General features: G+C 37.0%; 806 protein-coding genes, 8 tRNA genes, 2 other RNA genes and 44 pseudogenes (2 of these 860 cut by a window edge). 437 read left to right on the top strand and 423 right to left on the bottom strand.

Annotated features, from left to right (window positions below):
• On the bottom strand, positions 1-912 hold the 5' portion of the coding sequence (locus tag JO40_RS03405) for a M23 family metallopeptidase (RefSeq protein ID WP_044977983.1). The gene continues 120 nt to the left of window position 1, outside the view; only the first 912 of its 1,032 coding nucleotides appear in the window; it begins with the start codon at positions 910-912; its stop codon lies off the left edge, out of view.
• A 244-nt stretch (positions 913-1,156) separates the two neighbouring features.
• Here JO40_RS03405 and pheS point away from each other — a divergent pair, with 244 nt between their 5' ends.
• Positions 1,157-2,704, top strand: a complete 1,548-nt coding sequence (gene pheS, locus JO40_RS03410) for a phenylalanine--tRNA ligase subunit alpha (RefSeq protein ID WP_044977985.1) — start codon at positions 1,157-1,159, stop codon at positions 2,702-2,704.
• Positions 2,705-2,784: 80 nt separating this feature from the next.
• Here pheS and JO40_RS03415 read toward each other — a convergent pair whose 3' ends face one another.
• Positions 2,785-3,090 carry a hypothetical protein gene (locus tag JO40_RS03415; RefSeq protein WP_044977987.1) on the bottom strand — a complete coding sequence of 102 codons (306 nt, stop codon included), beginning with the start codon at positions 3,088-3,090 and terminating at the stop codon, positions 2,785-2,787.
• A gap of 270 nt (positions 3,091-3,360) precedes the next feature.
• Between JO40_RS03415 and JO40_RS03420 the strand changes: the two genes are divergently transcribed.
• From JO40_RS03420 to JO40_RS03455, 8 genes are all read left to right on the top strand, one after another.
• A complete protein-coding gene (locus JO40_RS03420) occupies positions 3,361-4,986 on the top strand; it encodes an alpha-glucosidase (protein WP_044977989.1) in 1,626 nt (541 codons plus the stop codon).
• A gap of 70 nt (positions 4,987-5,056) precedes the next feature.
• Positions 5,057-6,064, top strand: coding sequence for a lipoprotein TP_1001-related protein (locus tag JO40_RS03425; protein WP_044977993.1), 1,008 nt, complete (start codon positions 5,057-5,059; stop codon positions 6,062-6,064).
• A gap of 188 nt (positions 6,065-6,252) precedes the next feature.
• Entirely contained in the window at positions 6,253-7,494 is a 1,242-nt protein-coding gene (locus tag JO40_RS03430; RefSeq protein WP_044977995.1) for a DUF3798 domain-containing protein, read from the top strand.
• Between the two features lie 120 nt (positions 7,495-7,614).
• A complete protein-coding gene (locus JO40_RS03435; protein WP_044977998.1) occupies positions 7,615-9,195 on the top strand; it encodes a sugar ABC transporter ATP-binding protein in 1,581 nt (526 codons plus the stop codon).
• A 1-nt stretch (position 9,196) separates the two neighbouring features.
• Positions 9,197-10,237, top strand: coding sequence for an ABC transporter permease subunit (locus JO40_RS03440; protein ID WP_044978000.1), 1,041 nt, complete (start codon positions 9,197-9,199; stop codon positions 10,235-10,237).
• Between the two features lie 6 nt (positions 10,238-10,243).
• On the top strand, positions 10,244-11,380 hold the full coding sequence (locus JO40_RS03445) for an ABC transporter permease subunit (RefSeq protein WP_044978002.1): 1,137 nt from the start codon (positions 10,244-10,246) through the stop codon (positions 11,378-11,380).
• On the top strand, positions 11,377-11,781 hold the full coding sequence (locus tag JO40_RS03450) for a DUF6672 family protein (protein WP_044978004.1): 405 nt from the start codon (positions 11,377-11,379) through the stop codon (positions 11,779-11,781). The genes JO40_RS03445 and JO40_RS03450 overlap by 4 nt, the downstream gene beginning before the upstream one ends.
• A gap of 147 nt (positions 11,782-11,928) precedes the next feature.
• Positions 11,929-13,548 (top strand): ATP-binding protein, encoded by a 1,620-nt coding sequence (locus JO40_RS03455; protein WP_044978006.1) that lies wholly within the window; start codon positions 11,929-11,931, stop codon positions 13,546-13,548.
• A 122-nt stretch (positions 13,549-13,670) separates the two neighbouring features.
• On the opposite strand, the gene gltA is transcribed toward JO40_RS03455, so the two are convergent.
• Positions 13,671-15,182 carry an NADPH-dependent glutamate synthase gene (gltA, locus tag JO40_RS03460; RefSeq protein ID WP_044978007.1) on the bottom strand — a complete coding sequence of 504 codons (1,512 nt, stop codon included), beginning with the start codon at positions 15,180-15,182 and terminating at the stop codon, positions 13,671-13,673.
• Positions 15,183-15,196: 14 nt separating this feature from the next.
• Positions 15,197-16,033, bottom strand: a complete 837-nt coding sequence (locus tag JO40_RS03465; RefSeq protein ID WP_044978009.1) for a sulfide/dihydroorotate dehydrogenase-like FAD/NAD-binding protein — start codon at positions 16,031-16,033, stop codon at positions 15,197-15,199.
• Positions 16,034-16,278: 245 nt separating this feature from the next.
• Here JO40_RS03465 and JO40_RS03470 point away from each other — a divergent pair, with 245 nt between their 5' ends.
• Positions 16,279-17,532 (top strand): HD domain-containing phosphohydrolase, encoded by a 1,254-nt coding sequence (locus JO40_RS03470; protein ID WP_044978010.1) that lies wholly within the window; start codon positions 16,279-16,281, stop codon positions 17,530-17,532.
• Between the two features lie 5 nt (positions 17,533-17,537).
• Here JO40_RS03470 and JO40_RS03475 read toward each other — a convergent pair whose 3' ends face one another.
• The 4 genes from JO40_RS03475 to ileS are packed head-to-tail and all read right to left on the bottom strand — an operon-like array spanning position 17,538 to position 22,297.
• A complete protein-coding gene (locus tag JO40_RS03475) occupies positions 17,538-17,897 on the bottom strand; it encodes a zinc ribbon domain-containing protein (protein WP_044978012.1) in 360 nt (119 codons plus the stop codon).
• 6 nt (positions 17,898-17,903) lie between these two features.
• Positions 17,904-18,149 carry an FmdB family zinc ribbon protein gene (locus JO40_RS03480; RefSeq protein ID WP_044978014.1) on the bottom strand — a complete coding sequence of 82 codons (246 nt, stop codon included), beginning with the start codon at positions 18,147-18,149 and terminating at the stop codon, positions 17,904-17,906.
• 16 nt (positions 18,150-18,165) lie between these two features.
• Complete coding sequence (locus JO40_RS03485; protein WP_245608986.1) at positions 18,166-19,011, bottom strand: hypothetical protein; 846 nt, start codon at positions 19,009-19,011, stop codon at positions 18,166-18,168.
• Complete coding sequence (ileS, locus tag JO40_RS03490; RefSeq protein WP_044978019.1) at positions 18,995-22,297, bottom strand: isoleucine--tRNA ligase; 3,303 nt, start codon at positions 22,295-22,297, stop codon at positions 18,995-18,997. Before ileS ends, JO40_RS03485 begins: the two co-directional genes overlap by 17 nt.
• Positions 22,298-22,496: 199 nt before the next feature.
• Here ileS and JO40_RS03495 point away from each other — a divergent pair, with 199 nt between their 5' ends.
• The gene (locus tag JO40_RS03495; RefSeq protein ID WP_044978021.1) at positions 22,497-23,072 is read left to right on the top strand and encodes a glucosaminidase domain-containing protein; all 576 of its coding nucleotides are present in this window, start codon (positions 22,497-22,499) and stop codon (positions 23,070-23,072) included.
• A gap of 421 nt (positions 23,073-23,493) precedes the next feature.
• On the opposite strand, the gene JO40_RS13845 is transcribed toward JO40_RS03495, so the two are convergent.
• The 5 genes and pseudogenes from JO40_RS13845 to JO40_RS03510 all read right to left on the bottom strand — a co-directional run bounded on the left by JO40_RS13845 (position 23,494) and on the right by JO40_RS03510 (position 25,129).
• Complete coding sequence (locus JO40_RS13845) at positions 23,494-23,637, bottom strand: hypothetical protein (protein ID WP_158506566.1); 144 nt, start codon at positions 23,635-23,637, stop codon at positions 23,494-23,496.
• 189 nt (positions 23,638-23,826) lie between these two features.
• On the bottom strand, positions 23,827-23,994 hold the full coding sequence (locus JO40_RS15305) for a hypothetical protein (RefSeq protein WP_420832878.1): 168 nt from the start codon (positions 23,992-23,994) through the stop codon (positions 23,827-23,829).
• Positions 23,995-23,999: 5 nt separating this feature from the next.
• Positions 24,000-24,182 (bottom strand): annotated as a pseudogene (locus JO40_RS15415) (ABC transporter ATP-binding protein); the annotation flags it as partial.
• Positions 24,118-24,423: a hypothetical protein gene (locus tag JO40_RS03505; protein WP_044978023.1), complete on the bottom strand. Its 306-nt coding sequence runs from the start codon at positions 24,421-24,423 to the stop codon at positions 24,118-24,120. The gene JO40_RS03505 and the pseudogene JO40_RS15415, both read right to left, overlap by 65 nt.
• Positions 24,424-24,556: 133 nt before the next feature.
• Positions 24,557-25,129: a TetR/AcrR family transcriptional regulator gene (locus tag JO40_RS03510; RefSeq protein ID WP_044978024.1), complete on the bottom strand. Its 573-nt coding sequence runs from the start codon at positions 25,127-25,129 to the stop codon at positions 24,557-24,559.
• A 345-nt stretch (positions 25,130-25,474) separates the two neighbouring features.
• On the opposite strand from JO40_RS03510, the gene JO40_RS03515 reads away from it, so the two are divergent.
• The 5 genes from JO40_RS03515 to JO40_RS03535 all read left to right on the top strand — a co-directional run bounded on the left by JO40_RS03515 (position 25,475) and on the right by JO40_RS03535 (position 31,618).
• Positions 25,475-27,754, top strand: a complete 2,280-nt coding sequence (locus JO40_RS03515) for an AAA family ATPase (RefSeq protein WP_044978026.1) — start codon at positions 25,475-25,477, stop codon at positions 27,752-27,754.
• A 289-nt stretch (positions 27,755-28,043) separates the two neighbouring features.
• On the top strand, positions 28,044-28,646 hold the full coding sequence (locus JO40_RS03520) for a PD-(D/E)XK nuclease family protein (protein WP_158506567.1): 603 nt from the start codon (positions 28,044-28,046) through the stop codon (positions 28,644-28,646).
• Between the two features lie 50 nt (positions 28,647-28,696).
• On the top strand, positions 28,697-29,224 hold the full coding sequence (locus JO40_RS03525; protein ID WP_044978028.1) for a hypothetical protein: 528 nt from the start codon (positions 28,697-28,699) through the stop codon (positions 29,222-29,224).
• Between the two features lie 167 nt (positions 29,225-29,391).
• Positions 29,392-30,246, top strand: a complete 855-nt coding sequence (locus JO40_RS03530; protein WP_245608987.1) for a helix-turn-helix transcriptional regulator — start codon at positions 29,392-29,394, stop codon at positions 30,244-30,246.
• 325 nt (positions 30,247-30,571) lie between these two features.
• Positions 30,572-31,618 (top strand): Fic family protein, encoded by a 1,047-nt coding sequence (locus tag JO40_RS03535; RefSeq protein WP_276324848.1) that lies wholly within the window; start codon positions 30,572-30,574, stop codon positions 31,616-31,618.
• 148 nt (positions 31,619-31,766) lie between these two features.
• On the opposite strand, the gene JO40_RS03540 is transcribed toward JO40_RS03535, so the two are convergent.
• From JO40_RS03540 to JO40_RS03555, 4 genes are read right to left on the bottom strand one after another with little or no spacing between them, the layout of a single operon-like run.
• A complete protein-coding gene (locus tag JO40_RS03540; protein WP_044978031.1) occupies positions 31,767-32,369 on the bottom strand; it encodes an MptD family putative ECF transporter S component in 603 nt (200 codons plus the stop codon).
• Between the two features lie 10 nt (positions 32,370-32,379).
• A complete protein-coding gene (locus tag JO40_RS03545) occupies positions 32,380-33,090 on the bottom strand; it encodes an energy-coupling factor transporter transmembrane component T family protein (protein ID WP_002692196.1) in 711 nt (236 codons plus the stop codon).
• Between the two features lies 1 nt (position 33,091).
• Positions 33,092-34,567 (bottom strand): ABC transporter ATP-binding protein, encoded by a 1,476-nt coding sequence (locus JO40_RS03550; protein ID WP_044978034.1) that lies wholly within the window; start codon positions 34,565-34,567, stop codon positions 33,092-33,094.
• Positions 34,555-36,279, bottom strand: a complete 1,725-nt coding sequence (locus tag JO40_RS03555; RefSeq protein ID WP_044978037.1) for an ABC transporter ATP-binding protein — start codon at positions 36,277-36,279, stop codon at positions 34,555-34,557. Before JO40_RS03555 ends, JO40_RS03550 begins: the two co-directional genes overlap by 13 nt.
• A gap of 684 nt (positions 36,280-36,963) precedes the next feature.
• Here JO40_RS03555 and JO40_RS03565 point away from each other — a divergent pair.
• The 4 genes from JO40_RS03565 to JO40_RS03580 are packed head-to-tail and all read left to right on the top strand — an operon-like array spanning position 36,964 to position 41,421.
• Positions 36,964-37,380: a very short patch repair endonuclease gene (locus JO40_RS03565; RefSeq protein ID WP_044978040.1), complete on the top strand. Its 417-nt coding sequence runs from the start codon at positions 36,964-36,966 to the stop codon at positions 37,378-37,380.
• The gene (locus tag JO40_RS03570) at positions 37,381-38,511 is read left to right on the top strand and encodes a DNA cytosine methyltransferase (RefSeq protein ID WP_044978042.1); all 1,131 of its coding nucleotides are present in this window, start codon (positions 37,381-37,383) and stop codon (positions 38,509-38,511) included.
• On the top strand, positions 38,496-39,485 hold the full coding sequence (locus JO40_RS03575) for a restriction endonuclease PLD domain-containing protein (protein ID WP_044978044.1): 990 nt from the start codon (positions 38,496-38,498) through the stop codon (positions 39,483-39,485). Before JO40_RS03570 ends, JO40_RS03575 begins: the two co-directional genes overlap by 16 nt.
• 55 nt (positions 39,486-39,540) lie before the next feature.
• Positions 39,541-41,421 (top strand): Z1 domain-containing protein, encoded by a 1,881-nt coding sequence (locus tag JO40_RS03580; protein WP_044978045.1) that lies wholly within the window; start codon positions 39,541-39,543, stop codon positions 41,419-41,421.
• 137 nt (positions 41,422-41,558) lie between these two features.
• Here JO40_RS03580 and JO40_RS13850 read toward each other — a convergent pair whose 3' ends face one another.
• On the bottom strand, positions 41,559-41,717 hold the full coding sequence (locus tag JO40_RS13850; protein ID WP_158506568.1) for a hypothetical protein: 159 nt from the start codon (positions 41,715-41,717) through the stop codon (positions 41,559-41,561).
• A gap of 191 nt (positions 41,718-41,908) precedes the next feature.
• On the opposite strand from JO40_RS13850, the gene JO40_RS03585 reads away from it, so the two are divergent.
• Positions 41,909-42,364 carry a helix-turn-helix domain-containing protein gene (locus JO40_RS03585; RefSeq protein WP_044978047.1) on the top strand — a complete coding sequence of 152 codons (456 nt, stop codon included), beginning with the start codon at positions 41,909-41,911 and terminating at the stop codon, positions 42,362-42,364.
• A 27-nt stretch (positions 42,365-42,391) separates the two neighbouring features.
• Here the strand turns inward: JO40_RS03585 and JO40_RS03590 are convergent, their stop codons facing one another.
• Entirely contained in the window at positions 42,392-44,110 is a 1,719-nt protein-coding gene (locus JO40_RS03590; RefSeq protein WP_044978048.1) for an ABC transporter ATP-binding protein, read from the bottom strand.
• A 270-nt stretch (positions 44,111-44,380) separates the two neighbouring features.
• Entirely contained in the window at positions 44,381-44,950 is a 570-nt protein-coding gene (locus JO40_RS03595) for a TetR/AcrR family transcriptional regulator (RefSeq protein WP_044978050.1), read from the bottom strand.
• 330 nt (positions 44,951-45,280) lie between these two features.
• Here JO40_RS03595 and JO40_RS03600 point away from each other — a divergent pair, with 330 nt between their 5' ends.
• Positions 45,281-45,649, top strand: coding sequence for a DUF488 domain-containing protein (locus tag JO40_RS03600; RefSeq protein WP_002666419.1), 369 nt, complete (start codon positions 45,281-45,283; stop codon positions 45,647-45,649).
• Positions 45,650-45,751: 102 nt separating this feature from the next.
• Complete coding sequence (locus tag JO40_RS03605) at positions 45,752-46,315, top strand: flavin reductase family protein (protein WP_044978052.1); 564 nt, start codon at positions 45,752-45,754, stop codon at positions 46,313-46,315.
• Positions 46,316-46,425: 110 nt separating this feature from the next.
• On the opposite strand, the gene JO40_RS03610 is transcribed toward JO40_RS03605, so the two are convergent.
• From JO40_RS03610 to fliQ, 5 genes and pseudogenes are all read right to left on the bottom strand, one after another.
• A complete protein-coding gene (locus JO40_RS03610) occupies positions 46,426-47,805 on the bottom strand; it encodes a tryptophanase (RefSeq protein ID WP_044978054.1) in 1,380 nt (459 codons plus the stop codon).
• A gap of 98 nt (positions 47,806-47,903) precedes the next feature.
• Positions 47,904-50,000 (bottom strand): flagellar biosynthesis protein FlhA, encoded by a 2,097-nt coding sequence (flhA, locus tag JO40_RS03615; RefSeq protein WP_044978056.1) that lies wholly within the window; start codon positions 49,998-50,000, stop codon positions 47,904-47,906.
• Positions 50,001-51,180 (bottom strand): annotated as a pseudogene (flhB, locus tag JO40_RS03620) (flagellar biosynthesis protein FlhB).
• Complete coding sequence (gene fliR / locus JO40_RS03625; RefSeq protein WP_044978058.1) at positions 51,177-51,971, bottom strand: flagellar biosynthetic protein FliR; 795 nt, start codon at positions 51,969-51,971, stop codon at positions 51,177-51,179. Before fliR ends, flhB begins: the two are co-directional and overlap by 4 nt.
• A gap of 25 nt (positions 51,972-51,996) precedes the next feature.
• On the bottom strand, positions 51,997-52,266 hold the full coding sequence (gene fliQ / locus JO40_RS03630) for a flagellar biosynthesis protein FliQ (protein WP_044978059.1): 270 nt from the start codon (positions 52,264-52,266) through the stop codon (positions 51,997-51,999).
• Between the two features lie 131 nt (positions 52,267-52,397).
• Between fliQ and JO40_RS03635 the strand changes: the two genes are divergently transcribed.
• The 7 genes and pseudogenes from JO40_RS03635 to JO40_RS03660 all read left to right on the top strand — a co-directional run bounded on the left by JO40_RS03635 (position 52,398) and on the right by JO40_RS03660 (position 58,409).
• Entirely contained in the window at positions 52,398-53,549 is a 1,152-nt protein-coding gene (locus JO40_RS03635; protein ID WP_044979687.1) for an iron-containing alcohol dehydrogenase, read from the top strand.
• A gap of 8 nt (positions 53,550-53,557) precedes the next feature.
• A complete protein-coding gene (locus JO40_RS03640) occupies positions 53,558-54,346 on the top strand; it encodes a TrmH family RNA methyltransferase (RefSeq protein WP_044978060.1) in 789 nt (262 codons plus the stop codon).
• A 95-nt stretch (positions 54,347-54,441) separates the two neighbouring features.
• Positions 54,442-54,594 (top strand): hypothetical protein, encoded by a 153-nt coding sequence (locus JO40_RS13855; protein ID WP_010696575.1) that lies wholly within the window; start codon positions 54,442-54,444, stop codon positions 54,592-54,594.
• 86 nt (positions 54,595-54,680) lie between these two features.
• Positions 54,681-55,564, top strand: a pseudogene (locus JO40_RS03645) (Rpn family recombination-promoting nuclease/putative transposase).
• Positions 55,565-55,805: 241 nt separating this feature from the next.
• Positions 55,806-56,447, top strand: a complete 642-nt coding sequence (locus JO40_RS03650; protein ID WP_044978062.1) for a hypothetical protein — start codon at positions 55,806-55,808, stop codon at positions 56,445-56,447.
• Positions 56,448-56,471: 24 nt separating this feature from the next.
• Positions 56,472-57,713 carry an imidazolonepropionase gene (hutI, locus tag JO40_RS03655; protein WP_044978063.1) on the top strand — a complete coding sequence of 414 codons (1,242 nt, stop codon included), beginning with the start codon at positions 56,472-56,474 and terminating at the stop codon, positions 57,711-57,713.
• A gap of 54 nt (positions 57,714-57,767) precedes the next feature.
• Entirely contained in the window at positions 57,768-58,409 is a 642-nt protein-coding gene (locus JO40_RS03660) for a cyclodeaminase/cyclohydrolase family protein (RefSeq protein ID WP_044978065.1), read from the top strand.
• A 69-nt stretch (positions 58,410-58,478) separates the two neighbouring features.
• Here the strand turns inward: JO40_RS03660 and JO40_RS03665 are convergent, their stop codons facing one another.
• From JO40_RS03665 to JO40_RS03680, 4 genes are all read right to left on the bottom strand, one after another.
• Complete coding sequence (locus tag JO40_RS03665) at positions 58,479-59,528, bottom strand: threonine aldolase family protein (RefSeq protein WP_044978068.1); 1,050 nt, start codon at positions 59,526-59,528, stop codon at positions 58,479-58,481.
• A gap of 18 nt (positions 59,529-59,546) precedes the next feature.
• A complete protein-coding gene (locus JO40_RS03670; RefSeq protein WP_044978069.1) occupies positions 59,547-61,166 on the bottom strand; it encodes an ATP-binding protein in 1,620 nt (539 codons plus the stop codon).
• 143 nt (positions 61,167-61,309) lie between these two features.
• Positions 61,310-63,010, bottom strand: a complete 1,701-nt coding sequence (msp, locus tag JO40_RS03675; RefSeq protein ID WP_044978071.1) for a major outer sheath protein Msp — start codon at positions 63,008-63,010, stop codon at positions 61,310-61,312.
• 459 nt (positions 63,011-63,469) lie between these two features.
• The gene (locus tag JO40_RS03680) at positions 63,470-64,453 is read right to left on the bottom strand and encodes an Rpn family recombination-promoting nuclease/putative transposase (RefSeq protein WP_044978072.1); all 984 of its coding nucleotides are present in this window, start codon (positions 64,451-64,453) and stop codon (positions 63,470-63,472) included.
• A 395-nt stretch (positions 64,454-64,848) separates the two neighbouring features.
• On the opposite strand from JO40_RS03680, the gene JO40_RS03685 reads away from it, so the two are divergent.
• On the top strand, positions 64,849-67,239 hold the full coding sequence (locus JO40_RS03685; RefSeq protein ID WP_044978074.1) for an adenylate/guanylate cyclase domain-containing protein: 2,391 nt from the start codon (positions 64,849-64,851) through the stop codon (positions 67,237-67,239).
• Positions 67,240-67,270: 31 nt separating this feature from the next.
• Positions 67,271-68,191, top strand: coding sequence for a selenium metabolism-associated LysR family transcriptional regulator (locus tag JO40_RS03690; RefSeq protein ID WP_044978076.1), 921 nt, complete (start codon positions 67,271-67,273; stop codon positions 68,189-68,191).
• A gap of 66 nt (positions 68,192-68,257) precedes the next feature.
• On the opposite strand, the gene JO40_RS03695 is transcribed toward JO40_RS03690, so the two are convergent.
• The 6 genes from JO40_RS03695 to JO40_RS03720 are packed head-to-tail and all read right to left on the bottom strand — an operon-like array spanning position 68,258 to position 75,041.
• On the bottom strand, positions 68,258-69,649 hold the full coding sequence (locus tag JO40_RS03695; RefSeq protein ID WP_044978078.1) for a M14 family zinc carboxypeptidase: 1,392 nt from the start codon (positions 69,647-69,649) through the stop codon (positions 68,258-68,260).
• 17 nt (positions 69,650-69,666) lie between these two features.
• Positions 69,667-71,250 (bottom strand): ABC transporter substrate-binding protein, encoded by a 1,584-nt coding sequence (locus JO40_RS03700; protein WP_044978080.1) that lies wholly within the window; start codon positions 71,248-71,250, stop codon positions 69,667-69,669.
• 18 nt (positions 71,251-71,268) lie between these two features.
• A complete protein-coding gene (locus JO40_RS03705; protein WP_245608988.1) occupies positions 71,269-72,297 on the bottom strand; it encodes an oligopeptide/dipeptide ABC transporter ATP-binding protein in 1,029 nt (342 codons plus the stop codon).
• Positions 72,242-73,210 carry an ABC transporter ATP-binding protein gene (locus tag JO40_RS03710; RefSeq protein WP_044978082.1) on the bottom strand — a complete coding sequence of 323 codons (969 nt, stop codon included), beginning with the start codon at positions 73,208-73,210 and terminating at the stop codon, positions 72,242-72,244. The genes JO40_RS03705 and JO40_RS03710 overlap by 56 nt, the downstream gene beginning before the upstream one ends.
• Positions 73,211-73,212: 2 nt before the next feature.
• On the bottom strand, positions 73,213-74,067 hold the full coding sequence (locus JO40_RS03715; protein WP_002676751.1) for an ABC transporter permease: 855 nt from the start codon (positions 74,065-74,067) through the stop codon (positions 73,213-73,215).
• An 11-nt stretch (positions 74,068-74,078) separates the two neighbouring features.
• Positions 74,079-75,041 carry an ABC transporter permease gene (locus tag JO40_RS03720; RefSeq protein ID WP_044978084.1) on the bottom strand — a complete coding sequence of 321 codons (963 nt, stop codon included), beginning with the start codon at positions 75,039-75,041 and terminating at the stop codon, positions 74,079-74,081.
• A 200-nt stretch (positions 75,042-75,241) separates the two neighbouring features.
• Between JO40_RS03720 and JO40_RS03725 the strand changes: the two genes are divergently transcribed.
• From JO40_RS03725 to JO40_RS03745, 5 genes are all read left to right on the top strand, one after another.
• Positions 75,242-75,889: a TetR/AcrR family transcriptional regulator gene (locus tag JO40_RS03725; protein WP_044978085.1), complete on the top strand. Its 648-nt coding sequence runs from the start codon at positions 75,242-75,244 to the stop codon at positions 75,887-75,889.
• A gap of 140 nt (positions 75,890-76,029) precedes the next feature.
• On the top strand, positions 76,030-77,085 hold the full coding sequence (locus JO40_RS03730; RefSeq protein WP_044978086.1) for an NAD(P)-dependent alcohol dehydrogenase: 1,056 nt from the start codon (positions 76,030-76,032) through the stop codon (positions 77,083-77,085).
• A gap of 101 nt (positions 77,086-77,186) precedes the next feature.
• Positions 77,187-78,089: a CobW family GTP-binding protein gene (locus JO40_RS03735; protein WP_044978088.1), complete on the top strand. Its 903-nt coding sequence runs from the start codon at positions 77,187-77,189 to the stop codon at positions 78,087-78,089.
• 236 nt (positions 78,090-78,325) lie between these two features.
• A complete protein-coding gene (locus tag JO40_RS03740; protein ID WP_044978090.1) occupies positions 78,326-79,498 on the top strand; it encodes a double-cubane-cluster-containing anaerobic reductase in 1,173 nt (390 codons plus the stop codon).
• Positions 79,495-79,743: a putative Se/S carrier protein gene (locus JO40_RS03745; protein WP_044978091.1), complete on the top strand. Its 249-nt coding sequence runs from the start codon at positions 79,495-79,497 to the stop codon at positions 79,741-79,743. The genes JO40_RS03740 and JO40_RS03745 overlap by 4 nt, the downstream gene beginning before the upstream one ends.
• Before the next feature lie 82 nt (positions 79,744-79,825).
• On the opposite strand, the gene JO40_RS03750 is transcribed toward JO40_RS03745, so the two are convergent.
• The 5 genes from JO40_RS03750 to JO40_RS15020 are packed head-to-tail and all read right to left on the bottom strand — an operon-like array spanning position 79,826 to position 82,901.
• Positions 79,826-80,086, bottom strand: a complete 261-nt coding sequence (locus JO40_RS03750) for a putative Se/S carrier protein (RefSeq protein WP_044978093.1) — start codon at positions 80,084-80,086, stop codon at positions 79,826-79,828.
• Entirely contained in the window at positions 80,083-81,357 is a 1,275-nt protein-coding gene (locus tag JO40_RS03755) for a double-cubane-cluster-containing anaerobic reductase (protein WP_002666126.1), read from the bottom strand. The genes JO40_RS03750 and JO40_RS03755 overlap by 4 nt, the downstream gene beginning before the upstream one ends.
• Position 81,358: 1 nt before the next feature.
• Complete coding sequence (locus JO40_RS03760; RefSeq protein ID WP_044978095.1) at positions 81,359-82,156, bottom strand: hypothetical protein; 798 nt, start codon at positions 82,154-82,156, stop codon at positions 81,359-81,361.
• Entirely contained in the window at positions 82,153-82,749 is a 597-nt protein-coding gene (locus JO40_RS03765; protein ID WP_245608989.1) for an acyl-CoA dehydratase activase, read from the bottom strand. The genes JO40_RS03760 and JO40_RS03765 overlap by 4 nt, the downstream gene beginning before the upstream one ends.
• 17 nt (positions 82,750-82,766) lie before the next feature.
• Positions 82,767-82,901 (bottom strand): hypothetical protein, encoded by a 135-nt coding sequence (locus JO40_RS15020; protein WP_276324849.1) that lies wholly within the window; start codon positions 82,899-82,901, stop codon positions 82,767-82,769.
• 147 nt (positions 82,902-83,048) lie between these two features.
• Between JO40_RS15020 and JO40_RS03770 the strand changes: the two genes are divergently transcribed.
• The 5 genes and pseudogenes from JO40_RS03770 (at position 83,049) to JO40_RS03790 (ending at position 88,719) form a co-directional block, all read left to right on the top strand.
• Positions 83,049-84,065, top strand: a complete 1,017-nt coding sequence (locus tag JO40_RS03770; RefSeq protein WP_044978096.1) for an ABC transporter substrate-binding protein — start codon at positions 83,049-83,051, stop codon at positions 84,063-84,065.
• A 184-nt stretch (positions 84,066-84,249) separates the two neighbouring features.
• Positions 84,250-85,149, top strand: coding sequence for a glutamate formimidoyltransferase (gene ftcD, locus JO40_RS03775; protein WP_044978098.1), 900 nt, complete (start codon positions 84,250-84,252; stop codon positions 85,147-85,149).
• 253 nt (positions 85,150-85,402) lie between these two features.
• Complete coding sequence (locus JO40_RS03780) at positions 85,403-86,413, top strand: thiamine ABC transporter substrate-binding protein (RefSeq protein ID WP_044978099.1); 1,011 nt, start codon at positions 85,403-85,405, stop codon at positions 86,411-86,413.
• Positions 86,397-88,072, top strand: a pseudogene (locus JO40_RS03785) (ABC transporter permease). The gene JO40_RS03780 and the pseudogene JO40_RS03785 overlap by 17 nt, the downstream one beginning before the upstream one ends.
• A gap of 14 nt (positions 88,073-88,086) precedes the next feature.
• Positions 88,087-88,719 (top strand): ABC transporter ATP-binding protein, encoded by a 633-nt coding sequence (locus JO40_RS03790; protein ID WP_044978101.1) that lies wholly within the window; start codon positions 88,087-88,089, stop codon positions 88,717-88,719.
• A 238-nt stretch (positions 88,720-88,957) separates the two neighbouring features.
• Here JO40_RS03790 and JO40_RS03795 read toward each other — a convergent pair whose 3' ends face one another.
• The gene (locus tag JO40_RS03795; RefSeq protein WP_044979688.1) at positions 88,958-90,016 is read right to left on the bottom strand and encodes a Fic family protein; all 1,059 of its coding nucleotides are present in this window, start codon (positions 90,014-90,016) and stop codon (positions 88,958-88,960) included.
• 113 nt (positions 90,017-90,129) lie between these two features.
• Positions 90,130-91,332 carry a M20 metallopeptidase family protein gene (locus JO40_RS03800; RefSeq protein ID WP_044978103.1) on the bottom strand — a complete coding sequence of 401 codons (1,203 nt, stop codon included), beginning with the start codon at positions 91,330-91,332 and terminating at the stop codon, positions 90,130-90,132.
• Between the two features lie 157 nt (positions 91,333-91,489).
• Between JO40_RS03800 and JO40_RS03805 the strand changes: the two genes are divergently transcribed.
• From JO40_RS03805 to JO40_RS03815, 3 genes are read left to right on the top strand one after another with little or no spacing between them, the layout of a single operon-like run.
• Positions 91,490-92,581 carry a sensor histidine kinase gene (locus JO40_RS03805; RefSeq protein ID WP_044978105.1) on the top strand — a complete coding sequence of 364 codons (1,092 nt, stop codon included), beginning with the start codon at positions 91,490-91,492 and terminating at the stop codon, positions 92,579-92,581.
• A gap of 1 nt (position 92,582) precedes the next feature.
• Entirely contained in the window at positions 92,583-93,188 is a 606-nt protein-coding gene (locus tag JO40_RS03810) for a response regulator transcription factor (RefSeq protein WP_044978107.1), read from the top strand.
• Positions 93,189-93,199: 11 nt separating this feature from the next.
• A complete protein-coding gene (locus JO40_RS03815; RefSeq protein WP_044978109.1) occupies positions 93,200-94,531 on the top strand; it encodes a YhjD/YihY/BrkB family envelope integrity protein in 1,332 nt (443 codons plus the stop codon).
• Positions 94,532-94,543: 12 nt separating this feature from the next.
• On the opposite strand, the gene JO40_RS03820 is transcribed toward JO40_RS03815, so the two are convergent.
• The 4 genes from JO40_RS03820 to JO40_RS03835 form a co-directional block, all read right to left on the bottom strand.
• Entirely contained in the window at positions 94,544-96,241 is a 1,698-nt protein-coding gene (locus tag JO40_RS03820; protein ID WP_044978110.1) for an FAD-dependent oxidoreductase, read from the bottom strand.
• Positions 96,242-96,263: 22 nt separating this feature from the next.
• Positions 96,264-98,306 carry a 7TM diverse intracellular signaling domain-containing protein gene (locus JO40_RS03825; RefSeq protein ID WP_044978111.1) on the bottom strand — a complete coding sequence of 681 codons (2,043 nt, stop codon included), beginning with the start codon at positions 98,304-98,306 and terminating at the stop codon, positions 96,264-96,266.
• 25 nt (positions 98,307-98,331) lie between these two features.
• Entirely contained in the window at positions 98,332-100,209 is a 1,878-nt protein-coding gene (locus JO40_RS03830) for an adenylate/guanylate cyclase domain-containing protein (protein ID WP_044978113.1), read from the bottom strand.
• 105 nt (positions 100,210-100,314) lie between these two features.
• The gene (locus tag JO40_RS03835; protein WP_245608993.1) at positions 100,315-100,755 is read right to left on the bottom strand and encodes a hypothetical protein; all 441 of its coding nucleotides are present in this window, start codon (positions 100,753-100,755) and stop codon (positions 100,315-100,317) included.
• 59 nt (positions 100,756-100,814) lie between these two features.
• Between JO40_RS03835 and JO40_RS13860 the strand changes: the two genes are divergently transcribed.
• Positions 100,815-100,955 (top strand): hypothetical protein, encoded by a 141-nt coding sequence (locus JO40_RS13860; RefSeq protein WP_158506569.1) that lies wholly within the window; start codon positions 100,815-100,817, stop codon positions 100,953-100,955.
• Here the strand turns inward: JO40_RS13860 and JO40_RS03840 are convergent.
• Positions 100,922-101,209: a TRL domain-containing protein gene (locus JO40_RS03840; RefSeq protein ID WP_044978114.1), complete on the bottom strand. Its 288-nt coding sequence runs from the start codon at positions 101,207-101,209 to the stop codon at positions 100,922-100,924. The two genes, JO40_RS13860 and JO40_RS03840, sit on opposite strands and share 34 nt — an antisense overlap.
• A 160-nt stretch (positions 101,210-101,369) precedes the next feature.
• Here JO40_RS03840 and JO40_RS15160 point away from each other — a divergent pair, with 160 nt between their 5' ends.
• Positions 101,370-103,142, top strand: a complete 1,773-nt coding sequence (locus JO40_RS15160) for a KHG/KDPG aldolase/sugar kinase fusion protein (RefSeq protein ID WP_084224511.1) — start codon at positions 101,370-101,372, stop codon at positions 103,140-103,142.
• 305 nt (positions 103,143-103,447) lie between these two features.
• On the opposite strand, the gene JO40_RS03855 is transcribed toward JO40_RS15160, so the two are convergent.
• Positions 103,448-103,939: a hypothetical protein gene (locus tag JO40_RS03855; RefSeq protein WP_044978117.1), complete on the bottom strand. Its 492-nt coding sequence runs from the start codon at positions 103,937-103,939 to the stop codon at positions 103,448-103,450.
• A 279-nt stretch (positions 103,940-104,218) separates the two neighbouring features.
• Positions 104,219-104,833, bottom strand: a complete 615-nt coding sequence (locus JO40_RS03860; RefSeq protein ID WP_044978119.1) for a hypothetical protein — start codon at positions 104,831-104,833, stop codon at positions 104,219-104,221.
• Between the two features lie 366 nt (positions 104,834-105,199).
• Here JO40_RS03860 and JO40_RS03865 point away from each other — a divergent pair, with 366 nt between their 5' ends.
• The 3 genes from JO40_RS03865 (at position 105,200) to JO40_RS03875 (ending at position 109,619) form a co-directional block, all read left to right on the top strand.
• Positions 105,200-105,871 (top strand): hypothetical protein, encoded by a 672-nt coding sequence (locus JO40_RS03865; RefSeq protein WP_044978120.1) that lies wholly within the window; start codon positions 105,200-105,202, stop codon positions 105,869-105,871.
• Positions 105,872-105,901: 30 nt separating this feature from the next.
• On the top strand, positions 105,902-106,444 hold the full coding sequence (locus JO40_RS03870; RefSeq protein ID WP_044978122.1) for a glutathione peroxidase: 543 nt from the start codon (positions 105,902-105,904) through the stop codon (positions 106,442-106,444).
• Positions 106,445-106,577: 133 nt separating this feature from the next.
• The gene (locus JO40_RS03875) at positions 106,578-109,619 is read left to right on the top strand and encodes a TOTE conflict system archaeo-eukaryotic primase domain-containing protein (protein WP_049992336.1); all 3,042 of its coding nucleotides are present in this window, start codon (positions 106,578-106,580) and stop codon (positions 109,617-109,619) included.
• A gap of 56 nt (positions 109,620-109,675) precedes the next feature.
• Here the strand turns inward: JO40_RS03875 and JO40_RS03880 are convergent, their stop codons facing one another.
• The 5 genes from JO40_RS03880 to JO40_RS03900 form a co-directional block, all read right to left on the bottom strand.
• On the bottom strand, positions 109,676-110,584 hold the full coding sequence (locus tag JO40_RS03880; protein ID WP_049992337.1) for a hypothetical protein: 909 nt from the start codon (positions 110,582-110,584) through the stop codon (positions 109,676-109,678).
• A 226-nt stretch (positions 110,585-110,810) separates the two neighbouring features.
• Positions 110,811-111,599 (bottom strand): hypothetical protein, encoded by a 789-nt coding sequence (locus JO40_RS03885; RefSeq protein ID WP_044978126.1) that lies wholly within the window; start codon positions 111,597-111,599, stop codon positions 110,811-110,813.
• 94 nt (positions 111,600-111,693) lie between these two features.
• On the bottom strand, positions 111,694-111,993 hold the full coding sequence (locus tag JO40_RS03890; RefSeq protein ID WP_044978128.1) for a HigA family addiction module antitoxin: 300 nt from the start codon (positions 111,991-111,993) through the stop codon (positions 111,694-111,696).
• Between the two features lie 13 nt (positions 111,994-112,006).
• Positions 112,007-112,288 carry a type II toxin-antitoxin system RelE/ParE family toxin gene (locus JO40_RS03895; protein ID WP_044978129.1) on the bottom strand — a complete coding sequence of 94 codons (282 nt, stop codon included), beginning with the start codon at positions 112,286-112,288 and terminating at the stop codon, positions 112,007-112,009.
• A gap of 87 nt (positions 112,289-112,375) precedes the next feature.
• The gene (locus tag JO40_RS03900; protein ID WP_201771191.1) at positions 112,376-112,687 is read right to left on the bottom strand and encodes a hypothetical protein; all 312 of its coding nucleotides are present in this window, start codon (positions 112,685-112,687) and stop codon (positions 112,376-112,378) included.
• Between the two features lie 310 nt (positions 112,688-112,997).
• Here JO40_RS03900 and murJ point away from each other — a divergent pair, with 310 nt between their 5' ends.
• Positions 112,998-114,596, top strand: coding sequence for a murein biosynthesis integral membrane protein MurJ (gene murJ / locus JO40_RS03905; RefSeq protein ID WP_044978131.1), 1,599 nt, complete (start codon positions 112,998-113,000; stop codon positions 114,594-114,596).
• Between the two features lies 1 nt (position 114,597).
• A complete protein-coding gene (locus JO40_RS03910; protein ID WP_044978133.1) occupies positions 114,598-117,135 on the top strand; it encodes a ribonucleoside-diphosphate reductase subunit alpha in 2,538 nt (845 codons plus the stop codon).
• A gap of 6 nt (positions 117,136-117,141) precedes the next feature.
• Here the strand turns inward: JO40_RS03910 and JO40_RS03915 are convergent, their stop codons facing one another.
• Positions 117,142-118,029, bottom strand: a complete 888-nt coding sequence (locus JO40_RS03915; protein ID WP_044978134.1) for a fructose bisphosphate aldolase — start codon at positions 118,027-118,029, stop codon at positions 117,142-117,144.
• Positions 118,030-118,337: 308 nt separating this feature from the next.
• On the opposite strand from JO40_RS03915, the gene JO40_RS14175 reads away from it, so the two are divergent.
• The 5 genes and pseudogenes from JO40_RS14175 (at position 118,338) to JO40_RS03930 (ending at position 123,436) form a co-directional block, all read left to right on the top strand.
• Complete coding sequence (locus JO40_RS14175; RefSeq protein ID WP_201771192.1) at positions 118,338-118,478, top strand: type II toxin-antitoxin system RelE/ParE family toxin; 141 nt, start codon at positions 118,338-118,340, stop codon at positions 118,476-118,478.
• The gene (locus JO40_RS15025) at positions 118,475-118,606 is read left to right on the top strand and encodes a hypothetical protein (protein WP_276324850.1); all 132 of its coding nucleotides are present in this window, start codon (positions 118,475-118,477) and stop codon (positions 118,604-118,606) included. Before JO40_RS14175 ends, JO40_RS15025 begins: the two co-directional genes overlap by 4 nt.
• A gap of 11 nt (positions 118,607-118,617) precedes the next feature.
• Complete coding sequence (locus JO40_RS15030; protein WP_276324851.1) at positions 118,618-118,749, top strand: hypothetical protein; 132 nt, start codon at positions 118,618-118,620, stop codon at positions 118,747-118,749.
• A 406-nt stretch (positions 118,750-119,155) separates the two neighbouring features.
• A complete protein-coding gene (locus JO40_RS03925) occupies positions 119,156-121,687 on the top strand; it encodes a hypothetical protein (RefSeq protein WP_044978138.1) in 2,532 nt (843 codons plus the stop codon).
• A 193-nt stretch (positions 121,688-121,880) separates the two neighbouring features.
• Positions 121,881-123,436 (top strand): annotated as a pseudogene (locus tag JO40_RS03930) (hypothetical protein).
• A 182-nt stretch (positions 123,437-123,618) separates the two neighbouring features.
• Here JO40_RS03930 and ychF read toward each other — a convergent pair.
• Both ychF and sppA read right to left on the bottom strand, forming a co-directional pair.
• Positions 123,619-124,725, bottom strand: coding sequence for a redox-regulated ATPase YchF (gene ychF / locus JO40_RS03940; protein WP_044978141.1), 1,107 nt, complete (start codon positions 124,723-124,725; stop codon positions 123,619-123,621).
• A 24-nt stretch (positions 124,726-124,749) separates the two neighbouring features.
• Positions 124,750-126,579: a signal peptide peptidase SppA gene (gene sppA / locus JO40_RS03945; protein ID WP_044978142.1), complete on the bottom strand. Its 1,830-nt coding sequence runs from the start codon at positions 126,577-126,579 to the stop codon at positions 124,750-124,752.
• A 412-nt stretch (positions 126,580-126,991) separates the two neighbouring features.
• On the opposite strand from sppA, the gene JO40_RS03950 reads away from it, so the two are divergent.
• The 6 genes from JO40_RS03950 (at position 126,992) to JO40_RS03975 (ending at position 133,697) form a co-directional block, all read left to right on the top strand.
• Positions 126,992-128,071: a uroporphyrinogen decarboxylase family protein gene (locus JO40_RS03950; RefSeq protein ID WP_144242237.1), complete on the top strand. Its 1,080-nt coding sequence runs from the start codon at positions 126,992-126,994 to the stop codon at positions 128,069-128,071.
• A complete protein-coding gene (locus JO40_RS03955; protein ID WP_044978144.1) occupies positions 128,061-128,897 on the top strand; it encodes a uroporphyrinogen decarboxylase family protein in 837 nt (278 codons plus the stop codon). Before JO40_RS03950 ends, JO40_RS03955 begins: the two co-directional genes overlap by 11 nt.
• Positions 128,890-129,912, top strand: coding sequence for a methylcobamide--CoM methyltransferase (locus JO40_RS03960; RefSeq protein WP_044978146.1), 1,023 nt, complete (start codon positions 128,890-128,892; stop codon positions 129,910-129,912). Before JO40_RS03955 ends, JO40_RS03960 begins: the two co-directional genes overlap by 8 nt.
• The gene (locus JO40_RS03965; RefSeq protein WP_044978148.1) at positions 129,884-131,653 is read left to right on the top strand and encodes an ASKHA domain-containing protein; all 1,770 of its coding nucleotides are present in this window, start codon (positions 129,884-129,886) and stop codon (positions 131,651-131,653) included. Before JO40_RS03960 ends, JO40_RS03965 begins: the two co-directional genes overlap by 29 nt.
• 9 nt (positions 131,654-131,662) lie before the next feature.
• Entirely contained in the window at positions 131,663-132,307 is a 645-nt protein-coding gene (locus JO40_RS03970; RefSeq protein ID WP_044978150.1) for a corrinoid protein, read from the top strand.
• A 133-nt stretch (positions 132,308-132,440) separates the two neighbouring features.
• A complete protein-coding gene (locus tag JO40_RS03975; protein WP_044978151.1) occupies positions 132,441-133,697 on the top strand; it encodes a ribose-phosphate pyrophosphokinase in 1,257 nt (418 codons plus the stop codon).
• 114 nt (positions 133,698-133,811) lie between these two features.
• Here JO40_RS03975 and JO40_RS03980 read toward each other — a convergent pair whose 3' ends face one another.
• Together JO40_RS03980 and JO40_RS03985 are read right to left on the bottom strand one after the other, a co-directional pair.
• Complete coding sequence (locus JO40_RS03980) at positions 133,812-135,719, bottom strand: ABC transporter ATP-binding protein (protein WP_044978153.1); 1,908 nt, start codon at positions 135,717-135,719, stop codon at positions 133,812-133,814.
• Complete coding sequence (locus JO40_RS03985; RefSeq protein WP_044978155.1) at positions 135,716-137,461, bottom strand: ABC transporter ATP-binding protein; 1,746 nt, start codon at positions 137,459-137,461, stop codon at positions 135,716-135,718. The genes JO40_RS03980 and JO40_RS03985 overlap by 4 nt, the downstream gene beginning before the upstream one ends.
• Positions 137,462-137,847: 386 nt before the next feature.
• Between JO40_RS03985 and JO40_RS03990 the strand changes: the two genes are divergently transcribed.
• From JO40_RS03990 to JO40_RS04010, 5 genes and pseudogenes are all read left to right on the top strand, one after another.
• Complete coding sequence (locus JO40_RS03990) at positions 137,848-139,947, top strand: methyl-accepting chemotaxis protein (protein ID WP_044978157.1); 2,100 nt, start codon at positions 137,848-137,850, stop codon at positions 139,945-139,947.
• Positions 139,948-140,266: 319 nt separating this feature from the next.
• Positions 140,267-141,076, top strand: a complete 810-nt coding sequence (locus JO40_RS03995) for an MBL fold metallo-hydrolase (RefSeq protein ID WP_044978159.1) — start codon at positions 140,267-140,269, stop codon at positions 141,074-141,076.
• Positions 141,077-141,369: 293 nt separating this feature from the next.
• Complete coding sequence (gene nagB, locus JO40_RS04000) at positions 141,370-142,164, top strand: glucosamine-6-phosphate deaminase (protein WP_044978161.1); 795 nt, start codon at positions 141,370-141,372, stop codon at positions 142,162-142,164.
• Positions 142,164-143,252: pseudogene (locus JO40_RS04005) on the top strand (AI-2E family transporter); the annotation flags it as partial. The gene nagB and the pseudogene JO40_RS04005, both read left to right, overlap by 1 nt.
• Before the next feature lie 97 nt (positions 143,253-143,349).
• Positions 143,350-144,405 (top strand): ribonucleotide-diphosphate reductase subunit beta, encoded by a 1,056-nt coding sequence (locus JO40_RS04010; protein WP_044978162.1) that lies wholly within the window; start codon positions 143,350-143,352, stop codon positions 144,403-144,405.
• 164 nt (positions 144,406-144,569) lie between these two features.
• Here the strand turns inward: JO40_RS04010 and JO40_RS04015 are convergent, their stop codons facing one another.
• The 5 genes and pseudogenes from JO40_RS04015 to JO40_RS04035 form a co-directional block, all read right to left on the bottom strand.
• Positions 144,570-145,925 (bottom strand): MATE family efflux transporter, encoded by a 1,356-nt coding sequence (locus JO40_RS04015; RefSeq protein ID WP_044978164.1) that lies wholly within the window; start codon positions 145,923-145,925, stop codon positions 144,570-144,572.
• 95 nt (positions 145,926-146,020) lie between these two features.
• A pseudogene (locus tag JO40_RS04020) lies at positions 146,021-146,672 on the bottom strand (TetR/AcrR family transcriptional regulator).
• A 190-nt stretch (positions 146,673-146,862) separates the two neighbouring features.
• Positions 146,863-148,236, bottom strand: coding sequence for a sodium/glutamate symporter (locus JO40_RS04025; protein WP_044978166.1), 1,374 nt, complete (start codon positions 148,234-148,236; stop codon positions 146,863-146,865).
• Between the two features lie 106 nt (positions 148,237-148,342).
• Positions 148,343-150,499, bottom strand: a complete 2,157-nt coding sequence (locus JO40_RS04030; RefSeq protein ID WP_044978168.1) for a methyl-accepting chemotaxis protein — start codon at positions 150,497-150,499, stop codon at positions 148,343-148,345.
• Between the two features lie 153 nt (positions 150,500-150,652).
• Positions 150,653-152,827 (bottom strand): methyl-accepting chemotaxis protein, encoded by a 2,175-nt coding sequence (locus JO40_RS04035; protein ID WP_044978169.1) that lies wholly within the window; start codon positions 152,825-152,827, stop codon positions 150,653-150,655.
• Positions 152,828-152,974: 147 nt separating this feature from the next.
• On the opposite strand from JO40_RS04035, the gene deoD reads away from it, so the two are divergent.
• Positions 152,975-153,676 carry a purine-nucleoside phosphorylase gene (gene deoD / locus JO40_RS04040; RefSeq protein WP_044978170.1) on the top strand — a complete coding sequence of 234 codons (702 nt, stop codon included), beginning with the start codon at positions 152,975-152,977 and terminating at the stop codon, positions 153,674-153,676.
• A 13-nt stretch (positions 153,677-153,689) separates the two neighbouring features.
• Here the strand turns inward: deoD and JO40_RS04045 are convergent, their stop codons facing one another.
• The 7 genes from JO40_RS04045 to JO40_RS14045 all read right to left on the bottom strand — a co-directional run bounded on the left by JO40_RS04045 (position 153,690) and on the right by JO40_RS14045 (position 160,184).
• The gene (locus tag JO40_RS04045) at positions 153,690-153,917 is read right to left on the bottom strand and encodes a NifU family protein (protein WP_044978171.1); all 228 of its coding nucleotides are present in this window, start codon (positions 153,915-153,917) and stop codon (positions 153,690-153,692) included.
• A 92-nt stretch (positions 153,918-154,009) separates the two neighbouring features.
• On the bottom strand, positions 154,010-154,387 hold the full coding sequence (locus JO40_RS04050) for a type II toxin-antitoxin system VapC family toxin (RefSeq protein ID WP_044978172.1): 378 nt from the start codon (positions 154,385-154,387) through the stop codon (positions 154,010-154,012).
• A complete protein-coding gene (locus JO40_RS04055; protein ID WP_010694353.1) occupies positions 154,387-154,596 on the bottom strand; it encodes a DUF2281 domain-containing protein in 210 nt (69 codons plus the stop codon). The genes JO40_RS04050 and JO40_RS04055 overlap by 1 nt, the downstream gene beginning before the upstream one ends.
• 65 nt (positions 154,597-154,661) lie before the next feature.
• Positions 154,662-155,981 carry a hypothetical protein gene (locus JO40_RS04060; RefSeq protein ID WP_245608997.1) on the bottom strand — a complete coding sequence of 440 codons (1,320 nt, stop codon included), beginning with the start codon at positions 155,979-155,981 and terminating at the stop codon, positions 154,662-154,664.
• A 116-nt stretch (positions 155,982-156,097) separates the two neighbouring features.
• Positions 156,098-156,871, bottom strand: coding sequence for an outer membrane lipoprotein-sorting protein (locus JO40_RS04065; RefSeq protein WP_044978174.1), 774 nt, complete (start codon positions 156,869-156,871; stop codon positions 156,098-156,100).
• Positions 156,872-156,874: 3 nt separating this feature from the next.
• Positions 156,875-159,577: an efflux RND transporter permease subunit gene (locus JO40_RS04070; RefSeq protein WP_044978175.1), complete on the bottom strand. Its 2,703-nt coding sequence runs from the start codon at positions 159,575-159,577 to the stop codon at positions 156,875-156,877.
• A gap of 220 nt (positions 159,578-159,797) precedes the next feature.
• Entirely contained in the window at positions 159,798-160,184 is a 387-nt protein-coding gene (locus tag JO40_RS14045) for a hypothetical protein (protein WP_044978176.1), read from the bottom strand.
• A 133-nt stretch (positions 160,185-160,317) separates the two neighbouring features.
• Here JO40_RS14045 and JO40_RS04080 point away from each other — a divergent pair, with 133 nt between their 5' ends.
• Positions 160,318-160,656: a helix-turn-helix domain-containing protein gene (locus JO40_RS04080; protein WP_044978177.1), complete on the top strand. Its 339-nt coding sequence runs from the start codon at positions 160,318-160,320 to the stop codon at positions 160,654-160,656.
• Between the two features lie 223 nt (positions 160,657-160,879).
• The gene (locus JO40_RS04085; RefSeq protein WP_044978178.1) at positions 160,880-163,279 is read left to right on the top strand and encodes an EAL domain-containing protein; all 2,400 of its coding nucleotides are present in this window, start codon (positions 160,880-160,882) and stop codon (positions 163,277-163,279) included.
• Positions 163,280-163,287: 8 nt separating this feature from the next.
• On the opposite strand, the gene JO40_RS04090 is transcribed toward JO40_RS04085, so the two are convergent.
• The gene (locus tag JO40_RS04090; RefSeq protein WP_044978179.1) at positions 163,288-164,895 is read right to left on the bottom strand and encodes a bifunctional aspartate carbamoyltransferase catalytic subunit/aspartate carbamoyltransferase regulatory subunit; all 1,608 of its coding nucleotides are present in this window, start codon (positions 164,893-164,895) and stop codon (positions 163,288-163,290) included.
• A 321-nt stretch (positions 164,896-165,216) separates the two neighbouring features.
• Here JO40_RS04090 and JO40_RS04095 point away from each other — a divergent pair, with 321 nt between their 5' ends.
• The 4 genes from JO40_RS04095 to grdD all read left to right on the top strand — a co-directional run bounded on the left by JO40_RS04095 (position 165,217) and on the right by grdD (position 169,817).
• The gene (locus JO40_RS04095) at positions 165,217-166,590 is read left to right on the top strand and encodes an L-cystine transporter (protein ID WP_044978180.1); all 1,374 of its coding nucleotides are present in this window, start codon (positions 165,217-165,219) and stop codon (positions 166,588-166,590) included.
• A gap of 11 nt (positions 166,591-166,601) precedes the next feature.
• On the top strand, positions 166,602-166,889 hold the full coding sequence (locus JO40_RS04100) for a CC/Se motif family (seleno)protein (protein WP_338065263.1): 288 nt from the start codon (positions 166,602-166,604) through the stop codon (positions 166,887-166,889).
• A 222-nt stretch (positions 166,890-167,111) separates the two neighbouring features.
• Positions 167,112-168,650 carry a glycine/sarcosine/betaine reductase complex component C subunit beta gene (gene grdC / locus JO40_RS04105; protein WP_044978182.1) on the top strand — a complete coding sequence of 513 codons (1,539 nt, stop codon included), beginning with the start codon at positions 167,112-167,114 and terminating at the stop codon, positions 168,648-168,650.
• Between the two features lie 12 nt (positions 168,651-168,662).
• The gene (gene grdD / locus JO40_RS04110) at positions 168,663-169,817 is read left to right on the top strand and encodes a glycine/sarcosine/betaine reductase complex component C subunit alpha (RefSeq protein WP_002673026.1); all 1,155 of its coding nucleotides are present in this window, start codon (positions 168,663-168,665) and stop codon (positions 169,815-169,817) included.
• Positions 169,818-169,897: 80 nt separating this feature from the next.
• Here grdD and trxA (JO40_RS14445) read toward each other — a convergent pair whose 3' ends face one another.
• The 5 genes from trxA (JO40_RS14445) to JO40_RS04135 form a co-directional block, all read right to left on the bottom strand.
• The gene (trxA, locus tag JO40_RS14445; RefSeq protein WP_144242322.1) at positions 169,898-170,221 is read right to left on the bottom strand and encodes a thioredoxin; all 324 of its coding nucleotides are present in this window, start codon (positions 170,219-170,221) and stop codon (positions 169,898-169,900) included.
• A 147-nt stretch (positions 170,222-170,368) separates the two neighbouring features.
• Positions 170,369-171,454 carry an ABC transporter ATP-binding protein gene (locus JO40_RS04120; protein ID WP_044978183.1) on the bottom strand — a complete coding sequence of 362 codons (1,086 nt, stop codon included), beginning with the start codon at positions 171,452-171,454 and terminating at the stop codon, positions 170,369-170,371.
• A gap of 42 nt (positions 171,455-171,496) precedes the next feature.
• Complete coding sequence (locus tag JO40_RS04125; protein ID WP_044978184.1) at positions 171,497-172,381, bottom strand: sugar ABC transporter permease; 885 nt, start codon at positions 172,379-172,381, stop codon at positions 171,497-171,499.
• 16 nt (positions 172,382-172,397) lie between these two features.
• On the bottom strand, positions 172,398-174,431 hold the full coding sequence (locus JO40_RS04130) for an ABC transporter permease subunit (RefSeq protein ID WP_044978185.1): 2,034 nt from the start codon (positions 174,429-174,431) through the stop codon (positions 172,398-172,400).
• 99 nt (positions 174,432-174,530) lie between these two features.
• Positions 174,531-175,841, bottom strand: coding sequence for a sugar ABC transporter substrate-binding protein (locus JO40_RS04135; RefSeq protein WP_044978186.1), 1,311 nt, complete (start codon positions 175,839-175,841; stop codon positions 174,531-174,533).
• Positions 175,842-175,978: 137 nt separating this feature from the next.
• Here JO40_RS04135 and rny point away from each other — a divergent pair, with 137 nt between their 5' ends.
• Complete coding sequence (rny, locus tag JO40_RS04140) at positions 175,979-177,508, top strand: ribonuclease Y (protein ID WP_044978187.1); 1,530 nt, start codon at positions 175,979-175,981, stop codon at positions 177,506-177,508.
• Positions 177,509-177,558: 50 nt separating this feature from the next.
• On the opposite strand, the pseudogene JO40_RS15310 reads toward rny, so the two are convergent.
• Together JO40_RS15310 and JO40_RS04150 are read right to left on the bottom strand one after the other, a co-directional pair.
• Positions 177,559-180,659 (bottom strand): annotated as a pseudogene (locus JO40_RS15310) (AAA family ATPase).
• 21 nt (positions 180,660-180,680) lie between these two features.
• The gene (locus JO40_RS04150; protein WP_044978188.1) at positions 180,681-181,832 is read right to left on the bottom strand and encodes an exonuclease SbcCD subunit D; all 1,152 of its coding nucleotides are present in this window, start codon (positions 181,830-181,832) and stop codon (positions 180,681-180,683) included.
• A 45-nt stretch (positions 181,833-181,877) separates the two neighbouring features.
• Here JO40_RS04150 and JO40_RS04155 point away from each other — a divergent pair, with 45 nt between their 5' ends.
• From JO40_RS04155 to JO40_RS04185, 7 genes are all read left to right on the top strand, one after another.
• Complete coding sequence (locus JO40_RS04155) at positions 181,878-183,491, top strand: methyl-accepting chemotaxis protein (RefSeq protein WP_044978191.1); 1,614 nt, start codon at positions 181,878-181,880, stop codon at positions 183,489-183,491.
• Positions 183,492-183,566: 75 nt separating this feature from the next.
• A complete protein-coding gene (locus JO40_RS04160; protein WP_044978194.1) occupies positions 183,567-183,926 on the top strand; it encodes a GntR family transcriptional regulator in 360 nt (119 codons plus the stop codon).
• Between the two features lie 17 nt (positions 183,927-183,943).
• Positions 183,944-184,645 carry an ABC transporter ATP-binding protein gene (locus JO40_RS04165; RefSeq protein WP_044978196.1) on the top strand — a complete coding sequence of 234 codons (702 nt, stop codon included), beginning with the start codon at positions 183,944-183,946 and terminating at the stop codon, positions 184,643-184,645.
• 1 nt (position 184,646) lies between these two features.
• On the top strand, positions 184,647-185,468 hold the full coding sequence (locus JO40_RS04170) for a hypothetical protein (RefSeq protein ID WP_044978197.1): 822 nt from the start codon (positions 184,647-184,649) through the stop codon (positions 185,466-185,468).
• 149 nt (positions 185,469-185,617) lie between these two features.
• Positions 185,618-187,237 carry an ATP-binding protein gene (locus JO40_RS04175; protein WP_044978200.1) on the top strand — a complete coding sequence of 540 codons (1,620 nt, stop codon included), beginning with the start codon at positions 185,618-185,620 and terminating at the stop codon, positions 187,235-187,237.
• A gap of 67 nt (positions 187,238-187,304) precedes the next feature.
• The gene (locus tag JO40_RS04180) at positions 187,305-187,889 is read left to right on the top strand and encodes a DUF3793 family protein (protein WP_044978201.1); all 585 of its coding nucleotides are present in this window, start codon (positions 187,305-187,307) and stop codon (positions 187,887-187,889) included.
• A gap of 35 nt (positions 187,890-187,924) precedes the next feature.
• The gene (locus tag JO40_RS04185; RefSeq protein WP_044978203.1) at positions 187,925-188,362 is read left to right on the top strand and encodes a flavodoxin; all 438 of its coding nucleotides are present in this window, start codon (positions 187,925-187,927) and stop codon (positions 188,360-188,362) included.
• A gap of 103 nt (positions 188,363-188,465) precedes the next feature.
• On the opposite strand, the gene JO40_RS04190 is transcribed toward JO40_RS04185, so the two are convergent.
• The gene (locus JO40_RS04190; RefSeq protein ID WP_044978205.1) at positions 188,466-197,465 is read right to left on the bottom strand and encodes a FlgD immunoglobulin-like domain containing protein; all 9,000 of its coding nucleotides are present in this window, start codon (positions 197,463-197,465) and stop codon (positions 188,466-188,468) included.
• Positions 197,466-197,566: 101 nt separating this feature from the next.
• The gene (locus JO40_RS04195) at positions 197,567-197,794 is read right to left on the bottom strand and encodes a hypothetical protein (RefSeq protein ID WP_044978206.1); all 228 of its coding nucleotides are present in this window, start codon (positions 197,792-197,794) and stop codon (positions 197,567-197,569) included.
• 116 nt (positions 197,795-197,910) lie between these two features.
• On the opposite strand from JO40_RS04195, the gene JO40_RS04200 reads away from it, so the two are divergent.
• Entirely contained in the window at positions 197,911-199,341 is a 1,431-nt protein-coding gene (locus JO40_RS04200) for a cysteinylglycinase (protein ID WP_044978208.1), read from the top strand.
• Positions 199,342-199,405: 64 nt separating this feature from the next.
• Here the strand turns inward: JO40_RS04200 and JO40_RS04205 are convergent, their stop codons facing one another.
• Positions 199,406-199,921 carry an O-acetyl-ADP-ribose deacetylase gene (locus JO40_RS04205; RefSeq protein WP_044978210.1) on the bottom strand — a complete coding sequence of 172 codons (516 nt, stop codon included), beginning with the start codon at positions 199,919-199,921 and terminating at the stop codon, positions 199,406-199,408.
• A gap of 279 nt (positions 199,922-200,200) precedes the next feature.
• Here JO40_RS04205 and dnaN point away from each other — a divergent pair, with 279 nt between their 5' ends.
• The 16 genes from dnaN to JO40_RS04285 all read left to right on the top strand — a co-directional run bounded on the left by dnaN (position 200,201) and on the right by JO40_RS04285 (position 209,853).
• Positions 200,201-201,304: a DNA polymerase III subunit beta gene (gene dnaN, locus JO40_RS04210; RefSeq protein ID WP_044978212.1), complete on the top strand. Its 1,104-nt coding sequence runs from the start codon at positions 200,201-200,203 to the stop codon at positions 201,302-201,304.
• A gap of 8 nt (positions 201,305-201,312) precedes the next feature.
• Positions 201,313-202,395 (top strand): DNA replication/repair protein RecF, encoded by a 1,083-nt coding sequence (recF, locus tag JO40_RS04215; RefSeq protein ID WP_044978214.1) that lies wholly within the window; start codon positions 201,313-201,315, stop codon positions 202,393-202,395.
• 384 nt (positions 202,396-202,779) lie between these two features.
• On the top strand, positions 202,780-203,352 hold the full coding sequence (locus tag JO40_RS12840) for a hypothetical protein (protein WP_049992339.1): 573 nt from the start codon (positions 202,780-202,782) through the stop codon (positions 203,350-203,352).
• Between the two features lie 113 nt (positions 203,353-203,465).
• Positions 203,466-204,098 (top strand): DUF5343 domain-containing protein, encoded by a 633-nt coding sequence (locus tag JO40_RS04225; RefSeq protein WP_049992340.1) that lies wholly within the window; start codon positions 203,466-203,468, stop codon positions 204,096-204,098.
• A 3-nt stretch (positions 204,099-204,101) separates the two neighbouring features.
• Positions 204,102-204,671: a Swt1 family HEPN domain-containing protein gene (locus JO40_RS04230; protein WP_044978216.1), complete on the top strand. Its 570-nt coding sequence runs from the start codon at positions 204,102-204,104 to the stop codon at positions 204,669-204,671.
• Positions 204,672-204,863: 192 nt separating this feature from the next.
• Positions 204,864-205,238 (top strand): hypothetical protein, encoded by a 375-nt coding sequence (locus tag JO40_RS04235; RefSeq protein WP_044978218.1) that lies wholly within the window; start codon positions 204,864-204,866, stop codon positions 205,236-205,238.
• 166 nt (positions 205,239-205,404) lie between these two features.
• Positions 205,405-205,659, top strand: coding sequence for a hypothetical protein (locus JO40_RS04240; protein ID WP_044978220.1), 255 nt, complete (start codon positions 205,405-205,407; stop codon positions 205,657-205,659).
• Positions 205,660-206,310: 651 nt separating this feature from the next.
• The gene (locus tag JO40_RS04245; RefSeq protein WP_044978223.1) at positions 206,311-206,598 is read left to right on the top strand and encodes a type II toxin-antitoxin system RelB/DinJ family antitoxin; all 288 of its coding nucleotides are present in this window, start codon (positions 206,311-206,313) and stop codon (positions 206,596-206,598) included.
• On the top strand, positions 206,595-206,756 hold the full coding sequence (locus JO40_RS04250) for a putative toxin-antitoxin system toxin component, PIN family (protein ID WP_245609001.1): 162 nt from the start codon (positions 206,595-206,597) through the stop codon (positions 206,754-206,756). The genes JO40_RS04245 and JO40_RS04250 overlap by 4 nt, the downstream gene beginning before the upstream one ends.
• A 291-nt stretch (positions 206,757-207,047) precedes the next feature.
• The gene (locus tag JO40_RS04255; protein ID WP_044978226.1) at positions 207,048-207,263 is read left to right on the top strand and encodes a hypothetical protein; all 216 of its coding nucleotides are present in this window, start codon (positions 207,048-207,050) and stop codon (positions 207,261-207,263) included.
• Positions 207,263-207,634, top strand: a complete 372-nt coding sequence (locus tag JO40_RS04260; protein ID WP_044978228.1) for a type II toxin-antitoxin system VapC family toxin — start codon at positions 207,263-207,265, stop codon at positions 207,632-207,634. The genes JO40_RS04255 and JO40_RS04260 overlap by 1 nt, the downstream gene beginning before the upstream one ends.
• Positions 207,635-207,684: 50 nt before the next feature.
• Positions 207,685-207,945 (top strand): type II toxin-antitoxin system RelB/DinJ family antitoxin, encoded by a 261-nt coding sequence (locus tag JO40_RS04265; RefSeq protein ID WP_044978230.1) that lies wholly within the window; start codon positions 207,685-207,687, stop codon positions 207,943-207,945.
• Positions 207,946-208,638 carry a hypothetical protein gene (locus JO40_RS04270; RefSeq protein WP_245609002.1) on the top strand — a complete coding sequence of 231 codons (693 nt, stop codon included), beginning with the start codon at positions 207,946-207,948 and terminating at the stop codon, positions 208,636-208,638. It abuts the gene before it with no gap.
• A gap of 40 nt (positions 208,639-208,678) precedes the next feature.
• Positions 208,679-208,924: a hypothetical protein gene (locus JO40_RS04275; protein WP_044978234.1), complete on the top strand. Its 246-nt coding sequence runs from the start codon at positions 208,679-208,681 to the stop codon at positions 208,922-208,924.
• On the top strand, positions 208,921-209,319 hold the full coding sequence (locus tag JO40_RS04280; protein ID WP_044978236.1) for a type II toxin-antitoxin system VapC family toxin: 399 nt from the start codon (positions 208,921-208,923) through the stop codon (positions 209,317-209,319). The genes JO40_RS04275 and JO40_RS04280 overlap by 4 nt, the downstream gene beginning before the upstream one ends.
• Before the next feature lie 42 nt (positions 209,320-209,361).
• Positions 209,362-209,853 carry a DciA family protein gene (locus JO40_RS04285; protein ID WP_044978239.1) on the top strand — a complete coding sequence of 164 codons (492 nt, stop codon included), beginning with the start codon at positions 209,362-209,364 and terminating at the stop codon, positions 209,851-209,853.
• Positions 209,854-210,091: 238 nt separating this feature from the next.
• Here the strand turns inward: JO40_RS04285 and JO40_RS04290 are convergent, their stop codons facing one another.
• Genes JO40_RS04290 through JO40_RS14460 form a run of 3 tightly spaced genes read right to left on the bottom strand, consistent with a single transcriptional unit; the run spans position 210,092 to position 211,845 of the window.
• Entirely contained in the window at positions 210,092-210,610 is a 519-nt protein-coding gene (locus tag JO40_RS04290; protein ID WP_044979697.1) for a methylated-DNA--[protein]-cysteine S-methyltransferase, read from the bottom strand.
• Positions 210,611-210,617: 7 nt separating this feature from the next.
• Positions 210,618-211,652: a class I SAM-dependent methyltransferase gene (locus JO40_RS04295; RefSeq protein WP_245609003.1), complete on the bottom strand. Its 1,035-nt coding sequence runs from the start codon at positions 211,650-211,652 to the stop codon at positions 210,618-210,620.
• A 37-nt stretch (positions 211,653-211,689) separates the two neighbouring features.
• Complete coding sequence (locus tag JO40_RS14460) at positions 211,690-211,845, bottom strand: hypothetical protein (protein WP_245609004.1); 156 nt, start codon at positions 211,843-211,845, stop codon at positions 211,690-211,692.
• Between the two features lie 216 nt (positions 211,846-212,061).
• Between JO40_RS14460 and JO40_RS04300 the strand changes: the two genes are divergently transcribed.
• From JO40_RS04300 to ssrA, 11 genes are all read left to right on the top strand, one after another.
• A tRNA-Ser gene (locus JO40_RS04300) sits at positions 212,062-212,146 on the top strand.
• Between the two features lie 71 nt (positions 212,147-212,217).
• Positions 212,218-212,304 (top strand) — tRNA-Ser (locus JO40_RS13800).
• A gap of 10 nt (positions 212,305-212,314) precedes the next feature.
• Positions 212,315-212,388, top strand: a tRNA-Arg gene (locus JO40_RS04305).
• 51 nt (positions 212,389-212,439) lie between these two features.
• Positions 212,440-212,524, top strand: a tRNA-Ser gene (locus JO40_RS13805).
• A 47-nt stretch (positions 212,525-212,571) separates the two neighbouring features.
• Positions 212,572-212,658, top strand: a tRNA-Ser gene (locus tag JO40_RS04310).
• An RNA gene (gene ffs / locus JO40_RS13075) (signal recognition particle sRNA small type) lies at positions 212,659-212,757 on the top strand. It begins immediately after the preceding tRNA gene.
• A gap of 49 nt (positions 212,758-212,806) precedes the next feature.
• Positions 212,807-213,757, top strand: coding sequence for a cyclic di-GMP binding protein (locus JO40_RS04315; RefSeq protein WP_044978241.1), 951 nt, complete (start codon positions 212,807-212,809; stop codon positions 213,755-213,757).
• On the top strand, positions 213,754-214,887 hold the full coding sequence (locus tag JO40_RS04320; protein ID WP_044978243.1) for a tetratricopeptide repeat protein: 1,134 nt from the start codon (positions 213,754-213,756) through the stop codon (positions 214,885-214,887). Before JO40_RS04315 ends, JO40_RS04320 begins: the two co-directional genes overlap by 4 nt.
• Positions 214,888-214,984: 97 nt before the next feature.
• Positions 214,985-215,962, top strand: coding sequence for an ABC transporter substrate-binding protein (locus tag JO40_RS04325; RefSeq protein WP_044978245.1), 978 nt, complete (start codon positions 214,985-214,987; stop codon positions 215,960-215,962).
• Positions 215,934-216,665 (top strand): ABC transporter permease, encoded by a 732-nt coding sequence (locus JO40_RS04330; protein ID WP_044978247.1) that lies wholly within the window; start codon positions 215,934-215,936, stop codon positions 216,663-216,665. Before JO40_RS04325 ends, JO40_RS04330 begins: the two co-directional genes overlap by 29 nt.
• A 71-nt stretch (positions 216,666-216,736) precedes the next feature.
• Positions 216,737-217,087: a transfer-messenger RNA gene (gene ssrA / locus JO40_RS13080) on the top strand.
• A gap of 5 nt (positions 217,088-217,092) precedes the next feature.
• Here the strand turns inward: ssrA and cobO are convergent.
• The gene (cobO, locus tag JO40_RS04335) at positions 217,093-217,608 is read right to left on the bottom strand and encodes a cob(I)yrinic acid a,c-diamide adenosyltransferase (RefSeq protein ID WP_002666509.1); all 516 of its coding nucleotides are present in this window, start codon (positions 217,606-217,608) and stop codon (positions 217,093-217,095) included.
• Between the two features lie 69 nt (positions 217,609-217,677).
• The gene (locus JO40_RS04340) at positions 217,678-218,964 is read right to left on the bottom strand and encodes an ArsB/NhaD family transporter (RefSeq protein WP_044978249.1); all 1,287 of its coding nucleotides are present in this window, start codon (positions 218,962-218,964) and stop codon (positions 217,678-217,680) included.
• Positions 218,965-219,165: 201 nt separating this feature from the next.
• Between JO40_RS04340 and JO40_RS04345 the strand changes: the two genes are divergently transcribed.
• The 9 genes from JO40_RS04345 to JO40_RS04385 all read left to right on the top strand — a co-directional run bounded on the left by JO40_RS04345 (position 219,166) and on the right by JO40_RS04385 (position 231,250).
• Positions 219,166-222,750 carry a DEAD/DEAH box helicase gene (locus JO40_RS04345; protein WP_044978251.1) on the top strand — a complete coding sequence of 1,195 codons (3,585 nt, stop codon included), beginning with the start codon at positions 219,166-219,168 and terminating at the stop codon, positions 222,748-222,750.
• 54 nt (positions 222,751-222,804) lie between these two features.
• Complete coding sequence (locus JO40_RS04350) at positions 222,805-224,424, top strand: ATP-binding protein (protein ID WP_044978254.1); 1,620 nt, start codon at positions 222,805-222,807, stop codon at positions 224,422-224,424.
• Between the two features lie 59 nt (positions 224,425-224,483).
• Entirely contained in the window at positions 224,484-225,626 is a 1,143-nt protein-coding gene (locus tag JO40_RS04355; RefSeq protein WP_044978255.1) for a vWA domain-containing protein, read from the top strand.
• 108 nt (positions 225,627-225,734) lie between these two features.
• Positions 225,735-227,753, top strand: a complete 2,019-nt coding sequence (locus JO40_RS04360) for a helicase (protein WP_044978256.1) — start codon at positions 225,735-225,737, stop codon at positions 227,751-227,753.
• 29 nt (positions 227,754-227,782) lie between these two features.
• Positions 227,783-228,547, top strand: coding sequence for an alpha/beta hydrolase family protein (locus JO40_RS04365; RefSeq protein ID WP_044978257.1), 765 nt, complete (start codon positions 227,783-227,785; stop codon positions 228,545-228,547).
• 13 nt (positions 228,548-228,560) lie between these two features.
• Positions 228,561-228,974: a RhuM family protein gene (rhuM, locus tag JO40_RS04370; RefSeq protein ID WP_044978259.1), complete on the top strand. Its 414-nt coding sequence runs from the start codon at positions 228,561-228,563 to the stop codon at positions 228,972-228,974.
• Positions 228,964-229,524 (top strand): protein adenylyltransferase Fic, encoded by a 561-nt coding sequence (gene fic, locus JO40_RS04375; protein ID WP_044978262.1) that lies wholly within the window; start codon positions 228,964-228,966, stop codon positions 229,522-229,524. The genes rhuM and fic overlap by 11 nt, the downstream gene beginning before the upstream one ends.
• Positions 229,525-229,554: 30 nt before the next feature.
• The gene (locus JO40_RS04380; RefSeq protein ID WP_044978264.1) at positions 229,555-230,442 is read left to right on the top strand and encodes a DMT family transporter; all 888 of its coding nucleotides are present in this window, start codon (positions 229,555-229,557) and stop codon (positions 230,440-230,442) included.
• Between the two features lie 19 nt (positions 230,443-230,461).
• On the top strand, positions 230,462-231,250 hold the full coding sequence (locus tag JO40_RS04385; protein ID WP_044978266.1) for a sulfite exporter TauE/SafE family protein: 789 nt from the start codon (positions 230,462-230,464) through the stop codon (positions 231,248-231,250).
• A gap of 1 nt (position 231,251) precedes the next feature.
• Here the strand turns inward: JO40_RS04385 and JO40_RS04390 are convergent, their stop codons facing one another.
• Together JO40_RS04390 and JO40_RS04395 are read right to left on the bottom strand one after the other, a co-directional pair.
• The gene (locus JO40_RS04390) at positions 231,252-232,151 is read right to left on the bottom strand and encodes an adenosine deaminase (protein WP_044978268.1); all 900 of its coding nucleotides are present in this window, start codon (positions 232,149-232,151) and stop codon (positions 231,252-231,254) included.
• 107 nt (positions 232,152-232,258) lie between these two features.
• Positions 232,259-233,026, bottom strand: coding sequence for an alpha/beta hydrolase (locus tag JO40_RS04395; RefSeq protein WP_044978270.1), 768 nt, complete (start codon positions 233,024-233,026; stop codon positions 232,259-232,261).
• A gap of 145 nt (positions 233,027-233,171) precedes the next feature.
• On the opposite strand from JO40_RS04395, the gene JO40_RS04400 reads away from it, so the two are divergent.
• From JO40_RS04400 to JO40_RS04435, 8 genes are all read left to right on the top strand, one after another.
• Positions 233,172-234,497 carry a hypothetical protein gene (locus JO40_RS04400; RefSeq protein ID WP_044978272.1) on the top strand — a complete coding sequence of 442 codons (1,326 nt, stop codon included), beginning with the start codon at positions 233,172-233,174 and terminating at the stop codon, positions 234,495-234,497.
• A 129-nt stretch (positions 234,498-234,626) separates the two neighbouring features.
• Positions 234,627-236,435: an ABC transporter permease gene (locus tag JO40_RS04405; protein ID WP_044978274.1), complete on the top strand. Its 1,809-nt coding sequence runs from the start codon at positions 234,627-234,629 to the stop codon at positions 236,433-236,435.
• Positions 236,435-238,084: an ABC transporter ATP-binding protein gene (locus JO40_RS04410; protein WP_044978276.1), complete on the top strand. Its 1,650-nt coding sequence runs from the start codon at positions 236,435-236,437 to the stop codon at positions 238,082-238,084. Before JO40_RS04405 ends, JO40_RS04410 begins: the two co-directional genes overlap by 1 nt.
• Before the next feature lie 56 nt (positions 238,085-238,140).
• Positions 238,141-240,237, top strand: a complete 2,097-nt coding sequence (locus JO40_RS04415; RefSeq protein WP_044978278.1) for a methyl-accepting chemotaxis protein — start codon at positions 238,141-238,143, stop codon at positions 240,235-240,237.
• Between the two features lie 72 nt (positions 240,238-240,309).
• Positions 240,310-240,984, top strand: coding sequence for a DUF969 domain-containing protein (locus tag JO40_RS04420; RefSeq protein WP_044978280.1), 675 nt, complete (start codon positions 240,310-240,312; stop codon positions 240,982-240,984).
• Complete coding sequence (locus tag JO40_RS04425) at positions 240,977-241,975, top strand: DUF979 domain-containing protein (RefSeq protein WP_044978282.1); 999 nt, start codon at positions 240,977-240,979, stop codon at positions 241,973-241,975. Before JO40_RS04420 ends, JO40_RS04425 begins: the two co-directional genes overlap by 8 nt.
• Positions 241,976-242,072: 97 nt before the next feature.
• Complete coding sequence (gene pcp, locus JO40_RS04430) at positions 242,073-242,726, top strand: pyroglutamyl-peptidase I (protein ID WP_044978285.1); 654 nt, start codon at positions 242,073-242,075, stop codon at positions 242,724-242,726.
• Between the two features lie 46 nt (positions 242,727-242,772).
• Positions 242,773-244,392 carry an ATP-binding protein gene (locus tag JO40_RS04435; protein WP_044978287.1) on the top strand — a complete coding sequence of 540 codons (1,620 nt, stop codon included), beginning with the start codon at positions 242,773-242,775 and terminating at the stop codon, positions 244,390-244,392.
• Positions 244,393-244,411: 19 nt separating this feature from the next.
• On the opposite strand, the gene JO40_RS04440 is transcribed toward JO40_RS04435, so the two are convergent.
• The 3 genes and pseudogenes from JO40_RS04440 to uppP all read right to left on the bottom strand — a co-directional run bounded on the left by JO40_RS04440 (position 244,412) and on the right by uppP (position 249,155).
• Positions 244,412-245,848 (bottom strand): nicotinate phosphoribosyltransferase, encoded by a 1,437-nt coding sequence (locus tag JO40_RS04440; protein WP_044978289.1) that lies wholly within the window; start codon positions 245,846-245,848, stop codon positions 244,412-244,414.
• A gap of 26 nt (positions 245,849-245,874) precedes the next feature.
• A pseudogene (locus tag JO40_RS04445) lies at positions 245,875-248,321 on the bottom strand (DNA translocase FtsK).
• Positions 248,322-248,346: 25 nt separating this feature from the next.
• A pseudogene (uppP, locus tag JO40_RS04450) lies at positions 248,347-249,155 on the bottom strand (undecaprenyl-diphosphatase UppP).
• Positions 249,156-249,333: 178 nt separating this feature from the next.
• On the opposite strand from uppP, the gene JO40_RS04455 reads away from it, so the two are divergent.
• Both JO40_RS04455 and fusA (JO40_RS04460) read left to right on the top strand, forming a co-directional pair.
• Entirely contained in the window at positions 249,334-250,233 is a 900-nt protein-coding gene (locus tag JO40_RS04455; RefSeq protein WP_044978291.1) for a hypothetical protein, read from the top strand.
• Between the two features lie 95 nt (positions 250,234-250,328).
• A complete protein-coding gene (fusA, locus tag JO40_RS04460) occupies positions 250,329-252,380 on the top strand; it encodes an elongation factor G (RefSeq protein ID WP_044978293.1) in 2,052 nt (683 codons plus the stop codon).
• Between the two features lie 3 nt (positions 252,381-252,383).
• Here fusA (JO40_RS04460) and rlmJ read toward each other — a convergent pair whose 3' ends face one another.
• The 4 genes from rlmJ to gyrA are packed head-to-tail and all read right to left on the bottom strand — an operon-like array spanning position 252,384 to position 257,903.
• Positions 252,384-253,250, bottom strand: coding sequence for a 23S rRNA (adenine(2030)-N(6))-methyltransferase RlmJ (rlmJ, locus tag JO40_RS04465; RefSeq protein ID WP_044978295.1), 867 nt, complete (start codon positions 253,248-253,250; stop codon positions 252,384-252,386).
• A gap of 3 nt (positions 253,251-253,253) precedes the next feature.
• Positions 253,254-254,657: an MATE family efflux transporter gene (locus JO40_RS04470; RefSeq protein ID WP_044978298.1), complete on the bottom strand. Its 1,404-nt coding sequence runs from the start codon at positions 254,655-254,657 to the stop codon at positions 253,254-253,256.
• 51 nt (positions 254,658-254,708) lie between these two features.
• On the bottom strand, positions 254,709-255,446 hold the full coding sequence (locus tag JO40_RS04475; protein ID WP_044979699.1) for a potassium channel family protein: 738 nt from the start codon (positions 255,444-255,446) through the stop codon (positions 254,709-254,711).
• A gap of 9 nt (positions 255,447-255,455) precedes the next feature.
• A complete protein-coding gene (gene gyrA, locus JO40_RS04480) occupies positions 255,456-257,903 on the bottom strand; it encodes a DNA topoisomerase (ATP-hydrolyzing) subunit A (RefSeq protein ID WP_044978300.1) in 2,448 nt (815 codons plus the stop codon).
• A gap of 160 nt (positions 257,904-258,063) precedes the next feature.
• On the opposite strand from gyrA, the gene JO40_RS04485 reads away from it, so the two are divergent.
• Positions 258,064-258,732 carry an HlyC/CorC family transporter associated domain-containing protein gene (locus JO40_RS04485; protein WP_044979700.1) on the top strand — a complete coding sequence of 223 codons (669 nt, stop codon included), beginning with the start codon at positions 258,064-258,066 and terminating at the stop codon, positions 258,730-258,732.
• Between the two features lie 65 nt (positions 258,733-258,797).
• Here the strand turns inward: JO40_RS04485 and JO40_RS04490 are convergent, their stop codons facing one another.
• Positions 258,798-259,535: an amidase domain-containing protein gene (locus JO40_RS04490; RefSeq protein ID WP_144242241.1), complete on the bottom strand. Its 738-nt coding sequence runs from the start codon at positions 259,533-259,535 to the stop codon at positions 258,798-258,800.
• 373 nt (positions 259,536-259,908) lie between these two features.
• Positions 259,909-260,433, bottom strand: coding sequence for a hypothetical protein (locus JO40_RS04495; RefSeq protein WP_044978302.1), 525 nt, complete (start codon positions 260,431-260,433; stop codon positions 259,909-259,911).
• Between the two features lie 179 nt (positions 260,434-260,612).
• On the opposite strand from JO40_RS04495, the gene pdxS reads away from it, so the two are divergent.
• Positions 260,613-261,461 carry a pyridoxal 5'-phosphate synthase lyase subunit PdxS gene (gene pdxS, locus JO40_RS04500; RefSeq protein WP_144242242.1) on the top strand — a complete coding sequence of 283 codons (849 nt, stop codon included), beginning with the start codon at positions 260,613-260,615 and terminating at the stop codon, positions 261,459-261,461.
• A gap of 78 nt (positions 261,462-261,539) precedes the next feature.
• Here pdxS and JO40_RS04505 read toward each other — a convergent pair whose 3' ends face one another.
• Together JO40_RS04505 and JO40_RS14465 are read right to left on the bottom strand one after the other, a co-directional pair.
• Positions 261,540-262,535, bottom strand: a complete 996-nt coding sequence (locus tag JO40_RS04505) for a galactokinase (protein WP_245609007.1) — start codon at positions 262,533-262,535, stop codon at positions 261,540-261,542.
• 16 nt (positions 262,536-262,551) lie between these two features.
• Positions 262,552-262,779 (bottom strand): galactokinase family protein, encoded by a 228-nt coding sequence (locus tag JO40_RS14465; protein ID WP_245609008.1) that lies wholly within the window; start codon positions 262,777-262,779, stop codon positions 262,552-262,554.
• A gap of 85 nt (positions 262,780-262,864) precedes the next feature.
• Between JO40_RS14465 and JO40_RS04510 the strand changes: the two genes are divergently transcribed.
• The 3 genes from JO40_RS04510 to JO40_RS15165 are packed head-to-tail and all read left to right on the top strand — an operon-like array spanning position 262,865 to position 264,036.
• Entirely contained in the window at positions 262,865-263,572 is a 708-nt protein-coding gene (locus JO40_RS04510; RefSeq protein ID WP_044979701.1) for a tRNA 2-thiocytidine biosynthesis TtcA family protein, read from the top strand.
• Positions 263,573-263,620: 48 nt separating this feature from the next.
• Positions 263,621-263,842 carry a DUF1902 domain-containing protein gene (locus JO40_RS04515; protein ID WP_044978304.1) on the top strand — a complete coding sequence of 74 codons (222 nt, stop codon included), beginning with the start codon at positions 263,621-263,623 and terminating at the stop codon, positions 263,840-263,842.
• The gene (locus tag JO40_RS15165; protein WP_084224513.1) at positions 263,842-264,036 is read left to right on the top strand and encodes a type II toxin-antitoxin system HicA family toxin; all 195 of its coding nucleotides are present in this window, start codon (positions 263,842-263,844) and stop codon (positions 264,034-264,036) included. Before JO40_RS04515 ends, JO40_RS15165 begins: the two co-directional genes overlap by 1 nt.
• Before the next feature lie 13 nt (positions 264,037-264,049).
• Here the strand turns inward: JO40_RS15165 and arcA are convergent, their stop codons facing one another.
• The 3 genes from arcA to JO40_RS04530 all read right to left on the bottom strand — a co-directional run bounded on the left by arcA (position 264,050) and on the right by JO40_RS04530 (position 268,049).
• The gene (arcA, locus tag JO40_RS04520; protein WP_044978305.1) at positions 264,050-265,282 is read right to left on the bottom strand and encodes an arginine deiminase; all 1,233 of its coding nucleotides are present in this window, start codon (positions 265,280-265,282) and stop codon (positions 264,050-264,052) included.
• Between the two features lie 122 nt (positions 265,283-265,404).
• Positions 265,405-266,241, bottom strand: coding sequence for a 16S rRNA (uracil(1498)-N(3))-methyltransferase (locus JO40_RS04525; RefSeq protein ID WP_044978306.1), 837 nt, complete (start codon positions 266,239-266,241; stop codon positions 265,405-265,407).
• Between the two features lie 20 nt (positions 266,242-266,261).
• Complete coding sequence (locus JO40_RS04530; protein WP_044978307.1) at positions 266,262-268,049, bottom strand: DNA repair helicase XPB; 1,788 nt, start codon at positions 268,047-268,049, stop codon at positions 266,262-266,264.
• Positions 268,050-268,242: 193 nt separating this feature from the next.
• On the opposite strand from JO40_RS04530, the pseudogene thyX reads away from it, so the two are divergent.
• From thyX to JO40_RS04550, 4 genes and pseudogenes are all read left to right on the top strand, one after another.
• Positions 268,243-269,080 (top strand): annotated as a pseudogene (thyX, locus tag JO40_RS04535) (FAD-dependent thymidylate synthase).
• Between the two features lie 18 nt (positions 269,081-269,098).
• On the top strand, positions 269,099-270,823 hold the full coding sequence (locus JO40_RS04540) for a TrkH family potassium uptake protein (protein WP_044978308.1): 1,725 nt from the start codon (positions 269,099-269,101) through the stop codon (positions 270,821-270,823).
• 11 nt (positions 270,824-270,834) lie between these two features.
• Positions 270,835-271,527 carry a potassium channel family protein gene (locus JO40_RS04545; protein ID WP_044978309.1) on the top strand — a complete coding sequence of 231 codons (693 nt, stop codon included), beginning with the start codon at positions 270,835-270,837 and terminating at the stop codon, positions 271,525-271,527.
• Positions 271,528-271,537: 10 nt separating this feature from the next.
• A complete protein-coding gene (locus JO40_RS04550) occupies positions 271,538-272,290 on the top strand; it encodes a hypothetical protein (protein ID WP_044978310.1) in 753 nt (250 codons plus the stop codon).
• An 80-nt stretch (positions 272,291-272,370) separates the two neighbouring features.
• Here JO40_RS04550 and vapC read toward each other — a convergent pair whose 3' ends face one another.
• Entirely contained in the window at positions 272,371-272,766 is a 396-nt protein-coding gene (vapC, locus tag JO40_RS04555; RefSeq protein WP_044978311.1) for a type II toxin-antitoxin system tRNA(fMet)-specific endonuclease VapC, read from the bottom strand.
• The gene (vapB, locus tag JO40_RS04560; protein WP_044978312.1) at positions 272,766-272,996 is read right to left on the bottom strand and encodes a type II toxin-antitoxin system antitoxin VapB; all 231 of its coding nucleotides are present in this window, start codon (positions 272,994-272,996) and stop codon (positions 272,766-272,768) included. The genes vapC and vapB overlap by 1 nt, the downstream gene beginning before the upstream one ends.
• Positions 272,997-273,194: 198 nt before the next feature.
• On the opposite strand from vapB, the gene JO40_RS04565 reads away from it, so the two are divergent.
• Both JO40_RS04565 and JO40_RS04570 read left to right on the top strand, forming a co-directional pair.
• Entirely contained in the window at positions 273,195-274,967 is a 1,773-nt protein-coding gene (locus tag JO40_RS04565) for an ABC transporter ATP-binding protein (protein WP_044978313.1), read from the top strand.
• Positions 274,968-275,025: 58 nt separating this feature from the next.
• Entirely contained in the window at positions 275,026-276,024 is a 999-nt protein-coding gene (locus JO40_RS04570; RefSeq protein ID WP_044978314.1) for an AAA family ATPase, read from the top strand.
• Here JO40_RS04570 and JO40_RS04575 read toward each other — a convergent pair.
• From JO40_RS04575 to recQ, 5 genes are read right to left on the bottom strand one after another with little or no spacing between them, the layout of a single operon-like run.
• Positions 275,987-277,285, bottom strand: a complete 1,299-nt coding sequence (locus tag JO40_RS04575; RefSeq protein WP_044978315.1) for a hemolysin family protein — start codon at positions 277,283-277,285, stop codon at positions 275,987-275,989. The two genes, JO40_RS04570 and JO40_RS04575, sit on opposite strands and share 38 nt — an antisense overlap.
• Entirely contained in the window at positions 277,282-278,601 is a 1,320-nt protein-coding gene (locus JO40_RS04580; RefSeq protein WP_044978316.1) for a hemolysin family protein, read from the bottom strand. Before JO40_RS04580 ends, JO40_RS04575 begins: the two co-directional genes overlap by 4 nt.
• Positions 278,602-278,610: 9 nt before the next feature.
• Positions 278,611-279,255, bottom strand: coding sequence for a P-II family nitrogen regulator (locus JO40_RS04585; RefSeq protein WP_044978317.1), 645 nt, complete (start codon positions 279,253-279,255; stop codon positions 278,611-278,613).
• Positions 279,252-280,733, bottom strand: coding sequence for a DUF1538 domain-containing protein (locus JO40_RS04590; protein ID WP_044978318.1), 1,482 nt, complete (start codon positions 280,731-280,733; stop codon positions 279,252-279,254). The genes JO40_RS04585 and JO40_RS04590 overlap by 4 nt, the downstream gene beginning before the upstream one ends.
• A gap of 23 nt (positions 280,734-280,756) precedes the next feature.
• Complete coding sequence (gene recQ, locus JO40_RS04595) at positions 280,757-282,631, bottom strand: DNA helicase RecQ (protein ID WP_044978319.1); 1,875 nt, start codon at positions 282,629-282,631, stop codon at positions 280,757-280,759.
• A gap of 314 nt (positions 282,632-282,945) precedes the next feature.
• Between recQ and cas9 the strand changes: the two genes are divergently transcribed.
• Genes cas9 through csn2 form a run of 4 tightly spaced genes read left to right on the top strand, consistent with a single transcriptional unit; the run spans position 282,946 to position 288,983 of the window.
• A complete protein-coding gene (gene cas9 / locus JO40_RS04600; protein WP_044978320.1) occupies positions 282,946-287,133 on the top strand; it encodes a type II CRISPR RNA-guided endonuclease Cas9 in 4,188 nt (1,395 codons plus the stop codon).
• Complete coding sequence (gene cas1 / locus JO40_RS04605; RefSeq protein WP_044978321.1) at positions 287,130-288,002, top strand: type II CRISPR-associated endonuclease Cas1; 873 nt, start codon at positions 287,130-287,132, stop codon at positions 288,000-288,002. The genes cas9 and cas1 overlap by 4 nt, the downstream gene beginning before the upstream one ends.
• A 4-nt stretch (positions 288,003-288,006) precedes the next feature.
• Positions 288,007-288,312 (top strand): CRISPR-associated endonuclease Cas2, encoded by a 306-nt coding sequence (gene cas2, locus JO40_RS04610; protein WP_044978322.1) that lies wholly within the window; start codon positions 288,007-288,009, stop codon positions 288,310-288,312.
• The gene (gene csn2, locus JO40_RS04615; protein ID WP_044978323.1) at positions 288,309-288,983 is read left to right on the top strand and encodes a type II-A CRISPR-associated protein Csn2; all 675 of its coding nucleotides are present in this window, start codon (positions 288,309-288,311) and stop codon (positions 288,981-288,983) included. The genes cas2 and csn2 overlap by 4 nt, the downstream gene beginning before the upstream one ends.
• Before the next feature lie 534 nt (positions 288,984-289,517).
• Here the strand turns inward: csn2 and JO40_RS04620 are convergent.
• The 6 genes from JO40_RS04620 to JO40_RS13090 form a co-directional block, all read right to left on the bottom strand.
• Positions 289,518-289,958, bottom strand: coding sequence for a helix-turn-helix domain-containing protein (locus JO40_RS04620; RefSeq protein ID WP_044978324.1), 441 nt, complete (start codon positions 289,956-289,958; stop codon positions 289,518-289,520).
• A gap of 69 nt (positions 289,959-290,027) precedes the next feature.
• Positions 290,028-291,584, bottom strand: coding sequence for an ATP-binding cassette domain-containing protein (locus tag JO40_RS04625; RefSeq protein WP_044978325.1), 1,557 nt, complete (start codon positions 291,582-291,584; stop codon positions 290,028-290,030).
• A 220-nt stretch (positions 291,585-291,804) separates the two neighbouring features.
• Positions 291,805-292,803 (bottom strand): AlwI family type II restriction endonuclease, encoded by a 999-nt coding sequence (locus tag JO40_RS04630; protein WP_338065265.1) that lies wholly within the window; start codon positions 292,801-292,803, stop codon positions 291,805-291,807.
• A gap of 175 nt (positions 292,804-292,978) precedes the next feature.
• Entirely contained in the window at positions 292,979-293,116 is a 138-nt protein-coding gene (locus tag JO40_RS14470) for a hypothetical protein (protein WP_245609009.1), read from the bottom strand.
• Between the two features lie 18 nt (positions 293,117-293,134).
• The gene (locus tag JO40_RS04635; RefSeq protein WP_044978326.1) at positions 293,135-293,863 is read right to left on the bottom strand and encodes a hypothetical protein; all 729 of its coding nucleotides are present in this window, start codon (positions 293,861-293,863) and stop codon (positions 293,135-293,137) included.
• A 25-nt stretch (positions 293,864-293,888) separates the two neighbouring features.
• Entirely contained in the window at positions 293,889-294,059 is a 171-nt protein-coding gene (locus JO40_RS13090) for a DNA adenine methylase (RefSeq protein WP_245609010.1), read from the bottom strand.
• A gap of 166 nt (positions 294,060-294,225) precedes the next feature.
• Here JO40_RS13090 and murD point away from each other — a divergent pair, with 166 nt between their 5' ends.
• From murD to JO40_RS04655, 4 genes are all read left to right on the top strand, one after another.
• Positions 294,226-295,674, top strand: coding sequence for a UDP-N-acetylmuramoyl-L-alanine--D-glutamate ligase (gene murD, locus JO40_RS04640; protein ID WP_044978327.1), 1,449 nt, complete (start codon positions 294,226-294,228; stop codon positions 295,672-295,674).
• A gap of 68 nt (positions 295,675-295,742) precedes the next feature.
• Positions 295,743-295,985: a hypothetical protein gene (locus JO40_RS04645; RefSeq protein ID WP_044978328.1), complete on the top strand. Its 243-nt coding sequence runs from the start codon at positions 295,743-295,745 to the stop codon at positions 295,983-295,985.
• Positions 295,982-296,380 (top strand): type II toxin-antitoxin system VapC family toxin, encoded by a 399-nt coding sequence (locus tag JO40_RS04650; RefSeq protein WP_044978329.1) that lies wholly within the window; start codon positions 295,982-295,984, stop codon positions 296,378-296,380. Before JO40_RS04645 ends, JO40_RS04650 begins: the two co-directional genes overlap by 4 nt.
• A gap of 12 nt (positions 296,381-296,392) precedes the next feature.
• Positions 296,393-297,439 (top strand): alpha/beta hydrolase family protein, encoded by a 1,047-nt coding sequence (locus JO40_RS04655; RefSeq protein ID WP_044978330.1) that lies wholly within the window; start codon positions 296,393-296,395, stop codon positions 297,437-297,439.
• On the opposite strand, the gene JO40_RS04660 is transcribed toward JO40_RS04655, so the two are convergent.
• From JO40_RS04660 to JO40_RS04680, 5 genes are read right to left on the bottom strand one after another with little or no spacing between them, the layout of a single operon-like run.
• On the bottom strand, positions 297,436-298,980 hold the full coding sequence (locus tag JO40_RS04660; RefSeq protein WP_044978331.1) for an ATP-binding cassette domain-containing protein: 1,545 nt from the start codon (positions 298,978-298,980) through the stop codon (positions 297,436-297,438). The genes JO40_RS04655 and JO40_RS04660 overlap by 4 nt on opposite strands.
• Positions 298,955-300,523, bottom strand: coding sequence for an ATP-binding cassette domain-containing protein (locus tag JO40_RS04665; protein ID WP_044978332.1), 1,569 nt, complete (start codon positions 300,521-300,523; stop codon positions 298,955-298,957). Before JO40_RS04665 ends, JO40_RS04660 begins: the two co-directional genes overlap by 26 nt.
• Positions 300,498-301,793, bottom strand: coding sequence for a glycosyltransferase family 4 protein (locus tag JO40_RS04670; protein WP_044978333.1), 1,296 nt, complete (start codon positions 301,791-301,793; stop codon positions 300,498-300,500). The genes JO40_RS04665 and JO40_RS04670 overlap by 26 nt, the downstream gene beginning before the upstream one ends.
• Positions 301,790-302,749, bottom strand: coding sequence for an ABC transporter ATP-binding protein (locus JO40_RS04675; RefSeq protein WP_044978334.1), 960 nt, complete (start codon positions 302,747-302,749; stop codon positions 301,790-301,792). Before JO40_RS04675 ends, JO40_RS04670 begins: the two co-directional genes overlap by 4 nt.
• Positions 302,750-302,771: 22 nt before the next feature.
• Positions 302,772-304,391 (bottom strand): ABC transporter permease, encoded by a 1,620-nt coding sequence (locus JO40_RS04680; protein ID WP_044978335.1) that lies wholly within the window; start codon positions 304,389-304,391, stop codon positions 302,772-302,774.
• Between the two features lie 293 nt (positions 304,392-304,684).
• Between JO40_RS04680 and JO40_RS15420 the strand changes: the two are divergent.
• Positions 304,685-304,810: pseudogene (locus tag JO40_RS15420) on the top strand (GIY-YIG nuclease family protein); the annotation flags it as partial.
• 26 nt (positions 304,811-304,836) lie between these two features.
• Here JO40_RS15420 and JO40_RS04685 read toward each other — a convergent pair.
• The 4 genes from JO40_RS04685 to murB form a co-directional block, all read right to left on the bottom strand.
• Positions 304,837-305,988 (bottom strand): GGDEF domain-containing protein, encoded by a 1,152-nt coding sequence (locus JO40_RS04685; RefSeq protein WP_044978336.1) that lies wholly within the window; start codon positions 305,986-305,988, stop codon positions 304,837-304,839.
• A gap of 55 nt (positions 305,989-306,043) precedes the next feature.
• Positions 306,044-307,378 carry a H2O-forming NADH oxidase gene (gene nox, locus JO40_RS04690; RefSeq protein WP_044978337.1) on the bottom strand — a complete coding sequence of 445 codons (1,335 nt, stop codon included), beginning with the start codon at positions 307,376-307,378 and terminating at the stop codon, positions 306,044-306,046.
• A gap of 189 nt (positions 307,379-307,567) precedes the next feature.
• The gene (locus JO40_RS14050) at positions 307,568-307,711 is read right to left on the bottom strand and encodes a hypothetical protein (RefSeq protein WP_170225382.1); all 144 of its coding nucleotides are present in this window, start codon (positions 307,709-307,711) and stop codon (positions 307,568-307,570) included.
• A 172-nt stretch (positions 307,712-307,883) separates the two neighbouring features.
• Positions 307,884-308,855 carry a UDP-N-acetylmuramate dehydrogenase gene (gene murB, locus JO40_RS04695; protein WP_044978338.1) on the bottom strand — a complete coding sequence of 324 codons (972 nt, stop codon included), beginning with the start codon at positions 308,853-308,855 and terminating at the stop codon, positions 307,884-307,886.
• Positions 308,856-308,906: 51 nt separating this feature from the next.
• Here murB and JO40_RS04700 point away from each other — a divergent pair, with 51 nt between their 5' ends.
• Genes JO40_RS04700 through JO40_RS04715 form a run of 4 tightly spaced genes read left to right on the top strand, consistent with a single transcriptional unit; the run spans position 308,907 to position 313,286 of the window.
• A complete protein-coding gene (locus tag JO40_RS04700; RefSeq protein ID WP_044978339.1) occupies positions 308,907-310,385 on the top strand; it encodes a cysteine--tRNA ligase in 1,479 nt (492 codons plus the stop codon).
• Between the two features lie 43 nt (positions 310,386-310,428).
• On the top strand, positions 310,429-310,971 hold the full coding sequence (locus tag JO40_RS04705) for an RNA polymerase sigma factor (RefSeq protein ID WP_044978340.1): 543 nt from the start codon (positions 310,429-310,431) through the stop codon (positions 310,969-310,971).
• Positions 310,955-311,617 carry an anti-sigma factor family protein gene (locus JO40_RS04710; protein ID WP_044978341.1) on the top strand — a complete coding sequence of 221 codons (663 nt, stop codon included), beginning with the start codon at positions 310,955-310,957 and terminating at the stop codon, positions 311,615-311,617. Before JO40_RS04705 ends, JO40_RS04710 begins: the two co-directional genes overlap by 17 nt.
• Positions 311,607-313,286 (top strand): transglutaminase domain-containing protein, encoded by a 1,680-nt coding sequence (locus JO40_RS04715; RefSeq protein ID WP_044978342.1) that lies wholly within the window; start codon positions 311,607-311,609, stop codon positions 313,284-313,286. Before JO40_RS04710 ends, JO40_RS04715 begins: the two co-directional genes overlap by 11 nt.
• 26 nt (positions 313,287-313,312) lie before the next feature.
• On the opposite strand, the gene JO40_RS04720 is transcribed toward JO40_RS04715, so the two are convergent.
• Together JO40_RS04720 and trkA are read right to left on the bottom strand one after the other, a co-directional pair.
• Positions 313,313-314,755, bottom strand: coding sequence for a TrkH family potassium uptake protein (locus tag JO40_RS04720; RefSeq protein ID WP_044978343.1), 1,443 nt, complete (start codon positions 314,753-314,755; stop codon positions 313,313-313,315).
• A gap of 7 nt (positions 314,756-314,762) precedes the next feature.
• A complete protein-coding gene (gene trkA / locus JO40_RS04725) occupies positions 314,763-316,163 on the bottom strand; it encodes a Trk system potassium transporter TrkA (protein WP_044978344.1) in 1,401 nt (466 codons plus the stop codon).
• A gap of 102 nt (positions 316,164-316,265) precedes the next feature.
• On the opposite strand from trkA, the gene JO40_RS04730 reads away from it, so the two are divergent.
• From JO40_RS04730 to JO40_RS04760, 7 genes and pseudogenes are all read left to right on the top strand, one after another.
• A complete protein-coding gene (locus JO40_RS04730) occupies positions 316,266-319,103 on the top strand; it encodes a PD-(D/E)XK nuclease family protein (protein WP_044979702.1) in 2,838 nt (945 codons plus the stop codon).
• A 24-nt stretch (positions 319,104-319,127) separates the two neighbouring features.
• Positions 319,128-322,546: pseudogene (locus JO40_RS14480) on the top strand (UvrD-helicase domain-containing protein).
• 581 nt (positions 322,547-323,127) lie between these two features.
• Positions 323,128-323,250: a hypothetical protein gene (locus JO40_RS15035; protein WP_276324855.1), complete on the top strand. Its 123-nt coding sequence runs from the start codon at positions 323,128-323,130 to the stop codon at positions 323,248-323,250.
• Positions 323,251-323,397: 147 nt separating this feature from the next.
• Positions 323,398-323,646 carry a hypothetical protein gene (locus JO40_RS04745; protein WP_044978346.1) on the top strand — a complete coding sequence of 83 codons (249 nt, stop codon included), beginning with the start codon at positions 323,398-323,400 and terminating at the stop codon, positions 323,644-323,646.
• A 146-nt stretch (positions 323,647-323,792) separates the two neighbouring features.
• A complete protein-coding gene (locus tag JO40_RS04750; RefSeq protein ID WP_245609011.1) occupies positions 323,793-325,310 on the top strand; it encodes a radical SAM protein in 1,518 nt (505 codons plus the stop codon).
• Positions 325,307-326,023, top strand: coding sequence for an amidohydrolase family protein (locus JO40_RS04755; protein WP_044978347.1), 717 nt, complete (start codon positions 325,307-325,309; stop codon positions 326,021-326,023). The genes JO40_RS04750 and JO40_RS04755 overlap by 4 nt, the downstream gene beginning before the upstream one ends.
• Positions 326,024-326,025: 2 nt before the next feature.
• The gene (locus JO40_RS04760) at positions 326,026-328,803 is read left to right on the top strand and encodes a leucine-rich repeat domain-containing protein (protein ID WP_044978348.1); all 2,778 of its coding nucleotides are present in this window, start codon (positions 326,026-326,028) and stop codon (positions 328,801-328,803) included.
• 51 nt (positions 328,804-328,854) lie between these two features.
• Here the strand turns inward: JO40_RS04760 and JO40_RS04765 are convergent, their stop codons facing one another.
• Complete coding sequence (locus JO40_RS04765) at positions 328,855-329,064, bottom strand: PD-(D/E)XK nuclease domain-containing protein (protein WP_044978349.1); 210 nt, start codon at positions 329,062-329,064, stop codon at positions 328,855-328,857.
• Between the two features lies 1 nt (position 329,065).
• On the opposite strand from JO40_RS04765, the pseudogene JO40_RS04770 reads away from it, so the two are divergent.
• The 3 genes and pseudogenes from JO40_RS04770 to JO40_RS04780 all read left to right on the top strand — a co-directional run.
• Positions 329,066-329,524, top strand: a pseudogene (locus tag JO40_RS04770) (PD-(D/E)XK nuclease family protein); the annotation flags it as partial.
• 132 nt (positions 329,525-329,656) lie between these two features.
• Positions 329,657-330,418 (top strand): hypothetical protein, encoded by a 762-nt coding sequence (locus JO40_RS04775; protein ID WP_044978351.1) that lies wholly within the window; start codon positions 329,657-329,659, stop codon positions 330,416-330,418.
• Between the two features lie 86 nt (positions 330,419-330,504).
• Positions 330,505-331,272, top strand: a complete 768-nt coding sequence (locus JO40_RS04780; protein WP_044978352.1) for a TrmH family RNA methyltransferase — start codon at positions 330,505-330,507, stop codon at positions 331,270-331,272.
• Here JO40_RS04780 and JO40_RS04785 read toward each other — a convergent pair.
• From JO40_RS04785 to JO40_RS04795, 3 genes are all read right to left on the bottom strand, one after another.
• A complete protein-coding gene (locus JO40_RS04785; protein ID WP_044978353.1) occupies positions 331,244-331,771 on the bottom strand; it encodes a TDE2712 family protein in 528 nt (175 codons plus the stop codon). The two genes, JO40_RS04780 and JO40_RS04785, sit on opposite strands and share 29 nt — an antisense overlap.
• A 139-nt stretch (positions 331,772-331,910) precedes the next feature.
• A complete protein-coding gene (locus tag JO40_RS04790; protein WP_044978354.1) occupies positions 331,911-332,822 on the bottom strand; it encodes a PD-(D/E)XK nuclease family transposase in 912 nt (303 codons plus the stop codon).
• A 111-nt stretch (positions 332,823-332,933) separates the two neighbouring features.
• On the bottom strand, positions 332,934-334,313 hold the full coding sequence (locus tag JO40_RS04795) for an MATE family efflux transporter (protein ID WP_044978355.1): 1,380 nt from the start codon (positions 334,311-334,313) through the stop codon (positions 332,934-332,936).
• A gap of 235 nt (positions 334,314-334,548) precedes the next feature.
• On the opposite strand from JO40_RS04795, the gene JO40_RS04800 reads away from it, so the two are divergent.
• The 3 genes from JO40_RS04800 (at position 334,549) to JO40_RS04810 (ending at position 347,592) form a co-directional block, all read left to right on the top strand.
• Positions 334,549-339,219, top strand: coding sequence for an Ig-like domain-containing protein (locus tag JO40_RS04800; protein ID WP_044978356.1), 4,671 nt, complete (start codon positions 334,549-334,551; stop codon positions 339,217-339,219).
• Between the two features lie 21 nt (positions 339,220-339,240).
• Positions 339,241-345,678 carry a hypothetical protein gene (locus JO40_RS04805; protein WP_044978357.1) on the top strand — a complete coding sequence of 2,146 codons (6,438 nt, stop codon included), beginning with the start codon at positions 339,241-339,243 and terminating at the stop codon, positions 345,676-345,678.
• Between the two features lie 777 nt (positions 345,679-346,455).
• Entirely contained in the window at positions 346,456-347,592 is a 1,137-nt protein-coding gene (locus tag JO40_RS04810; RefSeq protein WP_044978358.1) for a sigma 54-interacting transcriptional regulator, read from the top strand.
• Here the strand turns inward: JO40_RS04810 and JO40_RS14485 are convergent.
• The 7 genes from JO40_RS14485 to tmk all read right to left on the bottom strand — a co-directional run bounded on the left by JO40_RS14485 (position 347,589) and on the right by tmk (position 352,653).
• Complete coding sequence (locus tag JO40_RS14485) at positions 347,589-348,131, bottom strand: hypothetical protein (RefSeq protein WP_245609012.1); 543 nt, start codon at positions 348,129-348,131, stop codon at positions 347,589-347,591. The genes JO40_RS04810 and JO40_RS14485 overlap by 4 nt on opposite strands.
• 95 nt (positions 348,132-348,226) lie before the next feature.
• The gene (locus JO40_RS14490; RefSeq protein WP_245609013.1) at positions 348,227-348,688 is read right to left on the bottom strand and encodes a tetratricopeptide repeat protein; all 462 of its coding nucleotides are present in this window, start codon (positions 348,686-348,688) and stop codon (positions 348,227-348,229) included.
• Positions 348,689-348,691: 3 nt separating this feature from the next.
• Complete coding sequence (locus JO40_RS04820) at positions 348,692-349,756, bottom strand: hypothetical protein (RefSeq protein ID WP_044978359.1); 1,065 nt, start codon at positions 349,754-349,756, stop codon at positions 348,692-348,694.
• Complete coding sequence (locus JO40_RS04825; RefSeq protein ID WP_144242243.1) at positions 349,753-350,643, bottom strand: tetratricopeptide repeat protein; 891 nt, start codon at positions 350,641-350,643, stop codon at positions 349,753-349,755. Before JO40_RS04825 ends, JO40_RS04820 begins: the two co-directional genes overlap by 4 nt.
• Before the next feature lie 67 nt (positions 350,644-350,710).
• Entirely contained in the window at positions 350,711-351,340 is a 630-nt protein-coding gene (gene rpe / locus JO40_RS04830) for a ribulose-phosphate 3-epimerase (RefSeq protein WP_044979704.1), read from the bottom strand.
• Between the two features lie 53 nt (positions 351,341-351,393).
• Entirely contained in the window at positions 351,394-352,008 is a 615-nt protein-coding gene (locus JO40_RS04835; RefSeq protein ID WP_044978361.1) for a hypothetical protein, read from the bottom strand.
• A 3-nt stretch (positions 352,009-352,011) separates the two neighbouring features.
• Positions 352,012-352,653 (bottom strand): dTMP kinase, encoded by a 642-nt coding sequence (gene tmk, locus JO40_RS04840; RefSeq protein WP_084224558.1) that lies wholly within the window; start codon positions 352,651-352,653, stop codon positions 352,012-352,014.
• A gap of 31 nt (positions 352,654-352,684) precedes the next feature.
• Between tmk and JO40_RS04845 the strand changes: the two genes are divergently transcribed.
• The 15 genes from JO40_RS04845 to JO40_RS04910 all read left to right on the top strand — a co-directional run bounded on the left by JO40_RS04845 (position 352,685) and on the right by JO40_RS04910 (position 375,124).
• Positions 352,685-357,208, top strand: coding sequence for a translocation/assembly module TamB domain-containing protein (locus tag JO40_RS04845; RefSeq protein ID WP_044978362.1), 4,524 nt, complete (start codon positions 352,685-352,687; stop codon positions 357,206-357,208).
• 14 nt (positions 357,209-357,222) lie between these two features.
• A complete protein-coding gene (gene bamA, locus JO40_RS04850) occupies positions 357,223-359,673 on the top strand; it encodes an outer membrane protein assembly factor BamA (protein ID WP_044979706.1) in 2,451 nt (816 codons plus the stop codon).
• Between the two features lie 11 nt (positions 359,674-359,684).
• Positions 359,685-360,212, top strand: a complete 528-nt coding sequence (locus JO40_RS04855) for an OmpH/Skp family outer membrane protein (protein ID WP_044978363.1) — start codon at positions 359,685-359,687, stop codon at positions 360,210-360,212.
• 13 nt (positions 360,213-360,225) lie between these two features.
• Positions 360,226-362,934 carry a DNA mismatch repair protein MutS gene (mutS, locus tag JO40_RS04860; protein ID WP_044979707.1) on the top strand — a complete coding sequence of 903 codons (2,709 nt, stop codon included), beginning with the start codon at positions 360,226-360,228 and terminating at the stop codon, positions 362,932-362,934.
• 75 nt (positions 362,935-363,009) lie between these two features.
• Positions 363,010-364,692, top strand: coding sequence for an IdeS/Mac family cysteine endopeptidase (locus JO40_RS04865; RefSeq protein ID WP_049992341.1), 1,683 nt, complete (start codon positions 363,010-363,012; stop codon positions 364,690-364,692).
• Positions 364,693-364,763: 71 nt separating this feature from the next.
• A complete protein-coding gene (locus JO40_RS04870) occupies positions 364,764-365,555 on the top strand; it encodes an ABC transporter ATP-binding protein (protein WP_044978364.1) in 792 nt (263 codons plus the stop codon).
• 153 nt (positions 365,556-365,708) lie between these two features.
• Entirely contained in the window at positions 365,709-366,509 is an 801-nt protein-coding gene (locus JO40_RS04875) for an ABC transporter permease (protein ID WP_010693502.1), read from the top strand.
• An 18-nt stretch (positions 366,510-366,527) separates the two neighbouring features.
• On the top strand, positions 366,528-367,313 hold the full coding sequence (locus JO40_RS04880; RefSeq protein WP_044978365.1) for an ABC transporter permease: 786 nt from the start codon (positions 366,528-366,530) through the stop codon (positions 367,311-367,313).
• A gap of 191 nt (positions 367,314-367,504) precedes the next feature.
• Entirely contained in the window at positions 367,505-369,625 is a 2,121-nt protein-coding gene (locus tag JO40_RS04885) for a methyl-accepting chemotaxis protein (RefSeq protein WP_044978366.1), read from the top strand.
• 36 nt (positions 369,626-369,661) lie between these two features.
• Positions 369,662-370,435 carry a hypothetical protein gene (locus tag JO40_RS04890; RefSeq protein WP_044978367.1) on the top strand — a complete coding sequence of 258 codons (774 nt, stop codon included), beginning with the start codon at positions 369,662-369,664 and terminating at the stop codon, positions 370,433-370,435.
• Between the two features lie 92 nt (positions 370,436-370,527).
• Positions 370,528-371,040 (top strand): cysteine peptidase family C39 domain-containing protein, encoded by a 513-nt coding sequence (locus tag JO40_RS14495; protein WP_049992342.1) that lies wholly within the window; start codon positions 370,528-370,530, stop codon positions 371,038-371,040.
• 56 nt (positions 371,041-371,096) lie between these two features.
• Complete coding sequence (locus JO40_RS13095; RefSeq protein ID WP_338065266.1) at positions 371,097-372,602, top strand: peptidase domain-containing ABC transporter; 1,506 nt, start codon at positions 371,097-371,099, stop codon at positions 372,600-372,602.
• Positions 372,577-373,713 carry an HlyD family secretion protein gene (locus JO40_RS04900; protein ID WP_044978368.1) on the top strand — a complete coding sequence of 379 codons (1,137 nt, stop codon included), beginning with the start codon at positions 372,577-372,579 and terminating at the stop codon, positions 373,711-373,713. The genes JO40_RS13095 and JO40_RS04900 overlap by 26 nt, the downstream gene beginning before the upstream one ends.
• Before the next feature lie 3 nt (positions 373,714-373,716).
• On the top strand, positions 373,717-374,319 hold the full coding sequence (locus JO40_RS04905; protein WP_044978369.1) for a TolC family protein: 603 nt from the start codon (positions 373,717-373,719) through the stop codon (positions 374,317-374,319).
• Positions 374,320-374,344: 25 nt separating this feature from the next.
• Complete coding sequence (locus JO40_RS04910) at positions 374,345-375,124, top strand: TolC family protein (RefSeq protein ID WP_044978370.1); 780 nt, start codon at positions 374,345-374,347, stop codon at positions 375,122-375,124.
• Positions 375,125-375,175: 51 nt separating this feature from the next.
• Here the strand turns inward: JO40_RS04910 and JO40_RS04915 are convergent, their stop codons facing one another.
• Together JO40_RS04915 and JO40_RS04920 are read right to left on the bottom strand one after the other, a co-directional pair.
• The gene (locus JO40_RS04915) at positions 375,176-375,976 is read right to left on the bottom strand and encodes a putative ABC transporter permease (protein ID WP_044978371.1); all 801 of its coding nucleotides are present in this window, start codon (positions 375,974-375,976) and stop codon (positions 375,176-375,178) included.
• Positions 375,976-377,397 carry an alpha-L-fucosidase gene (locus tag JO40_RS04920; RefSeq protein ID WP_144242327.1) on the bottom strand — a complete coding sequence of 474 codons (1,422 nt, stop codon included), beginning with the start codon at positions 377,395-377,397 and terminating at the stop codon, positions 375,976-375,978. Before JO40_RS04920 ends, JO40_RS04915 begins: the two co-directional genes overlap by 1 nt.
• A gap of 93 nt (positions 377,398-377,490) precedes the next feature.
• Between JO40_RS04920 and JO40_RS04925 the strand changes: the two genes are divergently transcribed.
• Together JO40_RS04925 and hcp are read left to right on the top strand one after the other, a co-directional pair.
• Positions 377,491-379,104 carry an ATP-binding protein gene (locus JO40_RS04925; RefSeq protein WP_044979709.1) on the top strand — a complete coding sequence of 538 codons (1,614 nt, stop codon included), beginning with the start codon at positions 377,491-377,493 and terminating at the stop codon, positions 379,102-379,104.
• A 242-nt stretch (positions 379,105-379,346) separates the two neighbouring features.
• Entirely contained in the window at positions 379,347-380,978 is a 1,632-nt protein-coding gene (gene hcp, locus JO40_RS04930) for a hydroxylamine reductase (protein WP_044978373.1), read from the top strand.
• 44 nt (positions 380,979-381,022) lie between these two features.
• Here hcp and JO40_RS04935 read toward each other — a convergent pair whose 3' ends face one another.
• Positions 381,023-381,673, bottom strand: a complete 651-nt coding sequence (locus tag JO40_RS04935; RefSeq protein ID WP_044978374.1) for a Crp/Fnr family transcriptional regulator — start codon at positions 381,671-381,673, stop codon at positions 381,023-381,025.
• A gap of 55 nt (positions 381,674-381,728) precedes the next feature.
• Between JO40_RS04935 and JO40_RS04940 the strand changes: the two genes are divergently transcribed.
• A complete protein-coding gene (locus tag JO40_RS04940) occupies positions 381,729-383,036 on the top strand; it encodes an ABC transporter substrate-binding protein (RefSeq protein WP_044979710.1) in 1,308 nt (435 codons plus the stop codon).
• A gap of 52 nt (positions 383,037-383,088) precedes the next feature.
• Here the strand turns inward: JO40_RS04940 and JO40_RS04945 are convergent, their stop codons facing one another.
• Entirely contained in the window at positions 383,089-384,156 is a 1,068-nt protein-coding gene (locus JO40_RS04945; RefSeq protein WP_245609015.1) for a biotin--[acetyl-CoA-carboxylase] ligase, read from the bottom strand.
• 104 nt (positions 384,157-384,260) lie between these two features.
• On the opposite strand from JO40_RS04945, the gene JO40_RS04950 reads away from it, so the two are divergent.
• From JO40_RS04950 to JO40_RS04980, 7 genes are all read left to right on the top strand, one after another.
• On the top strand, positions 384,261-385,913 hold the full coding sequence (locus tag JO40_RS04950; RefSeq protein WP_044978376.1) for an AMP-binding protein: 1,653 nt from the start codon (positions 384,261-384,263) through the stop codon (positions 385,911-385,913).
• A gap of 159 nt (positions 385,914-386,072) precedes the next feature.
• The gene (gene fabF / locus JO40_RS04955) at positions 386,073-387,308 is read left to right on the top strand and encodes a beta-ketoacyl-ACP synthase II (RefSeq protein WP_044978377.1); all 1,236 of its coding nucleotides are present in this window, start codon (positions 386,073-386,075) and stop codon (positions 387,306-387,308) included.
• A 237-nt stretch (positions 387,309-387,545) separates the two neighbouring features.
• A complete protein-coding gene (locus JO40_RS04960) occupies positions 387,546-387,794 on the top strand; it encodes an AbrB/MazE/SpoVT family DNA-binding domain-containing protein (protein ID WP_002666876.1) in 249 nt (82 codons plus the stop codon).
• Positions 387,791-388,201 carry a putative toxin-antitoxin system toxin component, PIN family gene (locus JO40_RS04965; RefSeq protein WP_010694433.1) on the top strand — a complete coding sequence of 137 codons (411 nt, stop codon included), beginning with the start codon at positions 387,791-387,793 and terminating at the stop codon, positions 388,199-388,201. The genes JO40_RS04960 and JO40_RS04965 overlap by 4 nt, the downstream gene beginning before the upstream one ends.
• Before the next feature lie 173 nt (positions 388,202-388,374).
• Positions 388,375-389,154: an endonuclease/exonuclease/phosphatase family protein gene (locus tag JO40_RS04970; RefSeq protein ID WP_044978378.1), complete on the top strand. Its 780-nt coding sequence runs from the start codon at positions 388,375-388,377 to the stop codon at positions 389,152-389,154.
• Between the two features lie 117 nt (positions 389,155-389,271).
• Complete coding sequence (locus tag JO40_RS12855; RefSeq protein ID WP_049992344.1) at positions 389,272-391,164, top strand: McrB family protein; 1,893 nt, start codon at positions 389,272-389,274, stop codon at positions 391,162-391,164.
• A 5-nt stretch (positions 391,165-391,169) separates the two neighbouring features.
• The gene (locus JO40_RS04980; protein ID WP_049992345.1) at positions 391,170-392,522 is read left to right on the top strand and encodes an McrC family protein; all 1,353 of its coding nucleotides are present in this window, start codon (positions 391,170-391,172) and stop codon (positions 392,520-392,522) included.
• A 233-nt stretch (positions 392,523-392,755) separates the two neighbouring features.
• Here the strand turns inward: JO40_RS04980 and JO40_RS04985 are convergent, their stop codons facing one another.
• The gene (locus JO40_RS04985; RefSeq protein WP_044978379.1) at positions 392,756-394,726 is read right to left on the bottom strand and encodes an alpha/beta hydrolase family protein; all 1,971 of its coding nucleotides are present in this window, start codon (positions 394,724-394,726) and stop codon (positions 392,756-392,758) included.
• 70 nt (positions 394,727-394,796) lie between these two features.
• On the bottom strand, positions 394,797-396,953 hold the full coding sequence (gene glgX / locus JO40_RS04990; RefSeq protein ID WP_044978380.1) for a glycogen debranching protein GlgX: 2,157 nt from the start codon (positions 396,951-396,953) through the stop codon (positions 394,797-394,799).
• 63 nt (positions 396,954-397,016) lie between these two features.
• On the opposite strand from glgX, the gene JO40_RS04995 reads away from it, so the two are divergent.
• A complete protein-coding gene (locus JO40_RS04995) occupies positions 397,017-398,321 on the top strand; it encodes a cyclic nucleotide-binding domain-containing protein (protein WP_044978381.1) in 1,305 nt (434 codons plus the stop codon).
• Positions 398,322-398,346: 25 nt separating this feature from the next.
• Here JO40_RS04995 and JO40_RS05000 read toward each other — a convergent pair whose 3' ends face one another.
• Genes JO40_RS05000 through JO40_RS05010 form a run of 3 tightly spaced genes read right to left on the bottom strand, consistent with a single transcriptional unit; the run spans position 398,347 to position 401,257 of the window.
• The gene (locus JO40_RS05000) at positions 398,347-399,489 is read right to left on the bottom strand and encodes a cysteine desulfurase family protein (protein ID WP_044978382.1); all 1,143 of its coding nucleotides are present in this window, start codon (positions 399,487-399,489) and stop codon (positions 398,347-398,349) included.
• Positions 399,486-400,517, bottom strand: coding sequence for a 3-dehydroquinate synthase (locus tag JO40_RS05005; protein ID WP_044978383.1), 1,032 nt, complete (start codon positions 400,515-400,517; stop codon positions 399,486-399,488). The genes JO40_RS05000 and JO40_RS05005 overlap by 4 nt, the downstream gene beginning before the upstream one ends.
• Positions 400,518-400,534: 17 nt before the next feature.
• Positions 400,535-401,257: a 5'-methylthioadenosine/adenosylhomocysteine nucleosidase gene (locus JO40_RS05010; RefSeq protein ID WP_044978384.1), complete on the bottom strand. Its 723-nt coding sequence runs from the start codon at positions 401,255-401,257 to the stop codon at positions 400,535-400,537.
• 169 nt (positions 401,258-401,426) lie between these two features.
• Between JO40_RS05010 and JO40_RS05015 the strand changes: the two genes are divergently transcribed.
• Positions 401,427-402,416: an asparaginase gene (locus JO40_RS05015; protein WP_044978385.1), complete on the top strand. Its 990-nt coding sequence runs from the start codon at positions 401,427-401,429 to the stop codon at positions 402,414-402,416.
• On the opposite strand, the gene JO40_RS05020 is transcribed toward JO40_RS05015, so the two are convergent.
• Positions 402,413-404,008 (bottom strand): ABC transporter transmembrane domain-containing protein, encoded by a 1,596-nt coding sequence (locus JO40_RS05020; RefSeq protein ID WP_044978386.1) that lies wholly within the window; start codon positions 404,006-404,008, stop codon positions 402,413-402,415. The genes JO40_RS05015 and JO40_RS05020 overlap by 4 nt on opposite strands.
• A 2-nt stretch (positions 404,009-404,010) precedes the next feature.
• Entirely contained in the window at positions 404,011-404,421 is a 411-nt protein-coding gene (locus JO40_RS05025) for a hypothetical protein (protein ID WP_044979713.1), read from the bottom strand.
• Between the two features lie 61 nt (positions 404,422-404,482).
• Between JO40_RS05025 and rsmI the strand changes: the two genes are divergently transcribed.
• Positions 404,483-405,154 (top strand): 16S rRNA (cytidine(1402)-2'-O)-methyltransferase, encoded by a 672-nt coding sequence (gene rsmI / locus JO40_RS05030; RefSeq protein WP_044978387.1) that lies wholly within the window; start codon positions 404,483-404,485, stop codon positions 405,152-405,154.
• Positions 405,155-405,224: 70 nt separating this feature from the next.
• Entirely contained in the window at positions 405,225-405,506 is a 282-nt protein-coding gene (locus JO40_RS05035) for a flagellar biosynthesis anti-sigma factor FlgM (protein WP_044978388.1), read from the top strand.
• A gap of 130 nt (positions 405,507-405,636) precedes the next feature.
• Here JO40_RS05035 and JO40_RS05040 read toward each other — a convergent pair whose 3' ends face one another.
• The gene (locus JO40_RS05040; protein WP_044978389.1) at positions 405,637-406,659 is read right to left on the bottom strand and encodes a hypothetical protein; all 1,023 of its coding nucleotides are present in this window, start codon (positions 406,657-406,659) and stop codon (positions 405,637-405,639) included.
• A gap of 125 nt (positions 406,660-406,784) precedes the next feature.
• Here JO40_RS05040 and gltX point away from each other — a divergent pair, with 125 nt between their 5' ends.
• Entirely contained in the window at positions 406,785-408,305 is a 1,521-nt protein-coding gene (gltX, locus tag JO40_RS05045) for a glutamate--tRNA ligase (RefSeq protein ID WP_044978390.1), read from the top strand.
• Between the two features lie 72 nt (positions 408,306-408,377).
• Here gltX and JO40_RS05050 read toward each other — a convergent pair whose 3' ends face one another.
• Complete coding sequence (locus JO40_RS05050) at positions 408,378-410,171, bottom strand: leucine-rich repeat domain-containing protein (protein ID WP_044978391.1); 1,794 nt, start codon at positions 410,169-410,171, stop codon at positions 408,378-408,380.
• A gap of 181 nt (positions 410,172-410,352) precedes the next feature.
• Here JO40_RS05050 and JO40_RS05055 point away from each other — a divergent pair, with 181 nt between their 5' ends.
• Together JO40_RS05055 and JO40_RS05060 are read left to right on the top strand one after the other, a co-directional pair.
• Positions 410,353-411,525 (top strand): glycerate kinase family protein, encoded by a 1,173-nt coding sequence (locus JO40_RS05055; protein WP_044978392.1) that lies wholly within the window; start codon positions 410,353-410,355, stop codon positions 411,523-411,525.
• Positions 411,526-411,628: 103 nt separating this feature from the next.
• The gene (locus tag JO40_RS05060) at positions 411,629-414,259 is read left to right on the top strand and encodes a heavy metal translocating P-type ATPase (RefSeq protein ID WP_044978393.1); all 2,631 of its coding nucleotides are present in this window, start codon (positions 411,629-411,631) and stop codon (positions 414,257-414,259) included.
• Between the two features lie 86 nt (positions 414,260-414,345).
• On the opposite strand, the gene JO40_RS05065 is transcribed toward JO40_RS05060, so the two are convergent.
• The gene (locus JO40_RS05065) at positions 414,346-415,167 is read right to left on the bottom strand and encodes a cytidylate kinase family protein (RefSeq protein WP_044978394.1); all 822 of its coding nucleotides are present in this window, start codon (positions 415,165-415,167) and stop codon (positions 414,346-414,348) included.
• 82 nt (positions 415,168-415,249) lie between these two features.
• On the opposite strand from JO40_RS05065, the gene JO40_RS05070 reads away from it, so the two are divergent.
• The 3 genes from JO40_RS05070 to JO40_RS05080 all read left to right on the top strand — a co-directional run bounded on the left by JO40_RS05070 (position 415,250) and on the right by JO40_RS05080 (position 417,115).
• A complete protein-coding gene (locus JO40_RS05070) occupies positions 415,250-415,816 on the top strand; it encodes an NUDIX hydrolase (RefSeq protein WP_044978395.1) in 567 nt (188 codons plus the stop codon).
• 197 nt (positions 415,817-416,013) lie between these two features.
• Positions 416,014-416,451 carry a Dps family protein gene (locus JO40_RS05075; protein ID WP_044978396.1) on the top strand — a complete coding sequence of 146 codons (438 nt, stop codon included), beginning with the start codon at positions 416,014-416,016 and terminating at the stop codon, positions 416,449-416,451.
• Between the two features lie 16 nt (positions 416,452-416,467).
• Complete coding sequence (locus JO40_RS05080; RefSeq protein WP_044978397.1) at positions 416,468-417,115, top strand: peroxiredoxin; 648 nt, start codon at positions 416,468-416,470, stop codon at positions 417,113-417,115.
• Between the two features lie 102 nt (positions 417,116-417,217).
• Here the strand turns inward: JO40_RS05080 and folD are convergent, their stop codons facing one another.
• Positions 417,218-418,099, bottom strand: a complete 882-nt coding sequence (gene folD / locus JO40_RS05085) for a bifunctional methylenetetrahydrofolate dehydrogenase/methenyltetrahydrofolate cyclohydrolase FolD (RefSeq protein ID WP_044978398.1) — start codon at positions 418,097-418,099, stop codon at positions 417,218-417,220.
• Positions 418,100-418,306: 207 nt separating this feature from the next.
• Here folD and JO40_RS05090 point away from each other — a divergent pair, with 207 nt between their 5' ends.
• From JO40_RS05090 to JO40_RS05100, 3 genes and pseudogenes are all read left to right on the top strand, one after another.
• The gene (locus JO40_RS05090) at positions 418,307-418,921 is read left to right on the top strand and encodes a TP0733 family outer membrane beta-barrel protein (RefSeq protein ID WP_044978399.1); all 615 of its coding nucleotides are present in this window, start codon (positions 418,307-418,309) and stop codon (positions 418,919-418,921) included.
• Positions 418,922-418,939: 18 nt separating this feature from the next.
• Positions 418,940-419,962 (top strand): hypothetical protein, encoded by a 1,023-nt coding sequence (locus JO40_RS05095; protein ID WP_044978400.1) that lies wholly within the window; start codon positions 418,940-418,942, stop codon positions 419,960-419,962.
• Positions 419,907-421,277: pseudogene (locus JO40_RS05100) on the top strand (AAA family ATPase); the annotation flags it as partial. The gene JO40_RS05095 and the pseudogene JO40_RS05100, both read left to right, overlap by 56 nt.
• 64 nt (positions 421,278-421,341) lie before the next feature.
• Here JO40_RS05100 and JO40_RS05105 read toward each other — a convergent pair.
• From JO40_RS05105 to JO40_RS05115, 3 genes and pseudogenes are all read right to left on the bottom strand, one after another.
• A complete protein-coding gene (locus tag JO40_RS05105) occupies positions 421,342-422,370 on the bottom strand; it encodes a M42 family metallopeptidase (RefSeq protein ID WP_044978402.1) in 1,029 nt (342 codons plus the stop codon).
• An 87-nt stretch (positions 422,371-422,457) separates the two neighbouring features.
• The gene (locus tag JO40_RS05110) at positions 422,458-422,988 is read right to left on the bottom strand and encodes a LysM peptidoglycan-binding domain-containing protein (protein ID WP_044978403.1); all 531 of its coding nucleotides are present in this window, start codon (positions 422,986-422,988) and stop codon (positions 422,458-422,460) included.
• Between the two features lie 124 nt (positions 422,989-423,112).
• A pseudogene (locus tag JO40_RS05115) lies at positions 423,113-424,778 on the bottom strand (formate--tetrahydrofolate ligase).
• A 289-nt stretch (positions 424,779-425,067) separates the two neighbouring features.
• On the opposite strand from JO40_RS05115, the gene JO40_RS05120 reads away from it, so the two are divergent.
• The 3 genes from JO40_RS05120 to JO40_RS05130 are packed head-to-tail and all read left to right on the top strand — an operon-like array spanning position 425,068 to position 428,062.
• A complete protein-coding gene (locus JO40_RS05120; RefSeq protein ID WP_044978404.1) occupies positions 425,068-426,420 on the top strand; it encodes a glycine--tRNA ligase in 1,353 nt (450 codons plus the stop codon).
• A 15-nt stretch (positions 426,421-426,435) separates the two neighbouring features.
• Complete coding sequence (locus tag JO40_RS05125; protein WP_044978405.1) at positions 426,436-427,437, top strand: CDP-alcohol phosphatidyltransferase family protein; 1,002 nt, start codon at positions 426,436-426,438, stop codon at positions 427,435-427,437.
• A 55-nt stretch (positions 427,438-427,492) separates the two neighbouring features.
• Complete coding sequence (locus JO40_RS05130; RefSeq protein ID WP_044978406.1) at positions 427,493-428,062, top strand: hypothetical protein; 570 nt, start codon at positions 427,493-427,495, stop codon at positions 428,060-428,062.
• Positions 428,063-428,094: 32 nt separating this feature from the next.
• Here JO40_RS05130 and JO40_RS05135 read toward each other — a convergent pair whose 3' ends face one another.
• The 3 genes from JO40_RS05135 to JO40_RS05145 are packed head-to-tail and all read right to left on the bottom strand — an operon-like array spanning position 428,095 to position 431,144.
• Complete coding sequence (locus JO40_RS05135) at positions 428,095-428,994, bottom strand: GNAT family N-acetyltransferase (RefSeq protein ID WP_044978407.1); 900 nt, start codon at positions 428,992-428,994, stop codon at positions 428,095-428,097.
• A gap of 10 nt (positions 428,995-429,004) precedes the next feature.
• On the bottom strand, positions 429,005-430,741 hold the full coding sequence (locus JO40_RS05140; protein ID WP_245609017.1) for a glycoside hydrolase family 3 protein: 1,737 nt from the start codon (positions 430,739-430,741) through the stop codon (positions 429,005-429,007).
• Positions 430,686-431,144, bottom strand: a complete 459-nt coding sequence (locus JO40_RS05145; RefSeq protein ID WP_044978408.1) for a hypothetical protein — start codon at positions 431,142-431,144, stop codon at positions 430,686-430,688. Before JO40_RS05145 ends, JO40_RS05140 begins: the two co-directional genes overlap by 56 nt.
• Positions 431,145-431,226: 82 nt before the next feature.
• On the opposite strand from JO40_RS05145, the gene JO40_RS05150 reads away from it, so the two are divergent.
• A tRNA-Cys gene (locus JO40_RS05150) sits at positions 431,227-431,298 on the top strand.
• Between the two features lie 95 nt (positions 431,299-431,393).
• Here the strand turns inward: JO40_RS05150 and JO40_RS05155 are convergent.
• From JO40_RS05155 to JO40_RS05170, 4 genes are all read right to left on the bottom strand, one after another.
• Entirely contained in the window at positions 431,394-432,584 is a 1,191-nt protein-coding gene (locus JO40_RS05155; RefSeq protein ID WP_044978409.1) for a TraB/GumN family protein, read from the bottom strand.
• Positions 432,571-433,554 carry a DHH family phosphoesterase gene (locus JO40_RS05160; protein WP_044978410.1) on the bottom strand — a complete coding sequence of 328 codons (984 nt, stop codon included), beginning with the start codon at positions 433,552-433,554 and terminating at the stop codon, positions 432,571-432,573. Before JO40_RS05160 ends, JO40_RS05155 begins: the two co-directional genes overlap by 14 nt.
• Positions 433,555-433,620: 66 nt before the next feature.
• Positions 433,621-435,459, bottom strand: coding sequence for an ABC transporter ATP-binding protein (locus JO40_RS05165; protein ID WP_044978411.1), 1,839 nt, complete (start codon positions 435,457-435,459; stop codon positions 433,621-433,623).
• Between the two features lies 1 nt (position 435,460).
• Positions 435,461-437,263, bottom strand: coding sequence for an ABC transporter ATP-binding protein (locus JO40_RS05170; protein ID WP_049992346.1), 1,803 nt, complete (start codon positions 437,261-437,263; stop codon positions 435,461-435,463).
• Between the two features lie 416 nt (positions 437,264-437,679).
• Between JO40_RS05170 and JO40_RS05180 the strand changes: the two genes are divergently transcribed.
• Complete coding sequence (locus tag JO40_RS05180) at positions 437,680-438,444, top strand: Rpn family recombination-promoting nuclease/putative transposase (protein WP_044978413.1); 765 nt, start codon at positions 437,680-437,682, stop codon at positions 438,442-438,444.
• A 74-nt stretch (positions 438,445-438,518) separates the two neighbouring features.
• On the opposite strand, the gene JO40_RS05185 is transcribed toward JO40_RS05180, so the two are convergent.
• The 4 genes and pseudogenes from JO40_RS05185 to JO40_RS05200 all read right to left on the bottom strand — a co-directional run bounded on the left by JO40_RS05185 (position 438,519) and on the right by JO40_RS05200 (position 441,598).
• Positions 438,519-439,280, bottom strand: a complete 762-nt coding sequence (locus JO40_RS05185; RefSeq protein ID WP_044978414.1) for a class I SAM-dependent methyltransferase — start codon at positions 439,278-439,280, stop codon at positions 438,519-438,521.
• A gap of 100 nt (positions 439,281-439,380) precedes the next feature.
• Positions 439,381-440,127 (bottom strand): histidine kinase AtcS, encoded by a 747-nt coding sequence (atcS, locus tag JO40_RS05190; RefSeq protein ID WP_044978415.1) that lies wholly within the window; start codon positions 440,125-440,127, stop codon positions 439,381-439,383.
• Positions 440,127-440,847 (bottom strand): annotated as a pseudogene (gene atcR / locus JO40_RS15170) (response regulator transcription factor AtcR). The gene atcS and the pseudogene atcR overlap by 1 nt, the downstream one beginning before the upstream one ends.
• A gap of 16 nt (positions 440,848-440,863) precedes the next feature.
• Positions 440,864-441,598 (bottom strand): hypothetical protein, encoded by a 735-nt coding sequence (locus JO40_RS05200; protein WP_044978416.1) that lies wholly within the window; start codon positions 441,596-441,598, stop codon positions 440,864-440,866.
• A 283-nt stretch (positions 441,599-441,881) separates the two neighbouring features.
• Here JO40_RS05200 and JO40_RS05205 point away from each other — a divergent pair, with 283 nt between their 5' ends.
• From JO40_RS05205 to JO40_RS05245, 10 genes and pseudogenes are all read left to right on the top strand, one after another.
• Positions 441,882-442,853, top strand: a complete 972-nt coding sequence (locus JO40_RS05205; RefSeq protein WP_044978417.1) for a hypothetical protein — start codon at positions 441,882-441,884, stop codon at positions 442,851-442,853.
• A 231-nt stretch (positions 442,854-443,084) separates the two neighbouring features.
• Complete coding sequence (locus JO40_RS05210; RefSeq protein ID WP_044978418.1) at positions 443,085-443,513, top strand: hypothetical protein; 429 nt, start codon at positions 443,085-443,087, stop codon at positions 443,511-443,513.
• Positions 443,514-443,529: 16 nt separating this feature from the next.
• Entirely contained in the window at positions 443,530-443,772 is a 243-nt protein-coding gene (locus JO40_RS05215) for a hypothetical protein (protein ID WP_044978419.1), read from the top strand.
• Between the two features lie 29 nt (positions 443,773-443,801).
• Positions 443,802-443,957 (top strand): annotated as a pseudogene (locus JO40_RS15175) (death domain-containing protein); the annotation flags it as partial.
• A gap of 144 nt (positions 443,958-444,101) precedes the next feature.
• Positions 444,102-444,533: a YdbC family protein gene (locus tag JO40_RS13870; protein ID WP_158506571.1), complete on the top strand. Its 432-nt coding sequence runs from the start codon at positions 444,102-444,104 to the stop codon at positions 444,531-444,533.
• Between the two features lie 109 nt (positions 444,534-444,642).
• Complete coding sequence (locus JO40_RS05230; RefSeq protein WP_245609020.1) at positions 444,643-445,011, top strand: hypothetical protein; 369 nt, start codon at positions 444,643-444,645, stop codon at positions 445,009-445,011.
• 2 nt (positions 445,012-445,013) lie between these two features.
• Entirely contained in the window at positions 445,014-445,334 is a 321-nt protein-coding gene (locus JO40_RS05235; RefSeq protein ID WP_044978421.1) for a TfoX/Sxy family protein, read from the top strand.
• Between the two features lie 180 nt (positions 445,335-445,514).
• Positions 445,515-445,820, top strand: a complete 306-nt coding sequence (locus JO40_RS14510) for a flavodoxin family protein (protein WP_245609021.1) — start codon at positions 445,515-445,517, stop codon at positions 445,818-445,820.
• Complete coding sequence (locus JO40_RS05240) at positions 445,793-446,398, top strand: 4Fe-4S dicluster domain-containing protein (protein WP_245609022.1); 606 nt, start codon at positions 445,793-445,795, stop codon at positions 446,396-446,398. The genes JO40_RS14510 and JO40_RS05240 overlap by 28 nt, the downstream gene beginning before the upstream one ends.
• 170 nt (positions 446,399-446,568) lie before the next feature.
• Positions 446,569-447,018, top strand: a complete 450-nt coding sequence (locus tag JO40_RS05245; protein WP_044978422.1) for a flavodoxin family protein — start codon at positions 446,569-446,571, stop codon at positions 447,016-447,018.
• 84 nt (positions 447,019-447,102) lie between these two features.
• Here JO40_RS05245 and JO40_RS05250 read toward each other — a convergent pair whose 3' ends face one another.
• From JO40_RS05250 to JO40_RS05320, 16 genes and pseudogenes are all read right to left on the bottom strand, one after another.
• Entirely contained in the window at positions 447,103-448,524 is a 1,422-nt protein-coding gene (locus JO40_RS05250; RefSeq protein ID WP_044978423.1) for an ABC transporter ATP-binding protein, read from the bottom strand.
• Complete coding sequence (locus JO40_RS05255) at positions 448,524-449,222, bottom strand: energy-coupling factor transporter transmembrane component T family protein (protein ID WP_044978424.1); 699 nt, start codon at positions 449,220-449,222, stop codon at positions 448,524-448,526. The genes JO40_RS05250 and JO40_RS05255 overlap by 1 nt, the downstream gene beginning before the upstream one ends.
• A gap of 55 nt (positions 449,223-449,277) precedes the next feature.
• Positions 449,278-449,880 (bottom strand): MptD family putative ECF transporter S component, encoded by a 603-nt coding sequence (locus JO40_RS05260; RefSeq protein ID WP_044978425.1) that lies wholly within the window; start codon positions 449,878-449,880, stop codon positions 449,278-449,280.
• Positions 449,881-449,889: 9 nt separating this feature from the next.
• On the bottom strand, positions 449,890-450,654 hold the full coding sequence (locus JO40_RS05265) for a class I SAM-dependent methyltransferase (protein WP_044978426.1): 765 nt from the start codon (positions 450,652-450,654) through the stop codon (positions 449,890-449,892).
• A 191-nt stretch (positions 450,655-450,845) separates the two neighbouring features.
• Positions 450,846-451,514: a hypothetical protein gene (locus JO40_RS05270; protein ID WP_044978427.1), complete on the bottom strand. Its 669-nt coding sequence runs from the start codon at positions 451,512-451,514 to the stop codon at positions 450,846-450,848.
• Positions 451,515-451,640: 126 nt separating this feature from the next.
• On the bottom strand, positions 451,641-452,282 hold the full coding sequence (locus JO40_RS05275; RefSeq protein WP_044978428.1) for a transglycosylase domain-containing protein: 642 nt from the start codon (positions 452,280-452,282) through the stop codon (positions 451,641-451,643).
• A gap of 92 nt (positions 452,283-452,374) precedes the next feature.
• Complete coding sequence (locus JO40_RS05280) at positions 452,375-452,929, bottom strand: GNAT family N-acetyltransferase (protein WP_044978429.1); 555 nt, start codon at positions 452,927-452,929, stop codon at positions 452,375-452,377.
• Positions 452,930-452,996: 67 nt separating this feature from the next.
• Complete coding sequence (locus tag JO40_RS05285; protein ID WP_044978430.1) at positions 452,997-453,287, bottom strand: BrnA antitoxin family protein; 291 nt, start codon at positions 453,285-453,287, stop codon at positions 452,997-452,999.
• Positions 453,232-453,507 carry a BrnT family toxin gene (locus tag JO40_RS13105; RefSeq protein ID WP_002666393.1) on the bottom strand — a complete coding sequence of 92 codons (276 nt, stop codon included), beginning with the start codon at positions 453,505-453,507 and terminating at the stop codon, positions 453,232-453,234. Before JO40_RS13105 ends, JO40_RS05285 begins: the two co-directional genes overlap by 56 nt.
• A 261-nt stretch (positions 453,508-453,768) precedes the next feature.
• Complete coding sequence (locus JO40_RS05290) at positions 453,769-454,182, bottom strand: PIN domain-containing protein (RefSeq protein ID WP_044978431.1); 414 nt, start codon at positions 454,180-454,182, stop codon at positions 453,769-453,771.
• A complete protein-coding gene (locus JO40_RS05295; protein ID WP_044978432.1) occupies positions 454,179-454,433 on the bottom strand; it encodes a DUF6364 family protein in 255 nt (84 codons plus the stop codon). Before JO40_RS05295 ends, JO40_RS05290 begins: the two co-directional genes overlap by 4 nt.
• A 340-nt stretch (positions 454,434-454,773) precedes the next feature.
• The gene (locus JO40_RS05300) at positions 454,774-455,388 is read right to left on the bottom strand and encodes an HAD family hydrolase (protein ID WP_044978433.1); all 615 of its coding nucleotides are present in this window, start codon (positions 455,386-455,388) and stop codon (positions 454,774-454,776) included.
• Positions 455,389-455,544: 156 nt separating this feature from the next.
• Complete coding sequence (locus JO40_RS05305; protein ID WP_044978434.1) at positions 455,545-456,417, bottom strand: HEPN domain-containing protein; 873 nt, start codon at positions 456,415-456,417, stop codon at positions 455,545-455,547.
• Between the two features lie 266 nt (positions 456,418-456,683).
• Complete coding sequence (locus JO40_RS05310; RefSeq protein WP_044978435.1) at positions 456,684-457,277, bottom strand: L-2-amino-thiazoline-4-carboxylic acid hydrolase; 594 nt, start codon at positions 457,275-457,277, stop codon at positions 456,684-456,686.
• Positions 457,274-459,086 (bottom strand): annotated as a pseudogene (locus tag JO40_RS15180) (ABC transporter ATP-binding protein). The gene JO40_RS05310 and the pseudogene JO40_RS15180 overlap by 4 nt, the downstream one beginning before the upstream one ends.
• On the bottom strand, positions 459,083-460,918 hold the full coding sequence (locus JO40_RS05320; protein ID WP_044978436.1) for an ABC transporter ATP-binding protein: 1,836 nt from the start codon (positions 460,916-460,918) through the stop codon (positions 459,083-459,085). Before JO40_RS05320 ends, JO40_RS15180 begins: the two are co-directional and overlap by 4 nt.
• Positions 460,919-461,179: 261 nt before the next feature.
• Here JO40_RS05320 and JO40_RS05325 point away from each other — a divergent pair, with 261 nt between their 5' ends.
• Positions 461,180-461,845: a CPBP family intramembrane glutamic endopeptidase gene (locus JO40_RS05325; protein ID WP_044979718.1), complete on the top strand. Its 666-nt coding sequence runs from the start codon at positions 461,180-461,182 to the stop codon at positions 461,843-461,845.
• Positions 461,846-461,899: 54 nt separating this feature from the next.
• Here JO40_RS05325 and JO40_RS05330 read toward each other — a convergent pair whose 3' ends face one another.
• The 3 genes from JO40_RS05330 to JO40_RS05340 all read right to left on the bottom strand — a co-directional run bounded on the left by JO40_RS05330 (position 461,900) and on the right by JO40_RS05340 (position 463,917).
• On the bottom strand, positions 461,900-462,526 hold the full coding sequence (locus JO40_RS05330) for an HD domain-containing protein (RefSeq protein ID WP_044978437.1): 627 nt from the start codon (positions 462,524-462,526) through the stop codon (positions 461,900-461,902).
• Positions 462,527-462,641: 115 nt separating this feature from the next.
• The gene (locus JO40_RS05335) at positions 462,642-463,346 is read right to left on the bottom strand and encodes a DUF4405 domain-containing protein (protein ID WP_245609024.1); all 705 of its coding nucleotides are present in this window, start codon (positions 463,344-463,346) and stop codon (positions 462,642-462,644) included.
• A gap of 43 nt (positions 463,347-463,389) precedes the next feature.
• Positions 463,390-463,917, bottom strand: a complete 528-nt coding sequence (locus tag JO40_RS05340) for a flavodoxin (protein WP_044978439.1) — start codon at positions 463,915-463,917, stop codon at positions 463,390-463,392.
• Positions 463,918-464,065: 148 nt separating this feature from the next.
• On the opposite strand from JO40_RS05340, the gene JO40_RS05345 reads away from it, so the two are divergent.
• Entirely contained in the window at positions 464,066-464,701 is a 636-nt protein-coding gene (locus tag JO40_RS05345) for a TetR/AcrR family transcriptional regulator (protein ID WP_044978440.1), read from the top strand.
• Between the two features lie 32 nt (positions 464,702-464,733).
• Here the strand turns inward: JO40_RS05345 and JO40_RS13875 are convergent, their stop codons facing one another.
• The 3 genes from JO40_RS13875 to JO40_RS05355 all read right to left on the bottom strand — a co-directional run bounded on the left by JO40_RS13875 (position 464,734) and on the right by JO40_RS05355 (position 465,672).
• Positions 464,734-464,877, bottom strand: coding sequence for a hypothetical protein (locus JO40_RS13875; protein WP_158506572.1), 144 nt, complete (start codon positions 464,875-464,877; stop codon positions 464,734-464,736).
• A gap of 54 nt (positions 464,878-464,931) precedes the next feature.
• Positions 464,932-465,366: an aminoglycoside 6'-N-acetyltransferase gene (gene aac(6'), locus JO40_RS05350; RefSeq protein ID WP_044978441.1), complete on the bottom strand. Its 435-nt coding sequence runs from the start codon at positions 465,364-465,366 to the stop codon at positions 464,932-464,934.
• Positions 465,367-465,438: 72 nt separating this feature from the next.
• Positions 465,439-465,672: a hypothetical protein gene (locus tag JO40_RS05355; RefSeq protein ID WP_044978442.1), complete on the bottom strand. Its 234-nt coding sequence runs from the start codon at positions 465,670-465,672 to the stop codon at positions 465,439-465,441.
• A gap of 37 nt (positions 465,673-465,709) precedes the next feature.
• Here JO40_RS05355 and JO40_RS13505 point away from each other — a divergent pair, with 37 nt between their 5' ends.
• Complete coding sequence (locus JO40_RS13505; protein WP_245609025.1) at positions 465,710-465,988, top strand: hypothetical protein; 279 nt, start codon at positions 465,710-465,712, stop codon at positions 465,986-465,988.
• Positions 465,989-466,134: 146 nt separating this feature from the next.
• On the opposite strand, the gene JO40_RS05365 is transcribed toward JO40_RS13505, so the two are convergent.
• The 8 genes from JO40_RS05365 to JO40_RS05400 all read right to left on the bottom strand — a co-directional run bounded on the left by JO40_RS05365 (position 466,135) and on the right by JO40_RS05400 (position 472,059).
• Positions 466,135-466,482, bottom strand: a complete 348-nt coding sequence (locus tag JO40_RS05365) for a hypothetical protein (RefSeq protein WP_044978443.1) — start codon at positions 466,480-466,482, stop codon at positions 466,135-466,137.
• Between the two features lie 133 nt (positions 466,483-466,615).
• The gene (locus JO40_RS05370; protein WP_044978444.1) at positions 466,616-467,380 is read right to left on the bottom strand and encodes a CPBP family intramembrane glutamic endopeptidase; all 765 of its coding nucleotides are present in this window, start codon (positions 467,378-467,380) and stop codon (positions 466,616-466,618) included.
• Positions 467,381-467,405: 25 nt separating this feature from the next.
• Positions 467,406-468,023 (bottom strand): DNA alkylation repair protein, encoded by a 618-nt coding sequence (locus JO40_RS05375; RefSeq protein WP_044978445.1) that lies wholly within the window; start codon positions 468,021-468,023, stop codon positions 467,406-467,408.
• Positions 468,024-468,245: 222 nt separating this feature from the next.
• Positions 468,246-468,503, bottom strand: coding sequence for a type II toxin-antitoxin system RelB/DinJ family antitoxin (locus JO40_RS05380; protein ID WP_044978446.1), 258 nt, complete (start codon positions 468,501-468,503; stop codon positions 468,246-468,248).
• A 145-nt stretch (positions 468,504-468,648) separates the two neighbouring features.
• Positions 468,649-470,130: an ABC transporter ATP-binding protein gene (locus JO40_RS05385; RefSeq protein WP_044978447.1), complete on the bottom strand. Its 1,482-nt coding sequence runs from the start codon at positions 470,128-470,130 to the stop codon at positions 468,649-468,651.
• Positions 470,127-470,831, bottom strand: a complete 705-nt coding sequence (locus JO40_RS05390) for an energy-coupling factor transporter transmembrane component T family protein (RefSeq protein ID WP_044978448.1) — start codon at positions 470,829-470,831, stop codon at positions 470,127-470,129. Before JO40_RS05390 ends, JO40_RS05385 begins: the two co-directional genes overlap by 4 nt.
• The gene (locus tag JO40_RS05395) at positions 470,832-471,434 is read right to left on the bottom strand and encodes an MptD family putative ECF transporter S component (RefSeq protein ID WP_044978449.1); all 603 of its coding nucleotides are present in this window, start codon (positions 471,432-471,434) and stop codon (positions 470,832-470,834) included.
• Positions 471,435-471,441: 7 nt separating this feature from the next.
• Positions 471,442-472,059, bottom strand: a complete 618-nt coding sequence (locus tag JO40_RS05400; protein ID WP_044978450.1) for a TetR/AcrR family transcriptional regulator — start codon at positions 472,057-472,059, stop codon at positions 471,442-471,444.
• Positions 472,060-472,265: 206 nt separating this feature from the next.
• Here JO40_RS05400 and JO40_RS05405 point away from each other — a divergent pair, with 206 nt between their 5' ends.
• The 11 genes from JO40_RS05405 to JO40_RS05455 all read left to right on the top strand — a co-directional run bounded on the left by JO40_RS05405 (position 472,266) and on the right by JO40_RS05455 (position 480,933).
• Positions 472,266-472,529 carry a hypothetical protein gene (locus JO40_RS05405; RefSeq protein ID WP_044978451.1) on the top strand — a complete coding sequence of 88 codons (264 nt, stop codon included), beginning with the start codon at positions 472,266-472,268 and terminating at the stop codon, positions 472,527-472,529.
• The gene (locus tag JO40_RS05410; protein ID WP_044978452.1) at positions 472,511-472,867 is read left to right on the top strand and encodes a hypothetical protein; all 357 of its coding nucleotides are present in this window, start codon (positions 472,511-472,513) and stop codon (positions 472,865-472,867) included. The genes JO40_RS05405 and JO40_RS05410 overlap by 19 nt, the downstream gene beginning before the upstream one ends.
• Positions 472,868-473,109: 242 nt before the next feature.
• Positions 473,110-473,592 (top strand): pyridoxamine 5'-phosphate oxidase family protein, encoded by a 483-nt coding sequence (locus JO40_RS05415; RefSeq protein WP_044978453.1) that lies wholly within the window; start codon positions 473,110-473,112, stop codon positions 473,590-473,592.
• A 28-nt stretch (positions 473,593-473,620) separates the two neighbouring features.
• The gene (locus JO40_RS05420) at positions 473,621-474,400 is read left to right on the top strand and encodes a protein-ADP-ribose hydrolase (RefSeq protein ID WP_044978454.1); all 780 of its coding nucleotides are present in this window, start codon (positions 473,621-473,623) and stop codon (positions 474,398-474,400) included.
• Positions 474,401-474,418: 18 nt separating this feature from the next.
• Positions 474,419-475,297, top strand: a complete 879-nt coding sequence (locus JO40_RS05425) for an SIR2 family NAD-dependent protein deacylase (RefSeq protein ID WP_044978455.1) — start codon at positions 474,419-474,421, stop codon at positions 475,295-475,297.
• Positions 475,294-475,713: an Rrf2 family transcriptional regulator gene (locus JO40_RS05430; RefSeq protein ID WP_044978456.1), complete on the top strand. Its 420-nt coding sequence runs from the start codon at positions 475,294-475,296 to the stop codon at positions 475,711-475,713. The genes JO40_RS05425 and JO40_RS05430 overlap by 4 nt, the downstream gene beginning before the upstream one ends.
• Positions 475,714-475,810: 97 nt before the next feature.
• On the top strand, positions 475,811-477,472 hold the full coding sequence (locus tag JO40_RS05435; protein WP_245609027.1) for a hypothetical protein: 1,662 nt from the start codon (positions 475,811-475,813) through the stop codon (positions 477,470-477,472).
• A complete protein-coding gene (dgcA, locus tag JO40_RS05440; RefSeq protein WP_044978458.1) occupies positions 477,453-478,568 on the top strand; it encodes a diguanylate cyclase DgcA in 1,116 nt (371 codons plus the stop codon). The genes JO40_RS05435 and dgcA overlap by 20 nt, the downstream gene beginning before the upstream one ends.
• Positions 478,569-478,588: 20 nt before the next feature.
• Positions 478,589-479,215: a rhomboid family intramembrane serine protease gene (locus JO40_RS05445; RefSeq protein ID WP_044978459.1), complete on the top strand. Its 627-nt coding sequence runs from the start codon at positions 478,589-478,591 to the stop codon at positions 479,213-479,215.
• A gap of 20 nt (positions 479,216-479,235) precedes the next feature.
• On the top strand, positions 479,236-479,916 hold the full coding sequence (locus tag JO40_RS05450; RefSeq protein ID WP_044979719.1) for a hypothetical protein: 681 nt from the start codon (positions 479,236-479,238) through the stop codon (positions 479,914-479,916).
• A 3-nt stretch (positions 479,917-479,919) separates the two neighbouring features.
• A complete protein-coding gene (locus JO40_RS05455; RefSeq protein WP_044978460.1) occupies positions 479,920-480,933 on the top strand; it encodes a tRNA-dihydrouridine synthase family protein in 1,014 nt (337 codons plus the stop codon).
• Between the two features lie 47 nt (positions 480,934-480,980).
• Here the strand turns inward: JO40_RS05455 and JO40_RS05460 are convergent, their stop codons facing one another.
• Together JO40_RS05460 and JO40_RS15185 are read right to left on the bottom strand one after the other, a co-directional pair.
• A complete protein-coding gene (locus JO40_RS05460) occupies positions 480,981-482,546 on the bottom strand; it encodes an LTA synthase family protein (RefSeq protein WP_044978461.1) in 1,566 nt (521 codons plus the stop codon).
• 31 nt (positions 482,547-482,577) lie between these two features.
• Positions 482,578-483,776 (bottom strand): annotated as a pseudogene (locus tag JO40_RS15185) (coenzyme F420-0:L-glutamate ligase).
• 144 nt (positions 483,777-483,920) lie between these two features.
• Here JO40_RS15185 and JO40_RS05470 point away from each other — a divergent pair.
• Positions 483,921-484,820 carry a DUF4349 domain-containing protein gene (locus JO40_RS05470; protein WP_044978462.1) on the top strand — a complete coding sequence of 300 codons (900 nt, stop codon included), beginning with the start codon at positions 483,921-483,923 and terminating at the stop codon, positions 484,818-484,820.
• On the opposite strand, the pseudogene JO40_RS05475 reads toward JO40_RS05470, so the two are convergent.
• The 8 genes and pseudogenes from JO40_RS05475 to JO40_RS05510 all read right to left on the bottom strand — a co-directional run bounded on the left by JO40_RS05475 (position 484,817) and on the right by JO40_RS05510 (position 492,613).
• A pseudogene (locus JO40_RS05475) lies at positions 484,817-485,438 on the bottom strand (hypothetical protein). The gene JO40_RS05470 and the pseudogene JO40_RS05475 overlap by 4 nt on opposite strands.
• A complete protein-coding gene (locus JO40_RS05480; RefSeq protein ID WP_044978463.1) occupies positions 485,435-485,773 on the bottom strand; it encodes a hypothetical protein in 339 nt (112 codons plus the stop codon). Before JO40_RS05480 ends, JO40_RS05475 begins: the two are co-directional and overlap by 4 nt.
• A pseudogene (locus JO40_RS15190) lies at positions 485,754-487,725 on the bottom strand (FapA family protein). Before JO40_RS15190 ends, JO40_RS05480 begins: the two are co-directional and overlap by 20 nt.
• 9 nt (positions 487,726-487,734) lie before the next feature.
• Positions 487,735-488,523 carry an RNA polymerase sigma factor WhiG gene (gene whiG / locus JO40_RS05490; protein ID WP_044978464.1) on the bottom strand — a complete coding sequence of 263 codons (789 nt, stop codon included), beginning with the start codon at positions 488,521-488,523 and terminating at the stop codon, positions 487,735-487,737.
• A gap of 33 nt (positions 488,524-488,556) precedes the next feature.
• Positions 488,557-489,234, bottom strand: a complete 678-nt coding sequence (locus JO40_RS05495) for a hypothetical protein (RefSeq protein WP_044978465.1) — start codon at positions 489,232-489,234, stop codon at positions 488,557-488,559.
• Positions 489,235-489,270: 36 nt separating this feature from the next.
• Positions 489,271-490,161, bottom strand: coding sequence for a MinD/ParA family protein (locus JO40_RS05500; protein ID WP_044978466.1), 891 nt, complete (start codon positions 490,159-490,161; stop codon positions 489,271-489,273).
• A gap of 1 nt (position 490,162) precedes the next feature.
• On the bottom strand, positions 490,163-491,512 hold the full coding sequence (flhF, locus tag JO40_RS05505) for a flagellar biosynthesis GTPase FlhF (protein ID WP_049992347.1): 1,350 nt from the start codon (positions 491,510-491,512) through the stop codon (positions 490,163-490,165).
• Positions 491,513-491,533: 21 nt separating this feature from the next.
• Positions 491,534-492,613, bottom strand: a complete 1,080-nt coding sequence (locus tag JO40_RS05510) for a pyridoxal phosphate-dependent aminotransferase (RefSeq protein WP_044978468.1) — start codon at positions 492,611-492,613, stop codon at positions 491,534-491,536.
• A gap of 208 nt (positions 492,614-492,821) precedes the next feature.
• On the opposite strand from JO40_RS05510, the gene JO40_RS12860 reads away from it, so the two are divergent.
• Entirely contained in the window at positions 492,822-493,451 is a 630-nt protein-coding gene (locus tag JO40_RS12860; RefSeq protein WP_049992348.1) for a TetR/AcrR family transcriptional regulator, read from the top strand.
• Positions 493,452-493,553: 102 nt separating this feature from the next.
• On the opposite strand, the gene JO40_RS05520 is transcribed toward JO40_RS12860, so the two are convergent.
• Positions 493,554-493,883: a nuclear transport factor 2 family protein gene (locus tag JO40_RS05520; protein WP_044978469.1), complete on the bottom strand. Its 330-nt coding sequence runs from the start codon at positions 493,881-493,883 to the stop codon at positions 493,554-493,556.
• A gap of 250 nt (positions 493,884-494,133) precedes the next feature.
• On the opposite strand from JO40_RS05520, the gene JO40_RS05525 reads away from it, so the two are divergent.
• Positions 494,134-495,204: a DUF2871 domain-containing protein gene (locus tag JO40_RS05525; RefSeq protein WP_044978470.1), complete on the top strand. Its 1,071-nt coding sequence runs from the start codon at positions 494,134-494,136 to the stop codon at positions 495,202-495,204.
• Positions 495,205-495,293: 89 nt separating this feature from the next.
• On the opposite strand, the pseudogene JO40_RS05530 reads toward JO40_RS05525, so the two are convergent.
• A pseudogene (locus JO40_RS05530) lies at positions 495,294-495,761 on the bottom strand (PD-(D/E)XK nuclease family transposase); the annotation flags it as partial.
• Between the two features lie 292 nt (positions 495,762-496,053).
• Here JO40_RS05530 and JO40_RS05535 point away from each other — a divergent pair.
• The 11 genes from JO40_RS05535 to fliP are packed head-to-tail and all read left to right on the top strand — an operon-like array spanning position 496,054 to position 505,425.
• The gene (locus JO40_RS05535) at positions 496,054-497,427 is read left to right on the top strand and encodes a flagellar hook-length control protein FliK (protein WP_044978471.1); all 1,374 of its coding nucleotides are present in this window, start codon (positions 496,054-496,056) and stop codon (positions 497,425-497,427) included.
• A gap of 11 nt (positions 497,428-497,438) precedes the next feature.
• Entirely contained in the window at positions 497,439-497,948 is a 510-nt protein-coding gene (gene flgD / locus JO40_RS05540) for a flagellar hook assembly protein FlgD (RefSeq protein WP_044978472.1), read from the top strand.
• A gap of 12 nt (positions 497,949-497,960) precedes the next feature.
• Positions 497,961-499,352, top strand: coding sequence for a flagellar hook protein FlgE (gene flgE / locus JO40_RS05545; RefSeq protein WP_044978473.1), 1,392 nt, complete (start codon positions 497,961-497,963; stop codon positions 499,350-499,352).
• 25 nt (positions 499,353-499,377) lie between these two features.
• Positions 499,378-499,575 (top strand): flagellar FlbD family protein, encoded by a 198-nt coding sequence (locus tag JO40_RS05550; RefSeq protein WP_044978474.1) that lies wholly within the window; start codon positions 499,378-499,380, stop codon positions 499,573-499,575.
• Positions 499,576-499,596: 21 nt separating this feature from the next.
• Positions 499,597-500,376, top strand: coding sequence for a motility protein A (locus tag JO40_RS05555; RefSeq protein ID WP_044978475.1), 780 nt, complete (start codon positions 499,597-499,599; stop codon positions 500,374-500,376).
• 1 nt (position 500,377) lies between these two features.
• On the top strand, positions 500,378-501,097 hold the full coding sequence (motB, locus tag JO40_RS05560; RefSeq protein ID WP_044978476.1) for a flagellar motor protein MotB: 720 nt from the start codon (positions 500,378-500,380) through the stop codon (positions 501,095-501,097).
• Between the two features lie 42 nt (positions 501,098-501,139).
• Complete coding sequence (locus JO40_RS05565; protein WP_044978477.1) at positions 501,140-501,685, top strand: flagellar basal body-associated FliL family protein; 546 nt, start codon at positions 501,140-501,142, stop codon at positions 501,683-501,685.
• A gap of 14 nt (positions 501,686-501,699) precedes the next feature.
• Positions 501,700-502,734 carry a flagellar motor switch protein FliM gene (gene fliM / locus JO40_RS05570; protein WP_044978478.1) on the top strand — a complete coding sequence of 345 codons (1,035 nt, stop codon included), beginning with the start codon at positions 501,700-501,702 and terminating at the stop codon, positions 502,732-502,734.
• On the top strand, positions 502,727-503,929 hold the full coding sequence (fliN, locus tag JO40_RS05575; RefSeq protein ID WP_044978479.1) for a flagellar motor switch protein FliN: 1,203 nt from the start codon (positions 502,727-502,729) through the stop codon (positions 503,927-503,929). Before fliM ends, fliN begins: the two co-directional genes overlap by 8 nt.
• Before the next feature lie 25 nt (positions 503,930-503,954).
• Positions 503,955-504,614: a flagellar biosynthetic protein FliO gene (gene fliO, locus JO40_RS05580; RefSeq protein ID WP_044978480.1), complete on the top strand. Its 660-nt coding sequence runs from the start codon at positions 503,955-503,957 to the stop codon at positions 504,612-504,614.
• A gap of 31 nt (positions 504,615-504,645) precedes the next feature.
• Positions 504,646-505,425 carry a flagellar type III secretion system pore protein FliP gene (gene fliP / locus JO40_RS05585; RefSeq protein ID WP_044978481.1) on the top strand — a complete coding sequence of 260 codons (780 nt, stop codon included), beginning with the start codon at positions 504,646-504,648 and terminating at the stop codon, positions 505,423-505,425.
• 57 nt (positions 505,426-505,482) lie between these two features.
• Here fliP and JO40_RS05590 read toward each other — a convergent pair whose 3' ends face one another.
• The 7 genes from JO40_RS05590 to JO40_RS05615 all read right to left on the bottom strand — a co-directional run bounded on the left by JO40_RS05590 (position 505,483) and on the right by JO40_RS05615 (position 508,148).
• Positions 505,483-505,893: a type II toxin-antitoxin system VapC family toxin gene (locus JO40_RS05590; RefSeq protein ID WP_044978482.1), complete on the bottom strand. Its 411-nt coding sequence runs from the start codon at positions 505,891-505,893 to the stop codon at positions 505,483-505,485.
• Positions 505,859-506,113 carry a hypothetical protein gene (locus JO40_RS05595; RefSeq protein ID WP_044978483.1) on the bottom strand — a complete coding sequence of 85 codons (255 nt, stop codon included), beginning with the start codon at positions 506,111-506,113 and terminating at the stop codon, positions 505,859-505,861. The genes JO40_RS05590 and JO40_RS05595 overlap by 35 nt, the downstream gene beginning before the upstream one ends.
• A 161-nt stretch (positions 506,114-506,274) precedes the next feature.
• Entirely contained in the window at positions 506,275-506,442 is a 168-nt protein-coding gene (locus JO40_RS13880) for a hypothetical protein (RefSeq protein WP_158506573.1), read from the bottom strand.
• Positions 506,443-506,456: 14 nt separating this feature from the next.
• Positions 506,457-506,948 (bottom strand): hypothetical protein, encoded by a 492-nt coding sequence (locus JO40_RS05600; protein WP_044978484.1) that lies wholly within the window; start codon positions 506,946-506,948, stop codon positions 506,457-506,459.
• A gap of 26 nt (positions 506,949-506,974) precedes the next feature.
• Positions 506,975-507,553 carry a tetratricopeptide repeat protein gene (locus tag JO40_RS05605; RefSeq protein ID WP_044978485.1) on the bottom strand — a complete coding sequence of 193 codons (579 nt, stop codon included), beginning with the start codon at positions 507,551-507,553 and terminating at the stop codon, positions 506,975-506,977.
• A gap of 93 nt (positions 507,554-507,646) precedes the next feature.
• Positions 507,647-507,862, bottom strand: coding sequence for a BrnA antitoxin family protein (locus JO40_RS05610; protein WP_010693108.1), 216 nt, complete (start codon positions 507,860-507,862; stop codon positions 507,647-507,649).
• Positions 507,846-508,148 carry a BrnT family toxin gene (locus JO40_RS05615; RefSeq protein ID WP_010693105.1) on the bottom strand — a complete coding sequence of 101 codons (303 nt, stop codon included), beginning with the start codon at positions 508,146-508,148 and terminating at the stop codon, positions 507,846-507,848. Before JO40_RS05615 ends, JO40_RS05610 begins: the two co-directional genes overlap by 17 nt.
• Positions 508,149-508,351: 203 nt before the next feature.
• On the opposite strand from JO40_RS05615, the pseudogene JO40_RS05620 reads away from it, so the two are divergent.
• The 3 genes and pseudogenes from JO40_RS05620 (at position 508,352) to JO40_RS05630 (ending at position 512,305) form a co-directional block, all read left to right on the top strand.
• Positions 508,352-509,976, top strand: a pseudogene (locus tag JO40_RS05620) (peptide ABC transporter substrate-binding protein).
• Between the two features lie 126 nt (positions 509,977-510,102).
• Positions 510,103-511,122 (top strand): ornithine cyclodeaminase, encoded by a 1,020-nt coding sequence (locus tag JO40_RS05625; protein WP_044978486.1) that lies wholly within the window; start codon positions 510,103-510,105, stop codon positions 511,120-511,122.
• 115 nt (positions 511,123-511,237) lie between these two features.
• Positions 511,238-512,305, top strand: a complete 1,068-nt coding sequence (locus JO40_RS05630; protein ID WP_044978487.1) for a peptidoglycan DD-metalloendopeptidase family protein — start codon at positions 511,238-511,240, stop codon at positions 512,303-512,305.
• Between the two features lie 120 nt (positions 512,306-512,425).
• On the opposite strand, the gene JO40_RS05635 is transcribed toward JO40_RS05630, so the two are convergent.
• The 8 genes and pseudogenes from JO40_RS05635 to JO40_RS05670 form a co-directional block, all read right to left on the bottom strand.
• The gene (locus JO40_RS05635; RefSeq protein WP_044978488.1) at positions 512,426-512,698 is read right to left on the bottom strand and encodes a glutaredoxin domain-containing protein; all 273 of its coding nucleotides are present in this window, start codon (positions 512,696-512,698) and stop codon (positions 512,426-512,428) included.
• Between the two features lie 3 nt (positions 512,699-512,701).
• Positions 512,702-514,415, bottom strand: a pseudogene (locus tag JO40_RS15195) (hypothetical protein).
• A 44-nt stretch (positions 514,416-514,459) separates the two neighbouring features.
• Positions 514,460-514,532, bottom strand: a tRNA-Ala gene (locus tag JO40_RS05645).
• Between the two features lie 72 nt (positions 514,533-514,604).
• Positions 514,605-515,777 (bottom strand): GTPase HflX, encoded by a 1,173-nt coding sequence (hflX, locus tag JO40_RS05650; protein WP_044978489.1) that lies wholly within the window; start codon positions 515,775-515,777, stop codon positions 514,605-514,607.
• A 53-nt stretch (positions 515,778-515,830) separates the two neighbouring features.
• On the bottom strand, positions 515,831-516,289 hold the full coding sequence (locus tag JO40_RS05655) for a GNAT family N-acetyltransferase (RefSeq protein ID WP_044978490.1): 459 nt from the start codon (positions 516,287-516,289) through the stop codon (positions 515,831-515,833).
• 90 nt (positions 516,290-516,379) lie between these two features.
• Positions 516,380-518,110 carry a M3 family oligoendopeptidase gene (locus JO40_RS05660; RefSeq protein ID WP_044978491.1) on the bottom strand — a complete coding sequence of 577 codons (1,731 nt, stop codon included), beginning with the start codon at positions 518,108-518,110 and terminating at the stop codon, positions 516,380-516,382.
• 51 nt (positions 518,111-518,161) lie between these two features.
• Positions 518,162-519,166, bottom strand: a complete 1,005-nt coding sequence (gene dusB / locus JO40_RS05665) for a tRNA dihydrouridine synthase DusB (protein WP_044978492.1) — start codon at positions 519,164-519,166, stop codon at positions 518,162-518,164.
• Positions 519,167-519,169: 3 nt separating this feature from the next.
• On the bottom strand, positions 519,170-519,943 hold the full coding sequence (locus JO40_RS05670) for a TatD family hydrolase (RefSeq protein WP_044978493.1): 774 nt from the start codon (positions 519,941-519,943) through the stop codon (positions 519,170-519,172).
• Between the two features lie 178 nt (positions 519,944-520,121).
• On the opposite strand from JO40_RS05670, the gene JO40_RS05675 reads away from it, so the two are divergent.
• From JO40_RS05675 to JO40_RS05685, 3 genes are all read left to right on the top strand, one after another.
• Positions 520,122-520,823 (top strand): lysoplasmalogenase, encoded by a 702-nt coding sequence (locus JO40_RS05675; RefSeq protein WP_044978494.1) that lies wholly within the window; start codon positions 520,122-520,124, stop codon positions 520,821-520,823.
• Between the two features lie 341 nt (positions 520,824-521,164).
• Positions 521,165-522,133 (top strand): GGDEF domain-containing protein, encoded by a 969-nt coding sequence (locus JO40_RS05680; protein WP_044978495.1) that lies wholly within the window; start codon positions 521,165-521,167, stop codon positions 522,131-522,133.
• Complete coding sequence (locus tag JO40_RS05685; protein ID WP_044978496.1) at positions 522,126-523,094, top strand: GGDEF domain-containing protein; 969 nt, start codon at positions 522,126-522,128, stop codon at positions 523,092-523,094. The genes JO40_RS05680 and JO40_RS05685 overlap by 8 nt, the downstream gene beginning before the upstream one ends.
• A gap of 195 nt (positions 523,095-523,289) precedes the next feature.
• Here JO40_RS05685 and JO40_RS05690 read toward each other — a convergent pair whose 3' ends face one another.
• Genes JO40_RS05690 through gyrB form a run of 4 tightly spaced genes read right to left on the bottom strand, consistent with a single transcriptional unit; the run spans position 523,290 to position 527,843 of the window.
• The gene (locus JO40_RS05690; protein WP_044978497.1) at positions 523,290-524,462 is read right to left on the bottom strand and encodes an RNA-binding domain-containing protein; all 1,173 of its coding nucleotides are present in this window, start codon (positions 524,460-524,462) and stop codon (positions 523,290-523,292) included.
• A gap of 22 nt (positions 524,463-524,484) precedes the next feature.
• A complete protein-coding gene (locus JO40_RS05695) occupies positions 524,485-525,159 on the bottom strand; it encodes a hypothetical protein (RefSeq protein ID WP_044978498.1) in 675 nt (224 codons plus the stop codon).
• A 26-nt stretch (positions 525,160-525,185) separates the two neighbouring features.
• Positions 525,186-525,905, bottom strand: coding sequence for a DUF5058 family protein (locus tag JO40_RS05700; RefSeq protein WP_044978499.1), 720 nt, complete (start codon positions 525,903-525,905; stop codon positions 525,186-525,188).
• 21 nt (positions 525,906-525,926) lie between these two features.
• Entirely contained in the window at positions 525,927-527,843 is a 1,917-nt protein-coding gene (gene gyrB, locus JO40_RS05705; RefSeq protein WP_044978500.1) for a DNA topoisomerase (ATP-hydrolyzing) subunit B, read from the bottom strand.
• A gap of 108 nt (positions 527,844-527,951) precedes the next feature.
• Here gyrB and dnaA point away from each other — a divergent pair, with 108 nt between their 5' ends.
• From dnaA to JO40_RS05750, 9 genes are all read left to right on the top strand, one after another.
• Positions 527,952-529,358 carry a chromosomal replication initiator protein DnaA gene (dnaA, locus tag JO40_RS05710; protein ID WP_044978501.1) on the top strand — a complete coding sequence of 469 codons (1,407 nt, stop codon included), beginning with the start codon at positions 527,952-527,954 and terminating at the stop codon, positions 529,356-529,358.
• A 148-nt stretch (positions 529,359-529,506) separates the two neighbouring features.
• Positions 529,507-531,498, top strand: coding sequence for an ATP-dependent zinc metalloprotease FtsH (ftsH, locus tag JO40_RS05715; protein WP_044978502.1), 1,992 nt, complete (start codon positions 529,507-529,509; stop codon positions 531,496-531,498).
• Between the two features lie 15 nt (positions 531,499-531,513).
• Positions 531,514-531,960 (top strand): GNAT family N-acetyltransferase, encoded by a 447-nt coding sequence (locus JO40_RS05720; RefSeq protein ID WP_044978503.1) that lies wholly within the window; start codon positions 531,514-531,516, stop codon positions 531,958-531,960.
• A 153-nt stretch (positions 531,961-532,113) separates the two neighbouring features.
• Positions 532,114-532,332, top strand: coding sequence for a DUF6110 family protein (locus JO40_RS05725; RefSeq protein ID WP_044978504.1), 219 nt, complete (start codon positions 532,114-532,116; stop codon positions 532,330-532,332).
• Positions 532,333-532,351: 19 nt separating this feature from the next.
• Positions 532,352-534,442, top strand: a complete 2,091-nt coding sequence (locus JO40_RS05730) for a heavy metal translocating P-type ATPase (RefSeq protein WP_044978505.1) — start codon at positions 532,352-532,354, stop codon at positions 534,440-534,442.
• Positions 534,443-534,463: 21 nt separating this feature from the next.
• The gene (locus tag JO40_RS05735; protein ID WP_044978506.1) at positions 534,464-534,778 is read left to right on the top strand and encodes a hypothetical protein; all 315 of its coding nucleotides are present in this window, start codon (positions 534,464-534,466) and stop codon (positions 534,776-534,778) included.
• Between the two features lie 380 nt (positions 534,779-535,158).
• Entirely contained in the window at positions 535,159-536,145 is a 987-nt protein-coding gene (locus JO40_RS14560; RefSeq protein ID WP_245609033.1) for an ATP-dependent nuclease, read from the top strand.
• Between the two features lie 142 nt (positions 536,146-536,287).
• On the top strand, positions 536,288-536,848 hold the full coding sequence (locus JO40_RS14565) for a hypothetical protein (RefSeq protein ID WP_245609034.1): 561 nt from the start codon (positions 536,288-536,290) through the stop codon (positions 536,846-536,848).
• A gap of 20 nt (positions 536,849-536,868) precedes the next feature.
• Positions 536,869-538,317, top strand: coding sequence for an SUMF1/EgtB/PvdO family nonheme iron enzyme (locus tag JO40_RS05750; RefSeq protein WP_044978508.1), 1,449 nt, complete (start codon positions 536,869-536,871; stop codon positions 538,315-538,317).
• Between the two features lie 267 nt (positions 538,318-538,584).
• Here JO40_RS05750 and JO40_RS05755 read toward each other — a convergent pair whose 3' ends face one another.
• The 3 genes from JO40_RS05755 to JO40_RS05765 all read right to left on the bottom strand — a co-directional run bounded on the left by JO40_RS05755 (position 538,585) and on the right by JO40_RS05765 (position 541,271).
• Complete coding sequence (locus tag JO40_RS05755) at positions 538,585-539,292, bottom strand: Rpn family recombination-promoting nuclease/putative transposase (RefSeq protein WP_044978509.1); 708 nt, start codon at positions 539,290-539,292, stop codon at positions 538,585-538,587.
• A gap of 216 nt (positions 539,293-539,508) precedes the next feature.
• Positions 539,509-540,564: an ATP-binding cassette domain-containing protein gene (locus JO40_RS05760; RefSeq protein WP_044978510.1), complete on the bottom strand. Its 1,056-nt coding sequence runs from the start codon at positions 540,562-540,564 to the stop codon at positions 539,509-539,511.
• Positions 540,561-541,271 (bottom strand): GTP-binding protein, encoded by a 711-nt coding sequence (locus JO40_RS05765; RefSeq protein ID WP_044978511.1) that lies wholly within the window; start codon positions 541,269-541,271, stop codon positions 540,561-540,563. Before JO40_RS05765 ends, JO40_RS05760 begins: the two co-directional genes overlap by 4 nt.
• Positions 541,272-541,488: 217 nt before the next feature.
• Here JO40_RS05765 and JO40_RS05770 point away from each other — a divergent pair, with 217 nt between their 5' ends.
• The 3 genes from JO40_RS05770 to JO40_RS05780 are packed head-to-tail and all read left to right on the top strand — an operon-like array spanning position 541,489 to position 545,464.
• Positions 541,489-542,601, top strand: coding sequence for a DNA adenine methylase (locus JO40_RS05770; protein WP_044978513.1), 1,113 nt, complete (start codon positions 541,489-541,491; stop codon positions 542,599-542,601).
• 15 nt (positions 542,602-542,616) lie between these two features.
• Positions 542,617-544,929: an MFS transporter gene (locus tag JO40_RS05775; protein ID WP_044978515.1), complete on the top strand. Its 2,313-nt coding sequence runs from the start codon at positions 542,617-542,619 to the stop codon at positions 544,927-544,929.
• A gap of 19 nt (positions 544,930-544,948) precedes the next feature.
• Entirely contained in the window at positions 544,949-545,464 is a 516-nt protein-coding gene (locus JO40_RS05780; RefSeq protein WP_044978516.1) for a nitroreductase family protein, read from the top strand.
• Between the two features lie 15 nt (positions 545,465-545,479).
• Here JO40_RS05780 and msrB read toward each other — a convergent pair whose 3' ends face one another.
• From msrB to JO40_RS05795, 3 genes are read right to left on the bottom strand one after another with little or no spacing between them, the layout of a single operon-like run.
• Positions 545,480-546,544 (bottom strand): peptide-methionine (R)-S-oxide reductase MsrB, encoded by a 1,065-nt coding sequence (msrB, locus tag JO40_RS05785; RefSeq protein ID WP_044978517.1) that lies wholly within the window; start codon positions 546,542-546,544, stop codon positions 545,480-545,482.
• 12 nt (positions 546,545-546,556) lie between these two features.
• Entirely contained in the window at positions 546,557-547,009 is a 453-nt protein-coding gene (locus JO40_RS05790; protein WP_044978518.1) for a threonine/serine exporter family protein, read from the bottom strand.
• Positions 547,009-547,779: a threonine/serine exporter family protein gene (locus JO40_RS05795; protein ID WP_044978519.1), complete on the bottom strand. Its 771-nt coding sequence runs from the start codon at positions 547,777-547,779 to the stop codon at positions 547,009-547,011. The genes JO40_RS05790 and JO40_RS05795 overlap by 1 nt, the downstream gene beginning before the upstream one ends.
• A 148-nt stretch (positions 547,780-547,927) precedes the next feature.
• On the opposite strand from JO40_RS05795, the gene loaP reads away from it, so the two are divergent.
• The 10 genes and pseudogenes from loaP (at position 547,928) to JO40_RS05845 (ending at position 557,917) form a co-directional block, all read left to right on the top strand.
• Positions 547,928-548,470, top strand: a complete 543-nt coding sequence (gene loaP / locus JO40_RS05800; protein ID WP_044978520.1) for an antiterminator LoaP — start codon at positions 547,928-547,930, stop codon at positions 548,468-548,470.
• The gene (locus JO40_RS05805; protein WP_044978521.1) at positions 548,454-549,941 is read left to right on the top strand and encodes a polysaccharide biosynthesis protein; all 1,488 of its coding nucleotides are present in this window, start codon (positions 548,454-548,456) and stop codon (positions 549,939-549,941) included. Before loaP ends, JO40_RS05805 begins: the two co-directional genes overlap by 17 nt.
• Positions 549,942-549,948: 7 nt before the next feature.
• Positions 549,949-551,294 (top strand): annotated as a pseudogene (locus tag JO40_RS05810) (S41 family peptidase).
• 373 nt (positions 551,295-551,667) lie between these two features.
• Positions 551,668-551,892, top strand: coding sequence for a hypothetical protein (locus tag JO40_RS05815; RefSeq protein WP_044978523.1), 225 nt, complete (start codon positions 551,668-551,670; stop codon positions 551,890-551,892).
• Positions 551,893-551,982: 90 nt separating this feature from the next.
• Positions 551,983-552,819: a CPBP family intramembrane glutamic endopeptidase gene (locus tag JO40_RS05820; protein ID WP_044978524.1), complete on the top strand. Its 837-nt coding sequence runs from the start codon at positions 551,983-551,985 to the stop codon at positions 552,817-552,819.
• 31 nt (positions 552,820-552,850) lie between these two features.
• Positions 552,851-553,273, top strand: coding sequence for a hypothetical protein (locus JO40_RS05825; RefSeq protein WP_245609035.1), 423 nt, complete (start codon positions 552,851-552,853; stop codon positions 553,271-553,273).
• A gap of 57 nt (positions 553,274-553,330) precedes the next feature.
• On the top strand, positions 553,331-554,506 hold the full coding sequence (locus JO40_RS05830) for a DegT/DnrJ/EryC1/StrS family aminotransferase (RefSeq protein ID WP_044978525.1): 1,176 nt from the start codon (positions 553,331-553,333) through the stop codon (positions 554,504-554,506).
• Positions 554,507-554,509: 3 nt separating this feature from the next.
• Positions 554,510-556,597, top strand: a complete 2,088-nt coding sequence (locus JO40_RS05835; RefSeq protein WP_044978526.1) for a xanthine dehydrogenase family protein molybdopterin-binding subunit — start codon at positions 554,510-554,512, stop codon at positions 556,595-556,597.
• Positions 556,587-557,066: a (2Fe-2S)-binding protein gene (locus JO40_RS05840; protein ID WP_044978527.1), complete on the top strand. Its 480-nt coding sequence runs from the start codon at positions 556,587-556,589 to the stop codon at positions 557,064-557,066. Before JO40_RS05835 ends, JO40_RS05840 begins: the two co-directional genes overlap by 11 nt.
• Positions 557,067-557,071: 5 nt before the next feature.
• A complete protein-coding gene (locus JO40_RS05845) occupies positions 557,072-557,917 on the top strand; it encodes an FAD binding domain-containing protein (protein ID WP_044978528.1) in 846 nt (281 codons plus the stop codon).
• 3 nt (positions 557,918-557,920) lie between these two features.
• On the opposite strand, the gene holA is transcribed toward JO40_RS05845, so the two are convergent.
• The 9 genes and pseudogenes from holA to JO40_RS13115 form a co-directional block, all read right to left on the bottom strand.
• On the bottom strand, positions 557,921-558,934 hold the full coding sequence (gene holA / locus JO40_RS05850; protein ID WP_044978529.1) for a DNA polymerase III subunit delta: 1,014 nt from the start codon (positions 558,932-558,934) through the stop codon (positions 557,921-557,923).
• A gap of 103 nt (positions 558,935-559,037) precedes the next feature.
• Positions 559,038-560,425, bottom strand: a pseudogene (locus tag JO40_RS05855) (hypothetical protein).
• A gap of 106 nt (positions 560,426-560,531) precedes the next feature.
• Positions 560,532-561,188: a hypothetical protein gene (locus JO40_RS05860; protein ID WP_044978530.1), complete on the bottom strand. Its 657-nt coding sequence runs from the start codon at positions 561,186-561,188 to the stop codon at positions 560,532-560,534.
• Between the two features lie 60 nt (positions 561,189-561,248).
• Positions 561,249-561,983, bottom strand: a complete 735-nt coding sequence (locus JO40_RS14570) for a DUF6175 family protein (RefSeq protein WP_245609036.1) — start codon at positions 561,981-561,983, stop codon at positions 561,249-561,251.
• Between the two features lie 22 nt (positions 561,984-562,005).
• Positions 562,006-562,551 (bottom strand): hypothetical protein, encoded by a 546-nt coding sequence (locus JO40_RS14575; RefSeq protein WP_245609037.1) that lies wholly within the window; start codon positions 562,549-562,551, stop codon positions 562,006-562,008.
• 38 nt (positions 562,552-562,589) lie between these two features.
• Entirely contained in the window at positions 562,590-563,912 is a 1,323-nt protein-coding gene (locus tag JO40_RS05870; RefSeq protein WP_044978531.1) for a hypothetical protein, read from the bottom strand.
• A gap of 445 nt (positions 563,913-564,357) precedes the next feature.
• Positions 564,358-564,570 (bottom strand): hypothetical protein, encoded by a 213-nt coding sequence (locus tag JO40_RS05875; protein WP_044978532.1) that lies wholly within the window; start codon positions 564,568-564,570, stop codon positions 564,358-564,360.
• Between the two features lie 76 nt (positions 564,571-564,646).
• Positions 564,647-564,889, bottom strand: coding sequence for a hypothetical protein (locus tag JO40_RS05880; RefSeq protein ID WP_044978533.1), 243 nt, complete (start codon positions 564,887-564,889; stop codon positions 564,647-564,649).
• A 36-nt stretch (positions 564,890-564,925) separates the two neighbouring features.
• The gene (locus JO40_RS13115) at positions 564,926-565,582 is read right to left on the bottom strand and encodes a hypothetical protein (RefSeq protein ID WP_245609038.1); all 657 of its coding nucleotides are present in this window, start codon (positions 565,580-565,582) and stop codon (positions 564,926-564,928) included.
• Between the two features lie 351 nt (positions 565,583-565,933).
• Here JO40_RS13115 and JO40_RS05890 point away from each other — a divergent pair, with 351 nt between their 5' ends.
• The 12 genes from JO40_RS05890 (at position 565,934) to JO40_RS05950 (ending at position 579,920) form a co-directional block, all read left to right on the top strand.
• The gene (locus JO40_RS05890) at positions 565,934-567,418 is read left to right on the top strand and encodes an aldehyde dehydrogenase family protein (protein WP_044978534.1); all 1,485 of its coding nucleotides are present in this window, start codon (positions 565,934-565,936) and stop codon (positions 567,416-567,418) included.
• Positions 567,419-567,442: 24 nt separating this feature from the next.
• Entirely contained in the window at positions 567,443-568,042 is a 600-nt protein-coding gene (locus tag JO40_RS05895) for a helix-turn-helix domain-containing protein (RefSeq protein WP_044978535.1), read from the top strand.
• Between the two features lie 22 nt (positions 568,043-568,064).
• Entirely contained in the window at positions 568,065-569,396 is a 1,332-nt protein-coding gene (locus JO40_RS05900) for a glycine/betaine/sarcosine/D-proline family reductase selenoprotein B (protein WP_144242249.1), read from the top strand.
• 2 nt (positions 569,397-569,398) lie between these two features.
• The gene (locus JO40_RS05910; RefSeq protein ID WP_044978538.1) at positions 569,399-570,718 is read left to right on the top strand and encodes a glycine/sarcosine/betaine reductase component B subunit; all 1,320 of its coding nucleotides are present in this window, start codon (positions 569,399-569,401) and stop codon (positions 570,716-570,718) included.
• Between the two features lie 47 nt (positions 570,719-570,765).
• Positions 570,766-571,548, top strand: coding sequence for a class I fructose-bisphosphate aldolase (locus JO40_RS05915; protein WP_044978539.1), 783 nt, complete (start codon positions 570,766-570,768; stop codon positions 571,546-571,548).
• 11 nt (positions 571,549-571,559) lie between these two features.
• Positions 571,560-572,606 (top strand): zinc-dependent alcohol dehydrogenase, encoded by a 1,047-nt coding sequence (locus JO40_RS05920; RefSeq protein ID WP_044978540.1) that lies wholly within the window; start codon positions 571,560-571,562, stop codon positions 572,604-572,606.
• Positions 572,607-572,631: 25 nt separating this feature from the next.
• Positions 572,632-573,975, top strand: coding sequence for an APC family permease (locus JO40_RS05925; protein WP_044978541.1), 1,344 nt, complete (start codon positions 572,632-572,634; stop codon positions 573,973-573,975).
• A gap of 73 nt (positions 573,976-574,048) precedes the next feature.
• The gene (locus JO40_RS05930; RefSeq protein ID WP_044978542.1) at positions 574,049-574,948 is read left to right on the top strand and encodes a riboflavin kinase; all 900 of its coding nucleotides are present in this window, start codon (positions 574,049-574,051) and stop codon (positions 574,946-574,948) included.
• 69 nt (positions 574,949-575,017) lie between these two features.
• A complete protein-coding gene (gene ptsP / locus JO40_RS05935) occupies positions 575,018-576,802 on the top strand; it encodes a phosphoenolpyruvate--protein phosphotransferase (protein WP_044978543.1) in 1,785 nt (594 codons plus the stop codon).
• Complete coding sequence (der, locus tag JO40_RS05940) at positions 576,789-578,219, top strand: ribosome biogenesis GTPase Der (RefSeq protein ID WP_044978544.1); 1,431 nt, start codon at positions 576,789-576,791, stop codon at positions 578,217-578,219. The genes ptsP and der overlap by 14 nt, the downstream gene beginning before the upstream one ends.
• 2 nt (positions 578,220-578,221) lie before the next feature.
• A complete protein-coding gene (locus tag JO40_RS05945; protein ID WP_044978545.1) occupies positions 578,222-578,548 on the top strand; it encodes a MerR family transcriptional regulator in 327 nt (108 codons plus the stop codon).
• Entirely contained in the window at positions 578,532-579,920 is a 1,389-nt protein-coding gene (locus JO40_RS05950; RefSeq protein ID WP_044978546.1) for a small ribosomal subunit Rsm22 family protein, read from the top strand. Before JO40_RS05945 ends, JO40_RS05950 begins: the two co-directional genes overlap by 17 nt.
• On the opposite strand, the gene JO40_RS05955 is transcribed toward JO40_RS05950, so the two are convergent.
• From JO40_RS05955 to JO40_RS05980, 6 genes are all read right to left on the bottom strand, one after another.
• A complete protein-coding gene (locus tag JO40_RS05955) occupies positions 579,921-582,059 on the bottom strand; it encodes a methyl-accepting chemotaxis protein (protein ID WP_044978547.1) in 2,139 nt (712 codons plus the stop codon).
• Positions 582,060-582,099: 40 nt separating this feature from the next.
• A complete protein-coding gene (locus JO40_RS05960) occupies positions 582,100-584,358 on the bottom strand; it encodes a peptidase U32 family protein (RefSeq protein WP_044978548.1) in 2,259 nt (752 codons plus the stop codon).
• A 113-nt stretch (positions 584,359-584,471) separates the two neighbouring features.
• Positions 584,472-586,217 (bottom strand): ABC transporter ATP-binding protein, encoded by a 1,746-nt coding sequence (locus tag JO40_RS05965; protein WP_044978549.1) that lies wholly within the window; start codon positions 586,215-586,217, stop codon positions 584,472-584,474.
• A gap of 66 nt (positions 586,218-586,283) precedes the next feature.
• Positions 586,284-587,111 (bottom strand): sigma-70 family RNA polymerase sigma factor, encoded by an 828-nt coding sequence (locus tag JO40_RS05970; RefSeq protein WP_044978550.1) that lies wholly within the window; start codon positions 587,109-587,111, stop codon positions 586,284-586,286.
• Between the two features lie 195 nt (positions 587,112-587,306).
• On the bottom strand, positions 587,307-588,323 hold the full coding sequence (locus JO40_RS05975) for a KamA family radical SAM protein (protein ID WP_044978551.1): 1,017 nt from the start codon (positions 588,321-588,323) through the stop codon (positions 587,307-587,309).
• Between the two features lie 17 nt (positions 588,324-588,340).
• Entirely contained in the window at positions 588,341-589,576 is a 1,236-nt protein-coding gene (locus tag JO40_RS05980) for a M20 family metallo-hydrolase (RefSeq protein WP_044978552.1), read from the bottom strand.
• 158 nt (positions 589,577-589,734) lie between these two features.
• Between JO40_RS05980 and JO40_RS05985 the strand changes: the two genes are divergently transcribed.
• The 4 genes from JO40_RS05985 to JO40_RS06000 are packed head-to-tail and all read left to right on the top strand — an operon-like array spanning position 589,735 to position 593,425.
• A complete protein-coding gene (locus JO40_RS05985; RefSeq protein ID WP_044978553.1) occupies positions 589,735-590,982 on the top strand; it encodes a Crp/Fnr family transcriptional regulator in 1,248 nt (415 codons plus the stop codon).
• 14 nt (positions 590,983-590,996) lie between these two features.
• On the top strand, positions 590,997-591,590 hold the full coding sequence (locus JO40_RS05990; protein WP_044978554.1) for a hypothetical protein: 594 nt from the start codon (positions 590,997-590,999) through the stop codon (positions 591,588-591,590).
• Entirely contained in the window at positions 591,580-592,092 is a 513-nt protein-coding gene (locus tag JO40_RS05995; protein ID WP_044978555.1) for a DUF192 domain-containing protein, read from the top strand. The genes JO40_RS05990 and JO40_RS05995 overlap by 11 nt, the downstream gene beginning before the upstream one ends.
• Before the next feature lie 16 nt (positions 592,093-592,108).
• The gene (locus tag JO40_RS06000; RefSeq protein WP_044978556.1) at positions 592,109-593,425 is read left to right on the top strand and encodes an ATP-dependent 6-phosphofructokinase; all 1,317 of its coding nucleotides are present in this window, start codon (positions 592,109-592,111) and stop codon (positions 593,423-593,425) included.
• Positions 593,426-593,497: 72 nt separating this feature from the next.
• On the opposite strand, the gene JO40_RS06005 is transcribed toward JO40_RS06000, so the two are convergent.
• Entirely contained in the window at positions 593,498-594,985 is a 1,488-nt protein-coding gene (locus tag JO40_RS06005; RefSeq protein ID WP_084224560.1) for a DUF5312 family protein, read from the bottom strand.
• Positions 594,986-595,165: 180 nt separating this feature from the next.
• Positions 595,166-595,657 (bottom strand): PTS sugar transporter subunit IIA, encoded by a 492-nt coding sequence (locus JO40_RS06010; RefSeq protein WP_044978558.1) that lies wholly within the window; start codon positions 595,655-595,657, stop codon positions 595,166-595,168.
• 158 nt (positions 595,658-595,815) lie between these two features.
• On the opposite strand from JO40_RS06010, the gene JO40_RS14580 reads away from it, so the two are divergent.
• The 5 genes from JO40_RS14580 (at position 595,816) to JO40_RS15315 (ending at position 598,205) form a co-directional block, all read left to right on the top strand.
• Positions 595,816-596,061, top strand: coding sequence for a hypothetical protein (locus tag JO40_RS14580; RefSeq protein WP_245609039.1), 246 nt, complete (start codon positions 595,816-595,818; stop codon positions 596,059-596,061).
• Positions 596,062-596,098: 37 nt separating this feature from the next.
• Entirely contained in the window at positions 596,099-596,860 is a 762-nt protein-coding gene (locus JO40_RS06015) for a Fic family protein (protein ID WP_245609040.1), read from the top strand.
• A 113-nt stretch (positions 596,861-596,973) separates the two neighbouring features.
• Positions 596,974-597,201, top strand: coding sequence for an OadG family protein (locus JO40_RS06020; RefSeq protein WP_044978559.1), 228 nt, complete (start codon positions 596,974-596,976; stop codon positions 597,199-597,201).
• A 177-nt stretch (positions 597,202-597,378) separates the two neighbouring features.
• Positions 597,379-597,810: a hypothetical protein gene (locus tag JO40_RS14180; protein ID WP_201771193.1), complete on the top strand. Its 432-nt coding sequence runs from the start codon at positions 597,379-597,381 to the stop codon at positions 597,808-597,810.
• Positions 597,811-597,896: 86 nt separating this feature from the next.
• Positions 597,897-598,205 (top strand): 4Fe-4S binding protein, encoded by a 309-nt coding sequence (locus JO40_RS15315; RefSeq protein ID WP_201771194.1) that lies wholly within the window; start codon positions 597,897-597,899, stop codon positions 598,203-598,205.
• Here the strand turns inward: JO40_RS15315 and miaA are convergent.
• Entirely contained in the window at positions 598,177-599,172 is a 996-nt protein-coding gene (gene miaA / locus JO40_RS06030; RefSeq protein ID WP_044978560.1) for a tRNA (adenosine(37)-N6)-dimethylallyltransferase MiaA, read from the bottom strand. The genes JO40_RS15315 and miaA overlap by 29 nt on opposite strands.
• 22 nt (positions 599,173-599,194) lie before the next feature.
• Positions 599,195-599,401 (bottom strand): DNA-directed RNA polymerase subunit omega, encoded by a 207-nt coding sequence (locus tag JO40_RS06035; RefSeq protein ID WP_044978561.1) that lies wholly within the window; start codon positions 599,399-599,401, stop codon positions 599,195-599,197.
• A 150-nt stretch (positions 599,402-599,551) separates the two neighbouring features.
• Here JO40_RS06035 and JO40_RS06040 point away from each other — a divergent pair, with 150 nt between their 5' ends.
• The 8 genes from JO40_RS06040 (at position 599,552) to JO40_RS06075 (ending at position 608,767) form a co-directional block, all read left to right on the top strand.
• A complete protein-coding gene (locus tag JO40_RS06040) occupies positions 599,552-600,028 on the top strand; it encodes a hypothetical protein (protein WP_044978562.1) in 477 nt (158 codons plus the stop codon).
• Positions 600,028-600,888 carry a M48 family metalloprotease gene (locus JO40_RS06045; RefSeq protein WP_044978563.1) on the top strand — a complete coding sequence of 287 codons (861 nt, stop codon included), beginning with the start codon at positions 600,028-600,030 and terminating at the stop codon, positions 600,886-600,888. Before JO40_RS06040 ends, JO40_RS06045 begins: the two co-directional genes overlap by 1 nt.
• A gap of 22 nt (positions 600,889-600,910) precedes the next feature.
• On the top strand, positions 600,911-603,010 hold the full coding sequence (locus JO40_RS06050; protein WP_044978564.1) for a CHASE2 domain-containing protein: 2,100 nt from the start codon (positions 600,911-600,913) through the stop codon (positions 603,008-603,010).
• Positions 603,011-603,228: 218 nt separating this feature from the next.
• A complete protein-coding gene (locus tag JO40_RS06055) occupies positions 603,229-604,440 on the top strand; it encodes a hypothetical protein (RefSeq protein ID WP_044978565.1) in 1,212 nt (403 codons plus the stop codon).
• Positions 604,440-605,789 carry a clustered-type lipoprotein gene (locus JO40_RS06060; protein ID WP_044978566.1) on the top strand — a complete coding sequence of 450 codons (1,350 nt, stop codon included), beginning with the start codon at positions 604,440-604,442 and terminating at the stop codon, positions 605,787-605,789. Before JO40_RS06055 ends, JO40_RS06060 begins: the two co-directional genes overlap by 1 nt.
• Complete coding sequence (locus JO40_RS06065; protein WP_044978567.1) at positions 605,755-606,021, top strand: hypothetical protein; 267 nt, start codon at positions 605,755-605,757, stop codon at positions 606,019-606,021. The genes JO40_RS06060 and JO40_RS06065 overlap by 35 nt, the downstream gene beginning before the upstream one ends.
• A gap of 162 nt (positions 606,022-606,183) precedes the next feature.
• Positions 606,184-607,407, top strand: coding sequence for a hypothetical protein (locus JO40_RS06070; RefSeq protein WP_044978568.1), 1,224 nt, complete (start codon positions 606,184-606,186; stop codon positions 607,405-607,407).
• A gap of 103 nt (positions 607,408-607,510) precedes the next feature.
• The gene (locus JO40_RS06075; RefSeq protein WP_044978569.1) at positions 607,511-608,767 is read left to right on the top strand and encodes a clustered-type lipoprotein; all 1,257 of its coding nucleotides are present in this window, start codon (positions 607,511-607,513) and stop codon (positions 608,765-608,767) included.
• Positions 608,768-608,777: 10 nt separating this feature from the next.
• On the opposite strand, the pseudogene JO40_RS14585 reads toward JO40_RS06075, so the two are convergent.
• From JO40_RS14585 to JO40_RS06140, 15 genes and pseudogenes are all read right to left on the bottom strand, one after another.
• Positions 608,778-609,052: pseudogene (locus JO40_RS14585) on the bottom strand (tetratricopeptide repeat protein); the annotation flags it as partial.
• Positions 609,053-609,392: 340 nt separating this feature from the next.
• On the bottom strand, positions 609,393-609,776 hold the full coding sequence (locus JO40_RS06085) for a hypothetical protein (RefSeq protein WP_044978570.1): 384 nt from the start codon (positions 609,774-609,776) through the stop codon (positions 609,393-609,395).
• 10 nt (positions 609,777-609,786) lie between these two features.
• Entirely contained in the window at positions 609,787-610,413 is a 627-nt protein-coding gene (locus JO40_RS06090) for a hypothetical protein (protein WP_044978571.1), read from the bottom strand.
• Between the two features lie 59 nt (positions 610,414-610,472).
• Positions 610,473-610,673: a hypothetical protein gene (locus JO40_RS13520; protein ID WP_144242251.1), complete on the bottom strand. Its 201-nt coding sequence runs from the start codon at positions 610,671-610,673 to the stop codon at positions 610,473-610,475.
• A gap of 122 nt (positions 610,674-610,795) precedes the next feature.
• Positions 610,796-611,794: a tetratricopeptide repeat protein gene (locus tag JO40_RS06100; protein ID WP_044978573.1), complete on the bottom strand. Its 999-nt coding sequence runs from the start codon at positions 611,792-611,794 to the stop codon at positions 610,796-610,798.
• Between the two features lie 15 nt (positions 611,795-611,809).
• Positions 611,810-612,820 (bottom strand): tetratricopeptide repeat protein, encoded by a 1,011-nt coding sequence (locus JO40_RS06105; RefSeq protein ID WP_044978574.1) that lies wholly within the window; start codon positions 612,818-612,820, stop codon positions 611,810-611,812.
• A gap of 14 nt (positions 612,821-612,834) precedes the next feature.
• Complete coding sequence (locus JO40_RS14590; RefSeq protein ID WP_245609043.1) at positions 612,835-613,044, bottom strand: hypothetical protein; 210 nt, start codon at positions 613,042-613,044, stop codon at positions 612,835-612,837.
• The gene (locus JO40_RS06110; protein ID WP_245609044.1) at positions 613,014-614,039 is read right to left on the bottom strand and encodes a LysM peptidoglycan-binding domain-containing protein; all 1,026 of its coding nucleotides are present in this window, start codon (positions 614,037-614,039) and stop codon (positions 613,014-613,016) included. The genes JO40_RS14590 and JO40_RS06110 overlap by 31 nt, the downstream gene beginning before the upstream one ends.
• Positions 614,040-614,107: 68 nt before the next feature.
• Positions 614,108-615,106, bottom strand: coding sequence for a tetratricopeptide repeat protein (locus JO40_RS06115; protein WP_044978575.1), 999 nt, complete (start codon positions 615,104-615,106; stop codon positions 614,108-614,110).
• 15 nt (positions 615,107-615,121) lie between these two features.
• The gene (locus JO40_RS15320) at positions 615,122-615,403 is read right to left on the bottom strand and encodes a tetratricopeptide repeat protein (protein WP_420864566.1); all 282 of its coding nucleotides are present in this window, start codon (positions 615,401-615,403) and stop codon (positions 615,122-615,124) included.
• Positions 615,404-615,430: 27 nt separating this feature from the next.
• A pseudogene (locus JO40_RS14595) lies at positions 615,431-616,639 on the bottom strand (tetratricopeptide repeat protein); the annotation flags it as partial.
• Positions 616,640-616,654: 15 nt separating this feature from the next.
• Positions 616,655-617,665: a tetratricopeptide repeat protein gene (locus JO40_RS06130; RefSeq protein WP_044978576.1), complete on the bottom strand. Its 1,011-nt coding sequence runs from the start codon at positions 617,663-617,665 to the stop codon at positions 616,655-616,657.
• Positions 617,666-617,679: 14 nt separating this feature from the next.
• The gene (locus tag JO40_RS14600) at positions 617,680-618,045 is read right to left on the bottom strand and encodes a hypothetical protein (protein WP_245609045.1); all 366 of its coding nucleotides are present in this window, start codon (positions 618,043-618,045) and stop codon (positions 617,680-617,682) included.
• Between the two features lie 227 nt (positions 618,046-618,272).
• Positions 618,273-618,887, bottom strand: coding sequence for a LysM peptidoglycan-binding domain-containing protein (locus tag JO40_RS14605; RefSeq protein WP_245609046.1), 615 nt, complete (start codon positions 618,885-618,887; stop codon positions 618,273-618,275).
• A gap of 62 nt (positions 618,888-618,949) precedes the next feature.
• Positions 618,950-619,954 (bottom strand): tetratricopeptide repeat protein, encoded by a 1,005-nt coding sequence (locus tag JO40_RS06140; protein WP_044978577.1) that lies wholly within the window; start codon positions 619,952-619,954, stop codon positions 618,950-618,952.
• Between the two features lie 189 nt (positions 619,955-620,143).
• On the opposite strand from JO40_RS06140, the gene rbr reads away from it, so the two are divergent.
• Positions 620,144-620,719 (top strand): rubrerythrin, encoded by a 576-nt coding sequence (rbr, locus tag JO40_RS06145; RefSeq protein ID WP_002672707.1) that lies wholly within the window; start codon positions 620,144-620,146, stop codon positions 620,717-620,719.
• 23 nt (positions 620,720-620,742) lie between these two features.
• On the opposite strand, the gene JO40_RS06150 is transcribed toward rbr, so the two are convergent.
• The 5 genes from JO40_RS06150 to JO40_RS14610 all read right to left on the bottom strand — a co-directional run bounded on the left by JO40_RS06150 (position 620,743) and on the right by JO40_RS14610 (position 627,086).
• Positions 620,743-622,446 carry a RecQ family ATP-dependent DNA helicase gene (locus JO40_RS06150; protein WP_044978578.1) on the bottom strand — a complete coding sequence of 568 codons (1,704 nt, stop codon included), beginning with the start codon at positions 622,444-622,446 and terminating at the stop codon, positions 620,743-620,745.
• Positions 622,447-622,732: 286 nt separating this feature from the next.
• Complete coding sequence (gene recO, locus JO40_RS06155) at positions 622,733-623,548, bottom strand: DNA repair protein RecO (protein ID WP_044978579.1); 816 nt, start codon at positions 623,546-623,548, stop codon at positions 622,733-622,735.
• A 2-nt stretch (positions 623,549-623,550) separates the two neighbouring features.
• Positions 623,551-625,044: a HEAT repeat domain-containing protein gene (locus JO40_RS06160; protein WP_044978580.1), complete on the bottom strand. Its 1,494-nt coding sequence runs from the start codon at positions 625,042-625,044 to the stop codon at positions 623,551-623,553.
• Positions 625,045-625,111: 67 nt separating this feature from the next.
• The gene (gene tgt, locus JO40_RS06165) at positions 625,112-626,233 is read right to left on the bottom strand and encodes a tRNA guanosine(34) transglycosylase Tgt (protein ID WP_044978581.1); all 1,122 of its coding nucleotides are present in this window, start codon (positions 626,231-626,233) and stop codon (positions 625,112-625,114) included.
• Between the two features lie 373 nt (positions 626,234-626,606).
• Positions 626,607-627,086: a hypothetical protein gene (locus JO40_RS14610; RefSeq protein ID WP_245609047.1), complete on the bottom strand. Its 480-nt coding sequence runs from the start codon at positions 627,084-627,086 to the stop codon at positions 626,607-626,609.
• A gap of 317 nt (positions 627,087-627,403) precedes the next feature.
• Here JO40_RS14610 and JO40_RS06175 point away from each other — a divergent pair, with 317 nt between their 5' ends.
• Complete coding sequence (locus JO40_RS06175; RefSeq protein WP_044978582.1) at positions 627,404-627,685, top strand: helix-turn-helix domain-containing protein; 282 nt, start codon at positions 627,404-627,406, stop codon at positions 627,683-627,685.
• A gap of 31 nt (positions 627,686-627,716) precedes the next feature.
• Here JO40_RS06175 and JO40_RS06180 read toward each other — a convergent pair whose 3' ends face one another.
• Together JO40_RS06180 and JO40_RS06185 are read right to left on the bottom strand one after the other, a co-directional pair.
• The gene (locus JO40_RS06180) at positions 627,717-627,989 is read right to left on the bottom strand and encodes a type II toxin-antitoxin system RelE family toxin (RefSeq protein ID WP_044978583.1); all 273 of its coding nucleotides are present in this window, start codon (positions 627,987-627,989) and stop codon (positions 627,717-627,719) included.
• Positions 627,982-628,215 (bottom strand): hypothetical protein, encoded by a 234-nt coding sequence (locus JO40_RS06185; protein WP_002692434.1) that lies wholly within the window; start codon positions 628,213-628,215, stop codon positions 627,982-627,984. Before JO40_RS06185 ends, JO40_RS06180 begins: the two co-directional genes overlap by 8 nt.
• 182 nt (positions 628,216-628,397) lie before the next feature.
• Here JO40_RS06185 and JO40_RS06190 point away from each other — a divergent pair, with 182 nt between their 5' ends.
• The 5 genes and pseudogenes from JO40_RS06190 (at position 628,398) to deoC (ending at position 635,352) form a co-directional block, all read left to right on the top strand.
• Entirely contained in the window at positions 628,398-629,351 is a 954-nt protein-coding gene (locus JO40_RS06190; protein WP_245609048.1) for a hypothetical protein, read from the top strand.
• Between the two features lie 75 nt (positions 629,352-629,426).
• Positions 629,427-630,153, top strand: a pseudogene (locus JO40_RS15200) (gamma-glutamyl-gamma-aminobutyrate hydrolase family protein).
• A gap of 62 nt (positions 630,154-630,215) precedes the next feature.
• Positions 630,216-631,763 (top strand): fibronectin type III domain-containing protein, encoded by a 1,548-nt coding sequence (locus tag JO40_RS06200; protein WP_044978584.1) that lies wholly within the window; start codon positions 630,216-630,218, stop codon positions 631,761-631,763.
• A complete protein-coding gene (locus tag JO40_RS06205; RefSeq protein ID WP_044978585.1) occupies positions 631,753-634,632 on the top strand; it encodes a tetratricopeptide repeat protein in 2,880 nt (959 codons plus the stop codon). The genes JO40_RS06200 and JO40_RS06205 overlap by 11 nt, the downstream gene beginning before the upstream one ends.
• A 69-nt stretch (positions 634,633-634,701) precedes the next feature.
• Positions 634,702-635,352, top strand: a complete 651-nt coding sequence (gene deoC, locus JO40_RS06210; protein ID WP_044978586.1) for a deoxyribose-phosphate aldolase — start codon at positions 634,702-634,704, stop codon at positions 635,350-635,352.
• 54 nt (positions 635,353-635,406) lie between these two features.
• Here the strand turns inward: deoC and JO40_RS06215 are convergent, their stop codons facing one another.
• Positions 635,407-635,889, bottom strand: coding sequence for a ferritin (locus JO40_RS06215; protein WP_044978587.1), 483 nt, complete (start codon positions 635,887-635,889; stop codon positions 635,407-635,409).
• A 256-nt stretch (positions 635,890-636,145) separates the two neighbouring features.
• Between JO40_RS06215 and JO40_RS06220 the strand changes: the two genes are divergently transcribed.
• From JO40_RS06220 to JO40_RS06230, 4 genes and pseudogenes are all read left to right on the top strand, one after another.
• Positions 636,146-637,051, top strand: a complete 906-nt coding sequence (locus JO40_RS06220) for an ATP-binding cassette domain-containing protein (protein ID WP_044978588.1) — start codon at positions 636,146-636,148, stop codon at positions 637,049-637,051.
• Positions 637,035-637,574, top strand: a pseudogene (locus JO40_RS06225) (ABC-2 family transporter protein); the annotation flags it as partial. The gene JO40_RS06220 and the pseudogene JO40_RS06225, both read left to right, overlap by 17 nt.
• A 70-nt stretch (positions 637,575-637,644) precedes the next feature.
• Positions 637,645-637,812 carry a hypothetical protein gene (locus JO40_RS15325; RefSeq protein WP_084224520.1) on the top strand — a complete coding sequence of 56 codons (168 nt, stop codon included), beginning with the start codon at positions 637,645-637,647 and terminating at the stop codon, positions 637,810-637,812.
• Positions 637,796-638,575, top strand: coding sequence for an ABC-2 family transporter protein (locus tag JO40_RS06230; protein WP_044978591.1), 780 nt, complete (start codon positions 637,796-637,798; stop codon positions 638,573-638,575). The genes JO40_RS15325 and JO40_RS06230 overlap by 17 nt, the downstream gene beginning before the upstream one ends.
• A gap of 41 nt (positions 638,576-638,616) precedes the next feature.
• Here JO40_RS06230 and JO40_RS06235 read toward each other — a convergent pair whose 3' ends face one another.
• A complete protein-coding gene (locus JO40_RS06235) occupies positions 638,617-640,050 on the bottom strand; it encodes a M20 family peptidase (RefSeq protein WP_044978592.1) in 1,434 nt (477 codons plus the stop codon).
• A gap of 139 nt (positions 640,051-640,189) precedes the next feature.
• Between JO40_RS06235 and mgtE the strand changes: the two genes are divergently transcribed.
• A complete protein-coding gene (gene mgtE, locus JO40_RS06240; RefSeq protein WP_044978593.1) occupies positions 640,190-641,548 on the top strand; it encodes a magnesium transporter in 1,359 nt (452 codons plus the stop codon).
• 5 nt (positions 641,549-641,553) lie between these two features.
• Positions 641,554-642,180 carry a diacylglycerol/polyprenol kinase family protein gene (locus JO40_RS06245; protein WP_044979728.1) on the top strand — a complete coding sequence of 209 codons (627 nt, stop codon included), beginning with the start codon at positions 641,554-641,556 and terminating at the stop codon, positions 642,178-642,180.
• A gap of 23 nt (positions 642,181-642,203) precedes the next feature.
• On the opposite strand, the gene JO40_RS06250 is transcribed toward JO40_RS06245, so the two are convergent.
• On the bottom strand, positions 642,204-642,860 hold the full coding sequence (locus tag JO40_RS06250; RefSeq protein ID WP_044978594.1) for an HAD family hydrolase: 657 nt from the start codon (positions 642,858-642,860) through the stop codon (positions 642,204-642,206).
• A 170-nt stretch (positions 642,861-643,030) separates the two neighbouring features.
• On the opposite strand from JO40_RS06250, the gene trxB reads away from it, so the two are divergent.
• The 3 genes from trxB (at position 643,031) to grdA (ending at position 644,922) form a co-directional block, all read left to right on the top strand.
• Entirely contained in the window at positions 643,031-643,984 is a 954-nt protein-coding gene (gene trxB / locus JO40_RS06255) for a thioredoxin-disulfide reductase (protein ID WP_044978595.1), read from the top strand.
• A gap of 19 nt (positions 643,985-644,003) precedes the next feature.
• Positions 644,004-644,321 carry a thioredoxin TrxA gene (gene trxA / locus JO40_RS06260; RefSeq protein ID WP_044978596.1) on the top strand — a complete coding sequence of 106 codons (318 nt, stop codon included), beginning with the start codon at positions 644,004-644,006 and terminating at the stop codon, positions 644,319-644,321.
• 127 nt (positions 644,322-644,448) lie between these two features.
• A complete protein-coding gene (gene grdA / locus JO40_RS06270; protein WP_084224521.1) occupies positions 644,449-644,922 on the top strand; it encodes a glycine/sarcosine/betaine reductase complex selenoprotein A in 474 nt (157 codons plus the stop codon).
• Positions 644,923-645,043: 121 nt separating this feature from the next.
• Here the strand turns inward: grdA and JO40_RS06275 are convergent, their stop codons facing one another.
• From JO40_RS06275 to JO40_RS06300, 7 genes are all read right to left on the bottom strand, one after another.
• Positions 645,044-646,231: an ABC transporter ATP-binding protein gene (locus JO40_RS06275; protein WP_044978598.1), complete on the bottom strand. Its 1,188-nt coding sequence runs from the start codon at positions 646,229-646,231 to the stop codon at positions 645,044-645,046.
• Positions 646,218-647,249, bottom strand: coding sequence for a FecCD family ABC transporter permease (locus JO40_RS06280; RefSeq protein WP_044978599.1), 1,032 nt, complete (start codon positions 647,247-647,249; stop codon positions 646,218-646,220). Before JO40_RS06280 ends, JO40_RS06275 begins: the two co-directional genes overlap by 14 nt.
• A 3-nt stretch (positions 647,250-647,252) precedes the next feature.
• Positions 647,253-648,413, bottom strand: a complete 1,161-nt coding sequence (locus JO40_RS06285) for an ABC transporter substrate-binding protein (protein ID WP_044979729.1) — start codon at positions 648,411-648,413, stop codon at positions 647,253-647,255.
• Between the two features lie 181 nt (positions 648,414-648,594).
• Positions 648,595-650,262 (bottom strand): cobaltochelatase subunit CobN, encoded by a 1,668-nt coding sequence (locus JO40_RS14615; RefSeq protein WP_245609049.1) that lies wholly within the window; start codon positions 650,260-650,262, stop codon positions 648,595-648,597.
• Positions 650,201-652,327, bottom strand: a complete 2,127-nt coding sequence (locus tag JO40_RS14620; RefSeq protein ID WP_245609050.1) for a cobaltochelatase subunit CobN — start codon at positions 652,325-652,327, stop codon at positions 650,201-650,203. The genes JO40_RS14615 and JO40_RS14620 overlap by 62 nt, the downstream gene beginning before the upstream one ends.
• Complete coding sequence (locus JO40_RS06295; protein WP_044978600.1) at positions 652,324-654,243, bottom strand: magnesium chelatase subunit D family protein; 1,920 nt, start codon at positions 654,241-654,243, stop codon at positions 652,324-652,326. Before JO40_RS06295 ends, JO40_RS14620 begins: the two co-directional genes overlap by 4 nt.
• Positions 654,230-655,159 (bottom strand): magnesium chelatase ATPase subunit I, encoded by a 930-nt coding sequence (locus tag JO40_RS06300; RefSeq protein WP_044978601.1) that lies wholly within the window; start codon positions 655,157-655,159, stop codon positions 654,230-654,232. Before JO40_RS06300 ends, JO40_RS06295 begins: the two co-directional genes overlap by 14 nt.
• Positions 655,160-655,213: 54 nt before the next feature.
• Between JO40_RS06300 and JO40_RS15330 the strand changes: the two genes are divergently transcribed.
• Entirely contained in the window at positions 655,214-655,366 is a 153-nt protein-coding gene (locus tag JO40_RS15330; protein WP_420857539.1) for a restriction endonuclease subunit S, read from the top strand.
• 128 nt (positions 655,367-655,494) lie between these two features.
• On the opposite strand, the gene JO40_RS06305 is transcribed toward JO40_RS15330, so the two are convergent.
• From JO40_RS06305 to JO40_RS06315, 4 genes are all read right to left on the bottom strand, one after another.
• Positions 655,495-655,776, bottom strand: coding sequence for a helix-turn-helix domain-containing protein (locus tag JO40_RS06305; protein WP_044978602.1), 282 nt, complete (start codon positions 655,774-655,776; stop codon positions 655,495-655,497).
• On the bottom strand, positions 655,769-655,876 hold the full coding sequence (locus JO40_RS14625; RefSeq protein WP_245609066.1) for a type II toxin-antitoxin system RelE/ParE family toxin: 108 nt from the start codon (positions 655,874-655,876) through the stop codon (positions 655,769-655,771). The genes JO40_RS06305 and JO40_RS14625 overlap by 8 nt, the downstream gene beginning before the upstream one ends.
• A 66-nt stretch (positions 655,877-655,942) precedes the next feature.
• Entirely contained in the window at positions 655,943-656,128 is a 186-nt protein-coding gene (locus JO40_RS14630) for a hypothetical protein (RefSeq protein ID WP_245608768.1), read from the bottom strand.
• A gap of 118 nt (positions 656,129-656,246) precedes the next feature.
• Positions 656,247-656,894 (bottom strand): restriction endonuclease subunit S, encoded by a 648-nt coding sequence (locus tag JO40_RS06315; protein ID WP_049992350.1) that lies wholly within the window; start codon positions 656,892-656,894, stop codon positions 656,247-656,249.
• A 152-nt stretch (positions 656,895-657,046) separates the two neighbouring features.
• Here JO40_RS06315 and JO40_RS06320 point away from each other — a divergent pair, with 152 nt between their 5' ends.
• Positions 657,047-658,231, top strand: a complete 1,185-nt coding sequence (locus JO40_RS06320; RefSeq protein WP_044978603.1) for an HAD family hydrolase — start codon at positions 657,047-657,049, stop codon at positions 658,229-658,231.
• A 10-nt stretch (positions 658,232-658,241) separates the two neighbouring features.
• Positions 658,242-661,412 (top strand): type I restriction endonuclease subunit R, encoded by a 3,171-nt coding sequence (locus JO40_RS06325; RefSeq protein ID WP_044978604.1) that lies wholly within the window; start codon positions 658,242-658,244, stop codon positions 661,410-661,412.
• Here the strand turns inward: JO40_RS06325 and JO40_RS13895 are convergent.
• Entirely contained in the window at positions 661,403-661,573 is a 171-nt protein-coding gene (locus tag JO40_RS13895) for a hypothetical protein (RefSeq protein WP_158506575.1), read from the bottom strand. The genes JO40_RS06325 and JO40_RS13895 overlap by 10 nt on opposite strands.
• Positions 661,574-661,616: 43 nt before the next feature.
• On the bottom strand, positions 661,617-663,092 hold the full coding sequence (locus tag JO40_RS06330; protein ID WP_044978605.1) for a Na+/H+ antiporter NhaC family protein: 1,476 nt from the start codon (positions 663,090-663,092) through the stop codon (positions 661,617-661,619).
• A 144-nt stretch (positions 663,093-663,236) separates the two neighbouring features.
• On the opposite strand from JO40_RS06330, the gene pgsA reads away from it, so the two are divergent.
• Both pgsA and JO40_RS06340 read left to right on the top strand, forming a co-directional pair.
• Positions 663,237-663,830 carry a CDP-diacylglycerol--glycerol-3-phosphate 3-phosphatidyltransferase gene (gene pgsA, locus JO40_RS06335; RefSeq protein WP_044978606.1) on the top strand — a complete coding sequence of 198 codons (594 nt, stop codon included), beginning with the start codon at positions 663,237-663,239 and terminating at the stop codon, positions 663,828-663,830.
• A complete protein-coding gene (locus JO40_RS06340) occupies positions 663,823-664,053 on the top strand; it encodes a YdbC family protein (protein WP_044978607.1) in 231 nt (76 codons plus the stop codon). Before pgsA ends, JO40_RS06340 begins: the two co-directional genes overlap by 8 nt.
• A gap of 14 nt (positions 664,054-664,067) precedes the next feature.
• On the opposite strand, the gene rnhA is transcribed toward JO40_RS06340, so the two are convergent.
• From rnhA to thiI, 3 genes and pseudogenes are all read right to left on the bottom strand, one after another.
• Positions 664,068-664,547, bottom strand: a complete 480-nt coding sequence (gene rnhA / locus JO40_RS14195; RefSeq protein WP_044979732.1) for a ribonuclease HI — start codon at positions 664,545-664,547, stop codon at positions 664,068-664,070.
• A gap of 45 nt (positions 664,548-664,592) precedes the next feature.
• A pseudogene (locus tag JO40_RS06350) lies at positions 664,593-665,645 on the bottom strand (3-deoxy-7-phosphoheptulonate synthase); the annotation flags it as partial.
• Between the two features lie 2 nt (positions 665,646-665,647).
• Positions 665,648-666,808, bottom strand: coding sequence for a tRNA uracil 4-sulfurtransferase ThiI (thiI, locus tag JO40_RS06355; protein WP_044978608.1), 1,161 nt, complete (start codon positions 666,806-666,808; stop codon positions 665,648-665,650).
• 113 nt (positions 666,809-666,921) lie between these two features.
• Here thiI and JO40_RS06360 point away from each other — a divergent pair, with 113 nt between their 5' ends.
• The 3 genes from JO40_RS06360 to JO40_RS06370 are packed head-to-tail and all read left to right on the top strand — an operon-like array spanning position 666,922 to position 672,216.
• Positions 666,922-667,815, top strand: coding sequence for a hypothetical protein (locus JO40_RS06360; protein ID WP_044978609.1), 894 nt, complete (start codon positions 666,922-666,924; stop codon positions 667,813-667,815).
• A gap of 8 nt (positions 667,816-667,823) precedes the next feature.
• Positions 667,824-671,282: an immunoglobulin domain-containing protein gene (locus JO40_RS06365; protein WP_044978610.1), complete on the top strand. Its 3,459-nt coding sequence runs from the start codon at positions 667,824-667,826 to the stop codon at positions 671,280-671,282.
• A 58-nt stretch (positions 671,283-671,340) separates the two neighbouring features.
• Positions 671,341-672,216: a hypothetical protein gene (locus tag JO40_RS06370; RefSeq protein ID WP_044978611.1), complete on the top strand. Its 876-nt coding sequence runs from the start codon at positions 671,341-671,343 to the stop codon at positions 672,214-672,216.
• Here the strand turns inward: JO40_RS06370 and JO40_RS13140 are convergent.
• From JO40_RS13140 to JO40_RS06390, 5 genes are all read right to left on the bottom strand, one after another.
• Positions 672,182-672,343, bottom strand: coding sequence for a type II toxin-antitoxin system PemK/MazF family toxin (locus JO40_RS13140; RefSeq protein ID WP_084224523.1), 162 nt, complete (start codon positions 672,341-672,343; stop codon positions 672,182-672,184). The two genes, JO40_RS06370 and JO40_RS13140, sit on opposite strands and share 35 nt — an antisense overlap.
• Positions 672,330-672,524 (bottom strand): hypothetical protein, encoded by a 195-nt coding sequence (locus JO40_RS06375; RefSeq protein ID WP_044978612.1) that lies wholly within the window; start codon positions 672,522-672,524, stop codon positions 672,330-672,332. Before JO40_RS06375 ends, JO40_RS13140 begins: the two co-directional genes overlap by 14 nt.
• 84 nt (positions 672,525-672,608) lie before the next feature.
• Positions 672,609-673,427: a metal ABC transporter permease gene (locus tag JO40_RS06380; protein ID WP_044978613.1), complete on the bottom strand. Its 819-nt coding sequence runs from the start codon at positions 673,425-673,427 to the stop codon at positions 672,609-672,611.
• A gap of 1 nt (position 673,428) precedes the next feature.
• Positions 673,429-674,112 carry a metal ABC transporter ATP-binding protein gene (locus JO40_RS06385; RefSeq protein WP_044978614.1) on the bottom strand — a complete coding sequence of 228 codons (684 nt, stop codon included), beginning with the start codon at positions 674,110-674,112 and terminating at the stop codon, positions 673,429-673,431.
• A gap of 50 nt (positions 674,113-674,162) precedes the next feature.
• The gene (locus JO40_RS06390) at positions 674,163-675,011 is read right to left on the bottom strand and encodes an Rpn family recombination-promoting nuclease/putative transposase (protein WP_044978615.1); all 849 of its coding nucleotides are present in this window, start codon (positions 675,009-675,011) and stop codon (positions 674,163-674,165) included.
• A 157-nt stretch (positions 675,012-675,168) separates the two neighbouring features.
• On the opposite strand from JO40_RS06390, the gene JO40_RS06395 reads away from it, so the two are divergent.
• From JO40_RS06395 to JO40_RS06405, 3 genes are all read left to right on the top strand, one after another.
• On the top strand, positions 675,169-676,953 hold the full coding sequence (locus JO40_RS06395) for an ABC transporter ATP-binding protein/permease (RefSeq protein WP_044978616.1): 1,785 nt from the start codon (positions 675,169-675,171) through the stop codon (positions 676,951-676,953).
• Complete coding sequence (locus tag JO40_RS06400) at positions 676,950-678,608, top strand: ABC transporter ATP-binding protein (RefSeq protein WP_044978617.1); 1,659 nt, start codon at positions 676,950-676,952, stop codon at positions 678,606-678,608. Before JO40_RS06395 ends, JO40_RS06400 begins: the two co-directional genes overlap by 4 nt.
• 103 nt (positions 678,609-678,711) lie before the next feature.
• Positions 678,712-680,190, top strand: coding sequence for a hypothetical protein (locus JO40_RS06405; RefSeq protein ID WP_044978618.1), 1,479 nt, complete (start codon positions 678,712-678,714; stop codon positions 680,188-680,190).
• Positions 680,191-680,247: 57 nt separating this feature from the next.
• Here JO40_RS06405 and JO40_RS06410 read toward each other — a convergent pair whose 3' ends face one another.
• A complete protein-coding gene (locus JO40_RS06410; RefSeq protein WP_044978619.1) occupies positions 680,248-681,870 on the bottom strand; it encodes a hypothetical protein in 1,623 nt (540 codons plus the stop codon).
• Positions 681,871-682,031: 161 nt separating this feature from the next.
• Here JO40_RS06410 and JO40_RS06415 point away from each other — a divergent pair, with 161 nt between their 5' ends.
• Both JO40_RS06415 and JO40_RS06420 read left to right on the top strand, forming a co-directional pair.
• Positions 682,032-682,274 (top strand): DUF6364 family protein, encoded by a 243-nt coding sequence (locus tag JO40_RS06415; RefSeq protein ID WP_044978620.1) that lies wholly within the window; start codon positions 682,032-682,034, stop codon positions 682,272-682,274.
• Positions 682,255-682,674 carry a PIN domain-containing protein gene (locus JO40_RS06420; RefSeq protein WP_044978621.1) on the top strand — a complete coding sequence of 140 codons (420 nt, stop codon included), beginning with the start codon at positions 682,255-682,257 and terminating at the stop codon, positions 682,672-682,674. The genes JO40_RS06415 and JO40_RS06420 overlap by 20 nt, the downstream gene beginning before the upstream one ends.
• Here JO40_RS06420 and JO40_RS06425 read toward each other — a convergent pair.
• The 18 genes and pseudogenes from JO40_RS06425 to JO40_RS06505 all read right to left on the bottom strand — a co-directional run bounded on the left by JO40_RS06425 (position 682,663) and on the right by JO40_RS06505 (position 697,146).
• A complete protein-coding gene (locus JO40_RS06425) occupies positions 682,663-683,619 on the bottom strand; it encodes a hypothetical protein (RefSeq protein WP_044978622.1) in 957 nt (318 codons plus the stop codon). The two genes, JO40_RS06420 and JO40_RS06425, sit on opposite strands and share 12 nt — an antisense overlap.
• Positions 683,620-683,657: 38 nt before the next feature.
• Positions 683,658-684,017: a 50S ribosomal protein L19 gene (gene rplS, locus JO40_RS06430; protein WP_044978623.1), complete on the bottom strand. Its 360-nt coding sequence runs from the start codon at positions 684,015-684,017 to the stop codon at positions 683,658-683,660.
• Positions 684,010-684,741, bottom strand: coding sequence for a tRNA (guanosine(37)-N1)-methyltransferase TrmD (gene trmD, locus JO40_RS06435; RefSeq protein ID WP_044978624.1), 732 nt, complete (start codon positions 684,739-684,741; stop codon positions 684,010-684,012). The genes rplS and trmD overlap by 8 nt, the downstream gene beginning before the upstream one ends.
• Entirely contained in the window at positions 684,738-685,277 is a 540-nt protein-coding gene (rimM, locus tag JO40_RS06440) for a ribosome maturation factor RimM (RefSeq protein ID WP_010698859.1), read from the bottom strand. Before rimM ends, trmD begins: the two co-directional genes overlap by 4 nt.
• Positions 685,278-685,279: 2 nt before the next feature.
• Positions 685,280-685,513 (bottom strand): KH domain-containing protein, encoded by a 234-nt coding sequence (locus JO40_RS06445; RefSeq protein WP_002670215.1) that lies wholly within the window; start codon positions 685,511-685,513, stop codon positions 685,280-685,282.
• 36 nt (positions 685,514-685,549) lie between these two features.
• Positions 685,550-685,795, bottom strand: a complete 246-nt coding sequence (gene rpsP / locus JO40_RS06450) for a 30S ribosomal protein S16 (RefSeq protein WP_002670213.1) — start codon at positions 685,793-685,795, stop codon at positions 685,550-685,552.
• A gap of 134 nt (positions 685,796-685,929) precedes the next feature.
• A complete protein-coding gene (gene cobT / locus JO40_RS06455; RefSeq protein ID WP_044978625.1) occupies positions 685,930-687,000 on the bottom strand; it encodes a nicotinate-nucleotide--dimethylbenzimidazole phosphoribosyltransferase in 1,071 nt (356 codons plus the stop codon).
• Positions 686,997-687,284, bottom strand: coding sequence for a PIN domain-containing protein (locus JO40_RS14635; protein WP_338065267.1), 288 nt, complete (start codon positions 687,282-687,284; stop codon positions 686,997-686,999). Before JO40_RS14635 ends, cobT begins: the two co-directional genes overlap by 4 nt.
• Positions 687,250-687,420 (bottom strand): PIN domain-containing protein, encoded by a 171-nt coding sequence (locus tag JO40_RS14640; protein WP_245608770.1) that lies wholly within the window; start codon positions 687,418-687,420, stop codon positions 687,250-687,252. Before JO40_RS14640 ends, JO40_RS14635 begins: the two co-directional genes overlap by 35 nt.
• A complete protein-coding gene (locus tag JO40_RS06465) occupies positions 687,417-687,614 on the bottom strand; it encodes a type II toxin-antitoxin system VapB family antitoxin (protein WP_044978626.1) in 198 nt (65 codons plus the stop codon). The genes JO40_RS14640 and JO40_RS06465 overlap by 4 nt, the downstream gene beginning before the upstream one ends.
• Before the next feature lie 62 nt (positions 687,615-687,676).
• Positions 687,677-689,548, bottom strand: coding sequence for an ABC transporter ATP-binding protein/permease (locus JO40_RS06470; RefSeq protein WP_044978627.1), 1,872 nt, complete (start codon positions 689,546-689,548; stop codon positions 687,677-687,679).
• Positions 689,549-689,562: 14 nt separating this feature from the next.
• Entirely contained in the window at positions 689,563-691,665 is a 2,103-nt protein-coding gene (locus tag JO40_RS06475; protein WP_044978628.1) for an ATP-binding cassette domain-containing protein, read from the bottom strand.
• 61 nt (positions 691,666-691,726) lie between these two features.
• Positions 691,727-692,431 carry a pseudouridine synthase gene (locus JO40_RS06480; RefSeq protein WP_044978629.1) on the bottom strand — a complete coding sequence of 235 codons (705 nt, stop codon included), beginning with the start codon at positions 692,429-692,431 and terminating at the stop codon, positions 691,727-691,729.
• Between the two features lie 33 nt (positions 692,432-692,464).
• Positions 692,465-693,015: pseudogene (scpB, locus tag JO40_RS06485) on the bottom strand (SMC-Scp complex subunit ScpB).
• Entirely contained in the window at positions 692,999-693,775 is a 777-nt protein-coding gene (locus tag JO40_RS06490; protein WP_044978630.1) for a segregation and condensation protein A, read from the bottom strand. Before JO40_RS06490 ends, scpB begins: the two are co-directional and overlap by 17 nt.
• 57 nt (positions 693,776-693,832) lie before the next feature.
• On the bottom strand, positions 693,833-695,077 hold the full coding sequence (recA, locus tag JO40_RS06495) for a recombinase RecA (RefSeq protein ID WP_044978631.1): 1,245 nt from the start codon (positions 695,075-695,077) through the stop codon (positions 693,833-693,835).
• A gap of 90 nt (positions 695,078-695,167) precedes the next feature.
• Positions 695,168-696,112 carry a hypothetical protein gene (locus JO40_RS06500; protein ID WP_044978632.1) on the bottom strand — a complete coding sequence of 315 codons (945 nt, stop codon included), beginning with the start codon at positions 696,110-696,112 and terminating at the stop codon, positions 695,168-695,170.
• A 26-nt stretch (positions 696,113-696,138) separates the two neighbouring features.
• Positions 696,139-697,146 carry an NADH:flavin oxidoreductase gene (locus tag JO40_RS06505; RefSeq protein ID WP_044978633.1) on the bottom strand — a complete coding sequence of 336 codons (1,008 nt, stop codon included), beginning with the start codon at positions 697,144-697,146 and terminating at the stop codon, positions 696,139-696,141.
• 162 nt (positions 697,147-697,308) lie between these two features.
• Between JO40_RS06505 and JO40_RS06510 the strand changes: the two genes are divergently transcribed.
• Complete coding sequence (locus JO40_RS06510; protein WP_044978634.1) at positions 697,309-698,544, top strand: cation:proton antiporter; 1,236 nt, start codon at positions 697,309-697,311, stop codon at positions 698,542-698,544.
• A gap of 242 nt (positions 698,545-698,786) precedes the next feature.
• Here the strand turns inward: JO40_RS06510 and JO40_RS13145 are convergent.
• The 8 genes and pseudogenes from JO40_RS13145 to JO40_RS06550 all read right to left on the bottom strand — a co-directional run bounded on the left by JO40_RS13145 (position 698,787) and on the right by JO40_RS06550 (position 705,923).
• A pseudogene (locus tag JO40_RS13145) lies at positions 698,787-699,599 on the bottom strand (Rpn family recombination-promoting nuclease/putative transposase).
• A gap of 205 nt (positions 699,600-699,804) precedes the next feature.
• Positions 699,805-699,909, bottom strand: coding sequence for a toprim domain-containing protein (locus tag JO40_RS15205; RefSeq protein ID WP_338065250.1), 105 nt, complete (start codon positions 699,907-699,909; stop codon positions 699,805-699,807).
• On the bottom strand, positions 699,896-701,782 hold the full coding sequence (locus JO40_RS06525; RefSeq protein ID WP_245608771.1) for a hypothetical protein: 1,887 nt from the start codon (positions 701,780-701,782) through the stop codon (positions 699,896-699,898). Before JO40_RS06525 ends, JO40_RS15205 begins: the two co-directional genes overlap by 14 nt.
• Positions 701,775-702,710: a hypothetical protein gene (locus tag JO40_RS06530; RefSeq protein WP_044978637.1), complete on the bottom strand. Its 936-nt coding sequence runs from the start codon at positions 702,708-702,710 to the stop codon at positions 701,775-701,777. The genes JO40_RS06525 and JO40_RS06530 overlap by 8 nt, the downstream gene beginning before the upstream one ends.
• 94 nt (positions 702,711-702,804) lie before the next feature.
• Entirely contained in the window at positions 702,805-703,200 is a 396-nt protein-coding gene (locus JO40_RS06535) for a PUR family DNA/RNA-binding protein (protein WP_044978638.1), read from the bottom strand.
• A 29-nt stretch (positions 703,201-703,229) separates the two neighbouring features.
• Positions 703,230-705,080 carry a phosphoglucomutase gene (locus tag JO40_RS06540; protein WP_044978639.1) on the bottom strand — a complete coding sequence of 617 codons (1,851 nt, stop codon included), beginning with the start codon at positions 705,078-705,080 and terminating at the stop codon, positions 703,230-703,232.
• A gap of 39 nt (positions 705,081-705,119) precedes the next feature.
• Entirely contained in the window at positions 705,120-705,803 is a 684-nt protein-coding gene (locus JO40_RS06545; protein WP_044978640.1) for an MgtC/SapB family protein, read from the bottom strand.
• 38 nt (positions 705,804-705,841) lie between these two features.
• Positions 705,842-705,923: transfer RNA gene (locus JO40_RS06550), tRNA-Leu, on the bottom strand.
• Between the two features lie 168 nt (positions 705,924-706,091).
• On the opposite strand from JO40_RS06550, the gene JO40_RS06555 reads away from it, so the two are divergent.
• Positions 706,092-706,661: a 2'-5' RNA ligase family protein gene (locus JO40_RS06555; RefSeq protein ID WP_044978641.1), complete on the top strand. Its 570-nt coding sequence runs from the start codon at positions 706,092-706,094 to the stop codon at positions 706,659-706,661.
• A gap of 386 nt (positions 706,662-707,047) precedes the next feature.
• Here JO40_RS06555 and JO40_RS06560 read toward each other — a convergent pair whose 3' ends face one another.
• The 4 genes from JO40_RS06560 to JO40_RS06575 all read right to left on the bottom strand — a co-directional run bounded on the left by JO40_RS06560 (position 707,048) and on the right by JO40_RS06575 (position 715,382).
• Positions 707,048-710,122, bottom strand: a complete 3,075-nt coding sequence (locus JO40_RS06560) for an Eco57I restriction-modification methylase domain-containing protein (RefSeq protein WP_044978642.1) — start codon at positions 710,120-710,122, stop codon at positions 707,048-707,050.
• Between the two features lie 143 nt (positions 710,123-710,265).
• Positions 710,266-711,099: a YitT family protein gene (locus JO40_RS06565; RefSeq protein WP_420864567.1), complete on the bottom strand. Its 834-nt coding sequence runs from the start codon at positions 711,097-711,099 to the stop codon at positions 710,266-710,268.
• A 92-nt stretch (positions 711,100-711,191) separates the two neighbouring features.
• Positions 711,192-712,541, bottom strand: a complete 1,350-nt coding sequence (locus JO40_RS06570; protein ID WP_044978644.1) for an MATE family efflux transporter — start codon at positions 712,539-712,541, stop codon at positions 711,192-711,194.
• Between the two features lie 30 nt (positions 712,542-712,571).
• Complete coding sequence (locus JO40_RS06575) at positions 712,572-715,382, bottom strand: CHASE2 domain-containing protein (protein ID WP_044978645.1); 2,811 nt, start codon at positions 715,380-715,382, stop codon at positions 712,572-712,574.
• A 187-nt stretch (positions 715,383-715,569) separates the two neighbouring features.
• Here JO40_RS06575 and JO40_RS06580 point away from each other — a divergent pair, with 187 nt between their 5' ends.
• The 4 genes from JO40_RS06580 to JO40_RS06595 all read left to right on the top strand — a co-directional run bounded on the left by JO40_RS06580 (position 715,570) and on the right by JO40_RS06595 (position 719,802).
• On the top strand, positions 715,570-716,763 hold the full coding sequence (locus JO40_RS06580) for an acetate/propionate family kinase (protein WP_044978646.1): 1,194 nt from the start codon (positions 715,570-715,572) through the stop codon (positions 716,761-716,763).
• A gap of 61 nt (positions 716,764-716,824) precedes the next feature.
• Entirely contained in the window at positions 716,825-718,573 is a 1,749-nt protein-coding gene (locus JO40_RS06585; RefSeq protein ID WP_044978647.1) for a S1C family serine protease, read from the top strand.
• 16 nt (positions 718,574-718,589) lie between these two features.
• Positions 718,590-719,207 (top strand): hypothetical protein, encoded by a 618-nt coding sequence (locus JO40_RS06590; protein ID WP_044978648.1) that lies wholly within the window; start codon positions 718,590-718,592, stop codon positions 719,205-719,207.
• Positions 719,197-719,802 carry a hypothetical protein gene (locus JO40_RS06595; protein ID WP_044978649.1) on the top strand — a complete coding sequence of 202 codons (606 nt, stop codon included), beginning with the start codon at positions 719,197-719,199 and terminating at the stop codon, positions 719,800-719,802. The genes JO40_RS06590 and JO40_RS06595 overlap by 11 nt, the downstream gene beginning before the upstream one ends.
• A gap of 130 nt (positions 719,803-719,932) precedes the next feature.
• Here JO40_RS06595 and JO40_RS06600 read toward each other — a convergent pair whose 3' ends face one another.
• A complete protein-coding gene (locus JO40_RS06600; protein WP_002670325.1) occupies positions 719,933-720,199 on the bottom strand; it encodes a co-chaperone GroES in 267 nt (88 codons plus the stop codon).
• Between the two features lie 339 nt (positions 720,200-720,538).
• Here JO40_RS06600 and JO40_RS06605 point away from each other — a divergent pair, with 339 nt between their 5' ends.
• A complete protein-coding gene (locus JO40_RS06605) occupies positions 720,539-721,399 on the top strand; it encodes a sigma-70 family RNA polymerase sigma factor (protein WP_044978650.1) in 861 nt (286 codons plus the stop codon).
• A gap of 88 nt (positions 721,400-721,487) precedes the next feature.
• Here the strand turns inward: JO40_RS06605 and JO40_RS06610 are convergent, their stop codons facing one another.
• Positions 721,488-722,678 carry a THUMP domain-containing class I SAM-dependent RNA methyltransferase gene (locus JO40_RS06610; RefSeq protein ID WP_044978651.1) on the bottom strand — a complete coding sequence of 397 codons (1,191 nt, stop codon included), beginning with the start codon at positions 722,676-722,678 and terminating at the stop codon, positions 721,488-721,490.
• Positions 722,679-722,759: 81 nt separating this feature from the next.
• On the opposite strand from JO40_RS06610, the gene JO40_RS06615 reads away from it, so the two are divergent.
• Entirely contained in the window at positions 722,760-723,695 is a 936-nt protein-coding gene (locus JO40_RS06615; protein ID WP_044978652.1) for a TraB/GumN family protein, read from the top strand.
• Between the two features lies 1 nt (position 723,696).
• A complete protein-coding gene (locus JO40_RS06620; RefSeq protein WP_044978653.1) occupies positions 723,697-724,113 on the top strand; it encodes a hypothetical protein in 417 nt (138 codons plus the stop codon).
• A gap of 24 nt (positions 724,114-724,137) precedes the next feature.
• Here the strand turns inward: JO40_RS06620 and JO40_RS06625 are convergent, their stop codons facing one another.
• Positions 724,138-724,617: a C40 family peptidase gene (locus JO40_RS06625; RefSeq protein WP_044978654.1), complete on the bottom strand. Its 480-nt coding sequence runs from the start codon at positions 724,615-724,617 to the stop codon at positions 724,138-724,140.
• Positions 724,618-724,696: 79 nt separating this feature from the next.
• Between JO40_RS06625 and JO40_RS06630 the strand changes: the two genes are divergently transcribed.
• Positions 724,697-726,424, top strand: coding sequence for an AMP-dependent synthetase/ligase (locus tag JO40_RS06630; protein ID WP_044978655.1), 1,728 nt, complete (start codon positions 724,697-724,699; stop codon positions 726,422-726,424).
• 80 nt (positions 726,425-726,504) lie between these two features.
• Here JO40_RS06630 and JO40_RS06635 read toward each other — a convergent pair whose 3' ends face one another.
• On the bottom strand, positions 726,505-726,936 hold the full coding sequence (locus JO40_RS06635) for a hypothetical protein (RefSeq protein ID WP_044978656.1): 432 nt from the start codon (positions 726,934-726,936) through the stop codon (positions 726,505-726,507).
• A gap of 12 nt (positions 726,937-726,948) precedes the next feature.
• The gene (gene fusA / locus JO40_RS06640) at positions 726,949-729,027 is read right to left on the bottom strand and encodes an elongation factor G (RefSeq protein WP_044978657.1); all 2,079 of its coding nucleotides are present in this window, start codon (positions 729,025-729,027) and stop codon (positions 726,949-726,951) included.
• A 237-nt stretch (positions 729,028-729,264) separates the two neighbouring features.
• On the opposite strand from fusA (JO40_RS06640), the gene JO40_RS06645 reads away from it, so the two are divergent.
• Complete coding sequence (locus JO40_RS06645) at positions 729,265-729,867, top strand: MptD family putative ECF transporter S component (protein WP_044978658.1); 603 nt, start codon at positions 729,265-729,267, stop codon at positions 729,865-729,867.
• A complete protein-coding gene (locus tag JO40_RS06650; RefSeq protein ID WP_044978659.1) occupies positions 729,868-730,599 on the top strand; it encodes an energy-coupling factor transporter transmembrane component T in 732 nt (243 codons plus the stop codon).
• A 67-nt stretch (positions 730,600-730,666) separates the two neighbouring features.
• On the opposite strand, the gene JO40_RS06655 is transcribed toward JO40_RS06650, so the two are convergent.
• From JO40_RS06655 to JO40_RS06665, 3 genes are all read right to left on the bottom strand, one after another.
• Complete coding sequence (locus JO40_RS06655; protein WP_044978660.1) at positions 730,667-731,776, bottom strand: C45 family autoproteolytic acyltransferase/hydrolase; 1,110 nt, start codon at positions 731,774-731,776, stop codon at positions 730,667-730,669.
• A gap of 454 nt (positions 731,777-732,230) precedes the next feature.
• Positions 732,231-732,647, bottom strand: coding sequence for an EamA family transporter (locus JO40_RS06660; protein ID WP_044978661.1), 417 nt, complete (start codon positions 732,645-732,647; stop codon positions 732,231-732,233).
• A 21-nt stretch (positions 732,648-732,668) separates the two neighbouring features.
• Positions 732,669-733,169 carry a GNAT family N-acetyltransferase gene (locus tag JO40_RS06665; protein ID WP_044978662.1) on the bottom strand — a complete coding sequence of 167 codons (501 nt, stop codon included), beginning with the start codon at positions 733,167-733,169 and terminating at the stop codon, positions 732,669-732,671.
• A 311-nt stretch (positions 733,170-733,480) separates the two neighbouring features.
• On the opposite strand from JO40_RS06665, the gene JO40_RS06670 reads away from it, so the two are divergent.
• Entirely contained in the window at positions 733,481-734,044 is a 564-nt protein-coding gene (locus JO40_RS06670; protein WP_044978663.1) for a flavin reductase family protein, read from the top strand.
• A gap of 127 nt (positions 734,045-734,171) precedes the next feature.
• Here the strand turns inward: JO40_RS06670 and JO40_RS06675 are convergent, their stop codons facing one another.
• On the bottom strand, positions 734,172-734,639 hold the full coding sequence (locus tag JO40_RS06675) for a GNAT family N-acetyltransferase (protein WP_044978664.1): 468 nt from the start codon (positions 734,637-734,639) through the stop codon (positions 734,172-734,174).
• A 260-nt stretch (positions 734,640-734,899) separates the two neighbouring features.
• On the opposite strand from JO40_RS06675, the gene JO40_RS06680 reads away from it, so the two are divergent.
• Genes JO40_RS06680 through JO40_RS13150 form a run of 4 tightly spaced genes read left to right on the top strand, consistent with a single transcriptional unit; the run spans position 734,900 to position 741,536 of the window.
• Complete coding sequence (locus tag JO40_RS06680) at positions 734,900-737,704, top strand: type I restriction endonuclease subunit R (RefSeq protein ID WP_044978665.1); 2,805 nt, start codon at positions 734,900-734,902, stop codon at positions 737,702-737,704.
• Between the two features lie 2 nt (positions 737,705-737,706).
• On the top strand, positions 737,707-739,149 hold the full coding sequence (locus JO40_RS06685) for a type I restriction-modification system subunit M (RefSeq protein WP_044978666.1): 1,443 nt from the start codon (positions 737,707-737,709) through the stop codon (positions 739,147-739,149).
• Positions 739,146-739,961, top strand: coding sequence for a Fic family protein (locus JO40_RS06690; protein ID WP_044978667.1), 816 nt, complete (start codon positions 739,146-739,148; stop codon positions 739,959-739,961). The genes JO40_RS06685 and JO40_RS06690 overlap by 4 nt, the downstream gene beginning before the upstream one ends.
• A 27-nt stretch (positions 739,962-739,988) precedes the next feature.
• Complete coding sequence (locus JO40_RS13150; protein WP_044978668.1) at positions 739,989-741,536, top strand: restriction endonuclease subunit S; 1,548 nt, start codon at positions 739,989-739,991, stop codon at positions 741,534-741,536.
• A 271-nt stretch (positions 741,537-741,807) separates the two neighbouring features.
• Here the strand turns inward: JO40_RS13150 and JO40_RS06700 are convergent, their stop codons facing one another.
• Positions 741,808-742,617 (bottom strand): tyrosine-type recombinase/integrase, encoded by an 810-nt coding sequence (locus JO40_RS06700; RefSeq protein ID WP_044978669.1) that lies wholly within the window; start codon positions 742,615-742,617, stop codon positions 741,808-741,810.
• 60 nt (positions 742,618-742,677) lie between these two features.
• Here JO40_RS06700 and JO40_RS06705 point away from each other — a divergent pair, with 60 nt between their 5' ends.
• On the top strand, positions 742,678-743,277 hold the full coding sequence (locus JO40_RS06705) for a restriction endonuclease subunit S (protein ID WP_044978670.1): 600 nt from the start codon (positions 742,678-742,680) through the stop codon (positions 743,275-743,277).
• On the opposite strand, the gene JO40_RS15425 is transcribed toward JO40_RS06705, so the two are convergent.
• The 4 genes and pseudogenes from JO40_RS15425 to JO40_RS06720 form a co-directional block, all read right to left on the bottom strand.
• Entirely contained in the window at positions 743,248-743,925 is a 678-nt protein-coding gene (locus JO40_RS15425; RefSeq protein WP_478122638.1) for a restriction endonuclease subunit S, read from the bottom strand. The genes JO40_RS06705 and JO40_RS15425 overlap by 30 nt on opposite strands.
• Positions 743,911-744,615, bottom strand: a pseudogene (locus JO40_RS15430) (restriction endonuclease subunit S); the annotation flags it as partial. The pseudogene JO40_RS15430 and the gene JO40_RS15425, both read right to left, overlap by 15 nt.
• Positions 744,616-744,819: 204 nt before the next feature.
• On the bottom strand, positions 744,820-745,290 hold the full coding sequence (locus JO40_RS06715) for a cyclophilin-like fold protein (RefSeq protein ID WP_170225366.1): 471 nt from the start codon (positions 745,288-745,290) through the stop codon (positions 744,820-744,822).
• A gap of 3 nt (positions 745,291-745,293) precedes the next feature.
• Entirely contained in the window at positions 745,294-746,460 is a 1,167-nt protein-coding gene (locus JO40_RS06720; RefSeq protein WP_044978671.1) for an iron-containing alcohol dehydrogenase, read from the bottom strand.
• Positions 746,461-746,831: 371 nt separating this feature from the next.
• On the opposite strand from JO40_RS06720, the gene JO40_RS06725 reads away from it, so the two are divergent.
• Positions 746,832-747,341: a ClbS/DfsB family four-helix bundle protein gene (locus tag JO40_RS06725; protein ID WP_044978672.1), complete on the top strand. Its 510-nt coding sequence runs from the start codon at positions 746,832-746,834 to the stop codon at positions 747,339-747,341.
• A gap of 40 nt (positions 747,342-747,381) precedes the next feature.
• Positions 747,382-748,257 carry an SPL family radical SAM protein gene (locus JO40_RS06730; RefSeq protein WP_044978673.1) on the top strand — a complete coding sequence of 292 codons (876 nt, stop codon included), beginning with the start codon at positions 747,382-747,384 and terminating at the stop codon, positions 748,255-748,257.
• A gap of 236 nt (positions 748,258-748,493) precedes the next feature.
• On the opposite strand, the gene JO40_RS06735 is transcribed toward JO40_RS06730, so the two are convergent.
• Both JO40_RS06735 and JO40_RS06740 read right to left on the bottom strand, forming a co-directional pair.
• The gene (locus tag JO40_RS06735; RefSeq protein WP_044978674.1) at positions 748,494-749,348 is read right to left on the bottom strand and encodes an alpha/beta hydrolase family protein; all 855 of its coding nucleotides are present in this window, start codon (positions 749,346-749,348) and stop codon (positions 748,494-748,496) included.
• 32 nt (positions 749,349-749,380) lie between these two features.
• Positions 749,381-749,596 (bottom strand): hypothetical protein, encoded by a 216-nt coding sequence (locus JO40_RS06740; protein ID WP_044978675.1) that lies wholly within the window; start codon positions 749,594-749,596, stop codon positions 749,381-749,383.
• 308 nt (positions 749,597-749,904) lie between these two features.
• On the opposite strand from JO40_RS06740, the gene JO40_RS06750 reads away from it, so the two are divergent.
• From JO40_RS06750 to JO40_RS06760, 3 genes are read left to right on the top strand one after another with little or no spacing between them, the layout of a single operon-like run.
• On the top strand, positions 749,905-750,684 hold the full coding sequence (locus JO40_RS06750; RefSeq protein WP_201771176.1) for a PhzF family phenazine biosynthesis protein: 780 nt from the start codon (positions 749,905-749,907) through the stop codon (positions 750,682-750,684).
• Positions 750,685-750,737: 53 nt separating this feature from the next.
• Entirely contained in the window at positions 750,738-751,373 is a 636-nt protein-coding gene (locus tag JO40_RS06755; RefSeq protein ID WP_002666240.1) for a flavodoxin family protein, read from the top strand.
• Positions 751,374-751,392: 19 nt separating this feature from the next.
• Positions 751,393-751,749, top strand: coding sequence for a cyclophilin-like fold protein (locus JO40_RS06760; protein WP_002687309.1), 357 nt, complete (start codon positions 751,393-751,395; stop codon positions 751,747-751,749).
• 76 nt (positions 751,750-751,825) lie between these two features.
• Here the strand turns inward: JO40_RS06760 and JO40_RS06765 are convergent, their stop codons facing one another.
• On the bottom strand, positions 751,826-752,692 hold the full coding sequence (locus JO40_RS06765) for a LysR family transcriptional regulator (protein WP_044978677.1): 867 nt from the start codon (positions 752,690-752,692) through the stop codon (positions 751,826-751,828).
• Between the two features lie 115 nt (positions 752,693-752,807).
• Between JO40_RS06765 and JO40_RS06770 the strand changes: the two genes are divergently transcribed.
• The 8 genes from JO40_RS06770 to JO40_RS13160 all read left to right on the top strand — a co-directional run bounded on the left by JO40_RS06770 (position 752,808) and on the right by JO40_RS13160 (position 758,968).
• Positions 752,808-753,665, top strand: a complete 858-nt coding sequence (locus JO40_RS06770) for an aldo/keto reductase (protein WP_044978678.1) — start codon at positions 752,808-752,810, stop codon at positions 753,663-753,665.
• 19 nt (positions 753,666-753,684) lie between these two features.
• Positions 753,685-754,788: an alpha/beta hydrolase gene (locus JO40_RS06775; protein WP_044978679.1), complete on the top strand. Its 1,104-nt coding sequence runs from the start codon at positions 753,685-753,687 to the stop codon at positions 754,786-754,788.
• 195 nt (positions 754,789-754,983) lie between these two features.
• Complete coding sequence (locus JO40_RS06780) at positions 754,984-755,598, top strand: flavodoxin (RefSeq protein ID WP_044978680.1); 615 nt, start codon at positions 754,984-754,986, stop codon at positions 755,596-755,598.
• Positions 755,599-755,690: 92 nt separating this feature from the next.
• Entirely contained in the window at positions 755,691-756,398 is a 708-nt protein-coding gene (locus tag JO40_RS06785; protein ID WP_245608773.1) for a prolyl oligopeptidase family serine peptidase, read from the top strand.
• 62 nt (positions 756,399-756,460) lie between these two features.
• Positions 756,461-757,048, top strand: coding sequence for a flavodoxin (locus JO40_RS06790; protein WP_044978682.1), 588 nt, complete (start codon positions 756,461-756,463; stop codon positions 757,046-757,048).
• A gap of 18 nt (positions 757,049-757,066) precedes the next feature.
• Entirely contained in the window at positions 757,067-758,023 is a 957-nt protein-coding gene (locus tag JO40_RS06795; RefSeq protein WP_173402611.1) for an alpha/beta hydrolase, read from the top strand.
• A 9-nt stretch (positions 758,024-758,032) separates the two neighbouring features.
• Positions 758,033-758,179, top strand: coding sequence for a hypothetical protein (locus JO40_RS14650; protein WP_245608774.1), 147 nt, complete (start codon positions 758,033-758,035; stop codon positions 758,177-758,179).
• A 12-nt stretch (positions 758,180-758,191) separates the two neighbouring features.
• A complete protein-coding gene (locus tag JO40_RS13160; RefSeq protein WP_245608775.1) occupies positions 758,192-758,968 on the top strand; it encodes an alpha/beta hydrolase in 777 nt (258 codons plus the stop codon).
• A gap of 176 nt (positions 758,969-759,144) precedes the next feature.
• Here JO40_RS13160 and JO40_RS06810 read toward each other — a convergent pair whose 3' ends face one another.
• Positions 759,145-759,711, bottom strand: a complete 567-nt coding sequence (locus JO40_RS06810) for a hypothetical protein (RefSeq protein WP_044978683.1) — start codon at positions 759,709-759,711, stop codon at positions 759,145-759,147.
• 152 nt (positions 759,712-759,863) lie between these two features.
• Positions 759,864-760,187, bottom strand: coding sequence for a helix-turn-helix domain-containing protein (locus JO40_RS06815; protein WP_044978684.1), 324 nt, complete (start codon positions 760,185-760,187; stop codon positions 759,864-759,866).
• A gap of 152 nt (positions 760,188-760,339) precedes the next feature.
• Between JO40_RS06815 and JO40_RS06820 the strand changes: the two genes are divergently transcribed.
• Both JO40_RS06820 and JO40_RS06825 read left to right on the top strand, forming a co-directional pair.
• Positions 760,340-762,175, top strand: a complete 1,836-nt coding sequence (locus JO40_RS06820; protein WP_044978685.1) for a site-specific DNA-methyltransferase — start codon at positions 760,340-760,342, stop codon at positions 762,173-762,175.
• Positions 762,175-764,967, top strand: a complete 2,793-nt coding sequence (locus JO40_RS06825; protein WP_044978686.1) for a DEAD/DEAH box helicase family protein — start codon at positions 762,175-762,177, stop codon at positions 764,965-764,967. Before JO40_RS06820 ends, JO40_RS06825 begins: the two co-directional genes overlap by 1 nt.
• A 208-nt stretch (positions 764,968-765,175) precedes the next feature.
• On the opposite strand, the gene JO40_RS06830 is transcribed toward JO40_RS06825, so the two are convergent.
• Positions 765,176-765,718: an NAD(P)H-dependent oxidoreductase gene (locus JO40_RS06830; RefSeq protein ID WP_044978687.1), complete on the bottom strand. Its 543-nt coding sequence runs from the start codon at positions 765,716-765,718 to the stop codon at positions 765,176-765,178.
• A gap of 79 nt (positions 765,719-765,797) precedes the next feature.
• On the opposite strand from JO40_RS06830, the gene JO40_RS06835 reads away from it, so the two are divergent.
• The gene (locus JO40_RS06835) at positions 765,798-766,784 is read left to right on the top strand and encodes a ketopantoate reductase family protein (protein ID WP_245608776.1); all 987 of its coding nucleotides are present in this window, start codon (positions 765,798-765,800) and stop codon (positions 766,782-766,784) included.
• Positions 766,785-766,805: 21 nt separating this feature from the next.
• Here JO40_RS06835 and JO40_RS06840 read toward each other — a convergent pair whose 3' ends face one another.
• A complete protein-coding gene (locus JO40_RS06840) occupies positions 766,806-767,759 on the bottom strand; it encodes a hypothetical protein (protein ID WP_044978688.1) in 954 nt (317 codons plus the stop codon).
• A gap of 26 nt (positions 767,760-767,785) precedes the next feature.
• Positions 767,786-768,238 (bottom strand): RpiB/LacA/LacB family sugar-phosphate isomerase, encoded by a 453-nt coding sequence (locus tag JO40_RS06845; RefSeq protein ID WP_002676697.1) that lies wholly within the window; start codon positions 768,236-768,238, stop codon positions 767,786-767,788.
• Positions 768,239-768,495: 257 nt separating this feature from the next.
• Between JO40_RS06845 and JO40_RS06850 the strand changes: the two genes are divergently transcribed.
• Positions 768,496-769,443, top strand: coding sequence for an L-lactate dehydrogenase (locus tag JO40_RS06850; RefSeq protein ID WP_044978689.1), 948 nt, complete (start codon positions 768,496-768,498; stop codon positions 769,441-769,443).
• A 93-nt stretch (positions 769,444-769,536) separates the two neighbouring features.
• On the opposite strand, the gene JO40_RS06855 is transcribed toward JO40_RS06850, so the two are convergent.
• Genes JO40_RS06855 through JO40_RS06865 form a run of 3 tightly spaced genes read right to left on the bottom strand, consistent with a single transcriptional unit; the run spans position 769,537 to position 773,998 of the window.
• Complete coding sequence (locus JO40_RS06855) at positions 769,537-770,898, bottom strand: MATE family efflux transporter (RefSeq protein ID WP_044978690.1); 1,362 nt, start codon at positions 770,896-770,898, stop codon at positions 769,537-769,539.
• Between the two features lies 1 nt (position 770,899).
• Positions 770,900-773,383, bottom strand: a complete 2,484-nt coding sequence (locus JO40_RS06860; RefSeq protein WP_044978691.1) for a PEP/pyruvate-binding domain-containing protein — start codon at positions 773,381-773,383, stop codon at positions 770,900-770,902.
• Positions 773,384-773,401: 18 nt separating this feature from the next.
• Entirely contained in the window at positions 773,402-773,998 is a 597-nt protein-coding gene (locus JO40_RS06865; RefSeq protein WP_044978692.1) for a TetR/AcrR family transcriptional regulator, read from the bottom strand.
• Positions 773,999-774,176: 178 nt separating this feature from the next.
• Between JO40_RS06865 and JO40_RS06870 the strand changes: the two genes are divergently transcribed.
• The 6 genes from JO40_RS06870 (at position 774,177) to JO40_RS06895 (ending at position 781,396) form a co-directional block, all read left to right on the top strand.
• Positions 774,177-774,845 carry a LolA family protein gene (locus JO40_RS06870; protein WP_044978693.1) on the top strand — a complete coding sequence of 223 codons (669 nt, stop codon included), beginning with the start codon at positions 774,177-774,179 and terminating at the stop codon, positions 774,843-774,845.
• 15 nt (positions 774,846-774,860) lie between these two features.
• A complete protein-coding gene (locus JO40_RS06875) occupies positions 774,861-775,979 on the top strand; it encodes a helix-turn-helix domain-containing protein (protein ID WP_044978694.1) in 1,119 nt (372 codons plus the stop codon).
• A 26-nt stretch (positions 775,980-776,005) separates the two neighbouring features.
• Positions 776,006-777,439 carry a MiaB/RimO family radical SAM methylthiotransferase gene (locus JO40_RS06880; RefSeq protein ID WP_144242339.1) on the top strand — a complete coding sequence of 478 codons (1,434 nt, stop codon included), beginning with the start codon at positions 776,006-776,008 and terminating at the stop codon, positions 777,437-777,439.
• 163 nt (positions 777,440-777,602) lie between these two features.
• On the top strand, positions 777,603-779,828 hold the full coding sequence (locus tag JO40_RS06885; protein ID WP_044978696.1) for a hypothetical protein: 2,226 nt from the start codon (positions 777,603-777,605) through the stop codon (positions 779,826-779,828).
• A gap of 7 nt (positions 779,829-779,835) precedes the next feature.
• A complete protein-coding gene (locus tag JO40_RS06890) occupies positions 779,836-780,999 on the top strand; it encodes a M15 family metallopeptidase (RefSeq protein ID WP_044978697.1) in 1,164 nt (387 codons plus the stop codon).
• A complete protein-coding gene (locus tag JO40_RS06895; RefSeq protein WP_044978698.1) occupies positions 780,992-781,396 on the top strand; it encodes a Holliday junction resolvase-like protein in 405 nt (134 codons plus the stop codon). Before JO40_RS06890 ends, JO40_RS06895 begins: the two co-directional genes overlap by 8 nt.
• A gap of 205 nt (positions 781,397-781,601) precedes the next feature.
• On the opposite strand, the gene JO40_RS06900 is transcribed toward JO40_RS06895, so the two are convergent.
• Genes JO40_RS06900 through JO40_RS06915 form a run of 4 tightly spaced genes read right to left on the bottom strand, consistent with a single transcriptional unit; the run spans position 781,602 to position 784,925 of the window.
• Positions 781,602-782,714: an FAD:protein FMN transferase gene (locus JO40_RS06900; RefSeq protein ID WP_044978699.1), complete on the bottom strand. Its 1,113-nt coding sequence runs from the start codon at positions 782,712-782,714 to the stop codon at positions 781,602-781,604.
• A gap of 13 nt (positions 782,715-782,727) precedes the next feature.
• Positions 782,728-783,249 (bottom strand): signal peptidase II, encoded by a 522-nt coding sequence (lspA, locus tag JO40_RS06905; RefSeq protein WP_044978700.1) that lies wholly within the window; start codon positions 783,247-783,249, stop codon positions 782,728-782,730.
• Between the two features lie 11 nt (positions 783,250-783,260).
• Entirely contained in the window at positions 783,261-783,920 is a 660-nt protein-coding gene (locus JO40_RS06910; RefSeq protein ID WP_044978701.1) for a Crp/Fnr family transcriptional regulator, read from the bottom strand.
• Between the two features lie 3 nt (positions 783,921-783,923).
• Positions 783,924-784,925 (bottom strand): cyclic nucleotide-binding domain-containing protein, encoded by a 1,002-nt coding sequence (locus JO40_RS06915; RefSeq protein ID WP_044978702.1) that lies wholly within the window; start codon positions 784,923-784,925, stop codon positions 783,924-783,926.
• A gap of 97 nt (positions 784,926-785,022) precedes the next feature.
• On the opposite strand from JO40_RS06915, the gene JO40_RS06920 reads away from it, so the two are divergent.
• The 5 genes from JO40_RS06920 (at position 785,023) to JO40_RS06940 (ending at position 789,375) form a co-directional block, all read left to right on the top strand.
• Entirely contained in the window at positions 785,023-785,898 is an 876-nt protein-coding gene (locus JO40_RS06920) for a PHP domain-containing protein (RefSeq protein ID WP_044978703.1), read from the top strand.
• Between the two features lie 10 nt (positions 785,899-785,908).
• Complete coding sequence (locus tag JO40_RS06925) at positions 785,909-787,168, top strand: class I SAM-dependent RNA methyltransferase (protein ID WP_044978704.1); 1,260 nt, start codon at positions 785,909-785,911, stop codon at positions 787,166-787,168.
• A 112-nt stretch (positions 787,169-787,280) separates the two neighbouring features.
• On the top strand, positions 787,281-787,871 hold the full coding sequence (yedF, locus tag JO40_RS06930) for a sulfurtransferase-like selenium metabolism protein YedF (RefSeq protein ID WP_044978705.1): 591 nt from the start codon (positions 787,281-787,283) through the stop codon (positions 787,869-787,871).
• A 42-nt stretch (positions 787,872-787,913) separates the two neighbouring features.
• Positions 787,914-788,237 carry a putative Se/S carrier protein gene (locus tag JO40_RS06935; RefSeq protein WP_044978706.1) on the top strand — a complete coding sequence of 108 codons (324 nt, stop codon included), beginning with the start codon at positions 787,914-787,916 and terminating at the stop codon, positions 788,235-788,237.
• Positions 788,224-789,375: an aminotransferase class V-fold PLP-dependent enzyme gene (locus JO40_RS06940; RefSeq protein WP_044979741.1), complete on the top strand. Its 1,152-nt coding sequence runs from the start codon at positions 788,224-788,226 to the stop codon at positions 789,373-789,375. The genes JO40_RS06935 and JO40_RS06940 overlap by 14 nt, the downstream gene beginning before the upstream one ends.
• Positions 789,376-789,449: 74 nt before the next feature.
• Here JO40_RS06940 and secF read toward each other — a convergent pair whose 3' ends face one another.
• Genes secF through yajC form a run of 3 tightly spaced genes read right to left on the bottom strand, consistent with a single transcriptional unit; the run spans position 789,450 to position 792,919 of the window.
• Entirely contained in the window at positions 789,450-790,691 is a 1,242-nt protein-coding gene (secF, locus tag JO40_RS06945) for a protein translocase subunit SecF (RefSeq protein ID WP_044978707.1), read from the bottom strand.
• Positions 790,675-792,456 (bottom strand): protein translocase subunit SecD, encoded by a 1,782-nt coding sequence (gene secD / locus JO40_RS06950; protein WP_044978708.1) that lies wholly within the window; start codon positions 792,454-792,456, stop codon positions 790,675-790,677. The genes secF and secD overlap by 17 nt, the downstream gene beginning before the upstream one ends.
• Positions 792,457-792,505: 49 nt before the next feature.
• Entirely contained in the window at positions 792,506-792,919 is a 414-nt protein-coding gene (gene yajC, locus JO40_RS06955) for a preprotein translocase subunit YajC (protein ID WP_044978709.1), read from the bottom strand.
• Between the two features lie 245 nt (positions 792,920-793,164).
• On the opposite strand from yajC, the gene JO40_RS06960 reads away from it, so the two are divergent.
• On the top strand, positions 793,165-793,560 hold the full coding sequence (locus tag JO40_RS06960; RefSeq protein WP_044978710.1) for a single-stranded DNA-binding protein: 396 nt from the start codon (positions 793,165-793,167) through the stop codon (positions 793,558-793,560).
• Between the two features lie 94 nt (positions 793,561-793,654).
• On the opposite strand, the gene JO40_RS06965 is transcribed toward JO40_RS06960, so the two are convergent.
• Positions 793,655-794,455 (bottom strand): SDR family NAD(P)-dependent oxidoreductase, encoded by an 801-nt coding sequence (locus tag JO40_RS06965; RefSeq protein WP_044978711.1) that lies wholly within the window; start codon positions 794,453-794,455, stop codon positions 793,655-793,657.
• Between the two features lie 186 nt (positions 794,456-794,641).
• Here JO40_RS06965 and JO40_RS06970 point away from each other — a divergent pair, with 186 nt between their 5' ends.
• From JO40_RS06970 to mnmA, 5 genes are read left to right on the top strand one after another with little or no spacing between them, the layout of a single operon-like run.
• Entirely contained in the window at positions 794,642-795,592 is a 951-nt protein-coding gene (locus tag JO40_RS06970) for a phosphoribosylaminoimidazolesuccinocarboxamide synthase (protein WP_044978712.1), read from the top strand.
• On the top strand, positions 795,589-796,065 hold the full coding sequence (purE, locus tag JO40_RS06975) for a phosphoribosylaminoimidazole carboxylase (RefSeq protein ID WP_044978713.1): 477 nt from the start codon (positions 795,589-795,591) through the stop codon (positions 796,063-796,065). The genes JO40_RS06970 and purE overlap by 4 nt, the downstream gene beginning before the upstream one ends.
• A 59-nt stretch (positions 796,066-796,124) precedes the next feature.
• A complete protein-coding gene (locus JO40_RS06980; RefSeq protein ID WP_044978714.1) occupies positions 796,125-797,630 on the top strand; it encodes a hypothetical protein in 1,506 nt (501 codons plus the stop codon).
• Positions 797,631-797,642: 12 nt separating this feature from the next.
• Positions 797,643-798,845 (top strand): S-methyl-5-thioribose kinase, encoded by a 1,203-nt coding sequence (mtnK, locus tag JO40_RS06985; RefSeq protein WP_044978715.1) that lies wholly within the window; start codon positions 797,643-797,645, stop codon positions 798,843-798,845.
• Positions 798,846-798,850: 5 nt separating this feature from the next.
• Positions 798,851-799,948: a tRNA 2-thiouridine(34) synthase MnmA gene (gene mnmA / locus JO40_RS06990; protein WP_044978716.1), complete on the top strand. Its 1,098-nt coding sequence runs from the start codon at positions 798,851-798,853 to the stop codon at positions 799,946-799,948.
• Between the two features lie 61 nt (positions 799,949-800,009).
• Here mnmA and JO40_RS06995 read toward each other — a convergent pair whose 3' ends face one another.
• Positions 800,010-801,467: a S41 family peptidase gene (locus JO40_RS06995; protein WP_044979742.1), complete on the bottom strand. Its 1,458-nt coding sequence runs from the start codon at positions 801,465-801,467 to the stop codon at positions 800,010-800,012.
• 230 nt (positions 801,468-801,697) lie between these two features.
• Here JO40_RS06995 and thiD point away from each other — a divergent pair, with 230 nt between their 5' ends.
• The 5 genes and pseudogenes from thiD to JO40_RS07020 all read left to right on the top strand — a co-directional run bounded on the left by thiD (position 801,698) and on the right by JO40_RS07020 (position 806,015).
• Positions 801,698-802,507 carry a bifunctional hydroxymethylpyrimidine kinase/phosphomethylpyrimidine kinase gene (thiD, locus tag JO40_RS07000; protein ID WP_044978717.1) on the top strand — a complete coding sequence of 270 codons (810 nt, stop codon included), beginning with the start codon at positions 801,698-801,700 and terminating at the stop codon, positions 802,505-802,507.
• A 200-nt stretch (positions 802,508-802,707) separates the two neighbouring features.
• A complete protein-coding gene (locus JO40_RS13970; protein WP_044978718.1) occupies positions 802,708-802,914 on the top strand; it encodes a hypothetical protein in 207 nt (68 codons plus the stop codon).
• Positions 802,874-803,806, top strand: coding sequence for an ABC transporter ATP-binding protein (locus JO40_RS07010; protein WP_044978719.1), 933 nt, complete (start codon positions 802,874-802,876; stop codon positions 803,804-803,806). Before JO40_RS13970 ends, JO40_RS07010 begins: the two co-directional genes overlap by 41 nt.
• Positions 803,806-804,862 (top strand): annotated as a pseudogene (locus tag JO40_RS07015) (ABC transporter permease). Before JO40_RS07010 ends, JO40_RS07015 begins: the two are co-directional and overlap by 1 nt.
• Positions 804,849-806,015: an ABC transporter permease gene (locus tag JO40_RS07020; protein WP_044978720.1), complete on the top strand. Its 1,167-nt coding sequence runs from the start codon at positions 804,849-804,851 to the stop codon at positions 806,013-806,015. The pseudogene JO40_RS07015 and the gene JO40_RS07020 overlap by 14 nt, the downstream one beginning before the upstream one ends.
• A 66-nt stretch (positions 806,016-806,081) precedes the next feature.
• Here the strand turns inward: JO40_RS07020 and JO40_RS15050 are convergent, their stop codons facing one another.
• From JO40_RS15050 to selA, 9 genes are all read right to left on the bottom strand, one after another.
• Positions 806,082-806,363, bottom strand: coding sequence for a CC/Se motif family (seleno)protein (locus JO40_RS15050; RefSeq protein WP_264175370.1), 282 nt, complete (start codon positions 806,361-806,363; stop codon positions 806,082-806,084).
• Between the two features lie 141 nt (positions 806,364-806,504).
• Positions 806,505-807,584 carry a hypothetical protein gene (locus tag JO40_RS07025; RefSeq protein WP_044979743.1) on the bottom strand — a complete coding sequence of 360 codons (1,080 nt, stop codon included), beginning with the start codon at positions 807,582-807,584 and terminating at the stop codon, positions 806,505-806,507.
• Between the two features lie 97 nt (positions 807,585-807,681).
• On the bottom strand, positions 807,682-809,709 hold the full coding sequence (locus tag JO40_RS07030; RefSeq protein WP_044978721.1) for a urocanate hydratase: 2,028 nt from the start codon (positions 809,707-809,709) through the stop codon (positions 807,682-807,684).
• A 589-nt stretch (positions 809,710-810,298) separates the two neighbouring features.
• On the bottom strand, positions 810,299-811,711 hold the full coding sequence (locus JO40_RS07035; RefSeq protein WP_044978722.1) for a radical SAM/SPASM domain-containing protein: 1,413 nt from the start codon (positions 811,709-811,711) through the stop codon (positions 810,299-810,301).
• Between the two features lie 153 nt (positions 811,712-811,864).
• Positions 811,865-812,188 (bottom strand): hypothetical protein, encoded by a 324-nt coding sequence (locus tag JO40_RS07040; protein ID WP_245608781.1) that lies wholly within the window; start codon positions 812,186-812,188, stop codon positions 811,865-811,867.
• Positions 812,189-812,265: 77 nt separating this feature from the next.
• Entirely contained in the window at positions 812,266-812,808 is a 543-nt protein-coding gene (locus JO40_RS07045; RefSeq protein WP_044978724.1) for a histidine phosphatase family protein, read from the bottom strand.
• Positions 812,809-812,947: 139 nt separating this feature from the next.
• Positions 812,948-814,927 (bottom strand): excinuclease ABC subunit UvrC, encoded by a 1,980-nt coding sequence (gene uvrC / locus JO40_RS07050; protein ID WP_044979744.1) that lies wholly within the window; start codon positions 814,925-814,927, stop codon positions 812,948-812,950.
• Positions 814,928-814,957: 30 nt separating this feature from the next.
• A complete protein-coding gene (locus JO40_RS07055; protein ID WP_044978725.1) occupies positions 814,958-816,586 on the bottom strand; it encodes an ATP-binding protein in 1,629 nt (542 codons plus the stop codon).
• Between the two features lie 18 nt (positions 816,587-816,604).
• On the bottom strand, positions 816,605-817,951 hold the full coding sequence (gene selA / locus JO40_RS07060) for an L-seryl-tRNA(Sec) selenium transferase (RefSeq protein ID WP_044978726.1): 1,347 nt from the start codon (positions 817,949-817,951) through the stop codon (positions 816,605-816,607).
• A 137-nt stretch (positions 817,952-818,088) separates the two neighbouring features.
• On the opposite strand from selA, the gene JO40_RS07065 reads away from it, so the two are divergent.
• The 8 genes and pseudogenes from JO40_RS07065 to JO40_RS07100 all read left to right on the top strand — a co-directional run bounded on the left by JO40_RS07065 (position 818,089) and on the right by JO40_RS07100 (position 827,878).
• The gene (locus JO40_RS07065; RefSeq protein ID WP_044979745.1) at positions 818,089-818,673 is read left to right on the top strand and encodes a flavin reductase family protein; all 585 of its coding nucleotides are present in this window, start codon (positions 818,089-818,091) and stop codon (positions 818,671-818,673) included.
• Between the two features lie 2 nt (positions 818,674-818,675).
• Positions 818,676-820,094: a hypothetical protein gene (locus JO40_RS07070; RefSeq protein ID WP_044978727.1), complete on the top strand. Its 1,419-nt coding sequence runs from the start codon at positions 818,676-818,678 to the stop codon at positions 820,092-820,094.
• Positions 820,087-821,055 carry an efflux RND transporter periplasmic adaptor subunit gene (locus tag JO40_RS07075; protein ID WP_044978728.1) on the top strand — a complete coding sequence of 323 codons (969 nt, stop codon included), beginning with the start codon at positions 820,087-820,089 and terminating at the stop codon, positions 821,053-821,055. The genes JO40_RS07070 and JO40_RS07075 overlap by 8 nt, the downstream gene beginning before the upstream one ends.
• Before the next feature lie 7 nt (positions 821,056-821,062).
• Complete coding sequence (locus JO40_RS07080; RefSeq protein ID WP_044978729.1) at positions 821,063-822,295, top strand: ABC transporter permease; 1,233 nt, start codon at positions 821,063-821,065, stop codon at positions 822,293-822,295.
• 14 nt (positions 822,296-822,309) lie between these two features.
• On the top strand, positions 822,310-823,362 hold the full coding sequence (locus JO40_RS07085) for an EF-P lysine aminoacylase GenX (protein WP_044978730.1): 1,053 nt from the start codon (positions 822,310-822,312) through the stop codon (positions 823,360-823,362).
• 220 nt (positions 823,363-823,582) lie between these two features.
• Positions 823,583-824,477 (top strand): annotated as a pseudogene (locus JO40_RS07090) (Rpn family recombination-promoting nuclease/putative transposase).
• 196 nt (positions 824,478-824,673) lie between these two features.
• The gene (locus JO40_RS07095; protein ID WP_044978731.1) at positions 824,674-825,750 is read left to right on the top strand and encodes a LysM peptidoglycan-binding domain-containing protein; all 1,077 of its coding nucleotides are present in this window, start codon (positions 824,674-824,676) and stop codon (positions 825,748-825,750) included.
• A 49-nt stretch (positions 825,751-825,799) separates the two neighbouring features.
• Positions 825,800-827,878: a flagellar assembly lytic transglycosylase gene (locus JO40_RS07100; RefSeq protein WP_044978732.1), complete on the top strand. Its 2,079-nt coding sequence runs from the start codon at positions 825,800-825,802 to the stop codon at positions 827,876-827,878.
• Positions 827,879-827,892: 14 nt separating this feature from the next.
• Here the strand turns inward: JO40_RS07100 and JO40_RS07105 are convergent, their stop codons facing one another.
• Complete coding sequence (locus JO40_RS07105) at positions 827,893-829,374, bottom strand: HDOD domain-containing protein (protein ID WP_044978733.1); 1,482 nt, start codon at positions 829,372-829,374, stop codon at positions 827,893-827,895.
• Between the two features lie 315 nt (positions 829,375-829,689).
• Positions 829,690-830,442, bottom strand: a complete 753-nt coding sequence (locus JO40_RS07110) for an SIR2 family NAD-dependent protein deacylase (protein WP_044979746.1) — start codon at positions 830,440-830,442, stop codon at positions 829,690-829,692.
• A gap of 167 nt (positions 830,443-830,609) precedes the next feature.
• Here JO40_RS07110 and JO40_RS07115 point away from each other — a divergent pair, with 167 nt between their 5' ends.
• A complete protein-coding gene (locus JO40_RS07115; protein WP_044978734.1) occupies positions 830,610-831,296 on the top strand; it encodes a PrsW family glutamic-type intramembrane protease in 687 nt (228 codons plus the stop codon).
• A 12-nt stretch (positions 831,297-831,308) separates the two neighbouring features.
• Here JO40_RS07115 and truA read toward each other — a convergent pair whose 3' ends face one another.
• Positions 831,309-832,115: a tRNA pseudouridine(38-40) synthase TruA gene (gene truA, locus JO40_RS07120; RefSeq protein ID WP_044978735.1), complete on the bottom strand. Its 807-nt coding sequence runs from the start codon at positions 832,113-832,115 to the stop codon at positions 831,309-831,311.
• A complete protein-coding gene (locus tag JO40_RS07125; protein WP_044978736.1) occupies positions 832,115-832,990 on the bottom strand; it encodes a DUF2225 domain-containing protein in 876 nt (291 codons plus the stop codon). Before JO40_RS07125 ends, truA begins: the two co-directional genes overlap by 1 nt.
• Before the next feature lie 239 nt (positions 832,991-833,229).
• On the opposite strand from JO40_RS07125, the gene JO40_RS07130 reads away from it, so the two are divergent.
• The 3 genes from JO40_RS07130 (at position 833,230) to JO40_RS07140 (ending at position 837,000) form a co-directional block, all read left to right on the top strand.
• A complete protein-coding gene (locus JO40_RS07130) occupies positions 833,230-834,243 on the top strand; it encodes a hypothetical protein (RefSeq protein ID WP_044978737.1) in 1,014 nt (337 codons plus the stop codon).
• On the top strand, positions 834,173-834,772 hold the full coding sequence (rdgB, locus tag JO40_RS07135; protein ID WP_044978738.1) for an RdgB/HAM1 family non-canonical purine NTP pyrophosphatase: 600 nt from the start codon (positions 834,173-834,175) through the stop codon (positions 834,770-834,772). Before JO40_RS07130 ends, rdgB begins: the two co-directional genes overlap by 71 nt.
• Before the next feature lie 128 nt (positions 834,773-834,900).
• The gene (locus tag JO40_RS07140; RefSeq protein WP_044978739.1) at positions 834,901-837,000 is read left to right on the top strand and encodes a methyl-accepting chemotaxis protein; all 2,100 of its coding nucleotides are present in this window, start codon (positions 834,901-834,903) and stop codon (positions 836,998-837,000) included.
• Positions 837,001-837,056: 56 nt separating this feature from the next.
• Here JO40_RS07140 and JO40_RS07145 read toward each other — a convergent pair whose 3' ends face one another.
• From JO40_RS07145 to JO40_RS07185, 7 genes and pseudogenes are all read right to left on the bottom strand, one after another.
• On the bottom strand, positions 837,057-837,890 hold the full coding sequence (locus JO40_RS07145) for a RipA family octameric membrane protein (RefSeq protein ID WP_044978740.1): 834 nt from the start codon (positions 837,888-837,890) through the stop codon (positions 837,057-837,059).
• Entirely contained in the window at positions 837,883-838,389 is a 507-nt protein-coding gene (locus JO40_RS07150) for a hypothetical protein (protein WP_044978741.1), read from the bottom strand. Before JO40_RS07150 ends, JO40_RS07145 begins: the two co-directional genes overlap by 8 nt.
• Before the next feature lie 209 nt (positions 838,390-838,598).
• Positions 838,599-839,915: a leucine-rich repeat domain-containing protein gene (locus JO40_RS12875; protein WP_049992351.1), complete on the bottom strand. Its 1,317-nt coding sequence runs from the start codon at positions 839,913-839,915 to the stop codon at positions 838,599-838,601.
• Between the two features lie 204 nt (positions 839,916-840,119).
• Positions 840,120-840,830, bottom strand: a complete 711-nt coding sequence (locus JO40_RS07160; protein WP_044978742.1) for a DNA-binding domain-containing protein — start codon at positions 840,828-840,830, stop codon at positions 840,120-840,122.
• Between the two features lie 834 nt (positions 840,831-841,664).
• Positions 841,665-841,898 (bottom strand): annotated as a pseudogene (locus JO40_RS07175) (hypothetical protein); the annotation flags it as partial.
• Positions 841,899-842,051: 153 nt separating this feature from the next.
• Complete coding sequence (locus JO40_RS07180) at positions 842,052-842,930, bottom strand: Rpn family recombination-promoting nuclease/putative transposase (RefSeq protein ID WP_044978746.1); 879 nt, start codon at positions 842,928-842,930, stop codon at positions 842,052-842,054.
• Positions 842,931-843,109: 179 nt separating this feature from the next.
• Positions 843,110-844,036, bottom strand: coding sequence for an Rpn family recombination-promoting nuclease/putative transposase (locus JO40_RS07185; protein WP_044978747.1), 927 nt, complete (start codon positions 844,034-844,036; stop codon positions 843,110-843,112).
• Between the two features lie 492 nt (positions 844,037-844,528).
• On the opposite strand from JO40_RS07185, the gene JO40_RS07190 reads away from it, so the two are divergent.
• The 4 genes and pseudogenes from JO40_RS07190 to JO40_RS07205 all read left to right on the top strand — a co-directional run bounded on the left by JO40_RS07190 (position 844,529) and on the right by JO40_RS07205 (position 849,320).
• On the top strand, positions 844,529-846,319 hold the full coding sequence (locus JO40_RS07190) for an ABC transporter ATP-binding protein (protein ID WP_044979748.1): 1,791 nt from the start codon (positions 844,529-844,531) through the stop codon (positions 846,317-846,319).
• Between the two features lie 50 nt (positions 846,320-846,369).
• Positions 846,370-847,310: pseudogene (locus tag JO40_RS15210) on the top strand (alpha/beta hydrolase fold domain-containing protein).
• Positions 847,311-847,312: 2 nt separating this feature from the next.
• Positions 847,313-848,557 (top strand): peptidase U32 family protein, encoded by a 1,245-nt coding sequence (locus JO40_RS07200; RefSeq protein ID WP_044978748.1) that lies wholly within the window; start codon positions 847,313-847,315, stop codon positions 848,555-848,557.
• 22 nt (positions 848,558-848,579) lie between these two features.
• Positions 848,580-849,320 (top strand): copper homeostasis protein CutC, encoded by a 741-nt coding sequence (locus JO40_RS07205; protein ID WP_044978749.1) that lies wholly within the window; start codon positions 848,580-848,582, stop codon positions 849,318-849,320.
• A gap of 77 nt (positions 849,321-849,397) precedes the next feature.
• Here the strand turns inward: JO40_RS07205 and JO40_RS07210 are convergent, their stop codons facing one another.
• Positions 849,398-850,162, bottom strand: coding sequence for an Rpn family recombination-promoting nuclease/putative transposase (locus JO40_RS07210; protein WP_044978750.1), 765 nt, complete (start codon positions 850,160-850,162; stop codon positions 849,398-849,400).
• A 265-nt stretch (positions 850,163-850,427) separates the two neighbouring features.
• Between JO40_RS07210 and JO40_RS07215 the strand changes: the two genes are divergently transcribed.
• The 7 genes from JO40_RS07215 to JO40_RS07240 all read left to right on the top strand — a co-directional run bounded on the left by JO40_RS07215 (position 850,428) and on the right by JO40_RS07240 (position 857,213).
• Positions 850,428-851,306 (top strand): Rpn family recombination-promoting nuclease/putative transposase, encoded by an 879-nt coding sequence (locus JO40_RS07215; RefSeq protein WP_044978751.1) that lies wholly within the window; start codon positions 850,428-850,430, stop codon positions 851,304-851,306.
• Positions 851,307-851,534: 228 nt separating this feature from the next.
• Positions 851,535-852,539, top strand: coding sequence for a hypothetical protein (locus JO40_RS14660; protein WP_245608786.1), 1,005 nt, complete (start codon positions 851,535-851,537; stop codon positions 852,537-852,539).
• A 5-nt stretch (positions 852,540-852,544) separates the two neighbouring features.
• On the top strand, positions 852,545-853,972 hold the full coding sequence (locus JO40_RS14665) for a hypothetical protein (protein WP_245608787.1): 1,428 nt from the start codon (positions 852,545-852,547) through the stop codon (positions 853,970-853,972).
• Positions 853,973-854,130: 158 nt separating this feature from the next.
• The gene (locus JO40_RS07225) at positions 854,131-854,991 is read left to right on the top strand and encodes a hypothetical protein (RefSeq protein WP_044978752.1); all 861 of its coding nucleotides are present in this window, start codon (positions 854,131-854,133) and stop codon (positions 854,989-854,991) included.
• Positions 854,988-856,202 (top strand): formylglycine-generating enzyme family protein, encoded by a 1,215-nt coding sequence (locus JO40_RS07230; RefSeq protein WP_044978753.1) that lies wholly within the window; start codon positions 854,988-854,990, stop codon positions 856,200-856,202. The genes JO40_RS07225 and JO40_RS07230 overlap by 4 nt, the downstream gene beginning before the upstream one ends.
• Before the next feature lie 506 nt (positions 856,203-856,708).
• Entirely contained in the window at positions 856,709-856,990 is a 282-nt protein-coding gene (locus JO40_RS07235) for a BrnT family toxin (RefSeq protein WP_044978754.1), read from the top strand.
• Complete coding sequence (locus tag JO40_RS07240) at positions 856,959-857,213, top strand: hypothetical protein (RefSeq protein ID WP_044979749.1); 255 nt, start codon at positions 856,959-856,961, stop codon at positions 857,211-857,213. The genes JO40_RS07235 and JO40_RS07240 overlap by 32 nt, the downstream gene beginning before the upstream one ends.
• A 247-nt stretch (positions 857,214-857,460) precedes the next feature.
• Here the strand turns inward: JO40_RS07240 and JO40_RS07245 are convergent, their stop codons facing one another.
• On the bottom strand, positions 857,461-858,225 hold the full coding sequence (locus tag JO40_RS07245; protein ID WP_044978755.1) for an Rpn family recombination-promoting nuclease/putative transposase: 765 nt from the start codon (positions 858,223-858,225) through the stop codon (positions 857,461-857,463).
• Between the two features lie 284 nt (positions 858,226-858,509).
• On the opposite strand from JO40_RS07245, the pseudogene JO40_RS13170 reads away from it, so the two are divergent.
• Both JO40_RS13170 and JO40_RS07250 read left to right on the top strand, forming a co-directional pair.
• A pseudogene (locus JO40_RS13170) lies at positions 858,510-858,620 on the top strand (PD-(D/E)XK nuclease family transposase); the annotation flags it as partial.
• A 246-nt stretch (positions 858,621-858,866) separates the two neighbouring features.
• The gene (locus JO40_RS07250; RefSeq protein ID WP_420864558.1) at positions 858,867-859,175 is read left to right on the top strand and encodes a PD-(D/E)XK nuclease family transposase; all 309 of its coding nucleotides are present in this window, start codon (positions 858,867-858,869) and stop codon (positions 859,173-859,175) included.
• Positions 859,176-859,190: 15 nt separating this feature from the next.
• Here the strand turns inward: JO40_RS07250 and JO40_RS07255 are convergent, their stop codons facing one another.
• The gene (locus JO40_RS07255) at positions 859,191-860,411 is read right to left on the bottom strand and encodes an exo-beta-N-acetylmuramidase NamZ family protein (protein WP_044978756.1); all 1,221 of its coding nucleotides are present in this window, start codon (positions 860,409-860,411) and stop codon (positions 859,191-859,193) included.
• Positions 860,408-862,386 (bottom strand): annotated as a pseudogene (pbp4b, locus tag JO40_RS15215) (penicillin binding protein PBP4B). Before pbp4b ends, JO40_RS07255 begins: the two are co-directional and overlap by 4 nt.
• A 97-nt stretch (positions 862,387-862,483) precedes the next feature.
• Between pbp4b and JO40_RS07265 the strand changes: the two are divergent.
• The gene (locus tag JO40_RS07265) at positions 862,484-863,032 is read left to right on the top strand and encodes a hypothetical protein (RefSeq protein ID WP_044978757.1); all 549 of its coding nucleotides are present in this window, start codon (positions 862,484-862,486) and stop codon (positions 863,030-863,032) included.
• Between the two features lie 9 nt (positions 863,033-863,041).
• Here the strand turns inward: JO40_RS07265 and JO40_RS07270 are convergent, their stop codons facing one another.
• Together JO40_RS07270 and JO40_RS07275 are read right to left on the bottom strand one after the other, a co-directional pair.
• The gene (locus JO40_RS07270) at positions 863,042-863,881 is read right to left on the bottom strand and encodes a substrate-binding periplasmic protein (RefSeq protein ID WP_044978758.1); all 840 of its coding nucleotides are present in this window, start codon (positions 863,879-863,881) and stop codon (positions 863,042-863,044) included.
• A 12-nt stretch (positions 863,882-863,893) separates the two neighbouring features.
• A complete protein-coding gene (locus JO40_RS07275) occupies positions 863,894-864,727 on the bottom strand; it encodes a substrate-binding periplasmic protein (protein WP_044978759.1) in 834 nt (277 codons plus the stop codon).
• A 110-nt stretch (positions 864,728-864,837) separates the two neighbouring features.
• Here JO40_RS07275 and JO40_RS07280 point away from each other — a divergent pair, with 110 nt between their 5' ends.
• Together JO40_RS07280 and ffh are read left to right on the top strand one after the other, a co-directional pair.
• Positions 864,838-865,911 carry an NAD(P)H-dependent glycerol-3-phosphate dehydrogenase gene (locus JO40_RS07280; protein ID WP_044978760.1) on the top strand — a complete coding sequence of 358 codons (1,074 nt, stop codon included), beginning with the start codon at positions 864,838-864,840 and terminating at the stop codon, positions 865,909-865,911.
• A 1-nt stretch (position 865,912) separates the two neighbouring features.
• Positions 865,913-867,244, top strand: coding sequence for a signal recognition particle protein (gene ffh, locus JO40_RS07285; RefSeq protein ID WP_044978761.1), 1,332 nt, complete (start codon positions 865,913-865,915; stop codon positions 867,242-867,244).
• Positions 867,245-867,325: 81 nt separating this feature from the next.
• Here ffh and JO40_RS07290 read toward each other — a convergent pair whose 3' ends face one another.
• Positions 867,326-867,685, bottom strand: a complete 360-nt coding sequence (locus JO40_RS07290) for a TraR/DksA family transcriptional regulator (protein ID WP_044978762.1) — start codon at positions 867,683-867,685, stop codon at positions 867,326-867,328.
• Between the two features lie 107 nt (positions 867,686-867,792).
• Between JO40_RS07290 and infA the strand changes: the two genes are divergently transcribed.
• Positions 867,793-868,011 (top strand): translation initiation factor IF-1, encoded by a 219-nt coding sequence (gene infA, locus JO40_RS07295; RefSeq protein WP_044978763.1) that lies wholly within the window; start codon positions 867,793-867,795, stop codon positions 868,009-868,011.
• A 52-nt stretch (positions 868,012-868,063) separates the two neighbouring features.
• Here infA and JO40_RS07300 read toward each other — a convergent pair whose 3' ends face one another.
• From JO40_RS07300 to JO40_RS07310, 3 genes are read right to left on the bottom strand one after another with little or no spacing between them, the layout of a single operon-like run.
• The gene (locus tag JO40_RS07300) at positions 868,064-868,576 is read right to left on the bottom strand and encodes a DnaJ domain-containing protein (RefSeq protein ID WP_044978764.1); all 513 of its coding nucleotides are present in this window, start codon (positions 868,574-868,576) and stop codon (positions 868,064-868,066) included.
• Positions 868,576-869,271, bottom strand: a complete 696-nt coding sequence (gene pyrH, locus JO40_RS07305) for a UMP kinase (protein WP_044978765.1) — start codon at positions 869,269-869,271, stop codon at positions 868,576-868,578. The genes JO40_RS07300 and pyrH overlap by 1 nt, the downstream gene beginning before the upstream one ends.
• A 32-nt stretch (positions 869,272-869,303) precedes the next feature.
• Complete coding sequence (locus JO40_RS07310) at positions 869,304-870,038, bottom strand: RNA methyltransferase (protein ID WP_044978766.1); 735 nt, start codon at positions 870,036-870,038, stop codon at positions 869,304-869,306.
• A 280-nt stretch (positions 870,039-870,318) separates the two neighbouring features.
• Here JO40_RS07310 and JO40_RS07315 point away from each other — a divergent pair, with 280 nt between their 5' ends.
• On the top strand, positions 870,319-870,870 hold the full coding sequence (locus JO40_RS07315) for an STAS domain-containing protein (RefSeq protein ID WP_044978767.1): 552 nt from the start codon (positions 870,319-870,321) through the stop codon (positions 870,868-870,870).
• 154 nt (positions 870,871-871,024) lie between these two features.
• On the opposite strand, the gene JO40_RS07320 is transcribed toward JO40_RS07315, so the two are convergent.
• Positions 871,025-871,942 (bottom strand): GerMN domain-containing protein, encoded by a 918-nt coding sequence (locus JO40_RS07320; RefSeq protein ID WP_044978768.1) that lies wholly within the window; start codon positions 871,940-871,942, stop codon positions 871,025-871,027.
• Between the two features lie 95 nt (positions 871,943-872,037).
• Between JO40_RS07320 and JO40_RS07325 the strand changes: the two genes are divergently transcribed.
• The 6 genes from JO40_RS07325 (at position 872,038) to JO40_RS07350 (ending at position 882,026) form a co-directional block, all read left to right on the top strand.
• Positions 872,038-874,473 (top strand): bifunctional cytidylate kinase/30S ribosomal protein S1, encoded by a 2,436-nt coding sequence (locus JO40_RS07325; protein WP_044978769.1) that lies wholly within the window; start codon positions 872,038-872,040, stop codon positions 874,471-874,473.
• An 11-nt stretch (positions 874,474-874,484) separates the two neighbouring features.
• Entirely contained in the window at positions 874,485-876,002 is a 1,518-nt protein-coding gene (locus tag JO40_RS07330; protein WP_044978770.1) for a sigma-54-dependent Fis family transcriptional regulator, read from the top strand.
• Position 876,003: 1 nt separating this feature from the next.
• Positions 876,004-876,732: a tetratricopeptide repeat protein gene (locus tag JO40_RS07335; RefSeq protein WP_044978771.1), complete on the top strand. Its 729-nt coding sequence runs from the start codon at positions 876,004-876,006 to the stop codon at positions 876,730-876,732.
• Positions 876,733-876,793: 61 nt separating this feature from the next.
• A complete protein-coding gene (locus JO40_RS07340) occupies positions 876,794-877,462 on the top strand; it encodes a hypothetical protein (protein ID WP_044978772.1) in 669 nt (222 codons plus the stop codon).
• A 62-nt stretch (positions 877,463-877,524) separates the two neighbouring features.
• Positions 877,525-879,000 (top strand): extracellular solute-binding protein, encoded by a 1,476-nt coding sequence (locus tag JO40_RS07345; protein WP_044978773.1) that lies wholly within the window; start codon positions 877,525-877,527, stop codon positions 878,998-879,000.
• Positions 879,001-879,011: 11 nt separating this feature from the next.
• On the top strand, positions 879,012-882,026 hold the full coding sequence (locus JO40_RS07350) for an EAL domain-containing protein (protein ID WP_044978774.1): 3,015 nt from the start codon (positions 879,012-879,014) through the stop codon (positions 882,024-882,026).
• Position 882,027: 1 nt separating this feature from the next.
• On the opposite strand, the gene rlmN is transcribed toward JO40_RS07350, so the two are convergent.
• From rlmN to JO40_RS07380, 6 genes are all read right to left on the bottom strand, one after another.
• Complete coding sequence (gene rlmN / locus JO40_RS07355) at positions 882,028-883,065, bottom strand: dual-specificity RNA methyltransferase RlmN (protein WP_044978775.1); 1,038 nt, start codon at positions 883,063-883,065, stop codon at positions 882,028-882,030.
• Positions 883,055-884,266: a tetratricopeptide repeat protein gene (locus tag JO40_RS07360; RefSeq protein ID WP_084224525.1), complete on the bottom strand. Its 1,212-nt coding sequence runs from the start codon at positions 884,264-884,266 to the stop codon at positions 883,055-883,057. Before JO40_RS07360 ends, rlmN begins: the two co-directional genes overlap by 11 nt.
• A gap of 79 nt (positions 884,267-884,345) precedes the next feature.
• Complete coding sequence (locus tag JO40_RS07365) at positions 884,346-884,648, bottom strand: hypothetical protein (protein ID WP_044978776.1); 303 nt, start codon at positions 884,646-884,648, stop codon at positions 884,346-884,348.
• Positions 884,649-884,874: 226 nt separating this feature from the next.
• Positions 884,875-885,162, bottom strand: a complete 288-nt coding sequence (locus JO40_RS07370) for a hypothetical protein (protein ID WP_044978777.1) — start codon at positions 885,160-885,162, stop codon at positions 884,875-884,877.
• Between the two features lie 111 nt (positions 885,163-885,273).
• Complete coding sequence (locus tag JO40_RS07375) at positions 885,274-886,386, bottom strand: DUF8086 family protein (RefSeq protein WP_245608789.1); 1,113 nt, start codon at positions 886,384-886,386, stop codon at positions 885,274-885,276.
• Positions 886,379-886,756 carry a RidA family protein gene (locus tag JO40_RS07380; protein ID WP_044978778.1) on the bottom strand — a complete coding sequence of 126 codons (378 nt, stop codon included), beginning with the start codon at positions 886,754-886,756 and terminating at the stop codon, positions 886,379-886,381. Before JO40_RS07380 ends, JO40_RS07375 begins: the two co-directional genes overlap by 8 nt.
• A 270-nt stretch (positions 886,757-887,026) precedes the next feature.
• Here JO40_RS07380 and JO40_RS07385 point away from each other — a divergent pair, with 270 nt between their 5' ends.
• Entirely contained in the window at positions 887,027-888,172 is a 1,146-nt protein-coding gene (locus JO40_RS07385) for a CD0519/CD1768 family membrane protein (protein ID WP_044978779.1), read from the top strand.
• Positions 888,173-888,176: 4 nt separating this feature from the next.
• Positions 888,177-889,040, top strand: a complete 864-nt coding sequence (locus tag JO40_RS07390; RefSeq protein WP_044978780.1) for a cobyric acid synthase — start codon at positions 888,177-888,179, stop codon at positions 889,038-889,040.
• A 39-nt stretch (positions 889,041-889,079) separates the two neighbouring features.
• On the opposite strand, the gene JO40_RS07395 is transcribed toward JO40_RS07390, so the two are convergent.
• From JO40_RS07395 to JO40_RS15335, 3 genes and pseudogenes are all read right to left on the bottom strand, one after another.
• Positions 889,080-893,489: a right-handed parallel beta-helix repeat-containing protein gene (locus JO40_RS07395; RefSeq protein ID WP_044978781.1), complete on the bottom strand. Its 4,410-nt coding sequence runs from the start codon at positions 893,487-893,489 to the stop codon at positions 889,080-889,082.
• An 18-nt stretch (positions 893,490-893,507) separates the two neighbouring features.
• The gene (locus tag JO40_RS07400; RefSeq protein WP_044978782.1) at positions 893,508-894,734 is read right to left on the bottom strand and encodes a hypothetical protein; all 1,227 of its coding nucleotides are present in this window, start codon (positions 894,732-894,734) and stop codon (positions 893,508-893,510) included.
• A gap of 118 nt (positions 894,735-894,852) precedes the next feature.
• Positions 894,853-895,504, bottom strand: a pseudogene (locus JO40_RS15335) (response regulator).
• Positions 895,505-895,680: 176 nt separating this feature from the next.
• On the opposite strand from JO40_RS15335, the gene JO40_RS07410 reads away from it, so the two are divergent.
• The 4 genes from JO40_RS07410 (at position 895,681) to JO40_RS07425 (ending at position 900,306) form a co-directional block, all read left to right on the top strand.
• On the top strand, positions 895,681-896,619 hold the full coding sequence (locus tag JO40_RS07410; protein ID WP_044978783.1) for an ABC transporter ATP-binding protein: 939 nt from the start codon (positions 895,681-895,683) through the stop codon (positions 896,617-896,619).
• A 26-nt stretch (positions 896,620-896,645) separates the two neighbouring features.
• On the top strand, positions 896,646-897,785 hold the full coding sequence (locus tag JO40_RS07415; RefSeq protein WP_044978784.1) for an ABC transporter permease: 1,140 nt from the start codon (positions 896,646-896,648) through the stop codon (positions 897,783-897,785).
• Between the two features lie 122 nt (positions 897,786-897,907).
• Positions 897,908-899,071, top strand: a complete 1,164-nt coding sequence (locus JO40_RS07420; protein ID WP_044978785.1) for an ABC transporter permease — start codon at positions 897,908-897,910, stop codon at positions 899,069-899,071.
• A gap of 86 nt (positions 899,072-899,157) precedes the next feature.
• Entirely contained in the window at positions 899,158-900,306 is a 1,149-nt protein-coding gene (locus tag JO40_RS07425; protein WP_044978786.1) for a sensor histidine kinase, read from the top strand.
• A gap of 64 nt (positions 900,307-900,370) precedes the next feature.
• Here JO40_RS07425 and clpB read toward each other — a convergent pair whose 3' ends face one another.
• The 7 genes and pseudogenes from clpB to JO40_RS07455 all read right to left on the bottom strand — a co-directional run bounded on the left by clpB (position 900,371) and on the right by JO40_RS07455 (position 906,657).
• The gene (gene clpB, locus JO40_RS07430; RefSeq protein WP_044978787.1) at positions 900,371-902,977 is read right to left on the bottom strand and encodes an ATP-dependent chaperone ClpB; all 2,607 of its coding nucleotides are present in this window, start codon (positions 902,975-902,977) and stop codon (positions 900,371-900,373) included.
• A 98-nt stretch (positions 902,978-903,075) separates the two neighbouring features.
• A pseudogene (locus JO40_RS15220) lies at positions 903,076-903,168 on the bottom strand (SanA/YdcF family protein); the annotation flags it as partial.
• Positions 903,169-903,503: 335 nt separating this feature from the next.
• Positions 903,504-903,851, bottom strand: a complete 348-nt coding sequence (locus JO40_RS07435; protein ID WP_002674291.1) for a hypothetical protein — start codon at positions 903,849-903,851, stop codon at positions 903,504-903,506.
• Positions 903,848-904,210 carry a type II toxin-antitoxin system RelE/ParE family toxin gene (locus tag JO40_RS07440; protein WP_044978788.1) on the bottom strand — a complete coding sequence of 121 codons (363 nt, stop codon included), beginning with the start codon at positions 904,208-904,210 and terminating at the stop codon, positions 903,848-903,850. The genes JO40_RS07435 and JO40_RS07440 overlap by 4 nt, the downstream gene beginning before the upstream one ends.
• On the bottom strand, positions 904,210-904,446 hold the full coding sequence (locus JO40_RS07445; RefSeq protein WP_044978789.1) for a hypothetical protein: 237 nt from the start codon (positions 904,444-904,446) through the stop codon (positions 904,210-904,212). Before JO40_RS07445 ends, JO40_RS07440 begins: the two co-directional genes overlap by 1 nt.
• Before the next feature lie 198 nt (positions 904,447-904,644).
• A complete protein-coding gene (locus JO40_RS07450; protein WP_044978790.1) occupies positions 904,645-905,325 on the bottom strand; it encodes a SanA/YdcF family protein in 681 nt (226 codons plus the stop codon).
• A 57-nt stretch (positions 905,326-905,382) separates the two neighbouring features.
• On the bottom strand, positions 905,383-906,657 hold the full coding sequence (locus JO40_RS07455) for a S41 family peptidase (RefSeq protein WP_084224526.1): 1,275 nt from the start codon (positions 906,655-906,657) through the stop codon (positions 905,383-905,385).
• A 245-nt stretch (positions 906,658-906,902) separates the two neighbouring features.
• On the opposite strand from JO40_RS07455, the gene efp reads away from it, so the two are divergent.
• On the top strand, positions 906,903-907,466 hold the full coding sequence (gene efp / locus JO40_RS07460; protein ID WP_044978791.1) for an elongation factor P: 564 nt from the start codon (positions 906,903-906,905) through the stop codon (positions 907,464-907,466).
• 66 nt (positions 907,467-907,532) lie between these two features.
• Here efp and JO40_RS07465 read toward each other — a convergent pair whose 3' ends face one another.
• Positions 907,533-907,745, bottom strand: a complete 213-nt coding sequence (locus JO40_RS07465) for a hypothetical protein (protein ID WP_044978792.1) — start codon at positions 907,743-907,745, stop codon at positions 907,533-907,535.
• A 56-nt stretch (positions 907,746-907,801) separates the two neighbouring features.
• On the opposite strand from JO40_RS07465, the gene JO40_RS07470 reads away from it, so the two are divergent.
• Positions 907,802-908,632: a TatD family hydrolase gene (locus JO40_RS07470; protein WP_049992352.1), complete on the top strand. Its 831-nt coding sequence runs from the start codon at positions 907,802-907,804 to the stop codon at positions 908,630-908,632.
• A 32-nt stretch (positions 908,633-908,664) separates the two neighbouring features.
• Positions 908,665-909,462, top strand: a complete 798-nt coding sequence (locus JO40_RS07475; protein WP_044978794.1) for a TIGR00282 family metallophosphoesterase — start codon at positions 908,665-908,667, stop codon at positions 909,460-909,462.
• A 23-nt stretch (positions 909,463-909,485) separates the two neighbouring features.
• Here the strand turns inward: JO40_RS07475 and JO40_RS07480 are convergent, their stop codons facing one another.
• The 11 genes and pseudogenes from JO40_RS07480 to JO40_RS07525 all read right to left on the bottom strand — a co-directional run bounded on the left by JO40_RS07480 (position 909,486) and on the right by JO40_RS07525 (position 921,120).
• The gene (locus JO40_RS07480) at positions 909,486-911,741 is read right to left on the bottom strand and encodes a hypothetical protein (protein ID WP_245608793.1); all 2,256 of its coding nucleotides are present in this window, start codon (positions 911,739-911,741) and stop codon (positions 909,486-909,488) included.
• A gap of 77 nt (positions 911,742-911,818) precedes the next feature.
• On the bottom strand, positions 911,819-912,913 hold the full coding sequence (locus tag JO40_RS14690; protein WP_245608794.1) for a hypothetical protein: 1,095 nt from the start codon (positions 912,911-912,913) through the stop codon (positions 911,819-911,821).
• On the bottom strand, positions 912,913-914,097 hold the full coding sequence (gene dinB / locus JO40_RS07485; protein ID WP_044978795.1) for a DNA polymerase IV: 1,185 nt from the start codon (positions 914,095-914,097) through the stop codon (positions 912,913-912,915). The genes JO40_RS14690 and dinB overlap by 1 nt, the downstream gene beginning before the upstream one ends.
• Before the next feature lies 1 nt (position 914,098).
• On the bottom strand, positions 914,099-916,048 hold the full coding sequence (locus tag JO40_RS07490; RefSeq protein ID WP_044978796.1) for a membrane protein: 1,950 nt from the start codon (positions 916,046-916,048) through the stop codon (positions 914,099-914,101).
• A gap of 11 nt (positions 916,049-916,059) precedes the next feature.
• Positions 916,060-916,473 carry a J domain-containing protein gene (locus JO40_RS07495; RefSeq protein WP_044978797.1) on the bottom strand — a complete coding sequence of 138 codons (414 nt, stop codon included), beginning with the start codon at positions 916,471-916,473 and terminating at the stop codon, positions 916,060-916,062.
• Positions 916,474-916,476: 3 nt separating this feature from the next.
• Positions 916,477-917,615: pseudogene (locus JO40_RS07500) on the bottom strand (N-acetylneuraminate synthase family protein).
• 79 nt (positions 917,616-917,694) lie between these two features.
• On the bottom strand, positions 917,695-918,045 hold the full coding sequence (locus JO40_RS07505; RefSeq protein ID WP_044978798.1) for a NusG domain II-containing protein: 351 nt from the start codon (positions 918,043-918,045) through the stop codon (positions 917,695-917,697).
• Positions 918,029-918,940 carry a patatin-like phospholipase family protein gene (locus tag JO40_RS07510; protein WP_044978799.1) on the bottom strand — a complete coding sequence of 304 codons (912 nt, stop codon included), beginning with the start codon at positions 918,938-918,940 and terminating at the stop codon, positions 918,029-918,031. The genes JO40_RS07505 and JO40_RS07510 overlap by 17 nt, the downstream gene beginning before the upstream one ends.
• A gap of 44 nt (positions 918,941-918,984) precedes the next feature.
• Positions 918,985-919,710 carry a glycerophosphodiester phosphodiesterase gene (locus JO40_RS07515; RefSeq protein ID WP_044978800.1) on the bottom strand — a complete coding sequence of 242 codons (726 nt, stop codon included), beginning with the start codon at positions 919,708-919,710 and terminating at the stop codon, positions 918,985-918,987.
• Between the two features lies 1 nt (position 919,711).
• Positions 919,712-920,506 carry a TPM domain-containing protein gene (locus JO40_RS07520; RefSeq protein ID WP_044978801.1) on the bottom strand — a complete coding sequence of 265 codons (795 nt, stop codon included), beginning with the start codon at positions 920,504-920,506 and terminating at the stop codon, positions 919,712-919,714.
• A 5-nt stretch (positions 920,507-920,511) separates the two neighbouring features.
• Positions 920,512-921,120: a LemA family protein gene (locus tag JO40_RS07525; RefSeq protein WP_044978802.1), complete on the bottom strand. Its 609-nt coding sequence runs from the start codon at positions 921,118-921,120 to the stop codon at positions 920,512-920,514.
• 253 nt (positions 921,121-921,373) lie between these two features.
• Here JO40_RS07525 and argS point away from each other — a divergent pair, with 253 nt between their 5' ends.
• Positions 921,374-922,746: the 5' portion of an arginine--tRNA ligase gene (argS, locus tag JO40_RS07530; RefSeq protein WP_044978803.1), read on the top strand. The gene runs 400 nt beyond the window's last position; the window shows 1,373 of its 1,773 coding nt (coding positions 1-1,373); the start codon lies at positions 921,374-921,376; its stop codon lies beyond the right edge, outside the window.

Below are 922,746 nucleotides of genomic sequence, written 5' to 3' on the forward strand. Positions count from 1 at the left end.
ACCTATTACTTGACCTTTTTGTACATGCTGCCCTCTTGTAACTCTAAATGAGCTTAGGTGAGCATACCTCGTAAAAAAACCATGCTTATGTTTGATAATAATGTAGTTGCCCCAGCCCGAATCCGTTTCTACTGTAATAACTTGGCCGTCAGCTGTAGCCATAATGGGATCGCCGGAACGGCCTGTTGCAAGGTCTATACCCGTATGAATATACCATTGGCCGGTAAAAGGGTGCCGGTTTTGGCCGAATGCCATCGTGATATGTCCGATACCCCCTTTGATGGGCCAAAGACTGGGAATATCTGAAAATAGGGCTGTTTGAGTGTCCATGAGCTTTGCCATTTCCTGTACAGGCTGAATGGTATCCTGTAAGTAGGCTGAGAATTTTTTTAGCTCATTTACTTCCCTGGCAGTTCCTTGAGCTTGCTCTTGTACGTTAAACAAGAGTGAAAGATCGCTTGAATCATCATTTTCCGCTCCTGTTTCCATAATAGACTGTAAGCCCAATGATGCTAACGTAGAAGAAAGAGTGGATTGAAAATTTTTTGCATTTTTTAAAAAATCATTTGTTTCATTTTTTAAAACATTAAGGCTCGCTTGAGTTTTGCGTGTTTCTTCTTTTAGGTTTGCCAGCTTTTTGGCTGAAGCTATGGATTCGGCTGTAAACCAAAAAAATGAAGCTAAAATACCTAAAAGCAGTACGGATACAAAAATAATCGAAAATATACTTGCCTGAAAATTTACGACCCTTTTTTGAGAGTGCGGAACAACCATTATGGTAAGTTTTTTGCGTCCGCCGTTAATGAACTTCATTACACCCTTAGATACGGCCGCACAGAAAGCTCTAAAAAGCTCATTAAAATACCGTACTAAGTTATTTTCTGCCGTTTTATATGTTCGTGTTTTTGACACTTTAAACCCCTCTTTTGACTATACCATATTAAATAATAACTAAATTAAAATTTCAAAATTATCGGTACTGCCTATATCTTATCGGCGTTTTTAGCTGAATTATTTAGTACACAGCCGACATCCTATTATATAATAAGTAATATTTTTTGTAAAGTCCTAAAATTTATATAAGCTAAATTGTGTACAAAGACTTAAAAATATGGTATAATCCTTTATATTTTATACAAGAAACCTCGGAGTAAATATGGATATAAAAAATATTATAAAAAATCTTCATCCTCTTGAAATTAAGGTGTTAAAAAAATTTAAAAAAGATGAAGACCTTGATACAAAAGCATTGGAGCTGCAATTAGATTATAAAGAAGGACATGCAAATCAGGTGTTTTCATGGCTTAAGATGAAAGAACTTGTTAAAGAAAAAAGCAGAAAAACAAAGATTTTTTTTGAACTTACCGAACTGGGAAAAGATTTTGCGGAAAATGGAATGCCTGAACAACGAATTCTTTCTCTTTTAAAAGAAAAAGGTAAATTACGCCTTCCTGAAATTGCCGAAGCCCTCAATCTTCCCAATAAGGATGTAGGCTCAGCCTTCGGAACCCTTTCAAAAGAAGGGGCCGTTAAAATGGATGAAGAAAAAAGAGCATCTTTCGTTGCAGAGCCTTCTTCCGGCCGCTTAGAATTGCTAAAAAGCTTATTAAAAAAAGGAAAAGAGGCGGCCGATCATCTTCTTTCGGAAGAAAATTTAAATGCCGAAGAATTAAAAATAATAACTACCATTGCAAAAAAACGCGGAGCGGCCGACAGCCCGTATAAAATAGTAGAAAGAGACTCAGTTGTTTACTCTTTTACGGATGAGGTAGAAGCCCTTCAAAGAGAACTTGAAGCGGAGGGTATTACGGGCGACGAAACAGGACAGCTTACTGCCGAGAGCTTAAAAACCGGAAGCTGGAAAAATCAAACATTTAGAAGTTATAATATAAATCTCCCTCCTGCCCGTATAATTTCGGGAAGAACTAACCCCTATTGCGATTTTTTGGAGGGTGTAAAGGATAAACTCGTAGGCTTAGGCTTTGAAGAATTTGACGGCCCGCTCGTAGAAACAGATTTTTGGAATTCGGACGCCCTTTTTATGCCCCAATTCCACGCAGCCCGCGATATTCATGACGTTTACTACATAAAAAATCCTACTCACGCAAAGAGCATTGAAGAACCCTTTTTATCCCGCGTTGCCGAAGTCCACGAGACAGGCGGAAACACAGGAAGCCGAGGCTGGAATTATTCCTTTGACAGAAACTTTACAAAGCGCCTCTTACTCAGAAGCCAAGGAACGGTTCTTTCTGCCCATCAGCTGGCAAAGGCTAAAATACCCGGCAAATATTTCGGCATAGCCCGATGTTTCCGGTATGATAAGGTAGATGCTACCCACTTATCGGACTTTTACCAAACCGAAGGCATTGTTTTAGGCAATGAGGTCAATTTAAAAACCCTTTTAGGAATCCTCAAAATGTTCGCCGTTGAAATAGCCGGTGCTGACGAGGTTAAATATGTCGGCGGTTACTTTCCATTCACCGAACCTTCGATTGAAGTGCATATAAAACATCCCGTTTTAGGCTGGTTCGAGCTTGGCGGCTCAGGCATCCTTCGCCCCGAAGTATCGAGAACAATGGGAGTTGATGTCCCCGTATTGGCTTGGGGGATAGGCATTGACCGAATGGCCCTTATGGCCCTTGGCTTAAACGATTTGAGAGAGCTGTTCAGCTCGGATATTGAGGGAGTCAGGCTCAGAAAGTAAAAAAAAGCCCCATCGGAGGGCGGAATCTTCCGATGGGGATAAAACTTTACCTGATTAAAAAACTGGCCTTACAGTTAAGTTTACTTTTTCTTTGGTATAAAACGTTTTCTTAATTCAGCTGCTTTAGTATATCGTGCAATAGATGTGCCGGGTTTTTTATCCACAATTTGATAATCTAATGCAAGGGCTTCAGTATTAATTTCTGCAAGCATGTCTATAACAGCTCCTGCAGGTATCTGTCTAGTTTTTAATTCATTCTCAAGCGCGTTTATAAACTTTTCATAATGTGCTTTTTGTGCAGTATTCATTTTGAAAGTACAAGAAGTAAATAACAAAGCAGACACTGCCAACAAAAGTACAACTGTAAAAAATTTTTTATTTTTCATAAATACCTCCCAATAATGCGATGTTTTGTACCCTATGTACAAAACTCGTCAGATAAACAGTGAGGCTGAATTTCTGCCGAACTGTTTATCATAACTCCTTATAAAAACTTTTTGCAAGTGTTTATAAGGCCATACTATACTACAATATACATACTGTCAAGAGCCCGCATATTCTCTATATCTTTTTAAAATATATATCCCTTAAATATAGACAAATAATAAAAAACAATTAGAATATAAGTTAGATAAAATTCATTTAGGAGAAAATGTATGGAATGGTGGAATAAAAGGGTTTTTTATCAGATATATCCCAGAAGCTTTTGTGATGCAAACAATGACGGGATGGGGGATATTCAGGGTATTATCTCAAAATTGCCTTATTTAAAGGAACTGGGTATAGGGGCAATTTGGCTTTCTCCCGTAACCGCATCCTCCGATTATGATAACGGCTATGATGTTTCCGATTATTGCGATATCAACCCCAAATTCGGCACAATGGATGACTTTAAGTCTCTATTAAAAGAAGCGGATAAACTGGATATAAAAATTGTGATGGACTTGGTTATAAACCATACAAGCGATCAGCATAGGTGGTTTATCGAATCTAAAAATCCCGAATCTCCCTACCATAATTATTATGTTTGGAAAGAGCCTAGGCTTGTAAAGGGTAAAAAGCTGCCTCCCAATAATTGGGACAGCCTTTTTTTAGGTTCTGCATGGAAGTATTGTGAAGAAAACGGCCTCTATTATCTTCACCTTTTTACCGAAAATCAGCCGGATCTAAACTATAACAATCCCGCGGTTACTGAAGAAGTAAAAAAGATATTGAAGTTTTGGCTGGATATGGGTGTTGCCGGCTTCCGCTGCGATGTTATAAACTGTATTTATAAAACTTCTTACGAAGATGCAAAAAAAAGAAGGATTAAAACAGGCAAGGAGTTTTATCTTTCACAAAAGGGCTGCCACGATATTTTAAAAGAATTGAATAGAGATGTTTTAAAACCGTATAATGCCTTTACTGTGGGAGAAACTATGGATGTTTCTTTAGAAGAAGCCAAAGATTTTATTCAAGACGAATTGACTCTTGTGTTTCCTTTTGAACATCACACGGGGGTAGACTGCTGGTTTCAAATTCCGGTTTTAAAACGGAAATATAAACCTTTCCGGATGATTAAAATTTTAAAAAAATGGCAGACTAAAATGCCTTGGACTCCCCTCTTTTTTGAAAATCACGATCAGGCACGTTCGGTTTCAAGGTTTGGAGATGAAGGAAAATACTATAAAGAAAGCGTCAAAATGCTCGCAACAGTTCTTCTAACCCAAAAAGGAACACCCTTTATTTATCAAGGCGAGGAAATCGGGCTTACCAATACCGATTTTAAGAGCATGGATGAAATTGACGATATAGCCACAAAGAATATTTATGGCACTCTCCGCCGTCTTAAATTCGGTAAAAAACGGGCTTTTAAAATGACTATGAACTACGCCCGGGATCATGCGAGAACTCCCATGCCATGGGATGATTCCGAAAATGGAGGCTTTTGTACCGTAAAGCCTTGGCTGCGTTTGAACGAAAGGTATAAAGAGATAAATGTAAAAAAGAACCTATCCGAGCCTGATTCTTGCTTTAATTATTACAAAAGGCTTATAGCCTTAAGAAATAAGGAAGAAGCCTTGCAAACAGGCGATATAGAATTTGTCGATTTAGGAAAAGATATCTTTGCATATTACCGCAAAAAAGACGATAAAACTTTTTTTATTCTTTCTAATATGTCAGGCAAGGCACAGAAAATAAAAGAAGAGGTTAGAGGTCTCCCGATTCTATTTAATTATAGAAACTTTAATCCTCAACAGAAGATTTTACGTCCCTTTGAGTCTGTAATTACAAGAATTTAAAAAGAATTAAAAAAAATTAAAATTTTACTATAAAAATTAAAAAACCATATAAATAGGTAGGAGGTCTTTTATGAAAAAAAGATTTTTTTTACCTATTTTGTTGGTTTTGAGTTTATTTGCTTCTTGCAGCGGAATGATTGAACAGCCCGGATTTGTTTCAATTTTTTCAGGCCATGATGGGAGTATTATTCTCAAAAATATTGCACAGTCCCAAAATAACGAAATAACCCTTGGATTTGAAGGTCTTGTAAAAAATATACAAGTCTATGCCTTACGTGAAAACACAACCGAAGAAATAGCTTGTACTGTTCAAGAACTTAATACGGAAGAAAATACTACAATTAAAGCGGCAGCTTCAGCAAATGACGAAATTTCTATCTTTAAAATTACACCTCTTTCCTCTTTTGGAATAGGTGAGGCTTTTAAGATTTGCGGAAAGGTAAAGGCCGGCTTAAATGAAGTTCTTGATTTTGAGCTTCCTTTTAAGGGCTCAAACAATAATCCGGCCGAGCTCTCATTTTCTTCCCTAAAGGTAGGTTCTGCATCTAAACCCGGTTTTATAAAATTCAGCGTAAAAAAGAGCGGAAACTTATTTGGAATAAATCTTGTAAATGCGGGGAACTCAAAAGAGCCTGACTATGTTTTTCCTGCTTTTGAGGTTAAAGAAGGAAATACAATCGTGTTCTATTGGTTTTTGCCTCTTGACGGTTCGGAACCTGAGGATGGAGTTTTAGTTTCCGCAGCGGATTGTGATGCCCTCGTCCAGGGAGAAAAGGCTTTTTGTTTTTGGGGTAAATTGCAAAAGTTTCAGCCGAAAAAGACAAATGCTATTATTATCAAGACAGGTCAAGACGGCACCTTACAGGATGCAGTCTTGTTTAGGAATCCTAATGATGAAACTTGGGGAAAAGAAGAAGTTGAACAAGCGGCTTTGGAAGCTGCCGAAGCCGGACTATGGAATCCTGACGGGGATATTTTAAATGCCGTACAAGTCAAGATGACGCCGACAAAGCTGATTAAACGAATTTCACAGGAAACAATAAATCATGATGCAGGAGACTGGGTTTTGCCAAAATAAATTTAAAAAAAAATTACAAAAAATTTACAAGAAAACTTGACGGTTGAATACATGTGTGGTACACTTTTAGTCTGTAGTTTATTAGTGCCTGTCTTGACCTTAAGATACTTTCTTAATTAAGCAATAGATACACAAAAAACTGCAAAGTTTTAAACTTTTATAGTTTTCTTAAAAATGGAGGTTCATTTATGAAAAAGAAAACGTTGGCACTCGGTGTCTTATTGACTGCCTTATTTGTTTTTGTTGCCGGTTGTAACAAAGATACCGAAAATCAAGGAACTGCAAAAGCAGACAAAAAGGGTCCGGCATATCATATTGGAATTATGACCGGAACAGTATCTCAATCCGAAGACGATTTGCGCGGTGCTGAAGAGCTTATCCGGCTTTACGGTTCTGTAAAAGACGGCGGAATGATTCAGCACATAACCTATCCTGATGATTTTATGTCTCAACAGGAGACAACAATCTCTCAGATTGTAGCTCTTTCGGATGATCCTAAAATGAAAGCTATCATTGTAAATCAGGCAATACCCGGAACAGCAGAGGCTTTTAAGCGCGTAAAAGAAAAGAGACCCGATATTCTTTGCTTCGCAGGCGAAGCGCATGAAGACCCGCTTGTAATTGACGCCGCCGCCGATATGGTTGGATCTCAAGACTTTATTTCGAGAGGATATACAATCGCCTGGGCTGCAAAACAAATAGGAGCAAAACATTTTGTACATATTTCTTTCCCCAGACACATGTCATATCAGACCTTAGGTCTACGCCGTCAACTTCTTGAAATTGCTTGTAAAGATTTAGGCATGGAGTTCCATTTTGAAACTGCTCCTGATCCCACAAGCGATGTCGGAACAGCCGGTGCTCAACAATTCATTCTTGAAAAAGTTCCTCAGTGGATTGAAAAATACGGAAAAGAAACCTGTTTTTTCTGTACAAATGATGCTCATACGGAACCATTGTTAAAGCAGCTTTTTGCTTACGGCGGTATGTTTATTGAAGCAGACCTGCCTTCTCCTTTAATGGGCTATCCCGGCGCTTTAGGTATTGATTTATCGGCAGAGCAGGGAGACTTCCAGAAAATATTGAAAAAAGTTGAAGACACTGTTATTGAAAAAGGCGGAAAAGGAAGATTTGGAACTTGGGCCTATTCTTTAGGTTTTACCGTTTCTGCAGGTTTGGGCGAATATGCCAGACGTGTTATTGACGGAGAGGCTCAATTACATAATATGAAGGATTTGTCGGAAGCATTTAATAAATTTACACCGGGAGCAAAATGGAAGAGTACTTCTTATGTTGATGCAAGCACAGGCGTACGATCAAAAAATCATGCTTTGATGTTTATGGATACATATGTTTTCGGCCAAGGTTATCTGCCGTCTACGGCACAGGAAATTCCGGATAAATATTATACCACAAAATTCTCCAACTAAATTGAGAACGAATTGTCGGCTAATTTATTTTAAAGGATTATTTAATTTTCCTTAAACTCGTAACTTAATAGGGGCGGATTAGCTTCGCCCCTTACTTTTTGATTTTAGGACAGAACTGTTATGAATGACAATAAAGATTTTTTGACATTGGAAAATATCACAAAAGATTTTTCCGGAACACAGGTTCTGCAAGGTGTGAATTTCTCGTTAAAAAGAGGGGAAATAATCGGTTTGGTAGGAGAAAACGGGGCCGGTAAAACAACTCTGATGAGCATCTTGTTTGGAATGCCTGTTATTAATGATACAGGAGGATATGGCGGCCGCATTTTGATTGAAGGAAAGGAAGTCAAATTTAAGTCACCTTTTGATGCTTTGGATGCAGGGATCGGAATGGTTCACCAAGAATTTTCATTAATTCCGGGTTTTTCTGCAACGGAAAATATCATGCTTAATAGGGAATTACAGACACCCTCTATTCTTTCGGATTTATTTACTTCCCGATTAAGCTTGCTTAAAAGAAAAGAAATGAATGAAAGAGCTCAAGCCGTTTTAAACGAGCTTGGCGTTTCTATAGATGCACGCACACTAATTTCGGAAATGCCTGTAGGCCATAAGCAATTTACCGAAATTGCACGCGAAATAGACCGAGATAATGTAAAACTTTTGGTTTTAGACGAACCTACAGCCGTTTTAACCGAATCCGAGGCGGATATTCTTTTAGCGGCAGTAAAAAAACTTGCAGATAAAGGAATTGCCGTAATTTTTATTTCGCATAGATTGCAGGAAGTTATAGATACTTGCGATAGGGTTGTAATATTAAGAGACGGAAAAACGATTCAAGATAAGAAAACAAGCGAGATTACAATTCCTGAAATTGCAGCAGGTATGGTAGGCCGTGAAATTTCCAATACGGAAAAAAAAGACAAGAAAAAAAAGATTGGGCCCGTAGTCTTTGATGTAAAACACCTTTGGGTTGATATGCCGGGAGAGCTTGTCCGAAATGTTAACTTTTCGGTTAAAGAAGGCGAAATTTTCGGTATCGGAGGTCTTGCAGGTCAAGGAAAGGTCGGTATTCCAAACGGAATTATGGGTATCTTTCCGGCCGGAGGAACCGTAACCTTTAAAGGAAAGGAGCTTACTCTAAATAATACTAAGCAAGCCTTACAGGATGGTTTAGCTTTTGTTTCTGAAGACAGACGGGGTGTAGGTCTTCTTCTTGATGAAAGCCTTGAGTGGAATATCGCTTTTACGGCTATTCAATCTAAGAGAGAATATCTAAAAAGCTATCTAGGCGGGCTTCTTAAAATAAGAGATGAAAAAGCTATGAAGGAGCTTTCGAATAAGTACATAGATATGCTTCAAATACGGTGTACCGGAAGTCAGCAAAAAGCCAGAGAACTTTCGGGCGGAAACCAGCAAAAAATATGTTTGGCTAAGGCTTTTTGTCTTAATCCTGAAATTCTTTTTGTAGCAGAACCCACGCGAGGTATTGATGTAGGTGCAAAGGCCCTTGTTTTGGATGCTTTGAGAAAAATAAATGAGGAACTTGGTACCACAATTATTATGATTTCAAGTGAGTTGGAAGAGCTGCGCTCTATCTGCGACAGGATCGCAATTGTTTTCCACGGAGAGATTTCAGGAATTTTGCCGCCGGAAGAACAGCCGGCTGAATTTGCTTTATATATGGCGGGGATAAAATAGTATGGAAAAATTTAAAAAAATACTTGCGGATTTCGGTATACCGAGAATAATTATTCTATTATTTCTTCTCAGCCTTTTTATAATTGCCCCCTTTGTTAAGGTAAGCATTGGCGCTTCTCTTTCGGATGTTGCAAACCGTTTCGGGATGAATGCCTTGATGGTTTTGGCTATGGTTCCAATGATTCAAACAGGCTGCGGTTTAAACTTCGGCCTTTCATTAGGAGTTTTGGGCGGGCTTTTAGGTTCTACTTTAGCAATGCAGTTCGGGCTTGTCGGTATTGTAGGCTTTTTTACTGCCGTGCTTTTAACAATTATTTTTTCCGGAATAATAGGCTTAGGTTATAGTCAGGTATTGAATAGGGTCAAGGGAGAAGAGATGACAATAGCTATGTATATAGGTTTTGCATCGGTTACCTTTATGGCTATTTTGTGGATAGTGCTTCCTTATTCAAACCCGAGCATGGTTTGGGCTTATTCGGGACAGGGCTTGCGTACTACAATAACTCTTGAAGGATATTGGGTCAATATTTTAAATAATTTTTTAGCTATTAAAATAGGATCCTTCAAATTCCCCACCGGTGTAATATTATTCTGTGCAGTATGTATGCTCTTAATGAAGCTTTTTATGAAAACGCGCACTGGTACGGCATTGACGGCTGTCGGTTCAAATCCGGATTTTGCAAGAGCAAGCGGAGTAAGCATAAACAGGGCACGAACTATAAGCATAATTCTTTCTACAATATGCGGCGGAATAGGAATCTTATTGTACCAACAAAGTTTCGGGTTTATTCAGCTTTATAAGGCCCCGCTTTTTATGGCCTTTCCCGCAGTAGCCGCTATTCTTATAGGCGGAGCTTCGGTAAATAAGGCTTCAATTTTAAATGTCGTCATAGGTACGATTCTTTTTCAGGGAATTTTATCGATGACGCCTTCAGTTATAAACAGTATTTTGCAGACCGATATGTCCGAGGTTATCCGAATTGTGCTTTCAAACGGTATGATTTTATATGCTCTGACAAGAAAAACACAAAAGACGAGGTAATTGATTATGAATAAAATAACGGAAACATTGAATAGAAAATTAAAGAAATTTTCGGTACTCGATTTTTTGGCTGATAATCTTGTTTCGCTTCTTTTCTTATTGATTTCTTTTGTGGCTATTCCCGTATCGGGACTTTCGGCCCATCATATTATCGGTGAGATTTTAACTCGAATAGGAAGAAACTCCTTTTTGGTCTTTTCCCTTATTTTGCCTATCATGGCGGGTATGGGTATAAACTTCGGTATGGTCTTAGGAGCCATGGCAGGACAAATAGGCTTAATCTTTGCAATGGACTGGGGTATCGGCGGTATTTACGGCTTGGTTTTTGCAGCCTTGATAGGGATGCCTCTTTCAGTACTGCTCGGTTGGGTTGCCGGCTCAATATTAAACAAAGCAAGAGGCCGTGAGATGGTAACAAGTTATATCTTGGGATTTTTCTTTAACGGTGTATATCAGTTCTTTGTTTTGTACCTCATGGGTTCTATTATACCGATGCACAATAAAGCTATAAAACTTTCGCGAGGTTTCGGCGTGCGCAATACTCTTGAGCTTGCTCCTGTAAGGCAAGTATTGGACACGACTTTCTCATTCAATATAGCGGGGTTACGTATACCTGTTTTGTCCTATCTCATTATTATTGCTCTTTGTTTATTTATCGTATGGTTTAGAAAAACAAAGCTGGGACAAGATATGAGGGCAATCGGTCAAAATCAATCGGTTTCAAATTCGGCCGGTATTGCGGTTGAGCATACAAGGATTATTTCGATTATAATTTCTACTGTATTGGCTTGTATAGGGCAGATTATATTCTTGCAGAATATGGGAAATATGAGTACATACAACGCACACGATCAGACAGGTTTCTTTGCTGCAGCTGCCATCTTGGTCGGAGGCGCTTCTGTCAGCAGGGTAAGCATAAAAAACGTCTTTATAGGCGTTGTTCTTCTTCACTTCTTGTACATTGTTACCCCTATGGCAGGTCAACAGCTTCTTGGTTCTGCAATGATAGGAGAGTATTTTAGAGACTTTGCCGGTTATGCGGCAATAGCCCTTTCATTGGTGCTCTATGCTGCAAGAAATCAACGAAACGCAGAGAAAAAGCGTTCCGAATTGCGTTTGCAAGCTGAAGGAGGAAAAAAATGAGAATACAATCGAAAAAAACAGTCCTGGCAATAAGAATCATTTTGCCTATTCTTTATATTTTGCTGCTTATACTTATGTTTACTATGGGCAGAACTCATGCTGTCTTATTTGAAAATAAAAAAGCTGAAGACGGCAGCTTTAAGGCTTTCGATGTAATTGAGGTCAGCTTTAACGGACAAGAACCTTCGGAACTTTTTAAGGGTGAGAGGGATCAAATCCTTTTGAGGGGCCAAAAGCACAAGGTCGTTATAAAATTTGCTGACGGCCGTGATGATTTTATTGGGGAATTTAGGATACCTCTTTTTCAGGATACGGTATTGCTGTCCCTTCCGGCCTTGGTAGAAAATTTGCCTTCGGCGGTAACTCCCTTTGAGTTATATACCGAACCTACAAAAGAATAGGGCTTTAAATTATTTTACATCAAATCAACCGCCTTGTAAAACAATTAAGTTTTTCGAGGCGGTTTTTGTTATATATGAAATATTGATAACTAAATATGTAGAACATTCCCCTCTTTTTATGCTATAATTATCGCTAGGAGGCTTAATATGGACTTTGATTTATCACGAAAAATACCTATCGGAATCCAAAGTTTTGAAAAGATGAGGAATGATAAATATTTATATATAGATAAAACTAAATATGTGTATAACCTTGTACGCACTTCCTCTCCATACTTTTTAAGCCGCCCGCGCAGGTTCGGCAAAAGCCTTTTTCTTTCGACGCTCAAGGCCTACTTTTTAGGCCAAAAGGAGCTTTTTAAGGGTTTATATATTGAAAAAGCTGAAGAAAAAAGAGCCGAAATAGAAAAAACAGAGGCTTGGGTAGAATATCCTGTTTTTTACTTGGATTTTAATGTGGGACAGTATGAATTGAAAGAAGCCTTAGCTGAAAGTTTAGACTATTTTTTAAAAAAGCAAGAAAAAATATATGGACTAACAAATGAAGGAGATTCTTTTGGGAAACGTTTTCAGTCACTTATAGAAGCGGCCTACAATAAGACCGGCAAGCAAGCCGTCATCCTTGTAGACGAATATGATAAGCCCCTGTTACAGACTATGGGAGTAAACGAAGCACTAAACGAAGAATACCGGAACACCCTCAAGGCCTTTTATTCGGTGATAAAAACTTGCGACCAATATATCCGATTTGCCTTTTTGACCGGTGTAACAAAGTTCAGTAAGGTAAGTATCTTCAGCGATTTAAATAATTTGCAAGATATAAGCATGCTGAATGACTATGCCGAAGTCTGCGGTCTAACTCAAGACGAGATAGAAAATACTTTTAAGCCTGAAATAGAAAGGTTAGCAGGTAACATCAAGAATAGCTATGATAAAATGATTGAAGAGCTAAAAAAGAGGTATGACGGATATAAGTTCAGTGTTTTAGGGGAATCCGTTTATAATCCTTTTAGTATCTTAAGCACACTTAATGCGGGAGAATTAAAAAACTATTGGTTTGCTACAGGAACACCGACCTTTTTAGTAAATTACTTAAAAGATGCTCATTATAATGTACCTAACTTAGACGGTAATGTAGAATTAAATGAAGCAGGTATAGAACTATATAGAGCAGATGCAAAAAATCCTTTGCCGATACTTTTTCAATCGGGATATTTAACGATAAAAGAATACATAGAAGAAGGTAATCTATATAGGTTAGGTTTTCCTAATGATGAGGTGAGGTATGGTTTTTTAGAAAATCTTTTGCCGGCCTATTGTTCACTTAGACCTGATGAGACAGGAGTTTCGATATGGGAGTTTGTAGAAGATGTAAGGGCGGGAAAGGTAGATGAGTTTATGGAAAGGATGCAGGCGATAATAGCGGGAGTGCCTTATGATAACTTACCTAAGGATAAGCTTAAACTTAGGGAGCAAAACTATCAGACTGCCGTTTATTTAATCTTTAAGTTAATGGGACAATTTGTGCAGACTGAAATATACTGTTTAAAAGGCAGGGCTGACTGTATAGTGCAAACAAAAGATTCAATATATATCTTTGAGTTTAAACTTATGAGTGCAGGCAGTGCCGAAGACGCGATAGCTCAAATAAAAGAGAAGGGCTATGCAGATCAATTTAAGACTATGGGTAAAAAGATAATCCTTATAGGTTCGAGCTTTGATGAAGAGGAGCGGACTATCGGAGATTGGAAGACGGAAGAGCTTTAAACTATTAAAAAACTGCAATGTAATATGGAAAATTTATAGAAAAGTCGTAGAACCAAAAAAAGCTGCCCAAGCGTATTGATTCTTGGGCAGCTTTTTAAATTATCGGTTTAAAGTAAAAAAACTTATTTTGCCTTTAGGTACTCATTTATTGCAGCAGCGGCTTTTCGTCCTTCACCCATTGCAAGGATGACTGTTGCAGCACCTAAAACGATGTCTCCTCCTGCCCAAACGCCCTCAATTGAGGTTTTTTGGCTTTCATCGACAACGATATTTCCCTTCTTAGTAACTTCCAAGCCATGACTTGTTTGAGCCATAAGGGGATTGGAGTCATTTCCGAGGGCAACGATTACGGCATCTACTTTTATTTGGTGTTCGGTACCGGGTTTTGCCACAGGCTTTCTTCTGCCGGAATCATCGGGTTCGCCTAATTCATAGTCTAAGACTTCTATTGCACAAACTTTGCCTTCTTCATTTCCTATTATTTTTGTCGGATTTTGAAGAAAGCAGAATTCTACGCCTTCTTCTTCGGCATGGGCGACTTCTTCGATTCGGGCGGGCATTTCAGCACGGGTTCGGCGGTAAATACAGTAGACTTTTTTACAGCCGAGTCTATAGCCCATCCTGGCAGCGTCCATAGCTACGTTTCCGCCTCCGATTACGGCCAAAGTTTCAGCCTGATAAAGAGGAGTATCGGAGTGTACCGCATCATAGGCCTTCATAAGATTGGCCCTTGTCAAATACTCGTTCGCACTAAAAACACCGATTAGGTTCTCACCTTCAATTCCCATAAATTTAGGAAGACCTGCACCCGTTCCGATAAAGGCGGCATCATATCCGTCTTCTTTTAAGAGCTGCTCGAGGGTTTCAGTTCTTCCTACCAAGAAATTAGTTTTAAACTCTACTCCCATCTTTTCAAGGTTTTCGACTTCTTTTGCAACAATTTCTTTAGGCAAACGGAATTCGGGAATACCGTAAACCATAACGCCGCCTGTTTTATGGAAAGCTTCAAAGACGGTTACCGAATGTCCTTCCCTGCGGACATCAGCTGCAACGGTCAAACCTGCGGGTCCTGAACCGATGATGGCAACTTTTTTTCCGGTTTCTGGGGCAACAGGAGGAACGGTAATCTTATTATTGTTTCTTTCCCAGTCTGCAACAAAGCGTTCAAGACGGCCGATGGCAACGGCCTGTTCGGGGGATTTGAGCATCTTACCTACTGTACAAAAGGCTTGGCACTGTTTTTCTTGAGGACAAACGCGTCCGCAAATTGCGGGTAAGAGGTTTGTTGTTTTTATGATGTCAACCGCCTTTTTATAGTCGCCTTTTTGAATTTCAGCAATAAATTCCGGAATCGGTACGCCTACGGGACAGCCTTTAACGCAGGGCTTGTTTTTGCAGTTTAAGCATCTTTCTGCCTCAATGCGGGCCTGCTCATCGGTGTAGCCCATAGCAACCTCATTCATCAAAGAAGCCCTTTTGTGAGGATCGAGGGTAGGCATTTCTTGAATCGGAATCTGTGTTCTTTCCTTTGGGGTTAAGGTTTTACCCTTTAAATCGGCCCAAAGCTGTTTAGCTCGAGCTGAAAGCTCTTCATGGCTTATGTGTTCATTACATTCTTTATTTGTATTTTCCATATTTTTCCCGCTCCTTAATTAAAAATACCGGACTTGCACTTATGCCTATCCTGATCTTCGCGTCCGCGGAAGGCCTTCATTCTCATCATCATATTATCGAAATCGACCTTGTGGGCATCGAATTCCGGCCCATCAACGCAGACAAATTTTATCTGATTGTCTACGGTTACACGGCAGCCTCCGCACATTCCCGTACCGTCAATCATAATCGTATTAAGCGAAACCGTTGTTTTTATTCCGAAGGGACGGGTAGTTTCTGCGCAGAATTTCATCATTATGGGCGGGCCTATTGCAAAAACTTCATCGGGAGGAGTTTGACTTTCACAGAGCTCTTTTAAGGGCACCGTTACAAGGGCTTTTCTTCCGTAAGAACCGTCGTCAGTGGTGATAATGAGCTCATCGGCAATAGCCTTCATTTCATCTTCAAAAACAATTAAGTCTTTATTTCTAGCACCAATAATAACTATAAGCTTGTTTCCTGCTTTTTTAAAGGCTTGCGCTATCGGGTACATGGGAGCGACACCAATACCTCCGCAGACACAGGCTACAGTCCCGCATTTTGTTATGTGGGAGGGGCGCCCAAGAGGGCCTAAAATCGCAGCGATGGAATCACCTACGTTTTTATTGCAAAGTTTGATGGTTGTGGCCCCTACAGCCTGAATAACGAGGGCAACCCAGCCTTCTTCGGCATTTGCATCGGCAATCGTGAGTGGGACTCTTTCGCCGAAGTTGGTATCTATTTGAACGATTACAAACTGACCCGGATGCCTGTTTTTTGCAATTTCCGGTGCTTCAACGCGCAAATAAAAAACCTCAGGCGAATATTGCCGTTTTTCAAGTATTTTGTGCATAATCATACTCCTCAAGGTTTATATTCTATAAAAAAATAATGATTTAAGATATTAAGACACATCTTCAAATCAACAATAACCTTAACGGGTTATTGTATCAAAATTTACAAAATCTTGCAACAGGCTTTTATTTTTTGTATTTTTTTTAATCTTTTTTCTGTCTGTTGAATTTAACATACATTAAAAAAATATCTCTAAAAAAATATAGACTTTTTTTTAGAATATAATATAATATAACGTTGGATATGATAGAAAAAAATAAATATAAAGAGTTGTCAAGGGAGCAAATCCTCATCAAGATACTTGAAACGGAATCTTTGATACACAGTGTTCAAGACGTTGATGTTCTTTTAGAGCAAATACTTACCGAAGCTAGGAGTGTTGTAAATGCCGATGCCGGTTCAATATATATAGTTGAAGGAGATAGACTTGCCATAAGATATGCTCAGAATAGCACACTGCAAAAAAAACTTCCGGCGGGTAAAAAACTTCCCTACACTTTTTTTGATTTTCCTATAGACAATCATACAATAGCAGGATATGCTGCAAATACAAAAAAACTTATAAATATCCCCGATGTTTACAATATTGACCCTGAAAAGCCTTTTAAGTTCGGAAAAGCTACGGATGAAAAAACAGGCTATAAGACGATTTCGAATTTAACTATCCCAATTCTTTCAATGTCGGGAATGATCTTGGGTGTACTTCAAGTTTTAAATGCTCTTGATAATAACGGTAAACCGGAAGCCTTTTCTCATGATGATGAAATTTATCTCAGTCATTTTGCTTCAAATGCGGGGATAGCTCTTGAACATGCTTTTGTAACGCGGGCAATGGTTATGCGTATGATCAAAACGGCTGAATTACGCGATCCTAGAGAAACAGGAATGCATGTAAATAGAGTTGCAAACTATTCGGTTGAAATTTATGACAGATGGGCATTTAATAACGGCATCCCTATGTCTGAGCAAACAAAATACCGTGACTCGCTAAAAATTGCATCAATGCTTCATGATATTGGAAAAGTTGCAATTTCGGATATGATTTTAAAAAAAGCCGGAAAATTAACCGATGAAGAATTTGCTATTATGAAAACCCATACATGGCTGGGCGCTCGTTTATTCATTGGGAACGATTCGCCTCTCGATAAACTTTCAATGGAAATAGCTTTGCGTCATCACGAAAACTGGGATGGGACAGGTTATCCCGGCCACATTGATATAGAAACGGGGAAAGCCCTAAAAACGGATAAAAAAACAGGCTATACTAAAGGACTTAAGGGAGAAGAAATTCCTCTTGGAGCAAGAATTGTTGCAATGGCGGATGTCTACGATGCGCTTTCCTCAAAGCGTTCCTACAAAGACTCATGGACCGAAGAAGACATTCTGGAAGAATTAAAAAAAATGAGCGGAAAGAAATTCGATCCGGAAATAGCAAAAGCCTTTTTTGAAGTGCTTGACAGAATCCAAGCAATTAAAGCCCATCTTGCAGATGAGTAGTTTTTTTAAGTCTTAAAATAAAATATATAGATAATCAATAAACCCAAAGAGCCTATGACAAGACTGTAAACCCACCAAGGAAGAGGATCATCATATCTATTGGATTTATATTTTGCGCGGTATTCTTTTAGTTTATTCCTATGATATTTTTTTGTGTTCTTATTAGAGTCGGAGCTTACAGCAAAACCGCAAGAGGGGCATCCGTTTATAAATTCATCCGTATGCCCCATATAATTACAAGAAGGGCATCTTACCGAAGCAAAAAAACGCCCGCAATGGGGACATACCTTTGTGTTCCGTTTTACCTCTTGCCCGCAGTTTTCACAAAAAAACTTAGGCGAATGCCCTTTTTGTACCTTGCCCATAAAATCCTAGTGCTTACATGTTGAGCATGAAGATGAAGAACAACCTGAACAGCCGCCTGAAGCAGCTTTTGGAGCAGAAGAATCATTTATATAAAAACCGGAGCCCCTAAAATTAATTCCTAAGCCCCCGGAAATAACTCGTCTTACAGGTTTACCGCACTCAGGGCATACAGATATAGGCTCGTCACTCATTCTTTGAAAAACCTCAAAATCATGGCCGCAAGAATCGCAGACATACTCATAAGTTGGCATCTTTTTCCTCCAATAATCAATAATTATATAAAGACTTTATTATTTCAATAATCTTGGATTCGGTAACGGGTCTATTTTCTATAATCAGCTTATTCTCTTCAAGTCTTACATCAGCCTTAAGCTGATTTTTAAAAAATAATTTTAATAAAGAAGCCGTCATCATATTTTTTGTTTCGATACTTAAATCGTACAGATATTCATTTTCAACTTCCGAATTCTTTTTTAAGTACATTTCTATTATGCCGACAGGGAGTCCAAGCTGAACCCCTATTATCTGTCCTAAAAAAAAGTCTCCGTTTTTTACAAATATTCCTATATCTTGCGAGCCGGAATTGACAAGGGCATCAAAGCGTTGAGAGAAGACAGCTTCCTCAGGTTTAGCCAATTTTTCTAAGAAGGTTTCCATATTAAGCCTATTATCGGGGCCCATAACCAGACAGGCTATTTGAGGTGAAGGAATAGAAACATCAACATAAGAAGATTTATAATATTTATATCTTTCCTTTGTCTTTTTAGGCTCCCAACCGTTTTTTTTCTTAAAAATACTGTCAGTCATTCCGTAAGGATATTTTCCTACGGCACAAATCCTAATTTCGGTAAGCCTTTCTTTTACAAATACACTGGAATATACGGCTGTAGTCCGGCTCAAGGCCTGTTTCATGGAGTCTCCTCCGACAGAAGTCAAAATAGGTTCCGCTATTTTTTTATTCTTCTCGATAGGCATATAAATATACATATCTGCACCATCGCCTATCATCCCGAAAGGTCTTACAACCCCCGGAAGAGGCGGAGCGGTTTTACATGAAGCAAGAACCAAAATAAAAGTGAGTGCAGTAAGGGTATTTCTAATTATTTTTTTCAATTCCAATCTCCCATTCATAATCACCGGCTTCAACAAGGCTTGTTTTAATGGAACCTAACTTTGCCAATTCTCCTGTTTTAAGCCAAGAAGATTGCACGCTCAAAGTTTCATCGCAAACATAGTCCTTAAAAAGCTCAAAGGCTTTTTCCAACTCTTTATTATCGGCATTTTTGGGAGAGGATGAAATATACAGTTTAATCCTATCTATGACATCAAGCCCGCATTCCTTACGCAGGGTCTGAATACCTCTTACCAAGTCCCTTATATAACCTTCCATCAAAAGTTCTTCCGTAAGCTCGGTATTAAGGCCTACGGTTAGGGTTCCTTCATTTACTATTTTTAAGGAAGCCTTTTCGAGCCTGTTTATTACAATCTTATCGGCAGTTATTTCGACGGTTTTTCCGTCAATATCGATACTTAAAGTTGCACCCTCCATTATGTTTTGAATTTCATTTGAATTCATCTGCTCAATGACGGCGGCGGCCTTTTTCATAAGGGGTCCTAATTCTTTTCCAAGCACCTTAAAATTAGCTTTAGCAGAGTATTCTACAAGTTCATCCTCTTTTTCATGGAAGATAACCTCTTTAACATTGAGTTCCTCGATTATACTTTCTTCCATTTCCAGAAGAACTCTTTTTTCTTCAGAATTGAGGGTTACTATTTCGACGGCCTTTAAGGGCTGCCTTATTTTTAAGTTAAACTGATAACGCAGAGACCTTCCCATTGAAATGGCCTTTTGAACAGTCTTCATCTTAAATTCCAGCTCACTGTTTCTTATCTTTTCGTTGTACTCGGGATAGTCTGCAAGATGGATAGAAAGAGCATCACTTTCGGTACGTAAATTCTGCCAAATGCTTTCGGTAATAAACGGCACTACCGGAGCCGCAACAAGGGAAAATTTCTTTAAGGCACGGTAGAGGGTTTCGTAGGCCTGAGCCTTGTCTCCGTCATTTTCGCTTTTCCAAAAGCGGCGGCGGGAACGGCGGATATACCAGTTATTTAAAAGGTCAATATATTCTACCATCGGCGGAATAGCTTGAGCAAGGTCATACTTGTCTAGGGCATCAGTTACATCGGCAACAAGTTTTTCGGTTACCGATAATATCCACAAGTCTAAGGGATTATTTAATTTAGCTAAGAATTCTTCTACCCCCTCATCCTTTCCGTCAACCTTTGCATTATGAGGAGGTTTTACTCCGTCGATATTGGCATAGGTTATATAGAAACTGTAACTGTTCCAAAAAGGAATTAAAATTCCCTTAAGAACATCCCGCACTCCTTCATCCGAATATTTTAAGTCATCAGCCTTTACAACATTTGAATTCATTAAAAAAAGACGAAGAGCATCGGCCCCGAATTGTTTTATAACTTCGTTGGGGTCGGTGTAGTTGCGTAAGGATTTTGACATCTTCTTTCCGTCTTCTGCAAGCACAAGTCCGTTTACGATACAGTTTTTAAAAGCCGGCTTATCAAAAAGAGCTGCCGATAAAATCGTTAAAGTATAAAACCATCCTCTGGTCTGATCCAAACCTTCTGAAATAAAATCTGCGGGAAAGTTTTTTTCAAAAAGCTCTTTGTTTTCAAAGGGATAGTGCTGTTGGGCATATGGCATTGAACCCGACTCAAACCAGCAGTCCAGAACCTCAGGCACACGCTTCATTGTTCCGCCGCATTTTTTACAAGGAATACTTATCTTATCGACAAAGTGCTTGTGCATATCTTCGGGAAACACTCCCGAGAGCTCCTTTAATTCCGCTCTGCTTCCTACGCAAATTGTTTCACCGCAATCGGGACATTTCCAAATAGGAATAGGATTTCCCCAATAACGGTTTCGGCTGATAGCCCAGTCACGGGCGCCTTCAAGCCATTTTCCGAATCGGCCTGTTTTTATATGGTCGGGTTGCCAATTTATTTTGGAGTTAGCATTAAGTAGCTTATCCTTTATCTTTGTAACCGAAACAAACCAGCTTGCAACAGCCCTGTATATCAAGGGGCTTGAACACCTCCAGCAATGAGGATAGGAGTGCAAAATCTGGGCACGCTTAAAAAGTTTACCTTCATTTTTCAGCCTTTCCATAATTTGCTTGTCTGCATCCTTTACAAAAAGGCCTTGGTAATCAGGTACTTCTTGGGTAAATTTACATTCCGCATCTACGGGACAAACTGTCGGTACTCCGGTATCCGCAAAGATGCGGTTATCGTCTTCACCGAATCCGGGAGCCGTGTGAACAATTCCCGTTCCGTCCTCGGTTGTAACAAAGTCCCCTATCAAAATTCTAAAGGCACCCTGCCCTGCTTCAGCGTTTTTTCCGTCTTCATCAGCAGCAAGGTTTTTAAAATAAGGAAATAGGGGCTCATACCGTAAGCCTTCAAGTTCTGCACCCTTCTTTGTCCAAATCAGCTTATACTCTTTTGCTTCTTCTTTTCCCGTTTTTGCAAAATAAGCGTCAAGCCTGGGAACGGCCATAATATAGCGGGCTCCGTCATATTCTATCAAAGCATAATCAATATCTGCACCAACAGCAAGTCCAAGGTTACTCGGCAGTGTCCAAGGCGTTGTAGTCCATGCCAAAAGATAGGTATCGGAAGGAAGGGCATTTTTTTCCTCAAAGGCTTTAGCTGCCGGAGAGTTTTTTACAGGCGGAAGAGCCTTAAAACGAATCGTTATTGCAGGGTCATGAACATCCTTGTAGCCGCCTAAGTTAAGCTCATGGTTTGAAAGCACTGTGGAGCATCTCGGGCAATAAGGAAGAATATAGTAGCCCTCATACAAAAGGCCTTTTTCCCAAAGACTTTTCATAATCCACCAAATGGATTCCATAAAGTTAGGTTCCATGGTCTTATAATCGTTTTCAAAATCAACCCAGCGGCCTAAGCGGGTAATCGTCTCTTTCCACTCTTTTACATAACGCAAAACGCTGGCACGGCAGGCCTCGTTAAATTTATCTATACCGTATTTTTCTATGTCGGTCTTTGAGTTGAGCCCCAATTCTTTTTCGATTAAATTTTCAACCGGAAGACCATGACAGTCCCACCCGAAGCGGCGTTCAACCCTAAACCCCTTCATTGTTTTATATCTGGGAATAATATCCTTAATTGTTCCGGGCACAAAATGTCCGAAGTGAGGCAGCCCTGTAGCAAAGGGCGGGCCGTCAAAAAAAATATAATTATCGCGTCCATCACGGAATGAAACGGATTTTTTAAACACATCGTTTTTTTCCCAAAATTTTAAAACATCTTCTTCTTGTTTTGCAAAATCAACCTTAGGATCTACAGGTTTATACATTAGAAAACTCCAAAATACAAAAATTACAGTCGATGATTATACTATTTTTTTTTAAATTATACAACTGCTTGCATTTTCGCATTTTTCGCATTTTCGTATCACATTTTCGTTTATTTATCATAGTATTTTCAGCACAGCCCTGAGTTTTAAAAAAAATTAAAGTATTCAAGTCAGATTTATTTTCTCCGAAACTTTAATTATGAAAAGAAGGATTTTTTATATTTTTATTTTTTGTTTATCTTTTTTGTTTTTTTCATGTTTGAGCTTTTTTGTAAGACCGCCCCATTTTATAGAAAGTGCAGGCAGGTGTTCGGCAGAAGAATTAACCGCTTTTTTTATAAGTCAAAATCCTAAAAGAGATAGGGCAAAGGTAAAACGATTAGCACGGTTTTATATAGAAGAATGTGAGGCCGAAGGAATAAATTCTGATATTGCTTTTTCTCAAATGTGCTTAGAAACAGGTTTTTTGAATTTTGGAGGTCTGGTAAGTGAAGATATGAATAATTTTTGCGGACTAGGTTCAATCGGGGCAGGGAAAAAAGGAGAAAGTTTTCCAACTGAGAAGATAGGAGTTCTTGCTCATGTTCAACATCTAAAAGCCTATGCTACATCTAAACCCCTTTTAAGGCCTCCAACCGATCCCCGCTACAAATACGTTAATCCTAAGGGAAAAGCTCCCACGATCTATGAGCTTGCCGGAACTTGGGCTGCAGATCCGAATTACGGCAAAAAACTTGAAAGCATCTTAATAAGATTGTATAAATCGGTTTATTAGCCGGACAGGAAAGTTACTGCGAACCCTCCTATAATTGAAAGACCGCCCCCGATTCCGTTTGCCGTTTTAAAGAAAACTCGCCGTACTTTTTCCCGTACATGCCTGCCCGCTTTCATTCTCTCAAAACTGTATGTTCAATATATCTTTAAGTGTGAGCAATTCTTCAGAATTGCTCACACTTAAAGCCTTATATATGCGATGTTTTGCGCTTGTCGCAAAGCTCGTTGTTGAAGCGAGCGGCGCCACCTGTGCCGGGAACTTGGGCACCGGCACAAGGTTGGGAAACTATCTCTTTTATTTTATCCGCGATATACGCTTTGCCTTGCGAAAAACAAAAATACAGCAGCAGTGTAGAGTGGTAAGCCTGAGCCGTCGGATATAATACCTTCGGATCAGTGTTTTCTTTAATGTAAAGTACTTTTCATACGCCGTAGATGCTTTCACCGCTGCCCGAACCGCTTCCGCCCGCACTGTTAGGGCAGACGTTAAACAGTAGTGTGACGAGCAGTGCAAAAGCCGCTCCCAAAAAGGCAAAGGCCTTATGTCTTGAATAACTTGGTTTCATCTGAAAACATCCTTAAAAAGTTTCTCTCAATTGTTAATTTGTAATGGGAATTACATTAACCATTGATTACTGCACTTTTTAAAGCTGTTCGATTTCTTCAACGGAAAGCCCTATTTCTTCGGCTATTACGGATGTACAGTCTTTGACGGTCGACAAACACTGAGTCTTTGTATTTTTTGTTTGAAGTACTCATATTTCGATAAGGCCGCCCTTTCGGAAGACGAGAATTTGATCCGCTTGTTGAATAGTCTTTAGATGTGCGATAACCAGTACCGTTCTGTTTTTTGAAAGCTCCGTAATTGCTTCTTGTATAAGTGCTTCGTTTACGGGATCGACATTGCTAGTCATCTTATCCAAAATCAAATCGCCGACACATAATACATGTAGTGAGTTTCCATAGCCGCAAAAGGTTTATAAAATTCTTTTGAAACAACCGCAACAATCATAAAGTTGAACACATCAATGTTTCCACTTAATGCCTCAAGGCCTGAATACAGCAAAAGCACAAAATACCCCGCATCGATTAAAAACGAAAAAACCGAAAGCCCTGTCATGCGCCGTCTTTACGGCAAGGTAGTTAAACAAAGCCTTTAAAATAAAAGAAGCCGGAATACCCGAAATGATCATTTTAAAATTCAGAGGCGTAATTTCTTTTGAAAATAATGCGCTTATTAAGACCACCAATAAAACCTGCGGTATTAAGTCAAACACTATCTTAAGTGCAAGCAGCAAATTGGACAAAAAGTTTTTACCCGTCGCCGTTTTCTTTAATTCTTTTTCAGTCATACCTACCTCTAACCTATTTCTAAAATTGAATAATATTGAATTTTAATTCAATATTAAATTAAATATTATCTATAACTAACTTTTAAGGTTAGTTGTTACCGTTTTTTATCCTCATAAAATGAGGGCAGCTAACTTACAGCGATTCAACTCCGTTAAAATAGCACTTATTAAGAGCAAAGAGCATGTGTTCGGCCCATTTTTCATTTTTATAGTGCCGTGCAATTTCCATAAGCCCTTCAACATAATTATTGGCTAAGATATGGGCAAGCATTGGATCGTGGTTTGTTTTTGAATATCGTTTTAACCCATCTTTTATATGCCGTTCCAACCGCTTAACCCAAATGTCTTTTGCATCTTCATGTTTTGTTCCCGAACTTTTGTCTATCAAAATGATGAGTTTTATTTTGTCTTTTAACAGCTCGGGAAGCTGAGATGCCCCTCCTTGATTAAATCTTTCATAGGGACTTCCGGCTTCCATCTTTTCCTCATCTTCCATTATTTTAATTACCCGATTAAGAATACCGCCGACCGTTTCGTCAAATAAGGCCGCCTTATCCTTAAAGTATGTGTAAATAAGCGCAACGGGAACATCAGCCTCTTCCGCAACATCGGTAAGTTTGGCAGACCTATAGTCTTTTTCATAAAAGACCTTTACCGCCGCAGAGAGGATTTTATTTTTTACTTCTTCTTTTAATACCTGAGCCATAGTCTTCTTTATTCCATCTTAAAATTGAATTATGATTTAATAATAAACAGCTATTCAATATTTGTCAAGAGAGGTAAACAAATTTTATTTATTTTACGGATATGCCTTTTAAAAAGTATTAACATAAAATATAAAAAACTTTTGTAAGCGGCTATTGTTTGGACTGTTTTAATCATGCTGATGTCTGCACTCTATCCTTCGGTTCCATGGAGGCTTTAGGTCTGAAAAATTATACCCTATGCAAAAGTATTACTATATCATCAAATGATAGAGGATGTATTGTATAATCCATATAGTCAGTGATGAGATTAAAAAAATGCATTATTCGTAAAACAGGGGGCTACGATGAGAATAAGATATTATATTGAGAATCTTGAAAGTGATGAATGTTATGCAATAATAGGGTATTTTTATAATATATGTAAAAATCTTGACAGTTTTAGGGGATGTTCAAAGTTTTTTTGTTTATTCAATGCCTTGGTAGAAAGGTTTGAACTTGAAAATAGAACTTTAGAAGTGATACGAGCTGTAATTCAAAAAAGTATACAAGAAAAACAGCTGACTTTATTTAATCCGAGGGAAAATTACCTGCACCCATTTGATTGTAGAAACGAACTTGAACAAAATTTTGAAGAAGATTTGATGATAGGTAAAAAGTTTGGAAAATTTGATACCGATACGGTTTTACATATTAATTTATGCCGATGTATTTTTGCGAAAAAGGAAAACTTTGCAAAAATTATTGCCTTAACATTTTTTTATAAAGAAACCGCGCCAGTCGATTTATGTATACTTGAAAAAACAATTAATAATATAAAAATGCCTTCTCATATTTCACAAGCAATTAACAATGTAAAACCGATAAATGTTTTAATTGAGGCACTCAAACTTTCTGAGGAAGAAGCAAAACTGCTTTTATTGGCGTATAGGACAGGTGCTGTTTATGAATTATGTGAAATGGTCGCTTGCAGACTCTCGAGTGATTATACGGATATATATGCAAAATTTCTTGATACTTCCTGTTTAAAAATAAAAGCTCTCCTTCGTTCCGATAAAAAGCTTGTTTCTTTCGGATTAATGAATGATAACGCAGAAGTACCGGACGATTGTAACGAATGTATTTTCTCCGGAACGCTTGCTCCGTTTTTCTCTAATATTTTAAAGGAAGAAAACACGGAAAAAGCTTTTGATATAGATACTTACTCTATAAAAAAAGAATATTCTAATTTGGCCTTACAATTTTTAAAAAGTGATTGTGCTTCAAACATTCTTTTATACGGAAATCCCGGATCAGGGAAAACGGAATTTGCAAAAACTCTTGCTGCACAGAGCAGATTAAAATTATTTATATTTAAAAATGAAATGGAAAATAATAATGATAATGAAAAAGAAAATACTTTATACCGTTTAAATTGTTTACTTTCAATTCAAAAAAGTGATTCTATTATTGTTGTCGATGAAGCCGAGAATATTCTACAGAGTAAATCATCTTTTTTTGGAATGCAGTTTACGAGTCCTAAAAAAGGTATTGTAAATAAGATGCTTGAAAACAGTGTTAATAAGGTTATTTGGATTTTAAATTATACTGCCGGGCTTGATGATTCAACCTTGAGGCGTTTTACATATTCAATTAAATTCGGCGAAATGCCTAAAACTATGCTGCAATCTATTGCATATTCAAAGTTAAAAAATATTAATGTCAAAGGAAAATTATTGAATGAGCTTGTCGGTCTATGCGGTTCATATAGAGTAACGGGAGCATCAATTACAAATATGCTAAAAACAGTAAACAGCGGTGTAAATGAAAATGAAGAAAAAATAATTCTTGATGTAAAAAATATGCTTGAAGCAAATTCGGAGCTGTTATACGGTGTATCCAATGTTCGAAAAAAACTTCAAGACAGTTATGAGCTTGAAGCTTTAAACACATCTATTGCTCCGAACGAGATTGTTGAAATGGTAAAAAATGCCGTTGAGTATTCCAGAAATACGGAAATTAAAACAGGTATCCGTATGCTTTTTTACGGTTTAAGCGGAACGGGTAAAATGGAATTTGCCCGCTACATTGCGGAGATCTTGGATAAAAAACTTATCTTAAAAAAAGCTTCCGATGTTTTAGTAAAATATGTCGGCGAAAGCGAACGGCACATTAAAGAAGCGTTTGAAGAAGCTTCAACTGAGGATGCAATCCTTTTATTTGATGAAGCCGATTCTTTTTTTGCGAACCGTCTTGGCGCAAATCACAGCTGGGAGCGTACAATGGTAAATGAGTTTTTAATGCAAATGGATGATTTTAACGGTTTATTGATTTGTACGACAAATATCAAAGAACTTATGGATCCTGCAATGCAAAGGCGTTTTCATGTTATGACTGAATTTAAGGCTCTCAATGAAAACGGAATAAAAACACTTCTTACAAAATATTTTGCTTCCTTTAATTTTTCGCAAGAAGATATTACAGCATTACAGAATTATAATTCGGTTACTCTGGGAGATTTTAATTCTCTCTACGGAAGAATCCGATTTATGTCCAAAGAAAATATCAGCAGCGAATACATTATCACGGAATTATTAAATATGCAAAAAGAAAAAAATTGCAGTAGAAAAATCGGGTTTGGGGAGTAAGGGGAAAGATTTATGGAGTTTTTGCTGGAAAAATATTTAAAAGTTTTATTTAAACAGCATGCTTGAATTTTATTATAAATTCTTTATAATATTAGAAAAGGATATATTATTATGAATAATGAAATAGCTATTATTTAATACTATATTAGACCTTTACGAGTTAAATTAAAAGTAAAGCTCGTTTATATGAAATAAGATTTTGTAATCTTATATAACCAAGTGCAAATTGAATTATTATACTATGAATTATTGTCAGATATTGATCTTATGTAAGAAACTTTCACAAATATTGAACATAGAAAGAAGTAGATTGCCATATGATATAAATATTATTTCTGAACTACATGCTGATGAAACTGCTCATTCTAGAATTTTACGTATGTTTTTTGAATATAAAAAAGATAATAATTATCCAATATTTAAATCATTTATTGCTTTTATTAATTCAACATTCAAAACTAAAATATTAGAAAAAATAGAATCTCCAATTTTCACAAATGAGTATGATAGAATTGATCTTTTAATAGAAGAGTTTCCTAAATATGCAATAATTATCGAAAATAAAATTTATGAAGCGCGAGATCAAGAGAAACAAATAGAAAGATATATCGACAAATGTATCAAACATCATGGGATATCGAAAGATAATATTTATTTATTTTATTTAACACGCGATGGAAGAAAAGAGGCTTCTGATCTGAGTTTTACAAATATTGCAAAGAAAAACCTTAATTATGAAGATGAAATTAATTCTGGTAGATTTTATAATATTAACTATATGAACCATATATTACCTTGGTTAGTTAATAAGGTTTATCCTAATTGTCCAGTATATGAAAAGAAATTAATATCATCTCTAGAACAATATATTAATTTTTTAAAAAAATATTAAATATTAGTGGTGAAGACTTAACTATCAGGAGAAAAGCTAGGACAATAATTATGAAAGAATTAAAAAAATTAAATATTAACGACTTAAGTAGTATTGGCAAAATCTATCACGATTTACAAATTCTACAAGATAATATTCGACCTATTATTAAAAACAAAATTGAAAAAATTGCAAAAGAAAAAATAATTATTCCACTTGAAAAAAAATTAGAAGGCGGTAAAATACACAAATATGAATTTGATATAGAAAATATACATATACAAATAAGTTTACCAAATTGGCATAGATGTTGTTTTAGAATTAATACAGAAACACCAATGATCTATGGTGTTAGCTACTATGATGATGCTATAGATAGCATAGATAAAAAAACAAAGCATTATGTATTTAATACAATGTCAAAATTAGCATTTAAGCAAAGTGATTGGTGGCCATGTTATAAGAGTGTGCAAAAAAAATATCAAGATATAAATTTCACTTTTTGGGAAAATATAGAAAATGGCTCGTGTGATATATCAGGATACTTTATAGATTGTTACACCGAGGTAATAGAAAAACTAAAAAATATAAAAATGTAGCAGTAAATTCTGATTTTCTATATTTTTATATACTTTAAAAAATTGAAATAGTTCTGAAATTAATAAAAATACTGTATTTTAAATTAGTATATAATACAAATTTATTGCATAATATAAAAATTATTTCTATCTACTCCAAACCTATTTTTTCTGTTATAATTGTAAATATGAAAGAAACAAAACCCAATCATCAAATGCTTGAAAGGCTTATTTATATTCACAAAAGAATTAAGGCCGGAAAATATCCAAACTGTACTTTTTTGAGTAAAAAACTTGAATGTAGTATTCCGACAATAAACAGGGATATAGAATTTTTGCGTGATAGGTTTTTAGCTCCTATAGAATATGACTCGGCAAAAAAAGGATATTATTATACTCAAGAATATAATATGCCTCTTAACAGTATTTCGGCAAAAAACTTAATAGCTCTTTCGTCTGCAAAAATTCTTTTATCTAATTATAAGGGAACTCCTATTTATGATGATCTATGCAATGTTATTAATTTAATGACCTTTTCCGAGATAAGGGGAAATACGGATTTTATTGACAGGATTGCCGTGCCTCCAGCTTCGCCCATAATAATTGATGAAACAATTTGGAATACTATTTATTCTGCTATGAAAAATAATTCGATTATAGAATTTGATTATAACGGGAGACATAATACCGAAACAACTCATCGCCGTGTACGCCCGTATCAGATTTTATTGGATGATGGATTATGTTTTTTATTCGGATTTTGCGAACTGCGAAATGCGGAACGCCTGTTTTGTCTTTCACGAATTAAAAATCTTATCATCACTGATGACAATTTTACGCTGCCTCAAGATTATGAATTTTCATCCCGATGCGGAGGAGGTAAATTTGGAATTTTTATTTCAACTGCTATTCGAAAATATAAGATTCGTTTTTACGGTCCGGCTCGTCAATATGTAAAAGACAAAATCTGGGCTGATGATCAAAAAATAACCGACTATGACGAAGAAGGCTGCACCGAAATTATTTTTTCTTCTGCAAGATGATGTCATTATGGAATGGGTTTTGGCTCAAGGAGCAAATGTACTACCGATTGAGCCTAAAGTTTTTGCAGCCGACTGGAAAAATCAAATAAAACAGATGGCTGAACGAGCTGATATATTATAAATATCGAATTTTAAGTAAAAAAAACACTTGATTATTTTACTTATAACTGATATGATTATTTTAAGTAAAATTCTCTTTACTTAAAAGGTTAAAAATAATGAAATTAAAAACAAACAGAGCAGGAAAATTAAAAAAACACAAACCGATTACGAATGTTTTATTCCGCATAATTTAAAGGATATAAAACTCAATATAGATGATGAAATGAATTTTTTGGTAAATAAGGCTCATCTGCTTCTAGGAAGATTGGACGGTATGGCTATTACCATACCTGATATAGACCTTTTTGTATCTATGTATGTACAAAAAGAAGCAGTTATCAGCTCGCAAATTGAAGGAACACAAGCATCGCTGATTGATGTTTTGCAAAAAGATAGAAATAACGAGAAAATAAAAGAAACAGAAGAAATAGTCAATTATATAAAAGCCGCAAATTATGCATTCCAAAGATTGACGGAATTACCTTTATGTATGAGGTTAATCAAAGAAACACATGCTGTTCTTTTAGCGAATGTGCGTGATGATGAAAAAGCGCCGGGAGAGTTTAGAAAATCACAAAATTGGATTGGACCTGCCGGATGTATGTTAAATAATGCAAGTTTTGTTCCTCCTGCTCCTGACGAGATGAATGATGCACTGAATGATTTAGAAAAATACATGTATGAGGATGGTTTAATTTCTGCCCTAATAAAAATTGCATTAATCCATTATCAATTTGAAACCATCCATCCGTTTTTAGATGGCAATGGTAGAATGGGACGATTGCTCATCATATTATTTTTAAAAAAAGAAAAACTGATAGAATATCCTGTTTTATATTTGAGTTATTTTTTTAAGCAAAATAGAAATATATATTATGAACTCCTAAATAATGTCCGTACAAAAGGAGAATTTGAAACATGGATTAAATTTTTTATGCAAGGAATATGCGAAGTATCTGAAAATGCAATTGTCTCAATTCAAAAAATTATAAAATTAAAAAAAGACGATACGGAAAAAATTCGTACCATACAAAAAGGAAATGTTTCAAATCTTCTGTCAGTGTATGAGTATGCACTAAAACATCCGTTTTTAAAAACAGAAGATGTTAGACACTTATTGAGTTTAAGTAAACCGACTGTAAATAAACTATTGGAAACTTTAACGGAACTTAAAATTTTAGAACTGGTTGAAGATAAGCAGAGGTATAAACAGTATGTATATAGACAATATGTTGATATTCTCTCTGAAGGAACAATAGATTATTTTTGAAAAATACCGATTAGTCTATAAGACTAATTTTTGAATTTATTATGCAAAAAGACTTAGCACGACTGATTGTTATACACTCTTTTCTTTTAACGAAAAAAAATCTAAGAAGTATTTATAGGGGAAAATTTTAATTTTTGTTTCCTATCTCCTATACCATCCCCGCTTTTTCAAAATGCTTTTTTAATATCCACATAGAAAGCCACGCTCCCGCGAAACTTGTTATAACCGTCAATGCAATCATAGAACCGTACATCTGCCATGAGCCTACAACGTGCAAATACTGTTGTAAAGCTTCATCCGTTAAATGTAAAATCTCCTTTCTTTGCACAAAGTATTCTCCATGCGAAAGATACATAGGCAGGGTGAACAAGGCTGTCTGCAATGTGGAGCCCAGCACATAGGACAGAATAATTGCTTTTTTATCTTTGTACTTCATCGTTGACGCAAGAGTCTCCGCAATGAACCAGCCGATAATTGAAAGGCCGACGCCTATTCCGTTTGCTGCCATAAATCCCGGTAAAACGATAATTATCCCCATAATAAAAAAGACGCCCGTTTTTCTTACCTTTGATACCGCCAGCATAAATGCTATCGATACAAAAAACAGCGTAATCGGGATATTGGCTATCGTGCCGAAAAGCGTTAATGCAGCGAGTGCTCCCGTAATAAAGAAAATTAATAGTGCAACCGCAGCGAAGATTCCGATAAAAATAAAATCCCGTGCATTCAATTTGTTTGTCTTTGTTTCCATGACATTCTCCTTAAAAAATATTACTAAACTGTAAGTACGATACCGCACCCACAGCAATAGCCGTATATAATCCATATACAAAATCCGTTTTCGTAAATTTGAGCGGATAGATATTTGTTCTGTTTTTATAATTTTCAATTCCTCTCAGCAAAACCGATGTGGAAAGTTCCTCAGCTATGCGAAGACTTCTAAATAAAATCGGAACAATTATAAGTTCTAAAGAACGAATGGGATGAATTAAAAACCGTAAGCCCGAAATAGAAATTCCTCTTATTTTTAAACTGTCTTTTAAACAGCCGTAATCTTCTTTTAAGGACGGGAGATACCTAAATACAACGATTAAGGGAATTGCTATTATGTTTGGAAATTTCATCGTCTGCATAGCCGATATAATAGAGGGCATGGAAGTTTTCTTTTTCAAGAATATAATCATCATAACCGCAATAACGAATTTTTGAATAAAATAACTTAAAGATACAATCATGAGAGCAATTGTCGAATTCGGAATATAATGAATATAAAACATCGACACGGCAATGATACTATACATTCCGCTATATAAAACGGATTCACGATAAGCGCGTACATCCCATAAATAGAAATTACAAATAATAAGTAAAACATGTGAGGGGAGAGGCTTATTGACGGCAAGACCGAACGAGATAAAAATAAATACAATGCCGAGTACCGTTCTCGGGTCCGCTTTTCTTTTTGTATTCACTTCACATTTCCTCCTTTTTACTTAAAAGCTCCCAGAGCATTTTCTTGGTATCATTATTTAAATTGAAATCAGCGTGAACCATTCCGCTTTTTAAATAAATAATTCTGTTGCAGACAGACAGTAAAAATTCATAATCATGCGATATTACAAATATAAGCCTATCTGCATTTGCCGCAGTGAGAATACTTTTAGAAACTAAATCCATAGAATGTTTATCCAAGCCGCTTGTCGGTTCATCCAAAAAAAGTATCTTACAGTTATTGCAAAAAGCCGCTGCAATGGTGAGCCGTTGCTTTTGACCTCTTGAGAGAGCAAGAGGATGCCGTTCCTTTAAATCAAGAATTTCAAAATCCGATAAAACGGTTTCTTTTTCCGTGCCGCTCAAACCGCCGCCTTTTTTTCCTATATCCAATTCATCCTCTACGGTGTTACCGAAAAGTTGAAAGTCTGAGTCCTGCATGACAAAATACAAACGCCCCGCTCTTTTCTTATAGCTACGCTTTTCTCCTTTAATCAAAACGTTTCCGCTTTTTTCTTTTAATAAGCCTGTACACAATTTAGCAAGAGTTGTTTTACCCGCTCCATTTTCACCGATAATGCCGATAACTTCTTTTTCATAAGCTCTTATCGATATGTCTTTAAGCACATCGGTTTTTTCCTGTTTTGAATGTGAATATGAAATATTTTTTATTTCAAACAATGGGGTGGTTTTATCGATAATACTTTTAGAATGAACCGTATCGAGATTTTCCAAATATATGGGTCGAATATTTTTATTGTTTTTTTGCAGCTCAAAAAATTCATCTTTTGAGTATTCGCCCGTAATTCTTCCTTTATCCATAACGAGCATACGGCTGCATAAGGCCGAAAGATAAAATAATCGATGCTCCAAAACGATAATGGTTTTTCCTTCTTCTTTTAAGCTCCGTAATATGTTTTCCAAATCAAAGATGGAATGAATATCCAGATTAGCTGTAGGCTCATCGAACAAAAAAATGTCAGGCGACATCGCATAGCATGACGCGATAGCCAGTTTTTGTTTTTCACCGCTTGAAAGTTTAAAGATACTCTTCTCTTTTAGATGATTTATTCCAAGCAGTTTCAAACTGTTGTCTACCCTTTTCAGTATTTCTTCCCTGTTCAAAAGCATATTGCTGCAGCCGAATGCCGCTTCACTAAAAGGATCGGTCATAAAAAACTGACTTCGCGGGTCTTGGAATACACAGCCTACCATGCAGCCTATTTGTGAAAGCTCCATAGTGCGTATATCTTTTCCGTTTAGATGAGCTTCGCCCGTTAATACTCCGTCATAGAAATGCGAGATAAGGCCGTTGATAACAGAGCCGAGTGTACTCTTCCCGCTTCCGCTTTTTCCGGTAATGACAACAAATTCTCCTTTTTTTATTTCGAGGTTTATATTGTCGAGAATGAGAAGACCTGTCCTTGTTTTATACGAAATATCTTTTAGCGAGAGCACATTCCGCTCCCGTATTGTGCTTTCCAAAGCCGAGCATAGTAAGCGTCCTTTTCCAAAAGTTCATCGTGTTTTCCTTTTTCGATAAGACAGCCTTTTTGAAACACAAGGATTTGATCTGCCTTTTGAATAGTCCTTAAATGATGAGCGATCACTATGACCGTTCTGTTTTTTGCAAGTTCTGTAATGGCATCCTGTATTAAAGACTCGTTTACGGGATCGACATTACTGGTCATCTCGTCGAGGATTAAAATCGGAGCATCTTTTAAAAAGGCGCGTGCAATGGAAATCCGCTGTCTTTGTCCGCCGGATAAGAGACCTCCGTTTTCGCCTATATCCGTTTCATAGCCTTTCGGCAAGCTCATAATAAAATCGTGAATCTTTGCCTTTTTTGCAGCTTCGATGATTTCTTCTTTTGTTGCTTCTTTTTTTCCTACCCGGATATTTTCTTCAATGGTGTTATCAAATAACTGAACATTTTGCATAACAATGCTGATGCGATCTAAAAGTTCATCGTAGGGAATATCCCGAATATCGGTACCGCCGAGCGTAACACTTCCGCCTTGCACATCGTAAAACCGCAACAGCAAATTCGTAACCGTCGTCTTACCGCTTCCCGATTCTCCTACAAGCGCAGTCATCGTTTTTTCCGGAACGGAAAAAGTTACTCCATTCATTTTGAACTCATCTTGTTCATAAGAAAATGCTACATCTTTAAAAACAATATCGTTTTCTGCAGGAGTAACTCCGTCCGTTTTATCGGCTATTACCTCGGCATGAAGAATTTTTCCCAAGCGGTGATAGCTGTCTACGGCAGACACATAATACATATAGTGTGTTTCCATCGCTGCAAAAGGTTTATAAAATTCTTTTGAAATGACTGCAATAATCATAAAGCTGAGCACATCAATGCTTCCACATAACGCGGCAAGACCTGAATAAATGAAAAGAACAAAATACCCTGCATCGATTAAAAACGAAAAAACCGAAAGCTGTCTTGCCTTAAAACGGGAAGCAGCCTTACTTGTTTCTCCGAATTTTTTTGTCTTTTCAAAAAGTTCATTATCCAGACTTTTATTATGCGAAAAACTTTTGAGCACCGGAATACCGCGTACATATTCAACAAATAAACTCACCATATCGGCAAGGGCGGAATTATTGTTATGTTCCGTTTTTTGTGCTCCTTTAATTGTGTAAAAAAGATAGGCAAGCGAAAGCGGAATCGACGCGGCCATAACAAGGGCTGCTTTAAGGTTGATAAAGCAAAGACCTATAAATACCGCAAGAGCAATGAGAAAATCACCGAACATCCGCGGCCACATATGACCGACTACCATGGACATATTGTCCACATCTTTATGAAGAATTGTATTTAATTCTCCCAGCCGTTCATTCGTATAAAAGCCCAAACTAAACAGCTTTAATTTTACAATCATCCGCTCCCGTATTTGCTGCACCACATCAAAGCCGGCTCCGTGCTTTTTTAAGTCGGCAATCATATTGCAAAGCCCCTTAAAAATGACCAAGCCTATCAGCATTGCAAAAGCCCCGTAGAGTCCCTGCACATCAGTCCCGGCAGCAATCTTAAACAAAATCGAAAACACCGTAAGTAACATCCCCACGGAGCTCAATCCGTACAAGGTAAAAAACAGAGAAGAAATACATACATCGATTTTTCCCCTCTTACTCAAAAATGCAAATAATTCTTTATACATACATTCTCCTTTGGGGAGGAAAGACAACCCGACAGAACAGGTTTGCCTTGAAGCTGCGCTGGCAGAACTTTCCTCCCCAAACCCCTCCTATCTTTTCCGTCTGCCAAAGGCTTCGCCAGCCTTTGGAAACCGGCATCATCAGCAAAGTGGTGGAATTATATTTTTACAAGCCGATTATCCTATGCTTGTAGTTTGCATAATGCATACGCCGCTCCTAAGCGATGTTTCGATGAAAAATATACATCCGTGTACATTTTTCATCTTCGAGTATTTTTGCTTACGCAAAAACTCGATAGAGCTTTAATCACCGCTATCCGTGACAGAAGTACGAAACTCGACGTTGAAACACCGAGCACTTATGTAAAATGTTTCAACATTTCTCCAATTCCTAATTATGAGTCTCAATACCGAATAGATATTCAGTATTATCAGTATAACTGTAATGCGGAGTTTGTGCAAGGTATTAGATGAAAATATCAATGTTTAATTGTAACTATTCAGCACCTGTGCCGAAAAACGGCTATTTTCAGCTTTTTTAATAAAATCAAGCGCTATATGTAACGTATATGGAATATTTAACGCTATATATAGTGGAACTGAATAGTTATGTTTAATTTTTACTGAAAAGTACTATTGACCTGATGAAAAAAAAATCATTATATGTTATAATGCCGTATTGGTATTATGGATCACTTAACAGCTGAAAAACGTTCATGGAATATGGGTAGAATACGGTCTGAAAATACTAAACCGGAAATACTTTTCCGTAGGGCAATACATAAAAAAGGCTACCGGTATAGACTTTATGCTAAAAACTTACCGGGAAAACCTGATATTGTACTTAAAAAATACAAAACGGTTATTTTTATAAACGGTTGTTTCTGGCATAAACACGAAAATTGTAAGCGGGGAAATAAACCCAAAAGCCGTAATGAATATTGGGATGAAAAATTAGAGAAAAATGTTTTGCGTGATAAAAAAAATTATGCAGAATTGAAAGAGCAAGGCTGGAATGTTCTAGTTATTTGGGAATGTGAAATAAAGGATATAAGTAAGGCGGTTTTAAAATTTGAAATATTTTTAGAAGAATTGGAGAATTGAATGGTTAAAAATGATAAAACTGTAAATGTAATCTCTCTTTTTTCGGGCTGCGGAGGTCTAGATTACGGTTTCCATAAAGAGGGATATAAAACAGTTTGGGCAAATGACATTAATAAATGGGCAGCAGCGACTTTTAGAAAAAACTTCGGCAATGTAATTACAGAAAAAAATATAGAAGAAATAGACCCTGCACATGATAAATCCATTCCTGAATGCGATTTAATTTTAGGAGGGTTCCCTTGCCAGGATTTTTCGATTATATGGAAGCAGCCGGGATTAGACGGTGATAGAGGAAATTTATACAAGAACTATTTGCGTTTTATAGCTGCAAAAAGACCTAAGGCATTTGTTGCCGAAAATGTCAAAGGGCTGCTTACAGCAAACAGGGGAAAAGCAATTAAACAAATGGTGGAAGACTTCAGCAATATTTCGCCCGGATATATGGTTAAAATACAATTATATAATTTTGCCGAATATGGAGTACCTCAGTTCCGTGAACGGGTAATCATTGTGGGGATACGGCTGGATCAAGAATTTAATTTTATACATCCTGGACCTACTCATGGTCCCCGTGGCCAAAAACCGTATATTACAGCAGGACAAGCACTGGAAGGTGTTGAAAATGTTAAATACAATAATGAGCACATGAATATTGCTGAAAAGACTAGAAAATTACTTAATCTTATACCGGAAGGCGGAAATTTCACGGATGTTCCGGAAGATAATCCTTTATATGTAAAGGGCATGATAAGTCATGTATACCGGAGGATAAATAGAAATGAGCCGGCAAAAACGATTATAGCTGCCGGAGGAGGCGGTACTTGGGGGTATCACTACCCTGAACCGCGCCCTCTTACAAATAGAGAACGGGCAAGATTACAGTCGTTTGATGACAACTTTATTTTTGAAGGTTCTGTTACGGAAGTAAGAAGGCAAATTGGAAATGCTGTTCCGCCTCAAGGAGTCCGGCTGCTTGCAAAAACGCTATATCCATTATTTACAGAAAAATACATTAGGACTGATATAAAAGAAGTAGGTCAAATTTTAAAAAGCCTAACAATTAAGGAGCAGCTTGAATTTGATGAAAATTGCCGTAATAGAGGAAAAGATAAAAAATGCTCGAACTTTTAAATTCAAACTATCAGCCGATAAAAACACCATGCAAAAAATTTGAAGATACATTTTATACATTATTAGAAAAATCCAGCAGATTAAAAGCTGCAAGCGGATATATTTCTGAAGATGCTATAGCTGACTTATTGGCATTATATAAATCAGGTTTTAAATTAGAGCTTACTCTAATTGTAGGAATGCATCTATTTGAAGGTTTTTCATACGGGCAATATGAGGCTTTGTGCAGCCTTGCCGATATCCTTCAAGAAAAACAATTAGGAAATATTTATTTAGCAGCAGCTGTAAAATATCATGGAAAAGTATACTTATTTAGAAACTCCGAAGGAAAAGAAACTTCTATTCTGGGATCAAGTAATTTAACAAAAATATGTGCTGCAGAGCATATTTATGATACTGATATAGTTACTGATGATGAAAATATAAATTTTCAAATTAATAGTTTTCTTGATATGCTTCAAGAAAAAAATTGTCAACCGATAGATAAAATTGATAAAAATCGAATCAAAATACTTCCTCCGTCTGACTTATTTGAGAACTATTTACTGGTAGAAAAAGTATCATCTAATGAATTAGCTGATATACAAAGCCGGAAAATCGGTATAACATTTCAAATTGAAATAAAACCGGAAGAAAAAAGTCACTTAAACTGTTACTTTGGGAAAGGGCGAAAAAATTTTTCTAACGGTTCTATTCTTCCGCGCCCATGGTATGAAGCAGAAATTATTGTTTCAAGTAAAATTACAAAGCTTGCCGGCTATCCTAAAAAAGGACAAAGTTTTTATGTAATAACTGATGACGGATATAAATTTAAATGCAGCACTATGGGGGACTATTCAAAAAATTTTAGGAGTACTGATGATTTACGCATTTTAGGCAGATGGCTTAAAGGCCGGATGGAAAATAGTAAAGCACTGAATATTGGAGAAAAAGTGACGGAAAATACACTAAAAAATATGGAAGGAATAATATAACCTTAACAAAAACAGCAATCCCTGATTTATGGTATCTTGATTTCGGAGTACACTAATGAAATTTCTTGAACATTATATTAATTCGATAAAATATGAAGAAACAAAACAAACAATCCTTAATGTAACTGGTGAAATATTTGAAAAACATTTAGCAGATTATAATTATCAAAGCAATGTCAACGGTTTATTATTAGGAGAAGTACAAAGCGGTAAAACAGGACAAATGTTTGGAGTTGTTGCAGCTGCTGCCGATAGAGATTTTAAAATTTTTATTGTGCTTACTACTGATAATAAAAGACTTCAAGAACAAACTTTTAAACGGGCCTTGGATGTATTTTCTGAATTTTGTATATGCGGTGAAAATGATGAACTACGTTTTAAAATGAATAAAATGCGTAAACCAGTTATTATTGTACTCAAAAAAAATACTTCGATTTTAAAAAAGTGGCGTAATATTATAATAAACAGTAAATTCCTTGATGGGCGTTCTTTATTCATCATTGATGATGAAGCAGATGCAGCAAGTTTAAATACAAAAATAAATAAAAATGAAGTCAGTACAATTAATAGAAATATTGCTGATATTAGAAATACAGCTGTATCATGCATTTATTTACAAGTTACAGCAACTCCGCAAGCAGTACTTCTTCAAACAGACGGCTCAGAATTTAAGCCCGAATTTATAATTTACTTCCCTCCCGGAAAAGCATATTTAGGAGGAGATTTTTTCTTTTCAAAACCCGAATCATATTGTATCAGATATGTAAATGACGAAGAAATAAAAGATATAAAAAAAGTTGATACTGAAATATCAGAAGGCCTGGCATCTGCCGTATTAAATTTTCTTATAGTATGTGCTCATATTAAATTATCAAGAACCGGAGACGCTTGTAATTTTTTAATTCATCCTAGTGTGCGGATACATGAACATCAAATTATAGCTGAAAAAATAGGAGAATTTCTAAATGATTTGCTTCAAAATACTGATGATACCGAGCTTAAAAAGAATTTTGAAGATGAATGGAAAAATCTGTATACAACAAAGCCGGAAATAAAAAAATTCCCTGAAATATACGTCTGCATAAAAGATTTATTATTTAATACAGAAATAGATATTATAACGCTAAATTCAAAATCAGATGCAGAAAGAACATTTGATACAGGTTTTAATATCGTTGTAGGAGGAAATACTCTTGGAAGGGGTGTTACTTTTCCAAATTTACAAACAGTATATTATTCAAGAACGGCAAAAGTACCGCAAGCTGATACTTTTTGGCAGCATTGCCGTATGTTCGGTTATGACAGAGACCGTGCTTTAATACGCTTATTTATGCCTCCGTTTATTCATAAATTATTTCAAGAGCTGAATAACTCTCAAGCAGTGTTAATAAAACATCTTACAGAACATGGTTTAGAGAATAATCAGCTTATGTATATTGACGGAATACGTCCTACGCGTAAGAATGTCATAAAATCATCATGCCTGCGTTTAATAACAGGCGGAGTAAATTATTTTTCTGCATTTCCTATTAATTCTGATTTGGATAAATTAGATAATCTTCTATCTGCTTATACTGAGAAATCGGTTATAGATGTTCCGCTTCATTTTATTGAACAACTCTTAAGTAATATATCAAGTGAAGATAACAATGACTGGAATTCAATAAATTTTATTAATGCAATCCGTATGATTTCAAAATCAGAAAATAATAACGGACGAGGTAAGTTATTAGTAAGACGGGATCGCAATATTTCTAAAGGTACAGGTACTATGCTTTCTCCAGATGATAGGAACACTGTTTCAGATTACAGCAATGATGTATTTTTGGTTATGTATAGACTTACAGGAGAAGCTAGGCAAGGTTGGTCTGGAAAACCATTTTGGATGCCGAATATAAGGTTGCCTGACGGTTTTGTGTTTTATAAAATGGAGTAGAATTATATTACCACGTAACAAAGATACCAGTACATCCGGCAAAGCTGAACCGGTATCTTTATTGTGCTTAAAGCTGTTTATCTAGGAACTAACCCGCACATACAACTGCTGCATAGTAACAGGTTTAGAATCATTTTCTAACTTTTTTTGTTTCCACTATCACGAAATGAAAGGTATAAACCTCCACCTACAACACAAGCCCCTGCAGCAAACCAAAAAATGATTACTCCAAGTTTATGCAAATATTCATCAGGTTGAGTTGCTAAATCGCCTAAGGAGTTAAAAACTTCCTTCATAATTTTCTCCTTTATGTCCCGCTGAATGGCAGCCTATAAAAATATGGGACATTATATTTTCATAGACTATTGACATTTCCATTTATGGAAACTATAATATAAATATATACCGAAAATAAAATTATGTCAATACCTAATTTGAATATTTTATCAAATCATATTTCCGTATTCGGTATTACAGGATATAATTTATGGATACAATTAATTATTTAGAAGTTTATCACCGTATTAGCATATTAGCAAAAGAGAAAGGTATAAACTTAAGTGATTTAAAGGAAATAGGCATAAATCCTCAAATATTTACCCGGATGAAAGCAGAACCGCCATCGATTCCGAGTGCTGATAAAATATACCAGATAGCACATTATTTTAACACTTCTGTAGAATATTTATTGACGGGGAAAGGATGTACCAATGAAGAACTAACACCTGAGGAGTATAGCCTACTTATTAATTATAGAAAATTATCATCATTAGATATTGAAACCGCAAAAGCTATACGGAAAACGGTACAGCAGCTTGCTGAAAATCCTAAAAAAGATGCTGCTAATTCAGCTGCGGGTATAGGGGCTGGTTTTGCGCTGGCTGGGATAGGGGCAGCTATAGGTATTATAGCTGCTTTGCTTTCTGCAAATAAAGATAAATAGTTTTTTCTATAAAATTAATTCTTAATTTTACCCCACTCGCCAGTTGTCTACTTTGTTTTGGGCTTCGACCATTTCTTTATAAAAGGTGCATCGCGAAATCAATTCTTCATGTGTGCCGGAATCTAGTATGCGGCCTTTATCCATAACGATTATTTTGTCCGCGTTTTGTACGGTGTTCAGATGATGCGCAATCGTGATAACCGTTTTGTTTTTTCTTAACTCTTCGATCGCCTCGTTTATAAGTTTTTCGTTTTCGCTGTCTACGGCAGCCATCGCTTCATCTAAAATAAGAATTGGGGCATTTTTAAGAATCATCCGGGCAATGGATATTCTTTGCTTTTCTCCTCCCGAAAGTTTTACCCCCATCTCTCCCACCCTTGTGTTGTAGCCGTGAGGCAGGGCGGAAATAAAATCATGACATCGTGCTTTTTGAGCGGCTTCTATCACTTCCGCTTCGGAAGCGCCCGCCTTACCGATCGCGATATTTTCAAAGATGCTCATATTAAAAAGAATTACTTCCTGCTGAACACTTCCGATAAGAGCGGAAATGCTGTCCGTATCATAGCGTGAAATATCTTTACCCGAAATTGTGAGCACACCTGAATCAACATCCCAAAAACCCATGATAAGATTCGCAAGCGTGCTTTTACCGCAACCGCTCGGCCCGACAAGCGCATTTAAAGTGGTTTCTTTACATTGTACAGTAATATCTTTTAACGCAAAGCCGTCTTTTTCATACTTAAAATGTACGTTCTTACATTCTATATCTCCCATTTTCAGTTTTTCGCTGACCTTTTCTTTTGCAAGAGGCGCACAGAGAATCACCGCTATGCTTTTGAGCTTTTCAGTAAACACGATGGAAAAGTGATGGAGCGTTGCGGTTTTACTTATTGCCGACACAAATACCGAAGATAAGATAACGGACAATATAAACTGAGCGGTAGAAATATTGTTATGTAAGAGCAGTATACTTCCTAACATCATAACCGATACCGCACCGGCTTCCATAAAAATATCGATAAGCACCATCGGACCCGTAACGGCACCCATACTTTTTTTTACATCTTGCACATAAGAGCGTGCAGAATCCAAAGTCCTGCCGCTAAAACACTCTTCTTTTGCAAAGGCCTTTATGACGGCAATATTTTTTACGTACTCCATCATGTCTTCCCTCATCTGCATTTCTCTTTCAAAATATATTTGAAATTTTTTTTGCATGGTCTTTGCAGATAATTGTTGTACAAGGAACATAAGCGGTACCCCTGCAATCATTATTAATGCGAGCCGGTAATCTATAAAAAGCATTGCAATAAAAACCAGAACAGGAAGAAGGGTTGCCGCCATAATTTCCGGAAGACCGTGCGCCAGATATATTTCAATCTGCTCTACATCGTGTTCAACAATGCTTGTAAGCTCGCCGGTAGTATGCTTTTTAAAAAATCCTAAATTCAATTTTTTCAGGTGTTCAATTATGGTAAGCCGTAATTCCGTCAATGTACTAAAAGCCCTGTCATGAGCTGTCTTTACGGCAAGATAGTTACAACACGCCTTCAGCATAAACGAGATGAAAATGCCTACGGCAATCATTTTAAAATATTCCCTTTCCGCTTTTCCCGAAAATAAGCTGCTTATCACCAGTACCAATAAAACCTGCGGTAGTAAGTCAAACACTATTTTAAATGCAAGCAGCATATTGGGCAAAAAGGTTTTACCCGTCACCTGTTTTTTCAATTCCTTTTCAGTCATATCTACTCCTCTCTACATCTATAATGCGCATGTATATTCGTTTATCTTTAAAACTGAATAATATTGAATATTTATTCAATATTGACAGATAAAATGAGGAGCGGTTGAACGCTCCTAAAATCAACATACCCTGACGTAAGCTTTGGGGCACAGTGCTCAACGTTTCGCACTGTGTGTTCTATAAGGTGGTTGCAGTCGGCTTTAATACCCTTTGTTACGACGTAAGCGTCGGGGTATTAAACCCTCTGCACGAATAAATTCTCTTCTATACTAAAGTGATTCCACGCCGTTAAAATAACACTTATTAAGAACAAAGAGCATATCTTCTGCCCATTTTTCATTTTTATAGTGCCGTACAATTTCCATAAGTCCCTCAACATAATTATTTGCCAAAATATGAGCAAGCATGGGATCGTGCTTGGTTTTTGAATATCTCTTTAAACCGTCTTTTATATGCTGTTCCAATCGTTTAACCCACATATCTTTTGCATTCTCATGTTTCGTTCCCGAGCTCTTGTCGATCAAAATGATGAGTTTAATTCTGTTTTTTAACAGTTTGGGAAGTTGAGATGCTCCGCCCCGATTAAATCTTTCATAGGGACTTCCGGCCTCCATCTTTTCCTCATCTTCCATCATCTTAATGATGTTATCTAACACACCTGCGACTACTTCATCAAATAAGCCTTCTTTGTTTTTGAAGTAGGTATAAATAAGCGCAACAGGAATATCAGCCTGTTCTGCAATATTCGTCAGCTTTGCGCTTCTATAATCTTGTTCATAAAATACTTTTTCCGCAGCTGTCAGAATTCTATCCTTGACTTCTTCTTTTAATACCTGCATACCGCCCGCACGCTCAAAACGTTCTCCTTTCTATTCTATCAATACTGAATTATAATTTAATAATAAATCTTTATTCAATATTTGTCAATAGAGGTAAACAAATTTTATTTATTTTACCTCTATGCCTCTTAAAAATATTAACATAAAAGATAAAAAACGTTTAATTAAGAATCAGGGCTTCTTTCATTTCATCTTGCCCCAAGATTGCCGTAAAAGGATAGTTTTTCATAGTGATTTGAGTATAGCATTTTTGGACCGGGATATCTAGGGGTAGAGTCCTTGCAGCTATGAAAGAACAGCCGTATAATAAGTATCAATAAAGGGGAAATTATGGGAAAATTGTTGTGGAAGCGGGTGTACGATCTGCCGGAAAAAGGCGACGGGTTTAGGATTTTGGCGGATAGGCTGTGGCCGCGCGGAATTTCGAAAGAAAAGGCCTGCATCAGCGAATGGGCAAAGGAAATTACACCTTCGTCGGGTTTGCGGCAAGCTTATCACCGCGGCGAAATCGATTACAAAACTTTTTCGGAGCTGTACGCAAAAGAGTTGGTGCAAAATCCATGCACAAAAGATTTTACGGATAAAATCAAGGCCGAATTAAAAAATAGAAATGTTACAGTTTTGTATGCGAATAAAGATGTTGAACAAAGCCATATTCCCGTTTTGCAAAGGTTTATCGAAAAAGCTCTGAACGGCTGAAAGCAGTACTGTTGTAATCTTAGGTGATACAATTAAATCTTGCGCAAATCAGACTTGTTTTTTCTGTTAATTTGAATATAATTATGTATAGAAGAGGTTTCTATGAGAAAAAAATTAAATATTACCGAAGGAATTTTTCCTATGCCCGTATTAATGGTTGCTACCTATAACGATGATGGAAGCATAAATGTTATGAACGCTGCATGGGGAACTATGCAAGAACGTTCCATTATAGCTCTTAATTTGACCGAAACACATAAGACAGTAAAAAATATCAAGGCGAGAGGCGCTTTTACCGTTAGTATTGCTGATGCTGCTCATGTACTTGAAGCCGACTACTTTGGTGTTGCATCCGGTAATAAGGTTCCTAATAAGCTGGAGAAGACCGGTCTTACCGCAAGCAAGGCGGAAACCGTTGACGCTCCTGTTATAAACGAATTTCCGATTTGTCTGGAATGTGAATTTATTGAGTATCAAGATAATAAATATGGTTGCGGTGTTATAGGAAAGGTTGTCAATGTAACTGCTGACGAAAGTATTATGCCTAATGGAAAGCTTGATATGTCGTTAGTAAATGCCATAGCCTTCGATCCATATACACACGGATATTACAAAGTATCAGAGCGTGTCGGTGAAGCCTTTAAAGACGGTTTAAAGCTTAAATAATGAACCGGTGTTTAATAATATCCTTTCTGAATAAACAACAGAACCCCTTTAAAAAAACACCGATTAGCCCACAAGACTAATCGGTATGGTTGACTTTTTAAAGCATCCGGTTATTTTATAGGTTCCAAATGAGCTTGGAAGTGTCTAAGAATCGGGGGTTCCCAGATAATTTTGTAGCCCTTAACCTGAGAGGCTCTTTCTTTAATTTTGATTAAAGCTCCTGCAATAACATCTAAGTGAGATTGGGTGTATACTCTTCTCGGAATTGCAAGACGGGCAAATTCGAATTCGGATTTGATTTGTTCTCCGGTTTCGGGATCGTTTCCTAGCATAAAGGAGCCGATGTCGCATGTTCGGATTCCGGCTTCTTTATACAACTCTACGCAAAGAGTGTGGCCGGGGAATTGATAATACGGAATGTGCGGGAACATGGCGTTTGCATCAACATAAACGCCGTGACCGCCTGCCGGGTTTTGAATAGCAACACCTGCATCAAGGAGCTGAGAGGCTAGGTATTCCATAGAAGCATTTCGGTATCTTAAATATTCTTCATCAATACCTTCATACAGACCGATAGCTAAGGCTTCAAGGTCTCGTCCTGCAAGGCCTCCGTAGGTAATAAAACCTTCAAAAGAAATACAGTTACCCTTAATCATTTGGTAAATTTCTTGATTGTTTTTAATACCGATCAAACCGCCCATATTAACGATAGCATCTTTTTTTGCACTCATCGTAAAAGTGTCGGCATAGCTGAACATTTCACGGATAATCTCTTTAATAGGCTTGTTCTTAAATTCTTCTTCTCTTTGTTTTACAAAGTAGGCATTTTCTGCAAATCGTGCTGCATCAATATTGAACAAAATGCCGTATTTTTTTGCAACTTTAGCAACATCACGGATATTCTGAATTGAAACGGCTTGTCCTCCGGCTGAATTGTTTGTAATAGTCATTACAATCATACCGACTTTTTCTTTTCCATGTTCGTTAATAAGCTGCTCCAGCTTTTCGACATCCATATTTCCCTTAAAAGGTGCATATTCCGCAGGTTTTTTTGCTTCCTTACATACACAGTCAAGAGGTCTTCCTCCGGCTAAGGTTACGTGAGCTCTAGTTGTGTCAAAGAACATATTTGAAATTGCAACTTGGCCTTTTTTGAGAAGCAAGGGGAATAAAACCTTTTCTGCAGCTCGACCCTGATGAACGGGCTGGATAAATTCATATCCGAAGATATCCTGTCCTGCTTCAACCAATTTAAAATAGCTTTTTCCTCCGGCATAGGCCTCATCTCCGACCATGACGCCGCTCCACTGCTTATCGCTCATTGCGTTAGTTCCGCTGTCGGTCAATAAGTCAATATAGACATCTTCGCCGCGTAAGTTGAACATATTGTATTTTGCTTTTTCAAGATATTTAATACGGTCCTCACGCGTTGTCATTTTGATGGGCTCAACCATTTTAATTCTAAACGGTTCCGGTACATACTTTTTCATTAAAAAGCCTCCTATAGTTATTATGACGCTTAGTTTAACACGCCTTTTTTGTACTGTCAAGGGTCTTAAAATACCGTGTCAAAATACCTCTACTCTTTTTATTCAGACTCAGGTGTAATGGTTCCCATACCTATAACTGAAATATCCTTTGGAATTTCAGGAACTGATAATACCGGAACCATGGGCATTTCGTATTCTAAAAGGCGTTTTATGAGAAGGCGGCCTTCTTCAGGAACCAGAATAACGGCTATCCCTACAAATTGAGAATTAAAGTTGTTGTATGCCGTTTGAACAGCCCTAAGCCATGCTTTCTTAGCTTCAGTGTCGATTGCCGGTTGAGGCCCTGTAATGGTATCTATACGGCTTGCTAAAACCGTTTGAAAAAATGCCGAATCTACCATAAAGGCTCTTAAGGCATTATCATCGCCTAAATATTGCTGAACAATTTGCCGCCCAAGTCTTTGCCTGACTTTTTCTGCAATCAGATACATATCGCCGGTAATACGTCTATAGTCTGAAATTGTTTCAAGAATTGCAGGAGTATTTCGTATTGAAACATTTTCTCTGAGAAGGCATTTAAGAACTGTTTGTAAATCGCCTAATGTGAGTTTATCGTTTGATTGAATTTCCTCAACAACAATCGGGTTTAATTTTTTTGCTGAATCCAAGATGTTGCTTACCATCTGCCTTGAAAGAATATCATCCGCATGTGTTTTGATTACCTGTGTTAAATGAGTTGCTATTATGGAAGGCGGGTCTATAACAGTGTAGCCTGCTCTTTCGGCTGCTGCCCGATTTGATTCCGAAATCCAAATAGCAGGGAGGCCGAAGGCCGGATCCAAAGTGGGTTCGCCCGGAATTTCGTCTTGTACATTTCCGGGATTTACCGCCAAATATGCGCCCATCCTTATTTTTGATCTTGCAACCTCTACACCCTGTATTGTAATACAGTACTCATCAGGCGGAAGATTCATAGCATCCATAATTCTGATAATCGGCATTACAAGTCCCGTTTCAAGGGCTATTTCTTTTCTTATGCGTTTAATTCGAGACATAAGTTCAGAACCTTTTTTTTCGTCTACCAAAGGTATAAGACCGTATCCGAATTGTAATGATAGATCGTCTAATGGGCTTACGGCCTTAGTATCATCCGTTTCAGTCTTGGCTGCTTGTTCCGATGCGGCTTGGGCGTCTTTAGCTGCCTGTTCTTTTTGCGCTCTTGTTACCTTTGTTGTCTGTAAGCGCCAGCCTAAAAAGGCGAGGCTTAGTGCAATGAGTATTAAGATTATTGACGGAAAGCCGGGTAAAACTGCCATGACCGTCAAAGTGATAGCTGCTACATAGTATATGGTTGAATTTCGGGAAAATTGATCCGTAATGTCTTTTCCAAAAGAACCTGTCGAAGCTGAGCGTGTTACTACAAGGCCTGTTGCAACCGATATAAAAAGAGAGGGAAGCTGGGCTAAAAGTCCGTCACCTATGGTAAACCTTGTGTACATCTGCATAGCTTTAGTAAATTCTTCTTCTCTAAATACTATACCTACAATTAAGCCGGCTACAATATTTAAAACCGTTATAAAGATTCCTATTTTTACATTTCCTGAAACGAATTTACTCGCGCCGTCCATCGCCCCGTAAAAGTCTGTAGACCTTTGTAATTCTTCTTTTTTCTTTCGGGCTTCGGCTTCAGTAATAACACCTGCATTGTATTCCGCTTCTATTGACATGCTTCTGGTATTATTAAAGTCTAAGGCAAAACGGGCTGCAACCTCGGCAATTCTTGTAGCACCCTTTGTAATTACAAAGGCTTGAACGGCAATCAAGATGATAAAGATTACAAAGCCTATCACCAAACCTTGATTTCCCGCCGAGCCGATAACAAATTGACTAAAAGCCGCTATCATTTTTCCGTCAAATTTTTCTCCGTATGTCAAAATAAGCCTTGTGGAAGCAACGTTTAAAGCTAGACCGAATATGGTGGAGACTAAAAGCAATGAAGGAAAAACCGTAAACTCCGTAGGTTTATCTATAAATAAGACTATGAGCAGTATTATCAAGCTGAATATAAGATTCAACGCCATAAAAAAGTCCAAAAGAGCTGTAGGCAGAGGAAGAATAATAACAAATATTACCATGATAGTTCCTATAGCTACAAAGACATTCGGTACTTCCTTAAAAATTCTGTTTTCGGCCATTTATCTAGTTACCTCCATTCTTCTTTTGAGTGCTTGTTTATCTTTCATCGAGTAAATTTTTAAGAATATAATTGAAAGCGATTGATAGTACTCGCTTGGAATTATCTGTCCTAAATCTACGTTAGCATAAAGGGCACGAGCCAATGGAACATTTTCTATAGTAGGAATGTTGTTTTCTCTTGCAATCCTTTTTATATTTTGAGCAACCGCATCGACGCCCTTTGATATAACCATTGGGGCAGGCATAACGCCTTGTTTCCATTGAAGAGCGACAGCATAGTGGGTCGGGTTTGTAATAACGACATCGGCATCCGGAACATTTTTGATTCCCGTCTTTTGCAAAATTGCCTGCATCTGCCTGCTTATTTGAGCCTTTATCATCGGGTCTCCTTCCAATTCTTTGTACTCATCGGTTATTTCAGTTTTTGACATTTTTAAGGATTCTGAAAATTGACGTCTTTGAAAAAAGTAATCGGGAATACTTAACAGAACCAGAGCGATAGAGGCATAAACTAATATTTGAGCCGCCGTTTTTGCTATAAAGATTATTGAGTTAGTAAAATCTGATTGAAGAAGAGCTATCATCTTTGTAATATTGTTTTTTATAACCAGGTATCCTATAAAACCTATAATAACAACCTTAAAAAGCGATTTGGCCAAATTAAAAAGCCCTTCGGCAGAAAATATAGCTCTTTTAAAAAAACCTCGCAAAATTGGGAGTAACTCTTTTGAAATCAGGTTTAATAGGCTTTGTAGAAAACAAAAAGCCTCTATTTTGTATAATGTTTCCCAAAACTCCCGAAATTAAAGCTACAGCCGTTATCGGAAAAACCGTTTTAAAAAAATATGTAAGAAAAATCCAGAACCAAGCTCCGTTTATAACTTCCTCTGTTGTGCAGCGTTCAAAAAAGAAAGAGATTACCTGCATAAGAGATTTAAATATATAGGGACCCATTATTATAAGTGTAATTACGGGAAGCAGCACAACCATTGCCGCATTTAAGTCTTGACTTTTTGCAACTCTTCCTTCTTCCCTGGCCTTGCGTATTTTATATTCTGTCGGTTCTTCGGTTCTGCCTTCATCTTCGGCAGCGAACCACTGCAAGCCTATCTTCTTATTGAGGACAAGCTCTTCTTGCGAAAAATATCTTAGGTAAAGGAGGGATTTTTCGGATATCATTTAGTACTCCTCAAACTGTCTAAAAGCCGCCAAAAATCCGACAAACCTTCTTCAAGCATAATTTCAAAAGTGTTTATAAAAAAAGGCAGAGCAATGGCCAAAATAAAAAATGCGGTTAGAATAGTAATGGGAAAACCTTCCGATAGCAGATTCATCTGAGGGGCTGCCTTTGTTAAAAGCCCCATTGTTATGTGAATTAAAATAAGAGTTCCCATAACCGGTAAGGCAATTATCATTGCATTAAAAAAAAGTTTCCCGACTGCGTTTAAAAGATAGCTTACAAGTTCTTCCTGCTTTTCTAAAAACATAAAACAGTTGACATGCTCTATCCCCTTCATTATACCGCCTAAAAAAAGGCGTTGAAAACCCTTTATGCGTAAAAAAATAAGCACGGCAATAAAGTTAAAATATTGACCAATGAGGGGATTTTCAACTTGAGCGAGGGCATCAAAAACCCCTGAAGCACCGAAGCCCATCTGAAACGAAAAGAACTGTCCTGCCGTACTGAATGTAGAAAACAAAATGCTTATAAAAAAACCTGTTAAAACACCTATAAGGCCTTCACCCAAGAGTAAAAGAAGATATTCAAGGCTAAATGCATTTAAATTTATAAAGTTGGGATAGGCATAGGGAGTTACCATAAATGCAGTTAAGCCCGCAAGAGCAACTTTTGCAATTCTTGAAACATTGCGCATTGACATTAGGGGGGATGTCATTAGCATTGCAAAAATCCTGACTGCTGCGAGTAAAAAAATAGGTTCTTTGTTTAGGATAAAATCGAAAGGCTGCATTTATTTTTTTAAAAGCCCCTTTAGTTTATCTTACCAGTTGAGGAATTAAATTCATTAAAGAAACAAAATATTCTCTTAACACCGTAATCATCCAACTTGCCAAAAGGGCCAACATTCCTAAAATAGTTAAAATTTTAGGGACGAAGGTAAGCGTCTGTTCTTGTATAGAAGTAGTCGCCTGAAAGATTGCAACGATTAATCCGACTAAAAGAGCTGCAATTAAGATAGGTGCAGAAAGCATCAGTATGATACCTATACCTTCACGCATTAAAGTAACTATAGTACCTGTAGTCATAGTCCCCTCCATAATGACCTAGGATTTTCTATAATTATAAACAAAAGAGATATATTTTTCAAGGCAGCAATTAAAATTCAAGTTAAAAAAATATATGCCGAAAATTTACCTTGTAGAGGAATTTGAAAAAAATGGCAGATTTTGTTTTTAAGATTTCACCAAAGGTTATTTTAGGAAACTACTCGCTTGCCCGCATCGGAGAAGAAGCTGTAAAATTCGGGAATCATTTTATGTTTATTGCAGACCCTTTTTTTGAAGACATGGGCTTGGTAGATAAAATCAAAAAATCTCTTGAAGAAAAGCATATATCTCTTTTTGTGTTTAACGGCTTTGAAAAAACGGCTGATTCTGAAGTCGTAGAAAGAGCACTTTCATTAGCAAGAGGAGCACATATAAGGGGAGTAATCGCCTGCGGAGATATGACTGCATGTGCTTTAGGCAGGGCTATTGCAGCTCTTTATAATGAGGATAAACCTGTTTACCGATATATTGAAGGCGAGCCTATCACAGCCGGAGCATTACCGTTTATTCAAATTCCCACAACTTGCTGTGACCCTTTTTTATTTGGGAATTCCAGTTTCATTATAGATTCCAGAAATAGAACCGTAAATATGCTAAAAATAAATGAAGATTTATGCAATCTTGTAATTTTCGATTCAAATACATACACAGGCCTTGCACCCAATGCAATGACTTCAATGATTTTTGCAGGCCTATGTTCTACATTTGAAGCCTATGTTTCGACAAGAGGAAGCTTTTTTTCTGAAACAATTCTCGGCAAGGCAGTCGAAATATTTTTAATTTCTCTTGATCCTCAACATGAAAAACTTGTCGGAATGCCTAGAGAGGAATTTATTGCTCAAGCTGCTTGCCTTTCAGCCATAGGAATTGCAGCTTCTGCCCCGGGCCTTGGAACTGCGATAGCTCTTGCTGCAGGCGGGCGATACAGAATATCCAGCCCGCTTATCTCGGCTATTTTACTTCCTCATGTAGTTAACGATGCTATTTCTTCAAGCCTTTCAAAAACCGTATCTGTAGCAAGAATGCTTGGTGAAACAATGCTTGAAGGCGGAGATGCGGCAGAGGTTTCAAAAAGAGGAATTGAAGAAATTCGCAGGCGGCTTGCTGAGGCTAACTTGCCCGTCCGCTTAAAAGATATAGATTTAACTATCGAGTCGCTTGTACCTGTTGCAGAAGATGCTGCCCGTCTGAGTTTTATGAACTATAACCCAAGACCGCTTGCAAATCACGATATTTTTGAAATTATAAAACAAGCCTTTTAAAATTAAAAATGCCGGAAATATTTAAACTGTACAATCTGCCCCAAAAACAAAGATGCCGCAAAATATTGCGCATTTTGGAATCAGCTGAACATGCCTTTGTTCAAAACAAAGCTGACGAATTTTTGGATGTCTTTTATCTGCGTTCCATCTTAAAAATTGTTTCAGATGATTTGGATTCCGTTTCTTCTTTAAAAATTCAAAATTGGATTGAAAACCCGCAAGAAAAAGAGAAAAGAAAGATTATCAATTTTGTAAGGTATGCTCTGTATAAAAAACTTGAAATAGCACCTTCGGAGTGGGACTTGATTTTACCTAATTCTACTGCCGATGAAATTGCAAATTTCAGACGGACTTTTTTTGAAGGGGTTTATGTCTATGCCGAAGATATCCGCACACCATTCAACATAGGTTCAATTTTTAGAACGGCAGAATCTTTTGGGGTAGAAAAAATTTTTTTGTCTCATGACTGTGTTTCTCCTGAAAATCCTAAGGCAAAAAGAACGGCTATGGGCTGTACCGGCTATCTGCCATGGGAAAGAGCCGGCCTTGATGGTCTTCCCGAGCTCCCTTTGATTGTACTTGAAACGGGAGGAACGGATATTTCAAAGTTTGAGTTTCCTAAAAAAGGAATTGTCGTTATCGGTTCGGAAGAATTGGGAGTAAGCCCCGAAGCTATAAAAAAAGCTGAAGATAGAATCATCACCATTCCCATGTATGGAATAAAGGCCTCGATAAATGTAAGCGTTGCCTTCGGTATCTGTATGCAAAAATGGTGTGAGGCCCTTACAACCGGTTAAATTAAAATAAGCCGCAAAGACCACCAAGGTAAATTAAAGAATATCTTACAAAATTGCGGTAAGTGTGCTATAATACAACAAGTGAGGAAACAGTTATGAGTACTTCAAACAGAAAATACAAAGACTCTGTGTTTGTCGACCGTCAAAGACTGTACATCCGTGTACAGTCTTTGACTTCGAGTTTTGAGCAAAGCTCAAAACATCGTAATGCCGGAACCCCCGCCATCCGTGGCGGTTATATAGTATGAGCACTTTTGCAAATAGGCGGAGCAGATGCAAGGAGTTAGGCAAAAAAGTACCGCAGGCGTATCGGGTATACGTCGAAGACACTTTTTTGCCGTGCGACACAGCAGATGCCCGCATATTTGCAAAAGAAAATTTCTTGTCGCTTTATAACGCCTTGCATGGTACAAATCTTCCGCTTTCATCTCCGGTCGAAAATATAAGACTTGAAAACGTTATGTACATGAACATAATCAACGACGTTTCCTGCCTTGTAGACGGTAAAATCATTGTGCTCGCTGAACACCAATCTACGATAAACGAAAATATGCCGTTACGCTTTTTAGAATACATTGCAAGGCTCTATGAAAAACTGCAAGCACCGACAGACAAGTATTTAAGAAAGCTGTCAAAAATACCTACACCTGAGTTTTACGTTTTTTCTATAATGGTATTGATGACTATCCTGAAACTACGGTTCTAAAACTTTCGGATGCATTTATAACAAAGCCCGAACACGCTCCGCTGGAACTGACGGTACAAGTGCTCAATATCAACACGGACAAAGCAAACAAAGTTTTAACAGCCTGCAAACCGCTTGAAGAGTACAGCCTCTTTGTAGAAGAGGTGAGAAAGCAAACACAACTCGACAGCGAAAAAGGCTTTACCAATGCGGTAAAGATATGTATAGAAAAAGGCATCTTGAAAGAATACTTACAGCGAAAATCACGGGAGGTAATAAATATGTTAGTGGCAGAATATGATTATGATACCGATATAGCCGTACAACGAGCTGAAGAAAGACAAATAGCTTTTGCCGAAGGCATCGAGCAAGGAATTGAAAGAGGCATTGAACAGGGGATTGAACAAGGGTTTTCCGATGGAGCTTACCGAACAAAACTTGAAACGGCAAAGCTTATGCGCATGCATAATTACCCCATTGCCGAAATTTGTACAATGACCGGTCTTACCAAAGAAGAGGTGGAAAGCGTTTGAGCCCGAATCTCTCCGCTATATTACTGAGAGCTCTTTTGAAAATAGGCGGGATAAGTACAAGGAGTTTAGCAAAAGCGAAGCGGAGGCATACTTGCTGTACGTTGAGCATTTTTCAATAGCGGCATGGATGCCGCTGGTTCCATTAGAAGCGACGCCGTAATTGCCCGCCTATTTTCAAAAGCCCTATTGAAAAATATCCTTCTTAATGCTATCTTAATCTCTACCGATTGCGGAGGTAAAAATGAAAAAAATTAAAACCGTCCTTTTTATGACAGTCCTTGTGTTTACTTTTACAGGATGTGAACTTTTGGATTCTTTGGCTCGAGAAAGCGAAATCATTAAGCAGATAAAAGATGAAGATTTAAGGGGCTACACGGTAACATGGCTGATTTTTGCGGATGACAGTGATGCCTTAAAATCTGCCGCCTATAAAAAAGCGGCCGGCTATTATAAAAAACTATCTGAAAGTACCGGTTTAAAAGATAAATTGCAAATTATAGTTGTTTCCGACGGTATAGAAAAAGCAATTCGCGAAAAGGTAAAAGAAGCCGGTTTTGATGCGGATTGTTTCCCGCTAAAATGGAACGGTAATGTAAAAAATAAATATAATCCTAACGATAAAAAGAATTATTCCGTTTTTTTTGATAAAAAAGGAAGAGCTCTTTTTAGTATGACGGAAGATTGGAAATTCGAAAATTACAGCGGACTTTCGGATTATGCCCTTGAAGCGGCAGGCTTAAATAATATAAACGAATTAAAAAATCCGCTGACTTTTTTTAATACCTTAAATAAAATACAGGAAGACGATATTTTTAAATTTATAAACAATGCAGTAAATTTAAATCTAAAAGATATTTTAAGATCTTTTATAAACCAAAACTAATTTTATCTTAATGGAGGACTCAAGATGACTTTATTTATAAGCGACAGTATTTTTTCTTCTACCGAAAAAAAAGGAGAAGACTTTGATAAGGCTTTTGCCGGTTATATAGTTGTAGAAGACGGTCTCATTCAAAAGGTATGTAAGGGAGAAGCTCCCGAAAGTTTAAAAAACCAAGCCGACAAAATAATAGATGTACGGGGAAAAACTATTACGGCAGGACTTGTAGATGCTCACACCCACTTAGTGCACGGCGGCTCCCGCGAACACGAACTTGCAATGAAACTTGCAGGAAAGACTTATCTTGAAATTCACGCAAGCGGGGGCGGTATATTCAGCACCGTAAGGGCAACCAGAGCAGCATCAAAAGAAGAGTTGACTCAAAAAGCATGGAAAAGCCTTGACCGTATGCTTATTCACGGCACAACCACAGCCGAATCAAAGAGCGGCTACGGACTCGACATGGAAACCGAAATTAAATGTCTTGAGATAAATTCTTATCTGGATAAAAATCATCCTATCGATATTGTTTCGACCTATATGGGAGCCCATGCAACCCCGCCCGAATTTAAGGACAACAAAGAGGGCTATATCAAGTTTATGACAGAAGAGGTTATGCCCGAAGTTAAAAGACGCGGCTTAGCGGAATTCTCCGATGCCTTTTGTGAAGACAAAATTTTTTCGGTAGAAGAAACCGAAAGAATAATGAAGGCGGCAGCAGGCATGGGTTTCAAATTAAAGCTTCATGCTGATGAGATTATTCCCTTAAAGGGAGCCGAACTTGCAGCAAAGATGAAGGCGCATTCAGCCGAGCATTTGATGGCCATATCCGATGAGGGCATTACGGCTCTTGCAAAATCGGGAACGGTTGCCGTTCTTCTTCCTGCAACTTCTTTCTTTTTGATGTCACCCATTTATGCTCCCGCAAAAAAGATGATTGAAGAAGGCGTAAGGGTTGCCCTTGCAACCGATTATAATCCCGGAAGCAGCCCGACTGAAAACTTACAAATGTCTATGTGGGCAGCCTGTTACAAGATGAAACTTTTGCCTGCACAAATTTTACGGGGGGTTACCATCAATGCGGCTTATGCGATAGATCGTGAAAAAACGATAGGCAGTATAGAAGAGGGAAAACAAGCTGACCTTGTAATCTTTGATGCACCCAACATAGATTACCTTGTTTATCACTTCGGCCTAAATTCCGCCGAACAAGTCTGGAAAAAGGGAAGGCTTGTTGCCGAAAATAGCCGGATAGTTTACAATAACTAACTATGATGTTTAAATTGAACAAACAAAAACAACTTGAAAAATAGGAGATATTTTATGGAATTAGTAAAGATGACGGTAAATGCTTTTGTTGACGAAACCGCCAGTGATTCACCTGCTCCCGGAGGAGGCTCCGTTTCTGCATTGGCAGGTTCTTTAGCCTCTGCGCTTGGGCAGATGGTTATACGCCTCACGACAGGGAAAAAAGCCTTCGCCTCTCTTGACGAAAAAACTCAAGAAGAATTTAAGGCTCAGCTTCCGAAATTAGAAAAGGCGCAAAAACGGCTGGTTGAAATCATTGACGAAGACACTCAGGCCTTTAATGCTTTTATGGAAGCCTTAAAGCTGCCCAAGGACACCGATGAGCAAAAGGCAAAGCGCAGCAAGGCTATGTCCGATGCTACTGTTGTAGCCATGCAGGTACCGCTTGAAACAGCTAAGACCTGTTTAGAGATACTACGCTTTTTACCCATTGTTGCCCTTCATGGAAACAAAAACGCCGCTTCGGATGCGGGCGTTGCCGCCCTTAATGCCCGATCCGGCTTGGAAGGAGCTATCTTAAATGTTAAGATAAATCTAGGCGGTATCGATGATGCGCCCCTCTGCGAAAAGACAAGAGCTGAATGTAATAAGATGCTTGAAGAAGGCGAAAAGCTAAAGACCGAAATTTTAAAAACAATCTATTCAAAGATTGAATAGGTTCGGCAAAACATAGCTTTAACCGGAATAAAAAAGCTCTTTCCTTTTTGGTAAAGAGCTTTTTTTGTTTTAATTAGTTTGTGAAGATATTTCGTCCAAGAATTCAAACAGTTTTTTTACGGCTTCCTCTTTTGTCGCCCACGAGGTACAAAAGCGCACTGCCGTTTGGTTTTCCGAAACCTTTGTCCAAAATTCGCATTTAAATTTTTTTTCTATTTTAGCTAAAAGGCTGTTTTCGATTATGGGAAAACTTTGATTTGTTTCACTTTCTATCAAAAAAGAAAAACCTCTATCGGAAAAACCTTTACGGATCATCTTAGCCGTTTTGTTCATCATTTTTCCTATTTCAAAATAAAGGTTATCCGTAAAAAGCGTTTTAAACTGAAGGCCTAAGAGTCTGCCCTTCGCAAAGAGCCCTCCCTTTTGCTTTTGGATGTATCTAAAGTCTTTTTGCATTTCAGGATTGTTGATGATAAGAGCCTCTCCGAAAAGAGCCCCCATTTTTGTTCCGCCTATATAAAAGGCATCCGTGTACCTTGCCATGTCTGCAAGGCTTAAATCGTTATTGTCGGCGGTGAGGGCTGTTCCCAGGCGGGCACCGTCAACATAGAGAGGTACGGAATATTTTTGAGCGGTCAGCTTTAAATCCTGTAATTCTTTTTTTGAATAAATGGTGCCGAGCTCGGTAGGATTGGAAATATAAATCATTCCGGGCTGAACCATGTGTTCGGCCGTGGGATCATCATAATGAGCCCTTATAAGAGCCTCAGCTTGCCCTGCCGTTATTTTTCCATTTAGCGTTTCAATGGTAAGAACCTTGTGTCCGCAAGCCTCTATTGCACCCGATTCGTGTACGTTTATATGCCCCGTATCTGCGGCTATTACTCCTTGATGAGGCCTTAGTGTAGAAGCTATCAAAGTTAAGTTGGTCTGTGTTCCGCCTGAAAAAAAATAAACCTTACTCTGAGGTGCATCCAATTCTTTTAAAATGAGGCCTGCCGCTTCTTCACAATATTTGTCGCAGCCGTAACCGGCAGTTTGCTCTTCATTTGTTTCCATTAGTTTTTGAAGAATTTTCGGATGACAACCCTCGCTATAATCATTTATAAAAAAATACATATCTTTTCTCCTTATTGTTTAAAGCTCTTCCGTCTTCCAATCTCCGATAGTCCGCTCCTCTTCATCAAAACTCGAACCTATAAGGATTATCTTTTTACCCATAGTCTTAAATTGATCTGCATAGCCCTTCTCTTTTATTTGAGCTATCGCGTCTTCGGCACTTCCTGCACTCATAAGCTTAAATTCAAAGATATATATTGAATCTTTTGTTTGCACTATACAGTCAGCCCTTCCCTTTAAACAGTATATTTCAGTCTGCACAAATTGTCCCATTAACTTAAAGATTAAGTAAACGGCAGTCTGATAGTTTTGCTCCCTAAGTTTAAGTTTATCCTTAGGTAAGTTATCATAAGGTACCCCCGCTATTATCGCCTGCATCCTTTCCATAAACTCATCTACCTTTCCCGCCCTTACATCTTCTACAAACTCCCATATCGAAACTCCTGTCTCATCAGGTCTAAGTGAACAATAGGCCGGCAAAAGATTTTCTAAAAAACCATACCTCACCTCATCATTAGGAAAACCTAACCTATATAGATTACCTTCTTCTATGTATTCTTTTATCGTTAAATATCCCGATTGAAAAAGTATCGGCAAAGGATTTTTTGCATCTGCTCTATATAGTTCTATACCTGCTTCATTTAATTCTACATTACCGTCTAAGTTAGGTACATTATAATGAGCATCTTTTAAGTAATTTACTAAAAAAGTCGGTGTGCCCGTGGCAAACCAATAGTTTTTTAATTCTCCTGAGTCGAGGGTGCTTAAGATACTAAAAGGATTATAGACGGATTCCCCTAAAACACTGAACTTATATCCGTCATACCTCTTTTTTAGCTCTTCAATCATTTTATCATAGCTATTCTTGGTGTTACCTGCTAACCTTTCTATTTCAGGCTTAAAAGTATTTTCTATCTCGTCTTGAGTTAGACCGCAGACTTCGGCATAGTCATTCAGCATACTTATATCTTTTAAGTTGTTTAAATCGCTGAAGATGCTTACCTTACTGAACTTTGTTACACCGGTTAAAAAGGCAAAGCGGATATATTGGTCGCAAGTTTTTATCACCGAATAAAAGGCCTTGAGGGTGTTCCGGTATTCTTCGTTTAGTGCTTCATTTACTCCCATAGTCTGTAACAGGGGCTTATCATATTCGTCTACAAGAATAACTACCTGCTTACCGGTCTTTTGGTATAAGGCTAAAATTACGGTTTTAAACCTATCTTCAATGTCTCCTGAAGTCTTTGTAAGATTATAAAGCCTTTCCCAATCATTTAAGTGTAAATTGATAATTGTAAAAAGAGCCTCTTGGTCCTTATAATATTTTGTATTAAAATCCATGTAAAGGACAGGATATTCTACCCAAGCATCCGTCTTTTCTATTTCGGCTCTTTTTTCTTCAGCTTTTTCAATATATAAACCCTTAAAAAGCTCCTTTTGGCCTAAAAAGTAGGCTTTGAGTGTCGAAAGAAAGAGGCTTTTGCCGAACCTGCGGGGACGGCTTAAAAAGTATGGGGAAGAAGTACGTACAAGATTATACACATATTTGGTTTTATCTACATACAAATACCTATCATTCCTCATCTTTTCAAAACTTTGTATACCTATGGGAATTTTTCGTGATAAATCAAAGTCCATTTTAAAGCTCCTCATGCATATTATAGCATAGATAGGCATTTGTTTAAAGGGTTTAAAAGTAACAAAATATGAACCGTTTAGTTTTTAAAATAGAACACAAAAAACCCGCCTTACGGCGGGTTTTAAACTATACTAGGTATAGATTAGTAAGTAAGTTTAAGACTTAATACAAAGGTACCATTGTGGCTCTTGTTATTAATAGGAGTTCCAATCATGTAGTCACCGCCATTAAAACCGGCTTCATATTTATTCTCGTTAAGCTTACCATGTTCCCAACTAGCTTTAACTTCAACTTTTTCGATGGGTTGGAATTTTACACCGATCTCATAAGCCATACCTAAATAGAGCTTATCAATCACTTTGTCAGGATCAGAGGCATAAGTATCGGCATGCTGTGCAAAATGATTGGTTTCTGCATAGAACTCGGCATAAGGCTGTACCCACATAACATCAGTCATACTGTACTTATATGAAGCACCTAAATTAAAGCCCATGGGTAATTGAGCATACTTACTTCTTAAAGCTAATTCCAAAAGGTCCGCATAGGTGGTTGTGGCTGTGGTTAGACCTGGAATAATGGGTATCGTTGCAGTAGGTCCTGCATTAAGAAGTCCTGCAAGGGCTTGTCTAAGACTTTTGTCCATATCCTGAGTACTTCGTTTTGCTAAAAGGTCATAAGCGTTTACTGTAGCATGGAAAGCCAAGCCCGGTACTAAGTTAGTATCTCCTTCAGCTTCGGATACAAAGGCCAAGTGTGCGGCCATATTAATACCATGATTCTTAAACTTTGTGGGGTCATCACCGGCGATATTATAGCCTTGGTATTTAGTACCTGTTCCGGCAAAATACAATGCGGCGTCTACCCATTTATAACCTACACTTAAACCTGCATCCCAACCGAGAGTCTCTTTAGTTTTGCCTTCATCTGTATAGGTTACACCTGTAACTCCGTCAAAACCGAGTTTAACCGTCAACTTTTCGATGGGTTCGGATGTAAATGCAACACCGAAGTTTACCATACCGGATTCCCCTTTTTCACCGCCTACGTTAGTAGGGGTAATACCAGTGTTGTAACCATAATCATCAGGGTTATTTAAAGTTGCTTTATTGGAAAGTCTTCCGAGAGTAGCATTTACAGTTGCTTCTACACCGAGGTACTTTTCAACAGGCTGCATAGAAAAATCTAAACCGAATGCATATTTACTGTCTTTTTCGCGTCGTTTATTACCGCTAGTTCCATCCCAAGGTTTAGTACCATCTGAGCCGTCTTGCTTCCAGCTTCCGTTTGATGCAAGTTTAAGAGCGACATCCAAGTTCATAAGACCTGCATTTTTATAGCCGATTTTTGTTCCAAAGCCGGTAAAGGCAGGATTGAACCATCCGTTTAAGTCATCAGTATTAGGATCCCAGTTTATAGGATTCCATCCTAATGCCTTATCAGCCTCAAAACTAGGTTGGCCATAAACGGTCATATAGGCACCATAGAAATGTAAGGCAGCTTTTACAGATGCAGCACCGCCAGTGGCTGTCCAGCCTGTTGCTACCGGAGTAGCCTTGAAAGAAACATCTGCGTAAACATCAGCCTCTTTGTTAGCACTTCCGCCTGCAAAAGATTGTCGCTTGAAGAAAGGAAGCCTAATCTGAAAATTGTTAGAGTTATAAAAACCATGTGTAGCAACGGCATGATTGTCAGCACCGCCTTTGGTATAATCGGTTTCAGAACCGGCGCCAAAGTCAATACCCCAACTTAATGTGGCACTACCTCTTACTTCAGGCTCTACCTGGGCAAAAGCAACTCCGCCCACGAGTACCAAAATCATCAAAATTGACAGAATTTTTTTCATAAAAAATTCCTCCTTGTTATTCGTTTATGACAATTATACAATAGTCAAACATAATTTGTCAAGTCAAAAAACAAAAAAGTTACATAAAAACCGCTTTTTTTATAAATTCTTCCCGATTTTTTTAAATTTTACGGCCTATTAAGAACAAAAACCGCGGCTTCAAATACTTTCCATCTCTTCTTTGGTAAGACCGGCGGCTTTAGCGATAATATCAATTGAAACACCAAGCTGTTTTAAATTGCCTGCATCCTCTAAGGCTTTTCGGTACGAACCCAAAGTGTATTACCATTATCATAATAACATTAAGCGCTTTTCACTTAAAAGTTCCTTATGAAACTGCTTGTCCGGAAGCTTTAAGCCAACGATGCTTTCAGCAGGAATATCCGGTATACATTCCAATAAATCCTGAAGAACGCCCTTGTTTTCCTCTACTCCGCTTCTTTGCAAAAAAATCGGGTATTATAGAGCTTGTATCTCTTCAACGGAAAGACCCGATATTGTACAAATATCATTAATCGGATAATTCATATCTTTCATCAATTTTGCCGTTTCAAGAGCTTTTTTGTATGAGCCGTTGAAAAAACCTTGTTCAATGCCTCTTTCAATTCCTTGTTCAATCCCCTGTTCAATGCCTTGCTCAATTCCTTCGGCAAAAGCTATTTGTCTTTCTTCAGCTCGTTGTACGGCTATATCGGTATCATAATCATATTCTGCCACTAACATATTTATTACCTCCCGTGATTTTCTCATTAAATATTCTCTTAAGATTCCTTTTTCTATGCATATCTTTACCGCATTGGTAAAGCCGTTTTCGCTGTCAAGTTGGGTTTGTTTTCTTACCTCTTCCACAAAGAGACTGTATTCTTCAAGCGGCTTGCAGGCTGTTAAAACTTTGTTTGCTTTGTCCGTGTTGATATTGAGCACTTGTACCGTCAATTCAAGCGGAGCGTGTTCGGACTTTGTTATAAATGCATCCGAAAGTTTTAGAACTGTAGTTTCAGGATAGTCTTCCTTGCCATTATAAAAAACATAAAATTCAGGTGTAGGTATTTTTGACAGCTTTCTTAAATATCTGTCTGTCGGTGCTTGCAGTTTTTCATAGAGCCTTGCAATGTATTCTAAAAAGCGTAACGGCATATTTTCGTTTATCGTAGATTGGTGTTCTGCGAGCACAATTATTTTACCGTCTACAAGGCAGGAAACGTCGTTTATTATGTTCATGTACATAACATTTTCAAGTCTTATATTTTCGACCGGAGATGAAAGCGGAAGATTTGTACCATGCAAGGCGTTATAAAGCGACAAGAAATTTTCTTTTGCAAATATGCGGGCATCTGCTGTGTCGCACGGCAAAAAAGTGTCCTCGACGTATACCCGATACGCCTGCGGTACTTTTTTGCCTAACTCCTTGCATCTGCTCCGCCTATTTGCAAAAGTGCTCATACTATATAACCGCCACGGATGGCGGGGGTTCCGGCATTACGATGTTTTGAGCTTTGCTCAAAACTCGAAGTCAAAGACTGTACACGGATGTACAGTCTTTGACGGTCGACAAACACAGAGTCTTTGTATTTTCCTGTTTGAAGTACTCACATTAGCCTCCTAACTATTTATATTATAGCATAGATTAGCCTATTTTTGAAGAGTACGGTCTTTTCTCGTTTATAATTATTGTATGAAGAGTTTGCAGATGGAATTTCGGCGAAAGGAGGGGGCATATGGGTATAACCAACGAAGTTTCAAGTTGAAGCACCTTTCTCCCAAAAAGGGCGGCCTCCCCTAAATCACCTCTAAATCATTGTATTGACAAAAAACTTTTAGTATGTAAACTATTATCTATGACAAAATATTTAAATGACTGCCTCAAACAGATAAAAAAAATCTATATTCATCCTAATACGTTAAAAATAGCGTCTATTATAATTATTACTTTGCTTATGCTTTTTCCATTTAGCATGAGTAAAATGGATTTGTTTAATACCTCACAAAGGGCGATAAACCTTTACCCGCTGACGGTATTGTTTTCGGGCTTTACACATAAGGGAGTAAACTTCTTTTATGTAAGCAGCTTTTTATTATTTTCATTGCCGATAGCATTTGCAATCGTGTTTATATCTATTTTTCAAAAGAAAATACCGTCAAAAGTCGTTTATTTTTCGGCTTTAATACCTATAAGTTTTTATCTTGCAGCCTCAATTTCGGGGATGAATCTATTTGCAAACACGCCCAGATGGTTTTATTCGCTTAGTCCTTTGACATATTTTGCATTCTTTATTGCCATAATCTTTCACGCTTTTTTGATTGCACACGGCATAATTTCCATAAAACGGCAAAACGAATCATATATGGAATATAAAAGACTGCTGCAAGAAAAGGAAGAACAGGAAAAAATTTTAAAAAAGAAGATAGATGATAAATTAAAAAAACAAAAAGAAAAATCCCAAAAAAACATAGCCGAGCCCATTCAGGAAGACTCCTTGTTTTTAAACAAAGTATTAAAACAATCCATAAATAATTTCAAAAACAGACAAAAAAAATCTCACATAAAAATCAAGATAACAATAGTTATTATTTTTACCATATTGGTAATTCTTTCGACATTTATCTACACGGATTTACGAAACTATAATATGCTCCTGACTCAAAATGTAAATACAACAGGTAAAAATCAGGCTGAGCAGGTTGCGGCCATATACAGTTTTTCGGACGGCCTTCACGCTAAAATCAATGCCTTCCTTGAAGGAATAAAAAAAACGAACTCCTCTTCTCCTTTTCCTTTCCAAAGGGTTGATATAATAACTACGAGCAATAAACAGCCTGTTTTTCTTGAAGAAATAGATGAATCGACCGAGCTGCCGGTATTTGATGTTTTTTCTTATACTACAGCTGCCGGTCAAGTAAGGTTTATACCCGATGAAGAAAAAAGTATAAGTCCTGAGAATGCAGCCATTTACATAAAACATTGCAAAAACGAGTCCACCGTTAGTACCCCTATTTACAATGAGGCAAAAGGAACCTGCCTTTATATCTATCCTGTAACCTTTGCCCGTAAGGATGGCCAGAGACTTGTAGGCTTTTCCGTTGTTACATACCTTAAAGAAATCTTAGACCGGCCTTATTTTCAGGCAAAGGTCTTTGTGTTTTCCATTTCGGCAGTATTTTTCTATGCTTCTATCTTAATTGTTCTTTTTTTAGCGGATTTTATTGCAAATCCGGTCATATTTTTATGCGGAAATATACGAAAAACGGCGAATATTTTAAGCGGAATGATTTCGAGTAATAGGGCAATCGAAGCAGATCGGCTCATTTTTGAAGAAAATATCAAAACCCATGACGAAATAAAAACGCTTTCAATAGAGCTAAAAAATATCATCTCGCTTATCCGAGGAATTTTACCTTATGTGTCTTTTCATACTATCCAAAATGCAGAAAAAAACATTTCGAATAAAAGCTCCTCCAGAGATTTATGTTTTTTGTTTACCGACATAAGAGGCTTTACAAGCATGTGTGAAAATATGCAGCCTAGAGAGGTTATTTCCATATTAAACCGGTATCTTAGCATCGAAACAAAAATCATTTTTGAAAACGGCGGAGATGTGGATAAATATGTCGGCGATGAAATTATGGCTTTTTTCTCAGGGCCTAAAAAAGAAATCAATGCATGTAATGCCGCTATGGAAATTCGTAAGGCTATGAGGCGGGAGCAAAAAGCAGCAGCACAAGAGGGCACAGCAGCAATTTCAATCGGTATCGGTATAAATTCGGGGCCTGTAGTATTCGGGCCTGTAGGTTCAAAAACAAGAAAAGATTTTACATCTATAGGGGATACCGTAAACCTTGCAGCCCGCCTTGAAGGAGCCAACAAAGAATACGGTTCAAAGTCGATTATTTCCGAAGCGGTGTATCAAAATTTAAGCGATGATTTTATTTGCAGGGAGCTTGATTTTATCGCCGTCAAGGGAAAAACAGAGGCCGTCCGTATTTATGAAATCCTTCAGCCGACCGAAAAACTTACAACAGAAAAACTTTACGATATAAAACAATTATTTGAAGCGGGACTGTCCTATTATCGAAAAAGAAAATGGAAGCAGGCTGAAAAGTATTTTTCAGAATGTTCAGAAAAATATAACGATGCGCCCTCCAAGGTCTTTTTAAGAAGAGTTGCCCATTATCAAGTTTCTCCGCCGAAACCGCGATGGAGCGGAGTCTTTGTAATGAACGTAAAATAAATTCGAAAGATTAAAATTGAAGGAGCTTTTTATGGAATTTAAACAGCTTGAAATATTTATCAAACTTGTAGAAAATTTAAGTTTCTCGACTACGGCAAGCGAGTTAAACATATCTCAACCTACTGTAAGTCTTACCTTAAAACAGTTGGAGGAGGAACTTGACACTCCTCTTTTTTTGCGTTCGACGCGGGAATTAAAACTAACTGCGGCTGGGCAAAAACTGTATGATGAAGCAAAAAAAATTTTAGCCGATAGGGATAAGCTGATAGAAAAATTTATATATCCTGAAAGGAAGGTTATAACTATAGGAGCTTCAACCATTCCTGCGGGCTATCTTCTGCCTTCAATAATAAAAGAATTTAAAAAAAAGCATCCGGATATTTATATAAAGATTGAAGAAAAAAACAGCCTTGAAACAATCAAAAAAGTTTCTGCAAATACCGTCGATATCGGCATTGTGGGTATGCAGGTCGAAGATGAAAACTGTGAGTTTCTTCCCATTTATAAAGATGAATTTGTGTTTATCAGTGCAAATAATTCCTATTACCAAAAGCTAAAAAAATCCAATCCCAGCTTTAAACGTATTGCCCAAGAACCCTTTATTATGAGAGAAACAGGTTCCGCCGTTAAACAAAATATGGAGCTGATTTTAAAATCACAAAAGATAGATTTAAATTCTATAAATATAAGTGCTTCGATAAACGACACGGAAGTACTAAAACAATTAACGGCAGAAGGCCTAGGAACATCTTTTATATCGAAGATAGCCGTTGCAGACATGGTAAAGCATAAAGAACTTATAGCTTTTGAGCTCGATGACATTCCGCATCAATACCGCGACATCTATCTTGTATGGAACAAAAAAATAAATTACGCAAGCCACATCAAAGACTTTTTAAACTGTATGGAATGTTTTAAAATAAAAAAAGAGAGTGAAGAAAAAACTATCTGACGATGAAAGGGCTGCCTAAAAGCAATAACAAAGCAGCTTTTGGACAGTCCTCTCAAATATTTTTACCTATACGTTTTTTAAATATTCAGCAACGAGCAAGCCGCATTCCAATTGTATGGATACAAGCTTTTTGATGGGAACAACACTGTATTTAATATTGGCTTCCAATTCGTCGCTTAATACATGGAGTTTCTTTTCCGCCGCGCTAAATTCATTGGATAAAGCTTTTTCTTTTTCTTTATCTTCCTCTCTGTTCTTTTTCATTTTAAAAAGTTCAGTTTCATTGGCTCTTGTTAAAAGACCGAAGGACAGCATTTTGTAAAATTTTTTAATCCATTCATTATCAAATTTTTCTGCAACCGTAGCATTCTTTTTACTGTAATTCTCATCTTCGTAAGTCATCTTAACGGCAGCATCATAATCATCCTGTCTTCCTGTAAAAGCATCCAAGGCAAGTAAAAACGGATTATTTTTTGCCATATACTTTCTTGTCTTTTTTAAAGAATCTAAAATGAACGCTTCGCTTTCCCTGTTTTCTTCTAAAGATTTTCTCACTATCTCACCTCGGTTTTCTCCGCTGTCCGATAGGTCAATAATCTTTTCGCTATAAAAATACGGAAGTTCAGTCAGCATTGTAAAAGACTTATACTTTTCCCCGGCATAGTCTGCGCTGCATGTTCCGACCCCGATTGCTTTTGGAATATCTTTTACACCGTATTTTTCCAAGTAGTCGTAATTATCACGAATGCCGAGTTCTTTATAAATTGCTGGAGCAAAGGTTTGGCAGTAGGGGGCTTCAGGTTCTCCCAAATTTAGCGGTACATTTTGTTTTTTTGCCGCTTCTTTTAAGTCTGCATATACTTTCGGAATGTCACGTGATAAATACCAGTATACCCCTCCAAATCCTGCATTATGAAGCGAATAAATGAATCGTGGTTTAATTTTATCGATTAGATGCATCATTGCAACAGTTTCAGGAATAGAATCGGTAAATTTTAATTCCTTGTACTCTATCGGGAATGTCCAATCCACTTGCTGATGTCCGGCAGGCCTAAAAAAATTTCTTGCGTAGTTATAAAGTGTAAACGGACCCTTAAACCAGCCCTCGTTCAGTCTGGTTCCGTCGGAATCCCAAGCTTTTACAATATACCACGTGTAATCCAGTTCATCGCGCAATTTTTTATTTTCAGCCAATTCTTTTGTAAAATAATCCAACATCATAGTGCCGATGGGTTCATTCGGATGAGGAAGTCCGAAAACAAGAGCATTTTGCTTTCCTTTTCCTATTTTTAAACCTATGATCTTATCACCGTCTCTGGTCGTCCCGAATTCAAATTCCTCAACTATATCGGGATATTTTTTTGCAAGGGCCTTACTTGCCGAATTCATTTCATCGACGGTCATAAACTCTTTATAATCGGGAACCCGGTTAATAACATCTTCAAATATTTTATTCACTTTATTACCCTTCCCTATTATTTCACTTTTTCAGTAAATGTATATTCTTGCCAACCCCATTTTCCTGTTCCGTCTATAGGTAAATTTTTAAAATTCACTGAATTTGCATCGTAGGATGCAAACCCTACTATGGGAATAAAAGGTAAATCTTCGGCTAAAATTTTTTGGGCTTCTTTATAAATTGCAGCTCGTTCTTCTTTATCACCTACAGTCAAGCCTTTTTTACATAGCTCATCAAACTTTATATTGGAATACCCGCTCCAATTGTTTGATTCATCAGTACCATATCTGGAATAAAGAGCTGCCGGATCAGGCCCCATAAAGCCGCCTTGTAGTTCTAGTATAAAATCTCTATTTGCCCCTACTTTATCCGACCATGCATTATATTCAGATACGTTTACCTTTAATTCAATACCGGCTTTTGCAAGTGTTGCCTGCATTAATTTTGCAGCATCGGGATATCCTCCACCCTCAAAAACTTCTATTTGCAAACCGCGTACAAAAAATCCGTCTTTATCGGCCTTGTATCCGGCATCCTGTAAAATTTTTCTTGCGGCATCAATGTTAAATTGAGGAGATACATTTTCCGTATTGCTTACCCATTTTATAAATTGAGGATACATAGCATATTCAGGCTTTTGTACTCCGTCGAAAATTTTATCGGAAATTTCTTTTTTATTTATTGCACTTGCAATCGCCCTTCTTAAATTTACATCCTTAACTTTTTCATTCCGCATATTAAAGATAATTCTCATCGGCGACGGATATTCATTGAATACCAGTCTAAGCTGAGGATTTGCTAAAAGTTCTCTATTATTTGCTGCCGGTACATTTTCCAATACATCTATTTCTCCGTTTACGAGTGCTTGTACTGCTGTAGCACTATCGGGAATTATTGTAAAAATTACATTGTCTATTTTCGGGGCTCCCATAAAATAGTTTTTATTTGCTTCAAGTGTAACCGATTCCCCTTGTTTAAATTTTAAGAGTTTAAAGGGCCCCGAACCTATCGGCTTTTCTTTGGCTGCAATATTATCTTCCCATTCCTGTCCGTTATCAAAAATATGCTTCGGGAGAACAAATGACGCATACCAACCGAGATTTGCCACAAGCGATACATCAGGGACTTTTAATTTAAACACAACCGTCTTACTGTCTTTTACAACTATTTCGTCAATAATTTGAAGCCGTGAATATAACAAGTACGTATTTTTCTTTGCAATATAATCAAATGTGTATTTTACATCATCGGCCGTTACAGGTTTTCCGTCATGCCATTCAGCCGTGTGAAGATAAAACGTTATCTCTTTTCCGTCGGGTGAAATATCCCACGATTCGGCCAAATCGGGTATAATATTTTTTGATGCGTCCAATTTGACCAACCGATTGAATATATTTTGGAAAATCGGATACCCATTGTCATCGGGCAAGCTGTCCGGATTCCAACTCATCGGATCGCCGCCTGCTCCTACAATGAGGGTAGTTTTTTCCGTTGTTTTTCCACCGGTTCCCATTTCTGCCTCATCCTTACTGCATGAAATTACCAATACAGTAACCGTCAAGACCGCTGCCATAAGCAGCATTGCAATTCTTTTTTTCATTTTCTTCTCTCCTATTGTTTATAATTTATGACAAGCAGCAATGTGCCCTTCATACAATTTTTTAGTATCCGGATAAGAACCGAAACATTCATCCGTCGCCATAAAACACCTCGGTGCAAAATAACACATATCTTTCGGGTCAATCGGAGTTGGCGGCTCTCCTTGTATAAAAATTTTTTCGGTTTTTTCCGTAGGGTCGGATGAACCGCAGTTTGATATTAAAACTTTTGTATACGGATGTTTGGGATTTTTGATTATATCATCAGCATCTCCATATTCTACAATTCGCCCTAAGTACATAACAGCAATTTTATCCGAAATATACCGAGTTAAACTTATATCATGGCTGATAAAGACAATAGTTGCATGATATTGCTTTTTTAAATTAAGAAGCATATTTATAATATCTGCCCTAACCGATACATCCAGCATTGAAACGGGTTCATCGGCAATTATAAATTGCGGTTTTAATAGCATTGCGCGTATAATCGAAATTCTTTGTAATTGGCCGCCCGATAATTGATGTGGATACCGTTTTAAAAAATCGGCAGCAGGATGTAAGCCTCCGTTTTCCAATTCCGTTATGAGAATCTTTTTTCTTTCAGCATCATTTTCTGCAATATTGTGTATTTTTAACGGACGCAATAATATTTCTTCTATGGTATTTTTCGGTGTAAAGGAATCATACGGGTTTTGAAATATAATTTGCACTAATCTTCTAAAACCTTTAGAGTCGCTTTTCATTATCTGTTTTGTTGAAAGTCCGTCTATATATACATCACCGTCCGTCGGTTCTTCCAACCGGCTTAATATTCTTCCTAATGTAGATTTTCCGCAGCCGCTTTCGCCGATTAAACCCAAAATTTCACCTTGCTTTAATTCCAAGTTGATATTATCAAGGGCTTTAACAAATGAACGGCTCTTTGTAAATAATGATTTTCCTTTTTTACCGGATAAAATTTTTTTATATTTTGAATACTGATAAATTCTTTCATTTTGCCGCCTCCTTGTAAAGATGACAATACACATCCCCGTCTTTAAATTCACTTTTCTGAGGTTTATGGGATTTGCATATATCCATTGCATTCTTACAACGCGGAGCAAAAATGCATCCTTTGTATTGCTGCGATAAATCGGGAATAAAGCCTTCTATAGATTTAAGCGGTTTTTTTTCTCCGTACAAGGAGGGAAAGGATTCTATAAGCGCTTTGGTATAAGGATGTTTAGGATTTTTTAAAACGGTTTCCGTAGCTCCTATTTCCATTAATTCTCCTGCATACATAATTCCTACTTTATTACATGATTGCGAAACAACACTTATATCATGAGTAATCATAATACGAGTCATATTCATTTCGGCTTCAAGCTTAACTATTTCATCCAATATTTGTCCCTGTGTAACCGTGTCCAGAGCCGTCGTAGCTTCATCTAAAATTAAGAGTTTAGGCGAAAACAATAGACTGATTGCAATCGATATGCGCTGCAGCATTCCGCCGCTTAGCTCATGAGGATATAAATTATAAACACGGCTGGAAAGATTAACCAGTGAAAATAAATACAAGGCCCTCTCTTTAATTTTCTGGGACGGAGCGTCTGGATAATGAACACGGTAAATATCTTCTATTTGTACGCTGATTCTATGTACAGGACTTAATGCATTCATTGATTTTTGAAACACGACAGAGATTTCTTTCCATCGCAGTTCGTTATATTGCCTGTCGGTTAATTCCAATAAATTTTTTTTATCGAATTCGACGCGTCCTGTAATAGCTGTACTGCGGGCGGGTAATAACTTTAAAAGCCCCATAGCTAATGTAGACTTGCCGGAACCGGATTCACCTACAATTCCCAGCGAGTCTCCTTGATTCAGCATAAACGAAATATCTTTTACCGCATACACGCTTTTATGTTTGTTTCTATATGTGATGTTTATTTTTTCTACATTTAAAACGGTTCCCATGTTTACCTGCCTCCGCTTGATATGTTTTTCGGGTTTAGGATGTGATTTAATCCGTCACCTAAAAGATAAAATGTAGTTACCGTTACTACGATCCCTATCCCTGCAAATGTCGATATCCACCATGCGGTTGTGATATACGGCTTTCCCTGATATATCATTTGTCCCCACGAGATAATATTCGGATCTCCCAATCCTAAAAAAGAAAGCCCCGCTTCCGTTAAAATAGCATTGGACATTCCTACCGTAGTATTTGCAATCACTGGAAAAATGCCGTTAGGAATAATATATTTAAATAGAATTTGTCTGTTGTTTTCTCCGAGAGCTTTTGCCGACTTAACATATGTGCGTTCCCGTATTGAAAGGGCTTGAGCCCGCATTAGTTTTGCATTACTCGGCCATGTTGTTATTCCGATAACTACCATGACGTTATAAATGCTGCTCCCAAAAAGAGCTATAATCAATAGAATCAAAAAGAAAGTGGGGAGCATCATAAAAATATTTATACATTCGGATATTATTTGATCTACCTTGCCTCCAAAAAATCCTGCTATCCCTCCGATTATTACACCTAATATCCCCGATATTAAGGCTGAAATGATAGCAACTTTTAATGATGTCGCTGTGCCGTAAATAATCATACTAAAAACGTCTTGCCCCATATGGTTGGTTCCTAAAATGTGTCCGTTTTTTCCTAAGCCGGATAGAATATCATTCCCGTATTCATAGGGATTAAAATTTGCAATTTGAGGAGCAAACGATATTATTATCAGCAATATTAAAAGGCAGATAAGTCCCAGCCTCATTTGCTTGTCGGAATAAGCAGCTTTACAAAGTTCCCGTATTTTTTCGATTTTCATAATTCATCCCCTTAGTACCTGATTCTGGGATCTACTATTGCATACACAATATCTACAACCATCATCATAACGGCAATTGCAATGCTCATAATGAGATAAATACCCATTAAAACGGGATAATCTCTTTGATTAATGGCATTTAATACAAGCCTTCCCGTTCCCGGCCATGCAAAAACAATTTCAATAAGAGCTACACCTGTAATTAAATATGCCAACGATATGCCGAAAACGGTAATTGTAGGTAAAATTGCATTTTTAAAAATATATTTTCTAAAAATCTTTTTTTCATTCATACCCGCAGCTCTTAATGTCATAATAAAATCTTCATTTGTTACCTGTAGAACCGAAGACTTCGCAATTCGGAAATACAACGGAAGCTCTATCAAGACTAAAGTTGTTATAGGTAAAATTAAGTGGATAATCACATCTTTTACATATTTAATTCCGGAATAATCTGCTCTGGGATCGGTCATTCCGAATGTCGGCAGCCATTTTAATTTTGTAGAAAATAAAATAATCAGCATTAATGCCAGCCAAAAAGACGGTAAAGCGTTTAGAACATAGTTTATACCCGATAAGCTTACATCAATAAATCCGCCTTCTTTCCGGGCAGCTACTATTCCCATAGCAGTACCAAGAAAAAGCGATATAACAGCTGCGGTAAATACAAGAAGAATTGTTGGCCCTATTTTATCTAAAATCATTTTTGAAACGGGTTTATTGTATATAATTGAAATTCCTAAATCTCCTGTTGACATATTTTTTAAGTATCTGAAATATTGCTCATATAGGGGCTTGTTTAAGCCGTATTTTTCTTCAAGAGCTTTAGTTTGTTCAATATTATCGGTTTCTTTTCCCATCATAGTCTTAATGGGATTGCCGGGAGCAATATTGATAATGATAAAATTAATTGTAAAAACAACAATAATCGTAATAAAAGCGGAAAAACTTCTTTTTAAAATATAATTTTTCATTAAGCCCCCTGCTCATAAAAAAATCTTAAAACAATCAAATTCCTATAATGTATAGTGAACACGTTCACTTTAAGTAAAGTATATCACGGTTTTAAATACCTGTCAACAAAAAATTTTAAAAATATTGCTTTTTTTTCTAAATTATTATACAATGTTAGCTAGGTGAAACGAATATAAAATTATTGGAGAAATTCAAAAAAATGCCTAAATACACCTTTTTAAAATTACCCGATGAACGAAAAAATAAATTTCGCAAAATTATATATAATATGTTTATAAAAAAAGATTATGAATCTATTTCGATAAGGAATTTGGTAAAAGAAATGGATATATCAATAGGAAGTTTTTATAAATATTTTGATGATAAAGCGGAAATGTACCTATTCTTCTTCTCTGAAATAGAAAAAAAAATTTTTGAAGAGGAAAAAAGGCGGAATGCTTCTTTTTTTTATCCGACAGAACCGCTTGATTTGAATGAAATTTTGACACAGGAAGAAATAGACTTCAGTTCTTCCTGGCTTAAGGTACCCGAAGACGTATTGTATAAATTTTATTTTAGAGGGCATGCAAAGCAGCTTTACCGTTCGGTACTTGATGAACTTTCAGAAATGCAGCAAAAGGCTCAGCTTAATCCGCATATTACTGCAAATATAGCATACCATATAATAATTACCTCAATGTTCAGTTTTATGCTATACATACGAGAAAATAAAATCACAGATAAAAAAGACTTCTTTAGTAGAAAAACAACCTATTATCAAACGGTAATTTTACCGGGTATATTATCTGAAAAATACTACAAACAAAAATATTCTAAAGATGCAATAAAAAACGAGATTATTTTATAAGAAGCAATGTTTTAAAATTTTATATTTTGGTTACTTTATTATCGATAAAAAAATATAAATATATTGACAAAAATAAAATTTTATTATATCTTTATTTATAGATAATAAATTATCTATAAATATTTTAATAGGAGGCCTCTATGAAAGGTTTTGCAATGATTAAGATGGGGGAAACCGGATGGATTGAAAAAGAAACTCCTGTCTGCGGCCCTCTTGATGCAATTTGTAAGCCCCTTGCACTTGCTCCGTGTACTTCTGACGTACACACCGTTTGGGAGGGAGCTATAGGTGAGCGGCATAACATGATTTTAGGGCATGAGGGCTGCGGGGAGATTGTTGAAGTTGGATCCCTCGTAAAAGACTTTAAACCCGGCGACAAGGTCCTTGTTCCTGCCATTACTCCCGATTGGAATTCGTTGGAAGCACAAAACGGATATTCAATGCACTCCGGAGGGATGCTTGCGGGTTGGAAGTTTTCAAATTTCAAAGACGGCGTATTCGGCGAGTATTTTCATGTAAATGATGCCGACGGCAATCTTGCCATCATCCCTGACGGAGTTAAAATTGAGCATGCCCCGATGCTCTCAGATATGGTACCTACAGGCTTTCACGGAGCCGAATTGGCTGATATACAATACGGAGATTCCGTACTTATTATCGGCATAGGCCCAGTAGGACTTATGTCTGTTGCCGGTGCCGCTTTGAGAGGAGCATCCCGCATCTATGCAGTAGGCACACGCCCTGCTTGCATCGAAGCTGCAAAATTTTATGGTGCAACTGATATTATCAGCTACAAAAACGGACCCATTGATACACAAATCAATGATCTCACACACGGCAAAGGAGTGGATAAAGTAATAATTGCCGGAGGTACCGTTGATACGTTTGCAGAAGCCGTAAAAGCCCTTAAACCCGGCGGCAAGATAGGAAATGTAAATTATCTTGGTTCCGGTGTATCCATTAAAATTCCCCGTGTTGAATGGGGTGTCGGTATGGGACACAAGCAAATTAACGGAGGTTTGATGCCCGGAGGAAGGCTGCGCATGGAAAAACTGAGCAGCCTTGTATCGGTTGGTAAACTCGACCTTTCAAAGCTCATCACACATAAATTCCAAGGCTTTGAAAATGTTGAAAAAGCTCTTTACCTTATGAAAGATAAACCGGCAGATCTTATAAAACCTGTAGTTATTATCTAAAACAATTCTTGAATTTTTATTAAAAGGCTGCCAAGCAAAAGGCGGGCAGCCTTTTTTAACACAAAATAAATGAGATGCTTAAAAAATGGGAATAAAATTATATGAAAATTTTAGTTATATCAGGTTTTCTAGGAGCAGGTAAAACAACTTTTATTCAAAAACTCGCGGAAAAATCAAAAAAAAATTTTGCCGTAATGGAAAATGAGTACGGCATAACGGGAATCGACGGAAATATTTTAAAACAAGATAGATTAAAAGTTTGGGAATTAACTGAGGGCTGTATTTGTTGCTCTCTGCAATCGGATTTTGCTTCTTCAATTTTAACTATTGCAAATACTACAGACCTCGACTATTTGGTAGTTGAACCCACAGGAGTCGGACTTTTAAGTGCAGTAATACATAATATTTCTAAAATAGAATATGAACGTATACGGCTTTTGGAACCTATAACCATTGTGGATGTTCATTGTGTTGACAATTATTTAAGAGAATTCGGAGACTTATATACAGACCAAATTAAAAACGCTCCGCATATCATTCTTTCGAAGACGGAAAACACTTCAGGAAACGAGCTCAATCGTATTATTACAATTTTAAAAGAATTAAACCCTAAAGCTCAAATTACTTCTGAACCTTATAATGCTCAAAAACCGGAGTGGTGGAAAAAATTCTTTGAAAACTTATACAATAAAAATAAAGCAGCTCAGCCGCTTATACCCGTTAATAAGCACGGCTTGGAAAACGTAGGATTCACCGGTATTAAAATAAATAGTGTAAACGAATTATTGGAATTACTTGTTGCCCTTATGCAAGGTTTTTTGGGAACGGTTTACAGGGTAAAAGGTTATGTATCTATAGGCGGACAATGGACTAAATTTGATGTGGTCAACAAACAATATAATGTTAGCCTTTGTAATAAGATGCCCGAATCCAAGGTTATAGTCATAGGCCGTAATTTAGAAAAAAATCGACTCAAAGCAGCTTTTAATGTAAAAGTAAAATAGATCTATTGACTATTTTGCAATATCATATTTAATAGATTAGAATGCAAAAAAGCAAAGTTATACGATAAAGACAAAAAATGTTAAATGCAGCCTCTAAAAAATGAAGTTTTTTAGAGGTGTTCTGCTATTTTTCCCAACTACATATTTTCTCACCTACTTGTAATTTTTTTAATAAATACTAACATATTATAATAAATATAGAGTAATTAAATCTAAACTATTTTTGGAGAATGATTATGAACAATCTGCCTAAAGGATTTGACAGCTTGGCTGAAGCTCAACAGAAAAAATTTTTAGCTTTAAAAAATTTAAAAGATGCAGGCGGCAAGGTTATCGGTCTTTACTGCTCTTATGTGCCTACCGAACTTGTATATGCAGCAGGAGCCGTTCCCGTTTCTTTATGTGCAACAAGTGAAAAACCCATAAGTGCAGCCGAGAGAGATTTACCTAAAAACCTCTGTCCTCTTATAAAGGCTTCTTACGGACATGCCATAACCGACACTTGTCCGTTTTTTTATTTTTCGGACTTTATTGTGGGAGAAACCACCTGTGACGGCAAAAAAAAGATGTTCGAACTTTTAAACGATATAAAGCCCACCCATGTAATGCATCTGCCTCAAAATAACCTTGATCCCAAGGCTTATCCTTTTTGGGCCGATGAGGTAAAAAAGCTAAAGGAAAGAATCGAAGAATTTTATAACATAACAATAACCGAAGACGATTTAAGGCAGGCTATAAAGGACTGCAATCAGGAAAGAAGAAATCTTGTAAATTTCTTTGAACTTTCAGCCCTAGACCCTTCTCCGGTATCAGGCTTAGAACAGTTTAATGTAAAAGAAGCCTTCGGTTTTCAATACGATATACAGAAAAAAAATGAAGAAATAGTTAAACGTACAAAAGAATTAAAAGAGTATTGGGAGAAGAATTTAAAAGGTACAAGGGATGAGCGTCCGCGAATCTTAGTGACAGGCTGTCCCCTAGGCGGGGTAAAAGAGAAAATATTAGCAAAGATTGAAGAACTCGGGGCTGTTATAGTAGGCTATGACAGCTGCTCAGGTCTGCGCACTCACATGGAATTTGTAGATGAAGATCCTGCAAGAGACCCAATTGAAGCTATTGCCGAAAAATATCTTAAAACAAACTGCTCCGTTATGAGCCCTAACCCCGGAAGACTTAAAGATTTGGACTATCTTATAGATCACTATAAGGCCGATGCGGTAATCGAATGCACCTTGGTTGCCTGCCACACCTTCAACCTTGAAGCTCATACAATCGGAAAACACATTATGCAAAAGGGCCTTCCCTATATTCACATAGAGTCGGATTATTCCCAAGAAGATGCAGGACAATTTGCAACAAGGCTTGAAGCCTTTTTGGAAGTTGTTTCAGAAAGGAAAAAATTAAAATGAATTATATAATTACCTTTGCAACTACAACAGCTGCTATTCAATGCGACTCAATTATAAAGACAAACCCTATAAATGCAAGGCTTATTCCCATACCGGGGTTTTTAAAAGCCGGCTGCGGTTTTGCATGTCTTTTTCAAAATGTACAAAAAGAAAAAGTTGAAAGCTGGATAGGCAAAAATAATATCAGCTATGAGGAACTGCTTGAAGTGAGATACGAAAATGGACTTATAAGTACCATCTCATAAAAAAGAAAGAGCCGGGCATCTTGTAAAATCCAACAAAATTTTTTACAAGATACCCTTATCTTTTATGGCGTTTTCTAAAGAATCAGCAAAATTTATTTCTTTCGGGATTAAAACTTTTTTCACTTTCCCAAAATTTACTTATTTTAATGCCTTCTTCTTCAATTATCTCCTTAATTTTATCCGTATCGGAAAAATCATAATAGAGAATACTTACTCCGCAGCAAGCATCGGCTTCTCTGGGAGTAGGTGCCATTGTACACTTTACTCCTTCTTGTTTTATAAGACCGTAAAGCTTAAGAGCTGTTTTTGAATCGGGCAAAAAAACATAATAATTTTTCATCATCTTAACATTTCTATAAAAGCACCGATACGGGTTTTTAGCTGCTCTGCATCTTCATCGGTATAATCCGTTTCAATGCCTAAGCAGGGAATATTATGTTCGCGTAAAACCTTTTCGACAAAATATCCTTCCGTATCATAGATATTACAGAATTTTAGATTTAAATCGATAACGCCGTCTGCCTTATATTCTTTTGCAAGCCGGATAATATCATCGATTCTTTCTTTATTTGGGGTAAAACAAGCACAGTTTATATGTCCCAAATACCTTTTTGTTAAGTTATTAACCATTTCATCAATTGTTGTTCCCGTTTCATCAACCAAAGCCTCACAGTATCTTATTCCGGTACACATCTCTTCACAAACAACAGCTCCTCCCGTAGTTTCGATTATGTGATGAATTTTCCAGTTTGGAATTGAAAGCGGAGTTCCCGTCAAAAGAATTCTCTTTGTTCCTTTTTTAAAGACAGAAACATTTTCTTTTTTTCGATTGTCAAGTTCATCACAAAGCTTGTTTACCATTGTTACAAAACGGGTAGGGTCATCGTAAAAGGCAATCTGATGAATCAATAAAACATCTTTACCGGAAATAGGAATGTTTTCCAGCTTTCTAAAATTATTCAATCTTTGCAAGGCCTTTCTTTTGTTGTTTACAATTTCGATTGCCTTTTTTAAAGATTCGGGTGTAACGGTGTTTCCTGTAAGTTCCTCAAGTTTTTTGATGTAGCCCTTAATTTCGCAAGCCCATTTTTCAAAATCCTGAGGCCTTTTCATCTGAGGAATATCCATGATGTGCATAGGAGCATCTTCCGCTAAGATTTCCCAAGCTTTCTTTTTTCCGTCACAGGTTGTTTCACCGACAAAGAGATCGCATATTCTAAAGAAAGGACAGGTCTTTCCAAAGCGGGCTCCAAGCGAAGCTTTAATTAGGGGACAAGTTGCCGTAGGTAAAAATTTTTCACCATCAGGAACCCAAAATTGTGAACCGCTGCAAAGGCCCGTTGCAATGGCTCCTGCCGCAATTACTACCTCATCAGGAACATGAATACAAAAGGAACCTACAACCTTTCCTCCTTCCTTTTGAAAATCCACAAGTTCTTGCGGACGAATACCGTGAATGTCTGCTACAACCATGTTGAAAAAATCCATTCCCTCAGGTCTGTTTTCTTGAGCCAAGTAGACATCTCCAAATGCGCCGGGCAAAGCCTCGCATAACAAGTCGTGGGTTTTAACATCCATACCCAGATCTTCCCACATTTTTCTGTAATCTGCCATTTTAATCCTCCTGGTACATTACGTTCATATTATATTTATACGGACAATATTTATATCCGTAATCCGCATTATTCCAGCCTCGGCAAAGGCGTATAACTCTATTTTTTTTCGGATTAATATAAGCTTCTTTTTTTACCTCCTTTAAAATTGTTTTATATGAACCCCTCGGACAGAGGGCAAAAATTTTTTTAACCGTATTTTTTTTCGATTTAAATTTTATTGTTTTGCAAATATCATCAAAATATTTTTTTCTTCTTTCAAGGTCTAAAATATAAGGCGTATAATAACGCAGTAAAAAAGCTTCTTCAGCACTGAGGTCCGAATACTCATCTATTTTTTTTAAAACAGTTTCAATGTAATTTAAAATTTCTTTTGCTTTTCGGTATTTTAAATCATTAAATTTTTTTCCGTAAACTTCCTGTATGTTTTTTTCCAATTCGGATTTGCCTTTATATAAAATAACCTTTTTATCGGTGTTTTCTTTTAGCTTATTAAAAAAATGGGTACAGGTATTTTCTATTAAATACATGCTGCACGAAAAAAGAATGGGACACTTATCTGTTTTTAAGTAAATTACGGAACTTCTTATAACATCGCATATATTTTCCATATCACCGAATTTAAAAATTGCAGAATCGGTTCCTTCGCAAGGTACGGGCAATAGGCCATAAGCATAGAGGATATCGAGAGGTAAATCCTCTCCGAAGATTCCTATAACATTTGCTGAGGATAAATAATTTTCGGCAGCTTCGACGTATGCCTCACGTCTAAGATTCTCCAAAAACGAAATATCTATCATGATAATATACAGGCTCCTATTGCTCCGGCAAAAGCCCCCAAGTCATCGGATAAAACGGGAGCTTCAAGTTTTTTTGCGATTTCTTCTATTATATAAGTATTTGCACTAAAGCCGCCTGTTAAAAAATATAGATCGGAGCGAGGCTTTCTGTTTGCTAATGAAACTACTTTTGAAACTATTTGGTTGATAACTCCCCTTGCAATATCTTCGCGGGGAGTTCCCTTTCCCATGAGGGAGGTTACTTCAGATTCGGCAAAGACGGTACAGACGGAAGAAAGGTTTAAGTCCTTTCCTCTCACTGCGTACTCGCTTATTTCCTGTAAGCTCAAGCCCAGCCTGTTTGCCATTAATTCCAAAAATTTACCCGTACCTGCCGAACACTTATCGTTCATGATAAAGTCAATTACAAGTCCGTCCTTTACAACAATGACTTTTGTATCCTGTCCTCCGATATCGATTACGGTTACATCTTTTTTTGCCAAAAAGTGAGCACCCTTTCCATGACAGGAAATTTCGGTTAAGGTTTTGTCGGCAAAGGGAACGCTCACTCTTCCATAACCTGTGGCGGTTATTTTAAAGTCCTTATTTTGCAAGGTCTCTTTTATCCAGTCTAAGACAGCTTCTCCCGTTTCCTTGCTGTTCCATCCGCTGGGTATACGATTTTTATAAAGAATGTTTTTTTATTTTCATCCATTATAACGGTTTTGGTTGCCGTTGAACCGATATCTATTCCTATGTAGTGCATACTCCTCTCCGTGTATTGCCTATAATGTTTCATAAAGAATAAAAAGTCAATAGATATATTATGAATTTTATAAATTTATTAAAAATTATATTGACTCTTTTGTCCTTTCAGTGTATCTTGGCTGTAAGTATTTTTATGGAGGACAAAATGAAAAAGATTATTTTTTCTGCATTATTTTTATTGATTGCAAGTACCTTTGTATTTGCAGCCGGTTCTTCCGAAAAAGAATCAAAGGATCTTTCAGGAAAAACATTAAATGTGGTTGCAACAAGCGCTTATAAAGAGCTCTTTGACGCATTTACGGCAAAGACAAATGTAAAAGTTGAATTTCTTTCGATGTCGAGCGGAGAAGTTTTGGCAAGAACAAGAGCCGAGGGCAAACCTATTTACGATGTCTGGTTCGGAGGCGGAATTGATGCCTTTATGTCAGCAAAGGAAGAGGGCTTTTTAGAAAACTATGTTTCTCCCAACTCAAAGGATATTCCTGTCCAATATAAGGACTCTGACGGAGCTTGGATTGCAAAAGGAATTACCGTTGTCGGTTTTATCGGAAACAAGGATGTCTTGGCCGAGAAAAAACTTCCCATGCCAAAAACATGGGCAGAGCTGGCCGACCCTAAATACAAGGGAGAAGTTATTATGAGCGACCCTGCAATTTCGGGTACAAACTACGGAGCGGTAAAAGGCTTACTCGATCTTTTCGGCGAAGAAAAAGGCTGGGCTTATTGGGAAAAAATAAACGCAAATATTCCTTTTTTGGGAAAGAGAGGAAAGGATCCGCAAGAAAAAACAGCTCAGGGTGAATTTGCAGTTGGCATTATTCCTGCAGATGAAAAAGCTTTTAAACTTGCAGACGATAAAAACCTAATTGTAGTATATCCCGAAGACGGAATCCCATGGGTACCGGAAGGAACTGCAATCTTTAAATCATGTCCGAATCTTGATGCGGCAAAGGCTTTTATCGATTTTATGCTTACAAAAGAGGGTCAAGAAATTATTGCAAGACATGACGGAAAAGATGCCGCCCAACTTGTAAAACCGGGTGTTAAGGGACTTTCATTAGGCTTGCCGAAAGATAAGCTTATAAAGGAAGATTTAAGCAGCTTCGGAAAAGACAGGCAAAGAATCTTAGATAAATTTGCTTCATTAAGGCCGAAAATGTAAATGTCATATTTAAGGTATCCTTAAATAAAAACAAAGAGGCACTGATTGATTTACGTAAACTTTGAATAAGTCAATCAGTGCTTAATTTTTGTATTATAAACCATTAATAAATCATTTTTATCTTGCCTAAGATTTTTTTTTATGTTACACTTGCACGAAGAGTTCAATGTCTTAGGAGTTTGTTATGATGAACAAAATAATTGAATGTGTTCCTAACTTTAGTAACGGCCGCGATCCTGAAGTTTTGGAAAAGATTATAGCCCCTTTTCGCGGAAAAAAAAATGTAAAACTGCTTGATTATGAATCAGACAAGGATCATAACCGTTCCGTTGTAACCGTAATAGGTGAACCCGAAGAGCTTAAAAAAACCGTAGTGGAAGCTATCGGAATAGCCGCAAGTCTTATCGACCTACGCAAACACGAAGGGGCTCACCCCAGAATGGGTGCGACCGATGTTGTCCCATTTATTCCGATTAAAAATTCCACAATGGAAGAATGTATCGAATTATCTAAGGAGGTAGGAAGGCTCATCTGGGAGAAGCACAAGATTCCCGTATTCTTATACGAAAAATCGGCATCTGCTCCTGCACGTGAAAACCTTTCCAATATCAGAAAAGGCCAGTTTGAAGGAATGTCCGAAAAGGTAAAGCAGCCTGAATGGAAGCCCGACTTCGGCGGAACCGAGATTCATCCTTCTGCAGGTGTTACAGCAGTCGGCTGCCGAATGCCCCTTGTTGCTTTTAACGTAAACTTGGCTACAAGCGATCTTTCGATTGCGGACAAAATTGCTAAAAAAGTTAGGTACATAGGCGGAGGCTTACGCTTTGTAAAAGCAATGGGCGTAGATCTTACAGAGCGAGGGATCGTTCAAGTTTCAATGAACATGACCGACTACACAAAAACGTCTCTTTACCAATCCTATGAAATGGTAAAGATGGAAGCAAAACGCTATGGCGTAAATGTCGTAGGCACCGAAATTGTCGGCCTTACCCCGATGGCCGCCTTAATGGATGTTGCTTCTTATTATCTCCAAATCGAAAACTTCGAATTCAGTCAAATCATTGAGGCAAGATTATTAGAATAGGTTTGATATAATGACTTAAAAACAAATTATCGGATAAAACCGATAATTTGTTTTTTAACTTTGTTGCCTTATTTATTTCTACGTGCATTTTTTATTTTTTGATATATTTGTTTACATGCTATTGAATTCTTTTTTTCCTTATGTTAAACTCACTTCTGCCGGGGTGCTTTTACAAGCTGAGAACATACCCGCAAAGGGCTGTCCGCACGGATGCCCTATTACCTGATCCGGATAATACCGGCGGAGGGAGCTTATGAAAAATCATTTACGCTCTATTTTAATTTTCTCTTTTTTAATTATCGGTTGTGCCGCTCTTTTTGCAGGCGGTGCAAAAGAATCTGACGGAACAAAGGTCGTAGTTTACACAACAAAATCCTTCGCTGCCGACTACGGGCCGGGTCCGAAAATTGCCGAGCTCTTTAAGGCAAAAACGGGCAAGGAAGTTGAATACGTTATCTGCAAAGAAGGCGTTTTAAACAGGGCCATACTTGAAGGCAAGGCTTCTACAGCGGATGTCCTCATAGGTATAGATAACCACCTTATCGAAAAGGCACGCAAGGCAAAAGTTTTAAAAGCCTACAAACCTACGGCCGCGGACAAGATAGATTCAGGTGTTCTTATTGCCGATGACTGGCTTTTGACTCCATTTGACTACGGTTATTTTGCCTTTATGTTCGATACAAAGGCCAAAATCAAAAAGCCCTCATCTTTAAAGGAACTAACCGATTCGGTTTATGCAAAAAAGATTGTTATTTTGGATCCGAGTTCCAGTACAACAGGACTGGGTTTAGTCTCGTGGACAAAGGCCGTTTTTGGCGATAAGTATCTTGACTTTTGGAAAGCCCTCAAGCCGAATGTCTTTGCCATGGCTCCCAAGTGGAGTACGGGCTACGGATATTTTACAGCCGGAGAAGCTCCCATAGCCATCTCTTACACAAGCAGCCTAGCATCCCATGTTCTATATGCCAAAACAAACCGATTTCAACCACTGATTTTTGAAGAAGGACATATTATTCAAATTGAAGGTATGGGTATTGCCGCCAATGCAGCTCATACTAAAGGCGCAAAGGAATTTATAGATTTTATGCTGACAGAAGAAGCTCAAAGCCTTCTTCCCGAAACTCAGTTTATGTATCCAGTTATCAAGGGGCTTGCCCTTCCTGCTTCTTATAAGGATGTTCCCAAACCTGCAAAAGTTTTGCGTATTCCTTCAGAAGATCAAACCGAATCGGTAAATGCCGTAATCAATGTTTTACAAAAATAAACGGCAAGGCCGAGAAACTCGACATGACCGACTTTCTCGGCCGAGCAGCCTATCAAAGGTAGGCTGCCTTGTTTTACCGCTCGGCGGCCTTATCTTTTTTCTTGTTCTGCTTTCTTTTTTTCTTCCGCTGATTTTAAGCTTTGTTCCCTTATTTTCTTCACGCTTTGACTTTTCGCATATTACGGGAGTAAAAAGCTCTTTTGCTTTTTCGCAAGTTTTTAGGATTGCAGCCTTTACGGTTTCTCAGGCCTTTTTTTCCGCAGCTCTTGCCTGTGCGGTAGGCTTTGCTGCCGCTTATTTTTGTGCAAGAAAAAACTTTCGGGGTAGAAAATTTTTAATGGCTCTGTCGAGTGTCCCCCTCTGTGTACCTGCAATAATTGTTGCCCTTTCCTTTATAATATTTTTCGGGAATAACGGAATCCTCAATTCTTTTTTTAAGAGCTTATTAAACCAAGAAGAACCGCCTATCAATTTTATTTTTTCGATGGCGGGAGTAATTATAATCCACGGCTTTTATAACTTTCCCCTTGCGATGAAAACAATTTCTCAAGTTTGGGAACGCTTAAGCGAAGATGAACCTAATGCAGCTATCCTTTTAGGGGCAAGTAAATTTAGAATCTTTAAAACCATAACCTTTCCGGCTCTTTTAAATTCGATAGCCGTTTCCTTTTTGTTGATTTTCCTTTTTTGCTTTTTTAGTTTTATAATAATCCTGCTTTTTGGAGGCCTTGCCCTTACCACCTTAGAGGTAGAACTTTACAAGGCAGCCCGCACAAAATTGGATATGAACCTTGCCGCAAAGATAGCCCTCACCGAAATATCTGCGGCCTTAATTTTAATCCTCATCTATTCTAACCTGCAAAAAAAGATGAGAGTACAAAACGAAAACCTAAAGGGAATAAGGGAGCGCACCTCAATAAAAGGCTTTGGACAAAAAACTTTTTTTAGCTTTACGATTTTTATAATTATTCTTTTTTTAATAGCGCCCTTATTTTCTATCTTTTTACATTCTACATATAATGTAAATTATACTTCTATCTTTAACAAATTCTTTTATTTTAAGGCATGGAAAAATATTTTTTATCCCGAACTTTTTGGACGGCTCTTTGGACAAGCATTAAAATCGGCATTCTTACAGCCCTTGTAAGCCTCATAGCTTCTTTGTTCTTTGCATACATTACCGTCTTTTATAACCGGAGAAAAATATATGCGGTTCCCTATCTGCCCTTGGCAGTTTCCTCTGTAATGCTGGGCTTCGGCTGGCTATTATTAAGGCCTAACGGAACGGAACTCATTTTAATCTTTGCACAAAGCTCCCTTGCATGGCCCTTTGCGTGGACTCAAATACAGACCTCGCTTTTACGCATTCCTCAAAATATTATCAATGCGGCAGTCTTGCTTTCACCGGATAAAAAAACGGCCTTTTTTAAGGTGATAGTACCTCTATGCAAGAAGGGCATCTTTTCCGCCTTGGCCTTTGTCTTTGCCATAAGTGCGGGAGATGCTTCCTTACCAATAGTTTTAAACATACCGCGTTTTAATAACCTTGCCCTGCTGATCTTCGATTATGCTTCTTCATACCGCTTTGTAGAATCTTCTGCAGTTGCAGTCGTCTTAAGCCTTATAACCGGCTTTGTTTTCTTTTTACAGGAAAAATAAATTTGGAGAACCTCATGGAAAAAGAAAAACCGTTTTTACAGCTTAAAAACATAAAAAAACATTTTACAGAAAAAGACATTTCCATTTCTTTTGAATTAAAAAAGGGAAAAGCCTTGGCTCTTCTCGGCCCCTCAGGCTGCGGCAAAACAACGGTTTTAAAAATAATCGCAGGACTCATTTCCCCCGATTCGGGAGAACTTATCTTGGACGGAAAAAATATCAATCACACTCCTCCAGGCAAACGCGGAATCGGAATGGTCTTTCAGGATTATGCCCTTTTCCCTCATCTCAATGTTGAAGAAAATATTTTCTACGGCTTGGTCTCCCAAGGCATGTCTAAAAAGGAAGCCCGAAAGGCCATTGCCCCCCTCGTCGAGCTCTTTCATTTGGAGGCCTTACAAAAACGCAAAACCGACCTTCTTTCGGGCGGAGAAAAACAAAGGGTTTCTCTTGCACGGAGCCTTGCAGTAAAGCCATCTCTCATCCTCTTTGATGAACCTCTCTCGGCCCTGGATGCAGACCTACGCCTGCACTTGCGCAAAGAATTAAGAGTCAAGCAGGAGAGCTTGGGCTACACAGCCGTTTACGTTACCCACGACAAAGACGAGGCTGCAGCCCTTGCCGATGAGGTACTCTACATGGGCTAGAAGCTAGGCTCCGTATTCAAGTAAAAAATCTATTATGTTTTTGTGGATAATTCCATCTTGACTAAAATCTGTGGAATTTTTTGTCGATTTTAAGCACCTTTTTTCCCGCAGTATCGTAGCGGGGCACCTGAATTTGAACCTGTCAGATAAATATCACAGTCCAAATCAACCCGCAGACCATCTCGATTATAATCGATAAAATAAGATATTTTTATTATAATTTCGACTATAATCGAAATTATAGGATAGGTTTATTTCTTATATATTTTGAAAATCGGCCGCTGCCGATAATTTTGATTAATCCTTCCCGTAACATAGTGCCTAAGGCTGCCTCAACAGTTGTAGGGCTAATATCGGGATGAATTTTGCATATTTCCGATTTTGAAATTGGGGTAAGACTATTTAGAACACAGGCTTCAACTCTGGCCGTTTTTGTAATTTTTTTTCCGTGAAGAACGGCAAACCTCTTATCAAGTTCTTTATAACATCGGTAAAGGGTGGACAAAAAGTTTTCGATAAAGGGGATATAGTCATTTTTATTTTCATGCCAATAATATGAAGATTTTTTTAGAGAATCATAATAGTAGGATTTATAATTATTTATCTGCTCCTCAAAAGAAACATATTTACCTGTATCATATCCGTTTTTATATAACAAAAGTAAGGATAATAGCCTTGACATTCTTCCGTTTCCATCCTTAAAAGGGTGAATGCATAAAAAATCAAGAATGACACATGGTATCAATAATAACTGATTAATACCGCTGTCATCCCGTGCAGAAAGATAAGCAAGCTCCAATTGTTCCATTGCCATAGGTGTTTCTTCAGCAGATATAGGCTGAAATCTGATTTTCCTATTGCCCTCTGCATCTACTTCAATTATAGAATTATTAGAAGTTTTAAACCGGCAGCCGTATTCATATCCTGCCGAAGACATTAAAATTTTATGAATATCCAAAATATCTTTAACCGTAAAATCAATATTTTCATAGGCTGAATGAATAGCGGCAAGAGAATCTCGATAACCTGCAATTTCAGCCTCATCATGATTAAGAGGAGCACTGTTTTGATTTACAATAGCATTTATTCTTTCATCGCTTGTAACAATACCTTCGATTGCATTTGAGCTTTTGATAGATTGAATTCTTGCAACTGCTTCAAGTTCCGTAAAAACTTTTACATAATCTTGTTTTCTGTGTTTTGCCTCATTTTTAAGCTCTGCAATTCCTGAAGAAATATTCAAAAGCCCAGCCGGAAGCAAAGCATTTTTTAAAAAAGAATAATCGAATTTTCTCATAAGCCGCCTTTCTGCATAAAAATTATACATTTTTATGCAGATAAGTCAAGTGTTTCTGCATAAAAATCATCAATTTATATGCAGATAGACAAAAAAGTGTAATCGTATATTCTTCATTTTAGATTTTCAAAATCTAAATATTTTAAAACGGCGGCCAGTACAGCCGAGGTTCCTTTATAAAATAAACTTTCATATACATCAAACTTATCCGAGTGATGAGGATAAATTTGTCCGCCGCCATGAATAACGGGATTGGATAAAACAAAAAAAGTACCGGGAGCTTTTTGCAAAAAATATGCCATATCTTCACCGGCCATTGTAGGTACCGTAATTTCGTGGATAACATCTTCTCCCAAAATTTCTTTTGTACTTTCAATAAAAAATTCCGTAAAACCTTTATCATTTATTAAAACAGGATATCTAAAATCATAAACCGTTTTTGCTTCTGCCCTGTAAGATTTTGAAATACCTGAAGCAAGTTCTTCAATTCTTTTTGCAATGAAGCTGCGCTCGCTTTCATCCGTAGCACGTACCGTTCCTTCAATAAAAACCTCATCGGGGATTATATTGAAAGCGGTACCTCCATGTATTTGTCCTACAGTAATCAAGGCATGAGAAGTAGGCGGAAGCTCACGGCTTATTATTTTTTGCAAGCCCGAAACTATTTCACAAGCTATAGGAACAGGATCCGCCGAAAGATGGGGATAAGCTCCATGAGCTCCACGTCCCTTTATGATTATCTTGAATTTATCAGCTGCAGCAAAAAAAGGCCCCTTACATGCACCAATCTTTCCTTTTTCAACGCCCGGATAAATATAACCTTCATGAAGACCTATTACGGCATCAACCTTCGGATTCTCCATACAGCCTTCTTCAATCATAGGAAGGGCTCCTCCGGGATATTCTTCTCCCGGCTGGAAGAGAATTTTAACAGAGCCTTTAAATTCCGATGACAGTTCTTTGAGCACCATACAAGCTCCGAGAGCCATCGCCGTATGCCCGTCATGGCCGCAAGCATGCATACAGCCCTCATGCTTTGATGAAAAACTTAGGCCCGTATTTTCTTTTATCGGCAAGGCATCCATATCAGCCCTGATTGCTATACATTTACCCTTTTCTTTACCCTCAATGAGGGCAACAATAGCATTACCGTCAACAAGTTTATAATATGGTATTTGCAGTTCATCAAGCTGCTTACAAACATAACTAACAGTTTTAGGCAGGGATAATTCCAGCTCCGGAATCTGATGCAAATCCCGTCTAATTTGAATAATCTTAGCTTCTTTTTGTTTAACCAAGCCAATTATATCATACATATAACTTAAAACTCCTTAATGTAAATTCTATTTTACAATTATTGCACAGTATTTTGCAAGTGTCAACACAGTATCTTTTTCTTTATTGATTTTTTTAATTTTTTCCTTTATACTCAATGAGTGGAGGATCTTGTAGTTGAGATAGCCCTATGATTATATGCTTTTATTTTTAGAAAATTTTTTGATAACCTTTTTTTCTTCTCTTTTTGTACTTGTAAAAACAGGCTCATTTACCGCTATACCTTATTTTATGATCTTTTTTTCTTTAGGCCTTTGGTCTGGGATGATAAGCAATAATTATATAAAACCTTTAATTTTTATAACATTTATAATAGCTATAGCAAGCCTTGATAAAAATCTTGCTTTTTTTTCTCCTAGTTTTATAATTATGAATTTAGAAAACAGTAAACCCTCGAATGATTCTCAAAAAAATTATTTTTTATTTTTTAAATGTGTTCCCATTTTATGTCTTTTTTTTAATTTTGATCTTATTTTTTTTCTGTTTGCTTTGATTATATTTTTTTATTCAGGCGTTAAAGAAAACTATTTACTTAAAACATTGGAAGTAACCGGACTAAAAGACAAACTTGCCGAAAACATAATTAATTCGGAAAAGAGAGAGAGAATTTTAAAGAATGATGTTTTAAAAAATGCCGAAATTTTAATTTTGGCCGAAAGAAACAGAATTTCAGGGAGTCTTCATAACTCTATCGGACATACATTGAGTGCAGGTATTTTACAGGTAAATGCACTAAAATATATTTCCAATCAGGAAGAAGTAAAGAAAAGCCTAAATATTTTACAAAGTTCTTTAGAAAAAGGTATGACCGAAATAAGAGAATGTCTTCATAATATGCACAATGATTCTTTTAATTTACAAACAGGCTTAGAAGAACTTGCTGAAAACACAAAAAAGCCTAAAATAGAATTAACATATAAAGTAGACTCCATATCCTATGAGCTAAAATACGATATTTTTTCGATAGTAAAAGAGAGCCTTTCAAACACTATCAAACATAGCGGGGCAAGCGAATTGAATATCAGCATACTGGAACATATCGGCTTTTACTCTCTTATAATAAAAGATAACGGGCGAGGTTTTTCAGAAAAACAAATAAAAAATCTAAATTATGGTATAGGATTAAAAGTCATAGCAGACCTTGTAGAAAAACATAGAGGTATAATTAATTTTTATTCTAAAAACGGATTTAAAACCCATATCATATTTCCAAAAACAAAGGATAAATAAAATGAAAATAATAATAGTTGATGATGACTGCCTTGTAGTTTCTTCTTTAAAAACAATATTAACAGCAAACGGATTCGATATTATTGCAACCGGTTCCACAGGATGCGAAGCTGTTTCTCTTTTTAATGAATACAAACCGGATATTCTTTTAATGGATATAAGAATGGAAAATATGACCGGTATAGAAGCTAGCGAAAAAATCTTAGCTGAGCATAGCGATGCAAAAATACTATTGCTTACAACTTTTAACGATGAAGAATATATTACAAAAGCCATTAACTTCGGGTGTAAAGGTTATATATTAAAACAAAACATCAGCTCTCTTGTTCCTGCACTTAAGGCCGTCGACACCGGAAGCATTGTTTTCGATTCGGAGATAATATCAAAACTGCCTCAAACAAAACCGACACGCTCTCAATTTTTAGGAGACTTAAATGATAGGGAAACGGATGTCTTAGAATTGGTTGCTGACGGACTTAATAATAAGGAAATAGCAAGCCGCCTTAGTTTAAGCGAAGGAACAGTCCGTAATTATGTTTCTTCAATACTCGAAAAATTGAATTTAAGAGACAGAACACAATTAGTAGTATATTATTATACAAAATAGGAGGACATTGATTGAAAAGAGAAAAAAGCAATAGTCAAAAATTTTTAGCTTGGTATACAAGAGTTATTCAAGAACAAAAAAAAGGTCTCTATGATTTTAATCAAAAAATATATATCACAATTGTAAGTTTTGTAAATAATGACCTTTTAACTACGGCGGCAGCAGGAGCATATAATTTTTTAATGTCCGCTCTTCCTGTTTTTATTTTAACATTAACTATTTTACTCCGTGTACTAAAACAAAGCCCGCAGCAAATAAAAGAAGCCCTAAGAGCGCTTTCAATTTTTCAAAACACGATTAATCTTGACAGATTTTTTTATTTTTTATTGAACGTAAATAGCTTTTCTTTTTTTGAATTTATTGTTTTGATTTTTGTTTTATGGATGGCCAGACGGTTTTTTGCAACAATTCAGCATTCAATCAGAAAAGTATACCGTAAGAAAATAAAAATCACGCCGTTAAAAACCAGCCTAATAGTTATTTTAGGTGAAATAATTGTTGTCATCTTTCTTGTTTTTCTATTTATATTTTTAATAACGGGCTCTGCGGTATTTAGAAGTGATTTTGCTCAACCTGTTTTTTCAACTAGTCTATTCAGTCTTTTAAGGAACCTGTTTAAATTTATTCCCGTCATTTTTATGCAATTGTTTGTGTGTTTGGTATATTATTTGATGCCGCCTATAAAACCGTCTTTTAAAACAGCTTTGCTTTCATCTGCAGCCTGCACACTATCTTATTATTTTGTAAAAATATTTTTTAGTTTTTTTAGATCTACAGCTAAATTTACATTAGTATACGGTCTTTTTACGAATGTAATACTTGTCTTAATTCAAGTATGGTTTTTCTTTTTCTTTTTTGTATTTTTTGCACAGTTTATGTACGTAAACCAATTTTTTAATAGTTTTATAATCTCGCAGCTGTACAGACTCCCGAAAGAAGATGCGCCCGGTTTTTTCAATCAGCTTTTAAGACATCTTTTTATTAGTCCGCCAAAAGAATACGGAAAACAAACTATAGAAATAAAAGCAGGAGAAACTATTTTTAATTATGAAGATGAATCAAGTGAGATTTACTACATAATAGAAGGAACCGTAAGCGTTACAAGATTAAACAAAATTTTACATTTCGGAAAAGGAGATTTATTTGGAGAATTTGCCTGTCTTTTAAACGGAAGAAGAACGGGTACGGCTATTGCTGTAACCGACTGCCGTTTGGCCGTTGTGCCCGAAAATGTTTTTTTAGAAGCAATTTCAGTGGATGGAAATCTTTCAAGACAGGCTTTAAAAATGTTGGCCGAATCATTAATAAACCACCCCCCCGAAACCCTGCATCGGGGCTGTTGATTTAACCATTTCCTATCTAAAATTATATTTAGTAACTATCGGCTTTCGCTTTTGAGTAACATCATTAAAGTATTCATAAACACTTATACCTAAAAACGAACCCATGATATTTACTATGTTCTTATATCCTTTACCTTTTAGAGCACAAAGTGCATTATAGCTTCTCTGACCTGAACGGCAATGTACATACACCGGCTTATCTTTCGGAATCTCGTTCATTCTTTCACGTAATTGACTCAAAGGAATATTTACGGCATTTATAATATGGCCTGCTTCAAATTCCTTAGGCTCACGGACATCAACTATAAAAGCATTGTTTTCTACAAGTTCTCGAACCATAGTTACGGGAATTTGTTTATATACACCGTTTAAAATATTTAAACCTACAAGAGCTGCATGATTAACAATATCCTTTGCAGTTCCGAACATCGGTGAATAGCAAAGCTCTAACTCTTTTAAGTCTTCCAAGGTTCCGCCCAACATAATAAATGAAGCTATAACATCTATACGCTTATCGACATTTCCTTTTCCTATTGCTTGAGCTCCCAAAATTTTACCGGAAGGCTTAGCAAAAATCAGTTTAAAGAAAAGGGGATGTACATTCGGCATTATACTTACCTTATCACCTGGGATAACATAGACGAAGTCATAGTTAATGCCTTGAGCCTGACAATCTTTTTCATTAAGGCCTGTGCATGCAGCATTATAATCAAAACATTGGATAACCGAAGAGCCGATGACTCCCGTATTTCTATGAGGAATACCGTACATATCATCTGCTGCTGCTCTGGCCTGCCTCTGTGCAGGGCCTGCAAGAGTAAGCCTTGTCTTTTTGTTTGTTATAAAATGGCTGACTTCAATAGCATCCCCTACTGCATAAATACCATCTACACTTGTACGGTAATTATGATCTACTAAAATTGCTCCCGTATCTCCAAGTTTTACGCCTGCACTTTGGGCTAAAGTAACTTCAGGGCGGACTCCCAAAGATAAAACAACAGCCCCTGCCTCAATTTTTTTACCGCTCTCAAGGACAATAAAACCGTCTCCTATTTCTTTTATCCCGTCACCCAAAATTAAGTTTACTCCCTTATCGTACAATTCTTTATGAAGAATCTGAGCCATATCATAATCGAATGGGGCCATAACTTGAGGAAGTTTTTCTATAAGGAAAACATTTTTACCGGCAAGTTTAAAGTTTTCGGCAACCTCAATTCCAATAAACCCTGCACCTATAACCGCAATATCTTTTACATTATTAGCATTAACATAATCATCAAGTTTTGTAATATCTACAACATTTCTCACTGTGAAGACATGAGGCTTATCGTATCCTGCTATTGAGCGCGGAACAACAGGAGCCGCTCCCGGAGACAGAACTAAAACATCATAAGTTTCATCAAACTCTTTACCGGTATTTAAGTCTTTTACCTTAACAATCTTTTTTGACGAATCAACTGCCAATACCTCGTGCGAAGTCTTTGCAATAATATTATATTGCTTTTTAAACTTTTCAGGAGTCATCAAAACAAGATTTTCACTTTCGGGAACAATTCTACTTAAAAAAAACGGCAAAGCACAGTTTGAAAATGATACATTGGGACCTTTTTCAAACATAATAACTTCAGCATTTTCATCCAAGCGTCTAACTCTTGCAGCAACGGAAGCACCGCCTGCAACACCTCCTACAATCACAACCTTCTTTGCCATAAATTACTCCTTAAAATAAAATTTATCTTACATTTATTTTTTCAAATACTTTTTTATAATACAAAGCAACACAATCATTTGGAAATATTTCCAAAACCTTATCAAAATATTTACTTGCAGCATTAACACCTTCAGTTGATAATAAATTTAAAGCCTTCTTCATATATTCTTGCGTGCTAAACTTTAAATTTTTAATTGAATCATCGTCATCATCATATACTTCATATAAAAAGCCATCTTTGTTTAACGTATTTTTAATTTTCTGTATAGGCCTAATATAATGTTCGGGAATATTTTTCAGCGATTCATATATTTTATCGGATATAATAATACATGAACAATATTTTTTTGTAGATTCTTGTAAAACTTCTGCAACATGATAAGAATTGGAAATAATAATACTGTCCATACGTGCTGAATTTCCTATAGTGCCTAAAAGAATATCGCCCATGTCAATACCTATACCTATTCTTAGAGGAGAAGAATTAGGAACCGAAATGCTATTCCTTGTAAGAGCCTTTTGTATAGCTACTGCACAAGAAAGAGCTGAATCAGCCCCGTCAGGAAATAAAGCAAAAAAACCGTCCCCTAAATACTTAGTTATAACTCCGTTATATGTCCTTACAATCGGAGCAACCAATGCGAAATATTCATTCAATAATTCAAAAACCTGATTCGGTTTTAATTTTTCTGAAGTATGAGTAAATGAGCGGATATCTATAGATAGAATAGGCATTGTAAGCTCTACATTATCTCCTAACTTAACATCGGTTATTGATTTTTTATGTAAAAACTCTACAATTTGATCCGGCACAAAACGAATAAGAGACTTATTTATAAGACTCATTTCAACACCCAAATCTTCTATTTTTTTTATTGAAGCGACATAATCATCCAAGACTTTTACAGACAAAATAATAACGGCAAAAACCGTTCCTATCTGAAGCATAAATTCCCCGGAGGTAATTCCCAGCGAAACCATTAAATCGTAAACACCGAATAAAAATAATACGGATGTTGCCGTAAATACCCATCCTGAAAATTCTTTCTTTTTCTTTAACCCGACAATTGCAACAACAATAATATAGACTACACAAAATACTGCAAAAACTTGATAGTAAATCAGTAAAAATACCGACACTTCAGGCGGAAGCACAACGGTAGATATTGCATATAAAATAGATACCGACAATATAACTATGTAAGGAATTTTATACCTCAATTTTAAAGCCTTGCTTAAAAAAACGGTAAACAAAATAATAGGTAGAGGAACGGTAATATACCTCATAATAAAATTAAATAACCATGGGGTATTAGGAAACAAAATAATAAAAATATGGGGATAAAAGAAAATTCCCCGCACAGCCAATACCATGGCTGTCAATGCAAACCAGATAACAAAAGATGCCTGTTTATGGAAAAAAGAAAGGATAAAGAAAAACAAAGCAACCGAAAAAGTTATAGCAAATATACTACCGTAAAAAATCAGGTCGCCTCTAAACATTATTCCAATTTGAGATGCCTCGCCTAAAATAATCGGACCTGAAATATATCCCCTATTATTAAAAAAATTGGAAACATTAATAATTATATTTGATGTTCCGTCTTTTAAGGGCCTAAATGCTATTTGGGAAGACCGTGTGCCGGGAGTTTCAGTTTCATTATTTATACCCGGCTGCCCCTGAGTATCAAGGTCTATTCCGTTTACCGCTATACTACAGCTTCCAAAAACTTGAGGAACTTGAATTGCATAAATTACATTAGGGTCTAAACCTGAAAGTTCCAATCCATACGAACCATATCCATAATTGCGGCCAAGTTCCTTGCCGGAAAAATTACCGGGAACCTTAGAATAAAATTCTTTAGAGCCGTTCTTCAAAGAATAAAAGTGATTCGGCGTATAATGGAAATCACCTTTTAAAGAAAAAAGAACAGCCTCTGATAAAGGCCGAGACGGAATATTAACCTTACCTTTTTTTACTTCCAAATCTATAATTTTTTGCTCATAAATAGGTGTAAGCAAATTAGTTAAATAGAGAAGAATAAATAAAAACAAAAAAGGTATAGACCCAAAAAATAATCTTTTTTTTCTATCGGCATACTCTTTTTACCTCATAGATTTTAAGCGGCTCATCCTTTCCTCTAAATCTTACCAAACCGTTATATTTAAATACAACTTCATCGTTTAATAAATCAGACATATTCTTTTTAACAGCCTCGCTTATAAAAATATCTACTTCTTTTTTTAAAGCATAAAAATGGAGACGGGATGCAACATTAACAACATCGGATATAACGGTACCGTCCATCCTTTGTTCCTCTCCTATAGTTCCAAGCATGAGCCTTCCATAATGGATTCCTACGGCAAGATTTATTTTAGGAAGCAGGTTTATCTGTCTATCCAAATTTTCACAATGAACAATATCCTTAATCTCAAGCATACATTTTATGACATCATCTGCCGATCCATAAAAAAGAACCATTAAACCTTCAGGTAAATATTTATCAATAAATCCGTTATGGGTCTGAATAATGGGATTAATACTTGCCAAAGTATCATTATAAATGTTAAGTAAGCTCAATCTTTCATTTTCCGTTTTTAAGCCCGTATAAACACTTAAATGAATAAAAGCTATATACATATCTTTTAAAACATTATCGCCCAGTTTAATATCTACATGTTTTTTGCTTAAAAATTTCATAAATTCATTAGGAACAAATTTTGCCAGGGCCTTATTTGTAGCCTCGATCTGTTCCGTAATTCTTATAACTTTATCGGCACTTTCTCTAAAAGTACGCAAAATAACAATGGCCATAGGAATCAATAAAACTAAAACTCCTACATGAGACAGAAAAAAACCTTGGATAACCCTATTTGCAATCAAAATATCCCTTACACTTAAAATTAGAAAAATTGAAAAACCTATCAAAAAAAGGATAGCCGATGTATCTTTGCGTAAAGCAGCTTTTATAACAATTATTATATTATAAGCGGCAAACAATAAAACATAGATTTGAGCCGGCTGTAGCAGCTCAGCCGAAACTCTAATAGGAGCAAAAATATTTACAATAATATATAATATTGCAGGAATGCAAAGTATAGCCCAATACTTGCTTTTAGTTTTACTAAACAAGTTATGTACAAACAATGAAGTAAACACAAGACCAAGAGAAAGCGTAGTATAGCCTATTTTAAAAAGAAGCTCGCCATTGATACTCGGCATTATGATAGTGAGTAAAAATTCATCATAACAGCATATCCTTAAACAAAAATTTGCCGACAATAAACCGAAGTAAAGAGAATGTTTTTCTTTAGGATAAAAAATAAACAAAGAGATAAAAAAAGCGGCTGCCAGCAAAAGAATACCGGCCAATATGGTAAGAGTTAAAATGCTTGCATTTTTTTTATCTAAAAGGGTAGAAAAAAAACCGAACTCTATAGGCTTTAAAAATCCTGCCTTATTGTCATTAAAATTGGAAACATGAAATACTAATATTACCTCCTCCTTTCCTAAGGTCGGAAGAGGGATAAAAGCGGCATCCCAATCAAAGGTTTCTTGCTTATAGGAAGAGCCGGCAATACCGCTTCTATAAATTTCCTTACCGTCAAGATAAGCAATACAAGCGGAAGAAATTGTTGCTGTTTTTATTGCATATACGCCGTTCGAAGAAAGATTTTTTATTTTTAACGCATAAGTCCCGTATCCGTAAACGGAAAGCCTATCTTCATACCTATGCCAAGACTTATTTATGTTTTCAAACCGGCTATAGCCCGAAAAATCTTCTAAAGGATTTACAAACTTATTTGGAATAAAAATCCAATCTCCTTCAAGAACCTGTATATCTCCTACGGCGATATTTTCAGCATCAAAAACACCCTTTATAACCGATTGTGATACAAAATTATAAGATTCCGTACATGAAGCTAAAAAAAAGGCACAGATAAAAACTAGAAAAAACTTTTTCACACACTTAACTCCACAAGCGAGGATCTTGTATACAAGAAACATATACGCAATAAAGAATTGCTTCGCAGTATGATACTCTAATACGGAATATTGTCAATAGGGGGATTATTTATAAAAAGCTTCTTCAATGCGGCTGATTAAATCTTTTGAGGCTGCAAATTCCATTTCGGTATTATTATCAAGCTCCACTTTTAATACAGCTTTCCCTTTATGAAGATTCTGCAACACATCTTTAACTTTTTCTTTTTTTATTATTGTAGAAACCCGTATATATCCTAAAGAAAGATTTCTATCGAGAGTATTAAGATCAAAAAGTTCTACAAGCTCTTTAGAATCTAAAATAAAATATGCTTTTAAAATAAAAGCATCGGCTTTAGTATGTAAGGTAAAATTAAAATAGGCATCCGAGACATATTCTCTTTGTCTCATTTGATAAGTAAAGTCGGCCATCACATGGCCGGCCATCATATGGCGAGCCATATGATGGCTTGAAATATCTTTTTCATTTTTTAATACCATTTTCCCCGGACGAATATAGTACTTCATATTACCGGATTCCATATACGCCGTTATAACCTTTTCCTTACCTGATGGAGCGGTCACACATGAAGAAAACAAAAATAAAAATGATATTAAAACAAAAAAGACTTTTTCATACAATTAAAAAACAGCCCCGCTATAAACATAGCAAGGCTGTCAAGGCTATGATAGCTTATTCCCCTGTAACAACCGTAGTTACAACATAATAGGGAATAGCAGGGCTGGCAGGATAGTCAATTCTAATATCAACAGTTCCTACTTTTGTAATACCGCCATTTTTTGCAGCCTGAGCAATTCCGCCTTCACCCTTTATAGGGAAAATAGCAAAGAAAGCCTGAGAAGCTTCACCTGTTTTTCGTCCTACAACACCTGAAGCACCGGCAACAGGCTTTACTGTTGAACATGATACAATTAAAAAAGCAGCAAATACAACAAACAAAACTAAAGCAATCTTTTTCATAATGAGCCTCCGAATTTGATATAGTTTTATTATAATAGTTTTGTTAACTCTGTCAAGATTTATATCGTTTTTATTTTTTTAATGACAAATCGCAAAAGATATGCTAAAATACTTCGGTATAGATTCTTAAATACAAAACAAATTTAGTAAGAGGCTTTTTATGAACAAAATTTTTAAACAAATAGAAAAAATAGGCATTGTACCGGTCATCGTTTTAGAAAATGAAAAAGATGCCGTTCCTTTGGGAAATGCCCTATCTGCCGCCGGCCTTCTCTGTGCCGAAATCACATTTAGAACGGAAGCAGCCGAAAAAGCTATTCAAGTTTTTTCAAAAAAATTCCCCGATTTTCTTGTAGGAGCCGGAACGGTTTTATCCCCGGAACAAGCCGATAAAGCTATCGCTGCCGGGGCCAAGTTTATCGTCAGCCCGGGATTAAACCCTAAGGTCGTCGAGCACTGCGTTAAATCAGGATATCCGATAATTCCGGGAGTTTCCACAGCAGGAGAAATCGAACAGGCTATGAGCTTCGGCCTTGAAGTAGTCAAATTTTTTCCGGCTGAGGCTGTCGGGGGAGTAAAATTTATAAAAGCCCTTTCCGCACCCTATCCGAATATAAAATTTATGCCTACAGGCGGAATAAATGCCCAAAATATTGCAGAATATGCAGCCTTTTCAAAGGTCATTGCCTGCGGCGGAAGCTGGATGGTTTCAAAAGAACTTATATCTTCAAAAGATTTTAAAAAAATAGAAGAAGAGTCTATTATTGCTTTAAAAGTTGTAAAAGATGCCCGTAATCCTAAAAAAAATACAAGCGCTTTAACTGCATTTCCATACCAAAAAACTTCAACAGAAAAAAAAGACTCAACATCAGACGAAAAACCTTTAGAAGGCAGCATTGAAACAAGTCAAGTGCCCAAAGTTATAACAATGGGCGAAATAATGCTCCGTCTTTCCCCCACAGGTTTTAACCGCTTTGTTCAAGCCGATGCTCTGGAATTGGTTTTCGGCGGAGCGGAGGCAAACGTCGCTGTTTCCTTAGCCAACTTCGGAATGCGGTCATCATACATAACAAAACTACCTGCCCATGAGATAGGCCAAGCAGCCGTAAATTCTTTGCGCCGGTACGGAGTAGATGTTTCAGGCATAATTCGCGGAGGAAAACGCATAGGTATCTATTTTTTAGAAAAAGGAGCCTCCCAACGAGCCTCCAAGGTAATATATGATAGGGCGAACTCAGCCATTGCCGAAGCCTCACCGAGTGACTTTAACTGGAAAGAAATTTTTAAAGGAGCCTCATGGTTCCATTTTACCGGAATTACACCGGCTTTAAGCAAAAATGCCGCCGAAATTTGCCTTGAGGCCTGCAAAACGGCAAGGTCAATGGGCATAACTGTTTCATGCGACCTTAACTACCGCAAAAAACTATGGACTCCCGCAGAAGCAAAAGAAACCATGAGCCGTATCTGCGAGTTCGTCGATATCTGCATTTCAAATGAAGAAGATGCAGAGCAAGTTTTCGGCATTACCTCAAAAAATACGGTTGTAAGCTCGGGCAAACTGAATGAAAAGGGCTATAAAGAGGTTGCTGCAAAGTTATGCAAAAAATTCGGTTTTCAAAAAGTAGGAATAACCCTCCGTGAATCCACCTCAGCCAGCGAAAACAACTGGTCAGCCATGCTTTATACAAAAGGCAAGGCCTATTTCAGCAAAAAATACACAATGCAGGTCGTTGATCGGCTGGGAGGCGGAGACAGTTTTGCTGCAGCCTTAATATGTGCAGAATTAAAAGGCTTTAAACCTCAAAAACAAATCGACTTTGCTTCAGCCGCTTCCTGTCTAAAACACTCCGTAAACGGCGACTTTAACCAAGTTTCTTTTGATGAAGTTTTATACCTTGCAGAAGGCGATGCCTCAGGAAGGGTTCAAAGGTAAGATTTCTTTTGCATTGGAAATAAGCATATTAAAGCGTTCTTCCTCCTTTATTATTTTTACACAATAATCATTATATGAACCTGTTTGTTCTATAGGTATTATAAATGGAAATTCAGTCAAATAGTTATCTGTATCTATGATTTTGTATTTCTTTGGTTCTGCTATACTTTGAGTAGGATAAATCAGAATCCCATGCTTAGAAGAGAATCTCAACATATACATTATTGTTTTATAGTAAATAGCGGCTGCACGCTCTTCGCCATATGAATAGTTTTTACTTAATGGAATATATTTAGCATCAGCAACTATTTTGTTATCCTTAATGCTTCATTCGGATTTTTGCCATCATTAAGCCCTATATCTGAAATTACAAATTCTTCCGAGTCGATATAATCGGGGGTATCTAACCAATATCTATATTCCGTTAGACCCAAAGAAATTATTTTTGTCTTTGTGTCATTCCATTTTGCATATACATTATGGCCTGTTCCTTTCCAGTTCAAATAGCAACTTTTTGATGAATAATCTTTTGTTTTAGGATGTATTTGCACACTTATACAAATATTACCATAATCATATTTTTCCCAGCCGGCAATCTGTTTTTGAATGCTGTCATTACCATATCCTTGTCCGGTTTTTTTAAAACCGGCGCTTTTTACAAATGGCTCAATATATTTCTTATAACCATAAGTATCTAGCGTATCACTTTCAGTATGCCGTATTTTACTCTGAAGATATTCCAGATGTGCAACAAAGTATTCCAAAAGATATTTGAAATTTTGATATTTATCTGCCATTTCCTTCCCTCAAAATCATCCTACCGGAGTTCTGTGTGTAGAACATTTATTCAACTTTTCCCGAATAATAAACTAAAAAATCATATTTTTCAAGTTATTAACCTGATAATTTTGCATATTAAAACAGCGTAAAACGTACTCCTTAAAAATGTGTTAATCTATGTTATAATACAACAAGTGAAGATAAAATCCCTTTAATATTAGATAATCTTAAAGTGCGTACATCTTTGAAAACCAGAAAATATCTTGCGACCATTTCGTAAAGATTTGAGCTTGCATTTACTCCAAGGCATTGTTCTTGGCTGAACCTTGTATGAGTATAATAGTCCCTTTTGTTTCATATTTCTTTTTTACATATTCATAACTATTGGGTAAATATAATGTTATTGTTGTAGAATACCCGTGTTCAATTAAAATTAAAAAATCATAATTGTATTGAGCAGCAAAAAATATAGGAGATAAAAATTCATCTTTAGGTGTAAATATATCATAATTTTTATAAGATATACTATAGCTATTATCATCATTTTTTATTAAATATTTATTAATAAAATCATCAAGACTCATATTTTTATCGGCTATATCTGTAGATAACTTGCTGATATTTTTATCAACTTTATAATCAAAAAAATATCTTTTAGTACCTATTACCTCATATTTCATCTTTGTTTCATATAAAAAATAATAACCATCATAACAATAAACAATAATCACAGGAATAGTTGCATTATCTTTTTTAGAAATATTTTCCAAAAAATAGTTTTCAATTGTTATTCTATCAATGTTCTTTTCAAGGCGTTTTTCAGTATCTTCTTCTGCAAAACAAAAAATAGATAATAACAATAAACAAGTTATAATAAATATTTTATTATTAATGCGTAAGTTTTTCATCATACAAAATCTTCTTTCATCTGTTTGGAACAGTCCGAAAAATAGGTATTCTGAAAGTTTTTAATTTCATTGAGCGTCATAGTTTTCATAATATTCTATTCCTCTTTTTCGATACGTTTTTCATCAAGAAAAACAGGCAAGACTTCTTCAAACGCAATACCCATGCTTGCGTTTGTTTTTATTTTTGTCCTACTCAAATATCATCTCTTGTTCCTATTACAATTATACCACATTTTGTCATTTATTTGAATGGAGAGGTATTAAATTCTGGGAATTTGTTGTATAATAATTTTTACTAAGATGTATTTTAATAATAAAGAAAATATCTCTACATAACGTTGCAATGCCACAGAGAGCGAGGTTCATACATTGCGAATTATAGATAAAAACAAAGATTATTATGATTATTTGGCCCATCAGGCAGATAGTGATGACGGTGTAACATTTGATAGACGAGGTTCTATTCCTCTCAGGAATGAAGATTTTTTTAATATCTTGAGTGAACATGTCAAAAATCATAAATATTACCGCCAATATTGGCGGTTCTGGAAAGAAGAACCGGCAGAATACAATAAGTTTTTCGCAATTCGTGCCGGAATTAAGTTATTCTTAATTGGCCTTAAATTAGAAATTGATGAAACTGATTTTCGTAATTGTATTTTAAAATCTTATAAAATGGAACTTATAAAAACTTTTGAAGATTTTGATTATAGAGGGAAAATTTTGGATATAGTTTCTGTTGAGAATATAGATTCTCTTGTTACTGCGATAAATAAAAAAAAACTTGAAAATGTCAAACTTTCAGAACTGGTTATTAGAAATATCGGATTACCGGATGGCTTTTATATTTTAAAGAATATCGGCATCCCTTCTATTATTCCTCCTGAACAAATTTACTATAGCATGGAAACTTATTTATTTTCACTTAAAAATGATAAGAACTGTGAATCAAAGGATTTAACGGATTCTGAAAAGATAGTTAATCATGGCTTTGACAAAAAAACATCTTTTAGAAATAGTAGCACAAAGAATGTATTTTAGTTATAATCAAAGTCTAATGGAGGTAAGAAAGTGACAATATACGATTATTCGGTACAGGATGCGCAAGGGCGAAATATCCCGCTAAAAGACTATAAAGGGAAGGTTTTGTTGATTGTAAATACGGCAACAAAATGCGGTTTTACGCCGCACTACAAAGAGCTTGAACAAATGTACGAAAAATATCATGAGCAGGGCTTGGAAATAATCGATGTGCCGTGCAATCAATTCGGGGAGCAAGCACCGGGTACTAACGAACAAATCAGCGAGTTTTGCTCGCTCAATTACAACACGAAATTTCCTCAAATGAAAAAATCGGATGTAAACGGCACAAACGAATTACCGCTGTATACGTATTTAAAAGCTCAAAAAAAATTTGAAAGTTTCGGTGAAGGTAAAACGGCACAAATGATGGACAATTTCCTTGCAAAAATCGATCCCGATTATAAAAACAATTCCGACATTAAATGGAACTTTACCAAATTCATTGCAGCGCGTGACGGCAGCATCGCCGCCCGATTTGAGCCGACGGCTCCCATGACCGAAATTGAAGCGTGTATTGCAAAACTGATATAAAATGCAGCTTTATAATAATCCACTTGATTTTTGGGATTATTATAAAGAGAATAAACTACTCAAAGAAACAATAAAACGGAATATGAACAGATATTCTATGGAGGTATTGACCGATATATAATTTGTACAAAATATGCCCGACATATCACCCTTAGTTTTATCATATTTAAAAACGCTTTCTCATGAAGAACTTATCGCATTAATCCATTCTTTTGCAAATGCCCATGAAGATATTCGGTTTACCCTTGAAGAAAAAGCCGCCGTTGAAACGGCAAAAAACGAAGACGAGGCTGCCGCAGACAAGCAGCAAATGCCTCAAACGGTGCCTGCGATAAAAGCTCAGAATATATCCGCACAATCACCACTTAGAATACCGGCAGTGGACACATCCACGACATCATCGAATGCTCTTGTTAATAGGAACAGTACGCCTCAGGAAAAAATCGATTTGTATACCTCTCTCTTTGTAGGACGGAAAGATGTCTTTGCGCTGCGCTGGTATAATGCAACGTCGAATAAAAGCGGTTATTCGCCTGTATGCGAAAACAAGTGGAAAATTGGGAAATGCGATATGAAAAAATATTCGTGCGCCGACTGTCCTTTTAAACTGCCTGTTCCGCTGTCAGATCGATATATTTTTAACCACTTGGCAGGAAAAGATTCCGCCTGCCGCGATGTGGTCGGTTTATATCCGCTTATGGAAGGAGATGTTTGCCGATTCCTCGCATTCGACTTCGACTCGCATACGGGAAGTTCCGATGCGTGGAAAAAAGATGCGACGGCCGTACGTAAAATCTGTGCGGCGTTTTCCGTTCCCGTTTCGGTTGAAATATCGCGTTCGGGAAAAGGCGCTCACCTTTGGATTTTTTTCAGCGAAGCTGTTGCCGCAAAACGGGCACGCAATTTCGGGAGATTGATTTTGCAGGCTGCGATGAATGAGAGGCATTCGTTATCATTTGAATCATTCGACCGTATGTTTCCCAATCAGGATGCGATACCGAAAGACGGTTACGGCAATTTAATCGCTCTACCGCTGCAGGGGCAAGCAGTAAAAAATAAGTGCTCGGTTTTTGTGGATGAAGATTTTATTCCGTTTGGCGATCAATGGGAGTATTTAAGTTCGGTCAAAACATTGTCCGAAAAAGCCGTACAAACATGCTGCAGCGAAATTGCAAAGGCCGTACCGGAGTTTTTGCCGAATGATTTTGATGAAAGCGGAAATGATAAGGCAAACGATATTGTTAAAGCCAAAACGGCATATAAAATTTCCAGAATACTGACGGATACTCCATCATCGAAAAATCCGCAGCTTACGCAAAAAGATTTTTCTTCGGCTGTGCACATTACGTTTTCCAACCAAATCGAAATTGAAAAAAACGGAATATCGGAACGGGCTCTGGGATTTTTCAGGCGAACATCGGTTTTCTTAAATCCTGAGTATTTTAAAAATCTTCACATGCGCCTCCCGCTGTATAATATTCCGCGTTATATCGACTGTTCCGATGAAACCGAAAACACTTTGCTTTTGCCTCGCGGCAATCTCGGTCAAATCGAAAAATTATTAAAAGATTGCAATGCGCCCTATGAAATAACGGATGCACGGGAAGCGGGTATGTGCATTGAAGTCGCTTTTACTGCGGAACTGTATGCGGAACAAAAGGCGGCTTTGCAAGCTATGCTCGAATCGGATATCGGCATTTTATCTGCGGGAACGGGCTTTGGAAAAACGATAACTGCCGCAGCCCTCATTGCGGAACGGAAAACGAATACGATAATCCTCGTGCAGACGCACACGCTTTTGGAACAGTGGAAAAAGGCTATCAAACGGTTTTTAAATTACGAAGCGGGAACGATCGCTGCGGGAAAAGATACGTCGACGGGCATTATCGACATCGCAATCATTAAGTCGCTCACTGAAAAAAATTCGGATGCGGTAAAACCGCGGCGGCATACATACGGTATGCTTATTGTCGACGAATGTCATCACGTTTCGGCATTCGGAACGGAAAACCTAGTAAAGAGTTTCCGCTCAAAATATGTATACGGACTGACTGCAACGCCTGTCCGGCGTGACGGCCGGCAAAAGATTATCTTTATGCAGTGCGGGCCTATTCTTTATGCGACGACTGCGAAACAGATGAACAGCGTGCAAAACTTTGAACATTATTTTATTCCGCGTTTTACGAACTTTCATATCGCTGCGGAAAATGCAGAGCATTCGAAATCTTCAATTCAAAATTATTATTCCGAAATGATAAAAGCGGAATCACGGAATTTATTAATCGTTTCAGATGTACAAACCGCCGTCAAAGCAGGACGAACGCCGCTTGTTCTTTCCGATAGGATAGAACATTTAAAATTGCTAAAAGAAAATCTAAAAGATGCAGCTGCCAATGTCATCGTGATTACAGGAAAAGGAACGCAAAAACAAAAAAAAGAACAGTTGGAAATACTCAACAAAGTTCCTGCCTCTGAATCGCTTATAGTGCTCGCGACAGGCAAGTATGCCGGAGAAGGCTTTGACAATCCGCGGCTTGATACACTTATGCTTGCAATGCCGTTTAGCTGGAAGGGTACGCTTGCACAATATTGCGGCCGCCTGCACAGAAATTTCGCAGGAAAAGAAGAAGTGTTGATTTTCGACTATGTCGATTTTCGTCTTCCGGTTTTCGACAGGATGTACCGGAATCGGCTTAAAGGCTATAAGCAACTCGGTTATACAATAAAGCCGGTTTTCGATTCAGGGAAGAAAGAAGAAGTACCATCAAAGCTATATTCCGCCAACGACTACACAACCGATTTTATTCAAGACTGCATGGACGCAAAAAAATCGGCTATTATTTATTCACCGTACCTTTCCAAAACGGAAGTGCAAAAATTTTTACCCCTCGTACCTAAAATTATTTCAAACGGGTGCAAAATTTTTATTATGACAAAGCTGCATGAAGATGAAGGACGGCGAAAAAAGCAACAGCAGTATATTAATATGCTCGAAACGGCGGGAGCTGCGGTTTCGGCGAAAGAGAATATTACACAAAGGTTAGCTATTTTTGATGAAAAAATTTTATGGTACGGCAGTATCAACTTTCTAGGATATTCGGAAGAGGAAGATTGCAGTATCCGTATCTGCAATTCGGAAATCGCGTCAGCTGTAGAAGCGGAAATTATAAAATGAGCCGACATATCCCGACTCAAGAATATCGGGGTTCTTGATTTATGCTCAACAGGTTTTTACCCCATAGCTCCTACTATATATGGAATGGCTTCCGTATCATCTAATTCAACACTTTCAAAGTTCATATAATAATTATATGAACGCCCGTCTTTAAGCTGAATGAAAATGATATGGTTCGCAAAGCCGCTGTCGGGATCATACTTGTATGTTGCTTTCTTTATATCCTGTAAACTTAAGGGCGTAATATACTCTCCTGAATCTTCAGCTTCGCCGCCGATAAGTTCACAGACAAACTGCTCCGTTTCCCCTTGAAGAATATTCATACATTGTTCCTTGATATACTGAGGCAGAATATATTGCATACAAGCGTCAACATCATGAGTATTTAAGGCAGCGGTAAAGCCTCGTGCCAAAGAATGATAATCGTTCTTCTTTTTCGGATAATCGGTAAGGCAGACAAATTTTTCATTTTGCCATTTAAAAATCATACAATCCTGATTTTCGAGTATGACCGTAATCGCAGTTCCGCTGCGAGGCGGGAAAAAATACATATACTGACCAAGAATTTCCCAAGAAGAGCCTCCGATTTTTTTCCATAAATCCCGAATGCCGAAGTTTTCCGTTTTGGAAACTTTGCCGTTGCTGTAAAGATAAAAAGCCGGAAATAAGTCTGAATTCACTAAAATCAGTTTTCCTTTACCGCCTTTCAGATTCCAGTAACACATTTCCCAGTAGTAGATATCTCCTACGGCTTTAAAACTCACGTAGCGGTTTTCCTCATCGTATACTTCAATAAGCGGATCGAAACCATCGCTTCGCTTTATTTCGTTAAACTTAGCCGGAAATGCGCTATCGGGCAAGCGCATCAGCAGGTCTCTCAGCGTTCCTGCTTTTTCGGCAAAAACACCTGAAGTACCTACAGTCAAAATAGCAATGACCATAATTAATATAATTTTTCTTTTCATAGAACCTCCCATTTATCGGCTATTTTATACCTGTTATATTCGGATAATATAATATGAGCCCTTTATCGTCAAGTAACTCAGGATTGCTTTATAACTACTAATGTTATAGGCCGGTTCCGCACAAGTCTTCCCGCAAGCGGTTAGCTTCTCAACTCAACATTGTTTAAACTGCCACACGCTTTACCGTGTTGTCGGCTTTGAAAAAGGGTGTTAGGTGATATTCATTTTATGGATGAATCATATCCATATTTCCAAATCCAAAAATTAGCTCGTTTTCTTTTATAACACAACATAAATCAAATTTTGTTATAAAACGAAATGATATTTCACTATTCTTAAATATCTTCCAATCAGAACTTTTCTTATAAATTTTTTTATATTGATTATATTCTTCATTTGAAATTTTTATTATATAGTAATAAGGTAATTGCTCAATATTAGTTGGAATCCCATTTGAATATTGTTTTTCAATAATCTCAATAGATTTATCTTTAATTTGAATATCCGTTTCATGAGTAAAAAGCCATTTTATGAAATTTATATCTTTACAATCAGCAATATTCAATGTGTCCTGTAAATAATATCTACTATAAAAATCCGAATAACTATAACAATCATAGATGATTTGTAATTCATTTAAAATATCACATCTATAGAATTTTTTAGACTCAGATTCATACATCCAATAATTATTTTGAATTTCATATTTTTTCCCTGTCAGTAAATACTCAACTTTATATTCACCATCTATAATACAAGCTTTTTCAACATTATTTATAGAAATAAGCTTTGCCTTTTTAATTTTTCTATCCATCGATATTAAAGCATTACAGAGATCCTTATTTAAAATCGCTGACTCATCATGAGATTTCGGAATCCATCCTTTATATAGGAGAGTACTATTAGAATTATTTTCCAATAAAATTAAAACATTCATCTCTCGTTCATCATCAGCAAAGATATTTTGCAATAAAAGTAGTAATATACACAAAATACATATTCTTTTGTTTTTCATGTTCTTCTCTGAATTTCTGCACGAAAGGCAGTCCGCCTAACATTCGCTTAACCTGCTTTGCGGCTTGTCTGCAATGTCTGATTTGAAGCGGGTGTTAGGCTATCTGTTTACAATGCGGAATTTTCTCTAAATCATTTACGAGCTTTAGCTCTGCTTCTCTCAAATCCAATTCATTTTGCATATTCAGCCAGAACTTAGAAGTTGTTCCAAAGTATTTAGAAAGCCTCAATGACATTTCAACCGTTATTTTTCTTTTTCCATGAACTAAATCCAAAATTGAACTGGAAGAAACACCTAAATCTTTTGAAAGTCTATATGGAGTAATATTTAAAGGCTCGAGAAACTCTTCTAGTAAAATTTCACCAACTGTCGGTAATTCAAATCTTTTATCCATAACACGCCTCCGTTTAGTGGTAATCCACAATCTGTACTTCATAAGCTTCACTGTTTAGAAACTTAAACTGTATTCTCCATTGACTATTTATTCTTATGGAACAATAGTCCTTTAAATCCCCAAGAAGATGTTCAAATCTATTTCCTGGAGGAATTCTCAGATCATCTTCTTTTTCCGCTGAATTAATTATCAATAATTTAGCAAAGGCTCTCTTATGTATTTCAGGCGGAAGCTTAGGTGATTTATTGCCTTTCCAGATTTTTTCCGTTTCTGAATCTGCAAATGATTTAATCATAGTTATATTATCTGTTATTAAGATATATCTGTCAAGTAGCTATATTTAATAGATTTTTTGTTGTGTTTTGAATCATATTTAAATTAGTTATTTATTTTCAGAATAAAAATTACTGTGAAAAATAACTTTCTTACCAATTTTTTCAGCAAATGCTATTTCACGTTTTACTTGTTCTCCGATATATCCATTCAGATTAACCACATAAATAGCATCTGAAATTTGTATTTTTCTATAATGGGCTTCATTAAGCTTTTTTATTTCTTCATCACTTAATTTTATTTCTTCTTCATTGTAAACACACTGTAATACACTCATATGGTGTGTCTTCTCTAATAAAAGAGCTATTTTTTTCATCTCATTTGCAAATCTCATGCTTCCACAAATCGTTACTACTTCCAAACTTTTTACCTCCCATATTACCACGCCTGCGGCGTGTGAGCCTAACACCCCTCTTCTCCCCTTCCTCATAATATCATAAAAACCGGTACTTTCTATACACTATCACTACGGCAAGCACAAACGATAAGAATCGGCGGCAGGCTGCAATGGGTAAATGACGGTTTTTCCGTATAGGGTAGGCAGAAGGTATAAAAAATGCATCTTTTATTCATTGCCAATATAGTAAAAAAGCTCAGCTTTGTCAATGAATATTTTATTGTTCAAAAGCTCTTGCATTATAAACCTTAAGCCTGTATAATCCTTAATTGTTATGGGCAAGGTTAAAAATAAATCTCTCGTAAAAAGCGGGTCAAAACTTTCTCTTTTAGTTTTAGGGTCAAGAATTTTAGGTCTTGTCCGCCAGATGACTATGTCTCATTTTTTAGGGACTGGTCCCTTGGCCGATGCCTTTACCACGGCCTTTATGCTTCCCAACCTTTTTAGAAGGCTCTTTGCCGAAAACAGCATAACAGTTGCCTTTATTCCGACCTTTAATGCCTATCTGCAAAAGCACAAAGATTCGCAAGAATCCGCAGAAACAAAAAAAGAAATAAACGAATTTTTAAATTCTATTTTTACTCTTGTAAGTTTTTCTACTGCCATTGTAGTTATATTGGGCATTCTGTTTTCTCCGCTGATAATAAAGCTTTTTTTTAAGAATATTGCAGATTATGATTCTACAGTTTTTTTAACGCGGATAATGTTTCCGTATTTATTTTTAATTTCGGTTGCAGCCTTTTTTCAAGGTATTTTAAACGGAGTAAAGATTTTTACCCCTTCGGGCTTTACGCCTATTTTGTTCAACATAGCCGTCATTACTTCTACCTATGTTTTTGCAAAACCTTTTGGAGACCCCGCCGCAGCAATGGCATACGGTGTTGTTGTAGGAGGTATTATACAGGCAATCTTTCAGCTGCCCTTTGTTTTAAAGACGGGCTTTAGTCTTAAGCTCACAAACCTTAAAAAAACTTTTTCAAACCCCGGAACAAAAAAAGTCCTTGCCCTTATCGGGCCGACTATAATCGGCATGGCCACCTATCAGATAAACGATCTTGTTTCTACCTCGCTTGCAACTTCGGCAGGTCTTGGAATAGCTTCAAGTTTACAATATTCTTTACGCTTACAAGAACTTTTATTAGGTATCTTTGCCGTTTCTGTAGGCACCGTAATTCTCCCCGAAATGTCGGCCTTGGCTCTGCGTAAAGATTGGAGAGCCTTCCAAACCGTACTATTGCAAGCCATAAAGGTAATCTCTCTCATTACAATACCCGCTACCTTTTTCTTTCTTTTGTCTGGAGAAAATTTAATCATCCTCATTTATAAGAGCAACAAATTCGATTCAGCTTCGGTAAAATTAACATTGGGAATTTTTAGGCTTCACATAATAGGGCTTTTTGCAATCGCTGCAAACAGGATTATAGCTCCTGCCTTTTATGCCCAAAGCGATTCAAAGTCACCTACAATCGCAGGAATAATCTGCTTTGCAGTTAATATCCTCCTAGCCTTAATTTTAGTAGGCCCCATGGGTGGAAACGGCATTGCTCTCGCTTTGACAATAGCATCATTTATAAACACGGCCATACTCTTAATGTTTTTAAAAAAGAACAAGGCCATTGATGTAAAAGAACTCATCTTTCCGGCTCTTTTATTTATTGCAAAAATATTCGCTTTTTCGGTTGCAGCATCAATTCCTATTTATTTTTTAAAGGATAAAATTTATTCTCCATTTGCTTCATTCGGAAAATTTATCGGACAAGGAGTTCCGCTTTTTATTTCTTTTATTATTTTTGCAGGAATTGGAGCAGGCCTTTTACTTATAACTAAGGATCGAACAGCAAACATAATTTTAAAACGCTTAAAGGAAAAATAAAATGCAAATCATAAAACGAAACGGCGAAACTAAAAATTACGAGCCGGAAAAAATTGAAGGAGCTATCCGCTCCGCCTTTAAAAGTGTGGAAAACTCTCCGCACAAAGATTTAGATACAATAATTCCGCCTATGGTAAAGGAAATAGAAGAAGATATCTTGGAGCTTACCAAAAATGGAAGTCTTGTTCATGTCGAAACAATTCAAGACTTGGTAGAAAAAACTTTAATAGAAAACAACTACTATGCGGAAGTAAAAAACTTTATACTCTACCGTGTCGGCCGCACAAAGAGGCGGGATTCCCGTCAAATGATAAGCCGCTTTTTTTCCACAATAGAAATTCAGCCGATTCTTACCGAGATTCAAAACGACTTTACTTCGGACGAGTACAGCCTAAACTTGCTTGCACATAAATTCCTTTCTTTTAGAAAAGAAAATATGAGCGAGACCGAATCCCTAGCTATGCTTATTAAGGCCTCCGTCGAACTTACCGCTCAAGATGCCCCGGACTGGGAATTTATTGCGGCACGCCTTTTAATGCTTCAATTTAAATTAAAACTAAAAACCGAGCTTGAAAAAAGGCAGATTCATTCTTTTTATGAAAAAATCAAATACCTTGAAAACGAAGGTCTTTACGGAACATATATTTGCGAGGCCTATAGCCGAGATGAGCTGGAAGAGGCGGCTTCATTTATAAACGAAGAAAGAAATAAGCTTTTTACCTATAGCGCCCTCGACCTTCTTTTACGCCGCTATGTTATTCGCACTCATTCAAACACCGTTCTTGAATCGCCTCAGGAAATGTTTTTAGGTATTGCCCTTCACCTGGCAATGAAAGAAAAATCAAACAGGCTTGAATGGGTAAGGCGTTTTTACGATATGACAAGCAGCTTAAAAGTTACGATGGCGACCCCCACCCTTTCAAATGCCCGAAAGCCTTACCATCAGCTTTCTTCCTGTTTTATAGACACGGTCCCCGATTCTCTTGACGGCATTTACCGCAGCATAGATAACTTTGCCAAGGTTTCAAAATTCGGAGGAGGTATGGGGCTCTACTTTGGGAAGGTCAGAGCCGTAGGCTCGCCCATCCGCGGGTTTATGGGAGCGGCAGGCGGAATTATCCGCTGGATAAAACTTGCAAACGATACGGCTGTTGCCGTTGACCAGCTTGGAGTAAGGCAGGGCTCGGTCGCCGTCTACCTCGATGTCTGGCACAAGGACATCCCCGAATTTTTACAGCTCCGCACCAATAACGGAGATGACAGAATGAAGGCCCACGATGTTTTTCCGGCAGTCTGCTATCCAGATCTTTTTTGGAAAACTGTCCGCGATGATATAAATTCTTCTTGGCACCTGATGTGTCCCCATGAAATTTTAAAAATCAAAGGCTATGCCCTCGAAGATTTTTACGGAGAAGAATGGGAAAAAAGGTATAAAGACTGCGTTGCCGATTCCCGCATCAACAAAAGAGAAATTCCTATAAAAGACTTGGTTCGCTTAATCTTAAAATCGGCCGTTGAAACGGGTACCCCCTTTGCTTTTAACCGCGACCATGCAAACAAAACAAATCCTAATCCCCACAGGGGAATGATTTACTGCTCAAACCTATGCACAGAAATTTCTCAAAATATGAGCGAGATAAAACATAAAAACATTGAAATAAAAACTGAAGACGGAGATACTGTTGTTATAACAACTACTATCCCCGGAGACTTTGTAGTATGTAATTTAGCCTCCATTGTTCTCGGAAACATAAATGTAAATGACGAAAAAGAAATTGACGAAACCGTTTCTTCGGCAGTGCGCGCTCTGGACAATGTTATAGACTTAAATTTTTATCCAGTACCCTATGCACAAATTACCAATAGCCGATACAGGTCAATCGGCTTGGGAGCTTCGGGCTATCATCATGCTCTCGCAAAAAACGGCATTGCATGGGAAAGCGAAGAGCACCTTAACTTTGCAGATAAGGTTTTTGAAAGAATAAATTATGCCGCAATCAAAGCCTCTTCCCAAATTGCAAAAGAAAAAGGAAGCTATGCCTATTTTGAAGGAAGCGATTGGCAAACAGGAGAATATTTTAAAAAACGGAATTATGTTGATGAAAAGTGGAAAGCTCTCGCAGAGGAAGTAAAATCAAACGGAATGAGGAATGCCTATCTTTTGGCAGTCGCTCCCACAAGCTCAACCTCGATTATCGCAGGCACAACTGCCGGAGTAGACCCGATTATGAATAAATATTTTTTAGAAGAGAAAAAAGGTTCTCTAATGCCTAGAGTTGCCCCCTCTCTTTCACCGGAAACCTATTGGCTTTATAAAAACGCCCACCACATCGAACAAGACTGGAGTATAAGAGCTGCGGGCTTACGGCAACGCCATATTGACCAAGCTCAATCCGTAAACCTTTACATTACAAACGAATTTACCTTCAGCAAGGTGCTTTCGCTCTATGTAAAGGCTTGGGAAGAAGGCCTTAAGTCAATCTATTATGTGCGAAGCCGCTCCCTCGAAGTCGAGGAATGTGAAAGCTGCAGCTCTTAATAAGAACTATGTTATTGAAGCTTCGTAAACGCCCTTGATTGTTTTTTCCAAGGTTGCATTAAACTCGGCATCACTCTGCTTGGCAGAAAGACCTTCGGCAAGAGCTCTGGAAAAACTTGCAATCATGCCCCTGTTTTTTGCCAAGAGCTTGTTTGCCTCATCTCTGGAATAACCGCCTGATAGGGCTACGACTCTAACTACTTGAGGATGTTTTGTAAATTCCTCATAAAGGTTTTCTTTTGTAGGAATTGAGAGTTTAAACATTACAAGCAAATCTTTCGGCAAGGTCTTAAGGTGTTCTTCCAATTCTTTTTTCAGGAGTTCTTCGCACTTGACCTTGTCGGGTGATTTAATATCTACTTCAGGTTCAATAATAGGAACAAGACCGGCCTTTGCAATTTGAATACCCAATTCAAACTGCTGATCTACAACTGCCTTTATTCCTTTAGGATTTGCTTCTTTTATAACGGAGCGCATCTTTGTTCCAAAAATGTGCTTTTCTACGGCATGCTTTAACATAGCGTCCAAATTAGGTATCGGCTTCATAAGCTGAACACCGTCCTTTAAGTCGGCAAGCCCCTTATCGACCTTTAAAAAGGGTAATATCTTCTTTTTTTCCCATAAGAAGTCGGCTGTGGGCATACCTTCAATTTCCCTTTCCATTGTTTGCTCAAATAAAATTGCACCCAAAATATTATTGGAATTAAAGGCTTTTCCCGTGATTATTCTTGTACGCATAGCATGAACAAGATCAAACATTTCTTTTTCATTGGAATATGCCGTTTCGGGAACTCCGTAAGCAGCCAAAGCCTTAGGCGTACTTCCTCCGCTCTGATCCAATGCCGCAATAAAACCCTTGTCGTTTTTCATCCTTTCAAGTTTTACTTTATCCATAATTCACCTCTCTAAAAATATTTACCGCAAGTGCCCCTGCGTACTTTCTTAATTATAACATATAAACTTTACTTCACTCAAGGGCTTAGCGGAGCTTAATAGTTATACAATTTAATGTTAGAATATGTTTCCCTCATCTCTTTGAAAATTTATTTTGAATGCCGAGTATTGACACCTTGTACATTATAATGTACTATTAAATATGGAACGAACAGAAGCATTAGAGGTGATATTTTTTGAAACCGCTAATAATAGACAACCTGTAAGAGATTTTATTTTATCATTAGATCAAAATGATAGAAAAATAGTTGGTTCGGATATTTTTTACTATTGAAGACTCTTCTTTAGTTTTGCTTCATGGATTTATAAAAAAGACACAAAAAACACCGCTCAAAGAATTAACGATAGCTATTTCTCGATTGAGGGAATTTAAGGAGATGAATAAATGAAAGAGAAAGGACAATCATTTAGTGAATTTATGGTCGAACAAGGGTTATATGAAGAAGCTCAAGAATTAGCAGCAAAAAAAATTCTTATATACCAATTAGAAGCTGAAATGAAAAAATCAAAAATATAAGCAAAAATGAAATGGCAAAACGATTAAATACCTCCCGCAGTGCTGTAAATAATATTCTTGATACGGCATATAACTCATCAATAGGCTCATTAGAAAAAATGGCTTATGCATTAGGTAAACGGATATCGATAACATTGCAATAACACATAGCGATATTTTAAAAAAATAAACATTTACAAATTTATGTAAATATTGACAAACCTCATTTTTTATTCTAATATGTCCCCATGTGTAACTTCTTACAAACTTGCTTTAAGTTTAATTTTTCTCAAAAAGGAATTTTAATACAGAAATTTATCTCTAAACAGACAAATCAAGTTACCCCCCCCCCGAAAAAATTTAATAAATTAAAAAATATTTTAATAAATATATTTTCTCTTTATTGTTTTAATTTTACTTTAAATTTATTTACCCCGCAAAATAGACTTTATAATCGAAAGAGTTTTAGGCTGACAAGCGTTCTTCTTGAGGAAAGGCTTGTGCGGAACCGGCTTATAACATTTAATCGGTTTAAAATAAATAAAATACCAAATAAACAAGGAGAATAAAATGCTTTATATTATTTGTACTATAATTGCATTAGCAATTATAATTTGGCTTGTAAAGATACTTGGAAGATTTATTGCTATGATTTTTAAAGGTATTTTTTACTTATTTTATGGAATACTTTATTGTGTTATTGCTGGCCCTGCAATTGTATGCACAAAAATTTTCTATGTAATAACAAAAATATTTTTTTTACAAGGATTTATATATTATTTACTTGCTTTGGGAAGTATTCCATCATTAATTTATTTATTAGGCTTTCATATTCCATATTCAAAAAAAGAAAAATTTATTGATGAAAAGAATTTTTTTAAAAATAATCGAAAGGAAAGAAATAATGTAATAGCTATGTCATTTTTTCTTAGTTTAGAATCTTATTTATTGTTTTATATTCACTTTAAAATAATGGAACTGTATTCTATATTTATTATATCAGGGCTTAGTTTTACAATAATATCATTTATATATATTATTATTAAATGTAATGAATGGAAAAACAAAAATAAGAATTTTTATGAAAGCTGTATTGAATGGAAAAAATGGACATTAAGTAAAAGTGATATTATTTTTGACATGCAAATAGAAGAACAGCTCATATCGATGACAGATGATATTTCTAATGCAGATAAAAATAAAAACATATTTACAATTTATGAAATGCCTTATGGGCGTACAACTGCTTTTATTTCGTATTTTAATAAAAATCTTGATGATGAAGAACCAATATATTTTTCTCCAACTATGAGTTCGGATGAAAATGAGTTAAGAGAATATGGAACATTGATTACAACAAAAGGTATATATATTTCAGTTCAAAATCAAGATGATATTGAAATACCTTTTATGGGATTATGGAGTACAGATATAAGCGAAGATAAATGCTTTTTTAATTATGGAATAGTAGATGATGAGTATAAAGTTGTAGAAGTTGACTCAGACGATTCTACGATAAATATTAAAGAAATATGTGATTTTACTCAAAGTATTAACACTATTTCATTATCTATGTTACATGACAATATAAAAAATGGTATTGATGAGGCTTTTGATTCTTATGAAAATACAATTGCAGAAATTACTGAATCAGAGAGAAAATTTAATGATGAGCAAAAGCTTTCTTCTATTTCAAAAAGTAGTGAGCTAGGTGGTATTGGAGCCGGACTCGAACAAAATGCACATATATATAATGACGAAGTAAAATATTTGATGAATGGGGCAAGAGGTGGTGGATATGCTGCAGAATATGGAAACAATGCTATTGATAGAATTACTGGAAATAATGTAAAAAATATGGCTCAAGATTTAGAAAATGGTCGTCAAAAATTACATGGTGCAGATAGGAATGTAAATGGAATAAACATACAGACAAAATATTACAAAAGTGCTCCTGAATCAATCGGTGCTGCATTTGAACATAAACAAGCTATATATTTGAACGAAGATGGAACAATGATGCAAATAGAAGTTCCTCGAGATCAATATAATCAAGCTATTCAAGAAATGCAAAAGCGCATAAGGAATGGACAAGTACCAAATGAGACAAATCCGGATAATGCCAAAAATTATGTGAGGAAGGGGCATTTTACATATTTTCAAGCAAATAATATTGCCCTTGCCGGAAGTATTGAGGGTATCACAGTGGATATTGCTCAAGGAGTTGTATGCTCATTACCGGGAGCTGGTATTACAGCAGCACTTACATTTGCAACTGCTGTATGGAATGGGGATGATATCAAGGAAGCTGCAAAAAGAAGTACTTTATCCGGACTTAAAGTAATGGGAAAATGTGCTGCAATTTATACCATAACCATGCAGCTTTCAAGAGATAAAATCATAAATATTTTTGCGCCTAAAGTTTTGGTTGGAGAAAATGGTAAAAAAGTTGTTAAAAGTTTTGCAAGTATTAATAATCCAATCTTTGCTGCTGCTGAAAAGGCTGCCGGAAAAATAAGTACATCTTCTGTAGCTCAATCAAAAATTGGAAAATCATTAAATCTTGACAAAATAAATGGCAGACAGTTAATTGGAGGTACGGTAACCGCTGCTATTGTTTATGGACCGGATGTGTGTAAGGCCTTTCAAGGAAAAATATCCGGTAAGCAACTTATCAAAAATTCAACAGTCAATACGGCGGGATTAATAGGAGCCGCATTGGGAACGGCTATTCCAATTCCAATTGTAGGTTCTATGATAGGCGGTGCGATAGGAAGTTTTGTCGCAAAGAAAGTAATGGATAATTTTATTGAAGATGATGCAGTTATGATGTTTAGAATAATGAGAGAGGAATTTCTTGATATTGTAATGCTTTACTCCTTTAATAAAGAAGAATTTGATAAAATTTTAAGTATGACCATTGGTAATTCAAATATGTCAAGTATCTTACAAAAAATGTACCAATCAGAAACACCAAAAGAATTTGCAGATGCTTTGATTACAGCACAAGTGCAAGAAATACTTGCTGAACGACCTAGAATTACAAGTTCAATGTTAGAAGAAGGGGTTACATTGATGCTTGAAGATAAATCTGTTGCCTAACATACTAATGGGATTCTATCATAAAAGCGGCTCAAAGTGTATCTACTCGGTATTTTTTGAGCAGCTTTTCTTTTTGGCTAGAACATTAATATTTCGTACACTATTAATGTACGATTAAATATTTCCTGCAGTGCTGCAAAAACTACTCCCTCATCTCTTTGAAAATTTATCTTAAATAGTATATAATGCAGTTATGAATCAAGATAGGGTTAAAGAAATTTTGCTTGAGACGGCGGATACGGAGCTTGAGTTTTCAGTTGTTTTTACGGGAAAAAGCAGCAAAAAGGTAAACGGGCTTTATAAGCCGGATACTCACGAAATTATTCTTCATAATAAGAATTTTGCAAATGATAATGAGCTTATTTACACGGCCGTGCATGAATATACTCATCACAAGCAGTGTGAAAAAGAGGGCGGTTTTTATTCAACACGGGTACACAGCCCCAAGTTTTGGACTCTCTTTCACAGCCTTTTGGCTGAGGCCGAAAAAAAAGGTTTTTATAAAATTACTCTTGAGGAATCGCCCGAGCTTTTGGAATTAACCGATGAAATCAGACAAGTTATAATGGTAGAAGACGGCCGCCTTATGAAAGAACTCGGCCGCCTGCTTGGAAAGGCCCGGCCTCTTTGCAAAAAAGCCGGCGTAAGATATGAGGATTATGTCGATAGGGTGCTCTGCCTCCCGAGGGCATCCGCAACTGCTATCGAAAAAATCAGTGCCTACAATGTAAACCCTGCCATCGGGTATGAGGCGATGAAGTTTGTGGCCAATATAGGCAATGCGGAAAAAAGGGCTGAGGCAGAAGAAATGTTTTTAAATAAGACAAGCCCTGCAACAGTCCGGGGCACGATTTCTAAAAAGAAAGAAGAAGATCCGCGGCGCACCTTGGAAAAAGAAAAACGGCGTTTGGAAAAAACCATTTTAAGCCTTCAGGCTCGGCTTGAAACCGTCGAAAGCAGGCTTGCCAATATGCCGATAAGTCCCTTTATAATCGCAGTGATTTTTTCTATATTTATGTCCCTGCCTATGATTGGACAAAACTCTAATCCGATTCCTATTCCGTCCGTGCCTCCTATCCCCGGTATGCCGGAAATCCCTAAACCGAATACAATAAACCCTGTAATACCTCAAGCTCCGGCTGCCCCGGAATTTTTAAAAACCACCAATCAGCCTAAGACTGAAAAAACCGTAGCAAGAAAAAAAATAAGCCCTGCCGAAATGATAGAGCGCTTAAACTCAAGCCAAGGCGGAGCTTTTGCAAAACGGCTGATGAGTACCCTCATCGAAAATGACGATCAGGGCTTTGATGTTCTAAACAAAATTATCGAGGAACTTTCAAAGGATAATTTACAAGGATTTCTTATTCAAACCGTAGAATCCAAAAATAAAAAAACGTTTTAATAAAGAATTTTAATTTTAACGGAAAAAATATGCTGGAAGAATTCGGCTCCTTTGCCTTGTCCGGCATAACGGCCGATAAAAGTTTTTTTATGGCAGCAGAATCAAAGGCTGCAGCAGCAGGCCAAATAAACGGAGAGCGGTTGTATATTTTTGCAAAACGGAACATAGCCGGAACCTACAAGCTCTTTGTAGAAATAGACCAAGACACAAAAAATCATAGCTCATTATTTTTTAAGTTTTTTAAAAACTCTCCCTTTGATGCGAAGCTGGATCAAAATATTTTATTTTCTCAAACAAAGACGGAAAAATTCGATTTGGATGCGGTTTTTGATTTATCCACAGAGTAAGGGGAGCTATAAAAACATAAACTTTTTAAAAATAAGATGGAGCAAAAATAAAAAAGAAGACTCACTCAAAAGGAGGATAATGAGCGAGTCTAGTGAAAAACAGTGTGTATCGTTTGTGTGTTGCCAAAGTATACTTGAAAAGGAAAAAAATGTCAAGCATTTTTTCCCAAAATATCTAAAAATTAAACATTAAATTTAAAGAACATAACATCACCGTCATTTACTATATAGGCCTTTCCTTCTTGGCGGTAACGTCCTGCCTCTTTTATCTTTTGTTCGGAACCGTATTTTATAAAGTCATCAAAGCTGTAGACTTCCGCTTTTATAAACCCTTTTTCAAAGTCGGTGTGGATTACTCCGGCCGCCTTTGGGGCCGTATCCCCTGCATGGATTGTCCATGCCCGGCACTCATCTTCTCCGGCCGTAAAGAAAGTTCTGAGCCCGATTAAGTGATAAGCTGCCTTTGCAAGCTGTGAAAGGCCGGATTCTTTTAGGCCTGCTTCCGCTAAAAAACTTAGGCGTTCTTCTTCACTTTCAAGGTCGGCTAATTCGGCTTCAAACTTTCCGCAAATTACAACGGTATCGGCACCCTCCGATTCTGCAATTTTTTTAACTGCCGCTATATAGGGATTGTTATCTTGAGCACCTGTTTCATCCACATTACAGACATACATTTGAGGCTTCATTGTAATTAGGTGAGTATCGTAGATTGCAGCTTTTTCATCATCGGTCAAGTCGGCAAGACGGGCTCCTTTTCCTTCCTGCAAAAGAGGGCGGATTTTTTCGATAGCACGCATTACAACGGCGGCTTCCTTTTGAGCTTCCTTGCCCATTCGGCTCGCCTTTTCGGCACGCTCCGCCCTTTTATCCAAACTTGCAAGGTCGGCAAGAGCGAGCTCGATATTTATCGTTTCAATATCGGAAGCCGGATCTATTTTTCCTGAAACATGGACAATATCATCATTATCAAAACAGCGCACAACGTGGGCAATAACGCCTACTTCTCTAATGTGGGACAAAAACTGATTACCTAAACCCTCGCCCTTTGAGGCCCCCTTTACAAGGCCCGCAATATCCACAAATTCTACGGTTGCAGGAATTACCTTTTTTGGGTTAAAATGTTCAGCCAGCTTTTTTAAACGGGCATCGGGTAAACTCACAATTCCCACATTGGGGTTTATTGTACAAAACGGATAATTAGCAACCTCAGCAGGCGCGCTTGTGAGGGCCGAAAATATAGTCGATTTTCCTACATTGGGTAAACCAACAATTCCGCAATTTATAGCCATATCTCTTCCTCCATTACTGAAAGTTTAGTTTTCCCAAATAAGGTATTCGGGGCTGTAAACATAGATGCCTTTTTTTGACTTTAAATTTAAAAAATCCGTGAAGGCCTTGATGTCTGCAAAATTCATTTGTGAAAGCGTAGAGGCATTAATATCTTCTAAAATACTTTTTACTAAGGCCTCAGTTAAAGGCAGGGGCTTTTTTATTTCCTTTACGGAATATTGTCCGCTGATGTTTACAAGATCTGCAGCATATTTTACGGCATCGTCTAAAGAACCTAAAGCATCAACCAATTTTAAATTTAAGGCCTGCTCACCGGAATAGACACGGCCGCCGGCTAATTCTTCAACGGTTTTTTCGGGAAGATTTCTTCCCCTTGCTACGGTTTCGATAAAGGTTTTATATATGTGCATAACTTCAAGCTGTCTTATTTCTTTTTCTTCAATGGAAGGGTCTTCTAAAATATCATATGAAGGCTTTTGTCCCGAATAAACCAAATCGCTTGTTATGCCTAGGTATTTTTTTACGGCTTCTTTAAAAGAAGGAGCAGTAGCTAATACACCGATTGAACCTGTAATTGTGTAAGGACTTGCAAAAATATAATCTGCAGAAGATGAAATCCAATAAGCTCCGGAGGCGGCAACGGAGCCCATTGAAACTACAACAGGTAAACCTGCGGCCTTAGCTCTGTCTATAGTCCTCCTGATTTCTTCCGACGCAAAGACCTCTCCACCGCCTGAATTTACTCTTAAAACGATGGCCTTTACAGTCGGGTCATCTTGGGCAATATCAAAAAGTTCCGCAATCTTATAGCTTACAGCGGCCTCCTCTATAGGGCTTGAGCTGGAGGACGTAATTGATCCGTTTAGATGAATAACTCCTATCGAATTTTGAGACGGCATCTCTGCAAAATTTGCATTATATGAAGTATAATCTATTGTGTTTACATTTACTAAAAATGTTTTACTATCGGCAAAGCCTATGTTTGCAGCGAACTCATCTACTGAAGCAATATCGGTAACAAAGCCTTCTTCTAAAGCAGCTCTTGCTCCGTTTCCTTCATATTTTTTTATAAAAGAATTATTGTTTTCGGCGAATTCCCTAATTTTTTCAGGCGATATATTTCTATTTGCTGCAATGTCCGAAGTGTATTTATTCCATAAATCATCGAACATAGATTTTAAATTGCTTCTTACATTTTGAGAAAGGCTATCCCGCGAATAAGTTTCTGCCATACCCTTGTAAGTTCCGGCCTGTATTACATTCCACTTGATGCCGAATTTTTCTTCCAAGCCTTTAAAAAATACCGGACGGGAGGCGAAGCCCGCAAAGGAGATTTCTCCCAGAGGATCGATTCCTATACGGTCTGCATAGGAAGCTAAAAAATAAGAAGGAATGGAATAACCCACAGCATAGGCATATATCTTCTTACCGGAATTTTTAAACAGATTTAAAGCCATTCCTAATTCGCTTAAATGCCCCGATGAAAGACCTCCTAATTCCGAAAAGTCCAAATAAAGGCTCGTGATACGCCTATCGGAGGCCGCATTTTTTATTGCCTTTACAAGATCAGAAACCAGTACTGCCGATTTTTTCCCGAGTGATGGAATACCGGCCGAAAAAATATCCGCTTCCTTTTCTGTAAGAATCCCTGAAGGATTTATCATAAGTACGGCTTCATTCGGTACGCGCTCTACTGTTTTTGTATTAGAGGGTATGGATCCCATAACCCCTAAAAAGGAAAAAAAGAAAAAGAAAAAAATGATGTTTATTATTATCAAGCGTAAAATATTTATCCCGCGAAAAAGTGCCGTAAAACAACCCGTCCGCTTTTTTTGTTCTTGGTTTTCCTGCATATTTGTCTCCTAAAATACAATTTAAGGCATCATCATAGCAAAAAAGCCTTTTTTTTTCAACTAAGTATATTTTAAGTATAATATTTTAAGCAGATTATAATGTGAACTTAAATACATCTCTTCGGGCGGTTATTGACACTAAAATAAATTTTAGGTATAGTATTTTCATCATATCCGCTCAAGGAGGTTATTTATGAAAAACTATTCATATAAATTCTCTGTATGACCTCAAGCTGATTTTACGGCAAGTGTTGCCTAAAGTTGGTAAATCTGATTTAAAACACTTAAAATTTATATCAAAGAATTCCCCTGTTTATAACTATGAAGTCTTACGCACTTGAGTTTTAATAGCCGTGAATTTGTAAAAAAGACTACAAAATATTTATTCTTTTGCAAAAAGGAGCCTTATTTTATGTACAAAGAATTTAAAGATGAAATGACGCCGAAAGAAAGGATGGAGGCTTTTGCTTCCCATAAGCCGATTGATAGGCTGCCGGTTGTGCCGGATATGGGGGTTACGATGGCAGGCTTTACCGGCCATACGACTAATGATTATTATACCAGCTCCGATGTAATGGCGGAAACGGAAGTCGCTTTGTTTAAGCGTTTCAGACATGAAGGTGTAGGTATTTCCACAACGCTTCGCGGAATGGCGGAAGCGATGGGTTCCGTATTAAATTATCCATACGATAATATAACCAATTTAAAAGAACCGGTAGTAAAAACAGAAGAAGACATAGATAAACTGAAACCGGTTAATCCGAATAAAGACGGTAAACTCCCTATTCTTTTGGAGGCGCTCTGTAAAATACGCGATAAAATCGGAGACGTTGCCGATATAGGGGCATCAATGACCGCTCCGTTTACGGTTGCTGCTTCCGTACTTGGCACTGAAGTGCTTTTACGCTGGATCATCAAAAAACCCGAAGCCCTGCACCATCTTATGAAAATTATTACAGCAAATAACCGTGAATATATAAAGGCCTTAGGTAAATTAGGATTCGGTACGGGATTTTGCGACCCCGTTTCTTCTTCCAGCATTTTAAAATTAGAACAGTATAGAGAATTTTCTCTTCCGTATTTTAAAGAAAATGTTCAAGACGTAATAAAATATTGCGGTTCACATCCTACCGTACATATCTGCGGTAAATCCCGCGAATTGTGGGAAGATGTAATGAAAACAGGCATCGGAAATTTTTCGATTGATAATTGCGAAGACCTTGAAGAAGCAAAAGCGGTTATGGGACACAAAGTAATGATTACCGGAAACGTTCCGCCGGTTGATGTTATGTATTTGGGGAACGAAGAAGACATACGCAAATCGGTTAGAGATTGTGTAAAAAAATGCTGGGATAATACATGCGGATATATTCTTTCAACCGGCTGTCAAATTCCGAAGGGAACCAAAATTGAAAACATAGATGCCTTTATGAAGTGGGGGCGTTATTACGCTCATATGCCGATAGATAAGAACAGGTTTGATGAAGATTAGAAATTATATTTGCAACTATAAAGACGGCAAAACAAACGATCCTCTCGAAGATAAAATTGATGTGTCAACAATTTTTTCTGATGTGAATTCTTATAAAAAGGCGGCCGAATATTTATCAAAAAACAATCCCTTTGTTTTTTTCCCCATTACAAATACGCTTGAAGCCGAATTGCAAGGTGCTTTGATAAATGAAAACAGCCTCATACGGGTAAAAAATCCTATTATAACGGATGTCGAAGAATTATTTTCTTTAAAAGAATTCGACTATACCGTTCCTCATTATAAAATAATGACGGAGTGTTTTGACTCTGAATACGATAAACCTCTCGCATATGAGATGACCGGTTTTTACACGTTTTTATCATTTATCATTCCCGCTGAAAAAATATTCAGAGCCTTTAGAAAAAATCCCGAAACTGAAAAAGCTCTTGCAGACCTTTTTTTAAAAAATTATTTTTCTTTTATAAAAGCATTAAATTGCTTTAATATAAGACTTATTTCCCTTGCAGACCCGGCCGCCTCCGTTGATATTATAGGCCCGGCTGCTTTGGAAAGAACAATCAATAATTTTTACGCGCCCTTACTCGATTATATTTTATGTAATACAAAGTTTTCAATTTACCTTTGTCCGAAATTAAGTTTAGCAATGGAGGACTTAGGTTTTTTAAAGGGACAAACGATAGAGATAGGCAAAAAAAATGTTCAAGATGCAATTAAGGATTTGGCGGCCGAAAAAAAAATATTTGGAAATATATGTATCAATTTAAAGACCGAAATAAACAGAATAAAACTTTTTGGGTTTATAAAAGGAGAAACGGATGAATAAAAAAGAGCGACTTCTTGCTATTTTAAACGGAAATAAAACAGATCGGCCGCCCGTCATTTGTCCCGGCGGTATGATGAATCCTTGTGTTACGGAATTAATTAAAAAATATAATATCGATTTTAAAAAAGCCAACTCCGACGGAAAAACTATGGCGGCTCTTTCAAAACTGGTTGTCGAAGAAAATCTTTTTGAAAACTATGCCGTTCCATTTTGTATGAGCATAGAAGCCGAAGCTATGGGAGCCGAATGCGACATCGGTTCGGATACCTGCGAACCTCATATAAAAGCATATGCTGCCGATGGAATGGAGTTGACAAATTTTCACAAAATAAATTTTACTGAAGGAAGACCTAAGGCTGTATTGGAAGCCGTTTCTATTTTAAAAAACGACAACATTCCCGTAATAGGAAATGTTCCAGGGCCTTTTTCCGTAGGAACAAGCATCGTAGATCCTTTAAAAGTTTATCCGGCATTAAAAAAAGATAAAGAGACCGCTCATACCTTTTTTGATTTTATCAGCTCAGAAGTAGGACATTTTGCTCTTGAGCAGACAAGACGGGGTGCCGACCTGATTACTATTTCGGATCCGAGCGGTACGGGAGAAATATTGGGACCGAAGTATTTTGAAGAATATATGGTAACCTATATGAATAAAATGATTTCGATAATTAGAACCGATAAAAATATTCCGGTTATTGTTCATATATGCGGTCAAATGAAAAAAGTATTCGGCCTTTTAGCTAAAATAAATGCCGACGCTTTTTCTTTCGATGCAATCGTTTCGTTAAAAGAAGCAAAAGAAAAAATACAAAAACCTGTAATGGGAAACATAAGCACATATGCGCTGGAACATTCACGTCCTGAAGTTATAAAACAAATGGCTGTAAACAGGGTAAAGAAAAACATAGATATAATAGCTCCTGCTTGCGGGCTAGGTATGAATTCAAAACTTGAAAACATAAAAAATATTTTAATAGGTGTGGAAAATGCCGAAAGCAGTGATTCAAATAAATAATTTAAAAAAAGAAACCGATTACAGTTTAGGCGAAACTCTTTTGGAAATAATAAAGCACGAAAATATTTTTATCGATGCTCCATGCGGAGGCAAAGGAAAATGCGGTAAATGTAAAGTAAAATTTACGGGTGAAAACATTCCCCTTCTGCCGGAAGAAAAAGAATTAAATTTAAATTCATATCGTCTTGCCTGTATGATAAAACCTTCAAAAGACATTATCATTGAAGTTCCGCAGGAAGAAAAAGCGGAAGGTTTTTTAATAAGTGAAACACAGTTCGACAAAAGAACGGAAGCGGCAATAAAAACGGTAACAAAAACAATAAAAGCTCCCGAAACACATGAAAATAAAAGCTGGCTTAATAAATACGAGGATGCCTTCGGCAAAATTAATTTTGAAATCTTAAAATCCTTAAAAACGGTAAGCGGTAATTATACCGGTGTGTACTTAGATAAAAACTTAATTGCGATATTGGATGGCGATAAAAATAAAAAGTATGCAATTGCAGCCGATATAGGAACAACTACGGTTGCAATGGTTTTAATCGATGTGGAAAATATGACGGTTTCTGCAAAACGTTCATTTATAAATCCGCAAATAGAATTCGGATCCGATGTTTTAACCCGCATCAGCGCAGCCCTTGAATCTGAACATAATCTTTTTAAAATGCAAGACCTCATTATAGCTGCGATAAAAAAAGCATCTTTTGAAATGATTGACGAACTGCAGATAAATCCCGATTTTATTTATGAAATAGTTTTTTCGGCAAATTCGGTTATGAATCATATTCTTTTAGGAATAAATCCTCATGTTTTAGGAACGGCACCATATAAAAATGTTTTTGATAAAATGCTTAATTTTAAATCTTCCGAAATCGGTTTACATATAGGAGCACATACTCATGCTCTTATTATACCTTCGGTTTCATCGTACATCGGAGCGGACATTGTTTCGGGAATAAATTTTATTGAAATGGAAAAACTTAAAACAAACACTCTTTTTATAGATATCGGAACAAATACCGAGCTTGTACTAAAACACGGCTCTTCTTTTTTTGCGACATCCTGTGCAGCAGGACCCGCTCTTGAGGGTATGAATATTACCTTCGGATCCCGCGCACAAAGCGGAGCCGTCGAAGACGTTAATTTTGATTTAATTTCGGGGAACATAAATTTAAAAGTAATAGGAAACACAGAACCCAAAACTATTTGCGGTTCGGGCATTCTTGCTTTAATACGCGAAAGTTTAAAGGCGAAACTTATCGATAAAAAAGGACGGCTGATTTCGTTGTCCTCTCTTGATGTGTCCGATGTGCGGAAAAAATTTTTATCGGATATAAATGGCGAAACGGTAATAAGGCTTTTTGATAAACTATATGTTTCAAAAAAAGATATACGCAACATCCAGCTTTCCAAAACGGCAATTCTTTCAGGTATCAATATTTTACTGGATAAATTTAATTTAACCGCCTCACAACTGGATGAAATAATTATTGCAGGGCAATTCGGTAATCATCTTACTGAAGACATGCTGATAAATACCGGCTTTCTTCCCCTAATAGCAAAAGAGAAATTTTCTTATATGAAAAATACATCTTTAGACGGAGCGATAAGCGCGGTTTTAAATATAAACAAAAGAAATAACTTAATGAAGCTAAAAAATAAAATATTGTTTAGTGATTTAAGTTTAGATTCTAAGTATCAAAAATTTTTTATGGAAAGTTCTTACTTTCCCGATTTATAAGGAGCCGGTATGGAAAAAATCGAGTATTTACAAAAACTTTCGGATTATGTATTCGAATATGAAGATGAAAAAATTGCACAAGTTGCAAAGGATTATCTTAACGAAGGCTATCCCGCCCTCGATGCAATTATGGATGGACTTGTAGATGGAATGAAGCGTGCAGGTGATATGTTTCAAAAAGACGAATATTTTGTTACCGATATTTTGCTTTGTTCCGATGCAATGGAAAATGCGCTTGAGGTTTTGCGGCCATGCTTGGAAAAGAAGGATATGAGTTCCGGCCATAAAATCGTTATGGGTGTAATCGAGGGAGACACTCATGATATCGGAAAAAATCTTGTAAAAACGATGCTTCAAACAGAGGGGTTTGAAGTTATCGATTTGGGAAGAGATGTTCCGGTCAATGATTTTGTAGATACGGCCGTCAAAGAAAATGCCGAGATAATTGCAATGTCTACTTTAATGACGACTACAATGCCCAATATGCGCCGTGTAATCGAAAAATTAGAAAACGAAAATATGCGCAGCAAGTTTAAAATAATGATTGGCGGCGGCCCGATTTCTCAAAACTTTGCAGACAAAATAAAAGCTGACGGATATTCCAAGGATGCCGTCGAAGCGGTAAAACTTGCAAAACGATTGGTTAATATTTAGCAGCTCCATTGGATAATTGAACAAAGTATGAACTTTGGAAGATATTAATATAAATTTCTTCCCCTATTGTAATTTTCTTTAACAAGTGATAAAGTGAATTAAGTGAAGTTTTTACATTCTTTTTGGAGGCAAAATGAATTATCTTGAATCGAATAACCTCGCAATTATTGCTTGTCCGGGGGGTGAAGAGTTTGCAGATTTAACGATTAAGAATTTGAAGCATATCTATGCCCGTAAGTTATATCAGCAAAGCGAAAAGTTAGCAAAGAGGTACAATACCTCCGGTGAAGATATGATTCAAAAGTTTAACTTTTATAACGATTTGTTTTCAAGCAGGATGTCTGTAAACAAGGATACAAATAAAATCCATGTACCCAAATTCAAGGTGGATGCCCGTTTTACATATTTTATGAACGGCGAGTTTAAAACAGAGCTCTTAGAGACAGTCCGAGGAAAAGATGTTTATATTTTTCAGGATGTTGAAAACAAGCAGGAAATTACCATAAATGAAGGCAAAAACAAGGAAATCTTTTCAGTAAACGATCATCTTATGTCCCTCATCGTAACAATTGATGCCGTCCGCCACGCAGGGGCAGGGAGAATATCTTTAGTTCTTCCGGTTTATCCTTACAGCCGTCAGCATAAAAAGAAAGGAAGAGAGGGCTTAACTGCCAGCTTACTTGGGCATATTTATGAAGACCTAGATGTAGAGCAGGTTATTACCCTTGATATTCACTCCCGCGAAATTGAAAACTCATTCCATTCTGCACGCTTACAAAATCTTCATGCAAGTTATCAGATTATTAGGGAGCTTACAAGAATACTCGATTTAAGTGCCGACTCTAAAGAAGAATTCGTAGTTGTTTCTCCCGATTCAGGAGCTGTTGACCGGAATAAATTCTATTCTTCAGGCTTGCAAAAGCCTCTTGCCATGATTTATAAGGAGAGAGATTATTCCATAGTTACCCAAAATGCAAAGCAATCAAATATCATAAGCATAAAACTTTTAGGAGATGTTGAAGGAAAAAATGCCTTCCTCGCTGATGATATGTTGGGCACGGGCGGGACTCTTTTAAAAGCTATGGAGTTTTTGAAGAGCAAGGGGGCAAAAAAGGTTATAGCCGCCGTAAGTCTTCCCTTTTTTACAGGAGACGCCATTCAGCAATTCGATGAAGCCTATTCCAAGGGGCTTTTTTATAGGGTCATAGGAACAAATGCCGTCTATCATACCGAGCTAAAGCAAAAAGAGTGGTATATTGAAACCGACGTATCGGGGCTATTTGCTCAGGTTATTACCCGTCTGCACGAAAACCTTTCCCTTTCGAGCCTTCTCGATAATAGAGATATTATCGAAAAATTACTCAAAAACGCTGCAATGCCTAAAAAATAGAAAAAACAATTATGTGTTCTATCTGATACGGTATTTGTATCTTGATTGGTAAGAGCATTATATCTGCCTTTTATCCTTTCCAATCAAGATATTTCACAGTATATTTTCAAAAAATCATTCGAGCTCAAAAGCTCCGGTGTAAAGCCTGTAATACACTCCCTTTTTGGCGATGAGGCTTTCGTGGGTGCCGCGCTCGATAATTTCACCGTGATCCAAGACCATGATAACGTCGGAATTCATAACGGTGGAAAGGCGGTGGGCGATGACGAATACGGTTCTGCCTTCCATTAGCCTGTCCATGCCTTTTTGGATGAGAGCTTCGGTTCTGGTGTCGATGGAAGATGTCGCTTCGTCCATAATCATGACGGGAGGGTCTGAGACTGCAGCACGGGCAATGGACAAAAGCTGCCGCTGTCCCTGCGAAAGAGAATTTTTATTTCCTTCAATTACGGTGTCATACCCGTGGGGCAGCATTGTAATAAAGTTATGCGCATTGGCGAGTTTTGCCGCTTCAATACATTGTTCATCGGTTGCGTCCAAGTTGCCGAAGCGGATATTTTCCATGATGGTGCCGGTAAATAAATTCACCTCTTGCAACACGATGCCGAGCGAACGCCGCAGGTCTTCTTTCTTGATATGGGTAATCGGTATACCGTCATAAGTAATCGTGCCTTTATTTATATCATAAAAGCGGTTAATCAAATTGGTAATCGTCGTCTTGCCGGCACCTGTCGCCCCGACAAACGCAACCTTCTGTCCGCGCTCTGCGAAAAGGTTTATGTCCTTTAAGACTTTTTTATCGGGGATGTAGCCGAAATCGACATGTTCAAAAATCACCTTTCCGGTTAGCCGAGTCAGCGCAACACTGCCGTCTTCGCTTGTTTCCTTCCATGCCCAAAGGCCTGTGTGCTCCGCAGCTTCGGTCAGTGTACCTGATTCTTCACGTGCATTCACGAGGGTAACCGTACCGGCATCTTTTTCCGGTTCTTCATCCATCAATGCAAAAATCCTCGAGGCACCTGCAACGGCATTGATTACCGAGTTAAGCTGATTGGATAGCTGGGAAATCGGATTTGTAAAGCTCCGCGACAGCGTTAAAAACGAAGCGATGGTTCCAAGCGTCAGCGTATTGATACCGGCGATAGTCGGGTTTGGTATTTTTGCAATTGCAAACCATGCTCCGAGAAGCGCAACAATCACATACTGAAAATACCCCAGCGCATTCATAAAAGGCATGATGATATTCGCATAGGCGTTTGCCTTGGCCGCACTTTCTTGCCATGCGGCATTCTTTTCGCAGAACTCCGCTTTTACCACCTCTTCCCGGCAGAACACCTTAATTACCTTCTGCCCGTTCATCATCTCTTCAACATAGCCGTTCAGCTGCCCAAGCGTGTCCTGCTGCCGGACAAAATAGAAACCGCTCTTTTTGGCGACAAACTTAATCACTTTTAAAATAGAAAAGATGGAAGCGACCACAATGACGGTGAGGTACACGCTCTGATACAGCATTGCAAAGAACACGGTAATAATCGTGCACACGGAAGAAACCAGCTGAGGCATCGACTGAGTAATCATTTGCCTGAGAGTGTCGGTATCGTTGGTGTAACGGCTCATAATATCGCCGTGAGTATGCGTGTCAAAATACCGTAGAGGGAAGCGCTGCATCTTAGAGAACATTTCATCGCGGATACGCTTTAGCGTCCTCTGTGCAACATTGATCATCAGACGGTTATAAATCCACGAACAAAGAACACCGGTTCCGTACACCGCACCCATAAAAATGAGCACGCGTAAAAGCCCTGTAAACACCGGTGTGCTTTGCGCAAGGAGAGGCGTAATATACCGATCAATCAATACTTGCAGGAATAGTGATGATGCAGCGGTTGCTCCCGCACTGATAAGAATACAGACCGTAACAACCGCAAGGACGGTTTTATATTGTCTAAGATAGGAAAGAAGCCGTTTGACGGTAGGCATAGAAAGCTTCATTTCATGTTTTGTTGTGTGAGCTGGTTTCATTCTTCATGTCCTTTTTGTTGAGTTTCAAAAACTTCTTTATAGATGGCACTCGTCTGAAGCAGTTCGTCATGAGTGCCTACCGCAGTAATCGAGCCGTTATCGAATACAAGGATTTTATCCGCATGCTGTACGGAAGAAATACGTTGTGCAATGATAATCTTTGTGGTCTCCGGCAGGAACTCCTTAAATGATTTTTGAATCAGTGCGTCCGTTTTGGTGTCCACAGCACTGGTTGAATCATCGAGGATTAAAATCTTAGGCTTTTTTAAAAGCGCCCGCGCAATACAGAGCCTCTGTTTTTGTCCGCCTGAAACGTTTGTTCCGCCCTGCTCGATACGGGCGTTATAGCCATCCGGCATTGCTTCAACAAATTCGGCGGCGCAGGCAAGGCGGCAGGCTTCGGCTATTTCCGCATCGCTTGCATTTTCGTTACCCCATCTCAAATTACTCTTTACCGTGCCGGAAAACAATTCGTTTTTCTGCAAGACCATCGCCACAGCATCCCGCAATGTTTTTACATCATAATCTTTTACATTCACGCCGCCTACACTGACCGAACCGGAGGTAACATCATACAAACGCGGAATGAGCTGCACAAAGGAGGTTTTGGAAGAACCTGTGCCGCCGATAATCCCTACCGCTTCTCCCGAAGCAATCGAAATGTTGGCATTGTTGATTACCTTTTTATCCGCATCGGCACTATACATAAAGTCCGCATTGGTAAAGCGGATATCTCCGCTTTTTACTTCCGTTATGGGATGTTCCGGGTTTTGAATAGTAGAGCGTTCGTTTAAAATTTCGGCAATACGTTCCGCAGAGGAGCGGGAGATGGTAATCATCACAAAGACCATCGAGAACATCATCAAGCTCATCATAATCTGTGTTGCATAGGAAAAAAGCGCCATAAGCGATCCTGTGGTTAGCCCGACCGCCGCATTATTTCCGCTTGCAACAATCGATCTTGCTCCGAACCACGAAATCAAAATCATACAGGTATAAATAGAAAACTGAGCAAGCGGCATCATCAGCGTGATATACCGCTCCCCTTTTGAAAAGCCGCGGTAAATCGATTCCGAAATTTTTTCAAACTTGGCAATTTCGTACTGCTGCCGGTTAAAAGATTTTACTACCCTTACGCCGCGCACGTTTTCTTGCACCACATTGTTTAGCTTATCATAGGTCTTAAACACCGTCTTAAAGATGGGATGCACTTTGCGTATAATAAAAAAAATACCGAGCCCCAAAAATGGAATCATGCAGAGGAATATCATGGAAATTTTAGTACTGATTCTAAACGAGGCGATCATCGCAAAAATCATCATACCGGGAGCGCGCACAGCGAGCTTTACCAGCATCTGATAGGAATTGAGTACGTTTGTTACATCGGTGGTAAGCCGAGTTATGATAGAAGAAGTCGAAAATTTATCGATATTTGAAAAAGAAAATGTCTGCACGTTAGCGTACATATCCTGCCGCAAATTTGCTGCAAACCCCGCCGAAGCCTTAGCTGCCGTAACCGACGAAAACACCCCCGTCAGTAATTGAATAAGCGCAAAGATTAAAAGAGCTACCCCGTACTTAAACACGGTTCCCATTGCACCGGCTTCAATCCCAAAATCTATCAGATATGCCATAGTGGACGGGATGATTATTTCAAACACCACCTCCGTGATTGTCAGGAGCACTGCGATAACGGATGTCCGTTTATATTCCCGAAGGCTTTTTGATAAAGTTTTAAGCATAAATATTAATCCTTCAATATAGTTTGAATTTAAAGCAGTACCGATAAAAATGTGATTTGTTTAAACGGATTTTGCATTTAATTTTTCTTGTATATATAGCTTCATATTATATTAATTTTTATTGTGAAAAGCAATTGGTTTGTTTAAATTGCTGAGAAAACTTAAATAATCATCGTGCCACATAAAACATAAAACAGTTCTTGACAGCTCCGACTTTTTAGCCTATAATACTCGACTATATTACAACAGAGTGAAACCTTTAAAAAAAATTTAAACTTTTCCTCAAATCTTCTAGGAGAATAATGTATAGCCCCTAATTTTTTGGAAATATGTTGTATTCTTAATGTACTACTCTGAAATTAAATAAACTGTAAGGAGTTTTTACTATGAGTAAAACAAAACGTTTTTCTTTGTTCAGCAAATTTATGGCCATATTCGGACTGCTTATTTTGATAATCAGTATTATATTAAGTTTTTTTTCGATACGTATCGCACGTAAAGCAGTAATCGAAAAAGTCGAAACCCATCTCATCGACAAGGCGGCGGACACAGCAGAAATTGTTGACGGGCGTATTTCAATATTTTTTCAAGTTCTTGAGGATATAGCGCAGGAACCCATTTTAAAAGATCCTGCAGTATCGTATCAGGAAAAAACAAAATATTTGGAAAAAGCAGTTTCTTCTAACGAAAAAATCGAACAGCTTAATCTATACGGACTTTCCGGAGTGCGTACTACTAACGATGGAAAGATAGTAGATGTGCATGATAGGGAGTGGTTTAAATCCGCTTCTGCAGGTAATAAATTTATTTCGGAGCCGCTTCTTTCCAGATCTTTGAATAAATTTACAATTATACTCGCATTACCGTTATATGACAACAATCATAATATGCTTGGCGTATTAAATTGTGTTGTAGATGCAAAGCATCTTTCAAATCTTATTTCTGACATTGTTGTCGGTAAAACAGGTTATTGCTTTATTATCGGTTCGACGGGCACCATCGTTGCACTACAAGATTTTGACAAAGTAACAAATATGGTGAATATATTGAAAATGTCGGAAACCGACAAGAGCCTTGAATCTCTGGCCTCATTTGAAAAGACTGCACTCGAAAACAATACCTCATCGGTAGGTTTTTATGAATACGAAGGTGTAAGTAAAATTGCTTCTTATGCTACGATGAAAACTACCAATTGGAAGGTTATCATAAATGCACCTGTAAACGAATTTATGAAAACAGTCGATTCTTTGCGTCTTTCACTTATGGGTCTGACTGCAATTATTTTAGTTGGGGCGTTTATCCTTATATATTTTGATACCCGTTACATAATAAAACCGATCAAAAAAGTAGTCAACGCTCTGAAGAATATTGCGCATGGCGAAGGAGACCTAACGGTCAGACTTCCGATAAACGGCAACGATGAAATTACCGACCTGTCGGAATATTTTAATCAGACTATTTCCAAAATCGGCTCATCGATTAAGACCGTAGGAGCAAGCAGTGAAGAAATGACAAGCATAGGCAGCGAGCTTGCATCTAATATGACCGAAACCGCCAGTGCCGTGCACCAAATAAGTGCGAATATCGACGGAGTAAAACAGCAGGCACTTACTCAGGCTGCAAGCGTTACCGAAACGGCGGCTACGATTGAAGAAATTATCCGCACTATAAAACAGCTTAACGGCAGTATCGAAAATCAGGCAGCCAGCGTAGCCGAATCCTCTTCGGCTATCGAGCAAATGGTTGGGAACATAGCTTCTATCACTCAAACCCTCGGCAAAACCGATGATGTCATAAAAACTCTCGCCTCCGCTACCGCCGACGGTAAGGATACGATAGTTAATTCAAACTCCGTTACCCAAAAAATAGCCGAAGAATCAGGCAGTCTTTTGGAAGCCTCAAGCGTTATCCAGCACATTGCAAGTCAGACGAATCTTTTAGCAATGAATGCCGCAATCGAAGCCGCCCACGCAGGCGAGGCGGGTAAGGGCTTTGCCGTTGTTGCCGACGAAATCCGTAAGCTCGCCGAGGAATCCAGCACACAAGGTAAAACCATAACTTCTACCCTCAAAGTATTGTCGGGCGAAATCGAAGCTCTTTCAACTTCTTCAAAAACGGCAGAAGAAAGGTTCAATACCATCTTTGCTCTTTCGGAGCAGGTAAAAACTATGAGCCAAAACCTAACTAACGCTATGCGTGAACAGGAGAACGGAAGCAAGGAAGTACTCACTGCAATCCGCGATATCAATATGGTAACAAACCAAGTAAATGACGGTTCCGCCGAGATGCTGCGAGGCGGTGAGAATGTAGCTCAAGAAATGCAAAAGCTCGATGAGCTTACCCGTGTCATTACCGACAGCATGAACGAAATGGCGATCGGGGCGAGACAAATCAATAATGCCGTTCAGGAAGTAAATGAAATAAGTCAAAAAAACAAGCACAGCATTGAGAATTTGGCAAATGAAGTAAAAAAGTTTAAGGTTTAATGATTTCTTCTGCGGAGAGCCCTGATATTTTGCAAATATCACCTATCGGATAATTCAACCTCTTCATGCGTCTATTTCAAATGATTTTAATAATATGTATTCCCTTGCAGTTTTTATTATGCATTTACAGGAAGTAAAGGAGATTAGTCAAAAAATAAGCCTTACGGGAAGGTAGATCGTCTAAAAAAGCTGTCTCAAGATACTGTCAGACACATGTCAAAACACTTGACAGCTTATAAAATGAGTACTAAAATAATAAGTAGGAACTAAAAACTTCAGTTTTTAGAAATGTCCAAATATTAATATAGGGGGTGTTTTTATGAGTTTGATGGATTATTTTGCAATTCATGTTGTTCCGAAAGTGTACAGAGGAAAAGGAGCCTTCCATCCTTCGGAAACAGGAAAATTGACGGAGACGGTAAGCTGCGTAAGAGAATACGACGTTAATATCTTTTTTATCCGCAAGGGCAGCACACTGATCGCAATAGATTCCGGATACAAAAATCATCCTGCTCTCTTACCTGGATGTAAAAAAATCGGAATCGATCCTAAAGCGGTTCAGGCACTGTTTCTTACTCATGCGGATCCGGATCATGCAGGAGGCTTGGATATTCGTTGTGAAAATTGCTTTACCAACGCTGAAATTTATCTCGGCGAAATTGAAGAAAATTATCTGACAAATACCGTATATCGTAAAAAGATCGGCCCGTTCGGATTAAAAAATTCCGTAAAAGTAAAAGATAATTATCACCTTCTTAAAGACGGCCAAACCGTTTCTATCGGTGATTTGACGATTCAACCGTTTTTAGTCCCTGGCCATACACTCGGACACTTAATGTATTTAATCGACAATGAAATGCTTTTTACGGGAGACTCCATTGCACTGAATGAAGACGGAGGATGGTGTTTTTTTGATCTGTTCAACTACAACAGTGAAATGAATATTGAATCTTTGAAAGCATTAAAGGAAAAACTGGATTTAAATAGAATTAAGTATGTATTTACTTCCCATAACGGATTTACTGATAACGTGAAGGCTGTTTTTGCTCATGTCGATGTTATTCCGAAATGGAATGAAAAAGGATTTATATTTGATAAAACAGCCCCTTATGATTGTTTTGCCGAGTAGCAATTTTTTCATAATGCGGCCTCTTGACATTTATTCAAAAATTAATTATATTACTTTTACACACAGAAGATACACACTATTATTCTATTCACAAGCAGCCCTTTCTCCTCCTTTTCGGGCTGCTTTCTTTTTATAAGCTTAAAAATGTATAAACTTTGTATCTGCAAAACTCTAGTTAAATTTCCGGATTACTTTTATGTTCTTGTCCTGAAAATCAATCATCATTTATTTACTAATTTTAAGTTTTTTTGTATTATATGTTCCTTAGGTTATTAAGCTAAGAGGGAGACTCTATGAGACTTATCATAAAAAACAACTATGAAGATTGTTCAAAATGGACTGCCGATTATATCTGCAATAAAATTATCGAATTTAATCCTACAAAAGAAAAGCCTTTTGTTCTTGGGCTTCCGACAGGCTCCACACCGCTGGGTGTTTATAAAGAGCTTATAAAAAAGAATAAAGAAGGCATTTTATCTTTTAAGCACGTAGTTACTTTTAACATGGATGAATATGTAGGTTTGGAACCCTCCCATCCTCAAAGCTATCATTATTTTATGATGGATAATTTTTTTAATCACATCGATATTGCCCCTAAAAACATTCATATCTTGGACGGGATGACTAAGGATAAGAAAAAGGAATGTGAAGACTATGAAAAGGCAATCCGCTCTTACGGAAAAATTCATTTATTTTTAGGCGGAATAGGAGCAGACGGGCATATTGCCTTTAATGAGCCGTACTCTTCATTAGCTTCCCGTACAAGGGAAAAAACTTTAACACGGGATACCATCATAATGAATTCCCGATTCTTTGGCGGGAATGAAGACCTTGTTCCAAAAACGGCTTTGACTGTCGGTATCGGTACAATTATGGATGCTGAAGAAGTTTTAATAATGGCAACCGGACATGCTAAGGCTGAGGCCGTTCATCAGGCAGTTGAGGGCGGGGTAAGTCACGTTTGGACTGTCAGCACTTTACAACTTCATCCGAAATCCATTATAATCTGCGACGATGCTGCAACAGACGAACTTAAAGTAAAAACCGTAAAATACTTTTTGGATATCGAAAAGGAAAACAGAAACTAATGTATCAAGAAAACAAACACAGGCTTCACACTATTTCATTCTTTGTATTACTTGCAGGAATGTTGATTCTTGTGGGTAAGTTATTTTTACCATACGCAAGCGTTTTATTATGGTCGGCGGTAATTTATATTTTGGTAAGGCCGTTATATAATAAGATACTATCTAGGATGAATAAAGAAAAAAAAACTTTCCCGATAAAGAAAAGATTGCTTGCAGGCAGTTTTGCAATAATAACGGTTCTTGTTGTTGCCGGTGTTTTGTTTTTTGTTGTGATAAAAATATTCGGGCAGGGAAAAATACTTGTTCAAAGTATTCAAACCTTTTTAGAAAATATTAACAATGCAGATTCAGGCTTTTCAAAAAACGATATAGCAGAAATGGTAAACCGCTTATCGATGGGGACGATAGATATTTCCAACCTTGATTTACAAAAAGAAGTTTTAAACATTTTATCTTCTTCTTCGGATAAAATATTAAGGTATGCAACAAGTCTTGTAAAAAATGCAGGTTCGTTTTTTTTGTCCCTTATTTTTTTTGCCTTTGCTCTTTACTTTTTTTATATAGATGGGGCTTATCTTTTTAGCTTGCTAAAACATGCTATCCCGATAGAGAATGAAACATCAAGCAAACTGTTTTCTAAAATAGGCGAAATTACAACAAATCTTTTTAAGGGTCTCTTTCTGGTTTCGTTTTATCAATGCCTTGCATCTTTTGTAGTTTATCTTATATTCGGTGTTCAAAGTGCACTATTGCTTGCAATTCTAACCTTTTTTAGCTCATTTTTACCCCTTGTCGGCTGCGGTTTAATTTGGTTTCCTGTAGGAATAGGGCTATGCTTTACAGCAGGTTTTGTAAAAGGTATTATTTTTTTGGTGGTTGCAGGTTCGATAATCAGTTTTATGGATAACTTTTTACGTCCTTTCTTTTTAAAGGACAGAATAAAAATACATCCTCTTTTAATCTTTTTTTCAATGTTGGGAGGCGTCAGTATGTTTTCATTTGACGGTATCATTTTAGGACCGATGATTGTAATCTTATTCTTTACCGTTTTAGATATGGCTTTGGATATAGAAGAAAAAAAAGACAACATTTTAAGCGGAAATGTACCGCAGGAAAATAAAATTGAACAACATATCGGCAAATCTAATTTTGAAAATAATGTTATAAAAGGAGTAGATAAAAATTATGATAACTGAAAAAACCGTTTTGCCCCAAAAGGCTTTGTTTAATGAAAAAGGAGATATAGAAACTCACAAGCGTAAAATGATTGGAGGAAATACTACCAACCTAAACGATTTTAACAATATGAAGTATTCATGGGCAAGCGATTGGTATCGGCAGGCTATGAATAATTTTTGGATACCGGAAGAAATTAACATGACTACCGATGTTCAAGATTACCGAAAATTATCTGTACCGGAGAAAACAGCCTACGATAAAATACTTTCATTTTTAATTTTTTTGGACAGTATTCAGACTGCAAACCTTCCGAATGTCGGCCAATATGTAACAGCCAACGAAGTAAACTTGTGCCTTACTATTCAAGCCTTTCAAGAAGCGGTTCATTCACAAAGTTACAGTTACATGCTCGATACAATTTGTTCTCCCGAAGAACGCACTGAAATTTTATATCAATGGAAAGACGATGAACATCTTTTACGCAGAAATAAATTTATCGGTGATTTATACAATGAATTTCAAACCGACAAAAGCGCTCTTGCTTTTTTAAAAGTATGCGTTGCAAACTATATTTTGGAAGGTATTTATTTTTATTCCGGTTTTATGTTCTTTTATAATTTGGGAAGGAACAATAAGATGCCCGGTTCTGTTCAGGAAATACGTTATATCAATCGGGATGAAAATACACATCTTTGGCTTTTCCGCTCGGTGATACAGGAACTTCAAAAAGAAGAGCCTCAATTATTTACTCCGCAAAGCGTGGAACTTTTTAGAGGAATGATAAAGGAAGGCTGTGAACAAGAAATAGCTTGGGGAAATTATGTTATAGGAAACGATATTCCCGGGCTTAACAGTCAAATGGTTACCGACTATATTCAATACTTGGGGAATCTCAGATGTGAAAATCTCGGCTTTGCACCTATTTATGACGGGCACAGGGAAGAACCTCAATCTATGAGCTGGGTCAGCCAGTATAGCAATGCGAACCTGATTAAGACGGACTTTTTTGAAGCTAAGTCGACAGCCTATGCAAAGTCTTCTGCGATGGTGGATGACTTATAAAATTGTGTGAAGTTTTTACGCTTATCTTATCAATTTATATTTTTAAATCGGGTGTAGACGGTAAAATTGAAACTTTTTCCCCTGATGTTATGCAATGCAAAAAGGTAAATTTAACAAGACAGACGGAATGACAGCTGCCTTGTTAAATAAGAAAGTATAATAAACTATGCATTCAATGGTTTATCTTTAGTACTTAGATCTTTTTTAAAAAGTTTAATCACTATAAGTGCAGATAAAACCATAACTAGTGTATCTACTATCGGACTTGAAATCCAAATCCCACGTGTTCCAAAAAATACGGGAAGAATCAATACGGCCGGAATATAAAGCAAGAATTGACGAGAAATTACCAGCATACCTGCGTACTTTGCTTTACCTAGAGCTTGGAAAAGGGTTAAATTGATAATCATAATCGCCGACAATGGGAACAAAGAAATAGCAAGCATTGTATTCGTTCTTCCTAAAGATATAAGTTCCTTATTTTCCAAGAAGAGACCTAAAACCCTTTCAGGCATTATTAAAAATACCAGCCAAAATATCAGTGATAAAAACAATCCGAAGCCGTAAAAAAGAAACGTACCTTTTTTTACTCTGTCAAATTTTCCTGCTCCGAAATTGGTTCCTGCAAAGGGTTGATAGCCCTGACTTATTCCCCAAAGAGGAATAAATGACAACATTAGATATCTAAAAAAAGCACCCATCAAGATTACCTGATCTTCTCCGCCATATTTTTTTAGTGTAGAATACATTACCGCCTGCTGCAAAAGTGCAAAAACTTGCATAAGCATTGCAGAAAAACCGATTGAAAGAGTTTCTTTTACGATACTTTTTTGAAGCTTAAAATATTTGAATTTAACATTTTTGCTAAAGAAAGCAAAGTAACAGAAATTACATATTGCAAGAACTACTTGAGATATGACTGTTGCTATAGCGGCACCCTCAAGTCCTTTTTTTAAAACAATTACAAAGACCGCATCCAAAATAATATTTAATACGGCACTTATTCCCATCAAAAGCATTGCAATACCCATTCGGCCTTCTCCTCTCATAACCATGTTTGCAGCCTGACCGAAATTTACGAATATTGATCCGAGGTATACAATTCTTAAATAGCTCACTCCTAAACGGAGCATTTCGCCTTCGGCTCCTATAAGATATAAAAGTTGAGGCGCAAAAATTAATCCTATTGTCATAGTTACCAATGAAAAAAGCAGAGTTAGCAAAAGGACGTTTCCCATAATAGAATCAACGGTTTCTTGGTCACTCCGCCCTACAGCCCTCGAAAGAACGGAAGCGGAACCTATACCTACTAAAACGGCAATGCCGTTATTTATCAGTGTAAATGTATAGGCTACACTGATTGCTCCTAAAGCTAAGCTGCTTACATATCTTCCTACAAATATTGCATCCACAAAGCTGTATAAACTGATTACAAACATTCCGATAATGCCCGGAATACTGAGTTCGAGCATCAGCTTGAACATATTATCTGATATTAGATGCTCTCTCTTATCTGTCATATAAACCTCCATAACTGACGATACCGTCAGTTAGATTATATAAAAAGAGAAAATAAAGTCAAGATAGGGTAACTAATTTTGACTGAAGTTTTTATTTAGCTGATAATAAAACTCTTTTTTATAAAAGAGTAAATAAGGCCGTGTATGTCTTTCTTTCCTTTATCAAAAACGGTTTTGTCTTCAAAAAGTTCATACATTATAAGGATTCCGTTAAAGAGGCGGGAGTAGAGTCTTTCCGCTTTGTTTGTTTTATACTTTATTTTTTTACCGGCAAAAGCTCCTTCTTTAAACAAGTGCTCCAAATTTTCTCTTATAAACTTATGAGCCTGAGCCTCAAGCTCCAAAAAAAAGAGCTTCATATTCTTTGTCATATAGAATTTCTGCAAGGAACATTAGATAAAGCCGTTTTTCGGGGACATCATCAAATAGTTTTGCTTCTAAAGCTTGGGTCACAATTTCATAAGGGTCGTCAATTTTTTTTGCAGAACTAAAAATTTCTTCGTTCCGTTTGTAGCGGAAATAGTTTCCTGCCTGCATTATAGCAAACATTATAGCCTTTGTGTTTTTAAAGTACTGATATACCCCTCCTTTTGAAAGGCTTGTGGAGGCAACTATATCTTCCATAGTAGTATTATGGAAGCCTTTTTTTAAAAACACTTTCTTTGCCGCTTCCATTATCTCATGCGAGCGCTCTTCTTTTGTTTTCCGTTTAAATTTAGCCATATCTATATTATAAGGAAACAACAAAAAAAATGAAGAGGCTGTTATAAATGGACATCTTTAAAAAACTTACCGGGTTTGTTTCGATTCTTTAGAATAACAATTATTTACTGAAAATAATGGCTTGGGGCCGGTCTTCTGTTTATAACAAAAGACCGAGCCGCCGGCATAATTTAAAACGCTTTAAGAAATATTAAGGTTGTAAAAACGCCGTAAACTAATCGACCAAGCCTATGGTAATACCAATTATCATTATATTGAAAAAGTCAATAAATAAGGAACCTACTATAGGGACAACGAAAAAGGCTATTTTTGAATAACCGTATTTTTCGCATATAGAACCCATATTAGCCATGGCATTGGGAGTTGCGGCAAAGCCGAAACCGATATGTCCCGCAGTAATTACCGCAGCATCATAATCTCCGCCCATAACCTTAAAAGTGACAAAGCGGGTGTATAAATACAACAATACTATTTGTGCACTTAAAATAATCAAAAGCGGGATAGCCAAACTTACCAGCTGCCAAAGTTTTAACGAAACAAGAGCTAAAGCCAAAAACATATTCAAAGAAATATTTCCGAGTGCATCAATTTCGTCCATATTTATCTTGAATTTTTTTGACGTATCTGCAATGTTTCGTATAACGGCAGCACAAATCATCGCCCCTATGTAAATGGGGAATTTAAATTTGGGCGATATTGAATTAAGATAATTGGTAACAAAGAGACCAAAACCTGAAGCCAGAACTAAAAACATAAAAGCCAGTAATAATTTTTCACTGCTAAGATGCTTTTCAGAACTGGTTGTCGAGTTATCTACTTCACCTTTTGCCGAGGCTTCATGAATAACTTCTTCCTGAACCGTTACGACTTCTTGACCCTCTTCCCTGCCCTTTGTGGGATTAAAGAAGAGCCGCTTTATAAAGCTCGGATGAACCGCTTCTACTTTCTTAACAACTTTTGTTGTTTTTATTATGTTTCCCGATTCATCAATTCTTACGCTTTCATCGGCATTTGAAGGCTGTAAGCCGTATTTTTTTATCAGACGGTTTCCGACGGGACCGCCTAAGATGGAGCTTATCAAAGAGCCGAAGGTGGGAACGGCTACTGCGAGGGATAAGGCTCCCAGAGTGTTTTCCGGATCAACAATAGGAGCAAAGGAGGCTGCTGTACCGAACCCCCCTGTAAAGGATGTTGAACCCAGCATGACGGCGAGCATCGGACTAAAGTTTATAAGCCTTGCGGCTCCTTGAGCTACAACGTTTTGCAAAATAGCAAAAACGATAGCTACAGCCAAAAAGACAAAAACTTTTTTCCCGCCGTCTCTTAAAATCGAAAACCCTGCATTATAGCCCACAGAGGTAAAAAACATTACCATCCAATAGGTTTGCAGGGTTGTGTCAAATTCGAAGTCGAGTACTTTTGCTGTGTGAAGTGCTAACGAAATCAGCGCAAACAAAAAGCCGCCCACTATCGGGGCAGGTATACAATACTTTTGAAAAAACTCAAACTTCGCCTTAATGAATCGTCCAACCAGCAACCAAGCGATTGCAAAGCCGAGCGACTGGTACATATTCATATGAATTACCATAACTCTCTCCTTTTGCGTGCGTCTAACGCAATTCGGGATGCAAGAGTGAGTATAGGCCTTTTATATGAATATGTCAATCCGTCGGTATAAAATCTTTATCTTTTTATCATACCTTAAACTTGCCGACCTCCGCAGCCAAATTTTCAATACTGGTCTTGTTCTTTTGGGTTATACTATTTACTTCCTGAACCGCATTGTTTATTTGAACGGCACCTGCTGCCATTTCGTTCATGCTGTCGGTTATCATACGGGTCAAATTATCAAGTTTCAGCATTTCTTCGGCGACGCCTTCACCGCCTTTCAGCATCTCTTCAGAACCCGCTTTCACTTCTACGGTTACCGTATTGATATTTTTAATTGCTCCGAGTACTTCCTTGCTGCCGTTTTCCTGTTTACGCATCGCTTCGGTAAGACGGTCACTCATCGATTTTACCTGTTCGGACAAATTAAAAATCGTGCTGAATTTGTCTTCGACGGTTTTAGAAGAAACCGAAAGAGATTCTATTTCGCCCGATAGGGTTTTAAGCGTAGAAGTTATCGTTTTTCCTTGAGTAGCCGAATCTTCGGCGAGTTTTCTGATTTCATCGGCGACGACGGCGAACCCTTTGCCTGCTTCGCCTGCGTGGGCTGCTTCAATAGCGGCATTCATCGCAAGCAAATTGGTTTGGCTTGCAATATGCTGAATAACGCTTGAGGCTTCCATAAGCGAACCCGATTCTTCTGCGATTTTCTGTGTTACGCTGTTTGATGTTACAATTGTTTCTTTTCCGTCTTCCGTTGCCGATGCAAGGTTTTTAACAACATCATAGGTTTTTTCTAGTGTTTGAGTAATGGAGGCGATGTTTGCAACCATCTCTTCGATTGAAGCCGAAGACTGGGCAACACTCGCTGCCTGATTTTCGATGCTGTTATTCAACTGTTTTATAGTGCGTACGATTTGTTCAATTGTGGCTGCTGTTTCCGTTACGCTTGCAGCCTGCGTAAGGGTTTGGCTCTTAACGCCTTCAATATTGGCGCTGATTTCGTTTATTGCGCTTGCCGTTTGAGTCATATTGGAGGCAAGCTCTTCTCCTATGGCTTCCATCGAGACCGAATTTTCTCTGACGGTTTTTATTGCGGTTCCTATTTTTTCAATAGTTTGATTAAAGTATTCGGACAAATCCGTGATTTCGTCATTTCCCGTAACGGGGAGGCGTACCGTTAAGTCTCCTTCTCCATGTGCAATATCTTTTAATGCCGTAACCGTTTTTTGAATAGGTGAGAGCATGTAGCGGGCAGTAATATATATAACTGCAAGGGTAATTGACAAGACGATGACACCTAAGATTCTTATATAGGTTCTTAAGTCGTCTACTGTTTTTGTGAATTCCCTAACCGGTGCTTTAATAACAACCGTCCAGCCGGTAATTTTTATTGTTGCGTACGAAGCAATATTTGAAATGCCGTCATAATCATAGTAGCCGACCTCGCTTTTATCGGTATCAAAGGCATGCTGTAAAAAGGCCGACAAGGAAGCAAGATTAGCATCTTTCTTACTTTCTTCAATCATATTTCGCTGTTTGGTTACCGCATCAAAATTTTTATGTGCTATGACAATTCCTGTTAGGCCTAGTATGTAACATTCGCCTGTTTTTCCGACGACAATATCGTCGATTTCATCGGAAAGGAGACGCGCCGGAACCGCCGCATTTAGGACACCGATTATTGAGTTATTGTCATCGTAAATCGGAACTGCAAAAAGGATTTGCATATTATTTGTTATGTGTGAAATAGTCGGTTCTGTAATAAAGTTTTTACCCTGTGCAGCTGCTTTAAACCATTCTCTGTCTCTTACGGACGTACTCATACCATTTGCATCATAACGGTTGCCTTGCATATCACAGACACCGAAGTAGTCTATCTTTTTGTTGCGTTCGGCTTCTTTTACAAGAAGCTCTGCTTTTTCGGTTAAAGTCATTGAATTGTCGCGTAAAAACGGCATACGGGCTAAGCCTTCTACAAATTGAACAACGGAAGTTACCCTTCCGTCAATGACTTCAGCGATGTCGGTTGCTTTATCTGTTAGATGCGCTTCCACTTTTTCAAGTACCGCTTTACGTGCAATACCCACCGTAAGCATGGCTGCAATTACAAGTGCAATCGTAATTAAAAGCCCAAAAATTAAAACCATTTTTTTGCGCAGCGAAAACCGCTTTTTAGTTGTTTTCGCAATCTGATGTTTCTCATTGTTTTTTTCAGAGAAAATTCCGTCATTCTTTGTCATTTTAAGACTCCTTATGAATTAGGCAGGCCTTGAAGAATGTTTAGTTTTTCGAGGTATGTCTTAAATTTAGTTGCGGCGTTTGTTAGATTTACATTTCAGTTTTTTTAATATAATTATTTTAACAAATTTAGTCTACAGTTTTTTTAATTATTCTTATACTTTAAATTTGGAAACCTCATTGGAAAGATTTTCGATACTTGCCTTATTTTTTTGTGTAATATCGCTTACTTCTGCAACGGCGGCGGTAATTTGATCGGCTCCTGAAGCTATTTCGTTCATACTATCGGTTGTTTCGAGTGTTATCTCGGCGAGTTTTTGCATTTCCTGTTCTATTTGAGTGCAGCCTTCAAGCATTTCAGCTGAGGCTGAGTCAATTTCGCTTGTTACACCGTTTATTCTCTTAATAGCATCAAGTACCTGCCTCCCGTTTTCTTCCTGTTCGCTCATTACTTCCAAAATAGAATCTTCTTTTTCGGAGATTTGACTGACCAAATTGTAAACATCGATAAAGGTCTTTTCCGCTTGAGAACCGGCCTCTGTAATGTTGCGGATAATTTCCGTCGTCTCTTTTATAACCGCAGCAATTTGCTTTCCTTGCAAATTAGAGCCTTCTGCAAGTTTTCTAATCTCGCCGGCGACAACTGCAAAACCCTTACCGGATTCGCCTGCATGGGCTGCCTCTATTGCGGCATTCATTGCCAAAAGGTTGGTTTGACTCGCAATATTTTGAATGATTTGGCTGGCTTCAAGAAGAGATGCCGATTTTTCGGCGATTTGCTTTACAATCTCATTTGCAGTTCTTGCCCCGTCTTTACCTACCTTGGTTTGTCCGTAGACTGTTTTGATAAGCTCGTTATTTTCATTAAGCGTTTTAGCTATTTTAACGGTATTTTCTGCCATGTGCGTAATGACTGCAGAAGATTCGTTGATACTTTCGGCCTGCATTTCGATACTTGAAACGAGCCTGCTAAGCCACCCATTGATTTGCTCCACCGTTGCAACGGTTTCGGTAACGCCGGCAGCCTGAGACATAGCTTTTTCTTTTACGCCTTTAACATTTCCGCCTATCTGTTTAATTGCGGCTGCCGTTTCTTCCATACTGCTTGACAGCTGTGACCCGATTGCGTTCATTTTATCGGCTTCTTCTTTTAAAATGCATATCATAGCATGACTGTGCTCAATTGCGGTATTAAGGTTTATCATAATGCGTCCGATTTCATTATTCTTTTTTACCGCTAATCTGTCGGTAAGGTCGCCTGCTGCAATTTTGCTAAAAACGGTTTCGAGCCTTTTAAAATAGCGTTTAAGAGCACCTGCAAAAATAAAGGCCAGTGTAAAATACAGGACAAACATAAAAAGACCGATAAGAATCATATTTTTTAAAAGGGTATAAAAAAGTGAAAGTATTTCGTTTTGTTCGATTAAAAGAGCAACTTTCCAATCAAGCTCGGGAAGTGAAAATACTGAAACCTTCCACCTATTTCCGTCAAGCATAATAAAAGCCGAACCCTCTTTCATTTTGTCTAGTTCGGTAAAGGCGGAAATACCGGTTTCTTTTAATGTTTTTAGATTGTAGTCTGCATGTTTAGGGTCGGCTAAAGTCATACCGTTGTTTTGTATGAGCATACAATAGCCCGACTTGCCGATATGAGTTCCGCTTATAAACGAAGTTAAATCCGAAAGGTTTATGTCGATTCCTATAACTCCGATAAATTCGCCCGAATAATTTTTTACACTTTGCACAATTGTAAAAGTGAGGTTCCCGTCCGGCGACATATATGCCTCGGTTATTACGGGCTTTCCATTAGCAGCCGCTGCACTTTTATACCAATCCCGTTCACGAGGGTCAAAACCTTTCGGAATTTTTTCATGCTGTATTCCTACAAATCCGCCCCATTTAGTACCTAGATATACTTCGTTAAAGTTCGCATAACTTGCTTTTGCTCGGTTAAATTCTGAAACAATATCTTGTTCCGCTTTTCCGCTATGAGACATATCATTTGTCTGCGAGCTATAATTGTAAATACTTTCATCGGCATTTTTAACTGCAGGAGTTTCCGTAAGCATGGAAGCTGCATTTTTTCCGTTCAGTATAAAAAGATTTATGGACTTTTCAATATTGAAAAACTGCTGCCCTGTAAATTCATCGAATTGGGTAATGTTCTTTTTATATAGTTGAAAGCCCACAACCGCAGAAATAACGGCTACGATTGAAATGATTGTTATCGTAATTGCCCGTAAAAGCCGTGCCGTAATGGATGTTGCTCTTTTTCTCATAATGCCGTCATTATTTTTTGAAGGTGCGCTCAATGTAAGTTTTTCTTTCATTTTGTTAAATCCCTTTTATAAATTATATGGAATATAGCGCCAATTATATATATTTTTTTATTTTTCTGCAAGGCCTCGCATTTACTGAACGTTATCTTGCACTTTAGTTTTGAATAGGGTATACTTATCGTGTTATTGGAGGTAAAGATGAGTGTTCATATAGCTGCAAAGCAAGGAGAAATTGCCGATAAGATTCTTTTACCCGGGGATCCTTTGAGGGCGGAATTTGTTGCAAATAATTTTTTGGAAAATCCGCAATGTTATAACAAGGTTAGGGGTATGTTGGGCTTTACGGGAACCTACAAGGGCGTAAAGGTTTCAGTTCAGGGAACGGGAATGGGTCAGCCTTCTTTTTCGATCTATGCAAATGAACTGTTTAATGAGTACGGTGTACAAAGGGCTATCCGTATCGGAACAGCCGGAGCCCTGCAAAAGGATATAGGCTTGAGGGATGTAGTTTTAGCTATGGCAGCCTCTACCGATTCGGGGATTAACACACACCGTTTTAAGGGCTGTCATTATGCTCCTACTGCCGATTGGAGCTTGCTAAAAAATGCCTATGACCATGCCGAAAAAATGGGAATAAAACCTTTAGTAGGTTCGATTGCCAGCTCCGATGTCTTTTATGATGATCTTGAAACATGGAGAATGTGGGCTGATTATGGAGTTTTAGCGGTAGAGATGGAGGCGGCCGAACTTTATACCCTCGCTGCAAAATATAAGCGCCAAGCCCTTGCCGTGCTTACCATTTCGGATAACGTCGTTACACATGAGCAGACAAGTGCCGAAGAGCGTCAAACTACTTTTAAAACCATGATGGAAATTGCTTTAGAGGCAATAATAGCTTAGCCGCTCTAAAATTTTAAACTGCGACTACCTCGCTGACCTCGGGGAACATGTCCTTAAGCTGTTCTTCAACCCCCATTTTAAGGGTATAAATAGCCATAGGACATGACCCGCAGGCTCCTTTTAGCTTAACATAAACTTTTCCGGCTTCATCAACTGAATCAAGCTCTATATCTCCGCCGTCGGCCTGTAAATAGGGCCTAATCGAGGCTATACCTTTTTCAATTTCTTCTTTAACCAACATAATGACCTCCTATTATCTTATTAAATACTTCACAAAATATACAAAAAATAATATGATAAAGCAAGGCGGAGCAAGCTATTAAATATTTTTAGTTACCAAAGAGTTTTTACACTATATTTAGGAATGATTGTATCTTTTGTAATAATTACCAAATTTTCAATTATTGCCTGAGCAATGATCAAGCGATCAAAAGGATCATTATGAATATTTGCCAGCTTTATTATTTTATCAAAGTATTTGGGTTGAATTTGTAATATTAATATATCCTTCTCATGGCATAATTCAGCGATTTTTTCTATAGAGTATTCAAATTCAAGTTTACCTATACTTTTTTTTATTGCTATTTCCCATAATGAGACAATACTGACATAAACTTTATTTTCTGTAGTAATTATCTCTAAAGCTTTTTTTGATAGTTGTGGAGAAGCTCTTAAAAACCATAGCAACGTATGTGTATCCAGCAGGTACATCAAACATAGTCCTTAAAACATTCCGGAGTTTTATCAAAATCTTCCGCCATATAGAATTTACCTTCAAGGCCTCCGGGGTTTCTTCGTATATTTTTTTGATTTTTTGCGGCTGTATTTTGATATAAAAGGAAATTTACATAATCATAAACAGACTGTTGCTGCTCTAAAGTTAAGTTATTTATCTTTTTTTCCAAAGCGATATATGGCATACTTTCCTCCTCATAAAATCATTTTAACATATTTCCGGATAAAATACTATAACTTATAAAATTTTCTAAAACTCATAGCCGATGCTCATTTTTATAAAATGATTGTTTTGGTATCGGCCTAATTTACCGCTTTTTTTGCCGCCGAAGAAGCCGAGGCCTAGATCAAAGTCGATTGTGCCTATAAGCCACGAAAGTTCGGGGTTTATCATAAAGTCTGCATCTTCTATTCCTACAAGAGCGTTGAGCTTCCATTCAAGGGAACCTCGTACTAAGGTTTGAGAGATGGAGAAAAGGAGGCGGGTATCTGTAATAGGGCTGCCTTTTTCCGTATCTAGGCTAAGATGACCCTGATCGATTCCGCCATTAAAAAGCCTAATTGTTTCGGCAGCTTGAAGTCTCAAATTTATATTTTTAGGAAGAGCGTATAAAAGGCCTAAATTCCATGCAAGATTAGGATTATAAATATCGGGATTATTTCCTTTTAAGTCCCCGCTTATGTTTGCGGCAAATTCGGCTTGTATTGTAAACTGCCCGAACATTGCTTCATAATCAGCACCGATTTGATGATAGCGATTGTATGTAAGCTCTGCCTTATCGAAGACTTGTGTAAATTCCGCTTCGGTGGGGGCGGAAGGTTTATAGTCCGATTTAAAATTAGGCTCATGTAAAAAGCCGGTAAAATACTGAAAACCTAGGTCGTGTTTGCCGCCGGCACTAAGGGTATAACGTACTCCCCCTTGTGCATAATTAAAAGTGTTTGTCTCCGCAGAAGAGGGCAAACCTTGTATAATGTTTGCAAAGGTATCTTTTTTCCATCTGCCGCCTAGAGCAAATTCATCGGCTTCAAAAACCGGAAGATATACAAGCTCAAGCTTCATTTCTTTGGGCAGATAAGCCGAAAGAAAGAAAACCGGAGAGGCTTTTTTAATTTTTTCGGGATAGAATTCGTAGGGTTTGCTGAAGTCTTTCGGATTTACAACATCTAAAACACTAAAAAAGCCCGCCCTTCCCCAGTTTATTTTTTTGATTCCTCCGCCTAAGACTACAGGGCCTGCAAGGGCCTGTACATAGGCCTCTCCAATCCATGCAGGAAAAAGCGGCTTAGGAAATAATTCCGCTGTTTCTCCCATTCCGGCTGCGATAGTTTTAGCGTTTAAGTTTACCGAGGCATAGGCTTCGGCAAGAGGAGACTTTGCTTCTAAATGAAGACTGCCCCAAATAGGGAACGGAGGTTTATGGTTTTCAGGCTTTTTAAAGGCATCAAAATAAATTTCCGTACCCGCATAAAAAGCACCCCCGAAATCTACACTGAATACGCCTGATTCGGTCCCGCCTTCTTCATCATCAAAGCCGAAATCTCCTAAATCATCATCTGAAAAAATCAATGCGTTTAAAGAAAGGATAAAAATTAACGTAAAAAAAACTTTTTCATTTTGTAAAATACCTTATAGGAAACCTTAACTCAATTTGAGTTTAAGGGCTCCCTTAATTTATAAATAATTTATTTTTTGCCGGTTTCCAAATATTTTTGTGTAAAAACATAATCGGGTATTTTCATGCCGTATTCTATTTTTTTTATGGTGATAACGGTGGATGTATTTGTCTTAACCGTCGAAAGTTTTGTTTTATGAGCCGTCATTATCCCGCTTACTTCCTTATAATCGTAAAGCTCAAGAATTTTTACAAGCTGAGAACCTTGATAAAATTCGGCCTTGAGTAAAAGATTTTTATCCTTTGTGATTCGCATTACGGTTTTAGAATATGTGTAATTTTTATCCTTGGGCGTAGATTCTATTAGATAGACAGGGTTTCCCTCATATTCTTCTTCACCTAAGATTTTAAAATTATCGAGCTTTGTGTCCCTTTCCATAAACGAAATATCGTTATTTGAAAAGTCTGAACCCATAAAAGGCTCATCGGCGCTTCCTTGGGCCGATATCTTTTGTACCTTTTTTGTTTGAGCTAAATACATCCTTTGATCCGTTGAGCCGTCGGCATTTTCAATCATTAAAAACCTTGAGCCCTTATAAGACGGAGGATTCTTTATTTCAACAAGCATCCTTTGTAAACCGTTTTTGTCCAAAGAAGAGTATTGAATAATATCCAAGGTAGAAATGGTCTTTCCGCCTGACTGCATATCCAAGCTGGAGGCAGTCCCCATTGAAGATGCAGTATTTTTTGTCTTTGTTTTAGCTGCAATTTCTTCGGCATTTTGCGAAAAAATAAAGCCGCAAAGCCCAAAAATAAAAATTAAACTTAGAGTAATTTTTTTCATATCTTATACCTCTGTACCTTTTTCTTCATTAAAAGGATGTTCGTTTTTGACTTCCTTTATATCTACAGGTAAAAGTTTTCTTATAAACTTTGGTTTCATTAAATTTAATAAAACCGGAAGAATAGTCAAGCTGCCGAGGGAGCTTGTCAGCATTATAAGGGCAATTAAAAAGCCCAGCTCTGAAAGCATATTAAATTTTGAAAGCATTAAAACCGCAAAACCTGCACCTACCGATACAGCGTTAAATAAAATAGCCTTTCCCGAACCTAAAAAGGTCAGATATAAAAATTGACCGCTGCCCTTTGTTTTAAGAAAGCATTTATGATATGCAGCCAAAAGGTGAATTGTATAATCAACTCCTATTCCTATTGCAAAACTTGCAACCATTGCAGTTCCTATGTTGAGCTTTATACCAAATCTGCCCATTATTCCGAAGTTAATCAAGATGGAGAGGGTGAGCGGAATAATTCCAAAAAGGCCTGCAATGGCTGACCTATAATATATTGAAAGAATTAAAAAGACTATAAATAAGGAAACTCCTACGGAAATAAGCTGGGATTCTACTACGAGTTTGTTCAAGGTCTTTTCGACCAATACAAAACCGCCTGTTTCAGCTGTTACATCTTTGGGAAATTTAAGGCGTACAAATTCGTTAATTTCTTCCAGAACCTTGTCTGTATCCTTCTGTCCGACGGTTCGGAGTTGGATATTTACTTTTAGTGTTTTAGGGTTTGTATTATTATCTAAAAACCCTTCGGTATTTTTTCCTAAGAGGAGCAGGTAGTTGCCCATTAAAGCCGATAAGTCTTCTTGGGTTTCTTTTCCGTATTTTTTAGGATCGGAAGGAATCTCATAGTATGCAAGTCCCTTATAATTAATCTTTTTTCCGAATTCATAAACCAGCTTTTCTGCGGAAAGATTCTTTTTTGTTCTTTCTTCCGCCGCTTCATTCAGTATAGCCATAATTTCTTCTTGACTATATTGTTTTTTCTTTGTGCGGATATCTTCTATATGTTGATTATTATCTGCCTCTTCCGTTTCAAATGTCCCGAAGTCTCCAAAGCTGCCTGAATCTTCCGCTTCAACTATATCATCATATTGTATTTCTTTAGAGATTCCTTCAGGGGACTCATCGGCATTATAAACCTGATTTAAACGCTTAATTAGGGGAACAATGGAAGTTACTTTACCGACATCATCAACTTCTTCTTCTAAAAAAATAGAAAGATTGTCAATGGCTTTTAAAATATCGGGGCGTATGACACTTGAACCGTCTTGGGTCTTTATGACCATTTCAAGCACTTTTGAGCCTCCGAAGTGTTTACGCATAAAAGTATCGGATTGAATGACTGCGACATCTTTATCAAAGTATTCCATTAAAACATTATCGATAACAAGTTTTTTTAATCCTAATACTGAAAAAATTACTATCAGCCCGACAAAAAGAATAACGGAGCGGGAATGTTCTGCAATGATTACAAAGGTACTTGCGATGCCGCGATCCAAACGGCTGGTATTATTTTTTTTATCTGCCCATCGCATTGACGGTTTTTTAGGCCCTCTTAGTATCAATATGCTGGGAATTAAAGTTATGGATATTAAAAATGCTGCTGCAACGCCGAAGCTCGAAAAGATACCGAATTCGAAGATGGGGACGACAGAGGTAAAACAAAAGGAAACAAAGCCTGCAAAGGTCGTAAGAGCAGCTAAAAAAACCGGCCTTATAACCTCGCTTAAGGCTTTGATAACCTGTTCTTTATGTTCTTCCTTTGAGATGGAATCATCTTGTACGACCTCGTCATAATAGTGGTTTATGACATGGATGCCGTAGGCCGAACCGACTGCAATTAAAATAATAGGTAAAATTGTAGAAAGAATCGACAAGGGCACATTAAAAAGAGCCATTGCTCCCAAAGCCCATATTACGGAGCATATAACCGTCAAAAGGGGTAAAAATACACCGGTAAACCTTCTAAAAGAAAGAAATAAGACGCCTAAAACAACAATGATAACCAGAGGAACTAAAAAGCTTAAGTCATGGGCTGTTGCTTCATTTACTATCTCGTTAAAAATAGGAGTTCCAGTCAGGTAAATTTTAGAATCGGGAAAATTCCAAGAGTCTGTCAGTTTTATAATTTTACGGCAAACAGCAATAGTTTCGGGAGAGCCGCTTTCTTCATTGGTTATATTAAGAAAAACAAGGATTTGAGTTGCATGTAAATCTTCAGAAACAAGGCTCCTTTCATACATGTCCCAACTGCGAAGCTTATGTTTAACGGCCTTAATTTCTTCTTCCGTACCTGAAAAATCCGGAGGAATAATGGGTTCACTTACAATTCCTTCTTCACCTATGTCTATATGGGTTGTGTTCGTTATTAAAACCGTGTTTTTTACTAAATCAAGCCCTTTTAGTTTTTCATCCAGTTTTCTTATTTCATCTATGAATTCTTTATCTATGATGGTAGAAAAGCGGCGTTCAATACCTATTAGTATAGGTACATCTTCTCCAAAAATGTCTGCAATTTTTTTTGCACTGATTCTGGATGGATCATTTTTAGGGATAAAGCGGAAATTATTGTTATCAAAATCGAGCCTTATTATTTGTAGAGCAAAAAACAAGGTTATTGCAAGAATCGTTATAAGCATTGTTATGGGATGTTTATAAAAATTTTTTACGGAAAATATGTGCTTTGTTTCTTTTTTCATAAAGTTTCTCTTTCAAATGGGCTCCGCCAATTATATAGTTGCCTTATCTTTTTGTCAAGCAAAAATAAAGAACCCTTTTTTGAACAATCATGAAGTTCTGTTGTAAAAGCGAATTTTAAGTGTCGAGTTTTCGGCATACTGCGACTGGGTAATCGGTAATTATTTGCCCTAAAAAAATAAAAATATTCTCTGATTGCCTTGCGGTATACGGCAAAATATGCTATACTCTATAGCGATGATAGAGAAGCGCATCGAGAAAAACAGTATGCTTTTTAATAAAAAAACGCAAAAAATTTTTACAAAGCTCTTGACACAATACTGCATAGCGGGTAAAATTCGCAGCCTCGCAGCCTCGCAGCCTCGCAGCCTCGCAGCCTCGCAGCCTCGCAGCCTCGCAGCCTCGCAGCCTCGCAGCCTCGCAGCCTCGCAGCCTCGCAGCCTCGCAGCCTCGCAGCCTCGCAGCCTCGCAGCCTCGCAGCCTCGCAGCCTCGCAGCCTCGCAGCCTCGCAGCCTCGCAGCCTCGCAGCCTCGCAGCCTCGCAGCCTCGCAGCCTCGCAGCCTCGCAGCTGGAATACCTGTGTCCAAATAAATTTACACCAAAAAGCACGTATTTTTTCTCAATCTATAACACGCCTAAGGGCATTGTGCCTTTGTTCATTTTTTTGTAATAAAAACAAACCACAACGTACTCAAGGGGGAAATGAATAACTGAAGATTGGTAATTCGAGGTATTATTAGCTATGAGTTATGATTATTCATCTGTTCTAGCAAAGAATATAAAACGTATACGGAACAAACTGGAAATGTCTCAAATGGAATTAGCCCTGCAAGCAGATGTATCTATTGCCTTTATCAATGCAATCGAAAATAAACAAAAATGGGTTTCTGCTTCAACTTTATCAAAAATAACCGATGCTCTAAAGACTTCCCCTTACGAACTTTTCCTTACGGATGATGTTAATGAAGAAAACCTAAATATACTAGTCGGCCGCCATAATGAGCTTATAACGGATTTAAATAAATTATTAAAAAAATACAATCCGGAATATCATAATAAAAAGGATACGTCTTTAACCTAGGCAAAGGCAATTTTACTTTATTAAAGATAATTAAGATAAATGAGTAACTTTTATTTCGAAATTTAGTTATACTTAAGCAAAATAGAGAGACATATTTAGTTTAAGTCAGGTATTACAACAAAATATTGTTTTGGCATTTAATTTGCACTGTCAAATTTTGATAAAAGAAATTTACACATAAATTTAAAAGGCCTTTTAAGGAGGATATTTAGAGGTATATTATATGAGATTAAAACAGAAAATTATTCTCTTAAATGCATTAGTATTTAGTGCTCTAATAGTTATTGCAGTATTCCTTAATTTTTTTTACTCAGCAAACTTTTTTTCAACAAATCTCAACGATAAAAATAAATTAAAGGTCAAACTTATAGCAAAAGAAATAGATGAATGGCTTGTTAAAAAAACAGCCGTAATTGAACAAGTTATAGATACTTTTGTTCATATGGATATTACAGATTATGAAAACTGTACTGATTTTTTAGTAAATTTAAACATGCTTGATCCCGGAATCGATTATGCGGTATTCTATGAAAATGGGACATTTGCAAACGGCCAACACTGGGTACCTCCAGCCTCTTATGAACCTAGGGAGAGGCCTTGGTACCTTGAAGCAAAAAATGAAAAAAACCTTATCATAACCAATCCCTATCACAGCATAAGTTCACGGGAAGACTCAATAGTTGTTTCAATTATGAAGCAGTTTATTACAAAAAGCGGCTCTGAAGGTTTATTTTTTGGAGAAATAAGAATAGACGAATTATTACCCCTTATAGAAAGAGTTAAATATAAGGAAAACGGCTATGCTTTTTTAATAGGTAAAAAAAATCGTATACTATCCCATCCAAATGAAAAGTATCAATTTGGTCTTGATAATTTTACAGAACTTTACAATATTGAAGGCGGAGAAATCTTTATAGAGCACATAGCTAAATTAAAACTGGATGAAAACTATAACGAATTCTTGCCCGCAATAAAAGACTATGACGGAATTGAAAGATTTTTTTACTTTGCTCAATCGGAGATTTCCGGTTGGACAATTGGATTTACAGTGCCTGCATCCGATTTTTATAGCCCTATAAATGGTCTAAAATTTAGATCAATATTATTTGCATGTACTTTTATTATTTTTGTAAGTATTTTATCGCTCGTAATTGCAAAAAAAATAGCATCTCCTCTCGAAACTATTACAAACCGCTTAGAAAAGGCAGCAAAAAACACCGAGCTTATCAAATTTGATTTTTTGGGTAAACAATACCGTGAAATTGCAAGAATTGCGATGAGTTTTAATTCCGTAGTAAAAAATGCAAAATCGCGCTTAAATAAAGACATAAATTTCAACCTAAATTCTCTCACAATGGCTCAAAGAATAGATAAAATAATTCTTGAAATGGATGACAGCGAAGAAGTATGGTTTTTATATTTGGATATAGATAAATTTAAAACCATAAATCAACTTTGGGGATATTACGCCGGTAATGCCCTAATAAAACACATATCTTCTTTGATTTTAGATTATATAAAATCGGAAGGTATGCCTGAAGACTCTGTTATGCATGTTATCGGTGATGAATTTACACTTTTTTATTATGGAAATGAAGAACAAGTATGTAATTTTGCCCAAGACCTCATAAATAAAATAAATAATGAACATTTTGTGTGGAACGAAGAAATCTTAACTATTTCCATAAGTGTAGGCATTGCTGCTATTAATAAAATACCCCATAGCTCTCAAGACGTAATTTCAAATGCGTATGATGCTTGTTCAGTAGCCTTTAGGAGAGGAGGAAACAGGTATGAGATAGTGTCCTTTTCAGGAGGTTCCGGTTTTTCGAGGGGAAATATTTCATTTTGGCTAAATACGATCCAAAAAGCCCTTAAAGAAGATAAATTTGTTTTATATGCACAGGCAATTATGCCTTTAAATAATATTTTTAACAATACCAAATATGAAATTTTGATAAGGCTTAAAATTGATGATGATCACGTTATTATGCCCGATGTTTTTATTCCGATAGCAGAAAGATACAACCTTATATACGAAATAGATAAATGGGTCATAAGACATTCCTTTGCCTTTTTTGCAGATGCTATCAAAAAAGGGTTTTTAGAAGATAATGTAGTATTATCAATTAATATTTCGGCTGACTCGTTTTTTTCCAATGACCTTATAGAATTCATAGCTCGAACCCGTAGAGATTTCAATGTTCCGGCTCATAATTTTTGTTTTGAAATAACGGAAAGCTGTGCAGTACGCAACTTAGAAGCGACATCACAATTTGTTGCCGAATTAAGAAAACTGGGCTTTGCTTTTTCATTGGATGATTTCGGAAAAGGATTTTCATCATTCCCGTATTTAAAAACTCTTCCGATAGATTATGTAAAAATCGACGGTTCTTTTATAAAGTCCATTGATAAAGACTATGTAGATTTTTCGATGGTTAAGACCATGCGGGATATGTGCCACCATTTAGGCCTTTACACAATAGGGGAATATGCAGAAAACGAAAAGATAGTTTCAATTTTAAAAGATATAGGAGTCGATTACGGACAAGGCTATGCCTTCCAAAAACCGGTTCCTATTGAAGAAGCTATAAAGTTTCAAAACAATAGGAACGGAATATAGAGGAAGGGCTAGTTCTTTTTTTCTCCCCAGATCTCTTTAAAGGTGTGAATTGTTCCGCAATATTGGCAGGCATATCTGTTATCAACAGTGCGGTAAAAAATTGCGGGCGCACCTTCGGATTGAGCGGGATGTGAAATGCAGGCCTCATTTTTACAAATCAGATCTTCAAAGTTGTAAATTCGAGGCGGAAGGTGAGTCCGGTATTTTGCTTGAATTTTTCCGTCTTTTATAAGATTAAGGGTACAGCTTGAAGCAACAGCCGAAAGCCGCTTTAAATCAGCTCTTGAGAATTTATATTCGCCCGGCCTGAAAATAATACCCTTAAAGGTTCCCTTATCCTTTGTAGAAGTTGAGACCCATTCACCGCCCTTACCTTCTTCGAGCCCCATAACATTGATAATTTTGGACATGTGATGCCTTATTACTGACGGTTTATCTCCTCTGCAAATATGATCAATGACTATTCCATTTTGTATTGGGCGTACACCTTCTGAAAAGGTTTCAACCTTACTTTCTTTAGAATTACTGATAGGGACTTCAACTATGTAATCTTCATCTTCAATCGATGAGCTTTGCTTGACTTCAGGCCCCTTATAATCATCGCCTATTTTTCCTGCTATCATCGAAAGGAGAACCATTCTTACGTACATTCCGTTTATAGATTGCCTTTCCCAGCCATTAAAAGAGGTTGCATCTAAAAAAGTAGGAATCGTCGGATGAACCCGATGTCTAGGCAGAGGATGATAAAAGCGGGTATTTTCATGAAGCTTTTCGATAAATTCTTTTCGGAAAGTTATGGAACGGCGCAGTTCATCCTGTTTTTTTAAAATTTGTTCTCCCATTCTTTCAAGCTGTGGACGGGTAAAGTACCAGATAAGAGCTAGATCGGATTGCTCCAGATACTCCTCTATTGAGGAAAATTCTCTTACGGTAAATCCGTTTTCTCTCATTCTAACCTTATAGTATTCAGGCATTGCAAGCTCAGGGGGTGCTATCAAGTCCACTTTTACTGAATTAAAAATTTTTAACCCATCGGCTTTTGAATGAACTGTCCGGCCGTGATATAGGTCGCCTACTAAGGCAATGTGGATTTTATCAAAAGACCAGCCATTATCTTCTATAAACGTGAATTCATCAAGAAGCTCTTGAGTAGGATGTTCATGCCTACCGTCTCCGGCATTTATAAAAGCAGGCTTTCGCTTTAAGTTATTTCTTTGATAAAAAGCCTGAGCTTCGTTTTCAAGCCAGCGGCATACTCCCTCTACCTTGCTGCGGACAATGAATATGCTGTTTTGATAACCGGCAAGGGTATTAAACGTATCTGCATAGCTTTCTCCCTTATTAAAAGAAGAAGATTCTGCGGCTAAATCACTTAATTTTACTTGATGAAATTTTGCTGCATTTCTAAATGACTCTTTTGTACGGGTACTGGGCTCAAGAAAAACCTCATAGATACCGAAGTCTTTGTCGTTAATTCTAAATTCATCCATAACCTTTTGGTCATCTTCTTGAATAGCTTTTTTTAACCGCCTTGTTTTTTCAAAAAGATACTTTCTTTCATCGATTGATAAATCATCAATTACAGTCAATGACCGTCCCATAAATTTGTTTGCCATTTTAAACTCCTGTTAAAACAAAAATGCAAAAAAAAACATCGGCAAAACCGATGTTATCAAAATAAAAGAGGTGTACAAAACTTGCAGCTTATGTTAATTCCGGAATAAATCATCTTGGCACCTCCATAAAAATGCGGACTAAATCGTACACATTAAAAGAACTCTATCAAAAAATAAAAAAATTGTCAATAGAACGAATTTTAATTAAGAATTATTTTGGTTGACAATTTTTTTAACCATCTTTTTAGACGTCTAGTAAAAGGTTTTATATTATGATAGAATAGCCGGCGATCATAAAATACAAGTATTTAGGAGTTTTTTATGGACATAATCTGTATAGTAGGCATTGTAGCTGCGGCATTATTACTCATGTATGGAATTAAATACATGAAAAAACTGAATATGAGTTTTAATGTACGTGTAGTTACAGCCCTTGTTGTAGGTATCATCTTTGGTGCAATATTGCAGCTTACTATTAAAGATACAGCTCTGATAAAAAAAGCAATGAGCTGGATTACTTTAGTAGGAAGCGGTTATGTACGATTACTTAGGATGATTGTTTACCCTCTAATTATTGTGAGCATTACAAAATCAATTGCTACACAAAAGCAAAACATTGGAAAGGCAGCAGGAAGAATTTTAGCTGTTCTTATTATAACTGTTGCAATAGCAGCACTCGTAGGAGCTCTTACAACTTCTGCATTCGGCTTATCGGCAGAAAATCTTACAGCCGGTGAAAGTGAAATTGCAAGAGGAAAGGCTATGGAAGGCAGACTTCAGGATTTTGAGGCAAAACCGATTCAACAGCAAATTCTTGAAATTATACCGACAAATCCCTTTTCCGCATTTTCAGGTCAAGGTTCAAATGCTACCTTGGCTACGGTTTTCTTCTCTGCAATGCTTGGATTTGCAGTCTTATTCTTAAAAAGAAGTAATCCCGATAGTGCAGACGTATTTATTAAATGGCTTAATTCGTGCTCCGATGTAGTTATGAGACTTGTCCGAATGGTTCTCCGCATTACGCCTTACGGAGTTCTGGCTCTTATGATTAATATCACTTCAACTTCAAATTTCTCCGAAATCTTAAGACTTATCGGATTTATCGGAGCAAGTTATGTTGCAATTATCATAATGTTTATTGTACATGGATTGTACTTGCTTACTGCAGGATTAAATCCTATAACTTTCTTTAAAAAAAGCGTTTCAAACCTTATGTTTGCATTTACATCAAGGTCTTCGGCAGGAACTCTTCCTCTTACCGTTTCAAACCAAGTAAACAATTTAGGTGTTCCCGAAGGTATTGCTAACCTTGCAGGAAGTTTGGGTACAAGTATCGGACAAAACGGCTGTGCAGGAATTTATCCGGCGATGTTGGCTGTTATGATTGCTCCCACGTTAGGAATCAATCCATTGGCACCGGTCTTCCTTGTAAAACTTATCATAATTACGGCATTGGGCAGCTTTGGAATCGTTGGTGTAGGAGGCGGAGCAACATTTGCCGCAATCATAGTCCTATCTTCAATGGGCCTTCCCATAACTCTTGCAGGTCTTCTTGTTGCTATTGAGCCCCTCATCGATATGGGCCGAACAGCCTTAAACGTAAGCGATTCTCTTCTTTCAGGTGTAATTGCAGCAAAAAGAACAGGCGAACTGGATGAGTCAATTTATAACAGAAAAGAAATTATTATTGAATAAGGAGCAATTATATGACAATAAATATTGATGACAAAGTTTTGGATTATTTAAAAAAAATCAATTCTAAGGCAATAACTATTGACCTTATAGGATGTGCTTCCTGAGGTGTGGGAGAACCCCAACCGGTCGTGTCACCGGTAGAACCTAAAAAAGATAGGGAAGAGTTTAAATTGATAAAGTCGGGAGATATTGATGTTTATGTAAAAAGTAAAATCAATGCATCAAACGATACTCTTTTTGTTAAATACAAGAAAGTATTATTTTCCGAAAAACTAATTGTCGAAGGTATAGTCTTTTAAATAACCTTATTAAATTATAACTACTAGCGGCAGATAGTTTTTTGAAGCATCTGCCGCTTTTTATTTATCAAAAAAGCTCTTTTAAATTTAATCTCTTAGTATTTTTATAAAGTTCCATAAATAAAACCCTTGAATAATAAATGAATTTAATATAGAATACGTTAGGCCATCGTTATTAATTGGCAAATTATTTTAATTTTATATAAATTTTTTGGAGGCATTATGGCAAAAGTCGCTATAAAAGGAGCAAGCTACATCTTAGTTCATGCTCCCGATCTTCTTTTTCACAACGGTTCAACTCAAACAGGCACAAGGCTTGCAAACCCTGAGGATGAATATTTAAAGGCAATACCCTCTCACTTACGCAGCTTTGAAGAGGCAGTAAACTATCCGCCTAACCAAGTTTATATCGGAAACATGACTCCCGAAGACTTGGAAAAAATCCCCGAACCTTGGTACAAGGATGCAAAAAAGGCCGAAAGAAGGGGCAAATTCGGCGAAATTATGACTCAGGCCGAATTCTATATTTTGATGAAACATGCCGACGTTTTTGAACTTGTTTACTTCACAAAAGAATTCACAGCTCAAGCCGCAAAACTCATCGAAAACCATCCGATAATGAAAACCCAAGACATCAAACTCGGTGAAGGCCATGACATGGCAGAAATCCAAAAAATGGTTGATGCCCACACAGCAGAAGGTCTTTACGAACAGGGAAAACTCATCGGCTGTGTAAAACAGGCTCACGATACTGACGAAAACTTGAGTGCCCACACCATGCTTGAAAACATAGCAACAAAGGCTTCCGGTATTCTTTCTGCATGGCACATGGGAAAACTCGAAGGCATCGATATGAAAGATGTTGAATACATCATCGAATGTTCTGAAGAAGCCGCAGGCGATATTAACCAGAGAGGCGGCGGAAACATTGCAAAGGCAGTCGGAGAAAAATCGGGCTGTGTAAATGCAACCGGCTCAGACGTTCGAGGCTTCTGTGCAGCTCCCGTTCACGCAATTATCCATGGAGCAGCCCTTGTAGCAGCCGGTATCTTTAAAAACGTAATGGTCGTTTCGGGAGGCTCGGTACCCAAGCTCGGTATGAACGGAAAAGACCATGTAAAAAAAGACCTTCCCCTCTTTGAAGATATGATCGGAGGCTTTGCCGTTATGCTCAGTGCAGACGACGGAGTCAACCCCGTTATCAATACCGAAGTTGTAGGAAAGCACGTAATTTCTTCCGGTTCCGCCCCTCAGGCCGTTATGAGCGTATTGGTTTACGATCCTCTTAATGCCGCCGGTTTAAAGATGACCGACATCGAAAAATACTCGGCAGAGCTTCAAAACCACGAAATCACCGCTCCTGCAGGTGCCGGTAACGTACCCGAAGCAAACGTAAAGATGATTGCCGCTTTAAGCGTTATGAAAGGCCAGCTTGAAAAAACTCAAATTGCCGAATTCGTAAAAAAACACGGAGTTGTCGGCTTTGCGCCCACTCAGGGACATATCCCTTCAGGTGTTCCCTTTATCGGACATGCACGCCGCGATATGATGGCAGGAAAACTCAAAAATACAATGATAATCGGAAAGGGAAGTTTATTCCTCGGCCGTCTTACAAACCTATTCGACGGCTTAAGCTTCTTAATTGAAGCCAATGACGGAAAAGGCTCCGCATCTGCCGGTCAGGACACAGCCGGAATAAAGAAGATTGTTGCCGAAGCAATGAGAAATGTAGCTGAAAATATTCTCAAATCCCAAAACTAAGGAGATAAGAATATGGCAGATAAAAAACAAATTGCTGATTTATTTTTAGGACTTGCCGAAGGGCTTGAGGGCGGCTCCTTTGCCGGCCGATTCCCCGTCGGTTTAACAATTCCGGGAAGCGAGCACGGCGAAGCGGAACTTGTTTATGCCGCAGAGCTTGCCGCAAAAAGAAATCCCGATCTGGATGTAATCCTCATCGGAGGACCGGAAGCAAAAGGCTTAAAACATTTCCCCGCAGCAACTCTCGAAGATGCTCATAAAGAAATGGAACGCCTTTTTAAAGAAGGAACAATTAAGGCTTGTGTAACCATGCACTATAACTTCCCCTTGGGCGTAAGCACCGTAGGAAAGGTTGTAACTCCCGGAAAGGGCCGCGAGATGATTCTTGCCACCACCACGGGAACAACCGATGCAAACCGCTACAAGGCCATGCTTTTAAATGCTATCGGCGGTATTGCCGTTGCCAAGGCTTCCGGAATAGCCGAACCCACCGTAGGTCTTTTAAACATTGACGGTATCGCCGTTATTGAAAAGGCTCTAAACAAAATGAAGGAAAAGGGCTACAAGGTAAACTACACCGAATCGAACCGTGCAGACGGAGGTGTCCGCATGAGAGGAAACGACCTTTTGCAGGGAACTCCCGATGTAATGGTTTGCGATACCCTCACGGGAAACTTGCTGATTAAGCTCTTTTCTTCCTTTGTAACGGGCGGAAGCTATGAAGGCTCAGGATTCGGTTACGGACCCTGTATCGGTTCGGGCTATGATGATGTTGTCGGAATTATTTCGAGGGCATCGGGAGCTCCGGCCATAGCCAATGCCTTAAAATTCGTCGCCGACTGTGCAAAGAACAATGTTCACGGCATCTATGCAGAAGAACTTAAGGCCGCTAAAAAGGCGGGCTTGGATGAGCTTTTGGAAGATATGCCCGGAGCAAAGCCCGTTGCAGCAGCCGCTGCCGAAGAAGTAAAGGCTCCGCCTAAGAAAACCGTTGATGCCGGTATTCCCGGAATCGATGTTATCGAAATCGAAGATGCCTGCAAGGCTCTTTGGAAGGAAGGCATCTATGCCGAAACGGGAATGGGTTGTACCGGCCCCGTAATCATGGTAAGCGAAGAAGACTTACCTAAGGCAAGGGATGTACTCCACAAGGCCGACTATATTTAAAAATATCCGGTTTAAAGAAACTCTTTAAACCGATTAAAAACAAAAAAGGCGGGGGCTTTTAAAGCTTCCCGCCTTTTCTTTTAGATATGCTTTGAAACAAAGTTTACAAGGCTCTTTTTATCCATATAACCTGTGTGTCTATCCACCTCTTTTCCGTCTTTTAAAACGATGAGGGTAGGAATTGACATAAACTTAAATTTTACTGCCAATTCACGTGCATTATCCACATTAGACTGTGCAATCACAGCCTTGTCGCCGAGTTCCGCCTCGGCAGCCTGCAGCTCAGGACTGAGCTGTACGCACCCCGGTCACCACGGTGCCCAAAAATCAATTAAAACGGGCTTGGCGGTCTTTAAGGTTTCATCAAAATTAGCATTTGTAATATCCAATACTGCCATAATCATCTCCTTATAATTTAGATTAGAAAAATTCATTTTTCCCGATTAGTTACAATATACAACATTCTAAAATATAGGGCAAGACGGAAAAGCGATTTATTTTAAGGTATAAAATATCTATGTAAATATAAAGGTCTCCTGTAAAAACTCCGTTTAATTTATTCTTTCGGTAGTTTCTCCGTCAAAAAAATGCAAAGCATCTAAATCAAATGTAAAGTCATGAATTTCATCCACAGCATATTTAAAATATCCTGGTTCGCTCATAATACAGTCGGTACCGTCGTCCAACTTTGTATATAAAAGCTGTTCTTTGCCGAGTACTTCAATTACATCTATTTTTGCATGGAAGGAATTCTTTTCATTTTCTCCTGCAATAAACCGTTCGGAGCGTATACCAAGGTATACTTTTTTGCCCTCATAAGCAGCAAGAACTTTTGCGTCAGCTTCTTTCGGGAATACTTCGATGACACCCGAAGCGGTTATAAAACGCCCATGTTCAATTTTGCCTTCAAAAATATTCATTGTGGGAGAGCCGATAAATTCGGCGGTAAAAATATTGGCAGGCTTATTGTAAAATTCTTCGGGTTTGCCCACTTGCTGAATCTTTCCTTTATTTAATAACACTATTTTTGTAGCCATTGTCATGGCTTCTGTTTGGTCATGCGTTACATAAATTGAGGTAGTGCCAAGTTGTTTATGCAGCCGAACCAATTCAACTCGCATGTGTTCGCGCAGCTTTGCGTCAAGATTTGAAAGCGGTTCATCCATTAAAAAAACGCCCGGACGTCTTACCATAGCGCGTCCTAAAGCTACCCGCTGCCTTTGTCCGCCCGAAATATCCGATGGCTTTGCATAAAGATTGTCGCTTATTTGTAAAATCTTTGCTGCCTCTAAAACCCGCTCATGGATAACTTCTTTTCTTTCTTTTTTCATTTTTAATGAAAAAGCCATATTATCATACACCGTCATGTGCGGATACAAGGCATAAGACTGAAAAACCATTGCAATATCCCTATCTTTCGGAGCAACTTTATTTACAATCTTTTCTCCGAAAATAAGTTCTCCCTCCGTTATCGAATTCAGCCCCGCTATCATTCTCAATAATGTAGATTTTCCGCAGCCTGAAGGACCTAAAATCACACAGAATTCTTTATCATCAATTTCCAAATTGATATGTCTAATCGTAAAATTTTCTCTTCCTTCATATTTTTTGCCGATATCCTTTAAACTAACTTTCATACTATCTCCCCTTCATGTAATGTATAATTAATTATCATGTTTCTATCCTTTTACCGAACCGGAACTTAGCCCTGAAACCAGTTGATTTTGCAAACTGATAAACAAGATTATGATCGGTATTGCCGTTAATAAGCCGCCCGCCGCAAATGCCGGTGCGTTCATAGTTCTTGCGTCGTTTATAAGTGTAAATAAGCCTACGGTAAGCGTATAATCTTTTGAATTAGTAAGTAAAACTTTCGGTAACATGTAATCCATAAAAGGCCCGATAAACGACCAAAGAGCAATAATGGCAAGCATCGGACGCGCAATCGGCATAATGATCAGCCGATAAACCCCCATATTTGAGCATCCGTCTATTTTTGCAGCGTCATCAAGCTCCCGCGAAATTGAATCTATATAACCTTTTAGTATAAATGTGTTTCCTACGATTCCTCCTCCCGAATAAATTAAAACAAGCATTGCCTTTTTTGAAAAAAACGGAATTGCCGTAGAAATAATCGAATGGAGGGTATAAAACGCGGTAAGTCCCGCAAAAACCGGTATAATTTGGATAAGCATAATTCCCATAAGAATAGTTTTTTTGCCCGTAAATTTATACCGTGAATACGCATAACCGGTAAATGACACGATTAAAAGTGTCAGTAAGGCGGTTGCAATAGCTACAATAAGCGTATTTTTTACCCACATAAAAAAATAGGTCTCGGTAAAAAGATATTCAAAGTGCTTAAGCGAAAAACTGAACACCGATTGAAGTGAAATATTTTTCCCTTGATTTCCGTTAAACGCCGATACAACAATAATAGCCAGAGGCAAAATAATAAATAAAGCCCAGACGATCATAATCAGATAGGAAAGGGCAAGAAAAATTCTACCTCCGGTATTGAGAGGCTGCTTATCCGACAAATAAAGTTCATTTTGTTTTTTCATCTTTATTCTCCTTGTCTTAATCTTCTTTAAAAGCTTTTGTTCTTCTAAAATTCAAAAATGCAAATACCATAAGAACCAGCGAAATTCCTATCGTAATTGCAGCCCCTATCGCTTGATATTGATTTTCGATAGTTAATTTATAAATATAAGAAATCAATATATCCGAACTTCCTGCCAAATTTCCATATTTTGTCGGATTAAAAGGCCCGCCCAAATTAAAAAGATATATAATCGAAAAGTTATTAAAATTAAAGGTATACTGCATTATTAAAAGCGGAGCGGTTTGATAAAGCACTAAAGGCACGGTAATTTTCATAGTACGCTGAAAACCGGTTGCACCGTCTATTTCGGCAGCTTCATATAAATCTTTTGGAATGCCCTGCAAAACGCCCGTAGAAAGTAAAAAGATATATGCGGAACCGAGCCAGCTCTGTAAAAGAATAAGTGCTGTGCGGGTAAGATGCGGATTATTTTTAATATCAATCGAAAGCCCAAACAGTTTTTCAAGCAATTCTGAAATAGGACCGCCGCGCGAAGCCATTATCGAAAAAAACATAATCGTTATAAACGCAGGCACCGCCCACGGTAAAATATAAATTGTTCTAAAAACTGATTTTCCTTTTATTCTTTCTTGATTGACAATAAGACTTAAAACAAAGCCTATAACAATCGAAAGCGTGGAGGCTCCCACTGTCCAAATAAGAGTCCATCCCAAAATAAGATAAAACGCTTTACCTGCAACGCCGTGTCCCGTTATCAGCGTTTTATAGTTTTGCAAACCTATCCATGAAAATTTATTTTGATGTACCGGATCCATATTTGTAAACGAAATAAAAACCGTCGTCAAAATCGGAACTATTACGATAAATACAATAACAATTAAAGCCGGAGCTGACACCAAATAAGGAAAGCCCTCCCGTTCAATGCTCCGTTTGCTTTCAAACCAAGTTTTCCGTCTTATGCCTTTTAAGGCATTTACTTCAACCTTCCGAACATCTTTAAAAGAAACAATATACAGCAAGACCGAAAAAAGAATTAAAATTAGAGCTATAATGCCTTCAATCATAAAAATAATTGATTTATCTATTTTTGTTCCGCCTTCGGCAAGTCCGATAAGCCCTGAAATTCCGGAACCTTGATAATTCGTATAGCCTAAAATATAGGGGAATGCAATGAGATAAATAAAAATTGAAAATAAAAAGAAAATACCGGCTTTTACATATTGTTTATTTAATAACTGTCCGAGACCGGGTAAAAAACAAGTAAAAACGGAAATTAAAGGAAACCGTTCCAATTCGATAGGCGTTTTTCTTCTTACATCGGCAATATCCGATTCTAAAACATTCAGTTTTGTTTTTATATCCATTTTAAGCCGATATGTAATATTTTTAATTTCTTCTTGTAAACTCACTTTGGGGTCGGTAAAAGATGCGGCAAGAACATCTTCTTTATATGCAGCTCTTTTGATTTTGCATTCGGTTTTATAGGCCTTTTTTGAAATGGATTTGGATGTATATTTTTCCGATAGTGTTTTCAGTTCGGTTTTTAATTTTTCTTTACGCTCTGCAACGGTCAGCTCAATTGTTTTTTGAATAATTGTTCTTTCATCTTCATCAATGTCTACTAGTTTTTCTTTTGCTGTCTGGAGTTTCTTTTGAAGCAATGCTTTATGGGCAAGGATATCCGGTATATATCGTATTTCAAGTTCTGCAATTTTTGCTTCCAAAAAAGCGTCATAAGAAAGTTCCGCAAAATCTTTATAAAATTCTTTTTTTCGCTCCGCTTTAAAAAGCCGTAGATTTAAATAATCGGTTGCAGCATCTTCTCTATGCGAAGCCGAATATTGTTTTGTTTTCCGTCTTAATGTTTTTAAAAACTCTTTCCGTTTTACCTTAAAATCTTCAAGTTTAATATTGTATTCGTGTGAAGACTTTGCAGCTTTAAGTTCTTTGCGTTTTGCAGAATCGGCTTCCGCCAATTCTAACAGATATAGGTTTTTCCTAGGGTGAATATTACCTATACCGTCCGACAAAGTTTTTGAATAAGTCATTTTCACCTCCGGTTTTAAAGCTGCCGGACAATACTATGTCGGCAGCTTTTAGGATATTAGGAAACCTCTAAAATCTGACAGAAATTTTAGAGCTTACCATTACATTTTAAAGTTTGCCATCATTGCATCGAAAGAAGCCTTTAATTCTTTATATGCTTCCTCGGCATTTTTAGGATTAACACTGTTCCATGAAAGAACGGCATTTCTCCATGTATCCCAAACCTTTCCCCATTCCTTAAATAAAGGACGGGCAGGGGAAATTTTATAAGATTCTATTACTGCCCTAATAACAGCCTTTTCTGTATCTGAAAGATTTGAAGCGGTATATGTTTCGGCAGGAACATTTTCCAAAATCTTACCGGTCGCTTTAAAAAAGTCTACGGCATATTTCGGGTTTACGATTTCTTTTATCATCGCTTCGGCAAGTGCATATTTTTCTGCATCTTTTTCGATACGGGAATTAATAGCAAGTCCCCAGCCGCCTTTCCAATGTAAAATCGGTTTACCGTTTAATGTAATATGGCTTATAGGATAAATTACAAGATTTCCTTTTGTCTGTTCCAAAATACTTCCCGTATCCCACGGTCCGCCCAAACGGATAACGCCCTTATTTCCATTACTGAATTCTTTATCAATATAACCCCAACCGGCATCTGCATCAAAAAGCGGAGTTTTGTTTTCATAATTGAGCTTCCAATAATTGTATATAGTTTCAATTGCAGCTCTTTTTTCTGCCGGTAAATCTTTAAATTCCATAACCATATCGGAAAAAAGTTCCGTTCCGTTTTTCTTTCCTAAGAATTCGATTGCAGCCGAATTTGCAGGAGCAACTCCGTACCATGCATCAAAAAGAGGCAATAAAACGGTTGCAGGATCTTTTTGATTTGCAAGTTCGAAGGGTTTGGTATAATCGGAACCTTGTGCTTTTGCATTTGCTGTATTTACAAAGGTAATGAGTGTTTCTATATTAAGGGGGAAAGCAAGATATTCGTTACCGATTTTTAAGTTTCCGCCAAGTCCTAAATCAAAATTCGACCAGCCGCCCAATTCGGAAGAAATTTTTTTGGAATCGATGGAAGCTAAAGCTTCATTCTCCGCAAGTCCGTAAAGTCTATCGGCAGGAATTGCAAATAAATCTGCTACATCCTTATTTGAAGCATCTGTGGCATCAAGCCTATCCAAATGGTCGAAAGCTCCTACTTCAATAAGTCTAATTTCCGTATTCGGATGAGTTTCTTCAACCCTTTTTACTGCTTCTTTGTAATATGGCATCCAGCCTTGTTCTGCTTGTACGGTTAATACTACTTTTTGCTTTTCGGTTTTACCTCCGCAAGAAACGGTGAACGATAAAGCAAAAAACAAACCGATAAAAAATAAACCGGCTACAAATACATTTTTTTTATGTTTCATAAAACTCTCCTTATAATAAAAAGTATATCATAAAATTTACGCTTAAACAAGAATAAATTTCAAAATTTTCATTGACTTTTTTTTCGATTGCTTGTATTATGAGACTGGACAGTAGTCATTTTTTAAGGAGCATACCGATGAATTGGATTTTGTATGTCATCCTTCCTGCTGTCTGTGTAATTCTTGGATGGACGATTCGCTGGCTTTATGCCAGATTTCAACTATCTGCTTCTGAACAACGTGCAGAACGGATTTTACAGGAGGCAATTAAAGATGCCGAGGCTCAAAAGAAGGAATTCTTTCTTGAAGCAAAAGAGCAGCTGATTCGGGAACAAAAACAGCAGGAACGGGAAAATAGGGAACGCCGGAGTGATCTCCAGCGCTTCGAACGCAGGTTGACACAAAAAGAGGAAATCCTCGATAAACGTGTCGAAACTGTTGAAAAACAAGAAAAAGAGCTTGTCAAGAGGGAAGCCGCACTTGATGAGCGGACGGAATTTTTAAGCGGTGAAGAAGAAAGATACAGGGAAGAATTGGAAAAAATTTCCGGTTTGACCCAGCAGCAGGCAAAAGATTTGATTATCCGCGATTTGGAAACTGAAGCAAAGCATGATGCAGTTACTATTATAAATAAGATAGAACAAGAAGCTCAGTTGACGGCAGAAAAAAAAGCGAGGGATATTCTAATTACTACGATTCAACGTCTTGCAACGGAAACGGCCAGCGACATTACTGTCTCAACGGTCAGCTTGCCCAGCGATGAGATGAAAGGAAGGATTATCGGCCGCGAGGGACGCAATATCCGAGCCTTGGAAACTCTTACCGGTGTGGACATAATTATCGATGATACCCCTGAGGCTGTTGTAGTATCTTGTTTTGACCCTGTGCGCAAAGAAATTGCAAGGGTTGCTTTAGAAAGATTAATTCTTGACGGCCGAATTCATCCGGCACGTATTGAAGAAATCGTTCAAAAGGTAACCAGAGAAATTTCGCAAAAGGTTTATGAAGAAGGAGAAAAGGTTCTATTTGACCTAGGCATCCATAACATGAACCAAGAAGGCGTAAGGGCATTGGGAAGGCTTTATTTTAGAACAAGCTATGGACAAAATGTGCTTCAGCATTCTAAAGAAGTAGCCATAATCGCGGGAATGATTGCAAGCGAAATCGGTGCAAACGTCGAAATAGCAAAGCGAGGCGCCTTGCTGCATGATGTCGGAAAGGGTGCAGAAACCGATTCCGATAAAAACCATGCCGAAATAGGAATGGAACTTGCAAAGAAGATCAATGAAGATCCGAGGGTTGTAAATGCCGTAGGCGCTCATCATAATGATATAGAACCTACTTGCATTGAATCGGTAATTGTACAGATTGCAGATGCGATTTCAGCCGCCCGTCCGGGCGCAAGACGAGAAACTATGGATAACTATGTTAAGCGTCTTGAAAACCTTGAGCAGCTGGCTGAAGGTTTTAGCGGAGTTGAAAAGGCCTATGCAATCCAAGCCGGAAGGGAATTGAGGGTTGTTATCAACAACGAAAAGATTTCCGATGCCGATACCAAGATTTTGGCCCGGGACATTGCAAAAAAAATCGAAAACGATTTGCAGTACCCCGGAAGAATCCGCGTAACCCTTATACGCGAAACACGTATCGTAGAATACGCCCGCTAAAAAATCACTTAAAAAAGCCCTCCCTTTTGAGGGCTTTTTTTATTATCCAACTATGACTTATAGTTTTGATATTTTACCGCTGAACCGTTGGCGGTTTTTTCTATTTCGATTTTTTGGGGGATTCTGGTTTTTAGCTCGCTTACATGGGAAATTATACCCACCATGCGGTTACCTCTTACCTCGTCGAGGATACTAATGGCATTTTCAAGGCTTGCTTCATCGAGGCTGCCGAAGCCCTCATCAATAAACATTGAATCCAATCTTATACCTCCGCTTCTTGTTTGAATGGAGTCGGCAAGGCCGAGGGCAAGGCTTATGGAAACCATAAAGGTTTCTCCTCCCGAAAGGCTGGCTGTAGGGCGGACGCCTCCTGTGTAGGCATCATAAATTTCCATATCCAGTCCTGAAAGGTTATTGCCCGAAAGCTCCTTGCTCAACTTTAATACATAGCGGCCGCCGCTCATGCGTTCAAGACGAGTGTTGGCATAGATTATTATTTCACGTAAAAAGGCCGAGAGCATCCAAATATCGAATTTCAGCTTATACTTATTGCTTCCGTTTAAACTTAAAGAAAGCTCGGTTATAAGCCGAGCTTCTTCGGCCCTTTGTTTTAGTTCGCTTAAAAGGTTCTGCCTTCTTTCAAAAAGGTCTTTAAGTTTGTCGAGGCCGCTTTTTACTTCAGTAAGGCGGTCTTGTTCTTCATCAAGATTTTTTTGCAAGACTATAATTTCGTCCTCAATTTTTTCGGGCTGAATAAAAGTTTTTCCCTCAATATCTTTTTCAAGTCCGGCAGCGGAATGTTCCAAGGTAATTTTTTCTTCTTTGAATTTTGTTATGGTTTCTTCAAAATCGGCGATTTTTTCGTCAGATAAAATAGAATCTAAAAGCTCTTTTAAGGATGAAAATCCTTTACGCTCAAAAGAATCTTTTAAATTTTCTTCTTCTTCCAATAAAGATTTTTCCCACTTGGCCAACTGATCCTGCCTTTGAATAAGGCCAGCCTTTATGCTTGTATGCCTGTCATTGCTTTCCTTGAGCCTCTCCTCATAACCGCTTATTTTGCGGTCTGAGGTAAAAATCATTTCATTGCAGCTTTCGATTGTGTCATCTATATTTTCCTTTTGGATATCGGAAGGAATAAACTTAAAGGCATCGTCATATTGTTTTTTCTTTTCATGAAGGATTGTGTTTAACTCGCTTTCTTTTATTTTTATATTTGTAAGGGCATCCGTTAGACTCTCCTTTTGATTTTGAATGGAAGAAAGCTTTTGCTCCAAATTTATTTTAGACGTGTTTGCCGTTTGAGCTTCTTTAAAAAGCAAGGAATCTTTTTCAGCATCCTTTCCGGCTTGCGGAAGAAGATCTTCTATTGCTTTTTCGGACGGCATCTCTTTAAAAATAAAGGGGTAGTTTTTAAATTCTTCATTTAGATTAAAAAAGGAGCGGTCAAGCTCTGCCAGCTGCTCCTTGTACTTGTCGGCATCTTTATTGCGGGCTGTGAGGCTGTTGCTGAGGTTTTCTCTATCATGATTAAACTTTTCTATGCTGCGTTCGCACTTTTGTATTTTTTCGTCCAGCGAAAAAATACTTCCGGTATTTTCAACGGCTGGGGCAGGATGATGGACTGAGCCGCAGACAGGGCATGGCTCTCCTTCTTTTAAGTGAACGGCAAGGGCAGAGGCTTTTTGGTTTATTTCCAAATCTTTTTTTCTTTTTTGAGTTTTTCAAAAAGTTCTTTTTCTATTTCGATGTCCTTTAAGATTAACTGTAAATCGTTGTAGTTTTTCTCGGCAGCCGCCTTATGGGTTGTATAGAGCGTTGCCGCCTTTTCTTTTTTTGAAGAGATTTCAAAAGCTATCTTTAGGTAAGAAAGCTTTTGCTTTGAAGTTTCAGCCCTCTCTTTTCTGTTATCGAGCTCGCTGATTATTTTAAGATATTCCGAAACTTTATCTTTAAGTTCTTGAATATTTTTTTCGGTTTGAGCAAGTTTTTCGGTGTTTTCTTTTTTTTGTAAAGAAAGGCCTTTTTTTTCGTATGACTTTTCTTCAATTTCTTTGTGTATTTCGGCAGCCCTTTTGAGGCGGTCAAGACTTTGCTTTAAAAAGGTATTGTTTTCTTTTTCGGCTGAGATTTCTTTTTCTTGTGCTTTAAGACCTTCCAAAACTTGGGTTACGGCATTTAAGTCTTTTATCTTTTTTTCGATATCGGTTTTATATTCGGCAATATTGTTTTTCAGTTTGCTTACGGAATCTGCAAGACCTGCAAGGGAAGATGCCCTGCGGGCTTTTTCGACCGCTTCTTCCATCAGTTCCGTTTCTTCTTTATGAGCGTTAAGATTTTCGAGCCTTGTTTTTATTGTTATAAGTTCTTCTTTTTTTTCTTTGAGAACCTTTGCCTGTTCTTTTTCGGAAATTTTTTCCTCTATTTTTTTTGATATTTTGTTATAATTTTTTTTGATAAGTTCAATCTCTTTTTCAAAACCTTCTTTTTTTAAAAGATAGGAATCGGCATCGAATTCTTTGCCGAGGGCTTCAAGAGAGTCTTCAATATTTTTTATCTTATAGGATTCGGCTTTTTCTCTTTCTTTTAAGTTTTCCATGATTTTGCTGTAGCGTGAAATCGGAAAAAGCTCTTCAAGGGTTTCTTTTTTTTGGCTTGAGTTTTCACGTAAAAAGGCGGCGAATTCTCCTTGAGGGAGGAGCACAATGCGGGCAAATTCTTTTTCGTTTAGGTTTATGATATTCAATATTTTTTTATCCGTATCCCGCTTATTTGTAGAACTTAAATCTTTCCAAGTTAGGCCGTCCCATTCGGCGAGAGCAGATTCTTCAGGCGTTTCGTTTTTCTTTCCCGGGCGTAAAAAGGGGAGGCGTCTAAAAATCTTGTATTTGGAATTTCCCATTTTAAAGATGAGCTCTACTTCGGCCGTTTCCGTATCGGGGGCAAACTGACTGCGGAGGCTGCGGGTAATTTGGGAGCGGCAGCCCAAAGGTTTTGAATAAAAGGCATAAGAAATTGCATCGAAGATGGTGGTTTTTCCGGCTCCTGTTTTTCCGCATACCAAAAAAATGGAATCCATCCGGCTAAAGTCTATTGTGTGTGTTCCGCGAAAAGGGCCTATGTTGGTCAATTTTAAAATTTCAGGTTTCATTATTCCTCCAGCAATGTCTTCTTATGTAAACTGCTCTTTGCAAAGGCTTTTGAAAAGCTCCTGTTTTTTTGCGGAGGGCTCTTCATCTATGGCCTTTTCAAAAAGCATAAAGTTTTCAAAGATGACATCTTCGTCTTCAATGTTCTTTTTTAATATATGAATTTGCTCCTCCTCTTTTAATTCGGCTGCAACGGCCTCTTGATGCAGGTTTAAAAGATAGGGAAACTTTTGCTGTAAGAGGCTCATAGGGCTTTGAATTAGGGTAGAACCTGTAAGCTTTATTTCTAAAAAATCGTCCTTGTAGGCATCGAATTTATCCGTATTAAAAAAATCAAAAAAACTTCCCTCTAAACGGCTCATTTTACGCAATGGAATAATCGGAATTTTTTCTACCCGAACAGGAAACCCTTGAGTTTTGCAGTCTATGTCGACGGATAGAACAACCTTTTCTGTTGAACATTCATCGAATGCGTATGTGAGGGGTGCACCGGAATAGTACATTCTGCCGGTAATTTTTTGCATTTTGTGTAAGTGCCCTATAGCCGTATAGGTAAAAAAATCGAAGAGAGCGGGCGAAACATATTCTGCAGTGCCTAAAAAAGACCTTTCAGATGAGGAACTTTCTCCGTTTAGGGTAAAAAGATGAGCAACCAAAACCGACGGAATCGAAGGATCCACAGCTTCTTTTAAACGGCGGGAGGCTTCTTGGGCCATTTCTGATTGAGATGTCAATTTTAATTCCGAATTTTCTTTGGAAAATGAGCTTAAATGCAAAAAAGGCATCAAAAAAAATTGAACTTTTTCTCCATTTTGTGCTATAATGATGGGCGAGCATAATTTGCCGATGTCTGCAGCAATGTGGATATTACCGGAACTTAAAATTTTAGAGCCGAAGGCTAATCTTTCGGCAGAGTCATGGTTTCCGGGTATGATAAACACGGTCGTATCGGGACAATCCTGATGGACGGCAGATAAAAATGAATCGAAGAGAGCTACATATTCTGCAGGAGGAATAGAACGGTCGTAGATATCTCCCGCAATAATAAGGGCTGCATAATCATCTTTTAAAAGAATTTTATGAATATCATCGAGCATTTTTTTTTGCCTTTCATATTGCGATGTTTCGTACAAGTTTTTACCTAAATGCAAATCGGCTGTATGCAAAATTTTCATACATCTAGTGTATGGGTATTTAAGGATTATGTAAAGGACATTGGAATGAAAAATTACATAAAAATCATTTTTTCTTTATGCGGTATTGCTTTGGCCTTAGGTATCGGCGGGGCGGCTTTTTTTATTGCTGCAAAGCCTTCGTCCGATTTTCAGCTTAAGACGGATTATCTGCTTGAGTACAGGTTTTATCTTGTAAGTTTAAAGGCGGATATGTACAGGACTGCAAGCAAGGATGGGGAATTTTCGGTTCAAAATCTTAAAGCAAGGATAAAAGAAACTATTAATTCTTTTGAAAATTTAAAAAAACTTTCAGCTGCCGACAAAAACGATTCCGGCTTAAACTTTGCATATAATGATTATGAGAACTCAAATAATAAGCTGTTTAAAAGTATAGAGGCTTGGAGGCAGGAGTTTGAGCTTACGGGAGATTCTTCAGCAAAAACTTTTTTGCCTGTGCTAAAAGAATTCGATTCCGTACAAAACAGTTTTGAAAGGCTTAAAGATGAATACAAGGACGGATTTATAAAGCAGGAAAAAAGATCGAAAACTCTTGCCGTCTTATTGATTGTTTTAGCCTGGGTTATAGGCGTGTTTTTAACATGGCTTCTTTCTTCGATTATATATAAAATTTATATAGAAAGAGAAAGGGCAAAAAAAGCAAAACTTAGACTTCATGCAGGGCCTAAAACCGAAGTGCATGAGGTACAAAGGCCTTCTTTTGATAGAACTGAAGACAAAACATTGTCTGCACAAAGTTCCGCTTCGGTAAATACAGCTTCAGCAAGCTATGCTGCGCTAAATACCACGTTGCCGAACACTTCTTCGTTAAGCAACGCAACGGCCGAGATATCTGAGAAAAGCACCCGGCAGCCGGTTATTGTGCAGGGCTATTATTCCAAATCAGCTCCCGTCCGCATAGAAGAATCGTCTGTTTCGATAGAAAGAGGACTTTCTATCGAAAACTCTCCCGTTTATCTCAAGCTTCAAAACGATTATAAAGAATTAAAAGAAGTGTCCGATGAGTTAAATGCGGCTTATAATGAACTGCAAGAAAAACACAAGGAGCTGGGTTCATCATATAAAGAACTGCAAGAATCTTTAAAACAAGACGATGAAAAAAAAGCTGAGAAGTGCGAAACGGTAAAATCATTTTTAACCGATATACAGATGGAAGCTGCCGAAGCCCAAGAAGATGCTCAGGCGGCACAAGAACTTGTAGAGACTTTTCAGGGCGGGCATAAACTTTTTAAATCCACCTACGAAAAAATCGTCCATATAAATCAGAGCATTGCGGATATACAGGAAATGGCGGAGGTTATAGCCGGTATTGCAGAGCAGACAAAGATGCTTAGTATGAATGCCGCTATCGAAGCGGCCCATGCAGGAGATGCCGGAAAGGGTTTTGCCGTTGTAGCTGAAGAGTTGGGACGTTTGGCGGCAGCCTCAGTTGAAAGCTCTGCCGGAATAGGAAAAACGGTAATCGAGGTGGTAAAAAATATTTCGTTCATGGCAAAGAGCAGCGAAGATCTGGATAAGGCCTTTAACGATATAAATACAAAAACAAATAAGGTCTATACAACAGTTGTAAATTTTTCGGATAGAATGGTACAAACTTTCCAAAAAACGGACAACGTTTTACGAGGGCTTGACACAATTTAGCAATAATAGTATTATAGACAGATAGTAGAGTGTTTTAAATTACTCAAATTCATTGTGTTGTGGAGGTTCTTTTTTGTGAAAGTTATATACGATCAAAATCGTCCAATATATTTACAAATAGTTGAAAAAATAAAATGTAAAATTGTCTATGGAGAGCTTAAACCGGGTGATAAAATTCCTTCAATGAGCGATATGTCCGCCGAGATGGATGTAAACCCGAATACTATGTTCAGGGTCTATAAGCAGCTTGAAAGCGAAGGCATAACGGAATCAAAGCGGGGACTAGGCAGTTTTGTTGTAAATGAGGCTGATTTGGTAAAAAAATTGACGGAAGAGATGGCAGATCAGATTATCTTGCCGGCTATCGAAGGCCTGAGGAATCTAAAATTTTCTAATGAGCAAATAATGGCGTCTATAAAGGCAAAAATAGAATAATTTTTTTGGAGAAAAAAATGAGTATAATACTTGAAACGGAGCACTTAAAAAAAACATACTTGGGAAAAAAGACAGCTCTTTATGATGTCAGTCTCAAGGTAGAAAGCGGAAGAATCTACGGTCTTTTGGGGCCTAACGGTTCGGGAAAAACAACCTTTTTAAAAATAATTGCAGGACTTATAAAACCCACTGCCGGCAATTTTAAGGTATGCGGAAAAGAATTCGGTATGGATACAAAAAAGATGGTAGCCTTTTTGCCGGATAAAAATGTCGTATATCCTTGGATGACTTCGGAAGATGCTATTAATTTCTATGCAGATTTTTTTGAAGATTTTGATAAAAACAAGGCCTTGGAGATGCTGAAATTTATGAAGCTGGAGCCCAAGCAAACCGTAAAAACTATGTCGAAAGGTATGATCGAAAAACTTAATTTAAGCCTTACCTTTTCGAGAGCTTCAAAGCTTTATATTTTGGATGAACCTTTGGGAGGCACCGACCCTGTAGCCAGAGAGCAGATTATTAAAACTATAATCAAAACATGGACTGAAGAAAGTGCAATCCTAATTACAACTCATCTGGTTTCGGATATAGAGCATGTATTTAACGATGTAGCCTTTTTAAAAGAAGGCGAGATTGTTTTGGAAAGCGATGCGGAAGATTTGCGTACTACAAGAGGTAAATCTATTTATCAAATCTATCTTGATGTTTTTGGAGCATAAAATGGGAAGAATTTTTAAATATGAAATAAGGCGAAGGCTGAATACTATTTTGATTTTAAGCGGAACTATGATTGTATTGTCGATCGGCTCAATAATCCTCTTAAGTATCTTTAAAACGCCTTTCAGTGCAATGGGAACGACGGGAAACCTTTGGCTGGGCTTAACTTTTTTTGCCCTTGCCTTTATACCCCTCGTAATGTTTTTTACATGCAGCAACGGGCACATAGATGAGCTTTTGTACAAGGACACCAACTACCTTATGCTTACCATCCCTATAAGAAGCGAAGCTATACTGGGAGGCCGAATTATAGCAGGTTTTGTGGAATATTTAATATACTCTTTGGTTGCATGTATATTTTTTCTGATAATAGGAGCCCAGCAAGCTGTCTTTTATGAAGCAGCCGGTCAAAGTTTTATATCGGTTTTGAGAGGTGTATTCTATCAGATATTTGTACAAAATTTTCTTCCCTTTCTTTACGGTGTCTTATTATTGGTCTCATCATTTTTACTTGTAGGAACGGCTTTTATGTTTGTTAAGGCTTTAACCCGTTCTTTTATAAGAAAAAAGATGGCAGCTCAAATCATTGCAATCATTCTTTTTATTTTAATTTTTGAACGAATCATAGCCTTAGGTACTTATTTAAGTACAAGGTGGGATCTTGTGCAGTACATAGATTTAAGACTTATGTCTTCCCAATATTATAACTTTGTAAACATCCAGCCGCTGCCGGTTCATTTGGTTACAATAATTATGACCATGCTTATTTCAGCCGGTTTTTTTGCGGCTACAAGTTGGTTATTCGATAAAAAGGTTGAGCTATAACTTAACTGATGCACATTAACCGATACACAACCGCCAAGGCGGCAATTTTTTGAAAATAGCGTGACATCTCTACTGAGCTGTTACGCTATTTTCTTTTAACATTGAATAAACCCTTATCTTATGTTATAATAATGTTGAGGAGGGTAAAAATGGATTTCGATTTATCAAGAAAGATACCTATAGGTATACAAAGTTTTGAAAAGATGAGGAATGATAGGTATTTGTATGTAGATAAAACCAAATACGTGTATAATCTTGTACGTACTTCTTCTCCATACTTTTTAAGCCGTCCTCGCAGGTTCGGTAAAAGCCTCTTTCTTTCGACGCTCAAAGCCTACTTTTTAGGCCAAAAGGAGCTTTTTAGGGGTTTATATATTGAAAAAGCTGAAGAAAAAAGAGCCGAAATAGAAAAAAATGAAGCTTGGATGGAATATCCTGTCTTTTACTTGGATTTTAACATAGGCAGGTATGATGAACCTCATTCTTTAAAAAATCATTTAAACCTTGCCTTAAGTCAATTTGAAGAAATATATGGTTCTCATAAACAAGAAAAAGAAGCCGCTCAACGTTTTGCAGGTATAATTCAGAGGGCTTATCAAAAAACGGGCAAGCAAGCCGTCATTCTTGTAGACGAGTACGATAAGCCTCTTTTACAGACTATGGGAGTAAATGAAGCACTAAACGAAGAATACCGGAACACCCTGAAGGCCTTTTATTCGGTGATAAAAACATGCGACCAATATATCCGCTTTGCCTTTTTAACGGGTGTAACAAAGTTCAGTAAGGTAAGTATCTTCAGCGATTTAAACAACTTAAAAGATATAAGTATGCTGAATGACTATGCCGAAGTCTGCGGTCTAACTCAAGGCGAGATAGAAAATACTTTTAAGCCTGAAATAGAAAGGTTAGCAGGTAACACCAAGAATAGCTATGATAAAATGATTGAAGAGCTAAAAAAGAGGTATGACGGATATAAGTTCAGTGTTTTAGGGGAATCCGTCTATAATCCTTTTAGTATCTTAAGTACCCTAGATTCAGGAGAATTAAAAAACTATTGGTTTGCCACTGGAACACCGACCTTTTTAATAAATTACTTAAAAGATGCTCATTACAATATACCTAACTTAGACGGTAATGTAGAACTTGATGAGTCGATGCTTAATGAGTATAGGGCAGATACAAAAAACCCAATACCGATACTTTTTCAATCGGGATATTTAACAATAAAAGAATACATAGAAGAAGTTAATATGTATAGGCTTGGTTTTCCTAATGATGAGGTACGCTACGGGTTTTTAAAAAATCTTTTGCCGGCCTATTGTTCACTTAGACCTGATGAGACAGGAGTTTCAATATGGGAGTTTGTAGAAGATGTAAGAGCTGGAAAGGTAGATGAGTTTATGGAAAGGATGCAGGCGATAATAGCGGGCGTACCTTATGATAACTTACCCAAAGATAAACTTAAACTTAGGGAACAAAATTATCAGGCTGCCGTTTACTTAATCTTTAAGTTAATGGGGCAATTTGTGCAAACTGAAATATACTGTTTAAAGGGCAGGGCTGACTGTATAGTGCAAACAAAGGATTCTATCTACATCTTTGAGTTTAAACTAATGAGTGCAGGCAGTGCCGAAGATGCGATAGCTCAGATAAAAGAGAAGGGTTATGCGGATCAATTTAAGACTATGGGTAAAAAGATAATCCTTATAGGTTCGAGCTTTGATGAAGAGGAGCGGACTATCGGAGATTGGAAGACGGAAGAGCTTTAAACAATAATTAATAAATATTTAGTAAGTAACAGTTGACTTTATTTGAAATCTGTGCTTAAATAGACTCATGTTGAATATTGCTAACATCGAGTACAATTTAGTTTATTCTTGCGCGCCTTGTTTGGCAGGCCTTAAGCCCTCAAATTTGATTTCCGTATCAGCAGAAGATTTTAAGCAATTTTTTTTGCTTGATAAGGATTTGCTTGAATCTAAGGGCTTTTATCTAAAAGTTTTGTGTGCTTGTGAACGGGGCGCACAGATTCTTTTGTATAAAAAGGAAGCTCTGGAAGCTTTAATTAGGGATGAAAGAGTACAAAAAGCTCTTTTAATGTTCGGTTATGAGCTTAAGATGAGTTTGGAAGATATGTTGAATCTTTTAGCATCCAGAATGCACAGCTCACAGATGGACAGGCATTGTAAAAGATGCTGTTCTTTTCCGCATGAAATAGGGCTTTTTTTAGGCTATCCCGTATACGATGTTTTGGAATATTATAGACGAAAAGGTGAAGGCTGCATTTTTTCGGGCTATTGGAAGGTTTATTCCGATGCCGAAAAAGCAACTGAAATTTTTGATCGATATAATGAATGCAAAAAGCATTTTGCTTTGCAGATAGAAAAGGGCTTAAGGCTTTACGATTTGTTAAGCGCTTAACTCTCGATTATTTTTTTAACCATAGGAGGTTTTTTATGGCAAAAATTGCTGTTATTTATTGGAGCGGGACGGGAAATACTCAGTCGATGGCTGAATCCGTTCTTGAAGGTTTAAAGGCCGGCGGAGCAGACGCTTCTCTTTTTACCGTTTCGGAATTCGGATCAAAAAGCATTGATGATTATGACAAGATTGCATTCGGATGCCCCGCTATGGGTTCCGAAGAGCTTGAGCCGGATGAATTTGAACCCTTCTTTGCTTCTATTGAAGGAAAACTGTCCGGCAAAAAAATTGCCTTGTTCGGTTCATATGAATGGGCCGGTGAAGGTTCAGGCGGCGAATGGATGAGGAACTGGGAAGCAAGGTCTAAGGATAAGGGAGCCGACTTATTTGAAGAAGGCTTGATTATCTACGATGCACCCACTGCCGCCGGAAAAGACAAATGCAAAGAATTCGGCGAGAGATTTGCAAAATAAATTCAGATAAATCCTGTTTGTTTTTATAATTAAAAAAGTTTAAAAATTGATTTTTTAGGGCTTAGAAAACGGCAGTCTAAACTGCCGTTCTTTAGGCCTTTTTTTATTTAATAATCAGAATTTTTCTCACTTCATCTATATCGGGGCCGGCAATTCTGACAAAATACATACCGCTTGCAACCGGATTGCCGCCATTGTTTCTTCCGTCCCATAGATAAAAGTGGTCACCTGCATTGTGGTGAGAACGGGTTAAAGTGCGTACTATGTTGCCGTCCAAGGTCATAATCTGAATTGTAAGCATACCGGATTTTTTTAGGTGTGCAGCTATTGTGGCAGACTGCCCCTTGTGAGGATTTACAACATTGTCAAAGATTGACACGCCGCCCTTTTGCATTCGTACTCCTACAATTTTAAAATTCCAGACATCGAAGGAAAGGATATCGTTTGGATTTCGGAGTCTTGCACAGGGAAGCCAATTATTATAGACATACATAAACTGCCCCACCTTTCCTTCTTTTAAGGAAGGATCAGTTGATGGGATGATGGAGGTTATAAGGTTACCATTCAATGTAGGAGAATAATTTGTTGTGCCTGCCTGAGGATTTGCAAAAGAGCCGGGTGGTGATGGTATAGTATCGGGATGCCAAAATTTATGCTCCGCAGAGTTTTTTGAGAAAAAATGCAAGATAACATTGGAAGAAGAAGGTGCTTTTTCGGCGAGTACTCTAACATCAAGTGTAGGTAAGGCCGGGTCATTATCACCGGCATTAAAGTTACGTAAAACTATCGAGTTAGAAGCCGTCAAAGGTTTTACCATGTCGATTCCGATATCAGAGATGTGGGCTTTGTGTTTAAGTGTACCGAAATAATTTAAAGATACCTGATAGGTGGATTTAAGAATATCATCAGGATTAAATTTTTGAGTTCCGTCAAGTTGAATCTTCCATAAAGAATGTCCGGAAGGTATATATGAACTTGGTTCCTTGTGGACTGTTTGCAGATTAGATGTATAAGTTGTTACGCCGTCTGTAATTTGTAAGGAATGGTTTAAAGCTTTTAAACTATCAAATTCTTCTGTAGATAAGCTGTTGTCGTCAAACAAAAGATAGATATGGTTATCGTTGGGTTTTGCAAAGGAATTTACTATACGCAAGTTCGGCTTTACAAATATCCAGCCGTTTTTACTAATTGTTGAGCCGCTATCATCTTTACTGTCTTTTACGACATAGTATTTACCTGTAGGTTGAATCCTTACTTTGCCGGTATATATCATTAGAAAATTTCCTTTTGCAGTACCTGAAGTTAAACCATGGCTGTTGCTTAGATGAATTTCGGCACTATTAGAGCCGTTAATTGTTAATGGCTCTCCGTTTGCTCCGGAGAGAATTAAATCTCCGGTTACAGAAATTTTGCCACTTATGTTAAGAGTTTTTGAGGTAGTACTTGTTGTACACTCAAGGTTGCTGAATTTTGTATTGCTTGCAGTGCCGGTCCCTGTAATCGTTACGGTATTGCCGGTCGGATTAAGAGTTACCGTATTGGTTGCACCGGCGGTAAAGGTTCCGTTATTGGTAAACGATACTCCTTTAAAAGTTATTGTATTACCCGTACCGGTATTGAAGGTTCCATTGTTTAAGAAGGTTCCTTTTACCTCAATCTCAGAGCCGAGTTTTACCTTTGCTCCGGGATCGATTGTAAGATTGAATATGTTTTTATCGCCTGCACCGGTAAACTTAAGCTCCTGCTCGGGTATTCCCGTGCTGTTAAAGGTAAGAGTGCCGCCTGTTTGATTAAATTTACCTGCGGTTAGGTTGCCTTTAAGTTTTATATCTCCAGCTGTGGGCTTCCATAAATAACCATTATCAACTTTGATATTACCGTTTGACGTAACATTCCCCGAAGAGTCCCAATTTTTTTTTGCTTCAATGTTATTCGCTGTAATGGTGGAGCCTTTAGAGTCCCAAGCTCCCGTAACGGTAATATTATTTTCGGCCTGAGTTATAACTCCGTCTGCAGAAGTCCATTTAGCTGCCTCTATGTTTGTGCTGGCTGTTATAGTACCGCTGGTTGAGTTCCAGTCTCCTAGTACCTTAATTTTATTTGCTGTAATATTGTCTTTTGTAGTTATTGTTGAACCTTCGAGAGTAACATCTTTCCCTGTAGCATTTATTACTCCATTGTAAGTTTGAGTTGCATTACCGCTATTGATGGTAACATTGGAGCCTTCAACGGAGAGCTCTCCATTTACTTTTAAATTACTGTTTTCTGTTTCGCAGGTTCCTATATTATTTAAAATCAATTTATTATAACCGTCGGTACCTCCGCCCCATAACTTGATTGTTGTCGGTGCACTGTAATATTCAACCGTAGAATTTTGGGTTATTGTCATTCTGTTTAAAGGATTAGAATGTTCAAACCAGGTTTTTTGATCATCTGTACCTTTGAGTCTGAGGGTGCCTTTAGCGGTAAGTTCTGCGGTTGCAGTTTTTGCTGTATTTGAGTATATAAGTTTATCGGCTAGATCGAGGGTTGCGGTGCCTACAACTTCTACTTTTTTCGCATAATAATCTCCACTTCCCAATATGGGGTGGTTACCGGCTGCGACTGCACGCACTGTTGCAAATTGAGTTGGTTTAGGGGCATGAGAAGTTCTGGGTCTCCAGTTATTTGGATTATTCCAGTTATTATCGTTAGCCTCACCTGTCCATCTTAATTCATATACATTTGTGAAAATCCAGTTTTCAGGTTTACCGGCTATTATAGAATTAATGTTTCCGGTAGGCTTACTTTCGTCAGTGGTACAGGTATACGTAGAAGAAGTCAGAGATTTTATCGGAAGATTTTCAGCAACACCAAGCCACTTACATTCATAGCCTGAGGCGGTTCCCTGATTTGACTCTACATAAATTTCGGCATCATTATCTGTTCCCGATATATTAAGCAAGTTATTTATGTTCGATCCTTGCAAGGTTAAATTACCGTGTACGGAAATCTTTTTGTTAAATTGGATTTGCTTTCCGCCCGCATTAATACAGACGAGGTGGTGGAAGTCGGTGTTGTTTTGTGTACCTATAGCCCCTGCTGCCGTATTGCCTGTAATCTTGTGGTTGACATCATTCGTCAGAGTTACCGTATATCCGGGAGCTGTTGTTGCGTCAAAGGTTCCGTTGTTGGTAAAATTACCCTGAATCGTAATATCCGAGGCGAGTTTTACGCTTGCATTGGTATTTATTACAAGACTCTTTATTTTTGAATCGGATGAATTTGTGGAAAGCTGCCGGTTTCCCGTACCGTTAAAGATAAGATCTCCCTCAGTTTGAACAAATTTTGCGGCGTCCAAATTACCGGTAAGAGTTATTGTTCCTTTTTTGGATGTCCAGCTTCCTCCTAATAAAACAGTAACCGTTTGCGCGTTAACAGTCGAGTTACTTGTCCAATCTCCGTTTACAGTGATGTTTGCAGCGGTAACCGCCGTCAAGTTGGCGGGAGTGTCTTTCATTGTTTTTAGAGAAGCTGTTTTAAAACTGAGATTGATTCCTGTTGCAGTAATACTGCCCTTGTAATGTTGCGCTCCGGTTCCCGTATCTATTTCAAATATTGTAGGCGGTGTAGTATGAGTAACTTTAAATGTACCTTCAACGGTAAGAGGGGCTCCTCCCGTTACTAATTTATCCCTATTTTGGACTTGCAATTTATAATAAGTTCCGCCCCAGATATTGGCTGTTGAATTATCATAGTATACAACAGTTGAAGTGTTTTGAAGAGTAATTTTATCGGCAGGAGAGGCGGCTGCAAACCAATTTGTTTGGTCAGCCGTACCTTTTAGCTTTAGCATTCCATGAACGGTAAGCGGACTTCGTCCAGAGTTATCACTTATAACAAATCCGGCTATGTTCAAACTTGCGTTACTCTGCACGGTAACGGTGTTTGCTTCCGCATTAGTGCTAAGCAGGGGATAGTGGTGAGCGGATTCCGTTTTTTGCGGAATGGTTACATCCGTATTTTTTCCCGGAATCGCAAGAGCCGGCTCCCAGTTTCTTCTATTGTTCCAATTACTGTCAACAGAGCCTTTCCAAGTTAAAGTTCCATTATAATTCGTAAAAATCCAGTTTTCGGGTTTACCGGCTTGTATATCGGTATCCGAACCATCAGGCAGACTGTCTTCTGCCGTATAGGTACCGCCTGTAATTGGTATATTGGTTCTGACTTTGAGATATTGACCATGTGCTGAATTGGCTGTGGTAAGTGCAATGCTAGAGTTGGTTGAGATGCCCTCGATAGTGAGCTTATCCGTACTTGTTCCTGTAAGGGTTAAATTCCCCAATACCGATATTTTTTTGTCTATAGTAAGCGTTTTCCCGCCTGCACCTGTAAGACTTAGATTGCGGAATGTTGTATTGCTTGCAGTGCCGGTGCCTGTAATCGTTACGGTGCCACCTGGCGGAGGGTTAAGGGTTACGGTTGTGCCGGAGTCGGCAGTAAATTTTCCCAAATTTCCATTTTTTTCCGTATAGTAAATTTTTTCGGTAACGGTAATATCTCTTTTTAAAGCTAAATGTGCATCGCCCAGTATCTCTATTTCGGAAAAAGTCATCGTTCCGGAACTTCCTGTGCCTTTGGTTATTTCTAAACCATGGTTTCCACCACGGAAGGTTACTTTGTTGGCTCCGGCAGTAAAGGTTCCGTTACTTGTAAAAGTACCGCCTACGGTTATAGGTTTATTAAGGGTTAAAGAACCTGTACTCGGAATGGTTATATCGGTAAAGTTTATATTGTGATTAATTGAATTAGTATTTGCAGTACCGCTGAACACAAAGTTTGAAAAATGAGGAATAAAAATTCCGTCCTGTCCGTTTACAAAGGAGTTTTTAATATCTATTTGAACGAATTTATTATGCTCATTATTATTAATACCGGAAAGAACTACTTTAAGGGTTGCACTATCTGCAATTTTAAGGATGTGGAACTTATTTTCAGGCATAGGGGAAGGGCTCGCCTGGGTTCGTGTTATTTTAGCATTGGTACCTGTAAAGGTTACCGTTTTGCTATTTGTTTGTGCATCAAAGATACCGTCGTTTGTTAAGGTGCCGCTTATTTCGAGACTATCATTATTAAGCGTTACGGTTTTGCCGCTTTCTATGTTAAGATTTGCAAAAGATACGCCATTGCCGCTTATTGTTGAAGCGGCGGACACGGGGGCTGATCCTTTGACAAAGCTTACGGTTTTGCTGTTGACGGTAAAGCCTCCGCTGTTGCTAAAATCTTTCTTAATTTTTATATCCTGATTCAGGGTTAACGAAGCGGAAGATGCTATTTCAATATCGTAAAATTCGGTAACCTGCCCCGGATTTACAGATCCTATCGATGCTGCTCCGGTAAAGCTAACTTTTTTATCATTATGAGTAAAGGTACCCTTGTTTAAGAAGGTTCCTTTTACCTCAATCTCCGAGCCGAGTTTTACCTTTGCTCCGGTATCGATTGTAAGATGATTGATCTTTTTATCGCCTGCACCGGTAACCTTAAGCTCCTGCTCAGGCGTTCCCGTACCGTTAAAAGTGAGAGTTCCGGCTGTTTGATTAAATTGAACGGCGATAAGGTTTCCTTTAAGAGTTACGTTTCCAGCGGCTGTCCAGTCATTTGCTGTAATGGAACCGTTTGCGGTAATATTATCTAAAGAAGTCCATTTTCGTTGTGTATTAATAATATTTGCTTGAATCTTTTCCGATGAAGTCCACTCCCCTCCTGTGTTGGAAATTACGTTGATATTTCCATATCCATAAATATCTTTTTTTGTTTCTATTTTACCGTTTCCTGAAAAGTCGACTGTATTTCCATTAGTCATAAGGAATGATTCAAAAACCGTACCGCCTGCATTAGTAGAACTAAAGGTTGTTGATTTATTCAGGGTTACCATTTTCGTATAGGACTGCGAATCTGCATTAATGATAAAACTGCCTGTGGTATCAACGGTAAAATATTCATTTACTTTCAGATCTCCCGTTGTAAAGCTTGTTTTCCCTCCGCTTACTTTCAGGTTTTGATAGGGGCCGGCCCAAATGTCCGATGCGGCAGGAGAGGCACCGTAATACTCAACGGTTGAACTGTCACTAAAAGAAATTATTGCGTTTTCAAACCATTCTTTCTGTCCTTTCGGGTCGGATGCAGACGATGTTCCCGTCATTTTGAGAGTGCCGTTGTTTGTAAGCGGTGTAAAATCGTTAGATCCCGTTCCTTTTTTTATAATTTGCCCGCCTAAGTCAAGTTCCGCTCCCGAATTCACCGTAACGGATTTAGCCTGTGCACCGGCTGCTGTAAGTTTGGGATAGTGAGCAGCTGCCTCTTTTTGAGGAATTGTTACATCAGAGTTTACTCCGGGTATTCCGCATGGCTGCCAGTTTTGCCATCCATTCCAGTTACTCGAATGAGTTCCCTTCCAAGTCATAGGTCCGGCATAGCCACTAAAAATCCAGTTTTTAGGATTACCATCGGAAATAAGAAAACCGGAAACTTCGTGAGCCTTGCTTTCCGTTACGGTATAAGTTTTACCGCCGCTTTCCGGAATCATCGGTACATTTGTGTGTACTTTAAGCCATTTACCATTACCCGTTTGATCTGCAGAAAGCTCAATACCGGGACTATTGGTACCGCCTGCTATGGTAAGCAGTTGTGCATCGGCGGCCCCCGATCCTTGCAAGGTTAAGTTCCCGTTGACGCTAATCTTTCCGTTTATCGTGAGCGTTTTCCCACCCGCACCTGTAAGACTCAAGTGATGAAACTTTGTATTGCTTGCAGTGCCGGTGCCCGTAATCGTTACAGTATTGCCGGACGGGGCAAGGGTTACGGTATTGGTACCCGGAGTAAAGGTGCCGCCATTTGTGAAATTACCGCCGAAGGTTATGTTTTTACCGTTTGCATTAAACGTTGCTCCGCTGCTATTTATAAAGGCTCCGCCGACTGTTATATCTTTATTAAGGGTTACACTCTTACCGCTTGCTACGCTCAAGTTGTTAAAGCTTATCGCACCTGTTCCGCTTAATGTCGAGGTTCCGTTAAAGGTTACGGTATTGGTACCCGGAGTAAAGGTGCCGCCATTTGTGAAATTACCGCCGAAGGTTATGTTTTTACCGTTTGCATTAAACGTTGCTCCGCTGCTATTTATAAAGGCTCCGCCGACTGCTATATCTTTATTAAGGGTTACGCTCTTACTGCTTGCAACGGTCAGGTTGTAAAAGCTTATCGTACCTGTTCCGTCTATAGTTGAAGAACCGTTAAAGATGAAGGTTCCTGTCGCTTGAGCGAAAGAAGCAGAAGCAACGGTAAAGTCTTTGTTTACGGTTATAGACAAAGCTCTAAGATTTTGTCTTGTACCGCTTACTTTCAGATTTTCGTATGGGCCTGCCCAGACGTTTGCATTGGAAGGGGGGGCATCGTAATATTCAACAGTGGATGTGTTTCCGAGTGTTATGTTATCGTTATTTCCCGCACTAAACCAGCTCAACTGATCTCCGCTTCCCGTCATTTTAATAGTACCATTATTGGTAAGCTTTGCTGTAGGGGGGCCTTTTTTTATAGTATAATGAGTCAAGTCAAGTTCCGCTCCCGAATTCACCGTAACGGATTCGGCAGATACGTTCGCTGTAAGTTTGGGATAACGGCTTGTTGTCTGAATGGTAACGGGTGTATGGATACCGGGGATTCCATTTGGAGACCAGTTTGCGTAATCGTTCCAGTTTTGTGTTGAATTTCCTCCTGTCCACGTCATATTAATAAGGCAATCTTCAAATATCCAATTAGCAGACGGGGTTCCTTGAGGTTTGCTCTGGACTACAGTATATGTTCCTCCGGCTATTGGAATACCGGCTTCTACCGTTAAATATTTTCCTTTGGGAGGGGTGCCTGTTATAGGCGTGGGAGGAGTGTAAAAGTTAATCTCTCCGGCACTTTCCGGAGATACCGTAAGAGGATCTTTACTTGGAGGAGAAGCAGTACCTCCTTCTAGTTCAAGACCTTTTTCCGCTACTGAGATTTTGTTTTTTATTTTAAGCGTTTTATTTCCGCCGTTTATCAGCTTAAGTTTATAAAATTTAGTGTCGGTCGCATTGCCGGTGCCTGTAATTGTTACGGTATTGCCGGAGGGTATAAGTTTAACCGTAGATGTTTTTGGTTCAAAGGTTCCGTCAGTATTATCAAATTCTTCTGTAACAGTTATTTCTGTACCGCTTCCTGCATTAAAGGTTCCCTTATATATATTTTTAAAAACTTTAATTTTTATTTTTTTGCCATCCGCAAGTGTTACCTTGTTGTAAGGCGGCGGCGCAGGCAATTCTCTTTTATCTATTGCCAACGTTGAAAATTCCGTTTCGGTTGCGGTGCCTGTAATTTTGGATCCGAATCCGACAAAGGTTACCGCTTTGCTGTTGTGAGTAAAACTTCCGTTATTTGTAAACGTCCCTGCAACTTTAATATTGCTCCCAAGTTGTAACCCTGCACTGCCCGCTATCGTCAGGTTCCAAAACGTTGGTTCCGAATTAACAGGAGCAGTTATTGTTGAAGTCAAATTGGTAAAAGTAACGGTTGTATAATCGTTTGCATAAAAACCGCCGTTTTTTGTAAATGTGCCGGCAATCTTAATATTTTTTTCAAGTTTTAACTTTGCAGGGTTTGCAGCTACCGTCAGATTCCCAAACAGCGGTTCCGAACCGCCTGTACCTGTTATTTTGGAGCTGCTGCCGTTAAAGGTTACAGTGGTGTTAGGCCCTGCACTAAATGTTCCTCCGTTATGTGTGAAATTGCCGGAAAGGGTTAGGCTTGTGTTTCCTGTTATGTTAAGAGAACCTGAATTAATTTTAAGTGAATTTAAATTTATAGGTATGAAAGTGTTAAGGGCAGGCGCGTGTCCGTTAGAAGTTATAATCGCAGTATCGGAAGAAGTAGAGGGATATCCCGGATGGCCGGGAGGAAGCGTTCCCGAAAGTGTCCAGTTGCTTGAAGCATTCCAGGCTGAGCTATTGCTTCCGTTCCATGTAAAATCTGCAGCAAATCCCGCCGCCATCACAAAAAGAGTATATATCAGTGTAAATATAATTTTCTGTATTTTCTTCATAACACTATAATTATACATCTTTTTTTGTGAAAAATCCAGTCGGATATGGAGAAATTTGAGAAAGATATGGTGTTTAGTCAAAGAGAGGGTTCTACCCCTGATTATAGAGCTTCGATTTCTTCCCTGCTTAAGCCTGTACCTTCGGCTATTTTAGTAATATCAACTCCGAGTTTTTTAAATGCTGCCGCAGTTTCAAGCTTGGTTTGGTAAGAGCCTTGTTCAACTCCTCGTTCAATTCCTCGTTCAATCCCTTCAGCAAAGGCTATTTCACGCTCTTCTGCACGCTGTACAGCTATATCGGTTTCATAATCATATTCGGCTAGTAACATATTTAATACCTCTCTTTTGCAAATATGCGAGCATCTATCTTGCCGTTAATCGATAAAATATGTATACTCTCATTGTAAAGTAACAGTAACTTTAAACTAATATTTTTGGAGGAATTATGAAATTTAATATTGCAAAACAAGGCGGTATAGTTGCTCAGTTGGTTTTTGAGGACAAAATAGATGGCAGCTATCTTAATTATTTAAAAGAAAAAGAATTATTTTCCGGAAAGGCAGAAGAGGTTTATTATAATCTTGATGCCGATCTTAAAGCCAGAATTTTTATAGGGCTCGGCAAAGAAGAAAAAATTGATTTGGAGGTTTTACGGAAATCTTTTTTTAAGGCAGCGTCCGAACTTTTAAAGAACAAGATTACAGAGGTTGAACTCAATATTCCCAAACTTAATAACTTATGCACTTACAAAACAGCATCGGCTATTGCTGAGGGAATGCTTCATGCGACCTATCAATATGACAAATTCAAGAGCGACCGCAAAGAATTAACCGAAATTACGGTCAATTATAATCCTGAAAAAGGAAAGGAAGAAAGAGCTCAAAAAGGCGTCAATGAAGCCGTTAAACTTATGGAAGCGGTTTTTTTAACAAGGGACTTAGTAAACCAGCCGGCAAATATTATCTATCCTGAAACCTTAGCTCAAATTGCTAAGGAAAAACTGGAAGCAAAGGGAGTAAAGGTTACCGTTCACGGTAAAAAAGAAATCGAAGCTCTAAAAATGGAGGCATTCCTTAGCGTAGCCAGAGCGAGCACTAAGGAACCTAAACTAATTGTTATGGAATACTACAATAACCCTGACTCCGATGAAAAAATAGCTCTTGTAGGTAAGGGTTTAACCTATGACAGCGGCGGATACGCTATTAAACCTGCAACAAGCATGGTTACCATGTTTACGGATATGGGAGGCTCGGGTACGGTTATAGGTGCTATGCATGCACTGGCTGACCTAAAAGCTAAGGTAAATGTAGTAGCTGTTGTTGCTTCCTGCGAAAATATGATTTCAGGCGACGGCTACAGAAACGGAGATATTATCGGCTCAATGAGCGGTAAGACTATCGAAATTATCAATACCGATGCTGAGGGAAGACTTACCTTAGCCGATGCCGTTTATTATGCTACCAAGAATTTGGGAGCTACTAAGCTGATTGACCTTGCAACCCTGACAGGAGCCTGTGTATCTGCTTTTGGAGAACAGGTAAGCGGAGCGGTTACAAACAATGACGAATTTTTTGCAGATCTTGTAAAAGCAAATGAAAGAGCCGGCGAAATTGTATGGAAAATGCCCACAATAGATTATTATAAAAAAATGAATGAATCAAAAGTGGCCGATTTAAAGAACAGCGGAGGAAAATTCGGCGGAATGATGACAGCCGGCCTCTTTGTAGGTTCCTTCCTTGCAAAAGAAGATATCCCGTGGATACATCTCGATATTGCAGGAACCGCCTATATCACGGAAAATTTCGGCTATTTAAAAGAAAAAGCTACAGGAACCCTCGTAAAAAGCCTTTACTATATGTTAAGTAAAGAAGCTTAATTAAAGTCAACTTATGCTGTAGGAAAGTATATAACTTTTCTACAGCTATTATTTTACTAATAAATTATATCAATCTCTTATAAATCTCCTCATTTTCCTTTCCGAAGCAGACTATAAAAACTTTCATACAATCCTTATGTTCTTTTAAAAACGCGGAAATCTCGTTTAAGGCTATTTTTGCAGCCTCTTCTTTAGGATAACCGTAAACTCCGGTACTTATACAAGGAAAAGCTATGGACTTACAGCCGTATTCAAAAGCTAAATTTAAACAAGACTTATAAGAATTTGCTAAAAGTTCAGCTTCTCCGCTTTTTCCGTCCTCATAAATAGGTCCAGGCGTATGAATTACATATTTCGAAGGAAGTTTATAGCCTTCCGTTATCTTGGCTTCTCCTGTCTTACAGCCCTTTAATTTTCTACATTCTTTTAACAATTCGGGACCCGCAGCAGCATGAATAGCCCCGTCAACTCCGCTTCCGCCTAAAAGAGTGGTATTTGCAGCGTTCACGATAGCATCTACTTTTAATTTTGTAATATCGGCATTCATTATTTCTATGGGTAAAGTACTTGTATTTTCCATAGTTATAAATTATAACATAAAAAATCAAAATAAAACAATATATTTTGAGTGTATAACCTCTGTATTTTTTTTAGAATATATGTTAATATACAATTAAGTTTTGTGGATAACTTTTTTATTGCTGTACAATCAGTAATAAGCTGTTTATAGTTTTACGGACTTATAAATCTTTTAATTCCATATCCAATATAGAATTAAATAACTTATCAACAAATTCACAGGGCTTACTACTATAACTACTAATTATTATAAAAGATATAATAAACAAGGGAGAAGAAAATGAAAATAAGTTTTGACAGAGACACTCTTTTAAAGGAAATATCCATCGCTCAGGAAATTATAGCTACAAAAACAGCTCTAACAATCCTTTCAAACGTATTGTTATCGGTTAAAGACGGCAGTCTTACAATAAAGGCCACCGATATAAAAGTCAGCTTTGAAACAAAAATACCCGTAAACATAATTGAAGAGGGCTCAACAACGGTTTTTTGCGATAAATTTGCCGGTATTCTTTCAGCACTGCCTTCAGGTGAAGTAGAAATAGAACAAAAAGATCAAAAACTTACAATAAAATCAGTAGTGAAAAAGGCAAAATTCCAACTTAAAACAATACCTGAAAACGATTTTCCTGCCTTTACGGAACCTACAAATGTAAACTTCTTTAATATTCCTACAAAAGAATTTAAAGAAATGATTCATCAAACTATTTTTTCCGTTTCAGATGATGAAACACGCTATTTTATGAACGGTGTTTATATAGAAAACAAAGAAGACACCTTATATTTTGTTGCAACTGACGGAAGACGCCTTGCTCATATTAAGAAAAATTTCGGAATACCTATCCCCGAATTTAAAGGAGTAATTGTTCCTCCTAAAATTTTAAATATCATCAACAAAAGAGCATCTGACGAAGGAAACATAGAAGTAGGAATAGGTGAAAAAAACATATTCTTTAATTTTAATTCTTATAAATTCTCATCCGTTTTAATAGACGGTCAATTCCCTAACTATGAAAGAGTAATTCCTCAAAATCAAAACCTTTCTTTTGAAGTTTCAAGAACCGAATTTATCGAAGCCTTAAAACGAGTTTCTCTTTTAGTAGAATTAAAGACAAGAAGAATATTTTTAAACATTCTTCCCGGTTCTCTTATTATTTCTTCTCAGGAAAATGAAATAGGAAGTGCACGAGAAGAAATTCCTTGTAAATATGACGGTCAAGAGGTTATGCTGGCCTTAAACTATGTTTACATAGAAGACCCTTTAAAGACTATAACTTCAGACAGAATAAAGGTGGAATTTACCGAAGCCATGAAGGCTATAACCTTAAAACCGGAACCTGAAGAAGACTTTTTCCATATAATAATGCCTATGCAGACGGAGTAAGGTTATAAGTGCCCTTTCTTTCCGCCTCTTTCTATAATTTTAGAAATCTGGAAAATGCCACAGTAGATATTTCTTCTCCTGAAGTTTTTTTAGTAGGAAAAAACGGACAGGGGAAGACTAATTTTTTAGAAGCCCTCTATGTTTCTTCTTATGGAACTTCCTTTAGAACCAGATCTTTAGCTCAGATATGCACAAGGGATGAAAAAGAATTCAGTGTAAGATCTCTTTATAAAGAAACCGATAAAATAAGCCATACCATTTCTATAATAATTCAAGATAAAAAAAAAGATATTCAAAAGAATTTTAAAAAAATTAAAAATTCAAAGGAGTTGATAAGCACTATTCCGTGTATTTTGTTTCATGGGGACGATATAGAATTTGCCGTCGGAACTCCTTCAAGGAAGAGATTTTTTATAGATCAATCGGTTTCACTGTGCAATTCCGGCTTTATAGAAGACTTAGTAAAATATTCAAAGGCATTAAAATCAAGAAATATAATATTGGAACAAAAAAAGGCTTCTCTTTTAGATTCTATAGATGAAATTTTTTCTTCCCTTGCTTTTTTAATCACAAATGAGAGAAAGAATATTGTAGAAGAGTATTCAAAGTATTTTTCTTCAATGTATGAGGAAATAAGCGGAGTTTCAGGCGTAGAAATGGTTTACCGCCCCTCGATTAAGGTAGAAACTGAAAAAGATTTGCTTATCTTGCTTGCAGAAAAACGCCAAAATGATTTAATCGATAGAACAAGTTCTATAGGTCCCCACCGCGACCGTATTCATTTTATAAAAGATAAAAAGCCATTTACCGAAAGAGCCTCAAACGGTCAAAGGAGGCTTATCTCCCTTGTTTTAAGAATGATTCAAGCTAAAATCTATTCCAAAAAAACCGGCCGAAAACCCATTTTTTTGATGGACGATATTCTTTTAGAACTCGACCCCGAAAAACGCCAAAAATTCATGGAACTTCTCCCCTCCTATGAACAACTCTTTTGCACCTTCCTCCCCGGCGAACCCTATAAAAACTACCAAAAAGAAAATACTAAAATATTTTTTGTTGAAGACGGAAGGTTTAGTGTGGAGAGGGAATAAAATTCTTTTGATAAAATTTAATAAAGATAGGCCTAATCTGCCGACCGTTTATTTATTCGATTTGTTATTATGGTAGAAAGATTTAATTTTTTATTTTGCAGCAGTTTAGGTTGCAAAGTATCGGCTTTTATGATATTATGAGGAAGGGTCAAAAGGATGTTAGCTTGACGCACTATCGTGCGCTTTTTTATAAAATATAATTTATATCAATTGTTTATATGATGTTAGTAAACAAGGTTATTCCAGAACAAAATATATCGACAATAATTATTGGGTGTTCCTGAAATAGATGTTGATATATATTGGATTAAATATTAATTTAAGAATAATGTTAGGAAAAACTTAAGCTAATGTTAGAATGATGGCTTCGGTGTAGGAGTACAAATGCCAGAAAAATATGCACACATATTAATTGCAAAAAAATATCTTTATGGAATGGAATTGAATTTGTTAGATATTTCTGATTTTTTTCTTGGTTCAATTTATCCTGATTTATTCAATATTACTAATAAAGATGTTTTCTACACAAGTCATTTTATAAAAGAAGGTAAGGGATTCCAGTTATCATTATTGAATGAATTTTGTATTAATAATTATTCAAAATTTTCTAAGTATTTTTTTGAAGGAGTAAGGCTGCATATATTCTCAGACTTATATGTAAAGAAAACAATCGATGAATACTATTCATTTTTTAAGGATACAATTAATTATTCTGATTCTGATTTAGTGGATCAATTAATAAGATACAATAAATCACAGATAATATCTGAATTAAAAATATTAAAAGAAAATAAAGTCTACTTAAATGATTTACAAGAAAATTTTGATAATATATTTATTGCTGATGAAACAAATAATAAATCATTTTTAAATGTAGATGAGGAAAAATATAATAATTATTTAGAAAAAATGATTTCTGAGTATAAAATAAAGCAATTTGAAGAATTTGATGTTTAAGCTAACACCCGCTTCAACGCTGACAACAAGGACAAGCCTTGTTGCAGGTTAAGCGGATGTTATATGTTCCTTACGGATGAAATGATAAGTAGATATTATTATGGAGGGAATTTATGAGTTTACCTGATAGTTATACCCAAAAGCCAAGTGCAATTTCTGAATATTTTGAATCATTCAAAGCCGCACAAGCTCCAGAAAGGGTATCTTATAAGTTTTTGGAGAATCTAGGTTTTACTTCAACAAACGACAGAATGATTATTGGTGTATTAAAAGAGCTTGGTTTCATTGATACAGATGGGAAACCAACACAGCGGTATTATAAGTTTCTCGATAAAAATGAATCGAGTAAAATTATTGCAGAAGGTATTCGAGATGCATATTCTGATTTATTTGCTGTAAACCTTAGAGCTAATGAACTTTCCATTGAAGACGTGAAAAATAAATTACGTTCTTTATATGCAGGTAAAAAAACTGATCAAGTAATAGGTCGTATAGCGACAACTTTTAATTCTTTGTGTGAACTTGGTGATTTTTCTATTGAAACAGTGCCAAAACAGGAGTGTAAGGTAGATAATACAACTGAAACCTCTAATATTCGAACGGAAAGACCTTTACCAAATACTCAAGAAAAAAAAGAAATAGCACTTGGATCCTTGCAATATCATATAAATATCATTCTTCCGGCTACAAAAGATCAAGCAGTATATGATGCTATTTTTAAAAGCTTAAAAGAACATTTAGGTTAAAATATGGATAAGCTTTATTCATTTGTGTATAAAGGAATATTAGCAGAAGAAAGTCTTAAGAAAGCAAATCCAAAGACTGTAGTTGATATTGAAGAGTTTGATGAATTGAAAATTAAAAAATCTTTATCTTTTGATATGCTTGACCAAGAATTCCTTCAACAATCAATCAAAACGAGTATTATTTATCAAGCTATCCATACTTTTGAGAATATGATTCGGAAAATGGTTGTAAAAGCTATGGATGAAAAATATCATTTGGATTGGTGGAAGCATGTTAGTGAAAGTATTCAAAAAAAAGTCTCTGCACGAAAAGAAGAAGAAAGGAAAATAAAATGGCACGCATCGAGAGGTTCATCTGAAATATTTTATTGTGATTTTGGTGACTTGTCAGCAATAATTTGTTCTAATTGGGAATTATTTGAAGAATTATTAAGAAATCAAGAATGGGTAAAACAATTACTTTTAGCATTAGAAAAATCTCGTAATGTCATTATGCATGGTGGAAATTTAGCTCAAGAAGATATTGAAAGGATTGGTGTAAATATTAGAGATTGGTTGAGACAAACAGGTTGAGTAAGACATATAACACCCGCTTCAACCTGACATTGCGGACGAGCCGCAAATGCAGGTTAAGCGAATGTTATGTGGACGCCCCTCAGGGGCGCATGGTGAAAACAAAGAAAAATTCGCCGCAAAAAAGTAATCAAAAAAATGAATTGAACTTTATAGCAAGGACGAAGAAACATTTTACAATAGGTATGTTTAATGAAAAAAAGTATCATATTATTAAGTATATTTATATTTTCACTCTTGGTTTTATATGCAAAAAGGACTCCGCCTCCAGAAGTTCCATCGATAATTCATAATGGATACGAGTATATTGCAAATTATTCAGATGGAATTTTTAAGGGAACCGGTCAGATGATTATTAAATCTATTAAAGACTCAAAAATAAAGAAAACAATATCAATTTATTCAATCTGGTATAATCCGTTTTTAGAAAAAGATGTTCAATGGATTTTTATTAAAGAAACAGAATTGGTTGATAATGATATGATTCGTATTTATAATGAAAATGATGAAATTTTTGATTTGGAATTAATTAACTATAAAGTTAAGAAAATAAAGAAAATCACCTAACACCCGCTTCAACCTGACATTGCGGACGAGCCGCAAATGCAGGTCAAGCGGTAGTTAGATTGACCTGCCTTGTGGCAGGCGAGTAGGGAACCAATCGAAACAGACTTTCGACCGAAAAATAAAATAATTGCAATGAAAAAGGACATTGCGAAAGGATGGTCGAAAGATGAAACAAAAGAGATTAGTTTCAGTGATTGGTGCATTAGTTTTAATAACTAGTGCAGTAGCGTTAATTAGCGGTTGTCAACAGGCGAACGGTAATCAGAATAATACTATCAGTGATTGGAAGCCTGTTTCAAACAAGAGTGATTTAGTGGGAACATGGAAGGCAGACTTTTCAATGTCAGGAGTTGTAGGCTCAAAAATGCTTTTTGTTGCTTCTGATTTTTCGGGTTATTTACAACACGAGGAGGATTATTGAAGCGCAGATGCATCATATGCAGCTTCTGTAGCTGGTGCTGTATCAGAGCTGGAAGATATAGGATTTGATGTTGAACATGATTCCGCGAACAAGACAATCAGTGCAAGACTGAATTTTACACCTGAAGTTTTGGAAGGAATGCTTTCATTTATAAAACTAAATTCATCAAAAACGAAGATGAAATTTACTGCTGGTGAAAATTCAGTAGAATATACAAAGCAATAAGAATCGATTAACCGATACTGATGAATCGCCCCCTAAAATTGTATAAATAGTTCAATTTTAGGGAGTATCAAAAGACAAAAAATAAGATTAATGATAAAATAGTTGCCTTGTATGATGAGGTTATCTAAGAAATAATTGCTAAGAAAATAGTGATGAAGTAAAGAAACATAAAACATAGGATTTATTGTATGAATTTTGAGGGTTGGTATTTTATTATTCTGTATGTACTATACTAAAAATCTAACACGCAGTTCAAGACTGACAAAACCCGCTCTGAAGAGCAGCCGGCTAGACGCCGGTACGTTTTGCAGCTTAACTGCATGTTAGACGGATTGCCCAGTGGACAACTTTTTCCTTTTACCATTTGATTATATTAAAAAATAATGCTATAATAATACTGAAGTATGCATAGATATGGAGGTTTATATGGCAAATACAGCATTAGTACAGCTAAAAGTCGATTCCGAAATTAAAGAAGATGTTTCAAGAATATATGAAAATTTAGGGTTAGATTTACCGACTGCAATAAGAATTTTTTTCAAGAAAAGTATTGCTGTGGGAGGATTACCGTTTGAATTACGAGAAGAAAATACCAGATGGAAAATATATGATCAAGTTCGAAAAAGTATTCAAGACAATAATGTTCCGGAAATGTCGCTTGAAGAAATAAATGCAGAAATTGCTGAAACTAGAAAACAGGTATTCGGCAAATGAAAAAATATGTTGTTATTGATACAAATATTTTGGTTTCTGCATTGATAACACGAAATGAAAATGCTCCAACTGTAAAAATATTAAAACATCTTTCTCAAAATAAAATAGTACAGGTATATTCTTCGGATATAGTAAAAGAGTACTATGCATTTTTATAAATTAAAGCTTAAAACCCAAATCAACAGTTTAGATTCTTAAAATAAAAGTATATTTTATTATAATGATTAATTGAGTAAGAAAAATAAATTTTTATCAAAGGATCTTAAAACTTGGTAAGGAAAATCAACACCCCCGACGCAGAGCATCGGGGTATTAAGCCCTCAGCACGAATAAAACTCACCTATAGTAAAATCATTAAGTTATATGAAATTATGTGTTGGTTTTAATGAGTGGGAGATGATTTTGTTTATAAAATATTGTATACTATGCGAAATGGATGGGAGGTGCCTATGTCGGAATTAGTTTTTAAGCAACTTTCAGCACAAGTTGATATGCTTTCTTATGCTGAGAGAATCAAATTACTTGATAAAATAGTACGTACTTTACATACACCTGTGAAAACTCATAAAAGAGAATTCTCAGATTTTAATGCGGCTTTTGGTTTATGGAAAGACAGGTCTCTTTCTGCTGAGGAAATAAGAAGCAAGGCTTGGAGGCGTTCTTAATGATTTATCTTTGTGATACGTGCGTTCTTATAGACTACCTTCGTGGAAAAACCGAAGTTCAGCAAAAACTTGAGCAAGACAAAGGACTAGGTTTGGGAATGTCTTCAATAACTTATATGGAGTTAATGGTTGGTGCTTTGAACAAGCGGGAGGTAGGCATTATAAAAAAAGCTTTTTCGGATTTTGAAATTGTAGAAATTTCTGAATTGATTTCTGTAAAAGCCAGAAGTCTGATTGAAAAGTATACTAAAAGTCATGGTCTTTTGATTCCGGATGCTTTGATTGGTGCTACTGCATTAGAATTTGGATTGCCGTTGTATACTACGAATATCAAAGACTTTCAGTTTATTTCTGATTTGGTTTTGGTGTAGATTAAGATATAGTTTTGTATAGAAAAAACGTCTAACACCCGCCGCCAGTTATGACTACAATATCTGCAAAAATTGCTAATGATGATAAAAACTTATTTGAAAAAATTTGTAATTCTATGGGCCTAAATGTATCGGCTGCAATAAATGTCTTTGTAAAGGCCACAATAAGAGAAAATGGTATGCCCTTTACTATGAAGGCTTCTGAAGATCCTTATATTTATTCCGAATCAAATATGAAATTTTTAAAAGAAAGTATTTCTCAAATTGAAAGCGGGAAAGGCCGGATTCACGAGTTAAAGGATAATCTGTAAATGCGGTACACATTATCAGCAGTAATTTATAAGAGAGAACTAATGCAAAAAACCTTTTTAGACCTAAAAACAAAAATTGATAACCTCTTAAAAGAAACATCACATAAAAAAATAGTTCTTATCCTACAAGATATAATGTACACTCTTTTATCAGGTTATGTATTTAAAATAAAGGGAAATAAGGGTTTTGTTACAATTGATCCCATCGAAATAGAAGCCTATTTTTTTAAAGAAGCTTGTTTTGAAGATAATTGTGTGCATCGCAATGAAAAGCAAAAAAATAATTTCGGGAAGCTCTATCTGCATAAAATTAAAAACAATCACTTAAAAGGCGGAACAAGAAAGGGTATGGACCTTTGTCTTTCCGGCAGTGAAAGCTATACCCTCGCCTTCTTAATAAGAAGTGCCTATGTAAACAGTATGGAAAACAGAATTTGCGGTCCATCTTTGTTGACTGATGAGGTCTTTGAAGAGCTCGGATTCGATTATAAAAAAGACTATTATAAACTTGAATCCCAAACTGTGCTTGTCAAAGAAAAAAAGCCGGAAGCCGAATTTTATCTAAGCACAAGAATAAATGTAAATTCAAAGATGCAGAGCTCTCTTTTAAGAATGGTGCGGATCAAAGATAATTATTTTACAGGTCTAAAAGGAATTAACAAACTTAAAAGCCGCCCTTTCTCCATTGATTAATCATACAAAATGATGTATATTGTATGCAAGGAGGTGCGATATGCCGTTATTGCAAGTAAGAGAATGTCCTGAAGATATTTATAGAAAAATTACTTATGCCGCAAAAAATGAAAATAGAACTATTGCACAGCAAATCATTGTTTTACTTGAAAAAGCCTTGGGGCAAGAAGAATCAAATATTTTGCGTCGGAAAAATATTCTAAAGAAAATTCAAAGCCGCGATATTTCTAATAAAATAAAAGCTGTAAATCCTGTCGAACTTATCAGAGAGGATAGAGACCGGTGATTATAGTTCTTGATGTAAGTGCTGCAATAGAAATACTTTTTCAAAGGGAAAAAAGCGGTTTATTTTCTGAGATTTATTCCAAGTCTGATTGGGTTATAGCTCCTGATTTATTTGTTGCCGAGATCACAAATGTTTTATGGAAGTATTATAGAGCTGGGCTTATAACACATGAAAATTGTATTCAATATGTACAAGAGGGGCTTGATATGGTGGATGATTTCATTGATGCAAGTACATTGTGGAAAGAATCTTTATCGGAAGGAATTAAAAATAATCATTCAATTTATGATATGTACTATTTGGTTTTAACTAGAAGAAATGACGCTACATTAATTACTAATGATACTGCCTTAGCCGAGATTTGTAAAAAGATGAATATAAAAATTTGTAATTGAGATTTTATTGTATTAAGTTAAAATCTTTATGAGTAAAAAAATATGAAACTTTTTAAAACATCAAAAGAAATAGTAGATAATTTTTCTCAAAAGTTTAATGAAATGGCGGAAATTTCCTCAAATCTGAATAGCGAACAGGCTCTATCTGTTTTTGAAGGATGGGAAAAAGTCATAGGCGATAAAAAATTAGCCGCATATTGCGAGCTTTATGATATAAAAAATGAAACGGCAATGATAAAAACCAGTCATACCGGCTGGAGCCAACAGCTTTTAATGAGAAAGAACAAAATCATATATAATTTTAAAAAATTTTATCCGGCATTAGATATAAAAAATATTTCGGTTTTTGTTGAACCTGATTTTCAGCTTCAGTCAAAAATAATTACTCCGGATGAAGTTGAATTGAAAAAAAAATATTCTGTTGAAGAACAAGATAAAAAAGCATCGGAGTTAGATTTACCTAAGACTCTTCCTCCTGAATTAGCAAAAGCATTAAAATCACTAAAAAAAGCTGTCTTAACAAAAAATAAGTAGATGACAACATATTCACAGTTATTCAAATTTAATGAACAAGTTATCCACAAGCAAAAGTGGAGTATTTTATAAAATCTTTTTATATCGATATCTTTTTTTTGAAAAAGTAAGGAAAAAAGGTGATAAAACTCTAAAAAGTCCACCAAAAAGGCTATTTTAGGCTTATTTTTGCTTATCTTCCAATTTAAAATGTTTCACGTGAAACATTGTTTTTATGCTTAATTTTAGCCTGAGTTTATCACAAGTTATCCACAAGCGGAATTAATTCGATTTGGCATTCTTTTTGCTCAAGGTTTAAAAGAAATCTTTTACGATCCAAACCCGCAGAAAAACCGCCTAATTTTCCTCCGGTACAGATGACTCTATGGCATGGAATTATAATCGGGATAGGATTTTTTCCGTTAGCGTTTCCTACGGCTCGGTAAGATTTGGGATTGTTTATATTTACTGCTATTTGTTTATAGGATAGAGTTTTTCCATATGGAATTTTACAAAGCTCTTTCCATACGGTCTTTTGGAATTCCGTACCTTCGGGGGAAAGCTGTACCGTAAATTGTTTTAAATTTCTTTCAAAATATTTTTTTAATTCTTCTTTGGCCTGTTTGCATATCTGTAAGGCTTTTGTAAAATTATCTTGAGTTCTTTCAAGCTTATTTGTAATGGAATCTTTTGTGCCGAATCTTAATTCTTTTATACCGGAATTATCTGCAATAATTATTATTTTTCCTATCGGGCTGTCAAATTTTTCGTATACCATAAATACCTCATTTTTCATTTAAAAGTTTTTCCAAACAGGGTTTAATTAAAAAAGCTTGTTTTATTTCTTTAAATTCTTGCTTGGCTTTTTCAATAAGTATAGTTTTGCTTTTTGATTTATCATCAAGTTTTACGGCTTTGGTTAAGATGTTTTTAGGAGTATGTTCCGTTTCGATAAATTCTTCAACGCTTACCTTATATCCGCAGGTTTCAAGCAGTTTTCCTCTAACCGTATCTGTAAGAAGGGACGTGAATTTTTCGGTAATAATGCCGTAATCAAGCATAGGCGAAAAAGATTTTATAATGTTGCTCTTATTTTTACGAATTTGAGTATTAAACTCGTGCTGGCAGCATGGAACAGCAAATATTATTTTTGCATCGCTTTTGACTGCCTTGGCTATAGCCAAATCCGTTGCCGTATTGCAGGCGTGGAGACTTATAACCATATCGGGCGGTGTATCAAACTTAAATCGGCCTATATCTCCGACTTCAAAGATAAGATTTTTAAAACCGCATTCTTGTCTTAATTTATTACAAAAATCTATTACATCTTCTTTTAGATCCAAGCCGCATATCTTAACGGGTAATTTTTCAATTTCGGTTAAGTAATAATAAAGAGCAAAACTTAAATAGGCCTTTCCGCAGCCGAAGTCTGCAATATGCAATTCTTTTTTTTCTTTTAAAATATCTTTTAGTTCGGGCAAAACGGATTTTATAAATTCCAGATATTTATTTATCTGCCGAAATTTATGATATTTACTTTGAATAATCTTACCTTCATCGGTAAAGAAATTAAGTTTTTTTAAAAAGATAGGCATTTCAGAAGTGTTTAGAATATATTCTTTTTGCTTATTATGCTCAAGATTTTCAATTGAAGATACATGTTCTTTATTTAGGGGGCTTTTTTTTATTGCCTTTGTTTTAAAATGAATATCTCCTTTATTATTTTGCAAAAAAATAAGTTGGCTGTTTAAAGAGGCAAATTCTGCAATCTTAAATTCAAAAAAAAGGTCTTCGAGTTTTTCTTGTAAACTTTGAGGCAAAAGATTTTTATGAAAAACTTTTGTGCCGTCAAAGCATTCAAGTTGATATTGTTCTTGATTTTTTTAAAAGAATTTTTCGCAATTTTATTTTTTGAATCGAGGAATCCTTTTTTACCGGTTTTGAGAAAAAACCTGAAATAAGACCATGTTCAATACAAATTGCGGCAGCTTGTTCTTTTGATACTATATTCATAAAATACTCCGGCATTATCTTATCATAAAGTCCTATCTGATACAAGAATGTAAAAATGTTTCACGTGAAACATTTTTACATTCTAATTATATAGGTAAGTATAAATCTAAAATAATGATACTGTGAAAAGAAGGACTATCTAAAAAAGAGTGATGCGGGTGTCATAAACCTATTGACAAAAAACCGTTTTTTAGGGTAATATGAACCCTGCATTTTGGAGCGATGGCCGAGCGGTTGAAGGCGGCGGTCTTGAAAACCGTTGTGCTGAGAGGTACCGGGGGTTCGAATCCCTCTCGCTCCGTGAAAATTTATGATTGTATAAATTCGATTGTAAATTTTTATATCTTGACCTGTTGGTCATGTATGAACTCTGGAGTGGTGCGAGAGCGGTCGAATCGGGCTCCCTGCTAAGGAGTTGTACCCTTACGGGTACCGGGGGTTCGAATCCCCCCTACTCCGAATAATTTTTGAGGCTATAGCTCAGCTGGATAGAGCGTCAGATTGCGGATCTGAAGGTCGGCAGTTCGAACCCGCCTAGCCTCGTTAATAGCCGGCGGAAAAGATATTTGTATTTTCAACCGGCTTTTTTATTTTGGAGAGATGCGAGAGCGGTCGAATCGGGCGGTCTCGAAAACCGTTGTACCGCAAGGTACCGGGGGTTCGAATCCCCCTCTCTCCGTTTTATGACGGAGAAAAGATTTAACTGTAAACGCATTCCTTAATTTTGGAGAGATGTCCGAGTGGTCGAAGGTACACGATTGGAAGTCGTGTGTGCCAGAGATGGTACCGAGGGTTCGAATCCCTCTCTCTCCGTCCCGGGACCTATGCAAAAAAGGTTTTTCGAACCCCGTCAGATCCGGAAGGAAGCAGCGGTAGATTAATTCTTTTTGTGCCGTAGTGTTCCCGGGTTTTTTATTTTAGCCTTATTGACCTTTTGGCCAATAACTATTATCATATATTCATGGCCTTTGCAGTAAGTCAGCAGTTAAACAGATATTACAATTTATACAAAGATATAGATGTAACTTTCTCAAAAGAAGTCGTTTCTACTCTTAATTTTGACCCTAAGCAGGTTTTTGTACGCTGTTCCGGCGGACAATGGCCATGCATTATTAATTCGGCTTCTATGACAAAGGCAAAAATAATTTGCGGTAAAAAAAGCGGTTTTATAGATAAGTTGAGGAGCGGAATAACATCCGTAAATATAAGATTTGCTTTTTTTGATACGGAAGGAAAAGAATCCCTGTCTTTTTTTGTTGCCGCTAAGTTGGTCGGCATCTCTTCTTATGAAACAGGGAGCCATGAACTTGTCTTAATAACCTTTGAATATACTCAAAGAGCTCCGGATGATTTAATAGAAAAATTAGGCATCTTACTTGAAGCTAATATCAATTCACAAAAACGCCAAAATGAGAGGGTTGCTATTACTCCGGAGATAAGCAGGAGAATAGGTCTTGTGGAAAAAGGAACGGTTGTGTATGTAGATGCTATTCCCAGACGCTGTATTATTCGGGATCTCTCTTTTTCAGGGGCAAAAATCCTTCTTGTAGGTGTTGCTAACTTTTTAATGAATAAGGAAGTAACTCTCCGCTTTGCGTTTGATGACCCGCGTTCCGTATTCGGTATAAAGGGACGGATAGTAAGAACCGAACCGGTAGAAGGAAGAAAGGATTTAGTTGCTCTTGCAGTCAATTATTATCCGCAAAATATTCCGATGATGTATAAGATGTATCTGAACAAACATTTTTCTGTTGTTCGTAAATCTCATTCCGACGGTTTTGGGGATGACTTTTTAGAAGATGTTGCTCCTGCTTCATCTGTTCCGCCTATTTCTCCGCCTGCAAGTAACAATGCGGCTCCCTTAGAACCGCCTCATGAAGACGTTGTACCGGAACATCCTTTAGAAAAATGAATAATCCTATTGATTCGCTTTTGTATGTACAAATATCGGCTGAACAAGCCGGTAAAATTTTTGAAGGTCTTGAACCTTTGATTCCTCTTCCTATCGGATTACCGGAGCCTGATCAAAAAGAAAATTTCAACATTGAAGATATTAAATCCGAAATGATTCTTGCCGGAATGTTAACAGTTTTTGCTTATGATAGGGAAAATCCTAATATCGAATATTACCGAAAAATATTCAATTTACTCCGCCCCGATATCCGCAAAGAAATGACTCAGGCTGCAATAATCAAAATTAAAAATAATGATTTTGATATGGCTGAAGAGATTTTACTTTCTCTTGAAGGTTTAAATCCGGATGACGGTATAACCAAATTAAACCTTGCTCTTTTGATGGAAGAGCGTTCTCAATTTTATGAGATGAGAGAACTTTTTGAAGATGCTTTGAACTTTAATAAAAGAGCCGAAGAGCTTTATTCAGAGCTTATACTTTTTGAGCCTCCATTGCCGGGCGTTTTTTTTAATGCTGCATATTTTTTTATAAAGCAGAAAAATTATATAAAAGCCAAATCCCTTTTAAAAACGTATTTGGAAATAGAAAATGATTCTTCAGAAACAGCCGAATTCCGAAAAGCTAAGGCTTCCGAGTTGCTTCAAACTATTTCGGAACAAGCTCTTGACGATGAGCTTTTCCAAAAAGCCTATGAATATATTGATTTAGGTGAAGAAGAAAAAGCCGCAGAAAGTATAAAGCTTTTTTTGAGAAAAAATCCTAAGGTTTGGAATGCGTGGTTTTTGCTGGGCTGGGCTTTAAGACGGATGAGCCGATGGGACGATGCCCGATCTTCTTTTTTAAAAGCTATTGAATTATTGGAACATTCAAAAATTTCCGATAAAACACCTCTTTCCGATGTCTATAATGAGCTTGCAATTTGTTCTATGGAGTTAAAACTTTTTGATGAAGCTGAAAAATATCTTATAAATGCTTTGAGTTTAGATTCCGAGAACATAAAAATTATTTCCAATCTCGGCACCCTTGCCCTAAAACAGGGAAAACAAGAAGAAGCCGAAGCCTTTTTTAGAACCGTTTTAGAAATAAACCCTGACGATAAAATAGCTTTAAGTGTTTTGGGTAAATAGGCAGGTTTAATTTATGTTAAGCTAAGTTAATCTCTTGACTTAAAAAGATTATTTATAGTATTCTTATCGGGCCGGAAAATCGGTATTGGAGGAAAGTGTGAAAAAAATATATTCGAGTTTCTTTTTCTTATTTGTTGGTCTTAGCTTACTATTTGCAGGCGGAACCAAGGAAAAATCCGCAAATGACAGCTTTAAAGTTAAGGTTGTATTACCCGCAGGAGCTCCTGCTGCAGCTCTTTCAAAACTTGTGTATGAAAAAACACAGTTTGATAATTCTGAAACGGAATATGAAGTTGTTTCAGGTCCGGAGCTTTTACAAGCGAGGATTTTATCCGGGGAGGCCGATATTGCAGCCGTGCCTACCAATCTTGCATCGGTTTTATATTCCAAACAGAAAAATATAAAATTGTTGGCTCCCATTGTTTGGGGAAATCTTTATTTTATAAGTTCGGAGCCTGTTTCTTCGATAGCGGACTTAAAGGGCAAAACTATTTATTCTTTTGGAAGAAATAATACCCCCGATTTGACAGCCCGCGAAGTGCTTAAGAAGAACGGTATTGATCCTGATAAGGATGTGAGTTTTGAGTATTTAAGTGCTGCCGGGGATATTCCCTCTGCTTTTATAAGCGGGAAAGCGAAGTATGCCCTTGCTGCAGAACCTTCTCTCAGCATGATTATGACAAAAAGGCCCAATACTAAGATTGTTGTTGATATTCAGGAAGAATGGAAAAAAGCTTTTGAAGGAGCATCTTATCCTCAAGCTTCTTTAATTGTAAACGCCGAATTTTTACAAAAATATCCCGAATATGTAAGTGCTTTTTTAGATAAGGCTAAAGAGTCTTCCGAATGGGTAAAGGAAAATCCTCAAAAGGCTGCCGAGTACGCTTCCAAAATTGCTGCATTGCCTCCGCCGCCCATTTTATCCAAGGCTATTCCTAAGCTGAACATAGTTTTTGTTGAGGCCGGAAAAGCAAGACCTGCTGTAGAAGCTTATTTGAAGGTTTTGGCTGAAGCCGATCCTAAATTTATAGGCGGAAGTTTGCCTGATGATGCTTTCTACTATAAAGCAAAATAAGTTTAAAATAGGCGGGGCTTTTTTTTGCCTTATCCTTTGGGAAATATTTGCCCAAGGCTTAAAAGCTCCGCTTATTATTCCCCCTATAAAAGAAATATTATCAGCTCTTTTTGTTATTATAAAAACTCCGGAAACTTATGTTTTTATTTTAAGCAGTCTTATCAGGATTTTTATAACATTGGCTATAGATTCCTTTATTGCCTTTCTTTTAGGTATAGCTTCCGGTTTAAATAAAAATGTTGAAGATTTTTTATCGGCTCCCGAAAATATTTTAAAATCCAGCCCTACAATATCCGTTTTGCTTTTAGCCTTAATTTGGTTTAAATCGAATATGACTCCCATCTTTGTAACAAGCTTGATTGTTCTTCCTCTTCTGTATAGAAATATTGTAGACGGAGTAAAAAACATAGATAAAGGTCTGATAGAAATGTCTTACGATTTTAATGTCCCTTTCGGTAGAAGATTAAAAAGTTTATACCTTCCCTGCATAAGACCTTTTTTAAAAAACGGGTACATTTTAAGTACTGGCTTTGCCGTAAAGGTTGTTATAATGGCCGAGGTCTTGAGTCAGCCGAAATACGGCATAGGCTCTGCTTTTCAAACGGCTAAGATTCAGATTGAAACCGCCTCTATCTTTGCATGGACGGGAATAGCCGTCTTACTTGCCTCCCTCTTACAAAAGGGAGTAAAAAAAATTTTATAGTATAATTTTTCGATTTTAGTTTTCTGTATTCTTGACTTTTTAATATAAATATAGTAATTTATTCACAGCTTGGGGATGTTCCGGTTTCGACCGGAAAGACGGAGGCTTAAGCTGCAGGCGGAGTGCCGATCTCCTGATTCGGCAAACACTATAACTGCCGAAAATAACGACAGTTTCGATTACGCCTTAGCTGCATAATCGCGGAATCTGCTTTGCACTGCTCCGAGCGGGGCATGATTCCGACGCCAATCGGGGCTTGCTTTTTAGCGGTGTGTAAACGCTAAAGGGGACTTTTTTTACACTAAGGATTCGACGCTTTCGGTGCTGCTACCGGATCCCGACAACTACCTCGCACCGATAAGCCTGTAGACGCTTCTGATTCCCTTTTCGGGACGGGGGTTCAATTCCCCCCATCTCCATCAGCTTTTTAAGATTCTATACCCCGCCTTGCCTGTACACCGTCATTAAAATAGTGTTTTATCATCTTCATTTCGGTTACAAGGTCGGCCGCTTCAATTATTTTTTTATTTGCGTAACGGCCGGTTAGGACGAGTTCTACGGATTCAGGCTTGTTTTTGATAATATGCAGGATGCGTTCAATATCAAAAAGGCCGTATAAAAGGGCAACATTGACTTCTTCCATAATTACAACATCGTACTCGCCCGACATAATTATCTTTTCAATCTTATCCAAGCCTTCATTTGCTCTTTGAATATCCTTTTCCGTAGGATCATTATGAACAAAGTGGGCTTCTCCATATTGTTCTATTGTAAGATTGGGCAGGTACTCGGGAGCTTTTAGCTCGCTGTAATTCATTCCCTTTAAGAATTGGCCTATATAAACCTTGTATCCGGCACAAACGGCTCTAAGAGCAAGCCCAAAGGCCGCTGTCGTTTTTCCTTTACCGTCTCCGGTATAAACTTGAACATAACCTTTTTTCATATTTCCCTCCAGAAAAATTAAGCAAATTCGCTATATCTTTATTATACCGGTTTTTTGTTAAAGATACAATTACACGCCATAACAAAGCCAAATAAGAATATAACCTATTATAACCGCAATAAGGGTGTAAGGAACGCTCATCTTCATAAATTCACTGTTTTTTACCTGATAGCCTTCATTCCTTAAAATACCGAGAGAGGTAATATTTGCAGAAGCTCCGATGGGCGTGATGTTTCCGCCAAGCGTTGCACCTGAAAGAAGTCCGAAAAACAAAATAGGTGAAGCTATATTAAGCCCTTCTGAAAGTATTTGTATGATAGGAATCATTGCAGCAACATATGGAATATTATCTACAAATGCCGAAATTAAAACCGAACCCCAAACTATTATTGTATAAATTAAAAATACATTTGAGCCGAGGGTTAAAAACCAGTCTGCTATAGCCTGTATAACTCCTGCCCTTGTAACTGCTGCAATAACCGTAAAAAGCCCCATCAGTAAAAAGAGGGTTTCAAAACTGAGTTCTTTTTTTACAACCTTTAAAATATCTAGCTTTTTTGTTCTTATGATGTTGTAAAGAATTCCTACAATCATAAGGCCTGTACAAATTAGCCCGTTTATTGTTTGAGGTTTTTTGTCTTCCGGTAAAAATGAGGCGCCTATCATAAGTATTACCATTACAATAAGTAAGATTGACGGAAAGTAATCGGTGACTTTGGTAAGTTCAACCTTGTCCGGTTTTTCATTTGCTTTGCGAAAAATAAAATAGATAATCCCTGTAGCTGCAACTGCTGAGATTTCAACAGTAAAGAAAAGAGAGGGTTTTCCCAAGTACCAGAAAAAGTCGAAAAAGCTCATATTCAAATGACTTCCCAAAAGAATTGAGGTTGTGTCGCCCACCAAGGTAGCCGCTCCTTGAAGGTTGGCTGAAATCGAAATAGCAATTATGGATTTAACCGGCGACATGTTGAGCTTTTTTGATAAGACAACTGCAATGGGTGCCAGCATTAGAACTGTGGCAACATTATCCATAAAGGCCGAAATAAAACCGGCAAAGAGGGATAGGCATACTATAATCCATTTTACATCGGGTACATTGTTTATAATCTTATCTGCAATGCGTTGGGGCATTTTAGATTCGGTAAAGAGGGCGACCAAGCCCATTGTTCCAGCTATCATTAAAATAACATTCCAGTCAATGGCAAAAAAGACTTCATTATAAGGCAATATTCCTAAAATTATGAAAATTAGGGCTGATGAACAGGCAACTATAGGTCTGTGGTTTGTCAGGGCAATCATTAAAACATAGGTCAGTCCGAATAAAACGGCCGCTAAAATGAGAGGATCTATAACCATGGTAATCTCCTAAAACGTAAATTTTTACACTAAATGAGAAAATTTGTCAACATATGGATGATTGTTTTAATGGCAACTGAAGGAACAAAAGGAGATAATGATTTCGGTCCGGATCCGAAAGCTGGAGAATAAGACTTCTTTCTAAAACAGGATTTATAAAACGAATTGTAAATCCTGTTTTTTTCTGCTATACTCCTCAGTATGGCACGGCAAAGTTACGGGACGACACCTTGGGGTGCATGGTTTTTGGAGATGCTAAAAGCCTACGATGATTCAGGCAGATTATCTAGGGGGAAAACTTACGCAAACACAGGTAAGGTAAATTCTCTTGTGATAAGCGGGCAAACGGCGGGGGCAAAAGTTAAGGGAAACTATTCTCCTTGGTACCATGTGTATTTTAAGTTTCCGCCTCTTTCAAAAACAAATGAAATCGCAATCCGCTCAATCTTAGAAAAACATCCGATTGAACTTGCGGGCCTTAGAGCGGGAATTATGAGCCCGGCCCTCATCGAAGCCTTAAAGAAAAAAAAGGTAAGGCTCATTCCTGCCCGCTGGAATTTAATCGAAAGGGACTGCACCTGCCCCGATTCGGGAGACCCTTGCAAGCACATGGCGGCCGTTCTTTTTTTACTTGCCAAAGAAATAGACCATGACCCGCGCCTCTTGTTTAAACTTGCGGGCTTTGACATTGATTCTATAAATGTACCGGAAACCGAAGTCTTCGAGAAAGGTGGAATACAAAAACTTGGGCTCCTCCAAGAGCAGCCCGTTCCGTTGAGTCTTCGTAAAAATGAAACCTTAAATGAAGCAGCAGACTTATCTTCAGACTCATCAGTCAATGGGGCCGCTCATAATTCTTGTGAATTACAGAGCCCTTTAAAGTTTTCCCTTGGAGAATCCTATCTTCCGCTGATAACAAATATTCTTCCTCCTGAACCAAATTTTACATCAAGCGATTTTATAATAAAGCTGACGGAATTTTATCACAAGGCTGTTTTAAATTACGGGCTTAATTTTTACCGGCAAGAAAAGCAAAACGAAAAACAGGAGGAAAAATCGGTAAACCCTTTTTTGTTTGCAAGGGTAAAAATAAACATCGACAATATCCGAAAACAAAAAAGAACCTTTCCCCTTGAACCTAAAAGCCCTTTAACGGTAAGTATAAAACTAGGCGAAACCAGCGAAATAAATCAAACTCTTTTACAAGCTCAAAGTTTTTATAAAACAAGAAGCAGCTTAAATGAGATGAGCCCTTCGGTTAAAATTCTTTTTTCTCTCTTTGCCCTTGCAGGAAAACTGATTCAAAGTTCAGCCTTTATACCAGCCGTCTTTACCGAAAACAAAAGACTTTTTATCTTCTGGAAAAGCCTTTCGGCATCTTCGGAAATAAAGGCCGACATTCTTAAATTTGCAGCCTCCCTAACAAAGGAGTTTTTTGTTCCGGTTGAAAAATGGGGAAGGCTCTATTGTGCAGAACTTTTACTTACAGCCCTTTTAACCGAATATGCTGTATCCTTAAAATTTTTCCCCGACAAGTCCTATACTAAAGACAAAGAAATAGATAACCTCTTTTTTTTAAACGAAGAAATCGATATAAGTATTCCCGGCAAGCGGAATTTGGATACGGTAATCTATTCTTGGCTTTCGGTTTTAAATTACAGTAATTGCGGATATGAATACCGTTTAACTTTGGATGCCTTAAAAGACGACGAATTCTTTTTGCTTTCCGCCCTTGTCCGTAAGGCTAAAGAAAAGCAAATAGAGGCAGGTGATGACTCCTTTGCTCTTGAAGCAGAGGCACCCTTTGCCGAATTAAATATTGCGGCAAAGAGGAGTAAAAACCCCGACGATATTTTGCGGTTTCCTGCAACCCTTTCAGCCTACTTACCGGCTCTTTCGATTCTTGCAATTAAAAAAAATGTGATGCTTTCGCGGGAAGAAACGGGGCTTTTTTTACAAAAGTCGGCAAAGCTTTTACAGCGTTTCGGCATCGACATAGTTTTACCCAAAAGCCTAAAAAACATTTTGATTCCCAAACCTGTCATAAGCGTAAAATCCGTAAAGGGAGCAGGAAACGTCGTTTCTTTTTTAAACCTTGATGATGTTCTTTCCTATGACAGGGCATTGATGCTCGGAGACACTGTAATTGATATAGACGAATTTAAAAAGCTCTTTTTAAATAAATCCGGTTTGGTAAAATTTAACGATCAATTCCTTTTGCTTGATCCCGAAGAAGTTGCTAAGATGTTAAAGGCTTTTGAAAAACCCGCAGATACAAAGGAAGCCTTACAAGCGGTTCTTTCGGGAAATGCAGTATGTTCCAAAACTGCCTCAGAAATTATCGACTGTATTTTTAGACAAGAAGATGTTCCCGTTCCTAAAAACCTAAATGCGGAATTAAGGCCTTATCAAGAAAAGGGTTACCGTTGGCTTTATGCAAACATCAAAAGCGGATTCGGCTGTCTTTTAGCCGACGATATGGGTTTGGGAAAAACCGTGCAGATTATAAGTCTAATGCTTGCCTTTAAAAATTCAAAAGAGGCAGAAGAACCTTTTTTGGTTATAGCCCCTGCAAGCCTTCTTTCAAACTGGGAACACGAAATAGCAAAATTCGCTCCTTCTCTTAAAACCGCCGTTTATCATGGGGCAGGGCGTAAGTTCAATACCGAAGCAGATGTAATAATAAGCACATATCAAACTATGCAAAAAGATATAGAAAAATTAAAGGACAAAAAAGTTTTTTGCATTATTTTAGATGAAGCTCAGGCTATAAAAAATTCCGGAACAAAAAAGGCTCATGCAGTAAAGGCAATTCAGGCAAGGGGAAGGATTGCTCTTACCGGAACCCCCGTCGAAAACAATCTTGAAGATATACGTTCCATATTCGATTTTTTTCTTCCCGGCTATTTAGGCACAGCCGACGAGTTTAGAAAAAAATGGCGTATTCCGATTGAGCTTCATAATTCGGAAACCGAAGCGGATGATCTAAAAAAAATTACTTCACCCTTTTTGCTCCGCCGTCTAAAGACCGATCCCAAGGTTATCTCGGATTTGCCGGATAAGATAATTACAAATCAATATTGCAATCTGACACCTGAGCAGTTGGCAATTTATGAAAACCTTGTAGAAACGGAATTGCACAAGGTAATGGGAGCCGAAACTAAGATTGAGAGGCAGGCCTATGTTCTAAAACTTTTAACGGCCTTAAAACAGGTATGCAATCATCCGAGAGCCTATGACAAGGAAACTCCTGTCGAAATGAAATACTCAGGCAAGGCCGCTGTACTCATCGAGCTTTTAAACGAAATAATTTCTTCGGGAGAAAAGGCAATTATTTTCAGCCAATATGTAGGCACCCTCGACATTTTAAAAAACATCATTCAAAAAGAATTGGGAACCGAACCTCTTTTACTTCACGGTCAAATGCCCGCCTCAAAAAGAAAAAAGGCTGTAGATGTTTTTCAAACGGATCCCGCTTACCGCATCTTTTTAATTTCGCTTAAAGCAGGAGGTACGGGACTTAACTTGACGGCAGCTAATAGGGTAATCCATTTTGACCTTTGGTATAATCCCTCAGTTGAAGATCAGGCTACGGACAGGGCCTTTAGAATAGGACAGACAAAAAACGTCTTTGTTCACCGCCTTATTTGCTCCGGTACCTTTGAAGAAAAAATTGATGAGATGATTCAAAAAAAACGGGAAATAAGCGGTATGAGCATTTCTGCAGGTGAAACGTGGATTTCAAAATTGACCAATGAAGAGTTGGCAGGTCTTTTTAAGAGTTAATCTAAACATTGATAAACCTCTTTTTTTATGATATAATTTTTTAGGAGGTTTAAAATGGATTTTGATTTATCAAGAAAAATACCGATAGGGATACAAAGTTTTGAAGATTTACGCAGAAAAAATTTTTTATATGTAGATAAAACTCTATATGCCTTTAAGCTGGCCGCCTTAGGTAAGGTATACTTTTTAAGCCGTCCTCGCAGGTTCGGTAAAAGCCTCTTTCTTTCGACGCTCAAAGCCTACTTTTTAGGCCAAAAGGAGCTTTTTAGGGGTTTATATATTGAAAAAGCTGAAGAAAAAAGAGCCGAAATAGAAAAGACGGATGCTTGGATGGAATATCCTGTCTTTTACTTGGATTTTAACATAGGCAGATATGATGAACCTCATTCTTTAAAAAATCATTTAAACCTTGCCTTAAGTCAATTTGAAGAAATATATGGTTCTCATAAACAAGAAAAAGAACCCGCTCAACGCTTTGCAGGTATAATTCAGAGGGCTTATCAAAAAACGGGCAAGCAAGCCGTCATCCTTGTAGACGAATATGATAAGCCCCTGTTACAGACTATGGGAGTAAACGAAGCACTAAACGAAGAATACCGTAACACCCTCAAGGCCTTTTATTCGGTGATAAAAACTTGCGACCAATATATCCGATTTGCCTTTTTGACCGGTGTAACAAAGTTCAGTAAGGTAAGCATCTTCAGCGATTTAAATAATCTGCAAGATATAAGTATGCTGAATGACTATGCCGAAGTCTGCGGTCTAACTCAAAGCGAGATAGAAAACACCTTTAAGCCTGAAATAGAAAGGTTAGCAGGTAACACCAAGAATAGCTATGATAAAATGATTGAAGAGCTAAAAAAGAGGTATGACGGATATAAGTTCAGTGTTTTAGGGGAATCCGTCTATAATCCTTTTAGTATCTTAAGCACACTTAATGCGGGAGAATTAAAAAACTATTGGTTTGCCACGGGAACACCGACTTTTTTAGTAAATTACTTAAAAGATGCTCATTATAATGTACCTAACTTAGACGGTAATGTAGAATTAAATGAAGCAGGTATAGAACTATATAGAGCAGATGCAAAAAATCCTTTGCCGATACTTTTTCAATCGGGATATTTAACGATAAAAGAATACATAGAAGAAGGTAATCTATATAGGTTAGGTTTTCCTAATGATGAGGTGAGGTATGGTTTTTTAGAAAATCTTTTGCCGGCCTATTGTTCACTTAGGCCTGATGAGACAGGGGTTTCGATATGGGAGTTTGTAGAAGATGTAAGGGCGGGAAAGGTAGATGAGTTTATGGAGAGGATGCAGGCGATAATAGCTGGGGTACCTTATGATAACTTACCTAAGGATAAGCTTAAACTTAGGGAGCAAAACTATCAGACTGCCGTTTACTTAATCTTTAAATTAATGGGACAATTTGTGCAGACTGAAATATACTGTTTAAAGGGCAGGGCTGACTGTATAGTGCAAACAAAGGATTCTATCTACATCTTTGAGTTTAAGTTAATGAGTGCAGGCAGTGCCGAAGATGCGATAGCTCAAATAAAAGAGAAGGGCTATGCGGATCAATTTAAGACTATGGGTAAAAAGATAATCCTTATAGGTTCGAGCTTTGATGAAGAGGAGCGGACTATCGGAGATTGGAGAAAGGAAGAGCTTTAAGATATTTTTGCATAAATATTTCTATTTACAAAATAATAATTTTATCCGATAATTAATATATGAAAAAAAGTAAGTTTTTATTGATTATTATTACCGGCCTTCTTTCTATTTTCCTTGAAGCTGAAGACTTAAGCCTTTCAAGAGAAGATTTGCTTGTTATACAAAACCCTAAGGGCGGCTACCATTTATATATAAAAGCCAAACCAGATATAAAAAGTGTCCTTTTAACCGAGACGACAAAGGATCCCGATTTAAAACTTGATAACTATGCCTACCGTGATCCTAATTATAATGAAATAAATGGAGATGAAAAAAGACTTTTAAACGGTGAATTTCTGCTGCCCGAAAAAAAACTTTATAGCCTTATAGATTCTACCCCCGAAAAAAATACGCCTCTGGGGGAGGCCTATCATATTTGGATTCCCTATATAGTTTTATACGGATATGATTGGTCTCGAAGCGGTGAAGTCGAAGTAAAAGACGGAACCTTTTTTAATATACGTACTTTTTCAAAGCCTTATGGAGATTATACGGGAAATTTTCAGGATAATCCTTTTACCTTGAGGGTAACCCAAAAACCTATTGAAAAAGATCCGCCTCCGGATATTTCTTACAGTGATGAGGCCGTCAAAACTTTTACGGACTTAGCCGATACAACCGAAGGAGAAATGATCTATGCAAAGGGGCCTGAGGATATTCTTCCAACAATAAAACAAATTTTAAAAAAGGGAGAAAAGAATCACCTTGATTTACTCTTTGCTTTGGATTCCACTGAAAGCATGAAGGATGATATTGAAGAAGTGCGTAAAAATATCAGCTCAATGCTTGCCGAGATTCTCCCCCAATATCAAACTTATAGAATAGCTTTGGTTTTATACAAGGATTACCGTGAAGACTTTTTAGTGCGGGAAGCCTGTGTTTTTACCGATAACTTAAAAAAATTTGAAAAGGCCCTATACGGGTTTAGAGTTTTCGGAGGAAGGGATATTCCTGAAGCCGTATATGAGGGTATCTTCTTAGGACTTCGCCAGTCATGGCGTGCTTTAGATGCAGATGTGGATAAAAAACTTATTCTTATAGGAGATGCTCCTCCCCACCCCAGACCTCGAGGCAAGGTAACAAAAGAAGATGTTGATAAACTTGCTGCAGATAAGGGAGTAAAGATTTATCCTATAATATTGCCGCATACTTTGTCATATTAAGAGATTTATGCGTAAGCCCTGGATTTAGCCTTCTCCTACTTTTATTTTTTCATCTTATGTGATAAAATACTCTTTCGCTAAAAAGTTTTAGATAAGAGGAGGTAAAAGATGGATCCCAAAGATGTTGCCGAATGGCGTGAAAATTTTGTAAAATTGCCCGACAATCTTTTTTTTGATTTAATACAGTTGTATTTGGGAAAAATTAAAACCCCCTTTAATAAGCAAAGACTTGCAGAGCAACTTAGTGCTTTTCTACAAAAACCGGCAATACAAGAAAGAATTGCAGAAAGTTTAGATTCTTGCGATATATTGATTTTAAAAGCCGTGAACGAAATTCCCAATCCCACGCAGGCAATGCTGTCTGTATTTTTTTCAAAAAAAATATCGTATTCCGAATTGTCCGGAAAACTTTTAAATGCGGAAGAACGTCTTCTCTTGTATCGAGTTCAAAAAAATAACGGAGATAAAGCATACAAAATTAATCCTATTTTAAAAAAAATTATAGAGCCCTTTTTATCAAAGAATCTTTTTTTTATGCCGGAAAAAATAGGGCAGGTAAAATCGAAAGAAATAAATATAAACGATACGGCTCTTGCCGGCCTTTATTCCTTTTGTGTTCACAACGAAGCCGTTTTAAAAAATAACGGTTCTTTTAAAAAAAAATACGAAGATTTAATCAAAGAAATTTTTCCTTGGCTTTCGGAAAAAACAAAGTACGTTTATTCTATTTTTTCGGCATGCGAATCTTTAGGATTTATTTTTAGAACCGAAAACGGATTTGCAGTTCAAAAATCAAAGTGGGAGGCCTTTTCGCAATTAAGCAAACTTGAACGTTTGGTATATTTTACGGCAGCGTCCTTATTCAAAATGAGGAAAGAAAATTTACAAAAACTTGTTATAACTCTTTTTGAATTTTTAAATGGTTTTTATCCCGATGCATATTATGAAGAAGAAGATGTAGAACAATTTTTTCTTCTTTTATACATGCAAAATTTTTCTTCGGCAGTACAAAATGAAATTGGAAACGAGAATATTTTACATACAAACTTTATTGAAACCGCAGAACTGTTCGGAATTTTATGCAGAGAGAAAAATTTGGTTTACTTGAATCCCGAATTATTTAAAAATGCGGAAGAACCTCAAAAGCCTCTTTTAATTGACCCGTCATTTGAAGTTACGGTCTTACCCGATAGTAATCTAAAAAATCTTCTGCCTGCAGCGGAGTGTATGGAGCCTGTTTTAATTCAAACGACAGGAAAATTCGAAATCACAAAAAAAGCTTGTTCCAAAATTTTTCAGTCGGAATTAACTTCTGAAAATATATATAAAATCTTATCGGATGCAGCAGGGCATGAGATACCTCAAAATATAAGAGTTTCAATAAATGAGTGGTATAAAAATTTTACTTCATTGGAATTATACAGCGGTTTTGCCGTTTGTGTAAAAAAGGAAAAGGAGAAGTTTTTTGAACTTGATACTCCTTTAAAAAAACTTGTCCGTAAAAAAATAGCGGAGGGAGTTTATCTTTTAAATGTTCAAGATTTAAAAGATTTTGAGCAGGCCGTTTATAAAAGCGGTTTGGAATTTATCTTTTATAAAAATAAGCCTCTTCAATCTCCTTCCGTAAGAAATTTTCAAAGCTTGAATTTATTTTCTCAAAAAGAAAAAGATTATACAAAAAAACTTGATTGGATAAAGCAGCAAAAAGAAAGGAAAAATAAATACTCAAAAACTTTATTACAATTAAATGCGGTACTAAACGATTTGGAATTAACAAAGGAAGATGTTAAGGCTATAAGCAGCCGCATAAACCGTAAAGCTATAATTACTGAGGAGCAGCTTAAAGAAGGTGTTTTTAAATTTACAAAAAAAGAAGCTTCCGGTCTTGATTTTTTAGGAAAACAAAAAATAGCAGAGCAGGCAATCTTAGGAAAACACCTCCTTGAAATAGAGATAAACACTGAAAAAGGAACGGAAAAGATAAGCGGAGTTCCTGAAGAAATTTTAAAACAAGAAAAAGATGCAGTTCTTATCCTTACATGTGAAAATCTTAAGGACAAGTTAAAAATTTCCGTTGCTCATATTTCAAAAATAAAGTTGATTCAAGATTCTATTTTTTCGGAATAAGGGGATGACAGGATAAAAGGGGCAAATCTATGGGTAAATACAAAAATCAAAACATAATCGAAGAGCGTGTAGAAATTGAGGGTATACCTTGCTTGCGTTTTTATCCTTCGGAAACAAGCAGCTTTGTTCGGCCTTTTCCTACCGTATTTTATTATCACGGCTGGTCTTCAGAAAAAAATAAGCAAAAGCTGATGGGCTATGTTTTTTCTACTTTGGGTTATCAGGTAATCTTACCCGATGCAGTCCATCATGGCGAAAGAAATAAGTTTGAAGACTATGATGAAGCTTTAAACGAATTTTTTTTGCCTACAATTATGCAAAATCTTGCCGAGTTTTCTACACTAAAAGATTATGCCGTTAAAAATTGTAATGCCGATAAAAACAAGATTGCCGTTTTAGGGCATTCTATGGGCGGCTTTACTACGGCAGGAATCTTTACCCATAATCCAAGCGTAAAAACTGCGGTCGTTTTTAACGGTGCCTGCGATTGGCAAAATGCAATCCTTCAAATCGAAAAAGAATATGATGAAGCCCATATCGAATTTGATGAGGCAACAAAAAAAGCCGACCCCGCACAAAACATCGGCAAGCTCCTAAACCGTCCTCTTTTCTTACTACACGGAATAAAGGACTCCCTAGTTTCTTATAAAATCCAAAAACAATTTTACGATTCAACCCTTCCGCTTTATAAAAACAAGGATCTTTTAAGACTTATGAGTGTCGAAAGAATGAATCATTATATAAGTATTCAAATGCTTGATGAGACCATTCTATGGTTGAACAAAAATCTATGAGGAGGGTTGAGCTATGAATGAACTAAAAGAACTTTCGTTTTTAATGTACACCTCAAAAGAGGAAAATGTATCGGTTAATGTTGTTGTAAAAGATGAAACCATTTGGCTTACCCAAAAAGCCATGGCTGAACTTTTTGGTGTGGGAATTCCAGCCATATCCAAACATTTAAAAAATATCTTTGATGAGGGAGAGCTGGACAGTTTTTCAACTATTTCCATTTTGGAAATAGTTGAAAAAGAAGGGAATCGGAATATAAAACGAGATACTGAATTTTTCAATTTAGATGCAATCATCTCGGTCGGCTACCGTGTAAATTCACAAAAAGCCGAATCGGAATATGATATATTCAATAAAACACAAAAAATAGAATCGGACTTTGATCGGGAGTTAAAAAAACTTACAAAGGAGATGAGCCATGAAAGATGAAGAAAAATTGACAAAGATGCGGGCTCTCGAACTCTGGGATAAAAATTTAATTGACAATATTGAAGTTGGAACCTTTAAGGGCTTGCAGGAAATACATAGGTATCTGTTTCAAGATATTTTTGATTTTGCGGGAGAAATTAGAAAGGTAAATATTTCAAAGGGGAATTTCCGCTTTGCTCCGATTTTATTTTTGGCTGAAAACCTTAAAATAATCGATAAGATGAAGTCGGAAACCTTTGACGAAATTGTGGATAAATATGTAGAAATGAATGTAGCTCATCCTTTTAGAGAAGGTAATGGAAGAAGTATGAGGATATGGCTGGATGCTTTTTTAAAACACCGTCTGGGACGCTGTGTTGATTGGGCAAAAATCGATAAGTTTTCTTATTTAAGTGCGATGGAGCGCTCTCCGATAAACAGTCTGGAAATTAAGGTTTTATTGGAATCTGCTCTGATCGATGATATTCAAAATAGGGAAATTTATATGAGGGGTATACAGGCGTCTTATGAATATGAAGGTATGAGCAGGTATGATATTGGGGATATGTAAGATTATAAAAATTATTTAGGAGTTAAAAAAATGAAATTAACATCTAAACAAAAAGGTATTATGTTTTTAATTCTGTCGGCGCTTTGCTTTGCATCAATGAATTTGTCGGCAAAGCTCGCCGGTAGTTTGCCCTCAATGCAAAAGGCTTTTTTTAGAAATCTAATAGCGGCTGTTGTATCCTTTACCGTGCTTATAAATTCAAAGGAAAAATTTCATTTGAATAAAAAAAACCTGCCCTTCTTTTTTATGAGGGCAATTTTCGGCACTATGGGAATTGTCGGAAACTTTTATGCGATAGAGCACATGCTTCTTGCGGACGCTTCTATTCTTGCAAAACTGGCACCTTTTTTTGCCATTCTGTTTTCTTTTTTATTTTTAAAGGAAAAAATAAAGCTGTATCAAATCCTTGCGGTAATCACGGCTTTTTCGGCAAGTCTTCTTATAATAAAACCGGCCTTTGCAGATACAGGCCATGTGATTGCAGCTCTTATAGGGGCTTTTGGAGGAATGATGGCAGGAGCTGCCTATACTTGCGTCCGCTGTCTTTCTCTTAAAGGTGAAAAGGGGCCTCTTATCGTATTTTTCTTTTCATTTTTTTCGATTTTAATGCTGTTTCCTGTCTTTATTATTTTTTATCATCCGATGAGCCTTTATCAAATCATTATGCTCTTAATTGCTGGTCTTTTTGGGACAGGTGGTCAGTTTTGTGTAACCGCAGCTTATGCCCATGCTCCGGCAGGTTCGATCTCAGTCTATGATTATACACAAATAGTTTTTTCTGCAATTTTCGGATTTGCTTTTTTAGGAGAACTTCCCGATCGGTGGAGCCTTTTGGGGTTTGCAATAATTTTTGCAGTAGCCCTTTTTATGTTTTTGCATCGCGAGGATAAGACAGAAACACATGTAAATCTAAATTAATTATGAAGGAGAATAATTTATGTATGTATCTTTACAGGCAATGATATTTTTATGTTTTTGTGTCTTTCTTGCAGGTTTTGTAGATTCTGCGGCAGGAGGGGGCGGTTTAATTTCTCTTCCGGCTTATTTTTTTGTAGGACTTCCGACTCATACGGCCATAGGATGCAATAAGTTTTCAGCTGCGTTCGGTACAACTTTTTCAACCCTCCGGTTTTTTAAAAATGGAGCCCTTGAGTGGCGTATAGCCTTAGTTTCTGCCTTATTTTCTTTTATTTCTTCCTATCTAGGCATGAAAATTGCCTTGAGAATAGATCAAGTTTTTTTAAAAAAAGCTATGATTTTAATGCTTCCGGCAATAGCTTTGATTCTTTTGATAAAACGGAATTTCGGCAATGAAAACAAATCAAAAGAAATTCCTAAAAAAAAAGCTTTTGCTTTGGCTGCCTTTATAGGTGCTTGTGTAGGTTTTTATGACGGGCTTATAGGGCCGGGAACGGGTACCATTGCAATTATTGCCTATTCTGCGTGGATGAAGTATGACCTAAAAACGGCATCGGGGAATGCTAAACTTTTAAACCTTGCTTCAAACTATGCTTCGCTGACAGCCGTTCTTCTGAATAATAAGGTTATTTTTTCGATTGCTATTCCTGCTGCAGTTTGCGGTATTATCGGAAATTACTTAGGTGCGGGATTTGCTTTAAAGAAAGGTGCTGCATTTATCAGGCCTCTTATGATTGCGGTTATAATTTTATTGTTTGCAAAATTATTCTACGATGTATTCGGCGAAATGGTATTAGGATTATTTTAAATTATCTAACGGCCATCAGCATATCGGCCTCTTTTTCGGTTATTACATTTTCTTTAACAAGGTCATAAAATTGCTCGCTGTTTGTCTTTCCGAAAAAGAGAATATCATCGGTTCCTATGCTTATAGGAACCCCTGCATCCAACATTTTACGCAATGGATGGGATTTTAGGTTTTTGACGGCACCTAACATCACATTGCTTTGGGGACAAACATTGCATCTTATCTTTCTGTCGGCTAAAAACTGTAAGACCTTATCGTTTTGAGCCGCTCCTATTCCATGCTGAACCTCGTCTAAAGCAAACATTTCAACAAAATACTTTACCGAAGCCGCATCCGAGAATTCTCCGACGTGAGCTTTTTTCTTTAAACCGTATTTTTCGGCCAATCTAAATATATACACGCACTGTTCAATACCTTCGGAAACTTCAGGGCCGTAAAGGTCTATATTTTTAAAAACTTTTGATGACATCATGGGTTCTACCCATTGTTTTAAAAAACTTTGATCTATAGTCTTTGATATTCCTAATTCGGGGATTATTTTGATTTTATTTTTATATTTTTTTACAATCTTTTCTACAGCCGATAAAAAGGCCTCTAAGTCTTCATTAAATTGTTTTATAAAGCCTATGTCGACGGATCCTTCAATATGCACAACATTGTCTTCAACTGCACTTTTTATGGACATTTCGATGAGGTCTATAACGTTTTGTGCTGTAGTACATGCAGGACGGGTATATTGTCCTATTATTTCATGCATCTCATCAAGACCGTTCATCTTTCGAGGAAAATTGGGAATTTCAAAACCTGCCCATTTTTTATAGTCTGAATAATTCATACTCAAATTCAGATGATTATGAGTATCAGATTTGGGCTGCTTTTTATAGTAATCAAAGTCTCTCATTAATACTTCCTTGTATCCGTTAGTATAAGTATATCACTCTTTTTTAAAAAAATCATATAAAATATACAATATTCCTAAAATATTATCGGTAATTTATGTTAAAAAGTTTAATCCTTCAAAAATTCTATAATTCTTTTTGCTACAAGTTCCTTTTCAACATCATTTGTAACTACATGGCTGCTTTTTTCGAGTATAAGATACTCATTTTGAGTTCTTAAATTCTTATCTATGAGGTTTTTTACTCTAAATGGGACTAAATTGTCTGCTTTTGATAAAATTGTAAGAGTTTGGGATTTAATAAAAATCATATTTTTTATAGCTAATTTTTGAAGTTTATACAGGTCTGCCGTTTTTTCTAAATATTCTACGCCGTTATAGTCTGCCATCGCCCTTCCATACTCGGGGTCTGTTTCATAAGTTTTTTTGACGGTCGATATCTTTTTGACAAAAAATTTTAAAAAAGGAGTGAGTTTTATCCGGTTATCTGTTGCAATAAAAGCCGGAGCGCATAAGAATATTTTTTCAGGATTAAAGCGGGCTGCTATCAGAGAGGTTAATATTCCCCCCATTGAAAGACCTCCGACAAATACTCTTTCATACATTGCACAAATATCTATATATTCATCGCATACCTTCCTAAGCCAATCTTTCCAGCTCGAGCTTAAAAGATCGTCTTTATTTGTACCATGCCCCGGAAGTCTTGGTATGTAGACATTGTAGCCGGCTTCATTTAGCTGCCGTCCCAGCCAAATCATCTCACGCGGAGAGCCCGTGTAGCCGTGAATAAGTAAAATAGCCGGAGCGGTTTTTAGCCCTTTTAAAAAAAACGGCTTTGTCGTATCTGAAAGTTTTATAGGGTAATTGTCAAAAAACACGCTAAATCTCCTTTAAATTTAAGAATATTATATATCTTTTTTTGTAAATAAACTAGGTATCGCATATTAAATTTTTTAATTATCAAAGCGGCTATTGTGTATTTAAAGAATCTATAATATAATAATGGGAATAGGGAGATTTTATATGAAAAAAATTATTTCAGTATTATCAATTGCCGTATTATTGATTGCAATATCAAGCTGCGGCGGCAAATCGGAAAAGAACAATGCTGTTCTTAAAGTAATAAAGGAAGCCGAAGGTATGACCCTTGATCAGCTTTTCGAAAAGGCTTATCAAGAATCAAACGGAAAGGTTCTAAAAGGTTTGGGTAACTCAAGCCGAGGTAAGACTGCGGGAGAGACCTTTGTTGAGGCAATGAAGGCAAAATATCCCGACTATACCGGAAAAATAGATTGGTCTCAGCCTAAGAACAATACTATTTTTGATCAGCTTACAAACGATAATAAAAACGTTAATCCCGAATTTTCTATGACTCTTATTCAGGATGGAGCACAGATTAAGGCTAAGATGATTGATACGGGCATCTTACATAATTTTGTTCCTAAAGAGTGGAAGGAATCTGCGGGTACAGATATGAAAGAAAACGGAAATCCCTTGGCCTTGCAAACTTTGAGCAAAGTTTTTATGTACAATAATGTCGAAGCTTCAAACAAGTTTTTAAATGTCTGGGATTTTATAAAAGAAGGTCAAAGTCCGCTGTTTATGGGCTTGGAATCCGAACCTATCGGAAAAAACTTTTTGCTCATGCTTACTCATGAAAAGTATTCAAAGGTTGTAAAAGCCGCTTATGATGCTTTGCCTGAAGCCGATAAATCTTATTTTAAGCCTATTGTAGACGGCTTGGAAAAAACGGCTAAAGAGCTCGGCTTAAACGAAAACGGAAAATATGCCCTCGCATGGATCAAACTATTTGTTTCTCAGTTTAACATGAAAACCGATGACGGCCCCATCAGCGTAGACTTGGTAAAAAAATCTTCTAAAGATCAAACAGGTTTATTGGTTTATTCCAAATTACGTTCTATAAAGGAAACAGACGAATCTTCTGTAAACAATATTACCGTTGCTGCTTATCAGGACGGATATATCGGCTTCGGAGGCTATGCATATAAGCACTATTTGCAGGTTCTAAACAATGCTCCTCTCCCTTGGACGGCATGTGCCTTTATCGCTTACATGGTAACTACAAAGGAAGGTTTCCATCCTTGGGGAAAGGATATGGGCGGATACAGCTCCAATCCTGCTATCAATCAAGATCACAGCATGGACGGATATGTTGATGAAGAGGTAAACGGCGAAACAAAAAAAATAAATAAATTCCCCGCTAAAAACGATAGAGGCTATGACTGGTGGACAGGTGAAGGAAAAGGCGGCTTAATTGTCGAAGAGCCCGTATACTGTGCAAGTGTAACCTTTACCGTAGGTGAATGGATCAGCTCCTTACGAAACTAAAAGATTATTAAAAAATTAATCTGAATTTATTAAGCCTCTAAAAACTATGTCAGGTTTTTAGAGGCTTTATTTTTAGAAGAATATTGCGTAAAAGCTAGAGTTATAGTATAATTGTAAGGAAGTTAATGTGTGGAGGAGATTTTGGCTAAGACAATTCCGGTTTTTTTAAATCAAAGTAAGGATTTTTTTAGAAAACCTCAAAACCTGATATTGCTTATATTCGGTGTTGTGCTCTCTGTTACGACTATAGCTCCGATAGTAACTATTCTTTTGGACACGGTTACGGTTCATCCCGGTACCATAGATGCTATGCATGGGCCTGACGGTTTTACCGTTTTTAATTGGAAAGATATTTTTACCGGCTCTCTTTCGTCGAGGAATTTTTGGAGTCCGCTTACAAACACTCTGCTGCTTGCGATATTCAGCTGTATAGGGGCCATCTTAATAGGCGGTGTTTTTGCATATTTGATTACACGCACAAATATAAAATGCAAAAAATATCTTAATGTCGTTTTTATTTTTCCGTATATAATGCCTCAGTGGACATTGGCTCTTACTTGGATGAACTTATTTAAGAGTACTGCTGTTACGGGAGGCTCTAACGGAATTCTTGCAGACCTTTTCAGAATTACAATGCCTGCATGGTGGGCTGAAGGCCTATTCCCAGCAATTGTTGTTCTATCCTTGCACTATGCAGCCTTTGCATATATTTTAATAGGCGGCATATTTAAAAATATGGATTCCAATTTGGAAGAAGCTGCCTTGATTTTAAATACCTCAAAATCAAAGATTTTCCGCAAAGTAACCCTTCCATTATTAAGACCTGCCATCCTATCGACCATCTTGCTCGTTTTCGGCAGCGCTATGGGTAGCTATCCGGTTCCACACTATTTAAAACTGACAACCCTTTCCACCAAATATATAGACTTAAAGGTTGTAAGAACGGGGCAGGCCAGTATTATCGGCGTAGTGATGATGCTCTTCGGAATTTTAATTCTGATTACAAACAGGCTCAGCATGAAATCCCGAAAAAATTATACGACAATTACCGGAAAAAGCGGACAGGTAAGCAAGGTAAATGTAGGAAAAATCGGACAATATTTAATTCCTGCAATTTTAATTATCTTTACCTTATTTACCGGAATATATCCCGTTATTTCCTTTGCCTTTGAAACCTTTTTGCCCAACCCCGGAGACTACAGCTTTTTTAGGACGGGTAATTTTGCAAACCTAACCTTAAAATGGTGGACTCATCACTCGGCAGAAGATGTCGGTATGTACGGACAATTCGGTATCTTATATAACCGTGCCTTTTGGATGAGTTTTAAAGGAACTATGATTGTTGCCTTTTTCTGCGCCTTTCTTGCAGGAACGATAGGGCTTTTGATAGGTTATTCGGTAAGCAAGCACAGAAGAAACAAGTTTGCAAATTACGTAAACGACATAGCTTTTTTGCCCTACCTTTTGCCTTCGCTTGCAGTAGGTATAGCCTTTTTTATCTTCGGGTCTATGCTGGGAATCTATGATACATTTTTACTTTTAATAATAGTCGGAACAATTAAGTATATTCCTTTTTCGTCGAGAAGCTCTCTTAACTCGATGCTTCAAATCAGCAATGAAATAGAAGAGTCGGCCTTGATACAGGATACGCCCTGGCATAAGCGTATGACAAGGATAATAATTCCCATTCAAAAGACGGCAATTTTAAGCGGTTATCTTTTGCCCTTTATAACCTGCGTTCGGGAATTAACCTTATTTATGCTCTTGTGCAGTCAATCCAAGATAAGCACAACCATGCTTGACTATTATGACGAAATGGGCTTATACGCCTTTTCGAGTGCAATCAACTTAATTTTAATTATATTTATTTTGGCCGTAAATTTCGGATTAAACAAGCTTACAAAGGCCGGAATCGATACGGGTGTAGGAGGTCAATAATGCCTGAGATAATTTTACAAAACCTTACCAAAAGATGGGGAAAATTTTACGGAACGGATAATTTAAATTTAACCATAGAAAATAATTCGTTTATAACCCTGCTGGGGCCTTCAGGCTGCGGCAAAACGACAACGCTTAGAATGATTGCCGGCCTTGAAACTCCGACAAGCGGAAAGATAATCATCGACGGGGAAACGGTTTTTGACAGCGAGCAAGGTATAAATATTCCTGCAAACAAAAGGAAGGTCGGCTTTTTGTTTCAAAACTATGCTCTTTGGCCGAATATGACCGTTTATGAAAACATAAGTTTCGGCTTAAAAAACATCAAAGAGCTCATGCCTCTCTGCGATTTTGAAATTAAAAGAATAGATGACTTAAAAAAGATTTTAAATGAATGTGGAAAAGCTGTGGAAATTATTATCGACTCACAGACTAAGGATAAGAAAAAAGGTAATAGACTTGATGAAAAAACAGCCTTGATAAAGTTAATAGACAACTTTATTATTTCGGAATATACGGCAAAAACGATTTTGTCTTACGGGCTTGAAAAAACTGAAAATCGTGAAGAAAAAGTAAAGGCAATAATTTCCGGTTTGGATGAAAAGAGGGCATCTCTTTTAGAGAAGCACAAGAAAAACGGGTTTTCGGTAAATGATAACTACGAACTTGTAGATGAAAAAGGTGAAGTTATAAAAAAAATACGCAAGCTCGAAAACGAAGAAATAGACTTAATAGTCCGCCGTGTTTCCCGCATCGTAAAAATCGGAATGTTTATGGATCGGTATCCCAATGAGCTTTCAGGCGGACAGCAGCAAAGGGTTGCTATTGCTCGAACCTTAGCTCCCGGGCCCAAGGTGCTTTTTATGGATGAGCCCCTTTCAAACCTTGACGCAAAACTCCGGCTTGAAATGCGGAGCGAATTGCAGCGCCTCCATTTGGATACAAAATCGACATTTATCTATGTTACCCATGATCAGCTGGAGGCTATGACTCTGGCAACAAAGATATGCTTGATGGATAACGGTCTTTTGCAGCAATATGATGCTCCCTTGGATATCTATGAAAAACCGGTAAACTTATTTACCGCAGACTTTATAGGAAATCCTTCGATAAATTTTATAGAAGCTGCGGGCGAAACTTCTGCAGACGGAGATTTTAATTTAAGCTGTTTAGAAGGCTTGAAATTTAAGTTTAAACCCGCTCAGAAAATCGATTATAAAGAATGGCTTTTGAAAACAGAGGCTGAAATTAAAAAACAAAGAGAAGAAGAAGCCGAACGCACAAAAAATGCAGAAAAGGAAAATAAGATTTTGCCTTTTAAGTATCACATCGCAAAGGCCGATGAAGCGGAGTTTGATTTAAATTCGCCGGTACCGACTGAAAAAGATTTTATCATCGGAGTCCGACCTGAGTTTATCAAAATACACGAAAACGGAAAACTGACAGGTTCTATATACAGCTCGATGCCCACAGGTATGGAAACTACCGTCAAAATTAAAGTGGGAAACTTCCTTTTAACGGGTGTTGTGTTTTTAAATATAACATATAAGATAGGCGAAAAAATAAAATTCGATATTGAAGGCGATAGAATTATGCTCTTTTCAAGCCTTAATCAAAGATTGATTTCTTTAGGGTACTTGGAAAAATAATATCTACATCATGTCTTGGATTGAGACCCATCAATCTAAAAAAGGAGATTATATAAATGAAAAAACGTTTTTCAATCCGCTACAAACTGATCATAGTCTTCGGACTATTGATAGCCATCGCTTCTTCGATGGTAGGTTTTCTTGCAACCCGCAGAGCCCGCAAAGCAGTAACCGAAAAGGTCGAAACGCACTTAATCGACAAGGCGAACGATGTTACCGAAATTCTTGACGGGCGAATCACCGCCTTATGGCAATTTCTTGAAGGTATTGCGCGCATGCCGTTCTTACGCGATATGGAAATGCCGTACATCGAAAAGATGAAAAAGCTAGCCGAAGAAGCACAAGTCAACAAAACAATACGCGCCTTATACATAACGGATGAAAAAGGCATTATTCAATTTTTGGACGGTACAACTCCTTCTTGTGCACATGAGCAATGGTTTATCGACGGAATGCAGGGTAAACGATTTTGCGGCGAGCCCTATATTGATGAGCGGACGGGCAACTCTTTTGTTGCCGACATTGCAGTGCCCGTATATGACGATAACAAAAAAATTATCGGCGTACTCATTGCCGACATGGATGCCTTTTGGTATTCCGATCAAATAGATGACATAGTTGTCGGCAAAACCGGTAATTGTTATATAATGGGCGACACCAGCAACATTGTCGCAGATAAAGATATAGAGCTCGTTAGAAATCAAGTGAGCATTATCGAGAAGGCAAAAACGGATAAAGAGCTTGCTTCATGCGCCGATTTTTTGGAATATGTTTGGGACACCGATGAAAGCGAGGTCGGCTACTACACATACCAAGGAGTATCTTACATAGCCTCTTTTGCCACCATGAAAACTACCGATTGGTCTGTTATTATTCGTGCACCGGTAAATGAGTTTATGGGAGAGATCAATGCTTTGCGTATTTCTGTGTTCGTTATCGGAATAGTGATTATATCTACTGCGCTGGTCATAGTCTTCTTTGTAGCCCTTGCATTGATTAAACCCATAGCGGCTGCCGTTAATGCACTCAAAAACATCGCTCAGGGTGAAGGAGATTTAACGGTGCGTCTTCCCGTACACGGCAATGACGAGATAACCGACCTCTCCGAATATTTTAATCAAACTATTTCAAAGATAGGCTCATCGATTAAGCAAGTAGGTCTTAACAGTGTCGATATGGAAAACATCGGTAATGAGCTTGCGAGCAATATGACCGAAACTGCCAGCGCCGTACACGAGATAAGTGCCAACATCAACGGTGTAAAGCAGCAGGCTCTTACCCAAGCTGCAAGTGTTACCGAAACGGCTGCAACCATTGAGGAAATTGTCCGTACAATTAAACAACTAAACGGAAGTATTGAAAATCAGGCTGCCAGTGTCGCCGAATCTTCTGCTTCAATCGAACAGATGGTTGCGAATATTGCATCCATTACGCAGACACTAGGTAAAACCGATGATGTTATAAAAACGCTTGCCTCCGCTACCGCCGATGGTAAAGAGACAATTTCAGGAGCAAACAACGTTACGCAGAAAATAACGGAAGAGTCGGGAAGTCTATTGGAAGCCTCAAGCGTTATCCAGCACATTGCAAGCCAAACCAACCTATTGGCAATGAACGCTGCCATTGAAGCTGCTCATGCAGGAGAAGCAGGCAAAGGTTTTGCTGTTGTAGCCGATGAAATCAGAAAGCTCGCAGAAGAATCTTCCGCACAGGGCAAAACAATAACTGCAACGCTTAAAGCGCTGTCAGGCGAAATAGAAGCTCTTTCCGCTTCTTCAAAAACCGTAGAGGAAAAATTTAATGCTATTTTCAATCTGGCCGAGCAAGTTAAATCGATGAGTGACAGCCTTACCGAAGCTATGCATGAGCAAGAGAACGGAAGTAAGGAAGTGCTGTCTGCGATTAAGGGCATTAACACTGTAACGGTAGAAGTTCAGGCCGGCTCTGAAGAAATGCTGAAAGGAGGGGAAAGCGTTGCCGAGGAGATGCAAAAACTGGATGGTCTGACCCGCGTTATAACTGACAGCATGAATGAGATGGCCTCCGGTGCGGTACAGATTAGCAATGCAGTACAGGAAGTAAATGAGATAAGCCAAAAGAATAAGGCCAGCATTCAAAACCTTACGGAAGAAGTTGGAAAATTTAAAGTGTAATTATTTATAAATAGACAAACTTTTATTTTTTGGTAAAATACGCCGTATATAAACCAATAAAAGGAGTTGAATATGAACTATTTGGTTTTAATAGGCGTTGCAATTATTATTGTCGGTTTTATTTTAAAACTCGATGTAGTTGCAGTCGTTTTGATTTCAGGTCTTGTAACAGGCTTGATTGCAAAGATGGGATTTGTTGAAGTCCTTAATGCAATAGGTACAGGTTTTGTAAACAACCGTTACATGAGCTTGTTTTTTATTTCTTTTCCTGTAATCGCTATTATGGAGCGTTACGGATTAAAGGAAAGAGCAGCAGAATTCATTAAAAAGATTAAGGGAGCAAGTGCCGGTATGGTTATTTGGCTCTACATTCTTATAAGAACAATTGCTTCGGCATTTTCGATCAGATTGGGCGGTCATGTTCAGTTTATCAGACCATTAATCCTCCCTATGGCTGAAGGAGCTGCTCAAAAACATGTAAAGCTTACCGAAGACGACATCGAAAAAATTAAGGGGCTGGCAGGAGCTTCCGAAAACTATGGAAACTTTTTCGGTCAAAATATTTTTCCCGTTGCATCAGGAGTTCTTTTAATTACAGGAACTTTAAAAGAACAGGGCTTGGATATAAGCAATATCGATGTTGCTAAATATTCAATCTTGGCAGGTGTTGCAATGGTTCTTATAGCCTTAGTTCAGTGCTGGCTCTTTGAAAAATCACTTAGAAAAGGAGAAAAGGCAGATGTTTAGTTTTATTCAAAATAATACAATGGTTATAGATGAAATCGTTTACGGCCTTTGCGGTCTTGTTTCAATTATTACGGCCGTAATCTCCTTAAAAGATAAAAAGAACCCTATCGGAACATTCTTGTTCTGGGGAATCTTAGGTCTTTTGTTTATGTTCGGTAAAGTTATCGTTCTTAATGTACCTTACGGAGGAGCCATTATCGGAGGCTTACTCATTGTTTTGGGCGGTTTTACTCTTACAAAACAAGTAAAAGTTGCGGATATTAAGTCGGCAACAAAAGAGGAAATTACTGAAAATTCAAAAAAAGTAGGCAACAAGATTTTTATCCCTGCCGTTTTAATCGGTGTTGTTGCGATGTTATTGGCACAAATGAAGAGCTTTAAAATTTCGCTTGGAACAAATGCTGCCGGAAAAGAAATAATCTTCGGTTTTTCTACTGCACAAGTTGTAGGCCTTGCTTCGATAATTGCCCTTATTTTTGCAATAATTTTAACCAAACCTAAGATGAAAGATACTATCAACGATACTTCAAAGATGCTCATGCAGGTAGGTTCTTCAAGTCTGCTTCCTCAGCTCCTCGGCGTTTTGGGTGCAATCTTTGCAACAGCCGGAATAGGTAAGATAATCGGTCACTTTGCAAGCGGTATTGTTCCTCAGGGAGTTCCCGTTCTTGGCGTTATCGCTTATTGTCTTGGAATGGTAATCTTTACGATGATTATGGGAAATGCTTTTGCCGCCTTTACCGTTATCACAATAGGCGTTGGTGCCCCCTTTGTAATTGCTCAGGGCGGAAATCCTGCAGTTGTCGGAGCCTTAGGTATGACTTGCGGATACTGCGGTACTCTTTTAACACCTATGGCTGCAAACTTTAACATTGTTCCTGCAGCAATTTTGGAAACCGAAAACAAATATAGTTTAATTAAGGCTCAAGCTTTTATGTCTTTTGCTTTGATTATTGTTCACATTATTTTAATGTTGATCCTTGCTTTTTAATTAGGAGATGTGATAAACAGCTCGGCAGGAATTCTGCCTCGCTGTTTATCTTCGAGTTTTGTGCAAAGCACAAAACATCGCATTATTGGAGAAATAAATGAAAATCTTAGTTACCGGTTTTGATCCTTTCGGCGGCGAAAAGATTAATCCGGCCCTTGAAACGATTAAACTTCTTCCCAATGAAATTTTGGGAGCAAAAATTATCAAGCTGGAAATTCCGACAGTTATCGGAAAATCCGTAGCAAAGATAAAAGAAATGATCGAAAAAGAAAACCCTGATGTGGTTTTAAGTATCGGTCAAGCCGGAAACCGTGCAGATATTTCGGTTGAAAGAATCGGTATAAATATTGATGACTGCCGAATTCCAGATAATGAAGGTAATCAGCCCATTGATGAACCTGTCGTAAAAGACGGGCCTGCCGCCTACTTTGTTACTCTGCCCATCAAGGCCATTGTCGAAAAGGTAAAAGCCGGTAAAATACCTGCTTCAATATCGAATACGGCAGGAACATTTATCTGCAACCATGTCTGTTACGGCGTAGCTCATATTGCCGCGGCAAGAACAGCTCAGGGCAAACCGATGAAAAGCGGTTTTATTCATATTCCGTTTTTGCCCGAACAGGTTATCGGAAAACCCGCCTTAACGCCTTCGATGAGTTTGGAGATGATTGTAAAAGGAATTGAGCTTGCAATCGAGGCTATTGTCGAAAATAATTCCGACATAAAAGTTTCGGGCGGTAAAATTTGCTAAAATACATTTTTTAAGAATTTATCTTAAATTTTGGGGAGGGCTTAAAATGGATATTGATTTATCACGAAAGATACCGATAGGTATTCAAAGTTTTGAAGATTTACGCAGAAAAAACTTTTTATATGTAGATAAAACTCTATATGCTTTTAAGCTGGCTAACTTAGGCAAGGTATACTTTTTAAGCCGTCCCCGCCGGTTTGGCAAAAGCCTTTTTCTCTCGACTCTCAAGGCCTACTTTTTAGGCCAAAAAGAACTGTTTAAGGGTTTGTACATCGAAAAAGCCGAAGAAAAGCGAGCCGAAATCGAAAAAAACGAAGCTTGGGTTGAATACCCCGTTTTGTATATGGATTTTAACATAGGCAGGTATGATGAACCTCAGTCTTTAAAAAGTCATTTAAATATCGCCCTAAGTCAATTTGAAGAAATCTATGGAGCACGTGAGCCGGAAGAAGAACCTGCTCAACGCTTTGCAGGTATAGTACAGCGTGCTTATGAAAAAACCGGCCGTCAAGTGGTTATTCTAGTTGATGAATATGATAAGCCCCTTTTGCAGACGATGGGCGTAAATGAAGCCTTAAACGAAGAGTACCGCAATACCCTTAAGGCCTTTTATTCGGTAACTAAAACCTGCGATCAATATATCCGCTTTGCTTTTTTAACCGGCGTAACGAAGTTTAGTAAGGTAAGTATATTCAGCGACTTAAACAATCTGCAAGATATAAGTATGCTGAATGACTATGCCGAAATATGCGGACTAACTCAAATCGAGATAGAAAAAACCTTTAAGCCTGAAATAGAAAAGTTAGCTGATAACACCAAAAACAGCTATGATAAAATGCTTGAAGAGCTAAAACAGCGTTATGACGGTTATAAGTTCAGTGTTTTAGGTAAATCGGTATATAACCCCTTTAGCATATTAAATACTTTCAACTCCGGTGAATTAAAAAATTATTGGTTTGCAACAGGCACACCGACCTTCTTGGTAAATTATCTAAAAGATGCATATTACAATATTCCCGATTTAGACGGAAAGGTAGAGCTTGATGAGTCCATGCTGACTGAATATAGGGCCGATGTACAAAACCCCATACCTATACTTTTTCAATCGGGCTATTTAACGATAAAAGAATACATTGAAGAAGTTAACATGTACCGCTTGGGCTTTCCGAATGATGAAGTGCGGTACGGCTTTTTAAAAAATCTATTCCCGTCATATTCTTCACTTAGACCTGATGAAACGGGAGTTTCAATATGGAAGTTTGTAGAGGATATAAGAGCCGGGAATGTAGATGAATTTATGGAAAGGATGCAGGCGATAATAGCGGGCGTGCCTTATGATAACCTTCCAAAAGATAAACTTAAATTGAGGGAGCAAAACTACCAGACTGCCGTTTACCTAATCTTTAAGTTGATGGGGCAATTCGTAGAAACTGAAATACACTGTGCAAAGGGCAGGGCTGACTGTATAGTGCATACTAAAGATTCAATATACATCTTTGAGTTTAAGCTGATGAGTGCAGGAAGTGCCGATGATGCAATAGCCCAAATAAAAGAGAAGGGCTATGCCGCTCAATTTAAGGCAGAGGGCAAAAAGATAATCCTGATAGGTTCAAGCTTTGATGAAGAAGAAAGAACTATCGGCGAGTGGAAGTGCGAGAATTTGTAAAATAAGTTTCAGCTTCACCTTAGTTTTTAAAAACCGGTTTATTTTTTATCAGCTGCTGTTTTAAATCCCTCATTTTTTCGCTTAAAGAAACCTTGTATATGTGAGGGTTTAAAAGACGTTTTGAAGTGTAATCCAAACTGTCGAGCTGCTTTTCGGCATAGGCTTTGATTTCTTTTAGACTGGGAGCCTTGCCGACAGCCTTGCCGTTTTCAATACGCTTTTCTAAAAGAGCTTCAACTCTTTCAGGTGTAAATGTAAAATTCTGATAATCGTTTGCAGGATGATAAAAAGTTTGTTCCACACCCTCTTCAATTTTTTCGTCTTCAAGGGTTAACACATCTGCCTTAAAGGTTCCATCGGAATTGTATAGGCGCCAAACCTGCTTACATGCAGGGTTAGTCATCTTTGCAGGATTATCCGAAAATTTCATAACAGGAGTCCATTCCGTTTCTCCTAAGCTCTTGCGTGCTGCCATTTTGTATACGCCTGTAAGGGAGGCCTCATTTCCGCCCGTAACCATGTGGGTACCTACTCCCCAAGAATCTATAGGTGCATTGTTTTGAACAAGGGACTCTACAATTTCTTCCGTCAGTTCGTTTGAAACGGAAATCTTTGCCGTAGGACAACCGGCTTCATCAAGCCGCTTACGCACATCCTTACTCAAATAATAAATATCGCCCGAATCGAGGCGGACACCGAAGTTTTTTCCCTTTTCTTGCAAACGCTTTCCTACCTTGATGGCATTTACAATACCTGATCGGAGTGTATCATAAGTATCTATTAAAAATATTGAATTGTCGGGATACATATCGGCATAGGCCTGAAAAGCGTCCTCTTCGTTTTTAAAAGACATTATCCATGAGTGGGCCATTGTTCCGAGGGCGGGTATGCCGAGTTCTTTGGCAGCAAGGGAATTGCTTGTGCCGAAAGCTCCGCCTATGTAGGCTGCCCGTGTTGCACTCATAGCACCGTCATTTCCTTGGGCTCGGCGGAGGCCGAATTCCATTATAGCTCCCTTTTTTGAGGCCAGCCAAATTCGGGCTGTTTTGGTTGCTATAAGGGTTTGGAAATTTATCGTGTTTAAAATAAGGCCTTCCAAAAGCATGGCTTCAACTATGTCGGCTTCAATACGGATTAAGGGCTCATTCGGGAAAACGACACTGCCTTCTTTCATTGCCCAAATATTGCCTGAGAATTTAAAATCGGCAATATATTCTAAAAAATCTTTTTCGAATATTCCGAGAGACTTAAGCCAGTCAATATCGCTTTTTTCAAAGTGAAAATTTCGGATAGTTTCTAAAAGGGGTTCAAGTCCTGCAAAAACGGAATAACCGCCATTAAATGGGTTGGTTCTAAAAAACATGTCAAAAACGGTTTTTGTATTGTTTCCTTTTTTCCAAAAACCTTGAGCCATTGTCAATTCATAAAAGTCTGAAAATAAAGCGTTATCAATCATAAATTTTACCTCATATAATTATTTTTTTAAGAATGCGTAATTACTTCCCTCGGTTTTGAGCCGTTCGCAGGGCCGACTACTCCGCGTTCTTCCATTTCTTCCACGATGCGGGCAGCTCGGTTATAGCCTATTTTAAGCCGCCTTTGAATGTAAGAGGCTGAGGCTTTTCCTTCTGCCAAAACAATCTCTAAAGCTTCATCATAGAGCGGATCGCTTTCATCTCCGAAGAGGGTGCCTTGCGAATATTCTTCCTCATCTACAAATATTTCGTCATCTATATAATCGGGTTCTCCGAAGGTTTTTACACATTCTACGACCTGCTCTACCTCATCATCTGAAACAAAGGTGCCTTGGATTCGGGCGGGGAAGGGTTTGGTTGTACTTACGTAGAGCATGTCTCCCTTTCCTAAAAGCTTTTCGGCACCGATGTTATCGAGGATAATTTGGCTGTCTACACGGGAGGCGACCATAAAGGCTATCCTGCTCGGAATGTTTGCCTTAATTAAACCTGTAATTACATTGGTCGAAGGTCTCTGTGTTGCAAGTACTAAGTGAATACCTACGGCACGGCTCATAGCACAAAGCCTCGAAACTGTAGCTTCAAGTTCCTTTCCTGTAGTAGACATAAGGTCGGCGAATTCGTCAATTATTATTACGATGTAGGGCAATGGTTCGGCTGCAATCTTTTCTCGTTTTATTTTTTTATTGTAGCTTTTAATATCGCGAACGCTCATGGAGTCAAGCATCGCATAGCGCCTTTCCATTTCGCAGATACAGTACTGCAAGCCTTGAAGGGCCCTTTTGGGTTCTGTAATAACGGGAGTCAATAAATGGCCGATGCCGTTATAAAGTTTAAGCTCTACTATCTTTGGGTCAACCAAGAGGAGCTTTACCTCTTCGGGGCTCTTATTATAAAGAATTGAAAGAATAATAGAGTTTACACAAACGGATTTGCCTGAACCGGTAGCTCCGGCAATCAAAAGGTGGGGAGTCTGACAAAGGTCTAAGGTTTGAGGCTCTCCCGTTACATCTTTTCCAAGAACTATAGGTATGCCCATTTTTTCGGTTTCGGGAATTTGAGTTTCGATTAGTTCTCTAAAACCGACTATTGCCCTTGATTCGTTAGGAACTTCAATACCGACAGCTTGTTTTCCCGGAATGGGGGCGACAATTCGGACGCTTTGAGCTGCAAGGCGGAGGGCAATATTATCTTGAAGAGCCGTAATTTTACCCAGTTTTATTCCCGGAGGAGGCAAGACTTCAAACATGGTAACTACAGGCCCTTTTCTAATACCTGTAATTTCGATACTGATATTGAATTCTTCAAAGGTATTTTTTAAGGCTATTGCTGCTTTTCGGGTCGAATCATCTACTATCCAGTATTCGTTTCCCGGGTATTTTGTTAATAGGTCATAAGGAATGTGGTAGCCTTTTTTTTGTCCGTTGAACCTGCCTTAGGCTCCAGAGGCTGAGCGGCACTTATTTCTATATCGTCTGAACTTTCTTCTTCAACATTTTCAGGTTCTTCATCATCGGTTTCATCTTCCGGCAGGGTAATTTCTTGGGCCGTGTCATCATCATTATCATCGCCGTTTTTTTCTTCTGAGGAAGATAGAAGTTCTTTATCATTTTCTCCATCTTCTTCTATTGAATGGAGTTCTTCCAAGTCTTGTTCAATGTTTATATCTTCTATTACGACAAGAGATTCTATTATACCTTTTTTGGGCTCGTGAGCAAGAGATTGTCCTATGTCTACTTCTATATCGGCCCCTACATTTTCGAGTGCGGGCATTTCTTCTTTAAATTCTTTAACACTATTATTTAGTTGAGATTTTATAAACTGATTATGTGTAAGGGCTGCTTCCGATAAATTTCGTTTGTTTATATCCGGCTCCGCCTTTGTATTTGATTTTACCAAAAACTCGGTTTTAAAAGATTCGTTTTTTTCTTCAAAAATAGGAGCGGCTTCTAACAAATGATAACTGTCGCCTATAATGTCCTCTATTTCTTCTTCTTGATGCGGAAGGCTTTTTTTTGAATTAAATTTTTCACTTAACATAAGAGTAAAAAATACTTCCACTAAGAGTAAAAGGCCTGTTGCAAGAGTTACGGCAATTTTTGTGAATTCTTGGACCGTATTATTTGCAATTTTAGGAAGTAAAAAATAGATTAAGTGTTCACCTAATACGCATGTTAAAAAATATACAGGCATAAATGATAACAACAGCTTTGAATATAGAGTCCAGCCGGGGATAATCAATAAAATTGCAGAATAAAGAAGAATAATCGGTATGAGTAAGGAAGAGAATTTATATGTAGAAAAAAGAGCTGTTCCTAGCATTTCAAAAGGAAACATATAGCTGTTAAAGCCGAACATAGGTAACAGCACTGCAAGGGCTATGTATATTGAGCATATAAAAATGAGAATTCCCAAAATGATGGATATTATTCTAAATTTTGATTCTTCTATCAAACGTCAACTCCGAAATTGTAAAAAATTATCCGGCAAACCCCCAAAAATAAATACTAAGACCGATCCCCAGCGGAATTAAATAGAAAGCAAAATACATTAATTTTCCTTTTTTATAAGTTTAAGTAAAAACCGGAGAGAAAAATAACCTACAACAAAGGCGCTTATCATTCCGGCTATTAGGCTTATGGGGCTTATACCTGCAAGAAGATTATCGGCAGATTTAAGTTCAAGTATAAATGCTGCAAGAATTGCCGGTATTGATAGTAAAAAAGAGAATTCTCCGGCTTTTTCCCTGTCAAGACCTGCAAAAAGAGAGGCTGAAATGGTGCTCCCCGATCGCGATATACCGGGTATAACTCCTATTCCTTGGGCAAGCCCTGTTAATGCTGCCGTAAGGAGATTTAGGTGTTGTACCGGTTTGTTGTGTTTTATCTTAGACGATGCGATTAAAAGAAACCCTGTTATGATAAAGCAAAGGGGGATAATACGGATGTCGATATTTTTTACCCAATCCTTTAATAAAAGGCCTATTACGCCTGTTACTGCGGTTGCAAGTATAATGGCAGCAATCATCATAAGATTTTCTTTATCTTCGGGTTTTGACTTTCTTATTATAAAGCGGCCTAAAGTGCAAAAAAGGGCGGCGATTTTTTTTGCAAAAACTGTACAAACCGCTGCAAGGGTAGCTACATGTAAGAGTATGTCAAAGAGGATAGGAAGGTCTTTTTGATTAAAAAAGTATTCTAAAACGGCTAAATGGCCGGAACTTGAAACAGGTAGAAATTCGGCTAAGCCTTGAACCGCCCCTAAAATAATAGCTTGAAAAATAGACATAAAAATTCTCCAATAAAGTTTTTACAAACGGCAGAAACCGATATGGGACTATATCATAAAAAAAAGAAAAATTCCAGCCGGAAAATATAGACGATTTATTGAAAATTTAATGTGTTATCTTGTTCTTTATTTTATTTTTTGATAGAATAAATGCCCGTAAAACATTTGGAGATATTAAATGACAGATAATATAAGTAAAATACTTAGCGGTTTCTTTTTTAAGGATGTAAACGGTATTTGGACAGGAAGTATAGGCAGGAATAAATTTCTTGTTAGACAAGATAAATTAACCGATCAAGAGCTTGTTCTTAAAACCTCTTGTGCAGTGAGAGGATCAAAGGGCGATTTGTTCGGCTTTTTAGATGAGCAAAAACAAAAAGGAAAGATAAAAAATTTTAATATGGATGAAAATTTATTATCTTTGACCTATGCTTGCGGTGATAACGATTCCGAGTTTGAATTTTTCTTAAAGAATCTTTCAGATATTTTAACCAAATTAGAATCGCAAGATGTTTGCTTTTCATGTAATAAAATAAGAGAAACAAATACTTATAAAATTAAGGACGTTCCAACTCTTTTATGCTCCGAATGTGTAGAAAATTTTAAAACTAAGATGGAAAAAGTAAACAATGAACCGAATAATTATTTAACCGGAGCTTTATGCTGCATCATCGGGGCATTAGCCGGTTCCGTGGCTTGGATTTTAATAGGATATTTCGGTTTTTATGCATCCATTGCTGGATATTTTATAGCCTACTCTGCATTTTACGGTTATAATTTTGGAAAAGGAAAGGCAACCAAGACAGGAGTTATAATAAATATCTTTGCTATAGTTTTCGCCTTGCTTTTTGCCGAATACATAGGCTTATTTTTAGCCGTCAAAAAAGAGGTCAGCTTAGATTTTTTATCTTTTGTAAAATTATCTCCGGTATTTTTTTTCGATTCGGACTTTATAAAATCTATTCTTCCCAGTCTAGGTCTCGGCTTTTTGTTTGCCGGCTTAGGCTCTTATAGAATCATAAAAGATATGTTTAAAAAGGCAAATGAACTTTCAGATATCTCTATAGAAAGAATTTAATAGCTTCAAAAAACTATATACTTGTCTCCCGATTGTTTTTTTTTGATTTTTTTGCTATTATTTTTGCTTAAAATAAGATTTTGGAGAATGTGAAAATGCTTGATAAGATGCGGAACATAGGAATAATGGCTCATATAGATGCGGGAAAAACCACCACGACCGAGCGTATTTTGTTTTATACGGGAAAAATTCATAAGATAGGCGAAATAGATGACGGTCAAGCAACCATGGACTGGATGGCACAAGAACAGGACAGGGGAATTACTATCCAAAGTGCCGCCACCACTACTTATTGGAAAAACTTTCAGATAAATATAATCGACACTCCCGGGCACGTAGACTTTACGGCCGAGGTAGAACGCTCCTTGCGTGTCTTGGACGGGGCCGTTGCAGTTCTCTGTGCAGTCGGAGGAGTTCAGCCCCAGACCGAAACCGTTTGGCATCAGGCTGACCGTTACAAGGTTCCCCGTATATGCTTTGTAAACAAGATGGACAGAATCGGAGCCGACTTTTTTGCAGTTTTAAAAGACGTGCACGAAAAATTCGGAGTTGAAACCCTGCCTGTTCAAATTCCTATTGGAGCAAGCGACAGCTTTGAAGGAGTTATCGATCTTATTGCAATGAAGGAAATTTACTGGGAAGCCGAGACAGAGGGCGAAAAATATGAGTATACCGCAATAGCCCAAGACCGCCTTGCCTTGGCGGAAGAATGGCGCGAAAAAATGCTCGACGTTATTTCTTCAGCCTCGGACGAAATCACCGAGCTCATCCTTGAAGGAAAAGAAGTTCCCGAAGAGCTTATCAAAAAAGAAATAAGAAAGGCGGTTTTAAATCAAAGCTATATTCCTTTTTTGTGCGGTTCTGCACGAAAGAATATCGGAGTTCAGCCTTTAATCGATGCAGTCGTCGACTTTTTGCCCGCCCCAGATGAGGTTCTGCCGGCGGAGGCCTTTAATCCAAAAAAGGAAGAAAAACTCTCGGTTCCTTGCAAGGTAGAAGGGGCTCCCCTAGGCCTCGTATTTAAAATTCAATACGATAAGGATGCAGGAAGCCTTTGCTATGTCCGAATGTACTCGGGTAAAATCAAATCCGGCGATCAAGTTTTTAATACGGGAAAAAAGAAAAGAGAGCGCGTAAACAGAATTTTGCGGATGCATTCAAATAAGTCGGAACAAATGGATTCCGTTCAAGCCGGAGACATCGCCGTTTTTATCGGTTTAAAAATTTCTCAGACAGGAGATACCCTAGGTTCAGAGGGTCAGCCTCTCTTGCTTGAATCCATGCACTTTCCCGAACCCGTTATTTCCGTTTCGGTAGAACCGAAGAGCTTATCTGAAAGCGACCGTTTAAAAGAGGTCTTGGAAATTCTTTCAAAGGAAGATCCGACCTTTACCAGCCGCGAAGACAGCGAAACCGGACAGCTTATAATTTCAGGCATGGGAGAGCTACACATAGATGTTCTAACCCGCCGAATGTTAGATGATTTTAAGGTAGAAGCCAGAGTCGGAAACCCTCAGGTTACTTACAGGGAATCTATCACTACCGAAAAAACTCAAACCGAAAAATACAGCAGACAGCTTGGCGGAAAAGACAATGAGGCCGAACTCACCCTTACTGTCCGCCCCCTTGAGCGAGGAAGCGGAAACCGCTTTGTTTCAAAAGTCAAGACCTTTCAAAAATCAGGTTCGGGCGGAACCAATTCTCTCCCCGAAGAGCTTTTAGAAGCCGTTAAGCGTTCTATTGAAGGCTGCTTTAGCTCAGGCATCAAGGCCGGCTATCCTTGTACCGACATCGAGGTAGAACTTGTTTCGGTAAAATATAACGAACTTACGGCAACCCCCTTTGCCTACGAAGCCGCCGCCGCAAAGTGCTTTGATGACGCTTGCAGTGCAGCAGAGCCCGTACTCTTGGAACCGGTAATGGCTGTGGATATTATGAGCCCCAAAGAATTCGTCGGAGATGCCATGAGTCAGATTACCCAAAGGGGAGGCTTAATCTCAAGTATGGATTCAAAGGCAAGTACCGACATTGTACACGCTCAGGCTCCAATGGCAAAAATGTTCGGCTTTTCAACCGACCTCCGTTCGGCCACACAGGGAAGAGCTTCCTTTACAATGAGCTTCAGCCATTTTGAGGTTAAACGGTAGAAATTAGAAAACGTCTTCGGGTTTAAATGTTTCACTAATATCAGCCCGCACTGTCTCAATATACCCGCATATTTCTTTCAGTTTTTCTTCCAAACCCCATGGCGGATTTGTGATTAAAATACCTGAACCTTGCAAGCCGTACTCACTTTCAGCATCTATCTTATTTGAAAAATGCTTGATCTCAAAATTTAGTATCTTGTTGTTTGCTGCTTTGCTTATCCGGCTTTTTAAATTTGCGCGCTCTTCAATTTTGTGATTCAATATAGGGTACCAAATTATAAAGATGCCTATGGGCCATTTTTTACAGACTTTTTCTACAGACTCTGCAATTTCTGTATAATCGGAATCGACTTCATAGCTGGGATCAAATAGGGCAAAGCCGCGGATAGGAAGAGGCGGAGTAAGAGCCCTGACAGCCTCATAGCAATCCCTTTTGTGCACATGAACATTTTCTACACGCTTATAAAGCTCTTTTAATTTTTCAGCTTCAGCAGAATGTAAATCGCATAAAATTAAATTGGATTCTTTTTGTAAAAATGAACGGATGATTTCGGGAGAACCGGCATAAGAGGAATTTTCATCATAGTTTTTTAGGCAAAAATCCAAATAAGCCTTGAAGTCTTCAGGTATCGGAAGAGGAAGTTTTTCTTTTTTATATAAATCTAAAATACGGATTATTCCTTCTTCCGCTTCGCCGGTTTTTAAGCTCCACTCGCTTAAAAGATTATAGAAAGCGCCCCCGGCATTTAAATCAAAGGCCGTAAAAGGCTTTTGCTTTTGGGTGAAGAGGTTTAAAAAAGAAAAGAGAACCGAGTGCTTAAAAACATCGGCCTGATTTCCCGCATGAAAACCGTGTCGATAGCTCAGCAAATTTTAAACCCTCTTATTACACCAAGCCCCTTTGCGGTAGTGATATAGAATAACCATAAATTCGGCTGCCTCCGAAAAAATATAAGAGGTCCAAACGGCAAATAAGGGAAGGTGTAAAATATTTACAACCAAAAATAAAAACGGGATTTGTACAAACCATCGAGAACCCAAGGTAGAGTAAAGAATGGGTCTTGTATGACCTGAACCTGAAAAGACCACGGCGAGCCCCAATCCCATAGATAAAATTATAAAGGACGGATAAAATATACGCAGCATTAAACTTCCCTGCAAAAGCATCGACGGATCATTTGGGAAGAAAAACCGCAAAAAAGTTTGAGGCGTTCCCATAATTATGACTGCAAAAATTCCTACTACAGAGGCTGACATAAAAGCGTTTATCTTAGAAGTAAGTTTTGCTTCCTTAACATTATCTCGGCCAAGGCTTTGACCTACCAGAGTTGCGCCTCCCATATTGAAACCGAAAATAGGCATAAAGGCAAACTGTGAAAGCTTTCCGCCGACACCTGCAAGAGCGACTGCATCGGCACCGTATACCGTTACGAATTTCATAATCGTTACTTGAGCAAAGCTGCGGACAAGTGAGTTAATACCTGAAGGAAGACCTATGAGTAAAAGGTCAGTATCTATTTTTTTGTCAAGTCTAAAAAGTCCTCTAAAGCTGATTTTTATCTTACGCCTTCCGCTTAAAAGAATTAAAAATCCGTATAAGAAACTTACAGTTCGGGCTGTTACCGTTGCAAGGGCTGCACCAAAAACACCCATACCTAAGCCCGGAATACTTATTCCGGGAATTATATCGAACATAAAAACAGGATCTAAAACCAAGTTTATAATGGTGGATATTATCATAATGTGCAAGGGTGTTTTTGCATCTCCGGTACATCTAAAAATCGTATTTACCGAATACGAAGAAAACATTACAGGAATAAAAAAGATTCTAAGCCATCCATACTCTAAAGCGGAATTTAAAACTTCTTGATCCGGAAGAAAAAACCATAAAATAGGTTTTAAAAAAATAGCTAAAAGAAGTCCCGACATTATTGCAAGGACAACCTTAAAGCTGATAGTCTGTTCGGCAATACGCTGAGTCTTTTCCATATCGCCTCGGCCGTAGTTTTGAGAAATCATCGACACGGAACTGGCCCCTGCGACTTCATTCAAAATAGTAAAAAGCATATATATGGAAGAAAAGAGGGTAACACCCGAAAGAGCTGTCTTAGATATCTGACCTACCCAAACCATATCGACAATATCATAAAAGTTTTGCAAGCCTGCTGAAATCATTGTAGGATAAGCCAACTTCCATAAATTTTTTGATATTTTTTTAGGTTTTAATTGCAGATCGGTTTCATCACAAACACACTTTGAACAGGATAGATTCTCCATAATAGCATACTCTCCTTTAGGCTTTTAAATCGGCAATCTCCCAATTATCAATTATACTTTTTTTGAAGAAAAAAGATTTTTAAAGATTGACGGTTTTATCTCTCCATCTTTTTTTAAATTATTTTTTAGGCTTATCTTTCCGCCGGAAAAATTATAGATGTGTTCTTCAGAGGCAACAACTAAAAGAACATCATCTTCTTCAAATTTATACTCGGGATCATCCATAAAGATAAAATCTTCGCTTTCCTTTTTTCGGCGTGCTATAATGTTTACGCTCATGTCCTTTCTTATGTTGGATTCGGCAAGGCTTTTTCCGACATATCTTGTTTCTATCTCGACTTCGGCAAGGGCAAGGTTTTTTGAAATAGGCATAAATTTAAGAAGGAGGTCGGCGGCTAAAATAGGGGTTGTTCTTTTTGCTGCTTCACTGTCGGGATAAATTACTCGAGTAGCCCCTACGGTTTTTAAAAGCCTTCCATGTTCGTCTGATTGGGCACGCACAACAATGTTTGCAATGCCTAGATTTTTTAATATTGTCGTGCTGATTACTGAAAGCTCCACCTTGCGGCCGAAATCTACGATTACTGTATCCACCTTGGAGGGAAGAATTTTGCGTACTGAAAGCTCGCTTATTTCTTCAAGTACAACTGAAGAAGAGGCCTTAGATTTATACATTTCGATAAGGTCTTTATTTTGTTCGATGATGATGACTTCGGCCCCTATTTTTATAAGTTCATCCAGCATTCTTACTCCGAAGGTGCCCAAGCCCATAATTGCAAATTTTTTCATATACTTCACCTACTCTTCATCGCGGGCAACAACATCAAGGCCTATAAGCATATCGGGACTTTCAATATCCAATATTCTTACTCCCTGTGCAGACCTTCCCATAGTACCGACAGAATCTACGCTGATGCGGATAGTCTTGCCTTGACCCGTTATGCAGACAACCTCATCGTCATCAAATACGGTAAGAAGGCCGACAACCTCTCCCGTTTTTTCCGAAAGGGTATAGATACGCTGTCCGCCGGTTCCTCTTCCGTGAGCTGAAAATTCGGAAAAGTCCACGCGCTTGCCGTAGCCGTTTTCGGTCATAACAAGCATTTTTTGATTTTCCGTCACTCGGAGTGCGCCCGTAAGTTCGTCCTCGGAAGAAAGCTTTATTCCGGTAACACCGCGGGAAGAACGCCCTTGAGAGCGGATGTCTTCCTCGCTTGTGCGGAGGGCCTGACCTCGGCGGGTAATCAGCATGATTTCGTCCTTGCCGCCTGTAAGAATTGCACTTACCAGCTTATCGCCCTCATCGAGTTTTATCGCGATGATTCCGCGGGTTTTTGCATTTGCAAAATTATCGGTTGTTACTTTTTTTACGACACCGCCTGCTGTTGCCATCAAAAGATAGGTCTTATCGTCAAATTCTTTTAAAGAAACAACGGCCGTAATTTCTTCATCGGAAGAAACGGAAAGAAGGGATTTTATGTGAGAGCCGCGGCTTGTTCTGCTTGCTTCCTGTATTTCATGCACCTTTAACCAGTAAGCCTTTCCCGCATTTGTGATAAACATAATATAGTCATGGGTTGAGGCCGTAAAAATCTGATCCAAAAAGTCATCTTCAGCAAGGTTTGCGGAATTGGAACCCTTGCCGCCTCTATTTTGGCTCTTATAGGCTGTGGCAGGAATACGCTTAATATATCCGAGGTGAGAAATTAAAATAACCATCTCTTCTTTTTTGATAAGGTCTTCGATATTGAGCTCTTCAACCTCATCGGCTACTATATCGGTCTTGCGTTCATCTCCGAACTTTTCGGCTATCTCGTTAGTTTCTTCCTTTATTAAGGCTAAAATCTTTTCGGGATGGGCAAGGAGGTCTTTTAAGTGAGCGATTAGAACCTGCAATTCCTGTAACTCTTTTCTGAGGTCTTCAATTTCCAAGCCGGTTAAACGCTTTAGCTGCATATCGACTATGGCCTGGGCTTGAACATCATCAAAGCCGAACCTTTCCATCAAGCCGTTTTTTGCCGTTTGCGGATCGCGGGATGCCCTTATTATTTTGATAACTTCATCTATGTTGTCGATGGCGACGATGAGGGCTTCCAAGATATGAGCTCTTTCTTCCGCCTTACGCAAATCGAATTTTGTTCTGCGGGTAACGACATCAACCCTGTGCTCGACAAAGTATTTTACAAGAAGTTTTAAGTTGAGGGTTTCAGGTCTTCCGTTTACAAGAGCAAGGTTTATAACTCCAAAAGAAGATTGAAGGGCTGTCTTTGCAAAAAGCTGGTTTAAAACAACCTTTGTAATAGCCCCTCTCTTTAGCTCTATAACAATACGCAATCCCGTTCTATCCGAAGTTTCATCGTTTACGTTTGCAATTCCGTCTATAATTTTTTCGCGGGCCAGTTCTCCGATGCGGGATACAAGGGTGGTCGTGTTTACCTGATAGGGTACTTCGGTAAAGACTATAGTTTCTTTTCCTTTTTTATCGACCTCGATTGTAAATTTACCGCGCACCAATATTTTTCCGCGGCCTGTCTTAAAGGCTTGTTTTATTCCCTTTCGTCCGTAGATAACTCCGCCTGTCGGGAAGTCGGGGCCCTTCATATATTTACAAAGCTCGTCTATTTCGATTTCGGGATTGTCTATGTAGGCTGAAACCGCATCGGCTATTTCGCGTAAGTTATGGGGCGGCATGTTGGTTGCCATACCGACAGCAATTCCGCTTGAACCGTTTGCAAGCAAGAAGGGGAATTTAGCCGGAAGAACAGTCGGCTCTTTTGTAGAATCGTCAAAGTTCGGAATAAAATCGACTGTTTCTTTTTTTATGTCCTCGACCATGGTTTCGGCTATTTTGGCCATCTTAGCTTCCGTATATCGGTAAGCTGCGGGCGGGTCGCCTCCTATGGTTCCGAAGTTTCCTTGGGGATAAATAACCGGATAGCGGAGAGAAAAGTCCTGTCCAAGGCGGACGAGAGCATCATATACCGAAGCGTCGCCATGGGGGTGATAACTTCCCAGTACATCACCTACAATCTTAGCACACTTTCGGGTGGGGCCTGAGTTACGTAAGCCTTTTTCTTCCATAGAATAAAGGATTCGTCTATGAACGGGCTTTAGGCCATCCCTTACATCGGGCAGGGCTCGGCTTACTATAACTGACATTGAATAATCTATGTAGGCTCTTTTTACTTCATTTTCAATAGGAATCGGAATTACGGCTCCGCCTTCATTAGTTTCTATCTCTTCCACGCATTATACTCCTAAATTCGGGCTATTCTAGCATAAAAAAAGGGCTTGGTCAAGGAATGGAGAAATTGTATTAACAACAAGCGAAATGCGAAACGTTGACAAAAAAAAATCTTTTAGGTATACTTTTATCGGAATTAAGGAAAAACAAGAGAGAGTCATTATGCAAAAATTTAAAACTTTTTTTCATCAACAAAATCTAAGGCGGAGTGCGGCAAGGTTGGCAGGGCGAATAGAAATTGTGCTATCCTTTGCAATGCTTATTGGAATTTTAATTCTTTCTATCGAAATTTTCTTTGACATAAAAGAAATGGCTTTTGCATTTATTTATAGTAAAAAAATTCCTTCATTCTCAGAATTCCTTTCATTAATATTTTCTCTTGTAATCGGTCTTGAATTTGTAAACATGCTTATAAAGCATACGCCGGGAAGTGCTCTTGAAGTTGTGCTCTATACTATTGCACGAAAAATTATCGCCGATCACGGCAGTATGCTTGATGCTCTATTGGGTGTTGTTGCTATAGCAATTTTGTTTGCCGTAAAAAAATACCTAAACGAAGGCGGAGAGTACGGCGCAGGAAACGAATGTGATTATATCGTAAACGGCGGCACCAGTATTCACGAGATTAATCATAGGCTGGATTCTGATTTTGATGAAGCATACGGAAACACCGTCGCAGGTTATTTGTTTAACTATCTTAAACAGCAGGGCCGTTCACCCCATCTCGGTTTGGAAGTCGACATAGGAGAATATAAATTCATAATCCATGAAATGGATAATGACTTAATAAGATACATTAAAATTCTTCCTATCAACGAACACAAGGATTAAGCTTTTAATTAAGATTCGGCTATTTATGAGAGCGTATATCCGTCAAAAGAAGTAAAGCTTTCGAGTTAATTATTCGGGGTTAAATAAATAGCTTCAGAATTGTTTAGGTGAGGGAAAGAAACCGTTTTGCGGTCATTTGTATGGCCGTTAAATAATATTGTAATGCTGTCATTGGATGTGATAAAAACGACATGAGATTCTTTTGTAAGACAGATAAAACCTCCCTCACATGCGGCAGAGTAATTTGTTGTATAAAATATATTTTTTTGTTGCATATAGTCGGTTACTCCGCTATTTTCGTATCTTGGGCTTCCTGTCCTGATCCAAATTAAACTTTCAGGATACCAAGCCGCTGTTGTAGAAACACCTCCGGCATGTATGCACTGAGAAACATAGTTTGCACAATCATTTTCGTAGGTTTTGTACTTTGGGTTCCAAACAGACATATCACTAGACATATTTAAGGGATTAGATGTGTATTTATTTGCATAGCTGACGGCCGCCGCATTATTGTAATTAATTTTTTTTGAGTCTGTATTGACGTGATATTTTATAAAATCAAACCCGTTTTGCATAATCTCATCGGGTTCAGGCGGTTTTAATGAAAAAGCGTCTATTTTTGTATGATATGTTGCTATTTCAATTTTTATATTTTCAAAACTATCTTTTTCGGTAAATGTTATCTTAAAAATATTGTTTTCAAGTTGCTTTTTACCTATATATTTTTTTAATTCCGTAGTTTTCTTGTTGTATTGATTCAAAGCTTTTTTATTATCTTTAAAATATTCAACAGCATTTTTCATTCCGGCAACAAAGGGAAGCTGATAAACCGAATTAAATTTTAATTTTTTTTCTATTACAACAAAATAAAATTTTTCATTTGGGCCATAATCTTCATCATCAGGTATATAATCATAGACTGAAACATCCAGAATATCATAATATTCCGAGTATAAACTTTCAGCATATTTTTTAAAAAAGAGCTCCTCTTTTGTGTCTTCTTTTTTCGGCTTTGCTTTTACCGTTACATCTTGCTGACTTTCACTTTCTTTAGCTTCTTTAAATTCTTTAATTATCGGATATAGTTTTAAAATTGCAATTATCCAAAGGATAATTATAAAAAGAACAAAAAAAGTTTAGCCTTATTTATTTTTTTTCCCATGATATAAAAGTAAATTATTCTTCCTCTTTTTTATCGAGAATTTGAAATGTCCGCATTGAGGCATCGAGCATTTCCATAATTTCCGGCTCTGCATCATGGGACAAGGTAGCAGCACAGATATAAAGAAGATTGTTGTGCTTAAACAAATAAAAATAATGTTTTGCAATGCCTTTCCCTTCAGGCAATTCTATAATTATTTTTTGGGATTCCAAATTATAATTATTTTCAAATTTTTCTTGCGTTATTACTGTATAAGCGGAGGCAGAGTCATCGGGCCCTTTTTGACCGGAGAAATACTCACTGACTACTTCCTCCATTGAACCGGAAACTTCTTCGGAAACAAAAATCATATTTTGATTATAACCGTTTAAAGAATCACCGCATATTATCTTATACTTCAGCCCGGGATAAGTCATTGTTTCCCAGCCGTCGGGTATTTCAAATGTAAAATCTTTAAAATCATCAATATAATAATCTTGGGATGATAGATAAGGCAAAAATATAAAAACAAGAAAGAACATAGATAAAAATCTTTTCATAAACCGGCTCCTAGGATAAAAACTATACAAAAGATAGAAAAAAATGTCAAGGTTTATTTTTAGCCATTGAAATAACACGGTTAAAAAACACAGCCGAGTTTTAAAATGATACCCTACTTTAATTTATGCTTGCTTTGTGATATAATCCAGACCTGTTTTAAACATTTATGGAGGTTTTTGTGGATATTTTAGATAAGCTGAGGGGCGGTGTCATTATGGACGTAACCAACCCCGAACAGGCAAAGATTGCAGAAAATGCAGGAGCTGTTGCAGTCATGGCCCTCGAAAGGATCCCTGCCGATATAAGGGCAGCCGGAGGGGTCTCAAGAATGAGCGATCCTAAGATGATTAAAGAAATCATGAAGGCTGTAAAAATTCCTGTTATGGCAAAGGTAAGAATCGGTCACTTTGTAGAGGCTTCAATTTTGGAAGCTATCGGTATCGATTTTATTGATGAGTCCGAAGTTCTGTCTCCGGCAGACGAAGTTTATCATGTCGATAAAACCAAATTCAAGGTACCCTTTGTCTGCGGTGCCCGCAATTTGGGGGAAGCCTTACGAAGAATTCAAGAAGGCGCCAAGATGATCCGTACAAAGGGTGAGGCCGGAACAGGAGATGTTATTCAGGCCGTAAAACACATGCGCCAAATTCAAAGCGAAATGCGCCAACTTACAACCCTGCGTGAAGATGAACTATACGTTGCTGCAAAGAATTTTCAAGTTCCATACTCTTTGGTAGAATATGTGCATAAACACGGAAAGCTCCCCGTTCCGAATTTTTCGGCAGGAGGAGTTGCAACCCCCGCAGATGCAGCCTTGATGGTTCACCTCGGTGCTGACGGCGTTTTTGTCGGAAGCGGTATCTTTAAATCGGGTGATCCGGCAAAAAGAGCGGCTGCCATCGTTAAAGCCGTAAAGAATTACGATAAGCCTGCAATCTTAGCAGAAGTTTCAGAAGACCTTGGCCCTGCCATGGTCGGAATCAATGAAGAAGAAATAAAGGTTATAATGAGCGAAAGAGGAATTTAAACCGCTTTACTCAATGCCTAAGCAAAGAGAGGTGTTTTAAAGAGTTTACCTTAAAATTAAAGCACCTCTTTTTACCTTTTATAAGATGCGGACTCCTGCGGAACTTTTAAATTCAAAGAATTTGGGGCTGTCCCCCGTCTTTTCAAAATACCTTTTATGAACCTCAAGATAAAATTCCTCAAAAAAATCTTTTTTTACCAAGGCCAGAATATAGCAGCCTTCGGTGTTTCCGATTAGCTTTGCTCCGCTGCACCCTCTTTGAATAATGGCGGTTTCAAAAAGAATATTTTGTTCGGTGCTCATAAGCTCAAAATCATCCCTCATCGAAATATGGGATTCACAAAGAAGTTTCCCCAGAATATCCATGTCTTCATTCTCTAAAGCTATTACAGCCTTAGCCGTTCTTGCATTTTCGGTAGTACAATGTTTTACCCGCCTAAGAATTGTCTTATCCAAAAAGCTGGGCTGATAGTAAGTATAATCGGCCTCCGTTATTTCGCACAAGTGATCCAAGTCTAATTTGTTTTGTAAAATGCGCAAACCCTCTTCACATTCCATATAGCGGACATTGGAAGACGCTCTATACGTTTCCTTATTTGAATGAGTTCCGATTATTATGATTCCATATTCTCCTAAATTTAAAGGCAGGTTTAAAACAGAAAAATCATTAGAATCAAAAAGACAAATTTCATCCTTTTTTGCCTTAAAACAGGCCATCTGATTGGATAAGCCCCGTTTTGTGTTTAAGATTTTATGTTCGGCCTCAAGACACAGAGAGGCTATAGTTTTAAATTCTTCTTTAAGTTTAAATAGAGATAAAATTCCTGTACAAAAACCCGCTTCAAAGGCCGGCAATGAGGTTTGCCCTGTTTTAAGGCGTATTTCATCGAAAACCAGTATATCAAAACCGCTTACAGGATTTTCAAAATGCTTATTAATTTTTTGTGCCGTTAAAAGAATAATATTGAATATGGAACTTATAGAAATTTCTTGCCGGCTGTCCGGTTTTTGATTTTTGCCGTCTTGTTCTGTTATAAGGCCTTCAATTTTTTTATTTATGACTAAATCCGTCAAAGAAATTTTATCCGTATTATTTTTTTAATAAAAAATAAATAGACTTATCAAAGCATAAATTTAAAACATTGCCGCCGTTATAATCCAATTCCTCCCCCATGAGAATCAAACTAAGAGGAGAGGCTATTAAAATTCCATCTTCCGGTGAAGCACCATAAACCTCATCAAAAAGTTTTTTAAGTTCAAGTTTTAATTCACCTTCGCCCATGTTTTCCAAATTCTTTATATCCGCATTAAAATTCATACAACACCTCTAATCTTTATCGGCAATAAAGCTATTAAAACAAAAGCCATTGTCTTTTTTAAAAAAAAATATTATTCTCATACCTATGGCAAATCCAAAACTTTTTAGAACAATCGACAGGGCTGTTTTTGATTATAATATGATAGAAGAGGGCGACCGTGTTCTGCTTGCTGCCTCAGGCGGAAAGGACTCTACAGCCCTAGCCGAGTATTTTTCGATGCGCTTAAAACGCCCCTCGCCTAGATTTGAAGTTCATGCTATGCACATAGCAACCGATGTAGCCCCTCCCCTTTCTCCGGATTTGATAAAAATGTTTGAAAACTGGAATATTCCGCTCACAATAAAAACCGTTTCGGTTTTGGGAAGATTAAAACCTAATGAAAAGATGAATTGCTGGTGGTGTTCAACTCAAAGGCGCACCGAACTGAATAAATTTGCTATGGAGAAAGGTTTTAATAAAATAGCCTTGGGGCATCACTTGGACGATATTTTGGAAACCCTTTTGATGAATTCCTTAGAAAAGGGCATTTTATCTACAATGCCGCCTGTATTAAAATTCGAAAAATATCCGGTTACAATGATAAGGCCGCTTTGTCTTGCGGATTTATCTATGATTATCCGCCATGCGGAACAAGCCGGTTATATCTGTTCTACCTGTACTTGCTACTTTCAAGAAAACTCCGCCCGCAAAACAGCCCGTTCAAGGCTCGGCCGGCTGACTGGCGGTTCTTACAAGCTAAAACTGAACCTCTTTAATTCCCTAAAGAATATCTTACCGGAATATCTGCCGTGAGAAAGTTTATACTTGTAAAAATATCTCGCCTATGATAAACTTATAATCATGGAATATGTCATTAAAATAAACTGGGACAATGAAGCCGGGGTATGGATAGCAACAAGCGATGATGTGAGAGGCCTTGTTCTTGAAAGCGGTTCTATTGATGCCCTCATGGAAAGAGTACGATACGCCGTGCCTGAGCTGCTCCAAGAGAATAATCAGCTTCCTCACAGTCAAACCACATTGCACTTTTGTGCCGAAAAATCCGAATTAATGTACGCATAATGGCACAGTATGAAAAAATTGTGAGAGAAATATTGCACAAAAACGGGTGTACTTTTGTAAGGCACGGCAAGGGTGATCATGACATTTGGTATAGTCCAATAAGCGCTTGCCGTTTTACCGTTGATTCAAAAATAAAATCACGTCATACCGCTAATGCTATCATGAAGCAAAGCGGTATAGATCATAAGTTCTAACCTTTATGTAAAGTTACCTTATATCTTCCCTCAATAAGGGCATACTCATACAGCGGGGGCCGCCGCGGCCGCGGGAAAGTTCGCCGCAGGGCATTTCGAGAACTTTTAATCCCTTCTTGTTTAAAATTTCGTTTGTAACATCGTTTCGTTCATAGACGACTATTGTTCCTGGACTTATGCAAAGGGTATTGGAACCGTCATTCCACTGTTCACGCTCGGCTGCTATCTTGTCTCCTCCGGCGCATTGGATGAGCTCAACCTTTCCGGCTCCCGTATATTTTTCAAGAACCTTTTCCAAGGTAGAGTCAATCTGCTTTACATTAAGCTCTCCTTTTTTTGCTCCTCTGGTAATTTCAAAAACTCTTAGAGGTCCTAAAATTCCGGGATGGATAGTAAATTTGTCAAAGTCTATCTGAGTAAAAACCGTATCCAAGTGCATAAAAGCCCTGATTGCCGGAATCTGAAAAGCCAAAATCGTTTTTATGGGGGAATCCGAGTCATAAAAGATATTGTTTGCTATAGAATCTATAGCATTGGCCGATGTTCTCTGTGAAAGGCCTATCGCCAAAACATCTTTACCGATATTTAAAATGTCTCCACCTTCAATATTGGGAGCATCATATCGGTTATAGAATCTATTTACCTTTCCGGCATATTCAGGGTGATGGTCAAAGATGTACTCACCGTAAATAGTTTCACGGCATCTTGTTACCGAATACATTTTATTTAAGCTTACTCCGTTTCCTATACATGCAAAGGGATCGCGGGTGAAGTATAGGTTTGGCATTGGATTTATAAGCATAGAACCTGAATCCAAAACATAGTGCGAAAGTGAATGAGTGTTCTTTAAAGGTATTTCTTTTACGTTTACTCCTTCCATTGTTTTTAAGATAAGTTCTTTCGGTTCCTTGATTGCATTAAGAAAATCATAGATCATTTTTTGATGATATTCGGAATATACATCAGCCTCGTTAATATATTGTTTTATAAATTTTTCACGGATTTCTGCACTTTGAGATATAGCCTCTGCCGCTAAGTCTTCAAGATAAACGACATCAACTCCATTTTTAGATAGAATATCGGCAAAAGCATCGTGTTCTTTTTGGGCAACCTTCAAAAACGGAATATCATCGAACAAGAGCTCATCAAGTTTATCAGGTGTAAGGTTTAAAAGTTCCTTTCCGGGGCGGTGCAGGAGCACCTTATTTAATTTACCTATTTCGCTTGTAACATTTATGACAGCCATGCAATTCTCCTAAAGTTTAATAATATTGTGGATTGTACAGGATAAAGACAAAGAATTCAATAGGGAAAATTCTTTAAAATCCGGCATGCATCGGAACTTGTTTTATTGGTTGAAATTAAAATCTATTCCCAAAAGCCGTTATTTGCAAGGAGGACGGACAGAGCAGAAGTAAGGGCGGTTTCGGTTCGTAAAATGCGCTTTCCCATAGAGTAAGGAATAAAGCCGGCTGAAAAAAAGGCTTCCCTCTCGTTTTGGGTCCAACCCCTCTCACTTCCAATTGCTATAATCAGTTCTTCTCCTTTTTTCATTCTAAATGAAGAAAGGGGTTGGTGTTCTCCTATGTCGAGGAGAATCTTACCGCCTTTGAACGAGGCTGTCTTTAAATTTTTTAAGGCTTCTTTTACCGAGCTGCAAAAAGAAAATTCAGGCAGCAGGGTTTGGCCGGCTTGAGAGATACCGTCTAAGAGATATTTTTTTATTTCTTCGGAGCTTGAAAGGTTTGACTTTAAATAGGAACGCTCCCCCAATTCCGTACCGCATAGTACAATTTCGGCAAAGCCTAAACTCGCAGCGTCCCTAAGGATTCGCCTCAACTGAATGGGGCGGGGAAAGCCCTGAATTATTTTTATGGGCGGAAGAGGCAGAGGGTTACTCTCAATTTTATCGTCATCTATGTTATCTAAGTTTTTATCGGGTTCATTCGGACAAAAAGAAAAAACGATTTTTTCTTCGGAAAGGTGAAGAATAAGAGCCTCGCCTATTTTTCCGTTTATGATTCCGGCCTTAAAAATATCTCCTTCTTTTAAGTGCAAAATCTTTTTTATGTGAAGATAGCGTTCATCATTTTTATAAAAGAAAAAGCCGTTGTTTATGCTTTTATCGTTTTTGTAAAAAACACAGCCGCCGTTTATACAATCGGGATTTACACAATCGTCATCTGAAAACAAAATAATGTTCATTTATTTTCCTTAAATTGAGATTAGCTTTCTTCGCAAACATCCAATTCGGCTTCGGTAAGAATCGAGTAGTCATAACCCTGCTCGGCTAAAAACTTTTGACGCTTTTCGGCAAAGCCTTCTTCTATGGTTTGGCGGGTTACAATGCTGTAAAAATGGGAATCACATTCTTTGGGCCTCAAGATTCGTCCCAAACGCTGAGCCTCTTCTTGCCGGCTTCCGAAAACGCCCGAAACCTGAATAGCTACTGAAGCATCGGGTAAATCAATCGCAAAGTTTGCAACTTTAGAAACCACCAAAACATTTATCTCTCCCTTTCTAAATGCATCATACAAAAGTTCCCGCTCGGCATTTGTATTTTTTCCTGTGATTATAGGGGCATTTATTTCTTTTGCAATTGCTTCAAGTTGGGACAAGTACTGTCCGATTATAAGTATTTGATTATCCTTGTGCTTAGACAAAAGTTTTTTTACTATTTCGAGTTTTGCAGGGTTTTCGCTTGCAATACGGTGCTTTTCGCGCGTGGTACCTACAGCGTATTCTATCTCTTTTGCTGGAGCAATATTTACCCTGATTTCGGTACAATAAGCTTTTGCTATCCAGCCCTTCTGTTCAAGGTCCTTCCAGGGCACATCAAACCTCTTAGGCCCTACAAGACTGAACACATCACCCTCACAGCCGTCCTCTCTCACAAGGGTCGCAGTAAGCCCGAGTCTTCTTATAACTTGAAGCTCTGCCGTAATTCTAAAAACCGGAGCCGGTAAAAGGTGAACCTCATCATAGATGATAAGACCCCATGCCCTTTCTCTAAAAATCTTAAAATGGGGGAAAGCCGCTTCGGTGTTGGGCCTCCAAGTGAGCACCTGATAGGTCGCTATCGTAACAGGCCTTATCTCTTTTACCTCGCCCGTGTATAAGCCTATGTCCTCATCTCTTATATTTGTCTTATCCAAAAGCTCCCGTCGCCACTGATAAACGGCAGCTACATTGGGGGTTAGAATAAGGGTGCTTGTTTTAAGAAGGCTCATCGTAAGCATTCCGACTATGGTTTTTCCCGAACCGCAGGGCAGAACAATTGTGCCGAAGCCTGTTCCTGCCGACTTATCGCCGACAAAGGAAGAGGCGGCATCCCGCTGATAGTCCCTGATTTCAAATTCGGCACCGCTTGAAGTTTTTTCTTTTAGAGAAATATCCAAAGGTTCTCCATCACGGAGAGGTACCTCATCCTGTACAGGCCAACCCTGTTTTAAAAGAGCCTGCTTTACCGTTCCCCTGTTTAAAAGGGAAATCAAAAAGGAGTTTTCCTCATCGGTATCTTCTATTAAATATTTTGAAAGAATCTTGCTGCTTTTTAGTTCTTTAAAGATAAGAGAGTTTTCAGGCTTAAGGCGCAAAAATTCCGCTCCGGGAGTTTCGAGATTTATTTCGTCCGCTTGATTTTTTTCGGTTTCTTCGATAACATTAACTTTCCCCTCAAGTCCGTTTTTTTCTTCTTGAGACTTTTCGATAGGGAGGAGCTTTATTTTGCCGTAGCGTTCCATCGTCTCTTTCATCCAAACCAAGATAGAGTCGGGAACCTTAAACCGGGAAAAGCCTGTAAGGGTCTTCATAATAGAATCGGCTGAAAGCCCGACACCTGCCGCATTCCAAAGCGAGAGGGGGGTCAACCTATAAGTGTGGAGATGCTCAGGCGACTTTTCAAGCTCAGCAAAGGGGATAAGGGCAAAGCGGGCTTCGTTAGCTTCAGGATCGTGAATATCCAAAAGAATGGAGCGGTCTCCTTGAATTATAAGCGGTTTAGATTCTTGCATAGCCTGATATTATACAATTTTATTGGGGAGAATTCAAGGGAAGAAAAAAACAGGAGATGTGCAAATACAAAGTATTTATTGAATATTGGAAGTAAGCTATGAGACAAAAACAAATTATAGAACCTGTTGGGATATAATAAAGTAAAAGACTTAATCTCTAGTAAATTTTAAAAATTTATGCTACCATTGCCCCATGGCACATTGTATAGCTCCGGAAGCGGAAAAAATTTTAGATAAAGAATTTAAGGTTCTTGATAAGGGTTTTATCAGGTTGGTAGACTACATGGGAACTGATGCCCGCATAGTACAGTCAGCCCGTGTTTCTTATGGAGACGGCACTAAAACGGTACGGGAAGATGCTGCTTTAATAGACTACCTTTTACGGAACAAGCACACCTCGCCTTTTGAGCAAGTGGTTTTTACCTTTCATGTTAAGCTGCCCATTTTTGTTGCCCGCCAATGGATCAGGCATAGGACTGCCCGCTTAAACGAAATTTCGGGACGGTATTCTATATTAAAGCCCGAGTTTTATATACCCGCCGGAAACGATATCGCTTTGCAAAGCAGCGACAATAAGCAGGGCAGAATGAATGAGGCGGTTCCTCAAGACCTTCAAAATGAAGTTATAAATTCTTTACAAAAACAACAAGAAGAAATTTATGCAGGCTACTCTAAATTGCTTGATAAAAATATTGCGAGAGAGCTTGCCAGAATAAACCTACCCCTTTCCACTTATACCGAATGGTATTGGCAAATAGACTTGCATAATCTTTTTCATTTTTTTGCGGCTGCGCATGGATGCTCATGCACAAAAAGAAATTAGAGACTATGCCGAAGTGATGTTCGAGATTTGTAAAACCGTAACCCCTCTTGCCTGTGCTTCTTTTGAGCGGTATGAAAAAAACGGCGTAAACTTTTCGGCAGAAGAACTTGAAGCTATTCGTAATTTAATAGCCGGAAAAGACAGCGGCTTAAAAGGAAAAGAGCTTGAACGGTTTAACGAAAAAATTAAAAGCGGAAGACAGGTATAAAACGCAAGGAACAGCAAAATGAGAAAACGAGATTATTTTGTCGTTACGGCTTTCGCTTTAAGCCTTATACTTTTATTTTTACAGCAATTTTATCCCGAAAATACACCCGGAATTATTATCCATACAATAGACATTATTATTCTTATCGCTGTTCTTGCAGAAACTTTTTTTGCCGTCAAGCAGGAAAAGTATATACGAAAATACTTTCAAAATAATCTTCCAAACTTTTTAGTAACAGTAATATTTGCATCGGTATTTATTATCTTTAAAATACAAATAGGTTTTAAAAATATTTCTGAAGAGCTAAGTATTGTTTTTGATATTTTTAAAAATATCTTTTTGTTTGGAAAAATAATTAGATTGATAAGCAAAAGAGCCGGATTAACTGCAAAAATCATTTCAAACCCTGCCCGTACTTTGATTATTTCTTTTTTTATGGTGATAATTATAGGCAGCTTTTTACTTATGCTTCCTGCCGTATCTGCAACAGGCGAACCCTTAAATTTTTTAACTGCACTTTTTACATCCGCTTCTGCCGTATGCGTTACGGGCTTAAGTGTTATAGATGTGTCATCTGAGTTTACCATAGTAGGAAAATTTATTTTGATTGTTTTAATTCAAGTCGGAGGACTAGGCATAATGGTTTTCTCATTTTTCGGAATGCTTGCCTTTCGAAAAAAAATGACGGTCAGTGAAAAACTCACAATCTCTTATATGGTCAGCGAAGACGATATGTCAAATCTTTTTAAAACATTGCGTATAATTGTTTTTTCTACATTTTTTATAGAAGCCCTAAGTGCTGTATTTTTATTTATAGGATTTTCACGCATTTTCGGTTTCAATCTTAAAGCTCTGGGCTTTGCAATCTTTCATGCGATATCCGCATTTTGTAATGCAGGTTTCGCTCTTTTTTCAAACAACTTGGAATCTTTTACTTCCGATATTATTATTACTCTAACAATAGGCTTTACCATAATTTTAGGCGGAATAAGTTTTGCGGTTATTTATGATGTTTTAGCTAAGGTCAGGACAGATATAAAAAATAAATTTTTGAAGAAAAAAAAGATTGATTATTTAATTTCGGTAAATACAAAAATGATTTTAAGCCTTACCGTTTTTATTCTTTTTATTTCTTTTTCTCTTTTTTATTTACTTGAACACCGCAATACAATGAAAGAACTTTCTTTGGGAAGTCAATACCTTGCAAGTTTTTTTCAGGCGATAACATTGCGTACTGCGGGATTTTCAACGGTTTCCTTTGTTAATTTAACAAATGCGACCTTGCTTTTTATGATATTTATAATGTTTATGGGAGGAGCCGCAGGAAGTACGGCCGGAGGAATAAAGTTGAACACGATTGCAGTGGTCTTTGCTTTTTTTAAATCTTTTTTAAAAAATCAAAAAACCGTTGTAATCAAAAATATTTCGGTACCTGAAGAGCAGGTAAAAAAAGCTTTTTTAATTTTCGGTTTCGGACTTGCAGCAATTTCGGTTGGAATTTTTTTATTAACAATTACTGAAAGCCTTCCTTTTTTAGCATTATTGTTTGAAACCGTTTCGGCTTTTGCAACCGTAGGACTTTCTACAGGAATAACGGCTGCTCTTTCACCTGCCGGAAAAATCGTAATAATAATTTTGATGTTTATCGGAAGAGTCGGCCCTTTAACTTTTTTAACTGCGGCCGGTAAAAAACAAAAAAATGATGATATAGAATATCCCTATGGAAATATAGCTATAGGATAATGGGAGGATATATGGAAACAACTAAAAACTTTGCAGTCATAGGTTTGGGAGAATTCGGTTCAAGAATTTGTGAGGTCCTCGTAGAAGGAGGTGCTTCGATTGTAGCCTTTGACCATGATATTCAAGCCGTCGAAAGAATAAAAAAAATTGTTCCGGCAGCAATGCTTGTAGAAACTACAAATGAAGAAGCCCTTTTAAAAGCACCTTTAGATGATGTAGAGGTTGCTATAGTTGCTATCGGCAATAACATAGAAGCAAGTGTTTTAACTACTACTCTTTTAAAACAAAGAGACATTCCCTATGTTTTATCCCGTGCCGTTTCGCCTCTCCATGCAACCGTTCTAAGAAGGGTCGGAGCGAATGAAGTTTTAAACATTGAAATATCTGCTGCAACAAGAATTGCGAGACGGCTTATTTCTCCAGATGTAATGGATTCAATTGCCGTTACAAAAGATTTTTCAATAAGGGAAATTATTGTTCCGAAATTTTTTATTGGAAAAACTGTCGGAGCCCTTGCCTTAAAAGAAAAGTTCAATATAAATTTGATTGCCCTTGTCAGAATGGACTTGGATATAGATTCGGTGGGAAATCCTGTCAAGCAAGAGACTATGCATTATCCTGAAGATGAGCTTGAGTTGAGAGAGGGAGATAAACTTTTTTTGATAGGTTCAAATATAAAGCTCGAAGAATTTAGAAATATGTAGCGGAGTAAATATGATTTTTATTGAAAAAAAACTATTGTTTATAAGTTTAATCATATCATTCATTTTTATGATTACAATTTCCTTTTGGGCATACGGTGTAGGTATGAAAATTCCTCTTAAAGGAGATTCCGAACTTGTTTTATTTTTGGGATTTATATTTTCAGGCTTGCAAATAATTATGATTATCAATATCATGATAGGTGCAATAAAAAAGAAAAAAGATTTTTTAGCTTTAATGAAAACTATAAAAGCCGGAGGAATTTTATCCGAAAAGAAAATTGCAAAATTAGGCACTGTAGGATTTTTTTTACAAGATGCTCTTAGTACATCCAATACAATAACGGCTCAAAAGAGTTTAAAAATTGCAAGTCTTAACGGCTTAGTTAAAAGCTTAATTGATATGATAGATATCCCTGTAGCAGTTGTCAACCTCAATGGAGAAATAGTAGAAGTTTCCCAAAAAATTAAGACCGAAATAGATTATAACAAAGATTTAAATATTGCAGATATTATTCCGCAAATAGATATTAGGGAAGCTTTTAAAGAAGCTTCCCTAAGTCATCTTCCCGTAAAACAAGGAGATAATATTTTAATACCCGTTTTTTCAACGATAGGAGATATAGCATATTTTTTAGTTGACATATCTAAGCATGGGGCTTTAACTAAATTTATAAATAATTTTATACCTCCCAAAAAGAAAGATGCCGGAAAACAAACAAAAAAAGGATTTTTTAAAATTTTAGGAAGCCCTAAAAAAGTTTAAATTTACAACTTATAAATCCCGTCTAATTTTACCGACGGCAAAACTCAATCATTTAATTTGTAGGAATAAACGAGTAAAAATTATTTCCAATCTTCTATGGTTAAGTTTTTTATACGGCAGAATTCTTTTGTATTGTCGGTAACAAGAATTAGATTTTTCGCTAGTGCCTGTGCCGCTATCAACATATCATAGGCTCCTATAATTTTCCCTTCATTTTTTAGGCTGGTCCTTATTTTTCCAAATTCCTCGGCATCTCTATCATCAAAATTTAAAATAGAAAAAGGTGTTAAAAATTTTATTAATGCTATTCTATTTCTTTCTATATATTTACTATTGTATACGCCGAACTGTAACTCTGCCACAGTAATACTTGAAATGTAAATTCCCAAGTGTTTCTTCTCTTTAATTTTGTGAAGTACATTAGGACTTTTTTTATTTTTAAGAAATATACAGATATTTGTATCCAATAGGTACATTATAAACCTTTCCGATTCTGTAATTCAGGCTGGTTTCTTCCTTCCTCCATAAAATCGTCGGTAAAACCGTTTAAGCCTTCTAAAAATGTTTCCCATTCCTTGTTTTTGGGGAATAAAATAACGGAATCTCCGGCTCTGCGGATAAAAACCTCGGTTCCCGAAAAATTATATTTTTTAGGCAGCCTAACTGCTTGACTCCTGCCGTTTTGGAATAATTTTGCCGTTTCCATACTACACCCCCTTAAAATAAGTATATATCATAGTATATATTATGTCAAGAAAAGCATAATAGAAATTTTGTCATTAATATAAATCCTAATTTATAAAATAAAGAGAAGATCCCTCCTTGACAATATAATATTATATGTGATATAATATTATATATAATAATATATTATGTATATTTTTTTTAAAAAAGAGAGGTGCATATGTTTAAGGGCGCCTTATATTATTTTGTTATGTGTTGGCGGCTTGACAAACGTTTTCCTGTTGTCATTTTATTAAAAGAAATTTTAAATGCCGTAAAAACGGTAATGTCGGTGGTGCTGCCTAAGTTCATTATTGATGCTTTGTTTACAACACAAAATATAGAAGAAGCTGTTAAGTTTTTACTCATATATGCCGGAACCTTATTTGCGATAAGTCTTATAACAGCCGTTTTAAACCGTTCTACAATTATTTTAAAAAGCATCTCCTTTCAGCGATTTCAAGCCGATATAGGAAAAAAATTAATGCAGATAGATTATGAACGGCTTGAAACTCCCGATTTTTTAAACTTAAAACAAAAGGCGGAACAATATGCATATTCAGGAGGTTATGGATTTGCCGTAATCTTAGAAGACTCCATCGGCTTATTCGGTAAACTACTCACTTTTGCAGGTCTTATCTCAGTTATCGCAATTTTAAGCCCTTGGCTTGTACTTGCAGTCATTATAATTGTCGCTCTTAATTCTTTGGTTTTTGCAACAACAAATAAGCATGGAATAGAATACCGCATGGAACAATCCGTGCAGGAAAGACGTATCGGCTACTATTCTAAAAAGATGGAAGATTTTCAATACGGAAAAGAAATCCGTACCTATAATTTAGCTCCGTGGTTTTTAGAAAAATACAATCAGCAAATTAAAGTGCTCGGAAAATTTTATAATAACATAGCCAATACCCGTTTTATAAGCGGCGCCTTTAATTCGCTTACCTTTGCCGTTCAATTAATCATAAGTTATTTTTTTGTAATTAAACAAACATTAGACTCCGCTCTTTCGGTAGGAAATTTTACAATGTATCTTGCAGCAGTAAGTTCATTCGCTTCAATACTATCCGAAATTATAAAAACCGTAGTTCAGCTTTCGCAATTCAAGACTTATTTTGCGGCTTTTAAAGAATACATGAATATGCCGTCTATGGAAAATACAAAAGGCGGAAAGCCTATTTTATCTGAAAACTTTGACATCGAATTTCAAAATGTTTCTTTTAAGTACGGTACAAGTGAAAAATTTGCCTTACAAAATGTAAACGTGAAATTTAATTCCAAAGAACGGATTGCAATCATCGGGGAAAACGGTGCAGGTAAATCAACTTTTGTAAAACTTTTAATGCGCCTTTATGAACCTACCGAAAGGAAAATTTTAATTAACGATATCGACATAAAAGAAATAGACTATAACCACTATCAAACTTGGTTTGCCGCCGTCTTCCAAGATTTTAAAATTTTTTCTTTCAGCATAAAAGAAAATATTACCTTCGGCAATGATAAAACCGAAGAAGACAAAAAACGATTGGAAAATATCGTTTCGGCATCCGGTTTAAAAGAAGTTACCGATAAATTGGATAAGGGCTTGGAAACCTTGGTGTACCGAGACTTTGACGATGCAGGTTTTACGCCCTCAGGCGGAGAAGGCCAAAAAATTGCAATAGCCAGAGCCGCATATAAAAATGCCCCGATAGTAATTTTAGACGAGCCGACCGCAGCCCTCGACCCAAAAGCCGAAAATAAAATCTATGAGCAGTTCGATTCTTTTTTTGCGGATAAGTGTTCTCTTTATATTTCGCATAGAATGGCAGTTACAAAATTTTCGGATAGGACTCTTGTATTCGACAATGTACAGATAGTCCAAGACGGGAATCACGAAACTCTTATAAATCAAGAAGGCAAATACAAGGAGCTTTATAACTTGCAGGCTAAGTATTATACAAAATCTTAACAAGGCTCAACTCTTTCAACCTCTTGCAAAATTTTAACATAAGGCGTAAAATGATGCTATGATCGATACAAGCTATAAAACGATAGTAGAAAATTTTAAAGCAAAGATGGCAGAACGGATTGTGGGCCAGCAAGAACTCATAGAAGGAATTTTAACTGCGTATATCGCAGGCGGCCATGTGCTCCTTGAAGGTGTGCCTGGCCTTGCAAAAACGCTCATAGTAAAAACCTTTGCAGAGCTGTCCAATGTAAGTTTTAAGCGTATTCAATTTACGCCGGACCTTCTTCCTGCCGATTTGATAGGAACCCTGATTTATCAGCAAAGTATCGGTAAGTTTTCCGTAAGGAGGGGCCCAATTTTTGCAAATATTGTTTTGGCCGATGAAATAAATAGAGCTCCTGCAAAGGTACAGTCTGCACTTTTGGAAGCCATGGCCGAAGGGCAGGTTACAATAGGGGAAAATTCTTATTCTTTGCCCGTGCCTTTTTTTGTGCTTGCAACTCAAAACCCTATTGAACAGGAAGGAACCTATCCCTTACCCGAAGCAGAGCTTGACCGTTTTTTATTAAAGCTATTTGTTCCATACCCTTCAATTGAAGAAGAAATAAATATAGTAAATAATTTTTCAAGCCTTAAGCCCAATGAAAACAAAGCAAGTCTTGGCCAAAGCGAGCCTATCTTGACACCGGAAAACTTAGAAACTCTCCGCAATGCTGTAGAACAAGTCAAGTGTTCTCCCGAAATTACAAGCTATATAGTTTCAATAATTGCAGCAACACGGCCTGTAAAAAATGTAAAGCAGGATGATTATATTCACGGGAATTACCTAAGCTATATTCTTTATGGGGCATCTCCAAGGGCCGGAATAGCTATTCAAAAATGTGCAAAGATAAAGGCTCTATTTAATGGAAGAGATTATGTAATTCCTGAAGATGTAAAAGCCGTTGCCTACGCAGCTCTTAGGCATAGATTAAAACTTTCTTATGAAGCTGCCGCAGATAATTTAACCGCTGACGATATTATAGAAAAGCTTTTGGGAATTGTGCCCCAGCCGTAATTTTAGAAACATCTGCAATAAGAAAAATAATTTTACCCATCTCAACCTTTTCTATTTTAAATTCAATCTCGCCGATATTAATTTTTTCCCCCTCTTTAGGAAGGTATTCTGCCGTTTCAAGAATAAGGCCGCCTATCGTATCATTATAATCCGAATGAAAATCGGTATTTAAAATTCTATTAAGCTGAACTATGGGAACTCCTCCCGGAATTAGGATATGCGTACCGTCAACAATTTTCATTCCGTTTAAGGGATTTGTTTTTGTTTTAGTATATTCATCTTGAATGGAACCGAAAATAGCCGTGCTTATATCATCAATCGTTATAAGCCCCGCAGCAGAACCGTATTCATCTATAACAAAGGCCATATTCCTTTTATTTTTACTCATCGTTTTTATAGCTGAAAAAATATTTGCCGTTTTTGGAATAAATAAAGCCTTTCTTATAATTTTATTTATATCCGTTTCCGCTTTATGGCTTTTATAAAATAAAATGTCCTTATAATGAACGCTTCCTATTATTTTATCTTTTTCTCCTTTGTAAACCGGAAGACGGGAAAACATTGTTTTACGAAAAATGCTTATCATAGTTTCGAGTGATGAATTTATATCGAGGCTGACAATGTCTTCTTTTTTTGTCATTATGCTTTGTAGTTTTAATTCATGGAGCCTCACCGCTCTTTTAATTAATTCATGCTCTCCCGTTTGAAAAGTCCCGTCTGCCAAACTTATATTTATGAGCGTTTCCAAATAATCTTCGGAAAGTTCAGAGCTTTGATTGTTTTGTCTTTTTGAAACAAATTTAATGATAGAGTTAGACATAAGAGAAAAAATAAAGATAAGCGGTTTTAAAAGAAACCTTACGGCCGACAAGGGTACTAAAAATGTTTTTGTAATTTCTACGGCATTATAAGCGGCTATGGCCTTGGGTAAAATTTCAGCAAAGATAATTATAAGAACCGTTGTAATAGCAGTAGCAGCCGGAATATATTGCTGACCGTACATATCTATAACAAAAGCCGTTATTAAAGCGGAAGAAAGAGTATTTACAAAATTGGTGCCTATCAGAGTTGCGCTTACAATTTCATCTTTTCTTTCAATAAGAAAGGCAAGGGTTTTATTCTTTTTTGTCCGGCTTTTTTTTATTGCCTTATATTCTGCTCTTGTAATTGCAGTAACTGCCGTTTCGGATGCAGAAAAAAAGAATGCACAAAGAAGAAGAGCAATAAATTCTATTATTATTAAAGCTAATTCAAATTTCATTCTTCATCCCCTGCAATATTTACCTGCAATTCGCTTATTCTATTTCCTTCGGTTTTTATAACGGTAAAATTATAGTTTTCTATTTTTATTGTAGAACCTATTTGCGGAACTTCTCCGCATTTTTCCATAATTAAGCCGCCGATTGTATCATAATAGTCCGAAGATAAACTTGTACCGAGATCCTCATTTAAATCGCTCAGCCTCATGCTGCCTAAAATAGTTTGATTAATATTTTGAGTTGATTCATCATTTATATTATCAAGATTGGGATCCTCTGCAGCGGCATCATCGGTATCGTATTCATCGGCTATGTTCCCGAATATCTCTTCATTTAAGTCTTCAAGAGTTGCAATACCTAAAGTTCCGCCGTATTCGTCGATAACCACAACCATATTCTGTTTTTCTTTTCTGAATATTTCCTGCAACTTTGAAAGCTCGGTATTTTCAAAAACAAGAACAGGTTTGCGTAAATATTTTTTTATATCGAATTTTTCTTTTGACTCCTGTAAGAAATCTTTTGCAGCCGCTTCCGAAAACAAAAAATCTTTAATATAAAAAATACCGATAATTTCATCTATGTCTTCTTTATAAACAGGAAATCTTGAAAATCTTGACGAATGAGAAAGTTCTATAATTTCTTTAGGATTTACATCAGAGGTAAGTCCTATTATATCGGGCCTCGGGGTCATAATATTTTTTACGGTTATATCTCCGTAGCTTAGTATTTTTTCGAGGACGGCTTTTTCTTCAGAACGCAAATCTCCATGCTCTTGGTGTACATCAAAAAAATCTTTTAAGTCTTCATCGGTTAAAGCTTCATTCGATTGAAAATTTTTTACACCTAAAAATTTTAAAAAGAATTTTGTAAAGCCTAAAAAAAGCCATTCAATAGGTGCAAGGAGTTTAATTAAAAATAAAATAAAGCCTGAAAATTTTAAGGCCAGCGGTTCCGAAAAAACCAGAGCAATCGATTTAGGCAGTATCTCACCGAAGATTAAAATTGCAATTGTTGCGGCTGTTACCGCAATACTCAAACCTTTTGCTCCTACCAGTTTTACAAGTAAAGCGGTTAATATTACCGATATTAAAATATTTACAAGACTATTGCCAATCAAAGAAGTCGTTAAAAATTTTTGTTTATCTTTTAAAATTTTTTCGACTCTGGCAGCTTTTTTATTTTTCTTTTCACGTAAATATTTTATCTTCAATTTATTTACGGATAAAAAAGCTGTTTCTCCCGACGAAAATATCATCGATAAAAAAAGAAGAGTAATTAAGAGTAAAATATACAGCCATTGCGGAGGGGGCTCGTTCATCCTATAAACCTATTTTATACCATAAGCCTTGCTTATCGGAATAACAAAAAGAATTCCATGCCCATCTTTTTCTACATCAGATTTTTTTCTGATTGCTTCAACAACTTTTTCAAGCCTGTCATCATCAACAATAGTTAAAACGATTTCTTTTTCGGGTTCGATTTCCATATCAAAGATAACTTTTGTTTGGTTTAAGCCTGAACCTCGTGCATGAATTATTGTTCCTCCTCGAGCTCCGGCTTCCAGCGAAGCATCAACGACTTCACCGGCTTTTCCTCTATTAACAATAGTAAATATGGCAGATTTCATAGTTTTTACCTCCTCCCTTTTAAATACGGGTTTTTCTTCTAGGGCATTTTTAATATTAATAAAACTTAAAGGCATACGGAATGCTATACCGAAATTCTTCCGTGTAAGATTGAATTTGTTATTTAGATTATCCATAAGACCGTCTAAAACATCTCCATGTCCGGCCGTTAAAATCAATTCTTTTCTTGTTTCTTGAATTCCTAAAAAATCAAGAAGTTTACTTTTTACCGTACCAAAGGCAATCATTATTGTAGCGCCGGTAAGACCCTTGTCTTTAGCATATCTTACGATTTTACGTGCACGCCCAAAAGGTACTAAAATAATCAGAAGGGAAAAATCTTTCATTTTTGCTCTCCTCCGCTTTTAATTTTAAATATCAATCCTAAAATTTGCAGTGAAATAATAGGAGCTAAAGCTACGGCGGCTATAATTCCAAAGCCGTCTATTAAAACATTCGCTGTCGGCGTAGAATCGGCAAGCCCCTGTGCAAGGGATAAAACAAATGTTGCCGTCATTGGACCTGACGCGACGCCTCCGGCATCAAAGGCTATACTTACAAAAAGATCCGGAACGATGATTGATAATAAAAGCGAAACTATATATCCGGGAAGTAAGATATGCCATAGCTGAAATGCCGGCTCTATAATTCTAAGTAAAGAAAGCATTACTGCAAAACTGACTCCTATACATAAAAATATTAAAACTATTTTGCGCGGAATATGGCCGCTTGTTACATTTTCTATTTGTACCGTCAAAACATATACGGCAGGTTCGGCCAAAATAGAAACAATACCTATCAGGGCTCCGATAAAAAGAATTAAAGGCCGTGTTCCTATTTCTCCCAATCGGCTTCCCATCGCTATTCCGACATCTAAAAAGCCCGATTTTGCTCCCCACATAAATAGAAATAAGCCTATCAATGTAATTATAAGACCTTTAATAATGGGAATTAAATCCTTGACCCGCAACTTAATGCTTATAAAGTTTGTAATTAAAAATATTACGGTCAAGGGTAAAAGAGACATAATACATTCATAAAGTACCGGTAAAAAATGTTCAGCAAAGGGATAAAATATTTGTGCATGTACATCTAAATTGAATACAAAATCATCGGCGGATATTTCTTTTGTTTTTCCTAATACGCTTAAAGCCAATACCGCTAAGATTGCTCCGGCAGATGCCATACCTACAAGACCGAAAGCATCCCGCTCGGAAGCAGCCGAATCTTTTTTCATCTCGGAAACACCTGCAGCCAAGGCCAAAATAAACGGAACGGTTATAGCACCTGTCGTAGTTCCGGAAGAATCGAAGGCAATTGAAATAAACTCTGCCGAAGAAAATAATGCAAGTAAAAATATAATGCCGTATGAAACTGCAAAAACAATTTTTTGCGAAATATTGAATACCGTTCGCAATATACCGAAAACCACAAAGGCTGCAACACCGACAGAAACGACTACAATGAGCCTTAAAGCCGGAATACCGCTTTTTGTTACCGTATTTACCTGACTTGCTAAAATCTGTAAATCAGGTTCTGCAATTGAAATTAAAAAGCCGAGGGCAAAGCCTCCTAAAATCAAAATAAAAATTTTATTCCGCTTTGTAATTTCTTTTCCCATCTGTAAACCGATTTTTGTAACGCTAATTTCGATTCCAAACAGAAATAAAGCAAGGCCTAATATTATGCATACACTTCCGATTAAAAATCTAATAAAGACTTGATAATCGATATGAATAAATGCAAAATTAAGAACAGTAGTCAAGATAACAATCGGTAAAACCGACATTAAGACTTCTTTAAATTTATCTGTTAGAATATTCATATTTTAAAACCTTAATATCCTTATCATTTTTTATTAGAGGCAATAAGCTTGATAATCAGCTCTCCATATTTATCTTTTTTTGCTTTCCCTATTCCAAAAACACCATCCAGCTCTGCAATGGTTGCCGGTTTTTTAAGCCCTAAGTCTAAGATGGTTTTATCTGAAAAAATAATATAAGCCGGAACCCTTGCTTCTTCTGCAAGTTCTCTTCGTTTTTGTTTTAATGCATTGACTATTGCCTCACCGCTGGCATCTAATTTGCTTTCAGATATTTGAGGTTTCGGCTTTTGTTTTGCTTCCTTTTTTATGGAATTTTCTTTTCCGTGATTAAAGGGGAGCAAAATACTTGTTCCGGCTTGAAGTTCTTTTTTTGCTTTTTGAGTAAGAGACAATACCGAGTAGTCTTCATCTTTTATAAGATAATCTTCGGTCAATAAAACACGGACAAGGGCAAACCAGCCTTCTCGGTTAAATTCCGTGCCGATTCCCCAGACTGAAAGGTCATTGTGTTTGTTTTCAAGTATACGTTTTTGCTTTGAGCCTAAAAGAACATCGATTATATAGCTGGCACCGAATCGGCATCCTGTTCTGACTACACAGGATAAAAATTTCTGAACAGGGACGGTTAGGTCGATTTTTTCTATTTTTTCGCGTGAGCAAAAATCACAGCAAGGTGCATCGCCCTGTATTTCTTTTAATTTTTCTTCAGAAATATTTTCTCCGAAATATTTTAAAAGCATTCTGCGCCGGCAGCTATTTGCTTGGGCATAATTACTGATAGCGGAAAGCATTGCTTCAGCCTTTTTGACCTCGTCAGGAGATTTATCCTGCATCAAGAATTTAAGTTTAAAAATGTCGGCAGCGGAAAAAAGCAAAAGAGCATGAGCCGGATTTCCATCTCGGCCTGCTCTGCCTATTTCCTGATAATATTGTTCAATGCTTTTGGGCAAATCAAAATGAATAACAAACCTTACATTGGGTTTATTTATTCCCATCCCAAAGGCCACGGTTGCTACAATTATTTCAATATCATCATTGATAAAATCGTTTTGCGTTTTTTGCCTGAGCTCATCGGATAGGCCTGCATGGTAGGGCTTTGCATTATACCCTAAAACAGATAATTGCACCGACAGGGTATCTGCCTGTTTACGGGAAAAACAGTAAATAATTCCGCTTTCTCCCTTATGTTCTTTTAGAAACTCTGAGGCTTGTTCAAAGGGCTTTTGTTTTTCTTTAACTTCCAAGAAAATATTTTTGCGGTTAAAACCGGCAATAAATTCCTTCGGCGTTTTGAGCTTTAGCATTTTTTTTATGTCAGAGCGTACTTTTTCAGTTGCTGTTGCCGTTATGGCAAGACAGACCGATTCTTTTAAGAGTTTGCGTATTTCAGCCAGTTGCCTGTATTCCGGCCTAAAATCATGTCCCCATTCCGAAATGCAGTGAGCCTCATCTATCGTAAGACAATCCACTTTTATTGAAGAAAGAAGCTCTTTGCATCGTTCACTGACCAGAGTCTCAGGAGCAGCATAGAGGATTTTTACCTCTCCGTTTTTAATGCGGCGTATGTTATCGGTATATTTTTCCCAATCCAAAGAGCTGTTTAAGGCAACCGCTTCGACGCCGATAGTTTCCAAACCGCAAATTTGGTCGTGCATGAGAGAGATAAGGGGCGAAACTACTATGGTTACCCCTTCAAAAATGAGAGCCGGAATCTGATAGCATAGAGATTTTCCCCCGCCTGTAGGCATTACTGCCAGAACATCTTTTTTTTGTAGAAGGCTATCTATTATTTCCTTTTGAAACGGTCTGAATTCATCATACCCGAAGACTTGCTTTAAAATGCTTTCGGGTGAGGTGAGTATTTTTTTATTGTCAGAACCTTTTGATCCGTGCGTCATATATGGCTGTTATTATACCCTAAAACGGCAAATTAAGCAAGCATCAAGCGAACAGTTATGGGAAGTAGATAGTGTACTATCCGGATGCTCAAATTAATTCAATATAAATTCTGGACAGCTATGAAAAAATAAGTTATAATTTTGAGTAATCAATAAAAAAAGGCTTAACAATGTTAAGCCTTGATGCTCCACAATGAGCAGTCCCAAAAAGGGACGATTTTGATAAATTCTTATTTGAACTCGTAGTGTAACTTAAGATGGATCTTAAGTGTATATGTCTCTATTATAATACCTTTTAAAAGGATGGTCAAGGTATGAAAAAAGAAATTAAGGATTATTTTCTCGGATTGGATGTAGGAACCGGATCGGTGGGTTGGGCAGTTACTGATACTGACTATAAACTCTTAAAGGCTAATCATAAAGACCTTTGGGGAATGAGGTGTTTTGAGACGGCGGAAACTGCTGAAAAACGCAGGCTATTTCGGGGGGCGCGCCGCCGCATTGAAAGGAGGAGAAAAAGGATAAAGCTGCTTCAAGAACTTTTTTCCCAAGAAATTGCAAAAATAGATGAAGATTTTTTCCAAAGAATGGAGGAAAGCCCTTTCTATGCAGAAGACAAGACTATATTACAAGAAAACACTCTTTTTAATGATAGAGATTTTACCGATAAAACATACCATAAAGCCTATCCTACCATAAACCATCTGATAAAGGCTTGGATTGAAAACAAGGTAAAGCCGGATCCACGATTATTATATTTAGCCTGTCATAATATTATAAAAAAACGAGGACATTTTTTATTTGAAGGTGACTTTGATTCTGAAAATCAATTTGATACCTCTGTACAAGCTCTTTTTGAGTATCTGCGTGAGGATATGGAACTCGATATTGATGCCGATAGCAAAAAAATAAAAGAGATTTTAAAGGATAGCGCTTTAAAAAATTCCGATAAACAAAATCGGCTAAATAAGCTTTTAGGGCTGAAATCTTCCGACAAGCAAAAAAAAGCTCTTACTAATTTAATATCCGGTAACAAGGCAAACTTTGCCGATCTTTATGATAATCCCGATTTAAAGGATGCAGAGAAAAATAGCATATCTTTTTCTAAAGACGATTTTGATGCTTTAAGCGATGAACTTGCTTCCGTTTTAGGAGATTCTTTTGAGCTTTTGTTAAGAGCAAAGGCTGTATATAATTGCTCGGTTCTTTCCAAAGTAATAGGAGATGAACAGTATCTTTCTTTTGCAAAGGTAAAAATATATGAAAAGCATAAAAATGATTTGACTAAACTAAAAGAAGTTGTAAAAAAATATTTTCCTATAGAATATCGAAATATATTCGGATATAAACAATCTGAAAATAATAACTGTAATTATTCAAGATATGTAGGTGTGTGTAAAAGCGGAAGTAAAAAAAAGGTTATAAATAAAACTGCAAGTCAAGAAGATTTTTATAAGTTTTTAAAAGATATTCTTTTAAAAAGAAGTGATGTGCCTGAAGCAAACGGAATATTAACAGAAATTGAAACAGGAACCTTTCTGCCGAAACAAATTTCCAAAAACAATGCAGAAATTCCTTATCAATTACGCAAAATAGAATTAGAAAAGATATTAACCAATGCGGAAAAGTTTTTTTCTTTTTTAAAACAAAAAGATGAAAACGGTTTATCTCACAGTGAAAAGATTATAATGCTTTTAACATTTAAAATTCCGTATTATATAGGGCCTATAAATACTTCTCATAAACAGTATTTTCCTGATAGGTCATGGGTAATAAAAAAAGAAAATGCTCCTCAAGAGAAGATAACTCCATGGAATTTTTTTGATCATATCGATAAGGAAAAAACAGCTGAAGCCTTTATTACAAGCAGAACCAATTTTTGCACATATTTAATAGGAGAATCTGTTTTACCTAAAAATTCTCTTTTATATTCCGAATATACAGTTTTAAATGAAATAAACAATTTACAGATTATTATTGACGGAAAAAATATCTGCGATGTTAAACTAAAACAAAAAATATACGAAGAGTTATTTAAAAAATATAAAAAAGTTACACAAAAACAGATTTCAACTTTTATTAAACACGAAGGTATTTGTAATAAAACGGATGAAGTAATTATTTTAGGTATTGATAAAGAATGTACATCTTCTTTAAAATCATACATAGAACTTAAAAACATATTCGGAAAACAAGTGGATGAAATTTCGACAAAGAATATGCTTGAAGACATTATACGATGGGCTACTATCTATGATGAAGGAGAAGGTAAAACAATACTTAAAACAAAAATAAAAGCCGAATATGAAAAATATTATTCTGATGAACAGATCAAAAAAATTCTAAATCTTAAACTTTCAGGTTGGGGTCGTCTATCACGCAAGTTTCTTGAATCCATTACATCAGAAATACCCGGCTTTATCGAACCGGTAAATATAATAACGGCAATGCGTGAAACTCAAAATAATTTAATGGAATTGCTGAGCAGTAAATTTAAATTTAACGAAAACATTAAAAAAATAAATTCCGGATTTGAGGATACCGATAAACGATTTTCATATAACAGTTTGGTAAAGCCTTTATTTTTATCGCCATCGGTAAAAAAAATGTTGTGGCAGACTCTTAAACTTGTAAAAGAAATATCGCATATTACCCAAGCTCCGCCTAAAAAAATATTCATCGAAATGGCAAAGGGTGCAGAACTTGAGCCTGCACGGACAAAAACAAGACTAAAAATTTTGCAGGACTTGTACAATAGCTGTAAAAATGATGCGGATGCTTTTAGTTCCGAGATACAATATCTTTTAGGTAAAATAGAAAATGAAGATAATTTAAGGCTTCGCAGCGACAAACTTTATCTTTATTACACACAGCTTGGAAAGTGTATGTATTGCGGTAAACCGATTGAAATAGGGCATGTATTTGACACAAGCAAATATGATATAGACCATATTTATCCTCAATCTAAGATTAAAGATGATAGTATAAATAACCGAGTTTTGGTATGCAGCAGCTGCAATAAGAATAAGGAGGACAAATATCCTTTGAAGCCTGAAATTCAATTAAAACAAAAAAAATTTTGGAATTTCTTACAAAGAAATAACTTTATAAGTATTGAAAAATTTAACCGATTAACAAGAACGACTCCAATCTCGGATGACGAAACGGCAAAATTCATTGCCCGGCAACTTGTAGAAACAAGACAGGCAACAAAGGTAGCTGCAAAAGTATTAGAAAAAATATTTCCTGAAACAAATATCGTTTACTCTAAGGCTGAAACCGTATCAATGTTTAGAAATAAATTCGATATTATAAAATGCAGAGAAATAAACGATTTTCATCATGCACATGACGCATATTTAAATATTGTTGTCGGAAATGTTTATAATACTAAATTTACAAATAATCCTTGGAATTTTATAAAAGAAAAAAGAGATAATCCTAAAATTGGCGATACGTACAATTATTATAAGGTTTTTGATTATGATGTAAAAAGAAATAATATCACAGCATGGGAAAAAGAAAAAACAATTATTACTGTGAAGACTATGCTTAAAAGGAATACCCCTATTTATACACGCCAAGCTGCCTGCAAAAAGGGAGAACTCTTTAATCAAACCATTATGAAAAAAGGATTGGGCCAACATCCTCTAAAAAAAGAATGTCCTTTTTCTAATATTTCAAAATATGGGGGCTATAATAAAGTTTCTGCTGCATATTATACTTTTATAGAATATGAAGAAAAAGGAAATAAGATACGAAGCTTAGAAACTATCCCTCTATATTTGGAAAAGGACATTCAAAAAAGTCAAGATGGATTAAAGGGTTACTTAACAGACCAGCTAGGAAAAAAAGAAATTAAGATTTTGGTTCCCAAAATAAAAATCAACTCCCTTTTAAAAATTAACGGCTTCCCTTGCCACATAACAGGAAAAACAGGAGCTTCCTTTGTTCTAAGGCCTGCTGTTCAATTTTGCTGTTCAAATGATGAAGTTCTTTATTTTAAAAAAATTATAAGATTCAATGAAATAAGAAGTCAAAGAGAGAAGATGGGAAAAACAATTTCTCCTTATGAAGACTTATCCTTTAGATCTTATATCAAAGAAAATTTATGCAAAAAGACAAAAAATGATGAAATAGGAGAAAAGGAGTTTTATGGCTTTCTTCAAAAGAAGAATTTAGAAATCTATGATATGCTTTTAATAAAACATAAGGATACTATTTATAGTAAAAGGCCGAATTCTACAACTCTTGATATGTTAATCAAAGGAAGATATGAGTTTATAAATTTAAAGCCTGAAGATCAAATTAGAGTTATGCTGGAAATTCTAAAATTGTTTTGTACTACTAGAGAGGTAATAGATTTAGGATTAATCAAAGGTAAATCTGAGGCCGGGGTCACAACATTAGGAAAAAAAATCTCAAACCTTGATAGCTGCATTTTAATTTACCAATCAATAACAGGCATTTTTGAAAAAAGGATTGATTTGTTAAAGATATGAGTTGGAGAACCGTTGTTATTTCAAATAGGGCAAAGCTGGATTTACACTTAAATCATCTCGTAGTTAGAGGTGAGAAAACCCACAAAGTTTTTATAGAAGAAATTTCAGTTTTAATCATTGAAACAACAGCGGTTTCTATAACTGCAGCCTTATTAAACGAGCTTATAAAACAAAAGGTTAAAATAATTTTTTGTGACGAAAAACGGAATCCGGCTTCTGAATTGATAGGATATTACGGCAGCCATGATACAAGTGAAAAAATCAGACTTCAAATAAAATGGGATAAGAATATCAAACAGCTTGTATGGACTGAGGTCGTAACGGAAAAAATAAGGCAGCAAAAATACCTCTTAGAAAAACTGAATCTTCCGCAAGCAAATTTACTGGCTGAGTATATTATAAATATAGACATTAACGATAAAACAAATAAGGAAGCCCATGCTGCAAAAGTATATTTTGCAGCACTTTTTGGGGCAGGATTTTCCAGAAGTTTGGATATTCCTATAAATGCAGCTTTAAATTACGGATATAGCATCTTACTTTCTGCATTTAATCGTGAAATAACAGCAAACGGTTATATTACACAACTAGGAATTTTTCATGATAATATGTTTAATCCTTTTAACCTAGGTTCAGATCTTATGGAACCTTTTAGACCATTGGTCGATGCAGAAGTTTTCAAACTTAATCCTCAAAAATTTGAACATGAAGAAAAACTAAGAATGGTGGATGTTATGAACAAAAAAGTGTTTATAAATAATAAAGAGCATTATCTAAATAAAGCTATAGAAATTTTTGTACACAGTATTTTTGATGCTCTAAATGAAAAGGATATTTCACAAATTAAATTTTACCGCAATGAGTTATAGATTTATGAGAGTTATCGTTTTTTTTGATTTACCCGTAATAACACCTGAAAATAGACATAATTATTCGGTTTTTAGAAAATACCTAATTAAATCAGGCTTTATTATGCAGCAAAAGTCGGTTTATTCAAAATTGGTTTTAAATCTTACAAATAGAGACTCTATTGTAAAAAGTATAGAGAATAATAAACCTCCCGAAGGTTTGGTTGAAGTATTAACCGTTACTGAAAAACAATATGCAAGAATGGAAATCATTATTGGAGAGTCTAAAACGGAATATCTAAATACTGATGAAAGGCTTGTTGTCCTATGAAATTAGTGTATCCTGATATTGAAAACCAAATCATTTTTTCAGAAAATACGGTTAATGTTTTAACGATAGAAAATAAAACTTTTTTTACCGAATTTGTATCGGAGCTTTTTAGTCAATATTCAGGTTATGAAGGCAAATTCATATTATCAGAAGATAATAAAGAACTTTCTATACCAAAAATATGTGAAATGATACTTAATCCGATAAATATCAATATAAATAATAAACAAAATTTAAATAAAGTTTATTCAATTTTAAAACAAAGTATTTCCGACGAATATAATTATATAAAAACATGCACAATAAAAAGCAAAATATTAAAACATATAGACGATATACTTCTTTCTTTGGATGTACCTCTAAAACGGAGTGAAGAACTTGATTTGATCAGCATATTTAAATCTGTTAATATCTCTTTTGAAACAGAAAATAAAAATTTACTTGAAAAACTTATAGATTATATAAGTGCCTCTGTGGAACTAAATCAAATAAGATGCTTTATTTTTATAAATCTAAAGCAGTTTTTAAATTTCAAAGACTTATCCAAGTTATATAAATTTGCCCGCTATATAAAAACGAATCTATTTTTAATCGAGGGAACATACACATCTATAAAAGAAGATTGTGAAAAATCATATATTATTGATAATGATCTTTGCGAAATATATTGACAAGAAATTATTTGCATGTTAATATTAAAAAGTAATCATCTTAAACTACCGCTATCCATAGCGTGATAGGCTCTCACCTACACCATATCTGATGTTTGAGAGTAGTGTAATTTAAGATGGATCTCAAGCAAGAAAAAACAGCAGGCAATTGTACACCCGGTTTGAGAGTAGTGTAATTTAAGATGGATCTCAAGCATAACTGCTGCCGTCTGAAAAGCTCTTTACGTTTGAGAGTAGTGTAATTTAAGATGGATCTCAAACGCTCAAGCACTGCAATGAGGGCTATGATAAGTTTGAGAGTAGTGTAATTTAAGAAGATTCTGACTGTGAAAGAATGAAAGGAACATACAACCGTATGTATCTTGCAGTTTAACTTTATCTGCCATATATTTTAATTTTTTTTAAGAAAGTCGATTTTGTTTATTGACTTTTTATGGGAGCATTTATAGTAAATAATGAAAACATAGTTTTATTAAATGATGAATTAAAAAACATAAAACGGTAATCGCTTCCGGTTTCATAAAAACTTCTTTTTTAGTTAAAATTTTCATCTATTATTTTTTGTAAGTTGATAACCGATTCAATATCCCCTTCCAAAAAAAATTTAAAAGTATTTGCTGTTGAGGCAAAATAAAATTGGCATTTATTTGCTTTCTCAATATTTTCATTTATTTTTTTCATTAATTCTTTTAGTTTAAAATCTTTCTTATACGGATAATGCAGGATTGAAAAGATTTCAGGCGTTTCAATAGAATCTTTTTTTAAAAATTTTTGTAATCTATGGTTTTCATCAATATTTTTTTCGTCAATAAAACTTTCGTCCGAAAAAAGCCGTTTAAGGTCTTTTTCTGTAAAACGCCACTGAGAACCTATTTTTTTCCCCGTAAGTTTTCCTTCTTTTAAATAATTTTGAATTGTCCTTACACTGAGTTCGAGCATCTCGGCTATCTGATTCATTGTATATAGTTTTTCCAAATTTTTTCTCCTAGTCCTATTTTGATTTTATAATAATATTTCTTTGATTGCAATCGGGCATTGTAAGTTTTATTCCATCCGTATAACTTTATTGGCGAAATTTTCAGGCAATGTGTCATGTGAAATTATAAAGACTATTTTATTCTTACAAATATTTTTTATTGCATTTAAAATTAGGATCGTGCTTTCAGCATCAATATTGGCTGTAACCTCATCAAAGATTAAAACTTCTGCATCTGAATATAAGCTTCGGGCTATGGCAAGTTTTTGTTTTTCTCCTCCTGAAAGATTAGCCCCCATATCCATTATTATTGTATCAAAGTTTTTGTTTTGCAAAATTGTAGAAAGGAGCTCACTTTTTTTTAATTTTTCTTCAGTTTCAATTGAATGACTTTTGTTTAAAAATAAATTATCACGGATTGTTCCATTTATAATTGAATTATTTTGCGGGATATAATCAATAAGAGACCTGATACAAGTATTATTAATAGAAGAAATCGGTTTTTCGTTTATTAAGATTTCTGATGTTTTCCTAAATTTTACAAGTTGTTTCATTAAACTTGACTTTCCCGAGCCGCTTTTTCCCTGTACCCAAACAATGTCGCCTTTTATAAACTTATCTTTTATATTGGCCTTAAATATTTCTTCTCCTATTTGTATTGCACCTATATCAAATTCTATTTTTTCAATCGATCTGATTGTCTCATTTGAATCTTTTTCTTGTTCCGAATCTAAAAATGCAATAAATTCTTGTGAGACTTTTAGATTATTTTTGTTTAAATTAATATTTGTAATTATACTGATATTGGAAAAAAATAAAGGAAGTACAATTGTATAAATTACAACCGGTAAAACTTGATTCGCTCCGCTTAGATAATTATACATAACAAGTAAAATACAAACCGTTTGCAGCATTGAATTAAGCGATGATATAAACGATGAAGAAGTTTGAGCATATTTATTTACTTGAGCCATGCTTCCGTAAATTTTATCCAATGCAGGTCTTAATTGGCTTAGTACAATATCATGATCGGGACATTGTTTTAAATAATCTGTTTGGTTTACAATCGAAAGTATTTCCTGGAATCCCGCTGAAGTACTTGTTTGCATAACTTGAGAGTGTTTTTTTAATTCGGCATTCAAAGATTTATAACCTAAATAATTTATTGGAATTAAAACAAGCAGTATCAAACCGATAATAAAATTATCAAAAAATATTGCGATTAAAATAATTATGGTTGAAATTATACTTGACCATATTTGAACTGCATCTCCCGTCATATATATGTACATATTGTTTACAGCCTGTGCCATCCGCTCAACCAAATTCATATTCCCGTGAGAAATAATCGTATCATATTTTAACCCTAAAATTTTTTCAATAATGTTTTTGGCATTTTTTATATTAAAATGTTTTGCAAAATTTTCACGCAAAAAAATTATAGCGGTTTTAAGTAAGAACATCAGTACAAGCACCGATATAACAATAAAAAATCTTTTTAAATTCATCTCAGCATCGGTCTTTGCCCAAAAACTTAGCAGAAAGGGTACAACCAATGATGTCATAGCCGACACAAGGGCAAGAACTGCCATAGCCATAAAAAAATGCTTATAAGCTTTATTCATAAAGTAAAGATTCTCCTTTTTTAAAGACTTTTCTTAATGATAAATATTTTTTTATGATTTGTCAAGCATTTTTCGTGTATTTTCATATATTTTCGTGAATTTTGCGGAAAAGTGCCGCTATTTCATATAGTCTTACTTTATGTAAAATGTTTATAATTATGGAAGACTTATTTTAGACAATGCAGGAGGCATTGTCTAAAAACGCTGCTAGTTTTTCTCTTTACCCTAAAAATCTCTTCTTAAATTCTAATAACTGATTAGAGATATGAGCTCGCCATTCAGTTGAATCAGACACGTCGGATATATCCACACATACATCATAGAGCGTCATTATATCTAAATGATGTATTTTAATGCCTTGTTTTTTTGCTATTTTAAAAATTTCCAGCAAGTCGATGAGATTAGATATTGTGAGCGGTATGATTTTTTGTTTTTGACCTTGATACTCATATTTTACAGCAAACCAGAATGTATTTATTGTATCTTCATGTAATTTAGGTGTGATGAATAAACAATAGTTGGGTTTTTCATTATTTTTGTCTTCAAATTCTCTTAAATGTCTCATTACCGGCTGGCCTTCATTAAACCATTGATCCCTACCTGTGAGCATTGTTACTTCACAAATTGCATTAAAGTTTTTGTAAAAGCATTCAATATCAGGAACTTTTGCCGGAGCGGTAAATGTTGGTTCATTATCATCGCCTAATGGAGAATTCGGCTTTATCAGTTTTGCGTCGTCTATAATGTTTAAAGCAATATTTGTCCATTTTTCTAAGGCTATAGAGGGTTTTATACCAAGTTTAGAAATATTTTGTAAAGCACTTTTTGCATCATCAATTTTTACATCATTCTCATATGTGTATTTAAGCATTTCATTTTGCAGAGCAAGCCGTTCTTTTCGCAAGCTTTCAATTTGTTTTTTTAAATTGTCTATGTCTTTTTGAAGTATTATTTCTGAAATTGTTTTATTCAGCTTTGTTTTTAAATCTTTAATTTCTAAAATAATTTCGGAAGCAATTCTCTGTAGTTCAAAAACTGTTTCAAAAGGCAGAGTATAACCATAATAGTCTCCAATAAAGGCTTGATATGATTCAACGGAATAATAGCGAGCTTCACCTGTTAAATCATTAAGAATTGCATCTATTTCAACTCTTCTGCGAGGTTCCAAATCAATATAATAACCTCCGCCTCGTATGTATATATATTTTGTTAGTCTCAAACATCGGATAATATTATCGGTATATTCATGAATGTTTTTTTGAGGATTATTAAAATCTTTTAGATATTCTGAAATATAGGATTCAATATATAGGCTTTTTTGTTGTTAGATTATGAGATAAATCATTAAAGGCATCTTGCAAATTTTTTGAAAGAATATCTATTTTTGTAGGAACTTAATAGCGGTTTTTTATTAATCGGCTTTGCAGTTCTTCTTGCGCTGCTTTAGTCCATTCTACGCCTTCCATTTCTGCAATTGTTGACAGAAATGGAAAAGCCCTTTCGGGATTCCTTATTGTTGTTGAACAGCTCATGAATTGTTTTATATTCCCTTATAGTACCAGTGTATTTTTGAATAATTCCGCCATTTTTGAATGTTGATTTGCAAGCATTTCGTAGTCTACAAAATCTACAAGAGATTTTATTGGTCTGTAAATCGACTGGCTGATTTTGTCATCAAATTCATTCTTGCGTTTCTTATCAGCAACAATGCAGAATCTTGCTCTGAAATCTTGTAGTTCAAAAAATTTATTCAAAGAATTAATTATGTTTGTAGAATGTTCGACTTCATAGAATGCAGTCGGCATTTCACGCTCATTGAACCAGATTATATCAATTGTTTTAGCTCTGTTTGTAATTTTTGGATATGTAAATTCAGGGATATCAGTCATTGTTGAAATTTGCCCAAGTTTCTTATCAAGAAATAATTTGTTTTTATCCTGTGCAGGAACATAGGTTTTCAGATTTTTCATGTTCCCAATATCTACAATTAGACCTTGATAATATGAGTGTGTAAAAGTTTCAATCTGTTCTTTTCTATTTTCCTTGATTTGAAATTTTTTCAAAACTGACTCACGATAATTAGTTAATGCCCAAAGTCCCGGCTGGATTTTAAAGAACTCATCGCTCCTTTGCAAATAGCAACGGATACTTTCAAACGGTGTTTTTGTTTTCCAAGAGCTTGTATCAACATTCTGATTAAGGTGAGCAAGTGTTGCATACCCTCCGTTTTTTTGCATCGTTTCGATTATATCATCAACTTGTGTATGTTTCTTTGCCATATTCTGTTCCTATTAAGTCCTTAGCCTACTTTTGGCGTTTATCAGCATATGCAGAAGAAACTGCTCCTGTACCGGCAAAAATATCGGCAAAACTATTAAAATTACCGCATTCCGATGATATAACATCAGTAATAAAGGGAAGCAGTTTATATTTATTTCCCAAATATCGACGATTATTTATTTTTGTTGTTGTCATTATATCACCCACCCAATAAAATATAGCACAAAATCATTAAAATTTATATACCCTATGACCAATAATTAACAAATTCTACCCCTCAATCGACAATTACTGTCTTCCGTATTTACAATCCATTCCTCCTCATCTGGTACTTCCTAAAATTTTTTGTTATAATGATGATATGCAAATAAGCTTAGAAAATATCAAAAATAAAAAAGTAACCGTTATGGGACTTGGTCTAAATGGGGGAGGGCTTGCGACTGCCCAATTTTTTGCCCGATATGGAGCCGAGGTTACGGTAACGGATTTAAAAACTTCGGAAGAATTAAGGCCGTCAATCGAAAAACTTTCTGCCTTTAAGAATATTCGGTTTGTGTTGGGTGAACATAGAATAGAGGATTTTAGAGAAGCCGATCTTGTCATCAAAAACCCCGGCGTAAAATTTGAAGGAAATGTTTTTTTAGAAGCCGCAAAACAAATAGAGTCGGATGTTTCGGTTTTCCTTTCTCTTTCAAAGGCACCGATTTTGGCGGTAACGGGAAGCAAGGGGAAATCCTCTACGGTAAGTGCTCTTTATTACGGGCTTAAAAAGTTAGGCTACAATGCTTTTTTGGGCGGGAATATTACGGTCAGCCCTTTAAGTTTTTTTGAAGAAACCTCTTGCGATACGCCTGTGGTTCTGGAACTCTCCAGTTGGCAGCTTGCTGATTTAAAAAATAAAAAACTGCTTAAGCCTAAGATTGCGATTATTACGCCCATAATGCCCGACCACTTAAACTGGTACGGCACAATGGAAAAATATGTTGCCGATAAAAAAATAATCTATGAAAATATGGATAAATCGGATTATTTAATTTGTAATTTTGATGACGGCTGGGGGAAAATTTTTGCAGAAGAAACAAGGGCAAATGTTTTTTGGTACAGCGAAAAAAAACTACCTAAAGAATATCGGGGTGTTTTTTTTAATAAGAACCAAGAAGGCCTTTACAACTTAAGCGGTGAAGAAAAAATTTTACTTTCAAAGGAAGCAAAAGTTCCCGGGCTTAAACTTAAACAAAATGTCTTGAATGCAGGGCTTGCTCTTCTGCTTTATCAAAAAATTCATAAGCCTGAAAATTTGAAAGGCAACGACATCTTAAAAGATAATAACATCAAAGAGCAATCCGAATTTATCCGTAAATTTATGGACGAGTATTCGGGGATTGAACATCGGTTGGAATTCTTTTATGAAACAAACGGAATAAAATTTTATAATGATACGGCCGCTACAATTCCCGAAGCATCTGCTGCTGCCTTAGAAGCCTTTGATAAGCCTCCCGTCTTAATTTGCGGCGGAACAAATAAAAACTTAAATTTTATTCCGCTTGCCGAAAAAGCGAATCTTGCCAAAAGCCTATATCTTCTTGCAGGAACGGGAACAGACCTTTTAATTCCTCTCCTTAAAGAAAAGGCTATTGAATATAATGGCCCCTTTGACAGCTTGGACGCTCTTTTGTTTTCATTAAAAGAAAATGCAGTGAATAATGATATTGTAATTCTATCTCCGGGTGCGGCTTCTTTCGGTATGTTTAAAAATGAATTCGAGAGAGGAAATAAATTTAAAGAAAAGGTAAAAAAAATATTTTGCTGATAGAATTTGATATTTTTATAGATTGCCCTATATATATAAATATGGTATAATGTAGAGCAGGAGGGATTATGCCGACACTTCAAGTACATGATTTACCAGATGAAATTTATTCACAAATATATCTTCTTGCACAAAAAGAGCATAGAACTATAGGGCAACAAACGATTTTAATGTTACAGGATAGTATTGATAAAAGGATAGGGAATAAAAGTAAAAGACAACTTGTTTTAAAAAAAATGGAAGACCTTAACATTGAAACTGATCAACTTCCAAACCCTGTAGCACTGCTGCGTGAGGATAGAGAACGTTGATTTTAATTCTTGATGCCAGTGCCGCAATTGAAATTGCTTTAAACATGAAAAATGCAGAAGTTTTTAAAAATTCTTGTATGGAAGCGGATATAATACTTGCTCCGGATATTTACCCTTCTGAAATAACAAATGTTTTTTGGAAGTATAGAATTTTTTCTAATTTGGATTTAATAAAATGTGAAAAAGGAATTGAATATTGCATAGATCTAATAGATGATTTTGTAGATACGAGATTTTTATGTAATGAGGTATACGCAGAAGCGGTAAAATACAAACACCCTGCTTATGATATTTTTTATCTCATTGCTGCAAGAAGAAATAATGCCAAACTACTGACTTGTGATAAGAAATTGAAAAAGATAGCTATAGAAATGGGTGTAAAACTAATAGCTTAAAAAAGGTTTCATATGAAAAGAAAAAGAAAATTGATTTTATTGATAGCAGTTGTTATGTTTGTCCTTTTTATTTTGCCTATGGGTATTGCTTACTTTATCTATCGTGATACTTTCGGTTTAAGATATACAACTACCTCTTATATGAGACGGAATATAGAAGAATTTGAAGGATTAAAATTAAAAAAATATTTTTTTACTTCAAATAAGGGACAAAAACTTACTGCTTACAAATATTATAAAGAAGATAGCGGTTATAAGGGGCTTATAATAATAGCTCACGGATTCGGAGGAGGCGGACATAATTCCTATATGGATATTGCCGATTATTTGGCAGGAAGCGGGTATTTGGTTTTTTCTTATGATGCAACAGGAAATGATGAAAGTGAAGGAAGAGAAGTCGGAGGTTTACCTCAAGGGATTATCGACCTTGATTATGCAATAAGGTTTGTAAAAGAAAATAAAGAATTTACAAATTTACCGATTATGCTTTTCGGCCACAGCTGGGGAGGTTATTCCGTTGGAAGCGTTTTAAATTTACATAAGGACATAGCGGCGGCTGTGACGGTTTCGGGTTTTAACTCTTCTATCGGTATGATAAAAGATAATGGAGGCAGCTTTATCGGGAAATGGATTAACTTTTTTATGCCCTATTTTTCGTTGATAGAAAAAATCAAATTCGGGAAATATGCAAATTACTCTTGCATAAAGGGATTTGAAAATTCCGATACAAAGGTAATGGTTATTCACAGTTCTGATGATGATGCTGTTTCTTTTGAAAATAATTATAAACAGTTTTATAAAAAATTCGGAAACAATAGCCGATTCACTTTTATCGAGTATGATAATAGAGGACATAGTTATTTGTATTATACTGATGAAGCTAGAAGTTACGGTAAAAAACTCAGCGAAGATTTTACAAGTTTTAAAAAATCTTTGCAAGTAGAAATTACACCTGAAATACGAGCCGAGTATTTTAAAAAACATCTGGACAAAAAACAATTTTTTGAAATTGATAAAGGTCTAATGGAGAAAATTGTTTCATTCTATGATAAAAATTAGATATTTATCACTATTGCATTTTTATCTTCAATATTTTCATGTGTAACGGCAATAATAATTTTATCTGTTATTTGTAAAAGATTGTGCTCTATTTTTTTGTAAATTTCACGTTCTACATTTTTAAAAGGCTCATCCAAGATGATAACGCTTTTTGATAAATCAAGGTTTCGTGCGAGGTTAAGTCTTCTGGTCTCGCCGCCCGAAATGCTTTTTTCATCTAAGCCGCCTTTTTCATGTAAAGTATTTGCAAGGGTAAATGCACAGACAAGGTCAAGCTCTTTTTGTTTTTGTTCAACAGGAACAAAAAGATTGTCTTCTATAGTTCCATTAATAATAAAATTTTCTTGCGGAATATATGAAATTTCACCGATAAGTTCATCTTCAGTATAGGAATTGATATCTTTACCGTTAATAAAAATCGAATTATCAGGGGCAGGTAATTCTTTTGTAATAAGTTTTATGAGAGTGGATTTTCCTTTTCCGCTTTCGGCCTGCAAATAGTAAAATCCGTTTTTTAGTGATATGTTAAAATCGGTAAAGACAGGATTATCTCCATAAGAAAAATTAAGATTTTTTATTTCTATTGAAATAATAGCTTTTGTAGCTATTTTAGTTTCCGAAAGAGGAATTTTAACTTTAAAATATTTTTTGTCCAAAATTAAAAGACCTGATCGAATCGAAACAATATTATAAAATAAATTTTCAAAGCTGCTTGAAATAAGTGCACTCAATCCGAGTGTGCCGGCAACCGATCCGACTGTTGCTTTTCCTTTTAAAATAAAATAGAATAAAAAGATAATCATCAAAACATTTATAACAATACTTGGAAAATTCACAATATTCAAAAGTAAATCTCTGTTTGCGCTATATTTATATCGGTAGTTTTCATAATTTTCAAATTCTTTTTTTGTACGTTGCACAAAATATTTTTTTGCGCGGTTAATAAAAATCGTAAAATGCCCCGTTAAAATATCTTGAATGTAATTATAATAACCGGACCTTTTTTCTATAAATGTATTTGAAAGTTCATCAAGTTTCGGATCGATTTTTTTAAACATTAAAAAAGAAAAAGCCATTGAAACAAAACAAAAAATAATAAACGGCGGAAAAATAAAATACATTGTTACGAGACCGAATATAATTGCATTTACATTATAAAGGGCATCCATTAGATTACAAATTGCTTCGGAAGAAAAATAATCGCAAGAGTTTATAAAAAGTTCATAGTATTTTGTTTTATCTTTATGGTGTTCGATTCTATTTTCGCAAGTCATATAATTTGCGATATTGTTTCTAAGTGTCAATCTGCAATCTTTTCGCAGTTTAGTTTCAGCTAAATTTTCTATAAATAATATCAGAGCTGCAGCAAAACCGAATGCGGCAAATAGAAAAACATATTCGACCTTTCCATTTCCTTCAATAGTCTTATCTATGCTAATCTGTAAAATTTTTGATGAATAAGTATTTAAAAATGCAGTCATTGCAACTAATAAAAAGGTTATACTAAATAGAAATTTATTTTTCTTTAACAGTTGTAACATTTAATTTTCCTCCTTCCAGAGTAAATATATAATCAAATTTTTCGGTATCAATTTCACGATGCGAAATTTCAATATATGTTAACTCTTTATCATCCAAAAATTTGTTTTGAATAAATTTATAATTTTCAAAGTCAAGGCCTGCAAAGGTTTCATCCATAATTATATTTTTATATGAACCTGCGAAAATTCTAGCTAAAGCGGCGCGTTCTTTTTCTCCTCCGGATATTTGTACTCCGTCAGTATCTAATGCGGTTATATCCTTATCGTAAAATTTTTCAAGCCGTGCAAATACATAAGGTTCTTTTTGTTTTTTATCTCCAAAGAAAATATTATCTTCAATCGATGTTTTAAAAAGATGAAAATTTTGATTAATAAAATAAAAAGGCAGGTATTCATTATCTGAAATTAGTTTATCGTTAAAATATACTTTACCGGTATTAGGTTTTAGTAAATTCAATATAAGTTTTATCAAAGTAGATTTTCCGCTGCCGCTTTTTCCCGTTAATAATATTTTATCCCCCTTGTTGATTTGTAAGTTTATATTTTTTAGAATCGGAATGCTCTCTCCGTCTTTTGTATTATACGAAAAAGAAACATCGCTCAAATTAAGTGTTTTAAATTCCTCTGCCGATAAAATTTTATTTCTTTTGCTTTTTATAATTTTGTCTATTTTTTCTTTGCTTGTTTTTCCATAACGGACTTCAATAAAAAGCTTAAGCAGCCCTTCAAGCTTTTGCGAAAAAACATTCATATATAAGATTGTAGAACTCAACATACCGATTGTTATTTTGTTTTTTGTAAACAAAAAAATTGCAAATGCTAAACCGGCTACCGCTAAACACATTGAAGTTAAAATCATTATCCATTCAAAAGCCGTTTTCTTAATTTCTATTTTGCAGCTTTGATTTTCGAATGTATTATTTGCGCTTACTTGACGGGTAAAAAGCAGATTTCTTTTTCCGTTTAGAATATAAAACGGCAAACCTCTTTGATTTTCGTTTGTCTCGGCATTATATTCTTCTTGCAGTCTAATTTCTTGAGAAGACATTTTGTCAATGTGAGGTTCAATGATTTTTGTAACAAATTTTCCGATTATAAAAGATGAGAGCATAATAATCGGCAAACTAAAATGAAATGATATCAAAACAAAAACTGTCAGTAAAATTCCTACAAGACTTGAAGCAACGTGAATACGTCCCAGTAAATATGAGGTTTGTATTTTAGGTATTTGATCTTTAAATGCGGTAAAATAATAGTCCGTTTCATGTTTCAAAAAATCTTCAGGAGGAATATTAAAAATAGCATTTGAAAGATTTTGACTATAAAGAAGAGCAAATTTCTTACGTATAAAAAATATACCCCGTTGACATAGGTGATGAATGACTACAAAAAGAATTTCAAGCAGAGCGTAGAATATAATGAGTTTAATTTTTTCGGGTGAAGGATTTTTTGTAAATTCATCAATAGCGAATCCAAAAAAATATAAGATACCTGTTGAGACTACCGTTTGAATGGTTTTAAGAATAAAAATCAATATATACATCTTTAATCTCCTTCTCAACCCTATCTATGATGCTGTCCCAAGAATGTTTTTTTATTTCTTCTGCGACAGGGGAATAAAAATCTTTTTGAGATTTAAGTCTTTCCATTTGAAGCATTATTTTTTCGGCAAGGGCTTTGACAAAGGCGGGCTTATCTTCTTCGTAAGCCTTGTCTACATCATAGATACGGGGAAGTTTGACAAATTCGATAATGCCGCTTGTGTTGATTTTTTCGCCGAGGAGGTTTATTAGACCTTCAATTTCGGTTGTAACGGTAAATAGCCCGCAAGCTAAGGCCTCAACAGCGACAAGACCTAAGGCTTCATAGTATGAAGGCAAAATAAAAATATCGTTTTGTTTTAAAATTTTACACATACATATTTGGGATGAGGCATTTACTATTTTTAAATTTTCGCTGTAGTCTGCATTTTTTAAAAGAATGTTTTTTTGTTCTTCGGTTGTATTTCCTATGAGAGTCAATTCCGTATTAGGATATTTTTTTAAAATAAGCGGAAGTGTTTTTGCAAGTTCAAACACTCCCTTTGAATCGGATATCTTTCCTGCATAGCAAAGTTTAAATGTTCCGTCAAAGATATGTCTATCCTTATCGTTAAAAATATCGGGGTTAAAGCCTCCTCCTGCCAATTTAATTTTTTCAAGGTTTGCCGAAAAAATAGTTTGCACTTCGGTAATATCCTTAGGGCTTACGGTAAAATATAAATCAAGCTTATCCAAGTTTTGTATGTACCATGTCTTTATCCAAGGATTTTTTTTAATCTGCCTTATATCCGTGCCGTGACTTATGCCTATTATTTTTTTGCCAGAAAATATTTTTTTTACCAAAGAGGTTAAAATAAAAAGATGATGACTTATAATGACATCGGGATTAAATTCTTCTCTTGCACGGAGAAGAGTTTTTTCAAAAACCGAAATCCATTTTTGATACATCTCATCATTCATTTCGGAATAAACGGTTGAGGTATAGGGCATTATGTCGCTCATTCCTGCAATCGGGAAAGGAATGTCTGCATTAAAAACCGTTTTTTCTTTCTGTTCATAATCGGATAAAAATTTAACAGGATATTCTTTTACGCTTCCCTGTAATTTGTCCGGTAAAGATTCATTAAAAGTTTTTTCGGCAAAGGGAAGCTGTGTGCCGTAAAGAACCGCATTCTCATGGCCTTTTTTTATCATTCCTTCGACGAGAGTGCTAAAATAAACCCCGCTTCCTGTTTTCATCGGTAATTGTGCAAGGCAGTGCAGTATCTTCAATTTAAATTCTCCCTATTGTATTTGATGTAAATATTTTCATTTTTTTTATAATTAAAGTCATTGTTTAAAACAATGGCCTTTAATTCTTGTTTTTCAGTTTTAAGAAATAGTTCTATTATTTCGCCCTTAAAAACAATATTGATAATTTGGGCTTCTTCAAAGTTTTCAATATATTTTTCATCTGCTTCCGATAAAGATTTAAGTATCCTTATCTTTTCGGGTCTGATATATGAATTTTCTATTTTATTGTTTGCACCTATAAAGTCAAGCGTAAATTCGTTTGCAGGACGATTATAAAGAGATTCGGCTGTTCCTTCCTGAATAATTTCTCCATTATTCATCAAAATAATTTTGTCGGCAATTTCAAATGCTTCGCTTTGATCATGGGTAACGAAAATTGTAGTGATATTGAATTCTTTTTGAATTTGTTTTATCTCTTTACGCATATTGATTCTAAGCTTTGCATCCAAATTGCTCAAAGGCTCATCCAATAAAAGAAGCTTAGGCTTTATAATTAAACTGCGTGCAAGAGCAACCCTCTGCTGTTCTCCGCCTGAAAGTTCGCTTATATGTTTTTTTTCATAACCCGATAAGCCCATCGTTTTTATCATCTTCATTCCGGCTTCAACTCGTTCAGCCTTAGGCATCTTTTTAAATTTTAAACCGTAAATAATATTCGATAAAACATTCATGTGAGGGAAAAGCCCATAGGATTGAAAAACGGTAGAAACGTTTCTATTTTCAGGTGGTTCATTTGTAATTTCTTTACCGTCAAGAATTATCTTTCCGCTTTCAGGTTTTAAAAAACCTCCTATCGATTTTAATACCGTACTTTTTCCGCAGCCGGACGGTCCTAAAAGACAAAGGAGTTTTCCTTTTTCAAGATTAAAGCTTATATTTTTTACCGCATTTTTTTCTTTATATGTTTTTGTTAGGTTTGTTAATTCCAAATACATAAAACCTCCGGCATTTTAAAAATTATTTTTTCTTTAAAACTAAAAAGTAAATTAAATTTACAATTAAACAAATTATAATTATAAGCAAGGCAATTACCGAGCCTATTTCATAATAGCCGCTTTGAATTACATCGAACATAACAAGGGTTAAAACTTTTTGACTCGGGTATACTAAAAAAATAATTGAACCTATTGTAGTCATAGTCGTTGTAAATCCGTTGATAAAAGAAACGCCCAAAGCATTTTTACTTAAAGGAATAACGGCATCGGTAATTTCATTTATCCTTTTACCGCCTAAATCTCTGATTGAATTTAAAGTGTCGATGTTTATTTCTTCCATTGCCGCATTCCCTATCTTTGTAGAAAATGGCAGCTGTTTAAATAGTATATTTAAAACAACTATTGCTGCCGTTCCTGTAAGCATTAAGGGTTTTGAATTAAAGGCCAATAAATAACCGAGCCCGAAAAAAGTTCCCGGAATTATATAGGGAAGAGTTGCGGCAAAATCTACAGCCTGCATTATTTTTATTTTTCTTATTTGTTTATAATAAGCGATAAGTAAACCGATTATGCTGCCTCCGCCTGCAGCGATAAGACTGTAGACTATACTCCTTATAACCGTGCTTGTAATATGATCTCTTGTTTCTAAAATATTTGCAAAGGTAAAAATCATTTTTCCTTTTTTCATTTTTGTAAATGCGGACAATATAATAGAAGAATATTGAATGCTTATCCATAATAAAAAGAAAACGGCAATTATGCTTATAAGATAAAAAAGAATTCCCTGCCTTTTTATTTCAATTTCAGATGATGTTATGCCGTGGGAAGATATGGAAATATTTTTAAAACTTTTTTGATAAAGGATAAAAATAATAATTGCGGGAATTAAAAGAAGCACATTTATTGCGGAAGCCTTTCCCAAATTGCCTTGAGCTATTACCGCAAAATAGCTTTCAGTTGCAAGCACATTAAAAGAGCCGCCTATGATTGCAGGCGTTCCAAAGTCCGATAAACTTCGCAAAAAAGTTAAGAGCATAACCGATTTGATTGCAGGAAAAAGGAAGGGAAGAATTATGTCGATAATTAACCGGTTTGTCTTTGCTCCGAGGTTGCGTGCACTGTCTAATTGGGATCTGTCCAAATTATTTAAAAAACCGATTAGGATTAAAGCCGCTAAAGAAAAATTACTCAAGGACTGCATCAGCACAATGCCGGTAATTCCGTACGGGCTTTTTGAAATACCTAAAAGATAATAAGAAACAAGGCCTCTTCTTCCAAAGAGGTTTATATAACTTAGGGCGGTTACAAATGGAGGACTTATCATTGTTACAGCCAAAATTAAAAATATAAGACGTTTTATTTTTTTAGGCATCAGATAAGAAAACAAGGCCGTAGTTATCCCTGCGATTGCAGTTAAAAGCGTCGTATAAAATCCTACCAATAGAGAGTTTTTTAGCAAGTGAAGGTTATTTTTAAACACGCCGTTAAAAAACTCAAAACTAAAATTTCCGTTTATGACAAGGCTTTCTTTAAACACATAAAAAAAAGGCATGGCTATGAATATAAAAATACCTAAAATTAAACTTAGTATGAGGATATAATCTATAAGGCCGTTATAATTTCTATTAAGCTGCTGTTTCATTAAATTATCCTATAAGTCTATATTATTTTTAATAAATTTACTAGTACATAATATAGTATAAATTTTAGGCGATTGATATAAGATACCCGTTTTACTTAGCCTTGACAGATCCTAAGTTTTGACTTAATATTAACTATGCTTGAGAGACTTTTAGCTTAAGTGGCAGCTATACCTATTTTTTAAATAGCAAGGAGAGAAAAACTATGGCGTTTTAGATCTACATGTAGAATTATTGTATGTAGTTTGTTTATAAATTGCGTGAAAAAATTTTTTCAGGATTTGGTAATCCTTGCAAGAATTTATTACAAGAACATTTGAGAGTTTTAACTATTAGGGATAATAATCATCCTTGTGCAAAAGAAATAAAAAAAGAGTTAAAACGGCTTAGAAAAATAAGTAAAAATACGGCTATAGCTTGAAAAAATTATGTAATACTTGCCGGCACTTATTGATCGAAAATGACAATCTTATTCTTTCCTTCTTTTTTTGCTTTATATAGAGCTGCATCGGCTTCTCCGATAATATCCGTGATAGGTTTACCTTCTATTAATTTACTAATGCCGGCACTGAAGCTGATTTGATGGTTTTGTAACTTGGATAAACAGCTTTTATTAAATAGTTCTTTACTTTCATTCATTAATTTTTCGGCAGTAGTTTTATCCGAGTTGATTACAATTAAAAATTCTTCTCCTCCATAGCGAAATGCTGTGAATACATCTTTTGAATACGACTTAAAAGTTTGTCCTAAGATTCTTATTACTTCATCTCCATATAAATGGCCGTAGTCATCATTAAGTTGCTTAAAATTATCAAGGTCTATCATTACTATGTATATTTCCTCTTTATACTCCTGTACCTTATTGATATATGTTCTAAAGGCAGCTCTGGAGTATAATCCTGAAAGATCATCTATCATCATACCATGCCAATATTTTTCTTTTTCTTGGAGAGTGTTTAGTATTTTTAAAAGTTGGATATCATTGTGATTAAGAATATATTTTGCAGTAATGTAGGATACAACGAGGATGCATTCCAGTACCATAAAGTCTAATATATAATTATTTGTTATAACGTAGTCTCCATCATATTTTATTACAAAAACAGACAAGATGATCGCTGTAAAAGAAAAAACGGCCGTTATTTTTGTTACCTTTTTGTCATTATAAACTGTCGATAAAAATATCATAACCAAAAAACCTGCATAAATCGTGACAAAGGCTTGATGAATCAAAATATAAATAAAGGCTTGAAATAATGAACTTAACATTACAAAGTAATTTTTAGTTTTTGGATCATAATACTTTCTATTAAAAATTTTTGTTATAATATACAGCATAAAATTAATGATAAATGGAAATAGTGCAAATTTAAGAAAATAATTACAAAAAGATGTATTTACTTGGGATTTACCAATAAAATAATAAGAAAGTTCAAGGCAGAATGCAATGATTATAATGATAAGCTGAGTTCTTATGTGAATAAGCCTGAATTGTGCCTGTAGTGAATTTATTTCATTATGTGCAATTTGAGCATTATTGTTGAAAAAATCATGTAGGTAATTTTTAGTTACATCATCATTAATGTCATGCCCATTCATATTATTATCCTTATCAAAAAATTGAGTAATTAAATAGTGCACAAATTTTAAAAACTTATTTTGCCCCCAAGGCGGCCATCGTTATATAATTATACGGTTTATTGAAGTGGGGCAAAAAGAAGATATCTAAAAGTTTTAGCTTGTCTATTGTAAGTTTTTCTTGAATAGCAAGGGAGAACATATGAATTCCCATAGACATATCATAGGTGGAAGCCATTTGAGCTCCGATTATAACCCTTGTTTTTTTGTTATACACAATTCTTAATTTTACGGGAGGATTATCGTGTTCCATAAATTCGGGACGCTGCAAATCTTCAAAGTCTGTAAACTCCGCATCAATCCCCAGTTTTTTTGCACGTTCTACAGTAACGCCGCTTGATACCATCTTCAAGTCATAAATGTTTATACCGTTAGAACCCTGAACGCCTATTCCTTCTAAAGAAATACCTGCAGCATTATAAGCTGCTATAATACCGCTTCTTACTGCATTTGTTGCAAGAGCAATGTAGGACTGTTCACCGAGAGAGTTATCAAAAACCGTTGCACAGTCTCCTATTGCATAAACATCTTTTATGCTTGTTTCTTGTTTTAGGTTGACCGAATAAGCTCCGTTTTTAAAGGTTTGAAGTTTATCTTTTCCAAGTTCGGTATTGGGTCTAAAACCGATACAGACCACTACCATGTCGGCGGGATATTCTCCCTTGTCCGTAACGACGGCTTCTACCTTTGTTCTTCCTTTGATTTCTTGGACGAGCTGATTATACGCAAGTTTTATTCCGTGATCGCTTAAATTTTTATCCATCAAATCCGTGAAGGGTTTATCGTAATAGTTTGAAAGGCTTGACGGCATCGCATCAATGAGCACAACTTCTTTATTATGCCTTTTAAAGGCTTCGGCAAGTTCAACTCCGATGTAGCCGGCCCCTACGACTGCAATTTTTTTAATTTCAGGATTTTTTAGTTTTTTAATAACTTCTTCGGCATTTTGAAAGATTTTTACCTGCTGAACATTTTCCAAGTCCATACCCTTAATCTTCGGCATTATAGGAACCGAACCTGTCGCAAGGATTAATTTATCATAGGATTCTTCGATAGGCTGAGAGCCTTTGACCGTGCCGTATACGATTTTTTTGTCAAAATCGATTCGCGTAATATCGGCTTCCATCGTAACCTTAGCACCCTTAGCTTCCAGTTTTTCTTTATTGGAATAAAAAAGACCTTCTGGGCCTCTAATTTGATTACCTATCCATAGGGCCATTCCGCAGCCCAAAAAGCTGATATTGGTATTTCGGTCAAAGACCACAACCTCATTTTCTTTTGAAATATCCGTTAAAAAATTAATGGCCGATGTTCCGGCATGATTTGCACCCACTACTACGATTTTGCTCATATTTAACTCCTTCGCCGCCTTAAGGCGGATCTCTTATATTGTACACCTAAATTCTTATTTAGTATAGGGTGTATGTTAATGATTATTTTTTACCGGTAAATTCAAACAAAAAAGACCCGCATTCACGGGTCTTTTTTATGGATGAATCTTTATATAAAGATTTTATGGCCTTAAATAGTTTTTACAAAATTACATTGTAAAGTAATTGATACCTACATAAGCCTTCCAAACAAGGGGCTGTTCATTAATTTTTTCTTGCTGTGTTGATATTTCGGATCTTTGAGATGTACCGTTTTTTTTGTTTGACTTAATAAATTTTAATAATGTTTTCATCTTTGCTTCTCCTTAAAGATATTGGCAGCTTTTTATCTGCTCTTGATACATCTAATATACATTAAAATAAAAAAGAAGTCAAGTAAATTTAAAAGAATTTTATGTATTTTTGTGTAAATTTAGAGAAATATTTGTAATTATTTGCGGTTTATTACGGTAATCTCTAAAAAATCTACTCCCAATCTCCTGCAAAAATAACTTCCGGTTCAAGTAAAAAGCCGGTTTTATCTTTAACGTTTTTTTGGACCTTTTCTATCAAAATTTTTACATCCGAAGCCGAAGCATCTTTTTTGTTAATTATAAAATTTCCATGCCAAGGAGCCACCTGAGCCCCTCCTTCACAGAGGCCTTTTAGGCCTGCATCTTCTATTAGCTTGCCGCTGGGCTGCCCGAATGTTCTGTTATTTTTAAATGTACTTCCGGCAGAAGGAGCCTTAAAATGCCCCTTTGAAATTCTATCTTGAATTTTCTCTTCGGTTTTGGCTGCAATTTCTTCCTTTATTCCATAAGTTAAAGTAAACACGGCAGAAATCACTATCTTTCGATTGTTTCTAATCTCGGTACTTATGGGATTTTGTTGAAACGGTGAAACTTTATAGCCCCAATCGGAAGGATTGTATTTATATTCTGCAAATTCCGTTTTACCATCATCGGCTAAGATATATTTTACTGATTTTAATCTATCCGAGATTGAAACATCATAACAGCGTGCGTTCATAAATACGGCTCCCCCGACGTTTCCGGGAAGACCTCCGAAACATTCCAGACCCGAAAGAGAATTTTTAACAGCCCATTTTGTAAGATTATCAGTGAGAACGCCTGCTCCGGCTCTTACAAAAATTTTGTTCTCGGATTCACCTATAATTTCTATCTTGTTTAAGTTTTTTAGGCTGATTAAAACACCCCTAAACCCCTTATCTGAGACAAGGATGTTCGCTCCGCCTCCTATTAACGAGACAGGAATTTTATTTTTGAGTAAAAAAATTAAGGCTTCTTTTAAATGTTCTTCGTTTTTGGGGCAAAAAAAAGCTTCTGCATTACCTCCGATTTTATATGCTGTAAGAGGTTTTAGAGTTTTATCGAATTCTATACTTCCCTCTTGAAATAAAGGGGTATTATGAAGTATACTAAATAAATTATTCATTTGATTTTAGTATATACAATTATAAATTAGATAACAAGATAGGGGGAACGTATGAGCTTAAAATTACATAATACCTTGGGTAATAAAAAAGAAGAATTTATTCCCATTCATGAAGGTAAGGCCGGAGTTTACGGCTGCGGGCCTACAGTATATGACTATGCACACATAGGAAACTTACGCACCTACGTTTTTCAAGATATCCTTGTTAAGACGCTAAGATTTTTAGGTTATGATGTTACCCATGTTATGAATATAACCGATGTCGGCCATCTGACCGATGATGAAGACTCGGGTGAAGATAAGATGGTAAAGTCTGCGGAAGAACGCGGAAAATCGGTGCTTGAAATTGCAGAATTTTATACGAAGGCTTTTTTTAAGGATACGGAAAGGCTGAATATCGAAAGGCCGGGTATTGTCTGCAAGGCCACCGAGCATATAAACGAAATGATAGAACTTATAAAAAGAATAGAAGCAAACGGACATACCTACATGGCCGGAGGAAATCTATACTATGATATTTCTACCTTTCCCAAATACGGAGAATTGGCAAATATAAAACTTGAAGACCTTAAAGCCGGTGCACGTATTGAAGTAGATAAAAACAAGCGCAATCCTCATGACTTTGTTCTTTGGTTTACAAAGAGCAAGTTTGAAAATCAAGCCCTTGTCTGGGATTCGCCTTGGGGCAGAGGCTATCCCGGCTGGCATATTGAATGTTCGGCTATGAGCATGAAGTATCTGGGTGAACAAATCGATATCCACAAGGGCGGTATAGACCATATAAGGGTGCATCATACCAACGAAATTGCCCAATCCGAAGGGGCGACGGGTAAAAAATGGGTAAACTATTGGCTTCATAACGAATTCCTTGTTATGAATAAGGGCAAAATGTCTAAGTCTGCCGGTTCTTTTATCATTTTAGAAGATGTTATCAATAAGGGTTTTTCGCCCCTTGACTACCGTTTTTTGCTTTTAGGCGGACATTACCGAAGTCAGCTTACCTTTTCATGGGAAGCTATGGAAACGGCAAAAAACGGCCGAAAAAACTTAAATATGAGAGTTTCAAAGCTGATGGAAGACCTATCCGAAGCGAAAATTAAAGAATACGTGTCCTTGACAGGAACCCTTAACCTAAAAACTGCAAAAAGCATGATAGAAAATGAAAAAGCCCGCAGCTACTTTGATGATTTTGTTGCTGCAATGGAAGATGACTTTTCTACTCCAAAAGCTCTATCGGAACTGCAACTTTTGATAAAGGAAAAGGATATTCCTAAAAAAGATGTGTTAACGGTTCTCGCAGCTATGGATTCTATCTTGGGTATCAAGCTGATAGAAGAATCTTTTAATATGCTAATGGATAAAGATTCTATTCAAATCGATGAATCCGAAATTCTAAAATTGATAGAGGAGAGAGCTTCGGCAAAACTTGACAAAAACTATAAACTTGCTGATGAAATTCGGGATAAGCTAAAAGGCATGGGTATTATACTTGAAGATCAGGGCAATAAAACGATATGGAAAAAATTATAAATTGATATGTTTTTTATAAAACTGTAACATTTTGGAGTTAAGGATGTTTAAAGAGAAAGGCGCTTTGAGGGCTTTATCGGATGATGATTTCAGATCGATATATGAGGCTCTCATGCCTGTTATTTATAAAGTAGCCTACAATATAGTCAGAGAAGGAGATATAGCCGAAGATATCTGCCATGATTCTTTGATAAAAATGACCGAAAAAAAGATGGAATTCCCGTCTATGGATGATGCTAAATACTGGCTTATTAGGGTTACGCGGAATGCATCGCTTAATTATGTAAAAAGGTGCGGTCGAGAACGAAAAGCTTATGCTAAAGCTCTAAAGGAAGATACCCGTAAGGTCGATACCGGAGAGGAGATAGTACTAAAGCAAGAGTCTATAAATTCGGTTCAAGCCGCTCTTGAAAAATTGCCGAAAAATTTGAGAGCTGTTTTACAGCTTAAAGAATACGGCAGTTTGAATTATAAGGAGATAGGCAGCATTCTTGGAATAAGCGAAGGTAACGTAAAGGTCCGAGTTTTTAGAGCTCGAGAACAATTAGCAAAATATATAGGAGAAAGCGATGTCTACATGCCCTGATAAAGATTTGTATTCAGTCTATGTTGATGGAGAATTAGAGTCCTCATGGAAAGAAAAAATAGAAGAACACTTGGCTTCTTGTGAAAAATGTAAGAGAGTGGTTGACTCATACAGAACAATAAGTTTAAAACTATCGGAAAACTCGTCTCCGGATTTGGATATTCAAGGCTCCTTTCTCAAACTTTATGCGAAAAGACAGGATTGCTTAAAAAGGATGGAGATTAATAGAAATAAACCTACAAGTTGGATGTATAAATCAAATAAGATTCCTATTCCGGCATTAGCAGCGGCAGCTTTGTTTCTTTTTGTACTAACTCCTATTGTTGTGCTTAGTACACAAAAAAGTTTGACTCCGTCAGAGTCCGTTGCTGTTAGTGAATTTAAATCCGCAGCCCCTACAACAGAAAATTTAAAATCGGTAAATAAATTTAAATTAAATGTTTCAAATATTTTCGGTTCAAATGAAAATGCTATTATTTTTGAAGGTAAGCCTCAAGAAATAAATCTAAGTAAATATGCAAATTTATATTTACCGCCATCAAATGAAACAAACTCTGATATATTAAATAAGAATATAAAAAACGAAACTTTATTTTTTGACTATACACATGGGATAACCGTAACTTCTTTTAAAAATGGGAAATAGATTTACTTATTCATTCAGAAAATTCTTTATTGTTAGATTTTTTGTATTTTTTATATTGTTAGGCGGACTTGTTGCTCTTACCTTATATTTAACTTCTTTAACTGTAAAACACCCTGTTATAGCTGAGATTTCTCCCCCGATAGCTAAAGCCGGTGATCAAATTGTAATTTATGGGGAAAATTTCGGTTCAGAGATAGATTCTTCTTGGATTGAGATAGGGGATGCAATCATTCAGGCGGAAAACTGTGATTCTTGGACAGATAAAAAGATTGTTTTTAAGTATCCGGAATATCAAAATGGCGGTATTGTATATGTGGCCGTTCAAAATAAAAAATCTCCCCCGTCATTTATGGCTTCCGCTTCTTCAATTCCATCTATCAAAGATAAAACTTATGCGGGCGGTATGCCTGAGATTATCTCGTTGGATAAAGACTTTGCCGAAGTCGGCAGCATTATAAAAATTTCAGGTGAAAATTTTGGGGAGACAAGAGGTAATTCTCAAGTTTTGTTTGTATCCGACTTTAATTCTTCAATGATTCAGCAAGTTGAAAAAAAAGAAGAGATCGAGGCAGCCCGCTGTTCGGACTATGATTTTGATTTTGTGCTTTGGTCAAATGAAGAACTGCATGTTAGAGTGCCTGACGGTGCAGATTCAGGTATGCTTATGGTTATAACTTCTTCAGGAGCGAGCAATGCTGTTCCTTTTAGGGTAAGAAATAAAATAGGAACAAAGACTTATTCCAACAAAAAGAATTTTGTAATTGCAGCTGAGGTTGATATTTCGAATATGGCGGCTGCGGAAAAAAATTCTATGTTTATAAAAGTGCCCATTCCTATTGTTTTTTCGTCCCAACGAGATGTTAAGATTTTGTCTATTAATCCTTCTCCGTTTGTAGCCGATTATCAAGGGGCATCCATTCATCAATATGAGAATATAAACCCTTCCACAAAGATTCATATAAGACAAGAGTATAGTGTAAATACCTACGAGGTAAACACGAGGATAAATCCCGTAAATGTAAGAATTAACTCACGCCAAAATAAAGAGATATATGATAACTATGCAATTGCTACCGAATTGATTCCTTCTAATGATCCTATAATCCAAAAGACGGCGGCAGAAATTGTTCAAAATGAAAGGAACCCTTATAATAAGGCAAGACGTATATATAATTATTTATTGAAAAATGTTGAAATAATTCCTTCTTCAATATTGAATTCCGGTGCTTCGCCGGTAAATGCCTTAACTGAAAAAAAAGCCGACACATACGACACTGCAATTTTGTTTGCTGCTCTTGCAAGGGCTGTAGGTATACCGGCTCAACCGATTGCCGGTATTACGGCAGATGTTTCTCAAACGGTTTACCTTCACTGGTGGGCAGAATTTTATCTGGAAGGTTTCGGCTGGGTGCCTGTAGACCCCGGTATGGCTAAGGGCGTTCCTTTCGATATGGGAGTATCTCAGATGGAAAATTGGTACTTCGGCAATCTGGATGCTTTTAGAATTGCTTTTTCACGAGGTGAAAATATTCAGTCTCCTATGGCATCTAACAGCACAATGGTTTCAAAAGAAAGAAGCTATGCTTTTTATAATGGTTGGGAAGAATATTCCGGTATAACAAAGTATAATTCCGTTTGGCGGACTCCGGTTATAATAGCAATTTACTAAGGCAGACAGGTATAAAGGCTAAAGACCTATCTTTTCCAAAATGCCGGCATAAAGTAAACTATCATTGTGTATAATTCCAATCTCCCTGCAAGCATTACAAAGGAAAAGAAAATTTTTACGTGGGATGAAAAAAATGCAAAGTTTCCGGCAGGTCCTACTCTTCCAAATCCGGGTCCTATGTTTCCTATAAGTGCCAGTGAAGCCGTAAAGCCGCTCAATAGGTCAGCTCCGTCGGCGGCTGCAACCAAGGCTGTAATAAGGGTTAAAAAAAAGTAGCAAAATATAAAACCTGCAACGCTGTAGACTATGTCCTTTCTTCCAGGGCGGTTATTAAGCTGAATACCGAAAACCCCGTGAGGGCTTAAAAGCCTTTTTGCCTCCATTCCTGCTTGCTTTTTTAGGATAAGCCAGCGTATTACCTTGATGCTTCCTGCCGTTGAGCCTGAACAGCCTCCGACAAACATCAAGAAAAACAACACCATTTTTGCGAACTCCGGCCATGCATTGTAATCGGCTGTTGAAAAACCTGTAGTAGTGATTACCGAGGCAACTTGAAAAAGACTTTGCCGTAAGCCTCCTCCAAGTCCGTAAATTGGATAGATGGAAATAGCAATTAGGGCGGTTGATACAAATACTATTTTAAGATAGGCTTTAAGTTCCGAATTATGAAAAAATTCTTCAGGGTGGCCTGTGAACAAGTGAAAATACAGGCTGAAGTTTACACCGGCTAAGAGCATAAAGACTGCACAAATAATTTCAACCGCAGGAGAATTAAAGGCTCCAACGCTTGCATTTCTTGTTGAAAAACCTCCGGTTCCTAGTGAAGCAAATGTGTGGCAAAGGGCTTCTAAAAACGGAAGGCCTGCAAACATTAAAAGGATAGTTTGTACTACAGTCATTCCAAGATAGATAAACCAAAGAGCTTTTGCCGTATGGGTTATCTTTGCCGTTACCTTTCCCTTGTCGGGGCCTGTTGTTTCACTTTTGATTAGATGAAACCCTCCTACTCCTAAAAGAGGAAATAGAGCAACGGTTAAGGCTACTATACCCATTCCTCCCAGCCAGTGCATTTCGGTTCTCCAGACATGCATTGTCATTGGGCAGGCTTCGACATTAGTAAGAATTGTGGCACCTGTTGTGGTAAAGCCCGATACGGATTCAAAGAGGGCATCTGCAAAATTAGGTATTACGCCTGAAATAAACAAAGGTACTGCTCCCAAAATACCTGCAGAAACCCATGCAGCTGCAACTAAAATTATTCCGCCTGAAATTGAAAGTTTAATTTTTTTATTTTTTTGAAAAAAGAAAAAGCCGACTGTGATTGCAAATATAAATGCTGACGGTATTAAAAAAGACGGTATTAGATAGGCTTCATTTTTATAAACTGCCGTTCCAATCGGGAGTATGAAGCTTATGGAAATAATCGCTAAAATCATAAAAATAATTCGGACATATTGGAATACTTTCATTTTAAATTCAGTTTCCTCCGAACATTTTTATAATTTCATCACTTCGAGATGATTTTACTATAAATACTATTTTATTTCCCGCTTCCAATTCAGTATCTCCGTTGGGGATTTGTTCTCCGACTTTATCCGTAATAAGAAGAACTAAATATATTCCGTGTTGTGAAATATCTTTTAGTTTTTTACCTAGAATCGGACTTTTTTCCGATACTTGAAGTTCTATGATTTCAAGTTTTCCGTCACCCATTGTATGAACACCTGTTACATTTTCGCTTACAAGATGACTCATTATAGAATCAACAACAACATCCTTAAAAGAGACTGCAACGTCGACTCCGATTTTATATGCAACATTTTCAAGGACTGAACTTTGAACAAGCGAGATTGTTTTATAAACGCCTAAAGTTTTTAAGTAGGCACAGGCTATCATATTAAATTCATAATTAGGCGTTGTGCATATTACCAAGTCGAAAGAGTCAAGGCCTATTTCGTCTACAAAGGCTTCGTCCATAACATCCGCTTTGTATATATAGGCTTCGGGAAATTCGGCAGCAACTTCCTTTGCTTTTTTATCGTTTATTTCTATAATGGAAATTTTCCATTTTTGGTTTAAGTTTACCGGTAAGAATTTTGAAAGAAAGGACTTGCTCTTTGAATTTTTAAGAAGGTATTCTGCAATGCTTTTTCCTATACGTCCCATTCCTACTAAGGCAATTTTTTTAAATTCTTGTGTTTTAAATCCCGACAGTTCATAAAATTTTTTTATGTGTTCTGGTTTTGTTAAAATTGAAACCCGTGTTCCTGCCGTCAAAATAGTGTCGCCTGAAGGAATTTTATTTTTTCCGTTTTGTTCTACACTTACGACAATGAAGGGAATATCTACATATTTTCTGATATCAAAAACAGCAAGGCCGTCCAGAGTACTTTTTTCACAAACATTAAAACGGGTAAGCTCGTAGCTTGAATTTTCAAAAGACAAAACATCGCTTACCGCTCCGTGTTCGATTGCTTGAATAACGGCAAGGGCTGCTTCTTCATCAGGATAAACCAGAGCGTTTATGCCCAGAGTTCTTTCTTCCGAAAAATTTAGGGCCTTTACATAGTCTTCATTCCGCACTCTGGCTATTTTTATAACTTTAGGAGCCAGACTTTCGGCAATGCCGCATATTATCATATTGAGTTCATCCGAGTCGGTTACAGCTATCGCAGCGTCGGCTTTTTTTATTCCGGCATCCAGTAAAATTTGGGTATCGTTTCCTGCTGCTTGTACTACCATACAGTCCAGTCTATTTGCTGCATGGCGGGCTGTGTCTTCATCTCTTTCTATTAAAACAACATCATGTTTTTTTCTTATAAGCCTGCGGGCTAATTCCGTTCCGGTAACACCGCCACCCACTATAATTACTTTCATATTTTTATAGTACAATAAATTTTGATTTTTGAAAAGAGAGTAAATATTTAGTTTAGTATGCCCTTAATAATTTTTATATTTTATGATACAATATTACCCTGTATGAATTTAATAGAACAAACAATAAAAACTTATGGAAGAGATTTAAAAAACGTTTTTGTATTTCCTTCAAGGATTGCTTCAAGGTTGTGGTTTCAAAAATCGCTTAGTATTACCGGATTGGGTACCGTTCCTTCTGAAAATTATATGTCATGGGACGGCTTTAAGGAGACTTGTCTTGTTTCTAAGGCATCTTCTTTAAGTCCTGTGTCAAATACGGTGCGCAGAATTTTTGCTCAATATATAAGCCGCCTTAATTCGGAAAAAGCAAAAGACGGAGAGCCTATGTTTAAATTTCTTATTCCATCAGGGTATGCCGAATCGGGAGAGGTTTTTTCCGAATGGATTGCAGGTATTTTGCCGCAGCTTGATCATTTTGAAAAACGGTATGCAGGCAGAAGTTCGGAGTTTTTAGACGATGATGAAATGAAGGATTATCTTCTTTTGAAAAAAGAATACGCCGATTTTTTAAAAAAGAATTCTTTGTTTGAACCGTCTTGGGTTTCTTCGGAATTTTATTCTAACCGGAAAAAATATATTATTATTTATCCCGAATTGATGGAAGACTTTAGTGAACATGCGGAACTTTTAAGGCAGCAGAAAGAAATAAGTTATGTTCACTGTCCTAAATTCAATAGAAAAGAAAACTTAATTGATGTTTATAAAAATTCCAGAAGCGAATTAAAAAATACGGTTTTACAAATTGAAAAACTTCTCAGTGAAGGAGTCAGAGCGGATGAGATTGCCGTAAGTGTTCCCGATATTGAAAACTATGCATCTTATATAAAAAGAGAATTTTATCTTAGAGGGATCCCTGCAGAATTCCGGTCGGGTTTTAAGTTGGGACTTGAACAAGCCGGTAAACTTTTTTCTCTTATTTATGATTGCGTGCAAAATAATTTTGCTTTTGAATTTATGAAACCGATTGTTTTAAATAAGCATATTCCTTGGAAGGATAGGGAAGGAGCTGAAGCCTTAATAGATTACGGCGTAAAAAATAATTGTGCAGTATCGTGGAAAGAAAATAAAGAAGATACTGTTTATAAAAATATTTGGATTGAATCTTTTAAAATAAATTATGAAAAAGATGAAATTGAAGTTGAACAAAAGAAAAAAGCGAGGGATTGGTTTTACAGTTTCTATTATGCCGTAAATAGAATCTGCGAATCTAAAACTTTTTCGGAGTTGCAAAAAAATTATTTTTTATTTAGAAAAGATTTAATAGATGAAAATCTTTTTTCCGAAAAAGATAATGCAATCTTGGGACGTTGTATTTCTTGTCTTCAAGAACTTTTATATTTAGAGGATAAGTTTGAAGAATATATGCCTTACGATAAATTTAAGTTTTTTATTTTGGAATTGGATAAGGCTATATATGTTCCTCAAAACACAGGGCTTGCGGTAAGTATCTTTCCTTACAGAGTTGCGGCTGCTACTCCTTTTACTCATCATTTTGTTTTAAATTGCAGCCAAGAGAATACAAATATTATTTATAATAAACTTTCTTTTTTGCGTAAGGATAAAAGAGATGCCTTAGGTGTTTTTGAAACCGATGCATCCGCTTATTTTTTTGAGGCCTATACGGAATCTCCGAATACGGTTTTTAGTTTTAGTCCTCACAATTTTAATTCATATTTGATTATAAATAATCTTTTTGAAATTTCTGAAGATGAAGAAATTAAAAATGCCGAACGAATGAATAAAAAAATAGAAGAATTAAAATCCTATGATTCTTTTTTACTGGATTATTTCGGAGAGAAAAAAAATAACTTAAAGGAAATTCCTACAATATATAAAATTCAAAAAAAAGGATTCTCAACTTTTTTTACATTCAAACAAAAAAAAGATTTTTCTTATTTGCAAAATTCATACGATGGGATTAGCAAAGAATTAAATTCGTATATGGAGGAAAATTTATTTAAGGACGGAGCTTTTAAATTAAGTCAAACCGATTTAAAAAATTTTACCGAATGTCCTGCTTCATGGTTTTTAAAAAAAGTACTTTCCGTTTTTTCTGAAAACTACGACGCTAAAATCTTTGATGCTAGAAATATCGGCAACCTTTCGCACAATGTATTGGAGGTTCTATATAAAGAGATTGGTGTAACGGATAAGTATTTTAATTCTAAAAACTTAGATAAGTATATTGAAAGAGCTTCTTTAATATTTGATCTTCTTGCAGAAAAATCCATAGATTTTAGGGGTGGTTTGGCAAAACCCTTTATTCAATCCTTAAAAAGAAGGGTGATGGAAGCCGTCAACTTTGTTTTAGAAAGCGATGCTTCACTTTTGGACGGATATGCTCCTAAATGGGTAGAAGAATGGATCGAAATAGAAAATGACGGTATTTTGTATCAAGGGAAAATAGACAGGGCATCTTTTCCGCAAGATGAGAAGGGCGGAGTAATTATCGATTATAAAACAAATAATATGCCGGCCTATTCTTCATATGGTAAAAAAAATTTAAGTGCTGAAGAGATAGAGTTGACCGATTTTCAAATACCCATGTATATCTTTTTGGCGGAATCCAAATTAAAAAAGGATTTAAAAAACGGAAATAAAAATTTTGAAACTATAGAACATGCGTGGTTCTTAAGTTTTGTGCAGCAAAAAATAAATAAGGTTGTAAATGACAATGAAGTTATTCCCGTTACACGCAGCGGCTCTGAAAGAACTCGTGAAGATTTTCAATCTTCAATCGATGCATTTATTAGAGACGCGGAAAGATTTGCAGAGTCGGTTAATGCTCAAGATTTTACAAAACCTTCTTCCGTTTCATTTGAAACATGCATTAGCTGCGGGTTTAAGCATATTTGCAGAACAGTTTATTCGGTTAAGTAAAAATTTTATTGGAGAAAGATTAAAATGAATGATTATATAAAAAATATAATGGATAGCTTAAATGAAAATCAAAAAACTGCGGTAAGCATTGAAAAAAATTCCGTAATTGCAGCGGGAGCCGGTTCAGGAAAAACGAAAGTCTTGGCCGCACGTTATGTTTATTTTGTTGTTGAAAAGGCTGTCAGTGTAGAAAAAATAATAGCTCTAACTTTTACCGAAAAAGCCGCTGCCGAAATGCACAAAAGAATTTATAATGAATTAAAAAAAATAGATCATCCTAATGCAAAAACTGCTATCGAAAAATTTCATCTTGCTAAAATTTCGACAATAGACTCTTTTTGCAATCGAATTGCAAGGGAATCATGTAGAAGTTTCGGTATTTCTCCCGATTTTAACATTGATAATTCCGAGTCTGAAAAGTTGGCCTACCGCATAGGCTTGGATTTCTTTTTAAAAATGCGCTCCGATAAAACTATGCAGTTTTTTTTGGGAGATAACGGCATAGATGATTTTGTTTCGGGGCTTTTTGTAAAATTATTAAATAACTATGTTTTGATTTCAAAATCCATTGACTTTAAAAAAAGTTTAGAAGCTCAAATAAAATATCATGATGATGAAGAAAGAAAAACTCTAGCGGAATGTTTTGACGTTTTTGAATTTATAAAAGAAAACGATTCTTTGAAGAATTTTAAGGAAGAAGCTGTGAGTGCGTATTCTACTCTGACCCATTTTCCTGAATCGGTAAAAGATGAAGCCTTTATTAAACTACTTCTTATTGTCGATAAAATTTCTAAAACAGCAAAAGGGCGAGGAAATGATACCGTAAAAGAAGTAAAAGAAAAATTAAAAAACATATATAAAAAACTTTCATCCATTTATAATTTTGAATACTCGCGTGAGTACTTGGCACCTTTTTTTGATATGCTTGAAGGGCTTCAAAAAGAATATGTATATCAAAAAAAACAAAGGGGCATTTTAACTTTTTCGGATGTGTCACAACTTGCTGTAGACGCTTTAATAAATGATGTAGATCTAAGAAACTTTTATAAAAAAATACGGATATTATTATGATAGATGAGTTTCAAGATAATAACAGCTTGCAAAGAGATTTACTTTTTTTAATTGCTGAAAAACTTGAACGTTTGGAAAAATCCGTCCCTAGCCCTCAGGAGCTTTGTCCCAATAAACTGTTTTTTGTCGGAGATGAAAAGCAATCGATTTACGCTTTTAGAGGGGCTGATGTTTCCGTATTCCGAAAACTTGCAGATGACATTTCGGATAAAGAAAGGCTTGCCGCCACAAGGCTTTTGATAAATTACCGCACGGAGCCGACGCTTATAAATTTATTTAATACAATATTCTCTAAAGTTTTTTATTCCGAAATAAATAGACCTTTAGAAAAAAACGGATTTGTTCCTCCCTATGAAGCGGAATATGTGCCGACTGAAACTAGAGCCCCTGTAAAAGGAGTTGAACCTAAAATTGAAATAATGTTTTTTGATGAAAAAAGGTTTAATGCGTTAGAAGATTCAAGTCAGTTTCTTAGCCCTGTAGAAACGGAAGCCTTTTATCTTGCAAAAAGAATTTTAGAATTATATAATCAAGGTTTTAAAATTAGAGACGGAAAAAAGACTAGAGCTTGTTCATGGAATGATTTTGCCGTCTTGCTTAGGGCTTCAACAAAACAAAGTACATACGAAAGAGTTTTCCGTAATTTGGGTATCCCCTATAGGAGTGTACAGCAAAAGGGTTTATTTAATGATGCACCTATAAATGATATTTATGCTATGCTTAAAATTATAGCCTATCCTTCAGATAAAAAAACTTATGCACAAGTTTTACATTCGCCTTTTGTAAATATGGATGATGATGCCTTTGCAGTTTTACTTTTAAATTTTACAAAAGCCTTCGATGTTTCTTTAGCGGGAAAATTAAGCGAAAAAAATAAGGATGCCTATTTGCGGGCTTGCGATTTATTTGTACGCTTAAATAAAAATGTTTTAACTATGAGCTGTTCTGAGTCGGTTACATATCTTTGGTATGAAGAAGCCTATAGATATTTTTTATTGAGTGATGAAGAAAATCATCGCTATATGGATTTGTATGATTATCTTTTTGAGCTTGCCTGTCAAGCTGATATAGACGGATTAAGTTTTTCTCAATTTGTGGATTTACTTTCATCTCATATTGAGAAGAAGGAAATGCTTGATGATATGGAGCTTCCCTTAGATGATGAAAAAGACTCTGTTCAATTTTTGACTGTTCATAAGAGCAAAGGTTTGGAATTCCCTATTGTTATAGTTCCGGATTGCGGAAACAGAGGTATCCCTGAAAAAAAAGAAGGTATTATTTTTTATAATGAAGACATGGGTCCCGTCTTGCATTCTCCTAAGGCTCCGGATTTGTCTTCGAAAGCAGATAATCTGATTTTTGATTCCTTGCGTGACGAAGCTAATGCAAAACTTATTGCCGAAGTAAAAAGGCTTCTTTATGTTGCAGCTACAAGAGCCGAATCCTATTTAATTATAAGCGGTGCATATACTCATGCACAAAATGAAGACTCTAAAGATTCTAAAAAAGATGAAGCTAAAAATAATGATTATTTATCTTCAGATTCGAGAAGTCTTGAAGAAATAAAAACCTTGCTTACACTTTCGGATAAGACTATAAGTTTTTTTGAATTACTTCTGCCTGCTCTTCCCGATAAACATGAAGATATTATTTTTAATGAAATCTTACCTTGTAAAAGAGAGGCCTTATTTACCAATTCCAAAGAACAAAAATGCGAAAGAATAAATTTTGAAAAACTTTTTGCTTCTTCTAAGGTAAAAGAATTTAATCTTGCAGAAAAAAGAATAACAACCGCCACAGGCCTTGCTCATGAGGTAAATAAAAAATTAAAAGAGGGTTATTTGTATTCTTTAACTTCCGAAAAAGATAAGCTGCCTGATTCTTCTAAAGATAAAGATGAACAAAAAGAATTTACGGCGGCTGAGTTGGGAACTCTTACCCACTCCTTAATAGAAGCTCGTCTTTTAAATAAAGAATTTATTTATCCGAAAGGTCATTCCGAAGTTGAAAGAAAAAAGATTTATGCTTGGGCCGATAATTTTTTTAATTCGGATATGTATGTGCTTGCAAAAGAAGCCGAAAAATTAAAAAGCGAATACGGCTTTTTAACGGATTATGAAGGACAAATTGTAAGCGGACAGATAGACTTACTTTTTAAAAAAGACGGAATAGTCTATGTTGTAGATTATAAAACCGATGAGATAGAAAACCCCGATGCACACTTAACCCAGCTGAAGATTTATAAAAAAGCTGCCTCCGATCTTGCAAAAACCGAATCGGAAAATCTTAAAGAAAATTCTGATAAGCCAATCGAGGTTAAAACGTTTATCTTCTACCTGAAAACGGGACATTGTGTTGAGCTTGATACATAGGTAATGTAGTATTTTAGATAAACAAGAAAAGCCCCTCCCGCTGCAAAAAAGTTTAAACTTTTTGTAGACTTTTTAAAATTTTATGTGATATATTATTATATGGATGGGCTTATATTTTGAAAGAAACAAGGCCCAATGGTTAGGCGAAGAATGCTAAAATAATCGACGATTAGTTGATTTTTTATATATTTTGGAGTATAATAATGAGTATGAGATTGAAATCTTACTTAGGCTTAAAATTCAATTTTTCTCAAAGCTCAAATTTAATGCTGAAAAATATAGAGAAAAATGTTAGCCTAAGTTTACCCCCCCCAATTTCTCTATTAAGTAAAATATCTCTAACCGATAGGTTTTTATTTTATTTTTATTCTCATATAAAAAATTCTCTTGACAAAATTAAACTTCAAAACAAATTAAAGATTTATACTGCCTGCATATTTTTTACCAACTTTTTTAATTACAAAATTTTTTCTTACTTAATAAATATCTATAATTTTTATAAGGCAATTTACTGTCTGCACCCTTTTTGTAAATACAAAATCGATGCAGATAAAATATATAAATTGAAAGGAGGTGAAAATATGAAATACGAAAAACCTGAAGTTGTTGCACAAAACAGCAGCAACGGTTCTTTTGCAGCAGGCTGTCCTGCTAATGATAATGGCGGTCCCATTTCCTGCAAAAACTGTGAAAGAACAGAGTAAACTATAGGCTTGCATCCTGCTACACTTGTAACACGGATTACAGCGGTAAAAGTTTTTTCTTGTACTTTGAAACAGGAAGTTTTAGCCTTGGGGCAGGGCTTAAACTTGCCCTAAATTTTTATTAATTATCCTTAAGGAGGGATATCAATGTTTATAGACAAAAATGAATTGAATTTAGGAGATATCAAAAATTTTGATAATGTAAAAGGTTTACAATGTAGAATTACTATTTTTATTACGCCTATAAGTAATGATGAAAAAGCTCTCACAGCCGGTATCGAAACAAACTTATCCGACAAAATAACCGAAAAATTAAGACCGGATATTCTTAATTGCTATAATGATCTTCTTAAAAATGAAATTCGTAATGCCAAAATACATGCAGAAGGGAAGTAAATAACCAATAATTTGAAACTAAAATATAATAATGCAAAAAAAAGCAAAAATATAAAGATGAAACTCCATTGTAAAAAGGCGGAGTCCAGAGGCAGAGCCTCTGGTCGTGCTTTTTGGAGGTGGGGTCATAGGGGAGGAGGCTTTTTTTGCTCGAAACGAAAAAAGTCTCCTCCCCTAAAGGAGAAAAAGCAATGTATTACCGTCAAAAATTCGACACCTTTATCCGTGACTATGAAGGAGCGGGCTATATTACCAATACGGGAAACTTTTCAGACCGAGTTGTAAACGGGAGCGGTACCGTTTTTTTGACGGCTCTTTCCCGCAAACCTCAAACTCTGGAAGAACTTGTTCAAAAAGCGTGTAAAGCCTTTATCGATGTAAGCCCTCAAGACATTATAGAAGATGCAAGAACTTTTTATGATGAACTTTTTGAAGACGGCTTTTTAACAAGAGGCAGCACTATCGAAGAACTTGACTTAAACGATAAACGCTTTTCATACTCGGCACTGGAACCTAAAACAATCAAAAAAGATTTTACCCCCATTATTCAGCGGGCTAAAGAAAGTACACAAGATTATTTGGAACGGCATTTTAAGGGGAAACCTCAGCTTTCAAGGTTTCAAATAGAATTGACCAGCAAGTGTAATGAGAGATGTGTACACTGCTACATTCCTCACGAGTTTAAACTTACCAATATAAAACCGGAACTTTATTACAGTGTTTTAAAACAACTCCAAGAAATGAACACCTTGAGCGTAACCCTTTCAGGCGGAGAGCCCATGTGTCATCCCAAATTTAAGGAGTTTTTGCAGGCAGCAAAGGACTATGATTTTTCGGTAAATGTTCTTTCAAACCTAACTCTTGTCGATGACGAAATTATTAACATAATGAAAAACTCCCGCCTTTCAAGTGTGCAAGTTTCTCTTTATAGTATGAATCCCGACCACCATGATGAAATTACGCAGCTTAAAGGTTCTTTTGAAAAAACAAAAAATGCTATTTTAAGACTCATCGAAAACGATATTCCCTTACAGATAAGCTGCCCCACAATGAAGCAAAATAAAAACGACTATGGTGAAGTTATGCGTTGGGCTCATGAACACAAGGTTCGTGCAGTTACCGATTATATTATGATGGCTCGATATGACCATACCACAGGCAACCTTGATAACCGCTTAAATTTATGTGAGGTCGAAAAAATTATCCGCGATATTTTGGCTGATGATATTGACTATCAGGCTGAATTATTAAAGCCCGATTTTGACCAAAGAATAAAAGACCTGACAAACGATCCTGACGGAATTGTCTGCGGCGTAGGTATTTCCTCCGCCTGTATGGTAGCAAACGGAAATGTCTATCCTTGTGCAGGCTGGCAGGATTATATTTGCGGTAACCTTTACGAAAAATCCTTAAAAGATATTTGGTACAATTCCGAAAAAATGAATTTTCTGCGAAATATCCGAAACAAGGATTTTCCCGAATGCGGCTCTTGTGAGGATAAACCATTTTGCGGTATGTGCATGGTACGCAATGCAAACGAAAATCCTGAAGGCGATCCTTTTAAAATAAACAAGCACTTTTGTAAGGTTGCAGCCTTAAATAAACGAATTGTTTACGATTGGAGAAAAGAACACGGTGCTTTGCAAGAGGTAAAAAACATATGAAAAAAGAAATATTCGATAATCACATTCATATAGGACGCTTTTATGATATTTATTATGACTCAAAAACTGTTTTTACTGCTTTACGGCAGGCAGGAGTTTACGGATGTTTTTATTCTTCTACTACTTCAGGTGAAACGGTGGACTCAAAAGACACAGCCTTACAGCTCTATCAAAAAATCAAAGAAGAAATTATTGATGCACAAAAAACAGCGGCTTCTCTTAATCTTAACTCTTGTCCTTTATATTGGATTATTCCTTTGGTACACCGCTTTTTACCTGAGCTTACGCTTGAAAAAGCGATGAGTGAAGCTCCATATAAAGGGTTTAAACTTCATCCGCGTGCAAATATTTGGGATATTTCGGAGCCCTTTACAAGAGCTCTTGCAGAATCGGCATTTATCTATGCCGATAAAAAAAAGCTGCCGATTTTAATTCATACAGGTTATGACCACGACAGAGCAGATCTCTTTGAGCCTTTTTTCCGGCTTTGTATAAACGGAAAAATTATCCTTGCGCATTGCCGCCCATTGGATACTACACTGAGGTTATTAGCTGAGTATGATAATGTTTTTTGCGACACCGCATTTGTTCCGCCGGAAATCGTTAAACAAATTAATGAAGCAGGATTTAAGAGTAAAGTTTTATTCGGTTCGGACTTTCCGATTACCGATTACTTTAATAATAATCGACATTATAAACTATTAAGGAGTTAAAAATGGGAAAGAGATTTACCGAAAAAGGTTTCTACTTTGAGGATGCCGAAAAAACAATTCTTGTCGGCTGTAGCAATGAGATAGCGGGGATATTAAAAATTCCTGCAACGACAGTAACCATAGGAGAAGAAGCCTTTACTGAAAACAGAGCTATAACGGATATTGATTTTTCCGCCTGCACAAATTTAAAAACTATTGAAATGGGAGCATTTTCTTATTGTCAAGAATTGATAAAACTGGACTTTTCAAGCTGTACAAGCCTTTTATCTCTCGACGAAGCGGCTTTTTTTGAATGTCCCAGTTTGACGGAAGTGATCTTTCCTTCAAGTCTTATCGAAATAGGTGAAAAAACATTTTATGCTTGCAATAATTTGACTAAGTTAAAATTTCCACCTAACCTTAAAACAATCGGGCAGCAAGCCTTTGACGACTGTAAAAATATTACATATCTAGATCTTTCTGCATGTGTCAGTCTTGATAAAATAAGCACGGCAGCTTTTCGAGGATGTACACAGGCCACAGTAAAAATGCCTGCATCTATAGGAACGATAGAAACATGCGCATTAGGAGAAGTATCGGATAATGACGATAACTTACTGTGCTACTCGGTAACCGTTCCGAACTATAAAGTATGCAAAAAAGTTATGATATCATCTTATCCTTTGTACAGGATTACTGTTGAAAACAGAATTATCGAAAACGGTCTATGCTTTGCAGATGCAGAAAAAACAATTCTTATAGGCGAAGAGGATATGCAAAATGGAATAGTAAAAATTCCGGAAACGGTGGTAACTATAGGTGCCCAAGCTTTTGCATGGAACGAAGATATAACCGGTATAGATTTTTCAGGTTGTAGGAAATTAGATAATATTGAATCCAGTGCTTTTTGTCGTTGCACGGGCTTAGTTCATCTGGATTTTTCGGGTTGTATAAATCTGGGACATATCTTTTATGCAGCCTTTTACGGATGCACAGGATTAAAAAGTTTAAACCTTTCAGACACCAAATATTTTGCAGCAATAAAAGGCAATGCTTTTGAAGGTTGTACGGCTTTGGAGGAGATTGATCTTCCTTCTTCAATTATCGAAATCGATGAAGAAGCTTTTAAGGGCTGCACGAGTTTAAAAAAGTTTGACCTTTCAAAGTATACGCACCTTGAAATTATAGGAGCCGGTGCTTTTGAAGGCTGTACGAGTTTGACGGAAATCATCTTTCCTACGACTTCGACTTTTGCACTTGCCAAAATAGGAAAAGGAGCCTTTAAAGACTGTACAAGCTTAACAAGGCTGGACCTTTCGGAGTATATTAACTTTCCTACTATCGAGGACAGTACTTTTCAAGGCTGCATTGGCTTGAAGGAAGCACTTCTTCCACCCAATCTTATTTCGATCGGTAACAAAGCTTTTAGAGGCTGCACCGGTTTAAGAAAAATGGATCTTTCAGCTTATCCTAGACTTACAGGCATCGGCTCTAGTGCATTTTACGAGTGTAGAGGCCTGACGGAAATCTCCTTACCTTCAGATATAACTTTCATCGATAGCTACACTTTTTCAAATTGTTCCAGTTTGACAAGTCTGGACCTTTCAGGTTATAAAAAGATCAAAAGTATCAGAGAGGGAGCGTTTAGCAGCTGCGAAGGCTTAACGGAACTCATATTTCCTCCGAATCTAAATCATATAGATGAGAGGGCTTTCGCCATGTGCGAAAATATCACCGAGCTTGTATTTCCTAAAACTCTTTTGACAATCGGTAGAGTGGCTTTTGAGTTTTGTAGTAATTTACTTAGTGCTGACCTTTCCGCATGCGACATGCTTGAAAAAATACGCGGAGGCGCTTTCGGCTATTGTGAAAATGCCAATATAAAACTGCCTGCAAAGATAGGAAAGATAGAAGAGAACGCATTCAGCTATCCCAATGGAGCGTGCTGCAAAAATGTAACCGTACCCAATTTTGAAGTGTATAGAAAAGTTGTTGCGTCTAATTATCACAAAGATAAAATTATCGGTGAAGGCGGGCTTGCTGTAGAAAACGGTTTTCTTTTTTTGGATGCCGAAAAAACTACTCTTATCGGCAGCGATGGTACTCAATCCGGTACATTAAGAATTCCCGCAACGGTAACAACCATTGAAGAGGCAGCCTTCAAAGGAATGGAAAATATATCTGAAATAGACTTTTTTGCTTGTAAAGGGCTTAAAAGCATAAAGAAAGAAGCCTTTCAAGACTGCGAAAATATAAGCGGTACGCTTATGTTTCCTGCCGGTCTGGAAGAATTAGGAGAAGATGCTTTCCGTAACTGTCAGATAATAGATGCTTTGGATTTTTCCGCATGTACAAACCTTAAATGCATAGGGGAACAGGCTTTTTTGAATTGTAGATTTCTAACGAAAGTAAACTTTTCGGGTTGTGCAAAACTGGAGACTATCGGATGGTCAAGTTTTTTTCGCTGTCATGGTCTTAAAAAAACGGATTTTTCAGGCTGCACAAGTCTTATAGAGATCAAAAGCAATACTTTTGAAGACTGTTACAATCTATTGTCTGTTGATCTTTCAGAATGCACAAACCTTACAAATATAAGTTCTGAAGCTTTTTTTGGATGTACAAAGGCAAAGATAAAGTTGCCTGCTTCGATAGAAAAAATAGCCCATAATGCTTTTAACTGTAAAAGGTCGTGGTGTAAAAAGATAATAGTTCCTACCAAAGATGTATATGAAAAGGTTGCAGCATTAAAGTATCCTTTGGAAAGGATTGTCTGTGAGGGCTTCGTTATAGAAGAAGAATAACAAATTGTATTTTGCTTATCGGGGAATGGCGTAGAGCGTTTCGGTTTTTCTTTAAATACCAACAGCTTTCCACTCTTTTATTGTTCTTTTCCGCTCGTCAAAGCTCGCTCCGATAAGCATAATCGGTTTTCCGCATGAGGCGTATTTACCCGCATAGTTCTTCTCTTTTATCTGTGCGATTGCTTCATCCGGGCTCCCTTTTGCGCCGAGCTTAAATTCAAAAATATAAACGGCCGTTTCAGTCTGTACAATGCAATCCAATACGCCTGCCGAGTTGGGAACTCTTACCCATGCCATAATAGAAGCCCGTCTTTTAAATAAAGAATTTATTTATCCTAAAGGTCATTCCGAAGTTGAAAGAAAAAAGATTTATGCTTGGGCCGATAATTTTTTTAATTCGGATATGTATGCGCTTGCAAAAGAAGCCGAAAAATTAAAAAGCGAATACGGTTTTTTAACGGATTATGAAGGACAAATTGTAAGCGGGCAGATAGACTTACTTTTTAAGAAAGGCGGAATAGTTTATGTTGTCGATTATAAAACCGACGAAATAGAAAACCCTGAAGTACACTTGCCCCAGCTGAAGATTTATAAAAAAGCTGCCTCCGATCTTGCAAAAACCGAATCGGAAAATCTTAAAGAAAATCCGGATAAGCCAATCGAGGTTAAGACATTTATCTTCTACCTGAAAACGGGACATTGTGTTGAGCTTGATACATAGGTAATGTAGTATTTTAGATAAACAAGAAAAGCCCCTCCCGCTGCAAAAAAGTTTAAACTGCAAAAAAATTTAAACTTTTTGTAGACTTTTTAAAATTTTATGTGATATATTATTATATAGCGGGTATAATTTATGGAATTAAAACTACAAAAAGCAAATCATAATCTTAAAGAAATTTTAAAAGACGGCCTTATTTATAATATCATTTTATTTTCTCCCAATAAACCTAAAACACCCCCCGGAGTAACCTATATTCCTTCCAATGAAGTTATCAGACAAAGTCTTGAAAACTCTTTAAAGTGGAAAGGCTGCTGGTATAGTAAGATAATGGAGAATGATGAAGAAACTTATCTTTTATATAATTATACGCTGCCTCATTTAAGCTTTTATTCCCTTGTACAAGACTATAAAAAAGAATACTTTATTGTAGCTCAAAATGAATCTTCAGAATTAATTTATTATCTTTACAAGGTTGAACCTAAATATCCTCCATTTAAGCTTACAAAGGAAGAAGCTGCAAAATTAAAAGAACGCCGTTCCTTTGAGCTCATATATCGGGGGAAATCTCTTAAGGAGCTGCACTCTCATCATAATGACGCGGCTCTAAAACTTATAGAAGAAAAAGATGTCGCAGAAGGAGCTTTTGTATATACGCAAAAAATAATGGAGCTGTATTCGGAAGGTCCAGGTATTTCTCTTGAGCAGGGAAAGGAAGATATAGCTGAGATGGTATCGACACAGCCTAATGAATGGATGGGCTCATATTTTAGAAGAAACAAGGTCCAGTGGGGAGGCGAAGAACGCTGGAAGAGAAATGATAAAGCCGAAGGCTCCAGACTGAAAATCTACCGTTTCGGATCAATGTGCTTTTCTTTTAATTTTTCTAAAAAATAATAGGAAAGTAGGTGAAGAAGTTGAGCTTGAGTCATTCAAAATTCCAGCTGCTTCCCTATATTTTGATTTTAGTGTATGATAAATTCATGGGTAAAAAATTTGAAAAAGAATTGCCGGTTTGCGGTTTTGAAAGCTGTCTTGCTTTAGCAAAATATCATCCCGAAAAAATTTCCCGTTTGTTTTTTTCGGAAAAAAGAGCAAAACATTTCGGCGAGGTTTGTAAATATTTAGCTTCCAATAAAAGGTTATATAGAATAGTTTCCGAGGATGAATTGGAGAAGCTGTCGGAATCGGTTCACCATCAGGGTGTAACGGCTATGATTTTTGAACCTGAAATTCCTATTTTAAAGCATGAGGAAATAAACCTTTGGGCTCAAAATAAAGAACACGCTTTAATGCTCGATGAAATAGGCAATGCAAATAACTTGGGTGCAATTATACGGAGCGCGGCTTTTTTCGGTATAAAAAACATAGTTTTAACAAAGGAAGATAAACAGGCATCTATCACAACCTCAGCCTACAGGGTTGCACAGGGCGGAATGGAATTTGTAAAAATCTTTAAGGTTTCATCGACGGCTTGGTTTTTGAGGCAATGCCGTGGAAGGCTTACCTGTATAGGCACTGACTTAAAAGCTCACCATGAAATAGCCGACATGGGAAGATTGGTAGAAAAGGATGAATCTTGCGTGATTGTCTTAGGAAATGAAGAGAGGGGAATAAGTGAAGAAGCCAAAAAACTTTGTGTCCATCTTGTAAAAATAAAGGGAAGCGGCAATGTGGAAAGCTTAAATGTTGCCCAAGCCGCAACCCTTTTTTGTCATTCTCTTAGTGCAATAAATCTTCAATCTTTTTAATTACATATTCTTTTAAAGGAAGACCTGCAATCTTAATATCTTTAGGATCTTCATAATTCGGAATAAGTTTAAAGAAATTTATATAAATTTTATTCCCCTTTATATAAAATTCTTCTGCATGGGCAGGGATAAATATAAGTTCTATTTCATCGAATTTTGTAGAGGGTTTATACTTTTCGATGATCTCCTCAAGGTTTAAGGTCTTAATCGGTGCCATCATGTTATGCATGGTCTGTAAGTCTTCTAAAATCCACATATTGTTATTCCAAAAACGGCTCTCACTCATAGTGCGGTTATTCAGCTTTTCTCTGTTGGAAATTGCAGACATAACCCTCCGCACGGAATCCTTAGAAAAGTCGTCGCCATAGACAACTTCCATTTGCGGCTTTTCGGCAATACTCATAAAGTAATCGTCTCCCATCTTATCCTTTGAAGCTACGCTTTCCCAAAAGAAAACCATCATTTCCAAAACATCAAAATCAATTTTTATATTTTTCATAAAAACCTCCGGAATAATTTTTTAACCAATGAAGAGTGTACATCTATTACCGTTTTTTTTCAATGAGGGGTAACTAAAAATATGATAGAGACGTTACAGAGCATTTAAAAAAAATGAAATTTTTAAGGTACGCTATAGCCTATAATTTTTCAATCTCTTTTTCAGAAAGCCCTGTGATTGTATAAATATCCTCAAGCGGATAATTCATGTTTTTCATGATTTTTGCTGTTTCAAGGGCTTTTTGATGTGATCCCTCAGCTCGGCCTTCAGCCCGTCCTTCGGTTAATCCTATACTTTTTCCTTCGGCTCTGCCTTCCGCTAAACCCTCAGCCAAGCCTTCTCTTCTAGCTTCGCTGCGCTCATCTTCCACATACATCCGGTATTTTTCGTCAGAGAGTTCTATTGCCATTCGCCTCTCTTCATCAGTTACCCTAAAGAGTGTTGCTTCTGCCATTTTTATACCCTCCTCTAAGCTGCACAATTTTTCCAACATTCCGCTTTTTTTGTCTTCTTCATAGTTGGCTAAAAACCTTATCCAAAAGTCTTTTAAGTTATACTCTTCCAATCTCTTTTTCATAGTATAACCTATTAGCTCATTTAATTCAACATAAAGATATTGAATTATAGAGCTCTCAGGCATTTTTACCGGCTCTGCGTTTTTAGGAACATCGCAGCCGAAAACTGAAAGGCTTATAGCGTATAAAAAATCGTCTTCTTTAGGCTCAGTCTTTAAAAAGCGGGAAGCGAGGCGCATAAGGTACATTTGACTTCTGCGAGGATAGTTTGTTTTCCAAAACTGCTGCATTTCAAGGTCGACAAGAAGGCCGTTGTCGGTTCTAATCAAAAAATCGAGGCGGTAAGTTTCTCCCGAAGGCCTATCCCGAATAAGTTCGGTGTTTATAATTTCAGCCTTTGTGATTTTACCGTAAGAATCTTCTAAAAAAGCGTTTAAAAAGCTTATTAGAGCCTTATTTCCTTCTTCTCCTTTTGAAAACATCAGCTTAAAAACCCAATCTGTTTTGGGGTTTAAAATAGGTTGTTCATTTGACATAACGTTTCTCCTCAATAATAATTTACATACCAAATCAATGGTCAGGATAAAGCAAAAATATTTATGCCTAATCATTATTATTGTAGGATTTTATTGCATTTAAGAGTAAAATTATAAAAAAAAGCTTTTATTTTTTATTCCCGAAACCCATTTGGTGTTTAAAATTAAAATAACGGCAATTAGACCGGCCGTTACGTTTGAAAAAAGATTTCCCCAATAGATTGAGTAGTACGAAAGGTATTTTTCGGTTGTAATTATAAATATGTACCTCAAAAGCCATATACGCAAAATACCCAGCATTAACGGAACCTTTGTTTTTCCAAGGCCGATAAAGGCTCCTTGAATTGTCATACAGACACCGAAGCCTATTACCGAGTAGGTGTAAATATGCAGGGCTTTTACTGCAATTTCTCCTATCTGGGGCATTTCAGGTTTAAACATTGATACGAGGTAGGCGGAAGACGGGACTATAATAGCTATAAGGACGGCTCCGCTTATTGCGCTTGTGATACAGCCTAAAAGGCAGGAACGCTTCGCTTTTCCGGGGTTTCCGGAGCCTATATTCATGCTGACCATGGTCGTAACGGCAGCACTAAAACAGCCGGGAATATTAAAACAAATTGTCGAGATATTGCTTGCAATACTTTGACCGTTTAAAACTACGGCACCGTAGGGTTCCATTTCTCTGTTTATCAAAAAAAAGCCTACATAGATGAAAGCATAATTTATCATTGCAGGAAAGCCGACCCGTAGCAATTCATGTATTGATGAAGGCAAAAATTTAAATTGTTTTAAAGTGAGTTTATCCGGTGTGTTTTTTATAAAAAGGTCGTAGAACATCCATGCCGCTACTACGATATTGGCTAAAAGAGAGGCTAAAACACATCCGTCTATTTTCATACTCAAAAAATATAAAAATATAAGGTTGCCGATTATTTTGATTATAAGCATTATAATCATTCTAAAAAAAGGAGCCTCAGGCTTGCCGTTTGCATTCTTTATTCCGTTGTATATGGATTCCATAAAGCTAAAAGGCATTACCAGACAATAAAGAGAAATATATCTGAAAACCAACGGAGCTATTTCGCTTTTTAGGCTATAGCTTATTACGGTACCTAATATAAATAAAATCGGAATTGAAATCAGGCCTAAGAAAAAAGCAAACACGAAAATTTGTGTTGCCGTTTTTCTACTCTCATCTATATCTCCGCGTCCGTTGAGCTGGCCTATGATTGCCGTAGCTCCAACGCTCAAGCCCTGTCCGAGAGCCAATACAATGGAGATAATCGGCTGGGAAAAACTGACAGCACTTGCCGTTACATGATCCGTAAGCCTGTTTATAAAAAGGCCGTCCGTAAATGGCATCATAGCTTGAAGCATTGCCATCATAAGGGCAGGCAAAGATAGTATGAGCAAGGTTTTAATAGGGGATGCAGTTAAAATGAGTTCACGCCTTTGAGCCGTAGTTTGTCCGATAAAATTGAATCTCATACTTTAAGTATTTTACTTTATTCTCTAAAAATAGGGAAGATGTATAAATGAAAAAAATTGTATAAAATTTATATAAAATATCAAAAATTGGTTGATATTATCAATGTTTTGTATGTATATTAATATCCACTATATCACTCATAATATTTTAACCTGTTTTAGACAAATTAAAGATTTTGTCTATATTTGCCGATAACCTGTAGGTATATTTATGTAATTTACTTAGGAGTATGCTATGAAGAAAATTATCTTATATTTTGCCGTCTCAGCGGGCTTATTCGGTATGCTTTATGCCGGAGGATCTAAAGATATTGATACGGTTCAGATGACAAATAATGAAAGCTGGGAAAAATCTATAGATATTTCTAATAAGAAAAAAGGAAAGTACAATATCATAATAACGGCTACAGATATAGCAGGAAATGAAGGCTATGTCGGCCCGTTTAATATGTATATAGATCCTAATTCGGACTTACCGATAGTAAATATAAGTAATCCTAAAAATGATGATGTTGTATCAGGAAACTTAAATGTGATAGGCACCTGTTTAGATGATGATGCCGTCGACTATGTAGAACTTAGGGTAGACGGAGGAGAAACCATATATAGGGCAAAAGGAAAAGAGTTTTGGTCGTATTATATAAATACTGAAAATTTTGAAGAAGGAACCCATACGATAGAGGCCTGGGGAGTTGATATTAACGGAGTAAAGGGTAAATCGGCAAAGAACAGCTTTTATCTAAACCGTAGAACCCCTATAACGGGTATAGTAAATAAGACTATCGGGGAACTTGTTTCAGGAAATATAACTATTGAAGGAACAGTGGAAGACGGAAACGGTATAGAAAGGCTTCTTTATTCGGTAAACGACGGTGAGAATTTTGAAGAAATTAAACTATCATATAATAAAAAAACAAAACAGTCTCATTTTTCTTTAAAATTAAACACAAAAACAATAAATGACGGGCCCAAACTTCTTTGGTTTAAGGCCGTAGATAAGCATGGAAGTACGGGCATATACACATTTTTATTATTTATAGACAATACTCCTCCGGTAATAGAATTTATATATCCTGATAATGATCAGCCCATGCCCCCTGTATTTTCTATAGCAGGGAAGGTTATGGATTCGGCAGGTCTATCAAGTTTATCTTGGAAATGCGATGGACGGACTGGTGATTTTGAGCTTACTCCGGGAAATGATTATTGGATAAAGGAATTCGATGTAAGTAAAAGCGGTGTTAAGAGTGCAGCTGTAGAGATAACTGCACAAGATATAGCCGGAAATATTGTAAGGGTAAAAAAAACCATCCCAATCGATCAGAGCAAAGGGAAACCTGTAATAGAAATGCTCAACCCTGTAATGAATGCAAAGGTTTTTGAAGACCTTTATATATCCGGTGTTGTGCATGACTTATATGGAGCAAGTGAAATACGGTATAAGATAGATAAGGGTGAAGAAAAAATTATACCTGCATATGATGCCGGCTTTGGAGCTGTAGAAAAAGGAATAAGCGCAGGAACCCATACATTAACGATATATGCAGTAAACAAAAAAGGAATATCCGGTGTTCCGGTAAATATAAATTTTAAAGCTGAAGGCAAGGAACCCGTTATATCATTTGATAACGGTAAAACCGTCATACCTGTATATAATGCTCAATCTAAGGATTCTACATCAATTCATATAAAAGCTCCTTCAGGCTTAAAATATATAAGTGCAGGCTTTAACGGCGAAGATGAATCCTCCTTGCCATTAAAGGCCGGACAGACTGAATATGTGTTAAAAACAAATATAAATGCCAAATCCGAACCGGGCTTGTATACCGTCTCCGTTACGGCAGCCGACATAAATGACAGAATCACTAAGCAAACCTTGGTTATACGTGTTGTAAATATGTCCGGATCAGGCGGAGAAGAGAATCTGGTTTGGGCTAAAAGTAATTTAAATGAGAATAATCAAATTATATTAGGTGAAGCTAAGCCCTTAATCGGTATTTATCAGCCCAGAGAAGGAATGGTTATAGAATCTTTGGAAGTTATAGGAGCTAAAAACATTGAGGCCGAATATGAAGGCAGTTTGGTAAAATTAACCGTAAAGGGAGACGGTTTATATAAGGGCGTAGGTGTAAAAATTACCGACAGTGAAGGTTCCGTATATACAAGTCCTCTTGTAGACATTCTTTCAGATATGGCTCCGCCTGAGATAAACCTTGATATTAATGAAGCTGCGTCTTTTGTAAATAATTCTATAAATTTAAAGGGTAAGGCCTCGGACGGGTCCGGCATTAAAACCGTGGAATATAGACTAGGCAGTGACGCACCTTATGTAAAGTTGTCCAATGCTTTTAATGAAAATATAAATCTAAGCGGACAACCTGACGGCCCCATACTTCTGACGGTAAAAGCCGTCGATTTATCCGGAAGAGAGAGCTTTGAATATAGACTATTTTACAAGGATACGGAAGCCCCCGAGGTTGTTATGGTCTTACCTGAAAGCGGAGGAATGGTAAACGGTTCGATCTACTCGGCCTTTAAAGTAAGTGATAGATTTCCCGGCGTAAAAGCTGAATATAAGGGTGCAAGCAAGGGAGCCGACTGGCAGAGCTTTGAATACAGTACTCTTCCTAATCTTATAGTAGGATCGGCAAAAGAGCCTTTAAGTAAAAATATGCAGTTTAGGTTTACCGACCTTGCAGGGAATTCAAGGAATTTTAACAGCTATAGTTTTGAAATAGATAATTCGGGAGATGCTCCGAGAGTAGATTTACACTTACCTCATGAGAACGAAATTATAACGGGCGATTTTGAAATTTCAGGAATGGTATATGATGATGATGAAGCCGCAAAGATTTATTACAAAATAGATAACGGTGCATATAAGCCGATGGAAATAAAAAACAGCTTTTCCATACCCGTATTGCTAAGCGAGCTTACTGATAATGAACATGAAATATCAATGTATGCTGAAGATATTTACGGGGTTACAAGTGAGCCTGTAAAAAGAAAGATAAGAGTGTCTTTAGAAGTACCTCAGGTAACCGTAGGTTACCCGCTTATAACCGATACCGTAAAAGGAATAAGCGTAATATCCGGAAATGCAATTGATAAAAACGGAATCAAACAGGTAGAAGTATCTGTTGACAACGGACAGACATATAACTTGGCAGAAGGCTCTGAAGAATGGAAATACCGAATAAATACCCATATAATAAATGACGGTACCCATGTAGTCTTTATAAAGGCCACAGATAAATATGAACAAGTTTTTTTATATTCTACGTTAATAAACATAGACAATACGCCTCCTGTTTTAAGACTTGAATATCCTTTGGCCGGTTCAAAATTGGATAATAATCTTTTTGTATCGGGTCAAGTTTATGATAATATTTCGCTTGAGGGCGTAATGTTGAAGATAAAAAGTCTTAGCGGTTCTTCCGTACCGCAAAAACTATCCGAGATAAAAATGGAAAAAGATATAATCTTATCCAAAGATATAGACATAAGTTCATTACCTGAAGGAAGATATAATCTTGAAATAAGCGGAGTGGATAAGGCAAATAACGTAAATGAGGCTTCTATCAACTTTGATGTGTACCGGAAAAAAGACAAAAATAAGATAGAATTGCTGTATCCGCTGAATGGAGAGACGGTAAGAGGCGAATTTAATATATATGGAAGACTTATATTGGATAAACGGGTTGAAGAAGCAATCTTATACATAGACGGTAAGGAGGCTGAAAGGGCTCCTGTATCTAAAACGGGCTATGTTTGTTTTAAATTAAACAGTGAAAAGATTATAACAGGGGAACATAAACTTGAGCTAAGGGTAACTCCAAGCGGAACAGGTACATTGTCTTCCGAAGTACATACTATACACTATGATGCAGTAGGGCCTTGGATTACAATCGATAACTTTGCTATGGGGGATTTTGCAATAGAAAGGCCTTATCTTAGAGGAAGGGCGGGATATACCGTATCCGAAGAAGAAAAGGCTCTGGTATCCTCAAAGGGTGCTGCATCAGAGGATAAAAGAGCTTTTAAGGCCAAGAAGCTGAAAAAAGTAGAAATCAGCTTTGATAACGGAAAAACCTTTGTTCCGGTTAAGTCAACCGCCAATTGGAAATATAGGCTTGAAACGGAAGATATGGCTCAAGGAAATCACTTTTTATTGGTAAGAGCCGTTATGGAAAACAAAGAAACGGCAGTCTGTAGAACAATAATAAAGATTGATAAGACAGCCCCTGAGATTACATTGATATCCCCGGGCGAGGGAGGAAGGTATAACGGTTCTATAGACTTTAGAGGTTTATCATCTGATGATATAGAATTAGCCAAGGTTGAGGCTTCTTTAAGAAAGGGAGATAAGGCGAGCTATGGAGTACCTAAGTTCATCCAAGGTTTACACGTAGAAGGTGCTTTTTGGGGCGCTTCCTTGTGGAATTTAGGTATAGGATTAAGTTTTTTTGACGATAACGTAAAACTGCAGCTTCATTACGGGCAGTTTTTACAAAGTCAGTTTACAGCATTATACGGTAATTATCAAATTAGGTACGGGGGGCATATAATATCGTTAAAACTTTTAGCTAACGTATATGAACTGCCTTTCGGTTACTATTTTGGACCTGATTGGAAATGGTTGTATTTGGATGTGGCCTTGGGTGCACAGTTTTCGCTTTTTACAAATACCCAAAGCGGCCGTCCTCAAATATTGTCGGCTTTGCTTACACAAATTGAATTTCCCCGTGTGAAATTCCATAAGCAAAAATATTTTAGTTCTTTATCGTTATTTACGGAAGGACAATTATGGTTTATACCTACCGATGTAGATTCAACAAGTAAAAAATCTGCAATCAAATCGGTTATTCCGCATATATCAGTAGGTATAAGAGTTGATATATTTTAACAAAACTTTTTAGAGGTTTTTATGAAAAAGAACAGATTTTTTTTAATTTTTTTGGTTTTAATTTTGTTTACGGTATTTTTGAGTGTTACTTGCAAACAAAACATAGGTTTGGGCGGCACTATCGATATTGAACGCCCGGACGGACAAATTATTTATCCTGATGCAGGAGGTGCACCTATCAGGGGTAGTTTTGTGATGAAAGGAACGGCAAAGGACGATGAGGGTGTTAAAGATGTTTCTGTTGTATTTAAAAATACTGAAACAGGCTGGGTCTCTAAACAATATTCTGCTGGCTTATCAGATGTTAATAATGGCTCTGTAATATGGACTCTGTCTGTTAATAATGAATTTACCGGAAGGACAAGAGATGGTCATCCCTTGGTAAAAGAGTATCCGATACCTGACGGTAAATACATTGCTACTGTTACTGTTACTGATATTACAGGTAGAACAACAAGTTTTAGCCGTGAGTACGATATTGACAATACTCCCCCTGTGTTTATTGTGTCCCGCCCGTCGACGATTGTCTTAAACGATGATCCTACCGCACAGGCCGACCCTTACGGTTCGGTTTTTACAGTTATAGGACAAGCGGAAGATCGAAGCAAAATAGAGGATCTTACTTTAACAGTTGACGGTACCGATATAAGCATATCGAAAAAATTTGTCGGAAAAAATATAAACGAAGAAATAGCTACTGCTGTGAAAAATGATACCGAGTTTACAGATCCTTTGTATAAATATAATGATATAAATGGAAATCCTAAAATTAAAGCGCATGTATTTTTAACCGATAATGCGCGCTTTTTTAAAGGCGACGGAAATGAAGGTGAGGGAAACACTTCGGAATGGTATTATTTGCGGGATAGAGATATCCGATCGGTTTTGGAAAAAGGATATACCGCCGATGTTATAAACGATTATTTTGCGGGGAAAAGAGGTTCGGCTTCTTCATCGAATAAAACGCTGAAGCTTTTGGCAAAATTATATGACGACAGTGATCCTGAAGGACAGTCTGTAAAACAGATATTGGAAAATGCCCGCATCATGACAAATGGCGTTACCAATGAAAAATTTTCCTTTTTTACGCTGGATCCGAATAAATCGCCCGGTTTTAAAGTAACAAATGGAACCCATTTTCCTCAATCCTATCCCGCGACGACTCCAGATGCGGATTTGCCTCATCCCGGTGTAGAGTTTTTCAGCGGTTCGGTACGGCCTAAAGTTTCTCTTAAGCTTATTCCGAATAGAAACAGCACTCCGTTGGTTGACCATTTCAATTACAACGGATACAGATCGAGCGGTATTGTAATCAATATGTATAAATGCAACGATGATGTTTCGTATGTTGCTTCCGGCGATAAAAAAATATTGAATTTGGTGCAGTCCGCTACCCCTGCTTATTCTTTAAAATTTGCGGATTTATCGACACAAGACGAACTTAATCAGGTTGTTACCGGCACAAGTGAATTGACCGTACAATGGCAGCTGCCGAATCCTGCTACTTTTTCTGCCGGATATTATGTAATAGAAGTAGAAGGAAAAGATACCGAAAATAATGATTTTGTTGCTTATGATAGAAATAATTCGCCCGGAGGCTCTTTCGTTATCAAGTTTGAACCGGCAGGTAACCACCTCATGATACTTCCCGGTGCTCCTTCCGGGTTTGTAAAAGAAGCTTTTCATGTCATTGCAAATGTTTCTTCCGGGCAGCCGGTTACCAAGGTATGTTATAAATTGGATGGGCCGGCGGGTGAAAGCGATACGGAACTTCCGTACTCTTCCGGAACCGAATGGAAAACCGCTGTGCCTGTTTCACTTGGTTCATTATCGGAGGGACCACACACAGTTCATTTTTGGGCTAAGAGTGCAGGTCAGACTGCTGCTGCCGAAAAAGCGTTTATTAAAGATACAACAGGTCCCGTGCCGGTTTTAGAATATCCTCCGGCAAATGCCGAGCAGGCGGGAACCGTAAGAATTATGGGAAGCGTTAGCGATGCCTATGCCGGCGTAAACAAGGACGGTACGAAGTACATCATAGGAAAACAGACTTCCGTGCCAACCATTAATACTACTACTGGTTGGCGGGTTATGGATAAAACCACTCCGGTTTCATGGGAGTTTACGTATAACTTGGATGATTTTTCGTCAAATCCCGCCTCTCACGGTGATTTGGTTAGCGCGGGTGTGTACGATATTCCCGTCTATATTTTGACCGAAGATACCATAGGAAACAAAGCTGTTAAAGACTTCACTATACGCTATGATTCGAACGGCGACAAGCCGGTTATTACAGTACTTTCACCGCAGCAAAATCAAACTTTGGGCGGTACCGTCCAAATATTCGGTACGGCAGCTGCCCGACTGGGCACTCCTGCAGACATCGGTAACGTATATATTCAGTTTTCAAAAAACGGCGACTTTAACGATACTGCAAACGGGAATATGACTTTCGGAACATCCGGCGGCGGCTATGATGCCGATTGGTATAAAGGCGGCGACGGTCAACTTGTACCGGGTACTGACGGTGCTACCGGTGGCTCGAATTGGCAAATTTCGATAAATGAAAACGGAGCGTTTAATAACCCGAACGGGCAAAACTGGGCGGTTTATTTCAGAGTCTGTGCCAAAAATAAAACTACCGGTAAATTAGGTTCATGGTCAGAGACTATAAAAATCTTTATAGATGAAAATTATCCGACAATCGGCAGCCCCGATTCCTTAAAGCTGGTAAATAAATCGGACGATTCAAATCCGATAAATTATACATCGGGTATGTGGATCGCTGACGGGAAAAAACTTATCGGTTCTTTATACGACGACTCCGGAATAAAAACCGTCGAGATTTCATCTCAGGAACTGTTGGGCAATCAAAAATATAATTTGTCACAAGCGTTGTCAAACCATTGGATTGTCGAAGACACCGCACATGCGCCTGCTTCTCCCGGTGCAAAAAATTATATGCTTCAAATTCCTCTTGATTTAAGTACGCTCAGCGAAGCGTCGAAACGCAAAGGCGAGATATCGATAAAAATCAAAATAGTTGATGTGGGACAAAACTTGTCGAGAGAAGAAACCGTAAAGCTGAACTTCGATATTACGCCCCCTGCAGGTGATTTGGGAGACTTTATCTACAGATACAGCGGAAACGTCAGAGTATCTTCCATAACGGACTCCAATCTTGCACAAAAAGTAAAAGAAAAGGCTCCCGGCTCGTCTCCCGATTACAGCAAGCTGCGCCTTTTAATTAACGATAATATCTGCACGGTAACAAACGTCAGCGGAAATACGGTGTCTTTTGCCCCCAATCTCGATAAAGCGGGCACATACAATTGTCTTTTATATGAAGCGCCGTATATTATACGGAACGACGGCGGAAACTGGATTGTGCGCGGTGTTGCAAACGACGACGGCTCGGGTATAAAAAAGATCGAAGCGACGGTTACCGTTGACGGGATGTCCGAATCAAGCGGTGAAATTACAGGAAATAAAATAACCAAACATCTCGGCGGACAAGTCAGCTGGGAAGGAGAAATCAATTTAAGCACCCTAAAGGACGGTAAAGGAAAACTGAGCTGTAAGATTTACGATGAGCAGGATAACGTATATACAGTTCCCGATGTCAATGTAGTCGTAAAAAACAAGCCGATCGCCGTACAGAAGATTACGCTTATGACGGACATAGGCGGTACACAGAAATCGTTTATAAGCGATAATTTGGATATTCCGTCCAACAAAGATACAAACCTCGATTTTACGGCGAATTTTGCAAGCAGCGGTTTTGCCTTTAAGAATAAAGATAATTCTAAAATAAAGGTTGACTTTACCGGCGGATACGGTACGGTAAAATATCAGCTTAAAAAAGAAAATGGTACTCGATTGGGAGGACTTACCGCTATTACAAGCGGCGGTGAAATCGATTTAAAGGATCATTTTGGCACGACTGCAGATAAAATCAACAATTCAAACGGTACGCCGACAAAAATTATCCTTGAGTTATGGGGCGAAACGGCGGGCTATACACAAGGCACGGATTCCGCTTTTGCAAAAGTCAATATTACTACGCTCTTTGAAGCTATCGATACTACACCGCCGACGGTGGTCATCCTTCCGTTCCATTGGAACAGCGAAAACGATAACTCGCTATACGAAAACAAACGCACCAACGGGCATGTGGAAATTGCAAAGATTAACAGCTTAGGCAACGATCACTCTTCCGTTTCGGGCAAGGTTACAATCCGCGGGTTTGTGTATGACAATATTAAAATTGATTCAATTACAGCTGAGGTATCCGGTAAAACGTTAACAACTGCGCTTTCCGGCAATGGGCCGTGGACGGCCGGAACAATAACTTCGGCAGATGGTATTGTATTAAAGGTAAAAAAACTCGGTGCCGACTATCTTGGTTATTACGTTACATGGCAGATTGATTGGGACACTGAAAAGATGAGCGTAGGGCTTGCGAAAGACATTAAAGTAACGGCTAACGATGGAACAACGACATTTTCCGATACCGGAGTGACTACAGCAAAAACAACAGGCGTTACCCGGGCTGAAAAAAGATCTGCAGAAAACGCTGTTTTCGCAAATAAGAAGCCGGGACAGTTCGTTGTGTTTACAAAAGGCGAAACGCAGTACCTTACACGTATAAGAAGCGTAACAGGCAATAAGGCAACGCTTGAAGATGACGTCCCCACTGAGGCAACCACAGCTTATATGTACGATTATACTGCAAACGAGCCGAAAACAACGGTAAACGTTGTGCCGTATATTACGGAGGTAGTAACGGGTTTAAAAGGTGCCGACGGCAGTCATAAAGGCGCCTTCTCTCGCTCTTCGACCGGCGAATATCCGGTACGGGCTGGGGAAACGATTAAAGTAAAAGGTTTTAACCTCGCAGGCGGAACGGTTATGCTCGGCACCTCTTCGCTCGGTACGAATTTGAACAGCGTAGCCATAGTATCATCGCATACGAGCGACGATTTGTCTGTTAAGGTGGGTTCTATCGAATCCGTCAACAACAAGGTGGATATTACAAAGCCGTACAATATTGAAAGCAATGGAATTAATAACGATATCCTCAATGCAAAGCGTAAGCTGTTTGTATGGAATATGAAACCTATTATCAATAACAACTTTATGGAAAGCCCGCAGTTTGTGATGGATAGTAAGAGTAATTATTATATGTCTTACGGATCTTTGGCCGGAAGTGATATGAGTTTCAATATGATGAAAAACGGCACTGTAAATCATACATCAACACAAATGGCTTCTGCAAATATTATTGAACAGTGTTTTAGTAAATATCATAATACCGTAATAGCCTTTGATGATAGCGAAAATATGTACGGAGGTGCAACCAATACCGATAGAGCCGGAGGAAGTACGAGTTTTACGTTCTTCTCTCGTGAACAAGGCGAAGATGCACTCGGAACAAGCGGAAATTATACCGGTGGAACAAACCGCCGCCGTCTTGAAAACAATAATAATATAGGCAGAGGTGTTTATGATGTAAACCGTGTGCAGATACCTAAGTTGGCAGTTAGAGGACCCGCCTCCGATGCAAAGGTTGCTCTTATCTATTACGATAGAAATAACAACGCACTTCCCATTAAATTCCGTTACGGCTCCGTTACCGCTCCTGATAGCATTTCAAACGGTTTAGGTTATAATGTAAAGGATGATGGAGATTACAGCGATCCTAACAATTCAGGTTCTGCACGAGGCTATGAAGTTATAGCGGATAATGCGGATACCACCGTATATAAGAGCGGGGGCTATGCTGCCGTTGCTCTTACCTCTACTGAACGAGCCGTTGCCGTGTGGTATGATTCCGTAAACAGCCGATTGGTATACAGTTATCGTGATGTAAACAGTTATACGGAACCTGCTGCCGGTGCCGCTGATCGTAAAACTGCGGTATGGCAGGGTAATGCCGTAGTTGTTGATACCGGTGCACCGCTCTATGTTGATGTGGCAATTGACGATGAGGACGGATTACACATCGGCTACTATTCCAGCGGTGACGGCGGGGTGAAATACGCCTACTTGCCGCCGAATAAAGTAAAAGGGACAACAAAGCCTGTTTCTACAGACTTTAAAGTTGTTAAGGTCGATACCCACATGAATCCCGGTACCCTTCTCAAAATTGGTGTACGCAAAGAAGATACCAAGCAGGTTCCGTACATCAGCTACTATCATAACGGTTTTTACGGTTCCGCAAATGCAGCGCGTATCGCCTGGCTTAAAGACGGTATTGCTTCTGCCGCCGACGTTAAAAACGGCGTTGAGAACGGTAAGTTTACCGGTAATTGGGTGGTTATGACGGTGCCTGCAAGCGCCGGTATCCAGCAGTACACGATTTGTCAGGGTGTGCCTACGAGCGGTAATTATGCAAATAAGGTTATCGCCGCATACTTTACAACAAAGAATTACGAGATGGCGGTGCTGACGAAGTAACTGTTCCGCTTAGCGAGTTATCCCCCCGTCGGTAATCCGATGGGGGATTTTTTATGTGATGTGGGAAACCGCGGAAAGACAGCTGGTTTGGTAAGAGATCCAGGTATGAAGTGTCGAATGGAGCTGTTGCGATGCGGAAAATAAAAAAGAAAAATCGAAATATAAAATTAGATATTGACTTTAGTATGAAATGTGTGTATGCTCTAAATCAGGGTCAAGAGTGCTGCCTTTAAGTGGTGCGTCGAGTTTTCTCGCTTGGCTCTCTTTTTTTGTTTGGAGGCTTTTCATGTATTTACTATATGCTGATGATTCAGGAGTAACTTCAGACCCAAATGTAAAATATAGTGTTTTGGCAGGTTTTGCAACTTTTGAAATTTTGAATATAATGATAATGCATATTATGCAATAATTAAAGATTGTTTTGATAAAGAAAAAAATCTACAACATGGATTATATCTTTTGGAAAAAAATAACATATAACATCAGAAAGGAACGTCATTCAGCAGTACACGATTTGCCAGGGGGTACCGACGAGCGGGGACTATGCAAATAAGGTTATTGCTGCATACTTTACGAACAAGAACTACGAGATGGCGGTATTGACGAAGTAACTGTTCCGCTTAACGAGTTATCCCCCCGTCGGATTGGTAGATGGGGGCATCTTTTTACACATGTCCTCTAATTAATCTTTGCACTCTTGGCGTGCCTTGCGATTAATTTTCGAGGTATTCAGAAAATAAGGCTTGTAATAAAGGCCGAAATTTGATACAATAAGATATGAAAAGGTGTGTTTATGCGGCGTATTCTAAAGAAGACGCAGATTACTTTCTTAACGAAATCAAAAATTTATGGGATGTAACTTTAATATTTGATAGCAGCAAAATAATAGAAATTTTAAAGAATGACAACTTTGATTTTGTGATTTTAGATGCTGAGGCCGGCGGCTTTTTTTTGAGGGATATATCTGCATTAATAAAAAAAGAATTTCCTGACATACATATATTTATCATAATCCATTGTAATAAAAACGAGTGGAACTATGATTTATTCGGAAACGATATTTCGAGTATTTTCGAATTCCCATGCGACTTAAAAACTATTTATAATACGATTGAAAATTTTTTTCTTGATTCTTGTTGCCATGATAGGATTGCTGATTACACAATCGAAAAAGAATTCGCAGACATATTAAAAAATGAGGTAATTGGTGTAAGTAATTCCGTCAATGAACTTAGAAATTTTATATATAAAGCCTCGCAGTCAAAACTGCCTGTTCTTTTATTGGGAGAGACCGGTTCAGGCAAAGGTTTGGCAGCAGATTTAATACATAAACTTTCACCTATTAAAAATAAAAAATTCCTCTCAATAAATGTCAGCTGTATACCGGAAGAATTGGCTGAGTCTTTTTTATTTGGAACAGAAGAGGGGAGTTTTACAGGAGCAATTAAAAAAGAAGGGGTCTTTTCTGAAGCTAAAGGAGGGACTATATTTTTAGATGAAATGGAAACTCTTTCTATGGATGTTCAAGCAAAACTTCTACATGTTCTTGAGTCAGGCTTTGTACGGTCTGTGGGGGCAGTTACTGAAAAGAAGGTTGACTTCCGCTTAATAGCATCATCTAATGAAGACCTAAAACAGATGATACAAGAAAAAAAATTCAGGCAAGACCTTTATTATAGGCTGGATGTTTTGCGCCATGAAATACCGCCTCTAAGAAACAGAAAAGAAGACATAAAATATCTTGTTTACGCTTATTTATCCAAAATAAATAAAAATATAGATGATGAAGCTATAGCTAAGCTGCGTTTATATAACTGGCCGGGAAATATAAGGGAGCTTTATAACTGCTTAAATAGGGCAGGGATGCTTGCCGGTCAGGAACAAAGAATAGAAGCCCAGCATATACAATTTTAATCGTTCTCAGCCGGTTTTTGAGTTTGGTGAAGACCTTTTCCTTTTAGACAAACCGTTCCATCTTTTATTGTTATTTTACCCAGCACGCTGATAGGTCTGTCTGCATCTATTTTTGAAACAAATTCACAAAATACGGGAACTACACCTTCCAATATCTGCTTTGTGTCATACCCTACTAAGAGATTAAAAGCCGTACTATAGGTTCCTGTTTGAATATTTGTAGGCATTCCTTTCCAGACTACCCAGCAATCTAGGTAGAGCAGAGGTTCCTGTTTTACTTGAGCATAAGAATAAACATCTTGGATATTATCAAAACCCGGCTCGTCAAAGTAATCCATCAAAAGTCTTGATTTTTGTTTTATTGAAAAAGACGCATTAGATGAGAGCAATCTGTTTATTTCAACTTGGGCTGCATTGTCTCTATGAGCTTTAAAATAGTTTTGAGCATCCGTATAAGATTTTAATATTTGACTTTGAGTTAAAACATATAAATAAGAACCTTCCATATCTACGGCATGTTTTCTTTCATTGCTGTCCAATTTAAATTCATCTAAATTAGCTCTATCATTATCAGAAAATTGTCTTGTATTAATAACGTAAGGAACGATAAAAATAAGAGAAATAATTGAAATGCTTAAAACAAGAGCGATTGCAATAATCTTTCCTTTTTTTCTTCCCTTCCCGGGCTAGGGTAAAGGGTTTTTATTTTTCCGGATTGAACCAAATTTCCGATTTTTTCGGGAGAATTATTTTTACGGATAATATCTAATCCTTTTTTTGCAATCTTACAATTTGGATTATGCTCAAGGGCTTGCAGATAATATTCTACAGCTTCTGCAGTAAGTGAACGTCTTAAAGCCATTGCTGCGTAAGTTGACAGTAAGTCCGGATCGTTCGGCTTTATTTTTTTTGCTCTTGTAAGATAGGTCATAGCACTTTGAATATCACCGGCATACAAATATGAAAGGCCTAAATAAAAATGAAACGCAAATGAATCTCTGTAGTCAAGGATATGCGGTTCTAGTGTTGAGATTACTTCATTATATTTTTTTTTGCTTAATAATTTTTTACCTTGGTCTACAATAGAAACGGCCATTTTTTATTCCTGTATGTCCTGTATTGCGTTATCGGTTTGGTTTATTAAGTCTTGAATATACTCATCAGTTACTATGTCAGGATTTGATTCAACTTCAAGAATTTTATCCAATAAAGTTTGTATGTATTGATAATCTTTTTCATCCTTTGGATTCATTTTTTCGGTGTTTGCCGAAGGAGTTTTATTATTTTCTTTATCCGTAATTTTTACCTGAGATTCTTGTATATTATTTTCAGCATTCTTCCTTAAAAAATCATAACAGCCTATCAGCATTGTAACATTCATCTTCTCACCGTTTCCTACCATTTCTTTCGGCCAAACAAACAGAAGGGCAGAATCGTTATGAGAATATCTTGTACTAAAAAGTCTTCCCGGAACGGCATTAGGCAGCCACTTGCGGCTTTGAAGTCTTTCCCAACTAGCAGCGTAAATTATTTGAGGAATTTTTGCTTCAGAATGATTTATTAAAAACAAACAAGCCAAATCGGAATTTGCAGAAATGACGGCAGAGTCTCTTTCCAGTTTAGGTTCTAAGACCGTCTCTCTAAAAAGTCCCGTTCTTAAATCCGTATATAAAGGTGTTTGCCTCCTTTCACCTAGGTTGGTATCAAAAATTGCCTTTAAAGCAAACTCTGAAGTACTGCCGCTTGTGTTTTCAATTATAGTTTCAATCTTTAAAAGATGCCCTCCGGTACCGTAATCCTTTTCGGTAAAAGACAGTTTTTGGGTAACATAGAAAGAATCATTAAACTCATATAAAATGCTTATTGAATTTTCATCAGCCTCAATTTTAACTGGTTTTCCTATTCGTTTTTTTAGTTCATAAATCTTATTGTCTTTATAAACGTAAAATTTATTGGTTCGGCCTAGAGACCTATCATCATAAAGAGGTACATATTTATCCTTCCCTTTTTGAGAAAGATTGTAGAGGCAAAAATTTCCCGTCTTTCTAAAAACTACTAATTTAAGATTATTTTTTAAAAGTTCATAATCAGGCAAAGATTTAGCATGTAAAAAAAGTGCAGCCATACCTAACAATAAAATACTGAAATATTTTTTTCCTCTCATTGATTTTGGTCCTCCAAAAGCTGATTATACATACTTTGCAAAATTTTAGCTTTTTTTATTAGAGCTTCAATCGCAGCACGCTTAGCATTGGGATCGGAGTAATCCGCTGATTGAGTACCGCTATTTTCCGCCATTTCGGAAGTATACTTAGAATCCATACTTGCCAAAGCCGCTAAAATTTCTTGATTTTTTAAATCAAGCATTACAAATTTATCATATAACTCTTCATTTTTCTTTCTTTCCATTTTGAGCTGTTCCGAAAGTTCTGCAATTCTAATATCGCCGCCGGTATCGGAAGATTGCCTTTGATATGCGGCAAGAGTTTGCTCATAAATTTTTTTATTTTTTTCGGATTCTTCGGAAAGTTTTAACAGTTCTTCATGGCTTATTTTTAAAAGTTGTAAAAGTTCGTCTTGTGTAGATGCCTGATCTATGAGGGCTATCTTATATCGGGCAGGTTCGACCTTTGCCGATGAAGGATAATCTATTATAACTCTGGAAAAAATAGTTCTTGCATCTTTTAAGCGTCCTACCATATATAGGTTTTCGCCTATCCAATAATAAGCAGATGCCGTTTGTCTGTGATTGGGATATTTTCTTAAAAAGCCGTATAAAATATTTATGGATTGTTCATGTTTTGCAGATAGACAATATATTCTACCTTGCTGATAAATAACCTCAGCTGTTTTAGAGCTTCTAGGAAATTTCTTTAAAAAAATTTCGGCATCGTTTAAAGCAACAGGATAATTCCGGGCTGAGGCATTTGCCATTATAAGCCAATATAAAGGCTCATCCAAAGAATTTTTTGAAATTTCCATTGCCTTTTGAAATGAAAATACTGCTGATGACCAGTCCGAACGGGCATAGGCATCTAAGCCGGACGACATGTAATCGGTGTAATCTTGTGTAAAAACATTTAAAGCAAAAATCAAAAAAATAAAATAAAGATTTTTTTCATAGTACTAAATCTCCCGAAAAAAATGCCGAACCGGATACAACAACATCCGCTCCTGCATTTACAACCGTCTCAATATTTTTTGAGCCGACTCCTCCATCTACCGAAATCAAATAAGTGCCTTTTTTTTCTTCACGCATTTGTTTTAACCGTTTTACCTTTTCCAAACAATAGGGAATAAGTTTTTGTCCTCCGAACCCCGGATTAACACTCATAATCAATATCAGATCAACCAGAGGTGCTATATGTTCGAGTGTTTCGATAGGTGTAGACGGTACAATGCTTACCCCGGCCTTCATTCCGTGCGAACGGATATCGGCAATAAGCCTGTCTGCATGTATAACCGCTTCAGCATGGAAAGTAAAATAATCGGCTCCTGCATCGGCAAAGGCTGCTACCAAATTTTCAGGATTATTTACCATTAGATGCACGTCAAAAACCAGCTTGGAGCAAGGCCGTATAGATTTTACTACTGGAGCTCCAAAGGTTAAATTAGGCACAAACTGCCCATCCATAACATCTATGTGAACCCAGTCTCCGCCGTTTTTTTCTATAAAAGCCAATTCTTCACCTAATTTTGAAAAATCCGCACTTAAAAGCGAAGGGCTTAATTTAAAACACCTACCCATATATACCATATTAGCAAACAAATGAATATATGTAAATAGGTAAATAGTAAAAATCAATAAGTAGTATCATCCATATTCATAAAGTCCTCTCTGACTTTTTGAAGGCGAAGAAGCTCCCTTTTTATAGTCCGCTCATAGTTTAAATCTCCTGAAGCAATGCGGGCTCGTTCATTTTCCCAAAAAGGAAGACCGTCTAAAAATATGAATTGAAATTCCCTCATATTGGCCTTTTCGGCCCATAGTTTTGCTTCATGCCAATAAACAAGAGCTGTCTCATAAAATTCTTCCGCCTTAGAAAGGCTTTCGATATTTTGTTCTTTCCAAGGGTAATTATAAAAATATGCAACTTGTTTGTCAAATTTACTTCCTAATCTTAAATGCTGCTCGACCATTTTAAGGTTTAGGTGCATCATAAACATATACCGGTATTTTTCCCATTCTTTCTTAGTATTAATTTTGCATAAAGCATGAAGAGGGTTACAAAAATCGGCGTTTATTGCCCTTTCAAGCCAATAAATATTCTCAACTATATCATCGGGTTCTTGTTCGTAGTGGATATGATAGAGTTTATAATACTGCTCTTTGTACTCTACAAAATAAGAAAAAAGTTGATTATTTGAGAAAATAAAAAAACATAAAACAATAAAAGAGAAAAATCGCCTTTTCATCGATTATATTTTCGGCAAATTTTTTACAATACTCCATAATTTATTGTGAATTTCTTCAATTTGTTCAACAGCGTTAATTATGACTATGTTCATTTTGGGCTCTTTTGCCCTGTATTCATCTATAACCTTCTTATATTCATCTTGAACCTTGTACTGAAAAGTTTTTTCTTCATATATTTCGAGCATATTACTTCGGCCTATGACCCTATTCATAGCTTCATCAACGGGCAGATCAAAAAAGAATAAAAATTCGGGGAGAGGAAAGCCGTCGTTTTGAAGTTTTACAAGTTCGGCGGCTCCTGCAGCAGTTTGATAGGCAAGACTTGAAAAAACATACCTATCCGAAAAAACAGCCATTCCTTCATTAAGCCGATTAAGAATTCCTTGTGTACCGTAAATATGTTCGCAGCGGTCGGCAGCAAATAAGCGCGTCATTGTTTCGGGTGCCAGCTTAAAAGAACCTTGAAGAGCCGCACGGATTAAAGTCCCAATAGGGCCTGATGTGGGCTCTTGCGTAAATGAAACAAGATGACCTTTATCTTCAGATTCAAATCTTTCTTTTAAAAGTCTTATTTGACTTGTCGTTCCCGAACCGTCTATGCCCTCAAGTACAACAAAGTTAGGTAGTATCATGAGGCCTATCATAACATTTTTTTTTTGATATAATAGTAGTCGAGTGGAAAATATAAAAAAAAGACGCATCATAGAAATTATCGTTTTTCTCGCAATAGTTGTAAGCTCTTTGATAGTGTTTTATCCGGCAGCCAAAGCTCTGGAAGAGAGGCTTGTACATGTGCGGGATAATCTTATAAAATCTGTGGAAGAAGAATTTGAAATAAAGATTACTTATGCTTCCATATCCCCTTCTTTTTTTGATAGAATAAAAATAAGGGATGTGAATATTTACAATGCTGCAACAGAGCAAAAAATAGCACATTTTTCACTGCTTTATCTTGATTATAGATTATATTCGTTAATTAAAAAAGATTTTACTTCCGCACTTGTTTCTTTAGGTATTTATGACGGAGTTATAGATTTTAATATCGAAAAAAATAAGAATATTTTAAAAAAATTTGACACACAAGAAATTTCATCAAGTGTAGAAAAAGAAGATCAAAAAAAAGTTGAAAATACCGAACCCGATACGGTAGATATATTAAAAATTGTTGAAGAAAATTTAAAAAACACAAAAACTATTAAACCTGCAAAAATTGAATTAAAAAATATTGCATTAAATTACAGTAATAAAAATTCAAATATGAATTTTTATACCTCAAGCGGGAGCTTTGCATTAAATTCCGATAAAATTGATTTTTATATAAATTCAAATATTCGATATAATAATTTTGTAAAAGCGGATTTGCCCGAATTCAGTACGGCTGTGAATATAAACGGGTCGGTTTATCCTGCAACCGTTTCTGCTTCATCAATAATAAATTTTGCAGATATTAAAATCGGAAATATTTATATTGATAAATTTTCGATTTTTGCATCATATTTGAATAAAATAGCCTCTATTACAACATTGCAGGATATTCAGCCTATTGATGTAAAAGGTTCTTGGAATACGGCGGACAATAAAGGAAACATAAATATTGAATGCAAAGATTTGAAACCTCTTTTGTTGATTTCTCCTTCTGAAGAAATAAGTCTCCTTAAAGAATTAAAAGATGCAGCATTTACCGGAAATTTTAATTTAAGTTTTTCTGCGGCTGAAAATTTTTTATGGGATACGGTCTTTTCGGTTAAATTGCCCAAATTCAATATATCAGGCAACAGGATTGAAGAATCCGTTCTCAGCTTTAAAATTGGAGGAGACGGCAATCTTATAACCTTACAAAAACTTCAATTAAATAATTCGGATATAAATGTGTCTGCACAAGGTTCTTATAAGATTAAAGAAATCGCTCCCGATTTTAATTTTAATATTTCAAAATTTAAATTAGGATCGGGAGAAAATATCGCAATGTGTTTAAATGTCTTCTCGGAGCAAAATAAAATTTTTTCTAATATTCCCTATCTGGAGATTGGAAAAGCTCAACTGAAAGATATTGCGTGTGTACTTGAAAAAAAAACGGGAAAAACCGACATATACATATCGGGGAAAGATACTAAGGGGGCTTTTAGCCTTGACGGAACATGGTCTCATCCTGTATCTGATGCCGAAAAAAATGTTAAACAAAACATGGGGTATTTGGAACTTCATGGAGCGGTTGATGCGATCAGCATTGAAAACATTTACAATGGAGTAAAGGCTGTTACCGATGTTAAGGTGCCTGCAAAAGAGTTTTTAGAAGACTTTATTTCTCCCGTTCAAATGACCAGCGAGTTTTATTTATCAAGCGACTTTAAACATTTTTCATATAACATAATCCAGACTGTTCTTGCTTCAAGTTCGAAGAATGGATTCTACAGTCTTTTTTCTCTTCAAGGAAATGAAACTTCTTTTGACATCAGCAATATTGATATTCTTTTTAACAAAATAAACCTGCGCGGTAATGTAAGTTCCTCTTTTGAAAATGAAGGAATGGTTTTTGATTCTCTTTTGACTTTAAACGATATAAGCTATAAGGTTTCCGGCTTAATGACTGATGAAGTTATAAGTGTTTATGGAGATTACGGTTTAAATGTAAATGTGTTAAAAGATTTACATAAAAATATAAAGGGAACGATACAGGTAAAAGAGCTTCCCGTTCCCTTTATAAATTCCATATTTTCCGCCGACACAGCCTTTGAATACAAAAATCAAAAAGACTGGATGATCACTTGCAATTATGCAAAACTTGAATACCTTGAGCCTGATATTACAAAAACGGATGACACTTTAGAGTTTTATACCGAAGGTTATGTCAAACCCGATGAGGCTTTTTTTCATGATGTAAAAGCCGGTATAAAAAATAAACAGCTCGAAGGTACCGCTGCCTTTAATGTTCTTCCTGTTTCGGATGAAAAAATCAATCAATATGCAGTTAATCTTTCACTTACGGATAAAAACAAAACGGAAAGTTTAATCTTTAATTCTTCATTTACTTTTTCCGACAAGGTTTATTTTGACGGTACATGTAAAATAAAGGATATATCGCTTAATCGTTTTTTAAAAACACAAAAAGGAGAAAACAAAGCAGATGCAGAATTTATATTTCTTGGAAATCAAGAAGCCCTTTCAATAAAAACCGATTTAAAAAAAATATCGTTTAATCTAAATGGGCAAAATCTTGAGGGCATGGCCTCGGCTTTTATCGACAACAATAAAATAAGCCTTTATGACTCCTCCTTGAAATGGGGTATTCACAATATAAATAAAATTGAAGCCTCTATCAGCCCGTCTGAACAAAAAGGATTCTTGAGCTTTTTATATGAAGCTGATTTAAAAGAACAGAATAATAATGAAAATCTTGATACTAAAGCCTCATTTTATTTTGATTTTATGTCTAATGCAGATAAAAATAATGAAAATAAGAATACTATAGAAAAAACTCTTAGTATGACTTCTCATTTTAATATAGATATGAAAATATCGGATTGGATACTTGCAGGAAAAAAAGGCGATTCGGATATAAAAGCCTCATTAGTAAAGGAACCTAATATTATAGCCCTATATGCCGGAAACAATGATGAGATATACGGCTTTAAAACCGATGATGGAATTGTTTCGCTTCATATAGATGAATCGTTTCCCTTCCATCTGAATATTGATGGTATGTTTACCGAAAATGATATAAACCTCGCTGTAACAAACATAGGTATAGACCTTGCTCCGGTTATAGATATTATCCCTAATAATGATATTATAAAGTTTTCTGCAGGAAAACTTACCGGTAGCCTTCAGATAAGCGGTACCCAAAAAGACCCGCTTTTTTACGGAGAACTTAAAGGTGAAAAATTATTTTGTACGTCTCCTAACTATAGTCCTGATACCTATGGCCCTGTAGAAGTGCCGATACACATTGACGGTACAAATATGTCCATCCCGTATACAGTTCTGCATGGCAAGATTGGAAGCCTTTGGGGCGAGGCTAAATCGGAATTTATCGGCTGGGTTCCATATTATACGACGGTAAACTGCGGAATTCTTGAAAATACGCAGGCCCTTATAAGAACAAAAAATATAGCCTTTCATGCGGACGGAAGAGCCGAAGGGAAAATAAAACTTGAAATAAATCCGGAAACCATTGCATTGACAGGTGATGCTTATTTTGATAAAGGATACTTTTCAGTTCCGTTTGCTGATTTACAAAAACAAAAAGAAATATCCTTGCAAACCCAAAATAAAATCGTTTTTTACATGAATTTAAATTTAAATTTGGGAAAAAAGTCCGAATTTAGGTTTCCATCAACTGAGCTCCCTATTTTAAGGGCTCTTGCTTATACTGAAAATGAACCTTTTAACTTAAACCTTGATACAGGTACAGAAAAATTTGAAATGTCCGGTTCTGCAAAAATTCGTACTGGCGAAATATTCTACATAAAAAGAAACTTTTATATAAAAGAAGGAGAAATTAAAATCCTTACAACGCCTTTTCAACAGATTGAGCCTATGATAACCGTCAGAGCCGAAATAAAGGATAAAATGGCTGACGGCCAGCCTCTTACAATAAACTTGGCTGCAAAAGATCAGCCTCTCGATATTGAACGTTTTAGGCCTGTAATTTCAACATCCCCTCCAATGGCAATGTCCGATTCCGATACGATGAACTTGATGGGGCAGGTAGCTTTGGGAGATTTAAAAAGCGGTAATATTTTAAAAGAAACACTACGCAATACCTCCGATATTTTAGCAAATATGGGTATTATGAGAGGAATTGAACAAGAAGCTAGAGACCTTTTGCATGTAGACGTATTTTCCGTAAGGAGCCTCCTCATACAAAATGTTATTTTGGAGAATTTATTTAGGACTTCAAAGGATAAGCCATTGACAATCGGTAACTATTTTGATAATACAAGTGTTTATATTGGTAAGTATTTTGGTTCTGCCATATATGCTGATGCAATGCTGCATCTTAGCTATTACGATCCGCTTTCTACAAACACAGATGCAGTTAGAAAACCTGTTTACGGGAATTTACTGTTTCAGCCTGAAATAGGTTTTGAAATGAATACTCCGTTTGTTATGCTTAGATGGCACATAACTCCCAGCAGGCCTGATTCTTTGTTTGTGTCCGATACAGGATTGACACTGTCATGGAAATTTTCTTATTAATTAAGGGGATAAAAATGTTGAAGAAAAAAATTATAGGTTTTATTCTAATCTTGTTTGCTTTAAACTGCTTTGCTCAAGAACCTGAGGGCTGGTATAATGGAAAACCTGTTTTAGAGATTCAGTTCAAAGGCTTGGAAAATATTGAGGCTTCAGAATTAGATGAAATCTTCAAGTCATATAAAAAAAAGCCTTTTTCCGATGAACTTTATTGGGAAATCTTACAAAAAATCTATGCTCTGGATTATTTTACCGATATTGTTCCTAAGGCTATACCGGCCGACGACAAATATCAATATGTCTTTTTGCAATTTACAGTTAAAGAAAAACCTGCCATAAAAGATATTATTTTTATAGGAAACAACAATGTAAGAAAGGCCGATTTGCTTTCGTCTATCAAGCTAAAAAAAGGTGATATATTTAATGAAATCAATGTGAAAAATGCCGAAAGAACCTTAAAGGCCTTTTATATCGAAAAAGGTTTTACAAAAGCCGAAATAACAAGTAAAATTTCTGAAGATAAAGAAAAAAACAGCATAAATGTAAAATTTTCCGTCAATGAAGGTAAAATGTCGGTTATAAGCAAAATACTTTTTGAAGGAAATTCAAAATTTCCCGAAAAAGCTTTAAAAAAAGTACTTGCTTCTAAGGAGTCATGGCTATTACAAAAAGGCTTTTTTAGAGAAGAAGCCTTACAAGACGATAAAAGCGCAATTAAATTATTTTATGGAGAACACGGTTATATTGATGCCCATGTTGAAACTATAAAAAAAGATATAGATACGGAATCCGATCCGCAAAAAGATCAAATTACTCTTACATATGTAATAATGGAAGGGGAACAATTTACATATACAGGCACCGATTTTGAAGGAAACTATATTTTTTCTACTAACGAGTTAAGCGAAAAAATTAAGCTAAAAAAAGGTGATATTTTTAACTTAAGAAAATTTGAAACAGGGTTTGGAGATATTGCCAACTTATATTTTGAAAACGGTTATACCGGTAACTATATAGACAAAAAAGAAAACCGTAATACATCGACAAAAGAAGTCGGTTATACAATTATAATTGTGGAACGCGAAAGAAGCCATGTCGAAAATATTATAATAAAAGGAAATACCAAAACTAAGGAAAATGTCATTTTAAGAGAAATTCTACTAAAAGAAGGTGATGTATTTTCTAAAACCAAACTAATGAATAGTTTTAGAAATTTAGCCAACCTAAGATATTTTTCTGCTGTTTTACCCGATGTTTTACCCGGCTCGGAACCTGATCTTGTTGATGTTATCCTCAATGTTGAAGAACAATCAACCGCCGGAATTCAATTCGGTGTTACTTTTTCAGGTTCACCGGATCCGGATACCTTTCCTATGTCCGTATTTGCACAATGGGAAGAAAAAAACTTGTTTGGGACAGGAAGAGAACTGTCGGTTAATGTAAATGCTGCAAGCGATACGCAAAGCTTAATTCTAGGTTTTACGGAAAACTGGTTTTTAGGTAAACCTCTTTCGGTAGGGTTTGATTTTTCAATATCGCATAAGACGATGTATAGTTATCAGGACTTGAACTATAATAATATAGCCGATCCTTTCTTTACTGAATCGGAATTTAATTCTAATTCTTCATTGGCAGATGCATTTAAAATGAAATATGACAAACTGGAATTCGGTGTAGGAATGAACTCAGGATATAGATGGTTTCCAAAATTTGCCGTTATAACCCTTAGGGGCGGGCTAAATTTCGGTCTTGTCAAAAACTTTTATGATAATAATCTATACAGACCTGTTGACGAAAAAGTTAGAAAGCAACAAGAAAGATGGGGCTTAACTAATTCTTTAAAGGTAAAACTGTCTGTAGATGATAGAGATATTACATATGATCCTTCTAAAGGATGGTTTTTAAGCCAAGAAGTAAGTTTTTTCGGCCTTATACCAAAAATTGAAGATGAGTACTTTTTTCAGTCGGACACAAAGGGAGAATTTTATATTACACTTTTAGACTACCCTGTAAGCGACATATGGAACCTGAAATTTGTTCTAGGTTTTTACTCAGGGTTTTCCTTCCAAGTCCCTCTTGCTCAGCAGTCTATAAGTTTTGAGCGGATGCTCTATATTGACGGATCTTTTAAAGGCCGCGGATGGGTTGGACTGGGGCTTCAAGGAGCCGGAACCGTTATGCAAAATAACTGGGTAGAATTTAGATGGCCTTTAGCTCACGGAATTTTATCACTTGATTTCTTCTTTGATGCCGTAGCTGTAAAAAAGGACCTGAATGACTTAAAAAACTTGAGTATAAACGATTATTATTTTAGTTTTGGGCCGGGACTTCGGTTCTCTATACCACAATTCCCTTTGCGGTTACTACTTGCCAATACGTTTAAGTCTGAAAACGGCAAACCCGTTTGGGGAAACGGAAAAGGTGCTGACTGGAGATTCGTTCTTTCTTTCAATATTCCAAATTTATAAGAGGTTAGATTATGAATAAAAAAGGTGTTTTGATTATTTTTATTATGTTTTTAGTGTCTCTCGGAATCTATGCACAGCAGATTACAAGATTTGCCGTAATAGATACGGGTTTAATATTTGATACTTTTGGGCGCGATGCGAAAGCAGCCCGTGATTATCAGGAAAAAAAGGAAAAATTTGAAAATCAAAAGAAACTTCTTGAGGCTGAGATTATACAGCTTAGACAAAGAAAAGTTAATGCCGAAGCTGACGGACAGGAAGCTGAAGTAAAGAAATATGAAGAAAGGATAAAAAGTAAAATTACATTCTTGTTGGAATATGTAAAAGCTTCAAATGATGAACTCAATATGCTCCGAAAGAATTTAATAAATGATGATGAATTTTACAGCAGCCTTTATGAAGCCGTCCGCCGCGTTGCCGAATCGGAAGGCTACACGATGGTTTTAAGCTATGAACATAATGCCGGAATAATATGGTACAGTCCAACCGTCGATATTACGGAAAAAGTTATTCAAGAATTAAGAAGACAAAGTGAATAAGCCTCAAACGCCCATGATGAGGCAATACCTCAGCATTAAGGCAAAATACAAGGACGAAATACTTTTTTTTAGGCTCGGCGATTTTTATGAGATGTTTTTTGATGAGGCCGTTGAAGTAAGCCGAATCTTAAACCTAACCCTCACAAAAAGAACCGATGTGCCTATGTGCGGAATTCCATATCATGCCGCAAAAATATACATAGCCCGCCTCCTGCGTGCAGGAAAAAAAATTGCAATATGCGAGCAAGTTACGGAGCCCGTCGCAGGAGGATTGACCGAGCGCAAAGTAGTCGAAGTTATTACACCCGGTACCGTTGCAGAAGATGACTTTTTGGAGCAGGGAAGCAATAATTACCTTGCCGCCGTCTATTGTTCAAACAAAAAAACGGAGGGAAACAGCGGCACGGACTACTATACAGGCTTTGCCTATATCGATGTTACTACAGGCAATTTTTTTGCTACATCCTTTCCTAAATCGGACTTTAAGGAACAGTTTTTAAAAGAAATAGGAAGAATAAATCCAAAAGAAATTTTAATCCAGCAATCTCTTCAAAGTGAATTACCGGCTTTAAAGCAAATTCTTTCGGAATTCCCTTCGATGATACAAAACTTTTATCCGGATTGGAGCTTTAACCCCGATCAAGCCGAAAAAAGGCTTTGTTCACTTTTCGGAACCGAAAACTTAAAAGGCTTTTTACTCGATATAGATTCTCCCGAAGTTCCGCCTGCCGGTCTTTTGATTCAATACTTGGAAGAGATTTCAGGCAGGAGCATCTCCCATATTTCGGGTATTAAAATTTATGCTGAAAGTGACTTTGTTTCATTGGACGACTCCACAAGAAAAAATTTAGAGCTCTTATCAAACCTTAGAGACAACAGTACCTCATACAGCCTCTTTGAATCGGTAAATTATACAAGGACAGCAATAGGAACCCGTCTTTTAAGGAGAAGGATAAGCTATCCTCTCCGTTCAAAAATTGAAATAGATAAGAGGCTTGACAAGGTAAACAGTCTTTTTAAGGATGGAAAGGCCTCGGCTATTATACGGGATACTCTTTCTTCCATACTCGATATTGAGCGTCTTGCCGGACGAATTGCTATGAAAAAGACTCACGGAAAGGACCTTCTTGCCCTTAAGCAAAGTCTTAAATCGATAATAAAAATAAACGCATTCATAGAAGAAAAAAAACTTGACTTTTTGCAGCTTAATGATGAAGAAAAAAAATTGCTTAACGAAATCTACGAACTTTTGGAAAGGGCAATTAATGAAGATTGTACAATAGCCTTAAATGACGGAAAACTTATAAAAAAAGGCTTTTCAAAAAAAGTGGACGCAATAAAAAACATAAAAGAAAATGCCCACGAAATTCTTGAAAAATATTTGGATGACGAACGAAAAAAAACAGGCATTAATAATCTAAAAATAAAATACAATAGAATGATGGGTTATTTTTTAGAAGTTTCTTTAGGAAATATCTCGGCTGTTCCGGATTACTTTATCCGCCAGCGTTCTCTGTCGAATGCAGACCGTTTTACCACTGAAACCTTACAACAAATTGAAGATAATATAAATAACTCTGAAGAAAGGCTGATCGAAGCCGAAAAGGATGCTTTTGATGAGGTTTGTTCCGAAATAGGTTCACATCACCGCTTTTTACAAAAACTTGCAGAAGAGGTTGCAGAGCTTGATGTAAACCAATCCTTTGCACAAGCCGCCGTTTTGCACGCTTGGACAAGGCCGGAGCTTTGTGAAGATTCCGGTATTTTGAATATAATCAACGGCCGGCACCCCGTGGTCGAAAACCATCTTAGAGCCGGAGACTTTGTTCCCAACTCCATTGAGCTATTATCCGGAGAGGATGACTCTTATTTAGATGATGATAGGCCGGATTCAGGCCAAGATTCCAAGAGTCCGGACAAAGATTCCAACAAAAATATTCCCTCCTTTGCAGTAATTACAGGCCCCAACATGGCGGGAAAAAGCACTTTTTTGCGACAGACAGCCTTAATCTGCCTATTAGCCCAAATAGGCTCCTTTGTTCCGGCAGAAAAAGCCGTTCTAAGCCCCGTAGATAAAATTTTTTGCAGAGTAGGCGCTACGGATAATCTAGCCCGAGGGGAATCAACCTTTTTAGTGGAGATGATAGAAACAGCCTACATCCTTAATTCTGCAACACGGAACAGCCTTGTCATAATGGACGAGGTCGGCAGAGGAACTTCTATGGAGGATGGGCTTGCCATAGCTCAGGCTGTAAGCGAACACCTCCTTAATACTATAAAAGCTAAGACTCTCTTTGCAACCCACTATCACGAGCTTACCCGCTTGGAGCACAAAAAAATCATAAACCTAAAACTGGATGTACTTGAAGCGGAAGGAAAGATAGTATTTTTAAAAAAGGTCGTACCCGGTGCTGCGGGAAACTCTTACGGCATCCATGTTGCGGGTCTTGCCGGTATTCCTCAAAGCGTTCTAACACGGGCAGAAAATCTTTTATACATGCGAAGCCGGTTCCAAAATGAAGAAAATATCCAAAAAACGGATTCTGCTTTACAAGGAGCTGAAATAGCATCTCTGTCAGCTCCATCTGCAAAAAATTTATCTCTTTTTCCTGAAGAAGAGCTTATCTTAAACGAAATTCTTTCAACCAATCCCGACGAAACGGCCCCAATAAAGGCTTTGCAGCTCATAGCTTCATGGAAAAGCAGACTTTCGGGGAGATAAAAACGTTTTATAGGTAAATGTGCTTGACTTTATATACGGAATAATATATTTTATAAACATATTGGAGTTTTTTTGATGTTAAAAAGATATAAACTGGTGAGTTTTGCCGCCGTTGCAATTTTTTTTCTTGTGTCCTGTAAAAACAGCTATATATCCGACATTAAACCGAAAAAAACTGTTGGACATGTTACCGAGAGTTCTTTTTTGACTGATGAAATCACCGTTGCACCGGAATCGGTTCCGGTTGAAAATATTGTGGTTGAAGAGACGGTACCTAAGCTTATGCTTATCGGAAATACCTTTAAAATCAAAGCGAAGGCACAGCCCGATGAGGCTACTGATCAAGGCCTTATCTACTCCGTAGATAACGGCAATGTGCACATTGCCGAAGACGGAACGGTAAGAGCTCTTAAAAACGGTTCTGCAACAATAACCATAGCATCAAAAAGTAATAGCGGCATTACAAAGAGAGTTACGGTTACTATTAAAAAAAGGCCAGAAATTGCACTGAATAAAACAGAATTTGAAATTGAGAGTACCGAAGCAAATCCCGCTTTTACGGTAAAAACGCTTCACGGCAAATTGAACTATAAGCCCGAGATAATAGGCGGCGGGGCTAAATGGTTGAGTTTTGACAAAAAAGTCTCTACAGACGAAAGCACAGATACAATAACGCTGATTTGCCAAAAAAACAAAACCGTTTGGGAAAGAAGTGCATATATCAAATTTAAGGATGACAATAATAAATATATTAAAGAGCCGGGCACTAATAAGGATATGGAGGTAAAACTCACCCAAAAGAAGAATGAGCATCCGGTTGTAACAATAAAATGGGTACACGGCATAGATGCCCCGCTCCCTGCTGAAAAAGAAAAAATTGAAATTCCTCATACATATCCCACAGAATACTGGGATAACTCCTATATATTTTTTTGGAATGAATCCGAAACGACAAAATGGTTTAACAACAGAAAGGTAAATAATTTAGGTATAAATACTCCCGACGGCGGGGATACTAATCAATGCTGGGCTAAAACCGCTGCCAATATGCTGGATTGGTGGTTTGAACAAAATAAAACCAACATAGCACGGTATATAGAGAAGGAACCTGTAACAGGTGCCGATGCTGAAAAATATATGTATTTTTATAAACGAGAATTTCAGGATGAGCAGGAAAAAGAAAAAAGCTATATAGCAAATATTTTCAGAACACAAGCCCATAACGGCGGACAAGGCGATTATGCTATGAGCGGACTTATGTGGTACCTATACGGCAATAACAGCGTGTCATCGCCGAAGATTAAAGCCGAAGACCCGTCGTTTATCGGCCCTGCCTTGTTTAAGGATGTGTTCGACAAAGACCATACACCAATCGCCACTGCAATAGGTCACACAAAAAAAGAATTTGAAGATGCACTGAAAAATGCCCTCGATTCCAAAAAAGCAATCGGAATAAATATAAAAGGCACAAAAGGCAGCAGGCTTGCATACGGTCATTGGATAACGCTGTGGGGTGCCGCCTTTGACGAAGACGGCAATATTCTTGCCGTTTACGTTGTCGATAATAATAACAAAGAAAACAGGATATTCCCTTACGGTATACATTATAAAAACGACATCTATACCGGCACCGGCGAAAACAGGCCGTACCTTTTTAATTTTCCCAATAATGCGGCCGACAATGACAAATATATTGAGGAAATAACCACGCTCGATACAGGCGAAGCGCAGTGGGAAAAATGGCTGAAGGCACATTAGAATTCAAATCTATAAATTGATTTAACGGCCTTACAAAGCCTGATGATTCGTTTTTAAAAATGGAAGAAAAAATGATTAAGGTTCAAAATATTTGCAAAACATACAAGGTCGCAAAAAGAAATAAGGGCTTAAAGGAAGCAGCAAAGGCTCTTTTTAAGAGGGACTATGAGTATGTAAAAGCTTTAAACGATATTTCTTTTACGATTAACGAAGGAGAAACCATAGGTTACATCGGCCCGAACGGAGCCGGAAAGAGTTCTACCATAAAGGTGCTATGCGGAATCCTTACTCCCGATTCGGGAACTTGTGAAATTGCAGGTCTTGTTCCATGGAAAAAGCGAGTGGAATATGTAAAAAACATCGGTGTAGTTTTTGGGCAAAGAACTCAGCTGTGGTGGGATATCCCCGTTATAGATTCCTTTGAACTTTTAAAGGATATTTATTCTGTACCTCAAAATCTTTTTCAAAACAATTTGGAAGAGCTGATCAATCTTTTAGACTTAAAAGAAATTGTCAAAACACCTGCCCGTCAACTTTCTTTAGGCCAAAGGATGAAGTGCGAAATTGCAGCCTCGCTTTTACACAGTCCCAAAATTCTTTTTTTGGATGAACCGACAATCGGTCTTGATGCTCTTTCAAAATTGACGGTGAGAAAATTTATTTCGGAACTCAACAGAAAAAATAAAACGACTATTATTTTAACAACCCACGATATGCAGGATATAGAAGCAATTACCGAGCGAATTATTTTAATAGACAAAGGACAGATTCTTTTGGACGGCACATTAAAAGACATTAAGAAGGATTCCTTATCTTTGGATGAAAGCCTTGCCGAGTTTTATAAAGAGATTGGGCATCTCTAAAAACCTTGTTGGATTTTTAGAGATGCCCGACGAGTTTTTCATAAGCCTTTATATGTCAATGACTTATGAAAAACATCGCAAATTAAAATCAAGGAAAACTTCAAAAAACTGAAGTTTTTAGAAGTTACCAATTGTTAAAGGGCTGTACGGCTTATGAAAAAATATCTTTCTTTTTTTAAAATACGTTTTATCGCAAACTTACAATACAGGGCAGCAGCTCTTGCCGGTATCTCAACTCAATTTGCTTGGGGAACTTTAAATATCATTTTATTTAAGGCCTTTTATGAATCTTCTCCGGAAAATTTTCCTATGGGCTTTTCTGCTTTTGTTTCTTATATTTGGATGCAGCAGGCCTTCTTAGCGTTTTTTGCAATGTGGACATTTGAAAGTGATATAACCGATTCGATTGTTTCGGGCTCCATCGCGTATCAAATGTCTAAACCGATAAACATATACAATCTTTGGTTTACCCGCTCGGTTGCATTAAGACTTGCAAGAGGTCTTTTAAGATGTTTTCCGGTTTTAATAATTGCCTCAATTTTACCTCAGCCTTACCGTTTGATAATGCCAGATCCTATTACCTTTTTTATATTTATAGCTTCTATGATATTGGGGCTTTGCACGGCAGCAGCCTTTACCTGCCTGATATACGTGCTTTGTTTTTTTACTGTTTCTCCCAAAGGGCTTCAAATAGTATTTTTCTCGGCCTCCGAGATGCTCATGGGGCAGATAATCCCTATTCCTTTTTTCCCTGAAACAATAAAAAAGATTTTGGAATTTTCTCCCTTTACTGGAATTCAAAATATTCCTTTAAGAATTTTTTCTTACGATATTTTACCTGCCGATGCAGGTAAAAAAATACTCTTACAAGTCTTCTGGCTCCTCGTTTTATTTTTATCGGGAAAAATTATTGCAAGAGCAGCAGAAAAAAGGTTGGTAGTGCAAGGAGGCTAATTAAAATTTAGGATAATTATGAACGGCTTAAAACTTTATTTTAAATATCTAGGTATTCTTTTAAAAAGCACAATGCAATACAAGGCTTCATTTTTTTTATCCTGCTTGGGGCAGTTCCTTTTAACCTGTAACAGCGCGGCAGCTCTTTATTTTTTATTTGCGCGCTTTCAGTCGATAAAAGGATTTTCCTTTGCCGAAGTTGTTTTTTGTTATTCAATAATGCAGTTAAGTTTTGCCATTACCGAAAGCTATGCACGAGGCTTTGATTCATTTTCTACACTGATTATAACCGGAGACTTTGACAGGCTTCTTTTGCGTCCCCGAAATTTACCCCTTCAAGTACTGGGAAGTAAATTCGAATTTTCAAGGATAGGAAGATTGCTCATAGCCGTCATTTTATTTTTTTACGGTTTAAGATTCGGAAATATAGATTGGTCTTTTTTAAAGGTATTGACTGTTTTCTTTATGCTCTTAGGAGGCATAGCAGTATTTTCAGGGCTCTTTTTAATCTATGCAGCTATTTCTTTTTTTACCATACAAAGCCTTGAGTTTATGAATATCTTTACCGACGGAGCCAGAACCTTTGCCTCATACCCTGTTTCAATATACGGAAATAAAATTTTACGCTTTTGCACATTTATAATTCCTTATGCCCTTTTCCAATATTATCCGCTTTTGTTTTTATTCGATAAATACAAAAATCCCGCTCTTGCCTTTTTACCCCTTCTTTCATTTTTGTTTTTGATTCCTGCTTATCTTTTTTGGCGGCTCGGAGTTTCAAAATATAAATCTACAGGCTCGTAAAAAAACATCGGCACTAAATTTCTATTTTATAAATTTTCTCCATTACAATATTTTCCATTTATTTATTGCATAAACGCCTAGTAAAAATAAAAAAATTAGTGTACAATCGCATCTGTCAATTCTTAATGTACATTCAATAAAAATCAATTACAAATAGTTTTTAAAATAACATTTGAAAGGAACTCTAAATTATGGTAGCTGAAAAAATTTATCAGAAGGAAGGAATACGGTTTTCTATCTTAAGAAAATTGGTTTTCTTTTTTGGTGGGTTAATCCTGATAGGAGGATTTACGATGGGAGCCTCTGCTTTATTTGTAGCAAGAAATGCCTTAATGGGACAAATTGAAGAGGCCTTAATAATGAAGGCAAAGGATACGGCAGAAATTGTCGACGGCCGGGCCAATGCCTTATTATATTTTTTGGAAGGCCTTGCCCGTATGCCGGCACTGCGCGACTCCAGCCTCACTTTTTTTGAAAAAGTAAGGGCATTACAAAAAGATGCAGAGCGGAATAAAACGATAGAATACTTTGGAGTTTCCGATAAAAACGGTATAAGATATTCTTCTGACGGAACTTCCATTTTTGTCGGTGATAGGGACTGGTATAAGGAGGCTATTAAAGGCAGAAATTTTATTTCTGAGCCTCTTATAAGCCGTACAACTGGTGAACTTCAAATTATATTTTCCGTACCTATTTATGATGATGAACACAATATTTTAGGCGTGTTTAGTGCCGTTGTTAACGGCTTAGATCTTAACAATCTAATCGACGACATCGTAATAGGAGAAACGGGCGGCTGCTATATTATCGATGCTTCAGGAACAACGATTGCCGACAAGGACATAGAACTGGTTAAAAACCAAGAGAACAGCATTAAAAAAGCTGTATCCGACCCTGAACTTAAAAGCATTGCCGATTTTGAACAAAAAGTCTTAGCATCTTCTGAAGCCGGTTTAGCTAGATTTGTATATGAAGGACAAAAAGAAATTGCCGCTTATTCTCCTATGAAAACTAAAAACTGGAAAGTAATAATCAGTGCTCCTGTTCATGAACTTACCGGCAGTCTAAGGCCTTTAAAAATCACAATCAGAATTATAGGCATTACCATATTGATTATATCTATTATACTTACAGCTATTATCGCCCTTACAATAGTAAAGCCCATTACATCAACAGTTCAGGCTCTTAAAAATATTGCAGATGGGGATGGAGATTTAAGGGTACGCTTACCTATCAAACGAAATGATGAAATAACCGATTTATCAAAATACTTTAACAAAACAATTGAAAAAATCGGGAACTCAATCAAAACGGTAGGTTCCGAAAGTCAGGAGATGGAACATATAGGAAATGAGCTTGCAAGTAATATGACGGAAACGGCAAGTGCTATCCATCAAATAAGCACAAACATAGAAGGAGTAAAACAACAAGCTCTTACACAGGCAGCGAGCGTTACCGAGACCTCAGCGACTATCGAACAGATTATTAAAACTATCGCACAATTAAACGGCATGATAGAATCTCAAGCTGCCAGTGTAGCCGAATCTTCATCGGCAATAGAGCAAATGGTAGGAAACATAAGCTCCATAACCCAGACCCTTGCAAGAACAGATTATGCAATCAAAAATCTTGCCGGAGCTACAGCTGAAGGAAAAGAAACTCTTTCATTATCAAATACCGTAACTCAAAAAATTTCGGAGGAATCCGGCGGCCTTTTAGAAGCTTCAAGCGTTATCCAACATATAGCAAGTCAAACAAACCTTCTTGCTATGAATGCAGCGATTGAAGCAGCTCATGCCGGAGAAGCCGGAAAAGGCTTTGCCGTTGTTGCCGACGAAATTCGAAAACTTGCAGAAGAATCAAGCTCACAAGGAAAAACAATAACTTCAACCTTAAAGGTTTTAAGCAAAGAAATTGAAAACCTTTCATCTTCTTCAAAATTGGCTGAAGAAAAATTTGACAGCATCTTTGCCTTATCGGAGCAAGTAAAAAAGATGAGTGAGACTCTTATGCTTGCAATGAAAGAGCAAGAAAACGGAGGCCGTGAAGTCTTGACGGCAATTCATAATATCAATTTAATAACTTCTCAGGTAAATGACGGCTCAGCCGAAATGCTTGAGGGAGGAAAAAACATTGCCGTTGAAATGCAAAAACTTGATGACCTTACAAGAGTTATCACTGCAAGCATGAATGAAATGGCAGCAGGTGCACTCCAAATAAATGAAGCAACTCAAGAAGTCAATATCATTTCGCAAAAAAATAAAGAAAATATCGGCAATCTCGTAAGCGAGGTTGAAAGATTTAAAGTATAAAAATTAAGAGGTATAAATTTGTACTGGGAGATTTTTATGAAAAAGCTGATTTATGTATTGGCATTGTTAGGAATGCTCATTGGATGTAGCAAAAACACTAATGTAAGCAGAAACCAAAGCATTACAAGGGAAACAGAAACTGCAACAGAAGTGCAAAACGAAGCAAGCACTGTTGTACAAAATTCAACAGGTGTTGAAACTAAAACAGAAGAACCATGGATTGCTCTTATCGAAAAAGAGATTACAAAAATTTCTTTTAACAATGGAGAATACAGGTTAATGCCAAATGACAAAGAAGGTTATTATTATATTAACGCTGAATTAAAAAATGGTTTGAATTTTTATGTACAGCTCATTCAAAAAAACTATATAGATGATTCCATTAAATTCGAACTGCCAGAAACATTTCAAGAATATGCAAAAGCTGTTTTGTCTGTTTCAACTTTACCGCAAGATTTGAGAACTGCTAGAGGGGCTGTTGAAGTGAATGGTCACAAATTTGCACGAAACATTCGGGTTTCGCAATTTGCACCTGATATTTCTATGTTTCAAATGAGTTATTATACAACAACGCCCATGTATACGCTAGAATGTACCTTTTCAAGGGGCGCTGATGAATTCAAACAAGAAGCCCCAGAGTACTTTGAAGAAAATGGAGACTGGAAAGAAGAAATGCCTTCAGGCGAAACTGGACATGATGAATTTGTAAAAAAGATAGTTGACGGTACAATCGAAAGTGAAACTGCACGGGAATTGTATAAAATAAGTGAAGACTTTATGAAAACTATTGAAATAATAACAGTGGAGTAATTATTAGTTTATTTCAGAATAACTAACGTATTCAATCGATTATTGGTGCTAGTCAATAAGAAGCTCAATTAGATAAAAATATAAGGTATTTGATGAAGAAAGATGTTGTATTGCAAAAAGATGAAACCGATTGTGCTGCAGCCTATATTGCCACAATTGCAAGACGTTATGGAAAGCGCATTGCGGTAAAGCGGATAAGAAAGTTTGCACACACAGATCAAGAAGGTACTTCTGGTCTTGGGATAACAAAAGCCGCTAAGGCTTTTGGTTCTGACTGTAGAGGCGTTATCTCTAAAGAAAAACAAATTCCAAATGATGTAAAGTTGCCTTTTATTGCACATGTTGTTACGTCAGTTGGCAACCATTATGTTACTGTTGAATCGGTTCAAGCTAAGTTTATAGAAATAGGAGATTCCGATTCGTATATCCTACGTTTCTTTAAACTATCGGCACCATATAAAAATGTATGGATTAAAGTTTTTTTTGCAAGTTTAATGTTAGCAGTTCTAGGCATTGCTTCAGCTTTTTATTTCCGATTCTTAATTGATGAAGTCCTTGCCGGAGGACTAGAAAAAACTTTAACGTATTTTGCATTGTTTTTTTAGTTGTCATAATTTTTTAATCACTTTTAATGCTTGCTCGAAATCAACTTCTTAATATTATGGGTTTTAAAATTGATAATGCATTAATGCAATCATATTTTAGCCATCTATTAAAACTACCAATGAATTTTTTTTCAAATAGAAAGACAGGCGAGCTTATTTCAAGAATGTATGACAGTGCGACAATTAGGGACATAGTTTCATCTACGTCGTTATCTGTGGCAATGGATGCGGTGATGATTGTTTTTGGAATTATCTTTTTGTTTATGTTAGGTTCGAATTTGGCATTTGTTGCATTGGTGCCGGTAGTGATTGGCGCTATTGGAGTTTTGCTTTTTGCAAAACCATATGAAAAAAAAATGAAAGAGAGAGCTATTGCTGAAGCTAGTAAACAGTCTTGTATGGTTGAGCTTATTACAGGAATAGAAACCATAAAATCGATTGCGAGTGAAGATATTGCAAATGATAAGGCAGAATTTGTATTGGTTGAAGCAACACGAAAAAATATTGAAATAGCTTCGATGGTAAATTTTCAAAACGTTTTTCAAATGTTTGTCTATAAATGTGGCAGTCTTGCCGTCTATTGGATCGGCGGTCTGGCAATTTTAAAAGGAAAGATGAGTTTAGGTCAGTTAATTTCTTTTGTAATTTTGTCAGGTTATTTTTTAGATCCATTATCACGGCTTTTAACGTTACAACCACTATTACAAGAAGCAAAAACGGCTGCAGAACGGCTTTCTGAAATTTTTGAAGAAGCTCCAGAAATTGATGAGGAAAATGAAGTAGAAAAGATAGTCCCGGATAAAATATTAGGAGCAATTGAAGTTAAAAACGTCTCTTTTTCCTATGGAGCTCGAGGACAGACATTAAAAGATGTGAGTTTAAAAATTCATTCAGGTTCTAAAGTTGCCTTTGTTGGGGAATCCGGTTCTGGTAAAAGTACATTGGCAAAATTATTGGTAAAACTATATAAACCGGATGCCGGTGAGATTTTGCTTGATGGAAAAAATATTGAAGATTATGATACAAAAGTACTACGAAAAAAAATAGGGTATATCCAACAAGACTCGTTACTTTTTTCAGGAAGTATAGCAAACAATATTCGAGAAAGTAATCCTTCTGCACGCATGTCAGATGTTTTTTTAGCAAGTTCTATAGCAGGTGCAGATCGATTTATCACACATCTAGCAGAACGGTTTAGTACCATAGTAGGTGAACGTGGTACAAGTTTGTCAGGAGGGGAAAAACAGCGGATTGCAATTGCTCGAACTATTTTGAAAAAACCGCAAATATTAATATTGGATGAAGCGACTTCCGGATTGGATAGTGTTACGGAACATGATGTTATGAAAAATATCAATGACATCGCTAAAAATCAAACACACGTTATTATTTCTCATAAACTAGCTACAACAAAGGACTGTGATGAAATTTTCGTTTTTGACAAAGGCGAAATTGTTGAACATGGAACCCACGAGGAATTATTAAAGCAAGAAGATTTTTATTACAATCTGTGGAATATGCAAAACATAGGAAAAAATGAAACAAATTGTATCAGTAGATGAATTATCATACACCAGTGAACTATTGTATGGGTTAAAAAGTAAATTTGAAGACAGAATTATTTTTATAATAGGGGCTTTTTTTGTTTGTTTGATATTTTGGTTGATATTCGGACAGTGTGAGGATGTCATAAGAGCTTATGGAATAGTTCGTCCATCTGATGATGTTTCTATAGTTAAAATTAGACGAACTGGCGAAGTGCAAAAAATTTTTTGCAAGGATGGCTCTATTGTCAAAGAAGGGGACGTGCTCTTAAAATTAAACACTGATGCCGATATCAAAAATGAAGAAGATATAGTCGCAAGACTTACATTATTATTAGAAAAGAAACGAGACAATGACCTGTTACTAAAGAGCTTTTATGCAAATAAAAATCACATAAATCCAAAGTATAGTCAAGCATATATGCGAGCAAAGCTTTTTTTTGAAGTAAGGGGAAATTTAAAAGAAACATTAAATTTACAAAAACGATATCTTAATGATACACTAAAACTACCAGAAGCTAGTAGAACAAAGGAACAGGTTTTAACATTAAAACGTAATGTAAAAAATGCAGAATTAAATTTATCTCAATACTCGGAAAATTTTTTGACATCCCTTTTAAATGAAAAAGAAACCTATGAAGTAGAGAAAAATAACTTGAATGCCAATTTATCTCAGGTAAGATTAGCTATAAATAATGCAACAATCTATGCCCCAATAAATGAGACAATATTCATGCAATCATCAATTAATAAAAATGATTTTCTTTTTGCTAACACAACAGTATTAACTATTATCCCAACTGCCGAATCTGGTTATTATGCATATATCAATGTACCAGCCTCTAAAGCAGGAAAAATGGCAACAGGCATGCAAGTGAAGATGAAGTTTCCGGCTTTCCCTGAATACGAATTTGATAAACTTAATGGAGTAATCGAAACTATCTCACCAGATGCGATGAATACGGGAGAGCACCTTATTTATATTGTCAAAGTAAAATTAAATGTAACAGAACTGAAAAATAAAAAAGGATTAAGTTTTCCCTTAAAACCGGGCTTGCAAGTTGACTCTACAATAATTTTAACTGAACAATCAATACTTTCATACCTATTAAAAAAACTAACGGAGTAATATATGAAAAAATATTTTGTTATAATTTATTGTTTGTCTTTCACCTGTGTAACTTATCTTTTTTCAGAAGCAAATATTTATGATTCCCTACTGAATATTTTGAGCAATAATAATCCGTCAGCAAAGGTAAATTTTTATTCGATCAATATTCTAAAAGAAAATATAAAACTAGAACGATATAAATGGCTTCCTAAACTTGGAATTACAACTGAACAAACAGTTAGTGGTTTTCTATCAAATAAAAAAGTAAGATTAAGCACTACTGATCTAACCTTAGGGGTGACTCAAAATTTGCCGCTTGGAGGTAATTTAGTATTATTTAACAAACATAAGATTAGTAATGCTTTCAACATAACGCCAAAAGAATTTTCTTATGGATTTACTACAGGGGCAAAGCTAGAGTTTCCGTTTTTGTTTATCGTGCCATCAATTTTTTCTGAACTTAAGCAGTATGATTTATACTCTCAGAAAGATGAAATGGAAATTATAAATATTGAACAACAGCTTTTTGAAGCTAAGTTAGTTTCTACTACTGTGCAGGCATTAGGAAATTATTATCTATTAAAAAAAACGTTAAAATTAATGAAGAATATGAAAAACTTTTGATACTTGCTGAAAAAAAGATGAAAATTTGTGGATACAAGGGAGACTTTCAAGTTTAGAGTTGCAAGATCGCAGTAATAAACGTACTGATAAGCAAAATGAAATGATTAAGACGATGTTTCAATTTGAAACTGCAAAAAAAAATTTAAAATTAATTGGTGTATATGAAAACTATACGATAAATGATCTCGACGAATGGATTTCATTATGGGAATTTTTTTTGGATAATTTTGAAATTAATGATTTATTAATCGCAAGATTAAATAAATTACGATTGCATAGTGATTGGAATTCACAAATACAAAGCTATATTTCATACATCCCTAAATTTTATATATCATGTGATTTTACGCCAAATGCAAACAAGGAAAGTTATAAATCTTTTTCTGAAAGTGTGAGCGAGACATTTAAAGAAAAAAATCAAGTTACATGGAATGTAAATTTAGGTATGACCATAAATCTTGATCCTTTTGCAAAGGAGTATAGTTTGAATAAACAGTTCAAAAATTTAAAAGAAATTCAACGAATCAATGAAGAAGAGCTAAATAAAAAATTAAATTTGCAAGCAATACAAATCCGTAACAACCTTAAAATGCTTGATGAACAAATAAAAAATGCAAATAGTAAAATAGAAGCGCTTAAATTGCGCAATTTAGAAGCAGAAACTATGTACTCATCTGGGTACATTAGCGAAGTAGAATGTAGTTTGCAGAAGCTAGAATTACAAGAAGCAGAGTTGGCATATACAAGTTTAAGACTTTCGAAAATTATCTATTATTTACAATTTTATAACAAAAAACAATTATAAGCTATTTAAAGATATATCATCAATGATAATTTTGAATTTTATTCCTCTTTTTTAATTTGACCCTTTATCTTTAAAATATTTTAAAAGTTTTAGGTGTAAATTATTTTTTCTCTGCCTCATATTCGGGAAGGCCGATAAAATACGGACCTTGTTTTTTTCGGCAATAAGTTTAAGTTGTTCCTGTACTTTTTCATAAGCGGAATATCCGTCTTGTTTTAGTTTTTCACGCAGAAGATTAAAACTTTCTGCAATATTGCTTTCGCTTATTTTTTCATGTATATCAAGCGATTCAAGATGTGCATAAAAATTCTCTGTCAAAGTCTTAATATGTAAGAGCGCATCATGGAGACCGATCAGAGCCTTAAGCGTAAAAATAAAGTCGGCAATAAAAATAAAAAGTAAGGCTTTTGAAATAATCAAGATAAATAGATCGGGTATTTGATTTACATATTTTGAAATAAAAGGATTTACTATATACATTAAAGCAAGCCCCAATATTCCAAAAAGCGTCGAATTAAGGGCACAAACCCTTCCGTTAATATTCAGTTTGTGTTTTGAATAATCCCACCAAAGGGTATCAAATAAATATTCTAAAATAAAACTCGCAGCATATTCAAGAGCACTTGTCAAAAGTACGGCAGCAAAAAACAAAACTATAGGATAAGGGATTAAATTTTTTAGCGAAAAAATTAAAATCAAAGCCCCAAAACCGTATATGGGACATACAGGTCCGTAAAGCATTCCTCGGTTTAACACAAACTTCCTTTGTAAAAGCGAGCAATAGACTACTTCACAAAACCATCCGATAAAACTGTAAATAGTGAAATATAAAATCAAATAATCCAATGCCATCATTTTCCTCCTACTCTTAAAATTAAGTTATCCTGTTTTAAGGCCTTACGCAATGAAGGTGTTCCGCTTGTAGATACTGAAATTGTGAGAGGCTTTTCTATTTTTATGTTTTTAAAAATTTCCAATTCTTTTTTGTTTGCAGGGAAGCAAAATTCCTTTCCGTTTATTTCCAAAACCTCATCTTGAGATAGTGGCTTTTTTCTGGCGAGGCTTATTGTCCACAAATTTGTTTTGTGCAAGCCTTTTGAAATTTTTAGATTAAGTTCAAGCTCTGTACAAATAAAATGAGAAGAATAATAATCTTTTCCAGTAAAGCGGTAAAGTTTTTTTGTAAAGGGGATTTCGTTTTTTTCTCCGTTTAGTTCTAAAATACTATCTTGAGGAATATCTAAATTTAATTCTTTACAAAGTTTTTTTGCGCACCCTTGAGAAGGCGCTTTTGATTTAAAAAAGCTGCCTATTTTCTTTAAGACTTCAGCTTCAAAAGCTACCACGGAGCCGTCGCCCTTTGGGCCGATATTCAAAAGATAATTACCTCCCATAGCTCTTACCCTTATAAGGCTTTCTATAAGCTCTTGGGCCTTTTTATTTTTATCTCCCCGTTTTTGCCATGAACGGTAGCCCCATGTTTCATGGTAAATTGAAGCAGGGGTTTGCCAAGGAACATTTAAACTTTTATCAGGAAATTTGTTATCCCCCATTGTACAAAAATCTCCGCAGTCATTCCATATACGGCCGTTTATCATCATGTTAGGCTGAAGTTGTTGAGCAAGAGCTTTCACCTCTTCGCTTTGTTTTTTCGTAGGAAAGCCCATATCCATCCAAAGCTCACAAAGGGGGCCGTAATTTGTAACCAGCTCTTTCAGCTGCTCAAGATTAAATTTTTGATGCTTGGGCGGAATTTTATCGCTGTTATGATCGCTTATAGGAAGAGCAAATTCGCAGTCCCAATCTATCCAAGAAAAATAAAGCCCGAACTTTAAACCGTTTTTTTTGCATGCGTTAGAAAGTTCTGCAACAAGGTCTCTTTTTGCAGGTGCCTTCATAGAATTATAATCGGTAGTCTTTGTATCAAAAAGACAAAATCCGTCATGGTGCTTTGCTGTGATAATTATGTATTTCATTCTTGCAGCTTTTGCAAGAGCACATATTTTTTCCGCATCGAAATTTTTACAGGTAAATTTATTTTGTAAGGCCTTATATTCTTCTTTAGGAATTTTACCGTGACTTAAAATCTGTTCACTGTAACCGCTCTTTATAGGTTCACCCTTCCAAACACCTCCGCATAAAGAATAAAGCCCGTAATGAATAAACATTCCGAAACCTAATTTTTGCCACTGTATAATCTTATCCGGTTTCATAATATTGAGTATATAAGATAGAATGAGAGATTTCAAGTGAGTAAAAATAGACAAGCCCATAAAATTGATCAATACTTGAATCCCTGTAAATTATAATATATAATAGATAAAGGGAATAAGCACTTAACGATTGATTGGGGAGGTAAAAAAATGATGGATTTTTCACGGAAGATACCTATAGGCGTACAAAGTTTTGAAGTCATGCGTAATGATAAATTTTTGTATGTAGATAAAACCGAATTTATTTTTAAGCTGACTAATTCAAATAGAGTCTACTTTTTAAGCCGACCCCGCCGTTTCGGAAAAAGCCTTTTTCTTTCTACCCTCGAAGCCTACTTTTTAGGAAAAAAAGAATTGTTTAAGGGGCTGTACATTGAAGAAGCCGAAGAAAACAGAGCTAAAAACGAAGGAACTGAAGCATGGACTCAATATCCCGTTCTTTACTTGGATTTTAATACGGGGCGGTATGATTTGCCTGAGTCTTTAAACGAAAGCCTTGACTTCTTTTTAAGAGCCGAGGAGGCGCGTTTCGGTATACAGGGGAACAATTTATCTTTTGGTAAACGCTTTGCTTTTTTAATACAAACAGCTTATGAAAAAACCGGCAAACAGGTAGTTATCCTCGTAGACGAATATGATAAGCCCCTCTTACAAACAATGTATGTAAATGAAACCCTAAACGAAGAATTCCGCAGTACACTCAAAGCTTTTTATTCCGTTATAAAAACTTGCGACAAGTATATCCGCTTTGCATTTTTAACGGGAGTAACAAAATTCAGTAAGGTAAGTATTTTCAGTGACCTAAATAACTTACAAGACATAAGCCTTCACGAAGATTGCTCTGCCCTTTGCGGTATAACCCAAGAAGAATTAACGGCCGTATTTTCTCCCGAAATTCAGGTCTTGGCAGACAAAGAAAAGATAAGCTATGAAGAATGTTTAAGCCTTCTTAAAAGATGCTATGACGGATATCTTTTTGCAAAAGAAGGAAAAAGCGTTTATAATCCTTTCAGCCTTCTAAATGCTTTTTCGGCAAAAGATGTGGGAAGCTATTGGTTTGCTACTGGAACTCCGACCTTTTTGGTAAACTACCTCAAAGAAGCTGATTATAATATTCCCGACTTAGACGGAAATGTTGAGCTTGATGAGGCCGGCTTAGCCGATTACCGAGCCGACACAAAAAATCCTTTGCCGATTTTATTTCAAGCAGGATATTTAACAATAAAAAGTTATGATTCAAAATACAAGCTTTATTCTTTGGGTTTTCCTAATGATGAAGTGCGTTACGGTTTTTTAAGCAATCTTTTGCCTGTCTATTCAGATATTAAAAATACTGAAACGGCTCATTCCGTCGCCCAATTTTCTAAAGATATTGAAAGAGGAAATGTAGATAACTTTATGGAAAGAATGCAGTCCATAATTGCCGGCATTCCTTACGATAATCTTCCCAAAGAAAAGTTAAAACTTAGAGAGCAAAATTATCAGACTGCCGTTTATTTGATTTTTAAGCTGATGGGGCAATTTGTCGAAACCGAAATACATTGTTCTGCCGGAAGAGCTGACTGTCTTGTTCATACACAAGATACGATTTATATCTTCGAATTTAAACTTGACGGAAACGGAAGCTCGGCAGATGCGATAGCACAGATAAAAGAAAAAGGCTATTCAGCTCCTTTTAAATCAAGCGGTAAAAGAATTGTTCTAATAGGTTCATCCTTTGATGAAAAAGAGCGTACCATAAAAGACTGGAAAACCGAAAAAATTTAACATCCGCGTAACATCTGTTACCGACTTCTATTCATAAAATGCTTATAATTTACTCAAACCTTTGAAAAATAGGAGGTATGATAAACAGTTCAACAGAAATACTGTTTCACTGTTTATCTACCGAGTTTTGTGCTTTGCACAAAACATCGCATTATTATATGTGTGTGCTTTTCGGCACACACTAGAAAAAACTTTTTTTGCAAATTGATATTTGCTGCAAAAAGTTTTTATAGGAGAATACTATGGACACTATGTTTTGTTTTCAATGTCAGGAGACATTTAAAAATTCAGGCTGCGTAAGGGTAGGAGTATGCGGGAAAAACCCCTTAGTTGCAGGATTGCAGGATTTTCTCATCTGGGGAACAAAAAAACTTTCCGAGGTGACGAGTTATATGAGGGAAAAAGGGATTAAGGTTGAAAAAGAAATTAACCACATCGTAAGCACGAACCTTTTTGTTACAATAACCAATGCAAATTTTGATGAAAAGGCAATCAACAACAGAATAAATATTACTCTTAAAGCAATCCATGATTTGTATAGTTCTTTAAACCGCTCCCTTGATCCGGAGATTGAAGCACATCTTGGCTCGGATATACCGAAAAGGCTGGGCAAGGCCATGACAATAGGTGTTTTGCAGACAAAAGATCCGGATAAGCGTTCCTTAAAAGAACTTATTATCTATGGGCTAAAGGGGCTATGTGCCTACGTAAAACATGCTAACACCTTGGGCTATGAAGATGAAGAGGTGGATGCTTTTATTCAAAAAACGCTTTCAATGCTCATAGATGAAAATTTAAGTGTTGATGAACTTATTTCGCTTACCTTAAAGACAGGAGAGGCCGGAGTTAAGGGAATGGCTCTGCTGGATAGCGCCAACACAGGCAGCTACGGCAATCCTGAAATAACCGAAGTTTCGATAGGTGTAAGAAATAATCCTGGCATCCTTGTGTCAGGTCATGATCTAAAAGATATAGAAATGCTCCTTGAGCAAACCGAGGGAACCGGTATTGATGTTTATACTCACTCCGAAATGCTGCCTGCAAATTATTATCCAAAACTAAAAAAATATAAACATCTTGCAGGTAATTACGGTAATTCGTGGGCAAAGCAGGCTTCCGAATTCGAAAGTTTTAACGGCCCCATCCTTATGACAACCAACTGCATAATTCCTACAAAGGCTTCCTACGTATCAAGAATGTATACTACAAATGCAGCAGGACATCCCGGCTGTGTTCATATCGAAGCCGATGAAAACGGACATAAGGACTTTTCCGAAATTATAAAAAAGGCAAAATCTTGCCCGCCGCCTAAGGAAATTGAAACCGGAAAGATTATAGGCGGCTTTGCTCACGCCCAAGTTTTTGCTCTTGCCGATAAAATTGTCGAAAGCGTCAAAAACGGGGATATTAGAAAATTCATAGTAATGGGAGGCTGTGACGGCAGACACACAACGAGATCTTATTATACAAATTTTGCAGAAGCTCTTCCAAAAAATACCGTGATTCTGACAGCAGGTTGTGCAAAATATAGGTATAATAAACTAAATCTTGGAGATATAAACGGAATTCCAAGGGTATTGGATGCAGGGCAGTGTAATGATTCTTATTCGCTTGCTCTTATCGCGCTTAAATTGAAGGAAATATTTAACCTAAGCGATATTAATGATTTACCTATAATTTTTAATATAGCATGGTACGAACAAAAAGCCGTCATAGTACTATTGGCGCTATTATTCTTAGGTGTAAAAAATATACATCTTGGGCCTACTATTCCGGGTTTCCTTTCGCCCAATGTAAAGGAGGTTTTAATAAGCAAATTCGGATTATCGGGAATATCTTCAATAGAAGATGATATAAAACGTTTCTTCGGCTAGAAACATAATCGAGTGACAGACTAAGGGCTTTTTCTGATAAGCCCTTAGCTAAAATCTTCGAGCTTATCAAGGTTGACAATGATGGTATCTTTTTCGATTTTTAAAAGACCGTCTTTTTGCATGTTCATAAGCTCACGGGAAAGAGATGGACGAGGAAGGGCTAAGTATTCAGCCATAGCTTCCCTGTTTAGGTTTAGCTCAACCTTTGAGCTTCCTTTAGCCTGCTGCAATAAATAGAGGGCTATTTTTTGACGAAGACTGAATGAAGAAAAGATAAGGAGCTTTTGGTTTAAAAAATAAGCCTTATGAGCTAAAATATTTAATAGGTTCTTTAAAACCTTAAAATGAGTTTCGGAATAAACTTCGGCACCAAAAACTCCTTCTATGGGGAGACAAAGAATTTCAGCATCGTTTATGACACGGCATGAATAATCATATACGGCCGAATCTAAAAGAGCATAGACTTCGGCAAAAACCGTACCGGGATGTTCAAAGCGGTTTACAATCAACCGCTTTCCATCGGCGGTGTTTTTTTCGATTTGAACGATACCCGATTTTAAAACAAAGATAAAAGAAGGGATATCGCCCTCAAAAAAGATAAAGGCATCTTTTTTATAGTTGAGGGTTTTGGCCTTGGTATTTTTTAAATATTTTTCCGTTTCTTGGGCGGATATATTTTTAAAAATAGGATTCATACTTTTAATTTCGGGTTATTTTAATTTTAACTTGATTATATATCGGAGGATTATAATGAATAAATATTTTAATATGGATGAAAGCGTTTTTGATATTACAGAACGCTTTCCTGAAACAATAAGATACTTGGCAGGAAAAGGCTTTACCCCTCTTACCAATCCCCTTATGCGTAAAATAATGGGTAAAAAGATTAGTCTTGAAAAAGCTCTTTTATCGAAGAACCTTGATATTGATTCGTGCGAAAAAGAGCTTATCGAAATTATCGAACAAAATAAAAATACTGATTTTGCCAAAATAGATTTAAGCCTAGAAAATAAAGATGCACAAAATACCGGGTATGATGACGGCAAAAAAAATATAAGAATTGAGGGAGTGCTTCCATGCCCTATAAGAATTCCCTTGCTTGAAGCCTTTAAAGAATTTCATTCCAAGTATATTGAAGAAAATAAAGAAGAGCTTGAAAAACAAAACTACAAAATCAGCTATGATCTTCGTTCTGCAAACCTTGGAATCGACTGGATAATAAAGCAAGCTCAAACAGGGAAAAAAGAAAATCTTCCCGATATTCTCCTCTCTGCAGGATTTGAGCTTTTTTTCGATAAAAAACTCATGGGCTCCTTTATCGAGAATAAAGATTTTCATTGTTCAATCGAAAAAATGAATAAGGATTTTTGTAATGATTATATCGATCTTAGAGACAGTAGAAAAAATTATGGAATTATCGGAGTAGTTCCCGCAGTAATGATTGTAAATACCGAGATGCTAAGGGGAAGAAAAATGCCCGAAACTTGGGAAGACCTCCTCTTACCCGAATTTGAAAATTCTGCGGCAATTCCTTTCAGCGATTTGGATTTGTTTAATTCTGTAATTCTAAATATCTACAGCCGTTTCGGAGATGAAGGCATAAAAAAACTAGGCAGGGCATGCCGCACCTCTCTTCATCCGGCTCAAATGGTAAAGGGTAAAGCCTCTCTTGTTTTAAAAAAAGCAAACTCCGTTGTAAATGAGCCTCCTGCCGTAAGCATAAGCCCATACTTTTTTTCAAAGATGATAAAAGAGGATTCGGCATTAAAAACGGTTTGGCCTAAAGACGGGGCTATAGCAGCTCCTATTTTTATGCTTGTAAAAAAAGAAAGTGAAGCTTTGACAAAGGCCTTTGCAGACTTCTTTCTTTCAGAAAAGACCGGAAGGGTGTTTTCTGAAAGCGGCTTTTTTCCGTCAACTAATCCCGATGTCGATAACCGTTTAGGAGAGGATAAAAAGTTTTCTTGGGTAGGTTGGGATTTTATTTATCAAAACGATATAGGAACTCTATTGGAAAAAATCAAAACCGATTTTGAAACGGCAGCCGGAAAAATTTAAACCTATGTTATTTGGCAAAAAAAGTGAGGCAAAGAAAAAGAAATAGTAAATACTATTCCACTTGGTTCAAACTAACCTCGTCGGAAACTAATTCATTTTTTTTGCCGTCATCGGTTTCTATAATAAGGTGACCTAAATCGCTGATTCCCAAAACCAAGGCTTTATAAGGGACTCCAGCAAAGGGCAGAACTCTTACCTTTTTTCCGGTAAGAAGGGAGAGGCTTTTATATTCTTCCATTAGATTGCCTTGAGAATGCAAGCCGTAAAGGGCTTCAATCAGGCTTGATATAATGGAAGAAGCTAAAACATTCCGGCTAAAGGAAAGAGTTCCGGCTTCGGTAAAAGATGTGCCGGTTTCAGTAAAAAGTTTGCCTGCTTCGACAAAAAGAGAGCCGGCCTTGTTTTTAAGCTCGGAAGGAAAATTTGACTCTTTTACATTGAGGCCAATACCGATAATCACGGCTTGCATAGAAGAACTTTCCATATCGATTATACCTTCGCTTAAAATGCCGCAGATTTTTTTTCCGTTAAGATAAATATCGTTTACCCATTTTATTTGCGGAGCAAAGCCCAGAGCCTTTAAACAGCGGCAGATGATAACTGCCGAAATCACCGTATAAAGAGCTGTATCCGGCACTTCCTTTTCAGCCCTTGCCGGAATTGATGGACAAAAAATCAGGCTAAAATATAAACCTGCGCCCCTCGGCGAATAAAAACTGCGTGAAAAGCGGCCCCTTCCGGCACTTTGATGCTCGGCAAAAAGAACCGTTCCGTGAAGGGACTCGGCATTGTTTGAGGAATTTAAACGCCTTTTTGCTTCGGTGTTAGTGGAATCTATTGTCTTAAAAACTTCTATTCTTCCCTTACAAACAGACCGGGCAAAAGAAGATAAATTTTTTTCAATTAAAAAAGCGTTTAATACATCGGAAGATGGGCTTAAAATATAGCCCTTATTTTTTCCGCCTTGAATATCATAACCTTCGTCTCTTAGTTTTTGCACAGCCTTCCAGACGGAAACCCTCGAAAGCCCTAAGTGTAGTGCCGCTTCTTCGCCCGAAAGAGGCCTTCCGCTTTGTTCTATAAGCATATCCAAAAGGATATCGCTCGTTGTCCTTGACATAAACTCTCCATTAAAAATCGAACGGGATTCTATCATATTTTTGTTTTTTTTTCTATTGCAACTTTTTTTAAACAGCCTTGTCTATTATCTTATAAGGTGAAGCTATGTTTTATAAAGAATACATAAACTATATTGAAAGCGATGACTGGGAAACCGTACATAATTCTTTTTCAGTCAAAGCTCCGGAAAATTTTAATTTTGCTTATGATGTCATAGATAGAATGGCGAAAGAATATCCCGAAACGGAGGCACTCGTCTGGTGCGATGAAACCGAAGAAAGGATTTTTTCGTTTGCAGAATTAGCAAAGCAGATAAACAAAGCGGCTAATTTCTTTAAGGCTATGGGAATAGGAAGAGGCGATACTGTTCTTCTTTTTTTGCGAAGAAGATACGAGTTTTGGTTTGTTCTTCCTGCCCTGCACAAGATCGGAGCCATAGCCGTTCCTGCAACGGTTCAGCTTGCCTCTCATGATATCGAATACCGTATTCAGTCCGCCAATATAAAAATGGTCATGGCCGTACAAGAAAAAAATTTACAAGAAGAAATTCAAAAAGCTGCCGAATCCGCTTATAATAAGCCCCTTCTCGTATGGGTTCATGACGAAATGGAAGGCTGGATTTCCTTTGATAAACTTGTAAAAAATATGAGCGATGATTTTACATCTCCCCAAGGAGATGCCTATCCTTGCGGCAAAGACACTGCCCTCTTGTACTTTACCTCAGGCACTTCGGGCAATCCCAAAATGGTGGAGCATAATTTTTTATATCCGCTTGGACACATTGCAACGGCTAAATTTTGGCAAAACGTCAAAGAAGGCGGAAGGCACTTAAGCGTTGCCGAAACGGGCTGGGCAAAGGCTATGTGGGGAAAAATCTACGGTCAATGGCTTTGCGGATGTTCCGTCTTTGTGTATGATATGAAAATGTTTATCCCTAAAAACATGCTCGAAAAACTATCAAAATACAAGATAACCTCCTTTTGCGCTCCTCCGACGGTTTACAGGTACTTAATCCGCGAAAAGATAGAAGATTATGATTTATCATCATTGGAAGAATGTACAACGGCGGGTGAGGCTCTTACTATGGATATTTTTAATACCTTTAAAGAAAAGACCGGAATAGACCTTAGAGAAGGCTACGGCCAAACAGAGCTTACCCTCACAACGGGAACCTTCCCGGGCATGAAAATTAAACCCGGCTCAATGGGAAAACCTGCCCCCGGCTATGAGATAGATATTATCCGCCCCGACGGTTCTTCCTGCGAGGCAGGAGAATCGGGAGAAATAATCTTGCGTTTGGATAAAAAGGTTCCTTTCGGAATGTTCGGCGGTTATTATAAAAATGCTGAAAAAACGGCCGAGGTTTTTAAGGGCGGAGTTTACCATACTGGAGATGCCGCCTATAGGGATGAAGACGGTTACTTTTGGTTTGAAGGCCGAACAGATGACCTTATAAAAAGCTCCGGTTTCCGTATAAGCCCCTTTGAGGTGGAGTCGGTTCTTCTCCAGCATCCGGCAGTCTTTGAATGTGCAGTAACAGGCGTGCCCGACCCGAAAAGAGGGCAGGCAGTAAAGGCCTTTGTTGTTTTAAACAAAACCTATAAGCCTAGCCAATCCTTGGAAAAAGAGCTTATGTTCTTTGCAAAAAAAAATGCAGCCCTCTACAAGGCTCCGCGTTCTCTAGAATTTGTAGAAACTTTGCCCAAGACTCACAACGGGAAGATAAGCAGGGCAGCCATAAGGAATCGAATGGCTTGATAAAAAGTAGGACAGATAAAAACAGATAAAAATCGGCCTTGACAGAGAGGCTGTAAGCAAGTACACTTTGTTTATAGGCTGTTGAACAGACTGACATAAAAAACATTCTTTAACCAAAGAGTACAAAAATGCGGAAATTTACGCAAAATAGGAGTTTATATGAGAAGAGTTGTAATTACAGGCCTCGGTGCCGTAACCCCCATTGGAAACACCCTAGATGAAACATGGGAAGGAATCAAAGCAGGTAAATGCGGAATAGGAAACATTACCCAATTTGATTGCTCTGATTTTAAAATTAAAATAGCGGCAGAGGTAAAAAACTTCGACGCCTCACAATTTATGGATAAAAAAGATGCCCGTAAAATGGCCCGGTTTACTCAATTTGCTGTAGCCGCAGCTTCACAGGCAATGAAGGATGCAGGCCTTTCAAAAGAAAACATCGATGCAAACCGCACAGGTATCATACTTGGAAACGGTATAGGCGGTTTTGAAATCTACCAAGAGGCCTTTAAAAAATACTTTCAAGTCGCTCCGGATCGTATCCCCCCTATGACGGTTCCTCTTCTTATTCCGAATGAGGCCGCCGGAAACATAAGTATGCAGTTCGGCATAAAGGGCCCGTCTTGGACATTGGCTACGGCCTGTGCTTCCGGTACCGATGCCCTCGGAAATGCTTTAGACCTTGTCCGCTCAGGAAGGCTTGATGTATGCGTATCGGGCGGCACGGAAGCAACAATTACCGGTTTCGGCATAAGCGGTTTTACGATTTTGCAAACCCTTGCCTCAGGCGATCCTGCCAAGGCTTGCTGCCCCTTCGATAAAAAGCGTTCAGGCTTTGTAATGGGCGAAGGCTCAGGCATTCTCATTCTTGAAGAATATGAACACGCAAAAAAGAGGGGCGCTAAAATATATGCGGAATTTGCAGGCTATGGAGCTTCCTCCGATGCCTACCACTTAACCAGCCCCGACCCCTCAGGTGACGGAGGAGCATTGGCCATCACCAAGGCCTTAGCCGATGCAGGCGTAAAACCTGAAGAAGTTCAATACTATAATGCTCACGGAACCTCGACACCGATTAACGACCCTGCAGAAACGGCCATGATTAAAAAAGCTTTCGGAGACCATGCGTATAAAATGAAGGTTTCTTCAACCAAATCGATGATAGGCCACTGCTTAGGTGCCGCAGGAGCTCTTGAAGCCATCTTCTGTATAAAGGCAATGGAAGAAGGATTTTATCCCCCGACCATCAACCTAACCGAACCCGACCTTGAAGCCGGCTGTGATTTGGACTATGTTCCGAATAAGGGCGTCAAAGGCGAAATAAACTGTGCCGCCTCAGGCTCCCTCGGCTTCGGAGGCCATAACGGCGTCGCCGTCTTTAAAAAGATAAAGTAAGGGCTTTTTAAAAAGCGGTAAACGAGATGAGATAAAGCCGAATCAACACATTTAACTTCGGCCCTCGGAATTTCCGTACCGAAGTTAAATGTTCAATTCTAAAAGAAAAAGAAATCGAAGACTTCATAAGAATAAATTTTTCAAATAAATAGGATAAAAAGATTTAATACAAATTATTGACAGAAAGTAATTAATTATTATATAATAATATAAGTAAGGAAAGTAAGGAGGCGTTTTATGGAACTTGCAAAACTAACATCTAAGGGTCAGATTACAATTCCGCTTGCAATAAGAAATATGCTCGGATTAAAAACCGGCGATAAAGTCTTTTTTGAAGAAAGCAGAGGAAAAGTTTATATTACAAATGCTTCTCAAATAACTTTAGCAAATATTCAGACTCAAATGCAAGGAGAAGCAGAAAAAGCCGGCTTTCAAACAGAAGATGACGTTATTGCTTATATTAAAGAGCTAAGGAAAAAGAGTTGAGGATTTTCATAGATTCAAACATTGTGATTTCTGCGATACTTTTCCCTGATGGTAAGGTTGCTAAAGTTTTTTCTCATTTGCTTGAAAATCATACGGTAATAATTTCTTCATATACAAAGGAAGAATGCAAAAAAGTTTTTGAAAATAAATTTCCATTTAAAAAAGAGTTATTGGGTATTTTTTTTGATGGAATTACTTTTGAAGAATTTAAGAGTCCCGATACAATTGATGAAAATAAATATCCAAAAGTTCGGGATATAAAAGATTTGCCGGTTCTTGTATCCGCAATTTTATCTGATTCAGATATTTTGATTACGGGAGACAAGGATTTTGAAGATGTAAAAATTGATAAACCATTAATTTTTACACCATCAAAATATTTCGAATTGATTGCAGAAAAATATTGATATATTTAGGGGTGAAAATAATTTTAAAAACCGGAGGATAAAATTAAAATGGATAATTGTATATTTTGTAAAATTATCAGAGATAGAAAACTTATAAACTAATGGCATATGCGTACATATAAATTTTGAACGGTTTTTTGTTGGTTGAAAGAAATAAGTTTTTGAGGTAGGATATGGATAGCCCTAATGTGTATAAGAGGCGGCGGCAAAGGAACTGGAATACGATGAAATTGATTAGTTGGAATATGAATTACTGGCAACAGAAAGATAACCATGATTTAGCTTGGGATTATTTAGTAAATACAATAAATCCTGATATAGCATTACTTCAAGAAACCGTTGTTCCTGAATTATATAAGGAGCAAACGGTATTTTTGGAAAGCCATACTTGCAGAGTTCAGGACCCGATAAAATGGGGAACATGTGTATATATCAACAAATATCTACTACAGAAAAGTTCATTTAAGAATGTTACTGAATTGTATGTCGATAATGTGTATGTAGATAATGAAAGTATAAATGGAAAACAAGTATTTGCAGAATTAATGTTTAATAATAATATTTTCACTATATGTAGTTTACATACTAATACTTCGCCTGATGATATTTATTCAATTAGAAACCATATTGAACAAATCTTCAATAATAAAATAATGAATGATAGCATTAGTAAATTTATCATTGGTGGAGATTTTAATGCTGATATTGAAATGTATAAGGGTTTTTTCTTGAAAACTTTCAATAGCATAAAAGCGCAGTATCATGAATGTATACCAAAATACACACAAACATTTTTTGGAAATAATATGGCTGAAAGAAATCATTATCAAGATGATCATATATTTGTCAGCAAGGATTTGTCAAATAATATAGGTGAAACATTTTCTTGGAATTATGGTAAAGTTAAGCAATATAGCGATCATACGATTTTGGAGGTAGAGCTTAATATATAAGAATAACCTGACACACACATTAATCTGATATTCATTTAATAAAACATAGATGAAAAATAAAACTATTTTTATTTTTCCGGCATATTAAAAAATCTTATATAGAATGGAGATGAATAAATGTTAACTGATGTTATTGAACGAGAAAAGGATAAAATTTATGAAGAATTCAACAATGAATTTCCTTTAGAAAGAGTACGAAATTTAACTTTGGAAGAATATACAAATACGGAGAGGAGTAACTCATTTTGTTATTGGGTTGAGAAAAAAACAGAAAAGCTAGGCTCAATATGGGGCGGATCAGCTTATAAATTTGGAATATTTAAAATAGGCGGTAAAATAAAGGGGAGAAATGGAACTTTATCCGACAATGAATATGCTTGGTATAGTAAATACGGGAAAGATCGACAGGAAGCCTATGAAAATGTACACTCAAATATAATCAGAATTATTGAAGCATCTCAAAAAGGTCATTTTGAAGAAATAGATTTAATTGATTTAGGCGATGCATATAAATGGAAAATTGCTTTTTTATACTCTAATAAAAAACTGCTAAATATTTATTTACCAAAAGCAATATTATATTTAGCAAATAAATATGATAACAATTTCACTATTAACAGTCCCATTTCAAAAATGCAGCAAATTATACTTTCAAACACTGATTCTAAAAAAACTATATGGCAAAAAGGAGATGAATTATGGAGTATTTGGGAAAATAGTCCGGAAGCAAAAAAAGATAATACTGAACAAGAAGAGGATGAACCTGATACAAATGATTTAATCCTCAAAACAAATATACAAAATTACAAAAACTTCCTTAAAAAGCACCACAATATAATTTTACACGGTGCTCCCGGAACCGGGAAAACTTATCTTGCAAAGCAGATAGCTAAACTCATGGATGCAGAAACGGAATTTGTTCAGTTTCATCCAAGTTATGACTATACGGATTTTGTTGAAGGGTTAAGACCTGTAAATAATACCGATAAAACTAACATGATGTTTGAACGCAAGGATGGAGCCTTTAAGGCTTTCTGTAAAAAAGCCGTTAAGAATTTACAAGATAGTAAAAAATCTATTCATGAAATGCAGAAAGAAGTTTCCTTCAAAGATAAATTTTTTGAATTGCTTGATAAGATACGTAATGGAGATTTAAAGGAGTTACAGCAAAGAACAAACATTCCTCTGGATATTTTACAAGTAACAGATAATGATAATATCGTTGTTAAAACAAAGGCTTCCGGGAAAGAAACAACATACATTGTTTCTTACGATCGTCTTGAAAAACTGTCAAAAGTGTTTGTTGATAAACAAAGTTTGGATAATATAAAAAATATTGATAAAGAATTTAGAAATGTGATAGGAGGCTCTCATTCTTCTGCATATTGGGCTGCATTAAATTGGATTTATACAAATCAAAATTCTTCAAGTATTTTGGAAATCTCTGAACCTATAAAGCAAAAAGATTTTATTTTTATTATTGATGAAATCAATCGTGGAGAAATAAGTAAAATTTTTGGAGAACTTTTCTTCTCCGTTGATCCCGGTTATCGTGGTAAAAAAGGACTGGTAAAAACACAGTATCAGAATCTGGTTGAAACAGGCGACATTTTTGAAGACGGTTTTTATGTTCCCGAAAATGTTTACATCATCGGTACGATGAACGATATTGACCGCAGCGTTGAAAGCATGGATTTTGCTATGAGACGAAGGTTTGCTTTTAAAGAAATTAAGGCAGCTCAAAGTGCGGAAAATTTTGAGCTTTCAGAAAACACAAAAACACGTATGGAGAGCCTTAACAATGCAATAAGCAAAATTGACGGTCTTAATTCTGCATATCATATAGGAGCAGCTTACTTTAAGCAATTGGATGATGACATGGAAACTTCCGATGAACTATGGGAAAATTCCCTGCATGATCTTCTTGTTGAATATTTAAAAGGAAACGGAAATGAAGAAAGCAATCTTGAATTATTAAAGAATGCTTTTGATATGATAAATATTGAATAATTTTTATGGCTATTTTTAAGACAACAGACAATAACGGCGGTAAACGCTTGCAAGCCATTAATCAAGAATACGAAGAAACAGATTTTAAGGCCGCCGTAAATGATATAAAAAGAATTTCAAACAAAACGCTTGCAGAACTTTCAACGGAGGAAAACCTTTTGATATTTCCGACAAAGTTGGAAGATTCCGCAGACTTACTAAAAGAGTCAAAACTCGGAAGCCTTACAAAATCAGACAAGGAAGAAGATTATATTTTTTCTACGGAAAATATAGCGGGATTCATTGGCATAAATGATACTGATATTTCCATAACCTCACGATTTGCAAAAAACGAAGAAGATTTTTTTCTTCATTACATGATTCAAAAAGTATTAAACCTTAATATTACAAACCTCAATTTTTCATCTTCACAAGAAAGTGTATTAAACTTACTTATTTATATATTCCCACGGCTTTTGCAAAAAGCTCTCTCTCAAGGCATGTATAAAGAATATAAAACTTTTCATAAAAATGATGAAAACGTCAGGGGCGTCATTGAGATTTCCCGTCATATTCAAAAAAATATTCCATTTGAAGGAAAGATTTCATACAAAACAAGAGAATATTCTTATGACAATACAACAACAGAACTTATACGGCACACGATTGAATATATCTCAGCCAAAAAAGATATTGCCGGTATTTTAACTTCTTCTCAAGAAATTCGTGATGCTGTCAAAACAATCAAAATGGCAACGACTCTTTACAATTCAGGTGAAAGACAAAAAATAATAGCTGTTGCTATAAAAAAACAAAACCATCCATATTTTACCTATTATGTTCCGCTAAAAAAATTATGTATTCAAATTCTTCAAAATAAAAAAATAAAATTTGCACGGCAGAAGAATCGTGTATATGGAATTTTATTTGATGTTTCATGGCTTTGGGAACAATACCTTGCAACAATATTAAAACAAATCGGATTTTTTCACCCTGAAAATAGAAAAGGAGTAGGGAGTATATCTGTTTTAACCAATAATATCGGCCGATTTATTCCTGATTTTTATAGAGATGACTTTGTGCTTGATGCAAAATATAAACCTTTTGATAAAAGGAATCCGCCTTCCGATGATTTAGCCCAAGTTATAGCATATATGCATATTATAAAAACTATGAAGGGAGCTTACATATATCCATCTGAAAATGAAAATGAGACAATTTTAAATGAGTTAGGAGAAATACAGGGAATTGGAGGGATGCTTTACCTATGTCCTTTTTATATTCCGCAAAATTGCAGCACTTTTTCGGAGTTTTCAGAAAAAATAAGAGAAAAAATGGAATCAAAATTAAGAAGATGGATAAATTCAGATGAATTCTGATAAAATCGATTTACGTACAAATGGTAAAAGAGATTGTAAAAGCCGAAAAAACAATCGGAGGGAGATATAAAGTTATCGACACTTATTGATTATGTTGATAGTATTGGAATGGGGCTGGAAATAAAAATATACCCTAAAGCTGTAATATATTTATGAAAGTAAAAATGATTTAATCCTGCCGATTTAAGGCAATTACCTCTAACCGGCAGGAGAAAGACTGTAAGGCCTTAGCCTTATTTTTTAAGATATTTTTCAAACCAGTTAAATATCTCGGTTAAGCGGCGGATTCGATGCTTGGGCTTTCCTGTTCGGGAGAGATCATGATTTTCTCCATGGAACAAGACAAGCTTTGCCTCGCAGCCGTGATATTTTAGAGCAGTAAACATCTGGAAGGCACAGGCTTCAAAGCAGCGGTAGTCCTCATCCGATTGAATAAAAAGAGTCGGTGTTTTGCACTTATCGGCATATTTGAGGGGGCTGTGATCCCACATTTTTTCTACGCCCTTCCAAGGAGTAACTCCTCCGTTTTGGTCGGAATTAAAATAGTAACCGATATCGGTAATTCCGAATTTGGATATCCAGTTTGAAATTGAACGCTGGGAGCAGGCTGCAGCAAAGCGGTTTGTGTGGCCGATTATCCAGTTTGTCATAAAGCCTCCGTAAGAACCGCCCATAACGCCTACTTTTTCCTTGTCGATATCCTTATACTTCTTTAGAACCTCATCTGTAAGCTTCATTAAATCGGAGTAGTCGATTGTTCCGTATTTGCCACGAATATCTGCAAAGGCTCGTCCCATTCCGTCGGCACCGCGGGGATTTGTAAAAAACACAAAGTAACCTGATTGAGCTAAAAACTGCATCTCGTGGTAAAAGATTGAACCGTAAACGGTCTTAGGCCCGCCGTGAATGCTCAAGATACCGGGATATTTTTTTCCGGCCTTGTAGTTTAAGGGCTTTAAAACAAAGCCGTGGAGTTTGACACCGTCATTGGTAAATTCGAATTCTTCAGGCACAATCTTTTGCAATTTTGAAGCATAGGTATTATGCTTTGTAAGGCAGTTTTCTTTTTTATCTTCAAAAAGATAAACCTCTTGTAATTCCTGTTTTCTAAAACCTATAAAAAGAATTTTTTCTTCATGAACGGCAAAGCAGTCCACAGAACCTTTTTCGGTAATAAGCTGTTTTAATTCTCCTTTTTCGTCAATGACATTTACAAAGGAAGAATCGTCCTCGGTTGTAATAAAATAATATTTTCCGTCTTTGACATGGGAATTGGCACCGCCTCCGTATCTTGAATCGGAACCCACGGAATTCCATAAGCTCTTATCGTAATCCTTGGGCGAAATCATCTTCGCTCCTGTTCCGGTTTTAGGGATAAGATAAATATCGGCATCTTGGTTTACGCCGTATTTTTTCCCGTCGGCACCGGTATAAAGAATTTTGTCCCCAAAGAATTTGGCATCGGCATACATAAAATCTTGACCGGCATTTAAGAGCTTTGCCTTTTTTGTTTTTAAGGGCATGAGCATCAGCTCATTATAGATGGGCATCTTGTCGGTATAGGTCGATTTTGTAAATAAAATTTCTTGGGTCTTTTTATCAAAATCAAAACCGTCAACCTGTGTAAACTCATCGGTTAGAGCAGACCCTTTCATGTTTGAAAGATTATAAACAAAAAGACGGTTTCTCTTGCGTGAGGTAAAGCCGCCCCCGTTACTCCAAAACGGAATCTCTTCAAAGGTTTCATAATCAGCCTCGTCTTTTTTTGCTTCTTCTGCCTTTTCTTTAGGCAGCTTTTTGAAAGGGTCATCCTTCCACGAGTGTAGAACAACAGCCGTCTTTTTATCGGCAAATTCCATTTTTAAAACGGGATGGGGAAAGGTGTAGGCAAGCAAGGCCTCACCGCCCGAAACAGGGATTGAATAAACAAAGGTTTTCTCTTTTTCTTCCTTTTCTTTTTTTGTTCTTCTTGCAGAAAAAAGAAGGCGATCACCGTCAAAGCCGTAAAAAGAATTTACGTCCTCGCCCGTAAGCTGCTTTGTCTTTTTTGTTTCCATGTCCAAAAGAAAAAGAGCCTTATTATAATCGTTTTCGGTTAGATCGGCATGAGCACAAATATAGGCTGCATATCTTCCGTCTTCCGAAAATTTAAGGTTACTTAAAAATGAGTAATTTTTAAAATCGTCTAACTTTATTGTTTTCATCAAAGTTCTCCTTTAAATTTTTGTTAAATAAGTATAACAGTATCGGACAGTTTGAACAAGTGGAGGAAAGCTATAAGTGCCCATATTTTGAAATTAAAACTACAGTTGTACGTGCAAGCACTACATATATTTGTTGGTTCATAATCTGCTCGGCTTTTTCTTCATCTGAAAAATCTTTTCCGTTCGTGTAAGAAGTGTCGATCAGCCGGTACCAAGATGTCCCGCTTAAAGATGGAGGGGGCAGCTTTACCGTTATGTCGTTATTATAACTATTTACCATAACATAAAAATCATTGTCGTCCTCGTCGCTTTCCAAATTAATTTTATTGCCGTCTATTAAAAATGCTAAAAAATTTGAAGGCACTCCCCAATTTGGGGATTGTGCATTATAATCAAACCATGTAATATCATTTGGGCTTCCGTTACTTTTAGGTACACCTGTAAAAAAATGATTTCTTAAAAAAGAAAAATGAGCCTTTCTTAAATTGATAAGTTTTTTGGTAAATTCGAGCAAGTCCTTATTTTCATTTAAAAGCTCCCAATCAAACCAAGATATTTCATTATCCTGACAATAAGTATTATTGTTTCCGTTTTGTGTACGGAATACTTCATCTCCCATATTCATCATAGGTGTGCCGGCTGAAAGAATAAGAGTTGTCAAAATATTTTTTGCAGACCTCATCCGCATTCTTTCAATTTCGACAGATGCAGGCCCTTCTATTCCATGATTATAGCTCAAATTTTCATTTGAGCCGTCCCGGTTATTTTCCCCATTTTCTTCGTTATGTTTTTCGGAATAGCTTAATAAATCGCAAAGAGTAAAGCCGTCATGACAGCAAACAAAATTGATTGACTGATAAGGCCGTCTGCCTTTTTGAGAATATAAATCCGCAGAACCGGTTACTCTGGCTGCCAAGTGTCTTATATCAGGATTGGGCTTCAGCCAAAACTCTCTGACGGAGTTACGGAATAAATCGTTCCATTCCGCCCAGCGTCCGGGAAATTTTCCTACCATGTACGCACCGGCTGCATCCCAAGCTTCAGCTATAATCTTTGTAGAACGAAGCACGGAATCATCTGCAATGGCCTGTATGATAAAAGCGTTGTAATCTATACCTCCGGTTTTATCGCGGGCCAGAACAGGAGCCAAATCAAAACGGAAGCCGTCCACGTGCATTTCAGTTACCCAATACCGCAGGCAATCCAATATAAATTTTATAACTGGAATTTCCGAAGCTTTTAAACTGTTACCGCAGCCTGAAAAGTTTTTATAATAGAGCTTATTATCTTCAAGATGATAGTAAATGGAATTATCCAATCCCTTAAAAGAAAAAACGGGGCCGTTTTCATTTCCTTCTGCGGTATGGTTAAACACCACATCTAAGATTATCTCGATACCTGCTTTATGAAATTCCCTGACCATAAATTTAAACTCGTTTACTGCATTGCCAGGGTCTTCGGCATAGAGGGCCTTAGGTGCAAAAAAAGAAATTGTACTGTAGCCCCAATAGTTTTTTAGCCGAATGCCGGTTTTAGGATTTACATTCATATTTTCGTTTTCATCAAAATCAAAAACGGGCAAGAGCTCAAGAGATGTGATACCCAGATTTTTTAAATATGGAATGAGTTCTACAAGGCCTGAATATTTACCTCGTTTTATAGGACTTATTTTATCGTTTAAAAAAGAAAAGCCTTTTACATGAGCCTCATATATTACACAGTTTTGAAGAGGAATATTTAAGGGCTTATCTCCCTGCCAATCGAATTCCCTATCATCTACAACTACACATTTTGGGAAACCCTTTGCCGTTCTTTTATGCTGATTTTTACCGCCTGAAGCCTTGCTCTCTCTTTGGTTAAAAGTTTGTTCCGAATTAAATACGGAATGAGAACTTATGAGTTTTGCATAAGGGTCAAGCAAGTAATTATTTTCATCGAATAAGAAACCCGATGCAGGTGAAAACTCTCCATCGGCCGTATATAAATAAAAAGCCCAACTTTTTAAACCCGCTGCAAACACATGCCAAACATCACCAGTTTTATTTACTTTAGGGTCAAGTCTATAAGATACGGCAGGATCGGCATCATCTACTGCTTCAAATAAGTGTAGAACTATCTCTTTTGCATTCCGTGAAAAGATGCTGAAATTCACTCCATCTCGGCTTAATTTTGCACCTAAGGGATCAGTTTTTCCTTGAAAAAAAGATAAATCGTTCATATTCATCATTAAAGTATAGTATGTATTTCAAATTTATGCTATAATGTGAGCGATATTTTAAAGGAAATAATGATGAAAAAAGTCCCTATAATAAGCACAATACAGACTACAGTGAATGGATTAAAAGCAGTTGCACAAAAACAAAACATAGAAAATGTCGATATTGCAGTCCTTGATAAATATGAAAACATTGTTTCGTTTTTTAAATATGAAATGCCCGAAATCAAAATCATCGATTTCGGGGATCCGAATATCGATGCCGAAGCTTGTGTTAAGGTTATAAAAGATGACCCATGGCTTTTATTCGGAGGAATTATAGCCATTACCAACAGCCGTCAAGAAAAGGCAAAACTTGAACAAATAAAGGAACCTAACTTTCTATTTGTATGCACAAGAAAAGATTTTGAAAAAAATACCGAACAGATTATAAAAATTTTAAACCAACATCAGCATTTTCTTTTTAACAGAGGAATGCATCAGCGGCCTGACGAAAAAGAAACAGGTCATTTTGTAAGCGATACCGATCCCTTTGAAATAGTTTTCTATGCTAACTTGATAGGAACCTATCTTTACAATACCGACAGAGTTAATGAAGAGGAAAGGTCTTCTTTACAAACGGCAATGATGGAATTTTTACTTAATGCCGTAGAACACGGAAACTGCAACATCTCTTACGAAGAAAAAAATAAATGGCTGAAAAGCGGAAAAAATATGCTGGACTTAATTGCCGAAAAGCAAAAGCAGCCTGAAATAAAAAAGAAGAAGGTGTATATCACATATTCGGTATTACCTGAAAAAACAAGGATAACTATAAAGGATGAAGGTAACGGTTTTGACTGGAAAAGCCATCTTGAAGCCGACTTTGAAGCAGGCCTTCACGGTATGGGCATTAAACTTTCTCAAACCCTTGTAAAAAATATACGCTACAATAATATTGGGAATGAGGTCTCATTTGAGGTAAAAAATCAAAGAAACATAGCAAACCTTACGCCTGCTATTTTAAAAGCTCAGCAATTACTAACCTTCAAACACATGCAGATTGTTTGCCGCGAAAACGAGGATTCAAGCGATCTTTTCTATATAAGTTCGGGACGCTATGCCGTCTATGTAAATAATAAATTAATGTCGGTTTTAACACCGGCTGATATTTTTATAGGCGAAATGGCGTTTTTAATGAATGACAGAAGATCTGCGACGGTCGTATCCATTGGAGAAGGCTCGCTAATTAAAATTCCTAAAATGAATTTTATGAAACTGATAGAAGAATACCCTCATTACGGTATTTTCTTATCACGCTTGTTGGCAAACCGCTTAGCCCGTCAGTCAAAGATTACGGCAAAACTAAAAGAAGAGCAAGAAAACTGCAACAAGTACTAAAATGAATAGTTAATATAAAAATTCATCAACGGAACTTGTTTAGAATCTCTTTTAAAATTTTTAAAAATTCCTCAAGTTCATTTTTTTGTGTTAAAGGGCCTATTGAAACTCTAACGGAATTTTGCTGCATTTTAGAGTCAATTTTCATCGCCTCTAAGACGGGACGGTTTTGTTTTTTTGAAGAACATGCAGAACCTGTTGAAATACAGATGCCCCTTTCAGACAAGCAGCGGACAAGAACCTCGCCGGTTAATTCTTTAACCGCAAACTGTAAAATCCACGGCGAAAATTTGTCATTTAACTGCGGACGGGCTTCGGGGATAAAACTTAAACCCTTAATGCTTGCCAATTCTTCAATCAAAAAATCCATTAATTTTTTTGCATGAGAAAAATATGTTTCAGAATTGTCATAATATTTTTTAAGACAGCCGGATAAGGCTAAAACACCTGCAAGATTTTCGGTACCGGGCCTTAACCCATTTTCTTGCCCGCCCCCGCGGATAAAGGCTTCCATATTTTTAGCAAGGTACAAAAAACCGATTCCTCTAGGGGCACCTATTTTGTGTCCGCTAAAAGAAGCGGAATGGATGGGCAGTTTTGAAAGTTCAAAAGGAATTTTTCCTATAGCTTGGACGGCATCGGTATGAAAATGAATCCTTCGTTTTCCCTTAGAATATTCTTCAATGGCCTTACCGATTTCAGCGATGGGCTGAATTGCTCCGGTTTCATTATTTACAGCCATCACCGAAACAAAGGCCGTATCAGAGTCTATGGTTTTTAAAACCGAATCGGCGCTTATAAAACCGTTTTTGTCCGCAGGAATTTGTAAAATCTTATAACCTCGTGCCTTCATAACGGCAGCCTGCTCCCTGACTGCGGAGTGCTCTATGCTGCTGACTGCAATCGAACAAGGAGAAGGCATGGCCATAAAAGACAGCATAGGAATATAATCACCTTCGGTTCCTCCCGATGTAAAAATAATATGATCGGGAATTACGTGCAAAAGTTCTGCAATTTCCGAACGGGTTTCTTCAAGAATTTTTCGGGCATCCTTACCTAAAAAATGTTTTGAGGAAGGGTTTGCAAAATATTTAAAAGACTTTTTTAAAGCCTCCGTATTTATATCTTCTTGAGGCATGGCCGTTGCCGCCCAATCCAAATAAATCATAGCACCTCCCTGATGTCTTTTTCAGAAACCTCATAAATAAAAGTCTCGCAAATATTTTTTTGTAAAATCAAACGGATTTTAGTATCTATATTTTTTTTATCTTTTTTCATTGCTAAAAGAATTTTATTTTTATCATATAAGAGCGAAGCATCTATACGGCTATAAGAACGTATAACAGCACAAACCTCATCCGCATAAGAAGAATCGGTTAATCCTAATTTTTTACCTAAAAGCATCGCTTTTGATATTCCCCAGGCGACAGCTTCCCCGTGAGTAATTTTTGAAAAATTTAAAACGGATTCCAGCGCATGGCCAAAAGTATGCCCCAAATTTAAAAAAGCTCTTTCATTTTTTTCATCAAAGTCACGGCTTACTACCTTAGCTTTCGCTTCAACGGCTCCTCTGACAAGCTCTAAACAAAGGCTTTCGTCCCGTTCCAATATTTTTTCTCTTTGCATCCTAAAGGCTTGGTAAATATTTTTTGAATATAAAAGGCCCATTTTAAATATTTCTGCCAGACCTGAAAGATATTCTTCATCGCTTAAACTTTTTAAGACTTTGGGGCTTATGTAAATTTCATCAGCCTTAAAAAAAGTTCCTACCATGTTTTTATAACCGTCAAAATTTATTGCAGTCTTCCCGCCTATGGCTGCATCCGCCATAGCTAAAAGACTGGTAGGAACAAGTTTGCATCTTGCCCCCCTCATATAAACTGAGGCGGCAAAGGCCGCTAAATCGCATACAAGGCCTCCTCCAACCCCGATAAAAACCGAATTCCGGTTTAAGCCTGCATCAAGGGCGGTTTTTAAAATGGACACAAGGGAAGTAAAATTTTTATTTTCTTCTCCGGCTTCAATTATAACTAAGGGAAGGTCTGAGCGGAAATTTTTTGAATTCTTTGCAATAGGTGCAGTATTGGAATCGGCAATATACATTCCGCCGGGCGAATCTATATGCGGTAAAAAAGGTTCATCGCAGTAAAACACTTCAGTTTTTCCTTGAACCGTTGTAAAAGAAAATTTATCCATAAATTACCAAAGCGTTATTAAAGCATTTTCAGCATTTGCAGTACCAGAAGAGAAGAATCCTTTGCCGCCTGTGCCGAAAAAACATCATAAGATATTTTTGCAATTTTGTCCTTTCCTGCCGTATCGGACATGCTCCTTAAAATTAAAAAAGGAATTTTATTTATGCTGCAAACTTGAGCTGCGGCGGCTCCTTCCATTTCAACACAGGCAGGATTAAATTCTTTTATAATTTTTGCCCTGAGTTTTTTATCAGAAACAAAAACATCCCCCGAAGCAATACGGCCTTCGATAAGTTTAAGTGTTTTTATGTGTTCATCGTCACTTTCGTTTTGCAAAGCCTTAAAGGCTTTTACGGCAAGGTTCTTAAGTTTTTTATCAGTGGGCCAAAAAGGTGATTTTGTCATAGGCACCTGACCTAGGGGATAACCGAAGGTAACAGCATTTACATCATGCTGAACTGCGTCCGTGGAAACTACCATATCGAAAACTTTTAAGCCTTCCAAAAGTCCGCCGGCAGCACCGGTATTAATTATAGCATTAACTTTAAATTCCGAAATAAGAATTTGGCAGCAAAGAGCCGCATTGACTTTTCCTATTCCGCTGCAAACAAGCACAACTTCCTTTTCCATTATTGTTCCCGTAAAAAAACTAAGTCCGGCAATTTTTCGAATTTCTCCCACTAAATGCTTTTTTAAAAGTTTAACTTCCTGCTCTTCAGCACCGAAGATTCCTATTTTCATATACTAACCTCTTCTAAATTAAAAATAACCAAAAACATTCTATCAAATGTCCTATGGTTTTTCAATGGCCCGGTTTTATGCACAACATAATTTTGCATATAACCTCTATTGACTATATGTATAAACTATAATAGAATTCATAAAACTTATACACTAATAGGAGAATAAAATGGAAATACTTTTAAAATCTTATAGAGGAAAAATTGAAGACCTTTATACATTCGGTTCAATCGCCGTAGTCGATAAGGACGGTAAGATTGTATACTCGGCAGGAGACCCAAAGGAAGTATCCTTTCCGCGTTCAAGTGCAAAACTTATTCAGGCTCTGGTGCCTCTTTCATTGGGTGCCAAGGAAAAGTTCAATCTAAGCCATGAAGAAATAGCTCAAATCTGTGCTTCCCATTCAGGCGAGGATTTTCATATAAAAACCGTAACGGGAATATTAAAAAAAATCGGACTTGATGAAAGTGCCTTAAAGTGCGGCCCTCACTATCCTTTTAAACCGGAAGTAGAATTGAGAATGAAGGTAAATAACGAAAAACCTCGCGATATTCACAATAATTGCAGCGGAAAGCATTCCGGTATGCTGGCGGCAGCCGTATTAATGAAAGCTTCTACTGACGATTATTACAAGCCTCAGCACCCCGTTCAGCAAAAAATACGGGAAATGATAGAGCTGATTTGCGATTGCAAGATTCCCGATGATAATATCTCGGTTGACGGCTGCGGAGTTCCGGTTCACTCTCTGCCCCTTTACAATTTTGCATTCGGAATGGCAAGAATGGCCGACTATGAAAATTTGCCTCAAAATGTATCTACTCATGCAAAAGACATAATAGATTCCATAACAGCCTGTTCCGAATACACTTCCGGTACTGATAGAATAGACCATCTTTTGGTCAAAAAATATCCCGGAAAACTTGTTGTAAAATCGGGAGCAAACGGATATTTCGGCGGCCTTTTACCCGATAAAAAATACGGTATTGCCGTCAAAACCTATGACGGAATTTCAAAAACCAGAGATATCGTTTTGGTTCACTTGTTAAAAAAACTCGGTGTAATTGATAAAGCCGATTACGAATATTTTGATAGCATTGCCGATAAAAACATCAAAAATCACAGAGGCGAAATAGCGGGGGAAGTTGTTCCTCAGTTTTAAATTTCTTTTAATTCGGTATTTTCTATTCTTAAAAGGCGGTTGTAATTTAGACCGCCTAATTGGTCAGCCTCATGAGCTGTTAAAATTAAAATTTTAGGATTTAATTCATTTATTATTCTTATCATATTTTCGGTATTTTGCAGATCCAGTCCTGAAAACGGTTCATCAAGTAAAACTATTTTTTCGCTTAAATTTCTTATAAGCAGTCTTGCAAAATCTATACGCCGCTCTTCCCCGCCTGAGAATTGCTTTTGATTTTCCATCTTTGTGCTTAAATAGGCTATATTAAGTTTTTTTATTGCATCTTCGGCGGCCGCATTATTTGCCGTATCAAACAATGTAATATTATCGATTAAGCCGGCATCAAAAATATGAGTTTTTTGCTCCAGCATAAAAATAAGATTTGAAAGACTAATATCGGCTTCTTGTAAAACTTCATCTATATAAAGCTTACCCATATTTTTTTCAAATCCTGCCAAAACATTAAGTAAGGTACTTTTTCCGGAACCGCTTACTCCTGTTACAAGAATTCTATCCCCTGTTTTTAAGGATAAATTTTCTATCTGCAGACATTCCTTTTCTTCTTTAACAATTACACAATCTTTAATCCGTATTTCTTTAAAATCTTTTATTTTATAAATATCTTCTTTTTCTTGTAGAACTGATTTTATAGTTTTTTTGATAGCTTTAGAAGACATTATACCGGCATATCTTTCACCTATAATTTGAAAAGGCCCGGCAATCGATTCGGCAATTTTGGTAAGAGCTATCAAACCGGAAAAAGTCAAAAGCCCGGCTCTTATAAAAAATGCCCCTGAAACCCATGTCAAAAGAATAATTAAAAGCCCTAGGCCGAAAGCTGATGACATAATAAGATTTTCACGTTTTGCGAGTTTTATTTCGGCTTGGGTATAATCATAATTTGAATCATCGGAATATTTTACACAGGCTGCTTCAGCTCCATACATTTTAATTGTTCTAAAACCGTTCAATACATCGCTTAATTTTTTTATAAAAAATGAACGGGTTTCGGATTTATTTTTTTGCAAGAATTCAAGTTTATTTTGTGTCAATCTAGGAAATAAAATCGGCGGAATACATATAACCAAAATAACAGGTAAAAAAAGCGGCTGAATGTATAAAATTGCCAAAAATGAAAAAACCAAGTTAAGAGCTTGATATAGGCACGATAAAATAGCCTCAAAATAGTTTTGCTCCAAACTTAAAATATCATTTAATAATAAGGATTGATAATCGGAATAAGATTTTTTTTCTTTATGCAGAACGCTTTTATTCAAAAGATTAAAAATAATATCGTTTTTTAACAAGTATGAAATATGCTTACAAAATTTAATACGGGAATAATGAGCCAAAAAATCGGATAAAACGGCAACAAAAATATAAACTACAGTACAGCCTCCAAGAAGAATCATTTTACTTAATTCGTAATTGAGAACCGAATCGGCTATGAGTTTTAGTAAAAAAGCCGTACCGACATTAAAGAAAGAAGCTGCAACGGCCAAAAAAATTACAAAAAAAATAGATACTTTACTTTTAAAAAGATATTTTAGTGTAAAAGAATTTTTCCCCATTTTTAACTCATAAAGCGGCAGTTTGAACAGCCTAATATGTGAACTCTTTTTTTCCCTTTTTTTCGGTCAAAGTATCTTGCAATTAGATGAGCTTCATTTGGAACGGTTTTATGGCAAACAGGGCATTGACGTTGAACGCCGTTTTCACATCTGGGATAACAATGCGGACAGCCGTATATATAGCATAATTTATCATCTTCACCCGGATAAACAGCCGATTTTACCTGTTCATCTCTAGCCAAAACCGTACCGCATATGGGACATACTCCGGGCGCACCTTTTTTTCCTGTTTGCCTGATTTTCTTTCCGCTTGCATGTTTTGCAGAAGCACTGAAAAGAGTATAAGCGAATACAATTAAAAATAGGCCTATAAAAACTAGTATCATCCATGATAAAGGCTGTAAATCAGTCATAAATATATCATACACTTTTTTTCCTATTGATTCAATACTAAAATTATGATACACTGTTTAAGTGGGAATTTTATTTGTCGTTGCCACTCCTATAGGCAATCTAAAAGATATCAGTTTTAGAGCTTTAGAGACTTTTCAAGAAGCCGATTTTATCGCCTGTGAGGATACAAGGCACACATTAGGCCTTTTAACTCATTATGAAATCTCTAAGCCTCTAATTTCGTGCAGGGCGGTAAATGAAGCGGCCTCCTCAGAAAAGATTGTAAAACTTTTAGATGAAGGGAAAAAAATAGCCTATGCCAGCGACGCAGGAACACCGGCAATCAGCGATCCGGGTTCTATTTTGGTTAGGGCGGCAAGGGAAGCAGGGCATACAATAATTCCGATTCCGGGAGCTTCAGCCTTTGGTGCTATGATGAGTATAGCTGGCACATACGACAAAACTGTTGTTTTTGAGGGATTTTTGTCGCCTAAGGCCGGAAAACGCAAACGTAGGCTTCAAGAGCTCTTTGATTTCGGGGCGGGCTTTGTTTTATATGAATCCCCCTATAGAATTGTAAAGCTATTGGCTGATATTGCCGAAATAGATAGTAACCGTGAGCTCATTGTTGGGAGGGAGCTTACAAAACTCCATGAAGAAATTATCAAGGGGCAGGCTGCAGAAGTTTTAGAAAACTTTGAAAAAAGACCCTCGATAAAGGGGGAATTTTCGGTTTTTGTTACAGGAAAATAGGCTTTTATAAAAATAAAACCTTAACTTTTGACTAAAATTAACCGATAATCGGTTATGAAGGCAGGAAAATATGATGATAGAAAAATTGGGCGGAATGGATCCGATCAAGAATTTACAAAATACTCAAAAACCAAGAAAAATAGAAAAGGTAGGAGCTTCCGATTCGATACAAGTGTCTCCTGAGGCTCAAAAACTATCAGAAATTTATTTTGCAATGGATGCAGTAAAGGCTGCCCCGGACATCCGTCAAGAAAAAATAGAAGAAGTTAGAAGAAAATTTCAAGACCCTTCATACATTGATAGTGTTTTGGATCAAACAGCAGAGAAAATTTTAGATTCTTTAGGATTTTAATTAAATATTTTGTTAAAGATATGGGCTTGTCGTATCTACCTTTCAATTTAACTCAAATCTTTAAAAAAAACAAAGGCTGTATCTCTTTATGAGTTTACAGCCTTTTTAATTTTACAATCTTTGATAATCTTTATTGATACATTATGAGATAAGGACGAGGGTTTAAGCTAAAAACCTCATCAGGGGTCATCATGGGCTGGTCATAACCTGCACCCGCAACAGTCGGCTTTGAAAAAAGCTTAAAAGATTTTAACGGAATGTTTTGTGCGAGAGCATTATAAGCATAAGAATCTTTCTTTAATTGAGGAGAGCCGAAGCCGTCCGCACAATGGACAAGTTGGACCCTTTCATAATCGCTTCTTACATTAGCCCTTTTTTTAATCATTATAGAATTAAACTGATGAATCACAAGCATTCTTCTGCCTGTAATACTATTTTCCTTTATGTATTTATCCATCATTTCCTGGGCCTTATTTATCTCATCCCCCGTAACAGAGCCGATTACCTTCATCGGTTCTGTCGTATGCCATTCGGGATCCAAGGCAAGATGAACATTCGGGTACCTCAAAAAAGGCAAAATTGCATTCATAGCCTTTTCTACCGTGTATTTTCCGATTTGGTGGTCAATAAATACATACCATCCCCTTTCGGCGGCGAATTCAATGTATTTTTTTACAGTAGATAGGCTAAGAAAACCGATTTCTCCTCCCGGCCAACATGTGCCGTAAATTAAATAAAAAGCAGGAATAAGGCCCCGCTCATTATTTGCTTCATCATAAATTGCCGCAAACTCATTCATAATCGGTTCAATTTCTTCAGGAGTATATCTTCCTAAAATGCCCATAGTATAGGCATCCGGTTTCCCATAAAGGGCAAAAATATCGTTATTCAATAAAACGGATTGCAGTTTTGATTCATCGAATTTAAGCGATGCTTCCATTTCCGGTTTAGTCTTTGCAGTATATATCACAACTTCCTCTTTAACCGGTGCATCCTTTATCCACAAAGCCGAGGGAAATAAAGGCTCCCATTTAGGAGGAGAAAAAGAGGCCGGAACATTTTGCTTTATATCTCCTGATTCGGAAAAAATAACTGAAATAAAAAATAAAAAAAATATTGCTCTAAAAGCAAATTTAACAAGAGACTGCTTCATTAATAAGTCTATCGGCTAAAAAAAAATAAGCTTTAATTTAGCCTTGCACCTAAGCCTAAAAAAATGTATAATAAGCCCCTTAATAAACTTGACATTATCTATAACAGTTAGGAGGTTTTGTAACTATGCAAGTTAAAGTCAGATATGCTCCCTCTCCCACCGGCTTTCAGCACATAGGCGGAGTCCGTACAGCCTTGTTTAATTATCTTTTTGCCCGCTCAAAAGGCGGAAAATTCGTTTTGCGTATTGAAGATACCGATAGAACAAGATACAGCGAAGAATATGAACAGAACCTTTATGATACCCTTGAATGGCTCGGCCTTGAATGGGATGAAGGCGGCCCAAAGGGAGGCCCCTGTGCGCCCTATATTCAGTCTCAAAGGTTCGAAATTTACCGAAAATACGCCCAAGAGCTTGTCGATAAGGGCTTTGCTTATTATTGCTTTTGCGACTCTGAAAGACTCGACAGAATCCGAAAGATTCAAACCATGAATAAGATGCCTCCGGGCTATGACAGGGCTTGCCGTAATTTGACCGCTGAAGAAATTAAGGCTAAAATGGACGAAGGTCTTCCCTATGTTATCCGCTTAAAGGTTCCACTTGAAGGCAGCACCAAATTTACAGATGCCCTTTTAGGCGATATTGAATGGAAAAATGAAGATATAAATCCCGATCAAATCCTTTTAAAAAGCGATGGGTTTCCGACATATCACTTGGCAAACATCGTGGACGATCACCTTATGGGCATAACCCATGTTATGCGTGCCCAAGAATGGCTCCCTTCCACCCCCATGCATGTGATTATGTACAAAGCCTTCGGTTGGGAACCGCCTCAATTTTGCCACCTGCCCATGGTTATGGGAAATGACGGGCAAAAGCTTTCAAAACGGCACGGAGCCACCAGCTGTAACGAATTCAGAAACAAGGGCTACCTAAAAGAAGCTATTATCAATTATGTTGCTATGCTCGGCTGTTCTTATGAAGACGGCCGTGATATGTACAGTCTTTCAGACTTGGAAAAACTCTTTGATGTTAAGCATTTAAACAAGGCTCCGGCCGTATTCGACTATAAAAAGCTGGAATGGTTTAACGGCCAATATATGAGAGAAAAAACCGATGAAGAGCTCTTCGATCTTACATGGCCCTATATTGCAAATTCAGGCCTTTTTGGAAAAATAAATGAAGAAGAGCTGAAAAAAGCCGGATGCCGCTTTGAAAACCAAACCTATTTAAAACCCTCTCAAGAACAAAAAGAAATTCTAATGAAAGTGATGCCCTTGGTAAAAGAAAGACTTCATCTTTTAAGTGAAATAACCGGCATGGTGCGTTTCCTCTTTGAAGAACCGGCAGTTCCTCAAGCCGAAGAGATAATACCGAAAAAACTTGATGCCGAAACTACAAAAAAAGTTCTTCAAAGGGCAGTCCAAGTAATGCCCAAAATTGCCGGCCTTGATGACCATGCAGGCGGAGAAGTCTTTAGGGCGGAAGCCGATGCTATGGGTATTAAGATGGGAGACTTTATGATGCCTGTCAGAATGACCGTTACCGGCAGCAGAATAAGCCCGCCCCTTGTAGGCTCAATCCAAATTTTAGGTATAGACAAAGCTATTAAGCGCATAGAAAAAGCCATAGCGGAAAGGTTTTAAATTTTAAGATGCTAAAAAGGCTAATCTTTTAGGTGAATCCGGAATTCCAAAAAAGATTAGCCTATAAAATTTTTAATGGCCCGTAAATTCTTCGCCCTCAGACTTTAGAACATTCCAATTTTTTTTCTTTGCATTATTAACCTGCTGAATAGTGCAGATATTATTATCTGTACTATTTTCCCGTCTATCGACTACATAGAGGCTTCCATTTTCTTCGTTTGAACGGGCAGGTAACGACTTTATGAGCCTTTCCATTTCTTTTTCTTTTATTTGGTTATTATAACAAGATATAAGCTTTATATTCTTATTATTTAAAACACTAAGCCCCATGAGTAAATTATCGTAACACCATAGCTTTTCCAATTTTACATTATTTCGTAAATTCAAAAATTTCAAACGGTTTTCGCTTACCGATAAAAACTGCAATTCCGTATTTTTTGTAAGATCTATATCTGTAATTTCATTTTGTTTACAGTATAGATTACTTAATTTTACATTATTAGATGTATTAAGAGCCTTTAGTTTATTATTTCCGCAATATAAGTTTTTTAACTTTCTATTACTGTTTAGATTCAGTTCTGTCAACATATTGTTGTGACAATAAAGTTCCGTAAGATTTAAATTTTGCCTTATATCCAAAGCTGTAAGGCTGTTTCCCGCTACATAAAGATACTCAATATCTTTAAGATTAGAACAGTCTATTTGAGAAAGATTATTTTTGCCGCAAGACAATCTTATCAACTTAGTATTTTTAGATACATCCAACTCGCTTATATTTGTATTGTGGCAATAACATTCTTGTAATTCCGCAAGATGAGAAATGTCAAGCGAATTCAGTTGATTATCATGGCAAGATAATATTTCAAGATTCTCATGGCCATCTAAGAATAAATCGGTTAGATTATTTTTATTGCACCAAAGTTCATTTAAACTGGAATTATTGCTTATATCCAATTCCGATAATACATTATTACTGAGCATAAGAAATGTAAGGTTCACATTTTTTGATAAATCGATATTTTCAAGTTTATTATTTGCACACCATAATTCACGCAAAATAGAGCTTGAACTTATATCTATATATGTGAGAGCATTTTCGGAACAAGCAAGAAACTTTAAATCTTTACAATTATCCGTATTTAAATATGTCAGCTCATTTTCATAGCAATATAAAGTTGTAAGAGAAGTATTTTTCGACATATCGAGAAATTTTAATTTATTTTTTTGAGCTTCTAAAGTTGTTAACCTTTTAATATGAGAAACATCGAGTTCTCTGATTTGATTTTCATCACAAAAAATTTCTTTTAAATCAAAATTTCGGCTAAAATCTATAGAAGTCAAATTATTTTTACCGCAAGATAAATATGTCAGTTCTCTGTTATTTATAAGAGACAAGTCTTGAAGATTATTATCGGAACAAGAGAGTTTTGTTAATGAAGGATTATTAGCTAAATCAATGCTTGTTATACGGTTTCCCTCACAAAAAAATCTATTTATTTTACCATATATAGTTATAACTTCACTATCAATAATATAATCACGATAAGCGGACATACCGGGTACAACAAAAGGCGTTATATCTTCATTTTCATCCATTTTTTTATTTGAATTTAAATCGATCCATATAGGTTCACGATTGGAAACAAATCTTTCAACCCTAAGCTTTATTTTTTCACCTTTTAACTTTGCTGTGGTCAAACTTATAGATTCCGTATTCGGCAAATTTATTGATGCTTCTTCTTTAATGTCGTTTTTGCTGTCAGCCGTTTTTATATCTTGTTCTTTCTCAGAATTATCCGAACAAGCCGCAGCAAGAAAAATAAAGCTCATAAAAATTATAGCCTTTTTCAGATTTTTTATATCCATAAAATAAAGCCTCTCATTAAAATCATTAAATATGCTAAGACTATGATGACCCTTTTTCAAAATGATGTCAAGGCTTAATAAATTTGCAATATAAAAACCATATTTAAATTTGCATTCCAAGCGTTTATATGATATAATTATATGTGCACTTATATATAAATGTTTTTACAGGCCTAAATCTATGAAAAAGATACTGCTTATCCCCGATTCCTTTAAGGGAACAATGAGCTCGGGTCGAATATGTACTTTGATGAAGGATGCCGTAAAAGAAATTTTCCCTGAAGCTCAAACTCTTTCGATCCCTGTTGCGGATGGAGGGGAGGGCAGTGTCGATGCCTTTTTAGAAGCTGTAGGCGGCATAAAAAAAACCGTTAAAGTCAAAAATCCTTTTTTTGAAGAAATGGAAAGCTTTTACGGTATCTTAAAAAGCGAAGATTCGACTGCCGGAAAGACCGCCGTAATTGAAATGGCTGCCTGTGCGGGTCTTCCCCTTGCAATGGGAAGGCTTAATCCATCTCTTACTACGACCTATGGGGTGGGGGAGCTCATAGCCGATGCCCTTAAAAACGGCTGCACAAATATTATAATCGGTTTGGGCGGAAGTGCTACAAACGACGGCGGCTGCGGAGCTGCGGCAGCCTTGGGTGTCAAGTTCTTTGATAAGGATGGAAAAAGTTTTATTCCGGCCGGCGGAACTTTAAAAAATATTGAACGCATAGATATGACGGGCTTAAACCCTCTTGTAAAAAAAGCAAAGTTTACGGCTATGTGCGATATAGATAATCCTCTTTTCGGAAAAAACGGAGCGGCCTACATCTTTGCTCCGCAAAAAGGCGCTGATCCTAAAATGGTTGAAGAGCTCGATCAAGGCCTACAACACTTAGCCCTGGTTGCAGGGAAAACCGAATCCCTCAATTCCCGTTCCAAAGCGGCAGAAATTGCGGGAGCGGGGGCTGCCGGAGGTATGGGCTACGGAATGCTCATCTTCTTAGGTTCCGAGTTAAAAATGGGTATTGAAATTGTGCTTGATACGGTTGACTTTGAGAACAAACTGGATAAAACCGATTTTGTTTTTACGGGAGAAGGCAAATTAGATAGGCAAAGTTTAAGGGGAAAGGTTATTGCGGGCGTTGCCCAAAGGGCCAAAAAGAAAAATGTGCCTGTAATAGCTGTCGTAGGTGATGCAGAAGAGGAAATAGACGATATTTATAAAATGGGAGTTTCCGCCGTATTCAGTATAAACCGCCTTGCAGTACCTTTCAGCCAAGCAAAAAAAACAGCCGAGGCCGATTTGACTGCAACAATGAAAGATATTCTAAGATTAATCAAAGTTTCACAAACGTACCATACATAAATCTTTCCGTTGATATTTCATTTTTAGATAATTCTAAAACTTTTATTGTTTATTTACAATACATTTCCTAGACCTTTCCGTTTAAAAGTTGTATATTAGTAGCATGAGTAAAAAAATAAAATTCAATATTACGGGAATGACTTGCTCGGCTTGCTCTTCCCATGTTCAAAGGGCTGTCGAAAAACTTGAAGGAGCCGCCGAGGTACAGGTAAATCTTTTAACCAACAGCATGAGCGTCAATTACGATGAGGCTTTCCTTAGCGCGGATAAGATTATAGAGGCTGTCGAAAAAGCAGGATACGGAGCCTCGCTTGCCGAAGGTTTAAAAAACTCTTCTTCAAATAAAAATTCGGCTGACGGTAAGACTTCCGGTTCCCGCTCATTTCAAAACGATGCCGCCAAATTTGAAAGAGATAAGATAAAAAAAAGGCTGATCTTGTCTTTAGTCTTTATGATTCCTCTTTTTTATGTATCGATGGGACACATGGCTTCTCTTCCGATTCCTCATTTTTTGCACGGAATAGAAAATGCTCTTATTTTTAGTTTTACTCAATTTCTGCTTGCTCTTCCCGTGCTGATTGTAAATAAAAAATTCTTTACGGGAGGCTTTAAGGCTTTTTTAAACAAGGCACCCAATATGGACTCCCTCGTTGCGGTCGGTTCCGGCGCAGCCCTTATTTACGGCATCTTTGCTATTTATAAGATGGCCTACGGAATGGGGCACGGAGATATGGAAACGGTAAGGCTTTTTGCCGGAGACCTTTACTTTGAATCGGCTGCGATGATTTTAACCCTCGTAACCTTGGGGAAATTCCTTGAAGCCAATGCAAAAGGAAAAACTTCTCAGGCAATTACAAAGCTGATGAACCTTAGGCCCAAAACCGCCCTTGTTATCAGGAACGGTAATGAAGAGGAGATTCCGGTTGAAGAAATTGTAAAGGGCGATTTGATTTTAATCAAGCCCGGTTTTTCCATTCCCGTTGACGGTATCATAGTAGAGGGGAATTCGTCGGTAGATGAGGCTGCAATTACGGGCGAAAGTCTCCCTGTCGAAAAGACTGCAGGAGATAAAGTGGTAAGTGCCTCCATAAATTTATCTGGAACATTTACCTTTAAGGCTGAAAGAGTTGGCGATGACACAACCCTTTCCCAGATAATTGCCCTTGTAGAAGAAGCCTCAGCCTCGAAGGCTCCCGTTTCTAAACTCGCAGATAAGATAAGCAACTACTTCGTGCCTGCGGTCATAGCTATTGCAGTGATTACGCTTTTTGTCTGGCTTATTGCAGGCGAAAGCTTTGAATTTGCTCTTTCCAGAGCAATTTCGGTGCTTGTAATTTCCTGTCCCTGTGCCCTAGGTCTTGCAACGCCTACAGCCATTATGGCCGGAACAGGTAAGGGCGCTCGGCTGGGTATCTTAATCCGCTCTGCAGAAGCCCTTGAAACGGCTCATAAAACAAACACCGTAGTATTGGATAAGACCGGTACAATAACCCAAGGCCGCCCCGATGTAATCGATATTAAAAAAACCGAAAACTTTAGCGAGGACGAAGTCTTGCGCTTTGCCTATAGTCTTGAAGTGCTTTCCGAGCACCCTCTCGCAAATGCCGTTATAAAACGGGCAAAGGAAAAAAACTTAGAGGCTTTGAAAATTAAGGACTTTAGGGCGGAACACGGTTTCGGTATTTCGGGTATTGAAGAATCTTCCGGCCTAAAAATCTTTGCAGGAAATGAAAAGCTCTTCCAAAAAAACAATATCGAAATTTCCCATGCCAAGGCCGAAATTGATGCCCTTGCGGAAAAAGGTGCGACTCCTCTTTTGATCGGTGTGGGCGGCGGTACGGGCGGAAGCTCTTCGGAAACCGGTACGGGTGCAAAGCTCATAGGAATTATAGCTGTTGCAGATAAAATTAAAGAAGGCAGCATTGAGTCAATAGCGGAATTTAAGGCGATGGGCATAAAAACCATAATGCTTACAGGAGATAACAAAAAAACAGCAAATGCTATAAAGGCTCAAACGGGAGTTGATGATTTTGCTGCCGAGCTTCTGCCTCAAAATAAAAAATTCGAAATCGAAAAATTGCACCAAGCAGGGCGTAAAACGGCTATGATAGGAGACGGAATAAACGATGCTCCTGCCCTTATGACGGCAGACGTAGGTATAGCCATAGGGAACGGAACGGATATAGCTATCGAAAGTGCAGATATTATTTTGATGAATGATAATTTACAAACTGCCGTAGATTCTATTCAGTTAAGCCGTGCCGTTATGCGGAATATAAAAGAAAACCTGTTTTGGGCGCTCTTTTATAATTCTTTATGTATACCTTTAGCGGCGGGAGCTTTTTACCCTGTCTTCGGTATTGTTTTAAGCCCGATGATTGCAGCAGCTGCAATGAGCTTGAGCTCCGTTTCGGTTGTAAGCAATGCTTTGCGCTTAAACTATTTTAAACCTAAAAGAAAACAAAAAATAAACCGTAATGCAGACTCTACAGAATCTTGCATAACGGGTGAAAATAAAATTAAGGAGAAAGAACTTATGAATACGGTATTAAAGGTAAACGGCATGCAGTGCCAACATTGTGTTTCCCATGTTAAGGAAGCTTTAACAAAGATTTCGGGTGTTTCTGCCGAAGTAGACCTAGGCGCAAAAACGGCAACTATCACACATCCTGAAAGCGTTACAGTTGCAGATCTAAAAAAGGCTATTGAAGATGCGGGCTATACCGTAGAATAGGCTTATTTTAGTAAAAGAAAAAAATCGGCCGAAACTCAATCTCGGCCGATTTTTCTATAAGTTTATGTAAGCTGTTTTTTTAGCTTTTACGGAAAAGGCTTATACTCGTTTACCCTGCTTATCGATGAAGAAACCTTACGTCCTTCTGACATTTCTTCGGCTACGGACACGGCTTTTTGGATAAGCCCTGCATTGTCGGCTACACCGTGTAAAATAATTTCATCTTTCGAAATATCGGCTTCAAGGAAATATATTTGAAGTTTTAAATCGAAGGAAATATGATTTACGATTTTTTGAGCCAATAAAAGCTCTTTTAATCTTTTATCGCCTGAGGCCGTTTCTTCTTTGCTTATGGTTTTTTCAAACCCGTATTTGATTATCTCGGCAGCTTGAAGAGGGGCTACATGCCCCGTATTTATAACTAAATTATATTCGGACGAGTCTTCATTAGCCGTATTAAAAAAATTCTTATGGAACCCGTCTCTATTATTATCACTTTCTTCCATTAGCGCTCTTGCATCTTTTTCGGAATAATTGAATTCTTTCATCAATCTTGAAATTCGTATATCGTCGGCAGCAACTAAGCGTACCGAATAAAGGCCGGGTACATTTCTCAAGATTGCGAACCCTCCCCTGCCTATAAAAATGCTGTTGCCGGAAGAAGCATGCTCGTATACTGCTTCACGCAGATAATCAAAGTAGGAATCTCTTTCCCTTGAAAGGGATGCCCAAAAGCTAGGCTTGCGTTCATCATATTTTTTTAGCTGCACTTCCGAAATTCCTCTTGCAAGCAAATCTTTTTCCAATGATTTGCGGTCAACAAAGTTGTAATTTAAAAGTTTGGCCAACTCAATTGCCGTTTCGTCACCAAAGGAAGCGATTTTGCGTGAAATAGTTATAATTGCCATAAAAACCTCCTTGCAATTAAATTCGCTTTATAATAGAATAACCTGAAATCCTTGATATGTCAAATGGAGAATTGCAATTTTTATGGAAAAGAATGACAAAATTATATGGAAACCTGATTCTTCCAGAGAAGTATTAAAGACAAGAGTATTTACCGTATGCGAAAAAGACAGTATTTCTCCTGAAGGGGAAAAAAAGACCTTTATTTCTTTAAAAGCACCTAGCTGGGTTATTATTGTTCCCGTGTACCGAAACTCATCTGGAGAAGACATGTTTGTAATGGTACAGCAGTGGAGGCACGGTGCGGAAAACGTCTACATAGAATTTCCCGGAGGTGTTGTTGATAAAGGAGAAAAGGCCGAAGATGCGGCTTTAAGGGAGCTTTTAGAAGAAACCGGTAGAGCCCCTAAAAAAATAAAATGTTTGTCGGTATTGTCCCCAAATCCTGCAATAATGGAAAACACATGCACGGTTTTTTTTGCAGAATTGGATGGCACTGAAGGCAAGCAAAACCTTGATGATGATGAGTTCTTAAATATTCTTGAAATCCCCGTTAAAAAAGTTATTCAAAACATGGGTAATCCGCCTTATACCCACGCAATGATGAATGCAGCCCTTTTCCTATACTTAAAAGAAAAAGAATATCACTGATATGCCGATGCACTGATATATCGGTGACTGCCCACTGATATATCAGTGAAAATTTTATTTAAAACAATCTTTTTTATTAAAATTCCAAATATTTCGATAAAAATTCCCTTATTTTTGCTTAAAAAAGCTTTTTTCCTTAAATTTTATGCTTAGCATAGATTTTGCTTGTATATAAATGAACAAATATGGAGGTGTTTATGAACAATATAACTAAAAGATTATCAGTACATACTGCCGACTTAGCGGTTCTTTATGTAAAATTACATAATTATCACTGGCACGTTGAAGGTATTGATTTTAAACCAGTGCATGAAATGATAGAATCATATTATGAAACTATTAGCGATTTCTATGATTCGGTTGCTGAAAGAATTCTACAGCTAAACGAAAAAGCTCCTTCTTCAATGAAAGAGTATTTGGCTGTGACAGGAATTGAAGAAGAAACAAACAAATCTTTTAAAAGCGTAGAAGCTCTTAAAAAAATCTTGGCTGATTTTGAGTACCTTGTAAAAGAAATAAAGGTAACTCGGATTGAAGCTGCAGACAGTAATGATGCATCTACAGACGGAATCCTTAGCGGGATTATCGAATATTTTGACAAACAAATATGGATGTTAAAATCCGCTTTAAAATAATTTTAAGGAGAAAATTATGGAACACATGGCAATGAATATGCCCCTTTTAGGGGATGATTTCCCTCAGTTAGAGGTTTCAACAACACACGGGCATCTTAATCTTCCCGGTGATCTTAAAGGCAGCTGGTTTGTGCTTTTTAGCCATCCTGCAGATTTTACCCCCGTATGCACTACGGAATTTGTAGCTTTTCAAAAACTTATGCCTGAGTTTGAAAAACTAGGAGTAAAACTTATCGGCCTTTCAATTGACCAAATACAGAGCCATTTAAAATGGATTGAGTGGATTAAGGAAAAGCTCGGTGTTGAGATTACCTTCCCTGTAATTGCTGCTAATGACAGTGTTGCAAATAAGATTGGTCTCTTGCACCCCGGAAAAGGTACTAACACTGTTCGAGCCGTATTTATCGTTGATCCTAACGGAAAAGTTAGACTTGTTATTTATTATCCGCAGGAAATCGGCCGAAATATGGAAGAAATTGTTAGAGCCGTTAAAGCTCTGCAAACATCCGATAAAAATAAAGTTGCTTTGCCTGCCGACTGGCCTAATAACGGCTTAATCAAGGACAAGGTTATCATTCCGCCGCCTCCCACAGAAGCGGAAGCTAAAAAGCGCTTAAAGGAATATGACGGTTATGACTTCTGGTTTTGCCACAAGTCTTTATAATCTTAAAGTGATTTAAAAAAGTAATTTAAAAATCAAAAATCCCCGAGTTGATAATCTCAATTCGGGGATTTTGTAGTTTTAACGGAACTAAAACAACTCGGCTTATTCCAAACCGTTTTGCCTTTTTGCGGCGATAAGAGTATTTGCAACGAGCATGGCGATGGTCATGGGGCCTACTCCCTTTGGAACGGGTGTTATTGCAGAAGCAATTTCGCAGGCTGGCTCAAAGTCTACATCGCCTACAAGCCTAAAGCCGCTTTTTTTGGTACTGTCATCAATCCGGTTTACACCGACATCTATAACGACAGCTCCCTTTTTAATCATATCGGCTTTAATAAATTTAGGCTTTCCCATAGCAGCAATCAGTATATCCGCTTCTTTTGTTACTTCGGCTAAATTTTTTGTACCGCTATGGCAAACGGTTACCGTTGCGTTTACATCCTTATTCATCATCAAAACGGAAAGAGGCTTTCCTACAATGTTGGAGCGGCCTACGATAACGGCCTTAGCCCCCTTAGTTTCAACACCGGCTCTTTTTAAAAGATGAATTACACCGTGGGGGGTGCAAGGAATAAAGGTATCATGTCCCAAAAGGAGTTTTCCGACATTTACAGGATGGAATCCGTCTACATCTTTTTCGGGATTTATGGCTTCAATTACAGCATCAGGATCGATTTGCTTAGGTAACGGCAACTGCACTAAAATACCGTTTATAAGTTTGTCTGCATTCAGTTCTTTTATAAGTTTTAGTAACTCATCCTGAGTTGTCGTTTCAGGTAGTCTGAATGTTCTGTCATTCATACCTACTTCATGAAGGGCGTTTGTTTTTCCCTTTACATAAGATTGGGAGGCAGGGTCATTTCCTACCAAAATAACGGCTAAGGTGGGCTGGACACCCTTTGCCTTTATTTTTTCTACATCTTTTGCAACATCTGCCCTTAAATCTGCCGCTATCTGGGCACCGTCAATAATTTTTGCACTCATTTTTTCCCTCCGTAAATAATTGTATAAGTAACTATTATTCTCCTTGTTTGTTCTACGCTCGTAATAGTTTTGAAAAACAAGGACTTTCTATATTATCTTATAGATATAATGTTATAACATAATAAGATTTTGTTCAAGACTTACATATAGACATTCTTGTAAAAAATACGATATACTATATTCTATCAAGCTAGAGGTGAACTAAACGTGAAGAAATTTATTTTCTGTATTCTTATAAGCATTTTTTTTATTCCGATTTTTGCACAAGATGAGGGAGAGGTTCCTTCAAACAGCAAAATAGACGGTAGTGCGGTGTTTCGGCCTGTCAGGCAAGGCGATAAATTTATAAAAATAGGCCTATCCCTAGGAATACCTCTTTTTAATACTTCTGCTAGCAAATTTGCGATTAAGCCTAATATTTGGCCGGGCGGTACTATCAATGCCGCTTTTGGGTATTATATTCTTGACGGATTTTCTTTGGGAGGAAGTATAAGTTTTCAGTTTTATCCTACATTGGCAAAAAACCTTTACTTTGCCGTACCCATAACCTTTGATATGGCTTATACCTTTGCTGCCGGAAAATGGCGCTTCCCTCTTGGCGGAGGTATAGGGGCTGCCGTTCAGTCTTATAGCGGAAACGGGGCTCAATACTTTGGGATGATTTTTAGGTTTGATGCAGGAACTTACTATCAATTTTCTCCTGAATGGTCATTCGGAGGCGATGTATCTTGGAATGTTGTTCCTGAGTGGCACAAGGATAAATCAAATAACCGAACAGGAAACTTTTTAGGCATAAGCTTTGCCGCCAGATATCATCTTTAATTAAACGGAGAATTCAGCATGAAATTTAGGAAATTAATTTTTATTTTAATACCGCTTATTTTTATCGGCTTTATGTCTTGTAATGATCGCCCCATATTTGCTGCTATTGAACAAGAAATAGAATTAAACAATTTTTCCGTTGCGGGGAATGTATTAAGTTTGCTGGAGGTGAACAATAATGTTTATGCTGCAAATCTGGGCGGCGTTTATTCAAAATCAAAAACTTCCGACGGCTCTTGGTCAAAAATTTTAAGCGCCCAAGGTACTCAACAGCTTGCAAGTAACGGTACCGTGGCATTTGCTTGTTTTGCTTCAGGAAGTGTAAAATATTATGAAAACGGAAGCTGGAAGGATGTTCCCAATTCTGAAAATATACGCATTATTGCCGGTAATAAGATTGTTTTCGGCTATGATTCAAGCCAAAAACAAGTTTTTAAGATAGAAGAAACAGGTCTTAGCACTTCTATAGATACAGGCAAAGTAGATTCCTTATCAGCGGCAGGAAACTATGTTTTAGTAAAATCGGGAAGTTCTGAAAAGCTATATAAAAATGGTGTTTCCTCAGCGGTCCCTGATTTGCCGAGCGGTGCAAAAGCTATTTGTCCTGCCGGAGCTGACAATGAAATTTTTGTATTGGCCGGATCAACAATCTATTATTATGATGGAAGTACCTTTAGCTCTTCAATACCAATATCCGGAAGCCCTGACAATATTTCATACTTTAAAGCCGGAACACGAAAAACCATATTGATAGGCTGCGCCGAAGGATATACCGAGGTACAGTTGGATGGTTCTACCCCGATTAACCTATCAAATGCAAAACAGCTTAACCCCGGTAATTCCGGTTCTACAACGCCCTCCGGTTCCTATTCCCAATATCAAACCACTCTTGGAAGTTATTATTCATTTCCTCTGTTGGGCGTTTCTAGAGGTGGGGATGAGTATGCCGTATTTATGGGCATCTATTCAGGCGTGATTCAACGAAATGCCGGTCTATGGGGCTTTTATAGCGATAAAAAACGCGAATGGAACCGTGAGTAAGGATCTTTTTGAAGCTGCAGCTTCAAGTTCTAAACAAAATGAACCTCTTGCCTCCAGAATGAGGCCCCTTAATTTGGATGAATATGTGGGGCAGGAGCATATTATCGGAGAGGGGTGTCTTTTAAGGAGGGCAATCCAAGCCGATAGGCTTTCTTCGGTTATTTTTTTCGGCCCTCCCGGCACGGGAAAAACCACCCTCGCCCGAGTTATCGCAAATACCACCAAAAGCAATTTTTTAAGTTTAAATGCCGTTTTAGCAGGAGTACAGCAGATAAGGGAAGCTATATCCAATGCTGAAGAAAATAAAAAACTCTACAACCGCAAGACTATTCTTTTTGTGGATGAGGTTCACCGCTGGAATAAGTCCCAACAGGACGCCCTCCTGCCATGGGTAGAAAACGGTACGATAATTTTAATCGGTGCTACAACTGAAAATCCTTATTTTGAGGTAAACAAGGCTCTTGTAAGCCGCAGCCGAGTTTTTGAATTAAAACCTTTAACCGATGATGATCTAAAAAAAGTTGTACAATTTGCTCTGGCAAATAAAGAAAGAGGTTACGGTAATTGGAAAATAGAATTTGAAGAAGGAGCCTTGGCTCATCTTATTGATACGGCATCCGGCGATGCAAGAAGTCTTTTAAACGCTCTTGAACTTGCTATTGAAACCAGCGTAGACCATTGGCCCCCTGAAGAAAATTTTAAAATCACGATTAGTTTAAAAGCAGCCGAAGAAAGCATCCAAAAGAAGGTTGTCTTATACGATAGAGACGGGGATTATCATTATGATGTTATAAGCGCCTTTATAAAATCGATCAGGGGCAGCGATCCCGATGCGGCCGTTTACTGGCTTGCCCGTATGATAGCGGCAGGAGAAGACCCAAGGTTTATATTCCGGCGAATGTTAATTTCTGCCTGCGAAGATATAGGGCTTGCTTCTCCGGGGGCTGTAAGCGTAGTTGCAGGTGCGGCCGAAGCCTTTGACAGGGTCGGTATGCCTGAAGGCAGGTATCATCTAGCCCATGCTGCCCTTTATTTGGCGACCTGCCCTAAATCAAACAGTGCAGAAGCCTTTTTTAAAGCCCTCGATTGTGTTCAAAAAGAGAATAAAGAAGTGCCTAATCACCTAAAAGATTCAAGCCGTGATGGAGAAGCTCTAGGTCATGGTGAAGGCTATTTATATCCTCATGCCTTTGAAGGGCATTGGGTCAAACAGCAATACCTTCCGGATGGGCTTGAGGGCACTCATTTTTATGAGCCGAGTGACCAGGGTTATGAAGGCAAAATAAAACCGGAAATTTTAAAAAAGCGGCAAAGCTAAAGACTTGCAGCCTTATAGATTTACCGCTATTCAACGTTATTGATTAAAAAGTTAAATTCACCTATTCACTCATCAGATAAGCATATAATAGGTTTATAGTTTCTTTATAGGAATCGATATGTGTCCGCTCATAATGATGTGTTGCGTTTACTCCCGGGCCCATACAGGCAAAGTTAATATCAAATCCCTGCAATACGTACATACTTGCATCCGAGCCGTATCTGAACATAACATCGGTTCTGTAGTTTATTTTATTTTGAATAGCAAGGTTTTCAAGTCTATGCCTAAAACCGAAGTCGTATGGGGTGCGTGAATCCTTAGCGATGATGGTTACTGCATGTTCATCCGAATTTTGCTCACCTCCGACCGTTCCGATGTCGAGGGCTAATACTTCAAAACATTCTTTAGGAATACCGTAAAAACCGTGTCCTATTTCTTCATAATTGCTTATAAAAAAATGTGTTGTATAAGCCGGTTTTTCGCCTTTTTCTTTTAGGGCCTTACAAGCGGCAAAAAGCATACCGATACAAGCCTTATCATCCAAATGACGGGATTTTATGTAGCCGTCTTCGGTTTCGACCGTGCGGGGCTCAAAGGCTACAAAGTCTCCTATATTTACACCAAGAGCCAGAGTTTCTTCCTTTGAGTGAGTTTCCGCATCAAGGCGGACTTCAAAGGTTTCTAAGTTTCTTTCTTCCTTTTCGATAGCTTCAAATATGTGAACAGAGGCTTTTTCGGGAAGGCCGGTCCCTGTGATGACCTTGCCGGTTCGTGTAATGATGTAAAGGTTTTCGCCTTCAATGCTGTTAAAAGCTATACCGCCTATGGCAGCAAGTTTTAAGCAGCCGTTAGGTTTTATTTGTCGTACCATTGCACCTAGGGTGTCGGCATGGGCTGAAACAACTCTGTGTTTAGCTGTGTTTTTTCCTTCAATAGTTCCATAAATGGCACCCTTATTCGTTTCGGTATATTTTATGCCTAATGAATCGAATTCTTTTTTTATTCGGTCTATGGCATTTTTTGTATAGCCTCCGGGACTGTGTATCTGTAAAAGCTCTTTTGAAAACTCAACTGCATATCTGATATTCATAAATTAAATTCTCCTAATTATCTTGTTTATAAGTATTTACTGCCGGAAATAAAAAAAACTTCCTCCCTAGGGAGGAAGTTGATAAGATTAAAACTCTTTAAGTCTTCGTCTCAAGGATTCGGCTACTCCTGTTCTAGCTTCGTCCTCATAAATTTTGATACATTTTTCAAACTCAGGTCTTGCAAGCATTTTTGAAGGCGAGTGCTGCATAAAAAGATCAAAATCAGGGATTAAAAGTTTCATTTTCGGTGTAAGCTTGTCCGGATGTTGAACCTTACCGGGGTTAATTGCCATAATTATGGGGAAATAGTAAGCTTTTTCTCTTGTCCCATAAAATTTCAAAGCAATTTCGGATAAAGTATCTCCTTGTGCTACTACATATTCCTTTACAGGAACATCTCTGGGTTCTTCAACGACAGGTGTAGGTTCGGGTTGCGGTTCCGGTGTAGGTTCGGGTTGCGGTTCCGGTGTAGGCTCAGGTTGTGCTTCCGGTACAGGTTCTTCTACAACTACAGGAGCCGGTTTTTCTTCAGGGGGAGGAGTCGGAGGTGTTCCGCAGCTCGTAAAAATAAAAGAAAAAACAGCCAATAAGGTTAAAATTTTCAAAATGTTTTTCATTTTTTACTCCTTAAATAATCGATAATTTATAAATTTGCTTTTCTGCAAACTTATAAATTGCTATTTTATTATTATACAACATTATTTAAGAAAAATCAAATAATATCGTATATTTTTATAAGTTTTATGACAAGCCTTCTATGTTTCCGTTTACAAGGTCAATTCTAACGGCCTGCGGATCTTTCGGAAGTCCAGGCATTCTCATCATATCTCCCATAATGGCTACAATCATTTCAGAACCGGAATTTAAAACGATGTCTCTGACATTCATTTCAAAGCCTTTAGGAACGCCGTAAAGTTTAGGATCCGATGAGAAAGAGTACTGCGTTTTTGCAATACAAACGGGGAAGCCTGCCATTCCGGCTTCTTCAATCTTTTTAATCATCTTGTCGGCAGCTCCCGAATATGTAACATCAGCGGCACCGTAGATTTCTTTACAGATCTTTCCTATCTTTGTTTTGATTGAATCCTTATCTTCGTAAACGAATTTTAAGGGCTTCGACGGATTGGTTTCGATTGTCTTTACGACAAGCTCAGCAAGTTCAACAGCACCCTTTCCTCCTTCAACAAAGGCATTGTTGACGGCAAAGCCTACACCCTGAGCTTCGCAGTGCTTTTTAACCAGTTCCAATTCGGAATCAAGGTCATACCCGTATCGGTTAAGGGCGACTATTACGGTTTGTCCGAATTTTTTCATGTTTTCGATGTGCTTATCCAAGTTTGCAAGGCCTTTTTTGAGGGCTTCTGCGTTGGGTTTGGATATTTCTTTTTCGGGAACATCCCCGTGCATTTTTAAACCGCCCGTAGTGGCCGCAATTACGGTCAATTTGGGGTTTAAGCCGGCCTTTCGGCACTTGATATCGAAGAATTTTTCGGCACCGAGGTCTGCAGCAAAGCCTGCTTCGGTAATTACATATTCACCGTAGGTAAGAGCCGTTTTTGTTGCGATTACCGAGTTACAGCCGTGGGCTATGTTTGCAAAGGGGCCGCCGTGGATAAAGGCGGGTGTGTTTTCAGTGGTTTGTACAAGGTTTGGATTGATTGCGTTCTTTAAAAGAACTACAATAGAACCTGCAATTCCTAAATCCTTTACGGTTACAGCCTTATCTTCCGTATCGTAGCCTAAAATAATATTTTCGATTCTGCGGCGCAGATCTTCAATATCTTTTGCAAGACAGAAAATGGCCATAATTTCGGAAGCCGGTGTAATATCAAAGCCGGATTCCATAACTACGCCGTTGCCGTCTCCTAAGCCGGTAACAATTTGGCGTAAGTTTCTGTCATTTACGTCCAGAACCCTCTTCCAAAGAATCTTCTTAATGGCCTTAGGTGTTCCTTGAGTTCTGAAGATGTAGTTGTCAAAAAGGGCGCTTATCATGTTATGTGCCGAGGTGATTGCATGGAAGTCTCCGGTAAAGTGGAGGTTAATGTCTTCCATAGGTAAAACTTGGGCATAGCCCCCTCCTGCGGCACCTCCCTTCATACCGAAACAGGGTCCTAAAGAAGGCTCCCGCAAAGCTGCTACAGCCTTTTTCCCTATTTTGTTTAAGCCTAAGGCTAGACCGATTGACACGGTTGTCTTCCCTATCCCTGCCTTTGTAGGAGTGATGGCGGTAACAAGGATTAGATTATTCTTTTTTACCTTTGCATCATCTATAACACTGTAGGGAACCTTGGCTATGTATTTTCCATAGGGAATGACATTATCGTCATGAATCCCTAAACCGTCTGCAATTTCAGCGATTTTTTTTTAGCTTCGCTTCTCTAGCTATTTCTATATCAGTTTTCATACAAATATTATGACATAAAAAGAGGATATTTACAAGCTGTGATAGTTTTTTTTCACCGAAATAAATGTTTTACAATCGTACCTCTCGTGCCCAAGTGTCAAATGTTTACAGCTTTTCCGGACGAGATGTTTTTTCCCCTAAATTTCGGCTTTTGGGGTTTTTGGGGCGGTCTTGTATAATTATAAAAAAAATATTATAATCTTCAATCAATACTGCAATTACTTATACGGAAAAAACTTTTTTCGGAAGCTGAAGCTTCCTGCAAAAATTTTTTATAGGAGATAAATTTATGGAAGATCATAAAATTTCAATGGAAAAAATTGTAAGTCTTTGTAAAAGAAGAGGATTTGTTTTTCAGTCATCCGAAATTTATGGAGGGCAAAACGGTGCATGGGATTACGGCCCCTTGGGGATAGAGTTAAAAAATAATGTTTCCCGTGCTTGGTGGAAAGAGATGACCCAACTTCATGACAATATCGTAGGGCTGGATGCTGCAATTTTGATGCATCCCCGTACATGGGAGGCTTCCGGCCATGTTGAAAATTTTACCGATCCTTTGGTCGATTGCAAAAAATGTAAATCCCGTTTTAGGGCAGATCATTTACCTCCTGAAAACCTTGAAAAAAGAATTTGTCCCGATTGCGGCGGCGAGCTCACCGATACCAGAAAATTCAATCTTATGTTTAAAACTCACATCGGCCCCACAGACGATAATTCAAGCGTTATCTATCTTCGCCCCGAAACTGCCCAAGGCATTTATGTAAACTATAAAAATATTATCCAGTCAAATCGAATGAAGATTCCATTCGGTATTGCCCAAATCGGAAAGGCTTTTAGAAACGAAATTGTTACAAAAAACTTTATTTTTAGAACCTGCGAATTTGAACAGATGGAGATGCAGTTTTTTGTAAAGCCCGGAACTGATGACGAGTGGTTCAACTATTGGAAAAAACAACGCTGGGCTTTCTATGAAAAGTACGGGGTAAGAACAAATAAACTTCAATGGCATCAGCACGGCAAAGATGAGCTTGCGCATTATGCAAAAGATGCTTATGATATTGAATACGAATTCCCGATGGGCTTTAAGGAGCTTGAAGGTGTTCACAACCGTACAAACTATGACCTTACACGTCATACCGAGTATTCCGGCAAAGATATGCAATACATTGATCAAGATAACGGAAATGAAAAATATATTCCGTACATAATTGAAACTTCGGCAGGTCTAACACGGAATGTTCTTATGTTTATTTGCGATGCCTACGATGAAGAAAAGGTTGCAGATAAGGGAAACGATGATGACTGGAGAACCGTATTACACTTTCATCCTAATATTGCCCCTATAACCGTAGCTGTTCTTCCTTTGATGAAAAAAGACGGGCTTGCTGAATTGGCCGAAGAAATTCGAAATGAGCTTAAAGAGGAATTTAAAACCGACTATGACCAGTCAGGAGCTATCGGAAAAAGATACCGCCGTCAGGATGAGGTCGGAACTCCTTTTTGTGTAACTGTAGATTATGATTCAAAAGAAGACAATACGGTTACCTTGCGCTTTAGAGATTCTATGGAACAAGTTAGAATTCCCAGAACCGAATTAATTGCAAGAATAAAGACTGAAATTAAAAACTATAAAAGAGTATAGTAAAAAGAGCAGAAAATGGAAAACTACTCCTACAGTGCAGAGGACAAGTCATTACTTACGCCTCTGCTCTATAAATATTTTGTATTTCCCCTTGTAAGAATTTTACCTGAATCGATTCCGGCAAATATAATAACGGTATTTTCAAACAGTTTTATACTTATTTCTTTTTTTATTGCCTATATAAATTATCTGCAGGATACGTATAAATTTTTGTGGCTCATACCGGTTTTGTGTTGGTCATATATTGTAGGGGACTGTTCGGATGGTGTGCAGGCAAGACGGACAAAAACAGGGTCTCCATTGGGAGAGTATCTTGATCATTTTTTGGATAGCTTTGTTACGGGATTTCTTACCGGCATTTTAATGCTTTGCTTTAGAGTTACAAATCCTATTTTGCTTTTTTGTGTATATCAGTTTTTATATTTGGGACAAATAGGAACATTTTGGGGCCGTTTTAAAAACGGGGTGATGCAGTTTGCTGCTTTTAGTACGAGTGAAGGAATTATGGCGATTTCCCTCATGTCGGCTCTTGCCTCTGTAGGTTTTATACGTGAAGCAAGCGTAAAAAATATTTTGTTCGGTGTTAGTATTCCATACATAATTATTTTTGCAGGTTTTGGAGCGGCTTGGTTTACGGGTTTAACTGAGATTTTTAAAACTAAGAGGTACAGTATACGTTTATTTTTGCATATCGTTTTTTCAGCTTTAATAGGGGCGGTTTTAGTTTGGTATGTAAAAGCTTCAATATTTACACAAACTGTAATTATTACATTTTATAATGTTCTGTTTATTCAATCGGTACTATCGGCTACGGCAGAAAAATTAAAAGAATCTTTTCCGGATTTTTTAGTGCCTTTAAGTTGTCTTCTTTATTTTATTTTTTTTGAATATAGTATTATTATTTCAATTATTCAAGGTTCATATCTTTTAGTTAGAATAGTAATAAGATTTTTAATATTTTTTAAAAAATATAAACATTGTTGGTATTGGAAAAATCCTCTCCCTACAAAAAAATAAATAAAAATGCTTTTAAGGTATTGACAAAATCCTGATAAAATAGCAAGGTATACCTATGGTTGGTCAGATATTTAATGATGAATTTTTAATGTCTCCTGAGATAAAAGATATAGCAGTGTTTGAAATCCCGAAGTTTATAGATGCTGCAGATGATGAAGTGGTCTCATCAGCTTTGAAAATCTCCAAGGCTTTTGGCCGATCAGCATCTTTTGAAATTTACACGGATGAGACCAAGACAGATTCAGAAAAAAACTTGATAGAAAGTTTTATGAAAAATATCCGGCTTCTTGTTCAAAAAACATGGGTTGAAAAAGATGATGAAGAATGTAAAGAAGATACCTTGTATAGAATAAATTCTTTATGTGAAAAATTGACTATATCTGAAAAACCTTCCGTCTATAAAGAATCATTTGATGAGTGTTTTGCAATTTTGCAAGATGTGGTTGCTCTTCTTTTCGGAGATATGGTAAAGGCAGATTCTTTTGTAGAATATGCTTTTCGTATAGACCCTGCTTTCGGTTTTTTTTGGTATTATGTTACACGCCTTTCAAAGGTTGAAATTATTTCCGATGTAAAAGCTAGGTATGCCGTTTTGCTTGCGATGTTCTTTTTGGCAAATTTTTAAAATAAGCTCTTTTGAATTTTCAATTGTTATTTCTAAAAATATGAGATTCTAAAATCACATGATTCGGTAAATCCTATTTTTTTGTACATTTGCCTCGCAGCCGAGTTTTTAATTTTTACAAAGAGGGCACATTTTTTTTTATATTGAAAACAGTCGTTTACGAGCATCATCATATTGGCTGTTCCGACCCCCTTGTTCCGGTACTCAGGAATTGTAAAAACTCCGCCTATTTGGTTCCAGTTAAAACCTGAAGCGTTTATTCCGGCCTTTGAGATATATCGGCCGTTCTTTTTTACTGCATATAGAGCATGGCTGTTTATTCTTTTTTTTAATAGCTTTAAGCATGATTCATAAGAGGCTTTTACTCCGGGTGCTAAAACCTCCGATTCATTGTAATCTATTTCCATTGGGCAAAGAATTTCCGCATCTTCGATAGGAGGTTTTAAAAACTCTAAGGTTGACTTTAAATTATGGGAGGCTTTCATACAAAAGCCGTTTGTTTGATTCGGCTTATTTTCACTTAGAGTAAGAAGTTTATAGTTTTCAAATCTGGCCGGTACAAGAGATAGGCTTTGTTTTATTAGTTTTTCCAAATAAATGGAAGTGTTTTTTTCTCCCATTACTGAAAGCGGTTCTGCTTGTTTTAAAAAAATATTTTTGATATATTCTGCAATATCGTCAGTAATTTCTTTAGTAAAACAATGGAGCAAAACGCCGTGGGCTGCCAATAGCAAAACACCTATAAATTCTTTATCTCTTGAAAAAAAAGCTTCGGCTTTTATAAAGGTAAAAAAATCTTGATCAGTATCAAAAAATCTTTTTTGCTTTTTCAGACATTCGGTAAGGTTTACACAGAGGTGTTCATGGGGAAGAATCAGGTTTATAAACTTGTCTATATTTTTTTTTGTGAGCGGTACATGAAAAAAAATCATTTAGGTGTTCCTATTTTATTCCCGAAATAGGTAATTTTCCGTTAGGGGTGAAGTCGCCGCAGAGAGCCCCGAAGGCCGCGGTAAAGGAAGCCGGTGAATAGCTATAAATGGCGATTGCCGTTTGGGCATCAGGCACCTTCGCCAAAAATGCAGGAGATAGAACTGAGATAATGATGTATTTTTTCTTAGGGTATTTACTCATTATTTTTTGTAAAACACTTAAAGAATATTTGTCGGACAGGCAAAATATAATTGTATCAAAGTTTTGTACATGGTAATAGGCGGAATCGACTTCTATTATTTTTGCTTTTGGAAAACGTTTTAAACCGTATTTAAAAAAATCTTTATAGTCAGAGACAAGAAGAATATCTCCATTTTCTTCAGGCTTAAAAGGGATATCGGCATCCCGAACTATTGTGGTGGAACGGCCTGCTAAACTTAAAAAGAATTTTTGACCTTCTTTGTCGGGAATTCTTTCATCCAGTTTTTCCATATCAGGTATAATGGGAACATGATTGCTGCTTTTAAAATATTTTAATTTTTCAAGCAAAATACGAAAAGCCGCATCTTTTACTCTATCTTTAAATTGGGGTTCGTCTTTCATAGCCTTAATATTATCCTTCCAAAAGGCTTGATAATGCCGCGGTGTTGTAGAAGATTCAATGATGTCATTTCCTGCTTCAAGAGCTAACTTTACGGCCTTTGCAATTCCGCCTGCAAAATTCATAGCTCCATGCATCATCATATCATCGGTAATTATAAGTCCCTTAAAGCCCAGTTCGCCTCTAAGTATGTCCATTAAAAGATATTTGGAAAATGTTGCCGGTTCTCCATTAGGTAAAATTGATGAAAAGTTTAAGTGCCCTGTCATAATTGCGGGTACATCCGCATCTATTAGATACTTAAAGGGAATCAGCTCTCTGTTGCGGAATGTTTCTTCGGATATGTCGATTTTAGGCAGACGGCCGTGACTGTCGATGCTGGTATCTCCGTGACCCGGAAAATGCTTTGCTGTTGTAAGAACGCCTGCAGCCCTGCTTCCTCTAACAAAGGCTGCTCCTAGTATTCCTGCGGCATGAGGGGAGTCTCCAAAGGAGCGTGGGCCTATTATTGATGAGTCATGATCCGTTAAAAGGTCTACTGCCGGTGCAAAGTTTAGGTTTATGCCGAGAGCACTTATTTCGCGGGAAATATAATAACCTGAATAGTAAGAATCTTGAGGTATGCCTGACGCTCCTATTGCAAGATTTCCGGGCGTTTCCGAGGTTAGGCCTTTTACATGTCTAACCCAGCCTCCTTCTTGATCCGTTGCTACAAAAAGAGGAATACCGAATCTGCCCTCAAGAGATTTTTTTTGTAAAATGGAAATAGATTTAGCAAGTTTGCGGGAGTCTCCCGTATTCCAGCCGAAGACCTTGATGCTGCCCAGCCCCGATTCTTCAATCCATGAAAAGAGTAAGTCCCCCGGATCTTGACCTGCCCACCCGAACATAAAGGTTTGAGCTAAAAGTTCCTCATCGGTCATGTTGTCGATTATTTCGGCCGCCAGTTTTTCATTCGGCACATTATCATAAAAATTCGGCAGTTTTTTTGCTGCCGGATTGGAATTCAAATTAAGCAATAATAAAAAAATATAAATAAAAAACAAAATATTTTTTTTAAATTTGAGCCTTTTATTTTCATAAGTTTGTTTATTCCAGCCAGTAAACCTTATCCGGCGCTTTTTCCGTAAGGAAAAAATTTTCATATCGATTTGATGATTCTACACGAACATCATCGGGGAAATATGTTGAATGCAAAAACCAAACAACATCTAAAATGTCTCCAAAAGAGTCTGAACATGAATACCTGTAATAAAGCTCTATATCATCATCTTCTAATATTTTTCTTCTTTCGGGATCGGTTTTGGTATCGGGGTCTATGGCTTCCCGGATATTGCTTCGTAAGCCTCCATACCATGCATGTGTTACCGACAAAAGATTAAGACGTTTTTCTTTGTCCATTTTATAAAGTTCATAGACTCCCGACATTGCGGGAACGGCACGGTTAATCTTGTACTTATCAGCCTTAGTAAGAGGCGACCATGTGAGAATGTAGTGAGGCTGATTTTTAAACATCTTCTTTATAATTACAGGTTCCATTTCAAACATTGAGGCATTATACTATTTTTTTATTAAAATTGCTATAAGGCCTTGTCAAAGTTTGTATTTTTTGATATACTGTCAACACTTCGGCGCCGTACCCAAGTGGTAAGGGACAGGTCTGCAAAACCTTCATTCATCAGTTCGATTCTGATCGGCGCCTTCCCCATTTTTTAGTTTTTTTTCATAATGGGAGCCTCTTCACAGAGGTTCCCCTCCTTTTTTAATTTTAAGCCCTTTTATATATTTTCCTTTCTTTTATTTGATCAGATTAGCAATAAGGGCAGGAACAGTTATAAATGTTCCTATTGAGCTTCCAAGCGAAGAAAGAATAAAAACAAGAAGAACCTTTGTGATTCTGTTTTTATACCAGCCGGATATTTTTGCTGCATCATTTGTAAGGTTTTCCATATCCCTGACTTGCGGCTTTTTTGCCCAAGCCTGTACAAGGCCTGAAATCATGCCTATACCTAAAAGCGGATTTATTGTTGTAAATGGAGCTCCTAAAAATGAAGATAGAATAGCCAGAGGATGACCAAGGGCGATAATAGCTCCTATCGCTGCAAGCCCTCCGTTCCAGAGAACAAAGGACAAGAGCATTTGCCCTGTTTTTATACCGCCTCCTTTAATAAAGCCTAGAACAATCAAGCCTATTATAATTATAGGAAATATCCAAGAAGCAATTTTGCTTCCGGTGCTTTTCGGCGGGATTGCCTCAATGTCGGAGACATCTGTTGTTTTTGTACCTGCTTCCAATTCTTTTATAAAGCGTTCGGTACCCGGAAGATGGCCTGCACCTAAGACAGCTACAATTTTTTTTCCGCTGCTTTCCCAAATTTTTGTTGCGAGATAGCGGTCTCTTTCGTCTATTAAAACCCCTTTTATGTTCGGAAGATATTCGGCCATTTCCTGCATCATGTTGTCCATTGCACTTTGATTCTTTAATTTTTCTATTTCGGCTTCGTCAACTTTTTCGTTTGAAAAGGCGGCACTTAACAGGGTTGCTAAAAGTTTTGACCTTCCCCAACCCTTATTTTTGGCCCAAGCTCTTTTTAATGTTATGTGAATAGGGCGGTCAACCATTTCGGTTTTTATGTTCAGCTCTTGAGAAACTTCAATAGCCGCTTTCATTTCATCGCCCGGCTTTATACCGAGATCGCTTCCGAGTTTTTTTTGAAAAGAGGCAAGAACCAAATTTGCAAGAAGTAAAAAGCCTTTTCCTTCCCTTAATATTTGGGAAATATTGATTTGCTGCCATGCGTCTTTTGAGGTTAAGGACTTATACCTTGCTTCGTCCAATTCTACACAAACACAATCGGGGTTTTCTTCCCTAATTGTAGATTCAACATCCTTAATACTTTCTTTAGAAACGTGTGCCGTTCCTAAAAGAATAATTTCGCGGTCTTTTAAAAGAATACGCTTTAAAGTTTTTTCGTTATTTTCGTCCACAGTTGTTTCCTTGTTCAGAATGAGCTAACTCAATGATAGAGTTTAAAAATTCGGCTTTACCGCAGTATTTTGCTGCATCGATTACTCCGCCTGCCATGTGTGCATGACCTCCTCCCGATCCCATATCTTTTACCGCTTCTTGAATTAGATAGCCTGCATCGAGGTTTTTATCGCGGCTTCTTGCGGAGAGTTTATATTCAGGGCCGTTTATTTCCATTACAATAACAAAAGAAATATCTTTTATCCAAATTAAAAAATCGGCTACAACCGATAAAATAGCTCTTGAGTAGTCTTCACTTAATTCTACAATTAAAAAATTATCTATGCGTAAATAGTTGGTAAAGGCCTGTCCTATTTCTTCAAGGTCACAGATGTTGATGGTTGTTTTAATCATTTGATAGGTTTTTTGCACATCCGATTTAAAGTAGAGTTCATAATAAGCGTCCAGATCAAGTTTACTTACACTTCTGGATAGAAAAGCCGTATCCAGCTGTATACCCGCAATCATTGCTGTTGCAGTTACTCTGTCATATTCTTTTCCCGATTCTTTCCAATAGGACCAAATAATGGAAGAACAGGCTCCGATACCTACCCTTATATCCGTATAAGCTGCCGTAGATTGCATCCTTGCCGGATGGTGATCTATTACGGCCTTTAAGATACCGCCTACATTTTTTACGGTTCCTTTAAAAGGAGAGCCGTCTACAATTATAACTTGGTATTTTTTTAAATCATCAATTTCACCAAGTTTTAAAAGCGGGTAGTCTAAATATTCTACAAATTCTATTAAAGATAGACTTTGAATATGGCCGCCGTAAGCAATCTCCACTTTATAGCCGTAACTTTCTAAAAGTTTTAAAAGAGCGTAGGCAGCCCCTAGGGCATCATGATCGGGAAAATCATGAGTCTGTACAAGTACCGGTTGCTCTTTGTTTAAAACCGAGCAAAGCGTAGAAAATTTTTCTTCCATGAATTTAATCCTAAAATACCGGAACAATATATCACAAAAAAAAGTGTTTTTCAATCGCCTGTGCTTTTATCTTAAAAGCTTTTCAATTTCCTCTTCCTTATAATATTGAGCTTGTGCGTTCCAGAGTTCACTGTATTTACCCTCTTTGTCTTGAAGAAGAGCATCGTGGGAGCCTTGCTGTACCAACTTGCCTTCATCAAAGACTGCAATCTCATCGCAGAATTTACATGAAGAAAGACGGTGCGAAATATAAACGGCTGTTTTGTTTCCTATGATTGTATCAAACTTTGAATAAATTTCAAACTCTGAAATCGGGTCGAGGGCGGCGGTCGGCTCATCTAGTATTATAAAGGGAGAGTCTTTATAAATAGCTCTTGCCATCGCAATCTTTTGAGCTTCGCCGCCGGATATTTCAACGCCTCCTTCTTCATAGTCTTGATAGAGATAGGTTTTTAAACCTTGCGGCATTTTTTGTAAAGTCTTTTCGAAGCCTGCTTTGGTTAAGGCGTCTTCAGCTCTTTTTTCATCATATTCCATCGAAGCTGAAATATTTTGTCCCAACATAAAAGAGAAAAGTTTAAAATCCTGAAAGACTACCGAAAATATATCCAGATACTCGTTATAATCATACTTTTGGATATTGATACCGTTTAATAAAATTTCGCCATCCGTCGGATCATAAAAGCGGGTGAGGAGTTTTATCAAAGTAGTCTTTCCGCTGCCATTCATGCCGACTATGGCAAGCCTTTGTCCTATTTTAAATTTTAAGTTCACATTTTGTAGAACATATTTTGAGGTTTTAGGATATTTAAAACCGACATTTTTAAATTCAAACTCATATTCATTGTCATCTCTTTTTTCGATAGGAAGAGAGCCTTCGTATTTTCCGTTAGATAAATTAAGATAATCGAAGATGGTCTTAAAATAATCTTTATTGGCATAAAGGCTTGAAATAGACATGATGATAAGAGTTACGGCATCGGCAGTTAATACTGCAATGCCCGTATACTGAACAATATCTCCCAACTCGATAAGACCGTAATAGGCTTTGAATCCTGCATAAAAGTATACAAGCAAAGAAGAAAAAATTGTCATCAGTCCCGTTTGAATATTGCACTTAAATAAATTATGAGACATCCGGTTATAAAAATTTTTCGTATTATTATTAACATGTTTAAGCACACTTGTAAGTAAATTATAATTATAAAGACGGACATCCTTTCCCGATTTATAATCATCGTTTATTTTTATATATTCGCGGAGTAGTCTATTTAAAAATACGACATCCTTATCAAACATTGCTTGCATTTTGATATTAAATTTTTTGGAAGCCAGTATTGAAATAAGGCTGAACGAGAAAAATAAAAGAATAAAAATCGTATTCCATAACCAATTAGCTATAGGAATAAGTTCCGATTGCATCGTAAAAAGATTTATGGAAAAAATTATTGCAAAAATAAAAGTCAATACCGAATTTATTATTGCACCGAAATGTCTGCCTACATGATAGATACCGTAATTTCCGAAGTTGTCATATTCTCTCATCTTTGTAAGACCCAACTGAAGATCAGTGTCTTCCAAAAATTCGTAATCGAGTTTCATAGTTTTTTTATTTATTTCCATATCCCTTTTATACAGTATGATACGGAATCTGTTAGTTTGAGTCTCTTCTGAAAATCTTTTTATCAAGATTAAAACAAAGTTACTTATAAGAGCTATAAGACAGAGAAATAATATTTCTTCTTTTGTTTTGCCCTTTACAAAAGCATTGATGATGAGCTTTACCAAGTAAAGGTTTATAAAAATATCGGCTGAACTTACAATTTGTTCTAAAATTAACGATGTAAATAAAACCTTATCCGTTTTATAAGAAAATTTAATAATATCTTTTATACCTGTTTTCATTTTATTTTATTCCTTTATTTTTATTGTCTTGATAGTATGAGCTTTGTATATCGAACATTTTTTTATATTCTCCGTTTTGTTTTATCAAGTCCGAATGACTTCCTTCTTCTATTATTTTACCGTTTTCGATTAAAATAATCCTATCGCAAAAACGAGTTGATGCCAGTCTATGCGAAATAAAGATTGAAGTTTTATCCTTTGTCATATTATTGTACTCGGAATAAATTTGACTTTCCGCTATAGGGTCGAGAGCCGCTGTAGGTTCATCTAAAATAGAAATAGGACCCTTTTTATATAGAGCTCTTGCAAGCATAAGACGCTGCTCCTGTCCGCCTGAAAGGTCTATCGAATTAGGCCAAACTCCTTTTACAAGATAGGTGTTTTCCTTTTCGTTTAAGTTCTCAATAATTTTTTGTAAGCCTGATTGTTTTAGGGCAGAATCAAAGTCATCTTGGTTAAATTTTTTATTTCCTGCGGTAACCAGGTTTTTAATAGTATCTGGTAAAACATACATATCCTGAAAAACAGTTGAAAATAAAGAATAGTATTCATCAATATTGTATTCGTTTATATTTTTTCCGTTTAATAAAACTTCGCCTTCAGTGGGTTGAAGCAGATTCATTATCAAACAGGTTAGGGTAGTTTTTCCCGCTCCATTTACTCCGACTATTGCAAGTTTTTCTTTATCTTCTATGCGTAAATTTAAATCTTTAAAAATATATCTCTCAGATTCGCCATATTTAAAAGAAACATTTTTTAATTCTATATCGAATTTTTTAGGAAGAAGAATGCCTTTACCTTTGGTTAATCCGTCATCAAGCTCGCAAAAATCGCGGTAATAGTCTATGCTTAAAGTTTCTCTTTTTAAGTTAGTAATCTGCGAAATAATTCCCAATAGCCAGCCTGAAAATGTTTTTATAATAGAAAATAAAAAGATAAATTCTCCTATGCCTATTTCTTTGTTTAAAACCATTCCGGTTAAATAAATATAGGCAAGACCGTCTCTTAAAAATATAAAAAGAGCCGATATAATGGCACCGATAAAATTTACGGTTTTTATTTTTCCGTAACATTTGTTTATTATTTTTAAAGAACTCTTATATGCTTGCACTATCCAAGTTTCTATCTTGTAGAGTTTTATATCTTTAGCAAATTTATAATCACAAGCCCTTTGCGTAAGATACCTCATCTTATGATGTTCTTTTTTTAAGACTTCATTTATTTCTTTATTCTTTTTTATCTCATATTTTCCGTAAAAATAACTTACTGTTCCCGATATAAAAATTAATCCGATAAGAATAGGATTAATAGAAACAATAAGGCTTCCGAAAAAGAAGATGCCGACAATACTTACAATGAGGCTGCTTATCTTTTTCGGGAATTGCTGGCTTATTGAGTAGTCATTATCTACCATATCTCTTGCTTTTTCCAAACTTAAAATTCCTTCTTGTGAAGCAATATTTTTATATGACATCGTCCACATTTTTTTGTAAAGCTCTGTCATGAGCTCTATTCTCCGGTAAGATCCGCGGCAATTAAACCTTGCATTCAGGAAGGTTTCAAGAGCTTTTAAGGCTGCTACAATAAAGGCTATAATCAAAAAATTTTGAATAAAGACGGAAATTCCTGCCTTATTTTGAATCGATTCTATTACCGCCCTCGGCAAGTAGGCACTTGCAAGAGGCGAAAAAACAAAGACAGGTATGTACAAAACCATTAGACTAAAAAGAATCTTATCGGTTTTAAGAATGTTTTTTAGCATATAAAGGCAGTTTTTTATAATCCCTCTTTCTTTTGACTCCATAAGAGTTGCCCTCCAATGAGCCTTATTATACAATAAAAACTAAGGTTTTGGGAGAGAATGGCGTAGATGGTATCAGATTTGACGCAAACGGTTTTTTGAAACGGCGGGCATCTTCTGCGTCGCACGGCAAAAAAGTGTCCTCGACGTATACCCGATACGCCTGCGGTACTTTTTTGCCTGACTCCTTGTACTTACCTCGCCTATTTTCAAAAAGATTATTCAGCAAAGAGTATTGTATTGCAAAGATGCAAAGGAATTTTGATGGCGGTTTAATAAATCTTTTCTACATTTACCCTTCGAGGGCGTACCGGGTTCTGGAGTTTCTTTTCTTAGTAAATTTAGTATAAATTCAAACATTTTTTTATAATTTACTATTTTTTTCAAATAATAACTATAAATATAATGGGAGAAAGCAAATGCTAAAAAAATTTGAAGATTTAACATTTACGGATGATTTTATGTTTTGTAAAATCATGCAAAATGAAGATTTATGCAAAGGGCTTATTGAAATGATATTATCAGATACAATAGGAAAAGTTACCTATATCTCGGTACAACATAATATTAACACTTATGAACAGGCAAAGTCCGTACGGTTTGATGTTTTGGTGCAGGCAGAAGATGGTAAACTTTATGATATAGAAGTGCAGGTAAGCAATGAACGCAATATCCCGAAGCGTATGCGGTTTTACCAAGCTGCCATAGATATCTCGTTTTTGGACAAAGGTAATTCCTATAATAACTTAAATGACAGCATTATAATTTTTATCTGCTTGTTTGATGTTATAGGCAAAAATAGGCCTATTTATACCTTTGAAAACCTTTGTATAGAGGACAAAAATACCCCTTTACAAGACGGCACTCTAAAGGTTATAATAAATGCAGAGGCCTTTAATAACACTGAGGACAAAGAACTAAAGGAATTTTTAGAATATATTAAAACCGGAAAAGTAAAAAATGAATTTACAAGGGAGATAGAAACTATGATACAAAAAGTAAAACAAAACGAACAGGCAAGACAGGAATACAGGTTATTATCTACTTTTGAAATGGATGCTAGGGATAAAGGCTTTTCTGAAGGTTTAAAGCAAACAGCTAAACTTATGAAGCTAAAAGACTTAGATATAGCTTTGATTAAAGAAATAACAGGCCTTTCTGAATCTGAAATTGAGGAACTGTAATTTTCTATTTTAATTGGTAGAATTCTATTAAATTGCACATTTAAATCAACATAGCCCGGCGCTTTAATTCATTGTTATTTTTTTTCGGCAACAAAATAATACCTATGAATTCTTCCCTTAATTACGCCTTCTTTTTTAAGAATTTCTTGCGCTTTAAAGAGATTCTTTTGATGTTTTTTTACTTCAAAGTATGGGAATTCCCAATCAATTATTCTCGCAAACCAAACAAGTGCACCCACATCATAAAATTCAATCGGCTTATAGGCTTCAGCTTCTTCTATAATATCAAACCCATTATCAATAAATTCTTGTTTTGAAATACTCAAGTAAGCATCAGGGAACGGAATTTCAACATTGCCGATTAAAAGTTCTACCAGTTCTCTGTCATTTTCAGCACCGACTTGCTGCGTAAGAAATACTCCTCCGCTTTTAAGAACTCTTTTAATTTCAGTTACATTGTATTTACCATGCCTATTAGTAATAATATCAAAGTAATTATCTTTAAAAGGAAGGGCGCCACCTCCATCGCATGGTTTAAAATCTATTCCTAAAGGAAGAAGTCTTTCCTCACATATTTTTATATTTGGATCATAGCCTTCAATTGCAGCAGTATATTTAGGATTTGAAAGAAAATATAAAAGAAATTCTCCTCCGCCTGTTTCCATATCTAATAAATAATCAGTATTACACAGATAAGATTTTATTACATTTCCAAAATCCCATGGAAGGTCATCTTCTTCTTTATACCTTCCTCTAATGTGAGAGAAATCCCAACCTTTAATATGAGCTATTTCCTGCTCATGCAGCCATTGATTTAAAAGTGTTTGTTTTTCCATGTTCTTTATTCGTAATTAGTTTATCATGTATGAAAAATGTATTCAAGGAGTGTTTGTCATCTTGTCATCTTGTTTGCCAGGCAGCAAAATTGCAGTGTTTTTAAGCGGTACTATTTGTGCTGCTATTCAAAACAATCGGAAACATAAGTTCTACGGCGAAGGCTCCTTCTTCGCTTTGACGGTTTATAAAGGCCGAATATTTTTTAACTATTGCATCGATTCGTCCCGAGCCGAATCCGTGATCTTTACCTTGTTTTGTTGTAAGAAATTTTCCTTGAGTTTTTTTGCGGCGGCCATCGCAAGAATTTGTAAACGAGATATAGAGATTATCATTTAATTTTCTTATGTACACCCTTATAAATCTTTTATCTTTTTCTTTAAGGCTTAAAGCGCCCTCAATGGCATTGTCAAAAAGATTCCCTATTATTACGCAAAGTTCAAGGTCGCTTAAGGTTATGTTTTGAGGAATGGAGGCTTTTATGTTTAGTTTTATATCATGGGAAAGAGCGATAGCTGCCTTTGTATTTAAGATTGCATCGCTCATCAAGTTTCCGGTTTTGATTACACTGTCTACCTTAATCAAGTCTTCAGTTAGATTATTTAAATAACTTTCAAGTTCATCATAGTTTTTAAATTCAAGATAAGCCTTCATAACTTGAATATGATTATGAAAGTCGTGCCGCCAGCCGCGCATTTTTTTATAGATGGAATCTACATCCTCGTAGTATTTATTGATAAGATCGTTTTCAAAATCATCGAAACGCTTATTGACGGCTCTTCTAATTAAAAAGTACAGAAGTATAAACAGCAAAAGGATTGAGCTTAAAACAAGTATAAAAATGAACATCAGATTTCTCCTTGGGTAAAAAAGCCGATAAAGAGGGTGTTGACATTTTTATATTCCCTGCGGCTTATCGGAATTAAAGTATTATCCGCAAGGACGGCCTTGTCTTTTTGAAGCTGCCTTATGTGCATCAGGTTTGCGATAAAGGCTCTGTGAGTTTTTACAAATAGTTTGGAATTTAACTTTTCTTCCGCCTCCGATAAATTCATCCTTGTTATGTATTCGCTTTTTAAAGTTTTTATTTTTAGATTATGCGAAATAGATTCTATAAAAACAATTTCAGATTGCTTTAATGTTGTAAGGCGGCCTTCGCAGGAAAAGACAAAGTTTTCTTCTTTAACTTTATCCTGTTTTTTTAAGGCTCGATCCAAGCAATCAAAGAGCTTTTCTTTTTTTACAGGTTTTTAAAAGATAGTGCAGGGCTTCGACATCGTAGCCTTCCTGCATATAGTCGGGTATACCTGTTATAAAGATGATAACTGCATTGCTTTTTGTTTTTCTTATTTTTTTGGCAAGCTCTATGCCGCTTATCCTAGACATCTGTATATCCAATAAGATTATATCTATATCGGAAAGCTCTTCAAACTCAAACCAAAACTGTTCGCCTGAAGAAAAAAGTTTAACTTCCTGCAAAAGATTATTTTTATTTGCCCATTCGTTTGCATAGTCTTTTAGGAGTCTGGATTGAACTTCATTATCTTCGATGACGGCTATTTTAAGCATAGTTCTGCTAATCTTATCAATAGAAAGAAATATACTTCTCCGGCGTCTCTTGTTCGGCTGACTTTAATTTAGTTTTTTTATTTAAATTGATATCATACGAAAAAAACGTCAAAACACTCCCGTCATATTCAGTAAATAAGAGTTGGTTATTGTCTGTAATTCTAACTTTATATATTGAGTTTGAAAGTTTAATTAAATTTTTACCGTTATAGTCAGAGATATATAGGGCTATATTATCTTCTGAATTTAGTGTGTTATCATTATTTGTGTCTTCATTTACAACGGCATAAATATTTTTATCGCAATAAATATTATTTCCGGTTTTTTCTTCAGAAAATTTATATCTATATATAAAAATATTTGAGTCAAATAATTTATACTCTTCATAACTTGTATCATTTATAAAAATTAAGTTGGTAATTCCTTCGTTATGTGATTTTTTTGAAAAACTTGTGCCGGATTTAAAGGCTGCTTCAGGTATATTATCATACAATCCATCGGCCTTTATTTTGGAACTTTTAAGATTAAAAATAAAAACATCTTTTATTTTTTTGTTGAATTCGATATATTCCCGTATCTCCTCTTTTGGATCGTCTGCAACAATTGTTACTCCATTTGAGACAGTATGGCGGCCAAATGGATTAAATGCATCTATCATAACAATAGCCCATGTAACAATCCCTAAAATTAAGAAAATAAAAATTAACACAAAATCAATTTTTTTGATTAATTCAAACGATATTTTTTTCATTTTATAACTCCTATAAGATAAATAGTGAGGCAGCATTTATGCCGAACTGTTTATCGCCTATGTTTATAAATACTGTATGAACAGTATTGTATATCTTTTTATCAAGAAGTACAAGATACCGCATTTATCCAATTTATGTAATAGAGTGATGTGCTTTTAGCTTATACTATTTTTTGAATGATGCTTTTATCAATAAAGTGAGCTTTTGAGGCACACACGCAAAAAGTCCGCCGCTGGAAAAAACTGCTTGAAAATGATATGATGTAATGAAGAGATATAAAATATGAGCGACTTAAAATTAACTCTTTTTAAAAAATGGGAATTCGATAACGAATTTTCGTATGTGTATGGTTCGGTTTTGCTGGCGGACGGAACTGCGGTAATTTTGACCTCGGAGAACACCGATTGGAAAAAATATTGCGCCATTATCCTTTTTCCCGGCGGCATAAAAAAGATTCAGATTGACTACGCTAAAACATCCAATAGGGATTATCCCGTGCTTTTTCGGTCTGGGAACGGCTTCGGTATTATCATTTCGGCAAAAGAGGTGCGGTATTATACCGGTGATTTTTCATCACACGAAATCATTCCGATAAAAAACAAGCCCTCTTTTTTAATAAGGGGAATTATCCCCGAAAAAGCGGAACAACGGTATTTTCAAAATATATCCGACAGTATGACGATTCCCGTCTGTTTCGAAAACGAAGTATATTACGGCGATGCACGGAATTTCGCTCTGCTCGAATTCGACGCTGCAGCAAAACGCGCCGAATGGAAATCTTTTTCAAACATTGATAAAAAGGCATTCACACACCGTGATGACACAACAGACGAGACGCCCAAAATAGACAGTCTGAAAATAGCAAACCGAGACATCTATGCTTTTCTTTCGGGAGAAAGTACAACATCGGTTAATAAATGGGGGATGGATTACTATGCACTTGCAAAAATTTCTGCTGGCGGGAAAGTCGTTGAGAAGTTGATCGAATCGGAAGATTTAAAAATCGGAGGTAAAAAACGCGGTGTGAACGGAATGTTCACCAACTCCGACTATGTAGTAATGACACCTCTTTTTAAGACAGATGATTGGAAGGGAAAACAAAAATTTTTTTCACTTACTGCAAGGGAATATTTTGATATCAGTCTCCCGAGAGGAATGAGCAAACATAAGGTACAAAACATCAGCCAAGATAGTTGTATTACGTCTCTTTATGACAGAGGGTTAAAAGAAGTTGCACTTTGTAAAATAGGATAACAACAGTAAGGATTTATGATATTTTTTAATTCGCAATAAACTATGATAAAATGAGTTGAATTCACATCAAAAGACCGTTTTTTTGGGTGGTAACATCATATTATCAGTTTGCTGAGGGAGTATGTTTTATTTCACAGTTTGATTTCAGGTTCGCATTTACTGAGATAAAAATGAATGCAATCATGTGATTGGCAAGGTAACATAACAATACAATTTTAGGAGGAATGTAGAATGCTGTTGGATGAGGAAAGATATGCTTCTGTTGTTGCTTATGGCAGGGATGCCGTAAGTAAATTTAATGAGAAGAGGATGGAGGAAGGATTCGCTCTTGCGGAACAAGGCTGGAAAGCTTTTCCGGAGTCGGGAGCAAAATGGAATCAGGGATACAACTATGCAAAAAGCTTTTTCAAACATGCAATGGAAAATCGTGATATGGTGATTGCAAAATGTTGGCTGGACAGAATGATAGAGAACAATGATGAACTGCATTTATATGATTTTGAGATTGAGCATATGAAAGCGAAGTATGAATTTGAAGTCGGAAACTTGGATGAAGCTTTTGAATTATGGAAGAATCTGCTCAAACAAAAAGGGGTAGGGTATCGATATTTTCAGTCTGATGATCCAAAGTATAAGGAGTTTTATAAATCTAGAAAATAAATGAGGAGAATGTATTATGAAAATGGAAACAGGAAAAAATTATCTCGTTAAAAAAGATATTTTCAGTTTCAAAAAGGGAGAAATCTGCTTATTATCCAATAAAGGATATCAGATTTACTTCGGCGAGCATAATTTTGTTTTTGTTAATGAAGAGAAGCAATGTAAATGGATGGTTTTGCGTGACGGATCAAGCGAAGATATGAGAATATATTGTCATTTGGAAGAATATTTTGAAGAAGTGAATAATACGGAAGCTTAATTGAATATCCGGAAAAAGGAGAAATTGATATGATAGCAAAGGCGGGAGATGTTTACTGCGTCTATAATAAACACTTAAAGAAATATACAGCTTGTCAAATCACAAAGATAGAAGAACATGGCAGGAAACCGCAGGCGGTAATTCTTTTACTGGATTGGTCGGGTGACCGGCCTCTTAAAATGGAGAATGACGGAGGCAGAGGTTGTCGATCTCATAAAAAAACTACAGTGAATATATCCAAAAATTTATTGCATATCGAACCGTGTCGCCACATCAAAAACAGCAGGAAAAACAATTAATAAAAAATTTTAAAGAAATGAGGGTAAATAATGAAAGCAAAATTTACAATGTATAACCATATCGGAAAACTGTGTGAACCGAATAACGGCTACACAAAAGAATTGAATCTCGTCAGTTGGAATAATCGTGAACCTGTCTACGATATCCGTACATGGAATGCAGACCATAGTGAATGGAAAGAGGGCGTTACCATAACTTATAATGAGATGCGCAAATTTCAAAAATTATTAGCTGATTATTTCAGTGCCGAAAACACGGATGAAGAACTGAGAAGTATCTATATTTCATTTGCATCAAAACTGAAAAACGGTTCTTTTGATGAAGATTTATACAATGTATTGTTTAAACAATTACAACAAAGATTCAAGCGGTGGAAAGATGATAACGCAGTACCTATGAGAACTTTTCAAGTTTGCATCGATTTGCTGTATGTGCTTTCAAAAAACAATCAGTTCCTTTGACAAGAAGATTTGGAAAAAGTAAAAGCTGCAAAAGATGAAATATACGGTCTTTTTATGGACTTCGAATAATTTATGTATTGTATAAAAAACGGTATTTTAGGACTAAAAGATGTTTCCAAATTATTTGGACGGTGCAAGAGTTAGATGTTGCACAAATGAAGATGACTTTGGAACCGTCGATTACAACAACGGCGAAAAAATCATACCGATACACTATCTTGCAATTTGCAGTTATGCAAATGAGCAAGGTTTTTATTTATTTTTTTGCGATGAAAAATTTAGCACGGTTAGTGATTATTTTTTCGATACTGTAGAAGCATGCAAAGAGATTGCAAAAAAATCAAAAGAAAATATCGAGTGGATTGAGAAAGCAAATAGTATATCCGAATTTACGTTTGGAGAAATTAAAACTTTACTATTAAAAAGCATAGATGAATATGACTGTGAAGATTTTGAAATATTGGGGTTCCGGAAGTAATTATGGCATCGAGTAAAGCATATTTGGATTTTATTTTGGATCAGCTGTCTGCTTTGGAAAACATAAGCTATCGGGCGATGATGGGAGAGTTTATCATCTACTATCGCGGTAAAATTGTCGGCGGTATCTACGATGACCGCTTGCTCGTAAAAGCTGTCCCATCGGCGATTGCATATATGCCGAACGCTGCCCGCGAATTGCCGTACTCCGGCGCAAAGGAAATGCTGTTGGTAGACGAAGTTGACGACAAAGCCTTTATAATCGGCTTATTTAATGCGATGTACGATGAGCTGCCCGCGCCAAAAGCGAAGAAGGCGAAATGAAAAACACGGGGTATTACGATTACGGCACATTTCTTATTTTTCCAATAGTCAATACTTTCTAAAATACGGTTTTGAAGCGGGTGTTAGGGCTTTGTGAATTCCAACAATTTTCCATAATATATTTTAGTTACTAAAACATATTGACAAAAAAAGGAAGATTTATTTTAAGGAGGACTTGTTATGAAAGCCGTTATTATCGTATTCAGTCCGTCAGGACATACATTGACCGCAGTGCGTATGATTCAAAAAAGTTTTGACTCTAAAGGAGGTACAGCTGATATTGTAAATATTACAAAAAATAATAATCTGTTGACTGCTTCAAAATCGGAACGGCAAAAAATGTTGGAAAATTGCTTAAAAGAGTTCGACGTGCTTTTTGCCGGAGCTCCGGTATATGCAGGGCATGAGGAAAGTCATATACTGCATATCCTTGAAGCATTGCCTTTGCCGGATCAAAAGTGTTCAAAATCGCAATTCCGTTTGTAACATACGGAGGCGCTCATTCGTTTATCTCATTGGAAGAAATAGGAAGGGCATTAAAAAAGAAAAAATATGTACCGGTTTTGGGAATAAAACTTGCTTCGTTCCATACATTAAGCAAATTTTTTCATACTAAAATATTGGAAAACAAACCCGGCAGTACGGAAGAGCGCTTAATAGAGGCGGCCGTAAGTAACATTTTCGATTTATGTTCGCATACGAAATGTATAAAAGATAACAGCGCTTCTTTTGCGTATACCAAAGGCCCCATGCGCTTTATCCTGAAAATACTTTCGCAGGAAAAAATACATAGTAAATTTAAAACCGTATCGATTATACATAAAAATTGCAGCGTATGTAAAAAATGTATTTCAGTGTGCCCTGTCAACAATTTTATATTCGCAGACGGTAAGGTATCGATAAAAAATCAAAAAAGTTGTATATTATGCGGAGAGTGTTTTTACAATTGCAGCTGCAATGCAATCGATTTTGCATACCGAATGGCTGCTCAAAAAAGATTAAACAATGGAAATATTGTTTTGGAAAAAGACCTGTCGGCAGTATATCCTAAACAATACGGCTGAGCATCTCTAAAAACTCGGTTAGATTTTTAGAGATGCCCGACGAGTATTTTTTATAAATTGTTATACTGTAATAATTTATAAAAAATACATCGCAAATAAATCTAAGGAAAACCTCTAAAAAACTGAAGTTTTTAGAGGTTCTCGGCTATAAATAATAAAGGAGATATGCTATGAGTAATGTATGTATTGTGTATAGTTCAACACATCATGGAAATACCGAAAAGGTATTACGTAAGATAAAAGAAAAATTCCCGGAAATCGAACTTATAAAGGCCGGTGATTTTAAAAGCGATGATTTTGCGCGCTATGAGGTAGTCGGTTTTGCTTCAGGAATTTTTTATCTTAAATTCGCAAAAACCGTCGACAAACTATTTGAGAAAGCTCTTGAAAGCACTGTGCAAAAACTGTTTTTTATTTACACTGCCGGAGCGGTCAATTCCAGTTTTGAAAAAGCATTACGCAAAAAAACCGAACAAAGCGGAAAAACCTGTATGGGCATATTCGGCTGTAAAGGTTTTGATACCTTCGGACCGTTAAAGCTGATAGGCGGTTTAAACAAGGATAGACCTAACGAAGAGGATTTTAAAAACGCTATTGATTTTTTTGAAAAAAAATTATGAACGGGTAAAGGATTTTTCGGATACGGCTGTTCTATTTTTTTAAGTCGTATGGAATAACGTTTAATAGCTCGCTCCAGACGGTTCTTATCCCTCAAGTGAGATCTCAAAGTTGCAGCACGCCGATATAAGTTCAAAGTCGTGAGTGATAATGATTATCGTTTTTCCGCAAGCTGCCGCGTCCAAAAAAGCTTTTGCAAGGATGTCCGCATGATAACCGTCCAAGCCGCTGGTGGGTTCGTCGAAAATGAGTATGTCTCGGCCGGATAGCAGGGCGCATGCAACGGAAAGCCTCTGTTTTTGTCCGCCTGAAAGTGTTGCTGGATGAACATCTTTTAGCTCATAGAGTCCCATCATTTGTAAAATATTCCGCGCTTGTTCAATCCTATCGGAGCTGTGCATAATGCTTAATAGAATTTCCTCAGAAACGCTTTCGGTAAAAAACTGCGTTCCCGTATCATTGGCACTGTACCATACCGCTTTGCGGCGTGCCCTCAGTCCGCTTTTTTTCCCGTTAAGCCTTATCGTGCCGTCCGACTCTTTGTTAAGTCCGCTTAAAATAAGGCCGAGAGTTGTCTTCCCAACTCCATTTTTACCGATAAGTGCAATAATTTGCCCACGCCATATGGAAAAAGATATTGTTTTTAAAATAAAGCGTCCTTTTTCTTTGCGGCATAATTCGTCAGCTTGTAGTAAGGGTTGATTTTCCGTACTATTTGCTGTACCGGAGGATGAGGCTGTTAATGGAGGAAGGGGAAGCACCGGTTTTAAAGCAGGCGTAAAAGACCTCAGCCCAAAACGTTTTTTTTGCTCAAGCGTCATTTTCTGCATTTCTTCAGCCGTACGCGTCCACTGTATTGTCCCTCCATCTATATAGACAAAACGGTCTGCTATCCCGTACAACCAGCTTAATCGATGTTCCGAAATAATCAGAGAACGCCCTTCTTCTTTTAGTTTCTTTAAAACATTACCAAGTCTTACAGAGCTTTCTTCATCGAGATTGGCAGTAGGCTCATCACATACGTATATCGAAGGAGAGAGGGCGTATACCGATGCGATTGCAGCACTCTGTTTTTCTCCGCTTGAAAATGTGTCAAGCGGATGGTCACGTAATGCCTCAAGGTGAAACGCTTTGATTGCCCTTTCCGTACGGCTGATAATCTCGTGTTGTGACAGTCCGTAATTTTCGCATGAGAAAGCGATCTCACCTGCAAGCTCGGAAGAAAAGAACTGGCTTTGCGGTTCCTGAAACACGCTGCCGATAAGCCTGCTCCGTTCCCACAATGGAATAGAAGACATATCTTTTTCTCCGATGAAAATGTTTCCCGAAAACATCCCATTGTAATACCCCGGTGCCAAACCGTTCAAAAGACGCAATACTGTTGTTTTTCCGCTGCCCGACGGTCCGGTCAAAACCGTGCATTCTCCTTCGTTAATTGTAAGATTGATATCCGATACACCTCTTTCACAGTTCTCATAATGAAAACTTACATTTTCCATCCGTATCATCAAGCAAGGCTCCTTACCATGATAACCGCAGCTGTAGTAGTGCTCCACACGATAACAGCGATATAGTCGAAAGCCCGCATTTTTTTTTCGTAATAGCTGCTCCGTTTTACCGGACACTGAATACCTCTTACAATTGCCGAGACTGCGAGCTGATCGGCAATTTGAATGCAGCGTAAAAGCAACGGAATCAGCACATATTCTCCCGTTTCTAAGGGATGAGTTAGGATGCGGATCGGTTCCAAGAGCCCTTTGGTTTTCATTGACAGACGGAGCTTTTTTACTTCTGCTTTCATCACCGGTATAAAACGGAAAATAACGAGCAGCCCCAAAATAACGGACACCGGCATTCCGATGCGTGAAAGAAAAGCTGCAAGTTCTCCGGGCGGAGTTGTTATCACATCCCATCCGGTAAGCATAACCGGCAAGAGGCTCCAACATAAAAAAATATAGAATTCCGGTATGATGATTGTTCTAATGCCATACCGGCGGATACCTATTAAGAGAAGCAAGAGCAGTGCATAAAAGAGGCCGAATGATATCAGCAGCCGCCATTTACACTGGACGGCAAGATATAAAAGTCCGATAAGCGAAAGAATACCGTTTATCCTATAATCGGCGATAAAAAATGAGCTTACAATAACGCACAAAAGCGTCCACAATTTTACCGGAGCCGTAAAATCTTTTGAAACCTTTTTCATTTAATTTTTTAACAAGGCATTTTTAAAAACTCTGATGAGCTTTTTGCAAATGTTTTTATAATACGCCCGCTTTTTCAAAATGTTTTTTTATCAGTTTTGAAGCAACCAGGCTTCCGACAAAACCGCAAAATGTAGTAAAAGCAACGATGAAAATGATCCAATAAGGGACGGTAAAATACCTAACGTATGAGTCGATATATTCTTGGCTCATTCCGCTTGAAATAGCAAAGGCATAATAAGCATCCCAGAAGAACCATATCGGAAGTAAATTTGTTCCATTAAATAACAGGCTGGAAACCGTCCATGCAGCTGTAAGCCTGCGCTGATTTTGATAGGCTCCTTGTTTCCATAAAACAGCTTCGCATATTAAACCGATAACAATGTAATACGGTAATAAATACCAGTTTCCCATTATTAGAAAAATGATGCCGAGAAGCGTCATGTAGATTAAAGACACACCCCGTTTTCCCACCCGTTGTACCATGAGAAAATAAACCGGTGCGCAGATAAATACGGAAAAGCCGACTGATAATGTCATGCTGACAAAATGATTTGCCATGCACACCATATTTACAATGAATTGCATAACGATAAGAAGAGCACTTAATAAAACCGTAGTTATTACATCTTTTATCGTCCATTTGGCTGTTTTGTTCATTTGAATCTCCTAATTTCCTGTGTATTCTATATTTTTTGCTTTTATCGTGAACATAGGTATAGTTTTATATCTCTTTGCCTGAAAAGGGTCCAGATATTTATCTTTGGAAAGGATGCTGCTCATAATTTGCTTAAAGCCGATTTTTTTCAGAAGCTGTTCATCCCATTCAGGGCGATTTATATAGGCAAGCGGAAATTTTTTTAAAATATTTATCATCTGTTCATCATGATAATAATCTCTGAATTCGCCGTATTGCTTAACAAGCTCCGCTTCGTATGATTTGAACTTTTCAAACTCATCTGCATTCCATATGGGTTTAAGCCAATTAGCATCAATGTTCAGCATGGTCCCATCAGGCTTTAGTATTTTTTTCCATTCTTTGTATACGGTTTCCGGTGAGGTGAATAGCCATGAAGCATGTCTGGAAACTACTGCATCAAATAAGTGTTCAGGAAAACCCGTTGAATGAGTATCTTTAAGCAAAAAGGTAATTCTGTCTGAAAGCCCCAATTCTTCAGCCGTTTTTTTACCTTCTTTAAGCATCGCTTCGTTGCTGTCTATGGCGGTAACTTGCCAGCCGTCTTGTGCAAGTAAAATGGCTAAAAAACCTGTACCGCACCCTGCATCCAAAGCTTTCTTTCCCTTGCAGTCCCTGAGATTTTCTTGGAGCAGTTTTTTCCATTCGCTTCCGGTATCCTTTAATTCCTGCATATGAAACATTCGCATATTTTCTGCCTGTTCAGACCATTTTTTCATTAAATCATTTATATCCATTGTTTTCCTCCGGTTGTTTCTTCACGGATGTCGGCAAGGTTTTTTATTTTAAGCCTTCCGATAAAAAATAGCAACGCTATTTTTAGTATACATAATTTCTTTTAGATTGTCAAGATAAATAAAAACTTATTTTAAAACTTAAGTAATCCATATTGTCTGGAATACTGATAATTTATAAGTGAATGTCAGATTTATTTATTAGTAATATTATACTCCATTCTTTCTATTGCTTTTGCATGAATTCTATCATGCCATATCAACCGCCGCAGAATTTTTCTAATGGACCAATCTTCTTCATCATTCTTAAATACTCTATTTCCTTCTTCTTTGTATTTTTTTATCAGTTCATCAATACTATTTTTTCGTCCCTTTATGATATCAAGATCTATATCTGCTTTTAAACCTACTTGTCCTAAGTAATATTGTTGTACATTACATATATGTTTATATTGCTCAAAGATTGTAGAATATACATTTCCATAAAATGTCTTTCGTACTTTATTATCATCGATTACATTTTTGTTATTGCATTTGTTGTAAATGCTATAAACCTTTTTTGCCGATAAAAAAGCTAATTCACATTCACGATAAAAATCATTTTCATTCTCATACTCTTTTTTTTCTATTTCAAGAATAATATTACTATCAGCATCTTCAATCATCAAATCGCTATGTACAATTATTTCATCAACTTTGTCACCTTCATTAACTTCTATATCTAGCCATTGTCCGTATTCTTTAATTTCTCTTTTATATTTATTTCGTGCTTCTTCTAATGTTTTGCCTCGAACATAGGCACCGGGGAGATTTTCTATCCAACCAAGAAATCCTTTTCCATTAGTTTCGTATACTACTTTCATAAAAATATTCCTTTGCTTTTAATATTTTTTCTATTTTTCATCGCCATGCATCCGTCTAACATTTGCTTAACCTGCAAACGAGCTCAGTCCTATTTGTCTGTTTTGAAGCGGGTATTAGACACTGTGTTATTCATTTATATAGTTAGAAATCTCATTAACTTTTTCTTTTATAAGCCTTTTATTTTCAATTTCTATATTATAGTTACTTGGATTTGTTGTCATTAGTATTAATTCTATGAATTCTTTATTACTTAAACAATTATAATCTTTATCAAAATAAAATTTTGATGCATCAGCAAGTCCAATTATTCCATTTCCAAAATAGGCATTTGAAATCACATAGTTATAGCAATCTTTATATTTAATATTGTTTTTAATATTTCTCATAGTGCCAAAAATTATAATTCTCCAATCCATTGTTGTAATTTTTTTATTTCTTTCATCATTCGTTGCAAAATAAAATGTTGCCATTATGTATGCCATTCTATTTTTTGAAGAAAAAAGATCTATAATTAAAGGATGTTTTTTGAATTTCGGATTTTTATTATTTGTGTAAATATAACTCACAATTTCTATTTGCTTTTCAGTTAGTTCAATTGTAGTTTTATTTTGTATATTTTCATACTTTATTTTTAAACCTTTCTTATTAATATATATATTCGAAAAAATATATAAGCAAAAACAACACAATAACATAAATAAAAGTAAAGAAATAAATATTTTTATAATTAAAGATTTTATATTTTTTTTACTTACTGCTAATTCCATTTTTTCCCTTGCAACCCCGCTGGGGGCATCCGTCTAACATTAGTTTAATCTGCAAACGGGCTCACTCCTATTTGTCTGCTTTGAGGCGGATGTTAGATTTTATTATTGTTTTGATTAACTCTGTACTCTTCATCTAGCAAATACATCATTATAAAATCCGAATATTCGCCATTATTGAAGAATCCATCCTTTTGTTTACCCTCTTCTTTGAATCCTATACTTTTCCAGAACCTTAATCCTCTTTCGTTACATTCCACAACTCCAATTGCTATTCTATGGAAATTTAAGCTATTAAAACCATATTCAAGCATTAAGTTTGCGGTTTCTTTTCCATAACCTTTATCCCAATAATTTCTGTTCCAAATCATTAGCGAATAATCTGCCGTTCTCCATGGCATAAAAATTCTTAAAAAACCTGTTTCTCCAATTATTGAATTTGTTTCCTTATCAATAATTACAAACCAGATCCTGTCATCTGTTTTTTGACATCGATCATAAAAGTTATCCATTTCTCTTTCAGTTATTGGATATACTTCTCCGCTTAATACTCCTATTTCTCTATCTGACATTAACTCAGCCAATTTTTTAAGATCATCTTTTTGGACCGGGCGAAGTCTTATTCTCTCACTCTCCATAAAATAACTCATATTATTCCTCGCATACATTTTAAATAAATATTTTCAGCGTTAAAGCGATTGTTAGATTTTATAATTATCAAATTGTGTACCTATATCTTTCTGCGTACTTGCTTAATATTTCATTTATCATTGTTTGGTATTTTACATTATTTTTCTTTGCTGAAGCTTTAAAAAATGCAACGCTTTCACCATCAAGCGTTATCGTAATTTTTACTTTTTCAGATTTTCTTATTAATCTGTCAGGAGGTGGTAAAAAATCATCTATCCTTTCCGATAATGATATTGACTCAGCTACTTGTTTAGGAGCATCACTATATTCTGTTTTCTTCTTCATATTTTCTTTTTCCTTCTCTCCAATATCCGGCACCTATTATCCTAATATTCTCATTACGCAAGGTAAAACGTACCGTCAATATTTTATCTTCAACTTTACCAAGACAAAAATATCTTTTCTCTTTATCCGAATGTCTTTCATCATATAATATAACTCTATTTTTATCAAAAAAAGCTTCCTGAGCTTCTTCAAATGAAACATTATGTTTTCTTATATTTATTTCATTTTTATTCTTATCCCATTCAAATGTAATAGTATATTATACATACTTTTTGCAATATTTTCAATACATATATTTTTATTTTAGAAAATAATATTTTATATAGTTATACTACTGTTTTATAATACTTGACTTTATAACAATATTTTTCAATCAAAGAAAACATTATAGGTCGGTTCTGCACAAACTTTTCCGCAAGCGATTAGCTTGTCAATCTAACGGGCGTTTAACCTGTATTTGCGGCTTGCCCGCAATGTCAGGTTGAAGCGGGTGTTAGAAATCTTTTTATCCGTATTAGAACATTCCGATAAATTCTTCCGGCAACAGGACTTTTATTTCTGCATTTTTGTAGTCTTCAATATTTCTGATTATTATATATTCGCATTGATTCTCTACAGCTGAGAAATATTGTAATGCATCCTCAAAATCAGAAAATTTTGATTTTAGTGCGTTTAATACATTCTGGTGATCGATTGTTATTACAGTTATATACTTAACTATATTTACTATAAATTTTCGTGCCTTACTATTCCCCCCTGATTTTCTCAATATATAATAAATATTGGCGATACAATTCGATGAAATATTCCCGATAATAATATTATTTTCTGCCATTGCTAATATGATTTTACTAGCAGAAAAAAATGGTTCTCGAGCTAATGCAACATCAAGGATAATATCGGTATCAATAAAAACTTTTTTTATCATAAATATTTATCCTGCAATGCTTCACTGAGCATATCTTTATAAGATTTTCCATTGTCATGAAACATTCCCGAAATACTATTGGTTATCGGTGATTTCATTTTAGAAAAAGAAGTACCTATTTCATGATTGGTTACGATATTTTTCAGATACTCTTCTACAATTCGAGAAACACTCCTATTCTTTTTTTGAGCATATTCCTTTGCTTGTTCTATTACAGATTGCTCTATAGTCAATGTAAGCTTTGCCAACATATATCACCTCGCACGTATAATTATAGTATATAAATACGTATAAGTCCATAAGTGTATACTTTATAATCAAAAAGGACATCTGTTTATCTTAGTAAAAAAAATTAATTCATATTCTTTATAAAACATATTATTAAAATTCAGCAGTCGAATAAAAAAGTAATTTTAGAAAATACTGAATTAGTACGCAAATAGCGGTTATCTAATCTGCGATGCTTCTAGTTTGCTTGAACTCCGTACTTAAGAAACCGTAGTATTTCAGCAGGCGATATTAAATCACAGCAGGCAACTTTCGTGACAAGACAAATGTCAGCATCGAATCGGGTGTTAGACCGTTATTATCTTAAAACTTTTTTAAAAGCTCTACTAGATTATAGATTATTGTATTAGGTTTTTCTTCTATATTCATTTTCCAATATTGTCCATATCCTTGTTTTATCCATATTGTTTTCATTCCAATTTCTTTTGCCGGGACAATATCATTATCAATCCGATCACCTATCATATAGGATTTTTCTGCTTTACATTTACTTCTTTCCAAAGCAATATTAAAAATTCTTTTATCTGGTTTTGCAATTCCTTCTTCTGCGGACGCTACAACTAATTTTATATATTTTAAAATTCCAAATTTTTCTAATCTTTCAGAACTTCCAAAATCTTGATTTGCTATTATTCCAATATTATATTTTTTACTAAGTTCTTCTAGGACTTTTTTTGTTTCCGGATATAATTCTTCAAGTCTAAAATTCCATTTAGGTAATTTTACACAAAATTCTTTTGCAACTTCCAAGTCCCCTTTCTTATTATTCTTATAATAATTAAGAATTTTATCATATATATATTCATATTTATATCCTGAAGATTTTGCTATAGTTTCAAACCTTTCCTTATAAACCTTTTCTTCATTTATAAGAGTTGATCCTATATCAAAAAATAACCATTCAATATTTTTATACATTTTTATCTAAGCTCCTATAAAATAGCTATCTCTATGTTTCACTTCAAAGGTATGTCGCCATAACGGACGGCAGCTTCGCAGCTCAGGGAGCAGTCCATATAACTGCCGCTTAACCTGCATTTGCGGCTTGTCCGCAATGTCAGGTTGAAGCGGGTGTTATGTGATCCTTTCATTTAATTTATTATCTATTTCTTTAATAAAATTATAAATTAAATCATATGTTTCTACTAATTGTGGTTTTGAAATATTTATCTCTTTATTATTTTTATCTTTTCCATTCCTATGAACCAAATCATGTCTAATTTTAATTCTCTGCATAATTTCACCCATATTATTAGGAATATCTATATCAAATATTATTTTATAAATATTACTTATCTTTGGTAAATTATGATACATTAGCTCAAATAAATCATCTTTTACTCTCTTTTGTAATTTATCCATTTCTTTATATATATCATTTAGGTTAAATGAAAGTTTGTGATAATCTTTGAAATTTTCAACAAAACGTTTTAAGTACTGTTCATTATTAAAAATAGAATTTATAATGGCATCCGAAAGATAGGTTTCTAAGCAGGTTATAAGATTTACAAACAAAAGTTTATTTAATGTTTCTATTAATTCTGGTTTCAAAATATCATTTTCAAAGAGTTTCTTATTTGATTCCATCTGATTACAAAAAGTATCAAAATATTTTGAGTTACTTTCAACAATTTCTGAATAATCTTCAAAATATTCATTCTCACAATCTTCGATTTCTACTTCTGTACTTTCATCCAAATCATCACTATATAATTCTCCACCACAAATACTTGCACTTAAATTAATTGAATATTCTTTATGACAATTTGGACATTCAATATAAGTAGTATCTAACTCCAAAGTTGCAGAATGAGTATCTTTTTCTGCCATTAAGTTTGGAGTTGGAATATTTTCTAAAATTTCCTCTATAGGTTCTTTGCATTTACAACAATTAAATCTTAATATAATACTTTTTGTTGAAAAAATATTAAATTCACAACTAAACATTTAATTTTTTCTCCTGCTTAACTTTTATTAGAACAGTGTGTGGTACACATAACACCCTTTCGCCCCTTCCTTACTATAGCATAAAAACCAATAATTTGCAATCTAAACTGCTGTAAAACAAAAAATCACATCTTTCTATGATAATATGAATAGGATAAATAAACAGCTGGCAGATTAGGCCTATCCTCACTAAACGGAACAAAGAAAAATCACATCCTGTCTATAGGGCTTTGAATGCCTAGACCGCCGCGGTTTAGGCCATGAGTTTAAAACCTCTTCACTGATTTTGTCTTAGAATGAAAACAGAAGTCGCATTTTGTTCCGCCCATTCCTAATGTTTCGCTTCTTTTGAATTTCATTTTTTTTATATTTCCGAATACGATGTGATCGCACAAGCAAAATATTTCACAGATTTCAGGACAGTTAAAATGGGTGCAGGTATCACACCAAAGACATTTTAAAACATCCGTAGAATACTCGCTGGAATTGTCGGCTAAAGTTTTACTTATCCAAATTTCTTCGCCGGTCATTCCTGTTCGCATAAAAAAGCGGAACAGTCCAAAAAAGCCGGGAATGTGAAAGAGCGATTCCAATATACGGTGGAATTTTCCGGCAAGATAAAAGGAATATTCTTTTACCAATTCTTTTGCCTCTTGCGCAGGAATCCCGTTGTCGATAAAAGTTTGATAGAGCGCTATGTTGGATATGATACTGGCCTTTTGACGCTGCTTTTGTTTTTTTGTCCATGCGCCCCGATCGAGTTCTTGAATAAGAAACTGCATTTTTTCTTTATGCGCTGCGTCGATATGCTCTAATATATGAGGTGCTAATTTCCCTGAATAGAATTTTTTATATTTCATAGTTCTCTCCGATTAATCTTCCATGCGATTGCTTCTTCGCGAATGCCGACAAAGCGCCGGTACAAGCCTTTCTGCTGCATCAGTTCGGTATGGGTGCCGCACTGTACAATGCGGCCTTCATCAAGCACGACAATTTGATCCGCCTTGCGTACCGTATTCAAGCGGTGTGCGATCATTATCAGCGTTTTATTTTTCGTGAGTTCTTCAATTGCTTTTTGCAGTTCATATTCATTTTCGGGATCGACGCTGGCGGTCGCTTCGTCCAAAATGACAACAGGTGCATCCTTGAGAATTGCCCGCGCGATGGAGATACGCTGCTTTTCTCCCCCCGACAAGGTTGCGCCGCTTTCGCCGATGTGCGTTTGGTACCCGTCCGGCAGCGCAGAAATAAACTCGTGACAACATGCTTTTTTTTGCTGCGGCAATCACTTCGTCCATCGTTGCATCCGGCTTACCGAAACGGATATTGTTTTCTATCGTATCTTCAAACAGATATACCTGCTGAAACACAATAGAAAAATTTTTCAAAAGGCTGTCGCAGGTATAATCTTTAACATTGATACCGCCGAGTAAAATCTCACCCTGATCAACATCCCAAAAGCGAGCGATTAAATTACACAGCGTTGTCTTACCCGAACCGGACGGACCGACAATCGCGCAGCTCGTTTTTTGCGGTACCGTAAAACTTACATTCCGTATCGTTTCTTTTGTTTCATTTTTATATGCAGTATTTTTATTCGTAGTATTTGCATCGTAAGCATCTTTATCATACGAGAATGAGATGTTCCGAACCGTAATATCATAATTGTTTGGAATATGACCCGTGCCGTGTTCATCCAAAAGCGGCATATCGGAAATTTCTTCCAACCGGTCAAGCGATGCCTCTACAACCCGCGCAACAGCCGCCGTACTTCCGGCAAGTTCCACGGTTGCATAAATCGTAAAACTCGCAACCGCAAGCAACAAACATTTTTCCGGCGTTATTTCTCCGTACAGTAAAAGATACGGAGCGGCAATCAATATCGCGGCTCTGATCACCTTGAACACGGTTTGAAAGGCAGCAGCTAATTCCGAAAAAACTTTTTCCAAAATGATATTCGCCGCAGCGCTTTCAGTAATTGCAGTATCCACTGTTTTACCGGCACGCTCTCCAAGTCCAAACGCTTTTACCACGGCCATCCCTTGAATATATTCCAGAATACCGGTTACGAGCTGAGCCTGCGCTGCCTGCCTGCGGGGAGAATAATGTTTCCCTGCTTGTTGCGTTTTTGCATAAATGAAGAATGAGATACAAAGCCCCGCCAGCATCAGCAGCCCTATTCTCCATTCATACGTTAAAAGCCATACGTTGATAACAAAGGCGTGGATAAATCCGCCCGCTACCGATTCAAGCACCGTTACTGCGCTTGTTTCAAGATCGCCGAGCGTAGTGGTAACCGCTGCGGTAATATCTCCTAATCGATGTTCGCTGAAATATCCCATCGGCGCACGCTTTAATTTTTCACCGAAGTTCATCCGCCACTCGCTGCACATGGCGAAACTCCCCACGGTTCTATTTATCGAAGATATATTGATAAAAATTATTTTCCCAACGACGCTGATCAACATAATTGCAAGCGACACCCAAATGGTTTTATACGGCATCGTATTTCCCGAAAACGATGACACTATTCCTGCAAGCACCGTGAGAATTGCCATAATCGGGATCATTTCAAAAAATGAATTGCAGAGATGAAAAATAAAAGAGAGTATCAGCCTTCTTTTTTCCGTACCTGAAAAATTCAACAATCGTTTAAACATATTAATCATACAATTTCTCCTAAAGCAGCGGTTGAAGTTAAACCGTTCTCCTTTTTGTCGCTTACGCTGATGTGCGCATTCCACAAGGAGTGGTACAATTCGCAGGATTCCAAAAGCAATTGATGACAACCTTCCGCTTCGATCTTTCCGTGATTCATAACGATAATTTTATCCGCCGCCGTGATAGTCGAAAGTCGATGCGCAATCACGATGAGGGTTTTGCCCGCTACGAGTTCCCCGATGGAACGCTGAATAACCGCTTCGTTTTCAGGATCGGTAAACGCTGTTGCTTCATCCAACACAATGATGGGGCTGTCTTTCAGTATAGCCCGTGCGATTGCAATGCGCTGCCGCTCTCCGCCCGAAAGATTATTGCCTCCGTCTCCCGCAACCGTATCATAGCCTTGAGGCAGTGAGCTGATAAAATCGTGGCAGCTTGCCTTTCGTGCAGCCTGTTCTATTTCGGCATCCGCAGCGTCCGGTTTACCCAGCCGGATATTTTCCCGAATAGATAAGTGAAACAAATAGTTATCCTGCGAAACATACCCAACCTGTTCCATCGCTTGCGAAAGAGGCATCTTCCGTACATCGCAGCCGCCGATCATAACCGAACCTGCGCTTGCTTCCCAGAACGATGCGATTAAGCGGGCAACGGTCGATTTCCCCGAACCGGACGGACCGACAAATGCGGTCATCCCATTCGGCACTGTTTGAAAGCAGAGGTCATGCAGCACTTCCGTATCGTTATTCGTAGTGCTGCGATCCGCACCGTTATTATCCGCTGAGCTATATGAAAACGACACATGTGAAAACTCAATGGTGTTTCCCGTAAACGGTATCGGATTTTTGGGACGGTTCATTTCTTCCGCTTCCAAAAGCGCGGCAATTTCTTTGACCGTAGAATCCACCATTGCAAGACTGTCCGTATAACGCAGTGCCTGAATGAGCGGTGCGATAAGCCCCAGCGACAAGATGATACAGGAGATAAAATTCCCGGCGGATATGCTGCCCTGTATAAAGAACCACGTACCGAGCGGTAACACGCCCAGCAAACTTGAAGGCGCAATCGCCATTCCGGCAGCGTAGTAGGGATTGGTCTTTTTAAACCATTCCGCTTTAGCATTTTCATTTTCCGTTATCGCCTCGGTATATTTCCGATACGATGCAGTGCTTTGGTTAAAAGCTTTTATCACTTCAATTCCGCCTATGTATTCAACCGTAGCAGCATCCATATTTTTTCCCGCGGTGAGCACTTTTGTATACCGTTTTTCATAGTCCTTCATCATTCCCATATAGCAGAGGAGACCGAGCGGAAAGGTTGCAAACGCAATAAGGGCTAGTCGCCAATCCAGATAAAAGAAGTAGAGCAGCATCAACAACGGAATCAGCAAGTTTGCCGTCAGCTCCGGTATGATATGAGCGAGCGGCAGCTCCAGCTTTTCTACCGTATCGACCAGCATAGTTTTGAACTTACCGGATGGCGTGTCCAATATAAAACCCATCGGAACGCGTGAAAGCTTTGCCGTCAGCTGCATACGGATGTTTTTGAGCACCGTAAATGCGGCGCGGTGAGACCGTATCGTGGAAAGCGTGGATAAACACAGCTGCCCCAGATAGCCTGCAAGCGCGATAAGCGCAGTTAAAGGAACCGCTTGGAGGGTATAATTCCGTGCGCATATCCGGATGATAAGACCGGAAACGGCAAGGTACGGCACAATCCCCGCCGCTGCCCCAAAAACCGCAAAAATCACGGAGCTTGCCAGAAGACCCTTGCACGGTTTTGCAAGAGCGAGTAAATACTTCAAAGAACTTTTTTGCTCCGCCTGTTCAGCGTCTTTCATTATTTTCTCCTACTAAATAAAATAGCAGTGCTATTTTATTTAGTATACATAATTATTTTTTAACTGTCAAGATAGCAATGCTATTTTTTTTAATAATTTACCGAGTATTATTATCAATATATAGTAGAAAAAAATGAATTTAGGATGATATAATGCCGGCAAATAGTGAAAAATAGGGTAATTCCTGTGGATATTATTGAGAATTTATGGTATAAAAAGAAAAGAATATTTAGGGTAAGTTATATGGAGGGAACATATTTTATGCACAATGGGATATCTATAGGAAAAGGCATTTTGTGGGTACTTGTTTGGTTTGGCTTTATGATCTTGTATACTATTCTTGATGTTTCGATATGGAGAAAGATAGCCCCTGAACATAGCAGAGTTTTGAACATAATTACTGTTATTTTGTGTATGACTATATTCCTTATTTTACTAATGAAAAGAACAAATTTCAGACCTAATTTATTTACGAATATTTCTTTTCAAGGATTAATATTAGCTGTAGGCTGTTCCATATTGTTCTATTTCCTTTTAGATAAAGGATTAGATCCCATATTTGAAAGTTTTTTTCCATCAAGCAGAGAAAATTATCAACAAATCATTCAATCAATAAGAACTTCACCAATTATCGGTTTAGTTGATTTTTGCATACTTGCACCTATTCTTGAAGAAATCTTAATGAGAGGATTTCTGCTTGAGGGGCTATCAATAAATTATGGAAAAATTGTTGCCTTACTTATATCTGCAGCACTCTTTGCTATGCTCCATTTCAATATAGCCCAAATAGTTCCTTCATTTATTTGTGGTGTGATTTTAGGCTTACTTTATTTTCATACAGGCTCAATATTTTCTTGCATACTTGCTCATATGGGATACAATTTAATTGCGTACAGTGTGATAGTTTTACCCATATATAACAAATAATGGAAGAACTGAAAAGTACAGACTACCGCTAAAACTATAATTATAAATTTTCTGTTATTTGATTAAATATCCTTTTTCAACGGCTTTTTCCAATAAGAGCAGAACAAAATTCCATATTTCTTCAGAGCCGTCTTTAATATGCATATTTTTATTTATTACCATATCATATGTTATATTATTTTTTTTCCAAGAGTAACCTTCAGACATATAATTTTGAATTATCGGTTCCAATCTATCAAATACGGAAGCAAATTTTGCTTCATTTGTTTTTCTTTCTTCAAATTCTTCCCATAAGCTTAAAAAATATTTTTTTTGATCCGGTTCCAATAAACCGAAGATTCTATCCGCAGCTTTTTTTTCATTATTATAAGATTCATCTCTTTGTGAAGAATATAAAAAAGTATCTCCTGCATCTATTTCAACAATATCATGGATTAATAGCATTGAAATAACTTTTTCAATATTAACTTCAAAATCGGCATATTCTTTTAACAAAATACACATTATTGAAATTGTCCAAGAGTGTTCGGCATCATTTTCAAATCTTTCGGAATTAAATAATTTTGATTGCCGGAAAATATGTTTAACCTTATCTATTTCTATAATAAAATTGAGTTGATTAACTAATTTATCATTTTGATTAAAATCAATTAAAAATGCTCCTATTCTTTTTGAATCCATTTTTTTCTCCTATTTCTTCACCGGAGGTATGCGGCTTAAATTAAGTCTATCTATATTATATTAAAAAACCGGTTTCTTCAAGTAATAAAACTTCTTGTCAAACTTCTTCAATACATTATTTTTTCTTTATAATTTTTCCTATAAAATGTGTTATTGCAGCAAGCAAAGACAAAATTGCAAAATAATCAACAAAAAACAGAATATATCCTTTTTCAAGGTTGAGGAAAAAGAATTGTTGTTGCAAGATTAAATACCGCCATACTCCGCGAGTGATAAAGGCGTGTAAGCCGTAAATGCAAAGGAGGGCTAGCATGATTCTGCATACGAGTATCTTTGCCCGTCCCGCATTTGTCATTGTCCGGCTTGACCCGGCAATCTTTTTCGCAATCATCCCAGCGTGAAGTCCGATATGAAACGACATAAACATAAAATACCAGTGACTTGCCAAAAGATGTACAATCCGTGCAAACCCAAGACCGATTTCAATTCCTAAGAATGTAAAAATATGATTTGAAAGAATTATTCCGCTTATCATTAAAAAGATAACACAAACAAAAATCCCGCAGTTTATTATTGTTTGCATAATACGGAGGCTGTTGTATTTTCCATGAAACATTGAACCGTACCATTTTCTGTTCAGTGTAATATGAACTGCCCACAGTACAAACAGAGCAGCCCCTATTATTTCATGTACAATATCAGCCGGAAATAAATACGCTCCTCCCATTAATATAATGGAAAGAAGCGTCATTACGATGTCAAGCGGCATTCTTAGTTTGTTGATCGTCATTTTCTTTGCAGTCCGTTTTTGTTCAGCCAAAAAGTATCACAATAGAATAAAGCGTTTTTTTCATACTTATTCCTTATTTTAAAAGGCTTTCGGAATATTTTTTGATTTCAGCGCCGCTGGCGCGGGTAAAATCTTTTCCGCCCTTAAAATCCGCTCCTTTTGCAAACTTAGCTAAATCCGCTCCGCTTCTTCCAAGTCCGCTTCCGCCGCTTGTGCAGAGTGTAATGAGTTTTTTGCCATTCCAGTTCTGGCTTTCTACAAAGGTGTACATTATTTTAGGCGCATACGCCCACCAGATTGGATAGCACAAAATTACCGTGTCATAGGCGGAAATATCGATTTTGTTTGCGATTTCAGGCCGGCATTTTGGGTCATTGCACTCAATCGTCGTAAGCGATTTTTTATCGTGCCAGTTCAAATCCGCATTGGTGTATTTGTGAACCGGTTGGATTTCAAAAATATCTGCTTTCATTTCTGAGGCTATGGATTTTGCCATTTTTTCCGTCGTTCCTGTTGCACTGAAATATACAACCGCCGTTTTTGCTGAAAGTCCTGCCATAATAGATCCTCCAAGTAAAAGTGTAAGAATTAGTTTTTTCATGATAAGGTCTCCTCAATAAGTTTTAGTAACACTTCGTTACTAAAAACAATATAAGTGATAAAGCGTTATTTGTCAATACCTAATAGTAAAATAATTAACAAAAAGTTACTTATTGCATAAATAAAAGATTAGTTGTAATATAATTGCTATGGCTGATTATATCCGCGCTAGAAGCGGCGAACACAAAGAAGAACGTTTTTCTCAAATCAAGCAGGCAACGGCAGAACTCTTTGAAAACGTACCTTATGCAGTAATTACGCTTACTATGATTGCAGAAAAACTAGGCTGGTCCCGTGCGAACCTTTATAAATATGTTACCACAAAAGAAGAAATTATTCTGAAAATTGCTGCAGATAAAATGTCTGCCTATTACGGCTCACTTCTTTCAGCTTTTCCCGACGGTAATAATTTTTCTGTCGAAGTCATTGCAGAAATCTGGGCTGGAATTTTGAACGCAAATCAGGATTATATGAGGTATGTTTCATATTTGAATCCTGTGATAGAAACGAATGTTACGGTCGAGCGTCTGGCAGCTTTTAAAAAGCAATACTATGATTTTACAAAGGCTTTAAGTGAAAGGCTTTCAGAAATGCTTGACGTTACGCAGGAAGCCGCTTATAAAATCCAGCTCGATGTTTTGTTTTACGCTTCATCAAATGCCGTCTGCTGCTACAAAAATCCACTCGTGCAGGAAGCGTTAAAACAAATCAATATTACTCCGCTTCCTATGGATTTTTATCAAGATATGAAAAAGTTTGTGAAAATGCGCATAGAATATAAATGATATCCCTGAACAGTACCCGATAGAGTGTTTTATCAAACACTTTTTTCTAATTTCCGGTTATTGAGTTCAGCTTTAATTAAGTCCGGAAATTTTTTGCTAATACCCTTATCTTGATTAATTGTCGTTAGTGGATATTCATTGTCCTTTAGATTCAATAACCATTCTTCCTTATCCATATTTATTCATTCTCCTTTCAACTTCTAATTTACCAATCTCCACAAACCTAGGTTTTACAATATCTTAGTAAAACAAATAATTCGATTTACTTCCTTGAAATTCAGGGCTTTATGAAAGCGAAAACTAACTATATTATCGATTTCGCAATCACTAGCAAACTCTTTGCAGCCGTTACATTTTGCCCATACTTCACACTCAGCCAAAAGTTCTTTCGCATATCCCATATTGCGATAACTCTCTTTTATAAAAATTCCCTCTAAGTAACCAACTGGACTATATTTTGTTCCTTCCACATAGTCATATCGTAACCGGCACTGTGCAAAGCCGACAGGAATATCCTCCTCATATTTCAAAAAGAATTGGGCTTTCCCTCTCGAAATAGTTTCTGAAAATTCAGCAATCAACTCGGTGTGAGAATGGCCATCCCATAATAATGCAGCTAAATTGGCCAATATTTCTAAATCCTGTTTTCCCGCTTTTCGTATCATATTCTATCTCCAGATTCTAATTTGTCAGTTTCTTGTCCACCCCATTATATCATATTTCCCATATTTTGTAATTTAATCAATTTGAATATTCATTCTTGTAACCTCTGTATTTTTTCTTAATTTTGCTTTTTCTCTTGTGACAAGATACTTCTGAATATCAAAGAAATTTCTCTTGTCATAGTCCTCCAATAGTTTGTAATTCTTATGTTTTGTGATGTCGAATTTATCCGATATAAAAGGGCGAACACCTCGAAGCTGAAAGATACATTTTCCTCCATCCATAACTGTAATCGCATCTTGACTCATCAGTTCTTTACCGGGCTTGGCAATGTTCGGCAGCCTTTTGAATGAGAAAGCGGTCGGCGGTGTTTGCGGTGCATTATTAACCAATATTGCAGGTTGGCTGTCCGGCGTTTTTATTCCGATTGATTTGATAGGCGGCGCTTTCAAAACAATAAGACTGTTGCCGTTCTATCATAGTACTGAAGCAATACGGATAAGTTTAAGCGGTAATTTCAGTCATATGCTTCCTCATTTGATTGTCGTAATAGGATATACAGCCATTATTTTCACGCTTGCTATTATCTCTTTTAATCGTAAAATGAATGGTGAAAAAGCTTAAAAATAAATCATCCCGTGCGGAGTGTGAGATAGTCTTTCGCACGAATAAAAAACAGTAAACCGATTTTGATTTACTGCTTTTTTAATAGCCATGTTGCAGCATTTTTATTTAATTGTTTTAGTTAGACAAACTGGGATCTATCGTTATTATACTCCAGCAAACTTTTCCCATCTTAATAAATATCTATAGTAAAGCCCCATTCTAAATTCACATCCTGGTAATTCTTCTGATATAACTTTTCTTACATCACCGAGATAAGGAAAATTATAACTAACAGGTATATTTTTATCTTCACAGGAACGTATTCTTTTTATCTTAGACATTATCATACAAGGTATAACTCTCATTCCCTCAATCAAATAGTCTATTAAATTTGAAGGCTTTGCAAGACCAACAATAATTAAAACACCATTTTTTGAAAGCATTGATTTTGCTTTCTTTATCCAGTTATAATAAACTGTATTGTGATTCCAGTATTCAATCTCTTTCAACATTTTCTCTCCACACCTTCTAATTCTGCCTGCTGGATTTCTATTTCTGATTTTATTTCTTGTAGATTTACTTTATTAGCTATTACATTTTATTTAATTGTTTAATTAAGTTAGACAAACTGAAATTTGTCGCTCTTTAAAGAACTGACACATCAGTTGCTTTTTTATTTTGCTCTCTAATCGAAAGAACAGTTGCCATTACTATAATAAGTATTTTACAAGCATAAGATATATTTTGATTACCACCTACTGCTAATTGTGAGAAAACATTTATTAACGAATGTGTCATCACACATATCCACAAACTGTTTGTCTTTATAAATAATGCGGATAAAATAAAGCAATTAGTCAACAATCCAAGCAAAAATCCAAACGCCCGTACTTGTGGCAATGTTCCTTCAATGTAGAAATAAGAAAAATGCCATATTCCCCATAGAACAAAAGTAATTAAAGTTGAACTAATATAACTATGGCGTTCCATCATAATTGGTTGAAAAACATATCTCCACCCTACTTCTTCAATCCCACCAAAAAGGATTGCTTTAAGAAATAAGATAATAGGAATATACCACACATTCAACGCTAATTTTCCATCAAATGCAACATAGCAAAAATCAAAAAACAAGAACACAATAACGAATAAATAACTGCCGGTGTTTTGCTTTATAGCGAAAAAATCTTTTAATATTTTCTTCGTACTGTACTTTTTGTATCTAACTGCAATAATAGTTCCCCATAGAGCAGATGAAACTCCACCTATTCCAATAGCAACCATTCCCATTGGCATCGTATAATCTACAACCATACCCAAATTACGCACTATAAAAACTATAATAAATATCATCCATATTTGCCCTAAGGTTCCTAATAAATAAAGGAAAATTGCTTTTTTTCGACTCATAAATTTTCTCCTAAATTCAAATTTGTCAGCCAATAAATTTCCCCGCCAACTTATACACTTGATTTATTTCTTTGCTTTCTAAGTTCCAATTATTGAGTTCAGCTTCAATTAATTCTGGAAATTTTTTGCTAATATCCCTTAAAGCGTTTCCTACTGATTTCCTAACATAGTCACTCGTATCTTCTTTTAATGAGGCAATTCGTCTAATAGCTTCATTCGGATTATCTTTGAAATATGGTCTACTTGTCCATATTCTTAATCCTTCTGTAACTGCTCTCCTTGTATTAGCATTATTATTGCTTAACCATTCATCAATGATTGGAAGTGCTTTTTCATAGCCCGTTTTCTTGCAAAATTCATCAAATGCCTTTGCCAATATTTCCTGAACTCTCCAATTATCATCTTTAGAAACTTCATCTCTCATAAATTCTAAAATTTCATCTTGTTCCGATAAGTATCCAAAAAGAAATACTGCATACATTCTTACTTGATAGGTATCAGATTTATAGGCCAAAAATGCCAATTTCTTGATATATTCATTATCATTAGATTTATAATCGGTTAAGGCTCTTTTTTCTTCTTCTTTGAATCCGTTTTCTACCAAAGAAAATTCCTTTTTTAAACTCGCAATGTAATCTTTCAAATGAACTCACCCCCGTTATCTTCAAATTTTTCTCTCTACATATTTGCCGATATTATACCATTTTTAAACCGATTTTTCTACCGGCAAATTTGCTGCTTACTTTCAAGTCTTTCATAGAAACTATCATACCGTAATACCGGAGATTATTTATCATTATAATGATTTTTACACTGAATAATTTTAATCCGCCCACGCATCATCTGAAAAATCTTTATGCACTTGTTACGCCTCGACAAGTTCATGAATTGAATGCTGCCCATTTTTCATTTGAGCTTTAGAATGTTCCAAAGCTTTTATATTGTTTTCCGAATAAAAAGAATCATCTTGAACAATTTCAAATGGAATTTTACGTTGGATTAATATTTGCTTTAAAAAGATACGTATTGCAGTTGTCGTATCCATTCCGATTGATTCAAAAAAAGCATCTGCATCTTTTTTTAGCGTTTTATCTATCCGTGTTTGTAAAACAGCTGTTTTCATATTTAATTAAAAAGTTATTTGTCTTTAATCGAAACCCATATTTCTAGAGGTGTTTCGACATCATACTTTATTCATTTGCGGCTTGTTCGCAATTTCAGCATTGAAGCGGGTGTTAATTGCACATATTAAATTTACCAACATAATATCAAGACATCAGTTTTTCAAGTTCATTCTTTTCGGCACCGCACAGTTCTTTGACAATCTTCCCGCAGGATAAAATCAGTACGCGAGAGCAGATTGTTTTGATAAACTCAATATCATGGGTGATAACGATGACTATTTTTTTATCGTCCGCGAGCTGCTTGATTATGTGTCCTGCCTCCTGCATACTTTTAAGATCAAGGCCGCTGGTCGGCTCATCAAAGATAAGAATATCCTTTCCGCACAGCACACTGACTGCTACCGCAAGCCGCTGTTTTTGCCCGCCGGACAGAGAAAGCGGATGCCTCTCTTTTAGCCGGTCAAGCGAGAGTTCCGCTAATACTTCATCGATAGCGGCATCCGGTAAATCTTTGATACCTAACCGGCATTCTGCATATACGCTGTCAGTAAAAAGCTGATGACCGACATCCTGCATCACCATGTAGGAACGCTCTCTCCGCATTTTTCTCGATAGGGCTTTGCCGTCAAACGATATGCTTCCAGTCTCTTCCTGTGTAAGCCCGCATAGCGTACGTGCAAGTGTTGTTTTACCTGCTCCGTTTTCTCCCGCTATTGCAATAATTTCTCCGCCTGCTGCTGTAAATGAAATATTTTGAAGGACGGATGTATGCCCTAATTTGACGGTAATATCTTTTACTTCAAACGTATGTACGCCAGAAGATACGCGTACATCGGAAGATGCACTTATATCGGGAGTTGCGTTTACAGTCTCTGCTTTAACATCAGCAAGATTTCTACAGCGCAATTCCATATGTTTTATTTGCGCTTCAGGCAGATTTACAAACGTTTGAATATCCATATCCTGTGCAATCTTTCCGTTTTCCATAAAAATAACACGATCAGCTATATCCATCACATACCATATTCGATGTTCGGCAATAACGATTGTCTTTCCTTGCTGTTTGATTTTGCTAATAAGAACACGCAGTTCTTTGATAGAACGGTAATCCATATTAGACGAAGGCTCATCCAACACAAATATTTCAGGCTCTGCTGCATACACAGAAGCAAACGCAATCTTTTGTTTTTCTCCTCCGGAAAGTTCGAAGATACTGCGTTCGCGCAAGTTTTGTATCTGTAAATCTTGGGTAACTTTTTCAAGGCGGCTAAGTAATTGCTCCGGAGGAAGTCCGCGGTTTTCCAAACCGAATACGATTTCGCTATCCGTATCGGTATTAAAAAACTGTGTTCTTGGATTTTGAAATACCGTACCGACACTATCGGAAAGCTGCGCAATATCCGCTTCCGCACTGTTCATACCGTTTATAATTGCTTCTCCGGAAAATTCGCCTTCAAAAAAATGGGGAATTAAACCGTTAATTAAACGTGTTACTGTTGTTTTACCGCAGCCCGATCCGCCGCAGAGCAGCACGCATTGTCCTTTTGGGATATGCAATGATATGTCACTCAAATTATTCTCTTTTGTTCCGTTATAAGAAAAAGAAATATTTCGTAAAGTAATCAAGGAAGAACCGCTCCTTTTACAGTATTAAAAATGATAAGCACAACAATGCCTGCATAAAGAATGAGCAGCAGTGCATCTCTCATCCGGAACCGTATGTTTTCAAGACAGCTCCGCCGCTCAAGGTGATCGATTCCCCGTGTAATAGCAGCCTGTGTTATCTCGTCGGATATTTTTGACGCTGACACAAGCATCGGCACATACACATATTCCATTGTCCGTACCGGATGGAAAAGCAATCCAGCAGGAGAAACCGATATACCCCGCAAAGACATTGCATCCTTGATAAAACCCCATTCTTCCGTCATTGTTGGAAAATAGCGCAAGGTGATCGATAATGCAATCGTAAAACCTTTCGGTAAGTGCAATCGGCTGATTGCCGCCAAAAAAGTGCTTACCTTAGTTGTTCTGATGAGAAGAGAGCCGAGCATAAAACATGGAATGAGCTTTCGGATGTATACGGCAAACATATAGAGAATGCCGCCTACAGTTACCGGAAGGTGCGGCACTAGCAGCATCGGCAGTGCCAGCAAAATGACGAATGCAGCTCCGCTTTTAAATGCACGCCGACAATGTCTTGCTTGTAAGAGCAGCAAAAAGGGGAGGAATGTAAAAGCGCATTCTATCAGCGTACTCTCATTCAAAAAAACTGATACGCTCGTAATCGCAAGGATGAGTAATTTTGTGCGCGGATCAAAAAGCATTTACACAATTCCCGCTTTTTCAAAATGTTTTTTCAGCAATTTTTTTCCGATCATTCCGCCGATAAGTGCACACACAACCGTTCCCGCTATCATTGCCGGAAGCACCCATCGGTTAGCGCCGATTGCATTAATAACTTCGGCAAAAGATGAAAAGTCTCCTTTTTTGCGCATAAACGCATCAAACTGAGCAGGCATCACGGCCATTGGAATATACGCTCCCATCGGTGCAAGCGCAAAAATACAATATGCCGTAAGGTTTTTCTTAAAAGATTTAAACTCGCCGAAAGATGCAATACCGTCTGCAATAAAACCGAAAAGAATGAAAAAGGCTGACATCATCCAAAACATTCCGGTAATAAAGAGCAACAATCCTGCTAAAATCCCCAAAATCGAAATTGCACCCCGTTTTGGAATTTTTGCGGTATATAGCATAAAAATACTGCCCGCAAACAATGCGACAATCATCGGCATAAACGGAAACGTAACCGGTGTCATCTGTGCAACACCGCCGATGATAAAAGCCGCTGCAAAATAAACAAGCGAAAAAACGCCGATAGAAATAAAATCTTTGGTCTGTAATGTGTTAATTTTTTTATTTTTCATATTCTCCTCATACCAGCTTTAAAAGCCCCTCCCATCCTGAATTAAAGAAAACGGCGAGTTCTTCTACATATCCCATCGCCTGTTCTCTTGTCATGTCATGTACGACAGTTTCAAATACTGCGGTAAAATACGCACTCGTAATCATGTGATGAAGTTCATGACTGATGCTTCCTTTGATTTTTCCCTTTTCCCGCAGCAGCCGGTAATATGTTTCGGTACGCTCCACATCCAGTTCCACCAGATCATGGATATAATTTGCGTATTTTGTGCCTTCCGCGCCGCAAAGTACCAGCTTGAATTCGTCAAAACGGTCATACACGTAATTTACAAAGTGCCGTAAATACTCTGTCGACAAGTTTCTGCTTTCCGCCGTCCTGTCTTGAGGAATCAATTCGAAATGTGCCTCTTGAGCCGCCTTAAATTGCTCGACCAGCCCGTCTGCCGCTTCGGAAACAAGGGCTTCAAACAAAGCCGCTTTATCCGAATAATACCGAAAAATGGCCCCGGTAGTTAATCCCGCTTTTTTTGCAATCGTTCGGACAGAGGCAACGCTGTAGCCTTTTTCCAAAAACTCACGCTTAGCCGTACCCAAAATAAGTTGTTTGGTATCTTCACTTTTGCTCATAAACGAACCGCCTTTGTAAATAAAATAGCAATGCTATTTTATTTAGTATACATAATTTCTTTTTGAGTGTCAAGGGCCGTATTTGTCAACTAAAAAAAACATTTTTTTTATTGCCGCACAATACATAAATAAAAAATGTTGAAAACCTACCGTACGTAGTACGTATTGACAAAACATTAATTTGCATATATAAGAGGAAATATAAAATGAAAAGAACGGCACTTCATTCGTCGGCTAATTTTATATTTACCTCTTTTGAAGTTATTTTAGAATATACCTTAATAAGAATAATTGCAGCTTTACTTACCTCATTGCATAAGCCTCTTCCTTATATTTATTTGTTTTTAGCGGCTGGGTTTCTTTTCTTTTTTTGCAGCTTTTATGCACGAAAACTGCGTATGTTGGTAATCTTAGAAAAAACGCAAGATTTGCGCAGCAAGGTGCTTGATACGTGTTTATTTCTAAATTAGGAAACAAGGCTGAACTCTTTGCAAAACTTGAAGATTTTTTACACAGTTTTTCGGAAGCAATGATGTTTTCGATTATAGGAGCAAAAAATAATTTTACCGTAAGTTTAAAACGCTTTCAAAACATTGCAAATAAAAACACAATCATAAAATCATCAACCTCAGAATTTACAAAAATAGAATATAAAAATGTCCTTCCTTTTTATTTAAAAGAAAAACTTAAACCTCTTTCTTTTTGTATAAATAAAAATGATAAGGTTTTAATTAAAGGAGAAAACGGAATCGGTAAGCATGAGAATAATTTATCATATACTCTTCCTCACCCTTTAGCCCGTTTTTAAGCCGCAGGATTTTTTCAAAATATTGATAAAAATTGCTGAGGGCTATGCCTAAAGTATTTACTATATCCAAAACACTTGCCTGAAATATTGGATTATTGGCATTTAATATTTATAAAAAAAATCTATAAAAAATCAGAAGTTCTATTGACATTACAATAGATTTGTTGTATATTATAGCTGTAAGTTAATTAGAACAACTTGCATAGATTTTAAACGGTCATTTATTTTATAATGAGGTTGCAATGGAAACAAAACTAAGTCTTAAAGGTATCGCAGAATATCTTGACGGAATCGGGCTGCAGTATATGGCTACAATCGGACTTGATGGAAAGCCTAAAGTACGTCCTGTTCAGTATATGATTTTGCGTGATGATAAATTATGGTTCTGTACAAACAAAGAAAAAGCGATGTATGCGGAATTGCAAAAATCGCCGTTTATAGACCTGTGCGGAAGCCGGCTGCAAAAAGATGAAATTACAACGGCATGGATTCGGTTCAGTGCAGAAGTTGTTTTCCCGGTAGAAAGTGAAGAAATCTTCGCTGCAAAAAAGGCAATAATGCAAAAAAGTGAGATAGTTCATGAGCTTTATCATAACAATCCGGAGCATCCTCTGTTCAAAGTTTTTTATTTGAAGAATATTTGCGGTTCACTCAATAATCTCGGGCATGTAAAAGGTTTGGAAGAGCGAAAAGATTTTTCAAAGCCGATTGATTTTTATTTTTAAGAAAGGCTTATTGTAAGGAAGGTAAATTATGACACAGACAGAACGGCGGCGTTTTTTAATTGAATATCTTCTCGCAGAAAATTCTCAATACCGAGGCATGCAGATTCCTGAAAATGAAACGGAACAAAAGCATCTTCTTCGTTCACTTGTGAATCTACGTCCTGTCGTTCCTGCAAGTGAAGAGTTTTTGCATATTGAAGATGAGTATTTGCAGGAAGAAAATAAACTGCGCGGAATTACCGACATCATGGATTTGGTTCCGGCGTGCAGCGGCTTTTACCTGTGGAGGGGCGACATTACTACACTCAAAGTCGATGCAATCGTGAATGCTGCAAACAGCGGAATGACCGGCTGCTGGCAGCCCTGCCACTCCTGTATCGACAACTGTATCCACACCTTTGCAGGAATCAGACTCCGTGCCGCCTGCGATTCGATTATGAAAAAACAGGGGCACGAAGAGCCTGAAGGTCAAGCAAAAATCACTCCTGCGTTTAATCTGCCGTGTAAGTTTGTGCTTCATACCGTCGGCCCGATTGTTCAGGGAAAACTTCAAAAAAAGCATGAGGAGCTGTTAGCATCTTGTTACTCTTCCTGCCTGAAACTGGCTGAAGAAAATGAAGTTAAGAGCCTTGCTTTTTGCTGTATTTCTACAGGGGTATTTATGTTTCCGAATGAAAGAGCCGCCGAAATAGCAGTAGAGACCGTCCGCAAATATTATGAGGAAACGGGAAGCCGGATGAAAGTTGTGTTTAATGTGTTCACTGAAAAAGACGAGGAAATTTACCGGAGGCTTATTTTCAGCCGCTAAAAATAGGGAGTTTTTTATATGACAGAGAAGATTGAGAAATTAAAACAGATTCTTTCCGAAGCGAAAACAGTTGTCATCGGAGCGGGAAGCGGGCTTTCCACTTCGGCAGGATTTACTTATTCCGGTGAGCGGTTTGAAAAATACTTTTCCGATTTTGCGGCAAAATACGGTTTTCACGATATGTATTCGGGAGGATTTACGCCTTTTGAATCGCTTGAAGAGCGTTGGGCCTATTGGAGCCGTTATATTATGATAAACCGCTATATGAATCCGCCGAAACCGGTTTATGAAGATTTGTTTTCTCTTGTGAAGGATAAGGATTATTTTGTGCTTACTACAAATGTAGACCATTGCTTTCAAAAAGCGGGTTTTGACAAGGAAAGGCTTTTCTACACGCAGGGAGATTACGGATTGTTCCAATGCAGCGAGCCGTGCCATGAGAAAACTTATGACAACGAAAAACAAATCCGTGCAATGTGGGAATTCCGGCAGAGAATGGAAATCCCGGCAGAACTTGTTCCTCATTGTCCTGTCTGCGGAAAACCGATGAGCATGAACCTGCGGGCAGACATCACTTTTGTTACAGACAAAGGCTGGCACAAGGCATCAAAAAGGTACGAGAATTTTTTGCAGACCCGGAATATAATCTCCCCGCAGGGTCAACAAGAACATCAAGCAGACAGCGGAAAAGTGCTGTTTCTTGAACTGGGTGTTGGAGGAAATACGCCCGGAATCATAAAGTATCCTTTTTGGCAGATGACGTTAAAAAATCTGAATGCGGACTATGCCTGCATCAATTTTGGCGAAGCCGTTGTGCCGCTCAAAATAGAAAACCAATCTATTTGTATCAATGAGGATATTGGCGAAGTTTTGAAGGAAATTAAGGCAAAAAGATGAAGATAAGTGTCCGTTTTACGGCAGCAGTACATACGCTTTTGTGTATCCGGCATTTTCAAAAAGATATGCGCGTTACTTCGGATTTTATTGCTGCAAGCACGGGTGTAAATGCCGTTATAATAAGAAAGATTTTGCTTCAGTTACAAAAAGCGGGACTTATAGAAACGGCGGCAGGGGTCGGAGGATCGCGATTGGCACAGCATCCGGATAAAATAACCCTCCTCGATGTTTATAACGCAATCAATGAGGGCGATGAAGAGAGGGATATTTTTAATTTTCACCCTAATCCCAATCCGAAATGCCCTGTGGGAAGCAAAATTCATCTTTTGCTTGATGTCAAATTGGATGATGCTCAAAAAGCAATGAAGGATTCGCTTAACAAAACAACTATTGCCGATTTAAGTAAAGATATTTAACATGAGAGAAAGATTCCTAATTCAAGCTTCTCAGTCTGACACGGAGATCAAACCGTTGTTGTGCGTCGATGCGCTATCTTGAAAATAAAGATTATTTTTGGTAATATGGAAAGTGTTGATTTTATCTAAATTAATTCAGTCTATAAAAGACTTTTTCTATTCTTTGTTTTTTTCAACCGAAGAGGAAGCCGGCTCTCAAAAGGCCATGCGGAGTATTATTCAGGATTTAAAAAAATGCAGATACCCTGTATACCGTCATGACAACACCATATTGGCCGGCTTGCCTATGCTTATTTATGAAATCTACAGAATAAGCTTACCCCTTAAACATATTCTGCAAGAATCTATATGTTCCAATGATATTCGTATTTCAAATTTCTTTTTGGATAAAATTGTCGAGTCCTCATTTTCAGACCAACAAAGAACACTAAAGGAAAATATATCTTTTAGCTGCCGAATGGAAAAAATCGCTGATCTGATGAGAGATGATTTTGATCAAAAAATAAAGGAGCAAACAAATGAATTTGATGATTTGTTGTTTTCTTTAGCCGAGCCTGCATTTAAGGTTGTTGATGTAAAAATAAACAAAATATTTGCTTTTTTTGATTTTTGCAGTTTTCAATTTAACACCTTTTTTGCTTATTTTGATCCGGGGTTTAATACGGTTATTAATACCGACGCTGTGATGGAACATTATAATTTTGAAAATGTAGACGGTATGACTATTTTTCAAGAAATTCTTGATTTGGATTATCTTATCCGTAATATATCTATAGACGAGCATTTGCTGGATGGTTTGCTCTTTCTTAATTCCATTCTTCCCGAAGATAAGCAGTCTGATGAGCTTTATATAAAAAAAAGTTTAAAAATGTTTGCTTCAACGCTCGAAAACAGTCTCGGTAAAAATACTTTAATAAACCTTGCCAAGCTGATAAAAAACGATCCTAAGTTTGAAGATAAAACAAAAGCTCCCCGATTTTTTTCTGAAACGGAAGACTATAAGACAAGGCTTATAACAAATTTTAGCGCCGATACAAAAAAAATCCTCAAATTAAGACAAGACGCTCAAATGGTATCGCTTATAGACGATTTATTCGGAAATATTGAAATTTTTAAACTGGATGTTTATAACGATGAACTAAATAATAAAATACAATCTTTATCAGGTCTTTCTTTAGATTGGATAAAACCTCTGGAAATTGTAAAAACTTATACAAAGAGTTTTTTTGTGCCTTTGATGGAGCCTTTTTTGAGAGAGCTTTTGGTAGAAGGACTTTTTGAAGATAAAAAAATGAAATCGGAATTTGCAGCGGACTATTATTACTGTTTGGCTGTTATAGAAAAGATAAATGAACTTGAAAAAGCGATGTACGGTAAAAATGAGTCTTCAATAGAGCTTATAAGAGGTTATTTAACGAGAATGGAGGCCGGAGGGGATTTTGAAAAACATCTATCAAAAGTGATTGATGATATTAACCAGCGTTCAAAGAAATTTTTAGAAGAAGCCGGCAAACACTACTTAAACTTGCTTAAATTTTGTAAGTTAATAATAAAAGATACTTATAAACCCGTTCCCGAAAATGTATATAACATAACAGCAATGATAAATTCTACAAAAAACAAAGAAAGATTCGCTATTTTTGCAAACGGAATAGAAAATTTTGAAAAAATGATAGAGCTTTTAAAAAAATATGTTGTCATCGATATGTCGGAACTCAACGAAAAGGCAGGTAACAGCTATGAAAACAGGATCAAATGAAAAATTATTAAAAAAAGCATTACATGCAGGGAATTGTAAAAAATATACGGATAAAATTTTTCATCAAGAAAAAGAAATATTTGATTTAAAGCAATTATTGCAAATTTCAAAGAGTTTAAATTCGGTTTTGGAATTTGACCGCTTGATTGAGGCAATATTATATATAGTTATGGCTCAGCTAAAAACCTTAGGCGCTGCAATTTTTACAAAAAAGTCCTTTGACGATAATAATTTTGTTTTAAATAGAGATCATTATGGGTTTGATATATCCCGTGATATTCAATATTCCATCAATACGGACCACCCGCTGATAAGTTTTTTGAATAAATCCAATTCAGGTTTTACTCCTGATGAAATAGGCAAAAACATAAAAACCGACAAAATTATAGAAGACTTATTTAGTCTCAGGCCTTCTTTTTTGATCCCCTTAAAAGCTAAAAACAGAATGGTAGGTTTTTTGCTCTTAGGCGAGAGAATGGAAAATTCTCATAAATTTACCGATTATGAAAAAAATATTATAGAAAATATTGCCTCCTTAGCGGCTATAGCAATAAATAATTCTCAGCTTCTGGAAATGACAACAACCGATATAATGACTCATTTAAAACTAAAACATTACTTTTTTACTCTTCTTATGGAGAGGTTGGATATTATAAATTCATCAAAAACAAAAGAAGAAACCCTTTCCATATTGATGATTGATATAGATTTTTTTAAAAAGATAAACAATACCTATGGGCATTCTGCGGGAGATATTATTTTGGAAGAAACAGCTAGAATTATAAAATCATGTACCCGATCTGCAGATACGGCCGCAAGATACGGAGGAGAAGAATTTGTTGTAATGCTTAGTAATACTCCGGCTAATGATGCTATGGCTATAGCTGAGAGGATAAGAAAATCGATAGAAAGGAATGTTATACTCTATAATGATAAACAAATCAAAATCACTGTTTCGACAGGTGTATCAAGTTATAACTTTGACCTTGAGCCGGCAAAATCTTTAGTGGACAGAGCCGATAAGGCCTTATATGAATCCAAACAAAACGGAAGAAATTGTGTAACATTATCTGAAAATAACTTGCCTAAAGGTTAGAAATTTTAGATATTCTATGTATGAAGTATTTAAGAAAACCTTTTAAATATACATATAAGAATGCCGTACTAGCCATAGCTATTATAAATGCGGCCGTTTTTGTGTTTACGAGTCTCTTTAAAAACCTTAGTGCATATCTGGGTTTGACTCCTTTCCTGGTAGTATATGCACAAACTTATTGGCAGTTTTTCACTTATCAATTCGTTCATGGAGATTTTTTTCATTTGGTATTTAACATGCTTGCTCTATTCTTTTTCGGCGTGCCGGTAGAAAGAAAAATCGGAACAAAGGAATTTATACTTTATTATCTTTTGATAGGTACAATCGATGGAGTTTTGAGCTTTTTGGCATATGCTGTGACAGGATTCAATATTACCCTTGTAGGTGCTTCGGGTGCAATTTTCGGTGTTTTACTTTTATATGCCGTAATTTATCCAAACTCAGTGATCTACCTTTGGGCGGTGATTCCCGTACCTGCTCCTCTTTTGATTTTAGGTTATGCCGTAATCGAGTTAATAAGCATTTTCTCTGTAGGTGACGGAATAGCTCATTTGACCCACTTTATAGGACTCCTTACAGGCTGGGTATATATAAGAATCCGCTTCGGAATAAAACCTCTTAAAGTCTGGAATTCAACGGGACGGTGAAATTATCCGATAATAATGTTATGAGAAAGTTAATAGCGGGAACTCTTTTTTTTATAAGTTTTTATTTATATGCGGATACTTATTCCGGCGCTTCCGACAGTGATGCTTTGATTGTAAGAGCTCCTGTCTGGGTCTTTGTTGATGAAGCCCCAAAAGGAATCGATGATGAGAATAAGGCTGAATTTATTCCGCCTAAAGAAGCCCTACTTAAACTTTCGGCTTATATCATCTCAGGCATGACCTACGGTTTAAACTTTGTATATACTCCCTTGGACAAAAAACGTAATGTAGAGGAGCTCTTTGAGCTTGAGCCTGTTTTTACACCAAGTACCGAAAATATAAAGATTACAGACGTAAGGGTTAAATACCCCTACTGCTATTCTTGGGCCGAATACGGCATCCCCGAATCCTATGCCGGGCATTTTAAACTCTGGACAAAAAATGCTCATAAAACGATAAAGGGGAGGGGAAAGGGAGACCGGTTTAATGAGCTTGAAGGGGTCTATGCAGCTTATACCGATGCGGTAAAAAATGCCGTGCGGGAGTATGCACGGGGGTTTTTAAAAAATAAGCCTAAAGAAATTCGAGGGGCTGTTTTGATAAAATCTCCTCCCCGCCTATTTGTAGAATCGGGCTTTTTTAAGGCAGAGCTTGAACTTTATATCCAAATAGATGAAATTATAAAATATACGGTTTTTTAACTTATGAATTTTATATCGGCACCTATGGCAGCAATAACCCATTCCGCTTTTAGAAGGTTGGTTGCCTGTTTTAAAGAGCCTGGTGAGTATTTTTCTGAAATGATACATGCTCCCTCGGCTGTTTCAGGCGGAGGTTTTGAAAAATGGTATTTTAGGGCCAATCCCTCGCCTGAAAAACTTGTTTGGCAGATTACAAGCCCTGATGAGAAGGCTGCGGCCGATTGCGTTCCCATTTTGCTTCGGCACGGAGGCTTCGCAGTTGACTTGAATATGGGCTGCTGTGCTCCGCAGATTGTAAACACCGGTGCAGGTTTTGCATGGATGAAAAAGCCGCTTTCCGAGGCGGCCTCATTGGTAAGCAAGGTTAAAAAAGCTGTTTTGCTGTATGATGAGCAAAAGGCCGGGCCGCAAGCAGTTCCTATCCGCCTTAGTGTAAAACTCCGCTTAGGTGAAGAAGAAAACTATGGCCGGCTTTTATCCTTTTGCAAGATGCTTGTTTCTGAAGGAGTAGATCTAATTACCCTCCATCCCCGTACCCAAAAACAAAAATATTCACGTCCTTGTAAACATGAATACATATCCCGTCTTGCTTCCGATTTGCCGATTCCGGTCTACGGAAACGGAGATATAAATTCTCTTGAAACCTTAAAAAAAATCAACTCAAAATACCCCTGTTCCGGCTGGATGATAGGCCGTGCGGCAGTACAAAAACCGTGGATTTTTTACGAACTTTCAAAGATCAATTTAAAAAAGGGAGCAATCGAAAACACAGAAAAAAAAATTGAAATAGATCTATTAAAAACGGCAGACTTATTTTTAAGCTTTTTGCAGGAAGAACAGCCTCAAGAATTTTACCTTACAAGAGCTCAACGGTTTTTTGCGTTTTTTTGCGATAATTTCAGTTTTGCTCACCACATAAAAAGCAAAGTTCTAAATTGCAAAGGCCTTGACGATATGCTTCATAATTTAAGCACTTACTTTGAAGAAGTACCCGAAGACAGGCTCATAAGGGTTTAATTTTTTTGATGTAAACATTTTAATAATACATACCACGTACTTATATTTCAGTGTTTTTTCATCAGTTTTTCTTCATAAAAAACCGAGCGTTTTTCAATTTCGGAATTAAGCTTTTTTAAGCCTTTTTCTTCAAGCAGGGTTTTTTCGCCTGAAAATAAGGAGCGGCCCAGACCCAAACCCTTTGCATCGAATTCGATGCCCATACTTTCTACAACAGTGGGAAAAAGATCGAAGGTTGTAAATAGCCGGTTTTTATTCTTATCCGTTGTTTTTGCCGAATTTATAAAAGCATTGTAGGGGTGTCTGTTTTGTAGTTTCACGGTCGGCAGGTATAAATCCCCGCCCATGTATAAGTGATCCCCCAAAATGACTATTGTAGTATTTTTATAAAAGTCTTGAGTTTTAGCCCATTCTACAAAATCATAGGCTTTTTTTGATGCACCGGCGTAGACATTGTGTATTTTTTCAAAATAAAGGTTGGGACATTTTTCGTCGGCATAACCGCGGGGAGAGTGTGTGTCGGCAGTAAAAAAAATATAGACAAAAGGTTTATCTTCTTTTGAAAGTTCCGTAAGGTCTTCCCTTGCAAATTGATAGAGCTTTTCGTCCTCAAAGCCCCACCATACATTATAACCTTGAGGAATTCTTCCGTTTTCAACAAAGTAAGAATAATCTTGAACTTTAAAATTTTTATGACCGGTTAAAAAATTACCCAAGCAGCCGAAATTTTTATCTGCTGCCATACTGAACACAAGATTATATCCGTTATCGTATAAAAGGTCTCCTAGCCCGTAACCTCCTTCCATAAACCTATCGATTTTTAGTAAGGAAGTATTCAAGGATGAAATTTTAAAAGAAGATGCATCAAAAGAAGGAAGATTTAAAATTAACGGGACTCCCATATTTAGGGAGGTAAAGGAAGCTATCGAATGAGAGGTTCCCATAACTTGGGTACCTCCGCCCAATTTTTCACAGTGGCTGAATGAAAGGTTTTGCTCGGCTATCCCGCGTAATTCCGGAATAAGGTCATAACGGGATAAGCCTCCGAATTCCTTTGATGTAGCGCTTATTTCCATCGATTCAAGGTAGAGGATTATAAGATTCCTCTTTTTTTGAGGAAAGGTAAACTTTACTTTTGAAGGATCGATATAGTTAGTTTCATAAAGGTCTGTCGGATGGCTCAATTTATAATAGGCATATTGAATATACTCGAATTTATATTGGCAATATCCTAAAATAATGCACAGATAAATTGCCGTATAAAGACGGGGTCTCTTTATCAAGACAGGGAAAATACGGTAAGTTTTTTCTTGCTTTGTTGTTAAAATAAATTTTGTCTCTTTTAATATTAAAACAAGGTTTACAATGGATAGTATTATAGGAATTACAAGTGCCTTTATATAAAAACTTAGAAGAATTTCACTGCTTGTGCCGTCAATGGGTGTTACGGTAGTAAAGATAAGCTGATCTATTTGGGCATGAGGAAAAACTCCTAAAAGCCAGATTATAAGCATTATAAGAAAAGCGTACAAAAATACAAAAAGGCTGCCTAAAAAAGCTTGCTTTTTCTTTTCTTTTTTATTTGTGAATTCAATTTTTTCTCTTATAAACATATCGCATCTTTAAGCTTTCAAGCTAAAAAATTTATCCCGTATATTTATCGAAATATCCCTGTATAAATATGATAGGGGTTCCCTTGTCGCCGCTTCCCGATGTAAGGTCAGAAAGAGAGCCTATTAGGTCGATAAGCCTCCTCGGTGTAGTCCCTTGAGACTCCATAGAGTCTATGTGGGAGGAGGTTTCTTTTTGATGTTTTTCGATATATTCGGCAATTTTTTGCTTTTGTTCTTCTTTGCTTAGGTCTTTAAAGTTGTTGTCTGCCAGATATTTTAATTTTACCTCATTGGGTTTGCCTTCAAGCCCCTTTGTATAAGCAGGCGAAACAACCGGATCGGCAAGCTCCCAAATTTTGCCTATCGGATCTTTAAAGGCTCCGTCTCCATAAACCATAACTTCAATGGTTTTGCCTGTTTTTTCTTTTATTATAGCCTGTATCTTATCGACAATGACTTGAGCATTTTGGGGGAATAGCTTAATTCTGTCATCCCCGGATTTATTGGAACCTAAGAGGCCGTAAGTTGAATTAAAGCCGCTTCCGTTTACAGGGCTGCTCAAAATATCGTCGAGGCCTAAAACGGTCTTTGCTCCGGCTTTTTTTAAAAGTTTTTTGTTCTGTTCCGTGTATGAATATCGCAGGCTAAAACCGAATCGGTGTATTCTATTATTTTTTTGGAATCATTGGATAAGATTACAAAGGATTCGGGATTATGCTTTTTGATTATAGAATCATAATATTCTATATAGTCCATCCCTGTAAATTTATGCTTGTGGTCTCCGAATTTACTTCTAAATTCTTCTCTTGTAAAGGAATTTGTCCATGGATTTACATCGGAATCTTCAAAGACATCGGGGTCAATCAAGTGGTTGCCTACCTCATCGCTGGGATAGCTTAACATAATAATGAGCTTGTTTTTTGAACGGGCGATGCCTTCCAAACAAACGGAAAAACGGTTTCGGCTTAAAATCGGAAAGATTAAGCCTATGCATGAATCTCCGAATTTTGCCTTTATATCGGCTGCTATATCATCGGCTGTTGCATAGTTTCCCTGTGCACGGGCCACTATGGACTCCGTAACGGAAAGAATATCTTTATCATTTATTGTAAAGTTTTCGGCTTTTGCGGCATTTAGAAGAGTTTCGGCAGCAATGGAGGCTATGTCATCCCCCTCGCGTATTATCGGAGCAATCAGCCCCCTGGATGTAGTTCCTATAAATTTCTTCATTTCGAACCTCGAAAGGATATTATATGGCCTTTTTTTTGTTTGTCAATAAGTTTTTTATTACTTGTTTTTTAATATAAAGACATCGACTGCCCATTGTAAAATAAAATAAATTATGTTAAACTTTTTGCAGATGAGGGGAATAAAATGAAAAAAATTGCCTTTAGTTTTTTATGTTTAACTCTGATACTCAGTTTTTTTCTTTCTTGCGGAGGGAGAAAAGATGCTTATGAAGCCGCCAAAAGCGGCCGAACTGAAAATTACATGTCCGAATCCAAAAGTGCATTATCAGATTCCGCTTTTACTGAAGACAAAAAAGAGTCTGAGGATGTTAATATTGCAAGTTTAGATAACACCGAAAACAACAATATCGAAAGAAAACTTATAAAAACGGGTTTTATAGAATTTGAAACTGAAGATATAAAAAAAACAAGGGAAATAATCGAAAACCTTGTAAAAAAATATCAAGCCTATATAAGTCAAGAAGATGAGAAACATTTTTATTCCGGCCTTAGACAAACAATTATTGTTAGAATACCAAAACAAAACTTTGATGTTTTTTTAAATGAGCTCACTGCCGGTATTAAAAAACTTGATAATAAAAATATTACGGTTGAAGATGTTACGGAAGAATTTGTAGACAGCCTTGCCCGATTAAGGGTAAAAAAAGAAACGGAACAGACTTATTTAAAAATTTTAGGCCAAGCAAAAACGGTAAAAGATATTTTAGAAGTACAAAATCAAATTCAATATTTACGCTCCGATATTGAGTCAATCGAGGGCCGTTTATGCTATTTACAAAATTCGGTAAATTACAGCACCTTAAATATTTCAATGTATCAAAATATTACCGATGGTACGGCAAAGCCGTCATTCTTTACAAAATCCTTTGATGCTATAAAAGACGGAATAAGTCTTTTTAGCGATATAATTATAGGTATCCTTTACCTTTGGATATTTATACTTATCATTATAGCGGTTTTAGTAATTATCATCAAAAAAAGACGCAATAAAAAAAGATTAAAGGAAAAACTTTTAGATAATTAGGTATTCATCGAAATTATAAGCTCTATTTCGCCGGTAGGAAGGGGGACTTTTTCGGCTATCAGCTCTATTGAAAGACCTTTTTTAGCCATTTCAATTATCTGTTCCTTCATCGAAGCTGTCCGATCGGGAACAATCCCTGATTTAGGAGCTAGAATTTGTTTTGTATATATCTTAATAGGTTCATCTTCGATATAAATATTTTCTTTTTTAGTTACTTGCTTTGGATGTCCGTTCTCCCTTATACCTCCATTTGAGGTTATAGGCCTTTCGGCTTTTGCCATAACATTTTTATCAAAGCCGGAAAAGGAATCGGCCTTGACTGTTTCAGCAAGGCTTTGGTAAACCCTTTCGGCAGCGCTTCGTTTTTCTTCTTCTTTTCCGGCAAGCAATATACGCTTGTCCAACTCAAGAATAAGACTGTTGACTTCCCTAATTTTATCTTCCATTATTGTAACGGACTGATCGGTTTGAAAAGCAATTTGCGCTACCAATTTTTGAGTTTCATTTTTTATATTATTTATCGAAGCCCTATCAGAAAATTGATTTTTAAACTTAAAATAAAAAAGAGGATTAAAAAATATTTAATACCAATAAAACAATTGCAATAATATTTATCATCCCGAAATATCCACCCTTTGTCCCAAAGAAGGGTCTTTTATATATTCTTCAGTATCAGGCTCCTGCTCGGTTTGAGGTGTGGTTTGTTTTTTTGAACTTTCTTCTTTCTTGTTTTCCTCTTCAGGAGACCTTCCGTCCTTATTAATTCTAAGATTTTCATTATTGTCGGAATCTACAATCTGAACAGTGCTTAATCTTTTTTCTGCATCAATTTTATTTTGCTGCTGCTGAGCATCCTTTACCATAGAAGCAAGCTGCTGTTCGGCTCCCTGCTGTTTGCCGACTTTAGCCATTTGAGCATATAGAGTTTGCAAATCAATTGGTTGAATAGCCACTTGGAACCTTCTTAAAATCCTCTTCGTTTTCTTCCTGATACTTTCCGTAACGTACAATTCCCTTGTCAAGATAGAATGTAGTAGCTTTACAATCCATCCTTACATCCTCGGCAGTGTCCCTTATTACTATGCGTACTCCCGGATATACATGTCCTGAAGCGGAAACCCTGCCTTGATTTTTCAATGTATTTAGATATTCTTTTATTTGGGTAATTTCTTTTTGTACTTCGTTAATCTCGGTTTGAAGAGTATATTTATACTCGTTCATTTTATTATAATTTTCTTCTTTGTCTTTTGGCAGTTCTCCCCGCTTGGATTTAAGCTCTTCAAGACTCATTAGATTAAGTCTCAGGTCTTCAAGGCTCTTTTGATCCATTTCTTGTTTTTGAAGCAAAAAGTTTAGCCTCTCCTTGCTTTTGGGGTCGAAGCCTACACTTACCACAAGATCGTTCCCGCCTGAAACGCTGCCCAAATTTCTGGCCGAAATAGATTCGGAGGCACTTAAATTGCCGCTTATTATGTCGGCTTTTTTTTCCGCGGCATATGATTTTGCGGTTAGCCATTACATTCGATTTTATAATACCGTCCGAAACAATTACCATATCTCCGGCCTCAACTACGTCTGTGTTTTGAATAAATTTAGACCATATGGATTTGCCCGCTCTTATTGCGCCGCCTTCTTTACCCATGATGCCCTGACTTACAACTATATCGCCTTCGGTATCAAGCTCCGCCCTGCCGACCGAGCCTTTTACCTCAATATTACCGGAGGCTTTTATAACAAAGCCGTCATCGACATTTCCGTTTACAAATACGGAGCCTAAGAATGTAATATTTCCGGTTCTGATTGAAACGTCGCCTTCAACTACATAGATTTCTTGTACCGTAATCTTATTTTTTACTAAAAGAACTTGTCCGTTTACTTCAGCGACTATAGTTAAACCATCCGCAGCAATCTTTGTATTTTTGCCTACGGGCATAACAATATCTTTTCCGTTAAGAGCCTCAAGGTATTTTCCCGTAACGGTTTTTCCGGGCTTTCCTCTTTGGGCAGGAACCTTTTGAGCCACAGGCTGCCCTTCTACAACGTTTTGAATGAGGTTTAATTCCTTAAAATTGATTTGTCCGGAGCGGGTTTCCTGCAAACGTACCTGTGTGTTATCCACTTCAAAATTATAAATAATCTTTGCATCGGCACCGTTTTGAGGTGCTATACCTTCCGCTACTAAATAATCTTCACGGTACACAGGAGAGTCTTGGAATTGTTTGACTCTCTCTTCATTTATTCCGACTATTATTCTGTTATTCTTTAAAAATGCGATAATCGTATCTGCGGAAAGGTCAACTCCGCCTGCCGTAGGAGGAGTTACATAAAGGTAGGCCTTCATTTCATCATCGCTTATATTGACGGCCATCGCAGCATCATTGCCGGGTATCCGTTTATAAGGAGCAACCCTGACATATTCTCCGCTTTTTTCATCCAATATTGGGGTAAGCACATCATCTTCAGGTATGGGAAGAGCTCTGTCTCTAAACTTGTCTCTTGCGGCCTTTATGTCAAAAAGGCGGCCGTTTCCTGAAGGGGGTGTTACCTTAAAGTAAATGCCGTCTGCTGCACAGAACACATAGCCCATTCCGTCTTTATTTATAATTGCCTCACCTTCAATTATATCTTCGGCCTCAGGCTTTTCTTCTTCTGTATGTTGAGGTTTTTTTACTTTTATGGTTTCATAGGCTCTTATTTTCCATTCTTTTGGAATTATGGCAAAAAAGCCGGAAGCGCCTTTTTGCAGAATTTCATAGTCTATTGATGAAACAGGCATTCCCAGTTGTATAGCTGCATTAGCAAGGGCTTCATCAAGGGTATCTCCGCTTATATCAACAAAAAAACGCCCTGAATCCAATTCATGCATTTCAGACATTTTTTCTTGTATTTGATTAAGCCTAATCATATATTCCCCCTACTTTATACCCTTAGTAACATTTGAGAGTTTAGCTTTTAATTTTACGTTTGCACTTGTATGTATCTGCGATACGCGAGATTCGGTTACGTGAAGGACTTCTCCTATTTCTCTTAGGGTCATATCTTCATAATAGTACATAATTAAAACCTTTTTCTCTCTTTCAGGCAATTCTTTAAGAGCTTCAGATATAACGCGTTTTGTATCTTCACGTTCTACAATTACATCCGGATTCAAGGAGGAAGGCGACTCAATTATATCGCCTACGGAAAACTCTTCAGAGTCATCATTGGAAAATCTTAGATCAGTTAACGAAATAACATTTGTTCCCGATATTTTTAATAAAAGAGAATTATATTCTTCAATATCCAATCCCATTGCATGGGCGATTTCTTCGTTGGAAGCAGAACGCCCTAAGCGGGCTTCCAAATCGGCAATAGTTTCTTCAATTTCACGGCTTTTTTGACGCACAGACCTAGGAACCCAGTCTATAGACCGCAGTTCATCAAAGATAGCTCCTCTTATTCGATTAACGGCATAGGTATTAAATTTAACATTTTTATCAAGATCATATTTTTCTATAGCGTCCAGTAGGCCGAAGACTCCATATCCTACCAGATCGTCGAATTCTACATTAGTCGGCATTCCTATTCCTATCTTGCCGGCAACGTATTTTACCAATGGAGCATACTTTAAAATAAAATATTCTCGGATTTTAGGATCTGAGGTCTTTTTGTATTTTTCCCAAAGTTCGTCTTCAGGAATATTTTCATAATCCGTATTTGCCATTACCCACACCTTTTATATTCATAATTAAACAATTTAGGAATCCCTTTTAAGCACAGTCCGAATTGCACTAACCATAGTGTTCGTATCCATACCTGAAGCGGCTAAATCGGTCGAAACATCAAATGCAGATGTTCCCCTTTGGGTAAAATCCATTTGATCATCTCCCTGTTCCGAGTCATCCTCGGGTATAAAATCCTGTAAATCCGGAAGTTCTTCCAATTCTTTTACAGTATTTTTTTCTTGTTTTTTTACGGTTTCAATGGTTTTATCTGAAGATTCCTCTCTACCTACAGAGGCTGCTGAAGCATCTTTTGCAGTATCAAAATCTTCTTGATCCGGTTTTCGCTCACCTAAGCCTTGTATATCATCCAATACAGAGTCTTCATCGGCCTTTACTGCATCAGATTCCGCGGCAGATATTTCTTCATCATTTATAACCGGCATTTCTATAGGGTCGTCAATGCTTATATTTACATTCTTTCCGGTTTCTTTTTTGGCGGCTCCCTGAGTACTAAGAGGCTGAAATAAGTCCGGCACAAAATGTTCCAAAAGAATTTGTACTCCAAAAACAAAGCCGCCGCTTATTAAGAAAATAATCAAAGACCGCATTAGTATTGCAGAAAAACGAACCCCGCTTACCAAACCCAATAGGACAGACAGAGCTAACGCAATTAAAGCGCATATAAGGGGAATTTTCAATTTTGCCGTCACTCTCTGAACCTCCTATCGTTAATTTTAAAAAATGACTTAGTCCCACTTTCTTCCAAACAGTTTTTGTAAGAAACCGGAAAAACCTGAATATTCATTATAATCCGTTTTTTCAAGTTTTGCAACTATGTGGCGCAAACAACCGGACGCTTTACTCTTTGGAGCATGTATAAAGAAGGGTTTTTGCTTTAAAACAGCCTGTTCAACAGCCGGATCATTATAAATAAAGCCCAAGTACTCGACTTTTAAATTTAAAAATTGGGCTACTATTTGTATCATCCTCTCTGCTATTTTTTTGCCTTCAAGGGCGGAATTTACGCGGTTGACAATCATTTTTAAGTTTAAATCATAGTTTTCCACTTCGGTAGCTATTATTTTTATAATCCCATAGGCATCGGTTATAGCCGTAGGTTCCGAAGTGGTAACAATTACAACCTCATCGGCAGCAGCGACAAAGCTAAGCACATTCTTAGAAACACCTGCGCTTGTATCGATTATTATTATATCGGCTTCTGCAAGAGTGTATAATTCCTTAATAAAATCGGACCTTTCAGCCTCTTCCATATTTGCAATTTTTGAAAAACCGGAGGCTCCTGCGATAAATTTTATTCCATATTCCGTATCGATTATGATATCCGACATTTTCTTTTGCTTTTTCATTACATGATAAAGATTGAATTTCGGAATTATATTCATCATAACGTTTACATTTGCAAGGCCTAGGTCTGCATCGATTACAATAACGTTTTTTCCCATCTTTGCATAGGCAATCCCCATATTTGTAGAGATATTCGTTTTTCCTACGCCGCCTTTTCCGCTGGTTACGGCAATTATCCTAGTCTTACGTTTAGGAGGAAGGTCTGATAAGTCTTTGTTGCCGTTGTTTTTATTTTTCATCAATGTTTTTAAATCTTCTGCCTGATCTGTCATCTTAACTCCATACTATAGAAATTTCGTCATTGAAATTTTCATTGATATACTCCAAAGGGAATCCCGTAAGTTTTCTTAAAAAACTTATTTTAGAAGCCTTTGCAATATCTCTCGGGACTTTTTGCCCTTCGGTTATATATGCGGCAGGAATCTTGTATTCATCTAAAACACTTATAATGCTGCCCACATGAGCAGTTTCATCAAGTTTTGTAACTATCAGGCTGGAAAAATCAAAAACCGAATATTGTTTTATTATTTCGCTTATATCGGCAGCCTTAGTTACGGCACTAATTACAAGATGAATTTCTATCCGTCCCGGCTCTATTTCATCAAAATATTTTTGCATTTCAAGAATTTTTTCGGGATCGGACGGACTTCGCCCCGTCGTATCTATGCATATAATATCGGCAGAATCCTTATATAGATCGAGATATTTGCGCAAATCTAAGGGATCGCTTGCAATTATTAAGGGAATATCCATGTGTTCACAGTATTTTTTTATCTGAAATGCCGCCCCTATCCTAAACTGATCAAGGGTGATAACCCTCACATCCAGAGGTCTGCCTTCAAGTTTTGAAATAGCCAAAACATAGTAGGCGGCAAGTTTTGCAAGAGTTGTGGTCTTTCCTATACCTGTAGGCCCAACCAATGCAATCAAACCCTGTTTTTTTCTTTCTTCTTTTTTTATGGGAATAGAAGAAGCTATCCATTCCAGTACTTTTTTTTGTACGGTTTCAAAATCATTTAATTCGGCTAAACTCAAGTTAGCCGTTATTTTGTTTTTTATGGAACGGATATATTTAGCGGTAAAATCATTTTCTTCCAAAAGAGCTTCAATTTTTACAATGTTTTCATGTTCTTGTGAAGATTCCGTCTTTTGTTTTATCTGTTCAGCGAGCCGTTCAACGGTATCTGCCAGTTTTTTAAGCTCGATAGATTCAATATTACCTTTTGAAGGAGCGGGGGCCTGATTTTCAAGTTTTTCTATATACGGCATCATCTTTTCAGCCATTTCTTCCGATTGAGATGCAGCCATTTTTATTATTTTTAAGCGCTCTTCTTCAATATTCATAGGAGAATAGTTTGTTACGGATTTTTGTTTTGACTGTGTTTGTTTTTCTTCATTATCACCGGAGAATTTTGGAATAAAGGATTCGTTTTGGATATTAAAACTTACCCTTATTGTCTCCTTGTTAAAAAAACTAAAGAAGCCTTCATTTCTTTTTATCTCGCGCCGGGTAATCATTATATTCGGCCCGTACTTTTCTTGAATTTTTTGAATACACTTTTCATATGTTGAAGCTTCCTCGACAAATGTTTCCATAATAAACTTTATACCACCCAAAGCCATTATAAAACATTTTTATAAATTTTACAATACAGATATGAGATGTTTGTTTGACCTTTTAGAGCTAATTGTTTTAATAAATTTACAATTATCTTTGTGAGAGCGGACAGCAATTCTTATGTGATTTTCGCCTAGGGTTTTAAAACTCCTACAGGTTCTTATCAAGATCCCATTCCGTTCAAAGAACTTTAAAGCATCTTCATCCTTAGCATTTAAAACTTTAAGAAGGATAAAATTGCAGTGAGTTTTATAAGCTTGTAATTTTATATCTCCCCTTGTTCCATATTTATTTATATTTTCGAGCAAAAAAGCTCTTTCCTTTTGAATATAGGCCTTGCTTTCTGCAATAAATTCCTTATCGGAAAAGATTGAATTAGCCGCAGCTTCAGCAAAGGAGTTTATGTGCCATGCCATTTCAATTTTAGAAAGAGCTGAAACGGTTTCGGGGGAGGTACAGGCATAGCCTAAACGAAGTCCCGGAAGAGCAAAAAATTTAGTTGCAGCCCTTAGTATGCAGATGTTCTTATAACCGTCTTTTTTAAAAAGGCTTATACTGTCATAGTCAGGCGGACAAAACTCATAAAAAGCCTCATCTAAAAATAAAAAAGCCCCTGCCTTTTGTACAAAAGAGTAAATTTGCAAAAGATCCGTTTTTTTTATTCTTAAGCCTGTGGGATTATTCGGGTTTCCTAAAATGAGAAGGTCATCGGCTTTTAAGTTTTTTTTAAGAGCAGAAATATCGGAAGAAAAATCAGGAAGGTAAGGAATTTCTAAAACCGTTTTTTTATGAACAATAGCCCTCAATCCGTATTCCGAAAAACAAGGTGTGCATAAAATTATTCTTTTAAACATTGAACAAAAATTATCGATTATTTCTACAGCTCCGTTCCCCAAAACAATATTTTCAAGCCCGCACTTTAAATACTTAGCTGTTATTTTCTTTAAAGAACGATAGCTAATATCGGGATAAACTAAAAGGTTATTAAAGGAAGAACTTAAAGCTCTTTTCAATCCCTTAGGGGCTCCCAGAGGATTTATATTGCTGCTAAAATCGATTAAAACTTCATCATTTTTTTTATAAGATAAAAAACCGCCGTGTTCCAAATTTTCCGCCTTCTGTGTAATTTAATACATTTCAGTTTAAGTGTCAGCCTCAGCATAAGCTGCTTAAAGTTTTACGTAAAAATTATATTATTTTTAATATTAAAACGCAAGGTCTCATTTCCCCACGAGTTGTAAAAAAGTTATAGTATTTTGTTTGCCTTATTTTTGTCCTTGAATAATTTTAACTTTTGTATTATACTACGGAGCAATGCCTAAAAAAACTTTTTTAAATTTACCCCAAGAAAAACAGCAAAGGATACTCGAAACATGTAAAAAGGAGTTTGAAAAAAAACCTATTTTTCAGGCAAGTGTTTCGGATATAGTAAATACTCTGGGTATAGCCCGCGGAAGTTTTTATCAATATTTTGAAAATTTGGAAGAATGTTTTTTTACAATTTTAAGCTCCGAAAACATGGATGTCCATGCCCTGTTTCAAGAATCTTTACAAGAAAACGATAATGATTTTTTTAATGCCCTTTTAAGATATGCCGGTATTTTGTCTAAGGAGCTTTATAAAAAATCTAAGCGGAATTTATATAAAAACCGTTTTCTTTATTGGACTCCCAATTTAGATAAGGCTTGGAGTGAATATCGAAAAAAATACCTTCAAACCGAAAAAGTTGCCGATATGGAAAAAGTCTATTTTTCAAACTTGGAAAAAAACTCTCTTTCCGTTTCAACAAACGAAGATATAAAAGAACTTATAGAATTTACCAAAGCAATCGTTCATAACCTTATATCAAGATCATTTATCGAAAACTGGGGGCCGAAAAACTTTATTGAGCATTTTGAAAAACAAATCTTGTGGATGAAAAACGGGCTAAAGGACAGAGAGTAATAGCCATGTTTTACTCATTATTATAATTATACAAATCCAATAAAAATCACTAAAAACAGCTTTAATATTTTTTTCATTGCTGCTCTATATAAAAACTTGTTGTCAATCCAATATAAATTCATATTCCCGATAAATTAAATTATCCTTAAAATCAAAAATATCTATAGATATTTTTCCGAGATCATTTATTAGGCAGGCAGCTATGCGGTTGCCCGAATTGGAAACTTTCATTTCTTTGCAGGTGAATTTTATATCCTGATTTTTATAGGCATTTTTTATAACCTTCATATACTCATCAATGCCTTCAATATTTTTAGTTTCACTGTTAAATAATTGCCAGACAACTTCATCATGTAGAAATTTTTGATATGTTTCCCAATCTCGGCTGTTTTCCGCCTCAAAAAATTTTTGTAAAATATCCTTTGTGTCCATTGGATCCTTCTTTTTTTAAAACCGGTTTTTTATTCATTGTAATGTGTAAGTATATAATATTTTTGTTTTTTAGTATATTGCTGCACTATTTTTTTTAAATAAATTTTAAAAACCTCTTGACAAAATGACGGATTGTCATTATATTATGCATAAATAATGACAGTATGTCATTAAATTGATTCTATAAGGAGTTATGATAAACAGTCCGGCATAAATATTGTTACACTGTTTATCTACCGAGGAGGTATTTATGTACATCGTTGAATCCGTTTTTGATTTGAGCTATCTGGCTCTTGTTATTGCTCTAAGCATAAAGCTTTTGTTACAAAAGGATAGAACGGCAAAGCTGTTCGGGCTTATGGCTCTTCTTTTAGGTTCAGGGGATTCTTTTCACCTCCTCCCGCGTGTAATTTCTATGTGGCACAAGGGCGGTTTTGAGGCAAATGCTTTCTACCTTTCAATCGGGGTTTTAATAACCTCCATTACAATGACTATTTTTTATCTTATGTTCTACCATTATTATAAGGTAAAAACAAATACAAGCAGCAAATCAAAAGATATTCTTATATACGGTTTAGCCCTGATAAGATTGGTGCTTACCGTTATGCCCCAAAACGAGTGGGGTATGGCTGATGCAAGTTATACTTGGAGCATTATCCGAAACAACCCCTTTGCAGCCCTTGGAGCAGTTTTGATTTACTTCTTTTACCAAGCCCGAAAAACCCCCGGTTTGGAGCACATGGCTCTATTAACGGCTTTAAGCTTTTTGTTCTATCTGCCTGTTGTCTTGTTTTCAAAAACCGTGCCTTTAGTAGGGGCTCTTATGATGCCCAAGACGGTGGCTTATGTGGGAATAGTATATGTAGGATTTAAGCATTTTATACCCAAATTCAGCTTAAAAAGTATCTTGGAAAATTCTTTTGTTTACTTGGTTTTAGGCTTGGCTGCAGGCGTCTTTTTTAGAGAATTTACAAAATTCAATGCCTTTGACGGCTCCTCATATCTAAGCCTGATGCATACCCATGTTTTGATTTTGGGTACTGTGCTTTCCTTAGTTTCTTATCTTGCATTTAAGCAGGTCCCGGCCCTTAGCGAAAAAAGACTTGCCTGTGTCAGAAGGGCTAACCATTTTTGGAATACGGGAGTTCTTATTACTGTGGTTCTCATGCTTTTACGAGGTATTATTAGTGTTTTAGGAAATAATTACACATCAAAGGCCCAAGATGCAGCTTTTTCAGGTATAGCCGGAATAGGACACATTCTTTTAGCCCTCGGCCTTATATATACATTTTTGATGATTCTTAAGACAAGAGAAGATTAAAAAGCCTACCTGGCTTTTGATTTTTTATCAATATTTATGTCCGCCTCTAAAATCTAAAAGATTTTAGAGGCTTTGATTTTCGGTTTAAATTATAGTTGTTCTATTTCTTTAATATCCAAGCCTGTAGCCTTTGCAATATTATTAGGTGATAGCCCCATGTCAAGTAAATTCCTCGCCGTTTCAATGGCTTTTTGATGTGAACCGGCTATTTTACCTTCGGCCAAGCCTTCAGCTAATCCTATACTTCTTCCTTCAGAACGGCCTTCCGCTAAACCGGCAGTTCTGCCCTCTCTTCTAGCTGCACTGCGTTCATCTTCCACATACATCCGGTATTTTTCGTCAGAGAGTTCTATTGCCATTCGCCTCTCTTCATCAGTTACCCTAAAGAGTGTTGCTTCTGCCATTTTTATACCCTCCTCTAATTTACACAATTTTTCCAACATTCCGCTTTTTTTGTCTTCTTCATAGTTGGCCAAAAACCTTATCCAAAAGTCTTTTAAGCTATACTCTTCCAAACTCTTTTTCATAGTATAACCTATTAGCTCGTTTAATTCAACATTTTTTCTAAACCCGCCTTAAAAACAAGCCGAAAATTGATTGAGATAACATATAGGAGTTTCGATAAACATTCCGGCTTGAAATACAAGCCTCCATGTTTATCTTTGAGTTTGCCTTTCGGCAAACGTCGCATTATTGTATGTAGTTTTGCATAAAGCAAAACTACTTGAAAAAACTTTTTTCAGGATTTGGTTCGCTATCCGCTTTAGCGGATACGATGAAAAATTTCTTTACAGAACAGAGCCGAAAGGCTCTGATAATCCTTGCAAAAAGTTTTTATAGGAGGTTCATATGCAGGCACTTGATGTTCGTATGCAGGCTTTGCCGGTACAAGAGCCGGAAAGAAAAGCTTCTGAGGACTTTAAAAGAGCTGATGCGGAACCTGTAAGAAACGGAGATTCATTCCTGGCAATGATCAAAAAGATGATTGCCGCCGCCAAGGATGGGAGCAAGGAGATTGATGATGCCCGATTTGAAGATTCCCGCTTTAGGGAAGACAAAGTAAGGAATTCATCGCTTCAAAAGGAAGCAGGAAGGCAGAATACGGAACTATCATCCGAAAACCGGCCGTCTAAGGAAATAGATGCCGAAAATCTGCTTAATTCCAAAGAAGCTTATCTAAAAGAGACCAAGGACTTAACGAAAAAGCCTAAGAGCGAAGCCAGTAAGCTGCACTCGGAAAATTTAGATGCCCAAAAGGTGCAAAAAAATATGCCTGAGCTGGAGCTTAAAATTCTCAACGAGGATTTTAATGAGGAAATTAAAGATTTTTTGCCGCAAGATTTAAAAGAAGAAGAAAGTATATCTCTTTTTTCGGATGAAGCTTTAAAAAAATTCGACAAGACTGAAAAGAAAAAGCTTTTTTCTACAGATGAGGAAAAGGCGGCACAAGCCGATAAGCTGGGGCTTTTATCCCGGGTCGATAAAAAGGACTCATCAAAAAAAGCTCATTCGCAAACCGAGTCATCACAGGAAAATTTAAGTAAAAAGTCTATTAACAAAACAAAAGCAAAAATCTCTGTAGAAGACTTGCGTTCAATGCCTTCCGTTCAATCGGATGCTGCTATTCATACTACAGTTGCCGAATCGAGGGTAGAGACGGATAACTCCGTCGATATGGTAATCGATTTTAGCGGCAAGGCTCAAAATGCATTACAAGACGGAGAATTTCAAAACACTCAAACCGGAAGCGAGTCCCAAAAAACAAGTCAAACTTTTTCGGCTATGTTGACTCAAGAAATAAGGGATGCGGCGGCAGACTTTGTACAAGCCGGAAAAATAGTTCTCCGCGATAATAATGCAGGAGAAATAAGACTGCATCTAAGACCTGAAAACCTAGGAGCCGTAAAAATCAATTTAGAGCTGAGTGAGGGAAAAAGGGTTACGGGAACAGTAACGGTTGCTTCGAAAGAAGCTTACGAAGCATTTGAAAAAAACTTGGATAACTTGGCTAAAGAATTTAAAGAAAACGGTTTTGAATTTGCCGAATTTAATTTAAATTGGTCGGGCTTTTCGGGGCAAGAAGGATTTGCCGAAAATTTTGAATCCTTTTCCGGATTTGCTTATAAAAATCAAGAACAAGATTTAAGGCAGCTTGAAAAAACGGCCGATAATCTGAGTACCTACAGTTATGTCTATGGTTCGACTGTAGATCTTTTGGCTTAAAGGGGTATTTTATGCAAGTAAATAACATTAATAGAAGTGCCGTAGATACGGCTTTTGAACAGGCTGAGATGATGAAGAATTTTAAGCCCGAGATGAGTCCTGAAGAAAAGGCTCTTTTAGGTCTACAGGTTGACACCTTAAATAAGCAGAATTTTGCAGAAACAAGGGTTCCGAAACAGCAGCTTGGAAAAGATGATTTTCTTCAACTTTTAATTGCCCAGCTGACCCATCAAGATCCTACATCTCCGATGGAAGATACGCAATTTATAGGGCAAATGGCTCAATTTTCATCCCTTGAGCAGATGACCAATATGAACAAAAACTTTGCTGCTTTAAACGAGCTTATGACAGGCTCATCGGCCGTAAATGCCGTAGGCAAAAAAGTTGACTTAGACCTAGGGTCTTCACAGGTTTCCGGTTATATTTCAGCCGCGACACGCGGTATAAATCCGGAAGTTATGGTAAACGGAAACTGGTACAACTGGTCAGCCGTTAAAACAGTTTATGCAGAAAACAATTAGGAGGCAATAATTATGATGAGATCACTATTTTCCGGCGTCAGCGGAATGCAAAATCACCAAACAAGAATGGATGTTATCGGAAATAACGTAGCCAATGTAAATACAACAGGTTTTAAGAGGGGAAGAGTAAACTTTCAAGACTTAATTTCACAGCAGCTAAGCGGGGCTTCCCGTCCTACCGAGGAGCTTGGCGGTGTAAACCCCAAAGAAGTCGGTTTGGGTATGATGGTCGCAAGCATTGACACAATTTTTACTCAGGGAGCCTTGCAGACAACAGGCGTCAATACCGATCTTGCAATACAGGGAAACGGCTTTTTCATTCTTAAAGACGGAGAAAAAACTTTTTACACAAGGGCCGGTGCCTTCGGTCTTGATAGAGACGGAACCTTGGTAAATCCCGCAAACGGAATGAGGGTACAGGGCTGGATGGCTGAAGAAGCTGATGGGCTTAGGCTTATTAACACTTCAGGACAAACTGAAGATTTAACTATTCCGATAGGCCAAAAAATAGATGCAAAGGCAACAACGAGCGTAGACTATGCTTGTAACCTTGACAAGAGATTGCCTGAATTACCCGAAAATGCAAATAGAGCCCAGATTTTGGAATCTACTTGGTCTACAGAATTTAAGGTTTATGACAGCTTCGGAGAAGCTCACGAACTTCAAATCGATTTTGCCAGAGTCCCCGGAGAAGTTAATGCTTGGAGGGCTACGGTAAATGTCGATCCTACAAATGCTGAAGCAGCAGCAACAAGGTCGGGAATTGGAACAACAGACGGCGTTGAAAACAGCTTTATAGTACGCTTTGATAATAACGGTCATCTTGCTTCTGTTACAGATACGGCAGGAAATGTGAGTGCCCGCGCAGGTAAAGTTTCCGTCCAAGTTTCTTTTAATGTTTTAGGTGCAAACCCCGGAGAAGGCGGAGCTGCGACCAGACAGACCTTGGATGTAAATTTAGGAGAAATAGGTACATCAAAAAATACCATTACACAGTTTTCAGATAAGAGTACTACAAAGGCTTATCAACAGGACGGTTACGGAATGGGCTATCTTGAAAACTTTAGAATCGACCAAAGCGGCATTATAACCGGTGTTTATTCAAATGGTGTAAGGCAGGAGTTGGGTCAAATAGCTATGGCCGGTTTTGCCAATCAAGGCGGTCTTGAAAAGGCAGGTCAAAACACATATGTTCAATCCAATAACTCCGGTGTTGCAAATATTTCTACATCCGGTACGGTTGGAAAAGGCTCTTTGATAGGCGGTACTCTCGAAATGAGTAACGTAGATTTAACCGACCAATTTGTAGACATGATCGTAACTCAAAAAGGCTTTCAGGCAGGAGCTAAAACAATACAAACTTCGGATACAATGCTTGAAACAGTCTTGAACTTGAAACGATAGTATGGTATAATATAGGGTATTATTTATGATACAGGTAACGCGGCTAAACGGAACAAAGTATTGGATTAATCCTCACCAAATTGAAACGATAGAGTGCAATCCCGATGTTACTTTGCAAATGCTTTCAGGAAAATATTATGTAATTAAGGAAACGCCTGAAGAAATTTTGGACTCTATAGTCGCTTACCGCCGTAAAATCGGCATATTTAAAAATGAGTTGTAGTAGAAGCAAAAAGGGGTATATATGGATATAGCGTCGTTTATAGGAATATTCGGAGGTATAGCAGTTGTTGCATTCGGTGCAATCCTCGGCGGCTCGGCCGGAGGGCTTATTCACCCGGCTTCAATGTTAATTACGATTGGCGGCTCCTACATGTGTCTTTTTTTAACCTATCCTTTATCCTATACGATAGGAATTTTCAAAGTTGTTGCAAGAGTTTTTAAGGTAACCGATTACGGCGAAAAAGCTCTGGTTCAGCGTTTTGTAGCCCTATCCGAAAAAAGCCGCCGTGCAGGTCTTCTTGCCTTGGAAGAAGAAATTGAAGACTTTGAAGATCCATTTATGCGCTCCGGTTTACGAAATGTAGTTGACGGTATTGATGGAGAGGCTATCCGTTCTCTTATGGAAAACGAACTTAATCAAATGGAAGAGCGCCATAACACATGGATATCCTTAGTAAACGCTTGGGCAACCCTCGCTCCCGGTTTCGGTATGTTGGGAACGGTTATCGGTCTTATCGGTATGTTGTTAAACTTGGATGATAAAAGTGCTCTCGGTCCTAACATGGCTACGGCTCTTGTTACAACCTTTTACGGTTCTCTTATGCAGAACTGGCTTTTGGTTCCTATAGCAACAAAGCTTATGTACCAAAACAATATGGAAGTTAAGTCCAAAGAAATGATTATAGAAGGTGTACTTGGAATTCAAGCCGGAGATAACCCTCGAATCTTGGCTCAAAGACTGATTACATATTTGACGCCTTCCGATAGAAAAGCAATTGAAGCGGAAGTATTAAAGGATTAAAATGGCAAGAAAAAAGAAACACGGTGCAAGTGCCGCAGGAAGCGGATGGCTTACCACTTATGCAGATATGGTTACTCTAATGCTTTGCTTTTTCGTAATGCTTTTTGAGCCGTCTGAGGTAGATGTAACTCAGCTCTTGGCTCTTTCTGCGTCAATAAGCGGTGATCCGACGGGAGGCGGCCATTCGGTTTCTGCGGGCAGACTTTCCGACCTTGGAAACACCATAAGCTCGATGCCTTCAATGGAAAAAGGAAAGATGCTGGCAAGTGCATTAAGAAAGGCCGTTTCACTTTTTGCTCCCGAAATTAAAACAAATAAAATTGCCGTTACAAGCGATGAGAGGGGGATAGTAATCAGCCTGGCATCGGACGTGTTTTTTTATCCGGGCAGTGCAGACCTTAATATTGCCGAATCCAGAGATACCCTTTTAAATCTTGCTCAGTTTTTATCTTCTCAAGATTTGGCTTCCTATAGGTTTAGGGTCGAAGGCCATACCGATTCGGGTGTAACGGATCCTAATGTATGGAAAAGTAATTGGGAGCTTTCGTCTGCAAGGGCAATAAATATTTTGCACAGCCTTACTGACTTTGGAGCCCAAGAATCCCGATTTTCCGTAGCAGGATATGCAGACACCCGGCCCATATTTTCAAATGATACGGCAGAGGGCAGGGCTTATAATAGGCGGGTTGATATAATTATTCTTGATGATGCACATTTTTAGTAAAAATAAAATTGTGCCGATTATAATAATAAGGAGAAAATTATGGCTGATAATGACTTAATGGATGACGATGATATACAGGAAAATATGACTTCATCAGTAGATACCAAAAAAAGAGGCGCAGGTCTTATACCCATGCTTATAAAATGGGTTGCAATTGTATTGGTTGCTATAATATTCGTTGTTACCGTCGTAGTTATTACAATGAATATAAGAGATAGAAGCGGTTCTTCCCATTCTAGTTCGCCGGTTTCTGAAGAATACAGGGAAACAAGGGATGTGCTTCAGTGGTATCAGGCAATCGGCATTTTAAAAATATATACGGCTGATAGAATTCCTGCGACCTTGATAGTTGACGTAGCCTTAGGTTATACTAACAATGATAAATCTACACCGCAGGAGCTTTCTGCAAGAAAGGTAGAAATAATCGACTTTTTGCGCTCTTATTTTAAAAGCAAAACTACTGCGGAATTAAGACAGGAAGAAAAAATAAAGATTGAAATAAAGCACGAAATAAACGATAATGTACTTACAAAAAACAAAATAAAGGATGTTAAATTCACGCAATACGATATTGTTGAACAATAAAGGATAGGAGAGCCATGACAGAAGTTCTTTCGCAGGATGAAATAGATCAGCTTCTCACCGCAATAAGCTCAGGAGATACGGAGACAGAGGACTTTCGAGCCGTCAATGACACCCGTAAAATAAAAATTTATGACTTCAAGCGTCCCGATAAATTCTCTAAAGAGCAGATGAGGACGGTACAGATGATGCATGAAACCTTTGCACGTCTTACAACCACCTCTCTTTCCGCTCAGCTGCGAAGCATGGCTCATGTTCACGTGGCAACCGTAGAACAGCTTACGTATGAAGAATTTATAAGATCAATACCTACGCCGACGACTTTGGCGATTATAAACATGGATCCCCTAAGGGCAAGTGCCCTTTTGGAGATAGACCCCTCGGTTACCTTTTCAATTATCGACCGCTTATTCGGCGGTAAGGGACAGGGTTCAAAGGTTCAGAGGGAATTGACCGAAATTGAGAGTTCGGTTATGGAAGGCGTTATAGTACGTATTCTTGCAAATATGAGGGAGGCGTGGACAACTGTAGTCGATTTACGTCCCCGTTTAGGAAACATAGATACTAATCCTCAGTTTGTTCAGATTGTAACTCCGTCGGAAATGGTTCTTTTGGTAACCTTGGAAACTAAGGTCGGAGAAGAAGAAGGAATGATGAATATCTGTTTGCCTTACATAACTCTTGAACCGATTATATCAAAACTATCGACACAATTTTGGTTTTCTTCGGTTAGAAGGGCATCGACGGGACAATATGCGGCTGCAATTAAAGATAAACTTTCTTCGGTTGAAGTAGATATGATTGCCGAGGTAGGGTCTTTGGATGTTTCCATCAAAGACGTTCTTAACTTGAGAGCTGGAGATGTTGTCCGTTTACCCAATGTCAGGGTAGGAGATCCCTTTAAGTTGACTGTAGGCAGCAGACCTAAATTTTCCTGTCAGCCCGGTGTGAAAGGGAAAAAGTTAGCAGTTCAGATTTTGGAAAAAATAGAAGATATTAGCGGTGATGAATTCGAAGAATTAACATCGGAAGGAGATGAGTTGTATGAGTGATGGTTCAATTTCTCAAGATGAAATAGATGCTTTGTTATCCGGAGTAGGCGGAGGCGGAATTACACCGGCTCCTGCGGCAGGCTCAGGTGATGATTTGACAAGTTTTAAAAAAACAGCCTTGCTTCAATTTGTAAAAGAAAATGTTCCCGGATTATCTTCTAATTTGGAGTCAATGACAGGTAAAAATGTCAGTATTTCGGAACCTGTGATTGAATTTTCCGATAGAGAAAACTTCTTAAGAAAAGTATCGGAAATGGTTGTTGCTACGCTCATTGATTTTTCCGGGGCTATGGCAGGTGATCATGCCTTTATGATGAGTCCTGAGCTGGCAAAAAAGATAGTCAGCTTGGTCAATCATGAAGATAGTGTAGAAATAGATGACATGGCTCTTTCGGTTATAAGTGAGACCATAGCACAATATGTGGGAACTGAACTTAGTTATCTTGAGCGGGCAGGGCTTACCGGTGTTTCATCTGCTCCGGCAGAATCTTTGCATGTTCCTAAGGCTATGATGAGATTACCTCAAAGCAATTTTATAAGCGTAACTTATAATATGCAGCTTGATAATTCTTCATACCAGTTATGGGAGATTCTTACTGAAGATGTTGTTGATAAAATAACCTCGACGATTGCAGGTCCCGATCCCTCCCAAGCAACCGGAAGCAATGCCGGAATGCAAGGCATGTCTGCAATGGGGGGCATGCAAATGAGTACAATGCAAAACGGAATGGCTGGCGGTATGCAGATGGGAACGGTACAAAATATGGGAGCCCCTGCACAGCAAACGTTCGGTTCCGGAATGTCCCAAGGATCGCCTCAGCAAGGAGGAAATATGCAGGCTATGAATAATATGGGCATGATGCCACAAATGGGAATGGGCACTAATGTTCAGCCTGTTCAATTTCCGCCCCTCCAAGGTTTTGTAAGTCAGGAGGAGCAAGGTAATATCGGTCTTATCATGGACGTTTACATGGAGATGACCGTAGAATTAGGACGCACAAAGCGCATGATTAAAGAAATCCTCGGAATGGGAGAAGGTCATATTATTGAGCTTGACAAACTTGCCGGTGAACCTGTAGATGTGCTTGTAAACCATAAGCCTATAGCAAAGGGCGAGGTTGTAGTTATAGAGGAAAGTTTCGGGGTGCGTATAACCGAAATTTTATCTCCGTCAGAGCGTATTTCGGATATATAAATTAAAAATCGGGTGGGGGCTTTTAATGAGCTTTGGGAAAAAGCTGTTTTTTATTCTTTTCTTTTTGTTTTCAGTCTTGTTATTTGCAGAAACCGGCGGGACTTCTTCGGATGAGGATTCCTTGCCTTCAGAGTCGGGTATTTTATTGGATGCAAAAACAACAGATAATATCGGCGAAACCGGAGATAATTCTACACCCGCAGAAAATGAAACCGGGTTTAATTTAAATGTTGCAGAAAGAACTCAGTCTCCTGTTTTAAATCTTTTACGTGTACTTATATCCTTAGTTGTAGTATGTGTTTTAGCCTATGTTGTATTGAAGTTTTTAAAAAAATCTTCACTATCGTTTTCTTCAGATAGTCCTTATCTAAAAAGCGTTGCTTCAATAAATCTTGCTCAAGGAAAAAGTATCCATGTAGTTACTTTGGGCGAAAAAGCATACATTGTAGGTGTTACGGATTCTTCAATAAATATGATAGGCGAGGTTGAAGATAAAACCCTTATTGATACTATGAATTTAGATGCCGAAAGGCGAAGCTCTTCGCCTAAACAAGACTTTGCTTCTATGTTGGCTTCCGTTTTTAAGGGCTCAAAAAACAATAGTGTTGACGTAAATTTTTTTGAGGCGCAAAGAGAAAGATTAAATAAGGCTGCTAAGTCTCAAGTACCGGAGGAGAAAGAATGAAAAAAAGTTTTTAATTCCAATCTTTTTTATTATGATTCTTTTTATTCCGGTTCAGATTTTTTCTCAAGCGAATTTTCCTGACGGCACTACGGCAGGAAGAACCGATGCCGATCCTAACAGGCAAGCAGGCCGTATTCCTTTTATCGATTTTTCGATAAGGGAACCTTCGACAAATAAGGATGTTGCCTTTTCCGTTCAGCTCTTGCTTTTTATTACTCTTATTTCGATAGCTCCCAGTCTTTTGATGCTGATGACGAGCTTTTTGCGCCTGAGCATTGTTTTGGATTTTGTCAAAAGAGCCTTGTCTTTACAGCAAGTACCGCCTACTCAGGTTCTCAATGGTATAGCCTTTTTTTTGACCCTTTTTATAATGTGGCCGACCTTTACCCAAATATACAACAATGCTTATAAGCCTATGAGTGATGGCCAAATCGGAATAGAAGAAGCCTATAGGGAGGCGGAAAAGCCTATGAGGTATTTTATGTACAAGCAAATGCAAAAAAATCCTGAGCATATCAGAACCTTTATGTCCATGGCAAAACTTCCAAAACCGAATACCCTTGCAGATGTGCCGACCCACATTTTGATTGCAGCGTTTATTTTACATGAACTTACAATAGCTTTTCAGATAGGAATATTTTTATACTTGCCCTTTATCATAATAGATATGATTGTAGCGAGTATACTTATGTCTATGGGTATGATCATGCTACCCCCTATTCAAATCTCGATGCCGTTTAAGCTCATTCTTTTTGTTATGGTTGACGGCTGGGGTCTCCTTTTCGGTAAATTATTTGAATCGTTTTTATAAAAAGCTCATTTCGTACAAAACGAATGTCAGGTTAAGGTGTGGGCTTAGATTATATCCTTATAATTTCAAAAATTCTTCCGGATTTATAGTTTTGACCGGAGAGTTTTTAAATCCATTTTCCCTATCACGAGTAATTATGTAATCAATATTTTCTGCTTCTGCACACTGCATTTGAAGCCCATCTTCTAAATCATTCCAATCATGATTATTACAAATTGAAACAAAATACTTATTTTCTTCTGGAATTATAGTGAAAAATTTACATAAGTTTAAAATTAACGCTTTTCTTTCTTCTACTGTCTTATCTTTTCGTAAGATGAAAAATAAATCGACCAATGAATGAGATGAAATATACCCTCTATTTTCTCCTGTAATGCAAGAATTAATTATTCTTGAAGTATTTTCAGAATAAGGTTCCCTGTCTTGTACAAGGTCAAGAATTATGTTCGTATAAATGAGAATACGCATATTTTTCATCCAGTGCTTCAGAAAGTTCTTTTGCTGTGTCTATTTCACGTTTTACACTGCCTTTTATACTATCAAAAAAAGACAATCCGCTTTCAATTGATGAAGCATTAGTCTTTTTTTTATAAAAAATTAATGTATTTATCCTTTTAGAAAGTATTTCTAAGTCCGGTAATTCAAGAGTGTCCAACTGATTAAAATAGGAATAAGCAATATCAGACATATCAGCCTCCTAATCGATTCCATTATATCATGCTTTCAATAAGAAAACACCTATCTAACAAAAATTGAATGCAATCTTAAGTGTTTGAGTCGTATATATTAAAACCTATACACTTTCTAAATTTGGCTTGGTTTTGTCATTCCATTTTTTATTCGAAAAACTCAGCTATTAATTTGTGCTATGGGTAGACTGGTTTTAATTTTTGAAAGATACTCAAACTCGAATTTTTGCTCATTTGTTATTGAAGTAATTTTATTATTTGTAAAATACCAATAATAAATGATTATCCAAATACCTCCAAATATAATCAGTATTAATTCTTTTTCCATAACAAATGGGCTTCCTAAAACAAAGTACACACCCACGCTAGTGCGGCACAAATCGGAATATATATAATGTAATGCATAACATGTGTTTTCCAATTATATCCAAATAAATGCGGACCTACTATGTCCTTAACTTCCGGATAAAAATGAGGAAAGAAATTTGAATGACAGAGAAGAACCCAATCGAAAAACACAATGTCGAAAGTTTCCATTCCGTAAAGCATAATTAAAAATCTTATGAAGAACTCAATAAAATTAAAATTATTATGAATTCCGTCCCATGCTCCAAGTATAAATGCAGCCAAAAGGATAAGAAAAGCAATTGCAATTATAATCCAACCGATTATATGGGCACCGTGAAATCTTTCTTTTCGGTCAGGAACAGCATCATAAACATCTTTGGGGGCTGAAGAAAAAAACTTCTTGTTTTGAACAAAAGCCACTCCTCCATACAACAAAAGAAAATAAAACACCATCAGCATAAGAGTTGTTATCATCGTTATTGCCATTTGTTATACACCTTATTTATAGAAACTTACTTACCAGATTGAATATTAGCATAGACAGACTGCATGTTTCTTATAATCTTATCTACTTTACTATTATTCATTCCCAGTTTTATACTCTTTTTAATATTATTCATGGCTTCTTCTTTTTTATCGTTAGCCATGTTAATAACAGAAAGATTTAAATATGGAAGTGGATACTTATTATCAATACTTAAAGCATCTTTAATATATTTCTCTGCTTCTTCATATTCTCCTTTACTTATATAAATAGAACTAATATTGTGTTTAACCATGGCTAAAGCATCTACGGTATAAATAGGCCATGTCAGCCAGAGAATAGCTTTTTTCCATGGTTTTTCCTCAATACATAGTTCAAATTTTAAGAAGTAATATAATGCTTTATCAAAATCATTCTTATCCATATACATTCTACCTGTATAGAAATCTTGATAAAAGTATTTACTTATTCTTCCCGGTATAAGCAAAAGTAAACCAATAATAATGTGATAATTCTTGCTAGTATTTGATATGCTCCAATAAACAATGGTACCCAGTGATACAAGTATTATACCGTAAAGTATTTTTAAGCAGAGCGTTCTATTCATTTTTTATCCTCCACGCGAAGCATTCATCTAACTAACGCTTAACCTGTATTTGCAGCTTGTCTGCAATGTCAGGTTGAAGCGGGTCTGTGTTTTTTATTTTGCAAAAGAAACCTGTAAATGTTTCTTGTTTTTCACACAATCAAGCAAATAGTAATTGATAATATTTTGATATGGCATTCCTGTTTCTTCGGACATATTCTTAAAATATTCAATCACAGTATCATCAAGTTTAATTGTTATTTGTTGTTTTGATAGTTTTCCAATATATGGATTTTTTGTTGCATTTGAAAAATCATATTCTTCTCTCATTTTTATCTCCTCCATATTGCTTCTTTTCATTGGTTGTTGCTTTTCTTGCAGAAATTATTCTTATAACTTCATCATTCACTCGGTAGCAATGACATACAACCAGTATTTTTGATTTATTACTTACTCCTAAAATAATAAATCTGTCCTCTTCATCCGAATGTTCCGGATCTGATATTAAAATTGCATTGGGATCGTAAAAAACACTTTCAGCTTCTTCAAAAGAAACTTTATGTTTTTTTAAATTTATTTCCGCTTTTTCAAAATCCCATTCAAATCTTATTTTCATAATTATATTATAACTATTTTAAGCCATTTGTCAAACATAACTATCATTGATATAAAAAGATCTGATACCTTTCCTTATATATTTACTTTATTAAATCCGATTGTATGTTTGTATTTCGTTTATTTCTATTAAAAGTAATAAAATGTGTTTGCCTGCTGGAAGAATTATTTAAAATTTGTTATATTGTCAGCCGAGGTTTATATATGAAAGGTAGAAAATTGTTTTTCTTTTTGTTGGCAGCACTGGTGCTGCTTTTTTTTGCTTGCGGGGGTAATAAGAAAATTGATGAGCCTAAAACTGTTACGGCTTCATTGGGTGCGGAACCGAGTATTTTGGATGCTGCAAAGGCTTCAGACAGGTACTCTTTTATAATATTGGACTATATAAACGAAAATTTGACCGATATTTTAACTGAAGATAATGGGGAGATAAAAATTCTTCCGGCCCTTGCCGAGTCTTGGACTCATAATGTCGATTATACGGAATGGACTTTTAAGCTGCGTGAGGCCTATTGGTCTGACGGCGTAAAGATAAGGGCTGAAGACTTTGTTTACAGTATTCGCCGTATCATCAATGCCGAATCTGCTTCACCTATGGCAATGTATTACGACTATATTAAAAATGCTCAAGATATTTTAAAGGGTAAGCTGGACTACTCCGAAATAGGAATCAAGGCTCTTGACGAAAGAACTCTTCAAATCGTAACTGAAAATCCCATAAAAAATCTTCATGAATTTGCTGCAAAAATTCCGCCGCAAAGGGAAGATATTATAAAAGAATTCGGGCTATCCTACGGCAGCGAGGCCGAAAAAATAATTTGCAGCGGGGCTTTTAAAGTAAAAACTTGGGTGCATAACAGCAAGATTGAGCTTGTTAAAAACGAAAAATTTTGGAATGCTAAAAATGTAAAAATAGATGCTCTTACATTTAAAATAATAAATGAAGAAAATGCCGCCCTCGGTGAGCTTTTAAACGGCAGCATCGATATTGCAAATGCTTATTCCATAAGCTGGATAAATAAGCTGAAAAAAGAAAACCGCTTTGCCGAAATAAACGGAGTTGACAGCCGCGTTCAATATATCTTTATGAACCAAAAGGATAAGCTGTTTTCAAACAAAAAAATTCGCCAAGCTCTTTCGGCAAGTCTTGACCGAAAAGAAATTTGTACCGACCTGTTTGACGATATTTATAAACCGGCCTACGGTTTTGTTTCGATCGCCACCGAGCTTGAAGGTAAAAATTACCGAACCCTTGCAGGTGAGCCGATTCAAGAATTGATAAAAAAAATTCCTGATCCTAAGGCACATTTTATTGAGGGCTTAAAGGAATTGGGGCTTGGAGATGATCCTTCAAAGATAACAATTTCTATAATGTTTCCTTCAAATGAAAGCTCTAAATTTGATGAGTATCTGCAAAATAGGCTTTCAAATGTTTTAGGCGTAAATGTTGAGCTTGATAAGGTTGAAGGGACGGTTTTTAAAAAACGGAACAAAACCCTTGACTATCAAGCAGGCTTTAAATCATGGGGCGGAGGTATTGATACGCCTGCCCGTTATTTGGATTTATTTTTACCCGGGAATAAAATAGTTCCGATAGGCTGGGAAAACAAGGAATATGCTGATCTTGTACAAAGAGCAAAAAAAAGCTCCGATTTTAACGAAAAGCTGGAACTTTTTAAAAAAGCGGAAATGATTTTAGTGACTGAAGAATGCGGCATTTCTCCTTATGCCAACCAGACCTATAATATTTTTATGCAAAAAAATTAAAAGGTGTTAAACAATTTTATCCGGGGACTTATAATTTAAAATATGCCTTTATATCGGATTGATATCCTTATAATTAAATACGGGATTAAAATTTATTTTCATAAAATTTTGACAAATCAATATTTTTTAGTGGACAAAAGCTATAAAATGAGGTAGCATAGTAGTATACAATCAACACATGGAGGCTTATGTTGAAAACGAAGTATATTGATTTGCCTACGATGGCAAAGTATCTTAAATCTGTCGGTGCCGAAACTGTTATTAAACGGCTTATTCCTTATTTGGAAGAAGATTACAAAAGATGGAATGACTTTGATAAGGTTCCAAGAATGGCTCATCACAGCCCAGTCGGGGTTATTGAGCTTATGCCCATAGGAGACTCCAAAACCTATTCTTTTAAATATGTAAACGGTCATCCCGAAAACCCCAAACACAATTTTTTAACGGTTATGGCTATCGGAGTTTTAGCTGAAGTTTCTACGGGATTTCCGCTTCTTCTGAGCGAATTGACGTTGACGACAGCGATCAGGACTGCTGCAACATCGGTAATGGCTGCAAAATATCTTGCAAAACCGAATCCGAAAAAAATGGCCCTTATCGGAAACGGATGCCAAAGCGAATTCCAAGCTCTCGGCTTTCACCATATTTTGGGCATAGAGGAAATTTACTGCTATGATGTAGATCCTGCTGCAACCGATAAACTTATGGATAATCTTAAAAATGTAAAGGGCCTAAAACTTATCAAATGCGGCAGCACAAGAGAGGCTTGTAAAGGAGTAGATATTATCACCACGATTACGGCCGATAAAAAAAATGCCATTATAATTACCCCCGATATGGTTGAGCCCGGTATGCACATAAACGGCGTAGGAGGCGACTGCCCCGGAAAAACCGAACTTGATTCAAAAGTCCTTTTTATGGGTGATGTTTATGTAGAATTTGAGCCGCAGAGCCGAATTGAGGGCGAAATTCAGCATATGGATGATAGCTTTAAGGTTACCGAAATTTGGAATATAATTAAAACAGGTAAGCCCATCAACCGCAAACATGACGAAATTACTATTTTTGACTCCGTAGGTTTTGCTCTGGAAGATTTTTCGATTCTTCGCCTGATGTATGATATAGCAAAAGATGAAAATGTCGGAATACCCCAAGAGCTGGTTCCGGTTTTGGAAAATCCGAAAAACTTATACGGTATGTTGAGATAGTTTTTGCATACTTGGGATAATCTTTATAAAAGGTTTAAGGTTTTAAAAAATCTTAAACCTTTTTTTCACTTCATATTTATCTAAAACCATATTTTTTTATGCCGATATAGGTAATATGGATATCATAACCTATGCCGATACAGTGCATCATAATAATACATATAAAAAATCCGTAAAAAATCGAGTCTTAACGTCAAAGGATGAATCTTTTATTGTTTTAGGGCTTTTAGTGATATTGACAGCAGGATTTATATTTTTTTATTTTTCGATTTTAAGGCTGAACTGGGGCGTTTCATCGATAAAACCTATAGCGTTTTGGGAAGACCCTTCCTCTATGAATGCAATGCGCCAATATGTTATGCCGTCGGCTGATATTTCAAAGGGAGATGATATTCTTCAAACAGAAGCCTCCGAAAAAATCGGTTTTTCTCCGGCAGATGTACCGGATTTTATTACTGCCGTTGACTTTGAAGAATATATGGTTTCAAAAGGAGACACGGTAAGCGGCATTATTCAAAAATTCGGCCTTAAGAATTTGGGAACACTTCTTTCAGTCAACGAAATAAGCAGCGCAAAAAAGTTGAGAATAGGGCAAAAACTGATTATTCCTTCGATTGACGGACTTATTTATACGGCCGCAAAGGGGGATTCTTTAAGTTCGATTGCTCAAAAATATAACTTACCTCTTAATGCAATTTTGGATGCAAACGATCTTGAAAATCAGACCCTAAGTATAGGTCAAAAGCTATTTATTCCCGGTGCATCTATGAGCTCTTTCGAGCTTAAAAAGGCTTTGGGGGAACTTTTTATTTATCCGATAATAGGAAGGCTGACTTCTCCATTTGGATACAGAAGTGATCCTTTTACCGGAAGAAAGAGCTTTCACACAGGTATAGATATAGCAGCACCCATTGGAACCCCGATTAAACTGACCCTTGACGGTACGGTCTCTTATACAGGCTACTCTTCAGTTTATGGTAATTATGTGATAGTTACTCATTCGGGGGGCTATCAGTCAATGTACGGGCATATGCACACAATAAAAGTAAAGCGGGGTCAAATTCTAAGTCAGGGCGGTATTATAGGAACAGTAGGAAGTACAGGCCGCTCTACAGGCCCGCATGTTCATTTTTCCGTATATAAAAACGGAAAACTCATTAACCCTTTGACCGTATTAAAGTAAGCAATTATACATAAAAAAGCAGGCCGTGTTCTATCACGTCCTGCTGGGTTGTATTTAGGATTAGCCTAAATACCAATCGGCATAAGTTAGTGTAAAGATAGTCATAAGACAGTCAATAGATTAAGACCATTTTGACAGGTCAGCCTCTTTAACGTCAAATATAAACTCTTCGCCGTCTCCAACCATCAAGCATGGAATGCCGATTTTTCCCTCCTTTTTGAGCTGAGCAAATTCAGCCCTTTCATCCCGATACTTTAACAAAAACTTTAGATAACCTAAGTCTTCAGTAATGTCAAAATAACGGAACTTTACTCCTTTTCTTTCTAAATATTCCTTTGCAGGCCCGCAATCGGGGCATAATTTACTACCGAATAAAAATAATTGTTTTCTCATATTTTAGTACCCATCCGACATTTGGCGGTTTAAATCTCTTTGGCAAAGCTCCTGATATACCAATGCCCTATCCTTGAGTTTTGCCTTAATCGAGTCAGAAAAGGGCATATACCGCCAAAACACTTCTCTAACTTCCTTGTCTAATTTTTGAATGCCTTCGCTTTCTTTTATCATCCAAGTTATATAATCCTGAATAAAATATTCCTTTATGTCGCCTTTTAGCTTTTGGTTTTGAAACCATTGGTAATAATTGCCGGTCAAACCTTCTTCCATCCAGTAGTAAGAGGCTTTTTCCTTAGCAACCTGCCAGCGTAAATCCGCAGTAGCCATTAAGAGCGAAACTTTTAGACTTTTAGGATACATCGGAATTACTATCCTTCCTCTACTTGTAACCCTATTATAGCGGTCAAAGGGTTCCCAGCAAAAACCTATATCCCCGTAAGTCGGAACTAAGATAACAAAGGGCGGTATTCGGTTTAGTTGATTTTTATATTGACGGCAATAAGCCTGAACATCTATGTCTTCAAGCCACTTCAGTTCTCTTAAAACATTTTCACGGGTACCTAGCTCCTTTGATGAGCTTCTAAAATATTCACGGGATAAAATCGGAAAGTGATTGCCTTTTCGTCCGCATGTCATCTTAGCCATTTGTTTTACGGTATCGAATTCTCCTTCAGCCCCGGACATATTGGTCGTGATTCCTCCGGAAGCATCGGCCTTTTCCCTCAAGCTGCGTACATCCGCATCGGCTTCTTTATAATCCGAAATGCAGCTTTGCAACTCTTTATCAGAATTGAGAAGTTTTTTTCAGCTTTTCGTTTATTTGCATGATCTGCTGTTTTTGAGATTCTGAATAAGGCGATTTTACGTTGGAAAAATTAGCCAGCATATCATGAGAGAACATGCTGTCAATTTGCTGTTTTATGGAGTCTTCAAAGCGGCTGATTTCTTCCGATTTTGCTCTTAGCAAATTATCGGCAGTTTGAAGTTTTCCCTTTGCCTTTTCTAAAAGCTGATTAAATCTTGAGTTATCGTCTCTTTTTGAAATTTTAACTTCGTCTGTTGCCGAAGGGGTGATTTTTCCTATTCCTATTTCTCTGAACCATTCATCCAAATAATATACGGCCTCACAATATGTATTCTCGTCTATTATTTTTGCAAACATATTTTTTTGTTCTGTGGTTAAAAGGGTAGGAAGAACAAGTCCGTACCTTACTGCATATTGCTTTTCTTTTGAAGATTTTCCGGAGGCTATTTTCATAATCATATCGGAAACAAGATTCCAATAAGAAGATTCTACTTGCTGCCTGAATACGCTCCGATCTTTAGGGTCTGTAGCTGTTAAAAATTTAGTAAGAGCTGCATGAAGACGCTGAGCATTCTCGCCTTCGCCTTTTAAAACTGTCTTGTAAAACTCAGCAGTATCAAACAAAGTGTGCGGGGTATCAGAAAAAAATTTTTCAACTTTTTCAAAATGAGTTAAGGTAAGATCAGGCTCGCTCGGGTCTCTTTTTTTTTCGCCCCTCGCTTCAGGAGCCATTGAAAACATAGTCTCCTTGCTTAGACCTCCGGCTTTTATATTTGGAAAAGGATTAGCCTGATTTATATCAAAGTCAAGTCCTTCGGGCGTAGAGGAAGATGGTGCAGTGCTGCTGCCGGAAGGCATTACTACATCTTTGAGAAGCTCATCAAGATCTATTTCTGTTGTCGAATCCACTGATTAGCCGCCTTATTAAATCAATACGCCGATAATATACCAACTGGAGATAAGGGGAATTGAACCCCTGACCTCTTGCATGCCATGCAAGCGCTCTACCAATTGAGCTATATCCCCATCAACACGAAAGGATTATATCAATAAAGCTAATACTATGTCAAGTGTATTTAAAGAATTATCCGCTATTTATTACAAAATAATCATACCGCTTATTTTTTCTTTTAGCTGTTCAATCCCTCTTCCCGTCTTAACCGATATTTCAACAAGTTCGGGGTAATGCTCTTTTAAGCTAAGTATTTGAGCCTCATCAAAAACGTCATCCGTTTTGTTTACGGCAATTATAGAGGGCTTATTACCGCAGGAAAGCTCGTCTAAGACCTTTTTTGTTACTTCAAGACATTCCGGCATTGCAGGATGGGCTGCATCGCATACTATTATTAAAAAGTCTGCAAGAGCCGCTTCTTCTAAGGTAGAGCGGAAGGCATCAATCAACTGGTGAGGAAGATTGCTTACAAAGCCTACGGTGTCGGTCAATAGAATTTGAATATTTTTTTCGGCTGTTTGTAAAAAAACTTTTCTGGTTTCGGCATCAAGGGTGGCAAAGAGCTTATCTTCGGTAAATACTTCCGTTCCGGAAAGTTTTTTTAACAGGGAGGATTTTCCGGCATTTGTGTAGCCTACGATGGCTCCTATTTTCTTATCCCCGTTTAAGCGGGTTTTACGCTGCTCACTCCTTTGAAGTCTTACCCGCTCGACTTCTTTTTTGAGCTTGGAAATTTCGGTTTTTAACCGTCTTCTGTCAAGTTCCAGCTTTTTTTCACCGGCACCTCTGGAAGCTCCTCTCGTTCCCTTTGCCCCGCCCCTTTGCTGGGCAAGGCTCGTCCATCTTCTGGTAAGGCGGGGCATAGAGTATTCTAAACGGGCGAGTTCAGCCTGCAAGACTGCCTCCCTTGTTTGAGCCCTGTCCGCAAATATTTGGATAATAACCTCGGAGCGGTCTATAACGCAGGTGTTTAGGGCTGCTTCAAGGTTTCGCTGAATACGGGGGCTTACTGCACTATTAAAGACAACAAGGTCAGCTCCTTCTTCTTCGATAGCTTGGGCAATTTTTTCAAGCTGCCCCGAGCCTACAAGAGTTGCAGGGTTTTCTTTTGCTATTTTAAAACGGAGGGAGGATAGGGGCTCTAAAAAGATGGTCTTAACAAGGCTTTTTAGCTCTTTTTCTTCTATTTCTTCTTTTAGGGCATCCGCACTTTTTTCATGCAAGGAAGAGCGGCTTATATGAGAATTTGAGGCCGAACTTGAAAATATATCCGTAAAAATGAGTAAGGCCTTTTTTGTTTCGTTATCGGTTATATACATGCCGCTAGCTCCTTGTAAATTATCAATCTGTTAGACTGCCAATGGTTGCATTTTTATAATTTTTTAATCATTATCAAACACGGATTCCATTCATCCCAAAGTGTGGGAAAAACTTCTAATTTTTTAAATCCTTGTTTTTTGTAAAAGGCTATTGTTTGGTCATATTCTTTATAATGACCTTCATCTACCGTTTTTACCTGTATATAATCATATTTAGTTGAAGCAAATTTTTTTAGCTCATTAAATAATAATGTGCCGATTCCCTTATTGTGATATAGTTTTTTTACTCCCATGCAATGCACATCAGCACAATCGGGGCTCGATTCGGTTAATGTTATAAACCCGATAATTTCATCATTTTCCTTTGCTGCCCATAAATCCAATTCTTTTGAATCATTGATATACTCTTTTGTGCTTTCAGGCAAGCCGAACCATTCCGGTAAATCAGTCAAAACTTCTTCGACAATTTTTGCTTTTTCGTCTTTGTTTTCTATTTTGATAATTTTTATCATAAATAACTCCTATTTTGCTTTTTAAACTTATTCTATATCTAAGCCCTTAAAAAAACAAGGGCTTACCCGATTTTAGGTAAGCCCTTATGATTAAAGTTTTGAATCGTCTATCGAATTAAGCCATTTTTCACATTCAGGGGTAACCGAAGCGATGCAGCCTTCTTCAAAGGGATTTTTTAGGTTTGCAAGTTTTAAAAGCTCCAAGAAGGGAAGGCTTCCGCCGGCCTTGCAAAGGCGCAAATAATCTTCCCAAGCCTTTTTTCGGTCGGCATTGGCTTTTACCCAGAACTGTAAGGCACAAACTTGAGCCAAGGTGTAGTCGATGTAATAGAATGGGGAAGCAAAGATGTGCCCCTGCTTTACCCAAAAACCGCCTCGGTTTAGGTAGCCGTTATCGGCATAATCGATTGAAGGATCGTACTTTAATTCGATTTTATGCCATTCGGCCTTTCTTTCGGCAGGGCTTGCTTCGGGATTTTCATATACCCAATGCTGGAACTCATCGACGGTCGCTCCATAGGGAAGAAATTCGAAGGCACCGGAAAGATGGGTAAACTTAAATTTTTCGGTTTGGTGTTTAAAGAAAAGCTCCATCCATGGCCATGTAAAAAACTCCATACTCATCGAGTGAATTTCGCAAGCCTCAAGGGTCGGCCATCCGTATTCGAGAAGACGTGCATTTCTGCTTTGATAAGCTTGGAAAGCATGGCCTGCCTCGTGAGTCATAACCTCGACATCGTGCTGGGTTTTGTTAAAGTTTGCAAAGATAAAGGGAACCTTGTACAGAGGAAAGCCCGTACAATAGCCGCCTCCCGCCTTTCCCTTAGTAGAAAGTAAGTCCATAAGGCCGTAACCGGTCATCATCGTAAAGAATTCGCTTGTTTCGGGCGATAGCTCGTTGTACATCTTCTTTGCCTGCTCAACAATCCAATCAGGTTCACCCTGAGGAACGGCATTTCCCGTAAGGTATTTAAGCCCGGTGTCGTAATAATAAACCTTATCGAGCTTTAACCTCTTGCTTTGACGTTTTTTTAAACTTTGGGCAATGGGAACAACAAGCTCGTAAATCTGCTTTCGGTATTTTGCAACCATTTCGGCATTGTATTCGGTTCTGCCAAGCCGGTCATAGGCAAGCTGAACAAAGTTTTTATAGCCCAGTTTTTTGGCTATCTTTGTGCGTACCTTTACAAGCTCATCATAGATAGAATCGAATTCGGCTTCATTTTCTTCAAAAAAACCGTAGTAGGCCTTTGCCGCCGCCTTTCTTACCTCTCTGTCCATGTTTTGCATAAAGGGACTTAATTGGGAAAGGGTGCGCTTTTCGCCTTGGAATTCGATTTGGGCAGAAGCTATGAGCTTACTGTATTTGCTGGTCAGTTTGTTTTCGGCCATGAGGTCATCCATAATTTCGGGACTGAACACCTTTAAGGATAGATCGGTTAAATCAAAGACCTGATGACCGAATTCCTTTTCGAGCTCGGCTCTGAATTTGGACTTGACCATTTCTGCGCCGAATTCGTTTGAAAGCTTACTAAAAAGAGGACCTGCTTCATCATAAAAGTCGTTCTCTTTATCGTAGAATTCATCCCTTGTGTCGATGGTATGCCTGACCGAGGCCAAAGAAGACATAGTGCTGTACTCACGGTTGATAGCCTGCACCATATCGATAGCTTCGATTTGTTCTTTTACCGAAGCGGCTGCCTTAAATTTAGATAGGGCATCGGCAAAGCCCTTTTCAATAGCCTTCATATCCGGTCTCGTATAAGGCATTTCCTTAAACGGAACCAAAGGCAAAGTTTTTACTGTAGATGTGTTTGACATAAGTCCTCCTATGAAAAGTTTTACAAAAACAAGTATATAGAAGAATAAGCCTTATGTCAATTGAAAATAATTTTGAATTATAGCTTTATATTCTTCAATTGTTGAGGCTTGTACCAATTCTTGGCGGAGGCGTGAGCCGTCGGGTATGCCCTTGGTGTAGGCGGCAAAGCGTTTACGCATTTCGCGGCAGGCTTTTTCTTCTCCCTTTTCATCGCATAAAAAGACGAGCTCTTTAAAGCCGGTGCATATTTTTTGTTCCGTGCTTATTTCGCCGTATGTTCCATTGGTCAAAAGCTCTCTTGTTTGGGTAAAAATAAAAGGGTTTCCCATGGCGCCGCGGGCAAACATTATGCCGGCACAGCCTGTTTCTTCAAGCATTTTTTGGGCATCCTCAGGTGAAAATAAATCTCCCGATCCGAAAATAGGAATTTGATAAGGCTTTGCAAATTGAACCAGCTCAGCAAGGATGTTCCAATCGGCCTTGCCCGAATACACCTGCGAGCGGGTACGGGGATGGATGGTAAGCATTTTAACCCCGGCATCTATGGCGGCTGCGGCTGCTTCTTTCCAGTTAAGTTTGTCGGCGGTAAAGCCTGAGCGTATTTTAAGAGTTACGGGAATCTTATAAGGTGCCATAGTATCGTTTACGGCCTTTACAATCCTGTACAAAAGAGGAATGTCCGTCATCAAGGCTGATCCGGCTCCGTTTTTGGTAATCTTTGCCATGGGGCAGCCCGAATTTATGTCGATACATTCGGGAGAATATTTTTCGGCAATTATGACGGCTGTTTTTGCCATGTATTCGGGGTTTGATCCGAATATCTGTACGGCATAGGCCTTTTCGTTAGGCGCTCTTCCGATAAGGGTTTCGGTTTTTTCGGAATTCCGCACGACGGCCTCCGAAGAGACCATTTCGGTGTATGTAAAATCCGCACCGCAGTCCACGCAGATGGAACGGAATGCCTTGTCGGAGTAGCCTGCAACAGGGGCTAAAAAGATGTTCCCCGATAAAAGAAGCCCGCCTATTGAGACGGGCTTGTAAAGCAATTCTTCCATGTTTTATTCGGGCAGCCGGAAGAGCTTACAGCTGTTTTTCCAAAGTTGATCGGCAAGTTCTTCAATATCTTTACCCAGCATTTCCGCCATAAACTTCACGGTTTCGATGGTGTTGGCCGGCATATTTCTTTGGCCGCGATATACCGATGGGGGCATAAAGGGGCTTTCAGATTCGACTACGATGCGGTCAAGGGGAAGGGCTAAAACCGTATCATGCAAATTTCTTGCATTGCGGTAAGTCAAATTTCCTGCAAAGGAGAAGTACAGAGGAAGCTTTAAGGCTTCTTTTGCATAAATATCGTCTTCTGAATAGCAATGTAAAACGCCTCCTTCTTTGGGAATCCTTTCCTTTAAGATATCAAGAAGATCTTTTCCGGCTTCTCTATTGTGAATAATTACCGGAAAACCTGCCTTTGAGGCAATGTCAAGCTGGGCTATAAAAAGCTCAATCTGGGAGCGTTTATCCCCGTATTTTTTGCAATAATCAAGGCCTATTTCTCCTACAGCCACTACATTTGGTAATTTTAAGCTTTCTTCTATTGTTTTTTGCCAGTCTTTTCCGGGAGATGTAACTTCAGACGGAGATACACCTACGGCATGGTATACCGCCGGTGAAAACCTAAGAGTTTCATACACCTTGGAAAAGTCGTGTAAACTGTTACATATACTTACTATTCTCATTACAGAGCCTTGGCGGGCTTCCTGCACAACGCGTAATTGCTCAATCGGATCGGAATAGATCAACCCGACATGAGCATGAGTATCAAAAATCTGCATATTATTCTTCCATGTAAAATTGATATAATAAATTTTTACCTATTAATTAAGGTAATATTACCGTCCTGTACAGGATAGCATAGAAATGCTTAATCGTCAACTTAAATTTTAAAAATATCTTGCTTTTTTGATGATTTCAGTATATGATTATCGTATAAGTATATTTTTGGAGGTATATATGTATAATGAATGTTTAGATCCTTTGTGTATTGCAGCTCTTGCCTTGTTTTTAGTTATTTCGATTATTCATTTAATCAAGTGCTTTCAGCAAAGACAAAAATGGGCTGATATGACAAAATTTATGCTGATGCCGGCCCTTCTTTTATTCTTTTTGGCCTTCAGCTTTGTAAGTATTAAAACATTTTCAATATTGAATGTTTTAATAATAATTGCTTTGGTTTTCAGTTTTTTGGGAGATGCAATACTTCTTTTTGATAGGGAAAAACAGAATTTTGCTCTTGGTATCTTATTTTTTGCAATTACACAAATATCTTATATAGTTTTTGCAATACTCGGTGCTAAGGTTGAATATATTCCCATTATCCCCGGAATTGTAGCGGCATTGATCTTTTTAGCGGCAATTGTTTATATTATAATGAGAACTAAAAAACAATTAAAAGGGCTTAAACCTATTGTAGTGGCTTACGGACTTATAATATCACTAATGAGCTGGATTTTTATAGTTTTTGCCTTTGCAAACCCGTCCATAGGGCTTATATTGGCCGCTATTGGAAGTGTTTTGTTTATTATATCGGACACTATGGTTTCAGCTAAATACTTTTTTGGCGGCAAGGCCGGAATGCGCTTTCTTATTATGATAACTTATATTTTTGCCCAAGTTTTAATTGTATTCGGAGCCATAGGAATTATCGGAGCTTAATGGTTTAATAAGAGTCTTTAGTAATTCAAATCGGTAAGCGGCTGCGGGTATTTATCCGCTGCCGCTTATTTTTTACAGTTACAATATGGTTGGCCTTTTTGAGTCAAGTTGATATGTAAGAATATATGCATAATTATATTTTAGAAAAATGCGGAAAGACGCAAAAATCTAAAATGAGGTAAGATGCTTATGAAAATAGCTGAAAGACAAATGTTCAAGGTGATATATATGCGGCATGGAAGAATTGCTTTATGAATAAGTTTTTAACTTCTTTTCCGATTTTTTTTACTATGCACTTTTCTTTTATCGAAAATATGCTATAATACTACGAGGTGGTATGCATGATTACTGATAAACGGAAAATAGAGGCTTTGAGTAAAGCTCCTCTTTTTGCAGGATGGGATGAAATCTACTTAAAAGACATAGCCGATAAGGCAGGGGTAGACAGCTATCAAAAAGGGGATATCATTTTTAGGCAGGACGCAAAGGGAGACCGTTTTTATATTATTGTAGAAGGGAATGTTATAATTTTATCGCCTGAAGATAATTCAGTTCTTGCCGAATTTGTAAGCGGTGAAATGTTCGGAGAAACGGCAATGCTGACAGGCGAGGAGCAAAAAGCTATAGCTTCTGCCAATGAAGATTCTATTATTCTTTCTTTTCCTAAAGAAGGCACTCCTATGGAAGACGTTTTTAAGGATAATCCTATAACCTACGCTCAACTTTTAAAGTCTTACTTGGTAATGGTTTCAAGAAGAACCCGAAAGGCTAACTCTTTAATAAAAGAAAACTCCCCCATTATGCAAGAATTGCAAAAGCAGGTTTATGGCGATAAGCTTACAGGGCTTTTAAACAAGGCCTATCTTGAAGAAAACATTGCAAAGTTTATGAAAAGCTCTTTTTCTCTAATTATGATGAAACCCGACAACTTTAAAGCTATAAACGACACCTACGGCCACGAAAAAGGAGATGCCTGTCTTACCTTTATAGGTAATCATTTAAGCCGTTTTTTGGATACGGATTCGGTTCTAATCCGTTATCAGGGAAACGAATTTGCCGTTTTAACGCCTGAGCAGGGAAAAAAAGCCTCAGCTGTTTTAGCCGAAAAAATAAAGTCGGAGCTTGAAAGCCTCGATATTTCTCCGGTTTTAAACAGCCCCTTTAAATTGAGCATGAGTTTAGGTATTTTACTTTATCCCGATACGAAGATTGAAAAAACTGACTTTATAAAACGATGTGCCGAGATACCTCTTATCGGACGGGGGCGCGGAGGCTCTCTGATTCTCTTTGAGGAGGACATAAATGAATAGCTCAAAACAAAAATGGCTTGAAATTTTACAAAAGGCGCGGCTTTTTGACCATCTTTCTATAAAAGAAATTGAAGTTTTAGCTGAGGCAATGTTTTATGCCGAATTTGAAGCAGGTCATGCTCTTGTCTATGAAGGAGAATCGGGCAATGAGCTTTTTATCATAGTAAAAGGCACTATTTCCGTTTCGGTAAAATCGGAAGGAAAGGAAATAGAGCTTGTCCGTCTGGGAGCGGGAGATTTTTTCGGTGAAATGGCAATGCTGGAACAAGAGCACCGCTCGGCGACATGCCAAGCTGTTGAACCTACTTCCTGTCTTGTTCTAAAATCTCAAGATTTTTCTTCTTTAATTATAGATCAGCCGAAAATAGCTTCGACGGTTTTGTACAATATGCTTAAGATTACTGGCAGCCGATTAAGTAAGACGGACGGCCTTTTGTCGCAGATAATCCGGTGGGGTGATGATGCAAAAAAAAGAGCTATTACCGACGAGTTTACAGGGCTTTACAATCGAAGATATTTAGATGAATCTTTTGAAAGCCTTCTTAAACGCTGTGTCCGCCAGCATATCGGGGTCAGCTTTGCCATGGTAGATATTGATCACTTTGGCCGGCTTAATAAAGATTATGGAGCCGTCTTTTGCGACAAGGTTCTGTTATCCATTGTCGAAGTTTTTAAGCGCAATTTTGATACTGACGATATTTTAATCCGGTACGGCGGAGATGAATTTTCGTTTATTATCAGAGGAATATTGGAAAGAGCCGAATATCAGTGTAAAAGGGTATGTACCGAAGTTAATGCTTTAACTTTTCAAGAACACCCTGAATTACGGGTTTCATGTTCAATCGGGCTTGCCGTATATGACGAAAAGATGACTACACCTGAACTCTTAAAATTTTCAGATACGGCTCTTTATTCTGCCAAAGAGGGCGGCAGAAACAGGGTCTTTATCTATCAAAAATAGAAAGTTTTACCGGAGTGTGTTCTTTAACATAATCAATGATATTCATCTTAGACACTTCCCAGCTCTACAAAGTCGGTAGAAATTTTATATGCTAAAAATTCCTTTTGATAAAAGATTTGTTATTGATTGTATTGATTATACCATAAGGCGAGGATTTAAAAAAAAGCTTAAATGTTCTAATAAAAGGATATTTGCTCATTTAGATTTTTCAGGTCTTGGTATAATTACTTTAAATTGTTCACCTTGGATATCATTTATTAATTCTATATTAGGCTGTTCGGATATAGCTCTTTTAATTCCTGACCCTAAACCGCTAAAAGGTAAAAGATGTAAAGCGTAAGAAACTAATTGGTTATTTCTTATTACGGGATTTCCGAATTTTATTTCTTCGACAGTCAGACTATTAGGCAGTTTACCCGGGCTAATTATTTCAACTCTATTATCAAAAATGAGAATTCTAATCGGGGAATTTTTAAAATAATCTCTATGCAGCAAGGCATTTTGTAATATTTCAATAAGCGCTATTTCGGAGATTTCAAGAATACCTGTCGAATTAAAACCCTGTTCTTTTTGAACATGGTGTAAACAAGATTTTAAATATCTCATAGCTTCATCAAAAAGTTCGGGGATTGTTCCTCTTAAATCCGAAGGTTTGCTTTTATAGTAATTTTCCGATATATCGTTTCCAAAAAAAGAGACAAATTTAATCGTAAAAGCCGGTTTTATTTCTTGAGGATTTTTTCCAAAAAAAAGTAATCCCGCAAGCGTTAAGTGTTCATTTCGTAAAACCCGTTTTGCTTTTAAGGCCTGCTCAAGATTTAATCCCTTATCTTCATATGTTGTTCCGAATTCTTTTTTAAAAAAGTCTGAAAATTTTTCTTTATTGATATCATCGACGGAGGATCCATAAACTTCCATTTCATCTGCAAGCAAATTTGCACTTTGTTGGAATAAACGCATTATTTCCGAATTATCGGTAACAAGTCTTTTATTTGCTCCTTGTTTTATAAATATTTCGCCTTTTGATGTTTTATAAGGTTTATTTATTCCTTCTTGAATATGAATAGCTAAAATATATTTAGTTTCAGGGGTTTCTATTTTTAATACTTCGGTTGCAATATAAACAGGAGGCTTTAAATTATCGGCAGCTTGAGATATCCTTTTATCATAATCCTCTATTTTTTCGGGAGATAAGCCTACTATGCCGCCGGTAACATCCTTAATTCCAATTAAAATAAGCCCGCCTATGGAATTAGACATTGCAACAATTTCTTGTGCTATGCTTTCCAAATTAGGCAAATCTTGTTTAAATTGAACTTTGCTTGTTTCTCCCAATGTAATAATTTCCAATATATCTTTAGTATTCATAAATGCATATCTCCATTTATTTTTATATCTTCCCCTTTTTATACATTATCCTTGTGTAGATAATTGTGATTGCGGCTCCTACAGGGATGAGCATGCTTATGGCCTTTCCAAGTTGAGGCATTGCAATAAAAAGAATCAGCATAAAAACGAATGGGACTACGGCAATCTTAGGATTTTTTGCAACGAAGACTACCAAGAGGCCGCCGAAAAGGGCTGGCAGGATATTTTTAAAGGCCGGTGCCATGATGGGAGATTCCAATATGGGTTTTAATTGAGTCAATAAAAGCATTCCCAACACCAAGATGAGGGTTGTAGTAATGGAAGAAACTGCGACGGCTATTGTAGTAACCACATCACCTTCTTCGGTATTGGCCTCAACCTTTGCAGCTTCCAAAGCCAAAACTCCGCAGGGGACTTTTAGGTTCGTTAGGTTTCCTGTAATAAAGCCTACATATGTCCCGCCTGCACCGAGCATGGGTGCAAAGGTAAAGGCTTCGATAATGCCTACCGGCCAAAAAACAACGGCCACACCGAAAAGCCCCCTTAAAAGGAGCCAAAAATTAGGCCAAGTATTATAGTAAATACAGGTAAAAAGAGGATAAGAAAGAAACATTATAATGGCTATTATCATCCATGTTCTTCCCCACCTATGTATGCTTTTTTCGTATGAGCTGAATTCGATTTGTTTATCTTGCATAAAATTCTCCTATAAACTTAGACAATTTAAACTATCAACATAGTAATCGGAATGGAAAATGCCATCCCGCCCAAAAGGCTTATCGGCATCGCATAGCTTTCAAGCCATTTAGCGCTTGTTTTTTTTACGATTAAACCGCAGATAAGCATTAAAAGAGCCGAAAAGAACATCACAAAAACCGGAATCCAGCCCTTAAGCCCGAACCTGATTTCAGAAAATATCATTCCTAAAAAGGCGGAAATCATTCCCATAAAAAGGGCATCGATGAGGAGCTTACTCCATTTTTCATCCTTGGACTTCATCTTAATAAGATTTTTTTGCATCTTAGGCAGAAAAAGAGCAATCACGACAATCCCCGAAATTATTCCAAGAGCCATAACCCAAGAAATAGTCGTATAGGCTGCTGCATCTGCAATAGGCTGATCCAAGGGAATATCTAAGACGGAAGCTGCCGTGCTTGCCGCCGTAAGTTCATAGGTTAAAGCCCCTAAAACCGAAAGCCGGAGCCAGGGCAGAGGAAGGCCTAAAAATTTAGAAAGGCTTATCATGCCCAAAATTATGGAAATAGCTGGGGCAACCGTAAAAATCGCCGCTCCCGAGATAATTTGCTTTATCTTTTTTTTGGACATATTGAGCTCTTTTGCCCGCTTTAAAGCCTTTATCAAAAAAAAGACGGATTGAATTAAAACAAAGAGTATTACAACTCCTGCAAACCAAAAGAGAATAGAACTATTAACATCAAACATACATACTCCTTAAATTAGATATCACACATCCAGATTTGCATAGACGGCATTTTCTTCGATGAACTTTCGTCGGGGCTCGACTTCTTCGCCCATTAGGGTGCTGAAAATTCTGTCGGCTTCAACGGCATCGGGGAGGGTAACCCTCATCATTTTCCGTCTTGCAGGATCCATTGTTGTCTCCCAAAGCTGGGTTCCGTCCATTTCGCCCAAACCCTTGTACCGCTGAACGGCCGCATTGTTTCCGCGTCCTATTTGGTCCAAAACGGAATCTCTTTCATCATCATTGTAAACATACCATTCTTTTTTATTGTGAGAAATTTTATAAAGAGGAGGCATGGCAAGGTACACATGGCCTTTTTCGATAACCTGAGGCATGTACCTAAAAAAGAAGGTTAAAAGAAGGGTTCGGATATGGGAGCCGTCAACATCGGCATCGGCCATTATTATAACCTTATGATAGCGTAATTTTTCTATATTAAAATCTTTTCCGATGCCGGTTCCGAGGGTCGCAATAATAGGCTGAAGCTTTTCGTTATTTACCACCTTGTCGAGACGGGTTTTTTCGACATTAAGCATTTTTCCCCAAAGGGGCAGGATGGCCTGCGTCTTGCTGTCCCTTCCTTTTTTTGCAGAACCGCCCGCAGAGTCTCCCTCAACTATGTAAACTTCGCAAGATTCAGGATCCTTTAAAGAACAGTCTGCAAGTTTCCCCGGAAGGCCGAAACTGTCCAAACCGCTTTTCCGTCTGGTAGCTTCCTTTGCCTTTCTTGCAGCAATTCTGGCGGCGGCCTCTGCGACGCATTTTTCCAAGACCTTTTCCACTTCGCTCGGGTTTTGCTCAAAAAATAAGGTGAGCTTTTCGTTTACAAATGAGTCAACTATACCTCGAACATCGCTGTTGCCCAACTTTGTTTTTGTTTGTCCTTCAAATTGAGGTTCGGGTACCTTGACGGAAACGATGGCGGTAAGACCTGCACGGACATCTTCGCCCGTAAGTTTTTCTTCCTTATCCATCTTTTTTACAAGTTTAGGATACTTCTTTAAAAAGTCGTTCATTACACGGGTGAGGGCTGTTTTAAAACCTTCAAGATGAGTTCCTCCTTCGCGGGTGTTTATATCGTTTACAAACGAAAGGAGGTTTTCGTTATATCCGTCATTGTATTGGATGGCAACCTCACAGAGAATATCGTTTTTTTCGCCTTCGATAAAAACGGGACTTTTCGGAAAAACTTGTTTTGATTCGTTTAAATAAGAAACAAACTGCGATATTCCGCCTCCAAAAGCGAAGGTAACCTCTTTTGGGGTAGAAAGGCGTTCATCCCTCATCGTAATGGAAATATGACTGTTTAAAAAGGCCAATTCCCTTAAGCGGGTTGCAAGCACTTCAAAATTGTATACTGTAGTTTCGGTAAAGATGGAAGAATCTGCTGCCCACCTGATGACCGTACCGCTTTTTTCGGTTTCTCCTATTTTTTTTACGGGCTCAATAATGGAGCCTTTTTCGAACTTTGCATAATGCTCAAAGCCGTCCTTGTAAACCTTGGCTTCCATCCAGACGGAAAGAGCGTTTACAACCGAAACGCCTACACCGTGTAAACCGCCTGAAACCTTGTAAGAACCCTTGTCAAACTTACCTCCGGCATGAAGGCGGGTTAAAACCAGCTCTAAGGCACTTATTTTTTCGGTGGGATGGATGTCTACGGGGATTCCTCGGCCGTTATCTTCTACACGGACAATATCGTTAGGCTCAAGCACTACCAAAATTTTATCGCAAAAACCGGCCATAGCCTCATCTATACAGTTATCTACAACCTCATAAACAAGATGATGAAGACCGTCCGGCCCTGTAGACCCTATATACATACCCGGCCTTTTTCTGACCGCTTCCAAGCCCTTTAAAACCGTAATATTATTTGCCGAATAATTTGATTTTGTCATTTTTTTCCCTTAAAAACTTATAAATTCCCATAAAATTTGACAATAAATGCCTTTTTTCACTATATCATTATTGCAAAAAAAAGTAAAGAAGTAGTATAATGGGCTTCTATGAGTGAATGGGATTATAAGATTTTTTGGGATGAGGCCGTCAATCAGTTTAAAGAAGAGCTGTCCTTTCCGGTATTTTCAATGTGGTTTATACCTGCAAAATATGAAAAATCGACGGAAAATTCGGTAGTTTTAACCGTACCGTCTCAGTTTTTTAGAGATCAACTCGTTACAAAGCACAAAAAAGCTATAGAAAAGAAACTTTTTGAACTGTCCGGTAAAAAATTGTCCATAGAATTTAATATCAATAAAGAAAATACTGCAAATCACGATGAAACGGAAGAAAATGCAGCTGTTTCCGGTCCCATATCAACCGAAAAAGAAACAAAAAAAAGGCAAAAGCCGGCCAAAACTGAGGATAATGGGAGAGGACAGCATCCGGACCTAAAAGCTGAATATAGTTTTGATGATTTTGTTGTCGGGCCGAACAACTCCTTTGCCGTAAATGCGGGGATTGCAGTTTCAACAAATCCCGGAACGGCTTATAATCCGATGTTGATTTATGGAGGCGTAGGTTTGGGAAAAACCCATCTTATGCAGGCAATCGGAAATAAAATATGGAATAATACGAATTTAAAAGTTATCTATGTAACGGCAGAAAATTTTACAAATGAATTTGTTGAGTGTATTAAAAAAGGAAAGATGTCCTCATTTAAAAATAAATACCGAAATGCCGACGTTCTTCTTATAGATGACATTCACTTTTTTCAGGGAAAGGTAGAAACTCAAGAAGAACTTTTTCATACATTTAATGAACTCTACGAAAAAAATAAGCAAATCGTGTTCACATGCGACCGTCCGCCTTCAGAGCTTAAAAATCTTTCACAGCGTTTAAAATCCAGATTTGAGAGGGGATTAAATGTTGACCTTCAGACACCTTCTTATGAAGTCCGCTATGCGATTCTTTTAAAGAAAATGGAAAAGCACAGTATAAAAATTCCTAATGAAGTTATCAACATGGTTGCAAAAAATATTTCTTCAAATGTCCGTGACTTGGAAGCGGCCTTAACAAAACTCATAGCCTATAAGGAGCTTACAAAAAAAACAATGGACGAGGCTACGGCAAAGAACGTTTTACGGGATATTTTCGGATCTACCCGCCAAAGGAATGTTACTATCGATCTTATTCAAAAAACCGTTGCCGATTATTTTAGTATTTCAATTTCAGACATTAAAGGCAAAAAGCGCACCAAGAGCTTTTCTTTCCCGCGTCAAATCGCCATGTTCCTTTGCAGGGAAATGACGGAGTGTTCTACAACCGAACTGGGTAATGACTTCGGAGGCCGCGATCATACTACTATTTTGCATGGCTGTAACAAGATTGAAGAACAAATTACTGCTGACCCCAGCATCGAAAAAGTTATTCACGAGCTTATGAATACTATAAAAGAAAATACGAATAAATAATTTATGAGATAAGAAACTTTTTTGTTGTAGATATTCTTTATTATAAAAATTATACTCTTTAATCGAAATATAAATTTGATTCCCTATCGACTTTTTCTTATCTTTTATGTATTATAGTAAAATAGGATAGACAATATTAGGAGAATGTATGAGTAAAAATAACGACGATAAAAACCAAAACGATCCGTTTAACTTTTTTAACTTCGGGCCGGATTCCGATGGAGATGATAAAAAAACTCCCAAGAAGCCGTTTTTTTCTTTATGGCTTTTAGCGCCGCTTTTAGTTATAATTTTTATCTTAATTAACCAAGTAATGATTCTCAACAGTTCCGCCTTAATTCCGTTTTCGGAATTTAAGGATAGGATTACTTCAGGGCAAATAAAAAAAGTTGTTTTAGGTCCCGTTTATTTTACAGGTTATACCAGTGTGCAAGATGATACTTCTTCAAACACTTCTTTATTTTCATTTTTGTCGGTGCAAAAAAATACTAATGAATATACGACTGTCGGGATATATACTTCGGAATTTTTACAGCTTTTGGATGAACATCATGTGGTTTATCATATAAAGCCCAAGGAAAGAAGTTATATTGTTGAGCTTCTTTTACAGTGGGTACTTCCCTTCCTTTTGATATTCCTTGTTTGGCGTGCCATTATGAGGAGGATGACGAAGGGAATGGGCGGTTTAGGAGGAAGTATTTTTTCTCCAGGGCAAGCCAGAAGTGCGGCAATAGACGAGGGAAAGGTTGAAACCCGTTTTAAGGATGTTGCAGGTGTCGATGAGGCTAAAGAAGAATTAATGGAAGTTGTTGACTTCTTAAAATATCCTCAAAAATATACCGAGATAGGCGGAAAAATTCCGCGAGGTGTTCTTTTGGTAGGCCCTCCCGGAACGGGAAAAACTCTTCTTGCAAGGGCTGTTGCAGGTGAAGCAGGAGTTCCTTTCTTTAGAATAAGCGGTTCCGACTTTGTTGAAATGTTTGTCGGCGTGGGAGCTTCCCGCGTGCGTGACCTATTCAGACAGGCCCGTGAAAAAGCCCCGTGTATTATCTTTATAGATGAATTGGATGCTATAGGAAAGTCCCGTCATAATTCTTATAGTTCAAATGATGAAAGAGAACAAACCTTGAACCAGCTTTTAGTTGAAATGGACGGTTTTGATAATAAGACGGGCTTGATTCTTTTGGCTGCTACCAACCGCCCGGATGTCTTGGATCCGGCCTTGTTAAGACCCGGCCGCTTTGACCGGCAGGTCGTAGTTGACCGCCCCGATGTTAAGGGAAGAGAACAGATTCTCAAGCTCCATGCAGAAAGTGTTAAGCTGGATGCTTCAGCCGATTTGGCTGCGATAGCCCGTATTACGGCGGGATGTTCCGGTGCTGACCTTGCAAATATTATAAATGAGGCAGCTCTTTTAGCCGTCCGAGGCAAAAGAAAGACCGTAATTATGACGGATTTGGATGAGGCTGTTGAAAAGGCAATGATAGGCTTGCAGAAAAAGTCCCGCGTAATCCGCGAAGAAGAAAGAAGGGTAATAGCTTATCATGAAACAGGTCATGCCATCGTGGGCAGTTTTACCGATGGAGCCGATAAGGTACATAAGGTAACTATCGTTCCCCGCGGAACCTCAACCTTAGGTTATACCTTCCATATTCCCGAAGACGATAAGCACATTGTTACAGAAAAACAACTTTTAGCCGAGATAGATGTTCTTTTAGGCGGCCGTGCCGCTGAACAGGTAAAGTTCAATATGGTTTCTACCGGAGCGGCGAATGATTTAACCCGAGCTACCGATATTGCCCGAAGCCTTATAACCGATTACGGTATGAGCTCTAAATTTAAAAACGTAGCCTTGAGCAAGCGTGGTGCCGGATATCTTGGCGATAATGAACCTAGAATGGTGCGTGAATATGCCGAAACAACTCAGCAATACATTGATGAAGAAATAGCAAAAATAATCAATACACGCTATGAAGGTGTTGTGAAAATGCTGAATGAAAAAAAGCATCTTTTAGAAAAAATTGCTACAACTCTTTTAGAAAAAGAAACTATCGAAAACGAAGAATTTGATGCTATAATCGCAGAAGAAAAGGCTCCTAAACTTTTTGAAAAAGAGAATGAAGAGACGGCAGTATCCTAAAAAGCAGCTCGAGCTATGAATATACGTCTTATGCATTTGTCCGACTACGAAGCCGTGTACGGTTTATGGATATCTTGTGCGGGTATGGGACTTAACAATTTTGACGATTCAAAAGAGGGGATTGCCGCATTTTTAAAACGCAATCCGGAAACTTGTTTTGTTGCCGAAAGCGAAAACCCGAAAGAAATTGCGGGCGTTATATTGGCGGGAAACGACGGACGGAGGGGCTATATCTATCATACCGCCGTTCATCCGAATTACCGTAAGCGAGGGATCGGCTCCCGTTTGGTTGCCTCTGCACTGGACGCTTTAAAAAAGCTCGGCATACATAAGGCTGCTCTGGTTGTATTTGAAAAAAACAAAGACGGAAACGCTTTTTGGGAACAGCAGGGCTTTTCCGTTCGGGACGATTTGGTATACCGCAACAAAGCTCTTTCGGCAATAAAAAGAATAGATACTTAAGCCTGTCTAAAAACTGAAGTTTTTGTACAGGCTTTTGAGGTTGTTATCCTTTGTATTTAAAAATTTTTGAGAGATAAAAAACATCCGTATTGTAAATATAATAAAAAAATGGTAAAATACGCCCTACAAAGATAGGATTATTGGAGGTATGATATGACCAAATGGGGAGCTTTTGCACTCGGTGTTGCTGCAGGAGGAGCCGCGGTTCTCTTAGCCAAAAATGCCGGTTTTAAAAAGGCTTGTGCTAAAGTAGTAGGAGCAGGCCTAAAATTAAAAGAAGATGCCGCCGCCTTTGTCGAAACGGTAAAAGAAGACGCTCAGGATATAGTGGCGGAAGCTGCATATAACAAAGAAGCTGCAGAAGCAAAATAGATTTACCTATAAAATCTTTATGAATTTTTATATTGCTCACCGCCTTCCGGGACGTTTGCGTTTAAGATATAAACGGAAAGGCTTAAGCCGTAAACAAGCCGTTCTTGTAGAGACCCTTGTGTCTTTGCAAGAAGGCATAAGGTCTATAAGTGTAAATCCCGTTTCGGGAAGCATCTTACTTGAATACTCTGGGATAAGTGAAGACGAGGCTCTTTCGTACATCAAGGCTTTAAATTCCGCCTATCTTGAAAATGAAGAACTATTGTCAAGCGTCGAAGAACCTGTTGTAACGGAGAGCTTGGCGGTTTCTCTGATAAGCCTGCTTGCGGAATTCTTTATCCGAAGGCTATTACCTCTTCCCGTCCGCAGAATATTGGCTCTCTATACGATTATGCCCCGTGTAAAAGGCGGAATAAGAGCTTTAGCAGGCGGAAGACCCTTTTGTGCCGAAACCTTGGATGCGGCCGCGCTTTCTCTTTCTTATGGTACGGGAGATTTAAACACTGCCGGTAACATCGCAATGATGCTTGAAATGGGCGAAATATTGGAAGAATATACCAGACGGAAGTCTTATGAAAATTTAGCCCTCAGTTTTTTAAACACAAAAGAAACGGTTCACGTCCTAAGGAACGGAAACGAAACGGAAATATCCGCTAATCTTCTTCAAGCAGGCGATACGGTTATTCTTAGAATAGGTTCGGTTATTCCCGCAGACGGAACGGTTGTTTCAGGGGAGGCTTCCGTCAATCAGGCTTCGATGACGGGGGAAGGGCTTCCCATTCACAAGATACCGGGCGATACCGTCTTTGCTTCAACCATTGTTGAAGAAGGAGAAATCCGTGTCTGTGTAAAGGCTTGCGGCAGGGAAACGCGGGTCAGCAAGATAGCCGATATGATAGACCGCTCGCAATCGCTTAAGGCGGCTTCGCAGATAAAATCTGAGCGGACGGCGGACAAACTGGTGTTTTATAATTTTTTACTCGCAGGCTTAACCTATGCCTTTACCCGTAACTTTGCAAAGTCCGCCTCGACCCTTCTTGTCGACTATTCTTGTGCAATGAAGTTATCTGCCCCCGTCTGCGTGCTTTCAGCTATGAAAAACTGCGCCGAGCACGGCATTACCGTAAAGGGCGGCAAGTTTTTGGAAGACTTTGCCCGTGCGGACACAATCGTGTTCGATAAGACGGGAACACTGACGGAATCCCAGCCCTCGGTTAAAAAGATAATCACCTTCGGCAGCCGAGCCGAAAGAAACATATTGAAAATAGCAGCCTGTCTTGAAGAGCATTTTCCGCATTCGCTTGCACGGGCCGTTGTGCGGGAGGCCGAAAAGAGGGGCATTAAACACCGGGAAGAACATACAAAGGTTTCTTACATTTTAGCCCATGGCCTTGCTTCTACCCTAAAAGGGGATGAGCTGAGGATAGGAAGCGCTCATTTTATATTCGATGATGAGGGCATTCCCAAAACGGAAGAAGCCGAAAAAGCTATTAAAGATTTGTCGAAAAGCGGCTGTTCTCAGTTATATTTATCGATAGGAAAAGAACTTGCCGGTATCATTGCGATAGAAGATCCTGTACGCCCCGAGGCAAAAGAAGTTGTTTCAGAACTTCACAAACTGGGAATAAAAAACATAATTATGCTTACAGGGGACGGCCCCCAAACCGCCCGCAGCATAGCTGAAAGGACGGGGATTGACCGCTATTATGCGCAGGCCCTGCCTGACACAAAGGCCGATTTTATAAAGACATTGAAAAAAGAAGGAAAAACCGTTGTAATGATAGGCGACGGGATAAATGATTCTCCTGCCCTTTCGGAAGCGGATGTGGGCATTGCAATGGGGCAGGCCTCTTCGATAGCGGGAGAAACGGCCGACATTCTTCTGCCCGATGATGGGCTAAGAGCCTTACCCATTTTAAGGCGTATAGCAACAGGCTTAATCAAAAGAATCAAGTCAAACAATGGGGCTATTATAGGCATTAACTCAGCCCTTATTGCAGGGGAACTTGCAGGCTCCATTCCTCCGGCTACGGCCGCTTTTATTCATAACGGATCGACGGTTGCCATAGGTATGTCTGCAATGAGAAGCTACGAGCCGCCTCTTTCATAAAAGCTTTTATTGGAGAAAGTAATGACTGTTTCAAGTTTTTTTCCCGGGCATATAAGGCTGCGGGGCGAGCTTATAAAAGATGACGATATTTTTAAAGCCTTTGAAAAGGCGGCTTCTTCTCATAAGGCTGTCCGCAAAATTGAAAGGAATGCGAGGATAGGAAGTCTTTGCATAGAGTATGATGCAGATGCCCTGCCTTTATCAAAGTTTGAAATCTTTAGAGAAGATTTACCCGAGCTAAAAAAACTTTCCGATGCTTATATTTTGGGCAAGGTAGAAAAGGAAGCACTTATCAAAAAAATCGCCGAGCTTTGGGAAAAGTTAAACACCGTATGAAAAGCACTTTTATGAAAAGCAACTTTTAGGAAAAGCCGTTGATGTTTTTTATATTTTGGAGTATAATAGTAGGTATGAAAGAAAAATCTTATCTAGGCTTAAAATTCAATTTTTCTCATTATAATTTTTTGTGTGCCGATTATGTGCCGAAAAATGTTAGCCTAAGCTACCCCCCCCCATTTTCTCTATTAGGTAAAATATCTCTAATCAAAGCTAGTAATACTTATTTTTCTCATATAGGTCAATTCTTTTTTGAAAATAAACCGTTAAAGAATATATACCATTATATTCTATTTGATTTCACAAAGACAGTTTGTGTTTTTACTTCTTATTTATCAAAGCTAAAATATCTTAATTTAATATAAAAGGAAATTTATTTTATGGAAGTAGTATCTTTTTCGGTTGAAAATTTTAGAAGCATCACAAAGAAAAGTGTAATACCATTAAAAAAACTTTCTATTTTAATCGGTAAAAACAATGAGGGTAAGTCGAACCTCTTAAAGGCTCTTGGGCTTGCAATGGATATTATAAGTTCAGGCCGGTTTATAAAGAGACCTATTAGCAGCAGCCGATTGATATTTTCACGGACTAAGAATTATGACTGGGAAAGGGATTTTCCAATATCCCTCCAAGATGGTATAGGTGGAGAAACAAGACTTGGTCTTGAATTTGAGTTATCTCAGACAGAAAAGGAAGAATTTAATAAGAGGTTTAAAACTAAACTTTCATCCACTATTGTATTTGAAATAAGTATAGATTCAAATGCTAAGGGAGAGCTTGAGATAAGTGAACAAAACAAAAAGAACAAAAAAATAGTTGGAGATCAAAAACATGAGATATGTGAATTCGTAAAAGAAAAAATATATTTCAATTATATTCCTGCAGTCCGAACCGAGGAAGATGCTGCAAAAATTGTCTATGAGCTTATAAGCAATGAATTATTAGGAATCAAAGAAGATAAGAAATATAAACAAGCTTTGGAATCTATCAAAAAACTGGAAGCCCCTGTTTTAAAAAAGATTAGCAAGACCATTAAAGATTCGATAGTACAGCTTGTTCCTAATGTAAAGGATGTAATAATTGCAAACAACAGTGAGCCCTCATATATGAGCAGACATTTGTATTCAGGTCGTGAATATATCGAAATAGATGACGGTACAAAAACAGGTCTTGAGCTAAAGGGTGACGGAGTAAAAAGTTTGGTTACAATGGCCTTGTTAAAGGATATGACATTAAAAAAAGACCAAATTTCTTTTGTGGCAATAGAAGAACCTGAAAGTCATCTACATCCTGAAGCCGTACATCTTTTAAAAAATAAGATATATGAGATAGCCGAAAAAAAATCAAGTAATCATCTCTACACATAGTCCTATCTTTGTAGATCGTGAAAATATAGATTCAAACATCATTATAAATGACGGTAAGGCAGCCCCTGCCGGAAATTTAAAAGTTATAAGAGAGGTTTTAGGCATAAAAACATCGGATAACTTAAAAAATGCCGAGCAAGTTTTGGTTGTTGAAGGAGAAAGCGACTTCATTATTTTGCAAGCTGTACTTCCCCTATTAAGTAAGGTATTAAAAGAAAAATTAAAGGAAAATTTTTTAATTATAGAAGAACTACGAGGTAGTTCAAAAATAAAATACAGAATAGGGGAGTTAAAATCTTCCTTTTGTTCTTATCATATTTTGCTTGATAATGATGAAGCAGGACGCAGAGCAAAGACTGATAACGAAATACCGGATAAGGATATTACCTTTGTAACTTGTAAAGGTATGAAGGAATCTGAGATTGAAGATACCATAAATGTAGATATTTATAAAAAAGAAGTAGAAGGAAAGTACGGAATAAACTTATCTTGTAAGTATTTTAAGTCTAATAAGAAAAAATGGTCTGAAAGAATGAAAGATGTTTTAGCGGCTAGCGGAAAAAATTCTGATGAGGATGTATTAAAGGATATTAAAACAATCGTTGCAAGCTGTGTTAAGAAAAATCCGAAAAAGGCCTTAAACGAAAATAAAAAGGAAAGCATTGAAGCTTTAGCAAAAACTTTAGAAAAAATAAATTTATAAAATAATTGGAGGTTTTTAAAATGAAAAAATTCAAAATTAGGGCAGTATCAATTACTGCATTGTTGTTGGCTGCAGGCGTCTTATTAACAGGCTGTCCGCAAAAAGTAAAGGAAGAGCCCAAGTATACGGTAACTATTGATGGAACACCTAACGGTACTGTTACAGCCGGAAGCGATATAAGTCAGCCCGTTTACAAAGGAACGGTAATAAACTTTACAGCAGAGCCCGCCTCCGGCTATGGGGTAGGTAAATGGACAATTACCGGAGGAGTTATTGTTTCGGGAGGAAAGAGCTTGGATAAGACTGCAAGTGTATCAATAACAGGAGATACAATTGTAAAGGTCGATTTTGATTATGAGTTAAAGCTAAAAATACTTACAATTTTTGATGAAGATGCATCCCCCGGCAGTATGATTGTTAAAGGCAAAGAAAAAGTTACTCCTTCTGATGTAGTTGCAAAATTCGATTACGGATCACAAACCGATAAACAAATTCTCGTAACAGTAACAAACGGGACACTTAAATTTGGAGAAAATACGGTAAGCTTGTCGGTTGAAGAATCTGTAGGAAACTATGTAGGTTGGAGTAAGGATATTAAGGTTATAATAAAAGAATATATAACCTATGATATTGCAGGAGTCGAATTTACCATGAAAGGTATAGCCGCTGTGGATGCCCAGTTGGGTGATAATGATTACAATAATAATAGTTTCGATAAGAATCAGCCTCATACCGTAAGTTTAAGTGCCTATCTTATAGGGGAGACTGAGGTAACTCAGGAACTATGGGAAAAGGTGATGGGCAATAATCCCAGCGAGTTTGATGGAAGCTCCGGCAAAGAACCTGTTGCAGGCGAAACACAGGTAAAGCGTCCTGTAGAACGGGTAAACTGGTATCATGCAATAGCTTTTTGTAATAAACTCAGTATAAAACTAAATCTTGAACCCTGCTATACGGTAAATGTTGGAGGAACCCCCGTTGATTTTAAAACTCTTAGCTTTGCCGCAATCCCTACTACTGATAATGCAGATTGGAATAAGGCAGAGCTTGATATGAATAAAAGCGGTTTTAGACTTCCAACGGAGGCGGAATGGGAATGGGCAGCGAAGGGAGGAACTGATTATAAATGGGCAGGAACAAATACCGAGGCTGAACTTAAAAACTATGCTTGGTACACTTTAAACAGCGGAAGTAAAACTCATGAAGTAAAGAAAAAGTCTCCTAACGGCTACGGTTTATATGACATGACGGGAAATGTGAAGGAATTGTGCTGGGATTGGTATGGCACTATACCGGCTTCGCCGGGGGCGGACTATGCGGGGCCTGCGTCAGGCCCGTACCGTGTTACTCGCGGCGGCGGCTGGACCTGGATGAGTGACGCGACGTACTGCCGTGTAGCCAGGCGGGGTACCTGCTTTACTCACGACGGGGACGAATCTATTGGCTTCCGCTTGGCTTGCCGGCCTTGAGCTCACACATTTTGCCGGAGAGGTACTCAAAATCGGACATCCGTGTCCGATTTTGAGCTTCGAGTTTTGCCTTTTCGGCAAAACATCGCAAGAATGTAACCACCGCTATTCATGGCGGTGAGCGGTAAAAAAAACGGTATGGATCTTATAAGGTACCGCGTCAGGCGCTAGGGAAAGGTAACAACCAACGAAGTTTCTAGATCAAGAAATCTTTTATCCGAAAAAGTTTCTTAGCCTCGAAGCTTCGCCGGCTGTACTTCCCCTAATCTACAGTTTTTCAATTTCGGATTCGGAAAGTCCCGTTATTTCTTTAATTAAAGCTATATCAAAGTTTTTTTGTTTCATAAGTTTAGCTGTTTCTATGGCTTTGCGGTAAATCCCTTTTTCTATAGCATCCATCTCAAAAGTGGACATTAATCTATATTCTTGCCTTGCTTGTTCGTTTTGTTTTACTGTTTGTATCATTTCTTCTATCCTCCTTGTAAATTCACTCTTTGTTTTACCTGTTTTAAGATATTCTAAAAATTCTTTTAATTCTTTGTTTTCAGTGCTATTAAAGGCCTCTGCATTTATTATAACCTTTTTTGTTCCATCTTGTAAAGATATGTTTTTATCTTCAATACAGACATTTTCAAAGGTATAAACAGGTCTATTTTTACCGATAGCATCAAAAGTGCAAATAAAAATTATAAAGCTGTCATTTAAATTATTATAGAAATTCCCCTTATCCAAGAACGAAATATCTATGGCTGCTTGGTAAAACCTCATTCTTTTAGGTATGTTTTTCTCGTTGCTCACCTGCATTTCAACATCGTAAAATTTACCGTTTTCTGTTTGCACTAAAACATCAAATCTTACGGATTTGGCTTGTTCATAGGTGCTAATATTGTGCTGTACCGAAATATATGCAATTTTGCCTATTGTATCAGATAATATCATTTCAATAAGTGCTTTACATAAACCTTCATTTTGCATTCCGCCACGGATGGCGGTGGTTATAGCTGTGAGAGTTTTGCATCAGCAAAACTCTAAGATAAAAAATGTACAGGACGTACATTTTTTATTAGTCGTCCTGCAATGTTAAATCTTCAAACCTTTTTACCATTTTTTTTATTTTCTTCCTCCCCATTATATTTATAGAAAATATTTGAAAAAAATAGTAAATTATAAAAAGATTTTTATCATTCTCCTCTATTTTGTAAGCCCAAGCTCCTCACCCGCCCTTAACCTTGTTCTCATATTTTGAATTTTTGCATCCATAATTTCAAGGTCGGCGAGAATTGCTTTTTCTTTTTTTGAGGTTTCAATAACAGCGGCTATTCCTCCGTTTTTGATAACTATTCGCTTGTCTGCATAGAGGGCAAGGGCGGGGTCATGTGTGGCCATTAAAACAATCTTTTCCTTAGAAACCAAGAGCTCCAAAGCCTTTTTGCGGTCAATGCCTGCGTTTTCTATTTCGTCTATGAGGACGATGGGAGAAGAGCTTAGAATAGCCGTGTCTGCAATCATAAGTGCCCTCGACTGTCCTCCGCTCAAGGCCGTTATTGGCGTATCTAAGTTAAATTTTTCGCCTGCAAGATTGTTTGCCGCTTCTATGATATTTTTTACCGCACCTTCTTTGCCTTGGATAAGCCGGCATTCCGCATGAAGCTCGATAAATTCTTTTACGGATAAATCCATTACAAAGTTCATATTTTGTGAGAGCTGAGCTACAAGTTTATTGTTTACCGAAAAACGGATTGTCTTATCGGGTGTTTTGCCGTTGATCAAAATGCTGCGGTTTGTGGGCGTATCCTTTTGGGCTGTCCATTCGATGTCGGCAAGGAGCCTTGATTTTCCCGAACCTGTCGGGCCTACAATCGAAATAATTTGAGAGGTATAAAGGGTAAGCTCATCAAAGTTTTCGCTTTCGCCGGACTTGTTTGTTCCGGGAAGAATTGTAAGACTGTGAACCTCGTTTGCATTTTCCAAATTAAGGAAGGCCTTCATTTGAATTATGTATTCAAAAAATGCAGAGTAGAGTTCTTCTTTGTTAATTGCTTTTTCTTCGCAAACTTCATCGGAAAGCGATTGTAAAAAATCTTTTAAAGTTTTCTCTTTGTTATTTAAAATACCTATTTCAATCAGACGGTTTTCAGTAATAAAATCCTCGATAAAAGGGTACTCGCTTAAAAGATTTTGAATTGATTTTTCAGAAAGTTTTTTAACTTCCGTATTTTCATCATTTAAATAAAATTCATTTTTCATTTTTTTATTCCTTGTTCTTCGGCAATTTTCATTTTGCGGATATTTCCCATTTGGAAATTTTCTCCTATTCTTGTTTCACCCAAACAATAAGAACAAAGAGCTGCCGGCATGGGAAAGCGGAGTTCCATTCCTTGCACCGTAGAAATATCTTCGGCTCTATCGGTTAAAAGGGTGCTGAGCTCAAATGCTCCTTGACCCGTAAGACCGTTTACATGCATGATAACTGCCCTAGGATTTACGGCGTTTACCCTTGCCGCAAAAACTTCGCGTTCGGCCTGAGAAACGATGTCTCCCTTTGTGATAACTACAATGTCGGCGGATTTTAAAAGGGGGCCTATCTTTTTTGGAGTATTTATTCCCGACAGGTTATCGATTACGCAGATGCCTAAAATATTTTTTATATAGGGGGAACAGCGGTTACAAAGCCCAGCTGATTCGCTTACCAAAATGTCAAGTCCTTCCTTGATTCCCCATTGCACGGCTTCTTCTATGTTTGACACAAAGAAGTGGTCGGGACATAGGGAACCGGAGATTCCTTTTTGTATCGGAACACCGGCCTTTTGATATAGAAGGTCATCATCAGTATAGAGGCAGTCGAATTTTACCGCTCCCGTTTTTATATTTTGCCTTTTTAAGGCATCTATCGTTTTTAAGATTACGCTTGTTTTGCCCGACGATGGCGGGCCTGAAAATATTATTAAGTTCATAAATATAATATACCAAATCTATGGGAAAAAATCTGTAACGGATGTTACGCAGATATAAAATTTTTCCGGTCTATAACTTTTATAGTTTTTATAAATTCATCAAAGGATGAGCGTTATATGAACGGTCTATGAGAATCCTATGGACGGTGTATCTTCTTGTAAGTTTCTAATTTTTGTAGTACTATAATCTTTCTTTAATTAAAGAAGAACTTAACCTATGAAAGAACAGCAAGAAGAAAATAAAGACTTTCTTACTACACAGATAATCACGTATCTCGGCAATAAAAGGTCTTTAATATACAAAATAGAAGATGAAGTAAAATCAATTCGGAAAAATTTAAACAAAGAAAAACTTATCTGTGCAGACCTTTTTTCGGGTTCAGGTATAGTTGCCCGAATGTTAAAAAAATATTCTTCAAAAATAATTGTTAATGATTTGGAAAATTATTCTTATGTAATAAACGGCTGCTATCTTACAAATAAAGAAGAATATCCTAAAAAACTTTGTAATGAATTGAGAAATGAAATTATATCCTCTTGTTTAAAGGAAAAAATCCCCGGCATAATTACCAAAAACTATGCTCCTAAGGATGACAATAAAATCCAAAGAGGAGAAAGGGTTTTTTATACACATAAGAACGCTCTTTTAATCGACACATATAGAAATTTTATAGATAAAATTATATCGGAAGAAAATTTAAAAAGATTTTTTTTAGCTCCCTTAATTACCGAAGCTTCAATCCATGTAAATACGAGCGGAGTATTTAAAGGATTTTATAAAAATAAAAATACCGGAATAGGCTGCTTCGGTGCCAGCGGTAAAAATGCCCTAACAAGAATATTGGGAGAGGTGGAATTAAAAGAGCCTGTCTTTAGTAATTTTAATTCAGAGCTTGAAATTTTTACAAAAGATGCAGTTCTTCTTTCAAAAGAAATAAAGAATGTTGATATGGTTTATATCGACCCTCCTTATAATCAGCACCCCTACGGTTCAAATTATTTTATGCTTAATTTGATTCTTAAAAATAGACTGGATGTTCCTATAAGCCCCGTCAGTGGAATTACCCAAGGATGGAAACGCTCTGTTTTTAATAAAAGGCATTCGGCCTTAAAATCCCTTGAAGAAATAATATCGTCTCTCGATTCAAAGTACGCCATTATTTCGTACAATTCGGAAGGCTTTATTTCTTTTGAAGAGATGAGCAGTATGCTGCAAAAATACGGAGAGTTAAAAACCTCCAAAATAAAATATAACACTTTTCGAGGAAGCCGTAACCTTAACAATAGAAGTATACATGTTTCGGAATACTTGTTTGTTTTAAAAAAATAGATTAAAATAATACCGATGGAAGAACAATTATCTAATTTTAGAATAAAACAGGGCCGCAGTGTTTTTAATGCGTATAACGGAATCAATTCTTTTTCGTTTGCCCTTGTTACAGGAAATACAATTACTCTTTATGCCCTTGCTTTAAAAGCTAACAGCACCGTTATAGGCTTGCTTACAGCCTTTATGTACATGTGTTATTTTACCATTCCATTAGGGAAACTTATGGCACGGCGGTTTACGATTGTAAAAACTTTTGCCTATACTTGGTTTTTGCGCAATGCCTCTCTTTTACCTATTTTGTTTATTCCGTTTTTTTATTTTAGGGGAGAAAATGAAGCCGCTATCTTTATGCTTTTACTTGCGGTTGCCCTTTTTAATTTTTTTAGAGGAGCAGGGATAGTGGCTAACAATCCTGTCATAAGTCTTTTGGCTCCCGGCAGGGATAGAAATTCTTATATAGTTAAAATATCTTTAACAAATAATTCGGCCGCCCTTGCTGCCATAATATTTTTAACCGTTTTTTTATGGTTTTCTCCAAAGCTAGGAATCGATATAGTTTCTACATATAACATAACTGCAATTATAGGTATTATTACAGGTTTTGCAGCCTCGGCTCTTTTGCTTAAACTTCCGGATCCCGATTTTGAAAAAAGAATGGAAGCGGTGAAAGAGGCTAGAGCTGAAGGAAAAAGCCGAAAAGAAATAAGAAAACTAAAAAAAGGAAATCAAAGTCTTCAAAAAAGTTCTTTTTTTGAAGCAGCTAAGGTAACTCTTGCAGATAAAAATTTTAGGCTTTATATTTTTTCGTTTTTTATAATTCAATTCGGAATAAGTTTAGCCCGCCCCTTTATAATTGTTTACGGTAAGGCCGTTTATTCTATCCCCGATAATTTGGTTATTATCTTTTCTCTTGCTTCAACCATGGGCTCTCTTTTGGTGGGGCTTTTAATGCGCCTTTTAATAGACAGGATGGGGGCAAAACCCATGTATGTTATTTTTACGGCTCTCAGTGTTGCGGCTCTTATTCCTGCAATTATAGCTCCGGCCAGAGAAATGCATTTGATTGCTTTTATCTTTTTGATTTTATTTTCGATCCTGACAAATATGGGATTTTCTGCGCAAATGGATGCATCGCAAGCCTACTTCTTCGGAATAGTTCCATCAAATTTTTTGATGGATTTAAGTATGCTTAACTTTTTTGTAATGGGAATTACCGGTGCTCTCGGTTCAATCTTAGGAGGCCGTATTTTGGATATTCTACAATTGGCAGGATTTTCCAATTTAAGCATGTACCGTTTATTTTTTTCGGGAGTTATAATCTGCATCCTGTTTGGAATGATTTTTCAGGTTAAGCTTTTAAACCTTGGAGGCAGATTGGTAAAAGATGCTCTTGCCGTTATTTTTTCGCCGAGAGACATGAAGGCATTAAACCTTTTATATAAGTTGGATTCAAGTGAAAACCTTCAAACGGAAGAAAAAATTTTGCATGAGCTTACGGCAACAGCTTCGCAAGAATCTGCCGACAAGTTAAATCAATATATGAAGTCGCCAAGGTTTTCAATAAGGTATTCTGCAATGCAGTCTTTAAATTCTTTAGAAAAACTTTCTGCAAAAAACAGGGAATCTCTTTTAGAAGAATTGAATAAGGGAGAATTTACTACGGCCGCTCTTGCTGCAAAAACTCTTGCGCATTTTAATATACATCAAGCTGTTGAACCTTTGAGAAATGCTCTTGAAAGTAAAGATTATCTTTTGGCCGCAGAAGCTATGGTTGCCCTTGCTCATTTTAAAGATGAGGCTTCTCAATTTAAAATTTCTCAAATCTTATCCGGAACACAAAACCCTAAAATATTGCTTGCAGGTATAAAAGCAATGGAGACTTATAAGTCGGTAAATTCCATTCCGTTTATAATCGATTTACTCCGCAGGGAAAGCCTTCCTTCCTTGGTAGAAGATGAGGCTTATTTAAGTTTAGCTTCGATGATGAAGGTTGAAGGCGGCTTTTATTTTGCTTATGATAGGTTTAAAAATGAGGCAAGGGATACAGGAGCAATTTTTACCGATATGCTCGATGAAGCTTTTGCAAAAAGAAAACATTCGGATATTGAATTTAAAAAGATAATTTTAACTTTTATAAGCGAAGCTTCAAATGATACTGAATTTATAAAATGGTTTTTGGACTTGGCTGAAGAATTTTTAGGAGTAAACACAGCTCTTCTTTTGAGTGTTATAATGGATGTTGATATGGTTACAAATAAATCTTTTAGATTTTTCTTGTGCTATTGGGCTGTCTCTATTTTTATGGAACCAAAGTTAGCTGCAATTTAAGATTTTATGGAGGTTAGATATGAATGAAATTATTCAAAACATGCTCACCCGTGTGAGCGTCCGTAAGTTTACGGCAGAGAGGGTCGAAGATGAAAAGCTTAAGACAATTGTAGAATGTGCTAAGGCTTCTCCGACGGGTAAAAACAGACAGATGAGGAAATTTACTGTTGTGCATAATCGGGAAAAAATACAGGAACTTGCAAGGGCTGTTTCTTCCGTACTTGATATTCCGAATTACCGAATCTATGACTGTGATGCTTTGATACTCATCAGCTTTGAAGAAGATGACCGATTCGGTTACTGCGATTCTTCGGTTGCAATTGAGAACATCTATCTTGCAGCTCATGCTCTGGGCTTGGGTTCCGTTTGGATAAACCAGTTGAGAGAAAAATGCAATTCGCCTGAGATAAGACGGGTTTTAGATTCTTTTAATATTCCTAAAAATCACGTAGTATGCGGAATATCGGCAATCGGTTATCCTGCAGAACACCCCGAACCTAAAAAACGCACAGAGCCTGTCGAGTTTATAAATTAAGTTTTATAGGCGGTTTTAAAAATTTCCTGCCGGTTTTACGTAAGGAAGATAATCGCCGTAACCCTCTTGTTCCATTTTATCGTAGGGGATAAACCGTAAGGCTGCACCGTTAATGCAATAGCGTAGACCGCCTGCATCTGCAGGGCCGTCATCAAAGACGTGGCCTAGATGGGTTCCGCCTGTTTTTGATATGACTTCAGTTCTTGTCATACCGTGGCTTTTATCCTCCAAGTATTGAAGAGCCTGAGTTGTAATAGCCTTTGTAAATGATGGCCAGCCGCAGCCTGCATCGTACTTATTTAATGAAGAAAAAAGAGGCTTCCCTGTAGTTATGTCAACATAAATTCCTTCAGAGTCGAATTTATCGTACTCGCTTGTAAATGGCCTTTCCGTTGCCTTTTCTTGTGTAACCGAAAACTGGATCGGTTTTAAGGATTTTTTTAATTCTTCTTTTGAAAGTACTTTAAATTTACTTTCATCATAGAGAGGCTTTAAAGCAAGGGTTAAGTCTATGTGGCAATATCCTCCCGGATTTTTTTGAAGATAGTCTTGATGATAGTCTTCTGCAAGGATAAAATGTCTAAGTTTTTCAACTTCAACAACAATGGGTTTAGAGTATTTTTTTTGCATAAACTTTACAAAACTTTGTATCTCTTTAATCATAGAATCATCTACATAATAAATGCCTGTTCTGTATTGCCGGCCTGCATCGTTTCCCTGTTTGTTTAAAGATGTAGGATCGATTATTCTAAAATAATGAGCCAATAGTTCTTGTAAACTTACTGTAGAAGCATCATAAACTATTTTTACAGTTTCGGCATGGTCACTGTCGTGCAATCCCTTGTAGTTTGCCGAGTTTTCTTTTCCGTTTGCATAACCCGTGTCCGTTTGTTTAACGCCGGGAATTTGGCGAAAATATCCTTCAACGCCCCAAAAGCAGCCGCCTGCAAGATATATTTCTTTAATCATTCCGTTTCCTCCTATAAGTAATTTTTGTTCTGCCTGAGCCTTTGTACATGATAGAAATAAAACTATCATCAGTAAAAAGCTCATATGTACTAAAATATTTTTATTTTTCATATTTAATTTCTCTTATTCTTTTTTTACCGGCAACTTTTTTTTGAGAGCTTTTATAAGACGTGTCGCCGATGCAGAAATAATTAAGCCTACGGATATCGCTATTGCTATAAAAGCCGCTTGAACGCCTTCGCTCACTCCCTGTTCCAGTCTGTCTGTAACAAAGAAAAGCATGGTCTTATAAACTTTAAATCCCGGAACTAAGGGAATAATACCTATAACGATAAAACATGTAACAGGCGTTTTTTGAAGTACTGCAAATAAATCCGCCAAGAGGCCTACGGCTAGAGCTCCGGCTAAGGTTGCAAATATATAATTTATACCGATGTTCTGAAAAAATATGAGGATTGTCCAAGAGACACTTCCGCACAGGCCGCTTAAACAGATGTTTCTTCGCGGAACCGAAAACAAAAAACAAAAACAAAAACTAGCAACAAAAGATGCGATTGTATGCACATAAAGCGGCATTATATTCCTCCTAAAAGAGAGTACCCGAAGAGAACCGATCCTATTCCAAAGGCTATTGCAATGGCTATCATAATAGCCTCACAGGTACGTGCAAGTCCAGAAACTAAATCTCCCAAAATAAAATCCCGTATACCTGAAGTAAAGGCTACGCCCGGCACAAGAGATAAAACTGCTCCTACTATTATCATGTCAAGATTTTTTACAAACCCTATATGGTAAAAAATAATGGTGGTTATACCGACTAAAAAGCCTGCTATAAAATTTCCTAAAAAGACTGTTTTTGAAAACTGTGCAATTTTATCATTTGAGAAAACGGCTACGAAGGTAGCAAGAAAAGTAACTATAAAATCATTTAATGTTCCGCCGAGCAAAATAGAAAAAAGTCCGCAGGCTATTCCGGAGGTAGTTAATACAAGCCAATACGGATAATTTTTTTCTGCATCAATATTTTTTAAAATATCGAGGGCATCACTTTCAGAAATTTTACCTTGAGTAAAGTTTCTTGAAAATTCGTTGACCAATGAAATTTTATGTATATTGCTGCCCCTGACTCTTATGTTTTTAATGTAAGTTGAGCCTTCCTTCTTGTCATTTCCTATTAATATTACTGTCGGAGTTATAAAAACGGCAATGCCTGTAATTCCGCGTGAGGCGCATATCCTTAAAATGGTTTCTTCCGTTCTGTGCATCTCGGCTCCGTTTTTTATTAGAAGCTCTCCTGCCGTCAGGGCTATCCTAAAAATTGATGAAGCATTTTTTTCTTCTTCCATTATTTTCCTCATTTAAGAATTATTTAAAATTCTAAAAAAGAATATAGCACAGGATATTTAAAAAAACAAGGTATCTAAGATATAACAAATTTGCAAGCAAGGATGACTACTTTATTTAATAAGATTTTTATGATACAATTAAATAAATATGGATTATTATGTAGTACAGGTTAGTACGGGCAAAGAAAAAAAATTTATTGAAGATGCCGAATTTAAAAATAAGTTTGATGAGATTCCTTATTCTATAGTTTTTCCTCAGAGAGTTTTAAAAATAAGAAAAGCCGGTAAAGTAACGGAAAAACAACTGGCTGTTTTTGCAGGTTATTTGTTTATAGGTACCGATGGAATTTCAAGAGAGCTGTATCAGCATATTAAAAAATGTAAGGGCTTCTATCGTTTTTTGCCTAATAATCAAGAGCCTAAATCTTTACAAGGAAGGGATCTGGAAATTCTTAATCAATTTATTTCATTCGGCGGTGTTGCAAAAATTTCACAAGTTATATTTGATGAAAATGATAGGATAAAGATTATTGAAGGCCCTTTAAGCGGACTGGAAGGTTATATTGTAAGAGTAAATAAGCGGAAGGAAAGGGCAACTATTTGTTTGGATATGTGCGAGACATCTTTTTCTATCGACTTAGGGTTTGAAGAAATATCAAAGGAGAAGAAAAAAAATGAGCCGTCCTATTAAACAAAAAGCTTCCATATACATAGTAGGAGCAGGCCTTGCCGGAACTATGATTGCACATGAAATTTCGGCAAAAAAAATATTCGGCAAGGTTGTCGCCTTTTTAGACGATGACTCTAAAAAAATCGGAACTAAGATTGACGGGATTCCGGTATTCGGGCCTATAAGTGAAACCGTTCATTTAATCAGAATAGATGCAGGGGATGAGGCTCTGATTGCAATTCCCAGCATACGCTCCGAGCGTTTACGTGAAATATATGAGCTTTTAAAATCGGCAGGTTTTTCAAAGATAAAACTTCTGCCCGCAATTTCGCAAATCATTGACGGTTCAGCTCATTTGGTACAAGCCCGCGAAATAGATCCGCAGGATTTGCTTACCCGCACCCCCGTTACAATTTCTTTAAAAAAGAGTTTGGCATATCTGCGAGGAAAGCGCGTTTTAATTACGGGCGCCGGAGGTTCTATCGGAAGCGAGCTTTGCCGTCAGCTTTTATCGGGCGGTGCCGAACGTCTCTATCTTTTCGGACACGGAGAGAATTCAATTTATCAAATTTATAAGGAGCTTAAAATATTACAGGCAGGCGGTGTCGGCGACAAGGCGACAATTGTTCCGGTTATAGGAGAGTTAAAAGACCGCGAGTATATGCGCTATATTATTAAGCAATTAAAATGTGATGCGGTTTTTCATACGGCGGCTTATAAACATGTTCCCTTAATGGAGGAGAATCCTGTTGCCGTTATCGAGAACAATGTTTTCGGTACAAAAAATCTTTTGGATGCCTGTATTGAATTTAATGTAAAGCGTTTTGTTTTGATCTCGACCGATAAGGCTGTTGAGCCTGTTTCGGTTTACGGCGTTTCAAAACTATTAAGCGAAAAATTGGTATTGCAGGCTGCCGAAACCGTAAAAGAAAAAAAAGATTCAGCCTACATGTTTGTACGCTTTGGAAATGTTCTGGGTTCACGAGGTTCTATCTTTCCTCTTTTTGTAGAACAGATACAAAACGGAGGACCTGTTACCGTAACCGATAAAAATATGATTCGTTTTTTTATGACAATTCCCGAAGCCTGTTCGCTGGTACTGCAAACTGGAGGTGTAGGCAAATCGGGTGAGTCCTATCTTCTCGATATGGGGGAACCTGTAAATATTTATGAGACGGCGAAGCAGTTGATAAGTTACATGGGCTTTGAACCTGAAAAAGATATTAAGATAGAAATAATCGGCCCCAGAGAAGGAGAACGTTTGGAAGAACCTCTTTGGTCTTCAACCGAATATCTTGAAAAAACGGATTACGAAAAAATCATGTGTCTGCGCGATAAAAAAGAATTTGATTCTAAAAACTTAAACGAAATTTTAAATACTCTATATTCGTTTTGTTTTTATAATGAAGAAAAAAAAGATGATTTCCGCAATAAAGAGAAAATGCGTAATTTTTTGGAAGAAAACGATTTGTTAATTTATAAAAAGGAGTAATAAAAAAATACATAATTTATTGTTCATACATGAGATGATTAAAATAAGATTTCAGAAAAAGATAAAAAATATTAATATAAAAAATTAATAATCGGTATTATAATATTTATTTTTATTTCAGTGTTTATTATAATGTCTATTTTTATCTCAAAAAAACATGATACAATATCCGGTTTTATTTCTGCCGAAGAAATGAAAGCCGACTATGAATATTTTTGGGATTTTATTTATAACGGGTACCCTTTTACCGAAGTATGTGAACGCAAAGGAATTGATTTAGAACAAATAAAACAGACAGGATATAGGTATTTATCGGATCCCATGATGCAACATGGATATTATTCTTTCTATGGTGATTTATGCAGAAAAATTACAGGAAACAGATATATAGGCCATCTTTATCCTTCAGATTATTTTGATTATAAGAAAATATTTAAGCAGACTACAGCTAAGGTTTCATTGCGCGAACAAGAAACTTTAATAGATAATTTTTATGCTTCAATGCCTAAAACAGGTGCTTTTGCCGGTAAAAAAGATATGCTATATGCAGATGATTTTAAAAATATAAATCCTCCGTTGATGGGGACTCGTAAGTACTCAAAACCATATACAAAGATAATAAATACTGATTATATTGCATACATAAAAATAAATTCTTTTCTTATAACGGACGGGAAAGAAAAACAAGAGTATCTAAAAGTCTTGGAAGATTTTTTTATTGAAACGGCAAATTATAAACATATAATTATCGATATACAAAATAATGGAGGCGGATATATTGAAAATTATGAAGCAATAATATCTCCAAATATAAAGGAAAATCTGACAATAGTTTTTTATGGTCTTTATAATGAAAATAAATATACTGATATTTATTTAGGTATGTTTTTGAACTATAACGATGTAAAAAAAATAAAAAAGAATGAAGTTCCAAATATAGAAAACTGCGGTACTATAAAAAACGATAAGGCTTATATATTAAAAAATGTAATTTTTTCTCGTCCTGCTAAAGGATATAAACCTTGCCATGATAAAAAGTTTTGGCTTCTTATAAGCAGTGATGTATACTCAGGAGCAGATCGTTTTGCTTATGTGTGTAAAAAAACAGGATTTGCTACAGTGATCGGTACCAATACGGGAGGTGCCGGAACAAATGGTGAATCGCCTATGTACATTGCTCTCCCCAACAGCGGATTATTGATAAAGTTTGATTTTATGTACGGTTTAACAGACGACGGATATTGTACTGATGAAACAGGTACTGCTCCTGATATTTATAATCTTCCCGGCAAAAGTGCCCTTGGAACCTGCTTGGAAACTATAAGAAAATTAGGGGAAAAGACAAACTTTTGATGGAGCAAAAGTTTTTCTTCTCCCCTATAACCCCTCATCTTTTCAAAACGCCATTTAAGAGGGGAACATTTTTTAGCTCCCCCTCTTAAAAATCTCCCCTAATATAGCGGTATGGATTGTCATTAAGACAAACCTGCGGTTTTTCTTAATAATCTTTTCCCGTTGCGAAATTGAACGTTAGCTCAACGCTTGGCGTTCCTTGCGGTTATTAAAAATAAATAAAATTGTAAATTTATGTAAAAAAAATACTGTAAATCTTCCTTGACAAATAAGCAGGGCTGCCCTATACTTATAAGTGAAGCCGTAACAGTGTCATCACTTATTAACGGTAAGCATAAGCTTATCCGGTTTTTAATATCATTATGGAGGAAATATGGATTTTAATACCAACAAGAAAACAACTAATGAGGACGTGGGCTTTTTTTCTGTAGAAAACCCATCTATTATTGAACCGATTGCTTCGATTTGCAGCGGACGCCCAAATGATGCTCTTGCTCCGCCTCATGTAGACGGCGGCGGGAGCGGTGGAGGAGGAGGAGGAGTTGATCCTTTCCCTTCGCCAGTAATAGAGCCATCTAAACCAAAAAATCGCCGCTGAGTTTAAAGACAGAACATACTAGTATGAAATTTTAATCAGTATCAAATGGTTCTCTGTTACGGCTGTTTTTTCTATGAGGAGTACTATTTTATGCCATATAACAAAAAGAAGGTTTTAGCTGTTTTTTATTGGTTTATATCGATTATAATTGAAGCCTTTATTGCATTTTTTATTCTTGATCTTATATATGTATATGTTTTTATGTATAAAGAAGAATACTGGTATATAATTCTGACTATTGTGTATACTGTACTGGGCATTGCAATCATAACATTTAAACGGTTTAAAGAAAACAAAAATCTTTTACAATTTAAACCTTTTAAGTTTTCTACGGTTATAAAGATATACTTTATTGGTATCATTATAACTACACTTATAGCATGGATTTTTCGTGGTTTCGGTAATTTTAAAAATATGATAGAAAGTTCGGTTATTTATTTTTTAAACAGATTTACGGGAAAAGAAAGCTTTACCGTCCGTACCATATTTAATACTAATTTTATATACAAGCCATTAATTATTTATGAATTTATAGCGGCTCTTATCATAGCACCGATATATGAAGAACTTATATTTAGGGGAGTAATCTATGATGATACAAAAAAATTATTTAATGCAAAAATTGCCGCTCTTGTTTCTTCAATACTATTCGGCTTAATACATTTATATGGAGGCTATGCACAAGTGATTGGAGCCATTGTAAGCGGTTTACTATCAGCTTATTGTTATGAAAAAACAAAATCGCTTTATGCATGTATCTTTCTCCATTCTTTACACAATTTTATAGCCGTTGTTATGCGTAGATTATTAAATTGGCAAACATATGTTATACTTATCCTTATTTTTACGCCTGCCTGTGTAATTATGCTTATTGCCGAAGGGATTAGGTATTTCGGCAGAAGAAAGGCACTCATTATAAAGGAATGATTTTATGCCATATAACAAAAATAGGAAAATAATGAAAGTTATTCAATCTAAAAAAATTATCACAAAAAAAATATTAGCTATGAGTGTATTGATTTATATTTTTTGCTGTGCTGATTTGCTTTTTGCTTTCGATTTTGCTCCCTCGTGGGATTTTGGACACATCAACATTGCAGGAAGTTTTTCAAAAGATTCACAAATTCTATATGGTTCTGGAACTTTATTTGATATAAATCTATCAGATGCTGACACAGGGGTAGCATTTTCTTTCTCGCCTTTAGAAATAGAATCAAATCAACAATTAGGGAAAACCAATCTGTTTTTTATAAATGCTGAATTTTCATATAACACATTTAATAATCTATATAAAATATTTCGCTTAGCAGCGTTTGCCAGGATAAATTGGCTTACAGAATCTAATACTTATAAATTACGAAAAATCCGTCTTATTGCATAATTCGTAAAATTTTAGTATACTTTGTTGTTGATTTTATGCGGCAAAGGACTAAGATGTATGCAAGATGTTCAGGCTAAAAAAACAATTCCTTTTTTTACTCCTTCCTTTTCTGAAGAAGAAGAAAAAGCCTTGATGAGGGTGCTCCGCTCAGGGTGGCTTACTACGGGGAAGGAAACCCTTGAGTTTGAAAAAGAATTTGCTTCCTTTACGGGAAGTAAGACAGCCCTTGCCGTCAACTCGGCTTCAAGCGGGCTCATGCTTGCAATGGATGCTTGCGGTATAAAGAGCGGAACTAAAATCTTGACAAGTCCCTATACCTTTATTTCGACGGCAACCTCTGCCCTGCACTTAGGCGGCGATGTAGTTTATGCCGATATCGAAAAAAAATCTTACAGTATAGACCCCGAAAAAATCGAAACTATATTAAAAAAAGATAAGAGTGTAAGGGCTATTGTTCCGATTCATATTGCAGGAAATGTGTGTAATATGAAGGCTATAAATGACCTTGCAAAAAAATATTCCGTTGCCGTGATAGAAGATGCCGCCCATGCTTTTCCTTCAAAGACGGAAGAAGGTTATGCGGGAACTCTCGGCACCTGCGGTGTTTTTTCTTTTTATGCAACAAAAACAATTACTACAGGCGAGGGCGGAATGATTTGTACCAACGATGAGAAAATTGCAGAGCGTATAAAACTGATGCGTTCTCATGGTATAAACCGAACCATTTGGGATAGGTATACAGATACAAAGGCCTCATGGAAGTATGATGTTACGGCTGAGGGATGGAAGTGTAATCTTCCCGATATTCTTTCTGCAATAGGAAGGGTGCAGCTTAAAAAAGCTCAAACTTTTTTTGAGCATAGAAAAAAAATTGCCGAAAAATATAATGACGCATTTGCAGACAATGATTCTTTTATTCTTCCTCCGGACGGAGAAGGTAATGCTTGGCATCTTTATATTTTGCGGCTTAATCTTGAGTCTTTAAAAATAGGCCGAGATGAGTTTGCTCAAGCCTTACAGGAAAGGGGTCTTGGTATTTCGATGCACTTTATACCGCATTTTGAAATGACTTATATAAAAGAAAGATACGGTTTAGATAGTTCCGATTTTCCGGAATCGAATAAAAAATATTTGCAAAGTTTAAGTTTACCCTTTTATCCTTCAATGAGTGAAGAGAATATAAATTATGTTATCGAAACGGTAATTAAACTTGCAGAACTGAATAGGCGTTAATTTATGGATAAAACTTTTGTTTCCGATTTGGAATTTGAAAAGCAGGAATGGGCTCGGCTCATTCGGTGCACAGATGCCGGTGCTAAGATTATAGATATAGAGATTCCCGAACTTCCTGAAGGTTTTGCTTTTTTTTCCGCAAAAGATATTAGCGGCAAGAATTCAATAGATTTTTTAAAAATCGAAATGCCTGTTTTTGCTGATGAAAAAGCGGATTATACGGGGCAGGCTGTAGGCATTTTAACAGGACCCGATAAAAAAAAGCTTTTAGAGCTTTCATCTCTTTTTAAAATAAAAACTCAAGGACATTCCCGCCCTAAGGCTCAATTTACTTTTGAAGAGGAAGTGAAAAACTATTTCGATTATCCTATAATTGCGCATGAAAGTTTGAGTGCAGGAAATGCTGAAGAAGTTTTTGAGAAAAGTTCTAAGGTAGTTTATTCTACTTTTTCTTTTAACCAAAGATACCACTATCATGCAGAAACAGCCTGTGTTAAAACGAATTGGGTTGATGACAAACTTGAAATTCATCTTGCAACTCAGTGGCCTTATCAAGTTTTGAATTCCGTTTGTAATGTTTTAAATTTACCTAAAGAAAAAGTAAATGTTGTTTCACATGCAGAAGCGGAATCTCTTGACGGAAGGATATGGTTCCCTTCATTGCTTGCTGCTCAAGTTTCCATAGCCTCTTTTTTAACAAAGAAGAATATAACAATGGAATTTTCACGGCAAGAAGATTTTTTATATACGGCAAAGTCTCCTATTGTTTTAATTCAGCATAAAACGGCTGTTTCCGATTCAGGAAAAATTACTGCTATGAATGTTTCAATAATTGTGGATGCAGGTTCATTTAATCCTTTTATAGGTCAAATGCTTAAACAGATGGTTGTAACTGCCGCTGGTATTTATAATTTGCCTGTTTATATGATTAGTGCTGTTGCGATAAAAACTGAAAAAAGTTTGACAGGATTGTTTTCGGGTTGGGGCGATTCTTATGTAATATCCGCATTGGAAAAACATATTAATGAAATAGTAGATCAGCTTGATTTATGCCCAATTCAATTTAGACTTCAAAATAATTTGAAAGTAGGGCAAAAGACGATTACAGGAATAAAAAAAGAAGAAAACTTTATTTTTGAAAACATCTTAAAAGCTGTCTGCAATAATAGTGATTTTTATAGAAAATTTCATGCATATAGATTAATGAATAAGGGACGCACGAATCGTTATGATGGAAATTGGCGAGGGATAGGAATTGCCGTAGGATGTCAATATAACGGCTCCAACATTCTTGTAAAATCCGGGATGAATTATTCTGCCGAGATTACTATGACAAAGGATGATAAAGTTTTAGTCAAGGCTGAACCCACTTCAGAAGGATTGAAGCGTATTTTAAAAAAGCAAATTGCAAAAGAATTGGAAGTCGAAGAAAATCAAATTGTTTTTTTAGGAGCATCAACCGATGAGATGAGTCCTACAGGAGCTGCTACAGCTTCTTGCGGTATCAGCATATTACCTGATCTTATTGCAAAATGCTGCACAGGAATAAAAAATCAAAGGTTTAGAAAGCCTCTTCCTATTGCGATAACCAAAACCTATAAACTTTCCCGCTCTAAAGAGTGGGATAATGAATCCTTAATAGGACATCCTTTTATTTCCGAAACTCCCGGAGCTTGCGTTGTTGAACTTGAACTTGATCCGAGCACTTATCAAATTAATGTAAGAGGAATTTGGTTTGCATGTGATCCCGGAAAAATCTATTCAAAAAAAATGGTACATAGAAATATTCATAAAACCATTGCTAATGCTATTTCAAATATTTCGATTGAAGAAATAAAAGAAAATAATTTGCTCCCTTCTAATTATAAAATAATTGCAACCGGAGATATTCCTCCCATCAGAGATTTTATTTTAGAAAGTGAATTAAAAACTAGAGGACTTGGGGAATTAGCTGAAAGTATTGTTCCTGCAGCCTATATTTCTGCTTTAAATCAGATTATGCTTAATCATAAAAGGATCGATTTTTTGCCTGTTTTTACCGAAGATGTTTTTAATGCTGTTACAAAAAGTGAGGCTTTAGATGAAGATTAGTTTTAATTTAAATAAAACTGCGGTTCAAATTGAGGCTCCTGCAAATGAAAGACTTTTGTCGGTATTAAGGCGGGAGTTTAATCTTTTAAGTTTAAAGAGTTCTTGTTTAAGCGGTCAGTGCGGATCTTGCACTGTGTTAATGGATGATAAACCTGTTCCTGCATGTTTTATTCCCGTTTTTAAGGTTGAAGGCAAAAATATAATAACCTTAGAGCATTTTAAAACAACAGAAGATTATAAAATAATTTCAACAGGTTTTGATCAAGCCGGAGTTGAAATGTGCGGATTTTGTGATGCAGGAAAAATATTTTTTACATATGCAATTTTAAATTCCCATCTCGATATTGAAGACCCTGATGCGGAACAAAAAATAAGAAAATATTATTCAAGCACTATGTGCCGATGTACAAGCTTTGAAGATTTATTTTCGGCTATTGAGAAAATAAATAAAAATCAACGGAGAAAATAAAACTTATGAGTGAATTGACAAAAAACAGTATTATTTATCGAGCTCGCCATATGCAGGAAATGCTGTCTATATTAAAAAACATTTCAAATGTAAGACCTATAGGAGGTTCAACAGGTTTTTTAAATTATCAAACCGATGAAATAGTTGATTTACCTGCGCATGTTTTGGATGTAAATTTTTTACCTGAGTTAAAAATTATTTCTAAAACCGAACGGTATTTTGAATTCGGAGCTGCAGTAACATTAAATGAAATTTTGGATTTAGGTAAAAAAAATATTCCGCCTTCCTTATATTATTCTATCGAAAAGATAGCAAACAATTCCATACGCTCACTTGCAACAATAGGCGGAAACATTGCGGCTGCCAATCCTCTTGCCGGAACGTTTTTACCGATGTTGGCTTTAGATGCAAAGCTGGAAATTAGGACAGCTGAAGATATTGAATGGGTTCCTTTTGCAAAGTACATTGATAAAAGTTATGCCGAAAAAAGAGCAGGGCAATATATTATAAGCCGCATAAGAATTCCGAATGAAACATGGACAAAAAGTTTCTATACAAGACTGGGCACTCCGGGATATATAGATAGTGATACGGCTTCATTTTTATTTTTAATTTTGGTTCAAAAAGATATCTTGTCTGATATGAGGCTGTTTTTTGCATCAGATAAGTTGGTTCGTAATAAAGAATTTGATAATTTACTTTTGGGTAGAACTCTTCCTATTTCACATGGAGAGGTTCCGTTAATAATGCAAAAAGCAAAACAGTTTTTTACACGAGAAGAATTTTCATCAGATTTTCATAACTCTTGTTTTTACAATCTACTTGAAGATAATTTATATAAACTAACCTAAGTTTTAAATATGTTCAAAGGAGTATTGTTCTATTTTTTTTCCTGATTTACAAATTATTTCATAAAGACATATTTCCATAGCTATGTTTTGAAGACCGGTGCCTAAAGACCTTAATTCTAAATCGGTTTCCGATAAGAGTGCTATTATTTTTACACACTGAATCTCATTCCATAGTTTTGCGGCTCTTCTATATTGTGCCAATGCAGTTTTTCCTGAAAAACCGAAACGCTTCAAAGCAAAATCATCCAAATATTCGTTTTCTCTGTGTATTTTGTGCCAATCTTGTAATCGTCTGAAACAATAAGTTAAGCCTGCGATGGTTTGTACCGGAGATGAGTTTTTAGAAAGTATTATTTTTTGATTTATAGATAGGGCTGTTTCTAATCCGCCTAATGTTAAAGCATTGAACAGAGTAAAAGGTGTTTCTTCCTTATTATGTGCAAAAAGTTTTTCGATATTCTCTTGACCGATATGTGAACCTTTTTGAAAATAGAGCACTAAATGTGAACAGGCTGTTTTTAAAGCCTCAGTATTGTTTTCAACCAATTCCAAAAGCTCATCGACTGCTTCATCTTCAATCTCAATGCCCTCTCTAAAAAGAAATGAACGTACCCATTCCTGTTTTTTGTTTTCAAAAAGTTCCCAAAATATTTTTTGTTGAGTTTTAGGAACGGTATCGCTTATTTTTTTTGCGACGGATGTTTCATCTGAAATTAAAATTAAAAAAGAGCTGCCTGCGTTATTTTTTGAAACCGATTGAATCCAGCCGGTAAGCAAATCTATGTCTTCTTTTTTTTTGATAAGCTCTGCGGATTTTAATATAAGTAGTTTTGCAGAAGAAAAAAGAGATGCATTTTGCAATAGAGAAATTATATCTCCCATGCCGGTATCGCCTGCATATACCGTATGTGTTTCAATATCTCCGTATTGTTTTGAAAGAGTTTTTACTACTGTATCAATGGCTGAATTTCTTTCCCCTATTTCAGGTCCCATAAAAAGCCAAACAGGATTTTCCAATTGTTTCTCCTTAAAAAAACTCGTCGGGCATCTCTAAAAATCTAACAAAGTTTTTAGAAGATGCCAATTAGTATACAATAAATATAGAACTTTGTCAGCCGCTCTATTCGACGCATTTACTAAAGGCTAAGGCTATCGCCTTTGCTATAGCAACTGAGGCAGATCTTTGAGCATCGCTTTCGCTAAAACCTGCACCGCGTTTACTTATATTTTTTTTATAAAGGATTTCGTTTGTGCTTAGATTTTTTATTTCTATATCTGCGTTAAGTCTTACCAAAAATCCGTCAGCAGCTTTTAATACTTCATCTGTTTCTATCCTTGCATGAACAAAAAAGCCTTCAGATGAGTCTTCATTTTTTGTAAATAGTATTTTAAAATTCATGCTTTCTAAAATATCAAAAATTTTTTCTTCAATATTTGAGTTTTTTGGCTTGTCATGTTCTATAAAAAACGAAACGGTTCCTCTTTTTTCTTTTTTATTTTATTTTCCGGTTTTGTAAATTCAAAATTTATGACTTGTTTAAAAACAATTTGCTGAAGTTCTTTAATAGCTTCTCGATATTCGTTAAAATCTTTTGATCCTAACATTTGTTTGATTTCGGAAATATCCAATTCTATTCTTACACGGCCTTCGGTTTCAATTTTTTCATCATTCAAAATAAAATTTGCGGTGCCGCTTTTGTCTGTTTCAATGCCTTCGATTATTATGGAGGTATTATTTTTTATTTTTGTTTTGTAGCTTATTAGTAAGGGAACATTTTCTTCAGATGTTCCAATGCTTACGGAAATTAAATGCCCGTTTAAAGAATCTTTAAGCTCTTCTTTTTCCAATTTCGGTTTAATTTTTTTTAAGCTTTCTTTTGCATTTGAAATATTTTGTCTAAATTTTATATCCCCGTTTTCGATTCCGGAACTCAAGGCTGCGGACGCTGCTTTAATGTAATTAAGGGCAGCAGAATAATATTTTTCGCCTGCAAAAAAAGCGTCTGCCTTTTTTTCGGGTTCACTCACCGATAAAATTTTTTCTTCTGCAATTTTTAATAAGCGGTTTCTTTCTCTGAGGAGTTCTTGTTTATCATATTCCGCTAAAAGATAAACGGTAACACTGTCTTTATTTTTTTCGGTATAGCGGTTTTTTATTTTTAATTTTTTTATATTAGCAGCCGAAGACTGAGAAATTTCCGATTTTAATATTTTTTCAAGGTTTTCGACGGAACCTAAAGCGGTTGTTGTCGTTTCGGTTTTTATTGAAACTCCTAAATACCGTATGATTTCGTTTATAAGATTATTTTTTGCATCCGCCTCTGCAAGAGTAAAATTTTTATTTGTTCCTGAGGCTGTAAAGTATTCGTAGTCTGCATCGCCGGCGGGCACATTTTCTATCCAAGCAGGCAGATCTTCCTCAGGGTTACTTTTATAACTTGCACATGAGAATAAGGTTAAGGTTAAAATCAATAATAGTAATTTTTTTAATAGTTGTTTTTTTTTCAGCATAGTATTTGTTTTTTATTATAGATGATTTTTAAGCGATAACGGAAGAAAGAAAATTTTATAACTTTTAATAAATGGCTTCCTTTCTTCCGTAGTTTTAAAAGACTTATAGGCCTTCTGAAAGAGCTTCCCTTACTCTTTCGCGTACAACCTTCTCTTCTTCGCTCTTGGGCTTATCTTCATCTGCTCCGCTGATTGCATTTTGGATGAGTTTATCCAAGGTTTTTTTGGAGATGCTGTATAAGACTATGTATGTATAATCATCTCCCGTAGGATTTCCATCGGCATCGAAATATCTCCTCTGAACCCAATAATCGGTTTCTTTTTTAAAGCCGGAAAGTTTTGTCGAGGTAATTGTTTTGACTATATCTTCAAGATAACCTTCAACCTTGTCCTTATCGCCTGCAGCGGCCGCGGCGGCCTTGCTTTCTACTCTTACCTTAACCATTCTGGCCATTTCGGAAGGGACCGAAAAATCTCTTGTCCATAACTCGGCGCCTTCCAAGCTCTTTGATCTGGGCGACTCGAATTTAAAAAGATAAACATCCTTGCCCTTATAATCATCAGTTTTTTCGATGACATTGGGTTCTTCTGCAACCCAGCCGGGAACAGGCTTATCCCATTTAAGGTTTTTGTGGTCGAGCATTTCAGGTTTTTTAATCTTGCTCGATACGGTTCCAAGCGGTTTTAATTTGTTTGCACAGCCTGCTAAGGCTATAACTGCAACTGCTGCAAGGAACATAATCTTAATTGCTTTTTTCATATCTTGCCTCCTAAAATAATGCAAATATATTTTTAAAATTAGGCGTAATCTACGTCCAATTTAAAAGCCCGATTTAAATGTTAAGGTCTTGCCTCTTAATACTACCAATTTTATATTTTCAAAACCCGGAACGGAATCTGCAGTATCATAGATGACAGCTTCAAGGTCATCAATAGTTCCGAAAAATGAAACTGCATATTTTGTTTGTGCCGAGGATTGATATAAGGTTTTTATATCGTTTACATTTCCGCTTAAAGCTTTTCTAAAACGAGCCATGCTCTTGCTGTCAGGTGTTTCGTTTATAATAATTTCATAGCGTATTCCGCGGGAATAGGCTTTGGCTAAAAGAATCTTTGCCTGATCGACAGCTATGGGCAGGGCCTTGTTTACTGCGGATTGAATTGCATTTGATTGAGCATCATAGCTGCTTACTCGGCTAAAAGTTTTTTGGCTTGTGTAGGGGACAGAACCGAGTAACTCTCCTGTAGACGGATTGAATATCTTTAAGGTTATCTTTGCCGAACCGTAATAGCCGCTTGGTTCATAACCGCCTTCGGTTACCGCATCAATTTCCATATATACATCGGCGTTTAACTTTTGGGCTATCAACTGAATAGCCGACATTCCTTCATCGGTGCTTTCTTGGTAAATGAGGGCATTATCTTTTTTTAGTTTTTCGACCTCTTTTGAGTCTACGGCCCTATACCCCTGTTTTAAAAGAAAGGCATTTCCCGTTTCTACTGCGGCTTTAAGTAAAAATCTGTCCGCATCTGATTCTTCAGCATCAAAGACCATGTAGGTCATGTTTTCGATATAATTATTTAAAAATTGAAGATTTTTTTTTGCCTTCGGCAGAAGCTTGAGCTTCTTTTAAAATAAGGTCTGCATCCTTAGGTTTTTGTGCGGCATTAAAACTTTCTTGAGTCTTGCCATTTCCGAAAACTATATCATCCATTGATGTTCCGTTTGAGGGGTTACCGGAGCTTATACCTGCCGATGAAAGAGTTGTGGCTAGCTCATTCATTTTTACGGGGATTTTAATTTTAATTATGTATACTTCTCCGTTTTTGGATTTTTGTAGTACGTCTATTTTTTCGTTTACTACATATTCATTCGGATATTCGGTATCGTATATGATACTTTTAATTTTTTGGTAATTAGACTGTTCAGCTTGAAGGCCTATAATGTCGATAACTCCTTGCCTTATCGCTCCGATTTTTGCCTTATTTATAGCCTGTAAAAAGGAAGAATCCTCTCCCATTGAAGTATATTCTTTTGTTTCGGTATAAACCGGTTTTTTTACGTCTAATGCATCTTCAATACTCGCACAGGAAAAAAAGAAGAAAGATGCAGATAAAAGCAAAAAAAAGTGAAATCTTTTTCATCATATGTCTCCTAAAGTTATAATTTAATTGTAAAGCCGATTCCGGCAGTAAATCTTAAGATTCCTCCTATACCATTGTAAAAGGTTGCTCCCGTTTTTATGCCAAAGTCGCCTCCTATTTTAAAATTCTTTGTTACAAGAAAACTTGTATGCACAAAGGCTCTAAGCCCGGCTCCCGCAGGAATCGGAAATTTTTCTTTAGAACCGATTATAATCATTGTATAATAAAATTGAATTGTAGGCAAGATTTGTAAACGCCTAAAATATGTATTTCCTATCTCGGTACCCCCGAATATGGTCATAGGTGTTCCTATAGAAAGAATTTTAGCGGTGTTAGAGTCAAATGTCATCTCTGCCCCAAAACAGGGTCTAAAGCGGTAAAACCCCCTTGTTCCTGAAACATTAATACCGAAGGTTCCGCCTCCGTCATATAAACCTCTTTCGGCAACGAAAAAACCGAACTCGCCTAAGGCATAAACTCTGTATTCAAATGGCCCGTGAGGAACCTCTTTAATAGGATCTCCTAAATTTAAGCGCTTTTTTGAATAAAGTATTAATCCTTTGGAAAAATCGCTTTCCGTTTCGGTAACAACAATTAAGCCGGTTTCTTTCTTGCCGTCTTCACTTAAAACAACATATTCATCTCCAAGTTTCACGCCCATTTTTTTTCCAAGCTCAAAATGAACGGTGCCTTTTTCTGCCTTGATTATACCTGTTTTTATGGTAAAGGCTTCTATCTTACGCAGCTCAAGATCAAGTTTTTCCGATAGATTTTTAAGCGCTCTGCTGTATATTTTTTCATAGGTTTTGTCCACAGAGCTTATTTTTATATCAATTTTTTCTTTTAAATCTTCTTTTGAAGAATATATGTAGAATTCCAAAGCAATTTCTACCCTATATCCATCCGTTTCTCCCAAAAATAGATCATTGTATCGTTCCGTTGAAATTGAATAATCCGTAATTACAGGCATTACTACATAATAAGAATTGACCGTTTTTTCCCAGTCTGCTTTTGTAAAGGCTTCTAAACCCATTAAAACGGATTCGGGCAGTTCTGTGTTTTCTTCTCTTGATTGTTTTATAAGCTCGATAAATATGTCTACATCCGTTGAGGCAAGCCTGTATTCCAAGCCTATTATATTAAAACGTTCAAGGTTAAAAAAAACATTCATAACCGCTTCATCAATTCTATCAACTAATTCGTTTGGAATATGCCGGCCGTAATAGGAAGTTACAAAGACGGCAATATCCTTTTTTTCGCTGACCTTTTGAGCAAAAGAAATAGAGCAAAAAAATACAAGAAAAATAATATATAAAAACTTTCCTCTCACTTTGTTCATCGCCGTTTTTCTATTCTAAAATTGAGGTCAGTATATACCATTTGACTTAGATTTTCAAGTAACCCGATATGGACGGTTGCAGGGCTTATGCATGAGTGGTTGCGTTAAATAACATGTTGAACCTAAAGGAATCATCAAATGTACAAATTCATTTCCCTCCGGTCAGAGCTTGCTTTTTGCTTAAACACACCGCAAAAAGGGTTTGGCTGGAAGTTCGGCTTTGCCTCACTGCATGTAACGCTTCAATCGCTGTCCGAAAGAGATAGGTAGGATGTGAATAAATATAAAGTTTTGGGTTCATAAGTTTTATTTATGCCATATTTCAACTTCATCATTTCCAAAAAAGATTTTTTTTACATCATCAGAAATTTTTAGTTCATACAAAAATCTTCCTGTATCATTTTTTTTCTTAAAAATTGAAATTCTAATTTTTATTTTCAACTCATCATTTTTTTTTCTGTAAATCAATTTTTTTGATTACATAATTACTGTGCATACACAGTCCTGATATTTTTATTGAAAGTTCATTACCATTTCTATATTCTGTTATTTCAAAATTATCAATATCATTATACTCTAAAACCATTTGTGATAAACAACTCCATAAGCAAATACTTAAAATAGTTAATAAGGTAAATCTAATTATTACTTTTTTCATAGTCATCTCCTCATTCTACTGATGAATCATAAATAGGATCCGATGATACATTAAATGTACTACCTACCCCATAATACTAAGAACCAGAACTTCTGCCAACAGAATTTGATCTCGTACTAGAAGCCCTGCTGCTTGAATTTGGAATTTCTAAAGTTCCATTAGCTTTAGTTATTGACTGTTTCAAAGTTTCGGGATTATTAATAATTATCCAAGTATTAGCATTTAGATATTCGCCTGTATCATAATCCCAAGCATCTTGTGTAAATTTTGAACATGGTCCAAACAATTTCCATACATCTTTACCTTTTTTTATAATCATTAATTATTTTTAATAAAGCTCGTTCTTGGTTATCATTCAAGTGAACAGTTCTAGTTGCTTCGGCACCTCTATTTTGTTCAAGATTTCCAAATAAATCATTACCTTGTCCAGTAGGATTATTACCCCATGTTCCATATGTTGTCGTAACACCAGTACCATCTGGTGTATAAGAAATCCCAGCCTGCCCCCCATCAAAGAATTTCCAGTTGAATAAATAGTGAGTTTTCCACTCCTTCCATCTGGCTCGGTATATTTAATCGGATTATATAGCTCGAAGCTGCGCTGCATATACCCCGCGTAATGATACACATGTAAGTTCACAACATTAAATACACCTCCCATTCCCGGCAGGTTTTCATTGTGTTTCTTTGCTTCATCATCTATCGGGGCTGCGTTTAGGGGAGGGAAGACACTTTTGGCAGATAAAAATTCGCCTTGAAGTTGCGCTGGCTGTACCTTTCCTTCCCTATAACCCTTCCTATCTTCAAAATAGCTGCTTAAGGGCTCCGCCCTTAAGAATCCTGAAGTCTCCTTATAGCTTTTAGTACTACACAAAATACAAAAATAAATAAGTACTAGCACCTCGCTTGCTTCGAAGCTGAGACTATCGGATCGCTGCACCAATATCCCTCCAATCGCTGCCCGAAAGATGAGATAGTCAGGCTGTGAATACAAATAAGGTTTTGTTTTCATAATATTTTTTATCTTTTAGTTATTATACTATTATTTTAATAATATCACATTTCAGCCATTTATACAATTTAGTTTACGGGTTCCTTTTTTAAATATTGCATATACAGTATCAGTTTTTTGGGGAGGATAATCAATTCCACTATTTCCTATTCATATAGAAATCAATTTTGGAATAAAAAGCTTAAATCATATCTGCACTTTAAAAACTTTTTATAATAGTTTTTGTAAAAATAATCGATTTTTTTAAATTTTTTCTTGACATAATGAAATATGTGATTTATACTGTTAATAGAATGTTCTATTAACAGTATGTAATAAAAAAATAAAACTTATTAAAAAAAGGAGATTAAAATGGAATTCTTAAAATATGTTAAGAAAGAACCCTATCAGCTTTTTATTGATGGTAAGTATACTCCTTCTGAGGATGGTACTATTGTTGATGTAATTAACCCTGCCGATAACTTGCCTTTTGCTAAAGCCTATCGGGGTACAAAAACTGATTGCGAAAAAGCAATTGCTGCGGCAAGAAAAGCCTTTGATGAAGGCCCATACAGAAAAATGTCTGCAAAGGATCGTAGTAAATTATTATTAAAGGCTGCCCAAATTCTTGAAAGGCGTGCTGAAGAATTTGCAGTTATTGAAACACTTGAATGCGGTAAAAATTATAATGCATGCCGCTATTGGGAAGTTCCAATGGCCGTTGATTCCTTTGAATTTTTTGCAGGAAAGGCCAGGTGTTTGGATGGTAAGGTGGTGCCGAGTGAATATGGGACTCTTAATTATGTAACATGGAACCCTTGCGGAGTAGTAGGAGAAATTCTTCCATGGAACGGGCCATTTCTTATGGGATGTCAAAAAGTAAATGCAATTTTGGCAGCAGGCAATACCGTTATAATTAAGCCTCCAAGTTGGGGTGTGTTGTCAATGATTCTTATGGCAAGTGTTTATGAAGAAGCCGGCTTTCCTCCCGGTGTTGTTAATGTTGTAACCGGCTCAGGCGCTGAAGTAGGAAACTGTCTTGTCGAGAGTGAGCTTGTGGATATGGTATCTATGACGGGCGGGGTAGAAACAGGCCGCGAGATAATTACTCATTCTGCAAAATTAGTAAAAGATATTGCTCTGGAACTGGGCGGCAAAAGCCCTAACATTTTTTTTGAAGATGTTGATATTGATCAAGCTGCTCGTTTTGCTGTTTATGGTTTTACAAATCATGCGGGGCAGATATGTGTATCAGGTACAAGAATTTTAGTACAACGCCGTATATATGAACCTTTTATAAAAGCAATGGCCGATGTTGCTTCTAAATTAAAGCCTGGAGACGGTTTTGATCCGTCTGCAACTATGAATACCCTAATATCCCGAGAACATGCCGATACGGTATGGGGATACATTGAAAAAGGAAAAAAACAAAATGCAAGACTCGTTTGCGGCGGAAACCCATATTCGGAAGCTCTCTTAAAGAAGGGAAATTTTATTCCTCCGACTATTTTTGCAGATGTTACACCTGAAATGGATATATTCCAAAATGAAATCTTTGGGCCGGTTGCTTGTGTTACACCTTTTGATACGGAAGAAGAAGCTATTGCTTTGGCGAATGCAACTAAGTATGGTCTAGCCGGAGGCGTATTTACAAAAGATATAAAGAGAGCAATTCGTGTGGCAGACAGAATAAATAGCGGGCAGATTTATATAAACAATTACTTCAGTAAAGGTATGATTGAATCACCCGGCACCGGATGGAAAGAAAGCGGTATAGGGATAGCAGGAATACATAAATATATGATTTCAAAAACCGTATTCGTTGAAACTATTGATAATGTGTTACCCCCTATTTGATAACACTATTAAAAGGCAGATATTATGGGAGAAGATATTAAACAAAAAGAATCGGTGAATATTTCCATCGGTTCTAAAATTCGTGCCCTTAGAAAAGTGCGCAGTATTTCGTTACAACAAATGGCAAAAGATCTCGGCATGAGTTATTCTTACCTTTCAGGGTTAGAGAATGATAAGTATTCCGTTTCCATCACAAATTTACAAAAACTTGCAAATTATTTTAAGGTTAATCTTGTTTCTTTTCTTACTCCAAGCGGCCCTGTACCAAGAGTGTTCCGCAAAAAGGACTTGTACAGCAATGTCAATACCTACGATAACATTGCATATAAAGTTATTACTCCGGAAAGTTATACCCATTTACAGGTTAGCTATGCATATTTGCCGCCTAACGAACCGTCTGAACGAAACATTCACAAGCATGGTAAGGGACAAGAAATGATTTTAGTTTTAGACGGCTGTGTTTGTGTGATGGTTGAAGCCGAGAAATTTAAAATTGAACAAGGTGATTGTATTATTTTTGATGCTGACGTTGAGCACTTAATTTACACTGAGGAACAACCTGCTACTTTGGTGATAGTATCAAGCCCTCCTTACGGACAGCAAATTTTGCCTGAAAAAAAATAATAAAGTGATAGGAGAGTTATAGATGATATATAAGGCTATTCATTATATAAATCAATTTTATGCCGGTATAGGCGGTGAATCATCGGCAGAATCCGGTTTTATTGTTTTAAAAGAAAAAAAAGGGCCTGCTATAGGTTTAGAAGATTTATGGCAGGGAGAGATGATTGTGACAAAAGTTATTTGTTGCGGAGATAATTATATAAATGTTGATAATAACTTTGAAGAAGTCTGTAGACAGTTAAAAAAGATTGTAGAAGAAGAAAAACCGGATGTTTTAATTGCAGGCCCGGCATTTAACGCCGGAAGATACGGTATGGCTTGTGCTAAAATATGCGACTATGCTCGGCACCGTCTGAACATTCCGTCTGTTACGGCTATGTGGCATGAAAATCCTGCCGTAAAAATATATGTTAAAAATAATTATATAATAAGCAGCACTGAGACTGCCGCGGGAATGCACAAAACATTAGAGAACTTAGCAAAGCTGGCTTTAAAACTTGCTAAAAGAGAAAAAATAGGACCTGCCCGTATTGAAGGATATTTACCGACAGGGCACCGTTATAATGAATACAATCAAAAAACAGGTGCCCAAAGAGTGGTAGATATGTTATTGGATAAGTTAAACGGCAGACCCTATCAAACTGAAGTTCCTCTACGGGGCTTTGAGAGAGTTCCTCCTGCTCCGCCTATTCGTGAAATGAACAAAACAACTATAGCCTTATTTACTACAGGCGGATTAGTTCCTATTGGGAACCCTGATAAACTTAAACAAGCCTTTGCTGAAGACTTTAAAGTTTATGATATTTCTAATCGAAAAACTTTGCCGCAAGGAGTGTATGAATCCATTCATGGAGGATATGATACCACTGCAGCAAGTGCGGATCCTCATAGGTTAATTCCTTTAGATGCTTTAAGACAATGTGAAGCAGAAGGTATTATTGGAGGAGTATATCCTTACTTTGGAACTACATGCGGTGTAGGTACAAATGTGGCGATTAGTGAGTCCATGGGTAAAGCGTGGGCAAATAAACTTAAAGAAGAACATGTAGGAGCTGTAATTTTAACCAGTACGTGAGGAACCTGTACTCGTTGCGGTGCAACGATTTGCAAAGAATTGGATCGTGCGGGTATCCCGAATGTACATATAAACGCCTTTACTTCCATATCCGAAAGTGTCGGAGCAAACCGAATTGTTTTTGGCGGAGGCTTTACCGCGCCTGCCGGTGATCCTCTGCTGCCTCTTGAACGTGAAACGGCATATAGACGTAAAATTATTGATAAAGCTTTAGAAGCCTTGCAGACAGAAGTCTTATCACCTACGATTTTTACTGTAGATCATGGTAAGGAGGGTTAAATATGGATGATATGATTTTAACACGTCAGTATTTTGATGTTAAAGATGTTAAGTTTGGGGATAAATGTTCATTCTCCAATGGAGTTTTAACGGTTTGTGAAAATGAATTGAAAGAAATTACCCGAGATTTATTTAATGCCGTTAAAGGGTTTAGATTGGAGATTACCCATCCCGGCGAAGACGCCCGTATAATTCATGTGTTGGATACTCTTGCATCTATGGTAAAACTTAAAGGCGAGGGACAGCAATATTCCGGCTTTTTTGGAAATCCTTTTACTGTAGGCCGAGGTATAACAAATATCTTTTCAGGTTTTTCTGTTATGGAGAGTGCTGCTCTTCCATGGGATGAGACTAATGCATCAAGCGGTTTGTTGTATCCTCGTGATGCTATAATTGAAATAACCGGTGAGTATGCTCAATATACCCCATTTTCCGAAACGCATAACCTAGTGATAGTATATGATTTAAATGAGGGAAAATCTGCAATGGAATATGACAATGATATCCGCCTGATAGCTATAAAAATATCTACATATCTTGCAGAGCTTACTCGAACTCTTAAACCTGACCGTACCGAAACATTTCAAACTTTACAAAATAATGACTCCCTTCCAAATGTTGTTTTGGTATGGCAATGCCAAAATCAGGGGCCATATGCCGATACTTTTTTATATGGGTTGCCTATTGATGATATTGTGCCCACTATCCTGCATCCTAATGAGATGCTTGACGGATGTATAGTAAGCGGAAATTATGTATGGCCTGCCTTTAAGGTACCGACATACTTGCATGTCAATCATCCTATTTTGTTGGACTTATACCGCCGTCATGGTAAGGAATTATGGTTTAAAGGTGTTATTCTATGTCGAAGTCATAACCCAAGCAACTGGCATAAACAAAGATGTGCAAGCCATTGTATTAAACTTGCGCAAATGCTTGAGGCGGATGGATTGGTGATGGCTTGGGAAGGCGGCGGAAATGCCTGTGTAGACGGGATGCTTACTATTCAAACAGCAGAAAACCATGGAATAAGGGCTTCGACAATTACTTTTGAATTCGGAGGAAAAGACGGAACTGAAGGTGTTTTGCTTGTTGATCACTTCCCTGAAGCGGATGCAGTTTGTACAGGAGGTTCTATTGAAAAGCCTGTATATCTCAAGCAAGTTAAGCGTGTTGTAGGAGGAGATACATTCCGGCTTAATAAGGAATCCGGAGGCTTTTTTCCTCCATCAAAAAACGAATTGGTTTTGGAAAATACAACACATCTTTATCTAGGCGGAAATCAGTGCGGCTACAGCAAAATATTTGCTGAGGCTTACTGATACTATATATTTTATTCAAATTCATCTTTAAGATGAAAGGAGAGCTTATGAAGCGAAGAATGAACAATATTTTTCGAAGTGACGGAAAGGCTTTTGTGCTTGCGTTAGACCATGCTGCAATGATGCCGTCTCCGGATTTGCATGATGCCGGCCATGTTATACGGGAAGCTGTGGCCGGAGGTGCTGATGCTTTTTTGACGACTTATGGTATGATAAAAAATTTCCAAAAAGAGTTTGGAAACACCGGTCTTATCATGAGGGCTGATGGAGGCATTTCTTCATTACGGAAGCTGATGGAACGGCTTGATTTATTGTATTCGGCAGAAGACGCTGTAAGGGTTGGAGCAGATGCTATGTTATGTATGGGCTATCCGGGCTCTACTGATAATGAGCATACTCTCAAATACCTTGCAAAACTTTGTGCCGATGGAGAACGATTAGGGCTGCCCATAGGAGCTGAAATGCTTCCGTTTGGGTTTGAAAAACACGAAGGAGTTGATACTCGTTCAGTTGACAATATAAAGTTCGCTTGCCGCCAAGGAGCAGAACTTGGGGCCGACTTTATCAAAACAGAATTTGTAGGTAAGGATGATTTTATTGGAGTTACCGAAAGCTGCTTTGCACCTATTTTGGTGCTTGGAGGAAGTAAGGCAAAATCCGAAGAAGAGATCTTTTTGGATATTAAGTCTGCATTGGACGCAGGAGCAAAAGGCATAATTATGGGACGGAATATATACCGTAATCCCAATATTGCCCGTTTTTGTGAAGCAATATCGGCTGTGATACATGACAATGCTTCCGTTGCTCAAGCTCTTTCCATACTTAAATAGGAGGATATGGTATGTCAATAAAAATTAGAACTGCCGCAGTTACAGGCTCGCATAAAATAGAAATCTTAGAACTGAATACGCCTGATCTTAGAAGAGGCGAGGTACTTATCAAAGTGCACGCAGTTGCTCTTTGTACTTTGGAGCAGCGGATTTTCCGAGGTGAAATTCATATGCCTCTGCCTTGTACCGGCGGCCATGAGGTTTCAGGTGAAATAGTTTCCTTCGGCGATGGGGTAAATACAAAAAAATGGGCTGTAGGAGATAGGGTGGCTGTCCGCTTGCTTTATAATTGCGGTGAGTGCCATTACTGTCATAGCGGACATAATAATTTATGCGAGCGCGCACAAAAAAAACCTGTAAGAGAAAATTTATTGGTAGGCCCCGGCGGTTTATGTGATTACATCATTGTCAATACTTCCGATCTTTTCCCTTTTTCGGACAGACTCAGCTACGAGGAAGCTTGTCTTACAGAACCCTTAGCTTGCTGTGTTCACAGTATAGAAAGAGCAAATCTCCAACTGAGCGAAGATGTTGTTGTAATAGGAGGCGGCATCATGGGGCAATATCATATAATGTTGGCTAAATGCCGCGGGTGCAGGGTTATTTTAAGCGAAGTTGATCCGGAAAGACGTAAATTAGGAGAACAGTTGGGAGCGGACATAGTCTTTAATCCCTTGGAGAATGACCCTGTTACATTTGTACAGGGTGTAACAAATGGACGGGGAGCGGATGCCGTATTTAATACAACACCGATACCTGAAGTTGTTCCTCAAGCAATAGCAATGACCGGTAAATGCGGCAGAATGATCCAATACAGTTCAATGCATCCTGATTCTCCCACTCTTGTTAGTCCCCAAATGCTGCATGGAAGTGAAATTGTTTTAACCGGAGCAATCAGTCCCGATGAAAAAAACTTTTATACCGCAAATAGATTATTGTCTTCAGGTATTATTAATTGCAAACCCCTGATAGCTAAAAAATTTCCTTTTGAAGAAGCTCAAAAGGCTTTTGAAGCGGCTATTGTTCCGGGTACATTTCGTGTAATTATTACAGATTAAAAATTTTATTTTTATGGAGGTTTATATGAAAATAAAAGAAAATGAAAAATTGGGTTTAGGCTCATGTGTAACTATTCTTGTTGGAGGCTGTATCGGAAGCGCTATTTTTTCTCTTTCCGGAATGACTATGTATTATGCAGGCCCCGCAGCTCTTATTACATGGTTTATTGCTGCCTTGATTTTAGGCTTGTATGGAATTCAGGTTGCTGAATTATCAATTCGATATCCTAAATCGGGGGGTGTATTTGTATTTCCTGCAAAAGCAATGGGTAAAAATGAGCGGGAAGGAAAAGTATGGGGATTTATTTCTGCTTGGGGCTATATTATTGCGAATATAATTGCAGTAGCTTTTGCTGCTATTTATGTATCTGTATACTTATCCGTCGGTTTTCAAGCTCTAGCCGGATTTAGAATTCCATTGGCAATTATTTCTATTGTTATATGTACGGCTCTTAACTTAATAAAAATTACAAGTGCAGGAAAGTACAATAATGTGTTGGTAGCTTTACTTGTGATAACCATGCTTATTTTTGCAAGCATTGCTCTGTTTGCCGGTAAATGGAATCCTCAAAACATGGTTCCATTTTTTACACAAGGTGCTAAAGGAGTAGCCGGTTTTATTCAAGCTATTCCTAATGCTATGGTTGGGTATGGCTCTGTAGTGGCTATCGCCTTCATGGTTGGAGAAGTAGAGAATCCGAATCGAACTGTTCCTAAATCATTGGCTATTTCTCTTATTCTTGTTGTTCTCTTGTATCAGCTTATGATTTTAGGGACTATGGGAAATATTACCGCAGAATTTTTAATTAAGAATCCCGGTATGAGATTTATACCTATGTTTGCTGCGGCTTTTACATCTCTTAATATGTTCCCATGGCTCTCAAAACTGATTTCTATTTCGGCCACGCTTGCCTTATTGACGACCATGCTTGTTGTCGGGTTCTTAAATGCCCGTGCCGTATGTTCAATGGCAAATGCAAAAATGCTGCCGGCATTTTTCGGTAAAGTCAATAAAAATGGGGTTCCATCCACAGCCTGTCTTACCTTGTCAGCATGTACAATTGTCCTAAGTTGTTTTCCAAGCATTACAGAGTTATTGATAAATCTGGGATCAATTTCGGCAGCAATCACTATAGTTATTGTGTGTTTTTCTTTAATAGCCTCTCGAAAAAAACTACCCCATGTAGAAGGTAATTATGCAGCTCCCGGAGGAAATATTGTTTCAGTATTGACGATTATTCTGATAGTAGTTTGTTATATTCCTGCTATTTTTAATGGCAGTGTATATATGTGGTTATTCACGGTTATTTTATATGCTATCGGCGGAATTATTATGTTTATAATGATGAAACAAAATAAGGCCGATTAAGCCTTAAATTTGAAGCAGCGGTTTTCCGCTGCTTCTTTGACAGAGATTTGTCTGTTTTTTGCAGGAGGAAATAATGAAAATTACGGATAAGTTACAACCTATCACTAATGGAGCAAGTTGTGTTGCTATCGGTTTTTTTGATGGACTCCATATTGGACACAAGGCTGTTATTAATAAACTTTGTAAATACGAGAATCTAAGGCCTGTATTAATTAGCTTGTTTAATAATGCCGGTTCTGTTATTTATACTGAAGAAGAAAAGTCCTATTTATTACAAAACAGTAAACTGGATACTATGTTCTCTCTATCTGAAGACCTAATTAAAAATATGACGGCTGAATCTTTTGCACATGATGTGTTGAATAAGATGCTAAATACAAAAACCGTTGTAGCCGGAGAGAATGCTTTGTTTGGGTCTGATAAGATAGACGTAAATCACTTTCGTTCAATTGGAAAAAAATACGGTTTTATTGTCGAAACTGTTCCAATGGAATGTATCGGCGGGATTGAAGTTAGTTCCGATGTTATCAAAAAAACAATTCAAGAAGGTGATTTTTCTAAGGTATCCTCAATGCTTGGTGCTCCTTATCTTATAAGCGGTACTGTAGTTCACGGAAAGGGGGCCGGACATAAATTCGGTATGCCTACGGCAAACCTCTCAGTTGCACCTAATAAACTTTTTCCGCCCCACGGGGTCTATGGATCAATAAGCCATTTTCAAGGCCAAAATCATTTTGGAATGACAAATATAGGTTTACGGCCATCGGATGATAATATTCCAATTCCAACTATTGAAACTTTTTTATTGAATTTTGACCGTGATATATATGGGCAAAAAGTTTTTCTTGAATTATTGGTTTACATTAGAGGTATTCGTAAATTTGAAGGGGGACTTGCTGAAGTAAGACAACAAATAGACAAAGATATTCAGCAAATACATAGTTATATTGAAGAAACAAAAAAGAACCTTTAGTTTTATCCGAATTTCTTTGTACGCCTGATAGTTGCCAATCCCCTCATTTTCTACTATAATAAAGACAGTATGAAAAAACTTAACGGACTCATAGCCTCCGACGGTTTAGCCGCCGGACCGCTGTATTGTATAATGGAACAGCCTGAAACGGTGATTCCTTCTTATTCCATATCTGAAAATGAAATTGATTTGCAAAAATCGAGATTGGCCGGTGCCGTGGAAAAGGCAAAAAACGAGCTTTCGGAATTAATTTCTTCATCATCTGATTTAGAAAAAAGCGAAAACGATAAAACCGGTGAAGATATTATATCAACCCACATTCTTATGTTGTCGGATACGGCCTTTTTGGATTCCGTTTTTGCCGATATCGAAAAAACAAGGATGAATGCCGAGTTTGTTTTAAAAAGAAAATTGGACGAGACTGTTGCAATGTTACAAACAGCCGGAGATGAATACCTTAGTGCCAGAGCTGTAGATATTCAGGATGCTTTTGACTCCGTTTTTGTTCATCTCCTTAAGCAGGGGGCAAGGGATTCCCGATTTACAAAAGTTCCAAAGGGTGCGATTATTGCAGCCAAGCTGATAAAACCCTCCGAGGCTCTCTTGGTAAAAAATGCGGGAGTGAGCGGTATAATTATGGAAGAGGGCGGCGTTACCAGCCATATTTCGATTATGGCTCGTGCTTGGGATATTCCCATGCTCGTAGGTGTAAAAAACTGTATGGATTTTGCCCGAACCAATATGCCCGCAGCTCTCGATGCGGACGGAGGCTTTGTTTTATTTAACCCTTCCAAGACCCTTATAAAAGAATATGAGTGCCGTATCGAAAAAAGAAATGCTGAAATTAAGGAACTCTTAGAAGCTCAAAAAAATTATACTGAGCGTCTTTCGATTACGACAAAGGATGGAGTTCAGGTTTCGGTAAATGCGAATATTGCCTTCCCCGAAGAAATTGAAAATAAATTTGTTACCATATCAAACGGCATAGGTCTTTTCCGCTCCGAGTTTTTATTTTTAGAGGACGGTAAAATTCCGGATGAAGATACTCAGTTTGAAGCCTATAAAAAAGTTGTCGAAGCTATGGGCAAAAAGCCTGTAGTTATCCGAACCTTCGATGTGGGTGCCGACAAGATGATTGATGAGCAGGAAAATTTGCGTGAAAAAAATCCCTTGCTCGGCTGGAGGGCTGTCCGCTATTGCATAGAAAGAAAAGAAATTTTTAAAACTCAAATCAATGCTATCTTACGGGCAGGAGTATTCGGAAACGTTTTTCTTTTAATTCCGATGATTTCAAACGTTGAAGAGATTATCGAAGTTAAAAAAATAATTGAAGAATGTAAACTTGAATGTAATGCTGCCGGTAAAAAAATAATTGAAGAGGTTAATGTCGGAATTATGGTTGAAGTACCCTCGGCGGCTGTAGCAGCCGATCTCTATGCTCCGTATTTGGATTTCTTTTCTATCGGAACAAATGATCTTATTCAATACACGATGGCGGCAGACAGAGAAAACACAAAGGTTGCTTATCTTGCAAATTATTTTGAACCGGCCGTTTTGCGTCTTATCAAAAATGTTATCGATGCACAAAAGTTTATAAAAGAGCAGGAAGGCCATTTGGTTTCAATGTGCGGAGAAATGGCCTCGCATGAAGATGCTGCCTTTTTGCTTTTGGGAATGGGTTTGAGACATTTCAGTATGCCTGCCGGAAAAATTTTAAAAATGCAAAAATTTATGCAGTCCGTAAAAGTCAAGGATGCGGAAGTCTTATACGAAAAAATTAAAAAGTTAAATTCCGCATCGCAAATAAAAGCAGAGGTACAAAAAACATTGGAGCCCTATTATGCCGAAAAATAAAGAAGAAATTATTGATGAAGAAAATATAGATTCAGTGAACTCGGAATTTTCTCATCAAAAAAAATACCAAAATATTCCTTTGATAGCTATCGTAGGCCGCCCCAATGTCGGTAAATCTACATTGTTTAACCGCTTTTTAAGAAAACGCCGTTCCATTACCGATCCGACTCCCGGCGTAACCCGCGATCCTGTTGAAGCTCAGGCAATTATAAACGGCCTTCCCGTTATGCTTGTAGATACGGGCGGCTTTAAACTTACGAGGAGCGGTGATAAGGCAGAAGATACTATAGATGAGCTTGTTATGGAAAAAACTATTTCCACTCTAAAAAAAGCCGACAGGATTTTACTTCTTCTCGATGCAGGTCTTGCAACTGCTGAGGACGAAGAGTTTATTCAATTTTTACGGCCATATTTTAATAAGCTGGTTGTTGCCGTAAATAAAACTGAGGGCGGAAGACTCATGGCAGAGGCTTGCAACTATTACTCTTACGGCTTTAAATCTTTGACCTGTATAAGTGCCGAACACGGAGACAATATTTCGGTCTTGGCTCAAGAATTGACAGCCGGTCTTGATTTTAGCAATATAAAAGAACTTGAAGAAGATGATACAATAAGAATAACGATTGTCGGTAAACCCAATACGGGAAAGTCAACTTTGGCAAACTATCTTACAGGTTCTTCCGCTTCGATAATTTCAAATGTTGCAGGCACTACCCGCGATATTGTTGAAGGAGAATTTTCTTATAAAAATAGAAAATTCGTTATTCAAGATACGGCGGGAATAAGGCGCAAAGCAAAGGTTAACGAAGATATAGAATATTATTCAGTAGTGCGTGCAATTAAAAGCATGGACAATGCCGATATAGTTTTTCATCTGATAGATGTTCAAGAAGGTTTAACCGAACAGGATAAAAAAATTATAGTGCAGGCAACTAACCGCGGACTCGGCGTTATCTTTGTTTTAAATAAATGGGATTTGATGGAGCAAACAAAAAAAGCTTTTAAGGATGAAGAAGAAAGAATAAAGGTTATGTTCGGCAAAATGGACTATGCCCCCGTACTCGCTATTTCGGCAAATGAAGGAATGGGCATCAAAGAGCTTTTAAATACGGCTATTAAAATGTTCGAGCAGCTAAATAAAAAAATAGAAACCTCGGCTCTAAACATTGCATTAAAAGATTGGCTTCAAGCCGCACCCCCTCCGCAAGGCCGTCAAACAGCTTTTACCTTTAAATACATTGTGCAGACAGGTTCCCGCCCGCCTGAGTTTTTGTTGTTTTCAAACAGACCCGACTATGTAACCGAATCTTATATGAGGTATATTCAAAATAAAATCAGAAGCGATTTAGGTTTTGAAATGATTCCTATCTTGCTCAAGGTTAAGGGAAGCCGAAAACGCTGGGAAGAAAGGCTTTAGAAATGAAAGGTTTTTCGATAGGTGAAGTTGAAAAAATTACAGGAATAAAATCTCATACTTTAAGATATTGGGAAGACAATATTCCTGTCTTGCAGCCTAAAAAAGATTTGGGCGGAAGGCGTATTTACAGCTCTCATGATTTGGGAATCATCTATCGGCTGGATTATTTAATAAATAAAAAAAAGTATACGGTTGAAGGAGCTGCTGCCGAAATAATAAATCAAAGCGCCGCTCAGGGTTCCCTTACGGCTAAAATATCCGAACTTAGGGATCAACTTTTAAATATTTACGGAATTATACGGGAAGAAAAAAATGACGGAACAAAATAAACCATTCTATGAAAAATTTGTAAAGAAGAACGAAATAAAAATTCACCATCAAAAAAATAAAGAAAAAGAATTTGATGGAAATCTGAATAAAGAAAAAAATACCGAAAACAAAAATAATCGGCAAAAAATTCAGATAAAGAGTGTAAAGACAAAAAATACAGGAAAAAATATTTTTAAGGAAAATGATGAGGCTGCAAAGATTCTTTTAAATTCCTTTGACCTTATTATAAAAGATGCTTTAAAACTTTCTTCAAAACAGTCAGCCTCGGTTCCAAAGGATATCCGTATCTTATTCCATGAACTTACAAATGAAAGAGGCTCGCGAAAAGTAAATTACCTAAATAATCCCGTAAAATTAACGGCCTATATTTACCACTATATGTGGTGGAACTTGGTGCGTATTTCAAAATTGATAGGCAATCTTGATTTTGATTTAAAGGACGGAGATACGATTGCGGACTTCGGCTGCGGGCCTATGACCCTTATGTGTGCTTTTTGGATTGCTAAACCGGAATTGCGTTCAAAAAAACTTCATTGGTATTGTGCCGATATTTCAGGAAAGGCTTTGGCGGCAGGAGAGGCTTTGTTTAATTCTCTTTTTGCTTTTACAAATCAAAATGCCGGAATAGAGCAAGCACCGAATTGGAAACTTACAAAATTAAACGGCAGCTTCGGTCTTCCGTTAAAAGAAAAGGTAGATCTTTTTGTAAGTGCAAATATGTTCAATGAAATATTTTGGGATTCTTCAATTAAGATTGACGGAGAAGCTGAAAGAGCTGCAAAAACAATTCAGCATTATCTTCAAGAGGACGGTGCAGCTTTAATAATTGAACCTGGCATACCCCTTGCGGGGGAATTTGTTTCAGCCTTGCGTAAAAACTTTATCCAAAAAAAATATGAGATTATCTCGCCTTGCCCTCATATGGGAATCTGTCCAATCCCCGGAAAAAAAATAACTGAACCGAGAGATGTGAAATATCCGGTAGCTTCCGGTAAGTGGTGTCATTTTTATTTTTATGCCGATGATGCTCCTCCAAAACTTGTTGAGCTTTCTGAAGCTGCAAGGCTTGAAAAAACCAGAGCAAGTCTTTCTTTTATATATTGCAGAGGAGAAAAAAAACAAAAAGGGGTTGAGACTGAAAAGAAAAAAGAATTCCTTGCACGTATCAGTTCTGAAATAATAAAACTTTCCGACGGTCAAATAGGCCGCTATGCTTGCTCCGAAAAAGGCTTTTTGCTCTTAACCGAAAAAAAAGGAGCACGGTCAAAACTTAAAGAATATGTGGACGGCTCTCTTATAAAGATTGAAACCGAAAAAATAAACCGGTTCTTCCATGACAGAAAAACCGGTGCTTTGATTGTTCAAGTTTAATTAGACCTTAAACTTATTAACTTCTGCCGACAGCCGGCTGATACTGTTTTTATTTTTTTGAGAAATATCGCTTACTTCTTTACTTGAGTCATTTATCTCGGAAGCGGCTGCCGACATTTCATTCATACTGTTGTTAATATTTTTGGTAAGCATATCAAGTTTTTGCATTTCTTCCGAAACCTTAATACCTCCGGAAAGCATTTCAATAGATCTGGTCTTTACTTCGTCTGTTATTGTAGTTATATTTTTTATCGCCTGTAAAACTTCATTGCTTCCGTTTTCTTGTTCTTTCATAGCCGCTACTATAAGCTCCTCTTGCTCTGAAATTTGATTTACCAATTCGTAAACGGTAATAAAAGATTTTTCGGCAGCATCTCCTACGACTGAAAGTTTTTCGATAATCTGGGTAGATTTTTTCATAACTTCGCCTATCTGCTTGCCCTGCATATTTGATTCCTCTGAAAGCTTTCTGATTTCGTCGGCTACAACGGCAAAGCCTTTTCCGCTCTCGCCTGCATGGGCCGCCTCAATTGCTGCATTCATAGCCAAAAGATTTGTCTGACTTGCAATATTTTGAATAATCTCACTCGTTTCAAGAAGAGATGCAGAAAGAGATGCTATTTGAGCAACGACATCATTTGCCGACTTTGCTCCGTCCTTACCGTTTTTTGTCTGTTCATATACCGTTTTAATTAGGGTATTATTTTTTTCAAGGTTTTTTGTGACCGAAGCGATATTTGCCGTCATTTGTTCAACCGCTGCAGAGGACTGCTCAATGCTTGAAGCCTGTACTTCAATATCGCTGTCCAATTCTCCAAGCCTGCTGATAACCTGTTCGATTGTTGCAGATGTTTCGGTTACACTGGAGCTCTGATTTTCTGTTTGGGCCTTTACTGATTCTATATTCTGGGTGATTTGATGTATTGCACTTACTCTTTCTGCTATGTTGTTTGCAAGGGCCTCACCGACCTCGCTCATTTCTTGTGAATTCATTAAAACCGCTTTTATCATATAGCTTATTTTTGCAATCGTGTCGGCAAAATATCCTGTCAGCTTTCCAATTTCATTGTTACCCGTTGCAGGAAGAGCAACCCGTAAGTCTCCTTCCGAAATGCTTTTAAGAGAGTCGATAACTTTATTAACAGGACGTATGATAATAAATTTTGTAAAAATTATAATTGTCAAAACAAATAGAATAAATATAAAAACTAAAACAGCTGTTGTCTTTACAAAAAAGTTTGTTTGACTTTTTTGAATTGCTTCAATAGAATATACAAATTTTGAGTATCCTATTATATTTCCTGAAAAATCATACATAGGATAATAAGCCGCTGCGTTGGTTCCATTAATTTTGATAAGATTCTCTTTGTTTCCTAATTCTTCCATAAGCGCAGCAGAGTCTTCGGAATTATCATTTTCAAAATTGGAGCCCATTATTTTATAAGTATTGTCTAAAGTGCGGGCACATATGCTTATATTTAAACCGCCTTCCAATACTTCCTGAGAACAGCTCTTAAGAAAATTTTGTATAAAGTCGCTGTTAACATCGCCCCCATATTCTACCGAACCTATGTGTTTATTGTTTTGATCAAAAAGAGGTTTTACTACTCTAAAACCCAAATCGCTTACTCCTACTTCAAGACCGTGTATTTCTTTTTTTTCGGAATTTGCTTGCAAAATTGTTTTTCTAAATCCTGAAAGATCATCATCGAATTTTTTAGGATTTTGAACGCGCAAAAATGAAATTGCAGGCGGTATATGAAAATGGAATTGTTTAGCTTTATAATTCTTTTTCATTTTATCAAAAAGGGGTAATGTAAGTTCGGTAAGAGTTTCTCTGTCTCTTTCGGCAAAGGCTTTGATTATTTTATCATCTTTTGAGATATTATCCAATATTATTTTCCCCATAATCTCATAAGTATTTAACTCATGGTTGAAGGCCGAATGTTTTAGATCCGCCATCATCTTTATTTGTTTTTCAGAAAATTTTCTAAGGCTTCGCCAATCCTTATATCCGATTATCAGATATTGTATTAAAAGCAGTATAACGGTAAAAATTAAAAGTTTACTACCTATGGAATGAAACCTCGTCTTTGCCGTCCGGGAAGTAATAGCTGAGGTACCTTTTGTTTCTGACATAAAAAATCTCCTTAGATCTAAATATAAATTTTTTGAAATATTACTTTTGTTTTCTTGCTTCAATCTTTACAGGGTCATAAAAGCCTTCTTTCCAGTTAAACCGTGAAGTATCTTCTATGAAGCTTCCATTTCTGCATGAACTTACAATGTATCTGTACTCACTACGCTCTATTTCCGTGTGAGAAAAATCAAGAAGGAATTTATCGAATCCTTTTTTTTCGAGAGCCCCAATGCGGTCGGTTATCGAAAACGGTTTTTCCGGCAGAACAAATGAAGCCGACGGTGTTGAAAAAGTTTTAAACGCCTCTCCTTGTTTATCGGAAAAATATAAGAAATCATAAGTTTTAGGGAGCGTAAATCTCATCCTAAATAGGGCAGGATAGGCAAAAACGGGAATCAGTACCTGTTTTCTCATGCCGGGAGTGTAAACCTCTTCAAGATTTTTTTGAGAGTTTTCGATGGGAGATATAAACTTTAAAATATTATTTTCTTGAAGCCATTTTACCGCCCATCGGTTAAAGCTGTAAAGATAGGGGCCGGCAACAAGGTTTAAATTTTTATTTTTCAGCATTGTAATATGAGCAGGATTGTTTATTACAAATTGAGTATATCCTTTTTCTATGAGGCCGAAAAGATATAGTTCAAGCTCATCGCTTTCTGCCTGCCCCATAAAAGGATCGAGGGAAATAAAGATTTCCCGCTTTGAGAAAGGAAGAGGTTTGCCGTTTTTTTGAGTACCGGCTAAGGCATCCTTTGTATCCTCGTTTAGGTTTATAATTACCCGCACAGGTTTATCGGAAAGAATTGTGTGGAGGCTGTTTACGGAGGACACTTGAACATAGAAACCGTCCGGGAAAATATCTATATTGGATTTAGTCAAAATATTCTTGCTCCGCTTATCCTCATGTCTTTTTTTGACTCCTGTTTTGGCAGAGGCTTTTGTATTCTCCTCAATGTTCCCGGCCGGATTTCCTTCGGGATAGAGCTTAAGCTCGGGAAGTTTGTCATCGCCGGGCCTTTTTCTAAATGGGCTTAGAGTTTTGGGAAGCACCGGAGGATAACGCTTGCTCATGCTTTTAGTCTGCAAAAGGTAAACGCTGTCTCCTATGCCGAAATCGGCAGGAACTTGAATCCATACTTTTTCAGCTGAACCTGCTTTTTGTGCGGCCGATTTTTCAACTCGGATATCTTGAATTTTCCAACTCTCTCTTCCGCGGTCATCCTTTGTATGGAGCCGAATCGAATCTCCGAAATCGGGAGTATAGGAGCCGCCCTTTAAAAGCACATAGTGAACCTTTCTCATTGGGTCTTCTTTTGTTTTTCCTTCAACTTCTTTAATCTTAAATTGGGCGGTTTTGTCTATAGTTCCTAAAAAAATACCCGTGCCCCCTGCCTGATTCGGGCTTAATATTTCCTCAGCCTTTGAAGAAACAAATAAAAAACTCGTCTTTTTTCGGGCAAAGTCTCCGGCTAAAATGCGGCGGCCTGTTTCGACGGCTTCTTTTTTATTCTTTTCCCAGTTATCGATTACATGGCGGTAGGCTGAAACTACCGTCCCTACATATTCCGCACTCTTCATTCTTCCTTCAATTTTAAAAGAGGAGACCCCTGCTCTTATAAGGTCGGGAACATAATCGATGAGCTGCAAGTCATGGGGTGAAAAATAATAGCCGTCCTTATCCCCTTGAGGTGTGTGGGCTGTGTACAGTCTTCGGCAGGCTTGGGCACACATTCCGCGGTTTGCCGATTTTCCTCCGAGGTATGAAGAAAACATACAAAGCCCCGATTGGCAGACGCAGAGAGCTCCGTGCACAAAAACCTCAAGCTCGCAGGAGGTGTTTAAGTTGACCGCTTCAATTTCTTTTAGTGAAAGCTCTCTGGCTAAAACGACCCTTGATATTCCGAACCGGCTTAAAGCATTTGCAGCCTTGGCCGAGGCTATATTCATCTGGGTTGAAGCGTGGAGCCTCAACCCCGGAAAATAGGTTTTAGCCATTTGGACTATACCTAAATCTTGGACAATGATTCCGTCAGGAGAAACGGAAGCAAGGTATTTTAAAAAGCGGTACATCTTTTCGGTTTCTTCTTCGGTTAAAACCGTATTAACGGTAACATAGACCTTTTTATTCCGCTTGTGAAGACTGTCTACGGCTGCTTCAAATTGGTTCCATGCAAAATTGGAGGAACGCATACGCGCATTAAAAGTTTTTAAGCCTAAATATACGGCATCTGCTCCTTCGTTTACGGCAGCATCAAGGGCCTCGGTATTCCCTGCCGGAGCTAAAAGTTCTACGTTCATTGTTTATACCTCATATTTAATTGTATCATATTTTACAAAAAAAATCAAAAAAATCCGGTAAGAAGGAATAAAAGATTTGTGATGTCAGAATGATAACTGTTCTTATTTTTAATTTAAGAGTTAATATACATTTCTGCTTGACTTGAATAAAGTTCATTGTAATAAGGACAGGTATTCATCAAGTCCTTGTGCGCCCCCTGGCCAACTAAAGAGCCTTCCTTTAATACTAAAATACGGTTAGCTTTGCGTATACTGCCGAGTCTGTGAGTTACTAAAATTGTCATTTCTTTTTTAGAAAGAAGAGTTTCATAAAGGTCTCTTTCTTGTATCGGGTCTATGGCCGCTGTAGGTTCATCAACCAATAAAAGAGAGTGGGGCTTATTTAAGCCGCGTGCAATTGCAAGCCTTTGCCATTGGCCTCCTGAAAGCTCAAGGCCTCCAAAAAAAGTTCCGACAAGAGTTTTCTCTTTATCGGGAAAAGAATCAATAAAATCTAAGCCGGCTTGATTAATAAGGTCTTTATTTTTATCTAAGTCACCTTTTAGCAAAATATTTTCAGCGGCAGATATATGGTACTTAACATAATCTTGAAATACGGCTGATATTGCTTTTTGATATTCATTTAAATCAAAATCTTTTAGGTCTACTCCGTTTACTAAAATAGAACCTTCATTAGGGTCGTAAAAACGGGCTATCAGTTTAATGATTGTAGTTTTTCCGGCACCGTTTTCACCGACGATGGCGGTAATATCGTCAGAGTTTAATTTAAAAGAAACCTTCTTTAAAACAAAATCTTTAGAATTATAAGAAAAACTTACATTTTTAAATTCTATCGACTCTATTTTTCCGGCAAAAACTTTCGGATTTTTACTCAGTACAAGTTTGTCTTTCATATCGAAAAAGGTAAAAAGCCTATCAAAAAATGCAATTGCCGAATCTTGATAAGCCCAAAATTCTATAATTGTAAGCATAGCTGAGGAAAAAGCAAAAACAGACTGAAGAAACATTGCCAAAAGTCCTGGGCTTAAAGTTCCATCAGATGCTTTTTGAGAAAGAATGAACATGATAACAGCAACCGCAATTATTCTTACACCTGTTCCGGCAAAATCAATAGCGGCAATTTTTCCTCTAAATTTGGAATTTTTTAAAATAAGTTCTTTTGATTTTGCTTTAAATTTTGAGTAGAATAAGTTTCCAAAATCAAATAACTTGATTTCTCGTGCCGTAGACGGGGCAATCAAAATGTTTCGATAGTAACCTGCTTCACGTTCAATATCATAGATAGTATCTTCCTGTTCAACTTGAATTTTTGCAATTTTTTTTGCCGCAAAAATACCGGGAATGATTGAAATAAATATTGCAAGCGGAATCCAGAATTCAAAATTTAAAAATAAAATAAATATCGATACAAATTCCACAATACTTTTAAACCAATATCTAAAATTATTTACAAAATTTTCAATCCGGTATTGAGAATCCGAAATGCGCTCATATATTGTTTGAAATTTAAGCTCTTCAAAAACAGCTACCCCGGCAAATTGAAGCCTTTTTTCAATTATTTTTTTACCTATCCTGTAAGAAGTCTTTACATTATAGGTATCTATCGAAAGGCGTAAAAATGTCGAAATAGCCTGCTGTATTACCATTGCAGCCATCCACATTGCAATTAATTTTGCAAAAAAATCTACCCCGCCAGATATTCCGCCTGTTACTGCATCGACTAAATTTCTCATAATTAATGCCAAAACGGCGGGTACTGCACCTTCAAGTAAGGTTAAACATACAAGAAAAAAAGTAGACAATGGACTTTGTTTAAAAATAAACCGAAATGCCGCAAAAAAAGTCTTTAATTTTTTCATAGACTTACCTCTGCAAACAAAAGAATATAAATTATATTACAAGATTTGTAAAAAAAATAAAAGCTCTTAAACTAAAACCATAGCTTTTATCTTATTTGTATCAGCTCTTAGTTTTTTTAAAGCCCGCAGTTGGGTTTGGCGGATGGATTCTGCAGAAATTGAATGTTTTTTTCCTAAGACTGCAAAAGTGGTCGAGGTCATAGTACCGTCAAGACCGTATCTGTGTTTTAAAACATCTTTTTCACGGTCATTAAGAATTTCCAAACACTTATTTAATTTTTCTTTGAATTCATTATCTATAAATTCTTCTTCGGGATTATAGGTATTACATGGAATAAAATCATATAGGTTTGTTGAACTTTCATTATCAATCGGGTCATCTAAACTACATATATCCGTATAATTGAAGGCCTTTATCTGAGCGATAACATCTACTTTTTCTTTTAGTATTTCTGCAAGCTGCCTATAAGAAGGTGAAATTCCGTATTTGATTCTATACTTTTCTTCTTCTTGGTGTACTTGCCTGATTAAAGCTTCTTTTCTTACAGGGATTTTTATAACTTTGTCGGACGAATTTAAGTATCTTATAAAAGATTGTTTTATCCACCAAGCTGCATAACTTGAAAAACGAACCTTAAACGATTTTGAAAATTTAGAGGCTGCCTTCATAAGCCCCATATTGCCTTCTTGAATGAGCTCCAAAATTTGGTTTTCATTTGAACTGAACTTTTTTGCCATTTTTATTACAAGCCTCAAGTTTGATGTAATAAGAGTCTCTATTGCCTTTTTATTACCTTTTTTTACTTCATCGGCTAATTCTGCTTCTTCTTGGGCTGATAGGAGAGGATATTTTTTAGTATCATGTATGTAGTGTAAAAGCAAATTTTCTGTCATAGTTTATACCTCATAATCTTTTAAGCAAAAACCGTGCTAAAATATGCTTCTTTTTTGTAAAATTTGTAAGAAGAATTGATTATTTTATCTATGTTTATTTATTTTTATAAGATAATAATAGAGTTATTAAAGCCTATAGATATTTTAAATTGCGTGTTCTAATTCTTAACAAGATATTGTATACTTTTGTATACATTAATATGTATACTTATGTATAATACCGTCCATACCAAGGGCTCTAAAACTTGAATCTTCTTTTTGCTCGATTATTTTTTTAGAATAAATCAATGCCGAAAGAGAAAATTTTCCTCCCCCTTCAGGCAGGTCTGCAGCAAATTGAGGACGGGATAGTCCCGAAAGTTTCGGTTCTACTTTTTCCCAAAGTTTTAGGGCTTTTTTTAAGGGAACACGGAAGTGAGAGGTTCCGGCTGCCGGATCTAATTGAAAAAGATAGCCGGGTTTTATGCCCATACAGGCAAGGCTATGAAAAAGTTTAATCAGAGTGTTTTCATCATCATTTACACCTTTTAGAAGAACAGTCTGGCTTTGAATGGGTATACCTGCCTCAATACAGGCCTTTAAGGCTCTTCTTTGCTCCTTTCCGAGCTCTGCAGGATGGTTTATGTGGGGAATCAGCCATAGCGGTTTTGTTTTTTTTAGCAGGTGCAAAAGTTCTTTAGTAAAAAGCTCGGGAGCAAAGATAGGGGCTCGTGTACAAAGCCTTATTAAAAGGTCATCCTTTATCGCCCTCAGGTTTTCTAAAACATTTTTAAGTTTTTCAAAACCTCCGCTTAAAGGATCGCCCCCTGAAACAAGAATTTCGGTAATGCACGGGTTCTTTTCTATATAGTCTATAACCGTTTTTAGCTCTTTATCGCTGATAAAATCTTGAGATCGGGCTATAAGCCCCCGCCTAAAACAATAGCGGCAATATGAAAGGCATTTCCCCGTAGTTATAAGAAGTACTCTGTTTTCGTATTGATGCACAAGATAATGGGTAATACAGTATTTTTTTTCTCCGAGAGGGTCGGAGGTTTCATAAGAAAATACGGTTTTTTCATCCGCTGAAAGTTCAACTTGCAGACGGAGAGCCTTTGAGTCTTCGGGCTCTGCTTCTTCTATCAGTTTTTGAAAGGCGGAGGAAATTAAGACGGGCTGTTTAAAATCCGCCGTTTCCTTAGCCGAAAATTCCCTCCAGTTTTTTTCATCCATATCTAATGTTTAAAGTTTTAAATATTTTCGACGCCGAACATCATGGCTGCCATAACCTTTGCATCGCTTATGATATTTTTTATAAAAGCATATTCGTTGGGCTGGTGGCAGCTTTCATCAAGGGAGCTCCAAACTACCGCGTTAAAGCCCTTAGAACGTAAACATGCTGCGACCGTTCCTCCTCCTATACCGATAACCGATGATTCAATTCCTTTTACCTTTTTTAGTGCGGATGAAAGGAGCTTTACAATTTTTGCATCTTTAGGTGTTGCAGGAGAGGTCTCCGGTTCGTCATATTCCAGTTTAATGCCGACCCCGTATTTTTTTTCAACCTCGCAGGCTCTTTTTTGCATTTCTTTTAAAACCTCGTTTACATCATAGGTGGGAAGAATGCGGCAGTCTACATAAAAAATGTCATCTCCCGGAATTGTGTTTACATTCGGTACGTTGGCTTCTTTTTTAGTCGGCTGAAAGGTTGAATAATCGGGCGAAAATAAATTGTCTTTTTTATTAAAATGGTTTTCCAAATCGTTTAAGCGGAGGGCAAGGTCGCAGGCTGCAACAAAGGCATTTTTGCCCGTGTTCGGCATTGAAGCATGGGTTTGAACACCCTTTGTAATAACCTTAAGCCAAAGGCTTGTTTTTTCGGCTATTTCTATAGTTTTTCCTTCAGAGTCGCCTCCATCGGGTACAAGAATCAAATCTTCTTTTGTAAAAAGATTGTGTTTATTAATGAGGTAAATTATACCGTATTGGGAGCCGACTTCTTCATCTGCAACAAATAAAAGCTTGATAGTGTGTTCGGGGGTGATTCCCAACTTGATAAAGGCCAAGGCTGCAAAAACCGAAGAAACAAGACCCTGCTGGTTGTCTTCAACCCCGCGTCCTATAAGTTTTCCGTCCTTTTCGATTACTGTCCAAGGATCGTTTTCCCACTTAGATAAGTCTCCCGGCGGAACAACGTCCAGATGGCTCATAATCCAGAGCCTTTCCTTATCGTTTTTACCGGAAATTGTAACTATCAGATTCGGACGTATTTTTGATGAAACCCGCTCATCAGGGGCATCAAGCCTTTCAAAATTGCTAAACCCTGCTTCTTTTAGATATTTTTCCAGGGCTTCGCATTTTTTTAATTCACCGTCACCCTCCGATTCCGGTGCCATTGCGGGAATTGAGCTTAAAAGCCTCTCCAATTCTATAATATTTTCCGTTTCGGATTCGATAAAATCCGTAATTTTTTTAAAGGTGCTCATTTGTTTATTTTATCAAAAAAGGGATAAAAATACAATCGGAAAAAAATAATTATATAAGTATTTTAGGCAAGTAGGTTGACAATTCGACTTTTTCAAAATATACTATAAGTGTATATTGTGTGTATTTTTAAGTGCACAAAGATATAAGAGGTTAAAACTTGTTACAACTGTCATTTTTGAATTTTAAAAAAGGCTCATATATTCTTATAGAAGGAAAGTCGGATACCGATCATTTTTATATTATACAAAGCGGAAAAGTGCAGGTTGCAAAAGAAGATGAGGTTGTTGTTGAAGAAGGAGGTAATGTCCTCGGCCCGGGAGATTTTTTAGGTGTTGTCTCCTGTATGTCGGGTCATAATCAAATTGAAACGGCTATTGCCTTAACGGATGCCCTTTTGATTTCCGTTCCCTATGATCAGTTTCCCCAGCTAATAGAAAAGAATACATCCGTTGCAATGAAGATTATCTATTCTTTTTCAAAAAAAATGCGTTATTTGGATGAGGCTTTAACCCGCATTACCTTAAAAAGGAATGTTGTAACGAGTATATCTCACCTTTTTACAATAGGCGAATATTACCTGAGGATGTCAAAGTTTGATTTAGCCCTCTATGCATATTATCATTATTTGAAAGCTCAGCCTAAGGGAGAATTCGCCGATGCAGCTCAAAAAAGAGTTATGGCTATCAAAGCAATGGGTGTAAAGCTTCCTATGGAAGTGCTTGAACCTCCTACAAATCAGATGATAAGAATCTATGATAAGGAGCACATGGTTTTCTGCGAGTGCCAATCCGGAACCGAGCTCTATATTATTCAAAAAGGCCATGTAAAAATAACAAAGATTTTAGATAATAACGAAGTTTTGTTAGCCGTATTAAAAGAGGGAGATATGTTCGGCGAAATGGCCCTTTTGGAAAATAAGCCCCGATCTGCCAGTGCGATTGTTACCGACGAGGGCTGTCAGCTTTTAGCCGTAAACCGCCAAAACTTTAATCAAATGGTTTCTACCCAGCCTCAACTGATTGCCCGTCTTACGACTACCTTTGCGGATAGAATTTGGGCAATGTACAAACAGCTTGCAAATACCCTTATAAAAGATCATGTCGAAAAAATGTACGATATGCTTGCAATTCAATTGGAAAAATTAAGGATTAAACCTGTAAAGGGCAAGTACCACACCTTTAACTTCGGTCCCGTCGAGTTGGCAAATATGTGCGGCATCCCTAAAGAAGAGGTATCCGAAGCCGTTACAAGATTTTTAAAGCAGCCCATAGTAAGATGTGACGGATCAAAGATTTCCATAACAGATGAGTTGGAGCTTTCAAAACAGGCTGCCTACTTTAAGAAAATGCAGGAAATTGAAAAGTCCCGTATGAATGCCCGTGCAAAAAGCGGCGGATATTGGTAGAACGGAAACGGATTATGAAAAGGCTGTTTTTTTGTGTGGTTTTTATTCTTATGGGTCTTACTTTTTGTGAAGAAGCCGAATCCGGTCAAGAAACGCCCAAAAATACCGGGGCCGAAAAAGCGGAAGAAAATTCTCCCGTATTTGCCGATCTTCCTGCCGGTTACAGAGACATAAACCTCGGAATGAATATGGAGGCCGTTAAAGAAGCTCTTTTAAAAGATTCCACATTCGGGTATCGGGGAGAAAGAGATATTTCTCTTTTACCCGGAAAAAACCGCAGTCTTATTGAAACAAATGGTTCAAGCAATATTAAAAGAGCTTGGTTTCAATTTTATGAAGAAAATTTATATATCATAATTATTCAGATGGATACGGACAGAATAGATTATTATTCGATGTATTCTGCTCTGACTTTAAAATACGGCGAACCTTTAAGTATAGACCCTAAAAGAGCTATTTGGAAAAGTGAAACCGTCTCAATGATTTTGGAGCGGCCTTTGGCAATAAAATATATTGACTTAAAAGTATTTAATGAGCTTTTGGAAAAAAGTCAAACCGATAAGGCCTATAGTGATATTTTGAGGGAGGAATTTATAAATGATTTTTAAAAATGGCTTGATTTTACTTTTTATGCTTTGTTTTTTTTCATGTTCTTCTCAAATTAAAATGGAAACGGAAGAAATTTTTATAGAAAAAATCTCAAATGAAGAGACTGCCGAAGACACAAAAACCGGTGATTCCGCTAAAAAAAATATCGAAAAAATAACCGTAGAGCTTGCAATTACGCCTTTACAGCAGCAAAAAGGATTTATGGAGCGTAAGGTAATTCCTGAAGGTACGGGAATGATTTTTTTATATAAAGAAGATACTAAATTACGATTTTGGATGAAAAACACGCCTCATCCTCTTTCAATAGCCTTTATTGACAGCTCCGGTGTAATTAAGGAGATTTATGATATGACGCCTTACAGTTTAGAGACCATAGAAAGTACCTATTCCGTACGCTATGCTCTTGAGGTTCCTCAAGGTATGTTTAAAAGAATGGATATAAAAGAGGGCGATAAATTAACGCAAGAAACAATTTTTCTTTTAAAGAGAAAAATTCAATAAAAAGTAGGAGGTTATTATGAAAAAACCGGATTTTTCTATTAGTTCATTAGGAGAATGTAAAATACAGTCTCCGATTATGCTCTCCGAAACACACGGAGATTTGATTGCAAACTATGTTACGGATTCAGAATTTATAAGGTACAATTTATATGCTTCTTTGGGAGAAACGGGAGAACCTTTAACCCACTCCGATATCATTGAAAAGGCAGGGCCGCGTCAAAAGATATATTTTAGTCCCAATTATGTGCATGCGGCAATCGCAACATGCGGGGGGCTATGTCCCGGTATAAATGATGTTATAAGGGCTATAGTCCGCTGCCTTTGGACGAGATACGGTGTCCGCCGAATCAGCGGAATAAAATTCGGGTATAAAGGATTTATCTCCGAATACGGATTTTCTCCGGTTACGTTGACACCTGAAGTTGTAAACGGAATACATAAGACAGGCGGGTCTTTCTTGGGCACTTCCCGCGGAGGGGGAACTAGAGTTTCGGAAATAGTAGACGGAATTGAACAGATGAATATCAATATGGTCTTTTTTATCGGGGGAGACGGAACCCAAAAAGGCGCTCTTGAGGTTTCAAAAGAGATTGAAAAACGTAAATTAAAGATTTCAGTAATAGGTATCCCTAAAACTATAGATAATGATCTTTCCTTTATACAAAAATCTTTCGGCTTTGATACGGCCATTGCAAAGGCTACCGAATCGGTAGCTGCCGCCAATATGGAAGCCAGCTCTCAAATTAACGGTATAGGTTTGGTAAAACTCATGGGAAGGGAATCAGGATTTATAGCAACCCATACGGCTATTGCCTGCCATGAAGCTCACTTTGTTCTTATTCCCGAAGTCCGCTTTGAATTAAAAGGCGAAAACGGCTTTTTAAAGCTTTTGGAAAAAAAGCTTATTGAAAACGGTTACGCCCTAATTGTTGCAGCCGAAGGTGCCGGACAGCATTTAATGAATATTGAAGAAGGCACTGATGCCTCCGGAAACAAAAAACTTGCGGATATAGGCTTGTTTTTAAAAAAAGAAATAACCGACTATTTTGAAAAGATAGGCATGCACATAAACTTAAAATACATCGACCCCAGTTATCAGATTCGCTCTTCAATTGCAGCTCCAATAGACTCGGTTTATTGTGAACGTTTAGGAAACAATGCCGTTCATGCTGCTATGGCAGGAAAAACCAGAACCCTAATCGGTCTTGTAAACAATAAATTCGTACACTTACCGATTGAACAAATTGTCGCAGAAAGAAAGCATGTAAACCCTGAAAGTTCATTGTGGCGTGATGCTCTGGACGCTACGGGGCAGCCTACAACTATGGTATAATGAAAAAACGAATTTTTAAAAGGTAAATAACCTTAAGAAAAAGCTCGAAAAGCTGAAGTTTTTCGAGCTTTTTTATTCTTTTTTGATAAAAAGCTGCATTAACATGATAAAGTCGTAGATTTTTTTGTAGGCTTCGACCAGCCATTCTCTTATGGGCCTTTCCGAATGCTGTTCAATTTCTTTCCAGTTTTGTATCAATTCGCGGCGGGGCTTGTCGTAATCGGCTATGATTGTCTTAAAGTTGTTGCCTATGACTATTATATGTTTTAATGAAATATTTATAAGTTTTAGAGCGGTTTCGTTTACATCGTTTAAAAGTTTTGCAGCTTGTCTTCCGGCTTCCTTTTCTCTTTCCATTCTGGAAAGGAGGGTTCTGAATTTTACGCCTATATCCGAGACTTCGGAAAGTTTATCATCAAATTCCACTGTTTTTGAGGCAACCTGTATAATTGCATGAAAGCTGTTTGAGAAGTCGGCTGTAGTTCCTGCAAAGCCGCCCCAGTTTCCTCTTACTAAAAAAAGATCGCACAGTGCCCGAATATCCGTCTTTACATATTCTATTAAAAAAGATTTTAGATAGCTCATTTCTTCGGCATAAATATATCCGGACAGGCCCCTTTTTAAAAAAGCCGTGTTTGCATCGATGGTGTAGTTTTTCATTCCTGAAATGACTTGCTCTCCGAATATTTTGGCTATTAAAACTGCAACCTTTGAAGACCGCTGCTCCTCTATGAGTTTTTTTATAACATTTTGAGTGTTTGCTTTAATTTGCGAAACATAGGTATCGGTTACTTTTTCGGTGAAAGGGGTTGTTTCAACCGTGTAAATTATGTCCTCAGTAATATGCTGAATAATATACTCGAGGGCTTTTGAACGGCGAAGATCGCCTAAGACCCCTAACAGTTTTTTCCATTGACCTGGGTGAACCGGCTGAATGTTTTTATAAGTTTTTATTATCTCAAAGATAATGTTCCAATCGGTATCTATACTTAGTTGGTAAAAAACCGATGCAAAATCTTTTAAGTCTTCGGCAATATATTCTCCTCTTATTGCCTGAAAATTGGGAGTATAGTTAAAATTATTTTCAATAAAGTTGGAATCGAATTTTCTAAGTAAAAAATAATAGTCAAAAAGCACAAAGTGAATAAAGGCATCAAGATGTTGGTAAATTAAATCTATTTTTTGTGTCTGATTGGAATCAAATTCCCCTATAAAGGTTTTCAGTTCATTTTTTACCTTTTCGGCAAGGGCATCCGCATTTGAGCTTTTTGATTGTTCTATGATTGACTCTTCAGAAAGATGTTCAAGAAGTTTTTTTTGTTTGTCCGAAAGAGAATTTTCTACGGTAACATTTTTTAGAACTTTTGAGGACGCCGCTCCTGCTAAAAGCGGACGGGCAGGGCCTACGACCTTATATATACTGTAAAAAAATTGTGCTGCCTGAGGCAGTACTTCTTGAGAGCCTGATTTATACCATTTACTGTATCTGGTTTTTCCTATTTGTTTTGCAATATCCTTTAGCTTGCGCCTTTTTAAGGCTTCAGGACTCTCCGAGGATATAAACAAACCTATTATTTTTTGGAAAAAACTCTCTTTTTTATCGGCCATGCTAATAATATGTGATAAATTCGTTAATTTGTCAACCGGTATAGAGATTCATGGACTAAAAAATAAGCTAAGCAAAAAATAACGGCCTGTGCAGAGCTCAGCACAGGCCATTCTTTAAAGCTCTTTAACCTGTTACTCTTCGTCGCTTTCCATTAAAAGCTTTATGACGGCTTTTTCATTTGCAGCACGTAAGAGTTCTTCTCTTTTTTCTGCACTTTTAAATAATAAGCTGATCTGTGCAAGGAACTGCAAGTGAGGCCCTGTTTTATCAAGAGGAGAAAGAGTCATAATAAATATTCGGGCAGGTTCTTGATCCAAAGAATCAAAGTCTACGGGATTATCTGCAATACCTATGCAGGCTACGAGATCGCTTACAGAATCCGTCTTTCCGTGAGGTATAGCTATTCCGTGCTTCATACCGGTAGACATCTTACGTTCCCTATCTAAAACACAAGCCTTGGTAGCAACCTTGTCCTTTACTTTTCCGGCTTTTACAAGCGTATCAAGTAACTCGTCAATAATAGCTTCTTTTGTAGTCCCTTTTAAGTGCAGATTTATGGTTTCAGGAGTGATAACATCCTTTAAATCTACAGAATCGGGTTTTAATGCATCTTTAAATTCCATGCATACATTCTAAGCCTCTTTTGATTAAAAGTCAAGTTTTTTTTAACTTTTTTTCAAATTTATTTTTATTTCCCAAATAAAAGGCTTTTTCCTCAAAATACGCTTAACAATCTCCTAAAAATATGCTATAATTAGGCGAAAGAAAAAGAGGTAGGCGAATGAGAAGATTTAATTATGAAAATTTCGAAAGAGAAACATGGGATATTGAAATTATAAATCTTTTAACACAAATCCATGAGCATAAGGGAAAACAGGAGCTTTTTTTGAAACGCAAGCCCGCAGTTTTGGATAAATTAGTAGACATTGCTAAAATTCAAAGTGTAGAAGATTCCAATAGAATAGAAGGGATTGTTACTACAGCAGCCAGAATAAAGGAGCTCATGAATCAAAAAAACGGCACCTAAAAATAGAGATGAAGAAGAAATATTAGGTTATAGGGATGTGCTAAATACGATTCATGAAAGTTATGAATATATCTCCATAAACCATAATTACATTTTACAACTACATCGAGATTTATATAAATATAGCGAAAAAGGAATTGGCGGCCGATATAAAAATACACAAAACTCTATTGTGGAAAAGGATGAATTTGGGAATGTTGTAGAAAGATTTAGGCCTTTATCCCCATATGAAACTCCTGAAGCTGTTTTGCAAATTTGTGCTGAATTAAATAATGCCCTTGATAAAAAAGCGGTGGACGCCTTACTTTTAATTCCAATTTTTATCCATGATTTTCTTTGTATCCATCCTTTTAATGATGGGAACGGGAGAATGAGCCGATTATTAACCACTCTTTTACTATACAGACAAGGTTATGTCATTGGGAGATATATCAGTCTGGAAAGCAAAATAGAAAAAAATAAAGAGAGTTACTATATAGCTTTAGAAAAAAGCGGGATTGGTTGGCATGAAAACAAAGAAAATCCGGTACCGTTTATAAAATATCTTCTTAGAACAATATTAGCTGCATATATTGATTTTGAGGAACGAGTAGATTATGTAGATGAAAAGATGCCGACTCTTGAATTGGTAAGGGGTGCAGTAGACAGAAAAATAGGTAAATTTACAAAAAAAGAGATGACGGAATTAGTCCCAAGTGTCGGTAAGGCTACAATTGAAAATATGCTTAAACGATTAATAGAGGAGGGATATATTGAGAGGTATGGAAAAGGTAAAGCGACTTTTTATGTAAGAAAATAGTAGATATACAAAAAATGCACAAGTTCAAGCAGAGATAGAAAGCTCTCCCATCTTGACAAGCAGTAATAGGAGAAGCCTCTAAAAATTTCTACACGTTTTTCCGATAAAAGAGTATGAATTCGCCCGGTTTTTTTTATGTTATAAAAAATGTTTTACTTTCGCCTACGGTCATCGGTGTAACCATTGTTTGCGGTCTTATCTTAAGTTTTATTTTTTATGTGATGAGTTATAAGAAAAAGCCTAGAAGGTTTAAAATAAAAAAGGAAAAATCTAAGCCTCAAAAAGATAAAACGCCGCCTCCTAAAGAAGAGGCTGAAGGTGAGGAAAGCGACGCTCAATAAGTTTTCCCTAAGTTTTTAATCTCTATGAGTGAGATAACTGCCTAAATGCTTAACAATCTCCTAAAAATATACTATAATTAGGAGAAAGAAAAAAAGTTTGACGATGGTTTTGTCTTATATGAGTTCGGATATAAGATTAAACTGTAAATATTCTTATAAATTTATGGTGGTAATAAAATGAAGCAATTACGAAAGCTGACCTTTCCGGACATAATGTTTTTTACATTTGAGATAATAGCTGTTACGTTGTGGTTGGCAAAGGATAATATTTTTTACTTGATTAACTTTAGCTATATAGGTATATCAATTTCTCTGGGGCTTCTCCTAATGGCAGTTAAGTACAAATATGCAAGGAATATTGTTCAATTACTTGTGGGATTGTATATGCTTATCTATCTAGGGCTGCTATGTAATGAAAATATGCAGATTGAAGGATTTTGGTATTATCTTTTTACAGGGGTATTTGAAGCGGCAACGATTCATTATGCCGTAGCTAAGATATTCGGCCCGTTGATATTCGGGCGCGGCTGGTGTGGATATGCTTGTTGGACAGCAATGGTCTTAGATTTCCTACCATATAAAACACCTCGAGGAGCAAGAAAAAAATAGAATGGATAAGGTATATAGTATTTATCTTATCTTTTATATTCGTATCACTACTATTCCTTGCGAAAGCGGGGAATATAGAGCGCATTATGTTTTGGGCTTTTATTGCAGGCAATGTGCTTTATTACTCCTTAGGAATTGCTCTTGCTTTTGCTTTTAAGGATAATCGTGCATTTTGCAAATACATTTGTCCGATAACAGTATTTTTGAAGCCAATGAGCTATTTTTCTCTCGTTAGAATAAAATGTAAAAAGGACAAATGTGTATCCTGTGATAAATGCAAACGAGTGTGTCCGATGGATGTTGATGTAACGGACAATTCAAGGAAGAGAAAAAATGGAACCGAGTGTATTTTGTGTATGGAATGTGTTAAAAACTGCCCAACGAATGCTCTTTGAAAAATCCGCAAATATCCTTATAAAGCCTTGATATTTCAGCCTTATCTTCTATAAAATAGCGGTGAACATCGGGGATTGTTTTAAAAAAGGTTTCTTGACGCTTGGCGTAGTGCTTGGTATTCCTTTTTATAAGGGCTGAGACTTCCTCCAAGTCCGATTCGGGTTTTAAGTGGTTATTTTCATCGAAAAATTCCCTGTAGCCTATGGCTTTAAGTCCGGAGCTTTCGCTTGTATATCCCATCTCATAAAGTTTTTTTACTTCATTATATAGGCCGTCTTCAAACATAGCATCGACCCTCTTTTCGATTCTTTCGTATAAGAGAGAGCGGGGTCTTTCTATGCTTAAGATAAAAAACTCGTATTGTTCTCTTGGGTTTTCGGGGAGGGTAAAAGAGCTTAAAGGCTTCCCTGAGGCGGCAAAAACTTCGTGAGCCCTTATTATTCTATATTCGTCATGGACATGGAGTCTTCCCGCCGTCTGGGGGTCTATTTTTTTTAGCTCTTCCAAAAGAACGCCGGCTCCTTCTTCTTTTGCCCGCGTTTGAAAATGCTCACGGATTTTAGGGTCGGCTGTGGGCGTAACGGGAAGGCCGTATAGAAAATTCTTTAAGAAAAAGGCCGTACCCCCCATTAGAACAGGAAGTTTTCCACGATTATATATTTCGGGGCAAAGTTTATCGGCCGACTTTACAAAATCGGCTGCAGAGAATTCTTCGGAAGGCTCTTTTATAGCGATCAAGTGATGAGGAAGGTCTTCCAATTCTTCTTTGGAAGGAGAAGCCGAGCCTATATGCAAGTGTTTATACACCTGAACCGAGTCGGCACTTATAATTTCGGCACAAGCTGAAAGAGCCGAAATTCCGCCTTCTTTTGAGAAATCTTTTGAATGTTTATAAGAAAATATTTCGGAGGCTAAGCTTGTCTTTCCCGAAGCCGTAGCTCCGAAAAAAATCAATACGGGAACCACGCAACCGTTCGAAGCTGAAATTTTAGTTTAATTCGGGGTGCCGTTCTATCTGATAGTTTACTTCACCGGTAAAAATTTGTCTTGCACCGGCTGAAACAACCTTGTTACCGCTTTTTTCGACATTGGGGTCTTGAATTTTAGCAAGCTGATAAGCTCTTCTTGTCGATGCGCATGTAATCTCGTAAATATTATCATCAAACTCAATTAGTTCTTCTAATGGAAAAATCATACATTTATTCTAACATTATTAAAAAAAAAAGTCAATCATTCGAATTGACATCATTCGAATTATAAGTTTTTTATCCGTTTACTAAAACTTTTAGTGCGAAAACTGGACAAGAGGCTTTTTTTGTGGTATTATTTTTAAAAGGGAGGTTTTATGAAAAAATCTACTATAATATGTTTGCTTATGTTTTTTGCGGTTTTTGGAATATTGACAGCCGAAAAGTCTTCTAAAAAAATGTATGTGAATATAAAAGAAACTTGGATAAAATCGGATGCAGGTTTTTTTGCTAAAAATGTTATGATGGTAAGGTATGGGGAACAAGTATATCTTTTAGAAGAAAAAGGAAAGTGGATGAAAGTTTCTCCCGTTTCAAACCCTGACCTTGTAGGATGGCTTCCAACGGCAAATCTTACAAGGAAAAAAATAGTAGGGTCTTTTGATAAAAAAACTTCGGCTGAAGCAAAGGAATTGGCTCTTGCAGGAAAGGGCTTGACTGAAGGCTCGGGTTCCGAATTTTCGGCATCAGGTAAAAAAAATTATGAGGCAGTTGACAGCGTTGAAGCTATAAAGATAAGCCAAAATGATTTGCAATTGTTTATTAAGGAAGGTTTATTGAAGGACGGTGAATAATGAAAAAGAAATTCGGATTATTTTTAATTATAAGTTTAATAACGGTAACGGTTCTATCTTGTGCCCTATTGGGAAGTCTAAATGATCCTGTTGCTTTTACAAAAAATGTTGTTGATGCTGCAGCCCCGATTGTAGAAGCCTCAAAACCTATTCAAAATGAAGAGGAATATTATATAGGCCGTGAAGTAGCTTCTATAATATTAAGCAACTATAAACTTTACAGAAATAAACAGCTGGAAAAATATCTTAACTTGATTTGTATGACCTTGGTTTTGAATTCCGATGTGCCTGAATCCTATAACGGCTATCATGTTGCCATATTGGATACGGACGAAATAAACGCCTTTGCAACGCCCGGCGGGCATATTCTGATTACCAAGGGGCTGTTGTCTTGTACGGATTCTGAAGATGCCCTTGCAGGTGTAATAGCCCATGAGCTTGGACACATTCAGTTAAAGCACGGTATAGGAGCCATTAAGACTAATAGAATTACTGCTGCCGCTGTAGAAAGTTCGGCAACAATGGCCGTAGGTGTCGAAAAAAAAGCAGACCTTAAATTCTTAGAAGATGCTTCAAAAGAAATCGTAACAACCTTGGTAAATTCAGGTTATTCTAAAAGTCAAGAATATGATGCTGACCGTTTTGCCGTAAACCTAATGGCAAAGGCCGGATATGATCCCAATGCTATGACCGAAATGCTTAGAATGATGAGTGAAAAACAAAAGAATGACCACAGAGGTTTTGGAAAAACTCATCCTTCAGCTGTTTCCCGTATAAAATCCGTAGAAAAGGAATCAAAAAAGCTTGCAGGCGACTATAACCGTTCCGAGAGGCTTAACCGTTATAAAAAAATAAACTAAATTAAGCAAAAAGAAGAAATTTATGAAGAAAATACAAAGATTCTTTTTTATTTCCATTCCGATTTTTTTCATTTTACTTTTTTTTATTTATTTAGGAGTTTTTAAACAGGCAGAATATTTTTTTTATGATGATAGAATGAATAGGACTGCTTCTTATTTTTCTCCTTCCGATGAAATTGTTTTAGTTTTAGTAGATCAAAAAAGTTTAAACTATGCCGCTTCAGAAAGGGGCTGGAAGTGGCCTTGGCCGCGTGAAGCCTATGCCGAGATAGTCGATTTTTTTTCCAGCGGGGGAGCAAGGTCGGTAGCCTTTGATATGCTTTTTACCGAACCTTCTTCTTATGGGGCTGATGATGATAAAAAATTTGCAGACTCTTCAAAAGAAAGCGGCATAGTTATTCAAACCGTTTTTTTTGATAGCGTTCAAGGAAATACCGAAGACTGGCCTGACGCTGCTCCTAAACCGGAACCGATAGATGAAACTTTTTTTAATAAAAACGGATTCGCTTCTTCTGAGGACTTGCCAGGTATTTTTCCTATAGACGAAATTGCTTCATCTGCCGGCCTTATAGGAAATGTAAACAGTCTTCCCGATTCCGACGGAACTATCAGACGGGCACGGCTCTTTTATCCATGGAAGAATTATAAGATTCCTACTTTGGGAATTGCTTCTTATTTTGTAGGAGGAAATGAAGATGCGGAATTCCCTGCAACGCTTAATCTCCGCTTTACAAAAAGTATTGATGATTATATTCCATATAGTGCCGGAGATATTTTAAAGGCTCAAGCCGATATAAGGGCAGGAAGGGAAAGTGAATTAGATCCGGAAGACTTTAAAGACATGTATGTTTTTTTCGGACTCTATGCTCCGGGGCTTTTCGATATTTGTCAAACGCCGGTTTCAGCTTCCTATCCCGGGGTAGGTGTTCATATAACTCTTTTAGATAATATCCTTTCGGGTCAAACGATTATAGAAACATCTTATCCGATTAATATTTTAATTATTTTTATTTGTATTATTCTTGCCGCATTATTCGGGATTTTTGCAGAAAAAATAAAATCGAGAACTATTTCGATAATTGTGAATGCTGTGAGCTTTTTGCTTTTTGTTGCCCTCTATCTTTTTATCTCATATTATTTATTCCGTTTTGGAATTGCTATACCTATAGCCTCGGTACTTACAGGCATTTCATTATCCTTTGTTGCCTCCCTTGCAGTAAGTTATATTGTCGAGGGAAAACAAAGACGTTATTTAAAAAACGCCTTTAAGCAATATTTAAGCCCTGCCGTTATTGAGCAGCTGATAGCAGACCCGTCTCAATTAAAGCTCGGCGGGGAGCGTAAAGAAATATCAATCTTTTTTTCGGATTTGCAAGGTTTTACTTCAATCTCGGAGAACTTAAGCCCCGAAGCCCTGACCGAACTTTTAAACGATTATCTTTCGGATATGAGTAAAATTATTTTGGATTCTGGCGGGACAATCGACAAGTATGAAGGGGATGCTATCATCGCTTTTTGGAATGCTCCTGCACGAGTGGAGTATCATGCCCGTTCTGCCTTAGAAGCGGCTTGGGCTTGTCAAAAGAAACTTGAAGAAAGGCGTGCCGATTTTGAAAAGAGGGCTCAAGGCAGACCGTTTAAAATGAGAATAGGGCTTAATACGGGGTTTGCTATCGTCGGCAACATGGGCTCGGTAAGCCGTTTCGATTATACAATGCTGGGTGATTCCGTAAACTTGGCCGCCCGTTTGGAAGGTTTAAATAAGCAATTCGGTTCTTACACAATGTGCGCGGAGGCAGCAAAAAAACAAGCCGAAGAAAGCGGCACTGTTCTAAAATTTAGAGAGCTTGCCCGTGCGGCAGTTGTAGGAAAATCCGAACCCGTAGTTGTTTATGAAGTCATGGACGAAAAAACTTATAACGAAAAAAAAGCCTTTATTGATTCCTTTGACAGGGGCTTAAAAGAATTCTATGCCGGAAATTTTAAAGAAGCTTTAAATATTTTTTCTCAAACGGAAGATTTAGATCCGCCTTCAAAGCACTATGCAGAAAAATGTAAGAGTCTTATTTTACAAAAACCGGAAGGTGAATGGACAGGCATTTGGAAGGCTGATACAAAATAAATTTTTAATTGGAATACAAAAATGATAACAGTGAATACTAAATCCAGCTCTGTTAAAGGCTTTAACGAATGGAAAGCAGAGATATACACATTTGTATGGAGTGAGGAGTTAAAAGAATATATTCTTTTTAAAAGGATATATGAATATAAAAAATACTAATTGAATATTTATTTAAATTTCAGTTAGAATATTTTAAGTTTATTATACGGAGGAAAAAATTGAACAGAAACAAACTAAAGTTACTGGCAGGCTTAATTTTTTTAGCTTTTTTATTTTCATGTAATAGCGAGAATACACAAAAACAAAAAAATTTTGCTAAGAATAAAACAACAGAAAGTGCATCTAAGGCAAAAGTTATACTGCCTGAACTTGAAAAAACGCCTGAGCAAATTATCGAAGAAAAAAAACAAAGCGAAATTAAAATTCATCAAGAAAAAATTGATAAGCTTATAGAAGAAATATATAATAAAAGAGAATCAATTTGGCCTAACCGTAATGTTAATATATTTTCTAATATAAAAATTGAGGATAATTTTTTTGACAAAGCTGGAATTGTTAATATAACATTCGACGAAGAAAAAAGGGAAGGTGAGATATATTATAAGAAAAAAGATACAAAAATACTTGAATATAAAATTACTTATAAAGAAGATCAGGCGGGGCATGCTTATTATGTTTCAGAAATTGAACTTATAAGTCAAGTCAATATCGGCAATGTAGATAAAGAAATAATAGAAAAACAAATTATTGGGAATCTAACAGATATTTACAGTTACGGTAGCATAGCTGATTATTTTGTAGAATATGAAGCTGAAAATCATCCCTTAGAATATGATGATTTATGGTCTACCGTCTTGTTCTGTGCGGAAGGTAATTTTACGGATTCCGGTAGTGACGAGTATTTGGTGCTATTTCATCTCGAAGATGGAGACAGTACGACTTTTGGCACTTATATAAGTGAAGTAAAAATATTTATAGTGCCTAAGTATAGGATAGCTAAAGAATATATTTTACATGTTAAAGATATTTATTTCTCTCCCAAGTTTAAAGCAGAAAATTTCGGATTTAGTATTGGCTCAGGTTATCCATGGTGTTGCTGCCGGGTTGCTGACTTTAATCAAAACGGAGTAAATGAAATATATTTTTTCTGTGAGTATGGTTATTATGATGAGAATAATAAATATAAAGATCATAATTTTTTATTATTTGTGGAATTTGATAAAGATGGTTTTAAAACCAATTATGTTTGCCCGGATAGTTATAATCTGAGTTATGTAGATTGGGAACAAAAAAGAATTTATATGAAATCAAAGAACTATGAAAATGAAAATGTAGATTCCGATAAATTTGTTTCAGTTTTTTCCTGGGATGAAGATTTACAAAAATATGTGCTCTTGAAAAAAACATATGAGCTATGGAGAATGCCTTAATGCAAAGTAACAAATTAAAACTTATTTTTATCTTAATATTAGCGGCTTTTATCTTTTCGTGTTCTAAAGATGTTAAAGAACAGAAGCCTGAGGAGACAAAAGTTGAATCATCTGTAAAAATTGAACCGAAAGAAAATGAATTTTTATCAAAGCCCGAATATAACACGCACGTGAAGAGTCCTGAACAAATTAAGGAATTAGAAGAAAAGTATAAAAAAAGTGAAGCATATGAAGAAACGCTCAAGCAGCTTAGAACTGAACTTGATAAGAAAGAGAGTGATATTATAGCACAAATACCCATAGATGCAACTGTTACAGACCTTGAACATAAAGAAGCTAGGACAGAGGAATATGATTATAAAAAAGAAATTTTTAGCTATGTAACTTTTAAGGAAGTGAAGAAAGATGGTAATATTTATTTTTGTAAACAAAAAATAAAAAGCCAAAATGGAGGAACGTTGGACTATTATGTAAAGTTCGAAAAAAATATATATTATGACTATTATGGAGATTACACTGTTTCAGAGATAGAGCTTACAACCCCAATCGATATAGGACAGATAGATGAAAAACTGATTAAAAATCCTGTCCATGGTTCAATATGTAGTTTAAAAACCGATGAAAAAAAAGAGAATATGGTAAAGCTGTTTGAAGAATATGAAAATACACATTATACTTTATATCATGAAAATATCGATTTATCTGCAAAATCGCTGAAAGATTATCAGATAAAGTTAGAAGCTGTTGATTATGTAAAGGGAAATTTTACCGATTCCGGATATGATGAATATTTTGTAGTATTTTGTGAAGAAGTTCCAGGACCTGAATATGGTCAAACTGTGAAAAGAGTAAGATGTTTTGTAGTTGATGAAGATAAGATAATTAAAGATTACTATATTAATGTTCCTAGTGCCTCATTTTTTCCACCACATATTGAACGTGGCGGTCTTTTTGGACCAAAAAATTTTGGATTTGAGTTTTCTCAAGGGTGGGTGTTGGATTTTAATCAAAACGGTAAAAATGAAATATATTTTGTAACTCATTTTAATATAGATGGTAATTCCTTATTTATAATTGAATTTAATAACGAATCTTTTACTACCGAGTATGCATATACTGGATATCGATATGATATAGAATCTGTTGACTGGAATAAAAAAATTATAGTGTTAAGAGATGGTGGGAGTTTTATTAGATCTGAAAAATTTAAAGGATGGAAATATTGGTATGATACGGTTATATGGAATGAGCAATTAAAAGAATATATTCTTTTAAAACGCGAATATAAATATGAAAAATATGAAGGGGTTGGAGATGAAGAAAGTTTTGGGCCTGGAATTGGGGCGTGAAGAGTTATTAATGGTAAGAGGCGGAACGGATAAAGCTAAATATAATTCTGTGGGTGAAATTGTAAGAAGAACTAATTTAAAATATGCACAGGGTGTTGTGCGTGAAGCAGCAATTTACCGGCCTTATGCAAAAGGAAATTTTGACTATGAAGACGCACCAGAAGGTGTAACATGGTGTAATCAATCAAGTTATGATGTAATGGAGGCTACGGGAGTCTACAATTATAAGTAATGAATTATCCGCCTTACAACCTATAACAAGTTTAAATGTTGCGGGGTTTCCTGTAAACGATCTTGCAATAAAAAAAGAGCCGTTTGGGGTATAAGGAATTTAAATCTAAAACTTGACAACTTTTATATATAGATGTTAAAATCTTAAGATATGGAGGTTATGATGCAAAGTAACAAATCAAAACTTATCATTATCTTAATATTGTCGGCTTTTTTATTTTCGTGTTCTAAAGAGGTTAAAGAACAGAAGCCTGAGGAGACGAAAGTTGATGTAACTACAAAAACAGAGCCTCAGTCTCAAGAAACTCAGCCAAAAGAAAAAGCCGATTTAAAAACGAAAAATTTGACAGAAAAATTAACAGAAGAAAGTAAGACTTGTCTTTTAAGAAATCTTAACGGCGGACCAAGCAGCGGATTTATGTCGAGGAGCACTCCATATCGTTCAAATGATGAACACTATTACAAGGAAGGAAGTTTGCTCTTTTATAATTTAAATATAAATGACACTTATGACGAAGTTGTATCAAAACTACGGAAGTTTGGCGTAGATGGATTCTATCCTGCCTCAATAATTATGCCCAAAAAATTGCAAGAACTTGGTTGTAAAGCATATATACCCGATGATTCATCTTATAAAAGAGACTTAAGTAATGATTTTTATATAATTTTCAAAGATAATAAAATAATAAGATTTATAAAATATCAAGCGGAACATACGGCGTTTGAGAAATTTTATAATGCCGGCACTTCTAATAAATTGACCATAGTTGATGATATGAAAACAGATTCAAGCGGCTATGATTATTATAAAAAGGAAATGGGATGTGTTATTTATCATAATCAGCATTACTCACCTACAGCTTTAACTACAGTAGTTATGACAAGAGTCGGTTATGAATCTTATTTTGAAAAAGCAGATAAAATTGCAGATGAGATTTTTGAATTCGGTGATTTATATTTTTATGGACTTAATATCAAAGATAATATTGAAATAGTCAAACAAAAAATGAATAAACTCAATGTAGATTATGAAGATGAATTTTTTTCTTATCATTCGACTTCTGTAAATCTTGATGATTTTATTTATGCACTTAAAACCAAAAAAAAATCTGATTGGGTTGCCTGTTGCGGAAACAAGATAGTTTTATTGGATGTACATACAGACGAAGAAGATTCATATATTTTAATGCAGTATTTTAAAAGAAAATATCCTCTCATCAGTGCCGACGATCCTTTTTATTATTGTTGCGGCACTATGATGGGCCCTTATATATTTATTTTAAGGCGGCTTGAAGGTTACGACAGTGATAGAGATGAAAAAGATTATTTATTTTCATTAAATCTTGTAAATGCAGGCATATTTAATTATGGAGGAAGCGAGAGATGAATATAACTAAAAGTAAAAAGAGGTTATCTGAAAAAGAATTTAAATCTAAAAAACTTGACAGCTATTATACATATATGTTAAAGTCTCAGATATGGAGGTAATAATGAAAAAAAACAAATTAAAATTCATCTTTATCTTAATATTAGCGGTTCTTTTATTTTCGTGTTCTAAAGAAGTTAAAGAACAGAAGCCTGTTGAAGCAAAAGTGGAATCATCTGCAAAAATTGAACCGAAAGAAAATGAATTTTTATCAAAGCCTGAATATAACACGCACGTGAAGAGTCCTGAACAAATTAAGGAATTAGAAGAAAAATACAAAAGAAGTAAAGCATACGAAGAAAAACTTAAACAGCTTAGAACCGAACTGGATAAAAAAGAAAAAATTCTAAACTATAAATTCCCTACAGGTGTTACTATTGCTGAACTGGCACAGAAAAGGGCTCCGGTACTATATAGTCCGGCAGATAATCTTAACTTTATTCATTTTTATGAGATAAAAAAAGATGGTGAATTTTGTTATTGTAAATATAAAGCCTCTACTCAAAACGGAGGAATGCTTGATTATCAGGTTAACTATAAGTGGGATAACATTGAACAGATGTATCTTCCCCTCTCCTATGATCTTTTAGGTGAAAATAATATTGGAAAAATAAGTGAAGAACTTATAGAAAACCAAGTGCATGGCTCTTTATATGGTATGGAAAACGATGAAAAAAAAGATGAAATGATAAAACTGTTTGAAGATTACGAAAATACACGATATCCTTTATATCTTGAGGTTGCCAATACGGATTGGAAGACGGGGGTCAAAACGAAGGGGTATAAACAGTATGATATGAAAATCCTTGATTATGTAAAGGGGAACTTTACAAACTCAGGATATGATGAATATTTTGTTATGTTTTATGAAGATGATCCTGATCCGGAAATATATGATCAGTTTATAGAAAGAGTGAGATGTTTTGTAGTTTCTGAAGGTAAGATAATTAATGACTACTATATTAGCCATTCCGGAGGTTTTTTTTATCCGGGTCTTAGTAATGATAAACTTTCTGAAGTGAAAGATTTCGGCTTTAAATTTTCACAAGGGTGGATAGCCGACTTTAATCAAAACGGAATAAATGAAATATATCTTGCCGCTTTATTTACTATAGAAGGCGGCGGGCTATTAATGATTGAATATAATGATGGAGCTTTTGTTTCCGGTTATGTATATGGTGATCGTTACGATATAGTAGGTATTGATTGGTATAAAAAAATGATTATAATAAAAGATAAGTCGATTAACGGTGAATGGATAGATGATTATCAATGGAATGATGCTTTAAAAGAGTTTATTTTATTAAAGAGCAAATATTAGGAGGGATTAAAAAATCGGCTAGAGCTTTTTCGCCTTCATGTACATAATAATACATTTCTCCGCGATTTAGATAGGCTTCGACATAAGCCGGGTCTGCTTCAATGGCTTTTGTATAATAGTATATAGCCCTTGTACCGTTTTTTTTGCCCTGTTTCCTGCTATGTTAAAATATTCTGCCTGACTGTAGTTTTGTTTTTTATCTGTATCTGTCGTTTTACAGCTACAAATTAAGATTAGGATAAATAAGAATGAGATTGTTATAAAATATATTTTTTTATTTCTCATTATCGTTTCCATTAATATTCCATTCTTACATTGCAGTACTAAATTTAATAATTTCTTATACGCTCATCCATTTGTCCCAAAAAGCCGAACTCACTCTTACCTTGGGTCTATAAATACTTGTGATATTGATTTCACGGATTTCGTTATTTACTTTATACTCAAAAACAGTAATGAATTTTACTTCTTTTATCTTCCTAAAACGTTTTAAATCTTTTTCTTTGTTTATAGTGTCAGGTAGAAATTTCCCAAGTAAAAACCTGTTTGACCATCCATATTTTGTGCCGGGTCTATCGTCATAAATATTTAGCGGAGTATTTTTATATACCGTCCGATCAAAGTTCTATTTAAAATTTATATACCCCGGCTTACTTTCTAAAATATTTTCAGAATGTAGTTCCACTCCAATGTCTTCAATTATTAGTGTCCAATGTTTGATATGTATAGCTTCTATATCATCTCGATCTGTAAAAACTTTTATTAAGATCATTGAAGGAGATTCCATTTCAAAATAATAAAGCTCTATTGCGTGTTTTAAATCACAAAAAAATAAAAAACCGTCTTTTGTATATTTTTCAAGAACAGCTGCTTTTTCTCCTGTCTTTATAAACTGTTTAAATTCTTTATAATATTCATGAATAAAGTCTACACTGACATTTGTTTTATGCCATAATACTATATTAAATAAAATGATCAGTACCAGTAAAAATATAAAAAAAGATTTCATTTAATATCTCCTACTTGCGGGAATTAACTAAAATCCAATAAGGCACGATATCTACTACAGTATGCCCTATCCCTCTTGCGGCATACTCAGTCCACCTGGGTACATCATACCAATTTTCGGGAGGAGCTCCAGGATCAATATAGTTATAGGTTCCACGTATTTTATCATCGGTAACTACTCTTGGATTTTGGTCTGCAAGCGATTTTCCATCATAAACAACTTCCCATCCGTTCGGATGACAATATTTCCTTTCTTTTGGCTCAATACCATCTTGATGAAATATGTCACGGGTTTCTCTCCTCCATTCCATTTGTTCATCTAAAATAATCTTATGCGTGTATATTGAAGTATCATATTTATTTAATTTATCACGCATTTCATAATGCCACTCTGTGGCACCATACCATATTGTTTGAGGAATATTTTCCAATGTTTCTGATAACATATTATGTTGTCTACTGTGAATATCATTAGCCGCGGCTCTGCGAATCATAAGACGCCTCTTGTATTCAGGCGGATTAAAAATTTTTAAAAGCATATTCTCAAATATTCCGCCTGTTTTTTCATGTATATTTGACTTTGCAAAATTTTGTTTACCATCTATTTTGTTTTTTTTATTATGTGATTGATTATCCACAGTGCCTATAGTTTTAGTGCTGACATTTTTATTTTCTTTTTTTTTATCATGACCATATTTTATACTTTTTTCATCCTCATATATTGTATCTTCTTGTCTGTCATAGTTATCGCTTGCTTCCTTATCTTTGCTTTGAGTTTGTTCCTTCGGCCGTTTTTTTTATCGGATTTTTGAGATGGTGTTTCGGGCTTTGCATTTTCAAAGACTATTTTTTGTCCCGGATGTATCAGATCGGGATTTTCTATACCGCCGTTTATCATATATAGTTCTTCAATGGTTAATATTCTGATTTTTGATTTTTTATGTTTGAATTGTTTTTCATCATAAAGCCTCCCTAATAATATGATAAAATATGAATCTTTTTTTGTCAATATAAAGTTTTTTATTTTTCTCTCATTTCAGCTAGAGCTTCGTATGCTTGTTTTTTGTATTCGATGGCATCTTGTTTTTCTGTATTTTGGTTTTCTAAAGCAAATTTAATAGCCATATCAAAGTCTTCTATTGCCTTTTTATATTCTTTGAGATCAAAATAAATTTTTCCTCGAATATTGTATAGAGAGGCATTTTGGGGATACATTCTTATCCCGGTATTACAGTCTTCTACAGCTTCTTTATACTGGCCTCGAAATGAAAATAAGAGGCCTCGTATTCCATATAATATACCTATCCATGAAGGTTTCATTTTTATCATCTTATTGACAATTTCAAATGCCTCATTATTTTTATCCATTTCCAGATATATAAAAAGTAGTCCATTATACGGCCATATATCATCAGGATCCAATTTAATAGCTATTTTAAAGTCGTTTATTGCATCATCAGTTCTTTCAAAATGTTCATGCAATCTCCCTCTTAAATTGTATAGTTTTGCAGATTTCTGATTTAATTTAATTGCAGTATTTATATCCTCAAAAGCTTTTTCATATTCATTGATTTGTTCATAAGCACGGCTTCTTGCTTCGTAATATTCATAAGCCATATCATTTAAGTTAATCGCAGTATTTAAGTTTTCAATAGCTTTATTATAGTTGCCGTCATCATTCAGCAACAAACCTTTCCAGTAATAAGCTTTATCTTCTTTCGGATTGAGCTCAATTATCCTATCAAAGTCAGCTAGAGCTTTTTCGTGTTCATTTACGTAATAATACATTTCTCCGCGGTTTAGATAGACTTCAATATAAGCAGGATCTGTTTCAATTGCTTTTGTATAATAGTATATAGCCCTTGTTCCGTCTTTTTTCTCTTTTGCCCTGTTCCCTGCCATGTTAAAATACTCGGCTTGACTATAGTTTTGATTTTTACTTGTATCGGTTGTTTTACAGCCGTAGATTAAGATTAATAAAAATATAATGGTGATAAAAAATTTATTTTTAGATTGCATTTTTAAAGTTACCTTTTATTTTTTTTCTCCCATTTCAGCCAAGGCTTCGTATGCTTGTTTTTTGTATTCGATGGCTTCTTGTTTAACTTTATCAATATTGTCCGGATCCAATTCAATAGCCCTATTAAAGTCTTCTATAGCTTTTTTATATTCTTTTAAGACTAAATAAGCTTTGCCTCTTGTCAGATATGAGTCTGCAAAACCTGAATTTAGTTTTATTGCTTTATTAGAATCGGATATTGCTTCATTATATGATTGCAGCATTAAAAATAGATATCCTCTTGTACTATATAATATCCAAGATTGTTCAATATTAATAGCTCTATTGGCAACTTCAAGACCTGCTTCATAATTTTGAGTCTGTAAATATATACTTAGTAATGATTTGTAGGGTGCTATAAACTCAGGCATAAGTTCGATGGATTTGTTATAATCGATAATTGCATCATTATATTTATTTAAATATTCATTTAATAGACCTCTTAAACTGTATAGTATTCCATTATTTTGATTTAATTTAATTGCATTATTTATATCGTTATAGGCACTTATATAGTTTTCCATATCCATATATATTTTTGCTCTTAATTCATAATAATTTGTATCTTTATCATGTAATTCTATTAATTTATTTGAACATATAATCGAGTTTTCGTATTGTTTTAAATATTTATATACTAAAGCCTTCCAATAATAAGCTTTATCTTCTTTCGGATTAAGCTCAATTACCTTATCAAAATCGGCTAGAGCTTTTTCGTGTTCATTTACGTAATAATACATTTCTCCTCGGTTTAGATAGGCTTCAATATAATCAGGATTTGCTTCAATTGCTTTTGTATAATAGTATATAGCTCTTGTTCCATCTTTTTTTTCTTTTGCAGTGTTCCCTGACATGTTAAAATACTCGGCTTGACTATAGTTTTGATTTTTACTTGTATCGGTTGTATTGTTATCTGTTGTTTTACAGCCGTAGATTAAGATTAATAAAAATATGATTGTAATAAAAAGTCTATTTTTAGATTGCATTTGCGGCTCCTTGACTAATATTCCATTCTTACACCTATACTGCATTTCAGACTTGACAAAGGATTGTTGTCTTTTTCTGTCCAGCTTGGAAAGCCGTTTATTTTAGTCGAATATACATTCAAAGCAGCTTCGGCTCTACCTTCTATATAAATATTGCCTGCTCCGATATTGGATTTAACAGGTGTTTTTATGTCTATTCCAATTCGAGGTTGTAAATAATACAAAGTTCCTCGTCTTTTGCTGTATTTATTCCAGGGGATAAACCGAATGACAAATTTGTATTTTCATCTAAGGGCTTGATAATTTTAGCTTTTGTATCTACCAGATAATCAACCATATTCCTCATTTTTTCATTACCTAGATATAAAGCTCCCCCCATGATACCTGCCCATGTCAGTATAGGAAGTATTTCATGGTGCTTAGTTACAGAATCGGTTATAAAATTGGATGTAGATACCAGATCTATGCCTTTTAAAATATTGGCATCGGGATTGTAATTATTTTTATTTTTTTCCTCTTTAATGGTCCGCAATATATCCTCTGATTGTTCTCGTAACATACGAGCATGATTATCACGTTCTTTAATATTATTTACTTGAGATGTTACATTTATGGTCTTTATTCCTTTTAATGTATCATTAGATTTAAAAAAGCCTTTTTTTGTTTCAATATCTGCGATAGAAATCCCAAATGCCAGATTTTGTTTGTTTGAGTTTTTCTCGTCTGATGAATGTTGCCCATTTCCGTTTACTTGCTTTTCTTTACCATAGGATTTTTCCTGTTTACTCTGGGTATTCTCTGTAACGTCAGATTCGGTATATCTTTTTTCCGAATAATCGGGCTCATCCCAGTATTCTTCGTTTGAAGTTCTCGAAGAAGAATCCGTTTTAGGCCGTGACGGTCCGCTTGGTGCAGTGGAAGACGGAGGTTCACTGGCTTTTTTATCATCGAATACTATTTTTTGTCCCGGATGTATCAGATCGGGGTTTTCTATACCGCTGTTTTTTGCAATTTCTTTAATTTTTTCGGATAGTTCCTTAGTACTTGCATCAGGATAGTGTTCCCGTGCTATCTTACTTAAAGTATCTCCTTGTTTTACCGTATAATCTCCTTCATTCTCATCTTTTGACACTTGTTTACCGCCGTTTATCATATACAGCTCTTCAATGGTTAATATTCTGATTCCCGATTTTTTTATGTTTGAATTTTCTTTCATCATAAATCCTCCCTAATACATGATAAAATATGAATATTTTTTGTCAATATAATAAAATTTTTTGTGTTTTTTTACTTTCCTTCCATTTCGATCAAAGCTTCGCAAGCTATTTGTTTACAATATGTAGCATATTTTTTAATTTCATTTTGGCTTTCTAAAGCAAGTTTAATAGCCATATCAAAATCTTTTATTGCTTTTTTGTATTCTTCAATTTCAAGATAGGCCGTTCCACGAACATTGTATATAGAAGCATTATGAGGATTTATTTTTATACTGGCGTTACAGTCTTCTATAGCTTCTATATATTGCTCTCGTAATGTAAATAGACTTGCTCTTATTTCGTATAGTATATCGATCCGTACAGGTTTAAGTTTTATCATCTCATTGGCAATTTCGAACGCTTTGTCAATCTTGTCTTCTTTCATATATGCTAAAATTAGTTCATCATATGTCCATATATCATTAGAATCCAATTTAATAGCTATTTTAAAGTCGTTTATTGCATCATCAGTTCTTTCAAAATGTTCGTGCAATCTCCCTCTTAAATTGTATAGTTTTGCAGATTTCGGATTTAATTTAATTGCAGTATTTATATCCTCAAAAGCTTTTTCATATTCATTGATTTGTTCATAAGCACGGCTTCTTGCTTCGTAATATTCATACGCTTTATCGTTTAAGCTTATCGCAGTATTTAAGTTTTCAATGGCTTTATTATAGTTACCTGTATCATTAAACAATAAACCTTTAAAATAATAGGCTTTATCTGATTGAGGACTAAGTTCGATTACCCTATCAAAATCGGCTATGGCTTTTTCGTTTTCATCTACATAATAATACATTTCTCCGCGGTTTAGATAGGCTTCAATATAATCAGTATCTGCTTCAATTGCTTTTGTATAATAATATATAGCCCTTGTTCCGTCTTTTTTTTCTTTTGCAGTGTTCCCTGCAATGTTAAAATACTCGGCCTGACTGTAGTTTTGTTTTTTACTTGTATCGTTTGTTTTACAGCCGTAGAGTAAGATTAATAAAAATATGATTGCGATAAAAAATTTATTTTTAGATTGCATTTTTAAAGTTACCTTTTATTTTTTTTCTCCCATTTTAGCTAAGGCATCGTAGGCTTTTTGTTTGTATTCGATGGCTTCTTGTTTAACTTTATCAATATTGTCCGGATCCAATTCAATAGCTCTATCAAAGTCTTCTATAGCTTTTTTATATTCTTTGAGTACCAGATAACATTGTCCTCTAATATTATAGACAACAGCATTATCGGAATTTATTTTTATACTGGCGTTGCAGTCTTCAATAGCTTCTTTATACCGGCCTTGTAATGAAAATAAGCTGGCACGAAATCGATATAACATATCTATGTATGGAGGTTCTCGTGGTATTATTTCATTGATGGCTTCAAATGCTTCATTATGTTTATTTGCATACATATAGGCTAAAATTAGTCCATAATATGCCTGCATATAGTTAGAATCTAATGAAATGGCTATTTTAGCATCTTTTATTGCGTCATCATATCGTTTTAGCTCTATGTAAAATGATCCGCGTAAATCATATAATTTTGCAGATTTCGGATTTAATTTAATTGCGGTATTTATATCGTCAAGAGCTTTTTCATATTCATGGACTTGCTTATAAGCATTGCTTCTGACTACGTAATAATCATCATCCGGATCCAATTTGATAGCCATATCAAAGTCTTCAATTGCTTTTTTATATTCTTTTAGAGCCAAATAAGATTCTCCTCTGATATAGTAGACTGCGGCATTATGAGAATTTATTTTTATACTGGCGTTACAGTCTTCAATAGCTTCTTTATATTGGTTTCTCAATAAAAATATGTTTGCACGGAATCCGTATAACATATCTATGTATGGAGGCTTTAGTTTAATTGTTTCATTGATAGCTTTAAATGCTTCATTATGTTTATCTGCAAACATATAGGCTAAAATCAATCCATGATATGCCTGCAAATAGTTAGAATCTAATGCAATGGCTGTTTTGGCATCATTTATTGCATCATCATATCGTTCTAGCTCTATGTAAAATGATCCGCGCAAATCATATAGTTCTGCAGATTTCGGATTTAATTTAATTGCGGCATTTACATTTTCAAGAGCCTTTTCAAATTCATTAAAGTGTATATATAACCTGCTTCTGGTTTCGTAATATTTATGGTTTTTATCATTAAGTTCTATTGATTTATTTAAATTTTCAAGAGCTTTATTCTCTTGCTTTGAGTATACAAAAAAGACGGCTTTCCAATAATAAGCTCTATCTTCTTTCGGATTAAGCTCAATTGCCTTATCAAAATCGGCTAGGGCTTTTTCGTGTTCACCCAGATAAACATATGCTTCTCCTCTGTTTAGATAGGCTTCGGCATAAATAGGATCTGCCTCAATAGCCTTTGTGTAATAGGTTACTGCTCTTGGTATATCTTTTTTTTCTTTTGCACTGTTTCCTGCAATGTTAAAATATTCGGCTTGGCTGTAATTTTGTTTTTTACTTGTATCGCTATTTGTTGTTTTACAGCCGTAGATTAAGATTAATAAAAATAGGATTGTGATAAAATGCCTGTTTTTAGATTTCATCTTTTAACTCTCCGTTTATTTCTTTTCTCCCATTTCAATCAAAGCTTCATAGGCTTGCTGTTTATACTTTATGGCATCTTCTCGTATTTGGAGTGTATCTTCGATAGAGAATTTAATAGCCATATCAAATTCAGCTATTGCTTTTTTATATAATTTAAGTTCAAGATAAGTTAGTCCGCGTGCATAATATGAGAGAACGTCAGAAGGATTTAAAGTGATAGCTCTATTATAATCAGCCATAGCTTTTTCATATTCTTTAAGATTAAAAAAAATCCAACCTCTAGTTCTATATAGAATTTCATCCGGTTTAATTTTTATTACTTTATTAAGTAGACTAAAAGTTTTATCGTTATCTTCCAGAATTCCATATATAAATATTAAACCTTTATAAGACAGTACATAATTAGGATCGATTTGAATTGATTTCTCATATTCTTTTATAGCCTCAGTATATTTATTAATATTGCAATATAATAATCCTTTTTGCATATATAAACTTGCACTATTGGAATTTAATTTAATTGCAGCGTTTATATTATCAAGAGCTTTATCATATATTTTAAGATATCCATAAATTTTACTTCTGGTTTCGTAATATTCATAATCTTTATCGTTTAAGCTTATCGCAGTATTTAAGTTTTCAATAGCATTATTATAGTTACCGTCATCATTAAGCAATAGGCCTTTAAAATAATAAGCTTTATCTTCTTTCGGATTAAGCTCAATTACCTTATCAAAATCGGCTAGAGCTTTTTCGTGTTCATTTACGTAATAATACATTTCTCCTCGGTTTAGATAGGCTTCAATATAATCAGGATTTGCTTCAATTGCTTTTGTATAATAGTATATAGCTCTTGTTCCATCTTTTTTTTCTTTTGCAGTGTTCCCTGACATGTTAAAATACTCGGCTTGACTATAGTTTTGATTTTTACTTGTATCGGTTGTATTGTTATCTGTTGTTTTACAGCCGTAGATTAAGATTAATAAAAATATGATTGTAATAAAAAGTCTATTTTTAGATTGCATTTGCGGCTCCTTGACTAATATTCCATTCTTACACCTATACTGCATTTCAGACTTGACAAAGGATTGTTGTCTTTTTCTGTCCAGCTTGGAAAGCCGTTTATTTTAGTCGAATATACATTCAAAGCAGCTTCGGCTCTACCTTCTATATAAATATTGCCTGCTCCGATATTGGATTTAACAGGTGTTTTTATGTCTATTCCAATTCGAGGTTGTAAATAATACAAAGTTCCACCGTCTTTTGCTGTATTTATTCCAGGGGATAAACCGAATGACAAATTTGTATTTTCATCTAAGGGCTTGATAATTTTACCTTTTGTATCTACCAGATAATCAACCATATTCCTCATTTTTTCATTGCCTAGATATAAAGCTCCCCCCATGATACCTGCCCATGTCAGTATAGGAAGTATTTCATGGTGCTTAGTTACAGAATCGGTTATAAAATTGGATGTAGATACCAGATCTATGTCTTTTAAAATATTGTCATTGTAGTCATAGTCATTATTCTTTTTCTTATATGTTTGTTTTTCAATATCTTGCTTTATTAGCTGGAAAAATTTAGATTGATTATTAAATTTTTCTGAAGTATCTATGGTTTTATCATTATCTATTTTTTTAATTTATTATCTTGTTTAAAAAAGTCTTTTTTTGTTTTAATATCTGCGATAGAAATCCCAAATGCCAGATTTTGTTTGTTTGAGTTTTTCTCGTCTGATGAATGTTGCCCATTTCCGGTTACTTGCCCTTCTTTAGCAGCTGATGTTTCCTGAGCCGCAGATGTTTCCTGTTTATTTGGAGTATTCTCCGTCATATCCGGTTCGGTATCTCCTCTTTCCGAATAATCGGGCTCATCCCAGTATTCTTCGTTTGAAGTTCTCGAAGAAGAATCCGTTTTAGGCCGTGACGGTTCACTTGGAGTAGAGGAAGACGAAGATACGCTGCTTTCTTTATCACCAAAGACTATTTTTTGCCCCGGCCGTATTAAGTCAGGGTTTTCTATACCGCTGTTTTTTGCAATTTCTTTAATTTTTTCGGATAGTTCCTTAGTGCTTGCATCAGGATAGTGTTCTCTTGCTATCTTACTTAAAGTGTCTCCTTGTTTTACCGTATAATCTCCTTCATTCTCATCTTTAGATGTCTGTTTACCGCCGTGTATCATATACAGCTCTTCAATGGTTAATATTCTGATTTTTGATTTTTTTATGTTTGAATTTTCTTTCATGCTAAATCCTCCTTAATGTATGATAAAATATGAATATTTTTTTGTCAATATAATAAAATTTTTTACTTTTCTCCCATTTCAGCCAAGGCTTCGTATGCTTGTTTTTTGTATTCGATGGCTTCTTGTTTAACTTTATCAATATTGTCCGGATCCAATTCAATAGCCCTATTAAAGTCTTCTATAGCTTTTTTGTATTCTTTTAGGGCAAAGTAAATTGTCCCGCGTGTATGATAAGAAATTGCACTGGAATGATTTAATTTTATTGAATTATTACAATCTTCAATGGCTTTTTCATATTCATTAAGTTTTAAAAAAAATTCTGCACGTACATTGTATGTCGTCCACTCCGGTTTTAGTTCTAATGCCTTAGTTGCAGCATCAATGGCTTTATAATTTTTATCCGTTATCCCATATATATATAATAATCCTTTATAGGATGTTAGATTGTTTGGATCAATATTAATAGCTTCATTATAATTTTCTATAGCACTATCATATTTTTCTAAAATTTGATATACAATGCCTCTTGTTTCATATAAACTGGGTATATTGGGATTTAACTCAATTGCAATATTTATATCATTAAGAGTATGTATATATTGTTCCATTCTATAGTATACTTTAGCACGTATATAGTAATAATAGTAATTTTTATTGTTTAATTTTATTGCAGTATTTAAATTATTAATAGCAATATTATGATTGCTAAGTTTAGTAAAAACTAATCCTTTCCAATAATAAGCTCTATCTTCTTTCGGATTAAGCTCAATTACCTTATCAAAGTCAGCTAGAGCTTTTTCGTGTTCATTTACGTAATAATACATCTTTCCGCGGTTTAGATAGGCTTCAATATAAGTAGAATCCGCTTCAATTGCTTTTGTATAATAATATATAGCCCTTGTTCCGTCTTTTTTCTCTTTTGCAGTGTTCCCTGCAATGTGAAAATATTCTGCCTGACTGTAGTTTTGTTTTTTTTCTGTATCGCTATTTGTTGTTTTACAGCCATATAGTAAGATTAGGATAAATAAAAATAGAATTGTGATAAAAAGGTGATTTTTAGATTTCATCTTTTAAGCCTCCTTTTAAGAATATTATAATAGACAAAGTTTGTGTTGTCAATTATTTTTCTTGCCCTCTTTTACTCTTTTAAAAATAGAGTTATACTAAAATATAGGCTTTTGTTTTTAAAGAATGAGTTTTTACTCTGTGCCCCTTTTTAAGAACATTAGTCAATTTTATACTAATAGGAGAAGAGTATGCAATCATTAAAAGGAACAAAGACCGAACAGAATATTCTTTCGGCTTTTATCGGTGAGTCTCAGGCTCGTAATAAGTACACATTTTGGGCAAGCACAGCCGAAAAAGAAGGCTTTGTGCAAATCGCAAGAATTTTTATTGAAACGGCAGAGCAGGAAAGAGAACATGCAAAACGCCTCTTTAATTTTTTAGAAGGCGGAGAAGTTACCGTTTCGGCTACGGCGCCTGCAGGCGTGGTAGGCACAACTTTGGAAAATCTAAGGCAAGCGGCCGCCGGTGAAAATCATGAATGGCAGCACATGTATCCGGAGTTTGCTAAAACTGCAAGGGAAGAAGGCTTTCCTTTAATCGCTGCCGTTATGGAGAGCATAGCTGTTGCCGAAAAATACCATGCAGAAAGGTATGAGGCCTTTATCAAAAGGCTCGAAGAGAATTCTATGTGGGTACAAGAAAGTCCGACAACATGGAAGTGCTTAAACTGCGGCTTTATCGTGGTCAGCAAAAACGCTCCCGAAAAATGTCCTGCCTGTGCTCATCCTAAAGCTTACTTTGCCCGTTTAGAAGAAAGTTTTTAAACTTATCAAATTTTAAACTTAATCTAAATACTAAGCTTATCCTTCCAAAGAGGGGTTTTCAATTTTTTGATAAGCCCCTCTTCGAGAAGCTCAGCACTTAAACGCTTTACGTCCCCTGCTTCCCAAAATGTTTTCTTTGAAGAAAAAAAATCGATTGCTTCATTTTGAGTAAAAATTCTTTTATTTGCTTTTATAAATTTTATAAAAAGCTTTTCGTCCTCGGGATATTGAACCGCCGTTTTATTACAAATATCGCAGCCCGAACAGGCTATTACTTCTTCGTCGGGGTTGGAAGCTTCTGCTCTTGTTTCACCGAGGGCCTTTAATAGAACCGCCCTGCGGCACTTTCCGCTTTCGGCAAAGTCTTTAAGAACACCTGCCCTAAGACGCTGTTTTTCCGGCAAAAGCTCTATCCTTTTTTTGTCGGCAGGAGACCATAGCAGAACTGCCTCGGCAATGCTCCCGTCCCGCCCGCCCCTTCCTGCTTCTTGAATATAGGCTTCGGCAGTAGGAGAAGGATCCATGTGAATTACAGTTTTAACATCCTTCTTATCGACACCCATTCCCCAAGCACATGTACATATCAGTATACCGCTTTTATGTTCATGGAACCATTTTTCGGTTTCGGCCTTTTCTTCTCTTTCGAGGCCTGCATGATAAAATCTTATATTCTCGTCATTTAAGCGAAGGCGCAAAAATGAAGCTGTCTGTTCCGTTCCCTTTCGGCTGGAGCAAAAGATGACCATAGGTCTTTTTCTTTTTTGCACCTCTTCCAGAAGGGCAGGATTTTTTACCCTGCAATGCTTTACAAAATAAATTATATTTGTTCTGTCCGATTCGCCTCGAACCAAATGAGCCCTGCCCTCAAAAAGAATTTCGGCTATACGCTGTAAAACCGGAGGACTCGCCGTTGCCGTAAAAGCTGAAACGGCGAATGGATGAAGCTTTTTGATTATGTTTGTAAGCTCAAGATAGGCCGGCCTAAAACTGTCTCCCCATTCGGTAACACAGTGTGCTTCGTCTATCGCCAAGTGAACCACATTGCAGGCAGCAATCCTATCTATAAGAGTTCCGCCTGAAAGAACTTCGGGGTTTGCAATTATGAGCTTTGCAGGAGGCTTGCCGTCGCTCCCTTCCATGCGTGCAAGCTGGGCTTCTCTTTCTTCTTTAGTTTGCCCTCCCTTAAAGATGACAGGCTCAAGCCCTCCCTCCGCCATTCGCCTAAACTGATCGCTCATAAGGGCTAGAAGTGGATAGATGATTACTGTAGGCCCGTCCAGCAGAAGGGCAGGAACCTGAAAGCACAAAGACTTTCCCGCTCCTGTAGGAAGGAGAATAATTTGCCTTCCCCTCATAGTTCCATCCTCATCATAAAGCGAAGTTATTTTTTCTTCTTCGGTATTGGCGGTAATTTTTTGCAGCAATTTTGTTTTTTCATCTTTGCCGGAATCTTCACCGTTTTTCTTTTTGGTTTCAGTTTGTTCGGCTTCAATACGGGCTTCCACTGCATGAACCGCATCTAAGATATTGGCTATTGCAAGCCTCTGCCAAGGATAGAGCGACGGAATACCGAAAACATTTTTTGCACAGACGGCAACGGCATCTTCGGTTTTTTCTAAGCTGTATTCTGGATTATCGGTTTCGCAAACAAAGGGGCAGCAAAGGTCGTCCGGCGTATCATCCCATATGTACGGCTCATCGGCTTCTTGTAAATTTTGATTTTTCATTTTCACCTCTCAATATTATTGTACGAGATAGATGAAAAAAATCGTAATTTTTTAAAAAGAAATTATAACAAACACAAATGCAACGTATTTTTTTACGTTTCATTTACGTTTGAAACGTATTTTTCTTTCGTTTTATTCGTGCGGAGGGTTTAATACCCCGACGCTCTGCGTCGTAACAAAGGGTATTAAAGCCGACTGCAACCACCTTATGAGAACAACATACCCCGATGCTCTGCGTCGGGGTATGTTGATTTGCGTTTGCAAAATGAGTTTAAAATTTACTGAATTACAACAGAAAATCACAGGATTCGAGGGTTTTAAAATTTGAACCTGCGGCAGCTCTTATAAGATAGAATAAAAAATCTTTTAATTCGGCGTAGCCTTGATCAGAGAGGTTTAATTCTCTTGAAATTTTGGGGATAAGATTTTGAACTGCAAAGAGGTATAAAAGGCTTTCCCGTGAAAGCGGAAAGGCCGATTCATGTTTATCCAGACAGGAACTGCACACGCAAGAATCCTCATGCGGAACGAAAAAAAAGTTTTTTTCGCTGTGAGCGTAAGAAGATTCTGTGATGCCTTTATTAAGGCAATTCGTTTCCGCCATTTTACTTGAAATCCTTATTCCGCAGCGGCAGCAATGTTCCATATCGGGAGCAAGCCCCGATAACGATATTACCCTCCACAAAAAGCGGAGCAAGGCTGTTCGGCATTCGCCCTCGGAAGAAACGGTAATTCCCGTTAAAAAGGAATTTATGATTTGCCAATCGATGTTTCCTTTAAGTTTTACGGCTAATTCGGCTGCAAAGGCGGCGCACCAAATACGGGTCAGGTTATCGCTTAGGCCTATTCGGTAGTCGCTTACCTTAAAGTCGCTTATCTTGTTTGAATTTTTTATGGGATTGGAATAAATCCAAACTTCTCCTGTGTGATAAGGAATTACCATGCTTCGCAGTTTGCTTTTAGGCCCTCCGAATAGGGCTGCATCTATCAGCTTGCAGGAGTGTTCCGTATCGGGCAAGAGGAGGAGGGAGTTTCTGTGCCCCTCCCCGAATGTCTTCAATGAAAGGACAAGGGCTTCGGAAGACCAAGAGCGGTTTGCCATTTTTATTTAGTGCCTGTCTGACCTGCTTGGGACTCCGGAACCTTGTCATCGGTTTTACTTTGTGTAGAACCCGTCTGTAAGAGGTCTTTAGCCCTTCGGCTTAAAGCTCCGTTTTTTTCGTCTTCGGCAATTAAGGAAACAAGTGGTATCAGTTCAGGGTATTTATTTCGTTTGAACATATCAAGCCCTATGCTCTTAAAAGCGGGGTCATTATGGTTTAGATAGGCCTCAGCTATCGGGGCTGTTCCTTTGTTTTCGACTTTTGAAATAACCTTGCCGATCTCTGCGGAAAATTTATTTTGCTTTTTGTCCGAAATAGCTTTTAGTGATGCCGTTTTTACGTCCTCGAAAATTACATCAAAGTTATTCTTTAAAAGGTTTTCGGCAATTTTTAAACGGAGGGATAGTCCTGTTCTTTCTTCATTAAAAGAATCTATAAGCCATTCGTTTGCTTCCGCATTGTTAAAATGGGAAAGAGCTTCGACGGCAGTCAGCTTTACAACATTTTCAGGGTCTTTTTTTGCCCGGTATAAAATAAAGGGAACGGCATCTTCTGCTTTTTCTTCTTTTGCGGACTGAACGGCTTGAAGTCTTACTTTATAATAGGAATCTTTGAAGGCTTGCATTAAAATATTTTTTGCCTCCGGTACTTTAAAACCCGCAATTCCTTTGATCGCCGCCGTTCTTAAAACCGGATCTTTATTTTCAAAAAGTTCCGATAAAACCGGAACGGCTCTTTCGTCGCCTATTTTTCCAAGTGCCGAAGCCGCACTTCCTCTTATGATGGAATTTTCATCGGAATCTTCAACAACTCTAATTAAAAAATCCCATATTTCGGGTGTGTGTAATTCTTCCAATGCAAACATTATGTTTTGTTTTATTATCAGTGATTTTTTTTCGTCATCGGAGCTTTCAGAATCAAAAAGTTCCGTAAGAAAAACGGCATCTTCCGGTTTTCCTATTTTTCCTATTGCCGAAATACAGATGTCTCTATACTCGTCCTCCTCATCTTTTAAGATTTTACGCAAGGCTTCTATTCCTTCGTATATTTTAAGTTCACTGATATAGGAAATCGCTGAACGGACGGTTTCTTGGGGGGCGTCATCTTTATTTTCTAAGAGCATGAGGGCGTCGGCCTTTAAGCAATCGTTCTTTTTTTCGGCAAAGTAAGCAAATAAGGCTTCTCTGATTGCAGGAATCTTGGTCTCGGCAAATACTTTCTGTAAATCTGTATCAAAGCGGTCATCTTCATCGGCTTTTAGTCTTTTTATAAGCTCTAAAATATCGTCGCCGATGCCGTAAAGAATCGTGTCTCTTTTTTCTTCAAATTCCGAAACTTCTTTTTTCTTTTTTTCATCAGTTTGAGCTGCCTTATTTTCTGAAGGAGCTTGGGCGGTTTCTTGGGCTCCAAGTTGAACTGCGAAGCTTAAAATAAATAAGAGGCTTAGTACGCCGGGTTTTAAAAAAAAGTTTAATTCTTTTTTTAGGGTTTTCATAAATTATCCTCCGTGATACAAGTTTTTGCCTTACAAAACACTAACGGTTTTAAGACTTACAAAATACTTATTCTAAACGGTTTTCGTATTTCTTTAAAAAGTTTTTATAATAATCGTTAAAAGAATCGTTTTGAATGGCCTCTCTTATGTCTTGTACCATACTATATAAAAAAGCCAAGTTATGATAGGTTGCAAGCATTGAGTATAAAATTTCTTTTGTTCTAAATAAATGCCGCAAATAGGCCCTTGTATATTGTCGGCAAACTTTGCACTTGCATTGAGAATCGATCGGGTTAAAGTCGAACTCGTATTCTTTCCGCTTAATTGAAATGGCTCCTTCATGGGTAAAAAGGTTTCCGTTTCGGGCATTTCGGGAAGGCAGTACACAATCAAAAATATCGACTCCGTTTTTTACGGCTTCGAGGATGTAGTCGGGGGTTCCTATTCCCATTACATAGAGAGGTTTATTTTTTGGGATATGCTTTGCAGTAAAACTCAAATATTCTTGGTAGAGGTCTTTAGGTTCTCCTATGGAAAGGCCGCCTATGGCAATTCCCCTAGGCTCATGCTTTAAGATAGCTTCAAGGCTTTGAAGTCTTAGGTCTTCAAAGAACCCACCTTGTACTATAGGGAAGAGGGCTCCGTCATATTCATCGGGGGTATTGTGCCAAGCTGCAAAGGCCCTGTCGAGCCAGTTCATAGTTATTTTAAGGTCGGCAAGGGTTTGTGTTTTGCTTATCCCAAAAGAAGAGCAGATGTCCAGCTGCATTTGAATGTCGCTGTTAAAACCCGTCTGCAATTCTACCGCAATTTCAGGGCTTAAAAACTGACGGCTTCCATCTATGTGGCTTTGAAATTTTACACCTTCTTCGGTAATTTTTCTTAATTGTGAAAGCGAAAAAACTTGAAAGCCCCCTGAATCGGTTAAAAAGTTTTTTTTCCAGCCTGAAAAGCCGTGTAAGCCCCCTGCCGCTTTTATAACTTCAATTCCCGGCCGCAAAAAAAGATGGTATGTATTGGCCAAAATAATTTCAAAACCTATTTCGTTTAAGTCATCCTTTGTCATCGCCTTTACGGTAGCCGCCGTTCCCACAGGCATAAAGGCCGGAGTAAGCACCTTTCCATGAGGCAGATCCAAAACTCCCGTCCTTGCAGGAGAAGCCGCATCTTGATGTAAAAGTGTAAAAATTTCTTTTTTTCTTTCATTAAATCTTCAACCCTTTAACCGCTTGAAAGTTTATCACAAAGACGGGAAAAAATCAATTAAAGGGGGGAAGTTGACAGCAGGGACAGCTGAGACTCGGTATTTAACCGCAAAGGACGCAAAGAACGCAGAGGATTTTTTTGGGGGGGCTAATTATAAATTATTTTGAACTATTGTTATGGAAGAAGTTAGGCGGGACACTTTGAAAAATTTTATGTTGTAGATTTTTCAAAGTGTCCTAAACTAATAATTTTAGCCGATATCCGAGTTACTCCATTTTGTTTATGGCAAGCCATACTAAAAAAATGTCAAGGCGAAGCGGTTGGTATGAGTAATAATTAACACTTATAATCTCTCATTATTGTAGATTACAGGCTGCTACTATCATTGAATATAAACTTTGTGCAGTTTCTCGTGTCATAAAACCAATATCTTTTGCCCCAAATGTTCCACTGATATTTACACTATAAGATTTTGTAATTTTATTGTCTGAACTTATACTAACATCAAAATTCAACGATGCACCTATAATTTCATCTAAACCAACAGTTTTTTGCTTTAACTTACCAAAAGGTTTAAAAAGAGCTATAAAATAGTTAGGTTTAAACTTTATAACCCTTTCATTTAAATCTAAAATAGTTCCTTGCCTCTCTACCCTCCACAAAATAAAATTAAGAAAAACAATTATAGGTATTCCTATAAAAAAAATAGGCCTGTGTATTACTTCATTGAAATACCTTATGTAAATAAATAAAGAAGCAACAATAACCCCAATCGAAAGTAGCAACCATTGTGAGGTGAATTTAATTACATTTTCTTGATATCTCTTTACTCCCATATTTAACCTCCAGTTTAAGCTACCTGTAAAATATTAATTTGAGTTCTCTTTATTATCTCATTTTTATTCAAATATCCAACTAACCAAAATATGAATGTTATAATAAATAACATTACATATTCAACTCTAACTTTCATATTTTTAATCATCCTTATACTCCCTTTATCATGCTTATTATTCACTCAAAGTAAATGTTATAGGTTGGTTCCGCACAAACTTTTCCTGCAAGCGATTAGCTTGTCTAACCTAACTATATTTATAATTATATCATACTATATTTAATTGTGTCAATACTATATTTAGTTAAAATATTATGAATGAGTGTGTTTCTAAGAGAACAACAGAGTCTTGTTATCGGCAGACTTCGCAAGGAAAGAGAAAAAGCAGGTTTATCCCAGTTAGAATTGGCTTTGCGGGCAGATATTTCTCAAAACATGATAAATTATATTGAAACGGGTAAAAGGACACCCAGCCTCGATACTCTTTTAAAAATTTGTCATGCTCTGAATATCAATCCGGCTGTTCTTTTTTCTGATACGGAAGAAGAAAAGGCTGAAGCAAAAAAGCAAGTTCTTGATATAATACAAAGATGGATGTAGACGGATTTAGCTCAGCCTAAAAATTTGGCCTTTATTTATAAGCATCTTTTCGAGCTTCTATGTCAATAATAAATACGATGACTTTTTCTTCTGACACTTTATAAAAAAGACGAAAGTCTCCTAATTTAAAGCGGTATATCTCTTTGTAAATGCCTTTTAATTTTTTTATGTTAGGTCCGAAATGCGGATTTTTTCTTAATATGGGATATACATAATTTTTTATTTTTTGATATAGAAATTCGTACTTTTTTGATTTTATTTTTTTCTCAAAAGCCGCTGTTTCTGCAATTTTATAGTTAGTCAATTACTTTATACCTTCCTGCAGATATATCCGATAGGCCTTTTTTTAAGTCTTTTTCGAATTCGAGTATTTCCTGCATTTCTTCATCATCAACGATAGATTCATTAATGGTATAGTTTAATGCTGCATATTCCATATAATTTGAAATAGTGCGTTTTTGTCCTTCGGCTGCTTTTTTAAATATATCGTATATAGTATTGTCTATGCGTATGGTAATGGTCTTTTGCACTTGTTTTCCTCCTCTTCAAATATATTCAATTTTATTCAATTTGTCAAGTTTGTGTATCACGGAAATCAATTTTACTCGATAAGCATTTTATAGCCTCCATTGAATAAGATATAAATTTATGCTATACTCGAGCCGATTAAAATAAAGTGATTTAATCGGCCGATACGGAAATGAGGAATGATATGTGGAATTTTTTTACTAATATTAAAGAAAAGTTTTCAGGTATAAACAAAAATTATTCTGAAAATGTTTTAAATTCATATACTGCTAAATTGGTTCAAGTGCTGCAATCTATTGATAATCATATAGAGTATGAAATTGAGCTTGCGAATAATGTAGGCTTAAAACAGGATATATTGGATAAATATGATCCTGTTAAATACATCATTGAACTTGATACTCAAATATTGAAGAAAATCAAAAATTCGGAAAAAACTTTTTACGGCTTTTACAAAAAAGCAATTTTTTTGGATTTAACAGGATTTAAACATGTAAATGAAAAGATATACAGCGAACTTTTGTATAGAATGTTCGAAATGTCGGCAAGTAATAAAAACATGGATGTAAATAAATTTATAAGAGAATTCTATGCCTATTGCAACAAGAATTACTTTGCCTATTCCGGAGAAGAAATTATTAACCGGTTAAAAAAATATCTACAGCTGGCTGAACCCTATATAATAAAAACAAAATATGAGGATAGCTCACAAGAAGATTTTAGAAGCAATTCCGGTCAGCAAGAAAATACAGACTTTTTTGCCGAAACAAAAGAAGATGCTTACGGAGTTAAATTGATTATAGACCTGCTGTTTCAATACAATATAGAAGATATAAAATCATTAAATAAAATGCTAAAAAAAGCAGGCGGCTTCCATTTTTTTGTATGGATTATTCTTCCTATTGTGATAATTTTTTTAGGTGGTATTGCTCGCTCGAATGGGGACATTCCTGATGATATTTTTTGTTGGATTCTTGTTGCATGTTTAATAATTGCCGTAATCAACCTGAGCTTATTTATTTACAGGGCCGCAAAAATAAAATATCTTAAAAAATCCATCATGAAAATTGCAATTGCCGCAAAGATAGGCGAAAATTATATCTATTCTTCTTTAAAAGACCGATACGGAAAAAAATAAAAAAGCTTTTAAAGTGGAAATAATCTAAATACAATAGGATTTTTAATCCTTTAAAAACTATTACAGGAGTTTATTATGAAAAAACCGCTTATAGGAATTACGGGCAGCTGCCTTTATGAAACCTCGCAAAACCTCTTTGCAGGTTATGAAAGAATGTACACCAATGCCGACTATGTGAATTCGGTACTTGCCTCAGGCGGGGTACCTTTAATGCTTCCTATAATCGATGACGAAGAAGCTATTCAAAGACAGCTTGAAAACCTTTCAGGGATTATAATTATGGGCGGGCATGATGTAGAGCCTCATTTTTTTTAATGAGGAGCCTCTTTCCTGTCTTGGCGAAATTCTACCTAAGCGGGATGTTTACGAACTGAGCCTTATCAAAGCGGCTAAGACTTTAAAAAAGCCTATTTTGGGAATTTGCAGGGGCATGCAGATTTTAAATGTTGCCTTCGGCGGATCGCTTTATCAAGACCTTTCACTCATAAAAAGAGATATTCAAATACAGCATCTACAAAAAGCCCGCCCTCAAGAGCGCACTCATTCTATCAAGACCGAAGATAATTCTATTATGCAAAAAATTTTCGGAAAAGAAAATATGGTTAATTCCTATCATCATCAGGCGGTAAAAGACCTTGCAAAGGACTTTAAAATTACGGCTTATGCTCCTGACGGCATAGTTGAAGCCATCGAATACACAGGAGAAGGCTTTATGATGGGTGTTCAGTTTCACCCTGAAATGACAGCGGCTGTTTATAAGGCTTCATTGGACCTGTTTAAAGAATTTATAAGTCATTGCTAATTTTTTGCTAAAAATAAATAAAAAGATATTCTTGATGTACAAGGCTTTTTTGCCGATAATAGGTGCAGATTATGTGTAAATTTAAACTAAATTTGCGAAAAAGCTCCTTATTGAGCTTTGTACTTTTTACTATTCTCTTAAATTCCGCTTTTTCCGAAGATGCAGTGATAAATTTCGGAGGAACATTCGGGTGGAACAATCTTATCTATTCTAATAATATAGAACAAAGAAACGGGAAATTTGGATTGAAATCCTTAGGTCTATCATCAGCTCCTCAAAATATTACCGAAAGTACGGATATGTATCTCAGTTTCGATTTTAAGGAGACGGTTGAAGAAACCGGAAATTATACTGTGGAGAAAGCTTCTCTTATCCATATTGAAGCTCAAAAAGCAAAGTATGGAGAAGGGGCTGCCCTATGTTATGATAATCCGGGCAAAGAGAGTCTGATTTTAAAACCGTCGAAAGGGGCTTTTTTTTCGGGGACTAAAATAGTAAAATCTTTTACAATAGAATTCTGGCTATGCCCTCAGACAACAGAAAGCGGGAGTACTATTTTACGCTGGTGGACTTCTCTGGTTGACGGAAACAAAACAATGTACCAAAATATAGCGGCCGGTATTTTTCACAATAAGCTGGAATGGTCATTTTTAAATATTTGGCAGGATAAAAATAACAAAGGCCTTGATATAAAACTTACAGGAAAGTCAAACATAATACCTGAAATTTGGAGTCATCATCTTATTACCTATGATGAAAATACAGGGCTCTTGGAATATAGAATGAACGGAAAGACCGAAGCCATTACATATATGACCGATACGGGAAGAGAGAGCCGGCAGGTGCTGCATTCCGTTCTAGGAACCTCATCCGATGTTCTTATCGGTTTAAACTATTCCGGTCTAATAGATGAACTTAAAGTAACAAACTTTTTTTCCAAATTCGGAATGCCTTGGGAAATATCTTCCTTGTTTGAAAAATATCCCCAAGACGGAGGCCGTATCGAAACAAATATAATCGATACCGGAGGGAATAAATCCCGGCCTCTCATATTAAAAGCCTTATATGAAACCCCGGAACAAACCGATGCGGAATTTTTTATCAGAACTGCCGATAGCCCTTTTAATTGGAATGGAACCTACCCTGAATGGAAAAGTATTAAACCGAATGAAGAGATAAAAAATATTTCCGGCCGTTTTTTTCAGATTGCTTGTAATATTTATTCCGATTCGGAAGGGCTTAAATCGCCGATTATTCATTCATTTTCTTTAGAGTATGAAAAAGATAATCTTCCTCTTCCTCCTGCGAAGATTATTGCAAGGGCAGGAGATTCATCCGTTTACTTATCTTGGCCGCCTTCAATAGATACGGATGTAAAGGGGTATTTAATTTATTTTGGAAATAAAAAGGGTGAATACTTTGATGAATTATCGCCTATAGATGCGGGAAATGTAACAAATTATAAAATAGAAAATTTAAAAAACGGCAAATTGTACTTTTTTGCGATAGCTGCTTATGATGAAGAAAACGGAGAACATGCCGGTGATACATCAAAAGAGGTGTGGGCTAGGCCTCTGCAAAGTAAAAAGGAAGGAAAGAATGTCGAGTAATTTGAACATTATAATTGAGCAGGCTAATTCAGCTATTTTATCTCGTGATTATGACTTTGCTGAAAAAGTTTTGTTAAATCAGCTGAAAAAGGAAAAAAAAACACCCGATGAGTATTACCTGTTAAAAAGTATTTTGGGAAAACTGTATATCCGATCAGGCGATATAAAAAAAGGTTTAGAAGTCTATAAAGAATTAAATTCTCTTGATGCAAATAATGTAGATATTTTAAATAATATGGGAGTAATATATCGCCGTCTTAATATGCTTAACGAATCGGTAGTTATATTGGAAAAAGCGAAGGCTATTGACAGTAAAAACGAAACTACTATTTATAATTTGGGAAACACATATAAACAAAAGGGCGATTATCAACACGCTATACAATGTTTTATGGACGTGCTGGAAATAAAGCCCGATGATGCCCTTGCTTATAATCATTTGGCAAGTGTGTATTTTTTATGCAAAGATTATTCAAAAGCTCTTGAAGTTTATAAGATGGGCTTAAAAGTTGATCCTAATCATCCTTTTTTAAATTTTAATCTTGCAGATGTTTATAAGGCACAAAAGCTTTATAAAGAAGCCGTCAATTCATACCAAACTGCTTTAAAGACAAAACCTAATTGGCCTGAAGCTTTAAAAGCCATAGCTGATTGTTATGTCGAAATGGGAGATTTGCAAAAAGCAATTGAAACATATAAAATTATTATAGAATCAAACGGTTCTTCTGAAGAAAATTTTACCGGCTTGGCCGGACTTTACCAAAAGAAGCATCAAGATAAACTTGCTGAAGATTTTTATAAAAAAGCTATCTCTATAAATGATAATTTTTTACCTGCAGTGTTGGAATATTCCAATATGCTTAAAACTCAAAAAAGATACTTTGACGCTTATAGTATTTTGATAAACGCTAAAGAAAAAAATCCCGATAATAAAGACTTGCTATTGAGTACGGCAGATGTATGCTTGATGCTTGAAGATTATGCAAAAGCGAAAGAAATCTTAAATCATTTAAGTAAACAAATTAAGGGTGATAAAGATATTCTTAAAATGCAGGGTAAACTTTATTCCGTATTAGGAGACACTAAAAAGGCAGAGCTTATTTTTGAACACCTGTTGCAGATATCTCCAAGTGAAATAAATATGCGTGCAGAACTGGCTGACCTTTATTTTCATAACGATAAATATAAAGAGGCAGCCGGTGAGCTGATTAAATATCTAAATGAAAGACCCCAAGAAATTTCTGCACGTCTAAAACTAGGAAAGGCCTATGAACAAATGCAAAAATATGATTTAGCCAAGCATGAATATAACAAGATAATAAAAAACGATTCAAAAAATACTGAAGCTCTTGCAGCAATTTTGGAGCTAAATAAAAAAGAAGGAAATACAGCTGAAGCCGTCCGGCTTGCAAATGAAATTGTTGATATTCGAACGGATAGTATCGAAGACGATGATATAAATGGCTTATCCGAGTCGGTTCAATTATATGAAGACGCTGTCAGCTCTTATGGGGATGATGGAATTCTTAATAAAAACCTTGATAAACTTAAGTTTCCGGAAGAAGAGCTTGATATAAGTCTCGAACAAGAACTAAAAGAGGTAGGAGATGTAAACTTTGAAGATGACGATGAAATTACCCTTAGTGAAAGTTTTGAAGATATGCCGGATTTGGAAATGCCTTTTGATGATTTGATGGAATTGGCCGATGATGAAGATCTTAACAAAGAAGAAGATGAAGACTCTTTAGAAAATTTAGTTTATGTTGATGCTCCGATTGATGATAGCCCCGAAATGATTGATGGATATGATTCTCCTGATTTTAGCAATTCAGGTTTAGGAAAAAATCACAAAAATGATATGCCTGAGGAAGAATTTCAACTTCAAGATACTTCAAAACAAAAAGATGCTGCAGAAGAAATGCAAATCCCTCAATCTCCGCCGTCTCAAATTCCTCCAAACGAAAATATTAAGCCTTCACAACCTCAATCAAGTTCTGCTATGCAGCAACCTGAATATTCTGCCGGAGTTAGCCCTACAGCAAAGCCGAATGCAGCTAGCAACTTTGATTCGGAAGATGAAGAAATTGAAATGGGACCGGAATTGAAAACCGCACCTCAACCGAAAGCAGAATCTCAACCGAAAGCTCCGCCTCAATCGAAAGCTGTACCTCAATCGCAAGACGTTTCCAGTCCCTTATCTGAAATACCGGCAGAAAAAAACTCACCTAAAACTTCCGGCGAGCCTAAACTTGATGAAAAGGATCTAAGTGCTGAAGATTTTTTAAGCAATGAAGATAAATTAAATAATGAAAACGGGATAGTGGATGGCCTTCCTGTCAGCTCCGATGATGCTCTTTTGGACACTGCCGATACGGCTTCCAATTCTCTTCTCCCATCTTCAGTCGATAATGATTTGGAATTATCCAAAATACTTGATGAAGATACTAATATGATTTCTAAAAATCCGCATAAGGGAATTCTGCCTCATAATTTAAAAAATTCTCCTCAATTTGAAGAAGAGTTGAATATAATCGAAAGTTATGAAATTGTCAAACTCTTTGTATATTTGCGTGATTTGTTGGATAACCTTCCTGCCATAGAATTGAAAGACTTTCTTATAAGTAATGAGCGAATTCAAATGGAATATGTTATAAATAAACTATCGGGCGATGTGGGATTAAAACGCAGAATGATTCTCTTAAATGTAAGAGGTGCTTTGAAAAAAACAATCGAACCTAAGACTTCCACAGATAAAACTTTAAAAGATGTTTTAGGCTACCTGCGGATAGTTGCATCCCAGCTGCCTGACAAAGGGTTTGCATCCGCTTGCATAGGAAAAATCAATAATCTGATAAAACAAATCGAATAAAGTTTTGATAGGTTAATAACTGGACAAAAAACAAAATATATATTATTCTTGCTAGACAGGAGTTTAAATATGGAATTAAATAAATATATAGATCATACCCTTCTTAAACCTACGGCTTCCGAAAAGGATATAATTAAAATTTGTGATGAAGCAAAGAAATATCATTTTGCTTCCGTTTGTGTAAATCCGTGTAATGTTTTATTGGTGAGTAGGGAGCTTAAAGGTTCCGATGTAAAGGTATGCAGCGTTATTTCTTTTCCCTTTGGAACTTCTTCAACAGAGGTAAAAGTAGAAGAGGCTAAAAAAGCAATTGAAGCCGGAGCGGAAGAGATAGACATGGTTATAAATGTCGGAAAACTTTTAGAGGGAGATTTGAAATATACTCAGAATGAAATAAATGCTGTTACAAAGGCTTGCCATGAAAAGGATGTTCTTCTTAAAGTAATTGTCGAAACTTGTTATCTTGAAGAAAAAAATATTGCAGATATTTGTGCCGTTATCGAAAAAGCGGGAGCGGATTTTATAAAGACTTCGACAGGCTATGGAAGCCGAGGTGCTTCGGTTGAAGATATAAAACTGTTTAAAAAGTATTTAAAAAAAGATACAAAGATAAAGGCTTCAGGCGGAATACGTACCCGTGAAGATGCTGAAACCTATATCGGTTTGGGCTGTTCAAGGATAGGAGCCAGCAGCGGCATATCAATAGTTACCGACAAGTAAATTGTTATAAAGTAACCTCTAAAAAACTGAAGTTTTTAGAGGTCACCCTTAGATTTAAGCTCTCTTGCCGAGTTCTTTATCCAGAATCATAAGGCCCGTATTGCCGTCAATGTACTTAAACTTATCAAGGATAGCTGTAGCATTGGCTTCCTCTTCAACCTGTTCATTGATAAACCAAGTTAAGAAACTTTGAGTTTTATAATCTTTTTCGGCAATGGCCAGCTCGTAAAGATTTGTAATTGAAGCGGTTACAAATTTTTCGTGTTCTAAAACCTTTTTGATTACATCTACCGGTTTTCCGTATTCGGTACTTTGGGCACCGATAGCTCCTAAAACCGGCTTTGCTCCTATTTCAAACAAATATTTGTATATTTTAAGAGCATGTTCCATTTCTTCCTTAGCTTGAAGCTGCATCCAATGGGCAAACCCCAAAAGAGCCTCAGCTTCAAAATGTACAGCCATACCTAAATATAAATAAGCCGATTCCATTTCCTTGTTAATCTGCTCGTTTAAAGCCTTAGTAATTTTTTCGTTCATAATATTTACCGCCTTTTGTATGTTAATATATTAAAGGTAACACTATTTTTATCTATAGTCAAGTAAGAAATTCCATTATTTTCTGCTATAAAATTTGAGAAAATGCTAAAAACAACATTTTACAGAAGAATTATGGACTGTGATTGCCTAAAAATTGATTTTCGTGTTTTTGTACAATACTTAAATAAGCCTTGATTTTATTTAATATATAAGATACACTTATTCAATATTAAAAAATAAGGGATTGATTAAACTTATGTCCTTGGAACAAATTATCTATGCAGAATCGCTTTCCAAAAAATATAAGATGAGGGAAGATTACGCTGTTGAAGACTTTTCGTTAAAGCTGAATTGCGGCGAAATATTAGGGCTTCTCGGCCCCAATGGGGCCGGCAAAAGTACGATTATAAAAATGCTTTTAGGAATTATAAAACCCACAAGCGGAGAAGTCAAGGTTTTTAATAAAAATCCTCTTAAATTTTCTTATCAAGATAAAAAGAAACTTGGCGTTTTTCTCGGAGGTAAATCCAACCTGATTTATCATCTTCCTGTAATTGAAACAATAAAACTTTTTAAGACAATGTATAAAATACCCAATGATATTTATCAAGATAATATAAAAAAATTTTCAAACATTTTAGGGTGTAAAGATTTTCTAAATAATAAAACAGCGACTCTTTCTTTGGGACAAAAAATTCGTGCCGAACTTTTATGTATTTTAATTTATGAGCCGTCCCTGCTTATTTTGGATGAACCTTCTTTAGGTTTGGATATAGAAGGTAAAAGGACGCTGCGGAATATTCTTCAAAATCTGGCATTAAATAAAAATATTTCAATCATAATTACTACTCACGATATTTTGGACATGCAAAAACTATGCAGCAAAATTATTTTAATTGCCAACGGTAAAAAGCTTTTTGAAATGAACCGTCTTCAGTTGGATGCGTATCTTGACAAATATACAAGTTTGACTACAAATGTTGAATTGGATTGTAAACTATTTGATATTAAAAAAACCGATGAAACTCTAACAGGCGATAGGCGTTATTTATTAAAAAGAAATCAAGCCGATTCCGTAAGTAAAACACTTGCAGAGCTTAATGCAAATATAAAGTATGAAGAGCCTAATTTAGAGGATTTGCTTTATGAATATTATAAATAGATTTTTTTTAATTTCCTTAAAAAAGAATTTTGCCTATCCCGCAAATTGTTTTTTTATTATACTTGATGATCTCTTCGATCTTGCCGGAATATGGATTTTTTGGAATTCTCTTTTTGCGTTGGGGTTAAAGGCAGCAAGTTGGAATTACAATAGTTTGACCGTATTTATGGGATTTAGTTTTATATGCACGGCAATTTCTGCATTCTTTATCGGAACATATTTTATTGAATATTATATTTTAAACGGAAGTTTGGATCTATGTTTGGTAAAACCCATAAATCCTATTCTTTATATTTTATTGGAACGGGCTAACTTTTTTAGAATTTCATTCAGATTTTTGTTGGGCTTAGGATTTGTTCTATACGGCTTGATAAAATTACAAGCTCTAAAAGTTCTCATACCGGCTCTTATAATTTGTACAGCCGCAACCGTTGCTATAGAAAACATTCGTCTAACCGTTTCTTTTTTAGGTTTCAAAATAGGGAAGGCATATGAATTGCTTGAGTTAAGTTTTTCTTTTTTAGAAATAAAAAATACCCTCTTAATTTTTTCCTGCCGTACTGCAAAAAATTTTTACCTATGTAATTCCGGTTATGTTTACTGCTACAGTGCCAGCACGGTTATATTCTTTTTCCGGCGGAAAGAATTATTTTCAACTATTTATTTGGATGATAGTTTTAAGCATACAGTTTTTTCTATCTTATATTCTTTGTAATACCGCATTAAAAAAAGGATTAAGCCTATATGAATCTGCCGTTTAAAAAATATTTAATGTTTTCGATTGCAAAAATTAAGGAAGAAAATCAATTTAAAATAGATTTTATATTATCTTTTTTTTCAATCTTCATAAGTTCAATTATTTTTTTACTTCTTTTTAAAAATATTTTTTTTAATTCTAAGACTGTAAACTTTAAGTATATAACCGGTTACTATATAACGGTAAATATAATTTTTTATTCCGTTTCTTCTGCAATGTATATTGCATATAATTTGATGGAAAACATAAACTCAGGATCAATAATCCCTCTTTTGATACAGCCTGTAAATTATATTTTTAGAATTTATATGGAGGCTTTCGGTTTGTTTTTTATCCGCTTAATTATAAATATAATTTTTATTGCAGCCGTTAAAATATTTTTATTAAATTCTTTTAGTTTGTTTTCGATTTTAATAGGTTTATTTGCTTCAATCCTAGGTTTTTCTATTTTATTTTTTATTCAAGCAATTATCGGCTGCTTTACGGTTTGGTTTACGGATATTACCAGATTTAGAGACTGCATGTATTCTGTTTTACTTATTTTAGGAGGAAAATTTTTTCCTGTAGAATATCTGTATGGAAATTTAAAACATACGGTAAAATATACTCCCATTCCCTATGTTTTTGATACGCCTGCCCGGTGCTTTTTAGAAAAGATAAGTTTTTCGGAATTACAGGCGCAAGGTTTATGGTTTATAATTTTATTTTCAATTTTATTTTTACTCTTTAATTTAAAAGTAAAACATAATATTGAAATGGGCAGCTAAAAATCTTCTGCCTATGTTTTTAGAGGCTCCCCTCCCATAAGCTAAAATTTATTCATTATGCGTACAAAAAATGCGAGGGTGCGTTTAAACTCGTCCAAGCGAATTCTTTCGTCATTGCCGTGAATCAGCCCCCGTTCCTCTTTTGTTAAGTGCATTGCAGAAAATCTATAAACCTTATCTGAGATTCTTGAATAATGCCGGGAGTCGGAGCAGGCCATCATAAGGTAGGGGCTTACAAGGGCATCTTCCCATGTCTGTCTTACGGCATCGCTTAAAAGCTCAAATTCGGGGCAATCTATTTTTGAATACCGGCTGGGTTCTTCATCGTATTTGACTTCAATCTTTACGGCCTCATTTTTTATTATCTTTTTAAAATGCGAAATAATGTTTTCTTTTCCATCCTCAGCTAAGTAGCGGATGTTTATGCCTATGCTGGCCTTAGGGGGAATAACATTAAAGGCATCGGAACCGGCCATCTTTGTTACGGCTGTAGTGCTGCGGAGCATGGCATTTAATTCCCCGCCTGTTTTTTTTGTGAGCATGTTAAAGAGGGGATAAAAAACTTTCAAATTTGCAAAGACCAATCTCATTCCAAGTCCTGCGTGACGGCCGAGAACATCAAACATAGCCGAAACAGGGGGTGTTACGTGCATGGGGAGGGGATGGTTTTCGATGTTGCAGACAGCCTGAGCAAGTTCTCCGGCAATTGTGTGTCTTGGAGGAGTTGAAGCGTGCCCGCCCTTACTTTCCATCGAAAGCTCCACATCCATCTGACCTTTTTCTCCTATACCTATTACTGCAAACCTTTCTTTTATGCCGGGGAAAATGCCTTCAACTACGGCTCCTCCTTCGTCAAGAACAAAGCCGACATTTATATTTTCTTTTTTAAGCTCTTCGACTATTGCAGGACAGCTTGGGCCGTGCGGCTCCTCATCTCCCGAAAATGAAAGATAAATGTCGTGTTCGGGTACAAAGCCTTTTGAAAGAAGGTACTCGGCAGCTTCTATTACACCGCATAGGGTACACTTCGTATCCAAGGTGCCGCGGCCCCATAGTACATTATCTATAATTTCCGCCCCGAATGGATCTCTGCTCCAGCCATCCCTGTTCACGGGAACTACATCATAATGAGCCATAAAAACCGAAGCCTTTTCAGAACTCTTTCCTTTCCAGTGATACAAAAGCCCCTTGGGTCCTAAAATTCGGCGGGGGCAAGTTTCGGTTACCAGAGGATAAGCCTCATTAAGATAGTCTTGGAATTTCTTAAAAACGGTTGGGTCTTCAAGGCTGACATCGGCATGGGAGACTGTGGGAATCTTTATCATACCGGCAAACCGGCTTATGGATTTATCAAAGTCCATATCTACATCTTCGATTATAGGTTTATTCGGCTTTTTAGGTTTAAATGTGAGAGCCCTTAGCAGCAAAACTAAAGGAAATACAAGAAGCAATAACAGCAGGTATAAGTAATTCATAAGTTTCCTCCATAAAAACTTTCTACTTCGTATTATATCATAAAAAACAGATATTTACAAATACCAAATTATGAGTGAAAGCTAGATTTTTTCTTAAAAATATGATACACTGCCGGCATTATCGTTCGGAGGATATCTTATGGAATTGAAAGAAAACAAGTTTGAACAAATAAAATATTTATTATCCGAAAAACGGTATATTGAAGTACAGAGGACATTGGCCGAGTTAAACGAGGTCGATATAGCCGAATTCCTTGAAAGCGAATCCGCACAAAATGCCATTCTAATGTTCCGAATGCTGCCTAAAAGCATGGCAGCCGAAGTTTTTACTCTTTTACCCAAAGAACAGCAAAGCCGTTTTATAGCCGCCGCTACCGATAAAGAGCTGGTTTCAATATTGGATGAAATCTTTTTGGACGATATGGTTGACATTGTTGAAGAAATGCCTGCAAACGTCGTTAAAAAGATACTAAAAAATACCGGTAGTGAAGAGCGTATGCTTATCAATCAGTTCTTAAAATATCCTAAGGACTCGGCGGGAAGTCTTATGACTATTGAGTACGTAGACTTAAAAAAAGATATGACCGTAAAACAGGCTCTTGATTATATCCGGAAGATAGGTTTGGAAAGCGAAACCATTTACACCTGCTATGTTACCGACAAAAATAGAGTTCTTGAAGGCTTTATTTCTCTTAAAGAATTGGTGCTTGCCGATGAAGATAAAAAGATTGAGCAGATTTTTAATAAAGAATATATATGTGTAAACACCCATGATGATCAGGAAAAGGTTGCCTTCACTTTTAAGAAGTACGGCTTTTTGGCTCTCCCCGTTGTCGATAATGAAAATCGCCTAATAGGCATTATTACTGTTGATGACATAATGGATGTTATGGAACAGGAAGCTACCGAAGACTTTCAGAGGATGGCCGGTATGCAGCCTAACGAAGAAACTTACCTTGAGACGGGAATCTTTAAACTTGCAAAACACCGAATAGGCTGGCTTCTTTTGCTGATGGTATCGGAAACCTTTACCGGAACTATAATCGAACGATACACCCATTTACTTGCCTCTATGACCATTTTAACGGCCTTTATTCCTATGCTGATGGATACGGGCGGTAATTCGGGAAGTCAATCTTCGACCTTGATTATCCGAGGTTTGGCTACAGGAGAAATAGAGTTAAAGGATTGGAAAAAAGTTTTTTTTAAGGAGCTGGGCATTTCCGTTTTGGTAGGCTTTACCTTAGGCCTTTTTAGTTTTTTAAAATCGGTCTTTCTTGGAGGAAGAAATCCTATGGTTGCCCTTACTGTAGGTGCCACCCTTGTTGCAACCGTAAGTGTAGCAAAGATTACAGGCGGTATTCTCCCCATTATTGCAAAAAAATTAAAACTTGACCCTGCAATTATGGCCGGCCCTTTGATTACGACAATTGTAGATACGGTAAGTTTGATTATTTACTTTAAGATAGCAACTGTTTTGTGTGCAGGAATGTTTTAGTGCCTATGAGTTTTTTAAGAAACTTGAGGTATAAGAAATTTTCTCAAAATGAAAAGATTGAAGTCCTAATAAAGGAAACCTTCCGAAAGACTATCCATCTTTGTGCAGCCTTTGTTCCCCTTTTTGCAAGGCACTTTTTTTACCCAACTATAATAGCCTTGTCCTTTATAACCTGCTTATATACGGTTTTTGAAGTTTTAAGATTAAGAGGTCATAATATTTTTATGATTTCAAGTATTACAGGCTTTGCAGCAAGGGAACGGGATAAGGGAAAATTTGTCTTAGGGCCTGTAACTCTTTCTTTGGGGGTTATAAGCAGTCTTCTTATTTTTCCATTTAAGGAAGCAAGTATAGGAATTATGGCACTGGCTTTAGGTGACGGGCTTGCAAGCCTTGTCGGGAAACTTTGGGGAAGACAGCACCTAAATATTTCCAAAGATAAAACCTTTGCAGGAAGCATCGCCTGTTTTACTGCCGTTTTTATTTCTAGTTTTGCAATAAGCAGGAGTTTTATAAAAAGTCTTTGTATTGCCGTCATCGCAACCGGAACGGAAGCTCTTCCATTAAAGGACTTTGACAATATACTGATACCTCTGGTGTGTGCAGGAGCAGCCTTTATATTGGGTGTCTGAAGTAGAGGCTAAATTAATCGCCCTTAGTTTAAGGCTATTTTTAGGATTTCTTCAGGTTTTGAGATTATTACATCAGCACCGGCTTTTTCCAGTTCGGGACGCTGCCTAAAACCCCATAAAACGCCGATCGTAAAAAGGCCTGCATTTTTTCCGGTTTGAACGTCCGTTGCAGTATCTCCTATGTAAAGGCAATCTTCTTTTTCGAGCTTGAGAATTTTTAAAATTTCGTAGACACCTGCAGGCTCAGGCTTTAAGGGAACGGAATCCCTGGCACCTAAGATACATGAAAAAGTATTTTCGCCGAAAATTGTCTTAACCACTTTTTCTGTTGTGGAGTGGGGCTTATTTGAAAGCACATTTACCGAAATCCCGTTTTTGATTAAATCCGCTAAAAGTTCTTTAATTCCCGGATAGGCCTCGCATAGATAAACGGGGTCGGCATCATAGGCTGCATTATATTCTGTAAGAATTTTTTCTTCTAAGGCCTTATCGTTTTTTCCGGATCGTTCAAGGACTCTTTGTACAAGTTTTCTTGCACCGTTTCCGGTTAATATTTTAAATTCTTCCGCATCTACAGGCGGTATGCCGTATTTAGCCGTTTCAGCGTTTAAAAAATGAGCTATCGAATAAAGAGAATTGGTTAAAGTTCCGTCTAAATCAAAAATACATGCTTTTTTCATAAGGCCTTTATTCTAACAAAAATCGAAAATCTATTCAAGCTAACCGCTGCATTTGTTATATATTTTTAAGTAAAGAACATAAGCCTTTTCATATCAGATAAATATAACCGCTATCTTGATTAAAATAGAAAAAACTGGTATATTTAAGCGTAGATATTTAGGAGGACTTTATGTCAGAAAAATATGATTTGGTTATAATTGGAGGCGGTCCCGGCGGTATGGCCGCAGGAATTTATGCAGCCCGTTCAAAGTTAAAGACGGTTATTCTTGAAGAAAAATCCAATCAAGGCGGGCAGTGCTATATTACTGAAGAAATCGAAAATTACCCCGGTTTTCCTGAATCTTCAGGTCCTGCTCTGACCGAAGCCTTTAAAAAACATGCCGAAAAATTCGGTGTAGAATTTAAAAGAGCAAAGGCCGAAAAAATCGAACTTGTTCCTAATTCGCCTACACGTATCGTTCACGGAAGTGACGGCGTAAAGTATGAATGTTTGGCTGTTGTTGTTGCAACTGGTGCCAGTGCCCGAGAGCTCGGCTGTAAGGGTGAAAAAGAACACTGGGGAAAGGGCGTTTCGTACTGCGCAACATGTGACGGAGCCTTCTTTGAAGAGTGCGAAATCGTAGTTATCGGCGGCGGAGACTCCGCTGTTGAAGAAGCCATGTATCTTACAAAATTTGCCGACAAAGTAACTATCGTCCACAGACGGGACGAGCTTAGAGCTGCAAAATCCATTCAAGAAAAGGCTTTTGCCAATCCTAAAATGGCCTTTAAATGGAATGCCGTTGTTGAAGAGGTTTGCGGAGACGGCCTTGTAGACAGTGTTATCTTAAAGGATACAAAGACAGGCGAAACTTCCAAATTCGATACCGAAGGCGTATTCGTATTTATCGGACACAATCCTCAAACCGCTTTTATTCAGGGCTTGGTTGATCTTGATGAAAACGGCTACATCCTTACAAACGGAAAAATGGAAACAAACGTACCCGGTATTTACGGCGTAGGCGATGTTATTCAAAAAGAATCAAGGCAGGTTGTTACGGCAGCAGCCGACGGTGCTCTTGCCGGTATCTGGGCAGGCCACTATATTGACGATATCAAAGCCAAAATGGCTATGAAAAAATAAACCTATAGGAGAAACTAAAATGGTTGAATTGACAAAAGAAAATTTTGAACAAGAAGTTCATCAGTCAAAGGGTGTAACATTTGTAGATTTTTGGTCGGAAGGATGCGTTCCTTGTAAACAATTAATGCCGGATGTTCATGCAATGGCAGAACGCCATGCCGGAAAGGCAAAGTTTTGCTCATTCAATATTGACGGTGCAAGGCGTGTTGCTATGAAAGAGCAGGTCTTAGGTCTTCCTACAATGCTCATCTATATTGATGGAGTGCGCAAAGACGGCGTTACGGGAAACGATTTGACCATTGCTAAAATTGAAGAAATGGTTAAAAAATACATCTAATTTTAAGTTTTAATCTTTTAAGCCGTAAAAAAGACGATAAGTTTTTTTAACGGCTTTTTAAAGATACGGTTTAATAGACCGTGGGGCAGGTTGGTCTGCCTTAAAAAATTTATCCTAGGAGGATGCTATGGTTGATTTAAAAACCAAAAAAGTCATCATCATTGGTGACAGAGACGGCGTTCCCGGGGAGGCTATTAAGCTCTGTGCAGAATCGGCAGGTGCTGAGGTTGTATATGCTGCAACCGAATGCTTTGTCTGAACAAGCGCAGGAGCAATGGACTTGGAAAACCAAAAGCGAGTCAAAGATTTAGCTGAAAAATACGGTCCTGAGAACGTAATCGTTCTTTTGGGCGGTGCAGAAGCGGAATCTTCAGGTTTAGCCTGCGAAACTGTTACAGTAGGCGACCCGACTTTTGCAGGTCCGTTGGCTGGAGTCTCGTTGGGACTCTTGTGCTATCACGTGGCAGAACCGGAAATTAAGAGCCAAATAGACCCTGCGGTCTATGAAGCGCAGGTAAGCATGATGGAAATGGTTATGGACGTCGATGCTATCATCGCGGAAGTTTCGGAATACCGAAATAAAGGCTGCAAATTTCTGTAATGCCTTTTGAGGCTTATGAAGCGTAAAGCGCATGAGCTTCTTTCGTGTTAGTCAGCGGTGCGGTAATACAAAAATGACCCCATTCTTTAAAATGGAGCATTTTTGCAGCCCACCGCTTTTTTTATTCGTGCGGATGTTTAAGGCCATTGATAGCGTGTAATAATTGGGAATATGTTTTACAATAAGTATAGCGATTATACTCTTGTCTTTCTTTTAGGCTGATAACAGTTTTATTTAATTCTTCCGCATATTTTACCAACTCCGAATTTTTACTGTTGATACCTGCAAAAGATGCACCGCAATCTATAATCATATCCGATTTTTCAATTAAAAGTTTTGCTTCTTTAAATATTGTATCGTTTATAGGTTCAAAAGATTTTTGGACAAGGTATTCGATACTTAAAGACTTAGCTATAGGTGTGTCTAAGTCATTTTCAAATAGAATACCTGAGTTAAAACTTATTTCATATTTATTGAGAAGACGGTATACTGGAATTCCCCTGCCTTCGCCTCCGACAACAAAAATTTTGCAGAAGGTGTCTCGGCGTGCCAGTTCTATATTTCCTAAGAGGGTATTATATGAACCGTTTTTTATATCAAAGGCCTTACAAATCGACTTGTCGCTTATAATCTCTTCCGGCACTCCGTATAAGTAATTATTCTTGTCTAAAATTAAAAGTATTTTATCTGCAATTTTAGGTATCAAATCCAGTTCATGTAAAGAAAGAATGATAATCTTATTTCTTTCTCTAGCTAGGGTGCGCAAGATTCCCAGAAGATCTATTTTATATCTGATATCCAAAAAAGAAGTCGGCTCATCAAGAATCATTAGATCAGCTTCTTGGCAAATTGCTCTTGCAATCATTATACGCTGTTTTTCACCGTCACTTAACGAAAGAAATTCTTTGTGTTTTAATGCCTCTCCGTCTACGATTTTTATTGCATCATCAACAGCTATGTAATCTGCTTCCGTCATTTTTCCGAATTTATTTGTGTGAGGGTATCTGCCTGTTGCAACGATTTCTTCGGCAGTCATAAGATGAGGGCTTATCCTGTCGGTCAGAACTACACTTATTTTTTTTGCTTGTTCTATATTGTTAAGTTTTTCAATATCTTTTTCGCCTATAAAAACTTTTCCGCCTAATTTTTTTATGTGTTGTGTAATTGTTTTGATTATTGTTGATTTTCCTGATCCGTTAGGTCCCATAAGACAAAGTATTTGCCCTTGCTCTAATTCTACCTCAACGTTACCTATGATAATGGTGCTGCCGTATCCGACATCAAGTTTTTTTAATTTAAATAGTTCCATATTTTTTATTTTTACAGGTCATCAGATAAATGACAATCGGAGCTCCTATAATCGATGTAATTGTGCTTAGACTTAGTTCCGTAGGAGCAAATAATGTTCGTGCAAAATAGTCGCTTAAAAGAGAAAAACTTGCACCCATCAATGTAACTGCCGGTATCAGTATTTTAGGCTGCGAGGTTGAAATAATAAGACGCGTTAAATGAGGAACGGCTATACCTACAAAGGATATAGGCCCTGCAAATCCTGTAACACAGGCAGAAAGAATACTTGATAGAAAAATAAGGGCTAGTCTGAAATTTTTAACATTAACTCCCATGCTCTTTGCATAGTTTTCTCCGAGGAGATAGGCTTGTAAGGGTTTTGATAAACAGAATACTCCGATTACAGCCGGAACAATAATTATTGCAGAAATTTGAATCATCTTCCATGTGATGCCTGAAAAACTGCCCATCGACCACATAGTAAGTCCCGCAATTTTATAATCGGAAGCAAAAGCTATCATAAAATTTGTTCCCGCAGAGGCTATGTAGCCTATCATGATACCTACAACAATCAGTATTGAAATGTCTCTTACCCGTTTTGCAAAGGCTAATACTAAAAGCATCGATAGAATACTTCCTATAGCAGATGCAGAAAAAATCAGAAATAAAGAATTAAAAGAAATATTAAATGTAAAATTGGTTAAAATTATAAATCCGACAAAGAGCCGTGCTCCTGACGAAATACCTAATACATAGGGCCCTGCAATCGGGTTTCTAAAAAAAGTTTGTAATAAAAATCCCGATATCGATAAGGCAATACCGAAAAGAACGGCGGCAAGAATTCTCGGAAACCGTATTTTAAATAAAACATTATATTCCAAGGTACTTGGAGTTCTTTCTCCTATACAGATATCCCAAATATCTTTTAAGCTAAAAGATACGGAACCTGAAACAATATTTATTAATACCGCAACTATAAATAAAATTATCAGGATTATAAAAACTATGGTAATCCGTCTTTTCTTTTCGGTATGCATGTGTTATTTTTTTTCTGCCGGAACCGGTGCACTAAATAAATAGAAGTATTCCGTTTCGGTTAATTCTCCGGGTTTTGAATGAATTATTTTATTTAATTCTTCAATCATATCTGCAACATGATCTGCACTCTGATAGTAGTTGGGTTTAACGCCCCAAACTCGGTTTTCTTTTACGGCTTTTAGATCTTTTAAATATTCGGCAAAGGCGGTTAAATCTGAAGTACTTTTAATGGCACTTCCGTTTACGCTGTCATAAAAGAAGAAGTCTGCCTTTTCTGCTCCCTTATAAAATTCTTCAGCATTCATCTTTGTGTTTCCGTTTTTATCGGGATTTAAGTCTTTGAAAATATAGTTGATTCCAAGTATTTCAAACATCTTTACATTGTAATCTCCTGCATTTCGAATATAGAAGATATCTTTAGACATAAAAGCCGAAGCAAAGGTAGTCTTATTTGCGGATTTTTTGTTCATTTCTTCTACCGCATTTATTCTTGCCAATTCTTTTTCATAGTACCTATTTGCTTCTTTTTCTTTTCCCGTTATTTCTCCGGCAAATTTTACCCATTCAAGACGGGCTCGGGGGTCAGCTTCCTGATGATTTGAAACCCCTATCCACTTAAGTCCCAGTTCATCAAATTTGGAAATTATACCCGGAGTTCTTGCCATATTTTCGTAAGTCAATAAAATGGCATCTGCGTTTAATGCATGAAGCATTTCATAGTCTAAAGCGTTTTTACTACCGATAAATTTTATTTTACCGTCATCCATTCCTTTTTTTATTTCAGGAATTTTCCATGTGGAGGATTGTACGGATGTTCCTGTAACTTTATCCAACTCTCCTATAGGACGAAGAAGGGTTGCATGCACGGTCGATAAAATAATTAAAGACTTGACGGGCGTTTCAATGATATTAAGATTTTCTCCACCCTTTATTGTTTTGCCTCTTGGAACGAACCAAACTTCTCTTCCTTCAACATCGGTATACTTTTTTATTCCCTGTTCATAGTAATCGACAGAAAAAGATTTAGCATACTTTAATTCCAGTTGACCTATTTTTTTAAGGTCGGTTTCACTTTTTGTCTCTTGACTTCCCTTTGCCCACACTGATGTAAAAGAAAGCGTCATCAGTATTGCAGCAAACCAAATGGTAATTCGCTTTTTCATAATAATCCCCTTATGAAATTTGATCTTACTCCGTTTTAAGCGGCGGAGTATTCCGCTTTGCGGCTTCATAAGCTATTTCAATCTGCATTGAAATAAATTAAATGGACTCTGTTTTTTGTCAAGATTTTTACATGATACTCAAAATCAAATGGTTTGTCTATATATCCGTTTTTTTTGTTTTTTATTCTCCATAAGATTCCAACTCAGCTTCCATATTTAAAAATATGCTTTTTAATTTTTCAAGGCTTTCAGATTTTGCATTCCACATTTTACGCTGATTTGCCTCAAGTAAACGCTCTACTATTTGATAAGCTGCATTTTTATTAACCGATTTTATCCAGTTTAATGTGTTTTTATCAAAAAGAAAGGTCTTCGCAAAATCTTCATACATCCAATCTTCTACATTATCGGCGGCAGCATCCCAACCGAAGAGATTATCCATAACCTTGGATATTTCCTGTGCGCCTTTATAGCCATGCTCCTTTAAACCTTCAAGCCATTTTGGATTAAGAATTCTGGAGCGCATAACACGGGACGTCTCTTGATCTAAGGTCATGGTTTCAGGAATATTAATATCGGCAGTGTTTCCCACCGAAACATAGGGCTTTTTTCCCGACTTGGAAGTTACGGCAGCTATAAGCCCTCCGTGATAATTATAAAAATCATCGCAATCTAAAAGATCTATTTCACGACTTACTTCGTTTTTGATAGCCATATCGGTTTTGCTTAAAAGGTTTTCAAATGCCCTTGTATCTTTTTCTCCATGAAATTTTTTTGAATATGCATGGCTGCTCCATGTTATATAGGCTTCGGCAAGGTCTTCAAAGTTTTGCCATTTTTTTGATTCGATTAAATTTGCAAGTCCCGCCCCATAAGTTCCTGAAGGAGCGCTAAAAACTCTTACCGAGGCTCTATCCCTTGCCTTGTCGGCCGGTATTCCTTCATCTACAAATTTTTTAATTGTTTCTTGAATGTTTTTTTTAATGGGGTTCATTTCATCATCTTCATCAAGAAATGCTACCGAATTAACTGCCTCATCCATTAAAAAAATTAAATTCGGAAAGGAGTCTCTAAAAAGTCCTGAAATGCGCATTGTAACATCAATACGAGGCCGCCCCAATTCTTCAAGAGAAATTGCTTCCACTCCGCATACCGTCTGTGTGTTCTTTATGTAAAGAGGGCGTACACCCATAAGAAAAAATATTTCACCTATGTCTTCTCCATAGGTTTTCATTGTATTTGTGGAATATACAATGATAGCTATATTTTTCGGATAAGTTTTATGTTCTTTATAATATGCCGCTATTTGCAGAGAACCTAATTTTTTTCCTGTTTCGTATGCAGTCTTACTCGGAATTTCTTCAGGGTTAATTGAATAAAAATTTCTTCCTGTGGGCAGCAGCTTGATATTGCCTCGGCTTGGATTTCCGCCAAGGCTTGGTAAAATAAACTCTCCGTTTAAGCCCTTGATAAGGGAGGTTTTTTCATTATCGGTTTTTATAAGACGGGGATATATTTCCCTGCAAATAAATTTAAGGCTTTGTTTTAATTCGTAATTATTGGATTTATTGTTTTGAAAAAACGGCAGCTTATCAATAGCGGCTTCATTAAATTTTACTTCGTTTAGCTCACTGATTAACTTATCTGCTGTTTTCTTTGATTGTTCTAAAATTTTATAGTCATTAAAATTATTTTTTTCGGTATCGCTTAAATTTTTCCTAATCTCTTTAGGACTATATCCCAAAGAAATTATAATTGCATCCTCTAAGCCCTCCGTATCGTCTTGGCTAATTACAGATAATCCCTTTACTAATTGTAGCAAGCGTTTTTTTTTCAGGAGTCTTTCCATATATATGAAGCCCGTCCCTTACGATGGAATTTTTTATTTTGTGAATCCAATTATGAATTAAAATAAGGTTTTGTTCGGGATATTTAATTGCATCCTCATATTTTATTTTAAGATCCTTTAAAATAGAATGTTCATTTGCCAGTTTAAAAATACTTTCCGTTACGTTATTTTGTTGAGAGGGAGCCGACTGTTTAGCATGTTCATATTTTTCTAACATATCCTCTAATTCTTGAAGGTAGTCATAAGTATCCGATTCAGCAAAGCTTGGAATTAAATGACTTAAAATTGCAGCGTGGGATCGCCTTCTTGCCTGCATTCCTTCCCCCAATATACCTAAATTATAGATATAAAAATGAGGAATAGAATAGATATTTATGTCAGGATAACTTTCTTTTGAAAGAGCGATTTCTTTTCCCGGAAGCCATTCTAAAGTACCGTGTGTCCCCACATGGATAATAGCATCCGCCTTAAAAATATTGTCAACCCATTTGTAAAAGGCTAAGTATGAATGAGGGGGCGGATTGTGAGTGTCATGATAAGTTTCTATGATTGCATCTTCCGGGCTTCGTGCAGGCTGAAGTCCGATATAAATATTTCCGTCTATAATTCCCGGAATCACAATATGGTCATCCATAAGCATGGATAGGCCGGGAGGATTGCCCCATTTTTGTTTTAAATCAGTGCGGTTGAATTCGGGAAGATTTTTATACCAGTCTTCATATTTTTTTGAGCTTATGGAATCAGCTTTAAATTTCCAAATTGTTTCAGGTGATGTCCATTTCCATTCATTTGTTCCTCTGCGGATTAACTCATCGATAATTTCTTGTCCGTTTGAAAAATTGAAATCCAAACTATAATTTTCTTCCTTTAAAAATTGAAGTATGTTCCATAAAGAGTTCGGTGTATCCAATCCGTGGGCCGAACCTATTAGGTCATTTCTTGGAGGATAGTTGTGCAAAATAATTGCAATCCGCCTTTCTTGAGGCTTTTTATTTTTTAATTGGGCAAACCTGTGTACAAGTTCACATAGGGCTTTTACTCGTTCGGGCATTGGTACAAAAACCCGCCCTACAATTCCGTTTTTTTCTATTTCTTCGGAAGCAGCTATGGGTATAGTAATAATTTGACCGTCGATTTCAGGTTGATATATATTTAATGAAATCGAGGCTATGTCCAATCCTGAAGGTGATTTTTCAAATTCTTCTTTTGAAAGATAGCTTGTGATAGCTTGAAATACAGGAAGATTAAAATTTTCAAAACATGAATGAATAAAATTTTTAAATTCATTTTGGTAATAAGAAGATATGGTATATCCCGTTGTCAGAATTATTGCATCTATAATTAATTTTCCGTTAAAATAAAAATATTTTTCCATAGCTTGCAGTACCCCATCATTATCTTGCGGACCAAGTCTCCCGATAATGCAGATACATTCGGCTCCCTGTTTTTTTAGCTCCTCAATAACCGCGTCGACATGTCTCATATTTTGATTAAGTAAAAAAGGATAGTGTGCAACAATGCCTATAATGTTTTTTCCGGAAGCGGCAATATCGGATAATAATTTTTCTTCATCTTCATTAAGTAAATTTCCGTTCTTGTATATTCCTATTGTTTTTCTTTTTTTTAAAGGCTCTAAGATATAATTTGTCCCTGTTGTAATGTTTGAAAATAGTTTTATAAACTCTGCAATTTGATCCGATCCGCCTGCCTTAAAATAACTATGCAGTTTTATATATTCTTTCGGTTTAATAGAACTGTAAGACATAATTGAGCTGATTTCTTCAGGGATTGAACAATCAAAGAATATTTTTTTACCTTTTATAATTCGGATTACAGTTTCAAGGTTTTGTAAATGTGCGGATGAACCGTGAAAATGCATAATTATTGCATCAGATATTTTTAGTTTGCTGCACATTTGTTGGAATATACTTTTATCGGAATTTACTTTTATAACATCAAAGCAAAAAATATTTAAATTCATATTTTCAGAATCTTTCACCTGTTTTACAGCTGATTGAAATTCAAAGGCTCTGGTATCCCCATAAAAAATTCCCGTTAAATTCATCTCTTTTCCTCCATAATATCAATACGGGATAGAGAGTATTCCGTATTTTGATGTACAATCTCGGTTAGAATTTCAGGTTTTAAATCTTCTATTTGATAGTATCTTGCATTTAAATTTTTTGCAAGTTCTTCAGCAAGTGCTAATTTTACAAAACCCGATTCGGTATCTATAACAACAGAATAAATATTTTCATGCCTTATTTTTTTAGAAATAAAAAGAGCATCCTTAATGGGCTCATCAAAAAAAACGGAACCGTGATTAGATCTTCCGTCTGTAATTAAAAATAGCAAAGGAATCATATCTTTATTTTTTAGCTTATGTATTTTAAAATATTCCAAGGCTTTGTTTAAGCCTAGAGATAGGGGTGTTTTGCCTATTGTTGGGATTATCTGTAACTCTCTTTTTGCAAGCAAGACGCTTCTTGTAAAGGGTAATATTATCTCCGCCTTTGTTCCGGAAAAGGTAATCATAGAAACTTCGTCATGTTTTTGGTAAGAATCCATCAATAAAGATAGGATCGCATTTTTTGTTTCTTTCATCCGCTTCATTGCGCCCATTGAACCGCTTGCATCTACTAAAAAAATAATAGAGGCACCTATACGGGTTTTCCTTTTTTTGAATTTATAATCATCTTTGTTTATTTTAATAATGCCTTCTTTAGGCTTTATTTGATGCGAAGCGGCCGATTTTATTGTGGGTATAATAGCCAGATTATGAAGATTTTGATTTGACCTTGTGCAGCCGAATGTCTTTCCTTTTAGTTCATCGGTGCGGGTCTTATTTCTTTTGCCTAGCCCTTTTCTAAAAGAATTATCTTCATTAATGTTTAAAAGATTTTTTATTTTAAAAATTTTATCTGCAAGCTCCGTATCCGGATTCTTATAGTTTATTCCTTTTTGATTATTGGTATTATGATCTTTGTCTTCTGTGGAGTTGTTTTTATTATTTGAAATTCGGGATTTTGATTCTATTTTTTTATTAGTTTTTTCTTCTGTTTTATTTTTATCGGAATTCTTTTTATCATCATTGTCTTTGTCCGATTTTATTTTGTTATTGTTTTGTGTTTCGGATAAGTTGTTTTTTCTGTGTTTAAGAACCAGCTCGGCGGCTTCTTGTAAGTTTTTGTCTGTGATATATCTGAGGTTGTCAATGGCTGCAAGAGCTCTTGCCGTGTGTACAAGACAAATGCTCGCTCTGTAACCTAAGCAGTTTGCTTCTTTGCTAAGAGCTTCAGCTTTTGTAATTATCGAGTCCGATATTTTTATTCGGTTTAATATTTTTTTTGCAAGCTGAATTTTATCGGATAAAATTTTATCTTCTTTTTTTAATTTTTCAATCAGGTTTCTATCTCCATTATCAAGGTCTAAATTTATTTTTAATATTTTTAATCTTTCTTCTTTGTTTAAATTTGAATTTGTTTCTACATAGATTGAAAATTTATCAGTAATCGAATTGTTTAAAAATCCTTCTTCAGGATTCATTGTACCTATGAGCTTGGACTCTATTATTCTTTTATCGGAGTATCCGTCACGTTCTATTTGAATAAAACCTGTTTCTATTGCATCCAATATCGTATTGATATACTCATTCGGAAAGAGGTTTATCTCATCAATATATAAAATTTTATTTTCGGCTTTGGTTAAGATTCCTTGTTGAAAATGATTTTTACCAGATTCAAGTGTTTTTTTTATATCCAAACCGCCGAATAAATTTTCCTCTGTTATATTGAGCGGGACATTAACGATAGAAATATCGGAAATGTTTTTTAAGCTTCCTGCTGCAATGCTTTTTCCGGTTCCCTTTCCTCCGGCTATAAGGAGGCTGTTTATTTTATCGCTGACAGCAAGGATAAGGAGTGCCCTTACTAATTTTTTTTGACCTACAAGGATGCTAAAAGGATAATCAAAGCCTTTCATTCAGAATATTCTCAATGTCTGATCGGTTTAATGGGTTTATTTCTTCAAAAGGTTTTTTTCTAAGCCTGTGAGAATAGACCATTTGGGCTAAACGGATAATATCGTCTTTTGTAACTTCATCCCTTTCGCGAAAGGCTGCATAGGCCTTAGCGGCTCTAACTAAGGTTAGGTCTCCTCTGTGCCCGTCCACGTTTAGACCTATGGAAAGGCTTACAACCAAGTTTAAAATCTCATCTCTTACTTTAATATAAGGAAAATGTTTTTGAGCTTCTTTTATTTTTGATACTAATTTTTTTTCTTCTTGATAAGAAGAGTTTATAAATTCTACAGGATCAGTTTCAAAGGCCAGCCTTTTTTTTATAATTTCTTTTCTTAAAGCACCATCCTTTTCGCTTTTTACATCTACCAATAAGCCGAAGCGGTCTAAAAGCTGCGGCCTTAATTCTCCTTCTTCAGGATTCATTGTTCCTATTAAAATAAATTTGGATGAATGACTGTATGAAATTCCATCTCTTTCTATTGTATTTACACCCATGGCAGCCGCATCCAATAAGAGGTCGACTATATAATCCTCCAATAGATTTATCTCATCTGCATATAAAATATTTCCGTCAGCTTCTGCTAAGATTCCTTTTTGAAGAACTTTTTCTCCCGTTTTTAAAACTCTTTCTATATCTATTGAACCGGCGACTCTGTCTTCCGTAGCATTTATAGGAAGCTCCACAACTTTAAGGCTTTCTCCATGCCTTTGCATCAGATCTCCTATTCCCCGCACAATTGTAGATTTTCCGGTTCCCTTTTCTCCTCGTATAAGGACACCCGAAATTTCAGGACATATTAAATTTAAAATTATTGCAAGCTTTATATCTTCCTGTCCCTCAATTTGTACAAATGGAAAAATCTTTTTTTCAGTCATAAAATCTCCGTGATATTTACTCCAGCACCTAAAGGGATATTAACATTACGATAGCTGAAAGTCAAGGAGAGGGGAAATTTCTATCATTTTTTATATTATAAAATAATGTTATTAGATTTAAAAAAATATAACGAAGGAACTACAGTTCCAAGTTTAAGAACTGAAACACTTAATAAATTAAAATTTAATATTCCAAAGTTGGAATAACAAAAAAAGATTTTATCCGTATCAGAACCTATTGATAAAAAAATCAAAAGTCTTATTAAGATAAATGATAATTTAGCGGGTTAAATCACGAATAAAATCAAAACAATCGGATAAAAAAGATTGTTATTTTATTGCAATTGTAAAACCAACTTTTTACCTAATACATTTGCTGCTTTTGTTAGCGTAGCCAAGGTAACCGAATCATTTTTAGGATTAAGAAGTCTATTCAATGCGGCTCTTGATGTATTCATTTTTTTTGCCATCTCTGTTTTGTTAATATTTTGAGCATTCATTTCATTCACCAAATTATATGAAATTAATCTTTTTATAGCTTCATTTCTAACTTCAACCTCAATATTTTCTTCTTCAAGAAAATCTTCAAAAGAGCTTCCTACATATTTTTTATTCATAGTGCCTCCCGAGTACTAAATTCTTTCTTTTTTTACTCAAACCTATATCCTCTTGCGGAGTTTTTTGGCTTTTCTTTATAATTGCATGGAGCAATATCATATTTCTTTCTAATATCGTAAAAAACACTCTGCTGATTCTTTTATCCGAAATATTTGAACGCACCTCTCATAAATTTGAATCAAGCTTTCTTACAGCAGGATATCCGATAGGCCAAGACATTTCTATTGCCATTATATCGGCTCCTATTGTTTTTCGATCATCCGGAGCTAAGTCTTTTAGAAAATCACGAACAGGTTCATTTCCTGTTTCGGTCTTAAAGAATTTAGCTATAACTGCTTTATCCATTTTCATTGAATATATTGTACCAAATTTGATACTTTTTATCAAGTAATAACAATAAATTAGTATAAAAAATAGCTTTAACCTAAGATTGATTATCCTTGAATTCAGTGATTATTAGCTTTGCATTCTATATCTCGATGTTTGAAATATCTATCTCTCCAGAAATGAGCTTTGGTAATAGAGTGTCGCGGAGGGATGTAAGGCGATCAATTTCCATATTATTTTTAAAAGTAATTTCAAACATAGGTTTTACAATTTGGTTAAATTTTATATTTGTAGACCTAGAAGGTATTATTATCGAAGACTCTTTTATCGCTGCAGATGATAAGTTAACCTGAACTCCGCTATTAGCACGACTCCTTAAATCTTGTAAAAAATCCTTACTATTTGTAAGTAAGTATATGTATGGATATGATATTTCATATTTTCCATTGCATCTGAGTAATCCTACTCTTTGATTGAGTAAATATTGATTATCTACAGCCATAACAGCTGTATTACCAAGAATTGCAACATTATCCTTCATGTCTGTCATAGCCATAAGTATATCACCTTTGCAAAGAATATATTTTTGTAAATTTTCAGACTTTTTTTTAGGAAACCAGCTTTTTGTTCCTGTAGGTATAAAACCGCCTCCAGATTTTATGTGTCCTTGTTTAAATACTGCATAACAACTTTTTTTTTGTTTATTTAATAATTCTTTGCTTTTAAAAGCATATCCATTATAAAATTTTATAACATCTTCCAAATTCCCAATCTTCCAATCATCAGGCATTACACCGCCAAATGGCTCAAAATCGACGAACCAGGCTTTAAAAATAGCCTGAGCTTGCTGCTCTAAATTATCATTTAGCTTAATACTGCTTTATCTGACTTGGCAATTTATCGATAAAAGGTTATAATCTTAAATCTAAGGTTAATAACTATATGCAGAATTATGATTACGCTTATGAAGCTAAAGAGAAAAATCCTATTTTGGCAATTTGCTATGATTTTGATAAAACTTTGTCACCAGATGATATGCAAGCTCAAGGTTATATCCAATCTATCAATTATCAAGTCCAAGATTTTTGGGAAGAATCCAACAAGCTTGCCGCAGACAATGAAATGGATCAAAATTTAGCCTATATGTATTTAATGTCTAAGAAGTCAAGAGGAAAAGTTTTATTTACAAAGGATAAATTAAAGGACTATGGTTCTAAAGTAACGCTCTTTCCTGGCGTAGATACATGGTTTGATAGAATAAATGACTATGGAAATAAGAAAAATGTTAAAGTTGAGCATTATATAATTTCATCAGGGCTTAAAGAAATGATAGAAGGAACGGTAGTTGCAAATAAATTTAAAAAGATATATGCAAGTTCTTTTTATTATGATTCTGATAATGTTGCTGTTTGGCCGGCTCAAGCTGTAAATTATACCAACAAGACACAATTTTTATTTCGAATCGAAAAAGGTGTTTTAGATGTAAATGATCAAAGAATTAATTCTCATTTTGAACCAAAGGAATATAGAGTACCTTTTAGAAATATTGTTTATATAGGTGATAGCGATACTGATATACCATGTATGAAGCTTGTAAATATAAATGGGGGACATTCAATTGGTGTTTACAATGCCGAAACTAAGGATAAATCAAAAGTATTCCGAATGCTTGATGAAAATAGAATAAAGTACTTTGTTCCTGCCGATTATAGTGAAGATTCAAAATTAGAAATGTTGATTAAAATGATTATTGACCGTACCCAATCTAATGAGCTCCTTCAAGATTTACATTTCGAATGTGTGGATGAAAAAGCTGTAGAAACAAGAAATATTACTCAAGAGGATAAGAATAAGGATGTTTTAATTAATAGCCTTGAAGAAAGTAGAAGTTTTGCTAATACGCATTCAATAATCTCTCAATTGCGTGAAATAAACTCATGGTCACCGGAACAAACAAATAAGCTGTTAGATATAGCTTTGACAAATAGACAGGTAGCATATATTTTGACAGATACTGATGTAAAACAATTTTATGAAAGTGTTGTAAAGGATATAGATAAAGATTATTTTGATGAGATTTTTGATAATGATAATATCAATAAAATAAAACAAATGTTAAATCTATAGAGGAACCGATATGTCGACATCATTTACCGAAAACGATTATGAAAATTCAATTATTGAGCTGTTTAGAAATAATTTAGGATATAATTATGTTTACGGCCCCGATGTCGAGCGTAATTTTTCCAGTCCCCTATATGATTCGGTTTTAGAAGATTGCCTTTACCGCTTAAATAAAAAGCTTCCAAAGGAGGCAATACAGAATGCTCTTTTTAAATTAAAACATTTTGAAAACGGTGAGTTAGCTCATAAAAATGAAATTTTTACCGACTATCTTCAAAACGGCATACCTGTACATTATCTTGATAAAAATGAAACAAGATCGGGAATTGTATATCTAGCTGATTATAAAAACCCTCAAAACAATTCCTTTATAATTGCCAATCAATGGACCTTTACCGAAAACAGCAATAAACGTCCCGATATAATTTTATTTTTAAACGGTCTTCCTATAGTATTGATGGAACTAAAGTCTCCTTCACGGGAAGAAACTGATGCTTCGGATGCGTACCGCCAAATCCGCAATTATATGACCGAAATACCTTCAATGTTTATCTACAACGCAATCTGTGTTATGAGCGATCAGTTGACTTCAAAGGCCGGAACCATAACTTCAGGCGAAGACCGCTTTATGGAATGGAAAACAAAAGACGGCAGTTACGAAAACACTCAATATGCCCAATTTGATACCTTTTTTGAAGGCCTTTTTCAAAAAGAAAGACTGCTTGATATTATAAAAAACTTTATCTGCTTTTCAAACGAAGGTTTACAAACTTTTAAAATTCTTGCAGGCTACCACCAATATTTTGCAGTGCGAAAGGCTGTTTTTTCTACCAAAAAGGCTGCACACAGTAACGGAAAAGGCGGAGTTTTTTGGCATACCCAAGGCAGCGGGAAATCTCTGTCCATGGTGTTTTATGCACACCTATTACAGGAAGCCTTGGAAAGTCCGACAATTGTAGTTATTACGGATAGAAATGATCTTGATGATCAGCTTTATGGTCAATTTCTTAAGTGCAAAGAATTTTTACGTCAAGAACCTATACAGGCTGAAAGCAGGAAGGATTTAAAAAAACTTCTTGCCGGAAGAAAGGCAAACGGAATAATCTTTACAACGATGCAAAAGTTTGAAGAATCTGCCGAGGCTCTTTCAGAAAGGCGGAATATAGTTGTTATGGCTGATGAAGCCCATCGAGGACAATACGGACTTACCGAGCAAATTAAAATAACAAAAAATAAGGCCGGAGAGGAAGTCGCAAAAAGAGTTATAGGCACTGCCCGTATTATTAGGAACAGTCTTCCAAATGCGAGTTATATAGGTTTTACCGGCACTCCTATTTCCGCTGCTGACAGAAGTACCCGAGAAGTATTCGGCGACTACATCGATATTTATGATATGACTCAAGCAGTAGAAGATGGAGCAACCCGCCCTGTGTACTATGAAAGCCGGGTTATCAAACTTAAACTTGATAAAAAAACTTTGCAGCTGATAGATGAAGAATATGACCTCATGGCTAAAAATGCCGATGAAGAAGTTATCGAGAAAAGTAAGCATGAGCTTGGCAAGATGGAGGTGCTCTTGGGCAATGATGAAACTATAGACTCCCTTGTAAACGATATACTCTTTCATTATGAAAATAACAGAGCTCATCTTCTTACGGGTAAGGCCATGATTGTCGCTTATACCCGTTCAATAGCTATGAAAATTTACAAAAAGATCTTGGAGTTTCGTCCCGGATGGAAAGAAAAAGTTGCCGTTGTTATGACCTCTGCAAATACCGATGCCGAAGAGTGGAGAGAGATTATCGGGAACAAAAATCACAGGGATAAATTAGCAAAAGAATTTAAAGATAATAAAAGTCCTTTAAAAATTGCAATCGTAGTAGATATGTGGCTGACAGGGTTCGATGTTCCTTCCCTTGCCACTATGTACATATATAAACTTATGGCCGGACATAATCTTATGCAGGCTATCGCCAGAGTCAACCGCGTATTTCAAGATAAAGAAGGCGGTCTCATTGTCGATTATGTGGGAATAGCAGGTGCCTTAAAGCAGGCCATGAACGATTATACAAACCGAGACAAAAATAATTACGGTAATACCGACATTTTAACCGCTGCCTATCCGACCTTCCTTGAAAAACTTTCTATATGTAAGGATATGTTTCATGGTTATGATTATTCAAGTTTTATGAAAGGAAGCGATCTTGAAAGGGCAAGGTCAATAAGCGGTGCCGTCAACTTTATACTTGCCCAAGAAAAAGAAGAAGAAAAAAATATCTTTATAAAAGAAGCTCTTATGATGAGGCAGGCCTTATCTCTTTGTTCATCCGTAGTTGAAGAAAATTTGCGCTTTGAGGCTGCCTTTTTTGAATCGGTTAGAGTCTTCCTTTCAAGGCTTACAAATGAAGGAAGCGGTAAAAAGATTTCGTTACCTGAAATGAATGAACGCATAAACTCGCTTTTAAAACAGAGCATAAAAAGCGAGGGCGTTATAAACCTCTTTTCGGACATTAAAGAAAAATTCTCTCTTTTTTCTCCCAAGTTTCTTGAAGAAATTTCCAAGATGAAGGAAAGAAATTTAGCCGTTGAATTATTAAAAAGGCTCATTGCAGAACAAGTAAGAATTTATCGAAGAAGCAATGTAGTTAAGTCCGAAAAATTCAGCGAGATAATGCAGAGAACCGTTAACTCATACTTAAACGGGCTTATCACAAATGAAGAAGTTATAGCCGAAATGCTGAAACTTGCCAAGCAAATTATAAGTGCCGAAAAAGAAGGCCAAGACCTGGGCTTAAGTGCCGAAGAGGCAGCCTTCTACGATGCTCTTACAAAACCTCAGGCTATAAAAGATTTCTATCAAAACGAAGAACTGATTGCAATAACAAAGGAGCTTACCGAAACCCTGCGCAAAAATAAAGCCGTAGATTGGCAAATAAGAGAGAGTGCACGGGCTCGTATGCGTATGCTCATTAAAAGACTTCTAAAAAAACATAAATATCCGCCCGAAGGTATGGAAGACGCAGTTCAAACCGTTATGATCCAATGCGAGCTTTGGGCCGACAATCTAATGGATTCTGATGGACCGGAATTTAACAAAACGGATTATGATGAAACAAGTTATTTAGACTCCGGAAATAATAACTATGTAGAAATTGCTGCAGAAAGAGAAGCGGTTTATCTGTAGCCTGACTTAATTCTTCCTGCGGTTTTTAAAGAAAGGTTGATTATCATTATGGATTCAAATTCTTTAGAAAGTATCGGTGCCGGCATATGTGCAAGAATGACAAGCTCTCCGTCAATTTTAAATGAAGCCGAATCATCATCACTTTTTACCGGATTTTTCAAACTGCACTGTGTTTTACCCTCAGTGCAGCTTTTTTGTTTTATCTTACCTTTTCTTCAACCTTACTTTCGGTTCGCTTGCGATGCCGAATTTGGGGAAGATTCTGTCGATACCGAAGAGGGTAAATAACAGAATGGTTATAACCGAAATATGGGCCATAAAGTTATACTTTATTATCTGTGTCTGACTGAATTGATAAAGAGGATATACCGTACCGGCGATGCCTATAAAAAAGCTTAAATAAACATGCCAAGGAATTAGCTGGGAACCGAAGATGCCGAGGGCTGAGGAGAAGGTTGCGTTCCTCAATTTTAAAGAATAAAGATCTTTTTCATCTCCTTCTACGTTTTCTTCAGTAATGTCCCTTATAATCGGGCCGACGGTAACTATTTGAGCCATCTCGTCGGCAAGGGCTGCGTTTCCTAATAAAGAAATAATACCGTTCCAGAACATCAGCTGTCTTACGTTTCGGGAAAGTTTTACGGCAAGGTTTGACAGAGGTCTAAAGGCATCCATCTTCGACATAATTCCGCCGAAGGCCGCTACCCACATCATCATTATGATAACCCATGAACCTGCCCCTACAAAGCCGTTATACACTATGTCAAAAAAGGCAAGAAGACCCGAAACCGTTCCTGCAAAGCGGCCTAAGATAAAGCATGAAACGATACCTGCGCCAAGGCAAAGAAGGGTAGAGTAGCCCATTAAAGCAATTCCTATAACCAAAATGAGCGGAATTACCATGTAAATGGGGACTCCGTTTTGTACTTGATAGAGGAGGTCTACTGCAACAGGCTTTTCTTCGGCTAATTTTGCCCAAACATCCTGCGGAATAGCCTCTATGGCCTTTTGAGGGCTTACAGCATCACCGGGAAGGCTTAAGCCGGCAATTAAAAATAAAACTCCTGACAGAATCAAACACATAAGCGACCAAAGCCCTTGATTTTTCATACGGTGGGTAACTTCAACCCTATGAATGCCTGAGCTTACGACTGTTGTGTCTGAAATAAGCCCTAGATTATCGCCGAAACATGAGCCGCCTGCAATTGCTGCAATGCTTAAAACCATGTTTCCGTTTAAAATGTGGGTCATCCACAAGAAAATGGGAGCACATGCTGCAAAGGTTCCCCATGAGGTTCCGGTTGCAACCGACAATACTGAGGAAACCAAAAAAGCAACAAGGGCTACAGTTCTGGCGGAAATTCCTATATGTAGGCTTAAGGTAATAATGGAAGCTCCGACTCCTGTGGACATAAAGGCATCAGCCATAGCATAGGCAAACATAAGGATAAAAAACACCAACTGCATTTCCTTAACATTGTCTATGGCAGAGTTTAAAATATCATTGAATTTGAATTTTTCGGTTATCATAGCGACTATGGAAGCGTAGATTACGGCTATGGGGGCTATGATTAAAATGTCCAGCTTAAATCCTAAAGCAGTTGAAAAAGATTCTATGTTTGAAATCATCATCAAACCTGCAAGCAATAAGACCGGAGAGAGCTTAAAAAAAGCGCGCATAAAGTCTCCTTTTATGTGAAATAGGGATGCTAGTATATCATATTTATAAAAAAAAGTGTATAGGATAATTGCACAGGCAGTTGCTACATACAATACGGAAATTACCTATTGACAAAAAGAGATTAAAGCTACATCATATAGGGTATGAAGCTGTCTAATATTTTTACATCATCGAGGCTGGTGCTGGCTCCCATAATCTATGTTTTATATTTTCTGCCGGATTGGATTCCTTTTATAAGCCCTAAAATTACTATCCTCATTATAATCCCGATTTTTATCTTTATGGAATTTACCGATTTTTTGGACGGCTATTATGCAAGGCTGCATAATCAGGTGGATGAGTTCGGAAAAATATTTGATCCCTTTGCGGATGTGGTTGCAAATGTAACCGTTTTATTTTGTTTTTTAATGGACGGCTTTTTGTTTGCTCCCTTCTTTTTAATTATAGTTTACCGCGAATTCGGTATCATGTTTTTGAGGATGAAGGCCCGCGGAGAAGGCATAACGATAGGAGCCAAGATGGGCGGAAAAACAAAGACCGTTCTTTACATTATAGCAGCAAGTGTTTCAATGTTTTTAAAACTTGAACGGATCTACACATTTTTACCTCCGGCTTTTACCCGATATATTCTTTATTTTAATTGGCTTCTTTATTTTGCAGCGGTTATCTTATCGCTCGCTTCATTTACCGATTATATTACTTCATATTTAAAGACAAGGAGGATTGCCGATGAATAATCAGGACGAATTTAAATTTGAGATTACAAAAAGCTATGGAACTATCTCCGAGGGGAAGGGCGGTTGGAAGACCGAACTCAACGAGGTATCATGGAACGGCCGGGACCCTAAATTCGATATAAGGCCTTGGTCACCCGATCACCAAAAAATGGGGAAGGGTATTACCCTTACAAGGGATGAGCTTACGGCCTTAAAAAAACTTTTGGACGAAGCCGGGATTTAGCTGCCGGCCGGGCACTACTTTACTTTTTGGCAGGCCTCGACCGCAAGCCGGTCGCAGGCTTCGTTTAAGGGATTTCCTGCGTGGCCTCTTACCCAAATCCAGCTCGGCTTAATCAGGGATGAAAGGGCATCCAGCTCTTGCCAAAGGTCTTGGTTTTTTACGGGCTGTTTTGAGGCCGTCTTCCAATTATTTTTTTTCCAGTTAAATATCCACGAGCTTATACCCTGCTGTACGTATTGGGAATCGGTATGTACTGAAATGCTTTCATAGTTCAAGGTTTCGCAGGATTTGCCTGCTAAGAATGCTTTCTCTTTTATCTTTTTTAATGCCCTTATAACAGCCATGAGTTCCATGCGGTTATTGGTGGTAGAGCTTTCGCCTCCATTTTCTCTGCATATTTCTTCTTTTGAATCCTTGTTTACTATTATGTAAGCCCAGCCTCCGGGGCCGGGGTTGTTGGAGCAGGCTCCATCGGTGTATATTTCGATATTCATTTTGTCCTTATTAGAGGTAAAGATGTTTGTGTCTGTAAAACAATTTCGGTATTCTTGATAAATACGGAGTATTTCGGTTTTAGTTTCTTCCCAGCCCAAACAGGGATCGGTTATGGATTTACCGTATTCGGTGCTTTCCCTTGCTTTTTCGATCGATGTTTTTCCTTCTTGGATAAAGCTTTCAATCATGCAGCCCCTGATATAGTCAAGAGGCTCATTTTTATCGAAGCGGAGTTTTAAACTTTCTTCAAAGATGCCTATCTGTTTTTTCGGGTCTTTTCCCGAATTTCCGTGGGAACAGTCTATTATTATGCTCGGTTCAAGCATTTTTTCTTTCATAAGAGATGCGGCTTTTACAACTTCTTCTCTATTGTAATTGGGTTTTGAAATTCCTCCCCTTAAAACCAAGTGAGTGTCGGGATTTCCCGTTGTGTGGATTATTGCCGAAAGTCCGTTCCGGGCAATGCCTACAAAGGCATGGGGCAGGCGGGAAACGATTACTCCGTTGACTGCTGCCGTTATGTCTCCGTAGGTGGTATTTTTAAAGCCGACCGGCATTGAAAGCCCTGAAGCTATTTCTCTGTGGATTTGACTTTCGGCCGAGCGGGCACCTATCGAAGCCCAGCTTACGAGGTCGGCAATGTATTGGGGAATCATAGGGTCTACCGTTTCGGAGGCGGCAGGAATACCCATTTCGGCAAGTTTAATCAAAAATTTTCTGGCCTTTTGAATTCCCCCTTCAATATTGATAAAACCGTCAAGTTCAGGCTCCACGATAAGACCCCTCCAGCCTAAAACGGTTCTGGGTTTTTCAAAGTAGGTGCGCATTATAATATAGAAAGAATCGGAGCATTTCTTTTTTAGCTCTAATAGGCGCATAGCATAATCCTCGGCTGCCTCCGTGTCGTGAATCGAGCAGGGGCCGGCTATGAGTAAAAAACGCTTATCCCTTCCGTTTATTATATCGCTGATTGTTTTGCGGGCTTCGGCTATAAAAGAATAAAGATAATCGGTCGCAGGTATTTTTTTTAGCATTTCGGCCGGAGAACTTATACAATGAATTCTCTCGATTCGGAGGTCAACAAGGTTACTTATCATCTTTAAAAACTCATCTTTTTTACTTCTCGTTGAGCATAGGCCTCTTCTAAAAGACTGTCTATTTCCATCCTATCGAAAATCTCGGCTGCATCTTTAAGGTTTGAGTATAAAATCGGATGTTTGGGTGAAAACATAACACAGCAATCTTCGTACGGCAAGATTGAGGTTTCGTAGGTGCCTATTTCCTTGGCTTTTATTGTAATTTCTTCCTTATCGAGTCCGATTAAAGGCCTAAAAACAGGAAATTCGGCATAAGAATTGGTTACGGTCAAGTTTTCTACCGTTTGGCTTGCAACCTGGGCAAGGCTTTCGCCGGTGATAAGGCATTTGGAATTTATACCCCTTGCCGTCATATTTGCTATTTTCATCATGCAGATTCTCATCATCAAAGTTAAATAGGCTTCGGGGCTTTTTTCTCTGATTTGCTGCTGAACCTTTGTAAAGGGAATGATGTTGAGGTATCCGCCGAGGCCGTAATCGGCTAAAATGCCGGCCAGTTTTTCAACCTTAGCTTGGGCTTCGGGCGAAGTATAAGGGTAAGAGTGAAAATAAATATAGTCCAACTTCATTCCGCGGGTAAGCATTTTAAAGCCTGCAACGGGGGAGTCTATTCCTCCCGATAGTAGTAAAAGTCCCCTTCCCGAACAGCCGCAGGGAAGCCCCCTCCGTCCCTTGTGCTCAAGGCCGTAGATAAAGGCCTTTTCTCTTACTTCGATGGAAATTACAATATCGGGATTATGAACGTCTACTTTTAAAATCCCTTCAGTGTGGATTACTCCTCCTACTTCCCGTGAAATTTCGTAGGAGGTTAGGGGAAAGGTCTTTTCGCCGCGGCGGGATTCTATTTTAAAGGTCTTAGCCCCCGCATTGCGGGCTTTTACGGCTTCGGCCTTAGCTGTTTCAGTAATGGATTCAATAGTTTTTTCGGCAGGAATGGCTTCGGCCCAGCCTGTAATGCCTATCAGCTTATTTAGGGCTTCTTCGGTTTTTTCTTTAAATTCGGGCTTGACGCTTACATACATTCTTCCGGCTCGCACGCGTATATTGGGCCTAGCTTCGGGCAAATAGCTGCGTAAATTCTGCGAAAGCCGAATTTCAAAGTCTTTTAAATTCCCTTTTTTTAAGTTAATTTCGCCTATTTTTGCAAGATAGAAAAGTTCCATATTTTTATATTTTATCTTAAAAATGCAAAAAAGTCCATCGGGGAAAATTTTATGCTTAATTTTATATTGACCATTCAGTAAAAAAACTGTATCATTCAAGAGTTGAGGTGTTTATGAAACCGATTAAAATTATTTTTTTGGTTATGTTTGTGTTTGTAAGTTTTTCGGCCTTTGCTTTTGAAGAAGGCTTTACTCTGGGTCTTAGAGCTAATTTTTCCGGTTCTTACACTGATCCACATATAAATGAGGCTGATAAAGAATATCTTGGTGCCGATTTTATGCGAGGTATGGCCGGTTTTATTGTGAACGGAGATGCCGAACTTACCTATATTTTTGATTCGAAAAGATACTTTAATTATACAAATAACAATATTTTCGGAGGTCTTGGGCTCGCCTTTAACCTAGGTGTAGGGCAGGGCTTTTCAGGCCAGATTTCGGGATCAAGTCAGCAGCCATTTACTGGAGCGGATGGAAAATCTTATAAAAAAGATATTGAAGTATATTGCCGTGTCTATATGTCACCCGTTATAACTTTTGGGACGAGCCTTAAAACAATGCTTTTAAAGAACAGACTTGTTTTAGGTTTCGGCATAGGAGGAAAAATTCTGGCAGATCCGCAGCCCACTTATGAGCTTTATACTAATCTAAATGATGAAGAACTTGCCGCTTTAAAGGCGGAAAATATTGATTTTTCCTCTGAGACAGGAACTCTTTATATTTCGGAATCTATGATGAAAAAAATGAATCCTTTAAGCCTTCTTTTAAAGTTATCTATCGAATATAATCAGCCGATAATTTCTACAATGGGTTTGACAATAGGCGGATACTTGTCTTATTCCGTTTATAAGCCTGGATATGTAGCTCTTCCTAAAAAGGTAGAAAAAGCTGCAATTATTAATGGTAACAAAAACGGTGTCGGTGTAAATTTTGAACGGGATCCTATAAAGTCATTTTTTATGAATAACCTTGACTTCGGTATAAGTCTGGGGCTTTTATTTAAGGTGTGAGGTGAAATATGAAAAACATAAGTGTTGTAAAAACTAAATTAACAAAAAGGTTTGCAGGTCTTATATTTGCAGGCTTTGTTTTGACATTGTTCAGCGCGTGTAAACCTGCTTTGGGATCTTCTTGGTATCCTCGTGTAAATGATGATATAGGAATGACAATGTATATAACCGAAATATCTGTTGCAGATAATCCTGTTGTCCCCGTCCTTTCCGAAACACCCATTGATGAAGCCGATAGATTAAATAAATTTTCAAAAGCTAAGACCTATATTGTTACAGTTCCTTCTTCGGTTGAAGAGGTTTCTATCGATAATATAAAGGTTAAGGCTGTAAATTCCTTATCAAAGATGGAACCTGTTTTAGTAGATGTAAAAATCAACGGAGAGGGGGCTCCTCTTGTTTCAGGTCAAACGGTACCTATTACAATAAAGGTTGCGGATAATGAGGGGAAATATGCTTCTATTGAGAAAATTATAAAGATTACACAAAGCGAACCCTATGATTTGGAATTGAAGAGCCTTAAAATTTGCGGTATAGATGCTATGCAGGGGGATATTAGTATCCCATATAAATATAGTACCATTGATCCTTCTAATATTGAGGCAAAATTTAAATATGGGGAAAATGAAACGGTTATACCTGTAGATGTGGAAAACTCGCCTGTCGAATTAAAAGAAAATGATACCGTAAATATAAAAATAATGGTTAAAGGGCAAAAGGGGCAGTATAAGGACTTTGAAAAAGTTATTGCTGTAACAAGAGAAGCAAAATCCGAAGACGAAGATGAGGCCTTGCAGCTTTTAGAAATGTATGTTCTAGGTATAAAGGCTGAGATAGGAAAAACCGCTCATGTTCCGGAAAATACTCAAAGTCTTAATCCCGAAGATGTGGTCTTATCCTTTAAGAAATTCGGTTATATCCCTGCAGAAATAAGTCCTAAACCCGCAGTGTTTGGAAGTGAAGACATAATATCCTTAAAGCTTTCGGTAGCGGCAAAGGAAGGTAAATATCAAGCATGGGAAATGAACATTACCGTAAAGAAAAGTGCAGGAGTTTTATACAATCCTATAGATAAAAATGGGAATAAAAAATATGTAGTAAAAATAAATAACATAATAGAAAATGTTGACCCCTTCGATTATTATAATGAGAATTATGAATTTCCTGCTTCAAAATTTGATGAGTGGGTATTACATATGCCCAGTATGTCGGGTATTATTGCCTCGTACAAGTTCCAAGACGGAAGCTGGAGCGGGAATCCCGAAATGGTTGAAAACATTCCTTCATCAATCGGTTCCGGGTTTAAAGCAATTTCCAATGTAAAAATTTACCGGTATAAAACTAGAAAAGACCGAGGAAGTGCACACGGTACCGATGCCGAACTTGCACCAAATCCTCATGATAACCGATTCTATTTTTACCGTTTTACCGCAGATGCTTCAATGGGGATAAAAGCCGACAATTCCATGTTCTGTGTGGATCGCTATTCCAAGTTCCTTTTTTATTATAGTGATCCGGCTAAGATAAAAAGTATTGCCGGCAGCAAGCTCCCTACGGAATGGACTGACTATGCTGCTGCTTCTATAGGTGATCACATCCAATTTAAAAAACCGTTTTATATGACCGACCCCGTCGGCTATGTAAAAGAAGATGGTAGTGTTGTAATGTACCAGTGGATTAAAGACAATATAAATGCAAGTAATTATCACGCCCAAGAAAATCCGGCTTTTACAAAGCCTGCCGAAAAAAAAGCAAATGGTGCGGGGTTTTCACCTTATAGAAATCCTATTGAGATAAAAAAGACTGAAGTTTCTACTGAAATAAATCCTAAATACACCGTTGCAGAACCTATGATAATGGGGCAGCCTGCCTCCGTATATGCTCATGTAGGGGATAATGTTTCCTTTGAGGTTAGAGTTCTTCCGTCACCCGAAGGAGAGAATCTTTCATATCAGTGGTATAAGAGACTGAATGCAGACGGTTCTTCTGATGAAAAGATTGATGGAGCTGTAGGAGCTATATATGTACCGGATACTTCTGCCGAGATAGATGCTTATTGTTACTGCATAATAAAGAATGAAAATACGGCTAATGGAAAAGTTACCGAGGTTAAATCGGAAGAGGCTAAATTCCGTTTAGTTCCCGGCAGCGGAGAAATTATAATTGATGCCGAATCTCCTAAGATATTGAAGCAGCCCGAAAGTATTAGTATAGCTATCGGTTCTTCTGAAGAAATAAGTCTATCCGTTCTTGCAGAATCCGTTGATGGAGGAAACCTAACATATCAGTGGTTTAAGGCTGATAATGAAGTTGATGCCGGTTCACCGATAAGTGATGCCGTCACTGAAACTTATACATTTACCCCTGAAACATCTGCCGAGCATAACGACTTTTATTATTGTGAGGTTACAAATACAAATACAGGAGTAAACGGAAATAAGACAGCAATTAAAAAGAGCTCCATAGTAAAGGTTTCCGTTGAAGCTTTATACCGTGTAAGTTTTTCGGTCTCAGGCGATGAAGGCGGTTTCCTTACAGCCCTGCATAACGGAAAATCTATCGAATCGGATACATACATAAAAAAAGGCGAAAAGATTAGATTTATTGCAACACCCAAACCTAGGTATATCATAAATGGTTGGGAATGTGCGGGTGCTGCTTTCGAAGTTCCCTACGCTGATAAAACCCTTGCCGTATTAACGGTTGGAGCGGCAAATGCTGCCGTTTCGGTTTCTTTTGAGCCGAAGATGCGCCTTACCATAAGACCCAAAATTGAAAATGAAAGTTTACAGTCGTGGTCAACGGCAGGTTGGGCAGATCATAAGAATCATAAATATATTGACGGTGCTCATTTTGCTCATGATCTTGCCGTTACGGTAAATGCAAATGGCGATACGGGCAACATACAATGGAAATACGACTTTCCCTTTGAAGGAAGCGGTTCAGGCGGTTGGTTTGACGGCGGATACGGTGAATATGTGAAAGAGAACGATTACATAGAACTAGGGGGGGATAAAGCAGATAATAATTTTGTTCTAGCTAAGGATTTCTCTGATTTTTCAGAAATGGATATTGTATTTAAAACCTATCTGATAAAATCAAACCGGCTTGATTATTGGCGATCGGAATGGACAACGGCTGGCGGTGGACCGGTATACCCCAAGCAGCCCTTAGATAATAACAGCATCATTAAACTTGTCTACAACGAAACTACCGGAACATGGCGTTTAGATGCAGCTGCACTACAACTTAATCAGCCGGAGCGTGTAACGATCTCCTATGATGAAAACTTTACCCTTGCCGATGGCGAAGAAAAAGACTTTGTTATTACGTATACGGTTAATAACAACGGCTATAAACATGACGAAGACAAAAAATATAAAAATATGGACGATGGTGGAGAGAATGAAGCCAGTACACGCTCAAAAGGTACGGTAAAGGTAATTTATACAATCAGTTGGAAATAAATTTTAAAAGCCGAAGCCTCCTCGTGAGCCTTCGGCTTTTTTCAAGTTTAGGAATCTTATGAAAAAATTAAGTTTAAAGTTTTTCGTTTTGTTTCTCTTTTGTTTTGTGAATTTTCTAATGGCCGGGGACTTAGAGGATAATAGTATAAAAGCTGATCCCGAAAATCCCGACTGCATTTACGAAAAGGCAAGGCTGGGTGATTGCCTCATCCACATGGCAAAAATTACTTCGCCCTCAAAGGGGTCGGCACCGGTAGTTGAAATCCTTTTTAGCTCAAAGTTTAAATGGGAACCCTGCCTTCCTCATGAAGGCTGGGGAAAAAAAGGAAAAACTTATAAATACCGTGAAACTGAGGTGCCGGGTTCTTCGGTTTTTTTAGGTATAACAAATAAAATAAACGATGTAGTTTATTACAAGGTAGAAGGCGTTCATCCCTTTGATTTGCCTATTTATGATGAGCCTTCAGAAGCTAAAATCCTTGAACGTTTTATCTTTTTTAAATTTACCGCTTATGCGGCTAAGGGCGGCCTTTTTGAAAACGCTCTTAATAACTTAATGTGCGCACTTGATACCCACACTAAACTTCTTTACACCTACGGAATGCCTAGCGAGTACAAAAAAATAATAGGAAACAATTATATTCCGCAAAAATGGCTGCCTTATGAAATTCATCCTAATACGGCGGAAGCAAAATTAAAATTTTATGAATATGACCCAATCGGCTTCGTTTCACTTGAAAAAACTCACGATTTTTTTGGAGTAAAGACCAATGTTCATTTATACGACTGGTGGAACGAATCTGTAGGTGCAGGCTCTTCGATGAAGGCCGTAAAAGAAAAACGCTTTATGCCCCGCCTTTCCGGCGAAGCCCTTGAGGACTGGACTATCCGAGATGCTTCTAAACCCGTGCGTTCCCCGTATAGAAAATTTTAAATAAAGTTGTATTTAAACTATTCAAATTATTTTTATCGGACTGTATTATTACTACCGGCCGTCTCATTCCCGGCTCGCTCCCGGACGGAATGCCGAAATCAAGCATATAAATATCACCACGAGTCATTTTTTATACTCTCCCAAACGGTTTCCAGACTTGATTCTCTAATTTTCTTTAAGGCTTCTCCTTCTGCCAACATAAAAGTTTGTTTATTTACATTATTTGCAATAAAGGTAAGAAGACGAATCTGTTCTGCTAAGGAAAAAGAAAGAACTTGATTTTCAACTTGTGTAAGTGCATCAGACATAATTCACCTCCATAATTAACATTATATACTAAATTACCTTTTTCCGCAACTTCTTGTTTGCTTGTGGTTTATTTTCTACCTTTGTTATGTAGACATCTTATTCCGTTTAGTATGCTTTAAAAAAAAATTTATTCCTATTGTCAATATTAAAACGATGACCGACACTAGGGCTGTAAAGCCGCCGGGAGCGACATTTAGGTGATAGGACAAGACCAGACCGAGCATTATGTCTGCAACGCTTATCAAAATAGAAAAAATCAATGTCTTTTTAAAGCTCATTTTTAATTGAAGGGCTGTTGCGACGGGGAGGGCTATCATCGAGCTTAAAACCAACATTCCCACTATTTTTAATGAAACGGCTATCGTTGCCGCAGTTAGACCTGAAAATAAGTAATTGATAAGTCTTGTCTTAACTCCTATTATTTTTGCAATATCTTCATCGAGGGCTATGTACACCATCTTGTGATACATTAGCCCCAAAGTAAGCAATGACAGAATACTTAAAGCAATCACTGTAATCAAATCCGAATAAGAAACGGTTAAGACGCTTCCGAATAAATAGGTTTCGGCATTTGCTCTAACGGTTCCTGAGCTTATGAGGGTAATGGCTATTCCGACGCTCAATGATAAAACTATCGAAAGGATTAAATCTTGGTATTCTTTAAAAGCATTCCTCAGGGCTTCTATCAGAGCTCCTGCCGCAGTCGTAAAAATAAAGGCCCCAAGTATCGGGTTTATTCCTGAAGCGAGGGCGAGGGTAACGCCTGCAAGAGAACTGTGGGAAAGTGTGTCCCCTATGAGGGAGTATCTTCTGAGTACTAAAAATAAGCCGATTGAAGGGCAAAGGATTCCTATAAAAAAAGAAACGATAAAGGCGTTTTGCATAAAACCGTATTGAAGCATCTTATTTTTCCCCTCTTGGTTTAAATTGAACAAAGCTCGGATTAAAAAATTCCGAAGTATATTGTTTAGGATTACACAAATGGCCTTCTCCGTTTTTTATATGAAATATTTTGGTAGAATTAAAAATAGCCGCATCCAGATTATGGTCAACCGAAATGACGGTCAGCCCCTTTTTAGTGTTTAAAACTTTTACAAAAGAATAAATTTCTTTTTGTCCCTGAACATCTATTCCGGTAGAAGGTTCATCTAAAATTAAAAGGTCGGGATCCCCGATAAGGGCACGGGCTATGTAGAGTTTTTGAAGCTGACCTCCCGAAAGCTCTCCGGCAAGGCTGTTTTTGTATTCGATTAAATTCACCCTTTCCAAGGCTTTTAGGGCACAATCGCTTTCGCGTATCTTTAATATTTTTCTATAGGAATTTAAAAGTTCAAAAAGCGTAATCGGAAAATCGTTTAGATTTTCTTTTTTTTGCGGAAGATAGCCGATCCTTTTTGCATTGATAATAATTTCACCTTTTTGTATTTTTAACAGTTTTAAAATCAGCTTTAAAAGGGTGCTTTTTCCGCAGCCGTTTTCTCCCACAATCGAAATATAGTCTCCTTGTTTTACTTCCAAATTTATATTTTTTAAAACTTCTTTTTTTGAATTCGGATATTTAAACTTGAGAGAATTTATTTTTACCATAGAGATGATATTTTACTTCTTTTTTTTAAAGATTGCAAGATGGACTTGTATTAAAGATTGTTTAGTTCATCTTGTTTTAAGCCTGTTGCTTGAATAATGACTTCGCGTGCCACACCTAGATCAAGTAAGTTCTTTGCCATTTCGAGTTTTGTTTGGTATGCGCCTTCTGTATATCCTTCGTGTTTTTCTGATGCCATATCGTGTTCATATTTCATGCGGGATTCGTAGAGCCATTTGTCCCGAGGACTCATTTTCATTATTTCAATAGCCGCATTTGCTTTTCTCATCATTTCGGAATTTTGTGCCAACATCTTTCTTACCTCCCTATCGTCTGTTTCAATAAATTTCAGCCAGCTTAATAGACGTTTTGTTTTACTGTCCGTATAATTTGATTCTTCTAAAAGCTTTGCTGTTTCAAGGTTTATAATATGAATCTCAAGTTTTGAAAATAAAGGCTCTTTTGTATCTTTTTCCATAACAAAATATTTATTGTGAAAACGCTTATTTTTATTAAAGCCTTTTCCTATCAAATTTATTGTAATACATTTCGAAAGATTTGTATAGTCTTGACCTTGTTTTATGCTTTCGTTATACATTTTTGACCAATAATATACACTTCTTTCCGGAAAATCTCCTCTCCACCTATTCTGTATTTCAATATTGATAATTGTTCCGTCTTTTAGCCTTAACTTTATATCCAAGATACCTAGTTTTTCGGTCAAAATTTCTTTATGAAATTCCTTATCCAAAAGTTCTAATCCTGCGATATTTTCAGGTAGAATGTCGAGTATACAGTCAAGCAAATCTTGTAGGATGTCTGTGTTTTCCTCAGTTCCAAAAATACGCTTAAAAGCATAGTCATTTCGTAGGGTTATTTTGAAATTTGCATCATTTTTCATGTGTTTATTTAATGCCTCCTATTCTATTTATATGAAAAAATAAAATTTATGAGTAAAATTTAAAAAAATATTTTGTAATTTCTGATTACAACAGCTTAAAAGTTAGCCCATTGCTATTTTTATTTGTTTACTGTAGAATACAACTTAGAGGTTAGTTATGATTCATAAACGCCTGACAAGGTCGGTGCCGAAAAGTAAAAAATGGATATTACTTTCGGCCCTTTCTTCATGGATTTCTTTATTGTGCAATACGGCTATTACTTTTGTAACCGTACGCTTTATTTTCGGCCTATATAATTCTTCGCTTACTAAGGAAACTCTTTTTGTATTATTAGCCGCAGCTTCGGCGGCTCTGATAATAAGGGTCATTGCCGTACGTAAACGCTCTTACTTTTCGTATAGGGCAGGAACCGAGGTTAAAAGAACATTGCGCTCAATGCTCTACGATAAATTTATTTCGTTAAAGCTTAATTATTCTCAATATATAAGCATGGCCGAGGTTACTCAAATAGGTACTGACGGAATCGAACAGCTCGATTCTTATTTCGGAGCCTATCTGCCTCAGTTTTTTTTCAGTATGGCAGCTCCGGTAACCCTTTTTATAATTCTTGCACCGATAAACTTTTTTGCCGCCCTTGTGCTTTTTATCTGTGTGCCTCTAATTCCCCTGTCTATTGCAGCTATTCAAAAAATCGCAAAGCGTATTTTAAAAAAATATCTTGACGTTTATACGGGACTTGGAGATTCATTTTTGGATAAGCTCCGCGGCCTTATTACATTGAAGGCTTATTCCGATGATGAAGCTCAGCACAGGGAACTAAATGCCGAAGCGGAAAATTTTAGACGGGTAACTATGAGGGTTTTGACCATGCAGCTTAATTCCATCTTTGTGATGGATACCGTTGCCTACGGCGGGACAGCCCTCGGTACCATTGTAAGCCTTTATCAGTTAAGGGCAGGAAATCTTTCGATAGAAGGAGCCCTGCTTTTTATTTTGCTCTGTGCGGAATTCTTTTTACCCCTGCGGGCTCTCGGTTCTTTTTTCCATATAGCGATGAACGGCATAACCGCCGCAAACCGCCTATTTGAATTGATTGACGTAAAAAGCGATACCTCTCCAATTTTAAGCGAAGCAGAACTTGAAGAAACAGCAAAAAAAATTAAAAGGGCTCAGCCCGTGCTCGAAGTAAAAAATTTAAACTTTAATTATAACGAGTCAAAATATGCCCTAAAAAATATCTCTCTTGAATTTTTAAAGCCTGGTTTTTACGGCATCGCAGGAGAAAGCGGGTCGGGTAAATCCACTGCGGCTGCCTTACTGATGGGCTTACAAAAAAACTATTCGGGCGAAATTCTCCTATCGGGAATAGAAGCAAGAAAACTTCCCGACGAATTTAGAGCTAAGTATATGAACCTTGTTTCTACCGAAAGCTTTTTGTTCGGAGCGTCGGTTAGAGAAAACCTTTTAATAGCAAAGCCTTCTGCAAGCGATGAAGAATTGATGAGCGTATTAAAAAAGGTACTCTTAGACGAGTTTATCTTAAACAAAAAATCTTTAAAAGACGGTAATTCAGGTTTGGATTTTTATATTGAATCCGGAGGAAAGAATTTATCGGGTGGACAGGTTCAGCGTTTTGCCCTTGCACGGGCACTCCTCCATGATGCTGACATTTATATCTTTGATGAGGCTGTAAGCAATATCGATGTCGAAAGCGAAGATCTTATTTTAAGCACTCTTTATAAATTAAGTAAAACCAAAATAATTATCTTTATTTCGCACAGGCTTGCAAACATTGAAAATGCGGATCACATCTACGTATTTGAAAAGGGTGAGATAAAAGAGGAAGGTCATCATTCAAGCCTCCTTGAAAAAAACGGAATCTATGCAAGAATGTATTTGCAGCAGCAAGAACTTGAAAAAATACGGATGGGTGTAAAATGAAAAAAAGCGTACTTATAAAAAAATTGATAGTATTTGTAAGACCCCTTACCGGCGTTATGGCTATAACGGTCATCTTAAGAGTTGCAGGGTTTATCATTGCAGCGGCTATCCCTGTTTTGGGCGGAGCAGGCATAGTCTCTCTTTTAGGCCTAAAGGTTTTTAATGCTTCGGTTTCCTTAAATTTTGTAATAATAGGACTCATCGTCTGTGCCCTAAGCAGGGGCATCTTTAGATATGGGGAACAGCTTTCTGGGCATTACATAGCCTTCACCCTCTTGGCTTTGATACGCGATAAAATTTTTGGAGCTATGAGAAGGCTCGCCTTTGTTAAATTACAAAAAAAGGATTCAGGCAGCCTTTTGTCTATTATCACCGCCGACATAGAATTGCTCGAAGTTTTTTATGCGCACACAATAGCCCCTGCAACTTCTGCCGTTCTCTACTTTGTTTTTGCATTAATTATCTTTGCTAAAATACACATTGTTTTGAGCCTGACGGTTGCCCTTATCTATATAGTCATCGGTCTCTTCCTTCCTCTCCTTTTTGCTAAAATGGATGACGGGGCAGGTGTAGAATACCGTAAAAAAATGAGCTCCCTTAATTCCTTCTTTTTGGATTCCCTTCTCGGTATAAAAGAAATTATCTTTTTTGACAAGATAAAAGAAAGAAAAGAAAATATAGAAAAAAGAGGCGAGGCCATAAGCGGAACCTTTAAGCTCTTAAAAAACTTTGAGGGTAAAACCTTTGCTCTTACTGAAGCAGCCCTTACTCTTTGCAATTTTTTAATGCTGGGCATTTCCGCTTTCCTCTTGCTAAACGGAAAAATTGACTTTGCCGCTTTTTTAATTTCCAACTTGATGCTTATTTCAGGCTACGGCCCGATAATTGCGGTTTCGGGTCTTGCAGTAAACTTGCAGCAAACCTTTGCTTCCGCAGAGAGGGTTTTTTCCCTGCTTGAAGAAAACTCGGAATTAGGTGAAGTTACAGACGGTAAAAACATAAATTTTGAAAAAGCCGAAGCCTGTAATATCAACTTTAGATATGACGATATGGAAGTCTTAAAAGATGTAAGCGTCTCCATTAAAAAAGATGAGATAGTCGGCCTTTGCGGCAAGAGCGGAAGCGGTAAAAGCACCTTGCTCCGCCTAATCATGCGCTTTTTCGATCCCCTGTCGGGAGAGGTAAAGATGAACGGCATCGATATTAAAAAGATAAACACGGCAAGTTTACGGGAGGCCGTTTCTTACATTACCCAAGAGACCTATATTTTTAAAAAATCCGTTTATGAAAACATCCTCCTTGCAAACAGAAATGCGTCAAAGGAGGAGGTTATCGAAGCTGCAAAAAAAGCCTCAATCCACGATTTTATTATGAGCCTTCCTGAAGGTTATGATACAAAGATGGCAGAGCTCGGAGGCAACCTTTCAAGCGGCGAAAAGCAGCGGCTCGGCCTTGCCCGTGCCTTTTTGCACAATGCCCCGCTTCTTTTACTTGATGAGCCTACCGGAAACTTGGACAGCTTAAACGAAGCCGTCATTTTAAATTCGATATACCAAGAAAAAAAAGACAAGGGCGTTTTAATAGTAAGCCACCGCAAATCCACTGTGAACGCCGCCGATAAAATTGTTTATATCGAAAAGGGAAGGGTAAAGTAAAACAATAAAATCCCCATCGGGAAGGAGAACTCTTCCGATGGGGCTAAGTTTTTAATGGATGCGAGGAGTATACCAATTCTATTTTTTTTAATATAATGTATATATGAAAACTTCTAAACTATTTTCTTTGTTTTTAATTTTATCAGGCCTGCTCACTTTATTGACAGGCTGCGCTAGTATGTATATTCATGGTTCAACTCCCGTTCAAAGGGCTGTATCCGCTGCCGATCTCCTTATTGAGGGAAATGTATCGGATGACTACATAAGGGTCTATAAAACCGAGGCCTCACAGGCTGAGAGGTCGATTATGGATATGATTAGTAAGGCTGAAAGGAACAATGTATACTATGCCGATATTGCAGATAATATTTCCGATTGGATGCTGCTTTATAGCCGCGTTTCTACACTTCAAAGAATGTACCCGGAAGGTCTACAGGGAAAAAGAGAATTTGCAGTCTTTGAAGCTAAAGATTACAGCAATCTAAAGGATACGGCCTATACGAAGGCTACGGAAGCTCTTTATGATGAAGCACTACATCTTGTGAATATGCCGGGGAACAATCCTAAAAATATTTCCAAGGCATTGGAGAATTTAAAACGTGCAAAAAAATATTCCCGCCATCTGGATAATGAGATAAATTCGCTGGGTGCGGAGACGGCTTATAATGCGGCCGAAGCTCTTGCTTATACAAATAAACCCGATAATCTTCTTCAAGCCTCAGAATACTATATGCTTGCAAATTCATGGATTCCGGGATATAGGGGCTCTTTGGAAAAAAGCCGGCTTACAAAAGAAAAAGCCGCTTATCTTTATATTGAAGAGGGCAGCTACAATCTACGCTTAAAAGATTATACCGCTTTCCGCCATGCAAAATCTTCTTTTCAAAAAGCTGAAAAAATAATTCCGGGTATAGCTTCAAAAGAACTTGCAGAAGTAAACCGTCTCCTTTCAATTAAATTGGTGATTGCCGGTTTGAATAATACTTATACTGAAGAAGATAGAATACGAAGGTCAATCGCTAATGAATTATCTTCTGCAAATTCAGGGCCTCAAATTGTTGAAATAAATTTTATCAGAGGCGGAATGAATTCCATTTTTAATCTTATAGATATTCGAGATGCCGATTTAGCCCTTATTCCGGCCGATAACTATGGAAAAGTTAAAGAAATATATGGACCTGTAAATACCATAAAGAAGAATGTATCAAAGACAATAAACGGAGTTGTATATAACGGTATAATAACGGAACAAAGTCAGCTTGTTACCGTCTATGCTCAAAATGATTTTGTGTTATATGATATTAGAACATGGAGAAAAACGGAGCTGCGCTATTTTAGCAATGAAACAAATAAATTTTTTAAAAATTTTACGGTAAGATATTATAGCGGAGCTCCTGAAGCAAAGCCTGCGGATTTTGATCCCGGTTTTTTATATGAAGCCGGTCAATATAAAAAATTCTTTCCGGAATTATTGGATGAAAGTAATTCTATGAATTTGATTAGCAACTACGGAAGCCTTAGTTCAAACGGTAAAGAATTGTGTAATATTATTAAAAACTTGCAGTACATTGAGAAGCGGTAAACTTCTTATATCATCACCTAAAAGCTGTTGTTTTACACGATGTTCGATAGTTGATTTTTAAAACTTAAGCCCTTTAATCCAATCTGATATAATCGGCTCCAAGGTTTTTATGTCGAAGCCTAGTTTTAATACTTGAACTCTCTGTTCTGAAGTACCCCAATTTTGGTAGGGGTTGTCATAATTTTGATCAAAAAAATTATAAATAAAATCCTCGGCCTTATTTTCTTTATTATCGAACATCGAAATTTTGTGAATGGCGGATTTTTCGAGTACCTTTCGTATTGAAGCTCTTATCTCCTCAAAAAAGAGCCCCTTATGAATTTGATATTTGTCCCCCCTCATAGTCTTAATAATTTCTGCAATTGAGCCTGAAGGATTCATCTCAAGCAATGGCCTTTCAAAATGAGGCGCCGGCTTAGATTCTTCTTTTGGGATTTCTGCAAGGCCTTCTTTTAGATTCTCATTTTCGCTGATAACTTGTTCAGCCTCAGCCTTTTTAAGTTCTTTTATTTTTTTCTCAGGTAAGGATTTTTTATTTTGTAAATTGTTTTCTAAATTTAATTCCTCGTTTTTAGCTTTCTTTGTTTGAAGAACCGTTTCTTTTTTGGAATCTGCTGATTTTTTAATTCTTGCATTTCCGGTTTTTTTATCCTGAGTCTTTTTTTCTTTTTTCGGTTTTACTTTTTTTTCTAAGACAGCTTCTTCACCTGAAGCTTTATCAATAGACTCTTTTTTCTTTTTTACAGGCTCTATCGAAACTTTTAACCTTGCCCATTCTCTTTGAAGATAAAGATCCCCGCTTATGCTGTAGTAATAGCCGTTTACCAAATTCAACAGGACTGCTTGTAAAATTTCTTCATCTTTCCAGTTTCTAAACCTTCCGATTTTTACAGCCTGAAAAATATTAAAGTTATTGGTCCTGTATTTTCGGCTATACAATAAAACTATATTTTCAAATCCGCCGTCTGCATAAACAGGCCAATACTTTAAGGTGTAAGCAATAACTTGATCTTCAACCCTTTTAATATCGGGAGAAATAATTATTGCATCTACTTGTTCTTTTGTAAAAACAATCTTAGAAAAGTCAAAGGTTTTAGGAGGTTTGTAGGCAGAGCGTTCTCTTCTTTGACGAGACAACATTTCATCCTGCTCATCTTTATAAGCCTTTACCGATGAAAGAGTATCTGTAACATATAGCCGTATAAGCTCTGCCGATTTTTTCATGGGCAGCTCTTTAAAACCTATGATATCGGCATAGCGTGCATATTTTTCGGTAAATGAAATAGAAGCAAATCTATCGGAAGAAATAGCCGACACTACTTTTTCGCATTCTTGAATAACCTTGTAAACATCATTTGTATCAAGATTGGCTGTTTTTTCGGTAATAAAAACTATAACCCGTTTAATCTGCATTATAGTCTTTTGAGCTAGGTTGATTAAATTTTCAGTAAGCAATTCTTGAAATCTATGAGACCTCTGCCTATATGACGACATCAGTTCATACCTCATAGAGTCATCCGGGTATTTACGCTTTAATTTTCCATTATATAATAAAAGGGCTTCATTCAGATGCCCGGTTTTTCTAAGTTCAAAATATCTTTCAATGTCAAGGTCTTCCGAAAGACTTACTTGCGGATATTCTTGTTTTAAGACTTGTTTTTCAAGTTCCGTTATTTCCATAAAAACCGCCGATTTTAGGCAAAATAATACCGTAATAATATAGCAAAAAAAGAAAAAAAACAAGTGCGGAGGCAGAGTATCAAAAAAATTATTCAAAGGGAATAATTTTATATTGACTTTTAATACGTAATAATCTATACTTAATACGTATGGAGGTAAATATGCCAAAAAAACTTACTTTAAGTATCGATAATGAGCTGATAGATTTTGCCCATCTTTACTCCCGAAAAAGCGGAATATCTATTTCAAGATTATTTGAACAATATCTTATGAATTTACGGAACACCGATAACCAATACAAGCTTAACCCCAAAACAGCCGCCTTGTATGGAATCTTTGAAAAACGCCCTATACCGGATAAAAAAGAATTGAGGAAAGAATTTTATGAAAAAAATTCTAATTGATTTAAATATAATTCTGGATTTTCTTAACAAGCGTAATTTTCATGAAGAGGCGGCAAACATTATAAATATGTGTGTAGAAAAAAAGCTATTAGGTTTCATTGCTGCTCACGAAATAACAACCCTATCTTATTTTTTATTAAAAGAAAAAAAGAATAAAAACAAGGCGGCTGAAACCATCACAGCTTTTCTTGATATTTTTAATATAATCCCTACTGATGAAAAAATTTTACGAGAAGCTTTATTTTCTCCGGTTAAGGATTATGAAGATGCCGTAATTGAAGTAAGTGCCGTAAAAAACGGTATTGATTATATAATTTCAAGAAATTTAGCCGATTTTAAATCGGCAAGAGTTCAGGTCTGCACGCCGGAAAAATTCTTTATAAAACTATCAAACTCTTAAGTCGACTGAAAGAGGCGGTTCGGACTTTGAAGGCTCTCCATAGCGGACAAAAACTGAAGAAGTATCCGAATCGAAAAATCCTGCTTCCGTTAAGCAGGAAGTAAAAAGCTTTTCCAAATCCGTTTTTTCTTTTTGCGAAAGCTCGGAGTCTTCACGCATAAATGTAAATTCTTTATCCTGCAAAGAAAAAATCCAAGGCTCGCTTTTTTCAGACGGAGCCTTTTTAAAATTACAGCGGAGTACCAGAGACTTAAGTTCTTTTAAGCTTATATCCAATAGGAGGGCCAAAGAGCCTGATGCCTTAGAAGAGTCAAAGTCTCTGTCAAAGGGGAGAATTATCCAATGAAGGCCCTCGCCTTTTAGGTGGTTTAGCATCTCCAAAACTTCATCATCATTTTTTTCTCTGCCGCCGCCGAAAACGGCTGCATAGATTTGCGAAAAAAGCTCATCAGAAAGCTCAATGCCCTTGTTTTCGATAAGAGAAGCGGCAAAGACGTTTTTTTCTTTTTCTTTTAAAGATGCTTTGCCTGCCGGCTTGCCTGTTTTTTTGTATAAAAAGTTAAAAATCCGGTTTATTGATTTTTGGTCAAGGCGGCTTTCCATCGCTGTAAAAAAGGCAAGAATACTTGAAGTCAATTCGTTTTGCGGAATTCCAAGTTTAGAAAAGACGTCTTTTGCGGAAGATGTTTCGTTTCCTTTTTCGGGAATGAGAAGGACTCTGTCAGAGTCGATGATGACCCTCATTTTCAGACTGTCGCCTTCCTTTAGGCTTCCTGAAACATTCCCCTCAAAAATATTTCCGTTAAAAAAAATACGGGCTGCCCCGTCCGTCTTTAAGCTTAAAATCTTGGCGTTTACAATATCGCCGTTTTTTAAGCTCATTGAACCTGAGTCAGCCCGTCTTGAAGCGGTAAAAAAAACTTTTGTACCGTCCGTATAAATCACAAATCTATTTGCCGATTTAAAAGTTTAAACTCAAAACCTTATGAGTTCTTTTTGGTGATAAGGGTCTTAATCTTAGCGGCCTTACCTACCTTATCTCTGATATAGTAAAGTTTAGCTCGGCGAACTTTTCCGGGGCGTACAACCTCGACCTTAGCAATTCGAGGTGAATGAAAGGGGAAAACACGCTCAACTCCTACACCGTAAGAATTTTTGCGTACGGTAAATGTTCTTCCGATTCCTGAATTTTTAAAACAGATTACCAAGCCTTCATAAACCTGAATTCGCTCGGTTTTTCCTTCAACGATTTTAAAGTGAACTTTAACCGTATCTCCTACACGGAAAACGGGAGGGTTTTCAGCCTTTTGCTGAGCTTCAATTTTCATAATCAGATCACTCATTTTCAAACTCCTTAAGTATTTTTTCTGCTTCCTTTGTCCACATCCCGCAATTTCTTGCCTTTTCGATAAGATCGGGCCTCGTTTTAAGCGTTTTTTCGATACGCTTTTTTAGCCTCCACTTATGAATATTTAGATGGTGTCCTGAAAGGAGCACTTCGGGAACCTCTCTTCCCTTAAAATTCCTTGGTCTTGTATATTGCGGGTACTCAAGCAAAAATCCTGAAAAACTTTCTTCTTCAAGCGACTCGCCGGAAATAACTCCGTCTATCAGGCGGTAAACCGCATCGATTATCACTAGGGCTGCAAGCTCGCCTGAGGACATAACATAGTCGCCGACCGAGATTTCATCATCAACATACTCGTCAATAATTCTCTGATCGATTCCTTCATATCTTCCGCAGACAAAGACGAGAGCCTCTTCTGACGAAAGCTCTTTTGCCAGCTCTTGACTAAAAGGCTTCCCTGACGGGGTAACATATATTACCCGTTTTGAAGAAGCATTAACCGAGTCCAATGCGAGGCTCAAAGGTTCCGGCAAGAGTAACATTCCGGCCCCTCCGCCGTAAACGATGTCATCGCATGAGCGGTGCTTGTCAAAAGCAAAGTCCCTGATGTTTACCAAGTTGCAGCTAATAATTCCCTTTTCTACGGCCTTGGCCATAATCGAAGTTTTAAAAAAAGCTTCGGGTATTTCGGGGAATAAGGTCAGCACATCGAATCTCATTCAAGAATCCAGCGGTGCATGAGCTCCACGGTTTTGGCTTTTAAGTCGATTTTTCCGATAAATTCCTTGTTAAAGGGAACATAAAAGCTCGATTCCGCAGCAGCCTCGGAGGTTTTGCCGGCTATTTCTAAGAGGTAACCGCCTCCGCCTTCTGCTACACTTGTTATTTTTCCAACAAGAGTTCCTTCGCATACAAGATTACAATTACAAAGATCATGGACATAAACTTCGCCCTCATCAAGGGGGGCAGCCTTGTCCCTAGGAATAAACAATTCCGAACCCGTCAAACACTTGGCGGCTTCGGGGTTGTCTATCCCCTTAAATTTTACAAGAGCATCGGCCTTTCTTAAATTGACTTCTTCAATTTCAAACCAGCCGTCTTTATATTTTTGCTCTCTTAATTTTTCCTTAAGAATACTTAAAAAAACTCTGTCAAACAATAAAAAATGCCCGTATTCCCCGGAAAAACTTTCAACTTTCACAAACCCTTCGACCCCGAAGGTTCCTCGGATTCGTCCTGTTGCAAGCAAATCCATTATTAGTCTACAATTTCAAGCGAATAACGCTTTCCGGACTTTCCTGCGCTTGCACTCAGCAAGGTTCTGATCGACTTTGCGATTCTTCCCTGCTTTCCGATTACTTTGCCGATGTCGCCTGAAGCTACTTTAAGCTCGATGACTGTGCCCTTTTCGTTTTCACTTTCCGATACCGTTACAGCGGAAGGATCGTCAACAAGGGATTTGGCAATGTATTCTATTAAATCTTTTTGCATTTTGTTTTCCTTTTCACCTGTCAAGTGATTTTACACTTATAGTGTGAATTCTTTTTTGTTAAGTAAACGTCTAACCGTGTCGGTCGGCTGTGCACCTTTTCCCAACCAGTTTCTAACCTTATCGGCATCAAAAGAAATCTGCTTTTCTGCCGTTTCGATCGGATGATAAATGCCGACTTCATCGATGGTTTTGCCGTTTCGAGGTTCTCTTACATCCTGAACAACAATTCGATAATAAGGGCGTTTTTTAGTTCCGAGTCTTTTTAGTCTGATTTTTACCACATAAACCTCCTGGAATTAACCCAAAAATCCAATATAGAACCCGTGTTTTAATGAAAATACGAGTAAGAAAAGATAATACTATAAAGAAGAGAATTAGTCAATAGGGAATTTTAAGGATATTTTGAGGATTATGCTTACTTCCTGATATCCACTAAATCGGCTCCATTTATCATGGTTTCGGTAAATTTTCCCATATTTTGCATGGTAAAGACTGCTCCCTCAAGCATCTTAAATAAGAGAGGACAGCCGCTTCCTTCGCCCAAACGCATTTTCATATTTAAGACGGGCTCGATTCCAAGCTCAGCGGTGCAGATCGTAGCTCCCCTTTCTTCCGACTTATGAGAAGCAAAAAGGTAATCCCTTACGCGAGGATTTAAGTTTACGGCACAGAGGGCCGCAAGGCTCGAAATATAACCGTCTATTACGGCAGGGATTCTGCGGGCTGCAAGACCTATGTAGCAGCCGCACATTGCAGCGATATCAAAGCCCCCGACTTTTGAAATACAGTCGATTAAATCGCCTTTTTTTGGGGCGTTTACTTCGATAGCCTTTTTTACGGTCTTAATTTTTAACTCATACATGGCCTCTGTCGTAGAAGCCCCGCGCCCAACGGTCAGCTCAGGTTCTACCCCGCAAAGGCCTGAAAGCACGGCCGCCGTTGTGGTGGTATTGCAAATTCCTAGTTCTCCTATTCCTGCAATATCGAAGCCTTCATCGGCCATTTTAAAAGCCGCCTCTATTCCGGTTTCAATCATACGGATACAATCTTCACTGCTCATCGCAGGACCTTGAGCTATGTTTTCCGTACCGAATTTTATCTTTTTATTGATAATATCTTTTTGTTTACTTGTCTTTATCATCCCGACATCATAAACCCTAATGCCGCTTCCTGCCCATTTTGAAATTGTGCCTAGACCTGTTTTTCCCGTGTGCATAATCTCGGCAAGTAAAAAGGTTGTAATCTGGGGCTGGGAGGTAATTTTTTCTGCATAGACTCCGTTATCCGCACAAAAAACAGCCGTTATTTTTTTATCGATTTTTAAATTGTCAAAGCCTTTGATTTTTGCAAGTCTGATTGTCATCTCTTCAAGAGCCCCTAAAGAACCCGGCGGATGAGCAAGGCTGTCCCAAAAAAGTTTTGCTCTTTTTCCTTCTTCTTCCGAAACGGGTTTAATCGAATTTAAGGCGTTTTCTAAAGTCTTCATAAAGGTCTCCCAATATCTGCCAAGTCAATATCTATGTATTTTCTATAGGCTTCAAAATCCTTATCCAAAGTCAATATTAAAAAATCATTGCTATGAGCTACACTGCATATCAAATAATCTGTGTGAGAGCCCTGAAGCCCCCTACTCCTACATTTATTATAATATTCTGCAGCCTTTTCATAGTCCTCTGTGGTTATTTCAAAGTCCGAAAATGTTTCGAGAGCTTCTTTAAGCCGGATAAATTTTTCTTCATTCGATATACCGCTTAAAATTTCTTGCCGTATAGGACCCTATCATAACCGCATACTGATTGCGGATTAAAAATGAAAGATAATCCAATAATTTTTTGTCATCACTTGTAAGCTGCTTTTTTCTAAAAGCAAGAGACCACACTGAAGTATCGACCAATACAAATTTCATCTCAACCTCATTTTTTTATAATTATAATGAGGATCATATTCTACTTGCCCGAATAGTTTTATAAGATCTTCGGATTTTCGCCTTTTAATAAATTCTTCAAGAGCCGTATTTACCGTTTCTTTTTTTGTGCTATATCCGCCTATCTTATAGGCTATATCAAGCAGCTCTTCATTTATTGCAAGATTAGTTGCCATAGCATTTACCTCTATAGCATATTTTACACATATTATCGTGTAAAATCAAGTAATCAAATTAATTAGCCCAACCGATAATAAACTGCCGCCAAAATTATTACGGCAAAGGCGGCAGAAACCAAGCTTGTATAAAAAATTTCTAAAGAGAAGATTTTTATGATTTCTTTTTTGGTGTAAGCTAAGGAGCGGTAAATTCTAATCTCGTTTTTTCTTTCCAAGATAGTAGTATAAAAAATAGAAGCTAAGGACAAGCTTGAAACCGAGCATATCAGTATAAGTAAAATTCTTGAAAAATCAAAGAAGGAGGCTATCTTATTATAAGCTATGTTTACTCTTTTTTGATGAACCTCATTGACTCTTATTTTTTTATTTTCTTTAACGGTATTTAAAAGTTCCGTATGCTTTTCTGCACTTAGATCTTTTTTATATAGTTTAAGGCCGTGCTTGTATAAGCCGCCTTTTTTTATTTCAAAAAGATTCGTAAAACCATTTATAAAATAAACAGTGTGAGTTTTTTCGCTTACTTTTGTAGTGTCAATAATACCTGTTATTTTAATCTTTGGTAAACGGTATTCTGCGACAAAGAAAAAAGTATTTTCAACCAGACTAAAAACATATTTATCATCAAGCTTGCCTGTATTAAATTGATCTTCCAATCTTTCACCGCCGATTTTAAGCTCTTTAAGCAAGGCTACCGCACCTGCAGAACTCATAAGCACCTCATCAGCTTTTTCGGGAAAACGGCCTGCCTTTATTATTTTCTTAAAATAATCGTTAGAGCTTATATCTTCCAAATTGGTATATGAAAAAACCGGTTTCCCTGCTTGAAGGCCTTCAATATAATTTGAACCTGCAATTTTTATTCTGGTATTATATGTATAGGAACAATGTTCAATATTGGGAAGCTCTTTGTATTGCATATTTAATTCTTCGACAAGAGCTTCATCACTCACCTTTTCTTTTACTACATCCAAAACACTTGTTTTAATGCCTTCTTGAAGATAGATATCATGCATATAATCCTTAAAATAATCCGATTCCATAAATATTGAAAACAATATAGAAAGAAAAATAAGACTTATGATTATTATGTTTCTGATACTTGCCTTAGCCCTTCCTTTTAAATTTCTTAAGGGTAAATATCTTGTATTTTTTTTATACGAGTTATTTTGTTGAGCCTTTTTCAATCCATTTTTTTCTGTTTGATAAGAAGGAAGATTTCCCGATTTTTTTGTTTTGATTGTACTATCAAATTCTTCCATGTCCTTAGTTATATTTTCATCCTTTGTAATCTGTCCGTCTACTAAATTTAAAATACGATCACTGTACTCATAGGCGAGTTCCTTATCATGGGTTACAAAGATCACAAGTTTTTCTTTTGAAATATCTTTTAGAACCTGCATGATATGGTGTGCATTCTTTTTATCCAAGCTGGACGTCGCCTCATCGGCCAAAACAATATCGACCTCTTTTGCGAGCATTCTTGCAATTGCGAGCCTCTGTCTTTGCCCGCCCGATAATTGTGCAGGCTTCTTTTTTGTATACTCCCCTATGTTTAAACTTTTTAATATAAATACGGAATGCTCTTTCCTTTCTTTTATACTACCGGTAATACTATCAGTCATGCCGGCAATAATATTATCTTCACTTGATAAATGGTTTATTAAATTAAAGTCTTGGAATACAAAGGCTATTTTATTTTTTCTGAATTCGTTATAGTCTTCAATCTTTTTATTATTATAAAACATTTCTCCGGAATCAAAATTGCATAAACCTCCGATTATATTTAAAATTGTAGACTTTCCGCCTCCGCTTCTGCCTAAAATGCTGACCATGCCCTTATCCCCGAACATAATATTTAAATCTTTAAGAACTTTTTGCTCCAAACCGGCTCTAATCTTATATGACTTATTTATATTTTTTAATTCAAGCATATTTCCTCCAAGCCTTACCTTATCAGCTCATCTATATTAGTTTTTTTAAGTTCAAAGCTTATCGAAATGATAATTATTAACATGATTATAACGGCCGCAATCAAAACCGAAAAAATATCAAAATTAAAAAAACTCTTTAAATTTACTATTCTGCTGCAATCCAATAGATTAATAAAATATTTACTCATAAACAAGCTGATTATCATAAAAAATAAAATCGAAGCAAGGCAGACAAAAAACGAAATAATAAGACCTTCGTTTATAAACATTTTTTTTAATTCTTTTGTTGTATAACCCAATGAGCGGTAAATACCTATATCCTTACGCTTAGACGTAATTAAATTTTTTAAACCATTATATGCCGAAAGAACTGCAATGACACCCAGCACAGTCAATGTAAAGATCATACTTAATTTATAACCGTAAATATCATTTAGGTATGATTGTCTCTCCAGAGAAATATTATCGCTGCCCTTAAAAATAGATTTAAACAAAAGATAATTAGTGTGCACCTTTTTTCTGGTATCTAAATCTTCGTCTATAAATATATCAAAATACGTAAATTTAGCAGAAAGATAAATTTTAGTTAAATATTTAGTAAACTCTTCTTCCAAAAGATAAATATTTTCATTTACATAGATTGAATCAGACATTTCTTCTTCCCCTATATAAAGAGGATAATTTAAGTTTATTCCGATATTATGCATAAAGGCAATAAACCCGGGTACATCCATATCTTCATTAAATTTTTTCATTTCAAAAAAAAGGCCTTCATCAAAATCATGGATGTATCTTAAATCATCGATTATACCTACAATCTTTAAATCTTCATCATAAAACTCGGAATCCTTTGGATTTTTTCCTGCAAATTTACAAACGGTTTTATACGAAATAGGAAGTTCTGTTAAGTGCTTAAATAAATCGTCGGCAGAAATATTTTCAATATCAATAAGTTTATCAAAATTAGAAAGAAGCTTAATTGCATAAGCTTTGCTAAATAAAATCTCTTTAGGATTTTCAGGGAAGCGGCCTGCAATTATATCTTCCGAAAAGTTTGCCTTATTTTTTTCCTGCATCATATTTATAAAAACAGGCAATTCTTGTTTTTGGATATTAATGTTTGAAGGCAAGCCTAGGGTAAGGCCGTAAATTTTTTCTTTAAATTGTCCGTTATAATCTTCAATGTTTTGAAGCAAGGCTTCCAAACTCATACCCGCACTGCTTAAAGTGATTTTATCGGCCTTGTACTTACCGTAAAGATATTGATCTATTCCATAACTTACGGCCTTAAAGGAGCCGATAGAAAATATAAAAATTCCTAAAATAATAACTAAAAGCTGGAGCGAATTAAAAAGTTTTAATTTTTCGGATAGAATATTTATATAAAATCTGTTTTTGAAACTTGAATCCTTTGCTCTAGTTTCAGGTTTATATTCAATCTTTGAATCAGGTTCAAGTTGAGGCTTTTGTTTTATAGGTTTTAATTTTTTATTGTCGATAGTTAAAATTTCATCGGCATATTTTTCTGCCAATTCTTCATCATGGCTTACAAAGATAATTGTTTTGCCTTTAAAAACTTCTAAAATTAAATCGCAAATTTCAATCTTTGTTGTTTCATCCAAACTTCCTGTAGGCTCATCACAAAGTAAGATATCCGTATCCCTTGCCAAAGCTCTTGCAATACTCGCACGCTGCCTTTCTCCCGTAGAAAGCATATAAGGCTTTTTATAAATATGTTCGGATAAGCCGACTTTTTTAAGTAAGTTAATTGCAAGTTCTTCTTTATTTTCTATACCGTTATGAAGGGCAATTACAATATTTTTTAAAAGGCTCTGGTGCGGAATTAAATTACTGTCTTGAAAAATAAAGCTGATATTTTTCCGCCTAAATTTATCGTAATCTTTAATTGATTCGCCGCGATATAAAACCTCACCGGAATAGTTTTTATCTATGCCTGCAATTATATTTAAAAGACTCGATTTTCCGCAGCCTGAAGGTCCCAAAATAAAACTTATTTTTCCCGAAGCAAAATTATAAGAAAGGTCTTCCAAAACAATCTGCTTTTCGTTTCCTACAGAATAGCTTTTAGTGATTGATTTTAACTTTATATCGTGCATACTTATATTTTAAATGCAATAATTTGAGGTGTCAAGTTGTTTTTATGGAATAAAAGCACACCTACCCCAATAGACCCTTAATCTCTTCAGAAGTTAAGGGGCGGTGTTTGCCGGAGGGGAGGTCTGATAAATAAACACAGCCTATTCTGACCCGTGTCAGTTTTTTTATTTTGATGTTAAAGAATTTTAATACCCGTCGGATTTCGCGGTTTTTGCCTTCAATCAAAACCAGTCGCATTTTGTTTTTGGATATGCGTTCTGCCGAAAGAGCTTTATAAAAAACTCCTTCGATACGCACTCCTCTTAAAAATTTTTGGAGGATTTCATCGGGATATTCAAAGACGGTTATTACCTCATATTCTTTTTCAATTTCGGAAGAAGGATGCTCAACCTTTGCAGAAAAATCTCCGTCATTTGTAAAAAGAATGGCTCCGCCGGAAAGCATATCCAAGCGGCCTATATTGTAAAGCCTCTCGGTATAGGTATCTTTTAAAAGAGAGGCGGCGATGGGTCTATCTTTTTCGTCGGCGAGGGAGCAAACATAGCCTTCAGGCTTATTCAATAGAACATACCGTTTTTCAGCTTCGGGGAAAATTTGTTTTCCGTCAAGACAAATTTTTTCTTTACCCGAAACTTTTGTACCGAGTTCGGTTATTATTTTGCCGTCAACGCTCACCCTTCCGTTTAAGATGAGGTTTTCAGAGGCTCTTCTTGAAGCGGCTCCGCAGCGGGCTAAATAAACTTGAAGTCTTATTTCGTTTACCATAAAAATAAAAGATTCTCTTAATCGAAGGCTCTCTTATCGGGCAAGCTCAAACCGTTCTCTTTCGGTTTCATCGAGTTTGGGCAGGTCTGCAATGCTGTCGAGTCTGAAGATTTTTAAAAATTCCTTTGTGGTACCGAACATTGACGGTTTACCCGGAACATCTTTTTTGCCGGTCTCTTTTATAAGGTTCTTTTCAATAAGAAGACGAATCATATTATCGGCGGAAACTCCTCGGATAGCTTCGATTTCTGCTCTTGTTACCGGCTGGGAATATGCAATTATCGAAAGAGTTTCCATCGCCGCACGGGAAAGGCGTCCTTCGTTTTTTTGCCGTAGCGGTCTTTTAAATGTTCCCACAATTCCTTTTTCGGCATTATCACCCAGCCGCCCATCATTTTAGCAAGTTCGATTCCGCTTTGAGGGGCAGCATAAGATTCCTGTAATGCCTTAATAGTATCGCTTATTATTTCCGGCGAAAGGCCTGATATTTTACAAAGAGCTTCATCGGTTAAAGGATCACCTTCCAAATAAAGGATGGCTTCAACCAAGGCGATTTCTTTTTCTAAATTATAATTCTGAACCATTATCCTGCTCCCATGGGCGTATTTTTATATCGCCGAACATTCTGTTTTGCCAGATGCTTGCCATCTTAAATTTAACGGCTTCCAAAATTGCCATAAAAGCACAAACCACATCCATTAAATTTCCCTTCCGCACAATTAAATCCGTAAACATACATTCACCCTTTTTTTCCAAAAACTCGTTCATAAGGGTTATCTTCTCATTTACCGAAACTTCTTCGTAAAGGTCTAAGATATGTTCGGCCTTATAATTGGACATGAGCTGAGAAAAGGTTTTTAAAAGATCCCAAGTATCGACCCTCTCCCAAAGTTCTTCTTCTCCGAAAGGCAGGGCATGCTGAATTTTTTTTCTTTCAAAGAACCATTCCGCTTCGCTTTCTTTTTCTTCCATCAGCTCGGAAAGTTTTTTATACTTTTGATACTCGATGAGTTTATCGACCAGCTCGGAACGCGGGTCTTCAATGTCTTCATCATCAACCGAAACTTCAACCGGCAAAAGCATTCTGCTTTTTATATAAATTAAATTTGCTGCCATCGAATAAAAATCAACGAGGTTATCCAAATCGGGTTCGATTGCATAATCTAGATATTCCAGATATTGCTCGGTTATTTCCGCAATCGGAATGTCGTAGATATTTACCTCGTTTTTATTTATTAAAAACAAAAGAAGATCCAATGGGCCTTCAAAGTTATGCACTTTAAATTCCGTGTTGGGATAGCTTGCTCCCTGTGTATCAATTTGATTTAAAGCTTCTGTACTCATAATGCCGCTCCTCTTTTATTGTTCGGCATTTTTTTAAAAAACTCAAATTTTTAAAACTTAAAAAAGACTGTCGTCAGCCGGAAGGCCTACAGTTTCAGTTTTTTTTGTCTTTGAAGCAGCAGATTTTTCTTCGGCAGCATCATCCGCTTCTTCTTTTTTAGCTTTGGAAGCTGCGTCCTTTGAGACTTCTTCTTTTTTAAGAGCTTCTACGGCCTTTTCTTGGGCTTCTTTTTGTTCCTTTGTTTTTTCTACAAAACTCGAAACAAAGGGCCTGCCCGGGAAAAGTTTTTCTCTCAATTCTTTTTCAATCTTCTGAGCTATGTCGATGTTTTCTTCCAAGAATTTTACGGCATTGGGCCTGCCTTGACCGATTTTGTCGTCCCCGTAAGAATACCATGAGCCGCTTTTGCCTATTATCTCTTGTTTTACGGCAGAATCCAAGAGGCTTCCATAGGGACAAACGCCTTTCCCAAAAAGGATTTCCATTTCTACCTTTCTAAAAGGAGGAGCAACCTTGTTTTTTACAACCTTTACACGAATCTTATTTCCCCATGCTTCATCCTCGTCCTTGCCGAGAGTTTCAATTTTCCGTACATCCAGCCGGACGGATGCATAAAATTTAAGGGCATTTCCTCCCGTGGTTGTTTCGGGGCTTCCGAACATAACACCTATCTTCATTCGGATTTGGTTGATAAAGATTATCATACAGTTGGACTTACCTATAATGGCAGTGAGTTTTCTCAAGGCTTGGCTCATCAAGCGGGCCTGTAAGCCCATGTGAGAGTCTCCCATTTCTCCGGCAATTTCTGCCTGAGGCGTTAGGGCTGCGACCGAGTCAATTACTATTATGTCCACTGCTCCGGAACGTACAAGGCTTTCTGCTATTTCAAGGGCCTGTTCTCCTGTATCGGGTTGTGAAACCCAAAGCTCATCAATGTTTACTCCCAAGGCTTTTGCATATTGGGGGTCCAAGGCATGTTCGGCATCGATAAAGGCGGCTATGCCTCCCTGCTTTTGTGCCTCGGCGACGGCATGAAGAGCTATCGTAGTCTTACCCGAAGATTCGGGTCCGAATATTTCGATAATTCTGCCGCGTGGATAACCGCCGATTCCAAGGGCTTCATCCAAAAGAATGCTGCCCGAAGGAATAATTTCTATGTTTCCTATAGCGGAATTATTCCCCAGCTTCATCAAAGAGCCTTGCCCGAATTGTTTTTCGATTTGAAGACGGGCAGCCTCCAGAGCTTTTAACTTATCATCCGGGTTTGCAACTGCCGGTACTTCATTTTTTGCTTTTGCCACAATATTCTCCTATAAAAAGTTTTCTTGTTCTACTAATATTGTATAAATAAAAAGATTTTTTCTCCTTTTTTAAAAAAAATTATTTTTTTATTATACCCATTCCAGCTTTTTAAATCTAATCTCTGTTTTATAAGCCGAAACAAACATTATAATGGTACAAAGTATTAAAATGCCGCCGTTAATTCCCAAATCTTTTAACAAACTTGCTTTTAAGTCGGGTTCTTCAAAAATTAAAGAGCCGAGCTCTTTAAAAGCTTCAGAAAAAGTTACATCAAATTTGACCCGCACCATATCATAAAGACGCCAAGCATATTCCAAATATGTTCCGGCAATCAAACCTGCAGCTAAAATTATAAACATAAAGAAGAGGGCCTTTATTGTTAATTTTCCGGCTAACTTTTTGTATAAATTTGATGCGCCAATGGATAATAAAGCCGGAACCAGCCAAACATAATAGCCGGCTCGCCCTACCAAAGCATATAAAACTATGCCTACAATGGCAACTCCAAGAATACCTAAAATTCCCAATAAGAAATTTTCGCTTTTTTCCTTGTCGGCTTCTTTTTTAAATTTTAAATCCATACTAAGGTCTTGGAATTCGTTTTCGGTTAAAAATAAATATTCGCTTCCGAACTTTGCAAGTTTTATGGAACCGTCATCTTTACCGCTGACAAAACCTCCGCTTTGATAATTATTTTCTTTTAAGATAGGAATAAGAATACCTGTAATCCGTTCGAAGAACTCTTTATTCTTTTCGTTCTCTTTTGATGCCGTCAGGGCACTGAGCATCTTATAATTGATAATAATCCTAGCCTTTTCAACATTGAATTTTACATTCTTTAAAGCGTTAAGAGGTTCCAATAACTGAGCCAAAGCAGCTTCATCACCATCTTTATAAGCTCCAAAAGAAAGTTTACATTCTCTTGCAGATAAATCTACATCACAGACGCAATAAAATCCTTGGTATCGTCCGGAATATCCTTTTTTATGGCTTTTAAATCCATACACTTCTTCTAAAAAGGAAAAAATTTTCATCTCTATATCTCCAAATCTTTTTAATTTTAGCCTTCCAATTTTTGTTTTGCCTTTTTAGGCCAGCCGGAATCATTTAGAAGAGCCCGTCCTACACCGATTAGATCGGTTTTTCCTTCCTGTAGAATTTTTTCGGCAGCTTCAGGACTTACAATTCCTCCGGTGAGAATTACAGGTACCCCCACTTTTTCTTTTACGGCCTGAGTTATGCGGCTGAACCATCCTTCTTCTTCAAGTTCGGGATTGGTATATCCGCAAAAACCTCCCGAAATATCAAGTAAGTCAACTCCGGCTTTTTTAAAAAGAAGACAGGCCTTAACTGAGTCCTCAAGAGAGCTGCCTCCGGAAACATAATCACAGGCACCCAAACGGACGGCAAGTAAAAAATCAGGGCCGGTTATCTTACGAATAGCTCCTATAATTTCTAAATGGAGTCTTGTTCTGCCTTCAATGGAAGAGCCGGTATACTTATCCGCACGCTTATTCATAATCGGCGAAAAAAACTGGTTCAATAGATAGCCGTGTGCTGAATGTATTTCCACGCCGTCAAAGCCCGCTTCTTTTGCACGCCTTGCAGCCTGAGCAAAATCGTTTATAACCTTATCGATATCCCGCTGACTCATTTCTTTAGGCAATTCGTAATTCGAGCTTTTACGCGGAATCATGACGGAACTTGAACTTAAAACATCATATCCGGTTATCTCGTGATGAGCTGCCGCTCCGGCATGAGAAATCTGAGCAATAACCTTTGATCCGTTTTTATGCAAAACGGATGCCAGTTTTTTAAAACCTTCTATTGTAGAATCATCAGAGATAGATAGCTGTCCTGTGCTAGCCTTTCCTTCAGGGCTGACATAAGAGTGTTCCGTTATTACAAGCCCCACATAAAAGCCTTTAGTTTTTTCATCATAATAATTGCAAAGGGCTTGGCTCACAATTCCGCCGGCATCGGCCTTTTCGGAAGCCATAGGAGGCATTACCAATTTTGTGTTAAGCTCTATATTTTTAATTTTAAAACTAGAAAACAATAAAGACATTTTAAAGCCTCCCTAAAATTATATTCGGTATTCTATCATAGTTTTCAAAGAATTGTAAGACCTCCCATTAAATCATCATGGAAATCCAATTCAAGTATAATATGTCTAACAAAACTGCCCTCTTGCATTCCATGCTGGTATGCCGTATACTCATCGATTGATATGAATATATTGGATTTTATTTATAATATAGTTGCAGACCTTGATTTACCCACTACAATTCTCATCTCATTTGCGTTGATATTGATAAGCGGCTTTTTTGTAACACGTTTTACAAAAAAGATACAGCTGCCTAAGGTGAGCGGTTATATTTTGGCCGGAATTATTATAGGCCCAAGCGGGCTGCATCTTATTCATCGGCGGTTTATTATAAATTTGGACGTTATTTCCATTATTGCGCTCAGTTTTATTGCTTTTGATATGGGTCGGTATTTTAAACGCAGCAACGATAAAAAAGAGATACGGAATATTGTATTTATCACCCTGTGCGAATCGCTGCTTGCCGGTTTACTGGTTACGCTCACCATGCTTTTCGTATTTAAAATGGAACTTTCTTTTTCATTTTTACTCGGTGCAATCGCAACGGCTACTGCTCCGGCAAGTACCATTATGACGATAAAAGAATATAACGGCAAAGGACCATTTGTAGATTTGCTGTTACGGATTACCGCCTTTGATGACGTCGTATGTCTTTTTGTATTCAGTATAATGGTTGCAGTGGTTAATGCACAGGAAAGCAATGTTTTTAATATTATGAGTATTCTAAAACCGATCGGACTAAATGCTGCGGTGCTGATTTTAGGTTATTTTACCGCGCTCTGTATGGAATTTATGATAACGGAAAAAAGAAGTTTTGATAATAGATTGATATTGGCAGTAGCATTTTTGTTTTTTATTTCGGGGATATGCTCGTATTATAAGGTGAGTCCGCTTCTTGCCTGTATGGTGTGCGGTGCCGTCTATTATAACCGTACTAACGATAATAAATTATTTGAACAAATGAACAGTTTTTCACCGCCGGTTATGAGCAGTTTTTTTATTATTTCCGGTATGAATATGGATTTAAGCATCATTGTTACTGCCGGTATTATAGGCGCTGCTTATTTTATAATCCGCATTATCGGAAAATATACCGGCGCCTTTGCGTCATGTAAAATGTTATCAATCGATAAAAAAATCACAAATAATATGGGCTTTGCCTTAATGCCGCAAGCCGGTGTTGCGATAGGACTTGCTTTTATGGGAAAAATGCTGCTGCCGGAAAAAGAGGGCTTGATTTTATTTAATATCATACTGGCGTCATCGGTATTATACGAACTTTTGGGCCCTGTAACTGCAAAAATCGCCTTAATACGTGCCGGAGCAATCGATCCTAACAAGCTTAAAAAAAAGGTATAACTTCAACTTCCGTCATGCTGAGCTTTACAAAAGCTGCCATTAGCAGTAAATCAACAACCTCGACGCAGAGCGTACGTTGCGCAGCAACAGGGTATTAAACCGCACGAATAAAAATGCCATTGGTAGACACTGAAATCAATTTTTACGCAGCGTTACAAAAGTGCGGAATAAAGATGATAAACAGTTGAGAGACGGAGAAAAGAAAGATATTAGTCGGTAACGGGTTACCCATTACCGATTGATTATAAACTTTCCACTTCTTCTTTGGTAAGTCCGGTAGCTTGCATTATTTTTTTTACGGAATCGCCGAGTTGTTTTAATATTTTTGCCGTTTCAAGAGCTTTTTTATAGGAGCCGTCAGAAAAACCTTGCGCAATACCTCTTTCAAAGCCTTCACTTCTTCCTTCTTCCCGTGCGTCCATTTCAAACCCCGACATAAAGCGGTATTCCTTGCGTGCCTGTTCGTTGTGTTTTACTGCCTGTATCATTTTTTCTATCCTCCCTGTAAAGTCTGTGTTTACCGTGCCTGTTTTCAGGTATTCCAAAAAGCCTTTTAGTTCTGTGTCTTCGGCTTTTCTGAATGCTTCCGCATTTATTATAATTTTTTTTGTTCCGTCTTGTAAAAACGTTTGCCTGTCTTAAAGGCAGATGTTTTCGAAAGTGTAAAGCGGTTTGCCTTTTCCTACTGCGTCAAAAAGACAGACGAAAATAATGAAGCTGTCGTTTAATGCTTTGTAGTGAGTACCCTTGTCCAAAAAGGAAATATCGATTGCCGCTTGATAGTATCGCATTCTTTTGGGGATATTGTGTTCGTTTGCGACCTGCATTTCGATGTCGTAGGATTTACCGGTTTCGTCTTTTACAAGCAGGTCGAGGCGTATCGATTTGGATTCGGAACCGGTAAGGACGGCATCTTGGGATGAAAGATAGGCGATTTTTCCTATTTTGTCGGCTAAAACCATTTCGAGGAATTCTTTGCATAAACCTTCATCCTGCATGACCTTGCAAAACATAAAATCATCGGCGATGGTAAGTTCGTCAAAACTTTTTTTCATACGCTGCCCCTTTTACTTTTCGGTCTTCTTAAGTTTAGTATAGCACAATTACCGCAGTTTTGTAAGGGGCTTTTTTAATTATTAGCCGTTAAGACATTAAAAAGCTTTCTTTTATGATAAAATTTATGTCCACGCCCCCATTTAAAGAAAAATTTTCTTAAAAAAAGTATTTTTTGTCAAGAGGGGCTTGACAAAATTCAATTAACTACACACTTTTTCTTTGTTTCAAACCGGCGGAGATTGTTCCCTCATCCAAAAAGTCTAATTCTTCACCTATTGGAATACCTTGCATCAGTTCAGTAATTTTCACATCTATACCTGCCAGCAAGTTTATAATATAATGACCGGTAATTTTTGCATCTATAGTTGCAGGAATGGCCAAAAAAACTTATTTGACATTTTATTCCGAACGCTGATATATAAGCATAGTAATCAAAAAAAATAAGAACTGCAATCGGTACGCTAAAGGCTATAAGGGATACGTATCTAGGCGTCAAACAAACAAAAAAGGCAATTTGAAGTTTACAAATATATTTAAATGTTTCCATTAAGATATAAGACAAAAACGGGCAAAGAGGAGAAAATAAAAATACCCTCTTATTTAATCTTTTACCCGGCAATATCCTAAAACGCCAAGCCAATATAAGAACCAGTAAGGAAACACTCAACAATAAAAGCGGTTCAGTCAAGCGGTATAGTACCTCGCTTAAATAGGCTTCTTTTTTTAAACCGTATTTTTCGGCTATCAAACTAAAATAATACAAATCGGATATCTTCATCGCAGAAGGGCCACTTATAGACTTTTCAATTAAAATAAAATCATCCATACTCATGGGAAGTAAAATATTATGAACATTTTCTCTTGGAATTTCGCCGGCCAAAACCTTGGGGTAAACATTATTTTCGGGAGTGTATCTGTCAACGGAACAAATTTGAAGCATTAGTTTTGTTTTGCCGTCATTGTCTTTAAACTGAATAAGTTTTGCATAAGGAATAATTATAGACCATTTTTCCGTGTTAGACATCCCTAAACGTGTGTACATCGTATTCATAAGATATATTTCGTTTCGGAAAGTTGAGCTTCCATGAGAAATTCCGTGTATTTTTATTCCGGCATATTCATGAGTATGTTCTCCGGCGGTAAAACTTATATCCCCCTTTATTACAAAGTTAGGAATATTTTTAAGCTCATCGGTAAAAAAAACATTTTTTTCAAGCTCAATTCGGGATAAATTCAAAAGCCTCTCAACTTCAGGGTCTTTTTGATCCGGATTTAAGCCTTTAACGGATGATTCAATCTGTAAAAACGAATAATAAGCTTTTATATAATCGCCGCCTTGCAATGCTTCATAGGCTTCTTTTTTCTTTTTATAAATGGCTATGAGAGGAGCGTCTTTATAAGCAGTCAGTCCTTTTTCAACTTCTGCCCAAGATCTCAATGCAAGTTTTTCCGCATCAGCATGTAGAGGGTCTCCATCCTTAAAGGTATTTAAGGCAAGTTTTGCATAATAATGAGCCGTATAAAAATCGAATGTTAAAGCTGCTCTTTCCGCTCTTTTTAAAGCTGCTTCGGCAGTCATGCTGCTCACATTATCTTCCTCTGAAACCGTTTTCCTTAAAACAGAATCTGTTTTATCGATAGAAAGTTTTTCATTGGCAATCTTAATCTTGTCATTCAGCTGTATCGCTTCTTCCGACTGAGGCCATATACTCAAAGCACATTCAATATGATCTCCGGCTTGGTTATAGTCATTTCTGTTATAAGCTTCTTTTGCAAGTTTAGTATATTCTTTATATGTAAGGGTTTGAGAAACGGATCGCGATTGGGCTTCCATTAAAATAGGCCTAATGGCTTCGGCCAAAACCACATATAAAGACAAAACGGCAAGAGAAAAAATAAAAAAATGCTGTATAAACCTAATCATATTAGGCGATCGGCGGTCCATCTTTACAGGGCCGAATTTTGCAAAAATAATGGGATAAGCAAAAATCAAAGCAGATATATAGATAAAAGGAAAATAAAAAATAAACACTAATATCGATTCACGAATTTTCCATGAAAATAAAAATACCGGAAGAACGGAATCTCTTAAAGGGATAAAAAAAACATAAGCAAAGGAAGCTGCTAGGCCGATTAAAAAATGAACAAAAAGATAAGGAAAAAATCTTGAAATTTTATGCATCAATGTCCCCCGCTTTAAAGTCTTCTAAATTATCGGGAATTAAGGTATCAAATTCTTCTTTTGCTTTTTTGCCTTTTTTAGGTTTAACGGGTTTCGGCATCTTAATTTTAGGAGCCTTGGGTTTCTTTACTTTAGGAGCCTTTATTTTTTGTTTTTTAATCTTTTGTGTTTTCGGCATTTTTTTTGCGTGCCTTATGAGAAGCAATATCGATGTATAAATGTAGATTAGTAAGGACGCAAGACAAAACAAAATAGGACTTATCCAAAACTTTAGGATTTCAAAAGGAAGTACATCCTCTATGCTCAGGATAAAGCCTTCAGTTCTTATATAACTATAAGCATAAAGTATTAAAATTAATAAAAGCGGCAAAAAAGTAAAATTGACTATTTTCCATTCCGTTAATGTTGTAAATACCCAAAGTGAAAATATGAGCAAAAAAATCGAACCTGAAAAAATAAGATAGGATATGTAAGAAACTTTATATTGTTCATATATATCATACACAAAGGGGCGTGCTATGCTGCTTACTGCCTGTACAAAGGCAGGTTGTTCTATAAAAGTTTCTAAGTTCTTATCCTCAATTACCGCCTTTTCATGCGAATTAAAAGTATTATCTATTTTTTCACCCTGAGAATACGCAAGCGGAATAATTAAGGCAAAAAATAAAGCAAATGTTATAATCAAGGTCAAAAAAGATAGGCTTTGTTTTTCGGAATGCCGCATCATAAAAACATAGACTGAAAATATTGAAATAATACAAGCTATTGGAAGTATCAGATAAAGGCAATGTAAAAAAGCAGAGAAAAACAAGCCCGGTACATCTCCATACATTACCGACTGCCACATTCCCACCGATACGGAAAAGGCCAAAGCAGCTAAAATAAAATTTGAGATAAACACTACAGGTACAAGCAGGCAATTTTTCATACAAGACTTATTTTAGCATAAAACTACCGATATAACAAGGTGCAAGTAACTTAAAAACGAAATTACAAACAAACTTTCCGTTAGTCTAGCAGCCTCAGCGGTCCTTCTTTTTTATAACCTTCTTTACTTTTGACTTTTCTTCCGTAGGCCTTTCAGTGCTGCGGCCCTTCCTTGAACGGACATTTACAGGCTTATCGCTTTTTTCTCCTAAAGACTTTTTTGCATCAAGAATTTTTTTTGTTTTCGCCTTTGCTTTTTCTTTTCTGTTTTTTTCGATAAATTCGATACATTTGTCCAAGCCCTGTAAAAAAGGCCTCATCTCATCTTCAAAAACTACAACGGCATGGCGGTCAAAACCAAGCCCCTCAGATGCCTTGCTTTCAACTACCTGCAAAAAAACATCGCCCTTTGTATTTTCTTTAACATTAAAAAAATATGTCCGGTTTTCTGCCGATACCTGAATTGTAAAAAGTTCACCTCTAATTCCCATAATCTTCTCCAATAAAAACTTTTTGTAAATTATACGCCTAAATCGGCACGCCTTACCATTTCGCCTTGCCATTCGGCTAAATATATTTCATCTTCGGATGAAGAACCTTTTATATCAGCCATTATTCGGAACACGGGTTCCGTTCCCGAACCTCGCATCCATATAAACCCTACAGGTTCATCTTTTGAATTATAAAACTGAATTTTAAGGCCGCCTCTTCCCGACACGGAAAAGTCGTGCAAATCTTCGGTTTGCTTTGTTCCGTTATTTGAAAAGCTGCGGTACCTTACAATACCGAATCTGCTTTTAAGGTCATCCTTCTTTTTAAGCCATTCTTCTTCAAATATCTTTTGATAATGGCCTTTTAAAATCCCATGATCTTTTGTTTCGATTTTTAAAAGAGCCCTTTGTTCACTCGTAGGTGTAGTTTTATATTGAGGTAAAGTCTTTAAAATATCCGTCAAGGTAAAATCAGGTTTATATTTATCCATTTGTTTTGATTTTTCACACCAAATATGGAAAAGGCCTTTTTTCATAAATTCCGTTTTTATTAAAAGTAGTTTTAAAATTGCAAAAATGGTATTTATAGGATCCCTGACCTTGGCAGGGTGGGTAATGTTTCCTCCGTTTGACCCTTCACCTAAAATTCTAACGTTATAATTTTTTTCCCGCAATTCGGCGGCTAGGTTAACCACATTGGCTTCACCCACTTCGGCTCTAAAAACTTCAGCACCGAAACATGCTGCCGCTTCTTCAATCCTCAAAGAAGTAGGTCCGTTTACGGCAATAGCCGGTTTTTTATTACCGTTCTTACAATAGAAAGAATAAGCCGTTTCTGCAATCACCGAAAGTGTAAATACTTCTTGGGCTTCAAGAGGAATAGCCTTATTAAGCTCCTCATTCCAATAGATTATGTTTCCCCTGTCTCCGTCGCAGTCAGGCATATAACCTAAAAAGCAATTTTTATCCAACGGGCTTGCATTCGGATCCGAGTGAAGATGTTCTATCTTTTTTGCACAAAAATCCAAATTAGCTCCCTCAGGTAATATTCCGTGTACGATATTTCCGGGTACTTCGTTTATACCGATTAACGCTATTTCATTTTCAGTAAAAAACTGCCTGTCAATGGAGGCAGCTCTTGCACTTCCGTTAAAATCGGCAACTATAGAAAGCGGCCTGCCTTCTTTTTTTGCATCAGTAACGGCTTTTTTTAACTTATCAAAAAATTTGTTTTGCATTTTGGGATCGGCCGAATTTGTAATTACAGTTTTGGAATGATTATAATAGGCTGACAAGGCTTCGTTTTTTACATAAACAGTCTGCATTTTTATTTCTTGTAATTTTTTTAAATTAAAGTCATGTAAGATTTTTAATGCTTTGTCTTCGGTATCATCGGCTTTAAGATTTTCCTTAAACTTGTTGATTAAAATTTTAGCTTGGCCGCCGTCAAGAACACCCCCTGTGTTCAAGCCGAATTTAAGGCCGTTATGTCCTATCGGATTATGGCTGGCTGAAATATAAGCAAAGGCTGCATTGATAGACTGCGCATAAGCCATTATTTCGGGGGCAGCCGTACAGCCTATAACTTTTAAATCGTAAGAAGTTGAAAGAAAAGTTTTGATAAACACTTCTTCTATAGCTGAACCGGTAGGGCGGCTGTCCCTCCCGATTACTATCGTTTTTATATTTGGAAAATTTGCACTTAAGAATTCTGAAAAGGCCAAAGCGGCATGACATAATAGTATGGAATCTTCATATTTTATATTAGAGCTTCCGTCTTCCTCTTTGCCTGATTCAGCAAAAACCTTTCTCCAACCTGAGGCAGATAATATCATTTTCGATAATTCGTTATTTATATCGATGCCGTATTTTTTATCCATCAGTCCCTAAAACCTCTTATTCTTAGCCTGATAAATTTTTCAGTTTATTTTTTCTTTTAAGACTATTGCATCAACTTCTTCTATCTGTTGAAAGTCCATAGTCATCTTGGAAATATCCAGTTTTTTAGGAACATTTATAAAAAGAACAACCTTAGAATGTTCTTTGGAAGATTTTGATGCACGGACATTTGTAGATACAATGGAGGCCGAGTATTCCGTTAATGTATTTATAATCTCTGTCATAGGCGGGGTGTTTCCATGAAAATATATTTCCAAGAATTTATTTTGCCTTAAAGGAAAAATTTTAAGCTCAAGCCTGTTAACAAGTGAAAGTGTCAATAAGGAAATAACGGTCATCACCACTCCTACAGTATATAAGCCGCTTCCTATAGCTAGGCCTATGCCTGCAATTACCCATATTGAAGCTGCCGTAGTCAGCCCCTTTACATTGGCTCCTATTTTTAAGATTGTTCCGGCACCTAAAAAGCCCATACCCGAAACAACCTGAGCTGCAATTCTGGCCGAATCACCCTTTCCTCCGGCCTGAGGCATCCAGATGGAAATTAACATCATCCCGCATGCCCCTACACAAATTAAAATATGAGTACGTAAACCCGCTACCTGCCTCTTACCGGAACGCTCAATACCTATACAACATCCGGCTAAAAAGCTTAAAAGTAAACGAATAATAATTATTTTGTCTGTTAAAGCTCCGGCATCCATAAAAATTCCTTATGCGGTAGTTGTAATTTTTGAACTTTTGCCCTGAGGGGGACTTGAACCCCCATGCCGTTAAGCACTAGTACCTGAAACTAGCGTGTCTACCAATTCCACCATCGGGGCAAACAATAGGCTATTATAGCAAAAAAAAAGAAGAGTGTCAATTATAGCGCTCGACATTATAGCGCTCGACATTATATCGCTCGAATGTTATCTAATGTACAAGGAATGGGTAGAAATTAAATATGCGTAATATGGAATAAGAAGCTCTTTTGTGCTATAATCACAAGCATGAAACACAATAACATTCCGCAGCAAACGCATTTTATCGGTGTTTTGCTGCCGGAGGATATAACCTGTAGGCTTGAAGACTGCCGTCGATACATGAACAAGGCTTACGGCTGTAAGTCCGGGCACGGAACGCCAATCCATGTTACGCTTGTCCCTCCGTTTAAACTGCCGGAAGAATATGCAACAGCCGATTTAATACTAGCTATTGAAAAAGATGTCTTGCCTAAGCGTTTGGGCTTTACGGCTTATATAGATAATTTTGATGCTTTTGGAGACCGGACACTTTTTGCAAACGTGATTGCCGATGATGCGTGGACAAAGCTGCGGGATGAAACGGTAAAAGCGATATTGAACGCCTGTCCGGGCTGCACTAAAAAAGACAAGAAACCTTTCCAGCCTCATGCTACTGTTTCCAATCGGGATATTCCCGCAGGCGTAATGACAAAGGTTCTTCAGGTTATGAATGAACTGAACCTTGCCGAAGATTTTCCGGTTGATAATATCACTATTTTCGAGCGGAAAGGCAACCGGTGGGAAGCGGGGGCTACTTTAGAATTTTCCATATATTGACTTTAGAATTTCCCCGCCTTAGACTTTGGATTATCATCAATATCGCGTATTAAATCGTACATGTGAAATTTTTCTCCGCATTATACTTATAATCATAAAATGCATTCGCGATCCGATGAGATATAGATTCAATTTCGTTTTTTGACAGCTCATTTAGTTTTTGCATTTTTACGTCCTCTCTTTTTTTATAAAAATAAATTTGATGTTCCATAGGGTATTAAAGCGGGCTGCAATTACCTTATAGAACATTTCCGGCAGCGTTTTTATTTGTTCGATAAATTAAATCCAGTTACTAATAGTAAATGATTATTGAGTTTAGCTGATTCCAATTCTATTAATAAATCTGTATATGTAATAAATTTAATTTTCTTTATCTCATCTTTCTCCTACTCCCCCTCCACAATCTTTGCCTCATCCGACGTCAGCCCATACAGCCCATATACAACAGTATTTATCTGCTTATCCAAAATGTCAACCCGCTGCTGTAAGAATTTTTTATCAGAATCGGAAAGCGCTCTGTTCAGCTGCTCCTGTGCGGCAATCATCTGGTCAACAAGTTTTATAAGCAATTCATTGTTTTTGTTACCATCTAAATCCGGAAATGAGAAACGAGTAATAAATTCCGGTGTTAAACGATAGGCATTGCCTCGGAGCGCCGTACTTGTATTTGAAATAAAAAACCAAAAAAGATTACTGTTCAAAATTGCTAAATATATTTTTTCAGATACTTTACAGCCTATTTCATTAAATACCGGACAATGAATTGCGGGGCCTGTAAAGAACTCTCCATGTACATCAAAACCCATTCGATTTGAGACCAACATATCGGGTATCAGTATTTTCGGTTGTTCATAATCATTTAAACTGCGAGCAGCAGAATATTTATAGAAATTATCATTCGTCAGAGGAATTTTTCTGGTCATCAACAGTGTCTTAAATTTCAATAAATAATTAAAACACAACGGGTAAGTATTCTTCATTTCCTTCGCGTATATCAGCTCATATTTTCCATTAGTCTTTTTATATGGAAAAAGCAGATATTTTATTTGAGTATATGGCTGATACCTTCTGATAGATTCTCCATAAAGAAACTTTCGCAATATACCTTTTTCAATTTCAACGGAACCGTCTGAAAGTTCTGACTTGACGATTACCGTATCACCTTTGTCTTGCAATAAGTCAAATAAAAATATTTTATCATTTCCGGTTGAAGAACCTTTAAAAATTTTTACGGTAATATCTTTGAAGTTATATTTTTGTGTTTGAATTTTTTGAAGCAGTTCATCTTTCTTTCCTACATTAAAAAACCAACCGTCATCAGCCAATGAAGAATAAGTAATTTTATCAAATGTAAGATGTTCAAGTTTTGTAAAATCTTCTCCAAGTTCAAATTTTTTATATTCAAAAGAATCTTTATCGGAGTTAATAAGAAAAAGTAAACAAGTATAGGTAGTAGCATTTGTAAAAACCTGATTTGTTGTAAAATCAACAATTTCAGAGACCGCGGTATTCTTTTTAAGTAAAATACGGAGTTTTGTTCCCATTTCAGCTTGGAAGAATTTATGCGGTTGAATAAAGCCCAAAAGGCCATCCTTGTCTAATAACGTATATCCTTTATAAATGAAAAGCAAATATAAATCATAACTGCCTGATGCAACTGCTTTATATTTTTCATTGTAATATTCTACAGATTCACTATTCGTATCATTCAATGTCTGTATTCGTACATACGGCGGATTCCCTATCACACAGTCAAAACCGCCATCCGCAAATATGTCAGGGAACTGCGCATCCCAGTCAAAGGCATTCACCTTGCGCTGTTCCTCGATACCGAACAACGTTAAATCCTTACCCGCGTAATAATCCGTCCCGATAAGGCTGTTCCCGCATTTAATATTGTGCGACATATCCGGTAGAATTTTTGCCTGTATGTCGCTAGTTCTGAACAGTGATGCCTGTCCCGTTGCGGAAAGCGCCTTGCCTTCATTTTCCAAGAGCTTCAAAAAAAGCGAGAGCTTTGTTACCTCAACCGCCTGCGCGTCAATATCAACACCGTAGATATTGTTTAGCAAAATGCGCTTTTTCTCTTCAATGCTGAGCTTATATCCTTGAGTTGCAGCATCTTTGTAAATAAGACCTTGCTTCTCCGCCTGCGCACGCCGCGCTTCCGCATAATACCAATCCAAGTGCCAGTCCAGCAGATACTGATACGCTCCGACAAGAAAGCTCCCCGAACCGCAGGCAGGATCCACAAAGCGCAAACGGCTTACCTCATCAGGTGTTCTGCCTGCAAGTTTTTTACCGATTGTGTTTTCAACAATGTATTTAACGATATAAGGCGGCGTATAATACACGCCCCCTGCTTTTTGCACTTCCGGTTTTTCAAGAATTTCTATGCTGTGCCCGTTCTTTGTTTTGCGCGTAAAGCGGATAATCTTTCCTAAAAAGCGTTCATAAATCGAACCGAGTATTTCAACCGGCAGCACGCTGAACTCATACTGACATTCAGGATAATAGAGCGCATTGACAATACTGATGAGTGTTTTATCCGCAACGGCAAGCCCGTCAAGCCATCGGTCGGGAGCAAACAACCCCGCATTAAATTTAGCATTTGCGCTTTCAAAAAGCCGCTGCACATTTTTATAAACAGCCGTTTTTTGCTCCGCGATTTTTTTAAGCTGATTTCCTTCTTCGATTTCTTTATCTTCACAAATCCGCAAAAAGAGAAGCCGGTCGATAATTTTTTGCACGGCACCCGTCAAATCGAATTCATCTATTCCTTCGTTATGCAGCGCAATATCTTCGGCCAGCACCGTACGCCATTTTTCGATCATATTCAAAATGTCATCGTCAACGGTTGCCGTTCCCCGCTTATCCTTATTGCTTTCGTAATAGGTATCGAAGGTTCCGAGATCGACGGCATCCCAGCTGATTTTATCGTACAGCGATTCAAAATTTTCGGAGAACTTATCGTAGGTCAAATACTCAATGCGGGCAGTGGCAGCGGTATCTTTTTCGGACGGCTTAATCCGCGTGTCGTAAATTGCCAATTCCTGAAAATCCGTCAGCACGGCAATCGGCATCTTTGACGTATATGCATAACGCCGCACCTGCAGCGCCGGTTCGGGATTCGTTTTAAGATCAACGCTCGGCTGTTTTGCTTCAACATACATCTTCCGCTCGCCCCCGTAGCAGAGCGTGTAGTCGGGATGCTTTACCTGACCGTTCATCACTACGCGGTCTTCGGTAATGACCTCCTGCCGGTCATGCCGTGCCCCCTTTTCGTTTTTGACATCCCATTTTAGGCATTCAAGCAGAGGATCGATGAACTTATTACGCACTTCGCTTTCTACAAAATCTTTGGAAAGATAAAAGGCCTCATTTTCCTTAAATTGTTTTACCAACTGCGCCACACGCTCCTTGCGTTCAGCCGGTGTCATATCTTTTGCCTTAATGGACATTGTCTACCCCCATATAATACGATGTTTGCCTGAAAGGCAAACTCGAAGATAAACAGCGAGGCACCATTTGTGCCGAACTGTTTATCACACCTCCTGCTTATATGTAATCATATCATAGCTCTTAGAACGCGTTTCCTCTGCGGTCATTCACCTATTCTACGCCAATGCCAGCCGAATACGGAGTGTGCATTTGTTACAACCATAAAGGCATCCGGATCGTTTTTGGCAAGATAGCTTTTTAACTTTACAAAATCCCTGCGGCTCATAACCGTTTGGATAACGGAACGTTCGCTTCTTGTGTAAGCACCGGTTGCCTTATATACATTTGCCGAACGGCCCAGTTTCACCATAAAACTGCAAAGTTCGTCCGGTTTATCCGTATTTATAACGCAATATTTGCTAATGTTAAGACCGTCAATTGTAGAGTCTATTATAAGCCCGTTTATGATTACGCCTACTAACGAAAATAAGGCTATTTCGGTTCCGTAAGCAAAGCCTGCAAAAACAGTGATAGCGAAGTCCGTGAGTAAGCATCCTTTTCCTAAATCAAGGCCGAAATATTTTTGCAGGATCATTGCAAAAATATCGCTTCCTCCGGTTGATGCATATTGATTTAAAACTATACCTACGCCTCCGCCGTAAAGGATTACGGCTATGATTAGCTGTAAGAATTTGTCGTTTACAATCGGCCCCTGCAATGGAACAAAAACTTCCAAAAGCCATACGGCTCCTGAAAGCCCAAGGCTCGCACAAACCGTTTTAAGACCGAATTTGTTTCCGATGAGTAAAAAGCCTATAGCAAACAGAAAAATGTTTACTACAACAAGTAAGGCTCCTGTAGAAAGCGGAAGATATTTTGATAATACCAAGGCCATTCCTGTAGCTCCGCCCAAGGATAATTTTGAAGGCAGCAAGAAAAAATGAATACCTGATGCTATCATCAAAACTCCGCAAACGATGTAAAAAAACTTAATAATTTTTCTTTCATTTTTTTCCCTTATGTGTAAAAATATAATTTATTTAAAATTTAAAAAGTAAACAATTATAATTCTGATATAATTCTGAGCCTCTACTTATTTTTTAACTCAAGAATTTCGGATGCCTTCTTTTTCCATTTTCCCGAACAATAGTAAATGATTGTTAAAAAGCAACCGGCTGCCGAACCTATCGAAACAGCCAGCCAAATTCCATCCGAGCCTAAATATCTTGACAGAACAGCTGCTGTAGGCACTCTAAACACCCACATAGCCAATAGGGTTGAAATCATAGGAAAAACAGTTTCTCCAGCTCCGCGTATGACCCCGTTTAATGTAAAAGTTATTGTATTAAAAAAGTATGCAGGTGCAACTATTACTAAGTATCTGGCACCCAATGTGATTACGTCAGGGTTATTTACAAAAAGAAACATGGCTGTCTTGCCGAAAATAACTATTACCGTAGTAGCTATAACTGTAATTCCAAGTCCTAAAAATAATGAAGCCCGCAAACCTCTTTTTACTCTGTCCAATTTTCCGGCTCCTATGTTTTGGCCCGTAAAGGATGAAAGAGCAACTCCTATATTTAGGGCCGGCATCACGATAAAACCGTCGAGTTTGCCTGCAGCCGAATAGGCTGCTGCCGTTTGAGTGCCGAAAGTATTTACAATCGAAAGAAGAGCCATAAAACCTCCCCCGACCAAGGCTTGTTGTATTCCTGATGGAAATCCCATTTTGATAGACTGAACACAGATAATTTTATCGAATTTTAATTTAAAAAAGTTTACTCTAAAGGCTTTATATTTTATTCTCGAATAAAGTATAAGCCAAACGCAAGAAACAAATTGAGCTATTACAGTTGCTATTGCGGCTCCTGCAATACCCCATTTGAATACTATGACAAAAAGACAGTCAAGGCCTATGTTTATTATTGTAGAAATGATTAGGGCATAAAGCGGTGTCATTGAGTCCCCGAAACCTCTCAGCATTGCCGTAAATGCATTATATATAAACAAAAAAATAATTCCGGTAAAAATGAGCCTTAAATAAATAAGGGCTTCCTCAAAGACATCGGACGGGGTATTTATTATTTTTAATATATAAGGAGAACAAACAATGCCTACAGCAGCCGCTACAAGACCCGCCCAAAATAGAATTAATATACTTGTTTGAATTACTTTATCTATTTCTTCATCTTTTTTTGCTCCGACAAATTGAGCTATTAAAATATTACAAGCCATAGTAAAACCTATGACAAGGGATATAAAAATAAACCATACGGGGAAAGAAATACCTACGGCTGCAAGAGCGTGGTCTCCTATGCTTTTTCCTACTACGATGCTGTCAACAACATTATATAATTGCTGAAAGATATTTCCTAACAGCATTGGTAAGGAAAAAAGTGTTATTTGCTTTAGCTCATTTCCTTGAGTTAAGTTTTTCATATTATTGTCCTTATAAGTTAGTTAAGAAATCTATTTTGTTGTCATGTTTACAATATCGCTGTGTGTTGCCGCCGTTTCGGTATCTGCAAGAAGCATCTTCATTCTTTCAACATACATCTTTGAAGGCTCATCATCGGGAGCGACTTCTAAGCACTTGTTAAAAATATTAAGGGCTTTTTGATATTCTCTTTGCCGGTAAAAATCTATTGCGTTTTCAAATATGCCTACAAGTCTTACCATTTCGGCAGGGGCTTCGGATCTGACTGCCATAACATTGTAAAGCTGAACCGGCGTGTTAATACCTACAACCCTTACGCGGTCAAGACGCCGGCCTAGGAATGCCCCATTAGTTTCGTTCCATGTAGATTCGGAAGCTAAAATCCATGTGCCGTATTTTTTGTTTACACCTTCAAGACGGGCTGCAAGGTTTACGTCATTTCCCATAATTGTGTAGTTCATCTTTTTTTCGGTACCCATGTTTCCTACAACCATCTCACCGGTATTTATTCCTATACGGGTAAAAATGGGCATGGGAATATCTCCCGCATCATAAAGCTGTTTATTTAGTTCGGCTTCCGCTTGTTTCATCCTTATCGCTGCAAGGCAGGCTCTATAAGCATGGTCGGGTAAATCCGTCGGCGCTCCAAAAAAAGAAACTATAGCGTCTCCTATGTATTTGTCAATCGTTCCTTTTTCGCTTAAAATCAAATCGCTCATTTGTGTGAGGTATACGTTTAAAACCGAAACGAGGTGTTCAGGCGTAATTTTTTCGGATAGGGTGGAAAAAGATTTTATATCGGTGAACAAGGCCGTAATTCTTTTTTGCTGTCCTCCGAGAGCGAGCTTATCCGGATCGGAAATAATTTCGTTTACAACATCGTCCGAAAGATAAACGCCGAAGGCCTTTCTTAAAAAGCCTTTTTCTTTTTCGCTGAAAATAAAGTTTAAAAGGAGAATAACTATAAAGCTGATGACTACTGTAATCACCGGCAGAAATAGCTGTAGGTAAATTTTGCCGAATACAAATAAAAGAATGCCTATGGCAAGAGTTATACCCGATAAAACCATCCCTAGAATAACCTTTACAAAACCTCTTTCCGCTTTTTTCATTATAAAGGCTGTAAATACGGCTATTAAAAAAGCAATGATTATCGAAATCCATTTTGGAAGCGGTCTTATAAAATCCTCATTCATAATTGTATTATAAATGTTCGCATGAGTACCTACGTTAGGATAAGATTTCCAAAACGGGTTTACACCTAAATCTGAAGTTCCTACACCGCTGTAACCTATTACTGCAAAAGCATTATTACAAAAACCTTTTATATATTTTATATGTTCCGAATAGTTTTTATATTCTTCTTTTGCATTGTTAAAGATATCCGTAACATATTCATCTATCTTTCCGTATTCTTCAGACCCACTTTGTTCTTGTAGTTTTGCAAAAAGGCTATGTATTTCTTTATCGAAGTTTCCGCTTAAAAATTTGCCGTAGTTATCAAAAAAAGAATTGCGTGCTGCAAAGTATTCGTTAAAATCTTGTCTGGTTTTATTCAGCAGTTCTTTTTTCCATTCACCGAGTGCTGCATATTCGTTTTCTAAGGAAGTAACTTCATTGTGGTAAGAAAGGTAGCCTTCTGAGGTTCTTATTTGTAAATCTTTTATAGTTCCCAAAAATGAAATTAAGTTTTTTTCCATAATGTCGGCATAGGTGAGGGCATAAACGGATAAACTTTTAAAACTGCCGTTTTCGGGATTTTCCGTATCGGCAAAGCGCTTTTTTAGCCAGTTTATTAAAAGATTTCCGTCATCATCCAGAGGAATTGTAAGGTCTTTTCTTTTTTTCAAATCGGACGGAACCTTGGCATTTTTTAAAATCAGTTTTCGTCCGGAGCGGATGATTTTTTCGGGCTCAAGGATATGAAGGATTGGGGTAAAAACAAGTTGGCCTATATATCTTCCTTCATATTCGGTTAAAAGAGAAATGCGCCGCCTTACTCCGTCTTCGTCTATAACCACATTCGGAAAACCTGCGCCTTTTGCATGCTTCAAAATGGGCATAATCGTTGGAGCCATTCCGTATTCTTCATTTGCAGCCTTGCGGTTTGCTAAGGTTTCCTTTTTAAAAAGGTCTGCTCCATCCTCTACATTGGTAAACAAAAAATTATTGTAGGCAAAATCTTTTAGTTCTTTTGTTTCTCCGCTTATGTTTATATTTACTGCATTTATAGTTAAAAACGCATTTTCAAAAAAGCCTACAGCGGCTCCCATGTATGCATCATTGTCCCTAAACACATTATTTTTAATTGAATCGGAAAGTTCATCAATTTTTGATTCAAAATATTCGGACATATCATTTCCGACTGTCTTTACTTCAGAAAGCGGAATGTTTTTGCTTGCCACCGCATCCGAAAATTCTTTTATATATTCTCCGAATTCCTGACGCACGGCTGCATATTCTTTGGGCAATTCATTTTCAACATAAGCATTATTTGCACCCGTCCTTCCGGCGGACAGGTATTCAATATCGAAAACGGCGGCCTTTCCTCCTGCTTCTTTTAAACGGATTAAAACATCGGCTAAGACATCCCTTGACCAAGGCCAAGAACCTATTTGCTCTATCGAAAAGTCATCAATATTTAAAAGAAGAATTTCATTTTTTTCTTTGATTTCGGGTTTAAGCCTTAGCATGGCATCGTAGACTTGGTTTTCGATATTGCGGCCTAACGTAATAAAGCTAAAAACCGTAAAACTTAAAAACACTGTAATTGCAATTATAAAATTAAGATTTGTTTGTAAAAATCCTTTAAATGCCGATTTATTCTTTTCTTTTTTGACCATAAATTTCTCCCGAGCTGTTTATCATATTCCTCTTTTTTGTTTTATATAAAAAAGTTTACACAAAAATCGCAATTGCAATTATAATCTAAAAATTATTAAAAAACAAGCCTTTATATCGATAGACTTTTATTATATTTTAGGGTATTATAACCGATAAGATTACTTCACATTTTTAAGGAGATATATAATGAAGATATTGGTTATCAACTGCGGAAGCTCTTCTTTAAAGTATCAGTTAATTGATATGACTAATGAAGATGTTTTAGTAAAAGGCCTTGTTGAAAGAATCGGTATTGAAGGCTCACGAATCAAACATGAAAAAAAAGGAATGGATGCCGTTTTAATTGAAGAAAAAATGAATGACCACAAAAGAGCCATTCAGCTTGTTTTGGATGCTCTTGTAGACAAAAATCACGGCGTAGTAAAATCCATGGATGAGATTACGGCTGTCGGTCACAGGGTAGTTCACGGCGGAGAAGAATTCAATAAGTCGGTTCTTTTGGATGACAGGGTAATGGCCGGTATTAAAGAATGTATCGACCTTGCTCCCTTACACAACCCTGCAAATATTATGGGAATCGAGGCTTGTAAGGCTCTTATGCCGAAAACTCCGATGGTTGCGGTTTTTGATACGGCTTTCCATCAGACAATGCCGGCTGAAAACTATATCTATGCTCTTCCCTATGAATATTACGAAAAATATAAGGTACGCCGTTACGGTTTCCACGGAACATCGCACCGCTTTGTTTCGGAAAAAGCCGCTGAAACCCTAAAAAATAACTCACCCGATTTTAAGGTTATTACCTGCCACTTAGGAAACGGTTCCAGTTTGGCTGCTATTAAGGGCGGAAAATGCGTCGATACCTCGATGGGGCTTACTCCCCTTGAAGGGCTCGCTATGGGAACTCGCTCAGGAGACTTAGACCCTGCAATTCTTCCCTTTATAATGAACAAGGAAAAACTTTCTGCCGATGATATGAGCAATGTTTTAAACAAAAAATCCGGTGTTTTGGGCATTTCAGGTGTAAGCAGCGACTTTAGAGATATTGAAACCGCTGCAAAAGAAGGAAATAAGAGGGCTCAGCTTGCCTTAGATGTATTCTGCAACAGGGTTAGAAAATACATAGCTTCTTATGCCGCCCAGCTCGGCGGAGTGGATGCTCTGGTATTTACAGCCGGTATAGGTGAAAACTCTATCGAGCTTAGAGAAAAAATCTGTCACGGTTTGGAATTCCTCGGCGTTGAACTCGATACCGAGAAAAACAAGGTAAGGGGAAAGCTTACCGATGCAAGCAAGGCCTCATCAAAGGTCAAGGTTCTTATTATTCCTACAAATGAAGAGCTCATGATTGCTAAGGATACGATGGCATTGGTAAAATAAAGCTTAAGCAAAAATAGACTATAGGTTTTATTCTGTAGTCTATTTTACTTTGGAGGTTCAAATGAAAAATAAAATTATAAGCATCTTCTTTTTTTTATTTTGTTTAACTATTTTTGCAGACATAAGGGATGCCGTATGTATCGTAAGACCCAACTATGAAGAAAAAATTTTACAATTTATGGATGATGCTGCTGATGAAATTTCAAAGGCCGGTTATAGCGATATTGCCGAACTTTTTGAAAAGGCTAAAGATGGTGTTTTCGGTTCAGGATTTTTTATTCGAGGTCAAAATAAAAAAATCTATGTACTGACAAACTATCATGTTGCCGCTTATGCTTCATCTCTTTCTCTTGAAATTGAAAATATTGACGGTGCAAAGATTAAAATAGAAAATTGCCCTGTTGTAGCAATAGATGAAGAATTGGATCTTGCCATAGCTGAAGTAAACGATAAAAGGGTAAAATCTTTTTTAAATTTTGCAGGTAAACTTCCCGCCGATGGAGCTGATGTTTGGTCGGCCGGTTATCCGGGGCTTGGGGGAAAACCTCTTTGGCAGCTTGGAAAGGGAACTGTTACCAATTCAAAGGCAAGGCTTAGTAATATTGTTGATCCTAAAAAATCTTTTTTTATTCAGCATTCCGCCCCGATAGATTCGGGAAATTCGGGAGGCCCTCTTTTAATAAAATCTCCGAATTCTCCCGAAGGATATGAAGTTATAGGAATAAATTCTGCTAAGGCTGTCTTTAGGCAATCTACAAATTTTGCAATTCCTGCTACATCGATTAAAAATTTTATTGATGGACGGGTTTTTGGAGGTATGGAAAAGTCTGAAAACAATCTAAAACTGGCCTTAGATGAATTTGCAGAAGCCTGTAAGAATTTTAAGATTGATAAAGAAGAGCAAAAAAATGAAGAAATTCTAAAAAGGCTTCGAAAAATTGCGATGTATGTTTCCGAGGATTATGCTATAAATGAGGGCTTGGATGCTTACAAGACAGCTTTGCGAAAGGCGCCCAGGCTTTTTAGGACTGAGATTCTGGCTGCTTCAATCCTTGGAAACCCGATAAACGGAATTAGAACAGCTATTGCTTATGAAATATACACCTCTATAAAGCCTGAAGAAAATTCATATAGATCTGAAACAAGTATAGATCTTAAATCTTTAAAAAATACCGGCAAAAATTATGAATTTGTGCTGTATGATGAGGCTGAAAAATCTAAATTTTTTACCGTTTGGAAAAATAATCATAATTTTTGGCAAATTGAAGCTTCCAATTTGAACGGTTCGCCCGAAAAAAAATCTTCCGAAAAAGCGGCAAAAAAAGAAAAACAAAATACGGGAGCATCTTTTATTTCTATCGAAGAGATTCCGACAAGAATGAGAATATATGCATCCTACATCGGTTTAAAAAAGGATACTGGCTGGGCATCAGGCTTCTCCTTAGGTTATCTTTATAGTTTTAAATATGTAGAAATAGGTTTTTCAGGAGTTATCGATAAACCTAGGACTCTGCCAAGCTTTACCTTTATTAAGCAGCCGAAAATCGGTATCGGAATGGGACCGGAATTGCGGTTTCTGTTGCCTCTTAATATTAAAGATGCAGTATATCTTGCTCCTCAAGCCTTTGTAGGAGGAGGTGTGTTTATACCTCCCTTTGAGTTTTTTGTCCAATATGGTGGGGGAATTGAGATTGTACCGGTAAGTTTTACATCAGTATCATTCGGAATTGAGTGTCTTGTCAGGTCATATTTTAAAGAAATAAAAGAAACAAATATAGGAATTCGTGCAAGTATTTCGTTGCGTATATAATAAAAGGAGATTAATTATGGAATTGAAAAAGAATTCTATCAAGGTTGGGGCATGGCTTATATGTTTTATAGGCTTAACGGTGCTCCTTAATTCATGCCTTTTTTTGGCTTTTTCAGGAAAAGGTGTATATGAAGGAGAAGCGGGCATAGACGGTGAACAGGTCAAACTAAAGGAAATGGTAAATTCCGATAAGGAGTGCCTGGTATACGGTTATCTGGACGTGGGCGGATTTCATACGTATGCTCAAATGGACGCTTCAAAAGAGCCTATGTTTGTTTTGCCTAAATCTTTTGGAGGCGGAGTTTTTTGTTTCCCTCCAATGGACAAAGGCTTGAGTTTTCAGCTTGTAGAAATGAATTATAGTAACTGGTTTACTAAAACAACTACAACTTTTACACCGGGGCTTGGTAAAACAGGTAATATAACATTTACTACTAAAAAAACAGGATTACAGTTTATCGGAGCTTATGACTTTATAATTAACGGTTCTGCAGCCTCTCTTTCTCTTTATCCCCGAGGAGAACAATCAAAATATGAGCTAAAATGCTTGAATAAAATGAAGAGTAAGTTTAAAAAGACTAAGTGGGAAGCACTTATTGATAAAAGAATACAGGAGATTGAAAATGAAAAATAGAAAATACCTTTTATTATTTCTTATTGCATTTGTAAATATTACAGTATTTGCGGCCGATAAAAAACCTCCAAAACCGCCTGCAAAAAGTGAGGTTGTTGTTGTTTTTGCTCTAAAAATTAAACCTGAGCCTAATACTGACTTCTTTTCAAATTATAGGTATGCCTTTTCCTTTTCTTCGAAGCTTCAAACAAAGGATTCTCGTGATATGACGGATAGAATAACGATTAAAGCTTCAAACCGTAGGGTGCCTCTTTTGGGCTTGATTGATGAAGATGCTAAAAAAGTTGAATTTGCTATGGTAAAACTGCCTTTTGCTTACGGCCAGCGGTATATCAATATTGAGGCTTTACAATATCATTTTGCAGGTACTGAACCTCTTAGAATAAGCATTCCCTTAAATGGAAAGCTTGAAGTTCCTGAAGGTGTAAAATATGTCTATATCGGAGATTTTGTCTGCAAGTGTGCTCTTCCGTTTTATGACATAACAGATGTCAAAAAAATTGATAATTTTGATGCGGCTTCTAAGGCTTTAAAGGAAATGTATGGAAAAGATGCAGAGCTTGAAAGAATTCCATTAATTCCGATTGAAAAATAATAAAGCTCTTTCAAGTAAAAAAAGGCGGGCCTTGTTTAAAGCCTCGCCTTTTTTAATGGGAACCTCGAAAAACTTCAGTTTTTCGAGGTTCCTTAATCAGCTTTTATCTGTAAGATAAAAACGCTAAACCTTATTCTACAACAGCAACCAAATCGTTTGACTTTAAAATCAAATGATCTACACCGTCGATTTGAATTTGAGTTCCGGCATATTTGTCATGGATAACTTTTTGTCCGACGGAAACCTTGATTTTTTCTTTATCATCTCCGACAGCTACGACCACACCTCTTTGGGTTTTTTCTTGAGCTGTGTCGGGAATGATAATTCCTCCCGCCGTCTTTGTTTCTACTGCATCCGGTTTTACTAAAACTCTGTCTCCTAAGGGTTTAACTTTCATCAAAAGACCTCCTAAAAAATTAAAAGAAAGCAAAAAGCTTTTTTGTGCCTTTTTGGCACTCTTTTTTGTGTTTTATTTCGGGATGTGTCATTTCAGTACACCTCTCCCGAACATCATAAAATATAAGAAAAAAAAACTAAAAAGGCAATAGGTTTTGATTATTTTAGGCATTAAGTATTTTATTTTATAATTCTATATTGGATATAGAGTTATACCATTGATTATCCTGTTTTTTTAGGTTTAAAATATTTCTTTTCTTAATTTAGTACCTTAGCATAGTTTTTGCTTGTATATGTAGGAGGCTAAAAACTTTCACAGTTTTATACAAGGAGTTGAATTATGTATAACAGAAACAAAAAAGACTATAGCGCAGAAACAAACTCGCTGGCTACTTATTTAAAAGAAATAAACAAGATACCGCTTTTAACTGCGGAAGAAGAGATAAAATATGCTAAACTTGCAGAAAAGGGCGATGAAGATGCCAAAAACATGTTGGTAAATTCAAACCTCCGCTTTGTCGTAAATGTTGCAAAAAAATATCAAAACCAAGGGCTTCCTCTTATGGACCTCATTAGCGAAGGCAATATAGGCTTGATAAATGCTGCCGAAAGATTCGATGTTTCAAAGGGCTATAAGTTTATTTCTTATGCGGTCTGGTGGATTAAACAATCTATTTTAAAGGCTATTTGTGAAAAGTCAAGGATGATACGCCTTCCCTTAAACAGAGCAAACGAGCTTGTTCAAATTGAAAAGGCAAAAAAAGAAATTGATTTTGCCGGAAACGAAACTCAAGAACTAAACGAGATTGCAGGTATTTTAAATATGAATAACAGTATGGTTCATACTATTATGAATGCGGCTAAAGAGCCGATTTCCATAGATGCTCCCGTTTTTGACGAACCTGGAAGCTCAAGTGTAAACGACTTCTTACAGGATGAAACTCATCAGATGCCTGAAGATTATGCACTGGATATGAGCCTTAGGGATGAAGTAAACGAGCTTCTTAAAAATCTTGATGACAGGGAAGCAGAGATAATCCGCCTCCGTTTTGGGCTTGACGGTTCCGCTCCTCTTTCTTTAAAAGAGGTCGGCCTTATCTTTAACCTTACAAAAGAAAGAATACGCCAAATCGAAAAAAAGGCCTTGCAGCAGCTTAAAAACCCTGCCGAAAAACAAAAACTTGCCGTTTACGTCGCGTAAACAATTTACGTTGCGTAAATGATTAGTTCCATGCGATTAACTTAGGGCTGTCTTTTAGGCAGCCCTTTTTATAAGCTAAACGTGGGGCTTACTCCATAATGTACAAAACCGTTTCCATATTGCCTCCGCGGAGGCTGTGTTTTTTTAAGACGGCATCCTTGTTCTTTTTACAAAATATTTTTTCGAATTCTTTTTTGCTTGTGATAAAACCGAGTTTCCAGTCCGGGAAGTGTTGAGGTATTTCGGCCATCCTCTTATAAAGCTCAAAGGCTTCTTCTTCGCTTCCGAGCCTTTCGCCGTAGGGAGGGTTCGATAAAAGGATGCCGCTTTCGTATGGGGCTTCCAGTTCCGAAAAGTCCGATTGAATAAAATCAGGCCGTTCTATGTGATGGGTAATGCCTGCCGTATGGAGTTCCTTTCCTGCAATGATGCATGCCCTTTCGGCATTCGCCTTTGAAAGGGAGACTGCTTCTTCCGAAATATCGGATCCGGTTATCCTTGCAAGACAGTCGGTTCTTACTTCTGAGGCTGCTCTTTCTTTTTCTTCCTTTAAGACGGCTTCTATTTTTTCTTTTTCAAAACAAATAAAGTTTTCAAAGGCAAAGCGGCGGGCAATCCCGGGCGGAATATTATAGGCATACCAAGCCGCTTCAATAGGAATAGTGCCTGAGCCGCAAAAAGCATCGTGGAGGGGAATTTTTCTTTTCCATTGCATGAGCTGAATTAAAACGGCTGCCAAGGTTTCCCTCATGGGGGCGGCTCCTCCGCTTAGCCGGTAGCCCCTTCTGTAAAGAGGTTCTCCCGATAAGTCCAAACAGACATAGACATTGTTGTTTTCGATATAAATGCGGATCATAAAACGGATTCCTGTTTCGGGCAGGGAATGCATGTTCCATTTTTTGCACAGCTTGTCGCAAACGGCCTTGTGGACGATTGATTGAACGGCATGTTCCGAAGATAGTTTGGACTTATATGTTCTTACCTTGTCGATTGTAATACGGGCATCCTTCGGAAAATAGTTATGCCAGTCTATCGAAAAAACCAATTCAAAGAGATCATCAAAATTTTCCGCCTTTGCGGTATTTATAAGCATAAAAACCCTGTCGGCTGTACGTAAAAAATAATTTGCTTTGAAGAAAGCTAAAAGAGGCTCGGTCTCGGCCGAAGTAAAAAAAACCCTTCCGGGCAATCTATTGTACGGCTTAAAACCTAAAAGTTTTAATTCCCTTGTAAGTACAGGTTCTGCACCCACGGCGCATAGTGCAATAAAATCATTCATATTGATTTGCAGTATAGCATTTTTTTAAAATTTTTTATATACTGTAAATCATAAAATAACCGGTTTAAATTGGGAGGATATATGAAAACCCTTAAAAAAATCTTGACGGCAGCTTTAGCCTTTTTGTTTATTTTTTCTTTTTTAATTTCTTGTAAAACAGAGAAATCAAATTTAAAAGTTGAGAGCAACCCGAAAGCTGTTTTAATAAAGCATCCTGAAAGGATGTTTTGGGAAATAAAAAAAGGAGATGCTTCAATCTATATTTTGGGTACAATCCACGTTGCTGACAAGGATTTTTATCCATTGGAAGATAAGATACTTAAGGCCTTTGATAAGGCCGATAGGCGGGTCAGTGAATTGGGCGGCAAAGAAGAAATGGAAATGGTTCAGGAAAAATTACAAATGAGGATGATTCAAAATTTAAATCTTAAGCCTGAAAAGGATTTATCTAATTTTTTGACCGAGGATGAAATAAACGTTGTTAAACAAGAATTGGGAGAAAACATTGCTCCTCCTCTATTTAAATTTAATCCGTGGATTCTTACAATGGCTCTAAATCAAATATTGTATACAAAGGCCGATCTTGATCCGCAAAACGGCATAGATATGCATCTTATGAACCGAGCCGGTAAGAAAAAAATTGAAGCTCTTGAAAGTATTGATGAACAACTGGATATCTTATCTTCAGGTACCTTTGAAGAACAGCTAAAGGCTCTTAAAGAAACTATAGGCGAATTACAAAATGCCGATAGCACCATTGATATGCTCACAATGTTAAAAAAGTTATATTTGGAAAACAATACTGAGGAATTAAAAGAGTTTATAGGTTCTCTCCTAGATATGAGTGACGGTGTATCTCAAGATGTTCTTTTAAAAAATCGAAATATTGTTTGGGCTGAAAAATTTGAAGAATACCTTGATAAGGGTGGAAGAACCTTTGTGTTTGCAGGCCTTGCTCACTTTCTAGGAGAAGACAGCGTATTTGAGCAAATGAGAATAAAAGGAATTTTAGAATAGAATGAAAAGAATAATTATTTTTGTTAGCGTTTTATTGCTTTGTTTTTCGTCATGCAAAACAAAGCAAATTCAGCCTAAAGTTGAAGGTGCCTATGTACAGCTTACGGACAAGGCTCAAATCTCTTTTAAGGAACTTCCATGTACGGTCTTTTTTTCAGACGGCACCGAGGAAAAATATATAACGAATGAAGACGGCAAGATTGTAGTTCAAGTTATTGAAGGCCGTATAATAACAAAGGTCGTCTATGATTTTTCCGGTTATAAAAGGCCTAAGGGAAAGCTTTTGGCAAAGGAGGAGTTTTCAATAATAAGAAAACTTAAAACAAAACCTAAATCTTTGATTCAAACCTTTGATATAAATATTGAGCCCCGCAAGGGAATGCAGCTTATAATAATCTTGGATGTTTTTGATCTTTAATTATGAGCCTTTCTTTTTTGAACTTTATTCATTAAAAATATCTTCGGGATCTAAAAAACGGCCTGCAAAGCGGTAGGTATTTTTCCAATATTTTTCTTCTAGTGAAGAAATTATTACACCTGTATGTTTACCCTGCGAAGCGGAATGGATAAATTCTCCGTTACCGATATAAATTCCTACATGCGATACTTTGTTTCCCACGGTGTAGAAAAATAAAAGATCGCCGGGTTGAACTTCTTTGTCTGAAATTCGTTTAGCAAAGTCAGCAAGCCCCTTTGTGCTTCTGGGCACGGTCATTTCAAGGCCGTCAAGGGCAGCCCTATATACAAAACCTGAGCAATCCATTCCGGCCTTAGTAGTACCTGCATATTTATATGGAGTTTTTAAGTATTTATATGAGGCATTTATAAAATCGAGCCGAGGAGATTCGGGCGGTTGAGCTCCAAAAATCATGCATCCGTTTAAAAAAAAGCTAAAGATAATAAAAATAAATATTTTTTTCATAAATTCTGCAACCTCTTATCTCTTATCGGGTCTAACTATAAGAGAATTTAGCTAAATTTATTTATAAAAGGAAGATCTTATGGCAAATCTTAATAAAAAACCTTGGGCATTTTTAGATGAATGGAGGGGATCAAAATTTAAAGGCGAATGGCCGACCCTCCCCGAAATGTTTGAAATTACTGCAGAGCGGTACCCTGACAGAAATTGTTTTACGGTCTTTGAACCGGATCGTATTACCCTTTCTTATTCGGAAAGTTTGAAGGTAATAAAAGACTTGGCCTATTGGATGACTGAAAAGGGTGTTACGAAGGGAACTCATGTTGCCGTTTCGGGAAAAAACTCCCCTGAATGGGCTGTTGTATATTTGGCAGCCCTTTTTGCAGGCGGAATAATAATTCCGATAGACTATGGCCTTCATAATGAAGAGATTGAAACCCTTTTAAAAACATCAAAACCGAAGATTTTTTTTGTAGATGAAGAAAAATTCGATTTTTTTGCAGAAAAAGCAAAAACCGAGACCTTTATAGGTTCCCTTTATTCTTTAAGTAAAAAACACCCTGAAATTTATGTTTATAATCTAAAGCCTTCCGGAAATCCTGAACTTGCAAAGGCCCAAGAAAACGATACGGCTGCAATTCTTTTTACCTCAGGAACTACAGGAAACCCTAAAGGCGTTGTTTTAACTCATAAAAATTTTGTTTCGGATTGCTATATCGCACAGTCGAACCTTAACATCTATCATACGGACGTATTCTATGCTCTTTTACCGCTTCATCACTCGTATACTATGCTTGCGGTATTTATCGAAGCCCTCTCGGTCGGTGCAGAGCTGGTATTCGGAAAAACTCTTGCAGTTTCAAAAATGCTTGCCGAGCTTAAAGCCGGAAAAATCACAATGCTTTTGGGCGTGCCTCTCTTATTCAATAAACTTCTTGCCGGTATTTTTAAAGGAATTAAAGCAAAGGGTATTGTCGTATTCGGTATTATCAGAGCATTGATGGGCTTTTCATACTTTGTTAAAAAGGTCTTTAAGGCTAATATCGGCAGTAAGCTCTTCCATGGAATTTTAGATAAGGCCAGTTTGGGTAATGTAAGAATTGCTATATGCGGAGGAGGCCCTTTAGCTCCCAAGGTATGCAGGGCTTATAATGAGTTCGGCATCGACTTTGTTCAAGGTTACGGCCTTACAGAGACATCTCCCATCATTGCCCTTAATCCTAAAGAGCACTTTAAAATTGCCAGCGTCGGGCAGTATTTTATTTCTTATATGGAAATGAAGATACTTGATCCTGATGAAAAGGGAATAGGGGAGGTTGCCGTAAAGGGGCCTATGGTTATGCAGGGCTATTACAATATGCCTGATGAAACAGCCGAAGTTCTTTCTTCCGACGGCTGGTTAAAAACAGGAGACCTAGGCTGGCTTGATGATGAAGGCTACCTTTACCTTTGCGGAAGGGCTAAAAACCTTATAGTTACAGCCGGAGGAAAAAACGTCTTCCCAGAAGAAATCGAAAATATGTTCCAGCTCTATTATAATGAAATTGAACAGATTACAGCTGCAGGCTATCAGGCTGAGGAAGGTGAGGAAGTTGAAGCCCTTGTTTATCCTGCCGATGAGCTTTATAAAAAGCTCAATATGACACGCGGCACAAGCGAAGGCGATGCAGCTATTCAAAAAGAAATCGATGCCATTATCGAAACCGTGAATAAAAAGCTTTTACCCTATCAGAGGATTACAAAGACAACCTATCTATCCGAACCGCTTGAAATGACCACAACCAAAAAAGTAAAGCGTTTTAAAAAGTAGGTAGTTATAAAAAACATGTAAATAAAAAACAACCACCACTMCGTACCGTACGTAGGTTTAGTTTTTAGTTTGGTCGCGTATTATGGAATTGCACTAAAGTAGTATAAATAGTAATAGTACGGCTCTGCTGCCGATTTCGAATAGTGAAAAAATACAATCCAACCATCGATAAAATCATCACTATTGCTTCTAATGACCACAAATGAGTATCCATCTCTATTTTTTAGAGTGTAATTATCATTGATATAATTTTCTACATCATCAAGCAAGTTTGCATCTTCTTCATCAAGAGTATCTTCATCGATGTTAAAGAATTTTTCAATTTTGCTTAACTCCATCTTTTCTACTATTGAGTAAGCGAGTTCCATGTTGCCGGCTTGTTGAATAAACTCATATCGTGAAAAACTTCCGTCATAACCGCCTAAAATCGTTCCATCGTATGCTGTTACACTTGACAAGCTGAACATAAAAATAAATAAACCGATAAATGCTAATTTCAAATTTTTTCTCATTTGCTTTCCTCCTTATTCTTCTTGTTCTTCCATGAAGGCCTTGGCTTCGGCTATTATCTCGTCGGCAATCTTACCGGATATCGGATCATAGTGGTCGAAGGACATTTCAAAAGAACCCGTACCGCTTGTCATCGAGCGGAGGTCTATTGCATAGCGTAAAAGCTCTTTGTGGGGAACCTGTGCCCTGATTTCTTCAATGCCGCTTGCGGGGGAGGACTGGCCTAGGATTCTTCCTCGGCGTGAAGAAAGGTCGCTCATTATATCTCCGAGATATGAGGTTTCGACAAAGACGGTCAGGTTCATAATGGGCTCAAGGAGGATTGGGCCTGCATTCCGCATTGCATCCTTAAAGGCATTTCGGGCTGCAATCTTAAAGGCCATTTCCGATGAGTCTACGGGGTGTTCTTTACCGTCAAGAACGGTTACTGCAACATCTACTACGGGGTAGCCTGCAGAAACGCCTTTTTCCATAGCCTCAATAACACCCTTTTCAACACCGGGTATGTAGCCCTTGGAGATAGCCCCGCCGAAAACCGCATTGGTAAACTTGTATTTTTCGCCTCTGGGGAGGGGCTCGATTGCCAAAACAACCCTGCCGAACTGTCCGTGACCGCCGGACTGCTTTTTATGAGTGTATTCGGCTTGGGATTTGCGCTGAATTGTTTCTCGATAGGCAATTCGTGGAATGGAGGTTTGAATTTCGATTTTAGACTGTTTTTTTACCTTATCCAAAACTATGTTTGTATGAAGGTCTCCCATACCCGATAGAACATTTTGCCTTGTTTCGGCATTGAAGGCAAAGGAGAGGGTCATGTCTTCTTCGCAGGCCTTAAACAGCTGCTCGCTGACCTTATCGTCATTCTTTTTGTCGATTGCGGAAACCGCCAATGAATAGATGGGTTCCGGAGTTCTAAGCCTTACAAAAGGAACGGCATCGGATAGGGCCGCCAATGTATCGTTCGTCTTTGTGCTAGTAAGTTTTACCAAAACACCTATATCACCGGCTTGAAGCTCTTTTATTTCGGTAAGTTTTTTACCCATTATCCTATAGATTTTGCCGACCCTTTCTTTTTTTTCTTCTCTAAGATTATAGACCTCGGAATCGGCTGAAAGAACTCCCATAACAACCTTTACATAAGAAAGACGGCCTGAGAATTGATCGTTAGAGGTTTTTACTACAATGGCCGAAAGAGGGGCTGAAGGGTCCAGTTTAACGGAAACTTCTTCTCCTTCTTTAGTGATTCCCCTTTCCAGGGAACCCTCAGGGGACGGCAGGATTTCGCTTATAAAACGTAAAAGAGAATTAAGGCCTGAATTATTTATTGCCGAACCTGCAAAGATGGGCACTATTCTGTTATCTGCCATTGCAAGGGTAAGCCCTCGGCTTATTTCTTCAGAAGAAAGTTCGCCTTCATCTATAAATTTGACAAGTAATTCTTCATCTCCTTCTGCAGCAGCTCCGGCCAGAACTTCCAGAGCTTCCTTGTATTTATCCTGATACTCGGCAGGGATTTCCGTTTCTATTTCTTTTCCGCCCTCGATTTTATATGCTTTTCCGTGTAGGACATCTACAACGCCCTTAAAATTACCTCCCGTTCCCATGGGAAAGCTTACGGGGAAAACATCTACCTGAAATTGTTTTTTGACATCGGCTATACAGTTATCAAAATCGGCTCTGTCTTCGTCCATTTTGTTTGCAAAAACAAGGCGGGGTTTGTTTCTTCTGTCAAGGTCGCGCCAATACTTTATTGTTTCGATTTGAACGCCCGATCTTCCGTCCAAAACTATGAGAGCCGCTTCGGATGAGCGGAATGCGGCGATTACCTCACCGATAAAATCAGAGGCACCGGGAGTATCCCAAATGTTTATAAGCTTATCGTCTTTTTGTAAATTAACTAATGTGGAATAAATAGATATCTTTCGATCGATTTCTTCCTGACTGTAGTCCGTTACTGTTTTTCCGGACTCTACCGATTCGGCCTTATCGATAAGGCCTGAAACGTAAAGCAAGTGTTCGACAAGACTGGTTTTTCCCGATTGCCCGTGTCCTGCAACGGCAATTGTCCTGATTTTATCCGTTGTAAATCCCATAAAAACTCCTTTTATATAAAGCGTAAAAGCTTAAATTTAATCACAGAATAAGGATACACTATATTTTCAAAAATTGCAAGGTTAATAATATAGAAAATTTGCGGAAGAGAATAGAAAAAAGTAAGCCTATTGACACATAAGCCTTTTATAGATTAGTATTAGCTGTCTCTAACAATTAAGATGAGCATTTTAAAGATGCTGATTAAAATTAAAGGAAAACATAAGGAGTTTAAAACTATGAGTTCAACGACACAATCAGGCAAAAAAATGAGAACAAAGGATCTTATCTATGCAGGTGCATTCGGTGCAATGTACATTGTGCTGATGCTGATTATCGTAATGGGTTCTTCCGCCATTTCTCCGGTACTGTATTTTATGGCACCGCTTACGGTGGGACTGGTATGCGGTACGGTATATATGCTGTGCGTCCTTAAAGTGCATAAGTTCGGTGCGGCTTTGGTATTCGGAGCATTTTTTACACTGATAGCCTGCACTCAAAGTGTGTATGCAGTTATTTTTTCGCTGGCGGCGGCGCTTATGGCAGAGCTGGTTCTTTTCTTAGGCAAATACCAATCCCGCAAGATGTATCTTCTGTCATTTGTTTTTTTTAACCTGAATATGTCGGCACCGACTATGATGCTGCTCACCGATTATAATAAATTTATAACCCTGACGGAAAAATATCAAGGTGCCGCTTATACGGAGACGCTTGCAAAATTGGCTTTTAACGGAAAGATATGGTTCGCCATACTGGGCTGTGCCGTTCTCGGAGGAATAGGCGGTGCGCTTATTGCAAAAAGTTTGGTTAAAAAGCATTTTGAAAAGGCCGGAGCCGTATAAATGGCGTTCGGGCTGTACGGAAGCGAGGCCGGGCTTTTAAAGCTTGACCCGCGGACAAAGCTGCTGTTATTTTTTGCGGGTATCGCCGTCAGTACCTTTTCCTATAATGCTATCTCGTTTTGGATGTACTGTGCGGCGATGTGTGCACTGTTAGCCTTGTGCGGTAAAAAATGGTTTGCTCTCAAATGCGGCGTTCTTATTGCATTTATGGAATATCTGCGCTATCGAATCATCACCTCAGGGACAGGAGCTCCTGCCCTAACCGGAATTCTTGTTGCACTTGTTATGATTTGCCGGTATGGGATTCCCTTGCTTCTTTCTCTTTCATTTTTAATTAAAACAACACGGATAAGTCAGCTCATTGCAGCACTGTCTGCTCTCCATCTTCCGCTCTTTGTAATTATCCCTCTATCCGTAATGCTCAGGTTTATCCCGACGGTGCAGGAAGAATGGGACGGCGTGCGCAAAGCTATGGCCTTTAGGGGCATATCTCTTGAACCGGGTGCGGTTATACGGGCACCTTTTAGAACTATCGAGTACATACTGATACCTCTCCTTTTCAGCTGTATTGCCGTTATGGATGAGCTTGCTTCCGCTTCCCTTGCACGAGGCCTCGATGCCGAGCGAAAACGTACATCTTATGAAAGGGTCAAGATGTGCTTTCCCGACTACATCGTAATGCTGCTGTTTGTAGGGATCGTGATATATGCGGTTATAGGCGGAAGAGGGTAGGAGCCTTTTTCTTACGCAGCCGAGGAAGAAAAGGTATTAAACCCTTTGAATGAATCACATCTGAAAGTCAAAACATTTTTACTTCACAATTTCCGCATTTTTTTAAGCACTCATCTTCGGTAAATCTCTTTTTGTCAGGACTGCCGGCAGCACAATATATGCTTAACTCGGACAGATTAAAAACGGAACTCCATGCAGTTTTGAAGTTTTCTTCTTTACCGTATTGGCAGATAAAGCCGTACCGTCCTCGTAAAACATCCATTGCAAATTCGACGGGACTTTCTATTTTGTTTTGAAAAGCATCAAATACGGTTTTATACCGTTCTTGCGATCTAAAAATATTTCCGTCAGAATTATAGTACCGCCTCATTTGTTCAACCGTAAAATGATTTGCCGCAATGATGAATTTGCTTCCGTATGGATTGATGTTGCATTCACGTATTTTCTTTGTATCGGACGAAACTTCTGCGACGGCCATGTTTCCGTTTTTGTCACAGAGTAGAATATTTGCAGGGGAAGATACCGGCAATTTTTTTAAGATAGTTACAGCCTCTTCCGTTGTTCTGCATTTTTCCAAAATCAACAACCCCGACGCAGAGCGTCGGGGTATTAAACCCTCCGCACGAATAAACCGAATTAAAAACAATGCATTAAGGCCCGGTCTTATTTCTTCTAAATTCGGAAGGACAAAAGTCATTGCGGCGGCCAACCCATGCTCGTTCATTCCTTCTTCTCCGTTTGTGAATGAAGATGTATTAAGTATAAAACGGGTGCTGCCCCTGGGTGCGTATAAAATTCGTTTGCAGCCTTTATGCAAAAACGGAGGCAGATCATTATTTCTGCCGTAATATACTTCACTTCCATAAGAAAAAGCAAATGCCGTGCAGCCTCTCGTTTCCGCCGTCCAAGATTCATCAAGGTTATACAGACAGCATCCCATGCACATAAGCCACGCCGTAAAAAGTCCGATGTCGGCCTGTACGGTATCCATAATGCCGCGAATTTCTTCCGCAATTTCCGGAAAAAAGTTTTTTAATACGGCTCCGCTTGCTGTTCCGAATTGTCTTTGAAAATCGTCAAGTTTTTGTAAAGGAAACATTATTCCTGCTTTTAAAAAAATATGTCCTAACTTTTTTCCCATCTCATAGTGGGAACCTTTCAATCGTAAATGATACATTGCGCCTCCATACCGTGAAGTATTCACTTCTATGATAAGAGATATAATTTTAATGTCAATGAATTATGCGAAGAAAGTATGAACAAATTCTCCTCGTACGGAAAAGCATTCCGATAAATTCATCAAACGAAAAGGTTATCAAATCTTGAGGTTTGATGAATTTTCGCACTTTCGTAACTCAGTTAAGAAAGTGTATTCTATCGGCGATGTTTTGCGATTACGCAAAACTCGGCGTTTAACAAAGCTGCGAAATTTTAGCGGCTGCAAAATCAGTAGGGCGTAAAGCAGCCTCAAAAAATCTCGCTTTACTCTTAAGAGCACCTTAATAATGCTATTGCCAAGGAATAGTATAAATGAAACAAACGGTTCATTTAGCCATGTATGATTGATTCAATTTATGGAATTATTTTTGAGCAAAAAGCTTCATACTTGAAAAGACCGTATGCAGTTTGTGTTATAACACCATGCAGAGTGTGCCTGCCGTAATCAGCAGTGAACCGATTATCGATTTTGCATTGACGTTTTCATGTAGAAAAATGACAGCTAAAATCAATGTAATCACTACGCTTAATTTATCGATAGGCACAACTTTGGATGCCTCGCCGATTTGCAATGCCTTGTAATAACACAGCCATGAAGCCCCTGTTGCCAGTCCTGAAAGAATCAGAAATATCCAGCTCTTCTTACTGATGTCCATAATTCCGTGTTGCGCATTGGTGATAAAAACCATACCCCACGCCATTGCTACCACAACAATCGTTCTTACTGCCGTTGCTAAATTTGAGTTTACTCCTTCAATTCCGACCTTTGCCAAAATAGAAGTAAGTGCCGCAAATACAGCGGATAAGAACGCAAAAACCGCCCATATCATTTTACTGCCTCCTGGTTAATCTTATGTTCTTTGCAGCGTTTTTTCGCGCCTATTGCCGGTATATGCACCGTCTTTACAATGACCTGATAAAACAAATCCCTTTGCTCCATAGTAGTTGTTCAAGAATGTGCTACCCGAGTCGCAATCCAAACGTAAAAAGCCTTTCTTCCGGCAAATAGCCAGTTTTTCAATTTCAGCGAGTATAATTTTTCCGGCGCCTTTGACGACAGGATCCGTTACTAGATTATGTATGTAATACGCATGATCATCTGCTTTATCTGTCCAACGGTTATCATGTTCCAACAAAACCACGGCGCCTATGATGCAGCCGTTGTCTTTTAACGCATAAAGATTTCCCGTAGTCTGCTGCGTTACATAATAAGCAACAGGATATACAGTTAAATAATCCCAGACATTCCAATGCCGAATGCCTACCTCATCCATCCAACGGATTCGTTTTTCATATAATGCAAATACTGCCTCAACCTCTGCGGAGTGTGCCGACTGAAAAGTATACACCATGTTCATTACCTCTTTAACTCTTTGCTGTGCCGGATCGCATATTCCGTTACGCTCCGTATATCTTTTGCCGGTATATTACTTGAAATGAGGTTTAAGTCAAGTAGGAAAATGAAATAAGAGTTTCATAAATAGAAAGCGGTGGTGTAACAAAACGTACGGAGCGGCCGTAAGCATAAGGGCGAAATATACGCGGCATGTAAGATAAGAAAGAACCGGCTTAAAGCCGGAAGGTATCAATGCGCACACTTGTTTTTTCCGCTAATTTGAATATAATTATATTTAGAATTACATATCCGCAACAGGAGGCGTTTATGGGAAAGAAATTAACTATTACCGAAGGGTTTTTCCCGATGCCCGTACTTATGGTTGCTACATATAACGATGACGGCAGCGTAAATGTTATGAATGCTGCATGGGGAACAATGCAGGATCGTAATATTGTAGCACTCAATTTAACGGAAACGCATAAGACCGTGCAAAATATCAAGGCGCGAGGGGCTTTTACCGTTAGTATTGCGGACGCATCTCATGTTCTTGAAGCCGACTATTTTGGCGTCGCATCCGGTAACAAGGTTCCCAATAAACTGGAGAAAGCGGGGCTTACCGCAAGTAAGGCGGAAACAGTCGACGCTCCGGTTATAAATGAATTTCCGCTTTGTCTGGAATGTGAATTTATTGAGTATCAAAATAGTAAATACGGCTGCGGTGTTATCGGAAAGGTTGTAAATGTAACTGCCGATGAAAGCGTTATGCCGAATGGAAAGCTCGATATGTCATTAGTAAATGCCATAGCTTTCGATCCCTATACACACGGATATTACAAAGTATCGGAGCGTGTCGGTGAAGCATTTAAAGATGGGTTAAAGCTCGGATAAACGGAGAGCTTTATCTCAAGGCCGTTTCTCATTCCAAAACGGCGTAATTCGACATCCGTAGAAATCTTCAAGATTTCTACGGAAACTTTTTTTAAAGGAAAGGTTAGGTAATGCACTATTGTTTTCGTTATCTTTTTATCATCAATGGCATATCATATTCATCTTTACCGTTTTCAATAAATCCGAGCGATTTCCAAAATCTTATGGAATCTTCTTTACTACAGTTCAGCTCATAATATATTGAACCATCGCTCTTGGTATATTGCTCCAAAGCTTCAAAACAGAGATACCCTGTACCGTTTCCTCTATATTCAGGGAAGACCCAAAAATCTAAGATAAAGCATTTTCCATCTTCACTTTGATAAATACAGTAAGAAGCTGCTCCAATTCTAACTCCATCTCGAAGAAAATAGACCATATGCTGTTTGTCCGTATTTCGAATCATATGCGATTCCAAAATTCCGCGATATTCTTCACCCGTAAAATAGTCAATATCTTCTTTATCTGTGATTATGCTGTCATCAACCAAATAGGTAATATGCAGGCTCCAGAATTCGCTGATGTCCGTTATAGGAATTTCTTCAATTTCAATCATATTTATCTCATTTTAAGTTGTTTTAAAGGTAGAGTCAAGAATAAACGGTGTCAAGAAACGGCATCAATTACGAAAAATTATACGTTTCTTCAAAGTTTAGTTATGCGAATTTGTGCGTTTCTTCAATATTTTGAAAATATTACACGGTAATTTCAATCGGGTTATCTTCGATTGCGGCAATGCGGGTACTATTAAAATAACTAAAATAGTGTTATAATTGTTCCTATAGTTTTGGGATATGAGAACATTAGGATATATTTATGACGGAATACAAGAACAATCATAATTTCAGATATGACGGTCTATTGCCTGAGCAAAAAGCACGTGTTTATATAGATGCATATCTTGAAGATGCCGGCTGGACGGTAGTCAACCGGGATGAGTTTGTTCCCGAAGCGATAAATGCGCAAGCCGTCCGTGAAAATATCTTAAAAGGTAATAAAGAAGCTGATTACATTCTTTATCTTGACGGAAAGGCTATAGGGGTTCTTGAAGCAAAAAGAAAAGAGAATAATTTAGGTCTTGAAGTTGCAGAACAAGCGCAAAATTACGGAAATATTCTGCCCGATTGGATACGGGTATGGAAAACTCCGCTTCCGTTTATTTTTCTTTCAAACGGCGAGACTTTGCTCTTTAAGGATATGCACGACGAAAAACCGAGTTATAAAGTTCTTAAAAAAATGCTCACTCCGAAAGATATTGTTAAATTGGCAGGCGGCGACATCGATTCGGAATATGCAAAACTTCCTTCCGTCCCGTCTGTAGGGTCAAAAGGTTTAAGGGAATGTCAATTTGAAGCAATCACGAAGCTGGAACTTTCATTTAAGCAGGGATTCAAAAAGGCTCTTATCGTTTTAGCTACGGGTGCTGGAAAAACATTTACCGCCTGTACGGCAGCGTATCGGCTTTTGAATTATACATCCGCAAAGCGGGTTCTTTTTCTTGTAGACCGTAACAATCTTGGGAAGCAAGCCGAAGGCGAGTTCGGAACATATAAACTTACGGAAACCGGTAATCCTTTCTCCGATGAATACATTGTTCATCGTCTTAAAAGCGTTGAAAAAATAGGAAATGCAAGTGTCGTCATTTCAACGATTCAGCGGCTTTTTGCAGCGCTCACGGGGCAAGAAATAAACGATGCCGACGATGACGAAGAAACGGATAATGATGAAAACGCACCGGGAGAACAGATTCAGTTTACAGGAAACATCCTTTTACCGCCGGATTTCTTTGACGTAATTATAATTGATGAATGTCATCGTTCGATTTATGGAGATTGGCGGCAGGTGCTTACCTATTTCAATAATGCAAAAATCATCGGACTGACGGCAACTCCGACACCGGAAGCTGAAGCGTTTTTTAATAAAAACCGAGTAGTCAATTACACTTTGGAAAAATCCGTTGCCGACGGCGTTAATGTTCCTCCGCGTGTGTATAGAATTAAAACCGAAATCTCGGAAACCGGCGGCACCATTAAAGACGGTGAAAAAATCAAAAAAGTTTCCAACTTGAGCGGTAAAAGAAAAACGCAAAAGCAGCATGAAGACCGGCAATTTACCAAAACGGACATAGACAGAAGTGTTGTAATTCCGGCACAAATCGAAACAGTTGTTCAAGCATATAAAGATTCCATCTATGAGTCTCTGTATCCGGACAGAAAAAAAGATTGGGCTATGATTCCAAAAACGCTTTTCTTTGCAAAAAAAGAAAGCCATGCGGAAGACATATTAGAAGCAATCAAAAGGGTTTTCAAAAACGAATTTCCTAACGGAGAGCTCCCCGAACATTATGCTCAGTTGATTACGTGTAAATCCGGAAATTCAAATCAACTGATTAACGATTTTAGAAATAACAAAGATTTTCGGATTGCTATTACCGTTACGCTTGTTGCAACAGGCACCGATATCAGGCCTTTGGAAATTCTTGTTTTTATGCGCGATATACATTCTGAAGTTCTCTACACTCAGATGAAAGGACGCGGATGCAGAACGCTTGCCGACGATAAACTAAGAAACGTAACCTCAAATGCGGCCTCAAAAGACTTTTACTATCTTGTGGATGCTGTCGGCGTAACAGAACACGAAAAATCAATGCCGACTCCGGGCGGAAACGGCGATATAAAAAAAGTCTTGCCGCTCAAGGACCTTCTTGAACATCTTGCACACGGGGAATTATCCGATAAGAATTTGGAACTTTTAGCGGACTATCTTTCAAACGTAAATAAAAAAGCCGAATCGGAAGATATTATCGAACTTAATGAATTGCTCGGCTCTATTACCGTAAAACAATTGGCGGTAAATATTTTTGAGGCAATCGCACATGAGTCTTGCAGTTTACCGCCCTATAAAGATATTAACGAGCCGAACTCGGAAAGAAAAATTTTGATTTCCCCGCTCATCAACAACGTAAAAGCCCGTAAAAAACTTTTGGAAATCAATGCCGGATTTATTAAAATTGCCCTTGAAAAAAAGGACACGTTACTGTATGCAGGATTTTCAAAAGAACAGGCAAAAGAATATATCACTACATTTGAAACCTATCTTAATGACAATAAAGATGAAATTGAAGCATTAAGAATTCTTTATAATCAGGAAAAAGTTGCCATCACTTATACGATGCTGAAAGATTTGGAAAAGAAACTTGTTGCGTATAATAGCCAGTTCAATCCGGAATTTTTATGGACGTGCTATCAAACGCTGGACGGAGAAAGCGGAAAAGTAAAACCGTTAAACAGAGAAACGGAACTGGGCGTTTTTACCAATCTTATTCAACTGGTAAGATACGGATATAAGTTGGATGATGAACTTGTGTCCCTTAAAAGACGATTCGGCAGTTATTTTAACCTTTATTGCGGACAGGCTTGGCGTAAATTTACGCCGGAACAAATTGAAATTGTGCGGCAGATTGCAGAATACATCGTACAAAACGGCTGTATCACGAACATTGAATTAAACAATGCAAAACATGATTTGTTCGTAAAAGCCGTTCCAATCTTCGGGGCCGACAAACTAAACGCGGAAATGCAGACAATCTCAAAATACTTATTCTACGGAAAGGCAGCATAAAAATGGCAAAAAAAGAAGCAACACAGGCAAAACCGGAACAGGCTCTTACGAAAAAAGTTTGGAACATGGCAGACGTTCTTGCGGCAGCCGGTATCGGATTTACGGATTATATTATTCAGCTGACATATCTCTTATTTCTAAAAATGGATTTTGAAAAAGAATCATACGGTTTAGGCAGCGCACTTCCTGACGGAAGTAAGTGGAAAGATATTGTTCAACTGGACGGACCTGATCAACTTGCAAAATATGAAAAGATTCTGGAAATTTTACAGGCAACTGACGGACTTATCGGCGCAATTTTTACGGAAGCACAAAATAAGATTACAAAACCGGCTCTTCTTAAAAAACTAATCGGAATGATTGATGAAGAAAACTGGTTCAGTATGGACGGAGACCTAAAAGGTGCAATTTACGAAAGTATTCTTGAAAAAAACGGACAGGATAAAAAATCCGGAGCAGGGCAGTACTTTACGCCGCGCCCCTTGATTAATGCTATGGTTGATGTTGTTCAGCCGAAAATTACGGAAACCGTTGCCGACCCGGCGTGCGGAACCGGAGGATTCTTGCTCGCTGCCTATGACTATATGCGCAAACAAAGCGACGAACAGAGTAAAGTGGATTTCTTACAAACTAAGGCTCTTAGGGGAAATGACATTACGCCTCTTGTCGTAACGTTGGCTTCTATGAACCTTTATCTTCATGACATTGGAGCGGACACCACACCGATTAAATGTGAAGATAGTTTGGAACACGAACCCGAACATCTTGTAGATGTAATTCTTGCAAATCCGCCTTTCGGTGCTCGGCCTGCAGGAAGCGTCGATATTTCGACAATGCGTTCCGATTTGATTGTAACGACAAGCAATAACCAGTTAAATTTTTTACAGCACATGATGGTCATGTTAAAAAACGGCGGGAGAGCCGGAATCGTTCTTCCCGATAATGTGCTTTTTGCAGACGGTGCCGGAGAAATTCTCCGCAAAAAACTTCTAAAAGATTTTAATCTTCATACGATTCTTCGTTTGCCGACCGGTATTTTCTACGCAAACGGCGTAAAAGCAAATGTACTGTTCTTTGAAAAAGGAAGCCCGACACAAGAGACATGGTATTACGATTACCGGACAGGGATTAAACACACTCTTGCAACGAAACCGCTTAAACGTTCCGATCTTGAAGACTTTGTAAGCTGCTACTGCGCAGGACATTTTGAAGACCGCAAAGAAACGTGGTCGCCCGAAAATCCGAACGGCAGATGGCGTAAATATCACGTCGATGAACTGCTTGCACGGGATAAAACCGGTCTGGATATTTCTTGGATAAAAGACGGTTCCGATACAGTGGACTGTTCACTCGCCGAACTGATGCAGACCATTCAAACCAAAAGCGCAAACATTGCCGCAGCGGTTGCCGAACTTTCCAAACTGATTGAAGGAATTAAAGAATGATAAATCGGAACGAAGAACAAAACTTTAATAAACTTTCAGAAGTTATAAACGAATACGACAAGCTGCAAATTTCTCAGCAGCTTGATTATGATAAATTCTATTTATATTCGATTATCACACATTCAACAGCAATAGAAGGTTCTACCGTAACGGAAATTGAAAATCAGTTGCTTTTTGACGAAGGGATAAGTGCAAATAAACCGATTCATGAACAGCTTATGAACCTTGACCTAAAAGCTGCATACGAAAAAAGCTTTGAACTTGCAAAACAGCATACGCAAATCACACCGGAAATCCTTTGTGAACTTTCAGCTCTCGTAATGAAAAACACCGGCACTGTATACAATACAATCGGCGGAACATTTTCTTCTGCAAAAGGAGAACTCAAGCCTTTAAATGTCAGTGCGGGACGGGGCGGGAAGAGTTATATGGCATGGCAGAAGCTTCCGCAAAAACTGGAAGAATTTTGTGCTTGGTTCAATTCGGAAAGAAAAAGCATTGCAGAAAAAGATATAGAAGCTCAATACGCTTTTAGCTTTCGCGCTCATTATAAACTTGTTCACATTCATCCTTGGGCCGACGGGAATGGACGAATGAGCCGGCTTTTAATGAATTTTATCCAATATGAGGCTGGAATAATTCCTTCGATTATAAAAAAGGAAAATAGAGCGGAATATATTCAAAGTCTTTCTTCTTTACAAGACAAGGATGATCCTGCGGAGTTCTTACATTTTATGTTTTCGCACCATATAGGGAATTTGAGCGAGCAGATAGAAGAATATAAAACCTCGCTTGAAATGAGCGGCAGCTGATAATGGCTGTTACAGGGAGATTATAACGTGAACACAAATGCATTACGTCAAAAAATATTAGACCTCGCAATTCACGGAAAGCTGGTAAAGCAAGACCCGGCCGATGAGAGCGCAGCCATACTCCTTGAAAAAATCCGTGCTGAAAAAGAGAAAAAAATCGCTTCCTGTGAACTGAAACGCGGTAAAAATGATTCGTATATTTTTTTCGGTGATGATAACAGGCACTATGAGAAGTTCGCCGACGGCAGGATAAAGGATATCGAGGACGAAATCCCGTTTGCCGTGCCGGAGGGCTGGGCGTGGTGTAGGTTACCGAATATTTCAGCTTCCATATTTGCAGGCGGTGATAGACCAATTATTTACGAAAAAACAAAATCAGACAAATGTAATATTCCTATATATTCAAATGGAATTGAAAATAATGGTCTATATGGTTTCACGGATAAATCTGTAGTTAATGTTTCTAGCCTTACTATTTCTGCAAGGGGAACAATAGGCTTTTCATGTATTAGAAATGAACCTTTTGTGCCTATTATTCGACTAATTACTATAATTCCATTTATAGAATGTATTAATTTAGTTTTTTTAAAGTTCTCATTTGATGCACTATTTTCTTTTTCAGAAGGTTCCAGCATTCCTCAGCTCACTGTTCCAACCGTAAAACAATTTCTTCTTCCTCTCCCGCCCCTCTCGGAGCAGCAACGCATCGTCGCAAAAATTGAAACAATTTTTGCAGAAATCGACCTGATGGAACAAAATAAAGCCGACTTACAGACAGCCGTCAAACAGGCGAAGTCAAAAATCCTTGATCTTGCAATCCGCGGGAAACTTGTTCCGCAAGATCCTGCCGATGAACCTGCCTCCGTTATGCTGGAGAGACTCCGTGCTGAAAAAGAAGCAAAGATTGCAGCCGGAGAGATGAAACGAGGCAAGAATGATTCGTATATTTACAAAAGCGGTACCGATAATTGTTATTATCAAAAATATACCGATGGTGGCGAGGAAAATATTTCTGACGAAATCCCGTTTGCCGTGCCGGATGGATGGGCTTGGTGTAGATTGCCTGAAGTATGCAGAAAACCAATTACTGATGGTACACATAATTCACCACCGAATAGTGCTTCAGGGGCCTTTCTTTATATCACAGCAAAGAATATAAAAAATCTAGAAATTTGTTTAGATGATGCAACGTATGTTTCTAAAGAAATACATGAGTCTATTTATAGCAGATGTTCGCCTGAATTGAATGATGTCTTATTAACTAAAGACGGGACTATTGGAGAAGTTGCTGTTAATAATTTAAATTATCCTTTTAGTATGTTATCAAGTGTTGCTCTTATCAAACCTTCAAAAGGAATTTTATCTTGGTTTCTAGCATATATTTTAATATCTGATTTACTACAGAACAAAATGAAAAAGAATGCAAAAGGTTCTGCTTTAAAACGTATTATTCTTACTCAAATAAATGATTTTCTAATTCCTCTCCCCCCACTCGCCGAACAAAAACGAATCGTTGCCAAAATTGAAGAACTGTTTGCTCAGCTTGATTTTATCACAACTACACTAACAAAATAGTTTTGGTTCAATGGATGTATGGAGAAAAGATCAAGATACTATTAAAAAACTAAAAGAGATAAGCGATGAATAACATTCTCTTCAAGCTGGCAACAGAGGCAAATTCTGTTACAGGTTGGGTGAATATTAGGCGAACTCTATATTGTAGAGGATAATAAGAGTTTGCTATGAGAATTATTACTTGGAATTGCCGATGTAGTTTTTCAAAAGATGAGCAGTTTAAAGTAAGAAAACCGTCCAGAAAATTAAAATTTTTGGACGGTTCTAATTTTTACCATGTTACAATGCTATCGACCAGTTCCCGTTGTTCGCTTGCGGTGCGGCGTAAATAAATGCGTGTTGTTTCGATACTTTCATGTCCCATTAAATCGGCAAGAAGAGAAATATCATTGAACTTTTCAAGAAAATTCTTTGCATAGCGGTGCCGGAATGAATGCGGATAGACAACTTTTTCATTTATTCCGTATTTTTTGGCATAATTCTTTAGCTGTTGCGCAATTCCTCGGGTGGTGATATGCTTTTCAAAGCGATTTAGAAACAGATAGCCGGACTCACGCCTGATTGATTCCAGCCATTGTAAGGCTTCTTCCTTCAAAATCTTTGGAATATAGAGCCGCCTGAGCTTTCCGCCCTTTGAATATAGATCAAAATATCCCAACTTAACATGCTCAACTTTTATCTGAATAAGCTCACTGACTCGCGCCCCTGTCGCTGCGAGAAACCACACGACAAAATACCATTCTCGATTTCCGTCTCTTTTAAGGCTTGATTTCAAAAATTGATAGTCGGCGTTACTGATAACATTTTCAAGGAAGTTCTTCTGCTGAACTTTTACAAATTTTAACTGCAGCTGATCTTTATGTATAAACTGCAAATACTTGTTAATTCCCTGAATCCTTAAATTCACCGTTTTCGGTTTAAAGAATTCAATCAGATAGCCTTTGTATGCAAGCAGATTTTCCTTACTGACAGAATCATAATGTTCTGTGTAGTATTTAACTGTCCATAAATACGATGTAAGAGTATTCTGAGAAAGATTACTTTTCTTCAAATACTCTTCAAAACTTGTGCCGTTTTCCATAACGACCTCCCAATAAACAAGATTAGCGATCTCTCGCTTACCAGAGAGTATACTTGTAATGTGATTTCTTGTTATTATGAGAAGTTCGATGGGACAGAGGAACAGATCGAAATACCGTTTGATTTACCGGAAGGTTGGTGCTGGCAAAAAATTTCTTCAATATGTGAAATAAATCCTAAGAATAAATTGGATAATACTTTGGAAGTTTCTTTTGTACCAATGACTTTAATTGATTCCGAGTTTAATAACAATTTTACCTATGAATTGCAAAGATGGGAAACTGTAAAATCAGGATTTAGTCATTTTGCGGATAATGATATTGGAATTGCAAAGATTACACCTTGTTTTGAAAATAGAAAATCTGTGATTTTTAAGAACTTAAAGAACAAATATGGGGCCGGAACAACAGAATTACATATATTACGAACAAACAATGAATATATTTTCAATGAATATGTATTTTGGTTTATAAAAACAGATACTTTCATAAAGGAAGGAATCAATAATTTCACCGGTGCTGTAGGACAACAAAGGATTGGAAAAGAATTTATTGCAGAAACTCTTATTCCAATTCCACCGTTAAATGAACAGATCAAAATATGTAGAACCATCAATAAGTTAATGAAAAAATTAGATGAGATTTCTTTGAATATCGTCTAAAGCATTAAATATTTCTTCAATTTTAGCAACGATTCTTTTTTGTTCTGAAATTGGAGGAATAGGGATGAATATTTTTTTTGCATCATCTCTTCCTAAGCGAGGCATCTTTACGCCGTAGACCAGCATATTTACCGTTGACAAAAAAAAGAATGACATCAGAAGTCTCTGCGCAAATTCATTTAATAGAACTCCGTTGAAGTTTAATGGCAGAATTTCAGAAGTACAAAAGCCGTCCTTTGGCGCAATTACAACTTTATTCAGATATGGTCGTAATTTACTGTATAAAAGGTCTCCTTTACGGAATATATGTTTGGTGCTTTCTGATCTTCGTTCTGCAAAACTATGAAAAGTGATTATTTTTCCAGAATCTTTTTCAATATCTTCCAAATCGAGAATCCAATCATCTGGTTTCAGTTTAAATACTTCAATATTTTCGCATTTACCATAATCACACCACTTCCCCCAACCTGCACCATCGCCATTTTGCCGGCAGTTCAAAAGGAATCTCATTATCAATAAAAAGATCTTTTTTTCCAAAGAACTTCTCATAATAGTAGAATTTTTATAAATATACGAATCATTCTTATCCCGTTTTATCTCTCCGGCAGCGATTTTAGCCTCTTTTTCAGCACGGAGTTTTTCCAGCATAACACTTGCAGGTTCGTCGGCAGGATCTTGAGGAACAAGTTTCCCGCGGATAGCTAAGTCTAGGATTTTGCTTTTTGCCTGTTTGACGGCTGTTTGCAGGTCTACTTTGTTTTGTTCTAACAAATCGATTTGTGCAAAGATTTTCTGTATTTCAGAAACAATAAGTCTTTGTTGATTAGTTGGTGGAAGTGGAACTATTGCAGATAACAAATCACTGGCTGAAAGAGATGAAATACCTATTCCTTTCCCACTAAGTAAATTCTGTTCTTTATAAAACATCAGAACATATAAGAAAAATCTATTTTCTACACCATTTATCTTTGGACGCATTCTAGAAACATGGTTCTGGTAACAAATATCGTGGTCATAATTCCAAATTGCTGCCCTGCCAACATCTCCACCATTGCATACTACTAAATCACCTTTTTTTATTGTGCATTTATCAAGTTCTTCGTCTGTAAAATACATGGATCTCACTTTTGAAAAATCAAAAGTATCCCAATATAAGTTTGATGTGGTGATATATTTTTTTAAAGAGCCTTTTTCATTAGATTTTTTTAATGCTTTTCCTGTTGTATGATAGTAAATCTCCCCCAACCTACACCAAGCCCATCCTTCCGGCTCGGCGAAGGGAATTTCGTCCTCGATATCCTTTACCCTGCCGTCTGCGAACTTCTCATAGTGCCTGTTATGCAATCATATATCTGCGGCACGTCGAATAGTGCAAAAATCATGGCTGAGTACCGGGAGCTTCTAAAAATATCAGTTTGTAGAGGGTTACCTTAGATTTAGATGCGATTGAGGTGTGCGCTATCACGCACGAATGCAGCAGTCTTTGAGAATTGATATTCTCTCAACTGCTGCATTTTAAGGATACAATAAAGCAAGTTTTGTCTACTCCGCATTCTTGAGCACTGCCGTAACGTTTCCTGTTCCGAGCAGAGCTTTCAGTTCAGCCTTAGTTATGCCCTCCAGCTTCCCCAGCGGGGTAAAATTCCACGAGTTTTTATCGTAGTAAATTACAAATGATTTTCCCTGATATAAAATCAGATCGCCTGCATCGGTGTTGGTCTGCTTATCATTGCGCGGGAGGCTTACCGGTAAATCGCCGACTTTTTCAAAATTACCGTAGTCGTGCATGTCGATGGTAACCTCACCTTTTTGCAGCAACTCAACCAGCGCACGGGCGGAAGAATTATCGTATAAAGACGCTGTGAGCGTTTTACCGTTTACCGTAATCGTTATTTTCATTGTTTTGGCTCCTATTTTTGAGGCTTGTGCATCTTTATCGCCGTTTTCATCGAGAGCGCAAGCTGAAAGAATACACAAGACGGCTAATATCGTACTTACGAGTTTTTTTATCATAGCTTACATACTCTCCTTTAATATTTGCACGATTTCGTCATGCGTTAAAATTTTGTATCCGCCTTTTAGAATAAAAGTTCCATCGGCGATACCTTCGAATATATCTTCCTTAACGCCGAGTTCCTTTAGACTCAATACGAGCTTAAGTTCTTCCATCCACTTTTTCATTTCGGCAAGACCGGCTTCTGCAATTTCCCGATCGGATTTACCGACAGGGTTTACGTTCCAAACAGCTTGAGCATAGCGCACAAACTTGGGGATTGCATTCGGCATAATGTGCCGGTAATATGCAAGCGAAACTGCGGAAAGCGTCATTCCGTGCGTGGCATCTGTGAATGCGCCGACTGATTGCCCGATCATGTGCACCATCCAATCGGTTGGCTTACCCTTTGCAACCAGCGTGTTGAGCGCCCATGTTGCAATCCACATGATATTACTGCGGGCTTCGTAGTTTTTAGGATCTTTTACTGCAATCCTGCTGCTGTGGATGAGCGAACGCAATAGTCCTTCCATTATATAATCGGAGGTGTTGTCGTCATCGCCTGAAAAATACTGCTCGAGGATATGCGACATAATATCGAAAAATCCGGCGGTCATCTGGTAATACGGTACCGTGTATGTAAACTCAGGGTTCAAAATGGAAAACTTAGGAAACACATCCTCGCCGAACACCCGTCCGATTTTCCGCTGTATCTTGTGATTGGTAATAACCGAACCGCCGTTCATCTCGGAGCCGGTGCCGACCATCGTCAAAACCGTGCCGACAGGGATGATCTCATTGTCCACCGGTTTCATATTGATAAAGTATTTGTCCCACGGGTCTTCCGTACAATGCGCAGAAACGGATACAGCCTTTGCATAATCGCACACGGAGCCTCCGCCTACCGCAAGGATAAAATCCGCACTGCTCTTTTTTGCCAACGCTGCTCCTTCGTATAGTTTTTCGAGTGTCGGGTTCGGCATAACACCGCTCAATTCCGTAACGGTTTTTCCGGCCTCTTTTAATGCGCTCATAACCGTGTCATAAACGCCGGTCTTTTTAATCGAGCCGCCGCCGTATATCAGCAGCACATTCTTGCCGTAATGGGGCAGCTCTTTGCGCAGTTCTTGAAGTGAATCCTTCCCAAAATACAATTTCGTCGGGTTTGAATACGTGAAATTTCCTAACATAGTGTCCTCCTGAATACATTCAGTATATATTGCAAAGTTTGGTTTAAAGTCAAGAGGAACAGGGCGATTATTTTTTCCATATTATTATATGTACCATTCAATCATCAATTTTATATTATCAATTTTTTCATCTGCCGTTTTTTATATCATTATCCTTGGCTCAAAATGAAAGAATTCTAAAGCATAAACTGTTACCCATTTCTATGCAATAGTCTGCCTTGCAGAAGAAATTATGAAAAAGCATAAAAAAGTTTAAATTTTTTTTCAAACCTGACACATTCTGACAGGTTAATGTGCTATAATAGAATTGTTGAAAAAACTTTTTTCGGAAACTTATGTTTCCTGCAAAAAGTTTTTTCAAGGAGTAAACTATGCCCAGACCGGCAACAAAAGAAGATTTAATTTTTGCCTCAAACGAACAGTTTACAAAACTGTGTAGCTTAATTGATGAAATGACGGATGAAGAAAAGAGTGCCGATATTCTTCCGAATGAACGGGATAAAAATTTACGCGATGTACTGACGCATCTTTATGAATGGCACTGCCTTTTATTGAATTGGATAAAGGTCAACACGCAGGGCAAACCTGCCTCCTTTTTACCTGAGTCTTACAACTGGAAAACATATCCTAAAATGAATATCGAGTTTTGGAAAAAACATCAAAGCACTCCATACTCTGATGCCGAAAAAATGTTTAAAAAAACGCATAAAGAAGTTACGAAACTCCTCGATACTTTTTCCAATGATGAGCTTTTTTCGAAAAAGCATTTTGGGTGGACGGGCACGACGACACTCGGCAGCTACTGTGTTTCAGCAACTTCCAGCCATTACGATTGGGCAATCAAGGATATTAAACGAGCCTTAAAAAGATATAGGGCATGATAAAACGGACACCAATGAATTTTTAAGGAATAGGAAGCACATGCACTTTGTACAAGCAAAAGGAATTTTATCAGCTAAAAACGGAATGAACTTATACCGAGGTTGTACGCATGGGTGTATTTACTGCGATTCGCGCAGTGAATGCTATCATATAAATCATCTGTTTGAAGATATCGAAGTAAAAGAAAATGCAATAGAACTGCTCGAAGATTCTTTGCGCCGAAAACGCAGCAAATGTATGATCGGTACCGGTTCTATGACCGACCCGTATATGCCGCTTGAAGAAAAAATCGGCATGACACGGAAGGCGATAGAGACCGTGTATCGCTACGGTTTCGGTTTTACGGTGATAACGAAATCTCCCCTGGTGTTGAGCGACCTCGATCTTCTAAAAGCCATAAACGAAAAAGCGAAATGCGTTGTGCAGATGACGCTTACCACATATAACGATAGCCTGTGCAAAATGCTTGAACCGAATGTTGCCGTTACAAGCGAACGCTTTGCCGTGCTTCAAACACTGCGCGATGCGGGTATCCCGACTGTTGTATGGCTTACGCCGATCCTTCCGTTTATCAATGATACTGCGGAAAATATAGAAGGTATTGTGCAGTATTGCATCGAAGCAAAAGTCTTCGGCGTAATCTGTTTTGGTATGGGCTTAACATTGAGAGACGGCAGCCGCGAATATTTTTATAAGAAACTCGACCAATATTTTCCGGGATTAAAAGAAAGGTATATAGAGCGTTACGGGAATAGCTATTCCGTTATGAGCCCGCACAATGCACGCTTGATGAATATCTTCCGCACACGGTGTAAAGAACATGGGATAGAAACAAATCCCGATACCATATTTGCATATCTGTCAGCTTTTGAGGATAAAAGCCGACAGACACCCGCACAGCCGGAATTGTTTTGATTAGACATTATACCTACTATGTATTCGGTGTTTTATTTTTGTGAAAACAGCTTCATACTTGCAAACATCGTATGCAATTTGTGTTCGTCAAACGGCAGGTATTCGGCAATCGTAAATCCAACAATGTCCGCGTGTGTTTCAATGCACTGCAATATGGTATGTAATTTTTCCATTGTCATTTTACCGCCGCCGGCACCGTCGCAGGTCAGTGACCTGCCGTAATCGGCAGTGACCGATTATCGATTTTTCTCGTCGATAATCCTTTGCACAAATTGCACAGCGGCTTGTGCAGCCTGCCGCATTGTGTTCCCGTGAAAACCGTGACTGGCACCGTTCATTTTAATTAGCTCCGCATTGGGGAATACGGTAACCGCCCGTTCGGAATATGAAAGGGGAACAGTCGAATCGGCAGTTCCGTGTATGATCAGAGTTTTACCGGAGTACCTCGGCATCATCGTATAAATATCGAAGGACAGTGCATCCTGATTATAAATGCGCCCGATGGTTTTTCCCAGCAGCTTCATTGTTGCCGGTATATTCGCCGGATCGGGAGTGCGCCGCCGCGCGTCATCATGAATCACAAAGGCGGGGTATAATAAAACCGAGCCTGCAACTTCGTCAGGGCGCTCCGCGGCGACATACGTCGAAATAAACCCGCCTTGGCTTTCTCCGAATAAAAAAATTTGTTCTGCATTAAACCGCTCATCAGTTTTCAAATGATCGAGGATAATCATTAAATCTTTCGCCTCGGTAAGCACCGACATATCCGTCATTTTACCGCCGCTTTTAATATTATTTCCTCCGCCGATAAAATCGAATATATATGCTGCAATCCCCTGTTCTACAAAAAATTTTGCATAGTTCCTCACACTGCCGCGGTTTCCGCCGAAGCCGTGCGAAAGAATAACTAACGGCATTGGCGATGTACGCTCGGGGATAAAAAGTTCACCCGATATCGTGATTCCGTTTCTTTGAAAGTTTTGTTCTTCAATCCTAAAATCGACTGGATCGATACTCGTTTGCGTTGCCTCAATTCCTATCATACTTACAATACAGTACATTATTGCTAATAGAAAGACTGATTTTTTCATTGTTCTCCCTCCGTAATTTTTTCAATTCCGCCTTACTTTCCGCTGAATACGGGGAAACGGCTGCCGTCTCCGTAATCAAAAAAATCTTTTAATGCAGAAAGGGCTGCCATATATTCTTTTGTAATTTCGAAGCCGAGTTCGGCGTTGCTTTTCATGTGATCGGCATTTGCGGTTTTCGGAAGAGAAACAAAACCGAGCTTAGGAATTTCTGCTCCGTTTTCCAAGGTATAGATTTCTTTTAAAATCATAATGCTCCTCCTATGTTTGTGCTGATATTTATCCGCTTTGTATGCTCCATTATTATTAGCTAAGGTTCAGTTTAAGTCAAGAGGCTATATAATTGAAAAATATTATGAAATCTTCTTTTAGAACAAACCTCGTTTTTTTAAGCGGATATGATCGAGCGCCAATTTTTCTTCTATTGACTTACCATATTTTAACTTGTATATTTATTGCAAGAGGCAAGTTGCTAAATGGACAACTTAACAAAACTGAACTTGCTGAGTGGGCTGCACAATTTTAACGATGCTTAAAAAAATGAATTTACGGAGGTAGTATGATAAAACAGTATATTGTTGATGCGTTTGCAGATAAGGTGTTTTCGGGGAATCCCGCAGCCGTATGTATTTTAGAAAAGTGGCTTAAAGATGAGCTGATGATGGATATGGCACGAGAAAATAATTTGTCCGAAACGGCATTTGCAGTAAAGATTCATAATGGAAAATATCACCTGAGATGGTTTACACCGGGCGGAGAAATCGATCTGTGCGGTCATGCAACACTTGCTACAGCGTATGTAATTATGAATTATTACGAACAGAAAATACAAGAAGTTCGGTTCGGAACATTGAGCGGAGAATTGTTTGTAAAAAAGAAAGCCGGCCTTTACGAGATGGACTTTCCTGCATATGATTTAACTGAAGTTTCAATTACGGATGAAATGATAAAAGCTATCGGAATAAGGCCGTCCAAGGCATTTATCGGGCGAGACTTACTTTGTATTTTAGACAAAGAAGAAGATGTAAAAAGCTGCAATCCGAATCTTGAAAAAGCTAAAAACCTTGACGGTCTTCTTCTGCATGTAACGGCATCGGGAAAAGACTATGACTGCGTATCAAGAAGTTTTGCTCCAAAGTTAAATGTTGCAGAAGATCCGGTATGCGGCTCCGGGCATTGTCATATTATTCCGTATTGGGCAAAGGTAACGGGGAAAAAAGAATTTAAAGCATATCAGGCATCGCAACGCGGCGGAACATTGTATTGTACACCGAAAGACAATGGCGTTACACTTGCCGGGAAGGCTTGTCTATACGCAAAATCCGAACTCTATATTTAATTAGCGATATGCTAACCCTACTCGTTTTTATATAATGTCATGCGAGGTGATTTATGAAAAAAATACTTCTATTAAATGCAAGCCCAAGAAAGAATTGGAATACTGCACAAATACTTAAATCGGCGATGAGAGGCGCTCAAACTGCCGGTGCGGAAGTTGAATATATCGATTTATATGATTTGAATTTTACGGGATGCAGAAGCTGCATGCTATGCAAAAGAAAAGGAGTTGAAAGATGCCGATGTTATTGGAAAGATGACCTTTCTCCAATAATAGAAAAAGTTTTTTCGGCAGACGCACTCTTTATCGGAACTCCTATATATTTAGGAAGACCTACTAGTCACTATTTTGCATTTATGGAACGCTTGCATTTTTGTTCACTTTCTTATGATGACTATAGCAATTATTTCAAAGGAAAGGTTAATGTTGTGCTGTTTTTAACAATGAATGCGACAAAAGATTTTTACGATAAACTGTATAAGGAAAAATTTGGAAATTATGCAAATGAATTTAAATCATTGAATGGCAATGTTACCTTGTATCCATGTTATAATACACTGCAAGTAAGCGATTATTCAAAGTTCGATATGGCAAGTTTTAGTGAAGATAAAAAGAGAAAATCACGCGAAGAATGTTTTCCAATCGATTTGGAAAATGCCTTTCAGCTCGGTAAAAAATTAGGGGAATAAGTTTTAAGGAGCTAAAACAATGAAAATAACCATTACAGCAAACGGCAAAACGCTGACAGCTTCTTTGTATGATAATTCTTCCTCTCGTGCTCTGGTTGAATTGCTGCAAAAGGGTGCAATTACCATCGAAATGCATGACTACGGTAATTTCGAAAAAGTCGGCGATCTTCCGATAAGCCTTCCGTGCAACGACAAACAAACCAATACGGATGCGGGCGATCTGATTTTATATCAAGGAAAATCATTCGTTATTTACTATGACAAAAACTCATGGAATTTTACCCTGCTCGGAAAACTGGAAGGCATAACCAAAGCCGAGTTAAAAAAGCTGCTAGGCACCGGAAATGTTACTGTAATACTGGAAAATGCGGAATAGCTAAAGGGAACCTCGAAAACTTCAGTTTTTTGAGGTTTTCTTTACGATTGTACTTTCCACCAAACGGTTAATCTCATCAACTGCGCTCAATAAGCTTAAAGAGGTCTGTATATTCTCGCTTTCTTTCAGCTAAACATACACACCAAAATTGCACATTCACTTCCGGGTCGGATAAGGGGACGGCAACTTTACCCTGCGGGACACCATCGTAAGCATTGGTGATATTGGTTCTAAATGACGGCAATTCGCTGGCGTACACAATTTCGCGGAGAGCGGAAAGCTCACTTTGTTCCAAAAATACTGCATCTGGAATTTTCCGTTTACAGACTGAATACCAAAATCCGATTTTATTGTGTATCAGTATTTTTTCTCCTCTAAGGTCTTTCAACTGCAATGTTTTTCGGTTTGCAAGCCGATGCGAAATCGGTAAGAGTACGAAAAGTTCTTCTCTAATAAACGGTTTACATATATACTTCGGAGTTCCGTCAGGCTTTATTTCTTCAATCGGATGGAGCAGAATAATCATATTATATGTTCCGTCATCAAGTCCGCGGATAAGATCTGCCTCTGTTTCCTTTAAATCGCTCAATATCGTTTTACTGATAAAAAGTTTTGACACGATCGGCGTCAATTTCCACATAGGCGCCGGAGCAATTGACCCTAAAGAAAAACTGCGCAATCTGCGGTTTGCTTCTCGGACAGCATGAACCATATCATTATGAGCAGAAACCACAGCTTGAGCATACCGAGCTGCAAGCATTCCTGTCTCGGTAAGTTCGATGCGGTTTTTAGTACGGGCAAAAAGCGGCACACCAAGTTCTCTCTCCAAATTCTGCATTGAACGGCTTAATGCAGGCTGAGAGGTATGTATCATTTCCGCTGCTTTGGAAAGCGTTCCATATTCCGAAAAGGCAATAAGCTGCCGCAACTGATAAAGTTCCATATTGGTAGTATACCACAGTATGCGTTTATGATATAGCGCTTTGCAAAAGTTTTATTGTACAAATTTCCGGTTAGTTGTTATACTATAAACAGATATAATATTACAAGGAGTATGTATGGATTACACAACTTTATCAAACGGCGTAAAGATGCCGGTGTTGGGTTTCGGAGTGTATCAAATCGATGCAAAAGAAACGGAGCGCTGCGTACTCGATGCAATACGGGCAGGATACCGCTCTATCGATACGGCGCAATCGTACTTTAATGAAGAAGGTGTCGGTGCCGCGGTGAAAAAGTCGGGCGTTGCAAGGACAGACTTGTTTATTACGAGCAAGGTGTGGATTGAACACTACGGCTATGATGCCTGTCGGGCATCCGTCCTTAAATCGCTTGAAAAGATGCAGCTTGCCTATATCGATCTTATGCTGCTGCATCAACCTTTTAACGACTACTACGGTGCGTGGCGAGCACTGGAAGATTTATATGACGAAGGTAAAATAAGAGCAATCGGGGTGTCGAATTTTTATCCTGACCGTTTGGTGGATATAGCTTCGTTTTCCCGGATTCGTCCTATGGTGAATCAAGTAGAAACACATCCTCTTCATCAGCAAATTGAAGCGCATAAATGGATGGAGAAGTACAATATTGTTCATGAAGCATGGGCGCCGTTCGGTGAGGGGCGCGGAGGACTTTTTGAAAATCCGGTACTGAAAGAAATCGGTGCAGTATATGGTAAGACGACTGCGCAGGTAATGTTGCGGTGGCTTTTGCAGCGGAATATTGTCGTACTTGCAAAATCGGCGCGGGTGGAACGTATGGCAGAAAATATTGCAGTATTCGATTTCCGTTTAAGCGATCAAGATATGCAGCGTATAGCTGCACTGGACAAGGCTGAAAGCTCGTTTTTCTCCCATTCAGATCCGAATATGGTGGAATGGTTTGTAAAGATGATCGAAGAGCGGAAAAAGAAATAATGTATCGGAGGTGATGATAATGAATAGAACAAAGAAAACAGGTCATGCGCTTATTCTAAAATGTACCCTGTGCGGAGTGCTGTTATCGGCCGGGTTGTTACTATCATTAACAGGATGTGCAACAACAAATCACAACAATCTTGTGATTGCAAAGCAGGGGATGTTTTCCTCAGGCGGAATCGTGGTGCGTTCAGCAGGAGTGTTCAACCCTGAAAATCAATGGGAGGCAAGCGGATCCGGACAAACAACACATGCGGATCACGCAAATGTATTGTATCAAATTCCGGCGGTGGAAACAGAACTTCCGATGGTGTTCTTACACGGTTATGGACAGTCCCGTATGGGTTGGATGACAACACCGGACGGGCGTGAAGGCTGGAGCAATCTTTTTTTGAAAAAAGGACACAGTATTTTTTTAATTGATGAACCGCGCCGGGGTGAAGCGGGACAGAGTTCGGTCGGCGGAACCATCAGCACAAAGACATTGGATCAGAGGTGGTATACACAGTTTAGAATCGGTCGATGGGAAAACGGACGCTCTGTAGTCAATACAGGGTCTCAATTTCCGAACGATGATGCATCGGTGGATCAGCTTTTCCGGCAGATGACACCCGATACCGGTATGAAATCGGATATGGGGACTGACTTTGATAACGAAATGGTTGCAAAAGCAGTAGCCGCAACGATTGACAGGGTCTTTGCAATGACAGGTAAAAAATCAATTTTAGTAACACATTCCCAAGGTGGCGGACCGGGATGGACGGCAGTAAAATACACCGATCATATTGCTGCAATTGTCGCAGTTGAACCGGGTGGAGCACCAGGAACAGACAGCGAAGATTTTAAAGCAGTGCTTTCTAAAAAAATACCGGTAACATTCTATTTCGGCGACTATATTGATAACGGTGATTCCAAGATTCAAGCGACCGGAATGTGGCAGATGATGCGTAGTATGTGCTATTCATTTGCGGAAAGCTATCGAGCACAAGGCGGAGACGCAACGGTTATCGACCTTCCGAAAGTAGGTATCACCGGTAATAGTCACTTTCTGTTCCAAGAATTGAATAACAAAGAAATTGCAGATCATGTTGAAACATGGTTGAAAACAAGGAGTGTTAAATAAAAGCCGTACAAATAGCACGGCTTTTATTCGTGTGGGTTTAATACCCCGAGGCTTGCGTCGGGGTTGTTGATTTAATCTGAGTTTGCTCAAACGCAAACTTGTATATCATCTGCACGTTCTCACTTTGTTGAGAATATGTGTAAAAAGTCAATTGAAGGTTGATAGTTTCTTCTTGACTTTTTATCGGAGGTTATAATGATGAAAAGATTTGGGATAGTGCTATTCGGTTTTGCACTTTGTACGGCAGTTTTTGCACAAGGTACTTCAAAGACGCTCGTTGCATATTTTTCATTTCCGATTACCGGCGGTAAAGAGGCGTTGGATGCAACCTCCGGCGCAAGCGTAGTACCCAACTCAAACGGTATGGGAAATGCCGAGTTTATTGCATTGACGGTTGCAAAAACAATACATGCTGATGTGTTCAAAATCGATACAGGGGATCACTATCCGCACGATTACAACAAGATTTTCGACATAACAAATGCGGAGCAGCGCAAAAAAGTAAAACCGAAGCTTGTCTCACATGTTGCAGACATGAAAAAATACAATACAGTTATCATCTGTTGTCCCGTATGGTGGTACAAAATGCCGCTCGCCGTACAGTCATTCCTGGATGAATACGATTTAAGCGGCAAGACAATCTATCTTTCTGTTACTCATGGGGGAAGTCGGAGTGCAGGTATCGAACGCGAGATTGCAGCTGCAGAACCTAAAGCAACTATTAGCAAAAATATGCTCATCTTGAATAGGAGCGAGATAGGACGGAGTGAACAAAAGATCACCGCCTGGGCAAAAGGTTTGGATCTATAATGAAAGGCGCGGTTTGGATATTCTTCTGTATATTTTTCATAAATATCAAATGTTACTCGCAAACGTATGATTATATAACTGCAGGTACGGAAATGCGGCGAGGCTACTTAGTCGACAATGTGTTGCACTCCGCACAATTCGGTGACATTCATTTTTCAAGTTATGTGCCGAAAGAATACGATGGAAGCAGGCCGTACGCTTTGTTTATAACACTGCCGGGATGGGGAGGCTTATACTTTCAAGGCATCGGCATAAACATTATTCAAGAAGATTTCGGTCTTACCGCACGTGACTACAATAACGAGATGATTATCATCGCTCCCCAGCTGAATGACTGGGGAGAAACAAGTGCTAATCAAACAATTGCTTTAACAGAATATCTGCTCAGGTATTACACTATCGACCCGAAAAAGGTATATCTCGAAGGGTATTCCGGAGGAGGTGAAACCGGATCTATCATGATCGGCAAACGTCCTGAATTGTATGCGGCTTTTTTACATGTCAGTTCCAAATGGAGCGGAAAAATAGAGACCATTGTAAATGCAAAAACGGCTATCTATATGGTTACAGGACGTAACGATAGCTATTACGGCTCCCAATCGGTGTCCGAAACGTATCGAAAGTTGTACGAGCTGTACCGCAAAAAAGGCTTGCAGAAAAAAGACATTGATAGTGTTCTTGTACTGGACTTAAAAGAAAATGAATACTTTAGGCAACGCGGATATGCCGACCCCCACGCGGGTGGTGTAAGTTTTGCAAAGGATTCTGCTATTATGGGCTGGCTCTTTAAAAGAAATTAATTTTGCCCGTTGAAACGGTGCAAAATGTATACTTATTAAATAATTTATTGGAGGAAATCAATATGAAAGCGACAAAGAAAATAACATCGTTTATTATCATTATGGTAGTATTTTTGGCAGCGGCTGCTCCCATTTTTGCAGCAGGGAACGATACGCAAAAGGCTAAAAAAATACTGGTGGTTTATTATTCGGCAACGGGAACGACCGAACGGTTGGCAAATATTATCGCAAAGAAAATGAAAGCGGATATTTTTGTATTAAAACCGAAACAGCCCTACACATCGGCAGACTTAAATTGGAGCAATAAAAACAGCCGTGTCGTTAAGGAACACGAACTGGGTGTAAACAATGTTTCAGTAGAACTTGAAACCACAAAGGTTCCGAAATTTGACACCTATGACACCGTCTTTATAGGTTATCCGATTTGGTGGGGTGAAGCAGCATGGGTTGTGGATGAATTTATCAAGAAAAACGATTTTACCGGCAAAAATGTGATAGCTTTTTGCACTTCAATGTCTACAGGTACGGGAGAAAGTAGAAAGAGACTTGAAAAACTTGCGAAAACAGGTAATTGGGTAACAGGTGAACGATTTCCGAGCAATTTTAAAGAAGCAAATGTGAAAAAGTGGCTAAAAGAGCTAGGTCTGTAATATAAGGGAGAGAACTTAATGAAGTATTTACTTTCAGCCTTGTGCTGCCTGTTCCTTTCGTTATCCTGTACGGCAGAAACAACAAAACAAGGGGTACATATGAAAACTGAAGATATTACCGCGCAAACTGCGATTGAACTTGTTATCGCCGACACCGATTTTTCCCCATGGGGAAGACTGATCTTCCCTGTAGATTCAGGATATTGGAACGGAAAGACACTCGGCAGTTTGAGCCTGACATGGTACAGTCATATCGATACCGCAAAAACGGTAGAGGTCGTACGCTATTTTAAAACACAAACTCTCCGAGGTGAGCCTGTCTTTTTCGATATCTATACTGAAGAAGAAAAGCGGCTCGATCCGAGGAAACGGAACACTGGCCTCTTTTTCTTCAGGGGTAAGAAAGGTGCAAAAAGCGCAATCTGTAGTGCCGGCGGAGGCTTTGCATATGTCGGAGCAATGCATGACAGTTTCCCGCATGCACTGGAACTTTCCAAACGCGGATACAATGCGTTTGCTCTCATCTACCGCTCCGGCTCGCAAGCTGCCTGTGAAGATTTGGCACGCGCTATTGCTTTTATGCATGAACACGCTGCGGAATTACAGCTTGATACAACAAACTATTCCTTGTGGGGAGGTTCGGCCGGGGCACGAATGGCAGCATGGCTCGGAAGTTTGGGAACGGAAAGATTTGGTGAAAAAGCGTACCCGCACCCCTCCGCCGTCATCATGCAGTATACGGGGCTTTCAGAAGTTTACGGTAACGAGCCGCCGACATACGCCTGTGTCGGAACGGCGGACAGAATCTCAAGTCCGCAGGTGATGGAACACCGCATTCGGCACATTAAAGCGAATGGAACCGACGCAGAAATAGAAATCTTTGAAGGTTTGCCTCACGGCTTCGGCTTGGGAACGGGCACTGTTGCCGAGGGCTGGATTAATAATGCAATACTATTTTGGGAACGGAATATCTAGGAGAATATTATGAAAAAATTAATCTTTTTTATACTGTCGGTTTTTGCCTGTGTGCTATCTTGCACATCAGAGGAGACAAATATGAATACAATATTACAAAATTATACATTGACTGAAAGTGTTCCCAAAACCTATTTTTCTGCTGCAGAAAAATAGGGAACAGTACAGTTGATTGAATATGCTACCCGTGATTATACTCAAGCTTCTCGCCAGGCAATCACCAAAAAAGCATATGTCTATCTTCCATACGGGTATAACGCAAAAGACTCAACAGTAAGATATGACACACTTTTTTATATGCACGGATGGACAGGAGTAGCCGGTGAACTTTTTACGGTGGGTAAGGGTTTTATCAAAAATATGTTCGATGTTATGATTGAAAAAGGCGATATCCAGCCGCTGATCATTGTAGCTGCAACATTTGACAACGAAAATGCCTCTCAAGATTTTACCCGCAGTGTTGAAGAATTGAGCGTGTTCCATAACGATTTTCGCGATGCATTACTGCCTTTTATTGATTCTCACTTTAATACAAACGCATCACGGAATAGCCGGGCATTCAGCGGTTTTTCCCTAGGAGCTGTTACCACATGGTACGAATTTTGTTACAACAACGATCTTATCAAGTGTTTTCTTCCATTAAGCGGCGACTGCTGGATTATGGGTACTTATGGCGGACGGTATCGGCCCAAGGAAACAACTGACTATCTTGAACAAATTGTGCGGGAAAAAAGATATACCGCTTCAGATTATGAAATCTATGCTGCAGTCGGTACACGCGATCCTATCTGGGATCAGGTAAACAACCAGCTGACCGAAATGTTGACCCGCCACACATTCAGCGGCGGCAATGTACGCTACGCCGTCAAACAGGGAGGACGCCACGACTATGAGGCAATCGCCGAATACCTGTACAATGCACTGCCGCTGTATTTTGGAAATTAGCTCATATGGAAAAAGGCTATACCATGTTCTTTATCGATTATATCACAATTATCGTACTGTTTGCAGCTTTTGCACATTACAGTGCAAAACTAATGGTAATAAAAAATAAAACATAAATTGCACATTCACTTCCCGATCCAACAAATGAACTGCGGCTTTATATCGAAAGTAAAGTATCACTCGTTTTCGCTGATATATGCTTCCAACTCGGCATCGTCTTCGGGAAGGTCATCGACAAAGCCCGGATCCATGTGCATTAAAAACCGGTACTGACCGTTTGCATCCCGATATGTAACCGCTTCGCCGTCTTCGGAGCCGTAATACTCGCGAAAGACGGAAAAGCCTTGTTTTTCCAACACGGCTTTTACACGCAAAAAGTTTCTCTCGCGCTTTTCGATATAAGTTTTAAGTTCATTGTTTCCGATTAAGTAGGCATCGACGAGTGTGCATCCTTCAACGGTGTTTGCTTTCCCGTCATCAAAGGCTTCAACCTCAATCGCAATCGCTTCGGCTTCGTCATCGGCAAACGAAAACTTCGATAATGGAAATTTTTTCTTTCCATAAGCTATTTCAACGAGGTCGCCTAAGGCTGCAACATGCAATTTACCTAAGACGCCATACTCATCGCCGGAATACACTTCAAAGCCCGGAATTTTTTCCAAAAAAGATTTTATGTTGGCTTCGGAATCAAAAGCACCGACGAGGTGTTCCCTGCGGCTTTCTATAAATTTTAATAAAAACATTTTTTCTCCTCACGCCGATAAATCTAAAGTTTCTGCATCATACTTTTCTTTTTTGAAAAAATCAATAGATTTTGTATAATTTAATAGCGGAATCGAAAAGCATTGGCATTTTTGTTTCTGCACTATATGTTCTTATAAAAGATGTTTCGCATCTACTCCGCTAGGAATTCTTCTATTGTGTCTACAAGATCGCTAAAATTATTACGAAGATGATTCATCAATAATCGTGTCCGCTTACTGTTATAGGACGGTATGTTTCCTGCCGGCAAAAATAGTTCATAAGGTTCGACTTCAAGTGCTGCTGCAATAGAAGCAATCGTTTCAAATTTACCGACTTTTTTTTGATTTTCAATTTCGCTGATATATGCGCTTGTAATACCGGCCCGCTCAGCTAGACGTTCTTGTGTCAACTTTTTCGATAGCCTAAAGCGCCTGATATTTTCCGAATACAATTGTATCAATTCAATTTCAGTCATATTGTTATTATACAATTACGATTTGTAAGAAAGAATATTCAAATCGTTATAATATTACATCAATAAGCCGATAATATTAGCGATTTGATGTTTTATTGCTAATATTACCAGCTTTTTGCTAAAAATTATTAAAAATACTAAATGGAGAGATTATGCCGTATACCGAAACACCTGAAACAAATGCGCTTAAGCAGCGTATTGAAACCATACTTGCAAAAGAGCCGGATTTTGTAGAACCAGCTGCCGATGAAAAACAAAAGCCGAGATTAAAAATTAACGTGATAAAAGATTGTGCAGAACGCGGTGATATAAAACTGCTCTCACCCTTGCTCAAAGATACTTCTATAAAAAAAGCCTTTTTTACCCCTGTTTTGGACAGTTTTGTTTTTAATACGGCAAGGTTTAAAGAATTTTTGGAATATTCTTCCGCCTGCAATTCATACTCAAAATATCTTGGGCAAAAAATCGGCTTATATATGGGAGACATTCCATTGATCGACCGGAGCGAAGTTGTTTTGAATTTCCCGTTCAAAGATTGCGTACTGGAAGGCGGTCAGCGTAAAGAAGACGGTTTGGACACCTATTTTGAATACGATGACAAAAACCAAGAATACACGGAAAAAACAAGCAAACGCCGAGAGGTGTTTTATAATGAGGTACTCGCCCGTGATGAAATAGACAGCCTTTTTTCTCCGAAAGCATTTTGCAATGCAAAACGCTATGAACAGGGAAAAGTTTCGGCTTGTAAAAAACTAAACCGCGATGCGGAGCTGAACAAAAAACGCGGGCTTCCGGAAGATACCATCACCGACAATTTGATTATCAAAGGAAATAACCTGCTTGCACTTCATTCACTTAAAGAAGAATTTACAGGCAAAGTCAAGCTTATCTACATAGACCCGCCATACAATACAGGAAATGACAGTTTTGCATACAATGATAATTTTAATAGAAGTGCATGGCTGACATTTATGGAAAATAGACTGGAAATTGCAAAAGATTTATTGTCAGATGATGGAGCTCTATATATTCAATTAGATTATCATCAAATTCATTATGCAAAAATTCTAATGGATAATATTTTTGGTGAGAACAATTTTCAACGAGAAATAATTTGGCGTATAGGATGGCTGTCTGGATATAAAACAAAAGATAATAATTGGATTCGAAATCACGATACGATTTTATTCTACTCCAAAAATAGTATGACATTTAAATTTAATAAATACTGTATTCCTAAAAAAGATTTTAAGCGAATCGCAAATTCCGATGTAGAAAGCTATCCAATCGAAGATGTTTGGAATGGAAATGAATATGATGATTTAAACAGCATAGCTATAGTTTCTTTTGCAGGTGAAACAGTTTCAAAACTACTCAACAAAGATGATGATGTAAAAGGACAAAAATCTGAAAAATTATTAGAAAGAATAATAAGGGCTCATACTGTTGAAGATGATATTATATTGGACTTTTTTGGAGGAACTGGTACAACTGCTGCTGCTGCTTTAAAAATGAAACGCAAATTTATTTTGTGTGAGCAAATTGATAAACACCTCGATATTTCTTTACGAAGATTATCGAAAGTTATTGAAGGAGAACAAAGTGGTATTTCCAAACGATACAACTGGCACGGCGGCGGCTCTTTTGTCTACATGGAACTTGCCGAAAAAAATGAACAGGCGCTGCGGCTTATTTCCGCTTGTAAAAATCTTGAAGAACTTATTTCCCTGTTCGATGAACTGTGCAATAAATATTTTTTACACTACAACGTCCGTATAAAGGAATTCCGAGAAGAAGTCAAAACCGATCGCTTTCAATTGCTTTCATTGAAAGAACAAAAAGAAATGTTTTGCCGTATGCTCGATTTAAATCAGTTATATGTCAACGCCGACGACCGGCACGACGATAACTCAGAACTCGGCAGGGAAGACATTGCTATTACGGAAGATTTTTACCGGCTGTGTAGAAGTGATAAGGAAAATAAATAATGCTGGTCGATAAAATTAAAATTCAAAAAGAAATTCTTGACGAAAGCAAATATGCAATTCCTTCATACATTACGGATAATTTAAAATATCCGCTTTATGAGTGGCAGTGCGAAGCTGTGGAAAACTTTCTCGTCAATGAAAAACGACGTTCAGAGTTGCTTAAAAAAGGTGAAACGCTTTTGCCGAATCATCTTATGTTCAATATGGCTACGGGAAGCGGTAAAACGCTCGTTATGGCCGCACTTATTTTGTATTATTACAAGCAAGGGTATCGAAATTTTATCTTTTTTGTCAATCAAAATGCCATTCTCGGAAAAACGCAGGCAAATTTTATCGACACGAAGCATACTAAATACCTGTTTAAAGAAAACATTGTTATCGACGGCAAGCGGGTTGCATTTCGAGAAGTCGATATGTTTTCTCATCTTTGCGATGACATACAGATAAAATTTACGACGATTCAAAAACTGCATAATGATATTTATAAAGAAAGTGAAAACTCTGTATTGCTTTCGGACTTACAAAAGCGCGATGTTATTTTATTTGGGGATGAAGCGCATCACTTAAATGCAAGTACGGCAAAGAAAAAACAAACGACTCTTTCAGATGATATTTCTTTTATCGGGGAATTAAAAGATTCTGCAAAAGAAGACGATATAGAACGTTCGTGGGAACATACTGTTTGTCATTGTATTTTAAACAAAGACGGTAAAAACCAAAACAAAAATAATAACGCTCTTTTGGAATTTACTGCAACGGTTCCGAATACGCCTGAAGTTTTACAAAAGTATGAAGATAAAATAATTATCAAATTTGAATTGAAAGACTTCGTAGAAGCCGGTTGTACAAAACATATCCGCCTTGTTCGATCCAATCTTACATTAAAAGAAAGAATTTTACAGGCATTGTTGTTACATTGGTACCGTTATCGCATTGCGCTAAAAGCTGGAATTCCGAATTTTAAACCGGTTATTCTTTTTAGAAGCAAAACAATTGAAGATTCAAAAACCGATTGCGGAAAGTTTATTGAATTATGCAAATCAGTAACAGCTTCCGACTTTAATTTTATTCATAATCTTTCAAAAATAACTATGCCGGCTGATGATGAAATTCCGTCATTATATACCGTTGACGGCAATATCTTTGAGCGGATTTTGGTATATCTAAAAGAGAATGAATATTCTTTTGAAAATATTGTTGATTATATCCGTGAAAATTTTCAAGAGCGTACTATCATCATTACAAATAGTAAGACAAATACCACCAAAAAAGAAAAAACGGATTCCGAAATTGACCGGCTTTTAAACAGTCTTGAAGATTATGATAATCATATTAGAGCAATTTTTACCGTACAGCGCCTTACCGAAGGCTGGGATGTACTGAACCTATACGACATTGTTCGATTGTACACGGGACGCGATACGGATACCAAAACACACAAGGCCGGCACAAGCACGACGAGCGAAGTTCAACTTATAGGGCGAGGAGTGCGCTATTATCCGTTTGTACATAAAGATATGCCAGTTAACCGCCGTAAGTTCGATGATGATATCCGAAATGAGCTGCGTATTTTGGAAGAATTCTATTTTCATTCCGATGAAGATCACCGCTATATCAATGAGTTATCGAATGAGCTTAAAAATAAAGGATTGATGACGGAAAAACGGACACAAAAGAAATTTTCTGTAAAACAGGAACAACAAAAAATTCTGCGCGGAATGTATTTATTTGTAAATGACAGGATTGAAAACCCTGCACGTAGACTAAAAAAACTCCCGGATGATTTTCAAAATCTTCCGCTGTTTGAGTATAGAATCATTATAAGTGCATATTCTGAAATACGGACAGTTGATTTTCAAAAAGAAGATATATATATTGCGGCTGAAAGCGGTCAATTAAAAACAGAAATCCTAAAATTTTCCGATATTCCGATTCATATAAAATATAAAGCGGTTCATCGCCTTAATGCAAATGCCGCTTCCTACTATAACTTTGAAAATATACTCCAACGATTTAATGTGCAAAGTATGGAAGAGTTTTTTGATTTTATAAAAGATGTAAAAATTATGCTTACACACGATGCCGACGAATATGCAAATATTCCGAATAAAAAAATGCTGGAAATGTGTGAAAAATTTTTTGCTTATCTGCAAAGTGAATTGAAAAAATTTGATAATCCGTATAAAGGAACTGATTTCCGGTTGGTAAAATTTTCCAATATGTTTTCGTTCGAGCCGGAAAAAGGGAAGTTATGTTTTACTAAAGAAAAACTCATTTCCATCGATGAACAGGCACCGGAAACACAGGAAAACAAGAAATTGGAAAAAGATTTACAAGCCGCAGATTGGTATGCGCTTGATGCGTTTTGGGGTACAAGCGAAGAACGTAACTTAATTCAATTTATAAAAGACAGAAAATCAAATTTACTTACCAATTACGATTCTTTTCAGTTGCTCCGAAATGAAGAAGTATATAAGATTTTTGACTTTGATACCGGCCGCGGCTTTCAACCGGATTTTTTATTATTTCTGCATGGAAAAGCCGGCAATGCTAATGCATACTATCAAGTCTTTATTGAACCGAAAGGCAGGTTTCTTGCAGGAGACGATAGCGATGGTTGGAAACAAAATTTCCTGGAAGAGATCGCTAAACGCTACGGGAAAGAGCATGCCGTTATAGAACGTAACAGTTCTTATGTGCTAATTGGTTTACCGTTTTTTAATAGCAACGATGAAAAATTGAAATCAGAATTTTTGAAAGCTTTTGAAAAAACAATCCTTGCCCGTCATTAGAAAAAAGGCTATAACATGTTCTTTACCGATTATACCACAATCATTGTACTGTTTGCGACGGCTGCACATTACTGTGCAAAACTGATGACAAGGAAAAACTAACATTTCTGATTCAATTATCACATTTTGTTTTCTCGATAAGTTGGTATGGAAATTGAGCTCGCCTATTATCACACCGCTATGAAGAATGCTTTATGTCGATTATGCCTCATGTTTGTTGCAGCGCATCCAACCAAGCTAAATAGTCCCTTGCGCTCCGCTCTACCTCTTGCCGTGCAGCTTCGCTATATCCCGCGTTGCTGTCTATTGTATGGAAAGTGAACGGCGGGCGGTAGTCTGCATTGCAGTATTTCGCTGTCAGTTCAAACGGACGCAGTACTTCGGTAACGCTGCATCCGACAGCACCATCTGCGCGGTAGTCTGCGACCGGTGCACCGAACGAGACGGCAAGCGCAATTTTTCTGCCCTTAAGTGCCTTGCCTTTCGAGCCATAAGTCAGCACTTCATCTAACCACTGCTTCAGTAACGGCGGACAATTAAACCAGTATATGGGAAATTGCCACACAAGTGAATCGTGCGTTTCTATCAATTTTTGTTCAGCCGCTACATCAATCTTGCCTTGAGGATAGACAGCGTACAGTTCGTGAACAGTAAAGCGATCGGTATGTTGCCGCACTGCATCCGACCAGTGTTTATGAACGGTAGATTGAGAAATATTAGGGTGAGCAAGAATAATCAGGGTTTTCGGCATTGTAAATTTCTTGAATGAGTTATATCGAGAGTATACCATAAAAGATAAAAATGTTCTATACTGAGGGACAGGTAGTAAAATGAAACTTTTAATTTACGGTGCGGGCGTAATCGGCAATTTGTATGCCGCTGCGTTCGCCGAAGTAGGCTATGACACAACCGTGTACGCAAGAGGGAAAAAACTTGAAACGCTGAAAACCCGCGGCTTGCTGTATGAGAAAAACGGCAAACAGTATAAAGCAAAGGTTAAGGTTATCGCTACATTGAAAAATGATGATATCTATGATTTTATCTTTTTGACGGTAAAAGAAAATCAAGTGCATACGGCGCTTGAAGAACTCCGGCCGAACGGCAGCCCGAACATCGTTACAATGGTCAATACGCTTGAACCCTACACCGACTGGGAGAACCTGTGCGGAGAAGGGCGCATTGTTCCCGCGTTTCCGGGGGCGGGCGGCAGCTATGAAGACGGCGTGCTGAAAGCGGACTTTACGCCGCCTCTTATTCAGGCGACGACATTTGCCGAAATCGGCGGGAACACATCGGAGCGGCTTAAAAAACTAGCGGCTCTTTTTAAGACGGCGGGCGTGCCGTACCGAATCGTAAAAGACATGCACGGCTGGCAGTTGAATCACTTGGCTCTGGTTATTCCGATTGCCGATGCGTATTATAAAGCCGAAAATCCGGAAGAAGTTTGGAAAGAAGCGGACATTATGAACGATACGGCACGGCAAATAAAAAACAATTTTCAAAAATTGTATCGTTCGGGAGTAAAACTTTCGCCGCCGAAAATGCATCTTTTGAGACTGCTGCCGGCTCCGGTTCTGCAAGCCATTTTTACTCAAGTTTTTAAAAGCCGCTTCGGAAATTTATTTATGTACCGGCACTCGATGAAAGCGCCCGACGAAATGCGATCTCTGCACTCGCAGTTGTATCAATACCTTGCCGCAATTCCGACGAACAATAATCAGCATGGAATGAGACTCATCTGTATCGGCAAAAATTCCGGCTGCGGAAATAGAAAAAAGCGCAACAACCAGCCCGGTCATAGTGAAAAAATCGACTGAGATCCGTTTTTAAGTTATATTTTAGTATTCAATTATTTCAGGAAAAATTATTTTCCCTGAAATATTTATGCAAATTCTTAGAATATCTTTTGTTTTTTTTACTTGATAATTACGTGCCGCAATATATCCCGTCTTGGAATCTTTTATATCTTCCGTAACATCAAATATTAATAAATTTGACATCGCATATTTATACGGTTGATTTAAAACTTTATTTGTTGTTACGGGAGAATGCACAATATAGTAGTTTACGTCTTTAAAAGGAGATTCATTTTTAAAAAGCATATCGAAATTAGATACATACGGTGTAACCGTTGCTTTAAATTTAGTAAAACCGATAAAACTGTTTATTTTATAAATAACATATGTCTCTGCAACTTCAGAATATGTCTTTGCTTTGTAACCGACTGTTGATATATATATCTTTTCATCGGTAAGAGAAAACGAAGGATTTACATTAATTATTATTTGTTTCAGTTCATCGCTTTCGATTATCCGGTTTTTATTCAAATCACAAAAACCGTAGCAAAACAGTTTGTCGAACGATTTACTGTTATCTGTCTCCGCGAAACCTTTTATTTTGAGAGAAAAACTTGTACTTTCGGTATTTTCCTTTGGAAATAAATAATTATTTACTAAATCCGAATTAAAATACAAAATCTTCGGTTCCGTTTTATCCATAATTATCATATTTCCGACCGAAAAAGGAGTTTCATCTATTTCTTTTCCAATATATTGCCGGGGCTGTAATTTCTCTCTTGAAAGAATTATATGAATGCCTTTGATGGGTTCTTTTGCTTCTACAATAAAATTAAAGTTTTCTCCTACGGAATATTCATTTTCTGAAACCGAAAACTCCTCATCTAATTTCATTAAATACGAATTTTTAACATCGGCATTTTCAACACGCCCCAAGCTCATGCAAGAACATAATAAGGCGCAAAATACATTGAATAAAATTAACGACCTTTTCATTCTTTTTCTCCAATCGGCGGCCGCGTTTATTTACCGTATTTTCTTTCTATAGCGGAAAGGGTGTCGACCCGTTCCGTGTAAACTCCGCCTTCAAAGCGGGCATCGAGAAAGGCGTCGACAATCATTTTTGCTTCTTCGGGTCCGACGATGCATACGCCCATGGCGACAGCGTTTATGTCGCTGTGTTCGACGGCGAGCTTTGCCGTACACGGTTCGCTGCACGCCGCAGCCCTCACGCCCGGAACCTTGTTTGCGGCAAGAGAAATGCCGACGCCCGATCCGCACACCATCACACCCTTTTCAACTTCGCGCGATTTAATCGCTTCGGCAACCTTTAAGCCGAATTCGGCATAGTTTGCCGGAACCTTCGAATCCGCCGCACCGTAATCAACGCATTCGTATCCTTTATTGCGAACGTGTTCCATTAAAATATGTTTTAATGCGACTCCCGAATGATCGCTCCCGAATCCGATTTTCATATGCGCACTCCCTTTATATAAAAATATAGGGCACTTATAAAAACCTATTTTTTTAGCACCCATAATTATTTTAGTAGTTTTTTTATAAATTGTCTAGTGTAAAAGCCGGGTTACTTTCTCCGCCTTTCATAACAATCTTTTTGCGATAATTTTGCCTTATTTTGTTCTTCTTGCAATTGTTAAGGTTCGTGAATTCTTCTGCAAATCCCCTTGCCTAAACGTATGCATTTCAGTATTTTTTAAAAGGAGGTAATCCTATGGACGGAAAGAAACGCAAAGTTACCGTTGTGGGAGCAGGTGCGGTCGGTTCAACCTTTGCCTACGCATTGGCTCAAAGCGGTTATGCGGACGAAATAGCAATAACCGATATGAATAAAAATTTTGCCGAAGGACAAGCGCTCGACCTTGTGCAGGGTCTGCCTTTTTTGCCGCAAGTCGACATACACGCGGGCGATAAAACCGATTATGCCGACAGCGACATCGTTGTGGTTACGGCGGGAGCAAAACAACAGAGCGGAGAAACTCGCATAGATTTGCTGAAACGCAATGCGTCCATTATCACCGGCATTGCAAAGGACATCGCGGAAAGCGGCTGCAGCGGCGTTATGCTGATTGTGAGCAATCCCGTCGATATTTTAACGCGGGCAGCGCTCAAGGCTTCAGGATGGGAGCGCGGAAGAGTTATCGGTTCCGGTACGGTTTTGGACACTGCACGTTTCCGCTACACTCTTAGCAAAGAGTGCGGTGTCGATGCGCGCAACATTCACGGTTATATTTTGGGAGAACACGGCGACAGCGAATTTGCGGCTTGGTCGATGACATCCGTTGCAGGACGGCGCATCGACGAATATTGTTCAGGCGGCACATGCAGCTCAGGCCCGCACTTTGATAAAGCAAAAATTTTGGAAGAAGTACGGAATTCCGCTTACCACATTATCGACTACAAAGGTTCTACTTATTTTGCCGTCGGCTTAGCCCTTACGAGAATAGCCGGCGCCATTTTGCGCAACGAGCACAGCATTTTGTCCGTTTCGATGACGCTGGACGGAGAGTTCGGACTTAAAGACGTATGCTTGAGCGTTCCCTGCATTGTCGGGCGCAACGGTGCGGAACGGGTTATAGAAAGCGATCTTCCCGCTGATGAACAGGAAGCGTTGGAAGCAAGCGCAAAACGGCTTAAAGAAGCTTTTACCGAGATGAATTAACCAAAACTACTTTTTACCGAGAATTTCGTTTATTACAATTATTCTGCATTTAAAGTTGAACTGAACGGACGGTACTACACCGCACATTTTAAATTACTGCAACGGGATTTTTTTTGTACCGCACGAGTACCATCTGTACATTATTACTGAGGCAAGCACAAACGATAAAAAATCGGCAGCCGGCTGCAATAGGTAAATGCCGGTTTTTCCATAGAGGGCAGGCAGAAGATATAAAAGCGGAATGTAAAAGAGTCCCTGCCGTGAAACGGAAATGAGAAGGGCTGAAAAATAATTGCCGATATTCTGCATAAACATACTGCTTACGGCAAAAAAGCCTAAAAGCGGCAGCGAAAAGCATTGCATTTTCAGTATACTGATTCCGGTAGACACAACTTCACCATCGTTAGACATAAGCCCGATACATTGTTCGGCAAAGAAGAATAAGATTATTGCGGAAACTGTTAAAAAAATTGTGCCGGCTGCAACGGTAATTATAAAAGCTTTTTTTACTCTTGAGTATTGTTTTGCGCCGTAATTCATAGCACAAATAGGCTGAAAGCCTTGTCCCCAGCCGATCATAATCATAAAAGCCAATGCTGCAATTCTTGAACTTACCGTTAAAGCCGCTATCATACTTTCTCCGTAGCGTGCTGCCGTAACATTGAGTAAAACCAATGCGGCAGAGTTAATTGCCTGCCGCGAAAAATTAGGAAGTCCGCCTGCAAGAATATGATAAATACGATTTTTATTGCAGTGAGCTTTTTTTACACTGATTGGAATATTCCCGTGTCTTTTTGCTAAGAACGTCAGGGTGATGCATCCGATAATCTGGCCGATTAGCGTTGCATAGCCTGCGCCGATAAATCCTATTTTAAGCGGAAACATCAACAGCGGATCCAAAATCATATTGCTGAGCATTCCGGAAAGCAAGCCTATCATTCCGTCCCGTACATTTCCGCAAAGGCGCAGCTGATTATAAACCGTTATGGAATATAAGCCGAACGGAACGCTGATGATGATAATGCTTAAGTACTGTACGGTAAAGGCGAGTACGTCTTCAGATGCACTTCCGCCTATGAGGTTTGAAAGAGGCACAATAAAAATGCGTGCTGCAATTGCTATCACAATGCCTGTTATGGTTGCAATGACAATTCCTATCGACGAAATGATTTCCGCTTCCCGATAGTTTTTTTCTCCGATTTTTTTTGACATAGCATTGCCGCTGCCGTAGCCGAACCAAAAACCTATCGCTTGAATAATGCTCACAAAACTGAACACAATACCGATTGCAGCAATCATTGCTCTGTTATGCAGGCGTCCGACAAAAAAGGTATCGGTCAAATTATATATAACGCTTATCAACATGCCGATGATTGTCGGGATTGATGTTTTGACCAACAACGGAAAAATCGGTTTGGTTAGAATATTGAACCGTCTTTGCTCTTTTGAATCCATCTTAAGCGCTCCTCACTTCACCCTTGTTTCCGTCAACCGTAATCATGTCGCCGTCCTTAAATCGTGCAGTGGCAAACCCTACACCCAGTACCGCCGGTATGGCAAATTCCCGTGCAACAATTGCCGCATGACTGAGAGCGGAACCGGTGTCTGCGACGACAGCACTTGCAAGTTTAAAAAGAGGTGTCCATTCAGGATCGGTAAGCCGGCAGACAAGGACATCGCCTTTTTGCATCTTATAAAATTCTTTCGGACTGAGGATAATGCGCACCTTTCCTACAACAGTTCCCGGGCTTCCGCTTACCCCTTTCAGTACATCACCTGTCGAATCAAATATCAATAATTTTGAGGCTTCCCACACTTTTTCCGCAAGCGGAAATTTTTCATTCCGTTTGGTAATCTTTTCTTTATAGGCATCGGTTAGCCGTCCCGCTTTCAACACTTCCATTAATTCACGGTGAAAAAGATTTGCAATTCCGTGCTTATAGTCTTCACTTTTTAATAAAAGAATGTTTATCCGCTTTACACACTGTCTGACATAATAAAAGAGAGTTTCCCACAGATACTGCGTTTCTTCCCGGACAACATGAAAATACCTAAAGTTTTGTACATCGTGTTCTATGCGCGGATATTTAGACCCGTAGATACGCTTTAATTTCTGCATTAATTCCGCATAATTTTTATTCTTGTCATTATAAGAATTCTGATTGAAATTCCGCTCATCTGCGTTTAAGAGCGGGCGGATAATATTAACGAGTCTGTCGGGATCTTCGATAAACGTTTGAGCTTCAATACAATAGCAGTTGTAGTCCGACTTAAAACCGTTGCGGTTTATAAAATCATCTGCAAGCTGTTTAAATTCGGGAAAAGCGGCGCACAAAGAAGTGAATTTTTCTCCGGATAGTACGGCTTCGGTTAGGGCGGAGTTTTTCTTTATCGTATCCGCCATGAGTGAAATCTCGTTTGTAACAAGGGCCGTTTTATTGTTGAGTTCCCAATAAAAATCAAATGCGGAACAGTTCTTATCGACGCGCTGTATTATTCTTGTGAATTTTTTACTCATCAAAAAAGACGGAAATAGTGCGTATTTAAATCTGTTATACGCAATCTGTTGTACAAGCTCATAACTTTGTTCCATAAATGCACTGCATTCCGGTAAAGTCATGTTTTTAAAATCCAGCCTTTTAATGCGTTCTATTTCTTGTTCATACTGAGTCATAAATTTTTTACATACTTCGGAACAATAGTCAAAATCTTTGAGCATTCGTATTATTTTAAAGATATGAACTATATTCGGCGTCAAGCCGTTTTTATTGTCCGGAAGTGTTTGAATCCCGTCATCATCAATTGCCGGATTTGAATTAACAACAATACCGCCTTCTGCAAATATCCGTGCTTTTTGATTATTAATTGCTGTCATATAGTCAAAATCGAGTGCCCGATATGCAAAGGGCATTTTCTCAAACAGGAATGCCATGTTTTCTTTTATCATTTTTGGTAACGGTCTTTTTTTAATATATTTTTGAATGAGCTTTTTATCATCAGCGTTCTTTAAGGCCGTTATTGCGCGTGCCTGTAAGATATATATTTTGTCATGATAGATAGCCCATTCAATATCCATCGGCATACCGTAGTGCTTTTCTATTTTTAATCCGGCATTCACAAGACCTGCAATTTCAGTATCATTTAATGCCCTCTGCATTCTTTTTGTTTCGCTTACAGGTTCTTCCTTTGTATTTTTATCGCCATAGACGATTAGCGTTTCTTTACTGCCGATACTTACTTCGATTATATCGCCCGCCTTATTTACGATATAACCGTCTGCCGTTACCCGTCCTGAAACAACACTTTCACCTAATCCGTAACTTGCGTTGATCAGCATTTCATCTTTATTGCGTGTTACCGGATTGAGCGTAAAAAGAACGCCCGCTTTTTCGCTTTCTACCATTTCTTGAATAACGACGGCAATGGCAACAGTGTTTTGATTATAGCCTTGATTACAGCGATAACTTACCGCTCTATCGCCCCAAAGAGAAGCATAGCAGTTGCGTATTTGAATCAGAACATCCTCTATCCCCTGCACGTTCAAATAGGTTTCCTGCTGACCTGCAAAACTTGCATCGGGTAAATCTTCCGCCGTTGCCGATGAGCGTACCGCAACTCTTGCGGCTTTTCCAAGTTCCGAATATTTTTGCCGTATCTCGTTTTCCAGTTGAGCGGGAAAATGCCCTGCTCTAATTCTTTTACGGAATTCTCCCGCTGCGGATAACAAAGCCTTTTCATCCGCTTGCTCTTCATTAAGATTACTCGAAATAATTTCGTCAATCCGATTTTCTTTTAAAAATTCTCGATAGGCATCTGCGGTGATGACAAATCCTTTAGGTACATTTATTCCCGCAGCGGTCATCTCTCCGAGGTTCGCTCCTTTACCGCCGGCTATTAACACATCGTCTTTATGTATTTGAGTAAAATCAAGTATCTTCATTGTATTTCTCTCCTTCTGCTACACTTCTATATATTTATCTACAATTGCGGATATAAATGTTCGCAGCACATCGTTAAAATACGCCGTATCAAATTGATAATAATGCGAACATAATAAAAAACTTCCGGTAAGCGCATTCAATAAGCCTTTTTTATCCGCCCGTTTAATTACGCCGTTTTGTTCCCAATATTGTATAAGCCTTGTTAAAAAATCATCATACAGACTTTCAATCCTATGTACTTCGCTTCGGTCTTTTGCTTCAAATACCTTAAACGCATCTTTATAGATAGGCTGCTTTTGAATTTTAGTCATAAGATCAATCAAAAATTGATATATTATGTCGGTAAGAAATTCCGCCGGATTTGCAAGCGAAGATGAAAATTTCTTTTCAACAGTGCGTAATTTTTGAACCGAGCGATACGCAAAGAGTTCCATAACCAATGCATCTTTATTCCGCCAAAAATTATAAAAGCTCCCCTGTGCAATGCCGGCACGTTTTGTCAATTCCGCTATATTCAAAGACTTTGTTCCTTTATCGTGAAACAAATCCAGTGCAGCTTCCAGTATTTTTTCTTTTATTTTGATCCGTTCTTGTTCGGTAAAAGCTTTGGCCATCATCCGCTCCTTAACACATCTTCCTTACACCGCAATGAATATTTGTTTATTCATTCATTGCTAGTATAGCAAAAAAGTGCAGCCTTGTCAATGAATATTTTATAATTTATTCATAGATTTTTACATGAGTAAATACGGTACTTGACTTTATAACCTTTTTTGTTTTACTATAGCAGGCATGAAAAAAAATATAAGCATTATTTTATTTATTTTTATAAGTTCTCTTTGTTTTTCTCAAAATATTACTACTGCAGGGGACTTTTTTTCTTCAGTATCGGATAGATACGCTCAAATACAGGACTATATTGTCGACATGAATATAGCAGTCGGGACTTCAAAACAGCAGGCTACGGCGATGTTCAAAAGACCGGATAAACTTCGATTGGACTTTAAATCACCTGCAGAACAATGTATTGTTTTTAACGGAAATACTCTTTCAATTTACCTGCCTCAATATAGAACAATTCTAACTCAGGATGTTGAACAAAGCTCCGCCGGAGGTTCATCTTTAGCTACACCCCAAGGTCTGTCTCTCATTAAAAGAGGGTACACAATTCAATATGAGGCTACCTCAGCTCCACAGCCGCTGGAGGAAGGTTCGTCGGAAAACGTTATTATTTTGCTTATGAACCGAAAATCTGCAACGGAAGCGTTTAAAACCCTGCGTGTTATGATTTATCCTGACGGTAAATTGATACGCCGAATTGAAGCTGTTCCCGTTTCCGGAGGTAAAATCATATTCGATTTTTATAATTACAGAATAAATACCGGAGTGGGAAGCAGAAACTTTGTGTTTGATGCTCCTTCTACTGCAAAGACTTTTAATGATTTTCTTTTTATCGATTAATTTGGGAGATAAATGATGAATGAAATCGGAAAACTACTTACCGAAACAAGAATAAAACGCGATCTTGAACTTGATCAGGTTGCTCGAGAAACAAATATAGCTAAAAGATATTTAGAAGCCTTGGAACAGGATGATTATAGTGTTTTTCCGGCTGAGCCCTATGTTTTGGGTTTTTTGAGGAATTATTGTGAATATTTAGACCTTGATCCCGAGGAAATGATAAATCTTTATAAGCAAATTAAGATACAGGAGAGCTCCTTGCCTCCCGATGCCTTGCTGCAAAAAAGAAGCTTTTCGTTTTCTAGGCCTCTTTTGATAGGCTTGGGCGTATTGGCTGCCATTGCACTGATGGCCGTACTTGTATTTTTTGCTTTAAAAAGCTGGATTCCGGCTATAAGGAATAGAAAACAACAAGAAAATTCAAAAATAGAAAGAATCGAAAAACGGGAAGCAAAAATTTATGAACTAGGGGAATCAAAGTTTGAAGAAAGAGTATTTGAGCAAGATTCTTTAAAGTTAAGAATAGAAGACCGAGAATATACAATTGAGGTAGAAAAAATAAGTCCAAGGTTAAATTTAAAGACTAATGCAGGAACTCAAGTAATAAGCTTAGGACAAACAGTAAAAATAGATCTCAATGATGACTTAACCGCAGATATTGAGATTACTGTAGAAGATATAGATAAAAATAACTCGGAAGTAGGGGCTCTTATATCAGTATTGACAGGAAGTAATGTTTCGGAAGGAGCTCCGACGGTAGAAAGCGATGTAGTTGTGTCGGACTCGGAATCTGCTGTTTCCTCAGCTTCAAAGGTGCTTTTTGAGAGCGGCTCAGCCTACCCTGTGGTCTTAAATGCTACTTTTAGAGGCTACTGTTTATTTAGGCATGAGGCGGATAAAGCTAATCGGGAAGAAAGATATTACCAAAAAGCCGAACAGCTTACCGTTCAAGCCAATAACGGCTTAAGGATTTGGGCATCCAACGGGAATGCAGTAAAACTCCAAGTAGTTGCAGGAGGAAAAACCGTTGATTTGGAAGTAAGCCGTCCCGGAGAAGTTATAGTCAAAGACTTAAAATGGATACGGGATGATCAAACCAAGCGGTTTAAATTCATAGTCGTAGACGTTGATTAAAATAGATGCTTCAAAAGAAATTTTTTATGGATTTGCACGGCTGTGCAAAGAACCAAGTTGATGCTGAAATTCTAATCGGTATAATGGAAAATCTATCATGGCAAAACACCTCCAATCCCGATGAGGCTGATCTTATTATAGTCAATTCATGCGGATTTATTAATTCTGCAAAAGAAGAATCGATAAATGCCGTTTTACAGGCCAAGACAGCCCATCCTAACGCTAAAATTCTACTAGCCGGATGTCTTGCGGAGCGTTATGCCGATGTTCTTAAAAACGATTTACCTGAAGCTGATGCAATCTTCGGTAACGGCAATCTTTCACTTTTGCCCGAAATAATAGATGCCTTATTTCCTAAAAAGCCGTTATGTGAAAAAAGTCTTTTAATGCCCATTGAGAAACGTCCCGTAATGCCCCTTTCACGGCTCCTTATTTCTCCTCAAATAGGCATATGCGGAGGGGCAAGACCTAAAATACTCAACTTTCCGCGTTCCGTATATATAAAAATAACCGAAGGCTGTGACAACTTTTGCAGTTTTTGTGCCATCCCCATTATTCGCGGAAGATTAAGAAGCCGTCCTATAAAAGATATCTGCGATGAAATAAAGGCATTTTTAGAAAAAGGCTTTTATGAATTTAACCTGATAGGGCAAGACTTAGCCGCCTATCAGACAGGAAAAGATGATATACAAGAACTTCAAGACAACGAAAGATCCGGCTTGTCCTTGCTTTTAAAATCAATCTCTCAAATAGAAGGTAATTTTAAAATTCGCCTGCTTTATATCCATCCTGATCATTTTCCGCTTGATATTCTCCCTATAATGACGGCGGATAGCAGATTTTTACCTTATTTTGACATTCCATTTCAGTCGGGCTCGGAAAAGATAATAAAAGCTATGAACCGAAAAGGTTCTGCCGAGGTTTACCTTGATACCGTAAAGAATATACGGTCAGCTTTTGAAAAGGCAAAAAGTCCTTACGGTGAACCCCAAATACGTACAACTTTTTTGGTAGGTTTCCCCGGAGAAACGGATGAAGACCTCAATCAAACAGTCGCCTTTTTAAGAAAATTACGGCCCCTTTGGTCGGGCGGTTTTACATACTCCCGAGAAGAGGATACGCCTTCATATTCTTTTAAAGGCCGCGTCGAAAAAAAAACGGCAGAAGCCCGTCTTGCTGCAATACAAGATGTCCAAAGTTCAATAACCGAAAAAAAACTCGATTCTTTTATAGGAAAAGAAATAGAAGTTCTTGTAGAAGAACTCATTCCAGCAGAGGATAAAATACTTTTAGCTCTCGGCAGGGCATGGTTCCAAGCTCCGGAAGTGGATGGCGCCGTTGTTTTAAGTTTTCTCTTGGACCAAAAAGATACGGATGAAAATCGGATTGCCCCCGGCTCTATTGTAAAAGCAAAGGTCTCGGCAAGAAACGGTTTTGATTTGGAAGCCGCAGCTCTATAAAATCCGTTTTTTGTCGGTTCAAAATCTTATCTATAAAAAGTGCAATATTTATAAAGTCTCAAGAAAATTTACCGATAACGTAGTGAGTTCTAATTTATTATATCAGCTTTCGGGGTTTACTAAAACCTTATAAATATGATAAAATAGATATTGGAGATTTAAATTGCGCACCGGCTTGAAAGTTCTTATAAGTTTAGTTATCTCTTTAGCGGTATTTATAGGCCTTTTGCTTTTAACTGTATCGGATTATGAATCTTTTATTGAAACAAAAGTGTATAAGCCTGCCATAGTAAGGTATATCAATGATAATTTAGCCGATATTGAGGAATCTTTTAAAAACTGGAATGAAACAAACCTTCACCTATTCAAAAGCGTACTGAATGAGCAAGCCCTAATGTCTGCAGCAAAGCAAGATCAAAGCCAATCGGACATAGAAGAAAGAGACAATATCATTTCAAAAATCATATCTACTGTGCCAGGATTTATAGGCCTTAGAATAATCGATTCGCAATATCAGAAGATGCACTTTAGTACTTTTCCGGAAGACATTCTTACTAAAACGGATTCAATGCTTTCTTACAGAAGGTATGATGATACGGAGCTTTTAATTCCTTATCAGCATATAGAAGTCCCTGATAACGGAGAAGTTAAAATTACAGCTATAACGGAAGCCGATACTATTTTATACTGTTTACCTTTTTATGACTCTTATGATGTGTATAGAGGGACTGCGGTCTTTTATATTTCGGGAAGTAGTTTTTTATACCGTTTGATTTCTGATAATATACTTTCAATAAGCGACGGTTTAGCCTTACTTTCCGATGAAACTCATACCATGCTGGGGATTTTAACCGAAACGAATAATATCATTTCACCGGACTTAAAAGACCTTGTCCTAAGTGATTGGGAACGGTTACCCCAAAGTTTGCGTCTTATAAGTCTTGATGGAAAAGATAGTTGGGTTCTTGTTACAAAAAAAACGGACTTCGGCTATATAGGCAGAATAACCGAAAAAAATGTGTTTATGTTCCCTATAGCCGTTAAGTATTTTTTGATATTTACGGTTTTTGTGACAGTATTTTTAATGTTCTTTTTATTATTAAATATAAAAAGAAACCGTTTATTTATTGCACAAAATAAAATTCAACAGCTGCATTGGTCAATTCTAAAAAATTATTTAAAAACATCACAGAAAAGAAATTGGGATGAACTGCAAAAAGAACTTGAATATCATAGGCATGAAGTAAATGCGGAAATAAAAAAAGGATTGGGTAAAAAACTTCTTCAGCGTAAAGAAAAAGAAATAGACGCTATCTTGCAAAAAAATTGGCAGGAAATATTTGATATTATAAACAAGACAGCAATAGCTAAATCTTCAGACCTTAATTTAAAGGGAATTCAAACTGAAGAGCTTATTTCTCTTTTGATAAAAGCCCTAAAAGATCAACAAATTATTTCCGAAAAAAATAATACTGTTTCCGGCACTGAAGTCTTACCGAAAGGTATTTCTGAAGTGCAAGAAGCTGAAACTGTCGAAGAACTTGACGAAGTACAAGAAGCCGAGGCAGTCGAAGACCTTGAGGAAGTGCAAGAAGCTGAAACTGTTGAAGAACCGGATGAAGTGGTAGATGCCCCTGCTGTTGAGGACCTTGAAGAAGTACAAGAAGCCGAGTCCGTTGAAGATATTGACGAAGTTCAAGAAGCTGAAACTGTTGAAGAACTTGAGGAAGTCCAAGAAGCCGAGCCTGTTGAAGAACTGGATGAAGTGGAAGATACCGCTGCTGTCGAAGAACTTGACGAAGTCCAAGAAGCTGAAACTGTTGAAGACCTTGAGGAAGTGCAAGAAGTCGAGGCTGTCGAAGACCTAGATGAAGTGGTAGATGCCCCTGCTGTCGAAGAACTTGACGAAGTCCAAAAAGCAGAGCCTGTTGAAGAACTGGATGAAGAGAAAATTGCCGAATCTAAAATATTTGATAAAATAGAGAAATCGAAAGTTGCAACTCCTCTTGATGAAGATGAAGAAGCTATCTTAGCGGAAAGTACAGATGATCCGATGCTCCGTTTAAATGACCTAGGGTATACTATTTCAGGCTTGGATTTTTCTGAGCTGGATATTTCTATCTCTGAGTTGGAAAAAACGGAAGCCAAAAAAGTAGAATACATAGACGAAGATTATAGTCCGGCACGGTCAATGTGGGGTAAATATGATCAAAGCCCTGTTTTGGATGATTTGGATGTAGTAGGTGATAGTGAACCAATGCCGTTAATAGATATAAATGATGAACAAACAATTGTAAATGAAGACGGTGTCTTTGTTATCCGCAAAACAGAATCGGCCGAACCTAAAAATAAAGATTTTAAGGCTCTTGTAGACTCCGTACTTAGATAACGGCAACATGCAAAAAATTTTTAAAAAGCTATTCTTAGTTTTATTTTTTATAGGAAATTTTAGTTTTGTTTTGGGTCAAAATCAAGATCGGCTTGATAATTTTAATTTTAACCTTGACAATCCTTGGCTTAGCTTAAAAGCCATACAAATGGCCTATCCCGATCTCGTAAAAAACATTTCCTTTGATTCGGAAGTAAATGATTGGTTTATAACTATAAGAAACCAAAATCTATATTGGGCAAACGGAAGGCTTTTACCTAAAGAAGATATTAAAAACTTCCAAAATTGGGCACCCATAATTTCATACTTTTATACCGATGAGGTGCAAAACCCTAATATGTTTTCGGAGAACCTCATTGCAGCATTAAAACCTGAAGGCTTAATAAAAAATAGAAAAAAAACGCCTCCTCCAAATTACACCTTTTTTATGATTTTATTTAATGGAAGAAACAGAAAAGAGATTATAAAGCAGCTGCGGCACTTTACATTCTTGGGTTATGATGTTTGGGTGCATAACCGTGCGGCCGAGCCTTTAAAGCGGGTTCAAAAAAAAATATACGAAGCTCAAAAAACGGACGCAGAGGTAAAAAAATTCTTAAAAGAATTAAATCAATGTTGGAGCTTTAATTGGAGAGTTATAGCGGACTCGGGAAAATTAAGCAATCACAGCTGGGGCTCGGCTATAGACATTTTGCCAAAAAACTACAGAAATAAAAAAATTTATTGGTTTTGGGAAGCAGCCAATGATGATTACTGGATGAAGATTATGCCCTATAGAAGATGGTCTCCTCCTAAGGCTGTAATAGAAGCCTTTGAAAGCGAAGGTTTTATATGGGGCGGTAAATGGACGCTATGGGATAATATGCATTTTGAATACCGTCCCGAACTCTTATATATTAGGAATTTTGTTCTACAGGCGGAATTTAATGAATTTATAGCAAAGGATACGCAAAGTATAAATCAAACGCCTCAAATTGAAACAAGTAAAAAAAATCCTCAACAACTTGCCGATATTTTTAAAATGGCAGAATTGATAAAATTTACATCATCCTTTTCCCGTAATATACTATCTTTTTACGGTAAAAATGATAAAACGGAAGAAGACAATTTTGATGAAGAAAATATAGAAGTACCTCAGGAACCTAAATATTTGGAGGAAATGATTGATTAAGATTGTATTAGGGATATTTATCATTATAATATTCTTTTTACTAGGTTTAGTTATAGGAAAATACAAGGAAAGAAGTTTAAACCTAAAGAAGTTAAAAGAAGCAAGAAAAGATGCCGTAAAACGTTCCCGGGCGGTATTAAACGGGCAGCTTTCAGAACAGCTGGCTCCTTTTTTCCCCGATTTTCCTGCACACCCTACGGAAATACGCTTTATAGGTCAGCCTATAGACTATATTGCCTTTAACGGTTCTTCTCAAGGTACTATTACCGATATCAGCTTTATTGAAGTAAAAACAGGTTCTTCTTCTCTGAGTGCTGTTGAAAGGTCTTTAAAGGACGTAGTCGAAAAAAAAAAGATAAATTACATAGAATATAGGGCAGATTTTAATAATAAGTAGATATTTTAGATTAAACCGCACAAAACGGTAATAAAAGTGATAAAAATACATTTTTTTCTTAGAATTTCTTAAAAACTGCTTGACATTTTTTGTTTAATTTGGTATATTACATTTACACACAGAAAAGATACACATACTACTTCAAAAAGAACCCCCATATCCTCCTTTTGGGGGTTCTTTTTCTTTATTTTGAGAAAAATTTAATCTATTTGATAAAAAAATCCTTGTCAATAATTTCAATCGAAGCCTTATCATTCCCCAAAACGGAAATAGAATTATCTTTATAAAATAAAAAGCAGGCCGGCATTTCAGGGAAGCCGATAAGAGGAAAATCTTCCTCAACTAATCTTTGTAAAAGAGTTCTTGTTTTTTCTTCCCCTAAAACATAACTTGATGTGGAAAGAGCATCGGCAAGAGTGGAGCTTTTACTCATAATAGAAGAAGCATTTAAGTTATTTTGTACCGGATAGCCGGTTTTTGAGTCAAAAATGTGATGATAAAGCATTCCGTCTTTTTGTATAAACCTTTCATAGTTTCCTGATGTTACAATTGAAGCGTCTTGAAGATTCAGGCTTATAACAGGATTTTGCTTTCCTATTATGGGACTTCTTAGGGCTATTTTCCAGTTTTTTCCTAAGGGGTTTTTACCTGAAGCTAGGATATTGCCACCCAAATCTATTAAAAAATCTTTTATACCGTAGTCTAAGATTATTTTTGCAATTTTATCGGCAGCATAGCCTTTTGCAATACCTCCAAGGTCGAGTCTCATTCCTTTTTGTTGTAAAAAGACCTGATTTTCGTCTCTTAATTCTATATTTTTATAGTCTAAAAGAGGTAATATATCATCAATTTCTTTTTGAGACGGCACGGTCTCATTTTCAAAGCCTATGTTCCAAAGTTTTACTAAGGGGCCTATAGCCGGATTAAAGGCTCCATCGGTAAGCTCCGCCATCATAAGGGAAATTTGCAAAAGCTCATATAATTCCGGTGAAACTGCTAAGGGGGAAATTCCTGCTGCTTTGTTTAAGCGTTCAAGTTCCGATTCTTGTGTTTTTATCAAACCGTTAAGATTATTATTATCAATCGAAGACTCATCCGTATTTGCGTTAAATATCCCGTCAAGTTTTATCAGCTCGGCATAGACTTTTTCTAAGACTTCGTCAGCCTTTTTTTTAGGTTCATCGGTCAGGATACGCACCCTGCAAACCGTTCCCATAACAAGCCATATATTGGAGTACTCTTTTATTGCCGATTTGCATGAAGCAGCTAAAAGCAGACAAAAAGCTAAAGCTGAGAGAAAGATAGTTTTTTTTAACATAAGGGGCTCCGATTTAGCTATCTTGAAGCTTTTTTTGCTTTATACCCTGTAAAATCAAATTTATTCCAAGCCCTATTCCGCAGCAAACAATAAAAGAATCGGCTGCATTAAAGGTTGGCCATCTTTCCAGTCCTAAAATACCGAAAAACTTTACATCGATAAAGTCTACAACGCCTTCAGGCCTAAAAAAACGGTCTATAAGGTTTCCAAAGCCTCCGCCTATTATACCGCATATAAACCATCTCTGGGCATTACTTAATTCTTTGGACTTTAATAGAACGGCTACTAGGCCGAATAAAAGCATGGCCGGTAAAACACCTAAAAGCATTTTTCTGGCAATATCCCCAAAACCTGCACCTAGACTAAAGGCCGCTCCGGTATTATATACCAGCCGTAAATTTAAAAAATCACCCAATATATGAATAACTTGATATTCCTCCATATATTGTACAACCAATAATTTACTGATCTGATCTACAATAATAACTATTGCAGTCATAATAAAGGGAATATAATAATCTTTTTTATTGCTCACAGTATCCTGCCTTATAGTACATATAAATTTTGTTCTTTTGAGCGGCGGGTATTAACATACCTCGTTAAGTCGGTCATATTTTGTACGATAATTCTATCATCATAGACGGAAATTCTGCCCTGATCTATAAATTTGCGCATATTATCTTCAGTTTCTTCTTTTGAAAGACCGGCCCAACGTGCAACCTCTTCAATTGTCGTATCAAATGTCCTCATCTCCGTAGTGCGGTCAAGACTCGGCTGGGTTTCATCCAGCATCAAAAAAACATCTGCAATTCTTGCAGGTCTGTCTTCAATGGTTAAAATCATAAACCTGCGTCTTTGGGCATAGATACGCCTTACAAAGGTCTTTAAAAGCCGCATAGCGATGGCAGGATTTCCCTTCATTAAAATTTCAAAGTTTTCTTTATTGAATTCAAGAGCCATTACATCGTCATAGGCTATGGCAGAGGCCGAACGCGGAGAATTATCCAAAATGGCCATTTCGCCGAAAATTTCTCCGGGCTGCAATATGTCAAGGTTTTTTTCAAACCCGTTTATAATCTTTATAAGCTGAACGCGGCCAGACTGTATCAAATAGAATGATGAACCGGGTTCAAATTCTGCAAATATAAGAGACCCTTTGGGAAAACTTTTTGCAAATCTTGAAAACGAAGAAAAAAGATCCGACATAGTTTACGCTCCTTGCAGCCTAGAGCTGCATTCTTTTTGAAGTTCCCGAATTTTTCCGATTATATCGGCACCTGACAAGATGGCGGCTTTATCAAAAAAGGCTATTGCCTTATCGGGCCTTTCCATATCCATATAACACATACCCAGATACATTAGTGCATCTCCTATTTTTGCGGACTTTGGATGCTGGGAAATAAAGCCGGTTAAAAGCTGTAAGCAGCGCACATATTCTTTTTGAGTATGGAGAGTTTTCCCTGCACCTATATATGCCTTGTCGGTAATTTCATCGCCTGCCCCTGCTTCAATTACGGCATGATATTGATCATAAGCGGCTTCAAATTCTCCTTTTTCAAAAAGGTCTTCAGCTTTGTTATAAGCAAGGTAAACCGTGCCGTCGGAAACCGGTGCCGGTTTTTCAGGTTGGATAAAAGAGGCCTCATTATTGTGCCCTTCTGCGTTCCCGAAAGAGCGGCCCGAAGCCTCTGCCGTACTTCTAACTATCTGATCTACTTCCGAAATATATTTTCCGTTAGGGTAAATAGTTTTGTACCTTGCTCCTACCTGTCCGGCCGCCTTATAATGTTGGGAAGAATAAAAGGCATTCATAACATTAAAAAGTCCTTCTTCAGGATTTGTTTCTTCTTCGCTGTCCAAAAGCGAGGCTAATTGTTTATGAATAGCCCTAAGCTGGCGGGAAAACACCTTTATCATCTGTAAAATAATACGGGTGTTGGTTTGTGCAAAGGCTTCAAATTCCTTGCTTGTAAAAGAATAAACTATAGAATCGGTGAGAACCATGGCACTTTCTTCTCTTGGGTAATTTCCCAATGCCGATTTAACTCCAAAGAATTCTCCGGTCTTTATATAGTCGGTAACCTGTTCTCCGGTTTCAATGTCTATAGATGTAAGGGCTATGCTGCCCGTGTTTAAGAGAAAAACACGTTCATCAAAGTCTCCCGAGAAATAAACTACTGAATTTGCCTTATAATTAATAGCCTTAGGCATTACGGCCTCCCAATGCAAAACTTGCGTTCTTATATTTTAGCATATTTTTTAAGAAAAACCTAGCCCTTCTTTGTTTTTTTTGATATAATCTTTTTCTATGGTGGACTTACACACGCATTCAACGGCATCGGATGGCACCTTTACCCCCGCTGAACTTGCCGCCGCAGTTAAAAAAGCGGGCATTTCAGCCTTTGCCTTAACCGATCACGATATCTTAAGCGGACTCGATGAAGCTGCTGCAGAAGCTAAAAGACAGGGTATAATTTTTATACGCGGTGTAGAAATAAGCGTTAAATGGAGTCCCGGAGAACTCCACTTATTGGGGCTTGATTTGCGCAAAGATTCCCGTGAGCTTAACATGCTCTTACAGGATCTGCAAGATGAAAGGATAAACAGAAATCAAAGGATGGCCGAAAAATTAAAAAAGGCCGGTTTTGATATTTCATATGAAAAGGTGAGAGATTTTGCAGGCGGAGATAAAGGCTTAGGCCGTCCTCATTTTGCGGCTTATATGGCGGCTCATAAAATGGTCAAAAAAAATCAGGAAGCCTTTGATAAGTATTTCGCAAAGGGAAGGCCTTTTTTTGAAGAAAAAGAAAATGCAGAGCTTGTTGCCGCAATTTCTGCCGTAAAATCGGCAGGAGGAATTCCCGTTTTGGCCCATCCTATGTCCCTGTATTTATCTTGGTCATCCCTTCCCGATGTTATAGCCGATTTTAAGAGGCAGGGACTTGTAGGGCTCGAAGCTTGGAATTCTTCGACAAAATACAATGATTGTAAAAGATTGGAAAAACTGGCGGCATCCCTCGATATGCCCATAACTGCGGGAAGCGATTTTCACGGTTCAATCCGAAAAGACAGAAAACTCGGAGAAACTTCAAAAAACGGTATAAAGATTGAGGACAGGTTTTACGAAAACTTAAGAGCTCTTCATCCCGATCTTCCGCCCATAAAGCCGAAAGAAAATTCTTAAATAACAACTTATGCAAAAAGAAATTGTAAAAACGCAAAAAATGGTTTTCGGTGCTTCCTGCATAGCTTCCTTAAAAGAAGGTAAGGCCGTTTTTATTCCCTATTCTCTTCCAGATGAAGTTTTGGAAATTTCCATCATAAAAGAACATAAAAATTATACCGAAGGAAAAATCGAAAAAATTTTAGAACCCTCTCCTCACAGGGTAACACCTAAGTGTCCTCACTTTTATGCCTGCGGTGGATGTAACCTCCAAATAGCCGATGACAAATATCAGCATTTTTTACGCAAATCTATGGCCATTGAAGCCCTTGATAGAGCTTTGGGTTTACATAAGGAAAAAGCTGCTTTTGATAAACCGGCTCTTGAAAAGCCCTTTTTTGAAAAGAGCTTTTTTGAAAAAACTGTTTTTGTGAGCGGGCAGGATTGGGCTTATAGGGCACGCTTTCAGTTTTACATTGACAAGGACGGTTCTCTTTCTTTAAAAGAAAATAAAAGTTCCGGTTCGGTAAAGATAAAGGAATGCCCTGTCGCAGTACAGGCAATAAAAAATCTTCTAAAATCGAATTTAAAAGCATATGCTACGAATTCGAGAATCCACATTTTTTCGGACGGAGAAAAAATTTTTACCCAAGATAATGCAAAAGACTGCGAGGTAAGGCTTGCAGGAAAAAGAATTAAATTTAATCCCTTGGGCTTTTTTCAATCTAATTTGGACATGACCGAAAAACTGATAAACACTATTTTTGAGTACGCAGAAATTTCAGAGCGAGTTTTGGATCTTTATTCCGGGGTAGGAACCTTTTCTCTCTTTGCCTATGACCAGGCAAAAGAAATTCACCTTGTAGAACATAATAAACATGCCCTCGCTTATGCTAAGGAAAATTTTTTGATAAATAGGAATAGCTCATCAGCCGGAATTTTCAAAGAAAAAAATGCGAGCTATCCGCCTAAAATTTTTTATCACGGCTTAGACGGAAAAAATTGGCCGAAAACAAGAGAATCAAAACTGAATTTCGATACGGTATTTGTAGATCCTCCTAGGAGCGGTATAGATAAAGAAGTCCTATCTTGGCTTTGTTCAAGCGGCATACGTCAAATCTTTTACATCTCCTGCGATCCCGTAACCTTCGCCCGCGACACGGCAAGCCTTCTTTTATCTGGCTACAAGCTGGAAAAACATTTTCTATTCGATTTTTATCCTCAAACCCACCACATCGAAACCTTGGGGATTTTTAAGAAAGAAGGAATGGGCAATACCATTGTAATTTGAAAGACAAATTTTAAACTATTGATGAGCGGTTTAAACACGCCGATTACGTCATTGACTAATTATAAGTATTTATGATAATATATCTAAAAATTTAATATATCAGGAGTATTTTATGATAGAAGTAAATGCAATGGGACAGGCTTGTCCTATTCCCGTTATTATGGCGAAAAAGGCTGTTAGGGAAAACACAGGTACGAATATCTTGGTTAGGGTCGATAACGAGGCTGCAACTCAAAACCTTTCAAAGATGGCTAGTCAGCTCGGCATAGGTTCCGAAGTAAAAAAAGTTTCGGAAAAGGAATTTACGGTTCTTTTAAAGGCAGAAGCCGGAGTAAATTTAAACCCTGCCGCTGTTCCTCAAATTTCGAACGGAGAATATGCAGTTGTGATAAATTCGGATCAGATGGGTGCGGGGGATGAAGGCTTCGGTAAAAAACTTTTAGAAGGTTTTATCTATGCTCTTACGGAACAGGATGTGCTTCCCAAGTTTGTTATCTGTTATAATTCCGGTGTAAAACTTACAACCCAAAACGAAAAAACCGTAAATGACCTAAAGGCTCTTGCCTCTCAAGGATGCGAGGTACTGTCTTGCGGGCTTTGTTTGGACTTTTACGGGCTTAAAGAAAAGCTTCAAGTCGGTTCTCCTACAAATATGTACCGCATTACCGAAATTATGCGTACCCATTTTGTAGTACGCCCATAGCTTCCCAAGGTAGAGCTGGGCAAAAGATATCGGACTAAAGATTTGAAAACCTACGGACTTTTTTCTTTTTCGTCCTCGCATCATGCGATAGCTGCTGAAGCTATAACTGCTGACGCAGTTACAGCTTCAGCTGAAGTTTCCGATGCTGAAGCATTGGAAACTTCGGAAGAGAATCTGACTGAGGCGAGGCTTATTCCTCTTCCGCCTGAAATATCTGCGGGCTGCGGGCTTGTGTTACGGGTAAATGAAGAAGGCATAACAAAGGCTTCAAGTCTTTTAAAAGAGGCCGAAATCCCTTATACAGGAACTTATCTTTTAAAAATAGAAAACAATAAGAGGTTTGTTGAAAAATATGATTTATCTTGACAATAGCGCAACCACCCTCCAAAAACCTGAAAGTGTAGCTGAAGAGGTGTTTAAGGGAATTGCTTCACATCAATTCGGGAATCCGGGAAGAGGAGCACATAGTACGGCACATGCGGCCCTCACGGAGCTTTTTAAGACAAGGCAAACTTTGGCAAAGCTTTTTAATATAAAAAATCCCTTAAATGTTGCTCTTTGTCAAAATGCAACCGCTGCATTAAACCTTGTCATAAAAAGCCTTTTTTTAGGTAAAGAAAAAGACACTCACATCATAACCACCGCTTTTGAACATAATTCTGTTTTGCGCCCTCTCTATCAGCTCGAAAAAGAGGGAGCGGAACTTTCCATTATTCCTATTCAAGACGGTTTTTTGTGTTATGGGCTAATAGAAAAAGAAATCAAATCAAACACTAAGGCCATTATCGTAAACCACTGCTCAAACGTAATAGGTTCAATCTGTGATTTAGATTATGTTTATTCTATATGCAAAAAACACGGCCTAATCTTAATTGTAGACGCTTCACAAAGTGCTGGCACAATTCCTATCGATGCTTCAAAATACGATCAAAGTATTTTTTGTTTTACGGGGCACAAGGGGCTTTATGGGCCTCAAGGTACGGGCGGCATCATTGTAAACGGGACATTCGATTTTTCTCCCGTATTTTCGGGAGGAAGCGGGGTTCATTCTTTCGATAAAACTCACCCTTCCGAGATGCCCGATATCTTTGAAGCAGGCACCATGAATGTTCCCTCCTTTATGGGCTTAAATGCCGGAGCCTCTTACGTTTTAAAAATGGGCGTTAATTCCATTCAAAAAAAATTAGCCGATTTAAAATTAAGCTTTATTGAAGAAATAAAGACTGTTCCCAATATTAAAATATACGGAAATCCTTGGAGCGAAAAAACAGGGGCTGTAATAGGTATAAACATAGGAGATATTCCCTCTGGAGAAATAAGCCGCCTCCTCGATGAAGAGTTCGGCATCGCAAGCCGGCCGGGAGCTCACTGTGCTCCCTTGGTACACAAGGCTCTCGGAACCGAAGAACAGGGCATAGTCAGGTTTAGTTTTTCTTCTTTCAATACCTTTGAAGAAGTCAAGCAAGCTGCCGAGGCCTTAAAACAAATAGCTAAACACTCATAAAAAAAGCGGCCGATTTTTTCAAACCGGCCGCTTGGCTTAAAATAAATTTTTCCACTGAGATTTATTCTATCTCGTTATATAACCGCTCCTGAAAGTTCACCGGGAGCTTTTTTACCTCTGGTAATCATCTCTCCGGCCTTTTTACCCTTGGAAGTAAGAGCGATAAAATAAGACGCAATATAAATTGACGAATAGGTACCGCTTATAAGACCTACAATTAAGGCCAAAGCAAAATCTTTCATTGAATCGGTAGTAAACAAATAAAGAGCCACAACCGCAACCATAGTTGTAAGGGTCGTAATAATTGTTCGAGTAAGCACTTCGGTTAAAGCTTTATCTAAAACCGCATTGCATTCCAGCTTAGGCTCGAGATTTATCTTTTCGCGGATACGGTCAAAAATAACGATTGTATCGTTTATAGAATAACCTATAATCGTAAGAATGGCTGCTATCGTTGTAGAATTAAACTCCATCTGCGTCCACGATATAAACATAACCATTACTAGCGTATCGTGAAGCAGCGCAATAATTGCAGCCAGTGAAAAATTCCACTGAAAACGGAACATTGCATAAACAAAGATTAAAACCAAAGCTCCGCCTACCAGCAATATTGCCTGTTGTGCCAATGAAGAAGAAAAGCGGGAACCTACAAAGTCCGTACCTATGACTGCAATATTTTCGGGGCCGTAGGCTGCAATTAAGGCGGAATTTATAATCGACCTCAATTCTTGGTTTGCATTTTCATACTTTCCGTCATCGGCAAGCCTTATCTGAAAATACCTGTCTTCCGGAACTCCCAATTGCTGAACCGAAACTGACGGTATTGAAGAAAGAGCATGACGGATCTCATCGGTACTTATCGGTTTAAGCCCTTTTTCCAAATGATGAAGTCTAAGCACATCAGCTGAAAGACGGGAAGAAGACTCCGAATCGGAAAATAAGTCTTTAAGAAGTACATTTCCCGAAGCGGTAATTTTTATCTTTAAGCCTTCAACGGAAGCAAGGCCGTCGGCAAAGTCTTTAAGAGATGGATTATCGGCAAATTTAAAAACATAGGATTTGTTTTCACCATCTAAAGAAGTGGTAGTAATCGAAATATCCGATATACTTTGCGAAAAAGAAACCGTCAAAGGCCCCTCATAAGAAAGTTCTACCGCCGTAGGTGCTATTTTTACCTTTTCTATAAAACCTGCCTGAAAGTCAATGCCGAAATTTATTCCTTTGGTAAAGTAGCCTATTATTCCAAAAATCATGAGTCCTATGCTGAAAATAAAACACGGAACAAAAAATTTCGAAAAACTAATTACTTTTTTCATTTTTTAACTTCCTCCAGCTGATATGAATCTTATTGAATTTTAAAGTTTGAGTTCCGAAATCGAATATTAAGCGTGAAACAAACAAAGCGGTAAAGACGGAGGACACAACACCTATGGCTAAACTGTATGCAAAACCTTTAATCGGGCCTGTTCCAAGGATGGATAGGAAGAAGGCTGCTATAAAAGTAGTTATATTTGAGTCCATAATAGCAGAAAAAGCGTGTTCAAAGCCTGCATTGACAGCGGCTTCCCTTGTCTTACCTAATTTCAGTTCTTCTTTTATTCTTTCAAAAACTACAACGTTAGCATCTACAGCCATACCGATAGTTAAAATCATACCGGCAATACTGGGCAATGTAAGAGTTAGATTGAAGGCTGAAAGGACGCTGAACATTATATAAAGGTTTAAAATTTGAGCAATACAAGCATTTATTCCGGCTTCTTTATAAAATACAAGCATAAAAACTAAAACGGCAATTAAGCCCCATTGTAAGGCCTTAATACCTTCGTTAATTTTTTCGTCTCCTAAGCTGGCTCCTACAACCTGTTGTGTTTCAAGTTGAAGCGGAACATTTAACCATGCGGTTCTTAAAACTGTTTTAAGGTTTTCTGCCTCTGTTGCAGACATTCCGCTTATGCTTCCTGCCCCTCCCGTAATAGGTTCTTTGAGGTTAGGAGCGGATTTTATTTTATTGTCCGAAACTATGGCAAGTCTTTTTCCGACATTGTTTGCGGTTAACTCTGAGAATATTTTAGCTCCTTCTGCATCAAGAGAAAAAGTAACAAGAGGATTATTGGACATTTGGTCTGCGACAGTGTCTACGCTTACCAAGTGTTTTCCTTCGAGGCCTGCCTGTTTTTTTACGACAAGGAAGGGTTCCCTATCATCTCTTTCATCTATACCGTAGGCATCTTTGTGATATACACCCAGTACCATACAGTCTTCAGGGATAATTTCGGGGTTTAAAAGATTGTATTCGGCATCAAAGGTCTTTCCCGGATTGTTGCGGTAATATTCTCTAAAGGCCTGAGTAGCTTCATCATCTACCAAATGAAATGCTAAGATACCTCGCCCCATTATAATGGAGTTTATCTTATCTGCATCTGCAGCTCCCGGCATTTCAATGTAGATTCTGTCATCTCCCTGACGGCGGATAACCGGATCTGTAAGACCGAACTTGTCTATTCGGCTTCTGAGCGTATCCATAGCTAAATTCATGGCAGCTTTCTTTGAGTCTGCTATCGTTTCACTGCTTGCTCCATCTGCAGAAATTGCAGCATCCAAGTCGGCCTTAATAATGACCAACATGCCGCCCGAAAGGTCAAGCCCCAGCTTAACGGCATTTGTTTGGTATTTTTTTATCCCTAAAATGGAATCCCTATATGCAGTTTCTAAAATAGGCTGTGCTATAGGAATGAACTTTTCTTTTGAGGAAAGTTTAAAGCTTGCAGCAACCTCTTGGGCCGTCCATTGAGAGGGAAGCTCCATACCTAAGGCCTTTCGGCGGGCCTTTGCTTCTTTAATTATGGGGGCATATTTTTCAGAAAGAGGCTCGGTTGAATTTGAAACAGCCATTTCTATAAGCTTATCAACATCAGCCCTAGCCATATTTTCGGAATAATCTTTAATCTTTTCTCTGGATGCCAAAGCCAAAGCCTTATCTTCTTTATTCGTCCAAAAATACCATTTTAAAGTAGGATATAAGAAAACAAAGCACAGGGCAATAACAAGAAGAACGATGATAAATCTAACTCTTTTACTCATTATTTATCTCCAAATAGCTGCGGTTTTAATGCAAAAACCGCAAATTTTGTTATTTTGATTCGTTTTGTGAAGCTGTGCCGTCATTTTGGGAGTCGTCAGCCTTTTTTCCGAATAAAGGCTTTTTCTTGTCTTCCTCACCGGCAAAATCAGGCTTAGAGGGTGTATCTTTTAAAACGGTACCTACTGCAGATCGGTTAATTTCTATCTTACAGTTATCATCAACTTTAATAACAAGTGTTTTTTCTTTAGTAGAACTTACAACACCGTGAATGCCGCCGATAGTGATGATTTTGTCTCCCTTTTGAAGCTGAGAAATCATCTTTTCGGTTTTTTGCTGCTCCTTTTTCTGCGGACGTATAAGCAAAAAATAAAAAATAACGAAAACCAAGAGCATTGGTATTAAAAAACCGAAAGAGCTAAAACCGCCTTGAGAAGCTCCTTGTAATAAAGGTATAAAATTCATAAATCCATCCTCTTTAAATTGATTTAAAATATAAATATAGAAAAATACAATATCATATTTTTATATATTCAGTCAATAAGAAAGAATATTAAAAAAAAATAATTTTTTTTAAAAGTTTACTAAAAACTGCATTTAAAACCATATAATTATATGAAAGCAAGGGAAAGGCGCCTCCCGAACTTTTCAAACATATTGAACAACCGGTTCAAGTTTTAGATTATTTTTTTGATTTTTGGAGGAATAAAATGAAATCATTAAATTCACTTATCATTGAAGGGAACATGGTTCGCGAGCCTGTTTTAAAAACTACGCCTAATGGAACGGCTTTATGTACTTTCTCTATCGCTTCGAACAGAAACTACAAAAAAGATGATAACTTTGTGCAGGAAACTTCCTATTTTGACGTGGAAACATGGTCAAGCCTTGCAAAGTTGTGTGAACAAAATGGAGCAAAGGGCAGGGGAGTGAGGGTTGTAGGCAGAATTAAGCAGGACAGATGGGTAGGTACTGACGGTAAAAACTACAGCAAGGTAAAGGTCGTTGCTGAACATGTGGAATTTAAACCTGTCTTTAAGAATGCAGGCGAAAAGACGCAGGCAAAGGAGGAGGTTCTTATTGAAGAAAAAGTAATGGCATTTTAAAACATAATAATTTCCACTTGCTGTCAAGGCCGAAAGCGTTTTAAAGATATAAAAACTACTTTGCAGTTATACTGCACAGGCCTTGTCAGCATCTTTACTCCGCATATAGTTTTTTTATAATAAAAAGGCCGAATTGACGGGGTAAAATTCTATATAAAAAAAGCAAAAAGGCATAGGCACTATTGTAAGGATAAAAAAATCTTATTCTCTTCTTTTCAGCAAGAGAGGCAACGAATTTTCCTAACTTTTCAGGATTCATACCTTTTTGCTCGTCTTTTTCCATTTTGGTAACACTTTTGGAAATTCTTCCGTTATAAACATCATCTCCCAGACTCGATTTGTTTCTTGCCGCCGTGAATGGGGTTGCAACATCTCCGGGCATTATTAGGGCACAGTCCACACCGAATGGCTGAAGCTCCGCCCTAAAGGCTTCTAAAAGCTTGCCGATGGCCGCCTTCGATGCCGAATAAAAGGCTTGAAATGGAATGGCTATTTCTCCTGCTATAGAACTGATCACAAATATTTTTCCAAAATGTTGAGGCCGCATATAAGAAGCCGCCAGTCTTATAAATAGAAAAGCACCGAAAAAATTTACATCCATTTGTTTTTTTGCTTCTGCAAGGCTTGTAAATTCCACTGCTCCCGAAATACCGAATCCCGATGCACAAACGGCTAAGTCAATCCGCCCTTCCTTTTCCCAAATATCTGAAAAGGCTTTTGCAAGGCTTTCTTCATCCGTAATATCAAGTCTAAGGTGCTTAGTCTTTTCTTGGGGCAAACTTAAAAATTCTCTGCGGCTTATTGTGTAAACAAAATAATTTTTTAAGATCAGAGCTTTTGTAATTTCAAGACCGATACCGCTTGAGCCCCCTGCCACTATTGCTGTTTTTTTCATAAATATACCCTTTTTAGCCGATTGAAGTTTTACATTATTATAGATAAAATTCTTTTTTTCTTCTATCGGATATCGGAAGGTTTAAATATTTCCTTATAAGATATTTTCTGCTTTTCTTCTATACTTGAAAATTTATACGTCTTCATATATACTTGCTCGGTATAAATTTAGCCTAAGGAGTTTAAAATGATTTCACGGAATGCAGCTTTTAGAGAGTCTAATTTACCTCTCCCTTCAAAACAAACCGGAAAAGTAAGGGATTGGTATTCACCTGAAGAAGGGAAAAGACTGATTGTAACCACAGATAGAATTTCAGCCTTTGACAGGGTTCTTACAGCCCTTCCATATAAGGGACAGGTTTTAAACCAGCTTTCCCTTTGGTGGTTTGAAAATACCAAGGATATAATCAAAAATCACATAATTTCTTGTCCGGATCCTAACTGCATTATCGTAACGGAAGTAAAACCTCTTCCAATTGAAGTAATAGTTCGAGGATATATCACGGGAGTAACTACCACAGCCCTTTGGTACAGATATTCTTTAGGAGAAAGAAATATATACGGGTATGATTTTCCTGAAGGCTTGAAAAAAAATCAGGCACTTCCTAAACCGATCATAACCCCCACTACAAAGGGCGGCCCTACAGGTCATGATGAGAGACTTACCTGCGATGAAGTTGTTTCGCAAGGCTACCTATCAAAAGAACAATGGGATTTTGTACAAAAAGCAGCCCTTGCCCTTTTTGAAAGAGGTCAAAAAAGCGCAAATGAAGCGGGGTTGATTTTAGTGGATACAAAATACGAATTCGGAGTAGACAAGGACAATAATATTCTTTTGATAGATGAAGTACATACTCCCGATTCTTCACGCTATTGGAAACTGGATACTTATGAACAGAGATTAAAAGACGGTAAAGAGCCTGAAAACTTTGATAAAGAATTTGTAAGAATGGCCTATGCTGCAAAAGGTTACCGAGGTGACGGAGAAATCCCCGAGCTCGATGAAAATGTCTGGAACGAAGCTATTCAGCTTTATATTAGAGCTTACGAAAAGTTGACAAAATCAAAATTTATTCCGGGAGAATATCCGGTTGAAGAGCGCATAATAAAAAATTTAAAAAAGGCAGGCTTAATGTGAAACCTCTTGTAATAATTCTTATGGGTTCGGCTTCGGATATGGGGCATGCAGAAAAAATAGCCGAGGAGTTAAGTGTATTTGGAATAGAATATGTAATCAGAATAGGCTCGGCTCATAAAACAGCGGAGCATGTTGTTTCTATGCTAAAAGAATATGAAGCCCTTGAAAGGCCTAAACTTTATATAACCATTGCAGGAAGGAGCAATGCTCTTTCAGGCTTTGTTGACGGCTTTGTGAAAGGACCGACAATCGCTTGTCCGCCTCATTCCGATAGTTTTGCAGGAGCTGATATTTACTCTTCACTTAGGATGCCGTCAGGCATTTCCCCTGCCCTCGTATTGGAACCTAAAAATGCGGCTCTCCTTGCAGCAAGAATATTTTCTCTCTATGATAAGAAAATAGCGGCTTTAGTCAAAATTTATATGGAATCAAATGCTCAAAAAATAATTGAAGAGGATTCAAAACTAAAATAACAATAAAGGCGGTTTTATTTACAATAAATAAACTGCCTAAAAAATTATGGCGGAATAAAATGCATAAACGATTTTTTATAGCGGTCTTGTTATGCTGTTTTTTTGTAGTTAGACCTTACGCACAAAACATAGAGGATAAACTCGATGCTTCTTTATTGCCGAATGATACGGCTTATAAGATTGACATTGTAGAATACAGCATAAAAGGTCTTACTAAGGCCGGCCATTTATCGGCTAAAGTGCCTATAGACAAAAATAGAATATTTGCCTCACGGGAAGAGCTTGATGCATATATTTTAGGACTTAATACGGAATTAAATAACATAAGGACAATTGAAAGGCATGAAATCAACTTTGAATTTTTAGAACCCAAAAACAATATTATTCTGGTAAAACTTAAAATATATGTTAAAGATACTTGGAATATTATAGCCATACCTTATCCCAGTTTTGATTCAAACAAAGGCCTTGAGTTTAAAATAAAATTAAAAGATTTTAATTTTTTAGGGACTCTTGAACCTCTTACAATCGATTTAATATATAATAGAAACAATGAAGGTAAATCTTCTTTCGAGTTCGGTTCAGGGTTTGCATTACCTTTTTATATTAATCCGGTTAGACTTCTTTGGAGCTCTAGTGAATGGATTAGTATAAACCAAGATAAAAAATTAGACTTTGAGTTTGAGACAGGCTTAAGTGCTTCCTCTAAGTTAGGTGTTGATTGGATTACCCTAACGGCAGGCATCAAACAAAGTATAGATGTATCTGCTTCTCCGTCGGAAAAAGATTATTATCTTACAAACGGGTTTTATACATCGCTGACATTCGATATATATAAAAATCAAACGTTAGGCTCAATCACGTGGACACCTTATTTTGGTATAAACGGTAATTGGAAATTCAAAAAAATGACCGATGAAAAAAGAAAGGGGTTAAATATTAATTGGTCGCATAGTCTCGGGATGGGAAAGGTAAACTGGATAAATAATTTTAGGCAAGGCTTTGCGGCAAGTTTTGATAATAGTTATGAATATAATACTTATAGAAAAGGCCATGTAGATGTTTCTTTTAATTTGGAAACGAAAGGCTTTTATTCTTTTTTAGATCGAGTAGGTTTATACGGTAGATGTGATTTTTATTATAACTTGTTTAATAAAACTTCAGAAAAAAGCGGAAAAATTTTGCGCGGTATTTTAAACAATAGGATTAAGACGGATACGGCTTTTAGTTTTAATTTTGATGTACCTATAAAAATAGGCGTTTTTAAATGGGAAGAAATTACCGGAGTTGAATGGACACGTTTCTTCGGATTTGAGCTGCACGTAACACCGTTTTTGGATATGGCCTTGGTTCATGATACTGAATCAAATACTTATTATAATCCTAAATACGGCTGGTATTCAGGCGGTTTCGAAATAATAATGTATCCGGTAAAAATGAGAAGTATTTATGCACGCATAAGCTATGGGCATGATTTAAGAGAAATAAAAAATAAAGACGGTTATGCAAAGCGTGACGGAAGGCCTGTTTCCGAAATTTTTATCGGTATAGGTTTACATTATTAAAACGGAGGCAGAATGCGGTTTAGTTCCCATTATAAAATGGAAGGTGATGATATAATCGATTACGTATTTGAGCACAGTAATTTTTTTGATTCAAATGAAAATTTAATTTGCGAAGAAATAGGAGACGGTAATATAAATTATGTTTACCGGATTTTCGATAATAACACAAAAAAATCTCTCATTTTAAAACAAGCTGATGTTCAAACAAGAGTCCGTCCCGACGGATATTTAAACCCCGACAGGAGTATACGTGAAGCTGAAGTTTTAAAGCTGTATAACGAATCTGCTCCCGATTTTTCTCCAAAAATAATCTATGCAGATCCGGTTATGGCTGCAATCATAATGGAAGATATCGGTTCTTATTCCAATTTGAGAATAGAATTAATGGCCGGAAAAATATTTTACGGAATTGAAAAACTGATTGCCCGTTTTATCGTAGACACAAGCCTCCCTTCCACTGATTTGGTTTTAGGTTATCAAAAAAAATTTAAAGCAGCAGTCAAATTTTATAATCCCGATCTTTGTAAAATTACGGAAGACTTAGTTTTTACTCACCCTTATAAGGATGTGAGACAAAGAAATATTCTATTACCCGAAAATGCCGAGTGGCTTAAAAAAAAGTTTTATGAAGATTCAAACCTCATTGCAAGGGTTGCAGTCTTAAAAGAAAAATTCAATAACTATCCTCAAGGGCTTATTCACGGGGATCTGCATTCGGGCTCCATCTTTGTAAAAAATGAAAATGAAGAAACGAAGATAAAAATAATCGATCCCGAATTCGCCTTTTACGGTCCAATAGCCTATGACCTTGGGAATGTTCTTGCTCATTTTATTTTTGCTCAAAGCTATGCAAAATATTCGACTCTTTTTGTTGATAAGGAAAAGCAAAGAACTGACTTTTTATCTTGGCTTGAAAACGCAAAAAACAATCTATTTAAATTCTTCTATGTGTTTGCAAAAGATTTTCTTATTAAAAATATAAAAGATCCGGTTTATCAAAACGAAATTTTTATTGACAACTATATCGAAAAAATAAAAATTGATGCCGTTTCTTTTTGCGGTACCGAATTAAATAGAAGGATAATCGGTTCTGCAAAAACAGCTGAAATTACAAGCATAAAAAAAATCGAAAACCGTATTGCCCTTGAAAGGGATTTAGCCGAACTGGGATGTGCCATGATTCTAAACCCCGAAGAAATTTTAAGAGGACTTTAAACCTGATGAAGGCTCTTGTGGGTTTGAGCGGAGGTGTTGATTCCGCCGTTGCGGCAAAGCTATTGATAGATCAAGGCTATGATGTTACAGGAGTTACGATACAGCTCTTGCCGAAATTATCCGGTATTTATAAAGAACAGACCGATGATATTGAAGATGCAAAAAAAGTTGCAGACAAGCTCGGTATTAAGCACATTGTATACGATATGAGGGAAACTTTTAAGGCTGAAATCATCGACTACTTTGTAGAAGAATACAAACAAGGAAGAACGCCCAATCCCTGCTTTATATGTAACAGCAAAATTAAATTCGGCCTTTTTTTAGAGCAGGCTTTAAAAGGCGGCTTCGATAAAATTGCAACAGGACATTATGCAAAAATAGAAAAAACCGAAATTGAAGGCGAAAAAAGATTTTTGCTAAGACAAGCTGAAGATGCTCAAAAAGATCAAAGCTACTTTTTAGCTCTTCTTACTCAAGAGCAGCTTTCCCATTCCATTTTCCCCTTAGGAGGTTTTACCAAAGAAAGAGTTAGGAAAATAGCCGAAGATGCAGGCCTTATAAATGCTCATCGTCCCGACAGCCAAGATATCTGCTTTGTTCCCGATGACGATTACACAAGGGTAATAAATGCTCTTGCATCGGATTCTTTTAAAGAGGGAAAATTTGTAGACATGCAAGGAAACGAAATAGGCCGCCACAAAGGGCTTCAATATTACACGATAGGCCAAAGGCGGGGACTTGCAATTGCAATGGGTTTTCCCGTTTACGTTGTAAAAAAAGATGCAAAGGAGAATACGGTTACTGTAGGCAAGAGCGAAGATCTATTTGCCGCAAGCCTCATCACTTCAAATGTAAATATAATCTCAAAAAAAACAATAGATAAAGAAATAGACATTGAGGTAAAAACACGGTACCGCCAACAAAAGAAAAAAGCAAAATTAATTCCGCTAAAAAGTGAAGAGCTTAAACCTACGGGAAAATTTAAAGTAGAATTTATAGAGCCTGAAAAAGCCGTCGCCGAAGGACAGGCTGCCGTCTTTTATGACGGGGATTATATTATCGGAGGCGGAATAATAGAATCGGTTGAGAGGATTGTATTATGAATTGCAGAAATGTCCTTAAATTTGACATTTTGCAAATGTTATATCATTAATATCAAAGACTTCATAGGTTTTCTAAAACGAAATTTAAGCAGGGATCGTTTTGATTTTTAATATCTTCAATCGTATCCATAATAAAAACATCAGGCGATATGCCCTTATTGTTAATTTCCATATTATTGTACATAGTTTTTTGCAATGATAGTACAATTGAAAAATTATTTGTAAGCTTAAATATTCCGATGTTTCCTGTAGCTCCTTTAGTATTTGTTCCGATTAGCCTTATGTTTAATTCTTTACAAAAACATGCAAAATTATCGCAAGCGGAACCGCTTTTGTAAGATGTAAAAACGGTTATATTTTTATTATGGATTTTATATTTATTTGCAGCCGAGATAAGCTTTTCTTCTAATTTTTCCATCTCATTAAATTGCATAAGAAAGTTGTCTATTTGTTGTAATATTTTATCTTCTTCTGCCGACATTAACAATTGATGGGCTTTCATTAATTTAGCATCGTTAATAAAAGTATTTAGTTTTATAAGGGTATCATGATTTATCACCTTTAAATTTGTATCTTTTATTGCAGCCAGAGTAATCAGAATAGGCGTTAATCGGCGTTGAAAATCTTTAATATTGATTGAAGATATTTCAATATCGGTTTTTCCTGTAAGTATTTTTAAAATTGCAAATCCTATACTTGAATTACTGCCGCTATTTTTTCGAATGTCCAAAATAAGATGATCGGAATTTTCTAACAAAGGAATAATTTTTTCAATAAATTCATCTATCATACGGTAATCCCAAAAATTATGTATTTGTATCAAAGCATATTTTTCTTTAATCTTATAAATCGAAAAATTATAGCTTGAATATATCTTATTGAGTTTATCATAATAATCAGGGATTTTATTAAATTTTACATTACCTATGTTCTTTTGAGGAATTGAATATTTCAATTCCAAATTAACTTCATTTTTATCGACCTCAAATGTAAATTTTATTTTTTTATTTTGTGAAGAATATAAAAGCCGTTTTATCATTGAATTTTCAAAAGCATGAGGCGTTTTTACTGGAATATATTTTGCAATATTATTTAATAAATATTTTTTTGTATCTTCATCATTAATTTTTATAAGCTCTGAACCTAGAGGTATTTTTATATTGTTTTCTTTATATGAAAGATAGTATTTCCCGTCAGCATAGTCCACTCCGGCAGGTAAAAAATAAAAAGGAGTGTTTGAGCCTTGTTCGTAAAAAACGGCAGTATGTCCGTCATTGATTACAGCTAATAACTCTTCAAAGTATGTGTAAATTTTATATTTATCGCTTTCATACATAATTTTATTTGAAAGCTCAAAATATTTTTCATTAAGATTATTTAAAATAACATCATTTAAAAAAGGAGAATACTCTTTAATATATGAATATAATTCTGCTAAACTTATAATGTGGTTTTTATTTTGCTCAGCTGTTAAAGTCCTATTAGAGAATGTATCAGTATCAGAACAGCCTAAAAATATTACAATAATACAAATTATAAATACGATTTTTTTATAATATCGCTTCATGCTTGTTATTTTAACATAAATTAAATAGCGTGTAAACAGATATAAGGTATGTTGTTGATTGCTCATTTCATAGGAATTTTCACTTGGCCCTCAAGACAAAGTTCAAAAAAAATGTTATAATCTTTTAAATTGATAAAATGTAAGCTATTATAAATTACGATAGCCATTTTATGGAGGTTACTATGATAAAACTTGCAACAATTGCCGGATCGGATGCTTCCGGAGGAGCCGGTTTGGAAGCCGACTTAAAAACCTTTCAGGAATACGGCGTATACGGAATGGCCGCCGTTACCGTAATTGCAACTATGAATCCCGATAAAGAGTGGGGACATGAGGTTTTTCCTCTTGATGAGCAAACGATAAGAGCCCAGCTTGAAACCATCTTTAAGGGTATAGGTGTTAATGCTGCAAAAACGGGAATGCTTGCAACAAATTATGCAGTTGAACTTTCTGCCGAATACTTAAAAAAATATAATGTAGAAAATTATGTGCTGGATCCTGTTATGGTTTGTAAGGGCGGCGATCTTGCCCTAAACCCAGAGCTCAATAATCTTATCATCGAAAAACTTCTGCCCTTAGCAAGGGTTATTACACCGAATCTTTTTGAAGCCGGCCAAATTGCAAAAATGCCGACACCTTCTACAATTGAAGAAATAAAGGAAGCATGTAAGATTATTCATGGAATGGGCGTTCCCTATGTCTTTATAAAAGGCGGACCCAAATTACAGGGAGAGCAATCAGCCGTAGATATTTTTTATGACGGAGAACAATTCTTAAAGGTTGAAGGCGGGCTTATAGATACAAGATGGACACATGGAGCCGGCTGTACAACAGCCGCAGCTATCGCCGCAGGTTTAGGCACAGGCCTTGAACCGTATGAAGCCGTAAGAAGAGCAAAAAAGTTTATCACCTTGAGCCTTCAAAACGGATTCCAGCTTAATAAATGGGTCGGACCCGGTAACCCTGCCGCATGGCGAAAGAGTTTTAATTAATTTGTAATTGCCGATGGGTAATAAGTGTATAAGCCGCTTATTACCCATTTTAAATTTTTATCCTTTCTTTAAAATTACTTCCTTATATTGTATATGACAAATGTCATATTTAAACTCGCAAAAATATGACAATTTTCAGTTTTAAAATTTCAAAAAAAAGATATAATTATATACAAAAGATTAGATTATAGATAGGAGGTGTGATAAACAGTTCGGCAGAAATTCAGCCTCACTGTTTATCTGCCGAGTTTTGTGCAAAGCACAAAACATCGCATTATTGTATGCAGTTTTGCAAAGCAAAACTGCGTGAAAAAACTTTTTTTCGGAAGCTTAGGCTTCTTGCAAAAAGTTTTTATGGAGGAATTTATGATTTTAACGGTAAAAAATCTTGTAAAACGGTACAATGAAAAAACGGCACTTGATCACTTTAATATGGAAGTTAAAGAAGGAGAGATTCTCGGCCTTTTGGGCCCTAACGGATGCGGAAAAACTACAGCTATAAACTGTATGCTTTCCCTTTTAAAACACGGCAAGGGTGAAATCATCATTTTCGGCGAAGAAATGAAGCCTAACGCCCTGCATATAAAAAAAAGAATAGGCCTTGTTCCTCAAGAGGTTTCGGTTTTCTATGATTTTACCGTAAAACAAAACATAGATTATTTTTGCGGCCTCTATGTAAACAATACTCAAGAGAGAAAAAAGCTGGTAGATGAAGCAATCGATTTTGTAGGCTTAAACAATTATGCTTCATTCCGTGCAAAAAAACTTTCAGGAGGTCTTCTCCGCCGGCTCAATATTGCATGCGGCATAGCTCATAAACCTGAACTGATTTTTTTGGATGAGCCCACAGTTGCCGTCGATGCCCAAAGCCGAAACTTCATTCTTTCAGGAATAAAGGAACTGGCAAAAAGAGGAAGCACCGTCGTGTATACTACCCATTATCTTGAAGAAGTTGAAGAGCTTTGCGATAGAATCATTATCATGGATGAGGGAAGAGATATAGCAAACGGCACCTTAGAAGAATTGCACAAGCTGATCCGCACAAGCGAAAAAATGGTTGTTGAATTTGTTGAAACTAAGGATAACCTGCAAGAAGAACTAAAAAAAATTCCTCATGTTTTGGAAGTTACCAAAAACGGAAACGAGTTTTTAATCAGTTTTGAAAATTCGATTAACAACTTAAACGAACTTATTTTATTTATCAATAATAATAGTTTGGCTTATACCAAATTATATTCGGAGTTACCCAGCTTAAACGATATTTTCTTGGAGCTTACGGGAAAGGAGTTAAGAGACTGATGAAATTCTTTTTACGCGAAATAAAATATTATAGTATCGGCATGTTTTATTCTTTAGACGGAATGTTTTGGACGCTTTTATATCCCATTCTTATGGCTGGGCTGTTCTTTACAATATTTTCGGCCGTAGGTAATTCCGATACCGGTAAAATAGAAATCGGAATTGAAAAAGACAATCCTGTTTATTATCCGCTTAAATTTACAGGGATGTTTGATACAAAAATAATAGATGAGACATCGGCAAATGAGATGCTCCGTACAAAAAAAATAAAAGCCTTTGTTGAAGCCGATCAATCTTTGAGGTTGAGCGAAGACGGATTATCTCAGACAATAACAAAAACCGTGCTGGATCAAATAAAACAAATCGAAGCCCTTAATATTCCAATGAAGTCTTTTGAATACGGTAAAAATTATGTCGAAAGTAAAAACGAAAAAATGAGTTTGAGCATTATATTGTTCTATTCTCTTTTGGCAATGGTTTCGATTTATACAATGTTCGGTTCGATAGATATAGCTGTAAAAATACAGGGTAATATTTCAAAAATCGGAGCAAGAATTTGTACAACTCCTATTAAACGCTTTTATTCTTATCTTGCAGGAATTATATTTTACTTTATCTTTAACCTTACAGCCAATCTCATATATATTTCCTTTGTGCTCTTTGTTTTAAAGATACCATTTATTACCGATTTTAAAATTACTCTTTTGCTTTTGATCTATGCGAATTTTTTTTGGAGCAGCCCTCGGCTTATTTATAGGCTCAACGCCTATTGGAGATATCCGGTCAAAAACTATGATATGTATTTTTACAAGTCTTTTTTTAGCCTTTTTATCCGGTATGATGGGGCCTGAGGTAAAAATGTCCATTGAAAAAACAATACCGATTTTAGGAACAATAAATCCTATAGCTCTTTTTACTACCAATCTTTATAACATAAATATTTTGGGAGAATATAATGCAGTACCGGTATTTTTTATTGTCTACACAATAGGTATCGCAATTCTTTTATCTCTTTCATTTATTAACTCAAGGAAGGTGCAATATGATAGTTTATAAAAACTTTTTAAGATTAATTTATACAAAAATAATCACTACTATTATTTATGTTGTTATTTTTTTGTTTATCAGTTTTATGACGCTAAGGTCTCAAAACTCTAAGGTAAGCGAATTTGAAGAAACACCCTTAACCGTAAATATAATCGACAGGGACGGCTCCGAACTATCAAAACATTTAATCTCTTATTTGAAGTCAAAACATGATGTTATTATTATAGACGAAAAAGATAAGATCGATGAAGAAATTTTACGCAAGCTAAAAAAGGATATTTCTCTGCAAAGAATACATGCTGGGATTATTATAAATAAGAATATGGAAGAAAATGTAATGAGCGGTAAAAAGGCCCTTATAACTTTTAAAGATGACAGAAAAAAGTCGGGCTTTTATATGGATTTACAGCTTAATACGTATTTAACCTTTGCTGCAAACGTAAAAAACGCTCAAGGATATTTCGATTTTCAGAGAATAGAAAAAGCTCTTCAAGTAAATACAAAGGTTAATAAGATTAGTTTTCAAAAAAATACTTCGGTAAATATTTGGTTTAAAATATTTTTTAACTATTTAGGCTGGATAGTTTTTTCCGTTGTTCTTAATTCTGTAGGCTGGGCTATGTTCGAGTTAAATAACGAACGCTTAAAAATGCGGAATAATGTTTCTCCGGTATCGACTTTACGCTTTGTTTGTGAAAACTTTTTGGCTCAATTAACGATAGTAGTTCTTATTCTTTCAATATTGATAGGTTTTGCTATTATTACAAATATAACGAGATTGGAAAATATCCCTCTTTTATTCTATACGTTTAATGCCTTAATGTACACGGCTGTTATTTTAAGTCTGACTTTTATGCTTAATTCTTTTTTAAAAAAAGGCTCTGTTATGGGTATACTCGGTACGGTGCTTCCTCTTTCGATGGCCTTTATTTCGGGTATCTTTGTTGAACAAGAACTCCTGCCGGATTTTATTGTAAATATCTCCCGCCTTTTCCCGACCTATTATTATATAAGGGCAAACGAATTTACCCAAGTTAATTTATCGATTGATTGGAAAAATATCGGAATGCTCTTTTTATTCCTATTTCTTTATTTTACTGTGGGTACCTACTTTTCAAAATTAGGAAGGTCTCAAAGCAAGATAGAATTTAGTCAGCAATAAAAAAAGCCGGTAAGAGTTTTGGGTATATCTAAAAAAAGATTCCCTTTTGTCTTACCGGCTTCTTGCTTAAATCATTCCTTCAACCATCAGCTTTTCAAACCATAAAAAAGATCCGACTGTAATCGTTAAGGTTCCGTTAACGGAAGGAGTTCCCTTTTTAACATAAACGGTAATTCCGTTGTTTTCAAATTTATCGAAACTATCGATATTATTGGGCACACCGACATACACGGTCGGTTCTAATCTAGTACCCCCTCAAGATGAGCACATCTGAAGTGCACAATAAACCGAGTCTGCATTTTTTTCTTTTATTTTATCTCTCGCAGAATCTTCAATTACAATATTCATTTTTGGCCTCCAATAAGTTATAAAATAAAAATAAAAACTTTTTGAGTGAAAGTCAAGAAATCAATTAGGACTTTCATATTTTTTTAATCTCTCTTTTCTGTAGTCATCGAGGGTTTTTCCTGTATTTGGAATTGTACCTGCCTAAGCCGAACAATCACAGTCATCTACAAAGAGCAAAAACCAATTATTTTCAATATCAAAAAAGTAAAATGTCTTTTTGATAAAGCCGCCGTCTAAGATAACTATTTTTAAGATTGCCTTATAGTTTTTTGGTAAGTCTATTTTTAAGTTCTGTATTTCATCGCTTTCAAAACTTGCAGGATCAACGGCTGTAGGGATTTCTTTGACAATAGCACAATATACGCCGTCTTTATCTTTAGATTCTTCACAAAAACCGCCGTCAGGCATTCGATTATAAAATGGGATGGATCCTCCGAATTTATTGGCTGAGGGTATGGTAGAAAAATCGGTGCTTTCATCAAAGCCGAAACCGTCCTCTGCCGAAAAAAGAAGAGGAGCGGACCCGGGATTATAGAAACGTCTTATGCCGTAATCAGGGTGAACAAAATCGGCTAATTTTGGGCTTGAATTTTTTAAAAGGAGATTAAAGTTATTTTCCCAATACACATTTGATAAAAAAGAAAAAGCAAAGGAAATAAGATTTCCCTCATCATAAGATTTTTCATCCTGAGAGTTTGTATCTTCAATTTCTTCTTGAGAAAGCGAGGCGGAGGTCAGCTCAAAAGAATCTATTACATGAGTTAAAATATCCCTATATGTATCATAATCTTTTTTATTATATTCAAATCTTATTGTATAAAATTTTTCGTTTATAGCGAATGTCTGACAAAAAAACATTTTGTCCTTTGAATAGCCTTTTAAAACAAAACCGTCACGTCCCATATTTTTATCGCTTACCGTAAATCTTTCAGCTTCTTTTTTTTCATAAAGGTCAGCGGTTTTAAAAATAAACTCGGGGCTTAATTCTTTTAAGGCAGAAACGGAAACCGATAAACTTACCTCTCCGTCATTGCTTGTAAAGACTTGTTCCTCCGAAGAACTTTTGACCGGTTTTAAAATTTCTGAAGGGTAGTCGATTTCATAACCTTCTTGTGTATTTGTGTAGGTTAAATACTTTCCTGTAAATTCCGGATCTTGTTTTGAACAGGATATAAAAATTAAGCCAAAAACAGCAAAAAAAACTTTTCTTAGATTCAAGATATTTCTCCCATAAAAAGTCAACAAACAAAATCGGCCTTTGTAAAAAAAATTAAAGGGAACCTCTAAAAACTTCTGTTCTTAGAGGTTCAGCTTCATTTTATTTTTTGTACTTTTGCTCGACAAGGCGTTTTACCATATTTTCATCCGCGATAAACGGAATGGTGATGTGTCCTTTGCCGGAATAGTTCTTGTTGTATTCGATGCTGGTCGTAATCGAATTTTGATTGCGTGCCCAGTTACGGCGGGCTACGCCTCCCATTACGTCCCACATAATGGCCGATTTGATAATCTCGTCAACCCGTTCGCTTCCGTCAAGCACGAGTCCGAAGCCTCCGTTAATGGATTTTCCGATACCTACACCGCCGCCGTTGTGGAGGGCTACAAGGCTCATTCCTCTGGCAGCGTTTCCGGCATAGCATTGTACGGCCATGTCTGCCATTACGTTACTTCCGTCCTTGATATTGGAAGTTTCGCGGAAAGGTGAATCGGTGCCGCTTACGTCGTGGTGGTCTCGTCCCATCATAACGGGGCCGATTTCGCCCTTGCGAACCATTTCGTTAAACTTTAAGGCAATGTCGCGTCTTCCTTCAGCATCTTGATAAAGAATTCTGGCCTGAGTTCCTACAACGAGCTTATTCTTTTTGGCATCGCGTACCCAGTAGTAGTTGTCCCTGTCCTGTCCGCGGCGGTCGGGATTGATGCAGCTCATTGCGGCGGCATCCGTCTTGTCCAAGTCTTCAGGTTTTCCGGACAAGCATACCCAGCGGAAGGGGCCGTAACCGTAGTCAAAGAGTTCGGGGCCCATAAGATCTTCTACATAAGAGGGGAAGATAAAGCCGTCTTTTTCATCGATTCCGTTTTTGGAAACATCCTTTGCGCCCGCATCAAATACAGCTTTGAGGAAGGAGTTTCCGTAGTCGAAAAAGTATGTTCCTCTCGAAGAAAGAATTTTGATAAGCTCAAAGTGGTGCTTTAATGTAGAATCTACTCTCTTGCAGAATTCTTCACGGTTTTCATAGAGGAGCTTAGTTCTTTCTTCAAAGGTCATCTTTTCGGGACAATAGCCGCCCTCGTATGGTGCATGGCAGGAGGTTTGATCCGAAAGGAGGTCGATGTGAACGTTTTTGTCTACACAATATTGAAGAAGGTCTACAATGTTGCCGTGATAAGCGATTGAGATAGGCTCCTTCTTTTTTAGGTACTCGTCTACCTTTTTAAAGATTTCATCCAAATTATCGGACATTTCGTGAACCCAGCCTTGTTCAAGACGGGTATTGATTCTCGATTTATCGACTTCGGCAAAAACACCGACAGCATTTGCAATTTCGCAGGCCTTGGGTTGGGCTCCCGACATTCCGCCCAAGCCGGAAGAAATAAAGAGCTTTCCCTTTAAGTCGCCGTCGCTTGCGACTCCCAGTTCCTTGCGGCCTGCTGTGAGGATTGTATTAAATGTTCCGTGAACTATACCCTGCGGGCCGATATACATCCAGCCGCCGGCCGTCATCTGGCCGTAGTTGGCAACACCCATTTCTTCCGCGACTTCCCAGTCCTTGTAATTGTCAAACATACCTATCATAAGGCCGTTTGTAATTATAACTCGCGGAGCTTCAGGCTTTGAAGGGAAGAGGCCTAAGGGGTGCCCCGATTCCATAACAAGGGTTTGATCTTCGGTTAATTCTTCCAAGTATTTTTTGATGAGGCGGTACTGGAGCCAGTCATGACAAACCGAGCCCGTTTCACCGTAGGTTACAAGCTCATAGGGGTAGAGGGCGACATCGAAGTCAAGGTTGTTGTCTATCATAACCTGCATAGCCTTTGCTGCGAGGCACTTACCCTTGTACTCATCTATGGGTTTTCCGTAAATATTTCCGTGGGGCCTGTAGCGGTAAGCATAAATTCGGCCGTAGGTAAAAAGTTCGTCCAAAAACTCCGGAGCCAGCTTTTCATGAAGTTCTTCCGGCACATAGCGGAGAGCGTTTTTTAAGGCTGTTTCCGTTTGAGCCTTTGTCAAGTTAAAGCCCCTGCTCGGTGCTCTTCTTATTCCTTTTTCAAAAACAGGGTCGGGAGGAAGCGTTGCATCAAGTTTGATTGTCATCGCAGATGCGATTTCTTTGTTTGTAACCATAATCGTGATCTCCTTTAATATTAAAAATTACATAATTTCTTTATATAGAACCTAAGTATAACACGAAGGCGGAAAATATTCAAGGTTTAGTTTTATAACTAATGTCTACAAACCAGAGAAGGTACCCCCTAGCCGCAGCATAAAAGCTATGGCAAAATGGAATCGTCACAAACCAAAAAAAGCGGGACATGAGGGAAATTAAAGCTAAGTATAAGTTCTGTCAAAAACTATAGGTTGGTATTAAATATTTAGACGATATACCGGAAAGTGACCGGAAGGATCATTTTGATCATAGGCAGGGATAACCGTCTTTATCGACGACTGAGTAAGGTATCTCAGTGTCGGCAATACACACAGTCGAAACCTAATAGCCGAATATCTCACTTACTTTTATCGTAGATTGAATTATTATTCTTATCAATTCGTAATTGCCTGTTTGTTCAACCCACTATTATTTTCCCCTTGTCCGCATCTTTGTTCCTATGATTAATTTTTCATTCGCCACATCCATCTCTGCTTTTGTTATAGGGACATTTTAATGGTACCTACAAGGGGAAAATATAATTATATTAAACAGAATGCAGAAAAATCAATTCATTGCTTCTTTACGTCTTTGTTCCGTTTTTACAAAAACCATCTCTTTGTCTTGCAGCGGGACATTGCGTCCGCTTTTTTTCCAAAGATCATTAGCAACTGGTTTCCATTCCTCTGCAAAAGATTTACATTTAGCACAAAGAGCAAAAGCATCTTCTTCCGCTTCACAATCGGTACTATGAGCTCCTGATGCTTTTACCATTTTTGCCAAAGCTTGATTATTTTCCATGAGCGGGCATGGCCTTAAATGGTTATCACTAAAAGGTTGATTTTCATGATATGCCATAAATAAGGGAGACTTTAACACATCCAATATCTTTTTTTCACGTACATTTGAATCGCTATAGTGAATAAATGCGCAAGGTTCAGCATCTCCATTTGCGTTTATATGGAAATAATGTTTACCGCCTGCAATACATCCACTAATGTATTCTCCATCATTTTGAAAGTCTATTAAGAATATAGGTTTTTCGGATCTCCATCTTCGGATTGTATTATACATTTTAACTCTTTGTTCGGGTGTTACCAATAAATCTGTTGGAGCACTTTTACCGACAGGCATGTATGTAAAATACCAACCAAAAAAAGCACCTTTTTCTATCATTTTATCGACATATTCTTCTGAAGTAACGGAGTCGATATTATTGTGATGATAACAAGTAGAAAAACCAAATGGAAGTTTTCTTTCCCGTAAAATATCCATTCCTCGCATAACTCTTGCATAAGTTCCTTTTCCTCGTCGTGCATCCGTAGCTTCTTCGCTTCCTTCAACACTTATTGCAGGGAAAAAGTTTTTAACTTCAAGCATTTGATCGGCAAACTTTTCATCAATTAACGTTCCGTTGGTAAATGCCAAAAAGTCACAGTCATTATGCTTTTTGCAAAGCTTGATAATATCATCTTTTCTTACTAGGGGTTCACCTCCCGAAAAAAGATAAAAATAAATTCCGAGGTCTTTTCCTTGTTTGATGATATCATCAAGTAGTTCAAACTCCATATTAAGTTTGTTTCCATACTCGGCAGCCCAACAACCGATACAATGTAAATTACATGCCGATGTGGGGTCCATTAAAATTGCCCAAGGAACATTGCACCCATATTTCTCCGAAATGCTATGTCTTTTTTCATTCCCCCGAATAGAAGAATTGACGATAAAATTACGAATAAACTTAGCTCTCACTCCATCATCTACCTCCTTATAACTCTTGCAGATTAACTTGTGCCAATTATTATCAGGTTCCTTCATAATATTCCGCAACATATCATAGGTTTTCTGATAGTAATGCTTCCTATCAAAGCGTTCAAGCCAAGCAAGTGCTTGCGGCACTTTAATCTCAGGATCTCCCTGTACAAACTTAACAGCAAATTTACCGGCAAGTCTTGCCCCCATCATAGTAGAAAAACTCATATTAGTACCTCCATACTGTATATAGTATAAGTGTACTACTTTTATCTTTATAAGTCAAATATAGATTACAGTTATGCCCTGTCTACTATAAATTGTAAGAGGTATTTAAGCCGATTATTGTTGACAAATTATTAAAAAAATATCATCATGTATTTAGTAGTTTGGTTTGCGATTCTTAATGAGGGGGATACCTTCTATCTTCAAATCCCAATTTCTATAGGTATAATCCAAGGTCCTATAGCGGCTATCATCGTAAACAACATAGTTACCGACATAAAATGTTGCGACATACCAAAATGATTTTCCCGCAGCTAAAAGATCAACGACTTCTTTGGGAAAATACACATAAAAAAAATCATCAATAGGTTCCAATAATGCGGAAGTCAATAGAACCACAAAAAAATAAAGTTGGGCGTACTTCCGATACGGGCGGCATAACCAAAAAATATTTTTTAATCTTTTACCGAAATGCTTCATTTTATTTATATACTCCCTCCATTGAGAATCACACATAAAGAACATAGGATGTCAAATCAACAGATGTTTTTAGCTCTTTATAAATCAAACTGAAGAAGCTGGCAGTTTTTGATTTCTAGTCTTTCCAATTCTTCTTGTGAATAAGATTTAAAATATGTGCAGATCATAGTACTTATCATTCCGTGACAAACAAAAAGCACATTTTCATTTTTATGTTTTGTTTTGACCTCTTCAATTATACCGTAGGCACGATGTGCAGTCTGTACCAAGGATTCTCCTTGCGAAAATCTAAAAAAAGGATTGTCGGTTATTTTTAAAAATTCAGGCTTTCTCCAATCCTCTCCTTCAAAGGTTCCGAAATTTATTTCTTTTAATCGGTCATCTATTTTCGCTTTTATACCCAAGGCTTTTTCGATATAAGCTGCCGTTGCTACGGCTCTTTTAAGCGGGGACACATAGATAAGGCTGATCTTATTTTTATCCTGTTCGGCAGCAAGGCGTTCGGCGAGTTCTTTTGCTTGGGCTTTTCCTTTTTCTGTAAGAGAAGCTTCGGAAACACCGCAAGCCATCATCTTAGAATTCCAGTCGGTTTCACCGTGACGTACAACAAAAAGTTTCATGCAAAAATTATATGTTTTTTAAGCTTAAAGGGCAAGGGCTAATGTGTAGTTGAGAGCATCTTCAATTACACATTTACTTATCCATTTTGCAGAGAGTGTATCTGCACTGACTTTACGCCGATGTTTTTTAATCGGGATTTTAATTTTGGCTGTTTCCCTTTACCGATGCCAAAACTTCTTCTGCTTGTTTTAAAGAAATCTTTGCCGTTTCTGAAAGGGCTTGAGCTGTTGTGTTTTTTAGGCCTTCCATATTGCCGAAGGCCTTTAATAAAGAGAAAGCTCTTTTTTTGCCGATGTGGGGAAGGCCTTCAAATTCCGTTTTAAGTTTATTTGCTCTGCGCAGCTTATTGTTCCTTGTGTTTGAAAAACGGTGTGCCTCGTCACGGATTCTTTGGAGAAGGCGGAGGGCATCGCTTCTTCTGGGTAAGATCACAGGTTCCGAATTGTGCGGAAAATAAACTTCTTCATTTTTTTCGGCAAGGCCGATAACCGGAATGCCGAGATCGAGGGCGTTTACAATTTTGCTTGCCGCATTTACCTGCCCAATGCCTCCGTCTATAAGAATTAGGTCCGGAAGGTCGGCTCCCTCGTTGACAAGGCGGGTATAGCGGCGGGCTATTACCTCCCTCATTGAAGCATAGTCATCGATTATGCCGTCAGTATTTTTTAACCTGAATATCCTGTAATTCTTTTTGTCGGGGTTTCCTTCTTTAAAGGAAATCAGAGCAGCGACCGTAAAGGTGCCGCCTAGGTGAGCAATGTCGAAGCCCTCGATACGCTGCGGAAGGCAGGGCAGGTTAAGCCTTTTTTGCAAGTCTTCAACGGCGGCGAAATCTCCCTGTTCTCTTAGACGGCGCAGAGCATCTTCTTTTGCGTTAAAGCGAGCCATCTTTAAGGCTGCCTTGTGGTGCTTAATTTCAGCCGGAGAAAGATTTAGTCTTTTTTCTTGGACAGCCAAAGGTGCCGGCTCTTTAACAGTGTAGTCAATTTTTTTGGAAGCCGCTTCTTCAATTTCTTCAGAGGTTGCTGTTCCGAATGCGGTTTCTATTTTGGAGCTTGCAGTTTCTTCTGCTGTAATATTTTCTTTTTCTAAAGGAATGATGCTTATCCTTGTCTTAGCGTGAAGCTCCTCATTGAGCCATTTTTCGATGAGGGCATTTCCATCGGCAGCTTGCGGAATAAATATTTTAGGCGGAACTTCGTTTGCCGAAGTGTAATAAGCCGATATAAATTCGGATAGAATTTCTCCTTCTTCTTTTAAGCTATGCGAACGATAAAGGTCGCGGCCGACAAGCCGTCCGTTTCTCATTTTTAGAACGGCTATGCTGACCATGGTTCCTTCAAAGGCCCATGCAATGTAGTCGCGGCTTTCTGGGTCCATGTCTTGAACTATGTTTTGTCCGCGGAGAGCATAGACTGCCTGTATTCCGTCACGGAGGCGGGCGGCTTTTTCAAACTCTTTTTTTTCTGCCGCTTCTTTCATCTTTTCTTTTAGGGCGGCAGATACTTCTCCCATTTCGCCTTCTAAGAGCATGGTAATTTCTTCTATATCTTTGCCGTATTCTTCTGCACTTATCTTGCCGCAGCAGGGAGCCTTGCATCTTCCGATATGAAAATAAAGGCAAGGAGTTTCTCTTTTTTTTAATCTCTTGCATTGGCGCAGGGTATAATTATGTTTTATGAGAGCTAAAAACATATCGACGGCTGAAACATTCGGAAAGGGGCCGAAATATTTTGAGCCGTCATTTTTAATGTTCCTTGTGCGGTAAAGTTTTGGAAATTCTTCATTGGTTAATTTTAAAACAGGATAGGTTTTTCCGTCTTTTAGATTTATATTGTATCTCGGTTTATGTTTTTTGATTAGAGTATTTTCCAAGAGAAGTGCTTCATATTCATTTTCTGTTTGAATGTACTCGATTGAATCGGCACGGGAAACAAGGATGCGGGTTTTAATATCCCTGTTCGATGTAAAATAAGAACTGAGGCGGTTCTTTAAAGATTTAGCCTTCCCGACATAGATGACCGTTCCTGCCTTATCTTTCCAAAGGTAAACCCCGCTCGTTTTCGGGGCCGAGAGAGCAACCGCATGCAGTTTTTCGCGAACATTGTTTTTTTCCATAAATGAAGATTGTTCCATTTTTAAAATAATTTATATTTTTTCAATAATCCAATCTTTGATTGTTTTTGAGATTTGATCAAAACTTACGCCTATCGCAATGATTTTCTTACTTCCCGTATGGTAAGGTTCAGTATATGCTTTTTCTTTTATTTGATTTAATGCTGTTTCCGCCGTACCTGAGCCGTCAACTTTAAATTCAAATACATATACATTGTCTTTTGTAGTTACAACGCAGTCAGCCCTGCCTGTGGAGCAATGAACCTCCGTTTCAACAAATTGTCCCATCAACTTAAATACAAGATAGACCGCAGTTTGGTAGTTTTGTTCGCGCAAGTTAGTTTTTTCTCCGATTAAATTAGTCCCCAGATTATCATACGGAATACCCGATATAATAGTTTTTAATCTTTGCATAAAAGATTCGGTATTACCTTCTTCAATATCTTTTGAAAATTCCTTAATCGAATATGCTGTCGTTGTTGAATCTAAATTTGAATATGAGGGCAGGAGGCTGTTTAAGAATGCATAACGGACTTCATCATTCGGAAAGCCCAATGTATAAAGTTTATATTTTGTATTATAGCTTTTAATTGTTAAATATCCTGCCTGAAACAGAATAGGAATCGTAGACTCTGAATCAGCTCTATAATCCGTTAAACCTGCCTCATCGAGCTCAACCTTTCCATCCAAATCTTGAATATTATATTGAGTTTTTTTTAGGTAATTTATCAAAAAAGTTGGAGTACCTGTTGCAAACCAGTAGTTCTTAAATTCACAAGAGTCAAAGGTATTTAGAATACTAAAAGGATTGTATACCGTTTGTCCGTTGCTGCTAAAAAGATAACCGTCATAGCTGCTTTTTAGTTCTTTTAGTGTTTCTGCTGTGTTCATATTATTGGCTTTTGCAAGTTTTTCAATTTCTACTTTAAAAGACGCTTCCATTTCATTTTGTGTAATTCCGCAAATTTCTGCATAATCGTTAAGCATACTTATATCTTTTAGATTATTCAGATCACTGAAAATACTTACCTTGCTGAATTTTGTAACGCCTGTTAAAAAAGCAAATCTTATATATTGGTCACAAGTTTTTATCACTGAATAAAAGGCTTTAAGAATGTTGCGGTATTCTTCATTTAAGTTTTTGTTTATCTCCATAGTTTGTAAAAGAGGTTTGTCATATTCATCTACAAGAATAACTACTTGTTTACCTGTCTTTTTGTGAAGAGATAAAATTATCTGCATAAATCTAAGCTCAACATCGCCTGATGTTTTTTTGATATTATAGGTTTCTTCTATCAGGTCGAGGTGTAAATCTATAATACTTATAAGCGAGCCGGTTTTTATGTAATTTTTTGTGTTAAAATCAAAATAAAGAACAGGGTATTCCGTCCAGCTTTTTTCACCGGTTTTTATGCTCCTTTCTTCTTCCGCTTTTTCGATATACAATCCTTTGAAAAGCTCTTTTTGTCCTAAAAAATAAACCTTGAGCATGGAAAGAAAGAGGCTCTTTCCAAAACGGCGGGGACGGCTTAAAAAGTAAACTCTATTTGAATGTACTAGACGAAATATAAATTGAGTTTTATCGACATAAATAAATTTATCGTTCCGCATAACTTCAAAACTTTGAACACCTATGGGAAGTTTTCTTGACAAATCAATCATAAGCTCCGCCCTCTTTACTTACAGACACTTGTTTAAAGACTCAATAATGTATTCATCATATTTTTCTTCAATGCTTGCAGGATGAATATAAAAAGAATCTTCTTCTATAAAACCTATTATCGGAATCGGCATTTCGCGCAAAAGTTTTTTTAGTTTTTCGCAAGGTGTTTTTGTATTTAGTTTTACGGCCCAAGAGCTGAAGCCCGTGTCGGGGGTGCTGCCTCCTCCTAGGGAAAAGTTTTTTTGTACCAATTGGCCGGTTCCGTTTTTTATACCGTCAATTATTTTTTCGGCACGCTTCTTTATTTTCTTTTGATCTAAAAGGAGTGCCCTTTGAGCTGCAGATTCTCCTCCGTTTAAGTAGAGGATGAGGCATTCCTGCATAAGGCTTGCTACTGCCCGTCCTACTCGGTAGGTCCGCATGAGCTGATTTTTAGCTACGGTTTGGACGAGATCTTTTTTGCCGACAATCCAACCCGCCTGAGGCCCTCCTAAAATCTTATCTCCCGAAAAGCAAACCAAATCCGCTCCCTCTTTTATGATTGAAGAAACCGTAGGTTCTTCCGGAACATTTAAGGCTAAATTTCCCGAGCCCTGATCCACTGCGAGAATTATGTTTTGCGGAAGGATAGCCTTGATTTCTGAAATTGAAGGCTGCTCCGTAAAGCCCCGTATCTTATAGTTTGAGGTATGAACCCAAAGCACCATGGCCGTGTTTTCGTTTATTGCTTTTTGAATGTCCTTAAGGCTTGTGATATTTGTTGTGCCGACTTCGACGAGCTTACAGCCTGCCATCTGTAAAATTTCGGGGATACGGAAGCCTCCGCCTATTTGAACCTGCTGGCCGCGGGAAACTATAACTTCCTTTCCGCCTGCGAGTGCCTTTAACATTAAAAATACTGCCGCTGCATTGTTGTTCAATATGAGGGCATCCTCGGCTCCGGTCAAAAAGCTCATACAGTCATTTAAAAACTCGAACCTCTTTCCGCGGTTACCGTCCCGCAAATCCATTTCGATAGAAGAATAGCCCGAAGCGGTTTCCTTTGCCCTGTCCCAAATATTTTCAGGCAGGGGCGAGCGGCCTAGGTTTGTATGGAGAATTATTCCGGTTGCATTTATTACGGGGGTTATTTTTGTGCGGACTATTGGCCTGCATAGTTTGTTTATCTCTTCGGCGCAAGTCTTAAGTGAAGGAACATCTTCGCCTGCCATTGCCTTTTTTCGGATGTTTTCCAAATATTCTGCTGCCTTTTTTACAACAAAGGGCCTTCCGATAAGAGCTGCCGTGTTTTTTAATACATCTTCATTTAAAAGTTTTTCGACTTGCGGAATCTTTGCAAGCGGGTTTGAATTTTCTTTTGCCATGATTGAAGTATAGAATAGAAAGGTGGTCTTGTCAAGGAATCGGATAGTACTTGATTATTTGCAATATGATCGATATAATTATATTATTAGATGAACAGAAAATCAATTCCGTTTTTATTTTTGTGGGGGATATGAATATGAAAAAAGATTTGGGTTTGGTACAGGCAGTTTATCCTATGCCGGTGTTGATGGTAGCTGCTTATGACGACAATGAGAAGGTTAATGTTATGAATGTTGCATGGGGCCAGATATGCCACCATGACAAAGTTATCCTTTTTATCGATGAAGGGAAAAAAACATGGCTGAATATAAAGGCCAGCAAAGCTTTTACAGTTGCCATTGCCGATAGGCCCCATATGGTTGAGGCAGATTTTTTCGGTATCGCCTCAGGCAATAAGATCAATGACAAGTTTGAACGTACCGGCTATCACGCTGTAAAAAGCGATAAGGTACATGCTCCGATCATTGAGGAGTTCCCTGTAGTTATGGAATGCGAGTTGTTGGAGTTTCTTAATACAGAGCATGTTTCCGGCATTGTCGGAAAAATTGTCAATGTGAAGGCTGAGGAATCCGTCCTAAGTGAAAACGGTAAGGTCGATCCAACTAAGCTGAATGCCCTGATTTTTGAACAGTTTCAGAACGGCTACTATGTAATCGGTGAGAAGGTCGGTAAAGCATGGAGTGTCGGTGCTCCGCTTATGAAAAAAGGTAAAAATGCTTAAATATACTTTTTTTTATTTATCTTTTCATTTCGTTAAATGTTCTTTTTGCTCAAGAAAATATTTATGACGGAATTTTGGAATACCGCTGCAAAAACGATACCGATATTGTTTTGATAGAAAACGAGGCGGCTATAGCCTTAAATAATTATAAATCCGTAAGGCTGAATTCTCTCTTTTCCTTTGATTTTAGTTCTACCTTTAATTTTAATCTTAGTTCCGAGAAGGATAAATCGGAATTTTCCGTACAGCCTTCGGTTTCGGCAGGCTTGCCTCTTTATAATAATTTGGGACTTAAATTGTCAGCTCCTTATTCTTATAAGATGGGAAAAGGTTCTCAAGATTTTTCGTTGGGGCTTTCGGGCGATATTTACAGCCAAGCCCGCAAAAGGAAGAAGCAAGAAATTGCGGCCTCATTGGAGGCTCTTAAAGAGGCCGAAAAGAAAGTAAAGAGAGGTAAGGCTCTTGCCGAAAAAAAACTTTTAACCGATATTCAAAAAATATTAAGTGAATATTCTTCTCTTCTTGCAAAGCGTCTTTCAGGCATTCAGGCCGATATTAACTACAAGCAGGTCCTTGCAGAAGGCTATTCCGAAACATCTTCAAAGTTAAGAACGGCAAGGCTTAATTTGATAAGCTCTGAAAGGGACGAAAAAGAGACCGAATTTTCTTTTGAGGTCTCTGCCCGTCTTTTTTTTGAATCCTGCGGCCTTGATATTGCAAAAAAAGACGAAGATGAATTTTTTATAAAACTTGCCCAAAGTATCCCGAAGCAAAAGTTGATTTCTATGGAAAACCTAAATGCCGAAAACTATAAGCCCCTTTTAAAAGCGGAAAGTGATTATAAAAATCTTCTTGAAAAGAATAAAATGGATTTAAGCCCCTTTTCGGCTTCTGCAAGTTTGGGATATTCTTATACGGGTCCATACATGAATAAACTTGAGAATATAAGTTCGGGGCTGCAGCTGATGTTCCCCGGGGTAAGGCTTGATACCGGGCTTAGCTTAAGCTTAGCCTCAGGTTCCGTTCCGTCGATGCAAGTATCTTTTTCGATAAATCCGCTTGCAATTTATGATTATTATCTTAATAAAAAGAATGTTGCCTTAAAAGAAGCGGGCGAAAAGATAAAGCTGGGAAACACAAGGAATAATTTTGCTATAGAGTTTAATACCTTTAAGCTTAAATGGGAAAGGCTTGAGTGGCAGCAAATCCGCTATGCCGAAGAGCTGGATATTTATAAAGAAAATGCCGAAGAACATGCCGGATGGTTTCAAAGAGGCCTTATAAATGCTTTGGAAAATAGGCAGGCTTCTTTGCAATATATTACCGCCCTTTTAGGTTTAGTCGATTCACATATAGCCGTACATATTTTCAATGCCGAGTTAAAAGAAGCTTTTGACATAGAGGAAAAAATAGATGAATGATACAAAACAAAAAAATAAGAAAAAGATTATTTTAATAATAGTTGCTGCAATACTTATACTTTTGATCGTTTGGATTCTCTTTTTACCCAAGAAAGGTACTGAAGAGATTTCTCAAACGGTTACCGTAAATAAGGAAATAATACGGGATGTTATTCAAGTTTCAGGCTATATTCAGCCTGCTCAGCAGCAAAATCTCCAATCACCGGGTGAAGGGCTTATAAAAAAGGTTGCGGTTAAGGAAGGCGATATAGTAAAAAAAGGAGACCTTATCTTTGCTCTTGACAATACCTATCAAGCCTTTCAAGTTGCAAAGCAGGAATTTGCTATTGAAAAAGAAAAATTGCAAGGCTATTCTAAAAATCTTGAACTTATGGAACTGGAACTTGAATCTTTAAAGAGGGCATTACGGGATAGAAGCGTTTATGCAAAGTTTGACGGTATAGTTGTTTCGTTTGACCTTACCGAAGGTACCTATGTTATGCCTAAGGATAATTTCGGCGTAATTATAGACCGCTCCTTTTTTAAATCCACAGTTGACGTTTCCGAAGGAGATGTACCGCGGTTAAAGGTAGGGCAGAAGGTTTTACTTAGCTTTCAAGCTCTCGGCGATGAAAAAGTGGAAGGCCGTGTTACCTATCATTCTTCAATTGCGAAGTCCGGCTCCCAAAGGGGGGCTACTGTGATAGAAACAAAGATAGTTGTCGATAAGCTTCCCGAAAATGTTTTACCCGGTTATTCTTTTAGCGGAAACATTATTGCCGGTGAAGATGAAGAAGTTTTGCTTTTGGATCAAACGGCTCTTTCCTACGATAAGGGCGAACCATATGTTGAAAGAGTTCTTGAAAACGGCAAGATTGAAAGGGTTAATGTCGAAGTTGAAGCCTATACTCCGGGCACCGTAAAAGTTTTATCCGGCTTAAAGGAAGGCGATACTTTGAGGGTAAGACCTCCTAATTGGTAAGAGAAAAATGTTTGAAGATTTTATAAACGCCATTCATAATTTTAGAACGAACAAGATGCGCACCCTTCTTTCTTTATTGGGTATAGTGATAGGTGTTACATCCGTTATAATTGTTACAAGCCTTGCAAGTTCTCTTTCAAACAGCATGGTAAAAGAATTTGAAGAATTCAGTATGGATATAATCAACATAGGCACTCAGGCGGATAATCCGGATTTCATAGGTGAAGGTATAAAATTTGATGAAGCTTTCCGTAAAAAATTGATGCAAAGAATACCGGAGATAAAGCATGTTTTTTATTCTACCCGTTTTCCGGCTTCGGCTATAAGGAACGGTTTAAGGATTGACTCAATCGATATTGAAGGAATCGAGGCTGAAAGGCTGGAGTCTCACAGGGTAGTCATGGATTACGGCAGTTTTTTTTCTTCTTCCGATTATTCCATGGGAGCGGAAAAGGTTATTATAGGGGAGAGGATAGCTTTTCAGCTTTTCCCTGAGGGGAGAGCCGTAGGTAAATTTATTACTTTGCAGATTCGGTCAGGCAGCGAAAATACTCCTCCCCATATTGTGCGTCTTCAAGTTATAGGAGTTGTAAAGCCTAAAAACACATGGGTTCTCCATACCTCGGATGCCGTCTTTGTTCCAAGAAAATTTGCCCTATGCAAACTTCCGGGAAAAATAGCTGAAACCGTTTGGTCAGCCGAAGTTGCTATTTCGGACCCTAAGGACTCCTCCAATGTTGAAGTAAAGATTCAAGATTTTTCTGAAGAACTGTCGGGCGGTAATCGGTTTGCAATCTGGGTGTACTCTGCCCGCCAGCAGTTTGAACAAATGACTAAGATTACCGGAATGGTAAGCCTTGTGCTTTCGGCCATAGCGGGAATATCCTTGCTTGTCGGGGGAATAGGCATTATGAATATAATGCTTGTTACCGTTACCGAACGCCGAAGGGAGATAGGCATAAGAAAGGCTTTAGGTGCTACGGGCAGAGCCATAAGAATGCAGTTTTTAATAGAGTCGGCTTCTCTCACCCTTGCAGGAGGGCTCATAGGTATAGTTTTAGGGCTTTTAATCAGTAAGCTGATTGTAAACGTCTTTTTCCCTCCTGAAATAATCTTTTTGCCTAATTTTTCGGGCTCTTTAATAGCCTTTTCGGTCAGCGTATGTACGGGAATATTTTTCGGCCTTCATCCTGCCGTCAAAGCTGCAAGGCTTGATCCTGTGCAAGCCCTTGCAGAATAAATGAGGTGTTCGCTATGGATATTGAAGCTTTAGAATTGCGTGCCATGAGTATTCAGGCCGCAAGAGAATTTTTTATTAAAAAGAATTATTTGGAGTTGGATACACCGGCTCTTTCAGAAGAGTTAATCCCCGAAACCTGTCTGGAAGTTTTTAAAACGGAATACATAAGGCCGTCCTTGTCAAAAGATACCCATCAGGGAAAAGCTCTTTTTTTGGTTCCATCGCCCGAAGTTTATATTAAGCCGATAATAGCCCAAACTTCCCGCTCGGTTTTTCAAATTTCAAAATGCTACCGCAATGCAGAATCGATAGGCATCATCCACAGCCCCGAATTTACCATGCTTGAATATTACACGGTAAACGCAAATTATAAGGATTCCATAAAGATAAGCGAAGAATTTTTAAGCCATGTTTCCGATAGGGTAAAAGAAAATCCTCTTGTTGACGGGGAGGTCTTAAAAATCTTGTCAAAGGGATTTGAGTGCCTGACTATGGACGAGGCCTTTAGAAAATATGCAGGAGTGCCTTTAAGTACGGAGCATTCACCGGAAGAACTCGCTTACTACGCCGAAAACTTAGGGCTCGGAGAGGCTGAAAACTATTCGGATTGGAAAGAGGACGATTTATACGAGCTTATTTTAGTCCATGCCGTCGAGCCAAATCTTCCTAAAAACAAACTCATAGCCATTTTGGATTATCCCGCCTTTGTTCCCTGCCTTGCCGCAGAAAATTCCAAAACGGTTTTAAATAAAAAAAATGAAGAACTTGAATGGAAGACAGTCGAGCGTTGGGAAGTCTATTTAAACGGGGTTGAGCTTGCCAACTGCTATACCGAAGAAAGGGATGAAAGCAAAATAAACTCTTATTTTAAAAACGAAAACGAATTAAAGCAAAAGAATGCTCTTGTCCCTCATCCGGCTATAAAGAACTTCGGGAAAATTTGCTCTAAAATGCCTCCATGTTCAGGGGTTGCCATGGGCTTTGACCGCCTTATCATGCTCTTGGCCGGAAAAAAAACTCTCGGGCCGGTAATTGGATTTGCAGCCGGTTCAATGAGCAATTTATAATTACAGATTACCAATTAAAAAAATACTCCCTTACAAAATTGCGGTAAGTGTGCTATAATACAATAAGTGAGGAAACAGTTATGAGTACTTCAAACAGAAAGTTGATAAAAAATGTACATACAGAGTACATTTTTTATCTTAGAGTTTTGCCTTAGCAAAACTCTTGAAGTTGAAACCTCCGCCATCCGTGGCGAAGCATAAAAGTAGAGGGTGTAGAAAAATGAGTAAACAGAAGCGCAATTATAAAGATTCGGTGTTTGTAGACCTTTTCAGCGAAGACGAAAAAGCAAAAGAAAAATTTTTGTCGCTGTATAATGCCTTGCATGGAACTAATTTGCCGCTTTCATGCCCTATAGAAAACATACGACTTGAAAACGTCATGTACATGAACATAATCAACGATGTTTCCTGCCTTGTAGACGGTAAAATAATTGTGCTCGCAGAACACCAATCTACGATAAACGAAAACATGCCTTTGCGTTTTTTGGAATACACCGCGCGTCTCTATGAAAAGTTGCAAGCACCGACAGACAGGTATTTAAGAAAATTGTCAAAAATACCTACACCTGAGTTTTATGTCTTTTACAACGGCACAGAAGACTATCCTGAAACTACGGTTCTAAAACTTTCGGATGCATTTATCAACAAAGTCCGAGCACGCTCCGCTGGAACTGACAGAGCAAGTCCTCAATATCAACACGGACAAAGCAAACAAAGTTTTAGCAGCCTGCAAGCCGCTTGAAGAATACAGTCTCTTTGTAGAAGGGGTAAGAAAACAAACCCAACTGGACTCAGAAAATGGTTTTACCAATGCGGTAAAGATATGCATAGAAAAAGGAATATTAAGAGAATACTTACAGCGAAAATCACGGGAGGTAATCAATATGCTAGTAGCAGAATACGACTACGATACGGACATTGCGGTACAGAGAGCTGAAGAAAGACAAATAGCTTTTGCCGAAGGAATTGAAAGAGGAATTGAGCAGGGGATTGCAGATGGTTCGTACCAAACAAAACTTGAAACGGCAAAATTGATGAAACATGCGAATTGTGAACTTGATTTTATTATGCAGATGACCGGTCTCACTAAAGAAGAAGTGGAAGCGATTAATTAATTGGTAATGGATAATGGGGAATTACACATAAGTTTCTTTCTTAGTTTCATAAAAAAAATTCCTTTGCGCTTCTAGCAGCCATTGCGGTTAAAAATCATAAAAATCCTTACCCAAACTTGTTAAATTTATTGACAAGAACCTTTTTTGCGGTTAGAATATTAGTGCTGGAAGAAATGAAATTTTGCAGGAGGATGGTATGGCTTCAAAAATAGGAATTAAACTTGCAGACGGGAAATTTTTCCCAATCTTGGATGAAGATGCTTTGTCTGAACAATCTTTGGAATTGACTACAGTCAGGGATGATCAAGAAAGCGTTCAAATAAATTTATTTAAGCAATTTGAAGAAGAACCTCCCGAATACATAGGCTCCCTTATTGTAGAAGATGTTTCAACAGGAGCTGCAGGTGATCCAACTATAAATTTGAAAATAAAGCTTGATGAAGAAAAAAATCTTTCTGCAGAAGCTATCGATGAGGGTTCAGGTTCGCATCAGTCTCTAAAAGTTTCCTTAAAAAATCTTGATGAAGCAAGTCTTGACGGGCTGGATTTTGATTTTGCCTCGTTTGACGATTCTTTAGCTTCCGATTCAGGCATTATAGATAACGATGATTTTATGGTACCGGGTGAATCTTCTTCAATGGATGAACCTGATGAGGAAGAATCTCAGACCCATTCTCAGCTTTATGCTCACAATGAAGAAAAATCGGAAAAGAAAAAGATGCCCCTTTGGCTTATAATTGTAATAATAATTCTTTGTATAACGGCCTTGGTCTTTGCCATTCTCCTTTTAACAAAAAAAATGCCTTTTGCCGATAAGGATAAGATAGCTTCCGCCTCTGAAAAAGTTGAACAGGTGCAAGAGCCTAAAAAAGATGTAAATGCTACCACCTCTATTGTTCCGCAAGAAAATGCCGAAGAAAAAGCCGCTGCCGAAGCTAAACGTAAAGCGGAAGAAGAAAGACAAAGAGCCGAAGCTCAAAAGAAGGCTGAAGAAGAAGCTAAGCAGAAGGCCGAAGAAGAGGCTAAAAAGAAAGCTGAAGAAGAAGCTAAACAAAAAGCGGAGGCCAAAAAAAAGGCTGAAGCTCAAAAAAAGACAACCGTAAATTCCGGCGGTACGGTACGGTACAAGGTTAAATGGGGTGATACTCTTTGGGATTTATCCGAAACCTATTATAAAACTCCTTGGCTCTATAAAAAAATAGCGGATTACAACAAAATAAAAAATCCGAACTTGATTATAGCAGGGACTTATATAGATATTCCGCCTAAATAATTTTTAAGAGGATAGTCTTATAACTTCTAAATTTAACCGCATTGCTTTAATCTTATTCTTTTTATTCCTTTGTCTTTGCAGCGTTTCCTGTGCGGGCTCTTACGATAAAGAGGAAGAAGCCCGCTTGATTGGTGACCTTTATTCAGAGAATTTTTATCGTTTTTTAAGGCCCCAACCTTTGGAATTAAAGAAGCTGTATAATACCGATCCTTCATCCTTGTACTACATAGGTCTTGCCGTTAAAAAGGCGAGTGTAGGGGCTTCGGATAAAAAAATATATGATGAATCGGCTAGGGCTTATTTTGAGTACGCAGTAAAAAATGTCCCCATGCCCTATAAAAAACTGGCCGATGATGAGCTTTATTCTCTTTTATCCACTGAAGAAAAACTTAAAATACTTGAAAAAAAACTTGCTTTACCCGAAGCTATCCAATTAGACAATAAATTAGAAAATCAAACAATAAGGGAAGAAATTCAAAGACTTCTATTCTTATCGGGAAATTTTAAAAAAATGGACATGTCCTTGCCTGAGTATCTTAGCACACAGAAATTTGATGCAGAGATTATTGAGGGCTTAAAAAATCTCGAAAAAAATAAAGATGAGTTAAAAAGCTGCGGAGATGATTTTTTTAATGTCTGTCAGGCCAGAAAACTTGTCTTTGATTCTGCCTTTAAAGATGCTTGGGAAATTTTTAAGCCCTTAATTCAAGAAGAAAGTAATCCTAATCTTGAACATAGAATGGTCTTATCGGATTTGGGAAAGGCTGCCTTATCCGGTTCGGAAGATTATGCCTCCGATGTTCTGCTTTTTGAAAATCGGCTTGATTTTTACGAAAAAAAATCTGCAAAACCTTCAGATTATATCCTACAAAAATACATGTATGCATTTTATGCAGCCCGAATGCGCTTAAAAATGGGAGGCAAAGATAATGTGGAAAAAGCTCTTTTACTTTTTAAAAAAGCTAAAACTTATCCGCCTCAACCTTACGATTATGATATTGCCCTATGGTACATTCTCGATATAGAAAAAAATAGGTCATTTAAGGTGTTTTTGGAAGAACTCTGTGCATCGGCCCCTTCATGGAAAAATAGTTCCGTTTATGAAGAGCTTGCAGCTCATGCCTGTATGAAACTGGTCATTTTACAGGATTGGAAAAGCCTTGAAAAACTTCAAAAAGCCGTTCAAAAAATCAATCTATTGACGGCACAAGCCCGCCTTACCTATATACTTGCCGGCTCAAAAAGTATACCCGAAGAGGCAAAAAAACTTTACCTTGAAGTCTATGAAAAAAATCATAATTCCTTTTATTATAGGGCTATGGCTGCTTATAGGCTTGGCGTCCCCATGGCCTTGTCTGCCTGCAAACAAAATTATAAAAGAAAATCGAATACGGAATTTTCGGATGAAGATTCTATTAAAATTTTAGAAGGTTTTATAAAATATAAACTTTATTCTCAAATTTATCAAAAGATTACTCTTTTATACCCTCAAATCAGTGCAAAAGAAGCCGCTTTTTTTGCGCAAGTTTTATCTGAAAACGGCTATTATGCCGATTCGATGAGGGTTATGACTTTTGCGGTCAACTCTGAAGGTTCTCAATTTAATGAAGAGCATTTAAAATTAATGTATCCGCGTCCTTGGCTGGAATCGGTTAAACGCTATGCGGCAGAATACAACCTACCGGAGTATCTTTTATATGCCCTGCTCAGGAGTGAAAGTTATTTTAAGCCGGAAGTTGTTTCCCATGCAGGGGCTATAGGTCTTGCCCAGCTCATGAAGCCCACTGCCGCCGACATTGCCCGCCGCCTGCAGCTGGAAACTTATGACCTAAACAATCCCGATACAAATATCCGCTTTGGGGCTTTCTATCTTTCGGATATGATACGCCGCAATGGCGGAAAAATTATGCATGCTCTTTTTTCTTATAATGCCGGTCCTAATGCGGTAAAGCGTTGGGTAAGGCAAGCCGGCGGCTTACCGATGGATTTATTTTTAGAGAGCCTCGCTTATGCGGAAACAAGAGGCTACGGTAGAAATATCCTATCTGCAGCCATTATGTACGGCTGCCTATATTACGGCAAAGATTACGGCGAAATTATAAAAGAATTTTTCCCCGATATTAGATAAACTTTTTTCTGCCCTTATTTTTCAAAGGCTGCTTCAAAGCGTGCACAAAGATTTTTAAGTTGCTCTTCGGATTTTATTTTAAATCTTTTTAGCAGGACTTCAGGAATTTGATAGTATTCTATTTTTCCCTGAGAAAAGTTAAGCATAAAATCTGCAAGACAAACGCTTTCGACTAAGTCCTTATGTTCTTCGGGGGCATTTTCGAAGTTATCCTGATACCTTATTGTTACTATTATAGGTTCGGGGAAGTTCCACTTTTCTGCAAGAGTTGCTCCTATTTCGGCCTGTGCCATTCCGCTCATAATCATATCCATAACTTGAGGAGGTATGTTTCTCTCAGCTTGGATTTCTGCCAACTTTACTACCAATTCAGGATACATTGAACCGAGTATAATCTTTCCAAGGTCATGGAGAAGACCGCAAATATAGGCATCGTCAACTACAGTCCTTTTTCCCGTAAGTTTTGCAACATTTAAGGAGAAAAAAGCCAGTCTGTAGGCATTTTCCCAAATTTGCTTTTGTTCGTTTTCCGTCGTTTCCAGTATTTTAATGGTTCCCATTGAGTACAGCAAATTCTGTATTCCGCGCAAACCTACAAATTTAACGGCTTCTACAATGTTCATACATGGTTTTGCAAGGCCGAATGCTACGGAGTTTACATGTTTTAGAAGGTCTGTTGCTAAACCGATATCGCTGCTTATAAGTTGTGCAATCTTCTGCATTTTCGATTCGGGATCGTTAATAGCCCTCTGTATTTGCATGATATTTTCAGGGAATTGCGGTATTTCGTTGATATATTCTACAATGGCCTTTGTGAGAGGCTCCGCTTCTTTTTTTAACTTCAATTTAAGGGGGATTGTAACACGGTTTACAGTTATGCCGTCTAAGACATCTATTTGATAAGCCTTTTCATCCAGTCCCATTTTTTTAAGCATTAGAACCATTATTACAAGGCCTAAACCGGCTACTTCTGTGCTGTCTAAAACCTGTGTGAACGCTTCGTCTAATGAAGAGAATTGTCTTGCTCTGACTATTTTGTCAAAAATTCTTTTAAATTCTTGACGGGTTAGAGCCGAATTATTGCTGACCTCAAGGACTATATTATCTTTTTTTAGCTGTAGAGATAATTTTACATAGAGTCCTGCTTTTTTTTGAAGATCCAGATAATGGTCCATGTTTGAGATTGTATCTTCTTTAAAGTCCTTCATTCCCTGATCATAATCTTCTGAATCAGAGATGTCTAAGCCTCTTTCTTTAAAATAGACCCTCTTTGTATTTGCTTTTTTTGCATTTGTTGTAAGCTCGTTTGTGTAGTATACGATATAGTCCGTAATATCGGAACAATGAAGCTGTTTTAAAAATTCGGAAATAACGTCATTAATATAAATTTCCGTTTCTTTAGGCAGGGTATACGAAGTTATAGCTATAGGTACACCTAAGCGAATGGCCGTTTCAATTTTTTCTGAATCAACAATTATTTTTTTATCTTTTTCCATAGAATAATCCTACCACATAAATAAAAAAAATAAATACCTTTTCTACTATTTATGATAAATTTTTCTCATTTTAACTATCGGCTTTAAGGTCTTAAATCTTAAATTTCATAATTTTGAATTCTATATTTAGAATAAAACAAAAAAATCGCCCCGGGAGTATGCGGACCGGGGCGATTAAAATAGAGTATAAACCATTCACATATAAATACTTTTATGAACGCTTTACGCAGGTAATTTTGGATAACTACCCGCAATCTGTGCCTGAATGTAAGTTACCATATTCTTACTTTTTTGTCAAGCGAATTTGGAAAAAAATTATAAATTTTTTAATTTTTTATCGATTTTTTCAAAAGTTTCTTCCAAATCCTCAAATAAAAGGTCCGTATAGGAGTCAAATTGTGTGGGCTGATTGTTTACTATTGCTATCTTACCTCCGTTTCTTAAAGTATAGGCCGGAAGAGCTGCCGCAGGATAAACCAAAAGACTGGTACCTAAAACCAGCATAAAATCAGACTTAGAGGCTTCCATTTCTGCTTTTATCAGAGCTTTTTGAGGCAGAGCTTCTCCAAAAAAGGTTATTGCCGGTTTTATGGGGCTTCCGCATTTGGGACATCTCGGTACTTCTCCCGTTTTAGCTGTCTTTGCGGCTTCTTCAAAGGTTTCGGTGTAAGAACAATTTATACAATAGTGAACCGATGGAGAACCGTGTACCTCAATGACATTTTTACTGCCTGCTTTTTGGTGGAGTAAATCGATGTTTTGGGTTATTACGGCCTTTAGAATTCCCCTTTTTTCAAGCTCTGCAAGGACGTTATGCACTACGGCAGGCCTTTTATCATCTAATCCATAGATAAATTCTTTTGCCATGCTGTAATAAACTGAAGGATCCCTATAAAAAACATCTATATCGAACATTTTTTCGGTATTCGGCTGTTTATAAAGGCCGTCCTTTCCTCTAAAGTCCTTGATTCCGGCTAAGGTGCTTATTCCTGCCCCTGTAAAGGCTGTCAGATGTTTTGCATTCATTATTGACTCAAAAAGCTTATCATAATCTTCTTCTTTAGACATAAATTCTCCCATAATGCGACGTTTGCCGAAAGGCAAACTCGAAGATAAACAGTGAGGCACCATTTGTGCCGAACTGTTTATCATATCTCCCTTAAATAGTATTATAAGTTATTTTTATCTTAAAATAAAGGGCTTGTTGCCTCTTGAATTTAATTCTTTTTCAATGTATGCTGACAAATATGCAGATTGCCGCAATCATGTTTTCTTCCTTTGCCCTTGCAATTATTTGGGCTTTTATTGTTAGGAAAAAAGAAAATTTATCGGTTAAACCTTTATTATATATTTTTTTGTTTTCATTTTTTGCTGTTCTTATTTCCATTTTAATGCAGACCCTTATATATTTTTTGTCTCAAGATTTTTTAAAAAAAGCTGGATATGGTATTCTTTTTGATTCTTTTATTCACTCTGCCCTGCCGGAAGAAGCCGTTAAGACCCTCCTTTTTTCTATTTTTGTAAAATTGCTTTGGGCGGATAAGATGAAGAGTATGGATGAAATTACTCCGGCCGAAACCAGGACAAATATAAGGATTTTAATGCTTTTATCCGTTTTTTACGGTTTAATTTTTGCATCTTTTGAGAATCTTGCTTATGCGGTGCGTTATCCGGAAGCAATTTGGATTAGAAGTTTGACTTCAAATATTTTACATGCAGGTTTGGGTGTATATTATCTTGAAATAAGTATGGTACAGAAGAGAAGGAAACTTATAAAGCCTTTTATCTTTACATGGGGTATGCACGGTCTTTATAATATGTTTTTTTCTATAGGTTCTTATTTTGTAATTTTTGGAATCGTTATTGTGTTTTTTGTTATTTCAAATGCCGTAAACCGGTATGACCGTTTTAAGAGTAATTAGCTTTACTGCCTATTAAAAAGTCTTTTGCGGTGGTTTAAGCAGGTCTTTAGGATATTCTATTGCCCATAAAAAAAGACCGTGGGGCGGAGCGGTGGGGCCTGCCTTTTCTCTCACCCTTGATTCTAAAATGTCCTTAAAATCTTTTTTGGAAGCGCCTATTTCTTCTAAATGTAAAAGAGTTCCCACTATTGAACGTGCCATCTTCCATAAAAAGGCGTTTGCTCGGATTTCAAAAATAAGATAATCGTTTTCGATAAAAAAGACCGCCTTTTTGATATAGCGGGACTTGCTTAGGCTTTGGTCTCCTGCTGCCGAAAAAGCCGTGCAGTCCAATTCTCCCGAAAGGCAGGAAGCCATTTCGTTTAAGCTGCATATATCAGGGTACCGCCTTATGTGCCAAGTATAGGGCTGCTCGTGGGCAAAGATTGTTTTGCCGCATTTGATTTTATAGCGGTATGTCCTTGAAAGAGCATTAAAGCGTGCATGTAATAGGGGGGACACTTCAGCTGCTTCCATAACCCTTATGTCTCTGGGCAAAATTGAGTTAAGGGCGGGCAAAAAATTTGAAGCCGCCATGCTTTTTATATCGCTAAAAAAGTTTACGGCTTGACGGGCTGCGTGTACTCCTGAATCAGTGCGGCCGGAGCCGTTTGTTTCGATAGGGTGTTTATGAATTTTGGCTAGGGCTTTTTCCAATTCTCCTTGAACCGTACGGAAAGTTTCAGTTCCTTCTCTGGTCTGTTTTTGCCATCCGCAAAAATTCGTACCGTCATATGAGAGGGTAAGGAGAATGTTTTTTTGATTTTGAGGGGCTTCCATTAATCATCCACATCCTTTAGCTCTACCTTGAGTGTATCATAGAGATTTCTTGCAGCTTCCAAAATCGGGCCTGGCTTGTTTTTACTTGACTTACCTAAACCGAACATTTTTGCAAGGGCAAATTTTTGATAATCCAAACGCTTTAGACGCATTTCCATGTCCAGTTTTTGGCCGTATTTATATTCAAGAAGGGCAGAAAGATAGATTATGCCGTCATAGCCGTAGTTTTTATCCACATCAGGGCCGAATGATTTTAAGCCTGCTATTATTTCTGTCCCGCTTGATTCCAATTCAAGGGCACGGCGGTAAAGGAACGTCGCTTTTTGGTAAAACAGATCCGAAACATATTTGTAATTTTCTTCAGGATATTTTTTGCCGAGCTCGCTAAAAAGCCAAGCCGCTCTTATTGCACATATAGCCTGCTTGATTGTAGGGGAGAATTTTTCTTCAAACAATTCATAGCATAAAATGGCAAGGTAATAGGAAGCAGCTCCTTCTTTTAAGCCTCTGGGTTTTGTAAAATCCACATTGTGAAAAAGACCTTTTATTGCATCATATCTTACTTCCGTATTTTCAAAAAGTTTTTCGATAACGGGACGGGAAGGAATTGAAAAATCTTGAGGAAAGGCCGCATAAAGACACTTGTGACATACCGTTAAATTGTACACGGCCGGAAATATTTCACCGTATTTTGCCGAAGGTTCATAAAGCCGGCGTAATTCGTCGGTCAGATCTCCTGCTATAAGTCTCCCTCCGCCGGAGTGTAGTTCTTCTCTTTTAAATTTTGTACTGCACACGGGGCACTGTACCTGCTCTTTTGAATAAAAAGTTATGCTGCTTATCCGTGAGTCTTTTTCAGTATTTTTTTTTATCATCGCTTTATTCCCCATTATTGATTATCGGTACTTTTTTGTATTTTTAAGACTTATATTCCGAACCTTTTTATGGAAATTCTCATTTTTTTAATGATACTATTTTCAGTCCGGAAAAAAAAGCATAAAACTAATTTTCTATTCTATAAAAATCAAACAATCTCCATCTTTATTTGCTATTTATGTTTGGCACCCTTTTTGCTTGTAAAAATATATTATTTAAAGTTAAAAGGAGATAAAAAGTGATTATAAGTTTAGAAAAAGGAGAAGAATTTGTCAATACCTATAATAGCGGTAACACAAATTCGTCAATAAAAGAAAAAATTGTAATGGAAATTTTTGAAATTGTTTATGTAAATTTGGAAAAATTCGGGGTATATTTTAAAGATGAGGATTTGCGTAGTGATTTTTTATTTCAATTTTATTATAGAATTCCTAAAATTTTAAAAAATTATAAGCCTTCATTATCAAGTTTTTATACCTATCTAACCAATCATCTGCATTTTTATTATTTAACCTTTAAGTGTAAAAATATAAGGCGTGAGATAAATGATACCGTTATAGCCGGTCAAGAGGGCACAAGATGGGAGCACCTTATGGGAGAATATGATTTAGATGAAAATTTTAATTTTTATGTTGCCGAACCTGAATCTAAGTACTGTAAAATACAAAAGCCGAATTCTCTTTTGCCCGAATGTAAAATTTCCAAACAAGAACTGGAAAATAGAAGAACTCTTTATTTTAATATGCCCTTAGAGCATAGAAAAATTTTTTTACTGGCTTGTAAGGCTTGCTTTTTTCTTGATGATGATTTAATAGACAAAATCGCTGCGGAAATTAAGATTGCTCCTGAGCTTTTATGTTCTATCATTCAAGATTTAAAAACGGCTTGTTTTAAACGCTTTGAAAAAATAAATAACTGCATTTGTAATAGAAACAGGTATTATGTAAAGATTCAGCTTTTTAGATATCTTTTATTCCATACTCATAATACAAAATGCCAGCTTGATAAGCTTTGTTTTTCGTTAAAGCATAACCGCTATTTATGGCAAAAGTCAAAAAAATTAAATAAGGTTCAATTAAAATCGCCCAGCAGCAGGGATATACAAAAATACATAAATGTATACAAGGGAACAATCGATAAAAATATTGCAAAGGTTTTAAAAATTTGGTATACTTCCGGCCATGAAGATATATCTGGCATCAGGAAATATAAACAAAAAGCGGGAAGTTCAAGAGCTGCTTCCGTCTCATAGGATTGTTTTACCTAAAGATGAAGGTATGGAATTTGATCCTGAAGAAACAGGAAGTACTTTTTTTGAAAACTCAATGATAAAAGCGAAAGCTCTTTATGATATTGTAAAAGCTCCGGTTCTTGCAGATGATTCCGGCCTTTGTGTCGACTTTTTAAACGGAGCCCCGGGTGTTCATTCCGCCCGATACGGTTCCATTGAAGGAGAGCATGTTTCAGCTGAGGCCGGTATTATCAAGGTTCTTAATGAGCTAAAGGGAGTAAAAAAGCGCTCGGCTTTTTTTGCATGTTGCATTGTTTTTCTTTTAAACGAAAACCGCTTTTATTCGGTTCAGGAAATATGTGAAGGAACTATAAGCGAAGCTCCGTCAGGGGCGGGCGGTTTCGGCTACGATCCGATATTCTTTGTGGAAAAGTTAGGCAAAACTTTTGCCGAACTTACTTCTGAAGAAAAAAATTCCATTTCTCACAGAGGCAAGGCTCTTGTTTCAATTTCAAAGCTCATAGAACCTCTCAAAACTTCAATTTTTTAGAGATTCTTATTATACTTAAATTAAGAAAGTCTTCAATAACTAATTTTTTTTTACGAGGGGATAATTGATATATTTTATATTTTTGTATATACTCAAACCGTTAAAATGTTAAACTGGATGAGGTTAATATGAAAAAGAAAAAGCATTTCTCAATACGGAAAAAATTATTGATTGTTTTCGGATTATTGATTATGTTGGGCGGAGTTATACAGGGCTCCGTATCGTGGTATACCTTTAGAAAGGCAATGATTAGAGATGTCGAAGAACGCTTAACGGATAAGGCTGACGATATTGCTACCCTTGTGGAAAGCATAATAGATGTCGATTTTGAGTATTTAAGAGGCGTTGCCCGTATTCCCGATTTAAATGATGATAGTTTGTCATATCCTCAAAAATCCGCACGGCTGCAGCAGGAGCTCTCCTCTGATAACGATGGAGCTTTTTTAAATATATGCGACTTAAACGGCAATACATATTATATGGACGGAAGAGTGGTTTCGGTTGCAGACAGACATTGGTATAAGACGGCTCTTGAAGGAAACTATTTTATTTCGGAACCCTATCTTTCTCCGGATACGGGTAAGATTCACGTCGTTTTTTCTTTGCCGATTTACAACACAGACGGTGAAATTTCGGGTGTTATGTGCGCAGGGCTTCAAGGGCTTATTTTGTCGGAAGATATTAAAGAGCTTGTTATCGGTAAAACCGGTTACTGCTACATGATGAGTAAAGACGGAACCATTATTGCACATAGGGACAATAAGCTTGTTTCCGGTTTTGTCAATTATCAAAAACTTGCTGAAACTGATGCCGAATTGAAATCTGCTGCTGAATTTCAAAAAAAGGCCTTGCAGGACCAAGAGCCGGGAGTAGGTTATTACACGCTTGACGGAGAAAAAAATATCGGCGCTTATGCAAAAATGGAAAGGAGCGGATGGACGATCGTTATACGGGCTCCTGTAAACGAATTCTTAATTTCGCTTAATACGCTGACCCGCGCAATTATAATGTCCGTTATCCTAATACTTCTTGTAACAATAGTTATATCGTTTATTATTTCTACAAAGATGGTAGGTCCCGTGCAGACCGCCGTGAATGTTCTTAGGGATATTGCCCAAGGCGAAGGCGACTTAACCGTTCAGCTTCCGCTTATCGGAAACGATGAGGTTACGCAGCTTTCGGAATATTTTAACGAAACAATCGAAAAAATACGTCTTTCCATTAAATCTGTAGATGTAAACGCCGGAACAATGCAGAGCATCGGTGATGAGCTTGCAGGCAACATGACGGAAACTGCAAGTGCAGTAAACCAAATCAGTGCAAATGTTGAAGGTATTAAACAGCAAGCTATTGCGCAGGCGGCAAGTGTCGGCCAGACATCGGCAACCGTAGAAGAAATTATCAGTACTATAAAAAAACTTGATGAGAGAATAGAACTTCAGGCATCCAGCGTTGCCCGCTCTTCTGCCTCGGTGGAAGAGATGGTTGCAAACATCGGCTCAATTACTCAAACCCTTGAAAAAAGCGACGATGCCATCAAAAATCTTGCAACTGCAACCGCCGACGGAAAAGATACGGTGTTAAACTCGAATACGATTACGCAAAAAATAGCCGAAGAATCGGGCAGCCTTTTAGAAGCTTCAAGTGTTATTCAGCACATTGCAAGCCAGACAAACCTCCTTGCGATGAATGCCGCAATCGAGGCTGCCCACGCAGGCGAAGCCGGAAAAGGGTTTGCAGTCGTCGCCGATGAAATAAGAAAACTCGCTGAGGACTCCGCTGCTCAGGGTAAGACCATTACCGCCGTCTTAAAGACCTTCAGCAACGAAATTGAAGTCTTGTCGGCTTCTTCCAAAACCGTTGAAGAAAAGTTTAATACCATCTTCTCGCTTTCCGAAGAAGTAAAGACGATGAGTAATAGTTTAACCGAAGCGATGAGGGAACAAGAAAACGGCAGTAAAGAAGTGCTTGCCGCTATCCGCGACATCAATGCCGTAACGGTAGAAGTAAAAGAAGGTTCCGCCGAAATGTTAAGAGGCGGCGAGCAAACTGCCGAAGAAATGCAAAAGCTGGACGGTCTTACACGGGTTATTACCGACGGAATGAACGAAATGGCTGCCGGCGTTATCGAGATAAATAATGCAGTACAGGAAGTAAACGAAATTACTCAAAAAAATAAGATAAGCATTGAAAACCTGGCGGATGAGGTTAAGAAGTTTAAGATTTAAATTAATGACTAATCGGTAATGGGCAATTTGTAATTAAATTACCCATTACAAATTTTCTAATTATCAAAATATGAGGAGCCGAGTTTTTTCTTTAAGCGGCTAAAAAGCAAAAAGAGAAATATGGCCGTTATAGGGAAGATGATGAGAATGGGCGGCAGCGGGTCGGTAAAGAGGTTTTTACAAAGCCAATAAATGTGGAAAAATAGGGCAAGGATAAAAAACTTTAGGCTTATTATGCCTATCATTATGTTGACCTTAGAAACCGAAAAAGAGCCTGCAACGGTCGAAAGGAGATTCTTATCTATAGGGTCGTTATGGCGATTTTTAAGATGCCCAAAAACATATTCGGTGTATCTTCCGGTTTTTTTATTGCAAAAGATTTTATCAAGAGCCGATTCGGCTTCGGCTTTGTCTTTCCAAAACAGAGGGTTATCGCTCATCGCTGCTAAATTGCTTTCATAAAGCTCGTACCAAGCCTTTGAGCCCTTGCCCATGATAATCCAGAGCACCGAAAAGATTATACCTAAAAGACAGATGACGATTGGAACCGCACCCGGCATAAAAAGTGCCGAAAACGGCTTATCTTTTTTTATTGAATCCTTAATTTCGAGGTTACTGTTTGGGTTTATGATTAGTGTATACTTCGTTGAGCCGTCTACCTCTTTTTTGACCGCATTAAGTGTTGCGGTAATTTGATTTGGGTTTAAGTTGGGAATAAAAATGTCTTTTATATAAAGGGCATAGGCACTTGCAATGCCCAGTAAAAAAACTGCAAGAAAAACAGACCTCTGCCAAAGATGTTTAAGCTCAAAATCCCTGGCCCGCCAAAGGTAATCGTACATATCCTTTGCGGTGGGTCTATCCTTTTCATTCTTTGTTGTATCAGCCATAAAAGAGCTCCTTATTTTGCAGTGATGTTTTTACAATAAGTTTCGAATATTTTGGCGACGGTTTTTTTGTAATACCGATTGATAGTAATAGTTTTTTCGGCAGGTTTAAGATTTTGGGCTTGTGAACTTTCATTGGTTTCCTGATATTTTTCTTTTTTGTTTTTTTGTCTATATCTTTTTTAGGTGTATCTACCATATGTTTATCCCTGTCATCTTCTAATTTTTTAAGAGCTTTGTCATAGGCTTCGGTTAATAAATGGTTTTTATTCTTTTCTTTATAATATAAAAAATTTAGAATACAGAATAAAATATTTAAAACCGACATAACAACTGTGATAATTGAACAGATTATAAATACCTCAACCTCCCAGTCATTTTTGCGGAATATATACAAAGTTACAAAAGCGATTATAAGAACTATATTTGATACAGTAAAAATTATACAGCAGCATAAATTGGGACAAATATTATTATCTTCTTTTTTTCTATTTTCACACATCCTTTTTTCTCCTTTTATTCGTGTGTCGGGGTTGTTGTTCTCATAATGGGGCTGTCCAAAAACTTCAGTTTTTGGACAGTCTCCTTGATTTTATATGCGATGTTTAAAATTAAGTCATTACTGTACAAAGACTTAATTTTAAACTCGTCGGGGATGGCGAAAAAGTAACAAACTTTTGAGACATCCCCACTGCAAATTACCGATTGATTTTAATCTTTCTTCCAGATGAAAAGAGCATAACCGCCCTCATATTTGCATAAATACTTTGCCGCTTTTGAAGGATCCCTTAAATCGTTTGCAACTATATCCTGATATCCTCCACTGTAGCCATACCTACGCCACCCTGTTGGGTCTTCGAAGACGGCACTTTCTAAATTTGTATCCACAAAGGCCTCCCTGCCTATTTCCTTAAGGGTTGCAGGCAGAGTTATACTTGTTAAGCCGGTACAGTCGCGAAAAGCCCCTACGCCTATTGACTTAAGGCTTGCAGGCAGGTTTATAGTTTGTAAACCCGTACAACCGCAAAAAGCTCTTCTTCCTATATACGTAAGGCTTGCAGGCAGACTGATACTTGTTATGCCGGTACAATTATAAAAAGCTCCGTCATAGCCCGTATCATACTGATCAGTTCTTATTCCGGTAATACCTTCCGGGATTATTATCTTGCCTTTAGGTTTTGATCCGTTGTAGCCCTTATCATTTACCGTTTCAATTGCTTTTCCTTTAATATTAAATCGGGTATAGTTGGTTACGGCGTATACGGTCATGTGTTTGTCTATTGGGTAGGTATCGACAAGTTTTATTCCGTTTTCATCGCCGAGCCTCCACTCATAGATGCCATAATCTCCGTTATTATCTTCGTTATTCCATTCGGTTGTTAAGCTTACTTTGCCTGTTGCCTCAGCTTTTATATCGTTCCACGTTTTACCCTGATCGATTGTTAGTATATTTTCGGATATGACTGTTCTTTCATCTCCTTTTACGGTAATTCTGTACTTGGTAGCCCATAGGGCCTTGTAGGTTTCAGCCGGTAAAGCCGGAAATGTAGAGGGGAGTTCCGGTTCCCAGCCATCAAAAATAAGGGGGTCTTTTTTCAAGTTTGTAAGTTCCGGTATTTTTGCTCCGAATTTTCCTGTTAGGAGCTTTGTAGAGTCTTCTCCGTCCGTAAGCGGTGTGGTCGTAGTTCCGCCGTCTAAATTAAGTTTAAGAGTGATTGTTTTTCTGTCATACTTAATTTGCACTACAGTGGAGCCGTCAGCCTTTATTGCCGCTTGACTAAAACCTTGAGCAGTAAAACCTGCGTATGGTTTAGCTGCTGCAGAGGTAGTTTCGTCGGCCTTGCCGCTTAATGTTTCCGTTTCGTACAAGGTGTAATTATCGTCTGCAATATTTTGCTGCAAATGTTCTACCTTGTAATTATACTTAGGGTCTACTTTAGGCTTACAGCCTGTCAATCCTATCAGCAGTCCTGCTGCCAATACCAATGCAGTAAGGTTTACTGCCCGTCTTAAATTAATTTGTTTCATTATAAAAATCTCCTTATTTTGTTTGGATTGACGGGTCCCAATCCAGTAGGACGTTTCGATTACAATACGTCTGCTGTAGATTATGTACTACGGCAGGCGTAGACTGTGTTCTACGGCTGACGAAGCTTATAATCTGCGGCCGGCGCAGATTATGTACTACGGCTGACGTAGATTAGTATCTTTGCCTGACGTAGAACCGTTTGTTTAAGCGGTGCACGTAAGCGGTTTATCGAATCTGCCCGTTTTAAGGGTTTTGCTTTTTTGCGATGAACCGATCATCTTTGTGCGCACTTCGATGTACCAGTTGCCTGCTGCTAAATCGGCGGGGATTATGGCCATAAGGCGGGCAGGCTTGTTTTCGGCGGTTACGGCTGCACGGACGGGGGCTCCCGTTTCGGGCACAAAGAAGATGCCTTGAGAGGCGTCTTTTGCGTCGAATTTAAGACGGCTTCCTACTAACTGAACTACTCCGCCTTTAGTGAGTACTTCGTTTACCTTGCCGAAAACGATGTCGGCGACTTCGGTGATGTAGGGGCCGGTGCTCGCTCCTTCGGTTTTTTCGCATTTGACTTTTGTAACAGCCTCGCGCAAAAGGGAGCCGGCGGTTAGGTTTAAGTTTACCGTGTGCCGCTTTTTGTCGAAAGAGTCGTTCGCCCCGTTGAACACGCCTGAAATGCTCAAAGAGGTATTCATAAGCGGGGTGTTGACCGCCGATCCGTCTGCAATGAGCGAGGCGCATACTTCGCCGTAGATTTGCAGTACAGCCGCAACGTCGGCCCTCGTGAGCGTGGAACCTTTTTGCATCATAAGGTCGATAATCTCGTCAAGGGTGTACGAGCGCACATCCTGTGCCTGCGCCATGTAATCGTCCGGCGCAGGGGTGAGTAAGTTTTCTCGTAGTGAATACTTTAACATCTCTTTGCCTCCTAAAAATTGTTTTTAAGGGGAGGTGTCCCCTTAGACCCCTCGGTTTTCTTAGGGAGAGAGAGGACACCTCGTTCAGAGCAAGGTTTCCTCTCTCTCCCTAAAACCCTCTCTCTCCTTCCTGCGCTTCCAAAGGGGACACCCCTTTGGAAACCCCGTTTATAGGCGGGGTTCTTAGGGGTGGAACCCCTAAGCGGTTCTTTTGAAGAAAGGTGGGGCCATAGGAGAGAGTAACAACCAACGAAGTTTCGAGGTTAAGGAACTTTTATCCGAAAAAGTGCCGTTCCTCCCCTATTCATTTTGGATTGATGAGTCTCAATCCGTAGGACGTTCCTATTATTTCTTTGCGAAGCTGAGCGAAGCTCAACGCTTTGCGTTCCTTGCGGTTTATTAAACGGTGTAATGTAAAAAACGCACGAAGACGGTAATCCTGTCTTGTGCGTGTTATCGGTTGAGAAAATCGTATTTTTGGGTGTATTTTTATTTGGGCAGACTGCGCACTTATGCCGCTTGCTGCTTGCCGCTTGCCGCAAAAATTATGAAAGCGTTGTCAAGCGTGTCAAGTGCTTTGCACGGTGCTTTGCACGGTATTTTTGCAAAACTTGTCAAAATTTTATGTTTTGACATTGCATTTTTTTTGTGAGAATGTGTATAACTGCCGGCTGAGCGTTTATCTGTCATTACTGTGAAGTATAGCATGTTTATACGCAGATTTCAACCTTTAGGGGAAAGATTTTTTTTATTTAACCGCAAGGGGCGCAGAGGAATTTTTTTTATGAAATTAAGAAAGAAACTTATGTGTAATTCTACATTATCAATTACACATTAATTAATCGCTTCCACTTCTTCTTTTGTAAGGCCGGTCGCTTGTGCTATATCTTCAATCGACAATCTTAACCCGATTAAGTTTTTTGCCGTTTCAAGTTTTGTTTGGTACGAACCGTCGGCAAAGCCTTGTTTAATACCTTGTTGTATACCAATCCTTAAACTTTCTTCCCTCTGTACTGCGATGTCTGTATCATAATCGTATTCTGCTACTAACATATTTATTACCTCTCTTTTGCAAATATGCGGGCATCTACTGCGTCACACGGCAAAAAAGTGTCCTCGACGTATACCCGATACGCCTGCGGTACTTTTTTGCCTAACTTCTTGCATCTGCTCCGCCTATTTGCAAAAGTGCTGTCAGTAATATAGCGGAGAGATTCGGGTTCAAACGCTTTCCACCTCTTCTTTTGTAAGGCCTGTCATCTGCATAATAAAATCAAGTTCACAATTCGCATGTTTCATCAACTTTGCCGTTTCAAGAGCTTTTTTGTATGAACCGTCGGCAAAGCCTTGTTGTACTCCTTGCCGGATACCTATCCTTAAACTTTCTTCCCTCTGTACTGCGATGTCTGTATCATAATCGTATTCTGCTACTAACATATTGATTACCTCCCGTGATTTTCGCTGTAAGTATTCTTTTAAGATTCCTTTTTCTATACATATTTTTACCGCATTGGTAAAACCGTTTTCTGAGTCCAGTTGGGTTTGTTTTCTTACCTCTTTCACAAATAGACTGTATTCTTCAAGCGGCTTGCAGGCTGCTAAGACTTTATTTGCTTTGTCCGTGTTGATGTTTAAAACCTGCACCGTCAGTTCCAGCGGGGCGTGTTCAAGTTTTGTTATAAATGCATCAGACAGTTTTAGAACCGTAGTTTCAGGGTAATCTTCCGTGCCGTTGTAAAAGACATAAAACTCAGGTGCAGGTATTTTTGACAGCTTTCTTAAATATCTGTCTGTCGGTGCTTGCAACTTTTCATAGAGACGCGCGATGTATTCTAAAAAGCGTAACGGCATGTTTTCGTTTATTGTCGATTGGTGTTCCGCGAGGACGATGATTTTACCGTCTACAAGGCAGGAAACGTCGTTGATTATGTTCATGTACATAACGTTTTCAAGCCTTATGTTTTCTACAGGGCATGAAAGCGGAAGGTTCGTACTGTGTAAGGCGTTGTATAGCGACAAGAAATTTTCTTTTGCTTTTTCATCTTCACTGAAAAGGTCTACAAACACCGAATCTTTATATTTTCTGTTTGACGTAGTCATGACTATGCCCTCCTTGTCATATTATACCATATCTTCAGCAATTTTAAAAGGGCAGTTCTTTTAATTTAACCGCAAGGGACGCAGAGAGCGAAAAGGAATTTTTTTTATGAAATTAAGAAAGAAACTTATGTGTAATTCTTCATTATCAATTACACATTAACCATTGATTACTGCACTTTCTAAAGCTGTTCGATTTCTTCTTTTGTAAGGCCTGTCATCTGCATAATAAAATCAAGTTCACAATTCGCATGTTTCATCAACTTTGCCGTTTCAAGTTTTGTTTGGTACGAACCGTCGGCAAAGCCTTGCTGTATGCCTTTTTCAATCCCCTGCTCAATCCCTTGTTCAATTCCTTGTTCAATTCCTTCGGCAAAGGCTATTTCACGCTCTTCTGCACGTTGTACGGCTATATCGGTTTCATAATCATATTCGGCTAACAACATGTTCAATACCTCCTTAGTCTTGCGTTTTAGATATTCACGCAAAATATTGTTTTCTATACATTCTTCAACGGCTTTTTCAAAACCGTTTTGAGCATCTATTTCTTTCCACTTGCGCACCGTTTCCACAAATATGCTGTATTCCTGCATTGTCCGGCAGTTTTCCAATACCGGATGGCGGTTTTGCCGGTTTATGTTTATTACTTTAACAGTCAATTCAAGATTAGTTTCCGTTCCTCTTTCTATAAAGGCCTCCGATAGTTTCAGATTTTTATCAGAAGGATAGGCTTCCTCGCCATTGTAAAAAACATAAAATTCGGGAGTAGGAATGTTTAAGAGTTTGCGGCTGTATTTTTCTTTTGATTCAAATAGAGTTTCATAAAGGCGGCTGATGTACTCAAGGCAGCGTAAAGGCATATTCGGGTTGATTGTCGACTGATGTTCAGCAAGGACTATTATTTTATTATCTACAAGATAAGAAACATCATTATAGAATGTCATGTACAAGACTTGATCGAGGCGGATATTTTTTAAGTTCTCTATTGCCGTAAGTTTAGTATCATGCAAGGCATTATACAGCGACAAGAAATTTTCTTTTGCTTTTTCGTCTTCACTGAACAAATCGACAAACACCGAGTCTTTATATTTTCTATTTGACGTACTCATAGCGGTTTCCTCACTTATTGTATTATAGCACACTTACAGCAATTTTAAAAGGGCAGTTCTTTTTATTTAACCGCAAGGGGCGCAAAGGAATTTGAAGGGAGTTTTGCTAAGATATTCTTTAATTCACTCTTTGCGAAGTTGAGCGAAGCTCAGCGCTTTGCGGGCTTGGCGGTTTATGTTTAACCACAAGGGACGCAGAGGAACTTGAAAAGGGGCTTTTCTAAGATATTCTTTAATTTACCTTTGCGAAGTTGAGCGAAGCTCAGCGCTTTGCGGGCTTCGCGGTTTATGTTTAATTTAATGGCGGATTCCAATGTTTGGGAAAAGATTTTTTTAATTGACGCCGTTCGCAACATTTTTCTTCCGAAAAAGCGTCTTAGCCTCGAAGCATTTAAAAAAATCTTAGCGGTCTTTGCTTTCCTTGCGATTAAATTAAACACGCCTTTTAAAACGCCTATTTACTTTTTTTGTTTATCGTATATTATCGAAAACATGCATAAAAAAAGCACCTTTTTAAAATTTGCGGCCTATTATAAGCCTTATAAATTCTTGTTTTTCTTTGATCTATTTTGCGCTCTCTTGGTGTCTGCGGTGGACTTGGTTTTTCCTCAGGTGATAAGGTATTTAACAAGGATAATTCCAAAAATAAGAAGAGGCGAGGTTTTGCTTTTTTCGGATAAGACAATTTTTAGTTTTGATGTGCAAGCCTCGGCCATTGTATATCTTGGGCTTATAATTGCAGCCATTCTTTTGGGGCTTTATATCATAAGATACTTTGCCCAGTATTTTATAACTTCATGGGGACACATAATGGGTGCCCGTATGGAAAGGGATATGAGGAATGACCTCTTTAACCACATGCAGCGGCTTTCCTTTTCATATTACGATCAAAACAAAACAGGCGATATGATTTCGAGGATTGTTTCAGACCTTTTTGATATATCTGAGCTTGCACACCACGGCCCCGAAAACCTTTTTATTTCCTTTTTAAAAATAATAGGGTCATTTTCGCTCCTTTGTTTTATCAATGTAAGGCTTACCCTCATTTTGGCTTCGGTTACATCGCTTATGTTCATCTTTACTTTTTTTCAAAACAAAAAGATGCGTAAAATCTTTATGCTCAACCGCAAAACAATAGCCGGAATAAATTCGCAGGTGCAGGATACTCTTTCGGGGATAAGGGTGGTGCAGTCCTTTGCAAACGAAGAATTGGAAAGTAAAAAATTCGATACGGCAAACGAGGCATTTGTTCATTCTAAATATATAAACTACAGGCAGATGGGAGAGTTTTTTGCGGTAAACGGTCTTTTGCAGGGGCTGTTTTTTATCGTAACGGTTTTAGCCGGAAGTTTTTTTGTTGCAAAGAATGAACTTACAATTCCCGATTTGACCATCTATGTCTTGTACATAAATATTTATATCGCTCCGATAAATTTACTTATCAATTTTACCGAGATGTTTCAAAAGGGAGCTGCCGGTTTTAAACGCTTTTTGCAGATTGTAGAAACGGCACCTGACATTACCGAAAAAGAAGATGCCGTCGAGCTAAAGGACGTAAAGGGGAACATAAAATACGAAAATGTAGATTTCAGCTACAATGAAACTACAACAATCTTAAAAAATATTTCGATAGATATTCCGGCAGGAAAAACCCTTGCCCTAGTCGGCCCCTCAGGAGGCGGAAAAACGACGATATGTTCTCTTCTTCCCCGTTTTTATGATGTACTAAACGGAAAAATAAGCATAGACGGTAAGGACATTCGGGACTTAACTTTAAAGTCCTTGAGGGAAAATATAGGGATTGTGCAGCAGGATGTTTATCTTTTCGGCGGGACGATAAAAGAAAATATAGCCTACGGAAAACCGGAGGCTTCCGATGAAGAAATTATTGAAGCGGCAAAGAATGCCCACATTCATGATTTTATTATGAGCTTGGAGGAAGGCTATGATTCTTACGTGGGAGAGCGGGGAGTAAGACTTTCGGGCGGACAAAAACAAAGAATTTCCATTGCCAGAGTCTTTTTAAAAAATCCTCCGATTTTGATTTTAGATGAGGCAACATCAGCCCTCGATACCGAAAACGAAATTTTAATTCAAAGGGCAATCGAAGAGCTTTCGGAGGAAAGGACTACAATAGTTATAGCCCACCGTCTTTCTACCATAAGAAATGCCGACAGGATTTTGGTTGTTACCGATGAAGGCATTATGGAAAGAGGCACTCACGAGGAGCTTTTAAGTTTAAACGGCATCTATGCGAATTTGCGCAAACTTGATGAGTTTTAATCGATAGCTTAAAACTAATAATTAAAAACCGATTAACTGGAGACATTTAGGTGCAAAACGGATTAAAGGATATAAAAGAATTAAAAAAGAAATTTAAAAAGGCCATACTTTCCCGCAAACATACCATAGACGAGTTACGTTTTGAGTATGATGATATTTTATATTCACCTCATATGCCGAACAATGTGGACATATCTGAAACCGAGTTTAGAGGAATAAAGACCGATATATTAAGACCCGAGATGGCAATTTCAGGAAGAGCAATCTTATATATCCATGGCGGTTCTTTTATAAGCGGCACAAAAAAGGCTTACCGTTCCTTTTGTGCAGGCCTTGCTCATGAAGCTTCTGCCGATTTGTATTTACCCGAGTACAAGCCGGCTCCCGAACATCCCTTTCCTGCCGCCTTTGAAGATATTTATAAGGTTTATTCAAAACTTATAGACTCGCATACGGTTGAATCGGCAAATTTGATTCTTGCAGGAGACGGGGCCGGCGGAGGCTTGATTCTTTCGCTAATCCATTATTTAAAGAATAAACGGCTTCCCCTCCCTGCCTTACTGGTTTTATTTTCGCCTTGGGCGGATTTAAGCTGTTCAAGCGAGGGCTTAAGCGCAAACAAAAAAAAGATTTTGTGTTTTCTCAAGAAGCTCTGCTGGGTGCCGCCCAATTATACACTGAAGAAAAAAACTTTACCAATGAACTTGTCTCTCCTATTTTTGGAAACTTTGAAAACTTTCCTCCTGTTTTTATTCAATGCGGGGGCAATGAAATTCTTTTAGATGATTCAATGAGGCTTTGCGAAAAAATCGAAAAGGCCGGAGGAGTGGCTGTGCTCGATAAAATTGATGATATGCCCCATTTGTTTCATGCCTTACCCGATTACTTTGCTAATGCTCATCTTGAAGTTGAAGCTGTCGGAAAAAAAATAACCGGCTTTTTTGATAAGGGCTCCGTGATAGAAAATAAGGCCGATTTGATAGGGGAATAATAATGGAAATTCTTTCGCCTGCGGGCAATTTTGAAAAATTGGATTATGCATGGGAGTACGGAGCCGATGCAGCCTATATAGGATTAAAAAACTTTTCGCTTAGAGCTAAGGCCGATAATTTTTCGGGAGAAGAATATAAAAATATTTCTCTTTTAAAAGAAGAGTATAAAAAGAGGGGCTTAACAAAAAAACTTTATTGTGCAATAAATATTTCGTTTCATAATGAGGATTTAAAAAAACTTTTAGAAGAGACAAAATATTTTAAGCAATATCCTTTCGATGCCTTTATTGTTCAAGATTTGGGAGCCGCCAGAATTTTAAAAGAAAACTTTCCCGATATTCCGCTTCATTTAAGTACGCAGGCAAACTGCATAAACTATGAGGCCGTAAGGGTGTACAAGGACTTAGGCTTTTCCCGCGTAGTTTTGGGAAGGGAAGCAAGCCTTGAGGACGTGAGCGAAATAAAACAAAGGGTCCCCGAAATGGAGCTTGAATGTTTTGTGCACGGGGCAATGTGTATTTCTTATTCGGGAAGATGCCTTATAAGCGCCTATCTTACCGACCGAAGTGCGAACGCAGGGGAATGCACCCATTCATGCCGCTGGAATTATAAGATGTACTGCGAAAAAGGCGGACACTTCTTTGTAGAAGAATCCGAGCGGAAGGGAGAGCTTTTCCCCGTAGAAGAAGGCGAAAACTATACGGCTCTTTTTTCTTCAAAAGATTTATGTATGATAGACCACCTCGACAAAATGAAAGAAGCCGGAGCCGATTCTTTAAAAATAGAAGGCCGCATGAAAAGCATTTACTATACGGCCTTAACCGCAAGGGCTTACCGAAAAAAAATAGATTTTTTAGACGGGAAAATAGGAGAAAAAGAAGCTGCCCCCTTTATACAAGAACTATACAAAACGGCCCACAGGGAGTTTACTACCGGCTTTTATTTTTCGAGTGCGGAGGCAAATAAGACCACCGCAGGCGAGTCAAAGTCTCCCTACATGCTCGCAGGCAAAATCGGTAAAAGGCTTTCTGAAAATGAATATGAATTTATTTCGATGAATAAGATAGATTCAGGTCTTCCGCTCGAATATGTAGGGCCTGATATTTGTTCTATAGAGGACAGGGATTATGTTCTTCTTAAACCCGACACAAGGGAAAAAATGGATTGGGTCTGCCACGGGCATCCCTGTATCATCAAAACCGATAAACCCATAGCCGAAAAATTTTTGGTAAGGTGTAAGGAATAGGAGCATTATTGTAGGAGGTTATATGAAAAATATTAAAATTGAAATTTGTGCGGGGTCTCTTGAGGATGCAGTCTTAGCAGAAAAGGCAGGAGCATCAAGGGTTGAGCTTAATTCTTCTCTTTTTTTGGGAGGTTTAACGCCCTCCCTTGGAACTTTAAAATTGGTTAAAAAAGAAACTCATCTTGAGGTTATGACCATGGTAAGACCGAGAGCTGCCGGCTTCTTTTATTCGTCTTATGAGTATAAGACTATGCTTGAAGATGCAAAACTTTTTATAGACAACGGCGCAGACGGCATTGTTTTCGGTTTTTTAAAAAAAGACGGAACCATAGATGCAAAACGGTGTGAGGCTATGATAAAAATTGCAGGAAGAGCGGATAGGGTTTTTCATAGAGCTATTGATGTGGTGCCCGATCCCTTAAAGGCTCTGGATGAACTTATTTCTTTAGGTTTTACCAGAGTTTTAACGAGCGGCCAAGAGCCCACAGCTTATGAGGGTGCCGACCTAATTGCCAAAATGGTAAAGCGTGCAAAAGGCCGAATCGAAATTTTACCCGGCGGCGGCATCACCGAAAAAAACGCTTCAAAAATAATCAAACTCACAGGTGTTGATCAGATTCACTTTGCAGCCCTAAAACGCAGGGAAGAGCCGTCTACTAGGGCAAATCCTTCAATCTACTACGGAGGAGGCCTCTATCCGCCTGAGGACAGCATTGAAGTTGCCGGTCTTGATGAGATGATAAGGGTCAGAGAAAGTTTGTAATGGGTAAATGCTGAAGTGAAAAGTGCAATTTGGAATTTGACACTTTTTCTTTGATATTTTTGACTTTTTTTCTGGAGCTACAGTTTTTCGATTTCGGATTCGGTAAGACCTGTCATTAACAAAATTTCAGGAACTGGATAGCCTCGTTTTTTCATAAGTTTAGCTGTTTCTCGTTTATTGTCATAAGCACCTTTATCCCTAGCATCCATCTCAAAAGTGGACATTAACCTGTATTCTTGCCTTGCCTGTTCGTTTTGTTTTACTTTTTGTATCATAGCTTCTATCTCCCTTGTAAATTCATTTTTTACTTTTCCGGTTTTAATATATTCTAAAAATTCCTTTAGTTCTTTGTCCTCAGTGTTATTAAAGGCCTCTGCATTTATTATAACCTTTAGAGTGCCGTCTTGTAAAGGGGTATTTTTGTCCTCTATACAAAGGTTTTCAAAGGTATAAATAGGCCTATTTTTGCCTATAACATCAAACAAGCAGATAAAAATTATAATGCTGTCATTTAAGTTATTATAGGAATTACCTTTGTCCAAAAACGAGATATCTATGGCAGCTTGGTAAAACCGCATACGCTTCGGGATATTGCGTTCATTGCTTACCTGCATTTCTATATCATAAAGTTTACCATCTTCTGCCTGCACCAAAACATCAAACCGTACGGACTTTGCCTGTTCATAGGTACTAATATTATGTTGTACCGAGATATAGGTAATTTTTCCTATTGTATCTGATAATATCATTTCAATAAGCCCTTTGCATAAATCTTCATTTTGCATGATTTTACAAAACATAAAATCATCCGTAAATGTTAAATCTTCAAATTTTTTTAGCATTTGCTTTCTCCCATTATATTTATAGGGTATATTTGAAAAAAAGAGTAAGTTAGAAAAAGATTTTTGTAATCGAAGCAGTTTAAAAAAATTCCTTTGTGAAGTTGAGCGTGAGCTCAACGCTTTGCGTCCCTTGCGGTTAAATAATCAATAAAATTTAATTCTTTTTAAAAAAATTTTTGCTATTAACTTCAAATAATCTCTATAATAATTATGAAAGGGGGAAGTTTTTTCTTCTTTTAAAAAAAATTATTTAGAGAGATTAAATATGAAAAAACTTTTTAAAATCACCCTCCAAAACGACTACGCATTTAAACGTGTTTTTGGTACTGAGGAGAACAAGGACGTATTACAGGACTTGCTGGAATGTATCTTAGACATTCCGTCTGAAACAATTACAGGCTTGGAGCTCTTAGATAAGGAGTTTTATAAGGAGATTTTAACTGAAAAATTAGGTATTTTAGATATCAAGCTAAGATTAAAAGACGGAACTTTTGTAGATATTGAAATTCAAAATGTATGGCATCGTGATTTTGATGCAAGAACTTTGTATTATTGGTCCAAGATGTACAATGAAGGAATAAAACAAGGTCAAGACTATACAAATCTCCCAAAATGTATTACAATAAATTTGATAGGAAAAGGCTTTAATAAAAATAAGCGGTTGCACAATAAGTATCTTGTTCTTGAACAAGATACAAAAGAGCCTTTAGCTTCAAAACTTGAGATTCATATATTAAACCTTGAGAAAGCAAAAGTGTTAGAAGGTTCTCAATTTAGAGATAACAAAATGAAACGCTTATTAAACTGGCTGAAATTTATAGAAACCGACAATTCGGAGGTAAGAAAAATGTTAGAACAAGAATCACCGATGATGAGAAAGGCAAATACCGCTATTTCTGTAATGGAAATGAGTCCTAGAGATAAATGGCTTTATGATTCCCGTATGAAATATGAACACGACAGGGCATCATGTATAAATGAAGGGTATCAACAGGGCATTGAACAGGGAATTGAACAAGGCATATCTCAAGGTGCTTACCAAAACAAACTTGAAACGGCCAAATTATTAAAGCAGTTAGGGGATTCAATCCAAAAAATTATACAAGTTACAGGTCTCAGCAAAGAAGATATACAAAAACTCTGATTAGCGGGTAGAAAAATTTAATAATTTTTTTAAATTTTACTTGGTATTTTAAATTTTTTGATGTATAATGATAGAACGAAGTACAAATGTAGAAGTATAAAGTGTGAATGACCAGATGCAAAACGCCGTTCGATATTCCTCATTTCTAGTTTTCTCGAAACGGCTGAAATTCATCAATCCTAGAAAATTGATATTTTCTGCGGTTGATGAATTTATATGGAGGTTTTTATGAAAAAGATGTTTTTTGTTTTGATGATACTTGTTTTGACGGTATCATCCTGTAATTTATTTTTAAATGAAGAATACGGCGAGCTTATTTTGAGCTTTGATGGAACACTTCCCGATGGAGCCAGAGCCTTGGATTCCAACGGACTTCCAGTTCTTTCATCTTCACGTATGAAAATCAATATAATCAAAGAGAACGGCTATACTGTAACGAGGGAGCTAAGTGCCGAAGAACCTAAATCTCTGGTTGAGCTGGTTCCTGTCGGTGAAACGATAGAGATAATAGTTACGGCGATTAACCCATCCGGTCAATGGTCGGGAAGGACTTTTCACACCGTAGCCTCAGGCCAAAATCAAGTAACCGTCCTATTAAACAAAAACGTTTCCGGCTTAAACAACCTTTTGTTTACGCAGACCGTAGAGGGGCAGCACGACTACAACTTAACCCTCTACATGGGCGGAAAAGAAATTAATGCTCCCAAATCGGAAAACCCGTACAGCTTTGCTCGTGACAGTAAGGGACGGCTGTATGTCAGATATAGAGACGGAGATACCCATCTTGTCCGTTATACGAGTGAGGGTGAACTTGATGTCCATCCGGCAACAACGACGATCAAATTTCTCGCAAACGATTATACAACGGGGAAAATGTACGGGATGGGTGTAGGCTTAAATGAAATAAATGAGAACGATTTGACGCATCCAACTACTATTACAGGTTTCTCCACTGTTAATAATTTCTTTGCCGTAGATAACGGCAGAGTTGCATGGCTGCATGTAAGCAGCGGAAATAACATAATAAATGCCGCAAGTTTGACCGGGGCATCTCATTCAGACATTCTGATTAGTTCTCATATTGATATTCACCATTGCAAGCCATCAGAAGTAAAAGATATTTTTATCCGCGGCGATTATGTATATGTGCTTTTTAATACAGTTAATGAAAGTATAACATCAAGTGATCCTAACCTTTACTCTTTAGGCGGGGTTGTCCGCTATAAAATATAAACAATTTGGCGGGGAATCATGTAAAAATCGGTTTTTCAAACAGCGTAGGCTTTGAAAATCGGGCAGTGCCCGCCTCTTATTATTCCGAAAATTTTTACGGGGCGGTAAAGGTAATCGGTTTTGACGACGAAAACATCTACATAGCCGATGACGGCTTCGATGCCGCCGATACTCCCGCAGGTTCCCGTATCGTTAAAAACCGCAACCGTATAGCAACTCTTAATATCGCAACAAACGCTTTGAGTTTTAGTGATGCCGGGCCTGCAAAGTGGTATAACGAATGGAAAGAGTGGGAGGGCGTGAAGACAAAGATTCTGTTGTGGGAGAAGGGCGATGAATCTACGTATTTCGGAATGAAATATTGGATAGGCGATACGGCAGAAACACCTTGTCCAGCAAGTGATAACGAGGCACTCTGGGTTTCTAGGGTTCAGCAAGTATTACCTACCGATGTTTTCTGTTATGACCAAGGCGGTAATCTATATATATATGCTGACGGTATAAATGGAGGGTTCAGGCGTTTTGCCATAAAAGAAGACGGTTCTTACGATAAGTCTTCGGCTCAAGATTTGGATATGTCAAGTAGTGTGAATGCCATTGCAGTCGATATTTCCGATGGGGAAAATTATTTGTATTATGTTGAGACTTATAGTTCACCGCGCGCCATAAAAAGGTTTAAATGGGGACACTTCGGCCATGAAACCTTCGATAACGCCGAGCAGGATACGGGATACAGTATCTCAGTCCCGCCAAATGAAGAAATTACCGCTCTTGCGGCAAATAAGGACGGGGTCTTTGTCAATTCGCGAACTGTATCGGCTACTGGATATACCTTATCGGTAAAGAAGTATAAAAAAGAGGACAGAACTTTTGTCGGAGAGATTACAGTGGGAACAGAGCAGCCGCCGGTGGCGACAGAACCGTCGTTGCCGTATCCCGACTACACCAAATTGGAAAGCAATATCAACAGTTTACAGATAGTCGATGGTGTACTGTATGCCATTACATCAAAGATCGAACAAAAGATGAAGAAAAAGGCTAATTATCAACCAATATATGGGATTGATAACTTTAGAAGTAGCAGTGTACTGTATAAAGTAGGTAAGACGGTGGGAGGATTTTCCGGTAATGCAGAAAAACTAAATGAAAAGAATGTTCTAGATTCGCCGGAGCCAGGAACTGGTTATAATTTTTACCGCTTTATCGCGGTTAAGCAGAAAAAGCTCGTGATTGCTTCTGACGGCGCCTGGGGTAAGAATGGATTTGATACATCTCACAGTGAAGCCAACAATAATAAAGTTTTTGAATATAACTTATACGGGAATTTGGATTCACCGGATGAAAAGGATTCTGGCGGGGTATTCTCACACGAATTGATATACAATCCAGCTTCTAGTGCTCCATCGACAGCTGCTCATTATACATGGAAATAATTAATCTTTCAGATGCACTTTACTTTACGCGGCACGCTTTCGGCGTGCCGTATGGTAAAAGAAGATTAGTGGGGAATTTATAATTAAGAATGGAATGATTTCACTGTTTGACACTTGTCCTTTGACAAATTTTTCATTTATGTGCTATAATATACCTTATGGAGAAAAATTATCGGAAGCTAGGTGTGTTGATTCTCATTTTTTTGGGGCTGGTAGGTGCGGGAACGCTCGTTGTTTATCAAAAACTCCCAGCGGGACTCCCTGCGGGACAATCTTCGGGAAGTCCTGTAGGACACCCTACCGGAGAGCAGGCGGAGCTTTCTAAAACGGAAACTGCCGAGCTTGAAAAGCCTAAACAGGAGAGCGAAAACACGGAACCTAAAAAAGAAGAGCCTAAAAGGGTTGTACCTAAAAAAGAAACGCCTAGGAAGGAAGTACCTAAAAAGGCGGAACCCAAAAAAATAGAACCTAAAAAAGCATCTAAGGCAAAAGAGAGTGAGGTTTCGGCTGACCATGTTCAACCGGCTGAACCGCCTGAAAAGCCCTCAATGGGAATCTCCCTTGCCGATAGGGATAAAAAAACTTTTAACTGGTCCTTAGGACTCTTGGCCGAGGCAAATATGAATTCGCCTGACGGTTATGCGATGGGCACGGGACTTTACACCCTTTTTATGCTTCCTTTAAAACTCAAAATAGGGCACCTATCCTTGGGAGCAAAGGCTCTTTATTCCAATGACTTTAAAAAACACCATATTTTTGATGCCGCCCTCTTATTCCGTTGGAATTTTTATGATTTTCCAAAGATAAAAAAACGGGATTCGGGCTTTTTTATCCAATTGGAAGGCGGTGCCGTTTTCGGCCTAAAAGAAAGAGAGCCTTCAAAACTTTTTATGTATGCCCTCGGTGAAGCCGCATTCGGTTACCGATTTACAATAAACAACTTATTTATCGAACCCTATCTAAGAGGCGGCTATCCCGTAATCTGGGCAATAGGAATCAGCGGAGGATTTAGAATATGAAAAAAAATTTTGTTTTATTTTTGGTGATACTTTTTGTATCGGTTACGGCTTGTAAAAACCCGTTTTTTAAAAACATGCTGGACAAGGATTCGGGGAGTGAAGGGTCCGGAGATTGGAATTCTCAAAGTTCCGATATAGGTTCCTTTGAAGACGCTGGGTACTTTGTAAAAATAATCCCTCCTGTAAACGGAATAATAGGCGTTAAGCGCGATTATTCTTTACATCCTTCAGGTTGGACCAATAATCCGGATAACTGGACTAGCTATTGGCCTGGCTATTATGAAGGTGTATTTATCGAAGGACGAAAGGTAAAATTGAGTCCCTATAAGATCGGCAAAACGGAGGTAACCTATGAGCTGTGGCACGAGGTACTGACATGGGCAGAAGGTAAAGGCTACACCTTTGCAAACAAGGGAAGAAAAGGCAGTGCTGGAACAGGAGCCGCTCCCACAGATACAGGAAAAAAAGAACCTGTAACGACTATAAGTTGGCGGGACTGCATTGTGTGGTGTAATGCGTATACTGAAAAAGAAAAAGGAATAGGCGAATGCGTCTACCGCAAAAAGGACAATCATACGGTTGTATTAAAAGATGCGACGGCAACAACTGATTGTGATGCCGCTTATGCCGATATGAGTAAAAAAGGCTATAGACTTCCTACCAATGTCGAATGGGAATATGCTGCTCGCTGGCAGGGAAGCGACGGCACGAATGCCGACAAGTACGGAGCCGTATATTTAACAAAGCTTTGGAGCGGAAGCGGAATGAAAAAACCTATAGGTTTTAAAGACCTTCCCTTACCTCCTGAAGGGGAAAGCTGGAAAAGTTTAAGGGATGAGTTTAACAGGGTGGCTGTATATTACCTTTGGTGGAATGGACACCGTTGGACAGGCCAAACACCTCCAACAACTAAGACTTCCGTAGTCGCAAGCAAGGATGCAAATACTCTCGGCTTATATGACATGTCGGGAAACGTGTGGGAGTTGTGCTGGGATTGGTTTTTATCAGATCCTGCAGAAGGGGATGTACTTGACTTGGACGGGTTTGTATCGGATCCTCACGGTCCCTATTCAGGCTGGTCTCGGGTTATGCGTGGCGGTAGTTTTGGTAGTTATGCCGGTCACTCCACTGTAGGCTCAGTTTACCCTATTGGTCCTTCTAGCTTAATGTATGGCGCTGGGGTCGGCTTCCGCTTGGCTTGTCGGCCTTAGAGTCGATGAAAAATGTACATCCTTGTACATTTTTCATCTTAGAGTTTTAGACTTGCGTCTAAAACTCTTGGAAGTTTGGAACCACCGCCGTCCATGGCGGTAAAGCGGTGAAACCGAACAGGCAAAATGTGTTTTGTGGTGCAGTAAATTTTTGAAAAAAAGATTGACCTGCATTGTGCTAGCCGCTTTAGCGGCTCGAAAATTTTTTGGTTTAAATTAAACGGTTGGGACAAAACAAGCGTTGCTTCCGGTAATAACAGCGTCTTACGCTGCGGCAGCTTACCGCACATGCCTTTACCAAGCTCTTTGACGATTTACCGCAGCGGCAGGATAATGATGAGGCGAAGTGTATTCTTTATACCGAAGAACCGGGTGTTACGGAGGGCAACTATACCGATTTTACCACTTCGTCTGAAGTACAAGCCGCCTTCCAAAACGCAAAAGACGTAAAAAAATGGAATATGTATAAGTGGTATAATAATAGATAAGGACATAGATAAAAGATAATGGAATTTGAATGGGATGCAGAAAAAAATAAAAGAAATATCAAAAAATACGGGATCGCTTTTGAGATGGCGGCAAAGTTTTTTTTAGATGATAAACGTATTGAACGGTATGATGCAGAACATTCTTCAATAGATGAGCATAGGTACAAAACAATCGGTATGGTAAATAAGGTGTTGACTGTTATCTATACCGAACGTAAAACTGCAATCAGAATTATTTCGGCACGCCTTGCCGAACAGGAGGAAATAGATGAGTACTATAAAAACTATGAGTTTAGATGAAGTTGCAAACTACGAGATACCCGCTGAAGATTTGGAACGGCTGAATAATTTTAAGAATACTGATTTTTCCGATTGTCCGAAAGATACGGCTGCACAGTTGAAACTGTATAAACCATGGTATAAACTTCATCCTCACGGTTATGGACAACAAAAAGCCGATATGCAAACCGAAATTGATGATGACCTTCTTGCATGGCTGAAGCAAGGAGAAGAAGGTAATTGACTGAGGATAGAAACAAGGATTTTCCGATGGCTCATACAAAAACAAACTTGAAATAGCAAATCTTATGATGTGTATGAATTATCCGAACACTCGAACGAGTGTATACCCTCCACTCGGACGAGAGGCAGAGTGTTCTGCAGAACCGTCTTTAGACTTACCGCAATCCCTCTGTTTTCAATCTCAGCTAAAGAAAGATTAAACTAAAAATTTGATAACAATGCGGGTTCTTAGGGGCGGAGCCCCTAACTTACAGTTTTTCAATCTCTTCTTCGGGAAGACCGGTTATCTTTTTAATTAAAGACATATCCAGTTTTTCCATTTTCATAAGTTTGGCTGTTTCTCTCTTAGTTTCATAAATACCTTTATACCTAGCGTCCATCTCAAAAGTAGACATTAACCTATATTCTTGTCTTGCTTGTTCGTTTTCTTTTATTGTTTGTATCATAGCCTCTATCTCCCTTGTAAATTCACTCTTTGTTTTGCCTGTTTTAAGATATTCTAAAAATTCCTTTAATTCTTTGTTTTTAGTGTCTTTAAAGGCTTCCGCATTTATTATAACCTTTTTCGTTCCATCTTGTAAAGATATATTTTTATCTTCAAGACAGATGTTTTCAAAAGTATAAATAGGCCTATTTTTATCGATAGCGTCAAAAGTACAAATAAAAATTATAAAGCAGTCGTTTAAATCGTTATAGAAATTCCCCTTATCCAAGAATGAAATATCTATGGCTGCTTGGTAAAATCTCATTCTTTTGGGTATATTCTTCTCGTTACTTACCTGCATTTCCACATCGTAGAATTTACCGTTTTCAGTTTGAACCAGAACATCAAATCTTACGGATTTAGCCTGTTCATAGGTGTTAATATTATGCTGTACCGAAATATATGCAATTTTGCCTATTGTGTCTGATAGTATCATTTCAATAAGTCTTTTACACAAATCCGTATTTTGCATAACTTTACAGAACATAAAGTCATCGGTAAATGTTAAATCTTCAAACTTCTTAATCATTTGTTTTCTCCTTAATTTTTTTATATTCTCCCTCCTCATTATATTTATAGTTATTATTTAAAAAAAATAGTAAAATATAAAAAGATTTTTATAATCTATGCAGTTTTTAAAAATTCCTTTGCGAAGTTGAGCGTGAGCTCAACCCTTTGCGCTCGCTGCGGTTAAATAATCAATAAAACGTAATTCTTTTTAAAATTTTTGCTATCTGTTGCAAACTTTTCATACAATAATTATGAAAGAGGAAAAGTTTTTCTTCTTTTAAATAATTTGTCATGGAGTTTGATATGAAGCAATTATTTAAAATAACTCTCCGCAACGACTATGCTTTTAAAAGAGTCTTCGGCACTGAGGAAAACAAGGACGTACTACAGGACTTGTTAGAATGTATATTGGATAGTAATATGTTTTTTAACTATTGAAAAATTGATATTTATATGGTAATATCTTTAATAAAGATAATGCTAAAAATTTACAAAATAAGACGGGTTCTTAGTGATTGCAAGCTGGCGTAGCAATCCAAGCCCTAAGCGGTTCTTTTGAAGATAGGAGGGGTTATAGGGGAGGGTAACAACCAACGGAGTTTCGAGGTAAAGAAATCTTTTATCCGAAAAAGTGTCTTTCCTCCCCTAATTAATCAGGAGGTGAGAGAAGTGTTAGCAGAAAATTCAGAGATGATGAAAAAAGCAAATGCCGCTATTTCTGTAATGGAAATGAGCCCAAAAGAGAAGTGGCTTTATGAAAACCGAATGAAATACGAACATGACAAGGCCTCTTGGAAACATGTGGGTTATCAAGAAGGTATTGAAGCTGGAATACAAGAAAGTCTTGATAAAGGTGCATACCAAAAAGCTCTCGAAACGGCAAAGCTGATGCGTATGCATAATTACCCGATTGCCGAAATTTGTACAATGACCGGTCTTACAAAAGAAGAAGTAGAAGCGATTAATTAATTGACATTCGCCTTTTTAATAAATCAAATATTTTTCCCTCATCTTCAAAAATTTTTTTTCGTCTTTTTCGATAAATTGAAAGTATTCATCTAAGGAAAGACTCATCGAGCTTAGCTTGTTTGTTCCGCTTAATAAATTGAGGCCGCAGAGTTCGGCAGGGTAGTTATTTATCTTAAAACTATCGGGATACATTTCCCTTATTGTATACATCACCGCAATTGCACTTTTTACAGGCGAGAATCTCTTTTTATCCTTTACGATGATTTGAACTCCTCCGCATAGCTCATCCTTATAAACCGAAAGAGACGGAGTAAAATAGGCGGGTCTAAAAAAGACTCCCTCAAGCTTGATGGCATTTAGAGCTTCTGCTAGAGCCTCGGCATCTATATAGGGGGCTCCTATGTATTTAAAGGGCATGGTTGTTCCTCTTCCTACCGAAATGTTTACTCCTTCAAAGATACAAAAGCCCGAATAAACTAAGGCCGTATCGGCTGTAGGAATATTTGGCGAGGGCGGAACCCACATTAAATTAAGGTCTTCAAAATAATCTTCACGGTTCCAGCCCTGCATGGGGACTATTTTTAAGTTACAGCCTATCTTAAATTCTTTATTGAACATTAGGGCTAATTCTCCGACGGTCATTCCGTGCCTTTGTACAATCGGAAAATAGCCCGTAAAGGATTTATATTCTTCTTCCAAAATATTCCCCTCGACATTTATTCCGTTTATGGGATTGGGCCTGTCAAACACAACAAAGGTTTTTCCGTCACGGGCGCATGCTTCCATTGCATAGGCCATTGTGTAAATATATGTGTAAAATCTTGCTCCTACATCCTGAATATCGAAGCATAAAACATCTATTTCTTGCAGCATCTCTTTTGTGGGCCGCTTTGTTTTTCCGTAAAGGCTGTAAACGGTAAGGCCTGTTTTTTTATCTACCGTGTTGGAGATACCGGCTCCTTCCCGCGCATTTCCCCTTATTCCGTGTTCCGGAGAAAAAAGGCTTAAAAGATTAGTCTTTTCGTATAAGATTTCGATGCTTGATCTTCCTAAAGAGTCTATGCCTGTTTGGTTGGTAATTAATCCTATTCTTTTTCCTTTAAAAAGATTAAAAAATTCGTCTACGCGTTCAATGCCTGTTTTAAAATCGGCCTTGTTCGGCTTATTCAATTTTTTTTCTGCAAAAACCATGAGGGCAAGACTACAAAAGCAAAATAAAAAAAGCTTTTTCTTCATTTTGCCGTTCCTTCAGCTTGTTTTTTTGCCAAGTTTTTCTTTGAATTTCTTGATTGGATTTCTGCAAGTATGGCCATAGCTTTTTCGCTTTTTAAAAACTTCCTCAATATTGCGGATTGCTTTGATTGTTCTTTTATGGCTTCCATTATGGCTGTTAAATCCTTGAGGGTTCCCTCGTTATCATAAATTTCAGGAATCATATTTATAAGTTCTTTTCTGCCTGCCGCAAGTTCTATAAGCATTTGGTCCAGCATAGCATTATCATAGTTTTTAAATGCGGAATAAATAAGGGTGGTAATGGCTCCATAGTTTTTTGCAAGATAAAAATCGCCCTCATATTTTCCGCGCAAGTTTTTTCCAAAAAGGGCAGGGGTGTTTTTTGCACTTGTAAAGATTATGATTATTAAATCTTCTTTAGGATCGATTAGGGTCAGCGTTCCAGTCCAGCCTGTGTGCCCTATTGTGTCCGCACTTGCAAGCTGAGAGAAAGCCCAAGCATAGCTGTTATTAAGCCCCTGTCTTCTCCATCCCAAGCCTGCCTGCGAAAAAAAATTCCCCTGACTGGTAAATAAATTTAAAACGCTTGAATCAAATAGCTTTATATTTCCGTATCCGCCGCCGTTCAGCATGACCTGAGCCAGGACTGCTATACTTTCGGCATTTGCAAAAAGCCCTGCATGGCCGCTTACCTGATCCATTGCATTGTAGGCTTCAGGGTCGTGTACCGTTCCGTGAACAGGCAAGTATTTTATGTCTTTGAATTTTTCGTCCTTTGTTCTTTTGACGGCCCGTATTTCGGTTGCGGTAATATCCTCTTTTGTAAATCCTTTTTTTAATGGCTCATAGCAAACCGAAGATAGATTTAAGGGCTTATAAAGATTTTCTTCCGTATACTTATCTAAGGGAAGGCCTGTTACTTTTTCTATAATCAAACCTAAGAGCATATAATCTATATCTGAATATAAAACCTCGGTACGCGGAGAATATATTAAGGGCGTGTTACAAATCAGCTCTAAAACAATTTCCTTATTTTGTCTTTTATCGGTTTTCTTTTTTTGTGTTATTTTTTTGTTCACATAATACTGTGCCCCTGCCGGAAAACCTGCTTGATGTTTTAATAAGTCCTCAACCGTAATTTCGCTTTTTCCCTTAAACCGATCCTTTTTTTATCCTTAAAATCAGGAAAAAAATCTTTTACCTTATCATAGATCGAAATCTTTTCTTCGGATATAAGTTTTTGTAAGGCAAAATTTACCGTATACATTTTGGTGTTGCTGGCCAAATCAAAAAGAGTGTCTTTTGTAATAGGCTTTTTGTTTTTTTGCATCAGGGATTCTCCGAATTCGTCCACAGTGCTGATATAACCGTAGGCTGAGTTTTTTATCATCCTTCCGTTTTTTACCACTACAAGCTGAATCGAGGGAAATCCGTTTGCTGTTTGAGCCTCCATGATGTCATCTATTATTTGAAATGCCCTATAATTTACATCATTTAATTTTTCTTCTTTTTTGATAATGGAAGGGTAGGGGATTTTTACCGATAAGGTATAGGTTTTCGAAAAGCCCTTATCATCTTTTTCGGCTTCAATATTTGTAATGAGTAAGTTATTGGTGCCGTTTATTACTTCATCTCCGATATAAATTTGAGTATATTTATTTTTACAGATTTTTTTTGTATCTATTTTTTTCCCGTTTAAATATAAAAGAAATTTTTTTACATTTTCAGTATGAAAGTAAAGATAGCCCTGTCCGGTATAAGCCTTAAAAGGAATAAAGTTGTTCGGTAAAATTGAAGGATCATATTTTTCTTCCTCCGGAGGAAAGCTTACCTCCGTTTGAAAGCCGGCAAAACTTTCTTCATTTTTTTCCGATGTATAAATGTCCGCTTCTGCTGAATCGGTTTTTATCTTTAATCCTTGTGCCGATCGGCATGATAATATTAGGGCAGAAAAAAAAATGCACAAAAATTTCTTCATTTATCCATTGTATCATAAAAATTAGAAATATAAAAGAAGAGAAATTTCTTCTTGCACATAAAATGATTATCGTATATAATGAATTCGGAGGTAATTTATGTCAAAATTTAAAATGCAAAAGGCTAGTGCCAAAATTCTGGATAAATTGATAAAGCCTGTTTCATCGATTACCGGTTCTCATAATGAGGGTTTTTTACTGACTGCAGGATCCGGAACGGAAAAAGGCAAGTGGAATACAATGACAGCCGGCTGGGGAAATATAGGCTTTTTGTGGAATAAACTTACAGCTACGGTTTATATAAGACCTACAAGATATACTGCCGAATTTGCCGATAAAGAAGATTATATAACTCTTTCTTTTTTTGACGAAAATGACCCATGGGCTAAGGGGATGCTGGCTTTTTGCGGGACAGTTTCAGGCCGTAATGTAGATAAGGCAAAGGAAACAGGCTTAAAACCCGTAATGCTTGAAGACGGTGCCGTATCTTTTGAACAGGCTCAGACCGTTCTTGTGTGCCGTAAACTTTATCGAAGTAAATTTGATATGGATTTATTTATTGACCCGCAGATTGTTATAGATTCATACCCCAAAAAAGATTTTCATTATGTTTACATTTGCGAGATAGTTTCCGTTTATACAAAATAAGTTTAAGGGCTAACGTCCTATGATAGAAACGTTTGCGCCAAACCATTTTTTACTGGTTTTTTCTAAAAAATCGGTTTTTGCCATATCTTTTAAGGTGGATTCGACGGCATTCATAAGAGCGATGTCTTCTTTTCTGAAGGCTATAACATATTCTTCATAGGCTATGGCTTCATCGAGAACCCTATATGAGCCGGTTTTGGCCTGCATTAAACTATTTATAGATAAAAGATCATAGACGATGCAATTTATTTCATCTTTTTCAAGAGCATTTAAGGCGTCCTGTGCTTTCTGAAATACAACCGTATTTTTAAATACGCCATAAGTTAATTCCGCCTTTTTAAGATTTGCGTGTATAGATGACAAAGCTATAACACCTATCTTTTTTTCTCTTATGTCTTGAATAGAATAATAAGGGTCTTTATCTTTTACAACCAATATTACGGCACTCTTTATATAAGGTGTTGTCAGTGAATACGCCTCGTCACGTTCTTTACTGTATGAAAAGCCGCTCCATATGCAGTCAATCTCTCCATTGTTAAGCAGTTTATCCCTTTCGTTCCATGCAATAGCTTTAAAAATCGGTTTTATTTTCATGTTTTTGCACAGTTCTTCAGCTACTTCAATATCATAGCCCTCCAGCTTTGTTGTAAAAAGGTTTAAAAAAGAAAAGGGGGGCAGATCATCCCTAACACCTATTATAAATTCTTTTTTTACAAGAACCTTTGCAAGTGAAACATCGTTCTTTTTTTTCTTGCCTGAGACTTCTTTTGGAGTACAAGCCGAAACTGCCAAGGCAATAAATAAAAACATCAAGTTTAGTTTAAAAACATAATTCGGATTTTTTTTCATATAATTACACCCTTATTTCCCAAAAATTACCATATTTGTGCCAAACCATTTTCTTGAAATTTTTTCAAGTCTTCCCGCCTCTTCCATTTCAAATAATGCGTTTTCTACTTCTTCTTTTAAAGCCGTACTTCCTTTTTTAAAAGCATATACAAAGGAATCCAAGGCTATAGCTTCTTCAATGAGGCTATAAGTATCAGGCTCCTTGGTTAAATATGTTGCCATAATTGAAATATCTCCTACGCAGGCATCAACTTCATGGTTTTTTAAACTGTTCAGAATTTGCGGTATGTTATTATATAAGTATTCTACTAAATATATCTGATTCATCAATTCGGGATTGTTTTTAATCAGAGTAAGTCCTAAGCCTCCCATTTGTCCTGCTATTTTTTTCCCTTTTAAATCTTTTATATTTTTAATATTATTTGATTTTAAAGTTAAAAGCACTACCGCATTGCGTAAATAAGGCCTTGTAAGTTCATAAATTTCGTTCCGTTGATCCGTATAGGAAAAGCCCGATGCGATACAATCTATAGCTCTGCTATTGATTAGATTTTCCGCCTCACTTGGAACTATTGTCTTAAATTCTACATCAATATTCAGTATATCCGCTATTTCTTTAAAAACATCAACATCAAACCCTTCAATCTCATTTTCACTATTGTAAGAACACATAGGAGGATTTTGTGAGTCTACTCCTACAATGATTTTAGAATTTACGAGAACTTCGACTAAAGATGTATCATCAGCATACATTGTATCGCTTTCTTTTTTTCTGCATGAAAAAAACAATGTAATCAATAAAATTACCGCAAAGAAAAACGCTTTTGAGTTTAATTTATTACGCATGTGCTTAATATATCATAGTATTTGCAAATTGTAAAGAACGGAAAAGAAGCTTGTTTTTCTTTATTGAAACTTTTGCTAAAAAATGATAGAGTGTGAATCAGGAGAAATTTGTGAACGATAAGATTGCCGTTATCGGAGCCGGTTCTTGGGGAACGGCCGTGGCCTGTTCGCTCGGAAAAAACGGACACACAGTTGTGCTTTGGAGCCATACTGCTGACGTTGCCGATTCGATAAATACCGGCCATATAAATGTAAAATATTTGCCTAGCCATAAGTTGCCTAAAACAGTTTCTGCGTCTACTGATATGAAAGAGGTATGTAAAGACGCTGCCTTTATTTTTTTAGCGAGCCCTTCACTTTATTTAACTTCTACTGTTGAAGAACTTCTGAAATTCGCTCCTTTTAGCCATGACGATGGAGCAATGCCTTATCCGACGATAGCGGTATTGACAAAGGGCTTTATTCCCGATGAAAACGGTGAACCCAAGTTTATAATAGATGTTTTGGAGAAAATGCTTCCGGATTTTTATAAAAACCATCTGGTTTACGTAGCGGGGCCAAGCCATGGCGAAGAGGTAGCCGAAGGCAAGCTGACCGGCCTGATTGCCGCTTCTCAAAACCCCATGTGTTCTATCCGATGCCGCGAAATATTAAAATCGAGGAATTTGCTTGTTTATTCCAGCTTGGATATAATCGGAGTACAGGTATGTGCAGCCGCTAAAAATGTTGTAGCCGTCGCCTTCGGTGTTTTAGACGCTTTAACCGTAACCTCCGATATTTTCGGAGACAATACCGAATCCCTCCTCTTGGCTGCCGGCTTAAACGAGATTCAGATAATAGGCCGTGCCATGGGAGCAACGCATCCTGAAACATTTACATCGATTTCCGGAGTAGGGGACTTGGATGTAACTTGCCGAAGTAAATACGGCAGAAACCGCCGTTTCGGTAACGAAATCATAACAAAGAAGATTCTCCTTTCATTTGAGAATGTGGATGATCTTATTAAAAATATCGACAAAATAGGCTATTTGCCCGAAGGGGTAGTTGCCTGCAAATACTTGAATATTCTTGCAGAAAAAAGAAATTTAAAACTGCCTATTTGTTCGGGACTTTATAAAATCTTAAACAAAGAATTAAAACCTCTTGACTTAATAGAAAACTTACTAAAGGGAGATGCAAAGTAATATGCTCGAAAATATTACCGAAAAATTCAGCGGAATAATGCGCTCATTGAGCGGCAAGTCCAAAATTACCGAAAAAAATATTGAAGACACAATTGAAGAGATTAAGACAGCTCTTTTGGATGCCGATGTAAACTTGCGCGTTGTACGCCGTTTTATAAATGCCACAGCCGAAGAAGCAAAGGGCGAAAGGGTGTTAAAATCCGTAGATCCCGGGCAGCAGTTTACAAAGATTGTATACGATAAGATGACCTCCTTTTTGGGGGACGAAAAAAAAGCCCTCGATCTAAGAGGGCCTGATACCCAATCGGTAATCCTCTTTTTAGGGCTTCAAGGCTCGGGAAAGACTACCAGTGCTGCAAAATTGGCCTTAAAACTTAAAAACGAAGGACGAAAACCTCTTTTGGCTGCCTGCGACCTTGTACGTCCTGCCGCCGTAGAGCAGCTTTCCGTTTTGGGAGAAAACATCAGCGTCCCTGTTTACAAAGAAGAAACGAAGGATGCGGTAAAGGTCGCAAAAAATGCTCTGGCCTTTGCCAAAAAGAACTTTTATGATACGGTCATAGTCGATACGGCAGGACGCCTTCAAATCGATGAAGACATGATGAAGGAAATCGTCAATATTAAATCTGCCGTAAAACCTATGGAAACCATCCTTGTTGCCGACTCAATGACGGGTCAAAGCGCTGTTGATGTTGCAAAGGAATTTGACGAGCAGGTAGGGCTATCGGGCTTAATACTCACAAAATTCGATTCCGATACCAGAGGCGGTGCCGCCCTTTCCTTAAAAACCATAACGGGAAAACCTATTTTTTATATAGGAACAGGCGAAAAGCTGGAAGACCTTGAGCCCTTTTATCCCGACCGTATTGCAAGCCGTATTTTGGGCATGGGAGACATTGTTTCTCTTGTTGAAAAGGCTCAGGCTGTTTATGATGAAGAAGAGGCGGAAAAGCTTCAAAAAAAGATGCAGAGCGAAAGTTTCAGCCTTGCCGATATGCTCATGCAGTTGGAGCAGGCCGAAAAGATGGGGCCTTTAGAGTCAATGCTCGATATGATTCCCGGGCTTTCGGGCCAAATAGATAAAGATAAGCTGGACCTTTCTCTTTTAAAACGCCAAAAGGCCATAATTCAATCGATGACCTTAAAGGAGAGGGATAATTTCCGTATTATCGGACCGCCTCGCCGTAAACGTATTGCAAAGGGCTCAGGAACCTCTGTGGGCGATGTAAACAAACTTTTAAAGCAATTTGAAAAGACCCGTCAAATGATGAGAAAGGTGTCAAAAAACAAGGGTCTTCAAGCAAAAATGATGTCCGGCGGACTTTTCGGCTAGATTTGCTCTCTTTAAAATCAAAAAAGCCTTGAAACTATCAAGGCTTTTTTGATGCTGCATCATACTTTGTTTTGATTTATTTTATGGACTCGTCTTTTTTTCCGATTTGCTTTGACAGGCAATACATTTTAAAGCATAGGGCAGGGCTTTTAGCCTGTCCTCAGGTATCTGCTCCTTACAGGTAATACACTTGCCGTATTTTCTTTCCCTTATTCTTTCCAATGCCGAATCAATCTTCTGGAGCTTTTTTATATTACTTTCTCCGATAAAATCCAGCATATCCCTATCGGTACTATACGAAGCCAAATCTGCAAAATCCTTGGGGATGCTGTTTGCCAAAGTTTCTGCATATTCTTCGTCATTCCGCTTTAAAGAGGTCATTATCTCCTCTCTTTCTTTTAGCAAGTATTCTTTCATTTCCTCAATAAACTTTTTTTTCATATACGTCTCCTAGTTGACAATTTTTTTAATAGACTTTAGAATTATACGGCTGAATTGAAAAAAAAGCAAATGTTTTTTTGAAATTTATTCATTTTTTTGGAGGTCTTGTGTCTAAAGAAGAAGCAATTGAAGTTGAAGGTATTGTTAAGGAATCTCTCCCCAATACTATGTTTAGGGTTGAGTTAAAAAACGGGCATGTTATTTTAGCTCATTTATCGGGAAAAATGCGCAAACATTATATTAAAATTGTGCCGGGAGATACGGTTAAAGTTGCCCTATCCCCCTATGACTTGACCAGAGGCAGAATTATCTTTAGAGAAAGATAAGAGCTTACCCAAGGTAAGCCTTATCTTTGATAAGCCTTATCAAAGGTAAGCTCTACCTGAATATCGCCGCATAGCCTTTCCGTATTCGGATGACACCTTCCGAGACAAGGTAAAAGGCTAAAAGCAAACCGAAAATTCCTAAAAAAATAACACTCTTAAAAAGCAAAATACCTACTATCGTTAGCAATATCCCGTGTATAATGATTTTAAAGGCTTCTTTGCGGGGAATATTTTCTTTTTTCTTGGTATTATTTTCTTTTGTTTTTCTCCAGTTTTGCCACCATTCAGCGGTAAATATGTCTTCTCCAAAAGGATTTTCATTTTGCCTATAAGTATAGGTGCCGGAAGTAAATGTGCTTTCCATACTTAGGTCATAGTCTTTTCGTTTTTGCGGATTTGATAATATAGAATAAGCCTCGCTTATCCTTTTAAACCTTTCTTCAGCTATTTTGTTCCCCGGGTTTTTGTCGGGATGATACTTCATAGCAAGGTTTCTATAGGCCTTTTTAATTTCTTCTTCATCAGCAGACTTAGAAACATTCAGTATGTTGTAATAATTTTCCATTAGCCGATCACCGTCCCCTTAAATTCTACACCATTGAGAATATTTTCCAAATTTTCAATGTCTTTTCCTGCTGCACAAATTACCCTTATACCTGCTTTTTGGGCTCTTTGACTTGCTATAGGATCAAAAGGAGTATTTTTCCCGGGAACCCATTCCGTTCCCACTAGTTTTATAAAATCTTCCCATGAAATTTTATCTATCGGCTTTGCTTCAGGATTTTTTTTGGGATCATCGGTATAAACCTTGGCAATATTTGAAAGGTTTACCACCAAATTTCCTGAAAACCTTTCGGCAAGAAGTACGGCATCATTATCTGTAGAAAAACCGGGTTTCCAGCCGGCAGCAACTAATATTTGTCCTCCGAACATATCAACGGTAGTTGGGTCATAAACTACAGGATTAGGGCAAAGGTCGGAGAATACGGCTCTTACGAGCTGGGCATTTAGCCTTGTTGCCATTATACCTATCCAGTCGGCTTCATCATTGCTTATGTTCTTTTTACATAAATCGCAGACTGTTCTATAAGCGTTTTGATAGTCTCTGGCAGGAGCTCCTCCTCCAATTACCATAATCAGTTTTCGTGATGAGTCTTGAGAAAGCCACCCTCTTACAGCTTTTGAAAATTTATCTAAAAAAACAAAATCCGGTTTATCCGGGGCTACTATAGAGCCTCCTACCGACAAAACAGTCACCATAATATCCCTCCTCAAGGATAATTATCCGTATATTAACAACTATACATAAAAAAAAGTTTCTTAAAAATTTCAGTTAAATGCATTACATCGAATTCGGATGCTCCTGCAGATGATAAAAGCTCAATAAAAAAGGTCTCATTTGTTTTTTTCCCTCCTTTTTTGAATAGCCCCAGACCTGAAAGGTATTTGCATATCTGTTCCGAGTTTTCTTGAATTATCTTCATTGAAGCTTTTGTTAAATAAATGTTTTTTTCTATGAGCGGATTATCTTTTTCTGCTATATAAATAGAATAGCAAAGAATCAGAACTGCATGGGAAAGGTTGTAAGAGCCGAATTTTTCTTCAGCGGGAATATTAACGGAAAAAGAGCACATATTAAGCTCTTCATCCGTAAGACCGGTGCGTTCATTTCCAAAAACAAGGCCCAATCTGCCTCCATAAAATTTTTTTAAGTCAAGACAGAGAGTCTCAGGGCTGATACCTAAATCTTTACGTTTATGTCCTGTACGCCTGCTGGTTCCTATTAAAACCGAACAGTCTGCCGCCGCTTCTTTTAAACCGGCATCGGTAGGAGGATAAAAATGCGCATTTTCCCAAATGTGGGAGGCATGAAGTGCAAGTTTTAAGACTTCGGTTTCATCATAGTCCTCTTTTTTTCCTGTGATTCTTAAATCATCAAAAGCCGTGTTTGCCATAACCCTGCATACGGCTCCTATGTTTGCGCTTGTTTCAGGACGGCAAAGAATAATCGTTTTTTCAAAGTTCATTTTTGTATATTGCCGTCATTCAGCTCTTATGTCAAGCGAAATTAAAAATAATCTTTAAAAAATTTGATAAAATATGCTATAGGGCAAATATATACCATCCGATACTGTAACTGTAAAGAAATGTCTTTGTTCTATTATGGTGTTCTTTGAATTTTTAAAAGTAAAAGTTACAGAAAAATAGATATTTTTTGTTTTATATTTGACTTTTTTTAAAATAAAGAGTATAATACCGGATGGAGATACTGGATTATTTCTTTATTTTGAAAGAATCGGGAGAATTATGAGTAATAACAGTGTTATAGCCGGTTTTGATGATGAAAAAGATGATAGCTTGAAAATTCGGCTTCAAAGAGTAGATGGACTTGATAAGTGCGTAGTTGTTTTTTTAAACGGCTACATTGATACATATAACTCTGCGTTTTTTCAGAAACGTATTGCTAAAGTTATAGACGGCGGTTTTATACAGATTGTATTTAACTGTGCTGCTTTGAATTATGTTTCATCTACGGGTATAGGTTCATTTACAGCATTCTTGAAGACTGTAAAACCAAGGGGTGGAGATATAGTTTTATTGGATATCCAGCCTAAGGTTTACGAAATATTTCAGCTTTTGGGCTTTTCTCAATTTTTTAATATTAAGGATGCCTTGTCCGATGCAGTGGCTTTTTTCCAAAGTTCAAACACCACGGCAACAGCTCAAGTCTTTCCTAAAATATTTGCCTGCCCTATATGTTCAAAAAAGCTTAAGGCTACTAAGTCAGGGCGTTTTAGATGCTCTGAATGTAAAACCATATTGGCTATCGATAATAATGCTCAAGTATTTTTGGGCTAAGCCCCGGACTAATTTTAACCTTATTAAAATAATTGCAGCTTATTCTAAATCGATTTCTTTCGCATAGGCTTAAGCAGCTTATAAGCGCTATGAGCTGCAATAAATCCCTAAATAAAGACGTTCAAACTTACGTTCAAACTTAGGTTTGGCTAGTTTAAAATGAATTAACCGAAAGAGGTGATCCTATCCAGATACCCTCAGCCCCAAGATATTCTTTTTTCTTACCTTGAATCAAAAATTGAACGGAACTTACGGTAGGAAATTCGCATGCAGTAAGTACTATTTGTGCAAGCTGGGCTTGGTAGGCTTCGATACCGTACCGATTAAACTGAAAATCTTCACTTATGTTTATTTCGGCAATTCCGTTTTTTACCTCAATCGATATTAGTTTTGTATCCGGAGGAATAAAGGTTCGGTAGCCTTGTTTTATTTCGTCTGTTGTAGGGCCTTGTAAAAGACTTTTTACGGCATCGGTTAGAGGTGAGTCTGTTTTTTCAAGTTCGCGTATAACGGCCTTGCGTACCAGCTTCCCATCCGATTCTATTTTAATCAAATAAATTTTAGAGCTTCGTTTTTCTGATGTTTTTTCATTTTTTTGTTCAAGTTTAGACTCTTCTTTTTTAGATTCATCTTTATTTTTAGTTTCAGGCTTTTTTTTGCCGGTTTGAGATTCCGTTTTTTGATTTTCTTGGTTTGATGTTTTTGCAGCTGTCTTTTTTTCTTCCTTCGACTTATTTCTTTCCGTTGTTTTTTCCGTTTCGGTAGTCTTTTTTACCGTTTTTTGACTTTGCTCAACCGGTTTTTCTGCCTCTTCTTCGGTTGTTTCTTCTTCAGGAGGCTTTCCTTCATCTTTTTCTGCTGCTCTTATTTTTTCTATTTCGTTTTGGATACCCTCAATATCTGCTTCTTTTTGTATTTCATCCTTAGATTCTTTTTTTTGGAATATGCTCATAGCATTCGTTTTTTCAAAAACACGGGCGATATTATTTTTGTTGATAAAAAAAAGGAGAGCGACCAATAAAATAAATGCAAGCCAAAAAAAACAGCCTAAAGATGTATTTTTCTTTCCCATAATGTCTGACATAATAATATATTTTATAAAAAAATACTATACTTTTTATAAAAAAGTATATACATAATGTTAAAAAAATTGTATAATCATAGGATATGATAATAGCGATCGATGGTCCTGCAGGCTCAGGTAAAAGTACCCTTGCAAAGATGCTTGCCGAACACTTGAACATCACATTTATGAATACGGGCAGTTTTTATAGAGCCTTGGCTCTGGCTGTTTTGCGCTCTTTCGGAGGGAGAGATGACGGAAGCGGAGGACAAGCTCCTGACCTTTCCGATGAAAAAAAGTGGACTTCCTTTGCCGAAAAAACCGAGCTTTTTTATATAAACGGTTCCATGTTCTTGGGTAAAGAAAATGTCGAGCCCTATCTTAGAAGTGATGCTGTAGAATCCATTGTTGCACCTCTTTCAGCTATAGTTCCTATAAGACGGATATTAAATAAAAAAATTCGAGAAGAAGCGGCTAAAACCGGAGCTGTTTGCGAAGGTAGAGATATGACTACCGTAGTTTTCCCGAATGCAGATATTAAGTTTTACCTTGATGCTTCGGCAGAAGCTAGAGCTAAAAGACGCTTTGAGCAGGGAACAAGCAGCCTTTCGTTGGAAGAGATAAAAAAGGCTATCCTTGAAAGAGATGAAGTCGATAAAAACAAAAAAGAAGGGAGCTTAAAAGTAGCTCCGGATGCAGTATATTTGGATACGTCGGATTTGACTATAAATGAAGTTTATGCAAAAATGCTGGCGAAAGTGTCGGCAATAATGTCGGCAGAATTGTCGGAAAATATAAATAATAAAGGGTTATCTATGGAAAAGATGGAAGTGGTTAAGGATGTTGAAAAAGGCTCTAACGAAAACATCCAAGCACAATTACAAGAGGAGTACTTAAATAATTTTGAGGCTCCGGAGGCGGGGACAATTAAGGAAGGTCATGTTGTTGCTGTAAACAACGGAACCGTTTTTGTCGATGTAGGCGGTAAATCCGAAGGTCATATTTCTTTGGATGAATTTGATGAAGAACCTAAGATTAACGATAAGGTAAATGTTCTTATCGAAAAAACCGAAAGTTCTAACGGCCATTTGTCCGTATCTAAAATTAAGGCTGATAGACTTATTCTTCAAAGAGAGTTTAAACAAGCTTATGCCGATAAAACTCCGATTGATGGTACGATTGCAAAGCAGCTTAGATCAGGCTATGAAGTAAAACTCGGCGGAGGATTGACTGCATTTTTACCTCTAAGCCAAGCGGATGTGTCAAGGGTTGAAAAACCTGAAACCTTGGTGGGATTAAAGTCAAAATTTTATATTGAAAAATTGAGCTTTAACTCACGTTCAGGTGAAAATATTGTTGTAAACCGCCGTAAATATATCTTAGAATGTATTGAAAAAGAAAGAAACGCTTTTTTTGAAAACACAAAGATAGGAGACACTGTAAAAGGAGAGGTTAAGAGTTTTACCAGTTTCGGTGCCTTTATTGATTTAGGCGGCTTTGACGGTCTTTTACATATCAATGACATGAGCTGGGGACATGTAACACGCCCGAAAGATTTTGTAAAAAAAGGCGAGGAAATTGAACTTAAAGTAATCCGTCTTGATCCGGAAAATAAGAGAATAAACCTTTCATTAAAACATTTTACTCAGGATCCTTGGCTTCAGTTTGAGGATAAATTCCACGTTGATGATATTGTTACAGGTACGGTTACAAAGACGACAGACTTTGGTGCCTTTATTGAGTTGGATGAAGGTATTGAAGGTTTGGCTCATATAAGCGAATTCAGCTGGGTTAAGAAGATTAATAAACCTGAGGATATCCTAAAGCCGGGAGATAAGGTAACATGTATGATTCTAGGCTATGATATTCAGGCAGGAAGGGTTTCTTTAGGGCTTAAGCAGGTTACAGACAATCCTTGGGATACAATCGAAGAACGTTACCCTGTAGGAACCCGTTTAACCAGAAAAGTTGTAAAAATTACCAATGCAGGCGCCTTTATTTCCCTTGAAGAAGGTATTGACGGATTTTTACATGCAGACGATATTTCATGGATTAAACGTGTAAAACATCCGGGCAGCGAGCTTGAAGTAGGCAAAGAAATTGAAGTTATTGTTATTGAGTGCGATGCCGAATCAAGAAGAATCCGTTTGGGTATCAAACAGCTTACTGATGATCCTTGGGAAAAGTTCGGAGCCGTTTATAAGGTCGGTTCTACTGTTGAAGGAGAAGTTTCCTCAATTACCGACTTCGGTATATTTGTAAAAATCCCCGGAGACATCGAGGGCTTGATTCACAAACAAAATTTGGTTGAGTCTAGGGATGAAACGCCGGAAGAAGCTCTTGCAAAATATGCTGTAGGAGATAAGATCAAGGCTGTGGTAATCGAAATAAATCCGAGAAACAAAAAAACCGCTTTCTCGATTAGGGATTTTAAACGAAAACAGCAGCAGGAAGAAATTTCTCAGTATATGTCAACCGAACAAGAAGATGAAGATTCATCTTATACTCTTGGAGACCTTTTAAAGAATAAACCGGAGTAAATTCGTTCGTTATGAGTACGATCGAGAGCATTAAAAGAGATAAGCTTAATACTCTTATAAATACGAGCTTGCTGATAAACTCTAATTACTCTGATTTGAGTGTCCTATTGGAAAAGATAGTAGAATCGGCAATGGAAGTTGTGGAAGGAGATGCAGCGTCTCTTCTGATGCTTGAACCTGACGGTGAAAGACTTAGGTTTGAAATTGCTATCGGCCCTAAGGGAATTGAAGCAAAAAAGATTGTACTTGCTTTGGATGGTATTGCAGGCTGGGTTATAAAATATAATCGAAGTGCCATCATAAACGATGTATTAAGCGATCCGCGTTTTGATCCTACAGTGCAAAAAGTTACAGGTTATCGAAATCGTAATATGCTTGCGGTCCCTATGTGCATTAAAGAAAAATGCATAGGTGTTATTGAGGTTTTAAATAAGAGGGACGGAAAAAACTTTGATGCAGACGATTTAAATGTTTTGGAACTTTTTGCCACTCAAACGGCCATAGCTTATCAAAATGCGAAGCACTATGAAAAATCCCGCGAAGAAATTATTTGTTTACAAGATCAGCTGGAGCAGGATAGAGGATATCACACTTTTATTACAAAAAGTAAGGTAATGAATGAAAAACTCGATTTGTGCCGTAATATAGCGGCCTCAGATGCTTCAGTGCTTATCTTGGGCGAAAGCGGAGTGGGAAAGGAGCTTATTGCAGAGCAGCTCCATCTTAATTCCCACAGGGCAGATAATCCCTTTATAAGGGTAAACTGTGCAGCCTTGCCTGAAGGTTTGCTTGAAAGTGAGCTTTTCGGCCATGTAAGAGGAGCCTTTACGGATGCAATTTCGGATCGAAAAGGCAGATTCGAACTTGCAGACCATGGGACTATTTTTTTGGATGAAATAGGGGATATTCCCCTTGCTCTTCAAACAAAACTCTTGAGGGTTTTACAGGAAATGGCATTTGAAAGGGTAGGTTCAAATAAAACTCTTACGGTTGATACCCGTATAATTGCTGCTACAAATAAAAACATAGAAGAACTTGTTAAGCAGGGAAAATTCAGGTCGGATCTTTATTATCGTTTGAATGTTTTGCCTGTCTATATACCTCCTCTTAGAAATAGGAAAGAGGATATACCCGAACTGGCTTATTTCTTTTTAAAGAAATTCAGCAAAGAGGTAAAAAAAACGTTTTTAGGTTTTTCGCCCGATGCGGAAAAACTTATAAATGCTTATTCTTGGCCGGGAAATATTCGGGAACTCGAAAATGCCGTTGAGAGGGCCTGTGTTTTAGGCAAGCCGCCGTACATAGACAAAAAAGATTTGCTTTTAAAACTTGAATCCGGTTCCGTTGAAACTGAGACGGATTATTCGAATATGGATTTAAAATCGGCTGTAAATGATTTTAAAAAATCTTTTATCGTCAATATTTTAAATGAGCAAAAATGGAATCAAACTGCTGCAGCCGAAAAACTCGGAATACAGCGTACATATTTATCGAGATTGATAAAAGAGCTTGAAATTAAGGAGATATAAAATGAATTTGGAAGAAAATAAAGATTTGGCACAAAAAATCAGTGATTTTTTAGCTGCAAACAGAAAAATAGTAATTGGTGTTTTTGTCTGTATTTTACTTGTTGTTGCAGGTACTGTTAGCTGGTTTGTAATAGGTGAAAATTTAAGAAAAACTTCAGTAACAAGTGTAGAAAAAGTTATTTATGAACTTGAAGAGTTTAAACGCCAAGATCAGGCAAAAAATTCTTCTGCCGGAAATACTGACGCAGAAGACCAAGAAATAGTCTCTGAGGCCGTTAAGGAGGCAGAGGATAAGGCTATTGAAGAACTTAAACTTCTTGGGGCAAAATATTCTTCTTCCTATGCCGGTTTTAGAGCAAATACTGTTATAGCCGAAATTTATTTTCAGAGAAAAATGTATGAAGATGCTTTTAAATTTTATGAACTTGCTGCCGCAGCCGTAAAGAATTCTTATGTTGAAGGCGTTGCATCTTTTAATGCTGCATCTTGTGCCGATGAGTTAGGCGATAAAGAAAAAGCTCTCGCTTATTATGAAAGAGCCTCAAAGGTTGAAGATTTTCCCCTAGTGCCCAGAGCTATTTTTAACACAGGACGCTTGTATGAGGCTTTATCCAAAAAAGATGAGGCTATCCTCTCATATAATAAACTTCTGGAAAAATATCCTCAAAACGAATGGGCACTTCTTGCAAAGTCCCGTGTAATTGTTCTTACAGGAGACGGCACAAAGTAGGTTAATATGAAGATTAAGGATAAATTGTAAAAAAACGATTTATCCTGACGTGAGACTTTATATGTTTAAGAAAAACATATTATTTACGGTAATTGCTTTTATTTTTTTGTCCTGCGGTATAGATGATGTTGTTTATTTGGAGCCTCCTAAGTTAATTCATAGTCCTACGAGCCATAGCGATGAAAATGAAAAATACTTTGAATTTAGAACTTCCGATACGGCTAATTTGACCGGATCAGCCGGTTATTTTAAAGGTTTTGAAGTTTATTACCGTATTTATGAGTCAAAAAATGACTGTGAAAATGCAATAAAGAGTATGGAGCAATATGCAGAAACAAATCCTTCAAACTCTGTAAATTATCTGATTTCCGCATATAATTATAAACTTTTAAGCCATTCAAATCATTCTTATCAAAATAGACCCATTGTTAATGCTGCGTATTCTGATCGAAGTGTTAAATTCCGTATTGAAAAGCTGAATTCCTCTAATGATTTTAGTATAGACGGATCGGTCAAGGGTAGGGTTTTACGTCAGTTCGGTGAAGAATTTACCGATGAAAAACAAGGGGATTATGATGTTCAATCTTCAAGTAATCTTTCTTCTAATCCTCCTTCCGATTCTTTTTATGTTGCAGCCTTTGCAGCGACTTACGGGTTTGATAGTACTTTTAAAACCGTTTACAGTAAGCTTATTTCTTTGGGCTATGTTGAGATTAAAAAAAATAGTTAAATTTCTCCATAATACTTGAAATTCTATGTATGATATGATAAAATACATCTCACGAGGCTTTTATGAAAATCCTGAGATTTGTTGTTTTTGTATTTATGTGTTTGGTTATGTCCTCATGTACACGTATCACAAAGAAAAATTCAGCTAAATACGATATAGATAATATTTTGAATAAAGATGACCCGGTAACAATAAATATGTGGCATTATTATACGGCATCGCAAAAAGATAAATTCGACAAGCTTGTGGAAAATTTCAATGCTTCTGAAGGTGCAAAATATGGTGTCTATGTGCGAAGCATAAGAAAGGCAGGAAACGCAAGTGAAATATCGGCTTTTCTCGCTGATGCCTTGGACAAAAAAATTGAGGCAGATGAAATTCCCGATATTTTTTCGGCATATCCCGATACGGCTTATGAATTCAATGAAAAAGATCTTTTATTGGATTTGTCCGATTTTTTTACAGAAAAAGAAAAGGAAGAATATGTAAGAAGTTTTTTGTATTCATCCGGCTTTGGAGTAAAAAACGAAATAAAGCTATTTCCTGTTGCAAAGGCTACTGAGGTTTTGGTAGTTAATAAGACTGAATGGAAACCCTTTGCAGATGTTATGGGCGTTTCTTACAATGATTTGGCTACATGGGAAGGCTTGGTAAAGGTTGCAGAGCAGTATTATAAGTGGACTGATTCTTTAACGGATGAACCTAATGACGGTAAACCATTTTTTGGGCGGGATGCCCTAAGTAACTATATTTTAATCGGTACCTATGAACTCGGTAAAAGTATCTTCAATGTTTTAGAAAACGGAGATGTGAATTTTGTTTTAGATAAAAAGGTTATGAAAACCTGTTGGGATAATTATTATGTTCCGTTTGTAAAAGGTTTTTTTACTGCAAAAGGAAGATTTAGAAGTGATGATTTAAAAACCGGAGATATAATCGCATGTATAACATCAACTTCTTCCGCAATATATTTACCGTCTAAAGTTATAGACGATTCCGCTAATTTTACTCCCGTTGATTTGCAGGTTTTGCCTGTTCCTCATTTTAAAGATACAACAAATAAAGCTATTGTTCAGCAGGGAGCCGGTATGGCTGTACTTAAAAGCAGCCTAAAGCGTGAAACGGCCTCCGTTCTATTTTTAAAATGGCTCACGGATATGCAAAAATATTCCGAATTTGCCGTTTCTACCGGATATTTACCTGTAAAGAAAAAAGAGCTTGAATCTAAGGCTGTTACGGAAGCCTTTTGCAGTGACGGCGTATGTATTTTACCTGTTGTTCAAGATTCTCTTAAGGTAAGCCTTGAAGCAATAAAGTCCATGGATATTTATTTTCAGCCTGCTTTTAAGAACTCGGATAAGGCAAGAAATCTTCTTGCTGATTTATTGCAAGAAAAAGCGGAAAAAGATAGGGCTGAGGTTCTTGAAAGCATTAAAGCCGGAAAAAACTATGATGAAGCTTTAAAGAAATTTCTTAGCGATAATGGTTTTGAAGAGTGGTTAAAAGAACTTGAAGAAAAATTGTTTGGTTTAAAGTAATCGGAGTAATCATGCAAAAAAGTAACCGGCATCGAAAACATTCTGCCTCAATTTTGTCACGCCTTTTGGTTCCTATGCTTTTTGTCTTTGTTATTCAGGCAGCGGTAATGGTAATAATGTTTTTAAATTCGGATATTCTTAAAAAATCCAGCGACGATGCCTACAGAGTTTTAAGTGAAAAAGTTTTAAACCGTAAAATTATTATCGAAAATGAAATGGCTAATAGATGGACTAGAATTGAAGACTTGCATGAAAATGTTTTAAATGTAATTCAAGCCGAATTATCTCAAAATAATATTGAAATTTATCAGCTTGCAGATAGGCCTGATTTGCAAAACCGCATTCTCGATGCACTCCTTCCTCAGCTGACCTATATTATAAGGCGAAACTATGTTACAGGAGCCTTTGTGGTTATTGATGCTCCGGCTTCTTCGATAAGAGCAAATGAATTTTTTTATCCCGGCTTATATGTTAGAAATGATGACCCCTCTTCTTATTCTTCAAGTAATGAGGATATTCTTGTATCGAGAGGACCTGCAGAAGTTGTACAAAAGCATAATATTGCTTTAGGAGTGGATTGGTCTCCTTTTTTTACTATTTCTCCTAATAGCAGCGCCTCAGCCTACAGGTATTTTAACTCGCCTATTGGTGCAGCACTAAAACATCCTAATGAACCGGCTAAGGATTTAGGGTTTTGGAATACTTTATTTAAACTGGACTCTTTAAGTAATGAGGTTATTACATATTCAATTCCGATAATGGACGGGAGAGGAAATATTTACGGAGTTATCGGTATAGATCTGTCTGCAAAATATATTCAGTCCTTTTTAAATTTTGGTGAACTGGATATTTCCAAACGAGGAATGTATTGTATAGCCGTTGACGTCAGCAACGATAATAGTCAAATATTTTCGCCTATAGTGTTTAATAGTGTTGCAGATAATTTGAGTGTAAATCATATTCCGGATTTTACGGTTAGCAAGGGTGAGTATAAAAATATTTATACTATTGATGAAGGATCAATATTTATAGAGAAATACTGTTTAGCTGTCGAACCTTTTCATCTGTACCGGAACAATGGAATGTATAAAAATCAAGAGTGGGTATTGATAGGATTTTCTCCACAAAAGAATGTGCTTTCATTTTCAATAACTATAAAAAGTATTTTCTGGAAGTCTGTGCTTGTTTCAGGATTTTTGTTTGTGGTAGGTTTATATTTATCAAGCAAACAAATTTCTACTATGTTTAACAAGGTTGTAATAAAACTGCAAAATAGTGATCCGCGCAAAAAAGTGAACATCGAAAAGATGAATATAAGAGAGATTGATACCCTCATTGTTGCAATAGAAAATTTGAGTGCCAGCGTTTTTAATGCAGCTTCTCGCGTATCTACAATTATAGAAAAACTTCAGGTTCCTATAGGTGTTTTTGAAGAGAATATGTTGATGGGGACGGTATTTTGTAATTCTATTTGGTTTAAGTTATTTAACATTCAAGCCTATTCAGGCGATTCCGTTTTAAAGGCGGATGAATTTTATAGTCAGCTTAAACATTATGAATATTATATAAATGAAAAGGATGATATTAAGACTATCTATGCTATTCCTACAGATGAACATGGAAAAGTTCGTTGGATAAGGTTTACGCAGATGAAGGAAAATAATAAGGTGCTTGGTATAGCTGTTGATATTACCAAAGAAATTGAAGATAGAAAAAAACTTGAGCTTCAAATAAATTATGACAATTTGACAGGTCTTTACAATAGGTATGCTTTTGATAAAAAGATTACCGAAATATTTAAAAACCACTATTTAGGCATATGTGCTCTTGTTATGTGGGACCTTGATAATTTAAAATATCTTAATGACTCTTTTGGCCATGCATACGGTGATATGCATTTGATATCTTTCGGAAAAAAACTTGCCATGCTTCAACAAGAATACTGCATTGTGTGCAGACATTCCGGTGATGAGTTTTATACATTCTTTTATAATTTTTCTTCATCTGATGAAATAAGGCTTATTTTGGCTTCCTTTTGGAAAGAAATACAGGATACAAGCATAATGCTTCCCAACGGTGAGTATTCAAAGTTACGCGTTTCGGCCGGTTTGGCTTGGTATCCCTACGATGCAGACAATCAGACCGATTTAATTAGATATGCAGATTTTGCAGTGTATGATGTAAAACATTCTTTTAAGGGTTCCTTGCATGAGTTTAATTTGGATTTTTACAAAAAAAATTATATAATGATTTCCGGTACAGAAGCTCTTAATCAAATGCTCGAAAAGAATTTAATTAAATATGCTATGCAGCCAATAGTTATTTCCGGTACAGGCGATGTTTACGGATATGAAATGCTCATGCGATCTTCAATTCCCGAATTTAAAAACCCTGAGGATGTTTTGCGGTTGGCAAAGGCTCAATCAAAACTTCATAAACTTGAAGAGCTTACTTTTTTCGGTGCTATGGAGACCTTTGTAGAGAAAATCGAAAAAGGTGAAATATCCGGAAATACAAAAGTATTTTTAAATACTATAAGCTCTCAAGTTCTTTCCGATGCAAAATTTTTGGAATTTGAAGAAAGATTTAGGCCATATCTTTCGAATATTGTTTTGGAAATTACTGAGTCGGAACCGCTTAATACAAACTTTTATGAGATAAAAAACGAAAAAATACGTAGTTGGAATGCTATGGTGGCCATAGACGATTTTGGAAGCGGGTATAGTAACGAATCATCTCTTTTATTTTTATCACCGAACCTAGTCAAAATCGATATGTCCATAGTAAGGGATGTTCACAAAAGTCTTGATAAACAAAATGTGTTGGAAAATCTCGTTGCTTATGCAAAAAAGAGGAATATAATAATATTGGCTGAAGGGGTTGAAACTATAGATGAGATAGATGTTCTGCTGCGCTTTGGTGTAGATTTATTTCAAGGTTACTTTTTTGCAAAGCCTTCTTTTGACATTCTTCCCATACCTGAAGAAAGAATACAGGAATTAAATAGAATTTTTTCGCTCTATTAGGCTAATTGTGTTTTGTTGCGGTAGAGCCTAATTGACCGCATGCTCCTCCTATTTTTTGACCCCGTTTTTGTCTGGTACTTATGTTAAAGCCCGCTTTTTTTAGATAGCCTTCAAAATTCCGTACTTCGGCTTCTGACGGGCTTTTAAAATTCAATCCTTCTATGGGATTCCATGGAATTAAATTTATATAACAGTCAAGGCCTTCAGCAAATTGGATGACCTTTTCAGCCGCTTTTTTATCAGTATTAATCCCATGCATAAGGGCAAGTTCTAAGGTTACCCTTTTGTTTGATTTTGAATTAAAATATTTTATTGTTTTTTTTAAATCTGCAAGGGGGTTTGTTTTATTAACCGGCATGAGCTCTGTCCTTAATGTCTCATCGGCCGTTGTTAAGGATACTGCAAGACGTACTTCCGGTCCATTGTCTGCCATTTCATAGATTCCCTTGCATAGGCCCGAAGTTGAAACGGTTATGCGCCTTTTAGAAAGATTTCTGCCTTTAGGATGTGAAAGAATGTTTATCGTCTTGTTTATTTCGGGTAAATTTAACATGGGTTCCCCCATTCCCATAAAAACTATATTGTCTAAGGTTCCGGCTTCTTGTTCCAAGTATAAAAATTGTTCTATTATTTCTGAGGCTGATAAGTTTCTTAAAAATCCGATTTGTCCGGTTTTACAAAAAGCACACTTCATCGGGCAGCCTGCTTGGCAGGAGACACAGGCCGTTTTTCTTTTTGCTTTATCTGTAAGTAAAACAGTTTCAACAACCGCTCCGTCGTATAGTTCGATAGCTAATTTGATTGTACCGTCCGGGTCCTTTAAAGTCTCTTTTATTTTTGTGGAAAATAAAGAAAATTTTTCATTAAGCTGACGGCGCATATCCAATGACAGATTGGTCATGTCATCGAAAGTCTTTGCGCCTGAAGCTATCCAATAAAAAATTTGTTGGGCTCGGAATTTTTCTTTTAATCCGCAAAAGTCTTGAATCTCCTCAGGCAGCATTCCCGAAAGAGCTGTTTTGTCCTCTTTAATGGTCATTTTTTGTCAGTTCGAACAAAAGATCCGAAATTGTTTGATTTTTTATGCCTAGTTTTTGGAAGTCGATTAAAGTATCTATAGCCTTTTGCTTTTCTTTTTTTTCGATATAGCATTGGGCAAGTTCAAGGTATACCCTGTAGTTTGTATCTTCAGTATTTTTAAGATGGGTTAGGGTAGTAATGGCCTGATCGTATTTTTGCTGTAATTTGCATAATATTGCAAGGCCGAGCATTGCATAAGAATCGAAGTCGATATCAAGGGCTTTTTGATAACATTCTTTTGCTTTTTCAAAATCATTCATACTGCGGTAGGCATCACCTACTCGTGTTAAAATGACCTTGTTGTTAGGATCAAGTTCAAGTATTTTTTTCCAGTATACTATGGAGTTATATTGCTGATTTAGACCTCGGTAACAGTCTGCAAGACCGAAAAGGCCGTAAAAATTATCAGGTGAGCGTTCAAGTGCTCTTTCAAAATAATATACACCACGGTCAAAGAGTTTCATTTTTCGGTAACAGTTGCCGATAGAAGTTAAGATGCGGATGTCTACAAATTCCCCGCTGGATTCCATTACTTTTTCCCAATAGACAAGGGCTTCCCTATATTTTTTAAAATCATAGTTTAAGTGCCCTAAGCCTATTAGAGCATAGGCATTTTTAGGAGATTTTTCTAAAACTTTAAGATAAAGTTGTTCTGCTTTTTCAAATTCCTTAGTTTTGCGATAAGCGTCGGCTACACGGGTCAATACGGTGATATTTTTATCATCAAACTTAAGGTATTCTTCCCAGATAGCTATGGCCTTTGGAAACTGATTCATTGACTTGTAGCAGTCGGCAAGGCCGAAAAGGGCGTAGTTGTTGCTTGGATGGTGTTCCAGGCATTGTTTGTAAAATTTTATTGCATCGTTGAATTTATTGTTTTTGCGCTCTGCATCCCCTAATCCGACCAACGCATAATTATTTGCGGGATCAAGTTCCAATATTTTTTTAAAAACATTTATAGCTTCCTTGATACTATTACCTTTTAAAAGAGAATAGGCTTGCTTTGAAAGTTCGGATATTTCTACTTGGGTTGAATTTTCGGCAGCTGATATATCTTTGTTAAATTCCGGGCTATTTATAAAAAAAAGCTCATCAATGGGGGCATCCTCGCTCCCGGGTGTTTTTTTGAAAACTATTGTAGTTTCATCAATGTTATCCATACTTTTTAATTCCTCTTTATGTTTTATATTAATCTTAACTATAACTATCTTAATCTAACACTAAGTATATGCCGCAATTTTAAATAAGCATGCGTATAATTTCCGCTAATTTGTCCAGCAAAATATCTTCTTTGTGTGTATTATGTGCCAGATGATAAAATTTTAATGCTTTTAGTTGTTCATTTTGGTTTGCATAATAGTCGCCTATTCTTGCAAGCCCGTCCGAATAACCTGTTGTGATAAATATCCTTTCCGCAGCGAGTATGTCTTTTTTATTATAGAGCTCGTTTCCTCGAAGATTAAGTTTGGCTTTTTGCTCTGAAGTCAATGTCTTAACAGGTAATTCGGAGGTTTTGATAAATCCTTCTTCAATTTTTTGCAATATTCTCTTCCTTAATTAAATAAACATTTTAAACATAACAATATAAATATTTAAAAATTTTTATTATATTGATTGTAAAAATACTACCTATGTTGCATTTTTACAATCAATTTTCGAATATTATACCACGAGTCTTAATCTAATTCAATAACTAATAGAAGAAAAATATAACCGAAAAGTAGAATTTACCTGCTTTTTGGGTATGCAGTAAATTTATTTTTACATATTATTCGTCAAAATCGTTATAATCTAGGTCATCATCATCGTCGTCATATTCAAAATCTTCATCGTCATTAAAGTCATCATCAAAATCATCGTCATCAAAGTCTTCATCATCGTCAAAGTCTTCATCATCATCAAATTCATCGTCATCAAAGTCTTCATCGCCATCGAAATCATCAAAATCATCGTCATCAAAATCATCATCGAAATCGTCATCATCAAAGTCGTCATTATAAGAATCACTAAAAATTAAGGCCTTATTGAATGTCTCCAATTCAAGATTTTCAAGCATAAGTAACTCCTTGTACTACTATTAGTTTATATCTATATAATTATAATAGATGAGAGCTTATATTTTTGTCAACTAGATAATATCAAATTCTTGTCTTTTTTATATAATTTATTACCGTATTTTATAGACCAGTAAGCCCGAGCGGCCTGTTTCAAAAAAATTCTGTTCTTCCCATGCGGAAATTATTGCGCCGTTTTTTATTATAAAGTAGGTATAGATAAAGTTTTCAGGTAGCTTAGGCAGTTTTAATTCTTCCCATTCCTGTGTTTGAGGTTCAAAATAAAATAATTCTCCCGTTTCTAAAAGAAGAGCTTTAATCTTATCTTCAGCCTTAAATTCGCAGACTGAAGCGGTAATTTCAAAGTCGCCTTTGTATGAGTTTTTAGAGTTTTGGTAAAAAATTACTTGTTTTGTATTTAAATCTTCCGAAAAGAATTCGGCCTTTACGTTTTTTTGAGTTTGCTGTAAGATTTTATCTATTCCGTCTTCATCTGATACAATAGGAGAAGATGCATTTATAAATTCTTCTTGGCTTATTTTAAAATAGTTTCCTTTTAATAGTTCTTCAAACGAAAAAAATGAAAAATAGTCAAAACTGACATGATCGTTTTTTTCCGTTTTAAAAGCCGTAAACCATTTTTTATTGAACTCAAGAGCCGATAACTGCGAAGTATTTTCAAGGTTAAAGGTTTTAGGTGTGATAAGGCTTAAAAGCTCGCCATTGACGCTATTATAGCGTAATAGGCGTGAAGGGCTTTCATCTTGAATAACCGGAGAAAAGATGGTGTTTGTATATAGCCTTATAAGGCTTCCAACGTCGGTTTTATAAAAACCGTCCGCTGTTTTTGCATAAAATTCGCTCTTTACTTCTATTTTGGGTTCTTCATCAATAGTAAATGCGGGCAAGATTCCGGCCTTATTTACGAGAAAGAGGGGCGGATCATACATCAGCCCTAATCCTGAAACTCTTATAGCTTCCGTCCATGGTAAAAAATCGGTTCTTGGTGCTTCATCAGGTGAATTTATTTTTTTTAATGCCGGCACCTCTAAAGTTTCATCTTGAGTAAAATAATACCAAGCTGAGGTAATAGGTATAGCGGGACTTTCTTGATTTTCCGGTTTGTTTATATTTTCGGCTTCGGCCGACTTATTTGTACACGAGGCAAACAAGAGGGCTAAAGCCGATAATACCGTAAAGATTGTTTTTTGCGATAAACTATGCAAGGGCGATTACTTCTATTTCTACAAGGGCATCTTTAGGAAGGCGTGCAACTTGTACGGCAGATCTTGCCGGATGGTTTGAAGATCCGAAGATTTCTGCATATACTTCATTCATTGCAGCAAAGTTATTCATATCGCTTAAAAAGACGGTGGTTTTTATTGCCTTATCTATGCTTGTTCCGGCTTGTTCCAAAATAGCTTTTACATTGAGCAAGGACTGGCGCGTTTGGGCTTTAATTCCTTCAGGAAAGGCTCCCGTAGCAGGATCCAAAGGAATTTGTCCCGATGTAAACACAAGGCCGTTTGCCTTAATTCCCTGAGAATAGGGGCCGATAGCTGAAGGGGCTTTGTTTGTTGCGATAATTTCTTTCATATTTGATACTCCTAAAAATAAAATTTTATGTAAATATTCTACTCGTTTAAGGCCTTATAGTCAAGGCCGGCATGGTTGTGTATCTTGCCGGTGCATTCCCTTGTATTTTCTTTAAAGTTAAATTCAACCTAAAAAAAAGTTATTCATCACGTAAAAATCTAACACATTCTTGTTATTATGATATTAACAATTTCAGCACCCCCGCTTGAAAAAATGCCTTACTTTGAATATACTCGCAGAATAATTTTCATTTATTTTGGAGTTTTTTAGATGGAAAGTAAATCTTTTTTTAAGAAAGAAATCGGGCTTGAAAACTTTATCTTTTTAGTATGTTTTTTTGCCTTCTTTTTCGGTGTCGGCTCGGTTATGGGCGGCGTAAATATGATTAAGACAATGATGGAAACAGGCTTTGACTTACTTATCAATATCTGTTTGTACTTAATGGCGGTTGCCGTATTGGCCGGAGCCGTATCGGGGCTTTTTTCGGAATTCGGTACCGTTGCTTTGATTAACAAAATCTTGTACAAATTGATGAAACCCTTGTATGACTTGCCGGGTGCTTCTTCCCTAGGTATCTTAAACTGCTTTTTGTCGGATAATCCTGCAATTTTAACCCTTGCCGATGACGATAATTTTAGGCGTTATTTTAAACAATACCAGCTTCCTGCCCTTACAAACCTCGGAACGGCCTTCGGAATGGGATTGATTACCACAACGGCAATGATGGGACTAAACATAAAATCGGCGGTTCCGGCGGCTTTGATTGGAAATGTCGGAGCAATAGCAGGAAGTATAGTTTCAGTCCGCTTGATGATTTACTTTTCAAAAAAACGCTACGGAACGGAAGCCCTTGTTTCTACAAAACGAGTTGACCCCATCCCCGAAAAAATGCGTCCCGTAAGGGCAGGCGGTGCCGGAAGCCGATTTATTCAGGCCTTGCTTGACGGCGGAAAATCGGGAGTCAGCATGGGCATAGCTATTATTCCGGGTGTAGTAATTATCTGTACAATAGTCATAATGCTTACAAACGGCCCAAGCGCAGATGGTACATATACGGGAGCCGCCCGCGAAGGTATAGCCCTTCTTCCATGGATAGGCAAAAAGATAAGTTTTATCTTGAATCCGATTTACGGCTTCAGCACCCCTGAGGCTATCTCCGTTCCGATTACAGCACTCGGTTCTACAGGCGCCGCATTAGGCATTGTAAAAGAAATGTCTTTAATGGGAAAAATAAATGCAAACGATATAGCAGTTTTTACAGCTATCTGTATGTGCTGGAGCGGTTATATTTCTACCCATATTGCAATGATGGATGCCCTTGATACAAAGGAGATGACCGGAAAAGCTATTTTAAGCCACACCATCGGCGGCCTCTTTGCAGGTTTTGTAGCCCACATTATAGCCTTTATACTTTAATATAATGGCAAGTATAATGATTCAAGGGACAACCTCTTCTGCGGGTAAGTCCCTTTTTTGTACGGGCCTTTGTAGAATCTTTAAAAAGAAAGGCTTAAAAGTTGTTCCCTTTAAATCCCAAAATATGTCCTCGATTTTTTTTACCGCATTTGACGGAAAAAAGATAAGCAGTGCCCAAGCCCTTCAAGCGAGGGCTGCCGGTATTGAGCCCCGTCCCGAAATGAATCCCATTCTCCTCATCCCCAAAACTGATGTAGGCTCTAAGGTTATAATCCTAGGAGAAGAAAAAAAGGAGATGAAGGCGAGGGAGTATTTTGAGTATAAAAAGACCTGCAAACCTATGATATTGGAAACCTTTCAAAAACTTGAAAGGGAAAACGATATTGTAGTTATAGAGGGAGCAGGGAGTCCTGCCGAAATAAACCTAAACCAAAATGACATAGTCAACATGGGCATGGCCGAGATGGCCGATGCTCCGGTTCTCTTGATTGCCGACATAGACAGGGGCGGAGTCTTTGCCCAGCTCTACGGAACAGTAATGCTCCTCCCTGAAAAAGATAGAAAAAGGATTAAGGGCATGATTATAAATAAATTCCGCGGAGACAAGAGCCTATTAGATCCCGGCATCAAGATGATTGAAGACCTTGTAAAGATTCCTGTGATAGCAACCATCCCCTACATGCACTTGGAACTTGCCGATGAGGACAGCCTCATAGACGATGATAAAAAATGCAATACCCAAGCCCAAAGCGAGGAAGAGCTGGAAAAAGAGCTGGATAAACTCGCCCGCCTCATCGAAGAGAACAGCGATATGGAGTTTATCTTTAAGACAGCCGGGCTTAAAGCCGGGCTTAAAGCCGGGCTTTAGCCCTGGCTGTAAAGCCGGCTTTACAGCCAATTATTGCGTCTAGTTCTTCTTTTTTAAATGACCGGCAGAGTCAACCTCCCATTCTTCTGTTCCCTTCTTTGTAACTTTAAATTTATTTGCATTGACACCGGTATTGCCTGTTAGTACTTGGGTCGACGCCTTGTATTTAGACTTGGGCACGGTAATTCTTGCAGCTTGGTTTTGATCTGCATCTAAGGTACTGCCAACATTTATTGCTGTTGAATTATTTAAATAGACATCATTTTTACCGTGTATATGCTCATCTCCATCGGTTGAAGGGGTTATTTTAGCAGAGCCGGACATATTGAAGATACCGTTATTGTAAACTGCTCCCCCTTCCTTGGCTTCGTTTCCTGTAATTGTTCCGCCTTCCATTGTGAGAGTTCCTAAATTACATATACCGCCTCCAAAACCGGTATGAGTATCGTTGTTTTTATTCTTTGCTATATTATTCTTTATTTCACACGAATCTTTTATGATAAGCGTGCTGCCTGATTTAATATAAATTCCGCCGCCTCCGCTATCTGTATCAGAATTTTTTGATTCATTGTTGAATATTTTTGTGTTACCTTTTAATACAAGATTTCCATTCTCTATATATATACCTCCACCTTGTCCAAAAGAAAAGCATATATTATGACTTATTTCAGCGTTACCTTCAATTATATTTTCACCTGAATTGGTAGCAATGTAAATTCCGGCTCCATTATATGCTCCATTGTCTTTTATTGTGGATGTTCCCTTTATCCATAACCGCCCATTATGTGAAAGATTCTTTATATAAATTGCACCGCCCATTCCAGTACCTGTATTACTTTTACATTCCTTTATAGTTACATTTTCAATTTCTAATGATGCTTCTTCTACATATACTCCTACCCCAATGCCTTCTTTTCCTTTTTTAAGAGTTATATCTTTTAATTTAAGAGTTACTCCGTTAGAAACCTTGAATATCCTGCATTTTTCATTGGCATTAAGAGTTATATTAGAATTTTTGCCTATAACAGTTACATTCCTATTTACGTTAATTTCATCAGTGGATACGGTAGCGGTAAGGTTTGTTTCTGTCCCATCCACTATAATAACCTCAGCCCCGCCGGTCTTTTCAACTTCGGTTTTTAACTCTGCCCAAGTTGTAACTGTCTTACTACTATTTTCTTCCAATTGTCCGGCTGTATTTATTTTCCACTTTTTACCGTCTGGAGGTTGATCGGTAACCTTGAATTTAGATACTTTATCTGCAAGAGTAACACCGGAAGCGGCTGTTAAGACAGTGATTGTAGGAGTAAGGGCTGAAGGATAATTCATAGGACTTATTCGGGCAACAGCGGCTTCCGATAAATTTCCCGTGATTGTGATTACCTTGTCTGCAGGGAGATAAACATCATTTTTGTCTGCATCAATAGTTATCTTTGCAGAACCGGAGATTTTGAAAGTTCCGTTATTGTAGACTGCTCCTCCATGTTGCGCCTCATTATCTTTTATTTCCCCGCCTTCTATTGTGAGAGTTCCTAAATTACATATACCGCCTCCAAAACCGGTAAGAGAAGTACCGTCGGATTTTTTTGCCTTGTTTCCCTCGATAAGACAAGAACCTTTTATAGTAAGGGTTCCATTTGGCGAAATATAAACACCTCCTCCGCCTGCAGCACCAACCCTTGATTCATTATTTAATATTTTTGCATTACCCTGTAAAACAAGAGCCCCCTTATGGATATATATACCCCCTCCTTGACCGTTACTTTGACAAATATTACCCCTTATTTCAGCGTTACCTTCAATTATGTTTTCACCTGAAGTGATGTCAATGTAAATTCCGGCTCCTAATTCTGCTTGATTGTTTTCTATTTTTGAGTTACCCTTTATCAATAATCTCCTATCAGAAGAATTACTTATATAAATTGCACCGCCTTTTCCTGAATTTTTTTCATTCTTACATTCAGTTATAGTTACATCTTCAATTTCTAATGATGCTCCTGTTACATGTACTCCTGCCCCGAGGCCGGTAATACTTTTTCCTTTTTTAAGAGTTATATCTTTTAGCGTAAGAGTTGCCCCGTTAAAAACATTGAATATTCTATGTTTGTAATTTGCATCGAGTATAGCCGCACCTTCGCCCTTAATTGTAAGGTCTTTATTTATTAAAATTTCCGAAGTGTTCTCATCGGCTGTAAGAGTAGTTTTTACGGTTATGGTATTGCCGGAGCTTGCTGCAGTTACGGCATCTTGAAGTCCTTGCCAGCTCGTAATTTCAGTTGCCTCTTTTTTTAGTACAAGAGCATTTAGTGTAGAATCCCTTTGAAGCGACCAAGTTTGTCCCGATTTTTGAGTTAAACTAAATTTGGATATGTCCCCATCATTCAAGGCATAACCTTCGCCTTTTACTACCTGCCTACCGGCAGTATATGTATTGTCTGCAGGTGTTATTCTAGCGACGGAGGCTTCCGATAAATTTCCTGTAATTGTAATTACTTTTCCTGCAGGGAGGTAAACATCGTTTTTTCCTAGGGTATTTTCATCGGGGGCTGCAGAAGGCACTATCTGTGCAGAACCGGAGATTTTGAGGGTTCCGCTGTTATAGATGGCTCCGCCTAAACCGTTAGGAGAAATAATCTTATTGTCTTTTATTATAGAATTCCCTTTAATATCAATATTACCTGTTGAAGATATCGCTCCTCCTGCCATACCGGCTTCCGAATCCTTTATATCCGTATTGTTGAGGGTTAAAACCGAGTTGATGTCGGCTTTTATAGCCCCGCCTGTAGCCTCATAAGTATTTCCTTCAATTTTTCCGTTTTGAAGAGTGAGGCCGGTCAAGTTTAAAGTTGCTCCGCTTTTTATATTGAAAATACGATGAGAGGGATTAGGCTTATTAGAGCCGTCCTTATTAGCATCTATAATGCTGCCGGCCTTTCCGCTTAAGCCTTGGATATTTATTTTTTTGCTTACCTCAAATTCTCCCGAATTATTTGCTTCATTTGTTGAAGTTATATTCCCGTTTATATAAATAGTATCCCCGTCAGAAGCCTTTTTCACAGTCTTTTTAAGAATCTGCCATGAACCATTACCGGCACGTACTTCTTTTTTTATTTTATAGTAATAAGTCTTTTCATCGCTGTCGGTATAATTAGGCCCGCTTGCCTTTAATTTAACCTCGTATATTTCATCCACTCCCGGAATCGGGTCCAGTAATATCTTTGTAGAGTTTCCGTCTTGTTGGCTGCTGCCTGTAGGCCCTGTAAAATCTGCGGGCGCCGGAGTAGAAGTTGAAAGTTTTACCTCAGCATTTATGGTTACACCGTCAGGATAAGCGTCATTATGAGCTTTTAGAATAACAGGGTTTCCAAAACATGAAGATATATGAATCGGATTCGCAAATGTTCCTGTGCTCAATGCACTTTCATTATCTTTATAGACTCCGTAATTTGTTAATTCACCCATGGCAGAATGATAAGAAATTTTCGGGGTAGGAAGTTTTGCTAAATTGGTTACACCTGAAGTTTCATCAGAAGCAAGGCCTCGCAAATCTTTTACTTTAACCTTATAACTCAAGCTCTGTTTGGTTTTTACCCCCGTTTTTATACAGAGCATCCATTTTCTATCATCAGAATTCGCAGCAGGGATAGACGGAAAGCTTGTTGGTCCTCCTCCTGTTATTTCTTCGTTTGCAAGTTGTTTGATTTCTTCATTAGTAGGAATAAGGATTCCCTGAGAGCCGCTCACATCGAAGCCTTCTTTTGTTAATTTTACCTGAATAGGGGCTTTTTGGTTTTCTCCTTCAGTGAAGTAAACCTCAGATATATCTCCATGGAGTGAAGTATCTATTGAATTAGCAGGTACTGCAAATTTAAAGATTAAAACATAATACGAATTTTCCCCATCTTCTATTTTTCCTGTAGTAACCCATTCCGGTTTAGGAGGAACCGTGTTAGCCCTAAGTTTATAATTATAGTTTTGTACAAATCTTCGGTTATCTTTTTTATTGTAAAGTTTTATTTTAGGATTAAGGTTCGCCTTACCTTGTTCGTTTTTAAGTAAAAAATCTTTTTTATAAGTGAGCTCGATTCTATCGTAACTTGTTTGGGTTAAAGTATAATCTTCTCCAAATTTAGGCCTTCCTCCGCTTTTACCATTTACGTTTTTATCAAAGACGATAATATCATCCGGAGCGTTCGAATCACCGGGCATTAAAAATTCAAATTTTTGGGAGTTATTAAGTTTAAAATAAATGTGTGCATCTTCGCCGGAGGGCAAGGCGAAAAAGTCGTCTTTGTCAATCGGAAGTCCGGAGGGAATCTCAATCTCGGTTATATTTGCAGTATTTGCCCAATAGGAAAAAGTTTTATCAATATCGTCAAGAAGCTGCTTGCATGATGTTAAACTTACTAAAAGCAGCAACGGTAAAAATTTAGTTAAAATTTTTTTCATTTCTATTTCTCCTATAGGTTAAAATTCCCAGCCCAAAGAAAGGGACGGCTGAATTACATATTTAGGAAAATCCTTTCTAAATAAAATGATGTGATCTAAATTTATCTCAAAATATAATTTTTTATAAAGATAAACTTGAACAGCTGTTCCTCCGTTTACCGAAGGGCACCAAAACCAATAAACGGGACTTTGTATATCCGATTCGGGATACGTAAATTTTGCCTGTATTAAAAAAGCCGCTCCTCCTCCCAAATGCAGATCAAAATTAAGTCTGCGCTTGATTATTGGAAACATATATACCAAGTTAAATTGAGGTATGATAAAACTGGATTTTAATGTATAGATTTCATCTTTAGAGCTTTTTAAAAATAAGCCTGAAGCTGAAAGATTAAAACCTATACGGCCGTATAATTTCTTTATAGGTATAATACTAAACCATAAAGAACCTCCGGCAGGATAAATATTCGATTTAAAATATCGGTATAATATTTTATTTTGCATAAAGGCACTAAAAGTGTAGCCTAAAGATAAAAATATATCGAGCGGCTTTTGAAACGCAAAGGCTATATTTTTGGAGCTATCATGTAAACCGCTTGGATCTGTTGCAGTAAAAGTATAAATTCCGGGTGAGAACTTTGAAAAATCCAGCTTAAGTTTTATTTTTTTTCCGTCTTTATCCGCTTCTATTACGGTGCATGGTATTGGGTTTTCCGTATCTTTGTTCAAAGTAAATATTGTTTCCGCAAAAAGATTATTGCCTAAGACGATGAGTGAGTCTGAATCCGTTTCATCGAAGTATATTGTATTGACTGATAATGATAAAACTTCAGGCTGATAGGCTATGCGCACATCAAAATTTCTATATTCACTTGCAGAGTCCAGCTGATTAAGAAGATTAATTATAGCTACCTTATAGCGGTATTTTCCCGGTTGTAAAGAAACATTTATTGAATTCTTTTTTAAATTCTTTTTATCGATTTGTATCCAGTTACCCGAATTATCTTGTTTTTCGAGTACAAATTCAAAACCTAAGATGTTGTCTATTGCTTCCCATGATAAATGCTGATATATAGATGCTCCTTTATTGCCTTCTTCTATAAAGTAGCTTTTTTTAGCCTTATCTTCGGTTTTTAACGGTTCCTGTGCATATAAAATAAAGCTGCATAGAAAAATAGATATAATGGTAATCGGCTTTAATTTTATCGAAAATCTTACCTTAGTTCGGCTGATTTTTTGCTTACTCATCTATAAATAACCCCTATATTAGAACCATGAATTCTTTTATATTATTCGGTAAAGTTATCATAATTTACCTGTTATTTCAAGACTACGGCAGCTTTGTGTTTATAGCCGGATTTAGGAGTTATATAATACCGTTTTTAAAGGCAAAGGCAGCAAGTTGAGTCCGATCGGCGACAAAGGTCTTATCAAAGATTACGGAAATACTGTTCTTAATTGTGCCTTCTGAAAGGCCTTGTTTGTAGGCAATTTGTTTGTTTGAAAGCCCCTCTGCGACCAGCCTTATAATTTCTATTTCTTTTTGGCTCAAGCCGTACTCGTCTTGAATTTCGGGCAGGGGCTTTGGGGTTCTTTCGCCCGATCCTTCATGGCTTTCAAAAAGCATGGTTTTTGCGACTTCAGGATTTATAACAATATTGCCCGAAATAGCCGCCTTGATTCCGTCATAGATTACATCGGGAGCGCTGTCTTTTAAAAGATAACCTGAGGCACCGTATTGAAGAGCTTTTTGAATGTATTCGGTATCATTAAAGGTGGTGAGAATCAATATTTTTATATCGGGAAAACTTTTTTTATTTTTTTGCCGCCTCTACACCGTTACATTCAGGCATTCTTATGTCCATGAGGAGAAGCTCAGGTTCTTTTTCTTCACATATTTTTAAGGCCTCATTTCCGTTACAGCCCGTTGCAACAACTTCAATGTCGGGATAAGCAGAAAAAATAATTTTTAAGCCCTCGCATATTAGTTTTTCATCGTCTACAATAGCTATTCTCATAGATTTAATATAGCATAGTTTTAGTGCCTGAATCAATATAATCGCACTTTAAACTTTTTTTTGCGATAATCAATGACTATTTTCCTTATAAAAAATGACTTTCGGCACTTTTATTTTCACCGGAATAAATTAAAATAAGGGCATATAAATCAAGAAACTTCTTATGGAGGTGTTTTATGAAAATATTGGAAGTTAAGGATGTATCAAAAAAATACGGAAAAAAGCAGGTGCTTTCCGGTGTTTCTTTTGATATTGAAGAAGGCGATATCTTCGGTTTAATCGGGCCTAACGGTGCCGGAAAATCAACCCTGATAAACATAATAACCGGAATCTTGGATCCGCTAAACGGCGAAGTGCTTATAGGCGGACACAATATCAAAAAAAATCCGATAGAGGCAAAAAAATTGATAGGCCTTGTACCTCAAGAGCTGGCTCTCTCAGAGGATATATCAGCGATCGATAATCTCAATTTTTTTGCAAGCCTTTACGGTCTTTCAGGAAAAAAACTAAAGGATGCTGTAAGCGAAGCCTTGGAAGTAACCGGCTTAACCGAAAAGAAAAAAGAAAAGGTAAAAAAATTTTCGGGCGGTATGAAAAGAAGACTTAACCTTGCTGCAGCCATTATGCACAAGCCCCGCCTTTTAATATTAGATGAGCCGACTGTAGGTATTGACCCCCAGTCAAGGAACAATATATTTGAGTATCTGCGCAAGATAAATTCCCAAGATAAAACTACAATTCTTTATACCTCCCACTACATGGAAGAGGTGGAAGAGCTTTGCAAAAATATCTTTGTAATCGATGAGGGAAGGGAGATTGCCTACGGCACCCTTAATTCCGTAAAGGAAAAGGCCAACGGAACCGTAACCCTTGAAATAAAGGCCGACAATATAAATGAAGACCTAATAGAAAAAATCAGGCTTCTTGATGGGGCATTAAATGTAGAACAATCAGCAGATACCGTTACCATTCTATATGAGAGAAGTAAGGTCAATCTTGATGAAACTATTAAAATATTACAAACCTCAGGAGCCGTAATTAAGGCTCTTCAAATCAATGAGCTTAATTTAGGCGAAGTATTTTTGCAGCTTACAGGAAAAAAATTGCGTGAATAACGATTGAAGCTTCAGGAGGAATATAGATGAAAGCATTTTTAAAAATTACGCTTATAGCGATAAAAGATAACTTTATTACCTTTATTTTAATCTACCTTTGTCTTCCGATTATTTTTGTAGGCTATAACGGTTTTTTGCGAAAATCGGATTTTAAGGCTGAAACAAATGAAAAAGCTATTTCTGTTTTTTTCGATGATGAAGATAAATCTTTCTTATCGGAACAGCTGATCGGTACTTTAAATTCAAATATCTTAAAAGATTTTATAAAAATTGAAAATGAAACAAATGCAAAATATAAAATCAAAATTCCAAAAGGCTATCAAAATTCGGTAGAAGAAAACAAAGAATTTGATATTGTAATTATCGGTAAAGAAAAGTCTTCTGCATCAATTACTTTTTTATCGAATATAATTAAAAGCATAAGTAGTTCCATTAGCGGCAATTATAAAATTACTAAAGCGATTGCCGCTTCAGGTGAATCTAAGGAGCTTATGGATAAGTATCTTAATATTCAAAAAGAAACAGCTAAACCGATAGGGAAAATTTTTATGCATCCCGCCCTTCACACCATGTCAAGTTATGAAGTCTATGCAATATCCCTAAGCATCTTGTTATTTTTTATGTTTGTTATGGAAATACTTAATCCATCATATAAGAAAAAGGCTGCCGGTCTTACCATGCGTATTAACTCGATACCAAAAAGCCCAGCCTATATCTTTAATGCTCAAATAATAAGTATGGCCTTAAAAGTTTTTATTGCTATCACAATTTATCTTTTAATTTTTAGATTGTTAAAAGTTTCTTTTATGGGAAATCCTATTCTTCTTTTTATATATGCTGCATGTTTTTCCCTTGTAACCGGCAGCATTGCCTGTACCCTTACAACCTTTAACAAAAAGGATATTGTGTATGCGGCGGTTTTGATTATATTTTTCGTATTCGGAGTTTTGGGAACGGTTCTCTTTTCAATTCCGAATGAAAACAAAATTGCAAAATTATTTTCAAAATATAACATTTCCCAAATTATAACAAATCCTCTTAGGGAAATTGTCTTGGAAAATTCTTTTGGAGGAATGATAGGCAGCCTGCTTATAATGCTCACCCTTGGTGCAGCATTTTATATTTTGGGTTTACTGATGGTAAATTTTAAAAAAACGGAAATTTGATAAACAGTGAGGCAGAAATTCCGCTTATAGGAGATATGATAAACAGTTCGGCATAAATGGTGCCTCACTGTTTATCCGTCGAGTTTGCCTTTCGGCAAACATCGTTTTATAGGAGATATGATATGAAAGAATTTTTATGTTTATTTTTAGCACAGCTAAAAAGAATATTAAAAAATATAACAAATGCCAGTATGTTGATTATTTTCCCTTTTGCTATGATAATTCTTATTTTTGTAATAAGATTTATTCTTGATCCGAAAGATACCGATGATTTGGAAACTAAAAAGACCGATTATACCGTTCAAATGGGTGAGGTAGGGTATTTTGTCGATGATACGGGAGATTTATGGAAAAACTTTTTTGCCGGTTCCGAATCTACAGTCCGTCCTGAAAATAAAGAAGAAGAATTAACAAAGGTTAAGGAAAAACTTGCAACTGGAAAAATACCCGGTCTTATAATTATACCCAAAGATTTTTCCGAAAAAATTTTAAAAAATGAAAAACCGGAACTTGAAATTTTAAAAACGGAAGAAAGCATTATTCTTGACAATAGAGTCCAAGCACTCAATTTAAGTATAAATGCTTATCTCATGGATAATTTTATTAAAAGTTCGGGTCTAGCCGAAAATGGAGAAAAGCTTTTAAACAACAATATAAATATTGTATTTAAAACACCGGATAATAAAAACATTATAAGTCTAGGCCTAAAAATAATGACATTGCTTGTATTGTATATGATTATTTTCGGCTCAACAGCGATTGTAACCGACTTAATAAAATTTAGGGAAACAAAGATGTTGGCACGTGCAATAATAAGCCCAAACTCCGAATTTAAAATAGTGGGAAGCTTTTTATTAGCCTTTGTCTTTATTCAAGTGGTAGTAAATATGATAGTCTTTATTTCTGCGACAATAATATTTAAATTAGAAATTACGGGACTTCCATTGATATTCTTAGCCGTGGTTTCAACAAGTTTTTTTGCTCTATCCATAGCTATTTTAATAGCAAGAATTTTTAAAAAAGAATCTCAACTGGCTCTTGCTTCGAATATAACAAGTCTTCTTACAATAGTTTTATTTTTCCTTGCTATTATTTCTGTAATGCCTTTTGTTTCAATTCCGCCTGTGTTTAAAAATATTTCAATGTTTTCACCCCTATATTGGCTGTTGGAAATGCTGGATAAAGAAAAACTTTTTCCAAACATATTGATAGTCTGGGCGATGACTGCCGCTATTTTTACAGCCGGCAGCTGGAAAATAAAAGAATTTAACAACGAAACAAATTAAAGCAAAATTTAAAGGAGGCTGATATAGCCTCCTTTTTTTAAATGCAAATCTTGCAAAAGCTTAATTATTATAATATAATCATATTCATGAAAAATAAATTTTTGATTTTTATTCATTATTTTTTAATAACATCCAGCCTTATTCAAACAAGCATAAACGGAAATCAGATTACAGGAATTCAATTTTTATTATATCTTTGTTTTATTATATTGCTTAATCTTAAACTCTTTTATACAAAGAGTAAAACCTTTCTTTTTGCTCTTTGCTTAACCGATTGGTTCCTTTGTTTTTTACTGAACATTACCGGAGCTGCCATTCCATTTCTTTTATTTTTAATTCCATTGATTGATAGTTTTTATTATAATTCAAAACCCTATACCTACATATTGGGAATAATAGGACTTACAGTTTGCATATTTTCATTGAAGAACTTTGATATGGAAATAATCATAAACTATACAGCCCTTTTTATTTTAAGCGGAGGAGTTTTAGAATATTTTAAACTAAACCAACATGAAATTATTTCTTACCAAAAAAAACAAGAAGAATTAAGTATTCAAAGGGATGAGCTTTTAAATTCTATCCATGATTTGGAAATATACAATGAATCGATAGAAGACCTTATGACCTTAAAAGAGCGAAACCGCATATCCAGAGAAATACATGACAGTGTAGGACATGGACTTTCTACAATGATTATTCAGCTAAACGCACTCTATGCTGCTGCAAAGAACAAAAACAATGATTTACCTCAAAAAATTTTAGATTTAAATTCCTTTGCTAAAAAGAATTTAGAAGAAGTCAGGTTTGCTTTGAGAGAATTAAAACCGATAGATTATAACAAGTATGAAATAATAATCCTAGTTCATAATCTGATAGGAGAATTTAAAAAAATGACAAATATCAATGTACAGTTTACTTTCTCAAAAGATATTTGGAGTTTAAATGAAAAACAAAGCCATTCAGTATATAAGGCTGTTCAGGAATTCTTATCAAATTCGGCTAGATACGGCAAACCTTCAAAAATTACAATCCACTTTTCTTACACTGATACGTCGCTCATAATTACAATGAAAGATAACGGAGCCGGATGCATTGAAATCAAAAAAGGCATAGGTCTAAAAGCTATTGAAGAAAGAGCAAAAGAAGCAGGCGGAACAGTCCATTATGAAAGCCTTCCCGCCGTAAAAGGTTTTTCTATGCGTTTGGTATTTTTCAATTGGAAACTAAAATAAAACACAAATCAAAAAACTAAATTCTGCTGGGAAGGCTAATGTGTAAAGTAAGCTAATACTGTTCTTATTGGCCGGAGTCTGTTTTTTTCAATACCTCTCTTTTAAAGATAAGGCTGTCCTCTCCCTTGTCTACCAGTATTGTGCTGCCTTCGGGAAATTTGCCTTCAAGAACACAGCGGGCGAGTTTGTTTTCAAGCTCGGCCTGTATAGCCCTCTTTAGGGGTCGGGCACCGAACATGGGGTCATAGCCTATGTCTGCAAGGAAATCCTTTGCCTTATCCGAAACTTTAAGGCTCAAGCGGCGCGTCTTCAAGCGTTCTGCAACGGACTTAAGCTGAATATCGACAATCTTTCGGATATGCTCTTTTTCGAGCCTGTTAAAGGTTAAGATTTCGTCAATGCGGTTTAAAAATTCGGGTCTAAAATTATCGCGGAGGATTTGGGTAATTTCTTCTTTTATGCTTCCCATATCCTTTGCGGTCAATATATACTCTGAACCTATATTGCTGGTCATAATTATAATTGTGTTCTTAAAATCGACTACACGGCCTTGCCCGTCTGTAAGACGTCCGTCATCCAAGATCTGCAAAAAAACGTTAAAAACATCTTGATGAGCTTTTTCTATTTCGTCAAAGAGGATGACGCTGTACGGCCTCCGTCTTACGGCTTCGGTAAGCTGTCCTCCCTCATCGTAACCGACATATCCCGGAGGAGCTCCTATCAGGCGGCTCACGGAATGTTTTTCCATGTACTCGCTCATGTCGATTCGGGTAAGTGCCTTTTCATCATTGAACAAAAAGTCGGCTAGGGTTCTGGCTAATTCGGTTTTGCCGACACCCGTGGGGCCTATACATAAAAAACTGCCCAAGGGACGGTTCATATCGGAAAGGCCTGCCTTGTTTCGTCTGATAGCATCCGAAACCACCTTTACGGCTTCATCTTGTCCGACGACGCGGGCTTGCAGCACCTTTTCGAGTTCCAAAAATTTTTGCATTTCGCTTGCAAGCATTTTTGAAACGGGGATACCTGTCCACATTGAAACGATTCGGGCTATGTCTTCTTCGCAAACCTCTTCACGTAAAAGCTGTCCTTCCTGACCAGCTTTTTTTTCAAGCTCGGCAGTAACGGCCGCTATCTTTTTTTCAAGTTCGGGTATTTTTCCGTATTTCAGCTCGGCAGCCTTGTTTAAGTTTCCTTCCCGGCTGTACTTGGTTTCTTCAATACGCAGTTGTTCCAATTCTTCCTTGTATTTGCGGGATTCGTTAATGCGGGCTTTTTCGTTTTGCCATTGGGCCTGCATCGTATTCCGTTTTGAAGAAAGTTCTGCCAACTCTTCTTCAAGTTTTACAAGTCTTTCCTTTGAGGCTGCATCATTTTCTTTTCCTATAGAAACCTTTTCGATATTCAGTTGAAGAATTTTGCGCTCAACCTGATCAAGCTCAACAGGCTGGCTTTCTATTTCCATTTTTAGGCGGCTTGCTGCCTCATCCACAAGGTCTATTGCCTTATCGGGTAAAAAGCGGTTTGTGATATAACGGTTGGAAAGTACGGCCGCCGCTATAAGAGCTTCATCCCTTATGCGTACCCCGTGATGAACTTCATATTTTTCCTGTAGACCGCGCAGGATTGCTATTGTGTCTTCAACCGTAGGTTCGGGACAGTAAACCTGCTGGAAACGGCGCTCAAGGGCTGCATCTTTTTCGATGTATTTTCGGTATTCGTTTAGGGTGGTGGCTCCTATCGCCCTGAGCTCTCCGCGGGCAAGGGCGGGTTTTAGCAAGTTTGAAGCATCCATCGAGCCTTCGCTTGCTCCGGCACCTACAAGGGTGTGAAGCTCGTCAATAAAGAGAATGACTCGGCCTTCGGATTTTTGTACTTCGGAAATTACGGCCTTTAATCTTTCTTCAAATTCGCCGCGGAATTTTGCTCCTGCAACCAAGGCTCCGAGGTCTAAGGATAAAAGTCTTTTTCCTTTTAAGCTGTCGGGAACATCCCCTGAAACTATACGTCTTGCAAGGCCTTCAACTATTGCCGTTTTTCCGACTCCGGGTTCTCCGATTAAAACGGGATTGTTTTTTGTCCTGCGGGAAAGTACCTGCATTACCCGCCTTATTTCTTCATCCCGCCCGATTACGGGATCTATCTTTTCGTTTTTTGCAAGCTGGGTTAGGTCACGGCAAAATTTTTCCAAACTTCTGAATGTAGATTCGGGGTCATCGCTTGTTACTCTATTATTTCCGCGTACTTCTTTAAGCGCAGAAAGGAGATTTTTTAGATTGATACCCCGTGAACGCAAGAGTTCTCCGGTTTCATCCTTTGACTCACTTAGAGCGAGTAAAAGGTGCTCGGTAGAAACATACTCATCTTTTAATTTATCTGCATAGCCTTCAGCATTTGCAAAAACCTTTGCAAGCAAGGGCGAAATATATGTTTGAGCGGATTGTCCCGTAACACGGGGCTTTCTGTTAAGCATTTTGTCGAGTTCGTCCAATAGGCCTTCGGGATTTACTCCGATTTTTTCTACTAAAGGAGGAACAATTCCGTCCTCTTGTTCTAAAAGAGCATATAAAAGATGCTCACTTTCGACTTGACTGTGGTCGTCTCTTTGGGCAAGCGAAGAAGCCTCTTGAACGGCTTCCGATGCCTTAACTGTATACTTATCTATATTCATATATACAAAATAATAAAAATTCGGAAAAAAATCAATAATCTAATCTTAAAATATCAGACGAACTTGAAGAAAACCAACTTGTCATATTTTCCGATTATCTAAAAATCCCATGAGTCTTTTGCATTTCCCGTTATAGGTATCTTCTTACCGAGAAATGTAGGCTTCACATTGAACATTACCAAAAAGCATGTAGATGTTTATGCCTGCAATTCCTATTAAAATTAAAGCAAAAAGAAAAATAATGCATAAGGTTATTTTTTTTATGGGTCCAGTCTATAACGGGAGCTGTACAAGGCGCCCCATTGCAGCAAGCACAAGCACCGAATGGATCGAAATTGGCCATCCCCTTTGGGCAAATGAGTGAAACGGAGAAATTTCTTTACAAAAACAGTTGGAGTATGTAACATAATAAAATACTCCTTAGCTATTTATATTTCAATCCTGAATTAGTTAAAGCCCCTTGGAAAATAGAAATACTTTGCCCAGAGAATTCCAAGAGTTCTACAAGGTAATCCAGAGGAGTTATTTAAGTTGGAAATAAGTTCAGCTTAAGAAAGACTCCTTCCAGGAAAAGCATGTATCTTCCTGGTTGATATTCACCCATTGAAAAGATAATCAACAAATCATCTTCATTTAAGTAATAAACCTGTAATCGCTGCTCTTTTGTCACAATATTGGATATGCCATCTGATTCCAGATGCAATTTATTTATTACATCTTGTTTGACCGGACAGTCTATTAATTTATGTGGAGTAATGTCATCCACAATAAATAACACAGATTTTCCCTCTATATTTAATTGAAAATCTTTATCGAATAGTCCATCCTCAATGCCATCGAACAATTTTGTTCTTTTGAATTCTAAAAGTCTCATCTTCGCTCAATTTTTCCACTATTTAATAATCCGTCGATTCCACCCTCAGAAGCAGGAATCTCATATTGTATACCTCCGCAAACCACATGAATAATTGTAACAGTTAAAGTATCTTCATCAACTGCGTAAAAGATTGAATAATTACCTACACTGAAGAATCTTATCCCACGAGATATCCACGGTTCTTTTGGATATCTATGATACCGAGACGGCATAAAATTCAAGTCCTGCATTGCTTCATAAAGACGCTTAAAAACGGCATCGGCATTAATTTTTGATTTTAAATTATTTAATATGTAAGAATAAATACTACTCAAATCTTCTTTTGCTTGATCTGAAATAACAACTTGATATTTCATTAAATAAACCTTGACTTTATTTCTTCAAAAGCATCGTTTAAAGGAGTTACATTTCCATTAATCATATCGGTAAAACCTTTATTCATATTGGCTTCAAATTCTTCATCCGATTCTTTTAAAAGAGACATCTTTTCGTGTCCATATTGATACATTAAAAACTGCACATATTTGGAAATATCCTCCAAGTAAACATCCGGTAAGGTTTTTATCTGTTCAACAAGAGTTTCATACGACATAGATTCCTCCGTCAATATAAACTAACTATGATTATTTTATCGCAAATATCCGTTTTTTTCAAGTTCATTTTTTAGCTTTATTCGTGCGGAGGGTTTAATACCCCGACGCTCTGCGTCGTAACAAAGGGTATTAAAGCCGACTGCAACTACCTTATGAGAACAACATACCTCGATGCTCTGCGTCGGGGTTGTTGATTTTTAAAAATCCCATGTATCTTTTGCATTTCCCGTTATCGGTATTTTCTTACCGAGGAATGTAGGCTTCACATTGAACATTACTAAAAAGAAAGTTTTTACTCTTGCCAAGGCTTCTCTTATTTCCCAGCTTATATGGGTTTCCCTGCTGTACCTTAAAACCTCAGGAGCTTCATAGGCTATAACATCGAGACCTAATTTTCTTCCTATGTAAACGGCTCTTGCGGTATGGAAGGCCTGTGTTACCACAACGGCATCTTCAATACAAAAGATTTCCCGGGCACGGTACATTGTTTCATAGGTAGAAAAACCTGCATGATCCATAAAGATTAGATTTTCGTCAGTGCCGTAAATATCCTGCATAAAAATACGCATTCTGTTTACCTCATCATAACCCTTTCTTCCGTGGTCACCTGAAATCAAAACTCTTTCAGCTTTTTTGTTTTTTAAACAATTTACGGCAGCTTCGATCCTATCCCTCACAACATGCGAAACCGTGTTTTTATAAACTTTAGCTCCGGGTACAATCACAACATATTTTTCCGGCAAGGCGGAAATGTTTTTATAAATATAAGGTTTTGAATAGCTAAGCATGTAGATGTTTATGCTTACAATTCCTATTAAAATTAGAACAAAAAGAAAAGTAAGGCCTAAGATTATTTTTTTTAAGGATTTAGATTTCATGTAAATTAAGGCTCCTTTTAATTATAAATTGCATTTCTTAAAATTTTTTCTTCTCCCCTAATCCGTTTTTTTTCTTAATCTTTTGATTTCTTCCAAGCAAGTTCCAAGGGCACTTTTACCGGGGAAATTATAAATATCGGGAGCAGTGCCGAATTCATCGGTACAATATCCGTCTTCGGTTAAGCCGTACATAAAATCAAACTTTATCAATAAACCGCTGTTGGGAAGAACTATGTACATCGGAGATTTACCGTTTGTTCCGGCTCCGCCGGTATTAGACCCAACCACTGTTGCAAAACCGCTTTTTTTACAGACATAAGCAAACCGGTCAGCTTCCGAATATACACCGCTATCTACAAGAAGCCAAAATTTTTTACGCTCACAAGGTTTATATCCGCTAACGGGACGAGGTACAACCGTTTCTTCCAGTCTATAAGCCTTATCGTTTTTTACAGTACCGCAATTTTTTATATTCGGAACTTCATACCGATTTATATTTTTTGATTTATAATTTTTAAAAAACATATCCAAATAAATATCAGTATATTTATTTTCATTATAAAGGCCGTAAGATATTATATTCATATCTTTTGTTATATTGAAAGATAGTATTGCTTCGTAATTTTCAGTATATCCTCCGCCGTTATTTCGTATGTCTATTATTATGTGTTTATAATTTGCCGTTTCAATAAAAAAATTTTCTAAGACTTTTAGATACTCTTGTTTTTCTTCCTCTTCCGTTGTAAGAAAAGATTTGATTTCTATGTATGCAATATGATCGGTCTCAATAATCTGTATAAACGGCTTTGAATATTTACGTATTCCTATTGATGACGAATTTTTATTGCTAAAATTACCGATATTTTGGTAACTAAGAGTCTCTGCTTGATATATATGAGAATAAAAGTTATCTATTAAAGCCTGCTTCTTAATTGATAGACTCTGAGCTGTATTTTCTATTTTTTTATAATTAAAATAATAATCAAAATAATCGAAAGGATAAAGATGACCTATATATCTATTTCCAGTAATTTTTCTGCATAAATCTTTATAAAAAAAATAATAACCATACTGCATCATAGGATCCGATAAATACCTATATCCTGCCTGTCTTATTTGCTCTAAATCAATTCTTTTGCGTTCACATACTTCAGTAAAGGGATAACCGGTATAAATAAAATCCCAAAAATATTCATAATCAGCCCTCATTTCTTCAGCAGAAATAAAACCGTATATTACATCATTTTTTTTTGAGATGATAAGAGCTATTATAACAAATACGAAAACAAGAATAAATACTACAGTTCGGAATATCAGTTTTTTTATAATCATATTTTAAGCCTTTACCTAAATTCTATTTCCATTTTACCATATATGAAAAATAAGTCAAGCGTGTGGCAAAACAGCGTGATGCAAAACGTTTACAAAGCATTTCCAGAGCAAATGTTTTTACGGAAAAATCTGACGAATAAAGCTGAAACTAAGGCCTAAATTAACAGAAAATTTTTAAAATCAAGACTCTTGCATAAAAATATCAAAAATGCTAAAATATCGCACAATTTTAAATGAGGTGAAAAATGATTAGAGGCGGAGATATAGCTAAGGGCACTGTTTTGCTGAATAAGGGAACCCCTTATTTGGTTGTTGAAAGAGAATTTGTAAATCCCGGAAAGGGTGCGGCCTTTGCCCGTGTTAAAATGAAGAATCTAAGGGACGGATCGGTTTTGATGCAGACTATCAAAACGGCAGACACCGTTGAAGATGCGGTAGTAGATACACACAAGTGTCAGTATCAGTACAAGGATGGAGACTTATTTATGTTCATGGATACTGAGAGCTTTGAATCGGTTTCCGTACCTTCGGACACAGTAGGCGACAAGGAACATTATCTAAGAGAAGGGGATGAATACGATATTCTCATCTGGGAAAATGAACCCATAGATGTCAGGATTCCCACTAAGATGATTTTTATTGTAGAGCAAAGCGAAAACTATATAAAGGGAGATACTGTCTCTGGAGCTACAAAACCCATTGTTACCGAAACAGGTCTTGTAGTCCGTGTTCCATTATTTATCAAACAGGGTGAAAAAATACTCGTAAACACTGAAACTAACGAATATCAGGAAAGAGTTAACAGCTAAAATAAAAGCGGTAATTAAGGGGAACACCCCTTAATTACTCCTTAGCTTAACTAAAAGGTAGTACGATTAGGCTACTACGGAACCCGCTTCTGAAAGCTCGTGAATGTAGCCCGTGCGGACGCACATATCAAAAAGATCTTTTTCTATAAAATCTTCACTTATTTTTTGATAGCCGTCTTTATCCATACAAATGCGCAGGATGTATCCGGCATCGGTTTCTTGCAAAATGGAACAATATGAGGCGTCGCCTTGAGTAGTTTTTATCGAATATAATTTCATACTTTCCCTCCGTATAGTAATATTTTCGGTATACAAAACGATACCTTTAGTATATAATGACTCCCATGTACACCGATGCCCATGTTCATATTTTAGACACACTAGAGGAACTAAATTCTCAAAATATAGAAAATCCTATTTTAAAAACCTTCGATAAGGAGATATTTTTTTGCGCTTCGGCAAATGAGGCAATCCGGTTTGAGGTTCAAGAAAAAATATGCAGGGAAAATTCCAAGCATTTTATTCTGTCATTCGGAATACATCCTCAATGCCCGATAGAAGACGAAATACCTTATTTAGAAAAACTCATAACCGAAAAAAGAATAGCCGCTATCGGGGAATGCGGATTCGACCTATTTGATGAGCATTATAAAAGCACATTAGAAGCCCAAAAAAAAGTATGGAATACCCAATTAAATCTTGCCCAAAAATCGAATCTCCCCATAGTTGTACACTGCCGCAAAGGAATGCACCTCATATTCGATGATGCAAAAACTCTAAAGAAAATAAGTGCGGTTATCTTTCATGGATGGGCTGGCTCCGTAACCGAAGCAAGGTCATTTCTAAAAAAAGGAGTAAATGCTTATTTTTGTATCGGCAAAGGATTGCTCCGCGGACAAAAAGCTCAAATAGAAACTGCTGCAAATTTAGAAACCGGAAGACTTTTAACCGAAACGGATGCCCCATACATGAGTCTAAAAGAAGAAAACTTATCTCTTCCAACAGATATAAAAACGGTCTTTTCGGCTTTCGCAGAATTAAGAGCTAAATCGGAAGGACTTTCAAACTATGATGAAAAAAATTACAAAAATTATACGGAAGAATTAAAAGATTCAATCTTTGAGAATTTTAAAAAAGCATATAATATCCGTTTTAACGGCAATTGATTTTTTTTTAATCTTATTCTAAAATAAGCCTTATGAAACAATTTATAAGAATTTTTATGGGCGGAGATGTTTGCGGTAATCTAGGACTTCAAACTTTACAAAAACATTTGCCCTTGATAATAGAAAAAGAAAAAATAGATTTCTGCGTGGTAAACGGAGAAAACACGGCACACGGTGTAGGGATAAAAGATGACCAGACGGAACTATTTTTTAATGCAGGCGTTGATGTTATAACTGGAGGAAATCATACACTGGAAAGATTTGATATCCGTATGAACTTCGGTAAGGACAGAAGAGTTTTGAGGCCTCATAATTTTCCTCTTGCTCAAGGCTCGGGACTTGCAGTTATCGAAAAAACCGGAATCAAATATAGCGTAATAAATCTTCAAGGAAGAGAAAATATGAGGGCCATCGACTGCCCATTCCAGTCCATTGATTTTCTTTTCTCTTCGCAAAATGAAAATAATTTATCCGAGTCGATTAACATTATAGATTTCCATGCAGAATCTACAATGGAAAAAGAAGCCCTCGCCTTTTATGTCGACGGCCGAGTATCTGCTTTTGCAGGTACACATACTCATACTCAAACGGCAGATGAAAGAATCTTACCGAACGGCACGGCTTATATTACCGACCTCGGAATGATAGGAGCTAAAGAGTCCGTAATCGGAGGGAGCCCCTTTACAGCCATTACAAGAACAAAGAGCCAAGTTCCGCAGCGGGTTGAAGTCATGGAAGAAGGAGTTGCAATATTTTGCGGCTTAATCGCAGAGATAGATACCGAAACAAAAAAAGCCGTTTCGGTAAAAAGAATTCAAATCACTTCATAGGCTTTTAACTGATTTTTATCTCTTTAAAAATCTACCTTTCCTGAAATTCCTGCATTTATGTTGAGTAAAAAAGAATTTGATGTTGTAGAAGCGCCTTCCAATTCTGCAAATATTTTTATTTCACCGTGAGAACCTATCTTTGTAGATTGTAAATGCTTAAAAGAAAACTTGTAGTTAAGTTTTTGTAAATTCTTATTTTGCGAGAACTCTACAGAAAGTCTTTCTTCTCTGCTATCCGATAGAGGTATTTTTGAAAAAGTTTCTATTATTAATCGGGGAAGAGATGAGCCTCCTTTGTAAGAAAAAATAAAACTGAATTTTTCTTTCCATTCGTCGGTTAAGAATTTCTGCATATCTATTTTTGAAGCCGTATATAAAAACTCGTTTTCAATGCCCAATTTATTATTTAAGCTAAAGAAAAAATAAAGACTATGAATTGAATTAAAATTAAATTTAAAAAAGTCTTTTCCAAACGAAAAACCGAATTTGTAAAGCCTATTCAACTCATCTTGATCATAAAATTTAAACCAATCAAAATGGCCGTATTTTCCGGAAATATTCAAAGCCGTATATTTAAATAAAAAATCAAGCCCGTATATATTTACAGGCGATTTACCGGTTTGAGATGATTGAACCAGCCTGGATAATGATGAGCCGAATTCAATGGGTACGTATAAATCTTTGATAGAACCGCTTATCAATCTTGAAACAGAGAATCCGTAAGAATTAAAAAAGCTGTAAAATAAATTTTTATTTTCGGTTTGTATCTGACTGTTTATTCTTTGATCGAACATGTCATAAAAAAACGGTTTGGAAAATAACCAATATTGTTCACCTAAACCAGTAAACAAGGAATTCAAATCCAAAGCATAGGATTTAAGTTTTTCAGCTTCTATAGCCTTTTTCTCTTTTGTAATTTTTCTTTTTATAATCGGAGAGAAAAATATTTTCCCCGTATTGAATGGTACGGAAATTTCAATACCTGTTTCATCACCTGATTTTTTTTCTGTTTTATTTTGGAAATCTATTTTTGAGAAAGCTTCAAAATTAAAACCTGACAGTCTAAAACCTGTTTTATCTTCTTCATTTGCAAAATAGTTAAATAAAAACTTTAGAGCGGCAGCTCTGTTTTCGGCATTTTTTTCGCCTATTGAGTACATATCGATTAAGCTTTTTTTCCATGCTTCATAATATGATAAGGATGAAGGATAAAAATCGGTTCTGTATTTTTGCCCCACAGAAAAATTAGTCTGAGTATATATTGTTCCGAATTTTGCCTGCGGAATAATAGGCGCAATTGATGCGAATATTTTTTGAGAAGCATAATCTTTATTGTAGTCAATAGCGGTAATATAATTTATATCTATATATTTTTGAAAATCAATTTTACATTCACGCCTTAGAATAGAATCATGTATGTTAACAAAAAAATCTTCCGAAGCATTAAAAAAATAAATCGGCATTATTACGGAATGGCCGTAACTTTCAATAATATTCAATTCCGATTTTTTTTGTAAAAAATCGGCTTTTAAGGATAACAAACCTGCTAATTTTATTTTCCATATATCAAGTGCTGCATTAGTTTTTGTATGAAGATTTAAAGACTTTTTATCACTTATAAAATTTTCTTCAAAATAAAAAAGAGGATTAGAAAAAATGGGTACATTATTTTTAGAATATAAAGAGCCTGTAAAACTATAATTAAAATATGTTTTATTTTGAAAAGAGTAAAATTGTTCTCTTGCTTTTTTATTACGATCAACATCGGATTCAAAACCTATAACAGTTCCTGTTTTTATTTTTTGGTTTTGATAATCTATACCGCTTGAAAGTTTATATGTATCAATAGGAATAATTTTTTGTTTTGCCGTTTCCCAATCACCGGAACCTGCAAAAAAAACATCCAACCCTTTAATCGGTTTCCAGTGCGCACCTCCTGCAAATCTTATAGTACCCGAATCCGAATAGGTCACGCCTTCTTTCCATTGGATTTCTACAATATCATTTGAAAAAATAGGTTCATCTATCGTTAAAGTATGATTGGATTCATTATAAGAAAAGTTGAATATCCTTATTTTATTTTTAAAAATACGGATACTTCCCGGAATAGCCGTATCGGGTAAGCTAAACCCTGGTGTTGGAGTATAATTTTTGCATAATATTTGTAAACTTAAATTGGTCTCATCGGAATTACCTTGAAGATATATTTTATAATCCGTTTTGAAAAACGGAAACATTTGTTCGGGATTACTAAAATCATAGTCTTTACTTAAATCCAAAACCTGGATAAATTTCAGTTTTTGAAAATCACTTAAAAAATTATCTGTTGTCTCTGTATTCGCCGTAAAATGAGGATTCACATTTTGATTATATGTGTAGACAACCGATGAGGAAGAATCCCCTTCGACTTGAGGCGCATTATACCTTGAGGCAATTTCAAAAGGCGAAATTTTTTTTCTTTTAAAACCAAATAATCCTTACCAAAAATATTTTTTTTATATCCTTCAACATTAGCGGGAATAGAATTTGCTAATTCATTTATTTCCGGGATTGAACCTAATACTGAAAAATAATTTTTGACTTTACTTAAGTGTGTATCAGCAGGATTATTCGTATCTGACGGATTGGGCTCTAAATCAAAATAATTTATAGCCACCCCTTCAGGATAAGATTTTTTTAATGATAAGACTTTTAAACGCGGGTCAATCGAAAATTCATCAGAACTTAAACGCCTCCATTGACTGCCTGCAAAATCTTTAACAAAAATGGAAACGGGTTTTCCATATAAATTATCTACGGGAATATAAAAATGTTTGCCCCTTTGCCAAGCGTTAATCGAAATTTTATTTTCTATAATTTCAGTATTGCCATAGTATGTTTTTGAATTATATTCGGAGCTTTCATATCTGAGTACTGCATCAGCGTTCCATTTGTCTCCTGCAAAAGTTCCCATCACACCTGGGCTGATAAACTTGCCTCCTCCCGTATCTATGTACCCATAATTAAGAGGAAATTTTATATTACTGTTACCTGCACGAATGTGTTTTATGGGAGAATCTTCTTTTCCAAAATAGCCGAAGGCTAAAGTACTTTTTTTATAGTCATCTTTATAAAGTGTTTCAAAATAAAACATTTTATTTAATAAAAGTAGTAGCGATAAATTTGCCTTTTGTTTAAATACACCCTGAAAAGAATTTACTTTTGCATAACCTTCAAAAAATTCAAAACTTGAAAGCCCTAAAAATTCAATATCCCAAAAACCATCTAAAAAAAGAACAGTATTTTCCGAATCAAAATTTTTAAAGTATTGGCCTGCTTTGTTTTCACCGGTTCTGTTTTTAATTAAATCGATACCAAAATCAATATCGGCACTTCCGTCATTTTCAAAACCATAGGCAGCCGTCCATAAAAAAATAAAAATTATAAAGAAAGGTAAAATTTTATTTTTCATTACAAACCATCCTTATCGTTTTGTAAAAGACGAGCCGGTTTTAAAATATTCTTACCTTCTTTTTTTGTAAGGGTATACATAGTTTCTTGCATCTTTCGTTTCTTTATATTTTTTTCACTATAAAAAAGTTCAGATTGAGCTTCGGGAATATCGGCTTCAACATTCATGATACAAAGCCCCAATAATCTTATGGGTGTTTTATTATCGAATTTTTTATAAAAAAGTTCTTTTGCCCGCTCAAATAAGTCTTGAGTATCATTGACAATGGAACCTGTAGATTGAATGGAAACGGTTGTAAAATCATTATATCGTATTTTTACTGAAACGGTTTTTCCTTTTATCTTTTCATCGAAAATTCTATACATAATCTCCGATGCAAGATAAAAAAGAACATCATTTATATCTGCAGGAGAAAATAAGTCGTGTTCAAATGTCCGTTCCGTACTTATCGAGTGCGATTTAACATCATCGTTAAAAACATCATAAAGCTCTCCTCTAACAGCTCTGTACAAAAAACTACCTGATGCATTTCCTAAAATACTTTGCAAAAGATTTTCACTTGAATTAAAAATTTGAGGCACTGTAGTCAAACCTGCTGCAAGAAGTCTTTTCCGCGTTTTTCCTCCTATACCCCACACATCCTTTAAAGGAAGATTTTTCATAAAATCAATTTCTTCACCCGCCGGTACAATAAAAAGTCCGTCAGGTTTTGAGCGGCTTGAAGCTATCTTAGCAATATATTTAGTTTGAGCGCAACCTACCGAAACCGTTAAACCCGTTTTTTCTTTTATAGTTTTTTTTAATAGAAGTGCGGAATTTTTAGGAGTACCGAATATTTTTTCCATCCCAGTCATATTTAAAAAAGCTTCATCAATAGAAAGTTGGTTTACCTCCGGACTAAAATCTTTAAATATAGTCATTACCTCTTTTGACTTTTCATGATACCGATCCATGCGACATCTTAAAAATATGCCGTTCGGACAAAACTTTTTAGCCTGCAAAATAGGCATTGCAGAATGAACTCCGAATTTTCGAGCTTCATAAGAACAAGTTGAAACGACGCCTCTTTCCGATTGACCTCCCACAATTACAGGCTTACCTCGGTATTCGGGATTATCAAGCTGTTCAACTGAAGCAAAAAAAGCATCTATATCAACATGGAAAAAAACTTTTCTGTTTGCCATATTAAGCTCCTGCATCGGGCAACAAATCGAATTCTTTTATGACATGAAAAATTAATTTTTTGTTTTTTAAATTTTCATTTGAAATTTCAAAAACAGGACTGATAGGATTATCATAAAACCATGCAAGTATTTTTACGTGCAAAACAGCATTTTTTTCTCCCGAAAATTTTATAGAAAAAGGTTCAGTCAAATTAATAGGTGAAACAAATTCAGCACTTCTTCCCTCATCCGATTTTTTAAATTCCATAGTTGCTTCATAAATAGGGAAACCATCCGTACGGCTTATAATAACCTGTATAACAGCTGCCCTAATCTTAGGAACAATATTTACCTCACCTATTACACGCTCAAGATAATTTTCTGTTTTCGCCTGTACCTTAATAAAATCAGCATCTCCAATACCGGATAACTCAGGAACTTGTTCATCTGCATCAATATCCTGAGAGACGGTTTTTATATTTGAGATGACAGATATATATTTATTTCCGTTTTCAATATTATATAAAATAAATTCATCCGTATTTTTAGGATGTAAAAACTTAGGATAAATTAAAATAAGAACAATAAGAGATACTGTGATAAAAGTTATTGCTCCTGATACAATGAACGGTATAGATTTTGCTTTAGGCCGTTCTTTTTGTAACTGCATGAAAAACCTTATAAGCATCAAAGTATATGGAAGAATAAACATTGATGTTAAAATATGATCGGAATAAAATAAAACATTAGTAAGATTATCTTTAATAAATATTATATCTGAAAAATGATATATAAATAATAAAATATATAATATAAAAAATATTATTTGTGCATATATTTTTTGAAAATGATAAGAAATAAAAGATAAAATATACATCTCCAATAGTATAATTGTTAATGATAAATTGACTCTCGAAAAGATAAATATATTAAGAAAGCACACAATGCTTGCCAAATATCCATAGATAAAAATATTACTAGGCATTTTCGCATATTTACTTATGTACGCAAACAAAGATATTATTAATGATGCAAATAAAAATTTTAAAAATATTGCTCCAAGAGGCAAAAGGTTAATAGATTCTTCAAAACCGAATTTAAAAGAAAAAACACGAAGAGCAAAATATTCTCCTATATAAAGAGCAAATAAATTGATTATAAAAAAGAAAACAGGAACTCTCCAAAGAACTACAAGGTCTTTAATATTTCTCTCCCGTTTTTTTCCAAATAAAAAACTGAATATAAATATATAAAAAAGAGCCGATAAAGCAACAGCCATTATTAAAATTACTAATGTATTTTCATTTATAATTATAAGACCGAATATTTTTTTTATATTATAATGCATATCCCATTCCGATGGAATTCCATTGGAATAAATATTTATTAAGGATTTTAGAGTTGGCCTGATATCCGAATTGTAAGATATTTTAATTGCAGGAATATTTTCTTTTAAATATTCAGATAAAATATCATCGGTTATTATTCCAAGACGGTACAAAGTAATATTATTGTATTTAAACTCAAAAGGAATACTTTGTTTTTCTAAAATTTCTTTTAAATCTTTTAGCATCCATGGCGGACAGGTTTTTTTTTCACCTCCCGGAGTTAATACAGCTTTATCCGGCAGGCCGTCAGATAAAATAAAAACAACAGCGGCCTTATTTTCATTTATTTTTGAAATAAGTTTTTTTGTATTTTGGGATTCTATTATATCAATACTTTCAGGGAGATTAGGAAAGTCATTATCGGTAATTGCAATTATAACACGTGTTTGAAGAGGTGCTTCCTTTAACTCTTTTACAAAATTTTCTAAGAGCTGTGTAGAAAATGTCGGTTCATTATTTTGATTCCTTGCAGCAGTAAACACAATAACATTTTCAGTTTTAGGTCCTAATTCATAAATTGTATTTTCGGAATAAATATGCAGTGTGAGAAAAAACAATAAAATTAAACAGAAGTTTTTTTTCAATCTAAAATTCCTTATGAATTTAAGTCTTTTTCGGATAAAATCTTTCCTGTCTTAAACCAAGTCTCTATTTTTCGATAAGAATTATTGATACGCCTTATTATCATATTTGCCTCAGTCTGCTTTGACGGCGAATTTTGCAAATCAGGATGATGTTTTTTTATTAAACGCTTCCATGACTTTTTACATTCATCCAAGGGTACTCCCGGTAAAACGTTTAAAACTGCAAAGTCTTCAATCAATTCGGGAGGAACAGGGATGCTCTTTACTGATTTATCTATCTTAGGCGGAGGGCGCCTCTCCATCCGTCCTCCCATAGTGCGGTAGCGTCCGTTTGATCTTTGAGTTGCAGCCTTAAAAGGATCTTCATCCGAGGTAAGAGCATCCCGCAAAATATTCCCCATATCATTATAATAATTCTTACTCATATCTTATTTCCTTGTAAGAAAATCTTGCATTAAAAGACCGTCACCGGCTTTAACTGATTTTTGTAAAACGGCACCGATAAAACTATCAAACATATCAGGCACCTCTCCTACCGATAAAATTTTTTCCGTTCTTAAAACGGCTATATCCTTATCGGTTATGATCTCTCCCTTTTTTAAATCTTGCAGATAATGAATAGACCTATTTGTGCGGCCGTAATTTTTACTTTCCGCTAGACTTAATTTTTTTCTCCCGATCCGATAACTTCATTTATAAATTTTAAAGAATAATTTAATGTTGTTAAATCCTCTATGATTTCATCACAAGTTTTTTTAGAAAAGGAATTTATAGAAGAACACATTTTTTTAAACATTTCAGGCTCTAAGGCAACAGGATCATCCAAGCCCTTTTCATTGCGGGACAGGCAAATATGTTTTTCTATTATAAAGCCTCCTGATGCAAGCGTTAAGGCCGGCACTAAAACCGGATCTAAAGAGTGATCGCTTACTCCGCAAGCAATACCGAAAATACGGCTCAAATTTTTAACCACAGAAACATTGTATTCCTTTTCCGGAGCAGGATAAGATGTAATACAGTGAAGCAGGGCAAGGCTCAAGTCTTTATTTTCGGAATGTAAAACGGTCAAAGCTGTTTCAATATCTTTTAAAAGAGAAACTCCGCTCGATAAAATCATAGGAATATTAAATCGGGCGCAATATTTTAAAAGCTGCACATAATTAAGCTCAGGTGAGGCTATTTTTATAAAATCAGGTTTAAGAGAAACAAGCTCTGCAGCTGATCTAAGTCCGAAGGGACTGGCCGAAAACAAAAGTTTTTTTGATCGGCTGTATTCGGCAAGCTCTTTATAAAAACTTACAGGAACTTCTAAACTTTTAAAACGCTCATATAGGGGAATCTTACCCGTAGGTAAATCTACATATCCCGTATTAGGATGAAGAATTTCATCGGCATAAACAATTTGAAATTTTACAGCCCTTGCTCCGGCTTCTTTAGCTGCATCTATCAACTTTATGGCTCTTTCAATAGATCCGTTATGGCTTGTTCCTATTTCGGCAATTGTAAGAGGATTTTTTATTGAAAAAATTTCCGAACCGAGCCTAAACTCTTCATATTTATTATTCATAATATCCGTAGAATATTACATTAAATTTTAAAAAAAAACAAGATGAAAAAATTTAAAATCTTGATTTCAGTTTTATATTTTACTTTTTTTCGACGGATAAAAAAACCTTGTTCGGCAGGCAGGCATTCCAATCGCCGTGATTTTTCAATTTCGGAGCTGTTATACAGGTTTTATTTAAACAAGTTGAGCTGACGACAAAGGCTTCATTTTTTTCTATTCTGATATTTACAGGCCCTGTTTCTCCTTCAACTTCAAAAGATATATCAGTATCCATAGGATATATCCAATTCCCTTTCGGTGTATGTACCGATAGGTAGAGGGTAGAGTTATCTGCAGAATATATAAAAAGTGACGTTAATGTTATAAATGCAACAATTATAGCAAAAATTATAATATCAAAAGTTTTAACCTTATTAAAAAACTTTTTCATTCTTTAACCTTTTAACAGTCTTTTTCATCATTCTTTTACGGTTTAAAAAGCCTGAAAGCCCGTTTTGAAAAAATTCAAGGAGCTCTTTTTTATTATTCATAGTTATGGAATATCCCATCTGAATTTGGTATAGAGGATCTGAAAAATCATGCGAAACCTTATCGGTGTCAATATCGAGAATATGGGTCGGAGTATTACATTCTCTATAACAGGATTTTATTGAAGCTACTTCCAAACATCTTGTTAAAACTGAAATTGAAGAATCTATATCATTATTATTTATAGACTTAAAGGTTCCAAGCGTTACAGCCAAAATATTTTTAAAGCCCTTTTGTTTAGCAATCCAAACAGGTGTATTGTTTTTTACACAACCGTCTACAAAAAGTTTTCCGTTATAATTAAACGGTGCAAAAAAACCGGGATAGGAGTATGAAGCTCTCATAGCGTCAGCCAAAAATCCCTTATCAAAAACCACTTCGTTCCCTTCACATAAATCTGTTGCATTGCAATAGAAAGGAATCTTAAGCTGGTCAAAGGTTTGATAACAGGAAAGTTTTTTAAAAAGAGTTAAACTCCTTTCGCCTGAATCCGCCCCTTGATGAGAAATTAAATTATTTAAGCCCACTCCGATTTGCAATATTTTTGTGAGTTTAGTTATACCGAATCCTAAATGAGAGGCATCGAGGTAGTCGGTTAATTCAAAATCGTTTGAAAAGAAAGAAACCATCTCATCTACTGTCATGCCTGAAGCATATAGGCCGCCGATAATCGCCCCCATAGAACATCCGACAATACAATTAGGAAGCGGATATTCTAATTCTTCAAGAGCTTTAAACATTCCAATGTAGGCAAGGCCCTTTGCGCCTCCGCCCGATAAAACCAATGCCCATTCCATAATGTAATTATATCTATATTTTTAAATTTATGCTAGACTAAACTTTACAATAAAGCGGCAATTTTATCGGGATAATCCGTTATAATTGAATCCAGCCCCGTTCTTAAAACTTGAGAATAGTCCGTTTGGATTGAACCGAACCAAGCATTAACCCTAATGCCTTCATTATGAAGCTCATCTACAAATTCTTTTGTAAGCCTATATGCAGGAGGATGATAACATTCTATGCCATACTTCTTTAAGTAATCGGCCGGATGCAAATCCCAAGAATCAACTAAAAAGCCGCATACAAGAGAAGAATCTATCTTTTTCATCCTCAAAACACTTTCATGATTAAAAGAAGAAATAATACATTTGTCTTGCAGATTATATTTTTTTAAAAGAGCATATACGGTTTCTTCTATACCCGGATATTCAAATACACCGGTTTTTAATTCAATGTTAGAAATAATATCCTTATCCTTTATAAAATCAAAATACTCTTCAAGACAAGGAATCTTTTCATCCAAAGGTTTTGAGCTTTTAAAATTTGCTGCGGCATTTATTTTTTTTAGCTCGGCAAAAGAAAAATCTTTTACAAGACCTGAAGCATTACATGTTCTATCCAACGCTTCATCATGAATGATAATAGGAACACCGTCAGAAGAAAGATGAACATCAAATTCTATACCGTCAACGCCTGAGTCCGCAGCTTTAGAAAAAGCAAGCATCGTGTTTTCAGGATACTTACTGCGGAAACCTCTATGTGCAAAATTAAGAGTTTTAAACATATTACCAACCTCCCGAAGCACCGCCTCCGCCGAAGCTGCCTCCGCCTCCTGAAAAGCCTCCGCCTGAAAAACCGCCTCCTGACGATCTTCCTATCGAACCGCCGAAAAAAGAACTTCTTGAAGATGATCTTCCGCTAAAAGGACGTCCGGCTCTGCCTCTTCGAGAAAGCAAGTAAAATATCCAAAAAAGCCCGCCCGGAGAAAATCTTGAAATTAAAATATAGACACAAATTAAAAACAATAAAACCGGAGGAAATCCGTCTTCATCATCTTCATCTGATGCATTGATTTCTTTTAAGAGGCTTTCATCTTCTGAGGCATAAGCCGCCATAGCCTTAAGCCCGTCATAAATTCCTTCACCGTAATTACCCGAACGGAACTGAGGGGCAATAATACTTCGGATGATTTGACCGCTTCGGGAATCGGTTAGATTTTCTTCAAGTCCATAACCTACTTCAATACGGAGTTTTTTATCGTTAACTGCAACAACTAAAATAGCTCCTGAGTCTTTTTCTTTAGAACCGAGCTTCCATTCTTCAGCAACCTGCATAGAATAATCTTCGATAGATTCGCCTTCTAAGGATGGAATTATCAGAGCCGCTATTTGAATTTGAGACCTATTGTTTAAATCCAAAAGAAAATTTTCTATTTTTTCGGATTCGTCCCTCGAAAGGATTCCGGCTTTGTCAACCACAGGACCGGAAAGCGGAGGAACAGCTAAGCCGAAAGAATTAAAATTATAAAAGATAAAAAAGCATAAAACAATTATCTTTTTTAAGATTTTATCTTTTTGCATAATTTTTAGAAGTTTACCTTAGGAGCGGATGAGGCTTGATCATCAGCTTTAAAATAAGCCTTTTCCCTAAAACCGTTCATATTGGCAATAATAGAACGAGGAAATTGTCTTATATAAACATTGTATGATTGAACGGCTTCATTATATCTTTTTCGTTCAACGGCAATGCGGTTTTCGGTTCCTTCAAGCTGAGTTTGTAAATCCATAAAATTTTGATTTGCCTTTAACTCAGGATAGTTTTCGGTAATAACAAGTAAACGCTGTAAAGCCGCTCCAAGCTCGCTTTGGGCTTGTTGAAATTTTTCAAAGGATTCGGGATTATTTAAAACCTCATCTGAAACTTGCATAACACCGCCGGCCTTAGACCTTGCTTCTGCAATATCCGTAAAGACCTTTGCCTCATGGCTTGCGTAGCCTTTTACGGTATTTACCAAATTGGGAATTAAATCAAAACGCCTTTGATAAACATTTTCTACCTGGCTCCATGCAGACTTTACCTCTTCTTCTGCTTTAATAATAGAATTATATGTTCCTACAAAAAAATTATATAAGCCGAACGCTAAAACAAGAACAACAGCCAAAATAATTAATCCGGTTTTTAAACCCTTGCTCATAACAACTCCTGATAAAATATTAAAATAAGTTATATTTAATCTAACAAATTTTATATAAAAAAACAAGTAGAAGGCAATAATGCAAATTACAGTCTTCTATTTGTTTATAAATGCTTTTATATTTTTGCAGTTGCGAAAATAAGAAACAAAAAAACGACTGCTGAATTTTTTACCGCTTACTTTAACATAAAATTTTTACATTACCTTAACCCCGATTGAAAACTTTTAAAAAATCCGTTATACTCCGTATCTTATGGAAGATATTAAAACTACATGGCAAAAAATTATTGCCGAAACTTTAAACGATATAGCTCCCGAATCATGCGGTAAGATTTTGCCTGAACAGATAAATATGGAAACTCCTCCTAATCCTGAGATGGGAGATGTAGCCTTTCCTCTTTTCACATTTGCAAAGAGCTTTAAAGCCGCTCCGGCTAAGATTGCATCGGATGTTTGTGCCCGCATTTTACAAAACGAAGATATAAAAAAATACGGGAATCCTAAGGCGATTGGCCCTTATCTAAATATCTTTCTTGCCAAAGGGGATTTAGCCTCGAATGTTTTGGATAAGGTTTTAAAGGAAAAAGAAAATTACGGGAAAACTTCTTCTCTTTCAGGCAAAAGAATTATGGTTGAGTTTTCAAGCCCAAACACAAATAAGCCTCTTCACCTCGGCCATCTGCGTAACGATGCCTTGGGTGAAAGTATTTCGCGTATTTTAAAATTTTGCGGGGCCGATGTTTTTAAGGTAAACATTATAAACGATCGGGGCGTTCATATCTGTAAGTCCATGATAGCCTATCAAAAATTCGGCGAAGGAAAAACTCCCGAAAGCGAAAACATAAAGTCTGACCGCTTTGTCGGGGATATGTATGTTGCTTTCCATAAATACAGTCAGGAAAATCCCGAAAAGGCAGAAGCCGAGGCAAAGCAGATGCTTTTGGATTGGGAAGCCGGAGAGAACAAAGCTCTTATCGATCTTTGGAAGAAAATGAATGGCTGGGCGATAGACGGTATTAAGGAAACCTACAAGAGGACGGGCATCTCTTTTGATAAACTTTATTTTGAAAGCGAAACTTATTTAAAAGGAAAGGATCAGATATTAAAAGGTTTGGAGGCCGGAGTTTTTTATAAAGAAGAGGACGGTTCCGTTTGGGTTGACCTTTCTCCAATCAAGCTCGACAAAAAAGTATTGCTGAGAAGCGACGGAACCTCTCTTTATATGACTCAGGACATAGGTACGGCAATTTCCCGCCACAAGGATTGGCCTTTTAATCAGCTGATCTATGTTGTAGGAAACGAACAGGAATATCACTTTAAGGTTCTTTTTTATGTTTTAAAACAGCTCGGCTTTGAATGGTCTGACGACCTCTATCATCTTTCTTACGGAATGGTAAACCTGCCTGAAGGAAAAATGAAAAGCCGCGAAGGTACGGTTGTGGATGCCGATGACCTTATCAATTCTTTGCAAGATGAGGCCTTAAAAAAAATTGAAGAAAACGGAAGAGAAAAGGAAGTGGGCGATGCCTCAGCTGCTGCCGAAAACATTGCCGTCGGAGCCCTGCATTATTTTCTTTTACAGGTAAGCCCTAAAAAGGATATGCTTTTTAATCCTAAAGAGTCCCT

This window comes from Treponema putidum, assembly GCF_000755145.1.
Taxonomy (GTDB): domain Bacteria; phylum Spirochaetota; class Spirochaetia; order Treponematales; family Treponemataceae; genus Treponema_B; species Treponema_B putidum.

What these genes read in the sequence shown, in the direction of transcription:
- JO40_RS06175 (WP_044978582.1), top strand. Translation starts at nt 627,404, where the DNA reads ATGAGTGTGTTTCTAAGAGAACAACAGAGTCTTGTTATCGGCAGACTT.
- JO40_RS05255 (WP_044978424.1), bottom strand. Translation starts at nt 449,222, where the DNA reads ATGAAAAAGGTTTCAAAAGATTTTACGGCTCCGGTAAAATTGTGGACG.
- JO40_RS05450 (WP_044979719.1), top strand. Translation starts at nt 479,236, where the DNA reads ATGAGAAAGTTAATAGCGGGAACTCTTTTTTTTATAAGTTTTTATTTA.
- JO40_RS05260 (WP_044978425.1), bottom strand. Translation starts at nt 449,880, where the DNA reads ATGAACAAAACAGCCAAATGGACGATAAAAGATGTAATAACTACGGTT.
- dnaN (WP_044978212.1), top strand. Translation starts at nt 200,201, where the DNA reads ATGAAAATAAGTTTTGACAGAGACACTCTTTTAAAGGAAATATCCATC.
- JO40_RS04995 (WP_044978381.1), top strand. Translation starts at nt 397,017, where the DNA reads ATGAAAAAAGTCCCTATAATAAGCACAATACAGACTACAGTGAATGGA.
- JO40_RS05145 (WP_044978408.1), bottom strand. Translation starts at nt 431,144, where the DNA reads ATGTTTGAAATGGAACCTGTAATTATAAAGAAGATGTTTAAAAATCAG.
- flhA (WP_044978056.1), bottom strand. Translation starts at nt 50,000, where the DNA reads ATGGCCGAAAACAGAATTTTTAAGGAAGTACCGAATGTCTTTGTAGCT.
- JO40_RS06470 (WP_044978627.1), bottom strand. Translation starts at nt 689,548, where the DNA reads ATGCTTGAATTAAAAAATATAAATAAGTCATATAAGATTAGAGCCGGT.
- JO40_RS06815 (WP_044978684.1), bottom strand. Translation starts at nt 760,187, where the DNA reads ATGACTGAAATTGAATTGATACAATTGTATTCGGAAAATATCAGGCGC.
- JO40_RS06070 (WP_044978568.1), top strand. Translation starts at nt 606,184, where the DNA reads ATGCAAAGTAACAAATCAAAACTTATCATTATCTTAATATTGTCGGCT.
- JO40_RS06610 (WP_044978651.1), bottom strand. Translation starts at nt 722,678, where the DNA reads ATGAATGATTTTATTGCACTATGCGCCGTGGGTGCAGAACCTGTACTT.
- JO40_RS04350 (WP_044978254.1), top strand. Translation starts at nt 222,805, where the DNA reads ATGGATTTTGATTTATCAAGAAAAATACCGATAGGGATACAAAGTTTT.
- JO40_RS05230 (WP_245609020.1), top strand. Translation starts at nt 444,643, where the DNA reads ATGTTTCCAAATTATTTGGACGGTGCAAGAGTTAGATGTTGCACAAAT.
- JO40_RS06890 (WP_044978697.1), top strand. Translation starts at nt 779,836, where the DNA reads ATGCAAAAAATTTTTAAAAAGCTATTCTTAGTTTTATTTTTTATAGGA.
- JO40_RS05445 (WP_044978459.1), top strand. Translation starts at nt 478,589, where the DNA reads ATGAAGTATTTAAGAAAACCTTTTAAATATACATATAAGAATGCCGTA.
- JO40_RS13850 (WP_158506568.1), bottom strand. Translation starts at nt 41,717, where the DNA reads ATGAAGGAAGTTTTTAACTCCTTAGGCGATTTAGCAACTCAACCTGAT.
- JO40_RS04050 (WP_044978172.1), bottom strand. Translation starts at nt 154,387, where the DNA reads ATGTACCTGCTGGATACACATACGTTGCTATGGTTTTTAAGAGCTTCT.
- JO40_RS04085 (WP_044978178.1), top strand. Translation starts at nt 160,880, where the DNA reads ATGAGATTAAAACAGAAAATTATTCTCTTAAATGCATTAGTATTTAGT.
- JO40_RS07150 (WP_044978741.1), bottom strand. Translation starts at nt 838,389, where the DNA reads ATGTGTGAAAATAGAAAAAAAGAAGATAATAATATTTGTCCCAATTTA.
- dusB (WP_044978492.1), bottom strand. Translation starts at nt 519,166, where the DNA reads ATGGAAGAATTGCTTTACAAGCCCGTCTCAATAGGCGGGCTTCTTTTA.
- JO40_RS06500 (WP_044978632.1), bottom strand. Translation starts at nt 696,112, where the DNA reads ATGAAAATTTTTTCCTTTTTAGAAGAAGTGTATGGATTTAAAAGCCAT.
- deoC (WP_044978586.1), top strand. Translation starts at nt 634,702, where the DNA reads ATGGAATTAAATAAATATATAGATCATACCCTTCTTAAACCTACGGCT.
- JO40_RS05460 (WP_044978461.1), bottom strand. Translation starts at nt 482,546, where the DNA reads ATGTTTATAAGAGAAAAAATTGAATTCACAAATAAAAAAGAAAAGAAA.
- JO40_RS06645 (WP_044978658.1), top strand. Translation starts at nt 729,265, where the DNA reads ATGAGTTCAACGACACAATCAGGCAAAAAAATGAGAACAAAGGATCTT.
- JO40_RS04625 (WP_044978325.1), bottom strand. Translation starts at nt 291,584, where the DNA reads ATGAATAAAGCTTATAAGCATTTTTTTATGGCTATGGCAGTTCTTGCC.
- JO40_RS07440 (WP_044978788.1), bottom strand. Translation starts at nt 904,210, where the DNA reads ATGAAATATCAAGTTGTTATTTCAGATCAAGCAAAAGAAGATTTGAGT.
- JO40_RS04080 (WP_044978177.1), top strand. Translation starts at nt 160,318, where the DNA reads ATGAGTTATGATTATTCATCTGTTCTAGCAAAGAATATAAAACGTATA.
- JO40_RS06735 (WP_044978674.1), bottom strand. Translation starts at nt 749,348, where the DNA reads ATGAAAAAATCAGTCTTTCTATTAGCAATAATGTACTGTATTGTAAGT.
- JO40_RS05880 (WP_044978533.1), bottom strand. Translation starts at nt 564,889, where the DNA reads ATGATTATAAAAAAAGGTAAAGATGTATGGAAATTGTTTGGACCATGT.
- JO40_RS05345 (WP_044978440.1), top strand. Translation starts at nt 464,066, where the DNA reads ATGGCTGATTATATCCGCGCTAGAAGCGGCGAACACAAAGAAGAACGT.
- JO40_RS04290 (WP_044979697.1), bottom strand. Translation starts at nt 210,610, where the DNA reads ATGGTATACGAAAAATTTGACAGCCCGATAGGAAAAATAATAATTATT.
- JO40_RS05275 (WP_044978428.1), bottom strand. Translation starts at nt 452,282, where the DNA reads ATGGAATTAGCAGTAAGTAAAAAAAATATAAAATCTTTAATTATAAAA.
- JO40_RS03535 (WP_276324848.1), top strand. Translation starts at nt 30,572, where the DNA reads ATGAATTTTTTGGTAAATAAGGCTCATCTGCTTCTAGGAAGATTGGAC.
- murD (WP_044978327.1), top strand. Translation starts at nt 294,226, where the DNA reads ATGCAAATAAGCTTAGAAAATATCAAAAATAAAAAAGTAACCGTTATG.
- JO40_RS04835 (WP_044978361.1), bottom strand. Translation starts at nt 352,008, where the DNA reads ATGAAAAGGCGATTTTTCTCTTTTATTGTTTTATGTTTTTTTATTTTC.
- JO40_RS05845 (WP_044978528.1), top strand. Translation starts at nt 557,072, where the DNA reads ATGAGTGAATTGACAAAAAACAGTATTATTTATCGAGCTCGCCATATG.
- JO40_RS04570 (WP_044978314.1), top strand. Translation starts at nt 275,026, where the DNA reads ATGATCGATACAAGCTATAAAACGATAGTAGAAAATTTTAAAGCAAAG.
- JO40_RS05110 (WP_044978403.1), bottom strand. Translation starts at nt 422,988, where the DNA reads ATGAAAAACATTTTGAAAATTTTAACCTTATTGGCTGTTTTTTCTTTT.
- JO40_RS06980 (WP_044978714.1), top strand. Translation starts at nt 796,125, where the DNA reads ATGCATAAACGATTTTTTATAGCGGTCTTGTTATGCTGTTTTTTTGTA.
- JO40_RS07300 (WP_044978764.1), bottom strand. Translation starts at nt 868,576, where the DNA reads ATGGAAAATTATTACAACATACTGAATGTTTCTAAGTCTGCTGATGAA.
- JO40_RS14625 (WP_245609066.1), bottom strand. Translation starts at nt 655,876, where the DNA reads ATGATATTGCTCCATGCAATTATAAAGAAAAGCCAAAAAACTCCGCAA.
- JO40_RS03760 (WP_044978095.1), bottom strand. Translation starts at nt 82,156, where the DNA reads ATGATAGATATTTCGTTTTTGGAGAATCTTAGACGTGAGGCATACGTC.
- JO40_RS06850 (WP_044978689.1), top strand. Translation starts at nt 768,496, where the DNA reads ATGGACGGAAAGAAACGCAAAGTTACCGTTGTGGGAGCAGGTGCGGTC.
- JO40_RS04415 (WP_044978278.1), top strand. Translation starts at nt 238,141, where the DNA reads ATGAAAAAACGTTTTTCAATCCGCTACAAACTGATCATAGTCTTCGGA.
- pgsA (WP_044978606.1), top strand. Translation starts at nt 663,237, where the DNA reads ATGAAGCTGTCTAATATTTTTACATCATCGAGGCTGGTGCTGGCTCCC.
- fic (WP_044978262.1), top strand. Translation starts at nt 228,964, where the DNA reads ATGAAAGATGAAGAAAAATTGACAAAGATGCGGGCTCTCGAACTCTGG.
- JO40_RS14650 (WP_245608774.1), top strand. Translation starts at nt 758,033, where the DNA reads ATGAAAAAATTAATCTTTTTTATACTGTCGGTTTTTGCCTGTGTGCTA.
- JO40_RS14570 (WP_245609036.1), bottom strand. Translation starts at nt 561,983, where the DNA reads ATGGTCTTTGATGCTGAAGAATCAGATGCGGACAGATTTTTACTTAAA.
- JO40_RS04440 (WP_044978289.1), bottom strand. Translation starts at nt 245,848, where the DNA reads ATGATTGATAACGCTTTATTTTCAGACTTTTATGAATTGACAATGGCT.
- JO40_RS05020 (WP_044978386.1), bottom strand. Translation starts at nt 404,008, where the DNA reads ATGGGGAAAAATTCTTTTACACTAAAATATCTTTTTAAAAGTAAAGTA.
- JO40_RS04150 (WP_044978188.1), bottom strand. Translation starts at nt 181,832, where the DNA reads ATGAAAATTTTGCATACAGCCGATTTGCATTTAGGTAAAAACTTGTAC.
- JO40_RS06400 (WP_044978617.1), top strand. Translation starts at nt 676,950, where the DNA reads ATGAAAAAAAGCGTACTTATAAAAAAATTGATAGTATTTGTAAGACCC.
- JO40_RS06115 (WP_044978575.1), bottom strand. Translation starts at nt 615,106, where the DNA reads ATGCAATCTAAAAATAAATTTTTTATCGCAATCATATTTTTATTAATC.
- JO40_RS07510 (WP_044978799.1), bottom strand. Translation starts at nt 918,940, where the DNA reads ATGGAATGGGCATTGGTTTTATCGGGCGGAGGCGCAAAGGGCCTTGCC.
- JO40_RS06795 (WP_173402611.1), top strand. Translation starts at nt 757,067, where the DNA reads ATGAAGTATTTACTTTCAGCCTTGTGCTGCCTGTTCCTTTCGTTATCC.
- JO40_RS04380 (WP_044978264.1), top strand. Translation starts at nt 229,555, where the DNA reads ATGAAATTAACATCTAAACAAAAAGGTATTATGTTTTTAATTCTGTCG.
- JO40_RS06340 (WP_044978607.1), top strand. Translation starts at nt 663,823, where the DNA reads ATGAATAATCAGGACGAATTTAAATTTGAGATTACAAAAAGCTATGGA.
- JO40_RS03635 (WP_044979687.1), top strand. Translation starts at nt 52,398, where the DNA reads ATGGCAGATTTTGTTTTTAAGATTTCACCAAAGGTTATTTTAGGAAAC.
- JO40_RS03445 (WP_044978002.1), top strand. Translation starts at nt 10,244, where the DNA reads ATGAATAAAATAACGGAAACATTGAATAGAAAATTAAAGAAATTTTCG.
- JO40_RS06035 (WP_044978561.1), bottom strand. Translation starts at nt 599,401, where the DNA reads ATGATTTTTCCATTAGAAGAACTAATTGAGTTTGATGATAATATTTAC.
- JO40_RS04435 (WP_044978287.1), top strand. Translation starts at nt 242,773, where the DNA reads ATGGATATTGATTTATCACGAAAGATACCGATAGGTATTCAAAGTTTT.
- JO40_RS04550 (WP_044978310.1), top strand. Translation starts at nt 271,538, where the DNA reads ATGATTTTTATTGAAAAAAAACTATTGTTTATAAGTTTAATCATATCA.
- JO40_RS05355 (WP_044978442.1), bottom strand. Translation starts at nt 465,672, where the DNA reads ATGAGTCAAGATGCGATTACAGTTATGGATGGAGGAAAATGTATCTTT.
- JO40_RS04365 (WP_044978257.1), top strand. Translation starts at nt 227,783, where the DNA reads ATGGGTAAATACAAAAATCAAAACATAATCGAAGAGCGTGTAGAAATT.
- JO40_RS05910 (WP_044978538.1), top strand. Translation starts at nt 569,399, where the DNA reads ATGGATGATATGATTTTAACACGTCAGTATTTTGATGTTAAAGATGTT.
- JO40_RS05055 (WP_044978392.1), top strand. Translation starts at nt 410,353, where the DNA reads ATGAAAAAGATACTGCTTATCCCCGATTCCTTTAAGGGAACAATGAGC.
- secD (WP_044978708.1), bottom strand. Translation starts at nt 792,456, where the DNA reads ATGAGTAAAAGAGTTAGATTTATCATCGTTCTTCTTGTTATTGCCCTG.
- csn2 (WP_044978323.1), top strand. Translation starts at nt 288,309, where the DNA reads ATGAAATTAGTGTATCCTGATATTGAAAACCAAATCATTTTTTCAGAA.
- JO40_RS06665 (WP_044978662.1), bottom strand. Translation starts at nt 733,169, where the DNA reads ATGGTGTATACTTTTCAGTCGGCACACTCCGCAGAGGTTGAGGCAGTA.
- JO40_RS04485 (WP_044979700.1), top strand. Translation starts at nt 258,064, where the DNA reads ATGCAAAAATTTAAAACTTTTTTTCATCAACAAAATCTAAGGCGGAGT.
- JO40_RS03505 (WP_044978023.1), bottom strand. Translation starts at nt 24,423, where the DNA reads ATGACTGAAAAAGAATTAAAGAAAACGGCGACGGGTAAAAACTTTTTG.
- JO40_RS03710 (WP_044978082.1), bottom strand. Translation starts at nt 73,210, where the DNA reads ATGGGAACCGTTTTAAATGTAGAAAAAATAAACATCACATATAGAAAC.
- JO40_RS06910 (WP_044978701.1), bottom strand. Translation starts at nt 783,920, where the DNA reads ATGTCGGATCTTTTTTCTTCGTTTTCAAGATTTGCAAAAAGTTTTCCC.
- JO40_RS05025 (WP_044979713.1), bottom strand. Translation starts at nt 404,421, where the DNA reads ATGACTGATTTACAGCCTTTATCATGGATGATACTAGTTTTTATAGGC.
- JO40_RS07470 (WP_049992352.1), top strand. Translation starts at nt 907,802, where the DNA reads ATGACTCCCATGTACACCGATGCCCATGTTCATATTTTAGACACACTA.
- JO40_RS04340 (WP_044978249.1), bottom strand. Translation starts at nt 218,964, where the DNA reads ATGGTTATAGATCCTCTCATTTTAGCGGCCGTTTTATTCGGACTGACC.
- fliQ (WP_044978059.1), bottom strand. Translation starts at nt 52,266, where the DNA reads ATGACTACAGGTACTATAGTTACTTTAATGCGTGAAGGTATAGGTATC.
- JO40_RS04680 (WP_044978335.1), bottom strand. Translation starts at nt 304,391, where the DNA reads ATGAAACAGCAGCTTAATAGAAATTATAACGGCCTTATAGATTATATC.
- JO40_RS05250 (WP_044978423.1), bottom strand. Translation starts at nt 448,524, where the DNA reads ATGATACGGATGGAAAATGTAAGTTTTCATTATGAGAACTGTGAAAGA.
- gltX (WP_044978390.1), top strand. Translation starts at nt 406,785, where the DNA reads ATGCAAGTTAAAGTCAGATATGCTCCCTCTCCCACCGGCTTTCAGCAC.
- JO40_RS04805 (WP_044978357.1), top strand. Translation starts at nt 339,241, where the DNA reads ATGAAAAAGAACAGATTTTTTTTAATTTTTTTGGTTTTAATTTTGTTT.
- JO40_RS06750 (WP_201771176.1), top strand. Translation starts at nt 749,905, where the DNA reads ATGATAAAACAGTATATTGTTGATGCGTTTGCAGATAAGGTGTTTTCG.
- JO40_RS04180 (WP_044978201.1), top strand. Translation starts at nt 187,305, where the DNA reads ATGTTGAATATTGCTAACATCGAGTACAATTTAGTTTATTCTTGCGCG.
- thiI (WP_044978608.1), bottom strand. Translation starts at nt 666,808, where the DNA reads ATGGAACTTTTCTATCTTGCAAAAATAGGCGAAATTAACTTAAAAAAA.
- JO40_RS03430 (WP_044977995.1), top strand. Translation starts at nt 6,253, where the DNA reads ATGAAAAAGAAAACGTTGGCACTCGGTGTCTTATTGACTGCCTTATTT.
- pyrH (WP_044978765.1), bottom strand. Translation starts at nt 869,271, where the DNA reads ATGGTGACTGTTTTGTCGGTAGGAGGCTCTATAGTAGCCCCGGATAAA.
- JO40_RS03610 (WP_044978054.1), bottom strand. Translation starts at nt 47,805, where the DNA reads ATGAAAAAGTATGTACCGGAACCGTTTAGAATTAAAATGGTTGAGCCC.
- JO40_RS05215 (WP_044978419.1), top strand. Translation starts at nt 443,530, where the DNA reads ATGAAAATGGAAACAGGAAAAAATTATCTCGTTAAAAAAGATATTTTC.
- recQ (WP_044978319.1), bottom strand. Translation starts at nt 282,631, where the DNA reads ATGACGCACGGATCAAAAGGTTCTGACAATAAAAAAATACTCACCTCA.
- JO40_RS06820 (WP_044978685.1), top strand. Translation starts at nt 760,340, where the DNA reads ATGCCGTATACCGAAACACCTGAAACAAATGCGCTTAAGCAGCGTATT.
- JO40_RS06780 (WP_044978680.1), top strand. Translation starts at nt 754,984, where the DNA reads ATGATGAAAAGATTTGGGATAGTGCTATTCGGTTTTGCACTTTGTACG.
- JO40_RS03855 (WP_044978117.1), bottom strand. Translation starts at nt 103,939, where the DNA reads ATGGCAGATAAATATCAAAATTTCAAATATCTTTTGGAATACTTTGTT.
- JO40_RS04240 (WP_044978220.1), top strand. Translation starts at nt 205,405, where the DNA reads ATGAAACAAAAGAGATTAGTTTCAGTGATTGGTGCATTAGTTTTAATA.
- JO40_RS05750 (WP_044978508.1), top strand. Translation starts at nt 536,869, where the DNA reads ATGAAAAAATTCAAAATTAGGGCAGTATCAATTACTGCATTGTTGTTG.
- JO40_RS03975 (WP_044978151.1), top strand. Translation starts at nt 132,441, where the DNA reads ATGAATTATCTTGAATCGAATAACCTCGCAATTATTGCTTGTCCGGGG.
- JO40_RS03820 (WP_044978110.1), bottom strand. Translation starts at nt 96,241, where the DNA reads ATGGCAAAGAAGGTTGTGATTGTAGGAGGTGTTGCAGGCGGTGCTTCC.
- JO40_RS06840 (WP_044978688.1), bottom strand. Translation starts at nt 767,759, where the DNA reads ATGAAAAGGTCGTTAATTTTATTCAATGTATTTTGCGCCTTATTATGT.
- JO40_RS05600 (WP_044978484.1), bottom strand. Translation starts at nt 506,948, where the DNA reads ATGGCAATAACGATGATAACAACTCTTATGCTGATGGTGTTTTATTTT.
- JO40_RS04855 (WP_044978363.1), top strand. Translation starts at nt 359,685, where the DNA reads ATGAATAAAAAAGGTGTTTTGATTATTTTTATTATGTTTTTAGTGTCT.
- JO40_RS07505 (WP_044978798.1), bottom strand. Translation starts at nt 918,045, where the DNA reads ATGAAAAAGTTTTTTAATAAGGTTAAAACTTTTGATATTATAATTTTT.
- rimM (WP_010698859.1), bottom strand. Translation starts at nt 685,277, where the DNA reads ATGGATTTGCTTGCAACAGGACGAATCCGAGGAACCTTCGGGGTCGAA.
- JO40_RS07110 (WP_044979746.1), bottom strand. Translation starts at nt 830,442, where the DNA reads ATGTCTAAAGAAGAAGATTATGATAAGCTTTTTGAGTCAATAATGAAT.
- JO40_RS04780 (WP_044978352.1), top strand. Translation starts at nt 330,505, where the DNA reads ATGGGTAAAAAATTTGAAAAAGAATTGCCGGTTTGCGGTTTTGAAAGC.
- JO40_RS04580 (WP_044978316.1), bottom strand. Translation starts at nt 278,601, where the DNA reads ATGAACGAGCCCCCTCCGCAATGGCTGTATATTTTACTCTTAATTACT.
- JO40_RS04825 (WP_144242243.1), bottom strand. Translation starts at nt 350,643, where the DNA reads ATGTCGTCCGGCTTAGATGCCTATGCCCGTTCGGACTGGTCATCAGCA.
- JO40_RS04035 (WP_044978169.1), bottom strand. Translation starts at nt 152,827, where the DNA reads ATGAAAGAAAAACTTACATTGAGCGCACCTTCAAAAAATAATGACGGC.
- JO40_RS06940 (WP_044979741.1), top strand. Translation starts at nt 788,224, where the DNA reads ATGATTTATCTTGACAATAGCGCAACCACCCTCCAAAAACCTGAAAGT.
- JO40_RS03680 (WP_044978072.1), bottom strand. Translation starts at nt 64,453, where the DNA reads ATGAGCACTTTTGCAAATAGGCGGAGCAGATGCAAGGAGTTAGGCAAA.
- JO40_RS05630 (WP_044978487.1), top strand. Translation starts at nt 511,238, where the DNA reads ATGGATATCATAACCTATGCCGATACAGTGCATCATAATAATACATAT.
- JO40_RS07335 (WP_044978771.1), top strand. Translation starts at nt 876,004, where the DNA reads ATGAATTTGGAAGAAAATAAAGATTTGGCACAAAAAATCAGTGATTTT.
- JO40_RS06585 (WP_044978647.1), top strand. Translation starts at nt 716,825, where the DNA reads ATGAAAAATAAAATTATAAGCATCTTCTTTTTTTTATTTTGTTTAACT.
- JO40_RS06245 (WP_044979728.1), top strand. Translation starts at nt 641,554, where the DNA reads ATGAGTTTTTTAAGAAACTTGAGGTATAAGAAATTTTCTCAAAATGAA.
- JO40_RS07410 (WP_044978783.1), top strand. Translation starts at nt 895,681, where the DNA reads ATGAAAATATTGGAAGTTAAGGATGTATCAAAAAAATACGGAAAAAAG.
- JO40_RS05915 (WP_044978539.1), top strand. Translation starts at nt 570,766, where the DNA reads ATGAAGCGAAGAATGAACAATATTTTTCGAAGTGACGGAAAGGCTTTT.
- JO40_RS05590 (WP_044978482.1), bottom strand. Translation starts at nt 505,893, where the DNA reads ATGCGTATTCTCATTTATACGAACATAATTCTTGACCTTGTACAAGAC.
- JO40_RS05610 (WP_010693108.1), bottom strand. Translation starts at nt 507,862, where the DNA reads ATGAGAGAAGAATATGATTTTTCAAATGCAACAAAAAATCCATATATT.
- JO40_RS04070 (WP_044978175.1), bottom strand. Translation starts at nt 159,577, where the DNA reads ATGAAAAAAGAAACAAAGCACATATTTTCCGTAAAAAATTTTTATAAA.
- JO40_RS03875 (WP_049992336.1), top strand. Translation starts at nt 106,578, where the DNA reads ATGCCCGACATATCACCCTTAGTTTTATCATATTTAAAAACGCTTTCT.
- JO40_RS06965 (WP_044978711.1), bottom strand. Translation starts at nt 794,455, where the DNA reads ATGAAAAAAACAGCAATAGTGGCAGGGGGCTCAAGCGGTATCGGTCTT.
- JO40_RS06690 (WP_044978667.1), top strand. Translation starts at nt 739,146, where the DNA reads ATGATAAATCGGAACGAAGAACAAAACTTTAATAAACTTTCAGAAGTT.
- JO40_RS06600 (WP_002670325.1), bottom strand. Translation starts at nt 720,199, where the DNA reads ATGAAAGTTAAACCCTTAGGAGACAGAGTTTTAGTAAAACCGGATGCA.
- JO40_RS05425 (WP_044978455.1), top strand. Translation starts at nt 474,419, where the DNA reads ATGACAGAGAAGATTGAGAAATTAAAACAGATTCTTTCCGAAGCGAAA.
- JO40_RS03600 (WP_002666419.1), top strand. Translation starts at nt 45,281, where the DNA reads ATGGGAAAATTGTTGTGGAAGCGGGTGTACGATCTGCCGGAAAAAGGC.
- JO40_RS06530 (WP_044978637.1), bottom strand. Translation starts at nt 702,710, where the DNA reads ATGAAAAATTGCCTGCTTGTACCTGTAGTGTTTATCTCAAATTTTATT.
- JO40_RS04275 (WP_044978234.1), top strand. Translation starts at nt 208,679, where the DNA reads ATGCCGTTATTGCAAGTAAGAGAATGTCCTGAAGATATTTATAGAAAA.
- JO40_RS06730 (WP_044978673.1), top strand. Translation starts at nt 747,382, where the DNA reads ATGCACTTTGTACAAGCAAAAGGAATTTTATCAGCTAAAAACGGAATG.
- JO40_RS06555 (WP_044978641.1), top strand. Translation starts at nt 706,092, where the DNA reads ATGAAACACAATAACATTCCGCAGCAAACGCATTTTATCGGTGTTTTG.
- JO40_RS06000 (WP_044978556.1), top strand. Translation starts at nt 592,109, where the DNA reads ATGAAAAAACCGGATTTTTCTATTAGTTCATTAGGAGAATGTAAAATA.
- JO40_RS07420 (WP_044978785.1), top strand. Translation starts at nt 897,908, where the DNA reads ATGAAAGAATTTTTATGTTTATTTTTAGCACAGCTAAAAAGAATATTA.
- JO40_RS04475 (WP_044979699.1), bottom strand. Translation starts at nt 255,446, where the DNA reads ATGAAAAAATTTGCAATTATGGGCTTGGGCACCTTCGGAGTAAGAATG.
- JO40_RS06300 (WP_044978601.1), bottom strand. Translation starts at nt 655,159, where the DNA reads ATGACTGAAAAAAAGATTTTTCCATTTGTACAAATTGAGGGACAGGAA.
- JO40_RS07180 (WP_044978746.1), bottom strand. Translation starts at nt 842,930, where the DNA reads ATGACTACGTCAAACAGAAAATATAAAGATTCGGTGTTTGTAGACCTT.
- mtnK (WP_044978715.1), top strand. Translation starts at nt 797,643, where the DNA reads ATGCGGTTTAGTTCCCATTATAAAATGGAAGGTGATGATATAATCGAT.
- JO40_RS05720 (WP_044978503.1), top strand. Translation starts at nt 531,514, where the DNA reads ATGAATATACGTCTTATGCATTTGTCCGACTACGAAGCCGTGTACGGT.
- JO40_RS14510 (WP_245609021.1), top strand. Translation starts at nt 445,515, where the DNA reads ATGAAAGCCGTTATTATCGTATTCAGTCCGTCAGGACATACATTGACC.
- JO40_RS05185 (WP_044978414.1), bottom strand. Translation starts at nt 439,280, where the DNA reads ATGGAAAAACAAACACTTTTAAATCAATGGCTGCATGAGCAGGAAATA.
- JO40_RS05305 (WP_044978434.1), bottom strand. Translation starts at nt 456,417, where the DNA reads ATGTTTAGTTGTGAATTTAATATTTTTTCAACAAAAAGTATTATATTA.
- JO40_RS06130 (WP_044978576.1), bottom strand. Translation starts at nt 617,665, where the DNA reads ATGCAATCTAAAAATAGACTTTTTATTACAATCATATTTTTATTAATC.
- ftcD (WP_044978098.1), top strand. Translation starts at nt 84,250, where the DNA reads ATGATGAACAAAATAATTGAATGTGTTCCTAACTTTAGTAACGGCCGC.
- JO40_RS07370 (WP_044978777.1), bottom strand. Translation starts at nt 885,162, where the DNA reads ATGCTTGAAAATCTTGAATTGGAGACATTCAATAAGGCCTTAATTTTT.
- JO40_RS05210 (WP_044978418.1), top strand. Translation starts at nt 443,085, where the DNA reads ATGCTGTTGGATGAGGAAAGATATGCTTCTGTTGTTGCTTATGGCAGG.
- JO40_RS05670 (WP_044978493.1), bottom strand. Translation starts at nt 519,943, where the DNA reads ATGCAGATTTTTGATACTCATGCTCATGTCGGGTTGATCTATTCCGAT.
- JO40_RS05770 (WP_044978513.1), top strand. Translation starts at nt 541,489, where the DNA reads ATGAAAGAACAGCAAGAAGAAAATAAAGACTTTCTTACTACACAGATA.
- JO40_RS06865 (WP_044978692.1), bottom strand. Translation starts at nt 773,998, where the DNA reads ATGGCCAAAGCTTTTACCGAACAAGAACGGATCAAAATAAAAGAAAAA.
- JO40_RS03515 (WP_044978026.1), top strand. Translation starts at nt 25,475, where the DNA reads ATGAGAATAAGATATTATATTGAGAATCTTGAAAGTGATGAATGTTAT.
- trxA (WP_044978596.1), top strand. Translation starts at nt 644,004, where the DNA reads ATGGTTGAATTGACAAAAGAAAATTTTGAACAAGAAGTTCATCAGTCA.
- JO40_RS04685 (WP_044978336.1), bottom strand. Translation starts at nt 305,988, where the DNA reads ATGAATGGGCATGACATTAATGATGATGTAACTAAAAATTACCTACAT.
- trxB (WP_044978595.1), top strand. Translation starts at nt 643,031, where the DNA reads ATGTCAGAAAAATATGATTTGGTTATAATTGGAGGCGGTCCCGGCGGT.
- rhuM (WP_044978259.1), top strand. Translation starts at nt 228,561, where the DNA reads ATGAATGAACTAAAAGAACTTTCGTTTTTAATGTACACCTCAAAAGAG.
- JO40_RS05235 (WP_044978421.1), top strand. Translation starts at nt 445,014, where the DNA reads ATGGCATCGAGTAAAGCATATTTGGATTTTATTTTGGATCAGCTGTCT.
- JO40_RS05525 (WP_044978470.1), top strand. Translation starts at nt 494,134, where the DNA reads ATGTACATCGTTGAATCCGTTTTTGATTTGAGCTATCTGGCTCTTGTT.
- JO40_RS07205 (WP_044978749.1), top strand. Translation starts at nt 848,580, where the DNA reads ATGAAAAATATTAAAATTGAAATTTGTGCGGGGTCTCTTGAGGATGCA.
- JO40_RS14610 (WP_245609047.1), bottom strand. Translation starts at nt 627,086, where the DNA reads ATGGGAGTAAAGAGATATCAAGAAAATGTAATTAAATTCACCTCACAA.
- ileS (WP_044978019.1), bottom strand. Translation starts at nt 22,297, where the DNA reads ATGTATAAACCTGTAGATCCTAAGGTTGATTTTGCAAAACAAGAAGAA.
- JO40_RS06150 (WP_044978578.1), bottom strand. Translation starts at nt 622,446, where the DNA reads ATGAAAAATCAAAATTTACAAGAAGCCGATGAGCCGTACATATGGGAT.
- JO40_RS03665 (WP_044978068.1), bottom strand. Translation starts at nt 59,528, where the DNA reads ATGTATTTTTTTATAAATGATTATAGCGAGGGTTGTCATCCGAAAATT.
- JO40_RS05430 (WP_044978456.1), top strand. Translation starts at nt 475,294, where the DNA reads ATGAAGATAAGTGTCCGTTTTACGGCAGCAGTACATACGCTTTTGTGT.
- JO40_RS05420 (WP_044978454.1), top strand. Translation starts at nt 473,621, where the DNA reads ATGACACAGACAGAACGGCGGCGTTTTTTAATTGAATATCTTCTCGCA.
- JO40_RS05280 (WP_044978429.1), bottom strand. Translation starts at nt 452,929, where the DNA reads ATGAGTTATTTTATGGAGAGTGAGAGAATAAGACTTCGCCCGGTCCAA.
- JO40_RS05965 (WP_044978549.1), bottom strand. Translation starts at nt 586,217, where the DNA reads ATGAAAAAATTAAAGACTTTTTTTGCGGCATTTCGGTTTATTTTTAAA.
- rny (WP_044978187.1), top strand. Translation starts at nt 175,979, where the DNA reads ATGAATTGGATTTTGTATGTCATCCTTCCTGCTGTCTGTGTAATTCTT.
- JO40_RS06410 (WP_044978619.1), bottom strand. Translation starts at nt 681,870, where the DNA reads ATGGAAATAACGGAACTTGAAAAACAAGTCTTAAAACAAGAATATCCG.
- JO40_RS05180 (WP_044978413.1), top strand. Translation starts at nt 437,680, where the DNA reads ATGCTAAAAAAATTTGAAGATTTAACATTTACGGATGATTTTATGTTT.
- JO40_RS06465 (WP_044978626.1), bottom strand. Translation starts at nt 687,614, where the DNA reads ATGGCAACTAATCTTGCAATAAATGAAGAGCTGCTTGATATAGCCTAT.
- fliN (WP_044978479.1), top strand. Translation starts at nt 502,727, where the DNA reads ATGAGTGATGGTTCAATTTCTCAAGATGAAATAGATGCTTTGTTATCC.
- JO40_RS07495 (WP_044978797.1), bottom strand. Translation starts at nt 916,473, where the DNA reads ATGAGTAAGAATTATTATAATGATATGGGGAATATTTTGCGGGATGCT.
- JO40_RS05680 (WP_044978495.1), top strand. Translation starts at nt 521,165, where the DNA reads ATGATTACTGATAAACGGAAAATAGAGGCTTTGAGTAAAGCTCCTCTT.
- JO40_RS13095 (WP_338065266.1), top strand. Translation starts at nt 371,097, where the DNA reads ATGGGTTTTAAAATTGATAATGCATTAATGCAATCATATTTTAGCCAT.
- JO40_RS07160 (WP_044978742.1), bottom strand. Translation starts at nt 840,830, where the DNA reads ATGTTAAAGTATTCACTACGAGAAAACTTACTCACCCCTGCGCCGGAC.
- JO40_RS06045 (WP_044978563.1), top strand. Translation starts at nt 600,028, where the DNA reads ATGAAAAAGAAATTCGGATTATTTTTAATTATAAGTTTAATAACGGTA.
- JO40_RS03960 (WP_044978146.1), top strand. Translation starts at nt 128,890, where the DNA reads ATGAATAAAAAAGAGCGACTTCTTGCTATTTTAAACGGAAATAAAACA.
- flgD (WP_044978472.1), top strand. Translation starts at nt 497,439, where the DNA reads ATGCAAGTAAATAACATTAATAGAAGTGCCGTAGATACGGCTTTTGAA.
- JO40_RS04875 (WP_010693502.1), top strand. Translation starts at nt 365,709, where the DNA reads ATGAAAAAATATCTTTCTTTTTTTAAAATACGTTTTATCGCAAACTTA.
- JO40_RS06855 (WP_044978690.1), bottom strand. Translation starts at nt 770,898, where the DNA reads ATGGATTCAAAAGAGCAAAGACGGTTCAATATTCTAACCAAACCGATT.
- JO40_RS05270 (WP_044978427.1), bottom strand. Translation starts at nt 451,514, where the DNA reads ATGAAAGTAGTATACGAAACTAATGGAAAAGGATTTCTTGGTTGGATA.
- JO40_RS05325 (WP_044979718.1), top strand. Translation starts at nt 461,180, where the DNA reads ATGCACAATGGGATATCTATAGGAAAAGGCATTTTGTGGGTACTTGTT.
- JO40_RS06325 (WP_044978604.1), top strand. Translation starts at nt 658,242, where the DNA reads ATGTCGACATCATTTACCGAAAACGATTATGAAAATTCAATTATTGAG.
- yajC (WP_044978709.1), bottom strand. Translation starts at nt 792,919, where the DNA reads ATGAATTTTATACCTTTATTACAAGGAGCTTCTCAAGGCGGTTTTAGC.
- JO40_RS03525 (WP_044978028.1), top strand. Translation starts at nt 28,697, where the DNA reads ATGAAAGAATTAAAAAAATTAAATATTAACGACTTAAGTAGTATTGGC.
- bamA (WP_044979706.1), top strand. Translation starts at nt 357,223, where the DNA reads ATGTTGAAGAAAAAAATTATAGGTTTTATTCTAATCTTGTTTGCTTTA.
- JO40_RS07010 (WP_044978719.1), top strand. Translation starts at nt 802,874, where the DNA reads ATGATTTTAACGGTAAAAAATCTTGTAAAACGGTACAATGAAAAAACG.
- JO40_RS03565 (WP_044978040.1), top strand. Translation starts at nt 36,964, where the DNA reads ATGGATCACTTAACAGCTGAAAAACGTTCATGGAATATGGGTAGAATA.
- JO40_RS04565 (WP_044978313.1), top strand. Translation starts at nt 273,195, where the DNA reads ATGTTTAAGGGCGCCTTATATTATTTTGTTATGTGTTGGCGGCTTGAC.
- JO40_RS04820 (WP_044978359.1), bottom strand. Translation starts at nt 349,756, where the DNA reads ATGAGAGGAAAAAAATATTTCAGTATTTTATTGTTAGGTATGGCTGCA.
- JO40_RS05830 (WP_044978525.1), top strand. Translation starts at nt 553,331, where the DNA reads ATGCAAGATGTTCAGGCTAAAAAAACAATTCCTTTTTTTACTCCTTCC.
- JO40_RS06445 (WP_002670215.1), bottom strand. Translation starts at nt 685,513, where the DNA reads ATGCAAAAAGATTTAATAGAATACATTGCCAAATCCCTTGTTGACGAT.
- JO40_RS06050 (WP_044978564.1), top strand. Translation starts at nt 600,911, where the DNA reads ATGAAGAAAATACAAAGATTCTTTTTTATTTCCATTCCGATTTTTTTC.
- JO40_RS04470 (WP_044978298.1), bottom strand. Translation starts at nt 254,657, where the DNA reads ATGGAGAATCTATCCTGTTCAAAGTGTGTTTGTGATGAAACCGATCTG.
- JO40_RS04785 (WP_044978353.1), bottom strand. Translation starts at nt 331,771, where the DNA reads ATGAAAAATATAAAAATTGATTTTGATGTTTTGGAAATGATGGTTTTC.
- JO40_RS06570 (WP_044978644.1), bottom strand. Translation starts at nt 712,541, where the DNA reads ATGAAAAACTTAACTCAAGGAAATGAGCTAAAGCAAATAACACTTTTT.
- JO40_RS04635 (WP_044978326.1), bottom strand. Translation starts at nt 293,863, where the DNA reads ATGGCAAAGAAACATACACAAGTTGATGATATAATCGAAACGATGCAA.
- JO40_RS06770 (WP_044978678.1), top strand. Translation starts at nt 752,808, where the DNA reads ATGGATTACACAACTTTATCAAACGGCGTAAAGATGCCGGTGTTGGGT.
- JO40_RS06700 (WP_044978669.1), bottom strand. Translation starts at nt 742,617, where the DNA reads ATGGAAAACGGCACAAGTTTTGAAGAGTATTTGAAGAAAAGTAATCTT.
- JO40_RS06625 (WP_044978654.1), bottom strand. Translation starts at nt 724,617, where the DNA reads ATGAAAAAAATATTTATTTTTATTATCTTTAGCTTTTTTTTAAACGGA.
- JO40_RS07475 (WP_044978794.1), top strand. Translation starts at nt 908,665, where the DNA reads ATGAAACAATTTATAAGAATTTTTATGGGCGGAGATGTTTGCGGTAAT.
- JO40_RS03730 (WP_044978086.1), top strand. Translation starts at nt 76,030, where the DNA reads ATGAAAGGTTTTGCAATGATTAAGATGGGGGAAACCGGATGGATTGAA.
- JO40_RS05975 (WP_044978551.1), bottom strand. Translation starts at nt 588,323, where the DNA reads ATGGATGAAAAAAACTGGAGGGAATTTTCGGCTAAGGAAACGGCGGAT.
- JO40_RS14465 (WP_245609008.1), bottom strand. Translation starts at nt 262,779, where the DNA reads ATGAATTTTAATGCGGATATAAAGAATTTGGAAAACATGGGCGAAGGT.
- JO40_RS04260 (WP_044978228.1), top strand. Translation starts at nt 207,263, where the DNA reads ATGATTTATCTTTGTGATACGTGCGTTCTTATAGACTACCTTCGTGGA.
- JO40_RS06775 (WP_044978679.1), top strand. Translation starts at nt 753,685, where the DNA reads ATGAATAGAACAAAGAAAACAGGTCATGCGCTTATTCTAAAATGTACC.
- JO40_RS07075 (WP_044978728.1), top strand. Translation starts at nt 820,087, where the DNA reads ATGAATGATACAAAACAAAAAAATAAGAAAAAGATTATTTTAATAATA.
- mnmA (WP_044978716.1), top strand. Translation starts at nt 798,851, where the DNA reads ATGAAGGCTCTTGTGGGTTTGAGCGGAGGTGTTGATTCCGCCGTTGCG.
- JO40_RS04935 (WP_044978374.1), bottom strand. Translation starts at nt 381,673, where the DNA reads ATGAATCCTATTTTTAAAAATATATCCGCCCAAGAAACGGAAAAATAT.
- fusA (WP_044978657.1), bottom strand. Translation starts at nt 729,027, where the DNA reads ATGGGATTTACAACGGATAAAATCAGGACAATTGCCGTTGCAGGACAC.
- rlmN (WP_044978775.1), bottom strand. Translation starts at nt 883,065, where the DNA reads ATGACCATTAAAGAGGACAAAACAGCTCTTTCGGGAATGCTGCCTGAG.
- JO40_RS06160 (WP_044978580.1), bottom strand. Translation starts at nt 625,044, where the DNA reads ATGAAAACCCTAAAAAAAGAATTAAACTTTTTTTTAAAACCCGGCGTA.
- JO40_RS05960 (WP_044978548.1), bottom strand. Translation starts at nt 584,358, where the DNA reads ATGAACGTAGAACTTTTAGCTCCGGCAGGGAATACCGAGGCCCTTGAT.
- JO40_RS06490 (WP_044978630.1), bottom strand. Translation starts at nt 693,775, where the DNA reads ATGAGTACAGAAGCTTTAAATCAAATTGATACACAGGGAGCAAGCTAT.
- JO40_RS04810 (WP_044978358.1), top strand. Translation starts at nt 346,456, where the DNA reads ATGAAAAGGTGTGTTTATGCGGCGTATTCTAAAGAAGACGCAGATTAC.
- JO40_RS04920 (WP_144242327.1), bottom strand. Translation starts at nt 377,397, where the DNA reads ATGGGCTTGTCTATTTTTACTCACTTGAAATCTCTCATTCTATCTTAT.
- JO40_RS03540 (WP_044978031.1), bottom strand. Translation starts at nt 32,369, where the DNA reads ATGGAAACAAAGACAAACAAATTGAATGCACGGGATTTTATTTTTATC.
- grdD (WP_002673026.1), top strand. Translation starts at nt 168,663, where the DNA reads ATGGCAGATAAAAAACAAATTGCTGATTTATTTTTAGGACTTGCCGAA.
- JO40_RS04330 (WP_044978247.1), top strand. Translation starts at nt 215,934, where the DNA reads ATGATGCTTTCTACTATAAAGCAAAATAAGTTTAAAATAGGCGGGGCT.
- JO40_RS03925 (WP_044978138.1), top strand. Translation starts at nt 119,156, where the DNA reads ATGCTTTATATTATTTGTACTATAATTGCATTAGCAATTATAATTTGG.
- clpB (WP_044978787.1), bottom strand. Translation starts at nt 902,977, where the DNA reads ATGAATATAGATAAGTATACAGTTAAGGCATCGGAAGCCGTTCAAGAG.
- thiD (WP_044978717.1), top strand. Translation starts at nt 801,698, where the DNA reads ATGATAAAACTTGCAACAATTGCCGGATCGGATGCTTCCGGAGGAGCC.
- JO40_RS07455 (WP_084224526.1), bottom strand. Translation starts at nt 906,657, where the DNA reads ATGATTATAAAAAAACTGATATTCCGAACTGTAGTATTTATTCTTGTT.
- JO40_RS07030 (WP_044978721.1), bottom strand. Translation starts at nt 809,709, where the DNA reads ATGGTTACAAACAAAGAAATCGCATCTGCGATGACAATCAAACTTGAT.
- JO40_RS06525 (WP_245608771.1), bottom strand. Translation starts at nt 701,782, where the DNA reads ATGCATAAAATTTCAAGATTTTTTCCTTATCTTTTTGTTCATTTTTTA.
- JO40_RS05550 (WP_044978474.1), top strand. Translation starts at nt 499,378, where the DNA reads ATGATACAGGTAACGCGGCTAAACGGAACAAAGTATTGGATTAATCCT.
- JO40_RS04420 (WP_044978280.1), top strand. Translation starts at nt 240,310, where the DNA reads ATGAACTATTTGGTTTTAATAGGCGTTGCAATTATTATTGTCGGTTTT.
- truA (WP_044978735.1), bottom strand. Translation starts at nt 832,115, where the DNA reads ATGGAAGCCCCTCAAAATCAAAAAAACATTCTCCTTACCCTCTCATAT.
- JO40_RS06020 (WP_044978559.1), top strand. Translation starts at nt 596,974, where the DNA reads ATGAATTCGCCCGGTTTTTTTTATGTTATAAAAAATGTTTTACTTTCG.
- JO40_RS06105 (WP_044978574.1), bottom strand. Translation starts at nt 612,820, where the DNA reads ATGCAATCTAAAAATAGACTTTTTATTACAATCATATTTTTATTAATC.
- JO40_RS04130 (WP_044978185.1), bottom strand. Translation starts at nt 174,431, where the DNA reads ATGACTTATTCAAAAACTTTGTCGGACGGTATAGGTAATATTCACCCT.
- JO40_RS05895 (WP_044978535.1), top strand. Translation starts at nt 567,443, where the DNA reads ATGGGAGAAGATATTAAACAAAAAGAATCGGTGAATATTTCCATCGGT.
- JO40_RS04945 (WP_245609015.1), bottom strand. Translation starts at nt 384,156, where the DNA reads ATGTCAAGGACAACGAGCGATATCCTTTTGGATATGCTTATAGAACAA.
- JO40_RS06535 (WP_044978638.1), bottom strand. Translation starts at nt 703,200, where the DNA reads ATGGGAATTAGAGGTGAACTTTTTACAATTCAGGTATCGGCAGAAAAC.
- JO40_RS04710 (WP_044978341.1), top strand. Translation starts at nt 310,955, where the DNA reads ATGTCTACATGCCCTGATAAAGATTTGTATTCAGTCTATGTTGATGGA.
- ffh (WP_044978761.1), top strand. Translation starts at nt 865,913, where the DNA reads ATGCTCGAAAATATTACCGAAAAATTCAGCGGAATAATGCGCTCATTG.
- JO40_RS04135 (WP_044978186.1), bottom strand. Translation starts at nt 175,841, where the DNA reads ATGAAACATAAAAAAAATGTATTTGTAGCCGGTTTATTTTTTATCGGT.
- rplS (WP_044978623.1), bottom strand. Translation starts at nt 684,017, where the DNA reads ATGAGTGATCTGATTATGAAAATTGAAGCTCAGCAAAAGGCTGAAAAC.
- JO40_RS07290 (WP_044978762.1), bottom strand. Translation starts at nt 867,685, where the DNA reads ATGAAAAAAAAGTTTATTGAGGAAATGAAAGAATACTTGCTAAAAGAA.
- JO40_RS03890 (WP_044978128.1), bottom strand. Translation starts at nt 111,993, where the DNA reads ATGGATAAAAGATTTGAATTACCGACAGTTGGTGAAATTTTACTAGAA.
- JO40_RS05400 (WP_044978450.1), bottom strand. Translation starts at nt 472,059, where the DNA reads ATGAGCAAAAGTGAAGATACCAAACAACTTATTTTGGGTACGGCTAAG.
- JO40_RS03700 (WP_044978080.1), bottom strand. Translation starts at nt 71,250, where the DNA reads ATGAAAAAAAGAATTGCAATGCTGCTTATGGCAGCGGTCTTGACGGTT.
- JO40_RS04390 (WP_044978268.1), bottom strand. Translation starts at nt 232,151, where the DNA reads ATGAGAGACTTTGATTACTATAAAAAGCAGCCCAAATCTGATACTCAT.
- JO40_RS04455 (WP_044978291.1), top strand. Translation starts at nt 249,334, where the DNA reads ATGACAGATAATATAAGTAAAATACTTAGCGGTTTCTTTTTTAAGGAT.
- JO40_RS14470 (WP_245609009.1), bottom strand. Translation starts at nt 293,116, where the DNA reads ATGAGCTGTTCAACAACAATAAGGAATCCCGAAAGGGCTTTTCCATTT.
- JO40_RS04655 (WP_044978330.1), top strand. Translation starts at nt 296,393, where the DNA reads ATGAAAAGAAAAAGAAAATTGATTTTATTGATAGCAGTTGTTATGTTT.
- JO40_RS07035 (WP_044978722.1), bottom strand. Translation starts at nt 811,711, where the DNA reads ATGAGTTTTTCTACTATGATGGGGGCAAGACTTGCCGGTAAATTTGCT.
- arcA (WP_044978305.1), bottom strand. Translation starts at nt 265,282, where the DNA reads ATGGCTGTCATAAATGTTACAAGCGAAATAGGTAAATTAAATAAGGTG.
- JO40_RS07340 (WP_044978772.1), top strand. Translation starts at nt 876,794, where the DNA reads ATGTTTAAGAAAAACATATTATTTACGGTAATTGCTTTTATTTTTTTG.
- JO40_RS14580 (WP_245609039.1), top strand. Translation starts at nt 595,816, where the DNA reads ATGAGAAGATTTAATTATGAAAATTTCGAAAGAGAAACATGGGATATT.
- JO40_RS04755 (WP_044978347.1), top strand. Translation starts at nt 325,307, where the DNA reads ATGAAAAAAGAAATATTCGATAATCACATTCATATAGGACGCTTTTAT.
- JO40_RS14605 (WP_245609046.1), bottom strand. Translation starts at nt 618,887, where the DNA reads ATGAAAGAAAATTCAAACATAAAAAAATCAAAAATCAGAATATTAACC.
- JO40_RS07350 (WP_044978774.1), top strand. Translation starts at nt 879,012, where the DNA reads ATGCAAAAAAGTAACCGGCATCGAAAACATTCTGCCTCAATTTTGTCA.
- JO40_RS06395 (WP_044978616.1), top strand. Translation starts at nt 675,169, where the DNA reads ATGATTCATAAACGCCTGACAAGGTCGGTGCCGAAAAGTAAAAAATGG.
- JO40_RS03595 (WP_044978050.1), bottom strand. Translation starts at nt 44,950, where the DNA reads ATGCAGGTATTAAAAGAAGAAGTCAAGGATAGAATTCTGACAGCTGCG.
- JO40_RS13860 (WP_158506569.1), top strand. Translation starts at nt 100,815, where the DNA reads ATGAAGAAAACAAAAATAAAAATGATATTAAAACAAAAAAGACTTTTT.
- JO40_RS06870 (WP_044978693.1), top strand. Translation starts at nt 774,177, where the DNA reads ATGAAAAAAAATATAAGCATTATTTTATTTATTTTTATAAGTTCTCTT.
- JO40_RS06680 (WP_044978665.1), top strand. Translation starts at nt 734,900, where the DNA reads ATGACGGAATACAAGAACAATCATAATTTCAGATATGACGGTCTATTG.
- JO40_RS07310 (WP_044978766.1), bottom strand. Translation starts at nt 870,038, where the DNA reads ATGAACTTTGAAAAAACGATTATTCTTTGCCGTCCTGAAACAAGCGCA.
- JO40_RS06275 (WP_044978598.1), bottom strand. Translation starts at nt 646,231, where the DNA reads ATGGAACTATTTAAATTAAAAAAACTTGATGTCGGATACGGCAGCACC.
- fliP (WP_044978481.1), top strand. Translation starts at nt 504,646, where the DNA reads ATGATTCTTTTTATTCCGGTTCAGATTTTTTCTCAAGCGAATTTTCCT.
- JO40_RS05135 (WP_044978407.1), bottom strand. Translation starts at nt 428,994, where the DNA reads ATGATTTTTTTTCATGTACCGCTCACAAAAAAAAATATAGACAAGTTT.
- JO40_RS06375 (WP_044978612.1), bottom strand. Translation starts at nt 672,524, where the DNA reads ATGTCTGATGCACTTACACAAGTTGAAAATCAAGTTCTTTCTTTTTCC.
- hutI (WP_044978063.1), top strand. Translation starts at nt 56,472, where the DNA reads ATGACTTTATTTATAAGCGACAGTATTTTTTCTTCTACCGAAAAAAAA.
- JO40_RS14495 (WP_049992342.1), top strand. Translation starts at nt 370,528, where the DNA reads ATGAAGAAAGATGTTGTATTGCAAAAAGATGAAACCGATTGTGCTGCA.
- JO40_RS04960 (WP_002666876.1), top strand. Translation starts at nt 387,546, where the DNA reads ATGGAACTTGCAAAACTAACATCTAAGGGTCAGATTACAATTCCGCTT.
- JO40_RS14180 (WP_201771193.1), top strand. Translation starts at nt 597,379, where the DNA reads ATGAAGCAATTACGAAAGCTGACCTTTCCGGACATAATGTTTTTTACA.
- JO40_RS04890 (WP_044978367.1), top strand. Translation starts at nt 369,662, where the DNA reads ATGAAAAAGCTGATTTATGTATTGGCATTGTTAGGAATGCTCATTGGA.
- JO40_RS06510 (WP_044978634.1), top strand. Translation starts at nt 697,309, where the DNA reads ATGAATATATTGGATTTTATTTATAATATAGTTGCAGACCTTGATTTA.
- JO40_RS03980 (WP_044978153.1), bottom strand. Translation starts at nt 135,719, where the DNA reads ATGAAACCAGCTCACACAACAAAACATGAAATGAAGCTTTCTATGCCT.
- JO40_RS03995 (WP_044978159.1), top strand. Translation starts at nt 140,267, where the DNA reads ATGAGTTTGATGGATTATTTTGCAATTCATGTTGTTCCGAAAGTGTAC.
- JO40_RS04900 (WP_044978368.1), top strand. Translation starts at nt 372,577, where the DNA reads ATGAAACAAATTGTATCAGTAGATGAATTATCATACACCAGTGAACTA.
- JO40_RS03570 (WP_044978042.1), top strand. Translation starts at nt 37,381, where the DNA reads ATGGTTAAAAATGATAAAACTGTAAATGTAATCTCTCTTTTTTCGGGC.
- folD (WP_044978398.1), bottom strand. Translation starts at nt 418,099, where the DNA reads ATGAGTGCAAAAATTATTGACGGTGCCCAGATAGCGGCAGATTTAAGG.
- JO40_RS06475 (WP_044978628.1), bottom strand. Translation starts at nt 691,665, where the DNA reads ATGCACGATATAAAGTTAAAATCAATCACTAAAAGCTATTCTGTAGGA.
- JO40_RS05405 (WP_044978451.1), top strand. Translation starts at nt 472,266, where the DNA reads ATGAAAAGAACGGCACTTCATTCGTCGGCTAATTTTATATTTACCTCT.
- JO40_RS05365 (WP_044978443.1), bottom strand. Translation starts at nt 466,482, where the DNA reads ATGTTGAAAGAGATTGAATACTGGAATCACAATACAGTTTATTATAAC.
- JO40_RS04025 (WP_044978166.1), bottom strand. Translation starts at nt 148,236, where the DNA reads ATGGTAATTCATATGAATATGTACCAGTCGCTCGGCTTTGCAATCGCT.
- JO40_RS07245 (WP_044978755.1), bottom strand. Translation starts at nt 858,225, where the DNA reads ATGATTAAGAAGTTTGAAGATTTAACATTTACCGATGACTTTATGTTC.
- JO40_RS05075 (WP_044978396.1), top strand. Translation starts at nt 416,014, where the DNA reads ATGAACAATATAACTAAAAGATTATCAGTACATACTGCCGACTTAGCG.
- JO40_RS06280 (WP_044978599.1), bottom strand. Translation starts at nt 647,249, where the DNA reads ATGCATACCGAAAAGAAAAGACGGATTACCATAGTTTTTATAATCCTG.
- JO40_RS15425 (WP_478122638.1), bottom strand. Translation starts at nt 743,925, where the DNA reads ATGCTGGAAAAACTCCGTGCTGAAAAAGAGGCTAAAATCGCTGCCGGA.
- JO40_RS05140 (WP_245609017.1), bottom strand. Translation starts at nt 430,741, where the DNA reads ATGAAAATTTTTTCCTTACGGAAAAAGCGCCGGATAAGGTTTACTGGC.
- uvrC (WP_044979744.1), bottom strand. Translation starts at nt 814,927, where the DNA reads ATGGAAAAAAACAATGTTCGCGAAAAACTGCATGCGGTTGCTCTCTCG.
- JO40_RS05860 (WP_044978530.1), bottom strand. Translation starts at nt 561,188, where the DNA reads ATGAAAAAAGCAATTAAGATTATGTTCCTTGCAGCAGTTGCAGTTATA.
- JO40_RS06845 (WP_002676697.1), bottom strand. Translation starts at nt 768,238, where the DNA reads ATGAAAATCGGATTCGGGAGCGATCATTCGGGAGTCGCATTAAAACAT.
- JO40_RS05765 (WP_044978511.1), bottom strand. Translation starts at nt 541,271, where the DNA reads ATGAACTTAATAATATTTTCAGGCCCGCCATCGTCGGGCAAAACAAGC.
- JO40_RS13880 (WP_158506573.1), bottom strand. Translation starts at nt 506,442, where the DNA reads ATGGAAAAAGAATTAATACTGATTATATTTGGAGGTATTTGGATAATC.
- JO40_RS06420 (WP_044978621.1), top strand. Translation starts at nt 682,255, where the DNA reads ATGAAAAAAATTCTAATTGATTTAAATATAATTCTGGATTTTCTTAAC.
- JO40_RS06925 (WP_044978704.1), top strand. Translation starts at nt 785,909, where the DNA reads ATGCAAAAAGAAATTGTAAAAACGCAAAAAATGGTTTTCGGTGCTTCC.
- JO40_RS07395 (WP_044978781.1), bottom strand. Translation starts at nt 893,489, where the DNA reads ATGAAAAAAATTTTAACTAAATTTTTACCGTTGCTGCTTTTAGTAAGT.
- JO40_RS15165 (WP_084224513.1), top strand. Translation starts at nt 263,842, where the DNA reads ATGGCACAGTATGAAAAAATTGTGAGAGAAATATTGCACAAAAACGGG.
- JO40_RS07105 (WP_044978733.1), bottom strand. Translation starts at nt 829,374, where the DNA reads ATGGAAAAAGATAAAAAAATAATTGTTGATTCAGAAAAAATTGAAACG.
- JO40_RS04195 (WP_044978206.1), bottom strand. Translation starts at nt 197,794, where the DNA reads ATGTTACTAGCCGAATATGATTATGAAACCGATATAGCTGTACAGCGT.
- vapB (WP_044978312.1), bottom strand. Translation starts at nt 272,996, where the DNA reads ATGGAAACGGCAAAATTATTCCAAAACGGCAGGAGTCAAGCAGTTAGG.
- JO40_RS06405 (WP_044978618.1), top strand. Translation starts at nt 678,712, where the DNA reads ATGAAAACTTCTAAACTATTTTCTTTGTTTTTAATTTTATCAGGCCTG.
- JO40_RS14460 (WP_245609004.1), bottom strand. Translation starts at nt 211,845, where the DNA reads ATGAATATAGTATCAAAAGAACAAGCTGCCGCAATTTGTATTGAACAT.
- JO40_RS06630 (WP_044978655.1), top strand. Translation starts at nt 724,697, where the DNA reads ATGGCAAATCTTAATAAAAAACCTTGGGCATTTTTAGATGAATGGAGG.
- JO40_RS05245 (WP_044978422.1), top strand. Translation starts at nt 446,569, where the DNA reads ATGAGTAATGTATGTATTGTGTATAGTTCAACACATCATGGAAATACC.
- JO40_RS04715 (WP_044978342.1), top strand. Translation starts at nt 311,607, where the DNA reads ATGGGAAATAGATTTACTTATTCATTCAGAAAATTCTTTATTGTTAGA.
- nagB (WP_044978161.1), top strand. Translation starts at nt 141,370, where the DNA reads ATGAGACTTATCATAAAAAACAACTATGAAGATTGTTCAAAATGGACT.
- JO40_RS03835 (WP_245608993.1), bottom strand. Translation starts at nt 100,755, where the DNA reads ATGAAGTACTATATTCGTCCGGGGAAAATGGTATTAAAAAATGAAAAA.
- JO40_RS06660 (WP_044978661.1), bottom strand. Translation starts at nt 732,647, where the DNA reads ATGATATGGGCGGTTTTTGCGTTCTTATCCGCTGTATTTGCGGCACTT.
- msp (WP_044978071.1), bottom strand. Translation starts at nt 63,010, where the DNA reads ATGAAAAAAATTCTGTCAATTTTGATGATTTTGGTACTCGTGGGCGGA.
- JO40_RS05735 (WP_044978506.1), top strand. Translation starts at nt 534,464, where the DNA reads ATGACTGTTTCAAGTTTTTTTCCCGGGCATATAAGGCTGCGGGGCGAG.
- fusA (WP_044978293.1), top strand. Translation starts at nt 250,329, where the DNA reads ATGCTTGATAAGATGCGGAACATAGGAATAATGGCTCATATAGATGCG.
- JO40_RS05065 (WP_044978394.1), bottom strand. Translation starts at nt 415,167, where the DNA reads ATGGCAATTATAACTATTTCACGCAAAATCGCTTCCTTTGGTGACGAA.
- JO40_RS05605 (WP_044978485.1), bottom strand. Translation starts at nt 507,553, where the DNA reads ATGAATAGAACGCTCTGCTTAAAAATACTTTACGGTATAATACTTGTA.
- JO40_RS06315 (WP_049992350.1), bottom strand. Translation starts at nt 656,894, where the DNA reads ATGCCTGATGATTGGAAGATTGGGAATTTGGAAGATGTTATAAAATTT.
- JO40_RS07270 (WP_044978758.1), bottom strand. Translation starts at nt 863,881, where the DNA reads ATGAAAAAAAATCCGAATTATGTTTTTAAACTAAACTTGATGTTTTTA.
- JO40_RS04510 (WP_044979701.1), top strand. Translation starts at nt 262,865, where the DNA reads ATGGCAAATCCAAAACTTTTTAGAACAATCGACAGGGCTGTTTTTGAT.
- JO40_RS07140 (WP_044978739.1), top strand. Translation starts at nt 834,901, where the DNA reads ATGAAAAAGAAAAAGCATTTCTCAATACGGAAAAAATTATTGATTGTT.
- JO40_RS05205 (WP_044978417.1), top strand. Translation starts at nt 441,882, where the DNA reads ATGAGCGACTTAAAATTAACTCTTTTTAAAAAATGGGAATTCGATAAC.
- JO40_RS05805 (WP_044978521.1), top strand. Translation starts at nt 548,454, where the DNA reads ATGAGCCGTCCTATTAAACAAAAAGCTTCCATATACATAGTAGGAGCA.
- JO40_RS04925 (WP_044979709.1), top strand. Translation starts at nt 377,491, where the DNA reads ATGGATTTTTCACGGAAGATACCTATAGGCGTACAAAGTTTTGAAGTC.
- JO40_RS05755 (WP_044978509.1), bottom strand. Translation starts at nt 539,292, where the DNA reads ATGCAAAATGAAGGTTTATGTAAAGCACTTATTGAAATGATATTATCT.
- secF (WP_044978707.1), bottom strand. Translation starts at nt 790,691, where the DNA reads ATGAAAAAAGTAATTAGTTTTTCGAAATTTTTTGTTCCGTGTTTTATT.
- JO40_RS06740 (WP_044978675.1), bottom strand. Translation starts at nt 749,596, where the DNA reads ATGATTTTAAAAGAAATCTATACCTTGGAAAACGGAGCAGAAATTCCT.
- JO40_RS06875 (WP_044978694.1), top strand. Translation starts at nt 774,861, where the DNA reads ATGAATGAAATCGGAAAACTACTTACCGAAACAAGAATAAAACGCGAT.
- JO40_RS03955 (WP_044978144.1), top strand. Translation starts at nt 128,061, where the DNA reads ATGAAGATTAGAAATTATATTTGCAACTATAAAGACGGCAAAACAAAC.
- JO40_RS03805 (WP_044978105.1), top strand. Translation starts at nt 91,490, where the DNA reads ATGCTTTTATTTTTAGAAAATTTTTTGATAACCTTTTTTTCTTCTCTT.
- JO40_RS03585 (WP_044978047.1), top strand. Translation starts at nt 41,909, where the DNA reads ATGGATACAATTAATTATTTAGAAGTTTATCACCGTATTAGCATATTA.
- JO40_RS05470 (WP_044978462.1), top strand. Translation starts at nt 483,921, where the DNA reads ATGAAAAAAATTGCCTTTAGTTTTTTATGTTTAACTCTGATACTCAGT.
- JO40_RS03510 (WP_044978024.1), bottom strand. Translation starts at nt 25,129, where the DNA reads ATGGCTCAGGTATTAAAAGAAGAAGTAAAAAATAAAATCCTCTCTGCG.
- JO40_RS04775 (WP_044978351.1), top strand. Translation starts at nt 329,657, where the DNA reads ATGGAATTAAAACTACAAAAAGCAAATCATAATCTTAAAGAAATTTTA.
- JO40_RS04590 (WP_044978318.1), bottom strand. Translation starts at nt 280,733, where the DNA reads ATGAATATTCTAACAGATAAATTTAAAGAAGTCTTAATGTCGGTTTTA.
- JO40_RS04865 (WP_049992341.1), top strand. Translation starts at nt 363,010, where the DNA reads ATGTTAAAAAGATATAAACTGGTGAGTTTTGCCGCCGTTGCAATTTTT.
- JO40_RS04125 (WP_044978184.1), bottom strand. Translation starts at nt 172,381, where the DNA reads ATGAAAAAACAAAATGAACTTTATTTGTCGGATAAGCAGCCTCTCAAT.
- JO40_RS04425 (WP_044978282.1), top strand. Translation starts at nt 240,977, where the DNA reads ATGTTTAGTTTTATTCAAAATAATACAATGGTTATAGATGAAATCGTT.
- flhF (WP_049992347.1), bottom strand. Translation starts at nt 491,512, where the DNA reads ATGGCTTTGGGTGGTATAAAGTTTATTATGGAAACATTTGTCGAGGAA.
- JO40_RS06835 (WP_245608776.1), top strand. Translation starts at nt 765,798, where the DNA reads ATGAAACTTTTAATTTACGGTGCGGGCGTAATCGGCAATTTGTATGCC.
- JO40_RS05455 (WP_044978460.1), top strand. Translation starts at nt 479,920, where the DNA reads ATGAATTTTATATCGGCACCTATGGCAGCAATAACCCATTCCGCTTTT.
- JO40_RS06725 (WP_044978672.1), top strand. Translation starts at nt 746,832, where the DNA reads ATGCCCAGACCGGCAACAAAAGAAGATTTAATTTTTGCCTCAAACGAA.
- JO40_RS04065 (WP_044978174.1), bottom strand. Translation starts at nt 156,871, where the DNA reads ATGAAAAAAATTACTCTAAGTTTAATTTTTATTTTTGGGCTTTGCGGC.
- glgX (WP_044978380.1), bottom strand. Translation starts at nt 396,953, where the DNA reads ATGATGAATATGAACGATTTATCTTTTTTTCAAGGAAAAACTGATCCC.
- JO40_RS04790 (WP_044978354.1), bottom strand. Translation starts at nt 332,822, where the DNA reads ATGTCAAATGAACAACCTATTTTAAACCCCAAAACAGATTGGGTTTTT.
- der (WP_044978544.1), top strand. Translation starts at nt 576,789, where the DNA reads ATGCCGAAAAATAAAGAAGAAATTATTGATGAAGAAAATATAGATTCA.
- JO40_RS15025 (WP_276324850.1), top strand. Translation starts at nt 118,475, where the DNA reads ATGAAAGAGAAAGGACAATCATTTAGTGAATTTATGGTCGAACAAGGG.
- JO40_RS05685 (WP_044978496.1), top strand. Translation starts at nt 522,126, where the DNA reads ATGAATAGCTCAAAACAAAAATGGCTTGAAATTTTACAAAAGGCGCGG.
- JO40_RS06065 (WP_044978567.1), top strand. Translation starts at nt 605,755, where the DNA reads ATGAAGAAAGTTTTGGGCCTGGAATTGGGGCGTGAAGAGTTATTAATG.
- JO40_RS05690 (WP_044978497.1), bottom strand. Translation starts at nt 524,462, where the DNA reads ATGAATACTAAAGATATATTGGAAATTATTACATTGGGAGAAACAAGC.
- JO40_RS04345 (WP_044978251.1), top strand. Translation starts at nt 219,166, where the DNA reads ATGGCACGGCAAAGTTACGGGACGACACCTTGGGGTGCATGGTTTTTG.
- JO40_RS05330 (WP_044978437.1), bottom strand. Translation starts at nt 462,526, where the DNA reads ATGGATTCAAAAAGAATAGGAGCATTTTTAATTGATTTTAATCAAAAT.
- JO40_RS03660 (WP_044978065.1), top strand. Translation starts at nt 57,768, where the DNA reads ATGGAATTAGTAAAGATGACGGTAAATGCTTTTGTTGACGAAACCGCC.
- cas2 (WP_044978322.1), top strand. Translation starts at nt 288,007, where the DNA reads ATGAGAGTTATCGTTTTTTTTGATTTACCCGTAATAACACCTGAAAAT.
- JO40_RS04165 (WP_044978196.1), top strand. Translation starts at nt 183,944, where the DNA reads ATGAGTATAATACTTGAAACGGAGCACTTAAAAAAAACATACTTGGGA.
- JO40_RS05790 (WP_044978518.1), bottom strand. Translation starts at nt 547,009, where the DNA reads ATGCCGCTTTATGTGCATACAATCGCATCTTTTGTTGCTAGTTTTTGT.
- motB (WP_044978476.1), top strand. Translation starts at nt 500,378, where the DNA reads ATGGCAAGAAAAAAGAAACACGGTGCAAGTGCCGCAGGAAGCGGATGG.
- JO40_RS03810 (WP_044978107.1), top strand. Translation starts at nt 92,583, where the DNA reads ATGAAAATAATAATAGTTGATGATGACTGCCTTGTAGTTTCTTCTTTA.
- JO40_RS05125 (WP_044978405.1), top strand. Translation starts at nt 426,436, where the DNA reads ATGGAAAACTACTCCTACAGTGCAGAGGACAAGTCATTACTTACGCCT.
- JO40_RS05760 (WP_044978510.1), bottom strand. Translation starts at nt 540,564, where the DNA reads ATGAAAAATGAATTTTATTTAAATGATGAAAATACGGAAGTTAAAAAA.
- JO40_RS04010 (WP_044978162.1), top strand. Translation starts at nt 143,350, where the DNA reads ATGATAACTGAAAAAACCGTTTTGCCCCAAAAGGCTTTGTTTAATGAA.
- JO40_RS03990 (WP_044978157.1), top strand. Translation starts at nt 137,848, where the DNA reads ATGAGTAAAACAAAACGTTTTTCTTTGTTCAGCAAATTTATGGCCATA.
- JO40_RS03880 (WP_049992337.1), bottom strand. Translation starts at nt 110,584, where the DNA reads ATGAAAAGAAAAATTATATTAATTATGGTCATTGCTATTTTGACTGTA.
- JO40_RS04705 (WP_044978340.1), top strand. Translation starts at nt 310,429, where the DNA reads ATGTTTAAAGAGAAAGGCGCTTTGAGGGCTTTATCGGATGATGATTTC.
- JO40_RS06190 (WP_245609048.1), top strand. Translation starts at nt 628,398, where the DNA reads ATGTGGAATTTTTTTACTAATATTAAAGAAAAGTTTTCAGGTATAAAC.
- JO40_RS06830 (WP_044978687.1), bottom strand. Translation starts at nt 765,718, where the DNA reads ATGCCGAAAACCCTGATTATTCTTGCTCACCCTAATATTTCTCAATCT.
- JO40_RS05555 (WP_044978475.1), top strand. Translation starts at nt 499,597, where the DNA reads ATGGATATAGCGTCGTTTATAGGAATATTCGGAGGTATAGCAGTTGTT.
- JO40_RS03725 (WP_044978085.1), top strand. Translation starts at nt 75,242, where the DNA reads ATGCCTAAATACACCTTTTTAAAATTACCCGATGAACGAAAAAATAAA.
- JO40_RS05950 (WP_044978546.1), top strand. Translation starts at nt 578,532, where the DNA reads ATGACGGAACAAAATAAACCATTCTATGAAAAATTTGTAAAGAAGAAC.
- JO40_RS07360 (WP_084224525.1), bottom strand. Translation starts at nt 884,266, where the DNA reads ATGGATAACATTGATGAAACTACAATAGTTTTCAAAAAAACACCCGGG.
- JO40_RS05095 (WP_044978400.1), top strand. Translation starts at nt 418,940, where the DNA reads ATGAAATTTAGGAAATTAATTTTTATTTTAATACCGCTTATTTTTATC.
- JO40_RS06380 (WP_044978613.1), bottom strand. Translation starts at nt 673,427, where the DNA reads ATGCTTCAATACGGTTTTATGCAAAACGCCTTTATCGTTTCTTTTTTT.
- JO40_RS04205 (WP_044978210.1), bottom strand. Translation starts at nt 199,921, where the DNA reads ATGGAAAATACAAGTACTTTACCCATAGAAATAATGAATGCCGATATT.
- JO40_RS15160 (WP_084224511.1), top strand. Translation starts at nt 101,370, where the DNA reads ATGAACAAAATTTTTAAACAAATAGAAAAAATAGGCATTGTACCGGTC.
- JO40_RS03740 (WP_044978090.1), top strand. Translation starts at nt 78,326, where the DNA reads ATGAACAATCTGCCTAAAGGATTTGACAGCTTGGCTGAAGCTCAACAG.
- JO40_RS12840 (WP_049992339.1), top strand. Translation starts at nt 202,780, where the DNA reads ATGCCAGAAAAATATGCACACATATTAATTGCAAAAAAATATCTTTAT.
- JO40_RS03690 (WP_044978076.1), top strand. Translation starts at nt 67,271, where the DNA reads ATGGAATTTAAACAGCTTGAAATATTTATCAAACTTGTAGAAAATTTA.
- JO40_RS04880 (WP_044978365.1), top strand. Translation starts at nt 366,528, where the DNA reads ATGAACGGCTTAAAACTTTATTTTAAATATCTAGGTATTCTTTTAAAA.
- dnaA (WP_044978501.1), top strand. Translation starts at nt 527,952, where the DNA reads ATGAGTGAATGGGATTATAAGATTTTTTGGGATGAGGCCGTCAATCAG.
- murJ (WP_044978131.1), top strand. Translation starts at nt 112,998, where the DNA reads ATGGGCAAGGTTAAAAATAAATCTCTCGTAAAAAGCGGGTCAAAACTT.
- JO40_RS06545 (WP_044978640.1), bottom strand. Translation starts at nt 705,803, where the DNA reads ATGGATGCCGGAGCTTTAACAGACAAAATAATTATTATTCGTTTACTT.
- JO40_RS04905 (WP_044978369.1), top strand. Translation starts at nt 373,717, where the DNA reads ATGAAAAAATATTTTGTTATAATTTATTGTTTGTCTTTCACCTGTGTA.
- JO40_RS05675 (WP_044978494.1), top strand. Translation starts at nt 520,122, where the DNA reads ATGTATAATGAATGTTTAGATCCTTTGTGTATTGCAGCTCTTGCCTTG.
- JO40_RS06595 (WP_044978649.1), top strand. Translation starts at nt 719,197, where the DNA reads ATGAAAAATAGAAAATACCTTTTATTATTTCTTATTGCATTTGTAAAT.
- JO40_RS07380 (WP_044978778.1), bottom strand. Translation starts at nt 886,756, where the DNA reads ATGAAAGAAATTATCGCAACAAACAAAGCCCCTTCAGCTATCGGCCCC.
- dgcA (WP_044978458.1), top strand. Translation starts at nt 477,453, where the DNA reads ATGAAAACAGGATCAAATGAAAAATTATTAAAAAAAGCATTACATGCA.
- JO40_RS05035 (WP_044978388.1), top strand. Translation starts at nt 405,225, where the DNA reads ATGATGATAGAAAAATTGGGCGGAATGGATCCGATCAAGAATTTACAA.
- hcp (WP_044978373.1), top strand. Translation starts at nt 379,347, where the DNA reads ATGGACACTATGTTTTGTTTTCAATGTCAGGAGACATTTAAAAATTCA.
- JO40_RS04095 (WP_044978180.1), top strand. Translation starts at nt 165,217, where the DNA reads ATGGACATAATCTGTATAGTAGGCATTGTAGCTGCGGCATTATTACTC.
- JO40_RS05130 (WP_044978406.1), top strand. Translation starts at nt 427,493, where the DNA reads ATGGTTGGTCAGATATTTAATGATGAATTTTTAATGTCTCCTGAGATA.
- JO40_RS05340 (WP_044978439.1), bottom strand. Translation starts at nt 463,917, where the DNA reads ATGAAAAAACTAATTCTTACACTTTTACTTGGAGGATCTATTATGGCA.
- JO40_RS03475 (WP_044978012.1), bottom strand. Translation starts at nt 17,897, where the DNA reads ATGGGCAAGGTACAAAAAGGGCATTCGCCTAAGTTTTTTTGTGAAAAC.
- JO40_RS04230 (WP_044978216.1), top strand. Translation starts at nt 204,102, where the DNA reads ATGGATAAGCTTTATTCATTTGTGTATAAAGGAATATTAGCAGAAGAA.
- JO40_RS07330 (WP_044978770.1), top strand. Translation starts at nt 874,485, where the DNA reads ATGAGTACGATCGAGAGCATTAAAAGAGATAAGCTTAATACTCTTATA.
- JO40_RS05395 (WP_044978449.1), bottom strand. Translation starts at nt 471,434, where the DNA reads ATGAAAAATAAAAAAATTAACACATTACAGACCAAAGATTTTATTTCT.
- JO40_RS03480 (WP_044978014.1), bottom strand. Translation starts at nt 18,149, where the DNA reads ATGCCAACTTATGAGTATGTCTGCGATTCTTGCGGCCATGATTTTGAG.
- JO40_RS04400 (WP_044978272.1), top strand. Translation starts at nt 233,172, where the DNA reads ATGAAAAAAATTATTTCAGTATTATCAATTGCCGTATTATTGATTGCA.
- JO40_RS03450 (WP_044978004.1), top strand. Translation starts at nt 11,377, where the DNA reads ATGAGAATACAATCGAAAAAAACAGTCCTGGCAATAAGAATCATTTTG.
- JO40_RS05060 (WP_044978393.1), top strand. Translation starts at nt 411,629, where the DNA reads ATGAGTAAAAAAATAAAATTCAATATTACGGGAATGACTTGCTCGGCT.
- JO40_RS06720 (WP_044978671.1), bottom strand. Translation starts at nt 746,460, where the DNA reads ATGTTAGGAAATTTCACGTATTCAAACCCGACGAAATTGTATTTTGGG.
- JO40_RS04170 (WP_044978197.1), top strand. Translation starts at nt 184,647, where the DNA reads ATGGGAAGAATTTTTAAATATGAAATAAGGCGAAGGCTGAATACTATT.
- mutS (WP_044979707.1), top strand. Translation starts at nt 360,226, where the DNA reads ATGATGAGGCAATACCTCAGCATTAAGGCAAAATACAAGGACGAAATA.
- JO40_RS07415 (WP_044978784.1), top strand. Translation starts at nt 896,646, where the DNA reads ATGAAAGCATTTTTAAAAATTACGCTTATAGCGATAAAAGATAACTTT.
- JO40_RS03860 (WP_044978119.1), bottom strand. Translation starts at nt 104,833, where the DNA reads ATGATGAAAAACTTACGCATTAATAATAAAATATTTATTATAACTTGT.
- JO40_RS06100 (WP_044978573.1), bottom strand. Translation starts at nt 611,794, where the DNA reads ATGCAATCTAAAAATAAATTTTTTATCACCATTATATTTTTATTAATC.
- JO40_RS03750 (WP_044978093.1), bottom strand. Translation starts at nt 80,086, where the DNA reads ATGATGAAAAATTATTATGTTTTTTTGCCCGATTCAAAAACAGCTCTT.
- JO40_RS04175 (WP_044978200.1), top strand. Translation starts at nt 185,618, where the DNA reads ATGGATTTCGATTTATCAAGAAAGATACCTATAGGTATACAAAGTTTT.
- JO40_RS03965 (WP_044978148.1), top strand. Translation starts at nt 129,884, where the DNA reads ATGCCGAAAGCAGTGATTCAAATAAATAATTTAAAAAAAGAAACCGAT.
- JO40_RS07390 (WP_044978780.1), top strand. Translation starts at nt 888,177, where the DNA reads ATGGCAAGTATAATGATTCAAGGGACAACCTCTTCTGCGGGTAAGTCC.
- JO40_RS15020 (WP_276324849.1), bottom strand. Translation starts at nt 82,901, where the DNA reads ATGCACTACATAGGAATAGATATCGGTTCAACGGCAACCAAAACCGTT.
- murB (WP_044978338.1), bottom strand. Translation starts at nt 308,855, where the DNA reads ATGAATAATTTATTTAGTATACTTCATAATACCCCTTTATTTCAAGAG.
- JO40_RS06220 (WP_044978588.1), top strand. Translation starts at nt 636,146, where the DNA reads ATGTCCTTGGAACAAATTATCTATGCAGAATCGCTTTCCAAAAAATAT.
- JO40_RS07185 (WP_044978747.1), bottom strand. Translation starts at nt 844,036, where the DNA reads ATGAGTACGTCAAATAGAAAATATAAAGACTCGGTGTTTGTCGATTTG.
- JO40_RS04870 (WP_044978364.1), top strand. Translation starts at nt 364,764, where the DNA reads ATGATTAAGGTTCAAAATATTTGCAAAACATACAAGGTCGCAAAAAGA.
- JO40_RS03455 (WP_044978006.1), top strand. Translation starts at nt 11,929, where the DNA reads ATGGACTTTGATTTATCACGAAAAATACCTATCGGAATCCAAAGTTTT.
- JO40_RS06010 (WP_044978558.1), bottom strand. Translation starts at nt 595,657, where the DNA reads ATGGAATTTAAAGATGCATTAAAACCCGATTCTGTAGATTTAAAGGAT.
- JO40_RS04745 (WP_044978346.1), top strand. Translation starts at nt 323,398, where the DNA reads ATGTTTATAGACAAAAATGAATTGAATTTAGGAGATATCAAAAATTTT.
- JO40_RS04410 (WP_044978276.1), top strand. Translation starts at nt 236,435, where the DNA reads ATGCCTGAGATAATTTTACAAAACCTTACCAAAAGATGGGGAAAATTT.
- JO40_RS03770 (WP_044978096.1), top strand. Translation starts at nt 83,049, where the DNA reads ATGAAAAAGATTATTTTTTCTGCATTATTTTTATTGATTGCAAGTACC.
- JO40_RS15030 (WP_276324851.1), top strand. Translation starts at nt 118,618, where the DNA reads ATGGCAAAACGATTAAATACCTCCCGCAGTGCTGTAAATAATATTCTT.
- JO40_RS07400 (WP_044978782.1), bottom strand. Translation starts at nt 894,734, where the DNA reads ATGAGTAAGCAAAAAATCAGCCGAACTAAGGTAAGATTTTCGATAAAA.
- JO40_RS07065 (WP_044979745.1), top strand. Translation starts at nt 818,089, where the DNA reads ATGAAAAAAGATTTGGGTTTGGTACAGGCAGTTTATCCTATGCCGGTG.
- JO40_RS14615 (WP_245609049.1), bottom strand. Translation starts at nt 650,262, where the DNA reads ATGGAAAGACTCCTGAAAAAAAAACGCTTGCTACAATTAGTAAAGGGA.
- JO40_RS06785 (WP_245608773.1), top strand. Translation starts at nt 755,691, where the DNA reads ATGCGGCGAGGCTACTTAGTCGACAATGTGTTGCACTCCGCACAATTC.
- JO40_RS06715 (WP_170225366.1), bottom strand. Translation starts at nt 745,290, where the DNA reads ATGATAAAAAAACTCGTAAGTACGATATTAGCCGTCTTGTGTATTCTT.
- recO (WP_044978579.1), bottom strand. Translation starts at nt 623,548, where the DNA reads ATGGCAAACCGCTCTTGGTCTTCCGAAGCCCTTGTCCTTTCATTGAAG.
- JO40_RS06920 (WP_044978703.1), top strand. Translation starts at nt 785,023, where the DNA reads ATGGTGGACTTACACACGCATTCAACGGCATCGGATGGCACCTTTACC.
- JO40_RS07225 (WP_044978752.1), top strand. Translation starts at nt 854,131, where the DNA reads ATGGAGAAAAATTATCGGAAGCTAGGTGTGTTGATTCTCATTTTTTTG.
- JO40_RS05380 (WP_044978446.1), bottom strand. Translation starts at nt 468,503, where the DNA reads ATGAAAACAGCTGTTTTACAAACACGGATAGATAAAACGCTAAAAAAA.
- JO40_RS03530 (WP_245608987.1), top strand. Translation starts at nt 29,392, where the DNA reads ATGAAAGAAACAAAACCCAATCATCAAATGCTTGAAAGGCTTATTTAT.
- JO40_RS04120 (WP_044978183.1), bottom strand. Translation starts at nt 171,454, where the DNA reads ATGAAAGTTAGTTTAAAGGATATCGGCAAAAAATATGAAGGAAGAGAA.
- JO40_RS13115 (WP_245609038.1), bottom strand. Translation starts at nt 565,582, where the DNA reads ATGAAAACAAAACCTTATTTGTATTCACAGCCTGACTATCTCATCTTT.
- tmk (WP_084224558.1), bottom strand. Translation starts at nt 352,653, where the DNA reads ATGATAGGCCTCATGATACTACCTAACTTTGTTGTACTTGAGGGCATA.
- JO40_RS07190 (WP_044979748.1), top strand. Translation starts at nt 844,529, where the DNA reads ATGCATAAAAAAAGCACCTTTTTAAAATTTGCGGCCTATTATAAGCCT.
- JO40_RS04940 (WP_044979710.1), top strand. Translation starts at nt 381,729, where the DNA reads ATGAATAAATATTTTAATATGGATGAAAGCGTTTTTGATATTACAGAA.
- JO40_RS06235 (WP_044978592.1), bottom strand. Translation starts at nt 640,050, where the DNA reads ATGAATTACTTATACCTGCTGTTATTGCTTCTTGTATTTCCTTTAGTT.
- fabF (WP_044978377.1), top strand. Translation starts at nt 386,073, where the DNA reads ATGAGAAGAGTTGTAATTACAGGCCTCGGTGCCGTAACCCCCATTGGA.
- dinB (WP_044978795.1), bottom strand. Translation starts at nt 914,097, where the DNA reads ATGGCAAACAGAAAAGTTTTTTTCCATGTTGATATAGATGCTTTTTTT.
- JO40_RS06655 (WP_044978660.1), bottom strand. Translation starts at nt 731,776, where the DNA reads ATGTATCATTTACGATTGAAAGGTTCCCACTATGAGATGGGAAAAAAG.
- JO40_RS06590 (WP_044978648.1), top strand. Translation starts at nt 718,590, where the DNA reads ATGGAATTGAAAAAGAATTCTATCAAGGTTGGGGCATGGCTTATATGT.
- JO40_RS05725 (WP_044978504.1), top strand. Translation starts at nt 532,114, where the DNA reads ATGACCAAATGGGGAGCTTTTGCACTCGGTGTTGCTGCAGGAGGAGCC.
- JO40_RS03800 (WP_044978103.1), bottom strand. Translation starts at nt 91,332, where the DNA reads ATGTATGATATAATTGGCTTGGTTAAACAAAAAGAAGCTAAGATTATT.
- JO40_RS07095 (WP_044978731.1), top strand. Translation starts at nt 824,674, where the DNA reads ATGGCTTCAAAAATAGGAATTAAACTTGCAGACGGGAAATTTTTCCCA.
- JO40_RS03950 (WP_144242237.1), top strand. Translation starts at nt 126,992, where the DNA reads ATGTACAAAGAATTTAAAGATGAAATGACGCCGAAAGAAAGGATGGAG.
- JO40_RS05520 (WP_044978469.1), bottom strand. Translation starts at nt 493,883, where the DNA reads ATGGACACAAAGGATATTTTACAAAAATTTTTTGAGGCGGAAAACAGC.
- JO40_RS03895 (WP_044978129.1), bottom strand. Translation starts at nt 112,288, where the DNA reads ATGATTAAATCATTTGCAGATTCAGAAACGGAAAAAATCTGGAAAGGC.
- JO40_RS05290 (WP_044978431.1), bottom strand. Translation starts at nt 454,182, where the DNA reads ATGATAAAAAAAGTTTTTATTGATACCGATATTATCCTTGATGTTGCA.
- JO40_RS04540 (WP_044978308.1), top strand. Translation starts at nt 269,099, where the DNA reads ATGAGAAAACGAGATTATTTTGTCGTTACGGCTTTCGCTTTAAGCCTT.
- JO40_RS04950 (WP_044978376.1), top strand. Translation starts at nt 384,261, where the DNA reads ATGTTTTATAAAGAATACATAAACTATATTGAAAGCGATGACTGGGAA.
- JO40_RS05050 (WP_044978391.1), bottom strand. Translation starts at nt 410,171, where the DNA reads ATGGATATAAAAAATCTGAAAAAGGCTATAATTTTTATGAGCTTTATT.
- JO40_RS04285 (WP_044978239.1), top strand. Translation starts at nt 209,362, where the DNA reads ATGAAACTTTTTAAAACATCAAAAGAAATAGTAGATAATTTTTCTCAA.
- JO40_RS06060 (WP_044978566.1), top strand. Translation starts at nt 604,440, where the DNA reads ATGCAAAGTAACAAATTAAAACTTATTTTTATCTTAATATTAGCGGCT.
- JO40_RS06230 (WP_044978591.1), top strand. Translation starts at nt 637,796, where the DNA reads ATGAATCTGCCGTTTAAAAAATATTTAATGTTTTCGATTGCAAAAATT.
- JO40_RS07435 (WP_002674291.1), bottom strand. Translation starts at nt 903,851, where the DNA reads ATGAGACTTTTAGAATTCAAAAGAACAAAATTGTTCGATGGCATTGAG.
- JO40_RS06285 (WP_044979729.1), bottom strand. Translation starts at nt 648,413, where the DNA reads ATGAAAAAGCGAATTACCATTTGGTTTGCTGCAATACTGATGACGCTT.
- JO40_RS07085 (WP_044978730.1), top strand. Translation starts at nt 822,310, where the DNA reads ATGGATATTGAAGCTTTAGAATTGCGTGCCATGAGTATTCAGGCCGCA.
- JO40_RS04760 (WP_044978348.1), top strand. Translation starts at nt 326,026, where the DNA reads ATGGGAAAGAGATTTACCGAAAAAGGTTTCTACTTTGAGGATGCCGAA.
- JO40_RS04315 (WP_044978241.1), top strand. Translation starts at nt 212,807, where the DNA reads ATGGCCTTTGCAGTAAGTCAGCAGTTAAACAGATATTACAATTTATAC.
- deoD (WP_044978170.1), top strand. Translation starts at nt 152,975, where the DNA reads ATGAGTGTTCATATAGCTGCAAAGCAAGGAGAAATTGCCGATAAGATT.
- JO40_RS05655 (WP_044978490.1), bottom strand. Translation starts at nt 516,289, where the DNA reads ATGATAAAAATTATCAAAATAGAAAACAAAGACGAAAAAGCAAAAATT.
- JO40_RS03985 (WP_044978155.1), bottom strand. Translation starts at nt 137,461, where the DNA reads ATGCTTAAAACTTTATCAAAAAGCCTTCGGGAATATAAACGGACATCC.
- JO40_RS04645 (WP_044978328.1), top strand. Translation starts at nt 295,743, where the DNA reads ATGCCGACACTTCAAGTACATGATTTACCAGATGAAATTTATTCACAA.
- JO40_RS04720 (WP_044978343.1), bottom strand. Translation starts at nt 314,755, where the DNA reads ATGAAAGTATTCCAATATGTCCGAATTATTTTTATGATTTTAGCGATT.
- JO40_RS05840 (WP_044978527.1), top strand. Translation starts at nt 556,587, where the DNA reads ATGAAGATTAGTTTTAATTTAAATAAAACTGCGGTTCAAATTGAGGCT.
- JO40_RS07525 (WP_044978802.1), bottom strand. Translation starts at nt 921,120, where the DNA reads ATGAGCAAGGGTTTAAAAACCGGATTAATTATTTTGGCTGTTGTTCTT.
- JO40_RS03970 (WP_044978150.1), top strand. Translation starts at nt 131,663, where the DNA reads ATGGAAAAAATCGAGTATTTACAAAAACTTTCGGATTATGTATTCGAA.
- JO40_RS05780 (WP_044978516.1), top strand. Translation starts at nt 544,949, where the DNA reads ATGAATGAAATTATTCAAAACATGCTCACCCGTGTGAGCGTCCGTAAG.
- JO40_RS14640 (WP_245608770.1), bottom strand. Translation starts at nt 687,420, where the DNA reads ATGAAATTTGTATTGGTCGATACTTCAGTGTGGTCTCTTGCTTTTAGA.
- JO40_RS15315 (WP_201771194.1), top strand. Translation starts at nt 597,897, where the DNA reads ATGTTTTGGGCTTTTATTGCAGGCAATGTGCTTTATTACTCCTTAGGA.
- JO40_RS07315 (WP_044978767.1), top strand. Translation starts at nt 870,319, where the DNA reads ATGAGTAATAACAGTGTTATAGCCGGTTTTGATGATGAAAAAGATGAT.
- JO40_RS12860 (WP_049992348.1), top strand. Translation starts at nt 492,822, where the DNA reads ATGCCTAAAAAAACTTTTTTAAATTTACCCCAAGAAAAACAGCAAAGG.
- JO40_RS04490 (WP_144242241.1), bottom strand. Translation starts at nt 259,535, where the DNA reads ATGAAAAATGCTGTTGAATATTTTAAAGATAATAAAAAAGCTTTGAAT.
- ptsP (WP_044978543.1), top strand. Translation starts at nt 575,018, where the DNA reads ATGAAAAAACTTAACGGACTCATAGCCTCCGACGGTTTAGCCGCCGGA.
- JO40_RS14560 (WP_245609033.1), top strand. Translation starts at nt 535,159, where the DNA reads ATGGAAGTAGTATCTTTTTCGGTTGAAAATTTTAGAAGCATCACAAAG.
- JO40_RS14690 (WP_245608794.1), bottom strand. Translation starts at nt 912,913, where the DNA reads ATGAAAAATAAAATTTTACCTTTCTTTATAATTTTTATTTTTTTATGG.
- JO40_RS06615 (WP_044978652.1), top strand. Translation starts at nt 722,760, where the DNA reads ATGAAAACCCTTAAAAAAATCTTGACGGCAGCTTTAGCCTTTTTGTTT.
- JO40_RS04545 (WP_044978309.1), top strand. Translation starts at nt 270,835, where the DNA reads ATGGAAACAACTAAAAACTTTGCAGTCATAGGTTTGGGAGAATTCGGT.
- JO40_RS13870 (WP_158506571.1), top strand. Translation starts at nt 444,102, where the DNA reads ATGAAAGCAAAATTTACAATGTATAACCATATCGGAAAACTGTGTGAA.
- JO40_RS03735 (WP_044978088.1), top strand. Translation starts at nt 77,187, where the DNA reads ATGAAAATTTTAGTTATATCAGGTTTTCTAGGAGCAGGTAAAACAACT.
- JO40_RS05660 (WP_044978491.1), bottom strand. Translation starts at nt 518,110, where the DNA reads ATGTCAAACACATCTACAGTAAAAACTTTGCCTTTGGTTCCGTTTAAG.
- JO40_RS05120 (WP_044978404.1), top strand. Translation starts at nt 425,068, where the DNA reads ATGGAAGATCATAAAATTTCAATGGAAAAAATTGTAAGTCTTTGTAAA.
- JO40_RS03790 (WP_044978101.1), top strand. Translation starts at nt 88,087, where the DNA reads ATGGAAAAAGAAAAACCGTTTTTACAGCTTAAAAACATAAAAAAACAT.
- JO40_RS07445 (WP_044978789.1), bottom strand. Translation starts at nt 904,446, where the DNA reads ATGTCGTATGAAACTCTTGTTGAACAGATAAAAACCTTACCGGATGTT.
- JO40_RS05595 (WP_044978483.1), bottom strand. Translation starts at nt 506,113, where the DNA reads ATGTCTGATATTGCTTATTCCTATTTTAATCAGTTGGACACTCTTGAA.
- ychF (WP_044978141.1), bottom strand. Translation starts at nt 124,725, where the DNA reads ATGGCTATAAATTGCGGAATTGTTGGTTTACCCAATGTAGGAAAATCG.
- JO40_RS03885 (WP_044978126.1), bottom strand. Translation starts at nt 111,599, where the DNA reads ATGAAAAACAAAAGAATATGTATTTTGTGTATATTACTACTTTTATTG.
- JO40_RS06360 (WP_044978609.1), top strand. Translation starts at nt 666,922, where the DNA reads ATGAAACCGATTAAAATTATTTTTTTGGTTATGTTTGTGTTTGTAAGT.
- fliR (WP_044978058.1), bottom strand. Translation starts at nt 51,971, where the DNA reads ATGCAGCCTTTCGATTTTATCCTAAACAAAGAACCTATTTTTTTACTC.
- JO40_RS15325 (WP_084224520.1), top strand. Translation starts at nt 637,645, where the DNA reads ATGTTTACTGCTACAGTGCCAGCACGGTTATATTCTTTTTCCGGCGGA.
- JO40_RS03495 (WP_044978021.1), top strand. Translation starts at nt 22,497, where the DNA reads ATGAAAAGAAGGATTTTTTATATTTTTATTTTTTGTTTATCTTTTTTG.
- JO40_RS03435 (WP_044977998.1), top strand. Translation starts at nt 7,615, where the DNA reads ATGAATGACAATAAAGATTTTTTGACATTGGAAAATATCACAAAAGAT.
- JO40_RS05995 (WP_044978555.1), top strand. Translation starts at nt 591,580, where the DNA reads ATGATTTTTAAAAATGGCTTGATTTTACTTTTTATGCTTTGTTTTTTT.
- pheS (WP_044977985.1), top strand. Translation starts at nt 1,157, where the DNA reads ATGGATATAAAAAATATTATAAAAAATCTTCATCCTCTTGAAATTAAG.
- JO40_RS05320 (WP_044978436.1), bottom strand. Translation starts at nt 460,918, where the DNA reads ATGAAAGACGCTGAACAGGCGGAGCAAAAAAGTTCTTTGAAGTATTTA.
- JO40_RS04675 (WP_044978334.1), bottom strand. Translation starts at nt 302,749, where the DNA reads ATGTATTTGGAATTAACAAACCTAACAAAAACATATAAAGAAAAAAAT.
- JO40_RS07215 (WP_044978751.1), top strand. Translation starts at nt 850,428, where the DNA reads ATGAAAAAACTTTTTAAAATCACCCTCCAAAACGACTACGCATTTAAA.
- JO40_RS06790 (WP_044978682.1), top strand. Translation starts at nt 756,461, where the DNA reads ATGAAAGCGACAAAGAAAATAACATCGTTTATTATCATTATGGTAGTA.
- JO40_RS13520 (WP_144242251.1), bottom strand. Translation starts at nt 610,673, where the DNA reads ATGATAAACGGCGGTATAGAAAATCCCGATCTGATACATCCGGGACAA.
- JO40_RS06970 (WP_044978712.1), top strand. Translation starts at nt 794,642, where the DNA reads ATGATTTCACGGAATGCAGCTTTTAGAGAGTCTAATTTACCTCTCCCT.
- JO40_RS05875 (WP_044978532.1), bottom strand. Translation starts at nt 564,570, where the DNA reads ATGAAAAAAGTAATAATTAGATTTACCTTATTAACTATTTTAAGTATT.
- JO40_RS06330 (WP_044978605.1), bottom strand. Translation starts at nt 663,092, where the DNA reads ATGCGCGCTTTTTTTAAGCTCTCTCCGGTCTTATTGCTTGCAGGTTTG.
- JO40_RS07230 (WP_044978753.1), top strand. Translation starts at nt 854,988, where the DNA reads ATGAAAAAAAATTTTGTTTTATTTTTGGTGATACTTTTTGTATCGGTT.
- nox (WP_044978337.1), bottom strand. Translation starts at nt 307,378, where the DNA reads ATGAGCAAAATCGTAGTAGTGGGTGCAAATCATGCCGGAACATCGGCC.
- JO40_RS05825 (WP_245609035.1), top strand. Translation starts at nt 552,851, where the DNA reads ATGAAAGTTATTCAATCTAAAAAAATTATCACAAAAAAAATATTAGCT.
- rpe (WP_044979704.1), bottom strand. Translation starts at nt 351,340, where the DNA reads ATGGGTAGGTGTTTTAAATTAAGCCCTTCGCTTTTAAGTGCGGATTTT.
- JO40_RS06320 (WP_044978603.1), top strand. Translation starts at nt 657,047, where the DNA reads ATGCAGAATTATGATTACGCTTATGAAGCTAAAGAGAAAAATCCTATT.
- JO40_RS03715 (WP_002676751.1), bottom strand. Translation starts at nt 74,067, where the DNA reads ATGAAAATCGAAAAAATACGGGAACTTTGTAAAGCTGCTTATTCCGAC.
- hflX (WP_044978489.1), bottom strand. Translation starts at nt 515,777, where the DNA reads ATGTATATAACCGATAACGAAACAAAAAAGGCCTTACTCATTTTTACG.
- JO40_RS07240 (WP_044979749.1), top strand. Translation starts at nt 856,959, where the DNA reads ATGAGTACTATAAAAACTATGAGTTTAGATGAAGTTGCAAACTACGAG.
- JO40_RS05920 (WP_044978540.1), top strand. Translation starts at nt 571,560, where the DNA reads ATGTCAATAAAAATTAGAACTGCCGCAGTTACAGGCTCGCATAAAATA.
- JO40_RS07450 (WP_044978790.1), bottom strand. Translation starts at nt 905,325, where the DNA reads ATGAAATCTAAATCCTTAAAAAAAATAATCTTAGGCCTTACTTTTCTT.
- pcp (WP_044978285.1), top strand. Translation starts at nt 242,073, where the DNA reads ATGAAAATCTTAGTTACCGGTTTTGATCCTTTCGGCGGCGAAAAGATT.
- JO40_RS07325 (WP_044978769.1), top strand. Translation starts at nt 872,038, where the DNA reads ATGATAATAGCGATCGATGGTCCTGCAGGCTCAGGTAAAAGTACCCTT.
- JO40_RS04185 (WP_044978203.1), top strand. Translation starts at nt 187,925, where the DNA reads ATGGCAAAAATTGCTGTTATTTATTGGAGCGGGACGGGAAATACTCAG.
- fliO (WP_044978480.1), top strand. Translation starts at nt 503,955, where the DNA reads ATGAGCTTTGGGAAAAAGCTGTTTTTTATTCTTTTCTTTTTGTTTTCA.
- JO40_RS06755 (WP_002666240.1), top strand. Translation starts at nt 750,738, where the DNA reads ATGAAAAAAATACTTCTATTAAATGCAAGCCCAAGAAAGAATTGGAAT.
- JO40_RS06370 (WP_044978611.1), top strand. Translation starts at nt 671,341, where the DNA reads ATGAAAAAATTAAGTTTAAAGTTTTTCGTTTTGTTTCTCTTTTGTTTT.
- JO40_RS04700 (WP_044978339.1), top strand. Translation starts at nt 308,907, where the DNA reads ATGAGCTTAAAATTACATAATACCTTGGGTAATAAAAAAGAAGAATTT.
- atcS (WP_044978415.1), bottom strand. Translation starts at nt 440,127, where the DNA reads ATGTTCATTTTTATACTTGTTTTAAGCTCAATCCTTTTGCTGTTTATA.
- JO40_RS06075 (WP_044978569.1), top strand. Translation starts at nt 607,511, where the DNA reads ATGAAAAAAAACAAATTAAAATTCATCTTTATCTTAATATTAGCGGTT.
- JO40_RS04355 (WP_044978255.1), top strand. Translation starts at nt 224,484, where the DNA reads ATGAAAAAAAGTAAGTTTTTATTGATTATTATTACCGGCCTTCTTTCT.
- JO40_RS04030 (WP_044978168.1), bottom strand. Translation starts at nt 150,499, where the DNA reads ATGACAAAGAATGACGGAATTTTCTCTGAAAAAAACAATGAGAAACAT.
- JO40_RS04970 (WP_044978378.1), top strand. Translation starts at nt 388,375, where the DNA reads ATGGATAGCCCTAATGTGTATAAGAGGCGGCGGCAAAGGAACTGGAAT.
- JO40_RS04045 (WP_044978171.1), bottom strand. Translation starts at nt 153,917, where the DNA reads ATGTTGGTTAAAGAAGAAATTGAAAAAGGTATAGCCTCGATTAGGCCC.
- JO40_RS06575 (WP_044978645.1), bottom strand. Translation starts at nt 715,382, where the DNA reads ATGGTCAAAAAAGAAAAGAATAAATCGGCATTTAAAGGATTTTTACAA.
- JO40_RS06480 (WP_044978629.1), bottom strand. Translation starts at nt 692,431, where the DNA reads ATGGTAAACGAAATAAGACTTCAAGTTTATTTAGCCCGCTGCGGAGCC.
- JO40_RS07200 (WP_044978748.1), top strand. Translation starts at nt 847,313, where the DNA reads ATGGAAATTCTTTCGCCTGCGGGCAATTTTGAAAAATTGGATTATGCA.
- JO40_RS04800 (WP_044978356.1), top strand. Translation starts at nt 334,549, where the DNA reads ATGAAGAAAATTATCTTATATTTTGCCGTCTCAGCGGGCTTATTCGGT.
- JO40_RS07345 (WP_044978773.1), top strand. Translation starts at nt 877,525, where the DNA reads ATGAAAATCCTGAGATTTGTTGTTTTTGTATTTATGTGTTTGGTTATG.
- JO40_RS05730 (WP_044978505.1), top strand. Translation starts at nt 532,352, where the DNA reads ATGAATTTTTATATTGCTCACCGCCTTCCGGGACGTTTGCGTTTAAGA.
- yedF (WP_044978705.1), top strand. Translation starts at nt 787,281, where the DNA reads ATGATAGAAGTAAATGCAATGGGACAGGCTTGTCCTATTCCCGTTATT.
- JO40_RS05160 (WP_044978410.1), bottom strand. Translation starts at nt 433,554, where the DNA reads ATGGAAGAAAAATTTTCTACGCTTTGCTCGGTTTTAAACAAAGAGCAA.
- cas9 (WP_044978320.1), top strand. Translation starts at nt 282,946, where the DNA reads ATGAAAAAAGAAATTAAGGATTATTTTCTCGGATTGGATGTAGGAACC.
- JO40_RS06880 (WP_144242339.1), top strand. Translation starts at nt 776,006, where the DNA reads ATGGATTTGCACGGCTGTGCAAAGAACCAAGTTGATGCTGAAATTCTA.
- JO40_RS03685 (WP_044978074.1), top strand. Translation starts at nt 64,849, where the DNA reads ATGACAAAATATTTAAATGACTGCCTCAAACAGATAAAAAAAATCTAT.
- JO40_RS04660 (WP_044978331.1), bottom strand. Translation starts at nt 298,980, where the DNA reads ATGTTACAACTGTTAAAGAAAAATAAATTTCTATTTAGTATAACCTTT.
- JO40_RS06140 (WP_044978577.1), bottom strand. Translation starts at nt 619,954, where the DNA reads ATGAAATCTAAAAATCACCTTTTTATCACAATTCTATTTTTATTTATC.
- JO40_RS05700 (WP_044978499.1), bottom strand. Translation starts at nt 525,905, where the DNA reads ATGTTTGATGTTAATAGTTCTATTCTCTTTTGGTTTGCAGGAGTTGTA.
- gyrB (WP_044978500.1), bottom strand. Translation starts at nt 527,843, where the DNA reads ATGACAAAATCAAATTATTCGGCAAATAATATTACGGTTTTAAAGGGC.
- JO40_RS03420 (WP_044977989.1), top strand. Translation starts at nt 3,361, where the DNA reads ATGGAATGGTGGAATAAAAGGGTTTTTTATCAGATATATCCCAGAAGC.
- JO40_RS03590 (WP_044978048.1), bottom strand. Translation starts at nt 44,110, where the DNA reads ATGACTGAAAAGGAATTGAAAAAACAGGTGACGGGTAAAACCTTTTTG.
- JO40_RS06650 (WP_044978659.1), top strand. Translation starts at nt 729,868, where the DNA reads ATGGCGTTCGGGCTGTACGGAAGCGAGGCCGGGCTTTTAAAGCTTGAC.
- JO40_RS04190 (WP_044978205.1), bottom strand. Translation starts at nt 197,465, where the DNA reads ATGAAGAAAATACAGAAAATTATATTTACACTGATATATACTCTTTTT.
- JO40_RS06810 (WP_044978683.1), bottom strand. Translation starts at nt 759,711, where the DNA reads ATGTTTTTATTAAAATTTATAGAAAGCCGCAGGGAACACCTCGTCGGT.
- JO40_RS03915 (WP_044978134.1), bottom strand. Translation starts at nt 118,029, where the DNA reads ATGGATAAAGTAAAACTTGAAAGGATGAAAAACGACAAGGGTTTTATT.
- JO40_RS04980 (WP_049992345.1), top strand. Translation starts at nt 391,170, where the DNA reads ATGGCTATTTTTAAGACAACAGACAATAACGGCGGTAAACGCTTGCAA.
- JO40_RS13855 (WP_010696575.1), top strand. Translation starts at nt 54,442, where the DNA reads ATGAGTACTTCAAACAGAAAATACAAAGACTCTGTGTTTGTCGACCGT.
- JO40_RS06085 (WP_044978570.1), bottom strand. Translation starts at nt 609,776, where the DNA reads ATGAAATCTTTTTTTATATTTTTACTGGTACTGATCATTTTATTTAAT.
- JO40_RS06685 (WP_044978666.1), top strand. Translation starts at nt 737,707, where the DNA reads ATGGCAAAAAAAGAAGCAACACAGGCAAAACCGGAACAGGCTCTTACG.
- JO40_RS05775 (WP_044978515.1), top strand. Translation starts at nt 542,617, where the DNA reads ATGGAAGAACAATTATCTAATTTTAGAATAAAACAGGGCCGCAGTGTT.
- JO40_RS06215 (WP_044978587.1), bottom strand. Translation starts at nt 635,889, where the DNA reads ATGAACGAAAAAATTACTAAGGCTTTAAACGAGCAGATTAACAAGGAA.
- JO40_RS06295 (WP_044978600.1), bottom strand. Translation starts at nt 654,243, where the DNA reads ATGAAAGGCTTTGATTATCCTTTTAGCATCCTTGTAGGTCAAAAAAAA.
- JO40_RS07425 (WP_044978786.1), top strand. Translation starts at nt 899,158, where the DNA reads ATGAAAAATAAATTTTTGATTTTTATTCATTATTTTTTAATAACATCC.
- JO40_RS04235 (WP_044978218.1), top strand. Translation starts at nt 204,864, where the DNA reads ATGAAAAAAAGTATCATATTATTAAGTATATTTATATTTTCACTCTTG.
- rbr (WP_002672707.1), top strand. Translation starts at nt 620,144, where the DNA reads ATGCAATCATTAAAAGGAACAAAGACCGAACAGAATATTCTTTCGGCT.
- JO40_RS03605 (WP_044978052.1), top strand. Translation starts at nt 45,752, where the DNA reads ATGAGAAAAAAATTAAATATTACCGAAGGAATTTTTCCTATGCCCGTA.
- msrB (WP_044978517.1), bottom strand. Translation starts at nt 546,544, where the DNA reads ATGAAAAATAAAAATATTTTAGTACATATGAGCTTTTTACTGATGATA.
- JO40_RS05635 (WP_044978488.1), bottom strand. Translation starts at nt 512,698, where the DNA reads ATGAGAAAACAATTATTTTTATTCGGTAGTAAATTATGCCCCGATTGC.
- JO40_RS13875 (WP_158506572.1), bottom strand. Translation starts at nt 464,877, where the DNA reads ATGGATAAGGAAGAATGGTTATTGAATCTAAAGGACAATGAATATCCA.
- JO40_RS05955 (WP_044978547.1), bottom strand. Translation starts at nt 582,059, where the DNA reads ATGTCAGAAACAAAAGGTACCTCAGCTATTACTTCCCGGACGGCAAAG.
- JO40_RS05000 (WP_044978382.1), bottom strand. Translation starts at nt 399,489, where the DNA reads ATGATTTATTTGGATTGGGCGGCAACGGCCATGCCTCAAGAAGATATA.
- cas1 (WP_044978321.1), top strand. Translation starts at nt 287,130, where the DNA reads ATGAGTTGGAGAACCGTTGTTATTTCAAATAGGGCAAAGCTGGATTTA.
- JO40_RS03720 (WP_044978084.1), bottom strand. Translation starts at nt 75,041, where the DNA reads ATGAAAAATTATATTTTAAAAAGAAGTTTTTCCGCTTTTATTACGATT.
- JO40_RS03670 (WP_044978069.1), bottom strand. Translation starts at nt 61,166, where the DNA reads ATGGACTTTGATTTATCACGAAAAATTCCCATAGGTATACAAAGTTTT.
- JO40_RS04250 (WP_245609001.1), top strand. Translation starts at nt 206,595, where the DNA reads ATGAAAAAATATGTTGTTATTGATACAAATATTTTGGTTTCTGCATTG.
- JO40_RS04585 (WP_044978317.1), bottom strand. Translation starts at nt 279,255, where the DNA reads ATGAAAGATTTTTCCCTTCTGATTATTTTAGTACCTTTTGGGCGTGCA.
- trkA (WP_044978344.1), bottom strand. Translation starts at nt 316,163, where the DNA reads ATGAAAGTAATTATAGTGGGTGGCGGTGTTACCGGAACGGAATTAGCC.
- JO40_RS07520 (WP_044978801.1), bottom strand. Translation starts at nt 920,506, where the DNA reads ATGCAAAAAGATAAAATCTTAAAAAAGATAATTGTTTTATGCTTTTTT.
- JO40_RS06915 (WP_044978702.1), bottom strand. Translation starts at nt 784,925, where the DNA reads ATGCCTAAGGCTATTAATTATAAGGCAAATTCAGTAGTTTATTTCTCG.
- JO40_RS04265 (WP_044978230.1), top strand. Translation starts at nt 207,685, where the DNA reads ATGACTACAATATCTGCAAAAATTGCTAATGATGATAAAAACTTATTT.
- JO40_RS05820 (WP_044978524.1), top strand. Translation starts at nt 551,983, where the DNA reads ATGCCATATAACAAAAAGAAGGTTTTAGCTGTTTTTTATTGGTTTATA.
- JO40_RS05300 (WP_044978433.1), bottom strand. Translation starts at nt 455,388, where the DNA reads ATGTATAAAAATATTGAATGGTTATTTTTTGATATAGGATCAACTCTT.
- JO40_RS03465 (WP_044978009.1), bottom strand. Translation starts at nt 16,033, where the DNA reads ATGCACAAAATACTTGAAAAACGGCAATATTCGCCTGAGGTTTTTTAT.
- rnhA (WP_044979732.1), bottom strand. Translation starts at nt 664,547, where the DNA reads ATGAATATCGAAATATACACCGATGGAGCCTGCTCCAACAACCCCGGC.
- JO40_RS05870 (WP_044978531.1), bottom strand. Translation starts at nt 563,912, where the DNA reads ATGAACAAAGTGAGAGGAAAGTTTTTATATATTATTTTTCTTGTATTT.
- JO40_RS03415 (WP_044977987.1), bottom strand. Translation starts at nt 3,090, where the DNA reads ATGAAAAATAAAAAATTTTTTACAGTTGTACTTTTGTTGGCAGTGTCT.
- JO40_RS05535 (WP_044978471.1), top strand. Translation starts at nt 496,054, where the DNA reads ATGCAGGCACTTGATGTTCGTATGCAGGCTTTGCCGGTACAAGAGCCG.
- JO40_RS06250 (WP_044978594.1), bottom strand. Translation starts at nt 642,860, where the DNA reads ATGAAAAAAGCATGTATTTTTGATTTAGACGGAACTTTAACCAATTCT.
- JO40_RS07080 (WP_044978729.1), top strand. Translation starts at nt 821,063, where the DNA reads ATGTTTGAAGATTTTATAAACGCCATTCATAATTTTAGAACGAACAAG.
- JO40_RS03755 (WP_002666126.1), bottom strand. Translation starts at nt 81,357, where the DNA reads ATGGCAGATTACAGAAAAATGTGGGAAGATCTGGGTATGGATGTTAAA.
- cobO (WP_002666509.1), bottom strand. Translation starts at nt 217,608, where the DNA reads ATGAAAAAAGGTTATGTTCAAGTTTATACCGGAGACGGTAAAGGAAAA.
- JO40_RS05835 (WP_044978526.1), top strand. Translation starts at nt 554,510, where the DNA reads ATGGATAAAACTTTTGTTTCCGATTTGGAATTTGAAAAGCAGGAATGG.
- JO40_RS06415 (WP_044978620.1), top strand. Translation starts at nt 682,032, where the DNA reads ATGCCAAAAAAACTTACTTTAAGTATCGATAATGAGCTGATAGATTTT.
- JO40_RS14620 (WP_245609050.1), bottom strand. Translation starts at nt 652,327, where the DNA reads ATGAATTTAACGGGAATTTTTTATGGGGATACCAGAGCCTTTGAATTT.
- JO40_RS04385 (WP_044978266.1), top strand. Translation starts at nt 230,462, where the DNA reads ATGTATGTATCTTTACAGGCAATGATATTTTTATGTTTTTGTGTCTTT.
- JO40_RS04255 (WP_044978226.1), top strand. Translation starts at nt 207,048, where the DNA reads ATGTCGGAATTAGTTTTTAAGCAACTTTCAGCACAAGTTGATATGCTT.
- JO40_RS13845 (WP_158506566.1), bottom strand. Translation starts at nt 23,637, where the DNA reads ATGAAACCAAGTTATTCAAGACATAAGGCCTTTGCCTTTTTGGGAGCG.
- JO40_RS05040 (WP_044978389.1), bottom strand. Translation starts at nt 406,659, where the DNA reads ATGAAGCAGTCTCTTGTTAAATTTGCTTTTAGAGCAATATTTTTTTTA.
- JO40_RS06505 (WP_044978633.1), bottom strand. Translation starts at nt 697,146, where the DNA reads ATGTCTTTATTGTTTTCTAGTTTTAAAATTAAAAATATAGAGCTTAAC.
- JO40_RS04575 (WP_044978315.1), bottom strand. Translation starts at nt 277,285, where the DNA reads ATGAAATTTGAATTAGCTTTAATAATAATAGAATTTATTGCTCTTCTT.
- JO40_RS05565 (WP_044978477.1), top strand. Translation starts at nt 501,140, where the DNA reads ATGGCTGATAATGACTTAATGGATGACGATGATATACAGGAAAATATG.
- JO40_RS04985 (WP_044978379.1), bottom strand. Translation starts at nt 394,726, where the DNA reads ATGAAAACAATAAAGTTAGACGATTTTAAAAATTACTCATTTTTAAGT.
- JO40_RS04155 (WP_044978191.1), top strand. Translation starts at nt 181,878, where the DNA reads ATGAAAAATTACATAAAAATCATTTTTTCTTTATGCGGTATTGCTTTG.
- sppA (WP_044978142.1), bottom strand. Translation starts at nt 126,579, where the DNA reads ATGCAGGAAAACCAAGAACAAAAAAAGCGGACGGGTTGTTTTACGGCA.
- efp (WP_044978791.1), top strand. Translation starts at nt 906,903, where the DNA reads ATGATTAGAGGCGGAGATATAGCTAAGGGCACTGTTTTGCTGAATAAG.
- JO40_RS03910 (WP_044978133.1), top strand. Translation starts at nt 114,598, where the DNA reads ATGCAAATCATAAAACGAAACGGCGAAACTAAAAATTACGAGCCGGAA.
- JO40_RS05295 (WP_044978432.1), bottom strand. Translation starts at nt 454,433, where the DNA reads ATGTTGGCAAAGCTTACATTGACTATAGAGCAATCTGTAATAGAACAA.
- JO40_RS05015 (WP_044978385.1), top strand. Translation starts at nt 401,427, where the DNA reads ATGGAAATACTTTTAAAATCTTATAGAGGAAAAATTGAAGACCTTTAT.
- whiG (WP_044978464.1), bottom strand. Translation starts at nt 488,523, where the DNA reads ATGGCAAATACGGATTATGAAAATATTCCTGAAGACGAACTTTGGGAA.
- JO40_RS03745 (WP_044978091.1), top strand. Translation starts at nt 79,495, where the DNA reads ATGAATTATATAATTACCTTTGCAACTACAACAGCTGCTATTCAATGC.
- JO40_RS05925 (WP_044978541.1), top strand. Translation starts at nt 572,632, where the DNA reads ATGAAAATAAAAGAAAATGAAAAATTGGGTTTAGGCTCATGTGTAACT.
- JO40_RS04525 (WP_044978306.1), bottom strand. Translation starts at nt 266,241, where the DNA reads ATGAACATTATTTTGTTTTCAGATGACGATTGTGTAAATCCCGATTGT.
- JO40_RS12855 (WP_049992344.1), top strand. Translation starts at nt 389,272, where the DNA reads ATGTTAACTGATGTTATTGAACGAGAAAAGGATAAAATTTATGAAGAA.
- JO40_RS05795 (WP_044978519.1), bottom strand. Translation starts at nt 547,779, where the DNA reads ATGGAAGAAGAAAAAAATGCTTCATCAATTTTTAGGATAGCCCTGACG.
- JO40_RS07055 (WP_044978725.1), bottom strand. Translation starts at nt 816,586, where the DNA reads ATGATTGATTTGTCAAGAAAACTTCCCATAGGTGTTCAAAGTTTTGAA.
- JO40_RS05370 (WP_044978444.1), bottom strand. Translation starts at nt 467,380, where the DNA reads ATGAGTCGAAAAAAAGCAATTTTCCTTTATTTATTAGGAACCTTAGGG.
- JO40_RS04320 (WP_044978243.1), top strand. Translation starts at nt 213,754, where the DNA reads ATGAATAATCCTATTGATTCGCTTTTGTATGTACAAATATCGGCTGAA.
- JO40_RS06620 (WP_044978653.1), top strand. Translation starts at nt 723,697, where the DNA reads ATGAAAAGAATAATTATTTTTGTTAGCGTTTTATTGCTTTGTTTTTCG.
- JO40_RS07515 (WP_044978800.1), bottom strand. Translation starts at nt 919,710, where the DNA reads ATGTTTAAAACTCTTAATTTTGCACATAGAGGTTTCCGCAGTAAGTAT.
- selA (WP_044978726.1), bottom strand. Translation starts at nt 817,951, where the DNA reads ATGGCAAAAGAAAATTCAAACCCGCTTGCAAAGATTCCGCAAGTCGAA.
- JO40_RS14630 (WP_245608768.1), bottom strand. Translation starts at nt 656,128, where the DNA reads ATGAAAATGGATAAAGCAGTTATAGCTAAATTCTTTAAGACCGAAACA.
- JO40_RS07320 (WP_044978768.1), bottom strand. Translation starts at nt 871,942, where the DNA reads ATGGGAAAGAAAAATACATCTTTAGGCTGTTTTTTTTGGCTTGCATTT.
- JO40_RS05200 (WP_044978416.1), bottom strand. Translation starts at nt 441,598, where the DNA reads ATGAAAAAAATATCGTTTGAATTAATCAAAAAAATTGATTTTGTGTTA.
- JO40_RS04015 (WP_044978164.1), bottom strand. Translation starts at nt 145,925, where the DNA reads ATGACAGATAAGAGAGAGCATCTAATATCAGATAATATGTTCAAGCTG.
- JO40_RS06960 (WP_044978710.1), top strand. Translation starts at nt 793,165, where the DNA reads ATGAAATCATTAAATTCACTTATCATTGAAGGGAACATGGTTCGCGAG.
- JO40_RS07045 (WP_044978724.1), bottom strand. Translation starts at nt 812,808, where the DNA reads ATGAAACTTTTTGTTGTACGTCACGGTGAAACCGACTGGAATTCTAAG.
- JO40_RS15320 (WP_420864566.1), bottom strand. Translation starts at nt 615,403, where the DNA reads ATGTTATATCGATTTCGTGCCAGCTTATTTTCATTACAAGGCCGGTAT.
- JO40_RS04665 (WP_044978332.1), bottom strand. Translation starts at nt 300,523, where the DNA reads ATGTATATATTGATTTTTATTCTTAAAACCATTCAAACGGTAGTCTCA.
- JO40_RS06635 (WP_044978656.1), bottom strand. Translation starts at nt 726,936, where the DNA reads ATGAGAAAAAATTTGAAATTAGCATTTATCGGTTTATTTATTTTTATG.
- JO40_RS06605 (WP_044978650.1), top strand. Translation starts at nt 720,539, where the DNA reads ATGTATAACAGAAACAAAAAAGACTATAGCGCAGAAACAAACTCGCTG.
- JO40_RS03575 (WP_044978044.1), top strand. Translation starts at nt 38,496, where the DNA reads ATGCTCGAACTTTTAAATTCAAACTATCAGCCGATAAAAACACCATGC.
- JO40_RS07210 (WP_044978750.1), bottom strand. Translation starts at nt 850,162, where the DNA reads ATGCTAAAAAAATTTGAAGATTTAACATTTACGGATGATTTTATGTTT.
- JO40_RS06900 (WP_044978699.1), bottom strand. Translation starts at nt 782,714, where the DNA reads ATGTTAAAAAAAACTATCTTTCTCTCAGCTTTAGCTTTTTGTCTGCTT.
- JO40_RS14600 (WP_245609045.1), bottom strand. Translation starts at nt 618,045, where the DNA reads ATGGGGGGAGCTTTATATCTAGGCAATGAAAAAATGAGGAATATGGTT.
- fliM (WP_044978478.1), top strand. Translation starts at nt 501,700, where the DNA reads ATGACAGAAGTTCTTTCGCAGGATGAAATAGATCAGCTTCTCACCGCA.
- JO40_RS05265 (WP_044978426.1), bottom strand. Translation starts at nt 450,654, where the DNA reads ATGGATATAAATGATTTAATGAAAAAATGGTCTGAACAGGCAGAAAAT.
- JO40_RS03650 (WP_044978062.1), top strand. Translation starts at nt 55,806, where the DNA reads ATGAAAAAAATTAAAACCGTCCTTTTTATGACAGTCCTTGTGTTTACT.
- JO40_RS05415 (WP_044978453.1), top strand. Translation starts at nt 473,110, where the DNA reads ATGGAAACAAAACTAAGTCTTAAAGGTATCGCAGAATATCTTGACGGA.
- vapC (WP_044978311.1), bottom strand. Translation starts at nt 272,766, where the DNA reads ATGTACCTATTGGATACAAATATCTGTATATTTCTTAAAAATAAAAAA.
- JO40_RS07385 (WP_044978779.1), top strand. Translation starts at nt 887,027, where the DNA reads ATGGAAAGTAAATCTTTTTTTAAGAAAGAAATCGGGCTTGAAAACTTT.
- JO40_RS07020 (WP_044978720.1), top strand. Translation starts at nt 804,849, where the DNA reads ATGATAGTTTATAAAAACTTTTTAAGATTAATTTATACAAAAATAATC.
- JO40_RS06670 (WP_044978663.1), top strand. Translation starts at nt 733,481, where the DNA reads ATGGGAAAGAAATTAACTATTACCGAAGGGTTTTTCCCGATGCCCGTA.
- JO40_RS07275 (WP_044978759.1), bottom strand. Translation starts at nt 864,727, where the DNA reads ATGCGTAATAAATTAAACTCAAAAGCGTTTTTCTTTGCGGTAATTTTA.
- JO40_RS13090 (WP_245609010.1), bottom strand. Translation starts at nt 294,059, where the DNA reads ATGACAACAACAAAAATAAATAATCGTCGATATTTGGGAAATAAATAT.
- grdC (WP_044978182.1), top strand. Translation starts at nt 167,112, where the DNA reads ATGGCAAAAGTCGCTATAAAAGGAGCAAGCTACATCTTAGTTCATGCT.
- JO40_RS04200 (WP_044978208.1), top strand. Translation starts at nt 197,911, where the DNA reads ATGAAATTTAATATTGCAAAACAAGGCGGTATAGTTGCTCAGTTGGTT.
- JO40_RS05625 (WP_044978486.1), top strand. Translation starts at nt 510,103, where the DNA reads ATGTTGAAAACGAAGTATATTGATTTGCCTACGATGGCAAAGTATCTT.
- JO40_RS07115 (WP_044978734.1), top strand. Translation starts at nt 830,610, where the DNA reads ATGCTGACAAATATGCAGATTGCCGCAATCATGTTTTCTTCCTTTGCC.
- JO40_RS04245 (WP_044978223.1), top strand. Translation starts at nt 206,311, where the DNA reads ATGGCAAATACAGCATTAGTACAGCTAAAAGTCGATTCCGAAATTAAA.
- JO40_RS05080 (WP_044978397.1), top strand. Translation starts at nt 416,468, where the DNA reads ATGGAACACATGGCAATGAATATGCCCCTTTTAGGGGATGATTTCCCT.
- JO40_RS06760 (WP_002687309.1), top strand. Translation starts at nt 751,393, where the DNA reads ATGAAAATAACCATTACAGCAAACGGCAAAACGCTGACAGCTTCTTTG.
- JO40_RS06580 (WP_044978646.1), top strand. Translation starts at nt 715,570, where the DNA reads ATGAAGATATTGGTTATCAACTGCGGAAGCTCTTCTTTAAAGTATCAG.
- JO40_RS05390 (WP_044978448.1), bottom strand. Translation starts at nt 470,831, where the DNA reads ATGCTTTTTGATCCGCGCACAAAATTACTCATCCTTGCGATTACGAGC.
- JO40_RS04270 (WP_245609002.1), top strand. Translation starts at nt 207,946, where the DNA reads ATGCGGTACACATTATCAGCAGTAATTTATAAGAGAGAACTAATGCAA.
- JO40_RS04495 (WP_044978302.1), bottom strand. Translation starts at nt 260,433, where the DNA reads ATGAAAAGATTTTTATCTATGTTCTTTCTTGTTTTTATATTTTTGCCT.
- JO40_RS05980 (WP_044978552.1), bottom strand. Translation starts at nt 589,576, where the DNA reads ATGAGCACCTTTAAAAAAATTACGGATTTTATCGAATCCGAAACGGAA.
- JO40_RS06385 (WP_044978614.1), bottom strand. Translation starts at nt 674,112, where the DNA reads ATGGTAAAAATAAATTCTCTCAAGTTTAAATATCCGAATTCAAAAAAA.
- JO40_RS06110 (WP_245609044.1), bottom strand. Translation starts at nt 614,039, where the DNA reads ATGATGAAAGAAAATTCAAACATAAAAAAATCGGGAATCAGAATATTA.
- JO40_RS03440 (WP_044978000.1), top strand. Translation starts at nt 9,197, where the DNA reads ATGGAAAAATTTAAAAAAATACTTGCGGATTTCGGTATACCGAGAATA.
- JO40_RS03555 (WP_044978037.1), bottom strand. Translation starts at nt 36,279, where the DNA reads ATGTATAAAGAATTATTTGCATTTTTGAGTAAGAGGGGAAAAATCGAT.
- JO40_RS03425 (WP_044977993.1), top strand. Translation starts at nt 5,057, where the DNA reads ATGAAAAAAAGATTTTTTTTACCTATTTTGTTGGTTTTGAGTTTATTT.
- cobT (WP_044978625.1), bottom strand. Translation starts at nt 687,000, where the DNA reads ATGAAGACTTTAGAAAACGCCTTAAATTCGATTAAACCCGTTTCGGAA.
- JO40_RS03780 (WP_044978099.1), top strand. Translation starts at nt 85,403, where the DNA reads ATGAAAAATCATTTACGCTCTATTTTAATTTTCTCTTTTTTAATTATC.
- JO40_RS04360 (WP_044978256.1), top strand. Translation starts at nt 225,735, where the DNA reads ATGGATCCCAAAGATGTTGCCGAATGGCGTGAAAATTTTGTAAAATTG.
- JO40_RS05930 (WP_044978542.1), top strand. Translation starts at nt 574,049, where the DNA reads ATGAAAATTACGGATAAGTTACAACCTATCACTAATGGAGCAAGTTGT.
- trmD (WP_044978624.1), bottom strand. Translation starts at nt 684,741, where the DNA reads ATGAGATTCGATGTGCTGACCTTATTCCCCGAAATACCCGAAGCTTTT.
- JO40_RS05070 (WP_044978395.1), top strand. Translation starts at nt 415,250, where the DNA reads ATGGAAAAGAATGACAAAATTATATGGAAACCTGATTCTTCCAGAGAA.
- JO40_RS04090 (WP_044978179.1), bottom strand. Translation starts at nt 164,895, where the DNA reads ATGGCAAACAAATTTATGGGACGGTCATTGACTGTAATTGATGATTTA.
- JO40_RS12875 (WP_049992351.1), bottom strand. Translation starts at nt 839,915, where the DNA reads ATGAAACAAATTAATTTAAGACGGGCAGTAAACCTTACTGCATTGGTA.
- JO40_RS05010 (WP_044978384.1), bottom strand. Translation starts at nt 401,257, where the DNA reads ATGAAAATAGGAATCTTCGGTGCTGAAGAGCAGGAAGTTAAACTTTTA.
- JO40_RS06560 (WP_044978642.1), bottom strand. Translation starts at nt 710,122, where the DNA reads ATGTCCATTAAGGCAAAAGATATGACACCGGCTGAACGCAAGGAGCGT.
- flgE (WP_044978473.1), top strand. Translation starts at nt 497,961, where the DNA reads ATGATGAGATCACTATTTTCCGGCGTCAGCGGAATGCAAAATCACCAA.
- JO40_RS03580 (WP_044978045.1), top strand. Translation starts at nt 39,541, where the DNA reads ATGAAATTTCTTGAACATTATATTAATTCGATAAAATATGAAGAAACA.
- JO40_RS07040 (WP_245608781.1), bottom strand. Translation starts at nt 812,188, where the DNA reads ATGAAGCATTTCGGTAAAAGATTAAAAAATATTTTTTGGTTATGCCGC.
- ftsH (WP_044978502.1), top strand. Translation starts at nt 529,507, where the DNA reads ATGAGTAAAAATAACGACGATAAAAACCAAAACGATCCGTTTAACTTT.
- JO40_RS04055 (WP_010694353.1), bottom strand. Translation starts at nt 154,596, where the DNA reads ATGCCATATATCGCTTTGGAAAAAAAGATAAATAACTTAACTTTAGAG.
- JO40_RS04530 (WP_044978307.1), bottom strand. Translation starts at nt 268,049, where the DNA reads ATGCAAGAATCTAAACCGCTTATAATTCAAGGAGACCGCTCCATTCTT.
- mgtE (WP_044978593.1), top strand. Translation starts at nt 640,190, where the DNA reads ATGGAATTGAAAGAAAACAAGTTTGAACAAATAAAATATTTATTATCC.
- JO40_RS05890 (WP_044978534.1), top strand. Translation starts at nt 565,934, where the DNA reads ATGGAATTCTTAAAATATGTTAAGAAAGAACCCTATCAGCTTTTTATT.
- JO40_RS04225 (WP_049992340.1), top strand. Translation starts at nt 203,466, where the DNA reads ATGAGTTTACCTGATAGTTATACCCAAAAGCCAAGTGCAATTTCTGAA.
- JO40_RS05310 (WP_044978435.1), bottom strand. Translation starts at nt 457,277, where the DNA reads ATGAAATATAAAAAATTCTATTCAGGGAAATTAGCACCTCATATATTA.
- JO40_RS07265 (WP_044978757.1), top strand. Translation starts at nt 862,484, where the DNA reads ATGTCAAAATTTAAAATGCAAAAGGCTAGTGCCAAAATTCTGGATAAA.
- JO40_RS06305 (WP_044978602.1), bottom strand. Translation starts at nt 655,776, where the DNA reads ATGAATAAAAAATATGTAGGAAGCTCTTTTGAAGATTTTCTTGAAGAA.
- JO40_RS05170 (WP_049992346.1), bottom strand. Translation starts at nt 437,263, where the DNA reads ATGGAGTCAAAAGAAAGAGGGATTATAAAAAACTGCCTTTATATGCTA.
- JO40_RS15035 (WP_276324855.1), top strand. Translation starts at nt 323,128, where the DNA reads ATGAAATACGAAAAACCTGAAGTTGTTGCACAAAACAGCAGCAACGGT.
- JO40_RS06365 (WP_044978610.1), top strand. Translation starts at nt 667,824, where the DNA reads ATGAAAAACATAAGTGTTGTAAAAACTAAATTAACAAAAAGGTTTGCA.
- JO40_RS05615 (WP_010693105.1), bottom strand. Translation starts at nt 508,148, where the DNA reads ATGAAAATAAGATTTGAATGGGATTTTGAAAAAGCGGAAATAAATTTA.
- JO40_RS06825 (WP_044978686.1), top strand. Translation starts at nt 762,175, where the DNA reads ATGCTGGTCGATAAAATTAAAATTCAAAAAGAAATTCTTGACGAAAGC.
- JO40_RS03470 (WP_044978010.1), top strand. Translation starts at nt 16,279, where the DNA reads ATGATAGAAAAAAATAAATATAAAGAGTTGTCAAGGGAGCAAATCCTC.
- JO40_RS04885 (WP_044978366.1), top strand. Translation starts at nt 367,505, where the DNA reads ATGGTAGCTGAAAAAATTTATCAGAAGGAAGGAATACGGTTTTCTATC.
- rdgB (WP_044978738.1), top strand. Translation starts at nt 834,173, where the DNA reads ATGAAGATATATCTGGCATCAGGAAATATAAACAAAAAGCGGGAAGTT.
- JO40_RS05005 (WP_044978383.1), bottom strand. Translation starts at nt 400,517, where the DNA reads ATGGATAAATTTTCTTTTACAACGGTTCAAGGAAAAACTGAAGTGTTT.
- JO40_RS03795 (WP_044979688.1), bottom strand. Translation starts at nt 90,016, where the DNA reads ATGAGAAAATTCGATTATTCTTTTTTAAAAAATGCTTTGCTTCCGGCT.
- JO40_RS06540 (WP_044978639.1), bottom strand. Translation starts at nt 705,080, where the DNA reads ATGGATAAAAAATACGGCATCGATATAAATAACGAATTATCGAAAATG.
- JO40_RS13140 (WP_084224523.1), bottom strand. Translation starts at nt 672,343, where the DNA reads ATGACTCGTGGTGATATTTATATGCTTGATTTCGGCATTCCGTCCGGG.
- JO40_RS07145 (WP_044978740.1), bottom strand. Translation starts at nt 837,890, where the DNA reads ATGGCTGATACAACAAAGAATGAAAAGGATAGACCCACCGCAAAGGAT.
- loaP (WP_044978520.1), top strand. Translation starts at nt 547,928, where the DNA reads ATGGATTATTATGTAGTACAGGTTAGTACGGGCAAAGAAAAAAAATTT.
- JO40_RS05970 (WP_044978550.1), bottom strand. Translation starts at nt 587,111, where the DNA reads ATGACAGAAAATTTGCTTTTACACTACATACATGATACTAAAAAATAT.
- JO40_RS05105 (WP_044978402.1), bottom strand. Translation starts at nt 422,370, where the DNA reads ATGAATATCAGATATGCAGTTGAGTTTTCAAAAGAGCTTTTACAGATA.
- JO40_RS06205 (WP_044978585.1), top strand. Translation starts at nt 631,753, where the DNA reads ATGTCGAGTAATTTGAACATTATAATTGAGCAGGCTAATTCAGCTATT.
- JO40_RS05695 (WP_044978498.1), bottom strand. Translation starts at nt 525,159, where the DNA reads ATGCAAGATAAACAAATCGAATTCAGCTCATACGAAAAAAGCATACAT.
- JO40_RS07235 (WP_044978754.1), top strand. Translation starts at nt 856,709, where the DNA reads ATGGAATTTGAATGGGATGCAGAAAAAAATAAAAGAAATATCAAAAAA.
- JO40_RS04730 (WP_044979702.1), top strand. Translation starts at nt 316,266, where the DNA reads ATGAATTTAATAGAACAAACAATAAAAACTTATGGAAGAGATTTAAAA.
- JO40_RS05815 (WP_044978523.1), top strand. Translation starts at nt 551,668, where the DNA reads ATGGATTTTAATACCAACAAGAAAACAACTAATGAGGACGTGGGCTTT.
- JO40_RS05500 (WP_044978466.1), bottom strand. Translation starts at nt 490,161, where the DNA reads ATGACAGATCAGGCAGAAGATTTAAAAACATTGATGAAAAATAAAAAC.
- JO40_RS07465 (WP_044978792.1), bottom strand. Translation starts at nt 907,745, where the DNA reads ATGAAATTATATTCGATAAAAACTACTCAAGGCGACGCCTCATATTGT.
- JO40_RS06390 (WP_044978615.1), bottom strand. Translation starts at nt 675,011, where the DNA reads ATGAAAAATGATGCAAATTTCAAAATAACCCTACGAAATGACTATGCT.
- JO40_RS03640 (WP_044978060.1), top strand. Translation starts at nt 53,558, where the DNA reads ATGCCGGAAATATTTAAACTGTACAATCTGCCCCAAAAACAAAGATGC.
- JO40_RS04795 (WP_044978355.1), bottom strand. Translation starts at nt 334,313, where the DNA reads ATGAGATTCAATTTTATCGGACAAACTACGGCTCAAAGGCGTGAACTC.
- JO40_RS07255 (WP_044978756.1), bottom strand. Translation starts at nt 860,411, where the DNA reads ATGAAGAAAAAGCTTTTTTTATTTTGCTTTTGTAGTCTTGCCCTCATG.
- JO40_RS04515 (WP_044978304.1), top strand. Translation starts at nt 263,621, where the DNA reads ATGGAATATGTCATTAAAATAAACTGGGACAATGAAGCCGGGGTATGG.
- JO40_RS07125 (WP_044978736.1), bottom strand. Translation starts at nt 832,990, where the DNA reads ATGATAAAAAAAAATACTGAAAAAGACTCACGGATAAGCAGCATAACT.
- gltA (WP_044978007.1), bottom strand. Translation starts at nt 15,182, where the DNA reads ATGGAAAATACAAATAAAGAATGTAATGAACACATAAGCCATGAAGAG.
- JO40_RS05945 (WP_044978545.1), top strand. Translation starts at nt 578,222, where the DNA reads ATGAAAGGTTTTTCGATAGGTGAAGTTGAAAAAATTACAGGAATAAAA.
- JO40_RS06675 (WP_044978664.1), bottom strand. Translation starts at nt 734,639, where the DNA reads ATGATTGAAATTGAAGAAATTCCTATAACGGACATCAGCGAATTCTGG.
- JO40_RS05990 (WP_044978554.1), top strand. Translation starts at nt 590,997, where the DNA reads ATGAAAAGGCTGTTTTTTTGTGTGGTTTTTATTCTTATGGGTCTTACT.
- JO40_RS05165 (WP_044978411.1), bottom strand. Translation starts at nt 435,459, where the DNA reads ATGAAAACAGGTATAAAAGATATTATTAAATTTTCTTATAAAACGGAT.
- JO40_RS14660 (WP_245608786.1), top strand. Translation starts at nt 851,535, where the DNA reads ATGAAAAAGATGTTTTTTGTTTTGATGATACTTGTTTTGACGGTATCA.
- JO40_RS14050 (WP_170225382.1), bottom strand. Translation starts at nt 307,711, where the DNA reads ATGAAAACATTATTAAAATTTATTAAGTCAAACAAAAAAAACGGTACA.
- JO40_RS06040 (WP_044978562.1), top strand. Translation starts at nt 599,552, where the DNA reads ATGAAAAAATCTACTATAATATGTTTGCTTATGTTTTTTGCGGTTTTT.
- JO40_RS03840 (WP_044978114.1), bottom strand. Translation starts at nt 101,209, where the DNA reads ATGAAAAAGATTGCTTTAGTTTTGTTTGTTGTATTTGCTGCTTTTTTA.
- JO40_RS06765 (WP_044978677.1), bottom strand. Translation starts at nt 752,692, where the DNA reads ATGGAACTTTATCAGTTGCGGCAGCTTATTGCCTTTTCGGAATATGGA.
- JO40_RS06860 (WP_044978691.1), bottom strand. Translation starts at nt 773,383, where the DNA reads ATGAAGATACTTGATTTTACTCAAATACATAAAGACGATGTGTTAATA.
- JO40_RS14490 (WP_245609013.1), bottom strand. Translation starts at nt 348,688, where the DNA reads ATGGCCGTTTCTATTGTAGACCAAGGTAAAAAATTATTAAGCAAAAAA.
- JO40_RS04915 (WP_044978371.1), bottom strand. Translation starts at nt 375,976, where the DNA reads ATGGCATTGGATTATTTGATTTTATATTTCACTATTTACAGTTTTATC.